The 908484-nt window shown below is 63.8% G+C and carries 835 protein-coding genes, 9 tRNA genes, 3 pseudogenes and 4 riboswitches; of the genes and pseudogenes, 378 read left to right on the top strand and 469 right to left on the bottom strand.

The window, feature by feature from the left end; genetic code table 11:
- Positions 1-132: 132 nt before the first annotated feature.
- Positions 133-735 (bottom strand): superoxide dismutase, encoded by a 603-nt coding sequence (locus AAFN55_RS07690; RefSeq protein ID WP_347798265.1) that lies wholly within the window; start codon positions 733-735, stop codon positions 133-135.
- A 114-nt stretch (positions 736-849) separates the two neighbouring features.
- Entirely contained in the window at positions 850-1728 is an 879-nt protein-coding gene (locus AAFN55_RS07685; protein ID WP_347798264.1) for a branched-chain amino acid aminotransferase, read from the bottom strand.
- A gap of 173 nt (positions 1729-1901) precedes the next feature.
- Between AAFN55_RS07685 and AAFN55_RS07680 the strand changes: the two genes are divergently transcribed.
- The gene (locus AAFN55_RS07680; protein WP_347798263.1) at positions 1902-2564 is read left to right on the top strand and encodes a haloacid dehalogenase type II; all 663 of its coding nucleotides are present in this window, start codon (positions 1902-1904) and stop codon (positions 2562-2564) included.
- A 222-nt stretch (positions 2565-2786) separates the two neighbouring features.
- Positions 2787-3509: a L,D-transpeptidase gene (locus AAFN55_RS07675; RefSeq protein ID WP_347798262.1), complete on the top strand. Its 723-nt coding sequence runs from the start codon at positions 2787-2789 to the stop codon at positions 3507-3509.
- A 27-nt stretch (positions 3510-3536) separates the two neighbouring features.
- Here AAFN55_RS07675 and AAFN55_RS07670 read toward each other — a convergent pair whose 3' ends face one another.
- A complete protein-coding gene (locus tag AAFN55_RS07670) occupies positions 3537-5096 on the bottom strand; it encodes a helicase HerA-like C-terminal domain-containing protein (RefSeq protein ID WP_347798261.1) in 1560 nt (519 codons plus the stop codon).
- A gap of 294 nt (positions 5097-5390) precedes the next feature.
- Between AAFN55_RS07670 and AAFN55_RS07665 the strand changes: the two genes are divergently transcribed.
- Positions 5391-6812 (top strand): methylmalonyl-CoA mutase family protein, encoded by a 1422-nt coding sequence (locus AAFN55_RS07665; RefSeq protein WP_347798260.1) that lies wholly within the window; start codon positions 5391-5393, stop codon positions 6810-6812.
- A 15-nt stretch (positions 6813-6827) separates the two neighbouring features.
- Here the strand turns inward: AAFN55_RS07665 and AAFN55_RS07660 are convergent, their stop codons facing one another.
- Complete coding sequence (locus AAFN55_RS07660; protein ID WP_347798259.1) at positions 6828-7304, bottom strand: GreA/GreB family elongation factor; 477 nt, start codon at positions 7302-7304, stop codon at positions 6828-6830.
- 66 nt (positions 7305-7370) lie between these two features.
- On the opposite strand from AAFN55_RS07660, the gene AAFN55_RS07655 reads away from it, so the two are divergent.
- Positions 7371-8696, top strand: coding sequence for a TIGR03808 family TAT-translocated repetitive protein (locus AAFN55_RS07655; protein WP_347800217.1), 1326 nt, complete (start codon positions 7371-7373; stop codon positions 8694-8696).
- 182 nt (positions 8697-8878) lie between these two features.
- Here AAFN55_RS07655 and AAFN55_RS07650 read toward each other — a convergent pair whose 3' ends face one another.
- Positions 8879-9883 carry an asparaginase gene (locus AAFN55_RS07650; RefSeq protein ID WP_347798258.1) on the bottom strand — a complete coding sequence of 335 codons (1005 nt, stop codon included), beginning with the start codon at positions 9881-9883 and terminating at the stop codon, positions 8879-8881.
- A 68-nt stretch (positions 9884-9951) separates the two neighbouring features.
- Between AAFN55_RS07650 and AAFN55_RS07645 the strand changes: the two genes are divergently transcribed.
- The gene (locus AAFN55_RS07645; RefSeq protein ID WP_347798257.1) at positions 9952-10698 is read left to right on the top strand and encodes a DUF3750 domain-containing protein; all 747 of its coding nucleotides are present in this window, start codon (positions 9952-9954) and stop codon (positions 10696-10698) included.
- On the opposite strand, the gene AAFN55_RS07640 is transcribed toward AAFN55_RS07645, so the two are convergent.
- From AAFN55_RS07640 to AAFN55_RS07630, 3 genes are read right to left on the bottom strand one after another with little or no spacing between them, the layout of a single operon-like run.
- Complete coding sequence (locus AAFN55_RS07640) at positions 10699-11193, bottom strand: hypothetical protein (protein WP_347798256.1); 495 nt, start codon at positions 11191-11193, stop codon at positions 10699-10701.
- Positions 11193-11939, bottom strand: coding sequence for an SDR family oxidoreductase (locus AAFN55_RS07635; RefSeq protein WP_347798255.1), 747 nt, complete (start codon positions 11937-11939; stop codon positions 11193-11195). Before AAFN55_RS07635 ends, AAFN55_RS07640 begins: the two co-directional genes overlap by 1 nt.
- Positions 11936-13102 carry an acetyl-CoA acetyltransferase gene (locus AAFN55_RS07630; RefSeq protein WP_347798254.1) on the bottom strand — a complete coding sequence of 389 codons (1167 nt, stop codon included), beginning with the start codon at positions 13100-13102 and terminating at the stop codon, positions 11936-11938. The genes AAFN55_RS07635 and AAFN55_RS07630 overlap by 4 nt, the downstream gene beginning before the upstream one ends.
- A 163-nt stretch (positions 13103-13265) precedes the next feature.
- On the opposite strand from AAFN55_RS07630, the gene betI reads away from it, so the two are divergent.
- The 7 genes from betI (at position 13266) to AAFN55_RS07595 (ending at position 19945) form a co-directional block, all read left to right on the top strand.
- Positions 13266-13856 carry a transcriptional regulator BetI gene (gene betI, locus AAFN55_RS07625; protein ID WP_347798253.1) on the top strand — a complete coding sequence of 197 codons (591 nt, stop codon included), beginning with the start codon at positions 13266-13268 and terminating at the stop codon, positions 13854-13856.
- Entirely contained in the window at positions 13853-15379 is a 1527-nt protein-coding gene (gene betC, locus AAFN55_RS07620; protein ID WP_347798252.1) for a choline-sulfatase, read from the top strand. Before betI ends, betC begins: the two co-directional genes overlap by 4 nt.
- Positions 15376-16380: a threonine/serine dehydratase gene (locus tag AAFN55_RS07615; protein WP_347798251.1), complete on the top strand. Its 1005-nt coding sequence runs from the start codon at positions 15376-15378 to the stop codon at positions 16378-16380. Before betC ends, AAFN55_RS07615 begins: the two co-directional genes overlap by 4 nt.
- Positions 16373-18025, top strand: a complete 1653-nt coding sequence (gene betA / locus AAFN55_RS07610) for a choline dehydrogenase (protein WP_347798250.1) — start codon at positions 16373-16375, stop codon at positions 18023-18025. Before AAFN55_RS07615 ends, betA begins: the two co-directional genes overlap by 8 nt.
- A gap of 69 nt (positions 18026-18094) precedes the next feature.
- Positions 18095-18241 carry a hypothetical protein gene (locus tag AAFN55_RS07605; protein WP_347798249.1) on the top strand — a complete coding sequence of 49 codons (147 nt, stop codon included), beginning with the start codon at positions 18095-18097 and terminating at the stop codon, positions 18239-18241.
- Positions 18242-18287: 46 nt separating this feature from the next.
- Positions 18288-19751: a betaine-aldehyde dehydrogenase gene (betB, locus tag AAFN55_RS07600; RefSeq protein ID WP_347798248.1), complete on the top strand. Its 1464-nt coding sequence runs from the start codon at positions 18288-18290 to the stop codon at positions 19749-19751.
- A 117-nt stretch (positions 19752-19868) separates the two neighbouring features.
- Positions 19869-19945, top strand: a tRNA-Pro gene (locus AAFN55_RS07595).
- 113 nt (positions 19946-20058) lie between these two features.
- Here AAFN55_RS07595 and AAFN55_RS07590 read toward each other — a convergent pair.
- The gene (locus tag AAFN55_RS07590; protein ID WP_347798247.1) at positions 20059-20322 is read right to left on the bottom strand and encodes a helix-turn-helix transcriptional regulator; all 264 of its coding nucleotides are present in this window, start codon (positions 20320-20322) and stop codon (positions 20059-20061) included.
- Positions 20323-20514: 192 nt separating this feature from the next.
- On the opposite strand from AAFN55_RS07590, the gene AAFN55_RS07585 reads away from it, so the two are divergent.
- The gene (locus tag AAFN55_RS07585; RefSeq protein WP_347798246.1) at positions 20515-21192 is read left to right on the top strand and encodes a response regulator transcription factor; all 678 of its coding nucleotides are present in this window, start codon (positions 20515-20517) and stop codon (positions 21190-21192) included.
- Here AAFN55_RS07585 and AAFN55_RS07580 read toward each other — a convergent pair whose 3' ends face one another.
- Positions 21193-22596 carry a hybrid sensor histidine kinase/response regulator gene (locus AAFN55_RS07580; RefSeq protein WP_347798245.1) on the bottom strand — a complete coding sequence of 468 codons (1404 nt, stop codon included), beginning with the start codon at positions 22594-22596 and terminating at the stop codon, positions 21193-21195.
- 10 nt (positions 22597-22606) lie between these two features.
- Positions 22607-23776 (bottom strand): FIST N-terminal domain-containing protein, encoded by a 1170-nt coding sequence (locus tag AAFN55_RS07575; protein WP_347798244.1) that lies wholly within the window; start codon positions 23774-23776, stop codon positions 22607-22609.
- A gap of 389 nt (positions 23777-24165) precedes the next feature.
- Between AAFN55_RS07575 and AAFN55_RS07570 the strand changes: the two genes are divergently transcribed.
- From AAFN55_RS07570 to AAFN55_RS07550, 5 genes are all read left to right on the top strand, one after another.
- Positions 24166-24666 carry a (2Fe-2S)-binding protein gene (locus AAFN55_RS07570; protein WP_347798243.1) on the top strand — a complete coding sequence of 167 codons (501 nt, stop codon included), beginning with the start codon at positions 24166-24168 and terminating at the stop codon, positions 24664-24666.
- Positions 24667-24776: 110 nt separating this feature from the next.
- A complete protein-coding gene (locus AAFN55_RS07565; RefSeq protein WP_347798242.1) occupies positions 24777-27128 on the top strand; it encodes a xanthine dehydrogenase family protein molybdopterin-binding subunit in 2352 nt (783 codons plus the stop codon).
- A 10-nt stretch (positions 27129-27138) separates the two neighbouring features.
- Positions 27139-27939 (top strand): xanthine dehydrogenase family protein subunit M, encoded by an 801-nt coding sequence (locus AAFN55_RS07560; protein ID WP_347798241.1) that lies wholly within the window; start codon positions 27139-27141, stop codon positions 27937-27939.
- Positions 27940-28174: 235 nt separating this feature from the next.
- On the top strand, positions 28175-28618 hold the full coding sequence (locus AAFN55_RS07555; RefSeq protein WP_347798240.1) for a TadE/TadG family type IV pilus assembly protein: 444 nt from the start codon (positions 28175-28177) through the stop codon (positions 28616-28618).
- A 62-nt stretch (positions 28619-28680) separates the two neighbouring features.
- Positions 28681-30357, top strand: coding sequence for a pilus assembly protein TadG-related protein (locus AAFN55_RS07550; protein WP_347798239.1), 1677 nt, complete (start codon positions 28681-28683; stop codon positions 30355-30357).
- Between the two features lie 4 nt (positions 30358-30361).
- Here AAFN55_RS07550 and AAFN55_RS07545 read toward each other — a convergent pair whose 3' ends face one another.
- The 10 genes from AAFN55_RS07545 to AAFN55_RS07500 all read right to left on the bottom strand — a co-directional run bounded on the left by AAFN55_RS07545 (position 30362) and on the right by AAFN55_RS07500 (position 46674).
- Positions 30362-31993, bottom strand: a complete 1632-nt coding sequence (locus AAFN55_RS07545) for an alpha-amylase family glycosyl hydrolase (RefSeq protein WP_347798238.1) — start codon at positions 31991-31993, stop codon at positions 30362-30364.
- A 14-nt stretch (positions 31994-32007) separates the two neighbouring features.
- Entirely contained in the window at positions 32008-33984 is a 1977-nt protein-coding gene (glgX, locus tag AAFN55_RS07540; RefSeq protein ID WP_347798237.1) for a glycogen debranching protein GlgX, read from the bottom strand.
- Positions 33984-35612 (bottom strand): alpha-D-glucose phosphate-specific phosphoglucomutase, encoded by a 1629-nt coding sequence (locus AAFN55_RS07535; protein WP_347798236.1) that lies wholly within the window; start codon positions 35610-35612, stop codon positions 33984-33986. Before AAFN55_RS07535 ends, glgX begins: the two co-directional genes overlap by 1 nt.
- Positions 35609-37066 (bottom strand): glycogen synthase GlgA, encoded by a 1458-nt coding sequence (gene glgA / locus AAFN55_RS07530; protein ID WP_347798235.1) that lies wholly within the window; start codon positions 37064-37066, stop codon positions 35609-35611. Before glgA ends, AAFN55_RS07535 begins: the two co-directional genes overlap by 4 nt.
- A gap of 3 nt (positions 37067-37069) precedes the next feature.
- Complete coding sequence (glgC, locus tag AAFN55_RS07525) at positions 37070-38332, bottom strand: glucose-1-phosphate adenylyltransferase (protein WP_347798234.1); 1263 nt, start codon at positions 38330-38332, stop codon at positions 37070-37072.
- A gap of 22 nt (positions 38333-38354) precedes the next feature.
- Positions 38355-40559 (bottom strand): 1,4-alpha-glucan branching protein GlgB, encoded by a 2205-nt coding sequence (glgB, locus tag AAFN55_RS07520; protein WP_347798233.1) that lies wholly within the window; start codon positions 40557-40559, stop codon positions 38355-38357.
- A gap of 237 nt (positions 40560-40796) precedes the next feature.
- On the bottom strand, positions 40797-43262 hold the full coding sequence (locus AAFN55_RS07515; protein ID WP_347798232.1) for a glycogen/starch/alpha-glucan phosphorylase: 2466 nt from the start codon (positions 43260-43262) through the stop codon (positions 40797-40799).
- A gap of 127 nt (positions 43263-43389) precedes the next feature.
- Entirely contained in the window at positions 43390-44172 is a 783-nt protein-coding gene (locus AAFN55_RS07510; RefSeq protein ID WP_347798231.1) for an ATP-binding cassette domain-containing protein, read from the bottom strand.
- Positions 44169-45251 carry an ABC transporter permease gene (locus AAFN55_RS07505; RefSeq protein WP_347798230.1) on the bottom strand — a complete coding sequence of 361 codons (1083 nt, stop codon included), beginning with the start codon at positions 45249-45251 and terminating at the stop codon, positions 44169-44171. The genes AAFN55_RS07510 and AAFN55_RS07505 overlap by 4 nt, the downstream gene beginning before the upstream one ends.
- A 442-nt stretch (positions 45252-45693) precedes the next feature.
- Positions 45694-46674, bottom strand: coding sequence for a sugar ABC transporter substrate-binding protein (locus AAFN55_RS07500; protein ID WP_347800216.1), 981 nt, complete (start codon positions 46672-46674; stop codon positions 45694-45696).
- A gap of 337 nt (positions 46675-47011) precedes the next feature.
- On the opposite strand from AAFN55_RS07500, the gene AAFN55_RS07495 reads away from it, so the two are divergent.
- Positions 47012-48160 carry an ROK family transcriptional regulator gene (locus AAFN55_RS07495; protein WP_347800215.1) on the top strand — a complete coding sequence of 383 codons (1149 nt, stop codon included), beginning with the start codon at positions 47012-47014 and terminating at the stop codon, positions 48158-48160.
- Positions 48161-48194: 34 nt separating this feature from the next.
- Positions 48195-49118 (top strand): carbohydrate kinase, encoded by a 924-nt coding sequence (locus AAFN55_RS07490; protein WP_347798229.1) that lies wholly within the window; start codon positions 48195-48197, stop codon positions 49116-49118.
- 13 nt (positions 49119-49131) lie between these two features.
- On the opposite strand, the gene cysQ is transcribed toward AAFN55_RS07490, so the two are convergent.
- Genes cysQ through cysD form a run of 3 tightly spaced genes read right to left on the bottom strand, consistent with a single transcriptional unit; the run spans position 49132 to position 52773 of the window.
- Positions 49132-49944 (bottom strand): 3'(2'),5'-bisphosphate nucleotidase CysQ, encoded by an 813-nt coding sequence (gene cysQ / locus AAFN55_RS07485; RefSeq protein ID WP_347798228.1) that lies wholly within the window; start codon positions 49942-49944, stop codon positions 49132-49134.
- Between the two features lie 11 nt (positions 49945-49955).
- On the bottom strand, positions 49956-51866 hold the full coding sequence (gene cysN / locus AAFN55_RS07480; RefSeq protein ID WP_347798227.1) for a sulfate adenylyltransferase subunit CysN: 1911 nt from the start codon (positions 51864-51866) through the stop codon (positions 49956-49958).
- 1 nt (position 51867) lies between these two features.
- Positions 51868-52773: a sulfate adenylyltransferase subunit CysD gene (cysD, locus tag AAFN55_RS07475; protein ID WP_347798226.1), complete on the bottom strand. Its 906-nt coding sequence runs from the start codon at positions 52771-52773 to the stop codon at positions 51868-51870.
- Between the two features lie 259 nt (positions 52774-53032).
- Here cysD and AAFN55_RS07470 point away from each other — a divergent pair.
- A tRNA-Gln gene (locus AAFN55_RS07470) sits at positions 53033-53106 on the top strand.
- Between the two features lie 39 nt (positions 53107-53145).
- Here AAFN55_RS07470 and AAFN55_RS07465 read toward each other — a convergent pair.
- Both AAFN55_RS07465 and AAFN55_RS07460 read right to left on the bottom strand, forming a co-directional pair.
- On the bottom strand, positions 53146-53568 hold the full coding sequence (locus AAFN55_RS07465) for a type II toxin-antitoxin system VapC family toxin (RefSeq protein WP_347798225.1): 423 nt from the start codon (positions 53566-53568) through the stop codon (positions 53146-53148).
- Positions 53550-53819: a type II toxin-antitoxin system prevent-host-death family antitoxin gene (locus tag AAFN55_RS07460; RefSeq protein WP_347798224.1), complete on the bottom strand. Its 270-nt coding sequence runs from the start codon at positions 53817-53819 to the stop codon at positions 53550-53552. Before AAFN55_RS07460 ends, AAFN55_RS07465 begins: the two co-directional genes overlap by 19 nt.
- Positions 53820-53982: 163 nt before the next feature.
- Between AAFN55_RS07460 and AAFN55_RS07455 the strand changes: the two genes are divergently transcribed.
- Positions 53983-55098 carry a DegT/DnrJ/EryC1/StrS aminotransferase family protein gene (locus AAFN55_RS07455; protein ID WP_347798223.1) on the top strand — a complete coding sequence of 372 codons (1116 nt, stop codon included), beginning with the start codon at positions 53983-53985 and terminating at the stop codon, positions 55096-55098.
- A gap of 92 nt (positions 55099-55190) precedes the next feature.
- Here the strand turns inward: AAFN55_RS07455 and AAFN55_RS07450 are convergent, their stop codons facing one another.
- The gene (locus tag AAFN55_RS07450; protein WP_347798222.1) at positions 55191-55781 is read right to left on the bottom strand and encodes a biotin transporter BioY; all 591 of its coding nucleotides are present in this window, start codon (positions 55779-55781) and stop codon (positions 55191-55193) included.
- Positions 55782-55908: 127 nt separating this feature from the next.
- Between AAFN55_RS07450 and AAFN55_RS07445 the strand changes: the two genes are divergently transcribed.
- Positions 55909-56814, top strand: coding sequence for an MBL fold metallo-hydrolase (locus AAFN55_RS07445; protein ID WP_347798221.1), 906 nt, complete (start codon positions 55909-55911; stop codon positions 56812-56814).
- On the opposite strand, the gene AAFN55_RS07440 is transcribed toward AAFN55_RS07445, so the two are convergent.
- Positions 56785-57609, bottom strand: coding sequence for a DUF1499 domain-containing protein (locus AAFN55_RS07440; protein ID WP_347798220.1), 825 nt, complete (start codon positions 57607-57609; stop codon positions 56785-56787). The genes AAFN55_RS07445 and AAFN55_RS07440 overlap by 30 nt on opposite strands.
- 79 nt (positions 57610-57688) lie before the next feature.
- A complete protein-coding gene (locus tag AAFN55_RS07435) occupies positions 57689-59317 on the bottom strand; it encodes a 3-(methylthio)propionyl-CoA ligase (RefSeq protein WP_347798219.1) in 1629 nt (542 codons plus the stop codon).
- Positions 59318-59500: 183 nt separating this feature from the next.
- Between AAFN55_RS07435 and AAFN55_RS07430 the strand changes: the two genes are divergently transcribed.
- The 4 genes from AAFN55_RS07430 to AAFN55_RS07415 all read left to right on the top strand — a co-directional run bounded on the left by AAFN55_RS07430 (position 59501) and on the right by AAFN55_RS07415 (position 63523).
- On the top strand, positions 59501-59890 hold the full coding sequence (locus AAFN55_RS07430) for a hypothetical protein (RefSeq protein ID WP_347798218.1): 390 nt from the start codon (positions 59501-59503) through the stop codon (positions 59888-59890).
- A gap of 103 nt (positions 59891-59993) precedes the next feature.
- Entirely contained in the window at positions 59994-61391 is a 1398-nt protein-coding gene (locus AAFN55_RS07425; protein WP_347798217.1) for an aspartate aminotransferase family protein, read from the top strand.
- Positions 61392-61472: 81 nt separating this feature from the next.
- On the top strand, positions 61473-63095 hold the full coding sequence (locus tag AAFN55_RS07420) for an ABC-F family ATP-binding cassette domain-containing protein (protein ID WP_347798216.1): 1623 nt from the start codon (positions 61473-61475) through the stop codon (positions 63093-63095).
- Between the two features lie 56 nt (positions 63096-63151).
- Positions 63152-63523: a DUF427 domain-containing protein gene (locus tag AAFN55_RS07415; RefSeq protein ID WP_347798215.1), complete on the top strand. Its 372-nt coding sequence runs from the start codon at positions 63152-63154 to the stop codon at positions 63521-63523.
- A gap of 2 nt (positions 63524-63525) precedes the next feature.
- On the opposite strand, the gene AAFN55_RS07410 is transcribed toward AAFN55_RS07415, so the two are convergent.
- Complete coding sequence (locus tag AAFN55_RS07410) at positions 63526-64392, bottom strand: glycosyltransferase family 9 protein (RefSeq protein WP_347798214.1); 867 nt, start codon at positions 64390-64392, stop codon at positions 63526-63528.
- 442 nt (positions 64393-64834) lie between these two features.
- Positions 64835-67501 (bottom strand): pyruvate, phosphate dikinase, encoded by a 2667-nt coding sequence (ppdK, locus tag AAFN55_RS07405; RefSeq protein ID WP_347798213.1) that lies wholly within the window; start codon positions 67499-67501, stop codon positions 64835-64837.
- Positions 67502-67700: 199 nt separating this feature from the next.
- On the opposite strand from ppdK, the gene AAFN55_RS07400 reads away from it, so the two are divergent.
- Entirely contained in the window at positions 67701-68042 is a 342-nt protein-coding gene (locus tag AAFN55_RS07400) for a VOC family protein (RefSeq protein WP_347798212.1), read from the top strand.
- 28 nt (positions 68043-68070) lie between these two features.
- On the top strand, positions 68071-68412 hold the full coding sequence (locus tag AAFN55_RS07395; protein WP_347798211.1) for a GFA family protein: 342 nt from the start codon (positions 68071-68073) through the stop codon (positions 68410-68412).
- Here the strand turns inward: AAFN55_RS07395 and AAFN55_RS07390 are convergent.
- The 4 genes from AAFN55_RS07390 to AAFN55_RS07375 form a co-directional block, all read right to left on the bottom strand.
- Positions 68406-68816, bottom strand: coding sequence for a hypothetical protein (locus AAFN55_RS07390; RefSeq protein ID WP_347798210.1), 411 nt, complete (start codon positions 68814-68816; stop codon positions 68406-68408). The two genes, AAFN55_RS07395 and AAFN55_RS07390, sit on opposite strands and share 7 nt — an antisense overlap.
- 17 nt (positions 68817-68833) lie before the next feature.
- The gene (gene smc / locus AAFN55_RS07385; RefSeq protein ID WP_347798209.1) at positions 68834-72292 is read right to left on the bottom strand and encodes a chromosome segregation protein SMC; all 3459 of its coding nucleotides are present in this window, start codon (positions 72290-72292) and stop codon (positions 68834-68836) included.
- Positions 72293-72349: 57 nt separating this feature from the next.
- Positions 72350-73063 carry a DsbA family protein gene (locus AAFN55_RS07380; protein ID WP_347798208.1) on the bottom strand — a complete coding sequence of 238 codons (714 nt, stop codon included), beginning with the start codon at positions 73061-73063 and terminating at the stop codon, positions 72350-72352.
- A 241-nt stretch (positions 73064-73304) separates the two neighbouring features.
- Positions 73305-73808 (bottom strand): DUF721 domain-containing protein, encoded by a 504-nt coding sequence (locus AAFN55_RS07375; protein WP_347798207.1) that lies wholly within the window; start codon positions 73806-73808, stop codon positions 73305-73307.
- 56 nt (positions 73809-73864) lie between these two features.
- Between AAFN55_RS07375 and mutY the strand changes: the two genes are divergently transcribed.
- A complete protein-coding gene (mutY, locus tag AAFN55_RS07370; protein ID WP_347798206.1) occupies positions 73865-74986 on the top strand; it encodes an A/G-specific adenine glycosylase in 1122 nt (373 codons plus the stop codon).
- Positions 74983-75594, top strand: a complete 612-nt coding sequence (locus AAFN55_RS07365) for an HAD family phosphatase (protein ID WP_347798205.1) — start codon at positions 74983-74985, stop codon at positions 75592-75594. Before mutY ends, AAFN55_RS07365 begins: the two co-directional genes overlap by 4 nt.
- An 8-nt stretch (positions 75595-75602) precedes the next feature.
- Here AAFN55_RS07365 and AAFN55_RS07360 read toward each other — a convergent pair whose 3' ends face one another.
- Positions 75603-76736 (bottom strand): site-specific DNA-methyltransferase, encoded by a 1134-nt coding sequence (locus AAFN55_RS07360; RefSeq protein WP_347798204.1) that lies wholly within the window; start codon positions 76734-76736, stop codon positions 75603-75605.
- Positions 76737-76895: 159 nt separating this feature from the next.
- Between AAFN55_RS07360 and AAFN55_RS07355 the strand changes: the two genes are divergently transcribed.
- Positions 76896-77585 (top strand): HAD family hydrolase, encoded by a 690-nt coding sequence (locus tag AAFN55_RS07355; protein ID WP_347798203.1) that lies wholly within the window; start codon positions 76896-76898, stop codon positions 77583-77585.
- Between the two features lie 19 nt (positions 77586-77604).
- Here AAFN55_RS07355 and AAFN55_RS07350 read toward each other — a convergent pair whose 3' ends face one another.
- Positions 77605-78165: a hypothetical protein gene (locus AAFN55_RS07350; protein ID WP_347798202.1), complete on the bottom strand. Its 561-nt coding sequence runs from the start codon at positions 78163-78165 to the stop codon at positions 77605-77607.
- Between the two features lie 131 nt (positions 78166-78296).
- Between AAFN55_RS07350 and thrC the strand changes: the two genes are divergently transcribed.
- Genes thrC through AAFN55_RS07330 form a run of 4 tightly spaced genes read left to right on the top strand, consistent with a single transcriptional unit; the run spans position 78297 to position 84519 of the window.
- Positions 78297-79706: a threonine synthase gene (gene thrC / locus AAFN55_RS07345; RefSeq protein WP_347798201.1), complete on the top strand. Its 1410-nt coding sequence runs from the start codon at positions 78297-78299 to the stop codon at positions 79704-79706.
- 6 nt (positions 79707-79712) lie between these two features.
- Positions 79713-81008, top strand: a complete 1296-nt coding sequence (locus tag AAFN55_RS07340; protein WP_347798200.1) for a pitrilysin family protein — start codon at positions 79713-79715, stop codon at positions 81006-81008.
- Positions 81009-81026: 18 nt separating this feature from the next.
- Positions 81027-81617 (top strand): GNAT family protein, encoded by a 591-nt coding sequence (locus AAFN55_RS07335; RefSeq protein ID WP_347798199.1) that lies wholly within the window; start codon positions 81027-81029, stop codon positions 81615-81617.
- Between the two features lie 22 nt (positions 81618-81639).
- A complete protein-coding gene (locus tag AAFN55_RS07330) occupies positions 81640-84519 on the top strand; it encodes an EAL domain-containing protein (RefSeq protein WP_347798198.1) in 2880 nt (959 codons plus the stop codon).
- 13 nt (positions 84520-84532) lie between these two features.
- Here the strand turns inward: AAFN55_RS07330 and AAFN55_RS07325 are convergent, their stop codons facing one another.
- Positions 84533-85138, bottom strand: a complete 606-nt coding sequence (locus AAFN55_RS07325) for a YqgE/AlgH family protein (RefSeq protein WP_347798197.1) — start codon at positions 85136-85138, stop codon at positions 84533-84535.
- A gap of 141 nt (positions 85139-85279) precedes the next feature.
- On the opposite strand from AAFN55_RS07325, the gene AAFN55_RS07320 reads away from it, so the two are divergent.
- Both AAFN55_RS07320 and AAFN55_RS07315 read left to right on the top strand, forming a co-directional pair.
- Entirely contained in the window at positions 85280-86077 is a 798-nt protein-coding gene (locus AAFN55_RS07320) for a protein-disulfide reductase DsbD domain-containing protein (RefSeq protein ID WP_347798196.1), read from the top strand.
- 98 nt (positions 86078-86175) lie between these two features.
- Positions 86176-86661: a peroxiredoxin gene (locus tag AAFN55_RS07315; RefSeq protein WP_347798195.1), complete on the top strand. Its 486-nt coding sequence runs from the start codon at positions 86176-86178 to the stop codon at positions 86659-86661.
- A gap of 7 nt (positions 86662-86668) precedes the next feature.
- Here AAFN55_RS07315 and rnhA read toward each other — a convergent pair whose 3' ends face one another.
- The 11 genes from rnhA to coxB form a co-directional block, all read right to left on the bottom strand.
- Positions 86669-87130: a ribonuclease HI gene (gene rnhA, locus AAFN55_RS07310; RefSeq protein ID WP_347798194.1), complete on the bottom strand. Its 462-nt coding sequence runs from the start codon at positions 87128-87130 to the stop codon at positions 86669-86671.
- Complete coding sequence (locus AAFN55_RS07305) at positions 87127-88095, bottom strand: homoserine kinase (protein WP_347798193.1); 969 nt, start codon at positions 88093-88095, stop codon at positions 87127-87129. Before AAFN55_RS07305 ends, rnhA begins: the two co-directional genes overlap by 4 nt.
- Before the next feature lie 9 nt (positions 88096-88104).
- The gene (gene ispH, locus AAFN55_RS07300) at positions 88105-89103 is read right to left on the bottom strand and encodes a 4-hydroxy-3-methylbut-2-enyl diphosphate reductase (protein ID WP_347798192.1); all 999 of its coding nucleotides are present in this window, start codon (positions 89101-89103) and stop codon (positions 88105-88107) included.
- 92 nt (positions 89104-89195) lie between these two features.
- A complete protein-coding gene (locus AAFN55_RS07295) occupies positions 89196-89936 on the bottom strand; it encodes an SURF1 family protein (protein ID WP_347798191.1) in 741 nt (246 codons plus the stop codon).
- A 2-nt stretch (positions 89937-89938) separates the two neighbouring features.
- The gene (locus AAFN55_RS07290) at positions 89939-90337 is read right to left on the bottom strand and encodes a DUF983 domain-containing protein (protein ID WP_347798190.1); all 399 of its coding nucleotides are present in this window, start codon (positions 90335-90337) and stop codon (positions 89939-89941) included.
- A 90-nt stretch (positions 90338-90427) separates the two neighbouring features.
- Entirely contained in the window at positions 90428-91306 is an 879-nt protein-coding gene (locus AAFN55_RS07285; RefSeq protein WP_347798189.1) for a cytochrome c oxidase subunit 3, read from the bottom strand.
- A 1-nt stretch (position 91307) separates the two neighbouring features.
- A complete protein-coding gene (locus tag AAFN55_RS07280; RefSeq protein WP_347798188.1) occupies positions 91308-91940 on the bottom strand; it encodes a cytochrome c oxidase assembly protein in 633 nt (210 codons plus the stop codon).
- An 8-nt stretch (positions 91941-91948) separates the two neighbouring features.
- Entirely contained in the window at positions 91949-92089 is a 141-nt protein-coding gene (locus AAFN55_RS07275; RefSeq protein WP_347800298.1) for a hypothetical protein, read from the bottom strand.
- Between the two features lie 20 nt (positions 92090-92109).
- On the bottom strand, positions 92110-93051 hold the full coding sequence (locus AAFN55_RS07270; RefSeq protein ID WP_347798187.1) for a heme o synthase: 942 nt from the start codon (positions 93049-93051) through the stop codon (positions 92110-92112).
- A gap of 73 nt (positions 93052-93124) precedes the next feature.
- A complete protein-coding gene (ctaD, locus tag AAFN55_RS07265; protein WP_347798186.1) occupies positions 93125-94789 on the bottom strand; it encodes a cytochrome c oxidase subunit I in 1665 nt (554 codons plus the stop codon).
- A 34-nt stretch (positions 94790-94823) separates the two neighbouring features.
- Positions 94824-95693 (bottom strand): cytochrome c oxidase subunit II, encoded by an 870-nt coding sequence (coxB, locus tag AAFN55_RS07260; RefSeq protein ID WP_347798185.1) that lies wholly within the window; start codon positions 95691-95693, stop codon positions 94824-94826.
- A gap of 406 nt (positions 95694-96099) precedes the next feature.
- Between coxB and AAFN55_RS07255 the strand changes: the two genes are divergently transcribed.
- From AAFN55_RS07255 to AAFN55_RS07245, 3 genes are all read left to right on the top strand, one after another.
- Positions 96100-96567, top strand: coding sequence for an invasion associated locus B family protein (locus tag AAFN55_RS07255; protein WP_347800214.1), 468 nt, complete (start codon positions 96100-96102; stop codon positions 96565-96567).
- A 158-nt stretch (positions 96568-96725) separates the two neighbouring features.
- A complete protein-coding gene (gene tldD / locus AAFN55_RS07250) occupies positions 96726-98141 on the top strand; it encodes a metalloprotease TldD (RefSeq protein ID WP_347798184.1) in 1416 nt (471 codons plus the stop codon).
- Positions 98142-98195: 54 nt separating this feature from the next.
- Positions 98196-98897 carry an NAD-dependent deacylase gene (locus AAFN55_RS07245; RefSeq protein ID WP_347798183.1) on the top strand — a complete coding sequence of 234 codons (702 nt, stop codon included), beginning with the start codon at positions 98196-98198 and terminating at the stop codon, positions 98895-98897.
- 6 nt (positions 98898-98903) lie between these two features.
- On the opposite strand, the gene AAFN55_RS07240 is transcribed toward AAFN55_RS07245, so the two are convergent.
- The 9 genes from AAFN55_RS07240 to AAFN55_RS07200 form a co-directional block, all read right to left on the bottom strand.
- The gene (locus tag AAFN55_RS07240; RefSeq protein ID WP_347798182.1) at positions 98904-100148 is read right to left on the bottom strand and encodes a class I SAM-dependent RNA methyltransferase; all 1245 of its coding nucleotides are present in this window, start codon (positions 100146-100148) and stop codon (positions 98904-98906) included.
- On the bottom strand, positions 100145-100909 hold the full coding sequence (locus tag AAFN55_RS07235) for a TlyA family RNA methyltransferase (protein WP_347798181.1): 765 nt from the start codon (positions 100907-100909) through the stop codon (positions 100145-100147). Before AAFN55_RS07235 ends, AAFN55_RS07240 begins: the two co-directional genes overlap by 4 nt.
- Positions 100910-100958: 49 nt before the next feature.
- Positions 100959-102872, bottom strand: a complete 1914-nt coding sequence (gene dxs / locus AAFN55_RS07230; RefSeq protein WP_347798180.1) for a 1-deoxy-D-xylulose-5-phosphate synthase — start codon at positions 102870-102872, stop codon at positions 100959-100961.
- A 256-nt stretch (positions 102873-103128) separates the two neighbouring features.
- Positions 103129-103578: a hypothetical protein gene (locus tag AAFN55_RS07225; RefSeq protein ID WP_347798179.1), complete on the bottom strand. Its 450-nt coding sequence runs from the start codon at positions 103576-103578 to the stop codon at positions 103129-103131.
- Between the two features lie 131 nt (positions 103579-103709).
- Positions 103710-104099 (bottom strand): type II toxin-antitoxin system VapC family toxin, encoded by a 390-nt coding sequence (locus tag AAFN55_RS07220; protein ID WP_347798178.1) that lies wholly within the window; start codon positions 104097-104099, stop codon positions 103710-103712.
- Complete coding sequence (locus AAFN55_RS07215; protein ID WP_347798177.1) at positions 104096-104356, bottom strand: type II toxin-antitoxin system prevent-host-death family antitoxin; 261 nt, start codon at positions 104354-104356, stop codon at positions 104096-104098. The genes AAFN55_RS07220 and AAFN55_RS07215 overlap by 4 nt, the downstream gene beginning before the upstream one ends.
- Before the next feature lie 59 nt (positions 104357-104415).
- Positions 104416-104676, bottom strand: a complete 261-nt coding sequence (locus AAFN55_RS07210; RefSeq protein WP_347798176.1) for an exodeoxyribonuclease VII small subunit — start codon at positions 104674-104676, stop codon at positions 104416-104418.
- Positions 104677-104681: 5 nt separating this feature from the next.
- The gene (locus AAFN55_RS07205; RefSeq protein ID WP_347798175.1) at positions 104682-105608 is read right to left on the bottom strand and encodes a histone deacetylase family protein; all 927 of its coding nucleotides are present in this window, start codon (positions 105606-105608) and stop codon (positions 104682-104684) included.
- Positions 105609-105694: 86 nt separating this feature from the next.
- Entirely contained in the window at positions 105695-106300 is a 606-nt protein-coding gene (locus tag AAFN55_RS07200; RefSeq protein WP_347798174.1) for a TetR/AcrR family transcriptional regulator, read from the bottom strand.
- A gap of 126 nt (positions 106301-106426) precedes the next feature.
- On the opposite strand from AAFN55_RS07200, the gene AAFN55_RS07195 reads away from it, so the two are divergent.
- On the top strand, positions 106427-107632 hold the full coding sequence (locus AAFN55_RS07195) for an MFS transporter (RefSeq protein ID WP_347798173.1): 1206 nt from the start codon (positions 106427-106429) through the stop codon (positions 107630-107632).
- Positions 107633-107687: 55 nt separating this feature from the next.
- Here AAFN55_RS07195 and ribB read toward each other — a convergent pair whose 3' ends face one another.
- On the bottom strand, positions 107688-108791 hold the full coding sequence (gene ribB, locus AAFN55_RS07190) for a 3,4-dihydroxy-2-butanone-4-phosphate synthase (RefSeq protein ID WP_347798172.1): 1104 nt from the start codon (positions 108789-108791) through the stop codon (positions 107688-107690).
- Between the two features lie 32 nt (positions 108792-108823).
- On the bottom strand, positions 108824-109927 hold the full coding sequence (aroC, locus tag AAFN55_RS07185; protein WP_347798171.1) for a chorismate synthase: 1104 nt from the start codon (positions 109925-109927) through the stop codon (positions 108824-108826).
- Positions 109928-110105: 178 nt separating this feature from the next.
- On the opposite strand from aroC, the gene AAFN55_RS07180 reads away from it, so the two are divergent.
- Positions 110106-110372 carry a DUF1344 domain-containing protein gene (locus AAFN55_RS07180; protein WP_347798170.1) on the top strand — a complete coding sequence of 89 codons (267 nt, stop codon included), beginning with the start codon at positions 110106-110108 and terminating at the stop codon, positions 110370-110372.
- Positions 110373-110387: 15 nt separating this feature from the next.
- On the opposite strand, the gene AAFN55_RS07175 is transcribed toward AAFN55_RS07180, so the two are convergent.
- From AAFN55_RS07175 to AAFN55_RS07160, 4 genes are all read right to left on the bottom strand, one after another.
- Positions 110388-110975 carry a histidine phosphatase family protein gene (locus tag AAFN55_RS07175; protein ID WP_347800213.1) on the bottom strand — a complete coding sequence of 196 codons (588 nt, stop codon included), beginning with the start codon at positions 110973-110975 and terminating at the stop codon, positions 110388-110390.
- A 52-nt stretch (positions 110976-111027) separates the two neighbouring features.
- Complete coding sequence (gene fabI, locus AAFN55_RS07170; protein ID WP_347798169.1) at positions 111028-111843, bottom strand: enoyl-ACP reductase FabI; 816 nt, start codon at positions 111841-111843, stop codon at positions 111028-111030.
- A 60-nt stretch (positions 111844-111903) separates the two neighbouring features.
- Positions 111904-112854 carry a DnaJ C-terminal domain-containing protein gene (locus AAFN55_RS07165; protein ID WP_347798168.1) on the bottom strand — a complete coding sequence of 317 codons (951 nt, stop codon included), beginning with the start codon at positions 112852-112854 and terminating at the stop codon, positions 111904-111906.
- Between the two features lie 88 nt (positions 112855-112942).
- Positions 112943-113341 carry an RT0821/Lpp0805 family surface protein gene (locus AAFN55_RS07160; protein ID WP_347798167.1) on the bottom strand — a complete coding sequence of 133 codons (399 nt, stop codon included), beginning with the start codon at positions 113339-113341 and terminating at the stop codon, positions 112943-112945.
- Positions 113342-113455: 114 nt separating this feature from the next.
- On the opposite strand from AAFN55_RS07160, the gene pdxH reads away from it, so the two are divergent.
- A complete protein-coding gene (gene pdxH, locus AAFN55_RS07155; RefSeq protein WP_347798166.1) occupies positions 113456-114070 on the top strand; it encodes a pyridoxamine 5'-phosphate oxidase in 615 nt (204 codons plus the stop codon).
- Positions 114067-114273 carry a DUF2283 domain-containing protein gene (locus tag AAFN55_RS07150; RefSeq protein WP_347798165.1) on the top strand — a complete coding sequence of 69 codons (207 nt, stop codon included), beginning with the start codon at positions 114067-114069 and terminating at the stop codon, positions 114271-114273. Before pdxH ends, AAFN55_RS07150 begins: the two co-directional genes overlap by 4 nt.
- Here the strand turns inward: AAFN55_RS07150 and AAFN55_RS07145 are convergent.
- Together AAFN55_RS07145 and AAFN55_RS07140 are read right to left on the bottom strand one after the other, a co-directional pair.
- On the bottom strand, positions 114270-115022 hold the full coding sequence (locus AAFN55_RS07145) for a crotonase/enoyl-CoA hydratase family protein (RefSeq protein ID WP_347798164.1): 753 nt from the start codon (positions 115020-115022) through the stop codon (positions 114270-114272). The two genes, AAFN55_RS07150 and AAFN55_RS07145, sit on opposite strands and share 4 nt — an antisense overlap.
- A 14-nt stretch (positions 115023-115036) precedes the next feature.
- Entirely contained in the window at positions 115037-116812 is a 1776-nt protein-coding gene (locus AAFN55_RS07140; protein ID WP_347798163.1) for an acyl-CoA dehydrogenase family protein, read from the bottom strand.
- 328 nt (positions 116813-117140) lie between these two features.
- Here AAFN55_RS07140 and AAFN55_RS07135 point away from each other — a divergent pair, with 328 nt between their 5' ends.
- Positions 117141-118217, top strand: coding sequence for a GH25 family lysozyme (locus tag AAFN55_RS07135; RefSeq protein WP_347798162.1), 1077 nt, complete (start codon positions 117141-117143; stop codon positions 118215-118217).
- Here the strand turns inward: AAFN55_RS07135 and purD are convergent.
- A complete protein-coding gene (gene purD, locus AAFN55_RS07130; RefSeq protein WP_347798161.1) occupies positions 118214-119497 on the bottom strand; it encodes a phosphoribosylamine--glycine ligase in 1284 nt (427 codons plus the stop codon). The two genes, AAFN55_RS07135 and purD, sit on opposite strands and share 4 nt — an antisense overlap.
- A 131-nt stretch (positions 119498-119628) precedes the next feature.
- On the opposite strand from purD, the gene AAFN55_RS07125 reads away from it, so the two are divergent.
- The 3 genes from AAFN55_RS07125 to ubiA all read left to right on the top strand — a co-directional run bounded on the left by AAFN55_RS07125 (position 119629) and on the right by ubiA (position 121235).
- Positions 119629-119817, top strand: a complete 189-nt coding sequence (locus tag AAFN55_RS07125; RefSeq protein WP_347798160.1) for a type II toxin-antitoxin system VapB family antitoxin — start codon at positions 119629-119631, stop codon at positions 119815-119817.
- On the top strand, positions 119814-120182 hold the full coding sequence (locus AAFN55_RS07120; protein WP_347798159.1) for a type II toxin-antitoxin system VapC family toxin: 369 nt from the start codon (positions 119814-119816) through the stop codon (positions 120180-120182). Before AAFN55_RS07125 ends, AAFN55_RS07120 begins: the two co-directional genes overlap by 4 nt.
- Positions 120183-120251: 69 nt before the next feature.
- The gene (gene ubiA, locus AAFN55_RS07115; protein ID WP_347798158.1) at positions 120252-121235 is read left to right on the top strand and encodes a 4-hydroxybenzoate octaprenyltransferase; all 984 of its coding nucleotides are present in this window, start codon (positions 120252-120254) and stop codon (positions 121233-121235) included.
- 10 nt (positions 121236-121245) lie between these two features.
- Here ubiA and AAFN55_RS07110 read toward each other — a convergent pair whose 3' ends face one another.
- The 3 genes from AAFN55_RS07110 to AAFN55_RS07100 form a co-directional block, all read right to left on the bottom strand.
- A complete protein-coding gene (locus tag AAFN55_RS07110; protein WP_347798157.1) occupies positions 121246-121809 on the bottom strand; it encodes a DUF6101 family protein in 564 nt (187 codons plus the stop codon).
- 264 nt (positions 121810-122073) lie between these two features.
- A complete protein-coding gene (locus tag AAFN55_RS07105) occupies positions 122074-123498 on the bottom strand; it encodes an FAD-binding oxidoreductase (RefSeq protein ID WP_347798156.1) in 1425 nt (474 codons plus the stop codon).
- 9 nt (positions 123499-123507) lie between these two features.
- On the bottom strand, positions 123508-124482 hold the full coding sequence (locus AAFN55_RS07100; protein WP_347798155.1) for an L-threonylcarbamoyladenylate synthase: 975 nt from the start codon (positions 124480-124482) through the stop codon (positions 123508-123510).
- Between the two features lie 168 nt (positions 124483-124650).
- Here AAFN55_RS07100 and AAFN55_RS07095 point away from each other — a divergent pair, with 168 nt between their 5' ends.
- On the top strand, positions 124651-125049 hold the full coding sequence (locus tag AAFN55_RS07095; RefSeq protein ID WP_347798154.1) for a hypothetical protein: 399 nt from the start codon (positions 124651-124653) through the stop codon (positions 125047-125049).
- Between the two features lie 101 nt (positions 125050-125150).
- Positions 125151-125576, top strand: a complete 426-nt coding sequence (locus AAFN55_RS07090) for a hypothetical protein (protein ID WP_347798153.1) — start codon at positions 125151-125153, stop codon at positions 125574-125576.
- A gap of 541 nt (positions 125577-126117) precedes the next feature.
- Here AAFN55_RS07090 and glyS read toward each other — a convergent pair.
- From glyS to AAFN55_RS07065, 5 genes are all read right to left on the bottom strand, one after another.
- Complete coding sequence (gene glyS, locus AAFN55_RS07085) at positions 126118-128559, bottom strand: glycine--tRNA ligase subunit beta (protein ID WP_347798152.1); 2442 nt, start codon at positions 128557-128559, stop codon at positions 126118-126120.
- Positions 128560-128562: 3 nt separating this feature from the next.
- Positions 128563-129159 carry a cysteine hydrolase family protein gene (locus AAFN55_RS07080; RefSeq protein ID WP_347798151.1) on the bottom strand — a complete coding sequence of 199 codons (597 nt, stop codon included), beginning with the start codon at positions 129157-129159 and terminating at the stop codon, positions 128563-128565.
- Positions 129156-130118 (bottom strand): glycine--tRNA ligase subunit alpha, encoded by a 963-nt coding sequence (locus tag AAFN55_RS07075; protein ID WP_347798150.1) that lies wholly within the window; start codon positions 130116-130118, stop codon positions 129156-129158. The genes AAFN55_RS07080 and AAFN55_RS07075 overlap by 4 nt, the downstream gene beginning before the upstream one ends.
- 107 nt (positions 130119-130225) lie before the next feature.
- A complete protein-coding gene (locus tag AAFN55_RS07070) occupies positions 130226-132244 on the bottom strand; it encodes a tetratricopeptide repeat protein (RefSeq protein ID WP_347798149.1) in 2019 nt (672 codons plus the stop codon).
- Between the two features lie 141 nt (positions 132245-132385).
- Positions 132386-133402 (bottom strand): polyprenyl synthetase family protein, encoded by a 1017-nt coding sequence (locus AAFN55_RS07065; RefSeq protein ID WP_347798148.1) that lies wholly within the window; start codon positions 133400-133402, stop codon positions 132386-132388.
- A 164-nt stretch (positions 133403-133566) separates the two neighbouring features.
- Between AAFN55_RS07065 and AAFN55_RS07060 the strand changes: the two genes are divergently transcribed.
- The 6 genes from AAFN55_RS07060 to moaB all read left to right on the top strand — a co-directional run bounded on the left by AAFN55_RS07060 (position 133567) and on the right by moaB (position 137297).
- A complete protein-coding gene (locus tag AAFN55_RS07060; RefSeq protein WP_347798147.1) occupies positions 133567-133791 on the top strand; it encodes a DUF2007 domain-containing protein in 225 nt (74 codons plus the stop codon).
- Positions 133791-134594 (top strand): methyltransferase, encoded by an 804-nt coding sequence (locus tag AAFN55_RS07055; RefSeq protein ID WP_347800212.1) that lies wholly within the window; start codon positions 133791-133793, stop codon positions 134592-134594. Before AAFN55_RS07060 ends, AAFN55_RS07055 begins: the two co-directional genes overlap by 1 nt.
- Before the next feature lie 81 nt (positions 134595-134675).
- Positions 134676-135542 (top strand): S49 family peptidase, encoded by an 867-nt coding sequence (locus AAFN55_RS07050; RefSeq protein WP_347798146.1) that lies wholly within the window; start codon positions 134676-134678, stop codon positions 135540-135542.
- Positions 135543-135638: 96 nt separating this feature from the next.
- Positions 135639-135827 (top strand): hypothetical protein, encoded by a 189-nt coding sequence (locus AAFN55_RS07045; protein ID WP_347798145.1) that lies wholly within the window; start codon positions 135639-135641, stop codon positions 135825-135827.
- Positions 135828-135847: 20 nt separating this feature from the next.
- Entirely contained in the window at positions 135848-136753 is a 906-nt protein-coding gene (locus AAFN55_RS07040) for a 4-(cytidine 5'-diphospho)-2-C-methyl-D-erythritol kinase (RefSeq protein WP_347800211.1), read from the top strand.
- The gene (moaB, locus tag AAFN55_RS07035) at positions 136740-137297 is read left to right on the top strand and encodes a molybdenum cofactor biosynthesis protein B (RefSeq protein ID WP_347798144.1); all 558 of its coding nucleotides are present in this window, start codon (positions 136740-136742) and stop codon (positions 137295-137297) included. The genes AAFN55_RS07040 and moaB overlap by 14 nt, the downstream gene beginning before the upstream one ends.
- On the opposite strand, the gene AAFN55_RS07030 is transcribed toward moaB, so the two are convergent.
- The gene (locus AAFN55_RS07030) at positions 137294-137809 is read right to left on the bottom strand and encodes a glycosyltransferase (RefSeq protein ID WP_347800210.1); all 516 of its coding nucleotides are present in this window, start codon (positions 137807-137809) and stop codon (positions 137294-137296) included. The genes moaB and AAFN55_RS07030 overlap by 4 nt on opposite strands.
- Before the next feature lie 147 nt (positions 137810-137956).
- Here AAFN55_RS07030 and AAFN55_RS07025 point away from each other — a divergent pair, with 147 nt between their 5' ends.
- Both AAFN55_RS07025 and AAFN55_RS07020 read left to right on the top strand, forming a co-directional pair.
- Positions 137957-139111: a PA0069 family radical SAM protein gene (locus tag AAFN55_RS07025; protein WP_347798143.1), complete on the top strand. Its 1155-nt coding sequence runs from the start codon at positions 137957-137959 to the stop codon at positions 139109-139111.
- A gap of 153 nt (positions 139112-139264) precedes the next feature.
- Positions 139265-139930 carry a ribonuclease HII gene (locus AAFN55_RS07020; protein WP_347798142.1) on the top strand — a complete coding sequence of 222 codons (666 nt, stop codon included), beginning with the start codon at positions 139265-139267 and terminating at the stop codon, positions 139928-139930.
- 121 nt (positions 139931-140051) lie between these two features.
- Here the strand turns inward: AAFN55_RS07020 and AAFN55_RS07015 are convergent, their stop codons facing one another.
- The 8 genes from AAFN55_RS07015 to AAFN55_RS06980 all read right to left on the bottom strand — a co-directional run bounded on the left by AAFN55_RS07015 (position 140052) and on the right by AAFN55_RS06980 (position 146313).
- The gene (locus AAFN55_RS07015) at positions 140052-140531 is read right to left on the bottom strand and encodes a F0F1 ATP synthase subunit B (protein ID WP_347798141.1); all 480 of its coding nucleotides are present in this window, start codon (positions 140529-140531) and stop codon (positions 140052-140054) included.
- Between the two features lie 5 nt (positions 140532-140536).
- The gene (locus tag AAFN55_RS07010; RefSeq protein ID WP_347798140.1) at positions 140537-141103 is read right to left on the bottom strand and encodes a F0F1 ATP synthase subunit B; all 567 of its coding nucleotides are present in this window, start codon (positions 141101-141103) and stop codon (positions 140537-140539) included.
- A gap of 62 nt (positions 141104-141165) precedes the next feature.
- Entirely contained in the window at positions 141166-141393 is a 228-nt protein-coding gene (locus tag AAFN55_RS07005; RefSeq protein ID WP_347798139.1) for a F0F1 ATP synthase subunit C, read from the bottom strand.
- A 74-nt stretch (positions 141394-141467) separates the two neighbouring features.
- Positions 141468-142217, bottom strand: coding sequence for a F0F1 ATP synthase subunit A (locus tag AAFN55_RS07000; protein WP_347798138.1), 750 nt, complete (start codon positions 142215-142217; stop codon positions 141468-141470).
- A 41-nt stretch (positions 142218-142258) separates the two neighbouring features.
- Positions 142259-142666, bottom strand: coding sequence for an AtpZ/AtpI family protein (locus AAFN55_RS06995; protein ID WP_347798137.1), 408 nt, complete (start codon positions 142664-142666; stop codon positions 142259-142261).
- A gap of 215 nt (positions 142667-142881) precedes the next feature.
- Positions 142882-144018: a cell wall hydrolase gene (locus AAFN55_RS06990; protein ID WP_347800209.1), complete on the bottom strand. Its 1137-nt coding sequence runs from the start codon at positions 144016-144018 to the stop codon at positions 142882-142884.
- A gap of 179 nt (positions 144019-144197) precedes the next feature.
- A complete protein-coding gene (gene der, locus AAFN55_RS06985; protein ID WP_347798136.1) occupies positions 144198-145640 on the bottom strand; it encodes a ribosome biogenesis GTPase Der in 1443 nt (480 codons plus the stop codon).
- Positions 145641-145647: 7 nt separating this feature from the next.
- A complete protein-coding gene (locus AAFN55_RS06980) occupies positions 145648-146313 on the bottom strand; it encodes a tetratricopeptide repeat protein (RefSeq protein WP_347798135.1) in 666 nt (221 codons plus the stop codon).
- Between the two features lie 206 nt (positions 146314-146519).
- Here AAFN55_RS06980 and AAFN55_RS06975 point away from each other — a divergent pair, with 206 nt between their 5' ends.
- A complete protein-coding gene (locus AAFN55_RS06975) occupies positions 146520-147488 on the top strand; it encodes a polysaccharide deacetylase (protein WP_347798134.1) in 969 nt (322 codons plus the stop codon).
- On the opposite strand, the gene AAFN55_RS06970 is transcribed toward AAFN55_RS06975, so the two are convergent.
- Positions 147489-148646 (bottom strand): YbfB/YjiJ family MFS transporter, encoded by a 1158-nt coding sequence (locus tag AAFN55_RS06970; protein ID WP_347798133.1) that lies wholly within the window; start codon positions 148644-148646, stop codon positions 147489-147491.
- 61 nt (positions 148647-148707) lie between these two features.
- Between AAFN55_RS06970 and AAFN55_RS06965 the strand changes: the two genes are divergently transcribed.
- Positions 148708-148890 carry a hypothetical protein gene (locus AAFN55_RS06965; protein ID WP_347798132.1) on the top strand — a complete coding sequence of 61 codons (183 nt, stop codon included), beginning with the start codon at positions 148708-148710 and terminating at the stop codon, positions 148888-148890.
- A 189-nt stretch (positions 148891-149079) separates the two neighbouring features.
- Here the strand turns inward: AAFN55_RS06965 and AAFN55_RS06960 are convergent, their stop codons facing one another.
- The 3 genes from AAFN55_RS06960 to ugpC are packed head-to-tail and all read right to left on the bottom strand — an operon-like array spanning position 149080 to position 152164.
- Positions 149080-150105, bottom strand: coding sequence for a hypothetical protein (locus AAFN55_RS06960; RefSeq protein ID WP_347798131.1), 1026 nt, complete (start codon positions 150103-150105; stop codon positions 149080-149082).
- Positions 150106-150150: 45 nt separating this feature from the next.
- Entirely contained in the window at positions 150151-151110 is a 960-nt protein-coding gene (locus AAFN55_RS06955; protein ID WP_347800208.1) for a PfkB family carbohydrate kinase, read from the bottom strand.
- The gene (ugpC, locus tag AAFN55_RS06950; protein ID WP_347798130.1) at positions 151064-152164 is read right to left on the bottom strand and encodes a sn-glycerol-3-phosphate ABC transporter ATP-binding protein UgpC; all 1101 of its coding nucleotides are present in this window, start codon (positions 152162-152164) and stop codon (positions 151064-151066) included. The genes AAFN55_RS06955 and ugpC overlap by 47 nt, the downstream gene beginning before the upstream one ends.
- A gap of 124 nt (positions 152165-152288) precedes the next feature.
- On the opposite strand from ugpC, the gene AAFN55_RS06945 reads away from it, so the two are divergent.
- Genes AAFN55_RS06945 through AAFN55_RS06915 form a run of 7 tightly spaced genes read left to right on the top strand, consistent with a single transcriptional unit; the run spans position 152289 to position 161037 of the window.
- On the top strand, positions 152289-153434 hold the full coding sequence (locus tag AAFN55_RS06945) for an ROK family protein (protein ID WP_347798129.1): 1146 nt from the start codon (positions 152289-152291) through the stop codon (positions 153432-153434).
- Position 153435: 1 nt separating this feature from the next.
- Positions 153436-154788: a hypothetical protein gene (locus AAFN55_RS06940; protein WP_347798128.1), complete on the top strand. Its 1353-nt coding sequence runs from the start codon at positions 153436-153438 to the stop codon at positions 154786-154788.
- The gene (locus AAFN55_RS06935; RefSeq protein WP_347798127.1) at positions 154781-156778 is read left to right on the top strand and encodes a TIM-barrel domain-containing protein; all 1998 of its coding nucleotides are present in this window, start codon (positions 154781-154783) and stop codon (positions 156776-156778) included. The genes AAFN55_RS06940 and AAFN55_RS06935 overlap by 8 nt, the downstream gene beginning before the upstream one ends.
- 45 nt (positions 156779-156823) lie before the next feature.
- A complete protein-coding gene (locus AAFN55_RS06930; protein ID WP_347798126.1) occupies positions 156824-158053 on the top strand; it encodes a sugar ABC transporter substrate-binding protein in 1230 nt (409 codons plus the stop codon).
- A gap of 2 nt (positions 158054-158055) precedes the next feature.
- Positions 158056-159000, top strand: a complete 945-nt coding sequence (locus AAFN55_RS06925; protein WP_347798125.1) for a sugar ABC transporter permease — start codon at positions 158056-158058, stop codon at positions 158998-159000.
- Positions 159001-159002: 2 nt separating this feature from the next.
- Positions 159003-159902, top strand: coding sequence for a carbohydrate ABC transporter permease (locus AAFN55_RS06920; protein ID WP_347798124.1), 900 nt, complete (start codon positions 159003-159005; stop codon positions 159900-159902).
- Positions 159903-159906: 4 nt separating this feature from the next.
- The gene (locus tag AAFN55_RS06915; RefSeq protein ID WP_347798123.1) at positions 159907-161037 is read left to right on the top strand and encodes a mandelate racemase/muconate lactonizing enzyme family protein; all 1131 of its coding nucleotides are present in this window, start codon (positions 159907-159909) and stop codon (positions 161035-161037) included.
- Here the strand turns inward: AAFN55_RS06915 and AAFN55_RS06910 are convergent, their stop codons facing one another.
- Complete coding sequence (locus AAFN55_RS06910; protein ID WP_347798122.1) at positions 161038-161427, bottom strand: Rid family hydrolase; 390 nt, start codon at positions 161425-161427, stop codon at positions 161038-161040.
- 314 nt (positions 161428-161741) lie between these two features.
- On the opposite strand from AAFN55_RS06910, the gene AAFN55_RS06905 reads away from it, so the two are divergent.
- From AAFN55_RS06905 to AAFN55_RS06890, 4 genes are read left to right on the top strand one after another with little or no spacing between them, the layout of a single operon-like run.
- The gene (locus AAFN55_RS06905) at positions 161742-162566 is read left to right on the top strand and encodes a creatininase family protein (protein WP_347798121.1); all 825 of its coding nucleotides are present in this window, start codon (positions 161742-161744) and stop codon (positions 162564-162566) included.
- On the top strand, positions 162566-163987 hold the full coding sequence (locus AAFN55_RS06900; protein WP_347798120.1) for an FAD-binding oxidoreductase: 1422 nt from the start codon (positions 162566-162568) through the stop codon (positions 163985-163987). Before AAFN55_RS06905 ends, AAFN55_RS06900 begins: the two co-directional genes overlap by 1 nt.
- A complete protein-coding gene (locus AAFN55_RS06895; protein ID WP_347798119.1) occupies positions 163984-165237 on the top strand; it encodes an FAD-dependent oxidoreductase in 1254 nt (417 codons plus the stop codon). The genes AAFN55_RS06900 and AAFN55_RS06895 overlap by 4 nt, the downstream gene beginning before the upstream one ends.
- Positions 165234-166442, top strand: a complete 1209-nt coding sequence (locus AAFN55_RS06890; RefSeq protein ID WP_347798118.1) for an amidohydrolase family protein — start codon at positions 165234-165236, stop codon at positions 166440-166442. Before AAFN55_RS06895 ends, AAFN55_RS06890 begins: the two co-directional genes overlap by 4 nt.
- 14 nt (positions 166443-166456) lie before the next feature.
- Here AAFN55_RS06890 and AAFN55_RS06885 read toward each other — a convergent pair whose 3' ends face one another.
- From AAFN55_RS06885 to AAFN55_RS06840, 10 genes are all read right to left on the bottom strand, one after another.
- On the bottom strand, positions 166457-167131 hold the full coding sequence (locus AAFN55_RS06885; protein WP_347798117.1) for a glutathione S-transferase family protein: 675 nt from the start codon (positions 167129-167131) through the stop codon (positions 166457-166459).
- 117 nt (positions 167132-167248) lie between these two features.
- The gene (locus AAFN55_RS06880; RefSeq protein WP_347798116.1) at positions 167249-167908 is read right to left on the bottom strand and encodes a 2'-5' RNA ligase family protein; all 660 of its coding nucleotides are present in this window, start codon (positions 167906-167908) and stop codon (positions 167249-167251) included.
- 77 nt (positions 167909-167985) lie between these two features.
- Positions 167986-168336 carry an arsenate reductase gene (locus AAFN55_RS06875; RefSeq protein WP_347798115.1) on the bottom strand — a complete coding sequence of 117 codons (351 nt, stop codon included), beginning with the start codon at positions 168334-168336 and terminating at the stop codon, positions 167986-167988.
- Between the two features lie 136 nt (positions 168337-168472).
- Positions 168473-169474 carry an ATP-binding cassette domain-containing protein gene (locus AAFN55_RS06870; RefSeq protein ID WP_347798114.1) on the bottom strand — a complete coding sequence of 334 codons (1002 nt, stop codon included), beginning with the start codon at positions 169472-169474 and terminating at the stop codon, positions 168473-168475.
- 8 nt (positions 169475-169482) lie between these two features.
- Entirely contained in the window at positions 169483-170535 is a 1053-nt protein-coding gene (locus tag AAFN55_RS06865; protein ID WP_347798113.1) for a carbohydrate ABC transporter permease, read from the bottom strand.
- On the bottom strand, positions 170532-171551 hold the full coding sequence (locus AAFN55_RS06860; protein ID WP_347798112.1) for a sugar ABC transporter permease: 1020 nt from the start codon (positions 171549-171551) through the stop codon (positions 170532-170534). Before AAFN55_RS06860 ends, AAFN55_RS06865 begins: the two co-directional genes overlap by 4 nt.
- Positions 171552-171581: 30 nt before the next feature.
- Complete coding sequence (locus AAFN55_RS06855) at positions 171582-172844, bottom strand: ABC transporter substrate-binding protein (RefSeq protein ID WP_347798111.1); 1263 nt, start codon at positions 172842-172844, stop codon at positions 171582-171584.
- Between the two features lie 87 nt (positions 172845-172931).
- Entirely contained in the window at positions 172932-175439 is a 2508-nt protein-coding gene (locus AAFN55_RS06850) for a hypothetical protein (protein ID WP_347798110.1), read from the bottom strand.
- A complete protein-coding gene (gene kduI / locus AAFN55_RS06845) occupies positions 175436-176272 on the bottom strand; it encodes a 5-dehydro-4-deoxy-D-glucuronate isomerase (protein WP_347798109.1) in 837 nt (278 codons plus the stop codon). Before kduI ends, AAFN55_RS06850 begins: the two co-directional genes overlap by 4 nt.
- Positions 176269-177369: a glycoside hydrolase family 88 protein gene (locus AAFN55_RS06840; RefSeq protein ID WP_347798108.1), complete on the bottom strand. Its 1101-nt coding sequence runs from the start codon at positions 177367-177369 to the stop codon at positions 176269-176271. The genes kduI and AAFN55_RS06840 overlap by 4 nt, the downstream gene beginning before the upstream one ends.
- 114 nt (positions 177370-177483) lie before the next feature.
- Here AAFN55_RS06840 and AAFN55_RS06835 point away from each other — a divergent pair, with 114 nt between their 5' ends.
- Positions 177484-178551, top strand: coding sequence for a LacI family DNA-binding transcriptional regulator (locus AAFN55_RS06835; protein ID WP_347798107.1), 1068 nt, complete (start codon positions 177484-177486; stop codon positions 178549-178551).
- Positions 178552-178706: 155 nt separating this feature from the next.
- Here AAFN55_RS06835 and AAFN55_RS06830 read toward each other — a convergent pair whose 3' ends face one another.
- Genes AAFN55_RS06830 through AAFN55_RS06820 form a run of 3 tightly spaced genes read right to left on the bottom strand, consistent with a single transcriptional unit; the run spans position 178707 to position 181299 of the window.
- Positions 178707-179252 carry a flavin reductase family protein gene (locus AAFN55_RS06830; protein WP_347798106.1) on the bottom strand — a complete coding sequence of 182 codons (546 nt, stop codon included), beginning with the start codon at positions 179250-179252 and terminating at the stop codon, positions 178707-178709.
- Complete coding sequence (locus AAFN55_RS06825; protein ID WP_347798105.1) at positions 179252-180145, bottom strand: aldo/keto reductase; 894 nt, start codon at positions 180143-180145, stop codon at positions 179252-179254. The genes AAFN55_RS06830 and AAFN55_RS06825 overlap by 1 nt, the downstream gene beginning before the upstream one ends.
- Complete coding sequence (locus AAFN55_RS06820; RefSeq protein WP_347798104.1) at positions 180142-181299, bottom strand: LLM class flavin-dependent oxidoreductase; 1158 nt, start codon at positions 181297-181299, stop codon at positions 180142-180144. The genes AAFN55_RS06825 and AAFN55_RS06820 overlap by 4 nt, the downstream gene beginning before the upstream one ends.
- A 109-nt stretch (positions 181300-181408) precedes the next feature.
- Here AAFN55_RS06820 and AAFN55_RS06815 point away from each other — a divergent pair, with 109 nt between their 5' ends.
- Both AAFN55_RS06815 and AAFN55_RS06810 read left to right on the top strand, forming a co-directional pair.
- Entirely contained in the window at positions 181409-182110 is a 702-nt protein-coding gene (locus AAFN55_RS06815) for a GntR family transcriptional regulator (RefSeq protein ID WP_347798103.1), read from the top strand.
- 8 nt (positions 182111-182118) lie between these two features.
- On the top strand, positions 182119-183234 hold the full coding sequence (locus AAFN55_RS06810; protein ID WP_347798102.1) for a Gfo/Idh/MocA family oxidoreductase: 1116 nt from the start codon (positions 182119-182121) through the stop codon (positions 183232-183234).
- Here the strand turns inward: AAFN55_RS06810 and AAFN55_RS06805 are convergent.
- A complete protein-coding gene (locus AAFN55_RS06805) occupies positions 183231-183392 on the bottom strand; it encodes a Thivi_2564 family membrane protein (protein WP_347798101.1) in 162 nt (53 codons plus the stop codon). The genes AAFN55_RS06810 and AAFN55_RS06805 overlap by 4 nt on opposite strands.
- A 385-nt stretch (positions 183393-183777) precedes the next feature.
- On the opposite strand from AAFN55_RS06805, the gene AAFN55_RS06800 reads away from it, so the two are divergent.
- From AAFN55_RS06800 to AAFN55_RS06775, 6 genes are all read left to right on the top strand, one after another.
- Positions 183778-184521 (top strand): FCD domain-containing protein, encoded by a 744-nt coding sequence (locus AAFN55_RS06800; protein WP_347798100.1) that lies wholly within the window; start codon positions 183778-183780, stop codon positions 184519-184521.
- 38 nt (positions 184522-184559) lie between these two features.
- Complete coding sequence (locus AAFN55_RS06795) at positions 184560-185531, top strand: sialic acid TRAP transporter substrate-binding protein SiaP (protein WP_347798099.1); 972 nt, start codon at positions 184560-184562, stop codon at positions 185529-185531.
- 81 nt (positions 185532-185612) lie between these two features.
- A complete protein-coding gene (locus AAFN55_RS06790; protein WP_347798098.1) occupies positions 185613-186185 on the top strand; it encodes a TRAP transporter small permease in 573 nt (190 codons plus the stop codon).
- A gap of 3 nt (positions 186186-186188) precedes the next feature.
- On the top strand, positions 186189-187595 hold the full coding sequence (locus tag AAFN55_RS06785) for a TRAP transporter large permease (protein WP_347798097.1): 1407 nt from the start codon (positions 186189-186191) through the stop codon (positions 187593-187595).
- A complete protein-coding gene (locus AAFN55_RS06780; RefSeq protein ID WP_347798096.1) occupies positions 187592-188641 on the top strand; it encodes an L-idonate 5-dehydrogenase in 1050 nt (349 codons plus the stop codon). The genes AAFN55_RS06785 and AAFN55_RS06780 overlap by 4 nt, the downstream gene beginning before the upstream one ends.
- A 270-nt stretch (positions 188642-188911) precedes the next feature.
- Positions 188912-190375, top strand: a complete 1464-nt coding sequence (locus AAFN55_RS06775; RefSeq protein WP_347798095.1) for an MFS transporter — start codon at positions 188912-188914, stop codon at positions 190373-190375.
- Between the two features lie 226 nt (positions 190376-190601).
- On the opposite strand, the gene AAFN55_RS06770 is transcribed toward AAFN55_RS06775, so the two are convergent.
- The 9 genes from AAFN55_RS06770 to AAFN55_RS06730 form a co-directional block, all read right to left on the bottom strand.
- A complete protein-coding gene (locus tag AAFN55_RS06770; RefSeq protein ID WP_347798094.1) occupies positions 190602-195263 on the bottom strand; it encodes a cadherin-like beta sandwich domain-containing protein in 4662 nt (1553 codons plus the stop codon).
- Between the two features lie 245 nt (positions 195264-195508).
- Positions 195509-196027: a PQQ-dependent catabolism-associated CXXCW motif protein gene (locus tag AAFN55_RS06765; RefSeq protein WP_347798093.1), complete on the bottom strand. Its 519-nt coding sequence runs from the start codon at positions 196025-196027 to the stop codon at positions 195509-195511.
- 43 nt (positions 196028-196070) lie between these two features.
- Positions 196071-196919, bottom strand: coding sequence for a quinoprotein dehydrogenase-associated SoxYZ-like carrier (locus AAFN55_RS06760; protein ID WP_347798092.1), 849 nt, complete (start codon positions 196917-196919; stop codon positions 196071-196073).
- Positions 196920-197018: 99 nt separating this feature from the next.
- Positions 197019-197981 carry a quinoprotein relay system zinc metallohydrolase 2 gene (locus AAFN55_RS06755; RefSeq protein WP_347798091.1) on the bottom strand — a complete coding sequence of 321 codons (963 nt, stop codon included), beginning with the start codon at positions 197979-197981 and terminating at the stop codon, positions 197019-197021.
- Between the two features lie 11 nt (positions 197982-197992).
- A complete protein-coding gene (locus AAFN55_RS06750; protein WP_347798090.1) occupies positions 197993-198802 on the bottom strand; it encodes a formylmethanofuran dehydrogenase subunit C in 810 nt (269 codons plus the stop codon).
- Positions 198799-199707, bottom strand: a complete 909-nt coding sequence (gene fhcD, locus AAFN55_RS06745; protein WP_347798089.1) for a formylmethanofuran--tetrahydromethanopterin N-formyltransferase — start codon at positions 199705-199707, stop codon at positions 198799-198801. Before fhcD ends, AAFN55_RS06750 begins: the two co-directional genes overlap by 4 nt.
- Complete coding sequence (locus AAFN55_RS06740) at positions 199695-201326, bottom strand: formylmethanofuran dehydrogenase subunit A (RefSeq protein WP_347798088.1); 1632 nt, start codon at positions 201324-201326, stop codon at positions 199695-199697. Before AAFN55_RS06740 ends, fhcD begins: the two co-directional genes overlap by 13 nt.
- Positions 201320-202408, bottom strand: coding sequence for a tungsten formylmethanofuran dehydrogenase (locus AAFN55_RS06735; protein ID WP_347798087.1), 1089 nt, complete (start codon positions 202406-202408; stop codon positions 201320-201322). The genes AAFN55_RS06740 and AAFN55_RS06735 overlap by 7 nt, the downstream gene beginning before the upstream one ends.
- 124 nt (positions 202409-202532) lie before the next feature.
- Positions 202533-202892, bottom strand: a complete 360-nt coding sequence (locus tag AAFN55_RS06730; RefSeq protein ID WP_347798086.1) for a hypothetical protein — start codon at positions 202890-202892, stop codon at positions 202533-202535.
- Between the two features lie 112 nt (positions 202893-203004).
- On the opposite strand from AAFN55_RS06730, the gene AAFN55_RS06725 reads away from it, so the two are divergent.
- A complete protein-coding gene (locus AAFN55_RS06725; protein WP_347798085.1) occupies positions 203005-203520 on the top strand; it encodes a helix-turn-helix domain-containing protein in 516 nt (171 codons plus the stop codon).
- Positions 203521-203529: 9 nt separating this feature from the next.
- Here AAFN55_RS06725 and AAFN55_RS06720 read toward each other — a convergent pair whose 3' ends face one another.
- Positions 203530-203910, bottom strand: coding sequence for a 4a-hydroxytetrahydrobiopterin dehydratase (locus AAFN55_RS06720; RefSeq protein ID WP_347798084.1), 381 nt, complete (start codon positions 203908-203910; stop codon positions 203530-203532).
- A 145-nt stretch (positions 203911-204055) separates the two neighbouring features.
- Here AAFN55_RS06720 and AAFN55_RS06715 point away from each other — a divergent pair, with 145 nt between their 5' ends.
- The 7 genes from AAFN55_RS06715 to fae all read left to right on the top strand — a co-directional run bounded on the left by AAFN55_RS06715 (position 204056) and on the right by fae (position 210580).
- A complete protein-coding gene (locus tag AAFN55_RS06715) occupies positions 204056-205024 on the top strand; it encodes a beta-ribofuranosylaminobenzene 5'-phosphate synthase family protein (protein ID WP_347798083.1) in 969 nt (322 codons plus the stop codon).
- Positions 205025-205096: 72 nt separating this feature from the next.
- The gene (locus AAFN55_RS06710; RefSeq protein WP_347798082.1) at positions 205097-205993 is read left to right on the top strand and encodes a methylene-tetrahydromethanopterin dehydrogenase N-terminal domain-containing protein; all 897 of its coding nucleotides are present in this window, start codon (positions 205097-205099) and stop codon (positions 205991-205993) included.
- 115 nt (positions 205994-206108) lie between these two features.
- Complete coding sequence (locus tag AAFN55_RS06705; RefSeq protein ID WP_347798081.1) at positions 206109-207101, top strand: ATP-grasp domain-containing protein; 993 nt, start codon at positions 206109-206111, stop codon at positions 207099-207101.
- Positions 207098-208054, top strand: a complete 957-nt coding sequence (gene mch / locus AAFN55_RS06700) for a methenyltetrahydromethanopterin cyclohydrolase (protein ID WP_347798080.1) — start codon at positions 207098-207100, stop codon at positions 208052-208054. The genes AAFN55_RS06705 and mch overlap by 4 nt, the downstream gene beginning before the upstream one ends.
- Before the next feature lie 58 nt (positions 208055-208112).
- Positions 208113-209057 (top strand): RimK family alpha-L-glutamate ligase, encoded by a 945-nt coding sequence (locus AAFN55_RS06695; RefSeq protein ID WP_347798079.1) that lies wholly within the window; start codon positions 208113-208115, stop codon positions 209055-209057.
- Between the two features lies 1 nt (position 209058).
- Positions 209059-209922: a triphosphoribosyl-dephospho-CoA synthase gene (locus AAFN55_RS06690; RefSeq protein ID WP_347798078.1), complete on the top strand. Its 864-nt coding sequence runs from the start codon at positions 209059-209061 to the stop codon at positions 209920-209922.
- 151 nt (positions 209923-210073) lie between these two features.
- Entirely contained in the window at positions 210074-210580 is a 507-nt protein-coding gene (gene fae, locus AAFN55_RS06685; protein WP_347798077.1) for a formaldehyde-activating enzyme, read from the top strand.
- Positions 210581-210721: 141 nt separating this feature from the next.
- Here the strand turns inward: fae and AAFN55_RS06680 are convergent, their stop codons facing one another.
- Positions 210722-211423 (bottom strand): HisA/HisF-related TIM barrel protein, encoded by a 702-nt coding sequence (locus tag AAFN55_RS06680; protein WP_347798076.1) that lies wholly within the window; start codon positions 211421-211423, stop codon positions 210722-210724.
- A gap of 42 nt (positions 211424-211465) precedes the next feature.
- Here AAFN55_RS06680 and AAFN55_RS06675 point away from each other — a divergent pair, with 42 nt between their 5' ends.
- On the top strand, positions 211466-212500 hold the full coding sequence (locus AAFN55_RS06675) for a hydantoinase/oxoprolinase family protein (RefSeq protein ID WP_347798075.1): 1035 nt from the start codon (positions 211466-211468) through the stop codon (positions 212498-212500).
- Positions 212501-212563: 63 nt separating this feature from the next.
- The gene (locus AAFN55_RS06670) at positions 212564-212929 is read left to right on the top strand and encodes a c-type cytochrome (RefSeq protein WP_347798074.1); all 366 of its coding nucleotides are present in this window, start codon (positions 212564-212566) and stop codon (positions 212927-212929) included.
- Positions 212930-213028: 99 nt separating this feature from the next.
- Here the strand turns inward: AAFN55_RS06670 and AAFN55_RS06665 are convergent, their stop codons facing one another.
- Genes AAFN55_RS06665 through AAFN55_RS06640 form a run of 6 tightly spaced genes read right to left on the bottom strand, consistent with a single transcriptional unit; the run spans position 213029 to position 217945 of the window.
- Positions 213029-213616, bottom strand: coding sequence for a DUF447 domain-containing protein (locus tag AAFN55_RS06665; RefSeq protein ID WP_347798073.1), 588 nt, complete (start codon positions 213614-213616; stop codon positions 213029-213031).
- Positions 213617-213618: 2 nt separating this feature from the next.
- Positions 213619-215013 (bottom strand): DUF6513 domain-containing protein, encoded by a 1395-nt coding sequence (locus tag AAFN55_RS06660; protein ID WP_347798072.1) that lies wholly within the window; start codon positions 215011-215013, stop codon positions 213619-213621.
- Complete coding sequence (locus AAFN55_RS06655) at positions 215006-215575, bottom strand: flavoprotein (RefSeq protein ID WP_347798071.1); 570 nt, start codon at positions 215573-215575, stop codon at positions 215006-215008. Before AAFN55_RS06655 ends, AAFN55_RS06660 begins: the two co-directional genes overlap by 8 nt.
- 2 nt (positions 215576-215577) lie before the next feature.
- Positions 215578-216264, bottom strand: coding sequence for a dihydroneopterin aldolase (locus AAFN55_RS06650; protein WP_347798070.1), 687 nt, complete (start codon positions 216262-216264; stop codon positions 215578-215580).
- The gene (locus AAFN55_RS06645; protein ID WP_347798069.1) at positions 216261-217454 is read right to left on the bottom strand and encodes a (5-formylfuran-3-yl)methyl phosphate synthase; all 1194 of its coding nucleotides are present in this window, start codon (positions 217452-217454) and stop codon (positions 216261-216263) included. The genes AAFN55_RS06650 and AAFN55_RS06645 overlap by 4 nt, the downstream gene beginning before the upstream one ends.
- Entirely contained in the window at positions 217451-217945 is a 495-nt protein-coding gene (locus AAFN55_RS06640; protein WP_347798068.1) for a DUF3280 domain-containing protein, read from the bottom strand. Before AAFN55_RS06640 ends, AAFN55_RS06645 begins: the two co-directional genes overlap by 4 nt.
- Before the next feature lie 204 nt (positions 217946-218149).
- Here AAFN55_RS06640 and AAFN55_RS06635 point away from each other — a divergent pair, with 204 nt between their 5' ends.
- The 6 genes from AAFN55_RS06635 to AAFN55_RS06610 all read left to right on the top strand — a co-directional run bounded on the left by AAFN55_RS06635 (position 218150) and on the right by AAFN55_RS06610 (position 223249).
- Positions 218150-219319, top strand: coding sequence for an ABC transporter substrate-binding protein (locus tag AAFN55_RS06635; protein ID WP_347800207.1), 1170 nt, complete (start codon positions 218150-218152; stop codon positions 219317-219319).
- 27 nt (positions 219320-219346) lie between these two features.
- Positions 219347-220318 (top strand): YVTN family beta-propeller repeat protein, encoded by a 972-nt coding sequence (locus tag AAFN55_RS06630; protein ID WP_347798067.1) that lies wholly within the window; start codon positions 219347-219349, stop codon positions 220316-220318.
- Entirely contained in the window at positions 220291-220848 is a 558-nt protein-coding gene (locus AAFN55_RS06625; protein WP_347798066.1) for a hypothetical protein, read from the top strand. The genes AAFN55_RS06630 and AAFN55_RS06625 overlap by 28 nt, the downstream gene beginning before the upstream one ends.
- Before the next feature lie 108 nt (positions 220849-220956).
- Positions 220957-221745, top strand: coding sequence for an ATP-binding cassette domain-containing protein (locus AAFN55_RS06620; RefSeq protein WP_347798065.1), 789 nt, complete (start codon positions 220957-220959; stop codon positions 221743-221745).
- Positions 221746-221798: 53 nt separating this feature from the next.
- Positions 221799-222623, top strand: a complete 825-nt coding sequence (locus AAFN55_RS06615) for an ABC transporter permease (RefSeq protein WP_347800206.1) — start codon at positions 221799-221801, stop codon at positions 222621-222623.
- Positions 222620-223249: a hypothetical protein gene (locus AAFN55_RS06610; RefSeq protein WP_347798064.1), complete on the top strand. Its 630-nt coding sequence runs from the start codon at positions 222620-222622 to the stop codon at positions 223247-223249. The genes AAFN55_RS06615 and AAFN55_RS06610 overlap by 4 nt, the downstream gene beginning before the upstream one ends.
- Before the next feature lie 15 nt (positions 223250-223264).
- Here AAFN55_RS06610 and AAFN55_RS06605 read toward each other — a convergent pair whose 3' ends face one another.
- The gene (locus AAFN55_RS06605) at positions 223265-224194 is read right to left on the bottom strand and encodes a LysR substrate-binding domain-containing protein (RefSeq protein WP_347798063.1); all 930 of its coding nucleotides are present in this window, start codon (positions 224192-224194) and stop codon (positions 223265-223267) included.
- 121 nt (positions 224195-224315) lie between these two features.
- Here AAFN55_RS06605 and AAFN55_RS06600 point away from each other — a divergent pair, with 121 nt between their 5' ends.
- The 8 genes from AAFN55_RS06600 to rpe all read left to right on the top strand — a co-directional run bounded on the left by AAFN55_RS06600 (position 224316) and on the right by rpe (position 233068).
- On the top strand, positions 224316-225371 hold the full coding sequence (locus tag AAFN55_RS06600; RefSeq protein WP_347798062.1) for a class 1 fructose-bisphosphatase: 1056 nt from the start codon (positions 224316-224318) through the stop codon (positions 225369-225371).
- Positions 225372-225386: 15 nt separating this feature from the next.
- Positions 225387-226259: a phosphoribulokinase gene (locus tag AAFN55_RS06595; protein ID WP_347798061.1), complete on the top strand. Its 873-nt coding sequence runs from the start codon at positions 225387-225389 to the stop codon at positions 226257-226259.
- Between the two features lie 10 nt (positions 226260-226269).
- Complete coding sequence (tkt, locus tag AAFN55_RS06590) at positions 226270-228297, top strand: transketolase (protein ID WP_347798060.1); 2028 nt, start codon at positions 226270-226272, stop codon at positions 228295-228297.
- A gap of 3 nt (positions 228298-228300) precedes the next feature.
- Positions 228301-229380, top strand: a complete 1080-nt coding sequence (gene fba, locus AAFN55_RS06585) for a class II fructose-bisphosphate aldolase (RefSeq protein ID WP_347798059.1) — start codon at positions 228301-228303, stop codon at positions 229378-229380.
- A 36-nt stretch (positions 229381-229416) separates the two neighbouring features.
- A complete protein-coding gene (locus AAFN55_RS06580) occupies positions 229417-230895 on the top strand; it encodes a ribulose-bisphosphate carboxylase large subunit (RefSeq protein WP_347800205.1) in 1479 nt (492 codons plus the stop codon).
- Between the two features lie 15 nt (positions 230896-230910).
- A complete protein-coding gene (locus AAFN55_RS06575; RefSeq protein ID WP_347798058.1) occupies positions 230911-231345 on the top strand; it encodes a ribulose bisphosphate carboxylase small subunit in 435 nt (144 codons plus the stop codon).
- A gap of 27 nt (positions 231346-231372) precedes the next feature.
- Positions 231373-232314, top strand: coding sequence for a CbbX protein (gene cbbX, locus AAFN55_RS06570; protein ID WP_347798057.1), 942 nt, complete (start codon positions 231373-231375; stop codon positions 232312-232314).
- Between the two features lie 67 nt (positions 232315-232381).
- Entirely contained in the window at positions 232382-233068 is a 687-nt protein-coding gene (gene rpe / locus AAFN55_RS06565; protein WP_347798056.1) for a ribulose-phosphate 3-epimerase, read from the top strand.
- A 76-nt stretch (positions 233069-233144) separates the two neighbouring features.
- Here rpe and AAFN55_RS06560 read toward each other — a convergent pair whose 3' ends face one another.
- A complete protein-coding gene (locus AAFN55_RS06560; RefSeq protein WP_347798055.1) occupies positions 233145-233525 on the bottom strand; it encodes a cytochrome c family protein in 381 nt (126 codons plus the stop codon).
- A gap of 337 nt (positions 233526-233862) precedes the next feature.
- On the opposite strand from AAFN55_RS06560, the gene AAFN55_RS06555 reads away from it, so the two are divergent.
- From AAFN55_RS06555 to AAFN55_RS06540, 4 genes are all read left to right on the top strand, one after another.
- Complete coding sequence (locus AAFN55_RS06555) at positions 233863-234072, top strand: hypothetical protein (RefSeq protein ID WP_347798054.1); 210 nt, start codon at positions 233863-233865, stop codon at positions 234070-234072.
- Between the two features lie 24 nt (positions 234073-234096).
- Positions 234097-235092 carry an ABC transporter substrate-binding protein gene (locus AAFN55_RS06550; RefSeq protein WP_347798053.1) on the top strand — a complete coding sequence of 332 codons (996 nt, stop codon included), beginning with the start codon at positions 234097-234099 and terminating at the stop codon, positions 235090-235092.
- Between the two features lie 64 nt (positions 235093-235156).
- Complete coding sequence (locus AAFN55_RS06545) at positions 235157-235903, top strand: ABC transporter permease (RefSeq protein ID WP_347800204.1); 747 nt, start codon at positions 235157-235159, stop codon at positions 235901-235903.
- Positions 235872-236612 (top strand): ATP-binding cassette domain-containing protein, encoded by a 741-nt coding sequence (locus tag AAFN55_RS06540; protein WP_347800203.1) that lies wholly within the window; start codon positions 235872-235874, stop codon positions 236610-236612. The genes AAFN55_RS06545 and AAFN55_RS06540 overlap by 32 nt, the downstream gene beginning before the upstream one ends.
- A gap of 61 nt (positions 236613-236673) precedes the next feature.
- On the opposite strand, the gene AAFN55_RS06535 is transcribed toward AAFN55_RS06540, so the two are convergent.
- A complete protein-coding gene (locus tag AAFN55_RS06535; protein ID WP_347798052.1) occupies positions 236674-237027 on the bottom strand; it encodes a hypothetical protein in 354 nt (117 codons plus the stop codon).
- Positions 237028-237761: 734 nt separating this feature from the next.
- Here AAFN55_RS06535 and AAFN55_RS06530 point away from each other — a divergent pair.
- The 8 genes from AAFN55_RS06530 (at position 237762) to AAFN55_RS06495 (ending at position 245505) form a co-directional block, all read left to right on the top strand.
- The gene (locus AAFN55_RS06530; protein ID WP_347800202.1) at positions 237762-239615 is read left to right on the top strand and encodes a methanol/ethanol family PQQ-dependent dehydrogenase; all 1854 of its coding nucleotides are present in this window, start codon (positions 237762-237764) and stop codon (positions 239613-239615) included.
- A gap of 177 nt (positions 239616-239792) precedes the next feature.
- Positions 239793-240326 carry a c-type cytochrome, methanol metabolism-related gene (locus AAFN55_RS06525; RefSeq protein WP_347798051.1) on the top strand — a complete coding sequence of 178 codons (534 nt, stop codon included), beginning with the start codon at positions 239793-239795 and terminating at the stop codon, positions 240324-240326.
- A 2-nt stretch (positions 240327-240328) separates the two neighbouring features.
- Positions 240329-241186 carry a substrate-binding domain-containing protein gene (locus tag AAFN55_RS06520; protein ID WP_347798050.1) on the top strand — a complete coding sequence of 286 codons (858 nt, stop codon included), beginning with the start codon at positions 240329-240331 and terminating at the stop codon, positions 241184-241186.
- Positions 241187-241602: 416 nt separating this feature from the next.
- Positions 241603-242541 (top strand): pyrroloquinoline quinone biosynthesis protein PqqB, encoded by a 939-nt coding sequence (gene pqqB, locus AAFN55_RS06515; RefSeq protein WP_347798049.1) that lies wholly within the window; start codon positions 241603-241605, stop codon positions 242539-242541.
- The gene (gene pqqC, locus AAFN55_RS06510; protein ID WP_347798048.1) at positions 242538-243293 is read left to right on the top strand and encodes a pyrroloquinoline-quinone synthase PqqC; all 756 of its coding nucleotides are present in this window, start codon (positions 242538-242540) and stop codon (positions 243291-243293) included. The genes pqqB and pqqC overlap by 4 nt, the downstream gene beginning before the upstream one ends.
- A complete protein-coding gene (gene pqqD, locus AAFN55_RS06505) occupies positions 243293-243586 on the top strand; it encodes a pyrroloquinoline quinone biosynthesis peptide chaperone PqqD (RefSeq protein WP_347798047.1) in 294 nt (97 codons plus the stop codon). The genes pqqC and pqqD overlap by 1 nt, the downstream gene beginning before the upstream one ends.
- Positions 243583-244746: a pyrroloquinoline quinone biosynthesis protein PqqE gene (pqqE, locus tag AAFN55_RS06500; RefSeq protein WP_347798046.1), complete on the top strand. Its 1164-nt coding sequence runs from the start codon at positions 243583-243585 to the stop codon at positions 244744-244746. The genes pqqD and pqqE overlap by 4 nt, the downstream gene beginning before the upstream one ends.
- Before the next feature lie 540 nt (positions 244747-245286).
- On the top strand, positions 245287-245505 hold the full coding sequence (locus tag AAFN55_RS06495; protein WP_347798045.1) for a hypothetical protein: 219 nt from the start codon (positions 245287-245289) through the stop codon (positions 245503-245505).
- Between the two features lie 394 nt (positions 245506-245899).
- Here the strand turns inward: AAFN55_RS06495 and guaA are convergent, their stop codons facing one another.
- The 8 genes from guaA to katG form a co-directional block, all read right to left on the bottom strand.
- On the bottom strand, positions 245900-247474 hold the full coding sequence (guaA, locus tag AAFN55_RS06490) for a glutamine-hydrolyzing GMP synthase (RefSeq protein WP_347798044.1): 1575 nt from the start codon (positions 247472-247474) through the stop codon (positions 245900-245902).
- A gap of 39 nt (positions 247475-247513) precedes the next feature.
- Positions 247514-248167, bottom strand: coding sequence for a 5'-methylthioadenosine/S-adenosylhomocysteine nucleosidase (locus tag AAFN55_RS06485; RefSeq protein WP_347798043.1), 654 nt, complete (start codon positions 248165-248167; stop codon positions 247514-247516).
- Positions 248151-248609 carry a PaaI family thioesterase gene (locus tag AAFN55_RS06480; RefSeq protein WP_347798042.1) on the bottom strand — a complete coding sequence of 153 codons (459 nt, stop codon included), beginning with the start codon at positions 248607-248609 and terminating at the stop codon, positions 248151-248153. Before AAFN55_RS06480 ends, AAFN55_RS06485 begins: the two co-directional genes overlap by 17 nt.
- A 107-nt stretch (positions 248610-248716) precedes the next feature.
- On the bottom strand, positions 248717-249169 hold the full coding sequence (locus AAFN55_RS06475; RefSeq protein WP_347798041.1) for a TspO/MBR family protein: 453 nt from the start codon (positions 249167-249169) through the stop codon (positions 248717-248719).
- A gap of 76 nt (positions 249170-249245) precedes the next feature.
- On the bottom strand, positions 249246-250535 hold the full coding sequence (locus AAFN55_RS06470) for an RsmB/NOP family class I SAM-dependent RNA methyltransferase (protein ID WP_347798040.1): 1290 nt from the start codon (positions 250533-250535) through the stop codon (positions 249246-249248).
- Between the two features lie 86 nt (positions 250536-250621).
- On the bottom strand, positions 250622-251269 hold the full coding sequence (locus AAFN55_RS06465) for a YoaK family protein (RefSeq protein WP_347798039.1): 648 nt from the start codon (positions 251267-251269) through the stop codon (positions 250622-250624).
- Positions 251270-251308: 39 nt separating this feature from the next.
- A complete protein-coding gene (locus AAFN55_RS06460; protein ID WP_347798038.1) occupies positions 251309-251926 on the bottom strand; it encodes a L,D-transpeptidase in 618 nt (205 codons plus the stop codon).
- Between the two features lie 215 nt (positions 251927-252141).
- Positions 252142-254319, bottom strand: coding sequence for a catalase/peroxidase HPI (katG, locus tag AAFN55_RS06455; RefSeq protein WP_347798037.1), 2178 nt, complete (start codon positions 254317-254319; stop codon positions 252142-252144).
- Between the two features lie 171 nt (positions 254320-254490).
- Between katG and AAFN55_RS06450 the strand changes: the two genes are divergently transcribed.
- Entirely contained in the window at positions 254491-255480 is a 990-nt protein-coding gene (locus tag AAFN55_RS06450) for a hydrogen peroxide-inducible genes activator (protein ID WP_347798036.1), read from the top strand.
- Here AAFN55_RS06450 and AAFN55_RS06445 read toward each other — a convergent pair.
- Complete coding sequence (locus AAFN55_RS06445; RefSeq protein ID WP_347798035.1) at positions 255382-255798, bottom strand: MAPEG family protein; 417 nt, start codon at positions 255796-255798, stop codon at positions 255382-255384. The genes AAFN55_RS06450 and AAFN55_RS06445 overlap by 99 nt on opposite strands.
- Positions 255799-255907: 109 nt before the next feature.
- On the opposite strand from AAFN55_RS06445, the gene AAFN55_RS06440 reads away from it, so the two are divergent.
- A complete protein-coding gene (locus AAFN55_RS06440) occupies positions 255908-256366 on the top strand; it encodes an Rrf2 family transcriptional regulator (RefSeq protein ID WP_347800201.1) in 459 nt (152 codons plus the stop codon).
- A complete protein-coding gene (locus tag AAFN55_RS06435; protein WP_347798034.1) occupies positions 256359-257276 on the top strand; it encodes an NAD(P)/FAD-dependent oxidoreductase in 918 nt (305 codons plus the stop codon). Before AAFN55_RS06440 ends, AAFN55_RS06435 begins: the two co-directional genes overlap by 8 nt.
- Positions 257277-257279: 3 nt before the next feature.
- Here the strand turns inward: AAFN55_RS06435 and guaB are convergent, their stop codons facing one another.
- A complete protein-coding gene (gene guaB / locus AAFN55_RS06430) occupies positions 257280-258782 on the bottom strand; it encodes an IMP dehydrogenase (protein ID WP_347798033.1) in 1503 nt (500 codons plus the stop codon).
- A gap of 1141 nt (positions 258783-259923) precedes the next feature.
- On the opposite strand from guaB, the gene AAFN55_RS06425 reads away from it, so the two are divergent.
- A complete protein-coding gene (locus AAFN55_RS06425) occupies positions 259924-261606 on the top strand; it encodes a peroxidase family protein (RefSeq protein ID WP_347798032.1) in 1683 nt (560 codons plus the stop codon).
- A 47-nt stretch (positions 261607-261653) separates the two neighbouring features.
- Entirely contained in the window at positions 261654-262076 is a 423-nt protein-coding gene (locus AAFN55_RS06420) for a hypothetical protein (protein ID WP_347798031.1), read from the top strand.
- 41 nt (positions 262077-262117) lie between these two features.
- Here the strand turns inward: AAFN55_RS06420 and AAFN55_RS06415 are convergent, their stop codons facing one another.
- The 11 genes from AAFN55_RS06415 to AAFN55_RS06365 all read right to left on the bottom strand — a co-directional run bounded on the left by AAFN55_RS06415 (position 262118) and on the right by AAFN55_RS06365 (position 276945).
- A complete protein-coding gene (locus AAFN55_RS06415) occupies positions 262118-264100 on the bottom strand; it encodes a BTAD domain-containing putative transcriptional regulator (protein ID WP_347798030.1) in 1983 nt (660 codons plus the stop codon).
- 19 nt (positions 264101-264119) lie between these two features.
- The gene (locus AAFN55_RS06410; RefSeq protein ID WP_347798029.1) at positions 264120-265211 is read right to left on the bottom strand and encodes a YcaO-like family protein; all 1092 of its coding nucleotides are present in this window, start codon (positions 265209-265211) and stop codon (positions 264120-264122) included.
- A 39-nt stretch (positions 265212-265250) separates the two neighbouring features.
- On the bottom strand, positions 265251-266741 hold the full coding sequence (glpK, locus tag AAFN55_RS06405; protein WP_347798028.1) for a glycerol kinase GlpK: 1491 nt from the start codon (positions 266739-266741) through the stop codon (positions 265251-265253).
- 41 nt (positions 266742-266782) lie between these two features.
- A complete protein-coding gene (gene glpD, locus AAFN55_RS06400; RefSeq protein ID WP_347798027.1) occupies positions 266783-268312 on the bottom strand; it encodes a glycerol-3-phosphate dehydrogenase in 1530 nt (509 codons plus the stop codon).
- 108 nt (positions 268313-268420) lie between these two features.
- Complete coding sequence (locus AAFN55_RS06395) at positions 268421-269188, bottom strand: DeoR/GlpR family DNA-binding transcription regulator (RefSeq protein WP_347798026.1); 768 nt, start codon at positions 269186-269188, stop codon at positions 268421-268423.
- A gap of 67 nt (positions 269189-269255) precedes the next feature.
- Positions 269256-271394, bottom strand: a complete 2139-nt coding sequence (scpA, locus tag AAFN55_RS06390) for a methylmalonyl-CoA mutase (RefSeq protein ID WP_347798025.1) — start codon at positions 271392-271394, stop codon at positions 269256-269258.
- Positions 271394-273400 carry an acetyl/propionyl/methylcrotonyl-CoA carboxylase subunit alpha gene (locus tag AAFN55_RS06385; protein ID WP_347798024.1) on the bottom strand — a complete coding sequence of 669 codons (2007 nt, stop codon included), beginning with the start codon at positions 273398-273400 and terminating at the stop codon, positions 271394-271396. The genes scpA and AAFN55_RS06385 overlap by 1 nt, the downstream gene beginning before the upstream one ends.
- Before the next feature lie 75 nt (positions 273401-273475).
- On the bottom strand, positions 273476-273853 hold the full coding sequence (locus AAFN55_RS06380) for a hypothetical protein (protein ID WP_347798023.1): 378 nt from the start codon (positions 273851-273853) through the stop codon (positions 273476-273478).
- 5 nt (positions 273854-273858) lie between these two features.
- Complete coding sequence (yghU, locus tag AAFN55_RS06375; RefSeq protein WP_347798022.1) at positions 273859-274773, bottom strand: glutathione-dependent disulfide-bond oxidoreductase; 915 nt, start codon at positions 274771-274773, stop codon at positions 273859-273861.
- A 15-nt stretch (positions 274774-274788) separates the two neighbouring features.
- Positions 274789-275403: a DUF2442 domain-containing protein gene (locus AAFN55_RS06370; protein ID WP_347798021.1), complete on the bottom strand. Its 615-nt coding sequence runs from the start codon at positions 275401-275403 to the stop codon at positions 274789-274791.
- 9 nt (positions 275404-275412) lie between these two features.
- A complete protein-coding gene (locus AAFN55_RS06365; protein ID WP_347798020.1) occupies positions 275413-276945 on the bottom strand; it encodes an acyl-CoA carboxylase subunit beta in 1533 nt (510 codons plus the stop codon).
- 191 nt (positions 276946-277136) lie between these two features.
- Between AAFN55_RS06365 and AAFN55_RS06360 the strand changes: the two genes are divergently transcribed.
- The 10 genes from AAFN55_RS06360 (at position 277137) to AAFN55_RS06315 (ending at position 288598) form a co-directional block, all read left to right on the top strand.
- Positions 277137-278549: an XRE family transcriptional regulator gene (locus AAFN55_RS06360; protein WP_347798019.1), complete on the top strand. Its 1413-nt coding sequence runs from the start codon at positions 277137-277139 to the stop codon at positions 278547-278549.
- 101 nt (positions 278550-278650) lie between these two features.
- The gene (locus AAFN55_RS06355) at positions 278651-279709 is read left to right on the top strand and encodes an enoyl-CoA hydratase/isomerase family protein (protein ID WP_347798018.1); all 1059 of its coding nucleotides are present in this window, start codon (positions 278651-278653) and stop codon (positions 279707-279709) included.
- A 79-nt stretch (positions 279710-279788) separates the two neighbouring features.
- Positions 279789-280583, top strand: coding sequence for a 3-oxoadipate enol-lactonase (gene pcaD / locus AAFN55_RS06350; RefSeq protein WP_347798017.1), 795 nt, complete (start codon positions 279789-279791; stop codon positions 280581-280583).
- Positions 280584-280620: 37 nt separating this feature from the next.
- Positions 280621-282711, top strand: a complete 2091-nt coding sequence (locus AAFN55_RS06345) for a 3-hydroxyacyl-CoA dehydrogenase NAD-binding domain-containing protein (protein ID WP_347798016.1) — start codon at positions 280621-280623, stop codon at positions 282709-282711.
- Between the two features lie 2 nt (positions 282712-282713).
- Positions 282714-284363 carry an AMP-binding protein gene (locus AAFN55_RS06340; RefSeq protein ID WP_347798015.1) on the top strand — a complete coding sequence of 550 codons (1650 nt, stop codon included), beginning with the start codon at positions 282714-282716 and terminating at the stop codon, positions 284361-284363.
- A gap of 35 nt (positions 284364-284398) precedes the next feature.
- Positions 284399-285580 carry an acetyl-CoA C-acyltransferase gene (locus tag AAFN55_RS06335; protein ID WP_347798014.1) on the top strand — a complete coding sequence of 394 codons (1182 nt, stop codon included), beginning with the start codon at positions 284399-284401 and terminating at the stop codon, positions 285578-285580.
- A 10-nt stretch (positions 285581-285590) separates the two neighbouring features.
- Positions 285591-286793, top strand: coding sequence for a pimeloyl-CoA dehydrogenase large subunit (gene pimC, locus AAFN55_RS06330; protein ID WP_347798013.1), 1203 nt, complete (start codon positions 285591-285593; stop codon positions 286791-286793).
- Between the two features lie 14 nt (positions 286794-286807).
- Positions 286808-287956 carry an acyl-CoA dehydrogenase family protein gene (locus AAFN55_RS06325; protein ID WP_347798012.1) on the top strand — a complete coding sequence of 383 codons (1149 nt, stop codon included), beginning with the start codon at positions 286808-286810 and terminating at the stop codon, positions 287954-287956.
- Between the two features lie 127 nt (positions 287957-288083).
- Positions 288084-288419, top strand: a complete 336-nt coding sequence (locus tag AAFN55_RS06320) for a TIGR01244 family sulfur transferase (protein ID WP_347798011.1) — start codon at positions 288084-288086, stop codon at positions 288417-288419.
- A 20-nt stretch (positions 288420-288439) separates the two neighbouring features.
- Positions 288440-288598, top strand: a complete 159-nt coding sequence (locus tag AAFN55_RS06315) for a hypothetical protein (protein ID WP_347798010.1) — start codon at positions 288440-288442, stop codon at positions 288596-288598.
- A 37-nt stretch (positions 288599-288635) separates the two neighbouring features.
- Here AAFN55_RS06315 and AAFN55_RS06310 read toward each other — a convergent pair whose 3' ends face one another.
- The 4 genes from AAFN55_RS06310 to AAFN55_RS06295 all read right to left on the bottom strand — a co-directional run bounded on the left by AAFN55_RS06310 (position 288636) and on the right by AAFN55_RS06295 (position 292384).
- On the bottom strand, positions 288636-289958 hold the full coding sequence (locus AAFN55_RS06310) for a TRAP transporter large permease (protein WP_347798009.1): 1323 nt from the start codon (positions 289956-289958) through the stop codon (positions 288636-288638).
- The gene (locus AAFN55_RS06305) at positions 289955-290485 is read right to left on the bottom strand and encodes a TRAP transporter small permease (RefSeq protein WP_347798008.1); all 531 of its coding nucleotides are present in this window, start codon (positions 290483-290485) and stop codon (positions 289955-289957) included. Before AAFN55_RS06305 ends, AAFN55_RS06310 begins: the two co-directional genes overlap by 4 nt.
- A 226-nt stretch (positions 290486-290711) precedes the next feature.
- Entirely contained in the window at positions 290712-291764 is a 1053-nt protein-coding gene (locus tag AAFN55_RS06300) for a TRAP transporter substrate-binding protein (protein WP_347798007.1), read from the bottom strand.
- A gap of 149 nt (positions 291765-291913) precedes the next feature.
- Complete coding sequence (locus AAFN55_RS06295) at positions 291914-292384, bottom strand: Lrp/AsnC family transcriptional regulator (protein ID WP_347798006.1); 471 nt, start codon at positions 292382-292384, stop codon at positions 291914-291916.
- A 122-nt stretch (positions 292385-292506) separates the two neighbouring features.
- Between AAFN55_RS06295 and hppD the strand changes: the two genes are divergently transcribed.
- Positions 292507-293619 (top strand): 4-hydroxyphenylpyruvate dioxygenase, encoded by a 1113-nt coding sequence (gene hppD, locus AAFN55_RS06290; RefSeq protein WP_347798005.1) that lies wholly within the window; start codon positions 292507-292509, stop codon positions 293617-293619.
- 107 nt (positions 293620-293726) lie between these two features.
- Here the strand turns inward: hppD and AAFN55_RS06285 are convergent, their stop codons facing one another.
- From AAFN55_RS06285 to hmgA, 7 genes are all read right to left on the bottom strand, one after another.
- Positions 293727-293921 (bottom strand): DUF2783 domain-containing protein, encoded by a 195-nt coding sequence (locus AAFN55_RS06285; RefSeq protein WP_347798004.1) that lies wholly within the window; start codon positions 293919-293921, stop codon positions 293727-293729.
- Positions 293918-295522: an FAD-dependent oxidoreductase gene (locus tag AAFN55_RS06280; RefSeq protein WP_347798003.1), complete on the bottom strand. Its 1605-nt coding sequence runs from the start codon at positions 295520-295522 to the stop codon at positions 293918-293920. Before AAFN55_RS06280 ends, AAFN55_RS06285 begins: the two co-directional genes overlap by 4 nt.
- The gene (locus tag AAFN55_RS06275; protein WP_347798002.1) at positions 295522-296055 is read right to left on the bottom strand and encodes a DinB family protein; all 534 of its coding nucleotides are present in this window, start codon (positions 296053-296055) and stop codon (positions 295522-295524) included. Before AAFN55_RS06275 ends, AAFN55_RS06280 begins: the two co-directional genes overlap by 1 nt.
- A gap of 17 nt (positions 296056-296072) precedes the next feature.
- Positions 296073-297023 carry an MBL fold metallo-hydrolase gene (locus AAFN55_RS06270; protein WP_347798001.1) on the bottom strand — a complete coding sequence of 317 codons (951 nt, stop codon included), beginning with the start codon at positions 297021-297023 and terminating at the stop codon, positions 296073-296075.
- Positions 297024-297026: 3 nt separating this feature from the next.
- Positions 297027-298043: a fumarylacetoacetate hydrolase family protein gene (locus AAFN55_RS06265; protein WP_347798000.1), complete on the bottom strand. Its 1017-nt coding sequence runs from the start codon at positions 298041-298043 to the stop codon at positions 297027-297029.
- Positions 298044-298053: 10 nt separating this feature from the next.
- Positions 298054-298401: a DUF1428 domain-containing protein gene (locus tag AAFN55_RS06260; protein WP_347797999.1), complete on the bottom strand. Its 348-nt coding sequence runs from the start codon at positions 298399-298401 to the stop codon at positions 298054-298056.
- Between the two features lie 121 nt (positions 298402-298522).
- Positions 298523-299884, bottom strand: a complete 1362-nt coding sequence (hmgA, locus tag AAFN55_RS06255; protein ID WP_347797998.1) for a homogentisate 1,2-dioxygenase — start codon at positions 299882-299884, stop codon at positions 298523-298525.
- Between the two features lie 115 nt (positions 299885-299999).
- Here hmgA and AAFN55_RS06250 point away from each other — a divergent pair, with 115 nt between their 5' ends.
- The 3 genes from AAFN55_RS06250 to AAFN55_RS06240 are packed head-to-tail and all read left to right on the top strand — an operon-like array spanning position 300000 to position 301168.
- A complete protein-coding gene (locus AAFN55_RS06250) occupies positions 300000-300452 on the top strand; it encodes a MarR family transcriptional regulator (RefSeq protein ID WP_347797997.1) in 453 nt (150 codons plus the stop codon).
- A 57-nt stretch (positions 300453-300509) separates the two neighbouring features.
- Positions 300510-300761, top strand: a complete 252-nt coding sequence (locus AAFN55_RS06245; RefSeq protein WP_347797996.1) for a type II toxin-antitoxin system prevent-host-death family antitoxin — start codon at positions 300510-300512, stop codon at positions 300759-300761.
- Positions 300761-301168 carry a type II toxin-antitoxin system VapC family toxin gene (locus AAFN55_RS06240; RefSeq protein WP_347797995.1) on the top strand — a complete coding sequence of 136 codons (408 nt, stop codon included), beginning with the start codon at positions 300761-300763 and terminating at the stop codon, positions 301166-301168. The genes AAFN55_RS06245 and AAFN55_RS06240 overlap by 1 nt, the downstream gene beginning before the upstream one ends.
- Before the next feature lie 16 nt (positions 301169-301184).
- Here the strand turns inward: AAFN55_RS06240 and AAFN55_RS06235 are convergent, their stop codons facing one another.
- The 5 genes from AAFN55_RS06235 to tdh form a co-directional block, all read right to left on the bottom strand.
- Positions 301185-302126, bottom strand: a complete 942-nt coding sequence (locus AAFN55_RS06235) for a hypothetical protein (protein ID WP_347797994.1) — start codon at positions 302124-302126, stop codon at positions 301185-301187.
- A gap of 152 nt (positions 302127-302278) precedes the next feature.
- A complete protein-coding gene (locus tag AAFN55_RS06230) occupies positions 302279-303139 on the bottom strand; it encodes a sigma-70 family RNA polymerase sigma factor (protein WP_347797993.1) in 861 nt (286 codons plus the stop codon).
- Complete coding sequence (locus tag AAFN55_RS06225; RefSeq protein ID WP_347797992.1) at positions 303136-303609, bottom strand: carboxymuconolactone decarboxylase family protein; 474 nt, start codon at positions 303607-303609, stop codon at positions 303136-303138. Before AAFN55_RS06225 ends, AAFN55_RS06230 begins: the two co-directional genes overlap by 4 nt.
- 85 nt (positions 303610-303694) lie before the next feature.
- Positions 303695-304207: an HPP family protein gene (locus AAFN55_RS06220; RefSeq protein WP_347797991.1), complete on the bottom strand. Its 513-nt coding sequence runs from the start codon at positions 304205-304207 to the stop codon at positions 303695-303697.
- 117 nt (positions 304208-304324) lie between these two features.
- The gene (gene tdh / locus AAFN55_RS06215) at positions 304325-305359 is read right to left on the bottom strand and encodes an L-threonine 3-dehydrogenase (RefSeq protein ID WP_347797990.1); all 1035 of its coding nucleotides are present in this window, start codon (positions 305357-305359) and stop codon (positions 304325-304327) included.
- A gap of 135 nt (positions 305360-305494) precedes the next feature.
- Here tdh and AAFN55_RS06210 point away from each other — a divergent pair, with 135 nt between their 5' ends.
- From AAFN55_RS06210 to AAFN55_RS06200, 3 genes are all read left to right on the top strand, one after another.
- Complete coding sequence (locus AAFN55_RS06210) at positions 305495-307057, top strand: trimethylamine methyltransferase family protein (protein WP_347797989.1); 1563 nt, start codon at positions 305495-305497, stop codon at positions 307055-307057.
- Between the two features lie 173 nt (positions 307058-307230).
- A complete protein-coding gene (locus tag AAFN55_RS06205; RefSeq protein ID WP_347797988.1) occupies positions 307231-307461 on the top strand; it encodes a hypothetical protein in 231 nt (76 codons plus the stop codon).
- Between the two features lie 304 nt (positions 307462-307765).
- On the top strand, positions 307766-309820 hold the full coding sequence (locus AAFN55_RS06200) for an NADH:flavin oxidoreductase (RefSeq protein ID WP_347797987.1): 2055 nt from the start codon (positions 307766-307768) through the stop codon (positions 309818-309820).
- Between the two features lie 6 nt (positions 309821-309826).
- Here the strand turns inward: AAFN55_RS06200 and AAFN55_RS06195 are convergent, their stop codons facing one another.
- Entirely contained in the window at positions 309827-311902 is a 2076-nt protein-coding gene (locus tag AAFN55_RS06195; protein ID WP_347797986.1) for an EAL domain-containing protein, read from the bottom strand.
- A gap of 259 nt (positions 311903-312161) precedes the next feature.
- Between AAFN55_RS06195 and AAFN55_RS06190 the strand changes: the two genes are divergently transcribed.
- The 3 genes from AAFN55_RS06190 (at position 312162) to AAFN55_RS06180 (ending at position 315585) form a co-directional block, all read left to right on the top strand.
- Positions 312162-313346 carry a glycine C-acetyltransferase gene (locus tag AAFN55_RS06190; protein ID WP_347797985.1) on the top strand — a complete coding sequence of 395 codons (1185 nt, stop codon included), beginning with the start codon at positions 312162-312164 and terminating at the stop codon, positions 313344-313346.
- A gap of 130 nt (positions 313347-313476) precedes the next feature.
- Entirely contained in the window at positions 313477-315294 is a 1818-nt protein-coding gene (gene mutL / locus AAFN55_RS06185; protein WP_347797984.1) for a DNA mismatch repair endonuclease MutL, read from the top strand.
- Positions 315295-315354: 60 nt separating this feature from the next.
- Positions 315355-315585, top strand: coding sequence for a DUF2093 domain-containing protein (locus AAFN55_RS06180; RefSeq protein WP_347797983.1), 231 nt, complete (start codon positions 315355-315357; stop codon positions 315583-315585).
- On the opposite strand, the gene lpxK is transcribed toward AAFN55_RS06180, so the two are convergent.
- From lpxK to AAFN55_RS06150, 6 genes are all read right to left on the bottom strand, one after another.
- A complete protein-coding gene (lpxK, locus tag AAFN55_RS06175) occupies positions 315582-316607 on the bottom strand; it encodes a tetraacyldisaccharide 4'-kinase (protein WP_347797982.1) in 1026 nt (341 codons plus the stop codon). The genes AAFN55_RS06180 and lpxK overlap by 4 nt on opposite strands.
- 3 nt (positions 316608-316610) lie before the next feature.
- Positions 316611-317939 (bottom strand): lipid IV(A) 3-deoxy-D-manno-octulosonic acid transferase, encoded by a 1329-nt coding sequence (gene waaA, locus AAFN55_RS06170; protein ID WP_347797981.1) that lies wholly within the window; start codon positions 317937-317939, stop codon positions 316611-316613.
- On the bottom strand, positions 317936-318724 hold the full coding sequence (locus AAFN55_RS06165) for a lysophospholipid acyltransferase family protein (protein ID WP_347797980.1): 789 nt from the start codon (positions 318722-318724) through the stop codon (positions 317936-317938). The genes waaA and AAFN55_RS06165 overlap by 4 nt, the downstream gene beginning before the upstream one ends.
- Positions 318725-318753: 29 nt before the next feature.
- Positions 318754-318990 carry a DUF4170 domain-containing protein gene (locus AAFN55_RS06160; RefSeq protein ID WP_347797979.1) on the bottom strand — a complete coding sequence of 79 codons (237 nt, stop codon included), beginning with the start codon at positions 318988-318990 and terminating at the stop codon, positions 318754-318756.
- 109 nt (positions 318991-319099) lie between these two features.
- Complete coding sequence (locus tag AAFN55_RS06155; RefSeq protein ID WP_347797978.1) at positions 319100-319900, bottom strand: 3'(2'),5'-bisphosphate nucleotidase CysQ; 801 nt, start codon at positions 319898-319900, stop codon at positions 319100-319102.
- Positions 319887-321230 carry a TldD/PmbA family protein gene (locus AAFN55_RS06150; RefSeq protein WP_347797977.1) on the bottom strand — a complete coding sequence of 448 codons (1344 nt, stop codon included), beginning with the start codon at positions 321228-321230 and terminating at the stop codon, positions 319887-319889. Before AAFN55_RS06150 ends, AAFN55_RS06155 begins: the two co-directional genes overlap by 14 nt.
- A 309-nt stretch (positions 321231-321539) precedes the next feature.
- Here AAFN55_RS06150 and AAFN55_RS06145 point away from each other — a divergent pair, with 309 nt between their 5' ends.
- The gene (locus AAFN55_RS06145) at positions 321540-322973 is read left to right on the top strand and encodes an MATE family efflux transporter (protein WP_347797976.1); all 1434 of its coding nucleotides are present in this window, start codon (positions 321540-321542) and stop codon (positions 322971-322973) included.
- On the opposite strand, the gene AAFN55_RS06140 is transcribed toward AAFN55_RS06145, so the two are convergent.
- The 7 genes from AAFN55_RS06140 to AAFN55_RS06110 all read right to left on the bottom strand — a co-directional run bounded on the left by AAFN55_RS06140 (position 322974) and on the right by AAFN55_RS06110 (position 330261).
- A complete protein-coding gene (locus AAFN55_RS06140) occupies positions 322974-323162 on the bottom strand; it encodes a hypothetical protein (protein WP_347797975.1) in 189 nt (62 codons plus the stop codon).
- Positions 323163-323261: 99 nt separating this feature from the next.
- Entirely contained in the window at positions 323262-324194 is a 933-nt protein-coding gene (locus AAFN55_RS06135) for a patatin-like phospholipase family protein (protein WP_347797974.1), read from the bottom strand.
- Between the two features lie 4 nt (positions 324195-324198).
- Positions 324199-325563, bottom strand: a complete 1365-nt coding sequence (locus AAFN55_RS06130; RefSeq protein ID WP_347797973.1) for a pitrilysin family protein — start codon at positions 325561-325563, stop codon at positions 324199-324201.
- A complete protein-coding gene (locus AAFN55_RS06125) occupies positions 325560-326930 on the bottom strand; it encodes a pitrilysin family protein (protein ID WP_347797972.1) in 1371 nt (456 codons plus the stop codon). The genes AAFN55_RS06130 and AAFN55_RS06125 overlap by 4 nt, the downstream gene beginning before the upstream one ends.
- 151 nt (positions 326931-327081) lie before the next feature.
- Entirely contained in the window at positions 327082-327543 is a 462-nt protein-coding gene (locus tag AAFN55_RS06120; RefSeq protein ID WP_347797971.1) for a GNAT family N-acetyltransferase, read from the bottom strand.
- Between the two features lie 103 nt (positions 327544-327646).
- A complete protein-coding gene (gene rsmD / locus AAFN55_RS06115) occupies positions 327647-328213 on the bottom strand; it encodes a 16S rRNA (guanine(966)-N(2))-methyltransferase RsmD (protein ID WP_347797970.1) in 567 nt (188 codons plus the stop codon).
- Between the two features lie 2 nt (positions 328214-328215).
- A complete protein-coding gene (locus AAFN55_RS06110; protein WP_347797969.1) occupies positions 328216-330261 on the bottom strand; it encodes a pseudouridine synthase in 2046 nt (681 codons plus the stop codon).
- 77 nt (positions 330262-330338) lie between these two features.
- Here AAFN55_RS06110 and AAFN55_RS06105 point away from each other — a divergent pair, with 77 nt between their 5' ends.
- Positions 330339-330785: a nucleoside deaminase gene (locus AAFN55_RS06105; protein ID WP_347797968.1), complete on the top strand. Its 447-nt coding sequence runs from the start codon at positions 330339-330341 to the stop codon at positions 330783-330785.
- Between the two features lie 22 nt (positions 330786-330807).
- Here AAFN55_RS06105 and AAFN55_RS06100 read toward each other — a convergent pair whose 3' ends face one another.
- On the bottom strand, positions 330808-331482 hold the full coding sequence (locus AAFN55_RS06100; RefSeq protein ID WP_347797967.1) for a hypothetical protein: 675 nt from the start codon (positions 331480-331482) through the stop codon (positions 330808-330810).
- A 182-nt stretch (positions 331483-331664) separates the two neighbouring features.
- Positions 331665-334622 (bottom strand): isoleucine--tRNA ligase, encoded by a 2958-nt coding sequence (gene ileS / locus AAFN55_RS06095; RefSeq protein ID WP_347797966.1) that lies wholly within the window; start codon positions 334620-334622, stop codon positions 331665-331667.
- 287 nt (positions 334623-334909) lie between these two features.
- Between ileS and AAFN55_RS06090 the strand changes: the two genes are divergently transcribed.
- Together AAFN55_RS06090 and AAFN55_RS06085 are read left to right on the top strand one after the other, a co-directional pair.
- On the top strand, positions 334910-335128 hold the full coding sequence (locus AAFN55_RS06090) for a type II toxin-antitoxin system VapB family antitoxin (protein WP_347797965.1): 219 nt from the start codon (positions 334910-334912) through the stop codon (positions 335126-335128).
- Positions 335125-335517 (top strand): PIN domain nuclease, encoded by a 393-nt coding sequence (locus AAFN55_RS06085; protein ID WP_347797964.1) that lies wholly within the window; start codon positions 335125-335127, stop codon positions 335515-335517. Before AAFN55_RS06090 ends, AAFN55_RS06085 begins: the two co-directional genes overlap by 4 nt.
- A 17-nt stretch (positions 335518-335534) precedes the next feature.
- Here the strand turns inward: AAFN55_RS06085 and AAFN55_RS06080 are convergent, their stop codons facing one another.
- A complete protein-coding gene (locus tag AAFN55_RS06080) occupies positions 335535-336308 on the bottom strand; it encodes a MipA/OmpV family protein (protein ID WP_347800200.1) in 774 nt (257 codons plus the stop codon).
- A 357-nt stretch (positions 336309-336665) separates the two neighbouring features.
- On the opposite strand from AAFN55_RS06080, the gene AAFN55_RS06075 reads away from it, so the two are divergent.
- The gene (locus tag AAFN55_RS06075; RefSeq protein WP_347797963.1) at positions 336666-337352 is read left to right on the top strand and encodes a hypothetical protein; all 687 of its coding nucleotides are present in this window, start codon (positions 336666-336668) and stop codon (positions 337350-337352) included.
- Between the two features lie 144 nt (positions 337353-337496).
- On the opposite strand, the gene AAFN55_RS06070 is transcribed toward AAFN55_RS06075, so the two are convergent.
- The 3 genes from AAFN55_RS06070 to AAFN55_RS06060 form a co-directional block, all read right to left on the bottom strand.
- The gene (locus AAFN55_RS06070) at positions 337497-338489 is read right to left on the bottom strand and encodes a bifunctional riboflavin kinase/FAD synthetase (RefSeq protein WP_347800199.1); all 993 of its coding nucleotides are present in this window, start codon (positions 338487-338489) and stop codon (positions 337497-337499) included.
- Positions 338490-338496: 7 nt separating this feature from the next.
- Positions 338497-339348, bottom strand: a complete 852-nt coding sequence (locus tag AAFN55_RS06065; protein WP_347797962.1) for a TIGR01459 family HAD-type hydrolase — start codon at positions 339346-339348, stop codon at positions 338497-338499.
- A 99-nt stretch (positions 339349-339447) separates the two neighbouring features.
- Positions 339448-340089 (bottom strand): DNA-3-methyladenine glycosylase I, encoded by a 642-nt coding sequence (locus AAFN55_RS06060; RefSeq protein ID WP_347797961.1) that lies wholly within the window; start codon positions 340087-340089, stop codon positions 339448-339450.
- A 196-nt stretch (positions 340090-340285) separates the two neighbouring features.
- Here AAFN55_RS06060 and AAFN55_RS06055 point away from each other — a divergent pair, with 196 nt between their 5' ends.
- Positions 340286-341071 carry a L,D-transpeptidase gene (locus AAFN55_RS06055; RefSeq protein ID WP_347797960.1) on the top strand — a complete coding sequence of 262 codons (786 nt, stop codon included), beginning with the start codon at positions 340286-340288 and terminating at the stop codon, positions 341069-341071.
- Between the two features lie 292 nt (positions 341072-341363).
- On the top strand, positions 341364-342224 hold the full coding sequence (locus tag AAFN55_RS06050; RefSeq protein WP_347797959.1) for a bile acid:sodium symporter family protein: 861 nt from the start codon (positions 341364-341366) through the stop codon (positions 342222-342224).
- Between the two features lie 18 nt (positions 342225-342242).
- Here the strand turns inward: AAFN55_RS06050 and AAFN55_RS06045 are convergent, their stop codons facing one another.
- From AAFN55_RS06045 to AAFN55_RS06020, 6 genes are all read right to left on the bottom strand, one after another.
- Entirely contained in the window at positions 342243-342578 is a 336-nt protein-coding gene (locus AAFN55_RS06045; RefSeq protein WP_347797958.1) for a type II toxin-antitoxin system HicB family antitoxin, read from the bottom strand.
- Entirely contained in the window at positions 342575-342829 is a 255-nt protein-coding gene (locus AAFN55_RS06040) for a type II toxin-antitoxin system HicA family toxin (RefSeq protein ID WP_347797957.1), read from the bottom strand. The genes AAFN55_RS06045 and AAFN55_RS06040 overlap by 4 nt, the downstream gene beginning before the upstream one ends.
- A 54-nt stretch (positions 342830-342883) precedes the next feature.
- Positions 342884-344215: a glycolate oxidase subunit GlcF gene (gene glcF, locus AAFN55_RS06035; RefSeq protein WP_347797956.1), complete on the bottom strand. Its 1332-nt coding sequence runs from the start codon at positions 344213-344215 to the stop codon at positions 342884-342886.
- Positions 344215-345432, bottom strand: a complete 1218-nt coding sequence (locus tag AAFN55_RS06030) for an FAD-binding protein (protein WP_347797955.1) — start codon at positions 345430-345432, stop codon at positions 344215-344217. The genes glcF and AAFN55_RS06030 overlap by 1 nt, the downstream gene beginning before the upstream one ends.
- Before the next feature lie 84 nt (positions 345433-345516).
- Positions 345517-345978: a DUF559 domain-containing protein gene (locus AAFN55_RS06025; protein ID WP_347797954.1), complete on the bottom strand. Its 462-nt coding sequence runs from the start codon at positions 345976-345978 to the stop codon at positions 345517-345519.
- A 47-nt stretch (positions 345979-346025) separates the two neighbouring features.
- Entirely contained in the window at positions 346026-347522 is a 1497-nt protein-coding gene (locus AAFN55_RS06020; RefSeq protein WP_347797953.1) for an FAD-linked oxidase C-terminal domain-containing protein, read from the bottom strand.
- A 168-nt stretch (positions 347523-347690) separates the two neighbouring features.
- On the opposite strand from AAFN55_RS06020, the gene AAFN55_RS06015 reads away from it, so the two are divergent.
- From AAFN55_RS06015 to AAFN55_RS06000, 4 genes are read left to right on the top strand one after another with little or no spacing between them, the layout of a single operon-like run.
- Complete coding sequence (locus AAFN55_RS06015; RefSeq protein ID WP_347797952.1) at positions 347691-348479, top strand: FCD domain-containing protein; 789 nt, start codon at positions 347691-347693, stop codon at positions 348477-348479.
- A gap of 17 nt (positions 348480-348496) precedes the next feature.
- Positions 348497-349300, top strand: coding sequence for a (Fe-S)-binding protein (locus AAFN55_RS06010; protein ID WP_347797951.1), 804 nt, complete (start codon positions 348497-348499; stop codon positions 349298-349300).
- A 34-nt stretch (positions 349301-349334) separates the two neighbouring features.
- The gene (locus tag AAFN55_RS06005; protein WP_347797950.1) at positions 349335-350498 is read left to right on the top strand and encodes an alpha-hydroxy acid oxidase; all 1164 of its coding nucleotides are present in this window, start codon (positions 349335-349337) and stop codon (positions 350496-350498) included.
- Positions 350498-351247 carry a metallophosphoesterase gene (locus AAFN55_RS06000; RefSeq protein ID WP_347797949.1) on the top strand — a complete coding sequence of 250 codons (750 nt, stop codon included), beginning with the start codon at positions 350498-350500 and terminating at the stop codon, positions 351245-351247. The genes AAFN55_RS06005 and AAFN55_RS06000 overlap by 1 nt, the downstream gene beginning before the upstream one ends.
- 98 nt (positions 351248-351345) lie before the next feature.
- Here AAFN55_RS06000 and AAFN55_RS05995 read toward each other — a convergent pair whose 3' ends face one another.
- Positions 351346-351486, bottom strand: a complete 141-nt coding sequence (locus AAFN55_RS05995) for a hypothetical protein (protein WP_347797948.1) — start codon at positions 351484-351486, stop codon at positions 351346-351348.
- A 1213-nt stretch (positions 351487-352699) separates the two neighbouring features.
- On the opposite strand from AAFN55_RS05995, the gene AAFN55_RS05990 reads away from it, so the two are divergent.
- From AAFN55_RS05990 to hisG, 4 genes are all read left to right on the top strand, one after another.
- Complete coding sequence (locus AAFN55_RS05990) at positions 352700-353428, top strand: hypothetical protein (RefSeq protein WP_347797947.1); 729 nt, start codon at positions 352700-352702, stop codon at positions 353426-353428.
- Positions 353429-353593: 165 nt separating this feature from the next.
- Positions 353594-355048 (top strand): histidine--tRNA ligase, encoded by a 1455-nt coding sequence (gene hisS / locus AAFN55_RS05985; RefSeq protein ID WP_347797946.1) that lies wholly within the window; start codon positions 353594-353596, stop codon positions 355046-355048.
- Positions 355045-356160 carry an ATP phosphoribosyltransferase regulatory subunit gene (locus tag AAFN55_RS05980; protein ID WP_347797945.1) on the top strand — a complete coding sequence of 372 codons (1116 nt, stop codon included), beginning with the start codon at positions 355045-355047 and terminating at the stop codon, positions 356158-356160. The genes hisS and AAFN55_RS05980 overlap by 4 nt, the downstream gene beginning before the upstream one ends.
- The gene (gene hisG / locus AAFN55_RS05975) at positions 356157-356852 is read left to right on the top strand and encodes an ATP phosphoribosyltransferase (RefSeq protein WP_347797944.1); all 696 of its coding nucleotides are present in this window, start codon (positions 356157-356159) and stop codon (positions 356850-356852) included. The genes AAFN55_RS05980 and hisG overlap by 4 nt, the downstream gene beginning before the upstream one ends.
- Before the next feature lie 134 nt (positions 356853-356986).
- On the opposite strand, the gene AAFN55_RS05970 is transcribed toward hisG, so the two are convergent.
- The 4 genes from AAFN55_RS05970 to AAFN55_RS05955 all read right to left on the bottom strand — a co-directional run bounded on the left by AAFN55_RS05970 (position 356987) and on the right by AAFN55_RS05955 (position 359681).
- Complete coding sequence (locus AAFN55_RS05970; protein WP_347797943.1) at positions 356987-357364, bottom strand: DoxX family protein; 378 nt, start codon at positions 357362-357364, stop codon at positions 356987-356989.
- Positions 357365-357497: 133 nt separating this feature from the next.
- Positions 357498-358889, bottom strand: coding sequence for a class II fumarate hydratase (fumC, locus tag AAFN55_RS05965; RefSeq protein ID WP_347797942.1), 1392 nt, complete (start codon positions 358887-358889; stop codon positions 357498-357500).
- Between the two features lie 77 nt (positions 358890-358966).
- Complete coding sequence (locus AAFN55_RS05960; RefSeq protein WP_347797941.1) at positions 358967-359404, bottom strand: YqaA family protein; 438 nt, start codon at positions 359402-359404, stop codon at positions 358967-358969.
- Positions 359405-359510: 106 nt separating this feature from the next.
- Entirely contained in the window at positions 359511-359681 is a 171-nt protein-coding gene (locus AAFN55_RS05955) for a CsbD family protein (RefSeq protein WP_347797940.1), read from the bottom strand.
- A 163-nt stretch (positions 359682-359844) separates the two neighbouring features.
- Here AAFN55_RS05955 and AAFN55_RS05950 point away from each other — a divergent pair, with 163 nt between their 5' ends.
- Entirely contained in the window at positions 359845-361395 is a 1551-nt protein-coding gene (locus AAFN55_RS05950) for a hypothetical protein (protein WP_347797939.1), read from the top strand.
- Positions 361396-361475: 80 nt separating this feature from the next.
- Here AAFN55_RS05950 and groL read toward each other — a convergent pair whose 3' ends face one another.
- From groL to AAFN55_RS05935, 3 genes are all read right to left on the bottom strand, one after another.
- Positions 361476-363128: a chaperonin GroEL gene (groL, locus tag AAFN55_RS05945; protein ID WP_347797938.1), complete on the bottom strand. Its 1653-nt coding sequence runs from the start codon at positions 363126-363128 to the stop codon at positions 361476-361478.
- Between the two features lie 74 nt (positions 363129-363202).
- On the bottom strand, positions 363203-363499 hold the full coding sequence (gene groES / locus AAFN55_RS05940; protein WP_347797937.1) for a co-chaperone GroES: 297 nt from the start codon (positions 363497-363499) through the stop codon (positions 363203-363205).
- A 152-nt stretch (positions 363500-363651) separates the two neighbouring features.
- Positions 363652-364356 carry a type 1 glutamine amidotransferase gene (locus tag AAFN55_RS05935; protein WP_347797936.1) on the bottom strand — a complete coding sequence of 235 codons (705 nt, stop codon included), beginning with the start codon at positions 364354-364356 and terminating at the stop codon, positions 363652-363654.
- Positions 364357-364426: 70 nt separating this feature from the next.
- Between AAFN55_RS05935 and AAFN55_RS05930 the strand changes: the two genes are divergently transcribed.
- The 4 genes from AAFN55_RS05930 to AAFN55_RS05915 all read left to right on the top strand — a co-directional run bounded on the left by AAFN55_RS05930 (position 364427) and on the right by AAFN55_RS05915 (position 368339).
- Entirely contained in the window at positions 364427-365080 is a 654-nt protein-coding gene (locus tag AAFN55_RS05930) for a hypothetical protein (protein WP_347797935.1), read from the top strand.
- Between the two features lie 46 nt (positions 365081-365126).
- Positions 365127-365864, top strand: a complete 738-nt coding sequence (locus AAFN55_RS05925; protein WP_347800198.1) for a 16S rRNA (uracil(1498)-N(3))-methyltransferase — start codon at positions 365127-365129, stop codon at positions 365862-365864.
- Between the two features lie 118 nt (positions 365865-365982).
- Entirely contained in the window at positions 365983-367356 is a 1374-nt protein-coding gene (locus tag AAFN55_RS05920; protein ID WP_347797934.1) for a glutamate--cysteine ligase, read from the top strand.
- A gap of 77 nt (positions 367357-367433) precedes the next feature.
- Positions 367434-368339, top strand: coding sequence for a DUF937 domain-containing protein (locus AAFN55_RS05915; protein ID WP_347797933.1), 906 nt, complete (start codon positions 367434-367436; stop codon positions 368337-368339).
- A gap of 98 nt (positions 368340-368437) precedes the next feature.
- On the opposite strand, the gene AAFN55_RS05910 is transcribed toward AAFN55_RS05915, so the two are convergent.
- A complete protein-coding gene (locus AAFN55_RS05910) occupies positions 368438-368728 on the bottom strand; it encodes a DUF1127 domain-containing protein (RefSeq protein WP_347797932.1) in 291 nt (96 codons plus the stop codon).
- Between the two features lie 187 nt (positions 368729-368915).
- Here AAFN55_RS05910 and AAFN55_RS05905 point away from each other — a divergent pair, with 187 nt between their 5' ends.
- The 3 genes from AAFN55_RS05905 to xseA are packed head-to-tail and all read left to right on the top strand — an operon-like array spanning position 368916 to position 372392.
- A complete protein-coding gene (locus AAFN55_RS05905; RefSeq protein ID WP_347797931.1) occupies positions 368916-369866 on the top strand; it encodes a LysR substrate-binding domain-containing protein in 951 nt (316 codons plus the stop codon).
- Positions 369867-369887: 21 nt separating this feature from the next.
- A complete protein-coding gene (locus AAFN55_RS05900) occupies positions 369888-370712 on the top strand; it encodes a hypothetical protein (RefSeq protein WP_347797930.1) in 825 nt (274 codons plus the stop codon).
- Positions 370713-370763: 51 nt separating this feature from the next.
- Complete coding sequence (gene xseA, locus AAFN55_RS05895) at positions 370764-372392, top strand: exodeoxyribonuclease VII large subunit (protein WP_347797929.1); 1629 nt, start codon at positions 370764-370766, stop codon at positions 372390-372392.
- Positions 372393-372471: 79 nt separating this feature from the next.
- Here xseA and AAFN55_RS05890 read toward each other — a convergent pair.
- Both AAFN55_RS05890 and AAFN55_RS05885 read right to left on the bottom strand, forming a co-directional pair.
- Positions 372472-372548, bottom strand: a tRNA-His gene (locus AAFN55_RS05890).
- Between the two features lie 241 nt (positions 372549-372789).
- Positions 372790-373245, bottom strand: a complete 456-nt coding sequence (locus AAFN55_RS05885) for a phasin (protein ID WP_347797928.1) — start codon at positions 373243-373245, stop codon at positions 372790-372792.
- A 253-nt stretch (positions 373246-373498) separates the two neighbouring features.
- Between AAFN55_RS05885 and AAFN55_RS05880 the strand changes: the two genes are divergently transcribed.
- The 3 genes from AAFN55_RS05880 (at position 373499) to AAFN55_RS05870 (ending at position 380237) form a co-directional block, all read left to right on the top strand.
- On the top strand, positions 373499-377200 hold the full coding sequence (locus AAFN55_RS05880; protein ID WP_347797927.1) for a PAS domain S-box protein: 3702 nt from the start codon (positions 373499-373501) through the stop codon (positions 377198-377200).
- 192 nt (positions 377201-377392) lie between these two features.
- Positions 377393-378451 (top strand): Fe(3+) ABC transporter substrate-binding protein, encoded by a 1059-nt coding sequence (locus tag AAFN55_RS05875; protein ID WP_347797926.1) that lies wholly within the window; start codon positions 377393-377395, stop codon positions 378449-378451.
- A 73-nt stretch (positions 378452-378524) separates the two neighbouring features.
- Complete coding sequence (locus AAFN55_RS05870; protein WP_347797925.1) at positions 378525-380237, top strand: iron ABC transporter permease; 1713 nt, start codon at positions 378525-378527, stop codon at positions 380235-380237.
- Positions 380238-380511: 274 nt separating this feature from the next.
- Here AAFN55_RS05870 and AAFN55_RS05865 read toward each other — a convergent pair whose 3' ends face one another.
- Entirely contained in the window at positions 380512-382470 is a 1959-nt protein-coding gene (locus AAFN55_RS05865; protein ID WP_347797924.1) for an acetoacetate--CoA ligase, read from the bottom strand.
- A 242-nt stretch (positions 382471-382712) separates the two neighbouring features.
- Here AAFN55_RS05865 and AAFN55_RS05860 point away from each other — a divergent pair, with 242 nt between their 5' ends.
- Positions 382713-384539, top strand: coding sequence for an AsmA-like C-terminal region-containing protein (locus AAFN55_RS05860; protein WP_347797923.1), 1827 nt, complete (start codon positions 382713-382715; stop codon positions 384537-384539).
- A 19-nt stretch (positions 384540-384558) separates the two neighbouring features.
- Here the strand turns inward: AAFN55_RS05860 and AAFN55_RS05855 are convergent, their stop codons facing one another.
- From AAFN55_RS05855 to AAFN55_RS05825, 7 genes are all read right to left on the bottom strand, one after another.
- Positions 384559-385107 carry a hypothetical protein gene (locus AAFN55_RS05855; protein ID WP_347797922.1) on the bottom strand — a complete coding sequence of 183 codons (549 nt, stop codon included), beginning with the start codon at positions 385105-385107 and terminating at the stop codon, positions 384559-384561.
- 128 nt (positions 385108-385235) lie between these two features.
- Positions 385236-386054: an ABC transporter permease subunit gene (locus AAFN55_RS05850; protein ID WP_347797921.1), complete on the bottom strand. Its 819-nt coding sequence runs from the start codon at positions 386052-386054 to the stop codon at positions 385236-385238.
- Positions 386055-386058: 4 nt separating this feature from the next.
- Positions 386059-387027: an ABC transporter permease subunit gene (locus AAFN55_RS05845; protein ID WP_347797920.1), complete on the bottom strand. Its 969-nt coding sequence runs from the start codon at positions 387025-387027 to the stop codon at positions 386059-386061.
- A gap of 9 nt (positions 387028-387036) precedes the next feature.
- Positions 387037-388179 (bottom strand): ABC transporter ATP-binding protein, encoded by a 1143-nt coding sequence (locus tag AAFN55_RS05840; RefSeq protein ID WP_347797919.1) that lies wholly within the window; start codon positions 388177-388179, stop codon positions 387037-387039.
- Positions 388180-388315: 136 nt separating this feature from the next.
- On the bottom strand, positions 388316-389416 hold the full coding sequence (locus tag AAFN55_RS05835; protein ID WP_347797918.1) for a polyamine ABC transporter substrate-binding protein: 1101 nt from the start codon (positions 389414-389416) through the stop codon (positions 388316-388318).
- Positions 389417-389540: 124 nt separating this feature from the next.
- Complete coding sequence (locus tag AAFN55_RS05830; protein WP_347800197.1) at positions 389541-390887, bottom strand: glutamine synthetase family protein; 1347 nt, start codon at positions 390885-390887, stop codon at positions 389541-389543.
- A 180-nt stretch (positions 390888-391067) separates the two neighbouring features.
- Positions 391068-391973 carry a DMT family transporter gene (locus tag AAFN55_RS05825; protein WP_347800196.1) on the bottom strand — a complete coding sequence of 302 codons (906 nt, stop codon included), beginning with the start codon at positions 391971-391973 and terminating at the stop codon, positions 391068-391070.
- A 262-nt stretch (positions 391974-392235) separates the two neighbouring features.
- Here AAFN55_RS05825 and AAFN55_RS05820 point away from each other — a divergent pair, with 262 nt between their 5' ends.
- From AAFN55_RS05820 to AAFN55_RS05810, 3 genes are read left to right on the top strand one after another with little or no spacing between them, the layout of a single operon-like run.
- Positions 392236-393213, top strand: coding sequence for an NADPH:quinone reductase (locus AAFN55_RS05820; protein WP_347797917.1), 978 nt, complete (start codon positions 392236-392238; stop codon positions 393211-393213).
- Positions 393214-393271: 58 nt separating this feature from the next.
- Positions 393272-393469 (top strand): hypothetical protein, encoded by a 198-nt coding sequence (locus AAFN55_RS05815; RefSeq protein ID WP_347797916.1) that lies wholly within the window; start codon positions 393272-393274, stop codon positions 393467-393469.
- Positions 393462-393764 carry a type II toxin-antitoxin system RelE/ParE family toxin gene (locus AAFN55_RS05810; protein ID WP_347797915.1) on the top strand — a complete coding sequence of 101 codons (303 nt, stop codon included), beginning with the start codon at positions 393462-393464 and terminating at the stop codon, positions 393762-393764. The genes AAFN55_RS05815 and AAFN55_RS05810 overlap by 8 nt, the downstream gene beginning before the upstream one ends.
- Before the next feature lie 6 nt (positions 393765-393770).
- Here the strand turns inward: AAFN55_RS05810 and AAFN55_RS05805 are convergent, their stop codons facing one another.
- Positions 393771-395213, bottom strand: a complete 1443-nt coding sequence (locus AAFN55_RS05805; RefSeq protein ID WP_347797914.1) for an XRE family transcriptional regulator — start codon at positions 395211-395213, stop codon at positions 393771-393773.
- Positions 395214-395437: 224 nt separating this feature from the next.
- On the opposite strand from AAFN55_RS05805, the gene aceA reads away from it, so the two are divergent.
- The 5 genes from aceA (at position 395438) to AAFN55_RS05780 (ending at position 400532) form a co-directional block, all read left to right on the top strand.
- A complete protein-coding gene (gene aceA, locus AAFN55_RS05800) occupies positions 395438-396727 on the top strand; it encodes an isocitrate lyase (protein ID WP_347797913.1) in 1290 nt (429 codons plus the stop codon).
- 40 nt (positions 396728-396767) lie between these two features.
- Entirely contained in the window at positions 396768-397010 is a 243-nt protein-coding gene (locus AAFN55_RS05795) for a hypothetical protein (protein ID WP_347797912.1), read from the top strand.
- A gap of 169 nt (positions 397011-397179) precedes the next feature.
- On the top strand, positions 397180-397617 hold the full coding sequence (locus AAFN55_RS05790) for a response regulator (protein WP_347797911.1): 438 nt from the start codon (positions 397180-397182) through the stop codon (positions 397615-397617).
- Positions 397618-397728: 111 nt separating this feature from the next.
- Positions 397729-399162, top strand: a complete 1434-nt coding sequence (locus tag AAFN55_RS05785; protein WP_347797910.1) for a glutamine synthetase family protein — start codon at positions 397729-397731, stop codon at positions 399160-399162.
- 74 nt (positions 399163-399236) lie between these two features.
- Positions 399237-400532 (top strand): FAD-binding oxidoreductase, encoded by a 1296-nt coding sequence (locus tag AAFN55_RS05780; RefSeq protein ID WP_347797909.1) that lies wholly within the window; start codon positions 399237-399239, stop codon positions 400530-400532.
- Positions 400533-400798: 266 nt separating this feature from the next.
- On the opposite strand, the pseudogene AAFN55_RS05775 reads toward AAFN55_RS05780, so the two are convergent.
- The 6 genes and pseudogenes from AAFN55_RS05775 to AAFN55_RS05750 form a co-directional block, all read right to left on the bottom strand.
- Positions 400799-401248 (bottom strand): annotated as a pseudogene (locus AAFN55_RS05775) (SLC13 family permease); the annotation flags it as partial.
- 37 nt (positions 401249-401285) lie between these two features.
- A pseudogene (locus AAFN55_RS05770) lies at positions 401286-402362 on the bottom strand (SLC13 family permease); the annotation flags it as partial.
- A 129-nt stretch (positions 402363-402491) separates the two neighbouring features.
- Positions 402492-403619, bottom strand: a complete 1128-nt coding sequence (locus AAFN55_RS05765) for a beta-ketoacyl-ACP synthase III (RefSeq protein WP_347797908.1) — start codon at positions 403617-403619, stop codon at positions 402492-402494.
- Positions 403620-403689: 70 nt separating this feature from the next.
- Positions 403690-404088, bottom strand: a complete 399-nt coding sequence (locus AAFN55_RS05760) for a thermonuclease family protein (protein ID WP_347797907.1) — start codon at positions 404086-404088, stop codon at positions 403690-403692.
- Complete coding sequence (locus AAFN55_RS05755; protein WP_347797906.1) at positions 404088-404837, bottom strand: SDR family oxidoreductase; 750 nt, start codon at positions 404835-404837, stop codon at positions 404088-404090. The genes AAFN55_RS05760 and AAFN55_RS05755 overlap by 1 nt, the downstream gene beginning before the upstream one ends.
- 147 nt (positions 404838-404984) lie before the next feature.
- Positions 404985-406460 (bottom strand): aldehyde dehydrogenase family protein, encoded by a 1476-nt coding sequence (locus AAFN55_RS05750; protein WP_347797905.1) that lies wholly within the window; start codon positions 406458-406460, stop codon positions 404985-404987.
- A 202-nt stretch (positions 406461-406662) separates the two neighbouring features.
- Between AAFN55_RS05750 and zwf the strand changes: the two genes are divergently transcribed.
- The 3 genes from zwf to edd are packed head-to-tail and all read left to right on the top strand — an operon-like array spanning position 406663 to position 410665.
- Positions 406663-408132, top strand: coding sequence for a glucose-6-phosphate dehydrogenase (zwf, locus tag AAFN55_RS05745; protein WP_347797904.1), 1470 nt, complete (start codon positions 406663-406665; stop codon positions 408130-408132).
- Positions 408133-408134: 2 nt separating this feature from the next.
- Positions 408135-408851 carry a 6-phosphogluconolactonase gene (gene pgl, locus AAFN55_RS05740; RefSeq protein WP_347800195.1) on the top strand — a complete coding sequence of 239 codons (717 nt, stop codon included), beginning with the start codon at positions 408135-408137 and terminating at the stop codon, positions 408849-408851.
- Complete coding sequence (gene edd, locus AAFN55_RS05735) at positions 408848-410665, top strand: phosphogluconate dehydratase (RefSeq protein WP_347797903.1); 1818 nt, start codon at positions 408848-408850, stop codon at positions 410663-410665. The genes pgl and edd overlap by 4 nt, the downstream gene beginning before the upstream one ends.
- An 11-nt stretch (positions 410666-410676) precedes the next feature.
- On the opposite strand, the gene AAFN55_RS05730 is transcribed toward edd, so the two are convergent.
- The gene (locus AAFN55_RS05730) at positions 410677-411225 is read right to left on the bottom strand and encodes a TetR/AcrR family transcriptional regulator (RefSeq protein ID WP_347797902.1); all 549 of its coding nucleotides are present in this window, start codon (positions 411223-411225) and stop codon (positions 410677-410679) included.
- A 163-nt stretch (positions 411226-411388) separates the two neighbouring features.
- Here AAFN55_RS05730 and AAFN55_RS05725 point away from each other — a divergent pair, with 163 nt between their 5' ends.
- Positions 411389-412531, top strand: coding sequence for an efflux RND transporter periplasmic adaptor subunit (locus AAFN55_RS05725; protein ID WP_347797901.1), 1143 nt, complete (start codon positions 411389-411391; stop codon positions 412529-412531).
- Positions 412528-415611: an efflux RND transporter permease subunit gene (locus tag AAFN55_RS05720; RefSeq protein ID WP_347797900.1), complete on the top strand. Its 3084-nt coding sequence runs from the start codon at positions 412528-412530 to the stop codon at positions 415609-415611. Before AAFN55_RS05725 ends, AAFN55_RS05720 begins: the two co-directional genes overlap by 4 nt.
- A gap of 53 nt (positions 415612-415664) precedes the next feature.
- Here AAFN55_RS05720 and AAFN55_RS05715 read toward each other — a convergent pair whose 3' ends face one another.
- The 3 genes from AAFN55_RS05715 to AAFN55_RS05705 all read right to left on the bottom strand — a co-directional run bounded on the left by AAFN55_RS05715 (position 415665) and on the right by AAFN55_RS05705 (position 420126).
- On the bottom strand, positions 415665-416627 hold the full coding sequence (locus AAFN55_RS05715) for a GlxA family transcriptional regulator (RefSeq protein WP_347797899.1): 963 nt from the start codon (positions 416625-416627) through the stop codon (positions 415665-415667).
- A 42-nt stretch (positions 416628-416669) separates the two neighbouring features.
- Positions 416670-417566, bottom strand: a complete 897-nt coding sequence (locus tag AAFN55_RS05710; protein WP_347797898.1) for a bifunctional methylenetetrahydrofolate dehydrogenase/methenyltetrahydrofolate cyclohydrolase — start codon at positions 417564-417566, stop codon at positions 416670-416672.
- A 109-nt stretch (positions 417567-417675) separates the two neighbouring features.
- A complete protein-coding gene (locus AAFN55_RS05705; protein WP_347797897.1) occupies positions 417676-420126 on the bottom strand; it encodes a hypothetical protein in 2451 nt (816 codons plus the stop codon).
- A 179-nt stretch (positions 420127-420305) separates the two neighbouring features.
- On the opposite strand from AAFN55_RS05705, the gene proC reads away from it, so the two are divergent.
- Complete coding sequence (gene proC, locus AAFN55_RS05700) at positions 420306-421118, top strand: pyrroline-5-carboxylate reductase (RefSeq protein WP_347797896.1); 813 nt, start codon at positions 420306-420308, stop codon at positions 421116-421118.
- A 78-nt stretch (positions 421119-421196) separates the two neighbouring features.
- Here proC and AAFN55_RS05695 read toward each other — a convergent pair whose 3' ends face one another.
- Positions 421197-422516, bottom strand: a complete 1320-nt coding sequence (locus tag AAFN55_RS05695) for an NAD(P)H-dependent oxidoreductase (RefSeq protein WP_347797895.1) — start codon at positions 422514-422516, stop codon at positions 421197-421199.
- 146 nt (positions 422517-422662) lie between these two features.
- Between AAFN55_RS05695 and AAFN55_RS05690 the strand changes: the two genes are divergently transcribed.
- The 5 genes from AAFN55_RS05690 to AAFN55_RS05670 all read left to right on the top strand — a co-directional run bounded on the left by AAFN55_RS05690 (position 422663) and on the right by AAFN55_RS05670 (position 427000).
- Positions 422663-423541, top strand: a complete 879-nt coding sequence (locus tag AAFN55_RS05690) for a hypothetical protein (RefSeq protein ID WP_347797894.1) — start codon at positions 422663-422665, stop codon at positions 423539-423541.
- Between the two features lie 308 nt (positions 423542-423849).
- Positions 423850-423975: a hypothetical protein gene (locus tag AAFN55_RS05685; protein ID WP_347797893.1), complete on the top strand. Its 126-nt coding sequence runs from the start codon at positions 423850-423852 to the stop codon at positions 423973-423975.
- Positions 423972-424484 (top strand): TRAP transporter small permease subunit, encoded by a 513-nt coding sequence (locus AAFN55_RS05680; RefSeq protein ID WP_347797892.1) that lies wholly within the window; start codon positions 423972-423974, stop codon positions 424482-424484. Before AAFN55_RS05685 ends, AAFN55_RS05680 begins: the two co-directional genes overlap by 4 nt.
- Complete coding sequence (locus AAFN55_RS05675; RefSeq protein WP_347797891.1) at positions 424481-425806, top strand: TRAP transporter large permease subunit; 1326 nt, start codon at positions 424481-424483, stop codon at positions 425804-425806. The genes AAFN55_RS05680 and AAFN55_RS05675 overlap by 4 nt, the downstream gene beginning before the upstream one ends.
- Positions 425807-425935: 129 nt before the next feature.
- On the top strand, positions 425936-427000 hold the full coding sequence (locus AAFN55_RS05670) for a TRAP transporter substrate-binding protein (protein ID WP_347797890.1): 1065 nt from the start codon (positions 425936-425938) through the stop codon (positions 426998-427000).
- Positions 427001-427042: 42 nt separating this feature from the next.
- Here the strand turns inward: AAFN55_RS05670 and AAFN55_RS05665 are convergent, their stop codons facing one another.
- From AAFN55_RS05665 to AAFN55_RS05655, 3 genes are all read right to left on the bottom strand, one after another.
- On the bottom strand, positions 427043-427921 hold the full coding sequence (locus AAFN55_RS05665; protein ID WP_347797889.1) for an alpha/beta hydrolase: 879 nt from the start codon (positions 427919-427921) through the stop codon (positions 427043-427045).
- 165 nt (positions 427922-428086) lie between these two features.
- Positions 428087-428599, bottom strand: a complete 513-nt coding sequence (locus tag AAFN55_RS05660) for a c-type cytochrome (RefSeq protein ID WP_347797888.1) — start codon at positions 428597-428599, stop codon at positions 428087-428089.
- 459 nt (positions 428600-429058) lie between these two features.
- Positions 429059-435196 (bottom strand): putative Ig domain-containing protein, encoded by a 6138-nt coding sequence (locus AAFN55_RS05655; protein ID WP_347797887.1) that lies wholly within the window; start codon positions 435194-435196, stop codon positions 429059-429061.
- Between the two features lie 359 nt (positions 435197-435555).
- Here AAFN55_RS05655 and AAFN55_RS05650 point away from each other — a divergent pair, with 359 nt between their 5' ends.
- Positions 435556-437004, top strand: a complete 1449-nt coding sequence (locus tag AAFN55_RS05650) for a HAMP domain-containing sensor histidine kinase (RefSeq protein WP_347797886.1) — start codon at positions 435556-435558, stop codon at positions 437002-437004.
- Positions 437001-437696, top strand: a complete 696-nt coding sequence (locus AAFN55_RS05645; protein ID WP_347797885.1) for a response regulator transcription factor — start codon at positions 437001-437003, stop codon at positions 437694-437696. Before AAFN55_RS05650 ends, AAFN55_RS05645 begins: the two co-directional genes overlap by 4 nt.
- A gap of 284 nt (positions 437697-437980) precedes the next feature.
- Here AAFN55_RS05645 and AAFN55_RS05640 read toward each other — a convergent pair whose 3' ends face one another.
- The 12 genes from AAFN55_RS05640 to AAFN55_RS05585 all read right to left on the bottom strand — a co-directional run bounded on the left by AAFN55_RS05640 (position 437981) and on the right by AAFN55_RS05585 (position 445826).
- On the bottom strand, positions 437981-438346 hold the full coding sequence (locus AAFN55_RS05640; RefSeq protein ID WP_347797884.1) for an N-acetyltransferase: 366 nt from the start codon (positions 438344-438346) through the stop codon (positions 437981-437983).
- Between the two features lie 330 nt (positions 438347-438676).
- A complete protein-coding gene (locus AAFN55_RS05635; RefSeq protein ID WP_347797883.1) occupies positions 438677-439315 on the bottom strand; it encodes an outer membrane protein in 639 nt (212 codons plus the stop codon).
- A 698-nt stretch (positions 439316-440013) separates the two neighbouring features.
- Positions 440014-440089: transfer RNA gene (locus AAFN55_RS05630), tRNA-Phe, on the bottom strand.
- A 174-nt stretch (positions 440090-440263) separates the two neighbouring features.
- Positions 440264-440461, bottom strand: a complete 198-nt coding sequence (yacG, locus tag AAFN55_RS05625; RefSeq protein ID WP_347797882.1) for a DNA gyrase inhibitor YacG — start codon at positions 440459-440461, stop codon at positions 440264-440266.
- Positions 440462-440463: 2 nt separating this feature from the next.
- Positions 440464-441093, bottom strand: a complete 630-nt coding sequence (locus AAFN55_RS05620) for a Maf-like protein (protein ID WP_347797881.1) — start codon at positions 441091-441093, stop codon at positions 440464-440466.
- A gap of 35 nt (positions 441094-441128) precedes the next feature.
- Positions 441129-441347, bottom strand: a complete 219-nt coding sequence (gene infA, locus AAFN55_RS05615; RefSeq protein WP_006200926.1) for a translation initiation factor IF-1 — start codon at positions 441345-441347, stop codon at positions 441129-441131.
- An 88-nt stretch (positions 441348-441435) separates the two neighbouring features.
- A complete protein-coding gene (locus AAFN55_RS05610; RefSeq protein WP_347797880.1) occupies positions 441436-441891 on the bottom strand; it encodes a low molecular weight phosphatase family protein in 456 nt (151 codons plus the stop codon).
- 2 nt (positions 441892-441893) lie between these two features.
- The gene (locus AAFN55_RS05605; protein WP_347797879.1) at positions 441894-442376 is read right to left on the bottom strand and encodes a UPF0262 family protein; all 483 of its coding nucleotides are present in this window, start codon (positions 442374-442376) and stop codon (positions 441894-441896) included.
- Positions 442377-442379: 3 nt separating this feature from the next.
- Positions 442380-443678: a histidinol dehydrogenase gene (gene hisD, locus AAFN55_RS05600; RefSeq protein ID WP_347797878.1), complete on the bottom strand. Its 1299-nt coding sequence runs from the start codon at positions 443676-443678 to the stop codon at positions 442380-442382.
- A gap of 14 nt (positions 443679-443692) precedes the next feature.
- Positions 443693-444127: a DUF2948 family protein gene (locus tag AAFN55_RS05595; RefSeq protein ID WP_347797877.1), complete on the bottom strand. Its 435-nt coding sequence runs from the start codon at positions 444125-444127 to the stop codon at positions 443693-443695.
- A 104-nt stretch (positions 444128-444231) separates the two neighbouring features.
- Positions 444232-445521: a UDP-N-acetylglucosamine 1-carboxyvinyltransferase gene (gene murA, locus AAFN55_RS05590; protein ID WP_347797876.1), complete on the bottom strand. Its 1290-nt coding sequence runs from the start codon at positions 445519-445521 to the stop codon at positions 444232-444234.
- Between the two features lie 110 nt (positions 445522-445631).
- Positions 445632-445826: a hypothetical protein gene (locus AAFN55_RS05585; RefSeq protein ID WP_347797875.1), complete on the bottom strand. Its 195-nt coding sequence runs from the start codon at positions 445824-445826 to the stop codon at positions 445632-445634.
- Between the two features lie 204 nt (positions 445827-446030).
- On the opposite strand from AAFN55_RS05585, the gene AAFN55_RS05580 reads away from it, so the two are divergent.
- Positions 446031-446105 (top strand) — tRNA-Thr (locus AAFN55_RS05580).
- Positions 446106-446147: 42 nt separating this feature from the next.
- Here the strand turns inward: AAFN55_RS05580 and AAFN55_RS05575 are convergent.
- Together AAFN55_RS05575 and AAFN55_RS05570 are read right to left on the bottom strand one after the other, a co-directional pair.
- On the bottom strand, positions 446148-447002 hold the full coding sequence (locus AAFN55_RS05575; RefSeq protein ID WP_347797874.1) for an N-formylglutamate amidohydrolase: 855 nt from the start codon (positions 447000-447002) through the stop codon (positions 446148-446150).
- Complete coding sequence (locus AAFN55_RS05570; RefSeq protein WP_347797873.1) at positions 446995-447789, bottom strand: DUF1028 domain-containing protein; 795 nt, start codon at positions 447787-447789, stop codon at positions 446995-446997. Before AAFN55_RS05570 ends, AAFN55_RS05575 begins: the two co-directional genes overlap by 8 nt.
- 105 nt (positions 447790-447894) lie before the next feature.
- On the opposite strand from AAFN55_RS05570, the gene AAFN55_RS05565 reads away from it, so the two are divergent.
- The 3 genes from AAFN55_RS05565 to AAFN55_RS05555 all read left to right on the top strand — a co-directional run bounded on the left by AAFN55_RS05565 (position 447895) and on the right by AAFN55_RS05555 (position 449642).
- Complete coding sequence (locus tag AAFN55_RS05565; RefSeq protein WP_347797872.1) at positions 447895-448029, top strand: hypothetical protein; 135 nt, start codon at positions 447895-447897, stop codon at positions 448027-448029.
- Between the two features lie 67 nt (positions 448030-448096).
- Complete coding sequence (locus AAFN55_RS05560; RefSeq protein ID WP_347797871.1) at positions 448097-449002, top strand: LLM class flavin-dependent oxidoreductase; 906 nt, start codon at positions 448097-448099, stop codon at positions 449000-449002.
- Positions 449003-449213: 211 nt separating this feature from the next.
- On the top strand, positions 449214-449642 hold the full coding sequence (locus AAFN55_RS05555; RefSeq protein WP_347797870.1) for a L,D-transpeptidase: 429 nt from the start codon (positions 449214-449216) through the stop codon (positions 449640-449642).
- 4 nt (positions 449643-449646) lie between these two features.
- On the opposite strand, the gene AAFN55_RS05550 is transcribed toward AAFN55_RS05555, so the two are convergent.
- From AAFN55_RS05550 to AAFN55_RS05540, 3 genes are read right to left on the bottom strand one after another with little or no spacing between them, the layout of a single operon-like run.
- A complete protein-coding gene (locus tag AAFN55_RS05550) occupies positions 449647-450798 on the bottom strand; it encodes an osmoprotectant NAGGN system M42 family peptidase (protein WP_347797869.1) in 1152 nt (383 codons plus the stop codon).
- Between the two features lie 17 nt (positions 450799-450815).
- Positions 450816-452627, bottom strand: a complete 1812-nt coding sequence (gene ngg, locus AAFN55_RS05545; RefSeq protein WP_347797868.1) for an N-acetylglutaminylglutamine synthetase — start codon at positions 452625-452627, stop codon at positions 450816-450818.
- 4 nt (positions 452628-452631) lie between these two features.
- Entirely contained in the window at positions 452632-454407 is a 1776-nt protein-coding gene (locus tag AAFN55_RS05540) for an N-acetylglutaminylglutamine amidotransferase (RefSeq protein ID WP_347800194.1), read from the bottom strand.
- A gap of 83 nt (positions 454408-454490) precedes the next feature.
- On the opposite strand from AAFN55_RS05540, the gene AAFN55_RS05535 reads away from it, so the two are divergent.
- The gene (locus AAFN55_RS05535; protein ID WP_347797867.1) at positions 454491-454994 is read left to right on the top strand and encodes a MarR family transcriptional regulator; all 504 of its coding nucleotides are present in this window, start codon (positions 454491-454493) and stop codon (positions 454992-454994) included.
- Positions 454995-455097: 103 nt separating this feature from the next.
- Positions 455098-456378 (top strand): 5-aminolevulinate synthase, encoded by a 1281-nt coding sequence (hemA, locus tag AAFN55_RS05530; protein WP_347797866.1) that lies wholly within the window; start codon positions 455098-455100, stop codon positions 456376-456378.
- Between the two features lie 15 nt (positions 456379-456393).
- Here hemA and AAFN55_RS05525 read toward each other — a convergent pair whose 3' ends face one another.
- Together AAFN55_RS05525 and mscL are read right to left on the bottom strand one after the other, a co-directional pair.
- The gene (locus tag AAFN55_RS05525; protein WP_347797865.1) at positions 456394-457560 is read right to left on the bottom strand and encodes a pyridoxal phosphate-dependent aminotransferase; all 1167 of its coding nucleotides are present in this window, start codon (positions 457558-457560) and stop codon (positions 456394-456396) included.
- Between the two features lie 69 nt (positions 457561-457629).
- Positions 457630-458058 carry a large conductance mechanosensitive channel protein MscL gene (gene mscL / locus AAFN55_RS05520; protein ID WP_347797864.1) on the bottom strand — a complete coding sequence of 143 codons (429 nt, stop codon included), beginning with the start codon at positions 458056-458058 and terminating at the stop codon, positions 457630-457632.
- Positions 458059-458271: 213 nt separating this feature from the next.
- On the opposite strand from mscL, the gene AAFN55_RS05515 reads away from it, so the two are divergent.
- Positions 458272-461760 carry a PAS domain-containing hybrid sensor histidine kinase/response regulator gene (locus tag AAFN55_RS05515; protein ID WP_347797863.1) on the top strand — a complete coding sequence of 1163 codons (3489 nt, stop codon included), beginning with the start codon at positions 458272-458274 and terminating at the stop codon, positions 461758-461760.
- A gap of 5 nt (positions 461761-461765) precedes the next feature.
- On the opposite strand, the gene AAFN55_RS05510 is transcribed toward AAFN55_RS05515, so the two are convergent.
- Complete coding sequence (locus AAFN55_RS05510; protein ID WP_347797862.1) at positions 461766-462425, bottom strand: response regulator transcription factor; 660 nt, start codon at positions 462423-462425, stop codon at positions 461766-461768.
- Between the two features lie 213 nt (positions 462426-462638).
- On the opposite strand from AAFN55_RS05510, the gene AAFN55_RS05505 reads away from it, so the two are divergent.
- A complete protein-coding gene (locus AAFN55_RS05505; RefSeq protein ID WP_347797861.1) occupies positions 462639-463037 on the top strand; it encodes a hypothetical protein in 399 nt (132 codons plus the stop codon).
- Positions 463038-463048: 11 nt separating this feature from the next.
- Here the strand turns inward: AAFN55_RS05505 and AAFN55_RS05500 are convergent, their stop codons facing one another.
- A complete protein-coding gene (locus AAFN55_RS05500) occupies positions 463049-463471 on the bottom strand; it encodes a hypothetical protein (protein ID WP_347797860.1) in 423 nt (140 codons plus the stop codon).
- A gap of 139 nt (positions 463472-463610) precedes the next feature.
- Here AAFN55_RS05500 and AAFN55_RS05495 point away from each other — a divergent pair, with 139 nt between their 5' ends.
- Genes AAFN55_RS05495 through AAFN55_RS05485 form a run of 3 tightly spaced genes read left to right on the top strand, consistent with a single transcriptional unit; the run spans position 463611 to position 465949 of the window.
- Positions 463611-463958, top strand: a complete 348-nt coding sequence (locus AAFN55_RS05495; RefSeq protein WP_347797859.1) for a DUF952 domain-containing protein — start codon at positions 463611-463613, stop codon at positions 463956-463958.
- A complete protein-coding gene (locus AAFN55_RS05490) occupies positions 463958-465043 on the top strand; it encodes a quinone-dependent dihydroorotate dehydrogenase (protein WP_347800193.1) in 1086 nt (361 codons plus the stop codon). The genes AAFN55_RS05495 and AAFN55_RS05490 overlap by 1 nt, the downstream gene beginning before the upstream one ends.
- 9 nt (positions 465044-465052) lie before the next feature.
- A complete protein-coding gene (locus AAFN55_RS05485; RefSeq protein WP_347797858.1) occupies positions 465053-465949 on the top strand; it encodes a histone deacetylase in 897 nt (298 codons plus the stop codon).
- Here the strand turns inward: AAFN55_RS05485 and AAFN55_RS05480 are convergent.
- The 3 genes from AAFN55_RS05480 to AAFN55_RS05470 all read right to left on the bottom strand — a co-directional run bounded on the left by AAFN55_RS05480 (position 465946) and on the right by AAFN55_RS05470 (position 467102).
- Positions 465946-466209, bottom strand: a complete 264-nt coding sequence (locus AAFN55_RS05480; protein WP_347797857.1) for a DUF6460 domain-containing protein — start codon at positions 466207-466209, stop codon at positions 465946-465948. The genes AAFN55_RS05485 and AAFN55_RS05480 overlap by 4 nt on opposite strands.
- Before the next feature lie 174 nt (positions 466210-466383).
- The gene (locus AAFN55_RS05475; RefSeq protein ID WP_347797856.1) at positions 466384-466773 is read right to left on the bottom strand and encodes a hypothetical protein; all 390 of its coding nucleotides are present in this window, start codon (positions 466771-466773) and stop codon (positions 466384-466386) included.
- 255 nt (positions 466774-467028) lie between these two features.
- Positions 467029-467102, bottom strand: a tRNA-Gly gene (locus AAFN55_RS05470).
- Positions 467103-467236: 134 nt separating this feature from the next.
- On the opposite strand from AAFN55_RS05470, the gene AAFN55_RS05465 reads away from it, so the two are divergent.
- A complete protein-coding gene (locus AAFN55_RS05465) occupies positions 467237-468022 on the top strand; it encodes an ion transporter (RefSeq protein ID WP_347797855.1) in 786 nt (261 codons plus the stop codon).
- Here AAFN55_RS05465 and AAFN55_RS05460 read toward each other — a convergent pair.
- The gene (locus tag AAFN55_RS05460; protein WP_347800192.1) at positions 468019-469119 is read right to left on the bottom strand and encodes a 2'-deoxycytidine 5'-triphosphate deaminase; all 1101 of its coding nucleotides are present in this window, start codon (positions 469117-469119) and stop codon (positions 468019-468021) included. The two genes, AAFN55_RS05465 and AAFN55_RS05460, sit on opposite strands and share 4 nt — an antisense overlap.
- Before the next feature lie 131 nt (positions 469120-469250).
- Positions 469251-469328, top strand: a riboswitch (SAM riboswitch).
- 45 nt (positions 469329-469373) lie between these two features.
- Here AAFN55_RS05460 and AAFN55_RS05455 point away from each other — a divergent pair.
- Positions 469374-470564, top strand: coding sequence for an O-succinylhomoserine sulfhydrylase (locus tag AAFN55_RS05455; protein WP_347797854.1), 1191 nt, complete (start codon positions 469374-469376; stop codon positions 470562-470564).
- Between the two features lie 4 nt (positions 470565-470568).
- Here AAFN55_RS05455 and AAFN55_RS05450 read toward each other — a convergent pair whose 3' ends face one another.
- Positions 470569-471174 carry a CDP-alcohol phosphatidyltransferase family protein gene (locus AAFN55_RS05450; RefSeq protein ID WP_347797853.1) on the bottom strand — a complete coding sequence of 202 codons (606 nt, stop codon included), beginning with the start codon at positions 471172-471174 and terminating at the stop codon, positions 470569-470571.
- Between the two features lie 183 nt (positions 471175-471357).
- Here AAFN55_RS05450 and apaG point away from each other — a divergent pair, with 183 nt between their 5' ends.
- Both apaG and AAFN55_RS05440 read left to right on the top strand, forming a co-directional pair.
- Positions 471358-471750 (top strand): Co2+/Mg2+ efflux protein ApaG, encoded by a 393-nt coding sequence (apaG, locus tag AAFN55_RS05445; RefSeq protein WP_347797852.1) that lies wholly within the window; start codon positions 471358-471360, stop codon positions 471748-471750.
- A 245-nt stretch (positions 471751-471995) separates the two neighbouring features.
- On the top strand, positions 471996-472241 hold the full coding sequence (locus AAFN55_RS05440) for a hypothetical protein (protein WP_347797851.1): 246 nt from the start codon (positions 471996-471998) through the stop codon (positions 472239-472241).
- On the opposite strand, the gene AAFN55_RS05435 is transcribed toward AAFN55_RS05440, so the two are convergent.
- From AAFN55_RS05435 to AAFN55_RS05410, 6 genes are all read right to left on the bottom strand, one after another.
- Positions 472238-472504 (bottom strand): hypothetical protein, encoded by a 267-nt coding sequence (locus AAFN55_RS05435; protein WP_347797850.1) that lies wholly within the window; start codon positions 472502-472504, stop codon positions 472238-472240. The genes AAFN55_RS05440 and AAFN55_RS05435 overlap by 4 nt on opposite strands.
- A gap of 130 nt (positions 472505-472634) precedes the next feature.
- The gene (locus AAFN55_RS05430) at positions 472635-472796 is read right to left on the bottom strand and encodes a hypothetical protein (protein WP_347797849.1); all 162 of its coding nucleotides are present in this window, start codon (positions 472794-472796) and stop codon (positions 472635-472637) included.
- 117 nt (positions 472797-472913) lie between these two features.
- Positions 472914-473267, bottom strand: a complete 354-nt coding sequence (locus tag AAFN55_RS05425; RefSeq protein WP_347797848.1) for an MliC family protein — start codon at positions 473265-473267, stop codon at positions 472914-472916.
- 73 nt (positions 473268-473340) lie between these two features.
- Positions 473341-474354 carry an Hsp33 family molecular chaperone gene (locus AAFN55_RS05420; RefSeq protein ID WP_347797847.1) on the bottom strand — a complete coding sequence of 338 codons (1014 nt, stop codon included), beginning with the start codon at positions 474352-474354 and terminating at the stop codon, positions 473341-473343.
- Between the two features lie 98 nt (positions 474355-474452).
- Entirely contained in the window at positions 474453-475370 is a 918-nt protein-coding gene (gene argF, locus AAFN55_RS05415) for an ornithine carbamoyltransferase (RefSeq protein ID WP_347797846.1), read from the bottom strand.
- Positions 475367-476566 (bottom strand): aspartate aminotransferase family protein, encoded by a 1200-nt coding sequence (locus tag AAFN55_RS05410; RefSeq protein ID WP_347797845.1) that lies wholly within the window; start codon positions 476564-476566, stop codon positions 475367-475369. Before AAFN55_RS05410 ends, argF begins: the two co-directional genes overlap by 4 nt.
- Positions 476567-476978: 412 nt before the next feature.
- On the opposite strand from AAFN55_RS05410, the gene AAFN55_RS05405 reads away from it, so the two are divergent.
- A complete protein-coding gene (locus tag AAFN55_RS05405; protein ID WP_347797844.1) occupies positions 476979-477485 on the top strand; it encodes a GcrA family cell cycle regulator in 507 nt (168 codons plus the stop codon).
- Between the two features lie 116 nt (positions 477486-477601).
- Here the strand turns inward: AAFN55_RS05405 and phoU are convergent, their stop codons facing one another.
- Together phoU and AAFN55_RS05395 are read right to left on the bottom strand one after the other, a co-directional pair.
- Positions 477602-478330 carry a phosphate signaling complex protein PhoU gene (phoU, locus tag AAFN55_RS05400; protein ID WP_347797843.1) on the bottom strand — a complete coding sequence of 243 codons (729 nt, stop codon included), beginning with the start codon at positions 478328-478330 and terminating at the stop codon, positions 477602-477604.
- An 81-nt stretch (positions 478331-478411) separates the two neighbouring features.
- Entirely contained in the window at positions 478412-479686 is a 1275-nt protein-coding gene (locus AAFN55_RS05395) for an ATP-binding protein (protein WP_347797842.1), read from the bottom strand.
- 94 nt (positions 479687-479780) lie between these two features.
- On the opposite strand from AAFN55_RS05395, the gene ppk2 reads away from it, so the two are divergent.
- Positions 479781-480677 (top strand): polyphosphate kinase 2, encoded by an 897-nt coding sequence (gene ppk2, locus AAFN55_RS05390; RefSeq protein WP_347797841.1) that lies wholly within the window; start codon positions 479781-479783, stop codon positions 480675-480677.
- On the opposite strand, the gene AAFN55_RS05385 is transcribed toward ppk2, so the two are convergent.
- On the bottom strand, positions 480646-482466 hold the full coding sequence (locus AAFN55_RS05385; RefSeq protein WP_347797840.1) for a glycosyltransferase: 1821 nt from the start codon (positions 482464-482466) through the stop codon (positions 480646-480648). The two genes, ppk2 and AAFN55_RS05385, sit on opposite strands and share 32 nt — an antisense overlap.
- A gap of 685 nt (positions 482467-483151) precedes the next feature.
- Here AAFN55_RS05385 and AAFN55_RS05380 point away from each other — a divergent pair.
- Entirely contained in the window at positions 483152-483997 is an 846-nt protein-coding gene (locus tag AAFN55_RS05380; protein ID WP_347797839.1) for a transporter substrate-binding domain-containing protein, read from the top strand.
- Here the strand turns inward: AAFN55_RS05380 and AAFN55_RS05375 are convergent.
- Both AAFN55_RS05375 and AAFN55_RS05370 read right to left on the bottom strand, forming a co-directional pair.
- A complete protein-coding gene (locus AAFN55_RS05375) occupies positions 483991-484785 on the bottom strand; it encodes a sterol desaturase family protein (RefSeq protein ID WP_347800191.1) in 795 nt (264 codons plus the stop codon). The genes AAFN55_RS05380 and AAFN55_RS05375 overlap by 7 nt on opposite strands.
- Before the next feature lie 14 nt (positions 484786-484799).
- Positions 484800-485210, bottom strand: coding sequence for a tellurite resistance TerB family protein (locus AAFN55_RS05370; RefSeq protein ID WP_347797838.1), 411 nt, complete (start codon positions 485208-485210; stop codon positions 484800-484802).
- 159 nt (positions 485211-485369) lie between these two features.
- On the opposite strand from AAFN55_RS05370, the gene AAFN55_RS05365 reads away from it, so the two are divergent.
- Positions 485370-487028: a lysine--tRNA ligase gene (locus tag AAFN55_RS05365; RefSeq protein WP_347797837.1), complete on the top strand. Its 1659-nt coding sequence runs from the start codon at positions 485370-485372 to the stop codon at positions 487026-487028.
- Here the strand turns inward: AAFN55_RS05365 and AAFN55_RS05360 are convergent.
- The 10 genes from AAFN55_RS05360 to AAFN55_RS05315 all read right to left on the bottom strand — a co-directional run bounded on the left by AAFN55_RS05360 (position 487017) and on the right by AAFN55_RS05315 (position 497696).
- Positions 487017-487805: a hypothetical protein gene (locus tag AAFN55_RS05360; protein WP_347797836.1), complete on the bottom strand. Its 789-nt coding sequence runs from the start codon at positions 487803-487805 to the stop codon at positions 487017-487019. The two genes, AAFN55_RS05365 and AAFN55_RS05360, sit on opposite strands and share 12 nt — an antisense overlap.
- A gap of 8 nt (positions 487806-487813) precedes the next feature.
- On the bottom strand, positions 487814-488458 hold the full coding sequence (locus tag AAFN55_RS05355) for a helix-turn-helix transcriptional regulator (RefSeq protein ID WP_347797835.1): 645 nt from the start codon (positions 488456-488458) through the stop codon (positions 487814-487816).
- Positions 488459-488584: 126 nt separating this feature from the next.
- A complete protein-coding gene (locus AAFN55_RS05350) occupies positions 488585-489202 on the bottom strand; it encodes a 2-hydroxychromene-2-carboxylate isomerase (protein ID WP_347797834.1) in 618 nt (205 codons plus the stop codon).
- A 21-nt stretch (positions 489203-489223) separates the two neighbouring features.
- Positions 489224-489769, bottom strand: a complete 546-nt coding sequence (locus tag AAFN55_RS05345; protein ID WP_347797833.1) for a thioesterase family protein — start codon at positions 489767-489769, stop codon at positions 489224-489226.
- A 303-nt stretch (positions 489770-490072) separates the two neighbouring features.
- On the bottom strand, positions 490073-492289 hold the full coding sequence (locus AAFN55_RS05340) for a 3-hydroxyacyl-CoA dehydrogenase NAD-binding domain-containing protein (protein WP_347797832.1): 2217 nt from the start codon (positions 492287-492289) through the stop codon (positions 490073-490075).
- Positions 492290-492480: 191 nt separating this feature from the next.
- Positions 492481-493689: an acetyl-CoA C-acetyltransferase gene (locus tag AAFN55_RS05335; protein ID WP_347797831.1), complete on the bottom strand. Its 1209-nt coding sequence runs from the start codon at positions 493687-493689 to the stop codon at positions 492481-492483.
- Positions 493690-493752: 63 nt separating this feature from the next.
- Positions 493753-494925 carry an acyl-CoA dehydrogenase family protein gene (locus tag AAFN55_RS05330; protein ID WP_347797830.1) on the bottom strand — a complete coding sequence of 391 codons (1173 nt, stop codon included), beginning with the start codon at positions 494923-494925 and terminating at the stop codon, positions 493753-493755.
- A 70-nt stretch (positions 494926-494995) separates the two neighbouring features.
- On the bottom strand, positions 494996-496786 hold the full coding sequence (locus tag AAFN55_RS05325; protein WP_347797829.1) for an acyl-CoA dehydrogenase C-terminal domain-containing protein: 1791 nt from the start codon (positions 496784-496786) through the stop codon (positions 494996-494998).
- A gap of 102 nt (positions 496787-496888) precedes the next feature.
- Positions 496889-497179, bottom strand: a complete 291-nt coding sequence (locus AAFN55_RS05320) for a hypothetical protein (protein WP_347797828.1) — start codon at positions 497177-497179, stop codon at positions 496889-496891.
- A 79-nt stretch (positions 497180-497258) separates the two neighbouring features.
- On the bottom strand, positions 497259-497696 hold the full coding sequence (locus tag AAFN55_RS05315; RefSeq protein WP_347800190.1) for a MerR family DNA-binding transcriptional regulator: 438 nt from the start codon (positions 497694-497696) through the stop codon (positions 497259-497261).
- Positions 497697-498121: 425 nt separating this feature from the next.
- Here AAFN55_RS05315 and AAFN55_RS05310 point away from each other — a divergent pair, with 425 nt between their 5' ends.
- The 3 genes from AAFN55_RS05310 to AAFN55_RS05300 all read left to right on the top strand — a co-directional run bounded on the left by AAFN55_RS05310 (position 498122) and on the right by AAFN55_RS05300 (position 503739).
- Positions 498122-501835 carry a peptidoglycan-binding protein gene (locus tag AAFN55_RS05310; RefSeq protein ID WP_347797827.1) on the top strand — a complete coding sequence of 1238 codons (3714 nt, stop codon included), beginning with the start codon at positions 498122-498124 and terminating at the stop codon, positions 501833-501835.
- Positions 501836-502010: 175 nt separating this feature from the next.
- On the top strand, positions 502011-502934 hold the full coding sequence (locus tag AAFN55_RS05305) for a sulfite exporter TauE/SafE family protein (RefSeq protein ID WP_347797826.1): 924 nt from the start codon (positions 502011-502013) through the stop codon (positions 502932-502934).
- Position 502935: 1 nt separating this feature from the next.
- Entirely contained in the window at positions 502936-503739 is an 804-nt protein-coding gene (locus AAFN55_RS05300) for a TIGR02186 family protein (protein ID WP_347797825.1), read from the top strand.
- A gap of 10 nt (positions 503740-503749) precedes the next feature.
- On the opposite strand, the gene pdeM is transcribed toward AAFN55_RS05300, so the two are convergent.
- Genes pdeM through AAFN55_RS05285 form a run of 3 tightly spaced genes read right to left on the bottom strand, consistent with a single transcriptional unit; the run spans position 503750 to position 508012 of the window.
- On the bottom strand, positions 503750-504448 hold the full coding sequence (gene pdeM / locus AAFN55_RS05295; RefSeq protein ID WP_347800189.1) for a ligase-associated DNA damage response endonuclease PdeM: 699 nt from the start codon (positions 504446-504448) through the stop codon (positions 503750-503752).
- A 14-nt stretch (positions 504449-504462) separates the two neighbouring features.
- Positions 504463-506988: a ligase-associated DNA damage response DEXH box helicase gene (locus tag AAFN55_RS05290; protein WP_347797824.1), complete on the bottom strand. Its 2526-nt coding sequence runs from the start codon at positions 506986-506988 to the stop codon at positions 504463-504465.
- Between the two features lie 52 nt (positions 506989-507040).
- The gene (locus AAFN55_RS05285) at positions 507041-508012 is read right to left on the bottom strand and encodes a methyltransferase (RefSeq protein ID WP_347797823.1); all 972 of its coding nucleotides are present in this window, start codon (positions 508010-508012) and stop codon (positions 507041-507043) included.
- 103 nt (positions 508013-508115) lie between these two features.
- Here AAFN55_RS05285 and AAFN55_RS05280 point away from each other — a divergent pair, with 103 nt between their 5' ends.
- Together AAFN55_RS05280 and AAFN55_RS05275 are read left to right on the top strand one after the other, a co-directional pair.
- Positions 508116-509126, top strand: coding sequence for a ligase-associated DNA damage response exonuclease (locus tag AAFN55_RS05280; protein ID WP_347800188.1), 1011 nt, complete (start codon positions 508116-508118; stop codon positions 509124-509126).
- Positions 509127-509157: 31 nt separating this feature from the next.
- On the top strand, positions 509158-510759 hold the full coding sequence (locus tag AAFN55_RS05275) for a cisplatin damage response ATP-dependent DNA ligase (RefSeq protein ID WP_347797822.1): 1602 nt from the start codon (positions 509158-509160) through the stop codon (positions 510757-510759).
- Here AAFN55_RS05275 and AAFN55_RS05270 read toward each other — a convergent pair whose 3' ends face one another.
- Complete coding sequence (locus tag AAFN55_RS05270; protein WP_347797821.1) at positions 510760-511836, bottom strand: hypothetical protein; 1077 nt, start codon at positions 511834-511836, stop codon at positions 510760-510762.
- A 225-nt stretch (positions 511837-512061) separates the two neighbouring features.
- Here AAFN55_RS05270 and AAFN55_RS05265 point away from each other — a divergent pair, with 225 nt between their 5' ends.
- Both AAFN55_RS05265 and AAFN55_RS05260 read left to right on the top strand, forming a co-directional pair.
- The gene (locus tag AAFN55_RS05265) at positions 512062-513012 is read left to right on the top strand and encodes a nitronate monooxygenase family protein (RefSeq protein WP_347797820.1); all 951 of its coding nucleotides are present in this window, start codon (positions 512062-512064) and stop codon (positions 513010-513012) included.
- Entirely contained in the window at positions 513012-513917 is a 906-nt protein-coding gene (locus AAFN55_RS05260) for a DMT family transporter (RefSeq protein WP_347797819.1), read from the top strand. The genes AAFN55_RS05265 and AAFN55_RS05260 overlap by 1 nt, the downstream gene beginning before the upstream one ends.
- Positions 513918-514017: 100 nt before the next feature.
- Here AAFN55_RS05260 and AAFN55_RS05255 read toward each other — a convergent pair whose 3' ends face one another.
- Positions 514018-514857 (bottom strand): SDR family oxidoreductase, encoded by an 840-nt coding sequence (locus tag AAFN55_RS05255; RefSeq protein WP_347797818.1) that lies wholly within the window; start codon positions 514855-514857, stop codon positions 514018-514020.
- 127 nt (positions 514858-514984) lie between these two features.
- Between AAFN55_RS05255 and AAFN55_RS05250 the strand changes: the two genes are divergently transcribed.
- A complete protein-coding gene (locus tag AAFN55_RS05250) occupies positions 514985-515365 on the top strand; it encodes a helix-turn-helix domain-containing protein (protein ID WP_347797817.1) in 381 nt (126 codons plus the stop codon).
- 110 nt (positions 515366-515475) lie between these two features.
- Here AAFN55_RS05250 and AAFN55_RS05245 read toward each other — a convergent pair whose 3' ends face one another.
- Both AAFN55_RS05245 and AAFN55_RS05240 read right to left on the bottom strand, forming a co-directional pair.
- Positions 515476-516525 (bottom strand): class I SAM-dependent methyltransferase, encoded by a 1050-nt coding sequence (locus tag AAFN55_RS05245; protein WP_347797816.1) that lies wholly within the window; start codon positions 516523-516525, stop codon positions 515476-515478.
- A 154-nt stretch (positions 516526-516679) separates the two neighbouring features.
- Positions 516680-517741: an alpha/beta fold hydrolase gene (locus tag AAFN55_RS05240; RefSeq protein WP_347797815.1), complete on the bottom strand. Its 1062-nt coding sequence runs from the start codon at positions 517739-517741 to the stop codon at positions 516680-516682.
- A 329-nt stretch (positions 517742-518070) separates the two neighbouring features.
- Between AAFN55_RS05240 and AAFN55_RS05235 the strand changes: the two genes are divergently transcribed.
- Together AAFN55_RS05235 and AAFN55_RS05230 are read left to right on the top strand one after the other, a co-directional pair.
- A complete protein-coding gene (locus tag AAFN55_RS05235) occupies positions 518071-519261 on the top strand; it encodes a multidrug effflux MFS transporter (protein WP_347797814.1) in 1191 nt (396 codons plus the stop codon).
- 103 nt (positions 519262-519364) lie between these two features.
- Entirely contained in the window at positions 519365-519919 is a 555-nt protein-coding gene (locus tag AAFN55_RS05230) for a hypothetical protein (RefSeq protein ID WP_347797813.1), read from the top strand.
- A gap of 138 nt (positions 519920-520057) precedes the next feature.
- Here the strand turns inward: AAFN55_RS05230 and AAFN55_RS05225 are convergent, their stop codons facing one another.
- Entirely contained in the window at positions 520058-520498 is a 441-nt protein-coding gene (locus AAFN55_RS05225) for a VOC family protein (protein WP_347797812.1), read from the bottom strand.
- A gap of 23 nt (positions 520499-520521) precedes the next feature.
- Complete coding sequence (locus AAFN55_RS05220) at positions 520522-520950, bottom strand: DMT family transporter (protein WP_347797811.1); 429 nt, start codon at positions 520948-520950, stop codon at positions 520522-520524.
- On the opposite strand from AAFN55_RS05220, the gene AAFN55_RS05215 reads away from it, so the two are divergent.
- Positions 520859-521995 (top strand): LysR substrate-binding domain-containing protein, encoded by a 1137-nt coding sequence (locus tag AAFN55_RS05215; protein ID WP_347797810.1) that lies wholly within the window; start codon positions 520859-520861, stop codon positions 521993-521995. The two genes, AAFN55_RS05220 and AAFN55_RS05215, sit on opposite strands and share 92 nt — an antisense overlap.
- A 62-nt stretch (positions 521996-522057) precedes the next feature.
- Here the strand turns inward: AAFN55_RS05215 and AAFN55_RS05210 are convergent, their stop codons facing one another.
- A complete protein-coding gene (locus AAFN55_RS05210; protein WP_347797809.1) occupies positions 522058-523752 on the bottom strand; it encodes a bifunctional UDP-sugar hydrolase/5'-nucleotidase in 1695 nt (564 codons plus the stop codon).
- A 239-nt stretch (positions 523753-523991) separates the two neighbouring features.
- Here AAFN55_RS05210 and dgcN point away from each other — a divergent pair, with 239 nt between their 5' ends.
- Positions 523992-524990, top strand: coding sequence for an N-acetyltransferase DgcN (gene dgcN / locus AAFN55_RS05205; protein WP_347797808.1), 999 nt, complete (start codon positions 523992-523994; stop codon positions 524988-524990).
- 4 nt (positions 524991-524994) lie between these two features.
- Here the strand turns inward: dgcN and clpS are convergent, their stop codons facing one another.
- Together clpS and AAFN55_RS05195 are read right to left on the bottom strand one after the other, a co-directional pair.
- Positions 524995-525300 (bottom strand): ATP-dependent Clp protease adapter ClpS, encoded by a 306-nt coding sequence (clpS, locus tag AAFN55_RS05200; RefSeq protein ID WP_347797807.1) that lies wholly within the window; start codon positions 525298-525300, stop codon positions 524995-524997.
- A gap of 61 nt (positions 525301-525361) precedes the next feature.
- Positions 525362-526918 carry a phospholipase D family protein gene (locus AAFN55_RS05195; protein WP_347797806.1) on the bottom strand — a complete coding sequence of 519 codons (1557 nt, stop codon included), beginning with the start codon at positions 526916-526918 and terminating at the stop codon, positions 525362-525364.
- Positions 526919-527089: 171 nt separating this feature from the next.
- On the opposite strand from AAFN55_RS05195, the gene AAFN55_RS05190 reads away from it, so the two are divergent.
- The 8 genes from AAFN55_RS05190 (at position 527090) to AAFN55_RS05155 (ending at position 536381) form a co-directional block, all read left to right on the top strand.
- Positions 527090-527165, top strand: a tRNA-Thr gene (locus tag AAFN55_RS05190).
- Between the two features lie 390 nt (positions 527166-527555).
- Complete coding sequence (locus AAFN55_RS05185) at positions 527556-529136, top strand: ABC transporter substrate-binding protein (protein WP_347797805.1); 1581 nt, start codon at positions 527556-527558, stop codon at positions 529134-529136.
- Between the two features lie 178 nt (positions 529137-529314).
- Positions 529315-530298, top strand: coding sequence for an ABC transporter permease (locus AAFN55_RS05180; protein ID WP_347797804.1), 984 nt, complete (start codon positions 529315-529317; stop codon positions 530296-530298).
- A gap of 2 nt (positions 530299-530300) precedes the next feature.
- On the top strand, positions 530301-531260 hold the full coding sequence (locus tag AAFN55_RS05175; protein ID WP_347797803.1) for an ABC transporter permease: 960 nt from the start codon (positions 530301-530303) through the stop codon (positions 531258-531260).
- 4 nt (positions 531261-531264) lie between these two features.
- A complete protein-coding gene (locus tag AAFN55_RS05170; protein ID WP_347797802.1) occupies positions 531265-532245 on the top strand; it encodes an ABC transporter ATP-binding protein in 981 nt (326 codons plus the stop codon).
- Positions 532242-533237 carry an oligopeptide/dipeptide ABC transporter ATP-binding protein gene (locus tag AAFN55_RS05165; protein WP_347797801.1) on the top strand — a complete coding sequence of 332 codons (996 nt, stop codon included), beginning with the start codon at positions 532242-532244 and terminating at the stop codon, positions 533235-533237. The genes AAFN55_RS05170 and AAFN55_RS05165 overlap by 4 nt, the downstream gene beginning before the upstream one ends.
- A gap of 117 nt (positions 533238-533354) precedes the next feature.
- The gene (locus AAFN55_RS05160) at positions 533355-533909 is read left to right on the top strand and encodes a DUF924 family protein (protein WP_347797800.1); all 555 of its coding nucleotides are present in this window, start codon (positions 533355-533357) and stop codon (positions 533907-533909) included.
- Positions 533910-534086: 177 nt separating this feature from the next.
- On the top strand, positions 534087-536381 hold the full coding sequence (locus AAFN55_RS05155) for a long-chain-fatty-acid--CoA ligase (RefSeq protein WP_347797799.1): 2295 nt from the start codon (positions 534087-534089) through the stop codon (positions 536379-536381).
- Positions 536382-536444: 63 nt separating this feature from the next.
- Here the strand turns inward: AAFN55_RS05155 and AAFN55_RS05150 are convergent, their stop codons facing one another.
- From AAFN55_RS05150 to pgi, 3 genes are all read right to left on the bottom strand, one after another.
- Positions 536445-537071, bottom strand: coding sequence for a LysE family translocator (locus AAFN55_RS05150; protein WP_347797798.1), 627 nt, complete (start codon positions 537069-537071; stop codon positions 536445-536447).
- Between the two features lie 72 nt (positions 537072-537143).
- Positions 537144-537851 carry an HAD family hydrolase gene (locus tag AAFN55_RS05145; RefSeq protein ID WP_347797797.1) on the bottom strand — a complete coding sequence of 236 codons (708 nt, stop codon included), beginning with the start codon at positions 537849-537851 and terminating at the stop codon, positions 537144-537146.
- 15 nt (positions 537852-537866) lie between these two features.
- Positions 537867-539504 (bottom strand): glucose-6-phosphate isomerase, encoded by a 1638-nt coding sequence (gene pgi / locus AAFN55_RS05140; RefSeq protein ID WP_347797796.1) that lies wholly within the window; start codon positions 539502-539504, stop codon positions 537867-537869.
- A gap of 212 nt (positions 539505-539716) precedes the next feature.
- On the opposite strand from pgi, the gene AAFN55_RS05135 reads away from it, so the two are divergent.
- Both AAFN55_RS05135 and AAFN55_RS05130 read left to right on the top strand, forming a co-directional pair.
- Positions 539717-541213 carry a PLP-dependent aminotransferase family protein gene (locus AAFN55_RS05135; protein ID WP_347797795.1) on the top strand — a complete coding sequence of 499 codons (1497 nt, stop codon included), beginning with the start codon at positions 539717-539719 and terminating at the stop codon, positions 541211-541213.
- Positions 541214-541365: 152 nt separating this feature from the next.
- On the top strand, positions 541366-542949 hold the full coding sequence (locus AAFN55_RS05130) for a trimethylamine methyltransferase family protein (RefSeq protein WP_347797794.1): 1584 nt from the start codon (positions 541366-541368) through the stop codon (positions 542947-542949).
- 13 nt (positions 542950-542962) lie between these two features.
- On the opposite strand, the gene AAFN55_RS05125 is transcribed toward AAFN55_RS05130, so the two are convergent.
- Positions 542963-543379 carry a hypothetical protein gene (locus AAFN55_RS05125; protein ID WP_347797793.1) on the bottom strand — a complete coding sequence of 139 codons (417 nt, stop codon included), beginning with the start codon at positions 543377-543379 and terminating at the stop codon, positions 542963-542965.
- A gap of 166 nt (positions 543380-543545) precedes the next feature.
- Between AAFN55_RS05125 and AAFN55_RS05120 the strand changes: the two genes are divergently transcribed.
- A complete protein-coding gene (locus AAFN55_RS05120; RefSeq protein ID WP_347797792.1) occupies positions 543546-546323 on the top strand; it encodes an autotransporter domain-containing protein in 2778 nt (925 codons plus the stop codon).
- 7 nt (positions 546324-546330) lie between these two features.
- On the opposite strand, the gene AAFN55_RS05115 is transcribed toward AAFN55_RS05120, so the two are convergent.
- Positions 546331-548130, bottom strand: coding sequence for an IlvD/Edd family dehydratase (locus AAFN55_RS05115; protein ID WP_347797791.1), 1800 nt, complete (start codon positions 548128-548130; stop codon positions 546331-546333).
- Between the two features lie 150 nt (positions 548131-548280).
- Between AAFN55_RS05115 and AAFN55_RS05110 the strand changes: the two genes are divergently transcribed.
- Positions 548281-548751 (top strand): carbon monoxide dehydrogenase subunit G, encoded by a 471-nt coding sequence (locus AAFN55_RS05110; protein WP_347797790.1) that lies wholly within the window; start codon positions 548281-548283, stop codon positions 548749-548751.
- Positions 548752-548917: 166 nt separating this feature from the next.
- Here the strand turns inward: AAFN55_RS05110 and AAFN55_RS05105 are convergent, their stop codons facing one another.
- From AAFN55_RS05105 to AAFN55_RS05095, 3 genes are all read right to left on the bottom strand, one after another.
- Entirely contained in the window at positions 548918-549676 is a 759-nt protein-coding gene (locus AAFN55_RS05105; RefSeq protein ID WP_347797789.1) for a hypothetical protein, read from the bottom strand.
- A 1183-nt stretch (positions 549677-550859) separates the two neighbouring features.
- On the bottom strand, positions 550860-551657 hold the full coding sequence (paaG, locus tag AAFN55_RS05100; protein WP_347797788.1) for a 2-(1,2-epoxy-1,2-dihydrophenyl)acetyl-CoA isomerase PaaG: 798 nt from the start codon (positions 551655-551657) through the stop codon (positions 550860-550862).
- A 90-nt stretch (positions 551658-551747) separates the two neighbouring features.
- Positions 551748-552920 carry an Mrp/NBP35 family ATP-binding protein gene (locus tag AAFN55_RS05095; RefSeq protein WP_347797787.1) on the bottom strand — a complete coding sequence of 391 codons (1173 nt, stop codon included), beginning with the start codon at positions 552918-552920 and terminating at the stop codon, positions 551748-551750.
- A 190-nt stretch (positions 552921-553110) separates the two neighbouring features.
- On the opposite strand from AAFN55_RS05095, the gene AAFN55_RS05090 reads away from it, so the two are divergent.
- Positions 553111-553587, top strand: coding sequence for a VOC family protein (locus AAFN55_RS05090; RefSeq protein WP_347797786.1), 477 nt, complete (start codon positions 553111-553113; stop codon positions 553585-553587).
- Between the two features lie 152 nt (positions 553588-553739).
- Positions 553740-554162, top strand: coding sequence for a VOC family protein (locus AAFN55_RS05085; RefSeq protein ID WP_347797785.1), 423 nt, complete (start codon positions 553740-553742; stop codon positions 554160-554162).
- A 46-nt stretch (positions 554163-554208) separates the two neighbouring features.
- Here AAFN55_RS05085 and AAFN55_RS05080 read toward each other — a convergent pair whose 3' ends face one another.
- Complete coding sequence (locus AAFN55_RS05080; protein ID WP_347797784.1) at positions 554209-554772, bottom strand: NAD(P)H-dependent oxidoreductase; 564 nt, start codon at positions 554770-554772, stop codon at positions 554209-554211.
- 129 nt (positions 554773-554901) lie between these two features.
- On the opposite strand from AAFN55_RS05080, the gene AAFN55_RS05075 reads away from it, so the two are divergent.
- From AAFN55_RS05075 to AAFN55_RS05050, 6 genes are all read left to right on the top strand, one after another.
- Positions 554902-555801 (top strand): LysR family transcriptional regulator, encoded by a 900-nt coding sequence (locus AAFN55_RS05075; protein ID WP_347797783.1) that lies wholly within the window; start codon positions 554902-554904, stop codon positions 555799-555801.
- Positions 555802-555942: 141 nt separating this feature from the next.
- Entirely contained in the window at positions 555943-556416 is a 474-nt protein-coding gene (locus AAFN55_RS05070) for a formate dehydrogenase subunit gamma (protein ID WP_347800187.1), read from the top strand.
- Positions 556417-556597: 181 nt separating this feature from the next.
- A complete protein-coding gene (locus tag AAFN55_RS05065) occupies positions 556598-558151 on the top strand; it encodes an NADH-quinone oxidoreductase subunit NuoF (protein ID WP_347797782.1) in 1554 nt (517 codons plus the stop codon).
- A gap of 211 nt (positions 558152-558362) precedes the next feature.
- The gene (fdhF, locus tag AAFN55_RS05060) at positions 558363-561242 is read left to right on the top strand and encodes a formate dehydrogenase subunit alpha (RefSeq protein ID WP_347797781.1); all 2880 of its coding nucleotides are present in this window, start codon (positions 558363-558365) and stop codon (positions 561240-561242) included.
- 58 nt (positions 561243-561300) lie between these two features.
- The gene (fdhD, locus tag AAFN55_RS05055; protein ID WP_347797780.1) at positions 561301-562125 is read left to right on the top strand and encodes a formate dehydrogenase accessory sulfurtransferase FdhD; all 825 of its coding nucleotides are present in this window, start codon (positions 561301-561303) and stop codon (positions 562123-562125) included.
- On the top strand, positions 562115-562465 hold the full coding sequence (locus AAFN55_RS05050) for a formate dehydrogenase subunit delta (protein WP_347797779.1): 351 nt from the start codon (positions 562115-562117) through the stop codon (positions 562463-562465). Before fdhD ends, AAFN55_RS05050 begins: the two co-directional genes overlap by 11 nt.
- Here AAFN55_RS05050 and AAFN55_RS05045 read toward each other — a convergent pair.
- Complete coding sequence (locus tag AAFN55_RS05045) at positions 562456-563235, bottom strand: DeoR/GlpR family DNA-binding transcription regulator (RefSeq protein WP_347797778.1); 780 nt, start codon at positions 563233-563235, stop codon at positions 562456-562458. The genes AAFN55_RS05050 and AAFN55_RS05045 overlap by 10 nt on opposite strands.
- A gap of 273 nt (positions 563236-563508) precedes the next feature.
- On the opposite strand from AAFN55_RS05045, the gene AAFN55_RS05040 reads away from it, so the two are divergent.
- The 5 genes from AAFN55_RS05040 to AAFN55_RS05020 all read left to right on the top strand — a co-directional run bounded on the left by AAFN55_RS05040 (position 563509) and on the right by AAFN55_RS05020 (position 571233).
- On the top strand, positions 563509-564462 hold the full coding sequence (locus AAFN55_RS05040) for an ABC transporter substrate-binding protein (protein ID WP_347800186.1): 954 nt from the start codon (positions 563509-563511) through the stop codon (positions 564460-564462).
- A gap of 176 nt (positions 564463-564638) precedes the next feature.
- Positions 564639-565649: a betaine/proline/choline family ABC transporter ATP-binding protein gene (locus tag AAFN55_RS05035; protein WP_347797777.1), complete on the top strand. Its 1011-nt coding sequence runs from the start codon at positions 564639-564641 to the stop codon at positions 565647-565649.
- 199 nt (positions 565650-565848) lie between these two features.
- A complete protein-coding gene (locus AAFN55_RS05030; RefSeq protein WP_347797776.1) occupies positions 565849-567870 on the top strand; it encodes an ABC transporter permease subunit in 2022 nt (673 codons plus the stop codon).
- A gap of 2 nt (positions 567871-567872) precedes the next feature.
- The gene (locus AAFN55_RS05025) at positions 567873-568781 is read left to right on the top strand and encodes a choline/ethanolamine kinase family protein (protein WP_347797775.1); all 909 of its coding nucleotides are present in this window, start codon (positions 567873-567875) and stop codon (positions 568779-568781) included.
- Position 568782: 1 nt separating this feature from the next.
- A complete protein-coding gene (locus tag AAFN55_RS05020) occupies positions 568783-571233 on the top strand; it encodes an FAD-dependent oxidoreductase (protein WP_347797774.1) in 2451 nt (816 codons plus the stop codon).
- 248 nt (positions 571234-571481) lie between these two features.
- On the opposite strand, the gene AAFN55_RS05015 is transcribed toward AAFN55_RS05020, so the two are convergent.
- On the bottom strand, positions 571482-572141 hold the full coding sequence (locus AAFN55_RS05015; RefSeq protein ID WP_347797773.1) for a methyltransferase domain-containing protein: 660 nt from the start codon (positions 572139-572141) through the stop codon (positions 571482-571484).
- A 211-nt stretch (positions 572142-572352) separates the two neighbouring features.
- Between AAFN55_RS05015 and AAFN55_RS05010 the strand changes: the two genes are divergently transcribed.
- The gene (locus AAFN55_RS05010) at positions 572353-573264 is read left to right on the top strand and encodes a phosphotransferase family protein (protein ID WP_347797772.1); all 912 of its coding nucleotides are present in this window, start codon (positions 572353-572355) and stop codon (positions 573262-573264) included.
- A 3-nt stretch (positions 573265-573267) separates the two neighbouring features.
- On the opposite strand, the gene AAFN55_RS05005 is transcribed toward AAFN55_RS05010, so the two are convergent.
- The 11 genes from AAFN55_RS05005 to AAFN55_RS04955 all read right to left on the bottom strand — a co-directional run bounded on the left by AAFN55_RS05005 (position 573268) and on the right by AAFN55_RS04955 (position 583494).
- Positions 573268-573522 (bottom strand): hypothetical protein, encoded by a 255-nt coding sequence (locus AAFN55_RS05005; RefSeq protein ID WP_347797771.1) that lies wholly within the window; start codon positions 573520-573522, stop codon positions 573268-573270.
- Positions 573523-573578: 56 nt separating this feature from the next.
- On the bottom strand, positions 573579-574862 hold the full coding sequence (locus AAFN55_RS05000; protein WP_347797770.1) for an amidohydrolase family protein: 1284 nt from the start codon (positions 574860-574862) through the stop codon (positions 573579-573581).
- Positions 574859-575803, bottom strand: a complete 945-nt coding sequence (locus tag AAFN55_RS04995) for an ABC transporter permease (protein WP_347797769.1) — start codon at positions 575801-575803, stop codon at positions 574859-574861. The genes AAFN55_RS05000 and AAFN55_RS04995 overlap by 4 nt, the downstream gene beginning before the upstream one ends.
- Entirely contained in the window at positions 575803-576852 is a 1050-nt protein-coding gene (locus AAFN55_RS04990) for an ABC transporter permease (protein WP_347797768.1), read from the bottom strand. Before AAFN55_RS04990 ends, AAFN55_RS04995 begins: the two co-directional genes overlap by 1 nt.
- Positions 576842-578368, bottom strand: coding sequence for an ABC transporter ATP-binding protein (locus AAFN55_RS04985; protein ID WP_347797767.1), 1527 nt, complete (start codon positions 578366-578368; stop codon positions 576842-576844). Before AAFN55_RS04985 ends, AAFN55_RS04990 begins: the two co-directional genes overlap by 11 nt.
- Before the next feature lie 243 nt (positions 578369-578611).
- Positions 578612-579640: a BMP family protein gene (locus tag AAFN55_RS04980; protein ID WP_347797766.1), complete on the bottom strand. Its 1029-nt coding sequence runs from the start codon at positions 579638-579640 to the stop codon at positions 578612-578614.
- Positions 579641-579815: 175 nt separating this feature from the next.
- Entirely contained in the window at positions 579816-580472 is a 657-nt protein-coding gene (gene yihA, locus AAFN55_RS04975) for a ribosome biogenesis GTP-binding protein YihA/YsxC (RefSeq protein ID WP_347797765.1), read from the bottom strand.
- 305 nt (positions 580473-580777) lie between these two features.
- Positions 580778-582616, bottom strand: coding sequence for a membrane protein insertase YidC (yidC, locus tag AAFN55_RS04970; RefSeq protein ID WP_347797764.1), 1839 nt, complete (start codon positions 582614-582616; stop codon positions 580778-580780).
- A gap of 9 nt (positions 582617-582625) precedes the next feature.
- The gene (gene rnpA / locus AAFN55_RS04965) at positions 582626-583003 is read right to left on the bottom strand and encodes a ribonuclease P protein component (protein WP_347800185.1); all 378 of its coding nucleotides are present in this window, start codon (positions 583001-583003) and stop codon (positions 582626-582628) included.
- A gap of 4 nt (positions 583004-583007) precedes the next feature.
- Positions 583008-583142, bottom strand: coding sequence for a 50S ribosomal protein L34 (gene rpmH, locus AAFN55_RS04960; protein WP_008833937.1), 135 nt, complete (start codon positions 583140-583142; stop codon positions 583008-583010).
- A 223-nt stretch (positions 583143-583365) separates the two neighbouring features.
- Complete coding sequence (locus AAFN55_RS04955) at positions 583366-583494, bottom strand: hypothetical protein (protein WP_347797763.1); 129 nt, start codon at positions 583492-583494, stop codon at positions 583366-583368.
- A gap of 49 nt (positions 583495-583543) precedes the next feature.
- On the opposite strand from AAFN55_RS04955, the gene AAFN55_RS04950 reads away from it, so the two are divergent.
- The 4 genes from AAFN55_RS04950 to AAFN55_RS04935 all read left to right on the top strand — a co-directional run bounded on the left by AAFN55_RS04950 (position 583544) and on the right by AAFN55_RS04935 (position 587604).
- Positions 583544-584263 carry a TVP38/TMEM64 family protein gene (locus tag AAFN55_RS04950; RefSeq protein ID WP_347797762.1) on the top strand — a complete coding sequence of 240 codons (720 nt, stop codon included), beginning with the start codon at positions 583544-583546 and terminating at the stop codon, positions 584261-584263.
- Positions 584264-584318: 55 nt separating this feature from the next.
- Complete coding sequence (locus AAFN55_RS04945; RefSeq protein WP_347797761.1) at positions 584319-585737, top strand: FAD-dependent oxidoreductase; 1419 nt, start codon at positions 584319-584321, stop codon at positions 585735-585737.
- Between the two features lie 103 nt (positions 585738-585840).
- Positions 585841-587328, top strand: a complete 1488-nt coding sequence (locus AAFN55_RS04940) for a HAMP domain-containing sensor histidine kinase (RefSeq protein ID WP_347797760.1) — start codon at positions 585841-585843, stop codon at positions 587326-587328.
- A 199-nt stretch (positions 587329-587527) separates the two neighbouring features.
- A tRNA-Arg gene (locus AAFN55_RS04935) sits at positions 587528-587604 on the top strand.
- Between the two features lie 354 nt (positions 587605-587958).
- Here the strand turns inward: AAFN55_RS04935 and AAFN55_RS04930 are convergent.
- From AAFN55_RS04930 to dctP, 25 genes are all read right to left on the bottom strand, one after another.
- Positions 587959-588702: an SDR family NAD(P)-dependent oxidoreductase gene (locus AAFN55_RS04930; protein ID WP_347797759.1), complete on the bottom strand. Its 744-nt coding sequence runs from the start codon at positions 588700-588702 to the stop codon at positions 587959-587961.
- A 19-nt stretch (positions 588703-588721) separates the two neighbouring features.
- Positions 588722-589702 (bottom strand): branched-chain amino acid ABC transporter permease, encoded by a 981-nt coding sequence (locus AAFN55_RS04925; protein WP_347797758.1) that lies wholly within the window; start codon positions 589700-589702, stop codon positions 588722-588724.
- Entirely contained in the window at positions 589699-590586 is an 888-nt protein-coding gene (locus AAFN55_RS04920; protein WP_347797757.1) for a branched-chain amino acid ABC transporter permease, read from the bottom strand. The genes AAFN55_RS04925 and AAFN55_RS04920 overlap by 4 nt, the downstream gene beginning before the upstream one ends.
- A 10-nt stretch (positions 590587-590596) precedes the next feature.
- On the bottom strand, positions 590597-591304 hold the full coding sequence (locus tag AAFN55_RS04915) for an ABC transporter ATP-binding protein (RefSeq protein WP_347797756.1): 708 nt from the start codon (positions 591302-591304) through the stop codon (positions 590597-590599).
- A 1-nt stretch (position 591305) separates the two neighbouring features.
- Positions 591306-592055, bottom strand: a complete 750-nt coding sequence (locus AAFN55_RS04910; protein ID WP_347797755.1) for an ABC transporter ATP-binding protein — start codon at positions 592053-592055, stop codon at positions 591306-591308.
- Between the two features lie 89 nt (positions 592056-592144).
- The gene (locus AAFN55_RS04905; protein ID WP_347797754.1) at positions 592145-593368 is read right to left on the bottom strand and encodes an ABC transporter substrate-binding protein; all 1224 of its coding nucleotides are present in this window, start codon (positions 593366-593368) and stop codon (positions 592145-592147) included.
- A 49-nt stretch (positions 593369-593417) separates the two neighbouring features.
- Positions 593418-594209 carry an SDR family oxidoreductase gene (locus tag AAFN55_RS04900; RefSeq protein ID WP_347797753.1) on the bottom strand — a complete coding sequence of 264 codons (792 nt, stop codon included), beginning with the start codon at positions 594207-594209 and terminating at the stop codon, positions 593418-593420.
- A gap of 137 nt (positions 594210-594346) precedes the next feature.
- Entirely contained in the window at positions 594347-595147 is an 801-nt protein-coding gene (locus AAFN55_RS04895) for an SDR family oxidoreductase (RefSeq protein WP_347797752.1), read from the bottom strand.
- A 118-nt stretch (positions 595148-595265) separates the two neighbouring features.
- Positions 595266-596597 (bottom strand): amidohydrolase family protein, encoded by a 1332-nt coding sequence (locus AAFN55_RS04890; RefSeq protein WP_347797751.1) that lies wholly within the window; start codon positions 596595-596597, stop codon positions 595266-595268.
- A 323-nt stretch (positions 596598-596920) separates the two neighbouring features.
- The gene (locus tag AAFN55_RS04885; protein ID WP_347797750.1) at positions 596921-597844 is read right to left on the bottom strand and encodes a LysR family transcriptional regulator; all 924 of its coding nucleotides are present in this window, start codon (positions 597842-597844) and stop codon (positions 596921-596923) included.
- A 112-nt stretch (positions 597845-597956) separates the two neighbouring features.
- The gene (locus AAFN55_RS04880; protein WP_347797749.1) at positions 597957-598745 is read right to left on the bottom strand and encodes a CoA ester lyase; all 789 of its coding nucleotides are present in this window, start codon (positions 598743-598745) and stop codon (positions 597957-597959) included.
- Entirely contained in the window at positions 598742-599572 is an 831-nt protein-coding gene (locus tag AAFN55_RS04875) for a MaoC family dehydratase N-terminal domain-containing protein (RefSeq protein ID WP_347797748.1), read from the bottom strand. Before AAFN55_RS04875 ends, AAFN55_RS04880 begins: the two co-directional genes overlap by 4 nt.
- Positions 599569-601212 (bottom strand): acyl-CoA dehydrogenase family protein, encoded by a 1644-nt coding sequence (locus tag AAFN55_RS04870; RefSeq protein WP_347797747.1) that lies wholly within the window; start codon positions 601210-601212, stop codon positions 599569-599571. Before AAFN55_RS04870 ends, AAFN55_RS04875 begins: the two co-directional genes overlap by 4 nt.
- 20 nt (positions 601213-601232) lie before the next feature.
- Positions 601233-602471: a CoA transferase gene (locus AAFN55_RS04865; protein ID WP_347797746.1), complete on the bottom strand. Its 1239-nt coding sequence runs from the start codon at positions 602469-602471 to the stop codon at positions 601233-601235.
- A gap of 63 nt (positions 602472-602534) precedes the next feature.
- Complete coding sequence (locus AAFN55_RS04860) at positions 602535-603743, bottom strand: acetyl-CoA C-acetyltransferase (protein WP_347797745.1); 1209 nt, start codon at positions 603741-603743, stop codon at positions 602535-602537.
- The gene (locus AAFN55_RS04855) at positions 603740-604939 is read right to left on the bottom strand and encodes a CoA transferase (RefSeq protein WP_347797744.1); all 1200 of its coding nucleotides are present in this window, start codon (positions 604937-604939) and stop codon (positions 603740-603742) included. The genes AAFN55_RS04860 and AAFN55_RS04855 overlap by 4 nt, the downstream gene beginning before the upstream one ends.
- Positions 604940-605035: 96 nt before the next feature.
- Positions 605036-605884 (bottom strand): enoyl-CoA hydratase-related protein, encoded by an 849-nt coding sequence (locus AAFN55_RS04850; RefSeq protein WP_347797743.1) that lies wholly within the window; start codon positions 605882-605884, stop codon positions 605036-605038.
- A gap of 17 nt (positions 605885-605901) precedes the next feature.
- Complete coding sequence (locus AAFN55_RS04845; protein WP_347797742.1) at positions 605902-607884, bottom strand: AMP-binding protein; 1983 nt, start codon at positions 607882-607884, stop codon at positions 605902-605904.
- A 262-nt stretch (positions 607885-608146) separates the two neighbouring features.
- On the bottom strand, positions 608147-609526 hold the full coding sequence (locus AAFN55_RS04840; RefSeq protein ID WP_347797741.1) for an MmgE/PrpD family protein: 1380 nt from the start codon (positions 609524-609526) through the stop codon (positions 608147-608149).
- Between the two features lie 28 nt (positions 609527-609554).
- Entirely contained in the window at positions 609555-610103 is a 549-nt protein-coding gene (locus AAFN55_RS04835) for a nuclear transport factor 2 family protein (protein ID WP_347797740.1), read from the bottom strand.
- 29 nt (positions 610104-610132) lie between these two features.
- Complete coding sequence (locus AAFN55_RS04830; protein ID WP_347797739.1) at positions 610133-611419, bottom strand: TRAP transporter large permease; 1287 nt, start codon at positions 611417-611419, stop codon at positions 610133-610135.
- A gap of 5 nt (positions 611420-611424) precedes the next feature.
- Complete coding sequence (locus AAFN55_RS04825) at positions 611425-612057, bottom strand: TRAP transporter small permease subunit (protein WP_347797738.1); 633 nt, start codon at positions 612055-612057, stop codon at positions 611425-611427.
- 45 nt (positions 612058-612102) lie between these two features.
- Positions 612103-613149, bottom strand: a complete 1047-nt coding sequence (locus tag AAFN55_RS04820) for a TRAP transporter substrate-binding protein (protein WP_347797737.1) — start codon at positions 613147-613149, stop codon at positions 612103-612105.
- Between the two features lie 149 nt (positions 613150-613298).
- The gene (locus AAFN55_RS04815; protein WP_347797736.1) at positions 613299-615374 is read right to left on the bottom strand and encodes a TRAP transporter large permease subunit; all 2076 of its coding nucleotides are present in this window, start codon (positions 615372-615374) and stop codon (positions 613299-613301) included.
- 63 nt (positions 615375-615437) lie between these two features.
- Positions 615438-616640: a TRAP transporter substrate-binding protein DctP gene (gene dctP, locus AAFN55_RS04810; RefSeq protein ID WP_347797735.1), complete on the bottom strand. Its 1203-nt coding sequence runs from the start codon at positions 616638-616640 to the stop codon at positions 615438-615440.
- A 1234-nt stretch (positions 616641-617874) separates the two neighbouring features.
- On the opposite strand from dctP, the gene AAFN55_RS04805 reads away from it, so the two are divergent.
- From AAFN55_RS04805 to AAFN55_RS04790, 4 genes are read left to right on the top strand one after another with little or no spacing between them, the layout of a single operon-like run.
- Positions 617875-619467 carry an IucA/IucC family protein gene (locus AAFN55_RS04805; RefSeq protein WP_347797734.1) on the top strand — a complete coding sequence of 531 codons (1593 nt, stop codon included), beginning with the start codon at positions 617875-617877 and terminating at the stop codon, positions 619465-619467.
- Positions 619451-621151, top strand: a complete 1701-nt coding sequence (locus tag AAFN55_RS04800; protein WP_347797733.1) for an IucA/IucC family protein — start codon at positions 619451-619453, stop codon at positions 621149-621151. The genes AAFN55_RS04805 and AAFN55_RS04800 overlap by 17 nt, the downstream gene beginning before the upstream one ends.
- Positions 621152-621160: 9 nt before the next feature.
- Entirely contained in the window at positions 621161-622432 is a 1272-nt protein-coding gene (locus AAFN55_RS04795; protein ID WP_347797732.1) for an AMP-binding protein, read from the top strand.
- A complete protein-coding gene (locus AAFN55_RS04790; RefSeq protein WP_347797731.1) occupies positions 622432-623769 on the top strand; it encodes a DUF6005 family protein in 1338 nt (445 codons plus the stop codon). The genes AAFN55_RS04795 and AAFN55_RS04790 overlap by 1 nt, the downstream gene beginning before the upstream one ends.
- 148 nt (positions 623770-623917) lie before the next feature.
- Here the strand turns inward: AAFN55_RS04790 and AAFN55_RS04785 are convergent, their stop codons facing one another.
- From AAFN55_RS04785 to AAFN55_RS04735, 11 genes are all read right to left on the bottom strand, one after another.
- The gene (locus AAFN55_RS04785; protein WP_347797730.1) at positions 623918-625105 is read right to left on the bottom strand and encodes a Xaa-Pro peptidase family protein; all 1188 of its coding nucleotides are present in this window, start codon (positions 625103-625105) and stop codon (positions 623918-623920) included.
- Positions 625106-625123: 18 nt separating this feature from the next.
- Positions 625124-625750, bottom strand: coding sequence for a GntR family transcriptional regulator (locus tag AAFN55_RS04780; RefSeq protein WP_347797729.1), 627 nt, complete (start codon positions 625748-625750; stop codon positions 625124-625126).
- The gene (locus tag AAFN55_RS04775; RefSeq protein ID WP_347797728.1) at positions 625747-627036 is read right to left on the bottom strand and encodes a hydantoinase/carbamoylase family amidase; all 1290 of its coding nucleotides are present in this window, start codon (positions 627034-627036) and stop codon (positions 625747-625749) included. The genes AAFN55_RS04780 and AAFN55_RS04775 overlap by 4 nt, the downstream gene beginning before the upstream one ends.
- Entirely contained in the window at positions 627033-627986 is a 954-nt protein-coding gene (locus tag AAFN55_RS04770) for a hydroxyacid dehydrogenase (RefSeq protein WP_347797727.1), read from the bottom strand. The genes AAFN55_RS04775 and AAFN55_RS04770 overlap by 4 nt, the downstream gene beginning before the upstream one ends.
- Positions 627983-628597 (bottom strand): GntR family transcriptional regulator, encoded by a 615-nt coding sequence (locus AAFN55_RS04765; RefSeq protein WP_347797726.1) that lies wholly within the window; start codon positions 628595-628597, stop codon positions 627983-627985. The genes AAFN55_RS04770 and AAFN55_RS04765 overlap by 4 nt, the downstream gene beginning before the upstream one ends.
- 47 nt (positions 628598-628644) lie before the next feature.
- Complete coding sequence (locus AAFN55_RS04760; protein WP_347797725.1) at positions 628645-629703, bottom strand: biotin-dependent carboxyltransferase family protein; 1059 nt, start codon at positions 629701-629703, stop codon at positions 628645-628647.
- Positions 629700-630470, bottom strand: a complete 771-nt coding sequence (gene pxpB / locus AAFN55_RS04755) for a 5-oxoprolinase subunit PxpB (protein ID WP_347797724.1) — start codon at positions 630468-630470, stop codon at positions 629700-629702. Before pxpB ends, AAFN55_RS04760 begins: the two co-directional genes overlap by 4 nt.
- 27 nt (positions 630471-630497) lie before the next feature.
- Entirely contained in the window at positions 630498-631799 is a 1302-nt protein-coding gene (locus AAFN55_RS04750; RefSeq protein ID WP_347797723.1) for a TRAP transporter large permease subunit, read from the bottom strand.
- Positions 631800-631811: 12 nt separating this feature from the next.
- Positions 631812-632345, bottom strand: a complete 534-nt coding sequence (locus tag AAFN55_RS04745; RefSeq protein WP_347797722.1) for a TRAP transporter small permease — start codon at positions 632343-632345, stop codon at positions 631812-631814.
- Positions 632346-632450: 105 nt separating this feature from the next.
- Complete coding sequence (locus AAFN55_RS04740) at positions 632451-633431, bottom strand: TRAP transporter substrate-binding protein (RefSeq protein ID WP_347797721.1); 981 nt, start codon at positions 633429-633431, stop codon at positions 632451-632453.
- A 74-nt stretch (positions 633432-633505) separates the two neighbouring features.
- Positions 633506-633730, bottom strand: coding sequence for a hypothetical protein (locus AAFN55_RS04735; RefSeq protein ID WP_347800297.1), 225 nt, complete (start codon positions 633728-633730; stop codon positions 633506-633508).
- Between AAFN55_RS04735 and AAFN55_RS04730 the strand changes: the two genes are divergently transcribed.
- Genes AAFN55_RS04730 through AAFN55_RS04720 form a run of 3 tightly spaced genes read left to right on the top strand, consistent with a single transcriptional unit; the run spans position 633641 to position 636188 of the window.
- Complete coding sequence (locus AAFN55_RS04730; protein WP_347800184.1) at positions 633641-634381, top strand: 5-oxoprolinase subunit PxpA; 741 nt, start codon at positions 633641-633643, stop codon at positions 634379-634381. The two genes, AAFN55_RS04735 and AAFN55_RS04730, sit on opposite strands and share 90 nt — an antisense overlap.
- A gap of 11 nt (positions 634382-634392) precedes the next feature.
- On the top strand, positions 634393-635250 hold the full coding sequence (locus AAFN55_RS04725; protein WP_347797720.1) for a D-amino-acid transaminase: 858 nt from the start codon (positions 634393-634395) through the stop codon (positions 635248-635250).
- Positions 635251-635261: 11 nt separating this feature from the next.
- Positions 635262-636188, top strand: coding sequence for a dihydrodipicolinate synthase family protein (locus AAFN55_RS04720; RefSeq protein ID WP_347797719.1), 927 nt, complete (start codon positions 635262-635264; stop codon positions 636186-636188).
- On the opposite strand, the gene AAFN55_RS04715 is transcribed toward AAFN55_RS04720, so the two are convergent.
- A complete protein-coding gene (locus AAFN55_RS04715) occupies positions 636171-637052 on the bottom strand; it encodes a LysR family transcriptional regulator (protein WP_347797718.1) in 882 nt (293 codons plus the stop codon). The genes AAFN55_RS04720 and AAFN55_RS04715 overlap by 18 nt on opposite strands.
- Positions 637053-637178: 126 nt before the next feature.
- On the opposite strand from AAFN55_RS04715, the gene AAFN55_RS04710 reads away from it, so the two are divergent.
- The 9 genes from AAFN55_RS04710 (at position 637179) to AAFN55_RS04670 (ending at position 647844) form a co-directional block, all read left to right on the top strand.
- Positions 637179-638396, top strand: coding sequence for a pyridoxal phosphate-dependent aminotransferase (locus AAFN55_RS04710; RefSeq protein ID WP_347797717.1), 1218 nt, complete (start codon positions 637179-637181; stop codon positions 638394-638396).
- The gene (locus AAFN55_RS04705; RefSeq protein WP_347797716.1) at positions 638393-638821 is read left to right on the top strand and encodes a RidA family protein; all 429 of its coding nucleotides are present in this window, start codon (positions 638393-638395) and stop codon (positions 638819-638821) included. The genes AAFN55_RS04710 and AAFN55_RS04705 overlap by 4 nt, the downstream gene beginning before the upstream one ends.
- Before the next feature lie 31 nt (positions 638822-638852).
- The gene (locus AAFN55_RS04700) at positions 638853-640070 is read left to right on the top strand and encodes a pyridoxal phosphate-dependent aminotransferase (protein ID WP_347797715.1); all 1218 of its coding nucleotides are present in this window, start codon (positions 638853-638855) and stop codon (positions 640068-640070) included.
- Positions 640071-640117: 47 nt separating this feature from the next.
- The gene (locus tag AAFN55_RS04695) at positions 640118-640903 is read left to right on the top strand and encodes an SDR family oxidoreductase (protein WP_347797714.1); all 786 of its coding nucleotides are present in this window, start codon (positions 640118-640120) and stop codon (positions 640901-640903) included.
- A 22-nt stretch (positions 640904-640925) separates the two neighbouring features.
- Positions 640926-641642, top strand: coding sequence for a ribonuclease activity regulator RraA (locus AAFN55_RS04690; protein WP_347797713.1), 717 nt, complete (start codon positions 640926-640928; stop codon positions 641640-641642).
- Positions 641643-641698: 56 nt separating this feature from the next.
- Positions 641699-642646, top strand: coding sequence for a glyoxylate/hydroxypyruvate reductase A (locus tag AAFN55_RS04685; protein ID WP_347797712.1), 948 nt, complete (start codon positions 641699-641701; stop codon positions 642644-642646).
- Between the two features lie 339 nt (positions 642647-642985).
- Positions 642986-643465: a MarR family transcriptional regulator gene (locus tag AAFN55_RS04680; protein WP_347797711.1), complete on the top strand. Its 480-nt coding sequence runs from the start codon at positions 642986-642988 to the stop codon at positions 643463-643465.
- 70 nt (positions 643466-643535) lie between these two features.
- The gene (locus AAFN55_RS04675; protein WP_347797710.1) at positions 643536-644690 is read left to right on the top strand and encodes an efflux RND transporter periplasmic adaptor subunit; all 1155 of its coding nucleotides are present in this window, start codon (positions 643536-643538) and stop codon (positions 644688-644690) included.
- Position 644691: 1 nt separating this feature from the next.
- Positions 644692-647844, top strand: a complete 3153-nt coding sequence (locus AAFN55_RS04670; protein ID WP_347797709.1) for an efflux RND transporter permease subunit — start codon at positions 644692-644694, stop codon at positions 647842-647844.
- Positions 647845-647868: 24 nt separating this feature from the next.
- On the opposite strand, the gene AAFN55_RS04665 is transcribed toward AAFN55_RS04670, so the two are convergent.
- Positions 647869-649101, bottom strand: a complete 1233-nt coding sequence (locus tag AAFN55_RS04665; RefSeq protein WP_347797708.1) for a pyridoxal phosphate-dependent aminotransferase — start codon at positions 649099-649101, stop codon at positions 647869-647871.
- Between the two features lie 6 nt (positions 649102-649107).
- Complete coding sequence (locus AAFN55_RS04660; protein WP_347797707.1) at positions 649108-650619, bottom strand: aldehyde dehydrogenase family protein; 1512 nt, start codon at positions 650617-650619, stop codon at positions 649108-649110.
- 120 nt (positions 650620-650739) lie between these two features.
- On the opposite strand from AAFN55_RS04660, the gene AAFN55_RS04655 reads away from it, so the two are divergent.
- From AAFN55_RS04655 to AAFN55_RS04635, 5 genes are all read left to right on the top strand, one after another.
- Complete coding sequence (locus AAFN55_RS04655; protein ID WP_347797706.1) at positions 650740-651645, top strand: LysR family transcriptional regulator; 906 nt, start codon at positions 650740-650742, stop codon at positions 651643-651645.
- Between the two features lie 85 nt (positions 651646-651730).
- Positions 651731-651844, top strand: a riboswitch (TPP riboswitch).
- Positions 651835-652443: a YkoF family thiamine/hydroxymethylpyrimidine-binding protein gene (locus AAFN55_RS04650; protein WP_347797705.1), complete on the top strand. Its 609-nt coding sequence runs from the start codon at positions 651835-651837 to the stop codon at positions 652441-652443. It overlaps the preceding riboswitch by 10 nt.
- Before the next feature lie 25 nt (positions 652444-652468).
- A complete protein-coding gene (locus tag AAFN55_RS04645; protein ID WP_347797704.1) occupies positions 652469-653266 on the top strand; it encodes an ABC transporter permease in 798 nt (265 codons plus the stop codon).
- Positions 653263-654018, top strand: a complete 756-nt coding sequence (locus AAFN55_RS04640; protein WP_347797703.1) for an ABC transporter ATP-binding protein — start codon at positions 653263-653265, stop codon at positions 654016-654018. The genes AAFN55_RS04645 and AAFN55_RS04640 overlap by 4 nt, the downstream gene beginning before the upstream one ends.
- The gene (locus AAFN55_RS04635; protein ID WP_347800183.1) at positions 654015-655019 is read left to right on the top strand and encodes an ABC transporter substrate-binding protein; all 1005 of its coding nucleotides are present in this window, start codon (positions 654015-654017) and stop codon (positions 655017-655019) included. The genes AAFN55_RS04640 and AAFN55_RS04635 overlap by 4 nt, the downstream gene beginning before the upstream one ends.
- Positions 655020-655086: 67 nt before the next feature.
- Here the strand turns inward: AAFN55_RS04635 and AAFN55_RS04630 are convergent, their stop codons facing one another.
- Entirely contained in the window at positions 655087-655809 is a 723-nt protein-coding gene (locus tag AAFN55_RS04630) for a fumarylacetoacetate hydrolase family protein (RefSeq protein ID WP_347797702.1), read from the bottom strand.
- A gap of 171 nt (positions 655810-655980) precedes the next feature.
- On the opposite strand from AAFN55_RS04630, the gene AAFN55_RS04625 reads away from it, so the two are divergent.
- The 10 genes from AAFN55_RS04625 (at position 655981) to AAFN55_RS04580 (ending at position 667443) form a co-directional block, all read left to right on the top strand.
- Entirely contained in the window at positions 655981-656994 is a 1014-nt protein-coding gene (locus AAFN55_RS04625) for an ABC transporter substrate-binding protein (protein WP_347797701.1), read from the top strand.
- Positions 656994-657800: an ABC transporter ATP-binding protein gene (locus AAFN55_RS04620; protein ID WP_347797700.1), complete on the top strand. Its 807-nt coding sequence runs from the start codon at positions 656994-656996 to the stop codon at positions 657798-657800. The genes AAFN55_RS04625 and AAFN55_RS04620 overlap by 1 nt, the downstream gene beginning before the upstream one ends.
- The gene (locus AAFN55_RS04615; protein ID WP_347797699.1) at positions 657797-658669 is read left to right on the top strand and encodes an ABC transporter permease; all 873 of its coding nucleotides are present in this window, start codon (positions 657797-657799) and stop codon (positions 658667-658669) included. The genes AAFN55_RS04620 and AAFN55_RS04615 overlap by 4 nt, the downstream gene beginning before the upstream one ends.
- Positions 658670-658688: 19 nt before the next feature.
- The gene (locus tag AAFN55_RS04610; RefSeq protein ID WP_347797698.1) at positions 658689-659420 is read left to right on the top strand and encodes a GntR family transcriptional regulator; all 732 of its coding nucleotides are present in this window, start codon (positions 658689-658691) and stop codon (positions 659418-659420) included.
- A gap of 7 nt (positions 659421-659427) precedes the next feature.
- Complete coding sequence (locus tag AAFN55_RS04605; RefSeq protein WP_347797697.1) at positions 659428-661020, top strand: gamma-glutamyltransferase family protein; 1593 nt, start codon at positions 659428-659430, stop codon at positions 661018-661020.
- A gap of 179 nt (positions 661021-661199) precedes the next feature.
- Positions 661200-662756, top strand: a complete 1557-nt coding sequence (locus AAFN55_RS04600) for an ABC transporter substrate-binding protein (RefSeq protein WP_347797696.1) — start codon at positions 661200-661202, stop codon at positions 662754-662756.
- Positions 662757-662777: 21 nt separating this feature from the next.
- Positions 662778-663725 (top strand): ABC transporter permease, encoded by a 948-nt coding sequence (locus AAFN55_RS04595; RefSeq protein WP_347797695.1) that lies wholly within the window; start codon positions 662778-662780, stop codon positions 663723-663725.
- A complete protein-coding gene (locus AAFN55_RS04590; protein WP_347797694.1) occupies positions 663722-665662 on the top strand; it encodes a dipeptide/oligopeptide/nickel ABC transporter permease/ATP-binding protein in 1941 nt (646 codons plus the stop codon). Before AAFN55_RS04595 ends, AAFN55_RS04590 begins: the two co-directional genes overlap by 4 nt.
- Positions 665655-666659 (top strand): oligopeptide/dipeptide ABC transporter ATP-binding protein, encoded by a 1005-nt coding sequence (locus tag AAFN55_RS04585; protein ID WP_347797693.1) that lies wholly within the window; start codon positions 665655-665657, stop codon positions 666657-666659. The genes AAFN55_RS04590 and AAFN55_RS04585 overlap by 8 nt, the downstream gene beginning before the upstream one ends.
- Positions 666646-667443 (top strand): FCD domain-containing protein, encoded by a 798-nt coding sequence (locus tag AAFN55_RS04580; protein WP_347797692.1) that lies wholly within the window; start codon positions 666646-666648, stop codon positions 667441-667443. Before AAFN55_RS04585 ends, AAFN55_RS04580 begins: the two co-directional genes overlap by 14 nt.
- Here the strand turns inward: AAFN55_RS04580 and AAFN55_RS04575 are convergent.
- Positions 667440-668366, bottom strand: coding sequence for a carbon-nitrogen hydrolase family protein (locus tag AAFN55_RS04575; protein ID WP_347800182.1), 927 nt, complete (start codon positions 668364-668366; stop codon positions 667440-667442). The two genes, AAFN55_RS04580 and AAFN55_RS04575, sit on opposite strands and share 4 nt — an antisense overlap.
- Before the next feature lie 105 nt (positions 668367-668471).
- Here AAFN55_RS04575 and AAFN55_RS04570 point away from each other — a divergent pair, with 105 nt between their 5' ends.
- The 11 genes from AAFN55_RS04570 (at position 668472) to AAFN55_RS04520 (ending at position 679200) form a co-directional block, all read left to right on the top strand.
- Positions 668472-669338, top strand: a complete 867-nt coding sequence (locus tag AAFN55_RS04570; protein WP_347797691.1) for an amidohydrolase family protein — start codon at positions 668472-668474, stop codon at positions 669336-669338.
- Positions 669335-670789 (top strand): class I adenylate-forming enzyme family protein, encoded by a 1455-nt coding sequence (locus AAFN55_RS04565; RefSeq protein WP_347797690.1) that lies wholly within the window; start codon positions 669335-669337, stop codon positions 670787-670789. Before AAFN55_RS04570 ends, AAFN55_RS04565 begins: the two co-directional genes overlap by 4 nt.
- A 269-nt stretch (positions 670790-671058) precedes the next feature.
- On the top strand, positions 671059-671892 hold the full coding sequence (locus AAFN55_RS04560; protein WP_347797689.1) for an acetoacetate decarboxylase family protein: 834 nt from the start codon (positions 671059-671061) through the stop codon (positions 671890-671892).
- A gap of 38 nt (positions 671893-671930) precedes the next feature.
- Entirely contained in the window at positions 671931-672956 is a 1026-nt protein-coding gene (locus AAFN55_RS04555; protein ID WP_347797688.1) for an ABC transporter substrate-binding protein, read from the top strand.
- Positions 672956-673555, top strand: coding sequence for a cysteine hydrolase (locus AAFN55_RS04550; RefSeq protein WP_347797687.1), 600 nt, complete (start codon positions 672956-672958; stop codon positions 673553-673555). Before AAFN55_RS04555 ends, AAFN55_RS04550 begins: the two co-directional genes overlap by 1 nt.
- 4 nt (positions 673556-673559) lie before the next feature.
- A complete protein-coding gene (locus tag AAFN55_RS04545; protein ID WP_347797686.1) occupies positions 673560-674366 on the top strand; it encodes an ABC transporter ATP-binding protein in 807 nt (268 codons plus the stop codon).
- Positions 674367-674385: 19 nt separating this feature from the next.
- Positions 674386-675156: an ABC transporter permease gene (locus tag AAFN55_RS04540; protein WP_347797685.1), complete on the top strand. Its 771-nt coding sequence runs from the start codon at positions 674386-674388 to the stop codon at positions 675154-675156.
- A 24-nt stretch (positions 675157-675180) separates the two neighbouring features.
- Complete coding sequence (locus tag AAFN55_RS04535) at positions 675181-676026, top strand: amidohydrolase family protein (RefSeq protein ID WP_347797684.1); 846 nt, start codon at positions 675181-675183, stop codon at positions 676024-676026.
- Between the two features lie 60 nt (positions 676027-676086).
- Positions 676087-676926 carry a GntR family transcriptional regulator gene (locus AAFN55_RS04530; RefSeq protein WP_347797683.1) on the top strand — a complete coding sequence of 280 codons (840 nt, stop codon included), beginning with the start codon at positions 676087-676089 and terminating at the stop codon, positions 676924-676926.
- A gap of 88 nt (positions 676927-677014) precedes the next feature.
- Entirely contained in the window at positions 677015-677800 is a 786-nt protein-coding gene (locus tag AAFN55_RS04525) for a GntR family transcriptional regulator (protein ID WP_347797682.1), read from the top strand.
- A 35-nt stretch (positions 677801-677835) separates the two neighbouring features.
- Positions 677836-679200: an AMP-binding protein gene (locus tag AAFN55_RS04520; protein ID WP_347797681.1), complete on the top strand. Its 1365-nt coding sequence runs from the start codon at positions 677836-677838 to the stop codon at positions 679198-679200.
- Positions 679201-679327: 127 nt separating this feature from the next.
- Here the strand turns inward: AAFN55_RS04520 and AAFN55_RS04515 are convergent, their stop codons facing one another.
- The 6 genes from AAFN55_RS04515 to AAFN55_RS04490 form a co-directional block, all read right to left on the bottom strand.
- On the bottom strand, positions 679328-680041 hold the full coding sequence (locus tag AAFN55_RS04515) for an ABC transporter ATP-binding protein (protein ID WP_347797680.1): 714 nt from the start codon (positions 680039-680041) through the stop codon (positions 679328-679330).
- 10 nt (positions 680042-680051) lie between these two features.
- Positions 680052-680804, bottom strand: coding sequence for an ABC transporter ATP-binding protein (locus AAFN55_RS04510; protein WP_347797679.1), 753 nt, complete (start codon positions 680802-680804; stop codon positions 680052-680054).
- Positions 680788-681774, bottom strand: a complete 987-nt coding sequence (locus AAFN55_RS04505) for a branched-chain amino acid ABC transporter permease (RefSeq protein ID WP_347797678.1) — start codon at positions 681772-681774, stop codon at positions 680788-680790. Before AAFN55_RS04505 ends, AAFN55_RS04510 begins: the two co-directional genes overlap by 17 nt.
- 2 nt (positions 681775-681776) lie before the next feature.
- The gene (locus AAFN55_RS04500) at positions 681777-682652 is read right to left on the bottom strand and encodes a branched-chain amino acid ABC transporter permease (RefSeq protein ID WP_347797677.1); all 876 of its coding nucleotides are present in this window, start codon (positions 682650-682652) and stop codon (positions 681777-681779) included.
- 81 nt (positions 682653-682733) lie between these two features.
- Positions 682734-683891 (bottom strand): ABC transporter substrate-binding protein, encoded by a 1158-nt coding sequence (locus AAFN55_RS04495; protein WP_347797676.1) that lies wholly within the window; start codon positions 683889-683891, stop codon positions 682734-682736.
- Between the two features lie 19 nt (positions 683892-683910).
- Positions 683911-684771 carry an amidohydrolase family protein gene (locus AAFN55_RS04490; protein ID WP_347797675.1) on the bottom strand — a complete coding sequence of 287 codons (861 nt, stop codon included), beginning with the start codon at positions 684769-684771 and terminating at the stop codon, positions 683911-683913.
- 74 nt (positions 684772-684845) lie between these two features.
- On the opposite strand from AAFN55_RS04490, the gene AAFN55_RS04485 reads away from it, so the two are divergent.
- Complete coding sequence (locus AAFN55_RS04485) at positions 684846-686531, top strand: thiamine pyrophosphate-requiring protein (RefSeq protein ID WP_347797674.1); 1686 nt, start codon at positions 684846-684848, stop codon at positions 686529-686531.
- A 23-nt stretch (positions 686532-686554) separates the two neighbouring features.
- A complete protein-coding gene (locus AAFN55_RS04480) occupies positions 686555-687250 on the top strand; it encodes an isochorismatase family cysteine hydrolase (protein ID WP_347797673.1) in 696 nt (231 codons plus the stop codon).
- Here AAFN55_RS04480 and AAFN55_RS04475 read toward each other — a convergent pair whose 3' ends face one another.
- From AAFN55_RS04475 to AAFN55_RS04405, 15 genes are all read right to left on the bottom strand, one after another.
- Positions 687251-688672 carry an FAD-dependent oxidoreductase gene (locus tag AAFN55_RS04475; protein ID WP_347797672.1) on the bottom strand — a complete coding sequence of 474 codons (1422 nt, stop codon included), beginning with the start codon at positions 688670-688672 and terminating at the stop codon, positions 687251-687253.
- Position 688673: 1 nt separating this feature from the next.
- Positions 688674-689294 carry a cysteine hydrolase gene (locus tag AAFN55_RS04470; RefSeq protein WP_347797671.1) on the bottom strand — a complete coding sequence of 207 codons (621 nt, stop codon included), beginning with the start codon at positions 689292-689294 and terminating at the stop codon, positions 688674-688676.
- Entirely contained in the window at positions 689291-691342 is a 2052-nt protein-coding gene (locus AAFN55_RS04465; RefSeq protein ID WP_347797670.1) for a hydantoinase/oxoprolinase family protein, read from the bottom strand. The genes AAFN55_RS04470 and AAFN55_RS04465 overlap by 4 nt, the downstream gene beginning before the upstream one ends.
- Entirely contained in the window at positions 691339-693078 is a 1740-nt protein-coding gene (locus AAFN55_RS04460) for a hydantoinase B/oxoprolinase family protein (protein ID WP_347800181.1), read from the bottom strand. The genes AAFN55_RS04465 and AAFN55_RS04460 overlap by 4 nt, the downstream gene beginning before the upstream one ends.
- Complete coding sequence (locus AAFN55_RS04455; RefSeq protein WP_347797669.1) at positions 693075-693947, bottom strand: isocitrate lyase/phosphoenolpyruvate mutase family protein; 873 nt, start codon at positions 693945-693947, stop codon at positions 693075-693077. The genes AAFN55_RS04460 and AAFN55_RS04455 overlap by 4 nt, the downstream gene beginning before the upstream one ends.
- Positions 693944-694447, bottom strand: coding sequence for a 3-isopropylmalate dehydratase (locus tag AAFN55_RS04450; RefSeq protein ID WP_347797668.1), 504 nt, complete (start codon positions 694445-694447; stop codon positions 693944-693946). Before AAFN55_RS04450 ends, AAFN55_RS04455 begins: the two co-directional genes overlap by 4 nt.
- A complete protein-coding gene (locus AAFN55_RS04445; protein WP_347797667.1) occupies positions 694444-695721 on the bottom strand; it encodes an aconitase/3-isopropylmalate dehydratase large subunit family protein in 1278 nt (425 codons plus the stop codon). The genes AAFN55_RS04450 and AAFN55_RS04445 overlap by 4 nt, the downstream gene beginning before the upstream one ends.
- 217 nt (positions 695722-695938) lie before the next feature.
- On the bottom strand, positions 695939-696844 hold the full coding sequence (locus AAFN55_RS04440) for a 2-dehydro-3-deoxygalactonokinase (RefSeq protein WP_347797666.1): 906 nt from the start codon (positions 696842-696844) through the stop codon (positions 695939-695941).
- Complete coding sequence (locus AAFN55_RS04435) at positions 696841-697611, bottom strand: SDR family oxidoreductase (RefSeq protein ID WP_347797665.1); 771 nt, start codon at positions 697609-697611, stop codon at positions 696841-696843. Before AAFN55_RS04435 ends, AAFN55_RS04440 begins: the two co-directional genes overlap by 4 nt.
- Before the next feature lie 64 nt (positions 697612-697675).
- Positions 697676-698584: a cation diffusion facilitator family transporter gene (locus AAFN55_RS04430; protein ID WP_347797664.1), complete on the bottom strand. Its 909-nt coding sequence runs from the start codon at positions 698582-698584 to the stop codon at positions 697676-697678.
- 207 nt (positions 698585-698791) lie between these two features.
- Entirely contained in the window at positions 698792-700981 is a 2190-nt protein-coding gene (locus AAFN55_RS04425) for an anthranilate synthase (RefSeq protein WP_347797663.1), read from the bottom strand.
- A 218-nt stretch (positions 700982-701199) separates the two neighbouring features.
- Positions 701200-701577: a hypothetical protein gene (locus AAFN55_RS04420; RefSeq protein ID WP_347797662.1), complete on the bottom strand. Its 378-nt coding sequence runs from the start codon at positions 701575-701577 to the stop codon at positions 701200-701202.
- A gap of 200 nt (positions 701578-701777) precedes the next feature.
- Entirely contained in the window at positions 701778-702497 is a 720-nt protein-coding gene (locus AAFN55_RS04415; RefSeq protein ID WP_347797661.1) for a phosphatase PAP2 family protein, read from the bottom strand.
- A 127-nt stretch (positions 702498-702624) separates the two neighbouring features.
- Positions 702625-702942: a hypothetical protein gene (locus AAFN55_RS04410; protein WP_347797660.1), complete on the bottom strand. Its 318-nt coding sequence runs from the start codon at positions 702940-702942 to the stop codon at positions 702625-702627.
- Between the two features lie 75 nt (positions 702943-703017).
- A complete protein-coding gene (locus tag AAFN55_RS04405; protein WP_347797659.1) occupies positions 703018-703896 on the bottom strand; it encodes a LysR family transcriptional regulator in 879 nt (292 codons plus the stop codon).
- Positions 703897-704001: 105 nt separating this feature from the next.
- Between AAFN55_RS04405 and AAFN55_RS04400 the strand changes: the two genes are divergently transcribed.
- Complete coding sequence (locus AAFN55_RS04400; protein ID WP_347797658.1) at positions 704002-704238, top strand: DUF1127 domain-containing protein; 237 nt, start codon at positions 704002-704004, stop codon at positions 704236-704238.
- A 23-nt stretch (positions 704239-704261) separates the two neighbouring features.
- Here AAFN55_RS04400 and AAFN55_RS04395 read toward each other — a convergent pair whose 3' ends face one another.
- The 9 genes from AAFN55_RS04395 to AAFN55_RS04355 all read right to left on the bottom strand — a co-directional run bounded on the left by AAFN55_RS04395 (position 704262) and on the right by AAFN55_RS04355 (position 715189).
- Positions 704262-705941, bottom strand: coding sequence for a formate--tetrahydrofolate ligase (locus AAFN55_RS04395; protein WP_347797657.1), 1680 nt, complete (start codon positions 705939-705941; stop codon positions 704262-704264).
- A 287-nt stretch (positions 705942-706228) separates the two neighbouring features.
- Positions 706229-707359, bottom strand: a complete 1131-nt coding sequence (locus AAFN55_RS04390) for a DUF2333 family protein (RefSeq protein ID WP_347797656.1) — start codon at positions 707357-707359, stop codon at positions 706229-706231.
- Between the two features lie 11 nt (positions 707360-707370).
- The gene (locus AAFN55_RS04385; protein ID WP_347797655.1) at positions 707371-708657 is read right to left on the bottom strand and encodes a DUF6638 family protein; all 1287 of its coding nucleotides are present in this window, start codon (positions 708655-708657) and stop codon (positions 707371-707373) included.
- A gap of 70 nt (positions 708658-708727) precedes the next feature.
- On the bottom strand, positions 708728-709138 hold the full coding sequence (locus AAFN55_RS04380; RefSeq protein ID WP_347800180.1) for a DUF559 domain-containing protein: 411 nt from the start codon (positions 709136-709138) through the stop codon (positions 708728-708730).
- A 61-nt stretch (positions 709139-709199) separates the two neighbouring features.
- Positions 709200-711110, bottom strand: a complete 1911-nt coding sequence (locus AAFN55_RS04375; RefSeq protein WP_347797654.1) for an AAA family ATPase — start codon at positions 711108-711110, stop codon at positions 709200-709202.
- A 12-nt stretch (positions 711111-711122) separates the two neighbouring features.
- On the bottom strand, positions 711123-712265 hold the full coding sequence (locus AAFN55_RS04370; protein WP_347797653.1) for a hypothetical protein: 1143 nt from the start codon (positions 712263-712265) through the stop codon (positions 711123-711125).
- 18 nt (positions 712266-712283) lie between these two features.
- On the bottom strand, positions 712284-713372 hold the full coding sequence (locus tag AAFN55_RS04365; protein WP_347797652.1) for a hypothetical protein: 1089 nt from the start codon (positions 713370-713372) through the stop codon (positions 712284-712286).
- Positions 713373-713465: 93 nt separating this feature from the next.
- Positions 713466-714497: a fatty acid desaturase gene (locus AAFN55_RS04360; protein WP_347797651.1), complete on the bottom strand. Its 1032-nt coding sequence runs from the start codon at positions 714495-714497 to the stop codon at positions 713466-713468.
- Between the two features lie 77 nt (positions 714498-714574).
- Positions 714575-715189, bottom strand: a complete 615-nt coding sequence (locus tag AAFN55_RS04355) for a thymidine kinase (protein ID WP_347797650.1) — start codon at positions 715187-715189, stop codon at positions 714575-714577.
- Positions 715190-715387: 198 nt separating this feature from the next.
- Between AAFN55_RS04355 and AAFN55_RS04350 the strand changes: the two genes are divergently transcribed.
- The 12 genes from AAFN55_RS04350 (at position 715388) to AAFN55_RS04295 (ending at position 726674) form a co-directional block, all read left to right on the top strand.
- Positions 715388-716335, top strand: a complete 948-nt coding sequence (locus AAFN55_RS04350; RefSeq protein ID WP_347797649.1) for a choline ABC transporter substrate-binding protein — start codon at positions 715388-715390, stop codon at positions 716333-716335.
- A 143-nt stretch (positions 716336-716478) separates the two neighbouring features.
- A complete protein-coding gene (choW, locus tag AAFN55_RS04345) occupies positions 716479-717339 on the top strand; it encodes a choline ABC transporter permease subunit (protein WP_347797648.1) in 861 nt (286 codons plus the stop codon).
- Positions 717336-718517, top strand: a complete 1182-nt coding sequence (gene choV, locus AAFN55_RS04340) for a choline ABC transporter ATP-binding protein (protein WP_347797647.1) — start codon at positions 717336-717338, stop codon at positions 718515-718517. Before choW ends, choV begins: the two co-directional genes overlap by 4 nt.
- Before the next feature lie 179 nt (positions 718518-718696).
- A complete protein-coding gene (locus AAFN55_RS04335; protein ID WP_347797646.1) occupies positions 718697-718990 on the top strand; it encodes a hypothetical protein in 294 nt (97 codons plus the stop codon).
- A 116-nt stretch (positions 718991-719106) separates the two neighbouring features.
- Positions 719107-719931, top strand: coding sequence for a trehalose-phosphatase (otsB, locus tag AAFN55_RS04330; protein WP_347797645.1), 825 nt, complete (start codon positions 719107-719109; stop codon positions 719929-719931).
- Entirely contained in the window at positions 719928-721337 is a 1410-nt protein-coding gene (gene otsA / locus AAFN55_RS04325) for an alpha,alpha-trehalose-phosphate synthase (UDP-forming) (protein ID WP_347797644.1), read from the top strand. The genes otsB and otsA overlap by 4 nt, the downstream gene beginning before the upstream one ends.
- Positions 721338-721416: 79 nt before the next feature.
- Entirely contained in the window at positions 721417-722433 is a 1017-nt protein-coding gene (locus AAFN55_RS04320) for a hypothetical protein (RefSeq protein ID WP_347797643.1), read from the top strand.
- An 85-nt stretch (positions 722434-722518) separates the two neighbouring features.
- Entirely contained in the window at positions 722519-723280 is a 762-nt protein-coding gene (locus AAFN55_RS04315; RefSeq protein ID WP_347797642.1) for a 3-hydroxyacyl-CoA dehydrogenase, read from the top strand.
- 14 nt (positions 723281-723294) lie between these two features.
- Complete coding sequence (locus tag AAFN55_RS04310; RefSeq protein WP_347797641.1) at positions 723295-724452, top strand: CaiB/BaiF CoA-transferase family protein; 1158 nt, start codon at positions 723295-723297, stop codon at positions 724450-724452.
- Positions 724453-724487: 35 nt separating this feature from the next.
- Positions 724488-725270, top strand: coding sequence for a HugZ family protein (locus AAFN55_RS04305; RefSeq protein ID WP_347797640.1), 783 nt, complete (start codon positions 724488-724490; stop codon positions 725268-725270).
- Positions 725271-725438: 168 nt separating this feature from the next.
- On the top strand, positions 725439-725753 hold the full coding sequence (locus AAFN55_RS04300; RefSeq protein ID WP_347797639.1) for a metalloregulator ArsR/SmtB family transcription factor: 315 nt from the start codon (positions 725439-725441) through the stop codon (positions 725751-725753).
- A gap of 111 nt (positions 725754-725864) precedes the next feature.
- Positions 725865-726674: an RNA methyltransferase gene (locus AAFN55_RS04295; protein ID WP_347797638.1), complete on the top strand. Its 810-nt coding sequence runs from the start codon at positions 725865-725867 to the stop codon at positions 726672-726674.
- A 9-nt stretch (positions 726675-726683) separates the two neighbouring features.
- Here AAFN55_RS04295 and AAFN55_RS04290 read toward each other — a convergent pair whose 3' ends face one another.
- Together AAFN55_RS04290 and AAFN55_RS04285 are read right to left on the bottom strand one after the other, a co-directional pair.
- Positions 726684-727778 carry a hypothetical protein gene (locus AAFN55_RS04290; RefSeq protein ID WP_347797637.1) on the bottom strand — a complete coding sequence of 365 codons (1095 nt, stop codon included), beginning with the start codon at positions 727776-727778 and terminating at the stop codon, positions 726684-726686.
- 141 nt (positions 727779-727919) lie between these two features.
- The gene (locus AAFN55_RS04285) at positions 727920-728510 is read right to left on the bottom strand and encodes an EipA family protein (RefSeq protein ID WP_347797636.1); all 591 of its coding nucleotides are present in this window, start codon (positions 728508-728510) and stop codon (positions 727920-727922) included.
- A gap of 324 nt (positions 728511-728834) precedes the next feature.
- Here AAFN55_RS04285 and AAFN55_RS04280 point away from each other — a divergent pair, with 324 nt between their 5' ends.
- Together AAFN55_RS04280 and AAFN55_RS04275 are read left to right on the top strand one after the other, a co-directional pair.
- Positions 728835-729464, top strand: a complete 630-nt coding sequence (locus tag AAFN55_RS04280) for a histidine phosphotransferase family protein (protein ID WP_347797635.1) — start codon at positions 728835-728837, stop codon at positions 729462-729464.
- Between the two features lie 125 nt (positions 729465-729589).
- A complete protein-coding gene (locus AAFN55_RS04275; RefSeq protein ID WP_347797634.1) occupies positions 729590-729958 on the top strand; it encodes a response regulator in 369 nt (122 codons plus the stop codon).
- Positions 729959-730025: 67 nt separating this feature from the next.
- Here AAFN55_RS04275 and ctrA read toward each other — a convergent pair whose 3' ends face one another.
- Positions 730026-730721, bottom strand: a complete 696-nt coding sequence (gene ctrA / locus AAFN55_RS04270; protein ID WP_347797633.1) for a cell cycle two-component system response regulator CtrA — start codon at positions 730719-730721, stop codon at positions 730026-730028.
- A 445-nt stretch (positions 730722-731166) separates the two neighbouring features.
- Between ctrA and AAFN55_RS04265 the strand changes: the two genes are divergently transcribed.
- Positions 731167-731544: a flagellar export protein FliJ gene (locus tag AAFN55_RS04265; RefSeq protein WP_347797632.1), complete on the top strand. Its 378-nt coding sequence runs from the start codon at positions 731167-731169 to the stop codon at positions 731542-731544.
- A 1121-nt stretch (positions 731545-732665) separates the two neighbouring features.
- Here AAFN55_RS04265 and AAFN55_RS04260 read toward each other — a convergent pair.
- On the bottom strand, positions 732666-732941 hold the full coding sequence (locus AAFN55_RS04260) for a DUF1153 domain-containing protein (RefSeq protein ID WP_024849925.1): 276 nt from the start codon (positions 732939-732941) through the stop codon (positions 732666-732668).
- 270 nt (positions 732942-733211) lie between these two features.
- On the opposite strand from AAFN55_RS04260, the gene mnmA reads away from it, so the two are divergent.
- Entirely contained in the window at positions 733212-734402 is a 1191-nt protein-coding gene (gene mnmA / locus AAFN55_RS04255; RefSeq protein WP_347797631.1) for a tRNA 2-thiouridine(34) synthase MnmA, read from the top strand.
- Between the two features lie 21 nt (positions 734403-734423).
- On the opposite strand, the gene AAFN55_RS04250 is transcribed toward mnmA, so the two are convergent.
- Entirely contained in the window at positions 734424-735377 is a 954-nt protein-coding gene (locus AAFN55_RS04250) for a Gfo/Idh/MocA family oxidoreductase (protein WP_347797630.1), read from the bottom strand.
- 208 nt (positions 735378-735585) lie between these two features.
- Here AAFN55_RS04250 and AAFN55_RS04245 point away from each other — a divergent pair.
- The 3 genes from AAFN55_RS04245 to AAFN55_RS04235 all read left to right on the top strand — a co-directional run bounded on the left by AAFN55_RS04245 (position 735586) and on the right by AAFN55_RS04235 (position 739647).
- Positions 735586-735662: transfer RNA gene (locus AAFN55_RS04245), tRNA-Met, on the top strand.
- 430 nt (positions 735663-736092) lie between these two features.
- A complete protein-coding gene (locus tag AAFN55_RS04240; RefSeq protein WP_347797629.1) occupies positions 736093-736392 on the top strand; it encodes a hypothetical protein in 300 nt (99 codons plus the stop codon).
- A 141-nt stretch (positions 736393-736533) separates the two neighbouring features.
- On the top strand, positions 736534-739647 hold the full coding sequence (locus tag AAFN55_RS04235) for a cadherin-like domain-containing protein (RefSeq protein WP_347797628.1): 3114 nt from the start codon (positions 736534-736536) through the stop codon (positions 739645-739647).
- A gap of 94 nt (positions 739648-739741) precedes the next feature.
- On the opposite strand, the gene AAFN55_RS04230 is transcribed toward AAFN55_RS04235, so the two are convergent.
- A complete protein-coding gene (locus AAFN55_RS04230; protein ID WP_347797627.1) occupies positions 739742-740248 on the bottom strand; it encodes a ferritin-like domain-containing protein in 507 nt (168 codons plus the stop codon).
- Positions 740249-740593: 345 nt separating this feature from the next.
- Between AAFN55_RS04230 and AAFN55_RS04225 the strand changes: the two genes are divergently transcribed.
- Positions 740594-741508: a helix-turn-helix transcriptional regulator gene (locus tag AAFN55_RS04225; RefSeq protein ID WP_347797626.1), complete on the top strand. Its 915-nt coding sequence runs from the start codon at positions 740594-740596 to the stop codon at positions 741506-741508.
- A gap of 5 nt (positions 741509-741513) precedes the next feature.
- Here AAFN55_RS04225 and irrA read toward each other — a convergent pair whose 3' ends face one another.
- Both irrA and AAFN55_RS04215 read right to left on the bottom strand, forming a co-directional pair.
- On the bottom strand, positions 741514-741960 hold the full coding sequence (gene irrA / locus AAFN55_RS04220) for an iron response transcriptional regulator IrrA (RefSeq protein WP_347797625.1): 447 nt from the start codon (positions 741958-741960) through the stop codon (positions 741514-741516).
- Positions 741961-742096: 136 nt separating this feature from the next.
- Positions 742097-742921, bottom strand: coding sequence for an alpha/beta hydrolase (locus tag AAFN55_RS04215; RefSeq protein ID WP_347797624.1), 825 nt, complete (start codon positions 742919-742921; stop codon positions 742097-742099).
- Between the two features lie 185 nt (positions 742922-743106).
- Between AAFN55_RS04215 and boxC the strand changes: the two genes are divergently transcribed.
- The 5 genes from boxC (at position 743107) to AAFN55_RS04190 (ending at position 749415) form a co-directional block, all read left to right on the top strand.
- Entirely contained in the window at positions 743107-744768 is a 1662-nt protein-coding gene (gene boxC, locus AAFN55_RS04210) for a 2,3-epoxybenzoyl-CoA dihydrolase (protein ID WP_347797623.1), read from the top strand.
- A 34-nt stretch (positions 744769-744802) separates the two neighbouring features.
- Positions 744803-746254 carry a benzoyl-CoA 2,3-epoxidase subunit BoxB gene (boxB, locus tag AAFN55_RS04205; protein ID WP_347797622.1) on the top strand — a complete coding sequence of 484 codons (1452 nt, stop codon included), beginning with the start codon at positions 744803-744805 and terminating at the stop codon, positions 746252-746254.
- A gap of 24 nt (positions 746255-746278) precedes the next feature.
- Entirely contained in the window at positions 746279-747475 is a 1197-nt protein-coding gene (gene boxA / locus AAFN55_RS04200) for a benzoyl-CoA 2,3-epoxidase subunit BoxA (protein WP_347797621.1), read from the top strand.
- 11 nt (positions 747476-747486) lie between these two features.
- Complete coding sequence (locus AAFN55_RS04195) at positions 747487-747951, top strand: thioesterase family protein (RefSeq protein ID WP_347797620.1); 465 nt, start codon at positions 747487-747489, stop codon at positions 747949-747951.
- Positions 747952-748041: 90 nt separating this feature from the next.
- Positions 748042-749415 carry a 3-hydroxyacyl-CoA dehydrogenase NAD-binding domain-containing protein gene (locus tag AAFN55_RS04190; RefSeq protein WP_347797619.1) on the top strand — a complete coding sequence of 458 codons (1374 nt, stop codon included), beginning with the start codon at positions 748042-748044 and terminating at the stop codon, positions 749413-749415.
- On the opposite strand, the gene AAFN55_RS04185 is transcribed toward AAFN55_RS04190, so the two are convergent.
- The 12 genes and pseudogenes from AAFN55_RS04185 to AAFN55_RS04130 form a co-directional block, all read right to left on the bottom strand.
- Positions 749412-750113 carry a glutathione binding-like protein gene (locus AAFN55_RS04185; protein WP_347797618.1) on the bottom strand — a complete coding sequence of 234 codons (702 nt, stop codon included), beginning with the start codon at positions 750111-750113 and terminating at the stop codon, positions 749412-749414. The two genes, AAFN55_RS04190 and AAFN55_RS04185, sit on opposite strands and share 4 nt — an antisense overlap.
- Before the next feature lie 13 nt (positions 750114-750126).
- A complete protein-coding gene (locus AAFN55_RS04180) occupies positions 750127-751692 on the bottom strand; it encodes a benzoate-CoA ligase family protein (RefSeq protein ID WP_347797617.1) in 1566 nt (521 codons plus the stop codon).
- Positions 751693-751749: 57 nt separating this feature from the next.
- A complete protein-coding gene (locus AAFN55_RS04175; RefSeq protein WP_347797616.1) occupies positions 751750-752448 on the bottom strand; it encodes an ABC transporter ATP-binding protein in 699 nt (232 codons plus the stop codon).
- Positions 752441-753187 carry an ABC transporter ATP-binding protein gene (locus AAFN55_RS04170; protein ID WP_347797615.1) on the bottom strand — a complete coding sequence of 249 codons (747 nt, stop codon included), beginning with the start codon at positions 753185-753187 and terminating at the stop codon, positions 752441-752443. The genes AAFN55_RS04175 and AAFN55_RS04170 overlap by 8 nt, the downstream gene beginning before the upstream one ends.
- The gene (locus tag AAFN55_RS04165) at positions 753180-754190 is read right to left on the bottom strand and encodes a branched-chain amino acid ABC transporter permease (RefSeq protein WP_347797614.1); all 1011 of its coding nucleotides are present in this window, start codon (positions 754188-754190) and stop codon (positions 753180-753182) included. Before AAFN55_RS04165 ends, AAFN55_RS04170 begins: the two co-directional genes overlap by 8 nt.
- 5 nt (positions 754191-754195) lie before the next feature.
- A complete protein-coding gene (locus AAFN55_RS04160) occupies positions 754196-755056 on the bottom strand; it encodes a branched-chain amino acid ABC transporter permease (RefSeq protein ID WP_347797613.1) in 861 nt (286 codons plus the stop codon).
- Positions 755057-755131: 75 nt separating this feature from the next.
- Positions 755132-756295, bottom strand: a complete 1164-nt coding sequence (locus AAFN55_RS04155; RefSeq protein ID WP_347797612.1) for an ABC transporter substrate-binding protein — start codon at positions 756293-756295, stop codon at positions 755132-755134.
- A 236-nt stretch (positions 756296-756531) separates the two neighbouring features.
- Positions 756532-757254 carry an ABC transporter ATP-binding protein gene (locus AAFN55_RS04150; RefSeq protein ID WP_347797611.1) on the bottom strand — a complete coding sequence of 241 codons (723 nt, stop codon included), beginning with the start codon at positions 757252-757254 and terminating at the stop codon, positions 756532-756534.
- A complete protein-coding gene (locus tag AAFN55_RS04145) occupies positions 757251-759017 on the bottom strand; it encodes a branched-chain amino acid ABC transporter ATP-binding protein/permease (RefSeq protein WP_347797610.1) in 1767 nt (588 codons plus the stop codon). Before AAFN55_RS04145 ends, AAFN55_RS04150 begins: the two co-directional genes overlap by 4 nt.
- A 1-nt stretch (position 759018) precedes the next feature.
- The gene (locus AAFN55_RS04140) at positions 759019-760059 is read right to left on the bottom strand and encodes a branched-chain amino acid ABC transporter permease (RefSeq protein ID WP_347797609.1); all 1041 of its coding nucleotides are present in this window, start codon (positions 760057-760059) and stop codon (positions 759019-759021) included.
- A 36-nt stretch (positions 760060-760095) separates the two neighbouring features.
- Positions 760096-761952 (bottom strand): annotated as a pseudogene (locus AAFN55_RS04135) (feruloyl-CoA synthase).
- A 17-nt stretch (positions 761953-761969) separates the two neighbouring features.
- Positions 761970-763100, bottom strand: coding sequence for an ABC transporter substrate-binding protein (locus tag AAFN55_RS04130; protein ID WP_347797608.1), 1131 nt, complete (start codon positions 763098-763100; stop codon positions 761970-761972).
- Positions 763101-763386: 286 nt separating this feature from the next.
- On the opposite strand from AAFN55_RS04130, the gene AAFN55_RS04125 reads away from it, so the two are divergent.
- The 4 genes from AAFN55_RS04125 (at position 763387) to AAFN55_RS04110 (ending at position 767100) form a co-directional block, all read left to right on the top strand.
- The gene (locus AAFN55_RS04125) at positions 763387-764004 is read left to right on the top strand and encodes a TetR/AcrR family transcriptional regulator (protein WP_347797607.1); all 618 of its coding nucleotides are present in this window, start codon (positions 763387-763389) and stop codon (positions 764002-764004) included.
- 66 nt (positions 764005-764070) lie between these two features.
- Complete coding sequence (locus AAFN55_RS04120) at positions 764071-764997, top strand: pseudouridine-5'-phosphate glycosidase (RefSeq protein WP_347797606.1); 927 nt, start codon at positions 764071-764073, stop codon at positions 764995-764997.
- Positions 764998-765053: 56 nt separating this feature from the next.
- The gene (locus AAFN55_RS04115) at positions 765054-765725 is read left to right on the top strand and encodes a response regulator transcription factor (RefSeq protein WP_347797605.1); all 672 of its coding nucleotides are present in this window, start codon (positions 765054-765056) and stop codon (positions 765723-765725) included.
- Entirely contained in the window at positions 765709-767100 is a 1392-nt protein-coding gene (locus AAFN55_RS04110; protein WP_347797604.1) for a HAMP domain-containing sensor histidine kinase, read from the top strand. Before AAFN55_RS04115 ends, AAFN55_RS04110 begins: the two co-directional genes overlap by 17 nt.
- Here AAFN55_RS04110 and AAFN55_RS04105 read toward each other — a convergent pair.
- The 5 genes from AAFN55_RS04105 to AAFN55_RS04085 all read right to left on the bottom strand — a co-directional run bounded on the left by AAFN55_RS04105 (position 767083) and on the right by AAFN55_RS04085 (position 773603).
- Entirely contained in the window at positions 767083-768405 is a 1323-nt protein-coding gene (locus AAFN55_RS04105) for an AcvB/VirJ family lysyl-phosphatidylglycerol hydrolase (RefSeq protein WP_347797603.1), read from the bottom strand. The genes AAFN55_RS04110 and AAFN55_RS04105 overlap by 18 nt on opposite strands.
- Positions 768402-771005 carry a bifunctional lysylphosphatidylglycerol flippase/synthetase MprF gene (mprF, locus tag AAFN55_RS04100; protein ID WP_347797602.1) on the bottom strand — a complete coding sequence of 868 codons (2604 nt, stop codon included), beginning with the start codon at positions 771003-771005 and terminating at the stop codon, positions 768402-768404. Before mprF ends, AAFN55_RS04105 begins: the two co-directional genes overlap by 4 nt.
- Positions 771006-771202: 197 nt before the next feature.
- Positions 771203-772705: a Do family serine endopeptidase gene (locus AAFN55_RS04095; protein WP_347797601.1), complete on the bottom strand. Its 1503-nt coding sequence runs from the start codon at positions 772703-772705 to the stop codon at positions 771203-771205.
- Between the two features lie 133 nt (positions 772706-772838).
- Positions 772839-773120 (bottom strand): DUF1344 domain-containing protein, encoded by a 282-nt coding sequence (locus tag AAFN55_RS04090; protein ID WP_347797600.1) that lies wholly within the window; start codon positions 773118-773120, stop codon positions 772839-772841.
- Positions 773121-773132: 12 nt separating this feature from the next.
- Positions 773133-773603 (bottom strand): hypothetical protein, encoded by a 471-nt coding sequence (locus tag AAFN55_RS04085; RefSeq protein ID WP_347797599.1) that lies wholly within the window; start codon positions 773601-773603, stop codon positions 773133-773135.
- Between the two features lie 523 nt (positions 773604-774126).
- On the opposite strand from AAFN55_RS04085, the gene AAFN55_RS04080 reads away from it, so the two are divergent.
- The 8 genes from AAFN55_RS04080 (at position 774127) to AAFN55_RS04045 (ending at position 783265) form a co-directional block, all read left to right on the top strand.
- Positions 774127-775146, top strand: a complete 1020-nt coding sequence (locus AAFN55_RS04080; protein WP_347797598.1) for a sulfate ABC transporter substrate-binding protein — start codon at positions 774127-774129, stop codon at positions 775144-775146.
- 82 nt (positions 775147-775228) lie between these two features.
- The gene (gene cysT, locus AAFN55_RS04075; protein ID WP_347797597.1) at positions 775229-776068 is read left to right on the top strand and encodes a sulfate ABC transporter permease subunit CysT; all 840 of its coding nucleotides are present in this window, start codon (positions 775229-775231) and stop codon (positions 776066-776068) included.
- Positions 776061-776966: a sulfate ABC transporter permease subunit CysW gene (cysW, locus tag AAFN55_RS04070; RefSeq protein WP_347797596.1), complete on the top strand. Its 906-nt coding sequence runs from the start codon at positions 776061-776063 to the stop codon at positions 776964-776966. Before cysT ends, cysW begins: the two co-directional genes overlap by 8 nt.
- Positions 776967-777050: 84 nt before the next feature.
- Complete coding sequence (locus AAFN55_RS04065; RefSeq protein WP_347797595.1) at positions 777051-778175, top strand: sulfate/molybdate ABC transporter ATP-binding protein; 1125 nt, start codon at positions 777051-777053, stop codon at positions 778173-778175.
- 73 nt (positions 778176-778248) lie between these two features.
- Positions 778249-779781: a murein biosynthesis integral membrane protein MurJ gene (gene murJ, locus AAFN55_RS04060; RefSeq protein WP_347797594.1), complete on the top strand. Its 1533-nt coding sequence runs from the start codon at positions 778249-778251 to the stop codon at positions 779779-779781.
- A gap of 131 nt (positions 779782-779912) precedes the next feature.
- Positions 779913-782420: a heavy metal translocating P-type ATPase gene (locus AAFN55_RS04055; protein ID WP_347797593.1), complete on the top strand. Its 2508-nt coding sequence runs from the start codon at positions 779913-779915 to the stop codon at positions 782418-782420.
- A gap of 116 nt (positions 782421-782536) precedes the next feature.
- A complete protein-coding gene (gene cueR, locus AAFN55_RS04050; protein WP_347797592.1) occupies positions 782537-782935 on the top strand; it encodes a Cu(I)-responsive transcriptional regulator in 399 nt (132 codons plus the stop codon).
- 72 nt (positions 782936-783007) lie between these two features.
- Positions 783008-783265 carry a DUF2171 domain-containing protein gene (locus AAFN55_RS04045; RefSeq protein ID WP_347797591.1) on the top strand — a complete coding sequence of 86 codons (258 nt, stop codon included), beginning with the start codon at positions 783008-783010 and terminating at the stop codon, positions 783263-783265.
- Between the two features lie 63 nt (positions 783266-783328).
- Here AAFN55_RS04045 and secD read toward each other — a convergent pair whose 3' ends face one another.
- The 13 genes from secD to AAFN55_RS03980 all read right to left on the bottom strand — a co-directional run bounded on the left by secD (position 783329) and on the right by AAFN55_RS03980 (position 796830).
- A complete protein-coding gene (gene secD, locus AAFN55_RS04040) occupies positions 783329-785866 on the bottom strand; it encodes a protein translocase subunit SecD (protein ID WP_347797590.1) in 2538 nt (845 codons plus the stop codon).
- A gap of 81 nt (positions 785867-785947) precedes the next feature.
- Positions 785948-786343 carry a hypothetical protein gene (locus AAFN55_RS04035; protein WP_347797589.1) on the bottom strand — a complete coding sequence of 132 codons (396 nt, stop codon included), beginning with the start codon at positions 786341-786343 and terminating at the stop codon, positions 785948-785950.
- A 79-nt stretch (positions 786344-786422) separates the two neighbouring features.
- Positions 786423-786824 carry a hypothetical protein gene (locus tag AAFN55_RS04030; protein WP_347797588.1) on the bottom strand — a complete coding sequence of 134 codons (402 nt, stop codon included), beginning with the start codon at positions 786822-786824 and terminating at the stop codon, positions 786423-786425.
- A gap of 76 nt (positions 786825-786900) precedes the next feature.
- Positions 786901-787893 (bottom strand): N(2)-acetyl-L-2,4-diaminobutanoate deacetylase DoeB, encoded by a 993-nt coding sequence (gene doeB, locus AAFN55_RS04025; protein WP_347797587.1) that lies wholly within the window; start codon positions 787891-787893, stop codon positions 786901-786903.
- A gap of 183 nt (positions 787894-788076) precedes the next feature.
- A complete protein-coding gene (gene doeA / locus AAFN55_RS04020; protein ID WP_347797586.1) occupies positions 788077-789255 on the bottom strand; it encodes an ectoine hydrolase DoeA in 1179 nt (392 codons plus the stop codon).
- 45 nt (positions 789256-789300) lie between these two features.
- Complete coding sequence (gene eutC, locus AAFN55_RS04015; RefSeq protein WP_347797585.1) at positions 789301-790293, bottom strand: ectoine utilization protein EutC; 993 nt, start codon at positions 790291-790293, stop codon at positions 789301-789303.
- The gene (gene eutB, locus AAFN55_RS04010) at positions 790290-791267 is read right to left on the bottom strand and encodes a hydroxyectoine utilization dehydratase EutB (protein ID WP_347797584.1); all 978 of its coding nucleotides are present in this window, start codon (positions 791265-791267) and stop codon (positions 790290-790292) included. Before eutB ends, eutC begins: the two co-directional genes overlap by 4 nt.
- Positions 791264-792046: an ectoine utilization protein EutA gene (gene eutA, locus AAFN55_RS04005; protein ID WP_347797583.1), complete on the bottom strand. Its 783-nt coding sequence runs from the start codon at positions 792044-792046 to the stop codon at positions 791264-791266. The genes eutB and eutA overlap by 4 nt, the downstream gene beginning before the upstream one ends.
- Positions 792043-792702, bottom strand: a complete 660-nt coding sequence (gene ehuD / locus AAFN55_RS04000) for an ectoine/hydroxyectoine ABC transporter permease subunit EhuD (RefSeq protein ID WP_347797582.1) — start codon at positions 792700-792702, stop codon at positions 792043-792045. Before ehuD ends, eutA begins: the two co-directional genes overlap by 4 nt.
- A 16-nt stretch (positions 792703-792718) precedes the next feature.
- Positions 792719-793381, bottom strand: a complete 663-nt coding sequence (ehuC, locus tag AAFN55_RS03995; RefSeq protein ID WP_347797581.1) for an ectoine/hydroxyectoine ABC transporter permease subunit EhuC — start codon at positions 793379-793381, stop codon at positions 792719-792721.
- A 205-nt stretch (positions 793382-793586) separates the two neighbouring features.
- Positions 793587-794441, bottom strand: coding sequence for an ectoine/hydroxyectoine ABC transporter substrate-binding protein EhuB (ehuB, locus tag AAFN55_RS03990; RefSeq protein WP_347797580.1), 855 nt, complete (start codon positions 794439-794441; stop codon positions 793587-793589).
- A gap of 73 nt (positions 794442-794514) precedes the next feature.
- Positions 794515-795300, bottom strand: coding sequence for an ectoine/hydroxyectoine ABC transporter ATP-binding protein EhuA (ehuA, locus tag AAFN55_RS03985; protein WP_347797579.1), 786 nt, complete (start codon positions 795298-795300; stop codon positions 794515-794517).
- A gap of 144 nt (positions 795301-795444) precedes the next feature.
- A complete protein-coding gene (locus AAFN55_RS03980) occupies positions 795445-796830 on the bottom strand; it encodes a PLP-dependent aminotransferase family protein (protein WP_347797578.1) in 1386 nt (461 codons plus the stop codon).
- An 81-nt stretch (positions 796831-796911) separates the two neighbouring features.
- On the opposite strand from AAFN55_RS03980, the gene AAFN55_RS03975 reads away from it, so the two are divergent.
- The 4 genes from AAFN55_RS03975 to AAFN55_RS03960 all read left to right on the top strand — a co-directional run bounded on the left by AAFN55_RS03975 (position 796912) and on the right by AAFN55_RS03960 (position 801687).
- Positions 796912-797403 carry an Lrp/AsnC family transcriptional regulator gene (locus AAFN55_RS03975; protein WP_347797577.1) on the top strand — a complete coding sequence of 164 codons (492 nt, stop codon included), beginning with the start codon at positions 796912-796914 and terminating at the stop codon, positions 797401-797403.
- Between the two features lie 123 nt (positions 797404-797526).
- On the top strand, positions 797527-799020 hold the full coding sequence (locus tag AAFN55_RS03970) for an NAD-dependent succinate-semialdehyde dehydrogenase (protein WP_347797576.1): 1494 nt from the start codon (positions 797527-797529) through the stop codon (positions 799018-799020).
- A 17-nt stretch (positions 799021-799037) separates the two neighbouring features.
- A complete protein-coding gene (locus tag AAFN55_RS03965; protein ID WP_347797575.1) occupies positions 799038-800417 on the top strand; it encodes an aspartate aminotransferase family protein in 1380 nt (459 codons plus the stop codon).
- A gap of 178 nt (positions 800418-800595) precedes the next feature.
- A complete protein-coding gene (locus AAFN55_RS03960) occupies positions 800596-801687 on the top strand; it encodes an alcohol dehydrogenase family protein (RefSeq protein ID WP_347797574.1) in 1092 nt (363 codons plus the stop codon).
- 13 nt (positions 801688-801700) lie between these two features.
- On the opposite strand, the gene AAFN55_RS03955 is transcribed toward AAFN55_RS03960, so the two are convergent.
- From AAFN55_RS03955 to AAFN55_RS03935, 5 genes are all read right to left on the bottom strand, one after another.
- Entirely contained in the window at positions 801701-802801 is a 1101-nt protein-coding gene (locus tag AAFN55_RS03955) for a hybrid-cluster NAD(P)-dependent oxidoreductase (RefSeq protein ID WP_347800179.1), read from the bottom strand.
- A gap of 19 nt (positions 802802-802820) precedes the next feature.
- Positions 802821-804068, bottom strand: coding sequence for an aromatic ring-hydroxylating dioxygenase subunit alpha (locus AAFN55_RS03950; RefSeq protein ID WP_347797573.1), 1248 nt, complete (start codon positions 804066-804068; stop codon positions 802821-802823).
- A gap of 119 nt (positions 804069-804187) precedes the next feature.
- A riboswitch (cobalamin riboswitch) is annotated at positions 804188-804387 on the bottom strand.
- Between the two features lie 97 nt (positions 804388-804484).
- On the bottom strand, positions 804485-808303 hold the full coding sequence (gene metH / locus AAFN55_RS03945; protein ID WP_347797572.1) for a methionine synthase: 3819 nt from the start codon (positions 808301-808303) through the stop codon (positions 804485-804487).
- Positions 808304-808365: 62 nt separating this feature from the next.
- The gene (locus AAFN55_RS03940) at positions 808366-809142 is read right to left on the bottom strand and encodes a cobalamin-binding protein (protein ID WP_347797571.1); all 777 of its coding nucleotides are present in this window, start codon (positions 809140-809142) and stop codon (positions 808366-808368) included.
- Positions 809139-809333, bottom strand: coding sequence for a hypothetical protein (locus AAFN55_RS03935; protein WP_347797570.1), 195 nt, complete (start codon positions 809331-809333; stop codon positions 809139-809141). The genes AAFN55_RS03940 and AAFN55_RS03935 overlap by 4 nt, the downstream gene beginning before the upstream one ends.
- Before the next feature lie 138 nt (positions 809334-809471).
- Positions 809472-809686: riboswitch (cobalamin riboswitch) on the bottom strand.
- 117 nt (positions 809687-809803) lie between these two features.
- Here AAFN55_RS03935 and AAFN55_RS03930 point away from each other — a divergent pair.
- On the top strand, positions 809804-811927 hold the full coding sequence (locus AAFN55_RS03930; protein WP_347797569.1) for a catalase: 2124 nt from the start codon (positions 809804-809806) through the stop codon (positions 811925-811927).
- Positions 811928-811942: 15 nt separating this feature from the next.
- Here AAFN55_RS03930 and AAFN55_RS03925 read toward each other — a convergent pair whose 3' ends face one another.
- From AAFN55_RS03925 to AAFN55_RS03895, 7 genes are all read right to left on the bottom strand, one after another.
- Positions 811943-812716, bottom strand: a complete 774-nt coding sequence (locus tag AAFN55_RS03925) for an exodeoxyribonuclease III (protein ID WP_347797568.1) — start codon at positions 812714-812716, stop codon at positions 811943-811945.
- A complete protein-coding gene (locus AAFN55_RS03920; protein WP_347797567.1) occupies positions 812713-813348 on the bottom strand; it encodes an alpha/beta family hydrolase in 636 nt (211 codons plus the stop codon). The genes AAFN55_RS03925 and AAFN55_RS03920 overlap by 4 nt, the downstream gene beginning before the upstream one ends.
- Positions 813349-813414: 66 nt before the next feature.
- On the bottom strand, positions 813415-814506 hold the full coding sequence (modC, locus tag AAFN55_RS03915) for a molybdenum ABC transporter ATP-binding protein (RefSeq protein ID WP_347797566.1): 1092 nt from the start codon (positions 814504-814506) through the stop codon (positions 813415-813417).
- Entirely contained in the window at positions 814503-815204 is a 702-nt protein-coding gene (gene modB / locus AAFN55_RS03910) for a molybdate ABC transporter permease subunit (RefSeq protein WP_347797565.1), read from the bottom strand. Before modB ends, modC begins: the two co-directional genes overlap by 4 nt.
- A gap of 14 nt (positions 815205-815218) precedes the next feature.
- Entirely contained in the window at positions 815219-816022 is an 804-nt protein-coding gene (gene modA / locus AAFN55_RS03905) for a molybdate ABC transporter substrate-binding protein (protein WP_347797564.1), read from the bottom strand.
- Positions 816023-816120: 98 nt separating this feature from the next.
- The gene (locus tag AAFN55_RS03900; RefSeq protein ID WP_347797563.1) at positions 816121-816492 is read right to left on the bottom strand and encodes a LysR family transcriptional regulator; all 372 of its coding nucleotides are present in this window, start codon (positions 816490-816492) and stop codon (positions 816121-816123) included.
- A 53-nt stretch (positions 816493-816545) separates the two neighbouring features.
- Positions 816546-817550: an Ldh family oxidoreductase gene (locus tag AAFN55_RS03895; protein ID WP_347797562.1), complete on the bottom strand. Its 1005-nt coding sequence runs from the start codon at positions 817548-817550 to the stop codon at positions 816546-816548.
- Positions 817551-817786: 236 nt separating this feature from the next.
- On the opposite strand from AAFN55_RS03895, the gene AAFN55_RS03890 reads away from it, so the two are divergent.
- Together AAFN55_RS03890 and AAFN55_RS03885 are read left to right on the top strand one after the other, a co-directional pair.
- Positions 817787-818815 carry an SIS domain-containing protein gene (locus AAFN55_RS03890; RefSeq protein WP_347797561.1) on the top strand — a complete coding sequence of 343 codons (1029 nt, stop codon included), beginning with the start codon at positions 817787-817789 and terminating at the stop codon, positions 818813-818815.
- A gap of 263 nt (positions 818816-819078) precedes the next feature.
- Entirely contained in the window at positions 819079-819279 is a 201-nt protein-coding gene (locus AAFN55_RS03885) for a hypothetical protein (protein ID WP_347797560.1), read from the top strand.
- A gap of 45 nt (positions 819280-819324) precedes the next feature.
- Here AAFN55_RS03885 and rpsU read toward each other — a convergent pair whose 3' ends face one another.
- From rpsU to cysG, 6 genes are all read right to left on the bottom strand, one after another.
- Positions 819325-819594, bottom strand: a complete 270-nt coding sequence (gene rpsU / locus AAFN55_RS03880; protein WP_347797559.1) for a 30S ribosomal protein S21 — start codon at positions 819592-819594, stop codon at positions 819325-819327.
- Positions 819595-819796: 202 nt separating this feature from the next.
- On the bottom strand, positions 819797-820333 hold the full coding sequence (locus AAFN55_RS03875) for a DUF934 domain-containing protein (RefSeq protein WP_347797558.1): 537 nt from the start codon (positions 820331-820333) through the stop codon (positions 819797-819799).
- A gap of 10 nt (positions 820334-820343) precedes the next feature.
- On the bottom strand, positions 820344-821096 hold the full coding sequence (locus AAFN55_RS03870) for a phosphoadenylyl-sulfate reductase (RefSeq protein ID WP_347797557.1): 753 nt from the start codon (positions 821094-821096) through the stop codon (positions 820344-820346).
- Complete coding sequence (locus AAFN55_RS03865) at positions 821071-822741, bottom strand: nitrite/sulfite reductase (RefSeq protein ID WP_347797556.1); 1671 nt, start codon at positions 822739-822741, stop codon at positions 821071-821073. The genes AAFN55_RS03870 and AAFN55_RS03865 overlap by 26 nt, the downstream gene beginning before the upstream one ends.
- 25 nt (positions 822742-822766) lie before the next feature.
- Complete coding sequence (locus AAFN55_RS03860) at positions 822767-823075, bottom strand: DUF2849 domain-containing protein (RefSeq protein ID WP_347797555.1); 309 nt, start codon at positions 823073-823075, stop codon at positions 822767-822769.
- 13 nt (positions 823076-823088) lie between these two features.
- Positions 823089-824546 carry a siroheme synthase CysG gene (gene cysG, locus AAFN55_RS03855; protein WP_347797554.1) on the bottom strand — a complete coding sequence of 486 codons (1458 nt, stop codon included), beginning with the start codon at positions 824544-824546 and terminating at the stop codon, positions 823089-823091.
- Positions 824547-824750: 204 nt separating this feature from the next.
- Here cysG and AAFN55_RS03850 point away from each other — a divergent pair, with 204 nt between their 5' ends.
- Positions 824751-825200 carry a host attachment family protein gene (locus AAFN55_RS03850; protein WP_347797553.1) on the top strand — a complete coding sequence of 150 codons (450 nt, stop codon included), beginning with the start codon at positions 824751-824753 and terminating at the stop codon, positions 825198-825200.
- On the opposite strand, the gene AAFN55_RS03845 is transcribed toward AAFN55_RS03850, so the two are convergent.
- The 6 genes from AAFN55_RS03845 to AAFN55_RS03820 form a co-directional block, all read right to left on the bottom strand.
- Positions 825197-826036 carry an alpha/beta hydrolase gene (locus tag AAFN55_RS03845; RefSeq protein ID WP_347797552.1) on the bottom strand — a complete coding sequence of 280 codons (840 nt, stop codon included), beginning with the start codon at positions 826034-826036 and terminating at the stop codon, positions 825197-825199. The genes AAFN55_RS03850 and AAFN55_RS03845 overlap by 4 nt on opposite strands.
- Entirely contained in the window at positions 826033-827133 is a 1101-nt protein-coding gene (locus tag AAFN55_RS03840; RefSeq protein ID WP_347797551.1) for a branched-chain amino acid ABC transporter permease, read from the bottom strand. The genes AAFN55_RS03845 and AAFN55_RS03840 overlap by 4 nt, the downstream gene beginning before the upstream one ends.
- Before the next feature lie 5 nt (positions 827134-827138).
- Positions 827139-828137: a branched-chain amino acid ABC transporter permease gene (locus AAFN55_RS03835; RefSeq protein ID WP_347797550.1), complete on the bottom strand. Its 999-nt coding sequence runs from the start codon at positions 828135-828137 to the stop codon at positions 827139-827141.
- Position 828138: 1 nt separating this feature from the next.
- Positions 828139-828858 carry an ABC transporter ATP-binding protein gene (locus AAFN55_RS03830; RefSeq protein ID WP_347797549.1) on the bottom strand — a complete coding sequence of 240 codons (720 nt, stop codon included), beginning with the start codon at positions 828856-828858 and terminating at the stop codon, positions 828139-828141.
- Positions 828855-829622: an ABC transporter ATP-binding protein gene (locus AAFN55_RS03825; RefSeq protein ID WP_347797548.1), complete on the bottom strand. Its 768-nt coding sequence runs from the start codon at positions 829620-829622 to the stop codon at positions 828855-828857. The genes AAFN55_RS03830 and AAFN55_RS03825 overlap by 4 nt, the downstream gene beginning before the upstream one ends.
- Before the next feature lie 173 nt (positions 829623-829795).
- Positions 829796-830992 carry a substrate-binding domain-containing protein gene (locus tag AAFN55_RS03820; protein ID WP_347797547.1) on the bottom strand — a complete coding sequence of 399 codons (1197 nt, stop codon included), beginning with the start codon at positions 830990-830992 and terminating at the stop codon, positions 829796-829798.
- Between the two features lie 253 nt (positions 830993-831245).
- On the opposite strand from AAFN55_RS03820, the gene AAFN55_RS03815 reads away from it, so the two are divergent.
- Positions 831246-831803, top strand: a complete 558-nt coding sequence (locus tag AAFN55_RS03815) for a PAS and helix-turn-helix domain-containing protein (RefSeq protein WP_347797546.1) — start codon at positions 831246-831248, stop codon at positions 831801-831803.
- Between the two features lie 12 nt (positions 831804-831815).
- Here AAFN55_RS03815 and AAFN55_RS03810 read toward each other — a convergent pair whose 3' ends face one another.
- The 8 genes from AAFN55_RS03810 to AAFN55_RS03775 all read right to left on the bottom strand — a co-directional run bounded on the left by AAFN55_RS03810 (position 831816) and on the right by AAFN55_RS03775 (position 841408).
- Entirely contained in the window at positions 831816-832565 is a 750-nt protein-coding gene (locus AAFN55_RS03810) for an SDR family oxidoreductase (protein ID WP_347797545.1), read from the bottom strand.
- A 72-nt stretch (positions 832566-832637) separates the two neighbouring features.
- Positions 832638-834827, bottom strand: coding sequence for a transglycosylase domain-containing protein (locus AAFN55_RS03805; RefSeq protein WP_347797544.1), 2190 nt, complete (start codon positions 834825-834827; stop codon positions 832638-832640).
- A 63-nt stretch (positions 834828-834890) separates the two neighbouring features.
- Positions 834891-835685 (bottom strand): hypothetical protein, encoded by a 795-nt coding sequence (locus AAFN55_RS03800; RefSeq protein ID WP_347797543.1) that lies wholly within the window; start codon positions 835683-835685, stop codon positions 834891-834893.
- Between the two features lie 29 nt (positions 835686-835714).
- Positions 835715-836989, bottom strand: coding sequence for an L-fuconate dehydratase (locus AAFN55_RS03795; RefSeq protein WP_347797542.1), 1275 nt, complete (start codon positions 836987-836989; stop codon positions 835715-835717).
- A 71-nt stretch (positions 836990-837060) separates the two neighbouring features.
- Entirely contained in the window at positions 837061-838002 is a 942-nt protein-coding gene (locus tag AAFN55_RS03790) for an ABC transporter substrate-binding protein (RefSeq protein WP_347797541.1), read from the bottom strand.
- Positions 838003-838095: 93 nt separating this feature from the next.
- Positions 838096-839055, bottom strand: a complete 960-nt coding sequence (locus AAFN55_RS03785) for an ABC transporter permease (RefSeq protein ID WP_347800178.1) — start codon at positions 839053-839055, stop codon at positions 838096-838098.
- A gap of 35 nt (positions 839056-839090) precedes the next feature.
- A complete protein-coding gene (locus AAFN55_RS03780; protein ID WP_347797540.1) occupies positions 839091-840650 on the bottom strand; it encodes a sugar ABC transporter ATP-binding protein in 1560 nt (519 codons plus the stop codon).
- The gene (locus AAFN55_RS03775) at positions 840650-841408 is read right to left on the bottom strand and encodes an SDR family oxidoreductase (RefSeq protein ID WP_347797539.1); all 759 of its coding nucleotides are present in this window, start codon (positions 841406-841408) and stop codon (positions 840650-840652) included. The genes AAFN55_RS03780 and AAFN55_RS03775 overlap by 1 nt, the downstream gene beginning before the upstream one ends.
- A 114-nt stretch (positions 841409-841522) precedes the next feature.
- On the opposite strand from AAFN55_RS03775, the gene AAFN55_RS03770 reads away from it, so the two are divergent.
- Entirely contained in the window at positions 841523-842305 is a 783-nt protein-coding gene (locus AAFN55_RS03770) for an IclR family transcriptional regulator (protein WP_347797538.1), read from the top strand.
- A gap of 37 nt (positions 842306-842342) precedes the next feature.
- On the opposite strand, the gene AAFN55_RS03765 is transcribed toward AAFN55_RS03770, so the two are convergent.
- Together AAFN55_RS03765 and gyrB are read right to left on the bottom strand one after the other, a co-directional pair.
- Positions 842343-843698, bottom strand: a complete 1356-nt coding sequence (locus AAFN55_RS03765; protein ID WP_347797537.1) for an esterase-like activity of phytase family protein — start codon at positions 843696-843698, stop codon at positions 842343-842345.
- A gap of 182 nt (positions 843699-843880) precedes the next feature.
- Positions 843881-846352, bottom strand: coding sequence for a DNA topoisomerase (ATP-hydrolyzing) subunit B (gene gyrB, locus AAFN55_RS03760; protein WP_347797536.1), 2472 nt, complete (start codon positions 846350-846352; stop codon positions 843881-843883).
- Positions 846353-846581: 229 nt separating this feature from the next.
- Here gyrB and AAFN55_RS03755 point away from each other — a divergent pair, with 229 nt between their 5' ends.
- Entirely contained in the window at positions 846582-847952 is a 1371-nt protein-coding gene (locus tag AAFN55_RS03755) for a cytochrome P450 (protein ID WP_347797535.1), read from the top strand.
- Here AAFN55_RS03755 and AAFN55_RS03750 read toward each other — a convergent pair whose 3' ends face one another.
- The 4 genes from AAFN55_RS03750 to rsmI form a co-directional block, all read right to left on the bottom strand.
- On the bottom strand, positions 847953-849566 hold the full coding sequence (locus AAFN55_RS03750; protein WP_347797534.1) for a GMC family oxidoreductase N-terminal domain-containing protein: 1614 nt from the start codon (positions 849564-849566) through the stop codon (positions 847953-847955).
- Positions 849567-849712: 146 nt separating this feature from the next.
- The gene (locus AAFN55_RS03745) at positions 849713-850537 is read right to left on the bottom strand and encodes a cyclase family protein (RefSeq protein ID WP_347800177.1); all 825 of its coding nucleotides are present in this window, start codon (positions 850535-850537) and stop codon (positions 849713-849715) included.
- An 88-nt stretch (positions 850538-850625) separates the two neighbouring features.
- Positions 850626-851000, bottom strand: a complete 375-nt coding sequence (locus tag AAFN55_RS03740; RefSeq protein ID WP_347797533.1) for a YraN family protein — start codon at positions 850998-851000, stop codon at positions 850626-850628.
- Positions 850990-851892, bottom strand: coding sequence for a 16S rRNA (cytidine(1402)-2'-O)-methyltransferase (gene rsmI / locus AAFN55_RS03735; protein WP_347797532.1), 903 nt, complete (start codon positions 851890-851892; stop codon positions 850990-850992). Before rsmI ends, AAFN55_RS03740 begins: the two co-directional genes overlap by 11 nt.
- A 375-nt stretch (positions 851893-852267) precedes the next feature.
- Between rsmI and rnk the strand changes: the two genes are divergently transcribed.
- Positions 852268-852696, top strand: coding sequence for a nucleoside diphosphate kinase regulator (gene rnk, locus AAFN55_RS03730; RefSeq protein WP_347797531.1), 429 nt, complete (start codon positions 852268-852270; stop codon positions 852694-852696).
- Between the two features lie 141 nt (positions 852697-852837).
- Positions 852838-853362: a nucleoside-diphosphate kinase gene (locus AAFN55_RS03725; RefSeq protein ID WP_347797530.1), complete on the top strand. Its 525-nt coding sequence runs from the start codon at positions 852838-852840 to the stop codon at positions 853360-853362.
- Positions 853363-853423: 61 nt separating this feature from the next.
- Here AAFN55_RS03725 and hemW read toward each other — a convergent pair whose 3' ends face one another.
- Genes hemW through rph form a run of 4 tightly spaced genes read right to left on the bottom strand, consistent with a single transcriptional unit; the run spans position 853424 to position 856361 of the window.
- The gene (hemW, locus tag AAFN55_RS03720; RefSeq protein ID WP_347797529.1) at positions 853424-854584 is read right to left on the bottom strand and encodes a radical SAM family heme chaperone HemW; all 1161 of its coding nucleotides are present in this window, start codon (positions 854582-854584) and stop codon (positions 853424-853426) included.
- Positions 854581-855228: an RdgB/HAM1 family non-canonical purine NTP pyrophosphatase gene (gene rdgB, locus AAFN55_RS03715; RefSeq protein ID WP_347797528.1), complete on the bottom strand. Its 648-nt coding sequence runs from the start codon at positions 855226-855228 to the stop codon at positions 854581-854583. Before rdgB ends, hemW begins: the two co-directional genes overlap by 4 nt.
- Entirely contained in the window at positions 855228-855638 is a 411-nt protein-coding gene (locus AAFN55_RS03710) for a VOC family protein (protein ID WP_347797527.1), read from the bottom strand. The genes rdgB and AAFN55_RS03710 overlap by 1 nt, the downstream gene beginning before the upstream one ends.
- 6 nt (positions 855639-855644) lie before the next feature.
- Positions 855645-856361 (bottom strand): ribonuclease PH, encoded by a 717-nt coding sequence (rph, locus tag AAFN55_RS03705; protein WP_347797526.1) that lies wholly within the window; start codon positions 856359-856361, stop codon positions 855645-855647.
- Positions 856362-856509: 148 nt separating this feature from the next.
- On the opposite strand from rph, the gene hrcA reads away from it, so the two are divergent.
- The 4 genes from hrcA to AAFN55_RS03685 all read left to right on the top strand — a co-directional run bounded on the left by hrcA (position 856510) and on the right by AAFN55_RS03685 (position 859563).
- Positions 856510-857580 (top strand): heat-inducible transcriptional repressor HrcA, encoded by a 1071-nt coding sequence (gene hrcA / locus AAFN55_RS03700; RefSeq protein ID WP_347797525.1) that lies wholly within the window; start codon positions 856510-856512, stop codon positions 857578-857580.
- Between the two features lie 118 nt (positions 857581-857698).
- Positions 857699-858358, top strand: coding sequence for a nucleotide exchange factor GrpE (gene grpE, locus AAFN55_RS03695; RefSeq protein ID WP_347797524.1), 660 nt, complete (start codon positions 857699-857701; stop codon positions 858356-858358).
- A gap of 11 nt (positions 858359-858369) precedes the next feature.
- Entirely contained in the window at positions 858370-858867 is a 498-nt protein-coding gene (locus tag AAFN55_RS03690; protein WP_347797523.1) for a GNAT family N-acetyltransferase, read from the top strand.
- Between the two features lie 63 nt (positions 858868-858930).
- On the top strand, positions 858931-859563 hold the full coding sequence (locus AAFN55_RS03685) for a trimeric intracellular cation channel family protein (protein ID WP_347797522.1): 633 nt from the start codon (positions 858931-858933) through the stop codon (positions 859561-859563).
- Positions 859564-859577: 14 nt separating this feature from the next.
- Here the strand turns inward: AAFN55_RS03685 and AAFN55_RS03680 are convergent, their stop codons facing one another.
- Positions 859578-860570, bottom strand: coding sequence for an adenosine kinase (locus tag AAFN55_RS03680; protein WP_347797521.1), 993 nt, complete (start codon positions 860568-860570; stop codon positions 859578-859580).
- A gap of 375 nt (positions 860571-860945) precedes the next feature.
- On the opposite strand from AAFN55_RS03680, the gene AAFN55_RS03675 reads away from it, so the two are divergent.
- From AAFN55_RS03675 to AAFN55_RS03660, 4 genes are all read left to right on the top strand, one after another.
- Positions 860946-861287 carry a hypothetical protein gene (locus AAFN55_RS03675; RefSeq protein ID WP_347797520.1) on the top strand — a complete coding sequence of 114 codons (342 nt, stop codon included), beginning with the start codon at positions 860946-860948 and terminating at the stop codon, positions 861285-861287.
- Positions 861284-861787, top strand: a complete 504-nt coding sequence (locus AAFN55_RS03670) for a hypothetical protein (protein ID WP_347797519.1) — start codon at positions 861284-861286, stop codon at positions 861785-861787. Before AAFN55_RS03675 ends, AAFN55_RS03670 begins: the two co-directional genes overlap by 4 nt.
- A 174-nt stretch (positions 861788-861961) precedes the next feature.
- Positions 861962-862666, top strand: coding sequence for a sulfate transporter family protein (locus tag AAFN55_RS03665; protein ID WP_347797518.1), 705 nt, complete (start codon positions 861962-861964; stop codon positions 862664-862666).
- A gap of 275 nt (positions 862667-862941) precedes the next feature.
- The gene (locus AAFN55_RS03660) at positions 862942-863391 is read left to right on the top strand and encodes a DUF2214 family protein (RefSeq protein ID WP_347797517.1); all 450 of its coding nucleotides are present in this window, start codon (positions 862942-862944) and stop codon (positions 863389-863391) included.
- Here AAFN55_RS03660 and nth read toward each other — a convergent pair.
- Positions 863385-864182, bottom strand: a complete 798-nt coding sequence (gene nth / locus AAFN55_RS03655; RefSeq protein ID WP_347797516.1) for an endonuclease III — start codon at positions 864180-864182, stop codon at positions 863385-863387. The genes AAFN55_RS03660 and nth overlap by 7 nt on opposite strands.
- 21 nt (positions 864183-864203) lie before the next feature.
- Between nth and AAFN55_RS03650 the strand changes: the two genes are divergently transcribed.
- From AAFN55_RS03650 to AAFN55_RS03640, 3 genes are all read left to right on the top strand, one after another.
- Entirely contained in the window at positions 864204-864689 is a 486-nt protein-coding gene (locus AAFN55_RS03650; RefSeq protein WP_347797515.1) for a DUF2244 domain-containing protein, read from the top strand.
- A 66-nt stretch (positions 864690-864755) separates the two neighbouring features.
- Entirely contained in the window at positions 864756-865631 is an 876-nt protein-coding gene (locus AAFN55_RS03645) for a bifunctional helix-turn-helix domain-containing protein/methylated-DNA--[protein]-cysteine S-methyltransferase (protein WP_347797514.1), read from the top strand.
- 74 nt (positions 865632-865705) lie between these two features.
- Entirely contained in the window at positions 865706-866608 is a 903-nt protein-coding gene (locus tag AAFN55_RS03640) for a ribokinase (protein WP_347797513.1), read from the top strand.
- Here the strand turns inward: AAFN55_RS03640 and AAFN55_RS03635 are convergent.
- Positions 866605-867546, bottom strand: a complete 942-nt coding sequence (locus AAFN55_RS03635; RefSeq protein WP_347797512.1) for a nucleoside hydrolase — start codon at positions 867544-867546, stop codon at positions 866605-866607. The two genes, AAFN55_RS03640 and AAFN55_RS03635, sit on opposite strands and share 4 nt — an antisense overlap.
- Positions 867547-867661: 115 nt before the next feature.
- On the opposite strand from AAFN55_RS03635, the gene AAFN55_RS03630 reads away from it, so the two are divergent.
- Positions 867662-868087, top strand: coding sequence for an Hsp20 family protein (locus tag AAFN55_RS03630; RefSeq protein ID WP_347797511.1), 426 nt, complete (start codon positions 867662-867664; stop codon positions 868085-868087).
- Between the two features lie 78 nt (positions 868088-868165).
- Entirely contained in the window at positions 868166-868432 is a 267-nt protein-coding gene (locus tag AAFN55_RS03625) for a DUF1150 family protein (RefSeq protein ID WP_347797510.1), read from the top strand.
- A gap of 64 nt (positions 868433-868496) precedes the next feature.
- Here the strand turns inward: AAFN55_RS03625 and ptsN are convergent, their stop codons facing one another.
- The 6 genes from ptsN to lptC form a co-directional block, all read right to left on the bottom strand.
- On the bottom strand, positions 868497-868961 hold the full coding sequence (gene ptsN / locus AAFN55_RS03620) for a PTS IIA-like nitrogen regulatory protein PtsN (protein ID WP_347797509.1): 465 nt from the start codon (positions 868959-868961) through the stop codon (positions 868497-868499).
- Positions 868962-869038: 77 nt separating this feature from the next.
- Positions 869039-869626 (bottom strand): ribosome-associated translation inhibitor RaiA, encoded by a 588-nt coding sequence (gene raiA, locus AAFN55_RS03615; RefSeq protein ID WP_347797508.1) that lies wholly within the window; start codon positions 869624-869626, stop codon positions 869039-869041.
- A 241-nt stretch (positions 869627-869867) separates the two neighbouring features.
- Positions 869868-871400 (bottom strand): RNA polymerase factor sigma-54, encoded by a 1533-nt coding sequence (gene rpoN / locus AAFN55_RS03610; RefSeq protein ID WP_347797507.1) that lies wholly within the window; start codon positions 871398-871400, stop codon positions 869868-869870.
- Between the two features lie 187 nt (positions 871401-871587).
- Complete coding sequence (gene lptB, locus AAFN55_RS03605; RefSeq protein WP_347800176.1) at positions 871588-872373, bottom strand: LPS export ABC transporter ATP-binding protein; 786 nt, start codon at positions 872371-872373, stop codon at positions 871588-871590.
- A gap of 38 nt (positions 872374-872411) precedes the next feature.
- Positions 872412-872933, bottom strand: a complete 522-nt coding sequence (locus AAFN55_RS03600) for an LptA/OstA family protein (RefSeq protein ID WP_347800175.1) — start codon at positions 872931-872933, stop codon at positions 872412-872414.
- A gap of 35 nt (positions 872934-872968) precedes the next feature.
- Complete coding sequence (lptC, locus tag AAFN55_RS03595) at positions 872969-873682, bottom strand: LPS export ABC transporter periplasmic protein LptC (protein WP_347797506.1); 714 nt, start codon at positions 873680-873682, stop codon at positions 872969-872971.
- Positions 873683-873987: 305 nt separating this feature from the next.
- Between lptC and sppA the strand changes: the two genes are divergently transcribed.
- From sppA to AAFN55_RS03540, 11 genes are all read left to right on the top strand, one after another.
- Positions 873988-874962 carry a signal peptide peptidase SppA gene (sppA, locus tag AAFN55_RS03590; protein WP_347797505.1) on the top strand — a complete coding sequence of 325 codons (975 nt, stop codon included), beginning with the start codon at positions 873988-873990 and terminating at the stop codon, positions 874960-874962.
- Between the two features lie 59 nt (positions 874963-875021).
- Positions 875022-875309, top strand: a complete 288-nt coding sequence (locus tag AAFN55_RS03585) for an integration host factor subunit beta (RefSeq protein ID WP_347797504.1) — start codon at positions 875022-875024, stop codon at positions 875307-875309.
- A 33-nt stretch (positions 875310-875342) separates the two neighbouring features.
- Positions 875343-875669, top strand: coding sequence for a LapA family protein (locus tag AAFN55_RS03580; protein WP_347797503.1), 327 nt, complete (start codon positions 875343-875345; stop codon positions 875667-875669).
- 31 nt (positions 875670-875700) lie between these two features.
- Positions 875701-876666, top strand: coding sequence for an ornithine cyclodeaminase family protein (locus tag AAFN55_RS03575; protein WP_347797502.1), 966 nt, complete (start codon positions 875701-875703; stop codon positions 876664-876666).
- Between the two features lie 7 nt (positions 876667-876673).
- Positions 876674-877774 carry a metallophosphoesterase gene (locus AAFN55_RS03570; protein WP_347797501.1) on the top strand — a complete coding sequence of 367 codons (1101 nt, stop codon included), beginning with the start codon at positions 876674-876676 and terminating at the stop codon, positions 877772-877774.
- Positions 877775-877848: 74 nt separating this feature from the next.
- Positions 877849-878892, top strand: coding sequence for a class I SAM-dependent rRNA methyltransferase (locus AAFN55_RS03565; protein ID WP_347797500.1), 1044 nt, complete (start codon positions 877849-877851; stop codon positions 878890-878892).
- Positions 878889-879746 (top strand): RNA methyltransferase, encoded by an 858-nt coding sequence (locus tag AAFN55_RS03560; RefSeq protein WP_347797499.1) that lies wholly within the window; start codon positions 878889-878891, stop codon positions 879744-879746. The genes AAFN55_RS03565 and AAFN55_RS03560 overlap by 4 nt, the downstream gene beginning before the upstream one ends.
- Before the next feature lie 2 nt (positions 879747-879748).
- A complete protein-coding gene (lspA, locus tag AAFN55_RS03555) occupies positions 879749-880234 on the top strand; it encodes a signal peptidase II (RefSeq protein ID WP_347800174.1) in 486 nt (161 codons plus the stop codon).
- 170 nt (positions 880235-880404) lie between these two features.
- Positions 880405-881394, top strand: coding sequence for an MDR family oxidoreductase (locus AAFN55_RS03550; protein WP_347797498.1), 990 nt, complete (start codon positions 880405-880407; stop codon positions 881392-881394).
- A 78-nt stretch (positions 881395-881472) separates the two neighbouring features.
- Positions 881473-883764 carry a response regulator gene (locus tag AAFN55_RS03545; RefSeq protein ID WP_347797497.1) on the top strand — a complete coding sequence of 764 codons (2292 nt, stop codon included), beginning with the start codon at positions 881473-881475 and terminating at the stop codon, positions 883762-883764.
- Between the two features lie 84 nt (positions 883765-883848).
- Entirely contained in the window at positions 883849-884727 is an 879-nt protein-coding gene (locus tag AAFN55_RS03540) for a GNAT family N-acetyltransferase (RefSeq protein ID WP_347797496.1), read from the top strand.
- A 30-nt stretch (positions 884728-884757) separates the two neighbouring features.
- Here AAFN55_RS03540 and AAFN55_RS03535 read toward each other — a convergent pair whose 3' ends face one another.
- Together AAFN55_RS03535 and AAFN55_RS03530 are read right to left on the bottom strand one after the other, a co-directional pair.
- Positions 884758-885840, bottom strand: a complete 1083-nt coding sequence (locus AAFN55_RS03535) for an endonuclease/exonuclease/phosphatase family protein (protein ID WP_347797495.1) — start codon at positions 885838-885840, stop codon at positions 884758-884760.
- A gap of 83 nt (positions 885841-885923) precedes the next feature.
- Entirely contained in the window at positions 885924-888209 is a 2286-nt protein-coding gene (locus tag AAFN55_RS03530) for an NADP-dependent malic enzyme (RefSeq protein ID WP_347797494.1), read from the bottom strand.
- 184 nt (positions 888210-888393) lie between these two features.
- Between AAFN55_RS03530 and mutS the strand changes: the two genes are divergently transcribed.
- The 7 genes from mutS (at position 888394) to AAFN55_RS03495 (ending at position 900076) form a co-directional block, all read left to right on the top strand.
- Positions 888394-891081 carry a DNA mismatch repair protein MutS gene (mutS, locus tag AAFN55_RS03525; RefSeq protein WP_347800173.1) on the top strand — a complete coding sequence of 896 codons (2688 nt, stop codon included), beginning with the start codon at positions 888394-888396 and terminating at the stop codon, positions 891079-891081.
- 94 nt (positions 891082-891175) lie between these two features.
- The gene (locus AAFN55_RS03520) at positions 891176-892807 is read left to right on the top strand and encodes an EAL domain-containing protein (protein WP_347797493.1); all 1632 of its coding nucleotides are present in this window, start codon (positions 891176-891178) and stop codon (positions 892805-892807) included.
- A gap of 94 nt (positions 892808-892901) precedes the next feature.
- Positions 892902-895721, top strand: coding sequence for a [protein-PII] uridylyltransferase (locus tag AAFN55_RS03515; RefSeq protein WP_347797492.1), 2820 nt, complete (start codon positions 892902-892904; stop codon positions 895719-895721).
- Positions 895722-895951: 230 nt separating this feature from the next.
- Positions 895952-897517: a murein biosynthesis integral membrane protein MurJ gene (gene murJ, locus AAFN55_RS03510; protein WP_347797491.1), complete on the top strand. Its 1566-nt coding sequence runs from the start codon at positions 895952-895954 to the stop codon at positions 897515-897517.
- Positions 897518-897617: 100 nt separating this feature from the next.
- Positions 897618-898685 carry a tryptophan--tRNA ligase gene (gene trpS / locus AAFN55_RS03505; RefSeq protein ID WP_347797490.1) on the top strand — a complete coding sequence of 356 codons (1068 nt, stop codon included), beginning with the start codon at positions 897618-897620 and terminating at the stop codon, positions 898683-898685.
- A 213-nt stretch (positions 898686-898898) separates the two neighbouring features.
- Positions 898899-899390 carry a universal stress protein gene (locus AAFN55_RS03500; RefSeq protein ID WP_347797489.1) on the top strand — a complete coding sequence of 164 codons (492 nt, stop codon included), beginning with the start codon at positions 898899-898901 and terminating at the stop codon, positions 899388-899390.
- 107 nt (positions 899391-899497) lie between these two features.
- Entirely contained in the window at positions 899498-900076 is a 579-nt protein-coding gene (locus AAFN55_RS03495; RefSeq protein ID WP_347797488.1) for a NifU family protein, read from the top strand.
- A gap of 99 nt (positions 900077-900175) precedes the next feature.
- On the opposite strand, the gene AAFN55_RS03490 is transcribed toward AAFN55_RS03495, so the two are convergent.
- A complete protein-coding gene (locus tag AAFN55_RS03490) occupies positions 900176-900802 on the bottom strand; it encodes a L,D-transpeptidase (protein WP_347797487.1) in 627 nt (208 codons plus the stop codon).
- A gap of 310 nt (positions 900803-901112) precedes the next feature.
- Here AAFN55_RS03490 and AAFN55_RS03485 point away from each other — a divergent pair, with 310 nt between their 5' ends.
- Positions 901113-901613, top strand: a complete 501-nt coding sequence (locus AAFN55_RS03485; protein ID WP_347797486.1) for an MmcB family DNA repair protein — start codon at positions 901113-901115, stop codon at positions 901611-901613.
- 1 nt (position 901614) lies between these two features.
- Here AAFN55_RS03485 and AAFN55_RS03480 read toward each other — a convergent pair whose 3' ends face one another.
- The 5 genes from AAFN55_RS03480 to AAFN55_RS03460 all read right to left on the bottom strand — a co-directional run bounded on the left by AAFN55_RS03480 (position 901615) and on the right by AAFN55_RS03460 (position 908380).
- The gene (locus AAFN55_RS03480) at positions 901615-902181 is read right to left on the bottom strand and encodes an ActR/PrrA/RegA family redox response regulator transcription factor (protein ID WP_347797485.1); all 567 of its coding nucleotides are present in this window, start codon (positions 902179-902181) and stop codon (positions 901615-901617) included.
- A 70-nt stretch (positions 902182-902251) separates the two neighbouring features.
- Positions 902252-903568: an ActS/PrrB/RegB family redox-sensitive histidine kinase gene (locus AAFN55_RS03475; protein WP_347797484.1), complete on the bottom strand. Its 1317-nt coding sequence runs from the start codon at positions 903566-903568 to the stop codon at positions 902252-902254.
- Positions 903569-903608: 40 nt separating this feature from the next.
- Complete coding sequence (gene hrpB, locus AAFN55_RS03470; RefSeq protein ID WP_347800172.1) at positions 903609-906047, bottom strand: ATP-dependent helicase HrpB; 2439 nt, start codon at positions 906045-906047, stop codon at positions 903609-903611.
- 5 nt (positions 906048-906052) lie between these two features.
- Positions 906053-906694 carry an ATP-binding cassette domain-containing protein gene (locus AAFN55_RS03465; RefSeq protein ID WP_347797483.1) on the bottom strand — a complete coding sequence of 214 codons (642 nt, stop codon included), beginning with the start codon at positions 906692-906694 and terminating at the stop codon, positions 906053-906055.
- A gap of 6 nt (positions 906695-906700) precedes the next feature.
- Positions 906701-908380, bottom strand: coding sequence for an ABC transporter permease (locus AAFN55_RS03460; protein ID WP_347797482.1), 1680 nt, complete (start codon positions 908378-908380; stop codon positions 906701-906703).
- Positions 908381-908484 lie beyond the last annotated feature (104 nt).

Genomic DNA, 908484 nt, shown 5'->3' with positions numbered 1-908484 from the left:
TCACCGAAAGACATTGCGGGGGAAGTCACTTCACGCGATCCCCACTTCACGCTTCCGTGAACGCAGCATCCCCTCCAAACGAAAGAAGCCCCGGCAAAACCGGGGCTTCTTCAAAACTATGGAAGCTGGAGCCTACTTGGAGGCTGCTTCGTGCATCTCCAGCACGTAATCCCAGTTGATCAGGCTGTCGACGAACGCCTCGAGGTATTTCGGGCGGGCGTTGCGGTAGTCGATGTAATAGGAATGCTCCCAGACATCGACGCCGAGGATCGGCTTGGCGCCGTGAACGAGCGGGTTTTCGCCGTTCGGGGTCTTGGAGATTTCAAGCTTGCCGTCCTTGACGGAAAGCCAGGCCCAGCCCGAACCGAACTGCGTGGTGCCGGCGTTGATGAAGTCGGCACGGAATTTGTCATAGCCGCCGAGATCGCTGTCGATCGCCTTCTGCAACGCGCCCGGCAGGCTCTTGCCGCCGCCGCCCTTCTTCATCCACTTCCAGAAGTGGATGTGATTGTAGTGCTGGGCAGCGTTGTTGAAGAGGCCGGGGTTCTTTCCGAAGGACGCCTTCACGACCTCCTCGACCGACTTGCCTTCCAGGCCGGCTTCGGCTGCGAGCTTGTTACCATTGTCGACATACGCCTTGTGGTGCTTGTCGTGATGGTATTCGAGCGTCTCCTTCGACATGAAGGGCTGAAGCGCCTCGTAGTCGTACGGCAGTTCCGGAAGTTCAAAGGCCATGGAAAATCTCCCTCGCTAAAATGTGTCGGTTGGTGGTTCAGATGTTACATAGGCGCCCACCGCGTCGGCGCAACACCGACCGGCAGGAAATATGCCGCTTCCGCGACGTCGCGCCTATTGTGCAGGCGTTGAATGGGCCCATTCCCAATAGAGTTCGCGGGCCTTGCGTGCGACCGGGCCGGGCTGCTTGTCGCGATCTTCGACGCGCGTGACCGGAACGATCTTGGAATGGTTGCCGCTTGAGAAGACCTCGTCGGCTTCCAGAAAATCCTTCACCGTCAGCGACTTCTCGGTCGTCTTGAAGCCTGCTTCGGACAACAGCGTCAAGGTGCGGGACCGCGTGATGCCGCTCAGGAACGTTCCGTTCGGCGCCGGCGTGAACACCTCTCCGCCCTTGACCAGGAAGATGTTCGACGTTCCCGTTTCGGCGACGTTGCCAAGCATGTCGAGGACGAGCGCATTGTCGAAGCCGCGCATCTTCGCCTCGAGGATGGCGCGTCCGTTGTTGGGATACAGGCAGCCGGCCTTGGCGTTCGTGGGCATCGTCTCCAGCGTCGGGCGCCGGAAGGGCGAAACGCTCACCGAGAACCCGGTCGGCGGCATCATCGGCGCCTCATAGAGGCACAGGCAGAAGCGTGTCGATGCCGGATCCGAGGGAACGCCCATGTAACCGCCATGTTCGGCCCAATACATCGGCCGGATATAAACCGCAGTCTTGCCGTCGAATTTCTTCAGCCCATCCCATGTCAGGCCGACGATCTCGTCGGGCGACATCGTGGGCTTCAGGCCGAGCGCGATCGCCGACGTGTTGACGCGCGCGGCGTGCTTGTCGAGGTCGGGCGCCACGCCTTCGAACCAACGCGCGCCGTCGAAGACGCTCGATCCGAGCCACATGACATGGCTGCGCGGGCCGACGATCGCCACATTGCCTTCATGCCAGTCGCCGTCGACATAGGTCCAGGTGGCGGATTGCGCTTCCGTAGACAAGCCCATGATGATGAAACCCTTCCTTGTGTGCGGCGCGCATCGAAAAAGGTTTGGCCGGCCGCGTCAATCGGCACAGGCCCGGTTCTGTCGGTCCAGGCAGGCCGTGACCGTTGCTTGACCGCAATCTGCGCTTGGGGTCAAGTCGCCGGTGATAGTTACGGACTCTGGAAACGCCAGCGATGAACCACTCGGCCTATGTCTTCGACGCCTACGGCACGCTTTTCGACGTGCACGCAGCCGTTCGCCGTCACGCCGAGGCCATCGGGCCGGACGGGCAGCTCCTTTCCGAAATCTGGCGCGCCAAGCAGCTCGAATACTCCTGGGTCCGCACCCTGATGGGCAGCCATCGCGATTTCTGGCAGTTGACGCAGGACGCGCTCGATTTCGCCTTCCGAAAGGTGCGATCGGCCGATCCGTCACTCCGTCAGACATTGCTCGACGCCTATTGGCGGCTCGACTGCTATCCGGAGGTGCCGGCCGTTCTCAAGGCGCTGAAAGCATCCGGCGCGCGGATTGCCATCCTTTCGAACGGTTCGCCGGCCATGCTCGAGTCCGCCGTGCGGTCGGCAGCACTCGATCAGGTGGTCGACGAGGTGTTTTCAGTCGAGGCCATCGGCCGCTTCAAGACGGACCCGCTGGTGTACGATCTGGTCACGACCGCGTGGCGGCTCTACCCACAGGCCGTGTCATTCCAGTCATCCAACCGATGGGACGTCGCCGGCGCGACGAAATTCGGGTTCCGCACCGTCTGGATCAATCGCAGCGCGCAGCCGGACGAGTATCTCGATCACGCCCCGGCGCTCATCCTGCCGTCCCTCGAAGGCCTGCTCGCACCAGGCTGACGTAATCGTCACTTGCCCTGACTGTGATAATACGGCAACGGTCGCACCACGGACAAATCTTAGCCATTTGTTATCCATGATTGAGACACAATTGGCGCTGCTTTTCCGGCCGGTCGGAATGGGATTGGTTTTACGCCGATTCCGGTTCATGTCCGGCGTCCAGATTCCATCTCATCACGTCTCCATGGAGCACACGTGTCCGAAGCCAGCAGAACTCCTTTGATGTCCCGTCGTGCGCTCCTCACGGCGGCCTCTGCCTCGGCAGCGGCCATGGCCCTCGCGGGCTGCACCACAACGCCGCGTCGCGATGCTCCGGCCGTCATGCCGCCGCCAATCACCATGGCGCCGGAATTCGGTCCCGCAGTGGCGATGTACGCAGCCCTGCAGGATGGCGGCCATTCCGTTCCGGCCATCCCGATCGAAAAGATCGATCGCCGCTATCACAGGCAGGTCGTTCCCGATCCGACAGGCGAAGCGCCGGGCACCGTGGTCGTCGATACCGGCAACCATTTCCTCTATCTCGTGCTGCCGCGTGGAGAAGCCGTCCGCTACGGCGTCGGTCTCGGCCGCGCCGGGTTCGAATGGGCAGGACGCGCGCAGATCGAGTGGAAGCAGCATTGGCCGCGCTGGTTCCCGCCGGAAGAGATGATCGCGCGCCAGCCGGAACTCGAAAAGTACCGCGCCATCCAGATCCGCGGCACCAACGAGTGGGAAGGCGGCATGCCGGCCGGCATCAACAATCCGCTCGGCGCGCGCGGGCTCTACATCTACCAGGACGGCAAGGACACGCTCTACCGCCTGCACGGATCGCCGGAGTGGTGGTCGATCGGCAAGTCGGTCTCGTCGGGCTGCGTTCGCATGATGAACCAGGACGTGATCGACCTCTACGACCGCGTCGCCGAAAAGTCGCCGATCGTCGTCACCTCAGGCCTCAGGGTATCCTGAGGCCCACAAGCCTGTCGGGAAGCCCGCCTATTTGCGGCGCAGGCTTCCCAGAATGCCGCGAACCAGTTCGCGCCCGAGCGTCGATCCCACCGTTCTCACGACGGACTTGATCGCCGCCTCCGTCACCGTCTGGCGCTGATAGCCGCTGCGGCCTGAGGTCTTGCGCGGCGCAGGCTCCTGCTGGCGTGATCCGCCGCCGAAATCCGGCAAGGTCCAGCGCGATCCTTCGCCCTCTTGCTGCGGCGCCTGCTTCTCGCCCTCGCCTGCCCCCGCTTGCGTCGCCTGCTCGGCACGCTTTTGCAGGATCTCGTAGGCGGATTCGCGATCGACGGTCTGATCGTACTGGCCCGCGACCGGGCTCATCCCCATCAGCTTCTTGCGTTCTTCCGGCGTGATCGGCCCGATCCGGCTCGCCGGCGGCCGCATCAGCGTCCGTTCGACGATCGAGGGAATTCCCTTGTCGCCCAACGTCGAAACCAGCGCCTCGCCCGTTCCCAGCTTCGTGATAGCCTCGAAACAGTCGAAATCCGGGTTGGGCCGGAACGTGTCGGCCGCGGTCTTCACCGCCTTCTGCTCGCGCGGCGTGTAGGCGCGCAGCGCATGCTGGATGCGGTTGCCAAGCTGCGCCAGAACCGTTTCCGGCACGTCGAGCGGGTTTTGCGTCACGAAGTAGACGCCGACGCCCTTCGAGCGGATCAGGCGAACGACCTGCTCAACACGCTCGACCAGCGCACGCGGCGCTTCGTTGAACAGCAGATGCGCCTCGTCGAAAAAGAACACCAGCTTCGGCTTGTCCGGGTCGCCGACCTCGGGCAACTGTTCGAAAAGCTCGGAAAGCAGCCACAGCAGGAACGTCGCGTAGAGGCGAGGATTCATCATCAGCTTGTCGGCGGCGAGCACGTTGATGGCACCGCGTCCGTCGCGGGTCGTGCGCATGATGTCCATGATGTTCAGCGCCGGCTCGCCGAAGAAATACGTGCCGCCCTGCTGTTCCAGAACGAGAAGCGAGCGCTGGATCGCGCCGATCGACTGCCGGGTCACATTACCGTAGCGCGCGCCGATCTCCTGCGCCCGCTCGGCCATGTTGGCCAGCATCGCCTGGAGATCCTTCATGTCGAGGATCAGCATCCCTTCCTCGTCGGCAATGCGGAACGCGATGTTCATCACGCCTTCCTGCGCCTCGGAGAGGTTCATGAGGCGCGACAGGAGAAGCGGTCCCATCTCCGAAACGGTTGCGCGGATCGGATGGCCCTGTTCGCCGAACAGGTCCCAGAAGATCACCGGGAATTCCTGGAATTCGTAGGGGTCGAGTTTGACCTGCTCTGCACGCTTGGTGAGGAAGTCCTTGGCCTCGCCCATCATGGAGATGCCGGACAGGTCACCCTTGATGTCGGCGCAGAAGACCGGGACGCCGGCGTTGGAGAATCCCTCCGCCAGAACCTGCAACGTCACCGTCTTGCCGGTACCGGTCGCGCCGGTGACGATCCCGTGGCGATTGCCGTACTTCAACTGCAGCGACTCGGCCTTCTGGTAGCTGTCGTCCGGCTTCCGGCTCGCTCCAAGGAATATGCTATCTTCCTGCCACATATGCTCGTCTCCGGTGTCGCCAGCCGCTTTTGCGCGTGCGGCATCTACCTCCGGTATAGCCAGCGCGGCGATTGGCCACAATCACCAAGACTCAATGCACGATGCCCGCCCGACCCGAGGCGCGAAGCCAGCCGGGGCAAAGGCCGGGCCGTTGCCGATTGATCACACGCTTCCATGAAATCCATACACATCGTGTGACAGAGGCACATCGAGGCGTGTTAACGCATTGCCGCATGGCCTCGCTATCCGTAAGCTCCCCTCACGAGGGTCGCTGTGGCGACGATTGGAGTTGGAATGGAAACTGGGATCATCAGCACCGGCAGTTTTCCGCCGATGGGGCGCTCCCAGTGGCTCGAGACGGCTCGGCCGGGCTCCGAGGCACCCGTCTCGCCCCGTTATTCGGACCTGCGATTCGAGCAGCTTCGGCAGGACCACCAGCGCACCGGGCTCCTGCATGGCGCCGGGCCAAGCTGGACGATCGTTCAGCGGGTCGACGACACCGACGCCAAGCGCGCCAACGCACAGGCTCAGGAAGACATCGCGGCCGGGGCCACCGGCCTTGCCATCATCTTCGAGGGCGCGCCGAATGCGTTCGGCTACGGCCTTCCGGCCCGTCCCGAGGCGCTGGCAGCAGCGCTCCACAACATCCAGTTGAGCAAGACCTATCTGCGCATCGACGTCCATCCATCAAGCCGCGCATCGGTCGACTGGATCGTCGAGCTCATGCGCCGCAAGAAAGTCGATCCAGCGCGCGTCAGCCTGTCCTTCGGCATCGATCCGGCGGCGATCTTCGCGGGCAATGGCAGCCTGCGCATGTCGATCGACGCGCTCTACGCATCCATGCCGCAGTCGCTCGCGCACTTCTTCGCGATGGGCATTCCCGCCGTCCTTCTCGAAGCGGACGGGCGCGTGATGCACAATGCCGGCGCAACGGAAGCGCAGGAACTCGGGGTGATGCTCGCGGCAGCCGTTTCATACCTGCGGATGTTCCAGGAAGCGCGCCAGCCGCTCGTCTACGCGACACCGCATATCGGCTTCGCGCTCTGCGTCGATCAGGACCAGGTCCTGTCCGTCGCCAAGGTGCGCGCGATGCGCAAGCTCTGGGCGAAGGCACAGGAAGCCTGCGGCATCACGCCCTCGCCCGCCAAGATCCACGTCGAGACGTCCTACCGGATGTTGAGCCTTCGCGACCCGGAGACCAACATCCTGCGCACCACGCTGTCGGCGTCAGCCGCGGTCGCCGGCGGTGCCGACACGATCAGCCTTTTGCCGCACACGCTGCCGCACGGCCTGCCCGAACGCCGCGCGCGGCGGCTCGCGCGCAATGCGCAGCTCGTGCTGGCACGAGAAACGCATCTGAGCTCGTTGGTCGATCCGACCGCGAGTTCCGACGATCTCGATCTCCTCATCGCATCCATGTGCGAGGCGGCTTGGGAAGAGTTCCGCACGATCGAGGAAGATGGCGGGTTGTTGGCGAGCCTGTCGAAGGGGCTGGTTCAAAAGCGGGTTCGCGAAGCCGGTGCAAGCCGCATCGAGATGCTTCGCGCCGAGGCACGCGTCAACGGGACCGATTCGGATCATTCCGCGATCGACGCCGAACTCGTGGAGACCCTGAAGGCCGAGCCGCGCGACGTGTCGCGTGACGGCGTGGCATTCTGCGATCCGTTGCCTGCCGCGCGCATAGACGAGATGGTCGCGAAAGCGGAAACCAACTGACGCGCCGTTCCTTGATCAGGCGGGCGCACCGATCGACAAAATTTCCCATTCCTTGCCGTTGACGGTCGCGACCTCGCCGACCGCCTTGCCGAACAGGGCCTTCGCCATCGGCGACACATGCGAAATCTTGCCCTTCGACACGTCGGTCTCATCCTCACCGACAAGGGTCCAGCTATGCCGCTCGCCGTCATCATTGACGATGTCGACGGTCATCCCGAAACGGACCACACCATCGGTGGTGTCGGGTTCCACCAGTTCGGCCGTTTCGCGGCGCGCGTTCCAGTAGCGAAGGTCACGCGACATGAGCGCGATCTTTTCGCGGTCGCCATCCGCTTCGGCGCGGGCAAGCTTCTCGCGCAGGTCGGAGACCTCTGCGTCGATCATGGCAAGGCCGGCGGGCGTCACCAGATTGCGGTTCGCGCTCACCGGACGCTCTCCGATGTCGGAGATCGCGCCCTCATTGTCGTCTTCCCGTGTGAATGCCCTGCTCATCACTTGAACGTAGGTCTTCATGCGCCAGCAGGCAAGTCGGCGCGAAACCTGCATCTCACCTCGATGATGATCCAGACTGCACCAAAAACGAACAGGCGAACCCTTCTTTCGGGGATGCTCGCGTTTGCGGCGACCGGCGTCGCCTGGCGCGCGTTCGCTCAACCGCTATCCGCACCCGGTGATCAAAGCCAAACGCTCCAGCAGATGATCGATGCAGCATCAGCCCGCAACGAGCCGCTTCATCTGCCGGCGGGTGAGTACGTGGTCTCGAACATCAGATTGCCCGCCGGAGCGCGACTGACCGGCGTTCCGGGTGCCACGCGCATCGTCTATGGCGGCGGAGGCCATCTGTTCAAGGCCGAGGATGCCGCATCAATCGAACTCACCGGCCTGTCGATCGACGGCGGCGACCGGGCGTTGGGCGCAGACACCCAGGCGCTGGTCGAGATGCGGCGCGTCGCCAATCTCGTCATCGACCGCTGCGACATCGTCGGCAGCGCGGCAAGCGCGATTGCGCTCGAGCGTGTTTCGGGCCGGGTCGAGCGCTGCACGATCAGCGGAGCGCAGGATTACGGCCTCTACTGCGTCGAGGGGGCCGGCATGCAGATCACCGGCAACATTGTCACCGATTGCGGGAATGGCGGCATTCTCGTGCATCGCTGGGAGCCGGGCGAAGACGGCGCGCTGGTGACCGGAAACCGCGTCGCGCGAATAGCGGCACGCAGCGGCGGCACGGGCCAAAACGGAAATGGCATCAATGTCTTCCGCGCCGACAATGTCATTGTCGCCAACAACCACGTCTCCGACTGCGCCTTTTCCGCCATTCGCGCCAACAGCGCCAGCAACGTCCAGATCGTCGCCAACCAGTGCCTGCGCTCGGGCGAGACCGCGATCTACTCCGAATTCTCCTTCGAGGGCGCGGTGATCAATTCGAACGTGGTCGATGGCGCTGCGATCGGCATCTCAATCGCCAATCTCGATGAAGGCGGACGGATGGCCGTCTGCAACGGCAACATCGTCCGCAACCTCGTCGACCATGCTCCCTACGAGGACAACAGCCCCGGCTTCGGCATCGGAATCAGCGTCGAGGCAGACACGGCCGTCACCGGAAACGTTGTCGAAGGTGCGCCATTGTTCGGCATGATGCTCGGATGGGGGCCGTTCGTGCGCAACGTGGTCGCGACCGGCAACGTCGTGCGCGACGCCCGCGAAGGTTTCGCCGTCTCGGTGGTCGAAGGTGCCGGCTCCGTCATCGTCGCCGACAACGTCATCGATGGCATCGAGCGCGCCGTGGTCGGATATCGCTGGGCCGACGCAGCGACGGGCGACCTCGCGCAAGGCGACGACGCCTCCTATCCGCATCTGCGGGTCGAGCGAAATCTCGTCAGCTAGAGCTAAAGCGGTTCCGCATGAGGTGGAACGCGTTGCGCGAAAGGCCCCCTCCACCGCCTCCGGCGGTCCCCCTCCCCCGTAAACGGGGGAGGATCCAAGGTCGAGGACGGGCCGCAACGTCGGATCCTCCCCTGCGAAGCGGTGCAGGCGGTGTTTCAGTCAAACCCTGAAATGCTCCACGGCTAAAAGACGCCGGCCACCGGCCTCGTCCGGCCGACCTCGATGCCGTTCCAGTTCTTCATGACCGGATTGGCAAGCTCGATCAGGGTTGGCGACAGCGCGTCCTGTTCGCCGAGAAGCCTTGCGAGCAAGGCGGCGACGGATGTTTCCGAAGCCCGCGTTGTGCCGTCGTCGCATTTGATGGCGATGCCGAGGCCCCGTTCCGGGATTGCGGCGCAATAGACGCCTTCCGCTCCGGTCTTCACGAAGATGCGGCCGCCCGTTGCCCGCATCAGGCGCGTGTCCATCCTGTCCGTGCCGGCGACCTCGAAGGGCTCGGCCATGCAAGCCGCCAGAATTCGCTTCGCCGCGACCGCCCTGCCCTGGCCGAAGCCGACGCCGGTCGCCATGCGGGCAAAGCCGAGCGCGAGGCTCTTCAGCGGAACCGCATAGGTCGGGATCGAGCACCCGTCGATGCCGCATACATCCTCGCCATGTGCCGCGCCGGTCACCGTTTCCATCGCGTCGCGCACCATGCGCTGCGATTCGTGCGATGCGCCGACATAGCCGCGATGGTCGATGCCCAGATGATGGCAGGTGCAGACGAAGCCGGAATGCTTGCCCGAGCAGTTGTTGTGCAGAGCCGTTGGGCTTCCACCTCGGCGCGCAAGGTCGAGCGCCGCCTCCTGATGCATCGGCCAATGTTCGCCGCACTCAAGCGCGGTCTCGTCCAGCCCTGCCTTGGCCAGCATGGCTTTCGCCAGGTCCGCGTGGCCGGGCTCGCCCGAATGCGAAGCGCAGGCAAGCGCGATTTCGCGATTCCCGAAGCCGAATGCGTCGGCCGCGCCGCTCTCCAGAAGCGGCAGCGCCTGGATCGCCTTGACGGCCGATCGCGGAAAGACGGCCGCCTCGATATCGCCACCGCTCAGCACCACATGTCCATCCGCGTCCATGACACAGAAGGAACCGCGATGCCGGCTCTCGACGATGTTACCGCGCAGGACTTCCACAAGTACCGGATTTGCCATCTTCTCACCCGAATGTCGGTTGCAGAACGCGCATAATCCCAATCGCCCGCCGAAGCAAAGGCCATCGCTTGTTCCAGACACTCAAGGGCATCACCGCCTTTCTTCTGCTGATCTTCATCCTTCCCGTCGCCGCGACCGCAGCATGGTGGTCCGTGGTCGACCGTCCCCATTCGTGGCGCGAGGCGAACTGGAGTTCGAGCGGGGTCCTGCCTGCCGCCACCGCGGACCGGGACGCGGCCGTCTACGTGCTTGCGGCGCGCACCGGCGGGTTCAAGGGGGCGCTGTCCGTCCATAGCTGGATCGTGGTCAAGAAGCGCGATGCCGATAGCTACGATCGCTACGACAAGGTGGGCTGGGGCAGCCCGATCCGGCGCAACGGCTATCCGGCCGACGCCTTCTGGTACTCCAACAAGCCATGGATCGTTCATGCCGTTGTCGGCGCGGATGCGGAAAGGCTGATCCCCGATGTCGAGGCCGCGATCGACGGCTACCCCTACGCGAGGACCGGCGGTTATCGCATCTGGCCGGGTCCGAACTCCAACAGCTTCGTCGCCCATGTCCTGACGGAGGTGCCGTCGCTGGGTGCACTTTTGCCCCCGAACGCCACCGGCAGGGACTTTGCGCCCGGCTATGCGGCGCTCCACATCACGCCCGACTGGCGCGATATCCATGCGACGGTCGGAGGCTTCGTCGGCTTCGCGGCAGGGGCCCGAAGCGGCATCGAGGTCCACTTCATGGGTCTCGTCGCCGGAATCGACGTGATGCACCCTGCGCTCAAGATACCCGCGCTCGGCCGCGTCGAGCTGAGTTGGTGACTAATACTGGTCGAACGCTTCCCTGAGGCCGCGCCGCAATCCGTAGAGCTGACTGTCGGTGGGAAACTGCTGATAGACGACGTCGTCGATGAGAGCGTCACCGTCCGCCAGAACGAGCCTGTCCGTCCAGCTTCCGCTCGGCTCGTCCGGGAATTCGTACCGCACCTGGATCGTCGTCTGTCCGCCGAGTTCGCCCGTGTCGCCGGCCTTGCAGATCGGCGCAGCGTCGGGAAACGCCTGATAGGGAATGCCGTCGCCGAATGGCGGCTTCTCGGTCGGATTGGCGTCCGCCAGAACCTGATTGCGCGCCTGGGCGTCTTGCACCGCCTGCCGCAGCGATGGCGTCATGAGGTTAAGTGTCGCGGCTTCGTCATCGGCCACCCGCGCGGCACAGAATGCTTCGGCGATCTTGATCGCCGCATCCTCGGCCTGCGCCGGGCACGCGGCGAACCACGCAGCAAGAGATGCCGCGCCCAGCACGAAGAGTCGGGTCATCAGTCCTCCGGGTCCATCAAGCCGGCAGCCATGAAGCCGCCATCCACCGCGATCGTCTGGCCGGTGATATAGCTCGATGTGGGCGAAAGGAGGAACGCCACCGCCGCTGCGATCTCGTCGGGATCGCCGTAGCGGCGTTGCGGCACGCGTTCGAGCCAGAGCTGGCGGACGGCGGGCGTGTGCACCTGCGCCACCATCGGGGTCTCGATCGGGCCGGGCGCGACGCAGTTGACGCGCACGTCGCGGCGCGCGAGTTCGACCGACATGATCTCCGACATCATCTTCACCGCCGCCTTCGACGATCCGTAGGCGACGCGGCCACGATTGGCCCGAAGGCCCGAGACGGAGGCGATGTTCACGATGGAGAGCGTGTCCGCCATGCGCTCCACCGCAGCCTTCGCCGCGATGAAGGATCCGATGACATTGACGTCTAGGATTTGCCGGAAAAGCTCGGGGCTTGTCTCCAGAAACGGAATGTCGCGGGCAATGCCCGCCGAGTTCACCAGCCCGCCAACGGGCCCCAGCGCATCGACGGCCTGATCGAAAATCTCCGCGACCATGTCTTCATCGGTCACGTCGACGCCGAGGAAGACCGCGTTCTCGCCCGACAGCATGTCTTCAGCCGAAGCAAGGGCCTGCGGGTTGGCGTCAACCACAGCCACGGGCCACCCCTCATCCAGCAACCACTCCACCGTGGCCAGCCCGATGCCGGATGCGCCGCCCGTGACGATGGCTGATGGCTTCATTTGATCCGTTCGAGAATGGAGACGTAGTTGGCGACGGCAGCGCCGCCCATGTTGAAGATACCGCCAAGCCTGGCGCCCTCGACCTGAATTCCGCCGGCCTCGCCGGTGAGTTGCATGGCGGAGAGCGCGTGCATCGATACGCCGGTCGCACCGATCGGATGGCCCTTGGCCTTCAACCCGCCGGACGGATTGACCGGAAGCCGGCCGCCCTTCTCCGTCTGCCCTTCGAGCGCGATCTTGGCGCCCTCGCCGCGCTTGGCGAGGCCCATCGCCTCGTACTCGATCAGTTCTGCGATCGTGAAGCAGTCATGCGTCTCCACGAATGAAAGATCGTCGAGCGACACCCCGGCATTTTTCAGCGCACGCGCCCATGCCTCTTCGCAGCCTTCGAACAGGAGAATGTCGCGCTTCGACATGGGCAAGAAGTCCTGCACGTGTTCGTTGGCACGGAACGCGACCGCACGCTTCATCGAAAGGGCCGTCGTCGCATCGGTCAACACGATCGCCGCCGCGCCATCGGAAACGAGCGAGCAATCCGTGCGCTTCAGCGGGCCGGCGACATAAGGGTTCTTCTCGCTTTCGGTGCGGCAGAAGTCGAAGCCGAAATCCTTGCGCATATGGGCGTAGGGGTTCTCGACGCCGTTCCTGTGGTTCTTGGCGGCGATGCGCGCGAGTGCGTCCGACTGGTCGCCATGACGCTGGAAATAGGCGGCGGCGATCTTGCCGAACTGGCCGGCGAAGCCTGCCGGAATGTCCGCTTCCTCGCGCATGTAGGAGGCACGGATCAGGTTCTGCTGAACCTCAGGGCCGGGTATGGCGGTCATCTGCTCCACGCCGACGACGAGAACCACGCGCGCAGCCCTCGCCTCGATCGCGCGGATGCCCTGCCTGACGGCTGCCGAACCCGTAGCGCAGGCATTCTCCACGCGGGTCGCAGGCTTGAAACGAAGACGGTCATCCGCCTGCAGCACGAGGCTGGCGGTGAAATCCTGAGGCGAGAAGCCGGCATTGAAATGCCCGAGCACGATCTCATCGACGTCATCCGGGCCGATGCCCGCGTGATCGAGCGCTTCTTTCGTGACTTTGACGATCAGACTTTCGACGGTCTCGTCGGTCAACTTGCCGAACTGCGAATGGGCCCAGCCCACGATACAAGCGGTCATCAGTTTCTCCCTATAGGATATGTAGCATGGCGCAGGCTGTTCGGCTCGCGCGAATATTGTTCAACAATGAACGGCTTTCGGCATTCCGTAAAGTGTTCACGGCAACCAAAGCGCCAAGATTTTTTCTTGATTGATGAGTCAATCAAAACTAGCCTTGCGATTGATGCCCAAGATCGGAATGGAACCAGTGCGGCGCAAGGCGCTGATCGATGCCGCGATCCTCGCGATCGGCGAGCGCGGCTCGCTCGACGTCACCATGTCGGACATCGCCGGCCGCGCGGGCGTCTCATCCGCACTCGCCCACCACTATTTCGGCGCGAAGGACGATCTGCTCGAAGCAAGCATGCGCCACATCCTGCGCGAACTCAGCCGGGACACGGTCGCGGCACTTGCCGGGGTCAGCGAACCACGCGCCCGGCTCAGCGCCATCATCGCGATCAACTTCTCCGACGTGCAGTTTCGTCCCGAGACGATCGCCGCATGGCTCGCCTTCTATGTCGAGGCGCAACGCTCGGCACCCATGCGACGGCTTCTCATGGTCTATGCGCGGCGGCTTCACTCCAACCTGATGAGCGGACTTCGGCCGCTGCTCGGGGCGGAAGCAGGCCGCGCGGCCGAAGGCGTTGCTGCCCTGATCGACGGGCTCTACATCCGCCGGGCGTTGAAGGACGGAGCACCGGACCCGCGCAGCGCGGTTGCGCTCGTGGAAGATTATCTCGAAACCAAGATCGGAATCGGTACGCCGCGCCCATGAGCAAAAAGCCCAATATCCTGATCATCATGGCCGACCAGTTGACCGGTACGCTGTTTCCGGACGGTCCTGCCGATTTTCTCCATGCACCGCATCTGAAGGCCCTTGCGGCCCGCTCTGCGCGCTTTGCCAACAATTACACGGCGTCGCCACTGTGCGCGCCCGGGCGTGCATCGTTCATGAGCGGGCAGTTGCCGTCGCGGACGAAGGTCTACGACAATGCTGCCGAATTCGCGTCGTCGATCCCCACCTATGCGCACCATCTGCGCGCGGCAGGCTACAACACCTGCCTGTCGGGCAAGATGCACTTCGTCGGACCCGACCAGCTTCACGGCTATGAAGAGCGCCTGACGACAGACATCTACCCGGCCGATTTCGGCTGGACGCCGGACTGGCGCAAGCCGGGGGAGCGGATCGACTGGTGGTATCACAATCTGGGATCGGTGACCGGCGCGGGCATCGCCGAGACCACGAACCAGCTCGAATATGACGACGACGTCGCCCATCAGGCGATCCAGAAGCTCTACCAGCTTTCGCGCTCATCCGACGATGGCAAAGGCCAGCCGTGGTGCCTCACGGTCTCCTTTACGCACCCCCACGACCCCTTTGTGGCGCGTCGCAAGCACTGGGATCTGTACGAGGACTGCGCGCATCTGGAGCCAACAGTCGGCTTCATCCCCTATGACAGTCAGGACCAGCACTCGCGGCGCCTCTACGACGCAAGCGACTATGCATCCTTCACCATCACCGACGAGGACGTGCGCCGTTCGCGCCGCGCCTACTTCGCCAACATCTCCTATATCGACGACCAGGTCGGCGCGCTGATCGACGTGCTGACCCGCACGCGCATGCTCGACGACACGATCGTCGTGTTCTGCTCCGACCATGGCGAGATGCTGGGCGAGCGCGGCCTCTGGTACAAGATGAACTTCTTCGAGGGTTCGGCGCGCGTGCCCCTCATGATCGCGGGGCCGGGCATCGACCCATCGCTGTTCACCGATCCGACGTCGAACATCGACATCGTCCCGACGCTTTGCGATCTCGCCGGCATCGACATGGGCGGAATCGAACCCTGGACGGACGGCCATTCGCTCCGCCCCGTCATGGCCGGCGGCGCGCGTGGCGGCCCGGTCTACATCGAATACGTCGCGGAAGGTTCGATCGCCCCCATGGTCGCGATTCGCACCGCCACGCACAAATTCGTGCACTGCCCCGCCGACCCGCCGCAGCTCTTCGACCTCATGGCCGATCCGCTCGAGCAAACCAACCTCGCGGCCGATCCGGCGCACGCCGATCTCGTGGCCTCTTTCCGGGCGCAGGTGGATGCCCGGTGGGACCTCGCCCACTACGACGCCGAGGTCCGCGAAAGCCAGGCCCGGCGATGGGTCGTCTACCCGGCACTCCGCAACGGCAACTACTACCCGTGGGACTTCCAGCCGCTGCAGAAGGCTTCCGAGCGCTACATGCGCAACCACATGGACCTGAACGTTCTCGAAGAGAGCAAGCGTTTCCCGAGAGGTGAATGATGACCGATATCGTGATCCCGGACCTCGACCACCTCCGACGCGCCTACGCCTCGACCGCGCAGGCGACGCAGGTCACGCCGCTTCTCGAATCGCGGCCGCTCGCAACGATGACGGGTGCGGCGCATGTCTTCGTGAAACCCGAATCGCTGCAATGGACAGGCTCGTTCAAGGTGCGCGGCGCCTATTGGCGGCTGAAGCAGCTCTCGCCGCAAGAAGCCCGGCACGGCGTCGTCGCCTACTCGTCCGGCAATTTCGCGCAGGGGCTGGCAGCCGCCGGCCAGGCACTCGGCATCCCCGTCACGATCGTCATGCCGATCGATGCGCCGAAGGCCAAGAGCGACGCGACGGCCGGCTATGGCGCACGCGTGATCCAGACCGAGCATGGCGACCGCCCCCGCGAGGAAGTCGCATCCGAGCGCGCCAGGGCGATTTCGCAGGAGGAAGGCCTTGCGCTTCTCCATCCCTTCGACGATCCGGAAATCGTCGCCGGCCAGGGCGGCGCGGGACTTGAAGCGCTCGACCAGCTCGAAGCCAAGGCAGCAAAGGCCGATATTCTGTTCTGCCCCGTTGGCGGCGGCGGCCTGATCGGCGGCGTGTCGCTCGCGTTTCATTATCTCTCGCCGCAGACCGAAATCATGGCGGTCGAGCCGCAAGGCTTCAACGGCATGGGAACCTCGCTCGCCGCCGCCGCCATCGAGACCGTGCCGCTCGGCGACCGATCGATCTGCGACGGTCTCATGGCGCGTCGGCCCGGCGTCGCACCATTCGCCGCGATGACCAAGGCGGGCGCGCGCAGCCTGACAGTCACGGATGCCGAAGTCCGCGGCGCGATGAAACTGGCGTTCGATCGGTTGAAGCTGGTCCTGGAGCCGTCCGGCGCGGCGTCGCTCGCAGCCCTCCTGTCGGGAAAGACCGACGTCGCAGGCAAGACCGTCCTCGTCGTGTGCTCGGGCGGCAATGTCGCGCTGACCGACTTCATGAGGCATGTCGGCGATGCTTGAAGCCGACTACGTCATCGTCGGCTCGGGCTCGGCCGGTGCCGCCATGGCCTACCGCCTGTCGGAAGACGGGCGACATTCGGTCATCGTCATCGAATATGGCGGGACCGACATCGGTCCGTTCATCCAGATGCCGGCCGCGCTCTCCTTCCCGATGAGCATGAGCCTCTACGATTGGGGGTTCGCCAGCGAGCCCGAACCGCATCTCGGCGGGCGTGTTCTCGCGACGCCGCGCGGCAAGGTCATGGGTGGTTCGTCCTCGATCAACGGCATGGTCTATGTGCGCGGCCATGCACACGATTTCGACCATTGGTCGCAGGCAGGCGCTGCGGGCTGGTCCTATGCCGACGTCCTCCCCTACTTCAAGCGGATGGAACATGCGCATGGCGGCGAGGACGGTTGGCGCGGCACGGACGGGCCGCTCCACGTTCAGCGCGGACCTCGCAAGAACCCGCTCTACGCGGCCTTCATCGAGGCCGGGCGCCAGGCGGGTTTCGAGACGACGGACGACTATAACGGCTCCAAGCAGGAAGGTTTTGGGCCGATGGAGCAGACGATCCACAAGGGACGTCGCTGGTCCGCCGCAAACGCCTATCTGCGTCCCGCGCTGAAGCGGAAGAACGTGAGTCTCGTCAACGGGTTCGCGCGCCGCATTGTCATCGAGAATCAACGCGCGGTCGGCGTCGAAATCGAAGCTCGCAAACAGATTCAAGTCGTTCATGCGCGACGTGAGGTGATCGTCGCCGCTTCGTCGATCAACTCGCCAAAGCTGCTCATGCTCTCGGGCATCGGCCCGGCCGCGCATCTGCGCGAACACGGCATCGATGTGGTCGTCGACAGGCCGGGCGTGGGCGCCAACCTGCAGGATCACATGGAGCTCTACATCCAGCAGGAATCGACCAAGCCGATCACGCTCTACTCCAAGCTCAATCTGTTCTCCAAGGCGCTGATCGGGGCCGAATGGCTGTTCTTCAAGACCGGGCTCGGCACCAGCAACCATTTCGAGGCGGCCGCCTTCGTTCGGTCGAAGGCAGGCGTCGACTACCCCGATATCCAGTATCATTTCATCCCCGTCGCGATCCGCTACGACGGCAAGGCGGCGGCCAAGTCGCATGGCTTCCAGGCCCATGTCGGTCCGATGCGGTCGAAGTCGCGCGGGTCTGTCACGCTGCGTTCGGGCGACCCGTGGGAGAAGCCGGTCATCCGGTTCAACTACATGTCGCATGCGGACGACTGGGCCGACTTCCGCCACTGCATAAGGCTGACGCGCGAAATCTTCGGGCAAAGCGCCTTCGACGGGTTCCGTGGCAAGGAAATCTCGCCCGGCACCGGCGTCGAGACCGACGACCAGCTCGATGCGTTCATCCGGGAGCACGCCGAAAGCGCCTATCATCCCTGCGGCACCTGCCGGATGGGACGCGCTGACGACCCCATGAGCGTCGTCGATCCGGAATGTCGCGTGATCGGGGTCGATGGGCTTCGCGTTGCGGACTCCTCGATCTTCCCGCGTGTGACCAACGGCAACCTCAACGGGCCATCGATCATGGTCGGTGAGAAGGCATCCGATCACGTTCTCGGCCGCCAACCGCTCAGCCCGTCGAACCAGGAGCCCTGGATCAATCCACGCTGGCAGGTCTCCGATCGGTGATCGCCCCCCTCTCCCTCCGGACCGAATTTGCGTTATAGGTCGGCGGAACGATCAACTCAGGACAGCATCATGAAGCAGAACCAGCTCTATCTCGTCATCGGCGCGCTCGCCGTCATCGTCATCGGTCTCGCAGTTTACGTGTTCCGCGAGGAATCCAAGCCGCAAGGCGTCGAGATCAGGCTGAACGAGTCCGGCATTTCGGTGGAGCAGAACTAGCCACGCAACCCACCTCCCGGCCGCGAACCAACGGAGCGAACCGATCATGACCATGCAGCCCAAGGCTTCTCACTACATCAACGGTCGTTTCGTCGACGACGAGCAGGGCCAGCCGCTGGAGGTCATCTATCCGGCGACCGGCGAGATGATCGCGCGGCTTCATGCGGCGACGCCGAACATCGTCGAGCTCGCGGTCGAGGCCGCGCGCGCCGCGCAGGACCAGTGGGCGCGGATGCGTCCCGCCGATCGCGGCCGGATCCTGCGGCGCGCGGCCGACCTGCTGCGCGAGCGCAATGACGAGATCGCCCGCATCGAGACCATGGATACCGGCAAACCGATGCAGGAGACCACGGTCGCCGACCCCGCATCGGCCGCCGAGGCGCTGGAGTTCTTCGGCGGCGTCGTGGCGGGTTATCACGGCGAATTCATCGACTTCGGCGGGCCGTTCGCCTACACGCGCCGCGAACCGCTCGGCGTCTGCGTCGGCATCGGCGCGTGGAACTATCCGATCCAGGGAGCGGCCTGGAAGTCGGCGCCGGCGCTCGCCATGGGCAATGCGATGGTGTTCAAGCCATCGGAGAACACGCCGCTCACCGCGCTCGCCCTTGCCGAGATCTATACCGAGGCCGGCCTGCCGGACGGGCTCTTCAACGTCGTGCAGGGTTTTGGACAGGTCGGTGCGGCACTCGCCAGCCATCCGGTCGTCGCCAAGGTGTCGCTGACCGGCTCCGTGCCGACCGGCAAGAAGGTGCTGTCGCTCGCCGGCTCGCACATGAAGCACGCGACGATGGAGCTCGGCGGCAAATCCCCGCTGGTCATCTTCGATGATGCGGATTTGGAGAACGCCATCGGCGGCGCCATGCTTGCCAACTTCTACTCGACCGGACAGATCTGCTCGAACGGCACCCGCGTCTTCGTCCAGAACGGCATCTACGACCGCTTCCTCGACCGCCTCACCGAACGCACCAAGAAGATCGTCATCGGCGACCCGCTCGACCCCGATACGCAGATGGGTCCGCTCATCAACGCGGCGCAGCACGAGAAGGTCACCGGCTATATCGACATCGGCAAGGCCGAAGGCGCGACGCTGCATCATGGCGGCGGCGTGCCGCATCTCCAGGGTTTCGAGGGCGGCTTTTTCGTCGAGCCGACGATCTTTACCGGCGTCACCGACGACATGCGGATCGCGCGCGAGGAAATCTTCGGCCCGGTGATGAGCGTCCTGACCTTCGCGGAGGAAAGCGAGGTCATCGACCGCGCCAACGATACGGAGTTCGGCCTGTCGGCCGGCGTCTTCACCCGCGACCTGACGCGAGCGCACCGGGTGATCGCCGAGATCAAGGCCGGAAGCTGCTGGATCAACCACTACAATCTTGCGCCGGCCGAGCTGCCCTTCGGCGGCTTCAAGCAGTCCGGCGTTGGCCGGGAGAACTCGCTCGCGGCGCTGTCGCACTACTCGCAGCTCAAATCGGTCTACGTCGAAACCGGCGACGTCGAGAGCCCGTATTGAGAATGGTTGGCGCTCAATCGATATCAAGTTGAAGCGCACCACATTATTCTTGCCCGCCCGGTCGGATCGGACTTGCGGGCACTGCGGCCGGACGCTATAAGCCCGGCCTGCTGGTCACGGAGTGTAGCGCAGCCTGGTAGCGCACCTCGTTCGGGACGAGGGGGTCGCAGGTTCAAATCCTGCCACTCCGACCAAGCAAATCATTGGGTTCCCGAAGCCCGCTCTATCAGCCAACCCCGCAAAACCCTTTCTTTGGAAGGTCCGATCTCGCCTCCGTGGCCTCGCACTGCTGCTCAGCACGCGAGCCTCAAGCGAGATCGTCAACGCTGATGCGCAACGCGGCGGCGATCTTCTTGATCGTTTCGAAGCTGCCATCGCGCACGCCGCTTTCGATCTGCGATAGATAGGACGCGCTGATGCTGGCCTTTGCGGCGAGGTCGCGAGCGGTCAGCCCCCGAACCGAGCCAAACGCTCCTTGAAGACGCGAACCGTTTCGACGTCGGAGAAATCCTCCATCGCCGCTTCCATGGCGGGATACTGTTCGCCGGCAGGATAGCCATCTCGTCGCCATTGGGTGTGGTGAAAAGATATGCGCCCATCATGATCTCCTTAGTCGTACGCGCCGACGCGCGGCGCTATGCTCCCTCGCGGATCACGCACGTTTGCGCCGCGTGTACTTATCGCGACAACTCGCATCCGCACCGCAATCATACTACTGTGCCACACGCGGTCTTCCGCGCCGATAGCCAGCTCTGGTTCGCCCATGCAAGCAACAGCACGTTTTCTGATCGTCGACGACCATCCGCTCTTTCGCGAGGCGCTGCACAGCGCGGTCGAGATGGCCTATCCGGATGTGGACATCATCCACGCGACCGACCTCAAGAATGCGATCGAACTGATTGCGGAAGAAAAGGATTTCGACCTCGTCCTGCTCGACCTCAACATACCCGACGTGCAGGGTTTTGAAGGGCTCCTGCGCATTCGGGGCCTTTATCCGCGCCTCCCGGTCGTGGTGGTTTCGGGGCACGAGGAATCGCGCGTCATCGCGGAAACCCTGTCGCACGGCGCGGCCGGCTTCATTCCCAAATCGTCGCGGCGGGCTGAACTGACGCGTGCGATCCAGCATGTGATCGAGGGCAACATCTATGTGCCCGAGCAATACGCGCCGGAAGCCGAAGAGCCGGAAGATGCGCGCCGCAGGCAGATGATCGCGCGGCTGTCCACGCTCACGCCGCAACAGATGCGCGTGCTTCAAATGCTGCGCGAAGGGCTGTTGAACAAGCAGATCGCGCACGAATTGCAGGTCGGCGAAACGACCATCAAGGCGCATGTTTCGGAAATCCTGCGCAAGCTCAACGTCTACAGCCGCACCCAGGCCGTCATCGAAATGTCCAAGCTGGATGCGGCCGATCTGATCCACGGCAGCGAAATGCGGCCGTGATCAACGCGTTCGGCGTGTCTGCCGGTGTTTGCGGGCGGGCTGCAACTCGCTTTCCTGACCGACACGAACAGCACCGACGAGATGCGTCATCAGTGCGCGCAGTTCGGCGGGGCGCAGTGGCTTGCGCATCAGCTCGATGCCGACTTGCCGTGTCCGGGCGTGAAGCTTGTCAGATGGGTCCGCGGTGATGATCACGGCGGGAATATCGCGCCGCAGGTAATACCGCGCATGGTCGATCGTGTTCGAGCCGAGATCGCCATTGTCGAGGTGCTGGTCGGCCAGGATGATATCCGGAACCCATGCGGTGTCGCCTAGCTGCGCGATCGCCTCTTCCGTGTCTGTACCCACCCGCACCCGGCAGTGCCAGCTTTCCAGAAGCGTCACCATCGCCTGCAGAACGGCCGAATCGTTCTCGACGACCAGCACATTGATGCCGAACAGGCTGTTGTTGGCCGGCCGGACGGGCGAAAACTCCAGCGTCTTGGCCGGTGATTTCAGCGCCTCGCCGATGGGAACGTAGAGATGGAAGATCGTGCCGCGCCCCTCGACCGACGAGAATGCGATGTGGTGCCCCAGTGCCGCGGCCATGCGCTGCACGATGGAAAGACCAAGCCCCAGCCCGGCCTGATAGCCGAAATCCGCAAGGGCCGCCCCGCTGCCGCGATGGAACTCCTCGAAGACGGATTCGAACTGGTCTTCGGGGATGCCTACGCCGGTATCGACCACATCGATGCGCAGGAGCTTGCCGCGCCGCCTCACGCCGACCAGCACACCGCCGTCACGCGTGTAGCGAATGGCGTTTGAGATGATATTCTGGAGCACACGGCGCAGCATCATCCGGTCCGACTCGACATAGAGGTCGGTCGGGCGGAACCGGATGCGCAGCCCGCGCGCTGCCGCTATCGGCTCGAAATCGGAGCGCAGGCTGGACAGAATACCTCCCAGCGACAGCGTCGAGACCTGAGGCTTCATCACGCCGCTGTCGAGCTTGGAGATATCGAGCAGCGTCCGCAGCAGTTCGTCCATCGTGGCAAGCGACTGCTCCACCTGGCGCACCAGTTGCCGCGCCTGATCGGTCGTCTGGATGTCGGCCAGAGCCGAGATCGAGAGGTTTGCCGCGTTGAGCGGCTGCAGCACATCGTGGCTTGCAGCGGCGATGAAGCGGGTCTTGGAGACGTTGGCTGCTTCGGCCGCCTCCTTCGCCTCGCTCAGCGCCCGGTTCGAGACTTCGAGGCGCCGCAGCGTCGAGGCGAGTTCGTCCGTCCTTCGCCTGATCTGGCTCTCGAGCCCGATCGCGGTCTGAAACAGGGAGAACGCATTGCCCTGCTGGTCCATGGACCGCTCCACGCGCTCCATGAGGGCGGAGTTTATCTTCTCGAGCTTTTCGATCTGGGACAGAACCATGTCGACGCTTTCATTCGGCCGCGTGTTTCAAAGTGCCGAAAGCGATGCCCGTCAATGTCTGGTTGAGATGCATTGACCGGTATTGTTCGCCGTAAGTGCCGAAGCCGATGACCTTCTGTTCCTTGTAGAGCGTGGAGATTGCGCGAAAACTCTGTCGGTTCTGCGCATCGAGGCGGCGCAGCACGCAGTCGAAGCCGAGCACGACATCAATGCCGCCGAGTTGATCCGAGAGTTCGCGCAGCTTTTCGCGCGTGGATTCCACCATACCCTTCGGCTGCGCGACCGTGAGGACGACACCCTTGTCTATGGCGCAGAAGAAGGAGAGCGATTTGTCCGGATTGAGCTTCTGGATCGAACGGCAATAATATTCGCCGCCGACGCGAACCACGACCGGGTGCGACGCGAAACTCAAAGGCCCGAGCGAACCCGGCTCGACGCCGACGGCCTCGGCATAGACATCGGCGGCGGGCTCCGCATTGAACTCGATGACGCGGCGTTCGTCCGGGATCGCCTCGGTCACCACCAGTTTCTTGCCGGTGGGCGTGAAATTGTCGGTCTTGAAGACGACGAACGGCACCTTGCTGCGGACCAGGATGATGATCGCGGCGTCCGACCTGACCTCTCCGTTGAGGATCAACGTCGTCTTCTCGAAATGAAGATTGTCGCCCGCCGACCCGCCGATCAGCGGAATATCGTCGAGACCCCAGTAGAGCGCCGAGGTCACGAGTTCCTCGGTCTTCGACAGACCGTCGATGAGCAGGACCGCGAAGGTAGCCCCCCTCTCCTCGCCGCCGCTTACTTCCATCTGGCGCCGCAGCTCGCCGACGCGTCCGGCAATCGAATCCATCGCGCAGGTCGAGAGGTTCTCTATGAGGGCGGCCGTCGCATCGAACCGGTCGCTCGGAAACAGGATCGCGATGATCTGGCCTTCCGCGTAGCCAGCGGGCGAAATCTCGCCCGCTGTGGAGCAGGCCGCGTAGCGCAACTGGGGTGCATGCGCGCCGATCGCGGCCGCGAGCGCGCGGCCGTCGAAATCGTCCTGGGAGAAGAAGATCGAGGCAAGTGACGCATTGGCCGCGCGTGCCTCGCGCGCAAGATCGACCGCAAAGTCCGTCACGGAAATCGCGCTCCCGTAAATGGCGACGATGCCGCTCTCATAGGCCGTGCGGCCGCACTTCAAGCTCTGTCTTCCTCCCTGGACGACCTCGCGGTCGATCTGGACTATCCGACCATTGCGGCGCCATTACAAGCAGGGCCTTTCGACCGAAAGTACAATGTAACTCACGGCTGTGATCGGCTCTGCTTCAAGCTTGGATGGAGGCATGCTTCGATGCGCAAGCAGCGTGCGCGGGGGCTTGCAGTCGTTTCCCGGTTCGTGTTCCCTCGAGGAAGCGGCCGGCAACGGGAAACAACGTGGCGGGAGGACGCTGGAGCGACTGTCGATGGATCAGCATTCCACGCGATCCCGGCACTCGTGGACTTCTTCCCCGGATCGGGACGTGCCTGCCGCACGTCGATAAGGACTGGACTGTCCGGCACCAGAGCGCGGGCACATGAGGGAGAAGCTTGATGTCATCTGTTTCGTTGGTCGTTAACGGCCGTGCGGTGTCGGGCGTCGTGGAGGATCGCACGCTGCTGGTTCACTTCCTGCGCGAGCATCTCGGCATGACGGGCACGCATGTCGGCTGCGACACGTCGCAATGCGGCGCGTGCGTCGTCCATATGGACGGCAAGGCCGTGAAGTCGTGCTCGATTCTCGCCGTACAGGCTTCCGGTTCGACGGTCATGACGATCGAGGGGCTTTCCGACGGCGGCGAACTGCATCCGGTCCAGGCCGCCTTCAAGGAGCATCATGGGCTTCAGTGCGGCTTCTGCACCCCGGGCATGATCATGGCGGCCACCGACATGATCAGGCGTCACCCGGAAGGGCTGGACGAGAAGACCGTCCGCGCCGAACTGGAAGGCAATATCTGCCGCTGCACGGGCTACCACAACATCGTCAAGGCCATCCGCGCCGCATCGGCCGAGATGGGCAAGGCGAGCAAGGGCAAGTCGAAGAAGGCAGCGTGAGACGAGGGCACTAGGGGCGTATGGCACCAGGGCAGTAAACCACTGCGGTTTTCGTCCCCTACTGCCATATTCCCCTACTCCCCTGACCAAAGTTCTGGAGGAGAACGTTCATGGGCATTGAAGGCATCGGCGCACGCGTTGCGCGCAAGGAAGACCGACGGTTCATCACGGGCGCAGGCCGCTATGTCGACGACATGGTCGTGCCGGGAATGAAGCATGCAGCCTTCGTTCGCTCGCCGCACGCCCACGCCGAGATCAAGAAGATCGACGTCAAAAAGGCGCAGGCGATGCCGGGCGTCATCGGGGTTCTTACCGGAAAGGAACTGAAGGCCGACGGCATCGGCAACCTCATCTGCGGCTGGATGGTTCATTCCAAGGACGGCTCGCCCATGAAGATGGGAGCGTGGTCGCCGCTCGCGGTCGACAGGGTTCGCTATGTCGGCGATGCGGTGGTGATCGTGGTCGCGGAGACGAAGGGCCAGGCGCGCGACGCGGCCGAAGCGGTCGATATCACCTACAAGGAGTTGAAGGCCGTCATCGACGGCGCGGATACCATCAAGAAGGGCGCGCCGCAGATCCACCCGGAAGCCGAAAACAACCTGATCTTCGACTGGGGGCTGGGCGACGAGGCGGCGACGGACGCGGCACTCGCCCAGGCGGCTCACATCGTCGAGATGGAGATCGTCAACAACCGGCTGGTCCCGAACGCGATGGAACCGCGCGCCGCGCTTGGCCACTACAATCGCGCCGAAGATCACTACACATGCTGGACGACCTCGCAGAACCCGCATGTCGCGCGTCTCGTGATGAGCGCGTTCTACAATGTCGCGCCGGAGAACAAGCTGCGCGTCATCGCGCCCGACGTCGGCGGCGGCTTCGGCTCCAAGATCTACATCTACCCCGAAGAGATCGTCTGCCTGTGGGCGTCCAAGAAGACCAACGTGCCGGTCAAATGGGTCGCCGACCGCACCGAGAGCTTCCTGACCGATGCGCATGGCCGCGACCATCACACCACCGTCAAGATGGGCTTCGACGCCGACCACAAGATCGTCGGCCTGAAGGTCGACACGATCGCCAATCTCGGCGCCTACATGTCGCTCTTCTCGTCGGCGACGCCGACCTATCTCTATGCGACGCTTCTGTCGGGCCAGTACAACATCCCGGCGATCTACGGCAATGTGCGGGCGGTCTACACCAACACCGCGCCCGTCGATGCCTATCGCGGCGCAGGTCGCCCGGAAGCCACCTTCGTGCTCGAGCGCACGATGGAAACGGCTGCCCGCCAACTCGGCGTCTCGCCGGCGGAGCTTCGGCGCAAGAACTTCGTGACCTCGTTCCCGCATCAGACGCCGGTCATCATGAACTATGACGCCGGCAACTTCTCGGCATCGCTCGATGCGTCGTTGAAGGCGTCGGACTATGCCGGCTTCGAAAAGCGGCGCGCCGAGGCCAAAAAGCGCGGCAAGCTGCGGGGCATCGGCATGAGCTGTTACATCGAGGCTTGCGGCATCGCGCCGTCGGCCGCCGTGGGCTCGCTCGGTGCGGGCGTCGGGCTTTGGGAGAGTGCGGAGGTCCGTGTCAACGCGGTCGGGACCATCGAGGTGCTGACCGGCTCGCACAGCCACGGCCAGGGCCACGAGACGACCTTCGCCCAGCTCGTCTCCGACCGCTTCGGCGTTTCGATGGACTCCGTCAACATCGTCCATGGCGACACCGACAAGGTGCAGATGGGCATGGGCACCTACGGATCGCGTTCCGGCGCGGTCGGCATGTCGGCGATCGTCAAGGCGCTCGACAAGGTCGAGTCCAAGGCAAAGAAGATCGCGGCGCACCTCATGGAGGCCGACGAGGGCGACATCATCATCGAGAACGGCGAGTGCAAGGTCGCAGGCACGGACAAGACCGTGCCGTGGTTCCAGATGGCGCTTGCGGCCTACACCGCGCACAATCTGCCGGCGGGCATGGAGCCGGGCCTGAAGGAAGGCGCTTTCTACGATCCGTCCAACTTCACCTTCCCGGCCGGCTGCTACATCTGTGAAGTCGAAGTCGATCCCGAGACGGGCAAGACGGAGATCGTCCAGTTCGTGGCGGCGGACGATTTCGGCAACATCATCAATCCGATGATCGTCGAAGGCCAGGTTCATGGCGGCATCGCCCAGGGTATCGGCCAGGCGCTGCTCGAAGGGACACGCTACGACGCGTCGGGCCAGTTGCTGACGGCAAGCTACATGGACTACACGATGCCGCGCGCCGACGATCTGCCGTCCTTCGAAATATCGCACCAGAACACCCCCTGCCCCGGCAATCCGCTCGGCATCAAGGGCTGCGGCGAGGCCGGTGCGATCGGCTCACCGCCTGCGGTCATCAATGCGATCACCGATGCGATCGGCAGCAACGCCCTGACCATGCCGGCAACGCCGCAGACCGTCTGGTCGGCGTTGAAGGCCGCAACGAAGCACTGAGGAGCACATCATGTACAACACCACCTATCACCGCGCCTCCTCCGTTGCGGATGCCGCCAAGCTCCTCAAGAAGTCGGAGGACGGCAAGCTCGTCTCGGGCGGCATGACGCTCATCCCGGCCATGAAGACGCGGCTCGCGGCGCCGTCGGATCTTATCGACCTTCGCCATATCTCCGCGTTGAAGGGCATCACCGTGTCCGGCAAGACGGTCACGATCGGCGCCGGAACGACGCATGCCGAGGTGGCCACGAGCGAGAAGCTCAAGGGCGTCTGCCATGCCATCGTGCATCTCGCCGGCCATATCGGCGATCCGCATGTGCGCCACATGGGCACGATCGGCGGTTCGATCGCCAACAACGATCCGGCGGCCGACTACCCGGCCGCCTTGCTGGCGCTGGGGGCGACCATCGTCACCAACAAGCGAGAGATCGCAGCGGAGAAGTATTTCACCGGCCTGTTCGAGACGGCGCTCAAGGACGACGAGATCGTGACGGCCGTCACCTTCACCGCACCGTCCAAATGCGGCTATGCCAAGTTCCCGAACCCGGCCTCGCGCTATGCGATGACTGGCGTCTTCGTTGCCAAGACGAAGGATGGTGTCAGGGTCGCGGTCACCGGCGCAGGCGACGAAGGCGTGTTTCGCGCCAAGGAACTCGAAGTTGCGTTAAGCAAATCTTTCGATGCAGCAGCGCTTGACAATGCAAGCGTGTCATCAAAATCGTTGATGAGCGACATACATGCATCATCGGACTATCGAGCAAACCTCGTCGTCGTCATGGCAAAACGTGCGGTTGCATCCGCCAAAAGCTAGGATTCCGCTTTCAACACAACTGTCACAACCCGGAACAAATACCGGAAAGAAGGCCCTTAGGGGCCTTTTTTTCTTTTCTATTCATACCCATCGTCTAAAAATTTCAATAAAAATCTTTATGCAACCTTTTGCAACTTTAAGTTTAAGTAAAGTTTTATCTTCCGCTGTCCTTACGATACATCGCCATCAACATCAGCTTTACCGTTCTTTAATTTTCGAGAGTCTAGTATCTCTCATGTTTACGCAACTCCGCCTCAATCGAGTATTTGGATTTGCCGTCAGTACACGGGGAGCAACCGCTGTAGAATTCGCGGTGCTCATGCCGGTGTATCTCCTTCTCCTTCTCGGCATGACCGCCTACGGCATCTATTTCGGCGCCAGCCATTCGGTTCAGCAGATATCCGCCGATACCGCCCGCGCCGCACTCGCGGGCATTACCGCCGAGGAGCGCAAGGCGCTCGCGCTCGACTTCGTGGACCGGCATGCCAGCGGCTATCTCTTCATCGACCGTGCCAAGCTGACGATCGAGGCTGCGGACAGCCAGCAAGGTAACGGTCAGTTCAATGTGACGGTTCGCTATGACGCAAGCGAGCTGCCGATCTGGAACCTCGTGGATCGCCTTGCGATGCCGAGCCAGACGATCCTGCGTCGCTCCACGATCCGCATCGGAGGCATTTGACAATGCAGCGGCTCCGTCGTTCCAGACACTTCCTTCGAGACAGTTCCGGCCATTTCGCCCTGATGACCGCCATCATCATGCCGGTGGCGATCACGCTGGCCGCCTTTGCCGTCGATGCCGGCTCGCTCTACGTCGAAAAGCGGCGCGCGCAGGGGTTGGCCGATCTCGCGGCCATCACCGCCGCGGCGAATATCGACAAGGCGGCCGAAGCGGCGCTGATCGCGATGCACGACAACGGAGCCACCGCGGTCACGCTGAGCGGTGCGACAACACCAACCGACGAAGAGGACGAGGACGAGCAGCACGGCGCCGGAGAACAGGGCGAAGAGATCATCGTCGTCCGCGGCCAGTATGTCGCCGATCCGGCCGTCCCTGCCGACCTACGGTTCACGCCGGGCGCAAAACCGGAGAATGCGGTCCAGGTCACCTATCGCACGACCGGCACGCGCTACTTCGCAGGTGCGCTCATCCCGCCGCCCAAGGTTACCACGACCGCGATTGCCAGCGCATCGACGCAGGCGGCCTTCTCGATCGGCTCGCGGCTCGCCGCGCTCAACGGTGGCATTGTCAACGGGCTCTTGAGCGGCCTGACAGGCTCGACGATTTCGCTGTCGGTGATGGACTACAACGCGCTTCTGTCGGCGGATGTCAGTCTGCTGACATTCCTGCGTGCGCTTGCGATCGATCTCGAGCTGACAGCCGCGACCTATGAAGACGTGCTGGATACCGAAGTCACGATCGGCCAGATCGGGCGGGCGCTCTCCAAAATGTCCTCGCTCGACGGCAATGCCAAGGCGGCCGCGAGCCGACTATCCAGCCAGGCCACGACACCAGGCGCGCCCAAGCTCCGGCTCTCCGACATGATCGGCCTGGGTGACATCGGGGGCCAGCTTCTCACGGCCAACATCCAGCAGATCGGCGCCGACATCGACGTGATGCAGCTTTTGATGGCGAGCGCCATCATCGCCGGCGACGGCAAGCAGATCGCGCTTGATCTGAAAGCGACCGTTCCGGGCCTGCTGAGCGTCATCGTCGATCTGGCGGTCGGCGAACCGCCGCAAAACTCGCAATGGTTCAACATCGGGGCCGGTGGCGAACTCGTGCGAACCGCGCAAACCCGGCTGTCGGTCGTCGCGGAGGTCGGCGGCCTTCTTGGCGTGCGGGTGCGCATTCCGCTTTATCTGGAACTCGCCTTCGCGGAAGCGCGCCTGAAGAGCGTGTCCTGCCCCACCGGACGCAGCGACAGCGCGCGGGTCACGGTGGATGCGCGGCCGGGCGTGGCAAATCTTTACATCGCCGAGGTCGACAAGTCGAAGATCGGAGGCTTTGCAAACCCTGCGCCACGTTCGCCCGCAACGATCCTCCACGTACCGATCCTCGTGACCGTGACGGGCGAAGCGCATGCGGAAGTGTCGAACATGGCCTACAGACCGCTGGTCTTCACCGCATCGGATATCGCGGCCGGGACCATCAAGCAGATATCGACCGATCAATTCACGCAGTCGCTCACCAAGTCGCTGCTGTCGAGCATATCTCTCGACGTGAAGCCGCTGGGCGGCATTCTGTCGATCGGCATCCCGTCGAACCTCACCAGCCTGCTCGGCAACATCCTCGGTGCGGCCACCCCGGCGCTCGATGGCGTTCTGTCGAGCCTGCTCTCAACCCTTGGCGTGTCGCTCGGTCAGGCCGACGTTCGCGTCCATGGCGCGACTTGCGGGCGCGCGGTGCTCGTTCAGTAGCGGATCACGCGTCCAGATCGGCGATCAGCCAACCGAGACCCGGCAGCGCCACCTCGTCGACCTCGATCACGACGTCGGCTGCCGATGCACGCGCGCTGGCTAAGCGCCCGCGCAGCGAGAACCGTGCCGCGCCAAGCCCGAAATTGAAGACGCATAGCGTTTTCCCCGCACGCGTGAAGGCGAGAATGTCGGCGTCATTGCCGTCGATGAAGGCGATGTCGCCGTCTCGCAGGCTGGGGATCTCGCTGCGGAGCCTGATCATCGCGCGATAATGCGCCAGGATCGATGCCGCATCTGCCTCTTGCAGGTTCACGGCACGGCTTTGATGATCGGCAGGCACGGGAAGCCACGGCGTTCCGGCGGTGAAGCCGGCATTCGCCAGCCCGCCGTCCCACACCATCGGCGTGCGGCAGCCGTCGCGCCCCTTGAAGCCTGGCCAGAAGCGGATCCCATAGGGATCTCGCAAATCCTCGAACGCCAGGTCCGCCTCCTGCAGGCCGAGTTCCTCGCCCTGATAAAGGCAGATCGAGCCGCGCAGGCAGACCAGCATGGCAATGCCGAACCGTGCGATCGCATCGGCGTTGCCGCCATACGCCATCCAGCGCGAGACATGGCGCTGGACGTCATGGTTCGACAGCGCCCAGCAAATCCAGCCATCCGCCACCGACGTTTCGAACGCCTCGACGCAGCCGCGCACATGCGCCGGAGAGAATTCCGGGCTCAGCATGTCGAACGTGTAGCACATGTGCAGCCGGTCGCTGCCGGACGTGTACTCCGCGACCGTCTTCAGCGACCGCGAGCCGTCGCCCACCTCGCCGATCGAGGCACGCGCGTCATACCGGTCCAGCAGACTGCGAAACCGCGCCAGGAACAGCAGGTTTTCCGGCTGCGTCTTGTCGTACTGGTGATCCTGATAGCCGTAGGGGTTCGTATCCGGAATGTCGTTGGCCTTGCCGCGCGGCATTGGCGGGTTGTCACGCAGCGCGGCGTCGTGGACATAGAAGTTCACCGTATCGAGCCGGAAGCCGTCGACGCCGCGCTTCAGCCAGAACTCGACCGTATCCAGCAAAGCGTCCTGCACCTGCGTGTTGTGGAAATTCAGGTCGGGCTGGGAGGCGAGGAAATTGTGCAAATAATACTGCTTGCGAACCGAATCCCATTCCCACGCCGGCCCGCCAAACACCGAAAGCCAGTTGTTCGGCGCGGTGCCGTCCGGCTTGGCATCCGCCCAGACATACCAGTCCGCTTTATCGTTGTTCCGGCTCGCTCGGCTTTCGACGAACCACGGGTGACTGTCGGACGAATGCGACAGCACCTGATCGATGATGACTTTCAACCCGAGCGCATGGGCCTGCGCGACGAGCGCGTCGAAATCTTCGATCGCACCGAACAGCGGATCGACATCGCAGTAATCCGACACGTCGTAGCCCATGTCGGCCATCGGCGATTTGAAGAATGGCGAAATCCAGATCGCGTCGACGCCCAACGAAGCCACATAGGGCAGCCGGTCTGCAATGCCGCGCAGATCACCGCTGCCGTCGCCCGTCGTGTCCTGAAACGAGCGCGGATAGATCTGGTAGATCGAGCAGCCACGCCACCAGTCGGCATTGCCCAGTGGGTTTTTCGGTGTAGTCACGTCGTTGCCCTTTCCTAAGCTGCGGTTTCCTCGAACAGCACGACGCTGCGTGCTGCGAGAGCGAACGATCCTCCCTCGTTCTCCTCCGCTGGACGGCTTGCGACGAGCGCGCGCCATGCCGCGTCGCCGGTGTCGGGCAATCGAAACTTGACGGGTTGCGACAAGCCGTTGATCGCGATGCCGATGCGCGGTGCGCCATCCTCGCCGGCGAGCACCATTGCCAGTGTGCGGCGCCCGCGATCCTCCCAGTCACTGATGCTCATCGGCAGGCCGTCTTCGCGCAGCCAGACGACGCTGCCTTCATCGAGGAAGGCAGTCTTTCGAAGCGCCGCGATGCGATGGCGCGCGCCGCCGAGCCAGCGTGCGAACGCCTCGATCTCGCGGTCGCGCCCCTCCCAATCGAGCCACGTGATCTCGTTGTCCTGGGCATAGGCGTTGTTGTTGCCGGCTTGCGTGCGTCCGAACTCGTCGCCCGCCGTCAGCAACATCGCGCCTCGCGACAGGAACAGCGTGGCCAAGAGCGCCTTCACGTCGGATCGGCGCTTTTCAACAATGCCGGGATCGTCGGTCGCGCCCTCGACGCCGTCGTTCCACGAGAGATTGTCGGAATGGCCGTCGCGCCCGTCCTCGCCATTGGCGAGGTTGTGCTTGCGCTCGTAAGCCGTGATATCGGCGAGCGTCATGCCGTCATGTGCGGCGATGAAATTGACGGTTCGCGTGTTCTGGCCGGATGCGCCGAACACGTCCGACGAGCCCGCAAGCCGTGTCGCCAGCGCCCCGACAGCCCAGCCATCGCCGCGCCAGAACCGGCGAACATCGTCACGGAAGCGATCGTTCCATTCGAGAAACGGCGGTGGAAACCTGCCGAGCTGGTAGCCACCGGGTCCGATATCCCACGGCTCCGCAATCAAGACGCGGCTGCCGATCCCGGGATCGTCGGACATGGCCTCGAGCAGCGGTGCGTGTGCGTCGAAGCCGTGTTCGTTGCGGCCGAGGATCGGCGCCAGGTCGAACCGGAAGCCATCGACGCCCGCGTGACGCACGAAGGTGCGCAGCGTATCCGTCACCAGGCGGATGACGGCCGGATGCGTGCAATCGAGCGTATTGCCGGTTCCCGTGTCGTTGACGAGCCGTGCCGGTTCACCGCCGGCGTGGCGGTAATAGGCGCGGCTGTCGAGGCCGCGCAGGGACAGCGTCGGGCCGTGCGCGTCGCTCTCCGCAGTGTGGTTGAACACGACGTCGAGGATCGTGCCTATGCCGGCGGCGCGCAGCGCGGCGACCGTCTCGCGCAGTTCGTTCCAGCCGCCCGGCGCGATACGCGGGTCGAGCGCCATGAAGGTGACGGGGTTGTAGCCCCAGGCATTCGCCAGTCCGAGCGGCGGCAGATGGCGCTCGTCCATCCAGGCCGCGATCGGCATCAATTCGACCGCGTCCACGCGCAGTTTCGTCAGATGCTCGATGATTGCCGGATGGGCGAGTGCCGCGATCGTGCCGCGCAACTCCTCCGGGACGTCCGGATGGCGCATCGTGAAGCCGCGCACGTTCAACTCATAGATGAATCCGCCCTCGGGAAACACCGGCGCTCCCTGCTCGACACGCGGCAGCGGCGCGGACACCAGCCCCTTCGGCATCATGAAAGCCGTGTCGATTGCCCCGTCGCGCGGAGCGCTAAGACGGGCGTCGTAGGCAAAGGGTCGGTCTATGGCGAGCGCATAGGGGTCGATAAGCAGCTTGTCGGGATCGAACCAGATGCCGTTGGCCGGTTCGTAAGGCCCGTCCGCCCGGAACCCGTAGCGTGCGCCCTCGCCCAGCCCGGCAACGAAGCGGGAATGCACGCCGCCCGCTCCCTTGCCCAGTTCGATGCGGTCAAACTCCCGGTCCTGCTCGTCGAAAAGGGAGACCCAGATGCGTTCGGCCGCCTGCGACCAGACCGCGAAGTTAACGCCCCCGTCCTCGATCTGTGCGCCGAGAGTGCTCCCCTCCAGAGCCATCAGGTGATGACGCTCGGCGTTGGGCGCCCGGTATGCTTGCGGATGGAAGCAATGGCGTCGGCAGCCGCGATGAGGTCGCTCAACGCCTCCTGCGTCTCGACGTCGTGGCGCGCGGGGTCGGGCTCATAGCGCTCGATGTAGACCCGAAGCGTCGCCCCCGTCGTACCCGTTCCAGACAGGCGGAACACCACACGCGAGCCGCCTTCGAAAAGAACGCGGATGCCCTGATTGCTGCTTGTCGAGCCATCGACCGGATCAAGGTAGGAAAAATCGTCGGCCGAAGCGACCTTCAGGCCTTTTACGGTCGTGCCGGGGAGCTTGGGCAGCTTCTCTTTCAACGCTGCCATCAGCGCGTTTGCATCGTCGGTGTCGACGCCTTCGTAGTCGTGGCGCGAATAGTAGTTGCGGCCGTACTCCGCCCAGTGCTTCCCGGCGATGTCGATGACGCTTTCGCCACGCGCGGCGACGATGTTGAGCCACAACAACACGGCCCACAGCCCGTCTTTCTCGCGGACATGATCCGAGCCGGTGCCTGCACTCTCCTCGCCGCAGATCGTCACGAGGCCGGCGTCGAGCAGATTGCCGAAGAACTTCCAGCCCGTCGGCGTCTCGTACATGCCGATGCCGAGCTTTTCAGCCACGCGGTCGGCGGCAGCGCTCGTCGGCATCGACCGCGCGATCCCTTTCAGGCCGGCCTTATAGGCCGGCGCGAGATGCGCGTTCGCCGCCAGCATGGCCAGCGAATCCGACGGCGTGACGAAGATGCCCTTGCCGATGATCAGGTTGCGATCGCCGTCGCCGTCGGAGGCCGCGCCGAAATCCGGTGCGTTCTGCGACATCATGAGATCGTAGAGGTCTTTCGCGTGAACGAGGTTGGGATCGGGGTGGTGCCCGCCGAAATCGGGCAGCGGCACGGCGTTGCGCGCGGTTCCATGCTCCGCGCCAAGACGCTTTTCGAGGATTTCGACGGCGTAGGGGCCCGTCACGGCGTGCATGGCATCGAACACCATGCGGAAACCGCCCGAAAACATTGCCCGGATCGCGTCGAAATCGAACAGGCTCTCCATCAAATCCGCGTAGTCGGCGACGGAATCCACCACCTCGACGGTCATGTCTCCGGCCTGAAAGGTTCCGATCGTGTCAAGATCGATATCGGGACTGTCCGCGATCGCGTATCGATCGATCACCAGCGTGCGCTGGTAGATGGCCTCGGTGATCTTCTCAGGCGCAGGCCCGCCATTGCCGACATTGTACTTGATGCCGAAATCTTCCTCCGGCCCGCCGGGATTATGGCTTGCCGACAGGACGATGCCGCCGAATGCCTCGTTCTTGCGGATGAGATGCGAGGCTGCCGGCGTCGACAGGATGCCGCCCTGCCCGACGATCACGCGCCCGAAGCCGTTGGCGGCGGCCATCTTGATCGCCGTCTGGATCGTCTCGCGGTTGAAATAGCGGCCGTCGCCGCCGATCACCAGCGTCTCGCCGCGATAGCCCGCGACCGAGTCGAAGATCGACTGGATGAAATTCTCAACGTAGTTTTCCTGCTGGAAGACCGGCACCTTCTTGCGCAGGCCCGACGTGCCCGGCTTCTGGTCGTCGTAGGGCACCGTCTTGACGATGGAGTTCATGCTTTACCTGTCCTCTGCTGCACGGCAAGCGAGCGAAAGAGCGACACATACTCCTTCGCACTCGCTTCCCAGGAAATGTCAGCCCTCATGCCTCGCTTCTGCATACCCGACCAGATATCTCGGTCGATAAAAAGGCGCGTCAGCCGCTCGATCGCCTCGACGAGCGCCTCGCCGGAATCCGGTTCGAACTGGATACCCGTTGCTACACCGGCCGACACGGCCGCGTGGTTCGCGTCGATCACCGTGTCCGCGAGCCCGCCCGTCCGCGCGACGACCGGGACGCAGCCATAACGCAAGCCGTAGAGCTGCGTGAGGCCGCAAGGCTCGAATCGCGACGGGATGAGGATCGCATCAGTTCCCCCCTGCAGCAGGTGCGAAAGCCCCTCATCATAGCCGATGACGGTCACCACGCGGCCGCGATGGCGCGCCGCCGCCGCGAGAAATGCGCCCTCGAGCGCCTGATCGCCGGAGCCGAGCACGGCGATCCTCACGCCAAGGCCGACCATGCGATCAAGCTGCGAGACTAGGATATCCATGCCTTTTTGCCAGGTGAGCCTGCTCACCACGCAAAGCAAGGGACTGCCATCGGCATCGAGGCTGAAACGCTGCTCCAGAGCCTGCCGGTTGGCCGCCCGGGCCTTCAGCGTCTTCGCCGTGTAGCGCGCAGCCAGATGTGGGTCCGTCTCCGGGTTCCACTGGCCTGTGTCGATGCCGTTCAGGATGCCATGCAGGCTGTTCGCGCGCAGGCCGATCAGGCCATCGAGCCCCATGCCGAAAGACGGGCTGCGGATTTCCCGGGCATAGGTGGGGCTGACGGTCGTAATCGCGCTCGCCGCCTGCAGGCCGGCTTTCAGGAACCCGACGCCACCGAAATATTCGACCCCGTCGAGCGCCATCGCCGCCGAGGGCAGGCCGAGTTCACCGAAGATGGACGCCGCGAACTGCCCCTGAAAGGCGAGGTTGTGCACGGTCATGACCGACGGTGGCGCAGGCCTCTCATCGTAGCGGAGATAGGCCAGCGTCATCGCCGCCTGCCAGTCATGCGCGTGAACGATATCCGGCAGCCACCCCGGAATGGCGCCCAGCGCGACGTCGGCCGCGGCGCGGGAAAAGGCCGCGAAACGCTTCCAGTTGTCGGGCCAGTCCCCACCACCCGGATCGCCATAGGCGCCGCCCGGCCGGTCAAAGAGATGCGGCGCATCGAGGATGAGCAGATCGAGCCCGTCGAGCTCTGCCGCCAGCAGCCTCGCCTTGCCGCCAAAGAGATCGGAATAGTCCGCGATCTTTTTCGGCCGTTTCGGAAGGCGTGCCATCACCGACGGATATCCCGGCAGCATGGTGCGCACGGCAACACCGAGACCGCCAAGCGCGCCCGGAAGCGCGCCGGTGACGTCAGCTAATCCGCCCGTCTTGATGAGCGGAAACACTTCCGATGCGACCGACAACACCTGCATGCGCTACGTGTCCAGCCTGTCGATCATCATCTGCGTGATCAGACAGATTCCCTTGTCGGTTCTGCGGAAGCGCTTTGCGTCGAGTTCCGGGTCTTCTCCCACGACCAGCCCCTCCGGGATTTTCACGCCACGGTCGATCACCACGCGGCTGAGTTGCGCGTTTCGACCGACATGACAGTCCGGCAGCACCACCGCCTCGTCGAGCGACGAGAACGAGTTCACCCGTGCGCCGGTGAAGATCAGGCTTCTTCTGAGCGCCGCGCCTGAAATGATGCAGTCGCCCGCAACCAGCGACGATATCGCCGATCCGCGCCGGTTCTCCTCGTCATGCACGAATTTCGCCGGCGGCTTGATCTCGGCATAGGTCCAGATCGGCCAATCGCGGTCATAGAGGTCGAGTTCCGGCGTGATGTCCGTCAGGTCGATGTTGGCTTCCCAATAGGCATCGACCGTGCCGACGTCGCGCCAATAGGCCTCGCGCTCGAAGCTGGAGCGGACGCAGGATTTGTTGAAGCGATGCGCGACCGCCTTACCGTTGGCGACGATGTAAGGGATGATGTCCTTGCCGAAATCCCGGCTCGAGTTGGGGTCGGCCGCATCGCGACGAAGCTGGTCCATGAGGAAGTCGGTCCGGAAGACGTAAATGCCCATGGATGCCAGCGCGAAATCCGGCTTGTCCGGCATCGCAGGCGGGTCCTTCGGCTTTTCGACGAAGGCGATGACCTTGTCGTTGTCGTCGACATGCATCACGCCGAAGCCGACCGCTTCCATGCGCGGCACTTCCAGGCAGCCGATCGTGACGTCCGCGCACTGGTCGACGTGCTGGCGCAGCATCAGCTCGTAATCCATCTTGTAGATGTGATCGCCGGCCAGGATCACCATGAACTCGACGCCGTGGTCGGTGATGATGTCCGTGTTCTGAAAGACCGCGTCGGCGGTGCCCTCATACCACTGCGTCTCCGAGACGCGCTGGCTGGCTGGCAGAATGTCGAAACTCTCGTTTCGCTCGGGCCGAAAGAAGTTCCAGCCACGCTGGAGGTGGCGGATGAGCGAATGCGCCTTGTACTGGGTCGCCACGCCGATGCGGCGGATGCCCGAATTGAGCGCATTGGACAGAGCGAAGTCGATGATGCGGGTCTTGCCGCCGAAATAGACGGCCGGCTTGGCGCGCACGTCTGTCAGTTCCGCGAGCCGGCTGCCACGCCCACCCGCCAGCACGTAGGCCATCGCGTCGCGCGCGAGTGGCTGTGTTCTTTTCAAGTCCATCGATCCCCTCCACGCATTGTTGTCATGCTTCGTATTCGAGCATGATCGTCGCCAGAGGCGGCAGCGTCATCCGCGCGGCAACGCCTCCTCCCTCCAATTCATGCGCCGTGACGGCACCTCCATTGCCCGCCCCGCCGCCGCCGTAGATCGCCGCATCGGTGTTCATGATTTCACGCCATTTGCCGGCAATCGGCAATGGCACGGAATAGTCGATGCGCGGGACGGGCGTGAAATTCGAGATCACCGCGACGGGCGGCGCGTCGGGTGCCTTTCGCAGCCAGGCAAAGACCGAATTCGCGCTGTCGTCGGCAATCAGCCATTCGAAGCCCTCGCCCTCGCAGTCGCGCGCATGGAGGGCTGGCCTCGCGAGATAGCTTCGGTTGAGATCGCGGATCAGTGTGCGAACACCCTCATGCGCCGGCGCGCCCAGCAAATCCCAGTCCAGCGACCGCTCCTCGCTCCATTCCCGGCGCTGCGCGAACTCCTGTCCCATGAACAGGAGTTTTTTGCCCGGATAGCCCCACATGAAGGCGTAATAGGCCCGCAACGTCGCGAACTTCTGCCAGTCGTCGCCGGACATCTTCGCGAGAAGCGTGCCCTTGCCATGCACCACCTCGTCATGGCTCAGCGGCAGTACGAAATTCTCCGAAAACGCGTAGAGCAGCCCGAACGTGATGTCGTTGTGATGATGCTTCCGGTGCACCGGCTCGCGCGCCATATATTCCAGCGTGTCGTGCATGAAGCCCATGTTCCACTTGAAGCCGAAGCCGAGGCCGCCTTCATGGACGGGATGCGAGACCTTCGGCCACGACGTCGATTCCTCCGCGATCGTCATGATGCCCGGATGCGTGCCATAGACCGCCGCGTTCATCTTGCGCAGGAAGTCGACGGCCTCGAGATTTTCGCGACCGCCCTTCTCGTTCGGTATCCATTCGCCGGCCTTGCGGGAATAGTCGAGGTAGAGCATCGAGGCGACCGCATCCACACGGAGCCCGTCGAGGTGGTACTTCTCGGCCCAGAACAGCGCGTTGTTGACCAGATAAGCCAGAACCTCGCGCCGTCCGAAATTGTAGATCGCCGTATTCCAGTCGGGATGAAACCCCTTGCGCGGGTCGGCATGCTCGTAAAGCGCTGTGCCATCGAACCGCGACAACCCATGCGCGTCGGTGGGAAAGTGGGCGGGCACCCAGTCGAGGATGACGCCGACACCCGCGCGGTGTGCGCCATCGACGAAGCGTGCAAACCCTTCCGGCTCCCCGAAGCGGGCCGAGGGCGCATAGAGCCCCGTCGTCTGGTAGCCCCATGAGGGATCGTAGGGATGCTCGGTGATCGGCAGGAACTCGATGTGGGTGAACCCCATATCGACCACGTAGGGGATCAAGCGGTCCGCCATCTCGTCCCAGGACAGGAAAGAACCGTCGTCACGACGCTGCCAGGAGCCCGCATGGACCTCATAGATCGAAATCGGCTGGCGGCGCGGATCGACCGCTTTCCAGTGGGCGCGATGATCCTCGTCGCCCCAGTCATGGGCGGGAGGGTGGTCCGTGATCGAACCGGTGTCTGGCCGCAGCTCGGCGCGCAGCGCGAAGGGATCGGCCTTGAGCGGCACTTTTCCGCCCGGCCCGATGATCTCGAACTTATAGATCCGCCCCGCGCCTATATCCGGAACGAACAGTTCCCAGATGCCGGTATCGACGCGTTTGCGCATCGCGTGCCGGCGGCCGTCCCATTCGTTGAAATCGCCCACCACCGAGACCCGCGATGCGTTCGGCGCCCAGACCGCGAAGTTCACGCCTGACGCGCCTTCGTGATCGATCAGATGCGCGCCGAGCTTGTCGAAGAGGCGCAGATGCGAGCCTTCGGCGATGAAGTAGTCGTCCATGGGGCCCAGCACCGGCCCGAACGAGTAAGCGTCGGTCACCCACCATTCGCCGCCTGCATTGCGTGCATGATATTTGATAGGCTGGCGTTTCCTGATCGACAGCTTGCCGTCGAAAAACCCTGCCTCGTGGCGGCTGGCCAACTCACCCGCCTTCTTCCCCGCCAGCGTGAATACGGTGACGGCATCAGCGTGCGGGATGAAGCATCGGGCGATGAGCGTCTGGTCGATCTCGTGAACGCCGAGCACGGCGAAGACATCGCCATGGGCGCTCGCAACGACGGCCTCGACCTCGCTCTGCGGGGTCAGAGCCGGTTCTGCCTTCTTGCTCCTCCCCTTTGTTGTCATATGCCCGGCATCTCCTGCCCGGGCGGTTCTTCTTCGCGCCCCCCTCTGTCCTGCCGGACATCTCCCCCACACGGGGGGAGATTGCTCTTCATCAGCCTCTCGACTCGTCCTGCAAGGCTGGAGGCTGGCGAGAGCGAGGATGCAGTCTGATCTCCCCCCTCGTGGGGGAGATGTCCGGCAGGACAGAGGGGGGCAACGTAGAGCGCTGACATCAATCGCGACCAAACATCGTTCGCCTCACGCTGGCACCTTCCAGATTTCGTTCGCATATTGGCGGATCGTCCGGTCCGACGAGAACCAGCCGACACGCGCCGTGTTCCTGATCGTCATGCCGTACCAGCGTGGGCTCTCGCGCCAGATGCCGTCGACGCGCCGTTGGGCATCGGCATAGGAATCGAAGTCGACCGCGACCATGAACCAGTCATGCTCGTAGAGCCCGCCGATCAGATCCTTGTAGAGGTCGGGCTGGTCAGGCGAGAACACGCCTGAGGAAATCGCTTCGAGCGCCTGGCGCAGTTCCTGCGACGCCTCGATGACGGCGCGGGGATTGTGGCCCTCGGCCCGGCGCGCCGCGACCTCGTCGGCCTTCAATCCGAAGATGACGATGTTCTCGTCTCCGACGCATTCGCGGATTTCGACATTGGCGCCGTCAAGCGTTCCGATGGTCAGCGCACCATTGAGCGCGAACTTCATGTTGCCCGTGCCCGACGCTTCGAGGCCTGCCGTCGAAATCTGCTCCGAGAGGTCGGCGGCGGGGATGATAACCTCGGCCATCGAGACATTGTAGTTCGGCAGGAAGACGACCTTCAGCAGGCCACGCACCGAGGGATCGCTGTTGATGACGCGGGCCACGTCGTTGGCGAGCTTTATGATCAGCTTGGCGTTGTGGTAGCTCGGCGCCGCCTTGCCGGCGAAGAATTTGACGCGCGGGAGCCAGTCCTTTTCAGGCCTCGATCGGATCTGGTCGTAGAGCGCGACCGTCTCGATGATGTTGAGAAGCTGGCGCTTGTACTCGTGGATGCGCTTGATCTGCACGTCGAACAGGGCAGACGGGTCGAGCCGGATACCCATGCGGTCCGCCACGAGACCGACGAGCTGTTCCTTGTTGGCGCGCTTGACCGCGGCAAAGCGCTCCTGAAACGCGGTGTCGTCGGCGTAGGCGTCGAGATCGCGCAGCGCGTCGATGTCGTCCATGAACCGGTCGCCGATCGTCTCGCGCAGGAGGCCGACGAGGCCCGGATTGCATTGCAGCAGCCAGCGGCGCGGCGTGATGCCGTTGGTCTTGTTGTTGATCCGGTTCGGATAGAGCTTGTGAAGGTCGGCAAAGACCGTTTCCTTCATCAGGTCGGTGTGAAGCGCCGAAACGCCGTTCACCGAAAACGCCCCGACGAAGGCGAGATTTCCCATCCGCACGCGCCGCTCGCCATCCTCATGGATCAGCGAGATCGACCGCACCTGATCTTCCGTGAAATCGTCCGAACTGCGCGCCTTCAGCAGGATTTCAGCGTTGATCGCGTAGATGATCTGCATGTGGCGCGGCAGCAGTCGCTCGAACAGCGGAACGGGCCAGCTTTCCAGCGCCTCGGGCAGAAGGGTGTGATTTGTATAGGCGAAGGTGTGGCGCGTGATGTGCCATGCCTCGTCGAAATCGTGGCCATGCACGTCCATCAGGAGGCGCATCAGTTCAGCCACCGCGATCGCCGGATGCGTGTCGTTCAGGTGGATGGCCGCCTTCTCGGGCAGTGACGACAGGCTCTCGTTCTGACTCAAATGACGACGAACGATGTCCTGGATTGAGGCCGCGGAGAAGAAATACTCCTGGCGAAGCCGCAGTTCCTGCCCCGCCTGATGGCTGTCGGCCGGGTAGAGAACGCGGGTCAACGCCTCGGCCTTGTTGCTCTCGCGCAGCGCGCCGATGTGGTCGCCGGCGTTGAAGGCGTCGAGCAGGATCGGATCGACCGGCATCGCCGACCAGAGCCTCAGCGTGTTCACGCGCTTGCCGCGCCATCCCACCACCGGCGTGTCGAATGCGACGGCCAGAAAGCGCTCGTTCGGCTTCCAGACGTGCCGCTCAAGCCGCCCGTCCTTCGACGTGATGGACGCGACCTTGCCGCCGAAACCCACCTCGTATGCACCTTCGCGGCGCTCGAATTCCCACGGATTGCCGTGTTCGAGCCAGGTTTCAGGCAGCTCGACCTGCCAGCCATCGTGGATTTCCTGCCGGAACAGGCCATGGACGTAGCGAATGCCGTAGCCGTGGGCGGGAATGTCGACGCTTGCCATGGATTCCATAAAGCAGGCTGCGAGCCTGCCTAGGCCGCCATTGCCGAGTGCCGCATCGGGCTCCAGTGCCGCGATGATGTCGATGTCCACGTCGTGGATCGCCAGCGCCTCGCGCATCGAATCCATCAGTCCGAGATTGGAGAAGGCGTCGCGCATCAGGCGGCCGATGAGAAACTCCATCGACAGATAGTAGACGCGCTTGCCGTTCTGATCATAGGCGCGGCGCGTGGAATCGATCCAGCGGTCGATGACCCTGTCGCGGACGACCTTGATCGAGGCTGTCAGCCAGTCGTGGCGCGTCGCCACCGACGGCTCCTTGCCGACCCGGTACTTCAGGCATTCGATGATCTCGGCTGCCAGCTTGAGAACATCGACCTGCTTTGCCGCAGCCGGCTTCGGTGATGGGGAAGTCTTGGCCAATGTCACAATGCCCCCTTTTTCAGCGCGCTCGGAAAAAGGCCGCGCCTGAGCAGATTTCCAGACTTCCTCCCATAACGATGCTAGCCGAATGGCCAGTGCCACTCAATCCTGCCCGCACGTTTTCCGCTCATGCCGCGAGCGGCTCCGATGGCGGCGCTTTCGCCCCCGTCATGAAGGCGACGGCGTCGGACATCGTGTATTCCTTGGGGTCGATCACGCACAACCGCTTGCCCAGCCGATGGATATGGATGCGATCGGCGACCTCGAAGACGTGCGGCATGTTGTGCGAGATCAACACGATCGGCATGCCGCGCGATTTCACGTCCTGGATGAGGTCGAGAACGCGCCGCGATTCCTTGACGCCGAGGGCTGCGGTCGGCTCGTCCATGATCACCATCCTGGATCCGAAGGTTGCGGCCCGCGCCACCGCCACGCCCTGCCGTTGGCCGCCGGAGAGCGTTTCCACCGCCTGGCTGATGTTCTGGATCGTCATCAAGCCGAGTTCCGTCAGCTTGTCGCGGGCGATCCTTTCCATCGCAGGACGGTCCAGCAGCCTGAACCACGAGCCCATGAAACCCGGCTTGCGTATCTCGCGGCCGAGAAACATGTTGTCGGCGATCGAGAGTGCCGGCGAGAGAGCGAGGTTCTGGTAGACGGTCTCGATGCCGGCCTCGCGCGCCTCCATCGGCGATCGAAAATTGACGACGTCGCCGCCGAGCCGGATTTCGCCCTCGTCGGGGCGCATGGCACCGGAAATCGCCTTGATGAGCGACGATTTGCCGGCGCCATTGTCGCCGATGACGGCCAGTATCTCGCCGGGATAGAGATCGAAATCGGCCTGATTGAGGGCTGTGACGCGGCCATAGCGCTTGACCAGCCCGCGCGCGGTCAAAAGAGGTTGCGTGGTCATGACGAGAGCTTCCTGATCCATTGATCGATCGCGACCGCGATGATGGTGAGCCAGCCGATGGCGAAGACCTGCCAAAGCACGTCGACGCCTGCGAGCCGCAGCCCCGAATTGAAGACACCGACGATCAGAGCGCCGACGAGTGGACCGATGATCGAGCCCCGGCCGCCGAAGAGCGATATGCCGCCGATCACCACGGCGGTGATGGACTGGAGGTTCGCCTCCTGAAAGCTCTGCGGCGAGACCGAGCCGACACGCCCGATCGAAGCCCATGCGGCGATGCCGCAGACGAGTCCGGCGAGCGCATAGACCGACAAAAGCGTGCGGTTGGTCTGGATGCCGGAGAGTTCGGCCGCTTCCTTGTCGTCGCCGATCGCGTAGACATGGCGGCCCCATGCGGTTCGGTTGAGCATGTACCAAAGCACCGCGAAGATCAGCACCATCAGGATCGAGCCGTAGGTGAATTGCGCGCCGCCGACGCGGAAGCTCTGGCCGAAGAATTTCAGCATGGGTGCGATGGTATCGATGTCCTGGCTGCGGATCGACTGTGCGCCCGACAGCCACAGCGTCAGCGCGAAGAAGATGTTCCAGGTGCCGAGCGTGACGATGAAGGGCGGCAGCTTGAAACGCGTCACCAGCACGCCGTTCATGAAGCCCGCCAATGTGCCGCCCGCCATGCCTGCGGCTATCGCCAACGGTGCCGGAACGCCGAGGCTGGTCGCGAGATTTCCCGCCACCACCGACATCAGAACCATGATCGCGCCGACCGACAGGTCGATGCCCGCCGTCAGGATCACGAGGCTCTGTGCTGCGGCCAGGATACCGATGATCGTTACCTGCTGCATGATCAGCGACAGGTTGAACGCACTGAAGAAGTTGCTGCCCGCAATGAACCCGAAGGCGATGATGCTCACCGCGAGCACTATGACCGGCACCATCGTCGGATTGCCGTGCAGGAAGTGCTGGAGACGGTCGATCGCGCTCTTTTCATGCCCCTCGAAGGCTGCGACGGTCTTGTCGCTCTGGTCGAGGGTGTTCTCGAATTCCTGCCCTGCGGGCCTGCCTGCGCTGGGTTCGCTCATTGCGCTTCCTCCCGAAAAGCGACGTCACTGTGATGCCAGTACCGTGCGCCGTCAAAGGCGCGGCGCACGGTCAGGTCGCTTGAAAAGCCAAATCGTTGGCTTTTCATCCGCTGCGCGGACCGCCCTTGCCCTTCGCTATGGCTCCGGACGTTCGTCGCTTGAAAAGCCAAATCATTGGCTTTTCATCCGCTGCGCGGACCGCCCTTGCCCTTCGCTATGGCTCCGGACGTTCGTCGCTTGAAAAGCCAAATCATTGGCTTTTCATCCGCTGCGCGGACCGCTCTTGCCCTTCGCTATGGCTCCGGGCGTTCGTCGCTTGAAAAGCCAAATCATTGGCTTTTCATCCGCTGCGCGGACCGCTCTTGCCCTTCGCTATGGCTCCGGGCGTTCGTCGCTTGAAAAGCCAAATCGTTGGCTTTTCATCCGCTGCGCGGACCGCTCCTCACCCCCAGCACTTTTCCAGGCCTTCGGCGGAGTCGATCGATTCCACACCCTCGACCGGCTTGTCGGTGATGAGCGTCACGCCGGTATCGAAGAAGTCGAGCCCCTCGGTCGGCTTCGGAAGGTCGCCGGTCTTGGCGAAGTTTGCGATCGCCTCGATGCCGAGGGCTGCCATCATCAGCGGATATTGCTGCGACGTCGCGCCGATGATGCCTTCCTTGACGTTCTGGACGCCCGGACAGCCGCCATCGACCGAGACGATCAGCACGCCTTCCGTCTTGCCAAACGACCGCAAGGTCTCGTAGGCACCGGCTGCCGCGGGCTCGTTGATCGTATGCACGACATTGATGTCCGGATCCTTCTGGAGAAGGTTTTCCATCGCGGTGCGTCCCCCTTCTTCATTGCCGTTGGTGACGTCGTGGCCGACGATGCGCGGATCATCCTCGTCGCCAATGAGGTTTTCGTCCTTGATGTCGATCCCGAAGCCTTTCAGGAACCCCTGATTTCGCAGCACGTCGACCGAGGGCGCGCTGGGCGTCAGGTTGAGAAGCGCAATCTTCGCATTCGCCGCCTCGTCGCCGAGGGTCGCTGCCGCCCACTGGCCGATCAATTCGCCAGCCTTGAAATTGTCGGTCGCGAATGTCGCGTCGGCCGCGTCGATCGGCTCCAGCGGCGTATCGAGCGCGATCACCAGCAGGCCCGCGTCCCGCGCCTGCTTCACGACGGGCACGATCGCCTTGGTGTCGGAAGCGGTAATCAGGATGCCCTTGGCGCCCGACGCGATGCAGGTCTCGATCGCCTGGACCTGGGTTTCGTGGTCGCCGTCGATCCGGCCCGCATAGGTGGAGAGGTTCACGCCGAGCTCGGCAGCCTTGGCCGTCGCGCCCTCCTTCATCTTGACGAAGAAGGGATTGATGTCGGTCTTGGTGATGAGGCAAGCCCCGACGTCCTGCGCTGAAGCTGGCGATGCCAGCGCCAGCATGGCGGCCGCGGCAGCGCCGAATACGGTCGAAGTCAAAAATTTCGAGTTGGTCACGGTCATTCCTCCCGGTTGGAACGTGCGGGCGCAGAGCACCCGGCTTTCGAGCATCAAGGCACAGTTCCTCCGCCTCGATGTCGACCCTGAACGTGGCACCAAACCGCACCTCGGTCAATAAGTAAATCACTATGATTTATTATTGACTTCAGACTTTGCCGGACCCATTGTGCGGCGGCACAGAATGCGCCATCAGGGAGAAAGGGTGGTGCCGGGCGTGAAGAAATCTGACCTCGCAGAACGGGTCGACGATCCCTTTCACAGGGGAACGAACCAGAGCGGTATGCGCGATTCCAACGAGCGGCTCGTGCTCTCGCTGGTTCGTTCGCATGGCAGTCTGTCGAAAACCGAAATCGCGCGCATGATCGGCCTGTCGACGCAGACCGTGTCCGTCATCATGCGCGAGCTCGAAGCCGACGGCCTGCTCGTGAAGGGCGAGCCGCAACGCGGCCGCATCGGCCAGCCATCCATTCCCATGTCGCTCAATCCAGACGGCGCGTATTTTCTCGGCCTCAAGATCGGCCGTCGCAGCGCGGAGCTCGTCCTGCTCGATTTTCTCGGCGTGCAGCGCGCGATGCTGCACCATGCCTATGCCTATCCGATGCTCGCCGAGACGATCGGTTTCGTCGTCGACGGCATCGCGCAATTGCGCGCGTCGCTGAGCGCGGGCGCGGATGCCCGCATAGCTGGTCTGGGCATCGCCATGCCGTTCGAACTGTGGAACTGGGCGGATGCGAGTGGCTCACCCGCAGGCGCGATGGACGAATGGCGCCATGCCGACATCCGTCGCGAAATCGCCTCGCGATGCACCTTCCCCGTCTATCTCCAGAACGATGCCACATCGGCCTGCGGCGCCGAACTCGTCTTCGGCAAGACACGCGCCCTGCGCGACTTTCTCTATTTCTACGTCGGCGCGTTCGTTGGCGGGGGCGTCGTGCTCAATCGTAGTCTCTACAGCGGCGCGAGCGGCAATGCGGGCGCCCTCGGTTCGATGCCGGTGCCTGGTCCCAACGGGACGACGCGACAATTGATCGATGTCGCCTCGATCGCAGTCCTTGAAACGGCGCTTGTCGCGAGCGGCATGGATTCCGCCCCTCTCTGGACCGAGCCGGAAACATGGTGGGATATCGGTGCACCCCTCGATCACTGGATCGACGATGCCGCGTCGGGTCTCGCCCACGCAACGCTTGCCGCAAGCGCCGTCGTGGATTTCGAGGCGGCCATCATCGATGGCTGGATGCCGCTCGATGTCAGGCGGCGGCTGGTAGATGCGACGCGGGACAGGATCGCGACGCTCGATTCGGAAGGACTGACCGTGCCGTCCATTCTGGAAGGTACGGTCGGACTTCACGCACGCGCACTGGGCGGCGCGAGCCTTCCCTTGTCCGACCGGTTCCTGATAGGACCCGCCTCGGCCGCCAAAACGATCTGAAAACCAGTTGCCCAGCCATGACGGGGGAGAACACATGATACTGTGCTGTGGCGAAGCGCTCATCGACATGCTGCCGCGAACCGCCAACACCGGCGAGACCGCATTCGCGCCCTATGTCGGCGGTGCTGTGTTCAACACGGCGATCGCGCTCGGTCGCCTGGGAGCGCCTGCGGCATTCTTCTCCGGCATCTCAGACGATCTTTTCGGAACCCAGTTGAAGGACGCGCTGGAAGCCAGCAAGGTCGATCTGCGGCACGTGCGCTTTTCAGAGCGCCCGACGACGCTTGCCTTCGTTCACCTCACGAACGGCCACGCGACCTACACGTTCTACGACGAAAACACCGCCGGCCGGATGCTGACCGAAGCCGACCTGCCGATTCTCGACGATAACGTGCAGGCACTTCACTTCAGTTGCATCAGCCTGATCCCCGAACCGTGCGGCGCGACCTACGAAGCGCTGATGCGGCGTGAGCATGTCGGGCGGGTCATGATGCTCGATCCCAATATCCGGCCGGGCTTCATTCGCGACAAGCCAAGCCACATCGAACGCATGCGCCGGATGATCGCGATGGCCGATATCGTAAAGCTGTCGGACGAAGACCTTGCCTGGTTCGGCGAAAGCGGAACGCATGACGAGATCGCCGCCCGCTGGCTCGGTCTCGGACCCAAGGTCGTGGTGCTGACGCATGGCGCAAAAGGCGCCGTCGGCTATACGAAGAACACGCGGATCGACGTTCCTGCCCGCTCCGTCTCCGTTGCAGACACGGTCGGCGCAGGCGACACGTTCAACGCGGGCATTCTGGCGTCCCTGCACGATGGCGGGCTTCTCGACAAATCGAAGATCGCTTCGCTCGGCGAGCAGGACCTGCATGCAGCGCTCGACTTCGCGATCGGTGCGGCCGCCGTGACCGTGTCTCGGCCGGGCGCCAATCCGCCCTGGCGTCACGAGCTGGGCTGACCGCCCACCCCCATCAAGCCTTCGCAATCCGCCCTTCAGCAACGAAATGCGGATTGGCGAAGTCGGCGTCACCGGCAACCCGGCCCTTGCCGTAGTAGAAGGGTTGTCCATCGACCATGGTCATCGTGCCGCCTGCCGCACGAAGGACCGCGTCGCCTGCAGCGGTGTCCCACTGCATCGTCCGCCCGAAACGCGGATAGAGATCCGCCGATCCCGCGGCGAGCATGCAGAATTTCAACGACGATCCCACGGAGACCAGATCCGCCGAACCGTAGCGGGCGATGAAGGCATCGGTCTCCGCGGTCCTGTGCGAGCGGCTTGCGACGATGGTGATCGGATCGCCGCTGTCGCGAACGACGATCTGCTTGCGCTCGGTCGCGTCGTGCCCGGCGTCGGTCACTACCATTTCGGCGTGCCCGGGCCTCCCCGCATACAGCGTATTCAGCGCCGGCGCGTAGACTACGCCCAGCACCGGAACCCCATCGCGCACCAGCGCGATGTTGACCGTGAAGTCCGTGCGGCGGTTGACGAATTCGCGCGTGCCGTCGAGCGGGTCGACCAGGAAGAACAGATCTCCGGTCGAGGTGGGGCACTTGCCTGCCTCGGCTTCCTCCTCGGCGATAATCGGCACGCTCGGAAACGCGCTTCGAAGACCCTCCAGGATGATCACCTCCGCATCGCGATCGGCGACGGTCACGGGCGAGTCGTCCGACTTCGTCTCGGTCGGACAGCCGGCCGCGAACACATCCATGATGCGCCGGCCGGCAGCCAGCGCCAGCGGCTCGATGGTCGCAAGGATCGTCTTGTCGTCAGGCAGTTCGGTCACATCACCCTCGATCAGCAGTAGCCGCGCTCACGCAGCCATGTCTCGAGCGCATCTGCCATCTCCGTCGGCTCACGGCCGCTCGTCTTCATGTGTATATCGGGATTCTGCGGGGTTTCGTAGGGCGAATCCACACCGGTGAAGTTCTTCAGTTCGCCCTTGAGCGCCCGCGCGTAGAGGCCCTTTGGGTCGCGGCGCGCGCATTCCTCGAATGGCGTATCCACGAAGACCTCGACGAACTCGCCATCGGCAAAGAGTTCGCGCGCCATCTGTCGCTCCGCACGGAACGGCGAGATGAAGGAGACCAGAACGATCAGGCCGGCATCGACCATCAGCCGCGCCACCTCTGCCACACGCCGGATGTTCTCGACGCGATCCTCCTCGGTGAAGCCGAGATCGCGGTTGAGGCCATGCCGGACGTTGTCGCCATCGAGGATATAGGTGTGTCGCCCGGCTGCGTGCAGCTTCTTCTCGATGAGGTTTGCCAGCGTCGATTTCCCCGATCCTGACAGGCCGGTGAACCAGAGTGCGGCTGGGCGCTGGTGCTTGAGTTCCGCGCGAGCGCCCTTGTTCACGTCCAGCGCCTGCCAGTGGATGTTGGCCGCGCGCCGAAGCGGGTGGAGAATCATGCCCGCGCCGACCGTGGCATTGCTCACCCGGTCTATGAGGACGAACGCGCCCGTGGTCCTGTTCTCCGCAAACGTATCGAACGCGATCGGCGACTGGACGGAGAGGTTGCAGACACCGACTTCGTTCAGTTCCAACGATTTTGCCGCCTCGTGCGCGAAGTTGTTGACGTTGATGCGGTGCTTCAACTCGGTCACGGTTGCGCTGACCTGATCCGTCTCGGTGCGCAATATGTACGCTCGCCCCGGCATGAGCGCATGGTCATCGAACCAGACGATGTTGGCGGCGAACTGATCGGCAACGTGTGGACGCGCGGTCGGCTCAACCAGCATATTACCGCGCGAGACTTCGACCTCGTCATCGAGAACGATCGTGACGGCCTGCCCTTCGCGAGCGGAGTCCAGATTGCCATTCGCAGAGACGATGCGCCGAACCGTGGAGGACTTGCCCGACTTCGCCACGACGACGGCGTCGCCCTGCGCGATCGAACCCGACGCGACGGTACCGGCAAAGCCACGAAAATCGAGATTGGGCCGGTTCACATACTGAACAGGAAACCGGAACGGCTTGTCGACGAGGTCCACATCGACCTGCACCGTCTCCAGGTGCTCGATCATGGTCGGGCCGGTGTACCAGGCCGTCTTCTCGGAGCGTGTCGTGATGTTCTCGCCATAACGCGCCGAAACGGGGACAGGCACGATCGTCTGGAACCCGAGTTCGGCTGCGAATGCGCGATAGTTTTCGACGATCGCTTCGAAAGCGGCCTGATCATGGCCGATGAGATCGATCTTGTTGACGGCAAGCAGGATGTGCCGGATGCCCAAAAGCGATGCGATGATCGAGTGCCGGCGCGTCTGCGGCAGCACGCCTTTGCGTGCATCGACGAGCACGATCGCGAGGTCGGCGGTCGATGCACCTGTCGCCATGTTGCGCGTGTACTGTTCGTGCCCCGGCGTGTCGGCCACGATGAACTTGCGCTTCGGCGTCGCGAAGAAGCGGTAGGCGACGTCGATGGTGATGCCCTGTTCCCGCTCGGCTTCCAGCCCATCGACCAGGAGTGCGAAATCCATGCCATCGCCGGCCGTGCCGTGCTTGCGCGAATCGCGCTCCAGCGTAGCGAGCTGGTCCTCGAACAGCAGCTTGGTGTCGTAGAGCAGCCGTCCGATCAGCGTCGATTTGCCGTCGTCCACCGATCCGCACGTCAGGAAACGAAGCATGGACTTCTGCTCCTGCTCGGCGAGATAGCTGCGGATCCCTGCGCGCGCGGTCTTGGCTGCTGCGGCCCTGTCATGAAGCATGTCAGAAATACCCTTCACGCTTCTTCTTTTCCATCGAGCCAGCCTCGTCCTTGTCGATGAGACGGCCCTGGCGCTCGGACGTGCGTGCGGTGAGCATCTCGGCGACGACCGCCTCCAGGCTGTCTGCGGAGGAGTCGATCGCGCCCGTCAGAGGGTAACAACCGAGCGTGCGGAAGCGCACGAGGCGGTCCTGAACCTGCTCGTCGTCGTGCAGCTTCATGCGCTCGTCATCGACCATGATGAGCATCCCGTCGCGCTCGACGACCGGTCGCTTGGCAGCGAAATAGAGCGGCACGATCGGGATATCCTCTTGCAGGATGTACTGCCAGATATCGAGCTCGGTCCAGTTCGATAGCGGAAACACGCGGATCGATTCGCGCGGCTTCACGCGCGTGTTGTAGATCTTCCACATCTCCGGGCGCTGGTTCTTGGGATCCCAGCCGTGCTTGTCGTCGCGAAACGAGAAGATGCGCTCCTTTGCACGGGACTTCTCCTCGTCGCGCCGCGCGCCGCCGAAGGCCGCGTCGAAACCATGCTTGTCGAGCGCCTGTCGCAGGCCGACCGTCTTCATGATGTTGGTGTGGACGTTCGATCCGCTGTCGAACGGGTTCACCCCCTGCTCCACGCCATCCTGATTGACGTGCACGAGCAGGTCGAAGCCGAGCTTCGCGGCCATCTCGTCGCGGAAGGCGATCATCTCGCGGAACTTCCACGTCGTATCGACGTGCAAGAAGGGAAACGGGGGCTTGGCGGGATAGAACGCCTTCATCGCCAGATGCAGCAGGACGGACGAATCCTTGCCGACGGAATAGAGCATCACCGGCTTCGAGAAGGTCGCAGCGACTTCCCGGAAAATATGAATCGCCTCAGCCTCGAGTCGATCGAGGTGAGTGAGGGTCGCCAGCATCGGTATAACCTTCGCGCATTCTTGGAGACAGATGAGCTGGAAAGCTGCAATTGCCCGTATTGGACTGCACATTTCTCACACTCTGATGCAACAGGCGAGGTGTATGTGCCCAAATCTGGCTGGCGACGGAGTTACTATTTGCCGATTGGCGGCAGATGGCGGGAAATCCGTGTTGATAGGGCTACAGTTTGGCGCCGATCCGCTCAACTTCCGGCTTTACGACGTCTCCCGCACGCGATAATGACGGCGCCACCGATGTTGGGGCGTAGCCAAGTGGTAAGGCAGCGGTTTTTGGTACCGCCATCCCTGGTTCGAACCCAGGCGCCCCAGCCAGTATCCGCTCATGCATTTCATGCGCGGTAAAGCCGCTTCTTACCAATCGCCATCCCGCGCGTCCCTGACGTCGGTCTGCGAGAAGTCGTTACCCTTGAACAGCAATGGCATCCCGCGCGTGCGCGAAAGCGCATAGGAAAAGACATCGCCGAAATTCAGCGCTGCCGGATGGCCGTTGCCCTTGCCATACATGACGAACGCCTCATAGGCGGCCGTTGTCTCGGCTTCGCCGGGAGGGACGATTTCGAAACGAGGCGATTCCAGAAAAGCGTTCAACTTGAGCACACCGTTGTGGCCGTGCCTTCCGTAGACCACCATACGCGCTTCGACGACCGAGACCGAACTGACATAGATGCGCTCAGCGGCTTCGATGATCGTCAGGAACTCTCGGCACTCGGGCTCGTCGAACTGAATTGCCAGAAGCGCCGACGTGTCCGCAACGATCACTTGGGCAGGCCCCACTCATCCCATTCCATCGGATCGTAAGCGTCCGGTCGGTCCGGAATTCGATGCATATCCTCAACGATCGCCCGCAGACGCCGCATTTCCTTCTCGCGCGCTTCGGGATCGATCTTTCGTGCGACGACGCTGTCGGCGCTGACGAGCCTTGCAACCGGTTTCCCACGATTGGCGATGATCACCTCGCCGCCTTCGGATGCGGTGCGCACCAGTTCGGACAGACGGTTCTTGGCTTCGAGTATGTTGACCTGCATGGCAGTTGCTCCTGCATCTGGCTAACTTAGCTAGCATATATGGCCAGATAAACCAATATCCAGACCCTCGGCGCATATCGGCCCGTCTTCCGATCTGCCGGCAACTCTGCTAACAGGCTCCCGCGAGACATCACGGCCTCACCAACGACAAGAACAGGACGCCATGCAATTCATCGATCTTGGCGCTCAGCGCGAGCGCATCCGCGAAAAGCTTCAGGCCGCCATCGATGGCGTCGTCAGCGAAGGCCGGTACATTCTGGGCCCGCAAGTCGCGGAATTCGAGAAACAGCTCGCCGCCTATGTCGGCGTCAAACATGTCGTGGCCTGCGCCAACGGCACAGATGCGTTGATGCTCCCGCTGATGGCGCATGGGATCGGGCCGGGTGATGCGGTCTTCTGCCCCAGCTTCACCTTCGCCGCGACAGCCGAGGTGGTTGCGCTGCGGCAGGCGGAGCCGGTCTTCGTCGAGATCGCGCCGGACACCTACAACATCGACCCCGCAAGCCTCGAAGCCGCCATCGCGATGGTGAAAGCCGAGGGACGTCTCACGCCGCGCGCGATCATCCCCGTCGACCTGTTCGGCCTGTCGGCTGACTATGCCGCGATCATGGCAATCGCCGAGCGCCACGACCTCGTGGTGATCGAAGATGCGGCGCAGTCGATGGGCGGCTCGATGGGCAACGCGATGTGCGGCAGTTTCGGCCATGTCGGCTCGACGAGCTTCTATCCCGCCAAGCCGCTGGGCTGCTACGGCGACGGTGGCGCGATGTTCACCAACGACGACGAGATGGCGGACACGCTGCGCTCCCTCGCCTTCCACGGCAAGGGCGAGACGCAGTACGACAATATTCGCGTCGGCATCAATTCGCGCCTCGATACGCTGCAGGCGGCAATCCTGATCGAGAAGCTCGCCATCCTCGAAGACGAGATGGAAAAGCGCCAGGTCGTGGCCAAGCGCTACAATGACGGGCTACGCCATGTCGCGAAGGTCCCTGATATTGCGACGGGAAGCCGCTCGGCCTGGGCACAATACGCGATCGAGACGCCACGACGCGACGAGCTCAAGACCCACTTGCAGCAGGCCGGAATTCCATCGGTGATCTACTATGTGAAACCGCTGCATCAGCAGGTGGCCTACTCACACTATCAGACGGCACCGGGCGGCCTCGCGCTCTCGGAAGAGCTGCCGTCGCGCATTCTCTGCCTGCCGATGCACCCTTACCTCTCGACCGACGATCAGGACCGGATCATTTCGACGATCGTCGATTTCCTCGGCTGATCGAGCGGAACAGCAGTCAAAGAAAAGGGCCGGTCGATCGACCGGCCCTTCTTCGTTTCAGAGTGGTGTGCGGCGGCTGCCGCAGGAGCGCTCTAGCGACGCGCGAAGAGCGACCAGACTGCCGGCACGATCGCCGCTGCCAGTGCGACCTTGATCAGGTCAGGAACGATGAACGGCGCGACGCCGAACTGCCAGGCGCCGGCGGCACCGATCAGGCCTGCGAGCCATGCGAAGCCCATAGCCATCATCACGACTTCGCCGACCATCATCGCACCGAAAAGCTTGACCGGGTTGCGGTCCCAACCGCGATCCGCGGCCCAGCCGACGATCGCCGCCATCACCACGAAGCCTGCCAGGAAGCCACCCGTCGTGCCGAGCATGTAGACGATGCCGACGCCCTTTTCCGGCGATGCCTGGAAGACGGGGAAGCCCATCGCGCCCTGCGCCATGTAGAGCACGAGTGTCGCAACGCCGAGACGGAGACCGAAGGTCGCGGCAATGGCCATGACCGCGAAGGTCTGCATCGACATGTCGACCGGTCCGAGAATGACGCGCGTCTTGGCGGAAAGCGTCAGAAGCAGCGTGCCGGCAACCGCCAGCGTGGCCAGCACCGCATAACGCGCGACACCCTTTTCGGGCAGCGCGAGAGAAATGAGCGGGCGGGATAGGATTGCGGCAGACATGTCGGTCTCCATCTATGTCATTTGGCGTAAAGCCGGGATGCGAAGGTTTTCCCTATAGGTCGTTCCATGATATGCGGCAACTCGTTTCAAAGCCTCTCCCACAACGCTTCAGCGGACTTTTCCAGACATGGCCCTAGACTTCGATACACGGTTCGAGCCCGCTTATGGCGAGGCGATCGAGGTTGCACCGGGCGTGCGACGCGTGACCGTCAACAATCCGGGGCCGTTCACATTTCACGGCACGAACGCATACATCGTCGGCACCGAGACGCTCGCCGTCATCGATCCCGGCCCGGATGACGATGCCCAGTTCGATGCACTCATGAGCGCTATCGCGGGTCGCCCGGTCAGCCACATCCTGATCAGCCACACGCATGTCGATCACTCTCCGCTCGCGGCACGGCTGAAGGCTGAAACGGGAGCGAAAACCGCCGGCGAGGGGCCGCATCGCCCTGCCCGCCCGTTGCGCATCGGCGAGATCAACCCGCTGGACGCAAGCGCCGACATGGACTTCGTCCCGGATATCATCCTGGAAAACGGCGCGGTGATCGACGGCGACGGCTGGTCCTTCCAGGCGATCCATACGCCCGGCCACACCGCCAACCATCTGGCCTTCGGCCTCCAGGGCACCGGCATCCTGTTTTCGGCGGATCACGTGATGGCCTGGGCGACCTCCATCGTCGCGCCGCCGGACGGGGCGATGTCTGACTACATGACGTCGCTGGACCGGCTGCTCGAGCGCGACGACCGCATTTTCCTGCCGGGACATGGTGGGCCGGTCCTGTCGCCCGCCCCCTTTATGCGAGGCCTCAAGGCGCATCGCAAGATGCGCGAGCGGGCGATCGTCGAGCGCTTGAAAGTCGGCGACCGCACCATTCCGGAGATGGTCGCCGCCATCTACCGCGACACCGATCCGCGTCTGCACGGCGCGGCCGGCCTTTCCGTCCTTGCCCATCTGGAAGATCTGGTCGCGCGCGGCGTCGCCCTCGTCGAGGACGAGCCGTCACTGGACGGGGTTTTCCGCCTCGGGTAGTGCCGGAATGTCGATGATCTCGAGAGACTGACGATCGAACTCGGCAACCAGATCGCTCATGAAAGCACGGATGCGGCGCGCGCCGTCGCCCAGATCATGGCGACCGTAGCGCGAATTCATGCGCATATCGACGAAGACGGATTCTCCTTCGTCCGAGAGCCGGACGACCGCATCCACCGGGTAGCGCAGCAGGAAGGTCGGCGCCTGCATCTCGATCGAGATTTCCCGTGTCAGCGAACTTGCCGCGATCGGCCTCGCAGGCAGCCATCCACGTGACGCCACCACGGCGCTGAGCGCGCTCAGAACGCGCTCCATCGACCCGGCGATGCGCCTTCCTGCGATATCCGGATAGGCCCGCATCTGGATTTCGGCGTCTTCCCGCGAAATCTCTCCAATCGGGTTCATGAGCTCGGTTCGCGCCGGCGTGGCGAGCGTGAAGGCGGGCGGCTCCAGCAGATCCGTGGAAATGTCATGCAACATGGGATAGCGGACAGCGAAGTAGCCGCTAAGCGCGAAGGGCGCGAGCACGATCCCCGCCAGAACAGTCGCGGCAAGCGAGGCGCGGCCCGCCTTCTCCCCGCGGGACCACAGCCGCCTGAACCCGATCGCCGCCAGTGCAAGTCCTACGACCGCGAGGAGTGCGACAAGCCCGATGATCCAGAAGAAACCGATCGTGTCGAGCAGGCCGTAGCGATGTGCCACCCCGGCGAGCAGGAACAGGACAAGCGAAAAACGCGCGACGCTCCTGGCCCATTGCGCGTAAGGCGAGACCCGCCGTTCTGGAAGTACCACCATGTGACCGCTGCGCTCTTCGATGCCGCGAGCCTTCTATCGGCTCGCGTGCATATGGTCAAAGCCCCTGCGGGTGTGTGTCTCAGGCGGCGGGGAAACGATAATCCCGGAACTGGTCGCGAAGCGTCATCTTCTGGATCTTGCCTGTCGCCGTATGGGGGATCTCGTCAACGAAGGCGACATCGTCCGGCATCCACCACTTGGCGACCTTTCCCTCCATGAAGCCCAGAAGTTCCTCCTTGGTGGGCTCCTTGCCGGGCTTGCGGACCACAACGAGAAGCGGGCGTTCGTCCCATTTCGGATGGGTCACGCCGATCACCGCGGCTTCCGCGACGTCCGGGTGGCCGACAGCGAGGTTTTCGAGGTCGATGGTGGAAATCCACTCGCCGCCGGACTTGATGACGTCCTTGGCGCGGTCGGTGATCTGCATGTAGCCGTTCTTGTCGATGTGGGCGACGTCGCCCGTATCGAACCAGCCCTCCTCGTCGAACTGCTCCTCGCCGGCACCGCCGTAATAGGCGCGCGCCACTGCGGGTCCGCGCACCTTCAGCCTGCCGAAGGTCTTGCCGTCCCATGGATGGGCCTTGTTCTCGTCGTCGGTCACCTTCATCTCGACGCCGAAGGGCGGATGGCCCTGCGTCTGTTTGACGTCGAGGAGCTTGTCGCCCTTCAGGTCGGCGTATTCCGGCTTGATCGTCGCCAGCGTTCCAAGCGGCGACATCTCGGTCATGCCCCAGGCATGGATGACCTCCACGTCGAAATCGCGCTCGAACTTCTCGGTCATCGCGCGCGGGCAGGCAGAACCGCCGATCACGACCTTCTTGAGATGCGGCAATTTCTTGCCGGTCGATTCGAGGAATTGCAACAGCATCAGCCAGACGGTGGGCACGGCCGCGGTGAAGGTCACCTTTTCCGTATCCAGCAATTCGTAGATGGATTCGCCATCCATCTTGCCGCCCGGCATGACCAGCTTCGCGCCGACCATCGGCGCGCTTTGCGCAAGACCCCAGGCATTGGCATGGAACATCGGCACGACCGGCAGGATCGTGTCGCGCGCCGAGATGCCCATCGCATCGGGCATGCAGGCGATCATTGCGTGCAGGACGTTGGAGCGATGCGAATAGACCACGCCTTTGGGGTCGCCGGTGGTGCCCGACGTATAGCACATGCCGCAGGCGGCGGTTTCATCCAGCGAGACCCAGGTGAAATCGCCATCGGCCTCGGCAAGCCATTCCTCGTAGGCGATCGCACCGGGCAGGCTCGTCTCGGGCATATGCGCCTTGTCGGTGAACACGATGACCTTCTTGAGCGTCGGCACCAGCGGCGCGATCTTTTCGGCCAGCGGAACGAAGGTCAGGTCGACGAACAGCGCCTTGTCCTCGGCGTGGTTCATGATCCAGGCGATCTGGTCCGGGAACAGGCGCGGATTGAGCGTGTGATAGATCGCACCGATACCCATGATGCCGTACCAGGCCTCGAGGTGCCGTGCGGTGTTCCAGGCGAGTGTCGCGATGCGGTCGCCGTCGCCATAGCCGTCGCGCTGCAGCCGCTGCGCCACCTTGAGCGCCCGCGTCCTCGCATCGGCATAGGTGGTTCGCACGATCGAGCCTTCGACCGAACGCGAGACGATCTCGCGCTGGCCATGCTGTCGCGCCGCATGATCGAGTATCTTGTGGCAGAGCAGCGGCCAATCCTGCATCAATCCGTGCATCGAATTCCTCCCTGATTTCCGGTGCCGACAATCTTGGTCGGAATGCCGCCAAAGTCCATAGCGCGGCGCGCCGAAGTCGGTTCTTCTGCGACCAAAGGGCAAGCGCCACAAAGCCGCCACGATCTCCAGAAAGCGTGGCATTGCGGGTGGGTCAAAAAACGTCTGAACAGGATGAGGCTACGCATGCCAACGCCCGCACACGAGACGGTGCCTCCGGCACTCTCACCCCCGCCCCCTGCCCCGCAAACCGCATCGCTCGAAACGGTCGAGATGGAGCTGTCGCTCGGCCAGCGCGAAATCGACGACCTGCATTTCGAGGCAGCTATTCGCGAGACCGCAGAATCGGTCGGCGGCGTGCTTCTGTTCCAGATGCGCATAGAAGACGGCGATGCCAGCCGTTGGGTCGCGGCCGTCGCGATCGGTGAAGACGATGCCCGCGAGATCGCCGTGATCGACCTGCCCTGCGGAGGCGGAAGCGTCAGCGTGGTGCCGGCCTCGGAGAGCAAGCTGCCCATCGCGTCGATCGCGTCGGCCTATGCGGGGCTTGCGGATTGCTGGGGCAAGGCAGCCTGATCACGCGCTGGGCCAATCATACGCTCCCCAGTGAACCAGCGCCGCCTCGGCCTTACGCCACGCGGCTTTAGCGGTTAGGTTCGGCTTCCATCTGGAGGCCAGCATGAATCAGTCATCACCGCTCACGAACCTGCAGGCGCGCGACATCGCCTCGGTCCTGCATCCCTACACGCCAATCCACAAACTCGGCGAAATCGGACCGCTGGTCATCGAGCGCGGCGAAGGCATCTTCGTCTACGACACCCAGGGCAAGGCCTATATTGAAGGCATGTCGGGTCTTTGGTGTGCGGGCCTCGGCTTCGGCGACGAGGAGATGGTGGATGCTGCAACCGAGCAGCTTCGCAGCCTTCCCTACTATCATCTGTTCGGAGCCAAGGGCACGGAATCGGCCATCGAACTCGCCGAGAAGCTCAAGGAGATCGCGCCGATGCCGATCTCGAAGGTGTTCTTCACCTCGTCGGGCTCCGAAGCAAACGACACGCAGGTCAAGCTTGCCTGGTACATGAACAACGCGCTCGGCCGGCCCAACAAGAAGAAGATCATCAGCCGCATCAAGGCCTATCACGGCGTGACGATCATGTCGGCATCGCTGACCGGCCTGCCCTACAACCATATCGGATGGGACCTGCCGGTCGATCGTGTGCTGCACACGGAGTGCCCGCATTATTATCGCTTCGGCCAGGATGGCGAGAGCGAGCAGGAATTCGTCGCGCGCATGGTCAAGTCGCTCGAAGACATGATCGAGCGTGAAGGACCCGACACGATTGCAGCCATGATCGCCGAGCCTGTCATGGGCGCCGGCGGCGTGATCGTCCCGCCCGCGGGCTACTATCCGGCGATCCAGAAGGTGCTCGACCAGCACGACATCATCATGATCGATGACGAGGTCATCAACGGCTTCGGCCGCACCGGAAACTGGTGGGGCTGCGAGACGCTCGGCATGAAGCCGGCGACGATCTCGGCAGCCAAGCAGCTTACCTCGGCCTACGCGCCTCTTGGCGCGGTGATGGTTCCGGAAGACATCTATCAGGCCTATGTCGACCACTCGGCCAAGATCGGCACGTTCGGCCACGGCTTCACCTATGGCGGCCACCCGCTCGGCTGCGCGCTCGGCGTCAGGGCGATCGAAATCTACCAGCGCCGCGACATCGTCGGCCATGTGCGGTCGCTTTCGCCGCAGTTCGAGCGCCGTCTCAAGGCGCTCTCAGGCCATCCGCTGGTCGGTGAGGTGCGCTATTGCGGCCTCGTCGGCGGTGTGGAGCTGGTCGCCGATCCCGAGACGAAACGCTCGTTCGATCCCAAGAACGGTGTCGGGCCGCAGGTTGCCAAGTTCCTGGAAGCACGCGGGCTGATCCTGCGCGCCATCGGCGACACGATCGCGCTTTGCCCGCCCATGATCATCACGGCCGAACAACTGGACGAGCTCTTCGACCGGCTGGAAAAGGGTCTCGACGACGCGGAAGCATGGGTTTCGAAAGAGGGTCTGCGCAAGGCGGGCTGACGCCGCGACGCTTCGGCCCCTTCCACCCGAGCCGGTCTTCTCGTAATGGACCCCGCAGACATCGGCGGGGTTCTTTTTTTCATGATTCGTCTCGAAAACATCAGCAAGCAGAACGGTCAGCAGATCGTCTTCATCGAGGCGTCCGCAGCTCTTCAAAAGGGCGAGAAAATCGGCCTCGTCGGCCCGAATGGCGCGGGAAAGACGACGCTCTTCCGCATGATCACCGGCCAGGAGCAACCCGACGAAGGCCAGATCTCTGCCGATCGCGGCGTAACGATCGGCTATTTCAGCCAGGATGTCGGCGACATGGCGGGCCGCAGCGCGGTGTCCGAAGTCATGGACGGCGCCGGGCCGATCACAGAACTCATGGCCGAGATGGCGGAACTCGAGGCCGCGATGGGCGATCCTGATCGCGCCGACGAGATGGACGAGATCATCACGCGTTACGGCGAGGTTCAGGGTCGTTTCGACGAGTTGGACGGTTACGCGCTCGACGGCCGTGCCCGCGAAGTGCTCGACGGCCTCGGGTTCAGCCAGGAGATGATGGACGGCGACGTCGGCAAGCTTTCGGGGGGCTGGAAGATGCGCGTCGCGCTGGCCAAGATCCTGCTCATGCGCCCCGACGCGATGCTGCTCGACGAGCCGAGCAACCATCTCGATCTCGAAAGCCTGATCTGGCTGGAATCTTTCCTGCAAGGCTATGATGGCACGATCCTGATGACCTCGCACGATCGCGAATTCATGAACCGCATCGTCTCCAAGATCATCGAGATCGATGGCGGTTCGCTGACCTCTTATTCCGGCAATTACGGATTCTATCAGGAACAGCGCGCGCTGGCCGAAGTGCAGCAGCAGGCGCAGTTCGAGCGCCAGCAGGCCATGCTCGCCAAGGAAATCGCCTTCATCGAGCGCTTCAAGGCGCGCGCCTCGCATGCCGCCCAGGTGCAGAGCCGGGTCAAGAAACTCGACAAGATCGACAAGGTCGAACCGCCAAAGCGCCGGCAGACGGTGAACTTCGAGTTCCAACCGGCCCCGCGCTCCGGCGAGGATGTCGCGACCGTCAAGAACGTGCACAAGAGCTACGGTTCGCGCGCAATCTACGAAGGACTCGACTTCCAGGTGCGGCGCAAGGAGCGTTGGTGCGTGATGGGTGTCAACGGCGCCGGCAAATCGACGCTCTTGAAGCTGATCGCAGGCGCATCCGAGCCGGACAACGGCACGGTGTCACGCGGGCCAAGCGTGAAGATGGGCTATTTCGCCCAGCACGCAATGGAAGTGCTCGACGGCGAGCGCACTGTCCTCCAATCGCTTGAAGATTCGTTCCCGCAGGCTGGACAGGCACCGCTGCGCGCGCTTGCCGGGTGCTTCGGTTTCTCTGGCGACGAGATCGAGAAGAAATGCCGCGTCCTGTCTGGCGGCGAGAAGGCGCGTCTCGTCATGGCCAAGATGCTCTTCGACCCGCCGAACTTCCTCGTGCTGGACGAGCCGACCAACCATCTGGACATCGCGACCAAGGAAATGCTGATCGAGCAGTTGTCGCGCTATGAAGGTTCGATGCTCTTCGTCAGCCACGACCGTCATTTCCTCGCGGCGCTCTCGAACCGGGTTCTGGAACTGACGCCGGACGGCATCCACACCTATGGCGGCGGCTACACCGAATATGTCGCCCGCACCGGGCAGGAAGCGCCGGGCCTGCGAAGCTGACCTTGTCCGAACACCGCAGCGCCCCTAAGTGCTGAGGATATAACAAGGAGATGACCATGGCCAATCCCGCACCCGGTTTTCTGCGCGACCCGCAACGGAAGATAGTGGTGGAGCCTTATGGGCGAACGGTGACTGTACGCTTCGGCGACGTGGTCATCGCGTCGTCCGACGAGGCGGTCGAATTGCGCGAGAGCACGTATCCGCCCGTCCTCTACATCCCGTTCAAGGACATCTATTTCGAGCATCTGGAAAAGACGGCCACCACCACGCATTGCCCGTTCAAGGGCGACGCGACCTATTGGAGCGCAAGCGCGCAAGGTGAGGCGGCATCGGACGTCATGTGGGCCTATGAGGCGCCGTTCGACGAAATGCTGCAAATCAAGGACTACGGCGCGTTTTATCCCAACAAGGTCTCGATCGACGCCTGAGTCTAGGCCGGATCAGTGGTCGAGCGATTGTGATCTTCGGTTCGCGCGAGCAGTGACACAGTCGCATTCACCACCTCGTCCACCTCTATGCGGCGTACGCAAAACGCCTTACTGGGATCATCGCTTTTGCATACGCCCGGTGCCACGCAGGGACAGGGCATAGTCGGCCGCACCGCAACACTGGGAACGCCTACGGGCCCCCACCGCGCGGGGTCCGTCAATCCGAACAATCCCACCACGGGCGTCCCTGCCGCGGCAGCCATGTGCATCGGCCCGCTTTCATTGCCGACGAAAAGGCGAGCGCTGGCAAGAACCGCGAGCAACACGTCGAGTTCGCACTGGCCGGCCAGGCTGACGACGCCATGCGATGTCATGGATCGTATCGCGTCGGTGAGTTCACGTTCATCAGGCCCGCCGACGAGTGCGACGTCGAGACCAGTTTGTTCGACGAGCGCATCAAGCGCCACCGCGAAACGCTCGGGCTGCCATTGCCTGCCGATGAAACTTGCCCCCGCGTGGACCGCAATAAAACGTCCCGGCACAAGTCCGACAGAATGAAGCAAAGCCATGGCCGCGTCACGCTTTTCGGGCAAAGGCGCCAATGACGGAGATGGAATGACGGCTTGAAAGCCCAGTGCATCGAGCGGCGAGAGATATCGGTCGAGAAAGTGCTCACCGACACCGAACGGCTTGGCGAGGACATTCGCGGGCTGACGCTCCAGACGGCGCAGAGGTCTCTCGGTCGGGCTGTACCCGACCTTGATCTTCGCAGTCACCATTCGGTTCAGCAGGCGCGACGTCTTCGAATCGGTGATGTCGATCGACATGTCGAATTTCATCCGCCGTAGCTTTCGAATGATCGACACCATTTCCGAGGCGCGGTTGATCGGGGTTCCGCGCATGCGCTTCCTGTCGATCGTGACGGTGTCGTCGGCGATCCCATGTGCCTTGATGAAGACATCCAGGCCACGCGTACAGAGGAACACGATACGCACACCGGGATACCGCATCCGCAAATTGTCGACGAGCGCCGACGCCAGAACGATATCGCCGATGAACTTCGTCTGGACGATCAGGATCGAGCGTATCGCTACTTTGTCCGTCCCGCCTAGCTCCCCAAGAATGGGGTCTGGAGTTTGATCGATTGAAGTCTTGAAGTAACCGTCTGCACGTCGCATCGCCATAAGATCAGTGACCACTGAAAAACGCTACGCCCGTCCCGCCACCCTCCACATCGGACATCGGGATGGCAGGAGTAAGGTCAAAGCGTTTCGTTCAGCGTGTCACCGTCTGCGCACTGAGAGTTGCGCGCTATCGCTTGGATGCAGCCGCCGCCTGGGCTGCGGCGAGCCGCGCGATCGGCACCCGGAAGGGCGAGCAGGACACGTAGTCCAGACCGACCTCTTCACAGAATCGGATCGAGGCGGGGTCGCCGCCATGCTCGCCGCAGATGCCAAGCTTGATGTCGGGCCGGGTCGCCCGGCCCTTTTCGGCCGCCATGCGCACGAGTTCGCCGACGCCTTCGATATCGAGCGAAACGAACGGATCCTGCTCGATGATGCCCTTCTGGCGATACGTCTCGAGGAACGACGATGCGTCGTCGCGCGAGATGCCGAAGGTCGTCTGCGTCAGATCATTCGTGCCGAATGAAAAGAATTCGGCCGCCTCGGCAATGACATGAGCCCTGATCGCCGCTCGGGGCAGCTCGATCATGGTGCCGACCAGATAGTCGATCTGCGTGCCACTTTCCCGGATGACCGCCTTGGCGACGTCATCGATGCGCGCCTTCACATAATCGAGTTCCTTCATGATGCCGACGAGCGGAACCATGATCTCGGGCACGACCGGACTGCCGGTCTTGACGCCCGCCTCGACCGCAGCCTCGAAGATCGCGCGTGCCTGCATCTCCGCGATCTCGGGATAGGACACCGCCAGACGGCAGCCCCGGTGACCCAGCATCGGGTTGAACTCATGCAGCGCCTCGGTCCGCTGGCGCAGCTTGTCGGCCGAGACGTTCATCGCCTTGGCTACATCAGCGATTTCCTCTTCGGATTTCGGCAGGAATTCGTGCAACGGCGGATCGAGCAGACGGATCGTAACCGGCAGGCCCGCCATGATCTCGAAGAGCTCAGCAAAATCGGAACGCTGCATCGGCAAGAGCTTGGCAAGGGCGGTGCGGCGATCCTGCTCGGTATCCGCCAGGATCATCTCGCGCATTGCGACGATGCGCTCGTCATCGAAGAACATATGCTCGGTGCGGCACAGACCGATGCCCTCGGCACCGAACGAGCGCGCCATGCGCGCATCGGCGGGCGTCTCGGCATTGGCACGGACTTTCATGCGCCGGATTTGGTCGGCCCATTCCATGATCGAGGCGAAGTCGCCCGAGAGTTCCGGCTGGAGCATCGGCACCGTGCCCTTGAGCACCTGCCCGCTCGTGCCGTCGATGGTGATCACGTCGCCCTTCTTGAGCGTCTGCCCCATGGCGATGAGCGTTCCGGTCCTATAGTCGACGCGCAACTGGCCAGCGCCGGAGACGCAAGGCTTGCCCATGCCGCGCGCGACGACGGCGGCGTGGCTGGTCATGCCGCCGCGTGTCGTCAGGATGCCTTCGGAGGCATGCATGCCGTGGATGTCTTCCGGGCTCGTCTCGATGCGGACGAGAATTGCCTTGCGGTTCTGCGCCCGCATTTCCTCCGCCTCATCCGACGAGAACACGATTTCGCCGGTCGCCGCGCCGGGGGAGGCCGGAAGCCCCATGCCGATGACGTTGCGCTCTGCCTTGGGGTCGATCGTCGGGTGCAGAAGCTGATCGAGCGACGCCGGGTCGATGCGCGAAACGGCTTCGTCTTTGGTGATGAGCCCCTCGCCCGCCATATCGACGGCGATCTTCAGCGCAGCCTTCGCCGTGCGCTTGCCCGAACGCGTCTGGAGCATCCACAGCTTGCCGCGCTCGATGGTGAATTCGAGGTCCTGCATGTCGCGGTAATGCCGCTCCAGCCTGTCGGAGATATCGACAAAGGCCGCAAACGCATCCGGCATGACCTTTTCCATCGACGGCTTGTCCGAACCCGCCTCGATGCGCGCCTCTTCCGTGAGGTTCTGCGGTGTCCTGATACCCGCCACCACATCCTCGCCCTGCGCGTTCACGAGGAACTCGCCATAGAGGCGCTTGTCGCCCGTGGAGGGATTGCGCGTGAAGGCGACACCGGTCGCCGACGTCTCGCCCATGTTTCCGAACACCATGGCCTGGACGTTGACCGCCGTGCCCCAGCTTGCAGGGATATCATGCAGGCGGCGGTAGGTGATCGCGCGATGATTCATCCAGCTCGAGAAGACCGCACCGATTGCGCCCCAGAGCTGCTCCTGCGGGTCCTGGGGAAAGGGACTGCCGAGTTCCTCCTCGACCTTGGCCTTGTAGAGCTTGATCGTCTGCTGCCATTCGGAGGCGGTCAGGTCGGTGTCGAGCTCATGGCCGCGCCGTGCCTTCTCATCTTCGAGGATTTCCTCGAAATGTTCGTGGTCGACGCCGAGCACGACGTCCGAATACATCTGGATGAAACGGCGATAGCTGTCATAGGCGAAGCGCGGATCACCGGAATCGCGCGCCAGCGCTTCCACCGTCTCGTCGTTGAGGCCGAGATTGAGGACCGTGTCCATCATGCCCGGCATGGATGCACGCGCACCGGAACGCACCGAAACCAGCAGAAGATTTTCGGGGTCACCGAAGCGCCGGCCGGCTATCGCGCCAATTTCTGCAAGCGCATCAGCCACCTGCGTCTTCAGTTCCGCGGGATAGTCGTTGCCGTTCTCGTAATACCAGGTGCAGAGTTCGGTGGTGATGGTGAAGCCTGGCGGAACGGGCAGTCCGAGGCTGCACATTTCAGCCAGGTTCGCACCCTTGCCGCCGAGCAGGTTGCGGTCCCCGGCACGCCCTTCAGCCTTGCCGTCTCCAAAGCCGTAGACCCATTTCGTCATGCTCGCATCCTTACTCCGGAACGCCGATCTTCACCTGGAGGACCCGCTTGCGCGCTGACGGATAAGGCGCCCATCATCCAAAGGCAAGCAGCCAGCACCGACCCCAGCTATATGAATCGATTAGGATGCCGGATCAAATCATGCTTGCCTGGACGCTGGATCATTGATAGAACAAAAAGCGAACAAAGAGGAGAGTAAAATGCGTCAGGATGGAAAACTCGATTATCTCGAAATGCAGGCGACCGGCGGCTCGATCGACAGCGTCAAGGCGTTCTACAGTTCCGCCTTCGGCTGGACGTTCACGGATTATGGCCCGTCCTATTCCGCATTCGAAGAGGGTCTGGATGGTGGGTTCGACGGTTCCGCGGCGCCCGACGCCAAGCCGCTTCCTGTTCTCTACTCAGAAAATCTCGAAGCCTCGCTGAGCGCCGTGAAGGATGCAGGAGGCAACATCAGCAAGGACATCTTCGCGTTTCCCGGCGGACGGCGTTTTCACTTCATCGATCCTGCAGGCAACGAACTGGCCGTCTGGAGCGAGTGAGCCCGACCGGCAGGAGGTTATTGTGAGCATGTACAAGGGAAGTTGCCATTGCGGGCGCGTGACGTTCGAAGCCGAAGGCGAATTGAAGGAGGCCATGGAATGCAATTGCTCGCATTGCAGCCGGAAAGGCTACCTTCTCTGGTTCATCCCGCGAGAGAGGATGAGACTTGGAACGCCGCTTGAGGATTTGTCAGTCTATCACTTCAACAAGCACGTGATTGATCACCATTTCTGTCCCAACTGCGGGTGCGCGCCGTTCGGCATGGGAAAACGCGGTGATACCGAGATGGCTGCAATCAACATCAGATGTCTCGAGGCGATCGAGTTGTCGGAGGTGAAACGGATACCGGTGGACGGCCGCAGCTACTGATCGCCTTCGATGGCGGCTCCGACCACGGCAAGCGCTTTACGCAGTTTGCCGGTCGCCAAACCGACCTCAGGTTCATTCTGAAGGGCGATGAGGTGGCGAAGGCGAAACTGGGAATCGATGTCACCTTCGCCTTCGCCAAGAAGCGCTGCTGCGTCCCGGTGAAATCCCGCCAGAACGCCCGGTTCGTCCATCTCCCCTTCAACGACGGAATGGTCGATGCGGGCAATGAGCTGCGAAATCGCTCCCATCCACGCGAACCGGGGATCGCCGATGAGGGCGAACAGTTGGGTATAGGGATTCTGGAGGGCGGGATCGTCCCCGATTTCCGCCCGGATCAACGCGCGGTGAAAAGCCTGAAGGGCGACGGAAAGCTGTTTCGCCGGTGCGATGAAAGTCTCGTTCAAACCATGTCTCCCGGCAATCAGCTTGCTTCGCGCAGTTGTTCGGCGGTCTGAAGGTCGACCGACACAAGCTGGCTGACGCCCTGCTCGGCCATCGTCACGCCGAACAGCCGGTTCATCCGCGCCATCGTGATCGGATTGTGCGTGATGATGACGAAGCGCGTCTCGGTCGTACGCGCCATCTCGTCCATGAGATTGCAGAAGCGTTCGACATTGTGATCGTCCAGCGGCGCATCGACCTCGTCGAGAACGCAGATCGGCGCGGGGTTGGTCAGGAACACCGCAAAGATCAGCGCCATGGCCGTCAGCGCCTGCTCGCCACCGGACAGGAGCGTCATCGTCTGCGGCTTCTTGCCGGGCGGACGGGCCAGGATCTCAAGCCCCGCTTCGAGCGGATCATCGGATTCGATGAGCTGAAGTTCGGCCGTGCCGCCGCCGAACAGATGCGTGAACAGGCGCTGGAACTGTGCGTTCACGACCTCGAACGCCGCCAGCAATCGCTCGCGGCCCTCGCGGTTCAGGCTCTGGATCGCCTGCCGCAAGCGACGGATCGCCTCGACGACATCCTCGCGCTCGGTGACGATCGTTTCCAGCCGTTCGGCAAGCTCGGACTGCTCTTCTTCCGCCCGCAAATTGACGGCGCCGAGCCGTTCACGCTCGATCTTCAGGCGGTCGAGATTGCGTTCGACGGCATTCATGTCAGGCATCGGCTCGTCGGGAGCGAGGCCGGTATGGCGAATGACCAGATGCGGCGGCACATTGAGCGCTTCCTGTATGCGCGCTTCCGCTTCCTTGCGGCGCTCATCTGCCGCCGTCAGCCGCTCTTCGGCCCGGGCCCGATCCTCGCGCGCCTGCGAAAGCGTCTGGATCGCACCGGTCGCAGCCTTGTCCAGTTCAGCCTGCCTGTTTTCCGCGTCCTGAAGCGTGTCTGCCGCAGTGCGCCGCAGGGCCTCAGCAGATGAGAGCTGCGACATCAGCGCGCGCCGGCGCGCGTCGATCTCGTCCGGCGCATCGGCGAGCTTTTCGTGCTCGGTGGCTGCTTCGACGCGGCGTTCACGCAACGATGCGATCTGCTGGCCGGCATTGGTGGCCCGCTGAACCCATGATTTTCGCTCGACCTCGATCGCGGCGAGCCGCTTAGCGCGTAGCTCGCCCTCGCGGCGCAGCCCCTCATGAGCGGCGCGGGCATCCGCCAGCTTTGCCCTGTCCTGCGCGACGTCACGCGCGCGGCCGTCCAGCCTCGCCTGGAGGTCGGAAAGGTCGGGCGCCTGTCGCAGCGCCTCCTGCGCTGCGGCGAAGGCGGTCTCGACCTCCGCCAGATCGGCGGCGACACGGCCGCGGGATTCCTCGAGAACGGCCCGCCTGCTGGACAGTTCGCCAGCCGCCTTTTCCGCCTTTGCGAGCTCATCACGCGCGTCGCCGAGCGCTCGTTGCGCAGCTCGCCAGGCGTCGCGTGCGGTCTTCTCCGCCTCGACGCTCTGGCGCACCCGCGCCTCGGCAGCGGCAAGCACCTCTTCGGCCGCCCGCAGACCGCGCGTCGCCTGCGTCGCCTCGGCTTCCAGTTCGGCAAGCCTGTTCTTCTGCGCAAGGCGCAGGGCCGCGGCGGTCGGGGCGTCGGCGCTGGCGGTCAGGCCGTCCCAGCGCCACAGTGCACCGTCGCGGCTGACGATCCGCTGGCCGACCTTGAGTTCCTTTTGCAGCCGGAGCCCGTCGCCCTGCTCCACGATGCCGACCTGGGCGAGACGGCGGGACAATTGATGCGGGGCCTGGACGACCTCGGACAGTGCGCGAACACCTTGTGGCAGGCGAGGATCGTCGCCAGCGGCCTCCACCTCGCCCCAATGCGCGGGGGCGGCACGATCGAGCGCGACATCGAGGTCTTCGCCAAGTGCGGCACCCAAAGCCGTCTCGAACCCGCGCTCGACCTTGATCTGCTCAAGGACTGCCGGAAAAAGCCCGCCCGATGCCGCATTGAGCATCTTCGCAAGCGTGCGCGCTTCCGTCTCGATGCTTTGCAGGGCGGAGCGAGCCTCGCCGAGCGGCGGACGTGCGGCCGCTTCGACCGCGCGCGCCTCGACGACCGCCTTTTCGGCGCTTGTCGTGCCGGTTTCGGCTGCTGTGGATGCCTGCTCCGCCTGTTCGACGAGAATGCGCTTTTGCGCGGGGTCGGCCAGCGCTGCGATGCGCGTGGCGATCTCACCGGCTTCACGATCGATCTCGGCCAACTGGCGTGCAAGCCTGTCGCGGCGCTCGCCCGTCTCACGCAACGTCCGTTCTATCTGACTGCGCGACGCCGACGCCTCGGCGCGTTCGGACGTCAGCACCTGCAAGGCCGCTTCGCTTGCGGAAAGCCCCGCCTGCGCTTCCTGGAACGCGGCGCTGCTCTGGATTTCGCGCTCGGCGGCTCCGGCAGTCTCCGAGTTCAGCGTACGCTCTTCCGTGTCGAGGCGCTCGAGCACGTCGGCATTGTCGCGCACCATCTGCTCTTCGCGCCCGATATCGGCGTCGAACTGCGCCAGGCGCTTTTCAAGCTCGGCGTTGCGGGCGCGGATCCGGTCCGCCTCTTCCTCGATCTGCGTCTTCGCGATGGTCAGGCGCTGCAACGCCGCAGCGGCGGCCGCCTCGGCTTCGCGCAGTTCGGGCAGCTTGTGCGCGCCGATCGCCTGATCCTTGGCAGCCTGCATCTGCTGCGCCGCACGATCGCCAACCACGGTCGTCGCCTGCGCCAGCGCGGACTTCGCCTCGCCTTCCTGCTCTTTCGCCTGTGTCCAGCGCAGGTGCAGGACGATGGCTTCAGCCTTGCGGATGTCGGCGGACAGGTTCTTGAAACGCGCCGCCTGCCGCGCCTGGCGCTTGAGGCTCTCGATCTGGCTTTCGAGTTCTCCGACGACGTCGTCGAGGCGTTCGAGGTTCTGCTCGGCGGCGCGAAGGCGCAGCTCAGCCTCATGGCGGCGCGTGTGCAGGCCGGAAATGCCGGCTGCTTCTTCAAGCAATGCGCGCCGCGCCTGCGGTTTTGCCTGGATCAGTTCGCCGATGCGGCCCTGTCCGACCATCGATGGCGAACGTGCGCCTGTCGATTGATCGGCAAACAGCAGTTGCACGTCCTTGGCGCGCGCTTCCTTGCCGTTGATGCGGTAGATCGAGCCGGCCTCGCGCTCGATGCGGCGCGAGACCTGGAGCTCGTCCGCGTCGTTGAAGGCAGCCGGCGCGGTGCGGTCGGCATTGTCGAGGAAAAGCGTGACTTCGGCCGTGTTGCGCGCGGGTCGCGTGCCGGAACCGGAAAAGATGACGTCGTCCATGCCGGACGCGCGCATGTTCTTGTACGAGCTTTCGCCCATGACCCAGCGCAGGGCCTCGACGAGGTTCGACTTGCCGCAGCCATTCGGCCCCACGATTCCCGTGAGGCCGCGCTCGATGACGAACTCACCGGGTTCGACGAAGGATTTGAAGCCCAGAAGGCGGAGGCGGGAGAATTTCATGACAAGCCCCCCGCGCAATTGCGCGCACGGGTCCGCTGCCGCGCCTCAAGGGTGCGGTCAGACCATGCTGTCGATGACGGCCGACATCTCGGCAACCGACATTGCCCCCGAATATTTGTTTCCGTTTATGAAGAACGTCGGCGTGGCGTCCACGCCAAAGTCTTTTTCGCCACGGGCTCGCACTGACTTCACATCGGCCAAAAGCTTGCTGTCAGTCAAGCACGCCTCGAAGGACTCCTGTGAAAAACCTGCGAGTCTGGCGATCTGGAGCAATGCAGCCTGCGCATCCTGGACCCCGGCCCAGTTCTGCTGCTGCTTGAAGAGCACATCGACCATCGCGAAATACTTGTCGTCGGAGCAGCGCGCCAGCATGAAGCCTGCCTCCGCGCGCGGATCGAACGGGAATTCGCGCATGATGAGCCGCGCCTTGCCGGTGTCGATGTAGTTTTTCTTGATCTCGGGCAGCGTGTTGTTGTGGAAAGCCGCGCAATGTCCGCAGGTCATCGAGGCATATTCGACGATCGTCACGGGTGCGTCGGCGTTGCCCAGCACCTTTTCCGGCAGGGAGCCTTCTTCGAGCAGCATTGCCATGTCGACCTTGCCGGTCGGCTGAGGCGCATTCGCTGCCGACGTCGACGCTGTCGGCGCGGTGTCCGGCGTCTGGGCTTCAGCCTGGCCGCTGGAGTCGCTGCATGCCGAAAGCAGCATCGCCGATGCGGGAATTGCTACCAAGGATGCCAGAACGGTTCTGCGGGGCAGTCTGCGGGTCATGCGAATCACCTGTGTCTGAATTGATCGTGCAGTGTTTTCTGCGGTCGCGACGAGTGTTGACGCCGAATACGGCAAATCTGTCCCCAATCCAATCGCCATGAGAAGACGGATCGTTCACGATACGGCGAGCATTTGCGCCTAAAGCGTGTCGCGATCCTTCGGGATCGCTTCCACCGCTTTAGGTCTCTGTTTTATGCATGTCCTTATCCCAAAACCGGTTCCCACTTTTGGGGGACATGCTTTAGCCAGGCCTCTTCTTCTCGCCCATCACGGAGCGTCCGAGCCGTGCGAGCGCTTCGCGCAGCCCTTCATCCTCGATTTCGCCGACCATGCGGTCCAGACGCTGGGTCTCCGGGGCTGTGAGAGGCCGCAGTTGCGGTCGGTGCTTCTGGGGTGTCCCGACCGGCTTCTGGACGATCTTGATACGGCCCACCGCGGCGAAGCCCAGGAAGCCGTTGACCCGCGAGATAATCTCGCCGGTCTCATGCTGGAGACGCAACGCGGACGCCCCTTCGCAGGCGATGATGAGCGTCGCCGGCTCGAACGGATCATCCTCGTTCATGCGGCGCGGCCAGGAAATCTTCTCCGGCCGCGAGCTCGCGGCGAGCCTGTCGCCCACGATCTCTTCCCAGGACTGGACGAGACCGATCGTTATGCCGGCGCGCTTGCGCAGAATCGGATCAAGGATATCAACGGCGAGATCGCTGACTGGCACCGCATTGCCGTTCCGGCGTTTCCCTGTCATGAGCGTCTCTGCTTCCTTTGCGGGCCAAAGCCGCGAGAGGGACGGTTTAAGGATCGATGTCGCCACAGGCTAGCAGCAATCTGGACGGAAATCACGGCAACGCGATCGCGCTGCTTGCATGGTACGATTCCCATCATCGCGACCTGCCCTGGCGCACGCCGCCGCGCGCCATCGCTGCCGGCGAGCGCCCCGATCCCTACCGCATCTGGCTGTCGGAAATCATGCTCCAGCAGACGACGATCGAGGCGGTGAAGCCGTTCTTCGCGCGATTTCTCGCAGCCTGGCCGACCGTCGAGGCCCTTGCCGCTGCCGACACCGACGATGTCATGAAGGCCTGGGCCGGGCTCGGCTACTATTCCCGCGCACGAAATCTGAAGGCCTGCGCGGCGGTGATCGTCGATGATCATGGCGGCCGCTTTCCCGACACGGAGGAAGGCTTGCGCGCGTTGCCGGGCATCGGCGCCTATACTTCGGCGGCGATCGCGGCGATCGCATTCGCGAAGCCGGCGGCGGTCGTGGACGGAAATGTCGAACGCGTGGTGTCGCGACTTTACGCGATCGATACACCCCTGCCCGCAGCCAAGGCCGAGATCAAGGCACGCGTCGCGGCAATGCTGCCGACTGAGCGACCAGGCGACTTCGCGCAGGCAATGATGGACCTCGGCGCGACGATCTGCTCGCCAAGACGCCCCAAATGCATGCTTTGCCCAGTCAACGACAATTGCGACGCGCTCCGAACGGGTGATCCGGAACGGTTCCCCGTGAAGGCCGCGAAGACGGAGAAGCCGGCGCGGCGCGGCGCGGCTTTCATCGCGGTCCGCAGCGATGGTGCCGTGTTGCTTCGCAAACGCGTTGCGACGGGACTTCTCGGCGGCATGGCGGAGCCGCCGAATTCTGCCTGGACGTCGCGGCAGGACGGCGCGCTCGGCACCGAGGCGGCACCGTTTCCCGCCAAATGGCGGGCATCGGGCACGACCAGCCACGTCTTCACGCATTTCTCGCTTATGCTGGACGTCTACCGCGCCGATTCCCTCGACATCGAAGCGCCGGCGGGCTGGTGGTGGTCCGCGCCTGAAGACCTTCCGGGTGAAGCGCTTCCGACTGTCATGAAGAAGGCAATCGAGATTGCTATCCCCGGTGCAACCGCCAGCCATAAACACGCGAAGAGAATGCCATGACCGAAATCCGCCACATCGTCTTCGACATCGGCAAGGTGCTGATCCATTACGATCCGGAACTGCCATTCCGCCGCCTGATCGCCGACGACGACAAGCGCACGTGGTTCCTCGCGGAAGTCTGCACCAGTGATTGGAACGTCGAGCAGGACCGTGGCCGCTCATGGGAGGAGGCGGAGGCGCTGCTCATCGAGCGGCATCCCGACGAACACGACAATATCCGGTCGTTCAGGCGGCATTGGCATGAGATGGTGCCGCATGCCTACGAGGATTCCGTCGCGATCATGGAAGGTTTGATCGATGCGGGACATGACGTGACGATGCTGACCAATTTCGCCGCCGACACCTTCGTTGAGGCGCGAAACATCTTTCCGTTTCTCAACCGCCCGCGCGGGGTGACAGTCTCGGGCGAAGTCAAGCTGATCAAGCCGGACGAGAAGATTTTTGACCTTCACGCGAGCAGTTTCGGGCTGGAACCAGCCTCGACGCTCTTCATCGACGACAGCCAGAAGAACGTGGACGGCGCGAAACGCGCCGGCTGGAACGCAGTTCTTTTCCAGGACGCCGAGACGCTGCGGGCCGATTTGGCGCGATACGGCATAGCAGCCTAGGCCGAGCCTCAGGCCCCGGCGCGTTCGATGCCGAGGCGCGCGATGCGGCGCAGTTCGTCGATGCAGGTCAGGCCGCCGCTGCGCTCATAGTGCCAGAAGGTCCAGCCATTGCATGAGTCGAGCGCCTGCAACTGCGCGCCCACGCGGTGGATGGAGCCGGAGAACTCGCTCGTCGCGATCGTGCCATCGGCCCGGACCGTCGCGGTCCAGCGGCGGCGTGCATCGAACAGCTTGGTGCCCGGCTTCATCAGGCCGGCGTCGAGCAGGCTGACGAAGGCAACGCGCGGCTCGGCGCGTTTGCCCGACATGACTTCCAGCTCGGCCGCGCCGAGCGGCTTCACATGCGCGATGCGGTCCAGTGCAGCATCGATGTAGTCCTGCTCTCGCTCGCAGCCCACGAAGTGGCGGCCGAGGCGCTTGGCGACGGCACCCGTCGTGCCTGAACCGAAAAACGGGTCGACCACGACATCGCCGGGCTTCGTCGAGGACAGGAGCACGCGGGCGAGAAGCGCTTCCGGCTTCTGGGTCGGGTGCAGCTTGTCGCCATTGTCGTTCTTGAGGCGCTCGCCGCCGGTGCAGATCGGGAAAAGCCAGTCCGAGCGCATCTGGACGTCGTCATTGGCCGCCTTCATGGCATCGTAGTTGAAGGTATAGCCCTTCGCCTTCGGGTCCCGCGATGCCCAGATCATCGTCTCATGCGCGTTCTGGAACCTGCGGCCACGGAAGTTCGGCATCGGGTTCGTCTTGCGCCACACCACGTCGTTCAGGATCCAGAAGCCCAGATCCTGCATGATCGCGCCGACGCGGAAGATGTTGTGATAGGAGCCGATGACCCAGATCGTGCCGTTCGGCTTCAGCACGCGCTTTGCCGCGAGCAGCCAGGCGCGGGTGAACGCATCATACGCGGCAAAGCTCTCGAACTGGTCCCAGTCGTCGTCGACAGCATCCACCTTGGACTGATCGGGACGGTGGAGATCACCATCGAGCTGAAGATTGTAGGGCGGGTCGGCGAAGATGACGTCCGCGCATTTTTCCGGCAGCCGTTCGAGCGCCGCGACGCAGTCGCCCTTCAGGATCGTGTCCAGCCAATCGGCTGAAGAGGCTGCATGGGAAAGGTCGCCGAGTTGACGGACAGCTGACATGGACACACCGAAACGCGTTACTGGTTACTGTCTGTTATGGTTACCTCGTTGCGTAAATATTTCATGAAGTCGCCGCATTTGCCGCTTCGGCGATGATGGTGTAAGCCCCCGTCCGACCCCCGAAACCGTTTCCGACACTCCCCTGGAGAAGGCTTACCGATGTCCCGGACCGACCTTATCATCTTCGACTGCGACGGCGTTCTCGTCGATTCAGAGATCATCGCCGCGCGCGTGGAGGCGGAGCTTCTCACCGCCGCGGGATACGAGATCGAGCCGGAAGACCTGGCAAGGCTCTACGCCGGCCTGACGTTTCGCGACATCATGCTTCGCATCGAGAAGGAATCGCAGCAGCTTTTCCAGGCGACCCTGATCGACGAAGCGGAAGCGATGGTCGATCGCAAGCTGCGCAACGAAGTGCGCGCCATCGAAGGCGTCCACGAGGCCGTGGCCTCCGTCACGACGAAGCGCTGCATCTGCTCGAATTCGGGGTCATCGAGGCTCGAGGCGATGCTGACGCGCACGCAGCTTCTGCCCTTTTTCGAGGGACGGATCTTCTCGTCGCTGGACACTCCGTCCGCCAAACCCAAGCCAGCGCCCGATGTGTTCCTGCACGCCGCCAGCGTCATGGAAGCCGATCCGCGTAAGACTTTCGTGGTGGAGGATTCGGTTCACGGGGTCGCCGGCGCGCGTTCGGCCGGAATGCGGGTCATCGGCTTCACCGGTGCGTCGCACAGCCATCCCGGCCATGCCGACATGCTCACCGAGGCCGGCGCGGAAACGGTCATTCGCCGCTGGGCGGATTTTCCGGCCGTCGTCGCCGCTCTGTCGGAATGGTCGGAAGACGCGTAGGGCCTTGCGCCCTATGCGCTCAGCGCGCTGCCTTCTCGAAGCCGACGACGGCGCGGATGTTTTGCTGACCGGCATTCGGCACTGAGACATTGGTGTCGGTGAACACGAACTGCGTGGCGCCGGCAGTGTCCGCGATGCTGACGGGATGCTGGTAGACCTGCGACGAAATCTCGGTCGAACCTTGGAACACCGTGACGCGTATCGGCAAGTTGATCGTGCCGGTGGTCCCGACAGGGCCCGGAATGACACGCCCCGCAACCGCGATCGTCATGCCGATCACACCGCCCTGATGAGCGCAGCTTCGGGTCGCTTCGCTGAGGGAGGCCTGGTAGACGAGCTTGGTCGCGTCGCCATCTCCGCCTCTCTGATAGGACGGATGGATCGCTGCGCTATCCTGCACATCGACGCTCGGGCAATAAGCGAGAAGGTCCTCCTGCGTGGGGCGGTTGTCGACAGACTGGGCCTGCGCACCGCGTCCTCCGAGGTTCAGCGCTCCCGCCCCGTCGCCGGATTGGCAACCCGCGACGGCAAGCATAAAACCCATAGCCGCCATATATGTCAGCTTTTTGCGATCAATCACTCTCGACCCCATGAACTGCACTTCCCTCATGTAAAGCTGGCGTTCTATACCAACGCCGCATCGAAATTGCGACGGGTACCATGCGGTTTTTCGCAAACCGCCATCCCGGCCTCAACCAAGGACCAGCAACCATGCGCTATGTGAGCACCCGGGGGAGCGCCCCCGAACTTGGCTTTCGGGATGTTCTGCTCGCGGGACTGGCGCGCGACGGCGGTCTCTACGTGCCGGCCGAGTGGCCCCGCTATACGGCGGCCGAACTGCGCGCCATGCGCGGACTGTCCTATCCGGACCTTGCGGTCCGGCTTCTGACGCCATTTGTCAAAGGCGAGATCGATGATGCGGTTTTTGCAGGCATCGTTCGCGAAGCCTACGCGACCTTCCGCCATGACGCTGTGTGCCCGATCGTGCAGACCGGCGAAAACGAGTTCGTGCTCGAGCTCTTCCACGGCCCGACGCTCGCCTTCAAGGACGTGGCGATGCAACTCCTCGCCCGCCTGATGGACCACGTCCTGGCGGAACGCGGCGAGCGCGCAACGATCGCGGGGGCGACATCGGGCGATACCGGCGGCGCTGCGATCGATGCCTTCGCCGGCCGCGACCGCACCGATATCTTCATCCTCTTCCCGCATGGCAAGGTGTCGCCCGTCCAGCAGCGGCAGATGACGACATCGACCGCACCGAACGTCCACGCACTGGCCATCGAAGGCAATTTCGACGATTGTCAGGATCTCGTGAAGGGGATGTTCAACCACCACGCCTTCCGCGATGGCGTCGCGCTCTCGGGCGTGAACTCGATCAACTGGGCGCGCATCATGGCCCAGATCGTCTATTACTTCTCCTCGGCCTTCTCGCTCGGCGGACCCGACCGGCCGGTCTCGTTCACGGTGCCGACCGGAAATTTCGGCGACATCTTCGCGGCCTACGCAGCCAGGCAGATGGGCCTGCCGGTCGAGCGGCTGGTGATCGCCACGAACGACAACGACATTCTCGCGCGCACCCTCGACACCGGCGTCTACGAGACGCGCGGCGTCATCGAAACCACCTCGCCGTCGATGGACATCCAGGTTTCTTCGAATTTCGAGCGCCTGCTGTTCGAGGCATCGGGTCGCAACGCAGACACCGTGATCCGCTACATGCAGGGCCTGCGGCAGTCCGGACGCTTCACGATCGGCGACGACGAGTTGGAGACGATCCGGTCGGGCTTCGACGCGGGGCGCTCCTCGATGGAGGAAACGGCGGCCACGATCCGAAGCGTGCTCGCCAAATCCGGCTATCTGGCGGACCCGCATACCGCCACCGCGATGAAGGTCGCGCGTGAACATCGCGGCGATGTGCCGATGGTGGTTCTGTCCACCGCGCACCCGGCCAAGTTCCCCGCAGCGGTCGAAGCGGCGTGCGGCGTCTCACCTTCCCTTCCGTCATGGCTCGGAAATCTCATGGAGCGCCCCGAAAAGTTTACGGTGCTTCCCTCCGACCCGAAAATGTTGGAAGATCACATTAGCCGCCACACGAGAGCGGCTCGCCAGCGTTCAGGGAGTTAAGCCCATATGGGTGTTGAGGTAAGCCGTCTGTCGAACGGCCTGACAGTCGCCACCGAAACCCTTCCACACATCGAATCCGTTGCCTTGGGAGTCTGGGTCAAGTCCGGCGCGCGTAACGAACGCGACGACGAACATGGCCTTGCGCACCTCCTCGAACACATGGCGTTCAAGGGTACCGGCGGTCGCAATGCGTGGAAGATCGCCTCGGAGATCGAGGACGTCGGCGGCGAGATAAATGCCGCCACCAGTGTCGAGACGACAGCGTTCTATGCGCGGGTTCTCAAGGACGATGTGCCCCTGGCCATCGACATCCTCGCCGACATCCTGACCGATTCGAAGTTCGATCCAGCCGAGCTCGAGCGCGAGCAGCATGTGATCCTGCAGGAGATCGGTGCAGCCCACGACACGCCAGACGACATCGTCTTCGACCGCTTCACGGAGACGGCATTCCGTCACCAGACGATCGGCCGCTCCATCCTCGGCACGCCGGAAACGGTGCAATCCTTCACCTCGAAGCAGCTTCACGATTTCATCGAGCGTCAATACGGCGCCGACCGCATGGTGGTCGTGGCAGCCGGCGGTGTCGCGCATGACGATTTCGTGCGCGAGGTCGAGAAACGTCTCGGTACGTTCCGCGCGACCGCGAAAACGGAACCGGAGCAGTTCGCGTCCTATGTCGGCGGAGATTTCCGCGAGAACCGCGATTTGATGGACGCGCAGATCGTGCTCGGCTTCGAGGGCCGCGCCTATCATGTGCGCGATTTCTACGCCTCGCAGGTCCTGTCGATGATCCTGGGCGGCGGCATGTCGTCGAGGCTCTTCCAGGAAGTGCGCGAGCGTCGCGGGCTGTGCTACTCGGTATACGCCTTCCATTGGGGCTTCTCGGATACCGGCATCTTCGGCGTCCATGCGGCCACCGGCAAGGGCGACATCGCCGAATTGGTGCCGGTGATCATCAACGAGCTTCAGCGAACGGGCGAATCCATCCTGCCCGAAGAGCTCAACCGCGCCCGCGCCCAGTATCGCGCAGGCCTGATGATGTCGCACGAGAGTGCTGCAAGCCGCGCCTCGCAGATCGCGCGCCAGATGCTGCTGTTCGGACGGCCGATCGGGACCGAAGAGTTGGTCGACCGACTGTCCAAGCTCACCGTCGAGCGCCTGACCGATCTTTCCTACCGGATGTTTTCCACCAAGCCGACCGTGGCGGCTGTCGGGCCGGTCGGTTCGTTGCCGGTCTATGAGAGCATCAGCGACAAGCTCATGGGATCCGCCTCGGCGGCCCCGCGCAAGCGCGCCGTCTGACAGGCGGCCGGAGCCCTCGTGCTGGCCTTGCCGTTCTTTCGCCGCGACCTGCCGGAACTTAACGGGTCGCGAGTGGCGCTGCGCGTGCCGCAATCGTCGGATTATCACGAATGGGCGGCACTCCGTCGCGAGAGCCGCGGTTTTCTGGAGCCGTGGGAGCCGCAATGGTCGAGCGACGAGCTCGAGCGCGCCGGCTGGCGACGACGCGTGAAGCGCTATCGGGAAGAATACGAGGCCGGCTCGGCGATCGCCTTCCTGATCTTCGAAACAGTCCAGAGACGGCTGATCGGTGGAATCACCATCGGCAACATCCGCTACGGCGTCTCCCAATCCGCGCAGATCGGCTACTGGATGGGAGAGCGTTACGCCGGCCAGGGCTATATGCAGGACGCAATACAGGTGCTGATTTCCCACGCGTTCGGGGCCATGAGGTTGCACCGGATCGAGGCGGCCTGTATTCCAGCGAATGCGCGATCGATCCGCGTGCTTGAAAAAGCCGGATTCGCGCGTGAAGGACTGTTGCGTTCCTACCTGCGTATCAACGGCATCTGGCAGGACCACTTCATCTACTCCCTGATTGCGGACGAGCATCGGGCCGACAGGATATGAGGCTGACACGTTGAGGGTTACGGTGCGAACGGGACAATGGCTCGTCAGTGCGGTTCTTGCCGTTCTGTTGAGCGTGCTCGCAGCCCTTCCGGCCTTCGCGATCGAGCCGATCAAGATCACCCGCGAAGACGTCGCGCTCGACCTGTCGGGCGCTGTCGAGATCTACCGCGACCAGGGCGAGAACTTTCAGGTTTCCACCGCGCCCGGCATCGACGGCATCGTGCGCCGCATCGAAGTCGAGGCATTGGATGAGCGATCGAGCGGCGACTGGGCCGTGTTCGCGCTTGCCAACACCACCGATCAGCAGCTCGATCGCCAGATCGTCGCGCCGCATTTCCGGCTGGTGGGTTCCGGCCTGATCTGGCCCGACCTCGGATCGAACCGCATCGCGGCGATCACGCCCAGCGAGGGCTTCACGCTCGATCGTCAGGCGAACCGCTCGGCGGACGTGTTCCAGGTCACGCTGAACCCCGGCTCAATCGTCACGTTTATCGCCGAACTGTCCTCGCCCAAGCTGCCGCAGATCTATCTATGGGAGCCGGAGGCCTATAAGGACACGACCAATTCCTACACGCTGTTCCGCGGCATCGTGATCGGCATCGCGGGTCTTCTGGCGCTGTTCCTCACGATCCTGTTCGTGGTGAAGGGCACGTCGATGTTCCCCGCAACGGCGGCGCTGTCCTGGGCTGTCCTTGCCTATATCTGCATCGATTTCGGCTTCCTGAACCAGCTTCTCGACATCACCGCCGGCAGCGAACAATTATGGCGAGCGGGCACGGAGGTGGCGCTTGCGGCGACCTTCGTGGTCTTCCTGTTCACCTATCTCAATCTCAATCGATGGCATCTGCATTTCAGCTACGGAGCGCTGGTCTGGGTGCTGGCGCTGATCATGCTGGCGGGTGTCGCCGTCTTCGATCCACCCATTGCGTCCGGCATCGCGCGCTTTTCCTTTGCGCTGACAGCCGTGGCCGGCGTCGGCCTGATCACCTATTTCGCCTTCAAAGGCTATGACCGCGCGATCATGCTGGTGCCGAGCTGGCTGATGATCCTCGTCTGGCTCGTCGGCTCGTGGATGGCGGTCACCGGTTCGCTCGACAACGACATCGTCCAGCCGGCGCTGGGCGGCGGGCTGATCCTGATCATCCTGCTGATCGGCTTCACGGTCATGCAGCACGCCTTCGCCGGCGGCGCGCTTCATCAGGGTCTGTTCAGCGACATGGAGCGCCAGGCGCTGGCCGTTACCGGTTCCGGCGACATCGTGTGGGACTGGGACGTGCTGCGCGACCGCGTCGTCACCAAGCCGGACATCAGCCGCCAGCTCGGCCTGCCCGCAAACAGTCTGCACGGCCCTGCCCGCAACTGGCTGCCGGTTCTGCATTCGGACGACCGCGATACGTTCCGCACGACCCTCGACGTGATCCTGGAACATCGTCGCGGGCGCGTGTCGCAATCTTTCCGCCTGCGCGGCGCGGACGGGCACTATCACTGGTTCGCCTTGCGGGCGCGGCCCGTCATCGGCTCGGACGGGGAGATCATCCGCTGCGTCGGCACGCTGGTGGACGTCACCGAACAGAAGAAGGCCGAGGAACGCCTGCTTCATGATGCGGTGCACGACAATCTCACCGGCCTACCCTCGCGCGAGCTCTTCCTGAACCGGCTCGAAGCGGTCATCTCGATTGCCAAGACCGAAGAGTCCGTGAAACCAACGGTCATCGTCATCGACATCGACCGCTTCAAGCAGGTCAATGACGGCCTTGGCATATCCGCAGGCGACACGATCCTCCTGACGATCGCGCGACGCCTTCACCGCCTGCTCAAGCCGCGCGATTCGCTGTCGCGCTTTGCCGGCGACCAGTTCGCGATGCTCGTTCTGTCCGAGCATGATCCCGCCCGCGTGGCGGGTGTCGCGGAAGCGATCAAGCAGGCGATCAGCGCGCCGATAACCTTTGCCAAGCGCGAGATCGTTCTGGCGGCATCCATAGGCCTCGTGTCGTGGAACTCCTCGCAGTCGAGCGCGGAGGACATGGTCAAGGACGCGGAACTTGCGATGCATCAGGCAAAGCGCTTCGGCGGCGACCGGATCGAACCGTTCCGGCCGGCGTTCCGCTCCGTCGGCACGGACCGGCTGCAACTGGAATCCGATCTTCGCCGTGCCGTGGAGCGCTCGGAACTCCGGCTTGCCTATCAGCCGATCGTGCGCCTGGAAGACCGCTCGATCGCCGGCTTCGAAGCGCTCCTGCGCTGGGATCATCCACGTCGCGGGCCGATTCCGCCGAGCGACTTCATCCCGGTGGCCGAAAGCTGCGGCCTGATCGTGCAGCTTGGCTTGTTCGCGATGCAACAGGCCGCAGACGACCTCGTCTCATGGCAAAAGCAGATCGGCGACGTGCCGCTGTCGGTGTCGGTCAATCTGTCGAGCCGCCAGCTTATCCGGCGCGATCTCGTCAGCGACGTGCGCTCGGTCGTGGCGCGGGCGAATTTGAAGCCGCGCTGCTTCCGCCTCGAACTCACCGAATCGCTCGTGATGGACAATCCCGAGCAGTCGGCGCACATCCTGAACAAGCTCAAGCAACTCGGCATCGGCCTGTCGCTCGACGATTTCGGAACCGGCTACTCGTCGCTTGCGTACCTGACCCGCTTCCCGTTCGACACGATCAAGATCGACAAGAGCTTCATCGACGATTCGAGCCCGAAGCGGTCCGTTTTGCTGCGCTCGATGGTGAACATGGCGCACGAACTCGGCCTGTCGGTCGTCGCGGAAGGCGTGACCGACGAGAGCGATGCGCTGGAACTGCGGCAGATGGGCTGCGAATACGTCCAGAGCTTCATGTTCGGCCCGCCCATGCAGGCGGACGCGGCCATCAAGCTTCTCAAGGAGCAGTATCCGCTGGTTCAGGCCTGAGACGCGAAGACCTTCAGGCGTGCCCCGCATCGATGCTCAGATGAGCGGGATTGACGCCGATCGATGCGAGGATGCGGTCGTATTTGCGGTCGATGTCCGGATCGAACAGAAGATCGATGTTCGCCGGGCATGTGAGCCAGCCGTTCTCGGCAATCTCGTGCTCGAGCTGGCCGGCGCCCCAGCCGGAATAGCCGAGCGCCATCAGCGCGTGCTGCGGGCCGGTTCCAGCCGAGATGGCGCGCAGGATATCCACTGTCGCGGTCAGGCAGATTTCCTCGGAGACAGGCATCGACGATTCGACCATGTAATCGTCGCTGTGCAACACGAAACCGCGGCTGCGATCGACCGGGCCGCCATGACGGATGACCAGATCGCGGGCATTGGCCGGAAGGCGGATCGCCTGCTGCTCGTCGAGGATGCCCAGTTGAACGAGCAAATCCGGAAACAGCATCTGCTGGACCTGATTGATGATCAGCCCCATCGCGCCCTCTTCACTGTGGGCGCAGATGTAGATCACCGAACGCGCGAAACGCTCGTCCTTCATGCCGGGCATGGCGATGAGGAACTGGTCGTCTAGGAAGCCGCGCTTGGCGGACGACTTTCGGCCCAGAATGTCCATGATAGGAAGCTAACCCGTTTCACCGCGCCTTGAAAGGCATCTTGCCTTGCCAATTCGTACCCCCGCTGCTCTCACGGTTTTATGATGGCGCTCATGCGGGGTTCATTTGCCAAATACGCTGATTGCAGAGAAGTTCCGCCCATGAATTTCGTTCGTACCCTTCTCGCCGGCACCGCTATCGCCCTTTCCTCGGCCGCTGCCCATGCGTCGTCCAGCGCGTGGCACACAGTGGAAGGCGCCGGCATTCGCCTTGTCACCAGCGGGGCGCCCGACGAACAGGGCCTGATTCGCGGCGCGCTGGAGGTACGGCTGGAGCCGGGTTGGAAGACCTATTGGCGCGATCCGGGCGATTCCGGGGTACCTCCGACGCTCGACATCGGTTCAGGCACGACGGCGCAGATCATGGATATCGGGTTTCCCGCACCCAAGCGCTTTGATGACGGGTACGCGCTATGGGCAGGATACGACGAGCCGGTCTCGCTCGCCGTGACGTTGCGGGTTGGCGGCGAAGACGGCCCCCTCGAAGCGAGCGCGTTTCTGGGCGTGTGCGAGACGATCTGCATTCCTGTCCAGGCCAAACTGACGATCGACCCAACATCAGAGCCCGGCAATCCCGAACATGCGGCGGTCGTCGCGGCAGCATTTGCGGCCATCCCCAAGCCAGCCGAACCGGATTTCGGAGCGCGATTGACCGGGGCGAAGAATGCCGCCCTTGCCATCGAGGCGGAGGTTCCGGAAGGCGTGGAGGTTGTCGACATCTTTGTGGCCGGCACGCGCGCGCTTGCGCTGGGCACCCCGGAACAGTCGCGAAAGGGCGACGGCCGATCCTATACCGTACCGATCATCGATCGGACGCCGGGCGAAGACGAACACGCGCCGATCCCCTACACGCTGGTGACGACAGAAGGCGCGGTGAGCGGCACGCTGACACTGCCGTGAGTTGCAGAGCGGTGGTTGTCATCGCCGTCGCGACCCGATAACCGTGCAGACCTGAACAATTATCTTTGTTTCCAGATCCCATCGAACCGAGGTCAAGCATGACGATCGCCGTAGGCCAGAAACTACCAGACGCAACCTTCAAGACGGTCACGCCAGATGGCGCGAAAGACATCACCACGAGCGAGCTTTTCGCCGGCAAGAAGGTGGTTCTGTTCGGCGTGCCCGGCGCGTTCACTCCGACCTGCAGCAACAATCATCTGCCGGGCTACCTGGAGAATCACGACGCGATCCTCGCCAAGGGCGTGGACAGCATCGCCGTTGTCTCCGTCAACGACCAGCACGTCATGACGGCATGGGCGCGCTTCACCGGCGGCGAAGGCAAGATCCAGTTCCTGGCAGACGGTAACGGCACTTTCGCGAAGGCCACCGGCCTCGACATGGACCTGTCCGCAGGCGGTCTTGGCGTTCGTTCCAAGCGTTTCTCGATGATTGTCGAAGACGGCGTCGTGAAGGAACTCAACATCGAGGATTCGCCCGGCAAGGCCGTGGAATCCGGCGCTGCGAAGATTCTCGAGCAGCTCTGAGCCTGAATCAGAAGCCGGCGCTGCGTGCCGGCTTCTTCTTGAAGGGCGCCATTGCGAGGCGGGCGAGTTCATCCGCCCGCTCGTTCTCCTCATGGCCGGCATGTCCCTTTACCCAATGCCACGTCACCTTGTGGCGCTTGCGCGCTTCGTCCAGCGCCTGCCAAAGCTCGACGTTCTTGACCGGCTGCTTGGCGGCCGTCTTCCAGCCATTGCGCTTCCAACCCTCGATCCAGCCGGAAATGCCGTCCATGACGTATTTGCTGTCCGTGTAGAGATCGACGGCGCACGGCTCCTTCAAAGCGTTGAGGGCCGAGATCGCGGCCATCAATTCCATGCGGTTGTTGGTGGTGTCCGCCTCTCCGCCGGAAAGCTCCTTCGTCTTGCCGGTGAAGCGGAGGATCGCACCCCAGCCGCCGGGGCCGGGATTGCCCGAGCATGCGCCGTCGGTGAACACCTCGATGGATTTCATGGTCTTGCGATTCCGTATTCCGAGGCCGATGCGATCTGCCGGTGAAACCGCATCTTGCGGATGTATTCGAGCGGGTCGCGCTTCTGCACCATCGCCCCGTCGGCAACGGTCAGCCAATCGTAGAGCCGCGTCAGCATGAAGCGCAGCGCGGAGCCACGGCAGAGCAGCGGCAGCGCCTTGATCTCGGCGTCGCTCAGCGGCCGCACGCTCTGATATCCGGCCAGGAGCGCGGTGCCCTTGGTGAGATTGAACGCATGGTCGCGCTCGAAGCACCAGGCGTTGAGGCAGGTCGCAACGTCATAGGCGAGCATGTCGTTGCAGGCGAAATAGAAGTCGATCAGCCCCGACAATTCGTTGCCGAGAAAGAACACGTTGTCCGGGAAAAGGTCGGCGTGGATGACGCCTTGCGGCAGGTCCGTGGGCCATCCGGCTTCAAGATCCGCGAAATCGCCTGCCACCTCGGCCTCAAGCCCCGGCTCGACCTCGTCCGCACGGGCGCGCGATGCGTCCCAAAGGGTGCGCCATCCCGGCAACGACAGAGCATTCGGCCGGGTGAGCGCGAAGTCGCTTCCGGCAACATGCATCGCGGCAAGTGCTGCACCCACTTCCCGGCAGTGCGCCGCAGTCGGCCGGCGCGGCCACATGCCTTCGAGAAACGTGATGATCGCAGCCGCCCTGCCGGCCAGTTCCCCGATGACCTCGCCATCGCGGCGTCGCACAGGTAGCGGGCATGACAGGCCACGCTGCGCCAGATGCTCCATCAGCCCGAGAAAAAACGGCAGGTCGCCACGCTCCACACGCTTCTCGTAGAGCGTCAGGATGTAGGAGCCGCCGGTCGTGTGCAGGATGAAGTTCGAGTTCTCCGTGCCCTCGGCGATGCCCTTGTAGGACAGCAAATCGCCGATCGCGTAGCCTTGCAGGAACGCTCCGAGCTCCGCCTCGGTGATGTCGGTGTAGACGGCCATGGGGGGCTCTTATGCGGTGCCGTTGACGAAGGCCATGTCGGCCGTTGTGAGTTCCACGTCGCGCAGCACGCGGTTGACCGGGAAGTTCTCGGTTTCCTCCGCCGTAACCGCAAGCTCGACCGACACGGCGAAGCGTTCGCGGAAAGCGTCGATGATCTCGTCGACGATGATCTCGGGCGCGGACGCACCTGCCGAGAGGCCGAGCGTCGCAATGTCGCCGATCTCGTCCCACGGGATCTCGCTCGCGCGCTGCACGAGGAGACCGCGCGCGGCACCGGCGCGTTCGGCGACCTCAACCAGACGCTTCGAATTCGAGGAGTTCGGGGCGCCGACGACAAGGAACAGGTCGGAACCGGGGGCGGCTTCCTTGACCGCATCCTGGCGGTTCGTCGTCGCGTAGCAGATCGATTCGGCGGCAGGCGCCTGCATGAGCGGGAAGCGATCCGCCAGCGCCTTCACGATGCCGGCGGTGTCTTCCACCGACAAGGTCGTCTGGGTCACGAAGCCGAGCGCCTCCGGGTCGCTCGGCTGCAGGCGCGCGGCGTCGTCCTCGGTCTCTACCAGCGTGACGGTTCCTTCCGGCAACTGACCCATCGTGCCGATCACCTCGGGGTGACCGGCATGACCGATCAAGAGCACGTGACGCCCCTTGCGCTGATGGCGCATCGCCTGCTTGTGGACCTTCGAGACCAGCGGGCATGTGGCGTCGAGATAGAAGAGGTTGCGCGCCTCGGCGTCGGCCGGCACGGATTTCGGCACGCCATGGGCGGAAAACACGACCGGCTGCGCATGATGCTCCGGCGGTATCTCGTCCAGTTCCTCGACGAAGATCGCGCCCTTGGCCTGCAAACCCTCGACGACATATTTGTTGTGCACGATCTCGTGGCGCACATAGACCGGCGCGCCGTATTTTTTCAGCGCCAGCACCACGATCTGGATCGCGCGGTCGACACCGGCGCAAAAGCCGCGCGGCCCGCAAAGCCTGATCGTCAGGGGTGGTTTCGTCATGTTGTCCGTCGCACTCATCATTGGCGCAGATGGCGTCGGACGGTCCCGCCTGTCAAGTCGCGCTGGATCGTCGTGCGTCCGATCGGTTCTGGTCATCCACTCCGCCGCTGCCGCCACATCCATACGCCGACGACACCGCAAAGCGCTGCGGCCAGTCCGTACCAGGTGACCGCGTATTGCAGGTGGTTGTTGGAGAGGCTGACGATCGTCACGCCCCCCACCGGAAGCCCGCCGGGGTTCGGGGCGTCGTTGGCATCGACGAAGAACGGCAGATAGTCGCCCGGCGAACCGACGCCCGACGTCGCAGCCATCGCGTCGATGTCCTTCCAGTAGAAGACATTGCCGGCCGGATCGTTCTCCGGGACCAGGAATGACGGCTTCTCGGTCAGGCGATCGCGCGCAAGCCCGTTTATCGTCATCCAGCCGCTTGCCTGCCCTTCCTGCCGCGTTGCCGGGTTCTTGCGGTCGAACGGCACGAAGCCGCGATTGACCAGAAGGAGCCTGCTGTCATCGAGTTCCAGCGGCGTATAGACGAAATAGCCGGATTGTCCGTCATGGGTGGCAAAGAAGTGGCGTTCGCCCTCATGGTGGAACTCACCGGCCACGGTAACAGGCCAGTATTCGACATCGCCGGTCGTCGCCAACCGCGTTTCGATGTCGGAGAGCGGGCGTGGATCCGATTGGATACGCTCGTCGATCGTGGCGACGAGATCGTTCTTCCACTGAAGACGCTCGACCTGCCACGTCCCCAGCATCAGAAGCGCGGCAAGTGCGATCAGCGCCAGCACCCCGAGCAGGATCTGGGAGCCCCTGCGTTGCGTCTGAATCGCCATGGTCACTCGCGCTCCTCGATCCGCCCTTCGGCGGCCTGGTTGCGGTACTGAAGCACGATCATCAAGCCCTTGATGAGGCGGAGCGCCGTCAAGCCCAGAGCAAGGATCAGGGGAACCCAGAGCATGAAATGGACCCAGAGCGGCGGATTGAGCGTCACCTCCATCCACAGCGCCAGACCGACGACCAGGAAACCGATGATCAGGATAACGAAGACGGCAGGCCCGTCGCCGGCATCGGCAAAGGAATAGTCGAGACCGCAATTGCCACAGTGGTCGCCGACCGCGAGAAACCCCTTGAACAGGCGGCCCTCGCCGCAGCGGGGGCAGCGCCCCGACAATCCCGCCCTGACGGGATCAACCGGTGCCCAGCGGGCGGTATCCCGGTCTTGGTGATCACTCATCGACTGTCCGTTTCCGGGCATATGTGCCCCAAAAGAAATGAGGCGGCCGTGTCGCCACGGCCGCCTCCTCAAGTCACTCGCGGCCGCGCCTCAATGCGCGTAGATCGGCGCGCCGGCGGAACCCCACACGTAGATGGCCGCAAACAGGAACAGCCAGACCACGTCGACGAAGTGCCAGTACCAGGCTGCCGCCTCGAAGCCGAAATGCTGCTTCGGCGTGAAATCGCCGCCCATCGCACGCAGCAGGCAGACGAGCAGGAAGATGGTCCCGATCAGGACGTGGAAACCATGGAAGCCGGTCGCCATGAAGAACGTCGCGCCATAGATCGACTGCGAGAACTGGAACGGCGCCACCGCATATTCGTATGCCTGAACGAAGGAGAACAGCGCCCCGAGAAGCACGGTGATCGTCAGGCCCCAGATCAGGCCCTTGCGGTCGTCATGCAGAAGCGCGTGGTGCGCCCAGGTGACGGCAGTACCCGACAGGAGGAGGATCACGGTGTTGTAGAGCGGCAGGTGGAACGGATCGAGCACCTCGAGACCGGCCGGCGGCCACTGACCGCCGAGGAATTCGGCACGGGCGACCTGCGCTGCCTCGTTGGGGAACAGGCTCGCATCGAAGAACGCCCAGAACCAGGCGACGAAGAACATCACCTCCGAGGCGATGAACATGATCATCCCGTAGCGCAGGTGCAGCGACACGACCTTCGTGTGGTGGCCCTCATGGGCTTCCTTGATCGTGTCCGACCACCAGCCGAACATGACGTAGAGCACCAGTGCGAGGCCGATGAAGAAAATCCACGGCGTCGCGAGGTTGACGCCGAGAATGTGCATCTCGTTGCCCTGCAGATACTGCATCCAGCTCACGCCGCCGATCGCCATGACGAAGGCGCCGACTGAGCCGAGGAACGGCCAGGGGCTGGGATCTATGATGTGATAGTCGTGATTCTTTGTGTGTGCGTCTGCCATGTCATCCCCCGAATTCGGAATCGGCTCCAGGTATCGTCTTGTCCGTCGCATCAACCTTTGCCGCAGTCTGCGGCGCCGGGTCTGCGATCGGGAAAAATGTATAGGAAAGCGTGATCGTCTTGATGTCCTTCAACTCGGGCACATCGACGATCGCCGGGTCGACATAGAAGACCACCGGCATGTCCATCGCTTCACCGGGCTGAAGCTCGTTGTCGGTGAAGCAGAAACACTCCACCTTCATGAAATAGGCGCCCGCCATCTGCGGCGTCACGTTGAAGCTCGCGCGGCCCGACGTCGGCTTCGACGCGATGTTCTTGGCCTGGTATGCGACCTGCGTCGTCTCGCCGATCTTGATCGTGGTGTCGCGATCGACCGGCTTGAATTGCCATGGCAGGCCGCCTGACGTGTTGGCGTCGAAGCGGATCTGGATATCGCGGTCGAGGATCGTCTGCGAATACTGCTCGACGCGCTGCGTCGTGCCGCCGTAGCCGGTCACCTGACAGAAGAGCTGGTAGAGCGGAACAGCCGCATAGGCCATGCCGATCATCGATCCGAAGAAGGCGACACACACAATCGCAACCTTGCGATTGGTTCGCTGAATCTTCTCGCTCATCGTATATTTTGGTTGGTTCATAGCCATCCTCACATGGGCCTGTTGAGGATTCCCGGTCCGAACTTGACCAGGGTAATGACGTAGAAGATCACCACGAGCGATGCCAGCGCGATCGCGATCGCGACCGAGCGGTTGCGGCGAGCCTTCTTCTGGGACTCGGTGAGTTGCACGCGGTCTTCCTCCATCACGCTCACCAGCCAGCGATCCCGACGCGCGCAATGACGCTGTCGACCAGGAGTGCAGCGAAGACGGCGAAGAGATAGAGCAGCGAGTAGCCGAAGAGCGCCTTGGCCGGTCGCATCACGCGGTCGATCTCGGGCATCGCCAAGACCTTCCAGGCGTACCAAACGAAGCCGATCCCGAGAGCGCCGGCAACGATCCCATAGCCGAGGCTCGCATGGCCAAGCACCGTCGGCAGCACCCCGACGACGGCGACGAGCAGCGTGTAGGCGAAGATCTGACGCTTGGTCGATGCCTCGCCGGCAACGTTTGGCAGCATCGGTACGCCGGCGCGGCCATAGTCGGCCGACTTGAAGAGCGCCAGCGCCCAGAAGTGCGGCGGCGTCCACAGAAAGATGATGAGGAACTGGATGACGCTTTCGAGGCCGATCTGGCCGGTCGCAGCAGCCCAGCCGATGATCGGCGGGAATGCCCCCGCGGCACCGCCGATGACGATGTTCTGCGGCGTCCAGCGCTTGAGCCACATCGTATAGATGACGGCGTAGAAGAAGATGGTGAAGGCGAGCAGGCTCGCGGCCAGCCAGTTCGCGACGAGGCCGAGCGTCATCACCGAAAAGGCCGAGAGGAACAGGCCGAAGATCAGCGCCTCACCCGGAAGCACCCTGCCCGACGGAACCGGGCGCGTCGCGGTGCGCGTCATGATCGCGTCGATATCGGCGTCGTACCACATGTTGAGCGCGCCGGACGCGCCCGCGCCGACCGCGATCGCGAGGATCGAAAAGATGGCGATGAATGGATTGACGGATGTCTGCGCGGTCACCAGCCCGACAAAGGCTGTGAATACGACGAGCGACATCACGCGCGGCTTTAGCAGCTCGACGTAATCGCCGGCCTGCGCTTCCGAAACACGAAACGCGCCGTCTTCAAATCCGGTCTTCTCGACAATGGCCATGCGTAACGCTTCTTCCGTTTGGCCGAAGCCGCCGGGATTGCCGGCGGCCTCAAATCAAGTGGTTCGGCTGCCCTTACTTGATCTTGGGCAACTGTTCCCACTGGTGGTACGGCGGCGGCGAAGGCAGCTGCCATTCGAGCGTGGTGGCACCCTCGCCCCACGGGTTGGCGCCAGCCTCACGCTTCTTCGAGAAGGCCTCGAAGACGCCGTAGAGGAAGATCAGCACGCCGATCGCGGAGAGGTAGGAACCGTAGGACGAAACGAGATTCCATCCAGCGAACGCATCCGGATAGTCGATATAGCGGCGCGGCATGCCGGCCAGACCCAGGAAGTGCTGCGGGAAGAAGATCAGGTTCACGCCGACGAACGTCACCCAGAAGTGAGCGCGCGCGATGAAGGGCGAGTACATGTAGCCGAACATCTTCGGGAACCAGTAGTACCAGCCCGCGAAGATCGCGAACACGGCGCCGAGCGACAGCACGTAGTGGAAGTGAGCCACCACGTAGTAGGTGTCGTGAAGCGCGCGGTCGAGACCGGCATTGGCGAGCTGAACGCCCGTGACGCCGCCGACCGTGAAGAGGAAGATGAACCCGATCGCCCACAGCATGGGCGTGCGCATCGAGATCGAACCGCCCCACATCGTGGCGATCCACGAGAAGATCTTCACACCCGTCGGCACCGCGATGACCATCGTCGCGAAGACGAAATAGCGCTGCGTGTCGAGCGACAGGCCGGTCGTGTACATGTGGTGCGCCCACACGATGAAGCCGACCGCGCCGATCGCGACCATCGCGTAGGCCATGCCGAGATAGCCGAACACAGGCTTCTTCGAGAAGGTCGCGACGATGTGGCTGACGATGCCGAAGCCCGGCAGGATCAGGATGTAGACTTCCGGGTGACCGAAGAACCAGAACAGGTGCTGGAACAGGATCGGATCACCGCCGCCCTCAGGCGCGAAGAAGGTCGTGCCAAAATTGCGGTCCGTCAGGAGCATCGTGATGGCGCCTGCCAGAACCGGCAGCGACAGCAGAAGCAGGAACGCGGTGATGAGCACCGACCAGGCGAAAAGCGGCATCTTGTGCAGCGTCATGCCAGGGGCGCGCATGTTGAAGATGGTGGTGATGAAGTTGATCGCACCAAGAATCGAAGACGCGCCCGCGATGTGGATCGACAGGATCGCGAAATCCATCGCGGGTCCGGGCGAACCGACAGTCGAGATCGGCGGGTAGATCGTCCAGCCCGTTCCGACGCCATAGCCGCCGGCGGTGCCGGGCATGAACATCGAGATCAGCAACAGGATGAAGGCGGGCGGAAGCAGCCAGAACGAGATGTTGTTCATGCGCGGGAACGCCATGTCCGGCGCGCCGATCATGATCGGGACCATCCAGTTGGCGAAGCCGCCGATCAGGGCCGGCATGACCATGAAGAAGATCATGATGAGCGCGTGACCGGTGGTGAACACATTGTACATGTGCTTGCCGCCATCGATGGCAGCGTCGCCCTCGAAGCCATAGACCATCTCGGCAAGGCCGGTGAATATCTGGATGCCCGGCTCGGCAAGCTCCCAGCGCATCATCACCGAAAGGAAGCCGCCGATGATGCCCGCGATGATCGCGAAGATCAGGTAGAGCGTCCCGATGTCCTTGTGGTTGGTCGAGTAGACCCAACGCGTCCAGCCAGACGGCTTGTGATCGTCATGGGGCCCGTGATCGTCATGGTGAGCTGCAGCGCCTGCCATTTTCCCGCTCCGTATCCTCAACTGTCACGCAGGCTTAGTTGCCGGCGTCCGCTACATTCGTGTTGTCGTTCTCGATCGCGGCGACCAGCGACCGGTTCGCCTCGCCGAGGTTCGCCTGCGCTTCCGAGCGCCAGGAATCATACTGATCCTGGGCCACCACACGCACCGCGATCGGCATGAAGGCATGGTCCTTGCCGCAAAGCTCGGAACACTGGCCGTAATAGAGGCCTTCCTTCTCCGCATTGAACCAGATCTCGTTCAACCGACCGGGAACGGCATCGACCTTGACTCCGAAGGCCGGCATCGCGAAGGCGTGCAGAACGTCGGCAGCCGTCACCAGCACCCGAACCGTCGTATTGACAGGGACAACCACCTCGTTGTCGACCGCGAGAAGACGCGGATAGGCCGCCATGTCTTCCTTGCCGGCAGCCGCGCGCTCGTCTTCCTTCAGCATGAAGGATGCGAAGGTCAGCGGCTCTTCGTCCTGATACTCGTATTCCCAGTTCCACTGGTAGCCGGTCGCCTTGATCGTCATCGTCGGGTCTTCCGGCGGATTGTACTGCGCGGTGAGAAGCTGGAACGACGGAACGGCGATGAACAGCAGAACGATCACGGGACCGACGGTCCAGATCACCTCGATCAGCGTGTTGTGGCTGGTGCGCGAGGGAACCGGATTGGCGCTCGCGCGGAACTTGATGATGCAATAGCCGAGAAGGGCCATCACAAGAAGGGTGATCGGAACGATGAACCACAAGGTGTAGCGCTCGAACCAGCGAATCTCTTCCATCATTGCGGTAGCCGCAGGCTGGAAGTCCGTCTGCCACGGCGTCGGCTGCGCAGCGAAGACGCCCGAAGCGGCAAGTACCAGCGAAACGGCGCCCAGGCCCACAAGGAACTTCTTCATGACCCTCTTCATCTCCCGGTCGAAACGTATCGACGAAATAGAACGCAGGCCGACACGGGTCGACCACATGGCGCGTTCAAACCATACTCTCATATCCACCGCAAGGAAGGCATAGCGGGTGATGTGCGGCATTTTTGCGCGCGCGGTATGGTAAAAGCGGCGCTATGCCTTGATTTTGCTCAACTTGTAGCAAATTCGAGGTCGCCTTGCCCCGCTGAATATCGTGGGGAGCAGCCCTTACAGGTCGAGAGCGCGGCAGACGCGGCCATTGTACCAGATGCAGGTTTCGCACAGTCTTCCTTGTGCATTATGGCTCTAGCGCTAGATTGACGTGATTCGCAGCAATGCAGGGATGAGTTTGATGCCGTTTCGATCGATAGTGGCGCTTGGAGCCATCGCGGCCACGATGGCCTTCGCCCTTCCCGCCGCTGCGCAACAGCAGCAACCGGGCTCGGTGCGCTCGACGCACGGCGCATGGTCCGTCATTTGCGACACGCCCGGCGGCGCGACCACCGAGCAGTGCGCGCTGATGCAGAATGTCGTCGCCGAAGATCGACCGGAAGTCGGACTGTCCGTCGTGGTGCTGCGCACTGCCGACGATCGCGCCGAAATCCTGCGTGTGCTCGCCCCGCTCGGCGTGTTGCTGCCGAACGGCCTTGGCCTCAACGTCGACGGCAAGGATATTGGCCGCGCCTATTTCGTGCGCTGTTTCCAGGATGGCTGCTACGCGGAGGTCATCCTCGAGGAGCCTCTTCTCGAGACCTTGCGCACGGGCGATGCCGCGACCTTCATCGTCTTCCAGACACCGGAAGAAGGCATCGGCATACCGGTCGAGCTCGACGGGTTTGCCGCGGGCTTCGACGCACTCCCGTAAATCCGGCCGCGGCCCGCAAATCCAACGTGATGCGTTATCCGGATAGCAGCGTCTCGTCGGCGGCTTGCAAGATGGCGCCCGGTGATGGCGGAAGCAGGTCGCGAAACCGGATTTGCGTCTCTATATAAGGCCGACACGTCCAGACCATGGAGACCCGCGTGACCCAGCGCCTTATCGAACAGTTCGACATTTCCGAAGAGGCCGTGCGCAGGATCGTCGCCGATACGATCGATGGCGCGGACGATGGCGAACTCTTCGTCGAGTATCGCGAAGGCGAAGCCCTCGTCTTCGACAATGGCCGGCTGAAGACGGCGAGTTTCAGCACGGATCGTGGTTTCGGTTTGCGGGCGGTGGCCGGCGAGGCATCCGGCTATGCGCATGCCAGCGACCTCTCCGAGGCAGCGCTGTTGCGCGCCAAAGATGCCGTCTCGGCTGTGAAGCAGGGTTATTCCGGCACGCTTGCAGCCGGCCCGACGGGTACGAATCGCAAGCTTTACGGTGACGAAAACCCGATCGCAGAGCCGGGCTTCGAGGCGAAGGCAGCACTTTTGCAGGAGATCGACGGATGGCTGCGTGACAAGGATCCGCGCGTCCGGCAGGTCACCGCTTCTCTGGCAGCGTCCTGGCAGCAGGTCGAAATCCTGCGTGCCGACGGCCACCTCGCGCGCGATGTTCGCCCCCTCGTCCGCTTCAACGTCTCGGTCATCGTCGGCGACGGAGACCGGCAGGAGAGCGGCTCCTACGGCATGGGCGGACGCAAGGCGTTCGGGGAATTCCTGGCCGAGGGGTCATGGCGGCACGCGGCAGAGGAAGCGTTGCGCCAGGCGCTGGTCAACCTCGATGCCATCCCCGCCCCCGCCGGCACGTTCGACATCGTCCTATCGTCCGGCTGGCCCGGTGTGATGCTGCACGAAGCGGTCGGCCACGGCCTTGAAGGCGATTTCAACCGCAAGAAGACATCCGCCTTCGCCGGTCTGATGGGCCAACAGGTGGCCGCCAAGGGCGTCACGGTCGTCGATGACGGCACGATCGCCGAACGCCGTGGCTCCCTGACGATCGACGACGAGGGCACGGCGACGAATCGCACGGTGCTCATCGAGGACGGCAAGCTCGTTGGATACATGCAGGACCGCCAGAACGCCCGCCTGATGGGTATGGCGCCCACGGGCAACGGCCGGCGCGAATCCTATGCACACACGCCGATGCCGCGCATGACCAACACCTACATGACCGCCGGCGAACACACGCCCGAGGAGATCATCGCCTCCGTCAAGAACGGCATCTACGCCGTTTCTTTCGGCGGCGGCCAGGTGGACATCACGTCGGGCAAGTTCGTGTTCGGCTGCACGGAAGCCTACATGATCGAGGACGGCAAGGTGACCCAGCCGATCAAGGGCGCCATGCTGATCGGCAACGGACCGGATGCCATGCACCGCGTCTCGATGGTCGGCAACGACATGAAGCTCGACACCGGAATCGGCATGTGCGGCAAGGCCGGACAGGGCGTGCCGGTCGGCGTCGGCCAGCCGCATCTGCGCATGAACCAGATGACGGTCGGCGGGACACGGACGTGATACATTTCGTATGCTCGAATACTTCGTCGCGAGAGCCATACTGAGAGCAGGCGAGTGATCCTCTCCTCCATCGTGATCCTTACCGGCGCCGGCATTTCGAAGGAATCCGGGCTTGATACGTTTCGCGACAAGAACGGCATCTGGGCGAAGGTGGACCATCGTGAACTGGCGACGCCCGAAGGCTTCGAACATGATCCGGCTAGGGTACACGCCTTCTACAACCAGCGCCGCCGTCAGCTACGGGACGTCCAGCCGAATGCGGCACACCATGCGCTCGCAAGGCTCGAAGGGGCGTATAAAGGTGCGCTTCTTCTGGTGACGCAGAATGTCGATGACCTGCACGAAAGTGCGGGTTCGCGCAAACTGATCCACATGCATGGCGAACTCAATGCCGGGCTTTGCGGCGCATGCGGGCAACGCTGCCGCTGGAAGAGCGACATGTCGACCCACTCGCAATGTCCGTCATGCCGCACTGTCGGCCGCATGCGCCCGGACATCGTGTGGTTTGGCGAAATGCCATATCAGATGGACCGCATCTATCGCGCGCTGGGTCAGGCCGAATTGTTCATCGCCATCGGAACGTCGGGAAACGTCTATCCTGCCGCGCAATTCGTCGAAGAGGCCGCGCATGCGGGGGCGCGTACGGTCGAGATCAACCTGGATGCTTCGGAAAACACCTCGCATTTCGACGAGGTGATCCGAGGGCCGGCGACACAAGCGGTGCCAGACTTTGTCGAGCGCCTGCTTGGCGCGTGACGCCGGTCAGCGGCGCTTGCGGGGCTTTTCCAGCAGGGCGACGGCTTCGACGTGCGGCGACCACAGGAACTGGTCGACCGGCACCACGCGCTTCAACTGATACCCGCCGTCGATGAGGATGCGTAGATCGCGCGCCAGCGTCACGGGATTGCACGATACTGCCGCGACGCGCTGCACTTGGCTTCGTGCAAGCTGCTTCGCCTGGTCTTCAGCGCCGGCCCGCGGCGGATCGAAGACGAGGCCGTCGAATTGCGCATCGAGTTCCTTGTAGGTGATGGGGCGGATGAAAAGGTCGCGCTTTTCGTTCGTGACCTTCTTCAGCCCGGAGCCGAAGCGATAGGCACGGTCGAGGCTGGCGAGTGCGGCAGCGTCGCCCTCGACGGCATGCACTTCGCTGCTATGCGCCAGACGCAGCGCAAAGGTGCCGATACCGGAAAAGAGGTCCGCGACACGCTTTGATTTCGCGAGGTGGTCGCCGACGAGGCCCACCATCGCATCCTCGGCCGAGGCGACAGCCTGCAGGAACGCGCCGGGTGGCGGGGTGACGGCCGTGTCGCCTGCCATGACGACCGGCTTCTTGGGCTCGACGATGATTTCGCCGTCGATCGACAGGCGCGCGATACCGCTGCGCATGACGAAATCCACCGCAGTCTGCCTAGCGCGCCCTTCGAGCGCGCCGCTGCCCTCGACCGCGACGTCCAGGCCGGATGCCGAATGCGTCACGCCGAAGCGAAACGGCTGCGTGGTGCGCGAAACGAGGCCCGCGAGATCGCGCAGAAGATCGAGGTTTTCGACGATCGATGGCTGGAGAACGTGGCATTCCTCGATGTCCACGATCAGATGCGACAGCGCGGAATTGAAGCCGAGCAGCATGCCGGCATCCGTGCGTCGCGCCGTCATCGCGCCCCGGCGCCGGGAGAGCGGCGCGCATGGCACGAGCGCACCGACTTCCGTCTCGATACCCTTCTGCGCCAGCGCCTCGATCACGCGATCGCGCTTCCATGCGTGGTACGCTTCCATCTCCATATGCTGGAGCGAGCAACCACCGCAGATTCCGAAATGGCGGCACGGCGGCTCGACGCGCAAGGGCGAAGGGTTGAGCACGGCCACGAGATCCGCCTTGCGGCCGTCCGACGACACGTTGACGCGCTCGCCGGGCAGCGTGAACGGCACGAAAAGCGGGCCTTTGGGCGTTTCGGCGATACCGTCGCCCTGCGCGCCCAGGCGATCGATCGTTATGACGTTGCTCATTGGTCCTTCATCCCGCCCAGCAGGAACTCGCGATTTCCATCGCCGCCTTCGATGGGCGACGGCGTGACCCCAATGGCGCGCCAACGCGACTGACGGTCGAGCCAGTCGCGCAGATCATCGGCGATCCGATCCGCGTCGGTCGGGTCGCGCAGCAAGCCGCCCTTGCCGATCGCCTCCCTGCCCGCCTCGAATTGCGGCTTCACCAGAAGAATGCAGACAGCACCCCGTTCGGCCAAGTCGAGTGCAGGCGGCAGCGCCAGCTTCAGCGAAATGAAGCTCACGTCGGAAACGATGAAATCGGGCCTGGCACCGCCAAGGTGATCGCGCGTCAGGTCCCGGGCATTGAGTTTTTCGAGCGATGTGACGCGCGGGTCGGCGGCCAGTTTCGCATCGAGTTGGCCATGGCCTACATCGAGCGCGGTGACATGGCGAGCGCCGCGCTCCAGCAATACCTGCGTAAAGCCACCCGTCGACGCACCGATATCGAGGGCGTCGCGATCTGCCGGGTCGAAGCCGAACTGCTCCAGACCAGCCTTAAGCTTCAACGCGGCGCGCGATACATAGGACTGTGCGGGGTCGCTCACTTCTATCTCGGCAGTCCCCGCCGTCGGCTGCCCCGGTTTGGCGACAGGCCTACCGTCGACCGTCACCGTTCCGCGCGCAATCGCGTCGCGTGCGCGCGAGCGGCTGGCGAACAACCCGCGTTGAACGAGAAGTTCGTCGAGTCGGGGACGCCCGGTCTTTGGTGCGGCTTCGTTCATGGCCACTCCTTGAGGCAAGCGAGCCGTCAAGGCAAGGTGGGTTCGGAACTCAGGCGCGGACAGCAGTCACGCCGTTGCCGAGTGCCGCGAACACGGTGCGCACGATACCGGTCGAGTCGAGGCCCGCATCGACATACATCTTTTCGGGCTTGGCTTGGTCGGTGAATTCGTCCGGCAGGATCAGCGGGCGCACCTTTAGGCCGCTTTCCAGCAGGCTTTCATGCGCCAGGAAGTGCAGCACATGCGTCGCGAAACCACCGATCGCGCCTTCCTCGACGGTGATCAGCACTTCATGCTCGCGCGCGAGCCTGCGCACAAGATCGGTATCGAGCGGCTTTGCGAAGCGCGCATCGGCAACCGTCGTCGACAGCCCGGCGGCATCGAGTTCCTCGGCCGCGATCAAGCAATCGGCAAGGCGCGTTCCGAACGACAGCAGCGCAACCTTCGTCCCCTGCTTGACGATGCGGCCCTTGCCGATCTCAAGCGGCTGCCCGCGTTCCGGCATTTCAACGCCCACGCCATTGCCGCGCGGATAGCGGAAGGCGATCGGACCTTCGTCATAGTCCGCGGCCGTGCGCACCATGTGGCGCAGTTCGGCCTCATCTGCCGCCGCCATCACCACGAAACCCGGCAGCGAGGCGAGATAGGTCGTATCGAAAGCGCCGCAATGGGTGGGACCATCAGCGCCCACGAAGCCGGCGCGATCGATCGGAAAGCGCACCGGAAGCTTCTGGATCGCGACGTCATGGACGACCTGATCGTAGGCGCGTTGCAGGAATGTCGAATAGATCGCGGCGAACGGTTTCAGGCCCTCGGTCGCCAACCCGGCGGCGAACGTCACGCCATGCTGCTCCGCGATGCCCACGTCGAAAATACGGCTCGGGAACGCCTCGCCGAACAGATCGAGCCCGGTTCCGGTGGGCATGGCCGCGGTGACGGCCACGATACGGTCGTCTTCCCGTGCCTCCTGGATCAGGCTGTCGGCGAACACCTTCGTGTAGCTCGGCGCGTTTGCGGGCGCCTTTGCCTGCGCGCCGCTGATGACGTCGAACTTGTTGACGCCGTGATATTTGTCGGCCGCAGCCTCGGCGGGGGCATAGCCCTTGCCCTTCTGGGTCACGACATGAATCAGAACCGGGCCCGTCCCGTTGTCGCGAACGTTGCGCAACACGGGGACGAGATGTTCCAGATCATGACCGTCGATCGGCCCGATGTGGAAGAACCCCAGTTCCTCGAACAAGGTGCCGCCGGTGACGTATCCGCGCGCATGCTCGACGGCCCGCGTCACGGCGCGGTCCACCCGCTTGCCGAGATAGGAGGTCAGCTTCTTGCCGATGTCGCGGATGCCGGCATAGGTGCTGCCCGAGGCGAGCCGCGCCAGATAGTGGCTCATCGCGCCGGAGGGCGGCGCGATCGACATGTCGTTGTCGTTGAGAATGACGATCAGCCGCGCATCGAGCGCGCCGGCATTGTTCATCGCCTCGTAGGCCATGCCGGCGGACATCGCGCCGTCACCGATCACCGCGATGACGTTGTTCTTGCCACCCTTCAGGTCGCGCGCGACCGCCATGCCGAGGCCAGCCGAGATCGACGTGGAGGAGTGTGCTGCGCCAAACGGGTCGTATTCGCTCTCGGCGCGCTTCGTGAAGCCCGACAGCCCGCCCTCCTGGCGCAGCGTGCGGATACGCTCGCGGCGACCGGTCAGAATCTTGTGCGGATAGGCCTGATGCCCGACATCCCAGATGATGCGGTCGTCCGGCGTATCGAAAACGTAGTGCAGCGCGACCGTCAACTCGACGACGCCGAGGCCGGCACCGAGATGGCCGCCCGTCTGCGAAACGGCGTCGATCAATTCGGTGCGCAGTTCAGATGCGAGCTGCGGCAGCTCGGATTCCGACAGCGCTCGCAGGTCTGCGGGATATTTCACCCGGTCCAGGAGCGGGGTATTCGGAGCTTGCGTCACGGTCGCGTCGATTTTCTCGTTGAGTTTAGCCGGAGATAGGACGTTGAACACCGAATGTAAATGCGCCGCATTGGCGCGAAAGTAGGGCAGATCAGCCCTCGGGAAGCGGAATAAACACGTTTTCGCCGCCCGGCACGATCTCGCAGCGCCTGGTTTTCCGTTACCGCTTGGCCTGTTCGATCCGTTCCTGCAACGTCGCGGACGACCGTTGCGTCGCTTCGACCATCGGTGATGATGCACGGAGAACGACGTCCGCTCATGAGGTATCGGGCACGTCGACAAGAAGCAGTGCGCCGAGAGCGAATGCCGCGAGCCGTGACAGGCTTGCAAGAGCGGCGCGCAGTGCAGGCGCACGGCCGGGCGGCGATGCGGCAGGATCGCAACCGATCCGCCTGCGCGTTGCGGGAAATCGTCTTGCCTGCCCGTCGATCTGCCGGGCGAGCGCGCGAAGGCTGAGGGCGAGACGCATGGCATCCAACGGGCCGGCACGTGGCGGAACGATCGGCATCAATGGTAATGGCGCGTCGGAGCCGTCGACGAAGTCGCGCGCCACCGCCTCGGCCTGCCGCAGGAACCACAGAACCAAGCTTGCGATTGCGGTGGAACGGCCGGCAATACGCTCGGCCAGATCGGCAAGGGACAGGAGCAGCGCGACGATACCGCCGAGTGCCGCCCGTTCCTGCTCGATTGCCCGTTTCCAGTCCATTGCCGCCGCTCCGTTGTTTGGCTGGGCATTGTCCGGGAGCGGAGCAGGGAGGTGGACAAGATTTTCGGAACGCTGCTGACAGATGCTGACAGTATGAGGGCCTGAGGGCCTGACGGGACCTGGAGTAGCCATCACCACGTCAGCAAGGCGACATCATAGCGCGCCAAATGCTTGTCGTATGTCACGAACTGCATCCCCTCAACGATCGACTGCGCAAGCATCAATCGGTCGAACGGGTCGGCGTGAATTGGCGGCAATCGCTCCACGAAGGCGGCGTGGATGGAATTCACTGGCAAGCTTGCAAAGCCAGCGGTCTCGAAATGGCCGATTGCGGCTTGTCCGGAGAATGGTGGGCTGTCCGGCCGTGCGAGGCGATGCTTGATGGCGATCTCCCACACCGCAATTACCGACACGAAGACATCGCTTCCCGAATTATTGATCGTTTCGAGAATCGCACGCGGAATTCGAGCCCGATCAGTCAGCAGCCAAATCGCGATGTGGGTATCAAGCAGCAGCTTCACTTATCTTCGGGCTCGCCGAGAAACATCGCTTCGATCTCGGCATCCATAGCCTGAAAGGCGTCGAAGTCCATCGGCGGGTATTTTCCCTCCAGCAGGCCAAGCTGAAGCTTCTTCTTGATAGGCGCATCAAGCGGCACAAGCTTCGCCGCAGGCTTGCCGTTGCGCGCGATTATGATCTCGCCTTCGGTGCCGCTCTCGACTGCATCCACAAGACGCGACAGCGTCGTTTTCGCTTCAAGCATGTTAACCGTCGTCATCAGGATCGCTCCTTAGCCAAGCTTGACCAAGATAATACGTGTCCGAAGATCCCGCAAGTTTATTCCGGATCGAGCGGCTCCACGCCCGCCGGCTTGCCGTCTCGTGACAGCCTGATCTTCTCGACCTTGTCCTCGGCCGCTTTCAAGAGTTTCTCGCAGTGCGCCTTCAGCGCTTCGCCGCGCTCGTAGATGCGGATCGACTGGTCGAGGGGCACGTCGCCGCGCTCGAGATCGTCGACGATCTTCTCCAGCGCGTCGAGCGCCTGCTCGAAGGTCAGCGCCTTGATGTCGTCGTGGGTCTGGGTTTCCGTTTCAGCCATTTCATTCATCCCTTCATCAGGCGGCGAACATGGGCGCCGACGGAGAACGACAGCCCCTGGAGGTCGTAGCCACCCTCAAGCAGGCTCACCAGCCGCCCGTTGGACCACCGATCGGCCTTGCCCATCAGTTCGCCGGTCGCCCAGTCGAAATCGTCCTCGTCCAGATTGATCTCGGCCAGCGGATCGCGATGGTGCGCGTCGAAGCCTGCCGAGATGATGATCAGATCCGGCTCGAAGCGGTCGAGCGCGGGCAGGACACGCGTGTTGAACGCCTCGCGAAAGATATCGCTTCCGGTGTTGGGCGACAGAGGCGCGTTGACGATGTTGCCGGCGCCTGTTTCCGACAGCGCGCCGGTCCCCGGATAGAGCGGCATCTGGTGCGTCGAGCAGTAGAGGACCGACGGATCGTCCCAAAAGATGTCCTGCGTGCCGTTGCCGTGATGCACGTCCCAATCGACGATTGCCACCCGCTCCGCGCCATGCGCGCGCTGGGCGTGGCGTGCCGCGATCGCGGCATTGTTGAACAGGCAAAAGCCCATCGCCGTGACTTTCTCGGCATGATGTCCGGGCGGTCGCGATGCGACGAAGACATTGTCCACCGACTTGGCGAATACGTCGTCTACGGCCGCGTTGGCAGCGCCAATCGCGGTCAACGCCGCGTCCCAGCTTTTCGGGCTCGCGGACGTATCCTCATCGATACGCGCGATACCCTCCGCCGGAATGCGGGATTTCACCTTCTCGACATACTCTTCCGGATGCGCGTACAGGATCGTCGCCGCATCGCCCTCCGGGGACTGCTGCCGATCGAGGCGATCGAAATCAGCCTCGGCGAGGATGCGCTCGATCGCGCGCAGCCGGTCGGGCCGCTCGGGATGGCCGGCAGGCGTCAGGTGTTCGAGATAGATCGGATGGGTGTAGAGACGTGTGATCATGCCCCGATATAGGCGTCTTGACCCTGATTGACTACGTCCGGCGCCATCGCAGGCGCCGTGTTCAACAGTCTTTGTACCAAGGGCGCCTATCGCAGCGGTCTCTCCTCAAGCAGACCCTCGAGCAGGGCTTCGAACGCGACCACGGCCTTTTTGGAGACGCCCTCCGGGTCCTCGGCGTTGGCGATCCATTGCGAGGCATATAGCGACGCGCCGTTGATCAATCGTGCCGCGGCCTCCGGTTCGACGTCCGGCCGCAGATCACCGCTCGCTTTGAGCTGGCGCAGGCTCTTTGTCATCGAGGCTATGCAGCCATCCTGGTTCGCCCAGGTAAACGGATCGCCCAGCACCGCGGGGCCATCACGATGGACGATGCGCTGGATTTCGGGATCGAGCGCCATCTCGATATAGCTGGTGCATTCGACCACGAAGGCGCGCCAGGGATCGGGCGCCTGCCTGGAAATTACCAGAATCCGCTCCGACATCTCGCGATCGAGTTCGGCCACGACCGCCTCGAACAAACCCTTCTTGCCGCCGAAATGGTGATAGAGCGCGCCACGCGTGAGGCCGGCTTCTGCGGTGAAATCGTCCATCGAGGCCTCCGCATAGCCAACTGTGCCGAAGGCCTTGCGGGCTGCGGTTACCAGTTTTGCGCGGGTTTCCGCGATCATCTCGGTGCGGGGGCGATGTGCCATTTCTTTTCCTGTACCAACTCACATACGCATCGTATGCCAATTGACATACGATGCGTATGAACCTACCTCGCTTTCATACGCCACGTATGTAAGTCGTCGTGGCCGGAAAATCGAGGAGTTTTCGTGATGACCAATCCTTATGCAGAGATTTTCAGGGCGAAAGGTGCGAAAGGCTTCGCGGCGGCCGGTTTCGTCGCGCGCCTCCCTGTCGCCATGTCGACAATCGCCATTGTCGCGATGCTGTCGCAGACACATGGCGAATACTGGCTCGCCGGCGCGGTCTCCGCCACGTTCGCCCTGACGAATGCGCTTCTCGCGCCGCAGATATCGCGGCTTGTCGACAGTTACGGCCAGAGCCGCGTGCTTCTCCCAGCGACGACGGTATCGATCCTCGCCTTCGCGAGCCTCTTGGTCGCCACCCACTACGCCTGGCCGACCCCATACCTGTTTGCGTTTGCCTTTGCGGCGGCCACAATGCCGAGCATACCTGCGATGGTGCGTGCGCGGTGGACCGAACTTTACCGAGACACGCCAAAGCTCGGCACCGCCTTCGCCTTCGAGTCCGTCCTGGATGAGTTGATGTACATCACAGGGTCGGTTCTCGCGGTCAGCCTGAGCGTGACCTTCTTTCCGGAGGCCGGCCTGCTGACATCGGTCATCTTCCTCACCGTGGGGTCCATTGCCTTCATAGCCCAGCGCTCGACGGAGCCGCGCATCCAGCCAGCGGCAATGACGGGCGGCCGTTCGGCGATCACGCTCGTTCCGGTCCAGTTCATCACGGTGGCGCTGATCGCGGTCGGCGCAATCTTCGGGACGGCGGAAGTGACCGTCATCGCGGTGACGCGCGAGCTCGGCCAACCTGCGGCCGCAAGCTTCGTGCTCGGCGGCTACGCCGTCGGCTCGCTCATTGTCGGGCTGATCTATGGCGCAATGCGCTTCACGCTGCCGCTCTCGCGCCAATTCGCCATCGCAATCGCGGTCGCAGCCACCACCACGATCCCGCTTCTGTTCGTGACCAACATCCCGATGCTTGCGATCGCGCTCTTTGCCAGCGGCGTGGCGATCTCACCGACATTCATCACCGCGTTCGGGCTCATCGAGCGCCTGGTGCCGCCTGCCAAGCTGACGGAAGGCATAACCTGGGTGATGACGGGCATCGGCATCGGCATGGCCGCAGGATCGTTCGCTTCCGGCTGGATGATCGATCAGTACGGCGCGATCAATGGCTTCTGGGTATCGGTTGCCGCAGGTGCGGTGGGGCTGACCACAGCTCTTCTCGGACAGCGCAGCCTGTCGGAGTCACGGCGCAATCCCGTTCCCGCGCTTGCATGAAGCCTGAGCCGTTGCGAAGCCCTTCGCGTTGCGGAGGGCTTCGTTGATTCGGCGGTCAGAGAATTTCGGTCGACGCGATCTCGATGCCGAAACCCTCGAGACCGATATAGTGGCGGGTCCGGGACGCGAGCAGCTTGATAGAGGAAATGCCGAGATCGCGCAGGATCTGCGCGCCGAGGCCGATCTCACGCCATTCGCTTTCACGGCGCAGCGCTTCCTCATGGGCCTCGCGGTCACCGGTCGGAGCGGGACGTTTGCGGTCGGCATGGCCGACGCCGACCGAGCCTTCGCGCAGATAGACCACGACACCGCGCTTTTCCGCCGCCATCATCTTGGTCACTTCACGAAGACGGCTTCCCGTACCGAACACGTCTTCCACGACGTTCTCCGTATGAAGGCGGACCGGCACGTCCTGGCCGTCCCGGATGTCCCCGAACACGATCGCCAGATGCTGCATGCTCTCCCATGGCAGGGTGTAGATGTAGGCCTTCGCCTTTCCTTCCGGTGTGTCGATATCGAAGCAGTCGACACGCTGGATCAGCGTTTCCTGACGCTGGCGATACGCGATCAGATCCGCGACGGAGACCTGCTTCAGCCCGTGCGTGTCCGCGAACGACTTGACCTGCGGACCACGCATCACCGACCCGTCATCGTTGACGAGTTCGCAGATGACGCCGACTGGCGGAAGGTTCGCGAGCTTGCACAGATCAACGGCGGCTTCGGTGTGACCGGACCGCATCAGAACGCCGCCCTCGCGGGCGACAAGCGGGAAGATGTGGCCGGGGCGCACGAAATCGGATGCGCCGACATTGCCGTTTGCAAGGTTGCGCACCGTGAGCGTGCGGTCGTCGGCGGAAATGCCCGTCGTCGTTCCGTGCTTGAAATCGACGCTGACCGTGAAGGCGGTCGAATGGGGCGCGTCGTTGTCGGCGACCATCGGCTGGAGGTTCAGCCGCCTGGCTTCCTCGCGCGGCATCGGCGCGCAGACGATGCCAGACGTGTGGCGCACGATGAACGCCATCTTCTCTGGCGTGCAGTGAACGGCCGCGACGATCAGGTCGCCCTCGTTTTCGCGCCCGTCATCGTCCATGACGACGACGATTTCTCCGCGTTCGAAGGCGCGCAACGCCTCGACGATCTTCTTCTGGTCGTATGCCATGCGTGCGCTGAGCCCCGTCTGTGTCAGTTCGTTCAGGCGATCCGGCCGGTCTGGCCGCGATGCCGCAAATAATGATCCGCGATCGCGCAGGCAACCATGGCCTCGCCGATCGGCACGGCGCGAATGCCGACGCAGGGGTCGTGACGGCCCTTGGTGCGGATATCGACGTCGTTGCCATCGACATCCACGGAACGTCGCGGCGTCAGGATGGACGAGGTCGGCTTGACCGCGAAGCGCGACACGACGGGCTGGCCCGTCGAGATGCCGCCCAGGATGCCGCCGGCATGGTTGGACATGAAGAACGGCTTCCCGTCATTGCCCATGCGCATCTCGTCGGCGTTTTCCTCGCCGGTCATGCGAGCCGTCTCGAAGCCGTCGCCGATCTCCACGCCCTTGACGGCGTTGATCGACATCAGATTGGACGCAATGTCTTGATCGAGCTTGGCATAGACAGGGGCGCCGAGACCAGCAGGCACGCCTTCGGCCACGATCTCGATCAGCGCACCGACCGACGAACCGGCCTTGCGGATGCCATCCAGATAGTCGGAAAAGATTGCGACGGACGCCGGATCAGGCGTGAAGAACGGGTTTTCGGCATCGCCGATGAAACCCCAGTTCCAGTTGGCCCGATCGATCGTCTTGTCGCCCATCGCGACCAGCGCGCCGCGCACCGACAGGCCCGGCACGATCTTGCGCGCCAAAGCACCGGCAGCGACGCGGGCGGCAGTCTCGCGCGCCGAGGAGCGCCCACCGCCCCGATAATCGCGGATGCCGTATTTCGTGTCGTAGGTGTAATCGGCGTGGCCAGGACGATACTGCCGCGCGATCTCGCCATAGTCCTTTGAGCGCTGGTCGGTGTTCTCGATCATCATCGACACCGGCGTGCCGGTCGTGATCATGGTCTCGCCGTCATCATCCATGACGAAACCGGACAGAACCTTCACCTCGTCGGCCTCGCGGCGCTGCGTGACGAAACGCGACTGGCCGGGACGGCGCTTGTCGAGTTCGGCCTGGATTTCCGCCAGCGTGAACCGAATGCCGGGCGGGCATCCATCGACCACGCAGCCAAGTGCGGCACCGTGGCTTTCGCCCCAGGTGGTAACGCGGAAGAGATGGCCGAAGGTGTTATGCGACATTGCGTGGTCCCTCTCCGGCCCCGCGACCGGATCACGCGACGCTTCTATTGGCCTTTGCGATGAGCGTCAAACCGACCAGCGCGCTAAAGTTTTGACACAGTCGCGCTGTTTCTGCTTTCGTGCGAAGAAGAAACCATGCTGCTTCACTTCACCGAAGCCAGAGATCAGGGAAGCGTCCATGCGCATCGTATCAGGGGTTCTCTCAGCGCTTGCAATCGTCGCCAGCGTGGGACTTTTTTCAAGCGGCGCGCTTGCGGCCGATGACGAGGGCAAGATCGCCAAAGTCGACCCGAACGGGCTGACGATCACTCTCGACAACGGCAACACCTACAAGCTCTCGGGCGAATTCGACATCGAGGCGCTTCAGCCGGGGACAGAGGTCGTCCTGGCCTACGACACGATCGAAGGCGAGAAAACGGTTACCGACCTCGTCACCTACGAGTAGCCCAACCTTCCTGGCCTACAGCCAGTCGAGCCGCCCGTCCTGAAGGCGAAGCACGCGATCCTGCGGGATGATGAGTGCTGCACATTCCCCCTGCGTCATCGTCTCCGTGAGACGAAACACCGACCGCACTATGCCGCCATGCGTGACACAGACCGTCTCGCGCTGCAGGCCCTCGAACCACGGCCTGATGCGCTCGGCCAGGTCGTCATAGCTCTCGGCGCCCGCGCCCGGCGGCAGGAAATTCCACTTGTCCACCTCCCGCCTTACGAAGCAGCCGGGCTCCGTGGCTTCGAGTTCCTCGAAGGTGTGGCCCTGCCAGTCACCGAAATGGACCTCCACCAAGACCGGGTCGGTCCGATAGTCCTTCGGCGGCAGGTTCATCTGCGTCCGGATATGCTCCATCGTATCGCGGGTGCGCCTCAGCGGGCTCGCAACGAAGTCGAATTTGGACGGGTCGGAAATGAGCTCGGCAAGTTTCCGGCCGTTGCGATCGGCCTGTGAACGCCCCTTGGCGTTCAGGTCGGTATCGACCTGACCCTGCAAGCGTCCTTCGGCATTCCAGTCCGTCTCGCCGTGGCGCACGAAATAGACGATGCGATCCAACATAAGCATTCCGAATGCGTGATTTTGCGTTCGTCCGGGACCGTCGGCGGTCCTAGACGGTCGAGATGTCGGGTGCGTCCACTGCCTTCATGCCGACGACGTGATAGCCGGCATCGACATGGTGAACCTCGCCGGTCACGCCGCGCGACAGGTCCGAGAGCAGATAGAGGCCGGAGCCACCGACTTCCTCGATCGACACGGTCTTCTTCAGCGGCGAGTTGTACTCGTTCCACTTCAGGATGTAGCGGAAATCGCCGATGCCGGATGCTGCGAGCGTCTTGATCGGGCCGGCGGAGATCGCGTTGACGCGAATGCCGTTGCTGCCAAGATCGACCGCGAGATAGCGCACACTGGCTTCAAGTGCTGCCTTGGCCACGCCCATCACGTTGTAATGCGGCATGACTTTTTCAGCACCGTAATAGGTCAGGGTCAGCAGCGACCCACCATCGGTCATCAGCTTCTCGGCACGCTTCGCGACAGCCGTGAAGGAGTAGACCGAGATATCCATCGTGCGCTGGAAGTTCTCGCGCGACGTTTCGACATAACGGCCGTCGAGTTCGTCCTTGTCGGAGAAGGCGATGGCATGGACGACGAAGTCCAGCTTGCCCCACTTCTTCTCGATGCCGTCGAAAACAGCATCGACGCTTGCCATGTCGGTCACGTCACAATCGCCGGCGACATACGCGCCGCCGAGTTCGGACGCGAGCGGCTCTACACGCTTGCGGAAAGCCTCACCCTGATAGGTAAGCGCCAGCTCGGCACCCTGGTCGGCACACGCCTTGGCGATGCCCCAGGCGATGGAGCGATTGTTGGCGATCCCCATGATGAGACCGCGCTTGCCTGCCATAAGGCCGTTACCTGCCGTCATGTGACGCTTCTCCGCATCGTCGGATGTTTCGAAGCCCTATCGCACAGCCGGTTGACGGCTTCAAGCTTGCGGCGTGCCTGCCTTGCCTGCCGCCCAAACGCGCATCAGGGCCTCGAGTTCGGCATCGCCGCCTTCCGGCAACATGATACGGACATGGGCGTAGAGGTCGCCGTGTCCGCCTGCTTTCAAGGGCAGGCCCTTGCCCTTGATCCGCATCGTCTTGTCCGAACTGGACCAAGCGGGAACGGACATCGCGACGCGGCCGAACGGCGTCTCGACGGCAACCTTGGCGCCCAGAACAGCATCGGACAGGGCAACGGGCACGTCGACATGAAGGTCGCGCCGTTCGATTCGGTAGAGAGGGTGGCTGCGGAAGCGCACCTTGATGAGCGCATCGCCTGGCTGACCGAATGGCGAGGCCTCGCCCTGCCCCTTGAGGCGGATCGTCTGGCCGTCCTCGACATAGGCAGGCAGCTTGATGCTCATCTTTCGCCCGTCGGGAAACGCCACCGCGACCTTGGCGGCGGTGGCCGCCTCTTCGAGCGTCACGTCGAGATTTGCATTGAGGTCCGCGCCGGCTGGAGCCTGCTGTTGCTGCCCGCCCGGTCCGCGCCTGAACGCCTGACCGAAAATCTCGCTGAAAATATCGCCGGAATCCGCACCGGGTCCGCCGCCCCTGAACTCGAACTGCGCGCCACCCGGCCCGCGCCCGCCGGCACGTCGAAACGCGCCGAACGGATCGCCACCGCCAGCCGCACCGGCTGCGCCGTCAAAGCCCGCGAATCGCGGTTTACCATTGGCGTCAATTTCGCCGCGATCGAACTGGCCACGCTTGGTGTCGTCGCCGACGACTTCGTAGGCCTGGTTGATCTCGGCGAACTTGTCCTTCGACTTGGGGTCGTCGGGGTTCTGGTCGGGATGGTATTTCTTCGCCAGCTTGCGGAAAGCCGACTTGATGTCTTTCGCAGAGGCGTTCTTCGCAACGCCCAGGACGTCATAGGGATCGCGCATGTGCTGACTGCCGGGAGAGAGTTCGGGTTTCGACCCCTATATGCGCGCAGCTAGGAAGAAATTCCAGTGCGATCGGTCGATTTCGTGGCTATTCGACCCTTGCGAAGGCTTTCATGACCCAGGACTTGCTGTTGCCCAGGCACGTCTCCCCGCGATACATGTGAATGCCCTCGAAGCTTTCGCGCGAGGCAGTGAAACTGCGGCAGAGGAAGCCTGCATCACGCGTTTCTATAACATCGCGTATCGTCCCGCGCGAGCCGGTGCCCGCATTCGCCCAGCCCATGCCGGCTTCGCCGATATCGTCCACCGCCGCCGACGAGACCGCATTGCGAATCGTCGCTTCGTCGGAAACCGTCGCCGCATCCTGCACGACCGGCGCGTCGCGCGAGATCGAACCCGTCACGATCGACGTGTCCGGCACGGCATCCTCGAACGAAAAACCCTTGGTTCCGCAGCCCGCAAGCGAGATCGCGGCCGCGAGGCACATGGGCCTACGCAGCTTGTGCCAAGGGAAAGCTCCCCTGCACCACCGACCAAAAGCTTGCGCCGCACGCGCCAATCGGCAATCTCCCTGCCAGCCCCATTGCCTAAAGGTGTAATCATGGCCGGAACAGGGTTAACAGAGAGTGATTTTACGCAAAGCGTCGAGCCCTATGCGCTGTTTGCGCGCTGGCTCGCCGATGCGACCGCCTCGGAACCGAACGATCCGACGGCGCTTTCGCTGGCGACCGTCGACCCGGACGGCATGCCGAACGTGCGCATGGTGCTGCTTAAGGGCTTCGACGAACAGGGTTTCGTCTTCTACACGAATTATGAAAGCGCCAAGGGCCGCGAGCTTCTTTCGGCGATGAAAGCCGCGATGTGCTTCCACTGGAAAAGCCTTCGCCGGCAGGTGCGCATACGTGGCATCGTGGAAACGGTGACCGACGCGGAAGCCGATGCCTATTATGCGACACGCCCCAGAGGCAGCCGCATCGGCGCGTGGGCGTCGGCGCAGTCGCGTCCGCTCGAAGGCCGGTTTGCGCTCGAAAAGGCCGTCGCGGAATACACCGCGCGCTATGCGATCGGGGAGATTCCGCGGCCCAGCCATTGGTCGGGCTTCCGCATCAAGCCGACATCGATCGAGTTCTGGCACGACAGGCCGTTCCGGCTGCACGACAGGGTGCTGTTCGAAACGGACGGCCAGGGCTGGAACAAGACGCGGCTCTATCCATGAACGGCACAGCGATGCCGAGCCTCACATACGATGCCCGCAGCAACATGGCCTATGTCCGCCTGTCCAACGCGGAGGTCAGCGGCAGCGAAGAGGTCTCGCCGGGACTCGTCATCGACTATGATGAGGATGGGAAGATCATCGCCATCGAGTTCCAGGATGCTGCTGCGCAGTTGCCGGCCGACGTTCTGGAAAAAGCGGGCTAGCCCTTCTTCCGGTTCATGAATGCCATGAAGGCGGCGCGCGCCTCGTCGGACTTCAGCCTGGCGCGGAAATGCACGCCCTCTTCCTTGATGCGCGCGACCAACGCCTCGCGCGAACCAAGCATCAGATCGCGCGTGATCTTCAGCGCCTCCGGTGGCTTGGCCGCGACACGATCGGCAAGATCGAGCGTCGAGGCCTCGAGATCGTCTTCGGGCACCACGTCGTAGATCAGCCCCGCGGCCTTGGCGCGGTCGGCCGAAAAGCCTTCACACAGGCCGAGGAGCGCGAATGCCTGCTGGCGGCCCAGAAGGGCCGGCGCAATCAGGCTCGACCCCGCCTCCGGCACGATGCCCAGATCGACGAACGGCGTCCTGAATTCGGTACGCGGCGTGGCAAGCGTCAGATCGCAATGCAGGTTGATCGTCGTGCCGATGCCGACGGCGATGCCATCGACGCCGGAGACGACCGGCTTCGCGGCGGTTGCGAGCGCCGTCAGGAAGTCGAACACTTCCATGCCGCCATCGCCGCCGGTGGCGACGACCATGAAGTCGGCGAGATCGTTGCCCGAGGAGAATGCGCCGGGGACGCCGAAGATGACATGCACCCGCACGGCATCGTCCGCGTCGCCATCGGTCAGCGCCTTGGCCATCGCGGCATACATCGCCCGCGTGATGGCGTTCTTCTTGTCCGGACGATTCATCCGGACGATCTGGACAGCGCCGCGGCGCTCAACGACGATGTGGTCGGTCATCGATCTTTCCTCCATCACGATGCCAGCGCGGCCTGTGCCTCGGCGAGGCTGGCCCCGCCCATGGTCACGCGCCGCCGCAGGGCCGCCGCTTCGTCCACCAGATTTTCGGCGAAGAACCGCGCAAGCGCGACGCGCCCGGCATCCTGCCCAGCCAGCGCACCTCGGACGAGATAGGCGCCACCAGCCGCCAGGGCGAAGAGACGCAGATACGGCGTCGCGCCGGCAAGCGCTTCCTCGATACGGCCATCGGCCAACGCGTCATGCAAGAAGTCGGTGGCGTCGGCGAATTCCTCGATGGCTGCATCGCATCGCTCCGCCGTGCGGCCGAAACCCTCGTTGTTCGATGTGCGCAGCGCCTCGATGTCGGCCTTCAGTTCACCGATATAGCCCTTGATGTGCGATCCGCCGGCCAGTGGGAGCTTGCGCATCACGAGATCGATCGCCTGGATGCCGTTCGTGCCTTCATAGATCGGCGCGATGCGGGAATCGCGCAGGAGGGCTGCAGCACCGGTTTCCTCGATATAGCCCATGCCGCCATGGATCTGCAGGCCGATCGACGCGACATCGACGCCGATATCGGTCGAAAACGCCTTGGCGATCGGCGTCAGCAGATTGGCGCGTTCGTGCCAATGGGTTGCCTCGTCGCCCTCGCTTGCCTTCGCCATGTCGAGCGCGTGGGCGCAGGAGTAGGAAATCGCGCGGGCGATCTGGGTCAGCGCCTTCATGGTCAGAAGGTTTCGCTTCACGTCCGGGTGGTGGACGATCGGCGCCATGCCCTCGCCCTTGTAGTCCCGCGCCTTGCCCTGTCGGCGATCCTCGGCATAGGCCAGCGCCTTCTGGCGCGCGGCTTCCGCGACCGCGACGCCCTGCATGCCGACGGCGAGGCGCGCATTGTTCATCATCGTGAACATGCAGGCGAGGCCCTTGTTCTCCTCCCCGATCAACCAGCCGATGGCACCCGGTGCGCTGTCCTTGGCGAAGCCATCGCCATAGATCATCGTACAGGTGGGCGACGCGTGGATGCCGAGCTTGTGCTCGATCGACGCGCAGAACACGTCGTTGCGCGCGCCCAGCGATCCATCCTCGTTGACGAGGAACTTCGGCACCAGGAACAGCGAAATGCCGCGTGTGCCTGCCGGCGCATCGGGCAACCTTGCCAGCACCAGATGCACGATGTTGTCGGTGAAATCGTGCTCGCCATAGGTGATGAAGATTTTCTGGCCGAAGATGCGGTACGTGCCGTCATCGGCGCGCTCCGCACGAGCCCGCAGGGCCGCAAGATCGGATCCCGCCTGCGGCTCGGTGAGGTTCATCGTCCCCATCCACGCGCCGGACACGATCTTTTCCAGATAGATGTCCTTCAGTTCCTGCGACGCATGCTGCTCCAGCGCCTCGATTGCGCCCATCGTCAGCGTCGGTCCGATGCCGAATGCCATGGAGGCGGAGTTCCACATTTCGAGGGCTGCAACCGACAGCATGGTCGGCAGGGCCTGCCCGCCATATTCCTCCGGACCGGTCAGCGAGTTCCAGCCACCCTCGACCCAACGCTGGTAGAGCTCTTTCCAGCCGGGCGGCATGGTCACTTCCGCGTCCTTCAGGACAGCACCGTGCTCGTCGCCGATCTTGCGCAGCGGGGTGACTTCGTCGGTGGCGAAACGGCCCGCTTCGGAGAGGATGGCGTCGACCAGGTCCTCGGAAAGGTCGCCCAAGCGCCCCTCTTCGAGCGCCTTGCCCAGCCCCGCGACGTGCTTGAGCGTGTGAGCGATCTCTTCCACCGGCGCGCGATACATGCGTATTTCCTCCCTCGATCCAACCCAGAACCCTGCCCTCGATGAGAGGCTGCGTCCATGCTGGTGCTTCAATGCAGAGAGCTAGTTTCTTTTGACGTAAACGTCAAACGTTGGAGCGATGCATCTGTCCCGCCTTTTGGCTGTGCTGATCGGGGAATAACGTCCCACCGGTTCCGTTATCGCAACGTGATCGGCGCGGAGTCGTTTCGTTAACCATGTCCCTGCACGATCGTCGCTTGTTCTCCATCGGAGCGAACCGTTGCAACTCATTCGATCGTTAGCCGGACCTCTCCGACGCGTCATGCCGGCGCTTGTCATGGCATTTGTGATGGCTTTGGCTTCAATTGGCGCGACGCAGGCCAACGATTTCTCCCAACCCTGGAAGCGCGACGATCGCGCCATCGTACTCGACGCCTATGAGAACAATCCGATCGACTGGACCAGGCTTTCGACCGACAAGCGTATCGTGGGCTTCATCAACAAGGGTTCCGACGGGCTGCCGCCTGCCTATCGCTGCAAAGGCAGCGACACCGAGCAGCGTCTTTGTAAGGCGCTGTGGCTGCGCTATTCCGTTGCCAAGGAACTCTATCAGACACGTCGAACCCTTGCGAAATCGCTCGGAATGGAGTGGGGCGTCTATCATCTCGGGCGGCCGGGCAATCCGATCGACCAGGCGAACCACCTGATCGACTTCGCGCAACCGGGACCAGACGATCTCATCGCGATCGACATCGAGGAAAACGACCCCGCCAAATGGATGTCGCTTGAGGATGCCGAGGAGTTCTCGCGCCACATCCAGCGCCGGCTTGGCCGGTTCCCGGTGCTCTACACCAACGGGTCGACCGCGCAGTTCATCGCCGACAATCGCGACCGCTATCCGCTCTTGTCGCGGCTGCCTCTGTGGTATGCGCGCTACAAGCAGGAGATCGGGCTGCACTTCCCTAAAGGAAACTGGCAGACCTACGCGCTATGGCAGTTCTCCTCACAAGCCAATTGCAACGACAAGACCTGCCACTATCGCGTGCCGGGCACGCAGAACGACATCGACGTGAATGTCGCCTCCATGGACGCCGATGCGTTGCGGGAAGCATGGCCCTTCGGTGGCCTGCTGGACGTCCCCGAGCCGTTGATCGCCAAGGTACCCCTGCCCTTCCAGCGTGACCTCGCGCTGGCGGGAAGCGTGCAACTGACATGGGCCTCGGTGACGCCGATGCTTGCCTCAACGCCTTCATTCGCCGAGGACATTCCATTCATTCATGCGATCGGCGTTGCCGAACTGCTGGCGGCCCGTCACGATATCGCGCTCGGCTACGCGCTCAACGCGACCGGAGCGGGGATCGTCGCGATCGACAGCATTCTCACCGGGGCGGTGCGCAAGTGGTCGCGCACCACCATGCCGAACTAGGCTTTCGCCTCGGCCTCGCGCCGAACTGCCTGCCAGCCGATGTCACGACGGCAGAACCCTTCCGGCCAGTCGATGCGGTCGACCACGGCATAGGCGCGTGTCTTCGCTTCCGTGACCGTGCTGCCCAGGGCCGTCACGCTGAGCACGCGACCGCCGGCCGCGACCAGCCTGTCGCCCTCGCGCCGGGTTCCGGCATGAAAGACCAGCGTGTCATCCGACGCGGCTTCGTCAACGTCGGCGATCACGCTGCCCTTTTCCGGCGATGCCGGGTAGCCTTTCGCGGCCATCACCACCGTCAACGCCGCCTCGTTTCGCCAACGCACGGACATGTGCCCGAGCTGGCCATCGACGGCCGCATTCATCAGCACGAGCAGATCGTCCTTCAAACGCATCATGAGCACCTGGCATTCGGGGTCGCCGAAGCGCGTGTTGTACTCGATCAGCTTCGGGCCATCCTTTGTGATCATCAGGCCAGCAAACAGCATGCCCTGAAACGGCGCCCCGATCTCCTTCATGCCGCGCATGGTCGGCTCGACGATCTCGCGCATGACGCGCGCCGTCATTTCCTCCGTCATGACGGGGGCGGGCGAATAAGCGCCCATGCCGCCGGTGTTCGGCCCGGTATCCCCCTCGCCAACGCGCTTGTGATCCTGTGCGGTGCCGAACGGCAGCGCCGTTTCGCCGTCACAGATGCAGAAGAAGCTCGCCTCCTCGCCCTGCATGAACTCCTCGACGACGACTTCCGCGCCCGCGTCGCCGAACGCGCCTTCGAAGCATTGGTCGATCGCGTCAAGCGCCTCATCGAGCGTCATGGCAACGGTCACGCCCTTGCCGGCCGCGAGGCCATCCGCCTTCACGACGATCGGCGCGCCGACGCTGCGCGCATAGGCTTTTGCCTTCGGCGCATTGTTGAAGCGTCCGTAGGCTGCGGTCGGAATGTCGAACCGCGCGCACAGATCCTTGGTGAAGCCCTTCGAGCCCTCAAGCTGCGCGGCAGCGGCTGACGGGCCGAACACGCGAATGCCGGCGGCAGCCAGATCGTCGGCGAGACCCGCGACGAGCGGCGCTTCCGGTCCGACGACGACGAGATCGATCGACTTGTCCTTCGCGAATTGGATGATCGCCTGATGATCGGACACATCGAGCGCGACGCATTCGGCTTCCTGAGCGATTCCGGGATTGCCCGGTGCGGCGTAGAGCTTGGTCAGCAGGGGCGATGCCGCGATCTTCCATGCCAGCGCATGCTCGCGCCCGCCTGATCCGATCAGAAGTACGTTCATCCTGCCGATTCCCAGTATCCGTTGAGTTCAGCATTCCGGTATGCGGATCGGATACCGTGGTCAAGAAATCTCGCGCCACTGCGCATTGATATCGACATCATATGATGACATCATTGATGCAGGAGAATTCTATGCGCACCACAATTGCAATGGACGACGATCTCATTTCGCAGGCTCAGGCCTATACGGGCCTGACGGAAAAATCTGCGCTGGTCAGGGAAGCCCTCAAGGCATTGATCGAGAGAGAAAGTGCGATGCGCCTGGCTCGTCTCGGTGGCACCGAACCTGATCTAACGGCAGCAGCCCGGCGGCGCTCTTGATCTTGGTCGATACCTCGATCTGGGTTGACCATCTCAATCACGGAGACGACCGCCTCATCTCCGCTTTGTCCCGTACGCAGGTTCTCTCGCATCCGTTCGTACTGGGAGAAATCGCGTTGGGAAATCTACGCCAACGCGACCTGGTTCTGGGCGAAATGCGAAACCTGCCCAAGGCTGTCGTTGCTTCGGACACCGAAGTCCTCGACCTGATCGCGCACCACCGCCTGTTCGGGCTCGGGATAGGGTACGTCGATGCTCATCTGCTCGCCGCGACTTTGCTGACGGCAGGCTCCAGCCTTTGGACCCGAGACAAACGACTTGACGCCGTAGCGAAGACCATCGGAGTTTCCGCCGATTTCGAATGAGCAGGCTCCGGCTTCCCCGGACAAGGTGTCGTCTTGACGCCAACACGCGGCCCTGCCACTCCATCAACCATGGATGACATTCAGTCGAGAGAGAGTCAGGGGCGCGTTGCCGACGCACCGTCGGGCCATTGGGTCTACCGCACGCTGCCGCGCTGGCTCTGGCCCTACGCGCAGCTCGCGCGCTGGGATCGCCCGATCGGTTTCTGGCTCCTGATGTGGCCATGCTGGTGGTCTGCCGCCATGGCCGCAGCAGCGCACGCTGCGCCGGGTGCGGCGCTCACTGACGTGCTTCCCTCGCCATGGCATCTGTTCCTGTTCCTGGCCGGCGCCATCGCGATGCGCGGGGCGGGCTGCACCTATAACGACATCGTCGATGTGGACATCGACGAGCAGGTCGCACGGACCCGCTCGCGACCGTTGCCGGCAGGCAAGGTGACCCGTCGCCAGGCATGGGCGTTTCTGTTCCTGCAATGTCTGGTCGGCCTCCTCGTGCTGCTCCAGTTCAACTGGTTTGCCGTACTGGTCGGCATAGCGTCGCTCGGAACCGTCGCGATCTACCCGTTCATGAAGCGTTTCACGGACTGGCCTCAACTCTTTCTGGGATTTGCATTTTCCTGGGGCGCCCTGATGGGTTGGGCCGCGCATTTCGGCTCGCTCGAGCTTGCACCGTTGCTGCTTTATTTCGGCTCGATCCTGTGGGTGATCGGCTATGACACGCTCTATGCACACCAGGACAAGGAAGACGACGCGCTGGTCGGCGTGCGTTCCACCGCGCGGCTGTTCGGCGACAGGACCAAGCAGTGGCTGATCGCTCTCTATGGCGGAGCACTCTTGTTTTTCGTTGTGGCATTCGCCAACGCCGCAGTGCCGATGCCGGCGCTGGCCGGTCTGCTGGCTGCCGGTGGCCATATGGCGCGGCAGATCCGGGTCCTCGACATCGACGACCCGGACCAATGTCTTCAGTTGTTCAAGTCCAACTCGGTGGTCGGCTGGCTGATTTTCCTCGGCCTTATCGGCGGCGGCGTCTGGGCGACGATCAGCCCGAGCTTCTGACCAATTTCAGTCAGCGGCGGGCGATGATCTCCTCGCCGTCCACTACGAGGCGCATGCCCAGATTGCCGGACTTGCGACGGGCAAGAAAACGCGGGCGGCGCTGACGCGATACACTGCCCTTGCGGCGCTCCGACGGCTGACCCTTCTTGACGAGGCCGATCGACTCTTCCAGCGTCCGGGCAATGCCGTCAGCCTCGATCAGCAGCATCGGCAGACCATAGGCTTCCGACCATGCGTGCCAGTCGGCCGCGACATCGTCGAGGTCATGTGCAACCAGAAGCGGCACCGAGAGCGACGGGTCATTATGCAGCAGTTCCAGCGTGACCGTCACGTTGCCTTCGCTATCCTCGAGCGCGCGGGCGGCGACACCGCGAAACGCGCGGCAAGGCAGCACCAGCGTCACGGGCAGCTTGCTGCTCGTCAAGATCCGCTTCACCGTCGCGCCGCGATGGTCGATCGTGAGGGTCACGTCGCCGAGTTCGTCACGCGCGGCGTACGAGACCGCCTGCGGGAGCCTGAACGGATCGAGCCTCATGTCGGAGCCGGCCCAGACGGGCTTGAGCTGGGTGTTCATTCGTTGCGCCTTCCTGTCTCTCCTGAGAGCCGGTATTCCGGTCCCTCACGGGCGGGTAATCCCGCCTCGTTATGACCGTGAGACTAGGCGCGCGCTCACTCCTCCCGACTTAAGAAGTTGGGTTAAGGCTTTGTGGCTTTTGGGGATGGTTATCGATTTGCGACCCCTCGCAAGGATCGCGAAAGGTCTCTGAACAGAGCTTTAAGCCCCTGTTCTCCGCATGTCGTTGACCCGAAACCGGTTCCCACTTTCGGGCGACATGCTCTAAATGACCTTGTTGGGGTTCATGATCCCGGCCGGGTCGAATGCCCGTTTGACGCGGCGCATGAGGTCAATGGCGACGGGCGGAGCGGTCGCGATCAGTTCGTCCCGCTTCATGCGGCCAATGCCGTGCTCGGCTGAAATCGAGCCGTGAAACGACCGCACGACGGTGTGGACCGCATCGTTCACGGCGCGATAGCGCGCAAGAAACGCGTCCGGCTCGCCGCCTACCGGCTGCGAGATGTTGTAGTGAAGGTTGCCGTCGCCCATGTGCCCGAAGCACACCAGACGTGCCTGCGGCTCGAGCGTCGTCACAGCCGCCCATGCAGCCGGGATGAAGTCCGGGATCGAGGCGACGGGCACCGACACATCGTGCTTGATCGACGCCCCTTCCGGCTTCTGGGAATCCGACATGGACTCGCGGAGCCTCCAGAACGCGCCCGCTTGCGACAGGTTCGCGGCGATGGTCGCGTCGCTCACCATCCCTAGTTCCAGACCCTCGCCCAGTATCTCCTCGATCAGACCACGGGCATCGTCGGCCGAGCGACCCGACGATATCTCCATCAACACGTACCAGGGGTAGGCTGAGGCGAGCGGCGCAACCGACCCATCGATGTGCCGGACGACGAAGTCGAGAGCCCGGTCGATCATCAGCTCAAACCCCGTGAGGCTCGCGCCGGCTCGATCGGACGCCAATCCAAAGAGCTTCAGCGCTGCTGCGGGGCTCTCGACGCCGATCCACGCGACCTCGCGGCCCTTCGGCTTGGGGAACAGCTTCATCACCGCGGCCGTGACGACACCGAGCGTGCCTTCGGCGCCGACGAAGAGGTTCTTCAAATCGTAGCCGGTGTTGTCTTTCTTCAGCTTGCGCAGATCGTCCAGCACCTCGCCGGTCGGCAGAACGACCTCGACCCCGAGACAGAGGTCGCGCGCATTGCCGTAGGCGAGAACCCCCGTGCCGCCGGCATTCGACGACAGATTGCCGCCGATCTGTGCCGACCCCTGAGACGCGAGCGACAGAGGGAAAAGCTTGCCCACCTCGTCCGCCGCATCATGCAGCGCCTGAAGCACGACGCCGGCTTCGGCGGTGATCGTGTTCGAGGCCACATCGACCTCTCGAATGCGGTTCAGCCGCGACAGCGACAGGACGATTTCGCGTGCGGATTCGTCCGGCATCTGCCCGCCGACAAGCCCCGTGTTTCCGCCCTGCGGTACGATCGGCGTGCCGGCTTCCGTGGCCAGCCTCAGGATTGCGCTGACCTCGTCGACGCTGCCCGGTCGCAACACGAGCGGGGAGCGGCCTACAAACAGGCCTCGTCGTTCGGTGACGTATGGCGCGACGTCGTCCTCCGCGCGAAGGGCATATTTCTCCCCCACGATGGAGGTGAAACGGTCGAGGATGGCTGGATCGAGTGTCTGTGTAAGCATGGCGGGAAACTACCGCGCGTCCTGGGAATTGTCACGGGGCGCGGCCGCGCGGCGCAGGCGATCGTTGATCGCCTCGCCAAGACCCTCTTCCGGGATCGTTTCGACGGCGATGACGATCGCGCCGGTGCGATCGAGCGCCTGGAGGTGGCTGTAGAGATTGGCGGCAGCTTCGCGCATGTGCCCCTTCTCCGACAGATTGAGCATCGCCACTGCCCGGTTCGCGCCGGCGATGCGGGTCGGCCCGAAAGCCAGCAACGCCTCGCCATCGCGCACATCCGCAGCTTCCAGCCGGATCGACGCGTCGGGCGCATAATGCGACAGCATCATGCCCGGCGCTTCGATGCCGGCCTCCCCGCCGCGCGTGACCTTGACTCCGAGAACGGCTTCGATCTCGCCGGCCGTGACCCCGCCCGGCCGCAGGATGCGCAGCGCGTCGGGGCTTATCTTGACGATGGTGGATTCGACGCCGATCACCGTCTGGCCGCCATCGGCAACCAGCTTGACGCTGTCGCCCAGATCATCGTCGACGGCCTTGGCGGTCGTGGCCGTGATCCGTCCCGACGAGTTCGCGGAGGGCGCCGCGATCGGCCGGCCCAGTTCCTCGATGATCTCGCGCGCGAAGCCGCGCGGCATGCGGATCGCAACCGTATCCAGCCCGGCCGTCACCAGCGGATGGATACCGTGCCCCTCGCGCAACGGCAGGACCAACGTCAGCGGCCCCGGCCAGAAGCCGCCTGCCAGCACCATCGATGCCTGATCGAAGATCGCAATGCGCTGGGCCATCTCCATGTCGCAGACATGGACGATCAGCGGGTTGAAGCGCGGCCTGCCCTTCGCCTCGAAGATGCGCGCGACCGCCTCGCCATTCGTCGCATCTGCGGCGAGCCCGTAGACGGTCTCGGTCGGGAGCGCGACGAGTTCGCCCGCCTCGAGCAGGTCGAGCGCGGGATCGAAGGCATGTTCGAGCGGCAGTATGTTGGCCAAGGCAGGCTCCGGATAAGACGGGACTGCCTAACGCGGCCCGCCCGCGGCGACAAGTACCGCTGCGTCACCGATTTGTTAATCGCACCGCGATAGACTTCATGACCGTTGGTTTTGTCTCAGCCGTCCGCGCCTCACCGCAGCCGGCTGTCCGTTGCTGGTGCCGTGTCCATGCGTCGACTTCTTGCCGGGCTGATGCCCCTCGCGATTGCCGCCTCCGGCGAGGCATCGGAGTCCTCCATCCATGCCGCGCCCGACGCGGCAGCCGGATCGAGCGTCTCGATCGTCCGGCTCGGCGATACGGAAGCGCGGGCAGGCAATTCTGTGGAGACGCCCGTCGTCATCACCGTCCCGGACAGCCTTGAAATCAGCCCCTCGGTCATCGCATCCGACCTCGATGCGCTTCCCGCAGGCGATGAAGCCATCGCCACCACGGACGTGGACGATGCGCGCGAACCGATCGCGTGGCGGGCTGAGGCGTTTCCGACGATTATGCGCGGCGGCGTGACGGGCGACCCCTTTGCCGTCAGCAAGCCGGTCGAGGCGAACACACCCGTATCGGCGGACTGACCGGGTTCGCGAACCGAGTCCGATTCGCGCCACATGCTGTTGTTTTTGAATCTCTTTCGGGTAGACCGTTCTGCGCATCGTCTTTGCCGCAGGGGGCTGCCATGATCGAACTCACCATGAACTTCGTCCTGAAGTTCATCCACATTTTCGGCCTGATGCTGGGTGCGGCGTCTGGGTTCGGGGCGATGGTGGTGACGCGGCAAATACGGCGCGGGGCAGTCCCCTCGCCGCAACTTACGGCGCTTCGCCCGCATTTCGGGCGGCTGGGTTTGGCCGGCATCGTGCTGATCTGGCTGTCGGGCCTCGGCCTGTGGCTGTTCCGCTACGACATGATGGACCTCGGCGAGGCCTACACAGCGAAGCTGGTCATCTCCTTCCTGCTGCTCCTCGTGATCCTCGTCCTGAGCGTTGCGATGAGCAGGATGCAGGGGACGGTCACGCCGCCCTCCTGGATGCGCATGCTGGGCATGACGACGCCCATCCTCACTCTGGCGGCGATGGGGCTCGGCGTCTGGGTGTTTATCTGACGGAGCGCTCTTCTTCTCCCCGTTTACAGGGAAAGGTGGCACGTCGTGCGGGATGAGGGCCGGCACCAACTTATCTGACACTTGGTCCCAATCCCGTGCCGGTCGCCCTATCTTTTCGCAAAAGCATCCAACGTTCGCGCTCGCCCTCATCCACCAGCCCCGCCCTCCGCTATGGGGTACACGGGATGGGTGGGGCGGGAACGGGTGAGCGCCGTATTTGCCCCATCCTGCGACTGAAGCGGCGAGGCATGGATCCCCGGGTCTGCGCAGTCACTTCGTTCCTGCTCCGCCCGAGGATGACGAAGCGGAGTAGGGATTGTTCCGACAACCGTCACCGTTTCGAATCTCGGAGCGAAATCAATACGCTTCGTCATTCTCGGGCGACCGGAGCGAAGCGGAGGGAGACCCGGGAATCCATGCCTCGACAGTATATCACAGGCGGGATGGTTCCGATGTTCCGCCGATCTCCGGTGGCGGTCGAGCGCGGAGTCTGTCGCGTTGCGGGGATTGAATAGCCGAGCGCGATTTCGCGCCCAGCCGGTCAGCCTGCGATCCGGGAGAAGTCCGCGACCTGTCCTGTCGCGTGACGGATGCGGGCGAGGAGGGCCAGGCGGTTGGCGCGCACGGCCTGATCCTCATCGTTCACCAGAACGGCCTCGAAGAACGCATCGACGGGTTCGCGGAGCGTGCTGAGCGCGAGCATGGCGGCGGAAAAGTCCTGGTTCTGAACCGCTTGCGCCGCGTTGTTCTCGGCCTGATTCACCGCTTCGAACAGCCGCGCCTCCTCGTCCTGCCTGAACAGGGCGGGGTCGACTTCGCCGGCAACCGCGGTTCCCTTCTTCTCCTCGGCTGCCAGGATGTTGGCGGCGCGCTTGGTGCCGGCGAGCAGGTTTTTCCCGTCCTCGTTGTCGAGGAAGATGCCGAGTGCCGCGACCCGCGAGGTGACGAGGAGCAGGTCGTCATTGGCCGCTGAAGCCGTGTTCTCCCCGTCAACGGGAGAGATTGGCCCGCTGCCGCCACTCGCCAGCACGGCGTCGATCAGGTCGTGCCGCGCACCCTTGTCGCGCAAGTAGACCTTGAGGCGGTCGTGGAAGAAGGAGAGGAGGTCTGAGAGTATCCACTTGATAGGACGAACTTCTCGATCACCATACTCGCCACGATCGTCTTCAAGTACGACCGCTGAGGGAATTTTGAACTCGTCTGGTAGACGGAAAGTGAGATGGTCGTTGTCACACTCATTGAGCGTCGTTACGGGCTCACCCCAGTGTTGCGAGATCGTTCCGCTGACTGATACTGGGAGTAGAGCTACACGGCCACCGTCACGCTTCTCGATGCGCAGTGGGTAGTGCGCGTGCAGATGACTACGGACCAGTTCCGTACGAGCAATGTGAATCGCGTTTGCAATCTTCAACCGCACCCCATTCTCCACCAAAATCCTGATCACCCCCAGCGCCGCCCGGCGCAGCGCATACGGGTCCTTGCTGCCCGTCGGCTTCTCGTCAATCGCCCAAAAACCGACCAGCGTGTCGAGCTTGTCGGCCAGCGCGACGGCAATCGAGACCGGGTCGGTCGGCACGACGTCGGACGGGCCTTGCGGCTTGTAGTGCTCTTCGATCGCGGCGGCGACGGATGCGTCTTCGCCTTGAAGAACCGCGTACTTCCGGCCGATCGCGCCCTGCAGTTCGGGGAATTCGCCGACGACTTCCGTCGGCAGATCGGCCTTGGCGAGCAGCGCCGCGCGGGCCGCCAGATCGGGGTCCGCACCGACGACCGGAGCGATCTCGCGCGCAAGCGCCAGGATGCGCTGGACGCGCTCGCCTTGCGTGCCGAGCTTCGCGTGGAAGGTCACATCCAGATGATCGAGCCGCGCCATGCGCTGGTCGAGCGGCTTCTTGAGATCGAGCCCTAATTTTTCGGCCGATGCGGCAAGTTTGTCGAGGTCCGGCAGGTCGGCCTGATCGGTCTTCCAGAAATGCACGGCGTCCGACAGGCGCGCGCGCACGACCTTGCCGTTGCCATAGGCGATTTCCTTGCCGCCATCCTTCGCCTCGATGTTCGACGTCAGGATGAAGCGGTTGGCGAGGCGCTCCGTCTCGCCCTGCGGCCGCGTGACGAAGCACTTCTGGTTGGCGCGGATGGTGAGGCGGATGACCTCGGGCGGGATGTCGAGGAAGCTCTCCTCGAACTCGCCCATCAGGACGACCGGCCATTCGACCAGGCCCGAGACCTCGTCCAGCAGGCCTTCGTCCTCGATCACGTCGAGACCGTTCGCGAAAGCGAGGTTCCGGGCGTCGTCAAGGATGATGCGCTTGCGGCGCTCGGCGTCCAGCACGACCTTGGCGGCTTCCAGCTTGGTCACGTAGTCGTCGAAGCGGCGCACCACGATCGCGTCCGGCGCATGGAACCGGTGGCCGTAGGTGACGTTGCCGGACCGTATGCCGTCGACCTCGAAATCGACCACGACCGGCTCCTCGGTCTCGGGACCGAAGGTGCAGAGGATCGTCTGCAAGGGGCGCACCCAGCGCAGCGAGCCGGGCTTGGCAGACGCGGCACCCCAGCGCATCGATTTCGGCCACGGGAAGTCGCGCACGATGCGCGGCATGATTTCGGCGATGATTTCTTCCGCCCCCCTGCCCGGCTTAGACAGATGCGCGACGTAGAACTCGCCCTTCTTGGGATCGGTATGGACATGCGCCTGCGACAGGTCGCTCAGGCCCGCCTTGCGCAGGAAACCCTGCACGGCCTGTTCCGGCGCGCTGGTCGACGGCCCCTTGATCTCCTCGCGCACGTCCTTCGAGCGGGCAGTCAAGCCGCGAATGTCGAGCGTCAGCCGGCGCGGCGTCCAGTATTCGGTCGCGGCTTCGTATGTCAGGCCGGCATCGACCAGACCGTCGGTGACCAGCTTCTTCAGGTCGCCCGCAGCCTTGCGCTGCATGCGTGCGGGTATCTCTTCACTGCGAAGTTCGAGAAGCAGGTCGGGCATGGTTTAATCCAGAATGTCGGCCGTGCGGCAGACGATCGAGAAGCGGTCGGCAAGGGCTGCCAGTTCGGCGCGGTGGAGGTCGGCGGCGGACAAGACGCCGGAGCCATCGACATGCGGGAGGTCGCGCGTCGCGGACGCGTCGGACAGGACGGTCGTCTGGTAGCCCAGGTCGAGCGCCGCGCGGGCGGTCGCCGACACGCACATATGCGTCATGAAGCCGGCGAGGATCAGCCGCTTGCGGCCGGCCTTCTCCAGGACTTCCGCGAGGCCCGTTCCGGCAAAGCCGTTGGGCAGGCCCTTTTCGACCACCGTCTCGCCGACGCGCGGTTCGGCCTCGTCGGCGAAGGCGAAGGCGGTCTTTTCGGGATCGAACAGCCCGCCCGGCTTGCCCTTGTGCTGGACATGGACGATCGGCGTGCCGGCCCCGCGCGCGGCGGACAAAAGCGCGGCGATGTTGGCGAGCGCCGCCTTGCCGTCCGGCAGCGGCAGCGCGCCGTCGACATATTCACGCTGCGCATCGATGACGACCACGGTCGCTTCGGAGAGCGTGGGCGGGGTCAGGTTCGCACCGGCAAGCTGGAGAAGTGTCTTCGCGCTCATGCCGCTTTTCCTTCCGTCCAGCCGAACCCGCCGGCTTCTGTTGCAAGAAACGCTTCGCCGCAGGCCTTGGCCAGGTTGCGGACCCGCAGGATGTAGCTCTGGCGTTCGGTGACCGAGATCACGCCGCGCGCATCGAGCAGGTTGAAGGCATGGCTCGCCTTGATCGCCTGGTCGTAGGCGGGAAACACCATCTTGTGCACCGGCCGGTTGTCGCTTTCCTTGGGCGCACCGGCATCGAGGAGCGCCTTGCACTCCCGCTCGGCGTCCTCGAAATGGCGCAACAGGATGGCCGTGTCGGCATGCTCGAAATTGTGCCGCGAATATTCCTGCTCCGCCTGTAGGAACACGTCGCCATAGGTGACCTTCTCTGCGCCTTCGCGGCCGTTGAAGTTCAGGTCGTAGACGTTGTCGACGCCCTGCACATACATTGCGAGACGCTCCAACCCGTAGGTGAGTTCGCCCGCGACCGGCGCGCATTCGATGCCGCAGACCTGCTGGAAATAGGTGAACTGCGAGACCTCCATGCCGTCGCACCAGCATTCCCAGCCGAGGCCCCAGGCGCCCAGCGTCGGGCTTTCCCAGTCATCCTCGACGAAGCGGATGTCGTGCAGCAGCGGATCGATGCCGATCGCCTCCAGCGAGCCGAGATAGAGTTCCTGAAGGTTCGAGGGGTTCGGCTTCAGAATCACCTGATATTGGTAGTAGTGCTGGAGCCGGTTCGGGTTCTCGCCATAGCGCCCGTCCTTCGGCCGGCGCGACGGCTGCACATAGGCGGCGTTCCACGGCCGGGGCCCGAGCGCACGCAACGTCGTAGCAGGATGGAACGTGCCGGCGCCGACTTCCATGTCATAGGGCTGGAGCACGACGCAGCCATAGGCCGCCCAGTAGTCGTGCAGCGTCAGGATAAGCCCCTGGAAGGAGCGGCTCGGATGCATATGGGCAGGCTTGTCGGTGGTCACGGCATGCCTCTGAAGGGCTGTGGCGGGTCGGCCACGTCCTAGACAGGTCGCGGTGGAGCGTCAAGGAGAGCGCGACAACGCTTTGCGCGTTGCCGCCTTTCGCGAGATCAGTTCGCGGCCTGGGGCAGACGCAGTTGCTGGCCGGGAACGATGCGGCCGGGATCGCCGCGCAGTTCGGGATTGAGCTCCAGGATGTCGTTGTACCGGTTGCCGTCGCCGAGCGCCCGGTTGGCGATCGACCAGAGCGACTCGCCCGGCAGGACGACGTGGACCGGATCGCCCGTGGAGACCGTTTCGACGGCTGCGGCGGGAGCAGGCTGGCGCGGCGCGGCGGGCACATCCGGGATCGGCACCATGGCAGGCGCCAGCGACGCCTCCTCGGTGGTTTCCTCGACTTCAGCGCGATCCTCGACCGGCGGCAGGCCTTCGACCAGCTTCTTCTCGACGTCCGCCAGGATTTCCGGCTCGGGATCGAGGGCGCGCGCGTGTTTCCACTGGAAGGTCGCTTCGAGCTTGCGTCCGACGCGCCAGTAGGCGTCGCCCAGATGATCGTTGAGGACCGGGTCGGCCGGCATCAGGCCAACGGCGCGCTCGAGTTCGCGCACGGCATCGTCGAACCGTCCGAGCCGATAATACGCCCAGCCCAGCGAATCGACGATGTAGCCGTCGCTCGGGCGCAAATCCACGGCCCGCTGGATCATGTCCAGCCCTTCCTGGAGGTTCATGTTCATGTCGACCCAGGAATAGCCGAGATAGTTCAGGACCTGCGGCTGCTCGGGGAAGAGTTCCAGTGCCTTGCGGAAGTTCGGCTCCGCCTTGGGCCATTCCTTCAGGCGCTCATAGGCGATGCCGCGCTGGTAGAAGATGTTCCAGTCCTGCCGCTTCGGCTCGGAAATGAGCGCCACCGCGCGATCGTAGAGATCGGCGGATTCCTGGTATTTTTCCTGCGAGGAGTAGACGCCGCCAAGCGCCAGATAGGCGCGCATGTCGTCCTGATCTTCCGAAAGCGCGGCCTTCAGATGCTCGATCGCCTCGTCGTGGCGGTCGAGGTCAGCCAGATTGAGGCCAAGCTGCAATTCGGCGACACGCTTCATGGGCGAGGCGTCGGGAATCCTCTCGTAGAACGCGATCGCGCGCGCGCCGTCACCCTGCTGCTCGGCGACGCCGGCAAGCTGGATCAGGATCGCGTCGCTGTCGGGCCAGAGCGCGATCGCATATTGGAGATAGAGGCGCACGAAGGACTCGCCGCCCGAGCGGTTGAGCGCGGTCGCGAGGTTGAGAAGGACCTCCGCCGTCCCCTTCTTCACGTCGGGGATGAGCGGCGCGATTTCGTCGCCGGCCTCGATATGCTCGCGAAGTGCAACCACAGTGACGCGGCCGGGCGCGAATTCCTCGGCCTTGTCGAGCACGGCCAGCGCTTCGTCGCGCTCGCCCTGCCTTGCCAGGAAACCCGCATAGGCTTCGAGCGCGCGCAGATATGCATCGGGAGCAGCGCCGCCGGCTGCCGCGTTGGTCGCGGTCGCCTCATAGGCGGTGCGTGCCGCCTCCGTGTCGCCGGCGAGATCGGCGATGAGGCCGCGATGGTGGCTGACGAAGAGGTTGTACCATTCGGGGCCGGACAGGCTGTCGAGTGTGGCCAGGGCCCCTGCATCGTCTCCCGCGCCGAGCTTGGCCCACGCGGTCATGATGCCGGTGATCAGCTTGTCGAGATCGGATTCGAGCGCCAGCTTGAGAAAATTCTGCGCTTCGACGTACTCGCCCTTGTTGATCGCGTCGACGCCGAGCGCGAGGCGCGAGAAACGCTCGACTTCTGGCGCAGACTTCAGTTTTTCAGCGAACGGAAGCGCTTCTTCGAACGATCCTTGCGAGATCAAACCGAGAAGCAGGCTCTGCTGAAGCGTCTGATTGTCGGGATCGAAGGACAGCGCGCGCTGATAATAGGCGATGGAAGCGTCGAGCTCGTTGTCCGTCTCGGCTATGCGTGCCGCGAGGTAGGCGCCCGAAAGCGTGCTGACGCGCACCATCTCGAGCGGGGTCTCTGGCTGGTTCGCCGATGCCGGTATCGTGAGCGCCGTGCTGGCGAGCAGTCCCGCAGCCACGATCCAGCGTCCTGTCAAAAGCCGCATTGCATCCCTTCCTGTCGGTCCGACGCGCCCGATACCGGACTCGCTAAACGTTTGAAGGCCGAAAGCATGGCCTTTTTGCGGAGACGTATCAATCCGCCGGGGATCACGAGGCTGTCAGAAACCGCCGCAAGTCCAGGCGTCTCAGTTCACGCGGCTGATGCAGAAGTCGATAACGTCCAGCATCGCCTGCTTTTGCGGGGTGGCCTTGAGGGGCGCGAGCGCGTCGCGGGCGATCTCGCCGAAATGGCGCGCGCGCCCGATCGTGTCGCCGATCGCGTTGTGTTTGGTCATCAGGCCGCGTGCGCGATCGAGCGAATCATCGTCGGTGCGGTCGTTCTCGATCGCGGCCTTCCAGAATTCGCGCTCCGAGGCCGAGCCGCGCCGATAGCTGAGAATCACCGGCAGCGTGACCTTGCCCTCGCGAAAATCGTCACCGACATTCTTGCCGAGGCTCTTGGTGTCGCCGCCATAGTCGAGCGCGTCGTCGATGAGCTGGAAGGCGAGTCCGAGATTGGTGCCGTACGACCGCAGTGCCGCGCGGTCGTTCTTCGACGCACCTGCCACGATCGGCCCGACTTCTGCGGCGGCCGAGAAGAGCGCCGCCGTCTTCGCCTTGATGACGGCGAGATAGTCGTCCTCGGTTGTTTCGAGGTTCTTGGCGACGCCCAACTGCATCACCTCGCCCTCGGCGATGACGGAGGCAGCCGATGAGAGGATATCGAGCGCGTCGAGCGAGCCGACCTCGACCATCATGCGAAACGCCTGACCGAGCAGGAAATCGCCGACCAGTACGCTGGCCTGGTTGCCCCAGATCATGCGGGCCGTGCGCTTGCCGCGCCGCATATCGCTTTCGTCCACGACGTCGTCATGCAGCAGCGTCGCGGTGTGCATAAACTCGACGCTTGTCGCGAGCTTGACGTGGCCGTCGCCCTTGTAGTCGAACATCTGCGCGGCAGCGAGCGTGAGCATCGGGCGCAGGCGCTTGCCGCCCGACGAGATCAGGTGATTGGCAACCTCGGGAATCATCTGGACGTCCGAGCCGGCCTTGGACAGGATGAGCTCGTTGACCCGCCCCATATCGGCGCGCGTCAGCGCTATGATGGCCTCGATCGACGCGTTTTCGCGCTTGCCGCCCTCAATGTTGACTACAACGCCCACCAAATGGAACTCCCGTCCGCGCGGCCCGGCCGCAATCCTCGCTTTGCGAGACTCTAGGCAGAGGCATCGGGTACGACAAGGGGCGAATTGGCGCGGTGCGCGTTCCCCACCACCACACAGCTTTGCCGTTTACATCGGCGATCCAACCTGAAAGCTTCATCGTCATGATCGAATTGATGCGCACCAACGACCCCGTACTGATCTCCTTTGTGGAAGCCCTGCTGCGAGATGCGGGGCTCGAACATTTCGTGGCCGACCAGAACATGAGCATCATCGAAGGCTCGCTCGGCATCCTGCCGCGCCGGGTGATGATTTCGGAAGACGACGCGGCCGAGGCGCGCAGGCTGCTGGTCGACGCCGGCATTGCGGATGAGATGAAGAACAAGTGATCGCGGAGAGCCGTGTCGATGACAGCGACGTGAACGACGAGCCGCACACGCTCGACGCCTTCCATCGCGGCAGTTTCCATCTCGTGCAGCCCGCATCGCGCGGTCATCGCGCAGGCATGGATGCGATGATGCTCGCGGCCTGTGTACCGTCCAGCTTCGGGGGACATATCGCGGATCTCGGCGCGGGCTCCGGCGCGGCGGGGCTGGCTGCGATCTCGCGCTGCATGCAGGCGCATGTCACGCTCATCGAGAATTCCGACGCGATGGCGCGCTTTGCACGCCTCACGATCGCGCATGAGGCCAATACGCGCATCCACGGCCGGGCGGAGTTGCTGGTCGCGGACGTGACGCTGACGGGCAAGGCGCGTCTGGCGGCCGGACTTGCCGACAACGGGTTCGACTACGTCTTGATGAACCCGCCCTTCAACGCCGCCGTCGACCGCGCATCGCCCGACGCCTTGCGCCGCGCCGCCCATGTGATGGATGATGACCTCTTCGAGCGCTGGCTTCGGACGGCGGCGGCTATCGTTCGTCCGCGCGGCGGCCTCGGCCTGATCGCCCGGCCGCAATCCCTGCCGGAAATTCTCTCGGCGATGGAGGGGCGGTTCGGCAACGCGCAGATCATGCCGGTGCTGCCCCGGCCGTCCGAAAACGCGATCCGGATCATCGTGCGTGCCGTGCTCGGGTCGCGCGCGCCGCTGTCGCTGGTGCCTCCGCTTATCCTGCATGGCGACACCGGCGAGGCTCTTTCGGAGCGCGCAGACGCCATATGCAACGGAAAGGCGTCGCTTTTCGGGGATTAGGCCAACAAAGCGCGGGCTGCGATATTGCGCCTCTGGCGCGAGTTCCTACATCCGATTCCAGCCCAAGGAGACATGCCCCTCGTGAGACGACTGTTCAGCCGCCTTCTTCCCCGCTCGATGCGCTCCAACGCAGTCACCATTCCCGTCATCCGCCTGCATGGCGCCATCATGTCCGGCGGAAGCGCGTTTCGGCAGAACCTGTCGCTCGCGACGACAGCCGGGCTGATCGAAAAGGCGTTCGCGGTCAAGGATGCGCCGGCGGTTGCGATCTCGATCAATTCGCCGGGCGGCTCGCCGGTCCAGTCGCGGCTGATCTACAAGCGCATTCGCGACCTCGCCGAGGAGAAGAACAAGCGCGTCATCGTCTTCGTCGAGGACGTCGCGGCATCCGGCGGCTACATGATCGCGGTCGCGGGCGACGAGATCATCGCGGACCCAAGCTCGATCGTCGGCTCGATCGGCGTCGTCTCGGCCTCCTTCGGCTTCCAGGAACTCATCAAGAAGATCGGCGTCGAGCGGCGCGTCCACACGGCCGGCCAGAACAAGTCGATCCTCGATCCCTTCCGCCCGGAAAAGAAGGAAGACGTCGAGCGCCTGAAGACGCTGCAACTCGAGATCCACGACACTTTCATCGAACTGGTGAGAGAGCGGCGCGGCGCGAAGCTCGCGGATAATCCGGACCTTTTCACGGGCATGTTCTGGACGGCGAAGACCGGGCTCGATCTCGGCCTCATCGACGGCATGGGCGACATGCGCGGTTTCCTCAGGCAGCGCTATGGCGAGAAGACCAGGCTGCAACTCGTCTCGATGCCGCGCGGCTTCTTCGGCCGCAAGCTCGGCATTTTCGGCTCCTCGCTGCCAAGCGGCGGCGAGATCGCGGCGGCAGCGGCCGACGGGCTTTTCGAGGCGGCCGAGGAGCGCGCGCTGTGGAGCCGGTTCGGACTGTGATGCGCGTGCGGTGCTTCAATTCCGCCCAAAATGCATCTACTATCGACTTCGTGTGATTGCGGCCTCGATCCGCACCCCCAGGAAGGGAGAACTGGAATGCCTCAGTTGATCTTTTTCGCCCTCCTGGGTGTTGCCGGCTATATCGGATACCGATCCTTCGTGCGCGAGGCGGAGCGGGTGACCGCCAAGGCACGCCGCGCCGAGACCGAGCGCCAGGCCGGATCGCAGGGCACGCTTGTGAAGGACCCGAAGACGGGCGAATACCACCTCCTGAAGGACCGGTGATCGTCGACAGTCCGGGCATCATGTCGAGTTTTGCCGTGACGTCTGACGCATTCGTCGCGCATGCGCCCGCGAAGGTGAACCTCGCGCTGCATGTCACCGGCCGGCGCGACGACGGCTATCATTTGCTCGACACGCTGGTCGTGTTCACGGAAGCCGGCGACACCGTGACCGCCCGCCTCGCTGAGCGGGACACGCTCACCATTCAGGGCCGCTACGCGCAAGGGCTCGCCACCGACAGCGACAATCTCGTTGCGCGCGCACGCGATCTGCTGCGACGGTTGGCGGGCACGCGGCCGACACCTGCCGTCGCGCTGGACCTCGACAAGGCGTTGCCGATCGCATCGGGGATCGGCGGCGGGTCGAGCGACGCGGCTGCGACTTTGCGTGTTCTGTGCCGGGTCTGGCGGCTCGACCTCGACGAGGAGGTTCTGCGACGCGAGGCCCTGGCTCTCGGAGCCGATCTGCCGATGTGCCTTGCAGCCCGACCGCTCATCGCAACCGGCATCGGAGAGAGGCTGGCGCCGGTCGTGTTGCCGGAGCTTCATATGGTGCTGGCCAATCCCGGTGTCGGCGTTTCCACACCGGCGATCTTCAAGGCGCTGCAAAGCCGCGAGAATTCGCCGCTGCCGCCATTGCGTGCCACGTCCAGCATGGCCAACCTCGTTGGTTGGCTGGGCTCGACGCGCAACGATCTCGAACATCCGGCGATGTCGATCGCGCCAGACATCGGCGACGTGGTCAAGACGCTCACCGCCAATGGGGCAGCGCTGGCGCGCATGTCCGGGTCGGGCGCGACATGTTTCGGCATCTTCGGCTCACAGGACGAGGCGGCGACAGCGGCGGCCGCAATCGCTACCGCCCGTCCAACATGGTATGTCGAGGCGACACGGACGATCGAGCGGGAGCAAATCCATGGCGCGGATTGACGAGACGAGACCCTTCGTGGCGGTCGGCATCGCCGTTCTCACGGTCTCCGACACGCGCAGCCTCGCCGACGACAAGTCCGGCGCGACGCTTGCAGAGCGCATCGCGGAAGCCGGTCACAGGCTTGCCGCGCGCGACATCGTCACCGACGACGTCGAACAAATCCGCGCGATCGTCTCGCGCTGGTCGAAGGACGATGCGATCGACGTGATCATCACGACCGGCGGGACCGGCTTCACCGGCCGCGATGTGACGCCTGAGGCGCTCGAGCCACTGTTCGAAAAGCGCATGGACGGCTTTTCAGAAGTGTTCCACCGCATCTCCTACGACAAGATCGGCACCTCCACGATCCAGTCGCGCGCGACCGGCGGCGTCCTCAACGCGACCTTCGTCTTCGTGCTGCCGGGTTCACCGGGCGCATGCCGCGACGCGTGGGACGGTATCCTCAAGCCGCAGCTCGACTACCGGCACATGCCGTGCAATTTCGTGGAGATCATGCCCCGGCTGGACGAGCATCTGCGGCGCGGCGCGGGAACTGCCGTCTAGGCATCCTTGACCACAGGCGCAGCGAGGATTTCGGCGGCGAGACGCCGGGCGGAGACCGCCTTGGCGATCATGCCGGCCGAACCGTCGCCGCGCGACAGCGACATGGCCTGGCGCTTGGTGATCACTAGGCCGTCCACCAGCGGACGCCGGCCGGCAAATATGCGGGAGAGAAAAGGCAGGCGGGGATGCTTCGAGCGGGTGAACCGCGCCGCGTTCGTCGCCGCGTTGATGTGCGACATCACCGTCTCCATCCAGCCCTCGCGCAGGCGAGCGCCCGGTTCCAGAAGCAGGATCCATTCGCTCTTGGCCTGCCGCACCCCGGCGGACGCATGCGCATTGGCGATGTAATGGCAGCCGGCATGCTCCGCGACGCGATGGGTCTGGTCGGACGAGCCGGTGTCGCAGACGATCACCTCGCGAACGACGCCCTCGACCGCTGCCCCCACCAGAGATGACAGCGTGCGCGCAAGCGCATCCTCGTGGTTCCGCGTTTCGATCACGACCGACAGCATCATCGCGAAATAGCCGAAACCGCACGGCAACGCCAGCGTTGCGCTGCAGCGAAGAAAGTTCTTGCTTTGTTCTCTTTGGTAAAATAGGAATAGTTTCATCAAAGAGAGACGAGTCGCAAGCGGCAGAACCGCCCCGGAGCGCACTTCATGGAACCTATCAGACAAGCCGACATCGCAGCCTACACCAGCGGTGGCGCCCCCATGGCCAATGCCATGATCGAGGAAAGCGGATTGCGCGTCGGTTTCGACCGGCGTCGCGGCCGCGGTGCGGGCGTCAATATGAGCGGCCGCTTCGAGCCCGTTTCCCGTCATGTCTTCGACGATGGCTGGAACTCGCTGGAGGAATTGCCGCCGTTCAAGACCGAGGTGCAGGTCGAGAAGCCGCGCACCATCATCACCCGCAACGATTCGCCCGACATCTCCTTCGACCGGTCGATCAATCCGTATCGTGGCTGCGAGCATGGCTGCGTCTACTGCTTCGCGCGGCCGACGCACAGCTATATGGGCCTGTCGGCGGGGCTTGACTTCGAGGCGAAGCTGTTCGCCAAGCCGGACGCGGCGCGCCTTTTGGAGCGCGAGCTGGCGAAGCCCGGCTACGAGCCAAAGACGATCGCCATCGGCACCAACACCGACCCTTACCAGCCGATCGAGAAGCAATGGCGCATCATGCGCGAGGTGCTGGAAGTTCTGGAGGCGCACAACCACCCGGTGGGCATCGTGACCAAGTCGGCGCTCGTGATGCGCGACATCGATATCCTGTCGCGGATGGCGGAAAAGGGCCTGGCCAAGGTGGCGCTGTCGGTGACGACGCTCGACCGCAAGCTCGCGCGCACTATGGAACCGCGTGCCGCCACGCCTGCGCGCCGGCTGGAAGCCCTGCGGGCGATGGACGAGGCCGGAATTCCGGTGTCGGTGATGATCGGGCCGGTGATCCCTGCCCTCAACGACCAGGAGATCGAGCGCATTCTGGAATCCGCCTATGCGGCGGGTGCGCGTGAGGCCGGCTACATCATCCTGCGCCTGCCGCTGGAGGTCAGCCCGATCTTCAAGGACTGGCTCCTGCGGAACTATCCCGACCGCTACCGCCACGTCGTCTCGCTGATCCGCTCGATGCGGGACGGCAAGGATTACGACGCCGAGTGGGGCAAGCGCATGAAGGGCACCGGCCCCTATGCCTGGCAGATCGGACGCCGGTTCGAGATCGCCGCCAAGCGCCTCGGTCTCAACACCGAACGCCGCCGGCTTCGCAACGACCTCTTCACGCCGCCGGCACAGGCGGGTCAGCAGCTCATGCTGCTCTGACATAACCAGTCATGGTCGCGCACCCTGCCCGGCCATTCCAGTCCCGTCCGGCCTTTGCCTGTCCCCTGCGCCGACGGACGCCTTCCCGATCCGCCGCCCCTTTGGGTCGGGAAGGTCTTGCGGAGAATCGGAGCCGGTGCGAGCTTGCCGCACATGACTCGCCCGCGCCCCGATTCTCCGACCCTTTTCGAACTGCCCGTTCGGCCCGACTTCACGCTCGAGCGCGAGGCGATGCGGGACGGGCGTTTGCCGGTCGCGGGCACGGACGAGGCCGGACGCGGTCCGCTCGCAGGTCCCGTCGTAGCGGCTGCCGTGATTCTCGATCCCGATTCGATTCCCGATGGCCTCGACGATTCGAAGCGGCTCGACGCCGGTGCACGCGAACGCGTGTTCGCCGACATCCTGTCGCACGCGGTCGCGGTTTCGTTCGCCTCGGTCTCGGCCCTGTCCATCGATGCCGCCGACATCCGCAAGGCGAGCCTCGAGGCGATGCGCCGCTCTGTCGCGACGCTGTGCGTCCAGCCCCTGATGGTTCTGGCCGATGGGCGCGACGTTCCGCCCGGCCTCATCTGCCTCGGCCGCGCCATCGTCAAAGGCGATCAGCGTTCCCAGTCGATCGCAGCGGCATCGATCGTCGCCAAGGTGGTGCGCGACCGCATGATGGCGCGTGCCGGCGCCTGCGACCTGCGCTACGGCTTCGAAGTGCATATGGGTTATGCGACCGAGCGCCACCGCACGGCGATCAGCGCCCACGGCCCCGCATCGCGGCTGCATCGCCTGTCGTTCGCGCCGTTCCGGCTGGCCGAACCTGTCGGATAGACCGGGATTTCTGCCCCGCTTTCGAGAGACTTTCCGGTTTTCATCAGCCCTATCGTGCGAAGAATCGACAACGAAAAACGCCGCCCGGAGGCGGCGTTTTCAAAATGTCGGTGAGACCGGCTTAGTTCAGCCGCGCCTTGACGTCGTCGAGAGCCGACTTGAAGAGCGCCGCGTCGGCCTTGGTGTCGACCCGGTCGGCGAGGATACGCCCCGCCGCCGCAATGGCAACGTCGACCGCGCTGGAGCGGACTTCGTTCACCGCGTCCCGCTCGGCCTGAGCGATCTTCTGCTCGGCCAAAACCGTACGACGGGCGACGTAGTCCTCGGTGTTCTTCTTGGCTTCGGCCACCAGCATGGTTGCCTCGCGCTTGGCGGCAGCGACGATGTCGCCTGCTTCCTGCTCGGCTTCCTTGCGCTTGCGCTGATATTCGGCGAGCAACTGCTGCGCCTCTTCACGCAGGCGGCGTGCCTCTTCCAGCTCGTTGCGGATCTTGTCCGCACGCGCGTCGAGCGACTTCGCGACCATGGCCGGCACGCCGGCATAGATCACGATCGCCAGGAAGATGAACAGGCCGACTGTTGCCCAGAATGTCGCGTCCATGGCGTCTATCCTCTCGCGGCCTTGACGGCGGCGGATACGGCAGCCTTGTCGGCCTTTGCGCCGATAACCTCCTGAACGATGGCCGTGGCCGTCTCCTCGGCGATCGAGCCGACGTCGCGCATCGCAGCATCCTTGATGAGTGCTATGCGGGCTTCGGCTTCGGCGAGCTTTGAATTGAGCGACGCCTCGGTCTGCTTGCGCTCGACTTCGGCATCAGCCTTGGCCTTGTCGCGTGCGCCCTGGCCGATGGCGCTTGCCTTGGCCTTCGCCTCTGCGACTTCCTGCTCGTAAGCAGCAATCGCGGCGTCGGCCTCTTCCTTCATGCGTGCAGCCTGGTCGAGATCCTGGGCGATACGATCGCTTCTGACCTCGAGAATGCCGCCGATGCGCGGAAGAACGACCTTGCTCAAAAAGAGGTAGAACAAGCCGAAAGTGATCGCCAGCCACAGAATCTGCGACGCGAAGGTGGATGAATCGAAAGGCGGAAACACTCCACCGGCCTCGTGCTCGACGCCGACTTCGGATTGCGTTTCCGTTCCTGATTCCTGCGCGAATGCAGGCGCCACGAACATGGACTTCCCCTGTCAAAGAGTGGCCGGCCGCCAAAGGCAGCCGGCATTCCAGTCTGATCGTCTTAGACGGCGAAGAGGAGCAGAAGCGCGATCAGCAGCGAGAAGATGCCGAGAGCTTCCGTAACCGCGAAGCCGAAAATCAGGCGGCCGAACTGGCCGTCGGCAGCCGACGGGTTGCGCAGGGCGCCCGAGAGGTAGCTACCGAAAATGTTGCCGAGGCCGAGTGCCGTGCCGGCCATGCCGAAGCATGCGAGACCTGCGCCGATGTAACGAGCTGCTTCCGCTTCCATGTCAAACTCCTTGTGACTTATCAGATTGCGGTTTCGGGATGACGGTCAGACCGCCAGCGAAATTGATCGAACCACTAATGGCTCGGGTGGACGGCGTCGTTCAGATACATGCAGGCGAGAACGGCAAAGACGTAAGCCTGCAGGAACGACACCAGGAATTCGAGGCCGGTCAATGCGACCGTCATGAACAGCGGAAGGATGGCCCCGCCGACACCGAGCGCGCCGAGGCTGCTCATCGACACGATGAAGCCCGCGAACACTTTCAGCGTGATGTGGCCGGCGAGCATGTTCGCGAAAAGACGAACCGAGAGGCTGACCGGGCGTGACAGGAAGGAGATGATCTCGATGATCACCACCATCGGCAGCACCGCCGCGGGGACGCCACTGGGCACGAAGAGTTTGAGGAACTTCAGCCCGTGTTTGTAGAAGCCGTAGATGACGACCGTGCCGATCACGACCATCGCAAGCGCGAAGGTGACGATGATGTGGCTGGTGACGGTGAAGAAATAGGGGAACATGCCGAGCATGTTCGCGACGAGCACGAACATGAACAGCGAGAACACCATCGGGAAGAATTTCATGCCCTGCGTGCCGGCTGCGTCGCGCAGCATGTTGGCCACGAACTCGTAGGACATTTCGGAAACGGACTGCGCGCGGCTCGGGATGAGGCCGCGGCTCGACGTCGTGAGATAGAGGAATGCGCCGGCGGTCGCGACGGTGGCGACCATGAACAGCGACGAGTTGGTGAACGACAGGTCGAGCCCGCCGATCTCAATCGGAATCAGCTTGGAGATCTGAAACTGGTGGATTGGATCGTCGGCCAATGTGGACCCCTCGATAAATCAGATGCGCCCTTCGGCGCGTTTCATTTCTTGTCCTGCCCGCCAGCATCGCTTTTCGGCGACGCTCTCGGGCCCGGCTCCGCCACCATGCCCGCAGACCGCAGGACATTGAGCACACCGGCTACAAATCCGAGGAGCAGGAAGATGATGAGACCCCATGGCGATGTCCCCGCCACACGATCGATCAGCCATCCTATGACTGCCCCGACAGCAATTCCCGCGATGAACTCGCTGGAAAGCTTCATTGCCTGTCCGTAACCGGCCATGCTGCCGGTCACAGGTTTCTTGTCCCCGTCTCGCGCCGGTCTTCTGGCTGCGAGTGCAGCCTCGAGTTCGCGGCTGCGGCGTTCGAGGTCTTCCTGACCTATGCCAGCCGACGTGCGCTCGGGCTCGGTTTTTCCGGTTTCGTCTGGCCTGTCACTGCCGGCCATACCAACCTCCAGCCCGGAAAGCACGTCATCGGCTGTCCGCTTTCAATTCGCGCGCAACATAGTTAGGGGCCCCTCCCCAGTCAAGCCGAGTCCGGACCCCGAATTGCCACTCAGTAATCTAGTGAAATCAGATATTTAGCCATGTGCGACAATGCGCCATGGCCTCGACCGGGAGCGTTTGGTGCGAATCCCGCACAGATCGGGGCTTTAAGAGCCTAGCTCCAGCCGCCGCCATGGGTGCGATAGAAGATGTGAAGGCCGATCTTCTTCATCTTTTCCATGGTGCGTGCCCAGCGCGGATGCACATAGGTCGCATGGTAATGCGTGGACGAGCCGACTTCGGGAATGAATATCTTGCCGGCGGTGACCGCCATGCCGACTTCCTGCGCGATCTTGTAATGATTCTGGCTGCGCACGCGCGGCGTGGTGCCGTCGCAGGCAAACGAGAACTGGCAGCGATTGCGCCATGACTGGTTCTGGTAGACGACGCCGCAGATCGTCGCGGGATAGGTCGGGTTGCGGACCCGGTTGAGGATGACCTGGGCGACGGCCGCCTGGCCCTTCACGTCCTCGCCGCGCGCCTCAAAATAGATGCCCTCGGCGAGACACTTCTGCTCCTTGGCAGAAAAGACGCTGGCCGGAAGCGGCTGGCTCATCCAGGCATGGTCGCCATCGGTGACGGGCGGGATGAAGCGACCGGCGCCGGCCTTGTCCTCGTTCTGCAACAAAGTCGCGAAGGGCGACGCCGTCGCGTAGTCAGGCGACGCCGGCGCATAGGCCGTCGCGAGGATGTCGGCCTTCTCGCTGGTGACGAGCGAGGCAAGGAAAGCCGGAACGCCGGGGTCGATCTTCCGATCTTCCTTGAGATGGAAGGCGCCTGCGATCTGGATTTCCTTGCCTTTGATCTGCGGTGCGACGAAGGCCATTTCGAGCGACGGCTCGACGGCCGCGTCGAGCAGCGAACTGGTGCGCTCGAAAACCGAGCCCGCGTTGAACGACTTCGGCGGCGCCACGGGCGCCACATTCACGATGCGGCCCTGCTTGTCGCCACGGGTGACGCGCGATTCGTCGGGCGTGTCGCTGGTTTCGTTCTTGCCGCGGAAGGCGACCGATCCGAGCCCCGGCGCGGTCAGGCCGCTGCCGGATATGGAACCCGTCGCGGATGCGTCGAGAAACTGCATCTCGGCACTGTGCACGGAGCCTGCGACGGACTTCTCGACGAAGCCGCCCCAGCGCTGCGCGCCGGCTTCCGTGCCGGACACGAAGCTTGCCATATCCTGATAGGCCGCCGACGTCGGAAACCCGACCCAGAAGCCAAGGCCGATGAAAAACGGGGCAGCGAGGGATCGCATGCTGCCGGGGTGAAACCTCCGGCGCAGAACCAGTCGACGCAGCACGAAAACTCTCCAGAAACGCAGCACGAAACCAATGACGGCGACAATGATGCATTAACCTTGATGGGGGGTTAACGTGGGCGATGCGGCGCGAGTGTGACGCGCGGAAAAACCGCGCATCACCGCGTCGAAACGTCTCAGCGCTTCTTCTTGGCCCGATTGGCGAAGGGATTTTCGGAGGCGCGCAAGACCATGCGGATCGGAACGCCGGGCATCTCGAACGTCTCGCGAAGGCCGTTCATGAGATAGCGCACATAGGATTGCGGCATCGCATCGGGGCGCGTGCAGGACAAGACGAAGCCCGGCGGGCGGGCCTTAACCTGCGTGATGTACTTGACCTTGAGACGACGTCCGGCAACCGCGGGCGGCGGATGATGCGCAAGCACGCCTTCCAGCCAGCGGTTCAGCTTGCCGGTGGAGATGCGGCGGTTCCAGACGCGATGCGTCTTGTCGACGGCCTCCATAAGCTTTTCGAGGCCACGCCCCGTCTCGCCGGAAACCGTCACGGCCTGGAGGCCGCGCACCTGTGGAAGGAGACGCTCGGTCTTCTCGCGCAGTTCGGCCAGCAGCTCCTGCGGGTTTTCGACCAGATCCCATTTGTTGAAGGCGATGATCGGTGCGCGGCCCTCGCGAATGATCAGATCGGCGATCTGGAGATCCTGCTTCTCGAAGGGGATCGTCGAATCGAAAACGATGATGACGATTTCGGCAAAGCGGATGGCGCGGAGGCCATCGGCAACGGACAGCTTCTCCAGCTTCTCCTGCACCCGCGCCTTGCGGCGCATGCCGGCGGTGTCGAAGAGCTTGATGCGGCGGCCGCGCCAGTCCCAATCGACCGAGATCGAATCGCGGGTGATGCCCGCTTCCGGGCCGGTGAGCAGGCGGTCTTCGCCGAGCATCGTGTTGATAAGCGTGGACTTGCCCGCATTGGGCCTGCCGACGACCGCGATGCGCAACGGCTTGGTCGCGTCGTATTCGGGGATCGTTTCCGCGTCGGGATCGTCGATATCGTCGCCGACCAGCGCCTCGGCGCTGGGAACCGGCGCGAGGTCATCGTCGTCTTCGTCGTCACCCAGCGCGCGCTCCGCGCCGATGGCCTCGATGATCGCCTCGCGCAAATCAGGCATGCCTTCGCCGTGCTCGGCGGAAATCGGTATCGGCTCGCCGAGCCCGAGTTCCCAGGCTTCCAGCATGCCGCCCTGCGCGCCGCGCGCCTCGGCCTTGTTGGCGACGAGCACGACCGGCTTGCCGGTGCGGCGCACCACATCAGCGAAGGTGCGGTCGTCGGGCATCAGGCCAACACGGGAATCGGTGACGAAGAGAACGACATCGGCCTCCGCGATCGCGGCCTCGGTCTGGGCGCGCATGCGGCCGGCCAGCGTGGCGGCGGCTGCGTCTTCCAGACCAGCGGTGTCGATCACGTCGAAGCGCAGATCGTAGAGCTTGGCCGGATGGACGCGCCTGTCGCGCGTCACGCCCGGCGTGTCATCGACCAGCGCAAGCTTGCGCCCGGCCAGCCTGTTGAAAAGCGTGGATTTGCCGACGTTGGGACGGCCGATGATGGCGACCTTGAAGCTCATGTCGCGCTTAAGACGACGTGCCCGAACCGCGGATCAGTTCGGACATGAGTTCTGCTCGCTGCCGAATATTTTGCGGAGCAAAATCGTCGGCGGTGATCTGTTCGAAGAGTGCGAGGGCGTCGGCCAGGCGGCTTTCCTTCCACGCAGAGAGTGCCAAGGCCTCGCGCGCGGAGTGGCGAAGCTGGTTGGTGTCGGCGGTCAACGCCTCGACGCGCTGGGCGACGTCGGCATAGGTGCCGTGATCGACAAGAAGAAGCCCGGCGCGCAGCCGCGCCATGTCGCGGATCGAGGTCGGAACGCTCCTGTCACCCGCAACGCCGTCGAACCCGGCAACGGCGGCGGCGTGATCGCCGGCCTCGGCCTGCAGCGTGGCGGCCCGCAGGCGCGCCAGAACCGGATAGGCGCCATAGCCGTCCGCCTCGAGCTGGGCGAGCGCGGCTTGCGCTTCCTCGGTCTTGCCCTCGCGCGCCAGCGTCAGCGCCTGCGAGTAATCATCGCCCGACGCATTGGCGCGCGACTGCGTCCAGTAATCCCACGCGACGTAGGCCGAGGTAGCAAGCACGACGCCGACCGCGGCGGCGATGACGATCGCGCCATAGCGGTCCCACAGGGCATGCGCGCGATCCTGGCGCATTTCCTGATTCACTTCACGAAAGAAACTGTCGTCGGACATCGGATAACCGGTGCTGGAGTGATGGCGGCCTGCGCGTTACGCTGGCCCAGCCAGATTTTGCATGGGTTTTAGCTGAAAATTGGTCGCATGGAAGGCCCTGCGCACAAAAAGGATGCTTGAGCTGCGCACAAGGGAACCATCCCATGCTCGCCACATTCACCTGACACCGTCTTTCCCACCCATCCTGACCGGCTTTCCATACATCGATGAACCTGACCAGACGCTTCGCTCTCGCTGCCCTCACCTCCGTGTTCGCGCTGCCTGCGGTGGCGGCGGAAAAACCCCTGCCCACTCAATATGTCATCATCTCCTTCGACGGCGCGCAGCATATCGAGCAATGGCAGCGCAGCCGCGCGCTCGCGCGCAAGACCGGGGCGGAGTTCACCTATTTCCTGTCCTGCGTCTATCTGCTGACCCGGGCCGACCGCGCGCTTTACGATCCGCCTCGCCACACGACCGGTCGATCCAATGTCGGTTACGCCGAATCGAAAGACGACGTCGCGCAGCGGCTGCGCCAGCTCTGGACCGCCCGCATGGAAGGCCACGAGATCGCCAGCCATGGCTGCGGCCACTTCGACGGCGGCGAATGGAGCGCATCGGAATGGGAGTCCGAGTTTCGCCAGTTCTCGCAAATCCTGGCCGGCGCGTGGGAGATCAACGGCATTCCGCACCAGCCGCCAAGCTGGAAGACATTCGTCGAGACGGAAATCATCGGTTTCCGCGCGCCTTACTTGTCGACCGGCGCCGGTCTCTTCGACGCGCTTGAGGCCGACGGCTTCGCCTACGACGCCAGCACGGTGTCGCGCGGACCGGCAATGCCGAAGCACGGCACCGTGACGCGGTTTTCGCTGCCGATGATTCCCGAAGGCCCGAGCGCCCGGCCCATCATCGCGATGGACTACAATCTCTTCGTGCGCCATTCGGGCGGGCTGGAGCGCGGCGATCCCGATGGTTCGTTCGAGGCACGCACGCGGCAAGCCTTCACGCAGGCGCTCGACGATCAGCTCGCGGGCGAGCGGCTGCCGCTTCAGATCGGCTTCCACTTCACCCTGATGAACGACGGCGCCTACTGGCGGGCGCTGGAAGGATTTGCGGAAGATGCCTGCGCGAGAGAGAGCGTGCGGTGCGTCAGTTACCGGACATATCTGGAAGAAACCGCCCGGAGCGACGGCTGATCACACCTTCGAGCGCACACCCCAGATTGCCACTGCGGACGCGATCAATGCCGCCGCTGCGAGGAGAGAGGGCGCGGTGAAACTGCCGGTCTGATCGGCCACGATGCCGCCGACGACCGGCCCGATGATCTGGCCCAGGCCGAAAGCAGCCGTCATGAGCGCGAGCACCCGGCGCGGTGCGGCGCCTGCGAGTTCGCGGCCGATCGTGAGGCCGAAAGCGGTGACCGCGACGAACGTCCCGCCCAGAAGGACACCCGCCAGAAGCGGACCCGCATATCCGCCCATGCTGACGCTGGCGATCACGCCGACCGCCTCGACGAGGCAACCGACCGCAAAGGTCTGAGCCAGGCCGATGCGGCGCGACACGCGTGACCAGAGCCAGACGGACGGCAGCGCCGCGAGACCCGTCGCCAGCCAGACGACCGATTCGAACAAGGGGCCGGCATCGCCCTGCCGCACGATCGTCACCAGGAACGTGGCCGTGACGATGTAGCCGAAACCGAAGATGCCATAGGCGAGGATGATGCGTGTCATGGCCGTGCTGCGCGGCGTCGGCGGCTCCGCAGCGGGTCTTGTCTGGGGTGGGACGCCACGGTCGACCAGCGCGAAGACGACTGCGAAGCCGGCGATCGAGAGGGCTCCCGACCACAGCCAGTTCGCCTCCCACTGCGCGCCGCCCAGCAGGACCGCGCCCGTCATCACGGAGGACAGGGCTATGCCGATGCCCACGCCGCCGAAGTGCCACACCTGAAGGTCGGATCGTCCGGCGGCGGCCAGTCTGCTGAAGATGATGGTCGACAGGAAAACCATCACGAAGGCGCTGGCGACACCTGCCAGGAAGCGGATCGCGATAAAGGCCGGCATGCTCTCCGTCATGCCCATCGCGGCTGCGAGCACCGCGCTCGACGCGAGGCTGACCATCGCGATCGTGTGTTCCCGGCCCTGCCCCCAATTGCCCGCGCCAAGCACCGCGCCGACGAGATAGCCCGCATAATTGGCCGACGCGATCAGCCCGGCATCGGAGGCGGTAAGGCCGAGCGCGTCCATCATGCCGGGCAGGATCGGCGTGTAGACGAAACGCCCGATGCCCATGGCGACCGCCATCGCGATCATTCCGGCGATGGCATAGGTGGCGGGCGAACGGGCTGACGAATCCATCCGTGCGACATTATCGGGCGACCGCATCGCTACAAGCCCGATCATACTGCTGGACCAAAATATGCTCGACGATGGTTTGTATCGCGCCCCGCCCCGGCCGGGCGCGTCGGAACCACCTCGCACCGAGAGCGTTGTGTCGCAACAGTTTGAGTGCAGAAGGAGAGAGAACATGAATTCGATTATCTACATCGTCGGTCTCGTCGTTATCGTCGTTGCCATCCTGTCGTTCATCGGCATCGGCTGAGCATCATCGACCGATCGAGCGAGGCACTGATCCGCAAAAACACTCGCCCGACGTTCGAGGCCGTATTTTCGGCCGAAGCAAAGAGATGTGTCCGCTCGCGTTGATCCGCACGCGACCGCGACAACCAAGAAGGCCGATGACTGTACGTCATCGGCCTTCTTGCATGGACATATAGGGTGTGACGGGCGCTCAGGCCGCTTTCAGGACCGGCTGCGTGATCGCGCGATCCTCGTCCAGCGCCCGAACCGGCCTGATCGACTGCTTCGACAGCCGGTCGTGATAGACGGCGACGCCCTCCTCCGGTCCCATCTCGTCGTCGGCGACCGCACGCAATATCTCGATCAGATCGAGCGGCGCTTCGGCTTGGTTGATCTTGCGCCCGAACAGGGCAAGCCGCGCACCATGCTTCTTCGACTGGTGAAGCAGTTCGAGCGTGTCGCGCGTGGTGCCCGCACTGCCTCCGAGAATGCCGACGATCATCTCGTCGTCATAGGCGACGAGTTCCTCCATGGCGCGGGGGCCATTATACGCGACCTTGAGGAAGATCGGCGCCGCATCGCGGTCGATGCCGGCAAGACAGCGCACGATGCAGTCATTGACGTATTCGCCGACAGCCTCGCCCGACAGCGCGCCGACGTTCGGATTGAAGACTTCGAGGAAGTGCCGGAAGCCAAGCGCGTTGCATTCGGCGCGAAACGCATTGTACGCCTCGAGCATGCGGTGATCCGCGTGCACGTCGTTGGTGAAGGTCAGGCTGTAGAGACCGAGGTCGGCACCGGCGACGCCGTTTGCCAGCGGAGGCCGCCCGCCATGCATGACGCGCGCGAGATCGGCGGTGCGGAATGGGCCGGATGCGGTCTCCCTGTATGTGCCGTGGCGCGGCAGCCAGATTTCCGTCGTGTCGTTAACACGCGCCGCGCGTGCCATCTTGCTTCCGGCGAACAGGTCTTCCTCAATCGCGAGCTTGTGCAGATTGTAGGCGGACAGCAGCATCAGGTCGACGACGTCTTGTTTGACGATCTGGCGCACCGTCTCCAGAAATCCGCGCCGCGTCTGCGGCCGCTGGTTTCCCTCGGCGTCCCGCGCGATGCCGAGCGCGTTGATGCCACGCGCCATATCCGGGTCCTTGGCGTCGCATATCAGGAATTCCTTGGAGCCCGACGGATCGCGGCGGATGCGGTCGAGTTTCTCGTCCAGTCTGGTATTGCGGTTCAAGTCTGTGCTCCTCGTCGCGATGGCGGAAAACGGCTGTTCGGGCGGTCAGAAAGGACTGAGCGATGGGTCGAACCGGGCCAGCGCGTCGGCGCTCGGCAGTCCAGCGCGGCCGCCGGGCATCGTGCATTTCAGCGCCGCGACCGCGTTGGAAAACGCGATGGCGCGCTCCAGCGGCCAGCGATACGACAAAGCAAGCGCAAGCGCGCCGTGGAACGCATCGCCGGCGCCGACCGTGTCTACCACGGTCACCTCGGGTGGGCGTGCATTGGCGAGAGCACCGTTGTCCAACCAAAACAGACCGTCGGCGCCGTCTGTGACGCCGGTCAGCTTGTGGGACGGGCGCGACGCAAGGCGAAGGCCCGTTTCGATGTCGTCCGTGCCGGTGAACTGCGCCAGACCCGGCCGCGAGAACACGACATAATCCGCTGCATCGATCACGGCGGCGATGTCGTCGCGCTTGTGTCGTGAGACGTCGGCATCGAGCACGCTCGGAACCCCTGCGGCGCGGGCCATGCGCAGCCCCCTGAGCGCGCCTTGCGGCCAAGACAAATCACACAGGAACGCGCCGCCGAGATCGTCCGGCTCAAGCCAGTGGGGATCGGATGGCATGTCCGGATCGGCATAGGCGACGATGACGCGCTCGCCATTGCCGTCCATCAGGATCGTCGCGCCGGGCGACTGAAATCCCTCGAAGGATTTGAGCCAGGTCGTGTCGACGCGTTCGGCGTCGAGTTCGTGCCGCATGGCTGCGCCGGTCGCATCGTTGCCGATGCGACCGGCGAGACGCGCGCTGCCGCCCAGCCTCGCGACTGCGACGGCGGCGGTGGCGGCTGGCCCGCCGCCCACCTCCCGGCGCGCGCTCGCATAGATCTTGACGGGCTGCGTCGGGATCGCAGCGACGGTCATGATCGTGTCCTGAATGGCGAGGCCAAGGCAGAAGACCTCCCCCGGCCGCTGATCAGACAAGGCGCACACCCGTGTCTGGATGGAAGAGGTGAAGGCCATCGGCATCGACGCGGAACCGGCGGCCCTTTTCGCCGACATGTGCCGAGCCCGGGCGAACACGGCCCATCACCTCGCGCTCGCCGAGGGTCACGACTGCGATCGAATCCGCGCCATGCTCCTCGACCAGCACGATGTCCGACGTAAAGACTGTGCCGTCAGGCCCATTCGCGTCCTCGGCGAGCGTGACATGCTCTGCGCGCAGACCGACCTCGACACGATCGACGCCGGCGCGTGCAATCGCTTCGGCACGGGCGGGCGGCAGCAGGATGTCGTGGCCATGCCCGAAGGCGAGATGGACCGTGCCGCCTTCACGGCGAATGCTTGCCGGCACGAGGCTCATCGGCGGCGAGCCGATGAAGGTGCCGACGAAGCTGTTCACGGGGCGCTGGTAGATGTCGATCGGCGTGCCGATCTGCTGCACCTCGCCGAGTTTCAGGACGACGATGCGGTCGGCCATCGTCATCGCCTCGATCTGGTCGTGCGTGACGTAGATGCTCGTCGTGCCGAGCGCGACCTGGAGCTTGCGGATTTCCATGCGCATGCCGACACGCAGCTTGGCATCAAGGTTCGACAGCGGCTCGTCGAAAAGAAACACCTTCGGATCGCGGATCAGCGCACGGCCGAGAGCGACGCGCTGGCGCTGGCCGCCGGACAGCGCGCGCGGCTTGCGCTCCAGCAGCATGTCGAGTTCCAGCATTTTCGCCACTTCTGCAACCTTGGCGGAAATCGCCGCGTGCGGCATGTCGCGCATCTTCAGCGCGAAACCGAGATTCTCGGCGACCGTCATATGCGGATAGAGCGCGTAGTCCTGGAAAACCATCGCCATGTCGCGGTCACGCGGGGCGACCGCGTTGAGGCTGCGGCCATCGAGCTTGATCTCGCCGCCCGTGATCTCCTCCAGCCCTGCAATCATGCGCAGGAGCGTGCTCTTGCCGCACCCGGAGGGGCCGACCAGGACGATGAACTCGCCATCGGCCACATCGAGATCAACCGACTTGACCGCATCGACGAGTCCGAACCGCTTCTGCACCGCCCGCAGTGTCAACTCTGCCAATTTCTTCTCGCTCCCTGTTGACATTCGCCCTTTCTAAAGCAGAATAATTACACAGTGTAAATATCATGGTTCAACGATGTCAGGACGATTTGTACCGAGGAGCAGAAGGGAGACGCGCGCGACCGTGCTCGAGAGCCTTTTGCGGACGCGTGGCGCATTTCGTCCGGTTATAGCGCGCGAGTCGAACCTCACGGAAGCCAGCGTTTCCCGCATTCTCAGCGAATTGCGGAAAGAAAACCTGGTGGAAGAGGTGCGCCATCCAGCGCCTCACGTCGGCGGCCCGACCTCTCTTGTTACACTACGCAAGGATATCAGTGTTCTGGGCATCGAACTCTCCAACAGCCGGCTGTCTTTCGGCGTCGGCGATCTCGGCGGCACGCTCGATTACGTCGAACGCATGCCGGCTTCTCCACAGCTTGAGCAGGCGGAATTCGAAACCCTGTTCGATGCCAGCCTGAGCGCGATGCGGGGTTGGGCCAAGACGCGCGGCATCACCGTGCGACAGGCTGCGATGTCGATGCCCGGCTATGGCCGGGACGCCGGCAACCCGATCTTTCCATGGGACGTTGAGCGCCTGCGCGGCTTTCTCGCGGAGGCGTTGCAGGACATTCCGCTGGCGCTCACGAACTCCGTGGTGGCTCAGACGGCCTTCCATCGCTACTCCAGCACGACGCCCTATCAGGTCGCGGGCGACCACCTGTTCCTGTTCGTGGGCCACGGCGTCGCCGGCGTGATCGTCAACGAAGCGGCGCCGATCGACGCGTTCTCGGCGTTCGAGATCGGTCATATGGTGATCGAGCGCGACGGCCTTGCCTGCCGCTGCGGCCACAAGGGCTGCGTCGAGGCGTATACGTCGCTGCGCGCGGTCTCGAAAATCATCGGCGTGTCCGACAGCGAAATCCTGACCAAGGGCGATCGCTTCCTCGAAGTGGTCGGTATGGACAGCATCGCCCGCGAGATGCTGCGCGAACGGCAGTTCCTGCTCGGTCTGGCGCTCGGCAACGCGCTCAACCTTCATCCGGTCTCGACGGTGGTGATCAGCGGGTGGCCGTCGCTCATGCCGGAGGAGGACCGCGCGGCGATCACCGACGGTCTCAACCAGAGCCTGCTCGGTGGCTATGACGAACGCAGACTGACCCTGTCGTTCATCGAGCCGTCGATCGGAAACGACCCCAGCGCCGCGCTCCATTACGCGGCTTATTGCTTTGTACGCGGTGGAGGGATGGACGCGAAAGCGGATCCGCGGGCCGCGATGGAGGAGATTGCCTGACATGCTGACGAGGAACCAATCGGTCGAGACGACCACCAGCCGCGTCGGCGTGCTGTTCGTCGCGTCGCCCCTCTTTTCCGAGGCGGCCGCGACCGAACTGATCGGGCGCACGCAGACCCTGATGGCCGACAAGCGCCTCGCGGGCTCCTTCCAGATTGCAGACACACTGGCGCGTGACCGGGCAAGCTGTGCAGCCGCACTCGCGGCATTCGACCTCGACGCGTTGGACGGGCTGGTGATCCAGCTTTCGACATTCTGCACGGCGGAACTGCTGCACGAGGTGCTGGGCGCGATCGGCGATCGCCGCCTGCCGATTGCGCTCTGGGCTCTGGAAGAAGCCGAGGAAATCGTCACCAACTCCCTGTGCGGCGCTCAGCTCTGGGCATCGACGCTCACACGCTTCGGTCACGGCTTCACGCTGTTCCTCGGCAACCCCGACAATGCCGAACTTGCCGACGACCTCGCAGCCTTCGCGGCTGCATCGCGCGCGCATGGCAGGATCCGGGGTGCACGCATCGCGCTGATCGGGGCGCATGCGGACTGGTTCACCAATCTGGCCGTCGATCCATGGGCACTGCGCCAGTTGCTCGACATCACCATCGAGCAAACCACGCTCGTGCGCTTTCTCGAAGCCTGCAAGGCGGACGGCTCAGCGGAACACGAAGGCGCGAAACGCTGGGCGACGGCCTCGTTCGACGGAGGCGCGGACGAAGCGGGTCGCAAGACCCTCGGCAAGACCTATGCGCGCCTCGCTGCCGGCCTCGACACGATCAAGGCCGACGCCATCGCGATCCGCGACTGGCCGGAAATCCTCTACGCCGACGATTTCAAGGGAACGTGGGGCGCGCTCGGCGAACTCTCGGATCGCACCGTGCCGATCGCTCCCGAAGGCGACGTGATGGGGGCGCTGACCGCACTCGTCGTCCGCGCATTCGATCCGGCGTCGCTGCCCTTCCTGACCGACATTTCCGGCATCGACCGGGCGAAAAACCGGTTGGTGCTCTGGCACTACGGGGTCAGCCCGCGCCTCGCTGATGGTCCGCGCTCGCTCGACGCCGCGCTCAAGCAGGAGACGTTCCCACTAAAGCCCGGCGCGATCACGCTGCTGCGGCTTTCGCTGCGCGCGGATGGCGAGCTGCGCATCTTCGTGACGGAGGGCGAGATCGAGGCGGAGAAATCGTCCGCCAATCGCGCGGCAGGCTATTTCCGGCCAGACGAAGCCAACGCCGAAGGCCTGATCCGCCATTTCATGGACGAAGGCTACGAGCATCACGTCACAGCCGTCTACGGCAACTGGGCCGATGCGGTCGTTCACCTCGGCCGCCAGCTCGGCGTGCGGGTGGATCATGTCTGAGATGTTTTCCGGCATCGAGACCGGCCTGTTTCCGACCGGAGCCGCCTACCGTCCGGTCTCGGTCGGCTGGCGCAACGACGGCGGGTCCTGGCAGTCCTCGCCGATCGACGGAGCGGACGGCATCGATGTCACCGCCACCGCGAACGCGGATGGCCGCAGCCTGCGTATCGTCGTCACCAAGACCGACGCCGCGGCCATCGACATCGCGTTTGCGGTGCCGAAAAAATTCCAGGCGTTCGGCGGCGGCGAACGGTTTGAGACGCTCGACCTGCGCGGTCATTCGGTTCGCTACTATCTGGAGAATTTCGGACTCGGCAACGGCACCTACCTGCCCTCACCCTGGATCGCGACGACACTCGGATATGCGGTGTTCCTGCCAGACGAGGCGCCCGCAATCTTCCATGTCGCCGCCCCGTTCGATCCCAACGTGCTGCGCATTCAAGTCGAGGGCGACCGGCTGGAGGTCGAGATTCATCTCGGCAGCCTGTCGGACCTCTATTCCGCGCTCATCGACCACATCGGTCCGCCCCTGATGCCGCAGGACGGGTTCTTCGGGCTCTGGAAGGCAGGCGACTGGCGCATCGAAAACGCCAAGACGGTGCAGGCCGATATCGATGGCCACGCACAACTCGGTCTTCCGATGAGCGTCAAGCTGATCGACGCGTATTGGGCGAGCGAAGTGCACTCCTTCGCCTTCGACGCGCAGAAATATCCGGATGCGTGGGACATGGTTTCGCGCATGGCCGAGGACGGCACCGACATCTATCTGTGGCTCTGCCCGTGGGTCGTGGTCGGCACGAAGTCGTTCGAGTTCGCGAAATCGAAGGGCTACACGATCGTCGATGCGAAGGGTGAACTGATCACCCGCCGCCCCGGTGCCAATCCGAACATCGTCGCGGCGTTGATCGACTATTCCAACCCGGATGCGAGCGCGTGGTGGTCGGACAATCTGCGCAACCTCATCAAGCAGGGCATCAAGGGCTTCAAGGCCGATTTCGGCGAACAACTGCCGGAGCACGCGGTGCTGCATTCCGGCGAAACCGGCGGCAAGGCGCACAACGCCTTCGTCCGCTATTATCTGGAAGCGACCATCGCCGCTTTCGACGGCAAGGTTCCGGCGATCATCAGCCGATCCGGATCGCCGCGCGTTCGCGCGCCGATCTGGAGCGGCGACCAGACATCGGATTTCTGCCCGAAGACGGGACTTTCCTCGGCTATTCGTGCCGCGCAGAGTGCGGCATTCGGTGGCTGGTCGTTCGTGGGAAGCGATCTCGGCGGCTATTTCGGCACGCCGACGACGCAGGTCTTCGCGCGCTGGACGCAGTTCTCCTGCTTCACGCCGCTGATGATGCTGCATGGGCTCGGCTGTCGCGAGCCGTGGGACATGGATGAGACCTGCGTCGCGGTCTACACCGACTATGCGCGCCTTCATCTGGCGCTTCTGCCGGTGTTCCAGCGCTACGGCCGCGAGGCCTCGGAAGGTGGAATGCCGCTGATGCGCATGATGCCGCTGGCGTTTCCCGACATCGACTGGTCCGGCATCAACGACTGGGACCAGCAATACATGCTGGGCGACGACATCCTCGTCGCGCCGGTCGCGTTCTACGGCAACACGCGCGCCGTCTACCTGCCGGACGGCGACTGGTACGACGTGCTTGCGGGCGAGTATGTTAGCGGCCCGGTCTGGCGCATCCATGACGTGCCGTTGGAGAAAATGCCCATCTTCATCGCCAAGGGCGCGCGGCTGACGCTCGCGACCGACGCATCCGCGAAACGCGGCGTTCAGGTCGTATTCGGCGACGCTGCCCGCGCTGCCGACGCCGATGGGTGGACCATCGATGCGCTTGCCGTCGTCGGCGGTGCGAGGACCGCGACGGGAGTTGAAAAACCTGAATGCGCCGCAACCATCGAAGGATGGTTTGGCAACGATATCGGCTGGGTCGTGCCGGCCGAAACCGGTCCGACGGGAGACCCCGGAAACCGGAGCTGACAACAGAAACAGGCGCCAGGAGGGCGCTTCGCGGAGGAGATTGACATGAGACAGATCTGGAAGGGCAGCGTGACCGCTGCTGCAATCCTTGTGGGCCTCGGTATGACGCCGGCTCTCGCCGACAACATCGTCCTGTGGGTAAATGCGCCGCTCGCATCCGGCCCCGACGCCCCGATCTATGAAGAACTGAAGGCCTTCGAGGCCGAGAGCGGTCATACCGTCGAGGTGCAGGCGGTGCCGCATATGGAGATGGAGCGCAATCTCTTCGTCGCCATGTCCGGCGGCGCGGGTCCCGACGTGATGGCGCTCGATATCGCCTGGGTGGCAGGTCTGGCCGATGCCGGGCTGCTCCTGGACATCACCGAGCAGAGCGCATCGATCGCCGACCAGTACCAGCCCGGCCCGCTCGCGGCTGGTCGCTTCCAGCAGAAGCAGTATGCGCTGCCGCTCTACACCAACAATGTCGCGCTGTTCGTCAACGACAAGATGCTGGCCGATGCCGGCATCGAGAAAGCGCCGACCAACTGGCAGGAGCTGCACGACGCGGCGGTCGCGATGACCAACGCGGAGAAGGAAACATTCGGGATCAGCTTCGGCGGCAACCGCATGGGCGCCTTCCAGCTCTATTCTTTCATCTGGCAGAATGGCGGCGAGATCATCGACGCCGAGGGCAAGTCGCATGTCGGCGACCCGGAAGCGGTCGAGGCGGTGGACTTCCTCGCCAAGCTCTACACCGAATCGAAGGCGATGCCGGAATCGGTCCTGACCGCTGGCAACTGGGACGAGGTGCATGCGCCCTTCGTCCAGGAACGTGCCGGCATGGTGGTGAGCGGTGACTGGGCGATCGCCGCGATCGAGAAGGGCAATCCCAATCTTGAATTCTCGGTGCATCCGCTGCCGGTCGGCAAGCAGGCCGGCACGGTCATCGGCGGCTACAACCTCGCCATCCGCTCGGACACCGCCGTGCCTGACGCCAGCTTCGCACTCGTGGAATGGCTGACCGGACCGCGCAGCGTCGAGTTCATGGCCAAGTACAACCGCCTGTCGGCCTTGGAAGCAGCCGCGACGCCGGAAGCCATCGCCAAGCTGCCCGAGCAGATGCAGCCCTTCATGTCGCAGGCCGGCGCCGGCCATCCGCGCCCGGTCGTCGCATCGTGGAGCCAGATGCATTCCGACGTCTTCGGTAATCTCTGGGATTCCGTGATCCGCGGAAAGCCGGCATCGGAAGCCATGGCCGAAGCCAACGCGGCCATCGAAGGCCTCCTGGGGAACTGAGCATGACTGCACGCGCCCAGCCTGCACCCGCACTCAAGCGGACCTGGTCCTCGATCTTCGAGACCGGCCGGGGTGCGCGCATCTACCCCTACCTCATGGTTCTGCCTGCAGTGGTGATCGTGGTCGGCGTCGTGGTCTATCCGGTCGTGTCGGGCATCCTGTCGGCCTTCTTCGACGTGACGCTGCGCACGCTGAACAGCGGCGACATGCCGTTCGTGGGATTCCGCAATTTCCAGCGCGTCTTCGCCGATCCGAGCTTTGGCCTCGCCTCGTTCAACACCTTCGTCTGGGTGGTTCTGAACGTCGTGGCGCAGCTCGGCTTCGGGCTCGCGCTGGCGTTGCTGCTGCACCGCATCGTGCCCGGCATCGGGTTCTTCCGCTCAGGCATCCTTGTCCCATGGGTCGTACCAAGCGTCGTCGCGGTGCTGACATGGCGCTGGATGTACGACCCGAGCGTCGGCATCGTGAACGAGATACTGGTCCGGCTCGGCATCATCGACGCCTACCATCCGTGGCTCGGCGACACCGCGACCTCGCTTTACGCGGTCACGGTCGAGAGCATCTGGAAGGGCACGCCCTTCGTCATGCTGCTGCTGCTTGCGGCACTTCAACTGGTGCCGAAATCGATCCTCGAAGCAGCCTCCATGGACGGTGCGTCGGGATGGCGCAAGCTGTGGTACGTGATCCTGCCGCAAATCCGTGTCTCCTTCGCGATCGCAGCCGTGCTGACCTTCATCCTCACCGTGAACAACTTCAACGCAATCTGGCTGATGACCGAAGGCGGACCGCTGAACTCGTCGGAAATCCTGTTCACGCTCGCCTACAAATACGGCTTCCAGCGCTACGATCTCGGCATGGCATCGGCCGTCGCGACGATGCTGTTCGTCGGCCTCGTGATCGCGACCACGCTCTATCTGAAACTCATCCAGGCAAGTGAGGGCGATTGATCATGACGAGCCTCACCATACCCGAATCCACCGCCCGCACGCCGGACTTGTCGGCACCGCTGCGCCGGAGCTGGACGCCGAAATGGGCGCGCACCAGCTTCCTCTATGTCGGCCTGTGGGTCGCCTTCGTCTGGTCGGTCTTCCCGTTCTACTGGATGATCGCCACCTCGCTGCGCGCCAAGGACGAAATCTTCGCGCGGCCGCCCGGCATCATCCCGCACAGCTTCACGTTTCAGAACTACATCGACCTGCTGGTCGGCGCCGAATTCTGGCGCTACGCGCTCAACAGCCTGATCCTCACGATCAGCGTCACCGTCATCAGCGTGCTGATCTCGGTCACGGCCGGCTATGCGATGGCGCGCCACCGCTTCAAGGGCTCGGTCGCGCTGCCGCTTTTCATGCTCTACGGGCAGATGTTTCCGCCCGTGCTGCTGCTGATCCCGTTCTATATCCAGCTTCGCTGGCTGGGCTGGCTCGACAGTCTCTACGGGCTGATCCCGGTCTATCTCAGCTACATGCTGCCGCTCTGTGTCTGGCTGATGCGCGGGTTCTTCTCGCAGGTGCCGCATTCGCTCGAAGACGCAGCCCGGATGGACGGCTGCACGCGCTGGCAGGCCTTCTGGCGGGTCATCCTGCCGATGGCACGGCCGGGCATCGTCGCGGTCGCGACATGGGTGATGATCCACACCTGGAACGAGTTCCTCTATGCCAGCACGTTCATTCTATCGGACAAGAACCGCACGCTGCCGCTCGGCCTGTCGGGGCTGATCGGACAGTACACGACCGACTGGGGCGTGCTTATGGCCGGCGGCGTGATCACGGCGGCACCGATCCTCATCGTCTTCTTCTTCCTCCAGAAACATCTGGTGGCAGGCGTCGGCGGCGGCGCGGTCAAGGGGTAAATCGATGACCAAGATCAAGCGTATCCAGGCGTTCGCGCTGTCCTGCCCCACGCCGGGCGGCGCGGTCTTCGCGGTCGGCCGTTCCGCCAAGCGCGACATGGTGCTCGTGCGCATCGAAACGGTGGACGGTATCGTCGGCTACGGCGAAGCGCATCACGCGCAAACGCCGAGCACTATCGCGGCCTTTGTCAACGACGCGCTCGGGCCCTCGCTGATCGGCATGGATGCGCACGAGACCGAGGCGATCTGGGACAAGGCCTACCGCCATTTCATAGCGACGCACGGCCCGGGTGCTGCGGCCGTCATCGGCTTGAGCGGCGTCGATCTGGCGCTGTGGGACATCAAGGGCAAGGATCTCGGCCAGCCGGTCTACAAGCTGCTTGGCGGCAAACGCCGCCCGATCCGCGCCTATGCGGGCGGCATAAGCCTCGGCTTCCAGCCGATCGACGATCTGAAGCGGGAGATCGAGGGGTTCATCGAACGCGGCTACGACTTCATGAAGCTGCGCGTCGGCGACACGCTGGACAAGGACTTTGAGCGGGTCAGCGCCGTGCGCGCGGCCTTCGGGCCCGAGATCACGCTGGCCGCGGATGCGGGTACGCGCTACCGCACGGCCGATGTCGCGCGCATCGCGGAGATTTGCGAGGCAGGCCGACTTGCCTGGCTCGAGGAGCCGTTCACGCCTGACAATCTGCCCGGCTATCGCCGCCTGCGCGACGTCACGCCGACGCCGCTTGCGGCCGGCGAGAACCATTTCACCCGCCACGAACTGCGAACGCTGATCAGCGAAGAGGTGATCCAGTTCGTGCAGGCCGACGCCTGCAAGACCGGCGGCATCACGGAAATCCTCAAGATCGCAGCACTCGCCGGCGCGTGGCACCTGCAATTCGCGCCGCACACCAGCGCTTCCGTGCTGAGCACGGCGGCATCGACGCATGTGCTGTCGGTCGCGCCGAACGCGTTCATCTACGAGGCCGACGTCTCCGCCATCAACGCCTTCCGCGACGAGCTCGGCACGCCGTTCGAGATCGCCGACGGCACGATCATGGCGCCGGACGGTCCGGGCCTTGGCGTCGAGATCGATGAGCGCGTGATCGAGAAATACCCGTTCATTCCCGGCGCGTCGTACCAGTAGTCAGCGCTTGCGGGCCGCGACGACTTCGATCTCGACCACGAATTCCGGCCGCGAGAAGCCGGAGACGATCATCAGCGTGGACGCCGGATAAGGCTCGGCGAACAGGCTGTTGCGAACGTCCATGTAGGGAGCCATATGTTCGCGCGCGGTTACATAGGCATTGATGCGCACGATGTCGCCGAGACCCATGCCGGCGGCGCGCAGCACGGCCGCCACATTGGCAAAGCACCGCTCCGCCTGCGCCTTGCAGCCCTCGGGGACCGAGCCGTCCGGTGCATTGCCGAGTTGGCCCGAGCAGAACAGGATTTCCGCATCGTCGAGCACGAGCACGCCATGGCTGTAGTTGGAAAATGGCGGCGCGATATCGGGCGCGTTGATGGCTCTGGTCATGATGTCGTCTCCGTGTCGGGCACAGCAATAGCGGCACATGACACGCGACAAAAGAGGCGGGTGCAGCTTTGCCCTCGGCTGCAAAACCGTGACGCTTACGCGTCCCCTTGCTTGACTTCGCCGGCTGTCTTGAAGACACTGCGCATACCCCATGGCACAGGGCTTTTGAGGAACGAGCCGCAACTCAGTTGGTCGCAGGGCGATCATAGGAGAAGCGTGATGCTCGGACACTCATTTGCGGAATCCCACCCTACCAATCAGCGTCGAGCGTCAGCGCCGCGCCGCCCATCCGCATCTCATCGTGGAGCTTCGTCATGACCCGTCGCAGCGGCCGGTGGGCCGACCTCTCGCGCGCCGACTTCGCCGATCTCGATCGCGCGAACACGATCGTCGTGCTCCCGGTCGGCGCGATCGAGCAGCACGGGCCGCATCTTCCGGTGTCGGTCGATAGCGATCTGGCCGAGGGGGTCATCGACCGGCTTATCGAGCGCTTGCCGCCCGATCTCTCCGTGCTGGCACTGCCGCCATTCTCCTACGGCAAGAGCAACGAGCACGGCGTGGTTCCCGGAACGATTTCGCTGTCGGCCGAGACGCTGATGCGGATCCTGTCGGATGTCGGCGCGAGCCTTGCACGAACCGGCTTTCGCAGGCTGGTGCTGCTCAACGGCCATGGCGGGAACTCGGCCGTGCTGGACATCATGGCGCGCGACCTGAAGATCGCCCACGACCTGCATGTGGTCACCTGCCACTGGTATAATTTCAACGAGGCGGAGACCATCTCCGACGCGGCGGAGCAGGCCTACGGCATCCATGCCGGGCTGGTCGAGACGAGCGCGATGCTGGCGTTGAAGCCCGATCTCGTCGCGATGGAAAAGGCGCAGAATTTTCCGAACGCCGCCCACGATTGGCACGACGAGTATCGGCATCTGGGACTTTCGGCCGGTCGCGCGCGCCCGGCGTGGGTCATCGGAGACCTGAACGCCGACGGCGCATGCGGCGATGCAGCCTCAGCCAGCGCCGAAATCGGAGAACGCCTGCTCGACGCGGCAGCCTCAAACTTCGCGGCGTTCCTGTCCGAGTTCGACCGGTTCTGCCGGACTCAGGACGCCGAGACCACAAACACGAGACGGGAGGTTTGATGTCGATTTCAGGCAAGACCAACATCGACTGGCAGGCGTTCCGCGCAACGCTCGGCGAGATCGAATCCTTCGACACGCCCTCGATCGTGAAAAAGCGGTCGCGGGACTTCTTCTGGTACAGCCCGATCCTCAACCGCGAACTCGGCGCCAGTTTCGGCGACCTCGTGGTTGCGCCAAAGACGGTCGAAGAGTTGGAGCGCTGCATCGCGCTGGCCGTCGAGTGGAACGCCCCGATGGTGATACGCGGCGGCGGCACCGGCAATTACGGCCAGGCCGTGCCGATGGATGGCGGGCTCATTGTCGACGTGACGGGCATCAACCGCGTGCTCGAGATCGGCGAGACGACAGTCCATGTCGAGGCCGGCGCCAAGATCGGCACGATCAACGAGGCGCTGGCCGAACACGGTCGCGAACTGCCGCTGTTTCCGTCCACCGAAGCGATCGCGACGATCGGCGGCTTCATCGCGGGCGGGTCCGGCGGAATCGGCTCGATCCGGCACGGCATGCTTCGCGATGGCGGCAACATCGACCAGATCGCAGCCCTTTCCGTGGAACGGCACCCGCAGCGCCACGTGTTTACCGGCGACGACATCCGTGCGATCCACCACGCTTGGGGCCTGAATGGTGTCATCACCGACCTCGTCCTGCGCACCGTCCCCTCGCCCACATGGATCAATGTGATCGCGTCCTTCCCGACCTATCGGCAGGCGTTCGAGGCCGGCATCGCGATCGGCTCCACGCGCGCCCTCGACCTCAAGCTCCTGACGACGGTGGACGGACGCATAGCACAATCGATCAAGACGCTGGGAGAGATCGGTGAAGGCGGCCGCGCCCTGCTGTTCGTGATGGTCGCAAGCGGCGATGCGGATGCGGTTAAGGCGCTCGTCGCCGATCACGGCGGGGCGGTCGATCTGGCGCTGGACAACGGCGGCCTGAAAGCGACTGGCCTGCCCGCTTTGTCGGAATTCTCCTATAACCATACGACGCTGCAGGTGCTCAAGCAGGACCGCGGCGTCACCTATCTGCAGGTCACGTTCCGCGCGCCGCTCGACGCGTCGAAGATCGAGCCCTTGCAGGCAATCTTCGGTGACGAGGTATTGATGCATCACGAGTTCGCGTTGCTGAATGACCAGCTCGTCGCATTCGACCTGCCCGTCGTGCGCCATACGACCGATGAACGGCTCTATGAGCTGATGGCGATCTACGACGCTCACGGCTGTCCGACGTCGAACCCGCACGTGCCTTATATCGAAGGCGGCTCGATGAAGCCCGACTATCGCCATCTCGCGTGGAAGAAACGGCTCGACCCGCATGGCCTGCTCAACTCCGCAAAGTCCCGTCTTTGGAACGAGGTGAAGCATCTTCCGGCCGACGAGATCGAAGCGTTGCCGAGCCATCAGCCGGTGCGCAAGGCATCATGACGAGCGGGGTCGTGATCGTCGGCGCGGGGCATGCGGGAAGCCAGGTGGCCGCGTCGCTGCGGCAGGAAGGCTATGATGGCCCGATCACACTGATCGGCGCCGAGGCGGAAGCGCCCTATCACCGCCCGCCGCTGTCGAAGGCTTTCCTGAAGACGCCGGACGCAAAACCCCAGCCGCTGCGCGGCGACGACTTCTTTGCCGCCAGCGGCGTCACGTTCCTCGACGGCGCGGTGGTGCAGCGCATCGACGTCGCGGCGAAGACGGTTGCGCTGGACGACGGCAGCCATCGTTCGTACGAAACTCTGGTCATCGCCACAGGAGCGCGCCCGCGATGGCCCGCAATCCCTGGAGCCGACCTCGAAGGCGTTCTGGCGATGCGCACGATCGCGGACGCGCGTGCGATCCGCGAGCGACTTGCCCACGTCCGATCCGTCGTAGTGATCGGCGGCGGATTCGTCGGACTTGAGACCGCGTCCACGCTTCTGGCGCTCGGCCGCACCGTCACCGTCCTCGAGATCGGACCGAGGCTTCTCGGCCGCGCCGTCTCGCCGGTCGTGTCCGACCACGTTTTGACGCGGCTGAGCGCGCAAGGTGCCGACATTCGTTTCGGCACCGCGCCCATCGCCATCACCGGCGACGAAAACGGCGTGCGCGGCGTTGCGCTTTCAAACGGCGATACGCTGCCGGCCGATCTGGTGCTCGTCGGCATCGGGGTGGAACCGGAATGCGACCTCGCCGCAGCGGCGGGCATCGCGTGCGACGACGGCATCCTCATCGATCATGCGATGCGGACGTCCGCGCCGAACATCCTCGCGATTGGCGATTGCACCCGCTTCCATCACTGGCACGCGGATCGACCAGTCAGGCTCGAATCCGTGCAGAACGCCACCGACCAGGCCAAGCTCGCGGCGCGCACCATACTCGGCCACGACGAGCCGTATCGCGCCGTGCCGTGGTTCTGGTCGGACATCGGCGACATGAAGCTGCAAATGGTGGGGCTGTCCTTCGACGCCGATGCGCATGTCACGGTCGGGGCGCCGGCCGACAACGCGTTTTCGGTCTACCATTTTCGCGCAGGAACTCTGATTGCGATCGATTCCGTCAACCGGCCTGCCGACCACATGACCGGGCGGCGCATAATCGCGAGTACGTTCAGGCCGAGCGAAAATGACGCCGCCACGGGCCGCGTCAATGAACTGTTCAAGGCATGGCAGGCCGCTGACGGTTTGCAGACGAGAGCCGCGTCGTGACCGCGAACACCATCAAAGTCCCACGCTCGCTGGTCGCAGACGAGACACGGTTCGGCGGACGCGCGGAGCGCGATTGCCTCGTCGGAAAGCCGGTCGTGCGGGACGGTCGGCTTGTGGGCCTTGCGCAAACCGACGTACCGGACGAGACCACCGGCATCGTCACGATGCGGCTGACCGAAGCGCACTGCCATCTGGACAAGTGCCATACCGCAGAGCGGATCGCCCCGCATGACGGAACGCTTCCCGGCGCGATCGCAGCGCAGGCCGCAGACAAGATCAACTGGACCGCACAGGACATCCGCGAGCGTGTGGCGCGTGGCCTGCAGGAACTCGTCGATGCAGGCTGCGGATTCGTGCGGACCCATGTCGACTGCCAACTGGACGCCTCCGACCCCGAGCGGATGCCGCTCGCCTGGGATGTCATCGGCGAACTGGGGCAGGACTGGCGCGATCGCATCGTCGTGCAGCGCGCGGCACTTCTGCCGCTCGAAGCCTTTGCGGACGGCGCCCTTGGCGCACGCGTCGCCCGCCGCATCGCATCGGATGGCGGCGTGCTCGGCGCGTTCGTCTATGACCAGCCGGGACGGCACGACCTGATCCCGCGCATGGTCAAAGCAGCCGCAAGCGCCGGCATCGGCCTCGACTTTCACGTCGACGAAGGACTGTCGTCGGGTCTCGATGGGCTCGATATCATCGCGGCGAGTGTGCTCGACCATCGCTTCGACGGGCCGGTCCTGTGCGGTCACGCCTGCAGCCTGATGAATGCTTCAGGCGACGCGCTGTCGCGCCGCATCGACCGTATCGCGGAGGCCGGGCTGGCGATCGTGACGCTGCCGGCCAGTAATCTCTACCTCCAGTCGCGCGGGACCGGGACGCCGGACCGGCGCGGAATCACGCGCGTGAAGGAGCTTCTGTCCGCCGGCGTGCCGGTGGCAATCGGCAGCGACAATGTCCGCGATGCCTTCACGCCGGTCGGGCGCCACGACCCGCTCGCCGCCCTGTCTCTGGGCCTGCTCGCCGCCCATCTCGACCCGCCGCTCGGCCAATGGCTGCCCTGCGTGACACGGCATGCGCGCTACGGGATCGACGGGACGCAGCCGTTTATCGAGGGGACCACGATCGGGGATCTGCTCTTGTGGGACGCACGGAGCACGGCCGGGCTTCTCTCGGGCGCGAGGCCGCGACCGCTGGCACTCGCAGCCTGACGCGAACGGGATCTTCAGGCCACCCCGTACTTCATGTCGGCGGATGAGTGTGCGGCGAAATCCGCAAGCTGGTCGTCGATCGCCTTGCGGTATGCGGCCCGATCGAAGCACCGATCCTGATAGGCCACGAGTTTCGGATAGTCCGCCAGAGCATCGAGCGATTTCGCGATTTTGAGAACCGACGACATCATCAGGTCGGCCAGCGTGAACGTGTCGGCCACGAGCCAGTCGCGACCGCCGAGCGCAGCCTGGAGTTCGCCCAGGCGTCTTTGTGCCATCGCCACGACGCCCGGGCGCCGCTTCGCCTTGTCGGCTTCGTCCTTCATGAAGAACTCGACTTCGGCGAGGTTCGCCAGATACGGCTCGACCGAATTGAGCGCGGCGAAATACCAGCTCAGCATCTGCGCGCGCTGCATCTCGTCGGAGGGGATCAGGCGGCCACTGCGCTCGGCGACGCTCAGCAGGATCGCTCCCGTCTCGAAGAGCGTCGGGCGGCCGTCCTCCGCGAGGACAGGCACCTGTCCGAACGGTTGGTCCGCGCGATAGAGGGGCGATTTCTGATCGACCGCATCGATGAGCCGAACTTTGTAGTCCCAGCCCGCTTCGTTCAGAACCCAGCGAACGCGATGGTCGCGCACCTGTCCCTGCGCGAAGGGCGGCACCCATTTGAAGGCGGTGACGGTGATCATTGCGGAGCCCTCCTCTTGGCTCTGGCGTCCTTGTGCAAATCTACCGGACACGGACATGAGCCGCCCCGCTTCCTGACACAGATTATGCGCATGGTATTCCCACACTTTGGCAACAGCCTAGCCTCTCAACGGCCAGCGTCCCAGCACGACGTGCTTCGAATCTCCCACCATACTGTGGATCAGGAAAAACTTGTCGGCACGCCATTGCACGGCGGACACGCGACAATCCTCAAATGGGCTTGTGCTGTAGAGCAGCGTCATATGCGGGGTGAAGGATGACCCTCCAGGAACGCGCAGTCCGCCGGCCCTCAGCGCCTCGTGCAGACTGAGGCGAAACCTGCGTATGCATCCATCGTCGCCGCCAGTCAGCACCACCGCGTTCGACCTCCGAAACCGCATGAGCGTGTCGAAAGAGACATCGAAGCCCGGGTGCGAGAACCCCTCGGCAATTTTTGCAACGCCGGCAACACGATCGCGCGGGATACCATCATAGGCACCCAGCCCCAGAAGGCTGATGTGGGGCAAGTGACCCTTTTTCGGCCAGATCTGCAGATGGCGTCGGACGACAAGTTCTGCGTGGACACTACGCCGAATGCATTCGGCAGCTTCTTCGTCAGGCCCGAGGACCAGAAAAAAACTGTCTACACCACGGCGTTCCAGTCCGGGCAGGCAGGGTTGGCTTATGCTTTTGCGCCGAGGCACGATGCGTGTTTTTCGGCCGGCTTGGCCTGCAATGACCCGCTTGGACACATCGTTAAAGTCGAACGCGAACTGCATTCGTTATATTAGAACAAAAAGAGAACAAAAGCAAGTCCGCTTGTGAGGCCGGCCACGTCGATCTTTCCAGCGTCCACTCAGGCTCCGAACAATTCCTCATATCGCGCGGGTTTGAACCCGATCTCGATCGCGTTGCCTGTGTCCAGCACCGGGCGCTTGATCATCGTCGGTTCGGCGACCATCAGGGCGATCGCCTTGGCCTCATCGAGGTCGGCGCGCGCGTCTTCCGGCAGCGCTCGGAACGTCCGGCTGGCGGCATTGAGCACCTTTTGCCACCCGGCCGCGTCGCACCAGCGCTGCACGTCGCCACGCGAAACGCCATCCACACGATAATCGTGAAAGGTGTAGTCGACCCCGTTCGCGTCCAGCCAGGCAAAGGCCTTCTTCATCGTGTCGCAGGTCTTGATGCCGTAGATCGTGACGCTCATCGCGGAGGCTACTCCCACTCGGGTTTGTTCATGCCGCATCGTCGTACAGACGGATATGTCGCCACTCAAGAACGAGGACTTTGTTTTCAGGGGAACATCGGATGCGGAGGCTCGTCCGGGAGGCGCGCGCCCCGGCCTACCCCACCCGCGAGCCGTCCTCGCCGAAGGGATGAAGGTCGGCATCGTCGTAGCCGAGCGCGATCTCGTCGCCTGGCTTGAGCGCCTGCTGGCCGGGGAGGACGGCAAGCACCTTGTGGCCATCCGTCTCGCCGTGCAGCACCGTCTCGGAGCCCAGCGCCTCGATCAGCGAGACGGTGACGGGGATCGCCCGCTCACCGTCTACCGAGCGGCGCAAATGCTGCGGCCGGATACCGACTTCCGCGCCGGGCGCTCCGGGGAACATCGAGGCTGGCAGGAAATTCATGCGCGGCGCGCCGATGAACCCCGCCACGAAGCGGTTCGCCGGGTGGTTGTAGATATCGAGCGCCTTGCCGACCTGTTCGATCCGGCCGGCGCGCAGCACGACGATCCTGTCGGCCAGCGTCATCGCCTCGGTCTGGTCGTGCGTGACGTAGACCATCGTCGTGCCGAGCCGCTGATGCAACGCCGCCAGTTCGGCGCGGGTCGAGATGCGCAGTTCGGCGTCGAGGTTGGACAGCGGCTCGTCGAGCAGGAAGGCGGTCGGGTTGCGCACGATCGCGCGGCCGATCGCGACGCGCTGACGCTGGCCGCCCGAAAGCTGGCCGGGCCTGCGGTCGAGATAGGGCGCGATTTCCAGCATGCGCGCCGCTTCCTGGATGCGCGTTTCGATCTCCTCGCGCGGCATGCGCGCGTTTTCCAACCCGAAAGCGAGGTTCTGGCGCACGCTCATATGCGGGTAGAGCGCGTAAGACTGGAAGACCATCGCAAGTCCGCGATCCGCAGCCGCGACGCGCGTGACGTCGCGGCCGTCGATCTCGATCGTGCCTCCGGTCGGCTGGTCGAGCCCGGCAATCAGGCGCAGAAGCGTGGACTTGCCGCAGCCCGACGGACCGACGAAGACGATCAGTTCGCCGTCCTCGATGTCGAGATCGACGCCGTGCAGGACCTGCACAGCGCCGAAGGCCTTTGCCACATTGGTGAGTGTGATGCGGCTCATGGCTGCTCCTATTTGAGCCCGGACCCGGCGATGCCGGTGGTGATGAAACGCTGCAGGAAGACGAAGACGAGCACGATCGGGATCATCGTCACGACCGTCATCGCGAGCAGGAAATGCCATTGCACGTTGGTCTCGCCGGCATAGGTGTTGAGCGCGATCTGGAGCGTGTAGAGCTCCCGGCGCGACAGGACGATCAGCGGCCACAGGAAGTCATTCCAGCGCCAGACGACCGAGAAGATCGCAAGCACGGCAAGTGCGGGCGCGGTCAGCGGCAGCACGATGCGCCAGTAAATCTGCCATTCCGACGCCTTGTCCATGCGCGCCGCGTCGATCAGTTCGTCCGGGATGGTGAGCATGTACTGGCGCAGCATGAACACGCCGGTCGGCGTTGCGACGGTGGGCAGGATCACGCCCCACAGCGAGTTGAACAGCCCCATCGCGGTGATAACCGAATAGAGCGGCACCAGGATGACCGACAGCGGCACCATCAGCGTGGCGATGATGAGGAACATCACGAAGCCACGGCCGCGGAACTTGTATTTCGACAGGGCGAACGCGGCCATCGAATTGGTGAGCAAGGTGATGATCGTCGCCATGACCGTGACGAAGACCGAATTGCCGAGATAGCGCATGAAGTCGAAGGACAGGAAGGGCTGGACGTAGTTGTTCGTGGCGAAGGACACGCTGCGCACCGGGGTGCGGTCCTGGATATTGACGCGGACGATCTCGTCGGGTTTCGCAGGGTCGACCATCTGCGCGACGAGACCGACGCGGCGAAGCTCGACCAGTTGCGCGGTCGATCCATCCTCCAGCGTCACCTCGTAGAGCGGCAGCGGCTTGTCCTGCCCTTCCACCATCATTTCGGCGGTGACATAGGGCAGGATGGTGGGCGGGAATTCTGCGAGGCCGGCCGGCGTCTTGAACGACGAGTTCACCAGCCAGATCGCCGGCCCGAACATCAGGATGAACCCGCCGATCAGCCAGAACCAGGTGAAGACGTCCGTCCAGTCCCAGCTACTGCCGCCGCGACGGCGCAAGATGAAGTCCGACATCCGGCTCATGACTGGCCCTTCGATGCGTTGCGCCGCACGATACCGAGCTGGAACAGCGTCAAGACGATCAGCACCAGCCCCATGAGGATCGACGCCGCCGAGGCGAGACCGGGATTGCGCAGCGCCGACGCGAAACCGACCTCGTAGATGTATTGGGTGAGGTAGAGGGTCGCGGTTCCCGGCCCGCCGCCCGTCAGGACATAGACCTCGTCGAAGATCTGCACGGCGCGGATCAGCACCAGGACCAGCACGACGAGGAGGTTGGGCATGAGCAGCGGCAGCGTGATGCGCCAGAACACGCGCGCGGGTCGCGTGCCGTCCATCTCGGCCGCCTCGTAGAGATCCTTGGGGATCGCCTGGAGCCCCGCCAGCAGGATCAGTGCGTAGAAGCCGACATGCGCCCAGACCGAAACGCCGACAGAGGCGGCGAAGGCCCAGTTGCGCTCGACCAGCCAGTTGATCGGTGCGAAGCCCATCTCGTAGAGGCCGAGATTGGCGAGGCCCTGCCGCTGCAGGATCCAGCGCCAGATCAGGCCGACGACGACCGGCGACAGAAGCACGGGAAAGAAGAACACGGCACGCCAGAAGCTGCGCGCGCGCAGGTCGCGGTTCAGCACCAGCGCGGTGATGAGTGCGACCACGACCATCAGCACAACCTGCACCGAGACGAACGCGACCGTGTTCCAGACCGCGGTCCAGAACAAATCCTCGGAACAGCTTTTCGGGTCGAGGTAACTGTCGCAGGAAAACAGCCGCTGATATTGCGCCGCGCCGACGAAATTGCGGTTGGCGAGGAAGAGCGCGGTGCCGCCGGTCGTCGAATAGACGATGTTGACGACCAGCGGAAACAGCACGAACACGCCGAAGATCGCCATGTTCGGCAACAGGAAGAACGCGGCCATGCCGTTGGTGCCGCCGAGACGCTGGAGCGCGCTCAGCGGTGCATCGAGCAGGCGTGCGAGGAGGCGCACCGGCGCCGTCACGATGGCACCGGCCGTCTTCACGAGCCCGCCTGCTGCGGACATGGACGTCGTCTCAGCCAACGGCGTGGCCGATCACTTGGCTGCTTCGACCAGGGCCTTGATGTCCTCGTCCATGCGCACGAACGCATCGTCGATCGACATCTCGCCCGCCATCACCTGGCTGATGCGGGTGACCAGCACGCCGTAGACGGGCGTCGCCCACGACCATGCCGGCAACGCATTGGCGGTCTCGATCACGTTGCCGGTTGCCTTGACGAAGACGTCGAGGGCTCCCTTGACGTTGGCGTCCTCGGTCTTGAAGTCGATGGCGCCGGCCGCGACGCCCTTGTGAGCCGGCAGGAACAGCGTGCGCTCGGTGAACTCGCGCACGATCTCCTCGCTGGCGAGATAGTCCATCACCTTGCCGACATCTTCGGCGTTCTTGGTGTATTTGATACCGACGAGTGCGGCCCCGCCCGGAAGGCCCGAGCAGCCCGCCGTGCCGCAGGGAGAGCCGGTTGCAACCCAGTCGAAATTGGTGCCGATCTTGGACGACAGCGCAGCGATCTGCCAGCTTCCGGAATAGTAATAGGCGACCTGCGCGTTGATGAAGTCGTCGATGCCGGGCCGATAGGTGGTTCCTGCGGCCGAAACCCAGGTCTCCTTGTTCATGCGGCCGGCTTCTGTCCAATCGACCAGCTTGGTGGCGAACGTCTTGACGCCGTCGTCGATCGGCGCGGGCAGACGGTCGGGGCCGATATAGTTGCCGCCATAGGAGACGATCGGGGCCGAGATGCGATGGCCGGAGCGATCGACCACGAAGGCGGCGTTGAGCTGCTGGCTGTCCTGCACCTTGCCGGCCGCCTCGACCCAGTCGTCCCACGTCGCGTCCGGTCCCGGCAGCTCGACGCCGGCCTGCTCGAACAGCGTCTTGTTGGCGAAGCCGCCGGTCAGGGTAAGCTGCGTCATGAAGCCGGGAATGATGTCCGAACCGTCAGGACGCATCCAGTCGAACTGGTCGCCGAAATTGGTCTTCCAATATTCCGCGTCCGCGATGTGCGGCGTGAGGTCGAGCCAGTGGTCGGCAAGCGTCTTGAGATTGGTGACGCGGGCGATGTCCGGGCCGCGACCGGCCTCCAGCTCGACGGGCAACTGCTCCTGCACGACCTTGTAGCCGACATCGTCGAGGATGACTTTGATGTCGGGGTTGTCCTTGTTGAAGCGGTCGATCAGGTCCTTGATGACCTCGCCCTCGACGCCGTCCGAATACCACATGAGCCGCACGTCGCCCGCCTGCGCGGCCGTCGATGCCATCAGAGCGGCCGTGATCGCCGCGAATGCAGTCCTGATCTTCATTGCATGCTCCTCCGTTGGACGGCCTTCGCCGCTGATTGTCCTTTCGACCGCAGCCCTCCCGGCCACGGCCCTCCTCCCTCGACTCGTCTAGGCCGGCAGCATCCTCGCCGTGCCGGCAACGGTCCATTCCGCCGGATCGATGACGCGGCCCTCCGCCTCGACACGCCCGTCCGGATGAAATCTGACCTCACCGTAGTCAGTATCGTCGACAACGATAAGACCATCCTTTTCATGGCCGGGGCGGATCGTGGAAAAACCGCCCTTCAACGCGGCGGCATCGTGTCCGTCCCGCGTGCTCGAAAGCCGCACGATCCAGACCGCGTCGCGGCCCTGCGCCCTGATTTCGTTGCCGGCGGTCGGGCCGCGCGAGACAAGCTCAAGCGGGCGGTCGGCTGCGATCATCACCAGCCCCTCGCCCTTGCGCGCGAAGGCATAGCGGCCCTCGATGACGCTTTCGTCGAACGCGTCTCGCGGAAACCAGGCATGGGTGAAATCGGGCTGCTCGGCGGCGCAGTCAAACAGCGCGACGGCGAGCCCGCGATATTGATGCACGCGCGGCAGCGTGCCCGACCCGCCCCAGTAGGATGGCCGGCCGTAGCCAGAATGGATCGTTTCGCCGGGATGGTTGAGCCAGATCTGCGCGTCCGGGTGATCGCCCAGGCGCAGTTGCAGCACCGTCTCCTGATAGCCCCACTCGTTCCAGCGATAGGCTGCCGCCGTGCCGAGCGCGACATCCCGTGTTTTGTAGTGGTAGAGCTTCGCGATACGGTCCTGCCCTTGCGCGAAACACCATTCCTGCGCGCCGGAGCCCGCGAAGACGGCAATGTCGTGAAGGCTGGCCGGAACCGTCAGCCCATGGTCGCGCAGACAGAGCGCAAGCTGCGGCAGCGCGTGGAAGCGCATGCCGTAATTTCCCTTGCCCCACAGCATGCGCGCGATACCGGACAGCTCCAGCGAGCGGGCGGCGCGCAGCGTGTGCTCGTAGGAGCGGCCCTGCGCGCCGGTGAGCGTGCCGTGATGCGCCGAGCGAGCGACGATTTCGATAAGCCGCACGATCGCCGTGCCGGCACGCTCCCGCACATCGGCATCGGGAGCGAGCGCGTAGAGGCTGGTCAGGCCCTTCAGGTCGATCGGGAAATACGGCGCGGAGTTGAACTCGGCCATCTCCCACGCCTCGAAATGATCGAGCCATGCCCGCACGCGAGCAAGCCCCATGGCCGACTGATCCGCGCCGCTGCGCCCGGAACGGACGAACCGCGCCTGCGGCAGCATGTGGCCGGCGAGATAGGCGGCCGTGTGGAAGAGCAGCGCGTGGTTTTCGGAAAAATACCATTGAACGTCGTTGCCCGGCTCATCCATCCAGTAGCGGTAGCCAAGCACCGCGCCGTCAATGCGCGCGCGCACCGCGGGGTCGATCGCATCGCCATGGGCCGAGCGGCACCACAGCAGCGGAACCAGGATGAAATCGGCGCAGTCGTGGCAATCCTCGATCGCCGGCAGCGCGCCGAGGATCATCGCATCGGTCTCCGGCCCGCCGCGCCCCGTGGCGAGCCTTGCCAGCGCGCGCACCGTGTCGCTTTCGGCGTGCAGCGCGACCTCGTCGAGCGCCTCGGTGACACGATCGGCAAGCGTGGACGGCGCGACGCCCTGCCGCTCGGCATGGCAGATCTCGACGCCATAGACGCGGCTGGCATTGAAGCCGCCATGGCCGAGCGTCACCTTGAAGTGGCGGAAATCGGCCGGAAGGTCCTGCGCCTGGGCGACCGCGATGCGGGTCTTGCCGGCGTCGAGCCGGGTCGAGACCATCGTCGGCTTCTCGATCGACATGAAGTCGCCTTCAATGGAGATCGAGACGTCCACCGCCACCGGCAGCGGCGCGTCCGTGACCAGCGCCACCTCACCGTCGGCATAGGCGTGGCGCTCGAAATGCATCGCGTCGAGCGCGTCTTCCATAGAAGCCGCGACCGCGCCGTCGATGCCGGTCGGCATGGCGTGGGCGACGGAAGGGCCATCGAGATAGTCGAGCTGGAAGAAATAGCGCGCGTCGCGTTCCGCAAGGTCGTCGAACCAGATCGCGATCTCGTTGTCGCCCGCTTCAAGCATGACCTCGAAATCCTGCGCGGCTTCGAGGTTGCGGCTGTAGGGCGCCATCCAGCCCGCTTCCGCGCCGTTGACGAACAGAACCGCGCCGCCGCAGGTGCGCAACCGAAGCTTTGCCTGCCCTTGTGCCACGGCGGCGATCCGGGTCTTCGCCCATGTGCCGAGCACCGTCGCGCGGAACCAGAAGCCGGAGAGGTCGATACGCGGCGAGCCGAAGGGCAGCCAGGTGCGTACGCCCTCGAACGCGCCTTCCGCCAACGGCCGCTTGCCGCGTCGCTCTTCGGCGAACTGCGTGCGGCAGGGATATTCGTGCGGGATGAAGTTCTTGTGCTTCGTCAGGAAGAAGAACGGGTCCATCTCGCCCCGCATCGGCTGGTCGGATACGTCGTAGCGGCTCTCCGCCGTCGCGCCGAGGTGCCAGTAGACGACCGGCTCGCCCGCGACGAGCGGCCGCCGCAGCGCGGTGTCGTCCTGCTGGCGGGCAACAGCATTCATCGCAGCGTCCTCACAGGTACGGGCGAAACGTCGTTATAGGCCTGGTTCTCGCCCGTCATGCCCCACACGAAGGCGTACGGCCCGGTGCCGGACCCCATATGGATCGACCATGCTGGCGAGATCACGCAGTCGCCGTCGGCGACGATCAAATGCCGCGTGTTCTGCGGGCGTCCCATCAGATGGATCACCCGGTCCTCGTCGGCGAGATCGAAATAGAGATAGGCCTCCATGCGCCGCTCGTGCAGGTGCGGCGGCATGGTGTTCCAGACGCTGCCCGGCGCGAGATCGGTGATGCCCATCAGGAGAAGGCAGGACGGCGTCACCTCGGGATGGATGTACATGCGCAGCGTGCGCTTGTTGGACTTGGCCTCGTCGCCGAGTTCGAGCGGCTTGGATTCGGCGCGCGTGATAAGCCGATGCGCGATGTCCGCACCGGCCGGCACCGAGTTCATGTAGAAGCGCGCGGGGCGTGCCGCATCGTAGCTTTCGAGCGTGACCTCCTTCGCACCGCGCCCGACATAGACCACGTCGCGGTTGGCGAGCGCGAAACGCGTCCCGTCCACCGTGACCGAACCCGCCTGGCCGAGATTGGCGATGCCCATCTCGCGCGCGTCGAAGAAGTGCGGCGTGCCGACATCCGTCCCCTCGCCGAAGCGAAGCGGCGTACTGGTCGGCACCGCGCCGCCGACGATCATGCGATCGACATGGGTGTAGGCGAATTCGAGCGCGCCGGGCACGAAGAGTTTTTCGATCAGGAACTCCGCGCGCAGCCTCTCGGTGCCGAAGCCATCGACGTCACCGGGCGCCGCGCCATAGATGATACGCATCGTCATGCCGCCTTCTCCCGTGCCTCGGCGTGGATCATGCCTTCGGTCAGGCACAGGATCGCGAGCGCCTGTCCGTAGCCTGTCGGCTGGATCGGGATGTCGCGATAGAATTGCAGGTCGTGGCCCATGCGCGTGCCGTAGGACACGTTGCCGAGCACGCCGTCCGCATCGATATTGGCGATGACGGCGTCGAGCGCCTTGCGCCCCGCAGCGGCGCATTCTTTCGGTCCGATGCCGAGGCGTGCTGCCTTCATCAGGCCGTAGCCGAAGCCGGCCGTGGCCGAAAGCTCCTCATAGGACGATGGATCGTCAAGCAGCGTGTGCCACGCGCCGGAACTCGCCTGAAGCCGCAGGAGCGCATCGATCTGTGCCTCCAGCACGCCGAGCAGGTAGAGCCGCACCGGCTCCGGCACGCCGCCGAACTCAATTAGGTCGAGGATGCCAACCGTGATCCAGGCATTGCCGCGGCCCCACAGCGCGCGCGCGAAATTGTGCCGCCCGGCGAAGGTCCAGCCATGAAACCACAGGCCGGTATGCGGGTCGGCGAGGTAGCGCGCATGGACGAGGAACTGGCGGATCGCCTCGTCGACGAGAGATCGCTTGCCCGCCGCATTGCCGTAGGAGGCGAGGAACAGCGCCGCCATGAACAGCGTGTCGTCCCACAATTCGTCGTCGTTGATTCGGTCGGACACGTCGTGCTGGAAGCCGCCCTCGGGCGTGCGCGGCATCTCGCGCACCAGCATCTCGGCCCACTGGTCCAGCACCGGCTTCCAGCGCGGGTCGCGCGTCTCGCTCCACAGGATCGACAGCGCCAGAAGCGGCCCGCAGGTGTTGATGTTCATCTTCGGCAGGCCGGCTGCGATGCGGCGCACATACCAGTCCTCGACGGTCTTCAGGACAGCCGGGTCGCGATCGTGCTGGTAGAGCCGCATCAGGCCGTAGAGGCCGACGCCCTGGGGCCACTCCCAGGAATCGAAGCTGATGTAGTCGCCCGCCGTGCCGTCGAGATTGGGCTCGTCGAAGCGGCCGTCATGGCGCAGGCCGGTCATGCCGCCAACGAGCCGCTGCAATATCGCGCGCATATCCGATGCCGTGGCCGCCACGTTTCCTCCCGGGTGACTGCGATGCCGACCGCGACGGTTCCACATGACGTTTTCTTGCGCAATCTGAAAATTTCTTGCAGCTTGCACTGAGAGCGAAACGACAGAGCGATAAGCATGGACAGAAAGATGGGCAAGCGCGGACGTCCGAGCCGGCGGGTGAGGCTGGACGACATCGCTGCGCGCTGCGGCGTTTCCGTCAGCACCGCGTCGCGCGCACTGGCGGGCGCGAAGGGCGTGCGGGAGGATTTGCGCGCATCGATCATCGCCACCGCCAAGGCGCTGAACTACACGATGCCGGCCTCGATCGCCGGGCGGAAAGTGATCCTCGCGGCCTCCAGCGCCGCGATGGTCGATTATGTGCGCAACCAATTTACCTTCTACGTTCTGGAAGGGCTGAACGAGCGCGCCAAGGCGCTCGACGTCGAACTCGTGTCGCGCTCGATCGCCGGCGCGGAGGATGAACGCGCGCTGCTTGCCGAGGCCGCACAAGACGACGCCGTCGTCGGCTGTCTGTTCCTGACGCTCGACGACGAGCCCTTCCTCGCGCTCGCAGGCGGCTTCCCCAAGCCGATCGTGCTCGTCAATGGCGACGATCCGGCGATGCGCCGCTCCAGCGTCACGCCGTGCAACCGGTCCGCCGCGCGGCTCGCCACCGAGCATCTGCTCGACTTCGGGCACGAACGCATCCTGTTCCTGATGCGGCGCGGCCGGCGCACGATCGAGCGCCGTTTCGAGGGCTGGCAGGACGCGTTGCGCGCACGCGGGCTGGACGTGTCGCCCGATCTGGTGATCGAGGTGTCGGACTGGCTTCCCGAACTTGCGGCGGAAGCTATCCGCAGCCGCGTGGCCGAACACGGCCTCGACTTTACCGCCGTTCTGACGGCCGGCGACAGCCTCGCCGTCGGTGCGATGATGGGGCTGGAGGCGGCCGGATTGAAGGTGCCCGCAGACGTCTCGGTGATGGGCATGGACGACCTGCCGCAGGCCGCCTTCCACAACCCGCCGCTGACGACGATGCACATTCCGATGCGCGAAATCGGCGCGGCTTCGCTCGACCTCCTGCTCGACGATCTCGGCGCGCGGCACCTGCCGCCCCGCCGCGTCGAATTCGCCTGCCATATCGTGGAGCGCCAATCGACGGCAGTGTGTCGGGGTAAAGCTATCGCCAGCGCTGCCGAGTGAGGCATCTGAAAAACCGAAACACCCCCTCCACCGCCTGCGGCGGTCCCCCTCCCCCGCTTCGCAGGGGAGGATCCGAGGTCGCAGATGTCCGCAACGCCGGATCCTCCCCCGTTCACGGGGGAGGGGGACCATGCGAAGCATGGTGGAGGGGGCAATCACCTCGCGACGCTCGATCCAAACCCGTCGAAACGACCATAACCGCCGCTTGAAAACAGCAGAGGTTCACCGTCCCGGAGTGCCGCCGCCGTCACCCGCGCCACGACGATCAGATGGTCGCCGCCATCGTGAGCGGCGATGCGGGTGCATTCGAAGCGCGACAGGCAGCCGGCGATGAGCGGGATGCCATGTGCGTTCGGCCTGTGGTCGAGGTCTTTGAAGGCGGCGCCGGAACGCACGAACTGTTTTGCGAGGCCGAGCTGTTCGGCACCGAGCACATGCACCGCGAAGTGTTCGCACCGCGCAAATGCGTCGAAGCGCTTCGATTGGCGGGCGACCGACCAAAGGACCGTCGGCGGGTCGAGCGAGACCGAGGCGAAGCTGTTCGCGGTGATGCCGACAGGCCCGTCCGGCGTCGTCGTGGTGACGACGGTCACGCCGGTCGCGAAGCGGCCGAGCGCGTCGCGGAAATCGCGCTGCCTGTCCGGGCCGGGCACGAAGCTGCGCAGCGGCATGACCTGTTCACGATCCGTGAAATGGTACATCAGGCGACCTCCTGCCCAAGCGCGGCGGTGTAGAGCTCGAACCATGTCTGGCGGTCGATCTCCACCCTGGTGGCGTCCGAGAAGCGGGCGATGCGGCCAAGATCGTTGGAGCCCATTACCGGAACGATCCGGGACGGATGCGCGAGCAGCCAGGCGACCGCCACCGCCGAGCGATCGACTCCTTGCTCCTTCGCGATCGTGTCGAGTGCCGCGCCGAGCGCTACGGGCGCTGCGGTGAGCAGTCCCCCGCCAGCGAGCGGCGACCATGCCATCGGCAGCATGCCGCGCTCCTGCATATAGGCAATGTCCCCATCGACGAATGCGCGATGGGCCATCAGCGACAGCTCGATCTGGTTCGTGACAAGCCGCGTCTGCATCGCCGATTGCAGCAGGGACAGGTCGTGCGGGCGGAAGTTGGAAACACCGACTGCGCGCACCTTGCCGGAGCGGACCGCGCCGTCCAACGCCCCGCCCGTCTCGTAGTGATTCATCAGCGGGTCCGGCCGGTGTATCAGCAGGAGGTCGATCTGCTCGATCGCCATGTCGGTCAGCGACTGGTCGATCGAGGCCGCGATGTGCGCTTCGGACGTGTCGTAATGCTTCACGCGGCGATCGGCGTACCGTCCGGCAGGCGCGACGATGCCGCATTTCGTGACGATCTCGATGCGATCGCGCAAAGCCGGCGCGGCGCGCAGGCACGCGCCCAGAACGGCCTCGGCGGTGTAGCCGCCATAAATATCGGCCTGATCGATGGTGGTTATGCCCTGCTCAAGGCACGCCACGATCTTGGCCTGAACGTGGCGCGGCGCGGTATCGTCGTCACCGATGCGCCACATGCCGTAGGCAAGGCGCGAAAACTCCAGTCCATCGCCGAGCAAAACACGGTCCGTCATCGCCGTTCTCCTGTTCCCAGTGGTGTCGCGGGCGTCGCCTTCGGCACGCGGCCATAGACCTCCGGCAGCGAGCAGGTAGCGAGATGCGGCATCACAAGCCGGCCGAAATGCTCGCATTCGTCGAGGTGCGGATAGCCGGAGAAGATGAAGGCGCGGATGCCCATCTTGCGATAGGCTTCGATCTCGGACAGCACCTGATCGGCCGAGCCGACGATCGCCGCGCCGCAGCCTGAGCGGGCGCGCCCGATGCCGGTCCACAGATGCGGCTCGATATAGCCCTCGCCGTCGGCGATATCGCGGTTCTTCGCCTGATGGGAAACGCCGAGCGAGGTGGCGTCGAGCGCGCGCTGGCGGATTTCGCGGCCCTTCTCGTCGTCCAGCCGGGAGACGAGGTCGCGCGCGTAATCTCGCGCTTCCGCCTCGGTGTCGCGCACGATGACATGGACGCGAAGTCCGTAGTCGAGCGTGCGGCCGTGGGCTGCGGCACGCTCATGCACGGCGCGCATGCGGCCGGCGAGTTCATCCTTCGTCTCCGGCCACATCAGATAGACGTCGCACTGCGCGGCGCACAGTTCCAGAGCGTCGGGCGAGTAGCCGCCGAAATAGAGCAGCGGCCCGCCATTCTGCTGATAGGGCCTGGCGGGGTCGGCCGACACTTTGCTGAACTGGTAGATCTCGCCCTGATGGTCGATCTCGTCGCGCGTCCACGCTTGCCGCAGGATCTGGACCACCTCATGCGAGCGGCGGTAGCGGTAGGCGCTGTCGGCTGTTTCGCCGGGAAAATCCGACGAGATGATGTTGAGCGTCAGCCGCCCCTTGAGCATGTGGTCGAGCGTGGCGATCGTGCGGGCAAGCATGATCGGCTGCATCTCGCCGCAGCGGATCGCCGCGAGCATGTTGATCGACGACGTCAGGGGCGCACACCCCGCCACGAAAGACAGCGTGTCCTGCCCGACCTGATAGGAGGACGGGCACAGGATGTTGCGGAAGCCGCTCGCCTCGGCCGTCTTCACGATATCCGAGCAATGCTCGAAGCTCGACCGCAGCGCGCCGTCAGGCACACCCAAATAGCGGTAGTCGTCCGAGCACAGCGCTGCGAACCACGAGATTTCAGAGGCATCGAGATCGGGAGAGGTGACGGGAACGACTGTCATGACGGCCTTGCCTCACGTAAGCGGTCCACTGACGAGGGCCGCATTTTTCGCTTGCATAACATCCGCCTTGATGTAGATCAATAGTGTATCAATTTTCCAGAACCCGGCCATGTCCAGTCGCTACGCCCTCCCCCTGCACCAGCAAACCAGCGAGATGCTGATCCGCGAGATAGCGGCTGGGCGCATCATCGACGGCGAGAGGTTGCCGCCCGAGCGCGACATGGCTGCCGGGCTCGGCATTGCCGTGGGGACGCTGCGCAAGGCACTGGCCGACCTCGAGCAGAAGGGCCTGCTGGAGCGCGTTCAGGGCTCGGGCAACTACGTGCGCTCGCGCCCCGACGTGGAGAGCGTCTACGCGATGTTCAGGCTTGAACTCGGCGCCGGCGGCGGCCTCCCGACAGCCGGGGTGCTGTCGGGAGAGCGGGTGGCGAAGACAGCGGACATGCCGGCATTCGGGAACGCGACGGATGGCCACCGCATCCGCCGGCTGCGCAGTCTGGGCGGTCAGCCGGCGGCCATCGAGGAAATCTGGCTCGACGGCGCGTGCGCCGAGCACATCGCGATCGAGGATTTGTCGGACTCGCTCTACCTCTACTACCGGCAGGCGCTCGGCATCTGGATCACCCGCGCGGAAGACCGCGTCGGCGTGGGGATCGTGCCGGACTGGGCGCCCGCCGATTTCGGCGTGGCAGCCGGTGCGCCAGCCGGGTTCATCGAGCGGATCGGCTGGGATCGCGAGGGGGCGAGCGTCGAGTTCTCGCGCACCTGGTTCGACCCGGCGATAGCCCGCTACGTGTCGCGGCTGCGTTAGGAGAAACGATGGACAAGCCCGTTTCCTACGGCGTGATCGGCTGCGGCATGATGGGCCAGGAGCATGTCCGCAACATCGCGCTTCTTGGCGACGCGCAGGTGATGTCGATCTTCGAGCCCGATCCCGCCATGGCGACGATCGCGGCAGGGCTGGTGCCCGGAGCGACGATGGCGGCGTCCCCGATGCAGGTGATGACCGATCCGCGCGTCGATTGCCTGCTGATCGCAAGCCCCAATCATCTGCATGCCGCCCAGTTGCGCGAGATCGCCGCGACGCGCCCCCTGCCCGTCCTGATCGAGAAGCCGCTGTTCATCGACACCGCCGACGGTACTTCGCTTCAATGCCTTACAGAGACCTATCCGGCGCCGATCTGGGTGGCGATGGAGTATCGCTACATGCCGCCTGTGGCGCGGTTCATCGCGCAGGCTGAGGCCGCGACCGGCGGCATCCGCATGCTGACGATCCGCGAGCATCGCTATCCCTTCCTCGACAAGGTCGGCGCCTGGAACCGCTTCAACGCCACCTCGGGCGGAACGTTCGTGGAGAAGTGCTGCCATTTCTTCGACCTGATGCGCCTGATCCTGCGCTCAGAGCCGGTGCGCGTCATGGCGTCGGCGGGTCAGGCGGTGAACCACAAGGACGAGCACTATGACGGCCGCGCGCCAGACATCTGGGACAATGGCTACGTGATCGTGGACTTCGCCAGCGGCGCGCGCGCGATGCTCGAACTGTGCATGTTCGCCGAGGGAAGCCGGTATCAGGAGGAGATCACCGCAGTCGGGGCCGATGGCAAGATCGAGTGTCTCGTGCCCGGCCCGGCGCGCTTCTGGCCGGCACATCTGGGCGAGCCGCCGAGCCCGCAGGTGATCGTCAGCCCGCGCCACAATCCCGGCCCGCGCCTCGTGGAAGTGCCCGTGGACCCGACGCTGCTCGCGGCGGGAGACCACAACGGGTCGACCTTCTACCAGCATCGCAAATTCGTCGACGCGGTGCGCGGAAACGCCCCCGTCGAGGTCTCCCTCGACGATGGCTGGAAGGCGGTGGCGATGGGTATGGCCGCGCAGCGTTCAGCCCGCGAAGGGATCACCGTCTGCGACCCGCTGCGCGTGGCCGCGACAGGCTAGAACACAGCGAGATAGCGCAGCAGCGACAGCACGCCGATGATGATCACGACGATCTGCGCGATCTGCTTCGCCTTGCCGTCGATCGGCATCATGCGGATCAGATACAGGATCAGGATGACGACAAGGAAGGTGATCAGGACGCTGATTAAAAGGCTCATGGAATTCCCCTCGGATGGTTGCAGGGGATAACTCGGAGCAACCGCCTCGGTTCCCGGCTCCGACCGCGCCATCAGGCTGACGCGACAGGCTTCGTGTCGAAAGCGGGCGGGCACGTTGTTTCGTGCCGGCGTGAGGAGACGTCAATCAACTCGCCCGGCCCCATCCTTGAAATTGATGGCAGTCGCGCCCGCGCCATCTCTGGCGTGCGGGTTTTAGACCATTGCAGAATAAAAGCCATCCGTTGCTTTGACCGAGGATGAACCGCCACCGAAACTGCGCGTGAGCCTGTCCACTTGACGGTGCGGCGCATTTCGACCACTGTCGAAATTGGTCAGGCCACTTTACCGGATTGACGCTGGCAGCCTCGGGAGGAGGAGCCGAGACATGCCGATCGAAACCATCGTTCCCAGACGGCTTTACCAGCAGGTCGCCGACCAGCTCACACAGCTTTTCGACAATGGCGAATATCCCGTCGGCGCGCGTCTCCCGTCAGAGCGGGACCTCGCGGAGCGCATGGGCATTTCGCGGCCGACCATTCGCGAAGCCCTGATCGCACTGGAGGTCCAGGGGCGCGTTCGCATCCGCGTCGGGTCCGGCATCTACGTGACCAAGCCGTCATCGGCATCCGCCCATTCGACGGCCGGCGAAGGTCCCTTCGAGTTGTTGCGCGCCCGCGAATTTATCGAGGGAGCGGCGGCCGAGGAGGCCGCGCGCCATGCGACCGATGCGCATATCGCGGCGCTGGACGACATTCTGGCGCGCATGGACGGCATGGCGCACCCAGGCCCCAAGAGCATCGCGCTCGATCGCGAGTTCCATGCGAGCATCGCGTCGATGCTCGACAATGCCGTTCTGGTGCGCGTCGTGGGCGAGCTTTTCGATCAGCGGATGAACCCGTTCTTCGAGCGTCTGTCGGCGTATTTCGAGGACCATTCGACATGGAAGGCGGCGTTCGAGGAGCACCGCCTCGTGCGTGACGCGATAGCGGCGCGCGACCCTGCGGCGGCGAAGGCTGCCATGCAGGAGCATCTGAGGCGCTCGCAAGCGCGCTTCTCGATCAGCTTCAGGAAGAAACCCGGAACCGCAAAGGTGCCGGGCATGGAGGAGGAGGTCGCCGGCGCAGTGTGATTGGCCGGCACCACAAACGGAGCAGGGAGGAAACCGACATGAAATTTCGTTACGCAGCCTTGATGGGTGCGCTCGTGGCGCTGGCAATGCCGGCACAGGCGCTGTCCCAGGAAGTCCTGAAATGGGCTCACGTCTATGAGCCCAACGAGCCGTTCCATACGGAATCGGTCTGGGCGTCGGAAGAAATCGGCAAGCGCACCGACGGTCGCTACAAGATCGACGTGTTCCCCTCGTCGCAGCTCGGCAAGGAATCCGATATCAACCAGGGCCTGACACTCGGCACTGTCGATATCATCGTTTCCGGATCGAGCTTCGCCGCGCGCGAATTCGCGCCGATGGGCGTCACCTACTACCCGTTCATCTTCCGCGATGCCGACCATCTGCTCGCCTATGTCGGCAGCGACACCTACAACGAGTTGGCCAAGGGCTATGAAGATGCCTCCGGCCACCACATCACGGCCACGACCTATTACGGCACGCGTCACACCACCTCGAACCGGCCGATCGAGAAATGCGCCGACATGGCCGGCCTGAAGATGCGCGTCCCCGACGTGCCGGCCTATCTCGCAATGCCGCGCGCATGCGGCGCAAACACCGCGCCGATCGCGTTCGCCGAGGTCTACATCGCGCTTCAGAACGGCACCGTCGAGGCGCAGGAAAACCCGCTGACGACGATCGAGGCCAAGAAGTTCTTCGAAGTTCAGAAGAACATCGTCCTGACCGGCCACATCGTCGATCACCTAAACACGATCGTCTCCAAGACCCGCTGGGCCTCGCTCTCGGACGAGGACAAGGAGATCTTCACCGAGGTGATGCGTGAAGCGGCGACGCGCGCGACGCAGAAGATCGTCGAGCGCGAGAAGGAACTGGTCCAGTACTTCAAGGATGAGGGCCTGACGGTCACCGAAGTCGATATCTCCGATTTCGAGAAGAACGTGCTTGAAAAGGTGACGTTCGAGGAATTCGGCTACCGCAAGGCCGATTGGGATGCGATCCGAGCGATCAAGTAACCGATGAAGCCGGCGCCCGACGCGATCACGTCGGGCGCGACACCCCACCGCCTACAGGATCAGAGATCTGGAGCCGCACCGATGAGTGAGGACGCAAACACGCTTGTCAGCGTCGATGAGATGGCCAAGTCCTTCGAGGACGAGGCAGGCCCTGTCGACCTGTCGGTCTACGCTGTCGAAGACTGGGTCACCTTCGCGCTTTTCTGGGCGATGGGGGCTTGCGTCTTCCTGCAGTTCTTCACGCGCTATGTGCTGAACAACAGCCTCGCCTGGACGGAGGAACTCGCCGCCAACGGCCTCGTCATGGTGGTCTTCATGGGATCGGTGATGTGCGTGCGCATGGTGCGCCACATCCAGGTCGATTTCATCTACCGGCTCGTCTCGCAACGTACCGGGCGCTGGCTGTCGATCGCGGTCGACATTCTCGTCATCGCCTTCTTCGCCTACGCCACCTGGCTGATGTGGCGCTACGTGGCGATCGTCGGCAAGGAACGCATGGTCACGGTCAACCTGCCGCGCGGCATCGTCTTCTATACGGTGCTGGCCGCTTTCGCCCTGATGACGTTCAGGGCCGCGCAGAACTTCGTGCGCGATCTCATCAATGAAAAGACAGTCCGCGAACAGGCGGAAGACACTCACGTCGCGGGGATCTGACCGATGCTGCTCCTGATAGGTTCATTTCTGGTTTTCATGGCGATCGGCGTGCCGGTGGCCGTCTCGATGGCGGTGGCGTCGCTTCTCTACCTCGTGTTCTACGGGGTCGCGCCCGATATCATCGCGGCCCAGCGCATGATCGCGGGCGTCGAGAGCTTTCCGCTTCTGGCCGTCCCCTTCTTCATCATGGCCGGCAATCTGATGAACATCGCCGGCGTGACCGGCCGCATCTATCACTTCGCGCTGTCGCTGGTCGGCTGGATGCGCGGCGGCCTGGCGCAGGTGAACATCATCGGCTCCGTCGTCTTTTCCGGCATGTCGGGAACCGCGCTGGCCGATGCCGCAGGTATCGGCACGATCGAGATCAAGGCGATGAGGGACCACGGCTATCCGGTCGATGCGGCAGTCGGCGTCACGGCGGCGTCCGCGACGCTCGGACCGATCTTCCCGCCCTCCCTGCCCTTCGTCATCTACGGCATGCTGGCCAACGTCTCGATCGGCGCGCTGTTCATGGCGGGCATCCTGCCGGGCATCGTCATGACCATTTTGATGATGCTCACCGTCTTCGTCTTCGCCCATCGCAAGGGCTGGGGCTCCGACACCCCTTTCGAACTGAAGCGGCTGGCGGGCGCATCGCTCGAAGTCGTCGTGGTCCTGTGCTTCCCCGTGGCGGTCTATCTGCTCGTGCTGGCGGGGCTGTCGATCAACCTGTCCGTGCTGATCGCGCTCGTCGCGCTCATTGCGCTCGATTGGTATTATGATTTCTCCGCGGTGATGGCACTCATGACACCGGTCATCCTCATCGGCGGCATGACGATGGGCTGGTTCACGCCCACCGAGGCTGCCGTCGCCGCGGTCATCTGGTCGCTGTTCCTGGGGTTGGTGCGCTATCGCACCATGACGCTGAAGACGCTCGCGCGGGCGAGCTTCGACACGATCGAGACGACCGCCTCGGTGCTGTTCATCGTCACCGCGGCATCGATCTTCGCATGGCTCCTGACCGTCAGCCAAGCCGCGCAGCTCTTCTCGACCTTCATCTTCTCGCTCACCGACAGTCCGTGGGTCTTCCTGATCCTGGTCAACATCATCCTGCTGGTCGTCGGGTCGTTCCTGGACACGATCGCGGCCATCACCATCCTGGTCCCGATCCTCCTGCCTATGGCGGCCCAATACGGCATCGACCCGGTTCATCTCGGTCTCATCGTCACGCTGAACCTGATGATCGGCCTGCTCACACCGCCTGTCGGCATGGTGCTCTTCGTGCTGTCGCGCATCTCGAAACTGTCGATCGAGGCCACGACCATGGCGATCCTGCCCTGGCTCGCGCCGCTGTTCCTCGCGCTGCTCATCATCACCTTCTTCCCGATCGTCAGCCTGTGGCTGCCGACCCAGATGGGCCTCATCCGATGAACGACATGGCGATCGCCGCGACCCTGTTCGCGCCCGAAGACCTCCGGCTCGTCACGCGCGAGCCGGGAACCCTGGCTCCGGGAATGGTGCGTCTGCGGTTCGGCGCTGGCGGCATATGCGGCTCGGACCTGCATTATTTCCGCCACGCACGCACGGGCGATTACGTGGTCACCGAACCGCTGATCCTCGGGCACGAGGTGTCCGGCGAGATCGTCGCGGTGGGGACCGATGTCGATGGGCTCTCGCCCGGCGATCGTGTCTCGGTCAATCCGTCGCGCTGGTGCGGAACCTGCGTCCGTTGCCGCGAGGGACGCCAGAACCTCTGCGAAAACATCTACTTCATGGGGTCGGCATCGAAGACGCCGCACATGCAGGGCGGCTTTTCGAGCCTCTTCGATGCCACGCCCGACCAGTGCGTGAAGGTTCCGTCCAGCCTGCCCTTTTCATCCGCCGCCCTTGCCGAACCGCTGGCCGTCGCGCTTCATGCGGTGGCGCGTGCCGGTGCGATCCGGGGCGCGCATGTCGCGCTTTTCGGCGCCGGACCGATCGGGCTTTTGACCATGCTCGCGGCGCGGCGCGCAGGGGCTGACCACATAACCATGGTCGATATCGCAGCGGCGCCGCTCGCCTTCGCCCGCTCGCTCGGGGCGGACGCCGCCATCGATGTATCCGCCGGCACCGCAGAGCTCGACGATGCAGCGGCCGGCGGCCCGATCGACGTAGCGTTCGAGATATCCGGCACCAGCGCCGGTCTCGCCTCGGCCATCCGCGCTGTGCGGCGCGGCGGAACGGTGGTGCTGATCGGCAACCTGCCAGGCGGCGACATCCCGGTTCCCGCAAACGCCGTGATGGCGAAGGAACTCGACCTGCGCGGCACGTTCCGCTTCGGAACCGAGTTCCAGACCGCCGTCGACCTCATCGTCGCCGGCGAGATCGACGTCCAAAAACTGATCACCGCGCAGCGCCCGCTGCGCGAGGCACCGGATGCATTCCGGCTGGCGCTGGACCGCAGCCAGAGCGTCAAGGTCGTGCTCACGGCCGACTGATTTTTGGCGTGGCGCAGGCGACGTGGGCTCGGCCGAAGCGCCGGGCACACTCGACCGCCCGATACGAACAGACGATCCGCCTGCCGGGAAGCCGTCATGATTGTGTTTGCTTAGGTCAGCCAGATCCGGCCCCGCCCACGACCGCGTTAATCAGACCGGACTTCCGCTGCGCGAAAATTCGACGGACAATTCCTTCTTCGCCATTCGCAATCTCCTTGACCTCAACCACTGTTGAGGCCGTAGCGATATATGCGTCAGGAGGAGACGGGCATGGCGGACACGGACAGCGAGGCAGGGAAGGACACGGAGACATTCGTGTCATGGAAGGAGTTTCTTGGAAGCCCTTACGCGGCATCGCTCGCCCTGGTTTGCCTGGCCGTCTGGCTTCACGCGGCCGACAGCATGATCGTCGCCACCATGCTCCCCTCCATCGTGGCCGAGATCGGCGGGGCCGCTTTGGTGGGCTGGTCCGTCTCGCTCTACGAAATCGGGTCGATCGTCGCGGGGGCGGCCAGCGCATTGCTGACCATGCGCTTCGGCCTGCGCGCGCCGATGAGCATGGCCGCCGCCCTGTTCGGGTTGGGCTGCATCGTCAGCGCCGTCAGCCCGACCATGCCGTTGCTTCTGACGGGACGCGCCCTGCAAGGGATAGGCGGCGGCGGTCTGGTGGCAATGGGCTTCGTCGCGGTCGGCCTGATCTTCCCGCGCCGCTATATCGCGCGCGCGATGGCGGCCGTTTCGACCCTTTGGGGCGTCTCGGCATTCGCCGGGCCGCTGGTCGGCGGCTTCTTCGTGGAATATGCGACCTGGCGGTGGGGCTTCGCCTTCTTTGCCTGCCAGGCATTCGCCCTCGCCCTCTGGATCGTCTTGCGGAGCGACGCGGGCACGACACGATCCACGGCCGACGCTGCTGCATTCCCTGGCAGGCGTCTGTCCCTGTTGTGTCTCGCCGTCGTTCTGGTCGCCTTGGGTGGCGTCGAGGTCTCGATCCTGCGAACGGTCCCTTCCGTCGCCGCCGGTCTGGTCTGCCTGATCGGATTTCTGTGGCTGGACGAGCGCGCGGGCGACAGTCGCCTCCTTCCGCGCCGCCCGTTCGACCCGTGGCGTCCGGCCGGCGCCGCGCTGCTCATGATCCTGTCCATGTCGATGGCGACCATCGCCATCACGGCGTTCGGGCCGCTGCTGGTTACGGCGATCCATGGCGTCTCCGCGCTGACCGCCGGTTACATCGTTGCCTGTTCGTCCATCGGCTGGTCGGTCATGGCCGTTCTGGCCAGCGGATTGCCGGAGCGGTTCGACCGGCTGATGATCGCCCTCGGCATGACGGTCGTGTCCCTCAGCATCCTCGGCTTTCTCCATGCGGTTCCCAACGGCCCTGTCTGGCTGATCGCCGTTTTCGCGGCATTGGAGGGCGGGGGCTTCGGGATGGCATGGACATTCATTCTCAGGCGAACGATGGCGGTCGCCGATGCAGACGAGGTCCAGCGCGTTTCCGGGGCGATCCCCACGATACAGAGGCTCGGCTACGCGCTCGGCGCGGCCTATGCCGGGATCGTGGCGAATGCCTCGGGTCTGCTGTCCATCGAGACAGCCGCAGACGCCGCGAAGGTTGCCCGGTGGGTCTTCGCGTCAAGCGTGCCCTTCGCGGCAATCGGGCTGATCGCCATGAGCGCACTGGTGCGCCATCGGACGGGGAAACCGCAGCAGCAGCAATTGAAACAGCCTGAGCCATAAGTCAGACCGTCCCGCTCTCACCCGAAATCCGACAATGGGTGGCGACAGGCAACCTTTGGCAGAATCCGACCCCCATGTCTGCCATTCGCTCACGAAATCCGAAAGCTGCGAGCATCCGGCTGCGCCATCTAGATCGCCGTGCGTCCCGGCGACGCACGGCGATCTATCTGCTTGTTTGAACATCGGAATAAGCCGAAAATTGGATTCCGCTTTTCGGTCCGATGCTCTAGAATCTCACTCCCAGCTTGGCACCGAATGCATGGTCGTGGTTGCCCGATCCGCCGAAGCTTGTCCGGTAGTCGAAGCCGAGATCCCAGTCGTTGTCGAAGCGCATGTCGAGCGAAAGGCCGAGTGTGGCATAATCACGAACGGTTGGGTCGATGTCGATCGCATAGGGCAGCCCGCCGATATCGGTATAGCCAAGGCTCACCCGCGACGATCCGTCGAAATCATGGGTGTATTCGGCCCGAACCCCAGGGGTCAGGACACCCCAATCCATATCGAACGCATAGCTTGCTCGAATGCCGAGAACACCCGACAGGGTGTCGATCGTCTGATCGCCATAGGTCAGCCCGTAGCTTCCGCCGCCCGTCTCGGTGAACCCATCCAGCCAGGACCGTGAGAGTTCGGCCCGCCCATAAGGCGAAATCAGCCATTTCTCGCCGCGGAATTCATACGAAGCCGTAAGCGAACCGAAGAGTTGCGCGCCGCTGCGGCTACCCTCAGCGAATTCGCCATTGGCGGTGACAAAGCGCCTCGAGTCGAAATCCAGCCGGCTTGCGCCGATGAGGCCATCGATGAAGAGGTTGTCGACCGGCTTGTAGCTGCCATAGAGGGCGCCGCTGAAGGCCGCGCCACGGCTTTCCGTGCCGTTGGAACCAATATCGGTCTGATCCCTGCTGTAGCCGACGCCGAAACCACCGACGAACCGCTGCGAGAAGCGGTAGTCGACACCGCCGCTGACGCCGACCATGGTGGAGTCGAGATCAATGCCGCCGCTGTCGCGTTCGCTGAAATTCACGAATCCACCAGACCAGAAAGCGAATGGTCCAAAGTCAGGAGCCATCAACGACGAGGAAGACGATAGCTCCGAATTCGCCGTGGCGGTCCCCGGTGCCAGGTTGGCGTCGCTCGCCCCATAGGCAAGCATTCCCGGCATCTGCCCCGCATGCTGACCGCCGCTGGCGTCCTGGCGCGCGGCCGTCAGTTGTTCGAGTTCCCGCTGCGCTGGGCTGACCGAGCTGTCCTGCTGCAGGCCGAAGCGGACGTTCATGCTTGATGCGCGCCGGTCGCCTTCATTGTGAAGCTGTTCGAGCCGGCTTCCGAAGTTGCGTGTCTGGGTTTGCGCAAAACGGCGCGCCGCACCGAGCTGCGCGTTCAGCAGGCCGACGACCTCGGCGTCCTGCGACGGGTCGGGGCGGGTCGCCTCGGCGCGCGTAGCGGTAACCGTATAGATCAGGCTCGTGCTGCCGTTCTGGGCGGTCACAGTCACGGAGACCGTGTTCGATCCGATGGCGAGCGGCACCGGCTGGCTGGCGGCACCCGAGGCAACCGACTGGCCGGCGATGGTTATGGCGGCGTTAGCGTGCGCGGCGGTCGGGGTCAGCGCCATCATCTCGACCCCGTGGTCCACGGCCACCGAATATGCCCGCGTACCCGGCGAGAATGCCGGTTCCAGCGTGCCTGCGCTGAGCAGGAGCCCCGCCAGGTTCGCATCGGCCGAGCCTGCGCGCACGATCGTCACAGTATAGGTCTGCGTACTCGTGCGGTCCTGCGCCGTCACCACGATGGAGACCGCATTCGGCCCCACCGCAAGCGGCAGTGCCTGACTGGGCGTGCCCGAGGCGACCGCTTGTCCGTTTACGGTCACCGTGGCGTTGGTATCGGCTACCGCCGGTGTGAATGTCAGGTTTTCAGTGTCGTGATCGAGATTGACCGTATAATTCGAGGTTCCGGGTGAGAACGCCGGCTCCAGCGCGCCGATGCCGATCGACAACGCCGCGAGACTGGCGTTCGACGCGGCAAGGCGATCGACCGTCAGCCGGTAGGAAAGCACCGTCCCATCTGCAGCGGTCACGTCGATGCGGATCGGCGTCGCGCCCACCGCGAGCGCAACCGGCTGGCTTGCGCTGCCCGAGGTCACCGCCTGCCCGTCGACCGTCACCGTCGCAGTCGCCTCGGCCACGGTCGGTGTGACGGAGAGGCTGTCCACCTCGTGGCCGACAGCCAACGCGTAGGCAAGAACCGTGGGCGTGAAGGCGGGATCGATCGATCCCACGCTCGTCGCCAGACCGGTCAGCCGGGCGTCGCCCGACGGCGCACGCGTCGCCGTTACCGTATAGCTCTGCGTGCTCGTGCCGTCCTGCGCCGTCACGAGGATGGTAATCACATTGGCTCCGACCGCGAGCGCAACCGGCTGGCTTGCGCTGCCCGAGGTCACCGCCTGCCCGTCGACCGTCACCGTCGCAGTCGCCTCGGCCACGGTCGGTGTGACGGAGAGGCTGTCCACCTCGTGGCCGACAGTCAGTCCGTAGCCAAAAACCGTGGGCGTGAAGGCGGGATCGATCGATCCCGCGCTCGTCGCCAGACCAGTCAGCCGGGCGTCGCCCGAAGGCGCACGCGTCGCCGTTACCGTATAGCTCTGCGTGCTCGTGCCGTCCTGCGCCGTCACGAGGATGGTAATCACATTGGCTCCCACCGCGAGCGCAACCGGCTGGCTTGCGCTGCCCGAGGCGACCGCCTGCCCGTCGACCGTCACCATCGCAGTCGCCTCGGCCACGGTCGGTGTGACGGAGAGGCTGTCGACCTCATGGTTGACAGCCAACGCGTAGGCAAAAACCGTAGGCGTGAAGACGGGGTCGACCGCTCCCGCGCTCGTCGCCAGACCAGTCAGCCGGGCGTCGCCCGAAGGCGCACGCGTCGCTGTTACCGTATAGCTCTGCGTGCTCGTGCCGTCCTGCGCCGTTACGAGGATGGTGATCACATTGGCTCCGACCGCGAGCGCAACCGGCTGGCTTGCGCTGCCCGAGGTCACCCCCTGCCCGTCGACCGTCACCGTCGCGTCGCTGTTCGATACGAGCGGCGTGAGCGTCAGGGTTTCCGTGTCATGATCGACGGCGAGCGTATAGGCCAGCGTGCCGGAAGCGAAGACGGGGTTGAGCGCGCCTGCGCTGGACACAATCGAGGACAGGCTCGCATCGTCCGAAAGGCGCACCCACACCGAGTTATTGGTGTAGGCGACGTTGCCGTTCCCCGCCGCATCGACGACCGAGCCAGCCGCGATCTGGATGCCGTACGTGCCGGGCCCGGTCATGTCGACGTCCACCTGATAGGTGATGTTATCGCACGTGCGCAGATTGGCCAGGGCCGCAGAGCTTCCAGCCGGCGGCAGGGGTGTCATACCCGCCACCACGAATCCCGTCACAGGCTCGGAAAACACGATTTCAAGCGTGATGTTCCCGGCGTTGGACGGAGGGCTGCCTACAACACTGACGGCCTGCACCTCCGGTGGTGTCGCGTCGATAAGCACGCCACTGGCGTCGCCGATAATGTTCAACGCGAGATTGGCATCGGCGTGAGCAACGCTTCTGATCATGCCGCCATTGGCGCTCAGGGCGGTAACGGCGATGCCGCCCGGTGCCATATCGCCGGGCTGTACTGCATAAGTAAAGACAAGGGCGCTGGAGCCGCTCCCGCTGACATAGGTCGCATAGCGCGTGGCCCCGCCGACATTCAGCGCGATTTGAGGCGTGCCGGTGACGGTGACGTCGAGATCGAAGTTAACGGTGAATTGCAGCGGATCGCCGGCCCTATAGGTGCCATCGGCTGGAACAGCCACGGATGACACGGCGGGCGTGGGTGCGCCCGTCGGCACGAAAGTGATCGTGGCTCCGATGCATTGATCGAGAGTCCTACATACCTCGTAGGGGACAGTCCCGGCCGCGACAAAACCCGGAGGAAAGAAATCTACGAAAAAGGCAGGATCCCAGCCGCCTACAGAGCCCCCGGGAAAGTTTCCCAACTGTCTGAAATCATCTAGCCTAATCTGATAGAAGCCGCCGCCCGCGTGGGCCTCAAAGTTATAGTTTACCCTTATCGAACCGTAGGGTGCCGTTACCGTGAAATCATTGGCGAACAGCGGCGTCGTGTCGACAAGCACGCCGGCGGTGCTGGGCATGTTGTTCAACGCAAGATTGGCATCGGCGTAAGCGGCGCTTCTGATCGTGCCGCCATTGGCACGCAGGGCGGTAACGATGATGCCCCTCAGTGCCATATCTAAGGGCTGCACCGTGTGCGTGAAGACAAGCGCGCGTGAGCCGCTCCCGCTGACATAATCCGCATAGCGTGTGTGCCTGCCGACATTCATCTCGATTCGAGGCGTGCCGGTGACGGTGACGTCGTGATCGAAGTTGACCGTGAATTGTAGCTGATCGCCGGCCTGGTAGCTGCCATCGGCTGGAACGGCTACGGATGTCACGACCGGCGTAGGTACGCCCGTCGGCACGAAGGTGATCGTCGCGTCTGCGCGATCGGCGCCGGTGCATTGCGTGTCAGACGTACACGTCCAGTATCGGACAGCCCCGGCCCTGACAAACCCCGGATTGTAGAAAGACACGTAGAGGCCGGGGCCGGCGCTGCCTGAACCCACCACCGAGGGGGCCCCCAACTGACTGAACCCTCCGACATCTACCTGAAAGTACCCTCCGGTCGCGTGGCCCACAAAGCTGTAGTTTATCGCTGTCGAACCATAGGGCGCCGTTACCGTGAAATCACTGGCGGTGGGCTGCTGCGCCGACGCCGGTGCGGTCAGCGCAATCTGAACGCACGCCACCAGCACAAAAAAGAAAAAACCCACGCGTCCAGAAAACGCGCCGAAGCCGCCCCGCATCGTCATCCCCATGCCACCCTTTTAAGCCCGCGCGCACAATGGTGGGCGGTTGGCGGAAAATCAATGGACTGCATGGATTTAAATACGGCTAGCTGCGCGGTCGGCCGTTCCGAAACCGGATCGGGCGCATCGAATGCGCGCTGCGCGCGTCACGACCGTTGTTCAATGCCGACGCGGGATGGAACCGGCTCTAGAGCATGGGAACAACCTGAAAATTCGGATGCAATCGCGCGCAGGCCGCACAATCAATCGCCGATCGTGTAAGGCCGATTCTCCTCAAGGGGCAGGTTCGCGCTTTCCCAGCCATCCGCCCCGAACGGATACCAGATCACCGAGCTGTAGCCCCATTCGACCGCCCGTTTGGCGGCGTTCCAGGACATCCAGCAGTCGGTCATGCAATAGAACAGGATGGGGCGGGATTTATCGGACACTGTGCCTGCTTCGAGGCTTGACCGGAAATAGTCGGCCGTCTCGTCCGGGATTGCGCCATAGCCCACATTAGCGAGCCAGATGCTGCCAGGAATGTTCTCCCTGACCTTGTCCTTCCATATCGTCCCGGCAGGCAGGTTCGCGGGCTTCGGCGTGTTCGGCATGACATCGATGAACAGGGTCTTCTTCTCCCGCCAGAGCGCTTCCGCCTCCTTCGTATCGACGACCCTCACGTCCTTGAGGGTATCGGGCACGCGCGCCTTGTAATCGCCCATCCGGTAGCCGGCAGGCTCTTCGACACCGCCCGCTCGCGCCGGCCCCGCGAACGCCAACATCCCTGTGACCAAAAGCAATACCACGTAGTTTCCGTGCATGCCGTTAAAGCCCCGTGGCATCGAGCGGCCATCTGTCCGTGAACACCTTGCCGTCCGTATCGGCGGCCTCGACGCGGATGTCCTCCGTACCTTGCGTCGCGAAATCGAAGCGGAAATTAGGGTCTTCCGAGATGGAGATGCCGCCCTCCATGGCAAGGATCAGCCGGTCGCCCTGCGAGATCGACAGGGTCTGGACGAAATGCGCCGGGATGAAATATTGGGTCAGCGGATCGCGCTGCAGGCCAGAATTGTTGGGGTGACGGATCATCAACTGCAGCTCCTGCGCCTTCGTCATCGTTTCCTCTGCCGGCGGCACGAACTGTCGCAGCTTCATCTGCCCCATCGAGCTCAGCGCATCCTTCGAATTCTTGACGGCCGGCGCCGAGCATCCGCCCGACGCCTTGACGAAGGTTTGCGACATATGGAGTTCGCCGCTTTCGGTTTCGGCAATCACGCGCAGATACGAGTAGTCGTTGACGCGAACGCGCGTCGCCAGATGCGTGACGCCGGCGTCCTCGCCGAACTGGAACGTTGCCGCCACCGGCGCCGGATTGACGTCGATGACCATCGTCACCTTTTTGACGCCGGAAGCCCTGGCGGGATCGATGTAGATGTCGACAGGCACCAGCGCCGCATCCTGCGCGCGCTTCGGGGCCTCGATGCGGACGAGACCGGTGTCGAGAAGGATCGGTCGGTCGCCAAGCACGTCGCCCTTCAGCGCCGCCCAGATCCTCTCCGATCCTGCCACAGACTGCTGAGCGGCCGTCGACCCGATGAGCGCGCCTCCCGCCACGACCGCGACGAGAAGCGTAGCTACGGAGCGCCGCAGCTTGCGAAAGACGTTGTATTGCATCAATGCCTCCACCGGTTCGAAGGTGGTGCCCTGGCACACGCTGAGGCTACTACCGTTCCAGCCGGATGGCAAACCGCTCTGGCGCGGCCAATCCCGCGGCTATTCCCATTCGAGCTCGGCGTAGGCGGTCGTCGCGTTGCGCTCGTTGTAGTCGTCGAACAGCGCCCAGTTCGGCGCCTCGCTGCGCCCGGCAGTCTTGACCGCTTCGGCGAGAGGCGTCCCTTCCTTGATTGCTAGGCGGAGGTCGCGGGCAAGGACCTCGAAATAGCGGCGCTCGGCTTCCAGCGCATCCGGCCATTCGCTGGGCGCAGGCCCGTGACCCGGCACGACCCGCACGGCATCTATGCCGGCGAGCCTATTCATCTGCCGAAGCCAGCCGAGCAGCGATCCGTCTATGGTCGGCAGGTGCCCCATGAAGACCAAATCGCCCGCAAACAGCGTCCCGGTCGTGGGATCGTGAACGGTGAGGTCGTTGTCGGTGTGGGCAGCGTCCCATGCCTTCAGTTGAAGCACGCGCCCACCGAGATCCAACTCCAGCATGTCCTCAACCAACAGCGTCGGTGGCACAATCTCTATGCCTTCCATCAGCTTGTCACCGAGCTGCTCGCGGTAGCTTCGCAGGTAATACTCGCCGCGCGCTTCGAGCGCCGCCGGTAGATTTTGGTGGCCAACTATCGTCGGGCCGAGTGCCCGGAACGCCGCATTGCCGAAGATATGGTCGGGGTGCACGTGGGTGTTGATCAGGTAGCGGACCGGTTTGCTCGTGACCGCGGTGATCGCGGCGATGAAGGCTTGAGCCTCGGCCATGCTGCCGCCGCTGTCGATCACCGCCACAGCATCCGAACCGACCACGACGCCCAGGTTGCAGATCGCGCCTTCATTGCCCGGATGCATCAACTCGTCGACGCCCTGAAAGGCGAAAACGCCGTCGGCTATTTCACGAAGCGTAAATTCAGCGCCAGTTGCAGCCAGGACGCTCTGTGCGAAGCAGCACGGCAAGGCCGCGGCGCCGACAGAGGCAAGCCCCTTCATCATTCTGCGTCGCGTCGGATCGATCGGCATCTTTCGACCTCTCAGGCAGGGAACAGGATCTCGCCCAAGCCGAGAACCGCATTATCGCCGCCATATCTGCGCGGCGTCTTCCCGAGAAGCGGGCGCCTGAGGATGCCCTCCGAGATCAAATGGCGGTCGGCGAGCGTCGCAAAGACGCTGTCCGGCGCGCCGCATTCGACAAAGCTCGGCGACAAGCTCTTCGGGGCGCGGTCGAGCAGGATCGAGCCGCGCCGCATCAGATATCCGGGCATATCGCCGGCGCCGCCGGCTACCATCAGCGTTCCGGCGATCATACGACTGCCGGCGTGGTCGCCGCAGCCTTTCAGCACTGCGATGAGGCCGCGCCGCATGCGGTCGGCGGCGAAGGCGCCGGCCCTGCCTCGAACGACCAGCACTCCGCCGTTCATGCCGGCAAGCTCGCCTGCCAGCGGCGCGCCGAGATGGTCGCCGGCGCAGCCCTGCACCTCCAGCCTGCCGCCGCGCATGCCCGAGCCGGCATGAGGCCCGGCATCGCCTTCGATCGTGAGCCGGCCGCCACGCATCGCGCGTCCTGCTTGCGCACCCACGTCGCCAATGACGCGCATCTCACCGTCGGTCGCCCCCGTTCCCACACCATCGAAGCGGCTGCTGCCACCCTCGAACACGATGTTTTTGGAATCACTGCCGGTGATGCGGAAAAAGTCGCCCACGGTCGATGCGCGTTTCGACTGGCCGAGCCGGATATTCGCGATGGCGCGCCTATCCAATCCCGCCAGCCCTTGCGGCGTCAGCGGTGAAAGGTCGAGCCGCTCAGGCGGCTCCGCGCGAAGGGTGAAGGTCAGCGCTTTCACGGCAACAGGTCTTTCAGATGATAATGGAACTTGCCGAGCTTGCCACCGTAGTTGCCGGCGCTGATGCGCGATGCGCCTTTCGCCGGGCCGAGGTCGGTGACGGCCTTGATACCCGCGCGCATGGCGGCGGCGACAGCGTCGCTGGTCTCTCCGTCGATGACGATTTCGAGCACGGCGTTGATGTCAGGCCCGAGCTCGCTCCTGACCACGCCGCGCAGCGTCGGGGCGAAGGCGTCGTTGGTGGAGGCCGTCATACCCTTGTATTTGCCGCCGATTTTCGAACCCGAACGCACGACGCCGCCCGGGAACGGCATGATGGCGCCCTGCACCCTGTCGATCGCCGCCACCGCTGCTTCCGCCGCCGCCAGCGCCTTGGCGTTGCTGCCGGCCAGCAGCAACAAATTGCCGCCGCCGACCGCTTCCTTGGTCATGCCGACCGTCGCCTCGCAGACGAACTCGCCGTCCATGACCGGAACCCGCCAGAAATGCCGCTGCCCGAGTTTTTTCGAGATCTGCCAGCCGTCGCCGAAATATCGCAAAGCCGAGCCGAGCTTGAGCTGGTTGGGTCCATCTAACCCGGCGAAGCAGGCGCTGCCCGGCGATGTCAGCACGCACTGGCCGACGCGATTCTGCAACTGCTTCTGCAACTCGTCGGTGCTGACCGCGAAGAGCATCACGCGGCAGCCGGGGCGGTTGTCGGGCGTTTCCGAAGGCGGCAGTTCGACGTCGATCGCCGCCTCGCAGCCGCAGCCTATGACCGAGGTGGCGTAGCCCGTCATCGATATGGCGGCCTGCCGCGCCCATTTTCGGTTGGGTCCCGTGATGACGAGCGCCGTCGCCCGCATGCCGAAGGCCTCGGCAAAGGTATCATCGATCGCAACACCGTTGACCTTCATCCGCGACATGGCACTTCCCGGAAAGGTTCTTCGCGCGCGATCGCGGAATCGGGAAAGGTGAATCGGTCCAGCGACAGGCCATAGCGCCGCTCGTGATAGTCCGTGAGCCGCTTGACGATCGAGCGGTCCGGCGGCGGATTGAGCCTCAGCGCCCTGCCCCAGCGATAATGCGTGATTTCGCCGTCCTTGACGACGAGGTCGCCGTTCTTGAACACCAGCGCCGCACGCCCGAGCATTTTGGCAATATCCTTGTCCCGCCGGTAGACGGCGATGTCAGCGATGGCACCCTCGCCGAGATGGCCGCGGTCGGCGAGCCCGAGCAGCCTTGCGGGCGCCGCACGCGTCATGATGGCGATCTCCTCGAACGTATATTCGCGATCGATCGAAGAGAGCGTAGACAACGCGAGCGCCGAACTCGACAACGACGACGCCATCTCGTTGCGCGCATCCTTGCTCATCAGCAGCTCGAAGAGTTTCGGATAGACGGTGAACGGCGCGCCATTGGGATGATCGGTGGTGAAGAAGACGCGCCACGGATCGGTGATCAACAGGAAAAGCTCGAGCCCCGCGGCCCATTGCACCGTGCCGTAATAGTCCGGGCGGTAGCGGTACGGCACGATGCCGCCGCCATTGCCGTCGCCGTCATAGATGACGAACTTCTTCGGATTTGCGCTACCGCGTGCGGAAAACTGGCGCATCACGTCCGACGATATGGTGACGGTCTGGCCGAACATGACCTGGCCGATGTCGATGGTCACCTCCGGCGCCGCGTTGACCAGTTCCGCCAGCCGCGCGGCGGCGGACGAAAACCTGCGTTTCCCCTCGGTGCCGTAACCGTAGAACTGAAGATGCGCGAGATGCAGCGGCACGCCTTCCGCCGCCGTGATCGTCGCCGCGGCAGTGTCCGCCGAGCCCGGCGCGCCGAGATTGTTGCAATGGACATGCAGCGGATGCGGGATGCCGAGCGCATCCACCGCAGCCTGCAGCGTCTTGACGATCTTGCGCGAACTGACGCCGTAGGACGGCACGACATCATCGAGCGAGAATGTTCGCACATTCTCCTTAAAGGCGGCTGCCGCACCCGCATTGATGACCTTGACGCCAAGCGCCCGCGTCGAGGCCACGGTCCAGGCGACATAATCTTCGATCATTCGCGGGGAGGCATCGTCGCGGATCATCGACAGCAGGAAGTCGTCGTTGCCGAGAATGGCGAGGGTAGCCTTGTCGATGATCGGGATATCAGCGAGTTCGAGATGGGTGTGGAGTGCCGCACCCGGCGACATGGCCGGCTCGACGACAGTGGTAAAACCCATCCTGGCGTAGAGACAACCGGTCTCGAAGGTCGACCAGCCGGCGCTGGAGAGCGGCGTCGCTGCAGGCCGCGCCTGGTGCGCCGCGTGCTCTTCCGGCAGCAGCAGCCGCGCCGTGTTCACATTGCCGCCGCCGATATGGGAGTGGATGTCGATCGCGCCGGCCATGACGACGCAGCCGGTCGCGTCGAAGGTCCGGTCGGCGCGGCCGCCCCGCGGCGCCTCCACGATCTCCTCGTCCTTGATCCAGAGGTCGCCCTTGCCGAGACGGCCATTGACCGGATCGACGATCTCGCCGCCCTTGATTCTCGTCAGCATGGCAGTGCCGCCCCCGCCGGAATGTGCTTGGCGATCGAGCGGAGGATCGCCGAAGCCGGAGGGAGTTGCGAAGCCTGATCCGCCGAGACGAATGCCAAAGTGCCAGTCCCGCTGGCGTAGCTCACCGCGTCGTGGTCGATGCCGGCCTTGCCGATCGCGACGGTGACCTCGGCGCCTGCGATCGGCCGCGCAGTCTTCGCAAGGGCGACCAGCGTGGCACCGTTCCTGCTCTCCGGCGATCGATTGCCATTGGCGGAAATCCAGAGGTGGAAATCCGCCTCGCCGGCAGCAATCTGCCGCGCCCCATCGAACCGCCAGGGATCGAATTCCGGAAAGCCCCGCGCAAAGCTCGTACGCAGGGGAAATCCGGTCATCCAGGTCGAGGCCAGCGTGCTGCCCCAGCCACTTTCGCTTGCCGGCAGGTGCAGGCCGGACGCGCGCGACGTCCGGTTGAGGTCGGCGATCAGGCCTTGCAGCATTTCCAGCGCCAGCCCGTCGGAGGAGTGCCCGGAAAACACGAAAACCGGGAAGCTGGCGCCTGCGAGCGCACTCTGGAAGCGGGCAAAATTCGATACCGGCGCTGCCACATGACGCCCGGCACATAAAGCACGGAGCGCTGCAAGCGTGCCGCCGATGCCCGCCTTGCCGCAGGAAAGCCGCGTCGCCTTGCGCCCGCCCAACGGCGGAGCTCGCGTCCCGCGATCACCGATCAGGAAGAATTCGCGCGCATTGCCGGCGGCGAGATCGGGAACCGTCCCGGCGAGATCGGTCACCAAGCCGCGATGTAGTTCGGGCAATTCGCCGACGATCACTACGAGGTCGGCCCGTCGGCGCACCTCGCCCGGCGCGACGAACATACCGCCTTTGTCGGTGAGGAGCGCCGTCTCTCGCGCCAGCCCAACGCCATCGACGTGATCGTAGGAAGCACCTACCCGCTCGGCCAGGGCGATCGCCGCGCGTGTGCCATGAATGTCCGTGTCAAAGCTGAAAACCGGGCACCGGCTCGAATGCAACAGCGCGGCAGCATGCTCGACCGCGCGCTCCAACAGAGTCTCCCGGTTGCCGATCCAAGCAACCGCCATCCACTATATTGCTTTCTGGTGCCGGCTCGACTTTAGACGAAACTCGATAAACCGTGAACCCCGCAGAGAGCAGATTAGCGAATGTGGTTAGCCCGGTTCAATCGCTGTCGGCGTGGAGCGTCCCTCAGTTGGAAACGCCGCTCGTCGAAGCCGGCTGAACAGTGGCTGAAATATCCGACACGGTGACGGTATCGTTCACGCGCCGGATTTCCACTTCCCTCGAGGCTTCGTTCAGCGCCTGAGGCACCGACAAGACGACGCCTTGTCCGGGCATCAGCGTTGCGATCACCCGAACGGGTACGTTGGCCTCGCCACTGACAAGAGTGGCGACGACCCGAAAGCCATCGTCGGAAACCTGATAGTAGGCAACGCCGGTCGTGCTTCCAATTTCGATGCTCCTTGCCTGTAGCGGACGTAGTTCCTCCGCTTGCGCCGCGCCGGCCAGGCCCAGCGCTGCGATCAATCCTGCTGCAATTCTAATCATTGTCATCTCTCCGTTTGTGGCCGACGGCACCATCGACGCCAGTCAGTTTAATAATTGAACTGTATCCAAATGAGGGCTTGAGTTCAATGATGCAACTCACTATTGTGTGAGCATGGAAAGAACGAGTTATGCAGACATGCGGTGCTCGCTGGCCCGCGCGCTCGAACTGATCGGCGATTGGTGGTCGCCGCTCATCATCCGCGATCTGTTTCTCGGCATCACGCGGTTCGACGAACTCGCCGAGGACCTCGGCATCTCACGGAATCTTCTGACCAGGCGTCTGAAGGCGCTCGTGGCCAATGGCATTGTCGAGCGAACGGCCTATCAACTCCGCCCACCGCGTTATGAGTATCGTCTGACCGAGGCTGGTCGCGATCTCTGGCCAGCCATGCTGGCGGTCACCGAATGGGGCGATCGCTGGGCAGCGCCAGAGGAAGGCCGGCCGATACTGTTCCTCCACAAGACCTGCGGACATCAGTTCCGGCCACAGGTGACCTGCTCGGAATGCGGGGAGGTTGTCAGCACCGACACCGTCTCGGCACTTCCCGGTCCCGGTGGTGCGGCGGAGCCTGGCACGATGGTTGTGGCGAGGCGTTTTCAGGCGCAGCCGGCTGCACCTGAAACCTGAGGCTAAGCCTCAATCGTATTTGACGTAAGCGAAGCGCTGGTCGGAAGGCGGTGTGCCTTCCAGCGCGCCGCCTTCCGTGGCCGGTTGCCACTGAACGACGTCCTCGATTTTTCTCGCCAGCTCGAAATCCTTGTCGGTGATGCCTTTTGCGGCATGGTTCATCAGCCGCACTTCAACCCATGCGTAGGAGGCGGTGATGTCGGGATGATGCCATGCGGCCTCCGCCAGATGGCCGACCGTGTTGATGACCATCAGCGTCGATTTCCAGCCATGGGTTTTGTATTTCCTGCGTATCCAGCCGTTTTCGTAAAACCATTTCGGCAGTTCCTTTTGGAGCCGCTCGGCGATCTCCGTCTCCGAATAGACCCTCTCCTTCGTCCTCTCGCTCATCTCGACCTCCGCGGTTCGTTTGGCCCGCTCCAAAGTTAGGAACGCAATTTCGGGACTCTCGCTTGCCCTCAAGGTGAAAGCGGTTATCATGCAGCCAGGCACCTAGAACTTCCGTGATGCACATGATGCACCCACTGGGGGGCAGATGTCGAATTCTGTTACGATAAGAGTGCCAGCTCGCCTTCATCTCGGTTTTCTCGACCCAGGCGGCGGGAGCGGACGCCGCTTCGGCAGCCTCGGCCTGCCATTGTGCGAGCCGGAAACCGTCGTGACTCTGTCCAGGTCGGGCGAAACTGTCGTCATCGGTCCCGAGAGCGACCGGGCGGCGGAGCATCTCGCGGCGTTGAGCCGCCGCCTCGGTATCCGCGCCCAGCACCGCCTCGTGATCGAAGAAGCGATCCCGCGCCATGCCGGCCTCGGTTCAGGCACGCAAATCGCGCTGGCGGTCGCGGCGGCGCTGCGCATGCTCCACGATCTGCCTCTCGACATAGAAGACGACGCAACCTTGCTTGCGCGAGGCAAACGGTCGGGCATCGGCATCGCCAGTTTCACGGATGGCGGCGTCATCATCGATGCCGGGAATGACCGTAGCGGCCGCCCGCCGCCAGTCGTGGCGCGGTTGCCTTTCCCGGACGAGTGGCGCGTCATGCTTATCTTTGACCGAACGCAGGATGGGCTGCACGGCGAGCAGGAAATCGAGGCGTTCCGCGCCCTTCCGCCCTTCCCCGCCAGCGGCGTCGGCGAAATCTGCCGGCATGTACTGACGGGCGTCATGCCGGCGCTGGTAGAGCAGGACATCGCCACGTTTGGCGTGGCGGTCACGGCGATCCAGACGCTTGTCGGTGAACATTTCGCGCCGACGCAGGGCGGCATCTTCACCTCGAAGCGCGTAGAAGCCTTGGCCCGCCGTCTTGCGGGGGCAGGCGCCGTCGGCATCGGCCAGAGTTCGTGGGGACCGACCGGCTTCGCCTTCGCACCGTCGGAGAGCGCCGCGCTGGAGATGGTTGCCGCCGCGCTGCAGGCGGCCGAAGACGGTGCGGAGATCAGGGTCGTCCAGGGCAGGAATTCCGGCGCGCAGATCACTTCGACCGGACTGAACCTCGTCGGCAGTTGATTGCCCGACATCGTCGGGCTCGCGATCACGTAAGAAAAAGGCACGGCGCCAGCAAAGGCGGAGAGGAAAGAAATGGCCCGCAAGCACATCCTTCATATGCTGACCCCGCTGGCGCATATGAGTCCGTTCGATGTGAACATGGCGCTCGACGCCGGCTTCGATGCCGTCGTGCCCTATGTCGGCGTCGGCGTCGGTGAAGTGACCGGCCTGGTGCAGGACGCCATCTTCTCGCGTCCGCCGGATGCCGGCGTCGATACCGGCATCTTCATCGGCGGCAAGAACGTCTCGCTCGCTCTCGACATGTTCGACGCCGCAAAGAAAGCGATGGTGCCGCCATTCCAGGTTTCGGTGTTCGCCGATCCCGCGGGATCCTTCACCACAGCAGCGGCGATGGTCGCGAAGGTGGAGAAAGCGCTGGAGAAGAAATTCGAGCGCAGCCTGAAGGATACGCGCATCACGATCTTCGGCGCCACCGGCGTCGTCGGCTTCTGCACTGCCGTCATCGCCGCCAAGGAGGGCGCCAAGGTCACCATTGCCGGCCATGACGGCATCGAGCGGGTGAAGAAGGTCGCTGAGGAGATCCAGGCCCGGTTCAAGGTGAACGTGAACGCCGCCGACGGCTCGACCGACGCCAGGAAGAAGGCGCTGGCAGAAGAAACGCAAGTGATCCTGACGACCGCCAAGGGCGGCGTTCAGGTGATTTCGAAAGTACAGCTGTCGGCCGCCAACGGTCTGCTCATCGCCGCCGATGTGAATGCGGTGCCTCCAGCCGGCATAGAGGGACTGGCCGTCAACGCCGATGGCGAGCCGCTCGAAACGACAAAGGCTGTCGGCATCGGCCCGCTTTCCATCGGCAACGTCAAATACAAGGTGGAATCCGGTCTTTTCAAACGAATGATCGAAGCCGACAAGACCGTCACCTTCGATTTTCAGGATGCGTTTTCCTTTGCACGCGAGATCGCCAAATAGTGCCGGCGTCCTACTGATCGCCGCGCTTTCGGGCCGGGCGCTGGCAGCAGCGGCGCGGCGGGCGGGATACCGCCCGCTGGTCGCCGACTTCTTTTGCGATACGGACACAGTTGCGATGGCCGAACGTACCCACAAGCTTCCTGGCGATCTCAAGAACGGCATCGCCGGAGGGCGGTTGATCGAGACGCTTCACCAACTGGTCGGCAATGACCGGCCGGCCGCTGTCGTTCTCGGCTCGGGCTTCGAGCGGAAGACCGAGTTGGTCGATGAAGTGGCACGCCATTTTCCGCTGGCAGGCAATGGCAGTGACGCGATCCGCCGGGTCAAAGACCCGCAGTCGCTGGCCGCCGACTGCGCCGAACTCGGCATTCCCCATCCACCATTCCGATGGGAAGCGCCGCCCGATCCCGAGAACTGGGTGGTCAAGACAGCGGGGGGCGCAGGCGGCGCGCATATCACGCGCGCGAACGGCGACAAGCCGGCAGCGGGCCGCTATTTCCAGCGCTTCGTTATCGGGCAGAGCATTTCCGCGCTGTTCATCGGCGACGGCCGCAGCGCGCGCATCATAGGCTTCAGCCGGCAGTGGACGTCGCCCGCGCCAGACGCTCCCTATCGCTACGGAGGCGCCGTGCGGCTGAGGCGTATCGACCGGGAGGACGCGGTGGCGATCGGCGGATGGCTTGCAAGCCTCACGCGGCGCGCCGACCTGGTCGGACTGTGCAGCGCCGATTTCATCCGCAACGCGGACGGCTACCAGCTCGTCGAGATCAACCCTCGTCCCGGCGCCACACTCGACATTTTCGACTGCGCCGACGCGCCGCTGATCGAGGCGCATCTCAGGGCCGCGAGAGGCGAGGCCTATGCCACGCCGCGGTTCGCCGATTCGATGGCGTCGATGATCGCCTATGCATCCACGCCGGTGGCGCATTTTCCCGAGATAACCTGGCCCGACTGGACGGCCGACCATCAATCGCCGGGCACGAGGCTGATCGCCGGCGATCCGGTCTGTACAGTCTTTGCCCGCGGGCCGAACGCCGGGGCGACCCGAAGAATTGTCGTGGCGAAGGCCAGACAGTTGCAGCACTGCTGGGAAGGAGATCGGACATGAAAGACGGCTCTGCATCCCTGAACGAGAATGCGCAGCGTATTGCCGACGGCATGATCCATGACGCCGAGCGGCTGCGGATCAGCGTTTCGAAGGGCCCGTCGGGGGAAAGCCTGATCGACGCCGGTGCCAAGGTTCTGGGCAGCGTCGAGGCCGGGCTGCGCATGGCGGAGGCGGCGATGGGCGGCCTCGGCACCATTTCGGCTGTGATGGACCGTTCGCTGAAGAAATGGCCCCTCACCGTGGAAGTGCGCAGTTCGCAGCCGGTGCTCGCCTGCCTCGCCTCGCAATATGCCGGCTGGAACCTGTCGAGTGGCAAATATTTCGCCATGGGATCGGGGCCGGCGCGGGCGCTTGCCCGGGTCGAGCCGCTGTTCGAGAAGCTCACCTACAAGGATACCGCATCGTCTGCCGTCCTCGTATTGGAAACGGCGGAACCGCCGCCCCCAGCGGTGGTGCAGAAAGTCGCCGACGCGACCGGACTGGCAGCCGACCGTCTTACCGTCCTCTACGCTCCCACCCAGAGCCTCGCCGCAACGGTGCAGATCGTTTCGCGCGTCCTTGAAGTGGCGCTGCACAAGGCCAACGATCTCAAATTCCCGCTGGAGAACATCGTAGACGGGATCGGCGCGTCTCCCATCCCTGCCCTGCACCCGGATTTTCTTACCGCCATGGGCCGGACCAATGACGCGATCATCTACGGTGGCATCGTCCAGCTCTTCGTCAAGGGTTCGGCGAAGGACGCCAAGGGATTGGCCGAAAAGCTGCCGAGCAAGGCCTCGCGCGATTACGGCCAGCCTTTCGCCAACATATTCAAGCAGTTCAAAGGCGATTTTTATTCCATCGATCCGTTGCTGTTCAGTCCGGCCGAAATCATCGTGACCGCCATCGAGACCGGCGATACATTCCGTGCCGGAGGACGCGACTTGATGATGCTCGAACGAAGCCTCGGCTAGACGGCGCCTGATTGCCTCGTTTGTCCTCCCGAATAACGCCAACAGTGACGAAGGTCCCTTGATCCCCCGCATTCTCATCGTCAACGACAATTCCGATCCGCGCTCCAGGGGGCTGGCGCACAGCTTGCGCCGGCGCGGCGCGGTAGCAGTGACGGCGCCGCTGGCCGCGATTGCCTTCGACACCGATCGGCCCGACGGGCTTGCAATACCTGGCTTCGAGCAAGAGTTGCCGGACGCGGTGCTGGTCCGCTCGATCGCAGCGGGATCGTTCGAAGCGGTGACGCGACGTCTCGGGGTGCTCCATGCGCTTGGGCGGCTTTCCGTGCCGGTGTGGAATTCGGCGCAGGCGATCGAGCGCTGCGTCGACAAGTCGATGACGACATTTCTGCTCGAGAACGCCGGCCTGCCGACGCCTCCGACCTTCACCGTGGAAGGCCGGGCGGCGGCCGAAGAGATTGCAACCCGCGAGCTTGCCCGGACTCCGCTCGTGCTGAAACCGCTCTTTGGCGCACAGGGGCGCGGCATCAGGATGATCCACTCGCTTGCCGACCTGCCCGCGCCGGAAGAGGTGAGCGGCGTTTATTATCTGCAGCATTATGTGGCCCGCGCGGGTCCCCCTTTCCGAGATTTCCGCATCTTCGTCTGTGCCGGCAAGGCGGTGGCGATGATGGGCCGGCGCGGAGCTGACTGGATCACCAACATCAACAGGGGTGCCGTGCCGGAAGAGGTGTTGGGGCACGACGAACGCGAACTGGCGGCGCTGGCCGTCGCCGCGACCGCCGTCGTGGGGGCGGATTTTGCCGGCGTCGACATCATCGCCGCCGCCGATGGTCGCCTGCTGGTGCTCGAGGTCAACAGCATGCCGGCCTGGTCGGGGCTGCAATCGGTCGCCACCGTCAACATCGCCGACGCGATCGCCGAGGCGCTGCTCAAATTCCTGGCCGATCGTGCGGAGGCGCCGGCTGCGCGTCCCTATCGTTTCGCCTCACCGGCAAACTCCTGACATGCGGTTTTCGCGTGATCATGTCCGCGCCGCCTACGAAGATGCGTGTCGGCGCGAGATCGAGGCGCTGAAGCCCGGCAACGTTCATCTCTTCGCCGACGGGCATTTCATGTCAGCCGGTCAGTTCCTGACCAGCGCAAGCGTGTCCTCCGCGCCGCTCACCGACCCCGGCCTGCCGGTGGGGCGGCGTATGCTCGATGCTGTCCGCGCGACACGCCTGGCAGTCGGGACCAACACCAATCTGGGCATCATCCTGCTCTGCGCGCCCCTGCTTCGCGCGGCGGAAATGGCTGGCGGCGAACTCCTTGAGAATCTTGGCAAAGTTCTCGACGAGATGGACCTGGAGGACACAGCTTCGGTGTTCGAGGCGATCGTACTCGCCTCCCCCGGCGGCCTCGGATCTGCCGAAACGCACGACGTGCGCGAGACGCCGAAGGTCCGTCTTGTCGAAGTGATGCAGGAAGCGGCGGGACGCGATATGATCGCCCGCCAATACGTCACACGCTATGACGACGTGTTCGGCATCGGTCTCGTTGCCCTCGAAGAAGCAATCGCCCGCGGCGAAAGCGGCATGTGGCCGACCGTCTTCGCCTACATGGCGTTCCTAGCCGGCTTCCCCGACAGTCATGTGGCGCGCAACCACGGTGCCGAAACCGCAGACCGGGTGCAAGACGAGGCTATCGCTGTTCGGGCATTGCTCGACGCTCCCGGCGACGAGGCGGCGCGCATCGCCATACTCATGGACTTCGACAGGCACCTGAAGGAGCGCGCCGTCAACCCCGGCACGTCGGCCGACCTGACGGTAGCTAGTCTTTTAGTCCATGGCTTGAGGTTCAACTTGCATAAAGGCAGCGTTGATGGTTGAATTTCATCAGCGAGGGCAAAATGCCTCCGCGGCTATCTAGCCAACCGGTCCGGACAACCCGGACGCTGCCAACAAGGATAGTCGTCCATCGAGCGTCCGCTCGGTTGCGGCGTCTTTGGACTCCATAACGATCTCGTGGAGGAAAATTGGCATGGCTAAAATCTCGAAAGTGATGGTCGGTGAATCCCTGGTCGGCGACGGCAACGAAGTTGCCCATGTGGACCTGCTCATCGGACCACGGGGAAGCGCAGTCGAAACAGCCTTTTGCAACGCGCTCACCAACAACAAGGACGGCTTTACCTCTCTCCTGGCGGTGATTGCGCCAAATCTTCAATGCAAGCCCAATACGATTCTGTTCAACAAGGTCACCATCAAGGGCGCCAAGCAGGCGGTCCAGATGTTCGGCCCGGCGCAACATGCGGTCGCCAAGGCGGTCCAGGACGCCGTTGCCGAAGGGATCATCCCGGCCGACGAGGCGGACGACGTGTTCATCTGCGTCGGCGTGTTCATCCATTGGGATGCCACTGACGACGCCAAAATCCAGCAGTACAACTACCAGGCGACGAAGGAAGCCATCCAGCGCGCGATCGAAGGCAAGCCTACTGCCGCCGAAGCGACCGCCCAGCGGGATCAGGCGAAGCATCCGTTCGCCGCCTAGACACGAGACAGCCCCGCACAGGCAAAACCCTCAGCCGAACCGGATCGTCTATTGCGTCTGCTGAAGGCGTTTTCAGGCATCTGACTCTTTCCGTTCCAAGGGATGCAATTCCTTCGGAACGGGTATGAGTTTTGTTCTGCATCAGCGGCCCAGCAACGCGAGTTGCTTGGCCGTAAGCATGCCGTTGTGAAGCGAGGTGGCGACCAGCGCCGCTTCGATGCCGAGCGACGACAGCGCGCGGATGTCGGCTTCGTCGCGCACGCCGCCGGCAGCGATAACTGAGCGGCTTCCGGCCTTCGCTTTGATCTCCCGCAATCGCGCGAAATCGGGGCCGGTTGCAGAGCCGACCTTGGCGAGCGTCATGACGATTACTCTTTGCGGCCACAAATCGGGTTGGTTGAGAAGGGCCGCAGGACCGCGAAACCCGTCGTCGAAGAAATCGAGCGAAAGGATGAGTCCGGTATGGCCGCGAAAACGCTTGAGCAACGAATCGTCGCGTTGCGATTCCGAGCCAAGCACCGGACAAAGCGACGGCTCCGCCAGCGTCGCAGCCAGAATCTGCGCATCGGCGATGCCGGCGTCCACCCACAGCTCCGGCGTATCCGGCATGGTCGCCAGCCTGGCGATCGCTTCGCTGTTTGGCGCGCGGCCTTCTATGGCGTCCAGATCAGCGATGTAGAAGGTCGGGAATGGAAAGAGCGTCCGCAGCCCCCCGGCGACGGCGACGGCGTCCGAACCCGCGTTCAGCGGCGTGACGATCGGCCTGTAGCTGTCGCGCTGCCCCATCTGCGCGCGAACGACCTGGCCGTCTTTCAAGTCGAGAACAGGAATGATATGCAACATTTTCCCCGCGAGCTGTCTGTCTTGTCGATGAAAGCCTGAAGCTTGGAAAAAGGAAAGCGCATCGTTGCCGGCTTCGATGTTGGCGGCGCGCACCTGAAGGTCACACGGGCCGAAGATGGTCGCATTGTCGCCGCGGCAACAATCGCGATGCCTTTGTGGCAAGGCCTCGACCAGTTGGAGTTCGCTCTTCGGGAAGCGGAGCCGCTCTACCGCGGCGCCGGTCTCCACGCCTTCACCGTGACAGGCGAACTGTCGGATATCTTCCCCTCCCGCGAGGCGGGCGTGGTGACTCTTCTGAAGCAGATCGCCGACCGGTTCCCCGCCGAAAGCCTGATCTATGCCGGACCGAAGGGCTTCGTCGGCATCGACCAGGCCGCGAACCTCACGATGGACGTCGCCTCCGCCAACTGGCATGCGACCGCCGCGCTGGCGGCGCGTCTCGCCGGAGATGCACTGCTCGTCGATATGGGCTCCACGACCACCGACATGATCGCGCTCAAGGCATGCGCCGTCGCCAATGAGGGCTACAGCGATGCCGAGCGGCTTCTGACCGGCGAACTGGTCTATACCGGCTTCACGCGCACCTTCCTTTTCGGCGTCGCGTCTTCGGCCCCGGTTCGCGGAAAGCTCACGCCGCTGATGAACGAGTATTTCGCCTCGATCGCCGACGCGCACCGCATCCTCGGCGTACTCGATGAAGCCGACGACAGGCACCCATCGGCCGACGGCAGGGAAAAGACTGTCACCGGCTCGATCGCGCGGCTTGCGCGCATGGTGGGGCAGGACGCGGCCGATCTCCTGCCCGGCGAATGGCGCGATGTCGCCTCATGGTTCAGCGAGCGGCAGTTGCGCATGATCCATGATGCAGCGTTTCGAGTGGCGGGAAAGCTCGCAGGCGACGCTCCGATCGTCGGCGCCGGCACGGGGCGCTGGCAGGTCAGCCGGCTCGCCCAGCGCATGGAACGCCGCTTCATCGATTTCGCCGACATCATCCCCGCCGACGACGCCGTCCGCGGCGAGGCGAGCAGCGCCGCCCCGGCAAGCGCGATTGCGCTGCTGGCCGCCGACAGGGAGTGATGGGAAGGAACCGCGTCCGTCAGGACACGTTACCCCTCGACACCGAAGCTCCGGAGAATGGACATGAAACGTCATATTCTTGCGGCCGTGCTTGTCGGTGGCTTGGCGGCCACACCTGTGCTTGCGCAGAACGACGGCCAGACCGCGTTCAACACCTCCTGCCGCACCTGCCATACGATGAAGGAAGGCGACAACAGGCTTGGGCCGAACCTCGCGGGTATCGTGGGTCGCAAGGCCGGCTCACTGCCTGACTACAACTATTCGTCGTCGATGAAACAGTCGGGCATCACCTGGGATGCGGCGACGCTCGACCAGTTCATCGCCAATCCCGATCAGGTGGTCAGCGGCAACAACATGAAGCCCTATGGCGGCATCACCGACGCTGCTCAGCGCAAGACGATCGTCGATTTCCTGCAGTCGGGCGGCTAGATCGCCGTGCATCCTTGCGGACGCACGAGTGGCGATCTATCTCTTTGTTTGAGCATCGGAATAATCCGAAAACCGGATTCCACTTTTCGGTCCGATGCTCTAATCCCTGGCCGAGTGCGTGTCGTTGCCAGCGGTGATATGCTCTGTCACCTTCTGCATCAGCCAGTTCCAGGCTTCCTTCTCCTCGGGACCGGCGGTCTTTTCGATAGCGATCGACAGATAGGCGATTTCGGCGTCGATCTTCTCACGCGGCAGCATGTTCAGCCGGCTGACCAGTATGGCCAGTTCGAGCACCGCCGCACGGGCGCGGTTGAAGCCGGTGAAAGGCGCATGCGTCTCTTCCTGCACCACACGGCAGAAATGGCGTGGCCGCACGCTGTCATCGGAGATGCTTTCCACCGCGAGCACCGAATGGGCCAGCGCAGCGGCGAGTCGGGGCACTGGAAAGCCGTCGACCGGAACTGTCGGCCAGTCCCTGCGTCCGGTCAGGCAGCCGGCGAAGATGCGCGCATCGTCGGTGTAGTTGGCGACCGCGAAAGGCACCTCGGCCAGATTGTCGAGCGTTACCGACGGACGGAACGGTGCGATGATCCAGCCGTCCCTCTCGGCGATGATGCCGATCGGCGCGATGTGCACCTTCCCGCGCTTGTCGGCGGTCGTGATGATCGTTTCGCGGATGTAGGGCACCGCTATCCCTCCTTCTTCGTCCGCAAGGTATGGCCCGCTTCGGCGAGCCGCGTCCGGTCGGTTTTTGGCTCCGGCACGGCGACGCCCCAGGCAAGCGGCTCGTCCTGCGCATAACGCTTGCCAAGCCGCCAGGCGATCTCGGCCTTCATCAGCTCCGCGCCGAGATAGAAAGCGTGGGCGCCATCTGTCTCCACGCCCAGGCCCGCAAACAGCGCGAACGCGTCCTGCGCGACCGCATGACCCTTGCTGTTGAAGACATGGATGCCGTCCTCGGCGGTCACGATACGGAAATTGGCGTCGCGCACCGCAGCCGCGAGCGCGGCGATATCCTCGACAGAGGCGGCGTACGGTTTTCTGTCATGGATTTGCAGCAGCCCTTGATGATAGCTGCGCGGCAGCGCCCCGTCGCTCTTCGCCGCGAACAGGATGCGGCGGGCGAGATCGTGCTCCTCGATCGTCCGCATCGTATGCGGACTGACATGGACGGCGAGCACGTTGCGGATATCGAGTTCGGAGCACAAACCAACAAGAAGTGTGGTGACGCCGGAGCTGTCGGCATCGGTGAGTTCCGTGAGGTTGCCGGTGCCCATCAGCAGTTCGACCTCCGGCCAGCGGCGGCGCGCCTCGATGAAGCGGCCGAGAGATTGCGCGAAGCCGAAGTGGATCGGGTCGAGAACAGGATCTGCGATGAAGGAAATGCCGGCCTTTTGGGCCGCCTCGATGGCGCGCCCGAGGGAATCCAGATCGCCTGAAGCCGATGGGATGAGCACGGGCGTCACCGTGTGCTCGAAAGCGATCGGCAGCGTGTTCTCGTCAAGGCTGAGAAGATAGTCGGCACCCGCCTCCGCACCGATCCGCAACTCGTCCGTATTGGCGGAGTCGACGCTGATGGCAAAACCTTCGGCCTTCAGTGTCCGCACGGCCTCCCCGAGCAACGGAAACGGCGTTTCCGGCAGGCAGCCAAGGTCGATGACGTCGGCGCCGGCCCCTGCGAGCGTGCGCGCCCTGGCGACCAGCGTATCGATCGACAGCGCCGGCGCGTCGACGATCTCGGCAAAGATACGCATGTCGTGGCGGGAAAGATCGGGCGGCTGGCCGGCCCTGCCGAGAAAGGGTGGCAGATCGGCGACCTCGTCCGGGCCGCGCGCGAACGGGATACCGAAATACTGTGAAAGCCGCTCGACATCGCCGCGGAAACGGCCGGGCAGGATGACGCGATCGGCGCCATCGGGAAGCTTCAGCCGCCGCTGTATGATCTCCTCCGTCATCAGCGCCGCGACCTTGACGCCGATGTCGACCACCTCCCAGGCGAATTCGGTTTCGCCGAGGCCGGCGAGCAGCTTTTCCAGCCGCGCCCTGGCCAGATGGCCGGTGAGAAAAACCAGCCGCTCAGCCATGACGGTTCGGTTCAGCGTGACTCACTTCAGCCTGGCGTTCGCGGATTGCGGCTCGTAGATCGGCCAGCGACTCGACGACCCGGGTCCGTTCGAAGCTCTTCAGCTTCTCAGTGTTCTCCAGGTCGATCCCGCGGGGATAGACCTTGACCAGCCCGTGCGGCGCCATGGTTTCGAGTTCCGGTGCGGTGTCGCAGGCGAAGACGATCGACGGCACGCGGCATTTGCCGGCCTGCGCGAAGACGTTGGTGGCGAGCGTGTCGGAAATGCCGAGCACGCATTTCGCGACGGTGTTCGACGACGCCGGCGCCACCACCACCGTGTGGTAGACGCCGTGGTAGAACGCGCCGACAGGTGCCGCGCTTGCCGTCCTGTCGTGCAGGACACGCATCGTATCGGGGAAATCAAGCTTCAGCTTGTACATGCGCAGGACCTCGTTCGCGGCCTTGGAAACGAAGACGTCGCAATGTTCGAGCTCGTGGATGAGTTGGAAGCTCTCCGTGAAGAAATGGCCGGAGCCCGTCAGAACCCATGCCCAGCGTGGCGTGTTGAGGTTTCCCAGCATGGTTACGCCCGGCCGTTGCTTTGCGCCGCACCGCCACTCCTGCCCCCTCCCCACAAGGGAGCCGGAGTCGGAGTGGTTCGCGATGCGATGCGTACCCCCGGAAGCCTTCCAGACGACAACATCGCCGCGGCGTTACCGGCATCGCGCGGACCGGCTACGAAAAGATCGATGCCGTCCGGCAGCATGGCGGCGAAGCCTGCATCCAGAATGCCTCTCGTGGTCAGGTTCTCCACATCGTCGCGATTCGAAAAGTTGCTAGCCTGCTTGATCAGCAGCAATGTCTCTACCGACAGCTTGCCGGCCAGCCAGGCCGCCAGCGAATCCGAGGTGATGTCCCATGAGGCCGGAATGTCCGGCGCCGGAACAGCCATCGCGGACGGCAGCCAGACCGGGATTCGTCCCTCCTCCAGCGCCTGCCTCATCTCGTCCGTCGACCTGGCCTGCGAAAACCTTTCGTGGCGATCGAGGACGACATGGCCAAACTGCTCCATGGCGAGGATGGCCATGGCATGCGCCGCGGCATCGGAAAACCCCATGCGCTTCTGCGCGTCGCGCACCTGGTCGGCGAAAGGACCGCCGCCCGGCACGATGACAAGCGGCAGGCTGGAACCCGCCAGCGCAGCGGTCCACACCTCCATCTCTTCATGATCGGCCGTGCTGCCGCCGAGCTTGACGACGGCTGCCCTCACCGGGTGATGCCCTTCTTGCCGTCCGGAAGCACACCCTCGGTGTTCTCAGGCTGCGCGCCGGGCCTCAGCGCCGACAAGTTTTCCTTCGCCCGACGACGCTCGATCTCGACGCCGACGCCGCCGGGGCCGAGCTCCAGCTTTTCCACCCTGACCGTCACCCGCACGACACGCGGATCCTCCAGCACATACGCGGCCACCTGTTCGGCAAGCGTCTCGCTGAGCTCGACATGGCCGCGCGCGACGATGGCACGGATGCCGTCCATGATGACATCGTAGGAGAACACGTGGCGCATGTCCTCCGGATTCCTGGTGACCCGCAGCACGTCCGCAGTGACGTCGAAGCGGACCTTCTGCGTATGGCCGTGCTCGAAACTGTAGGCGCCGATCTGCACGGGAAGCACGAAATCCCGGACGAAAATCTTGTCCGCCCCCAGCGTCGGGTCGCCCGCGCCGGGCGAATAGCCGCGCGCCGCCAACAGCCGGTAGTCGACACTGGCAGAACTGCCCGCCGGCCGCTCCTCCGGGACCAGCGAACGAATATGCTCGACCGCCTGCTTGTTGATCGAGGCGGTACGCTGCGACCGGTCGCAGAGCGCGCCGCGAAAACCCAGGAAATCCGGAGCGAACGGCAGCAACCTTGGAATGTCAGGCGCTTCGAGCGATCCACTCAAGCCAACCTTCAAACCGAGCGAGCGGGCGCGATTGACGAAAATCGGGATGCGCTCCGGCGGCATATGGTCGAGCAAACGTCCCCCGGCCTTGTCTGCCGTATCAACCATTGCGCCGTGGAAGCCGTGGCGGGCGAAAACGTCCAGCAGGCCGAAATCCGGCTCGCGGTCGGCGAACAGCACGGCGATCAGCTTCGTCCGCTCGCCGAGCGGCGCAAGCGCGGCTGCGCAGGCGTTGGCATTTGGGGAGGGGAAGAAGCCGATCTTCACATAGTCGACACCCGTAGCCGCGATCTCTTCGGCCGTGACGGGGATCGTTTCAGGCTCCATCGGCAGGTCGCCGCAGACCGCGCTCGTGGCGCAACGTCCCGCGATTTTTTGTACCGCCTGGCGGATAATTTCGATCGCCGCCGCACCCAACGCTCCGGCCTTCGGGTCCTTCAGGTCGATGATGTCGGCACCGCCGGAGACCGCGATTTCCGTCTCGGCGAGGTCCGCGACGCTGGCCAGCATTTTTGTCATTTGTTCAGTTTCTCCAGCCTGGAAGACAGCACGTTGCGATAGAGATAGTCGATGGCACGCCGCCAGGATTCATCCGTGTTGCCGCGCAAATCGACCGTCGCGCTGGTGACCGGCCGCGATGTCGCGGCTTCATGGACAAGAACGCTCATGCTCAGAACAAGTTCGGACACCTTATAGACAACCCCGGTGAAAGCGTAGTCGGCGCCGAGTTGCCGCGCAAAATCGTCGCCGCAATTGCCACACGCCTGCAGGTTGGCAGCGGCGGCCTTCTCGGCGAGAGGCTTCGTGTCGACCACATCGAATCCGGACTTGGCGAGATGATCGCGCAAGCGTTCGCTGATCATCTCGCGTCTCTTGTCTTCGGCTTCCTTCTTGCTCGGCGTACCAGGCACGAGATTGCCATGCTGGAGCTCGAATTCGAAGACCGCAATCTTGCCAGCGTGTGCCGGGCTCACGGCGAAGCCTGCAATTAAACTTGCCGTGAGCAGCAAGTTTATAGGGGTTGCTATCGAGGAACGCTGCGTTAAGTTCATCGTGGCACCGAAATATTTGACCGCATGTCCGGCTCTTTGCCGGCTTACGGAGCGTGGGAGAGAACGCCTGCTATGAAGGGCATGGTGCCATATACCCTTGCGGTATTCTTCGGACTTTTTTTGGTGAGCGTCAACGTTTGGCCCGTCATGGCGCAAGAAGTCATGGCGCAGGAAACGGCGCCAAAGGCCGCGGCTGCGAAACCCGCGCAGCAGGTGACCGAGATCAAGCTCGGCTACCTGCGCGCCTATGAGCCGCAACTGGCGCTGTCCGTTCTCGACGCTCCGCCACGAGACGAAGGCGTGGCGGGCGCCAATGTGGCGATCGCCGACAACAACACGACCGGCAAGTTCATGGGCCAGGAATTCGCGCTCGACGTCACAGAGGTGAAGCCGGGTGCGGATGTCGTGCAGACCTTTCGGGACATGATCGCCAAGGGCGACCGCTATGTGCTCGCCGACATCTCGGCCGAGCAACTCCTGTCGATCGCCGACATCGCCCGCGAGAACGGCGTGCTGATCTTCAATGTCGGCGCCACCGACGATATATTGCGCGAGCAGGAGTGCCGCGCCAACGTGTTCCACACCGTGCCGACCCGCAGCATGCTCGCCGACGGGCTGGCGCAGTACCTGATCTGGAAGCAATGGCCGCGCTGGGTGCTGCTTTACGGCTCGCATGACGGCGACCGGGCTTTCGCCGATGCGCTCAGGCGCGCCGCGACCCGCTTCGGTGGCCAGATCCTCGCCGAGAAGGAGTTCAAGGACACCGGTACGGCGCGGCGCACCGATTCCGGCGTCGTGCAGATCCAGCGGCAAATCCCCGTGTTCATGCAGGACCTGCCCGAGCACGACGTGGTGCTGGTGGCCGACGAGAGCGAGGTGTTCGGCACCTACGTCCCCTTCCGCAACTGGATCCCGCGACCCGTCGCCGGCACGGCCGGGCTGATGCCGTCGGCCTGGCATCCGGGCAGCGAGCAGTGGGGCGGCACCCAGATCCAGAATCGCTTCGCCAAGGCCAACGGCCGACGCATGATGTCCAAGGACATGGCGGCATGGACCGCGGCCCGCATCATCGGCGACGCGGCCACGAGGACGCAGAGTAACGATCCGCAGAAGATCGAAGCCTTCATCCGCGGAGACGATTTCTCCATCGCCGCCTTCAAGGGCCAGAAACTGACCTTCCGCAAATGGAACTGGCAGCTCAGGCAGCCGATCTTCCTCGGCGATTCCAAATCCGTCGTCTCGACCTCGCCGCAAGAAGGTTTCCTGCACCAGGTATCGGAGCTGGATACGCTCGGCGTCGATCAGCCGGAGACCGAATGCGTTCTGAAATAAGTATCCGAACCAACAGGAGGAGTTTTGATGCGACGACTGCCCTTTCTCGCCGCGGCGATTGCTGCCGGCCTAACGGCCAGCCCGGCTTCCGCCTACATGGTCTATGTCTCCAACGAGAAGGACAACACCGTCAGCGTGGTCGATACGGCCACGATGGAAGTCGTCAAGACCATAGAGGTCGGCCAGCGGCCGCGCGGCATCACCATTTCGCATGACGGCAAGTTCATCTATCTCTGCGCCAGCGACGACGACACGATCCAGGTGATCGATACGGCCACGCTCGAGATCGTGAGCACCCTGCCATCCGGGCCCGATCCCGAGCTCTTCGTGCTGTCACCGGACGGCAACACGCTCTACGTGGCCAACGAGGACGACAACCTCGTCACGGTGATCGACATAGAAACGAAGGGCGTCATCGCCGAAATCCCCGTCGGCGTCGAGCCGGAGGGCATGGGCATCAGTCCTGATGGCAAGACCATGGTCAACACGTCGGAAACGACGAATATGGCGCATTTCATCGACACCGAAACGCATGAGATCACCCATAACGTGCTGGTCGATTCCCGCCCGCGCTTCGTCGAATTCACACCCGACGGCGCGGAGGCGTGGGTAAGCGCCGAGATCGGCGGCACGATCTCGGTGATCGACAACGCTTCGCGCGAGATCACGCAGAAAATCACATTCGAGATTCCCGGCCTGCGTTCCGAGACGATCCAGCCGGTCGGCGTGCGCATCACCGCCGACGGCAAGAAGGCGTATGTGGCCCTCGGGCCTGCGAACCACGTCGCCGTCATCAACATCGAAACCTACGAGGTGGTGAAATACGTGCTGGTCGGCCAGCGCGTGTGGCAGCTCGCCTTCACGCCCGACCAGAAGACGATCATCAGCACCAACGGCGTCTCCAACGACATCACCTTCATCGACGTGGCCACCGACGAACCGGTGCAATCAGTGACGGTCGGTCAGTTGCCATGGGGCGTGGTCGTGTCACCGAACTGAAGAAAGCTGAATTAAGAGAAGCAAAAAGTGAAGGGGAAGAAACTATGAGGAAATTTTCGGCAATCGCTTTCGCAGTGCTGTTCGGTTTTACTGCCATGCACGGCCAGGTCTGGGCGCAGGACGATGATGACGACGATGCTCCGGCCGTTGCGGAACCGGCCGCTGCAGCGGAAAAACCAACGCGCGCCAGCAAGGATGTGCCTGAGCTGATCCTCGGCACGAAGGAAGATCAGTTCGCGGCCAATCAGAAGGATTTCGAACTCATCTCCGGACAGGGCTATCGCTGGAAGATCACCGCCGCGGGCGGTCTCGAGTACAAATTCCACACCGATCTCTTCCGCAACGTCTGGAACAATCAGATCGTCATCAATGATCTCGAGGTGCACATGAACGGCGCGCCGGCCTGGCTGGAGTTCGACGCGGATGGCACGATCCAGGTCCAGTTCACCACGGTGCGGCCGGGCGTCTATACCTGGTCCGTGCCCGACCTCGCCGACAGGGGCATGAAAGGCACGATCACGATCAAATGAGGCAGTGGGAATACCTCGATTGCGCCAGAAGGACAGATTGATGCTCGACGTTGCTTCGCCCGGAGGAACGCCAGGTCTGCCATTGCAAGGGCGGACGGGAGCCTCTCTATGCAGCATGTAAGGCCGGCCGGAACGGGAACTGGCGTCGCGGCGCTCGACGTCGCGGCGGTTAGTCATTCGTACGGCCAGAAACAGGCGCTGCGCGACGTCTCCTTCTCGATCGCGCCGGGGACCTTCGCCGTCCTGCTCGGCCTCAACGGGGCCGGCAAGACGACGCTGTTTTCGCTGATCAGCCATCTCTACGACACGCGGCACGGCGCGATCCGCATCTTCGGCCATGACATCAGCCGCGCGCCGGGCGAAGCGCTGCGGCGACTCGGCATCGTTTTCCAGGCACGAACGCTCGACCTCGATCTGAGCGTCTACCAGAACCTCTCCTACCATACCTCGCTGCACGGCATTGGTTCGGCCGAAGCGCGCCGCCGCATCGATGCCGTGCTCGAGACCGTCGAGATGGCCGGGCGCCTGCATGACAAGGCGCGCAGCCTGTCAGGCGGTCAGATGCGGCGCATCGAGATCGCCCGCGCACTGCTCCACCGGCCGCCGCTTCTGCTGCTCGACGAGGCGACGGTGGGACTGGACGTCCAGTCGCGGGCCGGCATCCTCGCCAACGTCCGCAGCCTGGTTAAGACCGAGGGCATCAGTGCCTTCTGGGCGACGCATCTGATCGACGAGGTGGACGAGAGCGACCATGCAGTGGTGCTGGTCGAGGGCAATCTCGTCGCCAATGCCAGCGTATCCGACATCGTCCGCTCGACCGGCACCAAGAACATCGGCGAGGCCTTTTCGACGCTCAATCCCAGGAAAACATCTCCCGCGATGCAGGAACCGTCATGAGCAGCGCGCCATCGGTGCTGGAGACCGCAAAGGAGGGAACGGCGCCACAGAGGATGCCGGCCTTTGGCATCGCCAGCTATCTCGTCTGCCTCAAGGGCATTCTCATGCGCGAGGGGTTGCGATTCCTCAACCAGCGCGAACGTTTCGTCTCGTCGCTGGTCAGGCCGCTGCTCTGGCTGTTCATCTTCGCCGCCGGCTTTCGCCAGGTGCTCGGCGTGTCGATCATCCCGCCCTACAAGACCTACGTGCTGTACGAGGTCTACATCACGCCGGGCCTCGTCGGCATGATCCTGCTCTTTTCCGGCATGCAGTCATCGCTCTCGATGGTCTACGACCGCGAGATGGGCAATATGCGCACCCTGCTGGTCAGCCCGTTCCCGCGCTGGTTCCTGCTGGTGTCGAAACTGCTCGCCGGCGTCATCGTCTCGATCGCACAGGTTTACGTCTTCCTCGCCATCGCCAGGTTCTGGGGCGTCAAGCCGCCCTGGACCGGTTACCTGCTTGGGCTGCCGGCGGTGTTCCTGGCCGGGCTGATGCTCGGCGCGCTCGGGCTGTTCCTGTCGTCGATGATCAAGCAGCTCGAAAATTTCGCCGGCGTCATGAACTTCGTGATCTTCCCGATGTATTTCGCCTCCTCGGCGCTCTATCCGCTCTGGCGCATCCAGGAATCCAGTCCGCTGCTCTACAAGATCTGCCTCGCCAACCCCTTTACCTACGCCGTCGAACTGATCCGATTTTCCTTCTATGGACAGATCGAGTGGGTTTCGCTTGCCGTCGTCATCGGCTTCACTGTGCTTTTCCTTGCCGGCGCCATCATCGCATATGATCCTTCGCGAGGGCTGATGATCAGGAAACAGGGAACGGGAGGAAACGGATGATACGATCAGCCATAAACGGCGTCGCCGTCGCGATGCTTCTCGCGACTACAGGAACGGCGCTCTCGGCGGCAAACAACGATCCCGACTGGCCGTGCATCCAGCGCAAGGTGCCGGAGCTTTCCTTCGGCCAGATATGGACCGGAGCGGAACTGCCGCCGCCTGCCAAGGACTGGTCGAATGACAGCCGTGTCCCGGAACTGGTGGAGGAACTCGCGGCGCGGCGCCTGCCGATCGCCGACGCGCAGCGGCAGATCAGGGAATTTGCCGCCGGACTGCCGCCGGATCAGGCGAAGGATCGGCTGGCGATGCTGGTGCAAGGCCTGTTCGAACATATGGACCACGAACGCTCGGAGGTCATGTCCGGCATCGGACGTTATGCGCGCAATCAGATCGAGCTCGCGGCGCGGCTGCGCAAGGAGTCCTCGGATGTCGATGCCCTGCGCGGCAAGCCGGACGCCAACATCAGCGAGATCGACGCGCGCACCGACCGGCTGATCTGGGAAACCCGGGTCTTCGAGGAGCGCGTGCAGTCGCTCACCTATGTCTGCGAGGTTCCGACCCTTATCGAGCAGCGGCTTTATGCGCTGGCGAAGACAGTGAATGAGGTGATGAAGGAAGGGGAGTAGGACGATAGGGATGCCCTACTCCTGATAGAGCTTCCCCACGAGCGGCAGATACACCGCGCCCTTGCGCATCAGGAAATCGTGGAAGGTGGCCATCACCGGCGAGATCGCACGGTCTGAGCGCGTCACGACGAACCATTGCCGGCGGATCGGCATGCCCACAACGTCGAGGATGACGAGCCGGCCGGCCTCGACCTCCGAGGCGATGGTGTGCGCCGAGATGAAGGCGATGCCGAGCCCAGCCATCACCGCTTGCTTGATCGTTTCGTTCGAGCCCATCTCGACGCCGAGATCGTCGAGACGGCCTGGCAGTTCGCTGAAGAAAATCTCCAGCGAGATGCGCGTGCCCGAGCCCGGCTCGCGGATGAGGAAATGCTCCTCGGCTATCCGCTCCTTGGAGATGTCCCGCGCCTTGGCCAGCACATGGTCGGGCGGCGCAACGATCACCAGCGGGTGGTCACCGAAGGCCGAGGCGCGAAGCGGTACGTCTTTCGCCGGGCGGCCCATCAGCGCCACGTCGACTTCGTGGCTCTTCAGATTGGCGATCGTATCGGCGCGGTTGCCGACGAGAAGCCGCATGTCGATATCAGGGTATTTTTTCATGAAGGCCGCCATCAGTTGCGGCGCGAAATATTTGGCGGTCGAGACGACGCCGAGCCTCAGACTCCCGGCCCGCACACCCTTGATCGCATCGATCTGATCTTCGAGCAGGCGCAGCCGCTCCTCGATCGCCTGCGCGGCATCCACGACCGCCTGCCCTGCGGCAGTCAGACGCATGCCCTCATGGGTGCGGTCGAACAGCGCCAACTCGACGTCTTCTTCCAATTGCCTGAGCTGGATCGTCACAGCAGGAGGCGTCAACCCCAACACCTTGGCTGCATTGACGATTTTTCCCTGGCTGGTGATCGCCTGGATGGCCTTGAGCTGCTTCAGCGTAATGTTTCGCATGCATCATAATAAAACATTTTTACTCACTAAGTAAGCCTAATAAAATTTACTTATCTATCAACACTTGTTCTCTTCCTCCCAAGCCGATGCCTGAAGAGGGCGCGGTTTCGGAGGAGAGACAATGACCGCGCCGACGCTTGACGCCTTTCTGAACTCCTATGTCCGCAATGAGGACGAGAGCCGGTCCGCCGTCGCAGCGACGGTCCGCAAGCTTGCCGAAGCCGCGGTCAAGGTCCGCCACACGATCAGCCACGGAGCGCTCGGCGCCGCCTTCGCGGGAACGCGTGGCGGCAATGCCGGCGGCGATGTCCAGAAGGATCTGGATGTCTTCGCGGACGACATCTTCCTCGACGCCATGCGGCATGCGCCGGTCGCGCTCTATGCCTCCGAAGAGCTGGAGCAGCCTGTCCTACTCGACGGCAGCGCACCTCTGGCCGTCGCGATAGATCCGCTCGACGGCTCCTCCAACATCGACGCCAACCTGTCGATCGGGACGATTTTTTCGCTCCTCCCTGCTCTCCCAGCGACTGGCGCGCCGGATGGAAATCCGGCCGCCGCTTTTTTGCAGGCTGGCGTGAACCAGCTCGGCGCGGGCTTCTTCGTCTACGGGCCACAACTGGCGCTGGTGCTGTCGCTGGGCAGCGGCACGCATGTCTTCGTGTTCTCGGCAAGGCTCGGCACATTCATCCAGGCCTATGAGAGCCGGATCATCCCGCCGCGCGCGCAGGAATTCGCGGTCAACGCCTCCAACTACCGGCATTGGGACGAGGCGGTCCGGCTGTATGTCGACGACTGCCTGCAGGGCTCCGAGGGCCCGCGCGGGAAGAATTTCAACATGCGCTGGATCGCCTGTCTCGTTGCCGACTGCTATCGCATACTCATCCGCGGCGGCGTGTATCTGTATCCCGGCGACCGGCGTCGCGGTTACCATCAGGGACGGCTGCGCCTGGTCTACGAGGCGAACCCGATCGCCTTCCTGATAGAGCAGGCCGGCGGAGTGGCCACAGACACCGTCGACCGCATCCTCGAGATCGAGCCCGAGCATCTGCACCAGCGCATACCGCTGGTCTTCGGCTCGGCGCGCGAGGTCGAGCGCATCGCCCGATACCACGTCGAGCCGAGCACCATCGGCGAACGCGCGCCGCTGTTCGGCAACCGCGGCCTCTTCCGCGCCTGACTGGAGCCAGAAAAAATGTCCGCCAGGCATCCCATCATCTCGATCACCGGCTCCTCCGGCGCGGGGACGACATCGGTCAAGAGGATCTTCGAGCAGATCTTTCGCCGTGAGAAGATCGAGGCGGCCTTCATCGAAGGCGACGCCTTCCACCGCTACGACCGCCAGGCGATGAAGGACAAGGTCGCCGCGGAGGAGAAGCTCGGCAATCCCTACTTCACGCATTTCAACGCCGAGGCCAACGAGCTCGAAATCCTCGAGGAGGTGTTCGAGGAATATGGCCGCAAGGGAACCGGCCGCACCCGTACCTATGTCCACGACGAGGAGGAGGCGAAGCAGCTCGGTTCCCCGCCCGGCACCTTCACCGATTGGCGCGAATTCCCCGAAAGCCGGTTGCTCTTCTACGAGGGACTGCACGGCTGCGTCGTCACCGACAAGGTCGATCTCGCCAAGCATGCCGACCTGAAGATCGGCGTTGTGCCGGTCATCAACCTGGAATGGATCCAAAAGATCCATCGCGACCGGGCAACCCGCGGCTATTCGACCGAAGACGTGATGGACGTGATCCTGCGGCGGATGCCGGACTATACCCGATTCATCGTCCCGCAATTCTCGCAGACCAACATCAACTTCCAGCGCGTGCCGATCGTCGACACGTCGAACCCGTTCATCGCGCGCTGGATCCCGACACCGGACGAGTCGATGCTGGTCATCCGCTTCGCCAATCCGCGCGGCATCGACTTCGCCTACCTGCTGTCGATGATTCACAACAGCTTCATGTCGCGGGCGAATTCCATCGTCGTGCCGGGCAACAAGCTCGACCTCGCCATGCAGTTGATCCTTACGCCGCTGATCCTGCAGCTGATCGAACGCAAGAACCGTGTCTCGTGAGGAGGACGTTATGAACCAAGTGGCCGTCAGAGAAGTCCCCCTTCCCGCCGTGTCGGAGCGCGACATGGCAAATGCCGTCCGCGCGCTGGCGATGGACGCCGTGCAGAAGGCAAATTCGGGCCATCCCGGCATGCCCATGGGCATGGCCGACGTCGCGACCGTGCTGTTCGGCCGCTTCATCAAGATCGACCCGTCGCGGCCGGACTGGCCCGACCGCGACCGCTTCGTTCTGTCCGCCGGCCACGGCTCGATGTTGCAATATGCGCTGCACTATCTGCTCGGCTACGAGGACATGCCGATCGAAGAGTTGCAGCGCTTCCGCCAGCTCGGCAGCCGCACCGCCGGCCACCCCGAGCACGGCCATACGCTTGGCATCGAGACGACGACGGGTCCGCTCGGCCAGGGCATCGCCACCGCCGTCGGCATGGCGCTCGCCGAGCGCATGCTCGCTGCCCGCTTCGGCACAGAACTCGTCGACCACTACACCTATGTGATCGCCGGCGACGGCTGCCTGCAGGAAGGCATCAGCCACGAGGCGATCGATCTGGCCGGGCATCTCAGGCTCAGCCGCCTGATCGTGTTCTGGGACAACAATTCGATTTCCATCGACGGTCCGACCCTCCTCTCGACCTCGATGGACCAGCCGGCGCGCTTTGCCGCTGCCGGCTGGCATGTCATCGAAGTCGACGGCCACGACATGGAGGCCGTTGCTTCGGCCATCGAAGCCGCGCAGCGATCCGACAGGCCATCGCTGATCGCCTGCAAGACCGTGATCGGCAAGGGCGCGCCCAATCTCGGCGGGTCGGAAAAAACGCATGGCGCGCCGCTCGGCGATGCCGAGATTGCCGCGACCCGCGAAAACATCGACTGGCCGCATGCGCCTTTCGAGGTGCCGAAAGAGATCGTCTCGGCATGGCGCGAGGCAGCCGGGCGCGGCCACGCCGCAAGGCGCATCTGGGAACAGCAACTTTCCGTCTCGCCGCTACGCGATGCCTTTACGAAGGCTATCGCAGGCGAACTGCCCCCCTCCCTCTTCGAGGCGCTCGACACTTTCCGCAAGGAGCATGTCGGGAAGGCCACCAAGGTCGCGACGCGCAAGGCTTCCGAGATGGTGCTCGACGTGATCAACGCCGCGACCGACTTGACCGTCGGCGGCTCGGCCGACCTCACCCACTCGAACCTGACCATCACCAAGGGCATGAATCGCATCGCGCCCGGCGACTATGCCGGCAGCTACATCCATTACGGCATCCGCGAGCATGGCATGGCGGCGGCAATGAACGGGCTCGCGCTGCATGGCGGCTTCATCCCCTATGGCGGCACGTTTCTGTGCTTCACCGATTATGCGCGCGGCGCGATCAGGCTCTCCGCCCTCATGCGCCAGCGGGTCATCTATGTGATGACGCACGATTCCATCGGGCTGGGCGAAGACGGGCCGACCCACCAGCCGATCGAGCATCTGGCGATGCTGCGAGCGACGCCGAACCTTAACGTCTTCCGCCCGGCCGACATCATCGAGACGGCGGAATGCTGGGAGCTGGCGCTGAAGAGCGCGGACCGTCCGAGCGTGCTGGTCCTGTCCAGGCAAAATCTGCCTATGCTGCGGCCGGCGCACACGTCGGAGAACCGCGCGGCGCACGGCGCCTATGTGCTGCGTGAAGCGAACGGCGCCCGCACCGCAACCTTGATCGCCACCGGCTCCGAGGTCGAGATCGCCGTTGCCGCGTCCGACATCCTTCGCGAGCAATACGGAGTTGAAACGGCGGTCGTCTCGATGCCCTGCTGGGAGTTGTTCGAGGAGCAGGACAACAGCTACCGCCGCGAAGTCCTGGGTACCGCCCCGCGCGTCGCCGTGGAAGCTGCGGCTCGCCTCGGCTGGGATCGTTGGATCGGCGAGAGGGGAGCCTTCGTCGGCATGACCGGCTTTGGCGCGAGCGCGCCGGCTGCGGATCTCTATCGGCACTTCGACATCACGCCTGAAGTCGTGGCGGCCAACGTCGTCAAGCTCACCCATCAAACCGCAAACCAGGAGGCCTGATCCATGGCGCGCATCACCCTTCGCCAGCTTCTCGACCACGCCGCCGAGCACGGTTACGGCGTGCCGGCCTTCAACATCAACAACATGGAACAGGGCCTCGCCATCATGGAGGCGGCGAAGGCCTGTGACGCGCCCGTCATCATCCAGGTCTCGCGCGGCGCCCGCGCCTACGCCAACGACATTATGCTTGCCAAAATGATGGACGCGCTGACGGAGATCTATCCAGACATCCCGCTCTGCATTCATCAGGATCATGGCAATAGCGAAGCGACCTGCCTGACGGCGATCCGCTACGGCTTCACCTCGGTGATGATGGACGGCTCGCTGGAGGCCGATGCCAAGACGCCTGCCAGCTATGAATACAACGTCGCGATCACCGAGCGCGTGGCGCGCATGGCCCATTGGGTCGGCGCTTCGGTCGAAGGCGAACTCGGCGTTCTGGGCTCGCTGGAGAGCGGCCAAGGCGAGGCTGAAGACGGCCATGGCGCCGAAGGCGTGCTACGCCAAGACCAGTTGCTGACCGATGCGGACCAGGCCGTGGACTTCGTGCTGCGAACCAGGGTCGATGCGCTGACGATCGCCTGCGGCACATCGCACGGCGCCTACAAGTTCACGCGCCGGCCCGACGGCGACATCCTCGCCATGCACGTCATCGAGGCGATCCACGAGAAGCTACCGAACACGCACCTTGTCATGCATGGCTCGTCCTCGGTGCCGCAGGAATTGCAGGACGTCATCAACAAGTTCGGCGGCGAGATGCCCCAGACCTATGGCGTCCCGGTCGAGGAGGTCGTGCGCGGCATCCGCCACGGCGTGCGCAAGGTCAACATCGACACAGATTGCCGCATGGCGATGGCCGGTCAGTTCCGCCGCATCGCCACGGAGCACCCCGCCGAGTTCGACCCGCGCAAATTCCTGAAGCCGGCGATGGACGCCATGCGCGACATGTGCCGCGACCGTTTCGAGCGTTTCGCCACCGCGGGCAACGCCTCCCGGATCAAGGTGATCCCGATGGACGAGATGGCGAGACGCTACGCGGGCGGAAAGCTCGGCCCGCAGACCGCAACCGCAAAAGCCGCCTGAGCAACACACAGGAGACCAGCCATGAACAAGATGGACATGCCCACGATCGGGACCCTTGCGGAAGGCAAGGAACGCTACAAGTCCGGCGTCATACCTTACAAGAAAATGGGCTATTGGGAGCCCCACTACCAACCCAAGGACACCGATCTGATCGCCTTGTTCCGGATTACGCCGCAGCCTGGCGTCGATCACGAGGAGGCGGCGGCCGCGATCGCCGGCGAAAGCTCCACGGCCACGTGGACGGTTGTTTGGACCGACAGGCTGACCGCGTGCGAACTTTACCGCGCCAAGGCGTTCAAATCCGAACCGGTGCCGAATACCGGCCCTGGAACCAAGACCGAGCAACAGTACTTCGCGACCATCGCCTATGACCTCGACCTGTTCGAGCCGGGTTCGATTGCGAACCTGACCGCCTCGATCATCGGCAACGTCTTCGGCTTCAAGGCGGTCAAGGCCTTGCGCCTGGAAGACATGCGCATTCCCGTCGCCTATCTGAAGACGTTCCAAGGCCCGGCGACCGGCATCGTGGTCGAGCGCGAGCGGCTCGACAAGTTCGGCCGGCCGCTGCTCGGCGCTACGACGAAGCCGAAGCTCGGCCTATCCGGCCGCAATTACGGCCGCGTCGTCTACGAGGCGCTGAAGGGCGGGCTCGACTTCGTCAAGGACGACGAGAACATCAACTCGCAGCCCTTCATGCATTGGCGCGACCGCTTCCTCTACTGCATGGAGGCGGTGAACAAGGCATCGGCCGCCACCGGCGAGGTCAAGGGCCACTATCTCAACGTCACCGCCGGCACGATGGAGGAAATGTACGAGCGCGCCGAATTTGCGAAGTCGCTCGGCTCGGCCATCATCATGATCGACCTCGTCATCGGCTATACCGCCATCCAGTCGATGGCGAAGTGGGCACGCAGGAACGACATGATCCTGCACCTGCACCGCGCCGGCAACTCGACCTATTCGCGCCAGAAGAACCACGGCATGAACTTCCGCGTCATCTGCAAGTGGATGCGCATGGCTGGCGTCGACCATATCCATGCCGGCACCGTCGTCGGCAAGCTCGAGGGCGACCCGCTGATGATCAAGGGCTTCTACGATACGCTGCGCGAGGAACGCACGCCGCAGAATCTCGAGACCGGGCTGTTCTTCGACCAGGAATGGGCCTCGCTCAACAAGGTGATGCCGGTGGCCTCCGGCGGCATCCATGCGGGGCAGATGCACCAGCTCATCCACTACCTCGGCGAGGACGTGGTGCTGCAGTTCGGTGGCGGCACCATCGGCCATCCGGACGGCATCCAGGCCGGCGCGACGGCCAACCGCGTGGCGCTGGAAGCGATGATCCTCGCCCGCAACGAAGGTCGCGATTATCTGCGCGAGGGACCGCAAATCCTCGAGGACGCAGCAAAATGGTGCTCGCCACTGAAAGCCGCACTGGAGACCTGGAAGGACGTGACCTTCAATTACGAATCGACCGACACCGCCGATTTCGTGCCGACCGCGACCCCGAGCTTCTAAGGAAGGACCATAGCCATGATGACCAATCCCGGAAACAAGGTCACGCAGGGACAGTTCTCGTTCCTGCCCGACCTGACCGACGCGCAAATCTCGGCGCAGATCAAATACGCGCTGAAGAACCACTGGGCCGTGAGCGTCGAATATTCCGACGATCCGCATCCCCGCAATACTTATTGGGAGATGTACGGCAATCCGATGTTCGATCTGAAGGATCCCGCCGGCATCCTGATGGAAATCAACAATTGCCGCAAAGCGCTGCCCAACATGTATGTCCGCGTCACCGCCTTCGATTCGAGTAAGGGCTGGGAAGCGCCACGCATGTCGTTCATCGTCAACCGGCCGCCGAACGAACCGGGCTTCCGCCTGCTGCGCCAGGAGCGCGACGGCCGCAGCCAGGGTTATTCCATCGTGCCTTACGCAACGGACAGGCCCGAAGGCGAGCGGTCATAGGGCCGGTTTGGAGATTGGAGCGGCATCATGCTCGACTTGGCAGACCAGGCGGTTCTCGGCGACGGCGACCTGGTCAATCTGCAGGCGGAATTCGAGGCCTCGAACATCGACGAGGTGATCGACAAGCTCGACCACGAACTTGTCGGCCTGAAACCGATCAAGACACGTATCCGCGAAATTGCGGCGCTCCTTCTCGTCGACCGGCTGCGCAAGAAGTTCGGTATTTCCGCCGAGACGCTGACGCTCCACATGAATTTCACCGGCAATCCCGGTACCGGCAAGACGACGGTCGCGCTACGCATGGCCGAAATCCTGCATCGGCTGGGCTACGTCCGGGAAGGCCATCTCGTCTCGGTAACGCGCGACGATCTGGTCGGCCAGTATGTCGGCCATACCGCGCCGAAGACCCGCGAGGTAATCAAGCGCGCCATGGGCGGCGTGTTGTTCATCGACGAGGCCTATTATCTCTACAAGCCGGAGAATGAGCGCGACTACGGGCAGGAATCGATCGAGATCCTGCTGCAATGCATGGAGAACAACCGTGACGATCTGGTCGTGATCCTGGCCGGCTACAAGAACAAGATGGATCGCTTCTTCGACAGCAACCCGGGCATGCGCTCGCGTATCGCCCACCATCTCGATTTTCCCGACTACAGCCCGGCGGAACTGAAATCGATCGCCGAAATCATGCTGGCGGAACAGAACTACCGGCTGAGCGAACCGGCGGCGGCGGCGCTGGAAGCGTATATTCCGCTGAGGATGCGGCTGCCGCATTTTTCCAACGCGCGATCGATCCGAAATGCGCTGGATCGGGCGCGGCTGCGCCAGGCCAACCGCCTTTTCGCCGCGCGCGGCGAAAAGCTGACAAGGCTCGACCTGATCACCCTAGAGGAGCCGGACATACGCGGCAGCCGCGTTTTCGTCGAAGGCAAGCTCGATGGCGATGCAGCGGACGAGGTACGCGGATGATGTGGTCTCATCGCCGTTGGCGCCAATATCGGGAAATTCCGGTTGGACGAGACAGGAAGGACAACACATGACAGCCAGAACCATTATCGCGCCGTCCATCCTGTCGGCCGATTTTTCGAAACTCGGCGACGAAGTCGAGGCCGTCGCGGCAGCCGGCGCTGACTGGATTCATCTCGACGTGATGGATGGCCATTTCGTACCCAACATCACCTTCGGCCCGCCGGTCATCAAGGCCATCCGCAACCGCACGACCAAAGTCTTCGACTGCCACCTGATGATCGCGCCCGCAGATCCCTACCTCGCAGCCTTCGCCGAAGCCGGCGCCGACATCATTACGGTCCATGCAGAAGCCGGACCGCATCTCGACCGCTCGCTGCAGATGATCAGGAACCTCGGCAAGAAGGCCGGCGTCTCGCTCAACCCGTCAACGCCCGAAAGCGTCATCGAATATGTGCTCGACCGGCTCGATCTCGTGCTCCTGATGACGGTCAACCCCGGCTTCGGCGGCCAGGCCTTCATCCCTTCGGTGGTCGAGAAAGTGAAACGAGTGAAAGCGCTGATGGGTAGGCGGCCGATTCATATCGAGATCGACGGTGGCGTGACGCCCGAGACGGCACCGCTAGTCTGCGCCGCAGGCGCCGACGTGCTGGTCGCCGGTTCTGCGATCTTCACGGGTCGTGGCGAAGCAGCGTACCGCGAGAACATCGCCGCCATCCGCGCGGCCGCGGACCGCGCATTCGGCAAGGCTGCATGAAGCCAGAATAAATGCTGAAAGACGACGCCGGAGCAACTCATTTTCCACGCGGAAATGAGTTGCTCCGGACGATGCCCTATTTCGTGAACTGTTTCAGATAGGCGATCACATTCGCGACCTCGTCGTCCTTCTTCAGGCCGACGAAGGCCATTTTCGTGCCCTTCACCATCGCCTTGGGGTCGTGAAGATAGGTTGCCAGGGTCGCTTCGTCCCAGACGAGCCCGCCCTCTCCGGCCTCAACCATTGCTTTCGAATATTTGAAACCAGCATGGGTTCCCGCTGTTTTGCCGATGACACCCATCAGCGAGGGGCCGATCTTGTTCTTGTCTTCGTCCGCGACGTGGCAGGCCTTGCATTTGGCAAAGACCTTTTCACCGGCTGCCGCATCCTGTGCCGCAGCCTGACCGGCGACGAAGGAGACGAAGGTCAGGGCTGCGAAAACTGCAGTGAAGCGCATGGCATTTCCTCATTGGATCCTCACGGTGCCCTGAGTGATCTGCCTATGCCGATGCTTGCACCGCCGGCATAGGCGTCTGCACGGTAATGTCCGCTTCCCCGAAGCAGGATTGCGGAGCTTGCATGTCAGCGAAGCTAGACGGCGAAGTTTGAATGTCAACCATACGAACGGCCTGTAGCCTGAGCGCGACACAAGATCACCTCAGCCATTATTGACCTCTCCAGACCGAGCGCGTAGCCTTTTGCCATCGGTTTTCTGCTCGGGCACCTGCAGGAAATCTGGAAATCCAGCGTGGCTCGGCGCGAGCAAGCCGGCCTCAAGCGACGACAGGTGCCAAATGGAATTGATCGATCTCGTCCTGACCGTCTGCCTCACGGCAAACCCCGGCAAATGCCGCATCGAGCACCTCTACTTCGAGAGCCGCGGCTCGACCGTTCAGTGCATGTTGCTCGCCCCGCCCGAAATCGCCAAGTGGTCTGCAGAGCACCCTGCCCTCAAGGTCGTGCGCTGGAAGTGCGAATATCCAAAGCGCGAGCGGGACATTTGACAGAGCGAATGCGGAGGTGACGCCATGACGATGTCGAGACGGGACGTCATCCGACTGGCAGCGACGACGGCACTAACCGCGGCGTTGTCGACCGGTTCTGCGCTCGCCACTGCCAAAGTGCGCATCGGCGTCCTCAAATTCGGCACGGTAAGCTGGGAGCTCGACACACTGAAATATCATCGTTTCGACGCCGCCAGCGGCATCGATCTCGACGTCGTCTACTTCGCCGGCGAGGATGCGACCAACGTCGCGCTGCAGGCCGGCGAGGTCGACGTGATAGTCTCCGACTGGCTTTGGGTATCGCGGCTGCGCTCGGAAGGCGCTGATCTGACGCTGGTTCCCTATTCGACGGCCGTCGGTGCGATCATGGTCGCCCAGGCATCGCCCATCCGGACGATCGCCGACCTCCAGGAGAAGAAGATCGGCGTCGCGGGCGGGCCGCTCGACAAGAGCTGGCTGCTGATCCAGGCGCTGGCTAGGCGGGATCACGGCCTCGACCTGCCGGCCGCCAACGAGATCGTCTTCGGCGCGCCACCGCTGCTCTCGCAAAAGGCCATGCAGGGCGAACTCGATGCGGTGCTGAGTTTCTGGCACTTCTGCGCCCGGCTCGAAGCCAACGGTTTCCGTCGCCTGATCGGCGCGGAAGATGCCGCCGCAGCACTTGGCGCCGGCGGGCCGGTGGCAGCGCTCGGCTACGTCTTCCATGACAAATGGGCGGACGAGAACCCCGATGCCGCAAAGGGCCTCGTGGACGCTTCCATGCAGGCCAAGAATTTGCTCGCGCGTTCGGACGAGGAGTGGCTGCGCCTCGCACCGATCGTCCGCGCCGACGGCAAGGAGCTGGAGACGCTGCGGGACCGCTATCGCGAGGGCATCCCAGCGCGACCGATAGCAGAAGAAGAGGCCGACGCCGCCAATCTCTTTCGGGTCCTTGCGGATATCGGCAGCGAAAAGCTGGTCGGGAACGCGCCGGAGATGGCGCCGGGCACGTTCTGGCAAGGCCTTGCCGATGGGGGGTGAGGAGGCAAGCGGGCGCGATGCCCTGGCGCAGCCTTTCCGCAGCAAGGGCGTCCCGCCGCTCCTGATGCCGGCAGCCACTGTGGTGGCTTCGCTGCTGGGGTTCTGCCTGCTTTGGGCACTGGCAGCCCACACATGGCCGAGCCGTGCACTCCCCTCGCCTGCCGAGGTCTGGCAGGTGCTGGTCAGGGAGGCGGCGAGTGGCGAGCTGTTCTTCAATCTCGGCGTCACGCTGGGCCGCGTTGCGGCTGCCTATGCCGTGGCGATGATTTTCGGCTGCGTCATCGGTATCCTGCTTGGCATGCATCGCCGTGCCGACCGCTTCTTCAATGCCTGGGTGATCCTGTTCCTCAACATCCCCGCGCTGGTGATCATCGTGCTCGCCTATATCTGGTTCGGCCTCAACGAGGCGGCGGCGATCGGCGCGGTAGCGGTGAACAAGATCCCGAACGTCGTCGTGACAATGCGCGAAGGCGCCAGAGCGTTAGACCCGCGCTATGCGGAGATGGCCGCCGTCTACCGTTTCGGCACGCTCGACCGAATCCGCCACGTGCTTCTGCCCCAGTTGCAGCCTTATCTCGCAGCCGCCTCGCGGTCGGGGATAGCGCTCATCTGGAAGATCGTCCTGGTGGTCGAATTGCTCGGCCGCTCGAACGGCGTCGGCTTCCAGATCCATCTCCATTTCCAGCTCTTCGACGTCGCGGCTATTCTGGCCTATACGCTGGCGTTCGTGACGATCATGCTCCTCATAGAACTCCTTCTGGTGCAACCCCTTGAACGACATGCATCCCGCTGGCGCCAGCGTGCCGCTTAAGGTCGACATCGCCGAAAAGACGTTCCGGTCGTCCGAAGGCGTCACGATCACGGCATTGCGGAACCTCTCCTTCGAGATCCGGCAAGGCGAGTTCGCTTGCCTGCTTGGCCCGTCCGGCTGCGGCAAGACCACGACCCTGCGCATCCTGCTTGGCCTCGACAAGAAATTCTCCGGTTCCTTCCAGCTTCCCGAAGAAGGCGCCGACCGCGTCGCTGCGGTGTTCCAGGAGCCGATCCTGCTGCCGTGGCGGACGGTCGAGCAGAATGTCAGGCTGGCCTTGCCGCGCGCCAGGAGAAACGCCAATCTCGACGAGCTGTTCGACAGTCTTGGCCTAGCCGGCATGAGAACGCTGTTTCCGGCTGAGCTTTCGCTCGGCCTCGCCCGGCGGGCTGCGCTCGCCAGGGCTTTCGCAATCGAACCGGCGGTCCTTTTCCTGGATGAGCCCTTCGTCTCACTCGACGAGAATACCGCCGAGCGGCTCCGTCATCTCCTGCTGTCGGTATGGTCCGCGAAGCCGACAACCGCCTTGATGGTGACCCACAATTTGCGTGAAGCGCTGATGCTGTCGGACCGCATCATCGTGCTGTCGCCGCGTCCGGCGCATGTGCAGGGCGTGTTCGACGTGCGATTGCCCAGGCAGTACCGCAATCCTCAGGTGATGAGCGACCTGCTGCGGTCGTTCCATCAGAAGTTTCCGGACATCAATTGACGGCCGCCCCCGCGCTCGCAGATCGCGATGAACAGGCCAGGCAATTCGATCGCGAACGAAATCAGAAGCAGCGTATGTCGGCTTCCGCCTGCGCGCGCCTCAAGGCGGAGCCTGCGGCCCGAGCCGGTGCGGTCTCTCGGAAAAGGCTGCTCGCTTCACCAGTCGTCAGCGCCATCCGCCGAAAGGTCTCGGACCTCTCATACTGTTCATAGGGAATGAGCGACGCGATCACGTCTATCGAGCAGGAGCAGCGCTCGAGCACTTCGCGCGTTTGCCCGTTAGACCGCATGCAGCCGAGCACATAGTCGGCCACGGTTTCGGTCGGATAGTCTTGTGCCGCGGTCGCCTGACCGGCGAGAGGCATGAACGCGGCAATACACAGCGCGAGTTTCGCAAATCCGGTGGGTCTGATCATCATCCTCCTCCGATGGCGCGAGCCTATCATGAAGTTTCGATGTGACCACCCCGTTCGTTCCGGCGAGGCGAGTCCAGGCTCGCTCGTTAGACTAAAGGAGGATGCCTGCGGACATTTCCAAAACGGATTCCCCAACCTTACTCGCAGCGCCCTTTGAGGACCGACGCCATGTTTCTTTTCCCTGGCGGCGGCACTCGTTACCAGGCCCTTCCGCCATTTGAAGCCGATCGCCTTCCTACATGCTTCTAAAAACCGAACGCGCAAGATATGTCAGGATATTCTAAGATATTTTTGGGCGATCAATTCGACGCCGTGACTTTATATGTATAAATCGGACGCGATTCCCGCGATACAATATTCTATAATCGATTTCTTTTGTCATTTGTATTTACATATTGCACTGCAAGATGGAATATGTTGCGATGCATAAAGACGGCACACGTTTTTGCTTGCCTACCGCATTTTATTGTCATAGCCTTTTCCTGTTTCCGGCTTCAAGGGCGTTACTGTCTTAGGGAGCGGTGACCGTCTTTCGTAGGCCAAGTGAGGTGGGCAGTAACGGTGCCCTCTGCTCGTCTGGCTTAGGTCGTGACACGCTGCCGGAAATACTTCCCACCTGAATCGCTTGGGCAAGCCCTTGTGGGGCTGAGCAATCGATTCCGATTGTGAACCTCGGGAGGATATTTATGCGTGTATTTAGAAAAACCGTCTGTATTCCACTTGCCGCGGCGCTCATGACATGCGCCTCGGCCTACGGAGTATTGGCAAATGACGAACTGAACGCGCTTGCCTCGGACGCGAAGAACTGGGCAATGCCCACGGGTGACTATGCAAACACCCGCTATTCGAAACTGAACCAGATCAACAAGGACAATGTGAAGGACCTGCAGGTCAAGTGGACGATGTCCACCGGCGTGCTGCGCGGCCATGAAGGCGGCCCCCTGGTGATCGGCGACGTGATGTACATCCACACGCCGTTCCCGAATATCGTCTACGCCCTCGACCTCAACAATGACGGCAAAATCCTCTGGAAATACGAACCCAAGCAGGATCCTAACGTCATTCCGATCATGTGCTGCGACACGGTGAATCGCGGCGTCGCCTATGGTGACGGCAAGATCATCCTGAACCAGGCGGATACTACCGTCACCGCGCTCGATGCCAAGACCGGCAAGGTCCTCTGGCAGACGAAGAACGGCGAGGACATCGCCGGCGGCAAGGGCGAGAGCGGAACGGCTGCGCCCATGGTCGTCAAGGACAAGGTGCTGATCGGTATATCGGGCGCTGAATTCGGCGTCAGAGGCCACATGTCGGCCTACAACCTCAGTGACGGTTCGCTTGCGTGGCGGGCCTATTCGACGGGACCCGATGCCGAAACCCTGATCGATGCCGAGAAGACAACTCATCTCGGCAAGCCGGTCGGCCCCGACTCAGGCCAGAACACCTGGGAAGGCGAACAGTGGAAAACCGGTGGCGGTACGACCTGGGGCTGGTTTGCCTATGATCCCGAGTTGAACCTAGTCTACTACGGCACGGGCAATCCATCGACCTGGAACCCGGTCCAGCGGCCCGGCGACAATCGCTGGTCGATGACGATCATGGCTCGCGATGCCGACACCGGTATGGCCAAGTGGCTCTACCAGATGACTCCGCATGACGAGTGGGACTACGACGGCGTCAACGAGATGATCCTCGTCGACGACATGCAGATCGACGGTGCCGCGCGTGACGTTCTGGTCCACTTCGACCGCAACGGCTTCGCCTATACGATGGATCGCGCAACCGGCGAGCTTCTGGTCGCCAAGAAATTCGATCCGACCGTCAACTGGGCGACCGAAGTCAATATGGACCCCGACAGCGACCAGTACGGTCGTCCTCAGGTTGTGGCCGAGTTTTCGACCCAGCAGAACGGCGAAGATACCAACACCACCGGCGTTTGCCCGGCGGCGCTTGGCACGAAGGACCAGCAGCCGGCGACCTATTCGCCGAAGACCGGTCTCTTCTACGTCCCGACCAACCACGTCTGCATGGACTACGAGCCTTACAAGGTCAGCTACACGGCCGGCCAGCCCTATGTGGGCGCGACCGTGTCGATGTACCCGACTCCGAACAGCCATGGCGGCATGGGCAACTTCATCGCCTGGGATGCGGCCAAGGGTGAGATCGTATGGTCGAAACCCGAGCAGTTCTCGGTGTGGTCAGGCGCGACGGCTACCGAAGGCGATATCGTCTTCTACGGCACGCTGGAAGGCTACATCAAGGCGGTCGATAATGACGGCAACGAACTCTACAAGTTCAAGACCCCGTCCGGCATCATCGGCAACATCAACACCTTCGAGCACGGCGGCAAGCAGTACATAGCCGTTCTCTCAGGCGTTGGCGGCTGGGCCGGCATCGGTCTCGCCGGCGGTCTGCTCCAGGCCGAAGGCGCTGCTGCCTGGCAACAGGCGGTTGCCGGTGAAAATGCTCCGTCCGACGAATCGGCAAGCATCTCCACGGCCGGTCTCGGTGCGGTCGGTGGCTACGCCGCTCTTGCCGACTACACGACGCTGGGCGGTCAGCTCACCGTCTTCGGTCTCCCGGATTGATATCCGGAGATCGTTAGGCACGCCTACGCCTCGATGGCGTGAAGGCAACAAGAAGTGAGAGCCCGGATGGCCCTGAACGCCGGGCCGGGCTCTCGATTTCGCCGCGCTATCACAATGCACCTGTAAACGCGGCGCCGCGACAGCAACGCTGTGTCCCGTAATAAGAAAGAGGTTCGAATGTCCGTCAGCAATGCAGTTCGGGTTCTTGTCATGGTTCTTCTGATCGGTCCCAGCCTCGCACTCGGTACCGCCCTGGCTCAGGATACCAAGGAAAAGGCCGCTGCTGTCACCGACGAGGACGGCAAGTATTTCGACGCTGATGGAAACCCGACTTACAAGATCCAGGCCGACGGCACCGTCGACTGGTACACATTCAGCGGCTATCGCCGCTACCATTCGGACTGTCATGTCTGCCACGGCCCCGACGGTGTCGGCTCGAGCTACGCGCCGGCGCTCGCCACATCGCTGAAGAACATGGATTACGGCACGTTCCTGGCGATCGTCGCCGAAGGACGCACGAGCGTCGGCGGCGGCAAGGAAAACGTCATGCCCGCCTTCGGCGACAACAAGAACGTCTATTGCTACATGGACGACCTCTACGTCTATCTGCGCGCCCGCGCCGTCGGCGATGCCCCGCGCGGCAGGCCTCCCCAGAAGGAGGACAAGCCGCAAGGGGCAAAGGACTACGAAACCTCGTGCATGGAAGAATGATCATGTCCCTTCGGCGTTTCCGCATGAGATTGCTGGCCCTGACCTTCGCGATTGCGGCGGTGCCGGCCGGCGCCCTTGCACAGGGCGCCGGCCTCGGCGCCGCGGGAGAACTCGTAGACCCTGATGTGCTCAGGGTTTGCGCCGATCCCTCGAACATGCCGTTCTCCGACGAAAGCGGCAAAGGTTTTGAGAACAGGCTGGCTGAACTGGTGGCCGAAAAGACAGGCCGCAAATCGGTCGCCTACACGTGGTTCCCGATGGCCACCGGCTTCGTGCGCAACACGCTGCGGGCCAACCGCTGCGACATCATCATGGGTTACGCGCAGGGCGACGAACTGGTGCAGAACACCAATGCCTACTACCGCTCGACCTATGTTCTGGTGTTCAAAAAGGGTGGCGGTCTCGACGACGTCAAGACGATCGAAGATCCGAAACTCGCCGACAAGAAAATCGGCATCGTCGGCGGGACGCCGCCGTCCGCCAACATGGCGACAGCCGGCCTGATGAAGAAGGCCAAGAACTACCCGCTGATGGTCGATACGCGCTTCGCTCCGTCCATGGCCGAAGTGATGATCAAGGACATGCTGGACGGCGTGATCGACGTGGCCGTCCTGTGGGGGCCGATGGCTGGTTATTACGCGCGAGAATCCGGCGCCGATCTGGCCATCGTCCCGCTTGTCAAGGGAAAGACCGGGTCGCGCGTGACGTATCGCATTACAATGGGCGTGCGCCCCTCGGACCAGGAGTGGAAGCGGACGCTCAATCGGGTCATCAAGGAGAACCAGGAGGAGATCAACAATATATTACTCGAATACAATGTGCCTCTGATTGACGAGCAAGATAAACCCATCACGCAATGATTTCACAATATTTTGAATCGCAACGCTATAATGCCTATATATATTTTATGATATTTCAGTACGCCTGAATTTCATTTGTCCATTTATGTGGACGAGCCGTTGCATATCGGTGCCTTGCAATGGCTGACGGCAGTCGGATAGGCTCTCACGGGCCGGTACAACAGGAGGAATAAATGAAAAGCTGGACCAAACCGACAATGTGCCAGGTTCCCGCGGGCTTTGAGATTTCGCGGTATCTGCCTGCTGAAATGACTCCCAGGAAGTAGGCCGCAAGGGTGCGTGTCCCGGTCATGGGGCACGCACCTTTCGTCAGCCGGACTCGCATGAGAAGCCTTGGCGCGGACAATCCTGGTCGCGATGTGCATGACGTTGCGATATCCACCGTTGATCGGGCCCCTCACAAGGCAGAGGTCATCTTGCGGCTCAAGGTTGTTGGATCGGCGGCGGGCGGTGGTTTTCCGCAATGGAACTGCAATTACCGGCTGAGCCGTGCGGTCCGTTCCGGTATTCCTGGTGTACGCCGGCGGACGCAGTCCAGCCTTGCGGCATCGGCCAACGAACGCGACTGGGTTCTTTTCAACGCCTCCCCCGACATTCTGCAACAGATTGCCGAGACGCCCGAATTGCAGCCTCACATCGACGCGCCTCTGCGCTCGACGCCTATCCGCGCCGTGGTGCTGACCAATGCCGACGTCGATCACGTCGCCGGCCTGCTCAGCCTGCGCGAGCGTCAACCTTTCGCCATTTATGCGACGGCCGATGTCCTGGCCGTGCTCGACGCGAATTCCATCTTCAACGTGCTCGATCCGGCAATCGTGCCGCGACGCAAGCTTCCAGTCGACCGCGAGTTCGAGATTTGCGATGCGGAGAACCGCGGGACGGGCGTCCACATCGAGAGCTTCGCCGTGCCAGGCAAGGTGGCGCTCTACATGGAGGATTCCAGCCGGCCAGACGCCGATTACAACTCCGACAGCGGCGACACGATCGGCGTGCGCATTGGTGGAGGTCCGGGCAAAGGCTCGGTCTTCTACATTCCCGGCTGCGCGCGGATCAATGCAGCCCTGCGCTCGCGTCTGGCCGGCGCCGCCTGCCTCCTCTTCGACGGCACGGTATTCACCGACGAGGAGATGATCACCGCGGGTGTCGGCACAAAGACCGGCGCACGCATGGGCCATCTCGCAATGTCGGGACCGGAAGGCTCCATCGCCGGCCTCGAAGACGTGAGGATTGACCGGCGCATCTTTGTTCATATCAACAACACCAACCCGGTCCTCGACGAGAATTCGGCCGAACATGCCGCCGTCACGGCGGCGGGCTGGGAAATCGCGCATGACGGCATGGAGATCGAGCCATGAACTTCCACGCCGCAGCCAGAAACAGAATGTCCGCACCCGACCTGGAAGCCATACTCCGGCAGGTCGGCGCGGAGCGCTACCACAACCGCCACCCGTACCATCACCGCATGGTGTCGGGCGCCCTTTCCAAGGGCGAGTTGCAAGCCTGGGCGCTCAACCGCTACTGCTACCAGGCCGTCATTCCACGCAAGGATGCGATGATCCTCACGCGCGCTGAGGATCCGGCCTTCCGTGCCGAGTGGCGCAAGCGCATCGAAGACCACGACGGCGACGACGGCTGGAGCGGCGGCATCGCCCGCTGGCTGCATCTGGCGACCTCGCTCGGCCTTGATGTCGAGGCCGTGAAAAGCGAGAAGCTGGCATTGCCGGCGACACGCTTCGCGGTCGGCGCCTATCTCTCTTTCTGCACCAACCGGACATTGCTCGAAGCCGTCGCCTCGTCGCTGACGGAGCTATTTTCGCCTGTCATCATCGCCGAGCGCGTGCCGGCGATGCTCGCCAAATACGACTACGTCACGGCGGATACGCTGGCCTATTTCAGCAAGCGGCCGGAACAGGCTTCGCGCGATTCCGACTTCGCGCTCGCCTATGTGCTGGAGCACGCCGACACGCCCGAGCGGCAGCAGGGGGTGATCGATGCGCTCGTCTTCAAATGCGATATACTCTGGGCCATGCTGGACGCACTTCAGCACGCCTATGGCGAGGGCAGGAACATTCCGCCCGGAGCCTTCCAGCCGGAGACCGCGAGATGATGGCGCTGCGCCAACGCGCGATGGCGTCGCCGCACGCCTTGCCCTCGCTGCCGAAACATGTGCGCATCCAATACGACCCAGTGCGACAAGCCTTCGCCGTTCTGTCGCCCGAAAATATATTCTGGCCGAACGAAATCAGCCTCGAAATCCTGCGTCGCTGTGACGGCGTCTCGACCCTCGAAAAGATCGTCGCCGAGCTCGCCCGGGAATACGACGCGCCGGAAGAAGACGTGGCAGCCGACGTCACCGCCTTCATTCAGGAATGGTCCGACAAGCTGCTGGTGAAGCTATGAGCGAGCCCCTTCTTGCCCCGATCGGCATACTGGCGGAACTGACGCATCGCTGCCCGCTGCAGTGCCCCTATTGCTCCAATCCGACCGAGCTTTTGAAAGCCAACCGCGAGATGGACACCGAAAGCTGGCTGTCGCTGTTTGACCAGGCGGCCGATCTCGGCGTGCTCCAGGTCCATCTCTCCGGCGGCGAACCGACACTGCGCCGCGATCTCGAACAGTTGATTGCCGGACTTTCGCGGCGCGGCGTCTACACCAATCTGATCACCGCCGGCGTCGGCATTGCCGAGGGTCGCATCGAGGCGTTCGCCGAAGCGGGGCTCGACCATTTGCAACTGAGCTTCCAGGGCGCGCGCCCGGATACCACCGTGCGCATCGGCAACCATCCGGGTAGCCACGAGAAGAAGCTGGAGACGGCGCGGCGTGCGCGAGCGGCCGGCCTGCCGCTCACCATCAACGCGCCGATCCACCGCCACAACATCGAGGAAGTGCCTGAGTTCATCGAGCTTGCGCTGTCCCTGGAGGCCGAGCGTCTCGAGATCGCCAACGTGCAGTACGCCGGCTGGGCGCTCGTCAACCGCAATACGCTGATGCCCGACCGAGCGGCGGTCGAGCGACAGGCCGAGATCGTTGAGGAAGCGCGCGCACGGCTCGTCGGCATCATGAACATCGATTTCGTTCCGCCAGACTATTTCGCCACCTATCCAAAACCCTGCATGGGCGGCTGGGCGCGCGACGCCTTCATGGTGGCGCCGGATGGCACCGTGTTGCCCTGCCACGCCGCGCAGACGATATCCTCGCTGACGTTCGAGCAATTCGGTCCCCGCACGCTCGCCGAAATCTGGACCGATTCGCCAGCCTTCAACGCGTTTCGCGGCACGGACTGGATGCAGGAGCCCTGCCGGAGCTGCGAGAGGCGCGAGATCGATTGGGGCGGCTGCCGCTGCCAGGCGATGGCGATCGCCGGCAACGCCGCGGCCACTGACCCCGCCTGCATCAAGTCGCCTCTCCACGCCCGAATGGCGACACTCGCCAAGGCGGGCATTGCCGCCCGCAGCCAAGACGCCGCGACGAAAGATGGTTTCGTCTATCGCCGCATCGGCAGCGCGCCGCAGGCTGAAAGCTCGGCGCCGGTGAAACCAGATCCAGCCTTGACCGACTGACACCTTTTCGCGAATCCCCTACCCGATCCCAAGAGCGCCACGCTTGCAAGCGTGCCATTGGGGACGGGGTCTTGCCGACGGTCCCGCGACCTGAAGGAGCGCGGCGGTGCCGAATGAGCATGTCAATGCCGACAGTCTTAGAGCGACTGGATCAGCCGGGTCAGAAATGCCGCAAAGACACGCACGCGTGGGCTCTCTGAACTCGCGGGAGGTCGTATGAGCCAAATGTCGCCCCGACTGACCGCAAAATCGGTGAGCACGGTACGAAGACGTCCATCCGCGACGGCTCGCGCCGCCAGATAGTGAGGCAATGGGGCAAGCCGAGACCGGCGATAGCAGCCAGAGCCACGGCCTCTATATCGTTGAACACCGGCCCATTCGGCGGGCGTCCAGGAGCCTTCCATCCTTTGAAGGCCCAACATTCCAGCCGGCCTGTCGTCGGAAACCGGAGACGCAGACAGGTGTGGGTGGGTACGTCATCTGGCGTTTGTGGCGCCCCCGTCGTTCGAGATAGGCGGGAGACCCGCAGGTGGCGAACCGATGTGGCGCGAGCTTTCGCGCAATCAACCGAGAGTCTTCAAGGTCACCTGTGCGCAGGACAAGGTCAAAACCCCCTTCCACGATGTCCACCACCCGATCGTCCAGACTGATGTCGAGTTCGACCATGGGATAGTCCGCGATGAACTGATCGAGCGCGGGGACGATGATACGGCGTCCCATGGCCGCGGTATGCACACCTTCAACCGGGCACAGCGATGAAGCGCGAACATCAGGCGGCTGCGACAGCAGAAGGCGCTCCTCAGCCACCCCGATTCACGCCCGCTGCTCGCCCGAAACGCGGTTCAGCCCCTGGTTGCGGTCGGCGACGGTGATGTGCTGACACCGGTGTCCGATGCGCTGGAAATCCATCATTGGATCGCCGGCTCGCTGTTCGCATCTTCAAGGGATGCAGGCACCTTCCGGCGCTTGAACAACCACCGCAGCCCTGCGCGATTGGTTGCAATGAAGTCTCTCAAGCGCAAGCGCGACAACATTGGCCGCCGAGACGAGCGATTTGCCACTGAAAAAGAGCTGCGAAAGCTATCGGCATCTATTGCCGGGACAACATCGCTTACACGCTGCTCTATCCCGCTCTACTCTTCAGCACTCCCCTTCATTCCCACTCGATGGTGCCGGGCGGCTTAGAGGTCACGTCGTAGACGACGCGGTTGATGCCGCGGACTTCGTTGATGATGCGGGTTGCCGCATTGCCGAGGAAGTTCATGTCGTAATGATAGAAATCCGCCGTCATGCCGTCCACCGAGGTCACGGCGCGCAGCGCGCAGACGAATTCGTAGGTGCGGCCGTCGCCCATCACGCCTACCGTCTGCACCGGCAGAAGCACGGCGAAAGCCTGCCAGATGGCGTCGTAGAGGCCGGCCTTGCGGATTTCGTCGAGATAGATCGCGTCGGCTTCGCGCAGGATGTCCAGCTTCTCGCGGGTGACGGGGCCGGGGCAGCGGATGGCGAGGCCGGGGCCGGGGAACGGATGACGCTCGATGAAGTGGTCGGGCAGGCCGAGTTCCCTGCCGAGCGCCCTCACCTCGTCCTTGAAGAGTTCGCGCAGCGGCTCGACCAGCTTCATGTTCATGCGGTCGGGCAGGCCACCGACATTGTGGTGCGACTTGATCGTCACGGACGGTCCGCCGGTGAACGACACGCTTTCGATCACGTCGGGATAGAGCGTGCCCTGCGCCAAGAACTCGGCGCGCTTGCCGTCGCGTTCGAGCTTTTTTGCTTCCTGCTCGAAGACTTCGATGAACAGGCGGCCGATCGTCTTGCGCTTCTTTTCGGGGTCCGCTTCGCCTTCCAGCGCGCCAATGAACAAATCCTGCGCCTGCACGTGCACAAGCGGGATGTTGTAATGCTCGCGGTACATCGAGACGACCTGCTCGCCTTCGCCCTTCCGCATCAGGCCATGGTCGACGAAGATGCAGGTCAGGCGCTCGCCGATCGCCTCATGGATCAGCACGGCCGCGACGGAGGAATCGACACCGCCCGAGAGCGCGCAGATCACGCGGCCGTCGCCGACCTGTTTGCGGATCGCGGCGACGGCCTGCTCGCGATAGGCGGCCATCGACCAGTCGCCTCTGAGCCCGGCGATGCGGTGCACGAAATTGGCAAGCAGCTTGGATCCGTCCGGCGTGTGGACGACTTCGGGGTGGAACTGCACCGCGTAGAATTTGCGCTTCTCGTCCGCGATGGCCGCAAAGGGTGCGCCGGTCGAAGTGCCGACCACGCGGAAGCCATCGGGAATGGTCGTGACGCGGTCGCCGTGGCTCATCCAGACCTGATGCCGGGTGCCCTTGGCCCAGACGCCATCGAACAGGGCGCATTCGTCCTCGATCTCGAGGAAGGCGCGACCGAATTCGCGGTGGTGTCCGCCTTCGACGGAGCCGCCGAGCTGGGCGCACATCGTTTGCTCGCCATAGCAGATGCCGAGAACGGGCACGCCTGCCTCGAAGATCATCTGCGGTGCGCGCGGACTGCCGATGTCGATCGTCGACGCCGGGCTGCCGGAGAGGATGACCGCCTTGGGCTCGATGCGCCGAAACGCCTCTTCGGCGGATTGAAAGGGCACGATCTCGGAGTAGACGCCTGCTTCGCGAACGCGCCGCGCGATCAACTGGGTGACCTGGCTGCCGAAATCGATGATGAGGACTGTGTCGGGATGAGCGGTGGTGTTCATGGCGAGCGCTTAAAGAAAGTGGGGTGATTCCGCAAGGTGTCAGAGGGCGATGTCGCCGCGTTCCAGTGCGGCGACCAACATATCCACCGATGTGGCGAGCTTCTCGTCGATGACATGAAGATACTCCGTCCAGTCACCGACGTGTTTCAGGTCGGCTGCGCCGTCCGAAATGCCGCGCAGGCCGATCATGGGCACGGCGAAACGCTGGCAGGCGCGAAGAACGGCAAACGTCTCCATGTCGACCATGTCGGCGTCGATCGCGTCATATGCGGCGCCGGTGACGATGTTGGCTCCGGTGGAGAGCGATGCCCGCGCGATGCCGGGAATGACTGGCGTGATTTCCACTACGCGCGGCAGATCGAGGAACGGCGTTTCGCCCCTGGGAAAGCCGAGCGCCGACGCGTCCATGTCGCGATAGGAGACTGACGAGGCCTGGTAAATCCCGGTCTGTTCGAGGATCCTGCTGCCTGCCGAGCCGAGAGACACGACGAGATATGGCAGAGATCCCACCGCTTCCATTCGGGCAAGCGTCGAGGACAGCACGATTGCGGCCTCTACGGGTCCGACACCCGTCATCAGCGGTGTGAGCCGCTGCTTCAGATGGGGTCCGTACTCAGCGGCGGCGGCCATCACGAAGAGGACGCTGCGTCCTCCGATCGTCGTGGCGCGAGGCAAATCAGCCGTTGATGCCATCGCGTCCACTGACCACCATGAGGGTCGCCGTCATCGTAGCGATCATCTTGGCATTGCCTTCGACATCATAAGCGTAGGCCTGCCCGTCCGCGACGATGATCGTGCGGCCGGGCTTGGTGACCGAGCCTCGAAACAGAAAACGCTCGCCACGGCCGGGCGACAGGAGATTGACCTTGAACTCGATCGTCAGCACCGCCGCATCGGCGGGCATGACGGAATAGGCGGCGTAGCCGCAGGCGGAATCCAGGGCGGTCGAGATGATCCCGGCATGAAGGAACCCATGCTGCTGCGTGAGTTCGGCCTTGTAGGCCATCTCGATCTCGACCTCACCCGGATTGACGCGGGTCAATTCCGCGCCTGCCGTCGCCATGATGCGTTGGCGATCGAAGCTCGCCCTGACGCGGGCCTCGTAATCGCCGTGCGGCTCGAATGTCACCGACATGCCCGATCCTTCACTATTGTTGTTCGCTTATGACAAAGCCCCGCCTTCCGCGCAATCGCGAATGACGCAGTGCAGCATGAAGCCGAGCGATGCTGTGGCCACACAGCCTAGTTGAGGAACCAGATCGACGCGTTGAGCACCGTCGCGAATCCCACCCAGAGCGCATAGGGAACGAACAGCGATGCCGCGACCCGGTCGCGATCCCATGCCAAGACGACGAAGGTAACGATCGCGACGAGCATCGCGATGATGATTGCCAGTGCACCGCCCACGCTCTGCAGGGTGAAGAAGACCGGCGACCAGAGGAAATTAAGTCCGAGTTGAACCCACCACGCGGTCATCGCGCCACCGGTGCGCGTCTCGCTCCAGATGCGCCAGCCGGCAATGGCAATCATCACATAGAGGAGCGTCCAGACCGGACCGAAAAGCCAGTTGGGCGGGTTGAAGGATGGCTTGTTCAGCGCCTGATACCACTCGCCGGGAATATTGTTCGCGCCGACCAGCGATCCTCCTCCCACCACCAAAGCGAGGAAGAGTGCGAGCGTCAGATAGCGGGTCATGGCGTTCCACGTAGCGATGGTTGCGGCTGCGCGTCAACGCGATGCCGCGTTGCCCGTTCCATCGCCGCAAAGAAGGCTAGCGCGACGCGCGCTCTATCACCGAGACGAAGAAGCCGTCGGTGCCGGACGTCGCGGGCGTCAGGACGATGCCCATGGCATCGGTCCGCGCCTTGCCCGATCCGCCTGCGAAGCGCGCTTCCCAAAGCGATTCGGGCGCAACGACGTGAAAGTCCGGCGCGGTTTCCAGAAATGCCTCGATCTGCCGCTGGTTTTCCTGAGGGAAGATCGAACAGGTGATGTAGACCAGCCGTCCACCGGGCTTCACATATCGCTTCGCGGCTTCGAGAATCGTCGCCTGCTCGCGCAGGCGCACATCGAGCTGGCGGTCAGTGAGACGCCATTTCGCGTCGGGCCTGCGCCGCCATGTGCCGCTGCCGGTGCAGGGTGCGTCGACAAGGACAAGGTCCATCTGGCCTTCCAGCGGCGCCAGACCCGCCTCGCCGGCCACCGTCTGCACGTTGCGGCCGCCCGAGCGGCGGAGCCTGTCGAAGATCGGCGCCAGGCGCTGCTTCTCGGCGTCGTGTGCGAAAATCTGGCCGCGATTGTCCATCGTCGCCGAGAGCGCGAGTGTCTTGCCGCCGGCGCCCGCGCAATAGTCGAGGACCTGCATGCCGGAATCGGCGCCCGCCAGATCCGCGACGATCTGCGAGCCTTCGTCCTGCACCTCGAACCAGCCCTTCTGGAAGGCAGCTTCGACCTGGACGTTGGGGTGACGGCCGTCACCGGCAATCGGCGGGATGCGAATGCCTTGCGCGGCAAGCTGGGTCGGCGCGGCGCCGGTCGAGGCCAGTTCCGCCAGCACCTTGTCGCGGTTGGACAGGAGCGTGTTCACACGCAGGTCGAGCGGCGGACGCGCGGCGAGCGCCGCCACCTCGTTTACCCAGTCCGATCCGAAAGCGTCTTCGGCGAGCGGCACGCACCAGTCGGGGCAGTCGGCCCGCACGGCGTCCGGCGCGTCATCCAGCGCCCGGCCGGCGAGTGTCGCGAGTTCGGCATCGTCCAGCGGCGGCGGTGCGAAGCGGTCGCCGTCCAGCGCCCGGTTGATGGCGGGACCGTCCATGCCGAGTTCCAGCACGAGCGCCCCGAAGCCGAGCGCGCGTGAGCTGTCCGAATCGAACAGCCAGCCGGCGGAGCGGCGGCGGCGAAGCGCGTCATAGACGATGTTGCCGATCGCGGCGCGGTCGCCAGCGCCGGCAAAACGATGCGACAGTCCCCAGTCCTTCAGGGCATCGGCTGCCGGGCGGTGTCGCCTTGCGATGTCGTCCAATACCTCAATGGCCGCAGCCAAGCGTCCGCCCAGTCTCATTTCGGAATTCCCGTTGTCGGTTGACCCGTTGCGCCGCTGTTAGACGGTTCGGGGACACGCGGCAAGCAAGCGAAACGAGAAAGCCTTCAGGTGGTTTCCAGATCGAGGCGCGGGGCCAGGAAGAGCGCCGCGATGATCGCGGACGCTGCGGCGGCGATCCAGACGGAGGCCAAGCCGAGCGCCAGAAACGCAACCGCGCCCAGCACCGCACCAAGCGCAAGGCCCATCCACAAAAGCGCGTACCAGATCCACGCCGTGCGGCTGCCGCCCAGGAATGCGGCGGCGATGCGCTGCCCCATCTTGACCAGCGTTCCGGTCATGTAGGTGACGCCGATGCTGACTTCGCCATTGCGCTCGAAGACGGCGTTCTCCGCGCCCATGGCCATGGCGAGTGCAGCGACTGCCAGCCAATGCGCGCCAAGCGCCTGCATGACAGCGGCCAGAAGGAGCATCGCGGTGACGAAGACCATGACCCGGCCCGGCCGCCTCGATCTGGCTTTCTGGCGGACGATCGTGCCGAGAACGACACCGGAGACAAAAAGGACGATCAGGAATGCAGGGAGCCATGCTTGCGGCTCTGCCTCGGCAAGGGACGCGCCAAGGCGCGTCGTGTTGCCGGTCATGAAGGAGACGAAATAGCCGCCAAGCTGCAGGAAGGCGACCGCATCCACAAAACCGGCGAGCGCCGCCATGGGTATGGCGACGATCCTCTCGCTCTGCGAATGCTGGATCATGCGACAGGCCCCGGCATGCCGCCAGCCCGCCGCATCGCGTCAGGCCTGAATGACGACGACCCGCGCACCGACGGGCACGCGCTCGTAGAGATCGATCACGTCGTGATTCATCATCCGCACGCATCCGCTCGACACGGCAAGGCCGATCGTTTGCGGCTGGGTGGTGCCGTGGATGCGGAACATGGTGTCGCGGCCACCACGGTGAAGATAGAGCGCTCGCGCACCGAGCGGATTGGTCGGGCCGCCGGGGACGCCGCCGGCGTACTGGCGGTTGCGCGGATCGCGGTTCATCATGTTCTGCGTCGGCGTCCAGCTCGGCCATTCGGCCTTGCGACCGACGGTGGCCTCGCCGCGCAGCGCGAGCCCTTCGCGGCCGACGCCGATGCCGTAGCGCATCGCGCGCCCGCCATCCATCACGTAATAGAGCCGGCGCTCCGGCGTATTCACGACAACCGTGCCAGGCCGATGGTTGCCATCATAGGCGATCTCGCGGCGGCGAAGCTCAGGCTTGATCTTCTCGAGCGGCATCGCCGACATCGGAAACCGCTCGCCCGGAATGGCAGCGTAGTTGAGCCGGTCGTTGGTGAACTCGGTCGTAGCACAACCTGCCATGAAGAGCGGCAAGCCGATGATAAAACCCCTACGCGAAACGGTCATATGTTCCCCTGCCTCTTGACGCAGCCATGATCTGACAGACCGATATGGCGTTATGGTTAACGAATGCTTGCCAAGGCTGCCCCGTCATTAACCCGGACGGAAAGACAGCACGATTCGCGCGAATACGGAAACGGGCGCGGCTGGACCGCGCCCGTCTGGTATCGCCCTCCGGCCGAACTCGCGTCCGGCCGGACAGTCATTTCTCCTGGTGCCGATCAGGCGAGATCGAAACGATCCGCATTCATGACCTTGTTCCAGGCAGAGACGAAGTCACGCACGAACTTCTGCCTGGCGTCGCTCATCGCGTAGACTTCCGAGAGCGCGCGCAGTTGCGAGTGGGAACCGAAAATGAGGTCCACACGCGTCGCGCTCCACTTGGAAGCGCCTGTCTTGCGGTCGCGGCCGTGATAGGTGTTCTCGCCGGTTTCCGTCCACAGCGTGCCCATGTCGAGCAGGTTGACGAAGAAGTCGTTGGTGAGGACGCCCGGCCGGTCGGTGAACACGCCGTGCTTCGACCCACCCGCGTTGGCGCCGAGCACACGAAGGCCGCCGAGCAGAACCGTCATCTCCGGCGCGGTCAGCCGGAGCAGTTGCGCCTTGTCAACCATCGCCTCTTCCGGCGCCATGAACTGCCTGCCGCCACGATAGTTGCGGAAGGCATCGGCGCGTGGCTGAAGAGCCGCGAAGGACTGCACGTCCGTCTGCTCCTGCGAAGCATCGGCACGCCCTGGCGTGAAGGAGACGTTCGTATCGACGCCGCCATCCTTCGCAGCCTTCTCGACCGCCGCAGCGCCTGCGAGGACGATCAGGTCGGCTAGCGAAATCTTCTTGCCGCCAGCCTGCGCCGCGTTGAAGTCGTTCTGGATCGCTTCCAGCGTGGCGAGAACCTTTGCAAGCTGTGCCGGCTCGTTGACCTCCCAGTCCTTCTGGGGGCTGAGGCGGATGCGGGCGCCGTTCGCACCGCCGCGCTTGTCGGAGCCACGGAAGGTCGAGGCCGACGCCCAGGCCGTCGAGACGAGTTCGGACACCGTCAGGCCGGATGCCAGCACCTTGGCTTTCAGGGCGGCGATGTCCTGATCGTTGACCAGTTCATGGTCGACGTCCGGGATCGGGTCCTGCCAGATCAGCTCTTCCTGCGGGACCAACGGTCCGAGATAGCGAACCTTCGGCCCCATATCGCGGTGCGTGAGCTTGAACCATGCACGCGCGAAGGCGTCGGCGAACTGGTCCGGGTTCTCGAAGAAGCGGCGCGAAATCTTCTCGTATTCCGGGTCGAAACGCAGCGACAAGTCGGTCGTCAGCATCGTGGGACGGTGCTTTCGCGACGGGTCGAACGCATCCGGGATAGAGGCCTCGGCGTTCTTCGCCACCCATTGCTTGGCGCCGGCGGGGCTGGCGGTCAGCTCCCACTCGTTCTCGAACAGATTCTTGAAGAACAGGTTGCTCCACTGGGTCGGCGTCTGCGTCCACGTGACCTCGGGGCCACCGGTGATCGCGTCGGCGCCGACGCCGGTGCCGTGCGTGCTCTTCCAGCCGAGCCCCTGATCCTCGATCGCGCCGCCATCCGGATTAGCTCCGACGAATGAGGGATCGCCTGCGCCGTGCGTCTTGCCAAAGGAGTGGCCACCGGCGATCAGCGCGACGGTCTCCTCGTCGTTCATCGCCATGCGGAAGAACGTTTCGCGGATGTCGCGGGCTGCGGCGATCGGATCGGGATTGCCGTTCGGCCCTTCCGGGTTGACGTAGATCAGGCCCATCTGTACCGCACCAAGCGGCTCTGCAAGCTCGCGCTCGCCGCTGTAGCGCTCGTCGCCAAGCCAGGTGCCTTCAGGTCCCCAGAAGAGCTCTTCCGGCTCCCAGACGTCGGCGCGGCCACCGGCGAAACCGAAGGTCTTGAAGCCCATCGATTCGAGCGCGACGTTGCCGGTCAGGATCATCAGGTCGGCCCAGGAAAGCTTGCGACCGTATTTCTGCTTGATCGGCCACAGGAGGCGCCGGGCCTTATCGAGGTTGGCGTTGTCCGGCCACGAATTGAGCGGTGCGAAACGCTGCTGGCCCTGACCCGCGCCGCCGCGTCCGTCGGTGATGCGGTAGGTTCCCGCGCTGTGCCATGCCATGCGGATGAACAGGCCGCCGTAGTGGCCGAAATCGGCCGGCCACCACTCCTGCGAATCGGTCATGAGGGCGTGGAGGTCGGCGATCACGGCGTCCAGATCGAGGCTCTGGAATTCCTTTGCGTAGTCGAAATCCTCGCCCATCGGATCCGAGAGGTCGGAATTGCGATGCAGGCCGTCGAGGTCCAGCATTTCCGGCCACCAGTCGCGATTGCGCTGACCGCTCGCGCCGCCGGTGAACGGGCATTTGCCCGCGCTGTCGTCAACCTTCTTGTCCATTTTGCATCTCCGATCGGTGGGCGGGTGTTTCGAACCGCCGCTGGTTGTGTTGGGCTCCGGGCGCGCGCCGACCCTGATGCGGCGACGCTCCTCTCTGGAATTGTTCCAAACTAACGCCCCCGATCGATAGACACAAATTGCGTTTCCTATTTATTTCGATAATCTGTGATTATGATACGCCTGACGATCCGGCAGATGGAATATTTCGAAGCGCTGGCCGACACGCTGCATTTCGGCCGCGCGGCCGAGATCGTCGGCGTGACGCAGCCGGCGCTTTCGTCGCAGATCGCGGAGATGGAATCACGGCTCGGATGCAAGCTCTTCGACCGTAGCGGCAAGACCATTCACCTCACCGACGAAGCGCGTGAGATACGCTCGCGCATCGAACGCATCCTGTCGGAAGCGCGTGAGATCGAGGCAACGCCACGGCGCGGGCGCGCGGCCATGGAGGGCCGGTTCCGGTTGGGCGTCATCCCGACGGTCGCGCCCTACATGCTGCCCTCTTTGTTGCCGGCACTGAAGCAAAGCTATCCCTCCCTGACGCTCGAGCTTCGCGAGGCAGTGACGGCGACGCTCATCGAGGAAACCGCCGCCGGACGTCTCGACGGCATGATCGCGGCGCATCCGCTCGATCACGCGGCGCTGACCGTGCAGATGCTGTTCGAAGATCGGTTCTTTCTTGCCGTACCCGCATCGGACCCTGGCTTCGTACTGCCGCCCGTTCCACCAGACAGTCCGGTGCTGGAGCGGCTCATGCTTCTGGAGGAAGGCCATTGCATGCGCGAGCAGGCGCTCGCGGTGTGCGGCCAGGTGCGTCCGACGGCGATGTCGAACTACGGCGCGACGAGCCTGACCACCCTTCTCCAGATGGTCGCGCACGGACAAGGCGTCACCCTCATACCGGAGATGGCCCGGCCGTCGAGCGAAGTCATCCCGGATTTGCGCGTGGTGCCGTTCGCCGAACCGATGCCCGCTCGCATGCTGGCTTTCGCATGGCGGCGAAACGCGGCGCGCCAGGGCGAGTGCCGCGCACTCGCCGAGACGATCCGCGACCTCGCGAACTCAGGCCGTCAGCAGGTGAACGGCGAGCAGAATCCACATGAAGACGAGCGCGATGAAGCCGAGCGAGAACGCAGGCTGGCGATAGCGCATGCGGTTTGACGTCACGTGGATGTAGGCGTGCACGTAGCGCGAAATCGCGAATATCCAGGCCAGCACGACGGCCAGGAGCCCTGCCCCCGCGACGGCATACAGCGTCAGGCAGCAAGCGTGGAACAGCACCGGCAGTTCGAACTGGTTCGCCAGATTGTTGCGCACGAACAGGCTTTCCGGCGGCTCCTTCTGGTTTTCCCGGAAGTCGGAAATCCTGACGCTGCCGGCCTGAACCGCAGCCTTGCGGCGCAGGAACATCAGGAAATAGATGCCGAAGACCAGCGCGACATGCGCGATCATCGGCCAGAAGATTGCGGTTTGGTTCATATGCACTCCTGCCGCATCCAACGGGATCGGTTGAGGCTCGATAGCACGGATATCGTCCTTGACGCGACGCCCCCTTGACAACGGCGCGTCACGTAACTTTATTAAGTACATGAAACGCGATACCAGACTGTCCGGCATGCTGCATCTGCTGCTTCACATGGCCGATGCGAAGACACCGTCGACCTCCGAAGAGCTCGCGCGCTACATGGACACGAACGCCGTCGTCGTCCGAAGGACAATGGCCGGGCTGCGCGAAGCCGGCATCGTCGTCTCAGAAAAAGGGCATGGCGGTGGATGGCGTCTGGCCCGCGACCTGGCCGACATCACGCTGGCACAGGTGCACGCCGCTATCGGGCGTCCGTCGCTGTTTGCTTTCGGAAACCGCAACGACCAGCCGGAATGCTTGGTCGAGCAGGCCGTCAACACGGCGCTGGACGATACGCTCGCGCAAGCAGAAGCGCTGATCTCGGCGCGCCTTGCCGGCATCACGCTCAAGGATATCGCGGAGGATTTCCGCCAACGCATGGCCGAGCGCGGCTGCGCCGCCACGGGAGAAAGACATGTATGACGTCATCATCATCGGCGGTAGTTATGCCGGAATGTCCGCCGCCATGCAGGTCGCGCGCGCAAGGCGACGCGTCGCCGTCATCGACGCCGGCATGCGACGCAATCGGTTCGCCACCGCGTCGCATGGGTTTCTGGGCCGTGACGGCCATGCGCCGGGCTTGATCGCAGAGGAAGCCAAGGCGCAACTGATGGCCTACCCGACAGTCGACTGGATCGTCGGAACCGCGATTCAGGCCAGCGGCACCATCGACGATTTCCGCATCACGACCGATACCGGGCGCGTGGTTTCAGGCAGGCGCGTCGTGCTTGCCACCGGCGTGGAGGATGTGCTGCCGGACGTTCCGGGGCTTGCGGGGCAATGGGGCGTCGGAGCGATGACCTGCCCCTACTGCCACGGCTATGAACTCGACATGGGACCGGTCGGCGTGCTCGCGACCAGTCAGAACTCGATCCATCAGGCGATGCTGCTGCCCGAATGGGGAACCACGACCTTCTTCACCGACAACGCGGTCACGCTCGACACGGACACGTCTGCGGACCTGGCGCGACGCGGCGTGACGATCGAGGAGACGCCTGTGGCAGCGATCGATGGTGACCCCGGCTCCCCGCTCGTGCGGCTTGAGGATGGGCGGCGCATCGAGATCGCCGGCCTGTTCGTTGCGACATCCGTTCGCATGGCGAGCCCGGTCGCCGAAATGCTCGGCTGTACGTTCGGTGACAGCCCGTTCGGTTCGATCATCGCGGTGGATGCGATGAAGGCAACCTCGGTGCCGGGCGTCATTGCGTGCGGCGACGTCACCCGTGGCGCGGGCTCGGTGGCGCTTTCGGTCGGCGACGGCGCGCTCGCCGGAACGATGGTGCACCGTTCGCTGGTCTTCCCCGAGACGGTGGAGACGAACAAGGCTGCCTGACGGTCAGCCGCCGACGGGATAGTTCGGGCTTTCCCGCGTGATCGCCACGTCGTGGGTGTGGCTTTCGCGCAGGCCGGCATTCGAGATGCGGACGAACGTCGCGCGCTGGCGCAGTTCGCCGAGGTTTGCGGCGCCGACATAGCCCATGGCCGCGCGCAGGCCGCCGACGAGCTGGTGGAGAACGCCGGAAACGGGACCCTTGTAGGGAACCTGTCCCTCGATGCCCTCGGGCACGAGCTTCAACTGGTCGCGCACTTCGGCCTGGAAGTAGCGGTCGGCCGAGCCACGCGCCATCGCGCCGACCGAGCCCATGCCGCGATACGCCTTGAACGAGCGGCCCTGATGCAGATAGACCTCGCCGGGGCTTTCGTCCGTGCCGGCGAGCAGCGATCCGATCATCGCAGCGGATGCGCCGGCGGCCAGCGCCTTCGCCAGATCGCCCGAGAACTTGATGCCGCCATCGGCGATGATGCCGACGCCTGCCTTGTCGGCCGCTTCCACCGCCGACATGATCGCCGAAAGCTGCGGCACGCCGACGCCCGCCACGATGCGTGTCGTGCAGATCGAGCCGGGGCCGATGCCGACCTTCACGCCATCCGCGCCCGCATCGATCAGCGCCATCGTACCGTCCGCCGTCGCGACGTTGCCGGCGAGGATGCGAACCGAGTTGGACAGCTTCTTCGCGCGTGTCACGGCATCGAGCACACGCTGCGAATGGCCATGGGCCGTGTCGATGACCAAGAGGTCGACGCCCGCGTCGATCAGGCGCTCGGCGCGCTCGAAACCATCGTCGCCGACGCTGGTTGCCGCTGCGACCCGCAGACGGCCTTGCGCGTCCTTGGCCGCGTTCGGATTGAGCTGCGACTTCTCCATGTCCTTGACGGTGATGAGGCCGACGCAGCGGCCCGCGTCGTCGATGACGAGCAGCTTCTCGATGCGGTGCTGGTGCAGGAGGCGCTTCGCCTCGTCCTGCTCGACCGTCTCGCGCACGGTGATCAGACGCTCATGCGTCATCAGTTCGCGAACCTTCTGGGCCGGATCGGACGCAAAACGCACGTCGCGGTTGGTCAGGATGCCGACCAGCTTGCCGGTCACGTGACCGCCCGTTCCGCCATTCTCGACAACCGGAATGCCCGAGATCCCATAGGCGCGCATCAGGGCCTGCGCATCGCCAAGCGTCGCGTCCGGTCCGATCGTCAGCGGGTTCACGACCATGCCGCTTTCGAATTTCTTGACCTGACGAACCTGCTCGGCCTGCTCTTCGGGCGAGAAATTGCGGTGGACGACGCCGATGCCGCCGGCCTGCGCCATCGCGATGGCCAGCCTGGCGTCGGTGACGGTGTCCATGGCCGCCGAGAGGATCGGAATGTTCAGTTCGATGTCGCGGGCGATTTTGGTCCGCACATCGGTCTGGCCGGGCATGACTTCGGAGTGACCCGGCTGAAGCAGCACGTCGTCGAAGGTGAGCGCCAAGGCGCCGGTTGCGGTCTCGATTATTTTTGCCATTGCCGATCCTTCGACGTTCGGATGCACGGGAGGAGCGCTGAAGCCTGACGGCTCGCGGCTGCTCTCCTCCTCCCTTTGCGGATGGCGGTGGCTGGTACCACGGCGGCGACTGCTTGAAAAGCCGTCGCCGCCTGATTTCGTCTGGTCAGGCAGCCTGTGCAGTGCGGATTTCGAGCGCGGCGCCGGAGAGTGCATTGCCAAGCCCGGCGGACTGCCATGCGCGCCACGCATCGACCGGATGACGCGAAATCGTCCCCGGTAATCGCGAATCATAACTGCGCAGACCGACCGGATCGCCGTCGAAGTGAGATCACAAGCGCCGACGCGCGGGTAACAGAGCTGACGCTCGCGGGAAAATCCACATCGCCGGAGCACGATTTGCATCCATCTGAACGCGGAAAACGCCGATTTCCGGCCCATGCCAGCCGTTTTGCGCGTTGCCTCGCAACTGCGCGCCGCCAAGGGTTGCGAACAACCGGCAGCAACGTGCCACATTTCACGCTGGCTTCACGGCCCAAAGGGCACAGTGTTGTCAGGCGGGGATGATGTACGAGGCATCATGCCCCTGCCCGGGAAAGTTCCTGGAGGCCGCGGGCCGACACGACACGGCTTTGCGATGGATGAGCGGCCCGGACCGCCGTCTCTCCGCCTCCAGGAGCGCCCTGGCCCGCGGGTCAGGCAGAGTGCAGGGTGGCGCAAACAAGATGGTGGATAGAACAGGTTTTACACATCGGGGAACGTCTGAACATGGCGGTGATTCGGCGGCTCCCATCAGTCTTTCCTCAAGCGAGGGCACTGCGTTGCTCAGTGGACGCGGCATGAGGCAGGTCGAAGCGGGTCTTGAAGCGTGGCGGGCGAAGTCGGCCACCCGCCCCGCGGTCGGAGCGGAGCGGTATCCGTATCGGGCGGATATTGCCGCCGAACGCCGGAAGAGCTGGTCGCGTCGGCGCATGCAGCGTTTGCTCGAAAGAATGAACGCCCGGCGCCGCGCCGCGGACTGATCGCAAGGAAGGGACCCAGTCGATCAGGCCGCGCTGCGTATCGGCAAGGCCGCCGGAAACGGCAACCCGGACACGTGTAGTTGGTGCGTATGTATCCTCAGAAGTTGATCCATAGGCTGACACGAACGGGAGAACCGGAGATGCACGGCGGCATTGACCAGTGGCCCCGAACGGCCGTGGCAGGCGGAGCCTGCCCGGTCGGTCGGAGCGATATTTTACATGGCTTTCCAGGGATCGGCGTTGCCGGTCGCAAACGCGATTCCGCGCTCTATGTCGGGGTCGAAGACCCTGACACCGGCGCGATGGACATCGAGCGGACGCGCGAGCTCTTCGAAGCGCTCGCGATACGGATGAACGGACACACCGCCTCATCCGTGGAGCCGCGCTACGAAAACCCCAACATCCCGTCGGGCTATACCTATCTGGCCCAGTTCGCCGCGCACGATTTGTCGGTGAACAGCGAGGACCGTGCGGAACTCGGCAAGACCGTCAACGCGCGCAACATGCGCAGCCTGCCGCTGGCACTCAATGCGCTTTATGCGAGCGGGCCGTCGATCTCGTCCTTCTGCTACCAGCATGCACCGAGCTTCTCGCCGGACTTCGCCCGGCTGAGGCTCGAGCGCGTCGGCAAGGAGAACGGGAAAGCCCCGCGCCGCGATATCGGCAGGCTCTGCGAATACGAGGCGGCTCTGCCGCGCAGCCGGCCGCTGACGGCGGATGCCCGCAGCGACGACAATGCGATGATCTCGCAGCTCACCGCGCTGCTCTCGATGGCCCACAACGCCGCCGTAGACGTCTCCGCGCGTATTCGACCCGACGACACGCCCTTCGCGCACTACAAGCGCGCACGGCTTGCGACCACGCTCGCCTACCGCTCGATCCTGCGCAACGACCTGTTGCGCCGGCTTCTCGATCGCGAGGTTTTCGCCTGGTATAACCGCTCGAACGATCCGGGCCGCTTCCTCACCGAGATGGAAGACGGCTCGCCGGTGACGCGCGAATTCGCCCATGCAGCGTTCCGGATCGGCCATTCGATGGTTCGACCGTTCTACAAGTTCAACGATCACAGCGAGACGCACCCCATCCAGCGCGTGCTGACGCGGACATCGGAGTTAGATCCGCAGGAAGTGCCGCTCGACCGATGCTGGATCGCGCAGTGGTCGCGCTTCTTCGACATTCCCGGCGCGACCGCGCCCGGAATGCTTCAGCGCGGCATGAAGATCGGCCCCGGCTATGGCAGCGCGCTCAACGCGCATTTCAAGCGTCCATACGAGAGCGTCGGCTCCGGCCTCGCCATGCGCGACCTGATGCGCTCGGCGGTGTCCGGCGTGCGCAAGCTCGACAGCCTGCGGACCGGCATCACGCGTGCCGCCCCGTCCGATTTTCCGCACCGCGGATGGCTGCGCGACGGGGCCGCGCATCGCGAACTGCTTGAAGGCTGGGCGCGCCGGGCAACGCCGTCCGGCGGTTTCGGCGGCGTTTTCCCGCCCGCGATGAGCGACGCGCAGATAGAGGCATTCGCTTCAAACCCGCCACTTGTGCTGTTCGTCACGCTCGAAGCCGCGGCAAAGCCCTGGCATGGCGAGCGCCTCGGCCCGATCGGCTCGATCATCCTTGCCGAAACATTCTTCCGCGCACTCGACGACGATGCCGCTCTCGACTTCCTCGCGGCGTCCGAGGACGAGGCAGGCGAGGAAGCAGTCGACATGGTCTATGGCACGTCGGTGCCGTCGACCATGCCGGATCTCGTCTTGTGGCTCGACCGCAACGTGTCCGCGAGCGAAAAGGTGTTGCCTGACGGACAGGCAATACCGATCATATAAAAAGACCAAAGATAACAACGGGTTTTAACAGGGAAAAGGGTAGCAACATGGACATCCACGAAGGACCGCACGGACGTTTCAAGGTTATCGACCACCTGGCTTTCGGCAAGCTTATCCACAAATGGGCCAACGATGCCGACAACGCTCCGCAGACGATCGACGAGCTCAAGGCCGCGCTGGAGCCGGGTATCGCACTCGTGCCCACCCGCTACACGCAGATGCGCACCGTGCAGCCGAAGGAGGAGGAATTCATCCTGCGCCTGCCGCCCCAGCACATGATCAACAACACGATCGAGGAACTGAGCGGTCCGGCTTCGGACCCGAAGTCGACATACGCCGTGCCGGACTTCTACTTCCTGAAGATGCGCAGCGCCGACGGCGCACCGGCAAGTGTCAGCAACGATCACATCAGCAACGGTGATTTCTTCTATTCGCGTGTGGCCGACTACACGCTTTCCGTCTGCCGCTGACGGATCGGTGCATCATCGGACACCCGCTCGGGTGTCCGATGTCACGCCAATCCGGAATTGGCCAGGCTGTTCCGTATACGGGTACGCGTATCCCCATCGCGTATCGGGAACATGTCGGCCAGCCAGTCCCCGGCAACGCGGGGGCTGGGTGGCTTTTTTGATCGCCAGTCGAGGCTGAGCGACCGATACAGATCGGTCGCTTCCTTGCGGGCCTTCGCGGCGTGGCCGAGTTCGCACAGCGCTGCGATAGTCCAGGTCTTCATGCCGTAATAGCTATGCTCGACGCGCGACGACGCGTCGAGCGCGGCATCGAAATCATCCGACAGATAGTGGATGCCGGCGAGATAGCTCCAGTGCTGGGGGGCGAGCGTCACACCCATATCGACGATGCGCCGCGCGAGCGCGCCTGCTTCTTCCTTGGCTCCGCAGAACGCCAGGCCGTGGGTCGCGGAGGTCAGCACCCACGGATCGTTGCCGTTGAGTTGCAGTGCCGTGCGATACGCGTTTTCCGCCTCTCCGAACTGCTCCAGCAGTGCGTGCGACCAGCCGAGGCTGAGATGAGCCTTGGCGTCGAGCGGATCGAGGAGCCGCGCCGTGCGTGCGTGATCGAGCGCCATCTGCGTGGTATCGGCATCGCGGAAGCTGCCGGGACACACGATGTGGCGGCCATTGGCGTGCTGCGCGAGCGCGCTGTGGGCCGGGCCGAACCCCGGCACGTCGCGGATGATCGACTGGAGCAGGTCGAGCGCTTCCATGTCGTCGGAATCGCGCCAGCGATGCATGTGCTGCTGCGCGCGGACCCATGTATCGAAATGGCTCTCCGGCAGCACCGAGTGGCCCGGCAGGCGGCGAAGCCGATCGGCCGACAGGTGCATGTTGAGCGTCGACGCCATGCGACGGACAAACGTTTCCTGCGCTTCGCACAATTGCTCGACGCCGCCGCGAACGGTCTCGCCCCAGATGAAGCGGCCATCGCGCTCGTCGCGCAGATTGAGGCTGTAAGCCATCTCGTCGCCGACCTGACGACCGGACAGAAGGATGGCGTAGGCCGGACGCTGGCCAGCGACGCCGCTGTCCGCCCAGTCGACGACCGTCCATTCCCGGAAGCGAACGAGCAGCGAGATCAGTTCCAGCCGAAGCCCGGCGATGGTTCGGGAAAGCGCGGATTTCGGATCGGATTCGTCCACCGCAGCGACGATCAGCACCGGGCCGGCATCGTCGGAAAGCGGCAGCGCGGGGGCGAGGCTCGGCGGCGACACCTCGCGCGGACCGACCAGTCCGAGCTTGATGTCGGCATAGAGCTTCTGGGTTTCGGGCGCCGGCTCGGCGTCGAATTCCTCGTCCAGCGTGCGCCACAAGGTGTTGTAGATTTGGAGCGCCCCGGACTGGTTTCCCTGCACCGCGCGCGCATGCATGACGAACCGCGTCGCCGGTTCATGGGAAGGGTCGAAAGCGATAAGCGCCTTGGCCCAGTCCTCGCGCTGCTGGACGTCCGCCGTCTCGGATTGGAACTGCTTTTCGATCGCGTCGAGGAACATGTCTCCCCAGAACTGCCGCTGGACGCGCGCCCAGGCGGAAAAGCTGTCGTCGAGATCGTCGCAGCCGTGCAGGATGCGGTTGCCGTAGCGCAATTCGTGCAGCAGCGTCGAATCGGGAAGGATGCCGTCGCGGATCGAGGCGAGCAGGTCCTTCAGATCCACCTGCACGCGGCTGCGATCGACAGCCAGCGTTTCCTTATAGGCATGAAATCCGTCGAAACCGACCATTTCGAGCGCGTGGCGGATGGAGCGCACGACCTGGCGAAGCGACGTGCGCGCACGCTCCTCGCTCGACGTCGACCACAGCAGGCCGGCCGCGAATTGGCGCGACACCTCGCCGGTCTCGGAGGCGCAGAGATAGGCAAGCAGAGCATCCGCCTTGCGCGACAGCGTACGGGCCCGACGTCCCTCGCACACGAAAGCCGGCTCGCCCACGATCATGATCTGAAGGGCGGGTTTCGTTGACAGTACGTTGTCGGCCGACATGCGCATTGTATTAGAAATATCAAATGATTCGGATTGTTGAAACGCCCGTTATAGTGAACCCACTCGATTTTCGTGTCGCGGCCAGTCTTCGCGTTTCCGGGCCGTCAGGCGTTTGCAGCAAAGGCGCGACCACCTTGACCACGGGAATGCCATAGGCCGGGTCGGTCAGATCGGCAACGCTGCATGAAATGCCAAGGTCCGCGAGGCGGCCGGCCAACTGCGTGACCGTCTGCGTTTCAGAACGGATAGGGCGATCGGCTTCAGCGCCGCGCAAGCGCATGTCGGATGCTGAAAGACGCGTCATCCGCTCGATCTGGCGCAGTTCGGTTGCCACGAGTGCCTCCTTGCCGTTCCTCTCCAACTTCGCAGCGGCGAGTGCGTTCCCTAACTCCATCTGGGCAAGTTCATTGAGGGCGGCAAGACAGGCTGCGTCGAACGTTCCGCGGGCGGCGAAACCGGCAGCGAGACCATACCCATCCACCGTGCATGACAAGGCGGCCGCGACCGGCAATCCGACGTCGGAAGTGAGATCGAGGAACCACGTCTCGCGCGTGCTGCGGCCGTCGCGCATGCGGGCGATCATATCCGCAACGGAGCGGTCGAGGCTTGCCAGGGGGATAGGGACAGCCCGCGCGCCGCCGTCCCACCACAGGCTCATGGCGTCGCGTTCGACCAGTTCGCACAGTGCGGACAGCGTCGCTTCTTCCGCCGTCCGCCCCGCCGCGCAACCGAGGCTCAGCCCGGAAGCCGGGGCGCCAACAGCGTCGCGGAAGCAAAGATCCGTTGGGATTATGATCTCGGCATCGTCGTGAAGCCGGCGACCAGGAACGCCGCCTTCATGACCCGACAGGCTGGGCCGCGTACACAGGAACTGAGCCATCGTTTCCGCCGCTTCGCCCACGCAGCGGCGAAAGGCGCGCTGGCGATCGGGGTCGGCGGCGCCGGCTGAAAAATCCCAGCGCCGGCCGGTCGCGGCATCGTCGACATGAAATTTCGCACCGACGAATGCGAATCCCGGCGCGTCGACCATCGGGAGTTGGAACAGGTCGTCGAAACGGCCGGCAACCAGCTTCAGCCGTTCGAGATCGGGGTCGGGAATCGCAGCGCTCACGCTCCCACAATCATGGGCGCCCGCGGGTAAGTCCAGTGTTCAGCTCAGCGTGCGCTTAACCGCGTCGGTCCATCCCGCCAGTTTGGCCCTACGGGCCCTATCGTCCATCGCAGGCTCGAACCGCCGATCGAGTGCCCAAGCCTTGGCGAACTTCGCAGCCTTCGGCCAGACACCGGCACGCGAGCCCGCCAGCCACGCCGCTCCGAGCGCGGTCGTCTCGAGGATGGTCGGGCGATCCACCGGCGCGTCGAGCAGGTCCGCAAGGCGCTGCATCGTCCAGTCTGATGCCACCATGCCGCCATCGACGCGCAGAACCGTCTTTTTCGCGGATCCGTCCTTCCAGTCCTTCTTCATCGCGACCAGGAGATCGTTGGTCTGGAACGCGACGGATTCGAGTGCTGCGCGGGCAAACTCGGCCGGACCCGAATTTCGCGTGAGGCCGAAGATCGCGCCCCGCGCATCCGCATCCCAGTGCGGCGCGCCGAGCCCGACGAAGGCCGGCACGAGATAGACCTGCTGCGTGTCGTCGGCCTCGGCGGCGAGCGTCCCGCTGTGCTCCGCCTTGCCGATCACCTTGATGCCGTCGCGCAGCCACTGCACTGCTGCGCCAGCGATGAAGATCGAACCTTCCAGCGCATAGGTGGTCTTGCCGTCGAGCCGGTAGGCGATCGTGGTGAGCAGCCGATTCTTCGAGCGCACGAGGCGTTCGCCGGTGTTGAGCAGCGCGAAGCAGCCCGTGCCATAGGTCGACTTCATCATGCCCGGCTCGAAACATGCCTGGCCGATCGTCGCCGCCTGCTGGTCGCCTGCAACGCCGAGAATTGGGATTTCAGCGCCGAACAGCGACTTTTCGGTGATGCCGAAATCGGCGGCGCAGTCCTTCACCTCCGGCAGCATGGCGGCAGGAATGCGCAGAATGTCCAGGAGTTCCTGATCCCACGCATTCGTCTCGATGTTGTAGACGAGCGTGCGCGACGCGTTGGTCGCGTCGGTGACATGCGCCTGTCCGCCCGTCAGCCGCCAGATCAGGAAACTGTCGATGGTGCCGGCGAGGAGTTCGCCCTTTTCCGCCCGCCTACGCGCGCCCTTCACCTTGTCGAGAAGCCACGCGATCTTGGTGCCGGAAAAATACGGGTCGAGCAGCAGCCCGGTCTTGCGCGCGAACTTGGCTTCGAGCCCGTCCTTCTTCAGCTTCGCGCAGACCGAAGCCGTGCGACGGTCCTGCCAGACGATCGCGTTGTGGATCGGCTTGCCCGTCGCCCTGTCCCAGACAATGACGGTCTCGCGCTGGTTGGTGATGCCGATCGCGGCGATCTCGCCGGCGGTCAGTCTCGCCTTTTTGAGCGCGGTCTTCACCGACCAGAGAACGCTGTCCCAGATTTCTTCCGGGTCGTGTTCGACCCAGCCGGACGCGGGATAATGCTGGGTGAATTCCTTCTGACCGATGCCCGCGACTTTCATATCGCCGTCGAAGACGATCGCACGGCTCGACGTCGTGCCCTGGTCGATCGCCAGAATGTAACCGCTCATCTGTCCTCCCCTCGCCCGCCTGTCACGCGGGTATGCCTAGCCTATCGGGCCACGACGTGTCGCGCGCCCGCTTCAAGGCCATCCATATAGACCGCCAGCGCGGCCGCTTCATCTGCACTCAGCCGCAGGCCTCGTTTGGTCCGCCGCCACAAGATGTCGTCGGCGGTACGCGCCCATTCCTGATCGACCAGGTAGCGCACCTCGGCCTCGTAGAGATCCGCCCCGAAGCAGCGGCCGAGATCCGCTGCCGACCCGGCGCTGCCGAGCATCGTATGGGCGCGGGTGCCGTAGAGCCGCACCAGCCGCCTTGCGTGGCGCGCCTCGAGAAACGGATAGGCGGCGGAGAGACGCGCGACCTCGGCATCATAGCCGTCAGCGGCGAAGTCGCCGCCCGGCAGCGGCGCATCGGCAGTCCAGGGCGCGCCCTTCTTGCCGATCAGCGCTTCGATCTTTTCCAGCATGTGTTCGGAAAGGCGGCGATAGGTCGTGATCTTGCCGCCGAAGACGTTGATGACGGGCGCCTCGTGCTTGTCGCCCTCGGCCTTCAGAACATAGTCGCGCGTCGCTTCCTGGGCCTTCGACGCGCCGTCGTCGTAAAGCGGGCGAACCGCCGAATAGGTCCACACGATGTCGTCGCGGCGCACCGGCTCCGTGAAGTACTCGCTGGCGGCGGCGCAGAGATAGTCGATCTCGCGATCGCTGATGCGGACATCTTTCGGATCGCCCTCGTAATCCTGATCGGTTGTCCCGATCAGCGTGTAGTCATCCTCGTAGGGGATCGCGAAGATGATGCGGCCGTCCTTGTTCTGGAAGAAATAGGCGCGCGGGTCTTCGAACTTCTTCTCGATGACGATGTGGCTGCCCTGCACGAGGCGCACATTGTGAACGTCGTTGCGGCCCATCGCGCCGGTCAGCACCTCGTCGATCCAAGGACCTGCCGCATTCACGACCAGCCGCGCGTTAACCGTCTCCTGCCTGCCGCTCGCCACGTCCTCAACCGTGATCGCCCAATGCCCGCTTTCGCGGCGAGCGCCAACGACCTTGGTGCGGGTGGCGATCGTCGCGCCCCGGTCGGCCGCATCGCGCGCGTTGAGCACCACGAAGCGGGCGTCGTTCACCCAGCAATCGGAGTACTCGAAAGCCCGCGTGAAGAGCTTCTTCAACGGCTTGCCGGCGGGATCGCTGGTCATGTCGAGCGTTCGCGTCTTCGGCAGGCGCTTGCGGCCGCCGATATGGTCGTAGAGAAAAAGCCCGAGGCGCAGCAGCCATGCGGGGCGCAGCCCCTTGTGGTGCGGCAGCACGAACCGCATCGGCCAGACGATGTGCGGCGCGTTCCTCCAGATGATCTCGCGCTCCATCAGCGCCTCGCGCACCAGCCGGAACTCGTAGTGCTCGAGGTAGCGCAGGCCGCCATGGATGAGCTTGGTCGATCCCGACGACGTGCCGCTGGCCAGATCGTTCATCTCGGCCAGATAGACGGAATAACCGCGCCCGACGGCGTCGCGCGCGATGCCGCATCCATTGATGCCGCCGCCAATGATGAAGATGTCATGCATCGCGATGTCGCTCACATGTCCCTCCCGCGCATGCAGGCATGCGAATTCGTGCAGAGTTTCAGGCTTCCGACTTCATCCGAAGGCATAACGAATGTCAAACGAAAATACCCGAAACCCGGCATCCTATGCGGGCGACGTTTCGATCAGTTGAACCTCCGACGTGCCGCAGATCGTGCGCACCGCCGCGACGTTGCAGATGTCGGTGATAAAGGTGTCGACCTGGCTGAGATGCCCGATGCGCACCGGCGCGGTGCGCTCGAACTTCGTCGAGTCCGCGACCAGGATGACATGCCGCGCATTGGCTATGATGGCCTGCGCGACCTTAACCTCACGAAAGTCGAAATCGAGCAGCGCGCCGTCATGGTCGATCGCGGATGCGCCGATGACGGCATAGTCGACTTTGAACTGCCGGATGAAATCCACCGCCGCCTCGCCGACGATGCCACCGTCGGAGCCACGCACCACGCCGCCGGCGATCACCACCTCGAAGGAGGGGAAGATGCGCATCTTGTTGGCAACGTTGATGTTGTTGGTGATGACCATCAGGCCGTCATGATCAAGCAGCGCATCCGACACGGCTTCGGTCGTGGTGCCGATGTTGACGAAAAGCGAGGCGTTGTCCGGGATCAGGCGAGCGGCGGCCCTGCCGATCGCCTGCTTCTCGTCGGCGGCGATCTTGCGGCGCGCCTCGTATTCCATGTTCTCGATGCCGGAGGGAAACAGCGCGCCGCCATGGATGCGCGTCAGCATCCGCTGGTCGCACAGATCGTTCAGATCCTTGCGAATCGTCTGCGGCGTCACGCCGAAATGCGTGGCGAGATCGTCAACGAGGACGCGACCGGCGTCCTTGGCCATCTGGACGATTTCCGCGTGGCGTGGCGGTAGATACATGGCGACCCCTCCCTTTCGTTTTTTCGGAACCTAACGAAAAACGAAAGCGAAGCATAGCGCCCTCTCGCTACTCGTTGCGCCGCTTGCCTTCCATCAGGTCGATGACGGCGCGGGCGGCATCGAGCACGTTGGTGCCTGGGCCGAAGACGGCGGAGACGCCGTTGTCGAGCAGGAACTGGTAGTCCTGGCGCGGCACGACGCCGCCGACGACGACGATGACGTTTTCCGCGCCTTTTGCCTTCAGCGCTGCAACGAGCTGCGGCGCGAGCGTCTTGTGCCCGGCCGCCAGCGACGACATGCCGACGACGTGAACCTTCGATTTGACCGCGAGTTCCGCTGCTTCCTCGGGCGTCTGGAACAACGGGCCGGCAATCACCTCGAAGCCAATGTCGCCGAAGGCCGATGCGATGATCTTGGCACCACGATCGTGGCCGTCCTGACCCAGCTTGGCGACGAGCAGCTTCGGGCTTTCGCCGAGCGTCCTGGCGAAGTCGTCCAGCCGCTGGACGAGATTTTCGTATTCCGGCTCACCCTCATAGGCCGGGCCATAGACCTTGCTCACCACCACCGGAACGGCGGTGTGATCGCCGAACACGTCGCGCAGGGCATCGGAGATTTCTCCCAGCGTGGCGCGCGCGCGCGCGGCCTCCACCGCCGCTCCCAGGATGTTACCCTTGCCGGTGCGGGCGATTTCGCGAAGCGCCGACAGTGCCTCCTCGGTCCGCTTCGGATCGCGCTGGCGTCGCGTCTTTTCGATGCGCGCGATCTGCGATTCCCGTACCGCCTTGTTGTCGATATCCAGGATGTCGAGATCGTCCTCGTTTTCGAGGCGATACTTGTTGACGCCGACGATGACTTCGTCGCCGCGATCGATCGCCGCCTGCTTGCGCGTCGCGGCCTCCTCGATCAGGCGCTTGGGCAGGCCGTCATTGACGGCCTTCGTCATGCCGCCCATCGCCTCGATTTCTTCGATCAGCGCCCATGCCTTTTCGGCGAGCTCGTTGGTCAGGCTCTCGACATAGTAGGAGCCGGCGAGTGGATCGACGACCCGCGTCACGCCGGTCTCGTGCTGGAGGATAAGCTGCGTGTTGCGCGCAATGCGCGCCGAGAATTCGGTCGGAAGGGCAATCGCCTCGTCCAGCGCGTTGGTGTGCAGCGACTGCGTGCCGCCCAGCGCTGCCGACAGCGCCTCATAAGCCGTGCGGATGACGTTGTTGTAGGGATCCTGCTCCTGCAACGACACGCCGGACGTCTGGCAGTGCGTGCGCAGCATCAGCGACGAGGCCTTCTTCGGCTCGAACTCGTCCATGATGCGCGTCCAGAGCAGACGTGCGGCCCGCAGCTTCGCCGCTTCCATGAAGAAATTCATGCCGATGGCGAAGAAGAACGAAAGCCTGCCGGCAAACGCATCGACGTCGAGGCCCTTGTTGATCGCCGCGCGAACATATTCGCGGCCATCCGCAAGCGTGAACGCCAGTTCCTGGACGAGCGTCGCGCCCGCTTCCTGCATATGGTAGCCGGAAATGGAAATGGAATTGAACTTCGGCATCTCGTTTGCCGTGTACTCGATGATGTCGGCAATGATCCGCATCGAGGGTTCCGGCGGGTAGATGTAGGTGTTGCGGACCATGAACTCCTTGAGGATGTCGTTCTGGATGGTCCCGGAGAGCTGCACGCGCGATACGCCCTGCTCTTCACCTGCAACGATGAAATTGGCGAGGATCGGGATGACCGCGCCATTCATGGTCATCGATACGGAGACCTTTTCGAGCGGAATTCCGTCGAACAGAATCTTCATGTCCTCGACGGAATCGATCGCGACACCGGCCTTGCCGACATCACCCTCGACACGCGGATGGTCGCTGTCATAACCGCGATGCGTCGCCAGATCGAACGCGACGGACACGCCCTGCTGCCCCGCCGCCAGCGCCTTGCGGTAGAAGGCGTTGGAAGCCTCGGCCGTCGAGAAGCCGGCATATTGGCGGATCGTCCACGGCCGGCCGGTGTACATCGTCGCGCGCGGCCCGCGCACGAACGGCGCCTGCCCCGGCAGGGAATCCAGATGCTCGATGCCCTCAAGGTCATCCGCCGTATAGAGCGGCTTGACCTGGATTCCCTCCGGCGTGTTCCAGACGAGCGTTTCGGGATCGGCCTTCACTTCCTTCTCGGCAAGCGTGCGCCATTTGGAGATTTCGGGGTTGGTCATCATTCGAATTCCAAAATCAGCTCATCGACCGCGAGGCTCGATCCCGCTTCGACCGCGACGGACTTCACCACCCCGCGTCGTTCCGCGCGCAGGACGTTTTCCATTTTCATCGCCTCGACGGTGGCAAGCACCTGCCCGTCCTGCACCGCGTCTCCGGCCTTCACCGCGACCGACGTGATCACGCCGGGCATCGGGCAGAGCAGCATCTTCGACGTGTCCGGCGGCAGCTTCTCCGGCATGAGGCGCGCGAGTTCGGCGACGCGTGGGCTACGCACATGCGCCTTCACGTCGATACCGCGCCAGCGCAGCCGCCAGCTCGAATTGATTTGGGCGATCTTGATGCCGACCTTCTCGCCGCCGACCGTGAAATGCGCGTGGGTGCGTCCCGGCAGCCAGTCGGACTGGACCAAAACCGACGTCTCGTCATCGAACGAGACGATCGTCCTGCCGCCCTCGTCACGCACGCCCACGGCGAACTCGCCCGCGCCGTTCAGGCGAACGCTCCAGTCGCGACCGACGGTGCGGGGATGGTTCGCCAGCGCGCCGGAGATCAGGACATTGCGTTTCTGCGTGCGAAGATTGATGGCGGCGGCGACCGCGGCCAGCGTACGTGCCTCGGCAGCGCTCGGCTCGACGCCCGCAAAGCCGTCGGGCCATTCCTCGGCGATGAAGGCGGTCGTCAGGCGGCCTTCCTTGAAACGCGGATGCTCCATCACGGCCGAGAGAAACGGGAGATTGTGGCCGATGCCCTCGACCTCGAAATCGTCAAGCGCGCTGCTCATCGCGCGGATCGCGTCCTCGCGTGTGGCGCCCCACGCGCACAATTTGGCGATCATCGGGTCGTAGTACATCGAGATGTCGCCGCCCTCGAAGACGCCGGTGTCGTTGCGGATCACGATCCCGTTTTCGTATGTCCCCTCTTCCGGAGGCTGATAGCGCGACAGGCGGCCGATCGACGGGAGAAAGTTGCGATAGGGGTCCTCGGCGTAAAGGCGGCTTTCGACCGCCCAGCCGGTGAGCTTGACGTCGTCCTGCGCGATCGTGAGCTTCTCGCCGGCTGCGACACGGATCATCTCCTCGACGAGATCGATGCCGGTGATCAGTTCCGTCACCGGATGCTCGACCTGGAGACGCGTGTTCATCTCGAGGAAATAGAAATTGCGGTCGCCATCGACGATGAATTCGACCGTGCCGGCGGAGAAATAGCCGACAGCCTTCGACAGCGCGACGGCCTGCTCGCCCATGGCCTTTCGCGTCGCCGCGTCGAGAAATGGCGACGGCGCCTCCTCGATGACCTTCTGGTTACGGCGCTGGATCGAGCATTCGCGCTCGCCGAGATAGATGACGTTGCCGTGCTGGTCGCCCAGCACCTGGATTTCGATATGACGCGGTTGCGTGACGAATTTTTCGATGAAAATACGGTCGTCGCCGAAGGACGACTTGGCCTCGTTCTTCGACGACTGGAAACCTTCGCGCGCTTCCTCGTCGTTCCAGGCGATGCGCATGCCCTTGCCGCCGCCGCCGGCCGATGCCTTGATCATCACCGGATAGCCGATCGATGACGAAATCTTCACCGCCTCGTCAGCGTCGGCGATCAGGCCCATGTGACCCGGCACGGTCGAGACGCCGGCTTCCGCCGCAAGCTTCTTCGATGTGATCTTGTCGCCCATCGCTTGAATAGCGTTCACCGGCGGGCCGATGAAGGCGACGCCTTCCTTTGCCAGTGCCTCCGCGAAAAGCGGGTTCTCCGACAGAAACCCATAGCCCGGATGGACCGCATCCGCGCCCGTCTGGCGGATCGCGTCGATGATCTTGTCGATCACGATGTAGGACTGGTTCGACGGCGCCGGTCCGATGTGCACGGCCTCGTCCGCCATCTTCACATGCAACGCCTCGCGGTCCGCATCCGAATAGACGGCGACGGTCGCAATGCCGAGCTTCTTCGCCGTCTTGATGACCCGGCACGCGATTTCGCCGCGATTGGCGATGAGGATTTTGGAAATCACTGTTGCTCGCCTCCTGCGAGTTTTGGCGTCGCTGTGAGGTTGACGGGTGCGCGGACTGTCATCGTCCCTTCCCGGTCAGACCTCGAACACATCTTCAAACGATTCCGGAAAGCTGTTTCGCGCGACCTTCTCATCGATGATCAGAAGCGCCTCGTAGGACTGCGGGTCGAAATCTTTCTCGGCCGGGACGATCTCGCGGCCGAACAAAATGCAAAGCCGCGCTGCATCCAGATTTCCCCGCTCGAACGGCTCCAGCCCGAAGTGGTGCCAAAGCGCGTGAAGAAACGCGGCGTCGACGCGGTGCAGGAGGGTGTCGCGACCGGCCCGGCGGGGAAGCGCTTTGATCGGCGTAACCCCGCGCGGGTTTGCCCGACGGATCGTGAACTGAAACCCGGTACCCGGCATGCCGGAGGGAAAACCCTTGTGCTTCGTCATGTCGGGCAGCTTGGCCATGACGCTTACGCTCCCCCAAGCTTGTCCTGGGTCTTCGTCTCGAAGTCGAGCGCGTCGTGCCGCTCGTGCAACTGCTTGGACGGTTCGCCGGACGTCTTGTTGACCATCGAGCCGCGCTGGGCGGCCGGGCGTTCGTTGATCAGTTTCGTCCAACGCTGGACGTTGTCGTATTCCTCGACGGAGAGGAAACTGCCGGCGTCCTCATAGGAGGAGTTCGCTGCAAGCCGCCCATACCACGGCCAGATCGCCATGTCGGCGATCGTGTATTCGGCGCCCGCCATATATTCGTTGTCTGCCAGATGACGATCCAGCACGTCAATCTGCCGCTTCACCTCCATGGCGTAGCGGTTGATGGCGTATTCGATCTTCATCGGCGCATAGGCGTAGAAATGCCCGAAGCCGCCGCCGAGGAAGGGCGCAGAGCCCATCTGCCAGAACAGCCAGTTCAGCGTCTCGGTGCGCGCGCGCAGTTCGGTCGGCAGGAACGCGCCGAACTTTTCAGCGAGATAGACGAGGATCGACGCGGATTCGAACACGCGAACCGGCGCGCCGCCATCCTTCGGCGCGTGATCCATCAGGGCCGGGATTTTGGAGTTGGGATTGACGTCCACGAAGCCGGAGCCGAACTGGTCGCCATCGCCGATCTTGATCAGCCAGGCATCGTATTCCGCACCGGAATGGCCTGCCGCGAGCAGTTCCTCCAGCATGATCGTGACCTTGACGCCGTTCGGCGTCCCCAGCGAATAAAGCTGCAGGGGGTGCTTGCCGACCGGCAAGACCTTCTCATGCGTCGGCCCCGCGATCGGACGATTGATCGATGCGAAGGCACCGCCGGTCTCGGTGTCCGCCGACCAGACCTTTGGCAGGACATAGCCTGCGGGGAAGTTCTTCTCGGGTGGAAATTTGGTCTCGTCGGTCATGTTGTCCTCGTTCAACTATGAATTGCTCAACTCTTCGGACTTTGGCGGTATCCCGCGTGTACCGAACAACAAATTCTTGATGCTTATGTCTTCATCGATCTCCGGCCAGTGAAGGCCATATGGCGAAACTTCCACCTTCGATCTTTGAACGTGAGTGGCGGCTGCAAGTCGAGGATACCAGTCAATTGGCGAGCTCAGCTTGGTGCCGCTAACGAGTTCTACCTCCAGATGCGTTTTGGTACACCAAGCTGCGACTGGTGAAAGCCTATCGTCATCGGGCAGATCGCTAGCGTCTACGCGTTCACCGGGGCGGCTTCGCCAATATTCGCGAACAAAAACTTCTTTCACGACGTCCTGCGGGGAAAGATCCTCACGACGTCTCAATTCGATTTCATCCACGACAACTTCGCGCAAGGCCCAGTGTCCGTGCCCAACCTTTCTGAATAGATCGTCGTATTTCTGGGCGATGCTGTCGCTCGAATGTTCCTCGATATTCCTACGAATAATCGATTTCCAAGAGGGCGGCAGTTCTCGACTGGTTGTACGCCAGATATATTCGTAGAGATCGTCATACCGAGCAGCGCCTTCAAGCGCGAGAAATGCAGCTTTGATTTCATCTAGCCAGAGCATCCTGCACCCTCACAGCGGCATCGTGTCGTGCTTCTTCCAGGGCTGCTCGGCCTTCTTCGTGCGCAGCGCCGCGAATGCCCGGGCGATACGCTTGCGCGACGAATGCGGCATGATCACCTCATCGACGAAACCGCGCTCGGCCGCCTTGAACGGGTTGGCAAAGTTGGTTTCGTATTCCTTGGTGCGTGCGGCGATCTTTTCCGGGTCGCCGAGCTCTGTGCGATAGATGATCTCGGTCGCGCCCTTCGCGCCCATCACCGCGATCTCGGCGGTCGGCCAGGCATAGTTGATGTCCGCGCCGATATGCTTCGATGCCATGACGTCGTAGGCGCCGCCATAGGCTTTTCGCGTGATCAGCGTGACCATCGGCACGGTCGCCTGGCTGTAGGCGAAGAGCAGCTTCGCGCCGTGCTTGATGACCCCGCCAAACTCCTGCGCGGTGCCCGGCAGGAAGCCCGGCACGTCGACCAACGTCAAGATCGGAATGGAAAAAGCATCGCAGAAGCGCACGAAGCGCGCGGCCTTGCGCGAAGAATCGATATCGAGGCAGCCCGCGAGCACCATCGGCTGGTTCGCGACCACGCCGACGCTCTGCCCCTCGATACGCATGAAGCCGGTGATGATGTTTCGGGCGAAGGCCTCCTGAATCTCGAAGAAATCGCCTTCGTCGGCGAGCGCGAGGATCAGTTCCTTCATGTCATAGGGCTTGGCGGCCGAGTCGGGGATCAGCGTATCAAGACGCATTTCGAGCCGCGAGGGATCGTCATTAAACGGACGAACCGGCGGCTTTTCGCGATTGTTGAGCGGCAGGAAGTCGAACAGCCTGCGCGTCTGCTCCAGCGCCTCGACATCGTCGTCATAGGCGCCGTCGGCGACGGAGGATTTCTGCGTATGCGTACGCGCGCCGCCGAGTTCTTCCGCCGTGACGATCTCGTTCGTCACGGTCTTCACCACGTCGGGACCGGTCACGAACATGTAGGACGAGTCGCGCACCATGAAGATGAAGTCCGTCATGGCAGGCGAATAGACCGCACCGCCCGCGCATGGGCCCATGATGACCGAGATTTGCGGCACGACTCCCGACGCATCGACGTTGCGCTTGAAGACGTCGGCATAGCCGCCCAGCGAGGCTACGCCTTCTTGGATGCGCGCTCCGCCGGAATCATTGAGCCCGATCACCGGCGCGCCGTTGCGCACCGCCATATCCATGATCTTGCAGATTTTCTGCGCATGGGTTTCCGACAACGAGCCGCCGAGCACGGTGAAATCCTGGCTGAATACATAGACCAGCCGGCCGTTGATCGTGCCCCAGCCGGTGACCACGCCGTCGCCGGGGAACTTCTGCTCCGCCATGCCGAAATCGACGGCGCGGTGCGCGACATACATGTCGAACTCTTCGAACGAGTCTTCGTCCAGCAGAACCTCGATGCGCTCGCGGGCCGTCAGCTTGCCCTTGGCGTGCTGCGCGTCGATGCGTTTTTGCCCACCGCCGAGCCGCGCCTGCGCGCGCCGGTCTTCCAGTTGTTCGAGAATGGCGCGCATCAGATGCGATCCTTCGGCTTGCGGGCATGGATGAACGTCACACGATCCCCCGAGGCTTGAATGGTCTTGGCCGCGCACAGGCGGCGCGATCGATGTTCTCGCATACCGTTTCACGCGATTGCGCGAAAGGCTTGAAAGGGCGGTGGCGCATAAAGTAGAATTCGCATTATTGCAAATTGCGAAGTTGCCATATGCGTAACACGAAACTCTTCATCGGACGCAAGATTCGCGAGCTCCGCGAGACGCATCGGCTGACCCAATCGGGTTTCGCCGATCGCCTCGGCATATCGACAAGCTATCTGAACCAGATCGAGAACAACCAGCGCTCGGTCTCGGCGGCTGTCCTGATGGCGTTGGCGGAAACCTTCCGGCTCGATCTCGCCGAACTCTCCACCGGCGAGGGAGACAGGCTGCTTTCCGCCCTGTCAGAGGCGCTGACCGATCCGGTCTTCGACAGCTACCGCCCGACGCTGCAGGAGATGAAGCTGGTGACGCAGAATGCGCCCGGTTTTGCCCATGCGCTGATTGCTGCCCATCAGGCATACCGCCGCAATTCGGAACAGCTCGCCAGCGTAGACGATCGCATCGGCCACTCTGCCGGTCTCGGCGAGCCGTCGCCCTATGAGGAAGTGCGCGACTTCTTCCATTTCGTCGACAACTACATCCACGATCTCGATCTTGCCGCCGAAGAGCTGGCGTCTCGTCTCGGCATTCCGGAGCGCGATCCCTCCGCTGCCCTGCCCGAGCATCTTCTGACGAAGCACCGTGTGCGCTGCGTCCGCTCGCCGGCGGAAGACGAGTTCCTGCGCCGCTACGATGCCGAGGCGCGAACCCTTCATCTCAACCCCTTTTCACCAGTCTCGACACGCAGCTTTCAGGCGGCGTTTCAGATCGCCATGCTGGAAATGGACGCCACGATCTCGGCGATCGTGCGCGATGCCGGATTTCGTACGGCCGAAGCATCCGAGATTTGCCGCATCGGGCTCGGCAACTATGTCGCCGGCGCATTGATGATGCCGTACGAGGCGTTCCTTACGTCTGCGCGCGAATTCCGCCACGACCTTGAACTGCTGGCGACGCGCTTCGGTGCCAGCATCGAGCAAGTGTCGCACAGGCTTTCGACGCTCCAGAGGCCGAGCCGCAAGGGCGTTCCGATCTTTTTCGCGCGTATTGACCGGGCCGGCAACATCACCAAGCGCCACAGCGCCGCCAAGCTGCAGTTCGCCCGCTTCGGCGCCGCTTGCCCGCTCTGGAACGTCCATCAGGCATTCGAGACGCCCGGCCGCATCATCCGCCAGCTTGCCGAGACGCCCGATGGCGCGCGCTATCTCTGCATGGCGACCGAGATCGCCAAGGGAGGCGGCGGATTCCGTGCGCCGCAGCGGCGCTATGCGATCGCGGTGGGCTGCGAAGTGACCCATGCCGGCGACTTCGTCTATGCCGACGACCTCGACCTCACCAACCGCGCCGCCTTCGACCCGATCGGCATCTCGTGCCGCATCTGCGAGCGCACCAACTGCGCCCAGCGCGCCGTGCCGCCACTGAAGCGGCGGCTCGTCGTGGATCACGACCTTCGTGGCGCCGTCCCCTACAGGCTGGACTGACCCCGACTGCGATTCCGCACACGACGGGTAAGCGAATTTTCGACTTCCGAGCGCGGACTTTGTCGTTATGGTGCGGCGCCGAGGCGAGAGGAGCTCCCATCATGACGGACGAACCGGAGATCATCTTCGAAACGCGCGGCCGGGCAGGGCTGATCACGCTCAATCGCCCCAAGGCGCTCAACGCGTTGACCCGCAATATGGTCAGGCTGATGCATCCGCAACTCGCCGCCTGGGCGAACGACCCCGCTATCGCGCTGGTCGTCATCCGCGCGGCGGGCGAGAAGGCGTTCTGCGCCGGGGGCGACATCCGCCAGCTCTACGACTGGGGGCAGGCAGGCGACCCGGCAGTCAGGGAATTCTACCACGAGGAATACCGCCTCAACACGTTCATCAAGCGCTACCCCAAGCCCTATGTGGCGTTGATCGACGGCTTCGTCATGGGTGGCGGCGTGGGCATTTCGGTCCATGGCAGCCACCGCGTCGCCGGGGCGAACATCAAGTTCGCAATGCCTGAGACCGGCATTGGCCTCTTCCCCGATGTCGGGGGCACGTTCTTCCTTCCGCGCTTGCCCGGCAGGATAGGCACGTGGATCGCCCTGACCGGGGCGCGGCTGGGACAAGCGGACGCGCATTGGTCCGGATTCGCGACGCATGCCGCACCGACTGATGATTTCGACGCGATCATCGACGCCTTGTGCGAAACCGGCGATCCCGATGTCGCTCTCGCGCCGTATGCCGCGGCCGGCACGGCGCCACTGGAAGCGCTTCGTCCCGTCATCGACAGATGTTTCGACGGGGATACGGTGGAAGCCATTCTCGCCACGCTCGACGCGGAAACCGGCGAGCACGCGGACTGGGCAGCAAAGCAGGCCGCATCGATCCGCCAGAAATCGCCCACAAGCCTCAAGATCGCGCTTCGCCAGATGCAGGACGGCGCGAACGTGGATTTCGAGACATGCATGCGCATCGAATATCGCATCGTCTCACGCGTCATCACCGGCCACGAATTCTTCGAAGGCGTGCGCGCCGTCATCATCGACAAGGACAATGCGCCCGCGTGGCAGCCGGCGACGCTGGATGGCGTGTCGAACGCCGCGATCGACGCTTATTTCGCACCGCTTGACGATGATCTGGATCTCTCGTCGCTGGACAGAGCATAAGAATTCATCTGGGCGAATTGACCCTGCCATCGCTTTGCAACATACTCGGTAGTATGTAGTCCGGAAGGGAGGATTCCGCATGGCTTTTGCGCGCGTCAACGGCGTTGTGCTGCATCACGAGATTCGCGGCAGGTCCGATGGGCGCGTGCTGGTTTTCTCTAATTCGCTCGGAACCGACTTCCGCATCTGGGACGCCGTCGTGCGAACGCTGGGCGACGACTACCGCATCGTCCTCTATGACAAGCGCGGCCATGGGCTCTCCGAGGCGACACCTGCCCCTTACGCGATGACGGATCACGTCGGCGACCTTGCGGCCCTGCTCGATCATCTCGGCATCGAGAAGGCAGCGGTGATCGGGCTGTCGGTCGGCGGCTTGATCGCGCAAGGCCTGGCTGCAACCCGGCCGGACCTCGTTTCGGCGCTGGTGCTGTGCGATACGGCGCACAAGATCGGCACCGAAGAGATGTGGAATGCGCGCATCGATACGGTCACGACCAAGGGCATCGCGGCGATGGCGGACGCGATCCTCGAGCGTTGGTTCACGGCCGCATATCGCAGTGCCGACAATGCGGATTTCGTTGGCTACACCGCCATGCTGACGCGCACGACCGTCGATGGCTACGCCGGCACCTGTGCCGCCCTGCGGGACGCGGATTTGACGGAATCGACCCGCGCGCTCAAGCTGCCGGTGCTCTGCATCGTGGGCGATCAGGACGGGTCGACGCCGCCGGATCTCGTCCGCTCGACGGCGGATTTGATCGACGGCGCGCGCTTCGAGATTATCACCGGCGCAGGCCATATCCCCTGCGTCGAGAAGCCCGCCGAGACGGCCCGGCTGATCGGCGATTTCCTGCAATCGAACAACTGGCGCTAGCGCCGAAGCCACCCACAAGCATTTCGAGGAAGCGTTCATGAGCGACTACGTAACGGTCACGCACGAAGACGGCATCACGGTCCTGACGCTGGACAACCCGCCGGTCAACGCGCTGAGCCTTCGCCTGCGCGAGCCGCTCTACAAGGCGCTCGAAGCCGCCCGCGACGATGCGTCCGTGAGCGCCATCGTCGTCGCCTGCGCGGGACGCACCTTCATCTCGGGCGCCGACATTTCCGAGTTCGGCACGCCCGCCGCCCTGCAGAGCCCGTCGCTCCGCAATATCTGTGCCCTGCTGGAATCGCTGCCGAAGCCCGCCATCGCGGCCATCCACGGGACGGCGTTCGGCGGCGGCCTCGAACTGGCACTCTCCTGCCACTACCGCGTGGCCGACAAGACGGCCAAGGTCGGGCTGCCGGAAGTCAAGCTCGGGCTTCTTCCCGGTGCCGGCGGCACGGTGCGCCTGCCGCGTCTCGTCGGGCCCGAAAAGGCCGTCCAGATGATCGTCTCGGGCAATCCGATCGGCATGGCGCAGGCGCTTGAATCCGGTGTCGTCGATGCCATTGCCGATGGCGACCTGACGGCATTCGCTGTTGCCTTCGCTAAGCAGAAGGTTGCCGAAGGCGGGCCGCATGTGCCGGTGCGCGATCGCGACGAGAAACTGGCACCCGCAAGAGCCGATCCGTCGTCTTTCGAGGCCGCGGTCAAGGAAGCCACCAAGAAGACGCGCGGGCTTGAAGCCCCGCTGGCCTGCGCCGCCTCCGTGCGCAACGCCGTCAACCTCCCCTTCGACGAGGCCCTGACGAAGGAGCGCGAGATTTTCATAACGCTCGTCGGTGGTGTGCAGTCGCGCGCGCAGCGCCATCTCTTCTTCGCAGAACGCGAAGCCGCCAAGGTTCCGGGCATCGGCAAGGAGGTGACGCCGCGGACCATCGCCAAGGTCGGCGTCATCGGAGCCGGAACGATGGGCGGCGGCATCGCGATGTCGTTCGTCAATGGCGGCGTGCCGGTCACGATTCTTGAAATGAGCGATGAAGCGCTCGACCGCGGCTTTGCGACGATCGAGAAGAACTACGCCATCTCCGCGCAGCGCGGCTCGATCAGCGAAGACGAGAAGGGCAAGCGGCTGGCGCGCTTTTCGCGCACGACCGACTATGCCGATCTGGCCGATTGCGACCTGATCATCGAAGCCGTCTTCGAGGAGATGAGTGTCAAGAGGGAGGTGTTCGGCAAGCTCGACACGATCGCCAAGCCAGGCGCGATCCTCGCGTCCAATACGTCCTATCTCGACATCGACGAGATCGCCGCATCCACCAGCCGACCACAGGATGTGCTCGGCCTGCACTTCTTCTCGCCCGCCAACGTGATGCGGCTGCTGGAGATCGTTCGCGGGGCCAAGACGGCGCCGGACGTTCTCCTGAGCGCGCTCGGCATCGCCAAGAAGATCGGCAAGGTGCCGGTCGTCGTCGGCGTCTGCCACGGCTTCGTCGGAAACCGCATGCTTGGCGCGCGCTCGGCCGAGGGTGAGGACCTGCTTCTCGAAGGCGCGTCGCCCGAACAGATCGACAAGGTGTTCACGGATTTCGGCTGGCCGATGGGTCCGTTCGCCATGGGCGACCTCGCCGGCCTCGACATCGGCTGGCGCAACCGCAAATCGCTCGGCACGTCGGCCGTCATCGCCGACTCGCTCTGCGAGCAGGGCCGCTTCGGCCAGAAGACCGGCAAGGGTTTCTATCTCTATGAGGCAGGCTCCCGCGCGCCTGTCCCCGATGCCGCCGTCGCGAAACTCATCGAGGACAAGGCGCGCGAACGCTGCGTCAATCGCCGCGAGATTTCCGAGGACGAGATCATCGAGCGCACGCTCTACCCGCTGGTGAACGAGGGCGCGAAGGTGCTGGAGGAAAAGATCGCTGCACGGCCGTCCGACATCGATATCGTCTGGACGAACGGCTACGGCTTCCCGATCGGCAAGGGCGGACCGATGTTCTGGGCCGACGTGGAGGGGCTGAAGAAGATCGTGGATCGCCTCGACTACTGGTACGGCAGGACCGGTAAGGACGTGTTCAAGCCGGCTGAAAGCCTGCGCAAGCTCGCTGAAACAGGCGGCAGCTTCTCGGCGAAGCCGGCCTGACCATGGATCTCGCGTCCGTTCCCTGGAAGGACGCCTACCCGCCGGGCCTCAGCCCGGATCATCCGTTGCGTGCCTATCCGGTCCACGAGATCGTGGATCGCGCGGCCGAACGGTGGGGTTCGCGGACCGCGTTTTCCTTTCGCGGTCAGCCCCTCATTTTTCGCGACCTGAAGGCGGAAGTGGACCGCTGCGCGGCCGCGTTCCAGCGCGCCGGCATCGAGGCTGGCACGCGCGTCGCACTTCTCCTGCCGAACACGCTCTACCATCCGATCTGCTTCTTCGGCGCGCTCAAGGCAGGCGCGACCGTCGTGCATCTCTCGCCGCTCGATGCCGAACGCGTCCTCGCGCACAAGCTCGCCGACAGCGGCGCGCGGATGCTCGTCACGACGAATATGGGCGAGCTCGCACCCCGCGCCGAGGCGCTGCTCGATCTCGGCGCGCTGGATCGCGTGATCCTGTGCGAGGATGCGCGGTTCGGCACGTCCCCATTCGAGGGGCCATCGATCAGCGGCGCGCGCGTCACCAGTTTCACGGATTTCACCGAGGGCGCGGCTTCGGCTTCGTTGCCGGACATTTCGGCCGGCGATCTCGCGCTCCTGCAATACACCGGCGGCACCACGGGCATGCCCAAAGGCGCGATGCTGACCCACGGCAATCTGACGACCGCCGTCGAGAGCTACGATGCCTGGTTCGCCGCCTGGGGCCTGACGCGACCGGCGGAGGATCGCGTGCTGCTCTTCCTGCCGCTCTTCCACATCTATGCGCTCACGGCGGTCATGCTACGCGCGCTCAACAACGGGCTGGAACTCATCCTCCACACGCGCTTCGACGCGGAGACCGCGCTGGCGGAAATCGAGGCCGGCGCGACGAGCTTTCCCGGCGTGCCGACCATGTGGATCGCGATCGCCGCGACGCCCGGTTTCGAGACCCGCAACCTGTCGTCGCTACGCTATTGCGCATCGGGTGGCGCGCCCCTGCCCGTCGAGATCGCGCGTCGCCTTAAGGCTGCAACGGGGCACAACATCGTCGGCGGCTGGGGCATGACGGAGACGTCGCCCGCCGGCACCAACATCCCGGTCAACCGGCCCGACAAGGTCGCGACGATCGGCGTGCCGCTGCCCGGTATCAGGCTCGACATCGTCGCGCCGGACGATCCCTCCCGCGTCCTCCCGCAAGGCCAGACCGGCGAGTTGCGCATCTTCGGGCCGAACGTGACCACCGGCTATCTCAATCGCGATGACGAGACGCGCGAGGCGTTCAGCGAAGGCGGATTCCTGACCGGCGATATCGGCTTCATGGACGACGAAGGTTTCTTCACGATCATCGATCGCAAGAAGGACATGCTTCTCTGCGGCGGGTTCAACGTCTACCCGCAGATGATCGAGCAGGCGATCTATGAGCATCCAGACGTCGAGGAGGTGCTGGTGATCGGCGTGGCAGACGGCTATCGCGGCGAGACGCCGAAAGCCTTCATCAAGCAGCGCAAGGGCTCGGACGCGCTCACGATCGAGGCGCTCCGCGACTTCCTGCGTACGCGCCTTGGCCCCCACGAACTGCCGACACGTCTTGAACTGCGTGATGCGCTGCCGCGCACGACGGTCGGCAAGCTGTCGAAACTGGATTTGAAGAAAGAGGAAGCCGAGCGCGGTTGAACGCGCCGGCCTCACGACCACCAAGGAGAGACCACATGGCTGATGCCGTCATCGTTTCCACTGCCCGCACCCCGATCGGCAAAGCCTATCGCGGCGGGCTCAACGACACGTCGGGCGCCGATATCGGCGCGCACGCCATCCGCCACGCGCTGGAGCGCTCGGGGCTCGACGGCGGCGAGATCGAGGACGTCATCATGGGCTGCGCCATGCAGGAAGGCACGACTGGCCTGAACGTCGCACGCCGCGCATCGCTCGTCGCTGGCCTGCCCGTCACGGCAGCAGGTACGACCATCGACCGCCAGTGTTCGTCCGGCCTGCAATCCATGGCGCTGCTCGCCAACGCGATCCGCAATGACGGCGTCGTTGCCGGCATCGCGGGCGGGCTGGAATCGATCAGCCTCGTGCAGAACGACCATCGCAACACCTACCGCCTGCTCGACAAGTCGCTGACGGGACCCGCCGCCGACGTCTACATGCCGATGATCGATACGGCCGAGACGGTCGCCAAGCGCTACGGCATCTCGCGCGAGCGGCAGGACGAATACGGCCTCGAAAGCCAGCGCCGCGTCGCTGCGGCCCGCGAGGCGGGACTGTTCGCCAAGGAGATCGCGCCGATCAAGACGACGATGGCGGTGATCGACAAGGAGACAAAGGAAGTCAGCCACCGCGAGGTCGAGATCGCCCATGACGAAGGTCCGCGCGCCGACACGACCGCCGAGGGTCTGGCAAATCTGAAGCCCGTGCGCGAGGGCGGAACGATCACTGCCGGCAATGCCAGCCAACTCTCCGACGGCGCATCGGCGAACGTGATGATGAATTCGAAGGAAGCCGAGAAGCGCGGTCTTGCGCCGCTCGGCATCTTCCGCGGCTTCGCCGTCGCCGGCTGCGCGCCGGACGAAATGGGCATCGGACCCGTCTTCGCCGTCCCGCGCCTGCTCGAACGCCACGGTCTCAAGATCGACGATATCGGCATATGGGAATTGAACGAAGCCTTCGCGGTGCAGGTTCTCTACTGTCGCGACCGGCTCGGCATCGATCCGGAGAAGCTCAACGTGAATGGCGGCGCCATCGCGGTCGGACATCCCTACGGCATGAGCGGGTCGCGCCTTTCCGGCCACGCGCTCATCGAGGGCAAGCGCCGGGGCGCGAAGTACGCGGTAGTCACGATGTGCGTCGGCGGCGGCATGGGTGCTGCGGGATTGTTCGAGATCGTTTGAGGACAAAGAGATGGACCTTCGCTACACGACCGAAGAACTCGCCTTCCGAGACGAGGTTCGCGCGTTCCTGCGTGACAATTTGCCGGAAGAGACGCGCCGCAAGCTGATCGACGGCGAGCGCATGGACAAGCAGGACCTCGTCGACTGGTCGCGCACGCTGAATGCCAAGGGCTGGGCGGTCGCGCATTGGCCCGAGGCGTATGGCGGTACCGGCTGGGACCCGATGCGGCAGTACATCTTCCTCGAGGAGACCCAGAAGTGGCCGGCGCCACAGCCCCTCGCCTTCGGCGTCAACATGGTCGGGCCGGTCATCGCGACCTTCGGCAACGAGAAGCAGAAAGCCCATTTCCTGCCGCGCATCGCCAATCTCGACGACTGGTGGTGCCAAGGCTTTTCCGAGCCCGGCGCGGGCTCGGATCTCGCCTCGCTCAAGACCCGCGCGGTGCGTGACGGCGACCATTACATCGTCAACGGCCAGAAAACCTGGACGACACTCGCGCAGTATGCCGACTGGATCTTCTGCCTCGTGCGGACGAACCCGGAAGGCAAGAAGCAGGAGGGCATCTCCTTCCTGCTGATCGACATGAAGACGCCGGGCATCGAGGTTCGTCCGATCGTGACGATCGACGGCGGCCGCGAGGTCAACGAGGTTTTCCTCACCGACGTGCGCGTGCCGGTCGAAAACCTCGTCGGCGAAGAGAACAAGGGCTGGGATTACGCCAAGTTCCTGCTCGGCAACGAGCGCACCAACATCGCACGCGTCGGCATGTCGAAGCAGCGCCTCGCGCGCATTCGTGAACTGGCCGCAAAGGAGATGTCGAGCGGCCGGCCGCTCATCGAGGACGAGCGCTTCCGCGAGAAGCTGGTGGCCATCGAGATCGAGCTCAAGGCGCTGGAAGTCACGCAGCTTCGCGTCGTCGCGGCCGATGCCAAGCGCGGCAACACCGGCAAGCCTGACCCTGCGTCCTCGATCCTGAAGATCAAGGGCTCGGAAATCCAGCAGGCGATCACGCATCTGCTCATGCAGGTGATGGGGCCGCACGCCCTGCCCTATCATGACGAAGAAATCGAAGGCGCCAACGAGCCGCCGATCGAGCCGGATTACGCGGCCAGTGCGGCGCCCGGCTACTTCAATTTCCGCAAGGTCTCGATCTATGGCGGATCGAACGAGATCCAGAAGAACATCATCGCGAAAGCGGTTCTCGGACTTTAGGACAGGAAACAGACATGGATTTCGACCTTTCCGAAGAGCAATCGATCCTGAAGGATTCGCTCGACCGGCTTCTTGCCGACAAATACGGCTTCGAGGATCGCAAACGCCACATGGCCTCGCCGGAGGGCTTCAGCGCCGACATGTGGTCGCGCTTTGCCGAGATGGGCCTGATGGCCCTGCCCTTCGCCGAAGAGGATGGCGGTCTTGCCGGCACACCGGTCGAGACGGCAATCGTGATGGAATCGCTCGGCCGCGCGCTTGCGCTCGAGCCATATTTCGCGACCGTGGTTCTGGGCGGCGCGTTCCTGCGCTTCGGCGGAAGCGCCGACCAGAAAGCCGAATACATCCCCGCTCTGGCCGAGGGTTCGCTTAAAATGGCGTTCGCACAGGTCGAGCGGAACTCGCGCTACGATCTCCACCACGTCGAGACGGCGGCGACGAAGGACGGCAGCGGTTATTCGCTGTCCGGCCAGAAGAGCGTGGTGTTGCACGGCGACAGCGCGGACAAGCTCGTCGTGACCGCGCGGACTGCCGGCGGAACGCGGGACGAGGCGGGGATTGGTGCATTTCTCGTCGATGCCTCGGCAGACGGGGTATCGGTGCGCGGCTATCGCACGCAGGACGGCATGCGGGCGGCCGAAATCACCTTCGACAAGGTCAAGGTCGGCGCGGAGGACGCGCTCGGCGAGCCTGAGAACGGGTTGCCTCTCATCCGCCGCGTCGTGGACGCCGGCATCGCCGCGCTTGCGGCGGAATCGGTTGGGGTGATGTCGGCCATGCATGCGCTGACAGTGGATTACCTGAAGGTGCGCAAGCAGTTCGGCGTGGCGATCGGCCAGTTCCAAGTCCTGCAGCACAAGGCGGTCGACATGTTCGTCGCCGCCGAGCAGGCGCGCTCCATCGCGCTCTATGCGACGATGCTGGCCGACAGCGAGGACGCAGGTGAACGCGCCCGCGCGATGCATGCCGCAAAGTCGGAAATCGGGCGCGGCGGGCGCATCTGCGGCGAGAACGCGATCCAGTTGCATGGCGGCGTCGGCATGACCATGGAGTATGCGGTCGGCCACTATTTCAAGCGCATGACGATGATCGACACGATGTTCGGTGACGCCGATTATCATCTGCGCGCGCTGGCGCGGGACGGCGGGTCGCTCGCCGCATAGCCAGGAGAGCAAGATTTTTCACTCCGGGCGCAGGCACGACCTGCGCCCGCCTTGGCAATGGACGGCCAAACTGCCTACATGGCGCACGACACCGTCATCATCGTTACGCCAGTTCAGGAACAGACCCATGGAAATCCGCGAGATCACCGAAGACTACTCCGTCGCGCCGCAGATCGGCATCGAGCATGTTCCGCTCATCAAGGCCGCCGGCTTCAAGAGCGTGATCTGCAACCGGCCCGACGAAGAGGATGGCGCGGTCCCGCACGACGCGATCGAGGCTGCCGTGCGTGCCGCAGGGCTCGAATTCCGTTTCATCCCGGTCATCAGCGGCCAGATTACCGCAGACAATGTCGACGATCAGGCAGACGCCCTCGACGATCTCCCGCGCCCTGTTCTGGCCTATTGCCGTTCGGGCGCGCGCTGCACGAACCTCTACGGGCTCGTCGTGCAGAAGCGCGGCTGAGCGAATCCACGGCGACCGGCGTGGACGCCACGATCTACACGGGCGGCTGTCTGTGCGGAGCCATACGCTTCGAAGCGACCGGCCCCGCGCTGCTGATCGGCATCCTCGATGACAGCCATGCCCGGGAACTGGCCCCGGAGTATCACGCCTTCGCGGACGGCAAGCCGGACTGGACGTAGACTGGCGCGCGTGCACGGAACGCGCGCGCCCTGTCCGTCAATACAGCCATCTCACCATGAAGAGACTGATCACCGGGAAGACGACGAGCAGCACCGTGCGCAGCATGTCGCTGATGACGAACGGCGTCACGCCTCGATAGGTCTGGATGATGGGGATGTCTTTCGCCATAGAGTTGATGACGAACAGGTTCATGCCGACCGGCGGCGTGATGAGACCGACCTCCACCACGATCAGCACCAGGATGCCGAACCAGATGGCGAACTCCTCCGGCGACAGCCCGTAGTCCAGAACGCTGACGATCGGGAAAAAGATCGGGATGGTGAGCAGGATCATCGACAGCGAATCCATGAAACAGCCGAGGATCAGGTAGAAGATCAGGATGCCGACCATGACCATCCACGGATCGAACCCCTGGCCCGTGATGAACGCGGCAGCCTGCGCCGGCATTTGTGAGAGCGCCAGGAAGCTGTTGTAGAAGGCCGCCCCGAAGACGATGAAGAAGATCATCGCCGTGGCCGAGGCGGTCATGAGGATGGATTCCACCAGCGTCTTGCGGGTCAACCCGCCATTGATGAGCGCGATCAGGCCAGTGCCGGCAGCACCGACCGCTGCTGCCTCCGTCGGCGTGAACCAGCCTGTGTAGATGCCGCCGACCACGGCTATGAAGACGACCAGCACCGGCCAGACATCGACCAGCGCCCGGAACCGTTCGCCATATGGAACCCGAGGGCTTGACCCGGCGGAATCCGGATAAAGCCTGACATAGATCGAAATCGCGATCATGTAGCCAATCGCGGCGAGAACTCCCGGCACGAAGGCGGCTAGGAATAGCTTCGCGATATTCTGCTCCGCGAGGATCGCGTAGATGACCAGCACGACCGAAGGCGGGATCAGGATGCCAAGCGTGCCGCCGGCGGCGAGCGTGCCGGTCGCGAGCGCACCTGAATAGCCGTAGCGCTTGAGTTCGGGCAGCGCGACCTGTGCCATCGTGGCTGCCGTGGCCAGCGACGATCCGCAGATCGCGCCAAAGCCGGCGCAGGCTCCGATCGCCGACATGGCGACACCGCCCCGCCTGTGGCCCAGCCACGCATTGGCCGCCTTGAAGAGAGACTGGGACATGCCGCCCAGGGATGCGAACTGCCCCATGAGGAGAAAGAGCGGGATGATCGACAGCGAATAGCTGGAAAACGTCGAATAGGTCTCGCCTTTCAGGCGCGACAGGATGGGCGCGGTTGATCCCATGACGAGATATGTGCCCACCAGCCCGCACAGAAGCATCGCCAGACCGATCGGGATGCGCAGGAAGATGAGGACGAGCAGTGCCGGGAAGGACCAGAGCCCGAGTTCGAGATTGGTCAATGGACGGCTCCTAGCGTCGGGGCGAACGCCGAACGGCCGCTGCGGACTTCACCGATGCGCACGCCGAGCATGTAGAACGAAATCACCACGGCGATGGCCGAGGCGACCATTGCCGCGGCGAAGCCCCACCATACGGGGAACTGCAGGATAAACGTCACCTCGTTGTAGCGGATCTTGTCCCACATGCCGTACCAGAGGCGCCAGGCGATCAGCACGATGATGACCGTCATCAGGATTTCGGTGACGAGATCGATGACGCGGTTGACGCGGTCGGAGAAGAAGCTGGTGAAAACATCGACGGTCGCATGCGACCGCGTCACCTGGCACCATGGCAGGAACGAGAACACCGCGAACGCCGTCAGCGCCTCCACCAGTTCGAAATCGCCGGGAATCGGCCCCAACCCGTGCCGCACGAAGGCGCGGCCGGTGATGCTGACGACCGTCAGAAGGGTTATGAACACAAGCACGAGCCCGCCGACGATCGCGAGAGCCCGCGCCAGCCGTTCCATGACCGGCGACCTGTTCATGATGTCCTCCAACCCCTCCGAGCGGATTCAGCGCACTTCGCCGACGCTACCCCGAGCAGGCAGGCCAGACAATGGCGCTCAAGGTGTTTGTTATGACACATAACATAATGATGTGAAAGCCCGCGTGCGACCCGGCAGACGGTAAAGTCCCTGCTGCACGGGCGCGCTGGCATCAGGCGCAACGGGCGGCTCGCTGCCGCCCGCTTCGTCTCGATCCCTCGGCTCGCTATTGTGCCGCGGTATACTTGTCGATCAGCCGGCGCGCCTCTTCCAGCAGGCCCTTGCCGTCGAGGCCCTTGCCGTCCATTTCAGCGACCCAGTTATCGATCACCGGCTGGGCAGCGGCTTTCCACTCATCCGCCTGCTCGGCCGTCAGCTCGACGATGTTGTTGTTGCGGCCAACCGCGAGTTCCCTGCCGGGCGCGTCGTATTCCTCCTGCGTCTTGCCGAAGAGGGCCGAGACGTCCTGGCCCGAATTGTCGTCGATCACCTTCTTCAGATCATCGGGCAGGCTCTCATACTTCGCCTTGTTCATCGCCAGAACGAAGGTGGTGGTATAGATCGCGTGGTCGCCGCCGAACTCCGTATGATTGCCGACGAGTTCGTGAACCTTGAGCGACGGCACGACCTCCCAGGGTGTGACCGCCCCATCGATGACGCCCTTGGAGAGCGATTCCGTAACCGCCGGGATCGGCATGCCGACGGGTGTGCCGCCGAGTTCGGAGATCAGTGACGTGATGATGCGCGTCGGCGCCCTCACCTTCATGCCCTGGAGATCGTCCATCGTCTCCACCGGAGACTTAGAATGGATGACGCCCGGCCCATGCACCCATGTGCTGATGATGTGGAGGTCCTTGAACTCGTTGTCCTTCATCCGGCTTTCGAAGACATCCCAATAGGCGCGTGACGCGGCCTCGGCATTGGTCATCATGAAGGGCAGTTCGAAGACTTCCGTCGACGGAAAGCGGCCCGGCGTCGAACCCGGCAGGGTCCAGACGATGTCGACGGTGCCGTCGGTCGCCTGGTCGATCAGTTGCGGCGGCGTGCCGCCGAGCTGCATCGCGGGATAGCGCTCGATCTTGATGCGCCCGCCGGAATCCGCCTCGACCTTGTTCGCCCAGGGATCGAGGACATGCGTCGGCACGTTCGCCTGCGCCGGCAGGAATTGGTGAAGGCGCAGGGTTACCTCCTGCGCGAGCGTAGCCGTCGTCGTGCTCAGCCATGCGGCAGACGCGATCGATGCGGCGATGACGAGTGACTTTATGGATGCAGTCTTCATCCGTTCCTCCCTGAACGATTTCTCGATGACGAAAGGCGGCGGCTCCTCACCAGCCGTTTTCCACCCACGTCACACACCGGCATCCTTGCAGAAGTTTATGTAACAATAAAGCGCCCGATCTCAGCTTTTTTGTAACGCGAGATCACCGGCTACAGAGGAAGCGAGGCCGTTTCCTTCAGCGTCTCCAGAACGATCGCCGTCTTGACGTGCTGGACGGATTCGTGGGGCAGCAGGACATCGTTGACGAAGGCGGCGAGCGACTTCAGATCGGGCGTCACGACCTTCAAAATATAGTCCATCTCGCCCGTCAGCGCGTGCGCCTCCTGCACCTCCGGCAGGCGCGACAGGAGATCGGCGAAGCGCCGCGCATTGTCGCGATTGTGGGTCGCGAGCGTGACGGTGATGACGTTGACGAGCGGGAAGCCCAGCCGGTCGCGGTCGAGCACCGCGCGGTAACCCCTGATGAAACCTTCGTCCTCAAGGCGTTGTCGCCTGCGCGAACATTGCGAGGCCGACAAGTTCACCTTCTGCGACAAATCATTGTTGGTGAGACGCGCATCGTCCTGCAAAAGCGCGAGTATCTTGCGGTCAAAACCATCGATCCTGTCGCTCTCGGCCATAACATCCCCGTTCGACGCATGAATTGCGCATCATGATTGGCCGAGACGCACCCGAATGCAAGCCTGTTGCATCGCTTGCGCGCTATTCTGATGGCAAGGAACATTTGCCAGAGGAACATGCCATGGGTCCCTTTCCGCACGACGCGCCGCCCGCGACAATAACCGCCGAAAACCCGGCCGGAACCGACGGCTTCGAATTCGTCGAATTCGCCCATGAAGACCCGGCCAAGCTCGAAGCGCTTTTCAGCCGCATGGGCTATGCCAGGGTCGCTCGGCACAGGACGAAGGCGATCTCGGTCTGGCGGCAGGGCGACATCAACTACATCATCAATGCAGAGCCAGGCTCGCACGCCATGCGCTTCGTCGGCGAACACGGCCCGTGCGCGCCCTCGATGGCCTGGCGCGTGGTCGATGCACAGCACGCCTTCAATCATGCCGTAGCCAAGGGCGCGACGCCCTATGTCGGCGACGACAAGGCGCTCGACGTGCCGGCGATCGTCGGCATCGGCGGGTCGCTCCTCTATTTCATCGAGACCTATGGCGAAAAGGGTTCCGCCTACGACGCCGAATTCGATTGGGTGGGCGCGCGCGATCCGAAACCCGAGGGCGTGGGCTTCTATTATCTCGACCATCTCACCCACAATGTGTTCCGCGGCAACATGGACACGTGGTGGGATTTCTATCGCAAGCTTTTCGGCTTCACGCAGATCCACTTCTTCGACATCGACGGCCGCATCACCGGCCTCGTTAGCCGGGCGATCACCTCGCCCTGCGGCAAAATCCGCATTCCGCTCAACGAATCCAAGGACGATACGAGCCAGATCGCGGAGTATCTGAAGAAGTACAATGGCGAGGGTATCCAGCACATCGCGGTCGGCACGGACGGCATTTACGATGCGACCGACCGGCTCGCGGCCAACGGCCTCAAATTCATGCCGGGTCCGCCTGAAACGTATTACGAGATGTCGCAGAGCCGCGTGAACGGCCACGACGAGCCGCTGGATCGCATGAAGCAGCACGGCATCCTCATCGACGGCGAAGGTGTCGTGAATGGCGGTATGACCAAGATTCTGCTCCAGATCTTCTCCAGGACCGTCATCGGCCCGATCTTCTTCGAGTTCATCCAGCGCAAGGGCGACGAGGGCTTCGGCGAGGGCAATTTTCGCGCGCTATTCGAGAGCATCGAGGAGGACCAGATCCGGCGGGGTGTCATTGGCGCGGAGGCGGCGGAATAGCGCACTGCTTATCCCTTCTCCCCGTTCACGGGGAGAAGGTGCCCGAAGGGCGGATGAGGGGCAGCGCCGCCGCGGCCGAAAGGCCTCGACGACCCCTTTTCCGGCGTTCAGCGCGCCGCGGCCAACAGCGCCTTGATTCTCGCCGGATCGCCGACCTCATTCGCCAACAGCAATACCAGCCGTGCATTCAGCCGCGCGCTGTCCTCAAACGTAAGCCCCTCATGCGCAGCCATCAGCGCAGCGTAGACGTCGTCCCCGTGCGCACCCAACCGATCGCGGCCGATGGTCCTGTCATCGCTCATTGCGAACCTCCCCTGGCGCGCAGCCATGCGGCCTCGATGTCGGCACGCGTCGGGTTCTTGAAGCGGGCAGCAACGTGCTGGTCCGGCCGCAGGAGATAGACCAGTCCAGCGCCGTATCGAGCGGCGACCAGTCCCTCGCTGTCCGTCAGCGTGACGCCTTCGTGCGCGAATGGAGGCGCGCGCGCGACGACGACGCGTTTCAGGCCGTCGGACACATCCGCCGGAAGTTCGGCCTCCACAGCCAACACGGCAAATCCGACGCCGAGATGATCGAGCAGCCAGCCGCCCTCCACCGGCGCATCCAGCGCAGCGTCGCCCGGCTGGACGCCGCCATCGGACGAGCAGGCCGTCTGTAGCGGAAATCCCGCAAGCGAACACGGCCGCGACAACCGCCCCGAATTCACCAGCCTCCGCGCGAATTCATGTTCGCCGGCAAGCTCCAGCACACTGTCCCGAAAGATGCGCTCCATCTGCGTCTTTGGCGTCATGAAGGACGTCGCCCGCGACGAATGCAGGATGTTCTCGTCCGCCCCGTGAACACGCTCCTCGTCGTAGCTATCGATCAGCCGCCGGGGCGCCTCGCCCGTCACCACGAGCGCGAGCTTCCAGACCAGATTGTCGACGTCCTGGATGCCGCCATTGCCGCCGCGAGCACCGAAGGGCGAAACGATGTGGGCGCTGTCGCCCGCGAAGATCACGCGATCATGGACGAAACGGGCGAGCCGCCGACACTGGAACGTGTAGACAGACACCCAGTCGAGCTCGAAATCGCCGTGGCCGATGACCTTTTCGATACGCGGGATGACGTTTTCCGGCCTCTTCTCCACCTCCGGATCGGCATCCCAGCCAAGCTGGAGATCGATGCGGTAGATGTCGTCGGGCTGCTTGTGCAGCAGCGCCGATTGCCCCTGATGAAACGGAGGCTCGAACCAGAACCAGCGCTCCGGCGGCAGGTCCGCCTTCATCTCGATGTCGGCGATGAGGAAGCGCTCCTCGAAGACGCGGCCCTCGAAATCGAGCCCCATCATCGCGCGTACGCCCGAGCGCGCGCCATCGCAGGCAATCACCCAGTCGCCGGCAAGATCGTAGCGGCCGTCCGGCGTCTCCACGCTGACAGTCGCATCGTCGGCGGTCTGGGCAAGACCCACCACCTTGTTCTTCCAGCGCAAATCGATCAGGTCCGGAAACGCCATCGCGCGCTCCACCAGATACTGCTCGACGTAATATTGCTGGAGGTTGATGAAGGCCGGCATCTTGTGGCCCGCCTCCGGCAGAAGATCGAAGTTCCACACCTCGCGGTCGCGATGGAACAGCCGCCCCACTTTCCAGGTGACGCCCTTCTCGACCATGCGCTCGCCGACGCCCAGGCGATCCATGATCTCTAGCGTGCGTTTCGACCAGCAGATCGCCCGGCTCCCCAGCGAGACGACGTCGTTGTCGTCGAGCACCACGCAGCGAATGCCGTGAAGCGCGCAGTCGATCGCTGCGGCAAGGCCGACAGGCCCTGCACCCACGATGATGACCGGTGGGCGCTCAGCACGTCCGCCCAACAGTTCCGGCGGAGTCACATAGGGAAAGGGCTGATAGGCGTAGCGGGGCATCACATAAGGCCCATGCGCTCGACTTCAGGATCGCGATCGAAATTCAGAAAGAACTCGTCGAGTTGCGGCGGCGCGACGCTCGTCCCTGCGAGCATCGCATGCACCTGCCCGCGATGGTGAATCTGATGCTGGAAGAGGTGGGCGAGCAGATTGTCGATGCTCTCCGGCACCTCGCCATCCTCGCCGCGATCCGTGGGCACCGATCGCACCACGTCGTCGTCCGTCAATCCAGCGCAAAAAACGATCAGCGCCTCGTCCTGCTCGCGCTGGGCGTCGGCCAGTGACGACGCGGCCTCGAACGGCGTGAAATCACGAAAGATCGCCTGCCCCAAGCCTCCTCCCCGCATCGCGTCGAGATAATAGCGATCCACCATGAGGCTGTGGTTCAGCGTCTCGGCGATCGACGGAAAGAACGATGTGCGTGTCGCCGTGAATTCCTCGTGTCGCAGCGACATGCATGCCCGCAGAAGCACATGGTTCGACCAGCGATTGTTGCGCGCCATGGCTGAAAAATGCGCCGCGAGACCTCCCATCCGCGTCCCTCCCCGATTTACCCCTGAAGCGCGTCCCACATCTGCCTGTCGCGTTCGGCCGTCCAGATGCGCGGCGTGTCGATGCCGAGTGCTTCGTCATAGGCACGCGCGACGTTGAACGGCAGGCAGTGCTCGTAGATCGCGTAGGAAGCGAACTTCGGATCACAGACGGCGCGACAGGCATCCCATGCCTGCTTGAGCGAACCGCCCCCCTGCGCTACCCGCGCGATCGGTCGGTAGGTCGAGGTGACGAAATCGGCCGTGTTGTCGAGCGCCTCGTTGACCCTTGCGGAACCGACCAGCGCGTCGCCACGGCCAGGCGCGATCGCGTCGAGATCGAAGTCCCGGATCGTCTCCAGCGTGTCCGGCCAGTCGGAAAAGTGCCCGTCGCCGCAATAGCACGCGGAGTGGTATTCCACGATGTCGCCGGTGAACATGACGTTGGCATCCGGCACGAAGGCGACGATGTCGCCGGCCGTGTGCGCCCTGCCGACGAACATCAGGTCGACGCGCCGCTTGCCGAGATAGAACGTCGCGCTTTCCGAGAACGTCACGGTCGGCCAGGTCAGGCCGGGAATGGATTCGTGCCCCTGGAAGAGGCGCGGAAACCGCCCGAACTCGGAATCCCAGTCTTCCTGGCCGCGTTCCACGACCATCGAGCGGGCCGCATCCGACATGATGATTTCGGACGCACCGTAGGCAGATGCGCCGAGCACGCGCACGGCGTGATAATGCGTCAGGCCCACATATTTGATCGGCTTGTCGGTAACGGTCCTGATCTTCTCGATGACCTTGTTGGCAAGCCTCGGCGTCGCCTGCGCATCGACGATCATCACGCTGTCGTCGCCGATGATGACGCCGGTATTCGGGTCTCCTTCGGCCGTAAAGGCCCACAAATCACGGCCGATCTCGGTGAACGAGATTTTCTTTTCGGCCAAGTCGCCGGCGGATGCGAACTGCTTGGTCATCGTTCAGGCGTCTCCGTGCCGTTCGACCGTCTGCTCGATCGCGCCGAAGATCGAATGACCGGCCTGGTCCTTCATCTCGATGCGAACGGTGTCGCCGAACCGCATGAAGTCGCTCGTAGCCTTGCCGTTGGCGAGCGTCTCGACAATGCGCAGTTCGGCAAGACAGGAGTAGCCAACGCCGCCTTCGGCAATGGTCTTGCCGGGTCCGCCGTCGAGCTTGTTGGAGACGGTGCCGGACCCGACGATCGTGCCGGCAACGAGCGGGCGCGTTTTCGCCGCGTGGGCGATCAACGTGGGAAAGTCGAAGGTCATGTCGATGCCGGCATTGGCGCGGCCGAACGGCGTGCCGTTTAGATCGACACAAAGAGGCAGGTGCAGCCTGCCGCCGTCCCATGCCTCACCCAACTCATCGGGCGTGACCGCGACCGGCGAGAACGCCGAGGAGGGCTTGCCGTGAAAGAAGCCGAAGCCCTTGGCGAGTTCGTCCGGAATAAGACGGCGCAAAGAGACGTCGTTGACCAGCATGACGAGACGGATGGCGTCGCGCGCCTCGTCCGCGGTCGCGCCCATCGGCACGTCATCGACGATGACAGCGACCTCCCCTTCCATGTCGATGCCCCAGGCATCGTCGCCCATGACGATAGGATCGCGGGGCGCAAGGAAGGAATCGGAACCGCCCTGATACATCAACGGGTCAGTCCAGAAACTCTCCGGCAGTTCGGCACCGCGCGCCTTGCGCACCAGCTCAACGTGATTGACGTAGGCCGAGCCGTCGGCCCACTGGTAGGCGCGCGGCAGCGGCGACATCGCATCATGCTCGTGAAAGCGCTCGAACGGCACCGCGCCGTGGTCGAGGCTTTCAGACAGGGCTTCGAGATGCGACGAGAGCCGCCGCCAGTCGTCGAGCGCCCTCTGAAGCGACGGCACAAGGAAGGACGCGTCGGTACAGCGCGTCAGGTCCCGCGACACCACGACGAGTTTTCCGTCGCGGGTGCCGTTCTTCAAAGTGGCAAGTTTCATGCGTCCTCCCTCAAGCCTCCACGAACACCTGGAAGCCACCATAAATCAATCGCTTCATGTAGGGTGGCATGTTTTCAGGCTTCATGCGCGGATCGGCCATGACTTTTTTCATCACCTCGTCGCGGTGCTCGCGCGACTTGTAGGTAGCATAGGAGAAAACGATCGTCTCGCCCTCCTCCTTCTTCACGGCCATGGGAAACGACGTGACCTTTCCGTCGGGCACATCGTCGGCCTTCGCCTCGACATAAGACAGCGCGCCGTGCTCCATCCACACGGTCCTGCCCAGTTCGGCACTCTTGCGATACACCTCGAACTCGGCGGTCGGCACCGGCATTACGAAACCATCCACGTAGGTCATGACAGACTCCTTTTTTCGGGTTTGCGGTCGCAGGACGAACGAGCGACCGCAGTTCCGACAGTCGACGGCGATTTTCTTTTTTTTCGAGCGTCGAAATAATTCGTGGATCGGATCCGATGCTCTAGCTCCAATCGCCTTCCGGGGTTCCGTTGAAGCGTTTCTTCAAATCCTCCCAGCACTCCACGTAGTTGTCCTGAAGCGTATCCGTCTCGGCCGCGAAACGCGTCAGCATTTGCGGGAACCGGGTTTCGAACATGAAGGCCATCGTGTTTTCGAGCTTCACCGGCTTCAGATCCACGCGCGACGCCTTCTCGAAGCCGCTCGCGTCGGGTCCATGCGCCAGCATCATGTTGTGCAGGCTCATGCCGCCCGGCACGAAACCCTCTTCCTTGGCGTCATACTGCCCGTGGATCAGGCCCATGAATTCGCTCATGATGTTCCGGTGATACCAGGGCGGCCGAAACGTGTCCTCCGCCACCGCCCAACGTGGCGGGAAGATCACGAAGTCGATGTTCGCGGTACCCTCCTCGCCGCTCGGCGCGGTCAGCACCGTGAAGATCGACGGGTCCGGGTGGTCGAACAGGATCGCGCCGACGGGCGAAAACGTCGCGAGATCGTATTTGTAGGGCGCGTAGTTGCCGTGCCATGCCACGACATCGAGCGGCGAATGGCCGATCTCGGTGACATGAAACGACCCGCACCACTTCACCACGATGCGGCAGGGCGTTTCCTTTTCCTCGAACCATGCGGTCGGCGTCTTGAAGTCGCGCGGGTTTGCAAGGCAGTTGGCCCCGATGGGCCCGCGATCGGGCAATGTGAACTTCGCCCCGTAATTCTCGCAGACATAGCCGCGCACCGGTCCGTCGATGAGTTCGACCTTGAAGGTCAAGCCGCGTGGCAGCACGCAAATCTCGCCGGGCCGGACATCGATCACGCCCATCTCGGTGACGAAGCGGACTCCGCCGACCTGCGGCACGACCAGCAATTCACCGTCGGCGTTGAAGAAATGGTCATCCACCATGTCGGCATTGGCGACATAGATGTGGGCCGCCATGCCGGCCTGCCCCTGCACGTCGCCCGCGGTCGTCATCGTGCGCATCCCATGAATGAAGTCGGTCGGCTGGGTCGGCATCGGCGTTGGATTCCACCGCAACTGCGCCAGCGGCAATTCATGATCGCCGACATTGGGCGCGGACTTCCAGTGCGGCAGGTCGAAGCGCTTGAACCTGCCGTGATGCTTCACGCTGGGCCGGATACGGTAGAGCCAGGAGCGCTCATTGGTGCCGCGCGGGGCGGTGAAGGGCGAGCCAGACAGTTGTTCGGCATAGAGACCGTAGGCCGGTCTCTGCGGGGAGTTGCGGCCCTGCGGCAACGCGCCCGGCAGCGTCTCGGTCTCGAAGTCGTTTCCGAAACCGGGCATATAGGTGAAGCCGGCTTCGCGACGCGCATCCTGGCCGCTCGACGGCTTGCTCATCTCGTTCATGACATCCTCCAACGGCAGTGTGCCTCATGCAGCAGCAGAGGCAATGCCTTTCGGATCGGCATTCTATTTGTTACAAACGTAACAATCGAAAATGTAACCATCAAGGCTAGGCAGAATGGAACCCGAAGCGCTCGACCTGGAATCCTTCCTGCCCTATCGCCTCAATCGCCTTGCAGATGCGGTCAGCCGCGATTTCGCGCGAATCTATCGCGAGCGCCATGGCCTGACACGCCCCGAATGGCGGCTGCTTGCCACCCTCGGGCAATACGGCACGATGACCGCGACCGCCGTCGGCCAGCACTCGGCAATGCACAAGACCAAGGTCAGCCGCGCGGTCAGCGCGCTGGAGGAACGCCGATGGCTGTCGCGCAAGGCGAGCGAGGCCGATCGCCGGGTCGAACATCTGACGCTCACCAAAGCCGGCGAGGCGAGCTACCGCGAACTCGTGCCCCTGGCGAAGGCGTTCGAGACACGCATGCTGGACGCCATGAGCGTGACCGATCGAAAGGCGGTGCTGGCAGGATTGGCGGCGCTGGAAAGGGCCACGGTGTTCGACGGCGCTTCTTGACCGGTGGCCGGCCGCATCCTAAATTAGGTCAAATTGACCGAAACTAGGAAGCATACAATGAGAACTCTGTCTGCATCCGACGCCAAGTCGCACTTTTCCGAACTCCTCGCGGATGTGGAGCGCGGTGAAACCGTCGAGCTTACGCGGCATGGCCGCGTCGTCGCGAAGATAGTTCCCATTACTGCCACCGACCGGGAGGAAAAGCGGAGAGCCGCGATCGACTGGATCCTCGACAACAAGCGGCAAGGCCGACGCACAGGCATCACGATCGAAGAGATAGTTTCGGCACGTGACGAGGGCCGGCCTTGATGCCGCTGGTCGTCGACAGTTCCGTCGCAATTTCATGGGTTATTGCGGACGAGGATAGCACACTGGCGAGACAGGCCCTCGCCATGGTCTATGCCGAGGATATGATCGCGCCTCGCATATTCTGGTATGAATTCAGGAACACGCTCATCGTGAACGAACGTCGCGGCAGGATTCGAGAGGATGAGACAGCCCAGGCGATTGCGGTGATCGAAGCGCTCGATCCCGTGCTTTTCAACGATCACGATGACCGGAAGATCGTCAGGTTGGCGCGGCGACATGGCCTGTCGGTCTACGATGCCGCCTATCTCGAACTGGCCGCACGCAAGAACGAGGCCCTAGTAACGCTTGACCGAAAGCTGGAAACCGCCGCGCTTCAGGAGGGCGTGACGGTTCTCCAGGTTTCGTAGCCTGCGAACCCGCACCCTACTCCGCAGCTTCCTTGAACCCCGTCGCCAGTTCCTTCTGGCGCTTCTGCTGCTTGCGGATTTCGAAGTCCGGCTTGATCTTGGCGGAAAAGTAGCTCTTTGCGCCGGAAAGCTTCCATGCTGCTGCAAACGCCGCCTTCATCGCGAAGATCGGGCCGGAAATCGCCCGTGAGCGCGGCTTCACGCCAAGGAAGTGCCGCGCGACGCCGTTCGCCAGATTGACGAGGTAGTGGCGGCGGATTTCGTCGGTCCAGTATTCGACGGTGAACGACACGTTGAGACTGTCGCCATTGATGACGCGATGCGGGTAGTTGAGCGGCCACAGCGCGCCCATGCCCGGCTTCAGGTCGATGACCGTGGCATGGCGTTCGAAAGACGGATCGTAGTCGATTTCTTCATAGGAGAGACCGGTCACGACCCGCTCCAGCGCCTCCTGCGGCAGGAAAGGCTCGCCATCGGGATAAATCCAGATGCGCTTTTCGCCGCGCACATGCATGAGCCCTTGGCCCGGAATGTCACAATGATAGAACACCCGTGCATTTGGGGACGAGATCAGGATGCCGATGCGGTGCTGGAAGGTTTTCAGCCCCGGCACCTGTTTCGCGAGATCGGCCAGAAGCGTGTCGATGATCGCCTGGTAGCGCGGATCGAAGGACCCGGCCTCCGCGACATTGATCCAGAGCAGTCCCCCGCGCACGGCGTCGAGGATTTCCATGCCCGACATGTCGGTGAACGACGCACGCTTCCACGAATTGCGATCCTCGCTCTTCGGGTCCATCGTCGAGACTTCGCGGATCGCCTGCGGGTTGCCCTCGATCAGCTTCGCGAGCTCTTCATCGGAAAAGAGCGGATTCGTCGCCAGATCGTGGCGGACGGGAAGAATGTGCTTGTTCCAGGTCTCGGCGAGATTCTCGCCGTCAAAATGAAAAGTCGGCCGCATGATGCGTCTCCCATGCCCGTGTTGCGCCGCATGACACTGGCATGGAAGTAGAAATCGTCGCTTAACCGCGACGGAAACCTGCAAAGGCGGTAAAGGCCCGGTGGCTGAAATCGCTAAACTCTTTCAAATCCCTGCGACCGTTTCTGCGAAAGCTAATGCAGATGCCTCAGCTTCTCGGGATTCCGCACCACATAAATTGCAACGATCCTTCCGTCCTCGATTTCCAGCGCGGTCGTCTGGAGTTCTCCATCGGCTTCCAGCGTGACGAAGCCGGGCAACCCGTTGACGAAAACCGTACGAACAAGCGTCGAGCCATTCTCGCGGAACCAGCCTGTCATGCGTTCGTGGAATCTCATGACGGCATCGAGCCCGAGGATCGGCTTCATGGCTGCGGGGCGCTTGCCACCGCCATCCGCATGAATGCTGACATCAGCCGCAAGCATCGTACCGAGCGCCTTCATATCCCCGTTGCGCGTGGCGGCGAAGAAGGCTTGCGCGAGCTTCAGTCCATGCTGTTTGTCGACCTGGAAACGAGGCCGCGCCTCGCGGACATGGGTGCGCGCGCGGGCGGCCAGTTGGCGGCAGGCAGCAGGCTCGCGCTGGATCGTCGCCGCAACCTCGTCGAAGTCCACCCCGAAGACGTCGTGCAGCAGAAAGGCGGCCCGCTCGAGCGGCGAAAGACGTTCCAGCGCAAGCATCAGCGGCAAGGTTACGTCTTCCTCTTCGTCCTCTTCCAGGACAGGATCGGGAAGCCATGGCCCAATATAGGTCTCGCGCCGGCGTCGCGCGGATTTGAGCTGATCGAGACAAAGGCGCGTAACCGTACGCCGGAGGAATGCTTCAGGCTCGCGCACGTCACTGCGGTCGGCCCCCATCCAGCGGATGAAGGCCTCCTGTACGGCATCCTCGGCATCGGCGACGGAGCCGAGCATCCGGTATGCGACACGCATGAGCTTTGGACGCAGCGGGTCGAAACTCGCCGCTGCGTCCTCGGAGCCTGCCCTCGTCGTCATGCGGCAGCGGCCCTCGCAGCCTCTTTCGCCGCCGCCGGTTCGGCCCACAGGCCGAAACCGACCGCGAGGCGGTTCCACCCGTTGATCACATTGATCATCAAGGTGAGCTTGACCTGTTCCTCCTCCGTGAAATGGGCATCCAGGGCTTCGTATGCATGTGGGTGCGTATGGCCTTCGGAAAGCCGCGTCAGGGCCTCGGTCCAGCCAAGCGCGGCACGTTCGCGGTCGGTATAGCAAGGCGCCTCGCGCCAGGCCGACAGCAGGTAGATGCGCTGCTCGGTTTCACCCTTTTCGCGCGCTTCCACCGTGTGCATGTTGATGCAGTTGGCGCATCCGTTGATCTGGGACGCGCGAATCTTCACAAGCTCGACAAGGCTCGGGTCGAGGCTGGAAGCGATGGCGATGGACGCACCGGCCCAGCTCTTCATCATCGCGGGAGCGGCGGCAAACGGATTAAGTCTGGCAGTCATGATCGGTCTCCTTTTTGATGGTTCCGACGTCATGACGAGGCAAGGTGCGCCAGTGTGACATGCACCCCGATTATTTTACAGCACATCAGTCGCTGTGATCGGCCGGGAGCGGATAGGGTCGTCTCGGCGGAATACGGTGGACGACGAAAGCCAGCGCGATCAGGAGAACGCTCGACAGGAAGACCACCATGAACAGTTCGAGGCCATGAACCGGCTCGCCGAAGCCCAGTATCGGCAATGCGGCGGCAGGCGAGTGCGTGACCCGCAACCCTCTCATCAGAACGATCGTCAGACCCACGGCGGCCGCGACGGCGATCCATTCGCCGGGAAAGAAGAGGAACGCTCCCTCGCAGACGATCGTGCCGACGAGATACCCGCCCATCACGTTCACCGGCTGCGAAAGCGGGCTGGACGGCTGACCGAACAGCAGGCCGGCTGTCGCACCGAGCGGCGCCAGGAGAAGCGGCAGTCCGGTCCACGCGGAGATCGCGCCGACGAGAGACATGCCGATGATCGCGGCGACCCCGGCGCGCAGATTTGCCGAAATCGCGATCGGAGGCTCATGGCGGATGAGGAGGGTTTTCAGAAATTCACGCATGCCGGTCGATGCTCGTAAATCGGGTCGGTGCGAGGCTTGCTAGCAGAGCTTCGCGTCGCCATCAAAGATCGTGTTGCTCCGCCAAGGCCCCAACCGGAAACGGATTTCCGGTGGGCCCTACCAGTCCATTACCACCTTGCCGGAATTGCCGCTGCGCATCGCATCGAAACCGGCCTGATAGTCGTCGATGCCGATGCGGTGCGTGATCAGTCCGGTCACGTCGAGCGGCCCCTGCACCAGCGCGATCATCTTGTACCAGGTCTCGAACATCTCACGGCCGTAGATGCCCTTCAGATGCAGCATCTTGAAGATGACCTTGTTCCAGTCGATCTCGAAGCCTGTCGGCGCGATGCCGAGGATGGCGATCTTGCCGCCATTGTTCATCGTGTCGATCATGTCGCGGAAGGCGACCGCCGAGCCCGACATTTCCAAGCCGACGTCGAAGCCCTCGGTCATGCCCTCCTCGCGCATAACATCGCGCAGGTTCTCGTTGACGGCATCGACGACGTGATGGATGCCCATCTTGCGGGCGAGGTCGAGACGCACCGGATTGATGTCGGTGATGACGACCTTGCGCGCGCCGACGCATTGCGCGACCAGCGCGCCCATGATCCCGATGGGGCCGGCGCCCGTCACCAACACATCCTCGCCGACGAGATCGAACGACAGGGCCGTGTGCACCGCGTTGCCGAGCGGATCGAAAATCGCCGCCACCTCATCCGGCACGTCGTCGGGAATGGCCACGACATTGTGCTTGGGCAGGACGACATATTCCGCGAAGGAGCCCGCGCGATGGACGCCGACGCCGAGCGTGTTGCGGCAGAGATGCCCCCTGCCCGCCCGGCAGTTGCGGCAATGGCCGCAGACGATATGGCCCTCGCCCGAAACGCGCTGCCCGACCGTGTACTCATTCACCGCCGCGCCAAAATCGGCGACCGTTCCGACGAATTCATGGCCCGTCACCATCGGCACGGGCACGGTCTTCTGCGCCCACTGGTCCCAGTTGTAGATGTGGACGTCCGTGCCGCAGATCGCCGACTTCTTCACCTTGATGAGCACGTCGTTGGGCCCGATCTCGGGAACCGGAACCTCTTCCATCCAGATACCCGGTTCGGCCTTCGCCTTCACAAGGGCGCGCATCATGTTGGACATCGCCGTCTCCTCTGCATCAAAACTGGCGCAGCCATTACCATGCCGCTTCCGCATTTGCGTCATCGAAAGGCGCAAAGAGTTCTGTTCAGCGTTGCATAGACGCCTTAGCCTTGGCAGACGCAGGGGAGCAACGTCATGGTCACTTCCGTAGCAGGCACGATGCAGACCGAGCGCAGGCGCGAGCGCGGCGGGCGGGTCGCGCGGCGCGAGCAACGCAGCCATGGATCGCAAGGGCTCGGGCGGCCCTATATCGTCCGCAACATCCCGACCTACGACATCCTCGGCGAAGAAAACCTCCTGCGGATCGAGAAAACCGCCGATCGTATCCTCGCTGAAATCGGCATCGAGTTCCGCGACGATCCGGTCGCGCTCGATCATTGGCGGCGTGCCGGCGCGACGATCGACGGGGAACTGGTGCGCTTCGAGCCCGGAATGCTGCGCGAAATCCTGAAATCCGCGCCGGCCTCCTTCACCCAGCATGCACGCAATCCCGAACGGTCGATCGAGATCGGCGGCAAGTCGGTCGTCTTTTCGCCCGCCTATGGCTCGCCCTTCGTCATGGATATCGACAAAGGCCGCCGCTACGGCACGATCGAGGATTTCCGCAACTTCGTGAAGCTGGCGCAATCGTCGCCCTGGCTGCATCATTCCGGCGGCACGATCTGCGAGCCGGTCGACGTGCCGGTCAACAAACGCCACCTCGACATGGTCTACAGCCACATCCGCTATTCCGATCGTGGTTTCATGGGATCGGTGACGTCGGAGGCGCGCGCCGAAGACTCCATCGACATGACGCGCATCGTCTTCGGAGAGGACTTCGTCGACCAAAACTGCGTCATCCTCGGCAATGTCAACGTCAACTCGCCGCTGGTGTGGGACGCGACCATGACCACCGCCCTGCGCGCCTATGCCCGCGCCAACCAGGCGGCGGTGATCGTGCCGTTCATCCTCGGCGGCGCGATGGGGCCGGTCACCAACGCCGGCGCGATCGCGCAGTCGCTCGCCGAGACCATGGCCGGTTGCGCGTTGACGCAGCTCGAGCGCAAGGGCGCGCCGGTCATCTTCGGCAACTTCCTCTCATCCATGTCTCTGCGCTCGGGCTCACCGACATTCGGGACGCCGGAACCTGCGATCGGCTCCATGGTGATCGGGCAGCTTGCACGACGCCTCAACCTGCCATTGCGATGCTCGGGCAATTTCACCACGTCGAAGCTGCCGGACGCGCACGCGATGAACGAAGGCACGATGTCGATGCTGGCCGCCGTTCATTGCGGGGCGAACTTCATTCTCCACTCCGCCGGTTTCCTCGACGGGCTCCTGTCCATGTCCTACGAAAAGTTCGTCATGGACGCCGATTTCTGCGGCGCGCTCCACACCTATCTCGACGGCGTGGTGATCGACGATAACCAGCTCGCGCTGGACGCCTTCCGCGAGGTTGGCCCCGGAAGCCACTTCTTCGGCTGCGCGCACACGATGGCGAACTACGAGACCGCCTTCTGGGATTCCGGCGTGGCCGATAATGAACCCTACGAGAAGTGGGAGGCCGCCGGATCGGAAGACGCCGCGATCCGCGCCAACAGGGCCTGGAAGAAGACCCTTGCCGAGTACGAAGCCCCACCGCTGGACGAGGCGATCGACGAGGCGCTGGAGGATTTCATGGCAAGGCGAAAGGCCGAGATGGAGGACGCATGGTATTGAATGCGCCCCTGTCTGTTCTTCGCGATGGCTCGCCCATGAGTGACCTGGGGCACTGGGGATGGTAAAATTCGTTTCGTGATCAAATGACGACCGAGACTGCGGCGACAACGGCGCCAGAGGGTCACAGCCGTTATCTAGGGTCGCGAAGCTCCACAGAAAGGGAAGTTTCAGCCATGACCGAACTCCTTGAAATGGCGCTTGATGTGGTCCGCAAGTTGCCGCCGGAGAAGCAAGACCAGGCCGCGCGAGCGATACTCGATGTCGCAAACGGCGCGGAGGAAGTTCCCTACGTCCTCTCCGACGAAGAGAATGCGGCTATTGATTTCGCGCTGGCGCAGGTGGAACGCGGCGAGTTCGCAACCGAAGAGGAGGTCGAGGCCATCTTTGCAAAGTATCGCAAATGAAGGTCCGGCTCACGACCGCCGCTTCCGCCGACCTTCGAGCAATTTCAGACTATCTCTTGTCCGTATCGCCGCTGGCGAACACCCGGTTCGAGGCGCGTCTCGCGGAGATTCTCGTCAACATCCGGGACTACCCGCTAACCGGTCGCGATACGGACAGGGCACAGATCAAGATCACGAACACACATCCGTACCCCTATCTCATATTCTATCGTCTCACATCGTCGGAGGTACTTGTCTTGCGCATCCGCCACGGCGCTCGCAATCCTCGCTCCATGCCCGCACAACCCCGCTGATCGTAGACAGTATGACAAACCGCACGCCTTCCGACCCGCTCCTCCAGCCTTTCCAGCTCAAGCATCTGACGCTCAAGAATCGCGTCATGTCGACGGCGCACGAGCCGGCCTATTCCGAGGACGGGCTGCCCAAGGAGCGCTATCGGCTCTACCACGCCGAGAAGGCCAAGGGCGGCATCGCCATGACGATGACGGCGGGTTCGGCGCTGGTCTCGCGCGACAGCCCGGCCGCCTTCGGCAACCTCCAGGCCTATCGCGACGGGATCGTGCCCTGGCTGGGCGAGCTTGCCGACGCCTGCCACGAGCATGACTGCAAGGTCATGATCCAGTTGACCCATCTCGGCCGCCGCACCGGCTGGAACAAGGCCGACTGGCTGCCGGTGCTCTCCGCCTCGCCGGTGCGCGAGCCTGCCCATCGCGCCTTCCCCAAGGAAGCAGAGGACTGGGACATAGACCGCATCGTCGCCGACTACGCGTCAGCCGCGCAACGGATGCACGCAGCCGGGCTCGACGGCATCGAGTTCGAGGCCTACGGCCATTTGATGGACGGTTTCTGGTCGCCCGCGACCAACCACCGCGCCGATGCGTTCGGCGGCTCGCTCGACAATCGGATGCGCTTTTCCAACCTCGTCATCGAGGCCGTGCGCAAGGCGGTCGGTCCGGATTTCATCGTCGGCGTCCGCATGGTCGCGGACGAGGATTTTTCCACCGGCATCTCGCGCAGCCAAGGCGTGGAGATCGCGCAGCGCCTGACGCGTGGTGGCGGGATCGACTTCCTCAACATCATTCGCGGCCATATCGACACGGACGCCGCCTTGACCGGCGTGATCCCGATCACCGGCATGCGCTCCGCCCCGCATCTCGATTTCGCCGGCGAAGTGCGCGCCGCGACAAACTTCCCGGTCTTCCATGCGGCTCGTATCGCTGACGTGGCAACCGCGCGCCATGCGATCGCATCCGGGAAGCTCGACATGGTCGGCATGACACGGCCGCATATTGCCGAGCCGCACATCGTCGCCAAGGTCGCGCGTGGAGAGGAACACCGCATCCGCCCTTGCGTCGGCGCGACCTACTGCCTCGATCGCATCTACGAGGGCGGCGAGGCGCTGTGCATCCACAATGCGGCGACGGGGCGCGAGGCGTCGATCCCGCATGTCATCGCACGCAGCCAAGGCCCGGCGCGCAGGGTCGTGGTCGTCGGGGCCGGTCCGGCAGGGCTTGAAGCTGCGCGCGTGGCAGCCGAACGTGGACATTCCGTCACCATCATGGAAGCCTCGGGCAAGGCCGGCGGCCAGATCAATCTCGCCATCCAGAATCCGCGCCGGCGCGAACTCGTCGGCATCATCGACTGGCGGCTGTCCGAGCTGGAGCATCTGGGCGTCGACATCCGCTACGATGTCTGGGCCGAAGCCGACGACGTTCTGGCATTGTCGCCGGACATCGTCATTGTGGCGACCGGCGGCATGCCGCAGAACCCGCCGCTGGAGACAGGCGACGACCTCGTCACGTCGAGCTGGGACATCGTGTCCGGCGCGGCCAAGCCAGCGGAATCGGTCCTGCTCTACGACGACAATGGCGGGCATCCGGGCATGACGGCGGCCGAGATGATCGCCAATGCCGGGTCGAGGCTGGAACTCGTCTCGCCGGAGCGTTTCTTCGCACCGGAAATGGGCGGCATGAACCACGTGCCCTATATGCGCGTGTTCCACGAAAAAGACGTGACCGTGACCATCAACACCCGCCTCATCGCCGTGCGCCGCGACGGCAACAAGCTGGTCGCCACCCTCGGCTCGGATTTCGCCAGTGAGTGGCGCGCGGAACGCGTCGTCGATCAGGTGGTGGTCGAGCACGGCACGATGGCGAACGACGAGCTCTATCACGCGCTCAAGCCGCTCTCGAAAAACCGTGGCGCGGTCGACTATGAGCGGCTGGTGCGGGGCGGGGACATCTTTCCGGAAAGCGATCCGGCTGCCGCGTTCACGCTGTTTCGCATCGGGGATGCGGTTGCATCGCGCAACATCCACGCAGCCATCTATGACGGAATCCGCTTCGCGCTGAGGATTTGAACGGGATCAGCCAGCGGCACTTTCAACGAGCTTCAGCACCGGCTTTCTGATGGACCGTGATTCCAGCCATTCGCGCGCCTGCGCGTCGGGCATCGGGAATGCGATCGAATAGCCCTGCACCTGATCGCAGCCGATCGAGAGCAACGACGACAGTTCCTCCTCCGTCTCCGCGCCTTCCGCGATGATCGAGATGCCGAGCCCGCGCGCCAGTTCCGTGATGGCGCGGACGATCTTGGAGTTGTCACCGTTCAGATTGATGTTCTGCACGAAGCGGCGGTCGATCTTCAGGCGGTCGATCTCGTTCGGATTAACGTGGCTGAGTGAGGCGTAGCCCGTGCCGAAATCATCCAGCTCCAAATGCACGCCGGCCGCGCGGATCATGCGCAGCTTCGAAGCGATGCCGGTCTTCTCGTCGTCGAGGATCACCGACTCGACGATTTCCAGCGACAGCTTCTCCGTCGGCAGTCCCGCGCGCTCCAGCGTGTCGAACAGGAATTTGGTGAAATCGGGCTCGCGCAGTTCCGTCCCCGACACGTTGATAGCCAGTCTGCCGAACTCGATGCCGGCGCGATGCCAGGAGGCCGCTTCCTTAATCGCCTTGCGCACCACGATTCGGCCGATCGCCGGCATGTCGCCCGCCTTCTCCGCCACCGGGATGAACTCGCCCGGCGAGATCGCACCGCGCTCGGCATGCTTCCAGCGGACCAGCGCCTCGACTCCGGTGATCGCGCCGTTCGTCAGCGACATCTGCGGCTGGAAGTAGACGTTGAAATCGTCATCTGCGATGGCCTTCGTGATGTCGCGCTCGAGTTGCTTGCGGTGTTCGAGTTCCTGCCGAAGCTCGTCGGAGAAGAACGAGAAGGAGCTGCCGCCCTGCTTCTTCGCCGCGTAGAGTGCGAGATCGGCATGGATCATGAGGTCGGCGGCGTTCTCCGCATCGATCGGATAGACCGCGATGCCGGCGCTCGCGCCCGAAAAGATCGTCGCGCCTTCATAGACGATCGGCTCGTTGATCTTGTCGAGGATACGCCGTGCCAGGCCGTCGATATCCTTCGACGAGCCCGCGGCGGACAGCACCATCACGAACTCGTCGCCGCCGAACCGGGCGCATATGTCGGATGCGCGGCAGGAGGTTCGCATGCGTTCCGCCGTCGTCACCAGCACATGGTCGCCGGCCGCGTGGCCGAGCGTGTCGTTGATCTGCTTGAAGCGGTCGAGATCGATCTGGATCACCGCCAGGCGTTCGCCGCGCCGATGCGCCAGCTTGATGAGTTGGTCGAAATGATCGCGCATGAAGGCGCGGTTGTGGAGCCCCGTCAGCCCGTCATGAATGGCGATGAATTCCATGGAGTTGCGCGCATCGATCAGTTCGCGTGTCCTGCGGCGGATGACTTCGGTCATCGGACGGAAGATGAAGATGCCGATCAGGCAGATGACGCCGATCGTGGCAAGGAAAAGCATCTGATGGACGTGCATCGCCTTGTCCAACATGGCCTGCGAGCTGGCGGACAGCTTGTCGCCCAGGAGGGTGAAGCCCGTCAACGTCGCCGTCGCGACGGTCTCGTCCAAGGATGCACGCTCCTCGCCGCCTTGATAGCCGATGCTTGAGAAACCCAGGCCCATCTGCGTTTCCAGCGAGGAGACGAAGCGCCGGCTGTTGGCGATCAGGCTCGTCGCGAAGAAATCGAGATGATACGGGCGCGCGAAGAGGATGTTTTCCGTCGATCCGCTGGTCGCGGCTTCCGTCGTCGGAACGCCGATATTGAGGCGGCCAAGAATGGCGTCGTAGTTCTGCTCGAACTGGTCCGTCGCGGCCTCCAGCGAGGCGAGCATCGAGCGCTTGTTATCGGGCGCTGCGAGTTTCGCCGCGTTTGCCAGAAACACGATGCGTTGAGACAAGGTCTTTTGCGCGCCGACCAAAGTCAAAAGCGACTCGTCGCGCTGATGTTCGGCCATCATGTTCTGAAGCAGCAGATAGGTCGCAAGCGACATTGCCGCGATGATCAGCAACGCTGCCCAATACGCGCCTTTGATGCTCAGGATCAGCTTGTCCGAACCGGAACGCTTTTCCGCCATCGCCATGAAAGTCGATGCCCCACACAATTTTCGCCCGCTACAGTCATGCGGACTAGTTGTTAACGGAAGCCGCGAATCGCTTTCGCCGCAGCGTGAAGGGCGTCCAATTCGCGGTGGCTGGTTAGCGATTGGTTCAGGCAATAGGTCCAATTCGCGACAATCCGAATGGCGGCATTGCGCGACACCTGACGATTGTCGCATTTAGGGTGGAAATCGCAGGTCGCAGACACCAATCTGCCGCCAAGCCTGCAAGGAGACCCCCGCAATGACCAACGCTTTCCTCACCCATCTCTCCGGCGAACTCGACGCGCTCAAGTCGGTCGGGCTCTACAAGTCCGAGCGGGTCATCTCGTCCATGCAGTCGGCGCAGATCGAGGTCGGCGGCAAATCCGTCCTCAATTTCTGCGCAAACAACTATCTCGGCCTCGCCGACAGCGAAGATCTGCGCAACGCCGCCAAGGCCACGATCGATCGCTATGGCTACGGCATGGCCTCGGTGCGGTTCATCTGCGGCACGCAGGAGGAACACAAGCAACTGGAAGACCGCATTTCGCAGTTTTTGCGCATGGAGGACACGATCCTCTATTCCTCATGCTTCGACGCCAATGCCGGCCTGTTCGAGACGCTGCTCACGGAAGAGGACGCGATCATTTCCGACGCGCTCAACCACGCGTCCATCATCGACGGCGTGCGGCTTTCCAAGGCCCGGCGCTACCGTTACGCGAACAACGACATGGCGGAGCTGCGCGCCAGGCTCGAAGAAGCTAAGGATGCGCGCTTCCGGCTGATCGCGACCGACGGCGTCTTTTCGATGGACGGCATCATCGCCAATCTGCGCGGCGTCTGCGACCTCGCGGAGGAGTACGGCGCGATGGTCATGGTCGATGACAGCCATGCCGTCGGCTTCGTCGGCCAGCATGGTCGCGGCTCGGCCGAGCATTGCGGCGTCGAAGGCCGCGTCGACATCATCACCGGCACGCTCGGCAAGGCGCTTGGCGGCGCATCGGGGGGCTACACGTCGGGAAAGAAGGAGGTCGTCGACTGGCTACGCCAGCGTTCGCGCCCCTATCTCTTCTCCAACACGCTGATGCCGGCGATCGCGGGCGCGTCGCTCAAGGTCTTCGACATGATCGACGACGGTGACGGCCTTCGCCAGAAGCTCTACGGCAATGCCGAGCATTTCCGCTCCGCCATGACGGATGCCGGGTTCAAGCTTGCCGGCGCGGACCATCCGATCATCCCGGTGATGATCGGCGACGCGGCACTTGCCGGCGAGATGGCCGCCAGGATGCTGGAGCGCGGCATCTACGTCGTCGGTTTCTCGTTTCCGGTCGTTCCGAAAGGACAGGCCCGCATCCGCACCCAGATGTCGGCGGCGCATTCGCGCAACGACATCGACCGCGCCGTCACCGCCTTCGCGGAAGTCAGCAAGGAACTGGGCATCGTTTGAGTTGACGCGGCCTCCTCCTTCTCCCCGTTTACGGGGAGAAGGTGCCCGAAGGGCGGATGAGGGGCGGCGCTGTGCGTCGGGCTTAACTTGCGACTTATCTTGCCAGCCCGAATCCCGCTAAGGTGATCGCATGCCGATCCGCCAGCTTTCCGAAACGATAATCAACCAGATCGCCGCCGGTGAAGTCATCGAGCGCCCGGCCAGCGTCGTGAAGGAACTGGTCGAGAACGCGCTCGACGCGGGCGCGTCGCGCATCGAGATCGCGACCGCGGGCGGCGGGCTTTCGATGCTGCGCGTCATTGATGACGGGTTCGGCATGGATGCGGACGATCTGGCGCTGTCGATCGCGCGGCATTGCACGTCGAAGCTCTCCGACGATATCCACGACATCCGCTCGCTGGGCTTCCGCGGCGAGGCGCTACCGTCCATCGGGTCGGTGTCGAAACTCGCCATCCGCTCACGCACGCAGGCGTCCGGCGAGGGCCACGAGGTCACGGTCGAGGGCGGGCGCGTTTCGGCCGTCAGGCCCGTCGCGGCCAATCGGGGCACTTTGGTAGAAGTCCGCGACCTGTTCTTCGCAACGCCGGCGCGGCTGAAATTCATGAAGGGCGAGCGCGCCGAGGCGGGCGCGATCGCGGACGTGGTCAAGCGCATCTCGATCGCCTTCCCGCATGTCCGCTTCACGCTCTCGGGCACGGATCGCTCGACGCTCGATCTCGCGGCCTGCGGCGACAGCGAGAAGGGTCTTTCGGATCGCATCGCGCAGGTCATCAGCCGGGAGTTCGCCGAAAACGCCTTGCGCATCGAGGCCGATCGCGGGCCTGTGCGCCTCTCCGGCTTCGCCTCGATCCCGTCCTTCACGCGGGCGAATTCGCTGCACCAGTTCCTCTACGTCAATGGCCGCCCGGTGCGCGACAAGATGCTGGCGGGCGCGATCCGCGGGGCCTATGCCGACGTGCTGCCGCGTGACCGGCATGCGGTGACGGCGCTCTTCATCGACCTCGATCCAGCACTCGTCGACGTCAACGTCCATCCCGCCAAGGCCGATGTCCGCTTCCGCGATCCGGGCCTCGTGCGCGGGCTGATCGTCGGTTCCATCCGCGAGGCGCTGGCGAAGGCGGGCATCCGGCCCGCCACGACCGGAGCGTCCGCGATGCTCGCGGCATTTCGCCCCGGCGGCACGGGTTTCACGCCACAGCCCGGGCGTCCCTTTGCGGACACCCATACGAGTTTCGACCTCTCGACCTCCCCGCACCGGCCGCTCGAAGGCGGATTTGCGGAAGTCGGCCAGGCCGTCATGGACATGGCGACGCGTCCGAGCGTCGACGCGCGCGCCGGCATTTCCGACCTCGCGCCCGAACTCACCGCCAGGCCGCTCGGGGCAGCGCGCGCGCAGGTGCATGAGAACTACATCGTCGCGCAGACGGACGATTCCCTCGTGATCGTGGACCAGCACGCGGCCCATGAGCGGCTGGTCTACGAGGCGCTGAAGACGGCGCTCTCGTCCCGCGCGATCCCGTCGCAGATGCTGCTCCTGCCGGAGATCGTCGATCTGCCGGAAGAAGATGCCGATCGCCTGTCGGCGCAGGCCGGGCTTCTGGCGCAGTTCGGCCTCGGGCTGGAGCGTTTCGGGCCGGGTGCGGTCGCGGTGCGCGAAACGCCGTCCATGCTGGGCGAAGTCGACGTGCAGCGGCTGGTTCGCGACCTGGCCGACGAGATCGCCGAAAACGACACGGTGGAGACCCTCAAGGAGCGGCTCGATGCCATCGCCGCGACCATGGCCTGCCACGGTTCCGTCCGCTCAGGCAGGCGTCTGCGCCCCGAGGAGATGAACGCGCTTCTGCGCCAGATGGAGGCGACGCCCGGATCTGGCACCTGCAACCATGGTCGGCCGACCTATGTCGAGCTGAAACTCGCAGATATCGAGCGGCTTTTCGGCCGGCGGTGAGCTCGCGCTTGACCTCGCAGCGCTTTTGTGGCGGAACCGGGCGAGCGAAAGGCAGGCACGATGAACCGTTTTGAAGGACCCGGCGGCAGGGAAGCGCGCATACGCTACCTCGATGGCGACTTCCAGGTCATGACGCCCGGCGCGTTCGTGCGCTGCGCCGTGACCGGCGACACGATCCCGCTCGATGAGCTGAAGTATTGGAGCGTCGCGCGCCAGGAGCCCTATGCCAGCGCCAACGCGTCGCTTTCGCGGGAAATCGAGATGAATCCGGGACTTCGCAGCAGGGGTTAGGTCAGCCTGCGCCTGCGCCATGAGTCGAGCGCGGCGTCGATGATCGTGCGCGGTGCGCGCTCCAGTTCGAACACGGCTTCGATCTCGATGATTTTGGCGCGCCGCCGCAGCGCGGCAAGCGCCTCGGTGCCATGATCCAGTCGAACCGCGTCCTTGGCCGTCGTGACGATCTCGAGCCCTTGCGAATCCGCCGTCGCCAGAAGGTCCTGCGCGTCGAACTCGCTGTAGAAATGGTGATCGGCGAAGTTTTTGGTCACGACCGGTATGCCGCCGACAGCCGATACGGTGTCGAAGAACTTTCCGGGATCGCCGATACCGGCAAAGGCCAGGCACCGCGTTCCCTCGAAGCCGTCCGGCGCGAGGCTACGGATGCTCGCCTCGAAGAAAGGCCGGCCCGCGCGTGCCGCCTGCCGGAGCGTGGCATCGGCTCCCTCGCCGTCGCCCACCTTCAGCACGCCGTCGGCGTAGCGCATCTGGTCGACCAGCGTGGCGCGCATCGGCCCGCCGGGAATCGTATGGCCATTGCCGACGCCGCGCCGCGCATCGACAACGATCAGCGCGTAGTCGATGAAGACGCGGGCGGACTGGAAGCCGTCATCCATGATGAGCAGGTCGCAGCCATGGTCGATCAGGAGCCGCGCACCCGCCGCACGGTCCGCCGTCACCGCGACGGGCGCGGCCCTCGCCAGCAACAACGGTTCGTCACCGACATGGCGCGCGATGTCGTGATGCGCGTCGACCAGATGCGGGTGACCGACCGAACCGCCATGTCCCCGCGAAAGAATGCCCGGTTTCAGGCCCATGGCGCTCGCCTCCCGTGCCAGCGCGATCGCGACCGGAGTCTTGCCGGAACCGCCGACGGTCAGATTGCCGACACAGATGACAGGTGCATCGACCTTCTCGCGCGGCGCTTTCAGCAATCGCCGGCGTGCCACCGCGCCATAGGCCAGCGACAGCGGGTACAGCGCCCAGGCGCGCCAGTCCGCCTTCGTCCACCAGAAGGGCGGCGCTTCGCTGACCATCGGCTACTGGGAGCCGTTGCCCGCGGGCGTGACGCCGAGACGGGCCTGAACGATCAGCGGATGGATGAACGGCTCCAGCGCCTGAAGCGTCGTCACCAACGCGCCGCGCATGTCCTCGATGGTCGCTAGGCCCGCATCCATCATCTTGCGGCGTTCAACGTCATTGTTGAGCAGGAAGTTGACCGCCCCGGCCAGAACCTCCTTGTCGCGAACGAAGCGCGCGGCGCCGCAGGCTGCGAGCTTCTGGTAGGATTCGCGGAAATTCTGCACGTTGCGGCCGGAAAGGACGGCAGTTCCCAGCATCGCGGGCTCGAGCGGGTTCTGCCCGCCCTCGCCCGTCAGGGACTTGCCCACGAAGGCGATCTCGGTCAGCCGCAGATAAAGCCCCATCTCGCCGATCGTATCGCCGAGAAAGATGTCGGTGCGGGTGGAGATCTTGTCGCCGAGGCTGCGCCGCGCGACGCTGAGCCCCATCTCCGCACAGGCAGCCGCGATCGCGTCGGCGCGGTCGGGATGGCGCGGAACGATGATCGTCAGAAGATCGGGATGGCGTGTGCGAAGCTGCTTGTGGACACCGGCGGCGGCGGCTTCCTCGCCGTCATGGGTGGAAACGGCGGCCCATGTCCGGCGCGGTCCGATTTCACCGCGAAGCCGGTCGAGTTCTGCCTGGTCGACAGGCGGCGGCACGGTATCGACCTTGAGATTGCCGGATACGGTGACCGGCCTGGCACCCAGCGCGCGAAACCGTTCCGCGTCGATTTCGGTCTGCGCGATCACATGCGCGAGGTTTTCGAACAGGGCTTCCGCCACGAAGCTGCGCTTGGTCCAACTCGCGAAGGAGCGATCCGACAGGCGGCCATTGACCAGCACCTGCGGCACCCGCCGCGACCCAAGCTCGAGGATCGTCATCGGCCAGATTTCCGATTCGGCCATGATCGCGAGGTCGGGTACCCAGTGATCGAGGAAACGGCTGACCGCGGGCTTGAGATCGAGCGGCACATATTGGTGCACGATCCGGTCGCCGAGGCGCGCCTTGGCGACCTGTGCGGAGGTCACGGTGCCGGTCGTCAGCACCACGTTGATGCCGTGGCTCAGTATCTGCTCGATCAGCGGCACGACCGCCATCGTCTCGCCCACGCTGGCCGCGTGTACCCAGATCAGCGGCCCGTCCGGGCGGGGCTGGCCGGCCCTGCCATAGCGCTCACGCCTGCGGGCATGCTCTTCCTTACCCTTGCTGGCGCGATAGGCGACATAGGTGCCGATCAGCGGATAGGCGGCCGCGCCGGCCCACCTGTAGGTGGTGAGCATCGCACGGGCCCAGCGCTCGCTCATTTCGGCGCATCCACGAGGCCGTAGGCGCGATCGGTCACGCGATTGAGCGCGGCCGTCACCTCGATGCGCTTCTGCTCCATCAGTTCCGGGCTCGCATCGGAGGGAACCAGAATGGGCTCGCCCAGCGCCAGCGCGTGGCGGCCGAAGGGCAGGTTGATCGTCGTCTTGTCCCAGGACTTCTCCAGCACCTTGCGGCGGCTGGTTGCGATCGCGAGCGGGACGATCGGACGACCGGACACCTTGGCGAGCGTCACGATGCCGAGGCCCGCCTCACGCGGCGTGCCATGGGGAATATCGGCGATCATCGCGACGTTGTTGCCGCCGTCGAGCGTCTTCTTGAGCGCGATCAGCGCGCGCGCTCCGCCCTTTTCGACTGAATTCAGCCGGTCGCGCCCGCCTGAGCCGCGAATCGTGGAAAAACCCAGCTTCTCGGCGACCAGTGCGTTCAATTCCGCATCGGCGCTGCGCGAGAACAGCGCCACGACCTTGTGGTGGCGCGGGTTGATGGCCGGCCCCAGAAGATGCTGGCCGTGCCACAGCGCGCCGATCGCCGGCGTCTGGGCAGCGATGACCGGGTTCGGGTCGTCGGAACCGGCAACGGCCGGGTTCGTCCAGTAGATGAACCTGACAGCGCCTGCGATCACGCTCGCCAGCGCGTTCTTCACCGCCACCGAGCGGGCAAGCGGCTGGCGCACCTTCTTCCACGCCGCCTTGAGCATGCCCGGACGTGGCTTTTGCGCTGGCGCCTGCGCGTCAGGCAGAGGGGAAACGGCGTTTTGATCCATACGTCTTTTTGTTCTTGTCGCTGGTCTTGCTACTTGGCTTCGGGATCGAGCAGGCGGTGGAGATGCACGATGAAGTAGCGCATATGCGCATTGTCCACAGTCGCCTGCGCCTTTGCCTTCCATGCAATTTCGGCGGATTTGTAGTCGGGGAAGATTCCGACGATGTCGAGGTCTTCGAGATTGCGGAAATCGACGCCCTTCAGGGACGTCAATTCTCCGCCAAATACGAGATGCAGAAGCTGCTTGGTTCCGGTTTCGTCGGCCATGATCGTCGCTCGTCTGATGATGGGTCGCGCCAATGTGCGGACTTGCCGCCTCGCGCGGTGAACTTTCCTCTAGATCAATTCGTTACGATTTGAAACCGCCGCGTGATGGTCAATCCGCGATCGAGGCAATCACGTGCGTCATTGCCTGCAAAAGATCGCCGCTCCCGGCAACGAGTGCACCGTGTCGCGGCTGCGGCCCGGCATAGAACGGCGCGACGCCCGCCTCGTTCAAAACCTGCCCGCCGGCACGCCGAAGGATCAGGTCGGCGGCCGCAAGATCCCAATCATGGGAATTGGGCTTGATGAAGGTCGCATCGAGTTCGCCGCTCGCCACCATCGCGACGCGATAGGCGAGAGACGGGATGTAGGGGATAACGTGCTCGCTGCGCATGTAGGACGGCGCGGCCGCGAGCATCGGCTTCGGGCCCGCGATGCGAAGGTTGTCTGACGCATGGGAGACTTTGATCTCGGATCCGTTCAGGATCGCCGCGCTTTCCGCCGTCGCCTCGTAGATTTCGCCGCGCGCCGGACAATCCAGCACGCCGACCAACGGTACGCCCGCTTCCACCACGGCGATCGACACGCACCAAGTGCGCCGACCTTCGATGAAGGCGCGCGTTCCGTCGATCGGGTCCACGACGAAGGTGCGGCGTGCCGACAGCCGTTCGGGACTGTCGGCCGTCTCCTCGGAAAGCCATCCATAGTCGGGGCGCGCCGCCATCAGCGTCTCGCGCAGGAAGTCGTCCACCGCGAAATCCGCCGCCGAGACAGGCGAGTTGCCCGGCTTCATCTTGACGTCGGGGTCCTTGCGGAAATAGCGCATGGCGATATCGCCGCCCTCGCGCGCGGCGTCGCGTATCAGGGCGAGATCGGCCAGGAGCCCCTCGTTGTCAGCTTCACTCGCCTGCAAGCGTCATGCCCTCGATCAGAAGCGTCGGTGCAGCCGTGCCGAAATTGCGATCGACATCGTCGGCCGGCACCATGTTGAGGAACATGTCCTTCAGATTGGCCGCGATGGTCACTTCCGCGACCGGCCAGGCCAGTTCGCCGTTTTCGATCCAGTAGCCCGAAGCGCCGCGCGAGTACTCGCCCGTCACCATGTTGACGCCCTGCCCGAAGACCTCGGTCACGTAGAAGCCGGAGTTGAGCGACCGGATCAGATCCTCCGGCGTCTGCGAACCCCGTTCGATCGCGAGGTTCGTCGAGGACGGTGACACAGAGGACCCGCCGCGCACGCCGCGGCCATTCGTCGTCAGCCCAAGCTCGCTTGCCGCGGATGCGGACAGGAACCAGTGGTTCAAAACGCCCTGATCGACCATCGTCAGCGGCGTGCCTTCCACGCCCTCGCCATCGAACGGGCGTGAGGACTGGCCACGGCGACGAAGCGGATCGTCCGTCACGGTGATCGCGGATGCCGCCACCTGCTTGCCCATGAAATCGCGCAGGAAGCTCGTCTTGCGGGCGACCGAAGCGCCGTTGATCGCGCCTGCCAGATGACCCGCAATGCCACGCGCCACGCGCGGGTCGAAGATCACGGTGACCGGTCCGGTCTTGGCCTTGCGCGCGCCGATGCGCCTGACGGCACGCTCGGCAGCCTTGCGGCCGATCATGTCGGTTGCGTCCAGATCGGCAAAGTGCTGGCGCGAAGAGAAGTCGTAATCGCGCTCCATGCCGGTGCCCTCGCCCGCGATCACGCTGATGGAGCGGGAAAACCGCGAGGCGACATATTCGCCGAAGAAGCCGTGCGACGTGGCCAGAACCAGTCCGCCCATGCCTGCCGACGCACCGGAGCCGCCGGAATTCTTCACGCCCTCGACGGCAAGTGCCGTTTCTTCCATCGCAAGCGCGTCCTCGCGCAGGCGATCGGCCGAAATTTCAGTCCCGTCGAAGAGGTCCAGATCTCTTGGCGCACGCGCCAGGAGCGATGCATCCGCCAGACCCTGATGCGGGTCCTCTGGAGACACTTTGGCCATCGCCACCGCCCGTTCGGCGAGCGTCGCCGGGTCGGACGCGGCGTTGGCGGAGACGCTTGCGACCCGCTTGCCGATGAAGACGCGCAGCGAGACGTCGTCGCTTTCCGATGATTCGGTCTCCTCCACCTTGCCGAGACGCACCGAGACGCTCGTGGAGCGCGAACGGACCGCGACCGCGTCGGACGCGTCGGCGCCGGCGCGCTTCGCTGCCTCGACGAGGCCCGATACGAGATCGGCAAGGCGGCTGGAATCGGTCTTCTGGCTCATGGAATTGCTCTGTCTGGTCGGAGGTCGCACATTGCCGGGAGGGTTCGCCACTCCATCTATGGCCGTACCCCGCATGTTGCAATGCCTCGCGACCGAGGCATTTCGTGGTAGAGGGTCACATATGCGGAAAGTCTCCAAGGCCGTGCCCTACGTCGCCCCCCTCTGTCCTGCCGGACATCTCCCCCACGAGGGGAGAGATCACGCTCGCAAACGGTGGCGATTGGCCGATCTCCCCCCGTGTGGGGGAGATGTCCGGCAGGACAGAGGGGGACGCGAAAGAGAGCAGCATTTCATCGTTGGAGCGCACCCTTGACCGCCGCGCCGATCCCATCCAACCAGGCCAAATTCGTCACCGGCTCGACGATGCGGCATGTGTCTGTCATGACGGCCACCGGCTCCGTCGGCCTCGTCGCGATCTTCTTCGTCGATGCGCTGAACCTCTTCTACATCTCGATGCTGGGCATCCAGGAGCTTGCCGCCGCGATCGGGTTCGCCAGCACGCTCCTGTTCTTCACCGTATCGATCTCGATCGGCTTCACGATCGCCGCGTCGGCTCTCGTCTCGCGCGCGCTCGGGCGCGGCGACCGCACGGAGGCCGCTCGTCTGGGTGGAGCGTCGATGCTGTTCATCGGGAGCGCCACGACCGCCGTCGCGGTCCTCGCCTGGCCGTTCCTCGATACGCTCGTCGGGCTCCTCGGCGCCACCGGCGAGACCCGCGCACTGTCGACGCGGTTCATGCAAATCGTCATTCCATCGCTGCCCATCATGGCGCTCGGCATGTGCACGACGGGCATCCTGCGCGGCGTCGGCGATGCGCGGCGGGCGATGTACGTCACGCTTGCGGGCGGCATCGCGGCGGCCGTACTCGATCCGCTGTTCATCTTCGGTTTCGGTCTGGGCCTCGACGGGGCGGCGATCTCGACGGTGCTGTCGCGCCTCGTCCTGCTCGCGGTCGGTCTCCACGGCGCGCACTATGTCCACGGGCTGATCGCCTTGCCGTCGCGCGAGACGCTCGTCTCGGTGGCCCGTCCCTTCATGGCCATCGGCATTCCCGCGGTCCTGACGCAGGTCGCGACGCCGGTCGGCAATGCCTACGTCACCTACGAGATGTCGCGCTTCGGCGACGAAGCGATTGCGGGCTGGGCCATCGTGGGCCGCCTGATCCCCGTCGCCTTCGGGGTCATCTTCGCTCTGTCGGGCTCGGTCGGGCCGATCCTCGGCCAGAACTACGGCGCGCGGCGCTACGACCGCCTCAATCAGGTGATGCGCGACAGCCTGATTTTCGTGACGGTCTATTGCCTCGCCGCGTGGCTCGTCCTGGCGCTCCTGTCGTCGCAGATCGCCGGCCTGTTCGGCGCGGTGGGCGCGGCCCGCGAACTGATCGTCTTCTTCTGCCTGTTCGCGGCCGGCAGCTTCCTGTTCAACGGCGCGCTGTTCGTGGCCAACGCCGCATTCAACAATCTCGGCTTCCCGACGCTCTCGACGCTGTTCAACTGGGGCCGCTCGACGCTCGGCGTCATTCCGTTCGTCTGGATCGGCGCGCATTATTACGGCGCCAAGGGCGTGGTGGCGGGCTGGGGTCTCGGCGCGATCGTGTTCGGTATCGTGTCGCTGGTCGTGGCGTTCCGCGTCGTGCGCAACATCGGCGTCAATCCACCGCCCGAAATCGATCTGGATGCACCGCCGCCACCGCCTGCGGCACAATCACCGTTCTCGACCGGCAAGGCCGCGACGCTGCAATAGCTATGTCGCTGCCTTCAAAAGCAGCCTGCGCTGCTTGCGCCGCCTGGCCTCGCGCCAGAGGCTGTGGTCGGACTTCCACAAGCGCCGCGTGGCGCCGGGGTCGATCTCCGTCACCGACTGCCGGCCCCACGGGGTCCACAGCGTCACTTCACGGGTCCGGAACGCACTTTGAGAGACGTGCTGGTTCATGGCGTTTACCTCCATTTGCCATGGAGTTAACCGCCGTTTGAGGCGATGTTTCGCTCGCGCTTGTTAAACTTTCGTAATGTGCGCGTGATCGAGGGGCGTTCAGGCTATCTCGTCGGTCTTGTGGAAGCGCTCGACCGCAGCCGATATCGCCTCTTTCAGTTCATCCTTGATCGAGACCGTCTCGGCCATCACCCGTTCGATCTTCAGGAAATCCAGCACCCGGAAATGCGACACCGGCGGGCGCAGCATGATCTGCGGCCGCGTCTGCTGGAGTTTCAGGGCGATGATGGACTGCATCATGATCTGGCTCGCGCCGAACATCAGGTCCAGCGAATTCGGCCGGGGTCGGCCGCGCGACCCTTCAGTCGGTGCGCCGATCACGTCGATGGCGATCAGGATGTCCGCCTTGCCTTCGAGAAGGTCGAACGGCACCGGATTCGAGATACCGCCATCCACCAGGATGCGCCCCTCATGCCGCACCGGGCGGAACACGGCGGGGATCGCAGCGGAGGCGGCAAGGGCGGTGTAGAGGTCGCCATGGTCGAAGACCGTCTGGCAATGGCTGTAAAAATCCGTCGCCGTCACGTTCAGCGGGATCACCAGATCGTCGAACCGGTCGGGAATGGCCTCCGGCAGGAAGGAACGCAGGATGCGTTCCACGTTGAACTGGGTGAAGCCGACGCCGCCCGACACCATTTCCGAGAACGTGCCCGGTCGCGCACGCCACATGCGCGCGGCGACTTCCGCGCGCCTGCCGAGTATCTGGCGGGCATAATCATGAATGTCCCGCCCCGGCATACCGGCTGCCATGCCGGCGCCCATGATCGCGCCGATCGACGATCCGGAGACCGCGGCCGGCCGGATACCCAGTTCGTCGAGCGCCTCGATCACGTGGATATGCGACAGGCCGCGCGCGCCGCCACCGCCAAAGGCGATCGCGAAGGTCGGATCTCCGCTGGGCTTGCGGTCCCCGACAGGCCACTCCTGAGCGGACCTGCCCGCCGTCACGCCTCCCCGGTCGGGAGCGTCCATCTCATCATCCTCCGTTGCCGAGTTCCGGCCCGATGACCAGCACGGCAGGTTCCGCTTCCAAAAGGCGCTGGCCGGCTGCCTTGACCTGCTCCAGCGTCACGGCCTCGATGAGCCCGATGCGGCGCTGGATATAGTCGATGCCCCGGCCTTCCTTCTGCAACTCGACGAGCGTGCGTGCGACGGCTGAGGACGAATCGAGGTTGTTGATCGGGTATGCGCCGACCAGATAGGTCTTGGCGCGCGCCAGTTCGTCCTCGGTCGGGCCTTCGTCGGCCATGCGCTTCACTTCCTGCCGGATGATGTCCAGCGTCTCCTGCGCCCGGTCGGAGCGCGTCGATGTGCCGATGAACAGCGAGTTCGAATAATCGCCCGTGTCGAGCCCGGAGCCGACGCCATAGGCGAGGCCGCGCTTTTCACGCACCTCGTTGAACAGCCGCGAGGAAAAGACGCCGCCACCCAGGATGTGGTTCATGATGAAGGCTGGGAAGAATTCCGGATCGTCACGCTTCAGGCCGGGATAGACGAGCTGGATCGTCGCCTGCGGCAGGTCGTACGGATACGAGACCAACTGGTCGAGCTTCGGCTCAACCTGCGCCACCGTGTCCGACGACGCAGTTTCCGGCAGGTCTCCGAAGACTCTGTCGAGTTCCGCCTTCAACGCTTCCGCATCGATGGCGCCGACGACGGCAATGCTGACATTGGAGCGCGCGAACATGCGCTCATGCATGCGGTGCAGATCCTCGGCAGTGACCGAGCCCAGCGTTTCCGGCGTGCCATCCGAGCGGCGCGCATAGGGGTGTTCGCCATAGAGCGCGCGCGCGAACTGATCCTGACCAAGCGCATTGGGGTCGCGCATGTCGCGCTGGATGCCCGTCATGATCTGCGCGCGGATGCGATCGATCGGCTCCTGGTCGAAGCGCGGATCTGTCACGGCCATGCCGAGCAGTTCGAATGCGTCCCCGCTGTCGTCGGACAGCATGCGCATCTGGCCGTAGACGGCATCGCGCGTCGCGTTGAAGCTCATTTCGGCGCCCACCTCGTCCAGACGTTCCTGGAACGTGTCGGCGTCGAGTTCGCCCGCGCCCTCGTCGAACAGGCCCGTCATCAGATTGGCAAGGCCTTCCTTGCCGGCGGGGTCCTGCGTGCTGCCGCCCTTGAAGGCGAAGCGGACCGCGATGATCGGCACGGTGTAATCCTCGACGAGCCAGGCGGTGACGCCCTTGTCGGATGTGACCTCCTGGATTTCGACCTCCGCGCGCGCGGGCACGACGGCCGGCAGCGTGAGGAAGACCAACGCCAGGAAGGTCGTGGTGATGGCGATCATGAAGCGGTGTGCGGTCATTGCGGGGCGCGTCTCCGTATTCGTCACGAGCGGTCCTCCTCTGCCGGGAGAAGGTAGCCGCTGACGGCGCGGCGCTGGTCGAGATACCGTTCGGCCGCCTGCTGCACGTCTTCGACGGTAACGGCGTTGATGCGGTCTGGCCATTCGGCGATGTCTTCCACCGTGCCGCCGGTCGTCAGGGTCGCGCCGTAAATGCGCGCCATGCCGGACTGGTCGTCCCGTGCGAAGATCATCGAGCGCAGGGCGCGCTTCTTGGATTTGTCGAGTTCGTCCTGCGTGACGCCGTCCTTCACGAGCTTTTCGATCTCGGCGTCGATCGCCTTCTCGACATCCTCGAGCTTCGCGTCGCCGCGCGGCGAGCCATAGACGCCGAAGGTCGTCGCATCGAGTGAAGTGCCCTGGTAGAATGCGCCCGCCGACGAGGCGATGCCCTGCTTGACTACCAGTTCCTGATAGATGCGGCTGCGTGTGCCGCCGCCGAGAAGCTCGGACAGGATGTCGAGCGCTTCGGCCTCGCCATCCTCGGCCGTCGTGTAGGACGGAACGACCCAGCGTTTCGAGAAGCCCGGCACGCCGACGCGGCTGTCGACCAGTTCCACGGTGCGCTTGGTGTTCTGCTCGGGCTCGACCGGGCGCACACGCGGCGGAAGGTCCGGCCCGCGCTCGATCTTGCCGTAGGTCTCGTCGACCAGCGTGCGCACTTCGGCAGCGTCCACGTCGCCCGCAACCACCAGAACGGCGTTGTTCGGGGCGTAGAAGCGGTCGTAGAAATCGATCGCATCCTGGCGATTCAACTGCTCGATCTCCTGCATCCAGCCGATCACCGGAAAGCGATAGGGATGGTTCTGGTAGAGCGTGGCATTGACTTCCTCGCTCAGGAGCGCCGATGGATCGCTCTCGACCCGCGAATTGCGCTCCTCGATGATGACGTCGCGTTCGGGACCGATGACGTCGTCCGTCAGGACGAGGTTGCGCATGCGGTCGGACTCGAACTCCATCATGACTTTCAGCTCGCTGGGCGCGACCTGCTGGAAATAGGCGGTGTAATCGTAGGATGTGAAGGCGTTCTCGCGGCCGCCGACATCGGCGATGCGGGCGGAGAATTCACCAGGGCCGTGGTTGGACGTACCCTTGAACATCAGATGCTCGAAGAAATGCGCGATGCCGGACTTTCCGGCCTCCTCGTCGGCGCTGCCGACCTTGTACCACAGCATGTGGGTCACGACGGGCGAGCGCCGGTCCGGAATCACCACCACTTCCATGCCGTTGTCGAGCTTGAAGTCCACGATCTGCGGCGCATCTTCGGCGACGGCCGACAGCGGCAGGATCGTGATGGCGGCGACTGCGGCCGACCGCAATACGAAGGCACGGCCGCTGACCGGTTGTTTGTTCATGAAGCAATCCTCATTCTACGGCTTCCCAAGAGATAGCGCCCTCAGCGGCGCGCGCAACCGCGCACCTCATCCCCATGAAGAGTGTCCAAACTCGGGCGCGACACAAAAATGATCTTGAACGGGAGGGAGGATGACGACCGGCCGGGCACCGTCAGCCCGCCACCGTGAACAGCTTCGATACGGTCTCGTCACCCTCCTTGTAGGGCACGAAACCCAGCTTTCGATAGAAGGCGCGGCCCGAGACGTTTTCCTTGCGGATCGTCGCGTCGATGGTGCGGACACCGGCCGCCTTCGCCCGGTCGAGCGTCTCGCGGAACATGATCCGCCCGATCCCTCGCCCATGCTGCTCCATCGCGACGAAACTGCCGACGGCGGCCTCGCCCAGCGCCGGCTCGCCAGACCAGGACACGGACTGGAAGCCTACGACCGTCTCCCCGTCAACTGCGACCACGCAAGCGATGCCGGTCGGCGGCGCGATATAGTGGGAGATCATCCGGGCCGTATCGAACGGATTTCGGTGCGCGGTGCTGCCGCCCTTGGCGATCAATGGATTGATGACGGCACACATCGCGGCCGCGTCTTCAGGGGATGCCTCACGAGCACGAATCGCCAAGAAAACCTCCAATGCCCCGAACGATTTAGGGCCGAATGGGAGCACGGCGCAGCCTCTCCATCAAGCCGGGATACGTGCGGCCGTCGTCAAAACGCGGCTTCGCTCAGGCAGCGGCAACGGCGACGGTGCAGAAAGTGACGCAGGTTTCGCCATACTCGCGGCGGTCCAGAAGCGTCAGCCCCTCCGGCGCCACGAAGGGCGATGCGGCCGCTTCCTCGACCACCACGAGCGCGCCCGGCTTCAGCCAGCGGCCCGCAAGCGCGCCGGCAATCGCGACTTCCGCCAAACCCTTGCCGTAGGGCGGGTCGGCGAAGATCAGGTCGAAGGGCGCGATGTTTCCGGCATCGCCGATGCGCGTCGCATCGCGCCGGAAAATCTTCGCGCGCGCCTGCAAGCCCATCGCCTCGATGTTCTCGCGGATCAGGCCCCTTCCTTCCGCCGATTCCTCGATGAGAAGGCATTGCGCCGCCCCGCGCGACAGCGCCTCCAAGCCCAGCGCGCCCGTTCCCGCGAAGAGATCGAGCACCCGCGTACCGTCAAGCTTGTCCGCATGACCGTGCGCGATAACGTTGAAGACGGCTTCGCGGGTCCGGTCGCTGGTTGGGCGAATCGCGTTCGTGCGCGGCGCGACGAGCGCGCGGCCACGAAATTCCCCACCCACGATGCGCATGGTCAGCGATCACCACGCGGCTTGCGAGGACCCGTTCCACGAGGCGCCGGCTTGTCGCCGGGCTTGCCCTGCGGACGCGGCTTTCCGGCGTAGCGCCGGCCTTCCGTGCGCTCGGCCATCTCGGCTTTCTTTTTCTCGCCGACGGGCCGCGCGCCGGGCGCCATCCAGACATTCGCCGAACGCGAGCGCTGCTCGAACGCCGGACGCTCCTCGCGGCCACCCGGCTTGCGATCACCGAACTTGCCGCCGCCCGGCTTTCCGTCGCCAAACTTTCCGTCACGCGGCTTGCGGTCGTCGAAACGCTTGTCCTTGCCACCGCCACCGAACGGCTTTCCGCCCCGCGCGGGCTTGCCATCCCTGTCCGGCTTGCCGAACGATTTGCCGGCGGGCCTGCTGGTCTGGAGCCGTCCCAGCGCGTCTTCGCGCTTCTGCTCGCGTTCGCGCTTCTTGTTGTAGAGCTCAGTGGGTTCCTCGCGCTTCGGTTCGACACGCGCGACGGGCTTGTTGGAGAACTCGTTGATCACGGGAGCTTCGAAATCCGCACCGGATTCCTCGATCAGCCGCTCGCCGAGCTGGTCGCGCAGGAGCTTGCCCTTGAGCTCGCGGACCTCGCCCTCGGCCAGTTCGCCAAGCTGGAACGGACCGTACGAAACACGGATCAGCCGCGTCACATCGAGACCGAGCGACGCGAGAACATTCTTCACTTCGCGGTTCTTGCCCTCGCGCAGGCTCAGCGTCAGCCAGGCGTTCGAGCCCTGCTCGCGGTCCAGCGTGGCTTCGATCGAGCCGTAGAAGACGCCGTCGACCGCAATGCCGTCCTTCAGCGCGCCAAGCGCTTCGGGCTGGACCTTGCCGTGCACACGCACGCGATAGCGGCGCAGCCAGCCGGTCGCCGGAAGTTCCAGCACGCGCGACAACCCGCCATCATTGGTGAGCAGCAGCAGGCCCTCGGTGTTGATGTCGAGACGGCCGACCGTCATCAGGCGCGGCAGGCCATTCGGCAGCACGTCGAAAACGGTCTTGCGGCCTTCGGGGTCGCGGTTGGTCGTGACGACGCCGGACGGTTTGTTGAACAGGAACAGCCGCGTCCGCTCGACCGCCGGAATCTCGGTTCCGTCCACGGTGATGCGATCGGAGCGCGAGACGTTGATCGCCGGGCTGTCCAGAACCTTGCCGTTGAGCGCCACGCGGCCCGCCGCGATCATCTCCTCCGCATCACGCCGCGAGGCCACGCCTGCGCGTGCGAGGCGGCGCGCGATGCGCTCGCCATCGCCGGCCTGTTCGCTTACAACCGGGTTCGCAACGGTATCGGCGGCGCGCGCGGGCTTGCGCGGCGCATATCCATCCGCGCCGTCGCGCTTCACGAACGGCTTGCGGTCTCCATCGGGCTTGCGGAACGGCTTGCGGTCACCGCCTTCGCGCTTCACGAATGGCTTGCGCTCTCCGTCCGCAGCGGGGCGATCATCGCGCTTCACGAACGGCTTCCTGTCGCCGTCCTCGCGTTTGGCAAAAGGTTTCGCATAGGGCTTGCGGTCGCCGCCTTCGCGCTTCACGAAAGGCTTGCGCTCTCCGTCTGCGGCAGCGCGGTCATCGCGCTTGAACGGCTTCCTGTCGCCGTCCTCGCGCTTGGCGAACGGTTTCGCATAGGGCTTGCGGTCACCGCCTTCGCGCTTCACGAAAGGCTTGCGCTCTCCGTCTGCGGCGGCGGGGCGGTCATCGCGCTTCACGAACGGCTTCCTGTCGCCATCCTCGCGTTTGGCGAACGGTTTCGCATAAGGTTTGCGCTCTCCGTCTGCGGCGGCGCGGTCATCGCGCTTCACGAACGGCTTCCTGTCGCCATCCTCGCGTTTGGCAAAAGGTTTCGCATAGGGCTTGCGGTCGCCGCCTTCGCGCTTCACGAAGGGCTTGCGCTCTCCGTCTGCGGCGGCCGGTTTCCTGTCGCCGTCGGCGCGCTTGGCAAACGGCTTGCGCGGGCCGTCGCGACCGCTTTCGGGGCGCTTGCCTTTCGGGCCGCGTGGCCCCTTTGGCTTGTCGTTGTCATTGTCCATGTGGCGTTCGCCTTTCAGCGCGGGTAACTATCAGACCGCACTTGGCCTTGCGAGTGAAATTCGTCTGCAGGAAGAGCATGAAACCACCCAGCTTCATGGATACCGCCTTTGCCGAAGCAGAAGCCGCTGGCCTACGCGGCGAGGTGCCGATCGGCGCGGTGATCGTCAAGGACGGCGTGGTGTTGGCGCAGGCGGGAAACAGGACCCGCGAACTCAACGACCCGACCGCTCATGCCGAGATGCTGGTGATCCGGGAGGCATGCCGCCTGCTCCGCAGCGAACGCCTGCCCGAGGCCGATCTCTACGTCACGCTGGAGCCCTGCCCGATGTGCGCGGCGGCGATTTCCTTCGCGCGCATCCGGCGGCTGTATTTCGGCGCATCGGACGAAAAGGGCGGCGCGGTGGTGAGCGGTGGGCGGTATTTCGCCCAGCCGACATGCCATCACGCGCCGGAAGTCTATGCAGGCATTGCGGAAATCCGCTCGGCGGACATGCTGAGGCAGTTCTTCAGGGAGCGGCGCTGACTGCCACGCCGCCCTGTCGCGATCAGAGGCCGGGAATGTAGTCGCGCCAGGTCCGCTCGCCTTGCGCGCGCTTGGCCTGGCGTTCCTTCTTCCACTCTTCCTCGCCCAGCTCGCCCACGGCGGCGGTGTCGGAGGGGCGGCGATAATCCAGCGGCGGCTCGCTGAGATAACGGCGCGACGTTGCCTCGCCCTGATTGTTCTGGCGGACGCGACGCTGCAATTCCACGCGGCGGCCATTGTCAGGCGCCATCGTGGCGGTCAATGCGCGGTTGCCGTCGACATCGACGCCGGCTGCCCCGGCGCTGCCTGTCATTCCCGGTCGAACCTGCGGACGGTAGTTCGGGTTGTCCTGATTGGCGGTCGCCTCGGCGCGAATGCGCGCGCGGCGCTGCTCGGGCGATTCGGGCCATGCCGGGTTTCCGGCTGAGGTCAGATCCTCCTGCGGCGGAGGCAGAACTTCCAGCGATGACGGCTTCACCAGCTCAGGGCGCGGATTGTAGGCGATTTCGGGACCGCGATCGCGCGGGCCGACCTGAAGCACGCCGGTGACGTCCTCCAGAAGCTGCTCGTTGGCGGTCTTTCCCGTGCCGTAGGTCGGCGAGCCCATGCAGCCCGACAGGAGCGCGGTTGCACAAACGAGCGAAACACTGAGAAGGAGCGGCGCGCCGCCGCGCGTCGGGATGCTGTCGATTGTCACTGCAACTTGCCTCTCACATCGGGCGGAAAACGCCGGATCGACGCCAAACTGGCCGGAAATTCCGGCGACAACATGGCGTCTGCTTGGCGGCGCTTGTAGCGCAATCGTCGTTCCGGAGCAATGACGACCAGCCCTCGGCCGTCATTGCTGGTCGGTTCCGGAACGCCGTTGCGGCGTCTCGGCTACAGTCTGCCGAGCGCCTTGAGTTCCTGCAATGCCCTGGCATCGCGTGCGGACACGTCCGGGAACTCCGGGTCGGTGCCCACATCCGTGGTGTAGCGCCATGATCTGGCGCATTTCGAGCCGCCCGCGAGCGCCGGCACGACGGCCACGCCCTTCACCTCGTCGAGCGTAAACGCCACGTCGGGTGCCGCCCCGCTCACGAACTCGATGCCGCTGGTGATGCAGATCTCGGCCATATCGACATCCGCGATCGCGGACCGAAGCTCGGGATCGCTGACATAGACGATCGGCGCCGCCTCAAGCGAGGAGCCGATGCTCTTGTCGCGACGCTCGATCTCCAGCGAACCGGTGATGACGCGGCGAACCTGACGCACCTGGCGCCATTTCGCCGCCAGCGCGTCATCCTTCCATTCGGCCGGAATGGTGCGGAACTGTTCCAGATGCACCGACACCGCGTCAGGATGGCGCTCCAGCCACGCCTCTTCCATCGTGAAGGGCAGCATCGGCGCGAGCCATGTGACGAGATTATCGAACAGATGGCGCACGACGACGATCGCCGCCTTGCGCCTGGTGCTCGACGGCGCGTCGCAGTAGAGCGCGTCCTTGCGGATGTCGAAGTAGAACGCCGACAGCTCGATCCCCATGAAGTCGATCAGCGCCCGCGTGATGCGCTTGAAATCGAACGCGTCGTAGCCCTTGCGCACCACCTCGTCGAGTTCGGCAATCCGGTGCAGCATCAGGCGCTCGAGCTCGGGCATGTCGGAAAGCGGCACCTCCTCGCCCTCGTCATGCGCTAGCGTGCCCAGCATCCACCGCGTGGTGTTGCGCAGCTTGCGGTAGGCGTCGATGTTGGTCTGCAGCACGTTCTTGCCGAGGCGCTGGTCTTCCCAATAATCCGTCGTCATGACCCACAGGCGCAGGATGTCCGCGCCCGACTGCTTCATGACGTCCTGCGGAACCACCGTGTTGCCGAGCGACTTCGACATCTTGCGGCCGTCCTCGTCCATGGTGAAGCCATGGGTGATGACCGCATCATAGGGCGCCCTGCCCCGCGTGCCGCAGCTTTCCAGCAGCGAGGAGTGGAACCAGCCGCGATGCTGGTCGGAGCCTTCGAGATAGACGTCCGCCGGCCACTTCATGTCCGGGCGGTCCTCCAGCGTGAAGGTGTGGGTCGAGCCCGAATCGAACCAGACGTCGAGAATGTCCGTGACCATCGTCCAGTTTTCGTTGGCCTTCGGCCCAAGGAAGCGCTCGCGCGCGCCCTCAGCGAACCACGCATCCGCCCCTTCCTCCTCAAACGCTTCCAGGATGCGGGCGTTGACCGCCTCGTCCCGCAGCACTGCGCCGTTCTCATCGGCGAAGACGCAGATCGGGACGCCCCATGCACGCTGGCGCGAGAGCACCCAGTCGGGGCGGTCCTCGATCATCGCGCGCAGGCGCGTCTGGCCAGTTCCCGGCACGAAACGCGTGTCGTCGATGGCTTTCAGCGCGCGGCTGCGCAGCGTTGTCTCATCCCCGAGGTCCTTGTCCATGTAGACGAACCATTGCGGCGTGTTGCGGAAGATGACCGGCTTCTTCGAGCGCCACGAATGCGGGTAGGAATGCTTCAGCCTGCCGCGTGCGAACAGCACGTTCCGCTCGATCAGCGCCTCGATGACGGCCTTGTTGGCGTCGCCCTTCTTGCCGTTGTCGTCGATGACGCGCGCCGCCCCGCCTTCGCGATCCGGCCCGAAGCCCGGCGCATCCTTGGTGAAGAAGCCTGCATCGTCGACCGTGAACGGGATCGCGGTGTCGATGCCGCGCGCGGCGAGATCCTTCGCGCCGTCCATCCACGCGTCGAAGTCCTCGCGGCCGTGGCCGGGCGCGGTGTGCACGAAGCCGGTGCCCGCGTCGTCGGTGACGTGGTCGCCGGGCAGCATGGGGACGTCGAACTGATAGCCACCGCCGATGCCACGCAGCGGATGGGATACCGTGATGGCGGCGAGCTGGTCGGCCGTTACGTCGCGCAGGCGCGTGTATTCGAGCTTCGCCTTGGCGAAGGACTCCTCGGCCAACGCATCCGCGAAGATCAGCTTCTCGCCCGGCTGCGGACCGAAATCGTTCTCGGAACGCGTGACCTCGTAGAGACCGTAGGAGATGCGCGGCGAATAGGCGACCGCGCGATTGCCGGGGATCGTCCACGGCGTCGTGGTCCAGATGACGACGGCTGCGTCGCGCAGGTCCTGCTTGATGGCGGCATCACGTTCTTCATCGCCAACGTCGCCCGTACCCACGGCAGCGAGGCGCACCGGAAACTTCACCCAGACCGTATCCGACTCGTAGTCCTGATACTCGACCTCGGCTTCCGCCAGCGCGGTCCTCTCCACCACGCTCCACATCACCGGCTTGGAGCCGCGATAGAGCTGCCCGCTCATCGCGAACTTCAGCAATTCACCGGCGATGCGCGCTTCCGCGTGAAAATTCATCGTCGTGTACGGGTTGTCGAAGTCGCCCTCGATGCCGAGACGCTTGAATTCCTCGGTCTGGACATCGATCCAGTGCTGCGCGAACTCGCGGCATTCCTTGCGGAACTCGTTGACCGGCACCTGATCCTTGTCGAGGCCCTTGGCGCGATACTGCTCCTCGATCTTCCATTCGATCGGCAGGCCGTGGCAATCCCAGCCGGGCACGTAGTTCGAGTTGAACCCGCGCATCTGGAACGAGCGCGTGATGACGTCCTTGAGGATTTTGTTCAGCGCGTGGCCGATGTGGATGTTGCCGTTGGCGTAGGGCGGGCCGTCATGCAGCACGTAGAGCGGCCGGCCGGCAGCACTCTCGCGCAGCTTGTTGTAGAGCTTCATCTCCTGCCAGCGCTTCACCAGAAGCGGCTCCTTGTCGGGCAGGCCGGCGCGCATCGGAAATTCCGTCTGCGGCAGATAGAGGGTCTTCGAATAATCGATCTTTTCAGCGGTGTTCATGGTCTCGTCGCATCGTCGGCCCGGGCGTCACAGCCGGGCGAGGCTTCGGTCAAAAGGCGAAGGGCGCGCGATCGGACGGCGCGCGGAAATCCCGGACCTTCAGGCAGCCGCTCAGGCTGTCCGGAAGGCCGGGCCGGTAATTCGTATCGAGGTCGCGAAAAGGCGCGCGCGCTGTCTCATCGCCGCGCTTTTAGCCGAGGCAGGGCGGGGAATAAAGGGGTTTCGTCGGATTGCGAAAGCGGGTCCGAATGTGTATATTCTTCTCATTCTATACACATGGAGCGATCATGCGCACCAATATCGAACTCGACGACGAGTTGATGGCACAAGCCATGGAAGCGACCGGACTGCCGACCAAGAAGGCCACGGTAGAGGAAGCTTTGCGGCAGATCGTGCTAAACAACCGCCGTCGGCAAGGGATCAAGGAACTCGTCGGGATCGGTTGGGAAGGTGACCTTGACGAAATGCGAGAAGGTCGCACCTTCGATCTTGACGAGAGCTCGTGATCGTCGTCGACAGTTCCGTTTGGATTGCATCCTTTCGCGGTATCTACACGCCAAGCGTCAAACACCTACACGGCATTCGCAATACGGGGCAGATTCTCGTAGGTGACGTGATCCTGCTCGAATTGCTGCAGGGAGCACGCAGCGACAACGACGCGCGGAAAATCCAGAGGGTCATGTCCGATTTCACAACCGCCAACATGATGGACGTCCATATCGCAGTTCAAGCGGCTGCCAACTACAGACGTTTGCGTGAATTAGGCATCACGGTGCGCAAAAGCATCGACGTCATCATCGCGACGTTCTGCATCGAGAACGATCACGTGCTGTTGCATCAGGATCGCGATTTTCACCCGTTCGCAAGCCATCTCGGCCTGCGAACCGTGGGCTGAGCTGCCCGTTCAGCGTCTCAGAGCGAGAAGTCGAAGCGGTAGACCGCCGACGCGCCGATCGTCACCTGGCGGCGCGAGCCGCCCTCGCGCACGAGGCTCGATTTCGCGGCCGGGCCCATCAGGCGCGAGTATTCCGCGAAGACGCTCGTATCGAGTTGCTCGGTGGCCTTCCACGTCACCGCACCGCCGACGCCGACCGACTTGAAGCCGCTGCGGGGGCTGTACTGGGACAGGCCGGTCGCCGCGGATTCGAACGCGTCGACGCCGTAATAGGCATCGAAATAGTCGGCCGACGCCCAGGAGACGCGCGGTCCGGCCGAAATCTGGATCGCATTCGTCACATCGTGGAACACGTCCGCCGAGAGATCGGCCACGAAGCCGTCATGCGAGCGGATGCCGCGGCGTACTTCGCCCCGGAAACGCAGATTGTCGGTGGGATAGACTTCCGCGAAACCGCCGAGCTCGCCGCCGAAACGCACCGGCGAAAGACCGTTCAGCCTGCCATCGGTGTCACCGTCACGGCGGAAGACAAGCTTGCCCGCGGCGCCTGCCCGAAACGCGCCTGTATCGATGAAGGCAAGCGAGATGTTGTCGTTGCGCGACGAGAATTTGGCGGACGTGCCACCCGCCTTACCGAGGGAGATCATGGGCTGGAACGCGAAGGAGCGGCCATCCGCGCCCTCGAATTTCGGCTTGTGCAAAACCGCGCCACCGACCTTCAGATACCAGTCGCCGGAAAACCAGCCACCGATGCCGCCGCCCGACTGGGCCCAGGCGCTGGAAGCGGTCATGGTGAAGGCAGCCATAGCGGCTGCGAATATGCTCGTGCGAATCATCCGAAACCTCGAAACGCGGACACAGGAGGTCGTTTATCGTCGCCACTTCTCCGTCGGCTGGGTAAAGTTTGAATTAAAGTCCGTTACACCGGAGACGCCGCCAGAAGTCAGAGTCGCGAGGCCGATCCGGCCAGGGTCGCGAGCCTGACCGGGAACTTTTAGGGAGCATGGCGCCGACATAACGCGGGATTTCGCACTGCGAGGGAAATACCGGCCTTGACGAGGGTATCCGGCTTCCAATACGCCTGCCGGCTAACGTTTTAACGATCGGTCCGCGCTCTTCCGGCTCGTCGATCAAGCGGGAATGTACCCTTGCCTTCAACACCCAGGGTTGCTGTCGAACAAGCCTACCGCCCAAGCGGCCGGTTTGCATATTTGGCGGGGGCAGCGGCTGCGCTCATCCTGCTGTCGGTCCTTCCGTTCTGTCTTGCCCCTGAAATGCAGGTCTTCTACCTGAGCGAAGGTGGTCCGATCCAGGTCTTGTCTGCCGCCGGCTATCTGGTCGTGGCTACCACGCTTATCCGGGAAATGTCGGCCGCCGATCTGTCGAAGTCCTGGTATCTGGTCCTGATTCCGATCGCCATGTGCCTGCGCGAGATGGATTTCCACGCGCATTTTACGACATACAACATTACGAATACGCTTCTGTATGTATCTCCCGAGGTGCCATTCGTGGAGAAAATATTCGGTGTATCCGTTTTTGCGGTTCTCGGCATCGCCGGCTATTTCCTGGCCGTAAATCACACGAGCTCATTTGTGCGCAACCTTCGCAGGCGCGACTTCACGTCGATGGCAATTGCAGCAGCCATGATCAGTGCGGTCGCATCCAAGACGCTTGACGGTGCAGCCAGCAACCTCTCCTTTCTTGGAATCGACATATCATCGACCTTCTTCTCGATGGTGATCGAGGAAGTTCTGGAACTGGGGATTCCGATATTCCTTGCTACTGCGGCATTCTCGTATGTCGGACGGCAGAAGCCGAGGGCAATGCCTCATTGATCTGAGCCGGGCGGCCGCATTTGTAACGCCCGTCCGGCCTTTCGTGAGGACATTCCGACCGACCGGCCGTCATTTGGGCCTAGATCGCCGTGCGAGGATCACCGCGACGATTCGCGCCGCACGCCGATGCCGCTGGCGTTGCGATCAGCCCTGTGTAAAACTCATCAGGAGATCGAGCTGCGACAGGGGCGTCACGCCCGCGAGCAGCGCCCTCGCCTCGTCCTCGTCACGCCTGATCTGTGCAACGAGCGCGTCGAGGCCGTCGAACTTCTCCTCGCCGCGCAGATATCCGAAGAAGGAGACCGCGCAGCGCTCGCCGTAGAGGTCACCAGAAAAGTCGAAAACGAAGGTTTCCAGAAGCGGCTCGCCGTCTTCGTCCACCGTCGGGCGACGGCCGAAACTCGCCACCCCATCGTGCAGCGTGCCGTCGGCGCGGCGCAGCTTCACGGCGTAGATGCCGTGCCTGAGGCCGGTGGACGCGGGCAGCGCCATGTTGGCGGTGGGATAGCCCAATGTGCGGCCGAGCTGCTTTCCACGGCCGACCTCGGCTTCCACGGTGTAGCGATAACCGAGAAGGCCCGCTGCCTGCGCGACATCACCGTCGCACAGAAGGCCACGGATGCGGCTGGACGAAATGACGTCGGTGCCCTCGTCGCGGAACGCGTCCACCAGCGTCACGCCAAAACCATGACGCTCGCCGGCTTCCATGAGATAGGCGGGACCGCCCTGGCGATTCTTTCCGAAATGGAAGTCGAACCCGGTCACGACGTGGCGGATGCCGAGGTTCTCGACCAGGATCCGGCGCACGAAATCCTCGGCGTCCAGCCCTGCGAAGTCGCGCGTGAACGGCTGCTCGATCACGGCCTTGAAGCCCAGCGCCTGCAAAAGACGCGCCCGGACCGGCGCCGTGGTCAGCCGGTAGAGCGGTATGTCGGGCCGGAAGATCGAACGCGGATGCGGCTCGAACGTCAGGACGATCGCCGGAACACCGCGTGTGGTCGCTTCGGAAAGCGCGCGCTCGAGAACCGCCTGATGGCCGCGATGCACGCCATCGAAATTGCCGATCGCGACGACCCCGCCGCGCCCGCTGGCGGGGAGTTCCGACGTTTCGGCAATCCGCTCGATCACGTCCCCCATCATGCGGCTATGCCAGGCGCGGGATCACGGCGACGGGGCCGTATCCATGCTTTTCCAGGAAGGCTGCAAGCCTCTGCGGATCGGGTTCGTGCGCCTCGCCATATTCGGCGGCGTGGATGCCCGCCGAGACGAACAGCACGTCGAACCCATTGTCGGATGCGCCCTTGACGTCGGTGAGCACGCCGTCGCCGATCGCAAGCACCTTGGAACGATCGATCTCGCGCCCGGCAAGCGTCGCCGCGGATTTGAGCGCCGCCTCGTAGATCGGGTGGTGCGGCTTGCCGGCGATATAGGTACGTCCGCCAAGCTGTGCGTAATCGCGGGCCAACGCGCCTGCGCACCACATCAGCCGGTCGCCGCGCTCCACCACGATATCGGGATTGGCGCAGATGAAGGGAAGGTCGCGCTGGCGAAGACGCTGCAGCATGTCCGCATAGTCTTCCGGCGTTTCGATCTCGTCGTCGAAGAAGCCGGTGCACACGACCGCAGAAGCCTCGAATTCTTCCACGAGATCGATGTCGAGATCGTCATAGATCATCATGTCGCGGTCCGGGCCGAGATGAAACACCCGGCGCGAGCCGGCGCGAATGAGATCGCGGGTCACGTCACCCGACGTGACGATGCCGTCCCAGCAATCGGTCGGGACATTGAGGATGGCAAGCTGTTCCTCGACGCCCTTGTGCGGCCTCGGCGCATTGGTGATCAGGACGACCTTCACCCCTTTTGCGCGCGCCCGGCGCAACGCGTCGACCGCGTCCGGGAAGGCACGAATGCCGTTGTGGATTACGCCCCAGACGTCGCAGAAAATGGCCTCGTATTCGTTCGAGAGACCATCCAGCGTTTCGATCATGTTCGCCATCGGCATCCTGTCCGCTTCTGCCACCGGGCATTATCGCCGGGCGACCCGGGATTAGCCGAAGCGGTGCGGGCTGTCACCCGCTTTTGACGTCAGAAACGTTCAGGCGGGACGCTTGAAGCCTGCCCGAAGGCGTTCGATCTCGGCGCGGCAGACGCAGCCCTCGATATGGTCGTTGACGAGCCCCATCGCCTGCATGAACGCATAGACCGTCGTCGGCCCGACGAACGACCAGCCACGCTTCTTCAGGTCCTTGGAGATGCGCGTCGAGGTCTCGGTGGTCGGATTGGCACGGATCATCGCGAGGTCGACGCGCGCGGGCCGCTGATCCGGCGTGGGCTCGAACGACCAGAAATAGGCCGCCAGCGATCCATGCTCGCTGGCGAGGTCCACCGCCCGCTTGGCATTGTTGTACACCGAGGCGATCTTGCCGCGATGACGGATGATGCCGGCGTTCTGGAGATGCTCTTCGATTGCGGGCGCCGGATCGGTCTCCGCGAGCCGGCGAAAGTCGAAACCGGAAAACGCGGCGCGAAAATTCTCGCGCTTGCGCAGGATCGTGAGCCACGAGAGACCCGACTGAAACCCTTCAAGGCAGAGCTTTTCGAAAAGCCTGATGTCGTCGGCGACGGGCCTGCCCCATTCGGTGTCGTGATAGTGCCGATAGTCGGGCAGGTTGCCGTGCCATGCGCAGCGCAGGACATCGTCGTCGCCGCGGATCAATCCGTCTGTTTCACTCATCAAGCCCGCATCCTCGAAACCGTCCCTTTACCATGCTGCTCAACCGCCGGGTAACCGTACCGAAAGGTTTACGGATTTCCTCGCATTTTACCGAAACCGATTCACCAATTCCTTGTTGTGAATGGTCACAATTCAGGCAGGAGCGCGGCCTGTCCACCCGGTTTGCGCCGACCTTTGGCGATCTGTTGCGAGTATGTCGATGAAGCTTCGTCTGTCCCTGTTTGTTTCCGTCGCGACTGTCCTTCTCGGCGCCTCGGCCGCCAGCGCCCAGCAGCGCTATCACGAGGCCCCGCCTCTGGTGGTGAGCCCGGACCTGTCCGCGCCGTGGGTCATGCAGTTGCAGCGCGCGCCCGTCGGCCAGAGGCAGCAGCACGGCCAATTGCCCGGCGTCACGATGGGCCTCGCGCCCGAGCCGGTTGCCCGGGCCCGCGCGCGCGTCACGCCCGCACCCGTCTATCGCGAGCGCCAGCCCGACGCGGTGCAGACCGCTGCCGTGCCGAGCGCGCCGCGCGATGCAGCCCCTCGGGTGGACCCGAAATTCCTGCCGCAGATGGTCGCCTATGATGGCGGCCACAAGCCCGGCACGATCGTCATCGATACGCGCGAGAATTTCCTCTATCTCGTGGAAAGCGATGGTCAGGCGCGGCGTTACGGCGTCGGCACGGGTAAGCCCGGTTTCGAATGGGCCGGCACGCACAAGGTGACTCGCAAGGCGGAGTGGCCGGATTGGCGTCCGCCCGCAGAGATGATCGCGCGCGAGAAGAAGAAGGGCCGGCACCTTCCCGTCCACATGGCGGGCGGACCCGAAAACCCGCTCGGCGCACGCGCGCTCTATCTTGGTTCGACGCTTTATCGTATCCACGGTACCAACCAGCCCTGGACGATCGGCGGCGCCGTGTCGTCCGGCTGCATCAGGATGCGCAACGAGGACGTCATGGACCTCTACGAGCGCGTCAAGGTCGGGACCAGCGTGATCGTGATCTAGAGCATCGGACCGAAAAGTGGAAACCGGTTTTCGGGTTATTCCGATGCTCAAACAAAGAGATAGATCGCTACTCGTGCGTCCGTAAGGATGCACGAGTAGCGATCTAGAAACACCCGGAGAGGGGAGAGGCCGCGCTGGGGATAGCAGCGGCCGGATAGAGGGCGGCACGGGGGGCGTGCCGCCCTTTTCCTTTGTATGGCGGTCTCAACTGGCCGCGACGCAATTTGGCGATCCTCGGCACCTCGGTTATTCATCGTCATGCCGCTGGAGGCGGCGATTCGGGGGGATCACCATGGACAGCCTGATTACTGTATTTCTGCCGCTTGCGCTGGCGATCATCATGTTCTCCCTCGGGCTCGGCCTGACGGTCGACGACTTCCGGCGCGTCGTGCTCAAGCCGAAGGCCTTTGCCGTCGGCGCGGTGGCACAGCTCATCCTCATTCCGCTCGTCGCCTACATCCTCGCGATCGCCTTCCGCCTTCCTCCGGAACTCGCGGTCGGCATGATGATCCTCTCGCTCTGCCCCGGCGGGGTGACCGCCAATCTCCTCACCAAGCTGGCGGGCGGCGAAGTGGCACTGTCGATCTCGCTCACCGGCGTCATCAGCCTCGTCGCGGTGTTTACGGTTCCGATCATGGTCGTCGTCTTTGCCGATCACTTCATGGGTCTCGACGCGCCCGCCGTGAACGTGACCGCGCTCGGCGTATCGATGTTCCTGATCACCTTCGTCCCGGTCGTGCTCGGCCTCGTGATAAGGCGCTTCGCGGAAGGTTTTGCCCTATCGCTCGACGCCGTCGTGTCGAAGATCGCCGTGGTGTTGTTCGTGATCGTGGTGCTCGGCGCGCTCGCAGCCAACTGGCGCATCTTCCTGGACAATCTCGGCCTGCTCGGCCCCGGCCTCGTCGTTCTCAACATCGCCTTGCTGGCGATCGGCCTCGGCCTCGCGCGATTGTTCAACCTGACGCGCGCCGAAGGCAAGGCCATCGCCATCGAAACCGGCATCCAGAACGCCACGCTCGGCATCACGGTGGGCTCGCTCATCGTCGAGCAGGCAAGCGCCCTGCCGCCCTTCAGCCTCCCGTCAGCCGTCTACGGCATCACGATGTATCTGGTGTCGATCCCCGTCGGGCTGTGGCTGCGGCGGAGGGCTTGAGCAAATCGCTCCCGCCCGTCAGCGGCTATTCGCGGCTGCCTCAAGCGCTTCTTCGGCCCATTGGTTCAGGCTCTTGCCGGAGAGTTCCGCCGCCAATGCCGCCTTGCGATGCGTTTCAGGCTTCACCCGAAACATCACTTTGCCTGAATAGGGTTTTTGAGGTTCCTTGCCGACCTTGGCGCAGGTCTCGGCATAGTCATCGACCGCTTCGTGGAATGCCGCCTTGAGTTCCGCCACGCTCTCGGCGTGGAAGCCGACGACATCCGTAATACCCGCGATCCGCCCGACGAAGATTTCATCGTCCTCGTCAAACGCAACCGTTGCGGAATATCCCTTATAGCTCATCGTATTCATGGCTTCACTCCAATCTGGATCAGGAACTCGCGAGCATCCTTGACCTGATAGCGCTTCGCCTCCTTTGCAGGATGCGGACGGTGGAAGGTGCCCACGACACCGTCCTTCTCGAAACGCACACGCGAACCGCTGCCTTCGATCAGGCGAGACTCTGTCGCGAGCAGCAGACCTTCGATATCGGCCCATTCGATGGTGCCCGAAATCGGATCTCTGAACACAAGAGCCAAAGTCTTCTTATGCTTGCTGTTCATGCTGGAATATGGATCGCACCCGCATCGAATGCAAGCATATATCGCTAGCGATCTCTATTCCGCAGCATCCAGAACGACGGCCCTCTCCGGAACACCCTTCGGCCGCGCACCGCCATAGGCCCAGTCGAGCAGTTGCACCGTGTGGATCACGGGCAGCGTCGAGCCGGAGCCGATCTGCGTCATGCAGCCGATATTGCCGGTCGCGACCAAAGCCGCGCCCGTCGCCTCGATGTTCTTCACTTTCCGGTCTCGCAGCTTCGCCGAGATTTCCGGCTGCAGGATGTTGTAGGTGCCGGCCGAGCCGCAGCACAGATGACCCTCGCGCGGTTCCTTCACGACGAACCCCGCGCGTGCCAGAAGCGCCTTCGGCTGGCGCACGATCTTCTGCCCATGCTGCATCGAGCAAGCGGAATGATAGGCGACCGTCAAGCCCGGCTCGATCGAGGGTTGCGGCAGATCGATGGTCGAAAGGTATTCGGTGACGTCCCTGGCGAGCGCCGACACACGCGCCGCTTTTTCGGCATAAGCCGCGTCCAGCCTCAGCATGAAACCGTAATCCTTGATCGTCGTGCCGCAGCCGGACGCGGTGATCACGATCGCATCGAGGCCGCCGGCATCGATCTGCGCCGTCCACGCATCGACGTTTCGCCGCGCTGCGTCGAGTGCCGCGTCCTCGCGCCCCATATGATGCACCAGCGCGCCGCAGCACCCCTCACCCTTCGGCACCACGACCTCGACGCCCACGCGATTGAGCAGCGAGATGGTCGCTTCGTTGATGGCGGGATCAAGAACCGATTGCGCGCAGCCGGTGAGGATCGCGACGCGGCCGCGCCGCGCGCCTGTCGCGGCATGGCTGGAAGGCTCCGAAACCGCAGACTTCGATGGGACGCTCGACGGCGCCAGCCGCAGCATTGCCGCCAGCGGTTTGAGCGGCTTCACCGCATCGAACACAGCCGCAAAGGGCCGGCCAAGACGCGCAAGCTGCAACGCCGCGCGAAACCGTCCCGGATAGGGCAGCACGGCCGCCAGCATGGCACGCGTCATCCGGTCGAGCAGCGGCCGCCTGTAGGTCTTCTCGATATGCGCCCGCGCGTGATCCACGAGATGCATGTAGTTCACGCCGGACGGACACGTGGTCATACAGGACAGGCACGACAGGCAGCGGTCGATATGCGTGACGATCTGCTCGTCCGCCGGCCTGCCATTCTCCAGCATGTCCTTGATCAGGTAGATCCGCCCGCGCGGGCTGTCGAGCTCGTTGCCGAGTGTGACGTATGTCGGGCACGTGGCCGTACAGAACCCGCAATGCACGCAAGCGCGCAGAATCTTCTCCGATTCCGCGACATGCGGGTCGGCAAGCTGGGCGAGGGAAAAGTTGGTCTGCATCAGATGCCCATCCTGCCGGGATTGAGGATGCCTTTCGGATCGAACTGCTCCTTCAGCCGCGCCGACAGCCCCGCAAGTGCCGGCGTCTGCGGCTGGAACACCGGCACGGATGCGCGGACGACCGGCGTGGCGCGCACCAGCGTCGCGTGGCCGCCGCCGAACTGCGCGATGAGGGCGCGCACGATGTCCGCTTCCGGCTCCCCCTCCATGCGCAGCCAGATCAGCCCGCCCTGCCAGTCGTAGAAGGCATCGACGGCTGCCTGCATTCTCAGCGCCATCACCATTTCGTGCCCCTTGCCGGGCGTCATCGAGATACGCCAGACGGGACGCATCGTGCCGTCGGCAAACGGCATGCAGTCGCGGATTTCGCGCCAGAGTGCGCGCGACTGCGCCTCCTCCAGCCGTTCGATCACGCCATGACCGGCGAGCAGCGCCGAGAGATGGTCGAAGCGATAGGCGACTGACGGCCCGAAACCTTCAAGCCGCAGGAGGGTCGATCCCCTGGCCTTCAGCGCGCCGTCGAGCACCCTGCCCGTCACGCTCTCCGGCAGGTGCGCCGCACCCGCCACCTCGCCACTCGAGCCCATCGCAATCGCCATCGCGTGCGCCGCCTGTTCCTCGCTCAGACCGCGCAACACCAGCGTCGCCTCGGTCTGCGCTGCCGGCAGGACTTTGAACGTGACGTCCGTAACGACCGCCAGCGTGCCCCATGACCCGGCCATCCCCTTGGAGAGGTCGTACCCGGTTACGTTCTTCACCACGCGACCGCCGGACTTGAACATTTCGCCCCGTCCCGACACGGCGTGGGTGCCGAGAATATGGTCACGCGCCGCCCCGGCCTTGAGACGACGTGGGCCGGACAAATTGGCGGCCAGCACCCCGCCGATCGTTCCGCTCTTGGCCGTCATGCCATCCGCGCCTCCCAGAAGCGGTGCATAGTCCATCGGCTCGAAGGCGAATTCCTGCCCATGCTCGGCAAGCAGGGCCTCGATCTCGGCGAGCGGCGTTCCGGCCCGCGCCGACAGCACCAGTTCCTCGGGCTCGTAGAGCGTGACACCGGTCAGCTTCGACAGGTCGATCACATGCACGATCTGTGCCGGGCGCCCGATGCCGCGCTTCGAGCCATGGCCGACGATCTCGACCGGCGCCTCTTCGGAGACGGCCCATTCGACGGCTGCCAGCGTTTCTTCGGCGGAAGTGGGGGTGAAGGTGGTCATGCGAGCGCAAACCTTGGTTCCTCGCCCCCGCGGAGCGGGGGAGAGGTGTCGAGGCGAAGCCGAGACGGAGAGGGGGGCGACGGTTCACACATCATCGTCATTTCTGATTTTTGGCTTGGCATAGACAAATCGCAAATCGGTAGCTGCAACGTCCTCGCTCAAGCGGCCATCAAGCGCTGCGAGTATCGTCTCGCAGACGCTGTTCATCGATTTGAGCGCATCGACACTCCAGAAGCGCAGCACCGAATATCCTTCAGCGCGCATGAATTCGTCTCGGCGACGGTCATAGTCACTTTCCGCATGCTGGCTGCCATCGAGTTCGACGACCAGCTTTTTCGCACGACATGCGAAATCCGCGAAGTATGGCCCAAACGGCATCTGCCGAACGAACTTGTAATCGCCTAACCGTCTCGCTTTCAATTCCATCCAAAGGACGGCCTCGGCCATGTTGTCGCCCTTACGCAGGTCACGCGCTCGGGCAACGGCTTGCGGGGAACGGCGGCTCGTTTGAGCCCCCCTCTCCGTCCCGGGCTTCGCCCGGGCCACCTCTCCCCCGCTCTGCGGGGGCGAGGAACCGTCGCTACATACCATCCTCAAAACCTCGGAATGTCCGGGAACGCCACCTTGCCGCGATGGATATGCATGCGGCCCAATTCCGCGCAGCGGTGCAGTTGCGGGAACACCTTTCCGGGATTCAGCAAATGGTCGGGGTCGAATGCGCATTTGACGCGGATCTGTTGGTCGAGATCGGCCTTGTTGAACATTTCCGGCATCAGGTCGCGCTTCTCGACGCCCACGCCATGTTCGCCGGTGAGCACGCCGCCGACCTTCACGCACAGCCGCAATATGTCCGCCCCGAAGGCCTCGGCACGTTCGAGCTCGTCGGAGATGTTGGCGTCGTAGAGGATCAGCGGATGAAGGTTGCCGTCACCCGCATGGAAGACGTTGGCCACGCGCAGCCCGTATTTCTCGGACAGCTCGCGCATGCCGGCCAGCACCTTGGGCAGTTCCTTGCGCGGGATGGTGCCGTCCATGCACAGATAGTCGGGCGAGATACGTCCCACCGCCGGGAACGCCGCCTTGCGCCCGGCCCAGAACGCCATGCGCTCCTCCTCGGAAGTCGAGATGCGGCAGGTGGTGGAGCCGTTGCGGCCGGCGATCGCCTCGACCTCGGCGATCAGATGATCCACCTCGGCACCGGGGCCGTCGAGTTCGACGATCAGCAGCGCCTCGACATCGAGCGGATAGCCGACCTGGACGAAATCCTCGGCCGCGCGGATCGCGGGGCGATCCATCATCTCCATGCCGCCGGGTATGATGCCCGCGCCGATGATGTCGGCGACGCACTGGCCTGCCTCCTCGCTCGACGGAAATCCGAGCAGCACCGCGCGCGCCGTCTCCGGTTTCTTCAGGATGCGGACGGTCACCTCGGTCACGACGCCGAGCAGCCCTTCCGAACCGGTCATCAGGCCGAGCAGATCATAGCCTTCGGCGTCGAGATGCTTGCCGCCGAGCCGCATCACCTCGCCATTGATCAGCACCATCTCGATGCCCAGCACATTGTTGGCCGTGAGACCGTATTTCAGGCAGTGCACGCCGCCCGAATTCTCGGCGACATTGCCGCCGATGGAGCAGGCGATCTGCGAGGACGGATCGGGCGCATAATAGAACCCCTCCTCCTGCACGGCATTGGTGATGCCGAGATTGGTCACGCCGGGCTGCGCGACGACGGTGCGGTTGGCGAAGTCGATGTCGAGGATGCGGTTGAACCGGCTCATCACCAACAACACGGCGTCCTCCAGCGGCAGCGCGCCGCCCGAGAGCGACGTGCCGGAGCCGCGCGGCACGACCCGGATGTTGCGCTCCGAGCAATATTTGAGAATGCGCGAGACCTGCGCCGTCGTCTCCGGCAGCACGACGACCATGGGAAGCTGACGATAGGCCGTCAGCGCGTCGGTCTCGAAGGCGCGCATCGAGTGTTCGGCATCGACGACGCCCTCGCCCGGCACGATGATGCGCATGTCCGCGACGATCTCGTCGCGCTTGGCGAGCGTGGCCCGGTCGGGGGCCGGCATGGTCAGGCCGGACATGAACACCTCCGCATATCTGGTAAAAACTCTTTACCGCTTTGGTCGACGATGTGCAACACGCAGCGCGATTACGCGCGTCTTCACCGCGCCGAGCACCCATGTGGATAATAAAATTGACCGGCCAAGAGCGACAGGGTTATATCGGACGGCAGTTTTCGGACGATTGGCGTGAACGAGATCTTTTCCCGCATCGAGCATTCGCGAACGGCCGACGATGTCGTCGGCCAGGTCGAGATGCTCATTCTTGAAGGCGTGGTTCGCGTTGGCGACCGCCTGCCGGGCGAGCGTGAGCTTGCGCGCCAGTTCGACGTGTCGCGGCCGATCGTGCGCGATGCGTTGAAGGCGCTGGAGGCGCGCGGCCTCGTCGTGACGCGCCCCGGTGGCGGAACGCATGTCGCCGACGTCATCGGCGAGGTCTTCGCGCCCCCGGTGATGGATCTGATCGGCCAGAATCGCAAGGCCGCCGCCGACTATCTGGAATATCGCCGCGAGGTGGAGGGCATTGCCGCCGAACTCGCCGCGCGGCGCGCCACCGGCGACGACCGCGCGCTCCTGTCCGCCATCATGCGGCGCATGGAGGACGCGCACGCGCGCGGTGACTTCGAGGACGAGGTCGCGATCGACGTCGAGTTTCACAATGCGATCGGCGAATGCGCCCACAACATCGTTCTCCTGCACACGCTGCGCTCCTGCTATCGCCTGCTCGCCGACGGCGTGTTCCTCAGCCGCAGCCTGATCTATGCGGCACCCGCCGCGCAGGACGTGCTCCTGGCGCAGCATCGCGCGATCTACGACGCGGTCGTGGCCGGCGAACCCGTGCGTGCGCGGCAGGCGGCGCGCGATCACATCGACTATGTCGAGCGCGCCATGAACGAGGCCGAGCGCAGCGGCGAATGGCAGCGCGTGTCGCGCCTGCGGCTGCGCCAGCGTGGCGGCGCAACCGCTGCGTCGGCTTGAGGCGCGGGTCCGGATCGATGACCAACTCCGCTCCCCATATCAACGACACCCGGCCGCGCGTCGGACTCTTCGTCACCTGCCTGGTCGATCTCTTCCGGCCGAGCGTCGGCTTTGCCGCCGTCAAGCTGATCGAGGACGCAGGCTGCGTCGTGGAGGTTCCGGTCGCGCAATCCTGCTGCGGCCAGCCGGCCGAGCGCGCCGGCGACCTCGATGATCTGCGCGCGATCGCCGAAACGACCATCCGGGCCTTCGAGGAATTCGACTATGTCGTCGCCCCGTCCGGCACCTGCGCGTCGGTGCTGAAAACGCAGTATGCGCCACTCTTCTCCGGCAACTCCATGTGGGAAGCACGTGCGCAGGCCTTTTCGGCCAAGGTCCACGAACTGGTGAGTTTTCTGGTCGATGTCCTCGGCATCAGCGCCGTCGAGGCGAATGTCAGCGGCAGCGTCACCTATCATGATGGCTGCGCCGGCCTTACCCAGCTCGGCGTCCAGACCCAGCCGCGGCTGTTGCTGGCCAGCGTCAAAGGCCTTCGCCTGAAAGAGATGGCGCGGGCCGACGCCTGTTGCGGGCTCGCCGGCGTTTCGTGCGCGCAGGCCGCATCGCGCACGGCAGCCTCCGAAAAGACCGCGCAGATTCGCGAGGCAGGTGCGGGCACGCTCCTCTCCGGCGATCTCGGCTGCCTGATCTCGATCGCCGGCAGGCTTAAGCGCGAGGGTTCGGCCATCGAGGTGCGCCACGTCGCCGAAGTGCTGGCCGGCATGAACGATACGCCGCCGATCGGCGGACCATCCACGCGGCGCGACGCTAAGCGGGCCTGATGAAACACGAACGCCATTCACGACCGGGGGACCTATGAGCGCCAGCCTGACAATTGCCGATCTCAAGGAGCGCGCCCGCCGGCGTGTGCCGAAGATGTTCTTCGACTATGCCGATTCCGGCGCCTGGACCGAAAGCACCTACCGCGCCAACGAGGAAGACTTTTCCCGGATCAAGCTGCGCCAGCGGGTGCTGGTCGACATGACCAACCGCTCGCTCGAATCGACCATGATCGGCGAAAAGGTCTCGATGCCCGTCGCGCTCGCGCCAACGGGTCTCACGGGCATGCAGCATGCCGATGGCGAGATGCTGGCCGCACAGGCTGCCGAGGAATTCGGCGTGCCCTTCACGCTGTCCACCATGAGTATCTGCTCAATCGAGGACGTCGCCTCGGTGACGACGAAGCCGTTCTGGTTCCAGCTCTACGTCATGCGCGACCGCGACTTCGTGATGAACCTGATCGATCGCGCCAAGGCCGCCGGCTGCTCCGCGCTGGTGCTCACGCTCGACCTGCAGATCCTCGGCCAGCGCCACAAGGATCTGCGCAACGGCCTGTCGGCCCCGCCCAAATTCACGCCGAAGCACATCTGGCAGATGGCGACGCGGCCTGCCTGGTGCATGGGCATGCTGGGCACGCAGCGCCGCAGCTTCCGCAACATCGAAGGCCACGCCAAGGGCGTCACCGACCTCTCGTCACTCGGCGCATGGACAGCCGAGCAGTTCGACCCGCGCCTGTCGTGGAAGGACGTCGCCTGGATCAAGGAGCGCTGGGGCGGCAAGCTGATCCTGAAGGGTATTCTCGACGCCGAGGACGCGAAGATGGCCGCGCAGAGCGGCGCCGATGCGATCATCGTCTCCAACCATGGCGGCCGCCAGCTCGACGGCGCACCCTCCTCCATCTCGGTCCTTCCCGAGATCGTCGAGGCGGTCGGCGACACGATCGAGGTGCATCTCGACGGCGGCATCCGCTCGGGGCAGGACGTGCTCAAGGCGCTGTGCCTCGGCGCGAAGGGCACCTATATCGGGCGGCCGTTCCTCTACGGCCTGGGTGCCGGCGGCAAGCAAGGCGTCACACAGGCGCTGGAGATCGTCCGCCGCGAGCTCGACGTCACCATGGCGCTGTGCGGCAAGCGCACCGTCGCCGATGCCGGTCCCGATTTGATCTACACGCCACCCCAAGAGCGACAGGCCCGCATCTGATGGAAACGGGCGGCGGCGTCCACTACCTCGATGCCGCAGCCCCCGCCGGCATGCGCCTCTACGCGATCGGCGACGTGCATGGGCGGTTCGACTGCCTGTCGCGCATGCATGGCATGATCGCGGATGAGATCGCGCGCGACCGTCCCGCCGACTGGCGCATCATCCATCTCGGCGACTATGTCGATCGCGGGCCGCAATCCCGCGAGGTGCTGGATGTCCTGATGGAGGCAACCGCGCGCGACCCGCGCATCATTGCCCTTCTCGGCAACCACGACGAAGGCTTCCTCGATTTCCTCGCCGACCCGCATGACAAGGGTGATCTCTTCATCAACTATGGCGGCGCGGACACCGCCGCCTCCTATGACGTCACGCTGAACGCGCACAACCGGCGCGCGATCACCGACAGCCATGCCGCGCTCGTCGCGGCGGTGCCCGATTCGCACGTCGCATTCCTGCGCGACCTGCCACGCTCCGCGTCGTTCGGGGATTTCTTCTTCTGCCACGCCGGCGTGCGGCCGGGCACTGCGCTGGCCGCGCAGAATCCGCACGACCTGATCTGGATCAGGCGCGAGTTCCATATTCATCCGGGGCTGTTCGACAAGATCGTCGTCCACGGCCACACGCCGCATCACGAGCCGGAGGTCATGGCCAACCGCGTCAACGTGGACACGATGGCGTTCGAGACCGGCCGGCTGACTGCGTTGGTCGTGGATGGAGATCAGAAACGGTTCATCGAGGCCGCGGCTTAGAGCATCGGACCGAAAAGTGGAATCCGGTGTCGGGTTATTCCGATGCTCAAACAAAGAGATAGATCGCCAGTCGTGCGTCCGTCAGGACGCACCGTGATCTAGCGGCCGGACATCGAGACGCCGTAGCCGTCAATGACGATCATGTCGCCCGCGGCATCGGCAGTGTAGATTCCGGCGCCCCACATGACGATGCCGGAAAGCATGAAGAGCGATAGGATCGTGGCTTTCACAGGTGTCATCTCGGTTCCGTTTCCCACCACTTGTTGCATCCGACAGTTACCATCCGGTTTCGCTGCGAAGCCGTGGGGGTCCATTGTGTCGGAAACTCGTTCGGGAGACGATCGTTCCCCAAGCCAGTCCCAAAACACGCTGTCGATTGAGCTGTTTTGCGGCTCATGCCGCGTTTTCCGGAGCGGGCTGATAGGCCTGCGCCACGCCGAAAGCCAGAGGATTCACGGGTTCTCCACACGCATTCCGCGCCGCGTGGCAGAAATGCAACGGCGGCCGGGTTTCCCCCACACTTCGTCATCCTCGAGCGGAGCGTCGAGCGCAGCGAAAGGCGGAGACCCGAGTATCCATGCCTCGCCGCACCCGCCGCCGGATGGTCCAGAACTCGGCACTCACCGCACATCCGAAATTGACGAACCATCGGCACCACCCCGCCCGTCACCAACTGACGAGGCATGGATTCCCGGGTCTTCCTCCGCTTCGCTCCGGTCGCCCGAGAATGACGAAGTCGGTGGTTTGGTCGCCCAGGCAACCGACAGCGTCGTATCAGAACTCGAGAAAGCGTTCCCACTCCACTTCGTCATCCTCGGGCGCAGACCCAAGGATCCATGCCTCGCCGCCTCCGCTGCTGGGTGGTGCAGAACCGGGCACTCACCGCACATCCGAAATTGACGAACCATCGCAACCACCCCGCTCGTCACCAACCGGCGAGGCATGGATTCCCGGGTCTCCCTCCGCTGCGCTCCGGTCGCCCGAGAATGACGAAAGTGGGGTGGTTTCGGCTGTGCCAGGTTCGGAGGCGGTGACGGTTTTCGGTGAGCTACCCCCTCCTTCGCCATCTCGAGGCATCCCCCACCCACTTCGTCATCCTCGGGCGGAGCCTTGAGCGCAGCGAAAGGCGGAGACCCGAGTATCCATGCCTCGCGGGTCCCGCCGCAGGGTGGTGCAGAACTTGGCACTCCTGCGACCATCGTGACCACCCAGCCAGTCACCCACCGGCGAGGCATGGATTCTCGGGTCTCCCTCCGCTGCGCTCCGGTCGCCCGAGAATGACGAAAGTGAGGTGGACCGCAGGTGGAAAGATTTCCGCATCGCCGAAACCGTTTCCCAAGCCCGATCAGCCACTTGCGAAAACCATCGCCGCAACCCCACCCCATTTTATCCACCTCCCCCAAACCCGCGCGATAATCCCGCCGCCCTGACCAAAGGGGCGCGGAGGATGCGATGGACTGGAAGGCCGCGATCGAGACGAACCGCCAGGCGCTGAAGCGCGTGCTGGTAACCCTTGTGGCGATGGCCGGCATCGTCGGCGGCGCGGACCGCACCATGCCGCGCGTTCTCCACCGGACCGTGCTCCGGCTGCTGCGTCCCGCGGAGGCCGCCGCGCGGCGGCTGGTGATCGTTGCCGCACGCGGCCTTGTCGTCACGCTTACGCCGGCGCGCCTGCGCAGGCCGAAAGTCCCCGCCAATCCCCAAGCCTCCCCGCGCAAGGCCGGCCACGGCTTTCAACTCTTCGACCCGCTGCCGCGCGCGCGCCGCCCTCGACGATCGTCGCGAAGCGGCGTTCCGCGCATCTGTTTCCCCGGTTTGAGCGACCCGTTTCCGATCCGTCGCCCGTCCCCGCCGGGCGGCCCGGTTAACGCCGCCCGCCTCGAACTACGCCTCACCGCGCTCGCCTTCGCGCTGGACGACCTCCCGCGCCAGGCCCGGCGCTTCGCCCGCTGGCGTGCGGCCCGCGACGCCAGCGCGCAACGTATGGGCCGCGACGCCGCAAGCGCACAAAATATCGGACACGCAAGCGCGCGAAACAGCCGCCGCATTCGCCGCGTCTGGCCGTTGCGTCCCGGCCGCCCGCCAGGCTGGCAGAAGCGGCCAACCCACGACGTCCACGACATTCTCGAAACCGTGCACGGCCTCGCCATCTGGGCGATGGAGCCGCGCGACACCTCATGACCGCGCGGGAAGTCAGGACGGCAAACGGATTCCCGAAATGGCCAGACCGGAAACGGGGCGTGGCATCGAGGAAGTGCGCGCCCTTGCCGCTCAAGACCGTATCGGCTAGGAAACCGGCGCGTCCCGAGGGGCGCATTTTTTCATGAACGATGATCGGACAGGACCATGGCTGACAAGGCGGAGCGAATGAAAGCGCGGCTTCCACGCGGGTTCGTCGATCGCCATGCGGGCGACATCCGGGCCGTCAAGAAGATGACCGACGAGATCGCGCGCGTCTACGAGCTCTACGGCTTCGAGCCCGGCGAGCAGCCGATGGTGGAATACACCGACGCGCTGGGCAAGTTCCTGCCCGACCAGGACCGTCCGAACGAGGGCGTGTTCTCGTTCCAGGACGATGACGAGCAGTGGCTGTCGCTGCGCTACGACCTGACCGCACCGCTGGCGCGCTTCGTGGCGGAGAATTTCGAGGCCCTGCCGAAACCCTATCGCAGCTATCGCTCGGGCTGGGTGTTCCGCAACGAAAAGCCCGGCCCCGGCCGCTTCCGCCAGTTCATGCAGTTCGACGCCGACATCGTCGGCACGCCGGGCGTCGCCGCCGACGCCGAGATGGCGATGATGATGGCCGACACGCTCGAAGCCGTCGGCATCAAGCGCGGCGACTACGTGATCCGGGTGAACAACCGCAAGGTGCTCGACGGCGTGCTGGAGGCGATCGGCCTTGGCGGCGATGAGAATGCGGGACGCAGGCTCGGCGTGCTGCGCGCCATCGACAAGCTCGACAAGTTCGGACCGGACGGCGTGCGGCTTCTGCTCGGTAAGGGCCGTCTCGACGAGAGTGGCGATTTTACCAAGGGCGCCGGGCTGGACGAGGCGGGCATCGAGACCGTGCTTCGTTACATTGAAACAGGCGAAGTCGACGGCAACGAAGGTGTCGAGGAACTGGCGCAAATCCGCGCGCTTTGTGCTGCCGCCGGTTACGACGACGGTCGTATAAAGATCGACCCCTCCGTCGTCCGCGGCCTCGAATACTACACAGGCCCTGTCTACGAGGCCGAACTCTTGTTCGAAGTCCCCAACGATGACGGCCAGATCGTCCGCTTTGGTTCGGTCGCCGGCGGTGGTCGTTACGACGGTCTCGTCTCGCGCTTTCGCGGCGAGCCGGTTCCGGCGACCGGCTTTTCCATCGGCGTCTCGCGCCTCACGGCCGCTCTGAAAAACCTCGGCAAGCTCGACACCGATGACGTGATCGCGCCGGTCGTCGTGCTCGTCATGGACAAGGACACGGAAAGCCTCGGCCGCTACCAGCAGATGGTGGCGCAGCTTCGTGGCGCCGGCATCCGGGCCGAGATGTATCTCGGCGGCTCGGGCATGAAGGCGCAGATGAAATATGCCGACCGGCGCGGCGCCCCTTGCGTCGTCATCCAGGGCGGCGACGAGCGCGAAAAAGGCGAGGTCCAGATCAAGGATTTGATCGAGGGCTCGCGCCTGTCGGCCGAAATCACCGACAACGAAGCCTGGCGCGAGGGACGCCCCGCGCAGGTATCTGTGCCGGAAGGCGAGCTTGTCGCGGCGGTGCAGCGGATACTTGCGGCGCAGGCGGCGGAGCGCGCGCGGGGATGACCGCCCTGCCCGCTTTCGCAGCCGACATTCTCGCGCTCTTCGAGGAGCGCGGCGCGCCCTTGACGGAGATCGCGGTGTTGCAGCCGGCCGATCCGTTTCTCGACATGGCGGGCGAGGATCTGCGCCGCCGCATTTTCCTGACCGAGAGCGAGACCGGCGCGGCGCTGTGCCTGCGGCCTGAATTCACCATCCCCGTCTGCATCGACCACATCGCCAGCCAGGCCGGCACGCCGCGCCGCTACGCCTATCTCGGCGAGGTGTTCCGCCAGCGCCGCGATGGCGAGGCGGAGTTTTTCCAGGCCGGCATCGAGGATTTGGGCGAGACCGACATCGCACGCGCCGACGCACGCTCGATTGCCGACGCGCATGCGCTTCTGACACGAACACTGCCCCATGCGACGCTGACCGTGACGCTCGGCGATCAGCGCGTCTTCGAGGCGGTTCTTGCCGCACTCGGCCTGCCGCGCGGCTGGCAGAAGCGGCTGGCGCGCGCTTTCGGCTCGTCGGAGCAGCTTGCCGCCGCGCTCGACGATCTCGCCAACCCGGCGCAACGCGGCGCGGTCGCCGAACCCGTCGCGGCCTTCGTCGCGGACGGCGATCATGACGGGCTCGCCCGCCACGTGTCGGGCCTGATGGAGCGCTCGGGACTGTCGGCCACGGCCGGCCGCACCCCGCAGGAGATCGCGCGCCGCCTGATCGAAAAGGCTGAATTGCGCAGCGTCCGCCTGTCACGCGACGCCTTCGATGCGCTGAAGCGGTTCCTGTCGATCCGCGCGCCGCTCCAGCACTCCACCGAGGCGCTGCGCGGCTTTGCGTCCGAAGCGGGTATCTCGCTCGGCGCGGCGCTCGACCTGTTCGCCGCGCGCGCCGAGGCGATCGCCTCTCACGACCTGCCGGCCGAGACGGTCGCGTACGACGCCGCGTTTGGGCGCCCGCTCGATTACTATACCGGCCTCGTGTTCGAGATTTCGGGGGGCAGCTCGCAACGGCCGCTGGTCGGCGGCGGGCGCTATGATCGCCTGCTGACGCTGCTCGGCGCGAAGGACCCGATCCCCGGTGTCGGCTTCTCGGTCTGGCTCGACCGCATCGAGGCGGAAAGGGCATCGGCATGACGATCACGCTCGCTTTGCCCTCCAAGGGCCGCCTCAAGGACGAGGCGCTTGCCGCGCTGGCGACATCCGGCCTGAAAGTAGAGGCCCCCTCCGATGCACGGCGCTATCGCGCACGGGTCGAAGGACGAGACGACATCGAGGTCGCGTTCCTGTCGGCCTCCGAGATCGCGCGCGAACTCGGGCAGGGCTCGATCGATCTCGGCGTCACCGGTGAGGATCTTGTCCGCGAAACGATCCCCGAATGGGAAAAGCGCGTGGCGCTCGGTGCGCGGCTCGGTTTCGGCCGGGCAGACGTCGTCGTCGCCGTGCCGGACGCGTGGCTGGACGTCGATACGATGGGCGATCTCGACGACGTCGCCGCCGATTTCCGCCAGCGTCACGGCCGCCGCCTGCGCATCGCCACCAAATACTGGCGGCTGACGCAGCAGTTCTTCTCCGCCCAGCACGGCATCCAGGTCTACCGCATCGTCGAAAGCCTCGGCGCGACGGAGGGTGCGCCCGCAGCCGGTTCGGCCGACGTGATCGTGGACATCACGACCACCGGCTCGACGCTCAAGGCCAACCATCTGAAGGTTCTGGACGACGGCGTGATCCTCAAGTCGGAAGCGTGTCTCGTCTCGTCGCTGCGCCAGCGCACACCGGATGAGGCAGCCGCCTTGGAAGACGTGCTGGAGCGATTCAGCGCCCGCTGAGGGAAAGTTTGTCCACCCACGCAGGCGGCATGGCACAATGGCCGGATGATCGATCGCCCGCATTCCCCTCCTCTCAAGAAAAAAGGCCCGCGTCACCGCGAGCCTTCTTCATCAGCCTTGGGAGGAGGCTTTGATCAGCGTTTGTCGACCGACAGCGCACCGGCGCCGGCAACGGACAGGGCCAGGAAGCCGCCAGCGATGGCGAAGTTCTTGAAGAAGTTGTTGAACTCGTTGGCGTCGGCCCAGTTGGTGTGGCCGAGAAGTGCGGAACCGATAGCGAAGGCTGCGAGCGCGTAGGCGCCATAGCGGGTCTTGAAGCCGAGCAGGACCGACAGGCTGCCGAGAATCTTGACGGCAATCACGACCCAGGTGACGAGCAGCGGCGCTGGCAGGCCGATGGCCCCCATGTAGCCGGCAAAGCCGGAGGGTGCGAACAGCATCGGGATGCCGGACGTAAGGAACAGCGCGACCAGAAGGATACGCGCGACGAGAAGGGTAAGATCGTTTGACATTGGAATTGCCTCTCTGGAGTTGTGTTCGCTCACATAGAGGTTTTGTGCAACGCAGCAAGCCGCTGCGTTGCGAACTCAGTGTTCAGCATCGATGAACGGCGAATAAAATTCCGTTCACAACACCATTGTTAGATCAGCCAGGCCTGGTCATCGCCTCGGGCCGAACGATCGCATCGTACTCCGCTTCCGTCACAAGTCCCGTCGCCAGCGCCTCCTCGCGCAGCGTCGTGCCATTCTTGTGTGCCGTCTTGGCGATCTTGGCGGCGTTGTCGTAGCCGATCTTCGGTGCCAGCGCGGTGACGAGCATGAGCGATCGGTCGAGCGCCGCCTTGATGTTGTCTTCGCGCGGCTCGATTCCGACGACGCAATTGTCGGTGAAGGATATGGCAGCGTCGGCCATCAGCCGCACCGACTGGAGGAAATTGTAGGCCATCACCGGGTTGAAGACGTTGAGTTCGAAATGGCCCTGGCTGCCGGCGAAGGTCAGCGCGGCATTGTTGCCGAAGATTTGCACGCACACCTGCGTCAGCGCTTCGCACTGGGTCGGGTTGACCTTGCCCGGCATGATCGACGAGCCGGGCTCGTTCTCCGGCAGCGCCAGTTCGCCCAGCCCAGAGCGCGGGCCGGAGCCGAGGAAGCGGATGTCGTTGGCGATCTTGAACAGCGAGGCCGCGACCGTGTTGATCGCGCCGTGCGAGAACACCATCGCGTCGTGCGCGGCCAGTGCCTCGAACTTGTTGGGCGCCGAGGTAAAATCAAGCCCGGTGATCGCGGCGATCCTGTCCGCAACTCTTTCGGCGAAACCGATCGGCGCGTTCAGGCCCGTGCCGACCGCGGTGCCGCCCTGCGCGAGTTGCATCAGGCCAGGCAACGTCTGCTCGATGCGCGCGATGCCGTTTGCCACCTGCTGCGCGTAGCCGGAGAATTCCTGACCGAGGGTGAGAGGCGTCGCATCCTGCGTGTGTGTCCGGCCGATCTTGATGATGTGGTCCCAAGACTTCGCCTTGCCGTCGAGCGCGCCATGCAGCGTCTTCAGCGCCGGCAACAGGCGGTGGACGATCTCTTCCGAACACGCGATGTGCATCGCCGTCGGATAGGTGTCGTTGGACGACTGGCTCATATTGACGTGGTCGTTGGGATGAACAGGCTTCTTGGAGCCCATCTGCCCGCCCAGCATCTCGATCGCGCGGTTCGAGATCACCTCATTGGCATTCATGTTGGACTGCGTGCCCGAACCCGTCTGCCAGACGACGAGCGGAAAATGCGCGTCGAGCTTGCCATCGATAACCTCCTGCGCGGCCGCCACGATGGTCTTCGCAAGGTCCTGATCGAGGTGACCGAGCTCCGCATTGGCTTCGGCGGCAGCGCGCTTGACGATGCCGAGCGCGCGCACGATCGGCAGCGGCTGCTTCTCCCACCCGATCTTGAAGTTGCCAAGCGAGCGCTGCGCCTGCGCCCCCCAATAGCGGTCGGATGCGACCTCGATCGGTCCAAATGTGTCGGTCTCGGTACGGGTATCGGTCATCTCGGTCTCCAGAGTTGGTCCGTCGGCAGCTTGCATCCTCATATGGGGCTGGCGTTGACGATGCTGCAGGCTGTGGATCAGAATAAACCCGCAAGCCAGATCAGCGCTGCATAGCGCGCCGTCTTGGCGATAGCCACAACGATCACGAAAAGCGCGAACGGCGTGCGTAGCAGGCCGGCGACGATCGTGATCGGATCGCCGATCACCGGCACCCACGACAGAAACAGCGACGGCCATCCATAACGGCCGTACCAGCGTTCGGCGCGGGCCATCTGGGCGGGCGTTGCCGGAAACCAGCGCCGGTCTGCATAGAGATGAAGGAACCGCCCCATCGCCCAGTTGACGAGCGATCCGGCTATGTTCGCGACCGACGCCACGGTCAGCAGAAGCCATCCAGGCGCCACGCCGCCCGCCAGCATCGCCAGCAGCACGGCCTCCGACGTTCCGGGCAGGATCGTGGCTGACGTGAACGCAGAGAACGCAAGAGCGGCAAGGGCTGAGATGTTGTCGGGCACGGCGTGTTCGGCGTCGGGGAGCGAAATGGCGATGCGCCGAGATAGCAGAAAGGGCGGTCCAAGCCGCCCTTTCTGTCACTTCAGCCGATCGGTTGTCCGACCGTGCCTACTTCAATTTCTCGCGCACGTCGCCGACATTCTTCTGGACCTTGCCGGCGACCTTTTCGGCCTTGCCTTCGATTTCGGTCCGCTTCGATCCCGTGACCTTGCCGGCCGCTTCCTTGACAGCGCCCTTCGCCTGCTTGGCGACGCCTTTGACCTGATCCTTGTTCACCATCGTCGTGCTCCCTGGGGCGGCCGCATGATTGCGGCGCTGGTGACAACGGGCCGGCGCGCGAATGGTTGCCGCAGGAGCCGTTCACAAAGCGGACAGGTTGCCGGCGTTTGCATGACCACTCGCAATGGTTGATAGAAAGACGCGGACTGGAGAGGAGCGCAAAATGACGCCGAAATACCTGACAGCATGGACGATCCCGTGTGCGGCAGCCCTGCTTTTGGCGCTCTCGTCGCCAAGCCACGCTTGGCTTGCCGGCTTGTTTTCGGGTTCGGACGCCATCGATTGCACCCCGCGCGACCGCACATGCATCCTTGAAACAGCGCTGTCGATACAGATCGCGGACTATCAGAATCGGGAGCACAAACCAAACTTCGAGCCTCACGCGCAGGCAGCAGCGCTGCTCATGCAATTCATCCCGGACGGCGAGCGCGACGCCGTGCGCAAACGCTGGGAAGAGGCAGGCGCCGACGACGAATTCATCCGCTCGATGGACTATTCCCTGCGCATCGCCCTGCCTCCGGAAGGCGTCACGGTGGAGACGCTACGAACGGCGCTGTTGCAGCAGTCGGCGCCGGACGGCGAGGATTTCGCGGAGTTCATGCGCAAGGCATTCCCCGTCATTCTCAAAGACGATCCGCAAGCCGCCGTCGCGCTGTGGGAAGAGCATACCGAACTGCTCTGGAAGAATGCGTATCCGGCGTTCACCGACACCCTGCATTGGATTGCCCTGAACGAGGTCGATGCGTTCGAACGGATGGCGGAGAAGTATCTGATTCCAAAATCAGCCCTTTATGACGGCTGGGACAGGCTGAGCCGTGTCGCCGCCACGCACTGCAATGCGGGCGACAGCGAAAAGGGCGAGCGGATTCTGGCCGTACTGGATCAGGAAAGGGCGCTGTGGACGCCCGATCAGGAGTTGCAGGCCATCGAATGGTCGAAGATGACCTATGGCGTTCTGCATTGCCGCGGCGAAGCGGCAATGGCGATGATCGATCCGCTGTTCGCCCAGATGGAAACGGATATCGCCGCCGTCGAGGCCAAGTATACGGACGAGCGCGAGCGCGCTTTTGCTATTGGCGTGATCCGGAGCGAGGTCGCCGAGAACCTGATCCAGACGATCACGCTGCGGCTGAACGATGAAGGACGTGTCGATGAAGCGCGCGAACTCTATGCACGGTTGCCGAGCCAGGTGACGAGCGCGACCGCGGATTCGCTCGTCAACGACGGCATTCTCGGCATGGAGTTCGAGAACGACAGCTTCGACGACATGATCGAGTTCCAATCAAGTGCGACCTACTACAACGACGATCCCAACGTCGCGCTGAATTGGTATGTGGCAAGCTTCAAGCCCACGTTCGAAACCTGCTGCGTTGAAAAGCAGTACGTTCAAGAAGCGGCGGAGAAGGTCGGCGCGGCGTGGCCATCTGCGGTTGCCCGGCAAGCCGCTGCCAAGACCCTTGCCCTTATGGACCAGTTGCAGACGCAAGACCCGACTTCCAACGGGCCGGAAGACAAGACCCTGGCAACGCTGCGCTTCGCGGCCTTCGAGCGCCTGAGCGACGGTTGCGACCTGACGGACGAGCGGCTGACGGAACTCCTGTCCGAGATCGCCGCGTATGAAAGCGGCAGCAGCAAGGGCACGGCGCTGCGGGCCTATCTCGGCTTTCTCGACGCGCAACCCAGCACCGGGGATGCCGCGTGCACGATCACCTGAAACACCCGGACACGTCGCACCCATAAAGGAAAAGGGCGGCATCGCTGCCGCCCTTTCCGAGTTCAATCGGGTCGTGGACCTTAGAAGTCCATACCGCCCATTCCACCCATGCCGCCGCCAGGCATACCGCCCGGCATGCCGCCGCCCGAATCCTTCTTCGGAGCTTCGGCAATCATGGCCTCGGTGGTGACGAGCAGGCCGGCAACCGAAGCCGCATCCTGCAGAGCCGTACGCACGACCTTCATCGGATCGACGATGCCCATGGCAATCATGTCGCCATACTCGCCGGTCTGAGCGTTGTAGCCGAAGGTCACGCCCTTGTTGTCGAGGATCTTGCCAGCGACGATCGATGCTTCCGCACCGGCGTTCGTTGCGATCTGGCGAGCCGGAGCCTGCAGAGCGCGACGGACGATGTTGATGCCGGCCTGCTGATCAGGGTTCACGCCGGTCGCCTTGATGGCGAGCGAAGCACGCAGCAGCGCCACGCCACCGCCAGCAACGATACCCTCTTCGACGGCCGCACGGGTCGCGTTCAGAGCGTCATCGACGCGGTCCTTCTTTTCCTTGACTTCGATTTCGGTCGCACCGCCGACGCGGATGACGGCAACGCCACCGGCCAGCTTGGCGAGACGCTCCTGGAGCTTCTCACGATCGTAGTCCGAAGAGGTCTCTTCGATCTGCTGCTTGATCTGGGCGACGCGGCCCTGGATCTCGGCCTTCTTGCCGGCACCGTCGACGATGGTGGTGTTCTCCTTGGAGATCTGCACCTTCTTGGCGCGGCCGAGCATGTTGAGGCCAACGTTCTCGAGCTTGATGCCGAGATCTTCCGAGATCACCTGGCCGCCGGTGAGGATCGCGATGTCCTCGAGCATGGCCTTGCGGCGATCGCCGAAGCCCGGAGCCTTGACGGCAGCAATCTTGAGGCCGCCACGCAGCTTGTTGACGACGAGCGTGGCCAGAGCCTCGCCTTCGACGTCTTCCGAGATGATGACGAGCGGCTTCGAGGTCTGAACGACAGCCTCGAGGATCGGCAGCATGGCCTGGAGGTTGGAGAGCTTCTTCTCGTGGAGGAGAATGTAGGCGTCCTCGAGGTCAGCAACCATCTTCTCGGGGTTGGTGACGAAGTAGGGGCTGAGGTAGCCACGATCGAACTGCATGCCTTCGACGACTTCGAGTTCGGTCTCGGCGGTCTTGGCTTCCTCGACGGTGATGACACCCTCGTTGCCGACCTTCTGCATCGCCTTGGCGATCATCTCGCCGATCTCGGTCTCGCCATTGGCGGAGATCGTTCCGACCTGAGCGACTTCCTCGGAGGTCTTGATCTTCTTGGTGTTCTTGTTGAGGAACGCGACGACTTCGAGAACGGCGAGGTCAATGCCGCGCTTCAGGTCCATCGGGTTCATGCCGGCAGCAACCGACTTGTGGCCTTCCTGGACGATCGCCTGTGCGAGAACGGTCGCGGTCGTGGTGCCGTCACCAGCGATGTCGTTGGTCTTCGAGGCCACTTCGCGCACCATCTGGGCGCCCATGTTCTCGAACTTGTCCTCGAGCTCGATCTCCTTGGCGACGGTGACGCCGTCCTTGGTGATGCGCGGAGCGCCGAAGGACTTGTCGATCACGACGTTGCGGCCCTTGGGGCCGAGCGTGACCTTGACCGCGTCGGCCAGGATGTTGACGCCGCGCAGCATGCGCTCGCGGGCATCACGGGAGAATTTTACGTCTTTAGCAGCCATGTTCAGCTCCTCGTTTCACGGCCGCTCGATAACGAGCCGGCCAGAATTGAATGATTGATGAAAACGTCCCGGTATCAGGCGATGATGCCCATGATGTCGGATTCCTTCATGATCAGAAGGTCTTCGCCATTGAGCTTCACTTCGGTGCCGGACCACTTGCCGAACAGGACGCGGTCGCCGGCCTTGACGTCGAGCGGCACGAGCTTGCCGGCTTCGTCACGGGCGCCCGAACCGACGGCGATGACTTCGCCTTCCTGCGGCTTTTCCTTGGCGGTATCCGGGATGATGATTCCGCCGGCGGTCTTTTCTTCGGACTCGACCCGACGAACGACCACGCGGTCATGGAGCGGGCGGAATTTCGACTTTGCCATGTCTCTGGTGTCCTCGATAAGGATGGTTTAAGGGGTTCCCTCCGTCCGGCGGTGCCGGACGCTGGTTAGCACTCACCTGAGGAGAGTGCTAACGTGGCGCTGAGATAGGCGCTCCCCCAGGGCGAGTCAAGACGGGCGCAGGCCCGATCGTCTCACACGCGGATCGTGGCGACCCAGTTCCGGGCGATCGCCAGCCCGGCTTCATCCGCCTGCGCGCCGAAACGGGCGGCCTCCACGGGATGCCGCTCGGGCCAGCCCGGCTGACGCTCGCCAAGCCAGGTCGCGAAGGTATCGTTCCAATGCTCGACCAGCGCGCGATCCGCCTCGAAATGAAACTGCATGCCGTAGGCGGCACGGCGAATACGAAAAGCCTGATTATGGACGGCAAGGTTGCCTGCCAGGCGAACCGCACCGCGCGGCTGGACGAAAGTGTCGTCATGCCATTCGAAGGTGGGGAACCGTGCGGGAAGCCCCGTGAAGATCGGATCGGCAACGCCGTCCTCGGTGAGATCGACCTCCTGCCAGGAGAACTCAGTTGCCCCGCCGATGATGTTTTCGGCACCATAGGCGCGAGCGAGCAACTGGCTGCCGAGACAGATGCCGAGCACGGAGCGGTCGGAGTCCGCGAACTCACGCATCAGATCACACAGCCGCGGCAGATAGGGGTGCACATCATCGGCAAGCGCATTCTGCCCGCCGCCAAGCACCACGAGCGCGTCATATCCATCAGGCCCCTGCGGAAGGGTGTCGCCGTGATGCGCATGGACAATTTCGATCCGCGCGCGCGCCTCGTCCAGCGCGGTCTTCATCTGACCGAGACCGGTGCCATCGAAATTCTGGACAACGAGAACGTGCATGACAATATCCGCAAACGGGTGGCAGGATGCGTGGCGAGCGATAACATGCGTCCCGCAGGACTGAAAAGGGATGCTGGTTGTGCCACTCAGGAACCGGGTCGATCCGTTCGGACACATCCACGCGGTTGCTGAACGCGGCCTCTTCACAGGCAATCGGGGCGTCATCCACGACGCCTCGGACAAGACGCTTACCAGCCGTCGCTGGACGACGAAGGCGTGGATCGTCTGCACGCTCGAGCATCCCGGCGGGGTTCGCCGTGACCCGATGGGCCGCAACACGCCAGGCGGGCGGGCCGGCTGGACCGAACTTTTCTTCCTCGACGAGGTAACCGCGCTCGCCGCCGGGCACCGCCCATGCTTATACTGCCGGCGCGAGGCGGCGAAAGATTTCCAGCGACGGTTCGCAGATGGGAACAATCTGCAACACGCCAGCGCTCCCCGGATGGACGCGCTTCTGCATGGGCAACGGATGGTGTCGGGCGATGCCGGCGCCCGGACGTTGGTTGGCGATCCCACGTCACTGCCCGATGGCGCGATGATCGCCGCCGGCGGAGTGGCCTATGCCGTGAAAGACGGGCTGGCGCTGCCGTGGAGTTTTGGGGGATACGGCACCGTGGGCGCTTCCATAGTGGGGCAGCCAATCACGCTGATCACACCGCCATCGACGCTGGCGGCGCTGCGGGAAGGTTATCGGCCAGTCTGGCACCCAAGCGTTGAAAGCTAACGCCGAACGCTTGACCATCGTCCGGCATTTGCCCATCACCGTTTCCATGCGCGCCAACTATAAACTCCAGCGGCTTCATGTGCCGCACGACCTCGCAGCCGGTGTCGAGTTCGACGCCGACAAGCAGCAGAGCCATTATCTCGCGCATGTGCTGCGCAAGGTGGAAGGCGACGCCCTGCTGGTCTTCAACGGACGCGACGGCGAGTGGGAAGCCGTCATTGCCGCAGTGACGAAGAAGGCGGTGCGGCTGAAGGTCGGCGCGCAGACGCGGCCGCAGCCCGCTACGCCTGACCTCGTCTACGCATTCGCGCCGCTGAAGGTCGGGCGGCTCGACTATCTCGTCCAGAAGGCGGTCGAGATGGGTGCGGGCATTCTCCAGCCCGTGATCACACAGCACACGCAGGCGTCAAAAATACCGATCGAAAAGTTCGAGGCGAATGCGATGGAGGCGGCTGAACAATGTGGCGTGCTCGCCGTGCCGCCCGTCCGGCCGACGATCAAGCTCGACCGGCTTCTGGCGTCGTGGGAGACGGACCGGCGCCTGATCTTCTGCGACGAGGATGCCGATACGGACAACCCCCTCGCCGCGTTGCGGGCCGTCACCGAGACGAAGCTCGGTCTGCTCGTCGGCCCGGAAGGCGGGTTCTCCGAAGAAGAGCGGCGAATGCTGCGCGCGCTGCCCTTCGTCACCGCGATTCCGCTCGGGCCGCGTATCCTGCGGGCCGACACGGCTGCGGTAGCGGCACTTGCGGTGATGCAGGCGGCAATCGGCGACTGGCGTTGATGGATCAACATAGCGTCAACGTCCTGTCAGGATTTTTCGCTTGATCGCAGGCGGGTCTTGCGCTCAACACTCGCGCGCCGTCGCTCGAGAACGGCCGTTTTAGGATCGAGGATACGCAATGGCGCGCGACACCACGGATTTTCGCCCGATCGAGGGCAAGGACGAACTGGTCTCGTGGATCGCCGCAGGCTGCAAGCCCAAGGACGAATGGCGCATCGGCACGGAACACGAGAAGTTTCCGTTCTACGTCGATGGCAACGCCCCTGTTCCCTATGGTGGCGAGCGCGGCATCAAGGCGCTTCTCGAAGGGATGCAGCGCGTTCTGGGCTGGGAGCCGATCATCGATGCGGGCCATGTCATCGGCCTCGTGGAGCCGACCGGTCAGGGCGCGATTTCGCTGGAACCCGGCGGGCAGTTCGAGCTTTCGGGCGCGCCGGTCGAGACGCTTCACCAGACGTGCCGCGAAGGCAACGCGCATCTTGCCCAGTTGCGCGAAATAGCCGAACCGCTCGGCATCCGCTTTCTCGGCCTTGGCGGCAGCCCGAAATGGACGCTGGCCGAGACGCCGCGCATGCCGAAGTCGCGCTACGACATCATGACCGCCTACATGCCGAAGGTCGGCAGCCAGGGCCTCGACATGATGTACCGGACCTGCACGATCCAGGTGAATCTCGATTTCGAAAGCGAAGCGGACATGCGCCGCAAGATGCAGGTCTCGCTGAAGCTGCAGCCGCTTTCGACCGCGCTGTTTGCGAATTCCCCCTTCACCGAAGGCAAGCCGAACGGCCTCCAGTCGTGGCGCGGCGACATCTGGCGCGACACGGACAATCAGCGTTCCGGCATGCTCGATTTCTGTTTCCGATCCGATTTCGGCTTCGCGGATTATGTCGAGTGGGCGCTCGACGTCCCGATGTATTTCCTGATCCGCGAGGGCCGCTACTACGACGTCACCCACGTCACCTTCCGGCAGTTCATGGACGGTGCGCTGCGCAAGGAGATTCCGGAAGGCCTGCCCACGATAGGCGACTGGGCCAACCATCTCTCGACGCTCTTCCCGGATGTGCGCATGAAGCGCTTCCTTGAAATGCGTGGCGCCGATGGCGGCCCGTGGCGGCGCATCTGCGCCCTCCCCGCATTCTGGGTCGGGCTGCTCTATGACAGCGAAGCGCTCGACGCCGTCGAGGCGCTGACCAGGGACTGGACCTTCGAGGAATCGCTCGCGATGCGCGACGCCGTGCCTGCGCAAGGTCTTGTCACGCCGTTCCGCAACCGCACTTTGCGCGACGTGGCACGCGACGTTCTGGAGATTTCACGCAGAGGCCTGACCAATCGCGGCAGAATGAACCGCGAAGGCTACGACGAGACGGGCTTCCTCGCGCCGCTCGAAGAAGCGGTCGCGCGCGGGACGACCAGCGCCGAAGAGATGCTCAAGGCCTACAACACCCGCTGGGGCGGGTCGATCGAGCCGGCCTTTCTCGAATACGCATATTGAGGCTATTCCAGCCGCTGACTTGCGGCGCTTCCGATTTCGGCTACGCTCATTTGCGAGGCCAATCGGAGGACAGCGCCATGATGCCCCTTTTCGACATGCTCACCAATGCGCAGAACGGCAACGCCATGCAGCAGATGGCGCGCCAATACGGCCTCTCGCAAGGGCAGGTGCAGGACGCCGTCGAGGCGCTGATGCCCGCCTTCAGCCAAGGGCTCAAGCGAAACGCCGCCGATCCCTATGGTGTCGGCTCCTTCCTGTCGGCGCTCTCGTCCGGCCAGCACGCGAAATACTTCGACGACGCCAGCCAGGCATTCTCGCCGCAAGGCGTACAGGAAGGGAACGGCATCCTCGGCCACCTCTTCGGTTCCAAGGAGCTTTCGCGCGCGGTGGCCGCGCAGGCGGCACAGGCAACGGGCATCGGCCAGGAAACCCTGAAGCAGATGCTTCCGGCGCTCGCCACCATGATCATGGGCGGACTGTTCAAGCAATCGACCGGCCAGGTCGGCGCCGCAGGGTTCGGCGGACAGGGCAATCCCCTGCAGGACATCATCGAACAGATGATGAAACAGGGCGGCGGCCTCGGCATGCCGCAGCAGGCGCCACGCCCCGAAGCGCCGCAGCCGGACCTGAACCAGTTCGACAACCCGTTCGGCAAGATACTCGAAGGCATGTTCGGCGGCGGGCAGGCGCGCCAGCCCACGCCGCAGTCGCCGCAAACTCCCTATGGCGACAACCCGCTCGGAAAGATCTTCGAGGAGATGATGCGCGGCGGGCAGCGGCCTGCGAGCCAACCCAAGGCTGCACCCAAGCCGCAACCGAGAACTCAACCCAAGTCCAATCCAAGCGGGCGGGCGCGCACGCCCTATGACGACCTTTTCGGCGACATGTTCGAGGCCGGGCGAAAGTCTCAGGATAATTATCAGCAGGGGATGGAATCGATTTTCGACCAATTCCTCAGCGGCATGAAAGCGCCGAAGCGCTGATACGAAAAAGCCCGGCCCTCCGAAGAGGACCGGGCAGTATGCAGGCTGCCGGGGGGAACCGGCGGGAGTGTGGGACTAGCCTGCGTAACTCATGGCGATCAGCAGACCCTGCGCGCGCCATCCTCGGTCAGGTAGCGTTCGCGGGCGAAATCGCTGAGCCTTGCGGTGGGGTCGATGCCGAACGGCGAACGGAGCGCGACGGCGAGATCGGTGCGCTTCAGGCCGATATCGGCCAGTTCATGATCCGACAGATAGCCAAGGCGGCTGACTTGACGACGGCCGAGTGCTGCACGGAAAATCGAGCGAAGACCGTTTGCCACGCGCTTCACGACGACAATCGTGCGCGTCTCGGCAGCGATCGCATGCGTGGGGTGGTCGAGGGCGGTCATCGTATTTCTCCTTCATGAAATGAGGCGCGCGGAAACCGCCGGCAGGCCGCGTGGGAGGACGCGGACCGCCGTGGAAAACCTGTTTCGCACCTGCTTGCTTGAACGATTGCACAGTCTCATTCGCCCATTGATTAGTCTAACGAATGTTTTTAATGTTTAGGATCATTATCTCTGATGGATTGATCCCATGGCCCAGCCGCTCGATCTGGAACAGTTGCATACGTTCATAACGATTGCCGACACGGGCAGCTTCACCAAGGCTGCCGACGAGGTGCATCGCACGCAGTCGGCGGTATCCATGCAGATGCGCCGGCTGGAGGAGAGGCTCGGCAAGGCTCTCTTCGAAAAGGATGGCCGCACCAACCGGCTGACCGAGGAAGGCGAACGTCTGCTGACCTACGCCCGGCGGTTGCTTCGTCTGAACCGGGAGACCCTGGCGGCATTCGACGACACGAGCCTCGAAGGCCATATCCGCATCGGCACGCCCGACGACTATGCGGACCGCTTCCTGCCCGAGATCATGGCGCGGTTCTCGCGCTCCAACCCGCGTGTCGAGCTCTCGGTGATGTGCGAACCGACCGTCAATCTGATCGATCATCTGAAGCGCGGGCACCTCGACATCGCGATCGTCACGCATGACCGCAATTCCTCTGAAGTCGTCCGCCGCGAACCGCTTCTGTGGGTCACGTCGGCGAACCATTCGATCCATGCGGACGACGTGCTGCCGCTTGCCGTCGGACGCACGAGTTGCATGTGGCGCCGCGCCGCGTGCGACATGCTCGACCAGATGGGGCGCGACTATCGCATCCTGTTCACGAGCTGGTCCGCGACAGTGATCATCGCCGCCGTCTTGTCCGGGCAGGCCGTCTCCGTGCTGCCCGAATGCGCGCTGCGGCCGGGCATGCGCATCCTCGGCGAGGCGGACGGTTTCGGCGCGCTGCCTGACGTGCGGATCGGCATCATGCGCGGACATTCGAGCCAGCCGGAAATCGTCGATGCGCTGGCACGGCACATTTCCGACAGCCTCGACAACATCTCGATCCCGACGCCTGAAGACGCCGGACAGTTCGATTTCGCCGGCATCGCGTACACTCGCGGCAAGCGCCTGCGGCCGGGCCAGATGCTGCCGGGGTGGTAACCAGCAGCACACGGAAGAGCGATGAAACAGCAGGACTTCGTCGACTATAGCGCCACGGCACTGGCGGGCGAGACACAGCTCAAAGCGCTCTTCCTCGGGGGCAGTTTCGGGCGCCGCACGCAAGACGAGTTCAGCGACCTCGATTTCATTGGCCTCGCAGAAATCGCCGACCATAAGGCCGTTTCCGACCTGTGGCGGGGCATGATCGACGCCTACAGTCCCGTCGTCTTCTGGAGTGCGCGCATCGGGGATACCACCCTCATCAACGCGATCACGACCGACTGGCTGCGGGTCGATCTCTGGCTGCTGGGCAGGCAATCCTTCGTCGAACGCACGAAATCCGGCGCGATACCCTACGCGCAATCGACGCTGATCCCCGTGATCGATGGTGCGAACGTCATGGCCGACCTGCCACCGCATCCAGCCTTGCCGGCCTCAAGTCCTGGGCAGGTTGAGTATACGATCAACGAATTCATCCGGGTCCTGGGTTTGATCGCCGTGGGAATGGGGAGAGGCGAACTGGTTCTGGGCGTTACCGGCGCCGGGCTGTTGCGCGACCTGCTCACGCGCCTGATGGTCGAGGAAACGGCTTCGCCGGATCGCGGCGGAATGCTTCACCTCAGCCGCACCATAACGCCGGCGCAGATGGACGAGCTTCTCGCTCTCCCATACCCCCGCCCAAACAGGGGCGAGATTCTCGTCGCGCATGGCGCGCTTGCGCGAGCCTTCTTTCCCAAAGCGAAACGGCTCGCGCTGCAGCTCAGAATCGAATGGCCAGCGCCGTTCGAAGAGGCCACGAAAGAGCATCTTCGACGCGCGTTCGGATCGGAGATGGAGCTGTGGTAAGCGCCGTTGCGTGCTTGACGCCGCCCGCTGCCTCGGTGCCAAGCTAGGCGCATGAGCGACATCTTCGCCACCGATTCGCGGACCAACGCCGCCGAATTCACCGTCTCCGAAATTTCGGGAGCGCTGAAGCGCGCCGTCGAGGATCAGTTCGGCAATGTCCGCGTGCGTGGCGAAATCTCCGGCTATCGCGGCCCGCACTCGTCGGGACATGCCTATTTCGCCCTCAAGGACGACCGCTCGCGTCTGGAAGCCGTGATCTGGAAAGGCACGATGGGGCGGCTGAAGTTCCGGCCGGAAGAAGGCATGGAGGTGATTGCGTCGGGCAAACTCACCACCTATCCGGGCTCGTCCAAATACCAGATCGTCATCGACAATCTGGAGCCGGCCGGTGCGGGCGCACTGATGGCGCTGCTCGAGGAACGCCGCCGCAAGCTCGCTGCCGAAGGCCTTTTCGATGCCGACCGGAAGCAGCTTCTGCCGTTCATGCCAAGGGTTATCGGCGTCGTTACCTCGCCCACCGGCGCGGTCATCCGCGACATCATCCACCGCATCACCGACCGCTTTCCGGTCCATGTCATCGTCTGGCCTGTGCGCGTGCAGGGTGAGACGACCGGCGTGGAGGTCTCGAACGCGGTCGCGGGCTTCAACGCGCTCGATCCGCTCGGCCCGATTCCACAGCCAGACATCCTGATCGTTGCACGCGGCGGCGGCAGTCTCGAGGATCTCTGGGGCTTCAACGACGAGGCAGTGGTACGCGCGGTCGCCGAATCGCACATCCCGGTCATCTCGGCGGTCGGCCACGAGACCGACTGGACGCTGATCGACCACGCGGCGGACGTCCGCGCGCCGACGCCAACGGGCGCAGCGGAACTTGCAGTGCCTGTCAGGGCGGAGCTCGAGGCCACCGTCTCGCGGCTCTCAGCGCGCCTCAAGGGCTGCATCTCGCGCCATGCCGACCGCAAGCGCCAGGCATTGCGTGCCGCCGCGCGCGCGCTCCCCTCGCCCGACCAGTTGCTTGCGATGCCGAGGCGCCGCTTCGACGAGGCCGCCAGCCGGTTGACCCGCGCGCTCGACGCCAGCACCGAGGCCAAGCGGCTTCGCTTCAAGGGCGTGAGACTGTCGCCCGCGACGCTGGAGCGACGGCTGAGCGATCTCGGGCGGCGCGTGCGGCGCGATGGCGAACGCCTGCCCGGACTGTTCGAAAACATCGCCAGACGCGCCCGCGCACGGTTCGACCGCGATGCGGGCCGCGTGACGCCGGCGGCGCTCTCGCGCAGGATCGAGGCGAGCCGGCAGAGCCTGCGCGCTTTGGAGCGGCAGGCCGACCGTTCACTCGACGTCGGCGTCGAGCGGCGGCAGGCACGCCTGCACCGCTCCGACATCCGGCTGCGCATCGAACCCATCATCGAGCGGGTGCGCGGCAGACGGCAACGGCTGGATCAGGCGTCACGCCTGCTGGACAGCGTCTCCTACCAGTCGATCCTGAAGCGCGGCTTCGCGCTGGTCACGGACGCGTCTGGCGACATCGTGCGACGCGCCGAGGGCATTGCGCGCGGAGACGGGCTGTCGATCGAGTTCGCAGACGGCAAGATTTCGGCAGTCGTGGCCGGCGGCGAGCCCCCGCGCCCGAAGCCCAGGCCGAGGGACAAGCCCGCGACGGAGCAAGGCGACCTCTTCTGAGGCGCGCTTCTACGGGCTTCCGGCCGCGATTGGGCGGCTGGGCACACAAGAAGCAAATCGCATTTCCCGGGAATTTGAATGGTACGGTTGGGTGGGCTTGAACCACCGACCTCCGGATCCACAATCCGGCGCTCTAACCAACTGAGCTACAACCGCGCACTAGAAGCCTCTCGGCTGGCGAGGCTCTTACGGACAATCGGCGGTCATTTCAAGTCCGCGATCGCCGGTGCGCCATCAAAAATGCCAGAGACGTGCTCTAAAAAAGGAAAAAGGCCGGGGGGAGGAGATCCCGGCCTTTTCCTATGAGAGACCGGCGGGAGGAGGTGCCGGTCTGCTAGCCCGCGACTTGGAAGGGAGGAGGAATCCGCCTCGCGGGTGTACTTGGGTGCCTAACGGATCAGGCGACCTTGAGTTCCTTGATCGACGTCTGGAAAACGTCCTTCATCGGCTTGGATACGTCTTCGGCTGCCTTGGTCGAGGCCGCCTGGAAATCCTTCGCCTGCTCCACGGCCGTTTCGACGCTCTTGCGCAGGAACGAGGTCTGCAGTTCGAAGAATTCGGAGAGCGACTTGACGCCGACCAGAGCTTCGATGTGCGAGAAGCTGGCTTCGGCATTGGCGCGCATCGCGGCGATCGACTTCAACGTCATCTCGCTGCCAACGGTCTTGGCATTCTCGAAGGTCGATTCCATCGCCTTCTGCGTGGTCTCTGCACCGGTCTTGATCCTGGAGTAGGCTTCCTTCGACTGCTCGACGCCCTTCTCTGCGAAAGCGCGGAACTGGTCGGTCGCCTTTTCGGCGTCGAAGCTCGGAAATTCGATGGTCTCGGCGGTCTTTGGTGCTGCTTTGGTCATCGTTCTAACCTTTACACTCTGTCCGGCAGCGTCCTAGTGTGCGCCGGCTCGCTTGACTTGTTCACAACATAAGCGAGATTTTTGTGCAATGCAATATTTTTGTTGCAGCGCACGCGGATGTGATCTGGATTAACCAACCCGAGAGATTGCCCGCAGACTTTGCCCTGCATTTCTGGACGCCGGCGGGCGCTCCTTTTATTAACAAAGGGTTAATCGGGCATCCCGGCCGATTCTCAAGGCTTCAGGTTCGCGTATGGCGTCAGGCCCCTATTCCTTCATCGACATCGCCGTCCTCGACGACGTGCGCGCGCGTTTTGCCGCAGGCGATGCGTTGGCGATCCTCACGACCGATCTCGATGAAGTCATCTGGGCCAATGGACAGGGTGCCGCGCTTTTCGGATTTGGCGACATCGAGACGGTGATGGGCGCGACGCCCGGCCTGAGCTTCGCCGCGAGACGTCAGATTTCCGCCGCACCGGGGTTCCCCGACATGGGCCGCGACAGGGCGGTGGCCGTGCGGCTTGCAACGGGCATGACGAGCAAGGCCGTGCTGTTTCTGGCAAGCGGCATCACGCTTCCGGACGGCGAACCGGCAATCTTGCTCGCTGTCGCCGCACAGCGACCAGTGCCGCTCGGCGAAACCGACATTGCAAGCCGCGTCATCGACGGTTTTGAGAAAGCAGGCTACTTTGCGGCACTTCTGGACGAGAAGGCGCTCCTGACCGCCGCATCGGACGGGTTTGCCGACCTGGGGATCGAGGCAAAGACGCTGACGCGCCTCGTGGGCGAAGTCGCGCATGAGAAAAGCCGCCTCGTGAAGAAGCTGGTCCCGGCAACGAGCGGGCTGATCCCGGCCGGCATGGCGCGGCTGACGGACGACCCTGCGCTTCACCTGCTGATCGCGGTGGACGAGCCGATCGAAGAGTCGATTCCCGAGGACACCCTGCCGGTCGAGCACACCGCAGCCATCAGCGCGCGCAGCGTCGACCAGCAGGAAGAGGAGCCCGCGCCGTCCGATGCCGATCTGCCGGAACGGCTCGATGAAGACAGCCGCCACGACGACACGCTTGGCGAAGGCGCTCACGGCCCTGAGATTTCGCCCGCACCGCATCCCTGGCCAGACGAAGGCGGGCTGTCCGTAGCCGCCGATCAGCCGGAACAGGCCGGCCCGCCCGATGAGGGCGAGCCTGAAGCCAGCGACGTGGTTTCGGACGAACAGACACCGGGCGATACGCGGGTCCCGCCCCCTACCCCGGGCGATCCCGACGACTGGTATTTTCGCGAGCACACGGCGGCCGGATCGATCGCCTCGACGGCGCCTAAAAACCCGAGCCCTCGCGAGCCGCACACGACGCTCCAGCGCAGCACGCCGATCCGCTTCGTATGGCGCACCGATGCAACCGGTGCGATCAGCGCCTTGTCGAGCGAGTTCACCCGTGCGGTCGGCGCCGAGGAGGCCGACATCGTCGGCCGCAACTTCCGCGACGTAGCTACCGAGTTCGGTCTCGATCCCGACGGGGAAATCGCCGGTCTTCTCGAACGGCGCGACACATGGTCCGGCCGCACCGTGCATTGGCCCGTCGCGGATGCCGGCGTGGCGGTGCCCGTCGATCTCGCGGCCCTCCCCGTCTACAGCCGCGACCGGGTCTTCGAAGGCTTCCGGGGGTTCGGCGTCGCACGCATGGGCGATGCGAGGCCGGTCGCCACCGCCCCGCACGCCGTGGAGCCTGCCGGCGAGCACATAGCCCAAAACCCATCGACCGATCTGGTTGAACCCGCCGAGGCCGAAAACGACAGCGGCGACCCGTTCCTCGGCGAAGTTCCGGTGATCTCGATCGCCGAGCGCCGCGAGCGGCGATCGACCGACAAGGTCATTCGCCTGGCGGAACATCGCCAGCCGCAGCCGCCGGAAAAACTTCGGTCGCCCGACAGGCAGCTTTCGCCCGGCGAGCGCAACGCCTTCGAGGAAATCCGCGCCCGCCTGCGCCGCGACTATGAAGCGGCGAACGCCGCCAAGGCCGAGCAGGCTGAAGCCGCTGACGCTGTGGCCGAATCGCAGCCGATCGAGGAGCCCGTTAAACCGACGCCAGGGGGCGCCGGCGACGCGCAAGCGCCGCGGGTCGAAGAGCTGGCAGGCGACGAGAGGGCGCAGGAGGCGGGCGCCGTCATCGCGGATGACGAGCACGACGCCGAGGCGCTGTTGCAGGAGGAAGTGCCCGAGGAGGTCTATGACGAGGCCCACCTTCGCGCACTGGACGGCACCGACGAAGCAGAGAACGAAACCAGCGAGCCTGCTTCGGATGATTTGACCGACGAGCCGGTCGTCCCGGGAGACGATGACGAGAGTGACGATCCCCTCGTCGCGACGCAGCCGGCCGATGCCGAACCGTCCGCCCCGCCGGTCGCAGCACCGCCGATCGCGGTGTCCGGCTTCCTGCCCTCGGCCTTCGTTTCCGATGCCGGTCGGCCGCGCATCGATGCAGAACTGATCGCGGGCCTGCCGATGCCATTGTTGGTTCATGCCGGTGACGATCTCTATTTCGCAAACCGCGAATTCCTCAGCCTGACGGGCTATGCGAGCATCGACCAGATCAGACGCGAGGGCGGACTTGACCGGCTCATCGTCGATGGCGCGCCGGACACGGCGGCTGATCCGGCAGATCGCAAGCTGCGCATACGGACGCTGGGTGGCGACGAATTTCCGGTCGATGCGCATCTGCAGTCGATCCGCTGGCGGGAGGGCACCGCGCTGCTTCTGGCGCTGCGCCGCGTCGCGCCCTCGCCTGCCCCTGTCGTGGCGGCACCGGCACACCAGAGCGTGTCCGACGACGGCGACATGGCGCGCAGCGTCGAGGAGATGCGCACGATCCTCGACACCGCGACCGATGGCGTGGTGCTGATCGCGCGCGACGGGACGATCCGCAACATCAGCCGCCCGGCGGAAGCGTTGTTCGGCTTCGACAGCGCGGAGGTCGAGGGCAAGCCCTTCGCGACGCTGTTCGCGATCGAGAGCCAGCGCTCCGCACGCGATTATCTGAACGGTCTTGCCGAGAACGGCGTCGCGAGCGTCCTGAACGACGGGCGCGAGGTAATCGGCCGCGAGGCGCAGGGCCGGTTCATTCCGCTGTTCATGTCGATCGGTCGCCTGCCCGGCGACAGCGGCTATTGCGCCGTTGTGCGCGACATCACGCAGTGGAAGCGCGCCGAGGAAGAACTGACGCAGGCCCGCGCCCAGGCGGAACGCGCATCATCGCAGAAGACCGAATTTCTAGCACGCGTCAGCCACGAAATCCGCACGCCGCTCAACGCCATCATCGGGTTTTCCGAGCTGATGATCGACGAGAAGTTCGGGCCGATCGGGTCGGACCGGTATCGCGACTATCTGCGCGACATCAACCGCTCCGGCAACCATGTCCTCGATCTCGTCAACGACCTGCTCGACATTTCGAAGATCGAGGCGGGCGAGCAGGAGATGAACTACGAGGCGGTGTCGCTCAACGACACGCTCGCCGAATGTGTGGCGATGATGCAGCCGCAGGCGAACCGCGACCGCGTGATCATCCGGTCCAGTCTCGCCTCGAAGCTGCCGGAAGTCGTGGCCGATCTTCGCAGCGTGCGCCAGATCGCGCTCAACATGCTGTCCAACGCGATCCGCTACACGCAGGCCGGCGGACAGGTCATCGTCTCGACCGCCTACGAGCCCTCGGGCGACGTGGTGATGCGCGTGCGCGATACCGGTATCGGCATGACGCTGTCGGAGATCGACCAGGCGTTGAAGCCATTCAAGCAGATCAACGCGCTCAAGCGTGGCCGCCATGACGGAACCGGGCTCGGACTGCCTCTCACCAAGGCGATGGTCGAGGCCAACCGGGCGCGGTTTTCGATCGCGTCGACGCCGGGCGAAGGAACTATGGTCGAGATCGTATTCCCCTCCACACGCGTGCTGGCCGATTAAGACGGCGCAAGTCGTTCGCTACGTCATTGATAAATATGACTGCTTTAGTTTAGAATCATTCTAAACTCATGAAATCATTGGCGTTTCTCTTGACGCTCCAATGTATTTCGCCCAAAAGCGGGCCGTTCCCGATGGGAACCACGACAGAGTTTCATCCACGGGGCTTTGAACCCCTCAGGCTTGGAGGCACACATGACTTTCGGAAACGCTCGATCCGCCAGCGTGCGTCTTGCCGCGGCTGCGCTTGCAGCGGGCATCGCTTACGTCCCCTTCGCGGCCTCCGCCGCTGAAGTCGTCAACATCTATTCCTATCGTCAGCCAGCCCTGATCAAGCCGGCACTCGATGCCTTCACCGCCGAAACCGGGATCCAGACCGAGGTTCTTTTCCTCGACAAGGGCCTGGAGGACCGCATCGCGGCCGAAGGCACCAATTCGCCGGCCGACGTGATCCTGACCGTCGACATCGCGCGCCTGAACAACGTCAAGGACAAGGGTGTCACGCAGGCACTCGAAGACGAGACCGTCAACGCCAACCTGCCCGCGGAATATCGTGACCCCGAAGGCCACTGGTTCGGTATCACCAAGCGCGCACGCGTCCTCTATGCATCGAAGGACCGTGTCGGGGACGAGCCGATTACCTATGCCGAACTCGCCGATCCGAAGTGGAAGGGCAAGATCTGCATGCGTTCCGGTCAGCACGACTACAATCTGGCGCTGTTCTCCGCGGCTATCGCGCATTGGGGAGCGGAGAAGACCGAAGAGTGGATGACCGGTCTCAAGAACAACCTCGCCCGCAAGCCCGATGGCGGCGACCGCCCGCAGGCCAAGGCAATCGCCGCCGGCGAGTGCGATATCGCGCTCGGCAACACCTATTACGTCGGCCTGATGCAGACCAACGACAAGGAGCCTGAGGAGAAGGAATGGGCGAACGCCATCAAGGTCGTGTTCCCGACCTTCGAGAATGGCGGCACGCACGTCAACGTCTCGGGCATCGCATTGGCGAAAAACTCGCCGAACCGCGACAATGCAGTGAAGCTCATCCAGTTCCTGTCCAGCCCGGAAGCCCAGCAGATCCAGGCCGAGCAGTCTTACGAGTATCCGGTACAGCCGGGCCTCGATGCATCGGAAGTGGTGCAGGCCTTCGGCGAACTCAACGCCGATACGCTGCCGCTCGCCGAAATTGCCAAGAACCGCAAGGCAGCCTCCGAAATGGTGGATCGCGTCGGCGTCGATGACGGCCCGTCGAGCTGATCGAGACCTGACTTTCGAAACGAAAACCGGGCTGCGAGAGCAGCCCGGTTTTCGGCATATCTGAGGGCGCCGTTTGTCCAACCCAGCCATGCCAGCCGCAGCGATCGCGTCAAACGCGGACGGTGATGCACCGCGCGCGAAGCGGCAGCGTCATGGCGCGGCGCTGGGTGTTGCCGCTGTCGTCTGCGCGATCGTTCTCCTGCCGATCCTGACTCTTGCAGGCATCGCCGTTTCGGGTGGCGGCGAGGACTGGCCGCATCTTGTCTCCAACGTCCTGCCACGCGCAACGACAACCACGCTCACCTTGCTCGCGCTCGTCGCTGTCATGACCGCGATCATCGGCGTCGCCAGCGCATGGGTGGTCGTCGCGTATGAATTTCCGTTGCGCAAAACGCTCGCGTGGGCGCTGGTTCTGCCGCTGGCCGTGCCGCCCTATCTGGCAGCCTACGCCTTTGCCGAGTTCTTCCTCTTCGCGGGGCCGGTGCAGACGTTCTATCGTGGCCTCTTCGGTTTCCAGAGCGCACGCGACTACTGGTTTCCGGACCTGCGCTCGACGGGGGGTGCTGCGCTCGTCATGTCGATGGTGCTGTATCCCTATGTCTACCTGACCGCGCGCATGGTGTTCATCATGCAGGGCCGCAACATCGCCGACGTTGCCCGAACGCTTGGCGCAAAGCCGTCCACGGTCTTCTGGCGCATCCTGCTGCCCGTTTCGCGACCGGCCGTCGTCGCGGGCGTGGCGCTCGTCCTGATGGAGACGCTCAACGATGTCGGCGCCGCCGAGTATCTCGGGGTCCGCACGCTGACACTCTCGGTCTTCACCACATGGCTCAATCGTGGCAGCCTCGAAGGCGCGGCGCAGATCGCCATGCTGATGCTGATCCTCGTCTTCGCACTGCTGATGCTCGAACAGTGGGCGCGGCGGCGACAGCGCTATCATGCGGTGCGCGCCACGCACATGAAGGCGCGGCCTCCCCGCGTGAGACTTAAGGGTATTGCAGCGCCGGCAGCGACGCTGGCGGCGTCATTGCCGGTCCTGCTTGGGTTCGGCATTCCGCTCTATATCTTCGGTACCTACGCATCACGGCGGCTGCACCAGTTTCAGGACCCGGCGCTGATGAAGGCCTTCCTGACCAGTGTCGCAACGGCGAGCGCGACCGCTCTCCTTTGCGTCTTCGTCGCCCTGCTGCTGATCAACACGGCCAGGGTGGCGCGTTCGCGCGGGGCGACGATCGTCACGCGTTTCGCGATGATCGGCTATGCGCTTCCCGGCACGGTGATGGGGCTGGGATTGCTGTTTTCGCTGGCCTGGGTCGACAACTCGGTCGATGCGGCAATGCGCAGCCATTTCGGCATATCGACCGGACTGCTTCTGACCGGGTCGGCGGCCGCGATCGTCCTGGTCTGCTCGATCCGCTTTCTGGCACTTGCCGAGGGCTCGATCCGATCAGGACTGGAAAAGCTGCCGAACAACATCGACGAAGCAGCCAGAAGCCTCGGGCAATCGTCGCTCAGAAGCGCGTGGTCGGTGCTGCTTCCGCTGCTCAAGCCGGCGATCTTCACGGCCGCGGTGCTGGTGTTCGTGGATACGATCAAGGAACTGTCGGCGACCATCCTGCTGCGGCCCTTCGGCTTCAACACGCTCGCGACCTTCGTCTATGAAAACGCATCACGCGCCACGGTTCAGGACGGCGCGGTGGCAGCGCTCCTGATCATCCTGACCGCGCTCCTGCCGGTCGTGCTCCTGTCGCGCGCGCTGATGCGCGACCGAGAAGCCATGCTCTGACGCCCCCAAAAGCGCCGCAATGGGCCCATGGGACACAAGAAAAAGGCGCCCCGATTGGGGCGCCGGAAATTAGAATTGGCTGTCACACAAGGGACTTGAGCGTACCTGTCCCCGCGGGGGCGCGGAGTGGGATTTCTCCCTCAAGTTACCCACGACTATCGCGACCTCATCTTAACAAAAACTTACCGGGATACGACCAAGTTTACGATTGTGTATCATCCCTGAAGTCTAGGTAAATTTCGGCGAAAGAAACCCTTAACCACGTCTCGTGCGCTCACTCGGCGAGTTGCGGGATGCCGCGGAAGAATTCGAGCGCCTCCGGGTTGGCGAGCGCCTCCTTGTTCTTCACGCTGCGGCCATGGACGATATCGCGAACGGCAAGCTCGGTAATCTTGCCGGACTTGGTGCGGGGAATATCCGCCACGGCGACGATGCGGGCCGGCACATGGCGCGGTGTCGCGCCGGTGCGGATCTTCGTGCGGATACGCTTTTCCAAATCCTCATCGAGAACAACGCCGTCCGCCAATCTGACGAACAGGACGACGCGGACGTCGTCGTCCCAATCCTGACCGATGCAGATCGCCTCGATGATCTCGGCCATCTGCTCGACCTGATTGTAGATTTCAGCGGTCCCGATGCGCACACCGCCTGGATTGAGCGTCGCGTCGGATCGGCCGTGGATGATGATGCCGCCATGTGGCGTCCATTCGGCGAAATCGCCATGGCACCAGATGTTGTCGAAGCGTTCGAAATAGGCGGCATGGTATTTCGCCCCGTCCGGGTCATTCCAGAACTTGATCGGCATCGACGGGAAGGCGCGGGTGCAGACGAGTTCGCCCTTTTCGCCCGTGACAGACCTGCCATCGTCGTCCCAGACGTCCACCGCCATTCCGAGGCCGGCACCCTGGATTTCGCCGATCCAGACCGGCTTCGTCGGAACGCCGAGCACAAAACATGCGGCGATGTCCGTGCCTCCCGAAATCGATGCGAGATGCACGTCGGATTTGACGCCGTCATAGACGTAGCGGAAACCTTCGGGCGCGAGCGGCGAGCCGGTCGAGGAGATGACGCGCACCGACGACAGATCGTGCGTATCGATCGGACGCAGTTCGGCCTTGCGGGCGGAATCGATGAACTTCGCCGAGGTGCCGAAATAGGTCATCTTCTCGGCCTGCGCGAAGTCGAAGATGGCATTTCCGTCCGGGTAGAAGGGCGAGCCGTCGTAGAGCAGCAGCGTTGCGCCCGAGGCGAGGCCGGTGACGAGCCAGTTCCACATCATCCAGCCGCAGGTGGTGAAGTAGAAGACGCGATCCCCTTTCTCGATGCCCGCGTGGAGACGATGCTCCTTGACGTGCTGGGTCAGCATGCCGCCCGCCGAATGCACGATGCATTTCGGGATGCCGGTCGTCCCGGAGGAAAACAGGATGTAGAGCGGATGATCGAATGGCAGCCGCTCGAAGGTGAGTTCGGCCGGCTCGAACGCGCCGGCGGCCGCATCCAGCATTTCGGCGCGGTCGATTCCAGACGCGACGGCCTCCGCATCGCCCAGATAATCCACGATCAGCGTCAGGCGGACAGACGGCATCTTCGCCACGACGGCGGCGATCTTATCGGCGACCGGAATGCGCTTGCCGTTGTACCAATAGCCGTCCGGCGCGATGAAGATCACCGGCTCGATCTGGCCGAATCGATCGAGCACACCCTGCTCGCCGAAATCCGGGGAACAAGACGACCAGATGGCACCGAGAGACGCCGCTGCCAGCATGCAGGCGATGGTCTCGGGCATGTTGGGCATCATGGCGGCGATACGGTCGCCTGCCTTGACGCCTTGTGCGCGGAAAAGCTGTTGCAGGCGCGAAACCAGCGCGCGCAACTCGTCCCACGACATGCGGCGCTCGACCTTGTCCTCGCCACGAAAGACCAGCGCTTCGCCAGCACCCGACGTCGCGAGGAGGTTTTCCGCGAAGTTGAGGCTGGCGTCGGGGAAGAAGCGTGCGCCCGGCATCTTGTCGCCATCCACGAGGACGCGTTCGCCACGCTCGCCGATAATCCCGCAATAATCCCAGATCAGCGGCCAGAACCCTTCGCGATCCTCGATCGACCACGCATGGAGCGCGTCGTAGTCGGCAATCGGTTTTCCACTTTGCTTCGCTGCAAGCGCCATGAATTCAGTCATCGGCGCGGACGCGACCCGATCAGGCGACGGGGTCCAAAGCGGTTCGTTCTGGTTCATGCAGTTCCTCCCGAGCGCCCCAACGGACCGGCAAAAACGGTCGAGGCGACGTCCACACCATGCGTGGACGGTTAAGCATATCGCGGCGCGGGAATGCAAGCTGGGGAAAACACCATTGTCAGGCCTGTTGGAATCGGCCATCGCAGGGCCACAAAAGCTTGAAATGCGGTGCCCGTGCGTATTGGGTAGCAAGCGGGTGTGCAGCCGGCGCATCCCTGAGGCGGCGAGGCGACATGCGGGTAATGACTGTGAAGAGGGGCGTGGCAGCGCTTGGCGCGCTGGTCCTGCTCGCGCTTCTGTTCTTCGCCGCATTGCCGACCATCGCGTCCACGCAGATCGTTCGTGACAGGATCGCATACGAACTCAGCCTGTGGAGCGGCTACCGCGTATCGCTCGGCGAAGCTCCCATCCTCGACGTCTGGCCGATATTTCGCGCGACGCTGAACGACGTCGCCTTTCACGAATGGAGCGGCGGCGACAGTCCTCCGGTGCTGGAAGCCGATCGCCTCGAAGTCTCTCTCTCCGCCCTGGCTGCGCTTCGCGGCAACGTGGTCATGTCGGGCGTGTCTATGTACCGCCCGCTGCTGCGCCTGACGACGCCGGGATCGGTCATCGATCTCCCCGCGTCTCCTGGCGGCGGGCGCATGGTCCGTGCAGTGGAAGCCGCCCGCAAAGTGCTGGAGACGAACCCTGACAACCCGGACCGCAGCGCTCTGCCTTCGGACGGGTTCGGGACCGTAGAATTTTTCGACGGACGTATCGCGACGGTCAATGGCGACGAGGGCGATATTGTCACCAGTCTATCGGGCAAGCTCGCCTGGCCGTCGCTCGATCGATCCGCGAGCTTGACGGCAAATGGCATCTGGCGTGGCGAGAACATCTCCGTCGAGGCCACAAGCGCGCAACCTCTGATGTTTCTTGCTGGTGGCAACGCCCCCGTAACCGCTGCACTGAAATCCCCGCTGCTGAATGCGGGCTTCCAGGGCACCGCCAACCTGTCCGGTGAGGCCTATTTCGAAGGTGAGGGGAGCCTGTCATCGCCGTCGCTGCGGCGCATGCTGGAATGGTCCAAGACAGACATCGCGCCCGGCGCAGCAATCGGCTCCGTGTCGATCGCGAGTAAAATCCAGGGCACGTCCGAACGCCTACGGCTCGATACGGCTGAACTCAATCTCGGCGGGAACGCCGGCCGCGGCGTGCTCGACATCTCGTTTGCAGAAGCGCTTCCATCGATTTCCGGTACGCTGGCCTTCGATACACTCGACCTGAGGTCCTTCCTGTCGGCCTTCACGCGGCTCGCCACGGGCCAGGGCAACATCTACGATCAGATCGATACGGCCTTCGCGGAACAGCTTTCGCTCGACCTGCGCCTCTCGGCCAATAACGCGACGCTGGGCGGGCTCGCTCTCACCTCCCTGGCGGCCTCGACACAGGTGAAGGGCACGCTCGCGGTCTTCGACATTTCGGACGCCACGGTGTTCGACGGCAGCCTGCAGGCCGGTGTGCGCATAGATACGGCGGAAGAAACAAAGACCGTCGAGATGCGCGCGCTGGCGACGGATATCGATTCCTTCGCGCTTGCGAAAACGCTCGGCGGCGAACGTCTTCTGCCACAAGGCCGCGCTACGATCTCCGCGACCCTGAAAGGCACGGGACGCGACTGGAACACGGTGATGGGCAATGCCGAGGGTTCCGTGAACGCGACGCTGGGCCAGGGCGCGCTTGTCGGACTGAACCTCGCGCAGTTCAAGGAGAAGTGGGCGACAGGCGGCTTCTTCCCTCTGTCCGACGTGTCGGACGGGGAACTGCCCTTGCGCGGCGTGGATTTCAAGGCAACCGTCCTGGGCGGGATCGCACGAATCGACAAGGGCGATCTCCTTCTCGACGGGCAGGTCGCCTCGATCTCCGGCTTCATTCCCTATTTCGGGCGGGCGCTCGCGCTATCCGGCAGTCTTGCCCCGATAGGCGCGGACGGGGAGCGAGGCGACCCCGATGCACGCTTCTTCATTGGCGGAGGCTGGGACCGGCCGTTCATCTCGCCGGCGCTGCCGACGACACACTTCGAGTAAGCGTAAATATTCTCGACCGCTATCGCCCGTAAATGCCGATGTCGTCGAGTGTGAAGCGCGCGCGCTGCGCGTCGTCGTCCACCTTGTCACGCAAGGCCGCATCCAGTTTCGCAGCGTCATCGTTATCGGAATTGATAAGCGCATTGATGAAGGAATCGAGCGAGATACCGAGTTCGTCGAGACCGAGGTTGCGCTCGATCTCCGCAACTCTCCGCTGCCAACCATCATCTTGCTTCATGGCGTCGAGTGCATGTTTGATAGCCGTGCCGAATGCGGACGCAGACTCGAAATCGTCGGCCGAGATGCCAAATTCCGCGCCGAGCCGCTCTGTCAGATTGACCTTGAGCTTGTTGGCATCGACGCTGTTCACGCTATAGATCGCGTCCGAGATCTCCGTTCTGGAATTGGGCAAGCCTGCCCCTGCCATACTCGCTGGCACGGCGCCGTTGGCAGCCGCAACCACCTCGGCGGTGGCATTGCGTCCTGCCGCCACAGTGAGCGGGGAAAATTGGCTTCGCTGAAGAAGAAGTTGCAGTGCTGCGGAACCGGCAACCGGGATCAAGGTCATGTGCGTCTCCAGCGGCGCGTGGCCGCCAATCATTGGTCAGCACAGCGCACAGTTGGGACACAGCGTCATGCTGCGACAGGCAAGGCATGGCACCAGTCTGTCGCATCGATCGTTGAGGAAACGTGGCGTCAGCCGCGCTGCGCGGCCTGCTCGTCGCGCTGGCGCTGTACGTCACGGCGCTTATTGACGATCGCAGCCGCGATGACACCGCTCGTCACCACTGCGATCAGGATCGTACAGACCGCGTTGATTTCCGGCGTCACGCCAAGCCGCACCTGGCTGTAGATCTTCATCGGCAGCGTCGTCGCGCCCGGGCCGGACGTGAAGCTCGCGATCACCAGATCGTCGAGCGACAGCGTGAAGGCGAGCATCCAGCCCGACACGATCGCCGGCATGATCACTGGCAGGGTTACGGAGAAGAAGGTTCGCACCGGCGTCGCGCCCAAATCCATCGCCGCCTCCTCGAGCGAGCGATCGAACGAGATCAGGCGCGACTGCACGACCACCGCGACAAAGCACATCGAGAAGGTGATGTGGGCCAGCGTGACGGTCAGAAAGCCGCGATCGAGCCCGATCGCCACGAAAAGCAGAAGCAGCGACAGGCCGGTGATGACCTCCGGCATGACGAGCGGCGCGAAGACCATGCCGGAAAACAGGAAACGGCCGCGAAAGCGCGTGTAGCGGGTCAGTGCCAACGCCGCGAGCGTGCCGAGAATCGTGGCGACGCTGGCCGAGACGAACGCGACGCGGGCGGTGACCCATGCGGCATCGATGAGGCCCTGGTTCGAAAACAGCGAGACATACCACCGCGTCGAAAACCCGCCCCACACGGTGACGAGCCGCGAGGCATTGAACGAATAGACCACCAGCAGAACGATCGGCAGATAGAGGAAGGCGAAGCCCAGAACGAGCGAGGTGACGTTGAACCGGCTCAGTTGTCCCTGCATGGCTCTATCTCCCCTGTTCTTGCGCGCGTGCCTGAGCGCGCTGGAAGAACATGATCGGTACGACGAGAATGAGCAGCAGGATCACTGCGACCGACGAAGCGACAGGCCAGTCGCGATTGGCGAAGAACTCGTTCCACAACGTCTTGCCGATCATCAGCGTCTGCGACCCGCCGAGGAGGTCGGGGATGACGAACTCGCCGACGGCCGGGATGAAGACCAGAAGGCAACCGGCGACGACGCCCGGTATTGCAAGGGGGAACGTGATCTTCCAGAAGGCCGAGATCGGAGAGCAGCCCAGATCCTGCGCCGCCTCGATGAGCGAGAAATCCATCTTCTCGAGCGTCGCGTAGAGGGGCAGGATCATGAAGGGCAGATACGAATAGACGATGCCGATGAAAATCGCCGTGTGGGTGTTCATGATCTGCAACGGCGTGTCGATCACGCCGACATAGAGCAGGAACTGGTTGAGCAGCCCCTCGGGTTTCAGGATGCCGATCCAGGCGTAGACGCGGATCAGGAAGCTCGTCCAGAATGGGAGAATGACGAGCATGAGCAGGATCGGCCTCAGCGAGGCCGGCGCGCGCGCCATCGCATAGGCCATCGGGAAGCCTATCAGGAGCGCCAGAAACGTCGAGATTCCTGCGATGACGACGCTCGATACGTAGGCATTGAAGTAGAGCGCGTCGTCGAGCAGGAACAGGTAGTTCTCGAGCGAGAAGTCGCGAAGGTTCGTGACGAACCCCTCGATGCCATCGGCCCAGTCGAACACCGGCGCATAAGGCGGCATCGCGGTCGCGATCTGCGACAGCGAAATCTTGAAGACGATCAGGAACGGAACGAGGAAAAAGACGAACAGCCACAGATAGGGAACAATGATCACGAGCCTGCTGCTGATCGCCGCGATCAGCCCCTGAGGGCCTGCCCTGTCGGCTGCGGGAAGTGCAGCCGCATCGTCGGAAACCGCCTGTGCCATCGCCCTCTCCTATCGCGTGAGAACGACGCCGGCATCCGGCGCGAAGGAAATCCAGGCTTGGTCGTTCCAGCTTAGCGGGTCTTCCATGATACGGGCGCTGTTGAGGGCGCTTGCCTTGACGACCTGCCCGTCGGCCAGACGGATATGATAGACGGTCATGTCGCCCAGATAGGCCAGGTCCCAGACCTCGCCCTGCATGACGTTCGTGGTGCCGTCGGCGGGCTGACGAGCCGAAACCTTGATCTTTTCCGGCCTGATCGCGAAAGCAACCGCACTTCCAGCCGTCGCGTCGCCGGCATTGTCGACCACGATCTCCGCGCCGGTCGCACCGGTGATGCGCGCGGTATCATTGGTGCGCTCGGCCACGGTGCCTTCGAGCATGTTCACATTGCCGACGAAATCGGCGACGAAGCGGGAAACCGGCGCCTCGTAGATTTCGGCAGGTGTCGCCACCTGCATCACCTGCCCCTTGTCCATGATGGCGATGCGGTCAGCCATCGTCATCGCCTCCTCCTGATCGTGGGTGACGACCACGAAGGTAAGGCCGAGTTCCTGCTGCAAATCCATGAGTTCGAACTGCGTCTGCTCGCGCAGCTTCTTGTCGAGCGCGCCGAGCGGCTCGTCCAGCAGCAGCACCTTGGGGCGCTTGGCGACGGATCGCGCAAGCGCCACGCGCTGGCGCTGTCCGCCGGACAATTGGTGAGGCTTGCGCTTTGCGAACTGCTCGAGCTTGACGAGGCGCAGCATGTCGGCGACGCGGGCAGCGATATCGGCCTTCGGCATGCCGTCCTGTTTCAGACCGAAGGCGATGTTCGCCTCGACCGTCATGTGCGGGAACAGCGCGTAGGACTGGAACATCATGTTGACGGGCCGCCGGTACGGCGGGATACCGCGCAAATCCTGCCCGTCGAGCAAGAGGCGTCCCGATGTCGGTTCCTCGAAGCCGGCGAGCATACGCAGAAGCGTCGACTTTCCGCAGCCCGACGCACCGAGAAGCGCGAAGAACTCACGTTCAAAGATGTTCAGCGACAGGTCGTTGACCGCGGTGAAGTCGCCAAAGCGTTTGGTGACGTTCTCGAACGTTATGTATGGCTTGGCACCGGGATCGGTCCACGGCGCGAAGCTTCTGCGAATGCTTCCGAGCGATTTCATAGTGCCTCCGGCGTCCCCTGCCTTATCGAAGCAATCACTGCTTTGAGCCTGATGCACATGATGCCGGTTCCCGTCGGAATCATGCCCCCAGAAGAAGAGCGGGCCCTTGTGATCGAAGGGCCCGTCTCATGTCGCTCTATTGACCGGTGACGATCCGGGTCCAGGTGCGCGTCACAAGTCTTTGTGTCCGCGCGTCGTAGGGCGAGACCGTCCAGAGCTTGGCGAGGGTCTCGTCGTCCGGATAGATCGCTGGGTCGTCCATGATTTCCGCATCGATGAACTCCTGCGAGGCCTCGTTGCCGTTCGGGAAATAGACGTAGTTGGTGGCCTTGGCGGCGATTTCCGGCTTCATGATGAAGTTGAGGAATTCGTGGGCCTCATCGACATTCTTCGCGTCGGCCGGGATCGCCATCTGGTCGAACCACATCTCCGCGCCTTCCTTGGGAATCACATATCCGACGACCACGCCCTGATCGGCCTCATCTGCACGATCGCGAGCCTGGAAGACGTCCCCAGACCAGCCTATCGCCAGACAGATATCACCATTCGCCAGCGCGTTGATGTACTCCGAGGAATGGAACTTCCGGATGTAGGGCCGGACCTTCAGGAGGGCTTCTTCAGCCTTCGCGAGGTCTTCCGGCTCTTTGCTCTCGGGATTGATGCCGAGATAATGCAAGGTCGTCGGGATGATGTCGGTTGGGGAGTCGAGAACGTAGACGCCGCAATCGGCGAGCTTAGCAAGTTTCTCGGGGTCGTAGAAAATGTCCCAGGAATCGATTTCGTCGATGCCGAGGGCTTCCTTCACCTTGGTCTCGTTGTAGCCGAGACCGACAGTGCCCCACATGTAGTTGATCGAATATTCGTTGTCGGGATCGTATTTAGCGACGCGCTCCGAAACCACGGGCCACATGTTGGCGAGGTTCGGAAGCTTGGACTTGTCGAGCTTCTGGTAGACGCCAGCCTCGATCTGGCGAACCATGAACGGGCTCGCCGTCGGCACCACCACGTCATAGCCGCTGCCGCCGGCAAGCAGCTTGGTTTCAAGGATTTCGTTGGAATCGAAGACGTCGTAGACGACCCTGATGCCGGTTTCCTTGGTGAATTCCCCGATGATCGACTCGTCGATGTAATCGGACCAGTTGTAAACGTTGACGACGCGGTCCTGCGCGTGGGCTGCGAATGCGAACGCGGCGGCTGCCAGCGATACCGTCGAAAGCAGAGTTGCTCTGCGGATCATTCTTGTTCTCCTCTGTCGGTCCTGTTGCCTGCCCGCCGTGATGGACCGACAGTCCGGCGGGTAACGATGCCAAAAATCTATTGGCGTTTTTGCAGTGCGGCAAGCGCGAAAACGCCGCGCCGCATCACAGGTAAGTTGTACGCTCCAAAGCGGTGATCTCCCCCCAGAACGCCAGGATTTCGGCCCGCTTGAGATCCTTGTAGACCTTCGCGAGCAAGGGACCGAGCGCGCGGTCGGTAAATGCGCTTTTCGACATCAATTGCAGCGCATCGTCCATGTCGTCGGGAAGGAACAATCCCTCCTCGTCATACGCGTTGCCCTCGACCGGCGGCGGCGGCGCTTCCGCTGCCTCGATGCCTTCGACCATGCCCTGGATCAGGGCCGCCATGACCAGATAGGGATTTGCGTCGGCGCCCGCGATACGATGCTCGAGGCGTCGGTTGTCGTCATCCGAGACGGGGATGCGCAGTGCGACCGAGCGGTTGTTCTCGGCCCAGACCGCGCGCGTCGGCGCGTAGGAACCGGGCGTGATGCGGCGGAACCCGTTCCACGTGTTGATGAACAGAAGCAGCGATTCCGGCATGGTCTTGAGCAGGCCCGCCACCGCGAATTCGAGCGTCTTGCGCCCCTCATCGCCGCCGAAGATGTTCCTGCCGTTCGCGTCGAGCATCGAGGAATGCACATGCATGCCATTGCCGGCATATTCGAGAAACGGCTTTGCCATGAAGGTCGCCGTCAGCCCGTGGGCACGCGCGCAACCTATGACGATACGGCGCAGCATGATGACGTCGTCGGCCGCCCGCAGCGGATCCGCACGGTGCTTCAAATTGACCTCGAACTGGCCGGGCGCCGCCTCTTTGATGATCGTGTCGATCGGCAGGCTTTGCGCGTCCGCCGCATCGCGGATCATGTCGAAGAGGCTGGCATGCTCGGCGAGATCGTCGAGCCCATACATCCGCAGCCGGTCCGGTCCAGCCGTCGCGCCCACCGGCGCCGGCATTCCGTCGTCCCAGTCGGTCGCCGGGTCGAGGAGATAGAATTCAAGCTCGAAGGCGACGACGGGAAAGAAGCCCTTTTCGTTGACCTCGGCGACCTTGCGCTTGAGGACCTGACGCGGGTCGGCCATGAAGGGCTCGCCCTCGGGCGTGAAAGTCTGCAACAACACCTGTGCGGTCTTGCGCTTGGCCCATGGAACGATCGAAAGCGAGCCGCGCGTGGCGCGGCAATAGCCGTCCTTGTCGCCGGTCTCGATGTGAAGGCCGGTTTCTACGACCTCGCGTCCCCAGACGTCGAGGCCATGCAGCGACATCGGAAAATTGACGCCTTCCTGGAAGGCCTTCTTGAGCGCGTCGCCGGGCGCCCACTTGCCGCGCATCACGCCGTTCGGATCGACCATCAGGAATTCGACGGCTTCGATGTCGGGATGGAGTTCGATGAAGGCCTGATACTCGCGCTCGTGATCGGGCGAGATGAACCCCTTCGTCTTGCCGGCAGGGCGAGACGTGGTATGCGGCTCTTCGGTTATTATGGTCGTCGTGACGTCTGGTAACAGCTTGCTAGCGGGCTCGAGTATGCCCGTTGACGTAGATCTCAAGATAAACCTGTATATCTGTTGCGGATACTACAGCCTGCCTTCGGCGGTTCACGCTTGTCAATGGGGAGACGGCATTCCGGTCGTTCCGGGCTTTTGCGGACGGGCAAGCCGGCGGAACTCGAGACCGATGTGGACCATCAACGCGGCGAAGACAATCGAACCGCCGAGGATCGTCCGTCCCGAGGGTATCTCGTCATGCACGAGCCATACCCATACCGGACCGAGCAGCGTCTCGAACGTTCCCAACAGCGCGGCATAAGCCGCCGCGATCATGCGGGCACCGGTGGCGAAGAACGCCAGCCCCAGGCCGAGGTTGAGCGCCCCGAACGCGAACAGGAAACCCATATCCGACACCGAGACCGAGAACGCGGAGGCCTGGGTTGCCGCGAAGCTGCCGGCAATCACCGTTCCGAGGCACGTCGCCGGGGTCATCCGCACATGCGAGAAGCGGCGTGTGATCACCGTGGCGCATGCAAACACGACCGCAATGGTGATCGCCAGCCCGTCGCCGACAGGGGAGACGTTTCCATTCAGCGAATCCGATACCATGATCGCGACGCCAGCGATCACGGCGCCGATCGCGATCCAGGTCGGCGTGGAGACACGTTCGCGAAACAGCACGAAGGCAATGAGCGCGGCGATCAGCGGAACGCCAGCCTGCATCAGCAGGATGTTGGCGACGGTCGTATAGCCCAGCGCGACGACGAAGGATGTCGAGGCGATCGCGAAGCAACAGCCGACGGCCACGCCCGGAAGTTCCATGTCGCGGAACAGCCTGACCGTGCCGGCAAGCCCGTCCCGCCAGATCATGTAGCCGAACAGGAATGCCGCAGCCCAGAACGATCGCCAGAAGACGACAGTCCAGGAATCATCGACCTCGATGAAGCGTGCGATCGCGCCGCCGAAACTCCAGCAGAGTGCCGACAGGAAGACGAGCAGGAAGCCAAGGCGCTCGTCGCCCATGCCTGAAGCGGGCTGCGCCGCAGTCGATGGTCTGGAATTCGGCACGGCATCGGCCATCGCAGGGCGCTTCCGGTTGGTTCGCGCATCGGCGATGCACACCGATTTGCGTAACGCGATTGGCTGTCGATGGCGTGATCCAGCAGCCTCATACATTTGTGTCACCGACAAGGCTGTCCGCGGTCGTCATCCTCTTGCAGCTTACGCGGATAGGACGGCATATGAGCCGCAGGCGCGAGAACGCCATGGCGAGGAGGAGCCAACGATGAAAGCTGCGTGGTACGAGAAGAACGGCGAGGCGCGCGAGGTCCTGACCGTCGGCGAGATCGATACGCCGACGCCCCGGCCGGGCGAGGTTCTCGTCAGGCTTCACGCGTCAGGTGTCAATCCATCGGATGTGAAGAGCCGAAAGGGCCGTCCGCTGATCGCGCCGCGCATCGTTCCGCACTCGGATGGCGCAGGCGTCGTCGAGGCTGTCGGCGATGGCATCGACAAGGCCCGCATCGGCGAGCGCGTCTGGATCTGGAACGGCCAGTGGAAGCGGCCCTTCGGAACGGCTGCGGAGTACATCGCGGTACCGGAACAGCAGGCGGTAACACTACCTGATGCGATAGACTTCGCGACGGGCGCGTGCATGGGCATACCGGCGCTGACGGCGCTTCACGCTGTAACGCTGCATGGTGATCTGAAGGGCAAAACAATCTTCGTGACCGGTGCGGCCGCCGCTGTCGGTCACTACGCCGTCCAGATCGCCAAGCTCGCGGGCGCCCGCGTCATCGGCACGTCGTCACCCGAACGCCAGCGCCTGGCGCGGAACGGCGGCGTGGACGAGCTCATCGACTACCGCCACGAAGACGTCGCAGAACGCGTCAAGACGCTGACCGGAGGCAAAGGCGTGGACGGCATTATCGACATGGACATGTCGAGCACGCTCCCGCTTCTCGCCAAGGGCGTGTTGGCGCAGCACGGCAAGATGGTCTGCTACGGATCGAACGTCGCAGGTGACATCCCGCTGTCCTTCCCGGCCATGTTGTGGGGAAGCCTGACGCTCCAGGTCTTCGTGGTCTACGAGCTGCAGCAGGCCGAGCGACAGGCGGCCGTTGCCGAACTTACACGGCTGCTCGAAGCCGGTTCGCTGAAGCACGCGATCGGCGCGACATATGCGCTCGACGATATCGCGACGGCGCACGAGGCGGTCGAGGGTGGAAAGGTCATGGGCAACGTGGTGTTGCGGACGGCGTGAGATGAATTCGCATTTTGCGATGCGAATGCTATCTTTCCGGCCAAAGGAGTTCGGTCCCATGAACCAGACACTGATCGACGCCATCAAGGAAGTCGAAGCGCTGCCGGATGCCGAGCAGGAAGAGCTAGGGCGCGAATTGCTGCGGCTGGCAGCACGCAAGCGGATCGATGCCGTGCTGGCGGAGTCGGAAGCACATGGCGGTGAAACGCCGCATGAGGAATTCATGGACGAGTTGCTGAAGGGTTTGCGTGCCTAAAATCGTCTGGCGAGACGACGCGAAGCAACAACTCCGAGACATTGCGAATTACATCAAGGCACGGAATCCGAGCGCGGCTGTCAGCTATGCAGAAGGAATACGGGATGCCTGCAGCGGACTGAGCGCGCTTCCTGAACAAGGTCGTCGTTACGATTCACGATACCGGCTGATCGTCTATCGCAATCATGTCGTATTCTATCGCCCTGATGCAGGATCGGACACGGTAGAGATCATTGCCGTCATTGACGGTCGCCGTGATGTCGCGGCAATCTTGAGCGGCCTACCGCGTGACTAAATCATCTCACTGAAAATCGAATGCGCTCAGGCCGGTCACCATTTCGTCCAGGCCGAGCGGCCTCGTGATGGGCGGTTCGGCGCGGGCGAGACAGCCGACGCGTTCGCACAGGCGGCAGGCAGGCCCGATCGGGGTCGACGGCACGCGAGCGGCCTTGCCGCCTGCCCCACCCGCCGGCAGCGCCGCGGCATAGACGATTTCGTCCATGAAGCCGATGTCGCAGCCAAGCAGGATTGCGGTGCGGCGCGGACGCTCGGAAAAAGCCCCTTGCGGCCCTTCCAATGTGCGCGCCAAGGTCAGGAACTCAGCGCCGTCGGGCATCTCAACGGCCTCGACAAGGATCTGGCCCGGATTGGCGAACGCCGCGTGAACCGGCAGTTTGGGGCACCCTCCCCCGAACCGCGCCTGCGGAAACCCTTGCGCGCCGGCGCGGCGAAACCGGTGGCCGGCATTGTCAATTTCCATCATGAAGAACGGCACGCCGGCTGACCCCGAGCGCTGGAGCATGGTCAACCGGTTTGCCGCCTGCTCGAACGACACGCCGAAACGCGAGCGCAGAACGTCGATGTCGTAGCGCGCGCGGATCGCCGCCGTCTGGAAGGCCTGATAGGGCATCATCAGCGCGTGGGCCGCGTAGCGTCCGAGCTCGAAGCGGGCAAGCCGCCGCGCCTCGTCTGACGACAGTTTGAGCGCCTGAATTTCGGCTGCGACCGCCACCTGGCAGCGGATCAGGCACGCCTCCATCGCCACTTCGCGCAACTGGTCGAATGGCGAAAGGCGCTCCGATATGAACAGACGCTGCGAGTGGCGATCGTAGCGCCTGCGCCAGTTCGGCATCGTCGCGACCGGAAGGACCTTCACGACGATCCCGTAATCGCGCCGGAGCCAGTCCTTCAGCGCGCCGAGAAGGTCATCGCCGGGCTGAAGCACCTGGGCGAAAGCCTCGGTCTCCTCCTCAAGGCGTGCGAAATGGTTCGGCCTGCGCTCGAAGGTCTCGCGAACCTCGTCGATCGGCAGGCGTGCCGACGACAGCGACGTCGCGTGTCCTTCGCGTGCCAGCAATTCGGAGAGGTCGGAGAGGCGCACGGCCTGCTCCTTGTAGGCCCGGAACAGTTTGACGACCGCAGCCGTGGCGTTTGGGGCGCCTTCGGCGATCTCGAGAAGTTCCTGATCTCCTGGCAACTCACCGGACAGCAGCGGATCGGCGAACACCTCGCGCAAAGCGGCGATCGAACCGCCCGCTTCTGCCTGCAACTCCTCCGGTTCGATCTTGTAGACCGAAGCGAGCTTGAGAATGAGCTGGACCGTCAGCGGGCGCTGATTGCGCTCGATGAGGTTGAGGTATGAAGGCGAAATGCCCAGCCCCTCGGCCATCGCCGTCTGGGTCAAGCCCTTGGCGTTGCGAATGCGCCGAATGCGCGGACCGGCGAATATTTTCTGGTCAGCCATTGACCGCCTTTACACACTTTACAAACAAAGGCATCTGATGCGCTTTGACAATTTTGACAAATTTACAATCACAATCTGTGAAAAGCAAGACAGCTTCACCCGATTTATTGGAGCCTTTTCAGCAATTTCCTCGTTCTCTTCGGCAATGCAATGTAAATCCGTCACATAGAAAAACACCGGCAATGCCCGGACGGACAAACATGATACACGCTACGGAGACGGCAATGACTGACTTTTACAACCTCGTTCCATCTGCTCCCGAAGGTCGCTTCGACGGCGTCGATCGCCCCTATTCTGCCGAGGACGTAAAGCGGCTGCGTGGCTCCGTCCAAATCCGGCATTCGCTGGCCGAGATGGGCGCGAACCGTCTCTGGAAGCTCATTCACGAGGAAGATTTCGTCAACGCGCTCGGCGCGCTCTCCGGCAATCAGGCCATGCAGATGGTCCGCGCCGGGTTGAAGGCGATCTACCTCTCGGGTTGGCAGGTCGCGGCCGACGCCAACACGGCGTCATCGATGTATCCCGACCAGTCGCTTTACCCCGCCAATGCGGCTCCGGAACTGGCCAAGCGCATCAACAAAACGCTGCAGCGCGCCGACCAGATCGAGACCTCGGAAGGCAAGGGCCTGTCGGTGGACACCTGGTTCGCGCCGATCGTGGCTGACGCGGAAGCCGGCTTTGGCGGTCCTCTGAACGCCTTCGAAATCATGAAGGCTTTCATCGAGGCGGGCGCGGCCGGCGTTCACTACGAAGACCAGCTCGCATCGGAGAAGAAGTGCGGCCATCTCGGCGGCAAGGTTCTGATCCCGACCGCAGCGCATATCCGCAACCTCAACGCCGCACGGCTTGCAGCCGACGTCATGGGCACGCCGACACTGGTGATCGCCCGCACCGACGCGGAAGCCGCAAAGCTGATCACATCGGATATCGACGAGCGCGACCAGCCCTTCGTCGATTACGATGCGGGTCGCACGGTCGAAGGCTTCTACAACGTCAAGAACGGCATCGAGCCCTGCATCGCGCGCGCCATCGCCTATGCGCCGCATTGCGACCTGATCTGGTGCGAGACGTCGAAGCCGGACCTCGAGCAGGCGCGCAAATTCGCGGAAGGCGTGCACAAGGCGCATCCGGGCAAGCTGCTTGCCTACAACTGCTCGCCGTCCTTCAACTGGAAGAAGCATCTGGACGACGCGACCATCGCCAAGTTCCAGCGTGAACTCGGCGCGATGGGCTACAAGTTCCAATTCATCACGCTGGCCGGCTTCCATCAGTTGAACCACGGCATGTTCGAGTTGGCGCGCGGCTACAAGGATCGCCAGATGGCCGCCTATTCGGAGCTTCAGGAAGCGGAGTTCGCTTCCGAGGTTAACGGCTACACAGCGACCAAGCACCAGCGCGAAGTCGGCACCGGCTATTTCGACGCCGTCTCCATGGCGATCACGGGCGGCCAGTCATCGACGACCGCAATGAAGGAATCGACAGAACACGACCAGTTCCGCCCTGCGGCGGAGTGATCCGATCAACGGCCCAAGGGCACATCCAAGGAGAAGACAAATGGCTCCCAGAACCCGCGTCAAGGAACGGGCCGAGGAACAGTCCTCGACCATGAATACCGACCAACAGGCCATCATCCGCATGGTGGCCAACGACCTGCACAGGCTGAACCAGTCTGTCATGAAGGCTGTCGAAGCCGGAGTGTCGGTCGAGTTGGTACGATCGGCTCGCCATCACAACGAGGGAAACTGGGGCGATCTGATGATCCCGGTGATCGTCACCAATATTCCTACCGGAGCCTGATCGGCCAGTATCGTTCTGCGAAGAAGGGGCCGCGTACCAAGCGCGGCCCCTTCTTCAACTATATGTGGCGGCTTACTTACTTCATCTGCTTGACTCGATTCCGGAAGTCGAGAACAAAGAGTTGTCATATTGACATCAGCCCCACGCACTCCGGTCGATCGGTAACTTCATGCCGTATCCGAGATACGACGCCTCAGAAGACGCGCGCGGTCGTAGGTCTGACGCGAATTTCGAACTCGCTCTCGTGGTCGGCGCGTCCCAGATCAATCGCATCGTCGTCTCACGCATCGCCCAGCGGGCCGGGCTCAAGGTGATCGACGAAACGCCAGAGCGCGCCTGCGCGGCGCTTACGGCAAATCTGCCGGGCACCGTCATCGTCGAGATAGGCCCCGATGAACGGGATTTTGCGGAGCTGATGGAATGTCTGGCGGCGCAAAGGCTGGCAGCCGGCCGGCCGGCACCCTTCGTGATCGTGGTTTCCAGCGCCACCGCACAGACAGGCGCCGTCAAGAAGGGCGGTATCATCGATGCGATCGTCGTCAAGCCGATCACGCCGGAAAGCCTGCAGCCCCTCATCCAGAGCATGATGGACAGGGTGCGCGACTGATCGCGCCTGTCGCGCGACGGCTTCGCCAGTGCAGTCGACGGAACCGCCCCCTTTTCTTCGTTACCGCAGCCCGGCTATACTGGCGCATCTGAAACATTCCCCTGGTGATTGATGCCGCCTGCAAAGAAGGACGCCCGACCCTCCGGCAGTGGAGGTCGCGTACGCATACCCGAGTTCGTCAAAAGCCAGCGCGGCGTGAAGAACTGGAAGGAGGCGGCGGGCTGGCTCGACTGGCGCGGGATCGAGGACATCGAGTGCATCACGCCTGATCAGGCGGGCGTCGCGCGCGGCAAGATGATGCCGTCGAAGAAGTTCACCTCGAACACCTCGCTGGCGTTACCGTCGGCGGTGTTCATGACGACGATCACCGGCGGCTACCCCGAGGACGGCAACGGCTTTTCCTACCCGGAGGATGACGGCGACCTGAAGCTGGTCCCCGACCTCTCGACCATTTCGGTCGTGCCGTGGGAAAGCGACCCGACCGCGCAGGTCATCTGCGACCTCGTCCATCAGGATGGGCGGCTGGTGGAGTTCACTCCGCGCAACGTGCTGCGCCGGGTGGTGGCAGCCTATGCGGAACGCGGACTCAAGCCGGTGGTCGCCCCCGAAATCGAGTTCTATCTGGTTCGCAAGAATCCCGATCCGGACTATCCGCTCACACCACCTGTCGGTCGCTCGGGACGTCCGATCGGCGGCGGGCAAGGCTATTCGATCGCCGGCGTCAATGAGTTCGACGAACTGATCGACGACATCTACCATTTCTCGGAAGGCCAGGGCCTGGAGATCGACACGCTCATCCACGAAGAGGGTGCCGGCCAGCTCGAAATCAACCTGCGGCACGGCGACCCGGTGGAACTGGCCGACCAGGTGTTCCTGTTCAAGCGCACCATTCGCGAGGCCGCGTTGAAGCACGAGACCTACGCGACCTTCATGGCGAAACCGATCCAGGGTCAGCCGGGCTCCGCCATGCACATCCACCAGTCGATCGTCGACAAGAAGACGGGCAAGAACGTGTTCTCCGGCGCGGACGGCTCGGAGACCGGCGATTTCCGTCACTTCATCGGCGGCATGCAGCGGCACATCCCGAATGCACTCGTGATGCTCGCGCCCTACGTGAATTCCTATCGCCGCCTGACGCAGGCGGCATCCGCCCCCGTCAATGCGAAATGGGGCTATGACAACCGCACCACCGCTTTCCGCGTACCGCGATCCGACCCCGCGGGGCGCCGCGTGGAAAACCGGATCCCGTCATCCGACGCCAATCCCTATCTCGCGCTGGCAGCCTCGCTTGCCTGCGGGCTGATCGGGATGCTCAACCAGATTGAGCCCGACGCACCGGCCGGCACCACGGTCAACGAGGACGAGATCGAACTGCCCCGCGGCCTGCTCGAGGCGGTGGACCTCTTCGAGAACGATCAGGCATTGCGCGAAATCCTGGGATCGTCCTTCGTCTCGACCTATGCTGCGATCAAGAAAGCGGAGTTCGAGACCTTCATGGAAGTGATCAGTCCCTGGGAGCGGGAGTTTTTGCTGCTGAATGTGTGAATGGTGGGGCAGCGGTGCACCAACCGCTGCTCTCCAAAAACTGTCCCTACTCTCCTCCCCCGATCCGAGCACCCATGACCGCAGCCACCTACACCTCCCCCATCTCGCCCGGCTATTCGTGGTACGAGGCGACTGTCGGCGAGCGGCCGGAATATCCGGTGCTCGATGGCGACGTGTCGGCGGATGTCGTGATCATCGGCGGGGGGTTCACCGGTCTGTCGGCAGCAACCCATCTCGCCAAGGCGGGTACGAATGTTGTGCTCATCGAGGCGGAGCGCTTCGGTGACGGCGCGTCCGGGCGCAATGGCGGACAATTGGGAACGGGGCAGCGCGGTTCGCTCGACGAATTGGAGGCAGAGCTTGGCTGGACCCGCGCGAAAGCGCTGTTCGACCTCGCGGAAGAGGCCAAGGCGCATCTCCTGGAGTTCAGCGAGACCAATGGCATCGAGATCGATTTCATGCCGGGGCAACTCTCGGTGGCGCACAAGAAACGCTATGTCGACGACTACCGCAAATATGCCGACTACATGCAGGAGAAGGCCGGCTATCCGCACATGACCTTCATGGATGCGGAGGAGACCGCACAGCGCGTCGGCTCGCGACGCTACTACGGCGGAACGCGCGATGTCGGGACAGGCCATATCCACCCCTTAAAGCTGGTGATCGGCACTGCCCGCGTCGCGGCGGCGGCGGGCGCCAAGCTCTATGAAAAGACGCGCTCGACCGGCATCATTTCGCAAGGCGGCAAGGTCCGGGTCACGACACCGCGCGGGACCATCACCGCCGACAAGGCGCTGATCGCCGTCAACGCCTATGGCGGCGACCTCGAGCCGGAGAGTGCGGCGCATGTCATGCCGATCGGCTCGTTCATCGGCGCGACCGTGCCGCTTGGTTCCGACAGTCCGGTGATCCCGGGTGGCGAGTCCGTGGACGATTCCCGCTTCGTCGTGCGCTATTTCCGCAAATCGAAGGACGGACGGCTGCTGTTCGGCGGGCGCGAAATCTACACGGTCGACGACCCCGCCGACATCTCAACCCACATCCGGCGGCAGATCGCCGAGGTCTATCCGGCCCTTAGGGATGTCGAGATCACCCATTCCTGGGGCGGGTTCGTCGGCATCACCATGCCGCGCAAGCCGTTCGTGCGGGAGGTGATGCCGAACGTCATCTCGGCCGGCGGCTATTCCGGCCATGGCGTGATGCTCTCGAATTTCGTCGGCAAGCTCTATGCCGAAACAGTGGCCGGCAATCGCGACAGGCTGAAGCTGTTCGAGGATTTGAAGATACCGCCCTTCCCCGGCGGGCGTCGCTTCCGGTCGCCGCTGCTGTTCCTCGCGCTGAGCTGGTATGCGCTGCGGGACAGGATCTGACGCGATTGGTTCTCGAGCCGCGTCTCACCTCACCCGACGTGACGCTGATCGCCGAACTCTTCCCGCCGGTCTTCCGCCGCATCTGCTCGAAAGGCGGATGAACCGCAGCGTTCAGAGCGGCCAGAAAAACAGGATCGTCGGCACGCCGACGGCGATGATGAGCAGTTCCAGCGGCAACCCCAGACGCCAGTAGTCGCTGAACCGATATCCGCCCGGCCCATGATGATGGCGTTGTTCTTGTGGCCGATCGGCGTCAGCAGACCGCATGTTGCGGCAACCGCCACACCCATCAGGAACGGATCTGGCGAAACGCCCAGGGACTGCGCGACGCCCACGCCGATCGGCGCGGCGATGAGCGCCGTCGCAATGGAGTTCAGAAAGTCGGACAACACCATCGTCACCGCCATGACGATCGCCAGGATCGCCCACGCGGGCATGCCGCCTGTCCGACCGATGATCGCCTCCGTGATCAGTTCGGTGCCTCCCGCATCCTCGAAAGCCGTTCCAAGCGGGATAAGCGCTGCCAACAGAACGATGATCGGCCATTCGACCGACCCATAGATATCCGTTGGCGTGACGATGCTGAGAACCGCGTAGATCGCTACAACGGCCGCGAGCGCGATGGACAGCGGCACCCAGCCGACGACGGTCAATGCGATCGCGGCCACGAAAATGCCGATCGTGAGCGCGGCCTTGGCGTCGCTGGATGACCGCATGGCTTCGATCCGCGATCGGCAGCGTGCCGAGCCAATCCGCTGCGTCTGACAGACGGTCCACCGGGCCGAACAGCAACAGCACGTCGCCCTGTCGGATCGCCGCGTGCTCGACGCGTTCACGCAGACGCTTGCCCCTTCGTGACAAGCCGAGCAGACTGACGCCACGGCGATAGCGAAGACGCATCTCGTGCACGTTGCGCCCGATCGCACGCGACCCTTCCGGAACGATCACCTCCATCAGCGAGACCGACTTGTCGGTGAGGCCTTCCTTCATCTCCTGTTTCGCGAGCGCCAGCTTGGCGGCGCCAATGAATGCCTCGATGGACTTGGGGTCACCCTCGAGGACCAGGAAATCGCCCTTCTTCAGTTCCGTCGCCGCCGCGAAGCCGGGCAGCCGCTTTCCGCGCCTGATCAGGCCGAGGATGGTGACGTCGTTCTCGTCGCCCAGTGCGTAGAAGTCCGCGGGCGTCTTCCCTATCGCAGACGACTTTTCGGGAACGCGCGCCTCGGCCATGAACAGGTCGCTCTCCATCAAACTCGGGCGCGTGCGCTCCGACCGCTGAGGGATGAGACGCCAACCGATCGTAGCGACAAAGGCGATGCCGACGGCTGCGCACACCAACCCGACTGGCGCGAAATCGAACATGCGATAGGGCTCGCCCAGCGCTTCCTGGCGGAACTGCGCAATGACAATGTTCGAGGGCGTGCCGATCAGCGTGATCATGCCGCCGAAAATCGTCGCGTAAGACAGAGGCATCAGGGTGAGCGAAGGCGAGCGCAGAGCCTTTTTGGCGGCCTCCATGTCGAGCGACATCAAGATGACGATCGCCGCGACATTGTTGATGACGGCAGACAATGCAGCGCCCGTGACCGACATGATGGTGATGTGGACGGGGAGCGGGCGCGATGCCGAGACCACATATTGCGCGATGAGTTCGACCGCGCCGGCGTTGATCATCGCTCGCGAGATGACGAGAACGAGCGCCACGATGATCGTCGCCTCGTGGCCGAAACCTTCGAACGCTTCCTCCGCGCCGATTGCACCCCCGACCACCGCGATGATGAGCGCGCCGAATGCGACGAGATCGTAGCGCACCCTGCCCCAGACGAGCATCACCAGCACACCACCGAGAAGGCCGAAAATGAAAATCTGATCGTATGTCACCGATGCCCCTCGGCGCTCAGAACAAGAGCCGTGACGGTAACGAAACCGGTGCCCACTCGTTCCCGCAGATCGCCGCCGTCAACCGAGCTTGCGCACGATGACGCTGCCGACGGAATAGCCTGCGCCGAACGAGCAGATGACGCCGAGGCTGTCTGCGGGAAGGTCGGCGGAATATTGCGAAAAGGCGATGATCGAGCCCGCAGACGAGGTGTTGGCATATTCCTGGAGGACGTTGGGCTGTTCCTCGCGCGTCGGTTCACGGCCGAGCACCTTCTCGCCGATCAGGTCGTTCATCGACTTGTTGGCCTGATGCAGCCAGAGCCGGTCAAGCTGGTCAGGCTGCACGTTCTCGTCGGAGAGATGCGACAGCATCAGTTCGGTCACCCACGGCACGACCTGCTTGAAGACCTTGCGGCCCTCCTGCATGAACTGCATGTCGCGGCGGTCTTCCATGTGACCTTCGCGGGTGCGGCGCAGAAAGCCGTTATTGTTGCGGATGTTGTTCGAAAATTCCGTCAGGCAGCGTGTCGAGAGGATTTCCCACGCATTGCCGCCTTCGACCGCGTCGGCGCGTTCCAAGACCACCGCCGTGCAGACATCGCCGAAGATGAAGTGGCAATCGCGGTCGCGCCATTCGTGATGGCCGGAGGTGATCTCGGGATTGACCATCAGGATCGCGCGTGCGGAGTCGGAGCGGATCATGTCGGCGGCCGCCTGGATGCCGAAGGTCGCCGACGAGCAGGCGACGTTCATGTCGAACGCGAACCCCTTGATGCCCAACGCCTGCTGAACCTCGATGGCGATCGCCGGATAGGCCCGCTCGTGGTTCGACGCCGCACAGATCACGGCATCGATCTGATCGGCGGTGCGGCCGGCGGCTGCAAGCGCATCGCGGGCGGCGGCGACCGCGATTTCGGCCATGATCGACAATTCGTCGTCGCTGCGTTCGCGCAGTTCGGGACGCATGACAGCAGGGTCGAGGACGCCTTTCTTGTCCATGACATGTCGGCGCTCGATGCCGGAGGCGCGGACGATGAACTCTTCGCTCGACATCGGGAGCGCCTGCACATCGCCAGCCTCGATCGCGGCCTTGCTGGCCTCGTTCCAGCGTTCGGCATAGGCATTGTACGACGCGACCAGTTCGGCGTTGGTGATGATCTCTTCGGGCGTGAAAATGCCCGTTCCGCTGATCGCGACCCTGTGCATGGCGTTTCCCGTCGGCTTTTCTCGTTGCGCCTGTCTTTACACCGAAGTGCGGCGGTTGGAAGCCGTCAGCCTATTTCCAGAGGCCCACTTTCGCTTCGCGGGCGCGCGCTTCGACGCCGGAATAATCCTGCCGCGATCGCACCAGTCCTTGCCTGACCATCTCGCTGCCAACATCGAGCCCGCCAACCTCGCATGTCACGAAACCGGCTTCCTTCTCGACGCAGGTGAAATCCGGTTCGGCGGCGAGGCTCTGCAACTCTTCGAAGGCGCGCTGGCCGCAGTCCCAGCGCTCATTTTTGGTCGTGGTGCAGGTCTCGCTGGGCGACGGGGCGATGGTTCCCCAAATCTCGACGGTCTTGCCATCGTAGACGAGCGAGTCGCCGTCGAGGACCTTGATCTCGGCCGCCTGCGCAGACGCGATGAACGCCAGTGTCGAGACGAGGCCGGCGAGAGAGCGGAGGGTGCGCATCAGATGCACCTGCCGCCATCGACTTCAAGCGCGACGCCGGTGATGAACGCCGCATCGTCGGATGCCAGCCAGAGCGCGGCGTTCGCGATGTCGAGCGGTGTCGAGAGCCGCCCCAGCGGGATCGAGGCGCGGAACTTCGCACGCAGTTCCGGCGTGTCCTCGCCCATGAACTGGGCGAGCATGCCTGTCTCGCCGGCGACCGGGCAGAGGCAATTCACGCGAATGTTCTTCGGCGCCAGTTCGACCGCCATCGACTTCGTCGCCGTGATCGCCCAACCTTTGGATGCGTTGTACCAGGTGAGACCGGGGCGCGGGCGCAGGCCCGCCGTCGAGGCGGTGGTGATGATCGACCCGCCGCCCTGCTTTTCCATGATTGGGGCCACCGCCAGCGTCGAATAGTAGATCGCCTTCATGTTGACCGACGTGATCAGGTCGAAAACGTCCTCTGGGACCTGCAGGAGATCGCCGTTGCGATGCGTGTAGCCGGCATTGTTGATCATGATGTCGACGCGCCCGAAGGCATCAATCGCCGTTGCGACCATCTCGTCGATCTCGCTCTTCAGCGACACGTCGGTCTGGACCGCGACCGCGACATCGCCGATCTCGGAAGCCACGCGCTCCGCGCCCTTGATGTTCAAATCGGCGACGACCACCTTCGCGCCTTCCTCCGCAAAACGCTTCGCCATGCCTTCGCCGAAACCTGATGCCGCGCCGGTGATGATGGCGACTTTGTCTTTCAGACGATCCATATTCGCAACGTGCTCCTGATGTTTGCCCATGAGCTTTACCGGCTTGCGCGCCGCTGACAAGCTTTCCCATTTCCACGCCCCCGGCACCCTTCTCCCCGCTTGGGAGGAAAGGCTAACCTCATTACTGCAGATCGAGGACCGTCCGAACTATCCGTGGTTGAACACGATCGTCTTCGTGGCGCTCATGTCGTAGAGCGCCTCAAAGCCTTTCTCGCGGCCGTGGCCGGATTTCTTGAAACCGCCGAAGGGCAGTTCGATCCCGCCGCCGGCGCCGTAGCCGTTGACGAAGACCTGTCCGGCGCGGACCTTTTTCGCGACGCGGTGCTGGCGGGCGCCGTCTTTGGTCCAGACCCCCGCGACGAGGCCGAAATCGGTGCCGTTGGCCAGCCGGATGGCATCGGCTTCGTCGTCGAACGGGAAGACGGTCAGCACAGGCCCAAAAACCTCTTCCTGGGCGATCGTCGCCAGCGGATCGACCGAGCCGAACAGAACCGGCGCCTGATAGAATCCGCCGGCGGGGGCGTCGGGCGCGATAGAGCCTTCGGCGAGAACCTGCACGCCGGCTTCGCGGGCTGCCGCGACCATGCCGGCGACACGATCGCGCTGCCTGGCATTGATCAGCGCGCCGAGATCGAGGTCGGCATCGTGCGGTCCGGCGACCAGTTTCGAGAAGCGTTCGGCGAGGCCTTCGGCGATCCTCTTATAGACAGGCCGCTCGACCAGAACGCGGCTGCCGGCCGAGCAGGTCTGGCCGCCATTCTGGATGATGGCGTTGACGAGGATGGGCAGCGCTGCATCGAGGTCCGCGTCGGCGAAGACGATCTGAGGCGACTTGCCGCCGAGCTCCATCGTGACGCCGCGGTTGTTGACGGCCGCCGCCTGCTGGATCGCGGTGCCTGTCGGCGGCGAACCGGTGAAGGTGACGTAGTCGACAAGCGGGTGGGCGGAAAGGGCCGCGCCCGCATCGCGGCCGTAGCCAGTGATCACGTTGAACACGCCGGACGGAATGCCGGCCTCCAGCGCGAGCTGGGCGATGCGGATGGTCGTGAGCGAGGCGTCTTCGGCGGGTTTCACGACGAGCGTGTTGCCCATGGCCAGGGCTGCGCCGGCAACGCGCGCGAGAATCTGCATCGGGTAGTTCCACGGAATGATGCCGGCGACGACGCCATGCGGCTCGCGCAAAGTAAGCGCGGTGTAGCCGTCGAGAAACGGAATGGTGTCGCCGTGGATCTTGTCGCCCGCGCCGCCGTAGAATTCATAGTAGCGCATGGTCGCGGTGACGTCGGCCTTGCCCTGACGCGCGGGCTTGCCGGTATCGCGTGACTCCAGCGCCGCAAGCTCGTCTCCGTGCTTTTCGACAAGCTGGGACAGGCGCGTGAGGCACCGGCCGCGCTCCACGGCCGGCATGCGGCTCCAGGGCCCGTCTTCAAACGCCTTGTGGGCGACCTTCACCGCGCGATCGACATCGGCGGTCCCAGACGCCGGGATAGATGCGAAGACCTTTCCGTCCGAGGGACACAGGACGTCGATACGTTCGCCAGAGAGCGCGTCGGCCGGCTGGCCGTCGATCAGGTTCATGAAGGCGATGCCCTCGGCGACGGTTCGTGAGTGGGGCGTTCCCATGTCGGTATTCTCCGCGTTTCCCAACCCTGGCTGTCCTATCGGCTTGAAAGCACGAGCGCGATGGACCAGATTCAGGACCGTGACGAAACCAGCGCGACAAATTGTGTCAAGCTCGCCAAGAGACGTGGCACGGTCTGGTTTTATTAAATCGATTAGATTATATGCATCCCGCAAGTGCTAACAGCAGGACGTCCAGGCACCGATGACCAGCCAGATCATACCCGTCGATCCGTTCGATTTCATCATTTTCGGCGGAACCGGCGATCTCGCCGAACGTAAGCTCCTCCCCGCGCTCTATCAACGCCAGATCGCGGGCCAGTTTTCGGAGCCTACGCGCATCATCGGCGCATCGCGCTCGACGCTCAGCGACGACGAGTTCCGCGATTTTGCCCGCAAGGCTTTGACGGAACACGTCAAGCAGGAGGAGCGCAAGGACGACGAGATCGAGACGTTCGTCGCGCGCCTCAGCTATATTCCGATCGATGCGAAGACCGGCGAGGGATTCGAGAAGCTCAAGGACGCGATCGGCGACAGCAAGTCGATACGCGCCTATTATCTGGCGGTCGCGCCGGCGCTGTTCGGCGACATCGCGACCAATCTGGAAAAGCACGGCCTGACAGGCGGCGATGTGCGCATCGTGGTCGAGAAGCCGATCGGCCGGAGCCTGGCGACCGCCCATGCCCTGAACGACGCGATCGGCTCGGTTTTCGATGAGCACCAAATCTTCCGCATCGACCACTATCTCGGCAAGGAGACGGTCCAGAACCTGATGGCTCTGCGCTTCGCCAACGCGCTCTATGAGCCCCTGTGGAACTCGACCCACATCGACCACGTGCAGATCACAGTGGCGGAGACCGTCGGGCTGGAAGACCGCGTCAGCTATTACGACAAGGCAGGCGCGCTGCGCGACATGGTGCAGAACCACATGCTCCAGCTTCTGTGCCTCGTCGCGATGGAACCGCCCTCCTCCATGGACGCCGACGCCGTGCGCGACGAAAAGCTGAAGATTCTGCGCTCGCTCAAGCGGGTGAACGGCAACGAGGCGCCAAAAGAGACCGTGCGCGGCCAGTACAAGGCCGGTGCGTCGGCCGGTGGCGCGGTGAAGGGTTATGCCGAAGAACTCGGCACCGAAAGTGACACGGAAACATTCGTCGCGATCAAGGCGGAGATCGGCAACTGGCGCTGGGCAGGCGTGCCGTTTTACCTGCGAACCGGCAAGCGGCTCGCCGAGCGCGTCTCGGAAATCGTCATTCAGTTCAAGCCGGTGCCGCACTCGATCTTCGACGACAGCGCCGGCGTGATCACGGCCAACCAACTCGTCATCCGGTTGCAGCCCGACGAGGGCGTGAAGCAGTGGATCATGATCAAGGATCCGGGTCCGGGGGGCATGCGCCTGCGCCAGATCCCGCTCGACATGAGCTTCGCGGAATCCTTCGAGGTGCGCAATCCCGACGCCTATGAGCGGCTGATCATGGACGTCATTCGCGGAAACCAGACGCTGTTCATGCGGCGCGACGAGGTCGAGGCCGCGTGGTCGTGGATCGACCCGATCCTCGCCTCCTGGCAGGAAAACCGGCATGCGGCTCAAGGTTACACCGCGGGGACCTGGGGCCCTTCCGCCTCGATCGCGCTGATCGAGCGCGATGGGCGCACCTGGCACGAGAGCATGTGACCATGGTGGCATCTGCCGACTGGCGCGAATTCTCCTCCAGCGAAGCGCTTGCCGAGACGCTGGCGGATGACGTTGCAGGGAAGCTGAAGCAAGCCATTCGGGATCGCGGATCGGCGTTGCTGGCGGTTTCCGGCGGCTCCACGCCGGGGCGTTTCTTCGACGCGCTGGCGCGAAAAAATCTCGACTGGAAAAACGTCGTGGTCACGCTGGTGGACGAGCGGTTCGTTCCGCCCTCGTCCGAGCGCTCCAACGAGCGGCTCGTGCGCGAACGCTTGCTGACGAGCGAGGCGCGACTGGCGCGTTTCGTGTCGCTCTACAACGATGCAGGCTCGGTGGAGGACGCGGCAGCGCAGGCGGAGGCAGGGCTGGCGTTGTTCGGACCGGTGCTCGACGTCGCGATCCTCGGCATGGGTACCGACGGCCATACCGCATCCTTCTTCCCGGACGCGTCGAACCTGGGCGACCTCACCGATCCCGCACAGCCGCGACGCGTCATGGCGGTCCACGCGAAAAGTGCCGGCGAGCCGCGCTTGACACTTCCATTGTCCCGGGTTGTGGAAGCCGGTTTTCTGGCGCTTCATATCGAAGGATCGGAAAAACGCGCCGTGCTGGAGGCTGCGTTGCAGCCCGGTGATGCGAAACCGATCAGCGCGATCTTCGCGCACGCCGTGAGGCCCGTGCCCGTCTATTGGGCCGGTGGAAAGGACGGACAGTCATGACAGCCAGACCGGAGATCGAGGCCATCACCGCGCGCATTCGCGAGCGCTCTAGGCCGACGCGCGAGGCTTATCTGGCCCGCGTCGATGCGGCCGCGAGCGCCGGCGTGCACCGCTCGGTTCTGTCCTGCGGCAACCTCGCGCACGGCTTTGCAGCGTGCGGGCCCGTCGACAAGCAGGCGCTCGCCGGCGACCGCGTGCCGAACCTCGGCATCATCACGTCCTACAACGACATGCTGTCCGCGCATCAGCCGTTCGAGACGTACCCGCAACTCATCAAGCTCGCGGCAACCGAAGCCGGCGGCGTGGCGCAGGTGGCGGGCGGCGTGCCGGCGATGTGCGACGGCGTCACGCAGGGCCAGCCGGGCATGGAACTGTCGCTGTTCTCGCGCGACGTGATCGCCATGTCGGCGGCGATCGGCCTGTCGCACAACATGTTCGACGCGGCCGTCTATCTTGGCGTCTGCGACAAGATCGTGCCCGGCTTGCTGATCGCCGCCATGACGTTCGGTCACCTGCCGGCGGTTTTCATACCCGCGGGGCCCATGACGTCGGGACTGCCCAACGATGAGAAGGCGCGCATCCGCCAGCTCTATGCGGAGGGCAAAGTCGGCCGTGCGGAGCTTCTCGAGGCGGAAGCGAAGTCCTATCACGGCCCCGGCACCTGCACCTTCTACGGCACGGCGAATTCGAACCAGATGCTGATGGAGATTATGGGCCTGCACACGCCCGGCGCATCCTTCGTCAATCCGAACACGCCGCTGCGTGACGCGCTGACGCGGGAGGCCACAAGGCGCGCGCTGGCGATCACGGCGCTGGGCAACGAATTCGCGCCGGTCGGGCGGGTGATCGACGAGCGCTCGATCGTCAACGGCGTCGTCGGCCTGCACGCGACGGGCGGGTCGACCAATCACACGATCCACCTGCTCGCGATGGCGGCAGCCGGTGGCATCAAGCTCACCTGGCAGGACATTTCGGACATTTCGGACATCGTGCCGCTTCTGGCCCGCGTCTACCCGAACGGCCTTGCGGACGTGAACCATTTCCACGCCGCCGGCGGCATGGGGTTCCTGATCCGCGAACTGCTCGATGACGGGCTGCTGCACGAAGACGTGCGGACCGTTTGGGGCGAAGGCCTGCGCGCCTATGCGATCGAGCCGCATCTCGGCGACAACGGCAACGTCACGCGCACCCCCGCGCCCGAGACCAGCGGCGACGACAAGGTGCTGACGACTGCGGGGAAGCCTTTCCAGGCAACGGGCGGCCTTAAGGTGCTGAAGGGCAACCTCGGCAACGCCATCATCAAGACATCGGCGGTGAAACCGGACAAGCGCGTGATCGAGGCGCCGGCCATCGTCGTCCACACGCAGGACGAGCTCAATGCGGCCTTCAAGGCCGGCGAACTCGACCGCGACTTCGTCGCCGTCCTGCGCTTCCAGGGACCAAAGGCCAACGGCATGCCGGAGCTTCACAAGCTGACGACCATCCTCGGTGTCCTGCAGGATCGCGGCTACAAGGTCGCGCTCGTTACGGATGGCCGCATGTCGGGCGCGTCGGGCAAGGTGCCGGCCGCGATCCATGTGACACCGGAGGCGCTGGATGGCGGCATGATCGGTCGTGTCGAGACCGGCGATATCGTCCGGGTCGATGCCGATGCGGGAACGCTGGACGTGAAGGTGCATGACGGCGTGCTGGCAAGCCGGGCGCCCGCCGCTCCGGACCTGAGCGCAAACAGCTTCGGCATGGGACGCGAGCTCTTCGCAGGCATGCGCGCAATGGCGCTTCGCGCCGATGCTGGCGCGGCTGCTTTCGGATAATCGGGCGGCGCTTACGTCGACGCCTGTCCGTCTGCCAGCGTGCGCAAGCGTTCGACCACTTCGTCGAACTCGTCGCCCTCGAGAATATCGACGTCAAGGAGATGCGTGGAGCGAAGGCCGGCCAGTGCGAGGAAGATGACCATGGCGAGCGACGGATCGCTCGATTCCGACTTGATACGGTCAAGCAACATGCGCTCGGAGCGCTGGACGGGAAGCATAAAACTCGAGTCTTCGGCGAGCGCCGCCAGAAGGCCGGAGGGTGGCGGCTTGTTGCAGATGTGATCCTCGACAGAGAGGTCGATATAGGCAGCAAGCAGTTTGTCCCTGCTGTCCTTAGCCCCGTCGCTGCGCTCCAGAAGCGTTGCCTGGAACGAAGTCACAAAGAGTTCAACGACCGCTTCAAGCAGTTTGGCTTTCGACGGAAAATGGTACAAAAGACCACCTTTGGAGACCCCCGCGCGTGCTGCGACAGCATCGAGAGACAGATTTCCCGGTCCCGCCTCCCGCGCAATCTCCTGAGCGGCGTCCAGTATTTTCTGGCGTACATCCTGCTTGCTCAATTTCGATCCTTACGCACCATCGCTCCTGACAAAGGCTGACTTGACAATACCGTCCAGACGGTACAGTAGATTGGCCCTCGTTCGCAAGTGCGATATCGCAGTGCAGTGCATACTCCCGGCGGCGAACGCTGAAAATTACAGATCACCACAAGAAAGCCCGGCCATGATCAAGCGCCTCCTCATTGCAATCGTCCTTCTCGTTCTTGTGGCGGGGGGCCTCGTCGGCTGGAACATGTTCCGCGACAAAATGATCGAAGATTTCTTCGCCAACATGCCGGTTCAGACCGTCACGGTTTCGGCCATACCGGCCAAGCCTCAACAGATGACCCCGTCGATCGGTGCGATCGGCACGGTCAGTGCGGCCCGCGGCGTCGAACTGACCGTCGAAACCAGCGGCATCGTCAAGACGATCAACTTCGATGCCAACCAGCGAATCGAGGAAGGCGAGGTCCTGATCCAGCTCGACGACGCGATCCAGCGGGCCGACCTTTCGGCGGGCAGGACGCAAAGCGAACTCGACCAACAGTCGCTTCAGCGCGCACGGGAACTGCAGCAGCGCGGCGTCGGCTCGAATGTGACCCTCGAAGCCGCACAGGCAGCGGCAGCGGCGTCCGCGGCACAGATCGAGGCTCTTGAGGCCGCATTGCAGCAGAAGCAAATCCGCGCGCCGTTCGGCGGCACGCTGGGCATTCCGCGCGTCGATATCGGCCAGTATCTGACTCCGGGCACGGCCGTCGTGACTCTGCAGGATCTCGACACGATGCGCGTGGACTTCACGGTTCCCGAACAGCAGTTGAGCCTGCTGAAACTGGAGCAGTCCATCAGCCTCAAGGCCGACGGTCAGGACGACGCCTTCGAAGGCAAGATCTCGGGCATCGACCCGCGCGTCGACGCGGCGAGCCGGCTGGTCTCCGTCCGCGCGACCGTCACCAACCCGGACGGCCGTCTCACGCCCGGCCAGTTCGCCCGCGTCGACGTTGAATTGCCGGCGCAGGACGATGTGATTGCACTGCCGCAGACCTCCGTCGTGACGAGCCTCTACGGCGACTACGTCTATGTCGTGCGCGAGGTCGAGCCGGAGGGCGGGGCTGCGGCCGCAGACGCCGAGAAGAAGTCCGAGGCACGCCAGGTCTTCGTGACCGTCGGCAGGCGCACGGGCGACCTTGTGGAGATCGTCAAGGGCATCGAGGCGGGCGACGTCGTCGTCACCGCCGGTCAGAACCGTCTCTCGAATGGCACCATCGTTGCCATCGACAACACCATCAATCCGGGTAGCCAGACCGGAGCTCAGGCGGCATCGCAATGAATATTTCCAGTATCTTCATTCGTAGGCCCGTCCTTTCGACGGTCCTCGGGCTGCTGATCCTGCTCCTGGGTTTCCAGGGCATGTTCAATCTCCAGATCCGCCAATATCCCGAGGTTGAGGAGACCGTGATCACGATCACCACGGTCTATCCTGGCGCGAGCGCGGAACTGATCCAGGGCTTCATCACGGCACCCATCGCAGCGGCCGTCGCAACCACCGAGGACATCGACTACGTCACCTCACAGAGCCGTCCGTCGGCCAGCGTCGTGACCGTACAGATGCAACTCGGCGCCAATCCCGACGTCGCGCTGACCGAAGTCATGTCCAAGGTGAACCAGGTTCGCGGGCAGCTTCCTTCGGACGCCGAGGACCCGACGATCGTCAAGGGTACGGGCATGCAGTTCGCCACGATGTATCTGGCGCTGCAAAACCCGAACATGACCAACGAACAGGTCACCGAATATATCGAACGCGTCATCCGCCCGCGCATGTCGACCATCGAGGGCGTCGCGCAGATCGAGATCATGGGCGCAGCCGAGTATTCGATGCGCGTCTGGGTCGACCCGGTTCGGCTCGCCTCCCGCGGCCTGACTGCCGCGGAAGTTCTGGCGGCCATCAACTCGTCGAACTTCCTCGCGGCTCCCGGCAAGACGCAGAACGAATACGTCGCCTACTCCATCACGATGGAATCGACGTTGCAGACACCCGAAGCCTTCGGCGCCCTGCCGATCAAGGCGACGGGTGACGAAGTGGTGCGCCTGCGCGATGTCGCGCGCATCGAGCTCGCCGCCGAAAGCAACGACATGGTCGTCAACTTCAACGGCGAGCCGGGCACGTTCATTGGCGTGTTCCCGACCCCGTCAGCGAACCCGCTCAACACGGCTTCCGCCGTCATCTCCGAGTTGCCGGCGATACAGAACAGCCTGCCCGAAGGCATGTCCATCACGATGATGTACGACGCGACGGAGCAGATCAGCGCGTCCATCGACGAGGTGTTCGTCACCATCGCCGAGGCCGTCGGCATCGTCGTCGTGATCATCCTGTTGTTCCTCGGCTCGTTCCGCTCGGTTCTCATGCCGATCGTGACGATCCCGCTGTCGCTGATCGGCGTCTGCTTCATCCTGTTCATGCTCGGATACTCGATCAACCTGCTGTCGCTGCTGGCGATGGTGCTGGCGATCGGTCTCGTCGTGGACGACGCGATCGTTGTGGTCGAGAACATCCACCGCCATATCGAGGAAGGCCTGTCGCCCAAGCAGGCGGCGTTCGTCGGCATGGAGGAAATCACCGGCCCGGTCATCGCGATGACGATCACGCTGGCGGCGGTGTTCGCGCCGCTCGCCTTCACGGGCGGCCTGACGGGCTCGCTCTTCCGCGAGTTCGCGCTGACGCTGGCGGGTGCGGTTATCATTTCAGGTATCGTCGCCTTGACGATCACGCCGATGATGTCCGCGCGACTGTTGAAGCGCGGCAATCACAGCCGCTTCCAGAAGTTCGTCGACCGAACCTTCGACAGCGTTGCCGGTCGCTATGAGCGTCTCGTCGCGGGCTCGCTCAAGTATCGTCCTGTCACCCTGCTCATGGTACTGGTCCTCGTCGGGCTGACCGGCTTCCTGTTCATGAACACGTCGAGCGAACTGGCTCCGGAAGAAGATTCGGGCGCGCTCTTCGCGCTGGTGACCGCGCCTCCCTATGCGACGACCAACTACACCAAGTCCTACACAGACCAGATGCGCGAACTGACCAAGGACATTCCCGAGCTTTCGGCAAACTTCTCGATCGTCGGCTTCGGCGGACAGACCAATTCGGGCATCGCATTGTGGGCGTTCAAGGACTGGTCGCAGCGCGATCGCTCGCAGGCAGAAATCCAGCAGGATATCCAGGCGCGCCTGTCGAAGATCGCCGGCGTCGAAGCGCTCGTCTTCGCACCGCCATCGCTGCCGGGCGCCGGCGGCGGCCTGCCGATTTCACTTGTCATCCAGTCGACGGGCGAATCGAGCCAGGTCTACGAAGTGGCGGAACAAATCCGACAGGAGGCGCAGGCCAGCGGCCGCTTCATCGTCGTGCAGAACTCGCTGAAGTTCGACGCGCAGCAGGTTGTGGTCACGATCGACCGCGATCGTGCGGCAGCCCTCAACCTGCCGATCAGCGACATCGGTTCGACGCTCAGCCTGCTGGTTGGCGGCGGCTCGATCGCGCAGTTCGACCGCGATTCGAACAGCTACGACATCATCATGCAGGTGCCGCAGGAGTATCGCGACAACCCGTCGAAGCTGGGCGACTTCTTCGTGCGCAGCGCGACGGGCCAGATGGTGCCGCTTTCGGCGGTCGTGACGATCGAAACCAACGTGTCGGCAGCCGCGATCGAGCAGTTCAACCAGCTCAATTCGGCGACCATCGCGGCACTTCCCCTGCCCGGCGTAACGACCGGCGACGGCCTCGCAACGATCGAGAACATCGCCCGGCCGCTTCTTCCGGACGGGTTCTTCATCGACTATTCGGGCCAGTCCCGTCTGGAGGTCGCCGAGGGCAACACGATCCTCATCGCGTTCGCGCTCGCCGTGATCGTGATCTATCTCGTGCTTGCCGCGCAGTTCGAGAGCTTCCGCGATCCGCTCATCATCCTGATGTCGGTGCCGCTGTCGATCTTCGGTGCGCTGGTGCCCCTGAATCTGGGGCTCGGAACGCTGAACATCTACACGCAGGTGGGCCTGATCACCCTGATCGGCCTGATCACCAAGCACGGCATCCTGATGGTGGAGTTCGCGAACCAGCAACGCGAGGAACATGGGCTCGGCCGGTTCGAGGCGATCGTGGCGTCGGCGAAGGTTCGCCTGCGTCCGATCCTGATGACGACGGCCGCGATGTCGCTCGGCGTCATCCCGCTGATTATCGCGACGGGTGCGGGCGCCGCCGCGCGTTACTCGATGGGCCTCGTGATCTTTACGGGCGTGATCATCGGCACGGCGTTCACGCTGTTCGTGGTGCCGATGTTCTACACGTTCATCTCGCCCAAGGTGCACAAGGGCCTCGACGAGGAGCCGCAACGCAGCGAACCCTCGCCGCAACCTGCGGAATAGACAACGATAGGGCGGCTCGCGAGGCCGCCCTTTTTCGTTTCCGTGCGCAGGCGTCAGTAAGTCGTGCGGCGTTCTTCGCTGGGCGGGCGGCCGAACAGCAGGCGGTAGCTCTGCGCGAAATAGGAATGCGACGTGAACCCCGTCGCGATCGCCACGTCGAGGATCGGCATGTTCGTCTGTCGCAGAAGCTCACGGGCGCGCTCGAGGCGGAGCCGCATGTAGTAGCGGCCCGGCGTCATGTTGAGGTGACGCAGGAACAGGCGCTCGACCTGGCGAACCGACAGTCCGGCCGACTTGGCAAGCTCGACCGCCGAATAGGGTTCATCCAGATTGTCGGCCATGAGTTCGACGATCTTGCGCAGTTTCTCGGATTTTCCGGTCAAGTCGCGTTCGGGGCCGACGCGCTGGCGATCGCCGGCAGAGCGGATACGCTCGTGCTGGAACTGGTTGGCGACTTCGTTGGCGAGGTTCTGGCCGAAATCGGATCGCACGATCTCCAGCATCAGGTCGATCGATGTCGTGCCGCCGGCACAGGTGTAGCGCTTGCGGTCGATCTCGAAGACGTTGCCCGTGCAGTCGATCTCGGGAAATCGCTCCTTGAACCCGGCCTTGTTCTCCCAGTGGATGGTGCAGCGGTGGCCTTCGAGCTGGCCAGCTTCGGCCAGAAGATAGGAGCCAACCGACAGCGCGCCAAGCGCCGCGCCACGGCGACCGAGCGAACGCAGCGCGCCAAGCACCTTCGACTTGCCCGAAAATTCCGTGGTCAGCCCAAGACAGACGAAGAGAATATCGACCGGCGGCAGGTCGGCGATCGCATAGTCGATCTTGAGGGACAGACCGTTCGACGCGATCACCGCGTCACCGTCGGCCGAGACCGTCTTCCAGCCATAGACGTCCCGGCCAAGCAGACGATTCGCCGAACGGAACGTGTCGATCGCGGCGGCGAGCGAAAACATCGAGAATTTGTCAGCCAGCAGAAAGGCGAACTGTCGGCCGGGCGATGCGATATCTGTCATGACCGGCGTTCTACAGGCTGGAGGGCGTGGCTGGAAGCGCGATCAGAAGCGGGGCGGCTCGACGCCGGCCGCACGGCAGGCCGACACGAGCGTGTTGGCCATCAACATGGCGATCGTCATCGGCCCGACGCCACCGGGAACCGGCGTGATGGCCCCCGCATGCTCGGCCGCCTGGGCGAAGGCGACGTCACCCACGAGGCGCGACTTGCCCTCGCCACGCTCAGGCGCGGGGATGCGATTGATGCCGACATCGATGACGGTCGCGCCGTCCTTGACCCAATCGCCATGGACCATTTCAGGCCTGCCGACCGCTGCGACCAAAATGTCCGCCGTCCGGCACAAAGCGGGCAGGTCCTTCGTGCGCGAATGCGCGATCGTGACGGTGCAGTTGGCTGCGAGAAGCAGGTTCGCCATCGGCTTGCCGACGATGTTGGAGCGGCCGACGACAACCGCGTTGAGGCCCGACAGATCCTTGCCGCGTACGCGCTCGATCAACAGCATGGAGCCGGCGGGCGTGCAGGGCACGAAGGCCGTTGCCAGTTCACCCGTACCGAGCTTGCCGACATTGATGAAGTGAAAGCCGTCGACGTCCTTTTCCGGCGCGATCGTCTGGATGACGAGGCCCGCATCGACATGGCCTGGCAACGGGAGCTGGACCAGAATCCCGTGGATCGCCGGGTCCGCATTGAGGTCCCCGATCAGGGCCAGAAGGTCGGCCTGCGACGTGTCTTCCGGCAGCGTGTGCTGGACGGAGTGGAAGCCGCATTCCTTGGCCTTTTGGGACTTGGACGAGACGTAGACCTGGCTGGCCGGATCCTCGCCGACGATCACCACCGCGAGGCCGGGCGTGACGCCCTTCGCGATCAATCCGGATGAGGCCGCCTTGACTGTCGCGACGACGTCTTCGGCAACCTGCTTCCCATCGATGATATCGGCCATGCTCACTCCGCTGCTTCCGGTTACGCCGCCGCATTCTGGCGGAATCTGCGCAGGACGATCCCGTCATTGCGCCGTGCAATGCCGTAAACCCGAAAGTGAGCGACGTAAATCAGGTTCCGAAGCGGCGCTGTGGATCGCGGCTCTCGGCGAAGTCCTCGATGGCTTCGCGGAATTCGCGAAGGCTCTGGCGAATCTCCTCGATCGCCGCATTGGTGCGGTCATCGACGAACGCGTCCTGATCATAGGTCTCGTCGCGCGCCTGCGGAGCCAGCGGAGCGTGGTGTTGCGGCTCGGGCGCGTGAAGCGGCGCGGCCTGGTAGGGCTGCTGCGGCATCGGGCCGGATGGGTAGTGAGGCGCGGCGTAGGCAGGCGCGGCGAAATGCGGTGCGTAGCCGCGCAGATGTGCCCATGGATCGTGGGCCATCGGCTGGGCCATGAATTGCGGCATCATGTGCTGCGGCATTGCAGGCCAGACCGGCTGGGGAGCCTGCGGATAGCCGCCGTAATGTGCCGCATGATGCGGTGTTGCCGGCTGCTGCATCGGCCATCCATAGGCCTGCTGCGGCTGCGGTGCCACCGGCTGTTGGGACGGATGGAAGGGCTGGGCGTAGACAGGCGATGCCGCCTGCTGCCCGTAGCCGACATGCGCCGGTTGCTGAGGATAGTGTGCCGCCAGTGCGGGCTGGGGCTGAAGGAGGTCGGAGATGTCCGGCTGGCCGTTGTGGGGATAAGCACTCATGGGGTCTGCCTCCTCAGCTTGGATTGCATCATGGGTCATGGCGTCCGCCGACCCGGTTTCAGTGTCGATATCGGTGTCGCGAACCATCCGGGTCGCGTGGAAATCATGTGACAAGTCTTCGCGGCCTGTTTCATCCGCATCGGCATCCTCGGTTCGTCTCCACCGACTGCCGGTGATCGCGAAGCCGCCAAGCAGGCCCGCGAGCGCGCCGACCAGCGAAAAGACAGGCAAGGACGAACCCGCAGCCTCCAGTGGAGGTTCGGCACGCGAGAGGATCGTCGCGCCGCCCGCACCCAGCGTGCTGCCGCCGGCCTGCGCCGCGCGAACCTGCTCGAACGCCGCGCGATGCGCTTCCGCCTCGCGCTCCAACTCGCGCAGCCGCACGAGTTCGCCGCCTATCTCGCTTTGGCGCACCTTCATCTGGGCAAGCTGGGCTGCCAGGTCCTGCTCCTGCTGGACCGCGCGGCGAAGCTCGGTCTGCAAGGAGGCGGCGACCCGGCGCAATTCACTGGCGATGTCCTGGCGCGCGCCTTCCAGCTCCGCCTCGACGGCGAGTCGTTCGGGATGGCGTGGGCCGAGCTTGACGGATGTCCGCTCAAGCTGCTGCTTCAGTTCGGCATGACGCGAGCGCATGTCGGCCAGCGTCGGGGAGGCATACTGTTCCGGGAGCGAGCCGGTGACGATCGAATCGACATCCGCATCGCGCGTGGAGGCCGCGCGCGCATTGAGCTCGACTGTTCGGCCACGCGCCGTTGATAGCTGTTCGCCGACGCGGAGGATCTCGTCGTCGGTGATCAACCGCCCCTGCGCGTCGACCAGTCCATGCTCTCGCTTGTAGGTTTCGACCGCGCGTTCGGCCTGTTCGACCGCTGCGCGGGCTTCCTCAAGACTGGTGGAGACGGTGCCGGCGCCTGCCGAGCGGCCCACGAAGACTTCGGAGATCGTGTTGGCGATCAGCGCCGACTTGGCGGCGTCCGACGTGCCGACCGACACGGCAATGGCGGTCGATCCGCCGAGGCGCTCGGCTTCCACCGCGCGCGCGAGATTGTCGATGACGCGTCGCCGCTGATCGTCGACGGCCGACGCACCATCGCCCGACACCAGGTTTCCGACATTCGAAACGAGTGCGCCGATGCCGAACGGTCCCGAAGCCGCGCCGTTGAACTCAGCGTCTGCGGACAAATCGAGCCGTTCGGCGACCGCTCCGAGGACGGTGGAGGAGCGCAGCACGCGGAGCTGGTTGTCGACGAACGCAGCCGTGGGGTCGGACACGAAGGGCGAGCCCGAGCCCTGCGCGGTGCGGCTGTCGATGAGGATTTCGCTCGTCGCCACATAGGCCGACGGCCAGGCGAAGGCCAGGGCCGTTCCCATGGCGGCACCCGCCAGCGTGGTGGCGAGAATGGTGCGACGCGTGCCGGTCGAGACGGGCCGCCCGTCTTGCGGTGCCTCATTGGCCATCGCTGTGGTGTGGGCGACGGTGACAGGATCGCTTTGGGACGGCAGATCAGGTGTTTCGGAGACGAGCGGCTGCGGTTCGTCCAACGCCGCCTCTTCGTCGCGGCGAGCCCGCCACCGCGCAAAGATGCCGCGAACGGTTTCATCGCGATCCGCGACTTCAGGCGGCATGACAGGGGCGGGTTGTTCGGCAGCGGTCAGTTCTTCGGCAGGGTCCGGCGTCATGGCGTTGGCATGGCTTTCGCGCATCGCGCGCGCCGCCGAATGCCGGGCGACCGCGCCGTCGTCATACTGGTCGGGATGGCGCGCCAGCGTCAGGAGCGACGGGGCGCGACGTTGTCTTGGATCGTCTGCGAATTCGGACATCGATGCCTGCGGATCTCGGCGCCATGTCGGGGAGCGGGGGTTCCCAAACGTTAAGCCAACCTAAACAACGATGGAAAACAAATGGTTAATTTTTCCAGGCCGATCCGATATCAAATGGACATTCAACGAGTCGTGACCCAGGGTCCGTCTCGGCCATCAGCACGCGGGAGTTCAGGACGATGTCGCTACAGGTACTGCTCGTCGGATGCGGCAATATGGGCTACGCGATGCTCAAGGGCTGGCTCGATGCCGGCCACTTGGCGACGGGCGACGTCGGCGTGATCGAACCGGCCGATGCGCTTCGTGAGCGCGCCGCTGCCCTCGGCGTTACGGCTCTCGCGACGGTCGAGGAACTCAGGGCCGACATCGCGCCGCGCCTGATCATCTTCGCGGTCAAGCCGCAGGTGATCCTCAGCATCCTGCCCGCCTATGCGCGCTATTCGAAGACCGCGACGTTTTTGAGCGTTGCCGCCGGCACGCCGATCAGCGCGTTCGAAACGCTGCTCGGCTCGGATGCCGCGATCGTGCGCTGCATGCCGAACACGCCAGCCGCGGTCGGCAAGGGCATGATGGTGGTCGTGTCGAACGCGAATGTCACACCTGAGACCTCGGCCTTCGTCAGCGAACTCCTCTCGGCCAGCGGCGAAGTCGAGACGATCGCCGACGAGGCGCTGATGGATGCCGTCACAGCCGTGTCAGGCTCCGGCCCCGCCTATCTGTTCCACTTCATCGAGTGCCTGGCGTCTGCGGGCGAAGCCGCGGGATTGCCGCAGGAAACCGCCAAGCGCCTTGCGATGCAGACCGTCTATGGCGCGGCGGCGCTCGCCGCTGGAAGCAGCGACGAGCCCGCCGAACTGCGCAAGCAGGTGACGAGCCCCAACGGCACGACGGCGGCGGCGCTGTCAGTGCTCATGGAGGGCGATCGGCTGCAAAAGCTCGTGTCGGAAGCCGTCGAGGCGGCGAAAGAGCGCTCGGTCGAGCTGGGGAAATAACCTGAGAAGCCGCGCTGCCCCTCATCCGCCCTTCGGGCACCTTCTCCCCGTGAACGGGGAGAAGGAAGAGACGTCGCGCTACCCCAGACTTGCCACCAGCTCGTCCTGCTTCTTGCGCAGGATCACGAGGCCGGACTGCGCGTCTGGCGCGGCGTTGCGATAGGTGATGAGTTCGCCCTTCGCGATCGGCCGGGTGACCGTGCCGCCTTCGAGCAATCCGCAAGGGATCGCGTCGTTTTTCCGCGCGTCCCCGACCGTCATGATCCAGGAGCGGTAGGTGTATTCGCCGATCGCATCCAGCGCGTCGCCCGGCTTTAGGTCCCGCTTGGCCACGGCGCAGACCTCCGCGACAGGCTTGTCGAGCGGCACCATGTCGGCCTTGCCGTAGAGCACGGCGCGCGCGCAGGTCAGCGGCACTTCGAGGCTCGTTAGATGATAGGGGCGGAAGAAGGTGTAGTACGGCCCCTCGCCCAGCTTAAGATCGTTCATGCGCTCGCGCAGGCGCGGATGCGCCATCTCCGCGATGACGAAGACGCCCGGCGCGACACCCTTGCCGATCGAGAAATCGACCACGCCCTTGCGCGACAGAACACCGCCATCCTCGACCGGGCACAGCACGCTCGACAGTTCGTCGCGAGTGGCCGCGGGGCCGTGCATGCCCGGTTTATCCGGAACGAGGCCGGTGGCGTTGGCGATCGCGGCCATCTCGACCATCGTCTTGGAGCCGTCGACGAACTCGACCAGCATGCGCGGGTTCATGTTGCGGCGCTCGGCTTCCGCGCGATACTCGTCAGGCGTCGCGTCGTGGTTGAGCGGATTGTTCTTGCCCTTGCCGGCCGCGACGACCTTGTGCCCCATCGCGGAGACGAACTCGATCAGTTCCATGCAGGATGACGGCTCGTCGCCCGCGCCGAGCGAATAGACGACGCCGAGTTTTTGCGCCGCATGCTTCAGATAGGCGCCGATGGTGACGTCGGCCTCGACATTCATCATCACCAGATGCTTGCCGTGCTCCATGGCCTTGATGCCGATCTCGGCCCCGACGGCGGGCTTACCGGTCGCGTCGATCACGACATCGACCAGATCATGCGTCGCCACGAGAGACGAATCCGGCACGATCGCGGTCTTTCCCGCTTCGATCAGCGTGGTCATGGCTGACATGGACGATGCCTCGCCTGCGCTGTCGGCGGGTCGCTGCGCGATTTTCACGGCCTCGCGGGCGCGCTCGCCGCGCGTGTCGGCGATGGCGGAAACCACGATGCCTTTCATCTGCGCGACCTGGGTGACGATGTCGGTGCCCATTTCACCGCAGCCGACGAGGCCGATGCGCACGGGCCGACCAGCCTCTTCGCGCTTGGCGAGATCGCGGGCAAGTCCCGTCAGTGCGACGTTGGTCATCGGTTCTCCAATGCTTCATGCTCTTTCGCCGAGATAGACGAGCAGGCATGCGGATTGTCAACAGTTGGAGACCATGCGATCCGGCGCAAAGTTCGTGCAAGCTTGTTCTGCGAGGATGGGCTTTCGGCGAAGGTAACCCCGCAGCGATGGCCAAGCGCATTCAACAACCAACCGCCTCGGCGAAGGTCGCTCTGACTGCTGCGCTGACGAGCCTGTGCGCATCGGGCATCGTCTTGACGCTTGCGACAGCCGACGGTGCGCTGGTTCCGAGCTACTCGCTTATGGCGCTGTCGCTCGCGCTGCCCGCCGCGCTCGTCTCGGCAATCTCATGGGCTGCCTCGCGTACGGCGATCGAGAAGACGCTGAGCGACGCGGTGGAAGCCGTGGGACGGATCGCGGATCAGGAACCCGGTGCAGCCACCGCGTCCGGTGAAGGCCGTGAGGTCACGCTGGCGGTCGAAGCTGCACGGCAGAGCATCGCTGCACGTCAATCATCGATGCGGGTTCAGGCAGCGTTGGCCTCGCTGATGGGAGCGGGAATCAGGCGGCTTGCCGAAGGCGACTATTCCACGCGCATCAAGGTCGACCTGCCGCAGGATCACAGATCTCTGGCGCAGGATTTCAACGCTGTGGCATCGACGCTTCAGGAAATGCGGGACATGCAGGCCGCGAAGTCCGAAGTGTTCACGGCGCAGGCAGGCGAGATCGCGATTGCTTCATCCCAACTCGGTGCGCGCGCAACCGCTCTTACAAGCCGGATCGAGAGCGATCTCGACCTCATCGACAGCACGCTCGACCGATACGTACGCGACGACATGTCAGCCGAAGACATCCTGAATGCGCTGCAGGCGGCACGTCATACGATGAGCGGCGTGCTCGTCGCTGCGCGCCGCAACCAGGACGCGGCAAAAATGTTCGCGGTCATCGGCGTCAAGCTTGGCGAGGCAATCGCGCAGGGTGACGCGGTTCAGAGCGAGAACCTGCCACAGGCCAACGAACACGTATTGCGGGTCGTCGGCGAATAGATCTCAGACGAATTCCCGGAACGAGCGTCCCGGCGAAGAGGTCCTCATGCATCTTCATGCCAACTGATGCTGGGCGCGTATCAAACCATCGAAGCCTGCACGCATGCGCACAGCACCGGTCAGATTATACCGATCGGCCACGCCAGTTCTCCTACAGCCGGTCCATCTCGCAGACCAACATGCTGTTAACAGAATGCATCAACGGCGACCCGCTGAAGAGAAAGCGTCAAAACGTCCTTGACTGTCCAAGTCGCTCTGAAATGATGGCGTGGAGAGCGGGAGACTTCGATGGGCAAGAAGACGGTGGCATGACCGGCAGTCGAGCGGCGGGCGAACCCACTGTCGACGTGCTCGGCATCGATGCTTCAGGTCCTTTCCTGATCATCTGCGAACATACTTCGGGGTGCGGCGTCGGCAGGGAGGCGTCGCGTTGAGGCAGGCGGTCACGCTCTACGTCCGTTGCGTGGACACGTTCAACCGCTGGGTCGGCCGTTTCGCGATGAACCTCCTGTTTGTGATGGGCGGGATCATGCTCTACGCGATCTTCTCGCGCGTGGTGCTCGGCATGCCGGTGAACTGGGTGATGGAGATGTCGCAGTTCCTGCTGGCAGCCTATTACCTGCTCGGCGGGGCCTATTCGCTGCAACTCGACGGCCATGTGCGCATGGATCTGTTCTACTCGAATTTCTCGCCGTACCGCCGCGCCGTGACCGACGCGATCACCATCCTCTTCATCCTGTTCTATCTTGGGGTCCTCCTCTATGGCGGGCTGTCTTCGACCGAGTATGCCTGGTCCTACAACCAGAAGAACTACACGTCCTGGGCGCCGCCGATGTGGCCGATCAAGGCCGTCATGACGTTCGGCATCTTCCTGATGCTGCTCCAATGCATCTCGTCGCTCTTCAAGGACATCGCCATCGCACGCGGGAAGCCCCTCACATGAGTTCGGAGCTGATCACCGTCTTCATGTTCGCGTCGATGCTGCTTTTGATGGCGACCGGCCAGCGGGTCTTCGGCGTCATCGGTTTCGTGGGGGCGGCCGCCGCGCTTGCGCTCTGGGGCAAGGGCTCGGCGGAGATGCCGTTCAACGCCACCATCCAGGTGCTGAACTGGTTTCCGCTCATCACCGTGCCGTTCTTCGTCTTCATGGGATACATCCTGTCGGAATCCGGCATTGCGGGAAATCTCTACCGGATGTTCCACGTCTGGTTCGGCGGCGTTCGCGGCGGCCTCGCGATCGGCACGATGGGGCTGATGGTGCTCATCTCGTGCATGAACGGCCTGTCGGTCGCCGGCATGGCCATCGGCGCGACCGTCGCCCTGCCCGAACTGCTCAAGCGCGGCTATAACAAGATCATGGTAACGGGTGTCATCCAGGGCGGCTCGTCGCTCGGCATCCTGATCCCGCCCAGCGTCGTTCTGGTTCTCTACGCGATGATCGCACGCCAGCCGGTGCTGCAATTGTGGCTCGCCGGCATCGTGCCGGGTCTGCTGATGGCGACGCTTTTCACGATCTACATCTATATCCGCTGCCGGATGAACCCGGAGATGGGGCCTGCCATCCCCAGGGAAGAGCTCGACGCCATCCCGCGCGCGGAAAAATACAGGCTTCTGACCGCCGGCATTCTGCCGCTCGGCATCTTCGCGGCGATCATGGGGCTGTTCATGACGGGCGTGACGAGCCTCGTCGAAAGCTCCGTCGTGGGCGCCGTTCTGGCGCTTCTGGCGGCACTGGTTACGGGTCGCCTGAACCGCACGGTTCTCGAATCCTCGACGCGGAACACGCTCTCGGTGAGCTGCATGTTCCTCTGGATCATCCTTGGCGCGCTGTGTTTCAGCTCCGTCTATGACGGGCTCGGCGCGGTGCGCGCGATCGAGAGCCTGCTGCTCAACACATGGGACCTGAACCGCTGGGAAATCCTCATCGCGATGATGGTTTCGTTCGTGATCCTCGGCATCTTCCTCGACGATACTGCGATGCTGGTGATCGTCGCGCCGCTCTACATTCCGCTGGTGCGGATGCTCGAATTCGATCTCGTCTGGTTCGGCGTTCTCTACACGATCACCTGCCAGATCGCGTACATCACCCCGCCCTTCGGCTACAATCTCTTCCTGATGCGCGCGATGGCGCCGCCCGAGATCACTCTGCCGGACATCTACCGGTCGATCATCCCGTTCTTCTTCATGATGGTGCTCACCATCGCGATCCTGATGGTCTTTCCGCAGATCGCGCTGTGGCTGCCCAACCTCTACATGGGCCGATAGGAATGAGGGGCTGATAGGAATGCCTGGTCCACGACCCAACCTCTCTCAAGAAGAGGATTTGCTCACAGGGAAAGGAACCGCGTCGGAAAAGGGAACTCCGTACCGAATGCAACAGATGGGAGATACGACATGACGAAGAACATCATCACGAAGCGCGACTTCCTCAGGAAGGCGGGCATGACGACGGCAGGCGCGGTCGGCGCGACCGCGCTGGCAACGCCCTACGTGCGCGCGCAGTCGCCGATCCGCTGGCGATTGCAGACCTATGCCGGCGCGGCACTGGCCGAACATGTGATCAAGCCGTCGATCGACGCCTTCAACAAGGCGGCGAATGGCGAAATGATCATCGACCTCTACACCGCAGACCAGCTTGTGCCGCAGGGCGAACTCTTCCGCGCGGTGCAACAGGGCACGATCGACGCGGCGCAGTCGGACGACGATTCGATGGCTTCGCCGGTCGACGTGTCCGTCTTCGGCGCGTATTTCCCCTTTGCCTCACGCTACGGCCTCGACGTTCCCGTGTTGTGGAACTGGTATGGCCTGAAGGAAATCTGGGAAGAGGCCTATGCCGAAATCCCCGGCGTCACCTGGCTGTCGGCCGGCGCGTGGGACCCCTGCAACTTCGTGACCACGAAGCCCATCCGCTCGCTCGAGGACTTCAAGGGCCTGCGCGTCTTCACCTTCCCGACAGGCGGGCGTTTCATGGAGCGCTTCGGCATCGTGCCGGTGACGCTGCCGTGGGAAGACATCGAGGTCGCCATCCAGACGGGCGAGCTCGACGGCGTCGCATGGTGTGGCGCGACGGAGGCCTACACGGTGGGCTGGGCCGACATCAACCAGTACTACCTCACCAACAACATCAACGGCGCTTGGGCCGGCTCGTTCTTCGCCAATTCCGAGAAGTGGGAGGCGGTGCCCGATCACCTCAAGACGCTCTTCCAGATGGCGATGGACCAGTCGCACTACTATCGCCAGCATTGGTACTGGTGGGGCGAGGCGCACTACCGCACGACCGGTGGCAAGCTCGAACTCACCACGATCCCGGAAGCCGAGTGGAAGACGGTCGAGGACGAGGCGCTGAAGTTCTGGGACGAGGTTGCGGGCACGAGCGAACGTACCAAGAAGGTGGTCGATATCCTGAAAAAGTACCAGGAGACGATGCGCGGTGCGGGCGCGCCCTACCGCTACGCATAGGCGGAAGCAGAGACGCCCCGGAGGAGACTCCGGGGCGTTTTCTTATGCGGTGGGCAGCTGCTGCTGCTCGTTGCGCTTTTCGATCTCGGCGAGGAAGTCGGCGACGGTGTTGCGCCCCCCAAGCCGGATGATGCTGAAATGATTGGCCTCCTCGAAGACCTTCACCTGAGCGAAGTTCGGATTGGCCGCCGCCAGCGACAGGGCGAACCATGGCGGCGTGATGGCATCCTGCCCGCCCGCCATCAGAAGGACCGGCGCCTGCACCTCGGAGACACGGGTGACGTTGTCGAACCGTGTCCGGACGAGCCATGACGGCACGAGACCCGCCTGCTGCCTCACCGCGTCGAGGAAATTGCTGATCGGCGCTTCCAGAATGAGCGCGAGCGGCCTTGAATGGGCGGCCGCGTTGGCCGCGAAGGCCGAACCCATCGAGTATCCGTAGAGCACGAAACCGGTGCCTTCCAGGCCGGCATCGCGCGCCTGCACGAGCAATGACGACGCATCGAGATACATGTCAGCTTCGTTTGGCCAGCCGGGGTTCCCACCATAGCCGCGATACCCGACCAGGATCAGGCCATAGCCGATCTTGGTCAATTCCATCAGATGTTGCGGCTTGCGCAAGATGTCGCCATCACGACCAGCGAAGAACACGATCATCGGACGATCGTCGCGCGGCGGGATGTACCATGAGCGCAGCGTGAGCCCATCATAGGTTCGATAATCCAGCGCCTGGAGCGGAGCTTCGGCCTTCAGATCGAGGATGCTGAACAGGAGGCGTTGGCGATAGAGGATATGCTCGGGGACGACGGCGAGCGCAGCGACACTCATAGCCCCAAGAACACCGATCGCGGCCAGCACACGCTTCACGATACGACCGCGCCCGACACCCGGCGATGTCGCGTCGGTGTCAGAGTTCGACATGCCGACGATGTGAAAACCTGCTCGCCATCGGTGGAGATGTATCCCTTCGTTCAAACGCGCGAATTGCCGGCAAGCATCGGATATGGCTCGCCAATCGCCTCATGAAAGCAACTCATCGCCGACAACTATGTTCCGAGATTGGCGACAGGTGAGAACGCCGCGAGATCAGTTTCCAGCCGTGATGATGTCACCTACGGCGCGGTTGTAGCCGGCATACATCTTGTTGACCTTGTCGTGATGGTCACGGATGTCCTGCGGCCAGGTCGACTTGATGTAGGAGAGCACCGCGACGAGCTCGGCGTCGTTCAGAATCGACGCAAAGCGCGGCATGTCCTTCTCGTCCACCGGCATGCACGAGGCGACGGCGACACCATCGCGAATGAGCTGGAACAGCGCGTAGTCAGGGTGCTGCCAGGTATGGCCGGTCGCGTCGTGCCTGGTCGCGCCGGCCGCCGGGGGCGCGCCAACTTTGAGCGAGCCATGGCAGGCAGCACAATTCTGCTCATAGAGCGGCATGCCGGCCGAAACGATTTGGGGGTCGTCCCATGAGAGGAACGTGTCCTGCGCACCCGACCGGGCCTGCATCTGGTAGGCGGCCCACCCCGATCCGCAGATAAGCGCGAGCACACAGGCCGTGCCTGTGGCGATAAGCGATCGTCGATTCGTGGAGGCCGTCATGCCCTCGAACGTTCCCTACCCTTCCGTGCCGGTTCCGATTGTGCACGTCGTGCGCGTCTTCGCAACGGTCGCGCCAATCTGCGCGAGGCTGAGGGGTGAAATGGGCAAGCGACGGCAGCACCGCTCAAGCTTGAGCGGTAAGGAAGAACGCAATCGAGCAGGCAACTATGAAGGCGATGCCAGCGTAGTTCAGGTATCGTTCAAGCATAGGGTTCCTCTTTCGAGAAGCCCCCCGGACTGCCGCGCAAGGTGGCAGGCCACGGTTATCGAGACCTTAACGCGTTTAATCAATTTGAAAATATGTGCCGCGCCTCACGTCGGATGCTTGGCTGGGCGACTCATTGGGAACACCATCTGCGCCACCCGTGTGCAACAATCGCTCCCCTTGCTTATTTTAGCTGCGCCACCACCTTGATGGTGGAATGGTGCCGGTCTCGCCCAGAACACCTTGCTGAAGCCTCAGAAACGGGCTCCTATCTTGACTGCTAACGTGTGCTCCTGACTTTGCCCGCCGCTTCCATAGGCGGTCTGGTAGTCGAAACCGAGGTTCCAGGCGTCGCCGATCTGTGCGTCGAAGCCCAGTCCGATTGTCAGGTGGTCCCTGGAGAACTGATCGATATCGATTGAATACGGCAGCGTGCCGATATCGGCGTAGCCAAGGCTCGCGCGGCTCGATTCCTCGAAATCGTGGGTGTATTCGAGCCTGGCGCGAGGTTTGAAGACGCCCCAGTCCATCGGCAACGCGTATTCGAGCCGAAGCCCAAGGATGCCGGAAAGCGTGTCGATGGTCTGGTCGCCATAGGTCAGGCCCCATATGCCGCCGGCGCTCTCCGTAAAAGCATCGAGTTTGGAGCGAGAGGCTTCCAGTCTTCCATATGGCGAGAGCAGCCAGCGGTCCTGACGATATTCGTAGCCGGCTGTCAGCGAACCGAAGATCTGCTGCCCGCCGCGCGATCCCGTGGCGAAATCTCCAGTTGCCGTGACATAGCGGCGGCTGTCGAAATCCATGAGGCCGTAGCCAATCAGGCCGTCGATGAATATCTCAGGCGTCGGCTTGTAGCTGCCATAGGCGGCCATGGACCATGCCCGCCCACGGCTTTCCGTTCCATTGCCCCCGACATCGGTCTTGTCACGGCCGTAACCGAAGCCGAGGCCGCCCACGAATTTGGGAGTGAAGCGATAGTCCACGCCCCCGGAAACGCCTACCAGCGTGCTGTCGAGATCGATGCTTCCGTTGTCGCTTTCCGCAAAATTGACATAGCCGCCCGACCAGACCGCGAAGTTGCCGAGAGGATTGTAGTCGGCAGAACCGGAAGCAGGCGTCTCGCTTTCCTTTTTGCCGGCGTCCATCCTGCGGAAGGCGTCCGCGACCGGATCGCGTTCGTCTTCCTCAGCATAGGCTGCCCGATCTGAATCGCGCTGCGTAAGGCCGATATTGACGCTCATCGAATTGCGCCGGCGCTCGCCTTCGTCGTGAAGCTGCTCAAGGCGGCGGTTGAAATTATCCGTCTGCGTCCTGGCGAAGCGCTTCGCCGCCTCTGCCTGAGCCGTCAAAAGGCCGATTACCTCGGGATCCTGCGACGGATCGGGGCGCGCGATGATATTGAGTGTCACCGTCGCTGGGGCCGAGCGCCCATCTGCGTTCGACAGCGTGTATTGCAGGCTTGCCGATCCCGCGAAGGTGCCGGCAGCCGCGAAATCCAGCATGTAGGCAGCGCGATCGCCCCTGACGGATGCCTTGCCTGCCTCGGTCGCGGGATAGACAGCAATATCGGCTCGGGTGAACGGGCCGTTGGTCGCTCCTTTCGTGAGATCAATAGAGCCGCTGGTTCCTGCCATGACCTCCAATGTCATGTCCCGGGCGACCGGAACATTGAGGTTCCGGATCTTGATGGAAAGATTGGCAGTACCGGTGAAACCGAGACCATCGGTGGCCGTCACCGTGGCCGAGAAGTCGCCGGCTTCCGTTGGCGTCCCGGACAATGCGCCGTTAGCCGCAAGGACGATGCCTTCAGGCAGGCCCCCCCCGGTCACGGCGAACTGGTAGGGCGCGGTGCCTCCTGAGGCAGACAGCTGCACCACTTCATAGACTGCATTGACCCTGCCGTCAGGCAATGGCGGCACCGATATTTCGATCTCAGGGGCGCTGAGCGACAGCGAGAGTTGCCGCGACCCGGTGAATCCGTTTTCGTCTGTAGCGGTCACGGTGAAGGCGAAGCTTCCGGCCTTGGTTGGGGTACCGCTGAGTTTGCCGTCAGTGCCGAGTGACAGTCCTGCGGGCAGGTCTCCAACCGTCACCTTGAAACCGTGAGGCTCGGTGCCACCGTCGGCGATCAGGGCCACCGGTCCATAGGCCGAGCCGGCCATCCCGTTCGGCAGCATGTCCGGATCAATCGCGATTGCCGGCGCGTCGATGGCGAGCGTGTACTCACGGGTGCCGGTGAAGTCGTTGTCGTCGATTGCCGTCACGGTGAAGGTGAAGCTTCCGGCCTTGGTCGGCGTACCGCTAAGCTCCCCGGTCGTGGCGAGCGACAGACCCTCAGGCAGATCGCCGGTCGTCACGGTAAAGGCGTAGGGTGCTTCGCCGCCATCGGCGGTTACGGCCACCGGTCCATAGGCCGAGCCTGCCACACCGCCCGGCAGCACATCTGGACCGATCGTGATCGTCGGTGCGTTGATGGCGAGTGTGTACTCGCGGGTGCCGGTGAATCCGTTGTCGTCGGTTGCGGTTAGCGTGAAGGTAAAGCTTCCGGCCACGGTTGGGGTGCCATTAAACTCTCCGCCGATGCTGAGCGACAATCCTGCAGGCAGGTTGCCGGCCGTCACCTCGAAACTGTAAGGCTCGTTGCCGCCGTCAGCGGTCAGTGCCAAGGGCCCATAGGCCGAGCCGGCCATCCCGTCCGCAAGCATGTCGGGATCGATCGAAATCGTCGGTGCATCGACGGCCAGTGTGTACTCACCGGTGCCGGTGAAGTCGTTGTCGTCGGTGGCCGTTACCGTGAAGGTGAAGCTGCCAGTCTCGTTCGGTGTGCCCGTGATTTCGCCGGTCGTGGCGAGCGACAGACCCTCGGGCAGGTCTCCAGCCGTCACCTTGAAACCGTAAGGCCCGGTGCCGCCGTCGGCAGTCAGGGCCACCGGTCCATAGGCCGAGCCGGCCACACCATCCGCAAGCACCTCTGGATCGATCAAGATCGTCGGCGCATCGACGGCCAGCGTGTACTCGCGGGTGCCGGTGAAGTCGTTGTCGTCGGTTGCCGTCACGGTGACGGTGAAGCTTCCGGCCTCGGTTGGCATGCCGCTGAGCTCGCCGGTCGTGGCGAGCGACAGACCCTCAGGCAGATCGCCAGTCGTCACGGTGAAGGCGTAGGGTGCTTCGCCGCCATCGGCGGTCATGGCGACCGGTCCATAGGCCACGCCTGCCGATCCGCCCGGCAGTGTGTCTGGACTGATCGTAATCGTCGGCGCATCGATGGCCAGCGTGTACTCGAGGGTGCCGGTGAATCCGTTGTCGTCGGTTGCGGTTACGGTAAAGGTGAAGTTGCCAGCCTCGGTTGGCGTACCGTTGAGCTCGCCGGTCGTGGCGAGCGACAGGCCCTCGGGCAGATCGCCAGTAGTCACGATGAAAGCGTAGGGTGCTTCGCCGCCCTCGGCGGTCATGGCCACCGGTCCATAGGCTGAGCCAGCCACACCGTCCGCAAGCGCGTCTGGATCGATCGAAATCGCCGGCGCATCGATGGCCAGCGTGTACTCACGGGCGCCGGTGAAGTCGTTGTCGTCCGTTGCGGTCACCGTGAAGGTGAAGCTTCCGGCCTCGGTCGGCGTACCGCCAAGGTCGCCGGTCGTGGCGAGCGACAGGCCCTCAGGCAGATCGCCGGTCGTCACGGTGAAGGCGTAGGGTGCTTCGCCGCCATCGGCGGTCATGGCGACCGGTCCATAGGTCACGCCTGCAGATCCGCCCGGCAGTGTGTCTGGACCGATCGTGATCGTTGGCGCGTCGATGGCGAGCGTGTACTCGCGGGTGCCGGTGAATCCGTTGTCGTCGGTTGCGGTTACCGTGAACGTAAAGCTTCCGGCCACGGTTGGGGTGCCATTGAACTCTCCGCCGATGCTGAACGACAATCCTGCAGGCAGGTTGCCGGCCGTCACCTCGAAACTGTAAGGCCCTGTGCCGCCATTGGCCGTCAGGGTCACCGGCCCATAGCCGCTGCCCGCCGATCCGCCCGGCAGCGCGTTCGGGCCGAGGGTGATCGTTGGTTCGGCGCGTGTGACAGTGACTGTATAGGTTCTTGTCGTCGTCCTGTCCTGTGCCGTCACGACAACCGTGATGGCTGTGTCGCCAGTTACGAGTAAAATCCCCGATGAAGCCGATCCCGATGTGACGCTTTGGCCGTTGACGGTGATCGTCGCACCGGCATCCGCGACCGTCGGAGTCAGGGTTAGCGAACTGACGGCGCTCGGAACGGACACCGTGTAGCCAGTGGTGCTGGGAGCAAAGGCCGGATTCAGAGTGCCGGCGCTAGTCAAGAGGTTTGAAAGACTGGCGTCGTTCGAGGCAGGCACCTCATAGGTGAACGCACCCGCCGCGGTAGCGCTGCCGCCGGGCGTGGTCACGGCCACGTCGACCGCGCCTTCCGCATGCGCCGATGTCGTGGCGGTGATCTGCGTGGCGCTGTCGACCGTGAAGCTTATCACCGCCGTGCTGCCGAAAGTCACCCCCGTCGCCCCGGTCAAGTTGGTGCCGGTGATGACGACACTCGTGCCACCGGCCGTCGGGCCGCTGGTCGGCGAGATGCTGGTGATCGTTGGCGCAGGCTCGGCGACCGTCAGCGTGTATCCCAAGAAATCGTGATGTCCCGCGCCATTCCTGGTGTCGACAACGAAAGTAAAAGTTCCCGTTTCAGCCGGTGTTCCAGAGAGCAGGCCTGTCGCGCTATCCAGGCTCAGGCCGGCGGGCAAACTTCCCACAGTTTGCAACCACGACCAGTCTGTGAAGGGCCCATAATCGTTCCCGATCGTGAACTGCACACTATAGGCTTGGCCGCGCGTGGCGGCCAAGCCATTTTGGCTAGGGGGCAACATCTCGACCCACCGGACCGTGAACGAGACCGCACAATCCACGGTGATCAGCCCGGTTCGCCAGAGATCGCCACTGGCGCTACTGCTGACGTACTGCACTTCGCAACCTGTCGGGGCTTCGGTATAGGTACCCCCATTTGCCGGCAGGACCAGAAACTCGACGACCGAATTCAGAGGAACAGGATCGCCCGACATGAGCGGCGCCCCTCCTACGGTCGCGGTCGCATTGGTTGACGTTCCCCCCGATACGGACCACGAGACGGTCGGCGCTGCCGACGTATCGTTGTCGACGATCGTCCCCACTCCCTGGCCGTCGACCACCGTCGCTCCGACGACATTGGTTACGTTCACGAAGAAGGTTTCGTTCGGTTCGCTGAGTGTGTCGCCGAGTATCTGTACCGTGACAGGCCCGCCGATAGACCCCGGACCGATGCTGACGCCGGTGCCGCTGAGGGCCACGTAGTCGACCCCTGCGGTGGCTGTACCGTCAGCCGTGGCGATATCGAATGTCACCTCCCTAAACTGCGGCACGGTCCGATCGAGCGTTACGTTGAAGGTGACAAAGGTGCTGCCGGAATCGCCCTCGACAACGGAAACGTCGTCGATCGACAGCGACAGCACCACGGGAGCGTCATAGGTGAATGCGCCTGCCGCGGTGGCGCTGCCGTCGGGTGTCGTCACCGCCACGTCGACCGGACCTTCCGCATGCGCTTCAGTTATGGCGGTGATCGCCGTATCGGTGATCACCGCGAAGCTGGCCGCCGGGGCACCGCCGAAAGTCACCGCCGTCGCATCGGTCAGGTTCGTGCCGGTGATGACCACGCTGGTGCCACCCTCCGCCGGGCCTGTGGACGGCGAGACGTTGGTAATCGTTGGCGCGGCGCCCGCGCCGAGGACCGTCAGCGTGAAAAACTGTGTGCCGAAATGCCCGTATTCATTTGTCGCGCGAATTGCGAAATCGAAACGTCCTTCTTCTCTCGGCGCTCCCGACAGCGTGCCGCGATCGGAAAGCCTGATGCCATCCGGCAGTTCTCCAGACGCCAGCGTAAAGGTGAATGGGCTGTTGCCGCCGCTTACAATGACATTGTTGGTGTAGTTTTCGCCGAGCGCGACCTCGGTCGGCCCGATAGCGAACATCGTAATAGCACTGGTTTGGATGGTGATGTGGCATGTCTCGGTTATGGTGGCGCGCCACGTGTCTCCATCGTCATGGGAGATGTCGCAACCACTCGGCGGACTGCGATACGTCATCCCGGTGAGGACATCGATCCTGAACGCGACAATCGTGCCGACGTCCACGGCATCGCCGCTGCTCAGCATACCGCTAGGCCCCCCCATGGCCGAGACCGGTACCGGTTCATCCCATGTGACGATGGCCGTCTGCGCTTGTGCCGATGCGGCAAGACCGAGCCCGGAAAATAGAAGCGCCAGGAAGAGCACGAGCCGGGACAATGGCGATTTGACAGGACACCCCTTGCCGCCATCAGTGACGATGTTCCGGCGTCCACCGCGAAACGTCATGCTCACCCCCGCCGATATGGATCGACCATCAGGGCGGTCGACCGCTTCTCCATGCGGCGGAGAGCGTTGCAAGATCGCCCACACGACGCGCCTCTCGGCATCGCCCGGTCAATCCTCTCCAAATCTTGACACTCCGTCAGGCGAACCTGATCGCCTCGCGGAGGGATTTGTCAGTGCCGCATCGAAATCCAGATCACGATAAGGTCATGGCGACCGACAATTCCACCGATCAATTCTATTGAATTCTGACCAATGCTTGCAGCGCGCGCACCGCACTTGCCTCATCGCTCAACTCCTGCAAGGTTCAGCTCTCAAAGCGGCAAGAAGTGCGGCAGGGGGCCCCGTGCGAACATTCAGGGATGCTTGACCTCAAGACCGTTCTGGTTGTCACTCTTGCAACCGCAAGCCTGCAGGCGGTCGCCTGGGTTTTCGTCTGGCAGGCTTGGCGACATCTCTACGAACTCAAGTTCCTTGCCGCAGGTTTTGCCGCGATTGCTGTCGGACTTCTCCTGATGATCGTTCGCGGGACGGAACCAGCCGCATTGGCTATCGTGCTGCACAATACGGTTATCAAGCTGGGGCTGGTGCTGCTCGCCGAGGGACTGGCCCGCTTTCTGGGACAGCCGCGCTATACTTGGATCGGTGTTTCGCTACTCATTTTCCAGGTCGTTGCCTGGAGCGCCGCTGTTGCAGTCGACCCGGGCAACATAGCGATCCGCATCCACACGTCGACCTTCTTTACCGTCGTGATCATGTCGGTAATGTGCCTCGGGCTGATGCGAGACCGCACGCAGCCGACGCTTCTGCGCTGGATAACGATTGGAATACTCGCCGAGTATATGGCCGCCAGCATTATCCAGAGCGTCATCGAGTATCTGCTGCCGGCCGATTTTCAGAGCGGCCCGATTCTGGCCGACCGCAATGCCTGGTATCTGCTGCAAGGCACGCTATTCCTGATCGCATTTTTTGCTTGCCTGCTCTTCATGGTCAGTTCCCGGCTCTCCGCCGACCTGCGTGAGAAAAACGCGGCCTTGTCGCGAGAGGTGCAGGAACGACGGCGGCTGGAAAGCCGGTTGAACGCAAGCCTTGAGGCCGAACGCGCTCTTCGCGATGAGCAGGCGGACTTTATGCGCGTCGTCAGTCACGAGTTCCGCACCCCGCTCGCCATTATCCGCAACGCGGTCGACATGATCGGCCTTGTCGGGAACAGGTCACCAGAAGCGACGAAGGAACGGATTGTCGGAATTGGCGAGGCGCTCAATCGCCTGTTTTCCCTGATCGACCGCTTCATGGCCAATGATCGCGACAGCGGGTTCCGGCCGGAGACGATACGCGTCGGTTCCCTGATCGCGGATGTGCGACTGCATTTCGAGATGACCGAACGCGGTGAGCGCCTGATCTTCACCGTCGAAGACGATGCCGTTTCGCTTTTCGCCGATCCCGAAATGCTGGCGACCGTCCTTATCAATCTCATCGACAATGCGATCAAATATTCGCCGGAGAACACGCCGGTCGATATCGATGTACGGAAGGAAGGTGGAAACGTGGTCGTCCGAGTCTGCGATCACGGCATGGGCATTCCGCGGGCCGAGCGTCACAAAATCGGCAGGCGCTTCTTCCGGGCCTCCAATACGATGGCCGGAACCGGAACCGGGCTCGGCCTCTACTCTTCACGCAAGCTGCTCGTCTACCATGGCGGTAAGCTGCAGTTGCTGGCCAACGACGGCCAGGGCATGACGGCGATCGTGAAACTGCCTCTGTCAAGCGAAGCGACAGATCAATCTTCGCTGGAGGAACTGACGGCATGACGCGTATTCTGATCGTCGAGGACGAGCCCCGGCTGCGCAAGGACCTGGCCGATTTCCTGGAGCTGACAGGCTTTACGGCCGAAGGTGTCGCGACAGCGCGGGAATTGCGTCAGTCCCTCGCGGACGGCGGTTCGCCCGCTGTCATCATCCTGGATGTCGGGCTGCCCGACGGGAATGGATTCGAGCTGGCAGCCGAAATCCGCGAGTCACATGCCTGCGGCATCATCATGCTGACGGCGCTCGGCGACAGCGATGACCGCATCCGTGGCTTTGAAAGCGGTGCCGACATCTACCTGGTCAAGCACAGCACACTGCGTGAGATCGAAGCTGCGATTCGCAGTTTGCTGCGACGGACGGGAGAACTGCCTGGTTCTGCGAACGGCAACAATGATCAGTGGGTGCTCGACGGCACGAACTGGATGCTGATCGCGCCCAATCACCGTTCGCTCAAACTGACGGCAACCGAGTTCGCGTTTATGAGTGTGCTGTGCAGCAACTATGGCGAGATCTGCCAGCGCGAGGATCTTATAGAAACCGTTGCCCGTCCCAGGGCGAACTTCGACAACCGGCATCTCGACGCCGTCGTCAGTCGGCTACGCCGCAAGCTAGAGGAACAGATCAATCTCGCGGTACCGATCAAGGCCGTCTATGGCGTTGGCTATACCTTCACGGCCCCCGTCATCGTACAATAGCGGTGGCACGACATTTCAAGTCCGCCATTGCTGCAATGAGATCACAACTGCCAGCTTGGAGTGGCAGGGCCGGTTCTACAGTCCGAGACCTCCATCGCGACCTCCGCAGTGGTATTTCCCGAAGCTACGTTTGACATGGACAACGCCTCTCTTGCGGAAGCGGACTTCCAAGATCACTGGCGGCCAGCCGACACGAACGGCCGAGATGAGAGACATGGGCGCGGACCAGCATGCATGTGGTCCGCGCCCATGTCGGGGTTCGTTGACGGACGCGGACGTTCCGCTCAGTTCGCGTCGAAGGCTTGGGGGTAGGCTACGGACCCTTCTGGTATCGGTAGCTCGAAGGCTTGTGCCATAAAATACCCGGGCGGCACGCCCTCGTAGCGTAGCCTCGGATCCTGCTCGAAGCCGAAGCGCGTGTAGAGTTGCGGATCGCCCAACACGACGCAGCCCCTCGCCCCTTTGGCCTCCAGAAGGGTCAGCCCTTCGTGAACGTGGCGGGAGACAATCCCATTTCCTTGACGGTCAGGATCAACTGAGACCGGTCCGAGGCCGAACCATTCCTCGCTCCGTCCGCCCATCGTGACGGGCGAGAAGGCGATGTGGTCAATCACCACGCCGTCGGCCTCTGCGGCCAACGAGATGGTCATAGCCTCAGGGCATCAACGACCGCCCCTTCGATGCCGAGCCGGCGTCGATCTCACGAGCGAATCCGGTCAGAATATCGCCAGCTTGGTCAATGGCAAAATCCACCTGTCGCTGATTTTACCGCATGGCCCGAACCCGTCTCACGCGGTTGGGTTTCGTGCGCCGATGGTGGCGACAGCGGACGGGCCGGTCGAACTTCCACGCGATCTCGAACCCGTTGAAGAAGAGGAGTCTGCCGATGTTTATCGGCGAACTCCGGTTGTGGCGTGGCCCGGCTAGAAAAAGGCCGGGATTTCTCCCGGCCTTAGAGGCAAAGCTCTCGCCCAAAAGTATTAGAAACGGAAGCTGAGGCCCGCCTTGATGGCGTGCTGGTCGACGTCGACACCGCTGTTGTGGAACTCACCGAAGTCGGTGTAGCGATATTCAAGGCGACCCGTCCACTTTTCAGCAAACGCGTGCTCGACACCAGCGCCGACAGTGTAGCCCACTTCAGTGTGGGTCTCGCGGAAGAAATCACCAACAGCGTCGGTGAGCGTTCCCTCGATACGTCCGGCGGCAACACCGCCAGTTACGTAGACGAGGGTGCGATCGAAAGCATAGCCTGCACGAATACGCGCGCTGCCCTGCCAGTCGAGTTCAAACGTCCCGAATGCAGGCGAGCCGATTACGACGAAATCAGTCTCGTTCCAGTTGTAATCGACATCAGCTTCGAGGCCGAAGACGAAAGCGCCTGACTGCCAGTTGGCACCAGCATGGGCACCGAGCTGCCCGCCATCGAGATCGATGTCAGCGCCATTGCCGAGGTGCGTCCACGCATAGCCACCCTGGACACCAACGTAGAAGCCTGTCCAGTCGAAGACAGCCGGAGCCATCGGAGCAACCGGGGTCGGCTCATAGACGATCGCGTCAGCGGCATAAGCCGGAGCTGCCAGCATGGCGAAGGTCGCGGATACGAGAAGAAGCTTCTTCATGGGTAAATGTCCTGAAAGTTGTCTGGGCGATGGGGTAGTCTACCCACGGTGGCGGCCGGTGTATGTAACTATCATGCAACACCACAACTAGAACGAGCGCAGAGAAGCCAGCCCGCGTGCTGCACGTGGCCTGACCGCAAGCACTATCACATCCTCATTGAGGGCGACGGTAAGCTGGTGCGCGGCATCCGACGATCGACCTCAACCAGGCTCCTGCAAAGAAGGGCCTGCAGCGCATACCCTGAACTGCAACAGCGGTTCGCTCGGCGTTTCCCTGTGTAGCTGGCAAGCGCGATCAAGACCTCATTCTCTGCCGGCAGTCATCCGATCACCATGCGCAATCCCGCAGGCGCTTGCCGCGCTCTGTCGCCGCTACTCGATCCCGGTCACACCTTCCAACGTCCTGTCGCATGCTGAAGTGCAATCGACGCTCGGCATTGCGCAGGGAGGCAAGTGGGACATTTCCCGGCTGCCCTTTGACCCCGCGATTAAGGGGGTGAAGATGTCTTGAATTCTCATGCCGGCTGCCCCGTGCTGCGGCAACGTGGCTCAACGCCTGGATAATCGCAAACATGTTGCGTCTACGTGCCACGTGTCAGTGACAACCGCGCAAACGGTTGATTGTGGCTTGCAACATGAATGTCGGAAACGACGACCACTTACTCGATGCAAGGCATTGATTTTCTTTTGAAAATGAATGGTGCCCAGACGCGGATTCGAACCACGGACACGCGGATTTTCAATCCGCTGCTCTACCAACTGAGCTATCTGGGCATCCGATTGGAAGGCGCTTTTTTGAAGCGTCTTTCCTGCGAGGAGGCGTTGGTTTTCCCCCGAAAGCGCGTGGGTTATACCACGAGTTTCACACCTGTCCAGCGTGAACAAAGCTGTTTCGACGACTTATTACGCATAGCGTGGATGCGGGCATGAAACGCGTCGCGAGCGCGCTCAGTGCTCCTCGTCGTCGAGGTTGTCTTCGGCCTCGGTGACGGGGATCGCATACGCGCCCGACAGCCATCGATTGAGGTCGACATCCTTGCAGCGCGGCGAGCAGAACGGGTAGTCGGCGCGCGAGGATGGCTTGCCGCACTCCGGACACTGCCTCCTGGGGCGCAACGGCGTGACCTTGTCGTCGACCACAGGCATCGTCAGGCCCTCACGCCCGAAAGCCAGTTGAAATGCACCTTGAAGCCGTCGGCGGTCAAAAGATTGACCGTCTCGTAGAGCGGCAGGCCGACGACATTGGTGTAGGAGCCCACGAGCTTGACGACGAACGTGCCCGCCAGGCCCTGGACCGCATAGCCACCAGCCTTGCCACGCCATTCGCCCGACGCCAGATAGCTTTCCAGTTCCTCGCGCGACAGGCGCTTGAAGCGCACCCGGGTCTCGACGAGGCGCTGGCGCACCTTGCCGGCCGGTGTGATCAGGCACACGCCGGTATAGACGCGGTGCGAGCGGCCCGAGAGCAGCCGCAGGCAGTTGGATGCCTCCTCTGCCAGTTCGGCCTTGGGCAGGATGCGTCGCCCGACGGCGACCACCGTATCGGCGGCGAGGATGAAGCAATCATCCGCCTCGCCGTCGCGCTTCAGACCCTCGAGCGCCTTTTCGGCCTTGGAGCGGGACAGGCGCTTGGCGAGCGAGCGCGGATGCTCGGCGCGCAGCGGCGTCTCGTCCAGATCGGCCGGATAGATGCGGGTCGGCTCGACGCCGGCCTGCTGCAAAAGCTCGATCCGCCGGGGCGAACCCGAGGCCAGCACCAGCTTTTGGAAGACACTCATCTGAAAACTCTGAGGCGGAGTTGGGAGACCAGCCGCTACTTGAAGCGGTAGGTGATGCGACCCTTGGTCAGGTCGTACGGGGTCATCTCGACAAGAACCTTGTCGCCCGTGAGGACGCGGATCCTGTTTTTGCGCATGCGGCCCGCAGTGTGCGCAATGATTTCGTGTTCGTTTTCGAGTTTCACCCTGAACATCGCATTCGGCAGAAGTTCAGTGACGACTCCCGGAAACTCGAGTACTTCTTCCTTCGGCATCCGATACCCATGTCTTGATTGTCATCGCCGGCCGCCCGGCCGGAAATTTGGGCGGAACCTATATGATTACGCCCGCTTTGTGAACACGCTAGTTTGGCGTGTCCGACGCGCCGAATCGGGCAGCAATTCGCGCGGCTATCCGCTCGTAGACATCCCGGTAAGCATCCATGATGCGCTCGCGCGAACCTGCTGCGCCGGACGGATCGGCGGTCGGCCAATATTCGACCTCGACTGCCATGGACCGCGTCAGTTCGAGCGCCGCATGATGGGCTTCCGGCGCAAGCGTGACGATCAGATCGAAATACGCGTCCTCCAGATCGTCGAGGCGTTGCGGCTGGCGGTCGCCAAGCGCCAACCCCTTCTCCGCCAGCACGGCATCGACGAACGGATCGCGCGCGCCTGCGCGAACGCCCGCCGAGGCGACGAAGACGGATTTCGGCAAGGCTTCCCGCGCGATCGCTTCCGCCATCGGCGAGCGGATGGCGTTCATCCCGCACAGGAACAGGATCGATTTCGGAAGCGGCGACGCCTCGTCACGCGGCATCGTTATCCCCGCCAGTGCAGCACGCACACGAGCGTGAAGAGCCGCCTGGCCGTGTCGAAATCCACCTCGATCTTGCCCGACAGCCGATCGAGCAGGGTTTGCGACCCTTCGTTGTGAAGGCCCCGCCGTCCCATGTCGATCGCTTCGATCTGCGACGGCGTCGACGAGCGAATCGCGTCGTAATAGCTTTCGCAGATCATGTAGTAGTCCTTCACGATCCGCCGGAACGGCGTGAGGGACAGGATGTGGGTCACGACAGTCTCGCCGTCCTCGCGCGAGATCGCGAAGACGAGGCGGGCCTCGGCCAGTGACAGCCGCAATTTGTACGGCCCCTCGCCCGTATCGCCGACAGGCGCGAAGGCGTTGTCCTCGATCAGGTCGAAGATCGCGACTGCGCGCTCATGCTCGACGTCCGGCGTCGATCGCCCGATCGATTCGTCCAGTTCAACATCGACCAGCCGGGCGTTTTGGTCGCGCTCGCTCATCGCTCAGCTTTCGGGATTGAGCCTGATGGCAACCGACGCGGCGTGGCCGTCGAGGCTCTCCGCTCGCGCAAGCGTGATCGCGGCCGGCCCGAGCGCGCGGAGCTGGTCAGGGCCGAGCTTCAGGATCGAGGTGCGCTTGACGAAATCGAGCACCGAGAGGCCCGACGAGAAGCGCGCCGAACGCGCCGTCGGCAGAACATGGTTCGACCCGCCGACATAATCCCCTATCACCTCGGGCGTGTGCCGCCCGATGAAGATCGCGCCGGCGTTGCGGATTTTCGGCACGAACGCATCCGCGTCATCCATGGCGAGTTCGAGATGCTCGGCTGCGATGCGATTGGCCAGCGGTATGGCGTCCTCAAGGTCGCCTACGAGGATGATCGCGCCGAAGTCTCGCCAGCTTGCGGCAGCGGTTTCGCCACGCGGCAACAGCGCCAGTTGGCGCTCCACCTCAGCCGCCACCGCGTCGCCGAGGCGCGCATCGTCGGTGATGAGAATCGATTGCGCGGCGGCGTCATGTTCGGCCTGGGCCAGGAGGTCGGCCGCCAGCCATGCGGGATCGTTGGTGCCGTCAGCAATGATGAGCACTTCGGAGGGGCCGGCGATCATGTCGATGCCCACCGTGCCGAACACACGACGCTTGGCCGCCGCCACGAAGGCATTACCCGGCCCGACGATCTTGGCGACCGGCGCGATCGTCCTAGTGCCGTAGGCCAGCGCTGCGATGGCCTGTGCGCCGCCCACGCGGTAGATCTCGGAGACACCGGCAAGGCGCGCCGCAGCCAGCACCAACGGGTTCAGCGCGCCATCGGGTGTTGGGACCGTCATCACGATGCGCTCAACGCCCGCGACCTTCGCAGGCACGGCGTTCATCAGCACCGAACTGGGATAGCTGGCAGTTCCGCCCGGCACGTAGAGCCCGACAGCCTCGACCGCGGTCCAGCGCGAGCCGAGCTCGACGCCGATCGGGTCCGTATAGCGGTCGTCGTGCGGCATCTGGCGGGCATGGTGTGCCTCGATCCGCGCATGGGCGAAGCGCAGCGCATCCAGCGTTTCGGCTTCGACGGCATTCAGCGCCGTGCCGACCTCGGTCTCACTCACCGCAATGCGATCCTCGTCGAGATCGAACCGGTCGAAGCGCCGCGTGTAGTCGATCAGCGCCGCGTCGCCCTCCTCGCGGACACGAGCGATGATATCGCGGACAACCGCGTCGACGTCCTCGGACACCTCGCGCTTGGTCGCAAGGAAGGATGTGAAGCGTGCTTGAAAGTCGGGCTCTCGCTGGTCGAGGCGAAGTGGCATCGTCGCTCCCTGCCTCAGCTCTTGTGCAGCGGGCGAGAGGCGGCTTCCCATGCCGCGCCGAGATCGGCGAGCCGTGCCTCGATATAGTCCACCTCAAGGCGGATCGCGGCGCCACCGGCAAACGTGATCTCGACCGCCCCTGCGGGGGCGTCGCCGGGAACGAAGCTGATGGCGAGGAGAGACAGGATTTCGTCGTCCTTGTCGCGCGAAAAGCCGGCGGTCTTCACCGCCTTGACCGCCTCGAAATGCAGAACGCTGCGGCGGCGCTCGTTACGGGATGAAAACAGCTTGCGCTTGTTTTCCCAGACGAAGCGGTTCATCGCCACCACGAAACGGCCGTCCGCCGCCAGGAAATCCAGATCGCCGACCTTCATCACCGCGTCCTGAACGTGCGCGGAGACGATTTCCAAATCCTGTTCGTCGAGGGCTACGAGCTTCAAGTCTGCCATGGCGTGCGCGATCCGGGCCGGATTGTTCAAACCCGGTGTTATGCCGTCTTCATGTGCAGCGCAACCGGAGGGGGCGATAGAGATCGCGCGCCGCCGTCATTTTGTCAGGAGGACAGGCGCTCGATCGTGGCGCCGCAGCCGGACAGCTTCTCTTCCAGACGCTCGAAACCGCGATCCAGATGGTAGACACGATTCACCACCGTTTCGCCCTGCGCGGCGAGGCCCGCAATGACGAGCGAAACCGAAGCCCGTAGGTCGGTCGCCATGACGGGCGCTCCATGCAACTGCGACACGCCCTCGACGATCGCGGTCTGCCCGGAGAGCGTGATCTTCGCCCCGAGGCGGGCAAGCTCCTGAACGTGCATGAAGCGATTTTCGAAGATCGTCTCGGTGATGCGCGACTTGCCCTTGGCCATCGTCATCAGGCCCATCAATTGCGCCTGCAGATCGGTCGGAAAGCCCGGGAACGGTTCCGTGGTCACATCGACCGGCATGATGCCGGAGCCGTTGCGCCGAATGCGGATGCCGGAGTTTAGTGGCGTCACCTCGACACCCGCCTGGGTCAGCGTGTCGAGCGCAGTGTCCAGAAGGTCCGCACGCGCGCCTTCGAGCACGACATCGCCGCCGGTCATGGCAACCGCCATGGCATAGGTGCCGGTTTCGATGCGGTCGGGAATCACGTCATGCGTCGCGCCCGACAGCGACGTCACACCGTCGATGACGATCGTCGGCGTGCCCGCACCGGAAATCTTCGCGCCCATGGCGTTCAGGCATTCCGCGAGGTTGACGATTTCCGGCTCGCGCGCCGCATTCTCGAGGACGGTCTGACCATGGGCCAGCGATGCCGCCATCAGCAGAACATGCGTCGCGCCGACCGAGACTTTCGGAAACACGTAGCGGTTGCCAATGAGGCCCTTGGGCGCACGCGCGTGCACATAACCCTGCTCGATTTCGATCTCGGCGCCAAGCGCACGCAGGCCGTCGATAAACAGATCCACCGGGCGCGTACCGATCGCGCAGCCACCGGGCAGCGACACGCGCGCCTCGCCCATGCGCGCCAGAAGCGGCCCGATCACCCAGAAGGAGGCACGCATCTTGGAGACGAGTTCATAAGGCGCGGTCGTATCGACGATCGACTTCGCGGTGAAATTGATGGTGCGGGCATAGCCGGAATTCTGCTGCTCGCGACGACCGTTGACCGAATAATCGACGCCGTGATTGCCGAGAATGCGGGTGAGCTGTTCCACGTCGGCCAGATGCGGCACGTTGCCGAGGCTCAGCGTGCCGTCGGTCAAGAGCGACGCGATCATGAGCGGCAGCGCCGCGTTCTTCGCGCCCGAGATGGGAATCGTGCCGTTGAGCGCGTTTCCACCGACAATCCTGATGCGATCCATTCGATCCCCTTGCCGGAGTACCCGGCTCTCGTCTCATTTTCGAGCCGGCCCCTCTAACCCAGCGGCTGCGCCGACACAACTGCACGCTGGGTAAGCCGCAGGACGGCCCTTCAATCCTTGTCGTCCGACGCTTCCGCGCCGACATCCGCCAGCCCGTCGGGACGGGCATCCTCCTCGCCAGCGCGCCGCGACCGGGCCTGCGCCTTGCGGCGTTGGAGGTTGGCGCGCAGCTTTTCCGCCAGCCGCGCCTGCTTTCTGGCCTGTTGATCGGCGATATTTCGAGCGTGTTCGTCCCGCGTGCTCACTGCAGTCTCCGGCTAGATGGAAATTATGTTCATCTGGCGGCGCAGCTATAGCAGAGCCGCGCGTCTGCTCAAACGGCACAGCGGATCATAAGCCGGCGGCTGGAAGTCGAGACTCGCCCCATGTGGAAACAACCCCAAGTTTGCGCCGATCCGCGCTTGCGCTCCCCGCATCCATGTGGCAGAAGTCCGCCGCATTCGCGACATGCTGCGGTAGCTCAGTGGTAGAGCACTCCCTTGGTAAGGGAGAGGTCGAGAGTTCAATCCTCTCTCGCAGCACCAGTCCATCCCCTTGAAATCGCTGGAATCCTTTCGTGCGCTGGATCAGCGCGACGTTATCCATTGCGCGAGCTTGGCAGAGAAGGCGTCGAGGGCGGTGCGCAGGGTGGGTAATCCATCCGTCCGGCCAAGCGTATCCTGCTCCATATAGAGGCCGCGATTGATCTCGATCTGGATCGAGTGGCGGGCGTCTTTTGGCCTGCCATAGTGTTCGACGATGTGAGCGCCGGCATAGGGTTCGTTGAGCCCCACCGTGTAACCGAGATCGCCCAGGGCCGAGGCGATGAAGTCGGTGAATTCGGGATCACAACTCGTTCCGTGCAGGTCGCCGAGCACGAAATCCGGCCTGTGGACGCCCGGATCGGGCGACAGATCGTTGCCCACGGCCAGCATCGAATGCCAATCGACATGCCACACCGCGCCGTGGCGGGCGTGCAGAGCGTCGATGCGGCCGGCGAGGCACGCATGATAGGGGCGCCAGTAGTTTTCGATCCGATGGTTGAGTTCCGATGCCCCCAGCCGGCGGGCGTAGATCGGCACGCCGCCTCCAATAAGGCGAAAGACAAGCCCAACGCCTCTTTGGCTGTGTCTTCCCGCCTCGATCGCTTCCGGCCAGTCCTGCTCGAGCAGTTCGGGATCGAGATCACCCGGTTCGCGATTCGGGTCGATATAGGTTCGGGCGAAAAGGGCACGGATGAGAACGATACCGTGTCGTGGCGCGTCGATGATGAGATCGTCGACGAACCTGTCTTCTCCCGCATGGAGGAGAAACGGATCGACCGCATGGGCAAAATCATCCGGGTAGGTGGTGCCGCTGTGTGGGGAATCGAAAACGATCGGAAGCGCCTCGCCTTGCGGCTCGATCAGGTCCACCGCATCGTGAATGCTGTACTCAGACATCGTACTCGCCGGGCTGACCAGCCGGATACTCGCGCGTCGGCATCAGCAGGATGTGCGGATACAGTTCTTCCTGAAAGACCCGCTTGAGGCGGATCAGCTCGGCGATCGGGTGGTCGTGCTGATCGACGCGGATATCCCATAACGGGTATTCCTGATCCGCCACGACCAAGATGGAGGCGGATTGCTCGCCAAGCCGGTCGCCGCCGGCGTCCACGCCAGCCGCAAGAGAGTTCAGGAGCCTCTCGACGAGCGGTTCGCCGCGGTGTGCCTCGTAGGATCGGGCGGCTGCTTCGATGACGCCCCTGTCCGCCAACCGATTGCCCTGGACGCTGAATCCATCGCCCTCGATGGAGCCGGCGTAGTCCTTACAGCCGTCGCCGGTCCACACGGCGGTTTCGCCGCGCGAATCGATCACGGCAAATTGGCGACGTGCGGCCATTTCGTCGGCGCGGCTGAGTTCATCGACGACCTCCCTGGCGGTCCGGCCCTGTTCGAGAAGGCGGATGCCATCGATGCCGAGATAGGGATTGAGCTTGCCCTGGGTGGCGACTGCACCCAGCCCCGTATGCGCGTGGTCGAGCAGCTTGCCTACCGCAGGCAAGGCCGTCGTTGCGCTGATGCCGAACTGGCCCGTCTGCGCGCACCGGGCGATGATTGAAAGCGTCATGTTGCCTCGACGATCTGGAACCGGCTGGAGGTAGGCAAACGACCGCGTCTCCGGTGCGGTTCCGTCCGACGCGCGCAATACGTCGAGCGGCCTGGATCGCAGGCTCGCCGGAACAGTCATCTAAGATTCCAGCCTAATGCGCAAAAATTGCCTCACAATTCGCTCAAAAAAGAAATCGACAAATTCTACTGGTTTAATAGACTTAAGGCGCTGAAGGAGGACGGTATGGCCTATATTCAAGGTTCCCCAAATCGACGGACTGCCCGCGTATCGAGCGTCGCCAACCGCGTCCCGGCCTATGCGATGTTCGCGCTCGCCTTCGCCTTTGCGAGCGCATTGGTGCTCGGTCTGGTTGCATGAACCCATTCCGGCCGGCATGCCGGCTGGCCCATCTTCTTGAAACGCCTGACTGTGCACGGAGGATGACATGTCGATAGCATTCACACTCAGTCCAAGTCTTGCTGCTGTGGAAGCCGCGGAAGATTTCTTCTTCAACCCGGACACGTATCGCGAGCAACTGATCCTGGCGGATCGGTCGGGATTCTCATCGGTCGTCGTCGATCACACCGGCGGAACGCTCGCCAATCTCGACGTGGCGGCCAATGTCGCGCGAGCGACCGACGCCATGACCATCATCGTCACGCATCTCGCAGGCGTGATCGCGCCGACCGTTTCGGCCCGGCAACTCGCCTATCTCGATCGCCTGACGGAAGGCCGTCTCGCGCTGCGGTTCGCCAGCGGCGGACCCGACGAGGGACTGACCTCGCACGAGGCAGGCTGGCGCCAGACGGACGAATATCTGACGCTGCTCAAGCGGCTTTGGTCCAACGCCTATCCCTTTGATCACGAAGGCGAGTTTTATAGCGTTCGCGCGGGATATGTGCCGGAAAAGGGGCCGCAGGGCCTCGGCATTTCCCTGCGCATCGCCGCCACGACCGGTGTGGCGATGAAGGTCGCTGCACGCCACGCGGATGTCATCGAACTTGTGCCGGGACCGGTTCAGGACGTCGCGAACCAGATCGAGCGTGTGCGATCACTCGCATCCGGTTTCGGGCGCGCCGACAAGATCAGGTTCGCGGTTCCGGTAACGGTCGAGCAGATGGTGGCCGGGCGGCTTCACGGGAGTTTGCACCAGCCCGCACTTGCCGAACGCGCGGTTCTGGCTCTCCTGCCCTATGTCGAAGCGGGCGCGAGCGAGTTCATGATCGGTGATCTCCGCACGGCGGAAACCATGCGGTTCGTCGCAGACGAGATCGGGGACCTCTTGCGCAACTCGGCGCGCCGCATCCCTGCCTCGCCTGCGGTTCGCTGGCATCACCGGCACTCCGCGTAGCGTCCAGCACGATCGAAAATGAAGACTGTGCGGCCTTTGGGGTCGCGCAGCACCGGTCATGCAACCACGATAAAACCGCGCGCAGCGAGCGATCAACGGCGCCGTCCTCGAAGACTTCGTTAAGTCTACCGTTTCACCACATGGAAATGTTTCGGCAATAGCTTCAGGCCCTCTTACGCTGTTCTTGGCGTTACCGGATCGAGGCGAAGCTATGAACATCTTTGCACGGATTGCATTGGCTCTCACCGTGTCACTGGGCGTTCCTGCCGCGGCACAGGCCGCGACCGTTGTGGCAAAGGTCGATATCGCGACCCAGACGATGACCGTCGTGCATCGCGGCCAGGTCAAGTACCGCTGGAAGGTCTCGACAGCGCGCTCCGGCAAGGTCACGCCGTCCGGAAGCTGGTCGGCGAAGTGGCTGTCGAAGAACCATCGGTCCAGCCGCTACAGCAACGCGCCGATGCCCTACGCCATCTTCTACAACGGCAATTATGCCGTGCACGGCACGAACCAGGTCAACCGTCTGGGCAGACCTGCTTCAGCCGGGTGCGTGCGGCTCGATACGCGGAACGCGGCCGTGCTTTACCGTCTGGCGCAAAAGGAAGGCCTGAAGAACGTGCGCATCGTCGTCAGCCGCTGAGGCTTTATTCCGACGCGGCAAGCTTCGCGGGATCGAAGTCCGGCTGTTCGGCCTCGGCAATCGGCTGGCGCGGGAAGCCCTTGAGGCTGGAGACCTCCTTCACGTCGCGGGCGATATCGATGGGGCTCTCTGCATAAGCTGCCACAAGCGTCGCGACGGACGTCAGCGCATGGACGTGGATGCGCTCATAGCCGTGCGAGGCATCGATGCCGAAGGCGAGCAAGGCGGTGCGAACGTCGTGGCCCGCCTCGATCGCCGACGCCGAGTCCGACCGGTAATAGCGGAACACATCCTTCTGGTAGGGGATGTCGCCCTCGCGGCAGAGATCGACGAGCTTCTTCGTCAGATGATAATCGAACGGCCCGGCCTGATCCGCCATGGCGACCGTGACGCCGAACTCCGAAGAGTTCTGCCCAGGCGCGGTGGTTCCGTTGTCGATCGTCACCATCGAGGCGATTTCGGGCGTGACGATGGATGCGGCGCCGACGCCGACTTCCTCGGCGATGGTGAACAGCCAGTGGATGTCGACCGGGGTCTTCACGTTCTCGCGTTCGAGCGCTTCGATCGCGGCAAGCGCGATGGCCACGCCGGCCTTGTCGTCCAGATGGCGGGAGTTGATGAAGCCGTTGTCGAGAAACTCCGCCCCAGTATCGAAGGCGACGAAATCGCCGACATCGATGCCGAGCGCGCGCGTTTCGAGCTTCGTCTGCGTCGGCGCATCGATGCGCAGTTCGACATGCGCCCAGCCCACAGGCGCCGTATCGACCTCGTCATTGTAGGTGTGGCCGGAGGCCTTGAGCGGCAGCACACTGCCGCGAAAGCTGCCCTGCTCGCTGTAGAGCGTCACGCGCCCGCCTTCTGCGAAGCGCGCCGACCAGTGGCCTATGGGAACGAGTTCCAGGCGGCCATTCTCCTTGACGAGCTTTACCTGCGCGCCGAGCGTGTCGAGATGGGTGACGACCGCGCGGGCGCCCTTGCGGCGGCTGCCCTGGCGCACGGCGCGGATCGCCCCGCGCCGCGTCAGTTCGGGTGTAAGCCCAAGACGCTCAAGCTCCTTGGAGCAGTGGCGCACCACCTGGTCCGTGTATCCCGTTGGGCTGTCGATGGCCAAGAGGGCCTTGAGCTGCGCGACGAGGTAGGCTTCGTCGATGGTCATTGATCTCTCCCGAAGGGTTACATCTTGCCGAGCGCCTGCGTGGCTGCACGGTGGCCGGAGAGCGGGAACAGCAGGTCCAGGAACCGCTCTGCCGTCGGCTGCGGTTCGTGGTTCGCAAGGCCGGGCCGCTCGTTGGCCTCGATGAACACATAGTCCGGCTCGGTCGGCGAGTGCACCATGAAATCGATGCCGACCACAGGAATGTCGATCGCGCGCGCGGCATTGATCGCGGCTTCCACGAGGCGATGATGAACGACGCCCGTCACATCGTGGATCGAGCCGCCAGTGTGGAGGTTGGCAGTCTTGCGCACGACGATGTCGGTTCCGCTCTCGGGCACCGTATCGAGATCGAAGCCGGCCGCAGCCAGGCACCGCTCAGTCTCGGCGTCGATCGGGATAGTGCTTTCGCCGCCCGTTGCGGCAGACCGCCTGCGTGACTGGCTCTCGATCAGCCTGCGGATGTTGCTGCGGCCATCGCCGACGACACGCGGCGGGCGGCGGACAGCAGCGGCGACCAGCTTAAAATCGATGACGACGAGCCGCAAATCCTCGCCGTCGAAACAGGCTTCCACCAGCACCCGGTCGCAAACCTCGCGCGCTGTGGCGACGGCACGGTCGATATCCTCGATCGTTTCGAGCCCGACCGCGACGCCCCTGCCCTGCTCGCCGCGCGCGGGCTTCACGACCACGCGGCCATGCTTTTCGAGAAACGCCTGGAGAGCGTGCCTGTCATCTCCCGCAACCATTTGTTCGGGCACGACGATGCCCGCGGCTTCCACGACGCGGCGCGTCACGGCCTTGTCGTCGCAGATCGACATCGCGACGCCGGACGTCATCTCGGAGAGGCTTTCGCGACAATGGACCGACCGCCCGCCATGCGACAGCCGGAAGAAGCCGCCTTCGGCGTCGGTGATCTCGACATGGACGCCACGCCTGCGCGCCTCGTCGACGATCAGCCGCGCATAGGGGTTCAGCGCGTCATAGGCTTCCAGCGGGCGCGCATAGAGGCGCTCGTTGATGGGATTCTTGCGCTTGACCGCGAAGACCGGAACGCGGCGGAAACCGAGCTTCTCGTAAAGTGCGATCGCCTGGTCGTTGTCGTGCAGGACAGACAGATCCATATGCGCCGCGCCCCGCGCCTTGAAATGCTCGGCAAGCCTGCGAACGAGCATCTCGCCGATGCCGGGATGGCGCGCCTGCGGATCGACGGCAAGGCACCAGAGCGACGAGCCCTGTTCCGGGTCGGCAAAGGCCCGGCGGTGATCGATGCCCGTGACCGTGCCGACGATCTCGCCGGTGGCCTCGTCCTCGGCTACGAAATAGGTGATGGCCCGATTGTCACGGTTCGACCAGAAGAAGTCGGGCCGGACGGATACCATACCACGCGCGGCATAGATGCGGTTGACGGCGCGCGCATCCGCCTCGGACGACAGCCGCCTCACGAAATAGCCGCGCGGCTGTCGTCGTCCCGACCGGTAGGTCGCCAGATCGAGCCGGAACGTGTGTGACGGATCGAGAAAAATCTCCTGCGGCGCTTCGGCCAGAAGGACGTGCGGATCGCGCACGTAAAACGCGATGTCGCGACGCTCCGGCCCCTCCTCGCGGATTGCGGAGACGAGGTCCGCCGCGTTCTCGAAGGTCTGCGCGAAGATCAGCCGGCCCCATCCGCAATCGACGCTGACGGCTCCGGTTCTTGAGGCCGTTTCTGCTTCCGACATCTCCATCACGGGATTCATCGAATCGGCGCGCAGGCGCTTCAGGCGGTGCGCCAGCGCCTTGTCCGATCGATGGCGCTGCGACCTGTCATCAGGCGCACTTTTCTTGGCCATCTCGCTAGATCCCATGCGTCTGCAACCAGAGTTCGAGCAGACCGACCTGCCAGAGTTCAGACCCCTGAAGCGGCGTGATGTGGTCGGATGGCGAGGCGAATAGCTTCTGCAGATAGTCGTCGCGGAAGATCGCCCGGTCGGTCGCTGCACGCGACGTCAGCGCATCACGCACCATGTCGAGATACGGTCCATCGACATATTTGAGCTGCGGGACCGGGAAGTAGCCCTTCTTGCGGTCGATGACCTCATGCGGAACGACGAGACGTGCGGCTTCCTTCAGCACGCCCTTGCCGTTCTGCTTGAGCTTTTCCTCGATCGGAACTTTCGCGGCCAGTTCGACCAGCTCGTGATCGAGGAACGGCACGCGCGCCTCGAGACCCCACGCCATCGTCATGTTGTCGACGCGCTTGACCGGATCGTCGACCAGCATCACCTGGCTGTCGAGCCGCAAGGCCGCGTCGACCGGCGTGTCCGCGCCGGCGCTCAGCAGGTGCCGGGCAACGAGTTCGCGGCTGACGTCCGTATCGGCGAGCCATTCCGGATTGACGTGCTGTGCCATCGTCGCATGCGAGCGATCGAAGAAGACGCGGGCGTAGTCGTCGACGACGTCGTTCGAGTTCGCCAGCGGCGGATACCAGTGGTAACCGCCGAAGACCTCATCCGCACCCTGGCCGGACTGCACCACCTTGATGTGCTTGGAAACCTCCTGCGACAGCAGGTAAAAACCGACATTGTCGTAGGACACCATCGGCTCCGACATTGCCGCAAACGCGCCGGGCAGCGCGTCCATCAGCTTGTCGGACGGCACGAAGATTTTGTGGTGGTCGGTGCCGTAGTGCTTGGCGATCAGATCGGAGTAGACGAATTCGTCGCCCTTCTCGCCATTGGCTTCCTCGAAGCCGACCGAAAAGGTCATCAGCCCGTGCTGGCCCTGCTCCGCGAGCAGGCCGACGATCAGGCTCGAATCGACCCCGCCGGAGAGCAGCACACCAACCGGCACGTCCGCCACCATGCGGCGCTTGACGGCGGTGCGCAGGCTGTCGAGCACCATGTCGCGCCAGTCGTTCGACGACAGTCCGGCCATCGACGGATCGCGCTGATAGGGCGGGCTCCAATAGACGGTGTCGGTCTTGCGGCCGTCCTGCTCGATGACGCGGATCGTCGCCGGCGGGAACTTCTTCACGCCATTGATGATGGTGCGCGGGGGCGGAACGACGGCGTGGAACGAGAGATAGTGATGAAGCGCGTGGCGATCGATCGACGCGTCGATGTCGCCGGCCTTCAGGAGGGCCGGCAGCGACGATGCGAAGCGCACCGAGCGATCGTTCTCGGCCAGATAGAGTGGCTTGATGCCGAACCGGTCGCGCGCCATGACGACGCGGCCCGTGTCGCGCTCGTGGATCACGAAAGCGAACATGCCCATGAAGCGCGTGACGCATTCCGTGCCCCAGGCGTGCCATGCCTTGAGGATGACTTCGGTGTCGCCGTGCGAGAAGAAGCGGTAGCCCTTTTCCTCGAGTTCGCTGCGCAGCTCCGGATAATTGTAGATGCAGCCGTTGAACGCGATCGTGAGACCGAGTTCGGCATCCACCATGGGCTGGCGCGCCTTTTCAGACAGGTCGATGATCGACAGGCGGCGATGCGCGAGCGCGGTGTGACCATGCATCACGAGACCGGATCCATCCGGTCCACGCGGCGCGATCGCATCCATCATTCGGGCCTGGGCAAGCGCTGAGGGCTGCGCGCCGTCGAATCGTATTTCTCCGCAAATTCCACACACGGTGCTGGTCAAAACCTCCGTTATTCTTTACTTCGTCGCGATATTGATTATATGTCTGATCATTAGATGTCAAATGAATGGCCATGACGAACAACAGACAGCCGGGCAACGCCAGCGGCCCGCAAAAGTTCCGGGATGCCGAAACCCGCACTATCGAGAAGGCGATCAGGCGGATCGTGCGTGCGCACGACCTGCAATCGAAGGCGCTTGCCAAGGCGAGCGGCCTGACCGCAGCCCAGCTTGTGCTCATGAAGGGCATGGCCGAACTTGGCGAGGTGACGTCGGCGGCGTTGTCCGCCTATGCCGACATCAGCCCGGCGACGGTTGTCACGGTGCTCGACAATCTGGAAGAACGGGGCCTCGTCCAGCGATACCGCTCGGGCAGCGACCGGCGCATCGTCCACACGCGCCTGACTGAGCCAGGCATGATCATGGTCGCCGGCGCGCCCGCACCACTCGGCCCCCTCTTCCTGGAGCGGTTCGCGCGGCTCGACGACACCGAGCGCCGTGCGATCGTGGAGGCGGCCGTGCGGCTGGCTGACCTGCTTTCGCGGGGCGGCGAATTCGAGGGGCCGGCCATCAGTTGAGCCTCCGAAATGGCCTGCCGCATCCGTGGCAATTTGCCCGACCCGATGGCGTGGACGCAGAAGCCCGCCATGGCTATTTTCCGCGCAATTGCAGGAAGGTGCCATGAACTACGAGCGGTTTTTCGAAGAGGCAATCGACCAGGTGCATGCGGAACGACGCTATCGCGTCTTCGCGGATCTGGAACGCATCGTCGGTGAGTTTCCCAAGGCTATCTGGCGCTCGCAGGGCGAGACGCGGGAAATCACCGTGTGGTGCTCGAACGATTATCTCGGCATGGGTCAGCACCCGGATGTTATCGCTGCGTCGCAGAAGGCTGCGGGCACCATGGGCTCCGGCGCGGGCGGCACCCGGAACATTTCCGGCACCAATCATCCGCTGGTGGAACTCGAACTCGAGCTTGCCGATCTGCACGACAAGGAAGCGGCGCTCGTCTTCACGTCAGGCTTCGTGTCCAACGAAGCGGCGATCTCGACGATCGGCAAGCTCCTGCCGAACTGCCTCATTCTCTCCGACGAACTGAACCACGCGTCGATGATTGAAGGCGTGCGCCGCTCTGGTGCTGAGAAGAAGATCTTTCGTCACAACGACATCGAGCACCTCGAAATGCTGTTGCAGCAGGCTGGCCGCGAACGCGCCAAGCTGATCGTCTTCGAGAGCGTCTACTCGATGGATGGCGACATCGCGCCGATCGAAGCGATCGCGGACCTCGCCGACAAGTACAATGCGATGACCTATATCGACGAGGTCCACGCTGTCGGCATGTATGGCGCGTGCGGAGGCGGCATCACCGAGCGCGACGGGCTTGCCCATCGCATCGACGTCATCGAAGGCACGCTTGCGAAGGCCTTCGGCACGTTGGGCGGGTACATTTCGGGCACCCGCTCGGTCATCGACGCCGTGCGCTCCTACGCGCCGGGCTTTATCTTCACCACCGCACTGCCGCCATCGATCGCCGCGGCGGCAACCGCCTCGATCCGCCATCTGAAGCAGTCGAGCGTGGAGCGCGATGCCCAGCAGCGCCAAGCTCGGCAGGCAAAGGATGTGCTCTCCGCCTCCGCCCTACCGGTGATGCCGTCGGAAACGCATATCGTGCCGGTTCTGGTCGGCGATCCCGAGCTCTGCAAAATGGCCAGCGACAGGCTGCTCGCCAAGCACGGGATCTACATCCAGCCGATCAACTACCCGACCGTGCCGCGCGGCACCGAGCGGCTGCGCATCACGCCGACGCCGTTCCACGACGACACACTGATCGAGACGCTGCGCGATGCGCTGGTCGAGACATGGAATGCGCTGGGTATTCCGTTCCGCGACGAGACCAAGCCCGACGTGCCGGTCAAGTCCGATCGGGTCGTGCCGCTCGTCGTGGCAAAGTCGGGCGGCTGAGTCGAAAGACCTACCTCAGCGGGTTTCGATCCAGCGCGCCAGCCTGTCAGCCGCTTCCTCGATCTGATCGAGGCGGCGGTGGAAGCAGATGCGGAAATAATCCTCCCCGCCTGGCCCGAACGCAGTCCCCGGCGCGAGCCCGACATTGGCATCGTCCACGATGTCGAATGCCGCGGTGCGCGTATCGGTGACGCCATCGATCCTGAAGAACAGGTAGAAAGCCCCCGCCGGCGGGGTCAGGTCGACGCGACCCGTCGCCAGCAGGCGCTTGCACAGGATATCGCGGGCCTGCTGCGCCCGCTCAACCTGGCTGGCGATGAAGGCGTCGCCCTCATCGAGTGCTGCGACCGCGCCCTTCTGCAGGAAAGCCGGTACGCCCGAGGTCGAATACTGGATCAGGTTTTCGAAAACCTGCTGTAACTCGGGATGCACCTTGAGCCAGCCGATGCGCCAGCCCGTCATCGCCCAGTTCTTCGAAAAGCTGTTGACGAAGAGGATGCGGTCGTCCGCGTCCATCACATCGAGGAAGGACGGCGCACGGCGGGCACCGTAGTGGAACAGCGCGTAGATCTCGTCGGCGATGATCCACAGCCCGCGCTCGCGCGCCAATCCGAGGATGGCAGCAAGCGTCTCGCGGTCGGCGGTCCAGCCGGTCGGGTTCGACGGGGTGTTGACGAAGATCGCCTTGGTGGCCGACGTGATCGCGGCTGCAAGCTTCTCGACATCACACGTCCAGCCATTGCCGGAACGATCGAGCGATACCGGGACCGCCTTGGTGCCCGCGACGCCGGCGGCGGCCGCGAAGTTCGGCCAGGCAGGCGTCAGATAGACGATTTCGTCGCCATGGCCCGCAACCGCGTCGAGCGCGAGCTGGATCGATTGCATGCCTGACGCAGTGACGATGAATTCCTGCGGATCATAGCTGCCGCCGAAGTGCCGGCCGTAATAGCGCGCGAGCGCCGCGCGCAATTCCGGAATGCCGCGCTGCCAGGTGTAGAACGTCTCGCCCGCATTGAGCGCGGCGTTGGCGGCACCGGAAATGAAGCCCGGAGTCGGCAGGTCGCCCTCGCCTGCCCAGAGCGGAATGAGGCCGGGCTTGGTGCGGCCATGATTGACGACTGCGACGATGCCGCTTTCAGGCGCAAGACGCGCCTCGGAGCGCAAATGTTCGGTCTGGGTCATGGATTCCACGCTTCGCAAAGGAAAGACCCCGGCAGTGGGCCGGGGTCTGTCGGATGCCTAGCGCAGCCTCTAGTTCTTCGCAAGCAGGTCGCGAATCTCGGTGAGGAGCTGGACATCGGCGGGCGGCGGAGCTGCCGGCGTTTCCTTTGCGGCTTCCTGCCTCTCGATCCGGCGGCGCATGTTGTTCACCGCCTTGACCATCAGGAAGATGATCCAGGCGAGGATCAGGAAGTTGATGACCACGGTGATGAAATTGCCGTAGGCAAAAACAGCGCCCTGCTCACGTGCCGCAGCGAGAGACTGGGCCGTTACGCCTGATGAAAGCGGGAGGAAGTAGTTGGAAAAGTCAAAGCCGCCGAAGATCGCCCCCACGACCGGCATGATGATGTCATCGACGAGCGAGGACACGATCAACCCGAAAGCGCCGCCGATGATCACGCCAACGGCGAGGTCCATCACATTGCCCTTGGCGATAAATTCCTGAAATTCCTTAATCATCCTTCCCTCCTGGAGAATGGAATGGTGTTAGAATCATGCACCGGTCCTTTCGACCGATACCGTTCACCATACCAAAATCGAGGCGGGCGATAAGTGTACTTTCCGTACATTCTACCGCCGCGCAACGGGACCTGCATAATGGACAGATAGACAGGCCGGCCTAGCTGTGCTTGCCTCGTCGTCGCGCGCTGTCTTTGAGAGGAAACGGGGCCGATGCAAGGCTGGGTCATCATCATCGTGGCCATCGCCTATGTGACGCTGCTGTTCGTGGTGGCGCATCTCGGAGACCGGCGTGCCGCGACCGAGGGCCCCGGCCGCGCACGACCCTATATTTACGCCTTCAGCCTTGCGATCTATTGCACGTCGTGGACGTTCTTCGGCTCGGTCGGACTGGCCAGCGAGCGTGGCTTCGAGTTCCTGACGATCTATATCGGTCCGATCCTGGTCTTCGTGTTCTGCTATCCGTTCCTGCGGCGGATTATCAAGCTTGCGAAATCGGAGAAGATCACCTCGATCGCAGACTTTCTCGGCGCCCGCTACGGCAAGAGTTTCGCAGTCGCGGCGATCGCCACCATCATCGCGATGTTCGGCACCGTTCCCTACATCGCGCTTCAGCTCAAGGCGATCTCAAGCTCCGTCAGCCTGATGGTCGAACACTACAATGGCGCGCCACCGGTCGATCTCATCATCGGCGACATCTCGCTGGCCGTGGCGCTCCTGCTGGCCATGTTCGCCATCCTTTTCGGCACGCGGCATGCCGACGCCACCGAGCATCAGGACGGCCTGGTCCTCGCCGTCGCAGTCGAGTCGATCGTGAAGCTCGCAGCCTTCCTGGCGGTCGGCGTCGCCGTGACCTTCTTTCTCCTTGGCGGGCCTGCCGATCTCATCGCGCTCGTCAGCGACAACGCACAGGTTCAGGCGGCCTATGACTATAACACGTCGCTCGGCACCTGGATCGTCATGACCATGCTGAGCGGCTTCGCGATCATCATGTTGCCGCGACAATTCTACGTGACGGTCGTCGAGAACCGATCGGAAGAGGAGTTGCGCAAGGCAAGCTGGATGTTCCCGCTCTACCTCGTCGCGATCAACCTCTTCGTCATCCCGATCGCGTTCGCGGGCGTCACGGTTCTGGGACCGGATTCGAACTCGGACCTCTACGTCGTTTCGCTACCGCTTCACTACGGGCAGAATGCGCTGGCGCTCTTCGCTTTCATCGGCGGCCTGTCGGCCGCGACCGCGATGGTGATCGTTGCGAGCGTAGCGCTTTCGATCATGATCTCGAACGACCTCGTCATTCCGCTCGCGATGCGCCGCCTGCTCCGGCCGGATTCGCCGGACAGGGAGGATTGGTCGAAGATCATCCTGAACGTCCGTCGCGCATCGATCTTCATCATCCTGTTTGCGGCCTTCCTCTACTATCGTGAAACGACCACCAACACGCGACTGGCATCGATCGGGCTGATCTCGTTCGCGGCCGTCGCGCAATTTGCTCCGTCTCTGATCGGCGGTCTTATCTGGCGCGGCGCAAACGGGCGCGGAGCCCTGCTCGGAATGGCGACCGGCATTACGGTGTGGGCTTACACGCTTCTGTTTCCGTCGCTTGCGCCGCCCGACACGCAGCTTCTGACGTCAGGACTTTTCGGATTGCAGGCGCTGCGCCCGCAAGCGCTGTTCGGCACGGTCGCCGAACCGCTGAACCACGGTGTCCTGTGGAGCCTGTCGGTCAACACGCTTTTCTTCATCCTCGGTTCGCTGTCGCGTGCTTCCGTACCGCTCGAACGCATTCAAGCGGCATTCTTCGTGCCGCGCGACACGAACCCGATGCCCAGCCTGCGCAGGTTTCGAACCGCGGTCACGGTCAACGATCTGAAGGACACGATCGCGCGCTATCTCGGGGTGGAGCGGACGGAACGCTCGTTCCAGAGTTTCGAGGCAAAGGAAGGCCGGAAGATCGGCGGCAGCGAGCTTGCCAGCATGTCGGTGATCCGCTTTTCGGAGCAGTTGCTGACCAGTGCCGTGGGGTCGTCCTCGGCGCGGCTCATTCTGTCGCTGCTCTTCCAGCGCAATGACCGCAACCCGCGCGGCACTCTTCGCCTTCTCGATGACGCGACAGAGGCGCTTCAGCAGAACCGAGATCTTCTCCAGACGGCGCTCGACCAGATGGAGGAAGGCGTCACGGTGTTCGACCGCGACTTCGGCCTCACCTGCTGGAATCGGCAATTCCGCGCGCTCTTCGACCTGCCCGGCGAGATGGGCCAGGTGGGTGTGTCGCTGCACCGGGTGCTTCGTTTCCTTGCCGATCGGGGAGACATTCCGGCGGGCTCGGAAACCGAGACACTCAACCGCATGACGTGGTTCGGCGAGGTATGGTCGATCGAACTCAAGCGCAGCGGCCGCATCATCGAACTGCGCACGAACCCGATGCCGGACGGCGGGATCGTTGCGACCTACACCGACATCACCGCCCGGGTGCAGGCGGATATCGCGCTCAAGCGCGTCAACGAAACGCTGGAGCATCGCGTCGAAAACCGGACGTCCGAACTGACCCGCGTCAACGAAGAACTGGCGCTCGCACAGATGCTGGCGGAGGAAGCCAATCTCGGCAAGACGCGGTTCCTCGCGGCTGCCGGACACGACATCCTCCAGCCGCTCAACGCCGCACGGCTCTATTGCTCGGCACTGTTGGAAACGGTTGGCAAAAGCAAGGTCGGCGATGCGGTCGGCAACATCGAATCCTCGCTCGAATCCGTCGAGACCATCCTCGGCGCGGTGCTGGATATTTCACGCCTGGATACGGGCGCCATGCAACCGGCCGATAGCGTCTTCAAGCTTGACGGTTTGCTGCGCCAGATCGAAACGGATTTCCAGCCGCTTGCGGCGGAAAAGAAGCTCGAGCTTCGTATCATGCCGTCGACCATAGCGGTGAACACCGACCGAAATCTTTTTCGGCGCCTCGTGCAGAACCTCGTGTCCAACGCGATCAAATACACGCGTAGCGGGCGCGTTCTGGTTGGTGTTCGCCGACGGGGCGAGCTTGTGGAACTGCAGATATGGGATACCGGCATCGGCATCGAGGAAGACAAGCTCAATACCGTGTTTCGTGAATTCACCCGGCTTGAAGAAGGCGCGCGCGAAGCGCAGGGACTTGGATTGGGCCTTTCCATCGTGGACCGCATCGCACGGGTGCTTCGGCTGGAAATCCAGCTTCAATCCAACAAGGGACGCGGCACGCGCTTTTCCGTGATCCTGCCGAGGGTGGAAGCGGCAGAATTGCAACTCGTCAGCGAGGTGCGCTCAGTCGTTCGGCGCAACGTCATGCTCGACGGCGTCTCGGTGCTTTGCATCGACAACGATCCACGCATCCTCGAAGGCATGCGGCTTCTGCTGGAAGGATGGCGATGTCGGGTCACGACCGCGGCCGGACTGCGCGACCAGCCGGCGGGCACGTTCGATACGAAGCCCGATGTGATCCTCGCCGACTATCACCTCGACGGCGAAAACGGGCTCGATGTGATCCTGGCATTGCGTGACCGCTGGAGTGCCGACGTTCCCGCAATTCTTGTGACGGCCGACCGTTCGAACGAAATGCGGACGGCAGCGGCGGATCTCGACGTGATGGTGATCAACAAGCCTGTGAAGCCTGCCAATCTGCGGACGCTTCTGACGCGCTATCGCAAGCTTCTCTCGGCTGCGGAATAGGATCGTCAGGCCGCGCCTTGCACCGCATCCATGGAGATGCGGCCGAGCTTGATGACGGCCTGCGTGCGGCTGTCGACGTCGAGCTTCTGCAACACAGCCGAAACATGCGCCTTGATCGTGGCTTCGGAGACGTTCAGCTCGTAGGCGATCTGTTTGTTCAGAAGCCCCTCCGCGAGCATGCCCAGAACGCGTGTCTGCTGCGGCGTCAGCGTCTGGATACGCCCGATGAGATCGGAGATTTCAGGATCGCCCTCCTCTCCCAGTTCGATGCCTTCGGGAGCGACGACACCGCCATCCAGAACAGTCTGAACGGACTGCCTGATCTCTTCCATGCTGGCGGATTTCGAGACGAACCCCGATGCGCCCAGCTCGATCGCGCGCCTGATAGTTACGGGATCATCATGAGCCGAGACGACGATGATCGGCACCATCGGCTCGATGCCACGCAGCGCCACAAGGCCTGAAAGACCACTTGCGCCGGGCATCGTCAGATCCAACAGGATCAGGTCGGCGTCAGAATTGCGGGCGATGAGGACCTTCACGCTTTCGAAGTCGCCAGCCTCCAGCACCAGACTGCCTTCGCCCATGCTTTCGAGCGTCTGCTTGAGCGCGCCGCGGAAGAGCGGATGATCGTCCGCAACGACGAATGTGAAGCCTGGCCGCAAGAGAACCTCCCGAGTTCCAGCGCCGGCATCCCCCCTCGGCTGTCGGTGCGTGGGGATTATGCGGGCCTGTCGGCGCAATGCAAGCATGATGGCGGGCATTGCCTGCCGCGCGCGTAAGTCCTGCGGCCAGCGGCAACTTCTCGGTCTCTCCGGAAAGTTACTTGCCGCGACCTGTGCTCATGACAGACAATGGGCCGTCTGCGGAGTTCCAGCATGGAGATGGTTCGCAAGGTCGCTGTGATGTGCGTGGCGCGCGCAGTCATGTTCGGCACGCTTGGCATCGGCTGCACCATGTTTGCGTTCGCCTACGATCCGCCGGCTGCGTTTCGCTGCGGCGCGATCCTGACGCTCATGATGGCGGGCATCCTGATCCTGAAGGCACACTACGTGCTTCGGCAAAAACCGCGCAATACCGAAGTCTGGATCTATCTCGATGAGCGAACGCGCCCACGCGAGCCGGAGGCCGTCAAGCGCTACGCTGCGGTCCTTCGGGAAGTCTACGGACAGGCCGCAAGGATCGCGTTCGCTGTCTCTTGTGCTCTCTTCGTCATTTCTGCGCTGATGCTGGCCGCCGGCATGGAACTACAGGGGTTCCAGTCCATCCCCCGGTAGTTTTCCCCCGATCACGTCCGATCGGGGTCGGCCGGCTCGGAACCGAAATCGCGCTCCAGATCCTTGGCGATGCCCATGAAGCGGCGCATGAACTGCTCCATGTAGCCCATGGTGCGCTCGAACTCCTTGTCGTCCGGCAGGCCGGCGGCGGGCCGACCGTCCTCGAGAGCCGAAATCCGATCTTCGAGCGTGTCGACGCGATCCTGGAGCGCGTCGATGTCGCGATCGTAGGCCGCGCGCTCCTCGGCAGCCACGGTGCAGACAAGTTGCTCGGCGCGCTCCCTGCACAGCGTCATCTTGCCGGTGGTCGTGTCGAGCCGGACATAGCCATCCTCGGTGCGCTCGATCTGGTAGCGCTCGGTGTCCTGCGCCATCGATGGCGAACCGATCAGAACCGCCAACCCTGCGATGGCGTAGATGCGTCTGTCGCTCATTGGACCCTCCTTGGAAACAGATCTCGACTAGGCTCCGCATTTGTGCCGGAAATGCGATTTGCCCCCAAATTGAGGACAAGACGTGCCGCCGCGAGCGCGCTGCTTTTCATGCGTGTCCTTTGCGCTTATAGCGCTTTGCATGACCAACCTCATCTACAAGATCGTCCCACAGGATTTGTGGCGCGAGGCCGAACGCAAGGGCATCTTCACCGGTGCCCCGGTCGACATCGCCGACGGGTTCATCCATTTTTCGACCGCCGAACAGGCGCGGGAAACCGCGGCCAAGCACTTCGCAGGCCAGCGCGGCCTGCTTCTGGTCGCCATCGACGAAGATGCCCTCGGCGAAGCGTTGCGCTACGAGGTGTCGCGCGGCGGCGCACTTTTCCCGCATCTTTATGGCGATCTCGCCCTCGGCGCGGTCGTCTGGGCAAAACCGTTGCCGATCGGCGACAATGGCGCTCACAGCTTTCCGGATTTTGGCGCATGATCCCCGGCCTCGACCGGCTCGGCCAGAAGCTGCTCTTCGCGTTCGATCCCGAAACGGCGCATGGCATGTCGATCGCCGCGCTCAAGACGGGGATCCCGGTGTGCCGGACGGCACCCGCCGACCCACGCCTCGCCGTCACGGTCGCAGGGCTGGCATTTCCGAACCCGCTGGGAATGGCCGCCGGCTACGACAAGAACGGCGAGGTGCCCGACGCGCTTCTGGGCCTCGGCTTTGGCTTTGCCGAAGTCGGTACGGTCACGCCACTCCCGCAGCCGGGCAACCCCAAGCCACGTATTTTCCGCCTGACGGAAGATGGCGCTGTGATCAACCGCCTCGGCTTCAACAATGAAGGGCACGAGCGCTGCCTGACCCGCATGCAGTCGCGTTCCGGAAAAGCAGGGATCGTGGGCGTCAACATCGGCGCGAACAAGGACAGCGCGGACCGCATCGCCGACTATCGCCTCGGCGTCGAGCGCTTTGCCGCGATTGCCTCGTATCTGACCGTGAACGTGTCGTCGCCGAACACGCCGGGCCTGCGCAACCTGCAAAGCCGAGAAAGCCTGGGCGAGTTGCTTTCTGCGGTCGCGACGGCGCGCGATGCGCAACACGCCGGCGAAGGCAGGCGTACGCCGATCTTCCTGAAGATCGCGCCCGATCTTACCGAACCGGAGCTCGATGACATCGCTGCCGAAGTTCTCGACAAGCGCATCGAGGGCTTGATCGTGTCCAACACCACCCTGTCGCGTGACGGGCTCGCAAGCGCGAATGCGCGCGAGGCCGGCGGAGTTTCGGGTGGACCGCTGTTTGCCCGATCGACGGCCGTACTCGCCCGGATGCGGCGGCGGGTCGGGCCGGATATCGCGATCATCGGCGTCGGGGGGGTCGATTCCGCCGACACGGCTGCTAACAAGATCCGCGCCGGCGCTGACCTCGTCCAGCTCTACACCGGCATGATCTACGCGGGCCCCGCTCTGCCCGGCCGCATCGTTCGTGGCCTTTCCGAACTGGTGAAGCGCGAAAGCCTGAACTCGATATCCGAATTGCGCGACACCGCACTGGCCAAGTGGGAATCGGTGGCCATCTGAAAGTCCGAGATGCAGCTTCCGATCGTCCACCACCCCGACTACGACGCGCGCTTCCCATCGGACCATCGGTTTCCGATGAGCAAATATGCACGGCTGTTCGAAGTGCTTCGGGAGCGCGGGCTGGCGGACAATCTCCATGTCCCGGACCTGCCCAGCGCGGCCATGATCGGCAGGGCGCACGATGACGATTATGTCGCCCAGGTCATCGCCTGCACGGTTCCGAAAGCGATAGAGCGGGAGATCGGCTTTCCGGTTGACGAGCGTGTTTCACGGCGCGCGCAGCTCGCCACCGCAGGAACGATGCTTGCTGCCAGACTGGCCCTGTCGCACGGCATCGCCTGCAACACGGCCGGCGGGAGCCATCACGCCCGGCGGACGCAAGGTGCCGGCTTCTGCACCTTCAACGACGTCGCCGTAGCCAGCGCGAACCTTCTTGCGGACGGCACCGTGTCACGCATTCTCGTGGTCGATCTCGATGTCCATCAGGGCGACGGAACGGCGGAAATCCTCCAGGGAGAAGCTCGCGCCTTCACGTTCTCGATGCATGCGGAGAAGAACTATCCCGTCCGAAAGGCGCAATCCGATCTCGACATCGGCTTGCCGGATGGCGTTGAAGACGACGACTATGTCACCCGCCTGAACGACCTATTGCCCGAGTTGGAGCGATATGCCCGGCCTGAGCTTGTCTTCTACAATGCGGGCGTCGATCCTCACGCCGACGACAAGCTCGGCCGCCTGTCGCTTACGAAAGACGGGCTTCGGCGCCGGGACGAGGCCGTAGTCTCCTATTTCCACACGCGTGGCATCCCGTTGTGCGGCGTGATCGGGGGCGGCTATTCAAAAGACATCGACGCGCTCGCAGACAGGCATGCCATCCTGTTCGAGGCGGCGATCGCCTTCATCTAACGCCTGTAACTCAGAATCCTGAGGATGATGAAAGCCGGGATGACGATCGCCGCGCCGAGGAGCAAGTAGCCCCAGAAGCGATAGAGCGCATCAAAGCCGAGGTTCCAGATGCCAACGAAGAAGTCCTGAACACCGTAATAGACGTCCCATGGCGACCAGCCGAACGTCGCCATCACGATGCCAACCAGAAACGACACCACGATCAGCTTGACGACAACGCGCAGCGGGCTGTCGCCGAGGAACCGGTTGATCGCGGACATTCGAATTCTCCTGCCGGCTCATCCGACGCACCGCAGATACGCGCGGAGCGTGGCGTCTTCAAGATCGGGACCGCGCAGAATGCAACATGCGGCCTGTGCCGGACATGGCTCGGGCGCGACAGCAAATGCCATCGCGCCCGCAACCATGACTGGAGGTCTAATCCTTAAGCAGGATTACATGGAGCCAACCATGTCGCAGATGTCGGACATGCCATTGGCAGCCTCGGCGTTCGTGCTGGCGGTCGGGTTGTCGTCGGTTGTTTCAGCAGTCGCGACATCACCCGTCTTTGTTTCGGTCTGCGGACCAGCAGCCATGGCGTCGCAATCCGTCTTCACCTGAGTCTGCTGCTCGGTGGTGAGGTTGGCCCAGTTTGCCGTCATCTCTTCCTGCGAACGCAGGGTCCCGGCTTCCATGTCGCTGTAGAAAGCATCGCCGATTGGGCCCTGCCAGCCGGCAGGCGTCTCGACGTTGACTTCACCTGTCGTGGAATTCACGGTCTGGGCAAACGCGGCGCTACCCATTCCAAGCGAAAGTGCGAGTGCAACAATGAGCTTCGTTTTCATGGAAAATCTCCTTTTGAAATCTGCCTTGCATTGGCAAGTGCTGTACTAATCGTCGCCAGCGCAAAGTGTTCCATTGGCTTTGGCACTCATCCTGATCACAAAACAATGATAGCAAATCTGCCTTGCCGGGACGGCATGGCGCGCTGACGCGACTTCGGAGCATGAAAATCCATAATTCGCTTTGAAAAGCGTACGCAGGCGCGCGTTAAAAGCGCGACGGGCAGTCATTGAATCCGACGTAATCTGGGTTGACGCTGGAGCGGGTGAAGGGAATCGAACCCTCGTCGTAAGCTTGGGAAGCTTCTGCTCTGCCATTGAGCTACACCCGCAGCGTCGGCATTAGTCAGCCATCAGGGGCCGCGCGTCAAGCTGGATAAATTCCCGCCTCCACCTTCGAGCTCGCTTGACGCGACGCGCTGCTACCGGCAGGTGTTGACCACCGAATCCACCCCGGAACCAAGCTGTGGCCGCACTTAAATCGCTCATTGAATCCCGCCGTTTCGAGGCAGTCATCACCGTGCTCATCGTGATGAACGCGATCACGCTTGGGTTGGAGACGTCGAGCACCATAATGACGCGCTATGGTGCGCTCCTGACGGCCCTCGACCGGGCGATCCTCTCCGTCTTCGTGCTCGAACTCGTTGCACGCGTTCTCGTTTATCGGTCGACGTTCTTTCGCGACCCGTGGCGTGTGTTCGATTTCTTCGTCGTCGCGGTCGCGCTCATTCCTGCGACCGGCAGCCTCTCGGTTCTGCGTGCGCTGCGTATCCTGCGCATTCTCAGGCTGATCAGCATCGTACCGTCGCTGCGGCGCGTCGTCAGCGGCCTTGTGGCCGCACTGCCGGGCATGGGATCGATCGTGCTTCTGCTCTCGCTGGTCTTCTATGTCTTCGCCGTGATGGCGACCAAGCTGTTCGGTACGACGTTCCCGGAGACGTTCGGCACGCTCGGCAGTTCAGCCTATACGCTTTTCGAAATCATGACGATGGACAGTTGGTCGACCGGCACGGTGCGGCCCATGCTCGACGTCCACCCCTATGCGTGGCTCTTCTTCCTGCCCTTCATCGTGCTGACGTCCTTTGCCGTTCTGAACCTCTTCATCGGCATCATCGTGTCGGCGATGCAGGAGCAGCACGATGCCGACGAAAGCGCCGAGCGCGCGGATATACGCGACGACCAGGAGGCCATCCTGTCGGAGATCAGGGCGCTGCGGGAAGAGGTTCGGTCGCTGAAAGGGAACGCGCTTTAAGCGTCAGGCGCGCGGAAATGCTTGGAAAGCTTCAGGCCCTGCGCCTGATAGTTCGATTTCAGATCCAGCCCGTAGAGCTTGTCGGGGCGTCCCAGCATGTGCTCGTAGACGAGCCGGCCGACGATCTGGCCGTGCTCCAGGATGAACGGCACCTCGTGGCTTCGCACCTCCAGAACGGCGCGGCTTCCGGTGCCACCTGCCGACGTGTGCCCGAAGCCCGGATCGAAGAAACCGGCATAGTGGACGCGAAACTCGCCGACGAGCGGGTCGAACGGCGTCATCTCTGCTGCGAAGTCCGGCGGCACGTGGACCGCCTCGCGTGAGACGAGGATGTAGAACTCGTCCGGGTCGAGGATCAGCTCGCCCTTGCCGCGCGCGTGCAGCGGCTCCCAGAAATCGTGGAGATCGTGCGCGCCGCGCTTGTCGACATCGACGACCGCGGTGTGATGCTTGCCGCGGTAGCCGATGAGGCCATCTGCGTTGCCGTTCAGGTCGATCGACAGGGCTATCCCGCCGCCGGAAATATTGGGGTTTTCCGCAGCCACCAAGGTGGAGCGCTCGTGCACGCCGTGCAGTTCGGGTTCAGTCAGGAGTGCGTTGCCCTTCCGGAACCGTATCTGCGACAGCCGCGAACCGGCACGCACGACGATCGGAAAGGTGCGTGGGCTGACTTCGATCCACAGTGGCCCTTGATAGCCGGCAGGGATCTTGTCGAACTCCTGCGTGCGATCGGCCATGACGCGCGTGAAGATGTCGAGACGACCGGTCGAACTCTTCGGGTTTGCCGAGGCGGAGACGTCGTCAGGCAGCGCGAGCGTTTCCTGAAGCGGCACGATGTAGACGCATCCCGTCTCCAGCACCGCGCCTGCGGAGAGGTCGATTTCATGCAGCTTGAGCCGGTCGAGCTTGTCAGCGACCGTGTTGGCAGGGCCGGGCAAGAAGCTCGCGCGGACACGATACGCCGTCTTCCCCAGCCTCAGGTCGAGGCTTGCGGGCTGAATCTGGTCGTCATCGAGCGCGCCAGTGGACACCAGCGCTTTGGCCTCGAAGAGACCCGCAATATCGCGATCGGGTAATATGCCTGTCGCGCGCAAAATCGCTTCCCGCCTTTGCATTGACGCATATCGTTCTCCCAAAACCGGTTCCCACTTTTGGGCGATATGCTCGAAATGCCGGCGAGGTTTAATGAGCGCGGCGATTGACGCAAGGCGGGTGTGAGAATATAGCACCTTTATCCCGTGGTGATTTGGCCGGTCGGCTTGCAGCCACGTTAAACAAGTCGCTAAAGGGCCGTGGTGAAAACCGGCATGCGACTTTCGCGGCCGGTTTTTTTTGTTTTTGAGGCATGACCATGACGAACGAGACGACCCGGAACTGGAAGCCCGCGACCGCGATGGTTCATGGCGGCACGCTCAGGTCACAGTTTGGCGAGACGTCGGAGGCCATGTATCTGACGCAGGGCTTCGTCTACGAGACGGCGGAGGCCGCCGAAGCCCGCTTCAAGGGAGAGACGCAGGGCTTCATCTATTCGCGCTACGCGAACCCCACCGTCGACATGTTCGAAAAGCGCATGTGTGCGCTCGAAGGCGCCGAAGATGCTCGCGCCACCGCATCGGGCATGGCAGCGGTTTCGGCCGCTCTCCTTTGCAGCGTCAAGGCCGGCGACCACGTCATCGCCGCACGCGCCTTGTTCGGATCCTGCCGCTGGGTGGTCGAGACCCTCATGCCTAAATACGGAATCGAGACCACGCTCGTGGACGGCACGAAGATGGAGGAGTGGGAAAAGGCCGTTCGCCCGAACACCAAGCTCTTCTTCCTCGAAAGCCCGACAAATCCGACGCTCGAGGTCATCGACATCGCGGCGGTTGCGAAAATCGCGAATTCGATCGGCGCGCGCGTCGTGGTGGACAACGTGTTCGCGACGCCGTTGCAGCAAAAGCCACTGGAACTCGGCGCGCATGTCGTCGTCTATTCGGCCACCAAGCACATCGACGGCCAGGGCCGGTGTCTGGGCGGCGTGATCCTCTCGGACAAGAAGTGGATCGACGAGAATTTGCACGACTATTTCCGCCACACGGGTCCGTCGCTCTCGCCGTTCAACGCGTGGACGCTCCTCAAGGGCCTGGAGACCCTGCCGATCCGCGTGAAGCAGCAGACTGAGAGCGCAGGGCGCATCGCGGGACATCTGGCGTGCCATCCAGCGGTCGGACGCGTCATCTATCCCGGCCGCAACGACCACCCGCAGGCCGACATCATCGCGCGCCAGATGACGGGCGGATCGACCCTGATCTGCTTCGAGCTCAAGGGCGGCAAGAACGCCGCGTTCCGGTTCTCCAACGAATTGGAGATCGTGAAGATCTCGAACAATCTGGGCGACGCGAAGTCCCTGATCACGCATCCCGCCACGACCACCCACAAGAACCTGTCGGACGATGCGCGTGCCGAACTCGGCATCGACGGCGGGACGCTGCGCATCTCGATCGGACTGGAAGATGCGGACGACCTGATCGGCGACATCGACCGCGCGCTCGAAAAGGCCTGAGGTCTCAGCCGAACATCCGGGCAGCGAGCACGATACGCGACAGGGCTGTGTAGAAGCATAGGGCTGCGAACACATACGCCAGCGCCGGGAACCACGCGGGCACAAGGCAGAACGCGACGAAGAAGACTATCGTCTCCGTCGCTTCAGCCAGCCCTGTCGTGAAGAACAGCGATTTCTGTCCCCTCGCCCCGGTTTCCAGTCCGCGCTTCTCGGCCATTACCGCATAGGCGAGGAAGCTCGATCCGTTGACGTAGAACGAGAAGACGAGCACGGCGCCCGCGACCGCATTGGCGGACGGGTCGGCTATCACGAACCCGATCGGGATCGCTCCGTAGAAGACGAAGTCGAGGACGATGTCGAGATAACCGCCGAGGTCCGTCTTGCCATCGATCCTGGCGACGGCTCCGTCGAGCCCGTCGCCCAGCCGGCTGACCAGGAGCAAAGCCAAGCCCACAAGATACTGTTCGAAGGCAATCGCCGCGGCGGCGGCGAGGCCGATCGCGCAGGCACTGAGGGTGATGGTGTTCGCGCCGATGCGGGCACGCGATAGTCGGACCGCAATCCGATCCAGCGTCGGATCGAGGCGTTTCCTCGCCCAGCCGTCAAACATGGTGCCTCCAGAGACCGTGCCAGTTGCTATAGAACCGTATCGTTCGGATTGCACCCTGCCCTGCCGCTGGGTCAGTCACATTTGCGACATGCAACTTGACCGATCGCGGTTACACCACACACTGTCGGCGCAAGATGACGTCCGCGCCTTCGCGCGACGGCGACCGAACGCAGAGCAATTCACATGTATCGCACGACGACGCGCAGTATCGAGGTTGAGGTGGAGCCGTTCTACCTGGCCGACCGCTCCGAACCGGAGGAGAGCCGCTTTGTTTGGGGCTATCGCGTCACGATCGCGAACAATTCGCATGAGCCCGTCCAGCTCGTGTCGCGCTACTGGCGCATCACGGACGGGCTGGGGCGCGTCGAAGAGGTGCGCGGGCCGGGCGTCGTCGGGGAACAGCCGGAGCTTCAGCCGGGCGACAGCTACCAATACACGTCGGGATGCCCGCTCCGGACGCCCTCCGGCTTGATGGTGGGGGTCTATACGATGCGGGATTCCGACGGCGCGTTTTTCGACGTCGATATTCCGGCATTCTCGCTCGACCTGCCCGATCAGGCCCGCTCGGTCAACTGAGCAGCCGCAGGGCTGGTCAGGAGCGCTTCCGTGAAGCAGGCGCTCGACGCCGCGAGCCGGGAGCCGGCAACAATGTGGGACGATCAAAGAGCTGGTTTTCTTCCGCCACCCGGTAGGCGACCCATGCGCCAAGCGCCATAAGCAACAGTCTCATCATCGAACTCCATGGTTTGTCCCTGCTGCAACACGGCTGGAACGCGATGGTTCCCGGCGAGTTTATGTGGGACCTATCTCAGGAGGGACAGATGGCCGACAGACAACCCATTTCGACAGCCCCGCGCAACGGCAGCAAGGTCACCGTCTACTGGACGGACGCCGATGGACAGGAGAATGAGTCCATCGCCCAGTTTCGCTCGCTCGACCGGCTTCGCGCGGGCGGCGGAGAATGGGAGGAAGCGGATGCCGGCTGGTGGGTTTATGTCGACGGCGATACGCAGAAGCGTGTCGAGCCGACAGGCTGTGCGTCCGAAACGCAGGAGGATGAGGACTAATTGTCCTCGTCGGACATGGTATCGGCCTCGGGAAACAGTTCCGGGTCCATCAATGCGCGACCGAAGCGATAGAGGATATCGGCAGCGAGTTCGCGTCGCTCGCCGAGAAGGCGGTTATACGCCTTTCCAGCCGTGAAATTCATGCGGCGGTGGGCGTCTGGATTGAGTTCATGAATTGCCTGCGCCAGACAGATCGCGATCTCGCAGACCGCCTGGGCCGTTTCTTCGCGCATCTCGGCGCGTGTCGGAATACTGTCCGGCATGCAATCGGCTCTTTACCCTGCCCCAATGCGCCATTGTGCACGGGATGCATTGACTATTCATTAAGCGTGTCGCGTCAGGGCAATCATCACGGTTATCATGCCCCCTCCGCGTGGGAGGGGATCCGAACGGTCAGCGTTCGAACATCTGCCCGCAGCCGTCTCCATCCCAGTCCTGACAGGCCATACGAGCGTTTTCGGGCCGCATGGTCTGGTCCTTGTGCTCGACGAGTGCTGAAAAGCCCCATCCGAAACTGGCGGCGACGAGCGCTATGACGATGAGCTTGATTGTCATCTTGATCCGTTCATTCGAGGCCCGCCGCCCAAGCCTTCCGCGATCCTTGCAGCATCGCGTTCACAAAGCCCTTACTCCGTCATTAACCATCACCGTATACGCTGCTGGTGATTATGTTCAATCCTTGGCGGTGCAAGACAGAATCGCTTTTGCATCCTCTCCAAGCGTAGCATCAAAAAGCTGCGCCTCGTCACCCTTCGTCCACCATACATATTGCCCACCCGCATATCTCGCGCCGGAAGCGGCAATTACGTTGGACGCCACGACAGCTTCGCCGCCTATTTCAAAGGTGACCAGCGAGACAGTTCCCGCGTTGATGTACGTTACCCCCAGATCGCGACCATCACAATTATAGGTGACATCAGTCTGTTCGAGAGGGGCATCGCCGGGCACGGTGATTGTGAGCTCGACGGCGAATGCGCCAGACAGCCCGGTTATCAAAAAGGCAATGGATAGCAGCCAGGCGCGCATGCGCATTCTCCCGTCGCTTTGGTTACAAGCCAAGCTTGCGACGGGAGCACGTTGGGATCAAGGCCGCGACGGATTATTCGGAAGGGCCGAACCCGGCCGGGTCGAACGTGTAGTGCTTCGAGCAGAACTCGCATGACACGCCGATCGAGCCATCCTCGGTGCTCTCGGCGATCTCCTCGGCCGTAAAGCTCTCCAGAACCGACCTGATCTTCTCGCGCGAGCAGGAGCAATCGTCGAGAACCTCGCGGCCCTCGAAGACGCGCACGCCGCGCTCGTGGAACAGGCGATAGAGAAGCCGTTCCGAACCGACGGTCGGGTCGAGCAGTTCGTCCGCCTCGACGGTGCCGAGCAGAGCCTGCACCTCGGTCCAGGAATCGTCAGTCGGATCGGGCGCGTCACCGTCATCACCGTCGCCGCCCGGAAGATCGGGCAGGCGCAACCGATCGGGAGCCTGAGGCAGGAACTGCGCAAGCAATCCGCCGGCGCGCCAATGGGTCTCGGCGCCAGCGGGACCGCGCACGACCTGGCGCGCGACCGACAGCCGCACTTCCGTTGGAATCTGCTCGGACTGGCGGAAATAGGTCCGTGCCGCGTCCTCCAGTGACGTGCCGTCAAGCTGCACGATGCCCTGATAACGCTGCATGTATGTGCCCTGGTCGATGGTCAGCGCCAGCACGCCGGCGCCCAGAAGATCTGTCGGGGATGCGCGGCCTTCATCGACCGCCGCCTGGAGACGTTCGGGATCGAACCGCGCGTAGGCGCGCAGGGAATGCGGTGTGGAGAAATCCGCGACGAGCATATCGACCGGTCCGTCGGACCGCGTCTGGAGGATGAACTTGCCTTCGAATTTCAGCGACGTTCCAAGGAGCACCGTGAGCGCCATTGCCTCTGCCAGAAGCTGGGCAACGGGCTCGGGATAGTCATGGCGCGCGAGGATCGCGTCCAGGACCGGGCCCAGTTGAACGATGCGGCCGCGCGCATCGAGCGCGGAGACCTCGAAGGGAACGACGTGATCGTCGCCGGCGAAGCCGAATTCGCCGAGTTGTCTTTCCGTATCAGCCACTTGGCAATTCCTGTCATGGCGCATCTGCGATGCTTCGACAGCATCGCGAACGCAGGCGCAAAATCAATCCGTGCGCGAGGTTTCGGGGTGAACGCGGTAGATAGTGCCGCGACCCGCCCGCATCAAGCGCCGAAACACCACGCGATGACGGCCTTCTGCGCATGCAGGCGGTTCTCCGCCTCGTCGAAGACGACCGAGTTGGGACCGTCGATGACCGCGTCGGTGACCTCTTCGCCGCGATGCGCAGGCAGGCAATGCATGAAGAGCGCGTCCGGCTTCGCGCGCGCCATCAGATCCTCGTTGACCTGATAGGGCGTGAAAACGTTATGGCCGCGCGCGCGATGCTCCTGCCCCATCGAAACCCAGGTGTCGGTGACGATGCAGTCCGCATCCGCCACAGCGTCTTCGGCCGATCGCATGATGGCGACGCGGCCGCCATTCTTGCCCGACCAATCGATGAATTCCTGTGCCGGCTCGCTGCCTTCCGGCACGGCGATGTTGAGCCTGAAATCGAAGCGCGCCGACGCTTCCATCAGCGAATGCAGCACGTTGTTGCCGTCGCCCGTCCAGGCGAAGAGCTTGTCCTTCACCGGCCCGCGATGCTCCTCGTAGGTCATCACGTCGGCCATGATCTGGCAGGGATGCGTGTCGTCGGTCAGCCCGTTGATGACGGGGACGGTGGCATGCTGCGTCAGCTCGACCAGTCGGTCATGCGACGTCGTGCGGATCATGATGGCGTCGACGTAGCGTGACAGGACCTTGGCGGTATCCGCGATCGTCTCGGAGCGGCCGAGCTGCATTTCGGTGCCCGTGAGCATGATCGTCTCGCCGCCGAGCTGGCGCATGCCGACATCGAAGGAGACACGGGTGCGGGTCGAGGGTTTCTCGAAGATCATCGCCAGAACCTTGCCGTCGAGCGGACGTTCCCGCGCGCCGGAGTTCAGGCGGTGCTTGCGCGCCCGCGCGTCATCGAGGATCGTACGCAGTTCAGCGGCCGAAACCTTGGACAGATCGGTAAAATGCCGGAACGGAGCCTTCATGATGCACTTCCCTTGCCGTTCGACTGGCTGAGTGTGGCGGCCGCGGCCCTGATGCGCTCAACGCCTTCGCGGATTTCCTCTTCGCTGACCGTCAGAGGCGGCAGAAGGCGGACGACGTTGTCGCCTGCGGGAACGGCCAGGAAATGTTGGTCGCGCAGCGCTGCGTTGACGGCCGTGTTCGGCACCTTGCACTTGAGGCCCAGCATCAGCCCCGTGCCGCGCACTTCCTCGAAGATCTCCGGAAATTCGTCGACGACGGAGGCCAGAGCCTGCTTTGCAGCCAACGCCTTGTCGCTCACCGACTGAAGGAAGCCATCTTCGAGCACGACGTCGAGCACGGCGTTGCCCACAGCCATGGCGAGCGGGTTTCCGCCAAAGGTGGTGCCATGCACGCCGGGCGTCATCCCCATCGCCGCATGGTCCGTCGCAAGGCAGGCGCCGACAGGGAAGCCGCCCCCGATGCCCTTGGCGATCGCCATGATGTCGGGCGTGATGCCCGACCATTCATGCGCGAAGAACTTGCCGGTACGGCCAACGCCCGACTGGACTTCATCGAAGATCAGCAGGAGGCCGTGATCATCGCAAAGCTGGCGTAGTTTCTGCAGGAACTGCGCAGGCAGAAGGCGGATTCCGCCCTCGCCCTGAACGGGCTCGATCAGGATGCCGGCTGTTTCCGGTCCAATCGCCTTCTCGGCGGCTTCCAGATCGCCGAACGCGACCTGGTCGAAGCCTTCGACCTTGGGGCCGAAGCCCTCCAGATATTTCGGCTGGCCGCCGGCCGCGATCGTCGCAAGGGTCCGGCCATGGAAGGCGCCCTCGAAGGTCACGATGCGATAGCGCTCTGGATGGCCGTTCACATACTGAAACCGGCGCGCGGTCTTGATGGCGCATTCCAGCGCTTCGGCGCCGGAATTCGTGAAAAAGACCTTGTCGGCAAACGTATTTTCGACCAGGCGGTCGCCGAGACGGCTCTGGCCGGGGATTTCATAGAGATTGGAGACATGCCAGAGCTTCGCGGCCTGTTCGGTGAGCGCTGCCACAAGATGTGGATGGCTGTGGCCCAGCGAATTGACCGCGATACCGCCGGCGAAATCGAGATATCGCTCGCCGCTCTCCGTCACCAGCCAGCTTCCCTCACCCCGGTCGAATGCCAGGGGTGCGCGGGCGAAGGTCTCGTAAAGCGCCGAACCGCTCATTATATGTGTCTCCGACAGCCTCAATCGCATTTCGTGCGAGGCCGTCGGTCAAGTGCCTCAGGCCGCGCGGCAAATCAAAAAAGCCGCCCAAAGGGCGGCGGATGCCGAACTATATCGGCTGTCGGGGCACTTGTGTCAATTGAAACGTCCCTTTTCGGTCTCCCGCGGCCGAAGCTGACAGAGGAAATCTTGACGTGGCTCGCAGCCAAGTTGGGGAAAACCGAGAAATCCGATTCGCCAGCAGGCCCGGACTCTTGTCACCGAGTCAGCCGATACTGTAGTTTGAGGCCAAGAAATAACTAGATTTCGTGCGGCGGATCTAATCACCCCAGCAGATGTGGTGTCGCACCGGCAAGGGCCGGGCGAAGAAGGATTCGGATTCCGCGCACGCTTTAAGCAGGAGCCTGTCGCCATGAACTGGACCGACGAACGTGTTGAGATGCTCAAGAAGCTGTGGTCCGAAGGACTGAGCGCGAGCCAGATCGCGACGCAACTCGGCGGCGTCAGCCGCAACGCCGTCATCGGCAAGGTTCACCGTCTGAAATTGTCGGCGCGCGGCCGCACCTCGTCCGCTCAGCCGCGGGTAAAGAAGACGGTGACGACCACAACCGTCAAGGCGACGGTCCGCCCGACGCGTCCCGTCACGATGACTGTCGGTGCAAACGCGCTGGCCACCCAATTCGACGCGGAGCCGATCGCACGGCAGGTGATGCGTCCGCAGGAGAACGTCGTGATCCCGATCTCGCGCAAGCTGACGCTGATCCAGCTCACCGAGCGCACCTGCAAGTGGCCGAACGGCGACCCGCTCAGCGAGGAATTCAATTTCTGCGGCAACGAAGCCGGCGAAAACGGACCCTATTGCGGCTACCACAGCAAGGTCGCCTATCAGCCGGTTTCGGAGCGCCGCCGCGCGCGCTGACCTGAGATCGGCGTACACTCAATGGTTTGAATTCAAGGCGTGGAGCGCTCCCGTTTCATGCCTCTATTTGTCTGCTGTCGCAGTTGCGAGGGCAGACCAGCGAGCTTGTGCGTCGCCTAAAGCGCTTTGCTGGCGTTCTCCAGCACCACCACGTGGTGGCTCTTGTCTTCCTTGGGCCGCTCCAGCGGAAGCTGCTCGCCGGTTGCCACGTAGTAGATGGTTTCCGCGATATTGGTCGCGTGATCACCGATCCGCTCGATGTTCTTGGCGCAGAACAGCAGATGCGTGCACGGCGTGATGTTACGCGGATCTTCCATCATATAGGTCAGAAGCTCGCGGAAGAGCGACGTGTACATCGCGTCGATTTCCTCGTCGCGGTCACGCATGAACCCGATCGCGCCCACCGACCGCGACGCATAGACGTCGAGCACCTGCTTGAGCTGCGTCAGAGCGAGCGTCGCGAGCGCCTCGATCCCCCGGAAAAGCCTGATGGGCTGGCGCGTATCGGCCACCGCAACGACACGCTTGGCGATGTTCTTGCCCAGATCACCAACCCGCTCGAGGTCCGCGGAAATGCGGATCGTGCCGACGATCTCGCGAAGATCGTCCGCCATGGGCTGCCGCTTGGCGATGAGCAGGATCGCCTGATCATCGACCCAGCGCTGACCCTCGTCGAGGACGTGGTCGTCGGCGATCACCTTGCGGGCAAGCGACAGGTCGGAATTGACCAGGGCCGCAACCGACTGCTCGACCATGCGCTCTGCGTGGCCGCCCATCGCGGCGATCCGGTTGCCCAGCGACGCAAGTTCCTCGTCATAGGCACGTACGATGTGTTGCGTTTGCATGATGGCCTGACCGTGCGAGGCGAATCCTCGAATCCAGACCCTAAATTAGGCAGATGACAGGAAAAAGAAAGCGCCTGGGGCCTATTGCGACGGCAAGTGGACGGTGAACGCGGCGCCGTCGCCCAGCTTCGACCGCACGGTGAGGCGCGCCTCGTGGCGGGTCAGGATGTGCTTCACGATGGCAAGTCCGAGCCCGGTGCCCTTCTGGCTGCGACTGGTCTCGACATCGACACGGTAGAAGCGTTCGGTGATGCGGGGAATGTGCTCCTCGGCAATGCCCGGCCCGTGATCGCGTATGGTGACGGCAACCTCCGGATTCGGTCCGGAACGGGTCTCGGCAATCGAGATATCGACGCGGCCGCCAGACGCGCCGTATTTGCAGGCGTTTTCGAGCAGGTTTTCGAAGACCTGGATGAGTTCGTCCCGGCTGCCGGGCGCCAGCACTGGATGATCCGGTCGAGCGAACGCCACCACGACGCCGCTGTCGCGCGCCATGTGGCCGAGGGACTCGACCACACCCGCCACCGTCTCGCCGATATCGATCTTCTCGTCCGATCGCAGATAGGGCTTCATCTCGATACGCGACAAGGAGAGCAGGTCGTCGATGAGACGCGCCATGCGCGACGTCTGCGTGTGCATGATCTGGAGGAAGTTTTCGCGCGCCTTTTCGTCGTTTCGCGCGGGTCCACGCAGCGTCTCGATAAATCCGGCAATCGAGGCCAGCGGCGTGCGCAGTTCGTGGCTGGCATTGGCGATGAAATCGGCGCGCATCCGGTCGATCCGGCGCGATTCACTCTGGTCCTTGAAGAGGATCAGGAACAATCCGGAATTCTGTCCGACCGGCAGGACGGCGACGCGGAAGGCGCGCTCGATCGGTACGCGCTCGGCATAGTCGATCGCGCCAGCACGACGGTTCTTCAGAACGCCGTCGATGAGCTGCTGCATCTCCGGCGCGCGGAACTTCAATTGCAGCAGCGTGCCTTCCGGAATGAGGCCGAAGGCCGTCGTGGCGGCGGGGTTCGCGTAGAGCGCGGACCCGTGCTTGTCGAACACGATGATCGGATCAGGAACGGCGGCGGCGAGTTCACGCCCGGAGAGCGCATCCACATCGGCGTCGCGGATCGTCGCCGCCTGGCCGTCGCTGCGTCGCGTCAGCGGTCGCCCGGGAATGGCGATCGCAACTCCCGCCACGAACAGGATCGCAACGACGGCGACCAGAATGTTACCGCCTGCGAGCTGGTTCACGACGAGGATGGCGATCGCGGCGGCGGCGATTACCCAGCGCATGCCTTTCAGGCGCGCACGCGCAATCCCGGCGCGACGCTGGCTGGACGATCCACCGCTCTGCTCTGCCATTCTTGTCCTCGCATTCACCGTATCCATCTCAGCCCACTGGACCGTTCGTCGGTCACCAAATAGCATGGTTTCACAAGGTCACAGGAATATCTCAATGGGCAGCAAGTCAGCGACGTTCGTGGATCCGGCAGAGCCGATCAAGCTCAAGATCGATGGCAAGAAGCGCGTCTTCGACATCGACGCGCCCGAACTACCGGAATGGGTCACCAAAAATGAGCTGACCGCCGGCGGATACCCCTACGACGAGAAGATGCCGAAGAAGGAATATGAGAGGACGCTGGAAGCACTCCAGATCGAACTCGTGAAGATGCAGTCCTGGCTGCAGGCATCCGGCGAACGCGTCATGGTTCTCTTCGAGGGGCGCGACGCCGCCGGCAAGGGCGGAACCATCTTCGTGACGCGCGAATACATGAACCCGCGAACGGCCCGCAACGTGGCGCTGACCAAGCCCACCGAGACAGAGCGTGGCCAATGGTATTTCCAACGCTATGTCACCCACTTCCCGACAGCCGGCGAATTCGTGACGTTCGACCGGTCCTGGTACAACCGCGCCGGCGTCGAGCCGGTCATGGGCTTCTGCACGCCGCAGCAGCACGAGCAGTTTCTTGAGGAGGTACCCAACTTCGAGAAGGGGATCGTCGCCGACGGCATTCACCTGTTCAAATTCTGGCTCAGCATCGGCCAGGAAACGCAGCTTGCCCGGTTCCATGACCGACGCCACAGCCCGTTGAAGAACTGGAAATTCTCGCCGATCGATATCGCCGGCGTCGCCAAGTGGAACGACTACACCAAGATGCTCGACATCATGTTTGAGCGCACTCACACCGAACACGCGCCGTGGACGGTCCTGCGCGCCAACGACAAACGCAGGTCGCGCCTCGCCGCCATCCGGCATCTGCTCCTGTCGATTCCCTATAAGGGCCGGGATCTGTCGATCATAGGCGAACAGGACCGGCAGATCATCGGAGATGAAGCGACGGCGCTCGGCTAGCATTGACCACCGCTTTCGCCTGCCTGCGGAACTGGCGGGTCGGCTTGTGCGGGGTTTTGTTCCAGTGATGCGGTCGCTGCTTCATCTCCCACAGCGCCATCCAGGCGGCGAGCGACAGAAGCAGCCAGTGAAGCGGCGTGCGCACGATGATCGTAGCGAGCCATGGCTTTTCGCGCAGCGACAAGGTCAGCGCGCCGATCGCGATGAAGGCAGCGTATCCGCAAAGAATGTTCAGCGACCCCAAAGCAAGCATGATCACCTCAAGGGTGCCGACCGCCCCCACGAACATCATTTTTACGGCGATGTAGGCGATCGTCAGGAAGAAGACCGGGTGGAGCAGCGCCGAGACCAGCATGCCGAACACGAGAATCTGGGTGACGACGAATGATGCGAAACCCAGGTCCCGATACAGCGCGACGGGGTCGCGCATGTGTACCAGCCAGGTCTGCGCCCAGCCCTTGAACCATCGGACACGCTGCGGCAGCCAGACTTTCAGGGTCTCCGGCGCATCCTCTAGCGTCGGCAGATCGAGGACGCCGCAGCGATAGCCGAGCCGCTTGAGCCGCAGCCCAAGGTCAGCATCTTCGGTCACGTTGTAGGGGTCCCACCCGCCGGCCTTGACGAGCGCATCCCGCCGGAAATGATTGGAGGTGCCGCCAAGCGGCATCATCAGGTTCCACGACGCGAGCCACGGCAGGAGTGCCCGGAACAGCCCTGCATATTCGAACGCGAACATGCGCGACATCTCGCTCGAGCCGCCATTGGTGACGACAAGCGGAGCCTGAAGGCAGGCGAGATCCTCGTCCTCCGCATCGAAGCGCTGCCAGGCTTCCAGCAATTGCTGCGGGTGAGGACGATCCTCGGCATCGAACAGCGTGACGAACTCGCCGGTGCACAGCGGCAACGCGTAGGCCAGGGCCTTCGGCTTGGTGCGCGGCGAGCCGGCCGGCACTTCGATGATCTCGACATAGGGGCGCAGCGCGTGCGCCCGCAGCGCCGCAAGGGTCTCGTGGTCGTCCTCTTCGCATACGAGCTTGATTTCGAGCTTGCTGCGCGGCCATTGCAGCTTGCCAAGCGCCACCAGAAGTTCCGGAACCACCGCGCTTTCGCGATACAGCGCGACCAGCACCGAATAGGTGGGCAAGACGGCCGGATCGACCTGAGGCAGGTCGCGTTTGCGGATAGGCGATGCAGAGCCGAGCGCCATCACGCGTATCAGAACGCAGGCCAGGAATGCAGTCACCGCGACCACATTCAAGGCGATCAGCGTCGACTGGAATGCCAGTGCCAACGCCACGGGAACCCCGAGCCCAACCGTGCCGACAAACACCCCCTGCCAGCCATTCATCACCAGCCGCGCCGAAAAGTCCGTTCGGTCTACGAACAGGGCATTCTGTGCGCCGCGCAGAAGGCTGTCCTCCGACAGCGAGATCAGCGCCCTGCGTAACGTCTGCGGGGCGACGATCTTCATCCGCTCACGCGCGTTTCGTCCTGCTGTCAGCCTGCGAAGATTTACAAGGTCCAGATCGCGGTTGCCCTGGGCGAAGACGAACGTGCCATCGCCCTGATCGATCTTGACGATCCGGGCGCCCCCGCCACGCTTCAGCGCCAGAAGCCGATCTCGCTCCCGCATCACGATGCGATCCGGATCGATCGTTTCCAGAAACTCCAGTCCGACGTGAGCAGCGATTGCGCGGAATATTCCGGCCTCGTCGGCGACGCCGGCGGCGAGAAGCTCGCGCAGCAACGACGTGTCGTTCGCGACGGCGCGCCGGACGATACGCTGCATCACCTCTCCATCGATCTGGAGGCTGGCAAGCACAGGCTGCCATTCGCGAAGCTCCTCGTCCAGGCGGAGTCGGGCAGACGCACGTGCGAACGGAACGACCTTGCCCCCTTGATGAGGGGAAGCCCGCAGATCGCGGCCAGTGCTTCGTCTTACCGGATGGCTTTCATGCCGATCGTCGCCTGTCGGGGCGCGGAATTCCGGTCGACGAAGTGTCAGAAGGGAGGGAACGGATCGGGGCGAAGTGTCCGGCTCATAGCCGGGCTCGAGCAGCGCCATCGTCAGCGACCCGCCTGGCAGGAGCCGGAGGCACGCGGCACGGGTTCCCCCAAATCACGACTAGAAACAGCGCGCTGATCACGACTATACTTGCCGACGGATGAAATGATCGCCGTCAAAGCGATCCTATTGCGGCCCCCGTCCTTAGCCGTCCAATAGAACGCATGACTTCCATCACTGAAAGCTGACACCATACGCATACCCCCCACCGCCGGTTGAAACGTATGCACAATCTACGGTTTCCGCAACGTGATTCTTTAACGATTGGTTAACCCATATCTTTCTGTACTCTACGTTGCCGGAGCTGTTGTTCGACATCGCGCACGCTGGGCGATTTCTGGCTGATTGACAGCGCTGCCCGGCCAGACGACAACCCTGCCGATGTGATCCGCGAGGCATGCCGCACGTGATGGGAACGTTGAAAGCAATCGGTCTTTTTCTGCTCCTGCTCACCGTGTCATTGGCGGGACAGGCGGCAGCGGCCGAACCCGCGATCCCGAACTATTGGGACGACAAGGAGCGGTTGCCGAAACCGGACCTCTCCGCCGTCGAGCGCGTTCGGTTCCTGACGACGATCGATTTTCCCCCCTTCAACTTTCTGGATTCCGAAGGTCGGCTGACCGGCTTCCACATCGAACTCGCGCGCGCAATCTGCCGCGAACTGGATATCGTCGCGCGATGCCAGATCCAGGGGCTTCCGTGGGGCGAGCTGGACGCCGCGATGGATTCCGGAGACGGCGAAGCACTCATCACCGGAACCGCGATCAGTGCGGCGGCACGCGAGCGCTACACTTTTTCGCGGCCCTACCTTCGCTTCCCGGCCCGTTTTGTCGTCCCGCGCGCCTCGACACTCAGTGAGCCGATGCACAAGGCTCTCACCGAAAAGCGCATCGGCATCCTTGCAGGTTCCGCACATGAAGCGATGCTGAGAAGTTACTTCCCCGCAGCGAGGCCGGTGACTTATTCGCGTCTGGACTGGCTCTATCGGGATTTGCGCGACGGCAAGATCGACGGCGCGTTCGGCGACGGGATGCGGCTGTCGTTCTGGCTGGCGGGATCGGGCTCGAACAATTGTTGCCGCTTCGTCGGCGGGCCCTATATCGCGCCGGAATTTCTCGGCGCGGGCCTCGCAATCGCGGTCAAGCACGACGACGCTGTTCTCGCACAGGCCTTCGACTACGCCCTGCGCGAGATCAATGTGAAGGGGACCTTCGCCGAACTCTACCTGAAGTATTTTCCCGTCAGCTTCTACTGACCGGGTGGCCGTCTAAACGGCAGCATGAGCGCCCAGCCGAGGCGGGACGGCGCGGCATCGCGCCATTGCGTGAGGCCGATATCCATCCCGTCATGCCCCTTCTCCGGCTGGTCGCGATAGGTGCGGAACAGGCGATCCCAGATCGGCAGGTTGAAGCCGTAGTTCGAATCCGTCTCGCGATGGATCGTCGAATGGTGCACGCGATGCATGTCGGGTGTGACGACGAAACGGCGCAGCACACGGTCGAAACCGAGCGGCAGGCGGGCGTTCGAGTGATTAAACATCGACATCCCGTTCAGCACGATCTCGAACACCAGCACGGCTGCAACCGGCGCTCCGAGCGCTACGACGATGCCGGCCTTCCAGACCATCGAGAGCACGATCTCGAGCGGATGGAAGCGCAGCCCGGTCGTCAGATCGAAACCGGTATCGGCATGGTGCGTGCGATGGATCCGCCACAGGATCGGGATCTTGTGGCTGGCGACGTGTTCCAACCAGACGGCGAAATCGAGGATGACGAAGGCCATGATGCCGGTTGCGATCGGCGGCACGTCGACACGGTTGAACAGACCCCAGCCATTCGCCTGCGCCCATAGCGCGGCGCCGACAGCGGCTGCGGGAAAGACGATGCGCAGCAAGATGGAGGACACGACCACCATCGACAGGTTGGTGAACCAGCGGCGCGTCTTCATGGCGCCGGCCATCTCGGCCCGCTCCAGACGCGGCGACCAGAGTTCGAACGCCGCCATGCTTCCGAAGATCGCGAGAAAGGCGACCAGTCGGACCATGGCTTCGTTGTCTGTCAACCGATGCGGTGCCTGATGCTTGCCGCGCGCTCGATCGCCGCGACGGCCAGAGGATCGAGCTTGAAGCGATCCTTTACGAGATCGAGTATGCGCGTCTCTTCGGCGCCGACCGACAGATCGACCGCCGCCACATCGACGGCAAGCGCGTAGGCGGTTTCGCGCAGTTCGATCGAAAGGGCTTCCCTGATCGCCGAAAGCACACCTTCGAAGCCGCCCTCATCCTGAAGCAGGCGCTGGCATTGCCGTGCGACATCCAGCGTCCGCGCCTGGTCGAAGCCCGTGAAGACAGGAAGCGTGCGTATGATCGCGCCGATGCGCGCCAGTTCGGAATCGCGCATGTTGCGGTCGGACGCGGACATGATCACCATAAGGTAGATCAGGGCCTCCTGCTCGGACGGCTTCGTCATCGTCTTCGTTCTCCAGTCGCTCATTCGTTTGATCGAAAGTAGGGACGGCATCGACCCATCGCAACGAAAAATCCGCTCCGCAATTGACGCGCACAATGCGCCCGCTTAGACGTTGCGCGCGCCGGCGAAAAGGCCCCGCGAACCTCACAGGACGCAACCATGACCCATGTGCGATCGAATTCGCTGATCATCACGCCCGAAATCGTGACGGCTGCGAAAGAGAGCAAAGCGTGGCCGTTCGAGGAGGCGCGCAAGATCATCAAACGGTACGAGGGTAAGGACTGGCCGGAAGCCATCCTGTTCGAGACCGGCTATGGCCCGTCCGGCCTGCCTCATATCGGCACGTTCGGCGAGGTCGCGCGCACGACGATGGTGCGCCATGCCTTCCACATTCTGACCGAAGGCCAGGTGCCGACGCGCCTCTTGTGCTTCTCCGACGACATGGACGGAATGCGCAAAATCCCGGACAATGTGCCGGATCGCTCGTTCCTCGAGCCGCACCTGCACAAGCCGCTCACCGTCGTGCCGAACCCGTTCGGTGGCGATTACGAGAGCTTCGGCCATCACAACAATGCGATGCTGCGCCGGTTCCTCGACACGTTCGGCTTCGACTACGAGTTCGCCAGCGCCAGCGACTATTACAAGTCCGGCAAGTTCGACGCGATCCTGAAGCGCGTGGCGGAACGGTACGACGCCATCATGGACATCATGCTGCCGACGCTCGGCGAAGAGCGCCGCGCGACCTACTCGCCCTTCCTGCCGATCTCGCAAAAGACCGGCCGGGTTCTCTACGTACCGATGAAGAAGGTCGACGCTGAAAACGCGACGATCACATTCGACGACGAGGACGGCGAGGAGATCACGCTGCCGGTAACGGGCGGAAACGTGAAGCTTCAATGGAAGCCGGATTTCGGCGCGCGCTGGGCAGCCCTCGGCGTGGATTTCGAAATGTTCGGCAAGGATCACGGCCCGAACATGGGCGTCTACGACCGCATCTGCGAGGCGCTCGGCGGCCGCGCGCCGGAGCATTACGTCTACGAACTCTTCCTCGACGACAAGGGCGAGAAGATTTCCAAGTCGAAGGGCAATGGAATCACCATCGACGAGTGGCTGACCTACGCGCCGACGGAAAGCCTTGCGCTCTACATGTTCCAGAAGCCGCGCACGGCAAAGAAGCTCTATTTCGACGTGATCCCGCGCGCCGTGGACGAGTATTACCAGTTCCTCGCCGCATACCAGCGCCAGGACTGGAAGGAGCGGCTGGGCAACCCGGTCTATCACATTCACAGCGGCCATCCGCCTGTGATCGAACTTCCGGTGTCGTTCGCGCTGCTGCTCAATCTGGTCAGTGCGTCTAACGCGCATGACAAGTCTGTTCTGTGGGGCTTCATCTCGCGCCATGCCGATGGCGTGACGCCGGAAACCCACCCCGAGCTCGACCGCCTCGTCGGCTACGCCATTCGTTACTTCGACGATTTCGTGAAGCCGACCAAGGTGTTCCGCGCCGCCGACGAGGTGGAAGCAGCGGCACTCAAGGCACTGTCCGACAAGCTCGGCGCGCTGCCGGCGGGTTCCGATGGCGAGACGATCCAGAACGCCGCGCTCGACGTCGCGCGCGGCATCGAGCGCTATCAGGATCACAACAAGAAGAGCCCCGAAGGTGGCCCCGGCGTCTCCGTCGCGTTCTTCCAGATGATCTATCAGGTGCTGATCGGCCAGGAACGCGGTCCGCGCTTCGGTTCGTTTGCCGCGCTTTACGGGATCGACAACACGCGCGCGCTGATCGCCAAAGCGCTTTCGGGCGAACTAGCCGCCTGAGCCGCCCAGCGGCACGCCGATGCCCGAAATCGGCGGTTCCGCGCTTTCGGGAACGGTGATGGTCAGCGCCGGTGTTGCGGTCGGCGCTTGCCCGAAGAGACCCCGGTGGGCGGATTGTGCCGCCGCCCCCGCTTCGGCGTAAGGTCCACCGGCCACGGCGCGTGCCCAGCCCTGCGTGACCAGCCATTCGGCAGGGTTCTGCGTGCCGAGCTTGCAATCGACGACGACGACCTCGCTTCCAGGCACGGCTGGCACGACACATGTCATCGCGCGTCCACGCAGATAGTTGCGAAACGCGGTCCTTGCATGGATGCCGCACGGCCACTGCGTGGTTCCCTCGCCGCACATCTGGCCGGCGTCGGTGATATCGATGCCGGCAAGCGCGACGGTATGGCCCTGCGCGGTGAACGTTCCCGCAGCGCTGACCACCGGGCGGCGCAAAATCGTCTCCGCCGGGGGAAGATCGGCTGGACTGAGCGCACGCCCCTTGTCGCCCAACGGCTCGCGCGCATCGACGCGCTCGAGCGTGTCGGTCGGGATTGGCGGCGCGGCCACCACATCGGGCGCAACGGGGCGCGGCATCGAGCGCCTCAGCGCAGGCGCGGTTTCAACGGCGGGCGGCGCGACAGGGGTCTGGGCGGCGGGAGCGACCGCCACATCAGGCACGGGTGACACAGCCAGTTGCCCCTCCGGAGTAAAGTGGCCACGCAGCGCAGGCCCGGAAAGGACAACCACAGCCAGACCGGTAATCGCCACGACTATCGGGAGCGGTCGCATCGCCGCGCCTACTGGCTCGCCCAGACGATCCGCGCCATCCATTCGATCTCGATGGCCGGAATGCTGCGATCCGCGTGGGCAGGATTGAGCGAGACGAGTTCGATCGCCTTGCTGCTCCGACCGGCAAGGATCTTTGCCATGACCTCGCCTGCGCTCGTCTTCACTACGACGCGATCGCCCTTCTGAACGCGCGCGCCGGGCTCCACGATCAAGATGTCGCCATCGCGGTAAAGCGGCAGCATGGAATCGCCCTGAACCTGCAAGGCATAGGCGCCCTCGCTGGCCCCTGCGGGAAGTTCCACTTCCTCCCAGCCCTGCCCGACAGGGAAGCCTGCATCGTCAAAAAAGCCGCCCGCGCCAGCCTGCGCAAACCCGAGCAGAGGCACCGATCCCCGCCGCTGCGTTGTTGTTATGACAATCGATCGCTCTTCGATCAGGCCGATCATCTCGTTGAGCGACGCGCCCGTCGCCTCCATGATCTTGGAGAGCGATTCAGTCGAGGGCCAACGCGGCCTCCCATCGGCGGAGAGGCGCTTCGATTTGTTAAAAGCAGTGGAATCCAGGCCGGCCCGCTTTGCGAGACCGGATGCCGACAGGGAGTGTCGCGCAGCAAGCGCGTCGATCGCGGCCCATACCCGTTCATGCGAGAGCATCAGCGGCTCCCTTCCGAAACACAGGAAAAAATACCTTGCAGACCTAGCTAATCGCACGGGCGAAATCTGTCCAGTCACATCGGACAGTTTCTCCCGCGTTGCGGTGTTTCGACAGGCAAATGATGCTCAGGCGCGGAACGGCGCGCGTCCCGTCGACAAAGCGTGATCGAGATAGTCGAGCCGGTCCTGCCCCCAAAAGGGCTCGCCATTCAGCACATAAACCGGCGCGCCGATGGCATCGACCTCGGTCGCTTCCTGCGTATTTTTCGCAATGATTGCTGCTGCTTGCGACTCCTGTGCCGCCGCAAGAACAGCCTGAGCATCATGGCCTTCGGCGGTAAGCCAGATCGCAAGCTGGTCAGCGTCAGCGATGTTTTCCTCGTTGGTCCACACGCCCTGATGCGCGTGCCAGAGGTAGCCGGACGGGTCCTTTCCCTGCTCCACAAGCACGGCTGCGCAGCGGTCGGCGAGCGAGGAATCGACCGGGAAAAACTTCGGCTCGAGATTGAGCGGAAGGCCGCGAATGTCGGCGATGCGCTGCAATTCGATGCGGCGATAACGCTGGCGGACCGGGGTTCTTTGACCGAGAGGAACGGAGCCTGATTTCTCCCACACACCAAAGATGGCGATCGGCTTATAGCGGATTTCAGCGCCGTGTTTTGCCGCCAGATCGTGGAAAGCCGGATGCCCGAGGTAGGCGAATGGCGACGAGCAGATGAAATAGTAGTCGATGACTTTAGCCATGAAATCCTCCGAAAAGCTCAATTATTTCATATTCTTGGCAAGGGCGCGCAGGCCGGTGTGCGAGTTCATGAAGATGCGTTCCTCGTCGCTTGGCGGGCGTGGTTTCGCGTCGGCTCCAAGCTGGGAAACGAGATCGTCAATCTTGATGAAAGCCCTGCTCCTGAAATCGTAAACGCCTGCCGTCGTCATCACCAGAGCGGCGGTTCGACCGTCTTCCAGCACGAAACGATGGCGACCGATGACCTGCGTATCCTCCCAGGTCTCGACGGTGGACACCACCTCGAAACGCTTCCACAGCTTGATTTCGCGGGCATAAACCGCCTGCAGGCCGCCCATCATCGGAGCCCAGCGGTTCTTGCGGGCAAGGGCGATGAGGCCGGCGCGGTAGAAGATGTCGATGCGGCCGACATCGGCCAGCATCATGTAGCGGGCATTGTTGAGATGGAGGTTGGAATCGATGTCGGTTGGGAGGCAACGGAAGCTCAAACGGCTTTCATCGCCCATGTGGTAGCGACCGCGCGACTTCGCCGTCAGCATCATTCTGGCAAGGCGGCCCCAGACATACATCGCGCGCCAACTCCTTGGTTTTTATCGGCTATTACGGTCGCATACGGCATTGCAGAGCGTGGATAGAAATACTGCTTTCTGCCGAAATGCAACGAAATTCCATTTCAGGAACAATGCTTTACCGGGACGCAGGCTCTCAGCGCCCGCGAATTTATCAACAGAGGTTGGACGGAAGCAAAACGACGACACTTTTCGAAAGTTCGAACCGCTTCCGCTCCATTTGGGTAGCGTTCGCGCTGCCCCTCATCCGCCCTTCGGGTACCTTCTCCCCGTAAACGGGGAGAAGGGAAAGGGGGTATCTTTTTAGGCGGCCTTTTTGGCCTTCGGATAGGGGTTGAAACGGTCGTAGAACGTTTCGCCCTTGCCGGCCATGTCGGCCAGAAGTTTCGGTGCCTTGAACTGGGCGCCGTATTTCTTCTGGAGGGTCTTCGAAAGCTTCAGGAACTTATCCACCCCCATGCCGTCGATGTAAGACAAGGCCCCACCCGTGTAGGGCGCGAAGCCGAAGGCGAGGATCGAGCCGACGTCCGCTTCGCGCGGATCGGTGACGATGCCCTCTTCCATGACGCGGGCAGCTTCGAGAGCGATGGTGACGAGGAAGCGCTGCTTGAGCTCCTCGACGTCGATCTTGTCAGCGTCCTGCTGCGGGTAGAGCGTCTTGAGCTCAGGCCACAGATGCTTCTTGGCCGGCTTTTCCGGATAGTCGTAGAAGCCCTTGCCGTTCTTGCGGCCAAAACGGCCATGGGTATCGACCATCGTGTTGATGAGCTTGAACTGCTCCGGGTCAACGGCCTTCTCGCCGAGATCGCGAATGGTCTGCTTCATGATCTTCTGCGCGAGGTCGATGGCAGTCTCGTCGGTAAGCGCCAGCGGGCCGACCGGCATGCCGGCCATCTTGGCCGCGTTCTCGATCATCGCCGGCGGAACGCCCTCGATGAGCATCTGGAACGCTTCCGCCATGTAACGCAGCACGCAGCGGTTGACGTAGAAACCGCGAGTGTCGTTGACGACGATCGGCGTCTTCTTGATCGCGCGAACGTAATCGATGGCGGTGGCGATCGCCTTGTCCTCGGTCTTCTTGCCGAGAATGATCTCGACCAGCATCATCTTGTCGACCGGCGAGAAGAAGTGAATGCCGATGAAGTTGGCCGGACGCTTCGAGGCCTTGGCCAGCGCCGAGATCGGGATTGTCGAAGTGTTGGAGGCGAAGATGGCATCCTTGGCGATGACCGCTTCGGTCTGCTCGGTCGCGCCCTTCTTGACCTCGGAATCCTCGAACACGGCTTCGATCACCAGATCGCAGCCGTCGAGGTCCTTGTAGTCGACGGTCGGCGTGATCAGGGACAGAAGCTGTTCCTTCTCGGCTTCGGTGGCGCGGCCCTTCTTGATCGCGCCATCGACCAGACCGGCCGAATGGGCCTTGCCCTTTTCAGCGGATGGCAGGTCGCGGTCGAGCAGGACGACCGGGATGCCGGCCTTGGCGGTGACGTAGGCGATGCCCGCGCCCATGAAGCCCGCACCGAGAACGCCGATCTTCTTGAACTTGGTTTCGGGGACACCTTCGGGACGACGCGCGCCCTTGTTGAGTTCCTGCAAGGACACGAAGAGCGAGCGGATCATCATGCGCGCTTCGGTGGAACGCATGATCTGCGCGAAGTAGCGCTGCTCGATGCGAAGGGCCGTGTCGAACGGAACCAGCAGGCCCTCGTAAGCGCATTTCAGGATCGCGGCGGCACCGGGATAGTTACCGTAGGTTTCGCGGCGCAGGATGGCGATTGCCGGCGGCCACAGGTTTGCACCGGCTGCCGAGTAAACGGGACCGCCGGGCAGCTTGAAGCCCTTCTCGTCCCAGGGCTGGACCGGCTTGAGGCCGGCGGCGATCATCGCCTTCGCGGCGTCGATCAGCTTGGACGGCTCGACCACGTCGTGGATCAGCCCCATCTGCTTCGCCTTCTTCGGCGACAGGTTCTGGCCAGAGGTGAGCATCTGGAGCGCCGACTGCGGATCCGTCAGGCGGGGAACGCGCTGCGTGCCGCCAGCGCCGGGGAAGATGCCGACCTTGACTTCCGGCAGGGCCATCTTGACCTTGTCGCTATCAGCGGCGATGCGGCCATGGCAGGCCAGCGACATCTCGAATGCGCCACCCATGCAGGTGCCGTTGATCGCGGAAACCCATGGCTTGCCGCAGGTTTCGAGCTTGCGGAAAAGCTGGCTCATGCGGCCGGCATTGTCGAACAGAAGCTGGATCGCCTTGTTCTCGTCCTTGGCCTGCTCCTTGGCGAAGTCGCTGAGCATCTTCTGGAGCATGGTAAGGTCGGCACCGCCGGAGAAGGTCTCCTTGCCGGAGGTGATGACCGCGCCCTTGACGCTTTCGCTCGAGGCGACATGATCGATGATCTTGTCGAGTTCGTCCATCACCTCTTCGGTGAAGACGTTCATCGACTTGTCCTTCATGTCCCATGTGACGAGCGCGATGCCGTCGGAATCGGTTTCAACCGTGAAGTTTTTGTAGTCAGCCATTGGAGAAGTCCTCCTTGAAAACGGTTTCGTCAGCGAGTGAACGCGACGGTGAAGCTGATTTCTTCTCCCCGTTTACGGGGAGAGGATGCCGGTAGGCAGGTGAGGGGCGGCGCGAACCTTGGAACGCTGGCTCTGCCCCTCATCCGCCCTTCGGGCACCTTCTCCCCGTGAACGGGGAGAAGGAAGACGTGCTAAACGCGTTCGATGATCGTCGCGGTGCCCATGCCCGCGCCGATGCACAGCGTGACCAGAGCGGTGTTCAGGTTGCGGCGCTCGAGCTCATCGAGAACCGTGCCGAAGATGATTGCGCCGGTGGCACCCAGCGGGTGGCCCATGGCGATTGCGCCGCCGTTGACGTTGATCTTGTCGTGCGGAATGTCGAACGCCTGCATGTAGCGCAGCACCACCGAGGCGAACGCTTCGTTGAGCTCGAACAGGTCGATGTCCGACAGCTTCATCTTGGCCTTTTCGAGCAGCTTCTCGGTCACGTCGACCGGGCCGGTCAGCATGATTGCAGGCTCGGAGCCGATGTTGGTGAAGGCGCGGATGCGGGCGCGCGGCTTGAGGCCGAGCGTCTTGCCGGCCTTCTTGGAGCCGAGCAGCACGGCGGCTGCACCATCGACGATGCCGGACGAATTGCCGGCATGGTGGACGTGGTTGATGGCCTCGACTTCCGGGTGGCGCTGGATGGCGACGGCGTTGAAGCCGCCCATCTCGCCGGGCATGACGAAGGACGGGTTGAGCGAGGCCAGCGACTGCATGTCGGTGGACGGGCGCATGTGCTCGTCACGGTCGAGAATGGTCAGGCCGTTCTGATCCTTGACCGGCACGACCGACTTCTTGAAGTAGCCCTTTTCCCACGCCTTGGCGGCGCGCTTCTGGCTTTCGACCGAATAGGCGTCGACGTCATCGCGCGAGAAGCCGTATTTGGTGGCGATCAGGTCGGCGGAGACGCCCTGCGGCACGAAATAGCCGGGAAGGCCGACCGAGGGGTCCATGAACCACGCCCCGCCTGACATGCCCATGCCAACGCGCGACATCGACTCGACGCCGCCGGCGATGACGATATCGTCGGAGCCGCCGGCGATCTTGGCCGCGCCGAGGTTGATGGCGTCGAGTCCGCTGGCGCAGAAACGCGAGAGCTGGATGCCGGGCGCCTTGTTGTCGTAGCCGGCCTCGAAGGCCGACGAGCGCGGGATCACCGAGCCAGCTTCGCCGACCGGATCGACGCAGCCGAAAATGATGTCATCGACCTGCGACGTGTCAAGCCCGTTGCGGTCGCGCACGGCTTCCAGAACCTTTGCGCCGAGACGCACAGCCGGCACCTCGTGCAGCGAGCCATCCTTCTTGCCGCGGCCGCGCGGGGTGCGCACGGCGTCATAGACATAAGCGTCAGACATTTGTTTCTCCCTTTCGATTGGGTTGCTCGCTCCGGGTTGCCGGACGCGAGGCCTCTCATTCGTTTACAGGCTGCGCGCGATGAGCAGTTTCATGATCTCGTTGGTGCCACCGTAGATGCGCTGGACGCGGGCGTCACGCCACATGCGCGCGATGGGGTATTCGTTCATGTAGCCATAGCCGCCGTGAAGCTGGAGGCATTCGTCCATGATCTTGCCCTGCAAATCCGACAACCAGTATTTGGCCATCGAAGCCGTGACAGGATCAAGACCGCCGGCGATATGGCGCGCGACGCAATCGTTGTAGAACACGCGGCCAATGGTGGCTTCGGTCTTGAGCTCGGCCAGCTTGAACTGGGTGTTCTGGAAGTCAATGACCGCCTTGCCGAACGCCTTGCGCTCCTTAACGTAGTCGATAGTCAACGCCAGCGCGCGCTCGATCATCGAGATCGCGGTGGTGCCGATCTGCAGACGCTCCTGCGGGAGCTGCTGCATGAGCTGGACGAAGCCCTGCCCTTCGTCGGTGCCGAGCAGGTTGGAGGTCGGCACGCGCACGTCGTTGAAGAACAGCTCGGAGGTGTCGTTGGACATGAGGCCGATCTTGTCGAGGTTGCGGCCACGCTGGAAGCCTTCGACCTCATCGGTCTCGACCACGATCAGCGACGTGCCTTTCGCGCCCGCAGCCGGGTCGGTCTTGGTGACGACGATGACGAGATTGGCGAGCTGGCCGTTGGTGATGAAGGTCTTGGAGCCGTTGATGCGGTACTGGTTGCCGTCCTTCTCCGCGCGCGTCTTGACGCCCTGGAGATCGGAGCCGGCACCCGGCTCCGTCATGGCGATGGCGCCGATCAACTCGCCGGTGGCCATCTTCGGCAGCCACTTCTGCTTCTGCTCTTCCGAGCCATAGTGAAGGATGTAGGGCGCGACGATGGAGTTGTGAAGCGCGATGCCGAAGCCGTCGACGCCGACATGGCTGATCGCCTCGATGATCGCGCTTTCATGGGCAAACGTGCCGCCCGAGCCGCCATATTCTTCCGGGATGGAGGCGCAGAGAAGGCCGTTCTCGCCAGCCTTCTTCCAGCTTTCGCGGTCGAATATCTCGGCTTTCTCGAATTCCTCGTAACGCGGCGCGATCTCGGTTTCGAGGAAGCGCGTCGCCATATCGTAGAGCATGCCGACTTCCTCGTCCGCCCAAGCGGGCTTGGGGAGGTTGAGGACATTTGCCGGTTGCGTCGTCACGAGGATTTCCTTTCGGCTCACAATGCGGGACATCTGTTCAAGCTTGAACAGACCATAACGGGGATAACCCCTAGAAGGCATCCTCCGCAAGGGCCATCATGGAATCCGCACCGGCGGAAAGGCGGGCGAGGTGCGCGCCGGTCTCGGGCATGACGCGCTCCATGAAGTAGCGCGCCGTGACCAGCTTGGACTGGTAGATAGGCGACGCTGCACCTTCGGCGAGCTTTTCCTGCGAAACCTTGGCCATGCGCGCCCACATGAAGCCGAGCGCGACGAGGCCGAACAGATGCAGGTAATCGGTGGACGCGGCGCCGGCATTGTCGGGCTTGGCCATCGCGTTCTGCATCAGCCACATGGTGGCAGCCTGAAGGTCGTTGAGGCCCTTCTTGAGCGCCTTGGTGAACGGCGCCATCTGCTCATTGGCGCGGTTTTCCTCGCAGAAATCGCCGACTTCCTTGAAGAACGCCTGCACGGCGCGGCCACCGTTGAGGCCGAGCTTGCGGCCGACGAGATCGAGCGCCTGGATGCCGTTGGCACCCTCGTAGATCATGGCGATGCGGGCATCGCGCACGAACTGGCTCATGCCGTGCTCTTCGATATAGCCGTGGCCGCCGAAGACCTGCTGCGCCATCACGGCATGCTCGAAACCCTTGTCGGTGAGCACGCCCTTGATGATCGGCGTCATCAGGCCGAGGTGATCGTCGGCTGCCTGACGGTCGGCGTCGTCGCCGGAGCGGTGGGCGACGTCGGACTTGAGCGCGGTCCACAGCACCAGCGCACGGCCGGCCTCGTTGAACGCCTTCATGTTCATCAGGTTGCGGCGAATGTCCGGGTGGACGATGATCGGGTCGGCCTTCTTTTCAGGCGCTTTCACGCCGGCAATCGAGCGGCCCTGAATGCGCTCCTTGGCGTAGATCACGGCGTTCTGATAGGCGATCTCGCCGATGGAGAGACCCTGCATGCCGACGCCGAGGCGGGCTTCGTTCATCATCACGAACATGGCCTTGAGGCCGCCGTTCTCCGCGCCGATCAGGAAGCCCTCGGCCTCGTCATAGTTCATGACGCAGGTGGAATTGCCGTGGATGCCCATCTTCTCTTCGATGGAACCGCAGGACACGCCGTTTTTCTCACCGGGGTTGCCGGCATCGTCGAGCTTGAGCTTCGGCACGATGAACAGCGAAATGCCCTTGACGCCTTCCGGCGCGCCCTCGATGCGGGCGAGCACCAGATGGATGATGTTCTCGGCCATGTCGTGTTCGCCAGCGGAGATGAAGATCTTCTGGCCGGAGATTTTGTAAGAACCGGTGCCGGTGGGGACCGCCTTGGTGCGCAGCAGGCCCAGATCGGTGCCGCAATGCGGTTCGGTCAGGTTCATGGTGCCGGTCCACACGCCTTCGGCCATCTTCGGCACGTAGGTCTGCTTCTGCTCGTCGGAGCCGTGTTCGAGGATCGCGGCAATCGCGCCCTGGGTCAGGCCCGGATACATCATCAGCGCCATGTTGGCGGACGACATATATTCGCCGACGGCGGAGTGAACCGTGTAGGGAAGGCCCTGCCCGCCGAACTCCGTCGGGATCGCGAGGCTCATCCAGCCGCCTTCGCGATACTGGTCGTAGCCTTCCTTGAAACCCTTGGGCGTCGTCACCGAGCCGTCGGCGTGGCGGGTGCAGCCCTCTTCGTCGCCGACGCGGTTGAGCGGGTGCATGACGTTTTCGGCGACCTTGGCGGCCTCCTCGAGGATCGCTTCCAGCACATCTGGTGCTGCGTCCGAGAAGCCGGGAAGGTTCGAATACCGCTCGTAACCGAGCACGTCATTGAGCACGAAAAGCGTATCGGCGACGGGTGCCTTGTAAGTCGGCATGAAGGTCCTCCAGAAGTCGGGTGAAACGTCGACAAGCGGGTGCGACCCGCCAAAATACCAGGATGAGATGCTTCGTATCAAATATTGACGTTTGCGTAAACGTCAATTTTTTCGATAGGCCCAAAACCACGACAGCCATCGCCAGATTGCGATGCCCAATGTCAGCGGCAGGAGAAGAAGGGAAAGGACGGTCCAGCCGAACAGCAGCCCACCGGCGCTTGAAGGCAAACCGGCGCACTGGAAGCCTCCGAAGCCGAAGGCACAGCGGGTGTCGGAGACGTACCAGGCAAGGCAGGTCACGGCGGCAACCGCGAGAAACGCGATCGTGCTCGCAAGCGGCATGCGCCGCCTGCCTGCGGATTTGTCCGACGAGGTGCGATCGATCATCGTCATGCGGCGACGATAGCGCGAGAGACCCGAAGACGACAGCGTGTCGTCTTCAGACGTTCGGTCGATAAGACGATGAAACGCGTCAGGCCGACTTGGCCAGTTCCTGCCGCGAGAGGAGTGTCGAGCGCCAGCTATGCATTGCGCCCTTCAGTTCCTCGATTGCCTCGTCGAGAGCGGTGCGCTGCTTTTCCAGGCGGACGAGCTGACGCTCCGACTTGTCGAGAACGGTGCGAAGCTGCTTCACGTTCGAGCCGTTGGGATCGTAGAGATCCATCACATGCTTGACCTCGCGAAGCGAGAAACCGACCTTGCGGCCGAGCAGGATCAGCTTGAGGCGCGTCACGTCGCGATGGGTGTAAAGGCGGGTGTTGCCTTCACGCTTCGGATTGAGCAAGCCCTTGTCTTCGTAAAAGCGCAACGTGCGCAACGTCACGTCGAACTGCTTGGCCATATCGCCGATACGGATGTAACCGTCCGAAAGTTCCGTTGCATTGGCCATGCTTTCGCTGGCCGGCATCATGTTCATCATTTCGCATTTCCCCGTAAACACGCTCCGGCAATGCGGGAACGGCGATTGGAAGCCATTGGGGCGAAGGGCGTCCGATCAGGTTTGAATCGTGATTGTGTGCGGGCCGATAGGCGGTCCCGATGTCTGGCGGGCATATAGTCGTGCGCCTGACGTCTCGCAAGTGCGAAATCCTGACGCAGGGGCAGCGGCGGAACCTTTTAAGACTGGTTAACGACTTGTTTACCACGTCTGGGGAATTGTGCGCGTGACGGTGTCCCGTGACTATCCTGTCGTTCGTTGCTCACGGTTCTTCCAGAGGGACATGACCCGAGAGCATGCATCGCCAATCCTTGCGGCGGCGCATCAAGGTGCATCCCTGCAATGAGGCGAGGAGTGTGCCGGCGTTTCCGGCCAGCTAGGCGGCAGCGGACGTTTCGATGACCAATAGACAATCCTATCTCGATTCGATGAATGCCGGCCGTCGGCGCAGGCCGAGCACCTCGCTCGAACAGCTCAGCAACACACTGGAGGAGCTCGAAAGCCGCATCAGCCGGACCTATGAGGGCCGTGGCGACTACCGCATGGAAAACGCAGCGCGCCGGCTCGCGGGCGAAACGGCGCCCTACGAGGCTCCGGCCCATGGCTACGCGCCACGTACAGCGCCCCGCGAAGCGTCTCCCGCCATTCCGTCGGGCGTGGCCGCCGAACTGAGCGCTCTGCGCGCCGAACTGCGCCACCAGATGGGGTCGGGCCTGCGCGAGGAGTTCGACGTCCTGAAGACCGAGATCGAGGGCGCAATGCGCAATTCCGCTCCTGCCAGCCACGCAGCCGAACTCGGCGTCGAGTTCGAGCGGCTTTCGGCGATGATCCACAAGCTGTCGCAGCAGAGCGACGATCGGCAGATCAATCTCCTGCGCCTCGAAATGGAGCAGGTGAAGGCCGCGCTCGGCAAGCTTGCGCGTGAGGAGACCGTCCAGTCCTACGATCGCCGTTGGGAAGAACTCGACCGTCGCTGGAGCGATATCGCCAGCCAGGTTTCGAACACTCAACACGGCGGCACGCCGGACGCGGCACTCGCGACCCTGACGGCACGGCTCGAACAGATCAGCGATGCGGTGAACACGCTTCCGACCTCGGTTGCGCTGCGCTCGCTCGAAGACAAGATGAAGATCCTCGCATCCAGCGTCGATCAGTTCGCGCATCATCAGGATCGCGTCGGGCCGGAAGCGCTCGACGCAATCGAAATGCGCCTCGACGAAATTTCGCGCGCGGTCGCAGCCTCCAAATCGGCTGCCCTGCCCGCGACCTACGACCCCGAGCCCTTCGAGCGCATCGAGGCCCGCATCTCGTCGCTGGCGCGCCAGCTTGGCGAGGTGGTCGAAGAGAACCCTGCCCACGGCCTTGCCTCGCAGCTTGCGGCCCTGTCGCATCGCGTCGAGGACATCGCGCATCGCGTTGAGATGCCCGAGCAGGCGATCGGCCTTCTGGCAGGACAGTTGGAGACGATCGTCCGCAAGCTCGACCAGGGACCGGCCATGCCGGACCTCGACGGTGCGCTGAGCGGTCTCGACAGCCGTTTCGCGACCCTCTCCGACATGCTCGAACAGCGCCACTCGGACGCGCTCGTTCAGGGACAAACCCTGTTCGTGGATCTCGAACGCCGTCTTCAGGAAATTACGCTCCGTATCGCCGAGCACGAAACGCCGTCCGCGCGACAGGACGATCATCTGCTCGAAGCCATGGACGCGCGCTTCGCCGAACTTGCCGCGAGACTGGAACGACAGGTCGCGCCAGCCGGCGACGATCGCGCCATGCGCGATCTGGAGGCGCGTCTCGACACCATTTCCGATCGGCTGGAGACATCGACCCGGAGCAGCGGGGTCGACCCGAACCTGATCCGCAGCCTCGAGGCGCAGATCGCGGACCTGACGGCACATATCTCGCAGCCGTCGCGCAGTGCCATGGATGCCGCGATCATCAATCCCCGTCTCGAGAAGATCGAAGAGTCGATCGCGGCGGGACGGCAGGACGTTCTCGAGGCCGCCCGCCATGCGGCCGAGGAAGCGGTACGCAGCTTCGCGGGCTCCGACCGAGACGGCGCACTCGTCGCCGGTCTGGTCGAAGACCTGAAGTCCCTCGAAGGGCTGACGCGCAAGTCCGACGACCGCAACGCCAAGACGTTCGAGGCGATCCACGACACGCTTCTCAAGATCGTCGATCGGATCGGCGCCGTGGAAACCGCCGCCTTGGCGCCACGCCATCCCGCAACCGTCGCGCCGCGCGAAACGCTTCTTGGCGTCGCCCAGACACCGTCTCTTGAGCCGATGGTCGAAGCGCTTCCGCTTGCCTCGATGCCCGAAGGCCTGCTTGACGACACCGCGATCGAACGCACAGGCATCCGCACACCTGCCGCCGCGGCCGCCGCCGCGGCCGCCGAAGCGATCCGCAGCGACGCGGAAGCGTCCGGCGTCGAAGATGCCGGTGGTCGCCGCTCAATGCTCGGTGGGATCACCAAGGCGCTGACGGCGCGCAAGGCGAAGCACCCCAGGACGAAGCAGAAGGCCCAGGAGGCATTGACGCCTGAGACGGCCAGCGAGCCGCTGGCGCCCTCCGTCGATGTCGATCCTCCGCTCGACATGCATGCGCTCAACCAGCCGCTCGAACCGGGTTCGGGCGCGCCCGACCTCAACGCCATCATGCGACGCGTGCGCGACGAACGTGGCCAGCCCGCGCGCGAGCAGGGTTCGGAAACGGCCAAGTCGGACTTCATCGCGGCAGCCCGGCGCGCGGCGCAGGCGGCAGCGGCCGAAGCCGAGATGATGAAGCGCAGTCCCGCCGCGAAATCGAAGGCTTCGGGCTTCAGCCTCGGCGGCCTCCTCAAATCGCGACGCAAGCCGGTCCTGATGGGCGTGGCCGCGATCTTGATGGCACTGGCCGCATTGCAGGTGGGCAAGTCGTTCAACGGCGGTTCGAACGTTGCCGAAGCCCCTGCGGAAGGCCCATCGCTGGTCGCGGAAGCGAGGCAGTTGCCAACTGCCAACTCGATCGAAACCGCCACCGCCGAGACCACGATCAACGAGCTCGACGCGACGCCGATCACCGCCGCTGCCGCTCCGCCCGCGACCGCCAGGTCATCGCTGACCACCGCGCCTGCGAAGGCCGAAGACGTCACGACCGACTGGCTCGACGCGGCAGCGCCTCTGCCGACCGCACCGGTTGAGATCGCGGCGCTCGAGACGCCAGCCGATCCGCTCGAGCCTGCGGCCGATCTCGCTCCGGAAACCAGCGAGGCTGCCCTTGCCGCGATACCGCTGGAGGCCGGCCCGGTCATTCTGCGCGAAGCTGCGGCCGAGGGCGATCCGAAGGCGCTCTACGAGATCGGCAATCGTTATGCCGAGGCTCAGGGCGTTACCCTGGACATGGCGAAAGCCGCGGAGTGGTACGCAAAGGCGGCCGATCACGGCCTCGCGCCCTCCCAATACCGCATCGGCAATCTCTACGAGAAGGGCATCGGCGTCACGCGCGACATCGCCAAGGCGAAGACCTGGTACCAGCTTGCCGCCGCGCAGGGCAATGCGAGCGCCATGCACAACCTCGCCGTGCTCTTCGCAATGGGTGCCGATGGCACGACGGACAATGAATCGGCCGCTCGCTGGTTTCAGCAGGCAGCCGAGCTCGGCGTGAGGGATAGCCAGTTCAATCTCGGCATTCTCGCCGCCAAGGGCGTCGGCATGCCCCAGAACCTGGAGAACGCCTATAAGTGGTTCGCCGTCGTCGCCCAGGCGGGCGACAAGGACGCCGCGCAGAAGCGTGACGAGATCGCCAGGGAACTCCGTCCCGAGCAATTGGAAAATGCCCGCGCCGCTGCCGAACTCTGGCGCGCGAAGCCGGTCAACGAAGAAGCCAACGCGGTCGAGATCCCGGATAGCTGGAGAGAAAGCACGGACACGACGGCGAGCGTCGACATGAAGCAGGCTGTCCGCAACGTCCAGATCATCCTCAACAAGAACGGCTACAGCGCCGGTGCGGAGGACGGCATGATGGGCGGAAAGACCAAGGCAGCGCTCGCCGCATTCCAGAAGGACAACGGCATGGCGCCGACAGGCGAGATCGACGAACCGGTAGTCAAGGCGCTGCTGGCACGACGCTGAGAGCCCTGCGCCGGCTCGCTCGACGCAAATGCCTGCAATCGCCTGCATTTTACGGCTGTTTCCCGGCCGCATGGTTTGACTTCGCCCCATTGTCGGCGCAAGAACGAACTACTTCCTGATCCGCCTCGCTACAGGAATGGTTCCAGGATCAGGCGCAAGCAGTCGAGTTTGACGGGTGGGCATCTATCTCCCGATCGCGGAAATGTCTGTCAACATGGTCGTCCTTCTGGCCATGGGTGCTGCCGTGGGCTTCCTCTCGGGCATGTTCGGCGTCGGTGGCGGCTTCCTGATCACGCCGCTTTTGATCTTCTACAATATCCCGCCTGCCATCGCGGTCGCCACCGGCGCCAACCAGGTCGTCGCATCCTCGGTCTCGGGAGCGTTGTCGCACCTCAAGAAGGGCACGATCGACTTCAAGCTCGGTACCGTGCTGCTTGTGGGCGGCATTTTCGGATCGACGATCGGCGTCTACGTGTTTTCGCTGCTGCGCGCCGTCGGCCAGCTCGATCTGTTCATTTCGCTTCTCTACGTGGCGTTGCTCGGCACCGTGGGTGCCCTGATGCTGGTGGAGAGCGTGCGTATGATCCGGCGCAATGCCGGCGGCGCGACCTCGTCGCTGCGCAAACCCGGACAACACAACTGGATCCACAAACTGCCCCTGAAGGTGCGGTTCCGGGCGTCCAAACTGTTCGTCAGCGTCATTCCCGTGGTCGGCCTCGGTGCGATCATCGGCTTTTTGGCGTCGATCATGGGCGTCGGCGGCGGCTTCATCATGATTCCGGCGCTTGTCTACCTGCTCAAGGTTCCGACGAATGTCGTCGTCGGGACATCGCTGTTTCAGATCATCTTCACCGCCGCCTACACCACGATCGTCCATGCCACCACCAACCAGACGGTCGACATCGTGCTCGCCTTCCTCTTGATGATCGGCGGCGTTGCCGGCGCGCAATACGGCGCAAAGGCAGGCCAGCGCCTTCGCGGTGAACAGTTGCGCGCGCTTCTGGCGCTGCTCGTGCTCGCGGTTGCGCTTCGCCTCGCCTTCGACCTCTTCGTACGGCCGAGTTCGCTCTACTCGCTGGCATCATTGTCGGGGATTTGAGATGGAGCTTACGAGATCCACACTCCCCACCCTGGCCGCCGCGTTCCTGATGCTCGCAATGGGACAGGCCCGCGCGCAAGCGCCCGAAATCGTCAATCCGGAGGCGATCCAGATCGGCCTATCCACCGATCGCGTCTCGATTACCGCCGACTTCTCCGGCGCTGATCTCACCATCTTCGGCGCTTTGGAGAATGCCGATCCGCTCGTCACCAGACAGGGCCGCTATGATGTGATCGTGGTTCTGGAAGGGCCTCCGCGCCCGATCGTGGTCCGCAAGAAGAACCGCATTCTGGGGATGTGGGTCAACACCGAGTCAGAAACCTTCGTCAATGTGCCGGTTTCCTACTCGGTGGCCACCACACGCTCGATGCAGGACATAACCAATCCGAAGAATTTCAAGCAGCTTGCGCTGGGTGCGGACAACCTCACGGTGACGCCGCTCAACAAGGCCCAGGAGCCTGCGACGCTGGCGGAGTTCACGGCTGCGCTGCGTGAGCGAAAGAAGGCGACGGGCCTCTACAGCGAGCGCATCGGCGGTGTGAACTTCCTCTCACAATCCCTGTTTCGCGCCACGCTTCATCTGGCGCCCAACGTTCCGGTCGGCACCCACCGTGCGCGCGCGTTCCTGTTCAAGAACGGCGTCTTCATCAAGGAAAGCTCGGCGCAACTGGCGATCCTCAAGGCGGGCTTCGAGGAGCGGCTTTTCAGGATCGCGCAGAACAACAGCTTCCTGTTCGGCCTCGCCGCCGTGGCGCTCGCCTTCGTGACCGGATGGCTCGGCCGCCTGATATTCCGCAAGGATTAAGAGAGAGAGATCAGCCGGCCCGCAAGCGGTGGTGCGCAAAGGCGTAGACGCGCTCGGTTCCGAGCATATGGGCAAAGAAGCTCTCCCATTTGAACAGCCCGCGATAGGCACGATCGAGCACGTTGAGCGTCCCGGTATAGGCTCCGAACGCCGGCATCACCATGCGCTCCCCATCCGTGGCGAAGCAGCGCCGGCGCACCGAACGGCCACGTTGCACGATCACCGCGCCGGGATGCAGGTGCCCCGCGATTTCGCCTGCCGCTGCGCCTTTCAGGGGTTCATGCCTGAAACGAAGCGCGCCCAGCGCCACTTCATCAGCGACCGTACCCGACACGCCGACCGGCGCATCGGGATCGTGATTGCCCGTCACCCAGATCCACTCCCGTCCGCCCATCATGGCGGCGAGCTTGATGCGGTACGGCTCGGGCATTCGCTGCGAACCGCCGACGTCGTGGAAGCTGTCGCCAAGGCTGAGCACCGTGCGCGGCGCATGCGTTTCGATCACGCGCGACAACTGGTCGAGCGTCGCACCGGTGTCATAGGGTGGAAGTAACTGGCCGCGGCGCGCGAAGGACGAGCCTTTCTCGAGATGCAGGTCGGAGACCGCGAGCAAGCCGAAATCGGGAAAATAAAGCGCGCCGCGCGGATCGCAGATCGCGATCTCGCCCGCGATGGCGATCCTGCGCATGCCAGTGTTTGACTTCGGCATGGCCGTCACTGCGTTCATTCGTCTCCCATGGCCTCGTGGACGAGGTCGTCTTCGGCTTCGGACAGGAGCATCTCGTCGGCCTCGCCCTTGACCCGCTCCTTCCCGATTTCGAGCATGATCGGGACGGCGAGCGGCGAAATGCGCTCCAGATCCTTATGCATGATTCGACCTTTGATCCGCGAGAGCATGTCGGCAAGCCTCCTGACATCCAGAAGGCCCGCAGCAGCGTCCGCCCGCGTGGCGCGAAGCAGGATGTGGTCAGGGTCGTGCGTGCGAAGAACGTCATAAATGAGGTCGGCCGACACGGTCATCTGCCGTCCCGTCTTCTCCTGCCCGGGATGCCGCTTCTCGATCAGGCCTGCGATCACCGCGCAGGCACGAAAGGTACGTTTCAAAAGCCAGCTCTCGGCCAGCCAGGCGTCGAGATCGTCGCCGAGCATGTCCTCGTCGAAGAGTTCCGAGAACGGCAGTTTGCCGCTTTTGTGAAGCGCGCCGATGTCGGCGTGCGCCCAGATCGCCAGCGCGTAGTCCGTTGCCACGAAGCCCAGCGGTCGCCCGCCCGCCCGCTCCAGCCGGCGTGTCAGGAGCATGCCGAGCGTCTGGTGCGCGAGCCTGCCCTCGAACGGATAGGCGACCATGTAGAAGCGGCTGCCGCGCGGAAAGGTCTCGATGAGAAGGTCGCCGGCCTTCGGCAGCACCGACTTCTCTTTTTGTATGGAAAGCCATTCGGCTACCTGCTCGGGCAGGCTGTTCCAGCGTTCCGGATCGGCCAGCATCGCCCGCACCTCGGCCGCCAGATAGGTCGAGAGCGGAAATTTGCCGCCGGCATAGACCGGCACTTTCGCATCCTGTCCGGGCGCGTTGGAGACGTAGCACTCGTTCTCGCGGATTCCCTCGAAGCGCAGGATCTTGCCAGCGAAGAGAAAGGTGTCGCCCGGCGTCAGGGTTTCCAGGAAATATTCCTCGATCTTACCCAAAACCGGTCCGCCGGCCGCGTTTCCGCCCCGCCCGCGCTGCCGCGTCATCCGCACATTGAGCGCCGGCGATTCGACGATCGTGCCGATGTTCAGGCGGTACTGCTGCGCGAAACGCGGATGCGAGACACGCCAGAGGCCTTCCTTGGTCTGGCGGATGCGGGCGAAACGCTCGTAGCTCTTGAGCGCGTAGCCGCCGGTCGCGACGAAATCGACGATCCGCGCGAACGTTTCGTCGTCGAGATGCGCATAGGGTGCGGCGGTCTTCACCTCCGCCAGGAGTTCCGCCGCATCGAACGGCGCCGCGCACGCCATGCCCATCACGTGCTGGGCAAGCACGTCGAGCGCGCCGTCCAGAAGCGGCGGCGTGTCCTGCGCGCCGACATAGTTCGCGTCGAGTGCCGCGCGGCACTCGAGTACCTCGAAGCGGTTTGCGGGAACGAGGATCGCCCGGCTCGGCTCGTCCATGCGGTGATTGGAGCGGCCGATGCGCTGGGCGAGACGGCTCGCGCCCTTCGGCGCGCCGACATGGATCACCAGATCGACATCCCCCCAGTCGATGCCGAGATCGAGCGTGGAGGTGGCAACCACGGCACGCAGCGCATTGGCTTCCATCGCGGTCTCGACGCGGCGGCGCTGGGCGACGTCCAGCGACCCGTGATGCAGCGCAATCGGCAACGTATCCTCGTTCGCGCGCCACAATTCCTGGAACAGGAATTCCGCCTGGCTGCGCGTGTTGACGAACAGCAGCGTCGTGCGGTGATCGCGGATCGCGGCGTAGATGTCGTTGATCGCATAGCGCGACGAGTGGCCCGACCACGGCACGCGCTCCTCGGAGTCGAGGATGGTGATGATCGGCTTCGCGCCACCCTCGACGGTGATCACGTCGGACATGGCGCCGGGCGGGTGCTCTGTTCCTTGCTGGGGCACCAGCCAGCGGCGCAACGCGTCGGGCTCTGCAACGGTCGCCGACAGGCCGATCGTCTGGAGATCGGGCACGAAGCGGCGCAGCCGCGCGATGCCCAACGCCAGAAGATGCCCGCGCTTGGACGTGACCAGCGAGTGCAGCTCGTCCAGCACCACGTAGCGCAGCGATCCGAAGAATTTGTCCGCGTCCTTGGATGCGAGCAGCAGCGCGAGCTGTTCCGGCGTCGTCAGAAGGATGTCCGGAGGCACGAATTTCTGGCGCTGCCGCTTGTGCGAGGGCGTGTCGCCAGTGCGCGTCTCGATCGCGATGTCGAGCTTCATTTCGGCGACCGGTCGGCCAAGATTGCGCTCGATATCCACCGCGAGCGCCTTCAAGGGCGAGATATAGAGCGTGTGGACGCCGCGATAGGCCTCGCCCGCCTTGCGCTTCGGCCGCGCTGCGAGATCGGTCAGTGACGGCAGGAAACCGGCCAGCGTCTTGCCGGCCCCGGTGGGCGCGATCAGCAGCGCCGATGCTCCGGCTCTCGCCTTGGCAAGCAACTCAAGCTGGTGCGGTCGGGGCTGCCAGTTGCGCTCGGCAAACCAGCGCGCGAAACGCTCAGGCAGGGCGATCGCGTCGGCGTCATCAGCGGGGGGCAAGGGCTTCGTCACCGCCAACAGGTAGCGCGCTGAAGTGCGGCCGCCAAGAAAATCAGTGCAAGGCGACCGTGGCGATGTCGTCGGAGACAATCGGAGGCGTGACCGTGGCATTCGCCCCCGCGCGCCTCGCCACGACGATCAGGCCCTCGACGGCCGCGTTTCGGTCGCAGCGCAGTTGGGCGGTCCCGATCTCGGCCGTCTCAAAACCATTGGCTGCGAGCAGATCACGAATATAGCGCTCCGAATGCGCGTAGCGGCGGGATTCTCTCAAGATGAGCGGCTCCGGGCCGTCATGTCGTTCGACCGTGAAAGCGAAGACTCCACCTGCAGCGAGCATGTCCGACACGGTCGCGATGATGCGTTCCAGGCGACCCAGATAGATGAAGACGTCAGCAGCCGTTACAAGGTCGACCTTCGTGGGCGACGCTTCCAGTGTCAGGAGATCGCGCTGTTCGAGCCGGTCATAGACGCCCTTGTCGCGCGCTTTGGCGAGCATGCCGCTAGAGATGTCCGAGCCTTCGAGATAGCTCGCGATGCCCCGAAGCCGCTCGCCCATCAGCCCGGTGCCGCAACCCAGATCGACGGCATGCGCAAAAGTGGTGATGCCCGTTCGCGCGATAGCCTCGCTCATCATCTGCGGCGCGCGATACAAGAGGCGTCCGACGAGCGATGCATCGAACGTCGCGGCATACTGATCGAACAAGGTTTCGGCAAACGCGCTCGACGGCACGCCCGCAACGCTGATCGTGCCTGCCAGTTCGAGCTGAAGGGCGGCACCCAGCCGGTCTGATGGATCGAGCCGCAGCGCTTCGCGCCAGGCATCCGCCGCCTCCGCCACGCGACCCGCTGCATGCAGCATCTCGCCCATGCGGAACCAGCCGGCGCTCCAGGCAGGCACGAGCGTGAGCGCATCGCGCATCAGATCGGCAGCCGCAGCGTGATCATCCGACGATGCGAGCATCTCGGCGTAGTCGGCACGACGATCGGCAAGGAGATCGCCAGAGGACTGGAACAGCTTCTTCATGGGACACCGGATGCCGCTTGGCGCGGGCGGCGGTCTATGCGCCGTCAGGAGCCTCTTGGCAAGGCCTTTCCAGAGCCCGTCGAATGCCTATCTTCCATGGGCCATGAACGCCCACAGCCTGCTCCATCCACGTCCCGAGGGACTCTATTGCCCGCCAGGCGATTTCTACATCGATCCGGTGCGCCCCGTCGGTCGCGCTTTGATCACGCACGGACATGCGGATCACGCCCGGTCAGGCCACGCGCATGTGCTGGCGACACGGCAGACACTCGAGATCATGGCGCTGCGCTACGGCGTCAATTTCGCCGGCTCGACGCAGGAAGCCGCGATCGGCGACACGATCGACATCAATGGCGTGACGGTGAGCTTCCACCCGGCCGGTCATGTGCTCGGCTCCGCGCAGATCAGCGTGACGCATGGCGGCCTGCGCATCGTCGCATCCGGCGACTATAAGCGCAGTGCCGACCCCACCTGCGCGGGGTTCGAACTCGTGCCATGCGATATCTTCATCACCGAGGCGACATTCGGCCTGCCGGTCTTCCGCCATCCTCCCGCCGCCGACGAGATCGCCCGGCTTCTCAAATCCGTCTCGCAGTTTCCCGAACGCGCGCATCTCGTGGGTGCCTACGCGCTGGGGAAGGCGCAGCGCGTGATCCGGCTGATCCGAGACGCCGGCTACGACAGGCCGATCTACATCCATGGGGCACTGGCGAAGCTCTGCGATTACTATCAGTCCGAGGGCATCGATCTCGGGCAGATCGAACCCGCGACGGTCGATCGCTCAGGCAAATCCGACTTCGCCGGCGCGATCGTGGTCGGGCCGCCGTCGGCCTTCGCGGACCGCTGGGCGAGGCGTTTTCCCGACCCCGTCACCGCCTTCGCGTCAGGCTGGATGCGCATACGCCAGCGCGTGAAGCAGCGCGGCGTGGAGCTGCCGATCATCCTGTCGGACCATTCCGACTGGGACGAGCTGACCGAGACCATCACGCAGACGGGTGCAGCGGAAGTCTGGGTGACGCATGGCCGCGAGGAAGCATTGGTGCGGTGGTGCGAGATCAACGGCATCAAGGGCCGCCCGCTGCACCTCGTGGGTTATGAAGACGAGGCGGAGTGATGGGCCTCGTGTCAAAACAAATGGCGAAGCCATGAAACGCTTCGCCGAACTCCTGGACCGCCTGCTCCTGACGCCGTCGCGCAACGCGAAGCTGAAGCTGATGGTCGATCATTTTCGTGAGACGCCCGATCCGGACCGGGGGCTCGCACTGGCGGCGATCACCGGCAACCTCTCATTCGCATCGGTGAAGCCCGCGCTCCTGCGCGCCCTGATCGCCGAGCGGATGGACCCGGTGCTTTTCGCCTATTCCTACGACTATGTCGGCGATCTCGCCGAGACGATCTCGCTCGTCTGGAAAAGCGATGCGGCAACGCCCGCCAACGACCGGGCGATCAGTCTCTCCTTCGCGGTCGAGAAGCTTCACGGCGCAAGCCGTTCGGACGCGCCGCGCGTGCTCGCCGACCTGCTCGACAGGCTGGAACCTGAATCGCGTTTCGCCATCATCAAGCTCGTCACCGGCGGCCTGCGCGTCGGCGTGTCGGCGCGGCTCGCCAAGCAGGCGCTGGCCGATTTCGGCGGCGTCGACGTGCATGAGGTCGAGGAACTCTGGCACGGGCTGGAGCCGCCCTATGAAACGCTGTTCGCATGGCTCGACGGCAAGACCGGCAAGCCTGAACGCACCGCGCTCGCCTTGTTCAGGCCGGTGATGCTGTCGAATCCGGTGCAGGACAACGATCTGGCGCGCATCGAACCGGCCGACTACGTCGCCGAGTGGAAATGGGATGGCATCCGTGTCCAGGCCGTGTGCGAAGGCACGTTGCGCCGGCTCTATTCTCGCACCGGCGACGACATATCCGGTGCGTTTCCCGACCTTCTCGATACGATGGATTTTGACGGGGCGATCGATGGAGAACTCCTTGTCGGCCAGCCGCCGGATCATGTCGGCTCCTTCTCGGATCTCCAGCAGCGGCTGAACCGAAAATCCGTCTCGGCCAAGACCATGCGCGACTTTCCTGTCTTCGTGCGCTGCTACGATCTCCTGCAGGATGGCGAGGTGGATCTGCGCGCCCTGCCCTTCGCCGAGCGGCGGACGCGGCTCGAGACGTTCGTGACTTCGCTCGATGAAACGCGGTTCGACCTCTCGCCTTTCGTCCCGTTCGACGATTGGGATCATCTGAATCAGCTACGCCTTACTCCGCCGCATCCGATCATCGAGGGCGTGATGCTCAAGCGCCGCGATTCCGTCTACGTACCCGGCCGTCCCAAGGGGCCGTGGTTCAAGTGGAAGCGCGATCCGCACATCATCGACGCAGTGCTGATGTACGCGCAGCGCGGTCACGGCAAGCGGTCGAGCTACTATTCGGACTACACGTTCGGGGTCTGGACCGGCCCGGAGGAATCGCCGGAACTGGTGCCGGTCGGCAAGGCCTATTTCGGCTTCACGGATGACGAGCTGCGCCAGATCGACAAGTTCGTGCGCGACAACACGATCGACCGGTTCGGGCCTGTGCGCTCCGTGCGCGCAGAACCGCAGCACGGTCTGGTTCTGGAAGTGGCGTTCGAGGGGCTCAATCGCTCGACGCGGCACAAATCCGGCGTCGCGATGCGGTTTCCGCGCATCTCGCGCCTGCGCTGGGACAAGCCGCCGGCCGAAGCCGACAGGCTGGATACGCTGGCCGCAATGCTGGACTGATTACTGCGCTGGCGACACCCGGATCGCGAAGATGTCGAGCGCCTTGCCGCCGTTTTCGACATCCGGATTGATGGCGATCGTGCCGCCTGCGCCGGGATTCGTGTTCGGCAGCGTGATCTCGAACAGGAACTCTTCCTGCGTCGTGCCAGCGGCGTAGCGCTTGCGGCCGCAATCGCCGAGTTCGCCCAGATTGCAGTCGACCGAGAACTGGGTGCCCTGCCCCTCTTCGGCGCGGGCGACGATGTTGAAGACAGCGCGGCGGCCCGCAAGCTGCTCAAGCACGCCCTGTCCCACATCGAACAGGATCGGCGCGCTGGACGCACCGCCGATGATCCGGATGAACTGCCGTCCGTCGTCGTCCATCACCTCGGCGCGCGAATCGCCCGGCGCGGCAACCGTCGTCGGATCGGCGGGATCGAACACCGCGATCCAGCCGGCAAGGCTGTCGGCGCCGCCCGCTATACGAGGTGGCTCGCCTGCCGCGGGGGGCTGCGGCTGGTAATCCTCTTCCTCGACGGTCTGGGGCGGGTTCGGAACGGATTGGTCACGCTCTGCAGCGGACCGGAACAGCCCTCCGCCGATCGCCCACCATGCGCCGATGACGATTGCCGACAGCACCGTGACGGCGACGAATACGCGCGCCCATTTACGGCCGCGCCGCCGCCCTACAGGCGGGCCGGCATAGGTTTGCGGCTCGATCTCATCGTCGAAATCGTCGGACGGCTGCTGATCGCGATAGCGGTCGTTCGGGTCGATCGTCGGCTCGAATCCGGCTTGCGAACGCGCATATCCCCCCTCGCCCCGGACCGGAGGCTCGACACCCATTCCCGCAGTACGGGGCGCAGGGGCCGGCGCGGCGGCGGGGACTGCGGGAAGAAACTCCGATTCGATCTCTGAAACGCGCGCCGACAGCGCCTGGCGACGGCGGTCGGCGATCGCCTGCGTGACGTTGGGATTTGCCTGAAGCGCCTTGTCGAGTGCGGCGAACGCGGACCGGTAGACCTTCTCGCGGAAGGCCCGCTCGCGCGGGTCGCCCTTTTCAAAGGCGTTGCGTATCGCTTTCTCGATCGCGTCCAAGCCAGAACTCTCTGTATATTCGCAGACTTCCACCCATCGTTAGCCGTAGCGGACCATTCAATCAATCGCATCAAAGAGTTTAGCCCGGGCTTTTAGTGCCGGAAGTGCTGCCGTCGACGCATGGCCGCCTGTGCGGATTGCCTGACGGCAGTTGCCGCGCCATTGCGATCTGCTAGAAAATGACGTTTACGAAAACGTCAATCGTTCTGCCCTGTTGGAGGTTTCATGGCGCTGCCCGACATTCTGAAAACCAATCTGCGTATTCCCGTCGTCGCATCGCCGATGTTCATCATTTCCCACCCGCCGCTGGTGCTGGAACAGTGCAAGGCCGGCATCGTCGGTTCGTTTCCGGCGCTGAATGCCCGGCCGGAGGCCCAGCTTGACGAATGGCTGGCGCAGATGACCGAGGAACTCGCTGCCCACGACGCCAAGAATCCCGGCCGCAAGGCGGCGCCCTTTGCCGTCAACCAGATCGTGCACAAATCCAATCCGCGGCTGGAGCACGATTTGGCGATGTGCGTGAAATACAAGGTGCCGGTCGTCATCACCTCGCTCGGCGCGGTGCCGGAGGTGAACGAGGCCGTGCATTCTTATGGCGGCATCGTGCTGCATGACATCATCCACGACCGCCACGCGCGCAAGGCCGTCGAAAAGGGTGCGGACGGGTTGATCGCCGTTGCGGCGGGCGCGGGCGGGCATGCCGGAACGCTGTCGCCGTTTGCGCTGATCCAGGAAATCCGGCAGTGGTTCGACGGGCCGCTTCTGCTGTCGGGCGCGATTGCCAATGGCGGCGCGGTGCTGGCGGCACAGGCGATGGGCGCGGACATGGCCTATATCGGCTCGCCCTTCATCGCCACCACGGAAGCGCGCGCGACCGACGCCTACAAGGACATGATCGTCTCCTCGAAGGCCGCCGACATCGTCTATTCCAACCTCTTCACCGGCGTTCACGGCAACTATTTGAAGGGCTCGGTGACGGCCGCCGGCCTCGACCCCGCCGCCCTGCCCGAATCCGACCCGTCGAAGATGGATTTCGGCAACGCTGCCAAGGCGTGGAAGGACATCTGGGGTTGCGGACAGGGGATCGGCGCGGTCGATGCCGTTGTCAGCACGGCCGATCTGGTCGAGCGGCTCGCAGGCGAGTATGACGCGGCCAAACGGAAGCTGGCCGCTTAATGGTTCAAAGTACCGCGTCGCGGGTCTATTCCGCGCGCGACGTCGTCGTCTCGGTGCTGCTGATGCTGCTGGCCTGCGCGCTGGTGGCCGGCACGACGCTGATTGCCAAGATGCTGGGGCCGGCGGCGGGCGAAAACGCGCTGCATCCGCTGCAGATTTCGGCGGGACGGTTTCTGTTCGCCCTGCTGGCGCTGACGCCGCTGATCGCGATCAGCCGGCCGTCGCTGAGAGGCGCGGTGTGGAGCAACCACATCCTGCGCGTGCTGTTCGGCTGGGCGGGCGTGTCTTGCCTGTTTGCAGCATCCGGCCTGATGCGGCTGGCGGATGCGACGGCGATCTCCTTCCTCAACCCCATCGTGGCGATGATGCTGTCGATCCCGCTTTTGGGCGAACGTGTCGGACCGTGGCGCTGGGCGGCGGCAGCGATTGCGTTTGCGGGTGCTGTGATCCTCACCGAGCCCGGCACGGATGCGTTCCAGCCGGTGGCGCTGGTAGCGCTGATAGCGGCTTTGTTCATGGGAGCCGAGGCGATCCTGATCAAGAAACTTGCCGACAGCGAGCCACCGCTGCGCATCCTCGCTATCAACAACGCCATGGGCGCAGTGCTGGCGATGGGAGCGGCATCGTTCGTGTGGCGCACGCCGACGCAAGAGCAATGGCTGCTGCTGGCGGCGCTCGGCTGCATGATGGTGAGCGTGCAGGCGCTGTTCATCCAGGCGCTGAGGCGTGGCGACGCCAGCTTCGTGATGCCGTTCTTCTACACGACGCTGATCTATGCCGGGCTGTACGACTACCTTGTATTTGCCGAGCAGCCGACGCTGGCCGGACTAATCGGCGCTGCGCTCATCGTTGCCGGCGCGCTGACGATTGCCTGGCGGGAACGGATAGCGCGGCGCAAGGCGTAAGGCGCGGCACCCGACGCGACGTAATCTCGGGTCGTCGTGCTGCCCCTCATCCGGCTGCCGCCACCTTCTCCCCGTAAACGGGGAGAAGGAAGACGCTTCATCACGCCGCGAGATGCGCGCGGTTGTCCTGCGCGTAGGTTTTCAGCGAACGCGGGGCCTTGCCGGTCAACGTCTCGACGTCGGGGGTGACGGTCGCCGTCCAGCCCTCGCGCACCGGATAGAAGATCGAGGTAAGGAAGGTTGCGTAGTCTTCCGGCACGCCTGCACCCGTCAGAAGTTCGATGAACGGCGCATCCTCCATTGCGGTGTAGCCGATCTGCTTGCCGAGCACTTCGGACAGGATCGCGGCTGCTTCGGCGTAGGAATGCGCCTGCGGGCCGGTGAGGTTGAACGCCTTGTTGTCGAACGCGCTCGACGTCAGCGCGGCGACGGCACTTTCGGCGATGTCGCGGGCGTCGATGAAGGAGGACTTACCTTCGGCCGCCGGCACGGCGATCTGGCCATGGTCGATGCCGGCCTTCCAGTAGGTCTGAAAATTGTCGGAGAACCAATTCGGCCGCAGGATCACGTAGGGCGTGCCTAACTTTTCCAGCGCGATCTCGACCTGGCGATAGGGAATGGAATCGTCGGCATCGACGCCGAACACGCTCTGGAACACCACCTTGACCTTGCGGCTGGCGGCAGCCTCGATCACCGGCAGCAGCAGTTCCTTGGCGTTCACATAGCCCGACGCCAGAAGCACATAGGCGCGGTCGACGCCGTCGAACGCCGAAGCGAAGGTTTCGGGCTTCGCGTAGTCGAACACCACGCCTTCCGCGCCCTCGACCGGCTGGCCGGACCGTGACGCAGCCTTCACCTTTTCGCTGCGCTTGAGCAATTCCTTGACGACGGGGCGACCGACCGTGCCGGTTGCGCCCAGAACGAGCACCTTGTTTGACATTTTCCGCTCCTTGGTTTCTATTGGAAACTATCTTTCCAATTGATACATAGATGCGGACTGGAAATCGTGAAAGAGAGCACTTTTTGCTCATCTGGTTTCCTGCAGGAAACCGCCCGGAGCTCGAACCATGACGACACAACCGATCTACGACGTGTTCGAAAACCACTGCCCCGCCCGCATGGTGCTGGACCGGCTCGCCGACAAATGGGCACTGCTGATCCTCAATGGACTCAAGGACGGGCCGGTGCGGTTCAACAGCATTCGCCGCAACATCAAGGGGATATCGCAAAAGGTGTTGTCGCAGACGCTCAAGAAACTGGAGCGCGACGGCATCATCTCACGCGCGGTGTTTCCCACGGTTCCCGTCACCGTCGAATACGCGCTGACCCCGCTCGGCCACACGCTGACGGAAACCGTCGACGCGCTGGCGCACTGGGCCGAGGACCACATGGACTCGGTGGTGGCAGCGCAGCAGGCTTATGACGCGGCGGATGGGGGCCGGGTTTGAGGGCGGGCGGCGACGCCAGCTCCGTGATGCCATTCTTCTCACGCTGATTGTCGGCGGGAACGGGGTGCAGCGGCGAAGTCCATAAACACCTCCGCCGCCGCGATACCGGCTCACGTCGCCTCCAGAACCATATTCAGTGGCGTTTGTGCTGCCCGCCGGATCGTCCTGAAGCCGCCGGAGCGGATCACATCCGCAAGCCGCTCTTCTCCGGCCTGTGCGCCGAGCGCGAGGCCCGTTTCCTGCGCCAACGACGTAGGCACGCAGATCATCGTCGAAGCCGAATAGTAGAGCCGCCCGACGGGGTTGATGTTGTCCTCCAGCGTGTTTCCGGCCATCGGCTCGACCACCATCCAGGTGCCGCCATCACTCAATGCCTTGCGGACGTGTGCCGCAGCGGCCTGAGGATCGCCCATGTCGTGCAGGCAGTCGAAGCAGGTGATCAGGTCGAAGCCGCGGCCGGGAAAATCCTGAGCCCGTCCAACTTCGAAGGCGACGTTCTCAACTCCGTGCGCAAGCGCATGCGCGGTGGCGGCGGCAATCGAGGCCGGATGGAAATCGTATCCGGTGAAGCGGGATTTCGGGAAGGCCTGCGCCATCAGGATCGTCGACAGGCCGTGGCCGCAGCCGACATCGGCGACCTTCGCTCCTGCTTTCAGTTTGTCGACCACGCCATCGAGCGCCGGCAGCCACTCCTGTACCAGCGCATTGACGTAGCCGGGCCTGAAAAGCCGCGCGACCGCGCAGAACATGCAGCCTGCCTGCTCGCCCCATGCAACGCCCTTGCCCGTCTTGAACGCGGCCTGCACCTTCGCCTGATTCTCGCCCATTGCGGCAGCGGTGTCGAAGGCGCCGATGAGGTTGACCGGGCTGTCGGGCTCGGCGAAGACGTATGCCTGCTCCGGCGTCAGCGAAAAGCGTCCCTTCTCGTGCCTGACATAGCCTGAGGCAGCCTGCGCCGAGAGCCATTCGCGCACGTAACGCGGTGCGCACCCGGTTGAGGCAGCCAGTTCCTCGGCCGTCGCGGGGCCGTTCTTCTTGAGAGTGTCGTAAAGGCCAAGCTTGTCACCGATACGCACCAGCGGCACGCCGAAAGCGCCGCCAAGGTCGCCGAGTACGCGGCCCACCAGTTCGTTCAGTTTGGTTTCATCGATCTGCGTCATGTCGGATTCCTCCCGATTTGCGGGACGGCCTCGCGCCGCTCCGAAGTCGAAACGATGCCGTTTCGCGCGTCGGCTGCCATGAGGCGGTTGTCCCGCATCGCGTGAAAATTCCGGCTGTCAGCAAGGGCAGATGTCCCGAAGTGCCGGCGTTGCCTCAACGGGACAGCGACTTGACGATTGCCTGCGAGCGGCTGTGGACGCCAAGTTTCTCAAAGACCGCCGACAACTGGTTTCGGACGGTCTTCTCGTGCTTACCAAGCTTTTCGGCGATCGTGCGGTTGTCGAGCCCTTCGGCAACGAGTTCCAGGATCGCGCTCTCGGCAGGCGTCAATCCGGCGTCGCGGACGGCCTGCGGCGGCTGTGCGGGCAGGTCCTGCCCAAGGAATGCCGCGAGTTCCGCGTGGAAGACGGCCCAGGCAGGCTCGTCGGGCAGGATGACGTGGTTCTTGCTCTCCAGAGGCACGAACCGTGCGCCCGGAATGGCGGCCGCAAGCTTGCAGCCCTCGTCGAAAGGCACGCGCATGTCGCCGCGGCAGTGCATGATCAGCGTCGGCACGTTCAATTGCGCGGCGAGGTCCAGCACGTCGATCCCCTGCATGTTGGACAGAAGCTCCGCCGCGACGTCTGCGGTGGCTGTCTCGCGTTCCAGATCACCCCACCAGAGATGCTGCTCCGGCGTGCCGTCCGGGATGAAGAGGTTGGTGAAAAACCGGCAGAACGCAGGATTGTCGCGGCCCCATCCGATGCGGATGAAATTGACCAGCGTCTCGGCTTCCAGCCGTTCGGCGTCGCTCTGCGCGCGTGTTCGCGCGCCCTGACAGTAGGCGTTGACGAGCACGAGATGCGAGACGCGCTCCGGGTGCATGAGCGCGAACACGATACCGAGCGCGCCGCCCTGCGAGAGGCCAAGGATTACGAAGCGCGGCTCCTCGATCGTTGCCGCGACGGCGGCGAGGTCGGCGTGCCAGGCATCGATCGTCAGGTCGGTGGCGTGGCGGTCCGACAGACCACAGCCGCGCGGGTCGTAGCGAACGAACCTATTGCGGGCCGAGAGTGCCTCCACCCATGGCCGCCAGACCGGACTTTCGAGATCGTAGTCGACATGGCTCAGCCAGTGCGCCGCGCGCAGGATCACCGGGCCTTTGCCGCATGAGGCAACGGCGATGCGGGTGCCGTCCGCAGAGGCGCAGAACCTTATCGTCTGGCGCAGTCCCATCGCGGAAGATTACAGCAGCCGCGAACCACGCGACAGATGGAAGTTTGAAGCCCGCCCTATCCTGCGAGGTCGCGATCCCGCTCCGTCTGCCTCTTTGGTTCGTTCGACGCCTGTTTTCCGGGAATTAAGGCGTTGACGGTCTTGCGCGGCGCAGACTAGCTTTAAGGTTTACCGAGAGAGCTCAAGATGTTCGCATCCATCATCATCGTAGAAAGCTGGCGCATGGCACCCTGACGGCACCAGCCCGATGCTCCATGCGCCCCCGACACGTTCGAGGGCTTTTTTTTTGCCTGAAATCCTGCTTCACCGAAACGGCGCCTCGAACAGACATGCAACAACCCCTGCACGCTCCCCGCCTGTCCACGCTGATCTTGATCTCGGCGCTTGGTATCCTGCCCATCACCATCTTCCTTCCGTCCCTGCCGAACATGGCGGCAGACTTCGGTGTGGATTACGGTTTGATCGGTATCGCGCTGGCCGCCTATGCCGCTGTTTCGGCATGTCTTCAGATCGTCATGGGGCCGTTGTCGGACAGGTTCGGAAGGCGCCCCGTTATTCTGTGGGGCCTGGCCATTTTCGTCGTTGCCACGATCGGATGCATCATTGCTCCGGACGTCTGGACCTTTCTTGCCTGCAGAATGATCCAGGCCACTATCGCGCCCACCTATGCGGTGTCGCTCGCAGTCATCCGCGATACGACCGGCAAGGAGGAGGCAGCCAGCAGGATCGGCTATGTGGCGATGGCGTGGGCCGTGGCTCCCATGCTTGGCCCGAGCCTGGGTGGTCTGCTTGACGAGGCCTTCGGGTGGCGGGCAAGCTTCTGGTTCCTCACCATATTCGGTGTCGGCGTGTTCGCCCTGTGCTGGGTCGATCTGCGCGAAACGAACCGAACCCCTTCAGGTACGATAGCTGAACAGTTCCGTGCCTATCCCGAGTTGCTCGGGTCCAAGCGGTTCTGGGCGTATGCCCTGTGCATGGCGTTTTCGGTCGGCGCGTTCTACGTCTTTCTCACTGGTGCGCCTCTTGCCGCAAGCTCCGCCTTTGGCCTCTCTCCGGCGATGCTCGGCCTCTACATGGGGTCGATCACCGCGGGCTTTATGTTGGGAAGTTTCCTGTCCGGACGCTTCGCGAGCCGGTATCCTCTGACGACGACGTTGATCGCGGGGCGCGTTATTGCCTGTGTCGGCCTTATGTTGGGCTTGGGCCTGCATTTCGCAGGCGTCGATCACGTTCTGGCTCTGTTTGGGCCCTGTCTGTTCGTTGGCGTGTCCAACGGTCTGACCATGCCGAGTGCGAATGCCGGCGCTATTTCGGTTCGACCCAAATTGATCGGCAGTGCGGCCGGGCTGGCGGGCGCGATATCCGTCGCCGGCGGTGCGACGATGTCGTCGATAGCAGGCGCTTTGTTGACGGAGCAGAACGCACGCCATGCCCTCCTGCTCGTCATGCTGGCGTCTGCGGTGATTGCGCTTGTCGCGGCGCTTTGGGCGCGCCGGCTGGAACGTGCCTCGGCTGAATGATCGTGTAACGCTTGCCGCGAAACGACACCCGCCCCATCCGTGCCCCACTCGGACGCTAACCGTCACCCTCCGCCCAAATGGACCGGAATTCAAAGGACGACGCATGCTCACAAACCTGACCGCCTTTCCGCCCACTCGGCTTGCGACCACAGTCGCCGGTGCGCTGTTTGCAGTCGCGCTTCTGGCCGGCTGCTCGCCTGCGGAAAAGGCGGCGGCAGAACAGCCCGCAACCGAAGAGAGCACCGCGCCAGCCGCCTCGAGCGGGGAGGCGGCCGGGGGCGATGGCTCGGACATCCAGCTCGATGAGTTGACACAGGGCGACATCGAGGGTGCAGCGCTCTCCGGCGAACTCGCATGCAGCTTCTCGACGGGGGACGGTGCGCCCATCCTGTTCGCCACCGGCATCGTGGCTTCGGACGAGCCGGCGCAGGGCGTCGTGAAGGTTTCGGGTTACGTGGAACGCATCGCCGCGCCCGGCGGCTTCAACGGGATCGCCGACGACCCCACCTTCACCGGTCAAGGCAAGACGATCGAGATCGCGCTTACCGGGCCGGCGTCCGGCGGCGGTGAATCCCCCCCACGTCCGGCGGACCTCACATACCAGCGGGCGGACGGCGCAAGCAGCACGCTAAGCGGGCGCTGGCAGTGCGGCCCATAAGGCTTCACGCATGAAAAAGTCGGCTTTTCCGCCTGCTTTCTATCTCGTCCGAGCGCCTACCTCAGTTCGACTTGATCGCCGTGACGCGCCCCTCCAGCCTGGGGTGGTAGGGCGCGTTACTGGCGAGGTATTCGGCGTTCATATTCCGGTTTCACGACAGACGACGACGCGCCAGCCATCCGGGTCCTCGTAGGTGAAGCTGCGCTCAAGCCAGTAGGGGTTTTCCGGGTCGACCGGCGTATAACCCATCCGCTGCATGCGGCTGTTCAGCCGGCCGTAGGCAGCAGGGTCCGTGACATAGAGGACGATGAGGTTGTCGAGGCTGGGAGCGGGGCAAGGGCTGCCTGCGCCGTGCTGGGTGAACTCAAGGTGCACGGCCTTTCCGGGCAGGCCAAGCATGATGCCGTCATAGCCGGCATGGGCATTGAAGCGGGCGAGTTCGGGCAGGCCGAGGCCATCGCGATAGAAGGCGATCACATCCGCGAGCTTGTCGGTCGGCCTCGCGATGCGCACCTGTACCGGCACCGCGTTTTCGCCAAGCGTGTAGCGGGTTTCCGCCATCTGATCGGGCTTGTTCATGGTGGTTTTCCTTTCCGTGAGATTTACGCGCCGGGCTGGGCCAGCCGCCACAGGCTCGGAGCTTGCATGACAAGAACCCCGGCGACGACAACGGCAGCGCCAATGAGACGCGGGATGGTGAGCGACCTGACTTCGAACCCCACCAGGCCGAAATAGTCGATGGCGAGCGAGGCAAGGACCTGACCCGCGATGACGGCGGTCATAAACCCGGCAGCGCCCAATCTGGGCGCCAGCATCAGGGCGGCGGTTATGTAGATGACGCCCACGACCCCGCCGACCCATATCCATCTGGGCTGGCTTGCAAGGCCGGCGAAAGACGGGCCTGACACCCGCAGCGCCAGCATGATCGGCAGGACGCAGATGGCGCTTACCGCCAGCGAGATCATCGTGGCCCAGAGCGGATGCCCCAAGGCCCGGCCGAGGGCCGCGTTGGCGCCGGCCTGCAACGGCACCAACGCCCCGGCCAACAGCGCCGCAAAAAACGTGACAGATTGCATTGGAAGGGCCTTTCTAAAACGTGTTGGCCTCCTTCCTAGCTATCCAAATGACTTATTTGAAATTCATCCTTTCCCTCATAATATGCACGACATGAATAATCTTCGCGGTATCGATCTCAATCTGCTCGTCATTCTCAATGCATTGCTGGTGGAGCGGCATGTGTCGCGCACGGCGCTGCGCCTGAATATGAGCCAGCCTGCGGTGAGCCATGCGCTCGCGCGCCTGCGGGCCCTGCTCGACGATCCGCTGTTTACCAGGCAGGGCGGCGGGCTGGTGCCGACCATAAGGGCCATGGAGCTATCCAGGCCACTGGATGAAGCGCTTTCCCAGATCCGCACCGTGCTGGGGCCTGACAGCTTCGAGCCCGGCCGCACACGCCATAGTTTCAGGCTGGCGATGTCCGATTACGGCGCGGAAATCGTCCTGCCAAAACTGATGCATGAGCTTCGGCGCTCGGCGCCGGATATCGATCTCACCGTCACGCAACTGAGCCGCGAGGGCATGATCGCCTCGGTCATGGACGGGGACATCGATCTGGCGCTGGGGGTGTTTCCATCACGGCCCGAGCAAATCCTTTGCGAGCTTCTGTTCGTCGACGACTACGCCTGCCTGGTCGACCGGGCGACACTTGCCCCATCGGCGCAGTCGATCGACCTGGACAACTATCTCGCCCGCCCTCACGCGCTGGTGGCCGTTCACGGCGAGGCAGCAACGGAAATCGATGAAGCGATCCATGCGGCGGGGTATGCCCGGCACGTCGCGTTGATCATGCCGCATTGGAGCGTCGCGCCAAAGACGATTCCGGGGACCGATCTGGTTTTGACCGTGGCGCGGAGCAGCCTGAAATCCTCCCTGGACGACGGGCGGCTGATCGTCGTTCCACCGCCGATCCAGCTTCCCACCATTCCCTTCAGCCAGATTTCGCACAACAGACGCCGGAGCGACCCCGCGCTGCGCTGGTTGCGGGAGATGATCGTCGCATCCTCGACCGCAGCGTAAAATCGATCGCCTGGGAAGAAGCCGGCGTCTCCGCCGGCTTCTTCATGTTCACCTGAGCCCCCTCAGTTCTTCGCGATCACCGTGATGCGGTCGTCGAGCTTGGGCTGGTACGGTGCGTTGTTGGCAAGGTATTCGGCGACGATTTCTTCCATGCCGGGGCCATAATCGTATGGGTCGATTGCTCCCGACGCGAAGAGAGCGTAGCCGTCGCCGCCCTTGCGCATGAAATCGTTGGTGCCGACGCCGTAGACCTTTTCGGGGTCGATCGGCACCCACTCCTCGCCTTCCTTGACCATCACGTCCTTCACGCGGCCCTGGTCCGGCGCGACATTCATGTCGAGCGTGTATTTCAGGCCGCCGACCTGCGGGAACTTGCCCGCGCCGTTCTCGACGTCGTTCACCGCCGCCTCGAGCGATCCGACGACGTCGGCGCCCTTGAGCTTCATGGTGGCAAGGGTATTCTGGAACGGCAGCACCGACAGCACGTCGCCCACGGTCGCCATGCCCTGGTCGATCGAGGCACGCAGGCCGCCGCCGTTCTGGATGGCGATGGTGACGCCCTGGTCGGCCGTGCGCGCGAGGATAGCGTCGGTGACGAGCACGCCCATCTGACACTCCTGCGCGCGGCAGGTTTCGCGGCTGCCGTCGATCGGGGCCGCCACCTCGCCGACCTCTGTCGCCTTCATGGTCTCGATCGGACCGGCGAGTTCGGCAATGCGTGCCTCGATCTCGGCGTCGGGCTCGATGGAGGCATCGAGAATGCGCGTGTCGCCGGTCGCCTCTGCCACGTAACCGTCTTCGTCGAAGGTCAGCGACAGGTCGCCGAGATGCTTCGAATAGGCACCGGCCTGGACGATCGGCACGGCCTTGCCGGCCGGGTTCTCGACCATCGTCGCGTAGGCAGGCGCGCCCTCTTCGGTATTGGACAGAAGCGTGTGGCTGTGGCCGCCGATGATGGCGGAGATGCCCTCGACCTGCGCTGCAATTTCCTGATCGCGCGGGAAGCCGACATGCGACAGCAACAGCACCTTGTTGACGCCTTCGGCGCGGATGCGGGTCACCGCCTCCTTGAGGTATTCGATGTCGTCGCCGATCGTGACGTTCCGGCCGGGCGAGGAAATGTTGGCGGTGTCGGGCGTCAGCACCGACAGGACGCCGACCTTCTCGCCGCCGACATCGAGGATCGCCCATTCGTCGATCTTGCCGGCGAGTTTCTCGCCGTCGGCGACCTTGGTGTTGCCCGAGATGACCGGGAACTCGACGAGATCGATGAAATCGGCCAGCACGTCGGGACCGTTGTCGAACTCGTGATTGCCGACGGCCATAAGATCGAAGCCGATCTTGTTCATGAACTCGCCTTCCGCCTTGCCGCGGTAGGTGGTGTAGAACAACGAGCCCTGGAACTGGTCGCCTGCGTCGAGCGTGATCACGTTCTCGCCCGCGTCCTCGATCTCCTTGCGGCGCTCCCAGATCTTGGTCGCCAGGCGGCCGAAGCCGCCAAAACACTTGTTCTCGCCTTCATCCTCCACCGAGCAGGTCGAATTGAAGGCACTGATCGATTCGACGCGCGAGTGCATGTCGTTGATGTGCAGCACGTTCAGCTTGAACGCGCCCTGCGCGTGCGCTGCCGTCATCGAGAAATGCGCGGCCGAGGCTCCGCCCGTCACGACCATGCTCGCGCCGGCCAGTTGCAGGAACCGCCTGCGGCCCATCACGCCCGATGCGGCAATCCCGCTTTCGATATCCTTCTTCGCCATGTAGTGCCTCCTGTTCAGGCTTGTTTTCGTTCCCCGCGATCCACGGGTTCGCTACCCGTATGACCCGTGCTCCATGATCGCTTGATGAATGTTCACGTCCTCTGACCGATTGGTCAAGGAATAACCTTGCCCGGCTGCCGCACACGGCCAGCGCCGCTGGCCCATCGGGCAGAGCATGACGCAGGCGCAAAGCGCTGCTAAAGCTTGGCGACACTCTTCGTATTCGAGGCTCGCATTTCATGTTGAAGACCCCTTACCTCCTCTTCCTCGGCGACGCGCCGGACCAGCTCGCGGCGAAAGTCGCGCAGGGAATCAAGGACTGGAGGCCGGAATTTTCTCTGGGACAGCTCAAGCTGCCCGGCTGCAAGGCCGATCTCGGCCTGCCCGACATGACGATCGCCGAGGCGAAGGCTGCCGGCGCGCAGACGCTCGTCGTCGGCGCTGCCAATCGCGGCGGCGTCATCTCGGATGCGTGGATCGCGACGCTGGTCGAGGCGATCGAGGCCGGCATGGATATCGCTTCGGGCCTGCACAATCTGTTGCGCGACAGAAAGGAACTCGTCGATGCGGCCACGAAGGCCGGCGTGGAACTCTTTGACGTCCGCGTGCCGACGGTCGAATACCCCATCGCGGACGGCAAAAGGCGCGCCGGCAAGCGCTGCCTCGCAGTCGGCACGGACTGCTCGGTCGGCAAGATGTACACAGCGCTGGCCATGGAAAAGGACATGCGCGAACGCGGCATGAAGGCGACGTTCCGCGCCACCGGCCAGACCGGCATCCTGATCACCGGTTCGGGTGTGCCGCTCGACGCCGTGGTTGCCGACTTCATGGCCGGCAGCGTCGAATGGCTCACGCCCGACAACGACGCCGACCACTGGGATCTGATTGAGGGCCAGGGCAGCCTGTTCCACCCCTCCTATTCAGGCGTCACGCTCGCGCTGGTGCATGGCGGGCAGGCCGATGCGCTGGTCCTGTGCCACGAGCCGACACGCACGCATATGCGCGGTCTGCCGCATTACCAGCTTCCCTCGCTCGAAACGCTGCGCGACACGGCGCTGGAGATGGCGCGGATCGTCAACCCGGACGTCAAGGTGATCGGCATTTCCGTCAACACCGCCGGAATGAGCGCTGATGACGCGAAGGCCTATCTCGCAGATGTCGAGATGCGGATGGGGTTGCCGGCGATCGACCCGTTCCGTGATGGAGCGGGAAGGCTGGTGGACGCCCTGGACGCCTGAGGCTTTATTCCTCCGGTTCGGTCGTGAACAGCAGCGGAAAGCCCTGTTCGCGGCCGGCATCCGTCGCGCGGGTGGCCTTGGTCTCGGCCACGTCTCTCGGGTAGACCGAAACCACGCAAACACCCTTCTGGTGCGCAGTGATCATCACGCGGCTTGCCTGATCCTCGCTGAGGGCGAACTCGCCCTTCAGCACGGTGACGACGAATTCACGCGGCGTGAAGTCGTCATTGACCAAAATCACCTTGTGCAGTTTCGGCCGTTCGACCTTCGGCTTGAGGGCCGTCTTCCGCTTCGTGGAGGTGTCATTCATCGTATCAGTATATCGCTCCCGTGCGCCGGTTTCCATCGGGGTTTGAGCAGGGTGTGCCCGCTCAAAGCTGCGATTCGATCGGCAGCCAGGTGACGATGGCGGCGATCACGCGCCGCGTCAGTCCCGCTTTCGGTTCACGGTCATAGGTGGTCATGACGCCTTCCGCCTCCCCCTCCCAGCGCAATGCGCCGTCGTGGGTGAGGTGCACGCGATAGCTCATCTGCGGGCCCGTCTCCTCGGCAAACAGGTCTTTCATCTCGCCCACCAGCCCGTGCGCCACGAAGAGCACGCCCATCTCGGTATTCAGGGATATGGAGCGGGGATCGAAATTGAACGAGCCCACGAAGCCCGTATCGTCGTCCACGGTGAACGCCTTGGTGTGTAGGCTGGCGCCGCGCGATCCGAACAGCGACATGTCCGATTTGTTCAGGAACGGCTGAAGCTCGTATAGCCTTACGCCACCTGCCAGCAGCGCCGAACGATACGGTGCGTAGCCGCCGTGCACGGCGGCTACGTCGTTTGCAGCCAGCGAATTCGTCAGCACCGCCACGTCGATGCCGGCCTTGGTCATACGCGTCAGCCGGGAGACGCCTTCGTTTCCGGGAACGAAATAGGGCGACACGATCTCGACTGATCGGTCGGCGGACGCCAGGATCGGCGTCAGCGTCGACATGATCCAGTTCTCGGAGCCGCGCCCGATCGCCTTTTCAGGCGGATCAAAGACGATCCGCGCATCGCCCGTCCAATGCGTCGTCAGATTGGCGTCGAGCATGGCGGGCAGCGAGATGCGCTCCAGCACGCGCTCCAGATACGGCTTCGCGTTCGCCGAGATGGACAGGCTGAGGAGGCTTCGCCGCAACTGGCGCAGCTTGCCCCTGCGCCGCACCGCCAGCGCGGTGATCGGCATCGAGACCGTGGCGTTCCAGAATGCGTCGAACACCTTTTCCGTCTGCCCGACCACCGGGCCGACCATCGTCAGATCGATGTCACGGAAATTGGATTTCTCGCCCGCGTCAAAATATTCGTCACCGATGTTGCGGCCGCCGACGATCGCCAGCCTTCCGTCGGCGATCCACGCCTTGTTGTGCATGCGCCGTGTCGTGCTGAAGGCACGCAGCACCATTTCGATGCCGCGGCGCAGGCCGGCATCGCGCGCACGGCTCGGATTGAACAGGCGCACCGAAATGTTCGGGTGCGTATCGAGCGCGAGATAGGCACGATCGCGGCCGCGCGTGTTGATGTCGTCGATCAGCAGGCGCACCCGTACGCCGCGATCCGCCGCCTGAACGATTTCATGCGTGAGAAGCCGGCCTGTGAGATCAGGCTTCCAGTAATAGTACATCAGATCGAGGCTGCGCCCCGCCGTGCGGGCCGCGAGCGCGCGGATCGCGAATGCGTCGAGATTTTCCGAGATCATCGTGAGGCCGCTCTTGCCCTGCTGCGCCTCGACGCGCGGCCCGATCTCGGTGTCGAGCAATGTGACCGGCGGATGAGTGGCAAGCGCATAAGACTTCGGCGCCCGCGCCCGTCGTGCGAAGTGTCCATAGGACAGGACCGCGAGAAATGACGCTGCGGCAAATATCGCCGCGAAGACGATCAGATATACGATGAAAGACATTGCCGGAACCAGGATACTGCTCGTGCGCGATCATAGGCACTGCGGCCGGCTTGCCAAGCGCGACGACGGCGCAGCGCCGCGTTGAGGAAATCACCGAACGAGACGCTTGTCTTTCGCCCGCAATGAAGCTATCACGCGCTCACTTTTGGGCCGCCCTGTGGCGGACCGGTCGCCGCTTTAGCTCAGTTGGTAGAGCATCGCATTCGTAATGCGGAGGTCGTCAGTTCGAGTCTGACAAGCGGCACCATTTCCTTCCCGCATACATCGTCGCAAGCAACCTGCCGTCTCGACTCGAGCGTCAGGGGATTGTGGCCAATTGCACGACACGTCGCCAGCAACGTCGCATCGATGAACGAAGTTGCTCAAACAATGCTCTTTGCAGAGCAATATTTCGCTGGACCCCGACGCTACGCAACAAGCGTATCGGAGCATGTGTACTGTCACCGCAAACATGCGAGACTGAGCGTTTTATGCCAACGAACACATACGCTTACGGTGAGTAAGCATCGCGCTGTTAAAGCCGCGAAATCGGCGCTTTTCAAACACGATCCCCTCACTTAAGGTGCCGTCCCAATCGTGGGCGGGCTCATGGCCTTCACGGGGAACGGAACAACAATCAAAAAGATTGGGAGCTACAATGCGTAAACTTCTTCTCACCGCGAGCGTACTCGCGCTCGGCGCAATGACTATGCCTGCGTCGGCCGAAACCGTCCGCTGGGCCCGCAACTCGGACGCGCTGACGCTGGATCCGCATTCGCAGAACCAGGGCACGACCCATACCTTCATCCACCACATCTACGAGACACTGGTCGACCGCGACGTCGAGGGCACCCTCATTCCGCGCCTCGCCACCGAGTGGGCCGTGAAGGAAGATGATCCGACGGTCTGGGTCTTCAAGCTGCGCGAAGGCGTGAAGTTCCATGACGGCGCCGACTTCACCGCGGAAGACGTTGTCTTCTCGCTGGACCGCGCCCGCTCCGACAAGTCGAACATGAGGCAGTTGCATTCGTCCGTCGACAGCGTCACCGCGATCGACGACTACACGGTCGAAGTGAAGATGACCGGCCCGTCGCCGCTTTATCCCAACAACATGACCAACACGTTCATGATGGACAAGACCTGGACCGAGGCGAACAACGCCGTAACCGTTCAGGAAGCCGGTTCGCAGGACGACAATTATGCCGTCCGCAACACCAACGGCACCGGTCCTTACGTTCTGGAGTCGCGTGACCCTGACGTCCGTTCGGTCATGAAGATCAACGAGGATCACTGGGCCGAGACGAAGCCTGCCGTGACCGAGATCATCTACCTGCCCATCGCCGACAACGCGACGCGCGTCGCCGCGCTCTTGTCCGGCGAAGTCGACATCGTTCAGGACGTGCCGGTTCAGGACGTCGAGCGCCTCGGCGGCACCGACGGCGTCAAGGTCACGACCGGCCCCGAAAACCGCATCATCTATTTCGGTTACAAGATGGGCGAGGAGCCGCTGAAATCCTCCAACGTCACCGACAAGAACCCGATCGCCGATCCCAAGGTGCGTGAAGCCATGCATCTCGCCATCGACCGCAACGCGATCAAGCAGGTCGTGATGCGCGGACAGTCGGTCCCGAGCGGCGTTGCGACCCCGCCCTTCGTCAATGGCTGGACGCCAGAGCTCGACGCCTACCCGGAGAAGGCTGATGTCGAAGGCGCCAAGGCGCTGCTCGCCGAGGCCGGCTATCCAGACGGCTTCACCGTCACGCTCGACACGCCGAACAACCGCTATGTCAACGACGAGGCGATCAGCCAGGCAGTCGTCGGCATGCTCGGCCAGATCGGCATCAAGGTGACGCTCGCCTCGCGTCCGATCGCTCAGCACTCGCCGCTGATCCAGAACTCCGACACGGACTTCTACCTGCTCGGCTGGGGTGTTCCGACCTTCGATTCGGCATACATCTTCAACGATCTGATCCACACCAATGAAGGCGATTTCGGCGCCTACAATCCGGGTGGCTACAGCAATCCGGAGCTGGATGCGAAGATCCAGTCGCTCGCTACGGAAGTGGATATCGAGAAGCGTGACGCCACGATCGCCGAGATCTGGGCAACCGTGCAGGAAGACCGCGTTCTCCTGCCGATCCACAATCAGGTGCTCGCTTACGCGATGAAGGACAAGTACCAGTTGGACGTCCATCCGGAGAACCAGCCGCGCATGTACGAAGTCACCATCAGCGAGTAAGCTCGCCAATATCGACGGCCCGCCCTGCGTTTATTTGCGCGGCGGGCCGTTTTCGATAGAGTTCATCCTTATTGCCTTCCCGGCCTGTCTTTCGCGTCACGCGAAACGGGTCATCGTGAAGCATTGCATTGCCCGTTTGCCATAGGCCGGGACATGCGCCCTTACGGGGACCACAGCCATGCTTGCCTTTATTCTACGGCGGCTCGCCCAGTCCATCGTCGTGATGGCGGTCGTCGCGCTCATCGCCTTCATGCTGTTCCGCTATGTCGGTGATCCGGTTGCCAATCTGGTCGGCCAGGAAGCCCGCATGTCCGACATCGAGGCCCTGCGCGATCGCCTCGGACTGAATGACCCGTTCTACGTCCAGTTCGGCCGCTTTATCGGCAACGCGCTGCAATTCGAGTTCGGCATCTCCTACAGGCTGCAGCAGCCGGTCAGCGAATTGATCGTGTCGCGGCTGCCGGCGACCATCGAACTCGCCTTCGCATCGGCGCTCATCGCGCTGGTGTTCGGTGTGACGCTCGGTGTTCTCACCGCGCTGCGCCCCAAGAGCGCGACGACCGCCGTCATCATGACGCTCTCGCTCGTCGGCGTGTCGCTGCCGACCTTCCTGATCGGCATCGGCCTGATCTACGTCTTCGCGGTTGAACTCCAATGGCTCCCGTCATTCGGACGCGGGTCGGTCGTCGACCTCGGCTGGTGGCGAACGGGATTGCTCACCGAATCCGGCCTGCGTTCGCTGGTGCTGCCCGCGATCACGCTGTCGCTGTTCCAGCTCACGCTGATCATGCGTCTGGTGCGGGCCGAAATGCTGGAGGTGCTGCGCGCCGACTACATCCGGTTCGCCAAGGCACGCGGCCTGTCGCAGCGGGCGATCAATTTCGGCCACGCGCTGAAGAACACGCTGGTGCCTGTCATCACGATCACCGGCCTGCAACTCGGCTCGGTCATCGCATTCTCGATCGTCACGGAGACCGTGTTCCAGTGGCCGGGCGTCGGCTCGCTGTTCATCGCATCGGTGCAGGTGGTCGATGTGCCGGTGATGGCCGCCTACCTGATGTTCATCGCTTTCGTCTTCGTCGTCATCAATCTGATCGTCGACATCCTCTACTACGCCGTCGATCCGCGCCTGCGCGTTCAGGCCATCGGCTCGGGGAAGTAATCATGACCCAATCGACAGAAACCACCGAAGCGGTCCTGCCGCCGAAACCACCCGGCCTTGCCTGGCGCATCTGGGACTCGGATATCGCCTATTCGTTCAGGCACTCGCCGGTGACCATCGTCGCCGCGATCGTGACCCTGCTCCTGGTGGGGGCGGCAGTCTTCGCGCCGTGGATCGCACCCTACAATCCCTTCAATCCCGCGAGCCTCAACCTGATGGACGGTTTCACGCCGCCCAATCAGAGTTCGATGATGGGCAACTACTTCCTGCTCGGCAGCGACAATCAGGGGCGCGACGTCCTGTCGACCATCCTGTACGGCAGCCGCGTGTCGCTCTTCGTCGGCGTCTCCGCGACGTTGTTCGCGATGGCGATGGGCGTGTCGCTGGGCCTTACGGCCGGCTATCTGGGCGGCACGACCGATTCCGTCATCATGCGCGTCGCCGACATCCAGCTCTCCTTTCCCGCGATCCTCATCGCGCTGCTGATCTTCGGCATCGCGCGCGGCATCATCCCGCCCTCGCAGCAGGAGAGCATGGCCGTCTATGTGCTCATCATCGCCATCGGCCTGTCGAATTGGGCGCAGTTCGCGCGCACCGTGCGCGGCGCGACGATGGTCGAACGGCAGAAGGACTACGTGTCCGCCGCCCGCATCATGGGCGTGCATCCGCTGGCGATCCTCATCAAGCATGTCCTGCCCAACGTGACCGGACCGGTTCTCGTCATCGGCACGATCGGCCTGGCCCTCGCCATCATCGAGGAGGCCACGCTGTCGTTCCTCGGCGTCGGCGTCCCGCCGACACAGCCCTCGCTCGGCACGCTGATCCGCATCGGCCAGCAGTTCCTGTTCTCGGGCGAATGGTGGATCCTGTTCTTCCCGGCAGTCACCCTCATCATCCTCGCGCTTGCCGTGAATCTGCTCGGCGACTGGCTGCGCGATGCGCTCAACCCGAAGCTGAGGTAGGACGATGACCGAACCCATTCTTTCGGTCAAAGACCTGACCGTCCAGTTCCCGACGCGACGCGGCGTACTGACCGCGATCGACCGCATCTCGTTCGACATCATGCCGGGCGAAGTGCTCGGCGTGGTCGGCGAGTCCGGTGCCGGCAAGTCGATGACGAGCGCTGCCGTGATCGGCCTGATAGACCCGCCCGGCCGCATCGCCGGCGGCGAGATCAGGCTCTCGGGCGAACGCATCGACAACCTTCCTGAAAAGGGTCTGCGCAAGATACGCGGCAAGCGCATCGGGGTGATCTTCCAGGATCCGCTGACGTCGCTGAACCCGCTCTACACGGTTGCCGAACAACTGGTCGAGACGATCCAGACGCACCTTCCGCTCAACCATGCCGAAGCGCGCAAGCGTGCCGTCGGCCTGTTGGACGAAGTCGGCATTCCCGCAGCCGAGCGGCGCATCGACGACTATCCGCACCAGTTCTCGGGCGGCATGCGGCAGCGCGTCGTCATCGCGCTGGCGCTCTGCGCGGAGCCGGATCTCGTCATCGCCGACGAGCCTACGACCGCACTCGACGTGTCCGTCCAGGCGCAGATCATCGACGTCATGAAGAAGCTCTGCGCCGAACGCGGCGCGGCGATCATGCTGATCACGCACGATATGGGCGTCATCGCCGAGACCGCCGACCGCGTGGCGGTGATGTATGCCGGCCGCATCGCCGAAATCGGCCCGGTCCGCGACGTCATCCGCAATGCCAAACACCCCTACACCAAGGGCCTGATGGGCTCGATCCCGACGCTGGCGAGCGAACTCGACCGTCTCGTCCAGATCCCCGGCTCCATGCCGCGGCTGTCGGCGATCCCGCGTGGCTGCGCCTTCAACCCACGTTGCCCGGAGGCGTTCGCGCGCTGCTTCATCGAGCGTCCGGACCCGATCGACGTCGACGACCAAAAGGTCGCCTGCTGGCTTTACGATCGAAAGGAGGTCGCGGCATGAGCACGCCTCTTCTCGACGTTCGCAATTTGTCGCGGCGCTTCGACGTGTCGAAACCGTGGCTCAATCGCGTGATCGAACGCACCGACAAGGTCTATCTCAAGGCCGTCGACAACGTCTCCTTCACAATCGACAAGGGCGAGACCTTCGCGCTCGTGGGTGAATCCGGCTCAGGCAAATCCACGATCGCCCGGCTGATCGTCGGCCTGCTTGAAGCCAGCGAGGGCGACATCCTGTTCGAGGGCAAGTCGCTCAAGGCCGGCCTCAAGGGCGCCGAGGCGCGTCGTCTGCGCCGCAAGTTCCAGATGATCTTCCAGGATCCGTTCGCGAGCCTCAATGCGCGCTGGCGGGTGTCCGACATCATCGCCGAGCCGTTGAAGGTCTTCGAGCGCTCGATGAGTTCGTTCGACCGGCGCAAGCGGGTGGGCGAACTGCTCGAACTCGTCGGCATGTCCGCGGAAGACGGCATCAAATTCCCGCACCAGTTCTCCGGCGGCCAGCGCCAGCGCATCGCGATCGCGCGCGCGCTCGCCTCGAAGCCGGAATTCATCGTCTGCGACGAACCGACCTCCGCGCTCGACGTGTCCGTGCAGGCGCAAATCCTCAACCTGATGAAGGATCTACAGACCGAATTCGGCCTGACCTATCTCTTCATCAGCCACGATTTGTCGGTGGTCCGTCACATGGCGAACCGCATCGGCGTGCTCTATCTCGGGCGGCTTGCCGAAGTGTCGGAATCGAAGACGCTGTTCCGCGAACCGAAGCATCCTTATACGCGCATGCTTCTGGACGCGGTGCCCGACCTGGAGATGAGCGGACGCAAGCGCAAGAAGGTCGAGGGCGAGATTCCGAACCCGATCGATCCGCCGTCCGGCTGCGCCTTTCATCCGCGCTGTCCGTTCATTTTCGAGCGGTGCCCCAGGGAGATTCCCGCGCTTCTGCCCAACGGGATCAGCGCGACGGCTTGCCACGCGGTCGAGGAAAGGCGAATCTAAAGCATGTCGCCCAAAAGTGTGTAGCGGTTTTGGGATAACGACATACGCAAAACAGGAAGCAAAGCGGGATGCGGCGGTGGCCGCATTCCAACCACGACTGCGAGGGAGATGATGCAAATGGCTGATAAAAGCTGGGTCGACGAGGTGCTGGGGTTCTGGTTCGGCGAACTCACGAAAGAGGATTGGTATGCGGGAGAGGCGAGCGTCGATGAGAAAATCCGCTCCCGGTTCCTGAGCCTCTACGAAGAACTCAAAGGCAGCTTCAAGATCGACGAGGTCGATGACGCGCGCACGGCGCTGGCAGCCACGATCGTGTTCGATCAGTTTCCGCGCAACATGTTCCGCAAGTCTGCGGCTGCCTTCGGCACCGACGACATCGCGATCGGGATAGCACGTCGCGCCGTCGAGCATGATTTCGGCAACGGCATGAGCCCGGAGGAAAAGCAGTTCCTCTACATGCCGTTCATGCATTCGGAAGTGTCTGCCGATCAGGAGCGCTGCGTCGATCTCTTCCGCATGCTCGGAAACGAAGACGGCCTGAAATACGCGATCGAGCACAGGGATATCGTCGCCGCCTATGGCCGGTTCCCGCATCGCAACCGCGTACTGGGACGCGAAAGCACAAGCGCCGAGACCGAATTCCTGAAGGGTCATGCCGGCTACGGCCAGTAAGCATGTATGGGGTGCGGGTTGCATTGCCCAGCACACTTGCACCCGCTGCGCTTGTCGCCATACTTAGGTAGATGCGGATCGGGCCTTTGCTACGGTCGTTCCGCATTTACAATGTCATCTCTGCGGCCAAACAACAATCAACCGCGCAGGACCGACAAACAATCGAGGGAGGGCTCCGTGGCCAAGACACCGGCAAAGAACGCGTCCAGCAAAAAGACGACCGCAACCACCAAGGAACCGGAAGCGAAGCCGGCCAAGGCAGCAACCAAGCCCGCAACTGTGAAGACTGCGCCGAAAGCCCCAGCGGCGAAGGCAGCGACCAAGGCTGCGCCAGCGAAGTCCGCCGCCAAGCCCGCAGTGTCCGTGAAGGTAGCATCAAAGCCGGCTGTAAAGGCCGCCGCCGCAAAGCCCGCGGCGAAAGCTGCTCCCGCCAAGAGCGCAGCGCCTGCCAAGACCACAGCCGCCAAAGCTCCAGCCAAGGCAGCATCTCCCGCCAAGGCGCCTGCGAAGGCGCTCGCAAAAAGCGCGGCGGCATCTGCCAAGGCGCCGGTTGCCAAGTCACCCGCAAAGCCGGCGGCGTCCAAGCCCGCCGCAAAACCTGCCGCCGCCAAGGCGGGCGCGAAGCCCGTAGCGGCGAAAGCTGCCGCCAAGGCATCGTCGCCCAAGGCGAGCACCAAGGCCACTGCCAAGCCGCTCAAGGCTCTTGCAGCCACCGCACAGCCCGTCTCCGCGACGGCGGACGCAACACCGGCACCTGCAAAGCCGGCGACACCGAAGGCGGCTACCGCGAAGTCAGCCCCTGCGAAGGCTGGCGCGAAGCCGTGGCTTGCCAGCTATCCCGCTGCCGTCAAGCACGAGATCGCGCCGCTCGAGGATGCATCCATCGGCGACATGATGGTCAAGGCGTGCCGCAGCTACGCTACGCGTCCGGCCTTTACCTGCATGGGCAAGACGCTGACCTTCGGCGAACTCGAAGACGCGTCGAAGCACTTCGCCGCCTATCTTCAGTCGAAAGGCATCAAGAAGGGCGCGCGCGTCGCGATCATGATGCCGAACGTGCTTCAGTATCCGATAGCCATGATGGCGGCGCTGCGCGCGGGGTATACGGTCGTCAACGTCAACCCGCTCTACACGCCGCGTGAACTCGAGCACCAGCTCAAGGATTCCGGCGCCGAGGCGATCGTCATTCTCGAAAACTTCGCGACGACGCTGCAGACGGTCATCAAGAACACGCAGGTCAAGCACGTGGTCGTCGCCGCGCTGGGCGACATGCTCGGTCTCAAGGGCATGATCGTCAATCTCGTCGTGCGCCGCGTGAAGAAGATGGTGCCGGCCTGGTCGCTGCCGGGCCACGTCAGGTTCAACGCAGCGCTCAAGGAAGGGCGTTCCAAGAGCTTCCGCAAGGTCGACGTCGCCCAGGACGACATCGCGTTCCTGCAATATACGGGCGGCACGACGGGCGTTTCGAAGGGCGCGGTCCTGCTTCACAGCAACGTCCTGGCCAATGTCGCGCAGAACGCGCTCTGGGTCGAAAGCGCCTATGTGAAACGGCCGAAGCCGGCAGCGCTCGTCTATGTCTGCGCATTGCCGCTCTACCACATCTACGCGCTCACGGTGAACGCGCTGATGGGCATGCAACAGGGTGCTCAGAACATCCTGATCACCAACCCGCGTGACATCCCTGCCTTCGTGAAGGAACTGGGGGCCTACAAGGTCAACGTCTTCCCGGGCCTGAACACGCTCTTCAACGCTCTGCTCAACAACGAGGATTTCCAGAAGCTCGATTTCAAGCCTCTGCTCCTGACCTTCGGCGGCGGCATGGCTATTCAAAAGGGCGTGGCGGAACGCTGGAAGAAGCTGACCGGCATCGTCATCTCGGAAGGCTACGGCCTCTCCGAAACGTCGCCTGTCGCGACCGCCAATCCCTTCGACGCGGACGAGTTCTCCGGCACGATCGGCATGCCGCTGCCTTCGACCGAAGTCGCCATCCGCGATGATGACAACAAGGATGTGGCGCTCGGTGAAGTCGGCGAAGTCCTGATCCGCGGACCGCAAGTCATGGCCGGCTATTGGAACAGGCCCGACGAGACCGCCAAGGTCATGACCAAGGACGGCTACTTCAAATCGGGCGACATGGGCTTCATGGATGCCCGCGGCCACATCAAGATCGTCGACCGCAAGAAGGACATGATCCTCGTCTCCGGCTTCAACGTCTATCCCAACGAGATCGAGGACGTCATCGCCATGCACCCCGGCGTGCTCGAGGTCGCAGCGATCGGCGTGCCGGACGAAAAGTCCGGCGAAGTGCCGAAGGTGTTCATCGTCAAGAAAGACGACAAGCTGACCGAGAAGGACGTTCTGGACTTCTGCAAGGACAAGCTGACGGCCTACAAGCGGCCGAAGAAGGTGGAATTCCGCAAGGAACTGCCGAAGACCAATGTCGGCAAGATCCTGCGGCGCGAACTGCGGTAGTTCACCTGCTTTAACCAGACGAAATGAGACGGCCCGCCACGCGCGGGCCGTTTTTCGTTTGCTCTACCGCTGCTGCAACGCGAGGCGAAGGCCGAGCCCGAGATAGACCGCACCGACGACCTTGCCCTGCCAGCGCCAGATCGCGGCGTTGCGGCGCAGGAAGCCCGTCAGGGCACCGGCGCCGAACGCGATCAGCGCGGTGTAGGCGGCGCTCATGGCCACGAAGACGAGACCCAGCGTCGCAAGCTGCAAGACGGGCGAGCCATTCTGCGGGTGGACGAACTGCGGCAGGAAGGCGAGGAAGAACAAGGCCGTCTTCGGGTTCAGAACCTCGGCCAGCATGGCCTGGCGGAACGCCTTTGCCCCGGTGATGGCGCGTACCGACGGCATGTCGAGAGGCTCAGGCTTCTCCAGGATCGCGCGGACGCCGAGATAGACGAGGTAGGCGACGCCGGCATATTTGACGATCGAAAACGCCAGCGCCGACGTCATCAGGATGGCCGACAGGCCGACCGTGGCCATGATCGTGTGAACGAGGTCTCCCGCCGCGATTCCAAAACCGGTCGCGAGACCGATGCGCGGTCCGCCGCTTGCGGCGCGGGCGACCGTGAGGAGAACGGCAGGGCCGGGAATGAGGAAAAGTCCCAGCACAACGACCATGTAGGTGGCGAGGGTGGCTGCGTCGATCATCGGTTTTCTCCAGCTAAAGAAAACTGTAAACGCAGCTTGCCCGGGCTCTGTCCAGCCCCTTTTCGCCGAGGCCTATTGTGCCGACAGATAGTCCGGCAGGTCCGCGATCGAGTCGAGCACGACGTCGGCGAGCGGTGACAGCGTCTCGCGCGTGCCGGTTCCCGACAGCACGCCGACAGCCAGCCCGACCCCGCCTGCCCGCGCCATTTCGAGGTCGTGCCGGTTGTCGCCCACCATGGCGAGTTGCGCGGGCTTGAGGCCTGTCAGGTCGCAGAATGCGTACACCGTGTCGGGCGCCGGCTTCGGGTTTGCGACGGCATCATATCCGTAAGCCGCATCGAACATCTGCGCGATGCCGAGCACCGACAGCGTGCGTTCCGCACCGCCGGTCGAATCGTTGGTGGCGACGCCCAGCTTCAGACCGGCCGCATGAAGCTTCGTCAGCGCATCGCGGGTGCCCGACAGCACGACCGACTTCGACGCGCCCTCCTCCGCCGTGAAGCGGTCGAACGCGTTGATGATCTCCTGGCGCGGCGACGGCGCCAGATGCGGATACCAGAGCGTCACGATGTCGGCATTGGTTCCGGCCGCGAAGACCGAGTCGGCGCGAAAACGATGCGCCACAAAGTCGAAACCTGCCGCATCGAGCAGGTCGTTGGCCCGGTCGCGATCGCCGTCGGCGGCACGCAGCGCGAGAATGTCGCCGATCGCGAACCACGTCGCGTGAAAGTCGACAAGCGTTCCATCCTTGTCGAACAGGATGCCTTTGATATCGGCCAATTGGTTGCCCCGGTTCTAGAGTAGGTCGCGCATATGTCGCACGAGGCCCATGGTGGAGGAGTCGCGGCCTGCGCCATCATCCTTCCCTTCGACGACAGGGAGAAGACCGGTCGCCAGTTCCTTGCCCAGTTCGACGCCCCACTGATCGAAGGCGTTGATGCCGTATAGCTGGGCTTCGACGAAGACGCGATGTTCGTAGAGCGCGATCAACCGCCCGAGCGTTTCGGGATCAAGCGTGCGATAGAGCAGCGTCACCGACGGACGGTTGCCGGTGAAGACGCGGTGCAGCGCGATCTCGTCGACCGCCTCGGGGGCCATGCCCTTGGCGCGCATCTGCGCCTTCGCCTCTTCGAGGGTGCGGCCTTTCATCAGGGCCTCGGACTGCGCGAAGCAGTTGGCGAGCAGGAGGTCGTGGTGGACGCGCAAATCCGGTTCGTGGCTCCTCGCCGCGACCAGAAATTCGACCGGGATCACGTCGGTGCCCTGGTGGAGAAGCTGGAAGAAGGCGTGCTGGCCATTCGTGCCCGGCTCGCCCCAGACCAGCGGACCGGTCGGCGATGTGACCGTCGATCCGTCGATCGTCACGCCCTTGCCGTTCGATTCCATATCCAGTTGCTGGAGGTAGGCCGGCAGCCGCGACAGGCGCTGGTCGTACGGGATGACCGCGCGCGCCGGGTAGCCGCACACCACGCGGTGCCAGTAGCCGATCAGCCCCATCATCGCCGGCAGGTTCTGCGCCAGCGGCGCGGTCTGGAAATGGACGTCCATCGCATGGGCGCCGGCGAGGAAGTCGTGAAAATTGGCGGGCCCGACCGCGATCATGACCGGCAGTCCGATCGCCGACCAGAGTGAATAGCGGCCCCCGACCCAGTCCCAGAATCCGAAGACCCGGTCGCGCGGGATGCCGAACGCATCGACCTTGTCGAGCGCCGTGGAGACAGCCGCGAAATGCGCCGGAACCGCGTCCGCGCCGAGCTTGCCGGCGATCCAGCGGCGCGCCGTCTGCGCGTTGGTCATGGTCTCGATCGTGGTGAAGGTCTTCGACGCGATGATGAAGAGCGTCGTCTCCGGGTCCAGCGTCTTCAGCGTATCGGCAATGTGCGCGCTATCGACATTCGACACGTAGTGCGCGCGCGGGCCGTCGTGGAACGGTGAGAGCGCAAGCGTCGCCATGGCCGGGCCGAGATCCGAGCCGCCGATCCCGATATTGACGATATCCGTGATGGCCTTGCCGGTCGCGCCCGCGATCGTGCCGGAGCGCACGCCATCGGCAAACGCCGCCATCGCGTCGAGCACCAGGCGCACGTCGCCCATCACGTCGACACCGTCGACGATCACGGGGCGGCCCGACTGGTTGCGCAGCGCCACATGCAGGACTGCACGATCTTCCGTCGTATTGATCTTCTCGCCGGAAAACATGGCGGCGCGGCGCTCTTCCACGCCCGCCGCATGCGCCAGCGTCTCCAGCAGACCGACCGTCTCGGCCGTCACCGCGCATTTGGAGAAGTCGAACAGCAGATCGCCAAGGCTGATCGACAGTTCGTCGAACCTGCCTGCATCGGTGGCGAATGCCGCGCGCATGTCGAACGGTGCCGCTGCCTCGCGATGAGCCTTCAGCGCATCGAGCGCCGCGCCGAAACTCGTCTTGTCCATGTCGATCTCCGCACTCTTTCGATGCTGCCGCCGCGGCGGGAGTCTTAATCCCGCGCGGCAAGGAGGTTCAAGGCCTCAAATGGCCCAAGCGACGAATGATCACTGGCACACATTGGTATGATCAAATTATTTCATTGGCGCAAATGATTGGACCAGTCTTGAATGCGTTACGCCAGAGACCGCGAGTCCCGGCAGTTCCTGGGAGCCACACAATGCCCACACGCACCGACCCGGCAATATGGTCCGGCCTCTTCCGGATTTCCGCGGATTCCGGCCAGACGCTCCAGGCGCAAATCCGACAGGCGATCGTGGCGGCGATCCTCGATCGGCAGATCGCGGCGTCGATGCCCCTGCCGTCCTGCCGCATCCTGGCCGAGAAGCTCGGCGTCGCGCGCGGCACCGTCGTGCTGGCTTTCCAGCAGCTCGTCGACCAGGGTTTCCTCATCGCCAAGGAGCGGCGCGGGCATTTCGTCAATCCCGAAGTGCTCGCCACGCCCGGGCGCATGCGCGAGGCGGCAAACCGCGAGCCGGTCTCCACGATCGACTGGAAGGCGCGCCGCCAGATCGCCGCAAGCGACATGCCGGAGCCGACCAAGCAGGAGAACTGGATCAAGTCGTCCTATCCGTTCGTCTACGGACAGTTCGACCCTGCCCTGTTCCCCACCGCCGAGTGGCGCGAGTGCAACCGCATGGCGCTGGCCGTTCTGGAAATCCGCAACTGGGCGGCCGACATGGTCGATCGGGACGATCCGCTGCTCATCGAGCAGATCCAGGCCCGCCTACTCCCCCGGCGCGGCATCTTCGCCAATCCCGACGAGATCATCGTGACGCTGGGCGCGCAAAACGCGCTCTACATGCTCGCCACATTGTTGATGACCAAGGGCTCGCGCGTCGCGATGGAAGATCCCGGCTATCCGGACGCCCGCTCGATCTTCCGCCTCGCAGGTGCGGACGTCGTGCCGGTCAAGGTCGACAAGGACGGCATCGACACGTCGGCGATCCCTGCCGATTGCGGTTTCGTGTTCGTCACGCCGAACCACCACTGCCCGACGATGGTCGCGCTGAGCGACGCCCGCCGGAAACACCTGATCGCGGAAGCCGAGAAGCACGACCGCATCATCATCGAGGACGGCTATGACAGCCAGCTCGTGGATGAAGCGCCGCAGCAGGCGCTGCGCGGCATGGATCGCTCGGGCCGTGTCGTCTATGTCGGCTCGCTGTCGAAGACGCTCGCACCGGGCCTGCGGCTCGGTTACATCGTGGCGTCGGCGGGCCTCATCTCCGAACTGCGCGCACTGCGCCGCTTCATGCTGCGCCACCCGCCCGCGAACAACCAGCGCGCGGTCGCGCTGTTCCTATCGCTCGGCCATCACGAAGCCCTGGTGCGCAAGCTGTCGGCAGCCTTTACCGAGCGCCGCAAGCGGCTGGCTCAGGCCGTGGATGCCTTCCTGCCCGAATGGAGCACAGGCGATTCCGTGGGCGGTACATCGGTGTGGCTGGAAGGCCCGCAAGGCGCTGACGGCGCCGCGCTTGCCGAAGCGGCCGCCGCGCGCAGCGTGCTGATCGAGCCCGGCGCGCGCTTCTTCGACCGGCCGGAAAAGAACGGCCGCTTCCTGCGGCTCGGCATCTCGTCGATCGCGCTCCAGCACATCGAGCCGGGCATTCGCGAGCTCGCCACGGCGGCGGGCCGCAGGCCTGCGGCTGCGTGATCAGCGGTTGAGCCAGCCGCCCCGGCTGGCTCATCTGCGCGAAGGCGCTGGCCCAAGGCGCGGCTCCGCACGCGCGACATAGTCGGATGACGGCGCACGACGGCGTCCTTCACGGCGGCATCGCTTGCGCTCCCTCGAGCCGGGGAATGTCGATGTCGGTCGCGATCGAAGAAGCCAGCCCATCCATCCATCAGTCCCGACGATCAGGCGGGCGCGAAGCGAGGCGGACGGTTCGCGCAGCGCCATTGTCCGACGACATCAATCCGGTACGGCCCGGCCTCGAAGGCGGGCGCTACCGGCCGCTTTCCGATGCCGATCTCGACAGCATCCACGAAGCGGTTCTGACGGTCCTCGAAACCGTCGGCTTCGCCAATGCGATCCCGACATGCCACGAGGCGCTCATGCGCGTCGGCGCGGAGCATGGCGCGGACGGACGCATCCGCTTTCCGCGACGCCTCGTGCTGGAAACGATCCGGACGGCCGCACGCCACTTCACCCTTCACGGACAGGACCCGCGCCACGACATGGTCGTGCAGGGCAAGCGCGTCCACTATGGCACCGCAGGCGCGGCGGTGCATCTCGTTGATGTCGAAAAGCGCGAATATCGCGAATCCCTGCTTCAGGACATCTACGACGCAGCCCGCATCGTGGATCGCATGGACAACATCCACTTCTTCCAGCGGCCCATGGTCCCGCGCGACATGGTCGATCCCGCCGACATGGATCTGAACACGCTCTATGCCTGCGTTTCGGGGACCACCAAGCATGTCGGCACGTCGTTCACGGTTCGCGAGAACGTCGCGCCGGCGCTCGACATCCTCTACGCGATCGCCGGCGGCGAGGAGAATTTCCGAGCGCGTCCCTTCGTCTCCAATTCGAACTGCTTCGTCGTGCCGCCGATGAAGTTCGCCGAGGACGCATGCGGCGTGCTCGAAGCCTGCGTCGAAGGCGGCATCCCGATCCTGCTTCTGTCCGCGGGCCAAGCCGGCGCGACCGCGCCAGCCGCGATTGCGGGTGCCGTGGTGCAGGCGGTCGCGGAAGTTCTCGCGGGCCTCATCTATGTCAACGCGATCAAGCCGGGCCATCCGTGCATCTTCGGCACATGGCCGTTCGTGTCCGACCTGCGTACCGGCGCTATGTCCGGCGGTTCGGGCGAACAGGCCCTCCTGACAGCCGCCTGCGCGCAGATGGCGCAGTATTACGACCTGCCGGGCGGGTCCGCGGCCGGCATGGCGGATTCGAAGCTGCCGGACGTCCAGTCGGGTTATGAAAAGGGTATCACCGACGTGATGGCGGGCCTCTCGGGCCTCAATCTCGTCTACGAATCCGCCGGCATGCATGCATCGCTGCTCGGCTTCTGCCTGGAGAGCCTGATCATCGACAACGACATGATCGGCCAATGCCTGCGGTGCGTGCGCGGCATCGAGGTTTCGGACGCCGCCCTCTCGATCGATGCCATCACCGATGTCTGCCTCAACGGACCCGGCCACTATCTCGGCCACACCCAGACGCTGACCCTGATGCAGACCGAATATTTCTACCCCGCCATCGCCGATCGCTTCAGCCCGAAAGAGTGGAACGAAAAGGGCAGGCTCGACATCCTCCAGCGTGCGATCGCCGAAAAGTACCGCATCCTGGCCACCCACTTCCCTCGTCATGTGTCACGCGACGTCGACGACGGGCTGCGCGCACGGCATCCGAACATTTACCTGCCGCGCAAGGCGATGGGCTGGTAGAAACGTCAGCCCGTCACTCGACACTCAACTCGTATCGGTCGACCACCACGGGGCTGATGAGCTTCGAGTGGATGGCGAGCAGAACAAGCTGGCCGTCGAGGCTTTCGCTGCGGTCGATCGCCATCTCGAGCCGACGTTCCGCCGACGCTGTGCTGTCGGGGCCGTTGGCGAGTGCAAAGACGTTCGGACCGACGAGGCAATAGCCGAACAGCTCCGCAACCGGGCCATAGGCGGATTCGGGCGGCTCCCCGTGAGGGAAATGGTCCTTCATCAGGTTGACGATGGTCAGCTTCGCACCCTCCGGGACCTGGGCCGGATGCAAATCCACCGCGCGCAGCGCCTTGTCGAGCATGCGCAGATCGGCCGAGCGGCCGAATGTACCGAAAAAGCCGAGAGAGGAATTGCGTCGCGTCATGTCTATGGCCGTCATCGCTGGATCGTCTGAACAATCCGTACATGGCGACGACGTCCGCGCCAAGGACCATGCCGTGGCGTGTCGCGCCCTGCAATTTGTGCTTGCGTGATTGCCGCAATCACGCCACATTTGCGGCGGGGCGGGTCATCATTCGCGGCGCGGCGGCGGCGAAGGAGGCACTATGCATCGATCGGTCACCCGGCGAGGACTTCTCGCGTCTGCGTCTTTCCTGTTCATTTCTTCCTATTCATCGACGGCCGAGGCGGCGTGCAGCTTTGCTCCGACGCCGGGCAACGACGTGTTCCTGTGCGACAGCGATACGTTCATCGGCAACCTGAACGATCCCGGCGGCAGCAACACGCTCCTCTTTCCGGCAGCCGGGACAGGAACCATCGACGGTGGCGTGACCTTCGGAAACGGCGCGGACCGCATCGAGATGGATTCGGGCCGCATCACCGGGGACGTCAATCAGGGCAGCGGAAACGACAGCTTCATCATCTCCGGTGGCACGGTCGACGGCAACATCCAGCAAGGGTCGGGACTCGACGACTTCCAGATGACCGGCGGCGTGATCGGCTCGCTCAACCAGGGCGATGAACTCGACACGTTCTTCATGTCCGGCGGGCGCATCATCGATTTCTTCGACGATGGCGACTACGGCGTCATGACCGGCGGACGCATCGGACGCGTCAACCTCAAATCCGCGAACAACTATTTCGAAATGACGGGCGGGACGATCGACCGCAACCTGATCGCCGGCCTGCAGAATGATACGATCATCATCGATGGCGGTACGGTCGGCGGCCGCATCAGCGTCTCCAACGGCACCGACAGCATCACCATCCGTGGCGGCTCCGTGGGCAACGGGATCGTCACCGGCAACGGCAACGACACCTTCCTCTGGGAGAATGGCGGGGTCGTCTATGGCGACATCGACATGGAAGCGGACACCGACACCGCCGTTCTGCGCAACCTGACCAACGCCCATCTCGGCGGCGCCACGGTCATCTCGGGCGGCAGCGGCACGGACACGATGACGCTCGACAACGTGACCTGGGACGGGCTCAGCCGCCTGACCAACTGGGAATCGATCGCGGCCACCAACGATACCGAGCTGACATTCGACACGGATCTCGTGCTTGGCGATGCCGGGACGGGAACCGGAGTGCTTTCGGTGGATGCGACGAGCACGCTGTTCGGCGGCGGCAACAATGGCGTCGTGCGGGCGTTCTCCGCCGCCGGCCTGGCGCAGGTCACCAATGCCGGCCGCATCGACCTCACCAATGGCGGCGACAGCCTCAGCGACACGTTCACCATCGCGGGCAATTACATCGGCGATGGCGGCCTGCTTCTGCTCCAGACCGAACTCGGCGATGACAGCTCGGCATCCGACCGCCTCGTCATCCAGGGCGGAGACGCCTCGGGCGCGACATCGATCTCGGTGGTCAATGTCGGTGGAGCGGGCGCGAGCACCAATTTGAGCGGCATCATGGTGGTCGAGGCGACAGCGGGAGCGACGACGCAGGCAGGCGCGTTTTCGCTGAACGGCCCCGTGGCTGCGGGCGCATACGAGTATCTCCTGTTCCGTGGCGGCGTCTCGGCGGGCGAGGAAGAGAACTGGTATCTTCGCTCGACCCTGATCAATCCGCCCACCGTCGAGCCGCCGCAGCCGGCCCCCGCGCCGCCGCCGCTGGAGCCGGTCGCACCGCCTCCGCCGCCGGTCGCACCCGAACCCATCGTGGAAGCCCCACCGCCGCCTCCACCCCCGCCCGTGCTTCCGCCGGAGCCGACACCGGTCGACCCCGATCCGGTAGACCCGGCACCGCCCGTAGAGGCGGTCGATCCGCCGCCGCCTGCGGTCGAGGCTCCTGAAGAGGCAGCCCCACCGGTTGCGCCGCCGCCACCTCCGGTTCCGCCGACGGAAGCCGCCCCCGTACCCGCACCGCCCGGACTGCCACCCGTAGCGCCGCCGACACCCGGCGCCACGCCGGTCATCGCGGACATCGTTCCGCTCTTCCGCGTCGAGGTGCCGACCTACGCGGTGGTGCCGCCGGTCGCCCACCACATGGCGATTTCGACCCTCGGCACCTTCCATGAGCGCCGTGGCGAGCAGGCCCTCGTCAACGGCGCGGGCTGGCTACCCACGAGTTGGGCGCGCGTCTTCGGCCAGGACGCCGATCTGAAATGGTCGGGCACGGTCGCACCGGGCTTCGACGGATCGCTCTACGGCTTCCAGGCCGGGCAGGACATCGCCGGATGGCAGAACGCCTACGGCTCCACCCGGGTGGGCGCATTCCTCGTGCACACCGAACTGGACGGCACGGTGCGCGGCCAGGCGCTCGGCTGGAACGACCTCACCGTCGGCGACCTCGATCTGTCCGCGACGAGCTTCGGCGCGAACATCACCCATATCGGCGAGAACGGCTGGTATCTCGATGCCATCGCCATGGGAACGTGGTTCGACGGGTCGTCGACATCGAGCCGCGGGATCGGCATCGACCTCGACGGCAGCGCGCTGACCCTATCGCTCGAAGGCGGATACCCGTTCGCCCTCACGCCGGACTGGACGCTCGAGCCGCAGGCGCAGCTCATCTGGAACCGGACGTGGCTGGACGAGACGAGCGATACCTTCTCCACCGTCTCGTTCGACGGCAGCGACACGCTGACCGGGCGATTGGGCGCACGCCTGCAGGGTACGTTCGACACCTCGGCCGGCCAGTTCCAGCCATATCTCAAGGCCAATCTCTGGCACACATTCGACAGCGAACAGGCGATCCTGTTCGGGTCGGATGCGATCGTCACGCAGATGGAGGGCACGTCGCTCGAACTGGGCGGAGGCATCGTCGCCAAGCTCTCCGAAGCCGTCAGCCTGCATGTCACCGGCGATTACACCACCAATCTCGGCGGCGAAAAGCAGCGGGTCTTCGAAGGCAATGTCGGCCTGACGCTGAAGTGGTAGCGCCCGATCAGTGATTGTTGCGCGGGATGCCTTTGGTCTGCGCAACGCGCTGATATTTGACCGCCGGCTTCAACACCATGCCGGCGGATAGCTGGTCGACCATGCCGCGCTGGATTTCCTGCCACGGCGTCTGATGGTCGGGATAGCGATAGCCACCCGCCTGCAACAGCGCCTCGCGGCGCGACGACAATTCATCGTCCGAGATCAGGATGTCGGCGGTCGCCTTGCGCAGGTCGATACGCACGCGGTCGCCCGATTTGAGCAACGCCAGCCCGCCGCCGACGGCAGCTTCCGGCGATGCGTTGAGGATCGAGGGTGATCCCGACGTTCCCGACTGGCGCCCGTCGCCGATGCAGGGCAGCGAATGGATGCCCTTCTTGATGAGGTAGGCAGGCGGCTGCATGTTGACGACTTCCGCACCGCCGGGATAGCCGACCGGTCCCGTGCCGCGCATGAACAGGATGGTGTTTTCGTCGATGCCGAGCGCCGGATCGTCGATGCGGGCGTGGTAGTCTTCCGGCCCGTCGAACACCATCGCCTTGCATTCGAACGCGTCGGGATCGTCCGGGTTGGACAGATAGCGGTCGCGGAACTCGGCCGAGATCACGCTGGTCTTCATGATCGCGCTGTCGAAGAGATTGCCGCTCAGATTGATGAAGCCGGCATGCTCCTTCATCGGGCTTTCGACCGTCCTGATCACCTTGGGATCGAGGTTTTCGGCCGTTGCGCAATTGTCCCCGATCGTCTTGCCGTTGACGGTCTTCGCGTCGGGATAGGGCAGCAGGCCCGTCTTCATCAGCTCGCCCACGACGGCCGGGACGCCGCCTGCGTGATGATAATCCTCGCCGAGATATTCGCCGGCCGGCTGGAGGTTCACCAGAAGCGGCACGTGATGGCCGACCGCCTGCCAGTCGTCATTGTCGAGCGGCACGCCGAGATGGCGCGCGATGGCGTTGAGATGGATCGGCGCGTTGGTCGATCCACCGATCGCCGAGTTGACGACGATCGCGTTCTCGAAGGCTTCGCGGGTCATGATGTCGGACGGTTTCAAATCTTCCCAGACCATGTCGACAATACGCTGGCCGGTTGCATAGGCCATCTGGCCGCGCTCGCGGTACGGCGCCGGGATCGCTGCCGAGCCGGGAAGCTGCATGCCGAGGGCCTCGGCAAGCGAATTCATGGTCGTCGCGGTGCCCATCGTGTTGCAGTAGCCGACCGAGGGCGCGGACGAGGCGACCAGATCCATGAAGCCGTCATAGTCGATCTCGCCGGCCGACAGCATCTCGCGCGCCTTCCATACGATCGTGCCAGAGCCGGTGCGCTCGCCGCGATGCCAGCCATTCAGCATCGGCCCGACAGACAGCGCGATTGCCGGGATGTTGACCGTCGCCGCCGCCATCAGCATCGCAGGCGTGGTCTTGTCGCAACCGATCGTCAGCACCACGCCGTCGAGCGGATAGCCGTAAAGCACCTCCACGAGGCCGAGATAAGCGAGGTTGCGGTCGAGCGCCGCCGTCGGGCGCTTGCCGGTTTCCTGAATGGGATGGACCGGAAATTCGAACGCCACGCCGCCGGCCGCGACGATACCCTCGCGAACGCGCTTGGCGAGTTCGAGGTGGTGACGGTTGCAAGGCGACAGGTCGGAGCCCGTCTGCGCGATGCCGATGAGCGGCTTGCCCGATTGCAGTTCGGCGCGTGTCAGGCCGTAGTTCAGGTAGCGCTCGATATAGAGCGCGGTCATGCCGGGATCGGCGGGATTGTCGAACCATTGCTGGGACCGAAGTTTGGTCTTTGCGTCGCCGGCCATCGTTCTCTCTCTCCCGAATTCATTCCAACATGAAGGCTCTAGAGCATGTAGCCTACGGCACACAAGTCCGCTGGCGTCCTGTACCTTCGTCCCGTGGACAGCCATGTGCGGCTGCGATAACACCAACGCCAGCTCAGCGGGAGATATACCATGGCGATGATCATCGAAGGCGAGGAACGCATCGAAGCGCCGATCGCCAAGGTCTGGGAAGCACTGAACGACACCGAGACGCTCAAGGCGTGCATCCCCGGCTGCGAAAGTCTGGAAAAGACCGGCGACAACCAGCTTGCCGCGGTCGTGACGCTGAAGATCGGCCCGATCAAGGCGAAGTTCAACGGCGAGGTCGAGCTCAAGAACCTGAAGCCGCCGCACAGCTATACGATCGAAGGCGAAGGCAAGGGCGGTATCGCCGGCTTCGCCAAGGGCGGCGCGGACGTCAAGCTGACCGAGGAAAGCCCGACGGTGACGATCCTGACCTACGAGGCGAAGGCCGATGTCGGCGGCAAGATCGCACAGCTCGGCAGCCGATTGATCACATCGACGTCGAAGAAGCTCGCGGGCCAGTTCTTTTCGTCCTTCAACGAGCAGGTCAGCGGCAACAAGGCCGAAGCGTCGGCCTAGTCGCACCCCCACCCTTACCCTCCCCACAAGGGGGAGGGAGACGTTGGTGTCCCGCCATTTCCAGCAACGCTCCTGCCGAGCATCCACGCTTCAGAATCCCCCTCCCCCTTGTGGGGAGGGGTGAGGGGTGGGGGTAAACACGGGGCTGTCCATGCGAGGGCTATCGTCACGACGTATCCGGCGGTGTGAGCGCCTCGCGTGCGAAATGATGCAGGTCGGCGAGGATGCCGTGGATTTCGTGTGTCGGTCTCAGCCGATAGCCGGGCGGGCGGCCGGGCTTCAGCGGCGACAGGCGGCGCGGGCCGTTGTGCGCAATCGAACGGCTTTGACGCGCCCGCCAGCGGGCAAAACGGCGAGCGTGCTTCGGCAGGTCGTCGAGTGCCGCGGCAAGCGCCCGGAGCCGGAGGCCAAGCCGCGTCGCGTCCAGCAGGTCATGGGGCGCGGGCGGCGGCGGAAGCCGATGCCGCGCCGTGGCGCCGGGGACGCAAATGCGCGGCGCCGCATGCGCCGGCACAAAGCGGCGGCGCGCGCGCTCCGGCAGGCGCACCGGATCGAACAGCGGCAGGACATGCGTGCGCGTGGCGCGGCCTTTTGCGGCCCGCCCGGCGGGAAGGCGCGCGAACCCGGCTGACGGCATGACGGCGGCAATGCCGAAGCTGCGCGGAGCGGGCACCGCGGGATTTGCCCCGGGCTTTCGCGGACGTGCCGGCGGCGGGGTGACGACCAGCCCATGCGCGGCGACGATGATGAGCCGCCGCGCTGCTGCTTCCGCCGGGCGCAGCAGCCGCAGCACGGCGCGGTGGAGATGGCGCGGCAGGGTGGCGGTGCGGTCTGCGTTGCCGGTGATGCCGGCCATCGCCACAAGGGTTACCAGCACGCGCTTCAGCGCCTGACGGTTCGTCTCGATCGCGGCCTTCCAGTCCATCGCGCCCTCCGCGCCCATTTGGTCAGGGCGGCGGGATTATCGCGCGGGTTTGGGGGAGGTGGATAAAATGGGGTGGGGTTCGGAGGGGGTATTTCGCAAGCGATTGATCGGGCGTCGGAAACGGTTTCGGCGATGTGAAATTCTCTCCACCGGCGATCTCCACCTCGATTTCGTCATTCTCGGGCGACCGGAGCGAAGCGGAGGGAGACCCGGGAATCCATGCCTCGCCCGTTGAGGAGAGGCGGGGTGGTGCCGAATGGTCGCAGCAGCGCCGGGTTCTGCACCACCGAGCGATGGAACCGGCGAGGCATGGATCCCCGGGTCTGCGCATCGAGCTTCGCTCAATGCTCCGCCCGAGGATGACGAAGTGGGTGGGTGAAGCTCATCGACAACCATCACCGCCTCCGAACGTGGCTCAGCCGAAACCACCCCACCTTGGCGATCTCCACCCCACCTTCGTCATTCTCGGGCGACCGGAGCGAAGCGGAGGGAGACCCGGGAATCCATGCCTCGCCCGTTGAGGAGAGGCGGGGTGGTCCCGACTGGTCGCAGGAGCGCCGGGTTCTGCACCACCGAGCGGCGGGACCCGGCGAGGCATGGATACTCGGGTCTGCGCCTTTCGCTGCGCTCAAGGCTTCGCCCGAGCACGACGAAGTGGGTGGGGGATGCCTCGAGATGGCGAAGGTGGGAGGTTCTGCCTTGAGGATGACGAAGGGTGGGGCATGCTCACCGACAACCGTCACCGCCTCCGAACTTGGCCCAGCCGAAACCACCTCACTTAGCGATCTCCACCCCACTTCGTCATTCTCGGGCGACCGGAGCGAAGCGGAGGGAGACCCGGGAATCCATGCCTCGCCCGTTGAGGAGGGACTGGATGGTCACGAATGGTCGCAGGAGCGCCAAGTTCTGGACCATCCCGCGGCGGGACCGGAGAGGCATGGATACTCGGGTCTGCGCCTTTCGCTGCGCTCAAGGCTTCGCCCGAGCACGACGAAGTGGGTGGGGGATGCCTCGAGATGGCGAAGGTGGGTGAAGCTCACCGAAAACCGTCACCGTCTCCGAATCTGGCTCAGTCGAAACCACCCCACCTTAGCGATCTCCACCCCACCTTCGTCATTCTCGGGCGACCGAAGCGAAGCGGAGGGAGACCCGGGAATCCATGCCTCGCCCGTCCGTGACAAAGCTAGGTCTTCCTGCCCCTGAAGTTCGCCGGGCGCTTCTGTAGAAACGCCGAGACGCCTTCCTTGTAGTCGTCCGACCAGCCCGCCTCGCGTTGCAAAGAGCGCTCGACATCGAGTTGTTCGTCCAGCGAATTGGTCGTGGCGGCCTGGATGGCCTGTTTCGTCAGCGCGTAGGCCTTTGTCGGTCCGTTGGCGAAGCCTTCGGCGAGCGCGATCGCCTCGTCCATGAGCACGTCGTCATCGACCGCCTTCCAGATCAGGCCCCACTCGGCCGCATCCTCGGCGCTCAGCGGATGCGCGGTCAGGGCGAGCGCCTTGGCGCGGGCCTCGCCCAGATGCTTGGTCAGCCAGTATGTGCCGCCGGCGTCCGGGATCAGGCCGATCCGGGAGAACGCCTGGATGAACTTGGCCGATTTCGCCGCGATGACGATGTCGCAGGCCAGCGCGATGTTGGCACCCGCTCCCGCCGCGACGCCATTGACGGCGCAGATGACCGGCATCTCCAGCGCGCGCAGCTTTTTCACGAGCGGGTTGTAGTAGGTCTCCAGCGTCAGGCCGAGATCGGGGCTTTCGCCCAGCATGGTCGGGTCCCGGTCGGACAAATCCTGCCCGGCGCAAAACCCCCTGCCCGCGCCCGTCAAAACGATCGCGCCGCAGCTTTCGTCCGCCTCGGCGGCGTCGAGCGCTGCGCGAAGTGCGGCGTGCTGCGCTTCGTTGAACGAATTCAGCCGATCCGGCCTGTTCAGCGTCAGGAGGTGATAGCCGTCGCGGCGTTCGTGGATGACGGTCGATTCTGGCACTGCATTTCCTCCCTCAAGTTAGGGGAGTAGGGGAATAGGGCAGTAGGAAAAAAATTCCTTACTGCCGTACTGCCCTATTCCCCTACTCCCCTATTCAAACACAATCGCAGGCGCTGCCGCTTCGGTCGCGGTCTGCTCCGCCTTCAGCCTCTCCCAGACCTTGGCGGCGATCTCGCGATACACCTTGGCCTGCGGGCCTTCCGGGTTCGAGACGACGACCGGCGTGCCGGCATCCGAGCTTTCGCGGACGTCCATGGTCAGCGGCACTTCGCCCAGGAAGGGTACGCCAAGACGTTCCGCCTCGCGGCGTGCGCCGCCATGCCCGAAGATGTCGTAGCGCGCGCCGGTGTCGGGCGCGATGAAGTAGCTCATATTCTCGACGATGCCGAGCAGCGGCACATCGACCTTCTTGAACATGTTGAGCCCCTTGCGGGCATCGATCAGGGCCAAATCCTGCGGCGTCGAGACGATCACGGCACCTGCGAGCGGCACCTGCTGCGCCATGGTGAGCTGCGCGTCGCCGGTGCCGGGCGGCATATCCACCACCAGCACGTCGAGCGCACCCCATTCCACCTCGCGCAGCATCTGCGTCAGCGCCGACATCACCATCGGCCCGCGCCAGATCATCGGCGTCTCCTCCTCGACGAGGAAACCCATCGACATGACCTTGAGGCCGTAATTCTCCATCGGCTTCAGGATCTTGCCATCGACGGTCTGCGGGCGGCCCGAGATACCGAGAAGCCGTGGCATGGACGGGCCGTAGATGTCGGCGTCCAGAACGCCCACCTTCAACCCGAGAGCGGCAAGACCGAGCGCGATGTTGGCGGCGGTGGTCGACTTGCCGACCCCGCCCTTGCCCGATGCGACAGCGATGATCGCCGCGACGCCGGGCACGCCGCGCCTGCCCTGCTGGCGGCTTGCCGGTGCGGCTGCGGGGGGCGGGGGCGCTGGACGAGCCGGTGCTGCGGGACGCGGCGGTGTGGGACGCGGAGGCGCCGCTTCCATGCCGCCGCCCTTCTTTTCCGCCGTCAGTGCGACGACCGCGCCTTCCACGCCTGGCATGGATTTCACGGCGCGTTCGGCCGCCGAGCGCAAGGGCTCGAGTTCCTGCGCACGGGCGGACGGTACGGTGATCGAGAAGAACACCTTCGAATTGGCGATGAAGATATCCGAAACGAGGCCCAGCGAGACCAGGTCTCCCTCGAAGTCGGGTCCCTTGATCGTCTTGAGCGTTTCTAAAACGGCTTCTTTGGTGACGGACATGGCGCTCTTCTGGTTCTATGCTGCGCCTGAGATAGTGCAATTCGGCGCGCGAACCAAGCATGGCAGACGCGGACGCCAAAAAGCGCACCATCAAAAATATTCCACAGCCATGTCGGATGATGGGCAGCGCGTCCGTCCTTGGGGCAATCGCGCAGGGAACGCGACCCCCGGCGCAGCAGGAGGAAACACCATGCAGACGATAACAACATGCCTGTGGTTCGAGACCCAGGCCGAGGAAGCGGCCCGCTTCTACACCTCGATCTTCAAGAACGCGAAGATGGGCCGCATCGTCCAGGCTCCGAAGGATACGCCGGGCAATGACGGCTCGGTCCCGCTGACGGTCGAGTTCGAGATCGAAGGCAACCAGTTCGTCGGCCTCAACGGCGGAAAGATGGATTTCAGCTTCAACCACGCCATCTCGTTCCAGGTCGAGTGCAAGGACCAGGCCGAGGTCGACTATTACTGGGACAGACTGGGCGACGGCGGCAAGGACGTGCAGTGCGGCTGGTTGGTCGACCGTTACGGCCTCTCATGGCAGATCGTGCCGCGCGTGCTGATCGAGCTGTATTCCGGCCCGGATCGCGAGAAGGCCAACCGGGTAAACAAGGCGATGATGAAAATGGTGAAGCTCGACATCGCCGCGCTCGAAGCTGCCGCGCGCGGCTGACTGCGATTTCGTTCCAGGCAAGACCTGCCAAGCAAGACCTGCCAGGCAAAACCTGCCAAGCAAAACCTGCCAAGCAAAACCTGCCAAGCAAAACCTGCCAAGCAAAACCTGCCAAGCAAAACCTGCCAAGCAAAACCTGAAGGAGGACTGTCATGCGATTTGTTGCCTACCTCTCATTCGATGGAAAGTGCCGCGAGGCCTTCGAATTCTACGCCGGGGTTCTGGACGGCGAGATCAAGGCCATGATCAGCAACGGCGAAACGCCGATGGCCGAGCATTTCAGCCCGGAATCGCAGGACAAGATCATGAACGCCTATCTGGTCGCCGACGGCGCCGAACTGATGGGCGCGGATACGCCGGACAGCATGCCCTACGCACCCCCGGAGGGTTTCACCCTCTCGATCCAGCTTGACGACGATGCGCGGGCGGAGCGCATCTTTGCCGCGCTCGCCGAGGACGGCGACGTGCGCATGCCGATGGAGGCGACGTTCTGGGCGCGCAAGTTCGGCATGCTGATCGACAAATACGGCATCCCGTGGATGGTCAATTCCGGGATGATCGAGCAGTCAACATAAGGATTTGCGCCCGGAGACAGGTCATGCCTCCGGGCGCATCCGGCTGTTATGAGCGCATGGATTTCAGCGCCTCGGTCCAGCGATGGAGTTCGCCGAGCATCACGCCAGCACCTTCCTCCATCATGTCCGACGCCTTGAATTCGTCGTTCTCGATGGCCTTGGAGACGTAGGGGATCGCCACGCCCTCGGGCAACGGCATGACACGAACACTCGTGAGCAGCGGCTTGATCGACTGCGCCGCGCGCAACCCGCCTGACAATCCGCCATAGCTGACGATGCCGGCCGGCTTGTATGCCCATTCCTTCGAGACATAGGTGAGCGCGTTCACCAGCGACGGCGGCGCGCAGTAATTGTACTCCGGCATCACGAACAGATAGGCATCGGCCGACGCGACGCTCTTCGACCACGCTTTCGTATGGTCGTGCTTGTAGTCCTGCATGCTCGGATGCTTCGGCTCGTCGTAGACCGGCAGGTTGAAATCGACGAGATCGACCAGCGACACGTCGAATTTTCCGTGCTTTTTGGCAGAGGCGTCGATCCATGCCGCGACCTTTGGACCGATGCGGCCGGGTCGTGTGCTGGCGATGATGATGTTCAGACGTGGCTTCAAGTCAAATTCCTTCCGGTGCTGTGCAATGTCGTGTCACCCCCAGATAGGCTTATAGGCGGGCGTGAACAGAGGTGCGTTTGACAGCAGGGCCGCGAGCGGCACAAATCGTCCACCCACGGAGCCCGCCGCATGATCGACAAGCTCGAATTCTTCATCGCTCTCGCCCGCAGCCGCCATTTCGGCCGGGCGGCGGAGGATTTGGGCATCACGCAACCCACGCTCTCTGCCGCGATCAAGCAACTGGAAGACCAGCTCGGCGTCATGCTGGTGCAGCGGGGCTCCCGCTTCCAGGGTCTGACGCCGGAGGGCGAGCAGGTGCTGATCTGGGCGCGCCGCATCACCGGCGACGCACGTACCATGCGCGAGGAAATGCGCGCCGCGCGGCACGGCCTCTCGGGTCGCGTCCGCATCGCTGCGATCCCGACCGCACTGGCCATGGTTCCCAGGCTGACCACGCCGTTTCGCGAGCGTCACCCGGGCGTTACCTTCACCGTCCTGTCGCGCACGTCGATCGAGGTTCTGTCGCTGCTCGGCAATTTCGACATCGAGGTCGGCATCACCTATCTCGACAACGAGCCGCTCGGCCGCGTCATTTCCGTGCCGCTCTATTCGGAGCGGTATCAACTCATCACCGCGGCAGGAAACGTCTATTCCGACCGTACGCAGGTCACCTGGGCGGAAGTGGCGGACCTGCCGCTCTGCCTCCTGACGCCCGACATGCAGAACCGCCGCATCATCGACCAGCATCTGGCGGAAGCGGGCGCATCTGCGCGCCCGACGCTGGAGAGCAATTCGATGATCGTGCTGTTTTCCCATATCCGGACCGGCAAATGGTCCTCGATCATGCCGCTCAACCTGGCCGAGACCTTCGGCTTCGCGGAGCCGATCCGGGCCATCCCCATCGTCGAGCCGGATGCCAGCCATCTCGTCGGACTGGTCGCAGCGGAACGCGAGCCGCACACGCCCCTCGTCGCGGCGCTTCTGGACCAGGCAAAGGCGCTGGCCGACGATTTTTCCGCCCGTAAGTAGCTTACCCGTAGAGCCAAGCAAAATTTTGATAGAAATCTTCTATCGAGCGACGAGACGGCTTTATTGATTTCGGCGAAATTGACTGATTTCGTGGCGATTTAGCGGACTTCCGCGATCTTATAGGGAGGGCGCTGCGTGAGGATGCAGCCGCAAGGTACCGAAACCGCCGCACGCGTGGCCGCGATCATCGACGACCTCAAGGGTCTCGAAGGTCCGCTCCTGCCGATTCTGCATGAAATCCAGCACGAGTTCGGTTTCGTGCCGACCGAAACGCTCCCCGTGATCGCGGCGGCGCTCAACATTTCCAACGCCGAGGTCCATGGCGTCGTCAGCTTCTACCACGATTACCGCCGAGAGCCCGCGGGACGCCATGTGCTGAAGCTCTGTCAGGCCGAAGCCTGCCAGTCGATGGGCTCCGAGCGCGTTGCCGCGATGGTCAAGCAGGCCCTCGGCATCGGCTTCCATGAAACCGCGGCGGACGGCTCCGTCACGCTCGAGCCGGTCTACTGCCTGGGGCTCTGCGCCTGCGCGCCGGCTGCGATGCTCGACGGCGAGGTGATCGGCAGGCTCGATGCGGATGCGATCGACGACATCGTCGCAGAGGTGCGGACGTGACCGCGGCAAGTCAGCTACCCCCACCCCTTACCCCTCCCCACAAGGGGGAGGGAGGTCGCCCGCGTCGCGCCTTCTTTGCAGCCTGGCGCAACATTGACGTGGAATCCACACCGCCCGTGTCTCCCTCCCCCTTGTGGGGAGGGGTTGGGGGTGGGGGTCCATGCATCGCGGGGACTTCGGCATGACCACAATCTACATCTCGAAGGATTCCGGCGCGCTGGCGCTCGGCGCTGAAAAGGTCGCCAAGGCCGTTCGCGCGGAGATCGAGAAGCGCTCGCTCGACGTGAAGATCGTGCGCACCGGATCGCGCGGCCTCTACTGGCTCGAACCCATGGTCGAAATCGAGACGGAGGCCGGCCGTGTCGCATACGGCCCGGTCAAGCCGTCCGATGTCGCGTCGCTCTTCGATGCGGATTTTCTATCGGGCGGCAATCACGAAAAATCACGCGGCAAGACCGACGAAATCCCGTTCCTCTCCCGCCAGAGCCGCCTCACCTTCGCGCGCTGCGGCATCACCGATCCGCTGTCGCTCGGCGACTATGAGGCCCATGGCGGCCTGACCGGCCTGCGCAAGGCCGTCTCCATGACGCCCGCCGACATCGTCAAGACCGTGACCGATTCCGGCCTGCGTGGGCGCGGCGGTGCAGGCTTTCCGACCGGCATCAAGTGGAAGACGGTGATGGATGCGGTGGCTGACCGCAAATACATCGTCTGCAACGCCGACGAAGGCGACTCCGCCACCTTCGCCGACCGCATGATCATGGAGGGCGATCCCTTCGTGCTCATCGAGGGCATGGCGATCGCCGGCATCGCGACCGGCGCCACCAAGGGCTACATCTACATCCGCTCGGAATATCCGCATGCGATCGCCGCCATGAACGCGGCCATCGACGTCGCGCGGCATTTCGGCATCCTCGGCGCGACCGTGCTCGGCTCGCCCAACGCCTTCGACATGGAAGTGCGCGTCGGTGCCGGCGCCTATGTCTGCGGCGAGGAAACCTCACTGCTCAACTCGCTCGAAGGCAAGCGGGGCGTGGTCCGCGCCAAGCCGCCGCTGCCCGCGTTACAGGGTCTTTTCGGCAAGCCCACCGTCGTCAACAACGTGATTTCGCTGGCGTCCGTTCCCGTCATTCTCGACAAGGGCGCGGACCATTACCGCGATTTCGGCATCGGTCGCTCGCGCGGCACGATCCCGATCCAGATTGCCGGCAATGTGAAGCATGGCGGGCTGTTCGAGGCCGGCTTCGGCATGACGCTGGGCGAAATCGTCGACGAGATCGGCGGCGGTACGGCAACCGGTCGTCCGGTCAAGGCGGTTCAGGTCGGCGGACCGCTCGGCGCGTATTTCCCGCGTGAACTTTTCGACACGCCCTTCGACTACGAAGCGTTCGCGGCCAAGGACGGGTTGATCGGGCACGCCGGCATCACGGTGTTCGACGATACGGCCGACATGCTCAAGCAGGCGCGCTTCGCGATGGAGTTCTGCGCCATCGAGAGTTGCGGCAAGTGCACGCCCTGCCGCATCGGCTCGACGCGCGGCGTCGAGACGATCGACAAGATCGGCGCCGGCATCGAGCCGGAAAAGAACCTCGCGCTCGTCGCCGACCTCTGCAACACGATGAAATTCGGATCGCTCTGCGCGCTCGGCGGCTTCACGCCCTATCCCGTCATGAGCGCCATCCACCATTTCCCCGACGACTTCGCGCCACAGGCGAAATTGGAGGCGGCGGAATGATATCGGCGGTATTCGACCCCCACTCCGGCCCTTCGGGCCACCTCTCCCCCGTTCGACGGGGTCGAGGACGCGCTGCCGAAACACCGGCATCAATCCAGCTTGGTTTCCTCTCCCCCGTCGAACGGGGGAGAGGTGCCGAGCGAAGCGAGGCGGAGTGGGGGTCGACCGGCCTCCGTAACCGCGCTATCTCTTCGTTCTAGGGAGAACCACGATGGGTCTCGTTCACGAAATCGACTACGGCACACCGGCCTCGAAATCGACAGAGCAGGTCACGCTCAATGTCGACGGGTTCGACGTCACCGTTCCCGCCGGCACCTCGATCATGCGCGCCTCGATGGAGGCCGGCATCGCGATCCCCAAGCTCTGCGCGACCGACATGGTCGATGCGTTCGGGTCCTGCCGCCTCTGTCTCGTCGAGATCGAAGGCCGCAACGGCACGCCGTCCTCCTGCACGACGCCGGTTGCGCCGGGCATGGTGGTCAAGACCCAGACCACACGCCTCAAGGATATCCGTCGCGGCGTGATGGAACTCTACATCTCCGACCATCCGCTCGACTGCCTGACGTGTGCTGCCAATGGCGACTGCGAATTGCAGACGCAGGCCGGTGTCGTCGGCCTGCGCGATGTGCGCTATGGCTACGAGGGTGAGAACCACGTCTTCAATAAGCAGGACGGCGCGGACAATTTCCGCTGGATGGCAAAGGACGAGTCCAACCCCTACTTCACCTACGACCCGTCAAAGTGCATCGTCTGCTCGCGCTGCGTGCGCGCCTGCGAGGAGGTGCAGGGCACCTTCGCGCTGACGATCGAAGGTCGCGGCTTCGAAAGCCGCGTCTCGCCCGGCATGCACCAACCGTTTCTCGAGAGCGAGTGCGTCTCCTGCGGCGCCTGCGTGCAGGCCTGCCCGACCGCGACGCTGACCGAAAAGTCGGTGATCCAGATCGGCCAGCCGGAACACTCCGTGATCACCACCTGCGCCTATTGCGGCGTCGGTTGCTCCTTCAAGGCCGAGATGCGCGGCGACGAACTCGTTCGCATGGTTCCGTGGAAGGACGGCAAGGCCAATCGCGGCCATAGCTGCGTCAAGGGTCGCTTCGCCTATGGCTATGCGACGCACAAGGAGCGCATCCTCAACCCGATGATCCGCGAAAAGATCACCGATCCATGGCGCGAGGTCACGTGGGAAGAGGCGCTGACCCATACCGCCAATGAATTCCGCCGCCTCCAGTACCAGTACGGGCGCGCCGCGATCGGCGGCATCACCTCGTCGCGCTGCACCAATGAGGAAACCTATCTCGTCCAGAAACTGATCCGGCAGGGTTTCGGCAACAACAACGTCGATACCTGCGCCCGCGTCTGCCACTCGCCGACCGGCTACGGCCTCGGCCAGACCTATGGCACCTCGGCCGGCACGCAGGATTTCGACTCGGTCGAGGATTCCGACGTGATCATGGTGATCGGCGCCAATCCATCGGCTGCGCATCCGGTTTTCGCCTCGCGCATGAAGAAGCGCATCCGCCAGGGCGCCAAGCTGATCGTGCTCGATCCGCGCGTCACGGAGACGGTGGATTCCGTCCACGCCAAGGCGACGCACCATCTGCCGCTCAAGCCCGGCACGAATGTCGCGGTGCTGACCGCGCTCGCCCATGTCATCGTCACCGAAGGCCTGTTCGACGAGGCGTTCATCCGCGAGCGTTGCGACTGGTCGGAGTTCGAGGACTGGGCGGCCTTCGTCGCCGAGCCGCAGAACTCGCCGGAAGAAGTCGAGAAGCTCTCCGGCGTGCCGGCCGAGGAAATCCGCGGCGCCGCGCGCCTCTATGCGACGGGAGGCAACGGCGCGATCTATTACGGCCTCGGCGTCACCGAGCACAGCCAAGGCTCGACGACCGTCATCGCGATCGCCAACCTCGCCATGGCCACGGGCAATATCGGCCGGCGCGGCGTCGGCGTGAACCCGCTGCGCGGGCAGAACAACGTCCAGGGCGCGTGCGACATGGGCTCGTTCCCGCACGAGCTTCCCGGCTACCGCCACATCTCGGGCGATGCCGTGCGCGACATCTACGATTCGCTCTGGGGCACCAAGCTCGACAACGAGCCGGGCCTGCGCATCCCGAACATGCTGGACGCGGCCGTCGAGGGCACGTTCAAGGGCATCTACATCCAGGGCGAGGACATCCTTCAGTCAGACCCGGACACGAAGCACGTCTCCGCCGGCCTCGCCGCGATGGAGTGCGTCGTCGTGCACGACCTCTTCCTCAACGAGACGGCACGCTACGCCCATGTCTTCCTGCCGGGCTCGACCTTCCTGGAGAAGGACGGCACCTTCACCAATGCCGAGCGCCGCATCAACCGCGTGCGCAAGGTGATGGCGCCCAAGAACGGCCTGTCGGACTGGGAAGTCACGCAGAAACTCGCGCAGGCGATGGGGCTTAGCTGGTCCTATGCGCATCCGTCGCAGATCATGGATGAGATCGCCGCAACCACGCCGAGCTTCGCCAAGGTTTCCTATGCCTATCTCGAGGAAATGGGCTCCGTTCAGTGGCCCTGCAACGAGCAGGCACCGCTCGGCACGCCGATCATGCATATCGACGGCTTCGTGCGCGGCAAGGGCAAGTTCATCCGCACCGAATATGTCGCAACCGACGAGAAGACCGGCCCGCGCTTCCCGCTTCTGCTCACCACCGGCCGCATCCTGTCGCAGTACAATGTCGGCGCTCAGACGCGTCGCACCGACAACGTCGTCTGGCATGGTGAGGACAGGCTGGAAATCCACCCGCACGACGCCGAACAGCGCGGCGTGCGCGACGGCGATTGGGTGCGGCTGACCAGCCGCGCGGGCGAGACGACCCTGCGCTCACTCATCACCGAGCGCGTCGCGCCGGGCGTGGTCTACACGACATTCCACCACCCCGACACGCAGGCCAACGTCATCACAACCGACTTCTCCGACTGGGCGACCAACTGCCCGGAATACAAGGTCACCGCGGTTCAGGTCGGCCCCTCCAACGGCCCCTCCAACTGGCAGGAAGAGTACGAAGACCTCTCGCAGCGCTCGCGCCGCATCGCGGGGCACATGGAAGCTGCGGAGTGATGTGCGGGGCTCAGACCTTCCCTTCTCCCCGTTCACGGGGAGAAGAAGGCTGTCATCAATGACCCGCCCGCCCCTCACCTCCACGATCCGCATCGCACGACGCGCCTCCGGCACGCAGGCAGCCGCGCGCATGGTGCCGGAGGAAACGCCCGTCGCGCTGTCCTACGCGGGCACGACCCATGCGGTGATGATGGCCTCGCCCGCGGATTTCGAGGATTTCGCGCTCGGCTTCTCGCTCACCGAAGGCATCATCGCGTCCTCCATTGAAATCGACACGATCGCGGTTGAGGATGTCGAGGCAGGCATCGACATCCAAATCCGTCTCAAGGACACCGCCAACACGCGGTTCGAGCAGCGCCGCAGGCGGCTCGCCGGTCCGGTCGGCTGCGGGCTGTGCGGCATCGAATCCATCGACGAGGCGATGCGCTCGGTCCGCGACGTGCGTAAGTCGACGCTGACGCTTGGTGCCGAAGACGTCACCCAGGCGGTGAAACTCCTGTCCAAGCTGCAGCCCATGCACGCCCAGACCGGCGCGGTGCACGCGGCCGGCTTCTACGTTCCGGGCAAGGGCGTCGTGCTGGCGCGCGAAGATGTCGGCCGCCACAACGCGCTCGACAAGCTCGCCGGCGCGCTTGCAAAAGCAGGCATCGGCGGCGCGTCGGGCGCAGTCGTGGTCACCAGCCGCGTTTCCGTCGAGATGGTGCAGAAAACGGCTGCGATTGGCGCATCCGCCATCATCGCGGTTTCGGCGCCGACGGCACTTGCCATTCGCACGGCCGACGAGGCCGGCATGACGCTCGTCGCGCTCGTGCGCGGCGATGAATTCGACATCTTCACGCATCCTGAACGCGTGACCAGCGGAGCAGCCCAGAATGTCGCATGAAGACGCCCCGTTCGACCCTCACGTCAAGATCATCCGCATGGCGAACCAGATCGGCACGTTCTTCCTGTCGAAGCCGCATGATGAAGGCGTCGCGGGCGTGGCCGAACACATCAACAAATTCTGGGAACCGCGCATGCGCGGACACTTCTTCGAGGTGATGGATGCAGGTGGCGAGCCCCTGCTGCCCATCGTGCGCGAGGCGGCGGCCGCGATCCGGCGGCCCAACGCCCCGCCCGGCGTCGGGATGGGCGCCGGCGATAAGGCCAATGCCGGCTCCCCGGATGGCAAGGGACAGGCGGCAGGCGAATCCGTCGGCGAAATCGCCGCCTCTCAGGGGTAGGCCGCCGTGACCTGCGGCCCGGCCAAAACCAGCCTCGCCCGACCTGCTTCTATCGCCTGGGCAACGTCCTGTGACGGCGCCGCGTCTGCCACCAATTCGTCGAACCCGTCGAAGCCACAGACATGCACCAGTCCGCGCCGCCCGAATTTCGTCTGGTCGGTGACGACCAGCGAGCGCTGGCCGCGCGACAGCACCATGCGGGCGAATTCGGCCTCTTCCAGATCGTAGTCCATCACGCCGTCCACCGCGTCGATCGCTCCGGTCGAGATGATCGCGTGCGCCACGGAAAAACGCGACACGAACTCGATCGCGGATACGCCGAAGGCCGCGCCTGAATCCGGGCGCAGTTCGCCGCCGGCCATGTAGACGCGGTTGCCGTTCACCGTCGCCAGCGTGCGCGCGATGTCGGAGGAGTTCGTCACAACGGTCAGCCGCCGATGGCCGAGCAGTTCGCGCGCGAGGTAGCTGGTGGTCGTGCCCGTATCGAGCATGATGGATTCGCCATCGCGGATGGTGCCCGCTACGTGCCGCGCGACCGCGCGCTTGGCCGCAGCGTTTTCGCGCATCCGCCGCTCGAATGGCGCTTCGCCGACATCCGACGGCAGGCCGACGGCGCCGTGCATCTTGAGCACCTGGCCGTCATCGGTCAGCGGCTTCACGTCGCGGCGCACGGTCTCCAGCGACACGCCCAGCCTACCTGCAAGATCGGCGACGGACAGCGTCCCCTCCTCGCGCAGGAGCCGCAATATCTCGCCATGTCGTCGTGACACGCCCGCCATCGTCTCCTCACAGGTTACGGTATCGGCAGTTGACTGCATTTTGTGCAAATTGAAGTGATTACTCCAATTCGTCTCGCATAATCGGTCAAAAAAACAAAAAATACCACACGGTTGATTGACAACGAGACTTTCACTGACGGACACTGCCGTTGCGTTAGGTCCGGCGCGAGGGGAAGCTCGCTTCACCCTGCCTGAGCCCGCGCCAACAACGATACAGGCTGACAGAGGGCGAGCAGGAGTTTCCAGATGCTTCAGAACCATCGCATGTTTTTCAGGACGTTGCGGACACTCGCGGTTTCCGCGGCATTGTGCTCGCTGGGTGCGGCTTCGGCACACGCGCAGGAATCCACCGACCCGATCAAGCTGACGCTGCATGACTGGACGGGCCAGCTCATCACCACCGAGATCATGGGCGAAGTGCTGAAGAAGGCCGGCTACAACGTCGAATACGTTCAGGCAGACTATCTCGCACAGTTCGCCGGCCTCGAATCCGGCGACCTGCACGTCGCGATGGAAATGTGGGAGACGACCGGGCGCGAGGCGATGGACGCGGCGACCGCGACCGGCAAGGTCGAGAATTTCGGCCCGACCGGCATGCAGGCCAAGGAGGAGTGGTGGTATCCCACCTACATGAAGGAGAAGTGCCCCGGCCTGCCCAATTGGGAAGCGCTGAAGGACGAAGCCTGTGCCGAGGCGTTTTCGACGGCCGAGACCGCGCCCAAGGGCCGCTATCTCGGCGGGCCGGTGACCTGGGGCGGCTTTGACGACGAGCGCGTCGAGGCGCTCGATCTTCCCTTCGAGGTGATCCACGCGGGCACCGACGCCGCGCTTTTCGCCGAGCTTGAATCCGCCTATCAGCGGCAGGCGCCGATCCTGCTGTGGATCTACGCTCCGCATTGGGCCCCGGCCAAATATGAAGGCGAGTGGGTCGAATTCCCGGAATACACCGCCGAATGCTACACTGACCCGGCCTGGGGCTCGAACCCCGACATGCAGTATGACTGCGGCAAGCCGTTCGGCGAAATCTGGAAGGTCGGCTGGTCGGGCGTGAAGGACAAATGGCCGGGCGCCTACGAGGCGATCAAGGCATTCCAACTCGACAATAACGATATGGGCGCGATGATCACGGCCGTCGACCTCGACGGCAAGAGCGTCTCGGATGTGGTCGGCGAGTGGATGACGGCCAACGAGGCGAAATGGTCGGAGTGGGTGAAGTAGACATCGCCTGATTAGACGTCCATGCCCTACGTTGCCCCCCTTTGGCCTGCCGGCCATCTCCCCCACGAGGGGGGAGATTACTCTCGTCATCGACACTGCGTGATCTCCCCCCTCGTGGGGGAGATGGCCGGCAGGCCAGAGGGGGGCGCGACAGAACGCTCCCTGCCAATCGTCACATGACCCCCACCCCCAAACTCATCTGCCGCAATGTCTGGAAGCTGTTCGGCTCCGGCGCAGACGCCTTTGCGCGCGGCGGCATCGACGCGTCGCGCCTTCCCGGAAGCGGGCTGGTCGCTGCCGTGCGCGACGTCAATCTGGAGGTCCGTGAGGGCGAGATCTTCGTTATCATGGGCCTCTCGGGCTCCGGCAAGTCGACGCTGGTGCGCTGCCTGTCACGTCTGGTCGAACCCACCGCCGGCGAAATCCTGTTCAACGGCGAGAACCTGCTGGCGGCCGACGAAAAGCGGATGATCGAAATCCGCCGGCACCAGATGGGCATGGTGTTCCAGCACTTCGCGCTGCTGCCGCATCTGAGCGTGCTCGCCAACGTCGCCTTCCCGCTCGAGGTGCAGGGTGTGCCACGCGACAAGCGCGAGGCGCGGGCACGCGAAATGATCGAGCTCGTCGGTCTGGCCGGGCGCGAGACTGCGTTTCCGCGCGAGCTGTCGGGCGGGCAGCAACAGCGCGTCGGCATTGCGCGCTCGCTTGCGGTCGAACCGGAGCTCTGGTTCCTGGACGAGCCGTTCTCGGCGCTCGACCCGCTCATCCGTCGTGAGATGCAGGACGAGTTTTTGCGGCTGCAATCGGTGCTCAGGAAGACGATCGTCTTCATCACGCATGATTTCGACGAGGCGATCCGGCTTGCCGACCGCATCGCCATCATGAAGGACGGCGCGATCGTACAATGCGACACGCCGGAAGCGCTGGTGCTCGACCCGGCGACCGACTACGTCGCCGAATTCACGCGGAACGTGCCCAGGGCGAAAGTCATTCGCGTGCGCTCGCTGATGCGTGCCGTCGAGGGCGACGCGACGGGTTCGGCATTCATCATCGACACCGCGCGCATTGCGGAAGCCGCCCCGCTGTTCGACGGTGGCGCCACGACACTGCGGGTGGTCGATGCTGGCGGCGGGACCGTTGGCCAGCTCCATCGTGAGGACGTCGTCGACGTCCTGATGCGGGGGTGACAGCGATGTCTGCGCTTCTTCGGATATCACCCCCTCCACCGCCTACGGCGGTCCCCCTCCCCCATGAATGGGGGAGGATCCGCGTTGCGGCAGTCCTCGACCGGGGATCCTCCCCTGCGAAGCGGGGGAGGTGGCGAGCGAAGCGAGACGGAGGGGGTGCCGCGCCATCGACCGGTTTGCAGGTCCCAGAGGATGGTCGATGAGCGTCCCGGCCGCCCCATCCAACGCGGACGCCTTCACCAGCAACGAAACGCCGCCGCGCCGGTCGGCATCTCGCATCCTCGTCGCCACCATCATTCTCCTCGCCTGCATCCTGCTCTGGCAGTTCGGCAAGCCCGTCGCAGCGTGGGCGTTCGATTATCCGCGCGCCTGGCAAATTCCCGCTGTCCGGTGGATCGGCAACGCCATGAAATGGCTGGTGAACGAGGCGAGCTTCGGCCTCTTCACCTTCACCGAATTCACGCGTTTTCTCGCCGCGATTGTCGATGCGCCCTACCGCGTTGTGCTGAGCCTTATCTCAACCGGTTTCCTGTCCGGCCAGGGCTCGTCCGCCATCCAGATCGTGCCGCCGCTGTCTTGGATCGCGGTCGTGGCCATCGTCGGCCTGATGGGGCTGTATGCCGGGGGGCGCAGACTGGCCATCCTCGTCGCCGCCTGCTTCCTGTTCCTCGCCATGTTCGGCCAGTGGAAGAGCGCGATGATCACGCTGGCGTCGATCCTTGTCGCGGTGCCCATCGGCGTCGCGGGCGGGCTCGTCCTCGGCATCGCCGCCTATCGCTGGCCGGCCTTCGAGCGCGCGATCCGGCCGGTTCTCGACCTGATGCAGACGATGCCGGTTTTCGCCTATCTCGTGCCGATCCTCGTGCTGTTCGGCTTCGGCCCGGTCGCGGCCATCGTCGCGACGCTGATCTACGCCATGCCGCCGATGATCCGCATCACGGTTCTCGCGCTCAACGGCGTGCCGGCCGAGGTGCGCGATCTCGGGCGCATGGTCGGCTGCACGCGCCGCCAGATAACGTGGCGGATCATGGTGCCCTCGGCCAAGGAAAGCCTGATGGTCGGCGTCAACCAGGTGATCATGCTGTCGCTCAACATGGTCATCATCGCCTCGATGATCGGGGCGGGCGGGCTCGGCTTCGACGTGCTCTCGGCGCTGCGCCGGCTCGATATCGGCGCGGGCATGGAGGCAGGCTTTGCGATCGTCGCGCTGGCCATCGCGCTCGACCGGCTGAGCCAGGCATTCGCCAGCCGCACCGCACAGTCCCATACAGGCGCGTGGCATCTGCGCCATGCCTACACGATCGCTGCCCTCGCCTTCGTGGCGATCACTGCCATCGCCGGCCTCGTCATCCCCGCCGTGCAGACCTACCCTGCCGCCTACCAGCTTTCGACGGGGGATTTCTGGTCGAACGTCGTGCGCTGGATCAACATCAACTATTTCGACACGCTGGAAGGGCTGAAGAACGCGGTTCTTCTCAACATCCTGATACCGTTCAAGCGGTTCCTGCTCGGTCTTCCATGGCTCGGCGTCGTCGCGCTGCTCGCGCTCGCGGGCCATGTGCTGGGCGGGCTGCGGCTGGCATTGCTCGTCGGCACGCTTGCGTTCCTGATCGTCGCGACGGGGCAATGGGAAAACGCGATGGTGACAGTCTATCTCTGCGGCGTGTCGGTGCTGTTCGCGTGTCTCATCGGTGTGCCGGTGGGCATCATGGCGGCGGAGCGCGATCGCCTCTGGGGCTTCGTCCGGGTGGTGATCGACACGCTCCAGACGCTGCCCTCCTTCGTCTATCTGATGCCGGCGGTCATGCTGTTCCGGGTCGGCGATTTCACCGCCATGCTCGCGGTCGTCGCTTACGCCATCGCGCCGTCGATCCGCTACACGGTGCTCGGCCTTCAGCGCGTCGATCCGCGGCTGGTCGAGGCCGCCCGCGCCATGGGCGCGACGCGCCGGCAGATCCTGACCAAGGTGAAGCTGAAGCTGGCGCTGCCGGAGATCATGCTGGGCATCAACCAGACGATCATGTTCGCGCTGTCGATGCTGGTGATCACCGCTCTGGTCGGCACGCGCGATCTCGGCCAGGAGGTCTATGTCGCGCTGACCAAGGCCGACACCGGGCGCGGCCTCGTCGCCGGTCTGGCCGTCGCCTTCATCGCCATCATCGCCGACCGGCTGATCTCGGCGGGGGCGGCCCGGACGAAGGCAAGGCTGGGGTTGGTGTGATGATGTCTGTATCGAGAGCTGGCGACGTGACCACCACCGAAAACCGCATCCATGCCCTGCCCTGCTGGTCCGGTCCGATCACCATCGAGCCGCTGGCGGGCGGGCTGTCGAACCAGAACTACCTCGTCACCGATTCCGCCGGGCGGCACGTCGTACGCTTCGGCAAGGATTTTCCGTTCCACCATGTCTATCGCGAGCGCGAGATCATGACCGCGCGCGCGGCGCACCGCGCAGGCTTCGCGCCGGCGCTCGAATTCGCGCAGCCGGGCGTGATGGTGAGCGAGTTCCTCGGCGCAAAGACCTTCGGCCCGGAGGATGTGCGCGCCAATGTCGAGCGGATCGCCACACTGATGCGCCGCTTCCACGACGAGATGCCCGGCGAGGTCAGCGGCGCGGGCTTCATGTTCTGGGTATTTCACGTCATCCGCGATTATGCCCGCACCCTCCGCGATGGCGGCAGCCGCAAAACGCCGGAGCTCGATCGCTATCTCGCGCTCTCGCACGCGCTCGAAAGCGAGCAGGTTCCGCTGCCGATCGTCTTCGGCCACAACGACCTCCTGCCCGCGAACATCCTCGACACGGGCGACCGGCTCTGGCTGATCGATTTCGAGTATGCCGGGTTTTCCACGGCGATGTTCGACCTCGCCGGCGTCTCGTCCAATGCAGAGTTCGACGCGGCCCGGTCCGAAGCGCTGTTGCGCGCCTATTTCGGCGATGCGCCGGACCCGCGCCTCATGCGCTCGCTGTCGGCCATGCAATGCGCCTCGCTGCTGCGCGAGGCGATGTGGAGCATGGTGTCCGAGCTTCATCTCTATACCACGGGAATCGACTACGCCGCCTATTCCGACGAAAACCTTGCCCGCCTCGACTTCGCGCTCGACGCACACCGCACAGCCTACGGAAAGACCTGACATGGCCCTGCCATCCCACGCCCAGATCGTCGTCATCGGCGGCGGCATCATCGGTTGCTCCACCGCCTACCACCTCGCCCGCGACCACAAGGCCGACGTGATCCTGCTCGAGCAGGGCAAGCTCACCTCAGGCTCGACATGGCACGCGGCGGGGCTCGTCGGCCAGTTGCGGTCGTCCGCCTCGATCACGCGCGTGCTCAAATATTCGGTCGATCTCTACAAGGAGTTGGAAGCCGAGACCGGGCTTGCCACCGGCTGGAAGATGACCGGTTGCCTGCGGCTGGCCACGAACCAGGACCGCTGGACCGAGTACAAGCGCCTTGCCACCACCGCAAAAAGCTTCGGCATGGACATGCAACTCGTCTCGCCCGACGAGGTGAAGCGCATGTGGCCATTGCTGGAAACCGGCGATCTGGTCGGCGCGTCGTGGCTTCCGACCGACGGTCAGGCCAGCCCCTCCGACATCACGCAGTCGCTGGCCAAGGGCGCGCGCATGCACGGTGCGAAACTGTTCGAGGAGGTGCGCGTCACCGGCTTCGAGATGGAGGGCAAACGGATCACGGCCGTGAAGACCACGCAGGGCGACATCGCCTGCGACACGGTCGTCAATTGCGCCGGGCAATGGGCGCGTCAGGTGGGCGCGATGGCCGGGATCACCGTGCCGCTACAGCCCGTAAAACACCAGTACATCATCACCGAGAAGGTCGACGGCCTGTCGTCCGATGCGCCGACGATCCGCGATCCCGACCGCCGCACTTATTTCAAGGAGGAAGTCGGGGGGCTGGTGATGGGCGGCTATGAGCCAAACCCGCAGCCCTGGGATCTCGACCAGTTCGGCGGCGACGTGCCCGACGATTGGGAGTTCAGGCTGTTCGATGACGACTACGACCATTTCGAGCAGCACATGACACAGGCAATCGCGCGCGTGCCGGCTTTGGAGACGGTCGGGGTCAAGCAGATGATCAACGGTCCCGAAAGCTTCACGCCGGACGGGAACTTCATCCTTGGCGCAGCACCCGAATGCGCCAACATGTTCGTCGGCGCGGGATTCAACGCCTTCGGCATCGCGTCGGGCGGCGGAGCGGGCTGGGTTCTCGCGCAATGGGCGATCGACGGCGAAGCGCCGCTCGACCTCTGGGTCGTCGACATCCGCCGCTTTTCCGGCCTGCACTGCGACCGCGCCTGGGTACGCGACCGCACGCTCGAAGCCTACGGCAAGCACTACACGATCGGCTTCCCGCACGAGGAATATGACAGCGGCCGGCCGGCCATCGTCTCGCCGCTCTACGACCGCCTCAAGGCGCATGGCGCGGTGTTCGGCTCCAAGCTCGGCTGGGAGCGGCCCAACTGGTTTTCGGCCGAACCGGGCGCGAAAGACGTCTATTCCATGGGCCGGCAGAACTGGTTCGGCCCGGTCGGCAAGGAGCATGCCCATGTCCGCGAGCATGTCGGCCTGTTCGACCAGTCGTCCTTCGCGAAGTACGAGCTGTCGGGTCCGGATGCGGGCAAGGCCCTCGACTGGATCTGCGCCAACGACGTCTCGAAGCCGGTCGGACGTCTCACCTACACCCAGCTTCTCAACCGGCGCGGCGGTATCGAGGCCGACCTGACCGTCGCGCGCCTGGACGAGGACCGGTTCTACATCGTCACCGGCACCGGCTTCCGTACCCACGATCTCGGCTGGATCGAGGACCATGTTCCGGCCGGTCTCGACGTGACGATCACCGACGTGACCGAAGAGTTCGGCACGCTGTCGCTGATGGGTCCGCAGGCCCGAGCGGTGCTCGCCAACGTCACCAAGGCCGACATCTCGAACGCCGCCTTCCCGTTCGGCCATGTACGCGGGATCGAGATCGCGGGCCATACCGTGCGCGCGCTTCGCGTCACCTATGTCGGCGAACTCGGCTGGGAGTTGCACATTCCGATCGATGCCACCGGCGACGTGTTCGACGCGCTCATGGAGGGCGGGCGCCCGTTCGGCATCAGACCCGTCGGCTACCGCGCGCTCGAATCGCTCCGGCTCGAAAAGGGCTATTGCGCCTGGGGCTCGGATATCACGCCCAATGACTTGACCGCAGAAGCCGGCCTCGGCTGGGCCGTAAAACTTCGCAAGAACACCGATTTCCTCGGACGGAAAGCCTGTGAGGACGCCGCCGCAAAGCCGCTCGCCAAGCGGCTCGTGTGCTTCACCGTCGACGCTCCCGACGCCGTGCTGCTCGGCCGCGAAACGATCCTGCGCGACGGCAAGCCGGCCGGCTACCTCACCTCCGGCGGCTACGGCTACACGATCGGCAAGAGCATCGGCTACGGCTATGTGCGCAACGCCGACGGCGTGGATGACGACTTCCTGACGTCCGGCTCATACGAGCTGGTGGTGGCAACGGAGACCGTGCCGGCCACGCTGCATCTCGCGCCGCTCTACGACCCTGTGGGGGACAGGGTGAAGGGGTAGGGTTTGGCGCGACGGTTTTCCCTTCTCCCCGTTTACGGGGAGAAGGTGCCCGAAGGGCGGATGAGGGGCAGCGCGAAGGGTGAAGGTCTTGGTTGAGAGATAAGTGCGACTGAAAACGGAGCGGGGACCAGCGCTTGAAACCGCAGCGCCGCCCCTCATCCGGCAGCCCCGCCCTGCGCTATGGCTCCGGGCGTTCGTCGTTCAAAAAGCCAAATCGTTGGCTTTTTGTTGCCTCCGGCAACCACGCCTCACCCCCGTAAACGGGGAGAAGGAAGAACCGCCACCCGCAGCACAAGCCCCCGGCTCGGCACGGTGCCGAGTTCGCCGGGCATTGACACATAGGGTTCCGTCTCTTCTACCCGCGTCACCACGCCACCAGCTTCGAGTTCCGCGATCCGCGCCGAAAAACCGTCGTCCCACAGCGTGTTCTTCACCGTCAGCACGATGACGCCGCCGGGCCGGCAAATGCGGATCAACTCGTCGAGGCCTTCCGCGCCGACATGGCCGGTGGTGAAGACGCCGGCGGATACGATGCCCGCAAACCGGCCGTCCTCGAAGGGAAGCACGCCGCCGAGCGCCAATCGATGCAGGGCCGCGTAGACGCCCTTGGCAGCGGCCTTGGCGAGCATGCCTTCCGAGATATCCAGTGCCTCGACATGCGGGTAGCCCATGATGCCCAGCCATTCGCCGATGAGGCCGGTGCCTGCGCCGGCGTCGAGCAGCGGCGCGGCACCGCGTGGCAGGTGCCGGGCGAGCAGAGCGAGGCAGATCGAGGGGTGGCGATAACCGGCCACTGCCATTTCGGCATCGTAGGTGTCCGCCCAGCCGTCATAGAGCGCCGCGACCTCCTCCGGGCGCTTGGCCTGATAGACCGCGCCCAGTGCGCCCTCGTGGTGATTGTCGGCCATGGCTGTTCCTCGAGATCTTGCATACGGAGGTGACTACATACCCCCACCCCTACCCCTCCCCACAAGGGGGAGGGAGAGCGGAAACGCAGTTTCTCGTCCGGCAGCCATGAGTTCGATTCGTGAAAGATGTGCAGTGCCAAAATCCCTCCCCCTTGTGGGGAGGGGTAGGGGTGGGGGTATATGAAGCTTCGAAACTGCACAGGGATACCGAATGACCGACGAGACCGAAATCCGCCCCCTCATCGCTTCCATCCCGGTCCTGGCAGGCTATGATGGCCCGTTCGAGCGCATGGGCGGGCTGACCAATCGGGTGTTTCGCGCCGGCGACCACTGCCTGCGCATTCCGGGCAAGGGCACGGAGGAATACATCAACCGCGCGCATGAGGAAGTCGCCGCACGCGAGGCCGCCAAGGCGGGGGTCAGCCCGGACGTTCTGCATTTCGACCCCGACACCGGCATCATGCTCACGCGTTTCATCGAGGGTGCCGCAACGATGACGCCCGACCTGTTCAAGGCGCGCAAGGGCTCGCCCGCGCGCGCCGGCGAGGCGTTTCGTACGCTGCATGCGTCAGGTGCCGTCTTCCCGTTCCGCTTCGAGCTGTTCTCGATGATCGACGACTATCTGAAAATCCTCTCGACCAAGGATGTCGCCCTGCCAGCCGGCTATCACGACATCGTCGCCGAGGCGAATGGCGCTGTGCGCGCCGCGCTCGACGCCCACAAGCTGCCGCTCGTCGCATGCCACTGCGACCCGCTCTGTGAGAATTTCCTGGATACGGGAAGCCGCATGTGGGTCGTCGACTGGGAGTATTCGGGCATGAACGACCCGATGTGGGATCTCGGCGATCTCTCCGTCGAAGGCGCGTTCGATGCCGCGCAGGACGAGGAGATGATCCGCGCCTATTTCGGCGGCGAGCCGAGCCCGGCGGAGCGCGGGCGGATCGTCATCTACAAGGCGATGTGCGATCTTCTCTGGACGCTGTGGGGCCTCATCCAGCTTGCCAACGAGAACCCCGCCGACGATTTCCGCGCCTACGCGGACGGACGCTTCGCGCGCTGCAAGGCGCTGATGGAGACGCCCGATTTCGCCCGCCACGTCGCTTCCGTGGCAGCGGGATGGTGATTTCTACCTGACCCGAACCGGCACGGGCCGATAGACGACCATAGGCCTGCTGAACTGCATTGAATCCAGTTGCGAGCGACGTTCTGCCCTGCGGTCGAGTTCGATGCGCTGGAGGCATTCGGCGAAGGCGTCGTTGCGCTTGGTGAAGCCGTATGAGCGGCAGGTTTCCTCGTCGGCGGAACGGCGTTCTTCCGGCGTCATCGTCGTGCAGCCGGCCAGCAAAGCGGCTGCCAGCAGCGTTACGATCTGCAGTTTCATGGGTGACCTCCCCGGTCTCGTCTGCCTGTTAAAGTGGAACGCGGTAGTCGAGTTTGTCAATCGGGCAGCTTGTGACGGCGATTGATGGTGCCGGGCCGGCCGGCGATAGAGAGCGACGTGTCGCGACGCTCGCGCTCGGCGACGACCTTGCCCTTTGCGACGACGCACAAGCGCTCGGCCCGCAGGCGCAGCGCCTCGACCGGGTTGGCGGCATCCAGCACGACGAGGCTCGCGGCCTTGCCGATTTCGAGGCCGTAGTGGTCGAGCCCCATGATCGCCGCGCTTTCGACGGTGACCATGTCGAAGCATTTGCGCATCTCGTCGGGATGCGACATCTGCGCGACGTGCAGCCCCATGAAGGCGACGTCGAGCATGTCGGCCGTGCCCAGCGAATACCACGGGTCGAGCACGCAATCCTGTCCGAAGCCGACACGGATGCCGTGCGCGAGCATCTCCTTGACCCGCGTCATGCCGCGCCGTTTCGGGAAGGTGTCGTGCCTGCCCTGCAGCATGATGTTGATCAGCGGATTGGGGATCGCCGCAACCTGCGCCTCGGCGATCAGCGGCAGCAGCTTCGAGACGTAGTAATTGTCCATGGAGTGCATGGAACTCAGATGAGAGCCGGCCACCCTGCCCTGCAAACCGAGACGCTGCGTTTCATAGGCAAGCTGCTCGATATGACGCGACAGCGGATCGTCCGTCTCGTCGCAATGCATGTCGACCATCAGCCCGCGCGTCGCCGCGATCTCGCAGAGGTCCGTGACCGAACGCGTCCCGTCGGCCATCGTGCGCTCGAAATGCGGGATGCCGCCCACGACATCGACGCCCATGTCGAGCGCGCGGATCGTGTTGGCCCGCGCCGTCCGATCGCGGTAGAGCCCGTCCTGCGGGAATGCCACGAGTTGCAGGTCGATATAGGGCGCGACGTCGCGCTTGACCTCCAGCAGCGCCTCGACGGCGAGCAGGCGGTCATCGCAAGTGTCGACATGGGTGCGGATCGCCAGCAGCCCCATCGAGACCGCCCAGTCGCAATAGGCGAGCGCGCGTTCCTTCACGGCTTCATGCGTCAAGAGCGGCTTCAACTCGCCCCAGAGCGCAATGCCTTCCAAGAGCGTTCCGGACGCGTTGATGCGCGGAATGCCGTAGGAGAGCGTCGCATCCATGTGGAAATGCGGGTCGACGAAGGGCGGTGCGACGAGGCAATCGCTCGCATCAACGATCCGGCCGGCTTCCGCCTGGATCGACGGTTCGATCGCGGCGATCGTGCCGCCTGACACGGCGATATCGGCCGCGCGCCCGTCGGGCAGGATGCCGCCCTTGACGATCAGGTCGAAACTCATCGCTCACCTTTCTGGTAGGGAATCATCAGCGCCTTGGGGTAAGTCGCACGTCGCGCCACCAGCACCAATGCCAGGATCGACAACACGTAGGGCATCATCAGGAACAACTGGTAGGGCACGACCCCGCCGGTGATCTGCTGGAGCCGCACCTGATAGGCATCGAAGGCGGCAAACAGGATCGCGCCAAGCAGCGCCTTGCCTGGCCGCCACGACCCGAAGACGACGAGCGCGATGCAGATCCAGCCGCGACCGTTGATCATCTCGAAGAAGAACGAGTTGAAGGCCGACATGGTGAGGAACGCCCCACCGACCGCCATCAGCGCACTGCCGATCATCACTGCGCCGATGCGGATCGCGGTGACGCTGATGCCCTGAGCCTCGACCGCGGACGGGTTTTCGCCGGCGGCGCGCACCGCAAGCCCGATCGGTGTGCGGTAGAGTACCCAGGCGACGAGCGCGACGGTGACGAAGGCCAGATAGGTCAGCGGCGTCTGGTTGAAGAGCGCGGGGCCGACAATCGGAATGTCGGACAGGACCGGAATAGAAAAAGGCTGGAACGGCTCGATCTTGGGTGGAGAGGTCACTTCCGGCAGGACGAGGCGGTAGGTGAAATAGGTCAGGCTCGTCGCGAGAAGCGTGATGCCGATGCCCACGACATGCTGCGACAGGCCGAGCGGCACGGTGAGCGTGCCGTGCAGGAGGCCGAACATCGCGCCCGCAAGCGCTGCGATCGCGACGCCCGTCCAGAGGTCGCCGCCGGCATAGACGGTTACCCAGCCTGCGAACGCGCCGACCGTCATGATGCCCTCGATGCCGAGGTTCAGCACGCCCGCGCGCTCGCAGATCAGTTCGCCCATGGTGGCGAAGATCAGCGGCGACGCGATGCGGATCGCTGCGACCCAGAACGATGCCGTGAACAGGATCTCGAAGGCTTCGATCATCACCGCCACCTCACCCTGAACCGCGTCAGCATGATCGCGACGACCATGGTCAGCAGCGACGTCGCGACCATGACATTGGCGATGTAGGACGGCACGCCCGCGCTGCGGCTCATCGCGTCGGCGCCGACGAAGATGCCGGCGACGAAGATCGCGGCCACGATGACGCCGAGCGGGTTGAGCATTGCCAGCATCGCTACGACGATGCCGGTGTAGCCGAAGCCGGGCGAGAGATCGCTGGTGAGATTGCCCTTCAAGCCCGCCACTTCGGAGAAGCCCGCCAGAGCGGCGAGACCGCCGGAGAGCAGCGCCGTTTTCATGAGCACGCGCTTGACCGGGATGCCTGCAAAGGCGGCGGCTTCGGGGTTGTGGCCAACGGCGCGCATCTCGTAACCCAGCGTGGTCTTTTTCATGATCACCCAGATGATCACAGCGGATGCGACGGCGATGACGAAGCCGAGATGCAGGCGCGTGCGCGGGATCAGCCGAGGCAGTTGCGCATCGGCCACCACGCGCTGCGACTGCGGCCAACCCATGCCCATCGGGTCTTTCAGGACGCCCTCGAGCAGCATCGAGACGAAGAGCAGCATGATGAAGTTGAGCAGCAGCGTGGTCACCACTTCATCGACGCCGAAGCGGGTCTTCAGGATCGCGGGACCGAGCAGCAGCAGCGCGCCGGCCGCCATCGCCACCACCATGATCAGCGGTATGAGGATCGGCGCGGGCAGCGGCAAGAGGCCGGTGCCGAGAACGACCGTGATAACCCCGCCCGCATAAAGCTGCGCCTCGGCACCGATGTTCCAAAGCTTTGCGCGGAAGGCGACCGCGATTGCCAGGCCGGTGAAGATCAGCGGCGTCGCGCGTGTCAGCGTTTCGAGGAGCGCGAATTGCGACCCGGCCGCGCCCTTCGCGACGAGTGCGAAGACCGAAAAGGGTGACGCGCCGGCGGCGAGTACCAGAAGCGACGAGATCAGGATCGTGACGGCGATCGCGCCCACCGGAAAAGCGAGCGTCACGCCAAGCGAGGGGGCGGGCTTGGGCTCAAGCCGCATCGACCATCTCCGATCCATGCCCCGCCATCAGTTCGCCGAGCTCTCGCACGGTTCGCTCGCCGCGCGCCGAGGGAGCGGAGAGCCTGCCGCGATAGATCACGCAGATGTCGTCCGACAGCGCCTGGATTTCGTCGAGGTCCTCGGAAATCAATAGGATCGCGGCACCGCGTTTTCGCGCTTCGAGCAGCCGTCGATGAACATAGGAGACGGCGCCGACATCGAGGCCGCGCGTCGGCTGGTTGGCGAGGATCACGACCGGCTCGGGGTCGAGCGCGCGGCCAAGAATGAGCTTCTGCATGTTGCCGCCCGAAAGGAGCCGAATGCGCGCCTCGGGCGACGGGCATTTCACATCGTAGTCGCGGATCAGGTCCTCAGCGAAGGCGCGTGCGGCTTTCCAGTCGAGAAAGCCGGAGCGCGAGAAGCGCGGCGAGCGGTATCGCTCGGCGATGACGTTTTCGGTGACGCTCATGTCCGCGATGGAACCCACCGCGTGACGATCCTCGGGAATGCGGGCGATGCCGGCCGCCAGCGCGGCGCGAGGCGACCAGTCCGCGACAACACGATCTCCCACCCGCATGCTGCCGGCGACCGGCTTCTGCGTGCCTGCGAGGAGGCCTGCAAGGGCTGCCTGCCCGTTGCCGGAGACGCCGGCCAGCCCGGTGATCGTACCGGCATGCAGCGCGAGCGATACGGCGCTCAGCGCGCTGCCGCCTGAACCGGGCGCGGTCGACACGGCATCGAGCACGTAAAGCGCTTCGCCGCGCTCGACGGGTTCCACGGCTGGCTGGGCAACGTCCTGGCCGACCATCAGCGCCGCCAGATCCTGCCGCGTGGTGTCCTTCGTCACACGCTCACCGGCGAGCTTACCGCCACGCAGAACGAGCACACGGTCGCTGACCGCCATGACCTCGTGCAGCTTGTGCGAGATGAAGATGATCGAGAGCCCGCTCGCGACGAGCTTTTTCAGCGTCGCAAACAGCGCGTCGGTTTCCGTGGGCGTCAGCACCGCCGTGGGTTCGTCGAGGATCAGCACGCGCGCGTCCCGGTAGAGCGCCTTCAGGATTTCGACGCGCTGGCGTTCGCCGACCGACAGCGAGCCGACAGTGCGCGCGGGATCGACGGCGAGGCCGAAATCGCCGGCGAGCTTGGCGATGCGTTCGCGGGCAGCGGCGCGATCAAGCCGCCACGACCAGGGGCTCTGCGTGCCGAGAACGATGTTCTCCAGCACGGTCATGTTGTCGGCAAGCGTGAAGTGCTGGTGCACCATTCCGATGCCGGCATCGAGCGCCGCGCGCGGATCGCCGGGCGGCAACTGCTTGCCGAACGCCTCGATCGTTCCCTCGTCGGCGACGTAGTGGCCGAAGAGAATATTCATCAGCGTCGTCTTGCCGGCACCGTTCTCGCCCAGCAACGCCACGACCTCGCCGGCCGCGAGTTCGAGCGAAATCGCGTCGTTCGCGACCAGCGGTCCGAAGCGCTTGGTGACGGCGGAGAGGCGAAGGACGGGAGTGGTCATAGGTTCGTTGAGGGTTCGCGAGACGGATATGAAGGCGCACTTCTCCCCGTTTAAGGGGAGAAGATGCCGGCAGACAGATGAGGGGCAGCGAGAGTTTTGGAAGGTTGGCTCAGCCCCCTCATCAAGTTAACGGCCCGGCCCTTCGCTTGCGCTCCGGGCGTTCGTCGCTCGAAAAGCCAAATCGTTGGCTTTCCGTCCGCTTCGCGGACCGCTCGTCACCCCGTAAACGGGGAGTAGGAAGCGTCAGCTCGACTTCGGTTCCTCGTCGTTGATCTCCACGGTGAACGAGCCGTCCTTGATGGCGGCTTCCTTTTCCGCGACCATCGCCATGGTTTCCGCAGACACTTTGCCCTCGAACGTCCCGAGCGGGGCGATCGAGCAGCCGCCCTCCTTCATGAACGAATAAACGCCGTAGTCGGCTGCCGTGAAGGTGCCCGCCTTGACCTCGGCGATGGCCTTGTCGAGCGTCGGCTCGAAGTGCCACAGGGCGGACGCGACCACCGTTTCGGGGTAGTCGGCCTGCGTGTCGATGACGTTGCCGATGGCGAGGATGCTGCGCTCCTTGGCGGCGTCCGAGACGCCGAAGCGCTCGGCATACATCACGTCGGCGCCGGCATCGATCTGGGCGAAGGCTGTTTCCTTCGCCTTGGGCGGATCGAACCAGGAGCCGATGAAGGCGACCTGGAATTTCGCGTCCGGCGCACTCTCCTTCACGCCCGCCATGAAAGCATGCATCAGCCGGTTGACCTCGGGGATCGGGTAGCCGCCGACCATGCCGAAATTCTTGGTCTCCGACATCGCGCCGGCGATGATGCCGGTGAGGTAGGAGGCATCCTGAATGTAATTGTCGAACGGGGCGAAATTCGGCACGTCCGGGTCTTCCTTGAAGCTCGAGCCCATGAGGAAGGCGACGTCCGGATAGTCGCGCGCGACCTGCCGGGCGGCGTCCTCCACGCCGAACACTTCGCCGAGGATCAGCTTGTGGCCGGCCTCGCAATATTCGCGCATCACGCGCTCATAATCGTTGTTCGACGTGTTCTCGGAGTACACGTATTCGATGTCGCCACGCTCCTTGGCGGCATTGGCGGCCTGATGGATGCGGCCGGCCCATTGCTGCTCGACAGGCACGGTGTAGACGGCTGCGACCTTCAGGACGTCCTGCGCGAACAGGCGCGTCGGCAATCCCATTGTCGCTGCTGCGGCGACGCCCGCACCGGCCGTCTTGAGCAGGCTGCGGCGGGATACGGGCAAAATCTTCGAGAAACTGGGCATGTTTGGACCACCTCTGGCTGGGAGTTTCGACTGGCATCCCGTCGTCTTTTTATCGTTTGGTCAACGCTAGGCGAAAACCAGTCACCCGGCAATCGGGACGTCGGGGAACGAGAGACATGCGCACAGAAAAGCGGCAGCCTGAGCGACTGCCGCCGGAACGTGCGGACGCGGCTGTTCAGCCGCCGTTGACCGCCACGGCGATGGCCTCGCGCAACTCGTCGAGCCCTTCGCCTTTCTCGGACGACGTGGCCAGCAATGCCGGAAAGGCCGCGGGGCGCTTGCGGGTCTTCTCCGCCGTCTCGGCCAGCAGGCGCGGCACGCCGGCGGCCTTGATCTTGTCGGCCTTGGTCAGCACGATCTGGTAGGACACGGCCGCCTTGTCGAGGAGATCGAGCACCTCCTCGTCGTTCGCCTTGATGCCATGACGGGAATCGATCAGCACATAGACGCGCTTCAACGTCACGCGGCCTTTGAGGTAGTCGAAGACGAGCTTCGTCCACGCATCGACATGCGATTTCGGCGCCTTTGCGTAGCCGTAGCCCGGCATGTCGACCAGTGCCATCGGCGGCATGTCACCGGCATTGCCGGAATAGCCGTCGGGCACGAAATAGTTGAGTTCCTGGGTGCGCCCCGGCGTGTTGGACGTGCGCGCGAGGCCCTTCTTGTTGACCAGCGCATTGATCAGCGACGACTTGCCGACGTTGGAGCGGCCGGCAAAGGCGATCTCGGGCGGGCCTTCCGGCGGCAGGAATTTCATCGACGGCACGCCGCGTATGAAAATCCACGGCCGCGTGAACAGCTCCCGTGCCGTGCTTTGCTGGGCGTCCGCCATATCCGATGCTACTCCGAAGCTTTCAGCCGTTCGATATCGGCTTCGCGGATTGCATCAAGGTTGTGGGTGATCTTGTCAACCGGCCAGACCACAGATCGAGGCGGGTTCAAGGGCCGGCCCCCGCCGTAGGGGCTTTGCGGGAGCCGGCTTCAGGGGTACGCGGAGGTCAGAATAACCGCCATCCCCGGAAACAATTACGCGTAGGCGCCGGCATTGGTTTCACGATGACCGAAACGTGAAAAAGGCGGAAACGCAAACGGCCCGCGCGAGGCGGGCCGTTCGATAGGGGGCAAGCGTTCGGCGGACTACTCCGCCGGTGTCGGCTTCTTCTTGAACAATCCGATCAGATTGTCCCACAGCTCGATCTTGGCGCCCTGGCGCTTCATGATCACGCCCTGCTGAATGATCGAGAGCGTGTTGTTCCATGCCCAGTAGATCACGAGACCGGCCGGGAATGTCGCCAGCATGAAGGTGAAGATCACTGGCATCCAGTTGAAGATCATCGCCTGCGTCGGGTCCGGCGGGGTCGGGTTCATCCGCATCTGCAGGAACATGGTGACACCCATGATCAGCGGCCAGATGCCGATCATCAGGAAGGACGGCACGTCGTAGGGCAGCAGGCCGAACAGGTTGAACAGCGACGTGGGATCGGGCGCGGACAGGTCGCGTATCCATCCGAAGAACGGCGCGTGGCGCATTTCGATCGTGACGTACAGCACCTTGTAGAGCGCGAAGAACACCGGAATCTGGATCAGGATCGGCCAGCAGCCCGCAAGCGGATTGATCTTCTCCGTCTTGTAGAGCTCCATCATCGCCTGCTGCTGCTTCATCTTGTCGTCCGCATATTTTTCGCGGATTTCGAGCAGCTTGGGCTGAACCATCTTCATGTTCGCCATCGACTTGTACGACTTGTTGGCGAGCGGGAAGAAGACCGCCTTCACGACGACCGTGGTGGCCAGGATCGCGAGACCGAAATTGCCCAGCAGGCGGAACAGATAGTCGATGAGGTAGAACATCGGCTTGGTGATAAAATAGAACCAGCCCCAGTCGATCAGCAGATCGAAGTTGCGGATGCCGAGCGATTCCTCATAGGCGTCGATCTTGGCCGTTTCCTTGGCACCAGCGAAGATGCGCGTCTCGATCGTCTCGGTCTGTCCGGGAGCCACCGAGATCGGGTCCATGCTGAAATCGGCCTGATAACGAACGGTGTTGTTGTCGTCGAAATAGGCGTAGCGCGGCTGGAACGGAGCGCGGCCGGACGGCACGAGCGCAACAGCCCAATACTTGTCCGTGATGCCGAGCCAGCCGTCGGACGATTTGCCCGGCGTGATCTGCTTGCTTTCGGCCAACTGCGAATAGTCGATCTCCTGCAGCCCCTCTTCGCCGGTCACGCCGATGAGGCCTTCGTGGAGAACGTAGATGCCCTGGATCTTCGGCGTTCCGATGCGCTGGATACGGCCGTAATTCGTCACCGCGACAGGCGCGGAGCCGCTATTGGCGACCGCGTCCGAGACTGTGAACATGTAGTCGTTGTCCACCGCGATCGTTCGCGTGAACGTCAAGCCGGCATCGTTGGTGTAGGTGAGCGTGACCGGGGTCGAAGGCGTCAGCGTCTGGCCGGGTTCCGCGGTCCAGACCGTCTGCGCGCTCGGCACCGAGCCTGCCTGCGCATCGGCGACGTAACCGACTTCGGCATAGTAGCCGTCAGGCATCGCAGACGGATTGAGCAGTTCGATGTTGGCTGAGTTCGGCTCGACGGTGAGACGGTAGTCCTTGAGAATCAGGTCGTCGATGCGGCCGCCGGCCAGATTGATGGAGCCGGCGATGCGCGGCGTATCGACGGGAATGCGCTGGTTGGCTGCAAGGGCGGCGGGTCGCGTGGCGGCCACAGGCGCGCCCTGTCCGCCACCCGGCACCGCGGGAGCAGCGGCCGGAGCGCCCGGTATGTCGCCGGCTGCGTCCGGCGTGCCTGCAACGGGCGGCGTGCCGGGTTGCGGCGCCTGCACTGCCTGATTTCTCTCAGCCTCGATCTGGGCAGTCTCACGCTGAGCCTCGATGCGGGGGTTCATGTAGAACACCTGCCACAGGGTCAGGATCAGCACGGAAAGCGCGATCGTGATGAAGAAGTTGCGATTGTTTTCCATACGGTTCCCTTACCGCGCGCCGCTTAGTCTGCGGGAGAGTTCTTGGCGGAGATCGTCGAAGCCGACGTCGAGGATCTCGCGTCGCCCGACGATCACATAGTCTTTGCCGGCAGCCATGTCACCACCGGCATGGACGCGTGTGGCTTCTTTAAGCCGTCTACGGATGCGGTTTCTTGTCACCGCATTGCCGACCTTCTTCGTGACGGTCAGCCCGTAGCGAGCCGGCTCAGCGTCGCCGCGATCGAGAACTTCCAACAGGAACAGCCGCCCGCGGCGCTTTTCACCACGCCGGACGGCCAGAAACTGCGAACGCTTCTTCAAGCGCTCTGGTGGGTTGCCGAGCGGCCGGTTCGAGGTTTTTGCGACCTCTGATGTCCGGCCTTCGATCAACTCAGGCGGAGAGCCGCTTGCGGCCGCGATTGCGGCGAGCTGCGACGACGCCACGGCCGCCCTTGGTGGCCATACGGGCACGAAACCCGTGACGACGCTTGCGAACAAGCTTGGATGGTTGGTACGTGCGCTTCATTTCTTTAATACCGCGGAGTGCGGCCCTTCTTGGATCTGTCTCTTTAAGAGCAGGAGCTTTCGCCGGGATCGTCCATGCACAGCCAAAGGCTGCGCCGGACCGTGGGCCCGAGCGTGTGCGGGCTTATAGGGATGCGGCCGAAAGCTGTCAATATTGACGCTATCGGTCTCCCTTGGACGTTTGGCGAAGCTTCACGGCGTGGTGACAATCCATCACCCGTGGGTCAAAACCCGGTGAGACCACGCGCGAGGTGCTTGTGAACCAGCCACGATACGCGCCATCTCCCATCGTCACGCCCGCTGACCAGCACCGTGACGAAGTGGACGACGACTGCGATGAACGCTAGAGCCACTGAATCTCAAGATGAAACGACATACATAATGGCGATAGAAGGAGACGCTGTGGCACAGACCACCATGCTTCGGCGCTATCTCCCGGCGACAATCGTCATCGCCGGCCTCGCGGGCGGCTATCTCCTGGGACTGCACCATTACCTGACGCTGGAATTCCTGGCCGATAGCCGCGAGCGCCTCACCGGGCTGAGGGACGCGAACCCGATTCTCGCGCCGCTCGTCTTTGCCGCCATCTACGCGCTCGCCGTCGCGTTCGCCTTTCCCGCCGCATCCATCCTGACCATCTTCGGCGGCTTCCTTTTCGGCTGGCTCCTGTCGAGCGTGCTTGTCGCGTTTGCCGCCACGACCGGTGCAAGCGCGCTCTTCCTCGCTGCCCGCTCGGCTTTTGGCGATACGCTGAAAGCCCGCGTCGGACCACGCGCCGCGAAATTGGCAAAGGGCTTCGAGGACAACGCGTTCCTGTACCTGCTGGCGCTGCGGCTTGCCCCGATCTTTCCGTTCGTGGTCGTCAACATTGCCCCTGCCCTCTTCGACGTGCGTCTCAGGACGTATGTGGCGGCCACCTTTCTGGGCATTCTGCCGGGCGTCGTCGCCTACACCTATCTGGGCGAGGGCATCGAGAGCGTCATCCTTGCCGCCCATGAGGCTGGCCGTGAGGCGAGCTTCGGCGACCTCCTCACGCCGAAGATCTGCATCGCCTTTGCAGGCCTCGCGCTTGTCGCGATCATCCCCGCCATCGTAAGAACGCTTCGGAACCGCCGCGGGTAAGTCTTCCCGACAGGACTTCATGCCTGCGGCACAGGGACGGGATGCAAGCTACGCCATGACCAAGACTCTCACACCCGACATCTGCGTCATCGGGGCCGGCTCGGGCGGTCTGTCGGTCGCAGCGGGTGCGGCGGCCTTCGGCGTATCGGTCGTCCTTGTCGAAAAGGGCAAGATGGGTGGTGACTGCCTGAACTATGGCTGCGTTCCATCCAAGGCGCTCATCGCGGCCGGAAAGCACGCGCATGCGATGCGGCATGGCGCGCAGTTCGGCATTGCGGACGCCGAGCCCGACATCGACTTCCGCAAGGTCGGCCGGCACGTTCACGGCGTCATCGACGCGATTGCGCCCAACGATTCGGTCGAGCGGTTCACCGCGCTCGGCGTGCGGGTGATCCGGGACCATGCCCGCTTCAAGGATGCACGCACCGTCATTGCGGGCGACCACGAAATCCGCGCGAGACGCTTCGTCGTCGCGACAGGTTCGTCGCCGGCGATTCCGCCGATTCCGGGCCTCGATACGGTCGAGGTCCTGACCAACGAAACGATCTTCGACCTCACCCGGCGCCCGGCCAAGCTCGTCATCATCGGCGGCGGGCCGATCGGTAGCGAACTCGCCCAGGCGTATCGCCGCCTCGGCGCGGAGGTGGTCGTCATCGAGGCCGAGACGATGCTGGGTCGCGAGGACCCGGAACTCGCCGCGATCGTCATGGCCAGGCTTCGCGCCGAGGGCATTGAATTGCGCGAACACGCCAGGGTCACGCAGGTCGAGCGCAGGGGCAAATCCGGCGTCCGTGTCCACGTCGACAACGACGAGATCATCGATGGAACGCATCTCCTCATCGCCGCGGGGCGGAAGGCCAATGTCGAGGGCTTGGACCTCGACAAGGCCGGCATCGATTTCACGCCGAAGGGCGTCACGGTCAGCGACACGCTGCGCACGACCAACCGCCGCGTCTATGCCATCGGCGATGTCGCGGGGGGGCCGCAATTCACCCATGTCGCCGGCTATCATGCGGGTCTCGTGATCCGCGCGATCCTCTTCCGCCTCAAGGCGCGCGAGGACCGCACGATCCTGCCCCGCGTGACCTACACCGATCCGGAGATCGCCCATGTCGGGCTCGGCGAAGAGGACGCCCGCAAGGCACACGGCCGCATCAACGTCCTGCGTTGGCCCTATGCCGAGAACGACCGCGCGCAGGCCGAGCGCCAGACGCAAGGCTTCGTCAAGCTGATCGCCGATCGCAAGGAGCGCATCGTCGGCGTCTCGATCGTCGGCGCGCAGGCGGGCGAACTCATCGGCATCTGGGCACTTGCAATCTCCAAGGGCATGCGCGTTCGCGACATGACGGGCTATGTGCCCGCCTATCCGACGATGGGCGAAATCGGCAAGCGCGCGGCCGTCTCCTACTTCGCCGCGGCTGCCCGCAAGCCGATCGTCCGACGTCTCGTGCGCTTCCTGCGCATCTTCGGCTAAAGTACGCCTCAATTCGATGGAATCGAAGCCGTTCGCGGTGATATCGTCGGGCCGGCGCGATGACGCGCGTGCTCGACGACAAAAACGAGCCAGGAACAGCGATTTGGCGGACGAGACGAACAAGGCCCCCGTGAAACCGGAGCGCACAAACGAACAGGTGCCGCTCTCACGCGGCCTGTCGACCAAGCTTCTGATGCTCACGATCCTGTTCGTCATGCTGGCGGAAGTGCTCATCTTCATGCCCTCGATCGCCAACTTCAGGCTTCGTTGGCTGGAAGAGCGTCTGGCCACGGCCGCAGCCGTCGGTATCGTTCTCGTCGAAAGTGACCCCGACAGTCTCTCTCGTACCGTGCAGGACGACGTGCTGATCGCGCTCGGCGCCAAGGCGGTGGCGGTGCGTGACGACGGTGCCTCGCAATTGCTCGTCGTCACCGAGGTGCCGCCGCAGGTGGACGACCATATCGACCTCGCCAACACAATGGCCCCGCAAGCCATGTCGGATGCGCTCTATACGGCCTTCTTCGGCGGCAACCGCGTTTTGCGCGTGTTCGGCCCCGTCGGCGAGAGCGACAAGGAATTCGAACTGATCATCGCCGATACCAATCTGCGCAAGGCGATGCTCGTCTATGCCCGCAACGTGGCGATCCTGTCGCTGATCATTTCCCTGATCACCGCCACATTGGTTTTCTACGCGATCGACCGGGTCATGATTCGTCCCATCCGGACAATGACCCGCTCCATGCTGGACTTCTCTGAAGCACCGCACGATCCCGGCCGCATCATCCGCCCGGAGGCGCGCGCCGACGAGATCGGCGTGGCGGAGCGCGAACTGGCCTCGATGCAAAGCCATTTGCAACGGACGCTGAGCGAACAGAAACACCTTGCCGATCTTGGCCTCGCGGTCTCCAAGATCAATCATGACATGCGCAACATCCTCGCATCCGCGCAACTCATGTCCGACAGGCTCTCCACGGTGAAGGACCCGACGGCGCAGAATCTCGTGCCGCGGCTCGTGCGCGCGCTCGACCGCGCGGTCTCCTACTCGGAGGGCGTGCTCGCCTACGGCCGCACGCAGGAAGCGCCTCCGGTGCGCCGCAAAGTCCGGCTGCGCATGCTCGTCGACGAGGTCTATTCGGTCGTCGGCGTGGACAATGAAGCCGGCCTCGAATTTCTCAACGCCGTGGAGCACGAATTCGAGATCGACGCGGATTCGGAACAGCTTTTCCGGGTGTTGTCCAACCTCTCGCGCAACGCCATGCAGGCCATGGCTGCCGATCGTGAAAACACTGTCGTTCGGCGGCTTTCCGTCTCTGCGGATCGCGCCGGAAGCATCTGCCGGGTCCTGGTCGAGGATACCGGCCCCGGCCTGCCGCCCAAGGCGCGTGACAATCTGTTTGCGGCCTTCCGGGGCTCGGCACGCAGCGGCGGCACTGGCTTGGGGCTGGCGATCGCACATGAGCTGGTCCGCGCGCATGGCGGCTCGATCGAACTCGTCGAGAGCCGCGGCGGCAGGACCATCTTCGCCATCACGATCCCCGACCAGCCCGTCGATCTCGTTGCGGCCCGCAACGCGCTGCGCCGGCCAGCCTGAGCGATCCGACGCAAGGCTTTTGCCGCGCCTGGCGTCAAAGATCGCATGCGCCCCGCTGCCGCTTGCGACGAAGTGACGTGCAGACCGAAAGAAATGCGACGACCCGCTTGCAATTCGCTCATTGGTTGGCTAGGAACGCCGCACATGCGGGGTCGCCTCACGGCAACCCCTCGCGAAGCTGGGTTTTCCGGCTTCCTGCGCGCCCGTAGCTCAGCTGGATAGAGCACCAGACTACGAATCTGGGGGTCAGAGGTTCGAATCCTTTCGGGCGCGCCAAATATCGCCGATTACCCTCCACAATACGCTATAGCCGCCGAACTTACGCCTATGCATAGAATGAAGGGCAGCCGGCGCGCGAAAAGGCGTAGAAACGACGGCGTTCGGCGGGGAAAAGTTCGAATCACTTCCAGTTGATTTGTCAATTTTCCCCGCGCAAAAGTCGCGTAGAAGACCCGCTTTGGCAAAAGCTGTTGCGGTACCCGTAATGCCGATCTCGCCAATGCCTGGTGCGCCAGTGTCCATGCAGGGCGAAGCCGCGCAGGCGCTTGCCGCGCGGTCCCCGCCGAGCAGGGGCGCCATCTGCTCATGCGGCCTCTCTGGGTTGGTCCTGTACAACCCGGATGCGGTTTTTTAAGGCCCAGACGTGGCAAAGCCACCATCAACGGATATGGTCTGACCGTTGATGAATTGCGAAGCGGGCGATGCGAGGAACCTAACAGCCTGCGCGATCTCTCCGGGCACACCAAGTCGACCCGCAGGCGTTCGTTCTATGCGCTTGCTCCATCCGTTTTCGGCTAGGAAATCAGTGCCAGGTGTGCGCACAGGCCCCGGCGCAACGGCATTCACGCGGATGTTTCTGTGGCCCAGTTCGGTGGCGAACTGCCGCGTCAGTGCTTCAACGGCTCCTTTCGCGGCTGTGTAGGCGGATGCTGTTCTGAAACCCAGCCGCGCGGAAGGAGAACCAAGCGTGACGATCGACGCGCCCAACTCGGGGGCATAGTGTTCGAGCAGCCCCTGAACGGACCAGAACAGCCCCTTGATGCCAACGGCAAGCATTCGATCGAGGGTTTCCTCGTCGAGAGTCTCGACGGGTTGGTAGCGGATCCACATGGCATTGACCACGAGAACACTTGGGGGGCCGTTTTTCGCCGCTGCCTTGGCGATCGCGTCGAGTACTGCGCGTCTGTCGGCGATGTCGCACTCATAGGCGGACATTCGCGTTCCGGCTGACAAAGCCCTTGCTTCGATTGCCGCGCGATCGACGTCGAACATGGATACGACATGCTCGTCGGCCCATAACGCATCGGCGATCGCCTCCCCTATGCCCTTGGCCGCGCCAAAAACGAGAGCATGGCGTGCTATCTGTGTCGTCATCAGTCTCATCCTTCCGCAGTCACAGCTTCAGCCCCGTGCGCTTCTCCAGAAACCCCACGATCCCCTGGCGGAACACGAGGACCGCGACGATAAAGATCGCGCCCTGGATCGCCATGACCCACGCGCCGAGAGATGCGAGGTAGTTCTGCATGGTCACCACCAGAAAGCCGCCAACGACAGGACCGAAAACGGTTCCGACGCCGCCCACCAGGGTCATCAGGATAACCTCGCCCGACATCATCCAGTGCACGTCGGTGGCGGTCGCGAATTGCAGCGCCATCGCTTTCAGGCCGCCGCCGAGCCCGGCAAGCGCCGCCGACATCACGAACACGGTGATCTTGAATGCCCTCACCTCGTAGCCAAGGGAAATGGCGCGCTGTTCATTGTCGCGTATGGCCTTCAGCACTTGCCCGAAAGGCGAATGGGTGACGCGATACACAACGAAAATCGAAAGCAGGAATATCGTCGCGGCGAAATAATACATCGCCGTATCGTTTCTTAAATCGATGATCCCGAAAAGCATCCCGCGCGGCACCGACTGGATGCCGTTTTCGGCGCCTCCGGTCCAGGCGGCGGTCAGGACGTAGTAGAAAACGAGCTGGGCAAGACCGAGCGTGATCATGGCGAAGCTGATGCCGTTTCGCCGAATTGCCAGCACTCCGACGATCAGGCCCAGAAAGGCCGCCGTGGCGACGCCGATGATGAGGGCGAACTCGGGCTGCAATCCCAGCACCTTGGTGCTGTGGGCGGTCAGATACGCCCCGGCGCCGAAATAGGCGGCATGACCGAAAGACAAGAGCCCCGCGAAACCCAACAGAAGGTTGAAGCCCGAAGCGAAGATGATGAAGGACATCGCCACGATCAGGAATACCGGGAATGCGTAGAGCGGCCCGGTCAGCACCACCATTGCAAGGAGCGCAAATCCGAAGAGGTAGCCGTGAGAGGACGGAGCGAGCGAGGGCGAGGCGACGATGGAGGCAGATGTGTCCTGTACGCTCATGCCGATGCCCTCCCGAACAGACCGGACGGCCGGACAAGCAGAATGACCACCATGACGATGAACACGACCATGCCGGAAATCTGCGGATAGAATACTTTCGACGCGCCCTCGACCAGTCCCAGGCCAAACCCCGCGACCGTCGATCCCAGCAAGGTTCCCATTCCGCCGATGACGACGATCGCAAAAGCGATGATGACGATGTCGGCACCCATCAGCGGACTGACCGAATAGATGGGCGCGGCCAGGACGCCCGCAAGCGCCGCGATAGCCGCACCCAGCCCATAGATCATGGTCTTGAGACGCGCGACATTGATACCCAAAGCTTCGGCCATCGCGGAATTTTCCGTCGCCGCGCGAACGCTTGCGCCGAGGGACGTTTTTTCGATCGCGTACCAGGTTGAACAGCAAACCAGCAGGGCGACCAGAACCACCCATGCTCGATATTTGGGAAGGAACATGAAGCCGAGATTCCAGCCGCCCGAAAGCGCATCAGGAATGCCGTACGTCATGCCCGAAACGCCGAACTGGGCACGCAGCACGCCCTGAACGACAAGCGCGACGCCGAATGTAAGCAGGATGCCGTAGATCGGATCCGTCTCGTAGAGACGCGACAGCATCGATCGTTCCAAGGCCGCGCCGAGAGCAAATCCGATCAGGGGAGTGATTATCAGCGACGGCCAGAAGCCGATGCCCGCGAACTGCAACAGCATCCAGCTTATCACCGCACCCAACATGTATTGAGCGCCGTGAACGAAGTTTGCGACGTTCAGGAGGCCGAAAATGATGGCTAGGCCGAGCGCCAGCAACGCATAGAAGGCGCCGTTGATCAAACCGAGTAAGAGTTGCCCAAGCAATGCCTGGATCGGAATTCCGAGTACATCCATGTCACACTCCTCAGGCGCTCAGATACGCGGCGACGCGCTGCGTATCGCGTCTGGATTGTTCGGTGGTCAGGGTGTCCACCACCTGGCCGTTTTCAATCACGATCTGCCGATCCGAATGAGCCAGCGCGAAGGAAAGGTTCTGCTCTACGAGAACTACGGTGTAACCCGCCGCCTTCAGCCGCCCCAGCGCCGCGCCGATCTGCTGGACGATCACCGGCGCAAGGCCCTCAGTGGGCTCGTCGAGAAGGATCAGCCTCGCACCCGCGCGCAAGACACGGGCAATGGAGAGCATCTGTTGTTCGCCGCCGCTGATCGACGTCCCCCTGGCGTCCAGACGGTCGACCAGATTGGGAAACAGGACGAACAGTTCCTCGCGTGACATTCCGCCGTCCGAAACCAGCGGGGGCAGGTTGAGGTTTTCCGCCACCGAAAGGCTGGCGAATATGCCCCGCTCCTCAGGCACGTAGCCGAGGCCCATGCGGGCGATCTGCCAGGCACGATCTGGAAGCGTCTCCCGGTCAAGAATCTTGATGCTGCCGGTCTTCTTGCGCAAGACGCCGGCAATCGAACGCATGATGGTGCTTTTGCCCGCTCCGTTACGGCCCAGAAGTGCGACGACTTCGCCTTGCGAAACCGACAGCGAAACACCGTGAAGCGCCTGGCTGTCGCCATACCACGCCTTCAGGTTGCTGATCTCGAGATGTTGAGTGTCCGTCATTTCAATGCGTCTCGCCAAGATAGGCCTCGATGACGACCGGGTCCCTAGAGACCTGTTCGTAGGTGCCCTCCGCGATCAGCCGACCGCGAGCCATGACTGAGATGCGGTCGCATAGCTGGGACACAACGGACATGTTGTGCTCGACCATCAGCACCGTCTTCCCCGCCGCGGCCTTGCGGATCAGGTCGGTCATGGACGGGATGTCTCCATGCGCCATTCCTGCAAACGGCTCGTCCAAGAGCATGATTTGCGGGTCGAGAGCGAGCGTTGTCGCAAGTTCCAATGCGCGCTTGCGCCCATACGGCAGTGTCGAGGCGGCGGCGTCCATCCAGGGCGACAGTCCGACCCGCGCGAGTAGATCGCTGGCTTCCGCATCGAAGCGCCGCAGCGCTGAATCCGGCCGCCAGAACGCACGAAACAGCCCGTGCTTGCGCTGGAGCGCGATCCTGACATTTTCCAGACAGCTCAACGTTCCGAACACCGCCGATATCTGAAACGAACGGACCAGGCCGCGCCGTGCGACGCCCGCCGGCGGCAGGTCGGAGATCGGGGCGCCGCGCAGCCGGACTTCACCTGCAGAGGGCTTCATGAACCCGGTGATGAGATTGAAGCAGGTTGTCTTGCCCGCTCCATTGGGTCCGAGAAGCGCATGGATCGCGCCTTCGGTGACCTTCAGGTTCACGTCGCTTACGGCCTGGAAACCGCCAAAACTCTTGGAAATGCCAACTGTCTCGAGAATCGGTTCGGGCATTCATTCGCCTCGTCGGATGGGAGCGGATACTTGCCGGCAGGCACGGGGTGGCGGTTGCTGCCGGCGGTCCGGAACGTTTTCGGGTGGGATTACTGACCGACGAGCGGGCAGCCGGTTTGGCCCAGTGGCTGGAAGGCCGTTTCGGCGGGGATCGTTTCGAGAATCTCGAAATAGTCCCAGGCATCCTGCGATTCGTCGGGAGACTTCACCTTCGCCAGGTACATGTTGTGATCGACGGTTCCGTCTTCACGCAGCCGCGTCTTGCCGAACAGTCGGTCTTCGAACCAGTCCCAGCCCCGCATGGTTTCCAGCACCCGCTTGCCGTCCTCGGCGCTACCGGCTTCAGAAACCGCGCGCAGATACTGGTAGACTGCCGAATAGACGCCGGCCTGCTCCTGGCTGGGCACCTGCCCGCGATTGCGTTCGGCGAAACGGCTGGAGAACTCGCGGGCAGGCTCGTCGAGATTGGAATCCCACGCCACGGTGAACTGAAGACCCTGGGCGCTGGCGAGCCCAAGCGCATGGGCGTCCATATGCGTGAAGTACATTGTAGCAAGCGACTGGCCCGCCCGAACGATGCCGAACTCGTTCGCCTGCTTGACGGTGTTGATGGTCTGTGGCCCCGACTGAATGAGACCGATCACCTTTGCACCCGACGCCTGCGCCTGAAGCAGGTAGGAGGAAAAGTCCGTCGTCTCCAGAGGGAACAGCACGGAGCCGAGAACCTGACCACCGGCAGCCTCGATCACGCCCGTTGTTTCAGCCTGCACCGAGTGTCCATATTCCCAATCCGCAGTGATAAAGAACCAGCTATCTCCGCCTTGGCGCACCACGGCGCTGCCAGTGCCGTTCGCCAGCGCCCAGGCACTGTAGGTGAAGGCCACGGTGTTCGGGCTGCAGCTTGTTCCGGTTATCCGCGACGAGGACGAGTGGGTTGCAAGGATCACCTTGTTGCGCTCGCGCACCAGATCGACGATCGCGAGGACGATGGCGGAACCGGGCACATCGACGATTACATCCACCTGCTCTTGGTCCAGCCACCGCCTGGCGATTGTCGCCCCGACATCCGCCTTCAGCTGGTGGTCGGCCGAAACGAACTCCACCTCGATGCCCGGATCGACCGCCTTGTAGTCTTCGATCGCCATCTGGGCAGCCAGGACGGATCCGCTGCCGGACACGGCGGAAGTCAATCCGCCCATATCGGTCATCAGCCCCATCTTCAGGTGAATCTTGTCCTCGGCGAGCGCCAAGCCGGATGCGCACAGCATGATACCCAGCGTGGTCGTTCCCACCATTCGCGAGAAAGCGTTCATTCCATTTCCTCCCATTATGATTGAATTCCACCCGTGATGCGGCATCGCATCACGGCATTGCGGGCGGCACTCCCCCGTAGAAGACCCAGGAGCCGTTGATCAGCCAACCGGCATCGACCGGCAGGTCGATGCCGGTAATTGCGCTCGCGTCATCGGAAAGCAGGAAGGCGGCGGCGCCCGCGATCTCGTTGGGTTCGACCATGCGTCCCATGGCGGCGCTGCTCGTTATTCTGTCGGCATCGCGGAAGCCGCCCTCTATGTTCTTCATCAACCCGTCGGTCCGAACGTAGCCAGGTGAAAGGCTGTTCACGCGCACGTTCGAGCGCGCCCATTGCGCCGCGAGATTTCGCGAAATCTGAACCACCGACGCCTTGCTGACGCCGTAGGCGTGATGCGGCGTTGATCTCAGCCCGGTCGTCGATGCAATGTTGACGATGCTGCCGCTTCCGCGCCCCGCCATCTGGGAGCCGAAAACGACCGACAGGAAAAACGTGCCGCGCACGTTGACAGCGAAGAAGCGGTCCCACTCGGTGCTGCCGATCGCTTCGGGCGGCGTAATCGCGTTCGGCATGATGCCGGCGCAATTGAGCAGACCGCTCACCGGCCCGCAGGTGGCTGCTATACTCTCTGCCAATTCCGAAATAGCGGCGGGATCGGCAAGATCGACATGAAACGCCTCACCTTCAACCTCGTCGGCAGTGGACTTCGCGCCATCGAAATCGATGTCGGCGACGATGATGCTCGCGCCGCGCTCGCGGAAGAACAGAGCGCAAGCGCGGCCCATTCCCGACGCCGCGCCGGTGATGAGTATCTTCTCGCCGCCAAGCTGTTTACGTGACACCCGCTTCCTCCCGCGACGATCACCATAGGTCGCCGTAGGGATAAGGCCGCGCGCACGGCTCGGACAAATACCGAGGTGGCATGCACCCTATAATGGGAGGGCATTGGGGGATTGTTGCGGCAAGCAGCGCGGACCGATCAGCGTCGGCTACGGTCCGATGGAGAGGTTCGCGTCAGAAGACGGTGACGCGCCGTTGACAGGCCGCCCTGTGTCAGCCCGCCGTCAACCACCAGATCCGCGCCCGTCATGTAGGACGAGTCTTTGCCGGCGAGAAAGCTAACCACACCCGCAATTTCTTCCGGCATTCCCGATCGGCTCATCGGGATCATGCTATGCCATGCTTGGCTATGGCCCGGCGGCGCGTTGCGCAGCATCGGGGTGGGGACGGTGCCGGGATGCACCGAATTCACCCGGATTCCCCACTGGGCGAATTCGATCGCCGCCGCCTTTGTCAGGCCCCGCACGGCCCATTTGCTGGCGGAGTAGGCCGCGGCGGTGTCGCCGATCATTGCCGCAGACGACGAAATGTTGACAACCGAGGCGCCCTCGACATCCCGCATCAACGGCGCGAGCGTCCGCAGTCCCAGGAAGACACCGAAGACGTTGACCTCGAAAGTCCGATTCCAATCGTTGATGGTGCCGTTCATGATCGAGAGACGGCCGTTGAACCCGGAACTGCAGATCAGCGTGCTTATCGAGCCCAGATCCTCCTCAAGGTAGGCCTTGAGGATTTCCCAGTCTTCTTCCTTGGAAACATCGTGTATGCGGCTGAAAGCGACGGCCCCTTTGTCGGCCAGCGCATCCCGAAAGTCGTGCACCACCGGATCGATGTCGCACAGTATGAGCGTGTAGCCGTCTGTGGCCAGTCTCCGGCATATCGCCCTTCCAAGGCCGCCCGCCGCGCCTGTGACAACCGCTGTCTTGAATCCTGCGAGCATAGGCCTCCTCCGCATATCCAGCTAATCAAACGGCCAATCGGCCCGCCAATACCGTAGCGGCCTAGGGACCATGCCCTGCTGGTATTGCTGCGCGTGCCCGGTGTAAGCGGGCGCCGGTTCAATCCGTCACGTCGATCGGCTGCAAGGGCCAGTTCACCGCCCCGAAAAGGTAGTCGCGCGAATTCTCTGCGGCGACCTTGATGCGGTTGAAGTCGGTGCCCAGTAGCCGGCCCTGCCATTTGACGAGCCGGCCAGCGATCATGACGATGCTGACATCGCCCACCGACGCGCCCTGCACTGCCGTGCACAAAGCGTTATTCATCGGCGTCAGGTGCGGTTTGTCGACATCTATCAGGATGATGTCGGCCTGCTTGCCCGGCGTGAGCGAACCGACCTTATGGTCGAGGCCGCAGTTCTCGGCGCCGCGAATCGTCGCGGCTTCCAGCATGCCGCGCAAAGTGGCAAGCTTCGGTGGCCCCTGGTCCGTTCCGATACGGGCCGACAACACCCTGGAACGGTGGAAGGCGTAGAGGCACTGCATCTCGCTGAAGGTGTTGATCGCATAGGTAGCGGGATCGTCATTGCTGATCGCCGGCTTCAGCCCGGCATCCAGCCATTCCTGGTAAGGTACGTTGCCGAACCGGAACTGTGCCTCGATTCTCGGACAGACATTCACCTTGCTGCCGTGAGCGGCGATGATCGCGCGGTCCTCGGCCGAGATGAAATGGCCATGATTGATCGTCTCGCGACCGTCAAACCAGCCGTCATCGTACAGCCTGCCCATATCCTTGCCGCCAAAGCCGCTTTCGAAACTCAGCCAGAGGCCGAGTTCCTGCCGCATCCGCACGACCGATGCGAGTTCCTCCAGCGGATCGCGGCCAAGCATGTAGAGCCGCATTCCGACGAGCTGATCGTCGGAGGAAAAATATTCCTGTTTGAGACGCGCGACATCTGCCGGAAACTGGCCATCCCAGTTTCCGGCGCGCGGCCGTCCATAGGCATGAATACCGCGGACGCCTGAATCGATCAGCGCCGCCACGCAGGCATCCGAATGCTGAGGCGTGCGTGAGTTGTGGGAGTTGTCGCAAACCGTGGTGATGCCGCCCGAGATCGCGCCCATCAAGGTGAGAAGCGTGCCGATATACATGTCCTGCGGCCGGCACGCGGGCGCGAAGACGCGATGAAGCACGTTCTGGTAGCTTCGCGTGGGATGCGGGGCTTCGACCGGTTTTCCGCTTTCCTCGTCATAAGAGGACGTATTGTTCGGAATGATGCGGCCCAGCGCGCCCTGCCAGCAATGGATATGAGGATCGCAGAAGCCCGGGAGGACTATCATGCCGCTGGCATCCACGACCGTGGCGTCCGCCTCGATGCGCGCCTCGACAGCCACGATCCGCGAGCCTTCGATCAGCACATCGCCAGATGCGAAATCCCCCACCTGGGGATCCATCGATAGGATCGTTCCTCCACGCAATAGAATACGGCGCTTCGGGTGGACGGTGCCCGCAGAAAAATCCTCGGTGAGCGCGGTGCCGGCTATGGCCGAAGTGACGTCGGCAGGACGCGTGTTGGCCAATTCCGCAAAAGCTGCGGTTGCCGCGCGGTCCGCGCCGTGCGCGCAGGCGTCCGTGCAAACGTGGTGATACCTTCCGATGCGATAATCCATTTTCCGCCCCCGGCATTTTTCGCAAACGATAAGACCGCCGCGCGCATTCGGTTAAATACCGAAAGGGCATGGGCGCCAAAGTATTTTAGTATCGCGCGCGACCTGCGTTATGTCAGCGCGGGCGCGGCCTGGCTGACGAACATGTTGCTGCCGGCGATTTCGTCGCGGATGACCGAATCGACCGCCTTGACGGCAGGCGAGATGTAGTGCGTGTTGCTGACTGAGGTGACGATGCGGCGACGGATACGCTTTCCCTCGAATGCGAGCATGCACAGGCGCCCCTCATCCACATCCGCCTTGACGAAGCCCGACGCGATCACGGAACAGTGCCTCCCGCGCAGGACGATCTCCCTGACAATCGGCGTCGATGAAATCTCCATTTCATAGATCGGCTCGATGCCTTCCTGCGCGAGATGCGGGGTAATGAGCTGGCTGAACCCCTGGGTGAGAACAAGTGGGAAGTTCAGAATGTCATGCATTGGGATCGCTTTGCGATCGGCGTAGCGCGATAGAAGCTCGGGCACCCCGACGAACACGATCTCGTCCTCACCGACTTCTCGGTGTTCGACCCCGGGCACCGGCCCGAAATCGGTACCCAGCGCTATGTCGATCCTCGCGTCTTGAAGCCAGTCGTAGAGCATCACGCTCAACCCCTCGACGACGCGCAGGTTGATCTTGGGATAGCGCTGCTTGGTCTCGACGATCAGCCGCAATGCGAAGGTCGACGCCAAGGTGGGCGAGATGCCGAGAACGACATCGCCACTGGGTTCGGCGGAAAGCTGGCTGACTGACGATTTGATGTCCGCGACATAGCCAAGCACATACTCCGCCTTCTCTTTCAGCAGGCGGCCGGCTTCCGTCACCTCGACCCCGCGAGGCGTGCGGACCAGCAAGTCCGCTCCGATCTCATATTCAAGGCTTTGAATATGCCGGCTCAAGGCAGGTTGAGCGATACGAAGTTTCTCCGATGCCCTGCTGAAACTGCCCTCGCGCGCAACAGACGCAAAGTAGCGAAGCTGCCGTAAATCCATACCATGACCTCCCTGTCAGCCAGTCGATCTAGCTTGGCGCGGGTGTCAAGGCAATCTTCCACGCCCGCCGACGACCCGTCGGCGCAACACTGCGCACGGCAGCGACTCCCGTCTATCGCGTCACAGAGATGCGCGCCAGAAGCCGGTGTGCGCGCACGCGGACCGGCGCGTCCACCATCATGCCATCCAACCCCTGCGCACCCTCCGCCGTGTCCAGCACGCGTTGGGCCCATCGAAGTTCCTCCTGCGACGGCGTGAACCCGCGCATCACCGTGTGCACCTGGTTAGGATGGATGCAAAGCTTCCCCCCGAACCCCAGCTTTGCGGCATGCCGAGTGTCAGTCTCGCAGGCAGTGATGTCGCGATAATCCGGCGTCACCCCATCGATCGGCGCCGGTTTTCCTGCCAGGCGTGCCGCCAGGACGAAGCGGCTTCGCGCAAACAGGAGCGTTTCGCTATCGACGCCGCAACCCAGATCGGCGCCGTAGTCGAGCGTGCCGAATGCGAGCCGGGCGGCCGCGGGCGCTATCTCATCCAGATTTGCGACACCCCGCGGGGTCTCCACAAGAGCGATGATGGGCATAGGGCGAGCAAGCACAGCACGCAGGGTCGCAATATCGTCCGGCGTCTCGGTTTTCGGCAGCATCACGCCCGCGATGCCCGGCGATGCAAGCGCGGCGGCGTCATCGGCGAACCAGGGGGATCGGATATCGTTGATGCGCACGATGACATCCATCGGGAGCGACCCCGACAACGCATGGCGTGCGTCTGACTTCGCGGCGGGTGCGACGGCATCCTCCAGATCCACGATGATCGCGTCGGCACCGGAGGACGCGGCTTTGGCGAGCAGCTCGATCCTGTTTGCTGGCACGAACAGCGGCGCGACGCAGTTCTCGATCATGGACGCCACTCCGCTGTGGCGGTCATGGTTTTCACGCCATCCGCACTCGCCATCCAGAGATCGAGGCCCGATGCGGTGTGCCTGGCATGGGCGGTCATCGGATCACCCAGCAACAGGGGCGAAACGCCGCGAAAGGAAAAAACAGATGGCATACCTTTCCCCCCGACCTGCCGCGCGAAATTCATCAGGACCACGGCCTGGAGGGGCCCATGGACTACGATCCCGCCGTATCCCTCCTCCTCCACCGCATAGGTGCGGTCATAGTGGATGCGATGGCTGTTGAAGGTGAGCGCCGAGAACCGAAACAGGGAGGCGCTGGAACATTCTATTTCCAGACAATGGTCGCCTCGTTCGGACACGGTGCGTGCGGGACCCGGCGCCGGGCCGACAGCAGCGTCGCGATAGACGATGTCCTGGCGCTCGTCGATCACGATGCCGCCGGCATTCGACCAGGTGTGGGCGACAGTGACGAACCACAACTCGCCGGAGCGGCCGCTTTTGTGTTCGATCGCCGCAATGTGTGAGCGACGCTCCACGGCTTCGCCCTCACGCAGTTCGCCCAGAAATCGGACCTCGCCCCCGGCCCACATCCTTCTTGGCAGCGGAATAGGCGGCAGGAAGCCGCCCTTGTGCGGATGTCCGTCGGCGGCAAGCTCCCTGTTCGGCGTGATGACCGGCGCCAGCCCCCAGTGCATGCCGAGCGGCAGGTCGCAGATCGACAGGCCCTCATAGTCCATGGTCGCGCGCCAGGATTGAACGAGCCTCGGCGTGACGAGGTCTTGCGCGATGTCTTCCCTGCCTATCCAGGCATTGTAGTCGCCGGTCATCTGCCTGCCTCGGCTGCCAACAGTCCCTTGCCGACGACATGCGCCTGGATTTCGGCCGCGCCCTCGAAAATATTGAGGATGCGCGCGTCGCAAAGCACGCGGCTTATCCGGGTTTCAAGCGCATATCCGATGCCGCCGTGAATCTGGAGACTCCCGTCCGCGTTGGTCCAGGCAACGCGCGCTGCGAGCATCTTGGCCATTCCGGCCTCCATATCGCAGCGGCGATTGCCATCCTTGGCGCGCGCGGCAGCATAGGTCAGTTCCCGGGCCATCAGGATCTCGGCCACCATCAGCGCCAGCTTGTCCGACACCCGGGGAAACTCGATGATGGGTCGCCCGAACTGAAGACGCTCGCGGGCATAGGCCAGACCGAGATCGAAGGCGTTGCGCGCCACGCCGACAGACCGTGCGGCAGTCTGGATGCGGGCACTTTCGAACGTTTGCATCAACTGCTTGAAGCCCTGGCCTTCCTGGTTTCCCAGAAGCCCGGACGCCTCGACGCGAAAGTCCGTGAAGGCAATGTCGTATTCCTGCATCCCGCGATAGCCGAGCACCTTGATGTCCGATCCGGAAAGACCGTCGGACGGAAACGGGTTCTCCGGCGTGCCGCGGTCCTTCGGCGCCAGAAACATGCTCAGGCCCCGATACCCGGCCTCATCCTGCTTGGTGCGGACCAGCAGGGTCATGAGATCGCTGCGCGCGGCATGGGTGATCCATGTCTTGTTGCCGGTGACGAGCCAATCGCCATCGGCATCCTTGACCGCCCGTGTCTTGAGACCGCCGAGATCGGACCCGTTGTCTGGTTCCGTGAACACGGCTGTAGGCAGGACCGCACCGCTGGCGATCTTCGGAAGCCATTCTTGCCGCTGCTGGGCCGTACCGGCGATGGTGATCAACTCGCCCGCGATTTCAGAGCGCGTCCCCAGCGATCCGGCCGCGATCCAGCCTCTGCTCAGTTCCTCGGTGACGATGCACATGGCCAACTTGCCCATGCCCATCCCGCCATATTCTTCGTCGATGCAGACGCCGAAGACACCGAGCTCCGCCAGCGCCGCGACGGTTTCCATCGGTATGAGTTCGTCTGCGAGATGCCATGCATGGGCGTACGGCGCGATCTGCTCGTCGGAAAAGCGCTGGAACTGCCTCCGCACGATGTCGAGATCGGCGTCTCCCACCCCGTCGTCCAGCGTCTCGCCCGCCACGATGCGCCGGACGATTTCCGCCCGCAATTCGCGACCGCCTTCCGGGCCCAAAATTTCGTCGGCCAGCGAAACCATGTCCAAGGTCTCTGCGCGAAGGCCGAAATCGCCGGGGCGTGCAAACTCGCTCTGGTTCATCGGTATGCCGGCGGCGAGATGGTGTAGATATTCGCCCACACCCAGTCTGACGACGAGCTTCTCAAGTTCGCCGAACCGCCCGTCGGCCGCGCACGCTTTCGCCCACTCGCCGGCCGCCTTGATGGCTTCGGCAGTCGTGACGATCCAGGCGAGCCCATGAACCATGCGCTGGTGCAGATCGGCCAGCGATGCGTCGAGCCGGCCCCCGGCCGACGTTGCCTCGCGCACCTGTTGCGTCGCAGCGTGCGCATAATCTGCGGATAGTTCGGCGGCCCGCTGGATGAGGGCCTGAAGGTCGGTCATGGTGTCAGTTCCCAAATTGTCTACAGAGCCTTGCTGCCAGCCGGTCCCGCTACGGTGCCGGCGTCGTGCAAGGCGGCGATCTCGCAGCTCGCCATCCCGAGAACATCCGCCAGAACCTCCTCCGTATGCTCTCCGAGTACCGGTGCGCGACCGGGCGTGCCGCGCTCGAACCCGCCGAGCGACGCGGCTGCGCCGGGAGTGAGGTAGCGGGTATCCGTCAAGTGATCGACCGCGCTGAACAGTGGATTTCGTTCACTGATCAGGTCGGGGTCACCCACAGCTTCGCTCAGCGTGTTGTACGGTCCCCAGCACACCTTGGTGCCCTCGAAGCGTACCTTCAGTTCGTCAAGGCTGATCCGGCCGATCGCATCGGCAACGATGGGGTTGAGCCTGTCTCGGTGGCAGAAGCGCAGTCCCTCGTCGCTCGACAGGTCCACGCAGAGTTCGGTCTCGATCGCCGCGACCGCCTCGTTGAGAGACAGCGTGTCCACCAGGTCTTTCCATTGATGGCCGGTCAGGGCGATCACGATGATGCGGCGACCGTCGCGTGTCCGGAAATCGCGACCGAAACTGCCGAACAGATCGTTCCCGTAACGGGGCCGATCTTTTCCGGTTTCGCTGACCTCGCCGATCTGGCCGAGATGGCCCATGAACGCCATCGCGACGTCTCCCAGAGGCAGCCTGATTTCAGTGCCTTGCCCGGTCTGTCGCCTTGCCCGGTCCGCCGCCAGAAGCGCAAAGGCAGCATAAAGGCCCGCAGCGATATCCCAGGCCGGCAGAACATGGTTGACCGGTTCGTCACCCAGCGACGCGGGACCGGTCATCTGCGGAATGCCGACGGCGCTGTTGACCGTATAGTCGAGCGCCGTCGCCCCGCTCGCCCACCCCATCACGCGGGCGGTGATCAGGTCCGCCCTGTGCTGGATGAGCCTGTCATGGGAAAGGAACCCCTCGGCTGGAAAGTTGGTCACGAACAGCCCGGCATCCGGGCCGGGAGCCGTGACCAGGCGCTGGAGCAACGCCTTGCCGGCCGGTGTGGTCAGATTGATCGCGACCGACTTTTTTCCCTTGTTCAGCCCTTCCCAATAGAAGCTGTGGCCGTTGGCGGCGCGCGGCCAACGGCGGAAATCCGGCCCGCCACCGATCGGGTCGCAACGGATGACGTCGGCGCCGAACTGCTGAAAGTGCAGCGCGCAACTCGGCGCGGCGATGAAGGAGGCCGCCTCGATTATCCTCAACCCGTGCAGAAGTTTGTACATCGTCGCTCGTCCCCGGCAGTATTTTGACCCGGCACCCTACGTGCCTGACCCACGGTGCAGGATCTAGACGGCCTCGAATATCGCGGCCAGCCCCTGACCGCCACCGATGCACATCGTCTCCACGCCGCGGCGCGCGCCACGCCGGTGCATCTCGCGCAGCATCGTGGCGAGGATCCTGCCTCCCGTGGCTCCCACCGGATGCCCGAGGGAAATGCCGGAACCACTGACGTTCATGCGCTCGAAGTCCGCCTTTTCAAACGACCATTCGCGGGTACAGGCCAGCACTTGAGATGCAAACGCCTCGTTGAGTTCGATGAGATCGACATCCTTGAGTGTGAGACCGGCCGACGCCAGAGCCTTCGCAACGGCAGGCACCGGGCCAATGCCCATCCGCGACGGCGCAACACCCGCGACCGCCCATGACACCAGCCTGCCGAAGGGTTTGAGCCCGTAGCGCGCGACCATAGCTTCCGACGCGATGATCGCGGCCGAGGCGCCGTCATTCTGTCCGCTGGCGTTGCCGGCGGTCACGGTCGCATCAGGGTCGGATTTCGCCATGATCGGTGAAAGACCTGCAAGCTTGTCGACCGTCGCATCCGCCCTCGGATGCTCGTCGCGGACGATGATCTGCGAACCGCCGCGTGCGTTGACGGCAACCGGAATGATCTCGTCGTCGAAACGGCCCTCCGTCTGCGCGGCCACCGCCTTCTGGTGCGACCGGGCCGCGAACTGGTCCTGTTCTTCGCGTGCGATCGAGTAGTCGCGACGCAGGTTCTCCGCCGTTTCGATCATGCCGCCCGGCACCGGATAGTCGCGCCCACCGGCGGTGACCCGCCCCCGCGCCAGTGAATCGTGCAGGGCAAGCGACGCGCTTCTTATTCCCCAACGGCCTTCATGCATGAAGAATGGCGCGTTGCTCATCGATTCCGCGCCGCCGGCAATAACGAGGTCGTTAGCACCGGAACCAACCTGTAGCGCACCATAGATCACGCTCTGCAATCCCGAACCACACCTGCGGTCGATTTGGAGGCCACCTACCGTGGCGGGGATTCCGGCGTTGAGCGCAACCACCCGGCCCAGGGCGGGCGCTTCCATCGACGGGTAGCATTGTGCGAACAGGACGTCCTCGACATCGGAAGCCGCGATCCCGGTCCGTTCGAGCAGTCCCTTGACGACCGCCGAGCCTAGATCGGCCGCCGAAACGTCGCGAAACACGCCTCCGAAGCGTCCGACCGGCGTGCGTACCGGCTCACAGATATAAGCAGCTCTCATGTCAAGTCTTTCAGGTTCTCTTGTCGATGACGCTGACGCGCGCCAGCCGTATCGGCTGCCCGCATACCCAGTTCGTCGAGAATGGCGTCGGTATGTTCGCCGAGGAGCGGAGCCGGGCGATACGCCACGCCGATGCCGCGAAGGCGCGCTGGCGGCTTGACCACCGGTATGTGACCGATACCGCAGGGTCCATCGATCCATTGCAGAAACGTCTCGTTCTCGGAAGCTTTCAACGCTTCCGAAGGCGATAGAACCCTGTAGACGGGAACACGGCCGGCGGCGAGCTCGGCGAGGCATTCATCGGTCGTGCGCTGCGCGCACCAGATCTGCATCCGCTCGCTGAGCACCTCGCCATTTTCACCCCGGTCGATATCGGTCTCAAATCGCGGGTCCGCCTTCAGATCCTCTGCTCCCACGATTGTCATCCAGCGTTCGAACAGGGCCTGACCCACGACCTGGATGTAAATCCATCCATCCTTCGTCCGGAACACGTCGGAAGGCCCCGATATCGGGCTTCGATTGCCGACCGCCACGCGGCTGCGGGTGCCTGTCGCCTCCTCTATGAGCATCGGATTGGTCATCGTCAGCGCGCTGCCGAGAAGCGAAGCCTCCACATGCTGCCCCTCGCCTGTCCTCTGGCGATGGAAAAGCGCAGTCATCGTGCCGTAAGCGGCCGACAATCCGGTGCTGTAGTCGACGAAAGAGGCTGCCGAGCGGAAGGGCTGGCCGGGCGTGCCGCTCAGATGGATCGCTCCGCTGAGCGCCTGGCCGGTTCCGTCGAAACCGATGTCGTTGGCGAAATCGCCCTCCGAACCGAAGGCGGTGATCGTCGTCAGGATAATGTCGGGACGAATGGCCTTGAGCGTCGCGTAGTCTAGGCCGACCTTTTCGAGCGCGCGCGGCGGCAGGTTGACGACGACCACGTCGCTGGTCTTCACCAGTGCTTCGAGCATCGGACGCTGGTTGGGACGCGTTACGTCGATGTTGAGCGACCGCTTGTTGCGATTCATCTGAAGATACATCGCACCCGAATCCGCTCCTGCAACAGGCATAAGGAAACGGTCGTCGTTCCCCTCCGGGCGCTCGACGCGGATGACGTCCGCCCCATGATCGGCGAGCAGCGCGGCGCAGAAAGGACCCGCGATGTAACGGCCGAAATCCAGGACGCGTATGCCGTCAAGTATCGGTTTGCTCATGCCGGTCGGCTCCTATTCCACGCCCATTGAAATTTCGTGGCAATTATTTTCGATGATCGCGGACGCCGCATGCGCGCGCCCGCGACCGGAACCTGCCTACGCGTAGTCGACGCCGGCGAGGTAGTCGTCGATTTCCACCTTGTTGCGAAGGCGGAACTGGTTGAAGTCCGGCGCGCGCTTTTCGGTGAAGGCGTTCATGCCCTCGATCGATTCCTCCGAACCCCAAACGTGGGCCAGGAGCTCCATGCCGGCACGCCACGAGGCGTAGAGATTGTCGGACTCGTGATTCAGCGACACCTTCGTCAGACGTATGGTCTGCGAGCTGTGCGACTTGATCCGCTCACACAGTTCCTCGGTCTTGGCGCGAAGCTCCGTTTGCGGAACGCAGTAGTTGGCCAGGCCGTACTGGACGGCTTCCTGGGCCGTGAAGCGGCGGGCGCAGAAGATCATCTCGCGCGCCAGGCGTTCGCCAAGCGAACGCGAAAGGTACTGCGTCGCACCGACGGTGGGACACGCGCCGACCTTGGCGCCGGTCTGCCCGAAGACAGCGTTTTCCGAGGCCACCACGATATCGCACCACAACGCGATTTCGTTGCCGCCGCCCATGCACCAGCCGTTGACCATGGCAATGACCGGGATGCCCAGCCCGCGGATCGTCATCGCCCCGTCAAGCATCCGCTCGTTCCAGAGCATCGCGTTGGTCCAGTTGAAACGCTTCATCATGGCGAACTCGCCACCCGCGCAGAACGCCCGGTCTCCCGTGCCGGTGATGACGACCGCGGCGATCGACGGGTCGATGCGGGTGGACTTCAGTGCATGGATGATCTCATCGAGGGTCAGTTCGCGGATCGCGTTGAGAACGTCGGGCCGGTTGATCGTGATCCAGCCGATCTGGTCCTTCACCTCGTAGACGATATCCTTGTAGGGAAGCGTTACCTGCTGCATTGCTCTTTCCTTTGCTTCTATTGACGGGTTCTTGGGGCAGCAATCTGGTCCGTGAAAGCGGATCGGATGCTGTCGATGATTGCGGGATTCGCCAGCGAGCTGGTGTCGCCCAGCGGCGTGTCATGAAAGATCGAACGCAGGATCCGGCGCATCGACTTGTCGTTGCGCGTGCGGGGCAATTCCGTGACTCGCAGGAAATGTTTGGGGCGAAACGAGGCGCCGCACCGTTCCGCGACGGCTTCACGTATCACCGTGTTACTGACGTCGGGTTCGTCGTCGCCGGCAGGTACATAGACGCAGAGCAGAGCCGACCCACTCAGCGGGTCGTCCACGCCGACAACCGCGCAATCCTTGACGAGGCCGGTCTGCATGACGACCGACTCGATTTCGCTCGGCCCGGTGCGCTTGCCCGCGATCTTGATCACATCGTCGGACCTGCCATGCAGGTACCAAAGGCCGTGCTCGTCACGCGAGGCGAGGTCGCCCTGGACCCACATGCCCGGAATCTGGCTCCAGTAGGCCTGCATGTAGCGATCCGGCTCCCGCCACAATCCACGCGTCAGGCCGATGGAGGCGCGGCGCAGCACCAGTTCGCCGATCACGTTCTTTTCGACAGGTTCGCCCCGCGGATCGACGATATCGACACCGGAGCCCGGGACCGGTCCGCCAAAGCTGCAGGGACGGCTCGGATGGTGCATGGTTCCGATCAGGATCGCGCCGCCGCATTCCGTACCACCGGCATAATTCAGGATGGGGACGCGGCTTTCGCCGACCTTCTCGAAGAACCAAAGCCAGGCTTCCTCGGTCCACGGTTCGCCGGCGGAGATGATGCATTTCAAGGCGGAAAGGTCCCTGCCTTCCGGTGCCAGACCCCCGCTTTTCATGATCTGGCGGATTATCGTCGGCACCAGACCGAGGATGGTGGCCCGCTGCTCTGCGGCAATCTTGAACAGGCGGTCGTTTTGCGGCCAGGTCGGAGTGCCCTCGACGATGATCAGCGTCGCGCCGAACAGCGCGGACGCGAAGATCATCTTGGGGCCGGCGATCCAGCCCATGTCACTCATCCACAGAAGCCGGTCGTCGCGACCCATGTCGATGCAGAGACCCATGTCGAGCGCGTTCTTGGCCAGCATGCCGCAATGGGTATGTATCGTGCCCTTCGGCGCGCCGGAGGTGCCGGACGTGTAAATCAGCATCGCCGGCGAATCCGCTTCGACGATCTCGGTGGGAACGGGCGCGACATCCTCTGCGCCCGGGCGCCACGCGGTATAGCGGCCGTCTCCTTCCCGCACGCGCCCGGTTTCCCGATCGAGCACGATCACCTCCACCGGCGAAGGCGTGTCCTCGAGTGCGTCCAGCACGGTGTCGAGCAAAGCGATCTGCTTTCCGCGCCGCAGGGCAACGTCCGCCGTTACGATCGCCTTGACGCCGGCATGTGCCAGCCGCGCCGCGATCGGCTCGGGCCCGAAACCCGAAAACAGCGGCAGCATGATCGCCCCGATCTTCATGATCGCGAAGAGTGCGACGGCAGCCTCGGGAACCATCGGCAGATAAATCGCGACGACGTCGCCCTTGCCTATCCCGCGCGCCTTGAGGATGCCCGCGAGAACTGCAATCTCGCGATCGAGTTCGCGATAGGTCAGCGAACGCTCGGTTCCGTCTTCGCCGACGCCCACGATGGCGGGCTTTTCCCAAACCGCCGTTCCGGCGTGGCGATCGATGCAGTTCAACACGACATTGGTTGTGCCGCCGAGACACCATTCGGGCTGCTCGGGCCCGTTGGTATATTCGACGACGGAGCGATATTCCTTGTCGAAGAGAATGTCGTGATGCCTGAAGACGGAATCCCAGAACCAGGCCGGGTCGGCATCGGCCTTTTCAACCAGTTCGGCATAATCGCCCAGACCATGCCGGGAGAGGAACTTTTGAAGGCTGCTTGCCTCGATCTGGCTTCTGCTAGGGGACCAGGAAAAGGAACTCTGCATTCGTCTGTCGCTCATGGTTGAAGTGTGCCGGCCTGACGCGTTTGGTTCCCGCGCGCTGCTGGGATCAAGAAGGTATGGCTTGCCTACCAGCGGCCGCGTAGCGGGAAAAATGCCGTTGCACGATGCCTTCGATGCCGATCCGGCATATATGCAAGCCATTGGGAAGAATGGACTTTCCGCACATGCGAGCGCATACGAGCCGAGGTCGCCTGACCGCTCGACGAGGTCGTTTTGGGGTAGTACCGATTACGCGTTGAGGGCCGCCGCCGCGACGCGTCTACTTCGTGAGGAAAGGCAGGAGCGAAGCCGCGACATCGGCGCTGTCCGCGATCTCCCAGACGGATCGCAGCCGCGCGTTTCCATCCACGCCGGGCCAGGCATCGCTGAAAATCGTCAGTGCCTTGCGGCGCACTTCGTCCTCCGTGAGCGGCCGCTCCCGACTGCCACGGCCATGCGAAACCGTCAGCTCGACGCTCTCGTCTCCGTCCAGCATGATCTTCGCTTTTGCGGCGACCGTGCTGAAGTCGTGCGAGCCGATTGCCTTCACCTTGCCGGCCAGCGATCGGACATCCTCGTTTTCGATGGCGTCCTGGAGGAAATCCTTCACCCCGGCGGTGCCGTTGATCAACGACACGGCAACGCTGTGATGCAGGCTCAGCTTGGCCTCGCGCGCAGTGGTGGGATGAACGCGATCGGCTCTTGCGAGCAGAAGCGGATTGCCATGTATCTCGACCGCGCGGATCGCGTCGACGTTGACGCCATGACGCTCCTTCAGTTCCAGCACCGCATCGATGACGGGAAAGGTGAGAACACATGACGCGTAGGGCTTGCTGCTCGATTCCAGAAATTGCCAGACAGCGCCGAGACCGTCGTCGAGACCTTCCGCGCGCGGCGCGCGAGACAGGACCCGCAGAAAGCCGTTCTTGCCCTCCACCGAAGTCGTCGCGGCGTCGATCCCTGCTCTCGCATAGAAGGCGGCCATGAGCCCGTTGCGCGCAGCGTCGCCGACGCCGACGCTTTTTGCCCCGCTGCTGAGATTTTCTATGAGCCCGCTCGACGCATGGGCGGCAATGCCGATCGCGTTCGCCATTCCGCCGGCGTCCAGACCGAGCACCTTACCGCAGGCGACCGCCGCTCCGACGACGCCGCAAGTCGCGGTGACGTGGAACCCATCGTCATAGTGGGCCGGTGTCAGAGCCAGACCCAGCCGGCAGGCGATTTCCGCGCCCGCGACGAAGGCGGTGAGAAACTGTGGCCCACTGACCCGCTCCTGCTGGGCGAGTGCGACGAGCGCACCGTAAATCGGCGCGCCGAGGTGAATCAGCGTGGGAATATGGGTGTCGTCGTAGTCGAGGACGTTTGCGGCGGCAGCGGTGACCAGAGCGGCAGCGGGAAGATTGAAACCGGCCGGCCAGCCGGGCACGGCCACGCTCCCCGCCTCGCCCATATCGAGAAGCGCACCGCCGATTTGGCGAATGCCGTCATCCGCGGCGCCGGCCACCGCAACGCTCAGCGTGTTGACGAATACGCGCCGAGCCTCCGCGCGGACCTCGTCGTCGAGTTCGCCCCAGGAAAGACCTGCGGCGAACGCGCCCAGCCTCACGGCAAGCGGTTCCTGTCCATATCGCGGATCACCATCACGGATTGTGCCGGGCATAATTTCCTCCATTGCAGCCGCGCACCCGTCAGGAGCGCTGTCCATCCCTGACGCGATAGACCATGTCGTCCTTGGAGCGCTTGCCGAACGCAAGCTTAGACCCCGCAAGGCCCTCGCGCGCGACCTCCTCCGAGACCCACTCCTTCTTCACCCATTCATAGACCACGTTTCGCACGGCGATCTTCCACACGCCGTCGCGTTTCTCGAAGCGATCGACATAGCGGCACGCGATGGTGATATGCAGCGCCACCTCGGAATTGTAGGTTCTCTCGGCCTTCATCCTCTGCAGCAGCAGGCAGTACGTCTCCGCGAAGGCGACGTCTTTCTCCACCTCGATATGAGGATTTCCCATGATATGCATGAGCATGTCGTAGCGCTCATGGTGCTGGTCGGCCCATTCGAAATAGGTCTTCACGGGTCCGTTGAACGGTCCGTGATTGTCGATCGCGTCCTCATGATAGGCTGATCGCATCAGATCGAAGTCCTTGCGGTCCGACCCGCGTGCATAACGCATGATCACCTTGGCGATCTCGCGCTCAGACTTCAGCGTTTCAATGAATTCGCGGTCTTCATTCATTCGGGAACTCCTTTGCCACTGTTCACGGCTCAATTGTAGATCAGGTTGGGAAGGCCGAGGGCAATCTCCGGGAAAAGCCAGAGCATAAACACCATCGCGAGCATGACGAAGACGAACGGCACCGACCCCACCATGACGTCGGTGATGGAGCCGGAAGCGCGAATGTTCTGCACGACGAACAGGTTGAGCCCGACGGGCGGCGTGATCAGGCCGGTCTCGATCATCAGTACGACGACGACGCCGAACCAGACCGGGTCGAAGCCCGCTGCAACCACGACCGGCGTGACGATCGGTACGAGCATGATCATGATGGAGAGAGATTCCATGAAGAAGCCCACGATCAGGAAAATAGTCACAACAACCAGCAACAGGAGAGCCGGCGGCATATCCAGCGCGCGAACGAAATTGCTGATCGTGTTCGTTGCGCCGACCGTCGCCATGACGAAGTTGAGGTAGTATGCCGCAACCACGATGAGCATGATCATCGCCGATGTCTTCATCATACCGACGAAACATTCCGCGAGCATCTGGCGCGACAAGGTGCCGGTCCACACCGCAAGGCCAAGCGCAGCAAGAATGCCGAGCGACGCGGCTTCCGTCGGCGACGCGAGACCGGCATAGATCGAACCGACAACCGTTGCAAAAAGCAGCAGCGGTGGCAGGAGATCCGGTAGAACGCGTATCCGCTCGGACCAGGTGAACTTCGGCTTGAGACCGTCCAGCGACGGGCGCATATAGCAGCGCACCGCGATGTACAGCATGAATAGCCCTGCCAGCAGCAGACCCGGTATCAGGCCCGCCATGTAGAGGCGCGGCACCGGCGTCTGTGTCAGCACGCCGTACACGATCATTGTCACCGATGGCGGGATCAGGATCCCCAGTGTCCCGCCGGCAGCGATCGAGCCGAGGAACAGGCGCTCGTCGTAACCATTCTTTTTCGCCTGCGGCAGAGCGATGGTGCTGACCGTGGCCGCCGTCGCCACGCTCGATCCAGCGGTTGCGGCAAACAGGCTGGATGCCGCGATGTTCGAGTGCATCAAGCCGCCCGGCAGCCATGACACCCATGCCGTCATCGCATCGTACATCCGGTGTGCGATGCCGGCACGCAGCACGATTTCTCCAAGGAGCACGAACAGCGGAATGGAGAGCAGAAGAAAATCGCTGCTGGCTCCCCAGGCAACGTCGCCCAGCGCGCGGGTCAGCGGCATGAACGCGGCGCTGACGTCCAGCGCGTAGGCAAGCGCCATCAGAATCGCCGCGACCGGCAGCGACAGGAGGACGAGGACAAGAAGTCCGAAGACAAGAGCGGGCAGCATCTGGTCTACTCCGCTCGCGCTACGAATGGCGCCTCGACAGGAAGTCCGGGCCGGATTTCAGCCTCGGCTTCTTCCAGCTGCGACAGCGTTCCGAACCGGGATGCCACCGCGCCGTGCCGTCCCTGCGCGAGGCCGGAAACGCAACTGAGCGTCACGAGAAGACCGACCGCGGCGAAATACGCGAAGCCAAGCGACCATAACGCTTGCGGCACCCATAGTGGCACCGCCAGGTCGCTGTTCGACACCGAGCCCATGCGCCAGGACTGGTATGCGGTATCGGCGGACCAGCGCAGCAGCAACATGGCGGCCATCGTCAACGCCAGAGCGGAGGCTGTATCCAGGATCGAGCGGACGGGCGGCGAGAACCACCCGTAGAGGACATCCACCCTGATGTGGCCACGGTTAAGCAAGACGTAGGCCATGGCCCAGCTCATGGCGATCGCGAAGGCGTAGCCCGCCAAATCATTGGCACCGCCCAGCGTCACCACGAAGAATTTTCGCAGGAACACGTCGACGGTGACGAGCAGACACGAGACCACCAGCATCAGACCGCCAAGTACAACAAGCCAGGTCGTGAAGCGTTCGAGCCTGGCAATCATGCGATCGAGCAGCCTGTCGATATTGGTCAGATGAGACACGGAAATCCCTCCCGGACTAAGATGTGGACTGGGCCAGCGGCGCAGCTAGCGCGCCACGGCTGTCACCCCTATCGCGCTGCCGATCGTTTCATTGAAACGCGTCACACATGTCGCGCCGCAGCGGGTCGCCCAATCTGAAAGAAGCTGCCCCTCGAAAATTTCCCGCAGATAGGCGGTGTCGGCTTCCGAAGGCGGCACCACGGTCATGTTGCCTTTTACACCCAGCCGGCACGTATCCAGGCCCGCCGCACAGGCGAGGCCCTGTTCGGTCTGCTCGAGAAGCACGTCCCACATGTTGTCCTGCAAGACCTCTCTGGACTGAGCTGCAATGATGGTGCGCTGCTCCTCGGTAAGGCCGTTCCAGAAAGCACCGCTGGCGATGTAGGCGATCTGGCCCCAGCCGACCGGCGTCGAAATCACGTGCGTCGTCACGTCATGGATGCCCGCGCGATTGGTCGGCAGCGTGCCGCCCACCATGCAATCGACCGTGCGGTTCTGCAGTGCGGGGATCACCTCGCCGAACGACATGAATACCGACGTCCCACCCAGCGCGGCAACGAGTTCGGCAGGCCCCTTGCCGTTAACACGAACCTTCTTGCCGGCCAGGTCGGAGAAGCTCTCGACAGGCGAATTGCACCAGAAGACCTGGCCGGGATGCGCCCCTATAGCGAGGAGCTGGACGCCGAATTTTTCCTGCAGGAGTTTTTCATAGAATGCGAAGGAGGCTTCCGTCGCCGCTCTTCCGGATTCGGCATCGGGCGCCAGGCCCGCCAGGTCCACCGCCTCGAAGATCGGATCGTCCCCGGTGTTGTAGCCGATGAGGATCGCGCCAATCGGCGCGATCCCGCTGCTGACAATCCGCAACACTTCGGGGCCGCGCAGCCCCATTTCGGTGAGCGATTTGAGGTCGAAGGTCATCGCGCCATCGAGGGCCTCAGGCAGCGTTCCGTTGAAGAACGGCTTTTCGAAATCCTCGTAGGACGAGACGTTGAGCAGCGACCCGACCACCGGAACCTTTTGCTGCGCAATGGCAGGTGCGGCGATCATCGCACAGGCGAACGCCCCCGCAAGCGGGGCCAAGAACTGCTTCATGATATGGTTCCTCCCAGAACCCCGGCCGCCACGGCCGGAGAGTTCAATGTTTGGATTGAAGCCGGTTCGACGGCACAAACCCAACACTTACTCGGCATGGCGGCTATTACGTTCTGTGATCGCCCGCTGAACAGCACGGCGAAACGCGCCTAATTACCGCCCTCCAGAAGATTTGGAAGCCAGCTCACGATTTCGGGAAAGATCGCTATCAGGACGACATTGGCCAGGATGATGAACACGAAGGGGATCGCGCCGATGGTAATGTCGTTCAGCGACGCGTCCGGCAAGGTGCCCTTGAGAACGAACAGCACCATTCCAACCGGCGGCGTGATCAGCCCGACCTCGATCAACATGACCAGTGCGATGCCGAACCAGATCGCGTCATATCCCGCGAGCATGACGATCGGAAAGGTGACGGCCAAGGTCATCAGCATCATCGAAATGGCGTCGAGGAACATCCCCAGCACAACGTACAGGATGCCGATGAGCACGATCATCTGCCACGGCTGAAGCCCGCTTTCCCGCATACTCACGACCAGCGTCTGCGGTACGCCCGCATAGTCCACCACCCAGCTGAGCACACTGGCGCCGGCGACGATGAAGAGGATGGTCGACGTAATCACCACCGTTTCGACGGCGGCGTCCTTCACCGACTCGAAGGACAGTTTGCCGTAGAAGGCGCAGAGTATCGCACCCATCAGCGCGCCGATCGCGGCGGCTTCCGTGGCGGTTACAAGACCGCCATACATCGAGCCGAAGATCGCTACGATCATGATAACGAACGGAAGAAGAGACGACAGGGAGGAAATCCTCTCGCGCCAGCTGAAGCGCAACGTCGCCGGCGCGGACCCTTTTACGAGAAGGCTCCAGAAGAGGATCACGACCATCATCGTGCCCATCACCAGCAGTCCCGGAACGATGCCCGCGATGAAAAGCGTGGTGATGGGCGCGCCCACCGTCGCTCCGTAGATGATGAGCGGGATGCTTGGTGGGATGAGGACGCCGAGGACGCCCCCACCGGCCAGCGTGCCGTAGCTCAGTTTCTTGCTGTACCCTCGTTTCGTCATCTCCGGCCCGGCCACCTGACCGATCGTCGCGGCCGTCGCCAGCGTGGAGCCGGACAAGGCCGAAAAGACACCGGCAGCGCCAATCGTCGAATAGCCGAGTCCACCGGGCAGCCAGCCGAACCAGCGCACGAGCGTTTCATAAAACATGCTGCCGACGCCGGAGCGTATCAGCAGATTCCCCATCAGAACGAACAGCGGCACCGCGGTGAAGGTGAAGGAATTCAGCCCCGACCAGGTGCGCTCCGCGACTGCGGCGATTTGCGGCGAGGGAAGCAGGAAGTAGAGCCCGAGAAGCCCTATGAGGCCAAGAGCAGCCCAGATCTGCATACCCATCATCAGCGCGGCGATGGTGGCGAGGCCTATCACTGTGCCCACGAGTACAACGGACCCACCCGCCACCAGCCAGAACGACATGATGCCGGCTGCAAGGGTAGCGATCGTTACCACGGCAGCCTTCGCTTCCTCGACCGCGAAAACGATCGCGACCATGGAAACGGTGAGCAGAACCGCCCCGATGTCGAGATGCGTGCCGGGCCAGCGCACCGGAAACCGCCCCAGATAAAGCAGGGCTGCCGCGGTCGCCAGCGCCAGGACGATCGCGAGCGTCTTTCGAAGCTGGGAACGCCGGAGCGACGACGCCAGGCACTCCCAGAAGAAATAAACGAGGAACGCCGCCAGGCCTGCGAGCATCGGAAGCTGTGGTATCCACTGGGGCGTCGCCATCAGCCCCCAGTCGCGCGTGTCGTTAATCCGCTCGGACACGACGTGGATGGCCATCTGCCACGTGAGGAAAGCCAGGCAATAGAGGGTCAGCCAGGCCGCCGCACGACGCATCGGCTCGCTCAGCCAGGCAGGCAGCACCTCGGCAAGAAAATCGACCTGAATATGCGCCCTGCGGTACTGGGCGTAGGAGAGGCCCAATGCGGTGATCGCGATCAGCAAGTAGGTCGAATATTCGGTCACCCAGGCGGTGGGGCGTCCGAAAACGCTCCTCGACACGATCTCGTACAGGACCATGAAGGCGAGCAGCACGTTGAGGATCGCAGCAATGGAGCCGAGTAGCCTGGCGAGCAGCGTCGGCAGGGCGCCTGCCCCGAGTTCCGGTACGGAGGCGGCAGCGTCCTCACCCGGGGCGAGATGAATGGTGTGCGGATTCATGGCGAGCGTATCTATTTTGTTGCGGAGCCAAGAGGACGGCCGCGCGAGCGGCCGTCATACGAGTCACTCGTCCACGGCCGCGCGGGCGCGGGCGACGAAATCCTCACCGGCGAACCCTTTTTCCTCGGCGCGGCGATACCACTCCGCGTACACATCTTGCGTGTTGGCTTCGGAGAAGATTTCCGCGCGAAGGTCGGCGTCCGCTTCGAAATAGTCCGCGCCGGCCTCCTTGAATTGTTGCAGGCAGGTTTCGACCATTTGCGCATGCGCCGCGTAAAGTTCTTCCTCCACCTGATCGCCGGCGGCCCGAAAAATTTCCTGGCGCTCCGGCGTCAACCCGTCCCAGACATCCTTGCCGATCAGGATCGACCATCCCTGGATTGGCGCGAGCTTGTAGTTTTGCAGATATTTCGTCACGCGGTGCATGCCTTGCTGGTAGGAATAGCAAAGCGACGTGATGAAGCCGTCGATGATCCCGCGTTCGAGGCCTGCCTGAACTTCCGCGACATCGAGCGCCGTCGAGCTGGCGCCCAGAGCGGCGATGAATTGCGCGGTTTCGACGTTGTGCACGCGGATCTTCGCGCCCTGGAAATCGGCAAGGGAATGGATGGGCCGGGTCGAGAACAGGAGATTTGGCTCCCACATACCGGTTGCAAGGGGCATAGCCTTGAACTGCTCGCCCCAAATCGCGCTCATCTCGTCTTCCCAGAAGGCATCGAGAATCTTGCGATAATCGGCATCCGACTGGACCAGGCCGGGCAGGTTCTGCAACCCCATCCGCGGCTCGGAACCGCTGAGATAGGTCGGCACGCCCATGACGATCTCGATACGACCGTCGCGGACCGCCGGAGCCAGTTGCGCCCCGCGAAGCAGGCTGTCGTTGACAACGATGCTGATGTCACCTCCGGACATCTCGCTGACGATCTCCGCAAATCTGTTGCTCGCGGTTTCGACCGGGGTATAGGGGACAGCCATCGTCCCCAGAGTCATTCGCAGCGATTGCGCGTGCGCAACGAAGTTGCCCGCCGTCAATGCGAGCGTTGATGCGGCCGCCAATGCGGCCACCCTCACTGAAAGTTTCATGTCTCCTCCACCTCCGGATCCTGTCACATCCCGCAGGATCCGTCGGCGGCCGGTATATCCCATCAGCCCATCAATTGGATGTATCTTCTGAGCATAGAGGCTATGCCGGATCATCGCGGTCGCGGCGTGCCGGCGCGCCACGACCGCACTATCGTTTCGGCCGACCACCTCGACGAGCATCATGCACTGTTCACGATCGCCTTTACGATTGCCGCCAGACCAGTCATTCCGGCCATGAATTGCCGCTGATTATTGCGCGCGCAACGCGACAACGGCTCGGTCAAGATAGATGGTCTTCAACGACATCAGCCTCTGGCTCTTCTTTGCCGTCACCGGCGAACGCAACCGGAATATACCCGCCAGAGATCGCACAGCGCCATGAAACATCGTCGACCCAGCTTCGTGTCCTAATCTGAAGACCTTTCCGGATGGAGAGTTCGAGCGCCACCAAGCCGCGTCATCAGCGAGGCACTTAAGGCGCATGGTCAAACCCGAACTCTGAGGCCGAAGTGACCTCAACTGACAGGTTGATCGGCGAGATCGCCAAGGCTCCAGATTTCGAGGAATTGCTGGCACCAACTTCACATGGATGATGCAAAGCTTCGACTTGAGGAACCGAACTCGGAGAACCACGGGAACGCAGGGGTCCTAAAGTTATTTCAGCAGGTTACGGATAAATTTGCGATCTCGCTTTGTAGGGCTACAGCGTAGACGTAGCTGTCATCTTCTCCCGGCGAGGCGCGCCAAATACCGTCGGTCCGGTCCGGACAATAGGTTACGGCTTTTACCATGAGACATGGGTAACACTTTGGGCCCGAAGGGGTTTTGGAGTGGTTCGCGGCTGCACGTCTCGTCATCGCAATATCCCCAATCGTCGTTCATGATGGTGGCCAGCCAGAGATGGTCCTCAGCCCGATCGCGGAGATGAGCGCGTAGAGGCAGCGGGGTTTGCCTGTGCGCCCGGAGTGGCCTGCTGTTCCTTCAGAATCGCGACGATCGGTTCCTCAGTAGACCGCGACGGCCGTATCATCCGTCCGCGATCGACAGACGCCAAATCTGCGGGAAGTCCAGGGACCCGATCTCTTCTCGTCTGTGTCAGAGATGTTGACATGGGCATGCGGCAATAATATGAGTCAAACAGTCATGTTATTGTGACGCAGCGGGTTCGTTCCTCAGGCGCGGCCTCCACACACAGTTAAAAATCGAGGCGCGGTGTGCATCCAGACCTCCGCGCAGGGAGGCGTCCGCACGCATGACTGCTCAGAACAGGATCGCTGCCGAACAGGCGACTTTTCGGAGCTTCGCCAACAGCTTTCTAAGAGAGCATGATCGGGGCATCAGCATCCTCCATCCAACGACCGCCGGATGGTGCGATTGCTTTGAGCTTGGTCTGATTCCTTATGGATGGGTCCTGCGTATGGAGGTCACGTCACGCTCCATGTCGGGCATGCACCTCTTTGGCCGGATTTGGTTGCGGACCGGGCCGGCAGCCGAATGGCAGCGCGCCGACCCGATATTCGCGATCCACCTTATGATCCACAGTATGTGCGACAGCCGGTCAGGCGGCCGCGAGACACAGCTTCTCGAAAGGGTTCTCGCAAGCTGCCGTGCCATCGAGCGCTATCTCGATGCCAATGTCGGCACGGCGGCTGATCGATTGGGCTTTCTCGACGCGGAACAGTCGCTCTACTTCGGGCATCCGCTCCATCCCACGCCCAAAAGTCTTCACGGCATGGCGAACTGGCAGCAACAAGCCTACGCTCCGGAGCTTCGCGGCGCGTTTCGGCTAACCTATTTCGCCGCACATGCCAGCCTTGTGCGCGAAAACTCCGCCGGCGAGCGGGTCAGCGCGATCGTGGAGTCGCTGTTGGGAGGCGACCAGCCGGAGGTATCCGAGGACGAGCGGCTTATTCCCATGCATCCGCTCCAGGCCGACGCATTGATGCTGGAGCAGCCGATCCAGGCACTGATCGCGAATGGCAAGCTGCGCCATCTGGGGCCAGCCGGGGCCCCCTTTACCGCCACGTCATCCGTAAGAACGGTGTTCAACCAGGCGGCGGCGTGGATGCCCAAATTCTCGTTACCCGTCCGCATTACCAATTCCAAGCGGGTCAACCAGCGGCATGAACTCGAAAGCGGGGTCGCCGTGGCACGTCTCTTCCACAAGGCCGGCATCGACACCTTCGACCCGCGACTGCGCTTCCTTCACGACAGCGCCTACCTCACACTCGACCTGCCCGATCAGGCCGAAAGCGGATTCGAGATCATCTTTCGCCAGAACGCGCTGCAGAACCGCGCAAACCACCCGACTGTCACGGTATCCGCCCTGACCGCGGAACCCGTTCCTGGCCAACGGTCCGTACTCGAGAGTCTAACTTTGCGGCTCGCAGGGGATGGCGGCGTGTGCCCGCGCAAGGTCTGCGAGACATGGTTCTCGCGTTATCTCGACTGCGCGGTCGACCCGCTCCTGAAATTGTATGACAGGTTCGGCGTGGCACTCGAAGCGCATCAGCAAAACAGCCTGCTCGATCTCGCCGATGGCGGTTACCCGACCCGCTTTCTCTATCGCGACAGCCAGGGTTTCTATCTGTCGAATGCGTTCCAGGCGCGCTGGCGTCACCTCGTCCCGGATATCGCGGACATCCACGACCTGTTCTACGACGACCGCGAGATTCGCGATCGCTTTGCCTACTATCTCGTGGTCAACCAGATTTTCGCGATCATCGCGCGGATGGGACATGACGGACTGGCCGACGAAGCCGATCTGTTCGCCATGCTCCGGCAACGCCTGGCCGGGCTGGCGGGCACACTCGACGGGCCGGGCAAGCTCTTTGCCAAAAGCCTGATTGAACGGCCGACGATTGCCGCCAAGGCCAATCTTGGGCTGCGGCTGAGTGGCATCGATGAACTCTCGGCGGAAGGCAGCGCGATATACACGCAGTTCGCCAATCCGCTTTGCGCTGCACGCCCGGCGGCAGCCCTGGAAGAACTTCATGCCCTTGCCTCTTGATGTGCACGGCAGCGCCCAGGCGAGCGTCATGCGTCGTCTTGTCGAGGCGATGATCTTTGAGGGGCTGGTTCCCGCGATCGCGCAGGGTCGCGACGGCAGCCGGTTCGAGTGGAGCGTCGATGGACAGCGATTGCGCTGCGAAGGTCGGGTGAGCGCATTCAACAGGATCAGGATCGACGCGGGTTCCATCGAGCGCTTCGGACAGGACGACTGGGAGCCGGTTTCGCTGGCCGACCTTCTGGCATGCCTTCAAGGGCCTGCCGGGTCGAAGGCTGCGCTCGCGACGGAGCTTGAGCGCACGCTCGCTTTTTGTGACTGGAACGAGCGGAATATCAGACCCGATATCCGTCGCGCCCTGCCGTTCTCGAGGCTCGACGGCGCGCTGGACGAAGGCCATCCCTATCATCCCTGTTTCAAGGCGCGAACCGGCTTCGACGACCATGACCATGCGCGGTTCGGACCGGAGGCGGGTGCGGCGTTCCAGTTGGAATGGCTCGCCATCGCACCGGAACGCCTGCATGCGACCTATGCGACCGATCCGGATGCCTTTTGGCTGCAAGAACTGGGAGAGGCTACCTGCGCCAGCCTCGATGCGCGACGCGGCGCAGCCGCCCGCAACTTCGGCCTCATCCCGGTGCATCCCTGGCAGTGGACAGCGCTTCAGGCTTCCAGCCTCGCGACGTGGATCGCGGAGGGTTCCGCCATCCATCTCGGCCAGGCGGGCGACCACTATGTCGCCAGCCAGTCGGTGCGCACCTTGTTCAATCGCGACCGAAGCGATCGCGCGAATATCAAGCTGCCCATGAATCTGGTGAATTCATCGACCATGCGCATCATCGAGCCGCACTCCGTCGGCAGCGCGCCGGCGATAAGCCGGTGGCTGAAGGCGATTGTCGCGGACGATCCGATTCTCACCGAGCGCTACCCGATGACGGTGATCGGTGAATATGCGGGTGTGATCGCCGACCGCGATGGACCGCTTGCGGGCCAGTTGGCCGCCATCTGGCGCGAGAGCATCGAGGGCCATCTGCTGTCTGGAGAGACGGCCGTGCCGCTGAATGCGCTGATGATGATCGAAGCCGACGGCCGTCCGTTCGTGGCAGACTGGATCGACCGTTACGGCCTGCAAGCCTGGCTCGCACAACTGGTCGACACGGTCATCCTGCCGGTCTGCCACCTGCTCGCGGCCCATGGCGTCGCGCTCGAGGCGCACGGCCAGAACCTCGTCCTGATCCATCGAGACGGCTGGCCCGTCAGGCTGGCGGTCCGTGACCTGCATGACAGCGTCGAATATGTCCCGGATTTCATCGCGGCGCCGGACAGAGTCCCGGACTTCCTTGCGATGAGCCCCGCCTACAAGGCGGCCGCGCCGAACCAGTTCTACTGGATGGAAAGCGTCGATCTCCTCGGGGAGCTCATCCTGGACGCGCTTTTCATCTACAACATGGCGGAGATCAGCCATCTGCTCGAACGGTTCTACGGTCTCGACGAAGCCGCCTTCTGGAAAGGTGTCGGGCAACGTCTGAAAGCGCACGCGCTCGAACACGGGCTGATGGAGCGTGTCGATGCACTCGGCCTCCTCAAGTCTCGCATTCGCACCGAATCGCTGCTGTCGCGGAAACTCGCGACCGCCGGTGCAGAGTGCTCTCACGAAGTTCCGAACAGCCTGGTTGCAAGCACCTAGGAGGCAGACATGATAGAGATCAACGACATCGCGTTCGACCGCGCCTGGTTCGACAGGACGGCCCGCGACATCACAGCCGCCGCACGTCTCGAAGAGCGGCACGGCGAACGCTTCGCCGTCTGCCTTTCCGAGCCGCAGGATTGGCTGGCCTTCTTCTTCGCGGCGCGCGCGGCGGATGCAAGCCTCCTGCCCCTGCACCCCGCGACGCCCTATGCCGCAGCCCGGCGTCAGGCGGAGGCTGCCGGGTGCAACTGGCTGTTCCACAACAATCTTACCGGTGAGCGGATCGTGAGAGAAAGCGCCGGCGCGCCTGGCCAGCTTATCCAGATGAGCTCGGGCACCACAGGCGAACCGAAATGCATCGCTCGAACCTGGGCGGACATCGAGAACGAGATCGAAACCTATGTGGCGTCTTTCGATGGGCCGGACGGCATGACGCCGCTCGTCGCCTGCCCCACGACCCATTCCTACGGGTTGATCTGCGGCATCCTCGTCGCGCTGAAACGTGGCCAGACGCCGAGGGTGCTCGATACAGGCAACCCGAAATATCTGCTGCGCAAGCTGCGCGAGGTCGAGCGGCCCTACCTCATCTCTTCGCCGGCGATCCTCCACCTCCTGGCCCGGCTGATGCCGGCGGATGAGCGCGTCCATGCCACGATGACGTCCGGCACCCTTCTGCCTGAGCCGTGGTTCCGCCGGATCAGGGAGAAATCCATCCATATGTTCCAGCAATACGGTTGCTCGGAAGCAGGCTGCATCGCCATCAACCCGGATGTCCAGGCGGCGGACGAAGTCGGATATGTCCAGCCGCGCTTTACGCTCAACGATCCGGGGACGAAGAGCGCACCTGCGGAAATCTGCATCGAGCGGCCAAACGGCATCGTCGCGACCCGCGACCTTGGATATCGCCGCGAGGACGGGATGCTCGTCTTCCTGTCGCGCCTCGACGACCTGATCAACGTCTCGGGCCTCAATGTCTATCCGAAGGAGGTCGAGGACGTGGTGATGGGGTATGACGGCGTCACCGACGCGGTCGTCTTCCGCAAGCTCGACACACTCGCCGGCGAGCGCGTCGCTTTGCTTTTCACCGCCGAAGGCATGCCTGACCGGGCGACATTGCGGCGGTGGTGGGCCGACAGGCTCGCCGCGCACCAGATGCCGACGGAGATCATGCAGGTCGAACGTCTGCCGCGCCAGGCCAACGGCAAGATCAGCCGGCGAGACGTGGCGGCGCTCCACCAGGCGGGGCAGTTCCGCGATGTCACAGTGGAGGCGGCATGATGACGCGTGAACAGCTGATCGACGCAATCGAGACGGTCCTGCGTGACAAGTTCGACCCGAAGCACCGTGAAGGCTTTTCGCCCCAGGCGCGTCTCAACGAAGACCTCTGCCTGGATTCCGTGCTGATCCTGGAGATCATGCTCGCGCTCGAACTCGATCATGGCGTCAGCCTGCCGGAAGAAGTCATCAGCCGGCAGGACCTCGAAACGGTTGAAGATCTCGCGGCGCTGTTTTCAGGCACGCTGGAGCCGGACGAGAAGGAGACCGAGACACCGGCCCTCACCTTTGCTCGCGCCGAGAACGAGGCGGCCGGACGCATCGGCGTCCACGGTGAGGAATATGTGGACATCAAGGTTCACTGTTTCGTCAGCAGCGTCTGCCACGCGGTAAAGCAGCTCCAACTCGACCATCGGCCGTTCTTCTTCGGCGTCTGGGATGCAGGGTTCGCGATCGATGAGCGCTGGCGGCTCGCTTATCACGCACCCGAGGTCAACCATGATTTCTTCCGAACATGGTTCGAGCGGCTCTACGGCGCGAAGGTGCGGCAGTGGTATCGGCCGGACGCAAGCAGGGAAGACAACCTCGCCACGATGCTCGACCTGATGGCGCGCAAGACGTCGACGGAATATCTGATGGTTATGCTCGACCTCTTCCACCTGCCGGAGCGCGAGAACAAGTTCAATCAGAACCCGTTCCCGCACTATCTGATGCTGGAAGAGACCGCCGACGACACCCGATGGATGGTGCTCGATCCCGATTTCCGGTGGGAGGGCGAAATCGAGAAGGCGAAGGTCATCAACGCGATCATGCAGCCGACGGTCGGCGGCGGTTTTATCTTTGACGCCGCCGAGATTGGCCAGCCGGCACCGGCCGACCTGCGCGACTATTTCCTCGCCTGCTTCAAACCCGACGGGAACCTGCTCACTGGCGCGACCCGGGAGATCGTTCAGGCCCATCTAAGCGCGCGAAACGGCATCGCGCTCACAGACCTGGCTGTCGCGCTGCGCGAACTGCCCGTCCTCTCGATCCGCAAATACGCACTGGAACATGGCTTCGCGTTTTTCTGGCGATCGCTTCAGCTCTCCAATGCGGAATTCGACGTCATCTGCGATGACATCGAGGCGCTGATCCAGAACTTCAAGACGCTGCACTACGCGGTCATGAAACTCAGCCAGACGGGTGACACTGCCTTGGCCGCACCCGTTCTGGCAAAGCTCGACAGCCTCGACACCATGGAGAGGAGCCTGAAGTCGCAGCTTGCACGGGTCTATGAGCACTGGTGCGCGGCGCAACGGCTTGAAGCCTGGCCGGCGAAAACCGTCGGGGAAGCTGCGTGATGAGCCTTTCCGCTCGCTCGAAGACATCGCGCGGTGGGGGACGAGGCCGGTTCAGGCCCACAAGCGAAGCCAGCTTTGCGCCATCCTGGAGTTCGTGAACTGATTTCCGCGGGCCGGCTGCGGCAATGCAACTTCAGAGCCGGACCCGTTAGCGGATTGATAAATCCCGCGGCAGTTCCGACAGTATCTCGACACCGTTTCCGGTCACGATGACCGTTTCCGACGCGCCGACGGTGTAGTTCCCATAGCTGCGCAGCGTTGCCGGCAGATGAAACACCATGCCTTGCTCCAGAACCCGGTCGACGCCGGAAAACAGGGACAAGATTCCGCCCTCGCCCCAGTCCGGCGCGAAGGCGGCGCCCATCGAATAGCCGATACGCTTGCGGAATGCCGCCGTGTAACCAGCAGCGTCGATGACCGCCTGCGCAGCATCATGCGGGTGGGAGCATGGAACGCCGGGACGCATCACCGCGAGGGCAGCGTCCAGCGCGCGCAACGCCGTGTCCATCATGTGCCGCGCCTCGGCAGGAGGATTGCCGATCCACGCAGCGCGCATCAGTGCCGCGTGGTAGCGATCATGGCTGGCGGCCAATTCGAGGAACACCGCGTCGCCGCCTTCAAGCCGCCGCCTTCGCCATGTCGCGTGCGGGACGCCCGAGCGTGGGCCGGATGAAATCAACGGCTCCATCGCCATCGCTTCCGACCCTTGCGCGATCGCGGCGGCCATCATCGCCGACGCCAGCTCGTTTTCGCTGACGCCCGCCCGGCATGTCTCCAGCGCCGCAACCATCCCCGCCTGCGCATAGCGTGCCGCGTGACGAATGGCTGCCAGCTCCGACTGTGACTTGACCACACGCAACTCTTCCACGAGCCCGGACCCGTCGTGGAGCCGGACATCCTTCAACGCATCTGCGATCCGTTCGCCGAGCGAGAGGCTGACAAACCAGCCGTTCCTCTCGATTGAAATGCTCTTTAGGCCGAGGTCCGCGACAACGTTTGCAAGTGCTAAGGCAGGGTCCTCGCCATCCTGCCAGACCCGGATATCCTCCACCCATGTCGATGCCTGCGCGCCTGTCGCTTCCAGTTGGCGAACCAGCAGAACCGGCTCTCCGGAAACCGGGACGATCAGCGCCTGAAACGCGAAATATCCAGCGGTCTGGCGGCCCGTCGCCCAGAATATGTTCTCCGGCCCGGTCAGGAGAAGTGCGTCGGTTCCCAGCCGCACCGTTGCCTGCTGAATCTTCCGGATACGAGCATCAAACTCGGCAGCGGGGAAAACTGCGTCCATCCCGCGCAACGCGGTTGCCTCCGCGAGAAGAGAGGTAGTGGTATGCATGTCTGTCTTTCAGCGGCTTTAAAGCGAACCGATCGTCCGCGTTCGCATATTGTCGAAATGTAGTGCCATGGCCGCGCGCGCGCGCTCGACATCGCCTCGTTCTATCGCGTCGATGACGGTCAGATGCTCGCCCGCCTGCTCGGCGAAATTGTCATGGGTCTGGATAATGGTGCTGCGGCGGACGATTGCCCGCTGTTCGGCCAAAAGCTCCGGCAGCAGGGTCAGCCGCGCAGCCATGGCGACCGCTCGGTGGAAATACTCGTCGTCACGCCAGAAATCCTCAAACGTGGCTTTGCTGTCTCCCAGATATCGCATCATCGCCTCGCGGGAATCGGCAAGTTCGGGCGTCATGCCGAACCGCGCTGCGCGCGCCGCTGCCGAGCGCTCCAGGAGTTGGCGCAATTGCACGATCTCCAAAAGCTGTTCGGCTGTCACCGAGCGCACGAGCAGCGCGCCGTTGGCCAGCCTGTCGATGACCGTTTCCCGCTGCAACCGCGACAGTGCCGAGCGCAAAGGCGTGCGCGAGATGCCCAGGTTCTCGGCAAGATCGCGTTCCGATAGCACCGTATTGGGCGCGATGTGGCCTGCAAGTATGTCGTTTTTGATCTTGCGATAGGCGCTTTGGGACAGCGTTTCGGACGTCATAACGGCGGCGCCTTCGATATCGCTGCGTGAACGGCCTCAACGGCACGGGCGAGATCGGCGATGTCCATACCTTCTTCGGGACAGTGGCTGCCATCCCAGTTTCGGATGAAGACCATCAGGCTTTCCCAGCCTGCGGAGGCGAACGCCGCCGCATCGTGGCCGCCGCCGGACAATATCGTGCCGGGACGGTCCCCGATATGCCTGGCTCCGCGCTCGACCCAGTCAGCCATCGTCTGCGAAAGCACGGCGGGCTGGCTCCGGCTTTGGTCTCCGAGGTCGAACCGGATACCCGGGCGCTCCCGTTCGATCCGTTCGATTTCCTGACGAAACCTGCGGTCGGCAGCCTCCAGCGTCTCGACGTTTGCCGAGCGCATGTCGAGGCAGAAACCCAGTTCGCCCGCAACCTTGGCCATGGCATGCGTCGGGCCGGCGGCATCGACCTTGCCGAAGGTGACAGTCAGGTCCAACCCTGCGGCAAGCATCTCAGCCCATATCCGGTCCATGGCCATGACCAGATCGGACATGGCCACCACCGCATCGGCCCGGCGATCACGGGGCGTTGCGCCGGAATGAGCCCAGGTGCCGCTGACCCCGGCCGTACGATACCGCAGGCCACCCCTGATGGCGGTGACGATGGCATAAGCCTCGCCCGTGTCGTGCAGCGTCGGCCCCTGCTCGATGTGGAACTCCAGAAACCGCGCAGGCGCGGGAGGAGTAGCCTGCATCAGGGCGTCCGGGTCAAAACCCTGGTCGCGCATGTGGTCGCCAAGGCTGCGCCCGGTATCGACGCGTTTTGCTTCCAGTTCCGCAGGCGTGAGGCGGCCAAGTGCGGCGCGCGACCCGATATAGGAGACGGGAAACCAAACGCTTTCTTCAGCGCGCGTGACGGTGACGACGATGTCCATTGGCGGCACCGTCTCGTTGGCGCGCAACGCCGCTACCAGCGCAAGCGCTCCTGCAACACCCGCCTGCCCATCATAGGCTCCGCCCTCGCTGACGGTATCGAGATGCGAGCCGGTATAGAGTGGCGGTTGTGATGGATCGAGGCCCGCCATGCGGGCAAAAAGATTGCCGGCCGCGTCGCGGCTGATGTCGAGGCCAAGCATGCGTGCCTCGTCCTCCGCAACAGCATGCGCCTGACTTTCAAGGTCGCTGTAGGACGGGCGCGTCCATCCCGGACCGCCGGCGGAAATGGCATTTACCCGCTTCAGAAAACGCGTGATCGTCTCTTGTATCGCGCGAGAGGCTCGTTCTTCGGCAACGGTCTTTTTCAAGGTGATGGTCATACGGAAGCCCCCCTCCAGGCTTCGGGATTCAAGGTCGTTTCAGGCATGCGCCCCGACAGGGCAGTCACGACATGCGCGGCCGCAGCCTCGGCCGTGCGGCGCAACGCATCTTCGGTGGTTCCTCCAAGGTGAGGCGTGAAAACGACGTTGTCGAAGGCAGCGAGCGGCCCGGACGGCGCTTCATGCGAGTAGACATCGAGCCCGGCACCGGCCAGGCGACCGTCTTTGATGGATGCGAGCAGCGCGCCCTCATCGACGAGACCTGCCCGCGCAACATTGATCAGGATCGCGCCGCGTTTGAGCGTCGCAAAGGCCGAGGCATCCATGAGATTGCGTGTCTCGTCTCGCAACGGCGTGTGGAGCGACACCAGATCGGCCTGCGCCAATCCCTCTGCCAATGTGGCGACACGCGTATGGCTCCCGGTATGCGGCGCGCGCGGCGAGTAGACCAGCACGCGCATCCCCAGCGCCGTGTGGAGCATGTCGCCGAACTGTCCGCCGATCGCGCCCCATCCGACAATGAAAGCGGTCTTGCCGGATAGCTCCGTGAAGCTGGCGGATTCGCGAAATCCCGTTCGACCGGATCGCACTACCCGGTCCGCGGCGGCGATCCGGCGAGCGACCGAAATGGAGAGGCCCAACGCCAGCTCGGCAACCGAACGCGAGTTGGTTCCTGGCGTATTGGCAATGACAACGCCCGCCAGTGCTGCGGCTGTCTTGTCCACCGGGTCGTGGCCGGTTCCGTGAACCACGACGACGCGCAACCGGTCGCCGGCCGCGAAGGCTTCCGCGTTCAACCCCGCGTCACGTGTGATCACCGCGTCGCAATCCCGTATGTGGCGGGCAACAGTCGCCATGTCGCGGGCAGGACACAGCACCGGCTCTATTCCGCTGTTCCTGAGCAGCGCAATGCCTGTCTCGTGGATCGGTTGAATCACAAGGCACTTCATTGGCGACCCAGCTCCTGCTCGCCGAGATCAGGAAGTTCACGCATACGCTCGAGAACGGCGTCGCGCGCATTCTCCAGATGAACGATCAGCGCCTGTTCAACCGCGTGCGCATCTCCGGTCCGGATTGCGTCGAGGATAACGAGATGTTCGTTGGCACCCCTGAGGAAACGATCGGGGACCTGCGAGTGGTCGAACACGCATGTCCGGCGATGCAACGCCTCGATTGTGTCGATGAGCGTGCGGTTTCCCGTTTCCTGCGCCAGCATGTTGTGAAAGTCTTTGTCGGTCTGCCACTGCATGTCGTCGACGCCCGGATCGATCGTCATCAGCGCCCTGACACGGGCTTCCATTGCGTCGATCTGCGCGGGCGGAAGGCGGACGGCGGAGCGCGCAGCAAAGGGTTCGAGCTCGAGCCGGAGGAAGAAGATTTCCTCGACCTCCGAGAGCGGCAACCGGCGCACGCGGATGAAACGGCCTTCAGAGACGGCGAGGCCTTCGCTTTCAATGCGCTTGATCGCCTCGCGAACGGGGGTGCGCGACATACCCAGGGCTTCGCCAAGTGCTGCTTCCTGAAGCGCGTCGCCGGACTTGAGCACACCTTCAAAGATCATGCCGATAATGCGTTTATGTGCCTCGCGCGCGAGATTTTGTGAGCCGCTCACCTTAAGGTCCCTCCGTCCTGCGACGAAGCGACCTGTACGATCTCTTCCGGCGCAAAGATACCGCCGACGAGATCGCAGGAAAGCAGGTACTCCGAGCGAAGAAGACCTTCCGGTTTTGCAACCAGACCGGCAAGTAGAGCCCGCATATTGCGGCGATCTGCCAACAGGATTTCTTCGCCTTCATCCCGTGTGACGATCGAGAACCGCACCTTCGCACCCACGGGCATTTGTGCCAGCCGCGCAAGGTCTGCCGAGATGATCGTCGCGATCTTGGGATAGCCGCCCGTTGTTTGGCTTTCAGCCAGCAGCACAAGCGGAAGGCCAGACCCCGGAACCTGAATTGAGCCGGGAACCGTTCCATCGGAGACGATGTCATGGCCGCGTTGGGAAGGAAGTTGGACCCCGCCGAGAACCATCGCCATGCGGTCGCGCTGTGGTGTGATCGTGAATTCTTCTTCGGTCAGACGCTCCACAATCTCCGGCGCGAAATAATCGTTCTGTGGACCCAGGACGACCCGGACCGGACCGTCGCGCCGCACGACGGCGCGCAACGGACTTTCGGGCCGCAGGCAGGGCGCGTCTTCATCGTCTTCACCGAGCGGAAGAATGTCGCCGGCACGCAGCGCGCGCCCGTCCACACCGCCAAGGCCGCTGCGCAGATGCGTCGAACGCGACCCCAGTGTCTCAGGGATGGCTATGCCGCCCGAAAAAGCGATGTAGCCCCAAACGGCTCCCTGCGGCACGCCGATGGCCAGGGTTTCGCCGGGGCGCAAGCGATGACTTTCATTTGCGGCCACCAACCGGCCGTCGATGCGGATATCACAGCCGCCGGAGGTGACGGAAAATCTCACAGGCCGCTTCGCCCGGAAGCCTCCGGCGGGACCGGCGAATTCCAATGCCGCTGCGCCCACCGGATTTCCGCAAAGCGCATTGGCAAGTGCCATGCGTGCGGCGTCGATGGGACCTGCTGTCGAGACGCCGAGATGGCGCAAGCCTGTGCGTCCTTTATCCTGCACGCTCAGCATCGGGCCGGCGGAAACGATCTCGACGCTCATGCCCGCTCTCCCGAAGGTTCGGGTTGGATGATGGTCTCTCCTGCCGACGAGCGTGCGGCGAGCTCCTGGGCTTCGTCTGCGCCGATGGCGCGGAATCGAACCCGATCACCTGCGCGGAAGAGGAACGGCTCAGCGCGCGCAGGATCGAAGGTCCGCAGCGGCGTCCAGCCAAGGAAGCGCCATCCCGAGGGACCGCCCACCGAATTGATGTTGCCTTGCTGGCCGCCGATTCCAATCGCACCGGCGGGAATATTCTGACGGGGCTTGAGCAGGCGCGGCGTGTGAAGAATGTCGGGCAGGCCGCCGAGATAGGCGAAGCCTGGCGCAAAGCCGATCATGTAGATGCGGTATTCGGCCCCGCTATGCAGGGCGATCACCTCTTGCGTCGTCAGCTTCTTCATGGCCGCGAGTTCATCGAGGTCCTGACCGACCTCACCACCATAGAGACACGGCACTGTCCATAGCCGCCCCGCATCCCTGGTATCCGCTTGATGCGCGAAGGCATCGAGCAGCAATACTTCAAGGTCAGCGCCACGAACGATTTCAGGATCGTAACGAACCAGCAGCGAACGGTATGTCGGCACGATCTCCTCGACGCCCGGGATCGCGCGCGCTTCCAGTTCAGCGTTGAGGGCAATGATGCGTGCGTTGGCATCGGCGTCGATCGTCTCGCCGATTTGCAGGACCAGCGCACTATCGCCGCATGGAAGAATGGTCGGGTTCATTGTCGTTCGAGTTGCAGGGTTCGGTTGGTCGGTCGCGGTCATGCACCGCGACCGGGTTTTTGTAGGCAGCTATCGTCCGCGCATCATGTCGGGCAGGAAGCTGATGATGCCCGGGAAAAGAGCGATGATCAGAACGAACGCCGACATGATGAAGAAGAACGGCATCGTGGCGCGCGTTATGCGCCCCATGCTGTCACCCGTCAGTCGCTGGATAACGGTGAGGTTGAAGCCGACCGGTGGGGTGATCTGGGCCATTTCCACCACGATGACGATGAAGATGCCGAACCAGACCTTGTCGTAGCCCGCCGCCATTGCCAGCGGCAGCGTGATCGGCAGCGTCATCACGATGATGCCCAGCCCTTCCATGACCGTGCCAAGGATGACGTAGAAGATCAGCAGGACGACGATCAGCATGAAGGGCGACATGCCCCAGCTCTGGATTTCACCGGCGATGAAGCGCGGGACACCGAGATAGCCGATGACCGTAGAAAGGAACATTGCGCCGATCATGATGAGGCCGATCATCGCGCAGCTTTCGGCCGCCTGCCTGGCCGCGATCAACACACCCCTGAGATCGAGCGTGCGTTGCGCGAAGCCGATGGCCATCGAGGCCGCGACGCCGACAGCGGCGGCTTCCGTGGGTGACGCGATGCCGCCATACATCGACCCCATCACGCCAACGATGAGCAGGATCAGAGGCCCGAGATCCTTGAGCGCGACAAGCTTTTTCCAAAGGGTCGTCGAGGGTGGGGTCTCGCCCACCAGTGACGGGTTCAGCCAGGCGCGGATGGCGAGATAGCCCATATAGCTCGCCGCCAGCAGGAAGCCCGGAACGATGCCGGCTATGAAGAGCTTGATGATCGATTCCTCGGCCATCACGCCGTAGATGATCATGATCGTCGAGGGCGGAATCAGGAAACCGAGCGTGCCGGCACCAGCAAGGCTGCCCGTCACCAGATCGCGGTTGTAGCCGCGGCTGATGAGTTCCTTGGCGGTAATGCGCCCGACCGTAGCCGTGGTTGCGGCCGACGAGCCGCAGACCGAAGCAAACAGCGTGCAGCCCAGGACGGTCAGGTGGCTCAGTCGGCCGGGAACGCGCCGCAGCCATGGCGACAGGCCGGTGAACAGCGCTTCGGAAATCTTCGTCCGAAAAAGGATTTCGGCCATCAGGATGAACAGCGGCAGAGCCAGCAGTTCAGGCGAGACGACCGTGTTCCACGTTTGCTGCGCGATCAGCTTCAAAGCCGGCATGTTTGGCCGGAACATTTCCAGAAGCCCGATGCCGGTGCCGATCAGGCCCAGTCCGATCCACAATCCGCTTCCAAGCAGAAGCGTCATGAGCCCGAGCAGAGTGGCGAGTATTTTACCCATATTCGCGCGCTCCTATTCGAGGCCGGGGCCGGTCGCGAGGGGTTCGCCCCTCGTCAGGCGGAGAAACTGCGCCAGGCATTGCAATGTCAAAAGAACGGCGCCCGTCGCTAGGACGCTCTGCGGGTAGACCAGCGGAACACGGAACGCGGTGGCCGCCGTCGATCCACGCACGCCCGACAGCCAGGCCATGTCGATGAGCGCCCAGCTCAGCACCACGCAGATGGCGAAACCGACGAGGCAGGCGAACAGCTCAAGCACACGTGCGACCGTGGAAGGCACGACCTCCAGCAGCGCCGTGACGCGAACGTGGCTGCCGCCTTTCAATGCGGCGGCGCCGGCCAGGAGAAAGCATGCACCCATCAGGTAACCGGCGACGTCCCACGAAAAGTGGAAGGAAACGCCGAAAATATTGCGCGCGACGATCTCGCCGCCGATGAAGAGCAGAATGCCCAGAAGGCTGAGCGCGGCAGCGACGCCGCCAAGATCGGTAAGCAGGTCGATTGCCGCGATCACGCGATCGAACCGCAAGGGAGGGGAGGATGTCATGACAGAGTTCCCGACGAATGGACGTAGACGCCTCGCAGGAACGAGGCGCACGCCGGAGTTTCGTGGCGGCAGGCATCAAGCCTGCCGAAATTCAACGAAACGGTCTCAGTCCCGTGCAGCGAGATAGGCGTCGATCACGGGGGCGGCATCGGGCACGCGTTTCTTGAACTCGTCCCAGAGAGGCATCGCCTTTTCCATCAGCGCAGACTGCAAGTCCGACGACGGCGCGATCACGTCGACACCGTGCTCTTTCAGCACTGCGAGTTTCTTGGCATCCTCAGCGCGGCTGTTCAGCCAGAACTGGCCTTCCATCTGCGCGGCTACCTTCTCGATCGTGGCCTGCGTCTCAAGCGGCAGTTCGTTCCACGCATCGAGATTGATCGACACCATGTTGGAAGACGCCTGCCAGTTGAAGGTGTTCATGTTCTTCGTGAACTCCCAGAACGCACCGTCGACACCGGACGAAGAAGACGTGGTGACGCCCTTGATCGTGCCTGCGGCGAGCGACGGAACGACTTCGCCCCACGGCATCTGGATCGGCGTCGCGCCCAGCGCTTCGAAGAATGCGGTGCCGTTGGCATCGACCACGCGAATGGTCAGGCCCTTCATGTCCTCGATCTTTTCGATCTTGTTCGGCGAATAGACGGCCTGACCGGGCCATGGCACGAGATACATGACCTTCTGGTTCATGCTGGTGGCGATTTCTTCCAGCTTCGGCCGGTAGAATTTATGCAACAGCGCCAGCTCGGACATCGACGGCGCCATGAACGGCAGCGTCTCGATTCCCAGCACCGGGGCCTCGCCCACCTGCTGGTTCAGCAGCACGTCTGCGATGGGGACGAGCCCGTCGCGCACCGCGGCCATGGCTTCCGGTCCTTTGATGCCGAGCGCGCCGCCCGAGTGAACCGTGATCGTGACTTCGCCATCGGTGGCCTCGTTGACGGCCTGCGCGAACGCCATCGCGTTCTGGGTGTGAAAGTTCCCTTCCGGCCAGACGACCGACATGTCCCAGACGGTTTCCGCCAGGGCGGCCGTCGAGGCGAGGCTAAGGGCACAAACTGCGGTGAAAGTAGCGAAATTTCCCATTTTCATGATGTTCCTCTCATGGATGATAGATGGCCGATTGTTCTTGATATTTGGGTATACCACCTGTATTCGATTTATGAGCTGCGAATATGCCGCCTGTCAATGCAAAGAGTCTCGTTGCCCAAATAATATGCATAAGGCATTGTAAAACCAACAAAAACGACCTTGGAGGGGTTTCCGTGAGGAGGAAAATCGATCTCAACTGCGATATGGGGGAGAGCTTCGGCGCCTTCACGATCGGTGACGACGCCGCGATGCTGAAGCTTGTCAGCACGGCGAATATCGCGTGCGGATTTCACGCTGGCGATCCTTTGGTGATGCGCAGAACAATTCGCATGGCGAAGGAAAACGGCGTCTCTGTAGGCGCTCATCCATCCTTTGCCGATCTCTACGGCTTCGGACGGCGCCGCATCTCGGGGGAGCGTCCCGAAGACCTCGAAACGCAGCTCATCTTCCAGATCGTCGCGATGCAAGGCATGTGCGAGCTGGAGGGACACCCGATGACGCATGTGAAGACGCACGGCGCTCTCGGCAATATGGCGGCCGTCGATCCCGACCTCGCTGCACTGTGCGTGCGAGCGATACGCGCCGTCGATCCCGGACTGATCTTCGTGACGTTGCCCTACTCGGAAACCTATAACGCCGCCGAAAAGATGGGCGTGCGCGTGGCCTGCGAAATCTACGCGGACCGCAGCTACACCGATGACGGCGAACTGACGCCGCGCAGCCAGCCAGGGGCGGTCATCCACGACCCTCGACAGAGCCTCGATCAGGTTCTGGAAATGGTGATCAACGGCCACATTCCAACGACCGGCGGCAAGAAGCTGCCCGTCGAGCCGGAGACGTTGTGCGTTCACGGCGACACGCCCGGCGCCGTCGATATCGCCCGCGCGCTGCGCACCGCCCTGGAAGAAAACGGCGTCGACATCGCGCCATTTGCAAAAGCCTGAAGGATCATTTCATGACGAGAATTATCTACGTCAATGGCGCGTGGCTGCCCGAGCCCGACGCAAAGGTTTCCGTATTCGATCGCGGCTTCCTGATGGCGGACGGCATCTACGAGGTGACGTGCGTGCTCGACGGCAAGCTCATCGACTATGACGGACACGCCAGGCGTCTCCAGCGCTCCGCGCGCGAACTCGGCATAACGGTGCCGCTCGACGAAGCCGGCCTGCTTGCCGTTCACCGCGAGATCGTCGCGCGCAACGGCGTCGATCAGGGCATGATCTATCTCCAGTTGACGCGCGGCGTCGCGGACCGCGATTTTGCGTACCCGCCGGCAGACACCCCGCCGACCCTCGTCCTGTTCACGCAGTCCCGCAACGTCCTCGAAAACCGCGCGGCTGACGAAGGTATCGCCGTAGCCCTTCTGCCGGACCTGCGCTGGGGCCGGCGCGACATCAAGACCATCCAGCTTCTCTATCCTTCCATGGCGAAGATGGAAGCCAAGGCGCGCGGCGCAGACGACGCGTGGCTGGTCGAGGACGGCCATGTCACCGAAGGCAGCGCGGCGACCGCGCACATCGTCACCGCCGATGGCGTGTTGGTAACCCGCGATCTGTCGCATGCGCTGCTGCCGGGCATCACGCGTGCTTCGGTTCTCGAACTGGCAGGCCAGCACGGCATAAGCGTCGAAGAGCGTGCATTCACGCCGGAGGAAGCGTTGTCGGCGCGCGAGGCGTTCATCACCTCCGCCACCAATTTCGTGGTGCCGGTGGTCAGGATTGACGACGCAAAGATCGGCGACGGCAAGCCCGGCACAATGACCCGCGATCTGCGCCGTTACTACATCGAGACACGCCGCGCGGCGGCGATCTGAGGGAGAGGAACATGGCCAGGAAAATCGACCGCCAGACGAGCGGCGTCTACATCATTGCGGCAACGCCGTTCACGGATAGCGGAGCGGTCGACCACGACAGTCTTCGTAGTCTGGTCGATTTCTATATCGGCCACGGCGTCACCGGCCTGACCATCCTCGGCATGATGGGCGAAGCCAACAAGATGACGGCTGAGGAACGCCGCAGCGTCATCGACACCGTTATCGACCGCACAGGCGACCTGCCGGTCGTCGTGGGTGTTTCGGATGCGGGGTTGTCGAACCTTGCCGACCTCAGCGGCTACGCCATGGATCGCGGTGCTGCCGGCGTCATGGTCGCGCCCAATGCCGGCCCTGCGCGCGAAGATCGCATCGAGGGCTATTTCCATTCCGTGTGCGATGCGTTGGGTGCGGACGTACCTGTCGTGTTCCAGGACTTTCCGCTGGCGACCAGCCTTCCGGTTTCGCCGGCTCTCATCCGCCGCCTGTCGAACGAGCGCGAGCAGATCGTGATGCTGAAGCACGAGGATTGGCCGGGTCTGACGAAGATCACCCAACTGCGCAAGCACGAGGAGACGGCAGGTGTTGCCCGCCTGTCGATTCTGGTCGGCAATGGCGGCCTCTATCTGCCGCAGGAACTGCAACGCGGCGCAGACGGTGCGATGACCGGCTTCGCCTATCCCGAAGCGCTGGTGAAGACGGTCGCGTTGCATCGCGCCGGAAAGGTGGACGAGGCCGAAGACTTCTTCGACCGCTATCTGCCGATCCTGCGGCATGAACAGCAGCCCGGCTTCGGCCTCGCGGTGCGCAAATACCTGCTGATGCGGCGCGGTGCTATCGCTTCCGCCGCCACGCGCGCGCCGGGGCCGAAAATGTCGCCGGTGGATATTGCCGAGGCCGAACGCCTGATGGCGCGGCTGGAGCTACGCCTGAACGCCTGATCCCGCTTCCCCGCCGCAAATCTGGACGAAGGCCCTCACGGCTGAAATCCGCGCGCCAGACCGACCCCACAAAACGCCGGTCTGGCGCACGCCGCCATCGGGCAGCACGCGCTTCTGAAGCCGCAGGCCATGCGGCCATGGCGGCGCCCAGTCCGGCACGATCGCCACGCCAAGGCCGCGATCCACCAGCGCCGCAATCGCATCCAGCGCATCCAGTTCCAGCCATTCGCGCACTTGCAGACCATGCTGGTGCAGGTAGCGATCCACGATCTGTCCGCCCCACTGGTTGCGGTCGTATCGTATGAACGGATTGCGCTCGATCACCGCCTTCGGATCATCCAGTACCATCCCTTCCGGCCCGATCAGCACCAGCGGCTCTTCACGCAAAGTCAGCCAGCCCGTCGATTTAGGCACCGGAAACTGTGGCCGCACGACCATGGCCGCATCCAGTTCGCCAGCCACGACGCCGTGATACAGATCGACGGACGCGCCGGGACGAATGAAATATTCGATCTTGGGATATTGCGCCCGCAATCGCGACAGGATGTCGGGCAGAAGCCCGGTCAGCGATGTTGCCGTCGCGCCAAGGCGCAGCTGCCCCGCGGGCTCGTCATTGGCGGCGATCGCCCGCAGATCGCGGGTCGCCTCGATAAGCTTGCGGGCATGGTCCATCACGGCCAGGCCGGAGCCTGTCGGCCTTACCGTCCGGCCCACCCGCGTCACCAGCGAATGACCGAGCTCCTGTTCCAGCGTGCGCAGGCGCTGCGCGAGAGCGGCGGGCGTGAGATTGAGCCGGCGCGCCGCCTCGGCAATCGAGCCGCACTCGGCCACGGTTATGAAGCTTTCAAGGAAACGAATATCCATAAGATAGTTTTTCTATCTTCTAAAAGCGTAAAAGACCAGATTTTATCGCTTCTTTGCGATCTGTAAGGTCGCGACGCAAAAGCCGGCCCAAGCGCCCCATAGCTGCCGTTCTCCCGAGGAATTACCATGTCGATAGAAGCGAAATTCAAAAAGCTTGGTACGGACAACGCGCCCGGCCAGGAAGGCCGCCAGCAGTCCGCCGGCATCGAGAGCCTGATGCGTGGAAGCGCTCTCGCCGGCCGGCCCGTCGATTTTTCGCACGGCGATGTCGATGCGCATGAGCCGACGCCCGGATCGTTCGAGCTGTTTTCGGCCGGCGTTTCGCTGGGCGGCGCGCAGGCGTACACGGAATATCGCGGCGATATCGGCATTCGTGAGTTGGTCGCGGCAAGGCTCGCCGACTTCACCGGCGCACCCGTCGATGCCGCCAACGGCATGATCATCACGCCCGGCACGCAAGGCGCGCTGTTCCTCGCGGTTGCCGCGACGGTGACGCGCGGCGACAAGGTCGCCATCGTTCAGCCGGACTATTTCGCCAACCGCAAGCTGGTCGAGTTCTTCGAAGGCGAGATGCTTCCCGTCCAGATGGACTATGTCAACGCGGACGAGACCCGCGCCGGGCTGGACCTGACGCAGCTTGAGGATGCGTTCAAAGCCGGCGCCAAGGTGTTCCTGTTCTCCAACCCGAACAATCCTGCCGGCGTCGTCTACTCCGCAGACGAAATCCGCCAGATCGCGACGCTGGCTGCACAATACGACGCAACCGTCATCGCCGATCAGCTCTATTCCCGCCTGCGTTATTCCGACGTGACCTACACGCATCTGCGCGCTCAGGCGATTTCCGCCGAGAACGTCGTGACCATCATGGGGCCGTCCAAGACGGAATCGCTTTCCGGCTACCGCCTCGGCGTGGCTTTCGGATCGAAGGCGGTGATCGCGCGGATGGAAAAGTTGCAGGCAATCGTCAGCCTGCGTGCAGCGGGCTATTCGCAGGCAGTGCTGCGGAGTTGGTTCGCCGAAGCCGACGGCTGGATGGACGACCGCATTCGCCAGCATCAGGCGATCCGCGACGATCTGCTGAGCGTCCTGCGCGCCACGGAAGGCGTATTCGCGCGCACGCCGCAGGCAGGAAGCTATCTATTCCCGCGCCTGCCGGCGCTGGCGATCCCGCATGCCGACTTCGTCAAGATCCTGCGTCTTCAGGCCGGCGTCATTGTTACCCCCGGCACCGAGTTCAGCCCTCACACCGGAGACAGCGTCCGGCTGAACTTCTCGCAGGACCATCAGGCCGCCGTCGCCGCCGTCGAGCGTCTGGTCGCACTTGTCGAGAGGTATCGCGCGTGAGCGTTGCCCCGCAGGCTCAGCCCGTCCCGCAGGGCGACTACACCCCCGCCAAGCGGCACGGAGACATAATCTACACGTCCGGCATGACGCCGCGTCGAAACGGGGTTCTGACCCAAACCGGTCCCGTGCTCCGCGACGCGCCGGTGGAGAACTATCGGGATGCTGTGGTCCTTGCCTGCGGCAACGCGCTTACCGCAGCGCGTAGCTTGCTGAAAGACGGCGAAAGTATTGCAGCCGTTCTGAACATGACCGTCTTCATAGCGGCGGAAGCCGGCTTCACGGCTCATTCACGGCTGGCCGATTTCGCGTCGCAACACCTTCGCACTGAACTCGGAGAGGGTGGCATCGGCAGCCGCGCCGCTGTCGGCGTCGCCACCCTGCCCGGCAATGCGCCGGTGGAAATCCAGATCGTCGTCGCCGTCTGATCGGCAGGCATAAAACAGAGTTGGACCCGAAATGACCGCCCCCGCCACACAGCGCCTGTCCTCGCGGCTTCAAGCCGTCCAGCCGTCGCCGACAATCGCCATGACCCGGCTTGCAGCCGAGTTGCGCCGTCAGGGCAAGGAAATCATCGGCCTGTCTCAGGGCGAACCCGATTTCGACACGCCGGATCACATCAGGACGGCGGCGAAGGCCGCGATCGATGCCGGCCAGACGCGCTACACCGACGTCGATGGCACGCCGGAACTCAAGCAGGCCGTCGCCGCCAAGTTCCTGCGGGAAAACGGCCTGAGCTACGAGACGAACCAGATCACCGTCGGCACCGGCGGCAAGCAGGTCCTCTACAACGCTCTGCTTGCAACGCTCGACGAAGCCGACGAGGTGATCATCCCCGCACCATACTGGGTCTCCTACCCGGACATGGTGCGGCTGGCCGGCGGCGTACCGGTGACGGTGCCGTGCTCCGAGGAGGATGCATTCCTGCTCACGGCAAAGGCCCTTCGCGCTGCGATCACCCCGCGCACGAAATGGCTCATTCTGAACTCGCCATCGAACCCCACCGGTGCAGGCTATTCCGCGACACACCTCAAAGCGCTTGCCGAGGTCCTGCTCGAGTTCCCCCGCATCCTCGTCATGACCGACGATATGTACGAGCACATCCGCTACGATGGCTGGGAGTTTGCCACCATCGCCGCGGTCGAGCCGAAGCTGCTGGACCGGACGATGACCTGCAACGGCGTGTCCAAGGCGTATTCCATGACGGGATGGCGCATAGGCTTTGCCGGCGGCCCGGCCGACATCATCAAGGCCATCGCGACGCTCCAGTCGCAAAGCACATCCAATCCCAGTTCGGTCAGCCAGGCCGCTGCCGTGGCGGCCTTGAACGGGCCGATGGACTTCCTTGCCGAGCGGAACGCGATTTTCCAGGAGCGGCGGGACCTGTGCCTCCAACACTTCAATTCCATCGACGGTCTTTCCTGCATCAAGCCGGTCGGCGCGTTCTACCTTTTCCCCTCCTGCGCGGAGATGATCGGACGCAAGCGTCCTGACGGGAAGGTGATCGAAACCGACACCGACTTCGTAATGTGGCTTCTGGAAGAGGCCGGCGTCGCAGCCGTTCCCGGCAGCGCTTTCGGGCTTGCCCCCTATTTCCGCATTTCCTTTGCAACCGCGACCGAGCGCCTCGAAGCGGCGTGCGCGCGCATCAGAACGGCCTGCGAAAAGCTGTCATGAATTCGACGCCGGCAATCCGGCGAAACTGAAACGAAACGGAGCACGAGATGGATCTTGGCATCAGGGGAAAGACGGCGTTGGTGCTGGGCGCCGGTGGCGGACTTGGCGGCGCCATCGCCAAGGCACTTGCGCGCGAAGGCGTGAAGGTTGCGCTCGGCGACATCGATCTCGCCGCTGCTGAAGCGACCGCGGCGGCTGTGCAGGCCGAGGGCGGCACGGCCCTTGCGCTGGCGTGGGACCTCGGCGACATGGCCGCCATCGAACCCAATGTAGCACGGATCGAGGCTGAACTCGGCGCGGTGGATATTCTGGTCAACAACACCGGAGGCCCGAAGCCGAGCACCGTCGCCGGACAGGCCCCCGAGCTGTGGCGATCGAGTTTCGAATCCATGGTGCTGTCGGTCATCGCGATCACCGACCGGGTCCTGCCGGGAATGCGCGCCCGCAACTGGGGCCGCATCATCACCTCCACCTCTTCAGGCGTGGTCGCTCCAATTCCCAATCTCGGCCTGTCCAACGCGCTGCGGGTCTCACTGGTCGGCTGGTCGAAGACGCTGGCGCGCGAAGTCGGCCGCGACGGCATCACCTCCAACATCATCCTTCCCGGCCGCATCGCCACGCCCCGCATCACCTTTCTGGACAAGCAGAAGGCAGAGCGTGAGAACCGCCAGGTCACGGACGTGGCGGCCGAAAGCGTTGCCGCGATCCCGGTCGGTCGTTACGGCCAGCCGGAAGAATACGCCGATGCGGTCGCTTTCCTTGCAAGCAAGCGCGCATCATACATCACCGGCAGCACCATCCGTATCGATGGCGGCCTGATCGCAAGCATCTGATCCAATATCCCAGGAGACGAATATGACTATCGACACCAGCAATGACGGTGCGCTGATCGCGGCGCTCTCCAACGTAACGACCGCGACGCTGACGACGGTGCTGCTCAAGAAGGGGCTGCGCAATGTCTGGCTTCGCGGCGCCGCACCGCTCAATCCCGGCCAGCCGCGCCTTGTGGGCCGTGCCTTCACCCTCCGCTTCGTCCCCGCGCGCGAGGATCTCGCGACCCCGGCAAGCTGGTCCTCGCCGATCTCGACGCGCGCTGCGATCGAAGACATGCCCGAGGGCTGCATCGCGGTGGTCGACTCCATGGGCGTTACCGACGCCGGCATTTTTGGCGACATCCTCTGCGCGCGCATGCAAAAGCGGGGCGTGGCGGCACTGGTGACCGACGGCGTCGTGCGCGACGTCGCCGGCGTTCGCGCGACCGGCCTGCCGGTCTGGTGCAGCGGTGTCGCCTCTCCGCCCTCTGTGGCCGGCCTCACCTTCGTCGACTGGCAGCAGCCCATCGGCTGCGGCGGCGTCGCCGTCTTCCCCGGCGACATGATCGTGATCGACGACGACGGCGCGGTGCTGATCCCGGCCGATCTGGTCGAGGCCGTCACTGCCGAGGCAGTCGAGCAGGAGCGTCTCGAAGGCTGGATCATGAGCCAGGTCGAGGACGGTGTCGCCCTGCCGGGCCTCTATCCGCCGAACGAGGAAAACAAGGCGCGTTACGCAGCGTTCAAAGCTGGAAAGTGACGTGTTTGGGGGGCGTCGGTGAACCGCGCTCCCTCCCCTTTCCTAAAGGTGTAACGATGAAGACCGGCAAGATCGCGCTTGTGACCCGGCTGTCCCCGGAAGCCGAGACCATGTGGCTCGAGCGGCTCTCGGCGGTCATGCCCGGTGAGGACATCCGGTCTTTCGTTACCCTGACCCCGGACGAGTACGTAGATATCGAGATTGCCATCGTCGCCAATCCCGATCCGGCTCACTTGGCGCAGCTGACCGGTCTCGTCTGGGTTCAAAGCTTGTGGGCCGGCGTCGAGCGCCTCGTCGCGGAGCTCGGCGACTTCCGCCCGCCGATCGTTCGTCTCGTGGACCCGGAACTGGCACGGACCATGGGCGAAGCAGCACTCGCATGGGTTTTGTACCTCTTCCGCGACATGCCCATCTATGCCGCCCAGCAGAGGGCGTCTCAGTGGGTCCAGCATCCCTATCGCAGGCCGGAACGCACGACGGTCGGCGTCCTTGGCCTGGGTGAGCTGGGGGCCACGGCTGCCATGCGCCTTCGCGAAGCCGGCTTCAACGTCGCGGGCTGGAGCCGAAGCCTCAAGCAGGTGCAAGGCATAACCTGCCGTGCTGGCGAGGACGGTCTGGAGGAAACGCTCAAGACGAGCGATATTCTCGTGTGCCTGTTGCCTCTTACCGCTGAAACGCGCGACCTGTTGGATGCGCGGCGTCTCGCGCTATTGCCGCGCGGGGCAAAGCTGGTCAATTTCGCGCGCGGCCCGATCATCAACACACCCGCGCTGCTTGCGGCGCTGGATACAGGCGCGCTCGGCCATGCCGTGCTCGACGTGTTTGCGGTCGAACCCCTGCCGGCCGCCTCACCTGAATGGTCGCACAGCGCAGTTACCGTGCTCCCCCACATTTCGGCTGCGACCGATCCGGACACCGCGAGCCTGATAGTCGCCCGCAACATCGAAGCCTACCGCGCCGACGGAAGCTTGCCCACAGCCGTCAACCTCCACCGCGGTTACTAGCTGTTCGGTCCTGGGCTCGATATCACCCGGGCATGACGCTCACTTCGGCTGGGACGGAACGGCTGCAATTGTGAGAATGCACATTGGGCGAGGCCATGGCGGTCGAGCACTCTTTTCTGGAATGCGCAAATGGCCAGCCAGCCTGCGCACATGCAGTTCGCGAATCTTCGTCGTCCAAAGGACGCGCTACAAACCGTAGACGGTCCTCCGTAACCGAACACACCTGCCACGGCATCAACACCCCTACAGAGCGATCTTACGCGTCCCATCACCCAAGCTTGGTTTTGCGTCATTTCATTCAGTCTTGACAAAACAAACTGCTGGAACTATCTGACGCCCATGAACAGTTACGATGACGATCCCGCCGTAGAATTCATCGAGACGGTCGGGCTGCGGTTCCAGGAGCAGAACATGCCCCGCATCGCAGGGCGGCTCTTCGGGCTTCTTTTGCTCGAGGGCGGTCCTTTCAGCTTCGGGGAACTGGCAGACAAGCTTCAGGTCAGCCGGGGCAGCATCAGCACGAATGCGCGGATGCTGGCGGAGATGGGGCTGATCGAGCGCGTCTCCAGGCCGGGAGACCGCCAGGATCACTACCAGATCGTCCCCGATGGAATGGTGCGGCTGTTCAAGCGCCAGCTCGAAAAACTGTGGTGGTCAGCCAATTTCTATCACTCGATCGAGGCCCGGCTGCCGGATCACAAGCAACAGGCAAAGCAGCGTCTGCACGCCACCGCGGTCTATACGCGCAAGGCGGCCGATGGGTTGGCACTCGGGATCACCGAGGCCGAGGAACTCCTGAGACAATCAGAAACTGCATAAGCCATTCATTCGCGTCGGCGGGCTATCTGCGGGCGCGCTGTTCAGTTTGTACTAAACAAAGAGAGCTTACATGGCCCGCAAATGGACGACAAAGCTGGCGCTCGGTGCGCTGCTCATCGGCGGCATCTACGCAGGGGTTTCGTATCTCGGCGTCGGGCCGGCGGCGCTCGACGCCAATGCTCGGACCGAGATCGACAGCTCTGCGGCGAACCGCGCCGCGCCGCGTCCGCTTGAACTGGCAGAGGTCGAGGTCAATCGGGTGAAGCCCACCTCCATGGAAGAGACGCTGCGCGTCAGCGGCGAGCTCCGCCCTGTCAACCGCGTGGTGCTCAGGGCCAAGGTCGGCGGGACCGTGAACGAGGTCAACGCGCGCGCCGGTCAGGCCGTAAAGGCCGGCGATGTGCTGATCCGCTTTGAGACCGAGGATCTGCAGTCCGCAGTCGTGCAGCGCGATTCCAACCTCGATGCGGCGCGCGCCCAACTGGTGCTGAGCGAGCAGACGCTGGACAAGACGGAAGAGCTGTCGCGGCGTGGCTTCGCAACCCGCGCTGCGCTCGAAAAGGCGCAGAGTGACGTGGCAGCAGCGCGCGCGAACGTCCAGGCGCTTGGGGCCGAGACCGAAACCGCGCGGACCGCATTGCGCGACGCCGAGATCATCGCGCCGTTCGACGGCGTGGTGGCCAGCCGCTCGGTCGAGCCCGGCGCGCCGGCGACGGCGAATGCCGATCTTCTCACCATAGTCGACACTTCGGTCCTCGAGGCCGAGGTTCTGGTCTCGACACGCGACATCACGCGCCTTCGGGTGGGTCAGGTGGCCACGTTGCAGATCGATGGGCTGGACGGGCAATCCGTGACCGGAACGGTCGACCGCATCAATCCCGTCGTCAACGAAGGCTCGCGTTTCGTGGCGGTCCACATAAGGCTGGAGAACACCGATGGACGGCTGTGGGGCGGCATGTTCGCGACCGGCTCGATCCAGGTGCGCGAAAGCAAGGACGTCTTCGTCCTGCCCTCCACGTCGCTGCGCGAGGACGAGGCGGGAGCCTATGTGTTCAAGCTTGCGGACGGCAAGCTCCTGCGCCAGCCCGTGAGCGTCGGCGCGCGCTGGAATGGCGGCAATTCGATCGAGATCGCCGACGGCATCGACACCGGCGACACGATCGTGGTCGCGCCACTCCCCGAACTCGAGCCGGATACGGCTGCCGTGGTCTCGGAGGCCGGCTGACATGTTTCTCACACGCATCTCGGTCAAACATCCGGTCTTCGCCACCATGATGATGGTGGCGTTGCTGGTCTTCGGCCTGTTCTCGTTCCAGCGCCTGGGCCTCGACCAGTATCCGAACGTCGATGTTCCCGTCGTCGTCGTGGTGACCAGCTATCCCGGCGCGACGCCGGAGACGGTAGAGACCGAGGTCACGCGTCCGGTCGAGGAAGCGCTGAACTCGATCAGCGGCCTCGATAGCGTGACGTCGACGTCTTATGAAGGCCGCTCCGTCGTCGTCGCCCAGTTCAAGCTGGAAGTGCAGGGAGCGACCGCGGCACAGGACGTCCGCGAAAAGGTTGCGCCCCTGGAAGCGCAGTTCCCCGCCGCTGTCGACAAGCCGCTCGTCTCGCGCTTCGATCCGTCCGACCAGCCGATCCTGTCGGTGGCGGTCAGTTCGCCGTCGCTCAGCGTGCCCGAACTGACCACGCTCGCCGACCAGCGCGTCGCCCGCCAGTTGACGACCATCTCGGGCGTCGGCCAGGCCACGCTGGTGGGCGGACAGGAACGCCAGATCGACATTCGCATCGACGAGACCCGCATGCGGGCGCTCGGCGTCGGAATCGACGAAGTCGTGGGCGCGCTGCGCAGCGGCAACCAGAACCGCCCGGCCGGCAGTGTGATCGGCGACTTCAGCGAGCGCACGATCCAGGTCCAGGGTCGTATCGAGCAGCCCGAGGATTTCCTCGAGATGATCGTGGCGCGGCGCGGCGGCGGCCCGGTCTATCTGGGCGACATCGCGACGATCAGCGACGGCGCCGCCGACGCGGAAAGCCTCGCGATCTACAATGGCGAGCCGGCGCTGGCGCTCGACATCGTCAAGATACAGGACGCGAACACGGTTCAGGTCGTCACGGATGTGAAGCAGCGCCTCGAACAGCTCAACGAGGAACTTGCGTCCGAGGGCGTGCAGCTTCGCATCGTCACGGACTCGTCCGTCGCGATCCAGGAATCCGTCGATCAGGTCCAGGCGACGCTCATGGAGGGCGCAGCGCTCGCCATTGCCATCGTCTTCCTTTTCCTCAATTCCTGGCGCAGCACGGTCATCACCGGCCTCACTTTGCCGATCGCAATGATCGGCACGCTCGCCGTCATCAGCGCCCTCGGCTTCACGCTCAACACGATGAGCCTTCTGGCACTCACCCTCTCCATCGGCATTCTGGTAGACGACGCGATCGTCGTGCGAGAGAACATCACCCGCCATCTCCATATGGGCAAATCGCATCTCCGGGCAGCGCTCGACGGCACCAACGAGATCGGCCTTGCCGTGATGGCGACGACGGCGACCATCATCGCGGTGTTCCTACCCGTGGCCTTCATGGAAGGCATTGTCGGACGCTTCTTCTACGAGTTCGGCGTGACGGTCTCGGCTGCGGTGCTGATATCGCTTTTCGTCGCCTTCACGCTCGACCCGATGCTGTCCAGCGTCTGGTACGATCCGGATGCGCAGCCAAATGCCAAGCGTGGTCCGATCGGCCGCATCATCGCCCGCTTCGACCACGGTTTCGAAAAGCTGGCAGGCCAGTACCGAAACCTCATCGGCTGGACGCTGCGGCACCGCTTCGTCACGCTGATGGCGACCGTCGCCATCTTCGTCGGCAGCGTCTTCATGGTTCCGCTCGTCGGCGCCGAGTTCGTGCCGAACGCCGACGAGGGCCGGTTCCAGATCAACGTGACCGCGCCGGTCGGTTCCTCACTGGACTATACGCGTGCCAAGCTTGGCCAGGTGGAAGGCGCGCTGCGCGAGTTCCCCGAAGTTTCGGCGATATACTCGACAGTGAACACGGGCGGAGCGATGGGCAAGCACAAGGCGGCCGTGCTGGTGCGGCTCGTGCCTCATGCGGAGCGCACACGCACGCCCGCGATGCTGGGCGAGCCGATCCGCGAGCGCCTCGCTGCCATTCCGGGCATCGACATCGCGATCGTCCAGGAGGGACTTGGTGGTGGCCAGAGCCCGATCCAACTCAGCATTCTCGGCGACGACCGCGCGGTCCTCGACGAGATCGCGACCAACATCATCGCCGACATGCGCCGCATCCCGGGAATGGTCGATGTTGCGTCCAGCGCGGAGGAGACCAGCGAGATCGTCTCGGTGCGCCTCAAGCGCGAGGCCGCAAGCGATCTCGGCATCGGCGTGCAGCAGCTCGGCGACATGCTGAGCCCGCTCGTCGGGGGCGAAGAGGTCACCAACTGGACCGACTCGCTCGGCGAGACCTACGAGGTCGTCGTTCGTCTCCCGCAGGATCAGCGGACAGACATGACCGCGATCAGCGAACTGATGATGACGACGGGCAGCACCGATGCGAGCGGCGCGCCGGTCATGGTTCGCATCGACCAGGTCGCGGACATCTCGGCTGTACGGACCGCATCGGAAATCCGCCGGCTCGACATGTCGCGCGAGGTTCTCATATCGGCAGACGTTGCCGGCCGCACGCTGGGCGACGCGACCACGGACCTCCAGTCCCTCATAGCGAGATACGAGCTTCCGGCTGGTTACCGCATACAGCTCGGCGGCCAGTCCGAGAACATGGAGGAGACGGTCGGCCACATGGTCACCGCGCTCGCGATGGCGGTCATCTTCATCTACATCGTCCTGGCGTCGCAGTTCGGCAGCTTCACCCAGCCGATCGCCATCATGGCCGCCCTGCCCCTCTCGCTCATCGGCGTCCTGCTCGGCCTGCTTGTGACCGGCAGCACGATCAACATGTTCTCGCTGATCGGCTTCATCATGCTGATGGGTCTGGTGACGAAGAACGGCATCCTGCTGGTGGATTTCGCCAACAAGGAGCGCGAACGCGGCCTGTCGCTCACCGAAGCGCTGGTCAGCGCCGGCTCGATCCGCTTTCGGCCGATCGTCATGACCACGCTTGCAATGATCTTCGGCATGATCCCGCTCGCGCTTGCCGTCAGCGGCGGCGGTGCGCAGCGCGCGCCAATGGCGCATGCCGTGATCGGCGGCCTGATCAGCTCGACCATCCTGACGCTGATCGTCGTGCCGGTGATCCTGTCCTACATCGACAGCATCACGCGGCGGCTCGCACCGTTCTTGCCAAAGGCGCCCGAAGATCACGAGGGCCATGGGGACGGTGAGGAAAGTGCCGCACAGAGGCCGGCCTGATGCGACGAAATCCTGTGGGGATCGCTATACGGCGATCTCCACGCAGGCAGCAGAGATGCGTCGCAGCGCTTCTTCCAGTTCGCCTTGCGAGGTCGCATAGGAAATGCGGAAGAACGGGCTGAGGCCAAATGCCGATCCCGGCACGACCGCAACTTCTGCCTTCTCCAGAAGGTAGTTCGCGAAGTCGCGGTCGGAGCCGATGACGTCGCCGTCCGGGGTCTTGCCGCCGAGCAGGCCCGCACAACTCGCAAACGCGTAGAACGCGCCTTCCGGCATGCGGCATTCGATGCCGTCGATGGCGTTCAGCCCGCTTACGACCAGATCACGACGCGCCCGGAAGCTGTCGCGGCGTTCGGGGATGAAATCCTGCGTGCCCGTCAGCGCCTCGATCGCCGCAGCCTGGCTGATCGATGTGGGGTTCGACGTCGCCTGGCTCTGCACCACGGCCATGGCCTTGATCAGGTCGGCGGGTCCCGCCGCGTAGCCGATGCGCCACCCAGTCATGGCATAGGCCTTCGAGACGCCGTTGATCGTCAACGCCCGCTCGCGAAGGCGCGGCTCGAGCGCGACCGGCGTCACGAAGCGAAAACCGTCATAGACGATGTGCTCGTAGATATCGTCGGCCATAAGCCACACATGCGGCCTGTCGAGCAGCAGGTCCAGCAGCGGCCGATAATGCTCTTCACCGTAGGCGGCACCGCTTGGATTGGACGGCGAGTTCAGCAGCACCCAGCACGTGCGCGGGGTGATCGCCGCGTCGAGTTGCTCTGCCGTGATGCGAAATCCGTTCTCCGCCCTGCCCTCGACCGTGACCGGCACGCCGCCACAGATCCGCACGATGTCGATATAGGACGTCCAGTAGGGCGCTGGAATGATGACCTCGTCGCCCGGGTCGAGCGTCGCCATGAAGGCGTTGAACAGGACCTGCTTCGCGCCGGTCGAGACCGTGACCTCGTTTGCCGCGAAATCCAGCCCGTTCTCGGTCCTGAACTTGTGCCGGACCGCGTCTTTCATGGCGGGCGAGCCGTCGAGGTTGGTGTATTTCGTGTCGCCGGCCTGGATCGCCCTCCAGGCCGCCTGCTTGACGTTGTCCGGCGTGTCGAAGTCCGGCTCGCCGGCGCCAAGCACGATCACGGGTCGCCCAGTGCGCTTCATCGCGCCCGCGCGCTGCCCGATCTGAAGGATCTCGGAGACGCCGATCGAGGCGACCCTGGAGGCGGGACGAAACCCCGCCTCGCTGCGTTCGTGCTTGCTCATCTTCGTTTACTCGACGTCGAAGGACACGCCCTGCGCCAGTGGCAGGGCCTTGGAGTAGTTCACCGTGTTGGTCGCGCGGCGCATGTAGGCGCGCCATGCGTCGGAGCCGGATTCGCGGCCGCCGCCGGTTTCCTTCTCGCCACCGAACGCGCCGCCGATCTCCGCACCGGACGTGCCGATGTTCACATTGGCAATGCCGCAATCGGAACCGTCAGCCGACAGAAAACGCTCGGATTCCTGCAGGTCGCGCGTGAAGATGGAGGACGAGAGGCCGGCCGCGACCGCATTGTGCTCTTCGAGCACGGCGTCGAGGTCGCTGTATTTCATGACGTAGAGGATCGGTGCGAAGGTTTCTTCGAGCACCGGTCCGTCCTGCTTCGGCATTTCGACGATTGCCGGGCGCACGTAGTAGGCGTCCGCATCCTTCGTGTCGAAACGCGCGCCGCCGGTGACCGTGCCGCCGAGAGACTTCGCCGCATCGAGCGCCTTTTGCATATTGTCGAATGCGGCCTTGTCGATGAGCGGGCCGATCAGCGCCGCGCTTTCCAGCGGGCTGCCGATGGAGACGCTCTCATAGGCCTTCTTCAGGCGCGGAACGAGCGCGTCATACACGCTTTCGTGCACGAAGAGGCGACGCAGCGTGGTGCAGCGCTGCCCGGCGGTTCCCATGGCGCCGAATGCGATGGCGCGAAGCGCCATGTCGAGATCGGCGGATGGGCAGACGATGCCCGCATTGTTGCCGCCGAGTTCGAGGATCGCGCGCGCAAAGCGCTTGGCGAGGCGCGGGCCGACGTCGCGGCCCATGCGGGTCGAGCCGGTCGCCGACACCAGCGGAACCTTGGGATGATCCACCAACACTTCGCCGATCGCGCGATCGCCGATCAGAACCTGGAGCAGTCCTTCCGGCGCGTCCCCGAAACGCTTCAGCGCACGGGCGAAGATCGCCTCGCAGGCGAGCGCGGTGAGCGGCGTCTTTTCGGACGGCTTCCAGACGACGCTGTCGCCGCAGACGAATGCAAGGCACGCGTTCCAGGACCAGACGGCGACGGGGAAGTTGAAGGCCGAAATGACGCCCACGACGCCCAGCGGATGCCAGGTTTCCATCATGCGGTGGCCCGGACGCTCGGTCGCGATCGTCAGGCCGTAGAGCTGGCGGGACAGGCCGACCGCGAAGTCGCAGATGTCGATCATCTCCTGCACTTCGCCCAGGCCTTCCGACGGGATCTTGCCGACTTCGATCGACACCAGACGGCCGAGGTCTTCCTTGGAGGCGCGGAGTTCCTCGCCCAGCAGGCGAACCAGTTCGCCGCGGCGCGGCGCCGGCACGAGACGCCAGGCGCGGAATGCGGCGTCGGCGGCCTCGATGGCCTTCTTCGCGTCCGCTTCCGAAATCGTCTTCAGCGATGCGATCTCCGTGCCGGACACGGGGCTCCTGACGGCCATGTCGCCAGCCGTGAGCACCTTTGCGTCGAGCCCGAGACGGACGAGGATGTCCGTGGTTTCCTGTCTGATATCCATGATCGCTTTTCCTTGCTTTTCTTCGTTTCGGGTCAGCCCAGGCGAATGTTGCCCGGCAACTTAAGACTCGGATTGCTCCGGCGATTGCGCTAAATGCGGCTAAGTTGATGCGATATCCAGATGACCCTCACCCGCAAACTGACACCTGACATCACCAAGTTGCAAGCGTTCGAATGCGCTGCGCGGCATGCGAATTTCACGCTTGCGGCGACGGAACTGCACCTGACGCAGAGCGCCATCAGCCGGCAGATCAAGGATCTGGAAGCGCAGCTCGGCGTCGCATTGTTCGAGCGGGTGCGCCAGCGCGTGGTCCTGTCGGGCGCGGGGCGAAAATTCCTGCCCGACGTGCGCCGGATCCTTGCACAAACCGAGGAATCGATGCTGCGCGTGATGACATCGTCGCAGTCGACGTCGCTGACGCTCGCCACCCTGCCGACATTCGGCGCACGATGGCTGTTGCCCCGCCTGCCCGATTTCCTGAAGAACAACCCCGACATCGCGCTGAACGTTTTCTCGCATTCACGGCCTTTCGACCTGGAGGAGAAGTCGTTCGACGCGGCCATCCATTACGGCGCCCCGATCTGGGCCGGCGCGACCTGCCGCTACATCTGCCGCGAGGAAATCCTGCCCGTGGCGAGCCCGACGCTTCTCGAGCGGCCGGACGGCGACATGGTGAGCCTGATCGAGCGGGGGCCGTTGCTGCATCTCGACACGCGCCCGAAAGCGTGGAGCGACTGGTTCAGGCAGGTGCGCGGCGACGAGGTCTCATCCTATCGCGGCCACCGGTTCGACCAGTTCAACATGGTTATCCAGGCCGCAACCGCAGGTATGGGTTTCGCGCTGGTGCCGCGCTATCTCATCGAAACGGAACTGGATCAGGGCATTCTCCAGGTCGTGGTCGACATCCCGTTGCCGACCGAGAACAGCTACTATCTCGTGGTGCCGGATCGCGAGCTGGAAAATCCCCTCGTCAATCGCCTGCACGACTGGATGGTGGCACAGGTCGCGACGAGCGGCGTCGCCTGAGCGGTCACGTGGGACAGCCTGATCGCGAACCTGTCCACAAATGCAGATTCGCTCTTGCCCATCGGGCGTCGATCTGATTGTTTGCGCCCATCCACAGGGGTGCTCCGTATTGTCGGGGCTGAGACGCGGGCGCGAAGCCCTCAAACCCTAGAAGCTGATCTGGGTAATACCAGCGGAGCGAGGCGGGCTATGTTTTCAGGCGCACAGATTTCCCTTTATCCCATGACCGGCGATTTCGTCGGCGTCATCATGAGCGCGCTCGGCGCGCTCGATCCCTATCGCGATCAATTGCGAATCGAGACCGACGACATCTCGACGCTTCTCGTCGGCCCGCCCGAAGTGCTGTTTCCGGCGATGCGCGACCTGTTCGTCGCGACGGCCGCGAGCGGCATCCACTGCGTGCTTTCGGCTGCGATCTCGCGCGGATGCCCGGGCGAGCCGGACGACGCGATCTGCGCGTCCCCGCAACTGAACGGTCCTCGCGAGCCGATCGAGCAGCGCAAGGATGCGGCATTCGCGGCGATAGCCGGCGCGCCGCACACGGGCTCTACGATCGCCGCGCAATTCTCGCTCTACGTGATGGGCGAAGGCGATCACATGGACGAGATCTACGGCTGCATCGACTTCGTGAAGCGCTCCGGCGTGTTCGATCGCTCGAAGAATTTCTGTACCCGGCTGGGCGGCGATGCCGGCCCCGTCTTCGCCGCGCTGGAAGCCGCGTTCTGCAAGTTCGGGCCTCCCGAGGGGCATGTGACGATCGACCTGACGGTTTCGGCGAACAGCCCGACGCCGCGCTGACGCCCACAGCGACGATAGATCCCTCATGCCCTCATCACCATCCGCGCGGGCGGTCGCGTCCGCGTTCGCCAAGGCCGGCCCCGCCATCGTGTCGGTCGGTTCGCTGTTTGCCGCGTGGGAATTCTACGCGCAGACCTCCGGCATCTCGCCGACCACGCTGCCGGCACCGTCGCGGGTGCTCGCGCAGATGGTGCAGCATCGCGCGGCGCTCATCGACAACACGCTGCCAACCATCCGCGCGACGCTCCTGGGCTTCGCCTGCTCGCTGACGGCCGCCTTCACCTTCTCGGTGGCGATCGATTTCTTCAAACCGTTGCGCCGGGCGCTCTTTCCCGTCTTCATCATCAGCCAGACCCTGCCGCTAATCGCGATCGCTCCGCTCATCGTTTTGTGGTTCGGCTTCGGCCTGACGCCGAAGATCGTGCTCGTCGCGCTCGTCACCTTCTTTCCGATGCTGGTGGCACTCGTCCAGGGCTATGCGTCCACCGACAGGGATATCGAGGCCCTGCTCGCGTCCATGGGCGCATCGCGGTGGCGCATCTTCATCGCCGCGCGGCTGCCGTCGGCCCTGCCCTACTTCTTCGCGGGGCTGCGCATTTCAATCACCTATGCGGTGGTCGCCGCGATCTTCGCGGAATATGCCGGGGCGGCGAAGGGGCTCGGCATCTACATCCTCAACGCCAAGAACAATTTCCGGCCGGATCTGGTGCTCGCAGCCGTCGTGATCAGCGCCACGCTGACGCTCGTCCTGTTCGCCACGGCGATGCTCGTCCAGCGCATTGCGATGCCGTGGCAGCAGCTCGACGGGGACCAGCGCCGATGAGCGCCAACCGGCTCGAGCTGCGGCACTTACGAAAAAGGTTCGGCGATCTCGACGTGCTGGCCGACATCTCGCTCACCGTGAAGCCGGGCGAGTTCGTGTCCATCCTCGGGCCATCCGGCGCGGGCAAGTCGACGATCTTCAAGCTTCTCACCGGAGGGGTTGAACCGGATGGCGGCGAAGTGCTGTTCGACGGCACGCCGCTCATGAAAGACCGTCGCCCGTTCGCGTTCATGCCGCAACGCGACGCACTGATGCCGTGGCGGCGCATCATCGACAATGCCACGCTCGGCCTCGAAGTGCGGGGGATGGCTCGCAGCCGGGCCCGCGCGCAGGTCGCACCGCTCTTCGCCGAATTCGGCCTCGATGGTTTCGAGCGCCACTATCCCGCGCAGCTTTCGGGCGGGATGCGCCAGCGGGCCGCTCTTTTGCGCACCGTCGTCCAGCACCGCGACATGCTCCTGCTGGACGAGCCATTCGGTGCGCTGGACGCGCTGACGCGGGCCGGCATGCAGCAATGGCTTCAAACCATGTGGAACCATCACCGGTGGACAGCGCTGCTGATCACGCATGACGTACGCGAAGCGGTCTTCCTGTCCGATCGGATCTATGTTCTCACCGCGCGGCCGGCACGGGTCATGACCGAAATCGCCGTGCCGCTGCGGCGTCCCCGCATTGATCTTGCCACGCCCGAGGCGAGCGCCATCGAAGCGCAGCTTTTGCAGACACTTCTCAATCCCGACAAGAGGACCTGACCATGCCCACCCGCCGCCAGATGATCGCCGCCGCGCTCGCCGCCCCCTTCGTGCCACGTCTGGCGTTCGCTCAGTCGCAGTCGGTGACCGTCGCGCTCGACTGGACGCCCAACACGAACCACATCGGCCTCTATGTCGCGCAGGCCAAGGGCTACTATGACGAGGCGGGGCTGGAGGTTCAGATCCTGCCCTACAGCGACACGGCAGCCGGCACGCTTGTCGCCAATCGCGTCGCCGATTTCGGCATTCTCGGCGTTCTGGGGCTCTTCACCCAGCGAACGGCGGGCGCCGACCTCGTCGCGACCTATGCGCTGGTGCAGACCGAGACCGGCCGCCTCGTCTTCAATGGCAATCGCAAGGACATCCAGCGGCCGAGAGATCTTGACGGGATGACCTATGGCGGCTTCGGCAGCGGTTGGGAAACGACGCTCATCGGCTCGATGATCCGCCACGATGGCGGCGAAGGCACGTTCGAGACCGTCACGCTGGGCACGTCCGCCTATCAGGCGCTCGCCAATGGCGCGGTCGATTTCACGCTTGAAGTCTATACGTGGGAAGGCGTGAAGGCCAAGCTCGAAGGCGTCTCGCAGCGCGCCTTCCGCTATGACGCCTACGGCGTGCCCGATCAGCACACCAACTTTATAGGATCGAGCCAGGCGTGGCTTGACGAAAACCCTGAAACGGCCGCCGCCTTCATCGCCGCCACGCGGCGCGGCTATGCCTTCGCGGTGGAAAACCCGGACGAAGCCGCCGGCATCCTCATTGCGGCGAACAGCGATGTCCTGACCGACGGCACGCTCATCCGCGCATCGCTTCAGGCGCTGATCGACGGGCACTACTTCCGAAGCGCCGACGGGGTGATCGGAACGATCGACCCCGCGAAGATGGAAGCGACCGCCAACTTCCTGATGGAGGCGGACGTACTGGTCGACGTGGATGGCAACCCGCTCCAAGACCGCCCCGATTTCACGACCTACTACACCAACGCCTATCTGGACTGATCGGGATCAGCCCCTAAAAGCAAAGCGGCCAACCGCGAGGCTGGCCGCTTTTTCATATCCTTGAAGGTCAGGCGGCAGATGCGACCGCCGGCTCGCCGATCGTCACGGTCAGGGTGCCGAGCGTGTCGATGCTTCCCACCAGCACGTTGCCCGGCAGCACCGGGCCGACGCCGTCCGGCGTGCCGGTCATGATCACGTCACCCGGCTCGAGCGAAAAATAGCGCGACAGCGTCGAGATGATCTCCGGCGTGCGCCAAATCATCAGGTTGAGATCCGAATCCTGCTTCGCGACGCCATCGACCTCGAGCCGGATGCTGCCGCTCGACGGGTGACCGACCTGCTCCACGGGGTAGATGGGCCCCAGCGGCGCCGAGTGGTCGAACGACTTCTTCAACTCCCACGGAAGCCTCGGGCCATCCGGCGTGTCGAGCAGGGTGCGGCGCGTCATGTCGAGGCAGATGCCGTAGCCGAAGACATGCGACAGCGCTTCGTCTTCGGGAATGTTGTAGCCGCCGGATTTCATGACGACCATCAGTTCGAGTTCGAAGTGGAAATTGTCGGTCTTCGGCGGATAGGGAACCACATCGCCGTCCTGAACCACCGAATCCGCCGGCTTCTGGAAGATCAGCGGAAAGTCGCGCGTCTCGTCGCCACCCATCTCGCGAACATGCGCGACATAGTTGCGACCGACGCAGTAGATGCGGCGCACGGGGAAACGCTCATCCGATCCGACGATCGGCAGGGTCTTCTGGATTGGGGCTGGAACGGCATGCTTGGCGTCGTGTGTCATCGTGGATTCCGTCGGTTTCACTCGACGCAAAGCATATGCGCGATCGGAACCGTGTCCAGAAGAATCTGCATATTATGATCGTAAGCGCAGAAATATGAATTTCTGTTGACAGCTTTTTTGGTTGGTGCATCCTGAGCGCCAGTTGCAGAGACAACGGAAGGGGAATGAACCATGTTTAAGAGAAGAGAGTTCATCGCAGCGGTCGCGTCGGTTTCGCTGCTCCTGTCGGCACCGTTCGCGGCGGCGCAGGACAAGCAGGAGCTCACGATCGCGTTCCCGAGCCCGGGCGGGCTGGGATATTTCGCGCTCTACAACGCGATGGGCGAAGGTTACTTCGAGGAAGAAGGCCTCGTGATCCAGCCCCAGAGCGTCAACGGTTCGGGTCAGGTCATCCAGGCCCTGCTCGCCGGTCAGGCGCAGCTCGGGCACCCTGGCCCCGGTCCGCTCCTGAACGCCCGCGAAGGCGGCGAAGACCTCGTCTACATCTACAACTATTTCACCCGCAGCCAGTTCAATCTCGTCGTCCCCGCGGAGTCGAAATTCCAGTCGCCGAGCGACCTCAAGGGCAAGGTGATCGGCGTCGGAACCTCGGACGGTGCGGAGGTCGCATTCGTGCGCTCCATCTTCGATGCCGAGGGCATGAAGGAAGGCGCCGACTACGAGTTCATCACGGTCGGCGAAGGCGGCATGGCGGTCGCGGGCTTCATGCAGAAGTCGATCGACGCCTATGCGTCGGATACGGCCGGCGTCGCCACGCTGCAGCTTCGCGGCGTCGACCTGCGCATCCTCACGCCGCCGGAGTTCCAGGGCTATTTCGGCAACGGCTATGTCGTGACGCGCGCCTACATGGAAGAGAATGCCGACGTGATCGAGCGCTTCGGCCGTGCGCTCGTAAAGGGCATCAAGTTCGGCATCGACCCCGCCAACCGCGAGGCGACGCTCGAACACGCCAACCTCGGCAACCCGCAGCAGCTTGAAGACATGGAATTCGCCAATGCGCTCCTCGATGTCTACTTCAACCTGACTGCGCCGCTCGATGCGAGCAAGGGCTATGGCTACCAGAACCCGGAAGCCTGGGAGCGCTGGCAGCAGACGCTGGTCAATTCCGGCGATCTCGACGCGCCGCTGCCCGATCTCACTCAGGCATACACGAACCAGTTCGTGGAAGCGTGGAACGCAAAGTGATGTCATCCACAGCAATGGCGGCCGGGAACACATCCCGGCCAACGCCGATCTACGAACTGACCAACGTCTCGAAATCCTATGGCGACGGTGACGTCGTTGCGCTCGAAGGCGTCGACCTGACGCTTCGACAGGGCGAGTTCCACTCGGTGATCGGATCGAGCGGCTGCGGCAAGTCCACGCTGCTCAAGATCATGGCGGGTCTCACACCGCCATCGAAGGGTCGCGTCATCCTCTCCGGCACGCCGGTGAAGGGTGCACGCCCCGACATCGGCATGATGTTCCAGCAGGCGACGCTCTTTCCGTGGCGCACGACATTGCAGAACATCCTGCTCCCGATCGAGGTGCGCGAAGGCAAGGCCGCGGCCGAAGCGGCGAAACCCAAGGCGCTCGCCTTGCTCGAACTCGTTGGGCTCAAGGGCTTCGAGAAGGCCTACCCCTCGCAACTGTCTGGCGGCATGGCGCAGCGCGCCGCGATCTGCCGCATGCTCGTATCCGAGCCGGACGTGCTGCTCCTCGACGAACCCTTCAGTGCGCTGGACGAGATCACGCGCGACTTCATGAACATGGAACTGCAGCGCGTCTGCATGGAGCGCAATGCATCGGCATTCCTCGTGACGCATTCGATCTCGGAGGCCGTGATCCTCTCGGATGTCGTGCATGTCATGTCGGCGCGTCCTGGGCGGGTGGTCCGCACGGTCGAAATCGACCTGCCGCGCCCGCGCACTCTGGAGATGGCGACGTTGCCGGCATTCGGCGAACACGTCAGCACGATCCGCAATCTTCTCGACAAGGGAGCGTTCCTATGAGCGAGCTGTCAGCGGCCGGCACGGCGATAGCGCCCGACGGCGACACGGTCTGGACCGAGCGCGTCTCGATCGCATCGTCCGTCCCGCGCTGGGTTTCGATGGTGGTGCTCATGGCCGTCTTCCTGGGCCTGTGGCAACTGGTGACGTCGGCCGGCATCGTCTCGCCGCTGATCCTGCCGAGGCCGATCGAAACGATCATCGACCTCGGCTTCGTCGGCAGAAGTCTGCTCTCCGGCAACTACATGCTGGCGGCCTTCTGGGTCACGACACAGGAAGTGATCTGGGGTTTCGTGGTCGCGTTGGCGATCGGCGTCTCGCTAGGCGTCCTCGTCGGCGAAACCTCCGTCGGCGAGCGCGCGGTCATGCCTTATATCGTCGCCATCGACACGATGCCGAAACTTGCCTTCGCACCGCTTTTCGTCGCGTGGCTCGGTTTCGGCATCTCCTCGAAAGTGGCGCTCGCGGCGTTCATCTCGGTCTTCCCGATCATCGTCGGCACGGCTGCCGGTCTTCACGCGGCCGACGAGAATGCGAAGATGCTGTTCAAGAGCATCGGTGCCTCGCGCCTCCAGACGCTCGTCAAGCTGAAGATACCGACCGGCCTGCCGCAGTTCTTCACCGGGCTCAAGATCGCGGCCATCAGCGTCGTGTCCGGCGCCATTGCCGGCGAGTTCCTCGGCGGCGGTCGCGGCTTCGGAGAGTTGATCCGCGTCGCGGCGGCGCAGCTCGACACACCGCGTGTTTTCTCGCTCATCATCTATCTCAGCCTGCTTGGGCTGTTGATGTTCGGCCTCGTTTCCTGGATGCAGTATAAATTCGTCTTCTGGCATCGTACGAGCAGCAATGCCCTCAGGAAGGCGGCGAAATAGATCGCTTCAGGAAACACGGATGCCGAAACCGACAGACAAGACGACGCTCGCGACAACGGTCTACCAGAAACTGCGCTCCGACATCATTCGAAGCGCCTTCCGGCCGGGCGAGAAGCTTCGCATCGAAGGCATCGCGGCGATGTACGACGTCGGCAGCAATGCTGTGCGCGAGGCGTTGTCGCGCCTGTCGTCCGAACGTCTGGTCGAACGGCACGAACAGCGCGGATTCTCGGTTCCCGCGATCGCGCTCGGTGACTGGCGCGTTCTGGTCAGGACGCGGTGTTTTCTGGAATCGAGCGTCCTGCGCGAATCGATGAAGCACCGCGACGACCCGTGGGAAGAGGCGATCGTCGTCGCGTTCCACCGGCTGTCGCGCTTCCGCTCGGACAGCGCCGAGGATCGCGCCGCGTGGGAAGACGCACACCGCAATTTCCACCGCGCGCTGCTGGCGAATTGCGGCTCGCCGTGGCTCATCGAATTCTGCGACATCCTCGCGGATCACGCGGCGCGCTATGTGTCCGTCTCCAACGCCTACCGCCAGGTGCCCCGCGACGGCCAGGCCGAGCACGAGGCCCTGATGAAGGCCGTCCTGCACGGCACGGAGGATGAGGCGTGCACGCTTCTCGTGGAGCACTACACGAAGACGCTGCGGATGATAGAAGACCTCTTCGACCGCGACCAGCTTTCACCTGCCGACCTGTCGAGCGCGGACGCGCCTGTCTCGGCTCTCATTTCCAAATCGCAATCGTGAGCGACCAATGACCTATCCCATCGATCCGATCTATCCATCGCGCCGCTCGCCGGTCATGTCCCGCAACGCCATCGCCACCTCGCACCCGCTCGCCACCGAAACCGGACTTTCGATGCTTCGCAAGGGCGGCAACGCGCTCGATGCAGCGCTTGCCGCCGCGATTACACTCACCGTCGTGGAACCGACCGGAAACGGGCTCGGCTCCGACGCCTTCTGCATCCTGTGGGATGGCACGGAATTGCACGGGCTCAACGCGTCGGGCCGCTCGCCGGCGGCATGGTCCCCGGAGCGCTTCGCGGGCAAGCCGGGCGTTCCGCGCCGCGGCTGGGAGAGCGTCACCGTGCCGGGCGCCGTTTCCGCATGGGTCCAACTGTCGGAACGTTTCGGCAAGCTGCCGTTCGAGGCGCTCTTCGAGCCTGCCATCGAATACGCATCGAAGGGCTACCACGTCACGCCCATCGTCGCCGAGCAATGGAAGCGCGCCGCCGAGGAACTGCATGTCCAGCCGGGCTTTGCCGAAGCGTTCATGCCCAAGGGCCGGGCGCCGGAAGCCGGCGAACTGTTCCAGTGCGAGGCCATGGCGAACACGCTGCGTTTGATCGCGGCCACCAAAGGCGAAGCCTTCTATCGCGGCGAACTGGCCGACAAGATAGCAGCCTTTGCGAAGGAGCACGACGCTGCCCTGACCGCCGCCGACATGGCGGCGCACGAGAACGACTGGTGTGGAACCATCGCAAAGGATTTCGGCGACGCGACGCTGCACGAAATCCCGCCGAACGGCCAGGGCATCGCCGCGCTGATGGCGCTGGGCATGCTCAAGGGCACCGGCATTGAAGCGCTTCACCCCGACAGCCCGGAGGCGCTTCATCTCCAGATCGAGGCGATCAAGCTCGCCTTCATGGACATTCATGCCTTCGTGGCCGACCAGCTTCACATGGACGAGGTCAAGGCCTCGCATCTGCTGGACGACGCCTATCTCGCCTCACGCGGAAAGCTGATCGACCCGGCCAAGGCATCGCTTTTCCCCGTCGGCGCGCCGCGCGACGGCGGCACAGTCTGTCTCGCCTCGGGCGACGCGGACGGGATGATGGTCTCCTACATTCAGTCGAACTATGCCGGCTTCGGGTCCGGCGTCGTCGTTCCGGGCACGGGCATCAGCCTCCAGAATCGCGGCTTCGGCTTCAACACGATCCCCGGCCATCCCAATGAGGTTGGGCCGAGCAAGCGGCCCTTCCATACGATCATACCCGGCTTCGTGATGGGCAAAGCCGGACCGCTGATGGCGTTCGGCCTGATGGGCGGACCGATTCAGGCGCAGGGCCATCTCCAGATGATGCTGCGCACGCAGGTCTGGGGCCAGGATCCGCAGACGGCTGCCGATGCGCCGCGCTGGCGCGTCATTTCCGGCCTGGACGTGGCCATCGAAAGCTCGATGGCCCCCGCAACGGTCGCGCGGCTGGAGGAACTCGGCCACGCCGTCGTTTCCGAAGCGCCGGAAGCCAGCTTCGGCTTCGGCGGTGCACAATTGGTGCAGCGGATCGAAGGCGGCTATGTGTCCGGCTCCGATCCACGCAAGGACGGCTGCGCCGGGGGCTTCTGATCCGCCGTCGAAAGCAGATGGAACCGTGGGGGCGGGCCTGAAGCGGGCTCGCCCTTTATCTTACACCCCACCTCCGGCCATGTCCGTGCGCCAATTTATCCGCATTAATTCTTGCATGCGGCAAATTATAATGATTTATTGGGTCGCTCATTCTGTGAATCCGTGATCGGAGACCCTTCATGAGCCGTATCCTTGCCGCGTTCGCGGCTGCATGCGTGGTGACGCTTGGCCCTGTCGCACACGCGCAGACACCGCCGAACGTCGTCGTCGTCGGCCAGATCGCCGAGCCGCAATCGCTCGATCCCCATGCCGTGACCGCCACCAACGATTTCCGCATCCTCGTCAACATGTATGACGGGCTGGTGCGGTTCGCCGATGGCACGCTGGAAGTCGCGCCTGCGCTGGCGGAAGAGTGGACCATCTCCGAAGACGGCCTCACCTACACGTTCGATCTGCGGGAGGGCGTGACCTTCCACGACGGCACGCCGTTCAACGCAGAGGCGGTGAAGTTCAACTTCGAGCGGATGATCGACGAGAACCACCCCTTCCACGACACCGGCCCCTTCCCGCTCGCCTTCTTCTTCTCCGCGATCGAGACGGTCACGGCAGTCGACGACACGACGGTCGAGGTCAAGCTCAACGAACCCTTCGCGCCGTTCCTCTCCAACCTCGCCTATCCCACTGGCCTGATGGTGTCGCCCGCCGCGGTCGAGCAGCACGGCAAGGATTTTGGTCGGAACCCCGTTGGCACGGGCGCCTACAAATTCGCAGAATGGCAGAGCAACCAGCGCGTCGTCGTCACACGCAACGACGACTACTGGGACGGCGCGCCGGCGCTCGAGGCGGTCGTCTTCCGCCCGATCACGGATGCCAACACCCGCGTTGCGGAAATGCTTGCGGGCGGGCTCGACATCATGGTCGAGGTGCCGCCGGATTCCATCGGCCAGTTCCGCGATGCGCCCGACTTCCAGGTCTTCGAACAGGCGGGACCGCATGTCTGGTACGTGCTGCTGAACACGAAGGAAGGCCCCTTCGCCGACCAGAAGATCCGTCAAGCCGCCAACTACGCGGTCAACAAGGAATCGCTGGTGAACGACGTGCTTCAGGGGACCGCCGAGGTTTCCACCGGGCCGGTCGCGCCCGCCTTTGCATGGGCCTACAATGAAGAGGTCGAGCCCTATGCCTACGACCCCGACAAGGCCAAGGCCCTGCTGGAGGAAGCCGGCTATGACGGCGAGGAAGTCACCTTCTTCGTCACCGAGGGCGGCTCGGGCATGCTCGATCCCGTCGCCATGGGCACGGCCATCCAGGCCGACCTCGCGGCAGTCGGCATGAACGTCAAGATCGAGACTTATGAGTGGAACACCTATCTCGGACAGGTGAACCCCGGCCTCGAAGGCAAGGCAGACATGGCCGAGATGGCGTGGATGACCAACGACCCCGACACGCTGCCGTTCCTGACCCTGCGCACCGAAGCGCTGCCATCCGAAGGCGGCTTCAACTCCGGCTATTACTCGAACACGGAAGTCGATGAGATTCTGAATCAGGCTCGTATTTCCACCGAGCCGGAAGAACGCGCGACGCTCTACATGCAGTTGCAGGAGATCGTGCACGAGGACGCACCATGGATCTTCGTCGCCAACTGGGTTCAGGGCGCGGTGACGACAGCCAACATTCAGGGCTTCGACCTGCAGCCGTCGTTCTTCCTGAACCTTCACGACGTCACGAAGAACTGACGCAGCAGGCACGCGCCGGCAATGACCGCCTACATCGCAAAGCGGCTTCTCGCTGCCATCCCCGTCCTGTTCGGGCTGACGCTCATCGTCTTCCTGATCATGGCGATGATCCCCGGCGACCCGGCGACGGCCATTCTCGGCAACTTCGCGACGCCTGAAAACGTCGCGCGCCTCAACGCCCAGCTCGGTCTCGACAAGCCGCTGCCGCAGCAATACGTGATCTGGCTGGGCAATCTCCTGCAGGGCGATCTGGGCCGCTCCTTCGCGCTCAACCGTCCCGTCCTGGACGAGGTTCTGGAGCGGTTTTCGGCGACCCTCATCCTTGCCGGCGCGGCCTTGCTCCTGTGCTCCGTCTTCGGGCTTCTGGCGGGGATCGTCTCGGCCGTGCGGCAGTTCGGCTGGGCCGACCGGATCATCACCTTCATCGTGCTGATCGGCATCTCCACACCGTCCTTCTTCCTCGGCCTGCTGCTGATCCTCGTGTTCGGCGTGCAGCTCAAATGGTTTCCGCCGAGCGGCATGTACGCGATCTATGGCGGCGGTGATCTGCCGGACCTGCTCTACCACCTCGTCATGCCCGCCGTGACGCTGGCGGCGGTCGCGACCGGCGTCATCGCGCGGCTGACGCGCACGGCCATGCTGGAAGTCCTGCGGCTCGACTACATACGCACAGCGCGTGCAAAAGGGCTGCCAGAGCGCACGGTCATCTACCGCCACGCCTTCAAGGCGGCGCTCGTCAGCGTCATTCCGGTGATCGGCATCCAGGCGGGTTTCGTGCTCGGTGGCGCCGTCTATATCGAAACCGTGTTCCAGTGGCCGGGCATCGGCGCGATGCTCGTCAACGCGATCTCGACGCGCGACATCCTGCTGGTGCAGGGCGGCGTCCTCGTCGTCGCGGCCAGCTACGTGATGTTCAATCTCGTGGCGGACGTCATGCAGTCGATCCTCGATCCGAGGCTGAGGACATGAGCGCCGTCGCCGCACCGGCAAAGCCGGCAAAAGGCTCGGGCCGCCCGAACGCATTGCGGCTCATGCTCAACAACACGCTCGCGACGGCGGGACTGGTCATCCTGTCCGCGATGATCCTGCTTGCGCTCGCGGCTCCGTTCCTGCCGCTTGCCGATCCGAACGCCACCGCCCCGGCGCAGCGGCTCCTGCGCCCGCTCGCCGAGGGGCACCTGCTCGGCACCGATGCGCTTGGCCGGGACATCTTCTCGCGCATCCTCTGGGGGCTTCGGGTCAGCCTCGCCGTCGGCATATCCGCAACACTGATCGCGGCGTTCTTCGGGTCGGCGATCGGCCTCATCGCAGGCTATGCGGGCGGGCGCACCGACAATGTCATGATGCGCGGCATCGATATGCTGATGGCGTTCCCCTACATCCTGCTTGCGCTCGCCATCGTCGCGGTGCTCGGGCCGGGCCTCGTCAACGCGCTCTACGCCATCGCGCTCGTCAACATCCCCTTCTTCGCGCGCAACATTCGTGGCGTCGCACTCGGTCTGTCGCGACGCGAGTTCGTCGATGCCGCGCGGCTGTCGGGAAAATCGCACATCCGCATATTGGCGACCGAGATCCTGCCGAACGTCCTGCCGGTGATCGTCATCACCATGTCGACCACGGTTGGCTGGATGATCCTGGAGACCGCAGGGCTCTCCTTCCTCGGGCTTGGCGCGCAGCCGCCGCAGGCGGATCTCGGGTCGATGCTCGGCGACGGCCGCCGTGTCCTGTTCAACGCGCCGCATGTCGCGCTCGTGCCGGGCCTGACAATCTTCGTGCTGGTCATGAGCATCAACCTGCTGGGCGACGGCATTCGCGACGTGCTCGATCCGCGCCTGAAATCCGGTGCGCTCGCGCGTCCCTTCGCCCGCACCGCAATCGCCAAGCGCGACGACGCCGACGTCACGGCAGAAAGGACGGGCGCGGTTCTCGACGTCCGGGGCCTCAAGACCGAGTTCCAGCTTGGGTCGAAGACGCTCCGTGCCGTCGACGGCATCGATCTGCGGCTCGGCAGGACCGAGTGCCTCGGCATCGTCGGCGAATCCGGCTCGGGAAAATCCGTCACCGCCATGTCGATCATGGGCCTCGTGCCGACGCCTCCGGGTCGCATCGCCGGCGGGTCGATACGCTTCAAGGACGAGGACCTGCTCGCGGCATCCGACGAGCGCATTCGCCAGTTGCGCGGCGGTGCGGTCAGCCATGTCTTTCAGGACCCGCTGGCGACGCTGCATCCGCTCTTCACGGTCGGCGACCAGTTGATCGAGGCGATCCGCGCGCACCAACCGGTCAGCCACCGCGACGCGGTGGAGAAGGCGAAGGCCCTTCTGGCGCTGGTCCGCATCTCCAACCCCGCCCAGCGTCTCAAGGCCTATCCGCACGAGCTCTCCGGCGGCATGCGCCAGCGCGTGTCGATTGCCATGGCGCTCGCCAACGACGCGGAACTGCTCATCGCCGACGAGCCGACGACGGCGCTGGACGTCACTGTGCAGGCGCAGATCCTCGCGCTGATGAACAAGCTTCGGCAGGAAAAGCAGGCGTCGATCCTCTTCATCACCCATGATTTCGGCATCGTCTCCGCGCTCTGCGATCGCGTCGCGGTCATGTATGCCGGCCGCATCGTGGAGACCGGGACGACGCGCGACGTTCTGGAACGCCCGGCGCACCCCTACACACGCAAGCTCATCGACTGCGTGCCCGTGCTTGGGCAGCCGGAACGGCGTCTCGATGCGATCGAGGGCCTGCCGCCATCCGTGGATGACCTGCCGCCCGGCTGCGCCTTCGCGCCGCGCTGCCCGCGCGCGCAGCCCGTATGCACCAAGGGCGAGATCGCGCTCGACCCGATGGGCGGTGACCGCGCCGTGCGCTGCCTGTTCCCGCTCACTGAGCATGAGAGGCTGACCGATGCCTGACACAAGTGCCCTGATGGAAATCGCGGCCGTCGAGCGTGTCTTCGGCGGCGGACGCAGCCTCTTCGGCCAGGTACGGCCCGGCGTGCATGCGGTGCAGGACGTGTCGCTCGACATCCGTCCCGGCGAGACGCTGGGTATCGTCGGCGAATCCGGCTGCGGGAAGTCGACGCTCGCGCGCATGCTGGTGGGGCTCGACCAGCCGACGGGCGGCGCTATCCGGTTCAGGGGAGAAGACGTCGCAAAGGCCGCGCGCAGCGATGCGGCGGCGCTTGCGCGCAAGATCCAGTACGTCTTTCAGGACCCGGTCTCGTCGCTCAACCCACGCAAGACTGTGCGCGCGATTCTCGAAGCGCCGCTCGTCCACCTGCTCGGCATGAAGCGGCGCGACCGCGAGGCGCGGCTGAAGGAACTGATGGACGCGGTCAATCTGCGCCCGGAATTCCTCGAACGCTATCCGCACGAGTTTTCCGGCGGACAGGCGCAGCGCATCGGCATTGCGCGCGCGCTGGCCGCGAAGCCGGACCTCATCGTGCTGGACGAACCCGTCTCCGCGCTCGACGTGTCCGTGCAGGCGCAGGTACTCAACCTGCTCGACGATCTGAAGGCACGGTTCAATCTCACCTACGTCTTCATCAGCCATGACCTCTCGGTGGTCGAAAGCGTCAGCGACCGCGTGGCGGTGATGTATTTCGGCCGGCTCGCGGAGATCGGCCCCTCAAAATCGGTGTTCGCCGATCCGCGTCATCATTACACGCGCCTTCTCCTCGATTCGGCTCCTGCGCCCGGCCGCCCGATCCTCGCACCCGACGATGCCGACGCCGAGTTGCCCGACCCCTACGATCCGCCGCCCGGCTGCGCCTTCGCAGCGCGCTGCCCGGCCGCCGACGATCTGTGTCGCGCCGAGCGCCCGCCGCTCGACGCCGGAGCCGTCGACGGCACGCATCTTGCGGCTTGCTTCCATCCACCGCTCCCGGCAGAGCATCGTGGACGAAATTGACGATGCGGGCATCATGACGTCACGGACCCCTCCTCTGGTAACCGCGCCGCAAAAGCGGTTGAAACGGTCCGATGCCCTAGCCGCGCGCATCCGCGATCTCATCTCGCAGAACGGCCTGTCTCCGGGCGACCGCATTCCCCAGAAATGGCTGGAAGACGAGGAAAACAGGGCCTCGAAGGGCACCGTGCGCGAGGCGATGAAATCGCTTGAAACGCAGGGGCTGATCAAATCACGCACCGGGCCGGGCGGCGGGGCGTTCGTGACCGCGCTGTCGGGCGATCAGGCGATCGGTCTCCTCAACAATCTCTTCCTGTTCAACAAACCGGACATCGGCGACATCTTCGCGCTGCGCAAGCTGCTGGAGCCGGAGCTGGTGCTGAGCCTCGCGGGCAAGCTCGACGAGAAGGGCATTGCAACGCTGCAGGCGACGATCCGGCTCTACGACAACGAACCGCAGACCGCGCAGGACGCGTTCCAGCAGACCATCGCGGAGCTCGATTTCCATGCGGTTCTGGCGAGCCTCGCCGGCAACCAGATCCTCGGTTTCGTCTGCGTGTTCCTGCAATCGCTGCTTCGCGACCTGACGGACATCAATGCCGACCCCGAGCAGCCATTTGCCGCCGTGGCGGAGGCCGGCCTGCCCTATCAGGTGCGGCTGGTCCGTCTTCTGAAGGCCGGCGATGGCGCGGCTGCGCAGGCGTTGATGCGCCGGCATCTGGAAGACAGCGAGCGTTTTTTGCTTGGGCACGCATCGATCAGAGGCCGGGCACGAATACGCACCTAAGGCCTGAACGCCCGCCGGTCGACCGTCAGCGACAGCACTTCCGGCCGTGAGTAGTGGCCGGCCGTATCGACCAGAACCTTGGCACGCGCAATCGCCGCCAGGTCGATTTCGGCCACGACGAGCTTCTCCTCCGCCCCCAGATGCGGCTCCACCACCATCTCGCCATCCGGCCCGATGATCGTCGACCACCCGCCGCCGACGCCCAGCACGGATTGCGGTCCCATCGCCGCTTCCATCGCATCGACATATTGCTGCGTCACCGGGTTCTGCGCCACGATCACGAAGCACTGGCCGGTGATCGCGTGCGCGCGCATCAGCGCATCCACCTTGCGGTCGTAGACGGCACCGCGATTGGTGCCGCTGCTGGCGAATGTCGGCCAGCTCGCGCAGTGGATCTGCATGTTCTGGTCGATCAGTGCCTGCCGCGCGAGGTTCAGCATATGCTCGTAGCAGATCAGCCCGCCGACGCGGCCGACCGGCATGTCGAAGACATCCAGCGTCGAGCCGTCGCCCTGAGACCACAAAGCGCGCTCGGCGAAAGTCGGCTGGAGCTTGCGATGCTTGCCGGCGATCGTGCCGTCGTCACCGATGAACACCTGCGTGTTGTACATCGTGGCGCCGACACGCTCGCTGACGCCCATGACCACGGAGCACTTCGCCTCGGCCGCGGCCCGGCAAAGCGGCGCGAGTTCGTCGGTCGACAGATCGACCGACTCCTCGGCATAGCGCACATAGATCGCGTGCTGGTCGCCCGGCGCGTAGAGGTTGATCCAGTACGGGAAGCCCGGAAGATAGGTCTCGGGAAAGCAGACGAGCTCGACGCCCAGCCTGCCTGCCTCGCGCACGATGCCGCAGGCCTTTTCGAGCGACGCGCGCTTGTCGAGAAGGATGGAAGAGGCGTGCGCCGCCGCGACGGTATGCATTCTCACCATGATGTCCGATTGCCCCTCATCGACAATATTCCTTGCAGACCGCGCTTCGATATGATGCATTGATATAACAATATGAATTGAAAGAACAGGTGCATCATGGAAGGCTACGGCGCGATCGACGCGGTGGTGAATATCTGGACCAGGGAAGCGCTTGCGGGCCGCCCCGACCGCGAAGCCTTCTACACCGGCAAGGTCAAGGTCGATCGCGGCACGTTCGAGGGCATCTCGCTGGACGAGATGCTGCGCCGCATGGACGCCGCCAACATCGAGCGCTCGATGCTGATCGCGGCCAAGGTGGGACAGGCCGGACACCGCGCCTGCTATCACGTGCCGTACGAACTCGTCGCCGACGCCGTGCGGCTTCATCCGGACCGGTTTCTCGCGTTGGCCGGCATCGACCCGACCGAAGGCATGGATGGCGTCCGCGCGCTTGAGAAGGCCGTTCGCGACGACGGCTTCATCGGCGCGCATCTCTATCCGCACTGGTTCGAACTCGCGCCGGATCACGCACGCTACTATCCGTTTTACGCGAAATGCGTCGAGCTGGACGTGCCGATCCAGTTGCAGGTCGGACAGTCACTGATCTACGACAAATCGTATCCGCGCCGCAGCGTCGGCCGTCCGATCACCCTCGATGCGGTCGCCTGCGACTTTCCCGAGCTGAAGCTGATCGGCATCCATATCGGCATTCCGTGGGCCGATGAAATGATCGCGATGGCCTGGAAGCACGCCAACGTCTTCATCGGTTCCGACGCCCATGCGCCGCGCTACTGGCCGCAATCCTTCGTCAACTACATCAACACCTACGGCCAGGACAAAGTCATCTTCGGCACGGACTTCCCGGTCCTCGATTTCGGCGAGACGATGCGCCAGATCGACGAGCTGGACTTGCGCCCTGCGTCGAAGCGCAAGTTCCTGCGCGACAACGCCCTGCGCATCTACAAACTGGACGGCGCGGCATGAACCTTGCCGACGGCATCGAGATCAATGCCCGGGCGCGGCCGGACCATCCCGCGATCGTGGCGGGCGCGGTCACGCTGTCTTATGCAGAACTGACCGACCGCGTCCGTGCCACGTCCGCGCGCTTCCAGAGCTTCGGCATTCGCGCCGGCGACGTCGTCGGAGTCTGTCTCAAGGACACGCCCGACCATCTGATCGCGAACTACGCCTTGGCGCGCATGGGCTCGGTCATCCTGCCGATGGACTGGCGCTGGACGGACGCGGAAAAGATTACGGTCGCCGGCCATTTCGCCGCGAAGCTCGTCGTGGTGGAGATCGATGCCGCGCCGATGGGCGCGACGCCGGTCAGAACGCTGGACGCGCTGCCTGACGCTCCCGCCGAGCACGTCGATCTCGATCCGATGCAAGGCACCAACCTGCCGCTGCTTCTGTCGCTGTCATCCGGGACGACGGGCAGGCCAAAGGGGCCCTGCATCACGCACCAGCAGATGCTGCGCCGCTTCTGGACGCACTGGATCAATCTCGGGCTGAACAGCACGGATCGCTACGTGTCCGCGACGCCGCTCTATTTCGGCGGCGGACGCACCTTCGCGATGTCGATCCTGTTTGCCGGCGGCACGGTGATCCTCTTCCCGCCGCCCTTCGACAGCGCGGCGCTGGCAGGCGAGCTCGAACGCGCCGACGCCACCAGCACGTTTCTCGTGCCGACGCAGTTGCGCAAGCTGCTCGACGCTTCCGAAGCCGAGAAGGCCGCGATGCGACGGCTTCGGCTGCTGATCTCCAGCGGCGCGCCGCTGGACCCGGACGAGAAGGCGGCGATCGCGGCAACGCTCAACGACAATTTCGTCGAATATTACGCGTCCACCGAAGGCGGCGGCATTTCGCTCGCGACGCCCGAGACGCGGATCGTCAGCCCGAATTCGGTCGGCCGCCCCGTCTTCGGGGTCGAGGTTCAGGTCGTGTCGGACGATCACGATCCGCTGGAGCCCGGCACGGTCGGCCTCTTGCGCTATCGCGGCCCCGGCGTTGCCCAGGGCTATTTCGGGGAACAAGAGGTCGACGAAAGCCCGTTCCGCGACGGCTGGTTCTACCCCGGAGACATCGCCGAGATCGATGCAGGCGGCTACGTCACCCTGCGCGGCCGGCGCAAGGACATGATCATCCGGGGTGGCGTGAACATCTATCCGCCGGAGATCGAGCAGGTGCTGCGCGAGCACGAGGACGTCGAGGAAGCTGCGGTCGTCGGCCGCCCCTCGCAACGGCTGGGCGAAGATGTCGTCGCCTTCGTGGTCGCCCGGCAATCCGTCGATGGAGAGGCGTTGAAGTCCTGGTGCGCGACAAGACTTGCGCCCTACAAGGTGCCGGAGAGCGTCATTTTTGTAGACGACTTGCCCCGAAACAGCGCCGGCAAGGTGCTCAAGCCGGCTCTGCAGGCGACCTTCGAGAAGGACTGAGCCCGAAGAAACGACGCAAGCGGCGCGTTTTCAAAAGCAATAATGCTATGGCATATCGGACCAGCGCGTCCTGTCTCCCGCACATTAGTCTCTCACGCCCGCAGCCGCAGGTTGCGCCGGGCGGATAGGTCGATCGCATCGTTACACGCGGTCCTGCGCGATCGTGAGGCCTGTAGCCAGCCTCACCAGATTCCACTTGAAGCGCCAGCCTGTTTCTGCCTATTGTTATGCCTATAGATCATATCCTCCGGTCCAGAGGTATTCACGGCATGCAGGAAGCGGCAACACCCGACGCGCAGGGACGGCCCTGGAAAGGTCAGTCATGGCCGCGCACCGCGACGGGCCGCAGTTCCCTCGTCGAACCCCTGCCGCACCACATCAGTTGCGAAGCGCTTCACGTCACCTTCAAGGCGGACCCGTCCGCGGTCGCCAAGCTGCTTCCGCCCGGTCTCGAACCACTCGACGGCGGTGACGGCTGGGTGATGATCGCCGAGATGGCGAAGGTCAGCACCGGCAATCCCGAGCAGATCTGGCGCGACCCGTCGCGCTCCTCCTACAATGAGTGCGTTCTGGGCTTCTACTGCAAGTTCGGCGACAGGATCGGCCGCTACAGCGCGCTGGTCTGGGTCGATCGCGACTGGTCGCTCGGCATGGGCGCGATCTTCGGCTGGGGGAAGCGTCTCGGCACCATCGACCGCACCCGGCATCAGGTGACCAACCCGGCCTTTGCTGGCAGCGATTTCACGCTCGGCGGCACCGTCTCGCGCTACGGGCGCCGCGTGCTGGACATGGCGATCGACTTCAAGGCGGGCGGCGAGGACCTGACCGCATTGCCGGGCCATGGCGGCTCGACCTTCCTCTATCGCTACATCGCGTCGCCCAGCCCTGACGTCGGCGATATCGAGCAACTTTTCGAGCTCGGCTTCACCAACGTCTCGATGAGCGGCATCCGCGCCGGAACCGGCCATCTCAACTTCGGCGATGCGGAGGATGAAGATCTCGATCTTCTGGGCAGCGTCCAAATCACGGGCGGCTACGCCTACCAGCGCGGCTGGACCACGGACCGCAAGGCTCGCCTCCTGCACGACTACGGCGCCGCCTGAAACGGCTGCGATCCATCAACAACAAGAAAGAGGGTAACATGAACACATTCACGATCGACCGCCGCAAGTTCCTCATCGGCGCGCAGGCTCTCGGTGCCAGCGCCCTCATGCCGGGCCTCATGACCGGCGCGGCACGCGCCCAGGGCGTGACCGACGTCACCTATCTGACGCCCTTCGGCTATCTCATCTCCTTCATCGAGACGATGTATTCCGACGTCGGCGGCATCTTCGAGAAGCACGGTCTCAACGTCACCATCGAAGGCGGACGCGGCTCGTCGATGGCCGTGCAGCAGGTGACTGCCGGCAACGCGCTGATCTCGCGCACCGGCGGCACGGACCTCATCAAGGCCTATGCGACCGATCCGTCGATCGTCGCCGTCGGCGACATCTACCAGCGCGACATTTTCTACGTGATCAGCGCGCAGGACGCCCCGATCGAGAAGCCCGAGGACATGGCCGGCAAGACCATGGGCATCGTCTCGGCCGCAGGCGCGACCGAAAACATTCTCGACATGATGCTCGCCGCCCGCGACGTCACCAAGGACGACGTGCCGCGCGAAGTCGTCGGCAACGCGCCGGCCGCGTTCGAACTGGTCAAGCAGGGCCGCATCGCCGGCTTCATCGCCACCAGCGATACGGTGTTCCAGCTTCAGGTCGACAAGCAGCCGGTCGTGGCCTGGTCCACCGACGAAGTCGCGCCCTGCCCCGGTCAGGTCTACATGACATCGAAGAAGCAGTTGGCCGAAAGCGGCGAGCAGATCGCGGCGTTCCTCGCCTCGGTTCACGAGACGCTCGGCATCCTGCTCTCCTCCGACGATCTCGCGCCGATCATCGATCAGGTCACCGCCAAGTACGACGTGTTCGAGGCGAACCGTCCCGACAAGGGCCTTGCCGTTCTCAAGCACACGCTGGCGAAGTACGAGGCGCCCTATGCCGACAAGCTGGCATCGAACGAGGAAAGCTGGAAATCGGCCTACGCCCTGATGCTGAAGGCAGGCCTGATCCAGGAGACCGCGGACCAGAACTTCCACGACGACACCGCACGGCAGCTTGCTTTCTCCTGATGGTGCAGCCGAAAACACTCCTGCTCGTCATCGATCCCCAGCGCGCGTTCTGCGACGCCGGCGGGTCGATGGCCCTGCAGGGGCGTCCCATCGAGCAGCTTCGCCATGCAGCGTCCGTGTGCGACGCGCTCGCGCGGGATGCACGTGAGGCGGGCGCCACGGTTGCCTGGACGCGCATGGTCTTTGCCCCGGACTATTCGGACGGCGGCGAGCTGATCCGTACGATCAGGCCCAACCTCGCGAAGATCGGCGCTCTGCGGCGCGGCAGCGGGGACGAAGAGCTCTCGGACGTCGTGACGCCGCACGATGGCGACCTCATCATCGACAAGCCGCGTTTCTCCGCGCTCGTCAATACGAGGCTGGAAGCCATCCTGCACGACGGCCTCTATCGCCGCGTTCTGGTGTGCGGGGTCACCACGTCGATGTGCGTCGAAAGCACCGTGCGCGACCTCGGCCAACGCGATTTCGAGACCTTTGTCGTGGCGGACGCCTGCGCCGATTTCGACATGGACGTACACAAGGCCTCGCTGGCCGCAATGGAGTTCGGATTTGCCCGCATCCTCGACAGCCACCGTGCCCGCGACCTCCTACGGACATGACACAATGACGGAACCAACTGCTGACGCCGCGCCCGTCAAGATCAAGCTCCTCGACATCGAGCAGCGCTACCAGACGCGCGACATCGACGTGCTGGCTCTCACGGACGTCAATCTCGAAATTTCGCAGGGCGAGTTTCTCGTTCTGCTGGGGCCCTCGGGCTGCGGCAAGACCACCCTTCTGCGCATCATCGCCGGCCTTCTGAAGTCGACCGGTGGCGAGGTCCAGGTCGGCGGCCAGCCGCTGTGGAACGGACGTGAGCGCAACGACACGGTGATGCAGGAACTGGGCGTGGTCTTCCAGGACGCGAACCTCTTCCCCTGGATGACGATCGAGGACAACATCGCACTGCCGTTGAAGCTGCGCGGCATGGGCAAAGCGGAGCGCCGCGCGCGCGCAGCCGAACTGTGCGAACTCGTCGGCATCAAGGGCTTCGAGAAGCGCTGGCCGCGGGAGCTCTCCGGCGGCATGCGGCAGCGCGCCGCGATCGCGCGCGCCTTGAGCTGCAAGCCCCAAATCCTCCTCATGGACGAGCCGTTCGGGGCGCTCGACGCGATGACGCGCGACCAGATGAACCTCGAGCTCCAGCGCATCTGGCGCGAAAGCGGCTGCACGATCATCCTCGTCACGCACTCGATCCGCGAGGCCGTGTTCCTCGCCGACCGGGTGCTGCTCCTGTCGCCGCGACCGGGCCGCATGGACACGCTGACCGAGATCGACATTGCCCGGCCGCGCGACATCTACGTGCAATCGACGCCCGAATTCCAGAACTACGAACTCGACCTGCGCCAGCGGCTCGACACCTTCGCCTGACGCATTGGAGACGGCCCCCATGGCACGCTACACATCCTGGATCGCTACCCCTCTCCTGCTCGCGGCCATCGTGCTCGTGTGGGAAGCCTATGTCCGCGTCTTCGAGGTCTCGCCCTTCATCCTGCCGTCGCCGGTCGATGTGTGGAGCGCGGTCGTCGCGCTCTTGTCGGACCCGCGCACCTACCGGCACATCTGGGTGACGCTGTTCGAAACCGTCGCGGGCTTTGCGATCGCGGTGGTGATCGGCATCACCTTTGGCGGCTTCCTCGGCAAGATCCGCTGGCTGGAGCGCACACTCAACCCGCTGATCGTCGGCCTTCAGGTGATGCCGAAGGTCGCACTGATCCCGCTCTTCATCGTGTGGTTCGGCTTCGGCATGACCTCGAAGGTCGTGCTGGCAGCGGTGATCGCCTTCTTCCCGATCATGACGAACACCATTCTGGGCATCAAATCGGTCGAGCGCGGCCATCGCGACGTGATGCTGGCGCTGAACGCCAGCCGCTGGGCGACCTTCCGTGACGTCGAGCTGCCCAACGCCTTGCCCTTCATCCTTACCGGCATGGAGGTCGGTATCGTGCTCGCCACCATCGGCGCGATCGTCGGCGAATATCTCGGCGGCAGCCAGGGCCTCGGCTACATGGCGGTCGCGACGCTCAACGCCTTCGACGTCAAGGCGATGTTCGGCGTGATCATGCTGCTCACCGTGCTCGGCCTCATCCTCTACTTCCTCGTGGTCCTGCTGCGTCGCTACGTGACGCCGTGGCACGAATCCGTCGCCGGCCAGCGCTAGTTCGAACCAACCGGAGGAGCCGTCATGGCGCGCATCATCGACATCAGCACCAACTTCAAGCCGCATACGCAGCTCAAGCTCTACGACGTGCTCGGCATCGACAAGAAGACCGCCCGAGGTATCGACCCCGAAGCCTATATCGCGGAGATGGACCGGAACGGCGTCGCGATGACCGGCATCATCGCCAATGTCGTGCAGAACGGCGTGCGCGGCGAATTGCTGGCCACCCATGTCGACGAGGTCTATCCGGTTCTCCAGAAGTACCCCGACCGTTTCTTCGGCTGGTGCGGCATCAATCCGCTCAGCGGCATGGAGACGCTGCGCTACATCGAGCGTGCCGTGACCGAACTCGGCTTCAAGGGCGTCCACGTCTACCCGCACTGGTTCGGCGTGCCGATCAACGACCGTACCTACTGGCCGATCTACGCCAAATGCTGCGAGCTCGGCGTGCCGATCACGCTGCAGGTCGGCCGCCAGTCGCCGCGCTCGGGCGGCAAGCTGTGCGCCCGTCCGCAATGGCTTGAGGATGCGGCCTACGACTTCCCCGAACTGACGCTGATCGGCCTGCATATCGGCGTGCCGATGGATTACGAGATGACCAGCGCCGCGATCGGGCACGAGAACGTCTACATCATCGCGGACGCCCATCCGCCCTCGACCTGGTCGCAGCACTTCGTGGACTACATCGCACAGCGCGGCTTCGCCAATTATGACGGCATGAAGAAGGTGATGTGGGGCACGGACTGGCCCGTCCAGAACATCACCCAGTCGCTCAAGGAAGTCCGCGCCCTTGACCTTCCCCAGGAAGCACTGGATGGGTTGCTGGGGGAGAATGCAATTCGGATTCTCAAACTGGACGTTCCCGCCTGAGGCCTTGTCGGTCGTGGCGGGCCGTTCCCGCCGCGACCTCGTCTGCGACCGGAGGCGACGATGAACGACGCATCACAGGCAGAGCCAAAGACCATGCGGTCCATGCCTGATCTGCCGACGCCACTCTACCATCAGATCCAGCTCGTCATTCGCGAGCGCATCGATCAGGGCTATTACGGCCGCGAGGGCATGCTGCCCAGCGAGATGGATTTGAGCCGTGAGTTCAAGGTCTCGCGCATCACCGTCGCGCGCGCCATCAACGAGCTTGCGGCCCTTGGCCTGGTGGAGCGTAAGCGCGGCGCCGGCACCCGGATCGTACCGCGAGAGATTCCCCCGGCCGTCCCGGCCAACATCGACGGCCTGCTCGAGAGCCTCACCAGCATGGGCAACAGCACGCAGGTCACGGTTCTGGAGTTCGGCTTCGTCCTGCCCGCTTACGATGTGCAGACCGAACTCGAGGTCGGGGCGAATGAACTCGTGCAGCGCGCGGTGCGCGTGCGCAGCTACAACGGCGCGCCTTTCTCCTACCTGACGAGTTTCGTACCCGGTCACATCGGGCACAATTTCGACGAATCCGACATGGCGGTGAACTCGCTCCTGAGCCTCCTGGAGAAGAACGGGGTGAAGGTCGGCAGCGCACGCCAGGCCTTCAGCGCGGTGCTCGCCGATCCGAAGATAGCGCAGGCGCTCGACGTTCCCGTCGGCACGCCACTGCTCGCGATCAGCCGCACCGTTTGCGACCGCGAGGAACGACCCGTCGAATACATCCGCATCCTGTACCGCACCGACCGCTACCAGTACCGCATGACGATGGAGCGCGACAAAGGCGGCGCCGACCCGATCTGGTCGACGAAGGACCGGAAGCCGCCAACGCCGCGCAGAGCGCGAAAGCAGGCCTGAATCCTCAGCCGGCACCGCCATGGCGACACGCTTGTGCATTTCCTCCCGAAAAGGCATAACAATATAACAATCATGGGAGGCTCCACGCGTGAGCACTGCACCGATCACGACAGACTCCGTTACGCCGCTGCATCACAAGGTCTATGTAGTCCTGCGCCAGCAGATCGAGGAAGGGCAATTCGAGGGCGAGAAGCCGATCCCCTCGGAGCACGAACTTTCCCAGATATTCAGTGTCTCGCGCATCACCATCCGCCGCGCGCTCGACCGGCTGAAGCAGGAGGGTTTCGTCAGCCGCGCGCGCGGACGCGGAACCTTCGCACAGGCTCCGGTCGCGCCACAGGCGATCTCGGCAAACCTGCGCGGCATCTTCGAGAATCTGATGGCCATGGGCCTGCGCACGAGGGTCAAGCTCATCGAGTTCGGCTATGTCCCCGCAACGCCAGTGGTGGCCCAGAAGCTCAAGCTTCAGCCCGGCGCGCGCGTGCAACGCGCCGTGCGGGTGCGCTATCACGAAAATATCCCGTTTTCGCATCTCACGACATATCTCCCCGAGGAGATCGGGCGGCATTGCGACGAGCAGGAACTGTCCGACACACCGCTGCTGCTCCTGATGAAGCGCGCGGGCATCAAGGTCTCGGCCGCCGACCAGTCGGTATCCGCGAAGCTCGCGGATACGATCGTCGCGCCGCTGCTTCAGGTCGAGACCGGTTCGCCCCTTCTCTGGGTCAAGCGCCTCGTCCTCGACCAGAACGACCGCCCGGTCGAGTATCTGCACGCGCTCTACCGCCCCGACATCTACGAATACCAGATGAGCATGTCGCGGGTGGAAGGCGAAAGTGCCACCCTTTGGAGCCCGGACGCGACAAGCGCGTGACTTCCCTTACCTGAACCGCCGCCTAGGAACAGCCCGTGCCCGACGAACTCTTTTTCGATGATCCCGCCGACCTGAAACGCGCGCGGGACGCGGTGTTTGCCGGCACGCTGGATCGCATCTTCGATCATCATCCGCACTATCGCAAAGTCTTCGCCGAGCGCGGCATCGAGCGGTCGGACATCAGGGGCATCGACGATCTGGCGAAGCTTCCGATCACCGGCAAGGCGGATTATGTCGGCCAGCCCGCAGATTTCTCGCTCTCGCTGCCGGCCAGTTTCGATGCCGAGGAACGCGTGGTGTGGGACGTCATGTACACCACCGGATCGACCGGCGATCCGACGCCGTTCACCTCGACCTCCTACGACTTCCTCAACATCCTCGCAGTCAACCGCAACATGCTGCGCCTGCGCGGCGTCACGGCAGAGGACACGATCCTCAACCTCTTCCCGCTAACGCGCCACCCGCACGGCGCATTCGCCCGCGCGATGAATGCGGCAGCCGCCTACAACATTCCGATCATAGCTGCGATGCCCGGTGCGCCCAGCGCCCGGCATCCGGGTCTCGGCAACCGCACGGACGACGTATGCGCGCTGGCTGCACGCTCCGGCGCAACCATCCTCTGGGGCGTCCCGTCCTACATGCGCAAGATGCTCGGCCGCGCCGAAGAACTCGGCCTGAGCATGCCCTCCGTTCGCCTCGTCTTCGTCACAGGCGAAGGCTTCGGCGAAGAGGCACGCCAGGACCTCGTCGATCGGCTCAAGCGGCTTGGCGCTGCCGATCCGAAGATCAGCGTCTCCTACGGTGCGACAGAGATGCAGGGCGGCATGGTCGAATGCGTGCCCGGCGCCGGTTATCACAATCCCGCACCGCTCCAGTTCTGTTTCGAGGCGGTCGATCCCGAAACTCACGCCCTTGTCGCCGATGGCGAGGAGGGGCTGATCCTTCTCACGCATCTCGATCGCCGCGGCACGACCATGCTGCGCTACGCTCTGGGCGACACGGCCCGCCTGACACGCGCGAAATGCCCGCATTGCGGCGCGTTGACCGAACGCCTCGTCAGCGTCCCGACGCGGCGCGACGGCTTCGTCAAGATCAGGGGCATGCTGGTGAACCCGCAGGCGCTGGCCGACGTGCTTGCAGCCGATTCCGGCATCGCGGACTTTCAGGCGATCGTCGACAAGGAGGACGAGAACGACCAGTTCTCGATGGACCGCCTGCGCATTCGGCTCTCCTCCAGCGGCGAGGCGATCCATGTCCTCGGCCTGCGGGTTGCGGAGAAGGTGAAGGCGACGACCGGCGTCATGCCCGTGGTCGAACTGGCAGCGGCCGACGACGCTGCCTTCACGGGTCGCGGCTGGAAGGCGAAGCCGATCGTCGATCTGCGCAAGAAGCCGGAGTAGGACACGAAAAAAGCCGCGTCCGCGATAACCCCCTCCGACCCTGCGGGCCACCTCCCGGGGCCGGCCGTAACGCCGGATCCTCCCCGTTTACGGGGGAGTGGGGGTGTTTCGCCCTGCCGGAAAGCCCCTAAGCTCTGACGCCCATATAGAGCCGCGACACGCGCTCGTCGGCGATCAGCGCCTGCGCGTCGTCCTTGATGCGAACCTGGCCGAGTTCGAGCACGTAGCCGCGTTCCGACGCCATCAGTGCCTTCTTCACGTTCTGCTCGACCATGAGGATGGCCTTGCCCGCTTCGGCGAGCCTGCGCGCGGTCGAGAAGACGATATCCACCATCTTCGGCGCGAGGCCGATCGACGGCTCGTCCAGCATCACGACCTTGGGGTCCATGATCAGCGTGCGCGCGATTTCCAGCATGCGCTGCTCGCCGCCCGAAAGGCTCGCCGCAAACTCGTTGCGCCGCGCCTTCAGGATCGGGAACATCTCTTCCACCTTGGCCGTGCGCTCCTGAAGGAGCTTGTTGTCGGTGAGGAGATAGCCGCCCATGCGCAGGTTCTCGGCTATGGTCAGCTTGGGAAACACGCTGTGGTGCTGCGGGATGTAAGCGAGCCCCACCGTCAGCATCTGGTAGGGGCTGACGGAAAAGATATCCGTGCCGTCGAGCACGATCTCGCCGTCGCGCACTGGCGTCATGTTGAAGATGGTCTTGAGAATGGTCGACTTGCCGGCGCCGTTCTGGCCGATGACGGTAACGATCTCGCCGGCCTCGACGTCGAGATCGACGCCGTCGACGATCAGCCTGCCGCCGCCATAGCCGCCTTTCAATCCGCGCACTTTCAGCATCGCAGCCGCCTCAACCCAGATAGGCGTCGATGACGCCCTTGTCGGCCTGGACCCGATCCGGCGCGCCCTGCATCAGCACACCGCCCTGATGCATGACGACGATCTCGCTCGCCAGCGACATGATGAACTCCATGTTGTGCTCCACGATCAGGAACGCGATCTTGGTCTCGTCGTAGATCTCGACGATGAAGTCGCGCAGCGTGTTGAGAAGCGTCGGATTGATGCCGGAGGCCGGCTCGTCGAGCAGCAGGATGCGCGGCTTCGACATCAGGCAGGAGACGATCTCGAGAAGCCGCCGCTGGCCGTAGGAGAGCGCGCTCGCCGGTTCGTCGGCGTAGCGTTCGAGGTTGATCAGCCGCAGCAGCCGTCGCGCTTCGTCCTCCGCGCGGGCGCGCGGTCCGCCATTGCGCGAAAAGGCCTGCAGGACCTCCGCTCCGAGACGCTTGTCCTGTGCGCCGAACAGCACGTTGTCGAGACAGGTCTCCTCGGGCAGGACGCGGCATTCCTGGAATGTGCGGGCGAGGCCCTGCCGCGCCAGTTTGAACGGGCGCTTGCCGTCGATGCGCTCGCCATGGAAACGCACCTCGCCGGCATCCGCGATCTGGCGGCCGCAGACGATGTCGAACATCGTGGTCTTGCCTGCACCATTGGGGCCGATGAGCCCGTAGATGCCCGGCTTGTCGAGCGTGAAGCTCGCCGCGTTGACCGCCTTGATGCCGCCAAAGCTCTTGGAGACGTTCCTGACTTCAAGGATGGGCGACAACGGCCTTCTCCCTGTTTGAGAGCTTCCTGTAGGCCGCTTCCACCAGACCGCAGATGCCGCGCGGGGCAAAGCGGGCGAGTGCCAGCAGCACGAAGCCGAAGAAGATGAGACGAAGCTGATTGGCGACGCGCAGGAATTCCGGCAGCGCCACGAAGGTGATGGCCCCGATGATCGGGCCGACGAGGAACCCCGCGCCGCCGAGGATCAGCATCATCATGAGGTTGATGCTCTCCTGAAGCTCGAAGGAGAGCGGGGCGGCCGCGCGCAGGAAGAGCACCTTCATCGCCCCGCCGACGCCCGCGATGGCCGCCGACAGCACGAAGGCGAACAGCTTGTGCGCGAACACGTCCACGCCTCTGGCCGCCGCAAGCGCCTCGTCCTGACGAACGGAGGACAGCGACCGTCCGAAGTCGGATCGCACCAGCAGATATTGCAGGCCGAAGATCAGCGCCGTGATGACGAAGGTCAGCATGTAGAACCCGCCAAGCGAGCGGAACTCGATGACGAGCGATCCGATCTCGATATTCTGCGGGCGCGGTATGCCCGGAAGGCCCTCGGCCCCGCCGGTCAGGCCGTCGAGATTGTTGAACAGCGTGTAGAGGATCATGCCGACGGCCAGCGTCACCACGATGAAGAAGTGGCTGCGAAGCCTCAGGCACGGGATGCCGACGAGCAGGCCGATGCCGCCGGCAGCCACCGCGCCCGCCAAGAGCGACGGCACGAAGGGCACGCCGTAGTCCTTCATCAGGACGGCGGTCGTGTAGGCGCCGACACCGGCGAAGCCCATGTGCCCCAGCGAGACGAGCCCGGTGTAGCCATAGAGCAGGTTCATGCCGATGGCCGGGATCGCGTAGCAGAGCGCAAGCGTCAGCACATAGAGCACGTAAGGCTGACCACCGAAGAGGACAGGCGCGAGCGCACCCACCACCAGCACGACGATCGCGGCGATCAGGGAGTAGATCGGCTTCATGATCAGTGCTCTCCGCGCACGCGCACGCCGAAGATGCCCCACGGGCGGATCAGCAGCATCAGGATCAGGACGCCGAAGACAATCGTGTCGCGATAGTCTGTCGGCACCACCAGCGTGGACATGGATTCGACGATGCCGATGCCCAGGCCGCCGACGATCGCGCCCGGTACGCTTCCCATGCCGCCGATGATGATGGCGGAGAGTGCCTTGAGCATCGGCGCGTCGCCCATCTGCGGGAAGATCAGGAACAGCGGGCCCAGCAGCGCGCCGCCCAGCCCGGCAAGCGCGCAGGCGATCATGAAGGTGATGGTGTAGACGCGGTTCGGATTGATGCCGACGACGACGGCCGCCTCCGGGTGCTGGCTCGTCGCGCGCATCGCTGTGCCGAGGCGTGTTCGCGTCAGGAAGAGATAGAGCGTCGTGACCGCCAGCGTGACCACCCCGATGATGACGAAATGCTGCACCGTGAAGGAGAGCTGCCCCACCTTGACCAGCGAATCCACCGTCTGCGGCCGCATCTGCAAGGCATGTGGTCCCCAGAGCTGCACGACGCCGTTCTGGATGATGAGGATCAGCCCCAGCGACGCGACGATCTGCATGCGCAGATTGTCGCGCAGAGACCGGAAGATCAGCCGCTCCAGCACCATGCCGATCAGTGCGAGCGTGATCATCGAGCAGATGATCGCCAGCGGGTAGCTGCCGGTCAGGTTGAAGAAGAACAGATGCGCCATGTAGCCGCCGACCATGAACAGCACGCCATGCGCGAAGTTCAGGACGTGCATGACGCCGTAGATCAGCACCATGCCCAGCGCCATGAGCACGTAGATCGAGCCCATCATGGCGCCGTTGATGAGCTGCTCGAGGATTGCGGTCGCCATTGCGGCTCCAGGGAGATCAGATGAAGTAAACGGCCGCCTGGCGACACGACGCCAAGCGGCCGCGATGGTCGGATCAGACGGTCAGCCGCTGCCGCAATCGGATGCGAGTTCCGTGGGGAAGATCACCTTGCGGTCGCCGCCCTCGCACCATTCGGTGATGTAGACCGGCGGTGCGGCCTGGCCCTTTTCGTCGAACTTGATCGGCCCGATGACGCCGTCGAACGAGATTTCGGCAAGCGCGTCGCGGATGGCCGAACCGTCGGTCGTCGTGCCGGCAGCCTTCATGGCCTCCACGGCCGCGAAAACCGCATCGTAGGACTGCGCGGCGAAGCCATGCGATTCCTCGCCATACTTCGCCTTGTAGCTGTCGTTGAACGCCTTGATGTTCTCGATCGGCGCGGTCGGCGGGAACGAGTTGTACTGCACCATGCCGTTGAGATAGGTCGCGTTCAGGCGGTCGAGGAAGCGGTTCGAGCCCATGGCCAGCGTGCCGACAAGCTGGGCGTCGAGGCCCGCGTCGCGGATCTGGCGGATGGCGAGCGCACCCGGCTCCTCATCCATCAAGAGCATGATGCCCTTGGCGCCCGCATTGCGGATGTTGGTGATGTGGTTCGAGAAATCGACTTCGCCGACGTTGAAATAGCCGACATAGCCGTCCTTGTAGTCGTCCGGCAGAAGCGCATGCATGCCGTTCACGCCGCCGCGCCCGGCGTCGTTGTTCCAGGCGATGAAGGCCAGCGGCTTGATCTCGTTGGCCTGGATATACTCGGCCAGAGCCCTGTTGAGCTGGTGGTTGTTCGCGTTGATGCGGAAGAAGAACGGATTGCCCTCCTCCGTCAGGTTGGCGGCGGTCGGGACCGTGATGATCAGCGGTACCTGGAAGTCCTGCGCGATCGGCGCTTCGGCGGCCGCCACCGGGCTGCACAGCTCGCCGAGCACGATCGGCACCGCATCGACGGTCGCGAGGCGCTGCATTGCGGATGCGCCCTCGGCGGCATTGCAGCGCGTGTCATAGACCTGGAGTTCCAGCTTGTAGGTGGTTCCATCGAGCTCGAAACCGCCCGCGCCGTTGATCGTCTCGACCGCGAGATTGAAGCCGTTCATCTGGAACTTGCCGGGAGCGGCAAGCGGCCCCGTCTCGGCGGTCACGATGCCGATCGTGACGGTTTCGTCCTGCGCATGGGCTGCCTGCGCACAAAGTGCGGCGGCGAGCGCTGCGGCTATTCTAAGCCTTCCCATTGTCTGCTCCATGTTCCCGTTATTGTTTCAGTCCGTAGACGCGCAGCGCGTTGTCCCTGAGGAACAGGCGCATGACGTCCTCCCGCAGGCCGAGACTCCCGATCTCGTCCATGGTTCTCTTGAAGGCCAGCACCGGAAAATCGGTGCCGAACATCACTTTGTGCCGGCCATAGCTGTTGATGTAGTGGATGAAGGCTTCCGGCCAGTATTTCGGGCTGTGCGCATCCGAGCCGATGAAGACGTTCTCGTGCTTCCAGGCCATGGCGATCATCTCGTCGGTCCATGGAATGCCGATGTGGATGCCGATCAGCTTCAGCTCGGGAAAATCGCAGGCGATGTCGTCGAGCAGGATCGGCCGGGCGACGCTGCGCAGGGGCCGCTTGTCGTAATAGACCAGCGACTGGCCGACCTGCATCTGGATCGGAATGCCGAGCTCGACGCACTTGGCGTAGAAGGGATAATATTTGCGATGGTTCGGCTCGAGCTCGAACCAGTGCGGATAGGTGTGCGCGCCGATGAAGCCCATGTCGCGCACCGCGCGCTCCAGCCGGCGAACGCCTTCCATGCCCTCGGTGGGGTCGACGCCGGCCAGACCGGAGAAGCGGTCGGGATAGGCGGCGACGGCCTCGGCGACCCATTCATAGGGCATGTGCCACGCGCCGGGCGTACCTTCCTGTCCGAGCTTGCAGGCGATCAGGAACGAGCGCTCGATGCCCGCCTCGTCCATCTGCCGGATCATGTCCTCATGGGTGACGGAAGCAACGTCCGCGTCGGCGCGGCCGATCTTCTTCATGTGGAAGGTGCGGGTCCATGCAGGCCGCGCGGCGACGATCTGCGGCGTCAAAGGGTTCACGACTATATCGATGGCGCCAAATGACATTTTCTTATCGCCTCCTGCACGTCTCTGATATATTGTTATGTGATTAATACCAATCTGACAAGGATGTATCCGCGATGGAATCTGCACCCGAAACGGTTGGGGAAGCATGGCTGCGCCTGTTGAAGGCGCGTGGCGTCGATTTCCTCTTTGCCAATGCGGGAACGGACTTTCCATCGATCGTGGAAGGCATCGCGCGGGCCGAGCAGAACGGCATCGACATCCCCCGCCCCATCATCTGCGGGCATGAAAACGCAGCCGTCTCGATGGCGCATGGCCATGCCATGGTCTCCGGCAAGGCGCAGGCCGCGATGGTCCATGTCAATGTCGGCACGGCCAATTCCATCAACGGGCTGATCAACGCGGATCGCGATTACGTGCCGCTGCTGCTCGCCGCCGGGCGCACGCCCTTTCTGGAAGAGGGCGAGGCCGGCGCCCGCTCGCTCAACATCCACTGGGCGCAGGAGATGTTCGATCAGGCAGGCATGGTGCGCGAGAGCGTGCGCTGGGACTACGAACTCAAGGACCCGCGCCAGCTCGAAGCCGCAACGGACCGCGCGCTCGCCATCGCGCACTCCAGCCCGGCCGGGCCCGTCTACATGACGCTGCCGCGCGAACTGCTTGCGATGAAGCCCGCCAGCGAGACGATCAGCGCCGTGCCGCTGATGCTGCCTGCCGGCCCCGGCGCGCCTGATCCGGCAGACGTTCAAGCTGCGGCGGACGCGCTGTCGAAGGCGCGCTTCCCCGTCATCGTCACCGCCCGCGCCGGTGCCGACAAGGCCGTGCCTGCGCTGCTTTCGAGGTTTGCGGCAGCGACAGGCGCACCGGTCGTCGAATATCGCCCCCGCCATCTCAGCCTCTCCAGCGAGGATGCTTTCCACGGCGGGTTCGAGATCGCGCCGTGGATCGCGGATGCCGATCTGATCGTCGTGCTCGAATGCGACGTGCCGTGGATGCCCGCGACCGACAGGACCGCCGACGGGCTCAAGGTCATTCAGGTCGGCATCGACCCCCTTCAGGCGCGCTACCCGCTCCGCGGCTTCCGCTCCGACCTGACGATCCGCGCCTCGGCGAAGCTGTTTCTGGAGGCGATGCTGGACGAACTCAGCGACACCAAGGCGCCCGCGGAACGCAGCGCAACCGTCTCCGCGCGCTGCGCCGCCATGCGCGACAAAGGTCGCGCTTCAGCCTCGCAGATGCCGCGCGAGATCACCATGGCCTGGGCTTCGGCCTGCCTCGACCGCGCGCGTGCGCCGGGCTCGATCCTGGTCAACGAGTATCCGCTCGTGCGCTGGGTGATGACCACGACCGAGCCGGGCGAGTTCTACGGCAGTTCACCCGCAGGCGGCCTTGGATGGGGCCTGCCTGCTGCACTCGGCGCGAAGCTTGCCGCGCCGGAGCGCGAGGTCATCGCCGCCGTCGGCGACGGAAGCCACATCTTCGCCAACCCCATCGCCTGCCACCAGATCGCGGCGGCGGAAAACATCCCCATCCTCGTGATGATCTTCAACAATGCGGGCTGGGGCGCCGTCGCGCGCGCGACGCGCGCCATGTACCCGGACGGCCACGCCGCGCGCGCCAACCGCATGCCGCTGACCCGCTTCGAGCCGGTCCCGGAATTCGCGACGATCGCGCAAGCCTGCGGCTGCTGGGGCGAGACGGTCGAAGACCCTGCCCTTCTGCCCTCGGCGCTCGACCGCGCATTCTCGGAGATACGCGAGAACGGCCGCTGCGCCGTGCTCGACGTTCGCTGCGCCGGCTGAACCATATCCAACGGAGAGACCCCATGTCCCAGGACACCGCCCCGCTTGTCATGCACCCGGCCCTGCCCGACACCGTGATCCAGGCCGCCGCCGACCGGCGCGGCAGGCCGCATGTGTTCGACACGATCGATCCCGCGAAAAGCGCGTTGGTCGTCATCGACCTGCAACGCGCCTTCATGGATCCCGGCGCACCGTCGGAAGTCGCCCGCGCACGCACGGTCGTGCCGAACGTCAACCGGCTCGCCGCCGCCATGCGCAGGGCGGGCGGGCGCGTCGTCTGGATCAGGGCGACGTTCGACAAGGCCGGCTGGCCGAACTTCTTCGACTACATGGTCAACCCGCAGCTTTCCGGCCGCATCCTCGCCGCGCTTCAGGAGGACGCGGACATGCACGCGCTCTGTGGCGAGCTCGACGTCCGGGACGGCGACATGATCGTCAATAAGTACCGCCTGTCGGCCTTCCTGCCCGGCACGAGCAATCTGCCGATCCTGCTTCGCACCGCGGGCGTCGACACCGTGCTGATCGCCGGCTGCATGACCAATGTCTGCTGCGACAGCTCGGCGCGAGACGCCGTCATGACCGATTTCAAGACGATCATGATCGAGGACGCCAACGCGACCCGCACCGACGAGGCGCATATCGCGGCGCTGACGACGTTCCTCCAGAGTTTTGGCGACGTCCGCAAGACCGACGAGATCGTCGCGATGCTGGAAGGCTGATCAGCGCCCCTCGCTGAACGCGGCCTCACGCGCCGCACTCTCCCCGGCAACGAAGCCGAACGCAACGGCCGTCAGCAGGCCGTTGCCCGAGAGATATCCCGACACGTCCGGCCCCGACACACCACAGGCCGCACCGCCTCCGGCAAAGAGATTTGCGAAGGCCGATCCATCCTCGCGCATCACGCGCGCAGTCTCATCGATCATCAGCCCGCCCTGCGTGTGGAACAACGCGCCGGTGACGCGGACTGCGACATAGGGTGGCTTGAGCGCCGGGCATTGGGTGAAGTCGCGGCCGAACGGGTCGGCGGCTTCACCAGTCCGAAAGCGCTCGACGGAGCCAATCGTCTCCGAAAGGACTGCTTCCGCCGCGCCGATGATGGCGGCGAGTTCGCTCACCGTGGCAGCGAACCGGACTGCGCCCGCCTCGACCGCATCGCGATAGTCCGGGAAACCAAGCGCGAAATCGTGGATCGCCTCATCATAGACGTCCCACGCGATTCCGCCCGGCTGTCGCAGCACATGCACCGCCTGTTCGGAATAGCCGCCGCTTTCGCCGGAGAACCGCTCGCCTGCAGCGTTCACCTGAACGCCGCCGCGCATCATCAGCGCCCACGAGATCAGGATGCCGTGCGGGTGCGCGAGCGACCCGTGACCCTGATAGCCCGAGAGATGCTCGACGCGCGCGCCGAGCGCCTCACCCCATCCGAGCGCGCTGCCGCGATTCCCCGCATGGCCGAAATAGAGACCGGAGGCGATTTCGGGGATATGCCTGCCGACAAGCTCCGCATTTCCGCCAAAACCACTCGATGCGATCACCAGCGCCTTGCAGCCGATCGTCTCGCGCGCGCCATTCGGACGAACGATCGTCACCGCACGAACTGTGTCAGCCGAACCCAAATGCAGCGTCTGCGCCTCGGCTTCGGTAACAACGGGAATACCCGCAGCCGCCACCGCCGCCAGAAGCCGCGCCATCAGTGTCGCGCCGGTCTTCTCCGGCACGGCATGCATGCGGTGGCGCGAATGGCCGGGATAGAGGAAGTCGTCCAGCATGATCCATTCGAGACCATGATCGTCGGCGAGCCATTCCAGCGCCGGTCCGATCCGCTCGCTGGCGAGCCTTGCCAGATGCGGAACCACGCGCCCGTGCGTCTTGGCGTCGAGATCGCCCGCGAACCGGTCCGCCGTGTCGTCGGTGACGCCGATTGCATGCTGAAAGCGGGTGGCAGGAGCCGGGATGAAGCCGGACGACATCGAAGTCGAGCCGGTGGGTGAGGCATCGCGCTCGACAACCACGACCTCCGCGCCGGCATGCGCGGCCCGGAGGGCCGCAACAAGCCCGCACGCGCCTGCGCCGATTACCAGAACGGCGGTCTCTACGTCGACGACAGCCGGCATTTCACGGGAAATGCCGGGTCCGCTCATCTCAGAGGCCCGCGATGATCGCCGCCGCTTCGGCGCACGTCACTGGCGTGGCGATCGTGGAGAGATCCGCGATCGAGCGATCATGCGTCTCGGTCTTGAACGCCGCGCAGCCGTCCGTCAGCAAGGCGGTCCTGAAATCGCGCACATGCGCCTCGCGCAGCGTCGAGGCCACGCCGCCATTGGTGACGATGCCGCAGATGATCAGCGTGTCGATGCCGGCCTTGCGCAGCACCCATTCCAGCCGCGACATGTAGAATGCCGAATAGGCGACCTTTTCGATGACGAGGTCCGCCGGCTGCAACGTGTCGACCAGCGAATGCCCCCAGCCGCCGGGCGCGAAGTCGCCCTTGGTCAGGAACGGCCGCAGTTCCTTTAGGTGCGGCGAGATGAAGGGTTCGCCGCCCTTGCCCGGCACCAGCGTGAACTGGGTCGAGATCACCCAGCCGCCCTTGGCGCGCAGCGCGTCGGCCACCGGCTTCACGCGCGCCGGCAGGGCCGCGATCTCTGCACTCTTCTGCCCGCCGCGCGCATAGGCGCCGTCTGCGTGCAGGAAGTCGTTCTGCAAATCGACAATCAGCAGGCCGGTCGTCTTCGGGTCGATGGTCGCGAGATCGAGGCTCATGTCGCCGGCCTCATGACCAGATTGCCGAAGGCATCGACAGTGGCGTTCAAGCCCGGATCGACGAAGATCGTCGTGTCGGCCTGTTCGAGGATCGCCGGTCCCTGGATCGCCGCGCCGACGGCCAGCGCCAGCCGGTCGTAGATCTTCGCCTCGTGGAACGCGCCCTCGGCATAGATGCGCCGCGTGCCGCGCAGGCAGTCCTCGGGCGGCTTACCATCCACGGGTGCGAACACTGCCATGTCGAGCTTCGGCCTGCGGCCCACCACCGCGATGCGGTAGTTCATCACGCGCATCGGAATGTTGTCGAGCAGACGCCCGAAGGCTTCCTTGTAGGCCGCCTCGAAAGCCGTCGCGATCGCCTCGCGCGTCAGCCCGCCCGCGGGCATCTCGACAGGCACGCCGACCGTGTGCGTCTGGCCGAGATAGAGCATGTCGAACTCGTAGATACGCTCGATCTTCTGGAACGCGACTTCCGCCGCCTTCAGAAGCGCTTCCGTGTCTGCCGCGACCGCTTCCATCTCCTTGCCGAGCGCGGCCGCATCGACCTGGCTGAGCAGCGTGTTGACGGTCTGGACGCGGTCGTGGCGCATGTCCGCGACGACGCAGCCCAGCGCGGATGTCACGCCGGGAAACCGTGGAACGAGCGCGGAGCCGAGGCCCACTTCCTTGATCAGCGCGCCTGTGTGCAACGACCCACCGCCACCAAAGGGCATCGCGGCGAAGCGCGCGGGGTCGTGGCCCTTCTCGATTGAGACAAGGCGGATCGCGCCCGCCATCTTCGCGTTGGCGAGTTTCAGGATCGCCTCGGCGGCCTCTTCGATGGTCAGCGACAGCGGCTTGGCGATGTGTTCCTCGACCGCGCGACGCGACGCGTCGACGTCGAGGCGCGACAGCTTTCCGCCGATCGGCCGGTCGGGATTGATCCGGCCGAGAACAAGGTTTGCGTCCGTCACCGTGGGGCGTTCATTGCCCAGACCGTAGCAGACCGGGCCTGGATCGGAGCCGGCCGATTCCGGACCGACCTGTAGCAGGCCGCTGCGATCGACCGATGCGATCGAGCCGCCGCCCGCACCGATCGTGGTGATCTCAATCATCGGCGTGCGCACCACCATGCCGAAATCGATGGAGGTTTGTGCGGCGAGTGCTGCCTTGTTGTTCGCGACCAGCGAGACGTCGAAGGACGTGCCGCCCATGTCGCAGGTGATGATGTCATCGAAACCGGCAGCCTTGGCGATCTCCTGCGCCGCGATCACGCCTGCGGCCGGTCCCGACAGCGCCGTGCGAACGGGATAGCGTTTTGCGGTATCGACCGACATCACGCCGCCATTCGACTGGACGATCAGCACGTCGCCCTTGAATCCGCGCCCGGCGAGGCCTTTTTCGAGACGGTCGAGATAAGACGAGACGACCGGCTGGAGATAGGCGTTGAGCGTCGCCGTCGACAGCCGCTCGAACTCGCGGATTTCAGGCAGGATTTCGGTCGCCGCCGTCACATATTCGTTCGGCCACACGGAGCGCACGGCCTCCACGGCCTGCCGCTCGTTCTCGCCGTTTGCATAGCCGTTGATGAAGAAGACACAGACCGCCTCGCAACCGCTCGCTGCCAGTTCCGCCGCGCGCGCTCTCACCGCCTCGATGTTCACCGGCTCGAGGATCGACCCGTCCGCCAGCGTGCGCTCCGGCACTTCGACGCGATCGCCGCGATCCACCACCGGCGTGAACGAGCCCTTGAGGCCCCATGTGGTCGGGCGGTCTCGGCGGCGCATTTCCAGCACGTCGCGAAACCCTTCGGTCGTGATGATGCCTGTGTGGGCGCCCTTGCGCTCCAAGAGCGCGTTCGTGCCAACGGTCGTGCCATGAACGATGGTGCGGATATCGCCGAAATCGGCCACTTCGCGCGAGATGCCTTCGACGAACCCTTTCGACTGGTCGCCCCGCGTGGACGGCACCTTGGCGGTCGTTACCTTGCCGGTGGCTTCATCCAGAATGAAGACGTCCGTGAAGGTGCCGCCGACATCGACGCCGATCGTGTATTGAGGTTTCGTCATCGTGCCGCCACTCCATGCCGCAGGGCATTCGTCTTGTCGTTGTCCGGTCGTCCCTGCGCGTCGAGCTCGACGCCGTACTCTGCCCTGGCCTTGTCGGCGCTGACGAAGCCGAGCTTCACGTCACGCGCCACGGCATCGGCGTCGCGCGCGAACGGGTTGCCATAGCCGCCGCCGCCGGGCGTCTCCAGCCGCAGCTTCTGGCCGCGCTCGATGTGGATGCCGACCATTTTCGAGACCAGCGGCGGCGTATGGAAGCCATCCTCCTGCTCGTAGGTGAAGCGGTTGTGGACGGCTGGCCCGCCGCCCACAACGCCCTGCGGCGCGAACTTTCCGCGCTCGCCGAACAGGAAGACGTCTGCGTTCTTTTCCAGAAGCTCGATCTCGTAGACCGCGCCCAGGCCGCCGCGATAGGTGCCTGCGCCGCCTGAGTCAGGCCGCAACGCCCATTGCGTGAAGCGCACGGGATAGGCCGTTTCGAGAATTTCCAGCGGGGGGATCGTCGCCGTGGAGATCGGCGCATTGCCGTGGTTCAGGCCATCGCCCGCGCCATGCGCGCCGTGGCCGCCGCCGAAGAAGGAGAACATCACCCAGCGCTGGCCATTGGCGCGATGACCGGCCAATGACAGCGCATTGATCGTGCCGTAGGCGCATGCCATGGCCGGCTCCGGCGCGATCTGGGCCACGGCCTGGAAGACCACGTCGATCAGGCGCAGGATCGTTTCCGTGTAGCCGCCGACCGGCTTCGGCGCGCGCACCGACAAAAGCGAATCCTCGTCGATCCTGAATTCGACCGGCTCTAGCACGCCGGCATTCGCCGGCACGTCGCCGAAGATGTGCTTGAGCGCGACGTAACACGCGGCAACCGTGGTCGAGCGCGATATGTTGACCGGACCGGCGCAGGCCGGCGACGAGCGCGAGAAATCCATGATCATGCGGTCGCCGTCGATCGTCAGGTCGAGCGCGATCTTGAGCGGCTCGTCGGAGATGCCGTCATTGTCCAGAAAATCCTCGGCCGAAACGGTGCCCGAGGGCAGGCTTTCGATCTGCGCGCGCATCATCTGCGCCGCGCGCGACTTCAGCTCCGAGAGGCAGTCGGCAACGGTGCCGTCGCCATACTCGGTCAGGAGTTCGACCATGCGCTTTTCGCCAAGGTCGAGCGCGTTGATCTGTCCGTTCAGATCGCCATAGAGCGACAGCGGCAGGCGCGAGTTGGCCGACAGGATATCGACGATGTCGGAGCGGTAAACGCCGCGGTCGTAGAGCTTGACCGGCGGGATCAGCATGCCTTCCTGAAAGCACTCGGTCGCGGCCGGATTGTAGTTGCCCGGCACGTTGCCGCCGACATCGTGCCAATGGCCGACGGAGGCCAGGAAACAGAACACCTTGCCGTCGCGGAACACCGGCTTGACCAGCCGGAAATCCGACAGATGCGTGCCGCCATCGTAGGGATCGTTGAAAATCCACACGTCGCCTTCGTTGATGCCGCCCTGCCTTGCCGCCTTGTCGATCACCGCCTTGACCGCGAAGGCCATCACGCCGACGAAGATCGGCAGGCCCGACTTGCCCTGCACCAGCGTATCGCCGGTCAAGGCGTCATAGATGCCGTGCGAAGCGTCATGCGCCTCCGCGATGATCGGATTGAACGCCGAGCGGAACAGCGTCGCGTCCATCTCGTCGGCGATCTGCTCAAGGCGTCCTTTGAGGATCGCCAGCGTGATCGTATCGAGCGCCATCAGGCTTCATCCCCGTCATATGATTTGCCGATTTCGAGAAGTTCCGGCGTGCCGATCACCTCGTTGAGGCCGGCGAAGTCGAACATGCGATCGCGGAACGCCTCGTTGGAGCCGTTGGCCAGCAGGTTGGCGTAATAGTCGCGCGCGGTGGCCGCCACGGCGCGGACGATGCCGCCCGGAAAGATCACGAAGCTGAAGCCGCGCGCCTGGAGGTCGCCGGCGTCCACGATCGGCGTCTTGCCGCCTTCGACCATGTTGGCCATCAGGGGCACGCGGCCCCGGAAGCGTTCGCAGATCGTGTCGAGTTCCTCGACCGATTGCGGCGCCTCGATGAAGAGCATGTCCGCGCCCGCCTCGACATAGGCTTCGGCACGCTCGATCGCCGGGCCGAAGCCCTCGACCGCGATCGCGTCGGTGCGCCCGATGATCAGCGTATCGTCCGACGCGCGCGCGTCGCACGCGGCCCTGATCTTGCCGACCATCTCGGACAGCGTAATCAACGACTTGCCGTCGAGATGGCCGCAGCGCTTCGGCATCGTCTGGTCTTCGAGCTGCAGCGCGTTCGCGCCCATGCGCTCGAAGACACGGACGGTGCGCTGCACGTTGAGCGCGTTGCCGAAACCGTTGTCGGCATCGACGACGATGGGAAGTTCGATGCGATCCCGCACGGCCGCGATCGTGTCCGCCACCTCGCTCATCGACACGAGCCCGATGTCGGGACGGCCGAAGCGCGTATACGCCAGCGACGCGCCGGAGAGGTAGACGGCTTCCGCGCCGGCCTGTTCCGCGATCAGGGCCGACAGTGCGTCATAGACGCCGGGCGCCAGCAGGATGCGGTCATCCGCCAGGCGCTGTTTCAGTGTTCTTGTCATTGGCGTGCCTCGTCCTTGCGCTTGGCCGCAAAGCGCTTCTTCAGATGGGGCACCAGGCCGCCATCGGAGAGCATCTGCTTCAGGTTCTCGGGAAGCGGCTCCAGCCGCAGTGTTGTGTTCTTGGCCGTCAGGGCCAGCTCGCCCGCATCGATGTCGAAGCGGCATGGGTCGCCGTCCTCGACATGGCTCAAATCCTTGCCCACCAGCACCGGCAGGCCCAGATTGATCGCGTTTCTGTAAAAGATGCCGGCAAATGATTGCGCGATCACGCAGGCGACACCGAGATGGCGCAGCGCCTCGGCGGCCTGTTCGCGCGACGAACCGATACCGAAATTCTCGCCGCCGACGAGCACGTCGCCCGGCCTCACGCTCGACGCGAAATCGGGCCGAACGGCTTCGAGGCTGTGGCGCGCCAGTTCCTCGATCCCGCCGCGCATATACTGGCCGGGCGCGAGCTGGTCGGTGTCGATGTTGTCGCCGACGAGGAAGACGCGGTTCATGCACGAGCCTCGGAAGGCAAATGGTGGCGCGGATCGGCGACGCGTCCCTCGATCGCGGAGGCGGCGACCGTGAGCGGCGAGCCCAGCCAGACCTTGGACGAATTCGCCCCCATGCGGCCTTGGAAATTGCGCGCCGTCGACGAGATGCAGGTCACATCCTCGCCAAGGCGGTCCGTGCCGTATCCGGCGCAGATGCCGCACGCATTTGGGAGGATGCGCGCGCCGATATCCTCGAACACCTTCATCAGCCCCTCATCCTCTGCGCGCTTCTGGTCGTCGCGCGAGGAGGGGGCCACCATCATCTCGACGCCGGCCGCGAGCTTTTGCCCGCGCAGGATCGCGGCGGCGGCGGCAAGGTCGTCATACTTCGCGCCGGTGCAGGCGCCGATATAGGCGACGTCGATCGCGGTGGCGGGCGCATCCTTCGCAGCCATCGCGTTGGCCGGCGAATGCGGCGCCGCAACCTGTGGCTCCAGCGTCGCTGCATCGAAGACATGATGTTCGAGCACCGCCGCGTCCGGGTCGGTGAAAAGGCTCTGCCAATCGCCCGCGTCGCCATTGTGAGCCGCAAGCCAGTCGGCGGTCGTCCGGTCGGGCGCGATCAGCCCGGCCTGCGCGCCGAGTTCGGCGGCCATATTCGACATGGTCATGCGCTCCTGCATCGACAGCGCGCGAACGGCCTCGCCGGTATATTCCACGGCCTCGTATTTGCCGCCGCCCATGCCCAGCCGGCCGCATAGCGCCAGCATCATGTCCTTGGCGACGACGCCAGTGCCGAGGCGGTTCTGCCACTCGATCAGGATCGTCTCGGGAACGCGCAGCCAGATTTCGCCGGTCGCCAGAACGCCCGCCATCTCGGTCGCGCCGATGCCGAACATGTAGGTGCCGAACGCGCCGCCTGTCGGCGAGTGGCTGTCGCCGCCGACGACGAACATGCCGGGCTTGAGATGCCCCTTTTCCGGCAGCACCACATGGCAGATGCCCTGCCCATCGTGAAACGCGACCTTGCGCTCCTTCGCCCAGGCGCGGGTCAGTTCCAGAATGCGCGCGCCTTCGTCAGTGTCGCCGGGCACGAAATGGTCGGAGATGAGAACGACCTTGCCGGCGTCGAACAGGCCGACGCCGAGGTCCTTCAGGATCGGCTCCACGCGGCGTGGCCCGCCCGAATCATGGATCATCGCGAGGTCGATGCCCGCGGTCACGATCTCGCCGGGGCGCACGGATACACGCCGGGAAGCGCGTGCAATGATTTTCTGCGCCAATGTCGCAGCCATCTACCGGCCTCTCAGGACTGAAACGCCGACGCAGGGAGACGCGCTTCGCGCACCCTTTTCGCATCGATCAAACAGTACCGTACTCACCTGGTCGCCCCGCCGCTCTCTGAGCCTAACTCTAATGGTATATCAATATACCATTATGTCAATTTGGGAAGCGCTGGCGAACCGTATCCACTGCAAGTGGTCGTGACGGACGGCGGAGTATGACGCGGGGCTACCAGATCGTCCGGGCAGCGCCCAAAAGGCCGGCGCGCACCGCCACATCGGCGTCCACCGTCTCAACGGACGTTTCGACTGCCCGCAACGCGGCGCGATAGACGCCTTCGAGCCGTCCGGCCGCGACGAGTTGAACCTTACCGATCGATCCGAAGCGCGCGCGGGCGGCGGCAAGCTCCATGCCGATCAGCAGGCCGGAGAGACGCGCGGCCCCTTGTGCGGGATCGCGAACGCCGAGGAGAGGCCCCGCACGGATCGCAAACAGCCGCGCCACGCCAAGCGCCGGATCTTGATAAACCGCGCGCACCGTTTCGAGAAAGACCGGGTCGTCGGCCTCCGGTTGCGGCTGGCCGTCCAGCGCGAGCCGCAGGATCGAATGTTCCCGCAACACCGCGAATGTCTCGCCGGTCACGACCGTCGCGAAGCGCCGCACGACGCCATCCCGGAGTTCCACCCATTTGGCGTGCGTTCCCGGCATGCAGACGAGGCCGGATCGCGTGCCCTGCCCGATCGCGCCCAGCAACTGCGTTTCCTCGCCACGCATGACGTCCGGCCAATCCGGATCGCGCTGCGCGACGCCCGGCAGGATGCGGATGTCCCTGATCTGCCCGTCGATCGTCACCGCTTGCGCCCCGAGATCGTCCAGCGCTGCCGGCGTGTCGAGATAAGGCGCCTCGCGCCACCCCTGACGCGCGCCCGCCATGCCGCAGATCATGACGGGAAGGTCCGCACCCGCGCCGACATCGCCGAGATGGCGGTCGAGGACGGCAGGAAAGCCGAGCGAAATCGCCTTCATCATGCCTTCGTCGCTGCGCGCTTCGGCAAGCACGGTGCCGTCCGACGCTAGCACCCAGAGGCGGAACGACGATGTGCCCCAATCGACCGCTGCAACGAAAGGCTTCATCCCGTGACGACCACGCCGCCATCGACGACGAGTGCCTGGCCGGTCATGACGGTCGATGCATTTGACGCCAGAAAGAGCGTCGGCTCCACCATCGCTTCGGGCGGAATTTCGATCTTGAGGCTCTGCCGCTCGATATGCGCGGCGAGCGACGTGTCGTCGGCCCACAATTCGCGCTGGCGATCGGTCAGCACCCAGCCCGGCATTACCGCGTTGACGCGGATGTTGTCCTTGCCGAGTTCGCGCGCCAGCCCGCGCGTGAGGCCGGTTATGCCGGCCTTGGCCGAGACATAGGCGTGGTAGCCGTCATTACCCATCATGTAGGAGATCGACGAGAAGTTGATGATCGATCCGCCGCCGGCGGCCCGCATGCCGGGCATGACGGCCTGTGCGGCGAAGAAGTGATGGCGCAAATTGACGTTCATCATGTGGTCCCAGTCTTCGACCGAGAACCCCTCCAGTGGATGGCGATTGTCCCACGCCGCATTGTTGACCAGCACGCCGATGTCGCCATTCGCCTCGGCGGCCTGCGCGATCGCACTTTTGAGCGCAGGAATGTCGGTCACGTCGCAGGGAATGTAGAGCGGCCGCGAACCGTAGGTCTTCTCCAGCCGGTCGCACAGCGCGGTCGCGTCCGAGCGCTGCACGAAGGCGACGTCCGCACCCTGTGCCACGAAGCCCTCCGTCAGATATGCGCCGATGCCCGAACCGCCGCCCGAAATGAACACCGATCTGCCCGTCAGATCGTGGAACGTCGCCGAAAACTTCATGATCTCATCCCATTAGTTGCGCGACAGGCTACGGCAAAGCCGCCTCGATGTCTTCGCAAGTATCTCAGGCGAACGGCACTGCCGTCGTGCCCGGCGGAAGCTTCGCTTCCTCATGCGGCTCGACGTGGATCGTGACGCGCATCGACGGGATTTCCTGCTGCAACGCAGCCTCGATGCGATCGCAGATCGCGTGGCTTTCGCCGACCGTCATCCCGGCATCGACCACCATGTGGAACTCGATGAAGGTCGCGCGCCCGGCAATGCGGGTCTTCAGGTCGTGCACCTCCATCGCGCCCTTGGAATTGGTGGAGATGATGTCGCGGATCCTGACAGTCTCCTCCATCGGCACGGCGCGGTCCATGAGGCCGTCGAGCGAGGTGCGGATGACCTTCCACCCCTGCCACAGGATGTTCAGCGCGACGATCAGCGCCAGAAGCGGATCGAGGAAATACCAGCCGGTCAGCACGGCGCCGATCAGGCCCGCGATGACGCCGACGGACGTCACGACGTCGGTCATGATGTGATGGCCGTCGGCCTCCAGCGCCGGCGACCTGTGGGCCCTGCCGTTGCGAATGAGCAGCCAGGCCCAGAACCCGTTGATCGCGGCGGCCGACGCGTTGATCGCAAGGCCAAGCCCCGGTTCATCGAGCGGCGCCGGGTTCTGCCAGGAACGCCAGACCTCCGCCATGATGAGCAGCGCCGCGACGACGATCAGTACCCCTTCGAGCACCGCCGAAAAATATTCGGCCTTGTGGTGCCCGTATTGATGGTCGTGATCGGCCGGCTTGTGGCTGACCGTGATCGCCCAGAACGCCGCGAAGGCGGCGATGACGTTGACGATGGACTCGAGCGCATCCGAATAGAGCGCGACGGACCCCGTCAGCCACCAGGCGACGAATTTCAGAGCCATCACCGCGAACGCCACGATAATGGTCCAACCGGCAAGCCGGCGAATTTTCTGCTTGTCGGTCATGGCCGGCCGTGAAAATCCCGCGCTCGACGTTGCCCCCCTCTGTCCTGCCGGACATCTCCCCCACGAGGGGGGAGATCACGCACGTCCCTGTCGCGACCTTTTCGGGAAAGCTCCGAAAAAGATGCCGGCTGATCTCCCCCCTCGTGGGGGAGATGTCCGGCAGGACAGAGGGGGGCGTGAAGGATTGCAAGCGTCACAATGTCATTCCTAAGCCGCCTTCACGCGCGCCTTTCGCGGCAGGTGCGCGACGACGTTCTCGATCATCCGCATGCCGGCATTCTGGCCGAGCGTCATGATCGATTCGGGATGGAATTGCACGGCCGCAATCGGTTCGCGCTTGTGCTCGAAAGCCATGATCACGCCATCGTCGGTTTCGGCAGTGACGATGAAATCGTCCGGCAGCCGCACCGGATCGGCGAAGATCGAGTGATAGCGCCCCACGGTGACTTCCTTCGGCAGGCCCGAAAAGATCACGCCGGCCTTGTTGACCCGGATGCGCGAGGGCTTGCCGTGCATCGGGATGTGAAGCTGGCGCAATTCACCGCCATAGGCTTCGGCAAGCGCCTGCAGGCCAAGGCAGACGCCGAAGATCGGCAGGTTGCGCTTGCGGGCCTTGTCGATCGTCGCCTTGGTGTCGAAGTCCTTCGGACTGCCCGGTCCGGGCGACAGGACGACGAGGTCGGGATTGATGCTGTCGAACACCTCTTCCGGCACTGGCGAACGAACGGTCGAGACCGTCGCGCCGGTCTGGCGGAAGTAGTTGGCGAGCGTGTGGACGAACGAGTCCTCGTGATCCACCAGCAGGATGGACACGCCATCTCCGACCCGTGCGCCCTCGCGTTCCGCCGCCACCGCATTGCCGGCCGACGCTTCGCGGATCGCCGCCAGCATCGCGGATGCCTTCAGTTCCGTCTCGGCTTCTTCCTCGGCGGCATCTGAATCGTAGAGCAGCGTCGCACCGGCGCGCACTTCAGCGATGCCGTCCTTGATGCGGATGGTGCGCAATGTCAGGCCGGTGTTGAGGTCGCCGTTGAAATGGACCATGCCGATCGCCCCGCCATACCAGGCGCGCGGGCTCTTTTCGTGGTTCTCGATGAACCGCATCGCCCAAAGCTTCGGCGCGCCCGTGACGGTCACCGCCCAGGCATGGCTGAGGAACGCGTCGAAGGCGTCCATGCCCTCGCGCAGCCGCCCCTCGATGTGGTCGACCGTGTGGATCAGGCGCGAATACATCTCGATCTGCCGCCGTCCAATCACCCGCACCGAGCCCGGCTCGCAGACGCGGCTCTTGTCGTTGCGATCGACGTCGGAGCACATCGTCAGTTCGCTCTCGTCCTTCTTGGAGTTGAGGAGCTTGAGGATCTGCTCGGAATCCGAGATCGCGTCATCACCGCGCCTGATCGTGCCGGAGATCGGGCACGTCTCGACCCGGCGGCCGTTGACCCGCACGAACATCTCCGGCGATGCGCCGATCAGATATTCGTTCTCGCCCAGATTGATGAAAAAGGAATAGGGCGACGGGTTGGTCTTCTTCAGCCGCCGCGTGATGTCCGACGGCTTCGATTCACAACGCTCGAAGAACATCTGCCCCGGCACGACCTCGAACAGGTCACCGCGTCGGAAGCTTTCCTTCGCGACATCGACCAGCTTCGCATATTCGCCCGGTTCATGGTCGCCGCGCGGCGGAATGCGATCGGATGGCTTGAACGGCTGCTCGATGCTGTCGCGCGGCAGGCCTTCGGTCGAGAACCCGTCGCCAGCATAATCGTAGCGGTCGTGCCAGGCCTTCGCCTGATGGTGATCGACCACGAGAATCTCGTCCGGCAGATAGAGCACCAGATCGCGCTGGCTCGACGCCCGCGTCAGCTTCTGCTCGACATGATCGAACTGGAAGGCGAGGTCGTATCCGAACGCGCCATAAAGGCCGAGATTCGAATCCTCCGGCGACCGGAACAGATCGACCAGCGCGCGCAGCACCGTAAACACCGTGGGCACGCGCGAGCGTTCCTCTTCGGCAAAGACGCGCGACGGCTCGGCCACCTGCAGCGCGATCAGCCGGTCGGTCACCTCGCCGACGCTCACGTCCGCCAGCGTATCCACCACGCGCCGGATCGGCCGCAGCAAGACCTCGCCGCGCGCATTCAGCGCCTCGATGCGCATCGCCCTGCCCCTGGCGCTGACGACCAGCGGCGGATCGATCATCGCCGTGTCCCAGCGCGTGTAGCGGCCCGGATATTCGTAGTTGGAGGAGAAGACGCAGCCGCGGCGCGAATCCAGCCCGTCGATATAGGCTTCGATGGCGCCGTCATAGGGCGTGTCGTGACGCTGGCGGGTGATCGCCACCCCGCCTGCGGTGACAAAGCGCTCGGCGCCGTTTTCAAGCAATTCGACAGTCATGCCCAAATCTCCATCCGTTTCCCGATCGGAATTCCGGATTGGCTTGAAAACAAAATGGCCGCCCGGAAATCCGCTGCGGCCACCACAATTTTCACGCACACGCGCTCAACCGGCCGCTGTCAGCGAGCCCACCACCAAAGGGTCTTGATCGAACGCATGGTCATGCGGATTCCATAGCTGCGAAACCCGCATGCGGCAAGCGGATTCCTGCGGAGCCCTCAGGCAAGCGCGGGACGCTGGTTGCGCAGCACGATGACGAGAAACAGCACCATCGATGTGAGCGTGGTGAATGCGCCGAGAATCGCCAGAATTTCAGTCGTTCCACGTATGGCGAGCGTGATGCCCGGCACGATGAGCCAGACGCCAAGCGTCGCGATGGCGAAGTGCAGCGTTGCGAGCCTGCTTTCCGCCGCGCTCGGCACAAGGTGATAGTAGATGCCGAAGAGCGCCATCGTCACCCAGCCGATCAGGTTCAGATGGCCATGAGCCGGCGCGAGACCGTGATCGTGGCTGGCAGCCATCCAGATACCGAACATCATGCCGGCCATCACATAGACAATTGCCGACGCAAAGAACCACAAGGCAACGCCGCGCATTTTTCCCTCCGGAGCGAACGGTCACAAACGAACCAAGCGCTGCTTGCGCCTGTCGGGAATCTTAATCCATGGGCCGATAACCCGCCAGCGCGGGATATGGTTGTCGGCTAAGTCGTTTTGAGGTGGGGCCTACTTCGTTTTCCGCTCACGGCTGCCCGAAGCCGGCAGCCCGCCGCCATTTCAGCGACTTTGGCAGGTTCTCATGACGAAGCCTCGTCTCGATGCCGATAGAACCGCAAACCCGTCACGACCAGCGACGACAGGCTCGCCCAGGCGACGCCGAGAGCCCAGCCGGCGGCGACGTCGCTCGGCCAATGGACGCCCAGATAGATGCGGCTGATGCCGATCGCGACCGTCAGCAGCACGGCGATGCTGATCACATAGACCCGCACGACCGTGTCCTCCACGAGCCGCACGATCAGGCTGGCAAGCGTGAGATACACGACCGCGCTCATCGTGGCATGGCCGCTCGGGAAGCTTGCCGTGTGGGTGGTGACCAGATGATCCACGATATCCGGCCTCGGGCGGTCGTATATCAGCTTGAGAACATGCCCGAGCGCCGTTCCGGTCACGATCGAGAGGCATGTGAAAAGCGCGGGGCCGAATTTCTTCGACACCAGCAGAAAGCCCACGACCACGCCCACGAGGATCACGAGCACCGGATACCCGCCCAACGACGTGATCTCGGTCATCGTCTCCTGCAGCCATGGGGGCCCCAGCGGGCGGGACACGTCGCCGGGCGTGCGAAGCATCAGAAGCAGATGGCTGTCGATCGCGGCGATCTCGTTCTCGCTGACCTCGTCGGCTATCGCCAGGAAGCCGTAGAGACCGGCCGCGAACAGGCCCACCATAAGCAGAGGCGTGGATGCGAACCTGACGTCGCGCATGCCTTTGACGAGGTTGGTGAGATTATGTGCCATGTGCCCCTCGAGATTGCGTGCGGTTGAAACGCGCGATCAGCCTATAGGTTCGCGTCGTTTTCGTCGCGGGCATCTCGGGGGCATGCATGGTCCTTGCGTCGACTGGCATTGATGCCGGAGGCGAGGATCAGCCTTGGTCAGGCGCGCCGCGGCGCGTGCGTTCCTTGTTCACGCGCGACAGCGCTTCGGCGAGCACGCCCATCTTCTGGCGGTTGCCTGCGTCGGCCTGGTCGAATTTCACCTGGCCGCCGCCTTTCCCGCGCACGCTACGGCGCTGCTTATGTGCGATATCGCGCGCACGATCACGGCGTTCGCGCAGCCGCTTGGCAATGTCGGAGACATCCTTGTCTGAAAGCGCGCCGAGCGCCGGCTGCCTGGTCCTTGCGACCAGTTCGCCTTCGCCGCTGTCGAGCAGGCGTTCTTCGTTCTTGCGGCTTGTAGACATGTCTCATCTCCATAGTCGTTTACGTCAATTTGCGAACGCAACGCGGACGCGGAGAGTTCCATCATTGGCGACCGTTCAACCCGCCTCGCCGCGCAACGGCATGAAGGCTTCGCGGATCGTCTCCACCAACCCCTCGATCGCCGGGCTGGAACGACGCGGATTTCGCCGCAGGACCACGCGCGAGGAATCGACGGGCGGAAAACCATCGCCGAGCGTCAGTTCCCGGCATCCCACCGGAATCGTGCTTCGCGACAAGGCCGCGACGCACAGCCCCGAAGCCGCCGCCATCTTCAGCCCGCCGCTCGAATGGCTGGAGAACGCCACGCGATAGCGCACGCCATGCTGCTCCAGCGAGCGAATGGCGAAGTCGTGGCACCAGTTGGATTTGTCGCCGTCATAGACAGCGATCGGCACGGGCGTCTCTTCATGCCGCTTGTGCAGCACGGAGGTGACCCAGACGGTCGGATCGATGCACAGAACGTCGCCGGCATTCGAGTCATCCGAATCGAAGATCACCGCCAGGTCGAGCTGATCCTTGCCCAGCGCCTCTATCTGCATGAAGGAGTATCCGCATTTCACGGTCACCTCGACCGCCGGATGCCGCTCGGAAAACACCGACAATGCGTGCGGTATCACCGTCTCGCCGTACTCTTCGGGAATGCCGATGCGAACAGGGCCGTCCAGCGGCTTCGACCGCATCATCGAATCCGTCTCCTCCAGGAGATCGACGATGCGGCGCGCATAGGGGAGAAGATGCTCGCCATGCGCGGTCAGTGACACGCCACGCGAACCCCGCTCGAACAGCTTCTCTTCGAGCCGGTCTTCAAGCCGTCCGATCTGCATGCTGATGGCGGATTGCGTTCGTCCGACCATCGCCGCCGCCTGCGTGAAGTTGCCTGTCTTTGCGACCGCGAGAAAGGTGCGGAGCAGATCGCTGTCGATCGGATTGTACATGGCGCCTCGTCATCACAAGACCTGATGACAGCCATATTGGATATTCGCTTGTCGAATGTCAAAGGTGTTGGAGAATTGCCCGTATCAGCCATGCGGGACGATGACATGCATCAACGGTTGCAAAGGGACAAGATTTCGCTGCTGTCGCGGCTGCGCCGGGCATGGCGCCAGTGGCGCGCGACGAGGCAACAGCGCCATGCCCTGGACAGCCTGATCGCAAAGCCGGACGACAGGCTTCTGGAGGATGCAGGCATGACGCGCGACGAGGCGGAGCGGCTGCGACGCGAAGCCCGCCTGATGCACATCGCGCTTTGGGCGAGCGTGCGGGGGCGCGGTGACTGACGCGCGCCCCTTGTTCCTTGGCCTCAGAACAGTCCTTCGATCTGGCCCTGATCGTTGAGGAAGATCTTTTCGGATGACGGCGCCTTGGGCAGGCCCGGCATCGTCATGATCTCACCGCAGATCGCGACGACGAAGCCGGCGCCGGCCGACAGGCGCACCTCGCGCACCGGAACGACATGGTCCACCGGAGCGCCGCGCAGGGTCGGATCGGTCGAGAACGAGTACTGCGTCTTGGCCATGCAGACCGGGAGATTGCCGTAGCCCTGTTGTTCCCACTGATGGAGCTGGTCGCGCACCGACTTGTCGGCGATGGCCTCCGAACCGCGATAGATGCGCTTCACGATCGTGTTGATCTTGTCGAAGAGCGGCATGTCGTCGGGATAGAGCGGCGAGAACTGCGACGCGCCGCTTTCGGCGAGCTGAACCACCTTGTGCGCAAGGTCCTGAATTCCCTCCGAGCCCTTGGCCCAGTGCTTGCACAGGATCGCCTCTTCGCCCATCGACGCGACGAACGCCTTGACCGCTTCGATTTCCGCATCCGTGTCGGAGTGGAAATAATTGATCGCCACCACCGCCGGCACGCCGAACTGCTTCACGTTCTCGATGTGGCGGCCAAGATTGGCGCAGCCCTTCTTCACTGCCGCCACGTCTTCCTTGCCGAGGTCGTCCTTCTTCACGCCGCCGTTCATCTTCAGTGCCCGCACGGTCGCGACGATGACGGCTGCCGCCGGCTTCAGCCCGGCCTTGCGGCACTTGATGTCGAAGAACTTTTCCGCGCCGAGATCGGCGCCGAAACCCGCTTCCGTCACGACGTAGTCGGCCAGCTTGAGCGCGGTCGTCGTCGCGACGACCGAGTTGCAGCCATGCGCGATGTTGGCGAAGGGGCCGCCATGGACGAAGGCCGGGTTGTTCTCCAGCGTCTGCACCAGGTTCGGCTGCACGGCATCCTTCAGCAAAACCGCCATCGCGCCGTCGGCCTTGAGGTCGCGGGCGAAAACTGGCGTCTTGTCGCGGCGATAGCCGACGATGATGTCGCCGAGGCGCTTTTCAAGGTCCTTCAGATCCGTGGCGAGACACAGGATCGCCATGACCTCGGACGCCACCGTGATGTCGAAGCCGGCCTCGCGCGGGAACCCGTTGGCGACGCCGCCGAGCGAGCAGACGATCTCGCGCAGCGCGCGGTCGTTCATGTCCATCACGCGGCGCCAGGCGACGCGGCGGATGTCGATGCCGAGTTCGTTGCCCCAGTAGATGTGGTTGTCGATCAGCGCCGAAAGCAAGTTGTGCGCCGTCGTGATGGCATGGAAGTCTCCGGTGAAATGGAGGTTCATGTCCTCCATCGGCACGACCTGCGCATAGCCGCCGCCCGCCGCGCCGCCCTTGATGCCGAAATTGGGTCCAAGCGAGGCTTCGCGAATGCAGACCACGGCCTTCTTGCCGATGCTGTTCAAGCCGTCACCGAGACCCACCGTCGTGGTCGTCTTGCCTTCGCCCGCCGGCGTCGGGTTGATCGCGGTGACGAGGATCAGCTTGCCGTCCTTGTTGCCCTTCACGGACTTGATGAACTCGGCCGAAATCTTCGCCTTGTCGTGGCCGTAGGGCAGCAGATGCTCGGAAGGAATGCCCAGTTTCCCACCGATCTCCATGATCGGCTTCTTCGTTGCGGCGCGCGCGATCGCGATGTCGGACTTCACTTCGGCCATGACGGCTTCTCCCCCGGTTGGCTAAAACGCGACGCCTTTGGCGGCGTTCAGGTCGAGGGGCATAGAAACCGTCCGCACCCTTTCACGCCGTCTCAAAACAGCCGCCCAATGCGCGAAATGCGACAGCGGCAGGGGAGTAGGGGAGTAGGGGAGTAGGGGAGTAGGGGAGTAGGGGAGTAGGGGAGTAGGGGAAACAGTTTCTGGCCGGGCGGCGGCATCAAAGCGTTTTCTCGACGACCATCGCCTTCGCCCCTACTGCCCTACTCCCCTACTGCCCTCACCTACTCCTACCGATCCAGCACCTGACGCAGTTCCACGAGATTGGACCGCACGCGCAGAACGTAGAAGCCCATCGTCGTCAGGTGGGTGGGCATGATCCAGCCGTCCTCCCGGCCGTTCGAGATGATGAAGGGCTGGATGTTGAGTGCCGCCCGCATCTGCTCCTCGACGGCCTGCCACAGCGGCCCGAGCTCACGCGAGGTGATGACCTGCTGGAAGTCGTGCCGTGCCGCGGTCAGGATGCCGTAATAGCCGTAGAGCTGGCCGTAGGCGAACCAGAACCGGTCGTCGGCGCGGGTGTCGAACCACCCGCCATTGTGGTTCTGCGACCGCTCCTGGATCAGGTCCGAGGTCGATCCGATGTCGCCGGCGATACGGTCCACGAACTGCATCAGATTGTCGGCGCGCGCATTGAACACGACCTGGCAGTTCTGCATGCGATCGTTGAAGGCGCGCAGGCTGCGCTCAGCCGAACGGTAGAAGCTCGGCGTCGGCGTCTTGGGGCCGAACGGGTTGAGGCCGAAATACCAGGTCTCCTCGTCGAACGCGATCGAACCGCGCGCATCCTGCAAATTCTGGTCGATCTGGCTCGTGCCGCGAACGCGTCCGAGCGTGTCGACCAGTTCGATCGAAGTGCGGCGGATAGCCTGGTTGATGCCGCGCTGGAACGACGCCTTGTTGTCGAGCCAGGGCGTATGGTCCCAGTCCATGCCGAAGAGGCCGAGCTTGTACAGGATCATCGACGAGATCCAGCCGTTCTGGTTGACGTTGAAGTCGATCAGGTCGGCCGTCACGTCCACGATCGCGGAGCGCGTGCAGGTCTTGACCTCGCCTTCGACCGGGTCCGTCGTCTCGGTCTGCGGGTTGGCTCCGCCCGCGGGTGCGGCGGTGAAGTCGTACTTCTCCGCATAGGCCGTGTCGAAATTCGTCCAGCGCTGCGTATTCCAGATGAAGTAGCCGTACAAAGCGATCAGCAGGATCAACCCGATGCCGATCGGCCCCTTGATGATCCAGCCGCGCCGCGCATACCACTGGCTTGCAGCCACGAACGGCCAGACGATCCAGGCCACGAGCATCCCGATGCCCCGGCCGATGGCCTGAAACACGCGGGTGAAGAAACTGACGATCGGATCGAACATGGCTTACACCCTCAATCGGTAAGGCCGTACAGGCGCTGGCGGAACCCCGCCTTGTCCTTCAAATACGTATCTTTCAGCGTCGCCACAACGTGCGCGCGCCAGACTTCGTTGAAGTCCTCATAGTCGCGATAGAACGCCGGCTTGTTGAAGACGTATCGCGACATGAAATCGAACGGCACGAAATCGGAGATCAGGCTGTTCGTCAGCCATGCATCCGGGTGGTCCGGCCTGGCGCGAACGACCAGGAAACGCTGGCGCGGCGGCACGTCCTCGATCTTCAACTGCCCGAGCTGCGAGATTTCGCGCTTCGCCGCGTTGAGGAAAGGAAACGTCCCGTCGCTGTTGATCAGGCTCGCATTGCTGTGGATCCACGTCTGCAGCCACACGCGGTCGGCCTTGCCGAGGTCGCGCTTGGGATCGGACTGGTGGATCAGCGAGCGCACCAGCATGTCGGCGCGGTGTTCGAGATAGCCGGATTTTTCGATCCACGAGGCGCGCGGCAGCTCGATCCGGCCAGTCGACAGCAGGAACTCGAAGACCTTGTCGGCATCGTGCAGCGACAGGTAGCTCACCTGCCACGGACGCGACCGCCTGAAGCCCGGCGCGGAGGGATCGCTGATCACCGTCGTCATGCCCGGATCGACGAAGACGTAGAGCCCGCCGAAATGGCTGGTCCAGTAAGCGTTGTGCCGGAAGATGACGTGGTCGGGCACGAGCGCGTTTTCGCGAATGTCGCCGGTGACCTTGGCCAAATCGACCATCTCTTCCAGCATCGCGGTGTCGCGCCAGGCGTCGGGCTCCTGCTTGAGCCTGTCGACCAACGTCGCAAGTTGCGTCGCCTTGCCTGTCACGTCCTCGGCCGAGAGAACCTTGAACTCGACCTGGTTGATCGACAGCAGATCCTCGATGTCCTCAACCTTGGCGACCGAATCCTCGATCTCGCCGTAGATCACGTCCTTGATGGTCAGCGCGTTGATCACGCGCTGGTTGCTGGTCATGAACTCGAAGAGAAGCTGTGACGTGTTCGAGAACGCCGTGTGGACCACCGGCAGGTCGATCTGCTGCGGCGTGAGGATGATGAAGCGGCGGTTGATCTGGTTGGGATCGAGATAATTCACGTCGCCCAAATCCTCGGCCACCTGCGGCGAATAACCGGAGCGGTCGATCTCGAACGATGCGCGCGCCGTCGGCTTCAACCCGAACGCCGCCAGCGCCTTGTTGTAGCGCTCGATCAGATGCGGCTCCTCGATCGTGAGAAGACGCCCGTAGATCAGATCGTTGTCGCGCAGGAGGTTCAACCTTCCTTCTCCCCGTTCACGGGGAGAAGGCGCCCGAAGGGCGGATGAGGGGCGGCGCAAACATTCCTGTTCATCGCTCGATGCTCTTGAAAGCCGGCAGGAACTTTGCCTCGACGGAAATCGACTTGTCGGACAGACGCCCATCGACCGCAGCCACGATCATCTCCAGAATCCCTCGACGGTCCCGCAGAACATCCGCATGCCAGAATCTCAAAACCGACCAGCCATTTCTGTTCATCGTCTCATCCCGATATCGATCGGTTCCGCTACCGATATGTTGGCTGCCATCGACTTCCACAACCAGATTGGCTTCCCTGCAGGCAAAATCCGCAAAATAGAACCCGATGGGGTGCTGACGTACGAACTTGTAGCCGTTCAACCGTCGTCCCCGCAGTTCGTGCCACAGCGCTTCCTCAGCCTCGTTCTCGACCTTGCGAAGCGCTCTTGCCCGTGTTGTCTTGCGCGCATTCTCTCCACGCACAGCGCTGCCCCTCATCCGCCCTTCGGGCACCTTCTCCCCGTGAACGGGGAGAAGGAAGAGCTCACCCACCCCACAGCCCCTTCGCCTTCAGCGCCTCGATCTCTCCGATTGCCCGCTCCCGCAGCTTCGCGTCGCGGATCAGCTTGGACACGTCCACGTCGTCGGCGCGGTCGGAATAGCGGAACTCGCTATCGGCGTAGCGGTTGATCTCCTGCATCACCATGGCCATCGAGAACGGCCCGCGAAGCTCCTCGATCATCGCTTTTTTCTCGTCGTAGCCCTTGCCCATGAAGGTCTCGGGCTTCTCGAACCACGCGTCCGGCAGGTCGATGTCCATCGCGCGCATCTTGATCGCGTCGGTGACGTTCTTGATGGCGCGGCCGGTGAAGCGCGGTTCGGCTTCCTTGATCATGTGGAGATACTCGCCCACATCGACCAGCGATTTCGGCTCGCCGTGGTCGTTCAGGAAACGATCATAGACCTTGCGCAAGCCCTCTTCCTGCGGCTTGGCATGCTCCTCATAGGCGACGCTCACCGCCTTCTGGATCTGCTGCGCCTCGAAGAGCGCGTGCTCACCCATCGGGATTTTGTGGTTCTTGCCCGCGAGCAGAACGAAGATGTCGATGTAGTCGTCGCGGGTCTGCGGCCCGTCCACCACCCAGCGCGCGCCGGCCCGCTGGCGCAGCGCGTCGTCGACGTTCTCCGGGTAGTTGGAGAACATGCCGAATGCGCAATTGCCGCGCACCACCGTGGAGGCACCGGCGAAGCTCTCCATCAGCACGCCGGTGATTTCCTGCTGGCCGGCCGACGCCCGGTCGTCCGAGCGCTTGGCTGCGACCTGGTCGATATCGTCCACGGTGCCGAAGCCGATCGAGCGCGGGTTCAGCACGTTGTTGACGAACTGCTTGCAGTTCTGGCCCGACTTGCCCTGATAGGACGAGATCTGGTCGACGCCGAAATTCTCGTAGTGGAACGGCACGCCGGCGATCTGGCAGTAATCGTTGATCAGGCCGGCCGTCATCTGGATCAGGATGGTCTTGCCGGTGCCCGGCGCGCCGTCGCCGATGAAGGTGAACAGGAAGCCGCCCAGTTCCACGAACGGATTGAGCTGGCGGTCGAAATCATAGGCCATCAGCATCTTGGCCAGCCGCATCGCCTGGTACTTGGCGATGTGGTTGCCGATGATCTCGTCCGGCTTCTTGAAGGTCATCACCAGCGGCTTCGACTTGCGCCCCGGCGCGACGTCGAAACCGTCGATGGTGAAATCGTCCTGGTCGATGCGGATATGCGCGTTCTCGAAAGCGCCGAGCGCGTCGAAGCGGCCCTTGCGGGCGAGCAGCCCCTCCACCGCGACGGTCGCGAAGGCACGGGCGCGCGTCGCGAGGTCGTGGTCGTCGCTCGCACCTGCCAGTGCGCCGTCGAGCCCGGCGAGCAGCGCCTTCAGCGCATCCTGCTGCGTGTCGAAGGCGAAATCCGGCTCCTTGATGTCATTGGGCGCTTCGGCGTCGCTCTCGATCGTCTGGAGCAGGTAGGATGCGAAGGTGAAAGCAGCGACATAGGCCGCCGTGGACAGGAGACGCTTGTAGGTCGCGACGTCGTCACCTTCCAGCGGCGAGCGCGCGTTCTTCGCCTGAAGGTCCTCCAGCGCGGTCGATTTCGCATAGACCTCTGCCACCGCCATCGCGACGCTCAGGCCGCGCCGGGCGCGGTAGAGCAGCGTGTGCTGCGGGATCGAGAGTAGCTGATCGTCCGGGCGCACCGCCTGCACGGTCCTGGACAGTTCCACCTCGCGGGTCTTGCGCACGGACCCGGTCGAGACTGTCGAGACGAACCGCCTGCCCGTGCCGGCAAGCTCCGTTCCGGACCGGCCCGCGCCGTCTTCCAGCACCACCACACGCGTGATGAAGCTCTGCGCCATCGCGCGATGCTTCTCGATGTCCGCCTCGGATATCGCGGTCAGGCCGGTGTCCATACTCAACTCCCCTCAAACATCGCTGATCACCTGCCCGTTCGAGATGATGTGAACCTTGTACCCGGCGAAAATCTTCTGCGCCTCGCCGGCCGCGTACAGCACCTGATAGGCCTCGTGCGGGATCAGCGCGTGCCGCTCATAGTTCGACACGCCCTGCCGGGCGGCTTCGAGATCGTCGGTGTTGATGTGGAATTCCTCGCGCGCCGGTTGCGAGGAGAACAGGCCGCGGCGTGCCGGCGTCTCGGCCTTCGAGAACACCTCCTGGATCGTCCAGGTCAGCAGCCACGCATTCTCGACGCGCCGCACCTTCGCCAGAACGTCGGCAACGGTCGAGTTGTGTTCGGTGATGCCCGCCGAATAGAACGGCCCGAGCACGACGCGCCGCAACTGCTTGGGATGAAGCTGGTCGAAATCCTTGTCCAGATTGCCCGCGATCGTCGCCGGCGACAGCGTATAGGCCGAGTTCTTCTCGGCGAAATCGTCGAAGCGATGCGCGAGATCGGGATTGAGCAAGCCCTCGACCGGCAGCGGGATCGGCACGCTCTCGTTGAGTTTTCCGTCCTTGCCGACGAGTGCCCGCACCACATTGTCGGACGAATCCTCGACCGTCGCCATATAGACCAGCGGCAGGTTGGCCGAGCCGTCGAAGGCAGCCCAGTGCACGACATAGATCGGCCGGCCGGTCTTCGGGTTGACCGAAACTCTGATCGTCTTGGGCAGGATGAACGGTGCGAACACCTGCCCCGACGACACCTGTTCGAGGTAGAGCCGTTCGGCCATCGACTTGCGCAACGCGTCGGGCATCGCACGATGGCGCAGGATGAAATCCGCCATCTCCGCGCGCAGCACCTCCGGTTCGGGAATGGCTGCGAGGCGCTTGTCGGCCTGGCGGCGATCGTTTTCGAGTTCCAGAACGTTCTGGAAGACGGGATAGCCGCTTTCCGCACGCGAAATCTTGAACGCGTCCATGAAGCCGAGACGATTCTTCCACGACGAGAACGAATTCTCCAGCCGCACGATGTACTCGGCCATCACGCGGGCCACGAGATCGTGCCGGTAGAGCGGCGAGCGGTCGTCACGCAGGAAGATGTCGAGGCCGCCAAGCGCGGCGGAGATCGCGGTGAAGTAGCGCTCGGCGGGGTCGGAGGTGGTCATGCGGAAGCTCCGCGACGGCTACTGCTTCACGTAGTTCGCCGCATTGTGCTTCTTCAACACGTCGTCGAACCGCCGGGCAAAGGCATCGTCGGCAAGCTTCTTGCGCCGCTGGATGTCGGCGGTCGCGACCATGTTCTTCTCGTGCATTTCGAGCAGGTCGCCGATGTGCTTCTGCGACGCGGCGCCGATGCCGGCCATGGTCTGCTCGGCGGTCGTGTCGACCTGGCTGCCGAGCGTGTTGATCTTGTGCGCCACGTCCTGCTGCGCCGCCGTCTTCAACGAATCCTCGAGCGCCTTGTAGAGGACGATGCGCTGCTCGGTGTCGATGGTCAGCTTGTTGATCAGCGTGTTCTGCGCCGCGATCTGGTTGTTGAGCGAATCCACGAAGGTCTGGAACATCGAGGTGTAGCGTTCCAGCGTCTGGCTCTCGGCCAGCAGCTCCTGCTCCTTGGCCTGGCGCTCATTGTATTCGGTGGCAAGCTTGGAGCGCTCGCCTTCGAGCTGGGTGCGCTGCGTCTGGTCGGTGGAGGCCGCGATGCGGTTCTCGATGTCGAGCAGCATCGGGTTCAGCTCCTCGATGCGCTTTTGCGTGGCGGTCAGGTTCTCGATCGTCACCTTGCGGCGCTCGATCACCTGGCCCAGGCTCGCCTCCGACGTCTTGTAGCGCTGGTCGAGGACGTTCTTCTGGTCCTTCAGGATGCCGACGATCGTGTCGGACTTGGCCAGCAGTTCCTGGAGGTTGCCGGCGAGCGACATGTTGCGGACGCGCTCGGTGCGCATGCGCTGCTTGCGCTGGGCGGAGAAGACACCGACGAAGCTTTCCCAGCCGGTATAGCTCTTCATGCTTTCGAACTCGGTGCCGAAAACGTTGGTGGCGTCTTCGAGCCCGATGATGAGATCGGCAATGTTGCCTTCCATCACCTTCTGCTGGTTCAGAACATCCTGGATGCGGGCGTTCTCGATGTCGAAGTCGGCGGCGCCGATCTTCTGGTCCGCCTGGGCGAACTTGTCGAGCACGACGCCGGACTGCTCGATCTTCGAGCGCATGCTCTCGACAACCTGCTTCGTCTTGGCAATTTCCGTGTCAAAATTCTGCAAGGTCGCCATGCACTGTTCTCCAATCCCTCAAATGACTTGTCGGAATATATGTGGCGACCACTGCGAATGAAAGACAATGACGTCGCAGAAACGCAAGGCAGATCAGCTTTGCGGGATCGCGCGTGCTTCGCGGAACGAGATCAGCCGACGGCGCTCCTCGCACCACAGCGTGAGTTTCACGCAGCGCAGGCTCTCCAGAATGGTGATCCGACCGGTGTTGCGCAGCTCCGGATAGTCGTTCAGCACCTCGGGCAGGCGGTAATAGGGCACCCGGCTCGACAGATGGTGGACGTGGTGAACGCCGATGTTGCCCGTCAGCCAGTTGAGCGCGGCGGGCAGATCGTAAAATGACGAGCCGTGGAGCGCCGCATCGCGGAAATCCCAGTCCTCGCCGTTCGACCAATGCGTCTCCTCGAACTGGTGCTGAACATAGAACAGCCAGATGCCGGCGCTGCCTGCCAGGACGACGATCGGGATATGCACGAGCAGGAAGGGCACCAATCCCACCGTCCAGATCAGCGCCGAGACGAGCGCCATCAGCGCGACATTCGTCGCCATGGTCGAAATCCACGGTTCGACGGAGCGCATCATGCCGAACGGCAGGCGCTGCTTGAGGCCGAACAGCCAGATCGGGCCAATGCCGAACATCACGACGGGGTGGCGATACAGGCGGTAGCCGATCTTTCCCATCGTCGATCGCTCGGAATATTCCTTGACGGTGAGCGTGGTGATGTCGCCCACGCCGCGCTCGTCGAGGTTTCCAGCCGTCGCATGGTGCGCCGCATGCGCCCTGCGCCAGTAGGCGTATGGCGTGAGCGTCAGGACGCCAAGGAACCGGCCCGTCCAGTCGTCGCCGCGCCGATGCGCGAAGAACGCGCCGTGCCCGCAATCGTGCTGGATCATGAAGAGCCGCAGGAGAAGCCCCGCGGCAGGCACCGTCAGGGCCAGGCCGACGAACCAGTAACCGTAGTGGACGGCCGCTGCGGCGAGGGTCCACAACAGCGCGAACGGGATAATCGTGATCGCGAGTTCGAACACGCTGCGTCCGCGATGCGGCGTGCGATAGCGCGCGAGCACCTTGGTCCACTGGCGCAAGGCGGCGTCTTCAGTCGACTGTGTGGCAAGATTTTTCATCGGCGCTTATACGCATCGTGATGCGGCGGGCTCAAGGCCTCAAACACACTTTGTCGACATGACGCACAATCCGACGCTCAACCGCCCGTGAAGCCGATGAAGTCCTCGGGCGCGACGCGTCCCATTTCTTCTTCCCAATGGCGCCGGCAAAGCGAGACGTAAACGTCCTTTCCGATCGCCACCTGCGCGCCCTGCCGGGCGACTTTTCCGTCCTCGCCCAGCCGCACGACCATCGTCGCCTTGCGCCCGCAACGGCATATGGTGCGGACCTCGCGCAACTCGTCGGCGAGCGCCAGAAGCGCCTTGGAACCCGGAAAGAGCTTGCCCTGGAAGTCGGTGCGCAAGCCGTAGCACATGACCGGGATGTTCAGCCTGTCGCTGACGCGCGCCAGTTGCCAGACCTGTTCATCCTCGAGAAACTGCGCCTCATCGACGAAGACGCAATGCGTCGCCGTGTGGTCGTGGTGATCGCGGATGCGCTCGAACAAATCATCGCCATCGCGGAACATCTCGGCATCGGCCTCGAGACCGATACGCGACGAGATGTAGCCGGCGCTGTCGTCGCGCCTGTAGTGCCCGGCGACGAACAGCATCGTCGCCATGCCGCGTTCGCGGTAGTTGTACGATGCCTGCAGCAGCATCGTCGTCTTGCCGGCATTCATCGTCGCATAGTGGAAGTAGAGCTTGGCCATGGCGCTATTAATCGCAAGATGCGCCGGGATGGGAGATGCGATCTGCACGCTTCCACGAAAAACGACGTCGCGACGCTCCCGATGTCGTCCGCCGGCACGTGTGCGGGTTGAAACGCACGAAGAATGGTGTTTGCTTACGGCTAATAATTCAGCCGGGCGACAAGCCCGTCCTCATGACAGCCTGAATGGGAGAATTCTATGTCACGCAGCAGGACATTCCTGATCACACTCGCCTTTTCGACCACGCTCGGAGCCGGCAGCGCGCTTGCCGCCGATCCGGCGAGCTGCCAGTCCATCACCTTCTCCGATGTCGGCTGGACCGACATCACCGCCACCACCGCGACCGCGTCCGTGGTGCTTGACGCGCTTGGCTACGAGCCGGAGACGCAGGTCCTCTCCGTGCCGGTCACCTACGCCTCGCTCAAGAACGGCGACGTGGACGTGTTCCTCGGCAACTGGATGCCGACGATGGAAGCCGACATCGCGCCCTATCGCGAGGACGGCTCGGTGGAGACGCTGGTCACCAACCTCGAAGGCGCGAAATACACGCTCGCGGTGCCGCAATACACCTACGACGCCGGCCTCAAGACCTTCGCCGACATCGCGAAGTTCAAGGACAAGCTCGGCTCCAAGATCTACGGCATCGAGCCCGGCAATGACGGCAACCGCCTGATCCTCGACATGATCGCGGCCGGTCAGTTCGATCTCGCCGGCTTCGAGGTCGTCGAGAGCTCGGAAGCGGGCATGCTCAGCCAGGTCCAGCGTTCGGCGAATTCCAAGCAGGACGTGGTCTTCCTCGGCTGGGAGCCGCATCCGATGAACGCCAATATCGAGATGGCCTATCTCGACGGCGGCGATGACGTATTCGGTCCCAATTACGGCGGCGCGACCGTGCACACCAACGTCCGCAAGGGCTACGCCACCGAATGCCCGAATGTCGGCAAGCTGCTCACCAACATGGTGTTCTCGCTCGAAATGGAAAACGAGATCATGGGCGCGATCCTCAACGACGGCACGGATGCCGAGGACGCGGCGACCGCATGGCTCAAGGCCAACCCGGCCGCGCTCGACACCTGGCTCGCCGGCGTGACGACGTTCGAAGGCGAAGACGGCGCGGCGGCAGTGAAGGCCGAACTCGGGCTGTAGGTGTAGTGAAGGGCGGGGGTAACAGGCGTCGCCTGAGCCCTCCGTTGCCCCCTCTGTCCTGCCGGGCAGAGGGCTGCGCCACGAAACGCTGAATTGCCCGACTGGCAACACCCTCGTCCCGCAGCAGTTTAACCGGAGGACCAATGGATCCGATTTCCGCGTGGGTCGCCAGCAAGGATCGCAAGATCGCGGTGGGCGAGTGGGGAAGCGACTTTTTCCAGTTCCTGACGACGAACTTCGCGTGGTTCTTCGATTCGCTGGCAAGCGTCCTAACCTCCTTCCTCAACGGCCTGATCGCATCGCTTCTCTGGCTGCCGCCGATCGCCGTCATCGCGCTGATCGCGGCGCTCGCCTTCGTGCTGAAACGCTCCTGGCAGTTGAGCCTCGGTGTCGCGCTGGGCTTTCTGTTCATTCTCAACCAGGGGCTCTGGAAGGAGACGGTCGAGACGTTGGTGCTCGTCGTCGCAGCCGCTACCGCGTCGATGGCCATTGGTGTTCCGATCGGCATCTGGGCGGCGCATAACGAGCGCGTCTACCGGTTCCTGCAGCCGGTCCTCGACCTGATGCAGACGCTGCCGACCTTCGTCTATCTGATCCCGGTCCTGATCCTGTTCGGCCTCGGTGTTGCGCCGGGCCTCATCGTAACCGTGATCTTCGCCTGCCCCGCGCCGATCCGCCTCACCTATCTCGGCATCACCTCTGTGCCGAAGCCGATGCTTGAAGCCGGCGAGGCCTTCGGCGCGACGAAGCGTCAGCTTCTCTGGAAAGTCGAGTTGCCCGCAGCACTGCCGACGATCATGGCCGGCCTCACCCAGTGCATCATGCTCTGCCTGTCGATGGTGGTGATCGCCGCACTCATCGGCGCGAACGGGCTCGGCCGCCCTGTCGTGCGCGCGCTCAATTCGATGCAGATACCGCTGGGCCTGGAGGCTGGCCTTGCGATCGTCGTGCTTGCCATCATCCTCGATCGCATGGCCCGCATCGGACAGGATGTCCGCAAATGAGCGTCGCCGTCGAGTTCAAGGACGTCGATATCATCTTCGGCAGGGAGCAGGCCGAGGCCGTCCGCATGGTCGATGCGGGCGCGGACCGCGCCGAAATCCTCGCAAAGACCGGCGCGGTGATCGGTTGCGCCGGCGCGACTCTCTCCGTCGAGCAGGGCGAGATTTCCGTGCTCATGGGCCTCTCCGGCTCGGGCAAATCGACCCTCCTGCGCGCCGTGAACGGCCTCAACAAGGTCACGCGCGGCAATGTCATCGTGCATGACGGCGACTGGTCGGCCGATGTTGTCACCTGTTCCGCAGCCGAACTGCGCAAAATCCGGCGCGAATGCGTGGCGATGGTCTTCCAGCAGTTCGCGCTTTTGCCGTGGCGCACCGTGGAGGAAAATGTCGGCTTCGGCCTCGAACTGGCCGGGCTTCCGGCAAAAGAGCGCAGCGAGCGGGTGGCTGCGCAGCTCGAACTCGTCGGCCTGACGCAATGGGCGAAGAAATACGCACACGAACTGTCCGGCGGCATGCAGCAGCGTGTCGGTCTTGCCCGCGCCTTCGCGACGCAAGCGCCGATCCTTCTCATGGACGAGCCCTTCTCCGCGCTCGATCCGCTCATCCGCACCAAATTGCAGGACGAGTTGCTGGAGCTTCAGGAGCGCCTGCACAAGACGATCATCTTCGTCAGCCACGATCTGGAGGAAGCGCTCAAGATCGGCAACCGCATCACGATCATGGAAGGCGGCAAGATCGTGCAGAGTGGCGCGCCCGAGGAAATCGTGCTCTCTCCCGCCAACGACTACGTGCGCGAGTTCATCTCGAATGTGAACCCGCTGTCGGTCCTCACCGCCTGGAATGTCATGCGCGACAAGCGTGACCTCGAGGAAGCCGGTGACGGATGGGTCTGGCTCGACCGGCGGCGCACGACACGCTTCAGGCTCGACGACAACGGCCTCGTCGTCGCCGCCGAGCGCAACGGAAGCCCGGCCATGTGGACATCCTGCGATCCGTTCGAGACGCTGCCGCCGGACTCGCATCAGGTCTACTGGGCACGGCCCGGCACGTCGCTGAAGGCCGTCATGCAGGCGATGCACCAGTCGCAGACAGCGCCTGTGGCGCTCTTCGACGACAGTTCGCGCTTCGTCGGGGCTATCGGAATCCGCGACGTCCTGAAGGCCGTCATCCGCCGGTGACCGCGTAGGGACAGGTGCCCGGGGACGCCCGTTCGCGTTCCGCCAGGAACAAATGTCCGCCTGCCGGTTGTTTGTCGCACTGCAGCAAGATAGGCTTGGGTGCTCTCGTGATCCGGCGGCTGCCGTGACGGGAACTGCCGGTCACGCGAAACGTAGTACCCCTGTACAGGAGGCACACGATGCTCGGCACGACCAAACTCCAGAAACCAGCCGGTGTTGCGACGCCAGCCCGCAAGGACCGCGATCGGTCCGTGCAGGTGAACGTTTCGCTCGGCGGCAACGAAGACGACGACGCCAGCCGGCGTCTCGTCCGCAAGATCAGGAACTCGATCACGCGCACGCTCGAACAGGAGCATGGAAACGCCTTCCGCGTGTCCTTCGTCGGCGCGGAAGCGAAGCCCGCCCCCCGCGAGGCGGACGTCAGGCCCGCCCGCAGCACCGCACCGGGATGCGGCGCATGGTGGAATTTCTGATCCACTCCCGAGGTTGACGCAGGTCTCAACCGCGCAACCGATCATCGTCGCCGCGTCTGCGGTGGCCAACCGAGGAAGCCCTTCGCGCTCAATGCGAACGGCACAGAGCAATGAGTATGACGCAACCAGACCTCGTATCGCGCAGGGAGCCGACGCCCCCTGATCGTGATGCGGTCGATCCCTCCAGTACCGCCTTCTTCTTCGACTTTGACGGCACACTCGCCGAAATCGTCCCGATCCCCGATCAGGTCCTGATCGATCCACGGGTCGTCGCGAACCTCCGCACGCTTCATCATGCATCGAACGGCGCACTCGCCGTCGTATCGGGCCGTCCGATCGAGCAACTCGACCAGCATCTGGGCGACTTCCGACCCGCCCTCGCCGGCGTGCACGGCCTCCAGTACCGCAACCCCGACGGCACGCTCGCGACGGCTCCGTTCGACGCCTCGACGGTCACGCATCTGTCGGCAGCGCTTACGCGCTTTTCGGAACAGCACACCGGGCTGATCGCGGAGACGAAGCCAGGGTCCGTCGCGCTGCACTACCGGCTGCGCCCGGATATGGAAAACGAGGCCGTGTCCTTCGGATCGATGCTCGCGAGCCAATTTCCGGGCATCGAGATGATGCATGGCAAGATGGTCGTCGAGTTGCGTCTCGGCGGGCGCAGCAAGGGCGACGCGGTCTCGCACTTCATGGCGATGCCGCCCTTTGCGGGAAAGACACCGCTCTTCGTCGGCGACGACGTGACCGACGAGGACGGCATCGCGCGCGCGAAGTCCCTCGGCGGCCTGGGCTTCAAGGTCGGCCCCGGGAACACCGCCGCGCGACGGCGGTTCGACGCAATAACGGACTTCTGGACGTGGCTCGATGCTTTGGCGCGCAGTGCGGAGCGCGACGCATCGCCCGACCGGACACAAAGAGATCGGAGTACCCCCTCATGAGCAGACTTGTCGTCGTTTCCAACCGCGTCGCGGATCTTCGAAAATCCAGCCAGTCGGGCGGGCTTGCCGTCGGCCTCGCCGATGCCCTGCGCGAGCGTGGCGGCGTCTGGTTCGGCTGGGATGGCGAGACGGTCGCCACACGGCCGACCGAAGCCAAGGTCGACGAGATCGGCAATGTGCGTATGATCTCGATGCCGATCCGGCAGGAGGACTACAACGACTACTATATCGGCTACGCCAACAGCGTGCTCTGGCCGCTGTTCCACTACCGGCTCGATCTGGTGTCGTTCCGCCCGGCCTTCTTCGAGGGCTACATGCGCGTGAACCTGCAGTTCGCATCGCTTCTCGCGCCGCATCTCGCCGACGACGATATCGTCTGGGTCCATGACTATCATCTGATCCCGCTCGCGCAGGCGCTGCGCAATCTCGGCTGTCGCCAGCGCACCGGCTTCTTCCTGCACATCCCCTTCCCGCCGCTCGACCTTCTGGCGGCGACGCCCAACCATCGCGAACTGGTCGAGGCGCTGATGCAGTATGACGTCATCGGCTTCCAGACGTCGACCGACGTCGCGAATTTCCGCCACTATCTGGACGAGTGGGGCATGGCCGAAAGCGTGGACGAGGACACGGTTCGCGTCGACCGCCGTCTGATCACCATCCGCCGCTATCCGATCGGCGTCGATGCAGATGCATTCCGCGAGATGGCGGAGCAGACGCCCGACGATGTGCGCATCGATTCGCAGCGGCGCGAAGTGCTCGGCCGCAAGCAGATCATCGGCGTCGACCGTCTCGACTATTCCAAGGGCCTGCCGGACCGGTTCCGGGCGTTCAGCCGGCTCCTGTCGCTGCATCCCGAGCTTGAGAAAAAGGTCACCTTCCTCCAGGTCGCGCCGCCGACGCGGGAGGACGTCAACGCCTATTCCGACATTCGCGAGGAGCTCGAAGGCCTCACCGGCTCGATCAACGGCCGCTTCTCGGACTTCAACTGGACCCCGCTGCGCTACATCCACCGGCCGGTCGCGCGCGAGACGCTGGCGTCGCTGTTCCGCGCGAGCCGGGTCGGCCTCGTCACGCCCTTGCGCGACGGCATGAACCTGGTCGCCAAGGAATTCGTCGCCGCGCAGGACGACGAGAACCCCGGCGTTCTCGTCCTTTCCCAGTTCGCGGGCGCGGCGGAAGAGCTCAGGGAAGCGCTGATCGTCAATCCCTACGACATTGACGGCATGGCGGAAGCCATCAACCGCGCGCTCTACATGGATCTGGACGAGCGCAAGGATCGCCAGAAGGCGCTGCGCGCGCGGGTCTCCGAACAGAACGCGCAGACCTGGCTGGAGAGCTTCCTGCGTGACCTCGAACGCCCCGGCAAACCAGTGCTTGTTCGCGACATCGACGCTTCCGCGGCATAGCGGCTGGACACGACCGCACGGGTTCCTGTTTAACGGAGCCCTCATCCTTGGTTCGTGTAACCTGCAGGGAGCGGTCTTTTTGGGCAAACACACTCTCGTCGCCGTCGGCTTGCTCGCCATGTCGCTTTGTCACCTTGCCCCGGCGCACGCCAGCGACGAGCCCCTTGCCAGAGTTCTCGCACAGGCGATCCAGCCCTGCTGGACACCGCCGCCATCGTCATCGGCGGCACGAATTTCGATCGCGCTGCGATCGGACGGCAGCTTTGCACGGCCTCCCGAAGTCCTCGATCCATCATCCTCGCCCGAAGCGACGGCGTTCGAGCAGAGCGCGGTGCGGGCATTGCTGCGCTGCGAGCCCTTTACGGCGGCATCCGGCATTCTTGCCGGCCGCAAGACCGAGATCGTCGTCAATTTCTCGCTCGACGGCATGTCGCTCTCGGAGGTCGTTGAGCCGGCCCTTGTAGGGTTGGCCGGCGTAGACGTGCGCCTGTCGCCGCCCGATGGCCTGTGCCGTGTCGACGGCGAGCGCAGCGACGCCGAGGCGCAGTACCATGAGTTTGCCGCCGGGATCGTCGAGCAGAACCTGCCGATCGCGTTCTTTCTGGAGTGCGGCCTTATCGAAGCGATCCGCATCGATGTCGACAACTTCGAATTACCGGATCGCTGGGCGGCGCTGCTTGCGCCCCACGGTCCCGATGGCTCGCCGATAGCCCTGCCCGATCGGTCGCTCGCCAGCGCCATCGACTACTATGAAGGCCTGTTCAGCCAACTGGGCGAGGACAAATCGCCATTGAACCAGGCGTTGGACGAGGTTGTGGACCGCATCGCGCGATCAAGCGGCGTCGCATTCGAAGATCGTTTTCAACGCCATGTCGATACCGACGAGCGTGCAGTCTACATCTTCACCTACACCGTTGCGAGCAACGGCACGATCACGCGGCCGATCATGGTGCTCGGCGCGTTTTCCCAGGTCTTCGGCTACCCCATCACGCTCAATCTCTATGCGCCTTTCGGTCCCGAAAGGGCGGACGAACTCCTGGACGAAGCCAAGCGCGTCATGGCCTCGCTGCATGAGGGCTCGACCCGCAGCGAATGATCCTGCCCATCTTGCATCTGCATCCCGCGGATCGCTAAGATGGGGCAAGATTGTTTTGCATCATAACAAAATTCGGAGGATTTCCATGAACCCATCAGGACAAGTCGCCATAATCACCGGCGGCGGTTCGGGCCTCGGCGAGGCAACCGCGCGCGCGCTGGCGGCGAAGGGCGCGAAGGTCGCCATTTTCGACGTCGGCATCGATCGCGCGCAGAAGGTGGCGGCCGAGCTCGGCGGCATCGCCGTGAAGTGCGACGTCTCCAGCGCCGAAGGCGGCGAAGCGGCGATGGCCGAAGTCGCCGAGAAGCTCGGCGCAGCCCGCATCCTGATCAACTGCGCCGGCATCGCCATCGCGCTGAAGACGACCAGCAAGGACGGCATCCACCCGCTGGATATGTACCGCAAGGTCATCGAGGTGAACCTCATCGGCACCTTCAACATGATCCGCCTGTTTGCAGGCCGGGCCGAGCAGCTTGAGCCGCTGGACGGCGGCGAGCGCGGCGTCATCGTCAACACGGCATCCGTCGCCGCCTATGACGGGCAGATCGGACAGGCCGCCTATTCGTCATCGAAGGGTGGCGTCGTCGGCATGACTTTGCCGATCGCACGCGACCTCGCACGCTCGGGCATCCGCGTGATGACCATCGCACCCGGCATCTTCATGACCCCGATGCTCGCCGGCCTTCCCGAAGACGCGCAGAAGTCGCTCGGCCAGCAGGTTCCGTTCCCGTCGCGTCTCGGCGATCCGGCCGAATATGGCGCGCTCGCCACCCACATCGTCGAGAATCAGATGCTCAACGGCGAGGTAATCCGCCTCGACGGCGCGATCCGCATGGCTCCCAAATAGCACTGGTGACCGCGATGGAGGCGAGCGGTTCGGACAAGACGGGGCCACTTTCGGGCTTCAGCATCATCGAGATGGCGGGACTCGGGCCCGTTCCGCTCGCCGGCCTGATGCTGGCCGAAATGGGTGCGCGTGTCGTGCGCATCGAGCGGCTGGCGAAGGATCAGGCATTCCTCAAAGTGCCGGCCGCTTTCGACCTCGACCGGCATGGCCGCGAGATCGTCAAGGTCGATCTCAAGCACGCGGAAGGCCGCGATCTCGTCCTGCGCATGATCGAGAAGGCCGACGCGATCGTCGAGGGGTTCCGGCCCGGCACGATGGAACGCCTCGGCCTCGGCCCGGATGTGGCGATGGCGCGCAATCCCGGCATCGTCTACGGCCGCATGACCGGGTTCGGCCAGGACGGCCCGCTGGCGTCGACGGCCGGTCACGACCTGACCTATCTCGCGCTGTCGGGCGTGCTTCACGCCATCGGGCCGAAGGACGGCAAGCCCGTCCCGCCGCTCAACCTCGTCGCCGACTATGGCGGCGGCACGATGTTCCTGATCATGGGCCTTCTCGCAGCGCTTCTGGAGCGGTCGCGCTCGGGGCGTGGCCAAATCGTGGATGCCGCGATGATCGACGGCGCGTCGATGCTGGCCTCGCCGTTCTTCGGCTTCATGACCGCCGGGCTCTGGCGCGACGCACGCGGGTCCAACCTGCTCGATTCCGGCTGCCCCTTCTATGACACCTATGCCTGTGCCGATGGCGGTCATGTCGCGGTAGCGTGTCTCGAACCGCAGTTCTTTGCCGAATTCTGCAAGCTTCTGCCGCTCGACAGCCGTTTCCTCGCCTTGCAGTACGATCTTTCCGCATGGAGCGACATGCGAAGGGAAATCGCCGCCCGGATCGCGCTGCGCCCGCGGGACGAATGGGCCGCGCATTTCGAACAGACGGACGCCTGCGTCGCGCCGGTCCTGTCCTTGCAGGAAGCGCCGGCGCATCCGCATAACCGCGCGCGCGCGACCCATGTCACCACATCGGGCATGACCCGCCCTGCGCCCGCGCCGCGCTTCTCGCGCACGCAAAGCCAGGTCGCGAATCTTGCCTCCACCGATATCCGCACGACGCTTGTCGCGCTCGGTATCGACAATGACGAGATCGACAGGCTTGCCAGCGAGGGCGTCGTCGGCTGATAATTGGACATTGTCAGTCAACTTCAGGCGCTCAGATGGAACAGAAGACCAAAGACGTCCTCCGCGAAACCGATGCGGAGGCGGTCAGGCTCGCGAGAACGCTGCTGCGTTCGTCGCGCCACGGGGCGCTCGCGGTGCTCGACCCCGAGACCGGCGCACCGCTGGCCAGTCGCGTTGCGGTCGCGAGCGACCATGACGGCGCGCCGCTCATCCTCGTATCCTCGCTGTCGGCGCATACCGGCGGCCTGAATGCCGATCCGCGCTGCTCACTCCTGCTCGGTGAGCCGGGCAAGGGCGATCCGCTCGCCCATGCCCGCATCACGCTTCATTGCCACGCGCGCAGGATCGCGCGCGACGATGCGGACCACGGGCGCATCGAATGGCGCTTTCTCAGCCGCAACCCCAAGTCGAGGCTGTATTCCGGTTTCGGCGATTTTTCCTTCTTCAGGCTGGAGCCCGAAAGTGCCAGCCTGAATGGCGGTTTCGGCAAGGCCTATGCGCTGGCCGCTCACGATCTTCTGGCGAGCGATTCGGCTGTCGAGCAAATTGCAACTGCCGAGAGGGGTGCGGTTGAGCACATGAACAATGACCACAGCGACGCCATCGCCAACTATGCGATCTATTTCGGCAAGGCCCCGGAACCTGCCGAATGGATCATGACCGGGGTTGATTCGGATGGTTTCGACCTCGCCGCGGGCGACCGTATCCTGCGGATTTTCTTCGCAGAACCGCTCCAAAGCGCGCAGGACATGCACAAGACGCTTGTTGCCATGGCCATAGAGGCACGCAAAGCACTCGCAACGGTCGGCTCAGAATAAGAGAATGTCATTCACGTCGTGGAACGTCGCTGGACAGTCTTGTGATTCGAGGAGATTGCGCTACGTTAGGTTGCAAGCAGGTACAATCTTTCTTGATTTGCAACCTGCTCATTCCGAATGACGTTATTGCCCCATAACGTCTACGGAAGGTGCGGCAACGGGGATATGATGGTTTCTGAGCAGCTTGTCGACAACGCAGACATGGTCGCGGAGTTTCTTTCTGCCATTGGCAATGGCAAGCGGCTGGCCATCATGTGTCATCTGCTCGGAGGAGAGATGTCCGTTGGCGAGATCGCCGAAAAGGTCGACCTGAGTCAGTCCGCGCTTTCGCAGCATCTTGCGAAGCTGCGGACGATGGGCCTGGTCGATACCCGTCGCGAACGCCAGATGATCTTCTATTCGTGCAGTTCGGAAAAAGTCCGCGAGGTACTGATCACGCTCGACGGCATTTTTGGCGACAAGGCCGCCGCGGCGCAGCAATAGCAACTTCGGGCTATCGGCCTTGCCAGAGCGGCGGAAGTAGCTAAACGCTGCTTTCTTGCGACGATCGCAACCCGGCTTGCCGGATGCGGCGTTTTCCATGGCAGGCCCATCGTGAGTCCAGAACCGATCCGCATCGACCGCGCCGACGATCCGCGCATCGCGTCCTACGGCGCCATCCGCGAGCGCGATCTGGTCGGGCGCGAGGGCCGCTTCATCGCCGAGGGGAAGGTGGTGCTCAACGTGCTGTTTTCCGCGCGGCGGTTCGAGGTGGAATCAGCGCTCATTCTCGATACCAAGCTGCCCGGCGTCGCCGAGACCCTCGCGCAGGCGCCCGCCGACATGCCGGTCTATATCGCCTCGCAGGAGGTGATGGACGCGATCGCCGGCTTTCACATCCATCGCGGCATCCTCGCGGTCGGGCGGCGTCCCGGATCCGGCAACGGGGTCGACATCTTGCTGTCGACCCTGCCGGACGACGCGCTGGTCGTCGTCCTCGTCGGCATTTCCAACCACGACAATGTCGGAGCGATCTTCCGCAACGCCGCCGCGTTCGAGGCGGATGCGGTGCTGCTCGACGCCAGCAGTTGCGACCCGCTCTACCGCAAGGCGATCCGGGTTTCCGTCGGCGCGACGTTGAAGGTGCCGTTCGTGAAGGCAGGCGGCGAGGATGATATTTTCGCAGCCCTTGCCGAGCGCGGGTTCCGGCAGTTCGCACTGTCGCCGTCCGGCGGCACCGCCCTCGGCGACGTGGACGCAAAAGGCCCGGTCGCGCTCTATCTGGGCACGGAGGGTGAAGGCCTGCCGAAAAACCTCATGGCCCGCATGACCTCCGTGCGGATCCCGATGTCGCAGGCCTTCGACAGCCTCAATGTCGGCGCCGCCTCGGCCATCGCGCTCCACCGCCTGTGGCGCGGGGCTTAGGAAAAGCATTCAGTTCTTCGCGGCATCCTGCAACGCGCGGATCCTGTCAGCGAGACTGAGAACCTCGCTCTTGCCGGCACCGCCATCGGACGACGCTTTCTCCAGCGCAGTGCGAATCGGCGAGTCCGGTTCGTCCAGCATCGCGGTCAGGTGGACGACTTCGGCCGCGAGTTCTTGGATTTGTTCGCGCAGGACGGCCTCCGCCGTACGCTCTTCGTCCTGCTCGGCGAGTGTCGAGCCTTGCGCTTCGTCGAGTTCCGCGCGCAGCTTCTTGTTTTCGCGCGTCAGCGTCGCCAGCCGGCTTTCGAGACGTTCGTTGAGGTCCGGATCGCCGTTGTCGGCCGGTTCCGTTCCCCGCAGCCGTGCAAGCTCACGCTCGCGTCGGTCAAGCTTCTCCTCGCGGTCGCTCAGTTCGGCCATCAGGCGCTCGACCCGCTTTTCCAGACCGGAAATCTTGCGCTGATCGTTGCGCTGCGCCTCTTTCAGCGTCTTGTTCTCCGCCGCGATCTCCCGCACCCGGCGATCCGCTTCCTTGCGCTCGCCACGCAGCTTGGAGAGGTCGTCCGAGAGTTGCTCGATCCTGTTTTCCTGCGCCACCATTTCGATCTGCCTGCCGGAGGCCGAAAAGCTCGCTTCATCATACATGCGGCCGAGATTCTCGATCTCGAGACCGCGTTTTTCGAGTTCCCGCTCCGCTTCGGCCAGCCGCTCGAACAGTCTCTGCGCCTGCTCGTCGCGCTTGCTCAGTTCGGCGCGCGTGGCTTCGATATCGCCTTCCAGCTTGCCGATGACCTGCTGCTTCTCGTCACGCTCCCGGCCGATCCGCTTCAGTTCGTCCTGATTGCGGTTGATCTCGATGAACTGGTTCGCCGCCTTTTCACGCGATGCCTTCTCGCTCATTTCGAGCCGCCGGGTGGACATGGCGAACTCCGCGCGCAGGCGGTCCTTGTCGGCCTGGATCTGATCGAGTGTCATCGGAATGGACGCCTCGACGCGCCGGCGCGTGAGCACGACCGCGCGCCGCCAGATCGCGGGCGCGACCATGAGCGCGAGCAGGCCCGCGCTCAGGAAACCGAGGATGAAGAAAAGCGTCGTCTGGATCACGTGTCTCGTCCAACCCGGGCCGCGCGTCTGCGCACGCGGCAGGTCCCTTGTCGCCTATCTGCCATGGCGCGGGACCATGAATCCAGTGCCCTCCGCGAAGACGGGCGCGGAAAGCTCAGGACGGCCCGAAATCCGCCTGTCTCAGAACGGATTCCAGGTGGGCTGCTGGGTGAGCTTCAGGTACCCGACATTGACGCCGAGGCGCGCGCCGACGCCCGTGCGCACCGGAACCAGAAGCACCGGCCCGTTCTTCATCACGTTGAAACCGAGACCGGCCACGACATAGGCCGAGCCCGCCACGCCGCCGAAGCGGCGATAGAGCGAACCGATGCTGTCGAGGTTGTAGACGAGGATCATCGTCCGCGAGCCCTGCCCGCCGAGATCCCAGCCCAGCGAGGGCCCCTGCCAGAAGACCGGATGGTCGCCGACATTCTTGGTGTACAGCGTGCCCTCGCCGAAGGTGAGGCCGCCGAAGATCGCGCCCGAGCCTTCCTCGCCCAGGATGTAGCCGTTCGGCATCCCGTAGGACGCGAAGACCTGCTCCACGACGCTCGCCAGCCCGCCGGATGTCGAGCCGAAGAAATGGTGCCCGGAATCCAAGATTTCCTGGGCGGTGAAAGGTTGGCCAGCGCTTGCGTGCGACGGTCCCGCCGTCGATGTCGCAGCAGCCAGCGCGAACAGCATCGCTGCCGCGAGTCTCGTCAATTCGCGAGGAAAAAGCCTGCGTAACATGCTTCTAGTCTCCGTCTCGGTTCGCCCCGTCGCGCCTCCGGCGAGTGGCGGCTCTTGAGGCCGCGTCGAAACGCCAATGCCCGTAAAACTATGCTGCAAACCTTATCCAACCATTAACCATTCAATGAGGCCCGCAATTCCGTGCCTTCGATGGTGCGAGGCCGCTCTTGTCGTGGGCTTTCGTGGCAATTTCGCGAGCGCGTTTCCTTGTCGCTCCGCGCTGCCTGTGTAACCAATGGCGTCTGATGAAAGTCGTGATTCGCCAGCGAAACGGCATTGCCGGTGGATGCGATTCGCGCTCCTGACCAACGGGGAAACACCTGAATGGCCGACGTACTGACACTTTCCGCGACCGATCTTGCCGCTCTCCTGTGCAGCCGCGTCTGCCACGACATCATCTCGCCGGTCGGCGCGATCAACAACGGCCTGGAACTTCTCGATGAGGGCGGCGCGGACGAAGACGCGATGCGCCTCATCAGGGCCAGCGCGCGCAACGCCTCGGCGCGGCTGCAATTCGCCCGCATCGCGTTCGGCGCGGCCGGTTCGGCCGGCATGCAGATCGACACCGGCGACGCGGAATCCGTCGCGACTGCCTTCCTGGCGAACGAAAAGCCCGAATTCATCTGGAAGGGCGGTCGCGCGCTGCTGCCGAAGAACAAGGTCAAGCTTCTCCTCAACCTCATTCTCGTCGCCAATGGCGGCATCCCGCGCGGCGGCACGCTGACCGTCGAGCTTCACGATCTGGAAACGGCACCACGCTTCACGCTGACGGCAAGGGGTCCGATGGTTCGGGTGCCGGCGCGGTTCCTCGAATTGCACTCGGGCGTCAAGTCCGACGAGCCGATCGATGCCCACGCCGTCCAGCCCTATTACGCGCTGCTTCTGGCGCGCGAAGCTGGCATGACGATCTCGATCCACGCCTCTCCCGAAGAGATCGTCCTGACCGTCGTCTGAGGCGTTTGCGAACTGGCGGCGCAACTCGGGATTTACGCAATATTTAGCTAGCTGCTTACCCCGATCTTTACCGGCGGAACCTAGTCTCGTGACCGACAGTAAACTGTGGGCATGAGGGGTGGGCCATGAAACGCTGCATGATCGTCGATGATTCGAGCGTCATCAGGAAAGTCGCAAAACGCATTCTCGGCGGGCCTGAGATGATCGTAATCGAGGCCGTCAGCGGTGTCGAGGCATTGTCGATGTGCGAAGCGGACATGCCCGACATCATCGTCGTCGACATGAGCCTGCCCGACATGACGGCCGAGGATTTCATCCGGCAGGCGCTTGCGATCGACGAACGCGAGCGGCCCAACATCGTCATCTGCATGACGGAATTCGACGTCGGCTCGATCATGCGTGCGAAACGCGCCGGCGCCAGGGGCTACATTCTGAAGCCGTTCAACCGGCCCCAGCTTCTCGAACGGTTTCGCGAGATGCAGATCGCCGCATAACTGCCTTCACAACACGAAAAACCCGGCGCGAGGCCGGGTTTTTTTATGAATTTCAATGACTTGCCGATCAGGCGCTTTCGCGAACTTCTTCCGGCTCGCGCAGCACGTAGCCGCGGCCCCAGACCGTCTCGATGAAGTTCTGGCCGCCGGAGGCAGCGTCGAGCTTCTTGCGCAGCTTGCAGATGAAGACGTCGATGATCTTCAATTCCGGCTCGTCCATGCCGCCATAGAGATGATTGAGGAACATCTCCTTGGTGAGCGTGGTGCCCTTGCGGAGCGAAAGCAGCTCCAGCATCTGGTATTCCTTGCCCGTCAGGTGAACGCGCTGGCCGCCGACCTCGACGGTCTTGGCATCCAGGTTCACGACGAGGTCGCCGGTGTTGATGACCGACTGCGCGTGCCCCTTGGAACGGCGAACGATGGCGTGGATACGCGCAACGAGCTCGTCCTTGTGGAACGGCTTGGTCATGTAGTCGTCGGCGCCGAAGCCGAGGCCGCGAACCTTGTCCTCGATGCCGGCCATGCCGGACAGGATCAGGATCGGAGTTTTGACCTTCGACAGGCGCAATGTCCTCAGGACCTCGTAGCCCGACATGTCCGGCAGGTTCAGGTCCAGGAGAATGATGTCGTAGTCGTAGAGCTTGCCGAGATCGACACCCTCTTCGCCCAAATCGGTCGTATAGACATTGAAGCTTTCCGACTTGAGCATGAGTTCGATGCTCTGTGCGGTGGCACTATCGTCTTCAATGAGCAGAACGCGCATTTATGTCCCCTTTTCCCGCCGCCAAATCGGGTTCAGCGAGCTTCCGGCAATGGACCGGTGATTTCTGAATCGGAGGCTGCCATGCAATGGTTAACAAAATATGATTCAGCATGGCAAGTGATATTCGACCGTTTCAGATTTTTGCCGTATCCGATTGATTCTCAACGTAAATCGCAAAAACGAAAAGTTAATGCGATGGTTCAGCAAACACCGGCAAGTGCCTCATTGGGAGTCACTTTGCCGATCGCGGCCCGGTCGAGCATCTTTACCCGCCCTTAAGCCCTCTGCGCTATGATTAACAATGCGCGTAAACGAATGGTTACCGTCGCGACCGAAGTTTAGGAATTTGTTTCCATTCGCGGCTGGACAATGGTGGCCCCGGAGCAAAAGCGGGGCAACGGAAACAGGACGTGCGCGCGAGTATGCGTTTCGGGAGTAGCAAGTGATGAAATCACGTGAGAACCTGGTGCGGCTGAAGCAGTTTCAGGTCAACGAGAAGCGCAAGCAGCTCTTGCAGCTCGATATGATGATCGCCGAATTCGATCGCATGGCGACCGAACTCGACCTGCAGATCACCGCGGAAGAGAAGAAGGCCGGCATCACCGACCTCAACCACTTCGCCTATCCGACCTTCGCGAAGGCCGCGCGCCTGCGCCGCGACAATCTCAAGAACTCGCAGGCCGACCTGCAGCAGCAGCGCGAAGCAGCCCAATCGCTGCTCGACGAGGCCGAGGCCGAGCTTTCCAAGGCCGAAATGCTGGAATCCCGCGACACCAAGTCCCCCCGCGAGCCCGACACCGCCCGCAGCGCGATGATCGGCTAACGAAGCGAACCTTCGCGGACCGCCACGACATCGGGTGAAGTGGGCTCGGATAGGGCGACGGCTATCGACGAGCGTTCCCACCCGCCGCGTCAACGTCGCATCAGAACCGGGGACCGCGCCCCCACTTCGTCATCCCAAGGCATCCCACCCACTTCGTCATCCTCGAGCGAAGCTCGATGCGCAGACCCGGGGATCCATGCCTCGCCGCCTCCGCCGCAGGGTGGTGCAGAACTTGGCACTCACAGCACATCCCAAATTGACGAACATCGGGACCACCCCGCTCGTCACCAACTGACGAGGCATGGATTCCCGGGTCTTCCTCCGCTCCGCTCCGGTCGCCCGAGAATGACGAAGTGAGGTGGTTTCGGCTGAGCCAGGTTCGGAGGCGGTGACGGTTTCCGGTGAGCCTACCCCATCCACTTCGTCATCCTCGGGCGGAGCGTCGAGCAAAGCTCGATACGCAGACCCGGGGATCCATGCCTCGCCGGCCCCGCTGCTGGGTGGCGCAGAACTTGGCACTCACCGCACATCCCAAATTGACGAACCATCGGGACCACCCCGCTCGTCACCAACTGACGAGGCATGGATTCCCGGGTCTTCCTCCGCTTCGCTCCGGTCGCCCGAGAATGACGAAAGTGAGGTGGTTTCGGCTGAGCCAGGTTCGGAGGCGGTGACGGTTTCCGGTGAGCGTTCCCCCACCCACTTCGTCATCCTCGGGCGGAGCGTCGAGCGAAGCTCGATGCGCAGACCCGGGGATCCATGCCTCGCCGGTCCCGCCGCAGGGTGGCGCAGAACCGGGCGCGTCTCTGGGGCGTAGCGAGAAAGCGCGAAAGCTCTTCCTTCTCCCCGTTTACGGGGAGAAGGTGCCCGAAGGGCGGATGAGGGGCAGCGCGAACCTCAAAATGCCTTGACTGAAAGATAGGAACGACCGGGATAGAACCGGCCCCGCGCCTGAAGCCCGCCCCTCATCCGGCACTTCGTGCCACCTTCTCCCCGCAAGCAGGGAGAAGGAAGAGCGCCAACGCTCTCCGCCCGACAAAAACGCCTGTGGAGGCGCGAGCCGTCGAGCTCGTCGCCTCCACGATTTTTAGACAGGCCACACGAAAGCCGGGAACGGCTGCCTAGTGCCTGTATTGCTGGATCCGCGTGGTGCGCAGGCCCGCAAGGCCGTATTCGTCGATCGAGGCCTGCCAGGACAGGAACTCCTCGACCGTCAGCTTGTATCGCTGACAGGCTTCCTCGAGACTGAGCAAGCCACCGCGAACGGCTGCAACGACTTCCGCCTTGCGTCGAATGACCCAACGCCGCGTGTTCGACGGCGGAAGATCAGCGATCGTAAGCGGGCTTCCGTCAGGACCTATGACGTATTTCACCCGCGGTCTAACCAGATCGGTCATCGTACTCTCTACACAAACTCAAGGAACCAATCGACGCAACACTAACGCGCCAGCTTTAAAAATTGCCTAAGCTCGTGCTAATCCATAAGTAAGGAGTATGAATCCCGCGTTAGGCTTTGCCGCGGCATTTGATGAGCATTTTAGCCAACGTGGCCAGGGCTCGTGCGCAGCCTCCAAGACCGTGGCTTTCAGCGGGTGCTTGACCTATATTCGGGTCGAAGGCATTACCTGTCCCGATCAACAGCCAATGCGAAGCGGAAACCACGCATCATGAACAGCCTCGATCTTCCCGGTCGCCCGGAAGAGACGCGAGTCGTCGTCGCGATGTCTGGTGGCGTCGATTCGTCGGTCGTCGCGGGCCTGCTCAAGAACGAGGGCTATGACGTCGTCGGCGTCACGCTCCAGCTCTACGATCACGGCGCCGCCACCCACCGCGCCGGATCGTGCTGCGCCGGCCAGGACATCGACGATGCGCGCCGCGTCTCCGAAACGCTCGGCATCCCGCATTACGTGCTCGACTATGAAGAGCGCTTCCGCAAGGCGGTCATCGACCCGTTCACCGAAAGCTACGTCGCGGGCGAGACGCCGATCCCTTGCGTGTCGTGCAACCAGACCGTCAAGTTCGCCGATCTCCTGCAGACCGCCCGCGAACTCGGCGCCGACGCTCTTGCCACCGGCCACTACATCCGCTCACGCGCCAATGGCGCTCATCGTGCGCTCTATCGCCCGGTCGATGCCGACCGCGACCAGAGCTACTTCCTGTTCGCCACCACGCAGGCACAGATCGACTTCTTGCGCTTTCCGCTCGGCGGCATGTCGAAGCCGGAGGTCCGCGCCGCCGCGGAGGCGATGGGACTGTCCGTCGCCACCAAGCAGGACAGCCAGGACATCTGCTTCGTTCCGCAGGGCCGCTATACCGATATCATCGCCAAGCTGAATCCGACGGCGGCGACGCCGGGCGACATCGTTCACATCGATGGCCGCGTTCTCGGCCGTCATGACGGCATTTTGCGCTACACGATCGGCCAGCGGCGCGGCATCGGCATCGCATCGGGCGAACCGCTCTTTGTCGTACATCTCGACGCCGATCGTGCCCGCGTCATCGTCGGGCCCCGCGAGGCGCTCGAGACGCACAAGATCATGCTGCGCGACATGAACTGGCTGGGCGACGACGATCTTTCGGCCCTGCCGAACGAAGGCCTCGAACTCTTCGCCAAGGTGCGCTCCACGCGCCCGCCGCGACCGGCCGTGCTGCATCATCGCGATGGCGCGACGTGGGTCGAACTGGTGGATGGCGAATCAGGCATCGCGCCGGGACAGGCCTGCGTTCTCTACCGCGAGGATGGCGACGAGGCGCGCGTGCTCGGCGGCGGCTTCATCGAGCGGTCGGAGCGCGGCGCCGAAGCCGAAGCCATGCTGAACCGGCTGGCCTCGATGCCCCCAGCGCGCCAGAGCGCCTGAGGCCACCGGCCTTCCAACCGGTCAATCGTGGGTGACGGTGCCCGCGGTCAGGATGCGCAGCACCCCGATCGCCTCTTCGCCGCTGGTGCGGGGTTCCGCGCGCGTGCCGATGCATTCGATGAAATGCTGCAGTTCCCGCGTCAGCGGCATGCCGGCCGCGACCGGCACATAGGACGGCTCGTTGGTCGTGAACGCCCAGTGGCCGCTGTCCTGCCACACCGCATGGCGGTAGACGGCCAGCTTGCGGTCCCACGGCTCGACATCGTCGAACACGGCCATCGCCTTGGTGCCGACGACGGTCAGCCGGCGCTCGCGATAGGGATTGAGGCGTGACGTAAAGAGGTGGCTGCGCAGGCCGCCGGGGAAGCGCATGTGGAGATGCGCGAAGTCGCTCAGATGATCGAGGAGTGCTGCGCCCTCGCCCCTGATCTCGGTCGGTGCCGCGCCGGTAATCGCCAGGATCATCGACAGATCGTGCGGCGCGAGATCCCAGAGCGCGTCGTTCTCGGTATGGAACTTGCCCAGGCCCAGACGGTGCGAATGGATGTATTTCACCGTGCCGAGCTCGCCCGCGTCGATCAGTTGCTTGAGTTGCTCGAAGGCGGGATGAAAGCGCAGGACGTGGCCGACCATAAACACGCGCTTGTGGGCCTTGGCGGCGGCGACGGCCCGTTCGGCGTCGGCCACGGTGAGCGCGATCGGCTTTTCGACCAGAACGTCCTTGCCGTTCTCCACAGCCCGGATCGCCGATTCAGCGTGGAATTGCGGCGGCAGCGCCATGACGATCGCATCGATATCGTCGCGCGTGTAGAGTTCGTCCGGATCGACGGCCAGACACTCCTGTTCACTCGCAAAGCCTTCAGCCCGCGCCGGATTGGCATCGGACACGGCATGCAGAGCGCCCAGCGATTTGAGGGTGCGGATGTGGTTGGAGCCCCAATAGCCGCATCCGAGCACGGCGATACGCGGTTTCATGAACCCTATGACCGGAAAACTTCGACGCCGAGACATAGACTTGCGTCCCGATGAACTCAACCCCGCACGGCACGAAAAGAAAGTCCCGCAGCGACCGTCATTTCAGGCGGTTTGCGCGCTTGACAGGCCGGACATGCCCACCTTATATCCGCCCGACCTTGGCGACGGCCCGCGTTCACATCTATGCGAGCGGCAGGCATCGTAACGGGGCGGAGTAGCTCAGTAGGTTAGAGCAGAGGAATCATAATCCTTGTGTCGGGGGTTCGAATCCCTCCTCCGCTACCAAAAGGGTTCCCTCCGGCATGGTTTGTATTGGCGGAGAACGCCAGGAAGAAGCGCTAAGCGCTATCCCTCTGGCCGCGGCTGAACGGTTTCGGCCGTTGTCAGAATTTGGCCGGGAACGCTGGAGTGTGAAATCGTTCCGTCGGAGAAGGCTGTGGAAGCAAAGGCCCGCCTTGCCTTTACATGGCCGGGGAGCCACCTTGCCGGAAACGGGAGGGAATCATGCGCGTTGCATGGAAAGACCTGAACCTCACAGAACAGAGCGGTTTGCACCCAATCGGAGACGTTTGGATCGATCTCAAACCGCGCGACATTCGAATATGGCGCGAGCATCCAACGGCAATATTTGGGGCGACACGGTATGCTGCGCTAAAAGGTCGAGACCGCTATCTTCTCGGCTCGTACGACGTGCCAGAAGCCTGAGGATGCGTGCATGTCCGACACGATCCTGCCCGAGCGCAAACTACCCAAGCTGATCGTGGTGATGGCGTTCGATCCGGATGACGAGGGCATCCCGCAAACTGTATTTGGCCCGCAGGACTATCCGACAGAGGAACGCGCGGTGCGCACAGCCAAAGGGCTCGCGGCGAAGCACAAGGGCGTCATTGCCTGGAGCCGTGAGGCTGAAGTGGATGTCGGCGAATATGGCCCGCCGACGACGCTGTTTCAGCAGGCGAAGTGCCGGAAATGGTGTGATCGGTCAGGGCACGTCCGTCCCCGCGGCGATTGTTAGAAAGGCGCACAAAATGGTAGCGTTATATTAGCATTTGGTAGGCTGAAATTGCAGCGCGCATGATACGCAAAAGCACTATGCAGTTCCATTCGATCGCTGTAGGAGGTTCACCTAACGTCATTTCGCGTCGGGGGTTTTGCGATGGCATTAGACACCGGAACGGTCCACACCTATTCCTCCAATACATGGTCTTGGAGCGACGTCGTCTCTGACGCAGAAGGTAATTTCTACCTCGCCTACAAGAACGATTCGACATCGATCAATGTCGACAAATGGAATGCGGCCACCAATAGCTGGGAAAGCCACGCATCATTTTCCGTCGCCGACACGCCTGGCGCGGACACGAGCTTCAGCGATGATCTCGACCTCGCTGTATCTGAAGATGGCAATCTCCACCTCGTCTTCCGCCATTCCAACCAGATAGATTTTGATTTCGGCCAGCCGCGCGGTGTGTCGTATGGCGAGTTCGATGGAAGCACGTGGACTTTCAGCGTGGTTGAACAGGCGAGCGATTCATCGGGCTGGAAGAACTACGATGATCCCAGCATGGTCATCGATTCTGAGGGCAACGCTCACATCGCCTATCTCTATTCGGATGTGAACGGCACAGGCCAGCATCACATCCGATACGCGACCAATGAATCGGGCTCATGGGTCACCAGTTCGCCCGTTCTGTGGGACGGCCCTGGCAGCAGAGGCACCAATGAACTGCACGAGCCAAGCCTGACCATACGCCCCGACGGTACGATTTCATTGGTCTACATCGATGAAGACGACCAGAACACTGTGCACGGCAACATCTATGCCATGGAGCGTTCGCCCGACGGCGTCTGGTCGACACCGACGATGATCTTCGATGGGGTGTCGGCCGGGCGGACGCCAATTTACGACATCGGAGCCACCGATGCAGACGGCTATCAGCACCTCATCTACGCGGATGCTGACGGCTCTCTTTACGATCTGACCAATGCTTCGGGAAGCTGGCAGTCCCAGCTCATTTTGCCGACCAGTGCAAACGCTTCCTACGCCACCGACTACCAGGAAGTGAACGGCATCGAATATATGCTGGTGACCGATACCGACGGGGCCACCTACTTCTATTATAATTCCGGCTCCGGGTGGCAGAAGGGCGACCAGGGGATCACAGGCGAATCGGACCTAGATTTCGCTGTCAATATCGACGGCGCGGCAATGGTCATCACGCTCGACGCAGACCTTCGAGTTATCAGCTATGGAACTGGACCGACCGGTGCGCAATTGGCGAACAGGGATCCGGTGGTTTCGGGTCCAGTGACTTTGCCTGCCGCTGACGAAGACACTTCGGTCACGATTACGGCTGCTCAACTGATGGCGAACGCAAGCGATCTTGACGGAGACACGCTATCCGTCGCCAACCTCGTCGCAGCGACTGGCACTCTTGTAGACAATGGCGATGGAACCTGGACCTACACGCCGGTCGCCAACGACAATAGCAGCGTTACCCTTTCCTACGATGTAGTCGATGGGAACGGGGGCACCGTATCGACGTCAGCAACTTTCGATCTGGCGCCTGTCAATGATGCACCAACCGACATCGCTCTCAGCGACAACTCCATCGCTCAGAGTGCAGGCGTCAATGGCGTTGTCGGCACGCTGACGGCAACCGATGTGGATGAAGGCGAAACCTTCACATATTCGCTGATCAGTGGCGCAGGTGACACCAACAACGCCATGTTCAGCCTCGCCGGAAACTCGCTTCGCGCAAACGATGCTGCGGCACTGGACGCCGGCACATATTCAATCAGACTGCGCGTTACGGACTCAGGCGGTCTTTCATTCGAGAAGGCTTTCTCGATCACCGTCGCAGATGATGTAGACCCCGCTGTCAGCTCCGTGACGGTACCAGCCAACGGCACCTACGGCACAGGCGACAATCTGGACTTTACTGTCAACCTCAACGAAGCGGTGCTTGTTGATACGACTGGCGGTACCCCTACGATAGCAATCACGCTGGGCACCGGCGGTACGGTCTACGCCACGTATATAAGCGGCAGCGGGAGCAACGCACTCGTATTCCGACTGACCATCGGCGCGGGACAACGTGACCTCGACGGCATTGCGTTAGGCGGCTCGATTGAGCTCAATGGCGCAACGATCAGGGATGCGTCAGGAAACAACGTCGCCACAAGCCTTAATTCGGTTGGCTCAACGGCCGGAGTTCTGGTCGATACGTTTTCTTCCCCTTCGTCGATAGCGCTCTCCGCCAACGCTGTTGACGAGAACGATGCTGGCGCGGTCATCGGTTCGCTATCGACAGTCGATCCGGACGCCAACCCCGGAGACGTTTTCACATACTCGATACTTGGCGCCGCAGCTGACCGGTTCGAGGTCGTTGATGGCACGCTCAAGCTGAAGGCCGGTATATGGCTCGACTTCGAAATCGAGCCGTCGGTCGACGTCACCGTGCGGTCAGTTGATAAGGATGGACTGTCCGTCGATGAAACCTTGACCATTGTCGTGGGCGACATCAACCCGGAGATCGTGACAGGCTCGGCCGGCGACGACGTTATTCATGGCGGTAACGGCAACGACATCATCAACGGCCGTGCCGGTGCCGACGACATGTATGGCGGCGGCGGCAACGACATTTACGTCGTCGACGATGCGGGCGACAGCACGATCGAACTGCCCGGCGACGGCATCGATACGGTTCGCAGCTACATCGACTGGACGCTCGGCGACAATGTCGAGCGGCTGGAACTGTCTGGCGCCGCCACGAACGGCACGGGTAACGTTCTCGCCAATACGCTGGTGGGCAACAACAGCGCCAATGTCCTGCGCGGCGAGGGTGGCGATGACTATCTGACCGGCCTTGGCGGCAACGACGTCCTCTATGGCGGCAACGGCAACGATCGACTGGTCGGCGCAGCCGGGGCGGACATCCTCTACGGCGGGGCCGGCAACGATGTCTTCCGCTTCGAGGCGGTGACTGACAGTCCCGTAGGACCTGGCAACCGTGACATCATCATGGATTTCGCGCGCGGCCAAGACCGCATCAGTCTCTATGACGTTGATGCCAACATTACCATGGCCGGAGACCAGGCTTTCACATTCCTTGGGAATGCCGCTTTCTCCGGGGCGGCCGGCCAGTTGCGCTACTCGGCCTACGGCAATGTCTGCCTCGTCGACGGCGACGTGAACGGCGACGGCATCGCGGACTTCCAGATCCAGGTCAACGGCACACACTGGATGACGGGAACTGACTTTATCCTGTGATGTAGCGTGAACGTAAAAAAAGCCCCGCCACCTTTCGGCAAGCGGGGCGGATACAAAACGACCCCGGGAGGAACGTGTCCGGGTCGTTCGAAGATCAGGCAGCCTTTCGAGCCTTCGCCCTGTCATTAGCAGAAGCGTCTGCGAGCTTGGTCAGATCGCCGTCAGTTTTCGCCTCTTCCTGCAACGTTGCGTCCAGCAGCTTGGCGGCATCGGGCATCCCGAGTTCGCTCGCCCAGCGCTTGAGCGTGCCGTAGCGTGTGATCTCATAGTGCTCGACTGCCTGCGCAGCTGAGATCAGCCCGGCGTCGAGCGCGGCCGTGTTTTTGAACTCGTCCATGATCTCCTCGCCTTCGGAGATGATGCCTTCGATGGCATCGCAGGTCTTGCCCTGGGCACGTTTGCCGATGATCTCGAACACCTGCTGCAGGCGCTCGACGTGCCCCTCGGTCTCGTCCTTGTGTTTTTCGAAAGCTGCCTTGAGTTCGGCGGACTGAGCTGCCCGGGCCATTTTTGGCAAGGTTTTAAGGATTTTCTTTTCTGCGTAGTAGATGTCCTTCAGCGTGTCGTGAAACAGATCGTCGAGTGTCTTTTCCTTGGCCATGATTGCTCCCTTCGCATTGGCATCACAGACCCGTCGATGACGGGCGCGTGACGGCGACCTAACCAGCGCCCCGCATCAGTGTTCCTCACAGCAAAATCTTTCTGGCAGGGAGAATAGGATAAGGCGAAGCATCTACATGCCGGACGGAGGCGGGCTCCACTGTGTGCCGAGCAGGAAGGCCACCAGCGCCACCAAAATTGTCGGCTGGCTCAGCCAGCCCTCGGCACTGGGCATGAACCCGACGGGGCGGCCACTGCAAGAAACCTCTGGGCATCGTGTGATCGTCATTGCAGCGGCGGATTGCCGCATTATAGTGCAGCCGTATTCGCGCACAGGCGGCACTCGATGAACAATATCGCGTCATTCGAAAGCAATCTTCGGCTCTATTCGGCGGGCGCCGAGCGGTCCGAAGAGGAATTCATCCGCATCGTCGGCGAGCGCGTGCGCATGGCGCGTGCCCGGAAGGGCCTGTCCCGCAAGGCGCTGTCGGAATCGTCCGAGGTGTCGCAGCGCTATCTTGCCCAACTTGAAGGCGGCGAGGGCAACATCTCGATCGCGCTCCTGAAGCGGATCGCGCTTGCGCTCGATCACCGTATCGAATGGCTGGTCGGCGAGGACGATCCCTGGAGTTCCGACGTCGTGCGGATCGCGTCGCTCTTTCGCGTCGCGACGCAGGAGCAGAAGCGGCGCGTGCTCGGCATACTCGATCCCGAGAACGCCAGTCTCCAGCGCGTCCGGCGCATTGCGCTGATCGGATTGCGCGGCGCGGGGAAATCGACGCTCGGACGGCTCGCCTCAGCCTCGCTGAGCGTGCCTTTTACGGAGCTCAACGCGGAGATCGAGGCGAGTTCCGGCATGCCGGTCAACGAGTTGATGGCGCTCTACGGCCAGGAAGGCTATCGCCGGCTTGAGCGCCAATCGCTGGAGCGCGTGGCGGCGTCGCAGGATGCGATGGTGCTGGCGGTCGCCGGCGGCATCGTGTCGGAGCCCGATACGTTCAACTATCTCGTGCGCAATTTTCACACGATCTGGCTCAAGGCCTCGCCGCAGGAGCATATGAACCGCGTCCGCAAGCAGGGCGATACGCGCCCCATGGCGGGCAATCCGGCGGCCATGGATGAGTTGAAGACGATCCTGACCAGCCGGGAATCGCTCTATGCGCGCTCGGAGGCGCAGGTCGACACCTCCGGCAAGTCGATCGAGGAAAGCCTCGCCCTGCTTCTCGAAACCATCGAGCGCGAAGGGTTTTTGCGCCGCTGAGCGGGTCAGCCTCGGAGCGCGTCGCGTTTCGGGCGGATGCGGATCACCACGTCGATGTTGACGATTTCCATGCCGTCGGGCGGCGGCACCTCGCCGACCACCACGCCCTCGGGAATATCGACGATGCGGTTTTCGCCCTCGATGAAGAAGTGATGGTGGTCGGAGACATTGGTGTCGAAATAGGCCTTCGTAGCCTCCACCGCCAAGGCGCGCAGCAGCCCTGCCTCGGTGAACTGGTGCAAGGTGTTGTAGACGGTCGCGAGCGATACGGAGATGCCGAGCCGCTCGGCTTCGAGATGCAGCGCCTCTGCCGTCACATGCCGGTCGCCACCGCGAAAGAGCAGCGAAGCGAGAAGAAGCCGCTGACGGGTCGGCCGCAGGCCGGCATGTTTCAACTCACGCTGGACGCGCGAAACCCAGCAGATCGCCGTGTGTGGTTCGGCATGTCCCATCTTCAGCCTCCCTAAAGCACGATAATGCATTAGATGCACTATATATCACAATTCGCTTTGTGCAATCCGAGAAACCGCGCGGCATCCGCATCGATCGCGCCTCTTGGTCGGCGTGACTTGTCACGACTCGTCGCCGTTATCGGATCATCACCGCTTCGTCCTCGATACGCTCCAGCCGGGCCACGAAGTCCGTCACGGCGTCGAGCGTCTCGGCCGGCTTGTCGATGAAGGACGCGTGACGGCAGCCTTTCAGGACGACCGCATCGAAGGGCGCATAGAGCCGCGATTCGAGCGCCTTCAACTGGGCAAGCGTTCCGTACTGGTCATCTTCGCCCTGGATCGCCAGAACCGGCACGCGGACATAGTCGATCGCATTTTCGATGTTCCAGGCTGCGAAGTCCGGGTTCAGCCAGGCATCGTTCCAACCGAGGAAGGCGTTGTCCACATCGGCATGGTACTTCGCCAGGCGCGCGCGCAAGTCACCGCTCTCATAGGCGGTTCGCGCTTCCGCGATCGCCCGCAGGCCGGCCGGCTCGGTAAAGAAATGCGGCGCCATCAGGATCAGGCCGCGAATCCGCCGATCCTGGAACGCGCCCAGATACAGCGCTGCGATCGACGCGCCGTCGCTATGGCCGAGAAGGATCGCATGGCGCGGATCGAGCGCGGCCAAAACCTCCGGCAGGACGTCTTCGGCTTCGCGTTCCATATAGTCGATCGGCCGCGGCAGCGGCACCGGGTCGGATTTGCCGTAGCCCCGGCGGCTATAGGCGAAGACGCCGAGCCCCGTGGCGGCTGCGATGCGCTGCGGCAGGTCGCGCCACAAATCGATCGACCCCAACCCCTCATGCAGCATGACGATCGTGGTCGCCTTGCGCGGCTCCAGCCCGAACATCGCGCCCTCGAGGTTTGCGCCTCCCGCGCGAAACATGACCCTGCCGCCATCGGTCCAGTCGATGTTCATCCGTGATCCTCCAAACAGTTCGAACGCGCGATGGAATCGCACCGCATCGCCCCTCCATATCATGCATTATATCGCACTTTACGAAAGTTAATAAGCCCTATTATGTGAAATAATGCGAATCCCTGCTTGAAGCGCACGCAAAATAATGCACAATGATGCCGCACTCGGAAGTTGGGAGAGAGTCCGTGTCCAAGATCATCGATTTTCAGGTCGATCCGTCGCGTTACCGCCACTGGCGCGTAACCTATGAGGGCGACGTGGCCAATCTCTTCATGGATGTGGACGAGGCCGGCGGCCTGTTCGACGGCTACGAACTCAAGCTGAACTCCTACGATCTCGGCGTCGATATCGAACTGGCCGACATCGTCCAGCGCATGCGGTTCGAGCATCCCGAAATCCATGCGGTGGTGCTGCAATCGGGCAAGGAGCGCGTCTTCTGCGCCGGCGCCAACATCCGCATGCTGGCCGGGGCCGCGCATGCCCACAAGGTCAATTTCTGCAAGTTCACCAACGAGACCCGCAACACGTTCGAGGCAGCGGGCGCGGAATCCGGGCAGCACTACATCTGCGCCATCCGCGGCGCGTGCGCGGGCGGCGGCTACGAACTGGCGCTTGCCTGCGATCACATCATGCTGGCCGATGACGGCTCGTCCAACGTCGCGCTGCCGGAGGTGCCGCTTCTCGCTGTGCTTCCCGGCACGGGCGGGCTCACCCGCGTCACCGACAAGCGGAAGGTCCGGCGCGATCTGGCCGACGTCTTCTGTTCGACCGAGGAAGGCGTGAAGGGCAAGCGCGCCGTCGAGTGGCGGCTGGTTGATGAGATCGTGCCGAACTCGAAATTTGCCGAAACCGTCTCGGCCCGAGCGAAGGAGATCGCGGGCAAGTCGCGCCGCAACGGCGATGGCAAGGGCGTGCAGTTGACGCCGCTGGCGCGCACGATCGGCGAGGATGGCAGCCTGACCTACTCGACGGTCGAGGTGGAGATCGACCGCGCCAAGGGCCTCGCCACCATCACCATCTCCGGGCCGGACGAGGATGCGCCCGCCACGATCGCGGCGCTGCATGAACAGGGTGCCGCGAGCTGGATCCTGCGCGCGGCACGCGAACTCGACGACGCGATCCTGCATCTGCGGCTCAACGAACTCGAAACCGGCACGCTGGTGATCCGCACCCAGGGCGACCCGGAAAAGGTCGCGGCGCATGAAGCCGTCCTTTTCGCCAACCGCGACCACTGGCTCGCCAACGAAATCCTGCTCTACTGGAAGCGTGTCCTCAAGCGGGTCGACCTGACCTCGCGATCGCTGGTCGCGCTGGTCGAGCCGGGCTCCTGCTTTGCGGGCATGCTCGCCGAACTCCTGTTCGCGGTCGACCGGTCCTACATGGCCGAGGGCGATTTCGAGGGCGACAACCGCGCGGTCGCGACGATCACGCTGACCGACGGCAATTTCGGCCCCTTCCCCATGTCCAACGGGCTGACACGGCTTCAGACGCGCTTTCTCGGCGAGCCGGAAAAGGTCGACGGCGCGCGCGAGCGTGTCGGCGAGGCCCTTGAGGCTTTCGACGCGAACGCGCTTGGCCTCGTCACCTTCGCCTTCGACGACATCGACTGGGAGGACGAAGTCCGCATCTTCCTCGAAGAACGCACCAGTTTCTCACCCGACGCGATGACCGGCATGGAGGCCAATCTGCGCTTTGCCGGGCCTGAAACCATGGAAACGCGCATCTTCGGCCGTCTCACCGCCTGGCAGAACTGGATTTTCCAGCGGCCCAACGCGGGCGGGGAGGACGGCGCGCTTCGCCGCTACGGAACCGGCGTGCGGGGCAATTACGACATGCGCCGCGTCTGACGCGAACACTTCGAAGGCTTTCCGGGAGGATCCCATGCTCGACCTGATCAACGTCAACTACGACACCCGCATCCCCAACAATGTCGGCCTGTCCTCCGACAAGCGCGTGCTCAAGGCGCTGGAAAAGTGGCATCCCGGCTACATCAACTGGTGGAATGATCTCATTCCCGACAATTTCCAGAAGAGCCTCGTCTACCTGCGCACCGCCGTCAGCGTCGATCCGCAGGGCTGGGCGAAGTTCGACTATGTCAAGATGCCTGATTATCGCTGGGGCATTCTGCTTGCTCCCGCTGTCGAGGATCGCAGGATTCCGTGCGGCGAGCATGCCGGTGAACCCGCCTGGCAGGAGGTGCCCGGCGAATATCGTTCCATGCTGCGTCGCCTCATCGTCATCCAGGGCGACACCGAGCCGGCATCCGTCGAGCAGCAGCGGCATCTCGGGCTGACCGCCCCGTCGCTCTATGACATGCGCAACCTCTTCCAGGTCAATGTCGAAGAGGGCCGTCATTTGTGGGCGATGGTCTATCTCCTGCAGAAATATTTCGGCGCCGACGGCCGCGAGGAGGCCGACGATCTGCTGCGCCGCTCGTCCGGTTCCGACGAAGCCCCGCGCATGCTGGGCGCGTTCAACGAATCGACGCCGGACTGGCTGTCCTTCTTCATGTTCACATACTTCACCGACCGCGACGGCAAAATGCAGCTCGAAAGCCTCGCGCAGTCGGGCTTCGACCCGCTGTCGCGCACCTGCCGCTTCATGCTGACGGAGGAAGCCCACCACATGTTCGTGGGCGAGACCGGCGTCGGCCGCGTCATCCAGCGCACCTGCGAGGCGATGAAGGAAGCCGGCATTGAGGACCCTTACGACATCGAGGCGGTTCGCGCGCTTGGCGTCATCGACCTGCCGACGATCCAGAAGAAGCTCAACCTGCACTATTCGCTGTCGCTCGATCTGTTCGGGTCGGAAGTCTCGACCAACGCGGCCAACGCGTTCAATGCCGGCATCAAGGGCCGCTATCACGAGATCAAGATCGAGGATGACCATCGCCTCCAGGACGCGACCTATCCTGTCGTCCAGGTGGTGGACGGCAAGATCGTGACGATCGACGTCCCCGCCCTGTCGGCGATCAACATGCGGCTGCGCGACGACTATGTGCGCGACGCCTCGGGCGGCGTCGGCCGGTGGAGTGCTGCGATCGCCAAGGCAGGCGTTCAGTTCGAGATGAAGCTGCCGCATCCGGGCTTCCACCGCCAGATCGGCGTCTTCGGCAATGTCGACATGACCCCCGATGGAGAGATCATCTCCAGCGAGGCCTGGGAGAAGCGCCGGAACGAATGGCTGCCGACCAAAGCCGATGGCGACTTCATCCAGTCGCTCATGGAACCCGTCTGGGAGCCCGGCAAGTACGCAGGCTGGATCGCGCCGCCGCGGGTGGGGATCGACAACAAGCCCGGCGATTTCGAGTATGTGCAGCTTCACATGGCGTGAGTGGGTCTCGAACGGAGCAAAGCCATGAACGCGCCCGTCAAACAGCATCTCATCGACCCGGAGATTTGCATCCGGTGCCACACCTGCGAGGAGGCCTGCCCCATCGGGGCCATCACGCATGACGAGAACAACGTCGTGGTGGACCCGGCGAAGTGCAATTTCTGCATGTCCTGCATCGCGCCGTGCCCCACGGGCTCGATCGACAACTGGCGCGTGGTCGCCGAACCTTACAGCCTGGAGGAGCAGCTCGGCTGGATGGACCTGCCCGTGCAGGAAGATATCAAGGCCGACAACGGCGCAGGCGCGGTCACGATCGAGGCGCTCGACGATGCGGTCGCCGCGCTTCTGGCCGAAGCGCATGCGGGCGCGGGCGGTGCGGTGAAGGCCCCGCTCTCGGCGTCGAAGCCGACCGTCAATCTCTACGGCAGCGCCAAGCCCGCGATCGGCACGATCCAGGGAAACTACCGTCTCACGGCCGAAGCGTCCGACAGCGACGTGCGCCACATCATCCTCGATCTGGGATCGCAGCATTTTCCGGTTCTCGAAGGCCAAAGCGTCGGCATCGTCGCGCCGGGCACGGACGAGAACGGACGGCCGCACCGGATGCGGCTCTATTCGATCTCCAGCCCGCGCGACGGCGAGCGGCCGAACACCAACAACATCGCGCTGACCGTCAAGCGCGAGCCGAATGGCGTCTGCTCGAATTTCGTCTGCGACCTGAAGAAGGGCGACAAGGTCGACCTGATGGGACCTTTCGGATCGACCTTCCTGATGCCCGACGATCCGCAGGCGCACCTGATCATGATCTGCACCGGGACGGGCTCGGCGCCATTTCGCGGCTTCACGATGCGCCGCCAACGCACCGCGGCAGCAAATTCCGGGGGCATGACGCTGTTCTTCGGTGCCCGCGCGCCGGAGGCCCTGCCCTATTTCGGACCCTTGAAGAAAGTGCCGGACGGCTTTCTCGCCAAGCATTTCGCCTTCTCCCGCGTCGGCGGCCAGGACAAGCAGTATGTTCAGGACAAGATGCGGACCGAGGCGGCACGTCTCGCCAGCGCCCTCTCGCAGGACAACACGCATATCTATGTCTGCGGACTGAAGGCGATGGAGGGGGGCGTCGAGGAAGCATTCAAGGACATCGCGCGCGGCGCGGGCCTCGACTGGACCTCGATCCGAAACGGCATGCGCGACGCCGGCCGCTATCATCTCGAAACCTATTGAAGGAGGCTTCCATGGGCGACGCGCGTTCTTCCGGCAACGATGCGAGCGCGGGTACAGCGTCTTTCGTCCATCGAATCCGGGTCGGCTGGGCCGACTGCGATCCGGCGAGGATCGCCTATACCGGACGCATTCCCTACTTCGCGCTCGAAGCGATCGATGCGTGGTGGCAGCACCGGATCGGCAATGACTGGTTCAGCCTCAACATCGACCGGAATCTCGGCACGCCGTTTGCCCGGCTGGAAATGGATTTCCGCTTTCACGTGACGCCGCGCGCGCCGCTCGAATGCACCGTCCACCTGACCCGGCTCGGCGAGACGTCGATCGGCTTCGCGGTCGACGGGCACCAGGCGGGCAGGCTGTGTTTCCAAGGAAAGTTCGTCTGCGTGTTCGTGGTCGCCGACAGGCACGAGAAGACGGCCATCCCCGCCGACATCCGCGCGATCGCCGAGCCGTTTCTGTCGGCGCCGCCGGCCTGATCGACGAGGATCGAGATGGCACGGGCGATGAACACGCGAAACGATCGAACGAGCCCGGCCATCCTCCATCTAGAAGCGGCGGAACGCGCCATGATTGCCGCAGCGCTCGCCGCCGGACCCTGTTCGATCGCCCGTGCTGCCGTGATCGGCGGCGGCACCATCGGCACCGGCCTTTCCTTCGCGCTGCGGCGCGCGCGCATCGGCGTGACGATCGTCGAAGCGGACGCCCATGGCTGCGAGCGATCCCGCCACTGGTTCTCGAAGCTGCTGGATCACGAGGTCGCAGCCGGACGGCTCACCGACAGCGACCGGGCCGCGATCCGTGAAGGCGTTCGCTGGCAGACCGGTCTGGCGGGACTTTCGTCGGCGGACGCCGTCATCGAGGCGGTGCCGGAAAACCTCTCGCTCAAGCGATCCATCCTGCGCGATCTGGGGGCTGCTGCGCCCGGCGCGCTGCTCGCCACGACGACCGCGTCCTGCGATCTGCGGTCCATCGCAGAGGCAACGCCCTATCCGGACCGGGTGGTGTGGTTCGGCCTCTCCGCGCCTGCGCATCTGACGTCGCTCGTCGAAGTCTCGTCCTGCGAAGGCACGTCGGCCCGGTCGCTGTCGCAGGGGCTCGCGCTTGCCCGCAGGCTGGGCAAGCTGCCGATCGCGCTCGGCGCGTCGCCCGGCGGCATCGTCGATCGCCTGACCCAGCGCCGCAACGCCGTCTGCGATGCGATCCTTCTGAAAGGCGGGCTGCCGTGGGAACTCGACGAGGCGATGGTGGACTTCGGCTTCGCCATCGGCCCGTTCGAGGCGCAGGACCTCGCCGGTCTCGATGCCACCTACCATCGCCGCCGGCAGGGCGGGACCGCAGGCTCGGGGCGGCGCTTTGCGATCACCGACAGGATGGTCGAGGAAGGCCGCATCGGCAAGAAGGCCGGCGTCGGCTGGTATCGCTATCCCGGCGGCGGCGGCGCGGTGATCGATCCGCTGGTCGAGGACGCCATCCGCGAGGAGGCGCATTTCGCCCGCATCGAGCGCCGGGCGTTTTCGCAAGACGAGATGCGGCGATGCGTTCTGGCGGCGATGGTCGCCGAAGCCTCGGCGATCCTCGGGGAAGGCGTCGCGTCCGCCGCCGCGATCGACCTTGCCAGCGTTCACGGCCTCGGCTTCCCGCGCGAGCGCGGCGGGCTGATGCATTGGGCGAGCATTCAACAGGGAGGAGAAGCAATGGAGACCGAACGAATCGACGTGGCGGCGTTCATCGCCACGCGCAGAATCGAGCGTGCCTGGCTGGCGAATGCGGCCGGGATCGACCTCGCCGATCTCGACACCGAACCCGCCTCGCCACAACTTCGGGCCTGCGTTGCGGGCTGGGATCGTCGCCATGCGGCGATGTGCGAAGGCTACGCACTCATGGCCGTCGCAGGCGAGGAAATCTGGTCCACGTTCCAGGCGCAGAGCACGCCCAGCTAGCGGCGCTGCGGGATATGCGCGGCGGTCTGGTTGTAGAGCATCCGATTGGTATCGGCATTGTACTCGCCGCGGTTCTGCCGGTCCTTCATCAGGTCGATGGCGGCGCGCACGGCAGGCCGTTGCTTGAGGCGCTCGCGCCAGGCCGACACGTTCGGGAAGAGATCGAGCGACACGTCGAGATTGCGGGCGATGAACACCCAGGGAAATATCTGCATGTCGGCGATCGAATAGTCGTCGACCACGAAGGCGCGGCCGTCGAGCCGGCGTTCCAGCACCGCGAGGCAGCGTTCATACTCTCCGCGATAGCGGGCGAGACTGTAGTCCTGCCGCTCCCGTGGGCCGAACATGCGGAAATGCGCGTACTGCCCCGCCATGGGCCCGAGATTGCCCGTCTGCCAGAACAGCCATTCGAGCGTTTCCTTCCGCGCCTGCGGTCTCGTCCCCATGAAGCGCCCGGTCTTTTCGGCGAGGTAGAACAGGATCGCGCCGGATTCGAACACGCTTACCGGCGTCGCGCCGGCATCACGGTCCACGATGGCCGGCATGCGCGCATTGGGGCTAATCGCCAAAAACTCCGGCTCGAACTGCGCGCCCGCGAAGATGTCGAGGAAGCGGGCTTCGTATCGAAGGCCGCACTCCTCCAGCATGATCGCGACCTTCCAGCCGTTCGGCGTCGGCGCGTAGAAGAGTTCGATCATCCGGCCCGGCGCCTCACCTATCGACTGCCCGGGTCCATTCGTCCTCGCGCAATTTGAAGCGCTGGATTTTTCCCGTCGCGGTCTTCGGCAGTTCGGGAACGATGCTGATCCAGCGCGGATATTTCCACGCGCCGATGCGCTCCTTGACATGCGCCTTGAGCATTTCGGGCAGGGTGTCGGCCGCCGCCCCGTCCTTCAGCACGACATAGGCCAGCGGCTTCTCGAGCCCTTCGTGGTCGCGAAACGGCACGACCGCCGCTTCCAGCACGCGCGGATGCGAGACGAGCGCCTGCTCGACCTCGAACGGCGCGACCCAGATGCCCGAGACCTTGAACATGTCGTCCGTGCGCCCGCAATAGACGAAACGGCCATCGCCGGTGCGCTCGTATTTGTCGCCGGTGCGCGTCCATCTGCCCTCGAAGGTCGAGCGGCTCTTGTCGCGCTGGTTCCAGTAATTCTCCGCGGCGGACGGCCCGTTGACGAGCAGTTCGCCGACCTCGCCGGGACCATCGATCTCCGCGCCCTGTTCGTCGACCAGCTTGACCGCGTAGCCCGGCACGGCGACGCCCGACGTGCCGTAGACGATGCTGCCCGGTGCATTGGCGAGGAAGATATGCAGCATCTCGGTGGACCCCACGCCGTCGAGGATATCGACGCCGAAGAGTTGCCGCCAGCGATTGCCGACCTCGGCCGGCAGCGCTTCGCCCGCCGACGTGCAGATGCGCAGGCTGGTGGAAACGGCGTCGGTCGCGCCCGCATGCGCGAGCATCGCGGCGAACAGCGTGGGCACGCCGCAGAAGATCGTCGGCCGGCTGTCTTCGATCGCCTTGAACATCACGTCCGGCGTCGGCCTCCCGCGATGCAGGATCGCGGTCGCGCCGACCGACATCGGGAAGGTCATCGAGTTGCCGAGGCCGTAGGCGAAGAACAGCTTGGCGGCGGACAGCACGACGTCGTCCTGCGTGATGGCGAGCACCTGCGCGCCGAACGTGTCGGACGTCGCCTTGAGGCTGGAATGAACGTGGCGTACGCCCTTTGGCCGCCCCGTGGAGCCCGACGAATAGAGCCAGAACGCGCATTCGTCATCGCTCGCATGGCACATGCCGCCCGGCTGCGAGGCGGCGAGTTCATCGGCGAAGGACAGGTGTCCGCCCGCCTCGCCGCCCACCACGAAGACATGGCGCAGGGAGGCGATACGCGACAGGATCGGCTCAACCGCAGGCAGCAGTTCCGGCGAGACGAACAGCACCTTGACGCGCGCGTCGTTGAGGATGATCTCGTAATAATCGGTCGACAGAAGCGTGTTCAGCGGAATCGGCACCACGCCTGCCTTGAGGCTTCCCCAGAAGATCACCGGCAGCGCGATCTCGTCGAGCATGATGATCGCCGCGCGGCCTTCCGGCTGGATGCCGTGCCGCGCATAAAGGTCGGCCATGCGCGACGACTGCTCCGCGAGCCCGCCATAGGTCAGCGTGCGCCCGCCCTCCCCGCTTTCCACGAAGGCGGCCTTGTCGCCCCGCCCCTCCGCGACATGGCGATCGACAAAATACAGTGCGGCGTTGCCGTTATCCTCGACCATGGGTTCCTCCAGTTCACGGGGCGGCGACCCCGGCGGCGCGGATGACGCCTGCCGGGATCAGACCCCCAGCCATTTCTTTTGTGCCGCCTTGTCGTCGCAGACCTGCGCAGACGTGCCCCGCCAGACGACATCGCCGCGTCCGACCACGCAGACATCGTCGGCAAGGCTGGTCGCGAAGCCGAAATTCTGCTCGACCAAAATCATCGTCAGACCCTCGGCCTTGAGTTCCTGCAGCTTGTCGTGGATCTGGCGCACGATGATCGGTGCCAGCCCTTCCGTCGGCTCGTCGAGGATGAGCAGATGCGGGTTGGTCAACAAGGCGCGCGCGATCGACAGCATCTGCTGCTCGCCGCCCGAAAGCTGGTTGCCGCCATTGGTCAGCCGGTTGGCCAGGTTGGGAAAGAAGTCGATGACCCGTTCGCGCGTCCAGGCCGGGTTCGGCGGCGAGATGCGCATCGCCAGCCGCAGGTTTTCATCGACCGTCAGCGAGGGGAAGATGTCGCGCGTCTCGGGCACGTAGCCGATGCCGCTGCGGGCGATCTCATAGGAAGGCCGGCCCGAAATCCTGCGCCCGTCGAGCCGTATCTCGCCGCGCGACAGCGGCAGCAGGCCCATGATCGCCTTCAGCGTCGTGGTTTTGCCGGCGCCGTTGCGGCCGAGAACGGCCATGACACGCCCCCTGCGCGCGGCGAAGCCCAGCCCGTGGATGACCCTGGTCTCGCCATAGCCGGTGTGCAGGTCCTCCACCTCAAGCATCGTGGCTCCAGCCTCCGAGGTAGATTTCGTTGACGAGGTGGCTGTCGCGCGTTTCGTCCGGCGTGCCTTCGAAAACCACCTCGCCATAGTTCAGGACCGTGACGCGGTCCGCGACGTCGAAGGCGAGGTCCATGTCGTGCTCGATGATCACCACGGTGAGGTCGCGCGGCAGCGATTTCAGGAGGGTGTGAAAGGCCTTGATCATCTCCGGGCCGACGCCCGATGTCGGCTCGTCCATCAGCAGGACGACGGGTTCCGTCGCAAGCGCGATGCCGACCTCGAGCTGGCGGCGCGCGCCATACGAGACCGCGTTCACGGGATGATCCAGAAGCGGCGTCAGCCCGACCTTCGAGGCGACGTCGCCCACGCGTTCCGCGATCGCGCGGTCGTTGAGCGTGTCGCGCGTCAGCCAACCTGCCGCACCCGACGCAGTGGCACATGCCAGGGCGAGGTTTTCGGCGACGGTGAGGTCGTCGAAGAGCGTGTTCTTCTGGTAGCTGCGTCCGAGCCCAAGCCGGGCGCGCGCCTCGACCGGCATCCGCGTCAGGTCGCGTCCCGCGAGCTTGATCGTACCGGCATTCGGCCTCACCTCGCCGACGAGGATGTTGAAGAGCGTTGTCTTGCCCGCGCCGTTCGGACCGAGGATGACGCGGCGCTCGCCCTTTTCGACCGCCAGCGAGACATTCTGCGTGACCTTGAGCCTGCCGTAGGATTTCTCAAGTCCGATCGCTTCAAGCATGGCGGCTCTCCGCTACGTCGAGCCTCGTGGCGGCCTTTTGCTCGGGCACCGGCGCCGGCCGCTTGCGGCGCGTGAGCATGTATTCGAACTGGCCGTAGAGACCGCGATTGCCCATCACCACGACCAGAACGAGGATGATGCCCATGATCATGTGCCAATAGCGCGTCAGGCCGCTCAGCTCGTGTTCGAGGAACACGACCAGCACCGCGCCCACGGCGGGTCCGACCAGCGTGCCGATGCCGCCCAGGATCACCATCACCAGTGCCTCCCCGGACATCATCCAGCCCATCATCAGCGGCGAGACGAACATGGTCTGCTGCGCGGCGATCGTGCCCGCGAGGCCTGCGAGGACGCCCGAGAAGCCGAAGGCGAGCGCCTTGTAGCGCCGCACCGGCAGGCCGATCGCACGCATCCGGGTTTCGTTCGAGCGGATGCCGACCAATGTGCGCCCGAAGCCGGACCGCAGCAGCAGCGCGGCCATCACATAGGCCAGCCCCGCCAGCACGATCGAGAACAGTGCGAACTGCATCGAATTGTTCATGTTGAGGCCGAGGAGCGACAGGTCGATGCGTGCGACGCCCGACAGCCCGTCATCGCCGCCCAATGCCCTGTTCTCGAAGACGTAGACATGCACCATCTGGCCGAAGGCGAGCGTCGCCATGATGAAGAAGATGCCCGTCGTACGCGACGTGACGGCGCCGACGGCGAGCCCGAAGAGACCGCCCGCGGCCATCGCCGCCGGAAGCGCGATCAGCGGCGAGATGCCGAACATCGACGTGAGGACCGCGAACACATAGGCGCCGATGCCGAAGATTGCGCCGTGGCACAGGGAGATCATGCCGCCATAGCCCGCGACCAGGTCGAGGCTGATGGCGAGAATGATGAGCGCCGACGCCTCGATGATCAGCTCCCGGCCATAGAAGCCGGCGAAGACGGTATAGATCGCCATGCCGCCCAGCAGCAGCGCCAGCGTGATGGTCTTGGCGAGGGTTTGATGAAACATCGCCGTCACGCCCGCGCTGGAAAGAGGCCTGCGGGACGCAGGATGAGCACGGCGGCCAGAAGCGCGTAGATCGTCACCGAGGCGAGTTGCGGCACCAGCACCACGCCGAACGTCTGGATGAAGCCGACCAGCAGCGAGCCGGCGATGGCGCCGCGCAGGCTTCCCAGCCCGCCGATCACCACCACGACGAGCGTCGGAATGAGGATTTGCGTGCCCATATGCGGCGTTACCGACAGGACCGGCGCGGCCACCACGCCCGCAAGCCCGGCCAACCCGCAGCCGAGGCAGAAGACGAGGAAGAACAGCCGGTCGACATTGATGCCGAGGCACGCCGCCATGCTGCCATTGTCCACGCCGGCGCGGATCATCGCGCCGATCTGGGTGCGCGACAGGAGCAGCCACAACCCGACCATCACCGACAGGCCGACACCGATGATGAACAGGCGGTAGGTCGGATAGGTCACGCCCAGAAACGTGCTGCGGCCCGAAAACAGCATCGGCTCGCTGAGGCTGAGCGCGTAGTCGCCCCAGGTGAGGCGGAAGAGATCGTGCAGGATGAAAATCAGGCCGAAGGTGACCAGGACCTGGCTCATCGGCCCCGCCCCGCGCAGGCGGCGGATAAGGCCGAGATAAAGCACGATGCCGGCAAGCGCCACGGCGATCGGCGCGGCGATGAATGCGCCCCAGTACGTGCCGGTCACGAGGAAGGCGCTGACGCCGACATAGGCACCCAGCGCATAGAGCGCGCCGTGGGCGAGATTGACGAAATGCATCAGGCCGAAGATGACCGTCAGGCCGATCGACAGCAAGAAGAGCAGCATCGAGAACTGCAGCCCATTGAGGGCCTGGACGATCCAGAACGACATGCCGCCTTCCGAAATCTTGGGGTCGTCAGGAGCGGATGCGCGGGCGGGCCGCGCATCCTGCGATGTCGGTGATGCTCAGAGTTCGCAGCCGTTGGGCTCGTCGCGCACCGCTTCGACGGTATCGAGCAGCTTCTGCGTCAGGCGGCCGTCCTCCTCGACGATGTCGAAGACATAGACGTTCTGGACGATGTTGTTGGTCGCCGGATCGATTTCCAGCGGCCCGCGCGGACCCGTATAGCTGACCTGCTTGAGCGCCTGGGTGATCGATTCCCGATCCGTCGCGCCGGCCTTGACGGCCTCGACCAGAGAACGCCCGGTGTCATAGCCCTGAACTGCGTATTCCGACGGCAGGCGACCGCCCGCGACCTTCTGGAAAGCCTCCACGAAGGCCTTGTTCTCCGGTGTGTCGAGCGCCGGCAGATAGTGAAGCGACGTGATCACGCCCGTCGCTGCCGGGCCTTCCGCGTCGAGATAGAGTTGCGAGGTGAGGAAGCCGGTGCCGTAGAGCGGCACGGTGTCCTTGATCCCGAAGGAATCGTACTGCTTCACATAGTTGATCGCCTCGCCGCCGGCATAGAACACGAACACCGCGTCGGGCGCGGCGGCCTGCGCCGTGGTCATATAGGGGCCGAAATCCTGCGTCTGGCCGAACGGCGTGAACGCCTCGCCGACGACCTCGCCGCCCACGGCCTTGAAGGCTTCCGCAAAGGCGCCGATGAACTGGCGGCCGGCGGCGTAGTCCGGCGCCATGGTGTAGACGGTGCGCACGCCCTGATCGTACATCCACTGGCCCATCGGCCGGGCGACCTGCGCGTTGGAGAATGAAACGCGGGTGATGTATGGGCTGCAGGAAAGGCCGGTCGCTTCGTCGTTGCCGGCATTGGAGACGATCAGCGGCACCTGCGACTGGTCGACGAAGTCGCGCACCGCAGCCAGCACGCCCGACGACACGATGCCGACGAGAACGTCCACCTCGTCTTCGAGAACCAGCTTGCGCGTCTTCGCGACGCCGACCGGCGGGGCGGCTTCGGTGTCCTCGCGGATGATGTTGAAACGGTCGGTCATGCCCGCTTCGTCCAGCGCCAGCATGAAGCCCTGGTCGATCTCGGTGCCCAGCGCGGCATAGACGCCGACATAGGGCAGGATCATGCCGACATCGATCTTCTCGTCCTGCGCCGCTGCGCTCGTTGCGACGAGCGCAAGCACGCCCGCGAGCGAGCCCTTCAACACGGTCTTCATCTGACTCTCCTCCCAAAGAGTGCCGCGGAGACGCGGTTCGTCCGCCCACGGCTGTTTGACGAGAAGAGCCTACCAGCGCGGATCGCGCGTCGCAAGCATTATACTGCACTTTCTGCACAATATGCCATAAAATATCAGGCATGCCGATGCGATTGAGCTGTGCTCACTGCAATATCGTGCATAAACTTCAGCGAATTATCAGGAGGAAAAGGGGGCTTCACAGCACCCTCCCGACATCAGGCGGGTTTCCGGCCGATGCCGAGATAGATCTCGGCGATGCGCGGATCCTCGGCCAGTTCGGCTGCCGGCCCCTGCATGGTGATAGCGCCGAGCTCCATGACATAGGCCCGGTCCGCGATCTGGAGCGCGGCGCGGGCGTTCTGCTCGACCAGCAGGATCGACACGCCCCCTGCCCGCAGATCGGCCACCGTGCGCAGGATGTCGCGGACGATCAACGGCGCCAGACCGAGGCTCGGCTCGTCGAGCATCAGGAGGCGCGGCCGCGCCATCAGCGCACGACCCATCGCCAGCATCTGGCGCTCGCCGCCCGAAAGCGTTCCGGCCTCCTGACGCCGCCGCTCCTTCAGCCTCGGGAAGAGCGTGAACACGCCTTCGAGGCGCTCCGCGATCTCGTTGCGGCCGCGCCGGAACGCGCCGAGTTCGAGGTTCTCCTCGACGCTCATCGTCCCGAACAAATCGCGCTGTTCCGGCACGAGGCTGATGCCCATCGCGACGCGGTCCTCGGCGGCGACTGTCGCGAGGTCGCGCCCTTCGAACGTCACGGTTCCCCGCGACGGGAGAAGGCCCATGATGGAGGCGAGCAGCGTCGTCTTGCCGGCACCGTTCGCCCCGATGACGGTGGCGATCTCGCCTGCGCGCACGTCGAGCGAGACCTCCCGCACGGCCTCGACGCGGCCGTAGTTCACCGACAGGCCGGAAACGGTCATCAAATCGTTCACGCCGCACTCCCCAGATAGGCTTCGACAACGGCCGGGTTGCGCTGGACTTCGGCCGGAGACCCGGTCGCGATGCGCGCGCCGAAGTTGAGCACGACGATGTGGTCGGTGAGTTGCATGACGAAATCCATGTCGTGCTCGACCAGCAGGATGCTCATGCCCTCCTTGCGCAGGCTGCGGATCAGGTCCGCGAGCGCCTGCTTTTCCATGTGGCGCAGCCCCGCGGCCGGCTCGTCCAGCAGTAGCAGCACGGGATCGAGGCAAAGCGCGCGCGCGATCTCGGCGAGGCGCTGCTGGCCCAGCGCGAGCGCGCCGGCGGGCTGGTGCACGACGTCGCCCAGCCCGACGCGGGCGATCTGGCGTTCGGCCTCGGCGAAGATGCGTGCCTCTTCGTCACGGTCGAGCCGCAGCATGCCCGCCGTCAGCCCGTTGCGGCCGCGCAGATGCGCCCCGATCGCGACATTGTCGAGAACCGACATCTGCGGCGAGAGCTTGACGTGCTGGAAGGTCCGCGCGATGCGGCGCTTGGCGATGCGCGATGGCGACAGCCCGCCGATCGGCTCGCCCCTGAACGAGATTTCGCCCTGCGTCAGCGGCAGAACGCCCGTGACGAGATTGAAGGTGGTGCTCTTGCCCGCGCCGTTGGGACCGATCAGCCCGACGATCTCGCCGGTCGCCACGTCGAAGGACACGTCGTTGACGGCGACCAGTCCGCCGAACTCCTTGCGCACGTTCTGCACCGACAGGAGCGGCTGGCCGGCGGGGTCGAAGCCTTCGCTCACAAGCGGCTCGGCCGTGGACAAAGCGCGGCGACGCGGCTTCATGCGACCCACCAGCAGCGGCCAGATGCCTTCGCGCGCCCCTTGCAGCAACGCCACCAACAGCGCGCCGAAGACGATGCCCTCGTAATTCCCGCCGGTGCCGAAGATCAGCGGCAGCCAGTCCTGCAGCACGTTCTTGAGCAGGATGACGATGCCCGCGCCGAGAACCGCTCCATAGATGTAGCCGGCCCCGCCCAGCACGGCCATCAGCAGATATTCGATGCCCACGGTCAGGTTGAAGACGCCGGGCGTCACCGCGCGCTGGAAGTGGGCATAGAGCCAGCCCGACACGCCGGCCAGAAGTGCTGCGTAGACGAAGACCGTCAGCTTGGCGCGCCAGACATCGACCCCGACGGATTCCGCCGCCATCGACCCGCTGCGCAGCGCGCGGATGGAGCGGCCGACGCGCGAATCGAGAAGGTTGGCGGTCAGCCACAAGGCGACCAGCACGAAGGCCCAGACGACGAGGTAGAAGGAGCGGCCGTCGAGAAGATTGACGCCGAAGACGTTCAGCGGCGGCACGCTGGAAATGCCGTCATAGGCGCCAAGCGATTTCAGGTTGCCGAACAGATAGTAGAAGGCGATGCCCCAGGCGATGGTGCCGAGCGGCAGATAGTGGCCCGAGAGGCGCACCGTCACCAGTCCGATCAGGAGCGCCGCCGCCCCCGTGACGGCGATCGACACCGGCAGCGTCAGCCAGGGCGACCACCCCGAATAGACCGTCAGAACGGCGGTCGCATAGGCCCCGAAGCCGACGAAGGCCGCCTGCCCGAAGGAGGTCATGCCGCCGACCCCGGTCAGCAGCACGAGCCCGAGCGCGACCAGGCTCGCGAGCCCGACGAAATTCAAGAGCGTCACCCAGAAGTTGGGTACGAACGGCAGGAACGGAACCGTCAGGACGATCGCGACGAAGATGGCGAAGCGGATCAGCGAGGAGCGGTCCATTCTAGTGCTCCTCCTCGTCGTTGTGGGTACTGCGCAGCGACCGCCACAGCAGGACCGGAATGATCGAGGCGAAGACGATCACCTCCTTGAAGGCGCTGGCCCAGAAGGAAGAGAAGGCTTCGAGCAGCCCGACACCCAGTGCTGCGATCACGGCAGGCGGATAGGCGGACAGACCCCCGATGATTGCCGCGACGAAGCCCTTGAGCCCGATCACGAAGCCGCTGTCGTAGTAGAGCGTCGTCAGCGGCGCGACGAGGACAGCGGAAACGACGCCGATCGCAGCCGCCATCGCGAATGGGATGCGCCCCGACAGCATCGTCGGTATGCCGACCAGACGCGCGCCGCGACGGTTGATCGCCGAGGCGCGCAGCGCCTTGCCGGTCAGCGTGCGGGTGAAGAAGACCGCGAGCACGGCAAGCAGCGCCAACGTCGCGCCGACGACGAGCAGGCTCTGATAGGTGACGGTCATCGGCCCCAGCCGGAACGATCCCGAGATCAGGGCGGACGTCCGGTAGCCCTCGGCCCCGAAGATCACCAGCCCGAGTGCTGTCAGGGCCAGATGCGCGCCGACGGCTGCGATCAGCAGCACGAGGACGGACGCGTCCGCGAGCGGCTGGAAGGCGACCCGGTAGAGGTACGGGCCCATCGGCACGATGATCGCGACGCAGATCAGGATGTTCACAAGAGCGCCGAGTTGCATCGGCGCCAGAAGAAGCGCTGCAGCCGTGATCAGGGCCGCAGGAACAAGGTTCTTGACCAGCGCCATGGCCGCGCGTGCGGGCGAGCGCTCCCGCAGCGCCACGAACACGTCCATAAGCGCGGCGGCGGCGGCAAGCACCATCAGCAGCCAGACGGCGCCCGGCGTCCGTCCCATTTCGAGCGCCGCGAGCGTCAGGCCGCCGAAGGTGACGAAATCGCCCTGCGGCACGAGGATGACCCGCGTGACCGCGAAGACCAGCACCAGCGCGACCGCCAGCAGGGCGTAGATCGCCCCGTTGATGATGCCGTCCTGAACGAGAAAGATGAAGATGTTTGTGTCCAAGGACCGTCAGGCCTCCCGTTCGAGCGTCGGCGCTTATCAGTTCGCGATGGCGATGTAGAAAGATGCGTCGTCGCCGTGAAGCAAAGCGAGTTCGTCCTGCCGGTTGGCGAGGACCGCGCGCTGGTTGACGTAGCCCTTGTCGGTGATTTCGCCCCGGTCGACGGCCGCCGGAGCCTCCATCAGGCGCGCACGCGTGGCATAGCGCGACGACCCGCCGCCTTTTGCCCTGAGCGCCGCAAGCCCGCTTTCGACATGGGCGCGGACGGCATGGCTGTCGAGAGCGTCGCGCGCAGGCGCGTCGTCCGCCAGTCCGGCGATGCGCCGGCAAGCGGGCAGATTGGCGAAGACGAGGAAGCCCACCTCCTCGCTGTCGTGCCCGGTGACGACGATGTCCTGCGCGACGGGATCGAGCGCTGCGATGCCCTGCACGCGGATGTCGCCGACGCTGACCCAGGTTCCCGACGTCAGCTTGAAATCCTCCGCCACCCGTCCGTCGAAGTAGAGCCCGGCTTCCGGGCGCTCCGGATCGGCGAGACGAACCGCGTCGCCGATCCTGTAGAAGCCTTCTTCGTCGAAGGCCGCGCGCGTCAGCTCGTCGTTCTTCCAGTAGCCGGGCGTCACGTTCGGTCCGCGTACCCTGATCTCCAGCTTGTCGCCGGTCGGCACCAGCTTCAGCTCCGTGCCCGGCACCGGAAGACCGATATTGCCGCTGCGGCTGGCCTGGAAATGGCAGTCGGTCGCCATCGGGGCGGTCTCGGTCGATCCCCAGGCGGAAACCATCGGGACGGCATAGCCCAGCGTCTCGCGCGACAGGGTTTCGAGCGCGGCCCAGAGATTCTGCGGCAAGGCGGCGCCGGCATAGAAGATGAGCTTCACCGAGGCGAAGAAGCGGTCGCGCAATTCGCGATCCTCGCGCATCGCGGCGATCAGCATGTCGTAGCCGCGCGGAACGTTGAAGCAGATCGTCGGCTGCACCTCCTTGAGGTTCGCCGCGGTGGTGGCGAAGAGCTGCGGTGTCGGCTTTCCGGCATCGATATAGAGCGTGCCGCCGTTCCGCAGGATCATGTTGAAGTCGTGGTTGGCGCCGAACGTATGGCTCCATGGCAGCCAGTCGACCAGAACCGGCGGCTCCGTCTCCAGGAAGGGCCAGACGGCGGCGCGTGCTTCCTGGTTCGAGGTCAGCATCCTGTGCGTGTTGATCACGGCCTTGGGCGTACCCGTCGAGCCCGAGGTGAAGAGAAGCCGCGCGACCGTGTCGGGCGTGGTCGCGGCGAAGGCGCGGTCGACCGCGTGGTCATTCGGCGGCGCGGCCTCCAATTGCGAGAAGGAGATGGCCCGCGGCACGGCCTCGCTGCCCGCGCTGGCGCAGATGACGGCGGAATGGCGGCCCTGGAGCGCGGCAAGTGCGGCGCCATAGACGGCTGCGTCGCCGACATAGATGAGCCCCGGCTCCAAAAGCTCGATCATCGATATAAGCTTGGCGTGGTCGCGCGACATCAGCGAATAGGCCGGCGAGATCGTGGCCACGGGTATCCCGGCATGCATCGCGGCAAGCGCCAGCACCGCATAGTCGATCGCATTGTCGGACAGCACCGCCACCGGCCGCGTGGGCGAGAGCCCACGCGACAGCAGGGAGGAGGCGACCGCGCGGACGCGCATCAGCGCATCGCCCTAGGTCAGGCGTGTCCAGTCGATCGAGGGCGAGGCCCGTTCAGCGAGGAACAGCCGCCCGGGCGCGCGTTTGGCCCAGCCGGTCAGCCAGTCGCCGACCGCACGGGCGGGCCGCGTCAGCGGCACCGGGTTGGACAGCAGCAACGTGCCGTCCACCCGCCTCTCCATCCGAACCCGCGGCTCCGCGAAAAGCGGCGGAGCGGGGCTTTCGACCTGCGCCATCGTACCCACGCCGGAGCCTATTCCATGTACTTCCAGGCGCCGTTCTCGACGACGACGAGCACGCGGCTGCGTTCGTCATGGCCGTCATGGTTTTCCGGGGTGGTGTTGAAGACGCCGTGGACGCCGGCCACCTCCTCCAGGCTTTCGAGCGCGTCGCGCAGGCCGGAACGGAACTCGGCCGTGCCGGGTTCGCCGGCTTCCAGCGCGGCCGGAAGCGCTGCGGTCAGAAGCTGCGCGGCGTCGTACATGTGGCCACCGAAGGACGACAGCGAGCCCGCGCCATGCGCGCCTTCATAGGCTTGCGTATACTCCATGCCGATCGCCTTGGAGGGGTGATCGTCGGGAAGCTGCGACGCGACCACGACCGGTCCGACCGGCAGGATCGTGCCTTCCGCCGAAGCGCCCGCGACGCGGATGAAGTCGAGGCTCGCCGAGCCGTGCGTATGGTAGATCTGGCCTTCATAGCCGCGTTCGGCCAGCGCCAGATTGGGCAGCGCGGCCGGCGTTCCCGAGGCCGCCACGATCACCGCATCGGGTGCGGCGGAGACGACGCGCAGCACCTGTCCGGTGACGCTCGTGTCGTTGCGGGCGTAGCGTTCCACCGGCTCCATCGTGATGCCCGTGCCCTCGAGCGCCTTGTTGAGGACGTTCAGCCACAATTCGCCATAGCCGTCCGAATAACCGATGAAGCCGAGCGTCTTCACCTCGTTCGCCTTCATGTGGTCGATGATCGCGCTGGCCATGATCGCGACCGGCTGCGGGGTGCGGAACGTCCAGTGTTCGGATTCGGGCGGCAGGCCGACCGGGGCGAGCGTGAGCAGCGGGGTCGAGGTTTCGGCGGCAACCTGCGCGACGGCCACCGTCGCCGGCGTCGCCGAGGACCCGATCAGGAGGTCGGCGCTCTGCTCTTCGATGCATTTGCGCACGTTGCGCACGGCCGCCGTCGGGTCGGTCGCGTCGTCGAACGTGGTGTAGTTGATCGTCTGCCCCTCGATCTCTTTCGGCAGGAGCGCGACGGTGTTCTGCTCGGGCACGCCGAGGGATGCGGCGGGGCCGGTGGCCGACACCGTGATGCAGACGGTCACGTCGGCCAGCGCGGGCGTGGCAAGCAGTGCGCCGGCGACGCCGGCGGCGAATACGTATCTCATGATTTCCTCCCGTTACGACACAGGGACGATTTCCTCCCGCCCTGCTGCCTTGGCAATTATGATCTGCGAGAACCGTCCCGCTGTCGACACCCGGCCGTGGGCGATCCTCGTCGCCATGCCGCGCCAGCGTCGGCCCTCTCTCCCTTTCCACTCAAAGAACATACGCATGCGTATGTGAATTTGTGATGTTTTATCTTATGTTGTATAACGATATCGCGTCTGTCAATACGCCGCCGTATGGTCGAGCGGTATTGATCACGGCCCAGTCTTCTGGCATCTCATTGCAATGAGCATCGTTGAAAAACCAGTCGAGGTCCCGGCTGCCGAGGATCCGCAACCGCCCCGGATGAGCGAGCGCGACTGGATCGACGCCGCGTTCAGGCACATCGCCCGCAACAATCTCGACGACATCCGCGTCGAGGAGCTTGCGCGCGAACTGGGCGTCACCAAAGGCAGCTTCTACTGGCATTTCCGCAACCGTCACCAGCTCGTGGAACGCGTGCTGGAGTATTGGATGGATCGCGCGACGATACAGGTCACGCGATGGGCGCGCGCCGAGGCCGCGACAGGCGCGGAGCGTCTCAAGCGCCTGCTGTCGCTGCCCGCCGCCACGCCCCCGGACAAGCACGGGGCCGAAATCGAACTGGCGATCCGCTCATGGGCGCGGCGCGAGACGCTCGCCGCCGACACCGTGCGCAAGGTCGATGCCGTACGCCGCGAGTTCTTCCTCGAACTCATGACCGATCTGGGCTTTTCGGGCGACGAGGCGGCGCGGCGCGCCACGATCGCGCAATCCTTCATGCTGGGCGAGGCGCTTTTGACCATCGGCCGTTCGAAGGCGGAGCGGGTGGCGGCCGTCGATGCCTGCGCGTCGATGCTCGCTCGTCACGACGACGGCCCCTGATCGGGCGTATCTCTTGCGGCATCTCCCGAGCTCGGGCATGCATCGCATTCCAGCACGAGGATTCTCATGACCAAGCTCACACTGACTTTCAGCGACGCGGTCGCCCAGGCCTTGAAGGCAGGCGATCCGGTCGTCGCGCTCGAATCGACCATCATCACCCACGGCATGCCTTTTCCGGCCAATCTGGAGACGGCGCAGGCGGTGGAAGACGTCGTGCGGGAGAACGGCGCCGTTCCCGCGACCATCGCTGTCATCGACGGCACGATCCATGTCGGTCTCGACGCAGCGCAGCTCGAAATGCTCGCGCGCTCGAAGGACGTGGTGAAGGCGTCCGGGCGTGATCTGGCAGCAGTCATGGTGACGGGCGGCTCGGCCGGCACGACCGTTTCCGCGACCATGCGCATCGCGGCGCTCGCCGGCATCGACATCTTCGCGACCGGCGGCGTCGGTGGCGTCCATCGCGGCGCCGACCAGACCTTCGACATCTCGGCCGACCTGACCGAACTGGGCCAGACCGGCACCACCGTCGTGTGCGCCGGGGTGAAGTCGATCCTCGATATTCCCAAGACGCTCGAATATATCGAGACGCAGCGTGTGCCGGTCGTCGCCTATCGGAGCGAGGATTTCCCGGCCTTCTTCACGCGGTCGAGCGGGCTGAAGGCCGATCACACGCTCTCTTCGCCGGAGGAGATCGCGCAGATGATGATCACCCATGCACAGCTTGGCTCGGGCACCGGCATTCTGATCGCCAATCCCATTCCGGAGGCAGACGCGCTGTCGCCCGACTTCATCGACGGCACGATCGCCGACGCCGTGAAGGAAGCCGAAGCGCGCGGCATCGCCCGCAAGGACGTCACGCCCTTCCTGCTCGGGCGCATCAACGAGCTTTCCGAGGGAAAGAGCCTGACGGCCAACATCGCGCTGGTGAAGAACAACGCCGCGCTCGCCGCGAAAATGGCAGTCGCTCATGCCCGGCTGAAACGCGGCACTTGACGCCGATACGGGCCCGGTATCAGCTATGACGGGATCGAAATGCGGCCTGTGTCGACATGCAAATTCTTGTCATTGAAGACGACCAGACGACCGCCGCCTTCGTGACGAAGGGCCTGCGTCAGGAAGGGCATGGAGCCGACCACGTGGCGAACGGCCGGGAGGCTTTTGCGCAGGCCATGGCGAAACCCTACGACCTGCTCATCGTCGATCGCATGCTGCCGGGTCTCGACGGGCTGTCGCTCGTCAAGGCCCTGCGGGCGGCGGGCGTCGCCACGCCGGCGATCTTTCTGACGGCACTGGGCGGGACGGACGACCGCATTGAGGGCCTGAATGCCGGCGGCGACGATTATCTGGTGAAGCCATTCTCGTTCGGTGAGCTGTCGGCGCGCATCGGTGCGGTGGGCCGGCGGCAGGCAACGCCCCAGATCGATACGATTTTGACGGCGGGCGATCTGAAGATGGACCTCATCCGTCGCACGGTGACGCGCGCCGGCCAGACCATCTCGCTCCTCGGCAAGGAGTTCGCATTGCTCGAACATCTCGTGCGCCACAAGGGACGCGTCCAGACGCGTACGATGCTGCTCGAGGAGGTCTGGGGACTTCGGTTCGACCCGCAGACGAACGTCGTCGAAACACATGTCAGCCGCTTGCGCTCGAAGATCGACAAACCCTTCGCCGACGAGATCATCAAGACGGTTCGCGGCGTGGGCTATGTCGTCGAAGGCTGAGCCCGTATCGGACACGATGCCCAGGCTGCGCGCCGTGCTGCGCACCGAACATATGCGCCGGGCGCTCACGCTGGCGGCCGTGTTCGCCACCACGCTGGTCATCACGCTCGGCATAACCTTCTGGTATCTGCGGGCCGATGCCGTCGCGACGATCGACCGCGACCTGCAGCAGTCGATCGCGGCTCTGACCACCGCAGGCGACCGGGCCGATTTCGGCCGGCTCCTCGATGCGGAAATCGTGGTCGCGAACCCCGCGGAACGCATCTTCATCTTCATAGACGAAAACAGCCTGCAGACCGGCAATGCCACGGTCCAGCTCGATGAGGGCGAGCCGGTCTTCTCTTCGCTCACGGCAAGCAACGAGGTCAGCGATTCGGACTACCGGACGCTCGTCGAGCCGGTCTTTGGCGGTGTCCTCGTGGTTGCGCGCAGTTACGCGCCGATCATGCGGCTCGCCGAGACGTTCCTCGCGCTCATTGCCTTGACGGTGATCCCGACCACGCTGATCGCGGTCGGGTCGGCGGTGGCGATCAACACACAATCGTCGCGCCGGCTGGTTCGCATTTCGTCGGCGCTCGAACACATGACCCGTGGCGACCTGTCCGCGCGTGTCGGTTCCAGCGGCGACGACGACATCGGCCATATCGAGGCCGCGATAGATCGCATGGCATCGGCGCAGGAGGATGCCGTGACAGCACTGCGGCAGGTCACGGCGGATATCGCGCACGAATTGCGAACCCCGCTCCAGCGCATCAGCGTCTATCTCTCGGATATCAACGAAGAGACGGATCAGGCCGCGCGTCGCGAACTGATCGAGAAGGCGATGGATGAGACACACCGGTCGGTCGCGATCTTTCAGTCGCTTCTCCAGATCGCGCAGATCGAGGGCGGAGACTCGGGCCTTCGCCTCGAGCGTTTCGATGCGACCGCGCTTCTGGCCAATTTGACCGAACTCTACAGGCCTGCCGCCGAAGACGGCGGCATCAGGCTTATCGGACCGGTCTCGCCGCCCCGTATCTGGCTCACAGGCGACGAGCGGCTGATCGGGCAGGCCGTCGCGAACCTGTTCGAAAATGCGCTTCGCCATGCCGGCGAAGGCCGCGAGATCAGTTGCGCGATCGAGCGATTGGACGGGGCCGTCGCGATCACCGTGGCAGACAAAGGCCCGGGCATTCCGCCGGAAGAGCGTGAAAAGGTGCTCGAACGCCTCTACCGGCTCGAGCACAGCCGCACGACGCCCGGCAGCGGACTGGGGCTCTCGCTGGTCAAGGCAACGGTCGAAGCCCATGGCGGGACCATCACGCTGGAGGACAACCATCCCGGCCTGCGTTGCACGCTCACCTTCCCTGCAAACGATTCAGGCCTTCCCGCCTAAAAAGGCGTCGAGCACCCGCTTGCCGAGAGCCTCGTAGTCGCCATCGAAATGATGTCCGCCCTTGGTCACGATGGTCTTGACGTCCGCAAGCGCCGGGTTGGTGCAGGCCGCGTCCTTTTCATCCGCGCCGTACACGCAAAGCACCTTGTCGGCGGGCATGGCCGCGATCGCGGGAACGACCTCGTTCGATCCGCCCGACATTCCAAGCCATCCAGCCACGGAGACCTGAAAGCCCGTCTCCAGGCTCGGCGCGAGAAGTGCGACGAGCCGTATACGGTCTCGCAGCGCGGCCGGCAGTTTCGGCCAGGCGAAGGGCACGGTGTCCGCACCGAACGAATAGCCGACGAGAAGGACCGGCAGTTGGGACGTGGGGTCTGCGGCCGTCACGACAGTCTGGATGTCGGAGGCGATCTGCTCGGGCTTCTTCTCCGCCCAGAAGTAGCGCAATGCGTCGAAGCCCAGCACCTCATAGCCCTGGGTTGCCATCCATTCGCCCATCGTCTTGTCGAGGTCGCGCCATCCGCCATCACCCGAGAAGAAGACCACGAGGCCGCGCGGCGTTCCCTGCGGCTTGATCGATACCACCGGAAGACCGGCAAATCCGGCGGTCGCGTCGAGCGATTTGAGAAGCGACGTGATCTGCTCGCCGGGCGCGGCGTCCGACAATGGCTCGACGTCGAGCCTCGGTTGCGCGGCAGCGGCGTCTTTCACGCCGGCAAGCGCCGACGGGGCGACGAGAAGATGCCCGTCTGCCGGCAATGCCTTGTCGAACGCGTAGGAATAGCCGCCCCCGGGCAGCACGGTCGCGGTCGGGCCGGGGCAGAACGGCAGGCGCAATGTCAGGTGATTGTCGAAGCCCGCGCCGATCGCGCCACCCAGCGTGTTCGCCGGACTGTCCGCAAGGGCAGCATAAGCGAAGGTCGCACCCTCGCCACGCCCGACGAGAACCGGCGGCAGATAGGTCTCGATACCCAGTGCGCGCTGCGCATTCTGAGCGATCGCGGTGAGTTCGCCCACGACATAGAGGCAGCCGCCGCTGTCGGCGTCGAGGTTGCGCGCATATTGGGAGAGATCGATGGGAATGACTGCCGCCCCATCGGCTACGAGTGCATCGACGATGTCGCTGTCGGCCTCTTGCCATCCCGACCGGTCGGACAGATAGACGACCAGCGCGCTGATATCGCCCGATGGCGCACGGGCCAGAACCTGATCGATGCGCCCCGCAGAGACCGGCACGACCGCGCGCTCGCCGCAGCCCGCAAGCAGGCTCGTCACGAGAAGGACCGCGATCAACAATATCCTCATCGCTTGAACATCCCGATCGCACCGCCGGATATGAGGCTGGCAACATCAATGAGCGACTGGCCGGTTGTCAGCCCGCCCGGACAGGCAAGGTATTGAGAGGTCCAGACAGGTTCGAACTTCTGCTTGAACGCCCGCAATCCCTCGAAATTGTAGAACTCATCGCCGCGCCTGTAGATGAACGTGCCCAGCCTGTTCCAGGTCGATGCGAGAGGATGCGACGACAGGCCCGAGAGGGGGGCAGCCCCGAGGTTGAACCATCGATAGCCCTCATCGCGGCCATAGATCAGAAGATGCGTGAAGAAGGCGTCCATCAGCGCGTTGGAAACACCCGGTCTGTAGCGCATCAGGTCGACGGACAACTCCTCGCGGCCGGCACCGCGCCAGAGATTGGCGAAGGCGACGATGTCGTCACCTTGCGTGAGCACCGCGCAGTCGAATTCGCGCAGGTATGCCTCGTTGAAATTGCCGAGCGAGAAGCCTTTTTCCCGCCCCTTCTTCAATTCCATCCAGGCGTCCGATACGGCCCGCAACTGCGGCATCGCGTAGCCGACGCCTTCCCTGGGCAGAACCTCGAAGCGCAGCCCCTCGCGCTCGGCCCGCTTGAAGGCATATCGTAGCGGCTGGCGCTTCGATCCTTCGAGCGCGAAATCGGGCAGGCTTACGCGCGCGATCTCCCCGATCTTCAGCATGGAGAGGCCCAGATCGACATAGGCAGGCATGTACTGCGTCCCCACGGCATAATAGATGGCGCGCGCGCCGGCGCGATCGGCGGCTTCGGCCATGCGCCATATGAGATCGTATCCTGCTGGCCTGGACCCGACCGGATCGCCCATCGATATCCAGCTCCTGCCGCTGACCGCATACATCAGGAATGCGCTGCGATCCTCCGCGACGATGAACCGCTTGTCGCCCAATAGCGCGATCTGCGGCTGGGTGGCTTCGCACGTATCGAGCAGGTCGCGCACCTCGGCAGGCACGGGTAGCGGGCCCGTCCGCGCACGCTGCGGCGGACGATTGACGATCGCGTCCAGCCCGAGGGCCGCCGCGACCACGCCCAGGACGAGTGTCGCACGCAGGAAGCGCGGCGCGTCGTCATCCCAGGCGAAACTCCACCAGAGTTCGTTCTGGTATTCGACATGCCGGAAGGCGAAGAAGCCGAAGAGAGTCAGCGCGATGAAGGCGGTGAAGACCACGCCGAGCCAGAACGGGTTGGGCTCGAACGAGCGCCAATCGCCCTTGCGGTAGAAGACGGCGGACGACATCGCCAGACCGCCGGCGATCGCGAGGAGCACGATCGCCTCCTCCCAGTCGAGCCCCTTGGCCAGCGAAAACACCGCGCCTGCGATCAGCAGGCCGATGGCGACCTTCCTTGCCATCGCCACGCGCCGGAAGAGGCCGCGTGAAATTACGATCAATGCGAGACCGACAAGGCTCGCCAGCATATGCGACGTTTCGGCGAAGGGCAGCGGCAGGAGGGACTGGAGCACCTCGAGGCGCGATCCGATCGCAGGCGTGTTGGCGGAGACGAGAAGTACGCAGCCGCCGAGGAATACGAGGATCGCGCTTGTCGGCGCGACGATGCGGCGCGTGACCACCAGTGCCCGCCTGGACACGTTCGGAATCCTGTTGCGCACGCGCACGATCTCGAACGCAGCGAGCGCCAGGAGCGCGACGATCAGCGGCAACAGGTAGTAGATCACCCGAAACGCCAGCAGGGATGCGATCACGTCCGGCCGGCCGGTCGCGCCCAGGCCGATCAGCACCGTGGCCTCGAGAACGCCCAGGCCGCCGGGTGCGTGGCTTGCCACGCCGAACACGATCGCGGCGACGAAGATGATGAGGAAGACCGAGAATGCAGGCGCTATGTCCGGCGGCAGCAGGACATAGAGCGCCCCGCAGGCCGTCGCGATGTCGATCGCGCCGATCACGATCTGGGCAACCGCATTGCGCGCGCTCGGCAGCGGCAGGGTCCACCCGAAGAGGCGGATGGTCCGCTCTTTCTGCGCGAGCCAGACGAGAAGGACCGCGAGGCCTATCAGGGCTGCCACGCCGATGCCCCTGCCCGCCGAGGGCGACAGCGCCTGCAGGAACGGAATGCCGGGCGGGTCGAACATCAGCGCGAAGGCTGCAACCGTCGCCAACCCGAGGCTGAATGTCATGAAGGAGACGCCGACGATGCGGCCGACATCGGCGGCGTCGAGGCCGGAATGCGTATAGAGACGGTAGCGGACAGGTCCGCCGACAAGAACGTGGAAACCGATCGCGTTGGAGATCGAGTAGCCGATGAAGCCGGCCAGAAACGCGAAGCGACGCGTCACGCGCCCTTTGGCGACCCGCTCGACGGCGAGCACGTCGTAGCACGACATCGCCGCGAAGCTGATGACGGAGAGCGCCAGCGACCAGACGAGCGCGCTGGCGGACAGGTCGGAGATGGCGGAGACGATGTCGTCAAGGTGAACCTCGGCCGCGAGTTCGTGGATGATGAATGCCGTGATCGCGACGACGCCGGCGCCGAAGATCGGCCCCAGGAGCCGGGGCTCGACGAGACGCATCAGCCAGGGGGACACGGTGGATGGTTCGGATGTGCGTTCCAGTGCCATCGATCTCTTTCCCAAAGATGCGAAAACCGGAACGCTCATGTCCCTCGGTCCCCGGTGCGAACGGGGCCGGACTCATGCCCGACCCCTCCTAGATCGCCGTGCATCCTCACGGACGCACCAGTGGCGATCTATCTCTTTGTTTGAGCATCGGAATAACCCGAAAACCGGATTCCACTTTTCGGTCCGATGCTCCAGGTTCAGCCCATGCTGAACGGAACGGCCACGAACATCTGCTGGCCATTCCGCTCGACCTGCAGCAGCACGGAACTCCGGCCCGACTTCGCGGCGTCGCGGATCGCCGAGGCGACGTCCTGCGGCGTCATTTCCGGCTTCTGGTTCACGCCCTCGATGATATCGCCTTCATTCAAACCCGCAATCGCGGCAGGCTTCTGGGGATCGAGCGACCCGACCACGGCCCCACCCTTGCCGGATGGATCGGCCGCGAGACCGAGACCCAAATCGGGGATCGTCTGCTCGCCGGTGACGGCCGGCTGAGCCGAGGCGACGCTGGACGCGTTGCCGTCGCCGATCGTGACGGCGACATCGATCTGCTGTCCGCCACGCCAGATGCCGAGCTTTTCGGCACTGCCGGGCTTGAGATCGGCAACCTTGCGCGACAGGTCACGCGGCGCGGCCACATCAGTCCCATTCATGGACACGATCACGTCGCCTGCCTGGATACCGGCCGACGCCGATGGCGTGTTGGGCTCGACACCGGCGACAAGCGCGCCGTTCGTGCCCTTCAGTCCCAGCGCATCCGCGATGTCCTGCGTCACCGGCTGGATTTTCACGCCGAGATAGCCATGGGCGATGGAACCGTCCTTGACGAGCGCCGCCACGACGCCCTTCGCCTCATCGGAGGGAATGGCGAAACCGACGCCGACATTGCCTCCGTTGGGCGAATAGATCGCCGTGTTGATGCCGACGACGTGTCCGGCCATGTCGATGAGAGGCCCGCCGGAATTGCCGTGGTTGATGGCGGCATCGACCTGGATGAAGTCGTCATACGGTCCGTTGTGGAGATCCCGGCCCCGCGCGGAAACAACGCCGCTCGTCACCGTCGTTCCGATGCCGAACGGATTGCCGATCGCGACCACCGGATCGCCGGGTCTCAAAACGTCGGAATCGCCCCAGGACACAGTCGGAAGCGGCTTGCCCGCATCGATCTTGAGGACTGCGAGGTCCGTCTTGGCGTCCTGACCGACGAGAACGGCCTTGTATTCCTTGCCGTCGTCCAGCGTGACCTTGATGTCGGTCGCACCGTCGATGACGTGGTTGTTGGTCACGATCGTGCCGTCGCTGCCGATGACGAAGCCGGAACCGAGCGCCTCGGCAACCTGGCCGGCACCGCCGCGCGGCTGTTGGGGCATGGGGCCGGGCATCGGTCCATTCTGGCCGAAGAACTGGCGGAAGAACTCGTCGAACGGCGAGCCGGGCCCGAACTGGGGCGATTGCTGGCCATCGGCGACCGTTTGCTCGATGCGGGTCGTGACCGTCACGACGGCGGGCTTGTCGGCGGCGACGACATCGGCAAGCGTGGCGGGAGCCGTCGCGCTCGACAGGGCGACCGGCTGAAGCTCGGCCGAATGCGCATGGGTCGCACGCAACGCCGTGCCAAGCACGAAGGGGATGGCGACGATTGCTATGCCTGCGAGCGCAAGCGCTCTGTGGCGGCGGGTTACTGAAGACTGGGTGGCCATGATGTCTGTCCTTGCAGGTTGGTCGACTGCCGTGACGTACGTGCTGACGTCTATTCGGCGTGGAGCCTGAAGCGCGCCGACCTGCGCGGCGCGGTGCGGCTCCAAATGAAAAGTCTGGTACATGCGGCGCCGCCTATTGCCGGCATTCCGCGTCCGTCCGGCAGACCACGAGGTGGTCCAGTGCCAGCTTTCCGTGGAACATGCCCCAAACGACGAGAACCTGGTCGCCCGGCCGGACGTCCGGTAACGGCGTGTCCGGCCGAAGCGCATATTCAGTGCCGTCGGTCATCGTCAGCACATGGTCCTGGGCATCGAGCTTGCTCACCGTGCCGGCCATGGGATTGGCGGCGAACCCGAACAGGACGAAGGCTGCGACGGGCAGGAACGCGCGTCTCGCAAGACCGTGTGCCGACATGATCGAACGACCTCAGCCGCGCATGCCGTCATGCGACAGGCGCTGAATCTGCCGGTCGACGCTCGCGACCTCGTTGCGCAGCTTGCCGTACGTCGCCTTCGGGATCGCACCGCCATGATTGTTGGCGGTGGCGACGCTTTGCTGGCGTATGGCCGAGAGCGAATGGGCGAGCCTGGCATGCTCGCTACGTGTCAGCCGTCCATGCTGCGTGTCGGCGTTGATCTTTTGCTCCGCACGCGAAATCTCGTTCATGAGTGTCCGGAGCCTCGGGAGCATCTGCGTGGAGGCCATCGTCGCTAGAGGGTTCGTCGTCCGCATCCCCGTTGTGGCGGAGGGCGCCGGCACCGAATAGGCGGACTGTACGTTGCGGTTGTCGTTGTGAGTCATCGCAGCCATGCCGCTGGTCTGTGCGGCAAATGCTCCGAAGGCGGACGTGGACACGATGATTGCCGACAGTGCGGCGGTTCTGAGGGAAGAGCGCATGAAAGCTACTCCATTGGCGCAGATGCGCGCCAGCTTGCGAAGTCGTCCAGAAGGGTCGCGTCGCACTGTCGCCCGACAATGCCGGCCGGTCCCGACTTCCCGTAGAATTTAACATCGCCGGGCATCGAAAGCATGTTGGGAATGCGCAATGTTTCGCCCACGCACCCGTTTGGCCCTTGCGGCTTATGCCGATAAAAATTCTTTAGAAACAGCCGCTTGTCAGCCACGCAAATGATCGATGATCATTTCTGGGCGATGAGAGAACATTGCAGGAAATTTAAATCACGGCAGACTTGACCGGAAACGCGGAGGCGAACGGCAGACTGGCTTGTCGCCACTGCCCCGCTTTCCCTGGGCGACGCACCCCTCGCGGACAGTATTGCAAGACACCGCGAACGGGTTGTTGGGACTCCGGCCGGCTTGGCGGAATATCATTTCCGCAACACCCATGCCTTTGGAACGTTCGTGCATGGAAATACACTACTTAATCGATAGGGTTTAGTTGCAATCCACGGAGGTAGCCATGATCCTAAATCGAAAATCATTCCTATTCACGGCCGCCCTGGCGGCATCGGTCCAATTTGGCGGGCTCGATTTTGCCTTCGCCCAGGACTCCCTGAACAACGTTTCCTACGACCCGACACGCGAGCTCTATCGCGAATATTCCGAGCATTTCGCCAAGGTCTGGCAGGAGAAGACCGGACGGACGGTCGAGGTCAGCAACAGCCATGGCGGCTCGGGCGCACAGGTCCGCTCGGTGGTCGAGGGCCTGCCGGCGGACGTCGTGACCTTCCCGCTGGAAGGCGACATTCTGGGCATCGAGGAGGCCGCCCTCATCGAGCCAGGCTGGCAGAGCGAATTCCCGGCGGAATCCTCGCCCTACACCTCCACAATCGTGTTCCTGGTCCGCGCCGGCAACCCGAAAGAGATCAAGGACTGGGACGACCTCATCAAGGAGGGCGTGTCGGTCATCACGCCTAACCCCAAAACGTCGGGCGGCGCACGCTGGAACTACCTCGCCGCGTGGGCCTATGAACTCGACCGCTCTGGCGGTGACCAGCAGAAGGCACAGGATTTCGTCGCATCGATCTACGAGAACGTGCCCGTGCTCGACACCGGCGCGCGCGGCTCGACCAATACGTTCGTCCAGAACAAGGTCGGCGACGTGCTGATCGCCTGGGAAAACGAGGCCCTTCTCTCGCTCAAGGAATTCGGCGCGGGCGAGTACGAGATCGTCGTCCCCTCGGTCTCCATCCTCGCAGAGGTGAAGGTCGCGATCGTCGACAAGAATGTCGACAGCAAGGGCACGCGCGATCTCGCAAAGGCATTCCTGGACGAGCTCTACACGCCGGAATCCCAGAAAATCTTCGCGCGCAACTTCTACCGCCCGCTCTATCCCGACCAGGTCGACGCGGCCGATCTCGAATCCTTTCCCGACGTGAAGCTGGTCACGGTCGGCGAGGTGTTCGGCGGATGGGCCAAGGCCCAGCCGGAGCATTTCGGCGATGGCGGCATCTTCGATAAGATTTATTCGAACGACTGACCGACAGACCTGAAGTATTATGGGCGGGGTGTGAGGGGTTCCTCTTCCACCCCGTCAACTCTTGATCGACCAAGGCGGGCCAATGGCGAACATTCGATTTCGGGAGCCGAGTATCATTCCGGGCTTCCGGCTGACCTTTGGCTTCACGATCTTCTACCTGATGCTGATCGTGATCATTCCGATCATCGGGCTTTACGTGAAGACGTTCGAGCTGGATTGGGCATCCTTCCAGCGCATCGTGACGGGTCCCCGCTTCATCGCGGCCCTGAAACTGAGTTTCGGCGCGTCGCTGCTCGCAGCCCTTTTCAATGTCATCATCGGGGTGATGATCGCCTGGGTCCTCGTGCGCTACCGGTTTTTCGGCCGACGGTTCGTCGACGCCGTGATCGATCTGCCCTTCGCGCTGCCGACCGCCGTCGCGGGCATAGCGCTGACGGCGCTCTACGTTCCGCAAGGGTGGGTGGGCCGCCTGTTCTCGCCCTACGGCATCACGATCGCCTACACGCCGGTCGGCATCTGGATCGCGCTGGTGTTCATCGGCCTTCCCTTCGTCGTGCGCACGGTGCAGCCGGTGCTGGAGGACCTCAACCGGGAAGTCGAGGAGGCGGCAGCCACGCTTGGCGCGCCGAGGCGGACCACGATTTTGCGGATCATCCTGCCGCCGCTCATCCCCGCGATCCTGACCGGTTTCGCCCTCGCCTTCGCCCGCGCGGTCGGAGAGTATGGCTCGGTCATCTTCATCGCCGGCAACATTCCGCGCCAGACCGAAATCCTGCCGCTGCTCATCGTGTTCCGGCTGGAAGAGCGGGAGTATGCGGCAGCCGCGGCCATTGCGGCGGTGATGCTGACGGTCTCGTTCGCCATCCTGCTTCTCATCAATTTCATCCAGGCCTGGAGCTACAGGAGGTTCGGCAATGGCTGATGCAACAGTCGACCTGCCCGCCGCTTCAGCGCAGCCGCGTGCCATCCGCTCGCCCGTCACCGAGGCTCCGTGGGTCCGGTATCTGCTGATCGTGCTTTCGATCCTCGTGCTCGGCGTTTTCCTTCTCCTGCCGCTTCTCACCGTCTTCGTTCAGGCACTCGGTCTCGGCATCCAGGCATCGCTTGCGACGTTTCGGGATACCGATGCGATATCGGCCATTCTGCTCACGCTGTTCGTTGCGGCGATCGCGGTTCCGTTCAACGTCCTGTTCGGCATCGCGGCGGCCTGGGCGATCGCCAAATACCGGTTCCGCGGCCGCTCGCTTCTGATTTCGCTGATCGACCTGCCCTTCTCGGTGTCGCCCGTCGTCGCCGGACTGGTCTACGTGCTCCTGCTGGGGCCGTTCACGCCGATCGGAGCATGGCTTTTGCAGGATTACGGAATCCGCGTGATCTTCGCCGTACCGGGCGTCGTTCTGGCCACCGTGTTCGTGACGTTTCCGTTCGTGGCGCGCGAACTCATCCCGCTGATGCAGGATCAGGGAACCGGAGACGAAGAGGCTGCGTTGTCGCTCGGCGCGTCCGGCTGGCAGACGTTCTGGCGCGTGACACTGCCCAACGTGAAGTGGGCGCTGCTCTATGGCGTCCTGCTCTGCAACGCCCGCGCCATGGGCGAGTTCGGCGCGGTCGCCGTCATTTCCGGCAAGCTGCGGGGCGAAACGGTGACTATGCCTTTGCAGATCGAGCTCTATTATCAGGAGTTCCGGGCATTGGCGCAGGTTTCCGCCTTCAGCCTGGCCGCCGTGCTCGCCGGATTGGCGCTGGTGACGCTGGTTATCAAATCCTGGCTCGAGTGGCGCTATGCCGACCAGCTCGCAGCCGGTCGCGGAGGACACTGAGGTGGCCTACGGAAACGAAACTTCCGCATCCGTGCGACGCGAGGTCGCCAAGCCCTCGTCCACGATGCGCTAGGGAGCACGCAGATGGAACTCAGCATCAAGAACGTCCGCAAGGAATTCGACCGGTTTCCCGCACTTCACGACGTGTCTCTCGACATCCGCTCGGGCGAGCTCATCGCGCTCCTCGGTCCCTCCGGGTCGGGCAAGACGACGCTTTTGCGGCTCATTGCCGGTCTCGACTTCCTGACCTCGGGCACAATCCTGTTCGGCGATGACGACGCGTCCCACAAGACGGTTCAGGAACGCAATGTCGGCTTCGTGTTCCAGCACTACGCCCTGTTCCGCCATATGACGGTCGCCGACAATATCGGCTTCGGGTTGCAGGTGCGGCCCGGTGCAAATCGCCCTGCCAAGGCGGAGATCCGCCGTCGGGCGTCGGAGCTGCTCGATCTCGTCCAGCTTTCGGGCCTCGAAAAGCGCTACCCGAGCCAGTTGTCCGGCGGCCAGCGGCAGCGTGTCGCGCTTGCGCGTGCGCTGGCGATCGAGCCCAGGGTGCTGCTGCTCGACGAGCCCTTCGGCGCTCTGGACGCGCAGGTACGGCGCGAGCTGCGCCGCTGGCTTCGCGAAATCCATGACACGACAGGCCACACCACGGTCTTCGTGACGCACGATCAGGAAGAGGCTCTCGAACTGGCAGACCGCGTGGTCGTGATGAGCCAGGGGCGCATCGAACAGGTCGGATCGGCGGACGACGTCTACGACGCGCCGAACTCACCCTTCGTCTACGGCTTCATCGGCGATTCGAGCGCCCTTCCCGTTCGGGTCGAGAACGGCCAGGTCTGGCTCGAGGACCGATCGATCGGCCTCGAGACGAAGGATGTGCCGAACGGCGACGGGACGCTCTACTTCCGCCCGCACGACATCGACCTTCTGGAAGGCGGCGGCGGGTGCATCGCGGGTACGGTGGTCGCCAGCCGCCGCGTGGCGGGCACACGCCGCGTCGAGCTGGAGATCGGCGGCAACCAGCATCGCGTCGAGATCGAACTTCCGATCGATCATCCGGCGGCCAATCGCAGCCGGGTCGCATTCCGGCCGAGACGCTGGAAGGTCTTCTCCGACGGTAGCGCGCAGCCGGCCGCCGCGCAGCCTGCTGAAACGGAGGTGCTGCGCCACGATCGTGACAAAGAGCTGGCGGTGGTGGGATTGTAGGTCAGGACAGGTGATTCGCGGGGGCTGATCCCCACGAACCGCCCATGACACATCCATTTGGTTGCGCGATCGCATGAGCCTTTTGTCACGTGCCGGAACGGTGGGCGGCCTCACACTGCTGAGCCGCCTGTTCGGCTTCGGGCGCGATGTCGTGATGGCCGCGATCCTGGGCGCCGGACCGCTCGCGGATGCGTTCATGGTGGCGTTCCGCCTGCCCAATCATTTCCGCGCCATCCTTGCCGAGGGCGCTTTCAACTCCGCCTTCGTGCCGACCTATGCCGCGATCGCGGATCGGGAGGGAGCGGAGGCCGCGAAATCCTTCCGCTCGACCATCCTTGCATGGTCGCTGATCGCCAATCTGTCGCTGCTTGCCGTGGCGCTCATTGCCACCGGCTGGCTGATCGCGCTCCTTGCGCCGGGTCTCGGCGACGATCAGGCACAGCGCGACCTCGTCATCGACCTGACGCGCATCACGTTCCCATATCTCGCCCTCATCTCGGTGGTGGCGCTCCTCTCCGGCGTCCTGAACGCGCATGACAGGTTCGCAGCGGCAGCGGCGGCGCCCATTCTGCTCAACATCGCCATGGCAGGCACCTTGCTGGTCGCCTGGCTGTTCCCGTCCGCGGCCCATGCCGCCGCCTGGGGCGTGCTTCTGGGCGGTATCGCGCAATTCGTCCTTCTGGCCGGCATCTGCGTGCGGGCAGGATTGCCCTTCCAGCTCGGCCTGCCGAAACGCAACCCGCATGTCGGGCAGTTCCTCAAGCGGTTCGGGCCGGCCATCATCGGCGCTGGCGGCGTCCAGATCGCGATGTTCGCCGACACCATCATCGCGACGTTCCTGCCGACCGGGTCGCTTTCCTACCTCTATTACGCCGACCGCCTGTACCAGCTACCGCTGGCCGTGATCGGTATCGCGATCGGCACCGCGCTTCTGCCAGATTTGTCGCGGCGGTCCGCCAATCCGGACGATCGTACCGCGCCTGCCACGCTCGGCCACGCGGTCGCGGTGTGCCTCGTCCTCGGGCTGCCTTGCGCGGTGGGGCTGGCGCTGCTGGGCGATCTCATCATCGAAGTCCTGTTCGCGCGCGGCGCGTTCACCGCAGAGGCCGTGTCCGGTTCGGCCGGCGCGCTCGCCGCCTATTCGCTCGGCCTGCCGGCCGCGATCGCCATCAGGGCGCTGGTCTCCGGCTTTCACGCCCGGGGCGACACGACGACGCCGGTCAAGGCGCTGGGGCTGGCGACGATCGTGAATGTCGCCCTCAAATTCGCGCTCGTCGGCCAGCTCGCGCATGTCGGGCTGGCGACCGCCACGGCTGTCGGCGTATGGATCTATGCCGGACTTCTGGCCATGTGGCTGCGCGGCGAAGGCCGCCTTCGCATTCCCCGGCCGGACAAGGCTCGCCTCATCGGCATCCTGATCGGCGTGATCGCCGGCGCGGCGGCGGTCGTGCTTCTGCGCGAAAGCGTCGAGACGCGGATGGCGGCCTTTCTGCCGGAATGGACGGCGATGTCCACGCTCCTTGTCTTGGGCTTGCTCTCGCTCTGCCTGTTCGCGGCACCGCTCGCCATGGCCGAATACTGGACCCGGCGGCGAACCGCGCAATGACCGCCCTCACCCGAACAGCCGCCGGAAGTCTGGCAGGCGGCTGTTCCCCTATCGATCGTCGCGAAGAAATCGCTTGACCCTCCCGTGACTGGAAGGTTCATGACGGGTGCGATCAACGATGAGAGGTCGCTATGAGCACCCACGGCAAACACCAGCACACGCATTCCGGCGACGGATCGTGCTGCTCCGGCAAGACGCCAACCGAAGCGGTCGTTCGCGATCCCGTCTGCGGCATGACGGTCGATTCGAACGCAGGCAAACCGACTGCGGAACACGCAGGACACACGTATCACTTCTGCTCGCAGGGCTGCCGCACCAAGTTCGCGGCTAAGCCCGAGACCTACCTGACTGCGACCGATCCGGTCTGCGGCATGCAGGTGGATCGTGCGAGCGCCAAGCATTTCACGCGTCACGAGGGAACGGGGTTCTATTTCTGCTCGGCGGGCTGCAAGGCGAAGTTCGAGGCCGAACCGGCGAAATATCTCGGCGACCGTCCGCCGCCCGAGCCGATGCCGCAGGGAACCCAATACACCTGCCCGATGCATCCCGAGATCGTGCGCGACAAGCCCGGCTCCTGCCCGCTCTGCGGCATGGCGCTCGAACCGATGGGCGTGCCGACCGGCGACGAGGGGCCGAACCCGGAACTCATCGACTTCACACGCCGCCTCTGGGTCAGTGCCCTGCTTTCCGTGCCATTGCTCATCATCGCCATGGGGCCGATGATCGGCCTGCCGGTTCGCGACTGGCTGGGCGAGCGGACGGCCATATGGATGGAATTGGCGCTGGCGACGCCGGTCGTGCTCTGGGCGGCGTTCCCATTCTTCCATCGCGGTTGGGAATCGATCACCAACCGCAGCCCGAACATGTGGACGCTGATCTCGATCGGCGTCGGCGCGGCTTACATCTACAGCGTGATCGCCACGCTGTTCCCCGACCTGTTTCCGCACCAGTTCCGGGGTCATGGCGATACGGTTCCGGTCTATTTCGAGGCGGCCGCAGTCATCGTCACGCTGGTGTTTCTTGGGCAGGTTCTGGAACTGCGGGCGCGCGAGCGTACCGGTTCCGCGATCCGTGCGCTTCTCGACCTTGCGCCGAAGACCGCGCGCCGCATCGCGGAAGACGGGTCCGAGGCAGACGTTCCGTTGGAAGATGTACAATCCGGCGATCGGCTGCGCGTGCGCCCCGGCGACAGCGTTCCCGTTGACGGCGTGGTGCTGGAGGGCCGCACCGCCATCGACGAATCCATGATCACAGGAGAGCCTCTCCCAGTCGAGAAATCCGAAGGCGATCCGGTGACCGGCGGCACGCTCAACCGCAACGGCACGCTTGTCATCCGCGCCGAGAAGGTTGGAGCCGATACGATGCTGTCACGCATCGTCGAGATGGTGGCGAAGGCCCAGCGGTCGCGCGCACCGATCCAGGGAATGGCCGATCGGGTCGCGTTCTATTTCGTCCCGACCGTCGTTCTCGTCGCGGTCCTCGCCTTCGTTGTCTGGGCGGTGTTCGGCCCGGAGCCGTCGATGATCTTCGCGACCGTCTCGGCTGTGTCCGTGCTCATCATCGCGTGCCCCTGCGCTCTGGGTCTCGCCACGCCGATGTCCATCATGACGGCGACGGGACGCGGCGCGCAGGCCGGCGTGCTGATCAAGGACGCCGAGGCGCTGGAGCGCTTCGCCAAGGTCGATACGCTGATCGTCGACAAGACGGGCACGCTGACGGAAGGCAGGCCGAAGCTCACGGATATCGTGCCGCTGAACGGCTTCGCCGAGGCGGACCTGCTCTCGCTCGCGGCAAGCCTCGAACGCGGCTCGGAACACCCGCTCGCTGAGGCGATCGTCGAGGGGGCAGAGGAACGCGGCGTGGCCATCCAGGCGACGACGGACTTCGACGCGGTCACCGGCAAGGGCGTTTCGGGAACGGTTTCCGGGCGAAAGGTCGCGCTCGGCAACGCAGCCATGATGTCCGAACTCGGCGCGGCCACGACCGACGGACAAGAGCGCGCCGACGCGTTGCGCTCGCAGGGCAAGACGGCGATGTTCGTGGCCGTGGACGGCAAGCTCGCGGGCATCGTCGCCGTCGCAGATCCCGTCAAGGCGACCACGGCGGAGGCGATCCGCGCGCTGCACGAGACCGGCCTTCGCATCATCATGGCGACCGGCGACAGCGAACGCACCGCGCGGGCGGTGGCGGCAAGGCTGGGCATCGACGAGGTGCGCGCCGACATGCTGCCCGAAGCCAAGCAGGCGCTAATCGAGGCGTTGCGCGCGAAAGGCGCAAAAGTCGCGATGGCCGGCGACGGCGTCAACGATGCGCCGGCACTTGCTTCCGCCGATGTCGGCATCGCGATGGGCACTGGGGCCGATGTCGCGGTGGAGAGCGCCGGCATCACGCTGGTCAAGGGCGATCTCAACGGGATCGTGCGGGCCCGGACGCTCGCGCAGGCGACGATCCGCAACATCAAGCAGAACCTGTTCTTCGCCTTCGTCTACAACGCGCTTGGTGTGCCTGTGGCGGCAGGCATCCTATATCCAGTCTTCGGGATGCTTCTGTCGCCGATGCTTGCCGCTGCCGCCATGAGCCTATCGTCCGTGTCGGTGATCGCCAATGCGCTGAGGCTGCGGACGCTCAAGCTCGGCTGAGGATCGGACCGAAAAGTGGAATCCGGTTTTCGGATTATTCCGATGCTTAACAAGAGATAGATCGCCGTGCATCCGTCAGGATGCACGGCGATCTGAGCCATGAAAGGAACGAGCCCATGAACATCGGAACCGTGGCCGAAAAGTCCGGCCTGCCGCCCAAGACGATCCGCTACTACGAGGAAATCGGGCTTTTGCGGCCCGACCGGCGCGAGAACGGCTATCGCGACTATTCAATGGAGGACGTCCATCGCCTGCGCTTCCTGCAGCGCTCGCGCGGTCTGGGCTTCTCGGTCGAGGAATGCCGGCAGCTTCTGTCGCTCTATGGCGACACGCACCGTGAAAGCGCCGAAGTGAAGGCCATGGCGGAAGCCAAGCTCACGGAGATCGACCGCAAGCTCGCGGAACTGCACGGCCTGCGCGACATGCTGAGCCACCTCGTCGCCAATTGCCATGGCGATGACCGGCCGGAATGCCCTATCATCGACGGCCTGTCGGGACGGACACCGATCCAATAAACCGGGCCTCCGACCGTCCGAAGCATCCAACATGCGATTGCCGCGTTGTAGCCGCAGAGAAGGAGAGCACCAATGGTTGATAGCACGCAGATCAAGGAACATGCCGAAGTCATCGGAGCCGACGGCGTTCACGTCGGCACGGTCGATCACGTCGAGGGCGACAGGATCAAGCTGACCAAGAAGGATAGCGGCGAAGGCTCGCATCGCGGCCATCACCATTACATTCCGCTCGGTCTCGTGGCCGAGATCGAGGGCGGGACGGTGCGCCTCTCGGCCAATGCCGACGTCGCCGTGACCTTCGAAGAGGAAAGCGATCACCGGCCGATGTAGCCGTATCGCTCCAAAGCCGTATACGAGCGCGGCGGTCCCTGACGGGACCGCCGCGTTTTTTGTCTACGCCTTCTGCATCGGCTCCGGCAGTTCATGGCCGCCAAGACGGCCGGCCTGGCGGTGTTCCCACCAATTGCCTAGGAACAGCAGGATCGGTGCTGCGATGAAGATCGACGACGAGGTCGCGATCACGATGCCGAACACCATCGGCACCGCGAAGTTCTCGACCGCGCTGCCGCCCCAGATCGCCATCGGCGCCATGGCGAGGAAGGTCGTCGCCGAGGTGAAGATGCATCGCGCAAGCGTCTGGTTGATGCTCATGTCGATGATCTCGCGCAGCGACTTCTTCTTGTAGAGGCGCATGTTCTCACGCATGCGGTCATAGACCACCACCTTGTCGTTCACCGAATAGCCGATGATCGTCAAAAGCGCCGCGATGGCCGTCAGGTTGAAGTCGAGACCGAACAGCGCGAAGAAGCCGATGGTCTTGGTCGTATCCAGTATGAGCGTCGCGATCGCGCCGATCGCGAAGTTCCACTCGAAGCGCCACCAGATGTAGACCAGCATGGCGAGCGCGGCGAGCACGACGGCGATGATGCCGTTCTGCGCCAGTTCCCCGCTGACCTTCGGCCCGACCACCTCCGTTCGCTCGACGCGTACGTCCGGATCGATCGTCTTGACCGTGTCGCGCACGGCATTGACGGCCGCAGTCTGCGCGGCTTCACCACCCTCCTGTCGCTGCAGCCGGATCAGGACATGGTTGTCGCCACCGATCTCCTGCAACGCGACTTCGCCGAGGTTCAGTGCACTGAGATCGCCACGCATCTGCGCCAGATCGGCCGGTTGCGAAGTGACGACTTCGACCTGGATGCCGCCGGTGAAGTCGATGCCGTAATTGAGGCCCGGCTTGATGAAGAGGCCGATCGAGGCCAGCGACAGCAACAGCGAGATGCCGATGCCCAGGAAGCGGGCCCGCATGAAGGAGATGTGGGTTTCCTTCGGCATGAACCGGATCAGAGGCTCCATCCTGATCGTCTTGATGTGCCTGCGGCGCACCCACTCCGTCATGAGAATGCGCACGACGGCAACCGCCGTGAACATCGAGGCGGCGATGCCGATGATCATGGTGATGGCAAAGCCGCGCACCGGTCCCGAACCGAACATGAAGAGCAGTCCGGTCGCGATCAGGGTCGTGACGTTCGCATCGACGATGGTCGAGTAGGCCATCTTGAACCCTCGATCGAGCGCCGCGAAGGAACTCAGTCCCTTGGCCGTTTCCTCGCGTATTCGCTCGTTGATCAGGATGTTCGCATCGACCGCGATGCCGATGCCCAGAATGATGCCAGCGATGCCGGGAAGCGTCAGGGTCGCGCCCAGAATGCTGAGCAGGCCGACCGTGAGCGCCACGTTGAGGAACAGCGCGAAATTCGCGATGAGGCCCCACCACCCGTAAAGCGCGATCATGAAGGCGACCACGAGGGCGAAGCCTGCAAGGCCCGTATAGATGCCCATCTGGATCACGTCGGCGCCGAGATCGGGGCCAACGCTGCGCTCCTCGATGACTGTCAGAGGCGCCGGCAGCGCGCCGGCACGCAGAAGCGCGGAGAGCACGACGGTGTCTTCCACCGTGAACGAGCCGCTGATCTGCCCCGAGCCGCCGGTGATCGGTTCACGGATGACGGGCGCGCTCAGCACCTTGCCGTCGAGAACGATCGCAAAAGGCTTGTTGACGTTCTGCGCCGTGATGTCGGCGAACTGCCGCGCGCCCGCGCTGTCGAAGCGGAACGAGACGATGGGTTCGTGGGTGCGCTGATCGAAGCCCGCGCGGGCGTCAGTCAGGCGATCACCGCTCAGTGCTACGCGATCCTCGATGGGGTAGAGCTGGCCGGTCTTGGAGTCCGGCAACATCGTCACACCGGCTGGCGGACGATCTCCCGTCACATTTTCAGCCACCATGTGGAACGACATCTGGGCGGTGGAACCAAGCAGTTGCCGCAGCCGTGTCGGGTCCTGGAGACCGGGCAACTGGACGAGGATGCGGTCGGAGCCGACGCGCTGGATGCTCGGTTCGGCGACGCCGACCTGATCGACGCGCTGGCGCACCACCTCCAGGCTCTGCTCGAGCGCCCGGTCGATGCGGTCCTTGAAGCCTGCCTCGCTCAGGGACAGCTTGATCGCGTTTCCATCGGTGGCCACGTCGATATCGGCAATCGATGCTCCCATCGCAGTGTTGGCGATGGGAACGGCGAGTTCGCGGATTTTCGTCAGAGCGCGCTCACGCGTTGCCTGATCGGCGATGGACAGCACCACCGTGTCGCCGGACAGCCTGGCGGACTGGGCCGGAATGCGCTCGGTGCGCAGGACGCCCCGCACATCCTCCAGCAGCGCCTTCAAGCGATCCTGGCGAAGAGTCGCGGCATCGACTTCCAGAACGAGATGCGAGCCGCCCTGAAGGTCGAGGCCGAGCGTGACCTGCTGCTTGGGTATCCAGCCCGGCAATGAAGCCAACTGGGCAGGCGTGAACAGATTTGGCAGGGCGGTGATCAGGCCCACCAGAATGATGAGCGTATAGCTGATCAGAACCCATTTTGAGGTTCTCATGAAATGATCCTTTGGATGCGAGACGGCAGCCAGGCCGACCGCCTCGTTTCAGGTTCTCCGCATCGGCGGAGGCGACGGGGATCAGGCGTCGAAAGGGGGCGCGCGGGCGCGGTGGTGGGCGCTTTGCGCGCTTGTGACATGGCGGGGTCTCAGTGATTGCGCGGCGTCGGATGTGTCGGGAAGCGGCAGACCGGCCGTTGCGGGCAAAAGGCCCGCGCCGCCGGATTGGGCGGCATTCCAGAGATCGTCGGCATGACGGCGCTCGACGATCGCGCTGCGGCTTGCCTCACGATCGCTGAGCCGCTCGGGGTTTCGGGGGCCATGACGGCGTGACGACACCGTCTCCGCCTGACTGGCGGCTGCGGACACCAGCCCGGACGGCGCGTGTGAAACGGGCGCGCCGGCACCCATCCCGCCCCATAGAAGAATGAGAAGGGCCTGCAGCAGAAAGCGCACAGGGGCAGTGTGTCGGTTCATGATCCATGTCCGGCGGCGCCGCGCTTTTTCAAGGATCGGCGCGCAACGGGGATGCAGCCCAAAGGCTGCGGCTAACGCATCAGGCCGAAAGCGGCGGCGCGCGAGCGTGGGTCGAGAGGAAACCGGCGGCTGTCAGCGTCGCGACGGCTGGGTATCCGGTGTCGGCAGGGTCGCCGTGCGTCAGGGATGCATATCGCACCACCAGCCCGGCACCGACGCCGAACCCGTCATCCGGGCTCCCGCCGTCGGAGGACACGACTGCGAAGCTGTGCTGTCTCGATGCTGCCGGGGTGGCATGACGATCCGCGCCGTCCCGTTCATCGAGCGTCTGCTGGGTGAACGACGAGGACGCGAACGCAGCCGCAGCACCGCCAAGCGGATTGGGCAGCATGGCGAACAGGACCATCCAGACAAGCGTCATCCGGACCAGGAACACTGCCTGGACGCCGTCAGCCGGTCTTTGATGCCGAGAAAGGGTCACGCGCTGCTCGCACCTACATTTCCGGCCGTTCCATACTCCAATTCCGCGACGAAGGAAACTGGCACGTCGATGCGGTTTATCGGTCAACCACCGCGACGACCGACATGCAGTCGCCCGCCTTCACCAGACCAGGAAAATGCCGCGCCGCAAGGATGCCGGACATTTTCGCCCTGATATCCACCGGTGCGACGCCGGTGCGCCCGATCGCGTGGATGCGCGCGATGACGTCGCCCTCGCAGACGGCGTCGCCCAGATCGACCATCGTCTCGGCCATGCCGTCCTCTTCGGCGAAGCAGAAGCAGTCGCCGGATGGCATGTCGAGCCAGGACGTCTGGCTCTTCTCTACCGCGCCGGAGACGATGCCCGAATGGCGCAGCACGTTCATGACGCCGCGCCGGGCGATGCGGACGCTTGCGGCGGTCGACGTGCCGCCGCCGCCGAGTTCCGTCGTGACGAAGACCTTGCCCATCTCCTCGGCTGCCGTGTCGAACATGCCGATCGCATCGATCTCCAGCATGCGCATCGACCATGGCGCCGAGAATGCCTCGACAGCCGCCATGACGCTCGCCTCCTGCGCCTTGTCGGGCAGGATGTGGGCCGCGCAAAAGGGCAGGAAGTCGAGCGTGCGGCCACCGGAATGAAAGTCGAGCACGATATCCGCGCGGGGGAGGAGTTCCCGCTGGAAATAGTCCGCGATCTTCTCGGTCACCGTGCCGTCGGGCCGGCCGGGAAAGCTGCGATTGAGATTGCCGCGATCGATCGGCGAGGTGCGCGTGCCGGCGCGGAACGCGGGATAGTTCATCGCCGGCACGATGATAACCGTTCCCGAGACGGATACCGGGTCGAGCGTCCGCGCCAGATCGAAAAGCGCCAGCGGCCCCTCATACTCGTCGCCGTGGTTGCCGCCGGTGAGGAGCGCCGTCGGGCCCTCGCCGTTCCGGATCACCGCGATGGGGATCATCACCGAACCCCACGCGGAATCATCGCGGCTGTAGGGCAATCGCAGGAAGCCGTGCTGGACGCCGGCAGCGTCGAGATCGATCGTGGGGGTGATGGGGGAGGGTTTCATCACTGCATGTCTCCCGCAACCCCCACCCCTAACCCCTCCCCACTAGGGGGAGGGGGATTCTTTGGCAACGTCACTCCCCAGCCCTCGACTTGAGCTTGGGCGGCCGTGAAATTGTCCCCCTCCCCCTTGTGGGGAGGGGTTAGGGGTGGGGGTGTACGGTGCATCATCACGTCGTGCCTCCCCTCAGCCCTTCACAAACAACTGGCGTGGCACGTTTGCGAGACACTCGACACCGGTCTCGGTGATCAGGATCGATTCCGTGATTTCGAGACCCATCGTCTCCAGCCACAGGCCGGTCATGAAATGGAACGTCATGCCGGGCTTGAGTTCGGTGCGGTCGCCGGGGCGCAGGCTCATCGTGCGCTCGCCCCAGTCCGGCGGGTAGCTCAAACCGATCGGATAGCCGGTGCGGTTGTCCTTGGTGATCCCGTACTTTTTCAGGACCGCGAAGAAGGCGTTGGCGATGTCCTCGCAGGTGTTGCCGGGTTTGGCGGCGGCGAGGCCGGCTTCCATGCCTTCCAGCGTCGCCTTCTCAGCGTCGAGGAATTCCTGCGTCGGCTTGCCGAGGAAGACCGTGCGCGACAACGGGCAGTGATAGCGATTGTAGCAGCCGGCGATCTCGAAAAACGTGCCCTCGCCCGACTTCATGGGCTTGTCGTCCCAGGTCAGATGCGGCGCGGAGGCATCCGCGCCCGACGGAAGCAGCGGCACGATCGCGGGATAATCGCCGCCGATCCCATCGACGCCGCGCGTGCCGGCATCGTAAATTTCGGCCACGAGATCGCATTTGCGCATGCCGACCTCGATCTTGTCGACGATGCGCTGATGCATCACCTCCACGATCCGCGCGGCCTTGCGCATGTAGTCGATCTCGGTCGGGCTTTTCACCGCGCGCTGCCAGTTCACGAGCGCGGTCGCGTCCACGAAGCGTGCATTGGGCAGATGCTTCTGCAGCGCCGCGAATGCGGCGGCCGAGAACCAGTAATTGTCCATCTCGACGCCGATGGTGAGCTTGTCCCATCCACGCTCGCCGATGACCTTTGAGAGGTAGTCCATAGGATGGCGTTCGGTCGACTGGACGTAGTGATCGGCGTAACCGACGATGTTGTCATGGCCGAGATATGCGGTGCGCTTTGCACCGTTCGCATCCTGTCCGCGCCCGTACCAGACCGGCTCGCCCGTCGGCGGCACCAGGATCGCCTGATGGACGTAGAACGACCAGCCATCATAGCCGGTCAGCCACGCCATGTTGGACGGGTCGGAGCAGATCAGCAGGTCGACGCCCTTGGCTTCCATTGCGCGCCGCGTCCTGGCGAGGCGCTCGGCGTATTCCTCGCGGGTGAATTTCAGATTGGGCAGCATGTCTGGTCGTTTCCTCGTTTATTCCTTGGGCCGATACGGCCGCGCCTAGCTCTCGAAATCGGTTCCCGCCTGCGCTGCCCTCGCCCTGTCGCGCGCCAGTGTCGCGATGGCCGTGTCCTGAACGCCCGTGCCGGTCAGGTCGGCGACCGTGGTCATCGTGTCCGAGGTGCGCCCGGGCTTGAGGCCGGCGACGATCTCGCCCAATTCAGGGAAGACACGGTCAGCCGGAACCAGCCCCGCCTCGATCGCATGGTGGAGTTCGCCGAGCCGCCTTGTCTGGCTCAGCCTGTCGGCGACATAGAGATCGACGCCCGTGATGACCGCAGGCTCCAGCTCGTTCTTGTGCTCGGCGTCGGAGCCCATCGCGGTGACATGCTGGCCGCGCGACAACCACGCACGCTTGAGAAGCGGCTCGCTCGCGGGCGTCGTCGTCACGACCACGTCGGCGCCCGCGATCGCTCGCGCCGGATCCGCCTCGGCACGCACCCGTATTCCTAGCCGTTCGCGCAACTGCGCGGCGGTCTTCTCGGCCTTGGCCGCGTCGCGCGCCCAGATGCGCGCTTCCTCGATGCTGCGCACGAGCAGCAATGCCTCGAGTTGCATCCGCGCCTGCATGCCCGCGCCGAAGATCGTCGCGACAGACGCGTTCGGACGGGACAGATGCCGCGCCGCGACCGCGCCGGCGGCAGCGGTGCGCACATCCGTGAGATAGCCGTTGTCGAGCAGCAGCGCCTCGACGAGGCCGGTCTTGGCCGACAGGAGGACCATCATGCCGTTGACGCTCGGCAGACCCAGTTTGGGATTGTCGAAGAAGCCGGGGCTGATCTTGATCGCAAAGCCGTCGATGCCCGGCACATAGGCCGTCTTCACGTCGACCTCGCCACGATGCTCGGGAATGTCGAGCCTCAGGATCGGCGGCATCGCGACCGGCAGCGTCGCAAGCGCCCGAAATGCGTTCTCGACGCAGGCGACCGCTTCGAGATCGAGGCGGACGATCTTGCGCAGTTCGGCCTCGGTGAGGATGGTCATGCGGGTCATGCGGCGCGCTCCTCGTCGCAGACGATCTTCCGGTGCAGCGCCATGTCGATGTTGCCGCCGGAAAGAACGGCGACGGTCGGGCCGTTCGGTTTCACCTTGCCGGTGAGCAGGGCGGCGACGCCGACAGCGCCCGCACCCTCCACCACTTCGCGCTGGTGGGCGTAGACGTGCCGGATACCCTCGGCGATCTCGTCTTCGGACAGCAGCACGACGTCATCGAGCAGATCGCGGCACATTGCGAAGGTCAGCCGGTTGTCGAGTCCGATCCCACCGCCCAGCGAATCCGCAAGCGTTTCGAGTTCCTCGACCTGCACCGGCCTGCCGGCATCGAGGCTCGCCTTCATCGCCGCACCACGTGCCATCGAGACACCGACGATCCTGGCGGACTGTCTGAGCGCCTTCACGGCCGCGGCGACACCGGAGGCCAGACCGCCGCCGGAAAGCTGGATCAGCACGGTCTGGACGTCGGGAACGTCCTCCACGATCTCCAGCCCGAGCGTGCCCTGCCCCGCGACGATCGCCGGGTCGTCGAAAGGCGGCACCATCGCCATGCCCTCGCTCGCGACCAGCCGGGCCACCTCTTCCTGCGCGTCGTCCTGGCTTTTTCCGACGATCCGCACCTCCGCGCCGAGGCGGCGGATTTCGGAGACCTTGTTTTCCGGCACGAGACGCGACATGCAGATCGTCGCGCGGATGCCGGCGAGCTTTGCGGCATGCGCAAGGGCGCGGCCGTGGTTGCCCGTCGATGCAGCCACCACGCCGCGCGCGCCCGCGCCGCTTTCGACGAGCAAGGCCACCGCGTTGGATGCGCCGCGCAGCTTGAAGCTGCCCGTGGTCTGGCGATGTTCGAGCTTCAGATGGACGGGTACGCCGCACAGTTCGGAGAGCGACGGAGACGGAAGCGTCGGCGTGCGCTCTACTTTGCCGGCAATGCGCGTGTGCGCGGCGCGGATGTCGGAGAGGGTGACCGTCATTGCGGCTGCGCCAAACCAAGCGTCATCAGCCGGCCCCACTCCGGCCGTGCCGTTTCGTCGCCGCACAGCCGCATGCAGTTCCAGGCCGTGGCCTGATTGCTGGTCACGACGGGCCGGCCGATCGCAGCTTCGATCTCGGCCGCGACATGCGCCGCGCGCAAGGCCGTGCAGGAGATGAACAGCGCCTCGGCGTCGGGCGCGATCGCCGCCTTTGCGGCCTCGACGATCGCCTGGTGAGGAATGCGCGCCATGTCGCGATCGTCATCGAAACCGAGGCAGGTGACGCTCGCAAGGTCGAAGCCGTGGCCGGCGAAGTAGGACGCCATCGGTCGCGTGGTCTCGACCGTGTAGGGGGTCAGCAGGCTGATGCGGCGGACGCCCAGCGCATTCATGCCGCGTATGGCCGCAGCCGGCGGCGTCACCACGGGCGCGCCCGGCTTCGCCGCGCCGATCGCCGCCTCGATCTCGGCATCGCCGATCACGACCGACGCCGACGTGCAGGAGTAGCAGATCGCGTCCAGTTCCTCATCGGGCAGGATCAGGCGCGTTCCGGCGGTCAGCGCCGGCTGCATCTTGCGCAGATTTTCCGGCGTCGTCGGGTTTGCGTAGGGGATGCGCGCGACGTAGACACCGACCCGCTCGCTGGCGACCATGCGGCGGAAATCGGGTTCGCTCGTGTGGTCGGTGGCGAGGATCACCAGACCGATCCGTTTTTCGAGCGGACGCGGGTCGAGTGCGGGACGCTGTGCCGCCTGCCTGATTTCCGGGAGGTCGCTCACCGCTCCACCGTCCCATAGCGGTGTTCCAGCCAGCGCAGCAGGACGACCGAAAAGAGGCTGATCACGAGGAAGAAGCCGCCGACCATCGTGATCGGCTCGATGTAGCGGTAGGAACTGTTGGCCACGCTTTTCGCCTGATTCATCAGTTCGAGCACGGTGATGGCCGAGAGAAGCGGCGTTTCCTTGAACATGGCGATGAAATAGTTGGCGAGCGCGGGGATCATCGGCGGGATCGCCTGCGGCATGATCACATGCACCCAGGTCTGGTTGCCGCTGAGGTTGCAGGCCTTCGCAGCCTCCCATTGGCCACGCGGAACGTTGTCGATACCGGCGCGGTAGACTTCGGCCGTATAGGTTCCGTAGTGCAGACCCAGCCCGATCACACCCGCGACCAGCGGCGACAGCAGGATGCCGAAGTCGGGCAGCACGTAGAAGATGAAATAGAGCTGCACGAGAAGCGGCGTGCCGCGAATGAACTCCGCGACAAAGCCGACCGTGCGCGATACGATCCGGCTCGGCGAACGACGCAGGAGCGCGATGCCAAGTCCCACGACGGCAGCCAGCAGCGACCCCAGAATGGTCGCGAGGATGGTGATCTTCACGCCCTCGATGAGGGTCGGCATGATCTGCCAGACGAAAGCCCAATCCCACTCCATTATGTGGCCCACTCCATCAGACTGTCCTCACGCCATCGAGGCCGCGCGCGAGACGGCGCTCAAGCCAACGCATGAAGGTGGAGATCGTCATGGCCATGACGAAGTAGATCAGCAGGATCGTGCCGAACGGAACCAGCGTATTGCCGGTCTGCGCGCGGACGACCTGCGCCTGGAACGTCATGTCCGTCAGCGAGATCAGCGACACGACCGCGGTGGCCTTCAGAAGCTCGATCGCGTTGTTGCAGAAGGTCGGCAGCATGGTCAGGAAGGCTTGCGGCAGGATCACGTAGCGCATCGCCTGGAAGCGCGAGAGATTGAGCGCCACGCAGGCCTCGCGCTGTTCCTTGCCGATGGACTGCACCGCGCCGCGCACCACCTCCGCGCCATAGGCGCCGACGTTCAGGCCCAGAGCCAGCACGCCGGCCTGGAAGGGCGTCAGCGTGATGCCCATGAAGGGCAGGACGAAATAGGCCCAGAAAAGCTGGACGAAAATCGATGTGCCGCGGAAGAATTCGATGTAGGCGGTCGCCAGCGCCCGCAGCGCGAAGAAGCGCGAAAGCCGGCCCAGCCCGGCGATGAACGCCATCACCAGCGCGAGCGCGCAACCCATGACCGTAAGCTGCGCCGTGACGAGCGCACCTTGCAGGATCAGGGCTAGATATCCGGACCAGTCGGTCATGGGGGATTCCGCGTTGAGAGATGAGCGCCGCCGGCGCCGCTTCCTCCTTCTCCCCGTTTACGGGGAGAAGGTCCCGGCAGGGGGATGAGGGGCAAAGCCGACATTCGCAGCTTCGCGTGACCGTCAGCAGCAGCGCCGCCCCTCATCCGACCTCGCTTCGCTCGGCCACCTTCTCCCCGCAAGCGGGGAGAAGGAAACAGTGCCCCTACTCCTGGGCGCAGAGCTTTTCGCGGTTCGTCGACAGCGCGGCTGCGGCCGAGAAGCCGTAGGGCTCGATGATCTTTGCGAATTCGCCGGATTCCTTCAGCTTGGCGAGTTCGACGTCGAACGCGTCGCGCAAGGCCTCGTCGCCCTTCTTGAAGGCCGCGCCGTCACAATAGACAGGCGCACCTTCGACAGGTGCGATGACTTCGAGGTTCGGATCGTTGGCCTTCTGAACGAGGTCGTTGATCGACAGGACCGGCAGCGAATAGGCGTCGATGCGGCCGTCCTGAACCATCTTCAGGCCGCTCTGCCCATCCGGTACCACGATGACGCGGTCGCGCGGCACGCCGGCGTCGAGCGCCAGCTTCTCTTCTGTGCCGCCGCCGGGCGCGCCGATGGTCGCCGATGCGTCGGCCGCAACGTCCTCATAGCTCTTGAAGCCCTTCGGGTTGCCCTTCTTCACCAGCATCGCCTCTGCATCGCAAAGGACCGGCTCGGAGTAGACGACCGCCGCGCAACGCTCGGGCTTCATGAAGAGACCTGCGGTAACGACATCATGACGACCAGCCTGCAGACCGGGGATCATCGCGCCATATTCCGAGATCGATGCGACGATTTCCGGCACGCCGAGCTTCTCGAAGACGGCGCGCGCCACGTCTGGGGCAGCACCCGAAACCTTGCCGTCCGCGGCAACAGCCGTGAAGGGCGGCTCGTTGGCGATGGCGACGCGGGCGAAGCCCTGCGCCTTCAACTGCTCGAGCTTGGCGTTGTCCTGCGCCACGGTGGGTTGAGTCAGCACGACTGCGGACAGCGCTGCGATCGCGGCCGCTCCGGCCATTACTGCATAGCGTTTCATGTTCAAATCTCCTCTGCTCGTGTTCCGTTTTGTTATCGTTGCGACCGGTATTGCCCGGCCATTGTTTTGGCGGTCAGACCCTGTGTCCGGCCGCGATGATCTTCCTCAGGAACGCCTGCGTACGCTCCTGCTTGGGTTGACGGAAAATGTCGTCGGGCTTGCCTTCCTCGACGATCCGGCCCCGGTCGAAAAATAGGACGCGATCCGCAAAATCGTGCGCGAACCCCATTTCGTGCGTGACCAGAAGCATCGTCATATCGGTCTCTTCGGCGAGCTTGCGCATCACGTTGAGCACCTCCTCGACCAGTTCGGGATCGAGCGCGGAGGTGACCTCGTCGAACAGCATGATCTTCGGCGACAGGGCGAGCGCGCGGGCGATCGCGACGCGCTGCTTCTGGCCGCCCGACAGTTGTGCCGGCATGGCCTTCGCCTTGTCTGCCATGCCCACCATCTCGAGCAGTTCCAAGGCCCGCTTCTCGGCAGCGGCGCGCGGCGTCTTCTGCGTCAGGATCGGCGCCAGGGTCACGTTGTCGATGACGGATTTATGCGGAAACAGGTTGAAGAGCTGGAACACCATGCCGACCTTCTGCCGGACCTTGGCGAGATGACGCTCGTCGGCCGCGACCAGCCCGCCATTGCGCGGCATGCGGTAGAGCTCGTCGCCGTCGATCTTGATGCTGCCCTCGTCGATGCCTTCGAGCGTCATCAGGATGCGCAGGATCGTCGTCTTGCCGGAACCGGAGGGGCCGATCAGCGCGAGCTTCTCGCCGGGCATGACCTGCAGCGACAGGCCGTCCAGCACCTTGAACGTGCCGAAGCTCTTGGAAATCCCGTCAATCTGGACGATGGGCGCAGGCATTCATTCCCCTTCGTGGAGACGTTGTGCCTTTACGATGGGGAACACCCGAAATCATGTCAATCGGGAAAATTAAATCATGACAATAATGTCAAACCTGCACAATTCGGATGCAGACAGGGCCTGATAAAACGGCACACCTGCCGATCAGATGGCGAGCAGGAGGTGTTCGGGGTCGGCCATCAGCAATTTCGCCACCAGGCCGAGCCCGATGCGAAGCTCCGCTTCGTCCGTCGAGCCGAGCGAGATGCGCACGGCCGGCGTCCACCGCGCCTCCGATGTGCGGAAGGACACGCCCGGCGCGATGGCGACACCCTGCAAGCGGGCCTGCGAGACAAAACCGTCTTCGCTGCGGCCATCGGGAAGCGGCAGCCAGAGATGCAGGCTTTCGGGATGCGAGCGGAGCTTAACGCCATCGAGCACTTCCGCCGCGATGTCGTGGCGGCGGCGTATGGCAGCGCGCTGCCAATCGACCAATTCCATGGCCGTGCCATCGCTTACCCATTTGCTCGCAATCTCCGCCACCATCGGCGTCGCCATCCAGTTCGACACGAGATGGCGGTTTGCCACGGCCGCGACATATCGGTCCGGTGCAACGAGATAGCCGATGCGCAGTCCGGGTACGACGATCTTGGTGAAGCTCGTCACGTAAAGCGTTCGCTCCGGCGCAAGTGCTGCGATGGGCGGCGGGCGGTCTGCCACGAGGGGGCCGAGTACGTCATTCTCGACGATCGCGATGTCGTGCTTGCGCGCCACGGCTACGATTTCCGCCCGGCGCTCGGCACTCATCAGGGTCGCGGTCGGGTTGATGACGGATGGCTGAAGGAACACCGCCCTGATGTCGGAATGCCGGCACGCCTCGTCGAGCGCTTCGGGGATCAGGCCGTCATCGTCGATCGGCAGCCCATCGAGGTGGAAGCCCAGATAGGTCGCGAGCGGCACCAGCGTGTGATGGCCGATCGCTTCGGTCGCCACCGTCGATCCGGGCGGCGCGACACTCATCAAGGCCACGGTCATGCCTGCCGTCGCGCCATTGGTGACGCTGACATTCTGCGGCGAGACGGTCAGCCCGCACTGTTTCAGCCAGTCCACCGCGACCGCGCGATGGCGCGGGAAGACGACGTTCGGCCTGAACGAGAGCGCGGAGCTCGCAGGCAGGTTCTCCGCCAGCCAGGCAAGCGCACCCTTCAGGCGATCGTGGTGCATCGTCTCGCAGACCGGCTTGAGGATGGAGAGGTCGATGACCTCGCCCAGCCGCTCGGGCAGGTATGGCGGGTCGGGCTCCCGCCCTTGCGTCTGCACGAAGGTTCCGCGCCCGACTTCGCCGGTGATGAGACCGCGCCTGATCAATTCCTCATAGGCACGGCTGACCGTCTGGACCGACAGACCAAGCTCGTCGGCGAGCTTGCGATGAGTGGGCAGCCTGACGCCGTTCTCGAGCTTTCCGTCGGAAATCGCGCGTGCGAATTGATCGGCCAGCGAGAGGTAGGCGGGACGTCGCAACAGCGCTGGATCGGGCAGCCACATTGTCATGATCACTAGATGCTCATAATCAGTGCAATTGACAATCGAAATCTTGCAACGTCATGCTTGTGGACCAATCTGCGAGACACCATGACCCGCCACAAGCTCGATGCCATAGACCTGAAAATCCTGGATGCGATCCAGCGCGACGGCCGGATCACCAAGCTGGCGCTGGCGGAAAAGGTCGGGCTTTCCCCGACGCCATGCTGGATGCGGCTGCGGAAACTGGAAAAGGCCGGCATCGTCAGCGGCTATCACGCGCATGTCTCGGCGCGCTGCGTCGCGCCCGTGGCGACGGTGCTGATGGAGGTGACCCTCGGCGCGCACCGGCAGGCCGATTTCGACCGTTTCGAACGCGCGATCCGCGACCAACCCGAGATCGTCGCTTGCTGGTCGGTGGGCGGTGGGGTGGACTACGTCCTTAAGGTCGTGACGCGGGACATCGACACCTATCAGCGTCTGGTCGACGCGCTCCTGGAACGCGAAATCGGCATCGATCGCTACTTCACCTACATCGTGACGCGGACGGTGAAGGAAGAGACGGCGCTGCCGCTCGATGATCTGCTGCCACTGTCGACGTGATCGGAGAGTTTCTCCGGCGCATGCCTCTGGGATAGAGAAACTCTCTACCAGCAGCAGGAGAAACAGCCTCTTTATCGCGAGCATTGCGCTTACGCTTCCGGCCTGAAGCACCGGAGCAACCAGATGTCTGCCCATTTCGCCCGCAACCGCCGCCATGATGCGCTTGATAGTTTGAACGACCGGCGGCTTTTGCGCGAACTTGCCTATGTCGGTGGGCACTGGACGGCTGGCGAGACGGGCGAGAGCTTCGAGGTCACCGACCCTGGAAGCGGATCGAGCGTCGCCTGGGTTGCGTCGCTCAACGCGGCTCAGACCACGGCTGCGATCGACGCGGCCGCATCGGCATTTCCTGCATGGAAAGCACTGTTGCCGCAGGAGCGCTCGTCCATCCTGCGGCGCTGGTTCGACCTGATCGTCGCCGGCAGGGAAGACCTCGCGCTCCTGATGACGCTGGAACAGGGCAAACCGCTCGCCGAGTCGCGTGGCGAGATCGACTACGCAGCATCCTTCGTCGAATGGTACGCCGAGGAGGCAAAGCGCGTGAATGCGGAGAGCGTGACCAGCCATTTGCCGGGCGCTGAAATGATCGTGAGGCGCGAGCCTGTCGGCGTGGTCGGCATCGTCACGCCCTGGAATTTTCCGTCCGCCATGCTGACGCGCAAGGCCGCCGCAGCACTCGCTTCCGGATGCACGATCGTGGCGCATCCGTCCTCCGAGACGCCGCTTTCCGCATTGGCTTTGGCCGAGCTCGGCGAGCGTGCCGGAGTGCCGGCGGGCGTTTTCAACATCGTGACAGGCGATGCGGCGACCATTGTCGCGCGGATGTGCGAGGATGCGCGGGTTCGCGCCATGAGCTTCACCGGCTCCACCGAAATCGGCAGGCTGATCGCGGGGCAATGCGCCGGCACGATGAAACGCCTTGTCATGGAACTGGGCGGACACGCACCGCTGATCGTCTTCGCCGACGCGGACATCGATCGGGCGGTCGGCATCGCGATCGACGCGAAATTCGCCACGTCCGGGCAGGACTGCCTGGCGGCGAACCGGATCTATGTCGAGCGCGCGGTCTATGACGCATTCTGCGCGGCGTTTGCCGAGCGTGTTGCCGCTATGAAGATCGGACACGGGCTGGAAGACGGCGTCGCGATCGGTCCACTGATGCATGCCCGAAGCGTCGCCAAGGTCGAAGAACAGGTTGCCGACGCCATCGCCCACGGCGCGCGCTGCCTCGCGGGCGGTTCGCGCCATTTTGCCGGGCCGCTGTTCTTCCAGCCGACGGTGCTTGCGGACGTGCCCGACAATGCGCTGATCATGCGTGAGGAGACGTTCGGCCCCGTCGCGGCGATCACGCCCTTCGACAGCGAGGCGGAAATCGTCGCGCGGGCGAACGACACGGAATACGGCCTCGTCGCCTATGTCGTGACCGAGAACGGCGCGCGCCAGCTTCGCATGGGCCGCGCGCTCGATTACGGCATGGTCGCGATCAATCGTGTGAAGATCACCGGCGCGCCAGTGCCATTCGGCGGCGTGAAACAGTCCGGCCTCGGTCGCGAAGGCTCGCGCCACGGCCTCGAAGCCTTCACGGACCTCAAATATCTCTGCCTCGACGCAGCATGACAAAAAGGGAAAAGACCATGCTCGACCAGTCCAACGAACTTGCCGCCTGGGACCGCGACCATTTCTTCCACCCATCGACGCATATGGGCACGCATGCGCGCGGCGAATCTCCCACGCGGGTGATCGCAGGCGGCGAAGGCGTCTACATCACCGATACAAACGGCAAGACGAGCCTCGATGCGTTCGCCGGGCTTTATTGCGTGAATGTCGGCTATGGCCGCACCGAGATCGCCGATGCGATCGCCGCGCAGGCAAGGGAACTCGCCTACTACCACGCCTATGTCGGGCACGGCACGGAAGCGTCGATCACGCTTGCCAAGATGATCATCGACCGTGCGCCCGAGGGCATGAGCCGCGTTTATTTCGGTCTTTCGGGATCGGACGCCAACGAGACCAACATCAAGCTGATCTGGTACTACAACAACGTGCTGGGCAGGCCTGAGAAGAAGAAGATCATCTCGCGCTGGCGCGGCTATCACGGATCGGGCGTCATGACGGGTTCGCTGACCGGGCTCGAACTTTTTCACAACGCGTTCGACCTGCCGCGCGCACCGATCCTGCACACCGAAGCGCCCTATTATTTCCGCCGCGAAGACCGGTCGATGTCGGAAGAGCAGTTCTCGCAACATTGCGCCGACAGGCTGGAAGAAATGATCCTGGCCGAAGGTCCGGACACGGTCGCCGCGTTCATCGGCGAGCCGATTTTGGGCACCGGCGGCATCGTGCCGCCGCCCGCCGGCTACTGGCAGAAGATCCAGGCCGTGTTGACGAAGTACGACGTGCTGCTGGTCGCAGACGAAGTCGTGACCGGCTTCGGGCGCCTGGGCACGATGTTCGGCTCGGATCATTACGGCATGAAGCCCGACCTGATCACGATCGCCAAGGGCCTGACGTCGGCCTACGCACCGCTTTCGGGCGTCATCGTTCGCGACAGCATGTGGAAGGTTCTCGTGGAAGGCTCCGACAAGCTCGGCTCGCTCGGCCATGGCTGGACCTATTCGGCGCATCCGATCTGCGCGGCGGCCGGCGTCGCCAATCTGGAGCTTATCGACTCGATGGATCTCGTCACCAATGCGGGCGAGACCGGCGCCTATTTCCGCAAGGCGCTGGCGGACGCCGTCGGCAACCACGCCAATGTCGGCGAGGTTCGCGGCGACGGGCTGATGGCGGCGGTCGAGTTCGTATCGGACAAGGACGACCGGGTCTTCTTCGACGCGTCGCAGAAGATCGGGCCGCAGATTGCAACCGCGCTCGCCGAGCGTGGCGTCATCGGCCGAGCGATGCCACAGGGCGACATTCTCGGCTTCGCGCCGCCGCTCTGCCTGACGCGCGAGGAAGCCGATACGGTCGTCACTGCGACTGCGGATGCGGTGAAGAGCGTGTTTGCGAACATCTGAGCTCAAATCCAGCCCCCCCACTCCGTCCCGACTTCGCAGGTCCACCTCTCCCCCCTGCCCAGGGGAGAGGAAATGCCTGCCGCAAGGCCGGCGCTTTCCAGCTTGGGTCCCCCGGATAGGGGAGAGGTGGCCCGAATGGACAGGGGGGGTGCTACTTCGAACAAACGAGACGAATAAAATGCCCGCCACATCCTCCCTCCCCGCCACCATGCGCGCCGTTCTGCTCACCGGGCATGGCGGCCCTGAAAAGCTTGTCTATCGCGAGGACGTACCCGTCCCCTCGCCCGCTCCCGGCGAGGTGGTGATCAAGGTTTCTGCGTGCGGCATGAACAATACGGACGTGTGGGTTCGGGAAGGAGCCTATGGCCGGGAAGACGATCCGGCCGCCGTCTCGACCTGGCGACGGCAGGGAAACACGCTGACCTTCCCGCGCATTCAAGGTACCGACAGCGTCGGGACCATCGTGGCGGTGGGCAACGGCGTGTCGGCCGCGCGCATCGGCGAGCGCGTGATGGTCGACTTCTCGATCTACAACCGCGATGACGATTCGCTCGCCGACATCGACTATATGGGCCATGGCCGGGACGGCGGCTACGCCGAGTATCAGGCGCTGCCTACCGAGAATGCGCATGTCGTCGATACGGACCTGACGGACATCGAGCTTGCCACCTTCTGCTGCGCCTACCTGACCGGCGAGCAGATGCTGGAGCGCGCAGGCCTCAAGGCCGGCGAACGGGTCCTCGTCACCGGTGCATCGGGCGGCGTGGGCTCAGGCATCGTGCAACTGGCCCGCGCGCGCGGGGCGATCCCTTATGCGGTCGTCGGAAAGGGCAAGGAGCAGGCGCTGCTCGACATCGGCGCGCAGGCCGTAGTGACGCGCGGCGAGGGCGACCTGATGGAAACGGTGCATGCGGCCACGGGCGGGAAGCCTGTCGATGTGGTCGCCGATCTCGTCGGAGGCGCAATCTTCAATGACCTGCTGCGTATCCTGCGACCCGAGGGACGCTACACGACCGCCGGCGCGATCGCGGGACCGGTCGTTCAACTCGATCTGCGGACGATGTACCTGAAGCAGCTCCAGCTCCATGGGTCCAGCCAGGGCACGCGCGCGGACTTCCGCCGCATCGTGCGCTATATCGAGGACAAGAAAATCCGCCCACTCGTCGGCGGCGTCTACCGCCTCTCCGATTTCCATCGGGCGCAGGCGGATTTCGTCTCGAAGGGTTTCGTCGGCAAGCTCGTGGTCGTCCCCGACGCCATGGCGGGCTGAAAGCCCATCCGGTCTAGGCCTCGATCTCGATCGCCGACAGCGGCTTCGAGCAGCAGGCGAGGATGAAGCCGTCGTCGATTTCGTGGTCGAGGATGCCGCCATTGTGGCTCATTTCGACCTCGCCCGAGACCTTCTTCACTTTGCAGGTGCCGCAGAGACCGAACTCGCAGGCGGCGGGTATCCGGACGCCCGACGCACGCGCGGTCTGGAGCACGGTCTGCCCGGCGATGCAGTCGGCCTCGACGTCGGAGAACGCGAAACGGATCGGGTTCGCCGCCTCAAGGACAGCAGCCTGGTCGCTCTCGGCAGCGGCCTCCAGCGATGCGGTGATCTCCTCGATATGCGGCGCGGCAAAGCTCTCCTGATGGTAGTGCGCCATGTCGAAGCCAGACGCGGAGAGCATCTCGCGCACCGCGCGCATGAAGGGCTCAGGGCCGCAGCAGAAAATCTCACGTTCGCGGAAATCGGGCGCGAGCAGCGGCAGGCGCACCGCATCGATCCGGCCAATATGGCCGAACCAGCCTTCGCGGCTTGAGCGTTCCTCGATCAAGAAGCCCAGCGACAGGCCCGGCATACGGCTGCCGAGCAGTTCCAGTTCCTTGCGGAAGATGATTTCTTCGGGCCTGCGCGCGCAGTTCACGAAGGAGACGTCGGTCCAGGGCGTGCAGTCGTTCAGCCAGCGCAGCATCGACATCATCGGCGTGATGCCGGAGCCGGCCGACACGAACAGATACTTTGCGGCCGGATGCTGGTGCAGCGAGAACGTGCCGGCCGGTCCGTATGCCTTGATGTGCTCGCCCGGCTTCAGATTGTCGAACATCCAGCGCGTACCGATGCTGCCGGCCTGCGCCTTGACGGTGACCGCGATCGAGAATGGCCGCGACGGGCTGGTGGACAGCGTGTAGGTGCGCATCAGCGGTTCGTCGCCAAGCGGGATTTCCAGCGTGATGAACTGGCCCGGCATGTACCGGAACCAGGTCTGGTTGTCCGAGCGGAAGGTGAACGTCCTGACGTCCGGCGCCTCCTCGACCACCCCGATACATTCCAGAACCTGGAGCTTGTCGTTCCAGGGCGTCATCTCATCGAGGTGGCGATAGAGGCCGAGTTCCGTCATGGCGTTCATCGTAGCCGCCTCACGCCACGCTGCGCAGCGCCGGGCGATCGCCTTCGGCGAGCCTCGGCCCCATGAAGTTGGCGTACCATTCGACGAACTGGATCACGCCGCCCTCATGCAGTTCCGAATACGGGCCGGGCTCGTAGGCGGGCGACAGGATGCCGAACGCGTTCTCCTCGACGATCCGCCGATCCTGGTCGTTGGTCTCGGTCCAGACATGCGTCAGCTCTTCGAGAGTGTAATCGACGCCCTCGACGGCATCCTTGTGAACCAGCCATTTCGTCGTCACCGCGGTCTCGGTCGGGCTGATCGGCAGCACGCGGAAGGTGACCGCGTGGTCGCCGAGAATGTGGTTCCAGGTCGTGGGGTAGTGATAGAGAAGCAGAGAGCCGATCTTCTCGGTCGAGACGCTGTCGGAGAGGTTCTTCCTCACCGCCCGCTTGCCCGACATGGTGTAGCTCACCGCATCGCGCAGCAGCGGCGCGCGCGTCGCGCGATACTGGCCGGCGGGATCGATGCGGAACCTGCTCGGCAGGCCGGCAGCTTCGCATTTCCGCCAGTGCTCGACCATTTCGGGATCGCTCTCCGCACCGTTGACGCCGGTGACCGTCGGCGCCTCGGGGAAGGTCTTGCAGAGTTCGGGATGGTTGGCCGCGCAGTGGTAGCACTCGCGGTTGTTTTCCCAGACGAGCTTCCAGTTGCCCTTCTCGACGATCGTGCTTTCGAAGGCGATTTTCGCCTCGCTCAGGCGATGCGGCAGCAGATACGGCTCGATCATCGCGCGCATGGGTGCGAAATCCGCCGGCTGATCGGCGAGGCAGATGAACACGTAGCCGCCGACGCTCTCGCACGCGACCGGCTTCAGGCTGAAATCGCTCTTGTCGAAACCCTCCGCCATCTGGCGGGCGAAGACGAGCTGGCCGTCAAGATCGTAGGTCCACTGATGGTAGGGGCAGACCAGCTTGGCGGCGGTTCCCTTCGCTGTGTTGCAGACACGGCTGCCGCGATGGCGGCAGGAATTGTGAAAGGCACGGATGTCGCCCTTCTGGTCGCGAACAAGCACGACCGGATAGGTGCCGACCTGGACGGTGATGAAGCTGCCCGGCCTGGGGAGTTCGCAATCATGGCCGATGAAGAGCCAGTCGCGATACCAGATCAGCTCCATGTCGAGCTTAAAATAGTCAGGGTCGGTGTAGAAAGGCTGCTCGAGCGAAAAGCCTTCGCGGCGGCTTTTCAGCCGTCTCATCATGTCGTTGCGCGCATCCATGTCCTGTCCTCAACATTGCAAGGACTGAACTGGTGGTGATTTCAGGGGGGAATGATCACGCGTGACCGAAACCGGCCCGAGCGTGACTATTCACCGCTTGACCGCCCACCGCGATCAGTCGAGTTCATTCCGCTCAAGGCTGGTTTCCGGGCTTCGAAGCTGTCCTGCCGGACCGCCCCGACACCTTCCCAGGCAACTGCCCAGTGGCTCCCGTCGAGACTTCACGCTTCGCTACCGTTGCGGGGGCAGCGCCGGCATTGAACCGGCTTCCCAATTCTCTCGCCCGAAACGGACGAGCACCTTAAGCATCACGATCTAACCATCGTCCCGCCGATTCCGGTCATACGAAAACGACATCGGCCAAGCGCAAAGACGACAGAGAGACCGCCACTCCAGATGGTGTTGCAAAGGCGTCGCTATTCCGCCGCCTCGGCATATTGCGCGGGCACGTAATTGAGGATCGGGCCGAGCCAGCGCTCGACGTCGGCAAGCGCCATGTCCTTGCGCGCCGCGTAGTCCTCGACCTGGTCACGCTCGACCTTGGCGACGCCGAAATAATAGCTTTCGGGATGCGCCAGATACATGCCGGACACAGACGAGCCCGGCCACATGGCAAAGCTCTCCGTCAGGCTGACGCCGGCGTTCTTCTCGCCGTCGAGGAGCCTGAACAAGGTCGTCTTCTCGGTATGGTCGGGCTGCGCGGGATAGCCCGGTGCGGGCCTGATGCCGCGATAGGGCTCGCCGATCAGATCGTCGGGCATCAGCGCTTCATCGGGCGCATAGCCCCAGTATTCCTTGCGAACCCGCTCATGAAGACGCTCGGCGAAAGCCTCTGCGAAACGGTCGGCCAGCGCCTTCACCAGGATCGACGAATAGTCGTCGTTCGCACGCTCGAAGCGTTCGGCGATCGCGACCTCCTCGATGCCGGCCGTCACGATGAAGCCGCCAAGATAGTCCGCCTTGCCGCTTTCCCGCGGAGCCACGAAATCCGACAGGGCGACATTTGCCCGGCCATCGCGCTTCGCGAGCTGCTGGCGCAGCGTGAAGAAGGTGGCGAGTTCGCTGTTGCGCGTGTCGTCCGTGAAAAGCCTGATGTCGTCGCCCACGGAATTAGCCGGCCAGAAACCGATCACGCCCTTCGGCGCGAACCATCGCTCATCGATGATCTGCTTCAGCATCGCCTGCGCGTCCTCGAACAACTGGCGGGCCGCCGGGCCTTGCGCCTCGTCCTCGAGGATTTTCGGATAACGCCCCTTCATCTCCCATGTCTGGAAGAACGGCGTCCAGTCGATGTAGCGGGCGAGTTCCGCCAGATCCCAGTCCTCGAACACCTTGACGCCCAGGAAAGACGGCTTCGGCGGCTCGTATGCCGACCAGTCGATGCTGTGGGCATTCGCCCGCGCCTTGGCGAGCGGCAGGCGCTGCTTGTCGGCTTCGGATCGCGCATGGGCGTCGGCGACCTTCTTGTACTCGGCGCGCACCGTCTCGACGTAGCCGCCCCTCGCCTCGTTGGACAGAAGCGACGAGACGACGCCCACCGCGCGGCTCGCATCCGTGACGTAGACCGCCTGGCCGCGCGCATAGCGCGGATGGATTTTCACCGCCGTGTGGACACGGCTCGTCGTCGCCCCGCCGATCAGCAGCGGAATGTCGAAGCCTTCGCGCTCCATCTCGGCAGCCACATGGGCCATCTCGTCGAGCGACGGCGTGATCAGGCCTGACAAACCGATGATGTCGACCTTCTCGTCCCTCGCGGTCTGCAGGATTTTCGCCGCCGGAACCATGACGCCGAGATCGATGATCTCGTAATTGTTACAGGCGAGCACGACGCCGACGATGTTCTTGCCGATGTCGTGGACGTCGCCCTTCACCGTCGCCATCAGGATCTTGCCGGCCGTCTGGCGCTCGCCATTGTCGATGCCCTTGGCGGCATTGGCGAGTTTTTCGGCTTCCATATGCGGCAGGAGACCGGCCACGGCCTGCTTCATCACGCGGGCCGACTTGACCACCTGCGGCAGGAACATCTTGCCCGCACCGAAGAGGTCGCCGACCACGTTCATGCCCGCCATCAGCGGGCCTTCGATGACGTGCAGCGGCCGTTCCGCGTTCAGTCGGGCTTCCTCGGTGTCGGCGTCGATGAACTCGGTGATGCCGTTGACAAGCGCATGGCTGATCCGCTTCTCGACCGGCCATTCGCGCCATGCGAGATCGCGTTCCTTGGCTTCCTTGCCCGCTGTGCCCTTGAAGCGTTCGGCGAGTTCGAGCAGACGCTCGGTCGCGGAGCCACCGGCTGCGGGCTTGCGGTTGAGGACGACATCCTCGCAGGCCTCGCGAAGTTCCGGATCGATCGATTCGTAGACCGCGAGCTGGCCCGCATTGACGATGCCCATATCCATGCCGACCTGAATGGCGTGGTACAGGAACACGGCGTGCATCGCCTCGCGAACCGGCTCATTGCCGCGAAACGAGAAGGACAGGTTCGAGACGCCGCCGGAGATGTGAACGTGCGGCAGGGTCTGGATAATCTCGCGCGTGGCCTCGATGAAGTCGACGCCGTAATTGTCGTGCTCCTCGATGCCGGTCGCGACCGCGAAGACGTTCGGATCGAAGATGATGTCTTCCGGCGGGAACCCGGCCTCTTCGGTCAGAAGCTTGTAGGCGCGGGTGCAGATCTCGACCTTGCGCGCCTGCGTGTCGGCCTGGCCGTCCTCGTCGAAGGCCATGACGACCACCGCCGCGCCGTAGGCACGGACAAGCCGCGCGTGGTGCAGGAAGGCATCTTCGCCTTCCTTCATGGAGATGGAGTTCACCAGCGGCTTGCCCTGAACGCATTTCAGGCCGGCTTCGATGATGTCCCATTTGGAACTGTCGATCATCACGGGAACGCGCGCGATATCGGGCTCGGCCGCGATCAGATTGAGGTACTCGACCATCGCCTTTTGCGAGTCGATCAGACCCTCGTCCATGTTGATGTCGATGATCTGCGCGCCGTTGGCGACCTGATCGCGTGCGACATCAAGGGCGGCCGAATAGTCGGCGGCAGTGATGAGCTTGCGGAATTTCGCCGAGCCGGTGACGTTCGTGCGCTCGCCGACATTGACGAAGGGGATTTCGTCGGTGAGCGTGAAGGGTTCGAGACCGGACAGCCGCATGCGGCGCTCGATTTGCGGGATTTCGCGCGGCGGATATTTGGCGACCGCCTCGGCGATGGCGCGGATATGCTCCGGCGTCGAGCCGCAGCAGCCGCCGACGACGTTGACGAGGCCCTCGCGCGCAAAATTCTCGATCTGAGCCGCCATGAATTCGGGGCTTTCGTCGTACTGGCCGAACTCGTTCGGCAGGCCGGCATTCGGATAGGCGCAGACGAAGGTATCCGCGACGCCGGAAATCTCGGCGAGATGCGCGCGCATCGCGTCGGCGCCGAGCGCGCAGTTGAGACCCACGGTGATGGGGTTCGCGTGGCGGATCGAATGCCAGAAGGCCGTCGGCGTCTGGCCGGACAGGGTCCGTCCCGACAGGTCAGTGATCGTGCCGGAGATCATGATCGGCAGATCGATGCCCTTTTCGCGGAAAATCTCGTCGCAGGCGAAGATCGCCGCCTTGGCGTTCAGCGTGTCGAAGATCGTCTCGATCAGGATGATGTCGGCGCCGCCGTCGATCAGGCCGCGCAACTGTTCACCATAGGCGATGCGCAACTCGTCGAAGCTCACCGCGCGGTAGCCGGGATTGTTGACGTCGGGCGACATGGATGCGGTGCGGTTCGTCGGCCCCAGCGCGCCAGCCACGAAGCGGCGCTTGCCGTCCTTTTGCTCGGCGCGGATCGCAGCGCGCCGAACCAGCCGCGCGCCGTCGCGGTTCAATTCGTAGACCGCATCCTCCATGCCGTAATCGGCCTGGGCGATGGAGGTGGAGGAGAAGGTGTTGGTCTCGATAATGTCCGCGCCGGCGATCGCGTACTGGTAGTGGATTTCCTCGATCGCCTTGGGCTGCGACAGGATCAGGAGATCGTTGTTGCCCTGCTGGTGGCAGGCGCAACCGACGAACTTGTCGCCGCGGAACTTGTCCTCGTCGAAGCCGAGCCCCTGGATCTGGGTGCCCATAGCACCGTCTAGAATGAGGATGCGTTCGCGCGCGGCGGCCTCGAGTGCGGCGCGCACCTCACTGCCATCGCGTTTCGTGGCGAGCGGGCCGAAAAGGTCGTCCAGCGCGGAGTCTTGCCGTTCATGATCTGTCATAGAGACAAAATCACATAAGGATATCTTTATGTCAATATAAGCTTGCTGTTCATGATTATGATTCAGACGCCGTGAAGGGCCGCAACGATAGTGTCGAGCCCGTCGGTCAACGCCGCAGGACCGGGCTGGAGGATTAGCGGCGATTTGATCTCGACGATGCGGTCGTTGCGGATCGCGGGGATCGCCTGCCAGCCGGGGCGCTGACGAATCCGGTCGGGCACGACCTTCTTGCCGCACCACGATGCGAGGATCACGTCGGGAGCGGCCGCGATCACATCGTCACCCGTCAGAATGCGGTCCTTCGCGGCTTTCTGGGCGGAAAGCTGCGGGAACGCGTCCTCGCCGCCCGCGATGGTGATCAACTCGGCGACCCAGCCGATGCCGCTGATCATCGGATCGTCCCACTCCTCGAAATAGACGCGAGGACGCGGGCCGGCGCGGCTCGTGGCGGCGATGACGCGCAGGCGGTCTTCGTATCCCTGCGCCAGCGTCTCCGCCTTCTCGACAGCACCCACCAGCGCGCCGAGCGTGCGGATCATCGCCCGAATGCCTGCAACGTCGCGCTGGTTGAAGGCATGGACCGCGATGCCCGCCCGGATGAGTTCGGCCGCGATATCCGCCTGGAGATCGGAGAAGGTCAGAACGAGGTCGGGGTCGAGAGCCAGAATCTTGGGCATGTCGGCTGAGGTGAAGGCCGAGACGCGTGGTTTCTCGCGGCGCACCTGCGGTGGGCGCACCGCATAGCCGGAAACGCCGACGATCCGATCCTGCTCACCCAGGAGATAGAGCGTCTCGACGGTCTCCTCGGTCAGGCAGACGATGCGCCGGGCTCCACTCAATGCGCGCTGCCTCCCAGTTCCTCGACGAGCGACACGAACATGCCGCGCAGCCTGACCGGCCCCTCATGCGGCCCGTCGTAACGCGACAGCCGCGCGACTTCGCGCATCGCGGCGACTGTCAGGTCGATATTCTCCGGCTGAGCCATCAACCAGGACAGGAAGACCTGTTCCGGCGCCGGAACGCGTTTCATGGAAGCGGGATTTTCAACATATTCGGCAGTCGCAGGCATCATCTTCCCCGATGGTTGGGAGGAGAGCTTCAGCGAACGCATGCCATGTGACGCGGGTCGATACCCACGACTGCAAGCGTACACCGGGCACCCCGCCCGTGGACGTTCACATATCGAGGCAGGTCTCCTGGCTCGCGGGTCATCGCTTCTGTCCGGCCTTCCCGGCGACATCCTCGCCAGTGGCATCGTTAGACATGAGCTCGCCGCTTACAGTTGCGGGGGCAGCGTCGGATTTGCGCGAGCGCGCACCGACTTCCCTCTTAGCCTCCAAGCCTCGAAAGAGACTCGGAAGAACCACGATGCGCGTACTAGAGGACGACGCCGAACACGAGTCAATCCGCTCGTGCGGAACATAGCTTCGAGGTGACAGTTGGTTCTGTGAAGGTTTGCGCCGGTGCTGCGCGCAAGACTGAACCTCGAAGGGACACTCCATGGCGAAGAAACAGACCCCCGCGGCACCGCCGCCGGCGAAAGAGCAAGTCACGATCCACGACCAGACGCTTGTTCGCGGGCAAGGCGGAGAACTGCACCAGATCGCCGAGGGCGACGCGCCCGTCTTGACGACCGCGCAGGGCGGCCCTGTCGCGGACGACCAGAACACGCTGAAATATGGCGCGCGCGGTCCGACGCTGATCGAGGATTTCCACTTTCGCGAGAAAATCTTCCACTTCGACCACGAGCGCATTCCGGAGCGCGTGGTGCATGCGCGCGGCTACGGCGCGCATGGCTATTTCGAGACCTACGACTCGCTCGCCAAATACACCCGCGCCGATATCTTTCAGCGCGCAGGCGAGAAGACACCCGCCTTCGTTCGCTTCTCGACCGTCGCGGGCTCCAAGGGGTCCTTCGACCTCGCCCGCGACGTGCGGGGCTTCGCCGTCAAGCTCTATACTCAGGAGGGCAACTGGGACATCGTCGGCAACAACATTCCGGTCTTCTTCATTCAGGACGCCATCAAGTTTCCCGACATCGTCCATTCCGTGAAACCCGAACCCGATCGCGGCTTTCCGCAAGCGGCATCGGCGCACGACAATTTCTGGGACTTCATCTCGCTCACACCGGAATCGATGCACATGATCATGTGGGTCATGTCGGATCGCGCCATTCCACGCTCCTTCCGCTTCATGGAAGGGTTCGGCGTCCACACCTTCCGCTTCCTCGATGCCGACGACAAATCGACCTTCGTCAAGTTTCTCTGGAAGCCGAAGCTCGGCATGCAGTCGGTCGTCTGGAACGAGGCGGTCAAGATCAATGGCGCCGATCCCGACTTCCACCGCCGCGATTTGTGGGACGCGATCCAGGCTGGCGACTATCCCGAATGGGAGTTGCAGGTACAGCTCTTCGACCAGGACTTCGCCGACGCATTCGACTTCGACATCCTCGATGCGACCAAGCTGATCCCCGAGGAGGTTCTCAAGCCGATCCCGGTCGGCCGCCTTGTTCTGGATCGAATGCCGGACAATTTCTTCGCGGAGACCGAGCAGGTCGCGTTCATGACGCAGAACGTGCCGCCCGGGATCGATTTCTCCAATGATCCGCTGCTTCAGGGACGCAACTTTTCCTATCTCGACACGCAGATCAAAAGACTGGGATCGACCAACTTTACGCATATCCCGATCAACGCGCCGAAATGCCCGTTCCATCATTTCCAGCAGGACGGACATATGGCGATGCGCAACCCGGTCGGGCGCGTGAACTACCAGCCGAACTCCTGGGGCGAAGGCCCGCGCGAGAGCCCGGAGCGCGGGTTCCGTTCCTATGCCGAGACGGTAGAAGGCCCGAAGGTGCGGCTGCGGGCGGAAAGCTTTGCCGACCACTACAGCCAGGCCAGGCAGTTCTACGGCAGCCAGACGGAAACCGAGCAGCGCCATATCGCGATGGCGCTCACCTTCGAACTGTCGAAAGTGGAAACGCCTGTGATCCGCGAACGGGTCGTTTCGCATCTGCTCAACATCGACCAGACCCTTGCCGCGACGGTGGCCGAAAAACTCGGCATCACCAAACTGCCCAAACCCGCCGATGCTGCAGTCACGCCGCGCGACGATCTTGCGCCGTCCAAGGCGCTTTCGATCATCCAGAATGGACCCGAGAGCTTCAAGGGCAGGAAGCTTGGCGTTCTCGTCAGCGATGGCGTGGACGCGAAGCTGGTGAAGGCGTTGCAGACGGCGATCGACAAGATCGGAGCCGTGATGGAAATCGTCGCGCCCAAGGTCGGCGGCGTCACGGCGTCCGACGGGACGGCGATTGAAGCCGATCACATGATCGACGGTGGCCCTTCCGTGCTGTTCGACGCGGTCGCGCTGCTTGTGTCCAAGGAGGGCGCCGCCCTTCTCGCGCAGGAAGCGGCGGCGCGCGATTTCGTCGCCGACGCGTTCGCGCACTGCAAGTTCATAGGACACTCGGTGGACGCCGAGGCGCTACTGGTGAAAGGCGGGATCGCCGGCGGCGAGGATGCGGGCGTGATCGCGCTCGATTCCGCAGGCGCCGCGACCGGGTTCCTGGATGCGTGCGGCAAACTTCGCCTCTGGGAGCGGGAGACACGCGTCAAGCTGTAGCGTTGGATCGCAAGATCACGCATCCAGCGTGACCCAGGCAGGGGCGTGGTCGCTTGCACCGTCACGCCCCCGCACGTCGCGATCGACGCCCGCATCGGTCAGCCGGTCGCGCAGATTGGGGCTCAGCAGCAGATGGTCGAGCCGCAGCCCCGCATCTCTCGGCCAGCGCTGCCGTTTGTAATCCCAGAAGGTGTAGATGCGGTCCCCGCCGTGGCGATGTCTGATCGCGTCGGTCCAGCTTCGCCCCAGAAGCGTGCGGAACGCAGCGCGGCTCTCGGGCTGAATCAGCGCATCGTCGTCCCACGATCTGGTCGGATAGATATCCAGATCGGTGGGCGCGACATTGAAATCGCCCGCCAGCACGACCGGTGCCCCGGTCCTGCGCAGCGCGGTGGCGTGCCGCGCGAGGCGCGACAGCCAGCCAAGCTTGTAGTCGAATTTCGGGCCGGGCTGCGGGTTGCCGTTCGGCGCGTAGATCGACGCGACCAGCACGCCGTTGACGGCGGCCTCGATGTAGCGGCTCTGGATATCCGACCGGTCGCCGGGAAGGATCGTTCGCGTCAGCACCGGTTCACCGATCCGGGACAGGATGGCGACGCCGTTCCACGTCCGCTGGCCTTTCCACACGGCGTCGTAGCCGGCCTCCTTCAAAGCTTCGTGCGGAAATGCGTCGTCAGCCGCCTTCAACTCCTGCAGGCAGACCACGTCGGGGTGCGCCTCGTCGAGCCAGTCGAGCAGGTTCGGTAAACGGCGGTTGACATTGTTGATGTTGAAAGTCGCAATCTTCATGCGCGCAGCCGCGACGACCACGCTCCGACGGCCTCGGCCAGCGTCTTCATGTGATCGGCAGCCGTGAAGCCGAATATGGATTTGCGCGGTTTCAGATCGTGGTCACCGTCCTCGAGCCAGAGGATCTCGATCCAGTCCGACAGGGTGTAGCCGGACACCTCCTCGCGCGTGCCGAACGGATCCCGCGTTCCCTGGCAGATCAGGGTGGGCGTCTTGAGGTCCGCCAGATGCGCGGTGCGAAGCTGTTGCGGTTTCGCCGGCGGGTGGAACGGATAGCCGAGGCACAGCAGCCCGGCTATGCGCCCGAGAGCATGAAGATCGTCCGCAGCCATCGAGGCGACGCGCCCGCCCATCGACTTGCCGCCGATGACCAGCGGCCCGCGCGCGCCAAGTGCATCGATCGCCGCCACGTATTCGGCGATCAGGGTTTCCGCGCGCGGCGGAGGCTTTCGTCCGCCCGATCGCCGGGCGGCCATGTAGCCGAACTCGAAGCGTGCGACCCTGAGGCCTTCGGCCGCAAGTGCCTTCGCGACGGCAGTCATCGAGGCCGAGTCCATCGGCGCGCCGGCGCCATGGGCAAGCAGCACCGTCACGGCCGCGTCCGCCGGTCCATCGAAAAGAAAGTCTGTCACCTTGGTCCTCGCGCGACGATCATCGTCTGGACGATAGGTGAGCGCGTAGGCTGCTTCAACTCGCGATCAACCGAAGGGCGGCGAAACATCCTCGATGCTGACGCTCTTCACGATCGCGAAGACCGGCCTTCCCGGCTTCAGGGCAAGCGCGTGCACCGAATGGCGCGTGATGCGGGAGAACAGACGATCGCCGCCGCAATCCACCGCCACGAGCGCATCCGCTCCATCGCTCTCGGATATCTCGGCGACCGTTCCCGACAGAACGTTCAGCGCACTCAACTGGTCGGGTCTTTTCGTCGCCAGCATCACGTCGCGCGCCCTGACCCGCGCGTTCACCACCGAACCCGGCTCCGCGTCGATCGACGGGAGATGCCATTCGCCATGGAGCGATTGGAACAGGCTGAGCCCGAAATCCGGTTCCCTTGAGACAAGCTGCAGCCGGACGACGGCGCCGGCTTCCGACCGTTCCTCGCCACGTACGAGATCGAGCCGGGCGAGAACATCGCGGGTCGGACCCGACGCCGTGACACGGCCTGCCGACAGCGCCACGATGTCGGTCGCGAGGCGCGCCACTTCGAGGATCGAATGGCTGACATAGACGATCGGAATCTTCGTCTCGTCGCGAAGCCGCTCCAGATAGGGGATGATTTCCGCCTTGCGCGCTTCGTCCAGCGAGGCCAGCGGCTCATCCATCAGGATCAGCCTCGGACTCGCGATCAGCGCACGCCCGATCGCGACGCGCTGGCGCTCCCCGCCCGACAGTGATGCCGGGCGCCGTTGCAGCAGATGCCCGATGCCGAGCAGATCAACCACCGCGCCAAACTCCGCATAACGCTCGGATGCGGGCGCGAAGAAGCGGCCATAGCGGAGGTTCTGGTCGACGGTCAGGTGCGGAAACAGCCGTGCATCCTGAAAGACGTACCCGATGCGGCGGCGGTGCGGCGGAACGAATTTTCGCGATGCTGTATCCATCAAGACACGGCCGTCGATCTCGATGCGGCCGCTATCCGGCCGCGACAGTCCACCGATCAGATTGACCAGCGACGTCTTGCCGGACCCGGACGGGCCAAAGAGCGCGGTGAAGCTGCCGCTGCCCTCGAACGCGACCTCGAGGTCGAAGGCTCCCAGTGTCTTCCTGACCGAGACTGCGAGCGTCATTCGATCTCCATACGCCGGCTGACGCGGCGGGCGAATATCTCGGACGCGATCAACGCCATCATGGCGATCGCGATCGACACAAGCGTCAGCCGCAGCGCGCCGAGATTGCCGCCGGGCACTTGCGTGAACGTGTAGATCGCGGATGGCAATGTCTGGGTTTCGCCGGGAATGTTGGACACGAAGGTGATCGTTGCGCCGAATTCGCCCATCGCCTTTGCGAATGCGAGGATCAGCCCGGCGATGATGCCCGGCAGGATCAGCGGCAGGGTGATCGTGACGAAGACCCAGACGGGATTGGCGCCGAGCGTGCCGGCGGCGGCCTCAAGCTTGCGGTCGACCGCTTCGATCGACAGCCGGATCGCGCGCACCATCAGCGGAAAGGCCATGATCGCGCAGGCCAGCGCTGCGCCTGTCCAGCGAAAGGAAAAGACGATGCCGCAGCAGGATTCGAGGACGGATCCCACCGGCCCACGCCGACCGAAAGTCAGGAGCAGGAGATATCCGGTGACGACCGGCGGCAGGATCAGCGGCAGATGGACGATGCCGTTCAGCACCGACTTGCCCCAGAATTCCTTGCGCGCGAGCACCCACGCTATGGCTATGCCAAGCGGCAGGCTCGCGAGCGACGCCCAGAGCGAAACCCAGATGGAGAGGCGGACGGCGGTCCACTCGTCCGGGCTCAGTACCAACCACTCCATCGATCAGTCTGCCCTCAATTGGTGGAGGACGGGGACAGTACCGTGAAGCCCTGCTCTTCGAACAGTCCCTTTGCGGTTGTCGACTGAACGAACTCCAGGAAGGCCGCGGCATCGGGCGCGTCGGACTCTGCGAGTTCGGCTACCGGATAGACGATGGGAGGATGCGTATCGTCCGGAAACACGTCGACTGTCTTCACCTGCGGATCAGCCGCGGCATCCGTCTCATAGACGATGCCCAGCGGTGCCTCTCCGGTCGAAACGAACGCCAGCGCGGCGCGGACGTTTTCGGCCTGCGCAACTTTTGCTTCGACGGATGCCCAGACGCCAAGCGCCTCGAGCGAGGCCTTGCCGTATTTTCCTGCGGGAACGGAATCGATGTTGGCCATCGCCAGGCGACCGTCACCGAGCAACGATGCGAGGTCGAAGTCCGGAGCGATTTTCGTTTCGACGGTGGAATCGGCAGGCGCAACAAGGACGATGCGGTTGCCGAGCAACTGCGTCTCGGTCTCCTTCTTCGTCAGGTTCTTCTCGGAGAGATAGGCCAACCAGTCGAGATCGGCGGACATGAAGATGTCGGCGGGCGCGCCCTCTTCGATCTGCTTGGCGAGCGCCGAACTGGCCGCATAGGAAATCGTCGCTTCCTTGCCCGTCTCCTGTTTCCAGGCTGCGTTCACTTCATCGAGTGCGGTCTTGAGGCTTGCGGCCGCAAAGACGGTCACGTTCTCCTGAGCGACGGCAGAAGGCATCGGGGCCAGGACGAGCGCTGCAAGAGCGAGGGCCGCAGCACCAAACCTGAGAAGACGTCGCCTGTTGGTCATCATCATGTTTCCTCCAAAGACGGCGATGCCGGATACCGATATAGACATCAGGCTATATCGGCCATCGTGCGTTCACAAGAGCCTTTCATGCCGGGATTTCAGGAACTATGCGGCGGCTCGACGATCAGAGCGTTGAAGGCGTCCATCTCGGCCGCGACGGCGGCGGCGGCCTTGGCCTCTATGGCCCGGTAGCGGGCGAGGACATCCCGTCCCATCGGCGTGAGATGCGCGCCGCCATGGCCGCTGCCGCCCCGGCTTGCTTCCACCAGCGGGCTGGCGAAATGGCTGTTCATCGCATCGAGGAGATACCACGCCTTCTTGTAGCTCATCCCCATCGATCGCCCCGCAGCGGAGATCGAGCCGGTCGCGGCAATCGCCTCGAGGAGGTCGGCCTTGCCCGGGCCGATCATCGCCGTTCGGCCGAGGAGAAGCCGAAAGCGGAGGCGTGGCTGGGGTGTCTTCTGGTCCATCAGCACAGAATATCTTCTGGAGCCGGCAAAGTCAGTCGCCCTGTTTCCGTTTTTCAGCCGCCGGCGATCCGGCGGATCTGGTCGAGGAGATCGGTTTCAACCGGGATCCCGTCTCGCATGAAACGTTGGCGCATTGCGTGACGCCTGCTGCCCGGCACGCGCGCGCCTTCCTGGCCCGCAATCGCTTCCGCCATCAGGCCGAAGCGCGCGAGCGCGTTGCCGCTGAAAAGTGCCGGGTCTATCGCGATGATCATCTGGCCGTTGCCGGGCGGCGCGCCTTCGGCATCGAACAGAGACGACTGCTCGAATGCGAAATTCGCGCCGGTCAGACCAGCGCACAGGAGCTCGACCATCAGCGCCAGCGCGGTGCCCTTCGCATCGCCGAGCGGAACCATGAATCCGTTCATGGCGGCGGCCGCATCGGTCGTGGGCCTGCCCTCGGCGTCCGTCGCCCAGCCTTCGGGGATCGGCTTGCCGCTCTGGTTCGCGGCCATGATCTTGCCGCGCGCGACCTTGGAAAGCGAGACGTCGACGACGATCGGCGGCGCATCGTCTGCGGGACACGCGAAGGCGACCGGATCGGTGCCGAAGAGCGCGCGCCGCCCGCCCCATGGCGCCATCGCTGCGGGCGTATTGGCAAACATGAGGGCGACGAGTCCGCGATCGGCCAGCGCCTCCACCGTGAGACCAGCAACGCCGGCATGATGCGAGCGCGTTATGCCCGCCATTGCGATTCCCTGCTCGCGCGCCATCGGGTCGATCGTGTCAATCGCAAGATCGAGCGCTGGAAAGGCGAAGCCGTGCCCCGCATCGACGAGAATTGCGGCCGGCCGCATCTGCTTTGCAGTTGGCCGTGCCTGCCCGTTCACCTTGCCGACCCGCGCCTGTGCCGTGTAGGCAGCGACCCGGCGCAGGCCATGACCGCCCTGCCCGACCAGTTCCGCGCCGACAAGCGCGCGGGCAACGGACTCCGCGTTTTCCCGCGACGTGTCGGATGCGATAAGGGCCGCCACGACAAGAGCGTGGGCATCGTCGGGCGTGATCGTCGTCTCGTTCATCCGGTTCGTCCCATCATTATGATATGCGGCGGGATACGAACGTCATTGCACGCGTCACACTCGCGATAGGCTGCGTGGCAGCATCTATGACGCTCAACACGCGGTCAGGCAAAAAGACCTGAGTCGGCGCGAGCGCGCAACGCAATCAACCGAATGCCGGCGAGACAAAAGCATCTTGCATTCTCTGCGGACGGGATGCAGGGCAGGCGCGGCAGTAACACAGAGAGGAGGCGCTCATGACGCAGACGATGATGGCAAGCGAGACGCGGGAGATTCCGTCGGTCGTCGCGCGGCAGATCGAACACGGCATGGACGCGTACGCCGCGATGGGCACCGCCTTGCGCGAACGCGCGCCGGCCTTTCTGGTCACGTCTGCGCGCGGCACGTCCGACCACGCTGCGACCTATCTGAAATATCTCGTCGAGACGCGTCTCGGCATCGCCGTCGCATCGATGGGGCCGTCGGTGGCATCGATCTACAAGACGTCGCTGCAGCTACGGCAGGCCGGGTTGGTCGCGATCTCGCAGTCCGGTGCAAGCCCCGACCTGATCTCGCTGCTCGAAGCGGGTCGCGAGGGTGGGGCGCTGACCATGGCACTGGTCAATGCGGAGGGGGCACCGGCAAGCGACGTGGCCGAGCTCGCCGCGCCCCTGCTGGCCGGCCCGGAAAAGGCCGTCGCGGCGTCGAAGAGCTATGTGGCGTCCCTCGTCGCCATTGCCGCGATCGTCGCGTCCTGGTCGCGGGACGACGAGCTTCTGGCTGCAATCCGGATGCTGCCGAAAGCGCTCGAAGCCGCGCTAGCATGTGACTGGAGCGATGCGAATGCGTCGTTCTCGGACGCAACGTCCGCCTTTTGCCTCAGCCGTGGCCCCGCGCTCACCATCGCATACGAGGCCGCGCTGAAGCTGAAGGAAACATGCGCGGTTCATGCCGAGGGTTTCAGCACGGCGGAGGTGCTGCATGGACCTCTCGTGCTGGCGGGTGAAGGATTGCGCGCGCTGGTCTTCGTGCCCCGCGATGAAGCGCGGTCGGGCGTTATAGACACGACTCGGCGCCTGTCGGCAGCCGGCGCAGATGTCTGGCTTGCGGGTGGGGCTTTAGGCGATGCCGTGCGCCGCCTGCCTTGCGCCGATGCTCCGCATCCCGCGCTCGATCCGATCTGTCAGGCAGTCTCGTTCTACGTGTTCGTGGAACAGCTTTCGCGCCTGCGCGGCAACGACCCCGACCGCCCCGCGCATCTGCGCAAGGTGACGGAAACGATCTGAAGAAGCAGGGCCGTTCGAACCGAATTGACGAGGCGAGCGCGCGGGACTGCCCAGTTTTCGACACAAACCCGGCGCGCGCGCCGGGCTGGACAGGATGGTGGAAATCTTCCGCCATCTGAAAACGCACGGTTTTCCTGCGTCCAGAATGGATAAATTGCAATTTAAGTAAAACTTTACCGTGTTACCGGCTTGATGATGTGTGTGAAGCCGACATCTGGAACAATCCGTTGCGTCGACTGTTTTCCTGAACGTGGAATCGGAAAATGTCTGAAACGAAGGCCAAACAGATGCGAGAGAGAGCGCTGACCAAGGTGATCCGAAAGGAGATCGGCTCGGACACGAATCGCCGCATGCTTGCCCGGATTCCGGCATTCAAGCCTACCATGGACGTGCCGGACGAGTTCGTTGCCCTGTTGGGCGAACTCGATCGTGCGGAACGCAGAAACCGCGGCCGCCGGCAGTAGCAGGCTAGCGGCCAAAAGGCCGCCAACCAAAATCAGCTAAATTGATTATGCCGCGTTTGCGGACGGAGCAGCCGGACGACCGGTCGGGCGCACCTTCTTCTTGGGAGCGGGAAGAAGTCCTTCGCGCTGTGCCTGCTTGCGGGCGAGCTTGCGGGACCTGCGAACGGCTTCAGCCTTCTGGCGAGCACGCTTCTCAGATGGCTTTTCGTAAGAACGGCGCGCCTTCATTTCGCGGAAGACGCCTTCGCGCTGCATTTTCTTCTTGAGGACCCGAAGGGCCTGATCGACATTGTTGTCGCGTACGATGACCTGCAATGGATTTCCTGACTTTAACGGGTTCGTCCTGTCTGTGATAAACAGGCAGAGCATGGGTAGGTCGCTGATGCGATCCTGCGGAGGGCGCCATGTCACGAGAGGTGATTGGACAATGCGTCCCGATTCCTCGGGCGCCTGAAGATACGCCCGATATAGACCCCTTGGGCCAATATGCAACCCATGAGGCCCAGAATCCGCAGGCTCAAGCGGCGGGAATGCGCCGCCACGCGTAACGCGCGCCTTCGTCCTCGGCTTTCGCGGTCGGCTGGTAATAAAACGGGATGCCGCCCACGCGCCCTTCCTCCAGGCGCTTGAGAGCGGTGGGGTTCTTCACCTCGAATTCGTTGAAACCGGTGCGGATCATCAGCGGGATCTGGTCGATGAGGACATCGCCGGAGGCGCGTACGATGCCGGTGTAGCCATGGCGCGTGCGCAGCAGTTCCGCCTTGGAATAGCTGCGGCCGTCGCTGAACGCTGGAAAGCCGAGCGAGATCAGCGGCAAAGCGTGAAGATGCGGTACGATCGCCTCGATGTTTTCGCCGGGCAGGATATGGACGCCAATCCGTCCTGCCAGCGCATCCCGCTGCTCGGGGTCGAGCGCGAGGAAGGCCTGAAGCGGCAGGATCACGCGGTGGTTGCCGGCGAGCGCGCCCGCGCTTTCCGAATGGGACCATTCGTCCTCGCGAAAGCCTTCCGGCGTCCACAGGCGCGCGCCTGGCGCGGTGTCGATCTCGTTCATGATACCGATCCTAAAGAGACGACGAGGTCAGCGACTTTTCGAGCCCTGTCAGGTGAATGCCGCATTCGGTCTTGCCCTTGCCGGCCCAACGCCCCGAACGGGCATCCTCGCCCGGTTTTGCAGGCTGCGTGCAGGGAAAGCAACCGATCGACAGGTAGCCGAAGGCGACCAGTGGATTTTCGCGCAGATCGTGCTGGCGCATATAGACCGCCAACTGCTCGGTGTTCCACCGCGCCATCGGGTTGATGCGGATGCGCTCGCCCACCGCCTCGAAAACCGGCATTGCGTTGCGTGTCGATGCCTGGAAGCGCTTGCGGCCGGTGAACCACGCCCGGAACGGCGATACCCCACGGGCCATCGGCTCTACCTTGCGGATCGCGCAGCAGCCGTCGGTGTCGGTCTTGTGCAGGTCGCCCTTCGGATCCGCGCCCGCGAGCGTTTCCTCCTTCGGGGTGACGATGCGGATGTCGGTCAGGCCGAGGTCGGAGGCAAGCTGATCGCGATAGTCGATCGTCTCGTCGAAATGCTTGCCGGTATCGAGGAAGACGATCGGTAGCGTGCGATCGATCTGCGCGATCATGTGCAGGAGAACGGCCGAATCCGCGCCGAAGGAGGACACGGCAGCGATCTTGCCCGCGCCGAAGCGTGTCGCGGCGACCGAGATGACGTCTTCCGGATCCAGCCGGCCGAAACGCGCTTCCAGCGATGCGGCGAGCTCGAACGCGTCGAGCCCGGCGTCAGGCTGCCTTTGCTTCGCCTCCATAGAGCGCCTCCTTGAACGGAGCAGCGCCAAGCCGGCGATAGGCCTGGAGGAAAGTTTCCTCGGGGCCCGCGCGGTAGGCCATGTAGGTCTCGACGACCGTCTCGATCGCGTCGGTGATTTCGTCCGGGCCAAAGCCGCGACCAACGATATCGCCGATCGAGGTGTTTTCGTCGCCGGAGCCGCCCAGCGTGACTTGATAAAGCTCCGCCCCCTTCTTCTCGACGCCGAGGATGCCGATATGGCCGACATGGTGGTGGCCGCAGGCGTTGATGCAGCCGGAAATCTTGAGCTTCAACTCGCCGATCGCCTCCTGGCGCTCCTGCGAGGCGAAGCGTTTGGCGATATCCTGCGCCACCGAGATCGAGCGGGCATTGGCGAGCGCGCAATAGTCGAGGCCGGGGCAGGCGATGATGTCCGTGATCAGGCCGGCATTCGGCGTCTCCAGACCGATCGCGACCAACCTTTCATAGACCGCCAGAAGATCGGCACGCGCGACATGCGGCAGGATCAGGTTCTGCTCGTGGCTGACGCGAATTTCGTCGAAAGCGAAGGCCTCCGCGATGTCGGCGATCGCATCCATCTGGTCGTCGGACGCATCGCCCGGTGCCTCGCCGATCCCCTTGAGCGAGATGGTGACGGCGGCGTAGTCCGGGTGACGGTGCGTGGTGACGTTGCGCTTCAGCCAGGCGGCGAAGTTGCGATTGTCGAGCTGCCCCTGTTTCACGGCCGCTTCGCCTTCGGGACGCGCGGCAAGGGCCGGCGGCGCGAAATAGGCTTCGATCGCGCGGATATCGGCATCGGGAAGCTTGAGTTCGGAGTTCTTCAACTCGGCGAACTCGGCCTCGACCTGACGGGTGAGTTCCTCGGTGCCGGTTTCATGAACGAGGATCTTGATGCGGGCCTTGTACTTGTTGTCGCGGCGGCCGTTCAGATTGTAGACGCGCAGGATCGCGGTCGAATAGGTCAGCAAATCCTCTTCGGGAAGGAAGTCGCGGATTTTCTTGGCGATCATGGGCGTACGACCCTGCCCGCCGCCGACATAGACGGCAAAGCCCAGTTCGCCGGCCGCATTCTTCTTCAGATGCAGACCAATGTCGTGGACCTGGATCGCAGCGCGGTCGCGCTCGGCACCCGTCACCGCGATCTTGAACTTGCGCGGCAGGTAGGAAAATTCCGGATGGACCGACGACCACTGCCGCAGGATTTCGGCATAAGGGCGCGGATCGGCGACTTCGTCGGCGGCAGCGCCTGCGAAATGGTCGGCAGTCACGTTGCGAATGCAATTGCCCGAAGTCTGAAGCGCATGCATCTCGACGCTTGCGAGTTCGTCGAGGATCGCCGGAATGTCGGCCAGCGCCGGCCAGTTGTACTGGATGTTCTGGCGCGTGGTGAAGTGGCCGTAGCCCTTGTCGTACTTGCGCGCGATGTGGGCGAGCACGCGCATCTGCCGCGAATTCAGCGTACCGTAGGGGATGGCGACGCGCAGCATGTAGGCGTGGAGCTGCAGGTAGACGCCGTTCATCAGCCGCAGCGGCTTGAACTGGTCTTCCGTGATCTCGCCGGCGAGGCGGCGATCCACCTGATCGCGGAATTCGCCGACGCGCGCCTTCACGAAGCCGTGGTCGAATTCATCGTAGCGGTACATGCTGGGATATCCTTGCAGGGTCTGCTTACGCGGCGGCGGCGATCTCGGGACGCGCCTGCTTGCCATGGTCGGTGCGGTTGGTCGGGCCGGATGCGCGGATCTGCTCGCGCAGGCGCGTCGGGCGGATCGAACCGTCGACAAGCTGGATGTCGATCAAATTGACGTCGACCACCTCGTTCTTGAGGTAGGCGGCCTTGCCGGCGCGTTCGAGCTTCTCTTCCGTCTCCGTGTCGCGCGCGATCTCGGCGGCATGGATCGTCTCGGCCCAGGAATGGTCGCTGGCGAGCCAAACGGCTTCACCATCGATCAGGCGGTTTGCGGTCAGGACTTTCATGAGATGCATCCTTTCACTGTGCACGGGCGAACACGCGCGCGCCCTTGTGGGCGGCGAGCGGCTCAGACTTGTCGAAATTGGCTCCGGCGACGGCGTCACCGATGATGGTCATCACCGGCCCGGTCAGGTCGGATCGATGTTCCAGCGAAGGCAGGTCGGCGAGCGTTCCATGGAACAGCTTGCGGTGACCCAGGCTCGCATTCTCGACAACGGCGACAGCCGTGTCGGGTGAGAGGCCGGCTTCGGCCAGGCGCGCCGCCACGTCAGCCGCGATCGACCGGCCCATATAGACAGCGACGGTCGCGCCGGCGACGGCGAGTTTCGCCCAGTCCGGCAGCGAATTGCCCCTGAGATCGTGACCGGTGGTGAACACCATCGAGGACGCGACGCCACGCAGCGTCAGCGGCAGCTCGAAATCGGCAGCGGCGGCGAAAGCCGCCGTCACGCCCGGCACGACCTCGTAGGAGATGCCTGCGGCACGCAACGCCGCCATCTCCTCGCCAGCACGGCCGAACACCAGCGGATCGCCCGACTTCAGCCGGACGACACGCTTGCCTTCGCGGCCGAGCTCAACCAGCAGGTCGTTGATCTCGGCCTGCGACTTCGAATGGCAACCCTTGCGCTTGCCGGCGGCAATGCGCTCCGCGTCGCGGCGACCCAGCGCGATGACCGCCTCCGGCACCAGCGCGTCATGTACGATGACGTCGGCTTCCATCAGCAGGCGATGAGCGCGCAACGTAATAAGATCTTCCGAACCGGGGCCTGCGCCCACGAGCGAGATGTGCCCGGCGGTGCGCCCGCCATTGCGCAGCAGCGCGGAGGCCGACAGGCCGGCCTGGCTCTCGTCGCCCACTGCCACCGAGTGCGCAACCTCGCCCGTGAAGAACGCCTTCCAGAACTGGCGGCGCGCATTGCCGCGCGGCAGGAGCCTTTCGGCGGCATCGCGATAGGCGCTGGCGAGCGTAGCGAGCCGCCCAAGCGACGGCGACAGCATCTGGTCGATCCGCGCCCGGATCATCTGGGCGAGAACCGGCCCTGCCCCCTCGGTGCCGATCGCGATCGCGACCGGCGCGCGATTGACCAGCGCCGGCGTGAAAAAGTCACAGAGTTCGGGGCGGTCCACCGCGTTGGCCGCAATACCGGCGCTGCGCGCATCCGCAACCACGCGCGCGTCATGCACTTCCTCGCCGGTGGCGGCGAAGACCAGAACCGCACCGTCTAGATGCGCAGGGTCATAGGCCTGGCGAACGAAGTCCACGTCATTGGCCGAGACCCAAGCGACAAGCGCTGCTTCCGGTTCCTCGGCGATGATGCGCAGCCGCGCGGAGGACTGGCTCATCAGGCGCGCCTTGGCGAGCGCCTCCTCGCCATTGCCGACGATCACGACCAGGCGACCCTCGACCCGCATGAAGACGGGGAAGGCGTTCAGCTTGGCCGGGGAAACCGACTTTGCGGGCAGGATGGCGTTCATGAGAGGTATTTTCGCTGCAACGCGCCAATTTCTGAAGGAATGGCCTCGCGCCGCCTTGCCACGCCTGAAATCCCTTTTCCGTGGCGCGCCACAAACGCGCAAACTTATGCCCCTCGTTCGTAAGAAAGGTGACATTTCGCGGAACAGGAGCGCGTCAAGCGACGTTGGCGAGTGACTGCAAGAGCACCACAAAAGGAGCCGAACATGCCTGACTTCAGACTTGCACACGACACGTGGGTGGTCGTCGCCGATGGGGAAAAAGCCCTGTTCCTTCGCAATGAAGGCGACGCGAAATACCCCAATCTGGAAGTGTTTCGAGAGGTCAAGGAGCAGAACCCGGCTACGCATGACCAGGGCACCGACAGGCCGGGCCGATTCAACGATGGGCCGAGCATACACCGCAGCGCGGTAGAAGAAACGGATTGGCATCGCGTCGAGAAGGAACGCTTTGCAAAGGATATCGCCGAGCGCCTCTACAAGTCAGCCCATCGCGGCGATTTCAAGCGTCTGGTCATCGTGGCACCGCCGCTCGTGATGGGCGAAATGCGCAAGGAACTGCACAAGGAAGTCGAAGACCGCGTGGTCGGGCAGGTCACGAAGACCCTCACCAGCCACACGATCGACGAGATCGAACAACTGCTTCAGAAGGATTAGTCAGCGAGAAAATCGCGCAGCATCGCGATCTCGAAATCGCTGGCGAGCGTGGGCGCGTGGCCGCAGTCGGGCATCACTTCCAGCCTCGGCCTCGGCCCGCGCCTTTGCATGTCTTCCGCGACCTTTGCCGACAAAACGTCGGAGCTCTCCCCCCTGATCAGCAGGGTCTTGGCAACAATCAGGTCATACGCATCCCAGACGTCCAGATCGGCCCTGTGATGCGTGAACTGCGACACGATTGCCGGATCGTAATGGACGGTAATGCGCCCATTGTCGGTGCGACGCGACGACGTTTCCGCCATGCGGCGCCAGAATGCGTCCGTGTTTTGCCCGAACGGCTCGTAATTGGCGCGCAGCCAAGCCTCCAGTTCCAGCACCGTATCGTAGACGGGCGGATTGCCGACATAGGACGAAATGCGCCCCGTGCCCGCTTCGGGAATATCCGGGCCGATATCGTTGATCACCAGATGGGTGATGCGCTCCCGCAGCGCGTTTGCCGCCAGCGTCACCCCGATCAGGCCGCCCATCGACGTGCCGACCCAGCGCAGGTCGCCTATCCTGTAGTGATCCAGGATCGCGAGCGCCGTCTCGCCGAAGACGCGGTACGAATAGTCTGTCGTGTAGTCCCGTGCCCAACTCGACATTCCACGGCCGAGCGTATCCGGGCAGATGACGAAGTAGGTGTCGGAGAGCGCTGCCGCCGCCTCGTCGAAATCGCGACCGGTGCGCGCCAGCCCATGCCACATCACCAGCGGCGGATTGGCGGGATCGCCCCATTCCGTGACATGCAGTTCGAAACCGCCGGAATGGATGAAGGAAGAGCGATAGTCCGTCATTTGTGCCCGCCCTTGCCGAGTATGGTGCCGACGATGCCCGCCGGGAAGAAATAGACCAGGAGGATGAAAACCACGCCGAGCCAGAGAAGCCAGCGATCGGGATTGAGAAGGTCGGGCAGGAGCGGCAGATTCGCCGTCGCACTTGCGCCCGCCGCCATCAAATCCTTCAGATAGAACTGCGCCAGCGTCATCAGCACCACCCCGATGACGGCGCCGTACATCGTGCCCATACCCCCGATCACCACCATCAGCAGGATGTCGATCATAATGTCGAAGGACAACGCGACATCGGGGCCGACATATTTCAGCCAGACGGCGCGCACGATGCCGGCCAGTGCCGCAATGACCGCTGCGATGCAGAAGATCGCGGTGCGATAGGCGACCACGCGGTATCCGATCGCCTCGGCGCGCATCTCGTTCTCGCGGATTGCTTCCAGCACCGTGCCGAGCGGAGAGACGACGATGCGCAGCAGGGCAAGGAACAGGATCAGCGACGACAGGAAGACGAAATAGTAGAGCGCGAGGCGGCCGTTGAGCGCCACACCGAACACGCGCAGCGCCTTGCCGTCCCCATCGGTCAGGAGTTCGTTGGCGGGCGAGAAGAAGCGCGGCACGGTGAACGTCATGCCGTCCTCGCCGCCGGTGAATTCGGAGAGCTGGCTCGCCAGAACGAGCATCACCGATGCCGCCGCGAGCGTGACCATGGCGAAAAAGATCGCCTTCACCCGCAGCGACAAAAGCCCGATCAGAAACGCCAGAATCAATGCTGCAAGCACACCAAGACCGCCTCCGAGCAGGATCGCATCGAAGCCGGGACCCATGGTCTTGATCGCGATCGCGGTGCCGTAGGCCCCGAGGCCGAAGAACATCGTGTGCGCGAAGGAGACGATGCCGGTGTAGCCGATCAGCAGGTCATAGCTCGCGACCAGAACGATGAAGACGCAGATGCGCGCCGCAACCTCCTGCGCCCGCACATCGGGAAACAGAAACGGCGCGAACATCAGGATCAGGCCGATCGTAAGCACGACGCCGTAGACGGCGAGTCGCACTGCGGGCACGCGGCGTGAGGTGGCCACAGTCGCGGATGATACAGCCATGTCGCTCATCCCTTCACGGCCGGTTTGAGGCCGAACGGCCGCCACAGCAGGATCGCCATCATCAGGATCATGTTCGAGGCGAGCGACATCTTCGGGAACAGGAACGCGACGTAGTTCGCCATCAGCCCCACCAGGATCGCGCCCAGAAGCGAGCCCTCGATCGAGCCAAGTCCGCCGATGATGACCACGATGAAGACGAGGATCATCATCTCCGCCCCGATCGCCGTCGTGATGAGCCCCTGATACCCGGCCCACATCGCGCCGCCCATGGCGGCGAGCGCGGACCCCGCCATGAAGACGGCGATGAACAGCCGGTCGATCCTGAAACCCAACGCCTCGACCATCTCGCGGTTTTCGACGCCGGCGCGGATCAGGAGCCCGATGCGCGTGCGGTTGAGCGCGAAATGCATCGCGATGTAGACCGCAAGTCCCAGCAGGAACGCGAAGATGCGGTAGATCTCGATCGAGACGTCGCCGATGACCAGCGACCCCGTCAGGATCGCCGGGCGCGGCACCGGGATCGGCGCGCCGCCCCAGACCATCAGGATGAACTCGTCGGCGACGATCAGGGCGCCCATGGTGATCAGGATCTGGCGCAGATGGTCCTTATAGACCGGCTTCACGATAATGCGCTCGAAGGCCCAACCGGCGAGTGCGCCGAAGGCGGTCGCGGCCGCAATTGCCATGACGAGCGCGAGGATGTTCAACGCGCCATTGCCGCCCGTGACCCAGCCGCCCGACCAGGCAAGCACGCTCGCCGCGATGAACGCGCCGAAGGACACGAACGCCGAATGGCCGAAATTGAGTACGTCCATCAGGCCGAAGATCAGCGACAGGCCGGAGGCCATCAGGAAGATCATCATGCCCATGGCGAGGCCCGCGACAGTCAGCGTCATCCAAGTCGACGGCCTGCCGATCAGCAGGAACCCGATCAACGCGAGCAGCACCGGAAGCAGCATCACGCCTCCGAAACGCTCGACGGTGCTGGAGATGGATTTCATCATGTCAGTGCGCGTCCATCGAGAGGCTGAGGAACTGGTCCTGCAAGCGCTGGTCTGCGGCGAGGTCGGCCATCGAGCCGCGATGGACGATGCGTCCGTCGTCGATCACCGCGACCGTGGTTCCCAGCGCCTTTGCGAAGTGGAAATTCTGCTCGACAAGCAGGATCGTCGTCTCCTGCGCGATCTCTCGAAACGCATCGACCATCGCCCGGATGATCGCCGGCGCGAGGCCCTTGGTGGGCTCGTCGATCAGGATCATCTCGCGGCGCTCGATGATCGCGCGCGAAATAGCGAGCATCTGCTTCTGGCCGCCGGACAGCGCATGCGCCTGCCGGTCCCAGAACTTTTCCATCGCCGGAAAGAGCGCAAAGACGCGCTGCAGGCGCTGATCGTCGAAACGCCCGCCGGTCGCGGCCAACCGCATGTTTTCCTCGACCGTCAGCCCGCCGAAGATGCCCATATTTTCCGGTACATAGGCGATGCCGAGCTGGGCGATGTCTGGCGTGCGCATGGCGGTGATGTCGTGGTGGCGAAACACGATCGCGCCGGCGCGCGCGCGCCACAGCCCCATGACCGTGCGCAGCGTCGTCGTCTTGCCCGCCCCGTTGCGACCCAACACAACGTGGACGCCACCTTCGGGAATACCGAGCGAGATGCCGTGCAGGATCTGGTACTGCGCGATGTCGGTGTGGACGTCGTCGAGGCGGAGGATCGCGTTCGTCATGCCACCTCCTCCGCGCCGACGCCGAGATAGATTTCGCGCACGATCGGCAGCGCCATGACCTCCGCCGGCTTTCCATCGGCGACGAGTTCGCCGTTGTGCAGCACCACGATGCGGTCGGCGAGCGCACGAACCACGTCCATCTTGTGCTCGACCAGGAGGATGGTCTTCGCCGTGTCCTTCTTGATCTGCGCGATCAGTTCGAGGATCACCGGCGCCTCATCGAGGGACATGCCGGCGGTCGGCTCGTCGAACATGAAGATGTCCGGCTCCATGGCGGCCAGCAGCGCGACCTCAAGCTTGCGCTGGTCGCCATGCGGCAGTGCCGAGGCAGGCAGATGCGCAACGGAAGCGAGACGCGTCTGTTCGAGGTAGGCATAGGCGTTGTCGCGAATATCGGTCAGCGCGGAAGCGCGCGTGAAGATGCGCGGGCCCTGTCCCGCCCGAGCCTGCACCACGAGCCGGACGTTCTCCAACACGGACAGCTTCGGAAACAGGTTGGTGAGCTGGAATGCGCGGCCGATCCCCGCCTTGGCGCGCGCAGAGGCCGAGAAGCGGGTGATGTCGTCGTCACCCTTAAAGATGCGCCCTTCGGTGGGCTTGAGCTGCCCGGAAACGAGGTTGAACCACGTCGTCTTGCCGGCGCCGTTCGGGCCGACGATGACCGTCAACTCGCCGGGATGAAAAGCGCACGAGACGTTGCTGACGGCCGCATGGCCGCCAAAGCGGATCGTCAGGTTTTCCGTGCGGAGGGATGGGCTGGTCACGTTTGCAATTCCTTGGCGCATGCGGCCGCCGATCTCCTCGCCCCGTTCACGGGGAGAGGGTGGCCGAGCGAAGCGGAGGCCGGGTGAGGGGCAGCACTGGATTCGCAATCGCGAGCGCAGCCCCTCATCCGCCTGCCGGCACCTTCTCCCCGTGAACGGGGAGAAGGAAGCTGTCACTCCTGATTGTTCCGGCCGACCGGAATGTCCATCTCATCCGCCTTGATCTCGCGGACGAGCTCCGGCACCGCCCAGTTCACGCCGTCCTCGACCTTGATCTTGAAGTGGTACATGGACTGGAGCGCCTGATGATCCTCGGGACGGAAGGTCATTTCCCCCTTGGGCGTCTCGAAGGTCATGCCTTCCATCGTGGAGATGAGCGTCTCGGTATCCCACTCCTCGGCGGTCTCGAGTGCCTTCACGATCGCCATGGCCGACGCCATGCCGCCAGCGGTGAAGAAGTCCGGCGGCGCGTTGAAGCGCTTCATGTGCTCTTCGACCAGCCAGTCGTTCACCGGGTTCTTGGGCAACTCGTAATAATAGTAGATCGCGCCTTCCATGCCGGGCACCTGCTTGTAGGCGACGAGGGCGGGCAGGATGTTGCCGCCGGTCGACAGTTCGATGTCGTAGCGGTCCAATCCGGCGCCGGCCAGCGGCGTCATGGCATCGATGCCGGCGACATAAATCATGATGACCTTGCGGCCGGGCTGGTCGCGCAGCGCTGCCGAAAGACGCTCGATTGTCGCGGTGAAGTCGCTCGTCTGCTGAGGGACGTACTCTTCCGCAACGAGGTTCGCGCCGGTTCCTTCCAGCGCCCTCTTGAACGCCGCCACACCGTCGCGGCCGAACGCATAATCCTGCGCGAGCGTCGCGACGTAGAGGTTCTCGTCGGGGTTGAGAGCAAGCGCCTGCGCCTGCATGTCCATCGACGAGTTGCGCGAGGTCTTGAACACGTAGCGGTTGGAATCCGGCCCCGTCAGGCCGTCGGCGACAGCCGGCTCGACCAGCAGGATCTTTTCGTATTCCTCGGCCACCGGCAGCAGCGCCATCGCCACGCCGGACGAGGAATCGCCCACCGCGATCAAAGCATCGTCGTCGCCATACGCCTCCGCGAGAAGCGCGCGCCCGACATCGGGCTTGAACTGCGTGTCCTTCTTGATGATCTCGATCTTGCGCCCCTTGACCTCCATCGTGCCCTTGGTCGCGTATTCGAGGCCCATTTCGAAGCCGGTGTGAGTCTGCTTGGAGTAGGCTTCGAGCGGCGAGCCCGACAGCCCGTGCACCAGCGCGATCTTGACCGGGTCTTCCTGTGCCCCAGCCGGCGCACCCATCAGAGCAGTGGCCATGGCCAGCGCCGCAAACAGCTTCTTCATGCTAGTCTCCTCCCTGGGTCGGCGGACATGTGCGCTGCGGCCGTCTATCCGCCCGGTCAAGCGGCCGCTTCATCAGTCTGTCTGAACGGAGAAATGCGCTGGCGCGCGCCACATGCGGGGCGTACACCAAGCTCGCGTTCCTCCCGATCCCGCCGCGCAGGCCAACTGGCCTTCTCCCACTGGCACGGCTTGATCTTGGGGCTATTATCGGATTTGAGCGTCTCCACTCGCAATATCGTAGAAATACGCAACCATGTCGTCCTCCGCGGAACTGCACGAACTCGCCTTCGAATGCGCGCCGATCGGCCTCGTCGTCACCGAGAGCCGCATCATCCGCGCGTGCAATCCCGCATTCGCCCGGATGTTCGGCCATGCGCGCGAGGATCTGGTCGATCGCTCCTTCGCGATCCTCTACCCGTCATTCGAAGAATTCGTGCGCATCCGGGATGTCGGTGTCGAGCCGCTCAGGCGCGACAACCGCTATTCGGACGAGCGCATCATGGCGCGCAAGGACGGATCGCTGTTCTGGTGCCGCGTGCGGGGGCACTCTCTCACACGAGACGACGACCCCCTGCGCCGTGCCGTGTGGAGCTTCGCCGATCTGTCGGAAACGCGCCACGTTCTGGACCTGACGACGCGCGAGCGCCAGATCGTCATGCATCTGGGCGAGGGCCGGACGTCGAAGGAGATCGCGCGGACGCTCTCCATTTCACCCAGAACGGTCGAGGCCTATCGCGCCCGATTGCTCAAGAAATGCGGCGCGTCGAACGTGGCGGAACTGCTCTCGCATCTGAGTTCCATGCCACATTGAAGGGATGGTGGTTCAGACGTGCTGGCCGCCATTGATGTGGATTTCGGAGCCGGTCACGTAGGACGCCTGATTGGAACACAGGAAATAGATGATGTCGGCAACTTCGCTCGTCGCGCCAAGGCGGCGCAGCGGGATCGTCTCGACGATCTTGTCGGTGCCCGGCGACAGAATCGCCGTATCTATTTCGCCGGGCGCTATCGAATTGACCCGAATGCCGTGCGGCCCGAAATCCGCTGCCATCTCGCGCGTCAGCGAGGACAAGGCCGCCTTCGATGTCGCATAGGCTGTGCCCGCGAAGGGATGCACGCGGCTGCCTACGATCGAGGTGACGTTGACGATCGCACCCTTGGCCATGGCCAGTTCCTTGAACAGGCCGCGCGCCAGCATGATCGGGGCGAAGAAATTCACCTGAAACACGTCGCGCCAGACATGCATCGGCGTTTCGATCGAGTTCATGCGATCGCCGCCGTCCAGCTTCGGCGAAATCGCCGCATTGTTGACGAGGGCCGCCAGCTTGCCGCCCTTTTCCTCGATGCGATGCCGGATTTCGGCAACCGCGAGACCGACATCCTCGGGATCGGACAGATCGACCTTGATGTGATCTTCGGGACCGGCCGGCCAGGGACAGTCCTCCGCGAAAGCCTGCCGCGAACAGGTGATCACGCGCCAACCTTCGCGCGAGAAGCGCTTGACAGTCGCGTGGCCGATACCGCGGCTCGCGCCGGTCAGCACCAATGTGGGTCGTGTCTCGGTGTCGGCCATGGGGAGCGCTCCTGATGGGCGCTATGTAACGGATGCGGCGGGGGAAGGCGAGAGCGGCGAACTGTCCATCGCTCAGTTGCCCATGATGACGTCCATGATCGATCCGATCGGCCGCGCACCCTGTGGTCCCACGTCACCCGGAGGCATCGGCGCGTCGATAGACGCGGTGTAGCCGCCGCCCTGCGATGGGATAGCCACGGCATCGTTTTCGCCGGCGGTGCGCAGGATATCCTCGACCTGGCTGAAGATGCGTCCGTTCCAGTTGCCCGGAAGATTGGCGACTGGCACGCCCTCATGGGCTGCGGTCATGAACTCGTTCCACGCCATCGCAGGCAGGGAGCCGCCCGTCATGTTCTTGGTCGCCGACCCGTCGTCGTTGCCGAACCACACGCCGGTCGTCAGGTTCGCCGTGTAGCCCACGAACCAGGCGTCGCGTGAATTCTGCGATGTTCCCGTCTTGCCCGCGGCCGGCCAGCCGAAGGCGGCCCTGCGCGCGGTACCGTCGGAAACCGTCTCGGCCATCATCGCGTTCATCATGCCGACGATCTCGGGACGAATGACCCTCGGGCCATTGTTCGACGGGTGCTGGTAGAGGATTTCGCCTTTCGCAGACGTCACGCGCTTGACGAAGTGGATGTCGGGCCGCGTCCCGCCATTGGCGAACGGCACGTAGGCGGCGGTCAGTTCGAGCGGCGTCACTTCGGACGTTCCAAGCGCGATCGACAGGTTTGGCTCGAGGTTCGATTCGATGCCCATGCGCCACGCCGCTTCCACGATCGCAGCAGGCCCGACCTCGCTGGCAAGCTGCACCGCCACGGAATTCAAAGACTTCGCAAGCGCTGTCGAGAGCGACACTTGGCCGTAGAACTTGTCGCCATAGTTGCGCGGTGCCCATTTGCCGATCTTGATCGGCGCATCGTTGCGCAGCGTATCAGGAAACAGACCCTTTTCCAGCGCAGCCATGAAGACGAAAGGTTTGAACGCCGAGCCGGGCTGGCGGCGCGCCTCGGAGGCGCGGTCGAACTGGCTTGTCGCATAGTCATAACCACCGACCATCGCGCGCACGGCGCCCGACGCGTCGATCGACACCAGCGCGCCCTGGCTCACATTGTGCTTCTTGCCCTCGTCATCGATCAGGCGACGGATCGACGCCTCGGCGAATGTCTGAAGGACGAGATCGACCGTCGTTTCGACGACGATATCCTGGCGCACCTCGCCGATAAGCTGCGGCAGTTCCTCCATGATGCGATCGGCGAAATAATGCTCGGACCCCGTCCAGTAGGCGGCCGCGCGGACGGCGGGCGTGCTCATCGCGCTCGCCAGTTCCTTGTCGCCGATCATGTCGGTGTCGCGCATCGCCCTCAGCACGATCTGCGAGCGGCTCTCGGCCGCCTGCGGATCGCGTGCCGGCGACAGGCGCGACGGCGCCTTGAGGAGGCCCGCCAGCAGCGCCGCTTCCGACAGGCTCACATCGCGCGCGGACTTGCCGAAATAGCGCCGCGAGGCCGCTTCGACGCCGTAGGCTCCTGATCCGAAATAGACCCGGTTCAGGTACATTTCCAGAATCTGGTCCTTCGAATATTCAGTCTCGAGCCAGAACGCCATCAGGACCTCCTGCACCTTGCGCTCGATCGTGCGCTCGGGCTTGAGGAACAGGTTCTTGGCAAGCTGCTGGGTGAGTGTCGAACCGCCCTGACTGAAACGGCGATCGACGAGGTTACCCACGACCGCGCGGCCGAGCCCCATCGGATCGATGCCGAAATGGGAGTAGAAGCGACGATCCTCGATCGCCATCACCGCCTGCGGAATGTAGGGCGACATCTCGTGCAGCCCGACGGCCTCACCGCCGGTCATGCCGCGATTGGCGACGAGTTGACCATTGACCGAGACGATCCGCACGTTCGGCGGACGGTCGGGAATGGCCCAGGTGGTGGCCGACGGCATCTGCGCGCCGTAGTAAACCACGATGCCGGCACCGGCGATGCCGCCCCAGATGCCCAGAACCATCGTCCAGTAGATCGCGCCGCGCATCAGCCCGAAGAAGCCGCGCCGTTTGCGCGGCGACTTTCCACGCCTTGAGGATGGCGGCTTGCGCCCGCCTCCACCGCCCGATCCGCCGGACGATTTGCGTTTCGGAGCGGTCCTCGCCTTGCGCGAGGACGGCATGACGCGATCGTCATCGCTGACGAAAAAGCCGGGGCCCTCGTCCGAGGACCCGCCGAAGGTCGGCTCTATGCGTGCGTTTCGATTTCGGCTGGCCATTCCGTGCGCGGTCCGTCTGCGATTTGAGGCAACGGGGTCGCGATGGAGACTAAATGCGGCGATTTAAGGGGGTGTTAAGGCTGGCGAGGACGCAGGGGGCGCGCTTTCGGGATGAGCACTGTCCTTAGCGGGACCGGCACGACCGAGGGATTCGTAACGCGCCTTGAGCATTTCGGGATACTGCGAATCAAAGTGGCGTTCGAACTCCCGGGCTGTCGCCTCGAAATCTGCACGGTGAACCGCACCGGTCTTCAGGGTCGCAGCCTCACCGAACTCTTTTCGCTGTTCCTGAATGTATCCTTCTAGTATCTTCCAATAGAGACATACATTGATTCCCCACAGATTGCGAAGATGCTTAGGATTAATCAAGGATTGCCGCGCGTAATAACACATTCTCGAATATGCGTTTGCTACCCTCTGCGCAGAAATCTTTTCCTCGTTGCCCCATAACCGAAAATCGGAAGACGCCTCTCGTAAGCGCTTTTCATCGCTTTTGACGGCATCCATTTGTTCCGCCGCCCATGCGAGTACCTGAGCCGTACGCGATGCCTGACCTTCCTGAACGCTTCTGAAGCCGACGGCGACCGTCAACAACAGCGTTATATTGATGAGGAATGTGAAAAACGCCGCAATCGCACTGACGCCGTTCCAGTCGAATTGCTGCAGATTCAGGTGGTCTGGATAGACTATCGCCCCGCTGGAATGCGCGAAGAAAAACATCGCCATAAATCCCGCGAAGAAAATCACGAAAGCTGCAACGATAAGAATAAGCGTACGCATACCAACCCCAGCCACCCCGCCCATGACTGAAATCACAAAAACCCTTACCCGGTAATTAATCAGCCACGCTGTCGACATACACTGGTCGAGAGTTAGGTTGATGCCTCTCACCCCGCAAACAGCCGTGCCTCTCGCGATTCCGGTTTCATCTCGATCGAGAAACCCGGCGCTGCCGGCGGCATATAGGCGGCGTTGCGGATCACGCAGGGCTCGATGAAATGCTCGTGCAGGTGGTCGACATATTCGATCACCCTGCCCTCGCGTGTGCCGGACACGCAGACATAGTCGATCATCGAGAGATGCTGAACGTATTCGCAGAGGCCGACGCCGCCGGCATGGGGGCAGACCGGCAGGCCGTATTTGGCGGCCATCAGCAGGACGGCGAGAACTTCGTTGACGCCGCCGAGGCGGCAGGCGTCGATCTGCACGACATCAATCGCGCCGCGCATGATCAACTGCTTGAAGACGATGCGGTTCTGGCACATCTCGCCGGTCGCGACCTTCACGGGCGCGACGCCTTTGCGGATCGTGCGATGCCCCTCGACATCGTCGGGACTGGTCGGCTCCTCGATGAACCACGGTCTTGCGAAAGCGAGTTTCTGGACCCAATCGATCGCCTCTGAAACCTCCCAGACCTGATTGGCATCGATCATGAGATTGACGTCGGGACCGACCGTTTCGCGTGCGATCGTGAGGCGGCGGATGTCGTCGTCGAGGTCGCGGCCGACCTTCATCTTGATGTGGTTGAAGCCGGCATCGACCGCCTCGCGGCAAAGCCGGCGCAGCTTGTCGTCGTCATAGCCGAGCCAGCCGGCCGATGTCGTGTAGCAGGGATAGCCCTCGCGCTGGAGCGTCGCGATGCGCTCGGCCTTGCCTTGCTCTTTTGCCCGCAACAGGCCGAGCGCCTCATCCGGCGTGATGCAGTCCGTGAGGTAGCGAAAATCGATGCAGCGGACGAATTCCTCGGGGCTCATCTCGGCAACGAGACGCCAGACCGGCTTGCCCTCAATCTTCGCCCACAGATCCCAGACGGCATTGACGACCGCGCCGGTCGCCAGATGGATCGCGCCCTTGTCGGGCCCAATCCAGCGCAACTGGCTGTCGGACGTCACGTGACGCCAGAATGCGCCAATGTTGCCGGCGACCTTGTCCATGTCGAGCCCGACCACGAGATGGCGCATCGCCTCGATCGCGGCACAGCAGATCTCGTTGCCGCGCCCGATGGTGAATGTCAGGCCGTGGCCCTCATGTGCGCCGTCGGTCTTGAGGATCACATACGCCGCGGAATAGTCCGGGTCGGGATTCATCGCGTCCGAACCGTCGAGTTGAAGAGAGGTCGGGAAACGCAGGTCGAGCACCTGCATATCGACGATACGGGTCATGGCGTGAATCTCGCACTGTCTTGAAAAGGTGACGGCGGCTTTCGCCGCCGCCACCGGATGCTGCGGACGGATCAGTCGTAGAGAACGGCCGCGATCTCCGGGTCGTCGATGTTCGACTTGTCGTACCAGAAGAAGCCGGTATCGATGTTCTTCTCGACGGCTTCGCCCTTTGCGGCCTTCACGGCGGCAGCGACGGTTTCGTAGCCGATGCCGACGGGGTTCTGGGTGATCGCGCCGGCCATCGAGCCGTCCATGATCGCAGCCTTCTGCTGCGTGCCGGAATCGTAGCCGATGATGACGAGCTGGCGGTTCAGTTCGCGCGCGCCGTTGACGACGCCGATCGCCGAGCCCTCATTCGCACCGAAGATGCCCTTCAGGTCGGGATTGGCCTGCAGGATCGACTTGGTGATCTCAGTAGACTGGAGCTGATCGCCCGCGCCATACTGGACGGACACGACCTCGATGTTCGGATACTTCTCCGCGATACGGTTCACGAAGCCGTCGCGGCGATCGATGCCGGTGCGGCTGGTCTGGTCATGCACGACGAGCGCGATCTTGCCCTCGCCGCCGATGAGCTCGGCCATCTTGTCGGCTGCGAGCGCTGCGGCAGCCACGTTGTCAGTCGAAGCGGTGGTCACCGGAATATCGCTGTCGACGCCGGAGTCGAAGGCGACGATCGGGATACCGGCATCCTTGGCCTGCTGGAGCAAAGGGGTCGCAGCCTGGCTGTCAAGCGCGGCAAAGCCGATCGCGGCCGGCTTCTTGGCCAATGCGGCGGCCAGCATGTCGATCTGGCGATCGACCTGTGCCTCGGTGTCCGGGCCTTCAAAGGTGACGGTGACGCCAAGCTCGGCTGCCGCCTTGTCCGCGCCGGCCTTCACGGCCTGCCAGAACTGATGCTGGAAACCCTTCGAGATCAGAGCGATATAGGTGTCCTGGGCCATGGCGGGGACACTCGTTCCCAACATCGCGACGGCGCCGATAGCGCCCAGTAATGTGCGTCGGTTGAACATTGCATTTCCTCCTGGTTACACGTCTGACTGTTGCTCTCGGGACGTTTTCCGCCCTCTGTCGTCTCTTGGCGCAGATCGCCCGCGCGGTGTCCCTTACAGTTTCCGGCGCCGCAGCATGTCGATGTAGACTGCGAGGATGATGATCGAGCCGGTCACCACGGTCTGCCATTCCTGCGCGACGGACAGGATGCGCAGCCCATTGAGCAGGACGCTCATGATCAGCGCGCCGATCAGCGTGCCGAGGACGGTTCCACGTCCGCCCGACAAAGACGTTCCGCCGATCACGACTGCCGCGATGGCATCGAGTTCGTAGCCCTGGCCGAGTGCGGGCTGCGCGGAGTTGAGGCGCGACGCGATCAACAGGCCGGCTATGCCGCAGATGGAGCCCGCGAGCGCATAGACCGCGATCTTCCAGCGGTCGGTGTTGACGCCGGAAAGGCGAACGGCCTCCTCGTTCGAGCCCAGCGCGAAGGTGTAGCGGCCGAGCGCGGTCTTCGACAGGATGAAGCTGACGACGATCGCGACGAGGAACAGCACCAGAACGCCATTCGGGATCGGCACCGCCGGGATGAACGAGCCTATGATCGAGCCCTGCGCGATCTGCGTGAAGCCCGGCGTATCGTTGAAATAGATCGGCCGCGTGCCCGAGATGACGAGCGACAGCCCTTTCAGGATGAGCATCATGCCGAGCGTGGCGATGAAGGGCGGCACCTTGAGCTTGGCGATGAAGACGCCCGAGACCAGCCCGGCCGCGCAGCCGGCGAGGATCGCGGCTGCGATACCCAGCGGCAGCGGCATGCCCCAATAGGTCAGCACCACGCCTGCGATGACGGCGCAGAACGTCATCAGCGTTCCCACCGACAGGTCGATGCCGCCGGTGATGATGACGAGCGTCGCCGCGATGGCCAGCACGCCATTGACCGACGTCGCCTGCAGGATCGCGAGGATGTTGCTCGTCTGCATGAAATTCGGCGAGGCGAGGCTGAAACCCACCACCAGGAAGATGAGGCTCGCAAAAGCCAGCAGCCGATGATGGGCGCCCGAAACGCGCACCGCAGGCGCGGCGGCCGCTGTGGTCGCAGTGGTGCTCACGTCGTTCCTCCCATGGCCGGTTCCCGACTGTCCGTCCGCGTGCCGTCGCCGCGCAAAGTGGCGAGTCGCATGATCTCTTCCTGCGACGTGCCGCCGGGCAGGATGCCGGTCAGCCGCCCCTCGCACATCACGGCAATCCGGTGGCTCAGGCGCAGCACTTCGGGCAGTTCAGACGAGATCATGATGATAGCCCGGCCCTGATCGGCCAGTGAATTCAGGAGCTTGTAGATTTCGCTCTTGGCGCCGACATCGATGCCGCGCGTCGGTTCGTCGAAGATCAGGATTTCGCAGTCGCGCAGGAGCCACTTGGCGATGACGACCTTCTGCTGATTGCCCCCGGAGAGCAGTCGCGCCTCCTGGGTATCCGCCGGCGTCTTGATCGACAGTTTCGAGATGTAGCCCAGCGCCTCGTCGCGCATCGCGGATTCACGCAGAATGCCGCCCGTGCCGGTGAACCGCGACAGGCTTGCGAGCGCGATGTTGTTGCGCACGTCCATGGCGGTCGCGAGGCCGAAATGCTTGCGATCCTCCGACAGATAGCCGATGCCGGCGCGCACCGCGTCCTGCGGACGCCTGATCGTCATCCTGCTTCCGTTAACGAAAATCTCGCCGGCCTCGATCGCGTCGGCACCGAAAATCGCGCGCGCGACTTCGGTGCGCCCTGCCCCCATCAGGCCTGCGAAGCCGAGGATTTCGCCTTTGCGGACAGAGAAACTGACGTCGCGGATTTCGCGGCCGCGCCTGAGCCCACGTACCTCCAACGCGACCGGCGCGCCTTCGAGGTCGGGAATCTCGGTTTTCTCGTTGGAGAGCTTGCGGCCGACCATCATCGAGATGATCGTCTCCACCGGGGTCTCCGCGGCCGGCACGGTGCCCACGGTCTCGCCGTCGCGCATGACCGTCACGCGATCCGCGATCTGCTTCAGTTCGTCCATCTTGTGCGAGATGTAGACGATGCCGACGCCTTCCGATTTCAGCCTGCGGATGATGGCGAACAGGTCGGCGATTTCGGCATCGTTGAGGGCCGCTGTGGGCTCGTCCATGATCAGAACGCGCGACCGATAGGACAGAGCCTTGGCGATCTCGACCATCTGCTGGCGCGCGATAGTCAGCCCCTGAACCGGCGTGCGCGGATCGAGCGACAGGTGCATGCCGGCGAAGATTTCCGCGACGCGCGCATTGAGCGCCGCCTCGTCGAGGAGGAGACCGGCAGCCTTGCGCGGTTCGCGGCCGATCAGGATGTTCTGTGCGGCCGTCAGGTCCGGCATCAGGCTCAGTTCCTGATGAATGATTCCGATGCCGAGCGCCTGAGCGGCACCCGGGCTGCCAATTTCGGCGGGACGGCCATCGACCAGGATCGCACCGCGATCGCGCGGATAGATGCCGGCAAGGATTTTCATCAGGGTGGATTTGCCGGCGCCATTCTCGCCCATGAGGGCATGGACCTCGCCGGCCAGCAGTTCGAACCGTGCACCGTTCAGCGCGATCACGCCCGGAAACGCCTTGTCGATGCCGGCCATCGAAATCAGGGGCGTTTCAGTGCGGACCGGTTGCATCAGATGGTCACCCCTCCATCGACCAGCATGGCCTGGCCGGTCACGAAGCGGGATTCGTCTGACAGGACGTAGACGACCATCGGAGTGATGTCGTCGACCAGGGCAAGCCGCCCCATGGGCTGCCGCGCCACGAAGTCCTTCTGCGCCTGGACGGGGTCTGGCGATGCCGCGATGCGCTCGCGCAACGAGGGTGTGTCCACCGTGGCGGGGCACAGGCAGTTGCAGCGCACGCCCTGCTTCAGGAAGTCGGCGGCGATCGCCTTGGTCAAGCCGATGACGGCGGCCTTCGACGCGCCATAGGCGAAGCGGTTGGGAAAGCCTTTCACCGACGAGGCCATCGACGCCATGTTGAGGATGGATACGTTTCCGGTCGTGGTGGCGCGTTCCAGCATGCCGGGGAGAAAGAGGCGGAGCGTGCGGTACATCGCCTTCACGTTCAGATCGAACGAGAAATCCCAATCCTTCTCCTCGCAGTCGAGGATGGAGCCGTTGTGGACGTAACCGGCGCAGTTGAAGAGGCCGTCGAGCTGAGGGAGCCGTTTCGCCAGATCGGCGATTGCCGCGCCATCCAGAACATCCAGCCGGTGCGTTTCGACGGAGCCTCCGGCAGTCGGCTCCGATGCCAGACCGCGCAAGGCTTCTTCGTTCACGTCGGTGGCGATCACATGCGCACCCTGCGCGCTCAGCGCGAGCGCGCTCGCCCTGCCGATACCCTGGCCGGCGGCCGTAACGAGAACGGTCTTGTCCTTCAAACGCATGAGCCGATGGTCCTCCCAGCCAATCTGCAACGTCAGATTCTATATACAAACAGATCGTTCATATGTAAACTCGCTTTCTATAGACGCCTGAAGAACCGGGGAGGAAAACACGAGATGGAAGCCTCGGCCGCGAAGCCAAAAAGAGGCCCGGAAACCGAGGATCGCTACCGCGCGCCGGCCCTCGACAAAGGTCTCGATATCCTCGAACTGCTGTCCGAGCAGCCGCGCGGCCTGACCCGCGGCGAGATCGTCAAGGCCATGGGCCGTGGCCCGAGCGAGATTTATCGCATGCTTGAGCGCCTCGTCGCGCGCGACTATGTCAGCCGCTCCGCCGAAGGCGATCGCTATGCGTTGACGATGAAGCTGTTCATGCTGGGCCATCGCCATCCGCCGGTGCGGCGTCTCGTGGCGCGTGCATTGCCGCTAATGGATGAGTTCGCCCGCGAGGCCATGCAGTCGTGCCACCTCGTGGTGCCGGATCGCAGCGCATCGATCGTCGTGGCGCAGGCTACCTGCCCCGGAAATTGGGAATTCGGTATCCGCGTCGGAACGCCGATCGATCTGTTCGGAACGGGGTCTGGGCGAACGCTGCTCGCGTTCCGCGATCCCCATCCGTCGGGTCACGCCGCAATCGAATGGCAGAGCGATGCGATCCGGGCGAAGCTCTCGGCGATCGAGGACGAACTCGACGAATGCCGGACACTCGGCTACCGGATCGGCGCAAGCCGCCAGATACGCGGCGTCGACGACATCAGCGTGCCCATCCTGTCCGAAAGCTACGCGATCGCCGTTCTGACATGCCCATACATCCAGCGCATCGACGGGAAAGAGCAGCCCGAGGCGACATACGTCCTCGCGCTGCTCAAGGATATCGCCGGCCGCCTGTCGCTGAGCTAGACTCAGCGACGCAACGGACCGGCGTGCTGGTCGCGAACTAACGCGCTGCCAGAAGGTCGCCGACTTCGAGCAGGATAAACTCGTTGTGGGCAGCCGCTCCGATTTCCCGGCCGCCCGAGAACGGCAGATTGTTGTCGTTGGCAACGAGAATGTGGGTGTCGTCGACCCGCATCACATCCTCGATGGTGAAGAACGGAAAGGTGAACTTGCCCGTCAGGTCGCGGTCGGCCTGGGTCTCCAGAATCGCCTTCCCGTCCGGATCATCGATATCCATCAGGTCGATATGGCCGATGCGGTGGATGAACCCCTCATCGTCGATGCGCCCGGTATCCACCAGCACGACATTCTTGACACGCGCCGGGTTGGGATAGCAGGCAGACTTGTCGTCATCGGTACAGGCCAGGCTTGGATCGCCCTCGCCATTGTCGCGTTCGATGATCAGGGCCCGCGTCTCGTCGATGAAGTTGAAGTCGCCGATAGCCTTCGCGCCCTCCGCCAGGCGGAACTTGTAGCTGTCGCCGGTCCATGTGCCGCCCTGCGTATCGAAGGTGATCACGCGCAGAAAATCGCCCTCGGGTGTCCCATCATCAGCCAAAAGCGGCTTTTCCAGCATCGCCCAAAGCAGATCAGTTCCCGGTTGCAGGCCCATGCCCTCATAGCCGCCCGAACGCTGAACGCGGAAATCCTTTCCCGCTGCGGCCGGCACGATGGTGCCGGGCGTATCCGGGCCGCGCAACTCCTCACCGTCGAGCATCGTCGGGTAGACGTCGCGGATGCGCCCGTCTTCCGCGGCGCGAAGGAGGTACGGACCGAACTCTTCGCCGATCCAGATTTCACCGTTCAGGTACTGGATGCTTTCCGGATCGAAATCCGCGCCGGTCAGGTAGCGGCTCTCCGTCGCTTCATAGGCGATCCGGAAGGGAACCTTGCGATCCGGGTCGCGAAGGAAGATCGTCTCCACGCGCTCGACGATGCCGGTGTCGAAATCCGGCTTCATGCGATGGAAGAACAGCAGTGCGTCAGGGCTGTTGATCTTGGAGCCGAAACCATTGTCCGTCAGCGTGAAGATGCTGCCGTCGTCGGCCAGGTTCATCGCGAAACCGGACATCCCCTGCACGGGCTGACCGATGAAAGGCAGGGAAATGCCGGTCGGGTGGCTGCCATAAGCGGCACCGACGTCGCCCGGCGCAGACATGGCCACGTGGTTCGGCGTCTTTCCGGTGAATTTGCCGGATACCCACGCATCCCTAGGCGCATCCGCAGGCGGAGTGACGAGGGTCAACGCGGGGAGGTAAGCGTGTCCCGCAAGCTTCGCCGGGAACGTCTCCTCGGCCGATGCCGGGATGTGGATGGCGGAAAGCGCGACGGCCGTCAGCAAAGCGTGTCTGAACATAGTGGGAGGCTCCTTGGTGGTGAGAAGCTCTCCCGTAGTGTGCGCCTGTGACAGGCGCGCTTCAGAACAGTGACACTCGCGTTACAATGCCCGGCGCAGTGCCAGGGATGCGGAATCAGTCTGAAGTCTGCGATGGCTCATCCGGGACGGTGAGCCATCGATCATCATGAAGCGAACGGACGTCAGACGTCCAGATTCGCCACCGAAAGCGCGTTTTCCTGGATGAAATCACGGCGAGGCTCGACCTCGTCGCCCATCAGGCGCGAGAACAGCGAATCCGCGTCCGTGGCATCCGGCACCTTCACCTGCAGCAGGGTCCGCACGTTCGGATCGAGCGTCGTTTCCCAGAGCTGCTCGGCGTTCATCTCGCCAAGACCCTTGTAGCGCTGCATGGAGAGGCCCTTGCGGCCGGTCGCGAAGATCGCGTCAAGCAGTGCAAGCGGGCCTGAAATCGGCTCGGAGACCTCGCGGCGCTTGAGCACCGGCTGCTTGTCGTAGACTTCCTGCAGGCGCGCGGCGTAGCGATCGAGCGCACGGGCATCGGCCGAGCCGATCAACGCGGCGTCGAGCGTAACCGTCTCCTTCACGCCACGAACAGTCCGCTCGAAGACCAGGCCGCCCGCGCCTTCGTTGGACGGGTTCGCGCGGCCTTCCCAGCCACGTTCCGTTTCTTCGGAGATGATGTCGAGGCGACGGGCCACATAGGCCGCGGCTTCGACCGCGCGCGCGGGGCTTGCGAGAACTTCGGCGTTGAGCGCGCCGGCGATCGCCGCCTGCTCCACCACCATGCGCGAATAGCGCGTATGCAGTCCGTTGATCAGCGTGCGCAGCGCGACCGCATCGTCGATGACCGACCGCAGATCGGCGCCGGCCCGGACTTCGCCGTCCGACAGCGTCAGCGACGCTTCGTCGAGGCCCGAGGTGATCAGGAATTCCTCGAAGGAGCGCTCGTCCTTGATGTATTGCGCCGACTTGCCGCGCGTCACTTTGTAGAGCGGCGGCTGCGCGATATAGAGATGGCCGCGCTCGATCAGTTCCGGCATCTGGCGGAAGAAGAACGTCAGAAGCAGGGTACGGATATGGGCGCCGTCGACGTCGGCGTCGGTCATGATGATGATCTTGTGGTAGCGCAGCTTTTCGGCGTTGAACTCGTCCTTGCCGATGCCCGTGCCGAGCGCCGTGATCAGCGTGCCGATCATGTCGGAGCCGAGCATGCGGTCGAAGCGTGCGCGCTCCACATTGAGGATCTTGCCGCGCAGCGGCAGGATCGCCTGGTTCTGGCGCGAACGGCCGGACTTTGCCGACCCGCCTGCCGAGTCACCCTCGACGATGAAGATTTCAGACTTTGCCGGATCGCGCTCCTGGCAGTCGGCCAGCTTGCCCGGCAAGGAGGTGATGTCGAGCGCGCCCTTGCGCCGCGTCAGTTCACGCGCCTTGCGCGCGGCCTCGCGGGCGGCTGCCGCCTCGACCACCTTGCCGATCAGGATCTTGGCTTCGGCGTTGTGCTCTTCGAGCCAAGTTCCGAGCGCTTCGTTGACGAGGCTCTCGACGACGGGGCGAACCTCCGACGAAACCAGCTTGTCCTTGGTCTGCGAGGAGAATTTCGGATCGGGAACCTTGACCGACAAAACGGCGGTCAGGCCCTCGCGGCAATCGTCGCCGGTGAGCGAGACCTTCTCCTTCTTCGTGATGCCCGACGCCTCGCCATAGCTCGTCACCTGGCGCGTCAGCGCGCCGCGGAAGCCGGCTAGATGGGTGCCGCCGTCACGCTGCGGAATGTTGTTAGTGAAGCACAGCACGTTCTCGTGGTAGGAATCGTTCCACCACATCGCGACTTCGACGGTGATGTCGTCGCGCTCCGAGCGGATGAAGATCGGCGACGCGATCAGCGGCTTCTTGGCGCGGTCGAGATATTTGACGAACTCTTCCAACCCGCCGTCGTAAAGCAGTTCCTGGGTCTTCACGTCCGCGTGGCGGGCATCGGTCAGGATGATGCGCACGCCCGAATTCAGGAAGGCGAGCTCGCGCAGGCGATGCTCCAGCGTTCCGTAGTCGAACTCGACCATCGTGAAGGTTTCGGCCGACGGGAAGAACGTGATCTCAGTGCCGCTGCGGCCTTCATTGGTGCCGGGCTGCTTCTCCTCGACATAGGTTCCCGTCACGGTCAGCGGACCATCGGAATTGCCATGCGTGAAGCTCATCTCATGGATCTTGCCGTTGCGGCGGATCTTCATCTTGAGCCACAGGGAGAGCGCGTTGACGACCGAAACGCCGACGCCGTGCAGACCGCCGGAAACCTTGTAGGAGTTCTGGTCGAACTTACCGCCGGCGTGAAGCTGCGTCATAATGACCTCGGCAGCCGACACGCCTTCGTCATGCATGTCGGTCGGGATGCCGCGGCCATTGTCGGTCACAGTAACCGAACCATCGGGATTGAGCGTGACGGACACGAGATCGGCATGTCCGGCAAGCGATTCGTCGATCGCGTTATCGACGACTTCGTAGACCATGTGGTGCAGGCCCGAGCCGTCGTCGGTGTCGCCGATATACATGCCCGGCCGCTTGCGCACGGCATCCAGGCCCTTGAGAACCTTGATGGAATCCGCGCCATATTCGTTCTCGCCGGCGGCGCCGTTCTCGGTCTCGTCGCTCATGAAATTCCAATCTTGCCATTCACGGAATTCGGCGTCGCGAACAGAGTCGAATCACGCGCCATAAGATGCCCAAGATATAGGCTTTCGAGGTGGCTTTTCCAAGGTTTGAACGGCTTTGAGAGCGATTCGGCTGTTGATCGCCGGAAGGCCGTGCATGGCGCCATCGCGCAATCTTCATTTGCCGCCCGCCGCACCGGTTCCTAGATAGGGATCACACAGCGGAGTGACCATGGACGCCACGCCAAGACCCTTCGTGCCGCCGGCACCGAAGCCGCGCACGAAACCGCCATCGACGCTGCAGATGATCAGGATCGTCTATCGTAACCCGCTCGAATTGTGGGGCGAGCCGTCCTACAACGAGCCGTGGATTTCGATCTCGACGGGCATCGGCGGGCCGCTGGTGATTGCGAACGATCCCGGTCTCATCCGCCATGTCCTCGTCGACAATGTGAAGAACTACAAGATGGCGCGGGTACGCCAGAAGATTCTGCGCCCGATCCTGCATGACGGCCTGCTGACCGCCGAGGGCGAGGTGTGGAAGCGCTCGCGCAAGGCGATGGCCCCGGTCTTCACGCCACGCCATATTGCGGGCTTTGCCGGCCCCATGCGCCGCGTTTCGGAAGAGTTCGCGGCGCGCTACGAGGTCGGCTCCACCGTCTATGTCGCGCGCGACATGACGATGCTGACCTATGAGATTCTCGCCGAGACGCTGTTTTCTGGCGAGATCGCGGGCAATCCGGGCGACTTCGCGCATCAGGTCGATCATCTGTTCGAGACGATGGGACGGGTCGATCCGCTCGACCTTCTCGGCGCACCGGACTGGATGCCGCGCTTCACGCGCATCCGGGGACGCAAGGCGCTCGCCTTCTTCCGTTCGCTGGTAGCCGAGACCGTGCGGATGCGGAAGGAAAAGCTCGCGGCCGACGCCGCGGGCGCGCCGGAGGATTTCCTGACACTGCTCCTGAGGGCGGAAGGTCCCGACGGGCTCACCCGATCGGAGATCGAGGACAACATCATCACCTTCATCGGTGCCGGCCATGAGACCACGGCGCGGGCGCTCGGCTGGACGCTGTTCTGCCTCGCCGAAGCGCCGTGGGAGCGCGAGCGGGTCGAGGCCGAGATCGACGCGGTACTGGCGACCACGCCGGATCCGTTCGACTGGCTGGGCAGGATGCCGTTCACGCGCGCAGCCTTCGAGGAGGCGATGCGGCTCTATCCGCCCGCGGCCTCGATCAGCCGCGAGGCGATCACCCCGGACCGCTACAAGGACCTCGAGATCGTCGCGGGCGCACAGATCCAGATCATGCCCTGGACGATCCATCGCCATCGCAAGCTCTGGGACGACCCGGAAGCCTTCCTGCCGGAGCGCTTCCATCCCGAAAACCGCGATGCGATCGACCGCTTCCAGTACCTGCCGTTCGGCGCTGGTCCCCGCATCTGCATCGGCGCGAGCTTCGCCATGCAGGAGGCGGTCATCGCGATGGCGGTGCTGATGTCGCGCTTCCGCTTCGACAGCGTCGCCGAAACCAATCCGTGGCCCGTTCAGAAGCTGACGACGCAACCGCAGGGCGGTCTCCCGATGAGGGTGACCGCGCGTTGATCATACGGCAGCGCGGCGTATCAGGTCAGCCGCCTTTTCCGCAATCATGATCGTCGGTGCATTGGTGTTTCCGCCGACGAGCGTCGGCATGACGGACGCGTCGACGACACGCAATGCATTCACGCCGCGCACACGCAATTGCGGGTCGACCACCGCGTCGTCGCCAACGCCCATGCGGCATGTGCCAACCGGGTGATAGATCGTGTCGGCACGCGCCCGGATCTGTCCCATGAGCTCGTCGTCCGACATGTCGGCGCGCAGATAGAGTTCCCTGTGACGATATTTTCCGAGCGCAGGCGCCGACAGGATTGCGCGCATCTGCTTCGTGCCCTTGAGCAGCAATGCAGCGTCCCGGTCATCCGACAGATAGCGCGGGTCGATGCGTGGGGCCGACAACGGATTGGCATTCGCGAGCCCGACCGCACCGCGCGAATAGGGCCGTAACACGCAAACATGACACGAAAAGCCGTAGCCGAGATGCAGCTTGCGGGCATGATTGTCGACCACGCCGATGCAGAAATGAAGTTGCAGATCAGGGCGTTCGAGCGCCGGGTCAGACTTCAGGAACGCGCCTGCCTCGGCGATGGGCGTCGACAGCATGCCGGATCCGTCACGCAGCCAGTTCCGGAGATGGCCAACCAATTTGACCGACCCACGCAATCCGATGCCGAACAGATCGGTCTCCCGGGATTTCCATGAGGCGACGAAATCGAGGTGATCCTGCAAATTCTGTCCGACCCCCGGCAGGTCATGCCTTACGTCAAGCCCGTGCTGGCGCAATTCGGCCGCCGGACCGATACCCGACAGCATGAGAAGATGCGGCGAGCCGAACGCGCCGCTGGAGAGAATCACCTCCCGCCGCGCTGATACAGCCACCTCGTTTCGTCCCTGACGATAGCGCACTCCCGTTGCCCGCTTGCCGTCGAACGTTATGCCGCATGCGTGCGCGCCGGTGATCACCGTCAGATTCCCACGGCTCGCCATGACCGGGTGAATGTAGGCTGCTGCAGCCGAACAGCGCTGACCCTTCAGAGGGCCGTCCCAGAACTGCGTAACCTGATAGAAACCTGCACCCTCCTGGTTCACGCCATTGAAGTCGGCATTGCGGCGCACCTGCGTCTCTGCGCAGGCTTCGATGAATGCTGTGCTGATCGGGCGCGGGTGGGGCTGGTCGCGTATCTTGAGGGGACCGTTTTCACTATGGAGTTCACCCTCGCCACGGACGTTGCCTTCCGCGCGACGGAAATACGGCAGTACGCCATCCCAGTTCCAGCCGTCGCAACCGGCAGCGGCCCAATCGTCGTAGTCGGAGCGTTCACCGCGCACGTAGAGCATCGCGTTGATGGCACTTGATCCGCCCAGCGCCTTGCCACGCGGTTGATAGCCCTTGCGCCCGCCAAGCCCGGACTGCGGCACCGTCTCCAGCGCCCAATTGTTGATCCGGCCATAGCCGGGAAGCATTGCAACGACGGCTGCGGGCGTGCGGATCAACACATCGCGGCCTGAACCCCCAGCCTCGAGGAGGCAAACCGTCACGGACGGATCTTCGGAAAGCCGGGACGCGAGCGTCGCGCCGGCGGATCCCCCGCCGACGATCACGTAGTCATACGCCATACCATCCTCCCAGAAGGCGACCGATGCCCCTCATGTCGGATCGAAGCGCGCTATACCGCGCTTGTCCAGTGTGGCGGGCTTGAACTCGAGATTTTCTCAGACGCACCGCAATATGACAAAGGGTTCGCCATGCTGACGCTTTGGCGTCAGGTGACCGCGAAGACGCGGGCCGGCCCGCCGGTGCCGCCGCGCATCTTCGGTGCCCCGACGATGATGGTCGCGCCCGACGCGGGCAGTCGATCGAGATTGGCAACGCCCTCAATGCCGTATCGGCCGGACGGCAACCACGAATAGTGAACGGCGAAATCGGGGGACTGGCCGAAGTCCAGCGACATCGTATCCACCGCAATAGCCTTGGCTGAACTCTGCTCGATCAGCATGTTCGTGGCTTCGACGTGGAAACCGGGGAAGTGCATCGTGCCTGCTTCGTCGGCATTGCGGAACTTGTCCGTGGTTACATGCTCGCCCCAGCCGGACAGCATGGCAACACAGACGCCCTCAGGAAGGTCGCCATTGGCCGAAATCCACGCCGCGATGTCGTCCGGCGTCACCTGCGCATCATCGCTTTCCGCAGCCTTGGCGCGGATGTCGATGATCGCGAGCGGACAGACCAGATCCTCGACCGGCAGTTCGGCCACGGAACGCCCGTCGGCGGAAAAATGCAGCGGCGCGTCGATATGGGTGCCGATGTGCTCCTCAAGCCGCCAGATGTTCAAATTATAGCCGTCCGGGTCCAGCTTGTATTTGGGTTCGATGAAGACCTGTTGCTCGCCATCGAAGGACGGGAAGTTCTCATGCAGTTCATGGGTGAGATCCTCGGCCTTCATGGGTGCCGACTGCGCGAAAAGCGGCTTCGGAGCTGCGGTTGCGGCGATCGCCGCCACGCTTGCCACGGCAGCGCTTCCCCGAAACAGGTCGCGGCGGCTGAGCATGCGGGACTTCACGGTTTCGATGACGCAGTGATGACACATATCCACTATCTCCGGGGTAATCGATCTGCCGACCTGCCGCAGATTGATCCCGCCGACCATCTTCCGCAAGGGAAGATTTCGCAGTGCATCATCGTCCCTGGAAAATATTCTCGACGTGGACCGGCCAGCGGCGCGGCAGCACGGCCACCATGTCGAACCGCACCGAAAGGCGGCCATAATCCGGCTGGCGCGCGAGCCACAGATCGGCCGCGGCATCGATCCGGCGCTCCGACATGTGCCCGATCGCTTCCATGGCCAGAACCAGGGTCGGACGGACCTTCACCTCGACCATGAGCACGAGATTTCCACGGCGCGCGATCAGGTCGATCTCGCCCAGCTTCGTTCGGTAGCGGCGCTCGACGATGCGATAACCCTTGAGCATGAGGGCCATGGAAGCCAGCCACTCGCCGCGATGGCCACGGCGGTAGTTGCGTAAGCGGCCATCGCGGGCGCTAGTCGCCATCGGCCTTGAGGTCCATGAGCCGCCGGTAGAGGTCGGCCTTGCGCCCTCCGGTCATGCGGGCCGCCTCGCCCGCAGCACGCGACGAGCCCATTTCTTCTGCGAGCGAGAGCAGAAGCGCGTCGATATCCTCGGCGGCCTCCATCTCGCGCGCGATCGGAGGTCCGACGCAGATCACGACCTCGCCCTTGGGCGTATCGGCATCGGCATAGTGCGCCGCGAGCGCCGACAGCGGCGCGCGGCGCATCTCCTCGAACGTCTTCGTCAGTTCGCGCCCGATCGCTGCGGGGCGGTCGCCCAGTACCTCGACCATGGACGCAAGACACTCGTCGAGCCGGCGCGGCGATTCGTAGAAGACGAGCGTCGCCGGAACCGCGCGAAGCTCTTCCAGGCGTGTCCGGCGCTGGCCCGATTTCGACGGCAGGAAGCCTGCGAACAGGAACGCGTCGGAGGGAAGCCCGGACGCCGTCAGCGCCGCCAGAAGTGCCGACGCACCGGGAATCGGCACGACGCGCAGGCCAGCCTCGATCGCCTGTTCGACGAGGCGGTAGCCGGGGTCGGAGACAAGCGGCGTTCCCGCATCGGAAACCAGCGCCACGCTGCGGCCCGAGGCGATCGCCTCGACGAGACGCGGCCCCGCCTCGTCGGCATTGTGCTCGTGATAGGCGGTGGTTCGCCGCTTGATGCCATAGCGATCCAGCAGAACGCGCGTCACCCGCGTGTCCTCGCAGGCGACGATGTCCGCCGCGGCCAGCGTTTCCAGCGCACGAATGGTGATGTCGCCCAGATTGCCGATCGGCGTCGCGACGACGTAGAGCGCAGGCTCCAGCGGGCGGGCGCCGAAGGCCGCCTGCCCGATCATATACCCGCGATTGCCGTCCTGTCTGTCGTCCATCGTGCCCGCCATTCGCATCCGCTCCCTCCTTGCCACGGCTTGGCTGTGTTTCAAAGCATGGGACCGGCAAGTTGGGGAAGGAAACGGCGTGCCGCCCATACGAAGCCGCGAACCGACGTCTCGCCAACCTTGACTTGGCGCGTACAGTCATCAACTATCTGGCCATGAACATCGCGTCAGTCATCACAAGCATCGACAGGGTCTGCCCGATCGCGGGAGAGTGACCCCCGGTCCGGCCGCGTGCGCCCCGGATCGCGGGGCACGGCATGGCGATTCTCGGACTGAGATCGACAGCCTCATCGCAAGGCGCATCGCACCGTTCAACTCCAATCAAAGACAGGGCACGCCGTCGCTGCGTCCCAAAGGACTATTCACATGAGCACCACCAAATCACAGCGCAAGCCGCCAATCGTCATCGGAGATGTCGATCATGAGCGGCTGGCCCTCCTTGCATCGGGTGCGGCGGATCGTTTTCCCGAAGTGGCCGACGAACTGATGGCGGAACTCGATCGCGCAAAGATCAAACCCCAGGCAAAGCTTGGCGACACGATCATCCAGATGGGCTCGAAAGTGACGTTCAGCACGGCCGTCGACGGCGCAAAGACGGTCACGCTCGTCTTTCCCGGCAATGCGGACATCGCCAGCGGCCGCATCTCCATCCTGACGCCTATCGGCGCAGCACTGATCGGGCTGACGGAGGGCCAGTCGATCGCGTGGACGGATCGTAACGGCCATCAGCACGAACTGACAATCGAAACCGTCAAGCCGCCGGAAACAGCGAAAGCAGCGGCGAGCGGAGAATGATCAAACCCCGGCGGACAATCGGGCGCCGCATGGCACTTCGTGCGGGATCGCTGATGGCATGCTTCTGACCCCCGGTTTTGCGGCCGCGCAGACCGGGGGAGCCGACGGATTGCGACCCCATGCACCTGCCGGAGATCAGACTTGTCCCATACCGCATCCTGCCGCCTGACGATTCAGGATCATTCCATCCTCGATACGTGGCTCCATACATCCGTCGATCCTGACGACCCCCTCGCCGACTTGCTGCGCAAGAAGCTCGCCGCCGCCTCGATCTGGTCGAACGAGGACATCGCGCCGACGATCGTGACGCTCGACAGCCGCATCTCCTACAGGATCGATGGAGGTCCCGCCGACATCCGCATCATCAGCCTCAAGGAGGCCTACGGTCCGGTCGGCTTCGTTCTGCCGGCGACCTCGTTGCGAGGTCTCGCACTCATAGGGTTGGATGAGGGCGAGAGTTTCGACCTGATGCTGAATGGCAAGATCAGAAGCCTCTCGGTCGTGGAGGTGCACTACCAGCCGGAAGCTGCCAACCGCGAAGCACGCCACCTGTCTGCCGTACGACCCAGGCCTGCTCGCCCGCACTTGCGGCTCGTGCATAGCGCCGACATCACGTTCAGATCACCGGCAAACGACCACGATGATCCAGGTCCGTCCGCTGCCTAGATCGCCTTGTTTGAGCATCGGAATAACCCGAAAACCGGATTCCACTTTTCGGCCCGATGCTCTAGCGAGCGAGGTCTGCGACCACCGCGTCGAGCACGATCATGCCTGCCGCGGTGGCGCGCAAACGCGAATTGCCGATCGGCGCGACGAGACTTTCCTCCTGCAGCGTCGCAATGCGGCGCGACGAGAGCGGCCGGCCCGACAACTGCTCGTAGCGCGCGAGGTCGATGCCCTCCGTCAGCCGCAGCCCCATCAGCAGAAATTCGTCGGCTTCTTCCGAACGCGTCAGTACCTCGCCACCGATAACGCCGTGCCCTTTCGCCTCGACGAGGTTCACCCAGGTTTCCGGCATCTTCTCCGTGAAGGTAACGATACGCCGGCCGTCTTCGAGGAAGCGGCCATGCGCACCCGGCCCGACGCCGACATACTCGCCGTAGCGCCAGTAGACGAGGTTGTGGCGGCTTTCGGCACCCGGCCTTGCGTGGTTGGAAATCTCGTAGGCGGGGAGACCGCGCGCGGCCGTCACCTCCTGCGTGACGCGGTAGAGATCGGCTGCCAGATCAGGGTCCGGCATCTGGAACTTGCCTGCCGCATGCAGCGCATGGAAGCGCGTGCCTTCCTCGATCGTGAGTTGATAGAGCGAGAGGTGATCGGCGGCATGGCCGATCGCTGCCTCAAGCTCCTGTTCCCAGGCTTCGAGTGTCTGGCCGGGACGCGCATAGATCAGGTCAAAGGACAGGCGCGGAAACGTCTCGCGCGCCAGCCGGATCGCGTGAAGCGCCTGCTCGACGTTGTGGAGCCGCCCCAGAAACCGCAAATCCTGGTCATTGAGCGCCTGTACGCCCAGCGATACGCGGTTCACGCCCGCATCGCGGTATCCGCGAAAGCGCGACGCTTCGACCGAGGACGGGTTCGCCTCAAGCGTCACCTCGATGCCGGACGGCACCGTCCAGTTTTCGGCAATGGCGTCGAGAACGGCGCCGACCGTCTCCGGCTTCATCAGCGAGGGCGTACCGCCGCCGAGGAAGATCGACGTCACCGTGCGCGGACCGGTGCGCGCGCGCATCGTCGCCATCTCGGCCTTGAACGCCGCCGCGAAGCGTTCCTGATCGACCGGCTGGTGCCGGACATGGCTGTTGAAGTCGCAATACGGGCATTTGGCCGCGCAGAACGGCCAGTGGACATAAACGCCGAAGCCCGGCTGACGTTCGCTTTCGATCATGCCGAACCCAGCATGGCGCGGGCGAACTTCTGGAACGCGCGCGCCCGGTGTGACAGCGCCGTCGCGTCACCCGGCTTCCAACCATGCTTCTCGTCAGCGTTCATCTCGCCAAAGGTCACATCGAAGCCTTCGGGCTGGAACATCGGGTCGTAGCCGAAACCTTTTTCGCCGCGCGGCGGCCAGACGAGGTGCCCGTCGATTTCGCCGCGAAAATATTCCGCGTGGCCATCCGGCCAGGCGAGACAGATCACGGAAACGAAACGACCGGTGCGGCGGTCGTTTGCCAGCGCACCCTTCTCGGCCATCTTTTCTTCCGTTACGCGCATCGCCATGGCGAAGTCGCGGGTGCCATCCTCAAGCGTCGCCCAGTCCGCGGTGTAGACACCCGGCGCGCCGTCGAGAGCGTCCACCATGAGGCCGCTATCGTCCGACAATGCGGGCAGACCGGTGGCCGAGGCGGCGGCCAACGCCTTGATGTAGGCGTTCTCCTCGAACGTCATTCCCGTCTCTTCGGGTTCCGGCAAGCCATAGTCGGCAGCCGACTTTGCCTCGAAGCCGAACGGCGCGATCAGATCGGCGAACTCGGCCAGCTTGCCCTTGTTGTGGCTCGCGACGACGATCTTCCTGTCTTCGAGCTGGCGCATCACAGTCCCCAAATCTTTGGATTGGCGATCTCCAGCGAGTTGCCTGCCGGATCGCGGAAATAGATCGACCTGCCACCCTGCGGCCATTCGAAATCGGCTTCGATGGCGACGCCATGCACTTCAAGGCGCACTGTCCAGTCGGCGATCTCCGCTTCGGTTGCCCGGAAGCAGAGATGGCCGGGGCCTGTCGTTCCGTGCGGCGGCACGGGAAGCTTCGCATCCGGCTTCGGCGGATGGATCGTCTGCTCCGCATCGAAGATCAGCAACACACCCTCGCCACATGCGAAGAAGACGTGACGGCCGTCGACCTTGGCGATCTGCCGCAACCCCATCACCTCGGCATAGAAGGCCTCCGCCGCGTCGAGATCGTCGACGTAGAGAGCAGATTCGAGAATGCCTGACGGAGTCATCTGGTGTTACGCGATCGCCATTTTCTGGAGGTTGACCAGACGGGCGATGCCGGCCTTGGCGAGCGACATCAGGGCGTCGAACTCTTCCTGGCTGAAGGGTTCGCCCTCGGCCGTGCCCTGCACCTCGACGATGCCGCCTCTGCCCGTCATGACGAAATTGGCGTCCGTGCCGGCCGACGAATCCTCGATATAATCGAGATCGATGACCGGAACCCCATCGTGAATGCCGCAGGAGATGGCGGCGACATGGTCCTTCAGGACCTTGTTCACGCTCACCATCTGGCGGGCTTCCATCCACTTCAGGCACTCATGAAGCGCCACGAAACCGCCGGTGATCGACGCCGTGCGGGTGCCGCCATCGGCCTGGATCACGTCGCAGTCGACCGTGATCTGCATCTCGCCCAGCGCCTGCAAATCGATGACCGCGCGCAGCGAGCGCCCGATCAGGCGCTGGATTTCGAGCGTGCGACCACCCTGCTTGCCGGACGACGCCTCGCGGCGCATGCGATCGCCCGTCGAGCGCGGCAGCATGCCGTATTCGGCGGTGACCCAGCCCTTGCCGGTATTGCGCATCCAGCCGGGCACCTTTTCCTCAAGGCTTGCCGTGCAGAGCACATGCGTATCGCCGAATTTGACGAGGCAGGAGCCCTCGGCGTGCTTGGATACGCCGCGTTCGAAGGATATTGCCCGCATTTCGTCGGGCTGGCGCTTTGATGGCCGCATGGTTCTTTTCCGGTCCTTGTCGATGTGCGGGGGCTTGTAGCCGCGCGTTGCGCGCGACGCAAAGGAAAAGGCTCCACAGGCTCGTTTTGCCAGCCGTTGCGTCACGGTCAGTGACGTCTATATTCCACCTGAACGAGGCTAACAGCCCATGACACGTCCCTTGATCGACCCACACCTCCAATCGCTGGATTCGCGCTCACGCGATATTTTCAGGCTGATCGTGGATTCCTACCTGCGCGACGGCGAACCCGTCGGGTCGCGCAACCTGTCGCGTCTGCTTCCGGGTGCGCTCTCGCCCGCCACGGTCCGCAACGTGATGAGCGATCTGGAACAGCTCGGCCTCATCTACGCCCCGCATATATCCGCCGGCCGGCTGCCGACACAGATCGGGCTGCGCTTTTTCGTGGATGCGTTCATGGAACTGGGCGACCTCTCCGAGGAGGAGCAGCGCTCGATCGAGGCGCAGGTCAAGGCGTCGGGAAGCGGCGCCACGCTCGAACACATGCTGACCGAGGCAAGCCAGATGCTGTCCGGCATGTCGCGCGGCGCGGGCCTGGTGGTCGCTGCCAAGAGCGAAGTGCCGCTCAAGCACATAGAGTTCATCCAGCTTGAGCCGACCAAGGCGCTTACCGTCATGGTGTCGCAGAATGGCGACGTGGAAAACCGCGTGGTCGACCTGCCAGCCGGCGTCACCGCCTCGCAGCTTCACGAGGCCTCGAACTTCCTCAACGCGCATATTCGCGGTCGAACGCTTGCAGAGGCCAAGATCGAGATCGCGCGCCTCAAGGACGAGACGCGCGCGGCGCTCGATACGCTGTCCCAGGATCTGGTCGAGCGAGGCCTCGCGGTCTGGGCCGGGACCAGCGCCGACATGCCCTCGCGCCTGATCGTGCGCGGCCGTGCGAATCTGCTCGAAAACATCACGGCACAGGCCGATCTCGACCTTTTGCGCCATCTCTTCGACGACCTCGAGACCAAGGAAGGCATGATCCAGCTCCTCGACCTCACCGAGGAAGGCTCAGGCGTGCGCATCTTCATCGGCTCGGAGAACAAGCTGTTTTCGCTGTCCGGCTCGTCGCTGGTCGTGGCGCCCTATCGCGACAAGGATTCGCGCGTCATCGGCGCGCTGGGCGTCATCGGACCCACGCGGCTGAACTATGCCCGGATCGTGCCAATGGTCGACTACACCGCGCAGATCATCAGCCGGATGCTTCGCTGACGCATCCCTGCGCATCGGGACATAGGAACCGATTCCCCATCCGCCTCTTGATTTTCACGCCCCGAACCTCGATATCGGGCGCAAGTTTCAAGAACCATTCTAAAGACGGAATCGAGCGATGAGCGAACAGCCAAAAGACGAACGCGCGCCCGAACAGACCACGGCGAAGTCCGAATATGCCGAGATGGCAGCGACCGGCGAGGATTTCCAGGCAGAGACCGAAGCGCAGGACGCCGACTATGAAGCGGTCGTGCGGCTCGTCAAGGAAAACGAGGAGCTGAAGGATCGCGCGCTGCGTGCCGCGGCCGAAATGGAGAATCTGCGTCGGCGCACCCAGCGCGACGTTCAGGACGCGAAGGCCTATGCGATCGCGAATTTCGCGCGTGACATGCTGCAGGTGTCCGACAATCTGCGCCGCGCACTCGACGCAATTCCCGCGGAAGCCAAGGACAGCGGCGATGCCGGCTTCAAGGCGCTTATCGAAGGCGTCGACATCACCGAGCGTGCGATGCTTTCGGCTCTCGAACGCCATGGTGTGAAGAAGCTCGATCCGCAGGGCGAAAAATTCGATCCGCATTTCCATCAGGCGATGTTCGAAGTGCCGAACCCGGACGTGCCGAACAACTCGGTCATCCAGGTCGTGCAGACCGGCTACGTCATCGGCGAGCGCGTGCTGCGCCCCGCAATGGTCGGCGTCGCCAAGGGCGGCCCCAAGCAGGCAGCCCCTGAACCGGTCGAGCCAGGCCCGCCCAACGCTCAGGCCGAAAAAGACGCCTGATCGGCGTCCATATGGATTTGATGGTCACCTATCTGGAGATGACGGCGCCGCCGTCATCTCTGCCGCAGCCGCTGCCGGCGGTGCAGGTGACGACGGCGCGGGAAATCCTGGCGAACGACGACTATCTGGCGCTCTATTCAGCGATCGGCGCGGCGCTCCAATGGGATTCCCGGCTGCGTATGCCGCAAGATGCGCTTGCCGAACTGCTGTCGCAGTCATCAACCCATCTGCACGTTCTAAGGCAGAATGACGTGGCGATCGGCCTCGCCGAATTCGTCGAAGTGGGCACGCCGGATGTCGAGCTCGTCCATTTCGGGCTCGTTTCGACTGCGCATGGTCGAGGTCTCGGCAAATTCTTTCTCGATCAGGCGCTTCGTGCAATCTGGTTGCACGCGCCCGCGCGCCTGTGGCTTCACACCGATACGAACGACAGCCCGGCCGCGATCCCGCTCTACACGAAGGCAGGCTTCCAGCCCTATCTGACGCAAATGGAAACGTTTCCCGACTGACCTGTCGCGCCTGATCTTCCCGAGCCCAGAGCCTTCCGCTATTGCTGAGCGCGGGAGGCCGCCATGGACCAGATCATCTTCATCGACTATGCCGGCGTTGCGGTCTTCGCGGCGACAGGCGCACTCGCCGCCTCCCGCAAACAGCTCGACATCATCGGCTGCCTGTTTCTCGCGAGCGTCACGGCCATCGGCGGCGGCACGTTCCGCGACCTGATCCTCGGCGTTCCGGTCTTCTGGGTGCAGAACCACGACTATCTCATCGTCTGCGGCGCGGTGGCGATCATCGTCTATTTCACCGCGCATCTTATCGAGTCGCGCTACAAGGCGCTCCTGTGGCTCGATGCGATCGGGCTTGCCGCCTATTGCGTGTTCGGCGCGTGGAAGGGACTGATCGTAACCGGATCCGGCTTTATCGCGGTCGTGATGGGCGTGCTCACCGCCACGTTTGGCGGCATCTTGCGCGACCAGCTTGCAGGCGAGCCGTCCGTGCTGCTTCGGCCCGAAATTTACGTCACTGCGGCGATGGCGGGCGCGGTCGTGTTCGTTCTGCTCTACATCGCCGGCCTGCATCCCCTCGCGGCCTCCGTGCCGGCCTTCCTGACCGCCTTCGCCATACGCGGCGGCGCATTGCGCTACGGCTGGTCGTTTCCGCCCTATCGCAGCCGGCCCGGCCGCAAGCCCGAAGACATTCCGTGATACTGCCCCGATAGTCAGACGAGACCGTGCTGGCGCGCCTCGTCGGCAAGGTTCTGGCGCGGGCGCGGCCCGACCTGCTGGATGACGAGACCAGCGGCGAGCGATCCGAGCCTGCCGCAATCGGCGAGGCTGCGACCCGTGGTGTAGCCATGGAGGAAACCCGCCGCGTAGAGGTCGCCGGCGCCGGTCGTATCGACCAGTTCGGCAATCTCGATCGCGTCGACGGCGACTGTCTCGTCGCCGCGAACGACGACGGAGCCATGCTCCGAGCGCGTGACGGCTGCGAGCTTGCAATCCTTGCGGATCGCCTCCAATCCCGCCTCGAACGACGAGGTCTGGTAGAGCGCCTTCAACTCGCTTTCGTTCGCGAAGACGATATCGACCGTGCCCGAGCGCATGAGCTCGAGGAACTCGTCGCGGTAGCGATCGACGCAGAAGGAGTCCGACAGCGTCATCGAGACCTCGCGCCCGGCGGCGTGGGCATGCTGCGCCGTCAGGCGGATGGCCTCTTTCGCGCGGGGCGGATCCCACAGATAGCCTTCAAAATAGGTGACTTTCGCACCCTGCGCCTTGTGCTCCTCGACGTCTTCGGGCCCAAGCTCGACGCAGGCGCCGAGATAGGTGTTCATCGAGCGCTCGCCATCGGGCGTGACGAAGATCATCGAGCGTGCGGTCGGCGGCTCGCTGGCCAGCGGCGCGGTGTCGAAGGCGACGCCCTGCGCGCGGATGTCATGCGTGTAGATGCCGCCGAGATGGTCGCTCGACACCTTGCCGAAGAAGGCCACGCGGCCGCCGAAGCTCGCCACGCCCGCCGCCGTGTTGCCGGCACTGCCGCCCGAAGCCTCGATCGCGGGGCCCATGCGGCTGTAGAGCAGTTCCGCGCGCTCTGCGTCGATTAGGTTCATCGCACCCTTGATGATGCCGTTCTCGGACAGGAAGGCTTCGTCGCAACGGGCAATGATGTCCACGATGGCATTGCCGATGCAAAGCACGTCGTACTGGCTCATGAAGGTCTCCGGAGGGCCGGACTGAAGCGCGCCCGGTTTTTGAACATGGTCCGGGTTTAGCCGCTGCGGGCCGAAATGCAAGTCTCGGCGGCCTGTCTCTTTGGAGGCGGGAGGCCGACAAAAGCAGTTGGCGATTATGCGCAGACGCCGATTGCTATGCGCAACCGCCTGCGGCGTTGAACGACGGCGCATCGCCCCATAGTCGTCGCGCCTTCGAAGCGAAACGGCTGGCCGCAGGCAACCGCGCCTCGCTTTCGGATTGATCCCACCCACAAAGCCGGAACACGCAATGAAAGCGATAACCCTTGCATTCTACTGGATGCTCAACACACCGCGCGACCGCGTCTCACCGCCTCCTCCTGTTCGGAGAGCGGCATGAGAACGATCATAGCTTCACTGATGACGGTCGCTCTTGCGGCCTGCAGCCAAACCACGGACCCCGTCGCGACCGCGCAGGCACCCGCACCCCGGACGAAGGCCACGGCCCAGGCGGCAGCGCCCGACGACAAATGCGACACGGCCATCCGGAACCAGGCCAATGCCGCGATGATGGGCAGCGCGCTCGGCATGGTCGGCGGCTTCGGCGGGTTCGCGGGCCGTGGCGGCGCGGTCGCCTCTCAGGTCGCATCGACCGCAGGCAGCGTGATTGCCCAGTCGCAGGCATCGCAGGCACGCGCCAATGTGCATCGCGACTGTCTCGGCAGCGCAAACTCGTGACTATCGCGATGATCGGTCTGGACGTTCGGATGCTCATCATGGCGGCCTGCATCCTCGTCGTGGCGCCGGCCTTCGCGCTCGACAGGCAGAAGGCGGAGGCCGTCGTGGCGGTGCTTGAGGAGCTTTCACCGGCGCGCGGCGAGGCGGTGTATTACGACGACGAGGCCGCTGCCGACTGGTTTGAATTCGATCAGGAAGGGGACGGCCGTATCGTCGCGGCCGGATTTACCCAGGAAAGCTGGGAAACGAGCTACGAGCACACCATGAAGGGCTTCATGGCAACAATACCCGAAATCGAGTTCAGGTCGGCCTATGACGGCTTCGAGGTGAAGATCGGCGCGATCCCCGGCTTGACCGACGCACAGAAGCGAGAAGCCATGACGGAGTGGCAGGCACAGATAGACCGGGCAACAGGCTATCGTTCCGAAGGCGCTCTGTATGTGCATGCGGTGCGCGATCTGGCGGAACGCCTGCGCGCGCTTTCGGGCCTCGCGGAATAGCGAACGCCAGCCGCGCCGGAGCCTCTCCCAGCCACCGCGTATCGCATGTCCTGGCGATGCGCGGCAGTCCGGCGCAACGCGGCGTCGGCGGGCGCCTGCCGACCGCGCAGGCGCCCGCCTTGCCGCCCGCATATCGGCGTCCTATCTCCGGTTGCAGAACGGGAGCCCACCTTCATGATCTTCCAGGCCGCTGCGGCAGCAGCAAGCAAGCTACTGACGCCGGAATTCCGTGCCGTCTTCTTCAAGTCCCTCGGGCTGACGATCCTGGTTCTGATCGGCCTGTGGTTCGGCATCGGCTGGCTGTTCGAGGCGTTCGCGGTCGATCCGCTCGGCGCGATGCTGCCGGACATGCCGCAATGGGCGGGCTGGCTCGGGCTTTTCGCCGCCATCTTCGCCGGCCTCGCGCTAGCCTTGGGGCTCGGCCTTTTGATCGCGCCCATCACCGCGATCATCGCAGGCTTCTTCCTCGACGACGTCGCGGAGGTTGTGGAGCGGCAGGATTACCCCGCAGACCCGCCCGGGCAGGCCCTGCCCTTCGTCACGGCGGCGAAGGTCTCGCTAAAATTTCTCGGGCTGGTGATCCTCGGTAACCTCTTCGCGCTCTTCCTGCTCCTGATACCGGGCGTCAACATCGCGGCGTTCTTCGTCGTGAACGGCTATCTCCTGGGCCGCGAGTTCTTCGAGTTTGCCGCTATGCGCTTTCGCTCGGAAGCGGAGGCCAAGGAGTTGCGCAGGCGCAATGCCGGCACGGTGTTCGGCGCGGGCCTGCTGATCGCCGCCGTCCTCTCGGTGCCGATCGTCAACCTGCTCACCCCGCTCTTCGCGGCGGCGATGATGGTGCATCTCCACAAGATGATTTCCCAGCGCGACGGCATCTGACGGCCTAAATGCCGCTACAGGACGACGTAGACGCCTGCTTGGTCTCGTATGTCTTCACGCCCACCCGTGCCCGGTTGAGAAATCGGCCAAGCGCTTCTCGCTTGACCGAAAGCCGATCAGATCGCGTGCGTCAAGCTGGCTGCGGTTCTGTGCCACCCCGCGGCACGCACTCGCCGTCCTCCACTATCCTGCACTTCCATCCAGCCGGTTGACCGGGCACGCGATGCTTGCTAAGCATATCTTTACAGTGTCAACATAGCACATTGAGAGTTGCCATGACCGACCTCGTTCTTGCATCGCTCCACCACCTTCTGGTGTTCACCGTCTTTGCCATCTTCGCCGTGGAGATGACCGTGATCAGGCGCGGGCTCGACGCTTCGGGTGTGCTGCGGCTGGCGAAAATGGATGGAGCCTATGGCGGCGTTGCGGTTGCGGTTCTCGCAATCGGCTTCGCCCGTGCGATCTACGGACTGAAGGGCTGGGAGTACTACAGCACCTACTGGGTGTTCTGGGCGAAGGTCGGCGCGTTTCTGGTCGTCGGCGCGCTCACCATCGTGCCGACGATGCGCATCCTGCGCTGGCGCAAGGCAGCATCGACCGATACCGCCTACATCGTACCCGACGGGGAAATCGCAGCCGTCCGGCCATGGCTGCGCGCACAGGGTACAGTGTTCATCCTCATCCCAATCCTGGCAGCCATGATGGCGCGCGGCATCGGCTACTGAGCCGCGTCCAGCGTCTCGATCGGCACCAGCGGCGCGGGAATGTCGGTGGTTTTCTCGGCCGACTTGCAAATGTCCGCGATCACGCAGGCGGGGCAATCGGGCTTGCGCGCTTTGCAGACGTAGCGGCCATGCAGGATCAGCCAGTGATGCGCGTGGCGCATGTACTCGTCCGGAATGACACGGACCAGAATGTCCTCAACCTGATCGGGCGTCTTGCCAGGCGCCAGGCCGATACGATTGCCGATCCGGAGAATGTGGGTGTCGACCGCCATCGTGTGTTGTCCGAACGACATATTGAGCACGACATTCGCGGTCTTGCGGCCCACGCCCGGCAGCGTGACGAGTTCGTCGCGGGTCTGCGGCACCTTGCTGCCGAATTCGCTGATGAGCGCCGCGCAGAGCGCGATGACGTTCTTCGCCTTGTTGCGCCACAGGCCGATGGTCCGGATGTACTCGCCGACGCGCGCCTCGCCCAAGGCGAGCATCTTTTCGGGCGTATCGGCTTGCGCAAACAGCGCCCGCGTCGCCTTGTTCACGCCGGCATCGGTCGCCTGCGCGGAGAGCACGACCGCCACCAGAAGCGTGAACGGATTGACGTGTTCGAGCTCGCCCTTCGGCTCGGGTCGCTGAACCGAGAAGCGGCGGAAGATCTCGTGGATTTCAGCCTTCGAATACCGCGTTCGCGGCAATCGCCTGACGCGCGGTCGGGGCTTTGCCGACGCACCCGCGCGCACCTTCGTGTCAGGCAAATGTGAAGCGGCTGCGGCCTTTTTGCTCTTGGGCTTTTCCATGCGCCCTCTATACTCCGACCCATGTCCGAAGGAATAGCTGCAGACGAGCCGATATTCCGCGCGTTGCTGACGCCGCACCGTTCGCTGGGGCGGCGCGGTTTCGTGATCCTCATGGCCTTTCTCGGCAGCATCTGGCTCGGGATCGGCGCGTTCTTCCTGTCGATCGGCGCATGGCCGGTTTTCGGGTTTTTCGGCCTCGACGTGCTGCTCATCTACGTCGCGTTCAAGCTGAACTATCGCGCGGCGCGAGCCCGCGAGGAGGTCTCGATTTCGCGCATCGCGCTCGACATCGTGAAGGTCGCGCCTTCGGGCCGCTCGGAAGAACACCGCTTCAATCCGTTCTGGACCAAGTTCCGCATCGCCCGCCACGACGAGATCGGCATCACCGGCATGGAGGTTGAAGGCGACGGACGACGCGTTCCTCTCGGCGCATTCCTCAATCCCGACGATCGAGAGAGTTTCGCCACCGCCTTCGGCCGCGCACTGGCGACAGCGAAGGCGGGGTAAGTTGCCAAGAATCGGGTGGCATTGAAGGGTCTCGGGCGCGATATTAGCGGACAAGGAGACATCGCCATGAACGCCCAGACAGCAATCCTCCAGCGCGACATCACGCCAGTCGGCGACGACTACGACGTGGTGCGCCGCGCCATCGAAAAGATAAGCCTCGACTATCGCGACCAGCCCTCGCTCGAAGAACTCGCCTCGGATGTGGGCGACACGCCGACCGGGTTGCAGAAACTCTTCACGCGGTGGGCAGGGCTCTCGCCGAAGGCCTTCCTGCAAGCGGTCACGCTCGACCATGCACGTCGCCTGCTGGACGATGGGGCCCCGCTTCTCGACGCGTCCTACGAAGTCGGCATGTCCGGCCCCGGCCGGCTGCACGACCTGTTCGTCACCCACGAAGCCATGTCGCCCGGCGACTACAAGAGCCGCGGCAAGGGGCTGACCATCAACTATGGCTATCACCTCTCGCCCTTCGGCATCGCCCTTGTGATGGTGACCGATCGCGGGCTGGCCGGCCTCGCCTTCTGCGATCACGGAGAAGAAGCGGCAGCCTTCGCCGACATGTCGGGGCGCTGGCCGAATGCGGCTTACGTGGAGGATATGTCCGCTACGGGGCCTTATACCTCGCGCATCTTCGATCCGGCGCACTGGCGATCGGACGAGCCGTTGCGTGTCGTGCTCATCGGGTCCGACTTCCAGATCAGGGTCTGGGAAGCGTTGCTGAAAATCCCGATGAACCGCGCCCGCACCTATTCGTCGATCGCCGCCGAAATCGGCAACCCGAAGGCGTCCCGCGCGGTGGGCGCTGCCGTCGGCGCAAACCCCGTATCCTTCGTGGTGCCGTGCCACCGCGCGCTCGGTAAGACCGGGGCGCTGACCGGCTATCATTGGGGGCTGACACGCAAGCGTGCCATTCTCGGCTGGGAGGCCGGACAAATCGGCTGACGATGGACAGAAGCCCTTATCGGAAGACGCCAAAATAGCGTAAAGCCTTCCGGATCAAAATCCGGGAGGTTTTCGTGATCACGGTCGTCGGCTCCATCAATCTCGATCTCATCGCCACAGTCGACAGGCTGCCCAAGCCCGGCGAAACCGTGCCGGGCGACGCCTTCACCACATCGCCGGGCGGCAAGGGCGCCAACCAGGCATTGGCCGCGCGCCGCTCGGGCGCCGACGTCCGCATGGTCGGCGGCGTGGGCCGCGATTCCTTCGCAACGGAAGCGCTCGCCTGCCTGCGCGACGGTGGCGTCGATCTCTCCGGCGTGCGGGAATCGCATGCCGCGACCGGCGTCGCGCTGATCTTCGTCGAGGAATCCGGCGAGAACGTCATCACCATCGTGCCCGGCGGCAATGGCGCGCTGTTTCCCGGCGACGTCGCGAGTGCGGACATCCGCAAGGGCGAATACGTCATGCTGCAACTGGAAGTCCCGCTCGAGACCGTGGGCGCGGCACTGGCCGCGACGCGCTCGGTCGGGGCGACGTCCTTGCTCAACACCGCTCCGTTCAGGGCGGAAGCAGCTCCGCTGCTTGGCGAAGCCGACTACGTCATCGCCAACGAGACCGAGTTTGATCTCTATTCGAATGCGCTCTCGCTCACCGGCGACAGCCGCGAACAGCGGATGCTCGACTTTGCGGGCCGCACCGGCCGCATCATGGTCGTGACGCTCGGTGCGGAGGGCGTCGTTGCGGCAACCGCCTCTGAACTGGTGCGGGCACAGGGCCTGACGATCACGCCGGTCGACACGGTCGGCGCCGGCGACACGTTCTGCGGCTATTTCGCCGCCAGCCTCGAACTGGGCCTGCCCCTGCAGGACGCGTTGCGGAGAGCGGCGGTCGCGGGTTCTCTTGCTTGCCTGAAACCCGGCGCGCAACCGTCGATCCCGCGCGGAGAAGACGTGGAAGAAGCGCTCAAAGGCGGCTAAAGCCGCCCGATCCGGTCCACCAGAAGTGCGAAGAAGCCGTCGGCGTCGATGTCGCGCATCACCGTCGCGTTCTTCGGCCTGCCGGTGATCCCCCACCAGTCCACGACCGTCGCACCCATCGTCAGTTCGGACACGGTCTCGATCGCGACATTGCAGTGGCGGCCGGTAAAGAGTTCCGGCTTGAGGAGATAGGCGATCACACAGGGATCGTGCAGCGGGCCACCGTCAGTGCCGTACTTCTCCTCGTCGTAGCGTTCGAAGAAGTCCAGCAGTGCCGCCGTGGCTATCCCTGCCGCTGTCCCCATGGCGCGGAACGTCTCGATGCGCGCGCGCGTCGTCAGCGCCTTGTGCGTCACGTCGAGCGGCATCATCACGATCGGCGCGCCCGACGCGAAGACCACATCAGCAGCCTGCGGATCGACATAGATGTTGAATTCGGCCGAGGGCGTCACGTTGCCCTGTTCGAAATAACCGCCGCCCATCAGCACGATCTCGCGAATGCGCGGCACGATCGCGGGTTCGCGGATCATCGCGAGCGCGATGTTGGTCAACGGCCCCAGCGCGCACAGCGTCACCGTGCCCTCTGGCTCCGCCATCAGCTTCTCGACGATAAAATCGACGCCATGCTGCGCTTCGAGCGGCATGGTTGGCTCGGGCAGATCCGGCCCGTCGAGGCCCGTCCGGCCATGTACATGCTCGGCGGTCACGAGTTTGCGCGTCATCGGCCGCACCGCGCCCGCGAAAACGCGTGTCTGCGGCTTTCCGGCCAGTTCGCAAATCTTGCGTACATTCTTCTCGGTCAACGCCAGGGGCACGTTGCCCGCAACGGCCGTCAGGCCGGCCACGTCGAGCTCGGGGCTGGCGAGCGCGAGAAGAATGGCGACGGCATCGTCCTGGCCAGGATCGGTGTCGATGATGATCTTGCGGCTATCGGGCATAACGGCTCTTCTCATAGTCCTTGAACTGGCAAAGCGGGCGGACCATATCAGGGACAGAGGCAAGAATGCCATTCGGGTTTTTGCCTATCCACGTCGCTCTTTGAGGACAGAACAGATGACGCGCATGACGCCCTTTTCGAGCCCGCTCCTGCTTGGCTTCGACACGATCGAAAAAACACTCGAACGCGTTGCCAAGAACGGGGACGGATACCCGCCCTACAACATCGAGCGTATCGCGGGTCACAATGGCGGTGGCGACAAGCTTCGCATCACCCTTGCGGTTGCGGGCTTTGCCGACGCCGATCTCGAAATCACCGTCGAAGACAACGAACTCGTCGTGCGCGGACGCCAGACCGACGACACGGAGCGTGAATACCTGCATCGCGGCATCGCCGCCCGGCAGTTTCAGCGGGTCTTCGTGCTTGCGGATGGAATGAAGGTGACCGGCGCGGAACTGAAGAACGGTCTTCTGGCAATCGACCTCGACCGTCCGGAACTGGAAAAACTGGTACGAAAAATAAACATCTCGGTGAAAGACTGAAATCCGGCCCTCACCGGAACCCATTGGCTCTGCTGCGGGTTGGTCAAACGGACGCCCCGCTGGACATAGGAGGCTGACATGACTGCCAACGACCTCAAGACTACCGATACCATCCTGACCGACGCGGAACTTGCCCATCTGGGTGAGGGCTCCGTCGCCTATCTCAAGGAAGTCGACAGCGACGAGCTGCGCGGCAAGTTTCCGGGCATGCCGGAGATCGCAGCGGGTACGCGTCTGTGGGCGGTCTTTGCCGCGAATGGGCGGCCGATCCTGCTGACGGACGCGCGCGACGCGGCCCTTGCAGGCGCGATCCAGAACGATCTGACGCCTCTCAGCCTACATTAACGATTTCCACGAAAAGAAGCGGCGGCCATCCGGCCGCCACTTGGGCCATGCTCGCCCGAAACCTTCAGGCCGCGTTCGACGCAGGCGTCTGGGCGAGGAAGGTGTGGATGGCGGCAGCGTCCTTCGTGCCGCGAATCTTGGCGACCGTGTCGCCGTCGCGCAGGACGCGCGCTATCCGCGACAGCGCCTTCAAGTGATCCGCGCCGGCGCCCTCGGGCGCGAGCAGCAAAAACACCAGATCGACTGGCTGATCATCGAGCGATTCGAAATCGACCGGCGATTCGAGCCTGGCGAACACGCCCGTGATGCGCGCGATGCCGGGCAGCTTTCCATGTGGAATGGCGATGCCGTTGCCGACGCCCGTCGAGCCGAGGCGCTCGCGCTGCAGGATCGTATCGAAGACCTCCCGTTCGGGCAGCCCGGTAACGGCGGCAGCCTTTTCGGCCATCAGTTGCAGAAGCTGCTTCTTGGAATTGGCCTTCAAGGTCGGCATCACTGCCGAAACCTCGATCAGATCGCTGAGATCCATTTCTGACTATCCTTTTCGCTCTGCCTTTTGCCCGCAACGCAAGCCCCCGCCTGCGGTCCGGCGGAGTGTCGTTCCGGCTATTGCCTGGGCTGGCTTGCCGAGGACGTGTCGATCCAGCCGATATTCCCGTCCGCACGGCGGTAGACGAGGTTTACGTGCTCGTTTCCGGCGTTCCGAAAGACGAATACGGGGCTGTCCTTGGTGTCGAGTTCGATGACAGCCGAGGCGACCGTCATCGTGCGCAGCGACATCGTCGATTCAGCGACGATGGCAGGCGCGTAATCCTCCGGAACCTCGTCGTCCTCGTCGGCGACAGGCGCCATGACGCGGTAGTCGAGGTCCATGTCGATCGTGCCTGACGTGGAGGAATTGTTGTGCGACTTCAAGCGCCGCTTGTAGCGCCGCAGGCGCTTTTCGATGCGCTCCGCGGCAGCGTCGAACGCGAATTGCGGGTCCTGGGCCTGCCCGGTCGCCTGCAGCATCATGCCGGTATCGAGGTGAACCATGCAGTCGGCGGTAAAGCGCGACCCCGATTTCTCGACCGTGACATGGCCGGCATAGCCGCCGTCGAAATATTTGCCCACGGCGTCACCGACACGCCCCTCGATCTTGGAGCGGAAGGCATCGCCGATTTCCATGTGCTTACCCGAAATGCGCAGGTTCATATGAAGACTGACCTTCTCTCGTGCGTGTTCTAAGGGTTGAGACTGTATACCTGTGGCCACTTCGCACAAGGTTTTTGGCATCCGTGCCACCGATTTCGAGACCCGACCGACACATCGTCGAGACCTGCTCCCTGCGGTCGATACCGACCGTCGGGAGCCACCGGCTCCATGCGGGCGGGCTTCTAGTGGCTTAGGTTGGGCTTGTCAATGAAGGGCCGGATACCGAGGCTGCAATGCAGCCTTATCCGTGAGCGGACGCCAGTGCTCGCTTCTCGCGCCGGCGCTGCACCGAGGAGGGGATACTCATGCCTTCACGGTATTTGGCGACCGTGCGCCGCGCGATATCGACGCCACTGCTTTTCAGGATATCCACGATCGCATCGTCCGACAGGACGTCGACGGGCTTTTCCAGGTCGATGAGCTCGCGAATCCGGTCCCGAACCGATTCCGACGAATGCGCGTCGCCGCCTTCGGCGGAAGCGATCGCGACCGAGAAGAAATAACGCAGTTCGAACACGCCCCGCGGGGTCATCATGTATTTGTTGGCCGTGACGCGGCTTACGGTCGATTCGTGCATGCCGATGGCATCCGCGACCATGCGCAGGTTCAACGGCCGCATGTGCCTGATCCCGTGCATCAGAAACGCATCCTGCTGGCGCACGATCTCGGTGGCCACCTTCAGGATCGTCTTGGCCCGCTGGTCGAGGCTGCGCGCCAGCCAGTTGGCGCTTTGCAGGCAGTCGGCCATGAAATCCTTTTCCGACTGGTTCGCCACCTTCTTCGACACCGTCGCGAAATAGGTCTGGTTCACCAGAACGCGAGGCAGCGTGTCGGGGTTCAGTTCGACCGCCCAGCTTCCGTCCGTCGCCGCCCGCACCACCACATCCGGCACGATCGTATCGGCGGTGCCGTGCGCGAAAGCTGAACCGGGGCGCGGATCCAGCGCGCGGATTTCAGCCAGCATGTCGAGGAGATCGTCGTCGTCGACCCGGCAAAGCTTGCGAAGCTGCGCGAAATCGCGCCGCGCGAGCAATTCGAGATTGGCGATCATCGCCGCCATGGCAGGATCGAAACGATCGATCGCCTTCAACTGAAGCGCCAGGCATTCGGCAAGGTCACGCGCGAAGAGGCCCGGAGGATCAAAGGTCTGGCACGTTTCAAGCACGGCCAGCACGTCGCCGTCATCGACGCCCAGCCTTGCGGCGACGTCGGCGATCTCGGCCCGCATGTAGCCGATCTCGTCCAGGGAATCAGCCAGTTCGCGCGCAATCAGCCGCGCGGTTCCATCGCGGAACCCGAACGCGATCTGCTCGGCGACATGGTCGCCCAGTGTCAAAGCCGCCGCCGCCATGTCCTCGATGGCAAATCCTTCGGATGCACCGTTGCCGGAACCTGCGGACTTCCACTGCGCGGCCAGATCGGGACCGAGACGATCGGAGGTTCCCGGATCGTCCGGGAAGACGTTCTCCATCGACGTGTCGAGGCGGTCCGACATGATTTGAGCGGAATTCGCCTCCACATCGCCGTCGGCCGCCTCGAACATCCGGTCGAGCCCCATGGCCGAATCGGCGATATCAGGCGCACTTCGCGGCTCGACGGGTTCGTCGTCGCGCGCGTCGTGGCGCTCGAGCAGCGGGTTCTTCTCGACCTCTTCCTCGATGAAGCGTTCAAGCTCGAAATGGGTCAGTTGCAGCAGCCGAATCGACTGCATCAGTTGCGGCGTCATCACCAGCGACTGCGATTGACGCATCTGCAGTTTGGCGCCGAGTGCCATTACGCGAACCAACCCCACCAACGCGCCGGCCCCTCACAGGCAGCCGGCTCAACGACGGGCCGAATGAAACTGGCCCAGCTTTTGCTTGTCAAGCTAAAGGCGTTGATTTTCGATTATTATGGGCGAGATTCGGCACGAAAGTTGCCCCCGAGGCCGCGAAAGCGCCCGGAAACACGCGTCAGAGTGTCTAAAGCGTAAAGCCTTCGCCCAGATAGAGACGACGGACGTCCGGGTTATCGACGATTTCCGACGGCAATCCATGCGTCAGAACCTGACCCGCATGGATGATGTAGGCGCGCTCGACGAGGCCGAGCGTCTCGCGGACATTGTGGTCGGTGATCAGGACGCCGATGCCGCGCGCAGTCAGATGGCGCACGAGTTGCTGGATATCCGACACGGCGATCGGATCGACGCCCGCGAAGGGCTCGTCGAGCAGCATGAAATTCGGGTTCGACGCCAGCGCGCGCGCGATTTCGAGACGCCGCCGCTCGCCACCCGACAGCGCGATGGACGGTGCCTTGCGCAGATGAGAGATATGGAACTCCTCGAGAAGCTCGTCGAGGCGCATCTCGCGCGCCTTGCGGCTCTTCTCGGTCACTTCGAGGATCGCCCGGATGTTGTTCTCGACCGAGAGCCCACGAAAAATTGATGCTTCCTGAGGCAGGTAGCCGATGCCAAGCCTGGCCCGGCGGTACATCGGCATCGAGGTGACGTCGTAACCATCGATCTCGATCGTGCCGTGATCCACGGGCACCAGCCCCGTCACCATGTAAAAGCAGGTCGTCTTGCCGGCGCCGTTGGGACCGAGAAGACCGACCGCTTCACCGGCGCGCACGCCGAAGGAAACACCGCTCACGACTTGGCGGCCCTTGTAGCTCTTGGTCAGTCCCCGGGCGATCATCGTGCCCTTGAAACGTTCGCGATCGGCGCGCGCAGGCGCTTTCGGCGCCGTTGCGCGCGGCGCTGCGCGCAAGGCAAGGCGCTTCAGGAATGAAACCGGCTCTGCCAAGCTCAACGGTCCTGCGAACCGGGCTTCAACAGCATCTTGACGCGTCCGCCGGCACTGCCGCCATCGCTTCCGCAGCCATCGAGCTTTGCAAGGCCGCTCGCCATCTGAACGGTCAGCTTGCAACCGACGATGACGTTGTCGCCCTCGGACAGCACGACTTCCTTGCCCGACAGGACCAGAACTTCGGTGCGCATGTCGAAACTGCCGGAATCGCCGGTGGCGACCTGGGTTTCGGACTTGATGTAGACCTTGCCATCGACCTCGAGCTTGTCGATGTTGGCCGATCCGGTCGTCGCGGAACCCGTTCCGTCGTTGCGATAGTAGACGGTCATCTTGCCCGAACGCATCAGCGTCTGGCCCTGAACGACCGCGACATTGCCCGTAAAGATCGCGACGCCGTCATTTTCGCGGACCTCGAGCTGATCGCTCTCGATCTGGATCGGCTCGTCGCCGTCGAGCTTCAGGCCCGTCATGCGGCTGGTGCCGTCCTGCTGGGCATAGGCAACCGGCGCCGCCAGCATCATCGCTGCAAGCAGCAGCGCCCCACCGTGAAACTTCATTATTGCTTGACCCCCTCGGCCCTCGCGGCGGTCTGAAGCTTCTTTCCGTCGATGTTCATGCGAACCCGACGATCGAAGATCATGACTGCGCCCTTTTCCTTCACCGTCATCGAATCGGCCTCGATCCGCGCGCCATCGAGCGTGATATCGACGGGGTGCTGCGTGTTCAGGCTGCCCTTGGCGATATCGACCGAAGCGGATTTGAGCAAGGCGGTGATGCCGTTGTCCGTCATGACCGTGATGTCGCTGTTGATATCGAGGCGATTCGCGTCACGGTCGAAGATGCCCGTCGCGGCGGCTATCGTCATCCAGTTGTCGTCATCGAACGGCAGACGTGCATCGATGCCTTCGAGATCGATCTTGCTGGCGTTGCCGATATCCTGGATCGCACGCGCAGCCGACATCTTGTAGGCGCGGTTGTCGCTCGTGAAGCCATCGAGCTTGGGATCCGCCATCACCAGACGGCCACCCTCGATCGCGGTTCCAGCCAGATTCACCGACACGCCTCCGGGCGTGGAAAGCCAGGATTTCGCGCCGAAGGCGAGAACCATGCACACGGCAGCCACGGGAAGGACGAATTTGAGCACACGGACACGGCCCGAATGCCGCCGCGCGCTCTTGAATGCCGCATCGACACGCTTCTGCTGCGCGGGACTTGCCTGCGTTGCCGAATACGTACCGTCAGCGTGCTGATGCGATGCCGAAATGGTCATCTTTGCTTCACCGAAACCTGATCTGTGCCTGATTGAAATAGACGATTGGCAGCACGCCGTCATCCATGTTGCCGTTCTTGTTCCGCACCTTGCGAAAAGCAAGGCAGGAACCAGCCGCCCTCAAGCCCTCCGAATTACATACCAATATGGTAATTTTTGGATAATCGTCCAGTAACGCAGGGTGAAGTTTCTGGATCACCTCCCTCTGCACTCATCCGAACGGTGCGACACCCTCCCCCTTCTAACGCCTGCCGGCTTGCACTAATAAGGCGATCAACGACGGCCGACAGGGCAAGAGGCGCGCAATGGCAAATCGTGCAGACGACATCATCGACCGCAGGCGGCTGCGGCGCAAGCTGACTTTCTGGCGGATAGCCGCGCTGCTGGTGGTCGCGCTGGTGATCGCGGCCACATCGATCTGGTTCATGCGCGACGGCATCGGCGGCGCCACGATCAGCCACATCGCCAAGGTGAAGATCGAGGGCACCATCACCGAGGATGACGAGTTGCTCAAACGGCTCGAACGCATCGGAAAATCGCCGCTCGTGAAAGGCGTGATCATCGCGATCGACTCGCCCGGCGGCACGACGGTCGGCGGCGAATCGATCTTCGAGGCCGTGCGCAAGCTCGCCGGCGAGAAGCCCGTCGTCGCGCAGGTCGGGACGCTCGCCGCGTCCGCCGGCTACATGATCGCCACCGCAAGCGATCACATCGTCGCCCGGCAATCGTCGATCGTCGGCTCGATCGGCGTTTTGATTCAGTTCCCCGACGTGACTGAACTCATGGCCAAGATCGGTGTGAAGCTGGAAGGCGTGAAATCGTCGCCGCTGAAGGCTGAGCCGTCGCCATTCTCGCCCACCACCGACGAGGAACGCGCCATGCTGCGCGCCCTCATCATGGACAGCTACGACTGGTTCGTCGGGCTCGTCGAAGACCGCCGGCCGCTGAGCCGGACGGAAGTGCTTGCCGTGGCGGACGGGTCGATCTTCACCGGCCGCCAAGCACTCGACCGCAAGCTGGTGGACGAACTGGGCGGCGAACAGGAGGCCGTGGACTGGCTCGAGACCAAGGGCGTCGATGCCGGTCTGTCCGTCGTCGAGTGGAAGTCGACGGAGAGCGGCGGCTTCTTCAGCCCGCTTTCGATGTCCGGCGTCGCCGGCAAACTCCTTGGCATCGAGGGGCTGGGATCGGACCTTGCCGAGCGCATCGGCGCCGACCGCTTGTTCCTTGACGGCCTGCTATCGCTCTGGCAACCTGCCCCCGGCACCTTAGGCGATTGAAAACTCAAGTAAAACATTTGCATAGCCAGTGACGGCGTGTTTCGCGGGGACCTTTATCGATGATCAAGTCCGAGCTCGTGCAGACGATTGCCAATCGCAATCCGCATCTGTTTTTGCGTGATGTCGAGAACATCGTGAATGCGATATTCGAAGAAATCACGGATGCGCTCGCTTCCGGAAATCGCGTCGAGCTTCGTGGTTTCGGCGCATTTTCGGTGAAAAACCGCCCCGCTCGTGTCGGACGCAACCCGCGCACGGGTGAATCCGTTGAGGTCGAGGAGAAATGGGTTCCATTCTTCAAGACCGGCAAGGAGCTGCGCGAGCGGCTCAACATAGACGACAAATAGTGGAGGCCGCCGGCGACGGCGCCTGACAACACCATGCTCAACCGCCTCATGACCATTGCGGTCTTCATTCCGCTGGCGATCGTGTTCATTTCGCTCGCCGTGGCCAACCGTACGCCAGTGCCGTTCACGCTCGATCCGTTCAATCCCGGAAATCCGGGTCTGACGGCGACGATGCCGTTCTTCATCTTCCTGTTCGGCGCACTGGTCCTCGGCCTGATCATCGGCAGCGTCGCCACCTGGTTTGGTCAGGGGCGCTACCGCAAGCTGGCCCGCCAGCGCGAAGCGGATATCGCCAGGGCCCCGCGCGCCGCTGAGCGCCCCGTGGCAACGCAGACCGTCCTGCCCGGACCAAGCGCCTGATACGCAGCCAGACGCCGCGAGAGTTCAGACCATGAAAATGATCACCGCCGACGAGGTGGACCGCTGCCTCACCCATGCAGGGTTGGTCGAGACGCTTCGGGAAGCCTTCGAGGGGCAGACGGTTCAGCCCGTGCGCCATCATCACACGATCGACCGGCCCGACGGCGCGGCATCGACGCTGCTGCTCATGCCGGCCTGGACAGACCTCAATGCCGCCGGCACCTCGGATGGCGGGCATGTCGGCGTCAAGATCGTCACCGTCTCGCCCGACAACAACGCAATCGGCAAACCGGCCGTGATGGGCCTCTACCTCCTGCTCGACGGCAAGACCGGCGAACCGCAAGCCCTGATCGACGGCCAGCGCCTCACGCAGTGGCGCACCGCATGCGCGTCTGCGCTCGCAGCGACCTATCTTGCGCGCAAGGATGCCTCGAAACTGCTCGTCATCGGGGCCGGCGCGCTGTGTCCGTTCCTCGCCCGCGCCCATTCCGCCGTTCGTCCGATCACCGACATCCGCATCTGGAATCGCACCACGGCCAATGCCGAAAAGGCTGCGGCGGCGTTGCGGGCCGATGGGCTGAACGTCACCGTCACTGACGATCTCGACGCCGCCATCGGCTGGGCGGACATCGTCTCGTCGGCGACGATATCGAACGAACCGCTCGTCAAGGGCGCGCTGCTCACGCCCGGCACGCATGTCGATCTGGTGGGTGCCTTCACGCCCACGATGCGCGAAAGCGACGATGAGGCGATCCGGCGGTCCCGTGTCTTCGTCGATACGCTGGCCGGCGCCACCAAGGAGGCGGGCGACATCGTCCAGGCGATCGCATCCGGTGCCCTCGCCGAAAGCGCGATCGCAGGCGACCTCTTCGACCTGACGCGCGGGGGCAAGCCGGGGCGCGAAAGCGACGACGAGATCACGCTATTCAAATCGGTCGGCGCAGCGCTCGAAGACCTTGCCGCGGGGATCGCGGTCTATCGCAGTTCCAACAACTGAGGCGGCGATGAGCAGGCTCGCGGTGCTTCCCATCATCGCCTGCCTGCTGGGCCTTGGCGCGACACAGGCCGGTTCAGCCGACACAACGCGCGCCAAGATCGACGCGACGTTCATCTTCACCAACGACATTCACGCCTGCCGCACGCAAAGTGGCCTCAGCCCGAATTGCGAGCAGGAGGGCAAGACCGACGCGAACCTGCTGCGTCACGTCAATGCGCTCAATCATCTGGGCGGGAAGATTTGGCCTGCCGAGATCGGCGGCGCGGCGACGGGGCTTGCAAGCGCGGGCACGCCGATCGGCAAGCCGCTCGGTCTCGTCATCGGCGGCGACATGACCGATGACGGCGGCGGGCAGGTCACCGATCCCGCCGAGGGCACGCAACTCCTCCAGTTCAGCCATCGCTATCAAGAGGGTTCGGGCCCGGGTCGCATCAACTTTCCCGTTTATGTCGGGCTGGGCAATCACGATCTCGACCAGGATGGTCCGCCGCCACACGCGGATTGGTACAGGCGCGAAATGCGCGACTATGTCGAGGTCAATCACCGACCGAGCGTGATCTTCAAGCCGCCATTGCCGGCAAGCGATTACGACATGGAGTCCGACAATTTCTCGTGGGATTGGGGCGGACTGCATCTCGTGCAATTGCAACGCTTCGGCGGCGATACCCGCAAGGGCGCCGTGAGCGGGCTGCCGTGGCTGAAACGGGATCTGGCGACCTTTGCTGCCGACGGACGGCCGGTCATCCTGTTCCAGCACTACGGCTGGGACAGCTTCTCGACCGAGAGCTGGGATCCGGATCGCAAGACCTTCGACGATGCGGGGCACGGCGCACCGCATTGGTGGAGCGCCGACGAGCGGCAGGCGCTTCTCGACGCCATCGTCGGCTACAACGTCATCGGCATCTTCCATGGCCATCAGCACGAGACACCGATGATCTACAGTGAGGGCGAGCTGGACCTCTTCAAGCCCGTCGCCGCGTTCATGGGCGGGTTCGCCGTGGTGCGCGTCACCGACGAGCGGCTCGACGTCGCACTAGGCGTCGCGGAAGGCGACGATGGCGAGGTTCGCTTCACGAACGCGTTCAGCAAGCTGCTTCCCGCGCGATAGGACGCAGCTTTGCCTCGGTTGCGAACATGGGGGTCCTATGCCAGAAGGCGGTGGACTTTCTTGGAGACGCTTCGTTGAAACAGGTGCGCGACAGGCGCGGAGACGACCGCTCACGCCGGCAAGGCTCAGCCGAGGCGCGCGCGCGCGAACCCCGCGGCGATGCGCCCACGAAGCCGGAACCCGCGTTCATCCGCCGTCCGATCGCGCGCCGGCAAGGCGCGCTGCCCGCAGAGACGCTGCCCGTTATTCTCGAAGTCGCACCCAACGACGACTATGCCCTGATCGATTCCGGCAATGGACGGAAGCTCGAGCAATACGGCCCCTACCGCATCGAGCGGCCGGAAGGCCAGGCGATCTGGCAACCGGCGCTGGCCGGCAGCGAATGGGCCAGGGCCGACGCGGTCTTCACCGGGGACACCGACGAAGAGGGCATGGGACGCTGGCGCTTTCCGCATGAGCCGCTTGGCGAGACCTGGCCGATGAAGCATGACGGCGTCGATTATCTCGGCCGTTTCACGTCCTTCCGCCATGTCGGCGTGTTTCCCGAGCAGGGCTCGCACTGGGACCACATGGCGGGCCTCATTCGGGGCGCCGGCCGTCCCGTAAAAGTTCTCAACCTGTTCGGCTATACCGGCGTCGCGTCATTGGTGGCCGCAGGCGTAGGGGCCGAAGTCACCCATGTCGATGCCTCGAAGAAGGCGATCGGCTGGGCGCGCGAGAACCAGGAACTGGCGCGTCTGCAGGACAAGCCGATCCGCTGGATCTGCGAGGATGCGATGAAGTTCGTCGAGCGCGAGGAACGTCGCGGCAGTCGCTACGACATCATCCTGTTCGATCCGCCCGCCTATGGGCGCGGGCCGAAGGGCGAGGTGTGGCAGCTTTTCGAGCATCTGCCCGCCATGGCCGATATCTGCCGCGAGATTTTGACGCCGAAGCCGCTCGCGGTCGTGCTCACCGCCTATTCGATCCGGTCCTCCTTCTTCGCGATCCATGCGCTGATGCGCGACACGTTTGCCGGCATGGGCGGACGCGTCGAATCCGGTGAGCTCATCATTCGCGAGAAATCGGCCGGCCGCGCGCTTTCCACCTCGCTGTTTTCACGCTGGGTGGCGGCATGAACGGACGCGACGAGGCACGCCATGTCGGCCAGGTGAAGGAGGTCACCAGCCTCACCAACCCGGTCGTGAAGGACATCCGCGCGCTGGCGCAGAAGAAATATCGCGACCAGCAGAACGCTTTCATGGCAGAGGGCCTCAAGCTCGTCATCGACGCGCTCGATCTCGGCTGGACGATCCGCACGCTCGTCTTCGGTAAGTCGCAGCGCGGCAATCCTGCCGTCGAGAAGATCGCCGCGCGAACGGTCGCCACCGGCGGCCTCGTGCTCGAAGTCAGCGAAAAGGTTCTGGGCGCGATCACGCGTCGCGACAACCCGCAGATGGTGCTCGGCGTGTTCCAGCAGCGCTGGCACGCGCTGAAGGATTTCAAGCCGGCGGGCAACGAGGTGTGGGTCGCGCTAGATCGCGTTCGCGACCCCGGCAATCTCGGCACGATCCTGCGCACGGTCGACGCGGTCGGCGCCAAGGGCGTGATCCTCGTCGGCGAAACGACTGATCCGTTCGCCGTGGAAACGGTGCGCGCGACGATGGGCTCAGTCTTTGCCGTGCCGGTGGCGAAAGCCAGCGTCGACGCCTTCCTCGCATGGCGCAAGGCGGCCGGCGTCACCCTCGTGGGCACGCATCTCAAGGGTTCCGTCGATTATCGCACGGTCGATTACAAAAAAGGCCCGATCCTGCTCGTCATGGGCAACGAGCAGCAGGGCCTGCCCGAGCCGATCGCGTCCGCGTGCGACACGCTGATCCGCATCCCCCAGGCGGGCCGCGCGGATTCGCTCAATCTGGCGGTGGCGACCGGCGTCGCGCTCTATGAAATCAGGCGTCACGCGCTGCCGACGATCGGAAAGGACATGGCTTGAAACTGCATGGACCGGCCTTCTACGCCGTCGTGGTGACGCTGGCCGTCGCGCTCGATCAGGTGATCAAGTATCTCGTCGAGACCGGTCTGGACATGCATGTGCAGGTCAATGTCATCCCGACGTTGGCGCTCTTTCGCACCCACAACACCGGCATCGCGTTTTCGATGTTTTCCGATCTGGGCAGCGTCGGTCTCATCGTCGTCACGCTTGCGGTCATAGGCTTCGTCACCTGGATCGCGGCCAAGACCGACCCGGCGCAGCGCATTGCGCGCTTCGGCTTCGCGCTCGTGGTCGGCGGAGCGATCGGCAACCTGATCGACCGCGTCTGGCACGGCTATGTCATCGACTACGTGCTCTTCTACCTGCCCACATGGTCGTTCGCGGTCTTCAACCTCGCCGACGCGTTCATCACGGTCGGCGCGGCACTGGTGATCCTCGACGAGTTCCTCGTCTGGCGCAGGTCGCGCAAAGCCGGCAAGACACGATAGATCGCCATGCGTCCACAGGACGCACAAGTGGCGATCTATCTCTTTGCTTAAGCATCGGAACCGTCCGAAAACCGGATTCCACTTTTCGGTCCGATGCTTCGGTTCAGGTTGACCTCGACGGGACAGCCACGCACAGTCGCGCCAAAAGCAGCCGCCACCGGGAGTTTTCCATGTCCGATACGTTCAAAGCCATCCTCGTCTCCCGCGACGAGGAGAAAAAGCAGTCTGTCGATATGGTCGACATGAACGAAGCGGATCTGATGGAAGGCGACGTCACGGTCGCGGTCGAGGCAACGACGGTGAACTACAAGGACGGTCTCGCCATCACCGGCAAGGCTCCCGTGATCCGGCGCTGGCCGCTCGTGCCCGGCATCGATTTCGCGGGCACGGTCATCTCGTCCGACCATGCCGACTGGAAGGAAGGCGACCGCGTCATCCTCAATGGCTGGGGCGTCGGCGAAACCCATCACGGCGCCTATGCCGAACGCGCCCGCGTCAATGGCGACTGGCTCGTGCCGCTGCCGTCCTCCATGACACCGGTCGACGCCATGGCCGTCGGCACGGCGGGTTATACGGCGATGCTCTGCGTCATGGCGCTGGAACGCCACGGCATCACGCCGGAGCGCGGTCCTGTCGTGGTGACCGGTGCGGCCGGCGGTGTCGGCACGGTTGCGATCTCCATCCTGTCGAAACTCGGCTACCACGTGATCGCCTCGACCGGTCGTCCCAACGAAGCCGATTTCCTCAAGGAACTCGGTGCCGCCGAGATCATCGCCCGTTCCGAACTGGAAGCGCCGGCCAAGCCGATCGCGAAAGAACGCTGGGCAGGCGCGGTCGATGCGGTGGGAAGCCACACGCTCGCAAACGTGCTCTCGATGACAGCTTATGGCGGCGCGGTCGCGGCGTGCGGCCTGGCGGGCGGCATGGACCTCCCGACCAGCGTTGCACCCTTCATCCTGCGCGGCGTCTCGCTCCTCGGCATCGATTCCGTCATGGCGCCGAAGGAAATCCGCCTCGAGGCGTGGCGCCGGATCACCGAGGACCTCGACCACGCCAAGCTGACGGCGCTCTCGACCGTCATTCCGTTCAGCGGCGTCATAAACGCGGCAAACGACATCATGGCAGGCACCGTTCGCGGCCGCGTGGTCGTGGAAATGTAGGCTGTCAGGCCGGCTCGCTAAAATTGTAGCGACCGGCCGAAAGCTTCCCTAATCGTTGCCCGCTATGGTCGCGGCGTGATGACGGATGAACTCGACACAGCCGAGCGGCAGGACGAGAGGCAGTTCGTGCCCCCGGAGGGGCGCGGCAGACAGCGACGCCTGCGCATCACACCGCCGCCGCTCGTGCCGCGTACGCTGGAGCCGCGGCGCTCGTTCACGCGCCCTGCACTGGTCGTGGCGCTCCTGTCGCTCGCCGGCGTCGCGACGCTCACCGGCGCGTCGTGGATTGTCATCATCGCGCTCGTAGCCATCGGCCTCGGCGCACTCTCGATGCAGATCCGCGACATGCGCAAGGAAGGGCGGCTGGCCCTGATGCTCGCCGAAACGACGACGCGCAGCCGCGAGGAGATCGAGCAGCTCGCCGATCGCATGTGGGAGCTTCAGGAAAGCGAGGAGCGCTTTCACGGCCTCATCGACGCGCTCGGCGACATCGTGGTGCATCGCGACCGCGACGGGCGCATCGTCTACGCCAACAGCGTGCTTTCGGACATTCTCGGCTGCGAGCCCGGCATTCTCAGCGGGCGCAAGCTGCTCGAACTCGGCATCGATATCGGCCTCGTTCCCGACAGCGCGTTTTCCGACGGCGAATGCCTGAGCTCCACCGACGTCGCAATCCGCACCGAGAGCGGCGTGCGGTGGTTCTCGTGGATCGAGCTGTCGGTGCGCGACAAGGAAAACAACGCCGTCTCCCACCGTGCGATCGCGCGCGACATCACCGCCCGCAAGCGGGCCGAGACGGCGCTCATCAACGCTCGCGAGCGGGCCGAATCGGCGAACCAGGCGAAGTCGCGTTTCCTCGCGACCGTGAGCCACGAGATCCGGACGCCGATGAACGGCATCATGGGCATGGCGAAACTCCTCGCCGACACGCGGCTCACGCCGGAGCAGATGACCTATGTCGGCGCGGTCTCCACCTCCGCATCCGCGCTCCTGGCGCTGATCGAGGACCTGCTCGACTATTCCAAGATCGAAGTCGGCAAGTTCGAGCTCGAACCGCAGGCCGTGTCGCCGCGCGAGCTGATCGAAAACGTGGTCGAACTGCTGGCGCCGCGCGCCTATGCCAAGGATATCGGCCTCGGGTGCCACATCGCGCCGGACGTTCCGGCCATGATTCTGGCGGACCCCGGCCGGCTGCGGCAGGTCCTGCTCAACATCGTCGGAAACGCAGTGAAGTTCACCGAAGCCGGCGGTGTGCTCGTTACCCTCGAAATGACGCCCGGACCGGCGCGCCGCCAGTTGAGCATCAGCGTCTTCGACACTGGTCCCGGACTGCGTAAGCAGGATATCGCCCGCATCTTCGAGGAGTTCGAGCAGGGTGACGGCACATCGACGCGGCGGCATGGCGGGGCGGGACTTGGGCTCTCGATCTCGCGTCGGATCGTCGAAGCGATGGACGGCGCAATCTCGGTCAAGGGCGAGCCGGGCAAAGGCGCGGAATTCACCGTCACCATTCCCGCAATGGAGGCCGTTGACCGCCCGATCGGTTTCGGCGATGCACTCGCGGGCCGGCGCGCGCTCATCCTGTCGGCCAATTTGATGGAAGCCGAGGCGATCGCCCGGACGATTTCCGCGCATGGAGGACTGGCCGAGATCGCCCGGACCGTCGAGGAGGCGGGCGCGGCTCGGACCTGCTCACATGGCTACGACGTCGTGCTGGTCGACGCCGCCATCGAGCGTACGGACGGGCGCGTGCTCAAGCGGCTGCGCAAGGCCGGGATCGACCCAGTCGAGGCGATCACGCTCATCGCGCCCACCGATCGCGGCCAGCTCGCGCAGTATCGCGCGAGCGGCTACCACACCTTCCTCGCGCGCCCCGTGCGCAGCGAAACATTGATGCGCATGCTGCTCAACGCACAGACACAGGCACCGCAGAGCGACGCGCCGGCAACAAAGGCTGCGGGCGCGGCGGGACAGCCGGCAGGCGGTTACTCGATCCTGATCGCGGAAGACAACGACATCAACGCCCTGCTCGCGCGTTCCGTGCTTACCAAGGCCGGCCATCAGGTGGAGGTCGTCCGTAACGGCAAGGCAGCCGTCGAGGCCTTGACCGCAAACGGCGGCGCGCATCAGTACGATGTCGTGCTGATGGATCTGCACATGCCGGTGATGGACGGGCTCGACGCGATCGCCCATATCCGCAAATACGAGGAAGCCAAGGGCATGCCGGCCGTGCCGATCCTCGTTTTGTCGGCCGACAGCCAGGAAAAGACCCGGCACGGGGTCATCGCCCATGGCGCGACGGGTTTTCTCACCAAGCCTGTCGATCCGCAGGCGATGGTCGACGCGGTCGTGAACCAGGCCACCGCCTGATCGTCACCGCGTATCGGTCACAGTGTTGTTGCAGTATCCGCGTATTGCACTCCTCAGAGGTGGCCGCAGCGAGGAGAATCAGCCATGCGCACTATCATGACTGAGAGCACGACCCGAAATTCGACGCTTCAGCCTGGGCAATTTTCCGCCGAGACGCTGACGAATGCGCCGTTGGGCCGCATCGGAACGCTGGAAGTGCGGCTTGCCAACGGCAGCGACGAGGTCGCCTCCGCCCAGGAAATCCGCTACCGCGTGTTTCACGAAGAGCTCGGCGCGCGCGCTCAGGCCGCCGGTCTGCAGGACCGCCGCGATGCCGATCGTTTCGACGATCTGTGCGACCATCTGCTCGTCATCGACAATGCGATCGAGGGCCCCGTGCGCCACCGTATCGTCGGCACCTATCGCCTGCTGCGACAGGATGCGGCCCTTGCGGCCGGCGGGTTCTATTCGAGCGACGAGTTCGAGATGGAGGCGCTGGTCGCGCGCCACCCGACGCTTCAGTTCCTTGAGCTGGGGCGCTCCTGCGTCTTGCCGGACTATCGCTCGCGGCGGACGATCGAGCTTCTGTGGCAGGGCATCTGGGCCTATGTGAACCGCCACGGCATCGGCGTGATGACCGGCTGTGCATCCTTTTTCGGCACGGTTCCGGCGGCACATGCCGAGGCGCTGTCGTTCCTGGCGCAAAACTGCCGCGCCGACGGCGAATGGCACGTGGGCGCCGTGCCATCACGCTATCACGCGATGGATCTGATGCCGACCGAGGTCGTCAATGCGCGCTCGGCCCTGGCCGCGATGCCACCATTGATCAAAGGATATCTGCGGCTTGGCGCGAAGATCGGCGACGGCTGCGTCGTCGATCATGATTTCGGCACGACCGATGTTTTCATCGTGCTGCCGGTCGAGACGATCTCGTCACGCTACATCAACTATTACGGTGCCGACGCGACGCGATTTGCGGCGTAGATATGGGATCGGAGCGGCGCTCGAGCCGCTTCATTTTTCCCAGTCGGTTCCGATCGCTTCCTCGGTACGCTCGTCGGCCTGCTTGACCAGATCGCGCGCGCGCTCGATGTCCTCGCCGTCGGCCTCTTCGGGCTTCGATTCCGCATCTTCCGTGCGGCAGAGCACGAGATCGAACAGCACCGGAAAATGATCCGAGCCGCAGGCCGGCAGCCGCAGCATGTCCTTCAGCCTGAATTCGGCCGAGTGGAACAAATGATCGAGCGGCCAGCGCATCAGCGGAAAGCGGGCATCGAATGTCGAGAAGATCCTGCGGCCGATGCGCGGATCGAGCAGCCCACTGATGCGCCGGAAGCGGTCCGTCGTGCTCGACCAGGCGACGTCGTTCAGATCACCCGTCACCATCACGGGCAGCGTCTCGTCCTTCACCCGCAGTGCGACCAGAGCCGTCTCGCCATCGCGGCCTTCGGTGCCCCGATGCGGGACCGGTGGCTCGGGATGGATCGAGTAGAGCCTGAATTGCTGTCCCTCCGGCGTCGTAACCGTCGTGATGATCGACGGCACGCCATCCGTCAGGAGACACTCCACGACCGTATCGGACAGCTCGAATTTCGAGCCCAGGATCATGCCGTAGGAGTTTTCCTGCGACTGGTCGATGACCGTCGGATAGGCCGACAGCACCGTCGACAGCGCGTCGCGCCAACGTTTGTCGACCTCCATGAGCACGAAGATATCCGGGTCGCGCCGCTCGATCTCGGCCGCGAGTTCCTCGAACCTCTCGTTCGACATCTTGACGTTGCTGGCGAGCAGCCGCAGCGTCTCACCCGTGTCCGCCGCCGGATCGTAGTCGGCCGACTGCTTGCGCCAGATCGGCGTGAACCTGACGATGAACCAGGCCTGCACCGCCGCGACGAGCACAAGCACGATCTGGATCGTGTGCCACGCGGGGCCCGCCGCGCCGAAAACGAGCGACAGGATGACGACGATGACTGCCGCTGCCAGAAACTGCTGGCGCGGAAAATCCCCGACGCGCACGATGCCGTGCGCGAACGGGAAAAACGGCAGGATCGTCGCCACCGCGAGAAACGCCGTCAAGGCGCCTGCGGCGATCAGCATGAAGAGCCCTCATTCGACACGTGCCCCGTCAATGCGAGGCCGAGACACAAATTCCGAAGAGGGCGATCCGGTTCCAGCCTAAATCACGCTCCGGCGCTGTAGGCCGCGATCGCGGCCATGTTCACCAGGTCGGAATCCTTTGCGTTGAGCGAGACGATCTGCACCGGCTTGTTCAAGCCCACCAGCAGCGGGCCGATGACGGTCGAACCGCCAAGCTCCTGCAGCATCTTGGTCGAGATCGATGCCGAGTGGAATGCGGGCATCACGAGCACGTTGGCAGGCCCGGACAGGCGGCAGAACGGATATTGCTGCATCGCCTTGGCGTTGAGCGCCACGTCGGCGGCCATCTCGCCATCATACTCGAAGTCGACGCGGCGCTTGTCGAGGATCTTGACCGCTTCCTGCACGCGCTCCGACCGTTCGCCGGGCGGATGGCCGAAGGTCGAGTAGGCGAGCATGGCCACGCGGGGCTCGTAGCCCATGCGCCGCGCGAAGCCTGCCGCTTCTTCCGCGATGTCCGCGATCTGCTCCGCATTCGGCATGTCGTGAACCGCCGTGTCGGCGACGATGACCGTGCGGCCGCGGCAGAGCGCGATCGACACGCCGATCACGCGGTGGCCCGGCTTGGCGTCGATCACGCGGCGTATGTCTTCCAGCACCGTCGAATAATTGCGCGTCACGCCGGTCACGACCGCGTCCGCATCGCCAAGCGCAAGCATGCAGGCGGCGAAATGGTTGCGGTCGTTGTTGATCAGGCGCTGGCAATCGCGGAACAGAAAGCCCTTGCGTTGCATGCGCTCGTAGAGATGGTCGGCATAGACGGCGTTGCGGCGCGACAGCCGCGCATTGATGATTTCGATGCCCGGCTTGTTGAGATCGACGCCCGCCGCCCGTGCGTTTTCCTTGATGACATCGTCGCGGCCCACCAGAATGGCCGTGCCGAGGTTCTGGTTCACATAGGAGACGGCGGCGCGCATCACCTGCTCCTCCTCGCCCTCCGCGAAGACCACGCGCTTCGGCTGGCGGCGCACCCGGTCGTAGATGCGCTGGAGCGTCGAGGCGATCGGATCGCGGCGCGCGGACAGTTCCTGCTTGTACTTCTCGATGTTGAGGATCGGCCGCCCTGCAACGCCCGAATCCATCGCCGCGCGTGCTACTGCCGCCGGTACTTCCGAGATGAGGCGCGGATCGAACGGCACCGGAATGATGTAGTTCGGGCCGAATTTCGGCCGATTGCCCTGATAGGCCGCCGCAACATCGTCCGGCACGTCCTCGCGCGCCAGTTTCGCCAGCGCCTGCGCGGCCGCCACCTTCATCGCATCGTTGATGGTCGTCGCCCGCACATCGAGCGCGCCGCGAAAGATGTAGGGGAAGCCGAGCACGTTGTTGACCTGGTTCGGATAGTCCGAACGCCCGGTCGCCATGATCGCGTCGGTGCGGATTTCCGCCACTTCTTCCGGCGTGATCTCCGGATCAGGGTTGGCCATGGCGAAGATGATCGGGTTCTTCGCCATCGACTGAACCATGGCCGGCGTCAGCGCGCCCTTCGCCGAGAGGCCCAGGAACACGTCGGCCCCATCCAGAGCCTCTGCCAGCGAGCGCGTATCGGTTTTCACCGCATGCGCCGACTTCCACTGATTCATGCCCTCGGTGCGGCCCTGATAGACCACGCCCTTGGTGTCGCAGAGGATGATGTTCTCGGGCGAAAAGCCCATCGCCTTCATGAGTTCGATGCAGGCGATGCCGGCAGCACCCGCGCCGTTGCAGACCATCTTGGTGGTCTTCATGTCGCGGCCGGTGATTTCCAGCGCGTTGATGAGGCCCGCCGCCGAGATGATCGCGGTGCCGTGCTGGTCGTCGTGAAAGACCGGGATGTCCATCAGCTCGCGCAGCCGCTGCTCGATGATGAAGCACTCCGGCGCCTTGATGTCCTCGAGATTGATGCCGCCGAAGGACGGGCCGAGGAAACGCACGCAATTGATGAATTCGTCCGCGTCTTCGGTGTCGACCTCGAGATCGATCGAATCGACATCCGCGAAGCGCTTGAAGAGGACGGCCTTGCCCTCCATCACCGGCTTGGATGCGAGCGCGCCGAGGTTGCCGAGGCCGAGAATCGCCGTGCCGTTGGAGATGACGGCGACCATGTTTCCGCGCGTCGTATAGTCGAACGCGCGCGACGGGTCTTCCGCGATGGCCAGGACCGGCACCGCAACGCCCGGCGAATAGGCGAGCGAAAGGTCGCGCTGCGTCGCCATCGGCTTGGTCGGATTGATTTCCAGCTTGCCCGGCCGCCCCATGGCGTGGAATTCGAGCGCTTCCTCTGGGCTGACCGATGGGCCTGCCTCGGTGGTCTTGTCTTTCAATGGCATGACTGCTTCGTTTCCTTCCCCGGCAGCGTCTTCTTGTGGAGTTTTGCCGAGCCGCCCGGAATAAGGCTACACTTGGCGGCTGTAAATCGCCAAGCAGGAAAACCACCTTCACACACGAGCATTCGCCTTGAACGACGAAACGCCCATCCGAACCCAAGACGCCGTCGCCGCGGCGGCAGCGCCCATGCTCTCGACAGCGGGCGCGACACCCATGATGGAGCAGTTCATCGAGATCAAGCAGGCGAATCCCGATTCGCTGCTGTTCTATCGCATGGGCGATTTCTACGAGCTGTTCTTCCAGGACGCGGAAATCGCGAGCCGGACGCTCGGCATCACGCTCACCAAGCGCGGCAAGCATCAGGGCGAGGATATTCCGATGTGCGGCGTGCCGGTGCATGCCGCCGACGATTACCTCCAGAAACTCATCGGCGCCGGCCATCGCGTTGCCGTCTGCGAGCAGATCGAGGACCCGGCGGAGGCGAAGAAGCGCGGCTCGAAATCCGTGGTGAAGCGCGACGTCGTCCGCCTCGTCACGCCCGGCACGATCACCGAGGAGAAGCTGCTCGCGCCGTCCGAGGCGAACTACCTGATGGCGCTGGGGCGTGTGAAGGCCGGACCGTCGGACTATGCCTACGCGCTTGCGTGGATCGACATCTCCACCGGCGCGTTCCGCGTCGCCGAGAGCACGGCGGATCGGTTGCTCGCCGATGTCCTGCGCATCGATCCGCGCGAACTTATCCTCGCCGATCCGGTCTATCACGACCCCGATCTTCGCGCCGTGTTCGACGTGCTCGGCCGCATCGCCACACCGCAGCCTGCCACCCTGTTTGATTCTGCGGCGGCCGAGACGCGGGTGGCGCGGTTTTTCGAGGTCGCCACGGCCGAGAGTTTCGGGCAGTTTTCGCGCGCCGAGCTCTCCGCCATCTCAGGCGCCATCGCCTATGTCGAGAAAACGCAGAAGGCCGAGCGTCCGCCGCTGTCGCGACCGGCGCGCGAGGAAAGCGGGGCGAGCCTCTTCATCGACGCCGCGACACGCGCCAATCTCGAACTCGTCCGCACGCAGACCGGCGGCCGCGACGGCTCGCTCCTGAAGGCGATCGACCGGACGGTCACCGGCGGCGGTGCGCGGCTGCTCGCCGAGCGCCTGATGTCGCCGCTGACCGCCCCGGCGGCCATCAACGGGCGCCTCGACTGCGTCTCGTATCTGCTTGCAGAGACGCGCCTGTGCGAAGCACTGCATTCCGTGCTCAAGGGCGCGCCCGACATGCCGCGCGCTCTGTCGCGGCTGGCGCTCAACCGGGGCGGGCCGCGCGATCTCGGCGCGATCAAGGCCGCGCTCGAGGCATCACGCGCGGTGCTCGACCTGTTCGCCAACGCGATGCTTCCGGAAGGCTTGAAGTCCGCCTGCGAAGCGATCGACGCCTTGCCCGCATCGCTGGCCGGCCACATGTCGGCAGGTTTGTCCGACGAGCTTCCGCTCCTGAAGCGCGATGGCGGTTTCGTGCGTGCGGGATACGACGCCGAACTGGACGAGATGCGCGCGCTCCGCGACCAGTCGCGCCGCGTGATCGCCGGCATGGAACGCGATCTCGTCGAGGAAACCGGGATCCGGTCGCTCAAGATCCGGCACAACAACGTGCTGGGCTATTACATCGAGGTGACCGCGAACCACGCCGATATCATGAACGGATCGGACGCGGCCAAGGCGCGCTTCATCCATCGCCAGACGATGGCGAGCGCGATGCGCTTCACCACCACGGAACTCGCGGAGATGGAGACGAAGATCGCAAACGCGGCGGGCCGCGCGCTGGCGATCGAACTGCGCGTCTTCGACGCGCTTCTGGCCGAGACCGTCTCGCATGCGGACGCGATCCGGGCCGGCGCGGCAGCCCTTGCCGAGATCGACGTCGCAGCCGGCCTTGCGGTCCTGGCCGCTTCGGAGAGCTATTGCCGCCCGGTCGTGGACGACAGCCTCGCCTTCGCCATCGAGGGCGGTCGGCACCCCGTCGTCGAGCAGGCCCTGCGCAGGCAGTTGGGCGACCCGTTCGTCGCCAATGACAGCGATCTCTCGCCGGACGATGGCGGCAGGCATGGTGCGATCTGGCTGCTGACCGGTCCCAACATGGGCGGTAAATCGACATTCCTGCGCCAGAACGCGTTGATCGCGATCCTCGCCCAGGCGGGCTCCTTCGTGCCCGCATCATCCGCGCATATCGGCGTGGTGGATCGCCTGTTCAGCCGCGTCGGGGCGTCCGACGATCTGGCGCGCGGACGCTCGACATTCATGGTGGAGATGGTCGAGACTGCGGCGATCCTCAACCAGGCCGGCGAGCGCTCGCTGGTCATCCTCGATGAGATCGGGCGCGGCACGGCCACGTTCGACGGCTTGTCGATCGCATGGGCCGCCGTCGAGTACCTGCACGAGAAGAACCGCTGCCGCGCGATCTTCGCGACCCACTTCCACGAAATGACCGCGCTCGCCGACAAGCTCGATCGGCTCCACAACGTCACCATGCGGGTCAAGGAATGGGAGGGCGACGTCGTGTTCCTCCACGAGGTCGGCAAGGGCGCGGCCGACCGCTCCTACGGCGTGCAGGTCGCGCGGCTCGCCGGCCTTCCCGAGGCGGTCGTCGAGCGTGCGCGGGCGGTGCTGCGCCAGTTGGAGGAGAGCGAGACGTCCGGCAAGGCCTCGCGGCTCGTGGACGACCTTCCGCTGTTCAGCATTGCGGCGAAGCGCGAGACATCGCGTCCATCCCAGCCCGACAAGCTTGCAGAGGCCGTCATCGCGCTCCAGCCCGACGAGATGACGCCGCGCGATGCGCTCGACGCGCTTTACAAGCTGAAATCGCTTTTGTCGCGATCCGACAGTTAAGCCTTCCGCAGCGCCAAAATCTTACGCGGCCGCGCTCTCACATTAACGTGAGATTGAGCATTCCGTGGCTCTATGTCGGCGCGGAGGGCTTCTCATGGCCAGGCTTGTCAGCGTCTTCATATCTGCCACGTACAGGCGCTTCCTGGCGGTCGTGGTATGGGCTCTGGTATTTACACTCGCTGTCGCGGCGCTGGCCGCATTCGGCCTCTACCAGACGGGCGATTCGGTTCGTGCGAATTCGCGGCTGGCGACCGAGCATTTCATGCGGCTGCGCGTTGATCTCCTTTCGACCATGGACGTCATGCATGAGGAGTTGACGGCACAGCCCTGCTCCGCCGCGTTCAGCGAACAACTGCGCACGATCGCCTATCGCCCGGATGGGCTTAACGAGTTCCTCTATGCGCCGGGCGGTATCGTCCAGTGTTCGGTCAACAACAATCTGGCGGCGGGGTACGATCTGGGATCGCCCGACATCGCCATCACGGCCGCGCCCTACATCTCCTTCTGGATGGATCGTGAGCTCGACTTTCTCGGCCTTCCCGGGCAACGCGGAACCATCGTCCTAAAGGAGCCCTTCGCTGCCATCATACCGCCGCCGAGGTTCAGGCCGACCACGCCCGACTGGCTGTCGCTGGAGATCGTCGCGGTCAGCCCGGATGGACGCTGGTGGCACAGAGGCGGCGCCGCGGGCGTTTACGGCGCCAATCTCGCCACGGAAGGACGCGGTATCCTGCCGTCATTGTTCCAGGGGGAGCTTCGAAAGACGGTTTGCGACCCGATGGGGTTGCACTGCATCGCCACCCAGACGCGACTGGGCGCGCTGATCGCGACTCAGACGATCGCCGTCCTGCTGGGGCTTATCATGGCCGCGGTCGTGGCAAGCTTCGTCGCCCGGCATGTCGACCGCCTGATCGAGCGCTACTGGTCGTTCGAGGCGCGCTTCCGTCGCCATCTCGACGACACGTCCATTGTCTGCGCCTATCAGCCCGTGATGCATCTCGATACCGGCGACATTACAGGTTGCGAGGTGCTTGCACGGTGGCGCGACGTCGACGATCGCCTGGTCTATCCCGATCGGTTCATCCATCTTCTCCAGCGCAACGGCCTGACGCTGACCTTCACCGAACACGTCGCGCGCCGCGCCTTTGCCGAACTCTGCGCCGCCGTGCCCGAGGGAAAGCGGCTGCAGGTGAATTTCAATATCTTTCCCTGCGATCTCGACAGCGAGAAACTCGCAAGGGTGTTCGGCGACTTCACCACGCAGCCCGACCGGTTCGATCTCGTGCTCGAGATCATCGAAAGCGACGATATCCCCCCCAATGCGCAGCGCGAGATCGACGCGCTGCGCCGCGCCGGCATCAAGACGTATATCGACGATTTCGGCACCGGCTATTCCAACATGCAGAACCTCGCCGCGCTGTCGGTCGACGGCGTCAAGCTCGATCGCGCCTTTGCAATGGCCCCGGACAATTCGATGATGGCGCAGATGCTGCGCCACGCGGTCGAGATGATCCACGCAACCGGGCGCGTCATGGTGGTCGAGGGCGTCGAAACGGCGGAGCGGTTGGCGCTCCTGCGCCGGATGCAGGCCCGGATCGACTTCGTGCAGGGCTATTTAATCTCGCGCCCGCTCGATATCGTGGGCTTCGCAGACTTCATCACGAAAAAGCCGATCTCGCTTGCCGAGCACAAGCGCGAGACGGAGCTTGCCATCAAGGCGGGCTAGCCCGAACCACGCGAGACGCGAACCCACGGGTCGCGCGATACACAACCGGCAAAAATCGCGTTATAGACGCCCCGGCGAGACAAGTCCGGAAGACATGGCAAAGATTCCCCTCAAGCTCGAAGACATCGTGGACCGCGCGGCGTTGCGCCGCGACATGGCTGCCCTGGCATCGGGCACCGTCAAGGGCGGCCTCAGCGCATCGTCGCGCGCGGCCCTCATCCAGCTCCTCAAGGACCGGGTCGCGCAAGGCAAGGCGGTTGCCGAGACGATGCTGAAGTCCGATGGCGGCGGCACCGCATGCGCCGCGCGGATTTCGCACCTCATGGACGAAGTCATCAGCGCGCTCTACGACTTCGCCGCCACCCACATCTATCCCGCCAAGAACCCGTCCGCCGCCGAGCGCATGGCGGTGGTTGCCGTCGGCGGTTACGGGCGCGGCACGCTCGCGCCCGGCTCCGACCTCGATCTGCTCTTCGTGCTGCCCTACAAGCAGACGCCATGGGGCGAGCAAATCGTCGAATACATCCTCTACGTGCTGTGGGATCTCGGACTGAAGGTCGGCCACGCGACGCGCAACATCGACGAATGCGTGCGGCTGTCGCGCACCGACGTCACCATCCGCACCTCGATCCTGGAAGCGCGCTTCGTGTGGGGAGACGAACGTCTCTTCGGCACGCTGATCGAGCGTTTCGACCATGACGTTGTGAAGGACACCGGCCCCGAATACGTGCAGGCCAAGCTGACGGAGCGTGACGACCGCCACGCACGCGGCGGCGAAAGCCGCTATCTGGTCGAGCCGAACGTCAAGGAGGGCAAGGGCGGCCTGCGCGACCTGCAAACGCTCTTCTGGATAGGCAAATATTACTACCGCGTGCGCTCGGCCGAGGAACTCGTCGAGAAGGGCGTGTTCACCCGCAGGGAATATCTGCAATTCCGCAAGGCGGAGGATTTCCTGTGGGCGGTTCGCTGCCACATGCACTTCCTGACCGGCCGGGCGGAAGAACGGCTGCATTTCGATATCCAGCGCGATATCGCCGAACGCCTCGGCTATACGAGCCATCCGGGCCTCTCCGCCGTCGAGCGGTTCATGAAGCACTACTTCCTGACCGCCAAGACCGTGGGCGACCTGACCCGCATCTTCTGCGCCGCGCTGGAAGAGGAGCAGGCCAAGCACGTTCCGGGCTTCAACCGCATCTTCCTCAATTTCTCGCGGCGCAAGCGTAAGCTCGCCGGCACCAGCGACTTCATCGTCGACAACCACCGCATCAACATCGCGGACGAGCAGGTCTTCGAGCGGGACCCGGTGAATTTGCTCCGGCTGTTCTGGCTTGCCGACAAGCATGGGCTCGAGTTCCATCCCGACGCGCTCAAGCTTCTCACGCGCTCGCTGAAGCTGGTCGACCGGGCCTTGCGCCGCAACGAGGAAGCCAACCGGCTGTTCATGGAGGTCCTGACATCCGACCGGAATCCGGAGCTCAATCTGCGGCGGATGAACGAGGCCGGGCTTCTGGGCAATCTCATTCCCGACTTCGGCAAGATCGTCGCGATGATGCAGTTCAACATGTATCATCACTACACGGTGGACGAGCATCTGATCCGCTGCGTCGGCGTCCTGTCGGAGCTCGAGCACGGAGACGCGGAGGCGATCCATCCGCTGGCTCACACGCTGATGCCCGGTCTGCGGCGCCATCGCGACATCCTCTACGTGACCGTGCTGTTCCACGACATCGCGAAGGGGCGGCCGGAGGATCACTCAGAAGCCGGTGCGAAGATCGCCCGGCGTCTGTGCCCGCATATGGGCTTCTCGAAGGCCGATACCGAGACCATCGCATGGCTGATCGAGAACCATCTCGTAATGTCGCTCACCGCGCAGACGCGCGACCTGAACGACCGCAAGACCATCCAGGACTTTGCCGATCTCGTGCAGTCGGTGGATCGTCTCAAATTGCTGCTGATCCTGACCGTCTGCGACATCCGCGGCGTCGGACCGGGTGTCTGGAACGGCTGGAAGGGTCAGCTTCTGCGCACGCTCTACTACGAGACCGAGTTGCAGTTGACCGGCGGCTTCTCGGAGGTCTCGCGCGCCAGGCGCGCCGAGCAGGCGCGCGCGGCGCTCGCAGAGGTCTTGTCGGGCTGGTCGCCCGAAGCCCGCAAGCGCTACCTCGGACTGCACTACGACAACTACCTGCTGGCGATCGGCCAGGAGGACCAGTTGCGTCATGCCGAGTTCATCCACGAGGCCGACGCGGCGGGCAAGCGGCTCGCGACGATGGTACGGACCCATCAGTTCGAGGCCGTGACCGAGATCACGATCCTGTCGCCGGACCACCCTCGCCTGCTTTCGGTGATCGCCGGCGCCTGCGCGGCGGCCGGTGCGAACATCGTCGACGCACAAATCTTCACGACGACCGACGGGCGAGCGCTGGACACGATCCTGATCAACCGCGAATTCGACATGGACGAGGACGAGCGGCGGCGCGCGCAGCGTGTCGGCAAGCTCATCGAAGACGTCCTGTCGGGCAAGAGCTGGCTTCCCGAGATGATCGAGAAGCGAACCAAGCCGAAGCGCGGCTCCCGCGTGTTCCGCATCAAGCCGAGGGCGGACATCCGCAACACGCTGTCGAACCGGTTTTCGGTCATCGAAGTCGCCTGCCTCGACCGCCCGGGCCTGCTTTCGGAAATCACCGGCGCGATATCCGACCTCTCCCTCGACATCGCGTCGGCGCATATCACCACCTTCGGCGAGAAGGTGATCGACACGTTCTACGTCACCGACCTGACCGGACAGAAGGTCGAGAACCCTACGCGGCAGGACAACATCGTGAAAACGCTCATCGCGGTGATGGAAAACGGCACGACCGAGCGCGGTGGAGCCGCACGCAGCCAGTCCGCCGCCAAGACAGCGGCGGAGTAGACGGTGATATCGCCGGTGCTCTACGTTGTCCCCCTCTGTCCTGCCGGACATCTCCCCCACGAGGGGGGAGATCAACCTGCATGGTTTTCGGAGCATTTCCGGAGAGGTTTCTGCAAAGACGTGCGTGATCTCCCCCCTCTTGAGGGAGATGTCCGGCAGGACAGAGGGGGGCGTGACGAAGCGCATAGCTTCCCTGCGACGGCCGACCGCCCCCGAAAGGCCGCCTGGCGATGAGCCTCGTCGGCAAATTCGCCACGGTCGGCGGGGCCACCGCTGCAAGCCGCGTCTTCGGCTTCGTCCGCGAGGCGCTGATCGGCGCGGCACTCGGCGCAGGGCCCGTAGCCGACGCATTCTACGCGGCGTTCCGCTTTCCCAACCTGTTCCGCAGGCTTTTTGCCGAAGGCGCGTTCAACACCGCCTTCATTCCCCTCTTCGCCAAGGAACTCGAAGGCGGCGGGCCGGAAGCGGCGCGCCAGTTCGCCGAACACGTTCTGTCGGTGCTCTTCGCGTGGCTGCTGCTTCTCTCCGGCATCGCGATTCTGGCGATGCCTGTGCTGGTCGGAACCATCATCGCACCGGCCTTTGCCGAGGATCCGGAAAAGTTCGACCTGACGGTCGCGATGACGCGGATCATGTTCCCGTATCTCTTCTGCATGTCGCTCGTCGCAATGCTGTCGGGCATCCTCAACTCGATGCGGCGCTACTTCCTCGCCGCGTTCGTGCCGATCCTCCTCAACCTGATCCTGATCGCCGTACTTGCCGCAGCGCTGCAATCCGGCGTCGATGCGCGGGACACCGGCATATGGCTCGCATGGGGCGTGTTCGCGTCCGGCGTGGCGCAGCTCTTATTCCTGATCTGGGGCGTACGCCGGCAGGGCTTTTCGATGCGGCTGCGCATGCCGAGGCTCACGCCCGACGTCCGGCGGCTGCTCATCCTCATGGGACCGGCGCTTCTGACCGGCGGCGTCACGCAGATCAACCTGCTGGTCGGGCAGATCATCGCGTCCGCGCAGGATGGCGCGATCGCGCTCCTCAACTACGCCGATCGCATCAACCAGCTTCCGCTCGGCATCATCGGCATCGCGATCGGCGTCGTCCTCTTGCCGGAACTGGCCCGATCGCTCAAGGCCGGCAATCACGACGAGGCGCAGCATCTCCAGAACCGCTCGCTGGAATTCGCGCTGGGGCTGACGCTCCCGGCTGCCGTCGGCTTCATGCTGTTTGCCGCGCCGCTGGTGAACATCCTCTACGAGCGGGGCGCTTTCACCGCCGAAACCACCGCCCTGACTGCTTCCGCGCTCGCCGCCTTCGCGGCCGGCCTGCCTGCCTACGTGCTCATCAAGGTGTTCTCGCCCGCCTATTTCGCGCGGCTCGACATGAAGAGCCCGATGTGGTTCTCGATGGCCGCCGTGGTGACGAACGTCGTCGGCAGCCTCATCCTGTTTCCGCTCTTCGGTCATGTCGGGATCGCGGCGGCAACCTCGATTTCCGCCTGGCTGAACCTCGCGCTGCTCGCCGGTGTCCAATGGCGGCGCGGCGACTTCCGGCCCTCCGCGACAACGCTCAGACGCCTCGTCATGATCGTTATCGCAAGCGCGATCATGGGTCTCGTGATCCTCGCACTTGGCCTGGCGATGAACGACCTTTTGGCGAGCTCTTCCGTTCTCGTCCGCGTCGCGTCCGTCTTCTGCGTGATCGGCGTCTCGGCCTCGCTCTATTTCGGCATCGTCATCGCCACCGGAGCGATCGACCGGACACAACTGATGCGATTGCTGCGCCGGCGGCGGAAGGCATGAGTATCCGCCCCACTTGATCCGGCCTGCGGCTTCCGCCATAAGCGCGCATCGATTTTCGCCGCGCGCGAAACGGCCCTCCACAAGCCACGAGGACTATCCAGTGTCTGCTTTCAAGCCTCTCGTCTTTTCCGGCGTCCAGCCGACCGGCAATCTCCATCTCGGTAATTATCTCGGCGCGATCCGCAAGTTCGTGGCGCTGCAGGAGAGCAACGACTGCATCTATTGCGTGGTCGATATGCACTCGATCACGGCGCAGCTCGTCCACGAGGATTTGCCGAAGCAGACGCGCTCGATCACGGCCGCGTTCCTCGCCGCCGGCATCGACCCGAAGAAGCACATCGTCTTCAACCAGAGCCGCGTTCCCCAACACGCCGAGCTCGCCTGGGTCTTCAACTGCGTCGCCCGCATCGGCTGGATGAACCGCATGACGCAGTTCAAGGACAAGGCCGGCAAGGACCGCGAGAACGCCTCGCTGGGTCTGCTCGCCTATCCGAGCCTGATGGCGGCCGACATCCTGCTGTACCGCGCCACGCATGTTCCCGTCGGCGACGACCAGAAGCAGCATCTTGAGCTGACGCGCGACATCGCCGCCAAGTTCAACAACGACTTTTCCGCCAGGATCGGCGAGCTTGGCGTCGGCGTCGAGATGATGATGGGTGAGGAGAAGCTCAACGGCTTCTTCCCGCTGACCGAGCCGATCATCGAAGGTCCGGCGACGCGCGTGATGAGCCTGCGCGACGGCTCGAAGAAGATGTCGAAGTCGGACCCGTCCGATCTCTCGCGCATCAACCTGACGGACGACGCCGACACCATCTCCAAGAAGATCAAGAAGGCGAAGACCGATCCCGAGCCCTTGCCGTCCGAGATGGAGGGATTGAAGGAGCGCCCCGAGGCCGAGAACCTGATCGGCATCTATGCGGCTCTCTCCGATCGTACACGCGAAGACGTAATCGCCGAATTCGGCGGGCAGCAGTTCTCGATCTTCAAGCCCGCATTGGCCGACCTGGCCGTCGACAAGCTTGCGCCGATCGCGGGCGAGATGCGCCGGATTTCCGCGGATACAGCCTATGTCGACAGCATCCTGCGCGACGGTGGAGAGCGGGCAGGCGCGATCGCACGCGAGACGATGAAGACCGTTCACGAGATCGTCGGCCTGCTCAACGACTAATGATGCCGCCCAAAAGCGGAAACCGGTTTTGGGACAACGACATGCATCAAAACAAGGACATAAAGCGCGGCAAGCGAATCTGAAAGATTGCGACGCGCTTTAGCCGCATGTCACAGCCGCGCAGCAACCCACCGCGTTGGGGGTGGCTTGTCGGCGCGCGTGCCGAATGTCACATTGCCGCGTTGGATGGGCGCCTGAGGCGCAGGAGAGCATATGGTTTCAAAGCGTCTGAGCCGGGAAGCCGGCCATCGCCGGAAATTCCTCGCAGTGGTGGACGAGACGCCCGAATCCGAGCGCGCAATCGCCTACGCCGCGCGGCGCGCGCAGTCGACGGGGGGCGTCGTCGTGCTGCTCTTCGTCATCGAATCGGGAGATTTCCAGCATTGGCTGGGGGTCGAGCAGATCATGCGTGAAGAGGCGAACGCGACGGCGAACGCAGCATTGAACGTGCATGCCGCGACGGTGCGCGAACGCGTCGGCATTGAACCGGAACTGGTCGTGCGCGAGGGCAGCCCCACGGAAGAAATCCACAAGCTGATCGAAGAAGATCAGGACATCGCGATCCTCGTGCTCGCGGCCGGCGGCGCCAAGGAAGGGCCTGGACCGCTCGTGTCGGCGGTCGCCGGAAAGGGTGCGGCCTTCCCGATCCCCGTCACCGTCGTGCCGATGAGCCTCTCCGACGAGGAAATCGAGAGCCTGGCCTGATTGCGGGCGGCGGCCTGACACACCATATACCGGTCAATTGGCGCTTGCAGTCGGCGCCACATGAGCCTATTTAGAATTATTCCAAACTAGAACCGCGGAGAACGCCGATGTTCATCCAGACCGAAGCTACACCCAATCCCGCAACGCTCAAGTTCCTGCCGGGCAAGGTCGTGCTCGAGGACGGGACCGCCGATTTCCGCGATGCGGAGGCCGCGCGGCTGGCATCGCCGCTGGCCGGCCGCCTGTTCGACGTTCCCGGCGTCACCGGCGTTTTCTTCGGCTACGATTTCGTAACCGTCACCAAGATCGACGAACCGGACTGGCAGCATCTCAAGCCGGCCATTCTCGGCGCGATCATGGAGCACTTCATGTCCGGCCAGCCTGCCATGGCAGGTGCCGCGATGGACGAGCGCAATCTCGCCGCCACCGGCGAAGAGTTTTACGACAAGCAGGACGAAGAGATCGTCCTGACGATCAAGGAACTGCTCGATACGCGGGTTCGCCCAGCTGTTGCGCAGGATGGCGGCGACATCACCTTCCGCGGCTTCGAGAACGGCACCGTGTTCCTGCACATGAAGGGTGCTTGCGCCGGCTGCCCGTCTTCGACGGCGACGCTGAAGCACGGCATCCAGAACCTGCTTCGGCATTTCGTGCCCGAGGTCCAGCAGGTCGAGCAGATTTCCTGACGCGATTGCCGCAAACGGACTTGCGCAGAAACAAAAAACCGGGCTTGAGGCCCGGTTTTTCGCATTCTGGACGTCGTGTTGTTGCCTAGACGGTCCGTATTAGAGAACGATCACCTTGGCGCCGTTTTCCGTGCGCTCGTAGAGATCGATGATGTCCTGGTTGATCAACCGGATGCAACCGGACGACATGGCCTTGCCGATGGAATTCCATTCCGGCGTGCCATGCAGGCGATAGCCTGTGTCTCCACCCTTGTTGAAGAGATAGAGCGCACGCGCACCGAGCGGGTTCTGCAGGCCGCCGGGCTGGCCGCCGCGCCACTTTTCGAGTTCAGGCTGGCGTTTGATCATTTCCGAGGGCGGGGTCCATGTCGGCCATTCGCGCTTCATCGCGATGCGTGATGCGCCCGACCACTCGAAGCCCTCGCGGCCGACGCCGATGCCGTAGCGCATGGCGCGGCCCTCGGGCATGACGAGATACAGGAACTTCTCCGTCGTATCGACGATGATCGTGCCGGGCTTCTCGGCGGTGTCGTACTTGACGACCTGTCGATGGAACTTCTTCGGCACCTGGTTGATCGGAATCGAAGGAAGCTGGTAGCCCGCATCCGTCTTCGCGCCGTATTCCGACGTAAACACGCTCAGGCCACCCATGCCGCTGGTGCTGCAGCCTGCAAGCGTTGTCGCGATACCGAACATCGCAACCATCATCAAAGTCTTCATACGCATTACTACCAGAACCCTCACCGTTCCGCGTTCGGCCCGATTGGAGCCGTATTTCCGCCATGGTCTGTTCTGGATCAGGTCATGACATTTGCCAAGTCTCCGCATGCGTCGCAACCTATGCGGATAGCGGCTTACTGATGCCCTATGGTAATTCGGCAACATTATCACGGGTTCGTGAAGAACAGGATCCGGCCTTTGCATGCGCCGTTCATGCTGGCTGCTGCACCGGCCCTTGAAGCAGGGGCTTGCGCCAGTGGCAGGAGCGTTGCACCGGAGGGTTCAAAACGTGAACGCAGTCTGGCATGATCGGGCCATGCCGATCATATCTCCGATTCCCGTCAATCCGCTTGTCGACGGCCGCCAGTCCGAACGCGCGATGGTCGTGCGCCGGGGCGTCCAGCGTCTTCTCATCGAGATGGGCGCGGTGGCGATCCCTGAGCTCTGCCTGTCCACCGGCCGGCGCGCCGACCTCGTCGCACTGACGCGCAAGGGCGACATCTGGATCATCGAGATCAAATCGTCGATCGAGGATTTCCGCGTCGATCGCAAGTGGCCGGAGTACCGGCTCCACTCCGACCGCTTCTTCTTCGCCACCCATCCGGACGTGCCCGCGGAGATTTTCCCGGAGGAATGCGGCTTCATCCTTTCCGACGGCTACGGCGCCGAGATGATGCGCGACGCGCCGGAACACAGGCTTGCGCCGCCTGCCCGAAAGGCACTGATGCTGCGGATCGCGCGCGCAGGCGCCGCGCGGCTGACCGCCGCCGAGATGGCGGGCGTGTCGATCGCCGCGCTGGACGGCGAGAGCGAGTAGCCTATCGCGGCGCGCGCTTGGCCAGAATCCGCTGCAATGTGCGGCGATGCATGTTGAGCCGGCGCGCCGTTTCCGACACGTTGCGATCGCACATCTCGTAGACGCGCTGGATATGCTCCCAGCGCACGCGATCGGCAGACATCGGGTTTTCCGGCGGAGCCGCCTTCTCGCCCGAGGTCCGGGTCAAGGCGGCGAAGACGTCGTCCGCATCGGCGGGCTTCGACAGATAATCGATCGCACCGAGCTTCACGGCCGTCACAGCCGTTGCGATGTTGCCGTAGCCGGTCAGGATGACCGTGCGCGCGTCGTCGCGCTTCTCGCGGATTGCCGCGACCACGTCGAGACCGTTGCCGTCACCCAGGCGCATATCCACCACGGCGTAGGCCGGCGCGCTGGATTTGACCTTCAAAACCGCCTCTTCGACCGTCTCGGCCGTATCCACGATGAAACCACGGCCTTCCATCGCGCGCGCCAGGCGCGTCAGGAACGGCTTGTCGTCCTCGACGAGGAGAAGCGTGCGGTCTTCGCCCAGGATCTCGGCATTGTCTTCGGCGATTTCCTCGTTCATGTGTCTGATATCCTGTTGCTTTGACCCGTAAATAGTAAAAATGAGCGGCGAATTACAGCCCTTCGCCCATTCAATACGTGAGTTCGGCCGCCCGTTGCGATGACAGGAACGCGTCATGCGGCCACGTCACCCTCACGATCGCGCCCTTTCCGGGCTCGGCCGCATTGCCGAACGTGACCGACGCGCCCGACCGCTCCAGCAGCGTCTTGGCGATGAACAGGCCCAATCCCAGCCCGCCGCCGCTGTCACCGGCCGGCCGTTTCGACATGTAGGGCTCGCCGATGCGGTCGATGATCTCGGCGGGAAAGCCGGGTCCGTCATCGATTACGGTGAGCTCCACGCGGGCCGCGTTCCAATGCCATTGGAGAACGACGGCCTCCTTGGCGAAATCGACCGCGTTCTCCACCAGATTGCCGAGACCGTAGATGACGCCCGGATTGCGGCGTCCGACGGGCTCCGGCCCCTCGCGCTGGCCGGGCTCAAGCACGATGCGGATGCCGAAATCGCGATGCGGCGCGGTGACTTCTTCGATCAGCGATGTGAACGGCAGCCGCGCCATATGCACTTCGCCCTCGGACGACAGGCTGGTCAGGCGCTTCAGGATTTCGCGGCAGCGCTCGCTTTGCGAACGCAAGAGCACGACGTCCTCGCGGAAGCGGGAATCGGCGCCGAGCGCGCGTTCCATCTCCTTGGCGACGAGCGCGATGGTGGCCAGCGGCGTGCCGAGTTCATGGGCGGCGGCGGCTGCAAGTCCGTCCAGCGCGGACAAATGCTGCTCGCGCTGGAGGATGAGTTCGGTCGCGGACAGAGCGTTGGCTAGAAGGCGCGCCTCTTCCGCAACGCGGTAGGCGTAGATCGCCGTGAAGGCGATCGAGGACACGACCGCCATCCACATACCCGCGACATAGATGAAGGGCATCAGGAGTTCGGTGCCGGCGAACCATGGCAGTTGCAGGTGAAAGAAGCCCAGCAGACTCGCCATCCCGATCACCACCAGGCCGAGCAGCAGCGTGGACCGCGCCGGCAGCGAGGTGGCCGAAATGACCACCGGCACGGTCATCAGTAGCGAGAACGGGTTGGTGAGGCCGCCCGTCATGTAGAGCAGGCCCGCGAGTTGGAGCGCGTCGAACAGGAGGATGCCGAGCGCGAAATGCGGCGGCAGGCGGTGCGTGGCCGGGTAGCGAAAGGCGAGGAACAGGTTCAGCCACGCCGACAGCGCGATCAGCGAGAAGCACAGGCTGACGGGAAGCGGGAACTCCAGCCAATAGGCGACGATGAGAACCGCCGCGCTTTGCCCGAAGATCGCGAGCCAGCGAAGCCGTATCAGTGTGTTCAGTCGCAGATGGTGGATCTGCTGCGGGTCGGGCCTGCCCAGTCTGTCTAGCATGATGGCTCGTTATGCGCTGCGGGACAGCCTGCGCCAAGCGCTATTTGCCGCGCGGCTTGGCACGGTTTGTCGCGGCGGCCTCGATGGGATTTTCGGGCCAGACGTGTTTCGGGTAGCGGCCGCGCATGTCGGCGCGGACATCCGCCCACGAGCCGCGCCAGAAACCGGGCAGGTCGCGCGTCGTCTGAATCGGCCGGTGCGCCGGCGACAGAAGCTCGAGCGTCAGCGGCACCGTTCCACCGGCGATCGACGGGTGGCTGTCGAGCCCGAACAGTTCCTGCACGCGGATTGCCAGCACCGGCTGCTCCTCCTCGTAGCGGATCGGCACCACGCTTCCCGACGGCGCCTCGAAATGCGTCGGCGCGAGCGCGTTGATGCGGCGCTGGAGATCGTGCGGCACGCGCGACATCAGCCCGTTCGACAGCACCTGAGCGTCGATGCGCGACAGTTGCGCAGCACCAGTCAGAAACGGGGTCAGCCAGTCATCCAGCGTCTCGACCAGCGCGGCGTCGGTCATCTCCGGCCAGGGCTGCCCCAGACCCGCATGAAGCCACGTCAGCCGGCGACGCAACGCCTGCGGACCCTTGTCCCAGTCGAGAATGCCGAGACCATGGACCCGGATCGCATCGAGGACGGCCCTATCGGCATCCGCCCCCGTCGGTGCCGGCAATTGCCGATCGCCAAGCGGAATCGCGCCCAGGCGGGTTTCCGCACGAATACGCACCGCCCGGCGCTCCCGGTCGAAGATCGTCTTCGTCGTGGTCGTCAGACGCGAAGCGAGCATCGTGAGCACCTCGTCTTCCGATATCGCGGCCGCGGAAGCGATCCGCGCATTCTGCGCCTTGCCCTGAAGATCGGCCACCACCAGAAACGGCTCGCGCGCCAGCGGATCGGTGGCATCGAGCATCGCACCGCGCCCATTGGCAAGCACGTAACGGCCATACTCGCCGCGCGCCTTCGCGACCCGATCGGGATAGGCGAGAAGAAGAAGCGCGCCGGTGGAGAGGCCTGAGGCACCCCCTCGCGCCAGCCGCTCAGCCATCTTCCTCGCCGCATCGGCACGAGGGCCGCGCTCGTGGCGGAATCGCGCGAGTCGCCGGTCGAGATCGACGCCCAGCCCGCCAAGCCCGCGTTCGGTCAGCAGGACGGCGAGTTCGGCCGCAGCGCGCCCATGTCCGCCCCGCGCCGCCTCGGCCACCATGTGCGACAGGCGCACCGGCAGCGCCAGCTTGCGCATGGCACTGCCCGCATCGGTCAATCGGCCATCCGCATCGATCGCGCCCAGTTCGATCAGGAGCGAACGAGCCTCGGCAAGCGCCGGCGCGGGCGGCGCGTCGAGGAAGGAGAGCGTCGTCGGATCGGTGACACCGAAGGCCGCGCTGTCGAGCACGAGACCCGTCAGGTCCGCTTCTAGGATTTCCGGCGGTGCGAACGCCGGGAGTGCCGCCGTCTGTTCAGCCCGCCACAGGCGCAGGGCGACGCCGGGTTCGGTTCGTCCGGCACGACCCGCCCGCTGGGCGGCGGATGCGCGGCTGACCCGCACCGTCTCCAGCCGCGTCAAGCCCGTATCCGGCTCGTATTTGGGAAGGCGCGACAGTCCGCTGTCGATCACCACGCGCACGCCATCGATCGTGATCGACGTCTCGGCGATTGCGGTCGCCAGCACGATCTTGCGCCGACCCGCAGGCGGCGGCTTTATCGCGGCGTCCTGCGCGCGACCGTCAAGACCCCCATAGAGCGGCGTCACATCGACATCCGCCGGCAGCCTACCTGTCAGTTGCTCGGCGGTGCGCTCGATCTCGCGCTGGCCGGGAAGAAAGGCCAGCACGCTGCCGGTCTCGTCGGCGATGATCTGCCGACACGCGGACGCGACAGCATCCTCGATCCGCGTATCGGCGGCGCGTTCACGGTAGCGGATTTCGACCGGGTAGGCGCGCCCCTCGCTCTCGATGACAGGTGCATTGTCGAGCAAGCGGGATACGCGGGCGCCATCGATCGTGGCCGACATGACCAGCAGGCGCAAATCCGGCCGCAACGCGCCCTGAACATCCAGCGCGAGCGCCAGCCCGAAATCGCCGTCAAGCGACCGCTCGTGGAACTCGTCGAAGATCACGGCGGCGATGCCCGGCAGTTCCGCATCGTCCAAAATCATGCGTGACAGCACGCCTTCCGTTACGACGAGGATGCGCGTCTTGGCCGAGACCTTGCTTTCCATGCGCATGGCATAGCCGACCGTTCCGCCCGGTTCCTCGCCCAGAAGCGAGGCCATGCGCCGGGCTGCCGCACGCGCCGCAAGCCGGCGCGGCTCCAGCAGAAGGATACGGCCGTCGCCGCGCCATGGCGCATCGAGAAGCGCCAACGGAACGAGCGTCGTCTTGCCGGCACCGGGAGGCGCCACCAGCACGGCGCTGCTGCCGTCTTCCAGATGCCGCAGGAGACGCGGTAGCGCTTCGGTGACGGGTAGCTGCGGCAGCGCCATCCCGGTCACGACCCGATGCGCACGACGGTGCCGCCTGCCGCTTCAGCATCCGCCTCGTCATGCGTGACGAGGAGCGTCGGCAGGCCGCTGTCGCGTGCCTTGGCGAAAACCAGCTCGCGCATCTGGCGTCTGAGGTCGGCGTCGAGTTTCGAGAACGGTTCGTCGAGCAGCAGCGTTCGCGGCTCCGACAGGAGCACGCGGGCCAACGCCACGCGCGCCTTCTGGCCACCGGACAGCGTGTCGGGATCACGGTCGCCCATGCCGGCCAGCCCCACGCCCTCCAGCGCCTGCTCGGCGCGATCGCGCCGCTCCGCGCGGCCGCTTATGCGCTCGGGTATGGCAAAGACGAGATTGCCGGCGACCGACATATGCGGGAACAGCAGCGGGTCCTGGAACAGGATGCCGGCATGGCGTTCCTCCGCCGGCAGATTGGTAATCTCATCGTCGCCGACGAACACACGGCCCCTCGCCGTGAAGGCCCGGTCTAGAAAACCGCCGACGAAGGCGAGCAGCGTGGACTTGCCCGAGCCGGACGGCCCCATCACCGTCAGAACCTCTCCGGGCGCGAGACGGCAATCCAGCGCAACCAAGACGGTCGAACCGAGCGCGATCGACACATGATCGAAATGAAGTCCTGCTTGCGCCATTCTGCCTCAGACCCGCATCGCGCGGCGATGGCGGAATATCATTGCAGGCAACAGCGTTGCAATCGCGAAGCCGAGGATCGGCAGGAACATCTGCAGGAATGCGTAGACGCCGACGACGCGCCGGTTGCCGCCCGATGCGAGCGTGACCGCCTCGGTGGTGATCGTCGGCAACCGCCCTGCCCCGACCAGAACGGTCGGCAGATATTGCCCGATCGAGACCGCGAACCCCACCGCCGCCGCGACGAGCGCGGTTCGCATCAGCATCGGCAGGCGGATCGCCCACAGAGTCCGGTTGGCCGACTTGCCCAATCCGGCCGCGACTGCCTCATAGCGCCGGTCGAAGGCGCGCCATGGGTCGGACAATGACAGGAACACATAGGGCAGCACAAAGACCAGATGCGCCAGGACGAGAGCCGGCAGGCTGGCGACCGTGTCCGTGACGAGAAAGAGCAATTGCAGGCCGAACAGGAACGTCACCTGCGGCATGATCAGCGGCAGGTAGATGAGGAAGAGTGCGCCCCGTCCGGCGCGCTTGCCGGTGCGGTCCTCATGCACAAGGCACATCATCGCAAGCACGACTGCGATCGCCGTCGCGCTCGCTGCCACGATCAGCGTCGTGGTCAGGGGTGAGGCGACGCGCGGCGCGGCCGACATCCAGGTCCTTAGCGTGATCTCGCGGGGAAGCGCGTCCGGAAACTGCCAGAGCCCGGCGACCGACCACAGCGCCAGCGTGGCAAGCCCTGCGAAGATCGTCGCCGCCGACAGGATCATCGCACCGAGCGCCATGTGACGGGACACGCGATCGCGACGAAGCCGGCGGCCATGCGCGCTCAGCCATTCGCGCACCCTGCGGCCAACGCGCTCGAACGCGATCCAGATTGCGATCGCCGCAAGCGTCACACCGAACTGCACGATCGCGCCCGCCGACGCCGTGTAGCGCATCGAGAGTTCGGGATCGCTCATCATCTCCACCAGGCGCACCGCAAGCGCTGGCGGGGTCGTGGGGCCGAGGATCACCGCGACATCCACCACGGAACTCGCAAACGCGACCACGGCGAAGACCGCGAGCCTGATCTGGCGATAGACCGGAGGCCATGCGAGGCAGATGAAGCCCGCGATGCGGCCGTATCCGAGCGATGCGGCGAGCGCGCGCGTTTCGCCGAGCTTCACCTGTGGCAAAGCCGCGAGCGTGACCAGAAGCAGGAACGGGATTTCCTTCACGACCAGCCCGGCGATCATCGACAGGCCCATCGGATCGTTGACGATCAGCAGGTCCGGCGGCCGGGTCCATCCCGTCAGTTCCGGCGACACCAGACGCGCCAGCATGCCGGACGGCGCGATGAGGAATGCGAGGCCGAACGCGGCCGCCGCATGCGGCACCGACAGCAGCGGCGAGATGAGATTCTGGATGCGGGCGAAGGCCCGCGTTCCCGCCCATGACGCGACGAACAGCATGACGACGCCAAGCGACAGCGCAGCCGAGGCAACGCCCGCGCCGAGGCTCAGGCCCATCGATATGCCCATGCCGGGCCTCGACAGGAAATCGGCGAAATGGCGAAGCGATATGTCCATGCCGCCCAGCACCGGCAAAAAGCCCAGCGCCGGCAGGACAGTGCCGACAAGCCCGAACAGGACCGGGCCAGCCAGCAGAAGGACGGTCAGCGGTGGGCCAAGGCGCGGGATCACGGCGCGGAGCGTCCCTGCATACGGTTCGTTGCTAACGTCCCACGCGTTCCTGCCGCCATCCGTAAACTCCTTGCGGAGTGCAGAAGTGGACCAAGGCGGGTGCC

It is taken from the genome of Mesorhizobium sp. CAU 1732 (genome assembly GCF_039888675.1).
Lineage (GTDB): Bacteria > Pseudomonadota > Alphaproteobacteria > Rhizobiales > Rhizobiaceae > Aerobium.
The sequence above is the reverse complement of the archived record's forward strand: the minus strand, read 5'-3'. Positions and strand labels throughout refer to the sequence as shown.

What these genes read in the sequence shown, in the direction of transcription:
- AAFN55_RS04685 (WP_347797712.1), top strand. Translation starts at nt 641,699, where the DNA reads ATGAAGACCGGCAAGATCGCGCTTGTGACCCGGCTGTCCCCGGAAGCC.
- AAFN55_RS05930 (WP_347797935.1), top strand. Translation starts at nt 364,427, where the DNA reads ATGCTGGTTGTGCCACTCAGGAACCGGGTCGATCCGTTCGGACACATC.
- AAFN55_RS03755 (WP_347797535.1), top strand. Translation starts at nt 846,582, where the DNA reads ATGGACGCCACGCCAAGACCCTTCGTGCCGCCGGCACCGAAGCCGCGC.
- AAFN55_RS04575 (WP_347800182.1), bottom strand. Translation starts at nt 668,366, where the DNA reads ATGCATACCGTCGCGGCGGCGCACGCCTCTTCCATCCTTCTCGACAAG.
- AAFN55_RS04885 (WP_347797750.1), bottom strand. Translation starts at nt 597,844, where the DNA reads ATGGATTTACGGCAGCTTCGCTACTTTGCGTCTGTTGCGCGCGAGGGC.
- AAFN55_RS03475 (WP_347797484.1), bottom strand. Translation starts at nt 903,568, where the DNA reads ATGCTAGACAGACTGGGCAGGCCCGACCCGCAGCAGATCCACCATCTG.
- AAFN55_RS05980 (WP_347797945.1), top strand. Translation starts at nt 355,045, where the DNA reads ATGACCGCCCTGCCCGCTTTCGCAGCCGACATTCTCGCGCTCTTCGAG.
- AAFN55_RS06325 (WP_347798012.1), top strand. Translation starts at nt 286,808, where the DNA reads ATGGATTTCGACCTTTCCGAAGAGCAATCGATCCTGAAGGATTCGCTC.
- AAFN55_RS05915 (WP_347797933.1), top strand. Translation starts at nt 367,434, where the DNA reads ATGATGCCCCTTTTCGACATGCTCACCAATGCGCAGAACGGCAACGCC.
- boxB (WP_347797622.1), top strand. Translation starts at nt 744,803, where the DNA reads ATGCTCGACCTGATCAACGTCAACTACGACACCCGCATCCCCAACAAT.
- AAFN55_RS04180 (WP_347797617.1), bottom strand. Translation starts at nt 751,692, where the DNA reads ATGGTCGAGGATAACGGCAACGCCGCACTGTATTTTGTCGATCGCCAT.
- AAFN55_RS04555 (WP_347797688.1), top strand. Translation starts at nt 671,931, where the DNA reads ATGAACACATTCACGATCGACCGCCGCAAGTTCCTCATCGGCGCGCAG.
- ribB (WP_347798172.1), bottom strand. Translation starts at nt 108,791, where the DNA reads ATGGCATACGACCAGAAGAAGATCGTCGAGGCGTTGCGCGCCTTCGAA.
- AAFN55_RS06865 (WP_347798113.1), bottom strand. Translation starts at nt 170,535, where the DNA reads ATGAGCCGGATGTCGGACTTCATCTTGCGCCGTCGCGGCGGCAGTAGC.
- AAFN55_RS04235 (WP_347797628.1), top strand. Translation starts at nt 736,534, where the DNA reads ATGGCATTAGACACCGGAACGGTCCACACCTATTCCTCCAATACATGG.
- AAFN55_RS07290 (WP_347798190.1), bottom strand. Translation starts at nt 90,337, where the DNA reads ATGAGTGATCACCAAGACCGGGATACCGCCCGCTGGGCACCGGTTGAT.
- AAFN55_RS04285 (WP_347797636.1), bottom strand. Translation starts at nt 728,510, where the DNA reads ATGTTACGCAGGCTTTTTCCTCGCGAATTGACGAGACTCGCGGCAGCG.
- AAFN55_RS07420 (WP_347798216.1), top strand. Translation starts at nt 61,473, where the DNA reads ATGATTCGTCTCGAAAACATCAGCAAGCAGAACGGTCAGCAGATCGTC.
- AAFN55_RS06495 (WP_347798045.1), top strand. Translation starts at nt 245,287, where the DNA reads ATGTGGCGCGAGCTTTCGCGCAATCAACCGAGAGTCTTCAAGGTCACC.
- AAFN55_RS05090 (WP_347797786.1), top strand. Translation starts at nt 553,111, where the DNA reads ATGCAGACGATAACAACATGCCTGTGGTTCGAGACCCAGGCCGAGGAA.
- AAFN55_RS03600 (WP_347800175.1), bottom strand. Translation starts at nt 872,933, where the DNA reads ATGATGCTGGCGGCGCCGGTTGCCTATGCCCAGCAGGACGGCACCAGC.
- boxA (WP_347797621.1), top strand. Translation starts at nt 746,279, where the DNA reads ATGAACGCGCCCGTCAAACAGCATCTCATCGACCCGGAGATTTGCATC.
- AAFN55_RS05020 (WP_347797774.1), top strand. Translation starts at nt 568,783, where the DNA reads ATGGCCCTGCCATCCCACGCCCAGATCGTCGTCATCGGCGGCGGCATC.
- AAFN55_RS04870 (WP_347797747.1), bottom strand. Translation starts at nt 601,212, where the DNA reads ATGACCGACCTTCAGGCCCTCATCCAGCGGGCCGCCGAACTATCCGCA.
- AAFN55_RS06610 (WP_347798064.1), top strand. Translation starts at nt 222,620, where the DNA reads ATGATACGATCAGCCATAAACGGCGTCGCCGTCGCGATGCTTCTCGCG.
- AAFN55_RS03645 (WP_347797514.1), top strand. Translation starts at nt 864,756, where the DNA reads ATGAACGCCCAGACAGCAATCCTCCAGCGCGACATCACGCCAGTCGGC.
- AAFN55_RS06220 (WP_347797991.1), bottom strand. Translation starts at nt 304,207, where the DNA reads ATGCGTGAATTTCTGAAAACCCTCCTCATCCGCCATGAGCCTCCGATC.
- AAFN55_RS06555 (WP_347798054.1), top strand. Translation starts at nt 233,863, where the DNA reads ATGGAATTGATCGATCTCGTCCTGACCGTCTGCCTCACGGCAAACCCC.
- tdh (WP_347797990.1), bottom strand. Translation starts at nt 305,359, where the DNA reads ATGTCCAACATGATGCGCGCCCTTGTGAAGGCGAAGGCCGAACCGGGT.
- AAFN55_RS03560 (WP_347797499.1), top strand. Translation starts at nt 878,889, where the DNA reads ATGAACGGACGCGACGAGGCACGCCATGTCGGCCAGGTGAAGGAGGTC.
- AAFN55_RS04170 (WP_347797615.1), bottom strand. Translation starts at nt 753,187, where the DNA reads ATGCTTGAAGCGATCGGACTTGAGAAATCCTACGGCAGGCTCAAGGTC.
- AAFN55_RS04605 (WP_347797697.1), top strand. Translation starts at nt 659,428, where the DNA reads ATGACCTATCCCATCGATCCGATCTATCCATCGCGCCGCTCGCCGGTC.
- AAFN55_RS05690 (WP_347797894.1), top strand. Translation starts at nt 422,663, where the DNA reads ATGGCCAAGCGCATTCAACAACCAACCGCCTCGGCGAAGGTCGCTCTG.
- cueR (WP_347797592.1), top strand. Translation starts at nt 782,537, where the DNA reads ATGAACATCGGAACCGTGGCCGAAAAGTCCGGCCTGCCGCCCAAGACG.
- AAFN55_RS04420 (WP_347797662.1), bottom strand. Translation starts at nt 701,577, where the DNA reads ATGCGCGGCGTTGCCTTGTGGTTCTTTGCGTCGGCAATTGTCTATGTG.
- ehuB (WP_347797580.1), bottom strand. Translation starts at nt 794,441, where the DNA reads ATGAAACGCTATGCAGTAATGGCCGGAGCGGCCGCGATCGCAGCGCTG.
- AAFN55_RS05105 (WP_347797789.1), bottom strand. Translation starts at nt 549,676, where the DNA reads ATGGACTGGAAGGCCGCGATCGAGACGAACCGTCAGGCGCTGAAGCGC.
- AAFN55_RS04925 (WP_347797758.1), bottom strand. Translation starts at nt 589,702, where the DNA reads ATGAGCGTACAGGACACATCTGCCTCCATCGTCGCCTCGCCCTCGCTC.
- AAFN55_RS03625 (WP_347797510.1), top strand. Translation starts at nt 868,166, where the DNA reads ATGACTGCCAACGACCTCAAGACTACCGATACCATCCTGACCGACGCG.
- mutL (WP_347797984.1), top strand. Translation starts at nt 313,477, where the DNA reads ATGCCGATCCGCCAGCTTTCCGAAACGATAATCAACCAGATCGCCGCC.
- AAFN55_RS06165 (WP_347797980.1), bottom strand. Translation starts at nt 318,724, where the DNA reads ATGGATCAAAACGCCGTTTCCCCTCTGCCTGACGCGCAGGCGCCAGCG.
- AAFN55_RS07590 (WP_347798247.1), bottom strand. Translation starts at nt 20,322, where the DNA reads ATGGCGACGAGATGGCTATCCTGCCGGCGAACAGTATCCCGCCATGGA.
- AAFN55_RS05665 (WP_347797889.1), bottom strand. Translation starts at nt 427,921, where the DNA reads ATGTCGAACTCTGACACCGACGCGACATCGCCGGGTGTCGGGCGCGGT.
- AAFN55_RS07340 (WP_347798200.1), top strand. Translation starts at nt 79,713, where the DNA reads ATGGGTGTTGAGGTAAGCCGTCTGTCGAACGGCCTGACAGTCGCCACC.
- AAFN55_RS04835 (WP_347797740.1), bottom strand. Translation starts at nt 610,103, where the DNA reads ATGAATGAAGACCGCGAATTCATTGAAACGCTGAAGTCTGAGCGCGAG.
- AAFN55_RS04310 (WP_347797641.1), top strand. Translation starts at nt 723,295, where the DNA reads ATGGAGGCGAGCGGTTCGGACAAGACGGGGCCACTTTCGGGCTTCAGC.
- AAFN55_RS05685 (WP_347797893.1), top strand. Translation starts at nt 423,850, where the DNA reads ATGACCGGCAGTCGAGCGGCGGGCGAACCCACTGTCGACGTGCTCGGC.
- AAFN55_RS03980 (WP_347797578.1), bottom strand. Translation starts at nt 796,830, where the DNA reads ATGACAATGTGGCTGCCCGATCCAGCGCTGTTGCGACGTCCCGCCTAC.
- AAFN55_RS04480 (WP_347797673.1), top strand. Translation starts at nt 686,555, where the DNA reads ATGTCCCAGGACACCGCCCCGCTTGTCATGCACCCGGCCCTGCCCGAC.
- AAFN55_RS07630 (WP_347798254.1), bottom strand. Translation starts at nt 13,102, where the DNA reads ATGACCGCTTGTATCGTGGGCTGGGCCCATTCGCAGTTCGGCAAGTTG.
- ubiA (WP_347798158.1), top strand. Translation starts at nt 120,252, where the DNA reads ATGGATGACATTCAGTCGAGAGAGAGTCAGGGGCGCGTTGCCGACGCA.
- dctP (WP_347797735.1), bottom strand. Translation starts at nt 616,640, where the DNA reads ATGATGCTCGTCGAGGTGGTCGGCCGAAACGATAGTGCGGTCGTGGCG.
- AAFN55_RS04045 (WP_347797591.1), top strand. Translation starts at nt 783,008, where the DNA reads ATGGTTGATAGCACGCAGATCAAGGAACATGCCGAAGTCATCGGAGCC.
- AAFN55_RS06240 (WP_347797995.1), top strand. Translation starts at nt 300,761, where the DNA reads ATGCCGCTGGTCGTCGACAGTTCCGTCGCAATTTCATGGGTTATTGCG.
- AAFN55_RS05325 (WP_347797829.1), bottom strand. Translation starts at nt 496,786, where the DNA reads ATGCCGACTTACAAGGCACCCGTCGCCGATACGCTTTTCGTGCTCAAT.
- AAFN55_RS03680 (WP_347797521.1), bottom strand. Translation starts at nt 860,570, where the DNA reads ATGAGCCAGTACGACGTGCTTTGCATCGGCAATGCCATCGTGGACATC.
- AAFN55_RS06785 (WP_347798097.1), top strand. Translation starts at nt 186,189, where the DNA reads ATGCTGCTCCTGATAGGTTCATTTCTGGTTTTCATGGCGATCGGCGTG.
- AAFN55_RS05335 (WP_347797831.1), bottom strand. Translation starts at nt 493,689, where the DNA reads ATGTCTGACGCTTATGTCTATGACGCCGTGCGCACCCCGCGCGGCCGC.
- AAFN55_RS03675 (WP_347797520.1), top strand. Translation starts at nt 860,946, where the DNA reads ATGAGAACGATCATAGCTTCACTGATGACGGTCGCTCTTGCGGCCTGC.
- AAFN55_RS04930 (WP_347797759.1), bottom strand. Translation starts at nt 588,702, where the DNA reads ATGACGACACAGATAGCACGCCATGCTCTCGTTTTTGGCGCGGCCAAG.
- AAFN55_RS05635 (WP_347797883.1), bottom strand. Translation starts at nt 439,315, where the DNA reads ATGAAGAAGCTTCTTCTCGTATCCGCGACCTTCGCCATGCTGGCAGCT.
- murJ (WP_347797491.1), top strand. Translation starts at nt 895,952, where the DNA reads ATGAGCCTCGTCGGCAAATTCGCCACGGTCGGCGGGGCCACCGCTGCA.
- AAFN55_RS06420 (WP_347798031.1), top strand. Translation starts at nt 261,654, where the DNA reads ATGGACATCCACGAAGGACCGCACGGACGTTTCAAGGTTATCGACCAC.
- AAFN55_RS05385 (WP_347797840.1), bottom strand. Translation starts at nt 482,466, where the DNA reads ATGCAGCGTATCGTCCGGCGCGCCGTCGCGAACGACACGTCGTTGCTG.
- AAFN55_RS06995 (WP_347798137.1), bottom strand. Translation starts at nt 142,666, where the DNA reads ATGGCCGGCAGTGACAGGCCAGACGAAACCGGAAAAACCGAGCCCGAG.
- AAFN55_RS03795 (WP_347797542.1), bottom strand. Translation starts at nt 836,989, where the DNA reads ATGACCCGTATCGTCGATATGCAGGTGCTCGACCTGCGTTTCCCGACC.
- AAFN55_RS03845 (WP_347797552.1), bottom strand. Translation starts at nt 826,036, where the DNA reads ATGACGGACTATCGCTCTTCCTTCATCCATTCCGGCGGTTTCGAACTG.
- AAFN55_RS06725 (WP_347798085.1), top strand. Translation starts at nt 203,005, where the DNA reads ATGGAAAGAACGAGTTATGCAGACATGCGGTGCTCGCTGGCCCGCGCG.
- pqqC (WP_347798048.1), top strand. Translation starts at nt 242,538, where the DNA reads ATGAACTTCCACGCCGCAGCCAGAAACAGAATGTCCGCACCCGACCTG.
- ppdK (WP_347798213.1), bottom strand. Translation starts at nt 67,501, where the DNA reads ATGACGAAATGGGTCTACGGCTTTGGAGACGGCAAGGCTGAAGGGCGT.
- AAFN55_RS06010 (WP_347797951.1), top strand. Translation starts at nt 348,497, where the DNA reads ATGACCAACTCCGCTCCCCATATCAACGACACCCGGCCGCGCGTCGGA.
- rpe (WP_347798056.1), top strand. Translation starts at nt 232,382, where the DNA reads ATGACAGCCAGAACCATTATCGCGCCGTCCATCCTGTCGGCCGATTTT.
- AAFN55_RS04425 (WP_347797663.1), bottom strand. Translation starts at nt 700,981, where the DNA reads ATGACTGTCGAATTGCTTGAAAACGGCGCCGAGCGCTTTGTCACCGCA.
- AAFN55_RS06775 (WP_347798095.1), top strand. Translation starts at nt 188,912, where the DNA reads ATGGCGGACACGGACAGCGAGGCAGGGAAGGACACGGAGACATTCGTG.
- AAFN55_RS05285 (WP_347797823.1), bottom strand. Translation starts at nt 508,012, where the DNA reads ATGAAGAAGCTGTTCCAGTCCTCTGGCGATCTCCTTGCCGATCGTCGT.
- moaB (WP_347798144.1), top strand. Translation starts at nt 136,740, where the DNA reads ATGGCGCGGATTGACGAGACGAGACCCTTCGTGGCGGTCGGCATCGCC.
- betA (WP_347798250.1), top strand. Translation starts at nt 16,373, where the DNA reads ATGCTTGAAGCCGACTACGTCATCGTCGGCTCGGGCTCGGCCGGTGCC.
- AAFN55_RS07615 (WP_347798251.1), top strand. Translation starts at nt 15,376, where the DNA reads ATGATGACCGATATCGTGATCCCGGACCTCGACCACCTCCGACGCGCC.
- AAFN55_RS05670 (WP_347797890.1), top strand. Translation starts at nt 425,936, where the DNA reads ATGACGAAGAACATCATCACGAAGCGCGACTTCCTCAGGAAGGCGGGC.
- AAFN55_RS05310 (WP_347797827.1), top strand. Translation starts at nt 498,122, where the DNA reads ATGACCAATAGACAATCCTATCTCGATTCGATGAATGCCGGCCGTCGG.
- AAFN55_RS06020 (WP_347797953.1), bottom strand. Translation starts at nt 347,522, where the DNA reads ATGTCCGGCCTGACCATGCCGGCCCCCGACCGGGCCACGCTCGCCAAG.
- AAFN55_RS04260 (WP_024849925.1), bottom strand. Translation starts at nt 732,941, where the DNA reads ATGACCGATCTGGTTAGACCGCGGGTGAAATACGTCATAGGTCCTGAC.
- AAFN55_RS05160 (WP_347797800.1), top strand. Translation starts at nt 533,355, where the DNA reads ATGGCTGATAAAAGCTGGGTCGACGAGGTGCTGGGGTTCTGGTTCGGC.
- AAFN55_RS04550 (WP_347797687.1), top strand. Translation starts at nt 672,956, where the DNA reads ATGGTGCAGCCGAAAACACTCCTGCTCGTCATCGATCCCCAGCGCGCG.
- AAFN55_RS04465 (WP_347797670.1), bottom strand. Translation starts at nt 691,342, where the DNA reads ATGACGAAACCTCAATACACGATCGGCGTCGATGTCGGCGGCACCTTC.
- AAFN55_RS04105 (WP_347797603.1), bottom strand. Translation starts at nt 768,405, where the DNA reads ATGAGGATATTGTTGATCGCGGTCCTTCTCGTGACGAGCCTGCTTGCG.
- AAFN55_RS06860 (WP_347798112.1), bottom strand. Translation starts at nt 171,551, where the DNA reads ATGTCCGCAGCAGGCGGGCTCGTGAAGACGGCCGGTGCCATCGTGACG.
- AAFN55_RS06920 (WP_347798124.1), top strand. Translation starts at nt 159,003, where the DNA reads ATGACGAGCCTCACCATACCCGAATCCACCGCCCGCACGCCGGACTTG.
- AAFN55_RS03850 (WP_347797553.1), top strand. Translation starts at nt 824,751, where the DNA reads ATGCCTGACTTCAGACTTGCACACGACACGTGGGTGGTCGTCGCCGAT.
- AAFN55_RS05075 (WP_347797783.1), top strand. Translation starts at nt 554,902, where the DNA reads ATGATCGACAAGCTCGAATTCTTCATCGCTCTCGCCCGCAGCCGCCAT.
- AAFN55_RS06820 (WP_347798104.1), bottom strand. Translation starts at nt 181,299, where the DNA reads ATGACAGTCGTTCCCGTCACCTCTCCCGATCTCGATGCCTCTGAAATC.
- AAFN55_RS07535 (WP_347798236.1), bottom strand. Translation starts at nt 35,612, where the DNA reads ATGAACTCCATCGTCAAGACGGTGCCCTACGACGACCAGAAGCCGGGC.
- AAFN55_RS05640 (WP_347797884.1), bottom strand. Translation starts at nt 438,346, where the DNA reads ATGACCATCTCGTTGGCCGCAGAGGCCGACGGCGTGGTGATTGACCAC.
- AAFN55_RS06925 (WP_347798125.1), top strand. Translation starts at nt 158,056, where the DNA reads ATGACTGCACGCGCCCAGCCTGCACCCGCACTCAAGCGGACCTGGTCC.
- cysD (WP_347798226.1), bottom strand. Translation starts at nt 52,773, where the DNA reads ATGCTGGCGACCCTCACTCACCTCGATCGACTCGAGGCTGAGGCGATT.
- modA (WP_347797564.1), bottom strand. Translation starts at nt 816,022, where the DNA reads ATGACCAACAGGCGACGTCTTCTCAGGTTTGGTGCTGCGGCCCTCGCT.
- coxB (WP_347798185.1), bottom strand. Translation starts at nt 95,693, where the DNA reads ATGAAGAAGTTCCTTGTGGGCCTGGGCGCCGTTTCGCTGGTACTTGCC.
- AAFN55_RS04515 (WP_347797680.1), bottom strand. Translation starts at nt 680,041, where the DNA reads ATGCTGAAAGTGCGCGGATTGAAAGGCGGCTATGGCGGCGGCAGGCTG.
- AAFN55_RS04175 (WP_347797616.1), bottom strand. Translation starts at nt 752,448, where the DNA reads ATGCTTGAGGTGGAGGACCTGCACACCGGCTATGGCGAGACCAGGGTC.
- AAFN55_RS03710 (WP_347797527.1), bottom strand. Translation starts at nt 855,638, where the DNA reads ATGACTCCGTCAGGCATTCTCGAATCTGCTCTCTACGTCGACGATCTC.
- AAFN55_RS06910 (WP_347798122.1), bottom strand. Translation starts at nt 161,427, where the DNA reads ATGACCAGAGCCATCAACGCGCCCGATATCGCGCCGCCATTTTCCAAC.
- AAFN55_RS06595 (WP_347798061.1), top strand. Translation starts at nt 225,387, where the DNA reads ATGTCCGCCAGGCATCCCATCATCTCGATCACCGGCTCCTCCGGCGCG.
- AAFN55_RS06210 (WP_347797989.1), top strand. Translation starts at nt 305,495, where the DNA reads ATGGTCACTTCCGTAGCAGGCACGATGCAGACCGAGCGCAGGCGCGAG.
- AAFN55_RS07205 (WP_347798175.1), bottom strand. Translation starts at nt 105,608, where the DNA reads ATGATCACACGTCTCTACACCCATCCGATCTATCTCGAACACCTGACG.
- AAFN55_RS03860 (WP_347797555.1), bottom strand. Translation starts at nt 823,075, where the DNA reads ATGAAAGTCCTGACCGCAAACCGCCTGATCGATGGTGAAGCCGTTTGG.
- AAFN55_RS04640 (WP_347797703.1), top strand. Translation starts at nt 653,263, where the DNA reads ATGAGCGCCAACCGGCTCGAGCTGCGGCACTTACGAAAAAGGTTCGGC.
- AAFN55_RS04875 (WP_347797748.1), bottom strand. Translation starts at nt 599,572, where the DNA reads ATGACCGGCGACTACAATGCCTGGATAGGCAGGGAAGACATCGCGCAA.
- AAFN55_RS07685 (WP_347798264.1), bottom strand. Translation starts at nt 1,728, where the DNA reads ATGGGCTTGTCTACGGAAGCGCAATCCGCCACCTGGACCTATGTCGAC.
- clpS (WP_347797807.1), bottom strand. Translation starts at nt 525,300, where the DNA reads ATGAATGACACCTCCACGAAGCGGAAGACGGCCCTCAAGCCGAAGGTC.
- AAFN55_RS04645 (WP_347797704.1), top strand. Translation starts at nt 652,469, where the DNA reads ATGCCCTCATCACCATCCGCGCGGGCGGTCGCGTCCGCGTTCGCCAAG.
- AAFN55_RS03495 (WP_347797488.1), top strand. Translation starts at nt 899,498, where the DNA reads ATGTTCATCCAGACCGAAGCTACACCCAATCCCGCAACGCTCAAGTTC.
- AAFN55_RS06855 (WP_347798111.1), bottom strand. Translation starts at nt 172,844, where the DNA reads ATGAAGATCAGGACTGCATTCGCGGCGATCACGGCCGCTCTGATGGCA.
- AAFN55_RS04545 (WP_347797686.1), top strand. Translation starts at nt 673,560, where the DNA reads ATGACGGAACCAACTGCTGACGCCGCGCCCGTCAAGATCAAGCTCCTC.
- AAFN55_RS06660 (WP_347798072.1), bottom strand. Translation starts at nt 215,013, where the DNA reads ATGGCTGAGCGGCTGGTTTTTCTCACCGGCCATCTGGCCAGGGCGCGG.
- AAFN55_RS07160 (WP_347798167.1), bottom strand. Translation starts at nt 113,341, where the DNA reads ATGTGCCTCGCGGCCGCGATCTCGCTTGCGGGCTGCGGAACCAAGGGT.
- AAFN55_RS04470 (WP_347797671.1), bottom strand. Translation starts at nt 689,294, where the DNA reads ATGAGCCTCGATCTCGCGACCATCGACCCGAAGACGACCGGCCTGCTG.
- AAFN55_RS05515 (WP_347797863.1), top strand. Translation starts at nt 458,272, where the DNA reads ATGCAAGGCTGGGTCATCATCATCGTGGCCATCGCCTATGTGACGCTG.
- AAFN55_RS05185 (WP_347797805.1), top strand. Translation starts at nt 527,556, where the DNA reads ATGCGTAAACTTCTTCTCACCGCGAGCGTACTCGCGCTCGGCGCAATG.
- AAFN55_RS03550 (WP_347797498.1), top strand. Translation starts at nt 880,405, where the DNA reads ATGTCCGATACGTTCAAAGCCATCCTCGTCTCCCGCGACGAGGAGAAA.
- AAFN55_RS07585 (WP_347798246.1), top strand. Translation starts at nt 20,515, where the DNA reads ATGCAAGCAACAGCACGTTTTCTGATCGTCGACGACCATCCGCTCTTT.
- AAFN55_RS07675 (WP_347798262.1), top strand. Translation starts at nt 2,787, where the DNA reads ATGTCCCGTCGTGCGCTCCTCACGGCGGCCTCTGCCTCGGCAGCGGCC.
- AAFN55_RS04855 (WP_347797744.1), bottom strand. Translation starts at nt 604,939, where the DNA reads ATGAGCAAACCGATACTTGACGGCATACGCGTCCTGGATTTCGGCCGT.
- AAFN55_RS04095 (WP_347797601.1), bottom strand. Translation starts at nt 772,705, where the DNA reads ATGGCCACCCAGTCTTCAGTAACCCGCCGCCACAGAGCGCTTGCGCTC.
- AAFN55_RS04110 (WP_347797604.1), top strand. Translation starts at nt 765,709, where the DNA reads ATGTCGTCGAAGGCTGAGCCCGTATCGGACACGATGCCCAGGCTGCGC.
- AAFN55_RS06615 (WP_347800206.1), top strand. Translation starts at nt 221,799, where the DNA reads ATGCCGGCCTTTGGCATCGCCAGCTATCTCGTCTGCCTCAAGGGCATT.
- AAFN55_RS05410 (WP_347797845.1), bottom strand. Translation starts at nt 476,566, where the DNA reads ATGAGCGGTTCGGCGCTTTACGAGACCTTCGCCCGCGCACCCCTGGCA.
- AAFN55_RS05275 (WP_347797822.1), top strand. Translation starts at nt 509,158, where the DNA reads ATGAAACGCTTCGCCGAACTCCTGGACCGCCTGCTCCTGACGCCGTCG.
- AAFN55_RS05175 (WP_347797803.1), top strand. Translation starts at nt 530,301, where the DNA reads ATGACCCAATCGACAGAAACCACCGAAGCGGTCCTGCCGCCGAAACCA.
- AAFN55_RS06065 (WP_347797962.1), bottom strand. Translation starts at nt 339,348, where the DNA reads ATGGCGAACATGATCGAAACGCTGGATGGTCTCTCGAACGAATACGAG.
- AAFN55_RS04230 (WP_347797627.1), bottom strand. Translation starts at nt 740,248, where the DNA reads ATGGCCAAGGAAAAGACACTCGACGATCTGTTTCACGACACGCTGAAG.
- guaA (WP_347798044.1), bottom strand. Translation starts at nt 247,474, where the DNA reads ATGAACACCACCGCTCATCCCGACACAGTCCTCATCATCGATTTCGGC.
- AAFN55_RS05255 (WP_347797818.1), bottom strand. Translation starts at nt 514,857, where the DNA reads ATGTCAAACAAGGTGCTCGTTCTGGGCGCAACCGGCACGGTCGGTCGC.
- AAFN55_RS06680 (WP_347798076.1), bottom strand. Translation starts at nt 211,423, where the DNA reads ATGTTGCATATCATTCCTGTTCTCGACTTGAAAGACGGCCAGGTCGTT.
- AAFN55_RS05430 (WP_347797849.1), bottom strand. Translation starts at nt 472,796, where the DNA reads ATGACAATCAAGCTCATCGTCATAGCGCTCGTCGCCGCCAGTTTCGGA.
- hemW (WP_347797529.1), bottom strand. Translation starts at nt 854,584, where the DNA reads ATGATCGAAAGCGAACGTCAGCCGGGCTTCGGCGTTTATGTCCACTGG.
- AAFN55_RS07510 (WP_347798231.1), bottom strand. Translation starts at nt 44,172, where the DNA reads ATGACCACGCAACCTCTTTTGACCGCGCGCGGGCTGGTCAAGCGCTAT.
- AAFN55_RS03895 (WP_347797562.1), bottom strand. Translation starts at nt 817,550, where the DNA reads ATGAACGAGACGACGATCACGCCCGACGATGCCCACGCTCTTGTCGTG.
- AAFN55_RS06260 (WP_347797999.1), bottom strand. Translation starts at nt 298,401, where the DNA reads ATGACCTACGTGGATGGTTTCGTAATGCCGGTGCCGACCGCCGAGTTC.
- AAFN55_RS04300 (WP_347797639.1), top strand. Translation starts at nt 725,439, where the DNA reads ATGGTTTCTGAGCAGCTTGTCGACAACGCAGACATGGTCGCGGAGTTT.
- AAFN55_RS06205 (WP_347797988.1), top strand. Translation starts at nt 307,231, where the DNA reads ATGACCGAACTCCTTGAAATGGCGCTTGATGTGGTCCGCAAGTTGCCG.
- AAFN55_RS03875 (WP_347797558.1), bottom strand. Translation starts at nt 820,333, where the DNA reads ATGAACGAGATCGACACCGCGCCAGGCGCGCGCCTGTGGACGCCGGAA.
- AAFN55_RS07005 (WP_347798139.1), bottom strand. Translation starts at nt 141,393, where the DNA reads ATGGAAGCGGAAGCAGCTCGTTACATCGGCGCAGGTCTCGCATGCTTC.
- AAFN55_RS05990 (WP_347797947.1), top strand. Translation starts at nt 352,700, where the DNA reads ATGGACTGGAAGGCCGCGATCGAGACGAACCGCCAGGCGCTGAAGCGC.
- AAFN55_RS03500 (WP_347797489.1), top strand. Translation starts at nt 898,899, where the DNA reads ATGGTTTCAAAGCGTCTGAGCCGGGAAGCCGGCCATCGCCGGAAATTC.
- AAFN55_RS05195 (WP_347797806.1), bottom strand. Translation starts at nt 526,918, where the DNA reads ATGTCTTTCATCGTATATCTGATCGTCTTCGCGGCGATATTTGCCGCA.
- ileS (WP_347797966.1), bottom strand. Translation starts at nt 334,622, where the DNA reads ATGAACACCGCTGAAAAGATCGATTATTCGAAGACCCTCTATCTGCCG.
- AAFN55_RS03965 (WP_347797575.1), top strand. Translation starts at nt 799,038, where the DNA reads ATGCTCGACCAGTCCAACGAACTTGCCGCCTGGGACCGCGACCATTTC.
- AAFN55_RS04610 (WP_347797698.1), top strand. Translation starts at nt 658,689, where the DNA reads ATGCCGAAACCGACAGACAAGACGACGCTCGCGACAACGGTCTACCAG.
- AAFN55_RS05790 (WP_347797911.1), top strand. Translation starts at nt 397,180, where the DNA reads ATGCCGTATCCGAGATACGACGCCTCAGAAGACGCGCGCGGTCGTAGG.
- AAFN55_RS03975 (WP_347797577.1), top strand. Translation starts at nt 796,912, where the DNA reads ATGACCCGCCACAAGCTCGATGCCATAGACCTGAAAATCCTGGATGCG.
- AAFN55_RS06630 (WP_347798067.1), top strand. Translation starts at nt 219,347, where the DNA reads ATGCGACGACTGCCCTTTCTCGCCGCGGCGATTGCTGCCGGCCTAACG.
- modC (WP_347797566.1), bottom strand. Translation starts at nt 814,506, where the DNA reads ATGACGCTCGCAGTCTCGGTCAGGAAGACACTGGGAGCCTTCGACCTC.
- AAFN55_RS06225 (WP_347797992.1), bottom strand. Translation starts at nt 303,609, where the DNA reads ATGACTGCCAGACTTAATCCGTTTGCCGCCGCTCCCGCGATGATGAAG.
- AAFN55_RS07665 (WP_347798260.1), top strand. Translation starts at nt 5,391, where the DNA reads ATGGAAACTGGGATCATCAGCACCGGCAGTTTTCCGCCGATGGGGCGC.
- ngg (WP_347797868.1), bottom strand. Translation starts at nt 452,627, where the DNA reads ATGGCCAAGAAAAGTGCGCCTGATGACAGGTCGCAGCGCCATCGATCG.
- AAFN55_RS05345 (WP_347797833.1), bottom strand. Translation starts at nt 489,769, where the DNA reads ATGTATGTCTGGGGCCGCCTTGCCAGAATGATGCTGACGGCGAAGTCG.
- AAFN55_RS06460 (WP_347798038.1), bottom strand. Translation starts at nt 251,926, where the DNA reads ATGACCGTTTCGCGTAGGGGTTTTATCATCGGCTTGCCGCTCTTCATG.
- AAFN55_RS06655 (WP_347798071.1), bottom strand. Translation starts at nt 215,575, where the DNA reads ATGCTGGGAAACCTCAACACGCCACGCTGGGCATGGGTTCTGACGGGC.
- AAFN55_RS07325 (WP_347798197.1), bottom strand. Translation starts at nt 85,138, where the DNA reads ATGGACATTCTGGGCCGAAAGTCGTCCGCCAAGCGCGGCTTCCTAGAC.
- AAFN55_RS04455 (WP_347797669.1), bottom strand. Translation starts at nt 693,947, where the DNA reads ATGACAAGAACACTGAAACAGCGCCTGGCGGATGACCGCATCCTGCTG.
- AAFN55_RS04335 (WP_347797646.1), top strand. Translation starts at nt 718,697, where the DNA reads ATGCTCGGCACGACCAAACTCCAGAAACCAGCCGGTGTTGCGACGCCA.
- AAFN55_RS04155 (WP_347797612.1), bottom strand. Translation starts at nt 756,295, where the DNA reads ATGAAGACCGTGTTGAAGGGCTCGCTCGCGGGCGTGCTTGCGCTCGTC.
- AAFN55_RS04920 (WP_347797757.1), bottom strand. Translation starts at nt 590,586, where the DNA reads ATGGATGTACTCGGAATTCCGATCCAGGCATTGCTTGGGCAACTCTTA.
- AAFN55_RS03805 (WP_347797544.1), bottom strand. Translation starts at nt 834,827, where the DNA reads ATGGCCAGCCGAAATCGAAACGCACGCATAGAGCCGACCTTCGGCGGG.
- otsB (WP_347797645.1), top strand. Translation starts at nt 719,107, where the DNA reads ATGACGCAACCAGACCTCGTATCGCGCAGGGAGCCGACGCCCCCTGAT.
- AAFN55_RS04915 (WP_347797756.1), bottom strand. Translation starts at nt 591,304, where the DNA reads ATGACGGACACTCAACATCTCGAGATCAGCAACCTGAAGGCGTGGTAT.
- AAFN55_RS07425 (WP_347798217.1), top strand. Translation starts at nt 59,994, where the DNA reads ATGAATCAGTCATCACCGCTCACGAACCTGCAGGCGCGCGACATCGCC.
- AAFN55_RS04375 (WP_347797654.1), bottom strand. Translation starts at nt 711,110, where the DNA reads ATGGACACCGGCCTGACCGCGATATCCGAGGCGGACATCGAGAAGCAT.
- AAFN55_RS07680 (WP_347798263.1), top strand. Translation starts at nt 1,902, where the DNA reads ATGAACCACTCGGCCTATGTCTTCGACGCCTACGGCACGCTTTTCGAC.
- AAFN55_RS04990 (WP_347797768.1), bottom strand. Translation starts at nt 576,852, where the DNA reads ATGCGGCTTGAGCCCAAGCCCGCCCCCTCGCTTGGCGTGACGCTCGCT.
- AAFN55_RS05885 (WP_347797928.1), bottom strand. Translation starts at nt 373,245, where the DNA reads ATGACCAAAGCAGCACCAAAGACCGCCGAGACCATCGAATTTCCGAGC.
- AAFN55_RS07505 (WP_347798230.1), bottom strand. Translation starts at nt 45,251, where the DNA reads ATGAGCGAACCCAGCGCAGGCAGGCCCGCAGGGCAGGAATTCGAGAAC.
- AAFN55_RS06030 (WP_347797955.1), bottom strand. Translation starts at nt 345,432, where the DNA reads ATGACCACCTTCACCCCCACTTCCGCCGAAGAAACGCTGGCAGCCGTC.
- AAFN55_RS07255 (WP_347800214.1), top strand. Translation starts at nt 96,100, where the DNA reads ATGGCCTTCGCCCTTCCCGCCGCTGCGCAACAGCAGCAACCGGGCTCG.
- AAFN55_RS04775 (WP_347797728.1), bottom strand. Translation starts at nt 627,036, where the DNA reads ATGACCATCACCTTGAAAAAGACCGTTGCCGAAGAACGAGCCTCTCGC.
- AAFN55_RS06005 (WP_347797950.1), top strand. Translation starts at nt 349,335, where the DNA reads ATGAGCGCCAGCCTGACAATTGCCGATCTCAAGGAGCGCGCCCGCCGG.
- AAFN55_RS06740 (WP_347798088.1), bottom strand. Translation starts at nt 201,326, where the DNA reads ATGCTGACGAGAATCAAGGGCGGCGAGATCGTCGATCCGGTCAATGGC.
- AAFN55_RS04615 (WP_347797699.1), top strand. Translation starts at nt 657,797, where the DNA reads ATGAGCGAGCTGTCAGCGGCCGGCACGGCGATAGCGCCCGACGGCGAC.
- AAFN55_RS03585 (WP_347797504.1), top strand. Translation starts at nt 875,022, where the DNA reads ATGATCAAGTCCGAGCTCGTGCAGACGATTGCCAATCGCAATCCGCAT.
- AAFN55_RS04055 (WP_347797593.1), top strand. Translation starts at nt 779,913, where the DNA reads ATGAGCACCCACGGCAAACACCAGCACACGCATTCCGGCGACGGATCG.
- glcF (WP_347797956.1), bottom strand. Translation starts at nt 344,215, where the DNA reads ATGCAGACCAACTTTTCCCTCGCCCAGCTTGCCGACCCGCATGTCGCG.
- AAFN55_RS04890 (WP_347797751.1), bottom strand. Translation starts at nt 596,597, where the DNA reads ATGGATCCCCAGGTGGGGGATTTCGCATCTGGCGATGTGCTGATCGAA.
- AAFN55_RS05180 (WP_347797804.1), top strand. Translation starts at nt 529,315, where the DNA reads ATGCTTGCCTTTATTCTACGGCGGCTCGCCCAGTCCATCGTCGTGATG.
- hppD (WP_347798005.1), top strand. Translation starts at nt 292,507, where the DNA reads ATGGGTCCCTTTCCGCACGACGCGCCGCCCGCGACAATAACCGCCGAA.
- AAFN55_RS03745 (WP_347800177.1), bottom strand. Translation starts at nt 850,537, where the DNA reads ATGTGTCATCACTGCGTCATCGAAACCGTGAAGTCCCGCATGCTCAGC.
- AAFN55_RS03830 (WP_347797549.1), bottom strand. Translation starts at nt 828,858, where the DNA reads ATGACGAACGCGATCCTCCGCCTCGACGACGTCCACACCGACATCGCG.
- glgA (WP_347798235.1), bottom strand. Translation starts at nt 37,066, where the DNA reads ATGCAGGTGTTGTCGGTCGCATCGGAAGTGTTTCCGCTCATCAAGACG.
- otsA (WP_347797644.1), top strand. Translation starts at nt 719,928, where the DNA reads ATGAGCAGACTTGTCGTCGTTTCCAACCGCGTCGCGGATCTTCGAAAA.
- AAFN55_RS04710 (WP_347797717.1), top strand. Translation starts at nt 637,179, where the DNA reads ATGTCGATAGAAGCGAAATTCAAAAAGCTTGGTACGGACAACGCGCCC.
- apaG (WP_347797852.1), top strand. Translation starts at nt 471,358, where the DNA reads ATGTATCGCACGACGACGCGCAGTATCGAGGTTGAGGTGGAGCCGTTC.
- rnhA (WP_347798194.1), bottom strand. Translation starts at nt 87,130, where the DNA reads ATGAAATCCATCGAGGTGTTCACCGACGGCGCATGCTCGGGCAATCCC.
- AAFN55_RS05675 (WP_347797891.1), top strand. Translation starts at nt 424,481, where the DNA reads ATGAGTTCGGAGCTGATCACCGTCTTCATGTTCGCGTCGATGCTGCTT.
- AAFN55_RS07125 (WP_347798160.1), top strand. Translation starts at nt 119,629, where the DNA reads ATGCGCACCACAATTGCAATGGACGACGATCTCATTTCGCAGGCTCAG.
- AAFN55_RS07490 (WP_347798229.1), top strand. Translation starts at nt 48,195, where the DNA reads ATGATACTGTGCTGTGGCGAAGCGCTCATCGACATGCTGCCGCGAACC.
- mscL (WP_347797864.1), bottom strand. Translation starts at nt 458,058, where the DNA reads ATGATTAAGGAATTTCAGGAATTTATCGCCAAGGGCAATGTGATGGAC.
- AAFN55_RS04760 (WP_347797725.1), bottom strand. Translation starts at nt 629,703, where the DNA reads ATGAGCGTCGAGATCGTTTCCGCCGGCCCGATGCTGAGCGTGCAGGAT.
- AAFN55_RS06360 (WP_347798019.1), top strand. Translation starts at nt 277,137, where the DNA reads ATGCGTAACACGAAACTCTTCATCGGACGCAAGATTCGCGAGCTCCGC.
- AAFN55_RS06480 (WP_347798042.1), bottom strand. Translation starts at nt 248,609, where the DNA reads ATGTCGGTGACATTCGAGCCGCACGGCGATTACGAGGCCCGCGTCAGG.
- AAFN55_RS06340 (WP_347798015.1), top strand. Translation starts at nt 282,714, where the DNA reads ATGGATCTCGCGTCCGTTCCCTGGAAGGACGCCTACCCGCCGGGCCTC.
- AAFN55_RS06810 (WP_347798102.1), top strand. Translation starts at nt 182,119, where the DNA reads ATGGACAAGCCCGTTTCCTACGGCGTGATCGGCTGCGGCATGATGGGC.
- AAFN55_RS07560 (WP_347798241.1), top strand. Translation starts at nt 27,139, where the DNA reads ATGTACAACACCACCTATCACCGCGCCTCCTCCGTTGCGGATGCCGCC.
- murJ (WP_347797594.1), top strand. Translation starts at nt 778,249, where the DNA reads ATGAGCCTTTTGTCACGTGCCGGAACGGTGGGCGGCCTCACACTGCTG.
- groES (WP_347797937.1), bottom strand. Translation starts at nt 363,499, where the DNA reads ATGGCAAAGTCGAAATTCCGCCCGCTCCATGACCGCGTGGTCGTTCGT.
- AAFN55_RS06040 (WP_347797957.1), bottom strand. Translation starts at nt 342,829, where the DNA reads ATGAACAGCAAGCATAAGAAGACTTTGGCTCTTGTGTTCAGAGATCCG.
- AAFN55_RS03485 (WP_347797486.1), top strand. Translation starts at nt 901,113, where the DNA reads ATGCCGATCATATCTCCGATTCCCGTCAATCCGCTTGTCGACGGCCGC.
- AAFN55_RS07635 (WP_347798255.1), bottom strand. Translation starts at nt 11,939, where the DNA reads ATGAAGCCATCAGCCATCGTCACGGGCGGCGCATCCGGCATCGGGCTG.
- cbbX (WP_347798057.1), top strand. Translation starts at nt 231,373, where the DNA reads ATGCTCGACTTGGCAGACCAGGCGGTTCTCGGCGACGGCGACCTGGTC.
- AAFN55_RS04315 (WP_347797642.1), top strand. Translation starts at nt 722,519, where the DNA reads ATGAACCCATCAGGACAAGTCGCCATAATCACCGGCGGCGGTTCGGGC.
- AAFN55_RS07060 (WP_347798147.1), top strand. Translation starts at nt 133,567, where the DNA reads ATGATCGAATTGATGCGCACCAACGACCCCGTACTGATCTCCTTTGTG.
- AAFN55_RS06600 (WP_347798062.1), top strand. Translation starts at nt 224,316, where the DNA reads ATGACCGCGCCGACGCTTGACGCCTTTCTGAACTCCTATGTCCGCAAT.
- AAFN55_RS03815 (WP_347797546.1), top strand. Translation starts at nt 831,246, where the DNA reads ATGTCGTCCTCCGCGGAACTGCACGAACTCGCCTTCGAATGCGCGCCG.
- AAFN55_RS05715 (WP_347797899.1), bottom strand. Translation starts at nt 416,627, where the DNA reads ATGACAGATATCGCATCGCCCGGCCGACAGTTCGCCTTTCTGCTGGCT.
- grpE (WP_347797524.1), top strand. Translation starts at nt 857,699, where the DNA reads ATGAGCGAACAGCCAAAAGACGAACGCGCGCCCGAACAGACCACGGCG.
- ehuA (WP_347797579.1), bottom strand. Translation starts at nt 795,300, where the DNA reads ATGCCTGCGCCCATCGTCCAGATTGACGGGATTTCCAAGAGCTTCGGC.
- AAFN55_RS04500 (WP_347797677.1), bottom strand. Translation starts at nt 682,652, where the DNA reads ATGGCGACCGCAATCCTCGAGCAGCTCATCAACGGCGCCATGATGGGC.
- AAFN55_RS04665 (WP_347797708.1), bottom strand. Translation starts at nt 649,101, where the DNA reads ATGAGCAAGCACGAACGCAGCGAGGCGGGGTTTCGTCCCGCCTCCAGG.
- AAFN55_RS04585 (WP_347797693.1), top strand. Translation starts at nt 665,655, where the DNA reads ATGCCTGACACAAGTGCCCTGATGGAAATCGCGGCCGTCGAGCGTGTC.
- AAFN55_RS05725 (WP_347797901.1), top strand. Translation starts at nt 411,389, where the DNA reads ATGATCAAGCGCCTCCTCATTGCAATCGTCCTTCTCGTTCTTGTGGCG.
- AAFN55_RS06875 (WP_347798115.1), bottom strand. Translation starts at nt 168,336, where the DNA reads ATGAGCGTCACGATCTACGGCATCAAGACCTGCGACACGATGAAGAAG.
- mprF (WP_347797602.1), bottom strand. Translation starts at nt 771,005, where the DNA reads ATGGCACTGGAACGCACATCCGAACCATCCACCGTGTCCCCCTGGCTG.
- AAFN55_RS06965 (WP_347798132.1), top strand. Translation starts at nt 148,708, where the DNA reads ATGCTCGACGATGGTTTGTATCGCGCCCCGCCCCGGCCGGGCGCGTCG.
- AAFN55_RS04265 (WP_347797632.1), top strand. Translation starts at nt 731,167, where the DNA reads ATGAAATCACGTGAGAACCTGGTGCGGCTGAAGCAGTTTCAGGTCAAC.
- AAFN55_RS06560 (WP_347798055.1), bottom strand. Translation starts at nt 233,525, where the DNA reads ATGCGCTTCACTGCAGTTTTCGCAGCCCTGACCTTCGTCTCCTTCGTC.
- AAFN55_RS05705 (WP_347797897.1), bottom strand. Translation starts at nt 420,126, where the DNA reads ATGTCCGAATTCGCAGACGATCCAAGACAACGTCGCGCCCCGTCGCTC.
- AAFN55_RS04405 (WP_347797659.1), bottom strand. Translation starts at nt 703,896, where the DNA reads ATGTACAATCCGATCGACAGCGATCTGCTCCGCACCTTTCTCGCGGTC.
- AAFN55_RS05710 (WP_347797898.1), bottom strand. Translation starts at nt 417,566, where the DNA reads ATGGCCGATATCATCGATGGGAAGCAGGTTGCCGAAGACGTCGTCGCG.
- AAFN55_RS06980 (WP_347798135.1), bottom strand. Translation starts at nt 146,313, where the DNA reads ATGTCCGACGACAGTTTCTTTCGTGAAGTGAATCAGGAAATGCGCCAG.
- rdgB (WP_347797528.1), bottom strand. Translation starts at nt 855,228, where the DNA reads ATGCGCCAGCTCGAAGACAGGAAGATCGTCGTCGCGAGCCACAACAAG.
- AAFN55_RS06180 (WP_347797983.1), top strand. Translation starts at nt 315,355, where the DNA reads ATGAACCGTTTTGAAGGACCCGGCGGCAGGGAAGCGCGCATACGCTAC.
- AAFN55_RS06045 (WP_347797958.1), bottom strand. Translation starts at nt 342,578, where the DNA reads ATGAATACGATGAGCTATAAGGGATATTCCGCAACGGTTGCGTTTGAC.
- AAFN55_RS04730 (WP_347800184.1), top strand. Translation starts at nt 633,641, where the DNA reads ATGGGGGAGAGCTTCGGCGCCTTCACGATCGGTGACGACGCCGCGATG.
- AAFN55_RS05250 (WP_347797817.1), top strand. Translation starts at nt 514,985, where the DNA reads ATGACGACACAACCGATCTACGACGTGTTCGAAAACCACTGCCCCGCC.
- AAFN55_RS05300 (WP_347797825.1), top strand. Translation starts at nt 502,936, where the DNA reads ATGGAGCTTACGAGATCCACACTCCCCACCCTGGCCGCCGCGTTCCTG.
- AAFN55_RS06935 (WP_347798127.1), top strand. Translation starts at nt 154,781, where the DNA reads ATGTCTGAGATGTTTTCCGGCATCGAGACCGGCCTGTTTCCGACCGGA.
- AAFN55_RS04945 (WP_347797761.1), top strand. Translation starts at nt 584,319, where the DNA reads ATGACCAAGACTCTCACACCCGACATCTGCGTCATCGGGGCCGGCTCG.
- AAFN55_RS06880 (WP_347798116.1), bottom strand. Translation starts at nt 167,908, where the DNA reads ATGCAGTTCGCGTTCGACTTTAACGATGTGTCCAAGCGGGTCATTGCA.
- AAFN55_RS04125 (WP_347797607.1), top strand. Translation starts at nt 763,387, where the DNA reads ATGAGCATCGTTGAAAAACCAGTCGAGGTCCCGGCTGCCGAGGATCCG.
- AAFN55_RS05815 (WP_347797916.1), top strand. Translation starts at nt 393,272, where the DNA reads ATGAACCAGACACTGATCGACGCCATCAAGGAAGTCGAAGCGCTGCCG.
- AAFN55_RS04750 (WP_347797723.1), bottom strand. Translation starts at nt 631,799, where the DNA reads ATGGGTAAAATACTCGCCACTCTGCTCGGGCTCATGACGCTTCTGCTT.
- AAFN55_RS07660 (WP_347798259.1), bottom strand. Translation starts at nt 7,304, where the DNA reads ATGAGCAGGGCATTCACACGGGAAGACGACAATGAGGGCGCGATCTCC.
- pcaD (WP_347798017.1), top strand. Translation starts at nt 279,789, where the DNA reads ATGGCTTTTGCGCGCGTCAACGGCGTTGTGCTGCATCACGAGATTCGC.
- AAFN55_RS05845 (WP_347797920.1), bottom strand. Translation starts at nt 387,027, where the DNA reads ATGGCACAGGCGGTTTCCGACGATGCGGCTGCACTTCCCGCAGCCGAC.
- AAFN55_RS06470 (WP_347798040.1), bottom strand. Translation starts at nt 250,535, where the DNA reads ATGAGACTGGGCGGACGCTTGGCTGCGGCCATTGAGGTATTGGACGAC.
- AAFN55_RS04450 (WP_347797668.1), bottom strand. Translation starts at nt 694,447, where the DNA reads ATGAACCGCGTCTTCCTCGTCGGCGACAACATCGACACCGACCAGCTC.
- AAFN55_RS06915 (WP_347798123.1), top strand. Translation starts at nt 159,907, where the DNA reads ATGACCAAGATCAAGCGTATCCAGGCGTTCGCGCTGTCCTGCCCCACG.
- AAFN55_RS05955 (WP_347797940.1), bottom strand. Translation starts at nt 359,681, where the DNA reads ATGGTGAACAAGGATCAGGTCAAAGGCGTCGCCAAGCAGGCGAAGGGC.
- AAFN55_RS05240 (WP_347797815.1), bottom strand. Translation starts at nt 517,741, where the DNA reads ATGGGACTGCGCCAGACGATAAGGTTCTGCGCCTCTGCGGACGGCACC.
- AAFN55_RS06715 (WP_347798083.1), top strand. Translation starts at nt 204,056, where the DNA reads ATGTCGAATTCTGTTACGATAAGAGTGCCAGCTCGCCTTCATCTCGGT.
- AAFN55_RS04065 (WP_347797595.1), top strand. Translation starts at nt 777,051, where the DNA reads ATGGAACTCAGCATCAAGAACGTCCGCAAGGAATTCGACCGGTTTCCC.
- AAFN55_RS07210 (WP_347798176.1), bottom strand. Translation starts at nt 104,676, where the DNA reads ATGGCTGAAACGGAAACCCAGACCCACGACGACATCAAGGCGCTGACC.
- AAFN55_RS07570 (WP_347798243.1), top strand. Translation starts at nt 24,166, where the DNA reads ATGTCATCTGTTTCGTTGGTCGTTAACGGCCGTGCGGTGTCGGGCGTC.
- pdxH (WP_347798166.1), top strand. Translation starts at nt 113,456, where the DNA reads ATGGCCGGAACAGGGTTAACAGAGAGTGATTTTACGCAAAGCGTCGAG.
- AAFN55_RS06275 (WP_347798002.1), bottom strand. Translation starts at nt 296,055, where the DNA reads ATGGGAGGTCTCGCGGCGCATTTTTCAGCCATGGCGCGCAACAATCGC.
- AAFN55_RS04505 (WP_347797678.1), bottom strand. Translation starts at nt 681,774, where the DNA reads ATGAAGCCGATCTACTCCCTGATCGCCGCGATCGTCGTGCTGGTGGTG.
- AAFN55_RS05375 (WP_347800191.1), bottom strand. Translation starts at nt 484,785, where the DNA reads ATGGTCCGACTGGTCGCCTTTCTCGCGATCTTCGGAAGCATGGCGGCG.
- der (WP_347798136.1), bottom strand. Translation starts at nt 145,640, where the DNA reads ATGAGCTTCAAGGTCGCCATCATCGGCCGTCCCAACGTCGGCAAATCC.
- AAFN55_RS04145 (WP_347797610.1), bottom strand. Translation starts at nt 759,017, where the DNA reads ATGGACCGCTCCTCGCTGATCCGCTTCGCCATCTTCGTCGCGATCGTC.
- AAFN55_RS05010 (WP_347797772.1), top strand. Translation starts at nt 572,353, where the DNA reads ATGACCGACGAGACCGAAATCCGCCCCCTCATCGCTTCCATCCCGGTC.
- AAFN55_RS03865 (WP_347797556.1), bottom strand. Translation starts at nt 822,741, where the DNA reads ATGTACCGCTACGATGAATTCGACCACGGCTTCGTGAAGGCGCGCGTC.
- AAFN55_RS07305 (WP_347798193.1), bottom strand. Translation starts at nt 88,095, where the DNA reads ATGGCCGTCTACACCGACATCACCGAGGCGGAGCTCGGAGCGTTCCTG.
- AAFN55_RS06805 (WP_347798101.1), bottom strand. Translation starts at nt 183,392, where the DNA reads ATGAGCCTTTTAATCAGCGTCCTGATCACCTTCCTTGTCGTCATCCTG.
- AAFN55_RS05645 (WP_347797885.1), top strand. Translation starts at nt 437,001, where the DNA reads ATGACGCGTATTCTGATCGTCGAGGACGAGCCCCGGCTGCGCAAGGAC.
- AAFN55_RS07460 (WP_347798224.1), bottom strand. Translation starts at nt 53,819, where the DNA reads ATGCAGGTCAACATACTCGAAGCCAAGAACCGTCTGTCCGAACTGGTG.
- modB (WP_347797565.1), bottom strand. Translation starts at nt 815,204, where the DNA reads ATGGAGTGGTTGGTACTGAGCCCGGACGAGTGGACCGCCGTCCGCCTC.
- AAFN55_RS03810 (WP_347797545.1), bottom strand. Translation starts at nt 832,565, where the DNA reads ATGGCCGACACCGAGACACGACCCACATTGGTGCTGACCGGCGCGAGC.
- nth (WP_347797516.1), bottom strand. Translation starts at nt 864,182, where the DNA reads ATGGAAAAGCCCAAGAGCAAAAAGGCCGCAGCCGCTTCACATTTGCCT.
- AAFN55_RS05620 (WP_347797881.1), bottom strand. Translation starts at nt 441,093, where the DNA reads ATGAGTGTCTTCCAAAAGCTGGTGCTGGCCTCGGGTTCGCCCCGGCGG.
- doeB (WP_347797587.1), bottom strand. Translation starts at nt 787,893, where the DNA reads ATGAAACCCTCCCCCATCACCCCCACGATCGATCTCGACGCTGCCGGC.
- AAFN55_RS06900 (WP_347798120.1), top strand. Translation starts at nt 162,566, where the DNA reads ATGTCGATTTCAGGCAAGACCAACATCGACTGGCAGGCGTTCCGCGCA.
- AAFN55_RS04305 (WP_347797640.1), top strand. Translation starts at nt 724,488, where the DNA reads ATGGAACAGAAGACCAAAGACGTCCTCCGCGAAACCGATGCGGAGGCG.
- pqqD (WP_347798047.1), top strand. Translation starts at nt 243,293, where the DNA reads ATGGCGCTGCGCCAACGCGCGATGGCGTCGCCGCACGCCTTGCCCTCG.
- AAFN55_RS06080 (WP_347800200.1), bottom strand. Translation starts at nt 336,308, where the DNA reads ATGACCGCTTCCAGCGCCTGGGCCCAGTCGGGCGGCGGCATCGGTGGC.
- AAFN55_RS07670 (WP_347798261.1), bottom strand. Translation starts at nt 5,096, where the DNA reads ATGTGGCAGGAAGATAGCATATTCCTTGGAGCGAGCCGGAAGCCGGAC.
- AAFN55_RS05550 (WP_347797869.1), bottom strand. Translation starts at nt 450,798, where the DNA reads ATGACCATCGACGAAGCCTACCTCGTCGCGCAGCTCAAGGCCCTCTTG.
- secD (WP_347797590.1), bottom strand. Translation starts at nt 785,866, where the DNA reads ATGAGAACCTCAAAATGGGTTCTGATCAGCTATACGCTCATCATTCTG.
- AAFN55_RS06835 (WP_347798107.1), top strand. Translation starts at nt 177,484, where the DNA reads ATGGACAGAAAGATGGGCAAGCGCGGACGTCCGAGCCGGCGGGTGAGG.
- hisG (WP_347797944.1), top strand. Translation starts at nt 356,157, where the DNA reads ATGACGATCACGCTCGCTTTGCCCTCCAAGGGCCGCCTCAAGGACGAG.
- AAFN55_RS05235 (WP_347797814.1), top strand. Translation starts at nt 518,071, where the DNA reads ATGCAACAACCCCTGCACGCTCCCCGCCTGTCCACGCTGATCTTGATC.
- AAFN55_RS06475 (WP_347798041.1), bottom strand. Translation starts at nt 249,169, where the DNA reads ATGACCCGCTATCTGACGCTCGCACTCTTCCTCGCTTTGGTGGTGGGA.
- AAFN55_RS07225 (WP_347798179.1), bottom strand. Translation starts at nt 103,578, where the DNA reads ATGGACTGGAAACGGGCAATCGAGCAGGAACGGGCGGCACTCGGCGGT.
- fae (WP_347798077.1), top strand. Translation starts at nt 210,074, where the DNA reads ATGGCTAAAATCTCGAAAGTGATGGTCGGTGAATCCCTGGTCGGCGAC.
- AAFN55_RS04565 (WP_347797690.1), top strand. Translation starts at nt 669,335, where the DNA reads ATGAACCTTGCCGACGGCATCGAGATCAATGCCCGGGCGCGGCCGGAC.
- AAFN55_RS06930 (WP_347798126.1), top strand. Translation starts at nt 156,824, where the DNA reads ATGAGACAGATCTGGAAGGGCAGCGTGACCGCTGCTGCAATCCTTGTG.
- AAFN55_RS07450 (WP_347798222.1), bottom strand. Translation starts at nt 55,781, where the DNA reads ATGTCTGCCGCAATCCTATCCCGCCCGCTCATTTCTCTCGCGCTGCCC.
- AAFN55_RS04720 (WP_347797719.1), top strand. Translation starts at nt 635,262, where the DNA reads ATGGCCAGGAAAATCGACCGCCAGACGAGCGGCGTCTACATCATTGCG.
- AAFN55_RS04675 (WP_347797710.1), top strand. Translation starts at nt 643,536, where the DNA reads ATGGCCCGCAAATGGACGACAAAGCTGGCGCTCGGTGCGCTGCTCATC.
- AAFN55_RS05170 (WP_347797802.1), top strand. Translation starts at nt 531,265, where the DNA reads ATGACCGAACCCATTCTTTCGGTCAAAGACCTGACCGTCCAGTTCCCG.
- AAFN55_RS06575 (WP_347798058.1), top strand. Translation starts at nt 230,911, where the DNA reads ATGATGACCAATCCCGGAAACAAGGTCACGCAGGGACAGTTCTCGTTC.
- AAFN55_RS04560 (WP_347797689.1), top strand. Translation starts at nt 671,059, where the DNA reads ATGCAGGAAGCGGCAACACCCGACGCGCAGGGACGGCCCTGGAAAGGT.
- AAFN55_RS06800 (WP_347798100.1), top strand. Translation starts at nt 183,778, where the DNA reads ATGCCGATCGAAACCATCGTTCCCAGACGGCTTTACCAGCAGGTCGCC.
- AAFN55_RS04240 (WP_347797629.1), top strand. Translation starts at nt 736,093, where the DNA reads ATGTCCGACACGATCCTGCCCGAGCGCAAACTACCCAAGCTGATCGTG.
- AAFN55_RS06235 (WP_347797994.1), bottom strand. Translation starts at nt 302,126, where the DNA reads ATGCGGCCGACTTTTCATTTTGACGGCGAGAATCTCGCCGAGACCTGG.
- AAFN55_RS03530 (WP_347797494.1), bottom strand. Translation starts at nt 888,209, where the DNA reads ATGCCATTGAAAGACAAGACCACCGAGGCAGGCCCATCGGTCAGCCCA.
- sppA (WP_347797505.1), top strand. Translation starts at nt 873,988, where the DNA reads ATGGCAAATCGTGCAGACGACATCATCGACCGCAGGCGGCTGCGGCGC.
- AAFN55_RS05380 (WP_347797839.1), top strand. Translation starts at nt 483,152, where the DNA reads ATGGGAACGTTGAAAGCAATCGGTCTTTTTCTGCTCCTGCTCACCGTG.
- AAFN55_RS04415 (WP_347797661.1), bottom strand. Translation starts at nt 702,497, where the DNA reads ATGGCACATAATCTCACCAACCTCGTCAAAGGCATGCGCGACGTCAGG.
- AAFN55_RS04995 (WP_347797769.1), bottom strand. Translation starts at nt 575,803, where the DNA reads ATGATCGAAGCCTTCGAGATCCTGTTCACGGCATCGTTCTGGGTCGCA.
- pgi (WP_347797796.1), bottom strand. Translation starts at nt 539,504, where the DNA reads ATGGACAAGACGAGTTTCGGCGCGGCGCTCGATGCGCTGAAGGCTCAT.
- AAFN55_RS06975 (WP_347798134.1), top strand. Translation starts at nt 146,520, where the DNA reads ATGAACCTGACCAGACGCTTCGCTCTCGCTGCCCTCACCTCCGTGTTC.
- yidC (WP_347797764.1), bottom strand. Translation starts at nt 582,616, where the DNA reads ATGGAAAACAATCGCAACTTCTTCATCACGATCGCGCTTTCCGTGCTG.
- AAFN55_RS05395 (WP_347797842.1), bottom strand. Translation starts at nt 479,686, where the DNA reads ATGGCAGAGCAGAGCGGTGGATCGTCCAGCCAGCGTCGCGCCGGGATT.
- lptC (WP_347797506.1), bottom strand. Translation starts at nt 873,682, where the DNA reads ATGACCATTTCGGCATCGCATCAGCACGCTGACGGTACGTATTCGGCA.
- AAFN55_RS07200 (WP_347798174.1), bottom strand. Translation starts at nt 106,300, where the DNA reads ATGGCACATCGCCCCCGCACCGAGATGATCGCGGAAACCCGCGCAAAA.
- AAFN55_RS03935 (WP_347797570.1), bottom strand. Translation starts at nt 809,333, where the DNA reads ATGAAACGCGTTCCGGCGCCGGAACAGGTCTTCCTGTCCTGGTTGATG.
- AAFN55_RS07165 (WP_347798168.1), bottom strand. Translation starts at nt 112,854, where the DNA reads ATGCGCGATCCCTATGACGTCCTGGGCGTTGCGAAGAACGCCTCTGCG.
- AAFN55_RS04725 (WP_347797720.1), top strand. Translation starts at nt 634,393, where the DNA reads ATGACGAGAATTATCTACGTCAATGGCGCGTGGCTGCCCGAGCCCGAC.
- AAFN55_RS05695 (WP_347797895.1), bottom strand. Translation starts at nt 422,516, where the DNA reads ATGACCAACGTCGCACTGACGGGACTTGCCCGCGATCTCGCCAAGCGC.
- fba (WP_347798059.1), top strand. Translation starts at nt 228,301, where the DNA reads ATGGCGCGCATCACCCTTCGCCAGCTTCTCGACCACGCCGCCGAGCAC.
- hemA (WP_347797866.1), top strand. Translation starts at nt 455,098, where the DNA reads ATGAACTACGAGCGGTTTTTCGAAGAGGCAATCGACCAGGTGCATGCG.
- AAFN55_RS03570 (WP_347797501.1), top strand. Translation starts at nt 876,674, where the DNA reads ATGAGCAGGCTCGCGGTGCTTCCCATCATCGCCTGCCTGCTGGGCCTT.
- AAFN55_RS05215 (WP_347797810.1), top strand. Translation starts at nt 520,859, where the DNA reads ATGGCGCTTACCGCCAGCGAGATCATCGTGGCCCAGAGCGGATGCCCC.
- groL (WP_347797938.1), bottom strand. Translation starts at nt 363,128, where the DNA reads ATGGCTGCTAAAGACGTAAAATTCTCCCGTGATGCCCGCGAGCGCATG.
- AAFN55_RS07400 (WP_347798212.1), top strand. Translation starts at nt 67,701, where the DNA reads ATGCGTCAGGATGGAAAACTCGATTATCTCGAAATGCAGGCGACCGGC.
- phoU (WP_347797843.1), bottom strand. Translation starts at nt 478,330, where the DNA reads ATGCAAACGCAACACATCGTACGTGCCTATGACGAGGAACTTGCGTCG.
- AAFN55_RS04225 (WP_347797626.1), top strand. Translation starts at nt 740,594, where the DNA reads ATGAACAATATCGCGTCATTCGAAAGCAATCTTCGGCTCTATTCGGCG.
- yacG (WP_347797882.1), bottom strand. Translation starts at nt 440,461, where the DNA reads ATGCCTGTGGTCGACGACAAGGTCACGCCGTTGCGCCCCAGGAGGCAG.
- AAFN55_RS07580 (WP_347798245.1), bottom strand. Translation starts at nt 22,596, where the DNA reads ATGGTTCTGTCCCAGATCGAAAAGCTCGAGAAGATAAACTCCGCCCTC.
- AAFN55_RS06280 (WP_347798003.1), bottom strand. Translation starts at nt 295,522, where the DNA reads ATGCCCCGCTACGCCTATCAGCCCTTTCCCTATGTGACTCCGCCGGAA.
- AAFN55_RS06090 (WP_347797965.1), top strand. Translation starts at nt 334,910, where the DNA reads ATGCGCACCAATATCGAACTCGACGACGAGTTGATGGCACAAGCCATG.
- AAFN55_RS06765 (WP_347798093.1), bottom strand. Translation starts at nt 196,027, where the DNA reads ATGTTGGCGTTCGCGGGGCCGGCGCGAGCGGGCGGTGTCGAAGAGCCT.
- fhcD (WP_347798089.1), bottom strand. Translation starts at nt 199,707, where the DNA reads ATGTCGCGGATGAAGGTCAACGGTGTTGCGATCGATGATACCTTTGCC.
- AAFN55_RS05015 (WP_347797773.1), bottom strand. Translation starts at nt 572,141, where the DNA reads ATGGCCGACAATCACCACGAGGGCGCACTGGGCGCGGTCTATCAGGCC.
- AAFN55_RS03465 (WP_347797483.1), bottom strand. Translation starts at nt 906,694, where the DNA reads ATGGCGCAAGCAGGACTTCATTTCGATCATGTGTCGATCGCGCTCGGT.
- aceA (WP_347797913.1), top strand. Translation starts at nt 395,438, where the DNA reads ATGACTGACTTTTACAACCTCGTTCCATCTGCTCCCGAAGGTCGCTTC.
- AAFN55_RS05765 (WP_347797908.1), bottom strand. Translation starts at nt 403,619, where the DNA reads ATGCACAGGGTCGCGATCAGCGGAACGGGCATTTTCACGCCCGAAGAG.
- AAFN55_RS04815 (WP_347797736.1), bottom strand. Translation starts at nt 615,374, where the DNA reads ATGAATCCGCACACCATTCATCTCGCCCCGGGTGAGGACGCTGCCGCC.
- AAFN55_RS04430 (WP_347797664.1), bottom strand. Translation starts at nt 698,584, where the DNA reads ATGACCGACAAGCAGAAAATTCGCCGGCTTGCCGGTTGGACCATTATC.
- AAFN55_RS06110 (WP_347797969.1), bottom strand. Translation starts at nt 330,261, where the DNA reads ATGGACAATGACAACGACAAGCCAAAGGGGCCACGCGGCCCGAAAGGC.
- guaB (WP_347798033.1), bottom strand. Translation starts at nt 258,782, where the DNA reads ATGGCAAAAATAATCGAGACCGCAACCGGCGCCTTGGCGCTCACCTTC.
- AAFN55_RS04115 (WP_347797605.1), top strand. Translation starts at nt 765,054, where the DNA reads ATGCAAATTCTTGTCATTGAAGACGACCAGACGACCGCCGCCTTCGTG.
- AAFN55_RS07315 (WP_347798195.1), top strand. Translation starts at nt 86,176, where the DNA reads ATGACGATCGCCGTAGGCCAGAAACTACCAGACGCAACCTTCAAGACG.
- AAFN55_RS06300 (WP_347798007.1), bottom strand. Translation starts at nt 291,764, where the DNA reads ATGAAGACTGCATCCATAAAGTCACTCGTCATCGCCGCATCGATCGCG.
- AAFN55_RS06200 (WP_347797987.1), top strand. Translation starts at nt 307,766, where the DNA reads ATGACAAACCGCACGCCTTCCGACCCGCTCCTCCAGCCTTTCCAGCTC.
- AAFN55_RS03580 (WP_347797503.1), top strand. Translation starts at nt 875,343, where the DNA reads ATGCTCAACCGCCTCATGACCATTGCGGTCTTCATTCCGCTGGCGATC.
- AAFN55_RS06885 (WP_347798117.1), bottom strand. Translation starts at nt 167,131, where the DNA reads ATGATCACCGTCACCGCCTTCAAATGGGTGCCGCCCTTCGCGCAGGGA.
- AAFN55_RS07105 (WP_347798156.1), bottom strand. Translation starts at nt 123,498, where the DNA reads ATGCTTACACAGACACTCGATCCAGCCATCCTCGACCGTTTCACCTCC.
- AAFN55_RS06445 (WP_347798035.1), bottom strand. Translation starts at nt 255,798, where the DNA reads ATGAACCAAACCGCAATCTTCTGGCCGATGATCGCGCATGTCGCGCTG.
- argF (WP_347797846.1), bottom strand. Translation starts at nt 475,370, where the DNA reads ATGAAGGCTCCGTTCCGGCATTTTACCGATCTGTCCAAGGTTTCGGCC.
- AAFN55_RS04475 (WP_347797672.1), bottom strand. Translation starts at nt 688,672, where the DNA reads ATGAGCGGACCCGGCATTTCCCGTGAAATGCCGGCTGTCGTCGACGTA.
- AAFN55_RS07150 (WP_347798165.1), top strand. Translation starts at nt 114,067, where the DNA reads ATGAACGGCACAGCGATGCCGAGCCTCACATACGATGCCCGCAGCAAC.
- AAFN55_RS04360 (WP_347797651.1), bottom strand. Translation starts at nt 714,497, where the DNA reads ATGAAAAATCTTGCCACACAGTCGACTGAAGACGCCGCCTTGCGCCAG.
- AAFN55_RS05850 (WP_347797921.1), bottom strand. Translation starts at nt 386,054, where the DNA reads ATGCAGGGACAACTGAGCCGGTTCAACGTCACCTCGCTCGTTCTGGGC.
- fumC (WP_347797942.1), bottom strand. Translation starts at nt 358,889, where the DNA reads ATGACCGATACCCGTACCGAGACCGACACATTTGGACCGATCGAGGTC.
- AAFN55_RS06435 (WP_347798034.1), top strand. Translation starts at nt 256,359, where the DNA reads ATGTATGACGTCATCATCATCGGCGGTAGTTATGCCGGAATGTCCGCC.
- AAFN55_RS04080 (WP_347797598.1), top strand. Translation starts at nt 774,127, where the DNA reads ATGATCCTAAATCGAAAATCATTCCTATTCACGGCCGCCCTGGCGGCA.
- AAFN55_RS05480 (WP_347797857.1), bottom strand. Translation starts at nt 466,209, where the DNA reads ATGTCCGCGATCAACCGGTTCCTCGGCGACAGCCCGCTGCGCGTTGTC.
- AAFN55_RS04805 (WP_347797734.1), top strand. Translation starts at nt 617,875, where the DNA reads ATGGAGGTCACGTCACGCTCCATGTCGGGCATGCACCTCTTTGGCCGG.
- murA (WP_347797876.1), bottom strand. Translation starts at nt 445,521, where the DNA reads ATGGATCGCATCAGGATTGTCGGTGGAAACGCGCTCAACGGCACGATT.
- AAFN55_RS03685 (WP_347797522.1), top strand. Translation starts at nt 858,931, where the DNA reads ATGGACCAGATCATCTTCATCGACTATGCCGGCGTTGCGGTCTTCGCG.
- AAFN55_RS03885 (WP_347797560.1), top strand. Translation starts at nt 819,079, where the DNA reads ATGTCTGAAACGAAGGCCAAACAGATGCGAGAGAGAGCGCTGACCAAG.
- AAFN55_RS07285 (WP_347798189.1), bottom strand. Translation starts at nt 91,306, where the DNA reads ATGGCAGACGCACACACAAAGAATCACGACTATCACATCATAGATCCC.
- fabI (WP_347798169.1), bottom strand. Translation starts at nt 111,843, where the DNA reads ATGACGGCAGGTAACGGCCTTATGGCAGGCAAGCGCGGTCTCATCATG.
- hrcA (WP_347797525.1), top strand. Translation starts at nt 856,510, where the DNA reads ATGACACGTCCCTTGATCGACCCACACCTCCAATCGCTGGATTCGCGC.
- AAFN55_RS06645 (WP_347798069.1), bottom strand. Translation starts at nt 217,454, where the DNA reads ATGACAAAAATGCTGGCCAGCGTCGCGGACCTCGCCGAGACGGAAATC.
- AAFN55_RS05950 (WP_347797939.1), top strand. Translation starts at nt 359,845, where the DNA reads ATGACGCCGAAATACCTGACAGCATGGACGATCCCGTGTGCGGCAGCC.
- AAFN55_RS07095 (WP_347798154.1), top strand. Translation starts at nt 124,651, where the DNA reads ATGCGTCGACTTCTTGCCGGGCTGATGCCCCTCGCGATTGCCGCCTCC.
- rpmH (WP_008833937.1), bottom strand. Translation starts at nt 583,142, where the DNA reads ATGAAGCGCACGTACCAACCATCCAAGCTTGTTCGCAAGCGTCGTCAC.
- AAFN55_RS06270 (WP_347798001.1), bottom strand. Translation starts at nt 297,023, where the DNA reads ATGACCAAGCAGTTCGCATCCGCCGGCGACTTGGCCGAAAAGAAAATC.
- glgB (WP_347798233.1), bottom strand. Translation starts at nt 40,559, where the DNA reads ATGACAACAAAGGGGAGGAGCAAGAAGGCAGAACCGGCTCTGACCCCG.
- AAFN55_RS05135 (WP_347797795.1), top strand. Translation starts at nt 539,717, where the DNA reads ATGCCCACACGCACCGACCCGGCAATATGGTCCGGCCTCTTCCGGATT.
- doeA (WP_347797586.1), bottom strand. Translation starts at nt 789,255, where the DNA reads ATGCTGCCCAATCTGAAATTCACCCGCGAGGAATACGCCGAGCGCCTC.
- AAFN55_RS04780 (WP_347797729.1), bottom strand. Translation starts at nt 625,750, where the DNA reads ATGACGTCCGAAACGCTGTCCCAAAGCGCCTATCGCAAGATCAAAAAC.
- AAFN55_RS05165 (WP_347797801.1), top strand. Translation starts at nt 532,242, where the DNA reads ATGAGCACGCCTCTTCTCGACGTTCGCAATTTGTCGCGGCGCTTCGAC.
- AAFN55_RS03535 (WP_347797495.1), bottom strand. Translation starts at nt 885,840, where the DNA reads ATGCTGATCGCCGCAGGCGCCTTGACGGCGTTTCTCGCGGTGGCGACG.
- AAFN55_RS07640 (WP_347798256.1), bottom strand. Translation starts at nt 11,193, where the DNA reads ATGACCCGACTCTTCGTGCTGGGCGCGGCATCTCTTGCTGCGTGGTTC.
- ptsN (WP_347797509.1), bottom strand. Translation starts at nt 868,961, where the DNA reads ATGGATCTCAGCGATCTGATCGAGGTTTCGGCAGTGATGCCGACCTTG.
- AAFN55_RS06895 (WP_347798119.1), top strand. Translation starts at nt 163,984, where the DNA reads ATGACGAGCGGGGTCGTGATCGTCGGCGCGGGGCATGCGGGAAGCCAG.
- AAFN55_RS06245 (WP_347797996.1), top strand. Translation starts at nt 300,510, where the DNA reads ATGAGAACTCTGTCTGCATCCGACGCCAAGTCGCACTTTTCCGAACTC.
- AAFN55_RS05605 (WP_347797879.1), bottom strand. Translation starts at nt 442,376, where the DNA reads ATGAGCGAGCGCGACCAAAACGCCCGGCTGGTCGATGTTGAACTGGAC.
- AAFN55_RS06190 (WP_347797985.1), top strand. Translation starts at nt 312,162, where the DNA reads ATGACCAACGCTTTCCTCACCCATCTCTCCGGCGAACTCGACGCGCTC.
- AAFN55_RS06125 (WP_347797972.1), bottom strand. Translation starts at nt 326,930, where the DNA reads ATGAACAAACAACCGGTCAGCGGCCGTGCCTTCGTATTGCGGTCGGCC.
- AAFN55_RS05555 (WP_347797870.1), top strand. Translation starts at nt 449,214, where the DNA reads ATGAACATCTTTGCACGGATTGCATTGGCTCTCACCGTGTCACTGGGC.
- AAFN55_RS04800 (WP_347797733.1), top strand. Translation starts at nt 619,451, where the DNA reads ATGCCCTTGCCTCTTGATGTGCACGGCAGCGCCCAGGCGAGCGTCATG.
- AAFN55_RS06530 (WP_347800202.1), top strand. Translation starts at nt 237,762, where the DNA reads ATGACATGCGCCTCGGCCTACGGAGTATTGGCAAATGACGAACTGAAC.
- hmgA (WP_347797998.1), bottom strand. Translation starts at nt 299,884, where the DNA reads ATGAACGAGATGAGCAAGCCGTCGAGCGGCCAGGATGCGCGTCGCGAA.
- AAFN55_RS05450 (WP_347797853.1), bottom strand. Translation starts at nt 471,174, where the DNA reads ATGTTTGACGGCTGGGCGAGGAAACGCCTCGATCCGACGCTGGATCGG.
- AAFN55_RS03575 (WP_347797502.1), top strand. Translation starts at nt 875,701, where the DNA reads ATGAAAATGATCACCGCCGACGAGGTGGACCGCTGCCTCACCCATGCA.
- cysG (WP_347797554.1), bottom strand. Translation starts at nt 824,546, where the DNA reads ATGAACGCCATCCTGCCCGCAAAGTCGGTTTCCCCGGCCAAGCTGAAC.
- AAFN55_RS05910 (WP_347797932.1), bottom strand. Translation starts at nt 368,728, where the DNA reads ATGACCGCCCTCGACCACCCCACGCATGCGATCGCTGCCGAGACGCGC.
- AAFN55_RS05040 (WP_347800186.1), top strand. Translation starts at nt 563,509, where the DNA reads ATGTTTTTCAGGACGTTGCGGACACTCGCGGTTTCCGCGGCATTGTGC.
- AAFN55_RS06620 (WP_347798065.1), top strand. Translation starts at nt 220,957, where the DNA reads ATGCAGCATGTAAGGCCGGCCGGAACGGGAACTGGCGTCGCGGCGCTC.
- AAFN55_RS07145 (WP_347798164.1), bottom strand. Translation starts at nt 115,022, where the DNA reads ATGACCGACCACATCGTCGTTGAGCGCCGCGGCGCTGTCCAGATCGTC.
- AAFN55_RS04120 (WP_347797606.1), top strand. Translation starts at nt 764,071, where the DNA reads ATGACCAAGCTCACACTGACTTTCAGCGACGCGGTCGCCCAGGCCTTG.
- AAFN55_RS06105 (WP_347797968.1), top strand. Translation starts at nt 330,339, where the DNA reads ATGAAACCACCCAGCTTCATGGATACCGCCTTTGCCGAAGCAGAAGCC.
- AAFN55_RS04740 (WP_347797721.1), bottom strand. Translation starts at nt 633,431, where the DNA reads ATGGGAAATTTCGCTACTTTCACCGCAGTTTGTGCCCTTAGCCTCGCC.
- betC (WP_347798252.1), top strand. Translation starts at nt 13,853, where the DNA reads ATGAGCAAAAAGCCCAATATCCTGATCATCATGGCCGACCAGTTGACC.
- AAFN55_RS06055 (WP_347797960.1), top strand. Translation starts at nt 340,286, where the DNA reads ATGAAGCTTCGTCTGTCCCTGTTTGTTTCCGTCGCGACTGTCCTTCTC.
- AAFN55_RS05350 (WP_347797834.1), bottom strand. Translation starts at nt 489,202, where the DNA reads ATGGCTAAAGTCATCGACTACTATTTCATCTGCTCGTCGCCATTCGCC.
- AAFN55_RS05835 (WP_347797918.1), bottom strand. Translation starts at nt 389,416, where the DNA reads ATGATCCGCAGAGCAACTCTGCTTTCGACGGTATCGCTGGCAGCCGCC.
- AAFN55_RS04530 (WP_347797683.1), top strand. Translation starts at nt 676,087, where the DNA reads ATGAACGACGCATCACAGGCAGAGCCAAAGACCATGCGGTCCATGCCT.
- AAFN55_RS07495 (WP_347800215.1), top strand. Translation starts at nt 47,012, where the DNA reads ATGCGCGATTCCAACGAGCGGCTCGTGCTCTCGCTGGTTCGTTCGCAT.
- AAFN55_RS05025 (WP_347797775.1), top strand. Translation starts at nt 567,873, where the DNA reads ATGTCTGTATCGAGAGCTGGCGACGTGACCACCACCGAAAACCGCATC.
- AAFN55_RS07015 (WP_347798141.1), bottom strand. Translation starts at nt 140,531, where the DNA reads ATGGACGCGACATTCTGGGCAACAGTCGGCCTGTTCATCTTCCTGGCG.
- AAFN55_RS05505 (WP_347797861.1), top strand. Translation starts at nt 462,639, where the DNA reads ATGGAGATGGTTCGCAAGGTCGCTGTGATGTGCGTGGCGCGCGCAGTC.
- AAFN55_RS03970 (WP_347797576.1), top strand. Translation starts at nt 797,527, where the DNA reads ATGTCTGCCCATTTCGCCCGCAACCGCCGCCATGATGCGCTTGATAGT.
- AAFN55_RS04490 (WP_347797675.1), bottom strand. Translation starts at nt 684,771, where the DNA reads ATGTCATTTGGCGCCATCGATATAGTCGTGAACCCTTTGACGCCGCAG.
- rsmI (WP_347797532.1), bottom strand. Translation starts at nt 851,892, where the DNA reads ATGGACGACAGACAGGACGGCAATCGCGGGTATATGATCGGGCAGGCG.
- gyrB (WP_347797536.1), bottom strand. Translation starts at nt 846,352, where the DNA reads ATGAGCGACGAGACCGAGAACGGCGCCGCCGGCGAGAACGAATATGGC.
- AAFN55_RS06140 (WP_347797975.1), bottom strand. Translation starts at nt 323,162, where the DNA reads ATGAACCAGCACGTCTCTCAAAGTGCGTTCCGGACCCGTGAAGTGACG.
- AAFN55_RS04745 (WP_347797722.1), bottom strand. Translation starts at nt 632,345, where the DNA reads ATGACATCCTCCCCTCCCTTGCGGTTCGATCGCGTGATCGCGGCAATC.
- AAFN55_RS04980 (WP_347797766.1), bottom strand. Translation starts at nt 579,640, where the DNA reads ATGCCCAGTTTCTCGAAGATTTTGCCCGTATCCCGCCGCAGCCTGCTC.
- AAFN55_RS05805 (WP_347797914.1), bottom strand. Translation starts at nt 395,213, where the DNA reads ATGGCTGACCAGAAAATATTCGCCGGTCCGCGCATTCGGCGCATTCGC.
- AAFN55_RS04190 (WP_347797619.1), top strand. Translation starts at nt 748,042, where the DNA reads ATGATTGCCGCAGCGCTCGCCGCCGGACCCTGTTCGATCGCCCGTGCT.
- AAFN55_RS03930 (WP_347797569.1), top strand. Translation starts at nt 809,804, where the DNA reads ATGGCGAAGAAACAGACCCCCGCGGCACCGCCGCCGGCGAAAGAGCAA.
- AAFN55_RS04440 (WP_347797666.1), bottom strand. Translation starts at nt 696,844, where the DNA reads ATGAAGCCTTTCGTTGCAGCGGTCGATTGGGGCACATCGTCGTTCCGC.
- AAFN55_RS05795 (WP_347797912.1), top strand. Translation starts at nt 396,768, where the DNA reads ATGGCTCCCAGAACCCGCGTCAAGGAACGGGCCGAGGAACAGTCCTCG.
- AAFN55_RS06135 (WP_347797974.1), bottom strand. Translation starts at nt 324,194, where the DNA reads ATGGACGCTCCCGACCGGGGAGGCGTGACGGCGGGCAGGTCCGCTCAG.
- AAFN55_RS05125 (WP_347797793.1), bottom strand. Translation starts at nt 543,379, where the DNA reads ATGACGGCCATAGACATGACGCGACGCAATTCCTCTCTCGGCTTTTTC.
- AAFN55_RS04820 (WP_347797737.1), bottom strand. Translation starts at nt 613,149, where the DNA reads ATGAAGCAGTTCTTGGCCCCGCTTGCGGGGGCGTTCGCCTGTGCGATG.
- AAFN55_RS06625 (WP_347798066.1), top strand. Translation starts at nt 220,291, where the DNA reads ATGGGGCGTGGTCGTGTCACCGAACTGAAGAAAGCTGAATTAAGAGAA.
- katG (WP_347798037.1), bottom strand. Translation starts at nt 254,319, where the DNA reads ATGGACAAGAAGGTTGACGACAGCGCGGGCAAATGCCCGTTCACCGGC.
- metH (WP_347797572.1), bottom strand. Translation starts at nt 808,303, where the DNA reads ATGACAGATCATGAACGGCAAGACTCCGCGCTGGACGACCTTTTCGGC.
- AAFN55_RS07020 (WP_347798142.1), top strand. Translation starts at nt 139,265, where the DNA reads ATGACTCGCCCGCGCCCCGATTCTCCGACCCTTTTCGAACTGCCCGTT.
- AAFN55_RS04445 (WP_347797667.1), bottom strand. Translation starts at nt 695,721, where the DNA reads ATGGCTGCGACATTGGCGCAGAAAATCATTGCACGCGCTTCCCGGCGT.
- AAFN55_RS04600 (WP_347797696.1), top strand. Translation starts at nt 661,200, where the DNA reads ATGAGCCGTATCCTTGCCGCGTTCGCGGCTGCATGCGTGGTGACGCTT.
- AAFN55_RS06525 (WP_347798051.1), top strand. Translation starts at nt 239,793, where the DNA reads ATGTCCGTCAGCAATGCAGTTCGGGTTCTTGTCATGGTTCTTCTGATC.
- AAFN55_RS05560 (WP_347797871.1), top strand. Translation starts at nt 448,097, where the DNA reads ATGTCGATAGCATTCACACTCAGTCCAAGTCTTGCTGCTGTGGAAGCC.
- AAFN55_RS07415 (WP_347798215.1), top strand. Translation starts at nt 63,152, where the DNA reads ATGGCCAATCCCGCACCCGGTTTTCTGCGCGACCCGCAACGGAAGATA.
- AAFN55_RS07355 (WP_347798203.1), top strand. Translation starts at nt 76,896, where the DNA reads ATGTCCCGGACCGACCTTATCATCTTCGACTGCGACGGCGTTCTCGTC.
- AAFN55_RS04215 (WP_347797624.1), bottom strand. Translation starts at nt 742,921, where the DNA reads ATGAACATCGACTGGACCGATGGCGGCAGGGTCATGTTTCGCGCGGGA.
- AAFN55_RS05110 (WP_347797790.1), top strand. Translation starts at nt 548,281, where the DNA reads ATGGCGATGATCATCGAAGGCGAGGAACGCATCGAAGCGCCGATCGCC.
- betI (WP_347798253.1), top strand. Translation starts at nt 13,266, where the DNA reads ATGCCCAAGATCGGAATGGAACCAGTGCGGCGCAAGGCGCTGATCGAT.
- AAFN55_RS04355 (WP_347797650.1), bottom strand. Translation starts at nt 715,189, where the DNA reads ATGGCCAAGCTCTACTTCCACTATGCGACGATGAATGCCGGCAAGACG.
- AAFN55_RS03665 (WP_347797518.1), top strand. Translation starts at nt 861,962, where the DNA reads ATGATCTTCCAGGCCGCTGCGGCAGCAGCAAGCAAGCTACTGACGCCG.
- AAFN55_RS07195 (WP_347798173.1), top strand. Translation starts at nt 106,427, where the DNA reads ATGACCAATCCTTATGCAGAGATTTTCAGGGCGAAAGGTGCGAAAGGC.
- AAFN55_RS03770 (WP_347797538.1), top strand. Translation starts at nt 841,523, where the DNA reads ATGGAAGCCTCGGCCGCGAAGCCAAAAAGAGGCCCGGAAACCGAGGAT.
- AAFN55_RS07380 (WP_347798208.1), bottom strand. Translation starts at nt 73,063, where the DNA reads ATGACCCGCAGACTGCCCCGCAGAACCGTTCTGGCATCCTTGGTAGCA.
- AAFN55_RS07650 (WP_347798258.1), bottom strand. Translation starts at nt 9,883, where the DNA reads ATGGCAAATCCGGTACTTGTGGAAGTCCTGCGCGGTAACATCGTCGAG.
- AAFN55_RS06830 (WP_347798106.1), bottom strand. Translation starts at nt 179,252, where the DNA reads ATGTACCATTTCACGGATCGTGAACAGGTCATGCCGCTGCGCAGCTTC.
- AAFN55_RS04660 (WP_347797707.1), bottom strand. Translation starts at nt 650,619, where the DNA reads ATGGATATCAGACAGGAAACCACGGACATCCTCGTCCGTCTCGGGCTC.
- AAFN55_RS05880 (WP_347797927.1), top strand. Translation starts at nt 373,499, where the DNA reads ATGGCGTCAGGCCCCTATTCCTTCATCGACATCGCCGTCCTCGACGAC.
- AAFN55_RS07655 (WP_347800217.1), top strand. Translation starts at nt 7,371, where the DNA reads ATGATCCAGACTGCACCAAAAACGAACAGGCGAACCCTTCTTTCGGGG.
- AAFN55_RS07240 (WP_347798182.1), bottom strand. Translation starts at nt 100,148, where the DNA reads ATGAGCAACGTCATAACGATCGATCGCCTGGGCGCGCAGGGCGACGGT.
- AAFN55_RS05535 (WP_347797867.1), top strand. Translation starts at nt 454,491, where the DNA reads ATGACGAACAACAGACAGCCGGGCAACGCCAGCGGCCCGCAAAAGTTC.
- dgcN (WP_347797808.1), top strand. Translation starts at nt 523,992, where the DNA reads ATGTTGAAGACCCCTTACCTCCTCTTCCTCGGCGACGCGCCGGACCAG.
- AAFN55_RS04570 (WP_347797691.1), top strand. Translation starts at nt 668,472, where the DNA reads ATGGAAGGCTACGGCGCGATCGACGCGGTGGTGAATATCTGGACCAGG.
- ppk2 (WP_347797841.1), top strand. Translation starts at nt 479,781, where the DNA reads ATGGGCAGCAAGTCAGCGACGTTCGTGGATCCGGCAGAGCCGATCAAG.
- AAFN55_RS05785 (WP_347797910.1), top strand. Translation starts at nt 397,729, where the DNA reads ATGCCGCCTGCAAAGAAGGACGCCCGACCCTCCGGCAGTGGAGGTCGC.
- glpK (WP_347798028.1), bottom strand. Translation starts at nt 266,741, where the DNA reads ATGAGCGGTTACATTCTGGCGATCGACCAGGGCACGACGTCGAGCCGT.
- AAFN55_RS06000 (WP_347797949.1), top strand. Translation starts at nt 350,498, where the DNA reads ATGGAAACGGGCGGCGGCGTCCACTACCTCGATGCCGCAGCCCCCGCC.
- ctaD (WP_347798186.1), bottom strand. Translation starts at nt 94,789, where the DNA reads ATGGCAGGCGCTGCAGCTCACCATGACGATCACGGGCCCCATGACGAT.
- ispH (WP_347798192.1), bottom strand. Translation starts at nt 89,103, where the DNA reads ATGACGAAACCACCCCTGACGATCAGGCTTTGCGGGCCGCGCGGCTTT.
- raiA (WP_347797508.1), bottom strand. Translation starts at nt 869,626, where the DNA reads ATGAACCTGCGCATTTCGGGTAAGCACATGGAAATCGGCGATGCCTTC.
- kduI (WP_347798109.1), bottom strand. Translation starts at nt 176,272, where the DNA reads ATGACGATGCGTATCATCTATGGCGCGGCGCCCGGTGACGTCGATGGC.
- AAFN55_RS04540 (WP_347797685.1), top strand. Translation starts at nt 674,386, where the DNA reads ATGGCACGCTACACATCCTGGATCGCTACCCCTCTCCTGCTCGCGGCC.
- AAFN55_RS06710 (WP_347798082.1), top strand. Translation starts at nt 205,097, where the DNA reads ATGGCCCGCAAGCACATCCTTCATATGCTGACCCCGCTGGCGCATATG.
- AAFN55_RS06970 (WP_347798133.1), bottom strand. Translation starts at nt 148,646, where the DNA reads ATGGATTCGTCAGCCCGTTCGCCCGCCACCTATGCCATCGCCGGAATG.
- AAFN55_RS06305 (WP_347798008.1), bottom strand. Translation starts at nt 290,485, where the DNA reads ATGAACAGGTCGCCGGTCATGGAACGGCTGGCGCGGGCTCTCGCGATC.
- AAFN55_RS03840 (WP_347797551.1), bottom strand. Translation starts at nt 827,133, where the DNA reads ATGGCTGTATCATCCGCGACTGTGGCCACCTCACGCCGCGTGCCCGCA.
- AAFN55_RS06605 (WP_347798063.1), bottom strand. Translation starts at nt 224,194, where the DNA reads ATGCGAAACATTACGCTGAAGCAGCTCAAGGCCATCCAGGCGATCACC.
- AAFN55_RS05265 (WP_347797820.1), top strand. Translation starts at nt 512,062, where the DNA reads ATGGCGCTGCCCGACATTCTGAAAACCAATCTGCGTATTCCCGTCGTC.
- AAFN55_RS04495 (WP_347797676.1), bottom strand. Translation starts at nt 683,891, where the DNA reads ATGGGAAGGCTTAGAATAGCCGCAGCGCTCGCCGCCGCACTTTGTGCG.
- AAFN55_RS06770 (WP_347798094.1), bottom strand. Translation starts at nt 195,263, where the DNA reads ATGCGGGGCGGCTTCGGCGCGTTTTCTGGACGCGTGGGTTTTTTCTTT.
- AAFN55_RS04195 (WP_347797620.1), top strand. Translation starts at nt 747,487, where the DNA reads ATGGGCGACGCGCGTTCTTCCGGCAACGATGCGAGCGCGGGTACAGCG.
- AAFN55_RS07550 (WP_347798239.1), top strand. Translation starts at nt 28,681, where the DNA reads ATGACCGCCATCATCATGCCGGTGGCGATCACGCTGGCCGCCTTTGCC.
- AAFN55_RS06730 (WP_347798086.1), bottom strand. Translation starts at nt 202,892, where the DNA reads ATGATTAGAATTGCAGCAGGATTGATCGCAGCGCTGGGCCTGGCCGGC.
- AAFN55_RS05425 (WP_347797848.1), bottom strand. Translation starts at nt 473,267, where the DNA reads ATGCGCGCCTGGCTGCTATCCATTGCCTTTTTGATAACCGGGCTGTCT.
- AAFN55_RS07445 (WP_347798221.1), top strand. Translation starts at nt 55,909, where the DNA reads ATGGCCCTAGACTTCGATACACGGTTCGAGCCCGCTTATGGCGAGGCG.
- AAFN55_RS04625 (WP_347797701.1), top strand. Translation starts at nt 655,981, where the DNA reads ATGTTTAAGAGAAGAGAGTTCATCGCAGCGGTCGCGTCGGTTTCGCTG.
- ehuC (WP_347797581.1), bottom strand. Translation starts at nt 793,381, where the DNA reads ATGACCGACTGGTCCGGATATCTAGCCCTGATCCTGCAAGGTGCGCTC.
- AAFN55_RS05320 (WP_347797828.1), bottom strand. Translation starts at nt 497,179, where the DNA reads ATGACGATGATCGATCGCACCTCGTCGGACAAATCCGCAGGCAGGCGG.
- choW (WP_347797648.1), top strand. Translation starts at nt 716,479, where the DNA reads ATGGATCCGATTTCCGCGTGGGTCGCCAGCAAGGATCGCAAGATCGCG.
- rph (WP_347797526.1), bottom strand. Translation starts at nt 856,361, where the DNA reads ATGCGGCCATCAAAGCGCCAGCCCGACGAAATGCGGGCAATATCCTTC.
- AAFN55_RS05365 (WP_347797837.1), top strand. Translation starts at nt 485,370, where the DNA reads ATGACCCATGTGCGATCGAATTCGCTGATCATCACGCCCGAAATCGTG.
- AAFN55_RS05150 (WP_347797798.1), bottom strand. Translation starts at nt 537,071, where the DNA reads ATGATCGACGCAGCCACCCTCGCCACCTACATGGTCGTTGTGCTGGGA.
- AAFN55_RS07270 (WP_347798187.1), bottom strand. Translation starts at nt 93,051, where the DNA reads ATGGCCATTGTCGAGAAGACCGGATTTGAAGACGGCGCGTTTCGTGTT.
- AAFN55_RS05575 (WP_347797874.1), bottom strand. Translation starts at nt 447,002, where the DNA reads ATGTCTGAGTACAGCATTCACGATGCGGTGGACCTGATCGAGCCGCAA.
- AAFN55_RS05420 (WP_347797847.1), bottom strand. Translation starts at nt 474,354, where the DNA reads ATGCGCCATGACAGGAATTGCCAAGTGGCTGATACGGAAAGACAACTC.
- AAFN55_RS07500 (WP_347800216.1), bottom strand. Translation starts at nt 46,674, where the DNA reads ATGCTGGCGCTGGCATCGCCAGCTTCAGCGCAGGACGTCGGGGCTTGC.
- AAFN55_RS06955 (WP_347800208.1), bottom strand. Translation starts at nt 151,110, where the DNA reads ATGGCCTTCACCTCTTCCATCCAGACACGGGTGTGCGCCTTGTCTGAT.
- AAFN55_RS07360 (WP_347798204.1), bottom strand. Translation starts at nt 76,736, where the DNA reads ATGTCAGCTGTCCGTCAACTCGGCGACCTTTCCCATGCAGCCTCTTCA.
- AAFN55_RS05925 (WP_347800198.1), top strand. Translation starts at nt 365,127, where the DNA reads ATGCGCGCCAACTATAAACTCCAGCGGCTTCATGTGCCGCACGACCTC.
- AAFN55_RS04905 (WP_347797754.1), bottom strand. Translation starts at nt 593,368, where the DNA reads ATGAACGCTTTCTCGCGAATGGTGGGAACGACCACGCTGGGTATCATG.
- AAFN55_RS07080 (WP_347798151.1), bottom strand. Translation starts at nt 129,159, where the DNA reads ATGAGCGCGAAGACACTTCTCCAGCTTGCCGGTGCGAACCTGACCCCG.
- AAFN55_RS03740 (WP_347797533.1), bottom strand. Translation starts at nt 851,000, where the DNA reads ATGGCGACTAGCGCCCGCGATGGCCGCTTACGCAACTACCGCCGTGGC.
- AAFN55_RS07280 (WP_347798188.1), bottom strand. Translation starts at nt 91,940, where the DNA reads ATGAACCAACCAAAATATACGATGAGCGAGAAGATTCAGCGAACCAAT.
- choV (WP_347797647.1), top strand. Translation starts at nt 717,336, where the DNA reads ATGAGCGTCGCCGTCGAGTTCAAGGACGTCGATATCATCTTCGGCAGG.
- AAFN55_RS06690 (WP_347798078.1), top strand. Translation starts at nt 209,059, where the DNA reads ATGCGGTTTTCGCGTGATCATGTCCGCGCCGCCTACGAAGATGCGTGT.
- mutY (WP_347798206.1), top strand. Translation starts at nt 73,865, where the DNA reads ATGTCGCCACAGGCTAGCAGCAATCTGGACGGAAATCACGGCAACGCG.
- AAFN55_RS04185 (WP_347797618.1), bottom strand. Translation starts at nt 750,113, where the DNA reads ATGATCGAACTCTTCTACGCGCCGACGCCGAACGGCTGGAAGGTCGCG.
- AAFN55_RS05495 (WP_347797859.1), top strand. Translation starts at nt 463,611, where the DNA reads ATGACCAACCTCATCTACAAGATCGTCCCACAGGATTTGTGGCGCGAG.
- AAFN55_RS07375 (WP_347798207.1), bottom strand. Translation starts at nt 73,808, where the DNA reads ATGACAGGGAAACGCCGGAACGGCAATGCGGTGCCAGTCAGCGATCTC.
- AAFN55_RS04670 (WP_347797709.1), top strand. Translation starts at nt 644,692, where the DNA reads ATGTTTCTCACACGCATCTCGGTCAAACATCCGGTCTTCGCCACCATG.
- AAFN55_RS06815 (WP_347798103.1), top strand. Translation starts at nt 181,409, where the DNA reads ATGTCCAGTCGCTACGCCCTCCCCCTGCACCAGCAAACCAGCGAGATG.
- AAFN55_RS06780 (WP_347798096.1), top strand. Translation starts at nt 187,592, where the DNA reads ATGAACGACATGGCGATCGCCGCGACCCTGTTCGCGCCCGAAGACCTC.
- AAFN55_RS04620 (WP_347797700.1), top strand. Translation starts at nt 656,994, where the DNA reads ATGTCATCCACAGCAATGGCGGCCGGGAACACATCCCGGCCAACGCCG.
- AAFN55_RS06760 (WP_347798092.1), bottom strand. Translation starts at nt 196,919, where the DNA reads ATGCAATACAACGTCTTTCGCAAGCTGCGGCGCTCCGTAGCTACGCTT.
- AAFN55_RS07040 (WP_347800211.1), top strand. Translation starts at nt 135,848, where the DNA reads ATGTCGAGTTTTGCCGTGACGTCTGACGCATTCGTCGCGCATGCGCCC.
- AAFN55_RS05650 (WP_347797886.1), top strand. Translation starts at nt 435,556, where the DNA reads ATGCTTGACCTCAAGACCGTTCTGGTTGTCACTCTTGCAACCGCAAGC.
- AAFN55_RS04700 (WP_347797715.1), top strand. Translation starts at nt 638,853, where the DNA reads ATGACCGCCCCCGCCACACAGCGCCTGTCCTCGCGGCTTCAAGCCGTC.
- AAFN55_RS04865 (WP_347797746.1), bottom strand. Translation starts at nt 602,471, where the DNA reads ATGTACAAACTTCTGCACGGGTTGAGGATAATCGAGGCGGCCTCCTTC.
- AAFN55_RS06635 (WP_347800207.1), top strand. Translation starts at nt 218,150, where the DNA reads ATGGCGCAGGAAACGGCGCCAAAGGCCGCGGCTGCGAAACCCGCGCAG.
- AAFN55_RS05225 (WP_347797812.1), bottom strand. Translation starts at nt 520,498, where the DNA reads ATGAACAAGCCCGATCAGATGGCGGAAACCCGCTACACGCTTGGCGAA.
- AAFN55_RS04650 (WP_347797705.1), top strand. Translation starts at nt 651,835, where the DNA reads ATGTTTTCAGGCGCACAGATTTCCCTTTATCCCATGACCGGCGATTTC.
- AAFN55_RS06735 (WP_347798087.1), bottom strand. Translation starts at nt 202,408, where the DNA reads ATGGCGGTTGCTTGGATCGGCAACCGGGAGACTCTGTTGGAGCGCGCG.
- AAFN55_RS06545 (WP_347800204.1), top strand. Translation starts at nt 235,157, where the DNA reads ATGCCGGCAGCCACTGTGGTGGCTTCGCTGCTGGGGTTCTGCCTGCTT.
- AAFN55_RS03515 (WP_347797492.1), top strand. Translation starts at nt 892,902, where the DNA reads ATGGCAAAGATTCCCCTCAAGCTCGAAGACATCGTGGACCGCGCGGCG.
- AAFN55_RS05865 (WP_347797924.1), bottom strand. Translation starts at nt 382,470, where the DNA reads ATGAACCAGAACGAACCGCTTTGGACCCCGTCGCCTGATCGGGTCGCG.
- cysW (WP_347797596.1), top strand. Translation starts at nt 776,061, where the DNA reads ATGGCTGATGCAACAGTCGACCTGCCCGCCGCTTCAGCGCAGCCGCGT.
- AAFN55_RS05245 (WP_347797816.1), bottom strand. Translation starts at nt 516,525, where the DNA reads ATGACGCAGATCGATGAAACCAAACTGAACGAACTGGTGGGCCGCGTA.
- hisD (WP_347797878.1), bottom strand. Translation starts at nt 443,678, where the DNA reads ATGCCACTTCGCCTCGACCAGCGAGAGCCCGACTTTCAAGCACGCTTC.
- AAFN55_RS05455 (WP_347797854.1), top strand. Translation starts at nt 469,374, where the DNA reads ATGACGAACGAGACGACCCGGAACTGGAAGCCCGCGACCGCGATGGTT.
- AAFN55_RS03750 (WP_347797534.1), bottom strand. Translation starts at nt 849,566, where the DNA reads ATGGCGTATGACTACGTGATCGTCGGCGGGGGATCCGCCGGCGCGACG.
- AAFN55_RS06540 (WP_347800203.1), top strand. Translation starts at nt 235,872, where the DNA reads ATGCATCCCGCTGGCGCCAGCGTGCCGCTTAAGGTCGACATCGCCGAA.
- AAFN55_RS04390 (WP_347797656.1), bottom strand. Translation starts at nt 707,359, where the DNA reads ATGTTCGATCCGATCGTCAGTTTCTTCACCCGCGTGTTTCAGGCCATC.
- AAFN55_RS05825 (WP_347800196.1), bottom strand. Translation starts at nt 391,973, where the DNA reads ATGGGCGACGAGCGCCTTGGCTTCCTGCTCGTCTTCCTGTCGGCACTC.
- AAFN55_RS06755 (WP_347798091.1), bottom strand. Translation starts at nt 197,981, where the DNA reads ATGCCGATCGATCCGACGCGACGCAGAATGATGAAGGGGCTTGCCTCT.
- hrpB (WP_347800172.1), bottom strand. Translation starts at nt 906,047, where the DNA reads ATGGCGCTGCCGCAGCTACCCGTCACCGAAGCGCTACCGCGTCTCCTG.
- AAFN55_RS07030 (WP_347800210.1), bottom strand. Translation starts at nt 137,809, where the DNA reads ATGCTGTCGGTCGTGATCGAAACGCGGAACCACGAGGATGCGCTTGCG.
- AAFN55_RS04035 (WP_347797589.1), bottom strand. Translation starts at nt 786,343, where the DNA reads ATGAACCGACACACTGCCCCTGTGCGCTTTCTGCTGCAGGCCCTTCTC.
- AAFN55_RS05920 (WP_347797934.1), top strand. Translation starts at nt 365,983, where the DNA reads ATGGCGCGCGACACCACGGATTTTCGCCCGATCGAGGGCAAGGACGAA.
- AAFN55_RS06520 (WP_347798050.1), top strand. Translation starts at nt 240,329, where the DNA reads ATGTCCCTTCGGCGTTTCCGCATGAGATTGCTGGCCCTGACCTTCGCG.
- AAFN55_RS05855 (WP_347797922.1), bottom strand. Translation starts at nt 385,107, where the DNA reads ATGACCTTGATCCCGGTTGCCGGTTCCGCAGCACTGCAACTTCTTCTT.
- AAFN55_RS05860 (WP_347797923.1), top strand. Translation starts at nt 382,713, where the DNA reads ATGACTGTGAAGAGGGGCGTGGCAGCGCTTGGCGCGCTGGTCCTGCTC.
- AAFN55_RS03780 (WP_347797540.1), bottom strand. Translation starts at nt 840,650, where the DNA reads ATGCAACCGGTCCGCACTGAAACGCCCCTGATTTCGATGGCCGGCATC.
- AAFN55_RS04280 (WP_347797635.1), top strand. Translation starts at nt 728,835, where the DNA reads ATGGCCGACGTACTGACACTTTCCGCGACCGATCTTGCCGCTCTCCTG.
- AAFN55_RS04895 (WP_347797752.1), bottom strand. Translation starts at nt 595,147, where the DNA reads ATGCTCGCAGGATTCAAGACAGCGGTTGTCACAGGCGCGGCGGGCGGC.
- AAFN55_RS07140 (WP_347798163.1), bottom strand. Translation starts at nt 116,812, where the DNA reads ATGTATCGCGCGCCGGTGGAAGAGATCGCTCACACGCTCAAGCACGTC.
- AAFN55_RS03960 (WP_347797574.1), top strand. Translation starts at nt 800,596, where the DNA reads ATGCCCGCCACATCCTCCCTCCCCGCCACCATGCGCGCCGTTCTGCTC.
- pgl (WP_347800195.1), top strand. Translation starts at nt 408,135, where the DNA reads ATGGTGGCATCTGCCGACTGGCGCGAATTCTCCTCCAGCGAAGCGCTT.
- AAFN55_RS06465 (WP_347798039.1), bottom strand. Translation starts at nt 251,269, where the DNA reads ATGATCCAGCATTCGCAGAGCGAGAGGATCGTCGCCATACCCATGGCG.
- mutS (WP_347800173.1), top strand. Translation starts at nt 888,394, where the DNA reads ATGCTCTCGACAGCGGGCGCGACACCCATGATGGAGCAGTTCATCGAG.
- AAFN55_RS07110 (WP_347798157.1), bottom strand. Translation starts at nt 121,809, where the DNA reads ATGAACACCCAGCTCAAGCCCGTCTGGGCCGGCTCCGACATGAGGCTC.
- AAFN55_RS05120 (WP_347797792.1), top strand. Translation starts at nt 543,546, where the DNA reads ATGCATCGATCGGTCACCCGGCGAGGACTTCTCGCGTCTGCGTCTTTC.
- AAFN55_RS05085 (WP_347797785.1), top strand. Translation starts at nt 553,740, where the DNA reads ATGCGATTTGTTGCCTACCTCTCATTCGATGGAAAGTGCCGCGAGGCC.
- aroC (WP_347798171.1), bottom strand. Translation starts at nt 109,927, where the DNA reads ATGTCGCATAACACCTTCGGCCATCTCTTCCGCGTTACCACCTGGGGC.
- AAFN55_RS04795 (WP_347797732.1), top strand. Translation starts at nt 621,161, where the DNA reads ATGATAGAGATCAACGACATCGCGTTCGACCGCGCCTGGTTCGACAGG.
- AAFN55_RS06580 (WP_347800205.1), top strand. Translation starts at nt 229,417, where the DNA reads ATGCCCACGATCGGGACCCTTGCGGAAGGCAAGGAACGCTACAAGTCC.
- AAFN55_RS03660 (WP_347797517.1), top strand. Translation starts at nt 862,942, where the DNA reads ATGACCGACCTCGTTCTTGCATCGCTCCACCACCTTCTGGTGTTCACC.
- AAFN55_RS04680 (WP_347797711.1), top strand. Translation starts at nt 642,986, where the DNA reads ATGAACAGTTACGATGACGATCCCGCCGTAGAATTCATCGAGACGGTC.
- AAFN55_RS06160 (WP_347797979.1), bottom strand. Translation starts at nt 318,990, where the DNA reads ATGGCCGACGAAACCGGAACCAAGCAGCTTCTGCATCTCGTATTTGGC.
- AAFN55_RS05035 (WP_347797777.1), top strand. Translation starts at nt 564,639, where the DNA reads ATGACCCCCACCCCCAAACTCATCTGCCGCAATGTCTGGAAGCTGTTC.
- AAFN55_RS04370 (WP_347797653.1), bottom strand. Translation starts at nt 712,265, where the DNA reads ATGACCACCTCCGACCCCGCCGAGCGCTACTTCACCGCGATCTCCGCC.
- AAFN55_RS06940 (WP_347798128.1), top strand. Translation starts at nt 153,436, where the DNA reads ATGCTGACGAGGAACCAATCGGTCGAGACGACCACCAGCCGCGTCGGC.
- yghU (WP_347798022.1), bottom strand. Translation starts at nt 274,773, where the DNA reads ATGACCGACGAGACCAAATTTCCACCCGAGAAGAACTTCCCCGCAGGC.
- AAFN55_RS06335 (WP_347798014.1), top strand. Translation starts at nt 284,399, where the DNA reads ATGGCTGATGCCGTCATCGTTTCCACTGCCCGCACCCCGATCGGCAAA.
- AAFN55_RS05115 (WP_347797791.1), bottom strand. Translation starts at nt 548,130, where the DNA reads ATGGCCGGCGACGCAAAGACCAAACTTCGGTCCCAGCAATGGTTCGAC.
- AAFN55_RS06550 (WP_347798053.1), top strand. Translation starts at nt 234,097, where the DNA reads ATGACGATGTCGAGACGGGACGTCATCCGACTGGCAGCGACGACGGCA.
- AAFN55_RS04435 (WP_347797665.1), bottom strand. Translation starts at nt 697,611, where the DNA reads ATGAAGTTTTCGGCGACGTTCCACGATCTGACGGGCAGATCGGTGTTC.
- AAFN55_RS03635 (WP_347797512.1), bottom strand. Translation starts at nt 867,546, where the DNA reads ATGCCCGATAGCCGCAAGATCATCATCGACACCGATCCTGGCCAGGAC.
- thrC (WP_347798201.1), top strand. Translation starts at nt 78,297, where the DNA reads ATGCGCTATGTGAGCACCCGGGGGAGCGCCCCCGAACTTGGCTTTCGG.
- AAFN55_RS04845 (WP_347797742.1), bottom strand. Translation starts at nt 607,884, where the DNA reads ATGAGCGACAGACGAATGCAGAGTTCCTTTTCCTGGTCCCCTAGCAGA.
- smc (WP_347798209.1), bottom strand. Translation starts at nt 72,292, where the DNA reads ATGAAATTCTCCCGCCTCCGCCTTCTGGGCTTCAAATCCTTCGTCGAA.
- AAFN55_RS03765 (WP_347797537.1), bottom strand. Translation starts at nt 843,698, where the DNA reads ATGTTCAGACACGCTTTGCTGACGGCCGTCGCGCTTTCCGCCATCCAC.
- AAFN55_RS05820 (WP_347797917.1), top strand. Translation starts at nt 392,236, where the DNA reads ATGAAAGCTGCGTGGTACGAGAAGAACGGCGAGGCGCGCGAGGTCCTG.
- AAFN55_RS04350 (WP_347797649.1), top strand. Translation starts at nt 715,388, where the DNA reads ATGTCACGCAGCAGGACATTCCTGATCACACTCGCCTTTTCGACCACG.
- glyS (WP_347798152.1), bottom strand. Translation starts at nt 128,559, where the DNA reads ATGCCCGACCTGCTTCTCGAACTTCGCAGTGAAGAGATACCCGCACGC.
- glgC (WP_347798234.1), bottom strand. Translation starts at nt 38,332, where the DNA reads ATGGACTTGAAAAGAACACAGCCACTCGCGCGCGACGCGATGGCCTAC.
- AAFN55_RS06790 (WP_347798098.1), top strand. Translation starts at nt 185,613, where the DNA reads ATGAGTGAGGACGCAAACACGCTTGTCAGCGTCGATGAGATGGCCAAG.
- purD (WP_347798161.1), bottom strand. Translation starts at nt 119,497, where the DNA reads ATGAACGTACTTCTGATCGGATCAGGCGGGCGCGAGCATGCGCTGGCA.
- AAFN55_RS04250 (WP_347797630.1), bottom strand. Translation starts at nt 735,377, where the DNA reads ATGAAACCGCGTATCGCCGTGCTCGGATGCGGCTATTGGGGCTCCAAC.
- AAFN55_RS06485 (WP_347798043.1), bottom strand. Translation starts at nt 248,167, where the DNA reads ATGGCATCAACGGCTGATTTGCCTCGCGCCACGACGATCGGAGGACGC.
- lpxK (WP_347797982.1), bottom strand. Translation starts at nt 316,607, where the DNA reads ATGGTCAGCGAAGCGCCGCCCTTCTGGTGGACGAAGGCGGACTGGCGC.
- AAFN55_RS05065 (WP_347797782.1), top strand. Translation starts at nt 556,598, where the DNA reads ATGACCACAATCTACATCTCGAAGGATTCCGGCGCGCTGGCGCTCGGC.
- AAFN55_RS05005 (WP_347797771.1), bottom strand. Translation starts at nt 573,522, where the DNA reads ATGAAACTGCAGATCGTAACGCTGCTGGCAGCCGCTTTGCTGGCCGGC.
- AAFN55_RS04085 (WP_347797599.1), bottom strand. Translation starts at nt 773,603, where the DNA reads ATGCGCTCTTCCCTCAGAACCGCCGCACTGTCGGCAATCATCGTGTCC.
- AAFN55_RS05780 (WP_347797909.1), top strand. Translation starts at nt 399,237, where the DNA reads ATGACCGCAGCCACCTACACCTCCCCCATCTCGCCCGGCTATTCGTGG.
- AAFN55_RS07235 (WP_347798181.1), bottom strand. Translation starts at nt 100,909, where the DNA reads ATGAACGAAGCCGCACCAAAGACCGGGCGTCCCCGACTCGACGAACTT.
- AAFN55_RS04765 (WP_347797726.1), bottom strand. Translation starts at nt 628,597, where the DNA reads ATGATCTTTGAAGGTGTGCTCAAGTCCGGCGACGCGCTTCAGGAAGCA.
- AAFN55_RS06905 (WP_347798121.1), top strand. Translation starts at nt 161,742, where the DNA reads ATGACCCGTCGCAGCGGCCGGTGGGCCGACCTCTCGCGCGCCGACTTC.
- AAFN55_RS05230 (WP_347797813.1), top strand. Translation starts at nt 519,365, where the DNA reads ATGCTCACAAACCTGACCGCCTTTCCGCCCACTCGGCTTGCGACCACA.
- AAFN55_RS04275 (WP_347797634.1), top strand. Translation starts at nt 729,590, where the DNA reads ATGAAACGCTGCATGATCGTCGATGATTCGAGCGTCATCAGGAAAGTC.
- AAFN55_RS03890 (WP_347797561.1), top strand. Translation starts at nt 817,787, where the DNA reads ATGACGCAGACGATGATGGCAAGCGAGACGCGGGAGATTCCGTCGGTC.
- AAFN55_RS06295 (WP_347798006.1), bottom strand. Translation starts at nt 292,384, where the DNA reads ATGGCCGAGAGCGACAGGATCGATGGTTTTGACCGCAAGATACTCGCG.
- AAFN55_RS07070 (WP_347798149.1), bottom strand. Translation starts at nt 132,244, where the DNA reads ATGCGGCTTTTGACAGGACGCTGGATCGTGGCTGCGGGACTGCTCGCC.
- glgX (WP_347798237.1), bottom strand. Translation starts at nt 33,984, where the DNA reads ATGGCTCTGGAGGGGAGCACTCTCGGCGCACAGATCGAGGACGGGGGC.
- irrA (WP_347797625.1), bottom strand. Translation starts at nt 741,960, where the DNA reads ATGGGACATGCCGAACCACACACGGCGATCTGCTGGGTTTCGCGCGTC.
- AAFN55_RS06050 (WP_347797959.1), top strand. Translation starts at nt 341,364, where the DNA reads ATGGACAGCCTGATTACTGTATTTCTGCCGCTTGCGCTGGCGATCATC.
- pqqE (WP_347798046.1), top strand. Translation starts at nt 243,583, where the DNA reads ATGAGCGAGCCCCTTCTTGCCCCGATCGGCATACTGGCGGAACTGACG.
- AAFN55_RS05435 (WP_347797850.1), bottom strand. Translation starts at nt 472,504, where the DNA reads ATGCCGGACAGTATTCCGACACGCGCCGAGATGCGCGAAGAAACGGCC.
- AAFN55_RS05720 (WP_347797900.1), top strand. Translation starts at nt 412,528, where the DNA reads ATGAATATTTCCAGTATCTTCATTCGTAGGCCCGTCCTTTCGACGGTC.
- AAFN55_RS04830 (WP_347797739.1), bottom strand. Translation starts at nt 611,419, where the DNA reads ATGCTGCCCGCTCTTGTCTTCGGACTTCTTGTCCTCGTCCTCCTGTCG.
- AAFN55_RS04690 (WP_347797713.1), top strand. Translation starts at nt 640,926, where the DNA reads ATGACTATCGACACCAGCAATGACGGTGCGCTGATCGCGGCGCTCTCC.
- AAFN55_RS06870 (WP_347798114.1), bottom strand. Translation starts at nt 169,474, where the DNA reads ATGAGCCGCATCACACTCACCAATGTGGCAAAGGCCTTCGGCGCTGTG.
- AAFN55_RS06670 (WP_347798074.1), top strand. Translation starts at nt 212,564, where the DNA reads ATGAAACGTCATATTCTTGCGGCCGTGCTTGTCGGTGGCTTGGCGGCC.
- AAFN55_RS03925 (WP_347797568.1), bottom strand. Translation starts at nt 812,716, where the DNA reads ATGAAGATTGCGACTTTCAACATCAACAATGTCAACCGCCGTTTACCG.
- ctrA (WP_347797633.1), bottom strand. Translation starts at nt 730,721, where the DNA reads ATGCGCGTTCTGCTCATTGAAGACGATAGTGCCACCGCACAGAGCATC.
- AAFN55_RS04850 (WP_347797743.1), bottom strand. Translation starts at nt 605,884, where the DNA reads ATGCAGCAGGTAACGCTTCCCTACAAGGATATCGTCTACGAGGTGAAG.
- AAFN55_RS07295 (WP_347798191.1), bottom strand. Translation starts at nt 89,936, where the DNA reads ATGGCGATTCAGACGCAACGCAGGGGCTCCCAGATCCTGCTCGGGGTG.
- AAFN55_RS06990 (WP_347800209.1), bottom strand. Translation starts at nt 144,018, where the DNA reads ATGCGATCCCTCGCTGCCCCGTTTTTCATCGGCCTTGGCTTCTGGGTC.
- AAFN55_RS05570 (WP_347797873.1), bottom strand. Translation starts at nt 447,789, where the DNA reads ATGACTGTTCCGGCGAGCCTGCGATCCAGGCCGCTCGACGTATTGCGC.
- AAFN55_RS05070 (WP_347800187.1), top strand. Translation starts at nt 555,943, where the DNA reads ATGCAGCCGCAAGGTACCGAAACCGCCGCACGCGTGGCCGCGATCATC.
- AAFN55_RS05475 (WP_347797856.1), bottom strand. Translation starts at nt 466,773, where the DNA reads ATGAAAACGAAGCTCATTGTTGCACTCGCACTTTCGCTTGGAATGGGT.
- AAFN55_RS06230 (WP_347797993.1), bottom strand. Translation starts at nt 303,139, where the DNA reads ATGACGACGAGGGCAGGCTCCGAGGACGCAGCGGCGAGTTTCGACCCG.
- AAFN55_RS07440 (WP_347798220.1), bottom strand. Translation starts at nt 57,609, where the DNA reads ATGGTGGTACTTCCAGAACGGCGGGTCTCGCCTTACGCGCAATGGGCC.
- yihA (WP_347797765.1), bottom strand. Translation starts at nt 580,472, where the DNA reads ATGGCGGACGCCCAGCAAAGCACGGCACGGGAGCTGTTCACGCGGCCG.
- AAFN55_RS05995 (WP_347797948.1), bottom strand. Translation starts at nt 351,486, where the DNA reads ATGACACCTGTGAAAGCCACGATCCTATCGCTCTTCATGCTTTCCGGC.
- AAFN55_RS05130 (WP_347797794.1), top strand. Translation starts at nt 541,366, where the DNA reads ATGTCGGTCGCGATCGAAGAAGCCAGCCCATCCATCCATCAGTCCCGA.
- AAFN55_RS04860 (WP_347797745.1), bottom strand. Translation starts at nt 603,743, where the DNA reads ATGAGAGCTGCTTATATCTGTGAGCCGGTACGCACGCCGGTCGGACGC.
- AAFN55_RS07045 (WP_347798145.1), top strand. Translation starts at nt 135,639, where the DNA reads ATGCCTCAGTTGATCTTTTTCGCCCTCCTGGGTGTTGCCGGCTATATC.
- AAFN55_RS05760 (WP_347797907.1), bottom strand. Translation starts at nt 404,088, where the DNA reads ATGCGCACCCTCCGCTCTCTCGCCGGCCTCGTCTCGACACTGGCGTTC.
- AAFN55_RS05525 (WP_347797865.1), bottom strand. Translation starts at nt 457,560, where the DNA reads ATGACCCAGACCGAACATTTGCGCTCCGAGGCGCGTCTTGCGCCTGAA.
- AAFN55_RS06705 (WP_347798081.1), top strand. Translation starts at nt 206,109, where the DNA reads ATGGCCGAACGTACCCACAAGCTTCCTGGCGATCTCAAGAACGGCATC.
- AAFN55_RS05840 (WP_347797919.1), bottom strand. Translation starts at nt 388,179, where the DNA reads ATGAAATCGCTCGGAAGCATTCGCAGAAGCTTCGCGCCGTGGACCGAT.
- zwf (WP_347797904.1), top strand. Translation starts at nt 406,663, where the DNA reads ATGACCAGCCAGATCATACCCGTCGATCCGTTCGATTTCATCATTTTC.
- fdhF (WP_347797781.1), top strand. Translation starts at nt 558,363, where the DNA reads ATGGGTCTCGTTCACGAAATCGACTACGGCACACCGGCCTCGAAATCG.
- AAFN55_RS06440 (WP_347800201.1), top strand. Translation starts at nt 255,908, where the DNA reads ATGAAACGCGATACCAGACTGTCCGGCATGCTGCATCTGCTGCTTCAC.
- AAFN55_RS04535 (WP_347797684.1), top strand. Translation starts at nt 675,181, where the DNA reads ATGGCGCGCATCATCGACATCAGCACCAACTTCAAGCCGCATACGCAG.
- AAFN55_RS03545 (WP_347797497.1), top strand. Translation starts at nt 881,473, where the DNA reads ATGACGGATGAACTCGACACAGCCGAGCGGCAGGACGAGAGGCAGTTC.
- AAFN55_RS04630 (WP_347797702.1), bottom strand. Translation starts at nt 655,809, where the DNA reads ATGACACACGACGCCAAGCATGCCGTTCCAGCCCCAATCCAGAAGACC.
- AAFN55_RS03775 (WP_347797539.1), bottom strand. Translation starts at nt 841,408, where the DNA reads ATGCGTTTGAAGGACAAGACCGTTCTCGTTACGGCCGCCGGCCAGGGT.
- AAFN55_RS06825 (WP_347798105.1), bottom strand. Translation starts at nt 180,145, where the DNA reads ATGACGGACCGTGTTTTGCTCGGCGATGGACTGGAGTTTTCGCGCCTT.
- AAFN55_RS07320 (WP_347798196.1), top strand. Translation starts at nt 85,280, where the DNA reads ATGAATTTCGTTCGTACCCTTCTCGCCGGCACCGCTATCGCCCTTTCC.
- AAFN55_RS04365 (WP_347797652.1), bottom strand. Translation starts at nt 713,372, where the DNA reads ATGGCGACCTTGCAGAATTTTGACACGGAAATTGCCAAGACGAAGCAG.
- AAFN55_RS03520 (WP_347797493.1), top strand. Translation starts at nt 891,176, where the DNA reads ATGGCCAGGCTTGTCAGCGTCTTCATATCTGCCACGTACAGGCGCTTC.
- AAFN55_RS07025 (WP_347798143.1), top strand. Translation starts at nt 137,957, where the DNA reads ATGGAACCTATCAGACAAGCCGACATCGCAGCCTACACCAGCGGTGGC.
- AAFN55_RS05260 (WP_347797819.1), top strand. Translation starts at nt 513,012, where the DNA reads ATGGTTCAAAGTACCGCGTCGCGGGTCTATTCCGCGCGCGACGTCGTC.
- AAFN55_RS05050 (WP_347797779.1), top strand. Translation starts at nt 562,115, where the DNA reads ATGTCGCATGAAGACGCCCCGTTCGACCCTCACGTCAAGATCATCCGC.
- AAFN55_RS06395 (WP_347798026.1), bottom strand. Translation starts at nt 269,188, where the DNA reads ATGTATCTACCGCCACGCCACGCGGAAATCGTCCAGATGGCCAAGGAC.
- AAFN55_RS03835 (WP_347797550.1), bottom strand. Translation starts at nt 828,137, where the DNA reads ATGATGAAATCCATCTCCAGCACCGTCGAGCGTTTCGGAGGCGTGATG.
- AAFN55_RS07565 (WP_347798242.1), top strand. Translation starts at nt 24,777, where the DNA reads ATGGGCATTGAAGGCATCGGCGCACGCGTTGCGCGCAAGGAAGACCGA.
- AAFN55_RS06380 (WP_347798023.1), bottom strand. Translation starts at nt 273,853, where the DNA reads ATGGCCAAGCTGCCCGACATGACGAAGCACAAGGGTTTTCCCTCCGGC.
- AAFN55_RS04770 (WP_347797727.1), bottom strand. Translation starts at nt 627,986, where the DNA reads ATGAAGTGCCTTGTGATTCAACCGATCCACGAGACAGGCATTGCGCTG.
- AAFN55_RS05875 (WP_347797926.1), top strand. Translation starts at nt 377,393, where the DNA reads ATGACTTTCGGAAACGCTCGATCCGCCAGCGTGCGTCTTGCCGCGGCT.
- AAFN55_RS07455 (WP_347798223.1), top strand. Translation starts at nt 53,983, where the DNA reads ATGCAATTCATCGATCTTGGCGCTCAGCGCGAGCGCATCCGCGAAAAG.
- AAFN55_RS04655 (WP_347797706.1), top strand. Translation starts at nt 650,740, where the DNA reads ATGACCCTCACCCGCAAACTGACACCTGACATCACCAAGTTGCAAGCG.
- cysT (WP_347797597.1), top strand. Translation starts at nt 775,229, where the DNA reads ATGGCGAACATTCGATTTCGGGAGCCGAGTATCATTCCGGGCTTCCGG.
- AAFN55_RS04130 (WP_347797608.1), bottom strand. Translation starts at nt 763,100, where the DNA reads ATGAGATACGTATTCGCCGCCGGCGTCGCCGGCGCACTGCTTGCCACG.
- AAFN55_RS05660 (WP_347797888.1), bottom strand. Translation starts at nt 428,599, where the DNA reads ATGACGGCCTCCACGAATCGACGATCGCTTATCGCCACAGGCACGGCC.
- AAFN55_RS06365 (WP_347798020.1), bottom strand. Translation starts at nt 276,945, where the DNA reads ATGCGCGCCATTCTCGAACAACTGGAAGACCGGCGCGCGCAGGCGCGG.
- AAFN55_RS06195 (WP_347797986.1), bottom strand. Translation starts at nt 311,902, where the DNA reads ATGGCGATGGCGGAAAAGCGTTCCGGTTCGGACAAGCTGATCCTGAGC.
- AAFN55_RS06265 (WP_347798000.1), bottom strand. Translation starts at nt 298,043, where the DNA reads ATGAAACTTGCCACTTTGAAGAACGGCACCCGCGACGGAAAACTCGTC.
- AAFN55_RS03790 (WP_347797541.1), bottom strand. Translation starts at nt 838,002, where the DNA reads ATGTTCAACCGACGCACATTACTGGGCGCTATCGGCGCCGTCGCGATG.
- AAFN55_RS04985 (WP_347797767.1), bottom strand. Translation starts at nt 578,368, where the DNA reads ATGACCACTCCCGTCCTTCGCCTCTCCGCCGTCACCAAGCGCTTCGGA.
- AAFN55_RS05405 (WP_347797844.1), top strand. Translation starts at nt 476,979, where the DNA reads ATGAACTGGACCGACGAACGTGTTGAGATGCTCAAGAAGCTGTGGTCC.
- AAFN55_RS05565 (WP_347797872.1), top strand. Translation starts at nt 447,895, where the DNA reads ATGGCCTATATTCAAGGTTCCCCAAATCGACGGACTGCCCGCGTATCG.
- AAFN55_RS04395 (WP_347797657.1), bottom strand. Translation starts at nt 705,941, where the DNA reads ATGGCCGAAGTGAAGTCCGACATCGCGATCGCGCGCGCCGCAACGAAG.
- AAFN55_RS07365 (WP_347798205.1), top strand. Translation starts at nt 74,983, where the DNA reads ATGACCGAAATCCGCCACATCGTCTTCGACATCGGCAAGGTGCTGATC.
- xseA (WP_347797929.1), top strand. Translation starts at nt 370,764, where the DNA reads ATGAGCGACATCTTCGCCACCGATTCGCGGACCAACGCCGCCGAATTC.
- AAFN55_RS05370 (WP_347797838.1), bottom strand. Translation starts at nt 485,210, where the DNA reads ATGACGAAGCCGTCCGAGCAGGAGGCCCTGATCTACCTTATGGTGATC.
- AAFN55_RS06355 (WP_347798018.1), top strand. Translation starts at nt 278,651, where the DNA reads ATGACGGACGAACCGGAGATCATCTTCGAAACGCGCGGCCGGGCAGGG.
- AAFN55_RS06285 (WP_347798004.1), bottom strand. Translation starts at nt 293,921, where the DNA reads ATGAGCGATGACAGGACCATCGGCCGCGATCGGTTGGGTGCGCACGGG.
- AAFN55_RS04595 (WP_347797695.1), top strand. Translation starts at nt 662,778, where the DNA reads ATGACCGCCTACATCGCAAAGCGGCTTCTCGCTGCCATCCCCGTCCTG.
- AAFN55_RS07090 (WP_347798153.1), top strand. Translation starts at nt 125,151, where the DNA reads ATGATCGAACTCACCATGAACTTCGTCCTGAAGTTCATCCACATTTTC.
- AAFN55_RS05210 (WP_347797809.1), bottom strand. Translation starts at nt 523,752, where the DNA reads ATGGCGAAGAAGGATATCGAAAGCGGGATTGCCGCATCGGGCGTGATG.
- AAFN55_RS05340 (WP_347797832.1), bottom strand. Translation starts at nt 492,289, where the DNA reads ATGGCTGACTACAAAAACTTCACGGTTGAAACCGATTCCGACGGCATC.
- AAFN55_RS04590 (WP_347797694.1), top strand. Translation starts at nt 663,722, where the DNA reads ATGAGCGCCGTCGCCGCACCGGCAAAGCCGGCAAAAGGCTCGGGCCGC.
- AAFN55_RS07555 (WP_347798240.1), top strand. Translation starts at nt 28,175, where the DNA reads ATGTTTACGCAACTCCGCCTCAATCGAGTATTTGGATTTGCCGTCAGT.
- pimC (WP_347798013.1), top strand. Translation starts at nt 285,591, where the DNA reads ATGGACCTTCGCTACACGACCGAAGAACTCGCCTTCCGAGACGAGGTT.
- AAFN55_RS07410 (WP_347798214.1), bottom strand. Translation starts at nt 64,392, where the DNA reads ATGGTGTCGATCATTCGAAAGCTACGGCGGATGAAATTCGACATGTCG.
- AAFN55_RS06535 (WP_347798052.1), bottom strand. Translation starts at nt 237,027, where the DNA reads ATGATCAGACCCACCGGATTTGCGAAACTCGCGCTGTGTATTGCCGCG.
- AAFN55_RS03955 (WP_347800179.1), bottom strand. Translation starts at nt 802,801, where the DNA reads ATGACGGAACTCGGCCTCTATCGCCACCTCGATGAGATGACGCCCTGG.
- AAFN55_RS06850 (WP_347798110.1), bottom strand. Translation starts at nt 175,439, where the DNA reads ATGAATGCTGTTGCCCGCCAGCAGGACGACACCGCGCTGCGGCGGCCG.
- betB (WP_347798248.1), top strand. Translation starts at nt 18,288, where the DNA reads ATGACCATGCAGCCCAAGGCTTCTCACTACATCAACGGTCGTTTCGTC.
- pxpB (WP_347797724.1), bottom strand. Translation starts at nt 630,470, where the DNA reads ATGACCGCGACCGACCAACCGAACCCTGCAACTCGAACGACAATGAAC.
- AAFN55_RS05935 (WP_347797936.1), bottom strand. Translation starts at nt 364,356, where the DNA reads ATGCACGTTCTCGTTGTCCAGAATTTCGATGGCACCGGTCTCGGTCAG.
- ehuD (WP_347797582.1), bottom strand. Translation starts at nt 792,702, where the DNA reads ATGGAGTGGGATTGGGCTTTCGTCTGGCAGATCATGCCGACCCTCATC.
- AAFN55_RS05030 (WP_347797776.1), top strand. Translation starts at nt 565,849, where the DNA reads ATGAGCGTCCCGGCCGCCCCATCCAACGCGGACGCCTTCACCAGCAAC.
- AAFN55_RS03820 (WP_347797547.1), bottom strand. Translation starts at nt 830,992, where the DNA reads ATGAAGAAGCTGTTTGCGGCGCTGGCCATGGCCACTGCTCTGATGGGT.
- AAFN55_RS04880 (WP_347797749.1), bottom strand. Translation starts at nt 598,745, where the DNA reads ATGATCGAGAACTGCGTCGCGCCGCTGTTCGTGCCAGCAAACAGGATC.
- AAFN55_RS04790 (WP_347797731.1), top strand. Translation starts at nt 622,432, where the DNA reads ATGACGCGTGAACAGCTGATCGACGCAATCGAGACGGTCCTGCGTGAC.
- AAFN55_RS05610 (WP_347797880.1), bottom strand. Translation starts at nt 441,891, where the DNA reads ATGCCGCGTGACGAGGCGTCGCCGCTTCCGAAATCGATCCTGTTCCTG.
- AAFN55_RS03690 (WP_347797523.1), top strand. Translation starts at nt 858,370, where the DNA reads ATGGATTTGATGGTCACCTATCTGGAGATGACGGCGCCGCCGTCATCT.
- AAFN55_RS07605 (WP_347798249.1), top strand. Translation starts at nt 18,095, where the DNA reads ATGAAGCAGAACCAGCTCTATCTCGTCATCGGCGCGCTCGCCGTCATC.
- AAFN55_RS07435 (WP_347798219.1), bottom strand. Translation starts at nt 59,317, where the DNA reads ATGCACGGATTGATGCAGGATTGGCCGCTGCTCTGCCACAAGATACTC.
- AAFN55_RS05905 (WP_347797931.1), top strand. Translation starts at nt 368,916, where the DNA reads ATGGCCCAGCCGCTCGATCTGGAACAGTTGCATACGTTCATAACGATT.
- AAFN55_RS04715 (WP_347797718.1), bottom strand. Translation starts at nt 637,052, where the DNA reads ATGGATATTCGTTTCCTTGAAAGCTTCATAACCGTGGCCGAGTGCGGC.
- AAFN55_RS07215 (WP_347798177.1), bottom strand. Translation starts at nt 104,356, where the DNA reads ATGACGACGGTTAACATGCTTGAAGCGAAAACGACGCTGTCGCGTCTT.
- AAFN55_RS05655 (WP_347797887.1), bottom strand. Translation starts at nt 435,196, where the DNA reads ATGACGTTTCGCGGTGGACGCCGGAACATCGTCACTGATGGCGGCAAG.
- AAFN55_RS03870 (WP_347797557.1), bottom strand. Translation starts at nt 821,096, where the DNA reads ATGGAGGCGAAGCAAAGGCAGCCTGACGCCGGGCTCGACGCGTTCGAG.
- rnk (WP_347797531.1), top strand. Translation starts at nt 852,268, where the DNA reads ATGAGCACCACCAAATCACAGCGCAAGCCGCCAATCGTCATCGGAGAT.
- AAFN55_RS04840 (WP_347797741.1), bottom strand. Translation starts at nt 609,526, where the DNA reads ATGCCCGGCACAATCCGTGATGGTGATCCGCGATATGGACAGGAACCG.
- proC (WP_347797896.1), top strand. Translation starts at nt 420,306, where the DNA reads ATGTCGCTACAGGTACTGCTCGTCGGATGCGGCAATATGGGCTACGCG.
- AAFN55_RS06250 (WP_347797997.1), top strand. Translation starts at nt 300,000, where the DNA reads ATGGAACCCGAAGCGCTCGACCTGGAATCCTTCCTGCCCTATCGCCTC.
- AAFN55_RS05755 (WP_347797906.1), bottom strand. Translation starts at nt 404,837, where the DNA reads ATGGATCGTCTGAAAGACAAAGTCGCCATCATCACCGGCGCGGCATCA.
- waaA (WP_347797981.1), bottom strand. Translation starts at nt 317,939, where the DNA reads ATGAGCGAGCGCTGGGCCCGTGCGATGCTCACCACCTACAGGTGGGCC.
- AAFN55_RS07395 (WP_347798211.1), top strand. Translation starts at nt 68,071, where the DNA reads ATGTACAAGGGAAGTTGCCATTGCGGGCGCGTGACGTTCGAAGCCGAA.
- scpA (WP_347798025.1), bottom strand. Translation starts at nt 271,394, where the DNA reads ATGACCAACCCCGAAATCTCCAAATGGCGCACGCTTGCCGAGAAGGAA.
- AAFN55_RS04695 (WP_347797714.1), top strand. Translation starts at nt 640,118, where the DNA reads ATGGATCTTGGCATCAGGGGAAAGACGGCGTTGGTGCTGGGCGCCGGT.
- AAFN55_RS06070 (WP_347800199.1), bottom strand. Translation starts at nt 338,489, where the DNA reads ATGGGGGACGTGATCGAGCGGATTGCCGAAACGTCGGAACTCCCCGCC.
- AAFN55_RS05485 (WP_347797858.1), top strand. Translation starts at nt 465,053, where the DNA reads ATGCAGCTTCCGATCGTCCACCACCCCGACTACGACGCGCGCTTCCCA.
- AAFN55_RS04910 (WP_347797755.1), bottom strand. Translation starts at nt 592,055, where the DNA reads ATGCCCGAACCGATTCTCGAGACAGTTGGCATTTCCAAGAGTTTTGGC.
- AAFN55_RS05440 (WP_347797851.1), top strand. Translation starts at nt 471,996, where the DNA reads ATGGCCGACAGACAACCCATTTCGACAGCCCCGCGCAACGGCAGCAAG.
- AAFN55_RS07135 (WP_347798162.1), top strand. Translation starts at nt 117,141, where the DNA reads ATGGCTTTGGCTTCAATTGGCGCGACGCAGGCCAACGATTTCTCCCAA.
- AAFN55_RS05315 (WP_347800190.1), bottom strand. Translation starts at nt 497,696, where the DNA reads ATGATGCCGGCCAGCGAAAGCATGGCCAATGCAACGGAACTTTCGGAC.
- AAFN55_RS03950 (WP_347797573.1), bottom strand. Translation starts at nt 804,068, where the DNA reads ATGGATGCGCGCAACGACATGATGAGACGGCTGAAAAGCCGCCGCGAA.
- AAFN55_RS06450 (WP_347798036.1), top strand. Translation starts at nt 254,491, where the DNA reads ATGATACGCCTGACGATCCGGCAGATGGAATATTTCGAAGCGCTGGCC.
- infA (WP_006200926.1), bottom strand. Translation starts at nt 441,347, where the DNA reads ATGCCGAAGGAAGAAGTACTCGAGTTTCCGGGAGTCGTCACTGAACTT.
- AAFN55_RS06415 (WP_347798030.1), bottom strand. Translation starts at nt 264,100, where the DNA reads ATGTCGGCCGACAACGTACTGTCAACGAAACCCGCCCTTCAGATCATG.
- AAFN55_RS06795 (WP_347798099.1), top strand. Translation starts at nt 184,560, where the DNA reads ATGAAATTTCGTTACGCAGCCTTGATGGGTGCGCTCGTGGCGCTGGCA.
- AAFN55_RS04485 (WP_347797674.1), top strand. Translation starts at nt 684,846, where the DNA reads ATGGAATCTGCACCCGAAACGGTTGGGGAAGCATGGCTGCGCCTGTTG.
- AAFN55_RS05750 (WP_347797905.1), bottom strand. Translation starts at nt 406,460, where the DNA reads ATGGGAACGCCCCACTCACGAACCGTCGCCGAGGGCATCGCCTTCATG.
- AAFN55_RS04090 (WP_347797600.1), bottom strand. Translation starts at nt 773,120, where the DNA reads ATGTCGGCACACGGTCTTGCGAGACGCGCGTTCCTGCCCGTCGCAGCC.
- AAFN55_RS03650 (WP_347797515.1), top strand. Translation starts at nt 864,204, where the DNA reads ATGTCCGAAGGAATAGCTGCAGACGAGCCGATATTCCGCGCGTTGCTG.
- AAFN55_RS06150 (WP_347797977.1), bottom strand. Translation starts at nt 321,230, where the DNA reads ATGAGCCAGAAGACCGATTCCAGCCGCCTTGCCGATCTCGTATCGGGC.
- AAFN55_RS05280 (WP_347800188.1), top strand. Translation starts at nt 508,116, where the DNA reads ATGAACGCCCACAGCCTGCTCCATCCACGTCCCGAGGGACTCTATTGC.
- AAFN55_RS04165 (WP_347797614.1), bottom strand. Translation starts at nt 754,190, where the DNA reads ATGTTTCATCAAACCCTCGCCAAGACCATCACGCTGGCGCTGCTGCTG.
- AAFN55_RS06345 (WP_347798016.1), top strand. Translation starts at nt 280,621, where the DNA reads ATGAGCGACTACGTAACGGTCACGCACGAAGACGGCATCACGGTCCTG.
- tkt (WP_347798060.1), top strand. Translation starts at nt 226,270, where the DNA reads ATGAACCAAGTGGCCGTCAGAGAAGTCCCCCTTCCCGCCGTGTCGGAG.
- AAFN55_RS04785 (WP_347797730.1), bottom strand. Translation starts at nt 625,105, where the DNA reads ATGCATACCACTACCTCTCTTCTCGCGGAGGCAACCGCGTTGCGCGGG.
- mch (WP_347798080.1), top strand. Translation starts at nt 207,098, where the DNA reads ATGAAAGACGGCTCTGCATCCCTGAACGAGAATGCGCAGCGTATTGCC.
- AAFN55_RS05000 (WP_347797770.1), bottom strand. Translation starts at nt 574,862, where the DNA reads ATGAGTTTCGACCTGATCGTCAAGGGCGGCATCCTGCCCGACGGGCGC.
- AAFN55_RS07180 (WP_347798170.1), top strand. Translation starts at nt 110,106, where the DNA reads ATGCGCATCGTATCAGGGGTTCTCTCAGCGCTTGCAATCGTCGCCAGC.
- AAFN55_RS06720 (WP_347798084.1), bottom strand. Translation starts at nt 203,910, where the DNA reads ATGAGCGAGAGGACGAAGGAGAGGGTCTATTCGGAGACGGAGATCGCC.
- AAFN55_RS03480 (WP_347797485.1), bottom strand. Translation starts at nt 902,181, where the DNA reads ATGAACGAGGAAATCGCCGAAGACAATGCCGAGATCCTGGGCGAAGAC.
- rpoN (WP_347797507.1), bottom strand. Translation starts at nt 871,400, where the DNA reads ATGGCACTCGGCGCCAAACTGCAGATGCGTCAATCGCAGTCGCTGGTG.
- edd (WP_347797903.1), top strand. Translation starts at nt 408,848, where the DNA reads ATGACAGCCAGACCGGAGATCGAGGCCATCACCGCGCGCATTCGCGAG.
- rsmD (WP_347797970.1), bottom strand. Translation starts at nt 328,213, where the DNA reads ATGCGCATCGTGGGTGGGGAATTTCGTGGCCGCGCGCTCGTCGCGCCG.
- AAFN55_RS05970 (WP_347797943.1), bottom strand. Translation starts at nt 357,364, where the DNA reads ATGTCAAACGATCTTACCCTTCTCGTCGCGCGTATCCTTCTGGTCGCG.
- eutB (WP_347797584.1), bottom strand. Translation starts at nt 791,267, where the DNA reads ATGACGGTCACCCTCTCCGACATCCGCGCCGCGCACACGCGCATTGCC.
- AAFN55_RS05500 (WP_347797860.1), bottom strand. Translation starts at nt 463,471, where the DNA reads ATGAGCGACAGACGCATCTACGCCATCGCAGGGTTGGCGGTTCTGATC.
- AAFN55_RS04400 (WP_347797658.1), top strand. Translation starts at nt 704,002, where the DNA reads ATGCATCAACGGTTGCAAAGGGACAAGATTTCGCTGCTGTCGCGGCTG.
- AAFN55_RS03490 (WP_347797487.1), bottom strand. Translation starts at nt 900,802, where the DNA reads ATGCGTATGAAGACTTTGATGATGGTTGCGATGTTCGGTATCGCGACA.
- AAFN55_RS05355 (WP_347797835.1), bottom strand. Translation starts at nt 488,458, where the DNA reads ATGCTCTCGCATGAACGGGTATGGGCCGCGATCGACGCGCTTGCTGCG.
- AAFN55_RS03630 (WP_347797511.1), top strand. Translation starts at nt 867,662, where the DNA reads ATGACGCGCATGACGCCCTTTTCGAGCCCGCTCCTGCTTGGCTTCGAC.
- AAFN55_RS07010 (WP_347798140.1), bottom strand. Translation starts at nt 141,103, where the DNA reads ATGTTCGTGGCGCCTGCATTCGCGCAGGAATCAGGAACGGAAACGCAA.
- mnmA (WP_347797631.1), top strand. Translation starts at nt 733,212, where the DNA reads ATGAACAGCCTCGATCTTCCCGGTCGCCCGGAAGAGACGCGAGTCGTC.
- AAFN55_RS07690 (WP_347798265.1), bottom strand. Translation starts at nt 735, where the DNA reads ATGGCCTTTGAACTTCCGGAACTGCCGTACGACTACGAGGCGCTTCAG.
- AAFN55_RS03900 (WP_347797563.1), bottom strand. Translation starts at nt 816,492, where the DNA reads ATGGACCAGAAGACACCCCAGCCACGCCTCCGCTTTCGGCTTCTCCTC.
- AAFN55_RS06370 (WP_347798021.1), bottom strand. Translation starts at nt 275,403, where the DNA reads ATGCTCTGGCTAGATGAAATCAAAGCTGCATTTCTCGCGCTTGAAGGC.
- AAFN55_RS03800 (WP_347797543.1), bottom strand. Translation starts at nt 835,685, where the DNA reads ATGTCGACAGCGTGGCTGATTAATTACCGGGTAAGGGTTTTTGTGATT.
- fdhD (WP_347797780.1), top strand. Translation starts at nt 561,301, where the DNA reads ATGACCCGCCCGCCCCTCACCTCCACGATCCGCATCGCACGACGCGCC.
- pdeM (WP_347800189.1), bottom strand. Translation starts at nt 504,448, where the DNA reads ATGCCGAAGTCAAACACTGGCATGCGCAGGATCGCCATCGCGGGCGAG.
- AAFN55_RS06425 (WP_347798032.1), top strand. Translation starts at nt 259,924, where the DNA reads ATGCACGGCGGCATTGACCAGTGGCCCCGAACGGCCGTGGCAGGCGGA.
- AAFN55_RS05095 (WP_347797787.1), bottom strand. Translation starts at nt 552,920, where the DNA reads ATGTCCGTCACCAAAGAAGCCGTTTTAGAAACGCTCAAGACGATCAAG.
- AAFN55_RS04160 (WP_347797613.1), bottom strand. Translation starts at nt 755,056, where the DNA reads ATGTCGTTCTGGATCGTCCAGGCCCTCAATGGGCTGCAGTTCTCGATG.
- AAFN55_RS04410 (WP_347797660.1), bottom strand. Translation starts at nt 702,942, where the DNA reads ATGTCTACAAGCCGCAAGAACGAAGAACGCCTGCTCGACAGCGGCGAA.
- AAFN55_RS05360 (WP_347797836.1), bottom strand. Translation starts at nt 487,805, where the DNA reads ATGCGACCGCTCCCGATAGTCGTGGCGATTACCGGTCTGGCTGTGGTT.
- AAFN55_RS05900 (WP_347797930.1), top strand. Translation starts at nt 369,888, where the DNA reads ATGAAACAGCAGGACTTCGTCGACTATAGCGCCACGGCACTGGCGGGC.
- AAFN55_RS07430 (WP_347798218.1), top strand. Translation starts at nt 59,501, where the DNA reads ATGCCAACGCCCGCACACGAGACGGTGCCTCCGGCACTCTCACCCCCG.
- AAFN55_RS06320 (WP_347798011.1), top strand. Translation starts at nt 288,084, where the DNA reads ATGGAAATCCGCGAGATCACCGAAGACTACTCCGTCGCGCCGCAGATC.
- AAFN55_RS05595 (WP_347797877.1), bottom strand. Translation starts at nt 444,127, where the DNA reads ATGGCAGACTTGAAGCTCGTAGCCCTCGACGAACAGGATTTGGAAATC.
- cysN (WP_347798227.1), bottom strand. Translation starts at nt 51,866, where the DNA reads ATGCTTCATGACAGGGCCGCAGCAGCCAAGACCGCGCGCGCAGGGATC.
- AAFN55_RS03540 (WP_347797496.1), top strand. Translation starts at nt 883,849, where the DNA reads ATGCGCACTATCATGACTGAGAGCACGACCCGAAATTCGACGCTTCAG.
- eutC (WP_347797585.1), bottom strand. Translation starts at nt 790,293, where the DNA reads ATGACCCGCATGACCATCCTCACCGAGGCCGAACTGCGCAAGATCGTC.
- hisS (WP_347797946.1), top strand. Translation starts at nt 353,594, where the DNA reads ATGGCTGACAAGGCGGAGCGAATGAAAGCGCGGCTTCCACGCGGGTTC.